We start from the raw sequence: 830751 nt of genomic DNA, 5'->3' as shown, positions 1-830751 counted from the left end.
ATTCACCCTCAGGTCGAGCCCCGTATATAGAGAGGCGACTTCCTCTGAATAGCCGTTGAACATTTGCGTGTCGCGCACATTGGGTTTGAGCAACCCACTGGGCAGGCGGCGTTCACGAGCCTGAGTCCAACGAGGATGATCAACGGTGGGATTCACGTTCGCATAAAAGCCATATTCATCCGGCGCAATGCTCTGCCAGGTGGTTTTCGGCTGCTCGCCGACCAGACTGATGCGCACAATGGACTTGATGCTCTTGAAACCGTATTTCCAAGGTACCACCAGACGCAGCGGCGCACCGTTTTGATTAGGCAACTCACGCCCGTACATGCCTACCGCGAGAATCGCCAACGGGTTCATCGCCTCATCCAGACGCAGCCCTTCTATATACGGCCAGTCGATCAAGGCAAAACCGGAGCGCTGACCCGGCATGCTCTTGGGATCCTGCAGGGTTTCGAAGCGGATGAATCTGGCTTTCGAGGTCGGCTCGACCTCCTTGAGCAAAGCCGAGAGGGGAAAACCGATCCAGGGAATGACCATCGACCAGGCCTCCACGCAACGCAGTCGGTAGATTCGCTCCTCCAGCTGATACGGTTTCATGAAGTCTTCCAGCGCATAACGCCCAGGCTTGCCCACCTCCCCGTCCACCACCACCGACCACGGTTCCGTCTTCAGCGCGCCGGCATTGGCGGCCGGATCACCTTTGTCGGTGCCGAACTCGTAGAAGTTGTTGTAGTGGGTCGCGTCCTTGAACGGCGTGATCGCCTCATCCTTGGCGTTGACCGCGCCCCACTGGGTAGCCGTAAGCTTTTCGCTGAACCAGGCAGGCGCCTTGCCGGGCTCTACATCCGGATAACGCGCCGCCTCACCGGCAACACCCCACCGAGGCAGGCTGCCCAGAGCGAAGCCGGCAACCGTGGCACCGAGCACTTTGCGTCGAGACAGATAGAGGGATTCAGGCGTGACGTCCGACTCATGGCAGTCGGACGCTTTGGAGACTTTGATCAGCATGGTTACTCCGCAGCTTTGGAGGACAGATGCACCCATAGACTGCGGAGTATGAGGGAAATTACGCGCTCTTGTTACGGCGAAGGCGTAACAGGTATTGAACCGGACCGGAGGCTGCGTAGGCGAGAAACACCAGCAGCAGGATGCGCGGCGGATCACTGAACACCACTGCGAAGACCAGCACCACAGCGAGAATCGCCACGAAAGGCACTCGTCCCTTCAGGTCCAGCTCCTTGAAGCTGTTGTACTTGATGTTGCTGACCATCAGCATGCCGGCCGCAGCAACCATCAGCGCCACCAGGAAAGACATCTTGGAGCCCTGGATACCGTAATCGCTGAACGCCCAGACGATGCCCGCAACAACACCCGCCGCTGCCGGGCTGGCCAGGCCGATGAAGTAACGTTTGTCCGCCGTACCAACCTGAGTATTGAAACGCGCGAGACGCAACGCCGCACCCGCGACATAAACGAAGGCGACCATCCAGCCAACCTTGCCCATATCACCCAAGGCCCAACCGAAGGCCAGCAATGCCGGCGCAACACCAAAGGCGACCATGTCCGACAGCGAGTCGTACTCGGCACCAAAGGCGCTCTGGGTATTGGTCATGCGCGCGACCCGGCCATCAAGGCCGTCGAGCACCATCGCGACGAAAATGGCGATGGCGGCAAACGCAAAGTACTTGCTCGCATTCACCGAGTCGCCGGCGCTCAAGGCAGCCTGGGCGCTCATCGAGTTGATGATGGAGTAGAACCCTGCGAACAGGTTCGCAGTGGTGAACAGATTCGGCAGAAGATAGATACCACGATGCCGGACTTTACGACCTTCAGCGTCATGCCCTTCCTCGACATGTTCATCGATGGGCAGCAGGCTTTCGGCGTCAGAAGCCTGGTTTGGCTCTTCGGGGCGTTCGCTCATGGACATTACCTTGCAACGGGGTGGAGAGTTTGGACAGGTGTCTGGGACGACGGTTCGGCCACAAACGATGCAGCTTTATACCAGAACCGGCCTCCCAAACGAAAAAACGCGGCCTAAGCCGCGTTTTCTGTACAAGCGCGTGACTTAGTTTTTGGCTTTGTCGACGATCTTGTTGGCACCGATCCACGGCATCATGGAGCGCAGTTGCTCGCCGATGATTTCGATACCGTGAGCGGCGTTGTTACGACGCTTGGCGGTCATCGAAGGATAGCCGGTAGCGCCTTCGCTGATGAACATCTTGGCGTATTCGCCGTCCTGAATACGTTTCAGGGCGTTGCGCATGGCCTGACGGGATTCGGCGTTGATGACTTCAGGGCCGGTCACGTACTCGCCGTATTCGGCGTTGTTGGAGATCGAGTAGTTCATGTTGGCGATACCGCCTTCGTACATGAGGTCAACGATCAGCTTCAGTTCGTGCAGGCACTCGAAGTAGGCCATTTCCGGCGCGTAGCCAGCTTCAACCAGGGTTTCGAAACCGGCTTTGACCAGTTCAACGGTACCGCCGCACAGAACGGCTTGTTCGCCGAACAGGTCGGTTTCAGTCTCGTCCTTGAAAGTGGTTTCGATGATGCCGGTACGACCGCCGCCAACGCCGGCAGCGTAGGACAGAGCGACGTTCTTGGCGTTGCCCGAGGCGTCCTGGTAGATAGCGATCAGGTCAGGGATACCGCCGCCCTTCACGAACTCGGAACGCACGGTGTGGCCCGGAGCCTTCGGCGCGATCATGATCACGTCGAGGTCAGCGCGCGGCACAACCTGGTTGTAGTGGATCGCGAAGCCGTGGGAGAAGGCCAGGGTGGCACCTTTCTTGATGTTCGGCTCGATTTCGTTCTTGTACAGGGAGGACTGGAATTCGTCCGGGGTCAGGATCATGACCAGGTCGGCAGCTGCAACAGCGGAAGCAACGTCGGTCACTTTCAGGCCGTGGGCTTCTGCCTTGGCAACGGTAGCCGAACCTTTACGCAGGCCGACAGTCACGTCAACGCCGGAATCTTTCAGGTTGCACGCTTGAGCGTGACCCTGGGAACCGTAACCGATGATGGCAACTTTCTTGCCCTGGATGATCGACAGGTCGCAGTCTTTATCGTAGAAAACTTTCATGAATTTCCCCTATATCAGGCCGTTCAGGCCGTTCGCTAATTTGGTTTAGATGCTGAGTACTTTGTCGCCGCGGGCAATGCCGGTCACGCCACTACGGACGGTTTCCAGAATCGAGGCGGTGCCAATGGACTGAATGAAGCTGTCGAGCTTGTCGCTGGTACCGGTCAGTTGAACGGTATACACGCTGGCGCTGACATCGACGATCTGTCCACGGTAAATATCGGTAGTGCGCTTGATCTCGGCGCGCTGGGCGCCGGTGGCCTTGACCTTGACCAGCATCAGTTCACGCTCGATGTGAGCACTCTCCGACAGGTCGACCAGTTTTACCACTTCGATCAGCTTGTTCAGGTTCTTGGTGATCTGTTCGATGATCTCATCGTGACCGACAGTGGTCAGCGTCAGACGCGACAGGGTCGGGTCTTCGGTTGGGGCCACGGTCAGGCTTTCGATGTTGTAGTTGCGCTGCGAGAACAGACCAACCACACGAGACAGAGCACCGGGTTCGTTTTCCAGAAGCAAGGAAATAATGTGCCGCATGATTAGGTACGCTCCGTCTTGCTCAGCCACATATCGCGCATGGAGCCGTCTTTGATCTGCATCGGGTAGACGTGCTCGCTGGTGTCGACCGAAATATCGATCACCACCAGGCGATCCTTCATGGCGAACGCCTCTTCCATCTTCGACTTCAAGTCTTTCGATTCGGTGATGCGTACGCCGACGTGGCCGTAGGCCTCTGCCAGCTTGACGAAATCAGGCAGCGATTCCATGTAGGAATGCGAGTGACGGCTGCCGTAGCTCATGTCCTGCCACTGGCGAACCATCCCCAGCACACCGTTGTTGAGGATGACGATCTTCACCGGCAAACCGTATTGCAGGCAGGTCGACAGCTCCTGGATGTTCATCTGGATACTGCCCTCGCCGGTGACGCATGCAACGTCAGCGTCAGGGAAGCTCAAGGCGATGCCCATGGCCGCCGGCAGACCGAAGCCCATGGTGCCCAGGCCACCGGAGTTGATCCAGCGGTTCGGCTTGTTGAACTTGTAGTACTGCGCAGCGAACATCTGGTGCTGGCCCACGTCGGAGGTCACAAAGGCATCGCCCTTGGTCACTTCGCACAGGGTTTCGATCACGGTTTGCGGCTTGATCTTGCTGCCGTCGCCCTTGTCGTACGGGAACAGATCGCCGTCACCACGCCACTCATCAACCTGCTTCCACCAGCTGGCCACGGACTCCTTGTTCGGGGTCTCGCCGATTTCCTTGAGGATCGCGACCATTTCGGTCAGGACACTCTCAACCGGACCAACGATTGGCACGTCGGCCTTGATGGTCTTGGAGATCGAAGCCGGGTCGATGTCGATGTGGATGATCTTGGCGTTCGGGCAGAACTTCGACGCGCCATTGATGACACGGTCGTCGAAACGCGCACCGACAGCGAGGATCACGTCAGCATGGTGCATCGCCAGGTTGGCGGTGTAGCTGCCGTGCATGCCGAGCATGCCGATGAACTGACGGTCGGTGCCAGGGTAGCCACCGAGGCCCATCAGGGTATTGGTCACTGGCAGGTTAAGCATCTTCGCCAGTTCGGTCAGTGGTGCGGAACCACCGCCGAGGATCACGCCGCCGCCCGAGTACAACACAGGACGCTTGGCCGCCAGAAGCATTTCTGCCGCCTTGCGGATTTGACCGGAGTGACCGCGAACAGCCGGGCTGTAGGAACGCAGCTTGGCCTTTTTCGGGAAGACGTATTCGAACTTCTCGGCCGGGTTGGTCATGTCTTTCGGGATATCGACAACGACCGGGCCAGGACGACCGGATTGCGCCAGGTAGAACGCCTTCTTCATGACTTCCGGGATTTCCGACGCATGCTTGATCATGAAGCTGTGCTTCACGATTGGCCGGGAGATACCGATCATGTCGGTTTCCTGGAAAGCATCGGTGCCGACCATGGTGCTCGGAACCTGGCCGGAAATGATCACCATCGGAATGGAGTCCATGTAGGCCGTGGCGATACCGGTGATGGCGTTGGTTGCACCCGGACCGGAAGTCACCAGCACCACGCCGGCTTTACCGGTGGCACGGGCGTAGCCGTCAGCCATATGGGTAGCCGCTTGCTCGTGACGAACCAGGATGTGGGTCACTTCCGGTTCTTTGAACAGGGCATCGTAGACATGAAGAAGAGCACCACCCGGGTACCCGTAGATATATTTGACGCCTTCGTCGCGCAAAAAGCGGACGAGCATCTCACCGCCAGATAAAAGCTCCACGTTGCTCACCTCTAAAACGCCAGAATACCGCCCACGAAAAATGGGACGGGTCTTAATAGGTTTACTTCTCAGCAGAGCATGAGCGACGGTGGTCGCCGACTACGTCAGCACTGACTGAGCAAGTATTGGGATCGTCCCAAGTGTTGCGGGCCTTTCCCACCCAGCGCGAGGTAACGCGTTGCGGGTGTAACAGGTCGACGCGGATATGCGCCTCATGATCTGCTGAGAGGGTCTGCTTCTGGCAGTCCCTGTACAGCGGACTTTGGATTCTTCTGTTTCGCCCTTCGCAAGTCAAGTCGTCTATGAGCTTTATTCTAGTAAGCACATGAGAACGCAAGAAAAAACCTGTAAATCCGCTGTGTGTTAGCTTCAATTGCGCAAGTTTTGGCAAAAAATTGGCACGCGCATGCACTTAGGCTGCAACGGCCGACAAAATAGCGAGAGATTGTGGACAACTGCCAGCGGACGCTGGCAGCTTCTGGCTCAGCGAGACGCTGTGATCAGTTGATCAAACTGTTTGAGCAATTCCTGCAACTGCCGATCCTTGCCCTGGACATTGCGTCCGGCAAAGACCATTTCGGCCATTTCCTGAATGCCCGAAGCATTGGGTAGCGGCAAATTCTGCTCGAGGATCATCTTCATGCGTGGCAGGAAGATCCATTGCAGCCATTGCTCGAAATCCAGTGTATCGACCGAAAACGGTTCGACGCTGGAAAGCGCTTCAGCAGATGGCGAGACTTCATCCCACCATCCTTGCACGCGCAATTCGCGCTCGATCAACAGCAGTTGATCGGCGATTTTCAGAAAGCGCGTATCCATCACAGCGTTACCTTGGCCTTCTGACGAGCCAATGCCGCGCCCTGGGAGTCACCCTGTTTTTCACGCGACTGGCCAATCAGTTCCCACAAGTTCGCCTGAAGGGCTGGACGACCATTGGCAAAGGTCAGCCCGCGGCGAGCGAACTGCTCGGCCTGGGCCGCATCGCCTTGAGCCATCCGCACCTGCGCCAGACGGTAAAGCACCTGCGGTTCACGCGGAGCAACGCGCTGGGCGCGCTCGAGACTGGAAGAGGCACCATTGAGATCACCGCTCACCTGCTGCTGTTGAGCCGTGGTCAGCAGAGCCAATACCGGGCCGTCGAGTTGCTCGTCGGCAGACAGCCCGCCCGAACTGGCTGACGGAATACCGCTTGGCGACGACGGCATGATGTAGCTGCCCTGATTGAGCGGCGCCGACTGGATCGGCGACGTGTCAATCGGCCCCGGCGTGATCGGACCCGGGGTGATCGGCGTGGTGCTGATCGGCGTTGAAGTCGTTGCAGCCCCTGGCACCATCACCACGACGCCGCTGTCACCTTGCGGAATCGCCTGGGCCCGCGCCTGACCTTGTGCAGGGCGCTTGACGGTCGTCTGGCGGAAGCCGCCATTGGCCGAGATCCGCTCACTGTTGGACACGGCGGTGCCGGAATCCACAACCGGAATCGAGCCACGTTGTACGGTGGAGCAACCGCTGAGCAAAGCTACGGCGGCAACCGCTGGAATCAACCACTTGTTCACTTGAAGCCCTCTTTGCTTAATTCATCCAGCCCTTGACCCAATCCATCACCGTCTCGGCAGGGTTTTCACCACCGCAGGCGGCGCCGGGAGGCGGTTCGCTGCCGCGAATATACGGCATCTGCACGGCACCGGGGCAACCGGCATCAGAACCTTGCCCGGTTCGCGAATCAACCCAGGCCTGAACGATATTGTCCGGCTGTGGCATGTCCAGGGGAAGTGGATCGGCCTTGCGCATGAAGCTGGTCCAGACCTGCAAGGCCCCGGTGGCGCCAGTGAATGGCGTCTTGCCGTTGTCGTCGCGACCCAGCCAGACCACCGCCAGCAAGTCCTGGCTGAAACCGGCAAACCAACTGTCCCGCGAGTCGTTACTGGTACCGGTTTTACCCGCCAGGGTCAGAGTCCTTGGCAACACGTTATAAACCGAGCTGCCAGTACCTTCACGCATCACACGCTGCATGGCGCTCTGGATCAGGTAAATGGAGGCCGGATCGAAACGCTGCTGAATCTGGAACGGATAACGCTTGAGCGGCTCGCCCTCGGCAGTCAGCACGCTACGGATCCCGCGCATCGGCGTATTGAAGCCTCCATTGGCGAGGGTCTGGTACATGGTCGCGACTTCGATAGGCGTCATGCCGCCAGCGCCGAGCAACATCGACGGGAAGGCCGGGAACTCACGAGTCACACCCAGGCGCGCCAGCGTCTTCAGGACGTTCGGCACGCCGACCGCCAGACCGAGACGCGCGGTCGACAGGTTGTAGGAATGCGCCAGGCCTTGATAAAGGAAGACGGTACCGTGAGAACGACGATCGTAGTTCTGCGGTTTCCAGACCTGGCCGTCGGCGCCCTTGACCGAGAAGGATTCGTCCGACAGCCAACTGGTCAATGTGTACTGGCTAGGCTTCTCCAGCGCAGTCAGATAAACCGCAGGCTTGATCAGCGAGCCGATCGGCCGTACCGCATCCAGCGCCCGGTTGAACCCGGCAAAGCTGGCCTGGCGACTGCCGATCATGGCCTGTACTTCGCCGGTCTCCGGGTTGGTCACCACCATTGCCGCTTCGACGTCATCGGAACCCTTGCGCCCGGCCAGGCGCTTGAAGGTGTCGTTGACCGACGCCTCGGCCTTCATCTGCAGGATCGGGTCGAAACTGGTGAAGATCCGCAGACCTTCCTCGGTCAAGTCTTCGTCGCGATAGTCTTCGCGCAATTGACGCTTGACCAGATCGAGGAAGCCGGGGAACGAGCTGTCCGCCAGACTGCCGCGCGTGGTCACCCCCAGCGGCATTTTCTTCGCGGCCTCAACCTGCTCGGCAGTCGCGACGCCCTGCTCTTGCAGGACATCGAGCACCAGATTGCGCCGCTCAAGGGCACGCTCTGGATTACGACGCGGGTTATAGGAAGAAGGCCCTTTGACCATGCCCACCAGCAGTGCGACCTGATGCAGCTTGAGTTCGGCCAGTGGCTGGCTGAAGAAGAACTGGCTGGCCAGACCGAAACCGTGCACCGCGCGCTGACCGTCCTGCCCGATAAACACCTCGTTGAGGTAAGCCTCGAGGATTTCGCGCTTGTCGTAATGCAGCTCAAGCAGCAGCGCCATCATCGCTTCGGTGAGTTTGCGGCTCAGGCTGCGCTCGTTGGTCAGGTAGAAGTTTTTGACCAGCTGCTGAGTCAGCGTACTGCCGCCCTGACGCATGCGGCCGGCCGCACCGTTGACCCAGATTGCACGGGCGATCGACTTCGGCGAAACACCAAAGTGATGATAAAAATCGCGGTCCTCGACAGCCACCAGCGTTTCAAGCAAGTACGGCGGCACCTGATCGATCTTGATCAGGATCCGGTCTTCGAGGTTTTTCGGGTACAGACCGCCGATCAGCAGCGGCTCCAGGCGCACCACGGAAAGCTTCGAGTCCTTTGCTCCCGACAGTTCCGCCACGTAATCGCCAGAGAAACGCACGCGCACCGGCTGCGCTTGCTCCATGCCTTCATAGAACTGGAAGCCACGGGTGTTCAGGTCAACGGTATTGCCGTTGACCGACGCAGCTCCCGGACCGTTAGCCACGCTTTCACGGCGATAGCCCAGGGCATCGAGCTCGGTGAGGAAATCGTCCCTGCTCAGCTTTTGTCCGACGAACAGCTCGAGCGGGCGCGCGTAAACCTTGGCCGGAATGGTCCAGCGCTTGCCGGAGAACTTCTCCTGGACGATTGCATCAAGGTAAACGGCGAATCCGGCCAGCACTACCAGGCCGACCAGACTGAGTTTAATGGCCCAGCCCAACCAAGGGCGCAGGCCCCTGGAGGGTGGTTTTTTTGGGGTGCGGGGAGTTCGAGTACGAGTCATGGCGGCGGATTATACGCACTTTATTCATACCCGACAGGAGCGCTCCGAGGTTTGCGCCAAGCGGAGTTACGGCCATAATGGCCGCCTTGATTTTCCAGACTCTGAAGGATCGCCCGTGAGCCAGTCCCTGATCGCTGCCCTGCAAAACCCTGCCCTCTACCCGCATCCTGTAGACGGATTCCAGGTCATCGAAACCCATATTTCCTGGGTCGTTCTCACAGGCCCCTTCGCCTATAAAGTGAAGAAGCCGGTCAATTTCGGTTTTCTCGACTTCACCAGCCTTGAAGCTCGCGAACACTTTTGCACTGAAGAGCTGCGCCTGAACCAGCGCCTGACTGACGATCTGTACCTCGAAGTGCTGCCCGTCACCGGCAGCGCCGAGGCTCCGCAACTGGGCGGCGAAGGCCCGGCCATCGAATATGTCCTGAAGATGCGCCAGTTCCCGCAAAACGGATTGCTGAGCACCCTTCAGGCCAATGGCGAACTGACCACCGCACACATCGACGAGATGGCCGAACAAATCGCCCGCTTCCACCTCAGCGCACCGAAAGTGCCAGCCGAGCATGAGGCCGGCACCCCGGACAGCGTCATGGCGCCAGTGCGGCAGAACTTCGAACAGATCCGTCCGTTCCTCAGCGACAAAACCGACCTGCTGCAACTCGACGCCCTGCAAGCCTGGGCCGAAAGCAGCTTCGAGCGCCTCAAACCACTGTTCGCCCAGCGCAAGGCCGAAGGTTTCATTCGTGAATGCCACGGTGATATCCACTTGGGCAACGCGACCGTGATCGATGGCAAGGTCGTGATCTTCGACTGCATCGAATTCAACGAACCGTTTCGCTTTACCGACGTTTATGCCGACACCGGCTTCCTGGCCATGGACCTGGAAGATCGCGGCCTGAAGTGCCTCGCGCGTCGTTTCATCAGCCAGTACCTGGAGCTGACCGGCGACTATCGCGGCCTTGAACTGCTGAACTTCTACAAAGCCTACCGCGCACTGGTTCGCGCCAAAGTCGCCCTGTTCAGCATGCCGGCAGAAGCGACTGCCGTGCAGCGCGCCACAACCCTGCGCCAGTACCGCAACTACGCCAACCTGGCGGAAAGCTACAGCACCATTCCTTCGCGCTTCATGGCCATTACCCACGGCGTTTCCGCCGTCGGCAAGAGCCATGTCGCCATGCGCCTGGTCGAAGCCCTGGGCGCGATTCGCCTGCGCTCCGATGTCGAGCGCAAGCGTCTGTTCGGCGAGCAAACCGTCGAGAATGACGTACAGGCCGGCATCTATAGTGCCGACGCCAGCGCAGCGACCTATGCCCGCCTGCACGAAATTGCCGACGTCATTCTGCGTGCGGGCTTCCCGGTGGTGGTCGATGCCTCTTACCTCAAGCGTGATCAGCGTGACAGCGCCGCGAAGGTGGCCGAGGCCACCGGCGCACCGTTCCTGATTCTCGACTGCAATGCGCCACAGGCCGTGATCGAAAGCTGGCTGGCTGTGCGCCAGGCAGACAAAAAAGACCCGTCCGACGCCACCCTGGCTGTTATCGCAGCCCAGCAAGCCAGCCGTGAAGCGCTGACGCCCGCGGAAATCCTCTGCAGCAAGCGTGTGCAGACCAATGAAAGCGGGACTCTCGATACCGTTGTGGCACAGATTCGCCAGCGCCTGCCAGGCCTGTAGGAAACTATTTCAGTCGTGAGGCCGGCACTGGCTTCACGACTGTCAAATAGTGGCACTATACTGGCGTCATAAAACCATCAGGTGATGCGACATGAGCCAGCCGAAACTTCTCGACACTCCGCTTTATGCCCTGCTGCACAAAGACGACATCAGAGGCTTCAACAGTGAACGCCCCAAGGATGGCCCCATCGATATGGTGGGTGGAGACTTCCGGGGGCTGGACCTGCGCGAGCTGAATGCTGACGGCGTGGACTTCAGCGACGCCTACTTCCGTTCCGCCGACTTGCGCGGCATCGATTTTCGCAAGGCGAATCTGGAAGGCGCGAGCCTGGCCCACGCGCAAATCTCCGGCGCCTACTTTCCAGTGGAACTCAGTGCCGACGAAATCCTGATGTCGATGAACTTCGGCACGCGATTGCGCTATCGCACCCGCTGATCAACGTCGCTGACTGACACGTCCAGCGCCCACATTGCGCTGGACTGCGGGGCATATTCACCCGTAATTCCTGATTGTTCCCCGCCTCTTCCTCCCGCGTTCGCAGACTTTTCACACACTGCCAATACTCGCCTCTTAGAAGCATTTGCGTCGAAAACGAGCAAACAATCACGCTTTTCCTGCTGATGGCTACACTCCTCAGAAGATTGCCCACGATCTCCATTCGGCCATCGCAAGGAGGCTTGATGAATGATGAACTGCAACACCTGAAGAATCTTGGCAAGACGTCAGCGCAATGGCTGCATGCCGTGGGCATCCATAGCGCTTCGGACTTGCGTCGCCTCGGGGCGGTGGATGCTTATCGGGCCGTGCGTACGCGCGGCTTTCGAGCGTCCAAGGTGTTGTTGTACGCAATCGAAGGCGCCCTGATGGACGTTCACTGGAATGACATACCTGCTGAGCGCAAGGAGGCGTTGAATAGACAACTGGAAGCCATCTCTTCACGCCACAAGAACTGATACGACAAAATTTACTGAAGCCTTGCAAGCTGACACCCAATGATTACGGGGCCTGCAGTCGAAAATCCGGCAATTCGAAAAGAATTCGGGAAACAGCGGTTGACTTGGTAATGAGAATCGATATGATTATCACAACTGGTCGCGAGACTGGTCGATTTTCTGAAAAGCCCTTGGTTCGGACTCTCAGATTATCTCCTCATCAGGCTAATCACGGTTATTTGACCCGGCTCTTGCCGGGTCTTTTTTTGCCTGTGGAAAAGTACTTACCGGATCAGGTGACGGATGCCCCATGCAGATCACGGCGACGCGGGTGATCAAGCCCATAAACAGCTTCCCTTTAAAGGTTTCCCGGGCATCGAAGGAGCAGGCCAAGTATCCTCGACGACAGACACTTGTACCCAGCGGGCAAGACGGTCATTTGATAATTTGTAGCATTTAACCATCAAGCTCGGACATCTCCGGTCACGAGCTGCGGGACCGAGGATAGACATGAAGTTGCTTTGCGCAGGCGCCGTGCTGGTCAACGACAGCAGCCGCGGGTTCGACATCGATGGTCAAAAGCTTTTTGCGGTGCGTCGCAGCGGGCAGGTTTTTGTCTACATCAATCGCTGCCCACACCGGGGAGTCGGTCTGGAGTGGCATCCCGACCAGTTTCTCGACCCCAGCAACAGCCTGATCCAGTGCGCCACCCATGGCGCACTGTTCCTGATCGAAGACGGTGAATGCGTCGCCGGCCCTTGCGCGGGGCAAGCCTTGACCGCCGTGGCCTGTCGCGAAGATGAACAAGGGATCTGGATCAGCCTTTAGCCGCCGGGCAACACTTCCAGACGTCGATCCACCACCATCTCTTCATGGGTCAGGCGCACGCCATAGGCCAGCACTTCGACCCCACAGGCCACCGCCTCACGCAAGGCCTGCGCATAAGCCGCATCGATTTCCTGCGCCGGACGAACGGCCTCGATGTCGGTCAGGCAAACGCAGTACAACTGCACCGCGCGAATACCGTCCCTGGCCAAATGGGCCAGCTCCCGCAGATGCTTGGCGCCACGCTGGGTGACCGCATCGGGAAACGCCGCCACCGCCGTACCGTCGAAGCCCAGGGTCACGCTTTTGACTTCGACGTAGGCCGGCCCGTCGGGGTAATCAAGGCGAAAATCGATGCGACTGTTTTCCTGACCATAAGCCACTTCACGCTTGAGCCCGGTAAAGCCGTTAAGCTCAGTGATGACGCCCGCGCGTAGCGCCTCTTCGACCAAACCATTGGCCCGGGCGGTGTTCACGCAAAACAGCCGCCCTTGCGGGGTTTCACCGATCTCCCAAGTGCCGGGCAACTTTCGTTTCGGGTCGTTGGAGCGGCTGAACCAGACCTGCCCGCCCTCGACCTGACAATTGAGCATCGAGCCGGTATTCGGGCAGTGAATGGTCAACAACTCGCCGCCAACGGTTTCGATATCGGCGAGAAAACGCTTGTAACGACGAATCAGGCGACCTTCTTCGAGTGGAGGATGAAATCGCATCAGCCTTGCCAGCTCCGCAACCCACGGGCAATGCGCTCGACCGCCTCCTGCAAACGCTCGAGATTTTGCGTATAGGCGAACCGCACATGATGCCCGGCCTGGTAACGCCCGAAATCCAGCCCCGGGGTGAATGCCACATGCTCGGTTTCGAGAAAGTGTTTGCAGAACGCGAAGGCATCGCCGCCGAACTTGCTGATATCGGCGTACAAATAGAAAGCACCCTCCGGCTCCACCGCAATGCCGAAGCCCATTTCCCGCAAGGCCGGCAGCAGATAATCCCGACGCCGGCCAAATTCGGCGCGACGCTCTTCGAGAATGCTGATGGTTGCTGGCTCGAAACACGCCAGTGCAGCGTACTGCGCCATGCTTGGGGCACTGATATAGAGATTCTGGGCGAGCTTTTCCAACTCACCGACGGCAGCGTCGGGGGCTACCAGCCATCCCAGCCGCCAACCGGTCATCCCGAAATACTTCGAAAAACTATTCAGAACGAACGCACTGTCGTCGACTTCCAGCACGCTGGCCGCATCGGTGCCATAGGTCAGGCCATGATAAATCTCGTCGACCACCAGATGACCGTGACGCTCCTTGATTGCGACAGACAGCTTCGCCAGCTCGTCGCGGGTCAGGATCGTGCCGGTCGGATTGGCCGGTGACGCCACCAATGCGCCAACGCTGTCGTGGTCCCAATGACGCTCGATCAGGCCGGGCGTCAATTGATAACGCACATCGGGACCGACCGGTACCAGTTGTGCCGCGCCTTCCACCAGTCGCAGGAAATGCCGGTTACACGGGTAGCCCGGGTCCGCCAGCAGCCAGTGCTTACCGGGGTCTACCAGCAAAGCGCTGGCCAGCAGCAACGCGCCGGATCCGCCGGGGGTGATGAGGATGCGCCGAGGGTCGATGTTCAAACCATAACGCTGCTGATAAAAGCCCGAGATGGCCTCGCGCAGCTCCGGAATACCGCGCGCGGCGGTATAACGGGTCCGCCCTGCCGCCAGCGCAGCCTGGCCGGCCTGGATGATCGGTTCGGCGGTGGTGAAGTCCGGCTCGCCGATTTCCAGGTGGATCACATCATGACCGGCTGCCTGCAATTCATTGGCCCGCGCCAACAGCGCCATGACATGGAAAGGTTCGATCGCGCGACTGCGGGCACTGTAGGGCTGAGCCATTGGCCTTCCTTCAACAGGGGAAAAAAGCCGATTCTACCCAAGCGCAGGAACGAGCGAGAACCTAAAGCGGTCAGAGGCCTTATAACCCCGACCACAAACGACTCAAGCGCTTACGCAAGGTTTGACTAAAATCAATAATTGAGCAGGGTTCCAGAGCCACCAGACAACGGTTTGTCATCATTGGCAAGCACCATGTGCCGCGAGCTCGACATCCGGGAGTAGCGCGGCCCGAGTTGATCTGGTAAGTTCGCCCGCTTGCAGCCGCGGGGCCGGCAGGTGTCGGTGATGGAGCAATCCTGCGCAGATGGATTACAAGAGTAGAGGCGGTCTATTTCATGTCCACCCAAGCAAAGCAGCAAAACCAGACGATCAGCGGCTTCGAGCCCTATGTTCAGAAAGCCGGCGAAGAGTACATGGGCGAGCCCATGCGCAAGCACTTCACCAAGGTTCTGAATCAGTGGAAAAAAGAGCTGATGGAAGGTGTCGACAAGACCGTGGACCACATGAAGGACGAAGCGGCCAACTTTCCTGATCCGGCAGACCGTGCCAGCCAGGAAGAGGAATTCGCCCTCGAACTGCGTGCCCGCGATCGTGAACGCAAGTTGATCAAGAAGATCGACAAGACCCTTCAGCTGATCGAAGACGAAGAGTACGGCTGGTGTGAATCCTGCGGCATCGAAATTGGTGTCAAGCGCCTCGAAGCACGCCCTACCGCCGACCTGTGCATCGACTGCAAGACCCTGGCGGAAATCAAGGAAAAGCAAGTCGGCAAATAATTGCGACTTGATCGAAGAACGGAGCGTGCGAACGCTCCGTTTTTGTTTCCAAAATTCGCTGATGCCCGTTGCGATTAAAATCGCCATCACTGTAGGAGCGAGCTTGTTCGCGATGAACCTGAGAACGCCGCGGGGTACCAGGCTCCCAGCGTTATCGTTGACGGCAATCGCGAGCAAGCTCGCTCCTACAGGAATCTGACGACCGCCTGGAATAAGTAGCCTTGCCCTGATGACCGCCACCACCTCCCCCACCTACATCGGGCGTTTCGCCCCGACGCCCAGCGGCCACCTGCATTTTGGTTCACTGGTCGCCGCGCTGGCCTCCTACCTTGACGCGCGCTCGGTGGGCGGACGCTGGCTGATGCGCATGGAAGACCTTGATCCGCCCCGTGAAGAACCCGGCGCCCAGGCGGCCATTCTCAAGGCTCTGGAAAGCTATGGCTTCGAGTGGGATGGTGACCTGGTCCGCCAAAGCGAACGGCACGATGCCTACGCCGAGGTGATCGATCGCCTGTTCAATCACGGCCTGGCCTACGCCTGCACCTGTTCACGCAAACAGCTGGAACCGTATAACGGGATTTATCCGGGGCTGTGCCGCAATGCCGGCCATGGCACTGACGATGCTGCCATCCGCCTGCGCGTTCCGGAACTGGAATACCACTTCCTCGACCGGGTGCAGGGCGAATACCGCCAACACCTGGGCCGGGAAGTCGGCGACTTCGTGATCCGCCGCCGCGACGGGCTCTACGCCTACCAATTGGCCGTGGTCCTGGACGATGCCTGGCAGGGCATCACCGATATCGTTCGGGGTGCCGACCTGCTGGACTCCACGCCCCGCCAGCTCTACCTGCAGGAACTGCTCGGCCTGCCTCAACCGCGTTATCTGCATATCCCGCTGATTACTCAGCCTGATGGCAATAAACTGGGTAAATCCTACCGTTCGCCGCCGTTGACCGAGGATCAGGCAACGCCGCTGTTGCTGCGGGCGCTGCGGGCACTGGGACAGAACCCGGGAACCGAACTGGCTTACGCCACGCCACGGGAAGTGTTGAACTGGGGCATTGCCCACTGGGATGCTTCATTGATCCCGCGCACACTGAACCTGCCCGAGGCACAGCTATTGTGATCGCACTTGCAGTGGCGCGCCCATCCGTTACCATCGCCGCACGTTTTCGGGCACGCGCATAAAAAAGAGAGGCCGGGATGTACATCTATCGCTTGGTCCTGCTTTTGGTAGTGGGGATTTACCTGTTTTCCCCGGCCATCATGGATTGGTGGATCGACGCCACTGGCGCCTGGTATCGCCCTTATCTGCTCTGGCTGATTCTGATCGTCGTGACCTTCATCCTGCAGAGCCAAAAAGATGCCGATGAGCTTTAGCCTGACCCAGATGATCCTGATCAGCGCCGCGTACCTGGCGGTGCTGTTCGGCGTGGCCTGGATCAGTGAACGGGGCATGATCCCGCGGGCGATCATTCGCCACCCGCTGACCTACACCCTGTCACTGGGCGTCTACGCCAGTGCCTGGGCGTTTTACGGCACCGTGGGCCTGGCCTATCAGTATGGCTACGGTTTTCTGTCCAGTTACCTGGGTGTCTCCGGGGCATTTCTGCTGGCGCCGGTGTTGCTCTACCCGATCCTGAAGATCACCCGCACCTATCAACTGTCGTCTTTGGCGGACCTGTTTGCCTTCCGCTTCCGCAGCACCTGGGCCGGAGCGCTGACCACGATTTTCATGCTGGTCGGCGTACTGCCGCTGCTGGCCTTGCAGATTCAGGCGGTCGCCGACTCCATCGGCATTCTCACCCGCGAGCCGGTGCAGAATCGCGTGGCCCTGAGCTTCTGCGCATTGATTACGCTGTTCACGATTTTCTTCGGTTCCCGCCACATCGCCACCCGCGAGAAGCATGAAGGCCTGGTGTTTGCGATTGCCTTCGAGTCGGTGATCAAGCTGATCGCCCTCGGCGGTGTCGGGCTGTATGCGCTTTACGGCGTGTTCGACGGTCCGCAACAACTTGAGCTCTGGCTACTGCAAAACCAGACCGCACTCGCTGCCCTGCACACACCTTTGCAGGAAGGCCCGTGGCGTACGCTGTTGCTGGTGTTCTTCGCCTCGGCGATCGTGATGCCGCACATGTATCACATGACCTTTACCGAGAACCTCAACCCGCGCTCGCTGGTCAGTGCGAGCTGGGGCCTGCCGCTGTTCCTGCTGCTGATGAGCCTGGCGGTGCCGCTGATTCTCTGGGCCGGCCTGAAACTGGGCGCCACCACCAATCCGGAATACTTCACCCTGGGCATCGGCATTGCCGCCAACAGCAAGGCACTGGCGTTGCTGGCGTACGTCGGCGGGCTCTCCGCCGCCAGCGGCCTGATCATCGTCACTACGCTGGCACTGTCCGGAATGGCCTTGAACCACCTGGTGCTGCCGCTGTACCAGCCACCGGCCGAAGGCAACATCTACCGCTGGCTGAAGTGGACCCGCCGGGCGCTGATTGTCGCGATCATCATGGCCGGCTATGGCTTCTACCTGATGCTCGGTGCAGAACAGGACCTGGCCAACCTCGGCATTGTCGCGTTCGTCGCCACCTTGCAGTTCCTGCCGGGTGTGCTCTCGGTCCTGTATTGGCCGACCGCCAACCGCCGCGGTTTCATTGCCGGTTTGCTGGCGGGGATTCTGGTGTGGCTGGTGACCATGCTGCTGCCGCTGGTCGGCAATCTGCAAGGCTTCTACATTCCGCTGCTGAACATGATCTACGTGCTGGATGACACCAGCTGGCACATGGCAGCGATTGCCTCGCTGGCGGCCAACGTGCTGATGTTCACCCTGATCTCGCTATTCACCAACGCCAGCACCGAAGAAGCCAGCGCTGCCGAAGCCTGTGCCGTGGATAACGTTCGCCGCCCGCAACGCCGGGAACTGCACGCCGCCTCGCCCCAGGAATTCGCCACACAGCTCGCAAAACCATTGGGTGCAAAAGCGGCGCAGAAGGAAGTGGAACAAGCACTGCGCGACCTCTATCTGCCCTTCGACGAACGCCGGCCGTATGCCCTGCGCCGCTTGCGTGACCGCATCGAAGCCAACCTCTCCGGCCTGATGGGGCCGAGCGTGGCCCAGGACATGGTCGAGACGTTCCTGCCATACAAGGCCGGCGGCGAAAACTACGTCACCGAAGACATTCACTTCATCGAAAGCCGTCTCGAGGACTACCACTCGCGCCTGACAGGCCTGGCCGCCGAACTCGATGCCCTGCGCCGCTATCACCGCCAGACCCTGCAGGAATTGCCAATGGGCGTTTGCTCGCTGGCCAAGGATCAGGAAATCCTCATGTGGAACAAGGCCATGGAGGAACTCACCGGCATCGCTGCGCAGCGCGTGGTCGGTTCGCGCCTGAGTACCATTGCCGACCCATGGAAAGAACTGCTGCAAGGTTTCATCAATCTGCCGGACGAGCACTTGCACAAACAGCACCTGGCCCTCGATGGCCAGACCCGCTGGCTGAACCTGCACAAAGCGGCCATCGATGAGCCACTGGCACCGGGCAACAGCGGCCTGGTATTGCTGGTCGAGGACCTGACCGAAACCCAGATGCTCGAGGATAAGCTGGTGCACTCCGAGCGCCTGGCCAGCATCGGTCGACTGGCGGCCGGCGTAGCCCATGAAATCGGCAACCCGATCACCGGTATCGCGTGCCTGGCGCAGAACCTGCGCGAAGAACGGGAAGAAGACGGTGAGCTGAAGGAAATCAGCGGCCAGATCCTCGAACAGACCAAACGCGTATCGCGCATTGTCCAGTCGCTGATGAGCTTTGCCCATGCCGGCAGCCATCAACACAGTGACGAGCCCGTCTGTCTGGCCGAAGTAGCTCAGGATGCCATCGGCCTGCTGGCCCTGAACCGACGCAATTTCGAAGTGCAGTTCTACAACCTGTGCGACCCCGAACACTGGGTCGAAGGCGACCCGCAACGGCTGGCCCAGGTATTGATCAACCTGCTTTCAAACGCCCGTGACGCCTCGCCTCCCGGCAGTGCGGTACGGGTCAAGAGCGAAGCCGGCGAACACACGGTCGATCTGATCGTGGAGGACGAAGGCAGCGGTATTCCCTCGAGCATCATGGACCGATTGTTCGAACCTTTCTTCACCACCAAGGACCCTGGCGAAGGCACCGGTCTGGGCCTTGCACTGGTCTATTCCATCGTTGAAGAGCATTATGGACAAATCACCATCGACAGCCCGGCTGATGTTCAAAGCCAACGCGGCACCCGAATCAGGGTTACCTTGCCGCGTCATGTCGAAGCGACGTCCGCTGTGAACTGAGACCGTCGAGAGTATCGAATCAATGCCGCACATTTTGATCGTCGAAGACGAAACCATTATCCGCTCCGCCTTGCGCCGCCTGCTGGAACGTAACCAGTACCAGGTCAGCGAAGCCGGTTCAGTGCAGGAAGCACAAGAACGCTTCACCATTCCCTCGTTCGATCTGATCGTCAGCGACCTGCGCCTGCCGGGTGCGCCTGGCACGGAGTTGATCAAGCTCGCCCAAGGCACGCCAGTGCTGATCATGACCAGCTATGCCAGCCTGCGCTCGGCGGTCGACTCGATGAAAATGGGCGCAGTGGATTACATTGCCAAGCCATTCGACCACGACGAAATGCTGCAAGCCGCCGCACGAATCCTGCGTGACCGACAAACGGCACAAGCCGGTGGTGAAGCGGTTGCCGGCAAGGCTGCCAACGGTTCGGTGAAATCCGCTACCGACAACAGCAACGGTGAAATCGGCATTATCGGCTCGTGCCCGCCGATGCAGGACCTGTACGGCAAGATCCGCAAAGTCGCGCCGACCGATTCCAACGTTCTGATCCAGGGCGAATCGGGCACCGGTAAAGAGCTGGTGGCGCGCGCCCTGCACAACCTGTCCAAACGCGCCAAGGCGCCGATGATTTCGGTGAACTGCGCGGCCATTCCGGAAAGCCTGATCGAATCCGAACTGTTCGGCCACGAGAAGGGCGCATTCACCGGCGCCAGCGCCGGGCGCGCCGGGCTGGTGGAAGCGGCGGATGGCGGCACCTTGTTCCTCGATGAAATCGGCGAACTGCCGCTGGAAGCCCAGGCTCGCCTGCTACGTGTATTGCAGGAAGGCGAAATTCGTCGCGTGGGCTCGGTGCAGTCGCAAAAAGTCGATGTGCGCCTGATCGCAGCGACTCACCGCGACCTCAAGAGCCTGGCGAAGATCGGCCAGTTCCGCGAAGACTTGTATTATCGCCTCCACGTTATCGCGCTGAAGCTGCCAGCCCTGCGCGAACGCGGTGCCGACGTCAACGAAATCGCCAACGCCTTCCTCGCACGGCAAAGCGCGCGAATCAACCGCACCGACCTGAAGTTTGCCGCAGATGCCGAGCAAGCCATTCGTCACTATTCCTGGCCGGGCAACGTTCGTGAACTGGAGAACGCCGTCGAGCGCGCCGTTATCCTGTGCGAAAGCCCGGAGATTTCTGCCGAACTGCTGGGCATCGACATCGAACTGGGTGACCTGGAAGACGACGAGTTCATTGGCCTGCCCCCACAACAGGGCAACGGCAATGCCAGCAACAACAACCACGAGCCGACCGAAGACCTCTCCCTGGAAGATTACTTCCAGCATTTCGTTCTCGAGCATCAGGACCACATGACCGAAACCGAGCTGGCTCGCAAGCTCGGGGTCAGTCGCAAATGCCTGTGGGAGCGCCGTCAACGCCTGGGCATTCCACGGCGCAAGACCGGGGTGGCCAGCGAGAGCTGAACCGCGCCTGTCTGATGTGCGGGTAACACGTGACTTTGTGGAAAAAACTGTTACCTCAGCTTTTTCACGTAACAGAAGCCGGGGCTTCCGGTAACGAAGCCCCGGTTTTTTTTGGCCTTCGAAATACCTTCAAACCGGCCTAACCCCTTGTTTTATTGGGTTTCGCAAAAGTTGGCACGCACCCTGCTATATGTTTGGTACAAGAACAATAACAAGCAATGCACAAGACAATAAAAATAAGACGTATCGACTCACGCACAATAAAAACAAGACGGCGAGAGGCGCAGCTAACTGATTCTTTTGGAGAGGCGTTGTATTTGGGGCTTGCCCCACGACCAGGCCGAGAACAACAAAAAACTGTCCCAAGACAGAGCCTGTACTGGTTGGATCGAAAGATCACTGCAATTCAGCGACCAAAGCAATCCGTTTGCTCTTGGCTCCCGATTGGGAGGGTCATGAAGGAAAACTTCATGGCGAGGGCGCTCAACAAAAACAAGAAGCCCAAAACCAAAAATAAAAATAGAGCATGCAACTACTTCTTGGGGAGCTTCGGCTCCCCTTGTGGTTTCTGTGATTCCCCGCTTCCTGTACCCGTACCTGTAGGAGCGAGCTTGCTCGCGAAAAACCCACAGGCAACACTGGGCATCTGGTTTTCCGCGTAATCGTTCACGACCATCGCGAGCAAGCTCGCTCCTACAGTGTCCTACACCATCCCCCGACTAAATGCTAGAATCCCCGCCCATCATGCGGTCATTCTTCTGTTATGGCCGAATATTCCTTCAAACAGTGCATCCCATGCTGAAGAAGCTGTTCCAGTCATTCCGTTCTCCCAAGCGTCCTACGCAACACATTCGCAGCACGCCTGAAGTGCTCAACAGCGGCCAACACTCGCTGCAGAAGGCGCAATTCAGCCGCTACGCGGTGAATATCGTTGAACGCCTGCAGAGCGCCGGTTATCAGGCTTACCTGGTTGGCGGTTGCGTGCGCGACATGCTGCTGGGTATCACACCGAAAGATTTCGACGTCGCCACCAGCGCCACCCCCGAGCAGGTACGGGCCGAATTCCGTAACGCGCGAATCATCGGGCGCCGATTCAAACTGGTGCATATCCACTTCGGCCGCGAAATCATCGAAGTCGCGACCTTCCGCGCCAATCACCCGCAAAACGAAGACGAGGAAGACAGCAACCAGTCCTCCCGCAACGAAAGCGGGCGCATCTTGCGCGATAACGTCTATGGCACCCTGGAAGAAGACGCGCAACGTCGCGACTTCACCATCAATGCCCTGTATTACGATCCGGTCAGTGAACGCATCCTTGACTACGCCAATGGCGTACACGACATCCGCAATCACCTGATCCGCCTGATCGGCGATCCGAAGCAACGCTATCAGGAAGACCCGGTACGCATGCTGCGGGCCGTGCGTTTCGCCGCCAAGCTGAACTTCGGCATCGAAAAACACAGCGCCCTACCGATCCGCGACCTGGCGCCGATGCTGCGCGAGATCCCGTCGGCGCGCCTGTTCGAAGAAGTACTCAAGCTGTTCCTCTCCGGCCATGCCGCCGATACGTTTGAAATGCTGGTCGACCTGCAATTGTTCGATCCACTGTTCCCGGCCAGCGCCGAAGCACTGGAATACAACCCGACGTACACCCACACCCTGATCAGCGAAGCCCTGATCAATACCGACCTGCGGATCAAGCAGAACAAACCGGTTACCCCGGCGTTCCTGTTTGCTGCCCTGCTCTGGCCTGCCCTGCCGGCGCGGGTCCTGCGTCTGCAGGAGCGTGGCATGCCACCGATTCCAGCCATGCAGGAAGCGGCGCACGAGTTGATTGCCGAACAGTGCCAGCGGATCGCGATTCCGAAACGCTTCACCATGCCGATCCGCGAGATCTGGGATATGCAGGAACGCCTGCCGCGCCGCAGCGGCAAGCGTGCCGATCTGTTGCTGGACAATCCGCGCTTCCGCGCCGGCTACGACTTCCTGTTGCTACGCGAAAGCGCTGGCGAGCAGACCGACGGCCTGGGCGAATGGTGGACGGACTACCAGGACGCCAACGACAGTGAGCGCCGCGACATGATTCGCGACCTCAGCGGCAAGGACGAAGGCACCGGCGCCCCGCGCAAGCGTCGTCGCAGCGGTGGATCCAAACGCAAACGCGCCGCCGGTGCTTCGAGCACTACGGGCGAGTAATCCATGGAACGCATCTACATCGGCATGGGCAGCAATCTGGCTGACCCTGCCGAACAACTGTGCAGCGCCGTCGAGGCGCTGGCGGACTTGCCGCAATCGGAGCTGGTCGGGGTTTCTGCGTTTTATCAAAGCGACTCGCTGCTTCCCGGACAACCGCGCTACACCAATGCGGTGGCTGCTCTTGAGAGCACGCTGGCGCCGCTGGAACTGCTGGATGCCTTGCAAGCCATTGAAAACGGCCAGGGTCGCGAGCGCCTCGAGCGCTGGGGGCCACGCACGCTGGACCTCGACATCCTGCTGTTCGGTGATCGCCTGATCGACGAACCGCGCCTCAAGGTTCCCCATTACCACATGCAGGAACGGGCCTTCGTGCTTTATCCGCTGGCGGAATTGGCACCTGCGGATCTGCAACTGGCCGATGGCCGCACCCTGGCCGAACTGCTCAAGGTATGCCCGTTCGTCGGCCTGGAACGCCTTCCCCCGACCTGACCAAAATCCCTGTGGGAGCGGGCTTGCTCGCGAAGACGAGTTAACATTCAACATGAAAGTTGACTGTCAGGCCGCTTTCGCGAGCAAGCCCGCTCCCACATTGGTTTTGTGTCGCGCACAAGATCTACTGCTGAATCGCATCAGTTACCCCGGTAACACCCCACCCGTAACAATGCGGTAACACACGCAATTGACTTCCCTCGTTCTCCTCACGACTATAGGCGTCCCGCTGCCGCCAACACGGCGTTCAAGGGCGCAATCCAGGCCTTAAAAGCACGACAAAAAGAGCGTGCGCCTGTATTTAACGAAGAATCACGCGCGTTACTCGCAGTAGTTTCCACAGCGCCTGAATGAGGAACTTTTCATGCCAGCCATTACCCTGACCACCCTGCAAGGTCTGAAGCAAAAAGGTGAAAAGATCACCATGCTGACCTGCTACGACGCGACCTTCGCCCATGCCTGCAATCAGGCCGGCGTCGAAGTGCTGCTGGTGGGCGACTCCCTCGGCATGGTTTTGCAGGGCCACGACAGCACCTTGCCTGTCACCACCGCCGAAATGGCTTACCACGTGGCCGCCGTAAAACGCGGTAATAGCGATGCCTTCATCCTCGCCGACCTGCCTTTCATGGCCTATGCCACCACCGAGCAAGCCATGACCAACAGCGCGCTGTTGATGCAGGCTGGCGCGCACATGGTCAAGGTTGAAGGGGCGTTGTGGCTGGCCGATTCGATCCGCCTGCTGGCCGAGCGCGGCATCCCTGTCTGCGCGCACATGGGCCTGACACCGCAATCGGTGAATATCCTTGGCGGCTACAAGGTCCAGGGCCGCAACGAAAACCAGGCGCGGCAGATGCGTGCCGACGCGATCTCCCTGGAACAGGCCGGCGCGGCAATGCTGCTGCTCGAGTGCGTCCCGAGCGAACTGGCAGAAGAAATCACCCAGGCGGTGAAGATCCCGGTGATTGGTATTGGCGCCGGCAATGGCACCGATGGCCAGGTGCTGGTTCTGCACGACATGCTGGGGCTGTCCATTTCCGGCCGCATGCCAAAATTCGTGAAAAACTTCATGACTGGCCAGACCAGCATTGAAGCTGCACTGAGTGCCTACGTGACTGAAGTCAAAGCGGCGACCTTCCCTGGGATCGAACACGGATTCTCTGCATGAACACCGTAAAAACCGTACGCGAACTGCGGGCCGCCGTGGCCCGTGCCCGTAGCGAAGGCAAGCGCATCGCCTTTGTGCCAACCATGGGCAACCTGCACAGCGGCCACGTTGCGCTGGTGACCAAAGCCTCCCAGCGGGCGGACTTCGTGGTCGCGAGCGTTTTCGTCAACCCACTGCAATTCGGTGCAGGCGAAGACCTCGACAAGTACCCGCGCACTCTCGCCGCCGACCAGGAAAAACTGCTCCAGGCCGGTTGCCACCTGCTGTTTGCCCCCACTGTTGAAGAGATGTATCCCGACGGCATGACCGGCCAGACCCGCGTCAGTGTCCCGCAATTGTCCGAAGGACTGTGCGGAGCCAGCCGGCCGGGGCATTTCGAAGGCGTGGCGACGGTGGTCAGCAAGCTGTTCAACATGGTCCAGCCGGACCTGGCGATTTTCGGCGAGAAAGACTTCCAGCAACTGGCGGTGATTCGCGCACTGGTACATGACCTGAACATGCCGATCCAGATCATCGGTGAGCCGACCGTAAGGGCGGCCGATGGCCTGGCGCTGTCGTCGCGCAACGGTTTCCTCAACGAAGAGCAGCGGGCTGTGGCGCCGGCGGTGTACCGCACGTTGAGCGAGATCGCCGGGGCGATCAAGCAAGGTGAGCGCGACTTCCCGGCGTTGATCCGCGTGAAATTGCAACAGCTCGAAGCTGCCGGCCTGCGCCCGGATTACCTGGAAATTCGCCACGCCCTGACCTTGCGTCCGGCGACGCCGGAAGATCGGGACCTGGTGATTCTGGTGGCGGCGTTCCTGGGGACGACGCGGTTGATCGACAACCTGCACCTGAACCTCGACGCGCCGATCTAATCACCGAAATTCCCCTGTAGGAGCGAGCCTGCTCGCGATGAACTCCGACGCGCCGCGTACATTCAGGAAATACGCGTAATCGTTAACGTCCATCGCGAGCAAGCTCTCTCCTACAGGGGCATCTGTGCCCAAACAGACTGTATTGCCGCCCACAAACCCTTCGGGCAAACTGCCCGCCGTTCGATTCCGACCTGGGAAACACTCATGCACGCCATCATGCTCAAAGCCAAGCTGCATCGCGCCGAAGTCACCCACGCTGTACTCGATTACGAAGGCTCCTGCGCCATCGACGGTGAATGGCTGGACCTGTCCGGCATCCGCGAGTACGAACAGATCCAGATCTACAACGTCGACAACGGCGAACGCTTCACCACCTACGCCATCCGTGGCGAAGAGGGTTCGCGCATGATCTCGGTCAATGGCGCCGCAGCGCACAAGGCCAAGGTCGGCGATCGCGTGATCATCTGCGCGTATGCCCACTACAGCGAAGCCGAACTGCTCAACTTCAAGCCGCGCATGCTCTACATGGCACCGGGCAATGAACTGAGCCACACCAGCAACGCCATTCCGGTCCAGGTCGCCTGATCCGAGCCCTGTCTCTTCCGTTTGTCGGACTATTCCTGACTTGATGTTAAAAAAGTACCGGAAACAGGTCAGACAAAGTCAAGACAGATCATTGCGCGGGGTTTACTGTATTCGCCCTGCGCCATGAAATCGTGTCGACGCAGTTGACCGGAACGCCCACCCACAGCGCTCCGGGATTTTTAGTGTTCAAAAGGCCGTTCAAGTAATAAGGAAACCCGCAGCGATGGCGTATTACCGCACTCCTCACGACGTTACCGCTCTGCCTGCCTGGCAAGCGTTGAATGACCACCGCCAAGCCATGCAGGATTTCAGCATGCGCGAAGCCTTCAATGCCGATCCGCAGCGTTTTACTCAATTCACCCTCAGCAGTTGCGGCCTGTTTCTCGACTACTCGAAAAACCTGATCAACGCCGAGACCCGCAACTTGCTGGTGGGCCTGGCCAACGAAGTCGACCTCAAGGGTGCGATCAAGTCGTTGTTCGACGGCGAAATCGTCAACTCTTCCGAAGGCCGTCCAGCCCTGCACACTGCCCTGCGCCGCCCGGTTGGCGACAAGCTGTCGGTCAATGGCGTCAACGTGATGCCGGAAGTGCACAAGGTACTGAACCAGATCACCGACCTCGTCGGCCGTATCCACGATGGTCTGTGGCGTGGTTACACCGAAAAACCAATCACCGACGTGGTCAACATCGGCATCGGCGGCTCCTTCCTCGGCCCGGAGCTGGTATCCGAAGCCTTGCTGTCCTACGCCCAGAAAGGCGTGCGCTGCCATTACCTGGCAAACATCGACGGCAGCGAGTTCCATGAACTGACCATGAAGCTGCGCGCCGAGACCACGCTGTTCATCGTCTCGTCGAAATCCTTCAACACCCTCGAAACCCTGAAGAACGCCCAGGCCGCCCGTGCCTGGTATCTGGCCCAGGGTGGTTCGGAAGCCGAGCTGTATCGCCACTTCATCGCGGTATCGAGCAACAACGCCGCCGCGGTGGCGTTCGGCATCCGCGAAGAGAACATCTTCCCGATGTGGGACTGGGTCGGCGGGCGCTACTCGCTGTGGTCGGCCATCGGTTTGCCGATTGCCCTGGCCATCGGCATGTCCAACTTCAAGGAATTGCTGTCCGGTGCCTACACCATGGACCAGCACTTCCAGAGCGCACCGTTCGAACAGAACATGCCGGTGCTGCTGGCCTTGCTCGGCGTGTGGTACGGCAACTTCTGGGGTGCGCAAAGCCATGCGATCCTGCCGTACGATCACTACCTGCGTAACATCACCAAGCACCTGCAACAGCTGGACATGGAATCCAACGGCAAGAGCGTGCGCCAGGACGGCAAGCCCGTGTCCACCGACACCGGACCGGTGATCTGGGGCGGCGTTGGCTGCAACGGTCAGCACGCCTACCACCAGTTGCTGCACCAGGGCACCCAACTGATCCCGGCCGACTTCATCGTGCCGATCGTCAGCTTCAACCCGGTGTCCGACCACCACCAGTGGCTGTACGCCAACTGCCTGTCCCAGAGCCAGGCGCTGATGCTCGGCAAGACCCTTGCCGAGGCCGAAACCGAGCTGCGTGACAAAGGCATGAGCGAAGCCGAAGTGCAAAAGCTTGCACCGCACAAGGTGATCCCGGGCAACCGTCCGAGCAATACTCTGGTGGTCGAGCGCATCAGCCCGCGTCGCCTCGGCGCTCTGGTGGCGATGTACGAACACAAGGTCTTCGTGCAAAGCGTGATCTGGGGCATCAACGCCTTCGACCAGTGGGGTGTGGAACTGGGCAAAGAGCTGGGCAAAGGCGTCTACAACCGCCTGGTCGGCAGCGAAGAAACCCCGGCCGAGGACGCCTCGACCCAAGGGCTGATCAACTACTTCCGCGGTCGTCACCGCGGTTGATTTGACGGCACAGCCCGCAGACTTTGGATCAAACCCGAATTCTGTGGGCAATAAACATCCGGTGTGGGAGCGGGCTTGCTCGCGAAGAGGCCGGTACATTCAACATCCTTGTTGACTGAACCGCCGTCTTCGCGAGCAAGCCCGCTCCCACAGTTGTTTTGCATCTGACTTGAACCCATTGATCTCTCGGCGCATCTTTATCCTTGTCGCAAAACAAGCATAAGGAACCGTCATGTTCGATATCAGCACGTTCCCCAAAGCCGATGCCGTCCGCCGGGCCGCACAATTGAGTCAAGACGACTACCACCGCCTGTACCGCGAATCCGTTGAACACCCCAGTACGTTCTGGGCCGAACAGGCCACGCGTTTTCTCGACTGGAGCAAACCCTGGGACACCGTCCAGCGCTACAACCTGAAAACCGGTGAGGCCAGCTGGTTTGCCGGAGCGCAATTGAACGTCAGCTACAACTGCATTGACCGTCACCTGGAAAAACGCGGCGATCAGGTCGCCATCATCTGGGAAGGCGACGAGCCTGCCGAATCCACGCAAATCACCTACAAAAAACTGCATCACCACGTCTGCCGCCTGGCCAACGTGCTCAAAAGCCGTGGCGTGAAGAAAGGCGATCGGGTGTGCATCTACATGCCGATGATCCCCGAAGCGGCCTACGCCATGCTCGCCTGTACGCGCATCGGCGCCGTGCATTCGGTGGTCTTCGGCGGCTTTTCCCCGGACTCCCTGCGCGACCGGATCCTCGATGCCGACTGCCGCACCGTGATCACCGCCGACGAAGGCGTGCGCGGCGGTAAATTCGTGCCGCTCAAACACAACGTCGACAAGGCCCTGCAAAGCTGTCCCGATGTCAGCAGCGTGATCGTGGTCGAGCGCACCCAAAACCAGGTGAACTGGGTTGAAGGCCGCGACCTCTGGTATCACCAGGCGCTGCGCGACGTCAGTGACGATTGCCCGCCCGAACCAATGGACGCCGAAGACCCGCTGTTCATCCTCTATACCTCAGGCAGCACCGGCAAACCCAAAGGCGTGTTGCACACCACTGGCGGCTACCTGCTACAAGCGGCGATGACCTTCAAATACGTGCTGGATTACCGCGACGGCGAAGTGTTCTGGTGCACCGCCGATGTCGGCTGGGTCACCGGCCACAGCTACATCGTGTACGGCCCGCTGGCCAACGGTGCGACCACGCTGATCTTCGAAGGCGTGCCGAGCTACCCGAGCACGTCGCGTTTCTGGCAAGTGATCGACAAGCACAAGGTGAACATCTTCTACACCGCCCCCACCGCCCTGCGCGCCCTGATGCGCGAAGGTCCCGAGCCGTTGAAGGAAACGTCGCGCCAAAGCATCAGATTGCTCGGTACCGTCGGCGAGCCGATCAACCCGGAAGCGTGGGAATGGTACTTCCATGAGGTCGGCGAAGAGCGCTGCCCGATCGTCGATACCTGGTGGCAGACCGAAACCGGCGGCATCATGCTCAGTCCCCTGGTCAGCGCACAGCGGATAAAACCCGGTTGCGCCACGCATCCGATGTTCGGTGTGCAACCGGTGCTGCTCGACGAGCAGGGCAAGGAAATCAAAGGCGCCGGCAGCGGCGTACTCGCCATTAAGTCCAGCTGGCCGGCGCAGATCCGCAGCGTCTATCGCGACCCGCAACGCATGGTCGACACCTACTTCAAGCCGTACCCCGGTTACTACTTCACCGGCGATGGCGCGCGGCGCGATGAAGATGGCGATTACTGGATCACCGGGCGCATCGACGATGTGATCAACGTGTCCGGCCACCGTATCGGCACTGCCGAAGTGGAAAGCGCCCTGGTGCTGCACGAGAGCATCGCCGAGGCCGCTGCAGTCGGTTACCCCCACGACATCAAGGGCCAGGGCATCTATGTCTTCGTCACGCCCATGAACGGCGTCGAGACCAACGATGAACTGAAGAAACAACTGCTGGCCCTCGTCAGCCAGGAAATCGGCAGTTTCGCCAAACCGGATTTGATCCAGTGGGCGCCGGCCTTGCCGAAAACCCGCTCAGGCAAGATCATGCGGCGCATTCTGCGCAAGATTGCCTGCAACGAGCTGGACAGCCTGGGCGACACTTCGACACTGGCCGATCCAAGCGTGGTGCAGGGCCTGATCGACAAACGTCTGAATCAATAACGGACTGTGCCCTGTAGGAGCGAGCTCGCTCGCGATGAACTCAGACGCGCCGCGTATATTCAGGAAGCATGCGTTATCGTTAGCGTCCATCGCGAGCTTGCTCGCTCCTACAGATTTACAGAGTGGCCATGGAATTCATCCGCACCCGCATCGAAACCCAGATCATGAGCCTGAGCGGTTTGTCCCTGGGCAAACTCGACCTGGAAAACCCCAAGGGCGACCCCGGGCTGTTCGGGCCAGATTCGGTGAGCTGGCAAGTCCATGGTGATTTCAGCAGCATGCTGATCGGTGGCATCGCCGCCCTGATGCTGCAGGCCCTGCACCCGCTGGCACTGGCCGGGGTCTGGGACCATTCGAATTTTCGTGAAGACATGCTCGGCCGCTTGCGCCGCACCGGGCAGTTCATCTCCGGCACCACCTTCGGCTCTCGACAGGATGCCGAGTGGCTGATCGAAAAAGTCCGCACCATCCATTTGCAGATTACCGGCACTGCGCCGGATGGACGCCCCTACGCCGCCAGCGATCCCGAATTGCTGACGTGGGTGCACGTGGCGGAAGTCAGCAACTTCCTCGCCGCGCATTTGCGCTATCGCAACCCGCATCTTTCACCAGCCGACCAGGATCGCTATTACGCGGAAATCGCCTTGGTCGCCGAACGCCTGGGCGCCCGCGATGTGCCCCGTTCTCGGCGGGAAATTGCCGGCTACCTCAAGCGCATCCGTCCACAACTGCTGTGCGACGAACGCAGTCGTGAGGTCCTGCGCCTGCTGCTGAACGCCCCGTCCCCCAGTCGCCTGGCCAAGCCTTTCGGCAGTTTGATGATGCAGGCCGGGATCGATCTGCTGCCGGACTGGGCCAGTGACATGCTCGGCGTCAGCCAGAACCCGCTACAACGCAAGCTGATCCGCGCCAGCGTCAACCGCAGCGCACCGATGCTGCGCTGGGCGGTGCGTAATGGATCGGTTCAACGCGCTAAACGCCGGATGGGCCTGTAGGAGCGAGCTTGCTCGCGAAAAACGCCTGAACACGCGATCATTCAGACAGCACACGTTATCGTTGTCGACCATCGTGAGCGAGCTCCAGGTTGTGCTCCAAGCTGTTAAACTCCCGCGCCCAATTCCTCCTGCAAGGCGCCCAGCATGTCTTCCTTGAATCAGGCGCTGCGCGCCGCCCTCGATCAACGCCAGGACCTGCTCGCCGAACTGCACCAGCAAGGTACCGATTGCTATCGCCTGTTCCACGGCAGCCAGGAAGGCGCCGGTGGCCTGACCATCGACCGCTACGGCCCGCAATTGCTGGTGCAAAGTTTCCACCAGCCGCTGGAGCGCGAGACGCTGCTGCAACTGCACGAAACGATCAATCAACACCTGGGATTTGCCACCCTGCTGGTCTACAACGACCGCTCCCGTGGCAACTCGCGCATCGATCGCGAAGACACCGTCTACCGCGCCGACGAAGCAGCCCTGCAAGACCTGGTTGGCCACGAATGGGGCTTGAACTATCGGGTGCGTGGCCGCCATGCCGGACAAGACCCGCTGCTGTTCCTCGACTTGCGCAACACCCGTGGCTGGGTCAAGGATCACAGTAAAAACAAAAGCGTACTGAACCTGTTTGCCTACACCTGTGGCGTCGGCCTCAGTGCTGCCGCCGGCGGCGCGCGCGAGGTGTGCAACCTGGACTTCGCCGAAGGCAACCTGGCGGTCGGTCGGGAGAACGGTTTACTCAATCCGCAGTTGCCGACCATGGAGTTTATCCAGTCCGACTACTTCCCGGCCATTCGCCAACTGGCCGGCCTGCCGGTCAGCCAGCGCCGCGGGCAAAAACTGCCGAGCTATCAGCGCCTGGAACAGCGCCAGTACGATTTGGTGCTGCTGGACCCGCCGGCCTGGGCCAAGAGCGCATTCGGCACCGTCGACCTGCTGCGCGACTACCAGAGCCTGCTCAAACCAGCCCTGCTGACCACCGCCGACAACGGCGTGCTGATCTGCTGCAACAACCTGGCGAAAGTCAGCATGGACGACTGGCGCGAGCAGGTTTTGCGCTGTGCAGAGAAGGCCGGGCGACCTGTACGTGAGTGGACCGTGATGAAGCCAGGCGCCGACTTCCCGTCAATGGATCAGCAACCACCGCTGAAAACCCTGATTCTGCAGCTCTGAGCGCTGCAGGAAAAATCTGAAATTTACTGAACAGGCCAATCACTTCGGAACCGGAAACGCGTGCCATACTCCAACGCACTCCGATCCAGACAGATGAAGCCGCACATGTACAAAGGATTGATTCGCGCCCTCGGCGCCTTGTTGACTGCTCTGGCCCTCTACAGCTTGCTGGGCTTTCTGATTTTACCGGGGATCGCGTTGCGCGTTGCCAACCAGCAACTGGCCAACTACGCCACCACCCCCGCTGCGATCCAGCGGATCGAATTCAATCCGTTCAGCCTTGAACTGACCCTTTGGGGCTTGAATATCGGTGAGCCCGGCAAGGAGCAGGTCGGTTTCGAACGTCTGTACGCCAACCTGCAATTCGACAGCCTGTGGACCAAGGCCGTGCACCTGTCCGATGTCGAACTGGACAAGCCCAAGACCGAAATCCTGTTCAGCAAGGACGGCAAACTCAATCTGCTTGGACTGTTCAAACTGCCAGCGAGCGAACCCACACCCACCGACCCGAATGCCAAGCCGTTTCCGCTGCGCATCGAGCGGATCAAACTGGCGGGCGGCGCTGTGCATTTTGAAGATGCCCGCCCCAGCGAGCCCATCGAGTTTCTCTACGACTCGCTCGATTTCGAGCTGAACAACCTCAGCACCTTGCCCGAAGATAGCGCCGACATGACCTTGGTGGCTGTCGGCCCAAACGGTGGACAGATCGACTGGACGGGTAACTTCAGCCTGATCCCGATCGCCTCCGAAGGTAAGCTGAAAATCACCGATGGCAAGATGAAAGCCTTCTGGCCCTATGTGCGCGATGCCGTGCCACTGGACCTCGAAAGCGGCATCATGAGTTTCAGTACCGACTACAAACTCAACCTGTCCAAGGACACCGAGCTGCTGCTGAGCAATGTTGCGGTCAACATTGCCCCCTTCGCCATCAAGGCCCCGGACGGACGGCCGCTGGTGAAGCTTGAACGGCTGGACGTCAGCGAAACCACCGTGGACCTGGCCAGGCAGCAAGTGGTGGTTGGCAAGATCCGCAGCAATAAACTGGAAACCTGGGCCGCGCTGGAGTCGGACGGCCAACTCGACTGGCAGAAGCTGTTCGCCAGCCAACCGTCTAAACCCACCGCCAAAGCCAAGGCGGATGCCGAACCGGCCAGCACTCCGGCGGCGGCAGACTCACCGAAAACCGATCCGGCCGCGCCCGACAAACCCTGGCAGGTGCTGCTCAAGGATGTACAGTTGCGCGATTACCGGGTGCATCTGGCTGACCGCAAGGCACAACCCGCCGTCGCCCTTGACCTGAGCCCGCTGAACCTCGACCTGCAAAACTTCGACAGCCTCAACGGCTCGCCCTTTACCCTCAAGCTTGATACCGGCGTGGGCAAACAAGGCAAGATCATCGCCGACGGCGAGGTCAACCTGGCCCCGGTCAGCGCCCAACTGAAGGTACAGACCAGGGACATCGACCTGCGGGTTGCCCAGTCCTACATCACGCCGTTCATTCGCCTTGAACTGCGCAGCGGCATGCTCGGCAGTGATCTGGCAGTCAACCTGAAAAGCACCGAGCCCCTGGCCTTCGGCATCACCGGCCGCGCCCAGGTCGATCAGTTGCATACCCTGGACACCCTGAAAACCCGCGACTTCCTCAAGTGGCAACAAGTCGTTGTCGAAGGCCTGAACTATCAGCACGGGGACAGCCTTTCGATCGACAGGATCAACCTGTTCCAGCCCTATGCGCGTTTCATGATCAACGATGATCGCACCACCAACATCGATGATCTGCTGATTCCGCAGCCGGCGGACTCCGGGGCAAAACCGGCAGCGAACAAACCAGCCAGCAACGAAAAACCGTTGGGCATCCACATTGGCGGCATTTTCATCAATGATGGATCGGCCAACTTCGCCGACTTCAGCCTGACCCCGAACTTCGCCACCGCCATCCAGCAACTCAACGGGCAGATCGGCACCATCGACAGCCGCCAGCCGAAACCGGCCGCTGTCGACGTCAAGGGCAAGGTCGATCGCTATGCGCCGGTGACCATCAAGGGCGCCGTCAATCCGTTCGACCCGATGGCCAGCCTCGACATCGCCACCAGCTTCAAGCGCGTGGAACTGACCACACTGACGCCCTACTCCGGCAAGTTCGCCGGCTACCGTATCCGCAAGGGCCGGCTCAATCTCGACCTGCACTACCAGATCACCAAGGGCCAACTCAAAGCTGAAAACAAAGTAGTGGTCGAACAACTGCAACTGGGTGAAAAAGTCGACAGCCCGGATGCCGTGAGCCTGCCGCTGAAACTGGCCATTGCCTTGCTCAAGGACGTCGACGGCAAGATCTCCATCGAATTGCCGGTGACCGGCGACCTGAACAACCCCCAGTTCAGTGTCATGCCGATTATCTGGCAGACCCTGCGCAACCTGATCGTCAAAGCGGCGGCAGCACCGTTCAAGCTCATTGGCGGGCTGGTCAGCGGTGGGGGCGCGGAAGATCTGGGCAGTGTGTCGTTCGCAGCGGGTTCCAGCGACCTGAGCAAGGACGCCGAAGGCGCTTTGGACAAACTGTCCAAGGCCCTCAAGGAACGCCCGGCCCTGCGCCTGGAAATCGAAGGCACCGCCGCCCAGAGCAGCGATGGCCCGTTGATCGCCGAACAACGCCTGGAACGTGAGTATCAGTACAACTACTACAAAATGCTCCAGCGCCGCGGTGACAAGGTCCCGGCCCAGGCTTCGTTGCTGGAAGTGCCGGACGGGGAAAAAGGCCCGCTGCTCGAAGGTATCTACCGCACCCGCCTGAAAACCCAGCCCCCTGCCGAATGGAAAGACCTGGGCAAGGAAGAGCGCACCGCGAAAATGCGTGCTGAGGTGATCAAGTTCTGGAGCTCCAGCGACGTGCTGTTGCGCCAACTGGGCCAGGAGCGCGCCAGCAGCATCAAGGATTACCTGGTCGACAAGGCCCAGCTGGAAGATGACCGGGTGTATTTCATCGACGCCAATCTGGGCGAGGCAGAAAGTGACGGCCGTGTGGTGACACCGATGCATCTGGATGCCGAGTGATGATTCGACAGATGCTGAAAGGCCTGATTCTGGCACTAGCCGCCAGTCAGGCCTGGGCAGCCGATACCCTGCGCTGTGGCAGCCAATTGATCAGCGTCGGTGATCGTTCGAGTGAGGTCTTGCAAAAGTGCGGTGAACCGGTCAGTCGCGACTTGCTGGGTTACAAACGCAGTGCAGACCGGCGCGAGGAGTTTCAGGTCGAGGAATGGACCTACGGACCGAATGGCGGCATGTATCAATACTTGCGGTTCGAAGGTAATCGGCTGAAACAGATCACCAGCAAACGCGGCAATTGATCAGGCACGCCCCCACCGTTGATTGGCACCGCTGTAAATAAAACAGGCCCCGGCAAAAATGCGCGGGGCCTGTGGTGGCCAAACTCCGTTTGGCCGCTCGCATGAACTCTCAGGCTGCAACAGACGTATGACTCGGCCCGTCTGTCGCGCCCTCTCCCAGTCCAGGCGAGAAGCCTGCCTTATTCGGCTTTGAGGCCGTCAGCGGAGACTGCCTTGACGCCTTTGATTTTCTTGGCGATGGCCACAGCCATGTCTTTTTGCGAATCGGTCACGGCAGCGGTCGACGACAGCGATACCACGCCTTTGTTGGTTTCAACCTTGATGTCGGTACCTGGAATGCCTTTTTCGGTCATCAGGTCGGCTTTGACTTTGGTGGTGATCCAGGTATCGGAAGTAGCTTCTTTAGCCTTGGTCATTTCACCCGCCGCCAGGGTCATTGGAGACTGGGTGGCTTGAGTGGTCTGGGCGAATGCCGCATTTGCCATGGTCAGAGTCAGCACGGTAGCAGTAGCGGCAGCGATAGCGAACTTCTTCATACGAGTAACTCCTGTTTTTCTGAAAAGTCTGCCGGGTGTCTTGTCGGCAGGGTTACCAAGGGTATTGCGAACGCTGTGCCAACTTTTAAACAAAGAATAAACCTTTATAAATCAATAATTTATAAAGTAAGCCGATTTTCGGAATCATGCAAAATGCACGAGACGCCGAAACGCTGCATGCAAGTTGCGGGTTTGTGGAAAGTTCCTAAGATCCTGAATTTCTACGCTTTCTCTGAAGTTTTTGACGACAGGTCGACAAACAGGAAAAACCCCGCAATAGCGGGGACTTGATTCAGCGATTCATGTCGCGGAACACCCTTTCGGCAAGTAGTCCTGGGATACGGTGCTTTTACACGACCAGCCTTTGGCTTCGTCACGTGTCAGGACAACGGTTTTGCCCAGGACCACCCCCGGGGCATTCTGCAACGTACAAACGATCGATCCCGCCCCCTCCGGAGTCGAAGCAGTCACCGCCAGGGCGCAGTGGGTAGTCGATGACGCGCCGGCGGGCGCCACGTTGGCAATTGTCGGGGTGTCCCCCTGATTGATCACATCCTCGAACGGCACTTTCATCGCAGTCAGTTCGGCCAGCGCCGCCGTGACTTTGGCCCGAGCCTGGTATTTGGAATACATCGGCAGACCCAGTGTTGCCAGGATCCCGATGATCGCCACCACGACGAGCAACTCGATCAGGGTAAAACCTTTTTGATTCATATACAGGCTCCATGCATGAGTCGAAAGCTCATGACCTGCCCCTTGGCAGCACAGCCTGTGCCAAGGCAAAAGCCCCCTGTTGACTGGGGGCGTGGCGGCGGCAAAGTCCTTCCATACGACGAGGATCAGTACTATCTGACGTTTTTTGTCACCTCACCCTTGCTGGTTTGGCTCCGTTGATTGACTAGGCTATAAGAGCAACTCAAGCGGATTACCCAGGACTGAACATGGCGGTCAAGGCAGCGAAAATCAGCGTGTACGCATGGGAAGGCATCGACCGCAAAGGCACAAAGGTAACCGGTGAGCTCAGCGCTCAAAACCCGGCACTGCTCAAGGCGAAACTGCGCAAACAAGGCATCAATCCGGGCAAGGTTCGCAAGAAAAACCAAGCGGTTTTCAACATGGGCAAGCGCATCAAGGCCCAGGACATTGCCCTGTTCACCCGGCAAATGGCAACGATGATGAGGGCCGGCGTGCCCTTGTTACAGTCGTTCGACATCATCGGCGAAGGCTTCGACAATCCGGCCATGCGCCAGCTGGTGGACGAACTGAAACAGGAAGTCGCGGCCGGCAACAGTTTCGCCACCGCCCTGCGCAAGCAGCCCCGGTATTTCGATGAACTGTATTGCAACCTGGTGGATGCCGGCGAGCAGGCCGGAGCCCTCGACACCCTTTTGGAGCGGGTCGCGACCTATAAGGAAAAAAGCGAAAGCCTCAAGGCCAGGATCAGGAAAGCCATGACCTACCCGCTGGTGGTGGTGTTCGTCGCGGCGATTGTCACCGGGATTCTGCTGGTCAACGTCGTACCGCAGTTCGAATCGGTGTTCAAAAGCTTTGGCGCCGAACTGCCGGCCTTCACCGTGATGGTCATTGGCTTGTCGCAATTCATGCAGGCCTGGTGGTGGACGGTCCTTGGCGCGCTGATCGCAATGGCCTTCGGTGTGCGTCACGCCCTCAGGACATCCCCGGCCTTTCGCGACCGGATGGACACCTGGCTGCTGAAACTGCCGCTGGTGGGCACGTTGACTTACAAGTCCGCCGTGGCCCGGTTCGCCCGTACACTGTCGACTACATTCGCTGCCGGCGTGCCACTGCTGGAGGCCCTGGAATCAGTGGCCGGTGCGACCGGCAATATCGTGTTCAAGCGCGCCGTGTTGCGCATCCGGCAAGACGTTTCAACCGGCATGCAATTGAATTTCGCCATGCGTACCTCTGGCGTGTTTCCGAACATGGCCATACAGATGACCGCCATCGGCGAAGAGTCCGGCGCCCTGGACGGTATGCTCGAAAAAGTCGCGGATTTCTACGAAAACGACGTCGATAACATGGTCGATAACCTCACCAGCCTGATGGAGCCGTTCATCATGGTGGTGCTGGGTGTTATCGTCGGTGGACTGGTAGTTGCCATGTACCTGCCCATTTTCCAACTCGGCTCAGCGATCTGACATGCCCTTGAATGAAATCCTGATTCACTATCCGCTGGCCTTTGTCCTTCTCGCGGGAATCACCGGCCTGCTGGTCGGCAGTTTCCTGAATGTCGTGATCTGGCGCCTGCCGAAAATGCTCGAACGCGAGTGGCGTGTGCAGGCCCATGACATTCTCGGGCTGCCCGGCGAAACGCCGGTGCCGACCTACAACCTGCTGCTGCCCCATTCCCAGTGCCCGCATTGCGGTCACCGGATCCGCGCCTGGGAAAACATTCCGCTGCTCAGTTATGTGTTGTTGCGCGGGCGCTGTTCAGCCTGCGCAGCAGCGATCAGCCCGCGCTATCCGTTGATCGAACTGGCCTGTGGTGCGCTGTCGGCGTTTGTGGCCTGGCATTTCGGCTTCGGTTGGCCAGCCTGCCTGATGCTGATCCTGAGTTGGGGGTTACTGGCGATGAGCCTGATCGACGCCGAACATCAGATATTGCCGGACGTACTGGTGCTGCCGTTGATATGGCTGGGGTTGATCGTCAACAGTTTCGGCCTGTTCGTGTCGTTACACGAGGCGCTTTGGGGTGCAATAGCCGGCTACAGCGTGCTGTGGGCGGTGTTCTGGCTGTTCAAGCTGATCACGGGCAAGGACGGCATGGGCTACGGTGATTTCAAGCTGCTGGCGATGCTGGGAGCCTGGGGTGGCTGGCAGATTTTGCCACTGACTATCCTGCTGTCCTCGCTGGTGGGTGCCATTATCGGGATGATGCTGCTGCGCTGGCGCAATGCAAAAACCTCGACGCCGATCCCTTTCGGTCCCTATCTGGCCATTGCCGGCTGGATTGCGTTGCTCTGGGGTGGTCAAATAACCGACCTCTATTGGCAGTTTGTCGGTTTGAAATGAATAGCCCTGTGGAAAAACCCTGGATTCTCGGCCTGACCGGCGGCATCGGCAGTGGCAAGAGCGCGGCCGCCCAGCACTTCATCGATCTGGGTGTGCATGTGGTCGACGCCGATCATGCCGCTCGCTGGGTCGTTGAGCCTGGCCGCCCGGCACTGGCACTGATCGCCGGGCACTTCGGCCCCGGCGTGTTGCAGAGCGACGGACAACTGGACCGCGCAGCGCTGCGCAAATTGATCTTCGAAGTGCCTGAAGAACGCCGCTGGCTGGAGGCCCTCCTGCATCCACTGATCGGCGAGGAAATCGCTCACCACCTGGCGCTGGCAAAATCGCCTTATGCGATTCTGGTTTCGCCACTGCTGATCGAGTCCGGGCAATACACCATGACCCAACGCGTGCTGGTGATCGATGCCCCGGAACAATTGCAGGTTGAACGCACCTTGCAACGTGACCAGACCAGCGAACAGCAAGTCCAGGCAATCCTCAAGGCCCAGGCCAGCCGCCAGGATCGCGTGAGCCATGCCGACGACGTCGTGATCAATGACCGCGACCTTGCCTGGCTGCACAGCGAGGTCGAACGCCTGCATCACTTTTATCTTACTTTGCGTGGAGGCCAGTCATGAGCCAACCAACAACCGTCGAATGCCCAACCTGTGGCGCCCCCGTGGAATGGAGCGCAGAGAGCAAATTCCGGCCATTTTGCTCCGACCGCTGCAAACTGATCGACCTGGGCGCCTGGGCGTCCGAAGAACACAAGATTCCAGTGGCTCCCGATGCCGAGGACGAGTTGTTCAGCGGTGATTTCGACCCGCGTCACTGATCCTTCGAGTGGGCGATTCCAGGTTTTGATGGGGATCAGGACTTGGGATCGTCGTCCTTCCAGGGAGCCGAGAGGTAGCGTGTGCGGTTGAACGTCTCAAGCCACTCCGGACAAAACACGACCAGCGCACTGACGATCATGCCGTTGATAAACGCCTCGGGGAAAATGATCAGCCACAGGTAACCGACAAAGTCCTCGAGCCAATATGGCATTTCGAAACGCTCATCGAACCACAGCAACCACAGCCCCAGCAGCAGGCACAGCAACGCCGACAGCGCGGCGGCAAAGAATCCGGAAACGAAGATATACACGAATAGATTTCGTGGCTGCGCACGCTCCACCAGAATGGCGCAGCACTCGGTGACCAGCACCGGCAGCGCAATCAACAGCGCACCATTGACCCCGACCGCCGCCACATCCTGTCGACCGAGCAACACCAGCCCCGTTTGGGCAACCAACCCGCCGACCAGCGCCAGCGGCCAGTCCAGCAGTAGCGTCACCGCTGTCATGCCGATGAGGTGATAAGACACGCCGGTATCGAAATCCTGCCGCACCAGCCACAGCAGAAACAGCGCAAACACCGTTCCAAACAGCAGATGCTGACGACGGCTGTCGGTGAACAGTTCAACCCACGGCGCACGACAAACCGCCCAGACCAACACCGGCACATAGATCAGCCAGCCGGCCGCAAGGGTTTCCGATGACAGCAACTGCGCACCGATCATGGTTCAACACACTCCCGTGTGCGCCATGGCACGATGCCCGCTGACCCTGGTGTGCATATCTACGCGCGACTCCTTGGCGAAAGACAACAGACACTCAGTCTACACCGCCGCTCGCAGGCCCTTCGACTTCAAGCCCAATGCCGCGGATCGTTCATCACCGAGTCATGCTCGGCGAACAGCTTCGGTAGCTCAGACTTGAGAAAGTCCACCCAGGTGCGCACCTTGGCGTCGAGAAAGCGTCGCGAAGGATACAACGCATACACATGGCGTTCGCGCAGGCGCCATGCAGGTAACACGCGCAGCAAAGTACCGTCGCTCAAGGGCCGCGTCGCGGTGTAGAACGGCAGCAGGCTGATGCCCATGCTCGCCTCCGAAGCCTTGACCATCGACTCGGCAACATTGCACTGAAAGGTCTTGGCCGGGCTGACGGCGTGCTCGCCGTGCTCGTCCTGGAACAGCCATTGATCGCTGTACAGCGGGTCGAGCATGCGCAGGCATTGATGATCGCTCAGCGCCTGCGGATGCTGCGGCACGCCCCGGTGGTGCAGATAGTCCGGGGAGGCACAGGGTACGCTGTAGATTTGCCCGACGGCCTGCGCAACCATTTGCGAGTCGGCAAGTTCCGGAGCTATCGAAATCACCACATCGTGCCCCTCCTCCAGCGGATCGGGATTGCGCTGCGACAAGGTCAGCTCGAACACCACATCGGGATAAAGCTCGCTGTAGCGGGCGATCAACGGCGTGAGCAGCACACCCAGGCCGTTCATGCTGTGCACCCGCAGGCGCCCGGCCGGATTGATATGAGCGCCACGAGCCTCAGCCGTCGCCTCATCCATGGCTTCGACGATTTGCCGGCTGCGCAGCAGGAAGCGTTCGCCGGCATCGGTCAGGCTCAAGCGCCGCGTGGTGCGTTGCAGCAGACGCGCCTGTACATGTTCCTCCAGATCCGCCACCAATCGGGATACCTGCGCGGTCGACAGATCCAGCGCATCGGCAGCCCCGGTGAAACTGGCGCAGTCCACCACCCGGATGAACACACGCAAGTTGTTAAGCACGTCCATAAGCCCTCCTCGGGCGATGACTGTTACGTTTTATGTAAGGCTGCATCCGCCGTTCGCCCCTTTATCCGTCGGTGGCAAAGACTAAAATTCAGACATCAGAACCGACACGGAGCACGCCAACATGAAAACGTTGATCAGCCTGTTGCTGACCGTCATCGCCACCTCGGCCATGGCCGCCGACAACGAGCCCCTCGCGGTCCTGTACAACCCGGCGCAGCCACTGGACATCGCCAGCGTGGTTTCTGTGTCGGACACCGCGACCGCGTGCGGGGTCGTACCGGCGACCATGGTGTATGTCGATCATCAGGGCCAGACCCACCGCGTGACCTACGACGTCATGGGTGATTGCACCAGCAACCTGTGATCGATGGGCTCACAGCAAGGTCCACGTGTAGCTGAGGATCAAGCGGTTCTCGTCGATGTCACTGCGGTAGTTGGAACGCGCCATCGCATTGCGCACGCGAATGCCCAGACCTTTGAAGCTGCCGCTCTGCAACACATAGCCGATGTCCAGGTCACGCTCGCGATCCTTGCCTTCGAAACCCTTTCCGGTATCGACATTGTTGCCGCTGATATAGCGCACAGTACTGGTCAGCCCCGGTACGCCTAGCGCTGCGAAGTCGTAGTCGTAGCGCGCCTGCCAGGATCGTTCATCGGTGAAGGCGAACTCATAGGTCGGCACTTCGTTGCCCAGAGGCGAGATGTTGGCAAATACCCGTGGAAATGCACTGTCGCCGAACATGCCCTGATAGCCGACGTAAAACGTATGGCCGCCACGCTTGGCCGACAGCAACGAGAAGAACGCCTGGTTGTCGATATTGCCCAGCAGTTTTTTGCCGTCCTCGCGCGAATCGTAGTAACCGAGGTTGGCGCCAAGGATCCAGTTGCCCACTGGCTCACTGTGTTTTAAACCCAGAAAACGCTGGTTGTAGATATCTTCCAGTTGCCCGTACCAGGCGCTGACCGAGCTGCGCTTGTCATTGAACGCATAATCAGCGCCGGCAAAATTGAAACCGTCACTGCTGACCTGACGCTGCGGCACGTGACCCAGCATCGCTTGCATCTTTTCGTCGCCGGCTTCGTTGCGCAGGCTGGTTGAACTCAAGTGACCACCCTGCACCGTCAGGCCATTGATCTCGTTGGAGGTGATGCTTGCGCCCTGATAACTCGGTGGCAGCAGGCGAATATCGCTGAATGCCAACACCGGCAGATTGGGCTGCAGCTCACCGACTTTCAGCTCGGTTCTGGAGTAGCGCATCTTCAACGCGCCCTCCAGGCGGCTGTAGTCGTTCGGCGCGCGGCCGTCATCCTGCACCGGCAGCAAACCGGTATTGGTCCGGTCCGGAGCGCTGTCGAGCTTGAGGCCGAGCAGGCCGATGACATCCACCCCAAACCCGACGGTGCCCTGGGTGTATCCGGACTTCACGTTGAGGATGAAACCCTGGGCCCACTCTTCGGCCTTCGATTGCCGGTTCGCGCCGACGATGTCGGAATAGTCACGGCTGAAGTAGTAATTGCGCGCCTGCAACGTCGCGCTGGTGTCTTCGATAAAGCCTTTTTCAGCGGCCATCGTGCCTGTGGAAAAACCCGAGACGACAGCTAGGGACAACGCCGAACCGGTTGTTGGGAGAATCTGTTTCATCGTTTTTCTCTTATTGTTATTGATCGACTGGATGAAGGGCTTCAGTTGCAGTGGATTTGCGACGGGAAACGGAACGACGGGCGCTCAACAGCACATGGGTGACCATGCCGAAAATCAGCCCCCAGAACGCCGCGGACAACCCGAACAACGACATGCCCGAAGCCGTGACCAGAAAGGTCACCAGCGCGGCTTCGCGATCGCTCGGCACCGCCATCGCTCCCGTCAATGCTCCGGCTATGGCGGCGAACAAGGCCAGCCCGGCCAGCGCCGCGATCAACTCTTTGGGGAACGCTGAAAACAGCGAGACCAACGTGGCGCCGAAGATCCCCAGCATCAGGTAGCACAGGCCGCCGACGACCCCGGCCACGTAGCGTTTGCGAGGATCTTCGTGGGATTCGCGACCGGTGCAGATCGCCGCGGTTATCGCCGCCAGATTCAGTCCATGGCAACCAAACGGCGCCAACAGTGCCGTGCCCAGCGCACTGCTGGCGATGATCGGGCTCGCCGGCACTGGATACCCACTGGCGCGCAGCACCGCCATGCCGGGCACGAACTGACCGGTCAGCGCCACCATCACCAGCGGCAAGGCGATGTTCAGGATTGCGCCCAGGCTGAATTCGGGCGTGATCCACACCGGCGTGGCCAGGCCGATCACCAGTGCTTCACGATGCAAATCACCGGTGAACGCGGCAATCGAACAACCCACCAGCAGCACCATCATCACCGCATAACGCGGCATCACCCGCTTGCAGATCAGGTAGCAGGCAAACATCGCCAGGACCAGCAACGGCTTGTGCTGCATCGACACAAACAAGCCGGTGCCGAAACTGAACAGGATCCCCGCCAGCATCGCCGCCGCGATGGCTGCGGGCAGCTTGTCGATGATCCGGTCGAAAGCGCCCGAGATGCCGACCACGAAAATGATCAGGCTGCTGACCAGATAAGCCCCCACCGCCTCTGCCATGGAAATTTCCGGCAACAGCGTCACCAGCAACGCCGAGCCCGGCGCCGACCAGGCGATGATCACCGGAACGCGGTAGCGCAGGCTCAAAGCGATACCGAGCACAGCGCTGCCAATGGAGATCGCCCAGATCCAGGACGACAGCACTTCCCGCGAAAGATGTGCCGCTTCTGCCGCCTGAAAGATGATCACCAGCGGGCCGGCATAGGAAATCACCGTGGCAATGAATCCGGCCACGGCGGCTGACAACGAGAAGTCCTGGAAAAACGCTTTCATGATTCAGGCACCGGTCGTTGACAACGCTGGGCTGACGCCAGCAGCGCTGCGTCGGCTGCTGACGGCGAACACGGTCATGGCCAGGGCCGCCACCGCGCCAGGCAAGGCAAACGCCATGAAGTTCAGTTGCAGGGGCAAGCTGATCCCGAGCAATGCACCACCCAGCAGCGGACCGACGATGGCCCCGTTGCGCCCAATGCCCGACGCCCAGCCCAGACCGGTAGAGCGAATCGTCATGGAGTAAAACTGCGCAGCGCAGGCGTACAAAAGAATCTGCGAGCCAATGGTGGTGGCACCCGCAACGGCGATCAGCAGGTACAACACCGGCATCGGGCTGTTGAAGCCCAACAGAGTGATCGACACCGCCGCCATGGCGAAAAACACCGCCAGCACTTTCGGCAGATTGAGCTTGTCGCCCAGCACCCCGCCACCGACCGCGCCGAAGATCGCCCCGAAGTTCAGCACCAGCAGGAACGACAGGCTCGAACCCAGGCTGTAACCGGCGTTGGCCATCAGTTTTGGCAGCCAGGAACTCAGCGCGTACACCATCAACAGGCAGCAGAAAAACGCCAGCCACAGCATCAGCGTGCGCAGCGCACGGCCTTCACGGAACAACTGCAACACCGGAGTGCCCGTGCCTTTCACTTCGGCCATGTGCAATTGGTCAGACGTTTGCGCGACGTAGGCCGGATCAATCCGCTCAAGAATATTGCGCGCCTCTTCATTACGCCCCTGACGCAACATGAAACCCACCGATTCGGGCAGGAAATACATGATCAGCGGCAATAACAGCAAAGGCAGGACCGCCACGTAAAACACCGACTGCCAGCCGAAACCCGGGATCAGCACAATGCCCAGTCCGGCGGACAGCATGCCGCCCACCGAATAACCGCTGAACATGATCGCGACCAGAGTGCTGCGGATTTTTTTCGGCGCGTACTCGTTCATCAGTGCCACGACGTTAGGCATCACGCCGCCAATGCCGAGCCCGGCAATGAAGCGACAGAGGCCGAACTCGGTGGGGTTTCGTGCGAAACCATTGAGCACGGTGAAGCCACTGAAGAGCATCACGCAGATCGTGATGGCCTTCTTGCGGCCGATCCTGTCCGACAACGGGCCAAAGAACAGCGCGCCGAACATCATGCCGAACAGTGCATAGCTGCCCAGTGCACCGGCTTGCAAAGGACTGAGCCCCCACTCTTTCATCAGCATCGGCAAGACCACGCCGTAGATCACCAGATCGTAACCGTCAAAGATGATGATCAGGGCACACCAGAACAGCACCATCCAGTGAAAGCGGTTGAAGCGAGCGTTGTCGATAACCTCATGTACGTCGATCTTGCGCATGGCATATATCTCTTGTTGTTGTTTTTTTAGAGCGGCGGTAACACGGCTTACGTCCGTACAGCCGAGGGTAGAGCCGCCCGATACGTGGCAATAGCCAGTGAGCGCAGATCACTATCCGCTTTGTGCAGGGCCCTGGAACGGGCATGGGAACGGAAGGCTATGAGCCTCTCCGACAAATTGTCTTCTTTGCGATCACATTTGAACGCTAAGCTTGGGCCTATGGATGACTCAGATTATTTACGCCTGCTGACCATCGCGGCCGAGCAAGCCAACGCGTTCCTGTCCAACGCCCGCAAATGGGAGCGTGAGCGTTGGGTTTGCCAGCGCCTGCTGCAAGGCTTGAACATTCCCTATCGTGCCGATGAATTCACCCCCGCCGGGGAGCCACCGGATGTGTTGTTTCGCGATGCCAGTTTCGAGGTGTTCTTCGTGCTCGACGAAGGCCGGCGCCTCAACGATGAATGGCGCGACGAACTGCAACGCCGGCGCAGCGCGTTTTCCCTGAGCCAACTGGTGCGCCGCGAGGCCAAGCCACGACGCATCCCCGCCAACGAATTCTTGCTGCGATTGGCGCCGACCTTGCGCAAAAAAGCGCACAACTACAAAGAACGCGGCATGGATCTGGGTGAACTGGACATCATTGCCTTCGCCAGCCTCAAACGCGAAGTGCTGGATCTCAACAGCCATTTCCCGCCGCCGACCGAATACCTGCGCCAGGGCTGGCGCTCGCTGTCATTGGTCGGGCCGACATTTGCCCGCGTTCTGTTCGCTCACCCGGATGCCCCGGACTTCTTGCGCAGCAACCTGGGGCGCAGCATTGTTTTTGACGTCGGGATCAGCCTGTGAGCCCGTTGCAGGAACTGATCGCCGAGGTGCCGCAACAAGGACGCGTACGCTGGATCGGCGTGCGCCCGCAATCACATTCGCCGATGCTTGCACTCGAGGCCGTGGAAGCGCGCCTCGAGGCCGGCCTGACCGGCGACCACGCCCGCCCCGGCGTGCGCAATGCGCGGCAGGTCACGCTGATTCAGTGGGAGCACCTGGCGGTGATCAGTTCGTTGATGGGGCGTGCGCACGATCATCCGGTCAGGCCTGAAGATCTACGGCGCAATCTCGTTATCAGTGGCATCAATCTGTTCAGCCTCAAGGGCCGCCGCTTCCGGATTGGCCAGGCAACGTTCGAAACCACCGGCTGGTGCCAGCCCTGCGCGCGTCTTGAAAGCAACCTGGGCATCGGCACCTTTCAGGCCGTGCGCGGACATGGCGGAATCACTGCCCGAGTGTTACAAAGTGGAATCATTCGCCTGGACGATACGGTGAGCGTCGAGCCCCTTGCGGACAGCGGCTATGCTCCGTTCAACGTTCGTTAAATCAGCCTGTAGCTTCTACACATTTAGCTACGTCTACCTGACGAGGCCTTTATGACCAGCCGCCTGAACCCCGACGACCAAAAGCATGTCGAAGAGTACCTGCAGTTGTCCCAGCACCAAGTCGAGCGCCGGCCTTTCCGGCCGTGGATGCTCCTTGTACTGGTATTGGCAGTGACCATTGGTCTGGGCCTGTTGAGCCGCCTTATCAGTTACCTGACGCTATGAGCTGCCTTGCGCTCGCTCGGGTAATTGCACCGATTTCTTTTAGCCTTGCGAGATATCCCCATGACTCATCGTATTGTCATCGTTGGCGGCGGCGCCGGCGGTCTGGAGTTGGCTACCCGTCTGGGTAAGACTCTGGGCAAGCGTGGCACGGCCAGTGTGATGCTGGTCGACGCGAACCTGACCCACATCTGGAAACCGTTGTTGCACGAAGTGGCGGCCGGTTCCCTGAACTCTTCCGAAGACGAACTCAACTATGTCGCCCAGGCCAAATGGAACCACTTCGAGTTCCAGCTGGGGCGCATGAGCGGACTCGATCGCGCGAAGAAAAAAATCCAGCTGGCCGCCACCTATGACGAAACCGGTATGGAACTGGTGCCAGCCCGCGAAGTGCCTTACGACTCGCTGGTAATCTCCGTCGGCAGCACCACCAACGATTTCGGTACCCAGGGCGCCGCACAACACTGCCTGTTCCTCGACACCCGAAAACAGGCCGAGCGTTTCCACCAGCAACTGCTCAACCACTACCTGCGGGCTCACGCCGGTCAGACCGACACGGTCGAGCAAATCAGTGTGGCCATCGTCGGTGCCGGTGCCACCGGGGTCGAGCTGGCCGCCGAGCTGCACAACGCCGCCCATGAACTGGCGGCCTATGGCCTGGACCGGATCAAGCCGGAAAACATGCACATCACCCTGATCGAAGCCGGACCACGAGTCCTGCCGGCGCTGCCAGAGCGGATTGGCGGACCTGTGCATAAAACCCTGGAGAAACTCGGGGTCAACGTCATGACCAATGCCGCTGTCAGCGAAGTGACGGCGGACAGCCTGATCACCGCCGACGGCAACGAAATCAAGGCCAGCCTGAAAGTCTGGGCCGCGGGGATTCGCGCACCGGGCTTCCTCAAGGACATCGATGGTCTGGAAACCAACCGCATCAATCAGCTGCAAGTGCTGCCAACCCTGCAAACCACCCGCGACGAGAACATCTTCGCGTTCGGTGACTGCGCCGCCTGCCCTCAACCAGGCAGCGACCGCAATGTGCCGCCACGTGCCCAGGCCGCTCACCAACAAGCTTCGTTGCTGGCCAAATCGCTGAAACTACGCATCGAAGGCAAGGCACTGCCGGAGTACAAGTACACCGACTACGGCTCGCTGATCTCGCTGTCGCGTTTTTCGGCTGTGGGTAACTTGATGGGCAACCTCACCGGCAGCGTGATGCTCGAAGGCTGGCTGGCGCGGATGTTCTACGTGTCGCTGTACCGCATGCACCAGATGGCGTTGTACGGACCGTTCCGCACGGCGATGCTGATGCTCGGTAGCAAGATCGGACGTGGCACCGAGCCAAGGCTCAAGCTGCACTAACCCCCCCTTGTGGGAGCGGGCTTGCTCGCGAAGAGGCCATGTCATTCAGCATTTATGTCGACTGACACACTGCTTTCGCGAGCAAGCCCGCTCCCACACTGGTTTTGCGACACCCTGAGTTTCTCGCAGGCAAAAAAAATCCCCGTATCTTTCGATACGAGGATTTTTAATATGGTCGGGGTAAGGGGATTCGAACTCCTGACATCCTGCTCCCAAAGCAGGCGCGCTACCGGACTGCGCTATACCCCGGTAAAAAAAAGGCACCTTCGAGAGGCGCCTTCTGCGAACAGAGCTTTTGGCGTCTGATCTTAAGATTCGATTCCAGTGTTACCTGGTTTCAAAAATGGTGGGTCGTGTGGGATTCGAACCTACGACCAATTGGTTAAAAGCCAACTGCTCTACCAACTGAGCTAACGACCCAAAAATGGTCGGGGTAAGGGGATTCGAACTCCTGACATCCTGCTCCCAAAGCAGGCGCGCTACCGGACTGCGCTATACCCCGGTTTGAAATTGGCTCCGTGACCAGGACTCGAACCTGGGACCCAATGATTAACAGTCATTTGCTCTACCGACTGAGCTATCACGGAACTACACATTTCAATTTACAACTTTGAAGCTTTACTGCGTTCTCTTCAACCCGTTTGCATCGCTGCGTTCGTGTGTCTGAGGCGCGCTATTCTACAATCTTCAGAACCTCTGTCAACCCCCTAAATTGCTTTCAAGTTAATGATTTGCAACTTATTTTGGATTCCTGCTTGGGGAGCGGAAACCCTGGCGGGTGACTTACTGCGGGGCGCACTTTACAAGCCTTTTCCTTTGAGTTCAACAGCCTAATGAAAAAAAGGCCTCGTTATGCGAGGCCTTTTCAATTTTGTTGCCGATCTGGATCAGACGAAGACGATTTCGTCGTTTTCCACCACACCGTGAGCGGTATCGCCCGGCATGAATCGACCGGAAAGGATCAGCTGCGCCAGCGGGTTCTCGATCCAGCGCTGGATCGCTCGCTTGAGCGGCCGTGCGCCGTACACCGGGTCGTAACCGACCGCGATCAGCTTGTCCATGGCTTCAGGGCTGAGTTCAAGCTTCAGCTCCCGTTCGGTCAGGCGGCTGCGCAGACGACCCAACTGGATCTCGGTAATGCCGGCGATCTGATCCCGCGCCAACGGCTCGAAGATCACCACTTCGTCGACCCGGTTGATGAACTCCGGCCGGAAGTGGCTGGATATCGCATCCATCACCGCTGCACGCTGCGCCTCACGATCACCGACCAGTTCCTGGATCTGCACCGACCCCAGGTTGGAGGTCATGACAATCACGGTGTTCTTGAAGTCCACCGTGCGGCCATGGCTGTCGGTCAGGCGACCGTCTTCAAGCACTTGCAGCAAGATGTTGAACACATCCGGGTGCGCTTTCTCGACCTCATCCATCAGGATCACCGAATACGGCTTGCGACGCACGGCCTCGGTCAGGTAACCGCCCTCTTCATACCCCACGTAGCCTGGTGGCGCACCGATCAGGCGAGCCACGGAATGTTTCTCCATGAACTCGGACATGTCGATCCGCACCATCGCCTCTTCGGTATCAAACAGGAATTCGGCCAGCGCCTTGCACAGCTCGGTTTTACCGACACCGGTCGGGCCGAGGAACATGAACGAGCCGCTCGGGCGATTCGGGTCGGACAACCCGGCACGGGAACGCCGCACTGCGTTGGAAACCGCGACTACCGCTTCATCCTGGCCGATCACACGCTGGTGCAACAGGCTTTCCATCTTCATCAGTTTTTCGCGCTCGCCTTCGAGCATCTTCGACACTGGAATACCGGTCCACTTCGATACGACTTCGGCGATTTCTTCCTCAGTCACCTTGCTGCGCAGCAACTGGTTCTCGCTTTTGCCATGCTGGTCGACCATTTGCAGGCTGCGCTCCAGGTCCGGGATCACCCCGTACTGCAACTCGGCCATGCGGTTCAGGTCGCCTTTGCGGCGGGCCGCTTCCAGCTCCTGACGGGACTGCTCGATTTTCTGCTGGATCTGCGCAGAGCCCTGGACTTCGGCTTTTTCCGAATTCCAGATTTCTTCAAGATCCGAGTACTCACGCTCATGACGAGCGATTTCGTCCTGCAGTTTTTCCAGACGCTTCTTCGCCGCGTCGTCGCTTTCTTTCTTCAGTGCCTGGGATTCCACCTTCAACTGAATAAGGCGACGCTCCAGACGGTCCAGGACTTCCGGCTTGGAGTCGATCTCCATGCGGATGCGGCTGGCAGCTTCATCGATCAGGTCGATGGCTTTGTCCGGCAACTGCCGGTCAGTGATGTAACGATGACTGAGTTTGGCCGCGGCAATGATCGCGCCGTCGGTGATCGCCACCTTGTGGTGAACCTCATAACGCTCCTTGAGGCCACGCAGGATGGCGATGGTGTCTTCTTCGCTCGGCTCATCCACCAGCACTTTCTGGAAGCGTCGCTCGAGAGCGGCGTCCTTCTCTATGTATTGGCGGTACTCGTTGAGCGTCGTGGCGCCCACACAGTGCAGCTCACCGCGGGCCAGGGCCGGCTTGAGCATGTTGCCCGCATCCATCGAGCCTTCGCCCTTGCCGGCGCCGACCATGGTGTGCAGTTCGTCGATGAACAGAATGATCTGCCCTTCCTGCTTCGACAGTTCATTGAGCAACGCCTTGAGCCGCTCTTCAAACTCACCGCGATACTTGGCACCGGCAATCAGCGCCCCCATGTCCAGGGACAACAGGCGCTTGCCCTTGAGGCCATCCGGCACTTCGCCATTGATGATGCGCTGGGCCAGGCCTTCGGCGATGGCGGTTTTACCCACGCCAGGCTCACCGATCAGCACCGGGTTGTTCTTGGTACGACGTTGCAGCACCTGGATGGTCCGGCGAATTTCATCGTCACGGCCGATCACCGGATCGAGCTTGCCGTCCTCGGCACGCTTGGTCAGGTCGACGGTGTATTTATCCAGGGCCTGACGGGACTCTTCGTGGTTAGGGTCATTGACAGCCTCGCCGCCGCGCAGGTTGTTGATCGCATTTTCCAGGGCTTTCTTGCTCACGCCCTGACCGAGCAACAGCTTGCCGAGCTTGCTGCTCTCGTCCATGGCGGCGAGCAGCACCAGCTCGCTGGAAATGAACTGGTCGCCTTTCTGCTGCGCCAGACGGTCGGCCTGGTTGAGCAGGCGCGCCAGATCCTGCGACATGTTCACGTCGCCGGTCGGGTTCTGGATTTTCGGTAGCTGGTCGAGCTCTTTGGTCAGCTCTTTACGCAGGCTGTTGACGTCGAAGCCCACCTGCATCAGCAGGGGCTTGATCGAGCCGCCCTGCTGTTCGAGCAAGGCTTGCATCAAATGCGCCGGTTCAATGGCCGGATGATCGTGGCCGACAGCCAGGGATTGGGCATCGGACAACGCTAACTGCAATTTGCTGGTTAAACGGTCTATACGCATGGGTCACCTTCCTTTTGAGCAGGCCGGACCTATAAAACATCCTGAATGAAGAAACCTGCCAGATAACACAATAGATGCGGTCGATTCTGGGAGTTTCAAGCGTCGTGACGTTGACGCAGGTCAGAGGAGTTTAGCGTTCAAGCCAGATAAGGGAGGCGAATCGGCCGGTGCGGGGCGCACGGCGATAAGAAAAGAAGCGTGGGTCGGTCACGGTGCAAAATCCGCCACCATAGACTGCCGTGACACCGCAGGCCGCCAGACGCAAACGCGCCAGCATATAGATGTCGGCCATGAACTTGCCGGGGTTTTGACTTGGCACGAAGGCTTCTGCGGCTTGAGGCAGTTGCTGCACGAAGGTTTCGCGCACTTCGGGGCCAACTTCAAACGCTTGTGGACCAATGGCCGGACCGAGCCAGACCAGTACCTCGGCAGGGGGAACCGCCAGACTGTCGAGGGTGGCTTCCAGCACGCCCGCCGCCAACCCGCGCCAACCGGCATGGGCTGCAGCAACGCGAGTGCCGGCACGGTCGCAAAACAATGCCGGCAGGCAATCAGCCGTCATCGCCGCACAGGCAATGCCGGGGGTCGATGTCCAACTGGCATCGGCAGTGACCACCTGGCTTGGGTCGGCATGGGCCACGGCAATGCCGTGGACCTGCTGCAGCCAGGCCGGTTGAATGGAGAAATGATCGGTAAGACGACGGCGATTCTCGGCAACCGCTTCAGGGCGGTCGTCGACGTGATCGCCGAGGTTGAGGCTGTCGAACGGCGCCACACTGACGCCGCCCGCACGGGTGGTAACACAGGCTTTTACCCCGGCCGGCGCGGGCCAGTCAGGAATCAGCCAGTCACTCATCCGATGAACGCCTCACGGTCTTGCTTGAGCAGGGTCAGCAGCCAGACGAAGTCTTCCGGCAACGGCGATTCCCAGCTCATGCGCTTACCGGTGGTCGGATGATCCAGTTCCAGGAAACGCGCATGCAGCGCCTGACGCGGGAAGTTTTTCAGGGATTCGACCATGGTCGGGTTGGCGGCCGGCGGAATGCGGAAGCGACCACCGTAGGCGGGATCTCCGACCAACGGGTAGTTAATGTGCGCCATGTGCACGCGAATCTGGTGCGTTCGACCGGTTTCCAGCTTCACCCGCACGTGGGTGTGGGAGCGGAAGCGCTCGAGTACGCGGTAATGGCTGACGGCTTGCTTGCCACCTTCCATCACGGCCATGCGCTGGCGCTGCTGGCCGTGACGACCGATGGGCGCATTGATCTTGCCACCGGCTGTCACCACACCAATCACGATGCACTCGTAGATCCGGCTGACGCTGCGGCTCTGCAACTGTGTAACCAGCTGCGTCTGCGCTTGAATGGTCTTGGCCACCACCATCAGACCGGTGGTGTCCTTGTCCAGGCGATGCACGATACCGGCGCGGGGCACATTGATGATGTCCGGCACATGGTGCAGCAAGGCGTTGAGCAAGGTGCCGTCGGCGTGACCGGCAGCCGGGTGCACCACCAGGCCCGCAGGCTTGTTGATCACCAGGATGTCGTCGTCTTCGTAGACGATGTCCAGGGCAATGTCTTGAGCGACCCATTCGCCCTGAGCTTCCTGCTCGGCAGTCAGCTCAAGGATGGCGCCGCCATGGACGATGTCTCGCGGGCGGATAACCGCCCCATCCACAGTCAGGCGGCCGTCTTTGATCCAGGCGGAAAGGCGCGAGCGCGAGTGCTCAGCGAATAATTGTGCGGCGACTTGATCGAGGCGTTGGCCGCCCAATTCGGACGGCACCTCTGCGCGGAGTTCAATTTTATCGGACATGCTCAGACTAGGCGTCGGCACAGCCTTTGGTTTCGGCTGCGCGCTTGTGGTTAAATACGGCGTCTTTTGCCCCGAGGCTATTCAACGGGGCACTCATCATAACAGGACGGCCACGCCCAAGACAGCGGCCGTCATAGGGACGCAAGCCGCCATGCAAGTGAAACACCTGCTGCTGATCGCCATCCTCGCATTGACCGCTGCTTGCTCATCGAAGGAAGTCGTAGACGAAAACCTCAGTGAAGTCGAGCTGTACCAACAAGCTCAAAATGACCTGGACAACAGTAGCTACACCAGCGCCATCGCCAAGCTGAAGGCTCTGGAGTCGCGTTATCCGTTCGGTCGTTATGCCGATCAGGCGCAACTCGAACTCATCTACGCGAACTACAAGAACACCGAGCCAGAAGCGGCCAAGTCCGCTGCGGAACGCTTCATTCGCCTGCACCCACAGCATCCGAACGTCGATTACGCCTACTACCTCAAGGGCCTGACTTCTTTCGACCAGGACGTCGGCCTGCTGGCGCGTTTCCTGCCGCTGGACATGACCAAGCGTGACCCGGGCGCCGCCCGCGACTCCTACAACGAGTTCGCCCAGCTGACCAGCCGCTTCCCGAACAGCCGCTACGCGCCAGACGCCAAACAGCGCATGATTTATCTGCGCAACCTGCTGGCGGCCTACGAAATTCACGTGGCCGACTACTACCTGACCCGTCAGGCCTATGTCGCCGCCGCGAACCGCGGTCGTTACGTGGTGGAAAACTTCCAGGAAACCCCTTCGGTCGGCGACGGCCTGGCGGTGATGACCGAGGCCTACCAGCGCCTGCACCTGGACGATCTGGCTGCCACCAGCCTGGAAACCCTGAAGCTCAACTACCCGAACCACCCGACACTGGTGGACGGTCAGTTCGTACCGACCGTGGCCGAAGCCGACAACCGTTCATGGCTGAGCAAGGCGACCCTGGGCCTGATCGAGTCCCGTCCGCCGCTGCCACCGGGCGAAACCCGCGCCAACCAGGACGTGCAGAAGCAGTTCCAGGACGCCAAGGATGCAATCCCGGCCGAACTAAGGCCTAAAGACACCAATGGCGACGCGATCGAAGAAGAAGATCACGAAGCGCAAGGCAACAACAGCGACCGTTCGTGGTTCAGCTACATGACCTTCGGCGTGTTCGACTGACACTCGGGTTGTGCAAAAAGGGAGACTTTCGAGTCTCCCTTTTTTATTTCAGCGATTTATTGCACTGTGCGCCTGACAGGTCCTTGGCTAAACTGCCGGATCATCCGCAGAAAAGCAGCTCACCATGCTTCGTTTATTGTTCTGGATCGCCCTGATTGCCGCTGCAGTATGGTTCTGGCGCAAGTTCAAGGGGCAGGCTTCCACCCCCAGGCCCCCTGCCGAGCGGGAAGCGGCGCCCATGGTCCGTTGCGCCCATTGCGGCGTTCACCTGCCCCGTGACCGCGCGCTGAGCCTCGACCAACGGTGGTATTGCAGCCAGGCTCATCTCGAGCAAGACAAGGGCTCCAGCGGCCGCTGACACCTCACCCGAAATGACGGCCGATTGAGGACTATCGCGTGCACCCAAGGAACTGAAAGGCGTCGATCGACGTCTGACGCAGATTATTCAAGGCCACTCTCTGCGAATGAACCGGGTAATCGAAAACGTCCTGCAGCTGCAGCGCCGCGAGCAAATGTCGCCGCTACGGCTCGATCTGAAATCACTGGAAATACTCGATAACGAAGCCCCCGCCCCTCATATCAAGGGCCCGGGGCCATATCTGTCCGGCGAGCCGGGCGAAAGCATTCTGTCCCGCCTAGACTTCAAGGCACGCCAGGAACGCGGCTGCTTTTGCATGACCTTTGCTCACGGACGGAACCCACGTTGAACACGAGACCACGACAAAAAGTCTTGATCGTCGATGACGAACCGGACATACGCGAACTCCTGGAAATCACCCTGGGAAGGATGAAACTGGAGACGTTCAACGCTCGCAACATCGGCGAAGCGCAATCCCTGCTGAAACGCGAAAGCTTCGATTTATGCCTGACCGACATGCAATTATCGGATGGTACCGGTCTGGAGCTGGTGCAGCACATCCAGCAACGTCATCCTCAGGTCCAGGTGGCGATGATCACCGCCTATGCCAGTCTAGAAACCGCGATCGATGTGCTCAAGGCCGGGGCATTCGACTTCCTGACCAAACCGGTGGACCTTACCCGCCTGCGTGAACTGGTCACCAGCGCCCTGCTGCTTCCTGCCCGCGGGGTTGGCATCGATCGTCGCTTGCTGGGCGACTCATTGCCCATGCGCAGCCTGCGTAAACACATCACCAAACTGGCCAGCAGCCATGCGACGGTATACATCAGCGGAGAATCCGGCAGCGGCAAGGAACTGGTCGCGCGCCTGATCCATGATCAAAGCCCCCGCGCCAATCAGCCGTTCATTCCGATCAACTGCGCGGCGATTCCTTCGGAACTGTTGGAGAGCGAGTTTTTCGGCCACCGCAAAGGCAGTTTCAGCGGCGCCATCGAAGACAAACCCGGTCTGTTCCAGACCGCTCACGGCGGCACCCTGCTCCTCGACGAAGTGGCTGACCTGCCGCTGGCAATGCAGGTCAAACTGCTGCGCGCGATTCAGGAAAAAGCCGTACGCAGCGTCGGCGGGCAGCAGGAAGTGGCGGTGGATGTGCGCATTCTCTGCGCCACACACAAGGACCTTGGTGCCGAAGTCGCCGCCGGGCGATTTCGCCATGACCTTTACTACCGCTTGAACGTGATCGAACTCCGGGTGCCGCCCCTGCGCGAGCGTCGTGATGACATTGAAATGTTGGCCAGCCACATGCTCAAGCGCCTGGCCGCCGATACCGGTCAACCTGCGGCGAGACTCCACCCCCAAGCCCTCGATGCGCTGAAAAACTATCGCTTCCCGGGCAATGTGCGGGAACTGGAAAACATGCTCGAGCGGGCGCACACCCTGTGTGAGAACAATCAGATCGAAGCCGGCGACCTGCGCCTGGCCGAAGGCAATTGTGGGGCTGAAGGTGGCCTGCCGGACCTGACCCGGATCGACAATCTGCAAACCTACCTGGAAAACGTCGAACGCCAACTGCTGCTCCAGGCCCTGGAGGAAACCCGCTGGAACCGCACGGCGGCGGCTCAGCGGTTGAATCTGTCATTCAGGTCGATGCGTTACCGGCTCAAGAAGCTGGGACTGGATTGAGCCGCCCGGCAGGCGCGTAAGGCGCCGGATCGATAATTGGCGCCCGGCCCAGCATCACATCGGCAAACAACTGGCATGACGCCGGCGCCAGCACCAGCCCGTTACGGTAGTGCCCGCAGTTGAGCCAGAGCCCGTCAAACCCCGGCACCGGGCCGATATATGGAATGCCCTCGGGAGATCCCGGGCGCAATCCGGCCCAATGCCCCACCACTTCGGCATCGGCCAGCGCCGGGATCAATTCCACCGCGGACGCCTTCAGGCTTTCCAGTGCCGACCCGGTCGGCGTCTTGTCAAAGCCTTCATGCTCCAGCGTACTGCCAATCAGTATGTGTCCATCGCGCCGGGGAATCGCGTAGCGTCCCTTGGCCAGGACCATGCTCGGCAGGAAATCCGCCGCACACTTGTAGAGAATCATCTGCCCTTTCACCGGCTCGACCGGCAGCGTCAGGTCAAGATGCTTGAGCAGTTCACCGCTCCAGGCCCCCGCCGTCAGGACGACTTGATCGCCCAGGACAGTACCTGTGGAGGTCTGCACGCCGACCACTTTGTTGCCGTCACGAACGAACCCGCTGACTTCGCACTGCTCATGGATCGTCACGTTCGGCAGCGCCAGCAACGCGGCCTTGAGTGACTTCACCAGACGTGGATTGCGCACGTTGGCAACGTCGGCCATGTAGATCGCCCGGGAAAAACCAGCGCCCAGTACCGGCACGGCGTCGTGCACTACCGAAATATCCACCGCACTCAACGGACGATGTTCCCGGACAGCCCAGGCCAGCGCTTCAGCCTCGTCATCCAGATCCAGCCAGTACAGACCGGTGGTGTGCACCTCAGGATCAACGCCGGTAGCGGCAAACAAGCGCTCGCCCAGTTGTGGATAAAAGTCCTGGGACCAGTGAGCCAGCGCAGTGACCGCCGGGCTGTAGCGCCATGGGTAAAGCGGCGAAACGATGCCGCCGCCGGCCCAGGACGATTCCTGGCCGACGTTCGAGCGATCCAGCAGCACAACGCTTTGCACTTCGGAGGCGAGATTGAAGGCCGTCAGCAAACCAATCACTCCGCCGCCGACAATCACCACTTGCTGTTGCCTGGTCATGTTCTGATCCAATCGTTAAATAGACAGAGGATGTAAAGGACACCCGAAAAGGAAACTCAGCGCCCCCAGCAGTCTTTGCTGGTCAGGCCGGATTTTGCGTTGACCATTCCGAGGACACCCGTGTTGGTGATGGTCAGATCACCGCACTTGTCAGTGGCCATGCTCGAGTCAGCCTTGCGCACCGCCGTCAGCAGAAAGGCCTGGTCGGTCAGGGTCGGTGTGATGCTGTAGTAATCATTGCCGGCACTGAGGCCCGCCGCATTGGTGTAGACATTTTTCTGCGAGTAGAAGCGCTCCAGGATCTGCGCCTGCTCCGAGAGCAGACCCGCCACTTCTGCGCGACGGCCCTTGTTCAGGTACTCGGTGAAACTCGGGGCAGCAATGGTCATGACCATCCCGATGATCGCAATCACGATCATGATTTCGATCAGGGTAAAACCGCGGTTGGTACTACGCATGCCTCAACTCTCACTTACTGTATTTGTCGCCACATGATGCGACGGCTACCGCCGGATTTTTCCATTCCCGGAGTATCGTCGCCAGTGGAATCGTTCACGGCCCCGCCATTGTCGCTGACGTCCTGGGTCGAATGCTCTCCAACAAAGATCACGCCATCGGACAGCCTGTCGATGCTGTCGACCACGCCATCGTCGTTGCTGTCGAGCATCTTAACGCTGATCGCATCGGGCAGCCTCAAGCAGACGGCTTTCAATCCCTGATTGCTGTGGTAGAACCCGTACCAGTTGCCATTCGCCAGACAGGTTGGCCGGTTCAGTGCCGGCGAATCCGGTGGCGTGGCAGCGTGCGCCGCCATCGACAGGTTCAGCGCGGCTACAACACCGAACAGTTGTGACCACCGCCGGATATATCGCTCAGTACTTCGCATAGATGCTCTCCACCACACTGCGCGAATGACCCGCGATGCCTACTGCCGTTACCCGATACAACGTCGCCGGGGTATTGATCGGCACATTCACCGCATCTCGGCTGACACCGATGTTTTGCACGCCATAAAAGCCGTTGTCTGATGCAATCCAGGTCACTCCGGACGCGGCGCTGAAACCGGCAGCGGTGATTGTCGAGGACTCGGACGGTGGTGCACATTGAACGATGCCGCTACAAACGGGTAGTGCATAACTGTCCCGTTGCACTGCACTCTCGCCCACCCTCAAGGCGGCTTCGGCACTCTGAAACGACTGGTTGCGCAAGGCGACGCTACCGGCCATTTTTTCCTGCAGGGTGGCGCTTTGCATCGATGAAAGACCGATCAGCGTCAGCAAGAGCAAGAACACCAGACTGACCAGCAGTGCCATGCCGCGCTGGGTGTAATACGCCATGGGAAAACGGTTCATCGGCATTCCCTCATGGCAAGCGGTTGCGCAGGGCGGCCACTGCGTTGAAGGTTTGATCGCTCACCCGATGGTTCGGATCGATGAGCGTCAGGCTCAGGCGAACGCTACGAATCAGCGCAGGGTTCGGTGGGTTGCTGCTGTAACGGGAAGCAGCCAGATCAGTGGCAGTGCTGGCCAGGCCGAAGCTCACGTCAAAAGCGCTTACGTTGTTCACCAATACCTGTGGTGCTGCACTCCCGCCCCTCATAAGCAGCTGGTTGTTGCTGAAGCTGTAAGTCAGTTGCCGTATCGGAAAAACCAGTTGCCCTGCCACCGGAGTCGGGCTGTCGCTGTAGGCCGTCGAATTGTTTCGACAATCGGAAAGCACGGTCCAGTCCGGTTTGCCGCCATTGCCGCCGATATCCGCCGTAACCAGCGTCAAACTGCGACTGCCATTGTCCCAGCGGATCGGCGTTAGCCGACTGGCATGGAAATCACCCTTCGTACTTGAATCAATGATCGTTTCCAGGCAACCGAACATCCCGACCATGCGGATTTCCTGAAGCATTTTGCTCAACACGAAACGTGCGTCCTCATGCATGTTCGCGGCCGCATTCTGGCTGAGATAAGTGTTCTTGGCCGCGATGAAAACCTGCACCACGCCCAGTACCACGATCAGGCTCAACACCAGGGCGATCAGCAACTCGACCAGGCCAAAGCCTGCGCTGCGGCGACTCACGGGGTCACCACCGGGTCAATGGCCGTGCGGCTGCTCAGGACGAAGCTGCGCCGCGAGTCGGCAGCGTTCGCAGCCCGTGAGTCGTCCCAGGTAATCGTGATGGTGTACACCTGCTGATTGACGGTGACACTGCCCGTCGCGGTGGCGCCGAGTGAGCTGACAATGTTGGTATTGAAGTCAAACAGGTCCTGATCCCGGGCAACACCCGGATTGCCCGTAGCTGGCGGCGCGATGGTGTAGTCCGCTGCGGCGTTGGCGCGAATGCGGTCCATCATGTCGTAGGCGATAAAACTGGCCTGACTGGTCATGCGTGCACTGTCCGTATACTTCAGCGCATTGAGCTGAAACGCCGCGGCCCCCAACAACCCCACTCCCAGAATGACTAATGCCACCAGGACTTCGACCAGCGTCATGCCCTCCTGCGGGCCTTGGTTTCCTATCCTCATCCGCAACTTCCGCCCAATAGAATTCGTCCGTTCAAACACACTTTCAGCGTCCGGCTTTGAGCTCCCCGCCCATAGCTGATCACCACCTCTGAGGACGGTGATGACAATCCGCCCGTACTGTTGAAATCGATGGCAGTCACGCCCGAGGTTAGCGCCAGAGTTGCGCCGCTGCTCATCGCCGGAACAACCCGCAATACTTTGGCTAAAGCGCCAGTACCGTCGTAAACCGCCAGCTCCCCACTCCAGGCATCCCCTCCTGCCGTCGGACGCACCCGTGTGGTATTGCCCCGATCGATGGCCTCGAGTCGGGCAAAATTCAGGGCTCGTCGCAGGTCAGCGATTTCAGTATCAGCCCTCGTCGTTTGCATCGAGCGGGTAAACGCCGGGACAGCCAGAGTCAGCAGAATCAGGAGGATCGCGATCGCGACCAATAACTCGATCAACGTGAAACCTTTTGTACGATGATCCATCGGGGCCTTCTGTTTCCTTCGGCTATACCTGCTCTTGCGCGGCACAATTCGAGTGATGCGCTACGTATGTGATGCCATTTCTCGCGCAGGGATTGCGCGAGCCACAGCACGCCACGGAGGGAGATGTCATGCGGCAACACGGCTTCAGCCTGATCGAACTGCTCATGGGACTGGCAATTACAGGAATTGTTCTGCAACTGGTCAGTCCGGCGTTCGCAACGCTGATCGAGTCAAACCAGAGAGAGCAAGCGGCACAGGCTCTTTTCAGCGGTATTCGCACCGCCCGAACCGAAGCCATCGTCCGCAACCAGGCCGTGGTGATTCACGGCATCAATGGCGACTGGAGCCAGGGCTGGCGGATCATTCTGGATATCAGCGGCAAGGGGGATATGGACAGCGCCAACCCACTGTTGGCCGAACGCCAGAGCGGCGCACGCGTGCCGATTGTGGGGAACGGTCCGGTCGAAAGCTTTATACGATTCAGAGGTCAGGGTGAACCACTGTTTGGAGGGACATTACACGTTTGCAAAGTCCGCGAACCGGTGAGCCAGCATCAAGTGGTGTTGGCTCGGACCGGTCGCGTCAGCCTGCGCAGCGACAAGGCTGAGCAGGCATTATGCGAAGAAAGGAAGAAACTCAGAGCAACGAGCGAACGCGCAGTTCTTTAGGCATCGAGAACGTGATGTTCTCCTCGCGACCGGCCAGTTCATCGGCACCAGTGGCACCCCAGGCCTGCAACTGCTCGATCACTCCGCGCACCAGGACTTCCGGGGCGGAGGCGCCAGCGGTGATACCGATACGCTCGACACCGTCGAACCAGCTCTTTTGCAGGTCTTCGGCACCGTCGATCAGGTAGGCCGGAGTGGACATGCGTTCTGCCAATTCGCGCAGGCGATTGGAGTTGGAGCTGTTCGGGCTGCCGACCACCAGCACCACGTCGCACTCGTCGGCCAGTTGCTTGACCGCGTCCTGACGGTTTTGCGTGGCGTAGCAAATGTCGTCCTTGCGCGGTCCACCGATGGCTGGGAAGCGTAAACGCAGGGCGTCGATAACACGACTGGTGTCGTCCATCGACAAGGTTGTCTGGGTCACGAAGGCGAGCTTTTCAGGGTTGTTCACCTGCAACGCCGCGACATCTTTCTCGTCTTCGACCAGGTAGATCGCGCCGCCATTGCTGGCATCGTACTGGCCCATGGTGCCTTCGACTTCCGGGTGACCGGCGTGGCCGATGAGAATGCATTCACGACCGTCACGGCTGTAGCGCGCCACCTCGATGTGGACCTTGGTGACCAGCGGGCAGGTGGCGTCGAACACTTTCAGTCCACGGCCAGCCGCTTCGCTGCGCACGGCCTGGGACACGCCGTGGGCACTGAAGATCACGATGACGTCGTCCGGCACCTGATCCAGTTCTTCGACGAAAACTGCACCACGGGAGCGCAGGTCTTCGACGACAAATTTGTTGTGGACCACTTCATGGCGCACGTAGATCGGCGGCCCGAAGACTTCCAGGGCGCGGTTGACGATTTCGATCGCCCGGTCCACACCGGCGCAGAAGCCACGGGGATTGGCGAGTTTGATTTGCATGCTGAGCCTCGTGTCTTGCCCTGTAGGAGCGAGCTTGCTCGCGAAAAACTAAAGGACAACGCGTTCTTCCAGAAGAACGCGCATTCGTTAACGATCATCGCGAGCGAGCTCGCTCCTACAGAAAAGCAGTTACAACGCTTTGACGGAAATGATTTCCACATCAAAGGTGAGCGTCTTGCCCGCCAGCGGGTGGTTGAAGTCGACGGTCACTTGCGCATCGTCGAACTCTTTGACCACGCCCGGCAACTCGGTATTGGCCGCATCGTTGAAGATCACCAGCAAGCCAGGCGACAGCTCCATGTCCTGGAACTGTGAGCGCGGGATGACCTGCACGTTTTGCGGGTTAGGCTGGCCGAAAGCGTTTTCCGGCTCGATGCTCAGTGTACGCTTGTCACCGGCCTTGAAACCGAACAGGGCTACTTCGAAACCTGGCAACAGGTTGCCGTCACCGACCTTGAAGGTCGCCGGGGCTTTGTCGAAGGTGCTGTCCACCGTGTCGCCGTTCTCCAGGCGCAATGCGAAATGCAAGGTGACTTCCGTGTTCTGGCCGATGCGTTGCTCAGCCAATACCTGTTCAGTCATGAACGGTTTCTCCGGTCTTTTTACTTTTGAACATATCCAGTGCCAGCATGACAGCGCCTACAGTGATAGCACTGTCGGCAAAGTTGAACGCCGGGAAATACCAGCGGTTCTGCCAATGCACCAGAATGAAATCGATCACATGGCCCAGGGCAATGCGGTCATACAGATTGCCCAGCGCGCCGCCGAGCACCAGTGCCAGCGCAACCGCCAGCCAGGTCTCGTTACGCCCCAGACGCTTGAGCCACACCACCAGCACCGCACTGACCACGACAGCGATCAACGCGAACAGCCAGCGCTGCCAGCCGGAGCTGTCAGCCAGGAAGCTGAACGCCGCACCAGTGTTGTAGGCCAGGGTCCAGCTGAAGTAATCGGGGATGATTACGATCTGCTGGTACATCTGGAGCTTGCCTTCGAAGTAGAACTTGCTGGCCTGGTCGATGACCAGTACCAGCAAACTCAACCAGAGCCAGCTCAGCCGTCCAAAACGGCCAACGGCATTAGGCATAGTGACGGACCTCGCCAGCGCCGCTGATGTTATCCACGCAACGGCCGCAGATTTCCGGATGCTCCGGGTTCACGCCGACGTCTTCGCGGCAGTGCCAGCAACGGGCGCACTTGGCGTGGCTCGACTTGACGATCTTCAGCTTCAGGCCGCTGACTTCAGTGACCACGGCATCGGCCGGTGCCTGCACCAATGGTGCAACGCTGGCGGTCGAAGTGATCAGCACGAAGCGCAGTTCGTTGCTGAGTTTGGCCAGGTCGGCGGTCAGCGCGTCTTCGGCGAACAGCGTCACTTCGGCTTGCAGGTTGCCACCGACAGCCTTGGCCGCACGCTGGATTTCCATTTCCTTGTTGACCGCGACCTTGACTGCCATGATCCGGTCCCAGTACGCGCGATCCAGCTCGAAGCCTTCCGGCAGTTCGCTCAGACCTTCGTACCAGGTGTTGAGCATGACGGACTCGTTACGCTCGCCCGGCAGGTACTGCCACAGTTCGTCGGCGGTGAACGCCAGGATCGGCGCGATCCAGCGCACCAGCGCTTCGGAGATGTGGAACAGCGCGGTCTGGCACGAACGGCGGGCCTTGCTGTCGGCGCCAGTGGTGTACTGGCGATCCTTGATGATGTCGAGATAGAAGCCGCCCAGCTCCTGCACGCAGAAGTTGTGGATCTTCGAGTACACGTTCCAGAAGCGGTATTCGCCGTAGTGCTCTTGCAGCTCGCGTTGCAGCAGCAGGGTACGGTCCACGGCCCAACGGTCCAGTGCCAGCATTTCTTCGGCCGGCAGCAGGTCGGTGGCCGGGTTGAAGCCGGTCAGGTTCGAAAGCAGGAAGCGCGCGGTGTTACGGATACGCCGGTAGGCGTCCGCACTGCGCTGCAGGATCTGCTCGGAAACCGCCATTTCACCCGAGTAATCGGTCGAGGCGACCCACAGACGCATGATGTCGGCGCCCAGGGTGTCGTTGACTTTCTGCGGCGCGATCACGTTGCCCAGGGACTTGGACATCTTGCGGCCGGACTCGTCGACGGTGAAGCCGTGAGTCAGCAGTTCGCGATACGGTGCGTGGTTGTCGATGGCGCAACCGGTCAGCAGCGACGAGTGGAACCAGCCACGGTGCTGGTCCGAGCCTTCCAGGTACAGGTCGGCGCGCGGACCGGTTTCGTGGCCCATCGGGTGCGAACCGCGCAGGACGTGCCAGTGGGTGGTCCCCGAGTCGAACCAGACGTCCAGGGTGTCGCTGATCTTGTCGTACTGCGGTGCTTCATCGCCCAGCAGTTCGGCGGCATCCAGCTTGAACCAGGCTTCGATGCCTTCGACTTCAACGCGCTTGGCAACTTCTTCCATCAGCTCGACGGTGCGTGGGTGCAGTTCGCCGCTTTCCTTGTTCAGGAAGAACGGGATCGGCACGCCCCAGTTGCGCTGACGGGAAATGCACCAGTCCGGACGGTTGGCGATCATCGAGTGCAGGCGCGCCTGGCCCCAGGCCGGAACGAACTTGGTTTCCTCGATGGCTTTGAGCGAACGTACACGCAGGGTGTCGCCGCTGACTGGCTCTTTGTCCATGCCAATGAACCACTGCGCGGTGGCGCGGTAGATCAGCGGGGTCTTGTGGCGCCAGCAGTGCATGTAGCTGTGTTCGATGACGGTGGTGTGCAGCAGCGCACCGACTTCGGTCAGTTTGTCGACGATGGCCGGGTTGGCCTTCCAGATGAACTGGCCGCCGAAGAACTCCAGCGACGGTACGTAAACGCCGTTGCTTTGTACCGGGTTGAGGATGTCATCGTTGACCATGCCGTATTTCTTGCAGGTCACGAAGTCGTCCACGCCGTAGGCCGGAGAGGAGTGAACCACACCGGTGCCGGCGCCCAGTTCAACGTAGTCGGCCAGGTATACCGGCGACAGGCGGTCGTAGAACGGGTGACGGAAGTTGATCAGTTCCAGCGCCGAACCGTTGGCGGTAGCGATCACCGAGCCTTCCAGCGAATAGCGCGCCAGACACGACTCGACCAGCTCTTCAGCCAACACCAGCAGCTTGTCGCCAACGTCGACCAGGGCGTAGTTGAACTCCGGGTGAACGTTCAGCGCCTGGTTGGCCGGAATGGTCCACGGGGTGGTGGTCCAGATCACGATCGAAGCAGGCTTGGCCAGCGATGGCAGGCCGAACGCGGCCGCGAGTTTGGCTTCATCGACAATCGGGAACGCCACGTCAATGGTCGAGGACTTCTTGTTCTCGTACTCGACTTCCGCTTCGGCCAGGGCCGAACCGCAGTCGAAGCACCAGTTCACAGGCTTCAAGCCCTTGAACACGAAGCCACCCTTGACGATCTCGGCCAAGGCGCGGATTTCGCCGGCCTCGTTCTTGAAGTCCATGGTCTTGTACGGGTTGGCGAAGTCGCCCAACACGCCCAGACGGATGAATTCGGATTTCTGGCCTTCGATCTGCTCGGTGGCGTACGCGCGGCACAGTTCGCGGGTCTTGTCCGCGCCCAGGTTCTTGCCGTGGGTCACTTCGACCTTGTGCTCGATCGGCAGGCCGTGGCAGTCCCAGCCCGGAACATAAGGCGCGTCGAAGCCCGACAGGGTCTTCGAGCGGATGATCATGTCCTTGAGAATCTTGTTCAGCGCATGACCGATGTGAATCGTGCCGTTGGCGTACGGAGGACCGTCGTGCAGGACGAACTTCGGACGATCCTTGCCAATCTCGCGCAACTTTCCGTACAGGCCAATGCTGTCCCAGCGCTGCAGAATCTGCGGTTCGCGCTGAGGCAGGCCGGCCTTCATTGGGAAGGCGGTGTCCGGAAGGTTTAGCGTGGCTTTATAGTCGGTCATTTAAGGCTCTTCATTAGCGATGGGCGCTAGGTGCGGCTAGTGCACGGGCGGCGGCGACATCCGCGTTGATCGCCGTTTTCAGCGCCTCCAGAGAGGCGAAACGCTGCTCTTCACGCAGCTTGTGGTGGAAAACCACCGTTAAACGCCGGTCATACAGATCGCCGGCAAAATCTAAAAGATGCACTTCCAGGTGGGCTTTGCCATCACCTTGAACCGTAGGCCGCACGCCGATATTGGCGACGCCGGGCCAGGTCTTGCCGTCGATCTCGATATCCACCTGGTAAACCCCGGTGAACGGCACGCGACGACGCTTGAGTTGTATGTTGGCGGTGGGCGTACCCAACTGCCGAGCGAGCTTCTGGCCATGCAATACGCGACCGGCGATCCGGTACGGCCGCCCAAGCAGCCGTTCGGCCAAGGCGAAATCCGCGGCGGCCAGGGCATTGCGGACCTGCGTGCTGCTGACCCGGATGCCATCGAGTTCGACGGTTTGCGCCGCTTCGACGGTAAACCCCTGAAGGATGCCAGCCTGTTGCAGGAAATCGAAATCCCCCGCGCGGTCACAGCCGAAACGGAAGTCATCACCGACCTCCAGGTGCTGGACGCCAAGGCCATCCACCAGAATGGTATCGACGAACTCGCTGGCGCTGAGCTTGCTCAGGCGCTGGTTGAAAGCCAGGCACAGAACACGGTCGACGCCTTCGGCAGCCAACAATTGCAGCTTGTCCCGCAGACGGGCCAGACGGGCTGGCGCAGTCTCCGGAGCAAAGAACTCTCGCGGTTGCGGCTCGAAAATCACCACGCAACTGGGCACGCCCAACTCGAGCGCACGCTCACGCAGGCGCGCCAGGATAGCCTGGTGGCCACGGTGTACACCGTCAAAGTTGCCAATAGTGGCGACACAGCCCCGATGCTGGGGGCGCAGATTTTGGAGGCCTCGAACCAGCTGCATAACGCGCTTCTTGCTCATAAAGTGGTCGATTATAACCACACCCGGCGGCCGACGACAGGCAACACCGTAACCCAAAGTGATCGAGCCGACAAAACCGCCGGCTCGCCCGTGTTTATCGAGGCCAGAACCTCAGCCCAGCGCCTTGCGATTGAAGTCGCGCAAACGGAAGCCCATCAACACTAACATGCCGAAATAAGCCACCACACCCGCCGCCACCAACGCCCCCAGACGCAAGAAGCGCTCGAGCATATGCCCTTGATCCCAGGCCGGCATGAAATGCATCACCCCCAACAGTACCGCGGACATCACTGCCACCGCGACCACCAGCTTGAGCGCGAACTTCGCCCAGCCCGGCTGCGGCTGGTACATCTGCTGCTTGCGCAGTTGATAGAACAGCAATCCGGCATTGAGGCAGGCACCGGCGCTGATCGCCAAGGCCAGGCCCGCGTGAGCCAGCGGTCCGATCAGCATCAAGTTGAACAGCTGGGTCACCACCAGGGTGAAAATCGCAATTTTTACCGGTGTACGGATGTTTTGTTGCGCATAAAAGCCCGGCGCCAGCACTTTGATCACGATAATCCCGAGCAAACCGACGGAATAGGCGATCAACGCGCGCTGGGTCATGGCCGCATCATGGGCATCGAACTGACCGTACTGGAACAGCGAAACCGTCAACGGCTCGGCCAGAATCCCCAGCGCCAGGGCGCAAGGCAATACCAGCACGAAGCACAGACGCAGGCCCCAATCGAGGATGCGCGAGTATTCGTGACGATCCTTGTTGGCGTAGGTCTTGGCCAGGGTCGGCAACAGAATCGTCCCCAGTGCCACGCCCAGCACGCCGGACGGCAACTCCATCAAGCGATCGGCGTAATACATCCACGACACGGAGCCGGCAACCAGGAACGAAGCGAAGATGGTATTGATGATCAGCGAAATCTGGCTCACCGAGACACCAAGGATTGCTGGCAGCATTTGCTTCATCACCCGCCAGACACCCGTGTCGCGCAGGTTCAGGCGCGGCAGCACCAGCATGCCGATCTTTTTCAGGTGCGGCAGCTGATAGAGCAACTGCGCCAGGCCGCCGACCAGCACCGCCCAGCCAAGCGCCATTACGGGCGGATCGAAGTACGGCGTCAAAAACACCGAAAAGATGATCATGCTGACGTTCAGCAGGGTCGGCACGAAGGCTGGCACCGAAAAGCGGTTCCAGGTATTGAGGATTGCACCGGCCAGCGACGACAGGGAAATCAGCAGAATGTATGGAAAGGTCACCCGCAACAGACTGGAGGTCAGTTCGAATTTTTCCGGGGTGTTGGTGAAACCCGGCGCGGTCACCCAGATGACCCACGGCGCAGCGATCATGCCCAATACCGTGACCAGCGCCAGCACCAGCGTCAGCAGGCCCGAGACATAAGCGATGAAGGTTCGCGTCGCCTCTTCGCCCTTCTGGCTTTTGTATTCTGCAAGAATCGGCACGAACGCTTGGGAAAACGCCCCTTCGGCAAAGATCCGCCGCAGCAGATTGGGCAATTTGAAGGCGATAAAGAAGGCGTCAGTCGCCATTCCCGCGCCAAATGCGCGTGCGATGAGGGTGTCTCGAACAAACCCCAAAATCCGGGAAAGCATCGTGATAGAGCTGACGGCGGCCAACGATTTGAGCAGATTCATGGAAAGAGTTTGTGCCTGTCGATAAACAGCAGGCGAACTACGCGCCCACTTATGCGATACTCCGCGCCGCAACAGCACAGAGCCAAAGCTCGCGAGTTTACAGGTCAAGCGCCGGAAATAAATATCCCGCCTCTTTAGATCGACCACTCAGCGGAACGCATCAACCGCCCTTGACAACACATCAACTCATCGGCATGATTCGCGGCCTATTTTGTTTGCTATTTCCTAAAAAGTCTTTCGAGGAGCTCGACGGTGGCCAACTCACCTTCCGCCAAAAAACGTGCAAAACAGGCTGAGAAGCGTCGCAGCCACAACGCCAGCCTGCGTTCCATGGTTCGTACCTACATCAAGAATGTAGTTAAGGCCATCGACGCAAAAGACGCTGCCAAAGCTCAAGCCGCTTACGTTCTGGCTGTGCCAGTTATCGACCGTATGGCCGATAAAGGCATCATCCACAAGAACAAGGCCGCTCGTCATAAGAGCCGCCTGAATGGCCACGTCAAGGCCCTGAACGTTGCCGCTGCTGCCTAAGCGACCCGTTCATTAAAAAACCGACCTCAGGGTCGGTTTTTTATTGCCTGCGATTTGTAGGAGCGAGCTTGCTCGCGAATGTCGTCAACGATAAAGCGCGTCTCCCGAAGAAACGCGGCGTCATGGAGATCTTCGCGAGCAAGCTCGCTCCTACACTGGCGATCTTCGTAGCTTTACTGAGCGTTCGCCCACGGCAAGATCGGAATCGCCGTCACCGCATTCTGCGGACTACCCTCGATCAAGCGATCGCTATACACCAGGTACACCAGCGTATTGCGCTTCTTGTCGAGAAAGCGCACCACCTGCATGGTCTTGAACACCAGGGACGTACGCTCCTTGAACACCTCGTCGCCATCCTTGAGCTCACCCTTGAAGCTGATAGGCCCGACCTGGCGGCAAGCGATGGACGCTTCGGCACGATCCTCGGCCAACCCCAGACCACCCTTCACACCACCCGTCTTGGCGCGCGACAGGTAGCAGGTCACACCGTCGACCTTGGGATCGTCAAAGGCCTCGACCACAATCCGGTCATTTGGCCCAACGAACTTGAACACCGTCGACACCTGACCGATCTCTTCAGCCGAAGCCAGCAGCGGCATCGCCAGCAACAGCCCCAACAATCCTTTTGCCACACGCATTCAGGTATTCCTTCAGACCAGAATCAGGTTATCGCGGTGAACCAGCTCCGGTTCCGCCATGTAACCCAACAGACCGACAATCGCATCGGACGACTGACCGATGATTTTTTGCGCTTCCAGCGCACTGTAGTTGGCCAGGCCACGGGCAATCTCGCGACCGTCCGGCGCCACGCAGACCACCATCTCACCACGACGGAAGCTGCCCTGCACCAACTTGACCCCAACTGGCAGCAAGCTTTTGTTGCCCTGGGACAACGCGGTCACGGCACCGGCATCCAGCACCAGGGTGCCACGGGTTTGCAGATGACCAGCCAGCCACTGCTTGCGTGCCGCCAGCATGCCACGCTCCGGCGAGAGCAGAGTGCCGATGCGCTCGCCCGCCTTGAGGCGATCCAGTACGCGCTCAAGCCGCCCACCGACGATGATGGTATGAGCACCGGAACGCGCCGCCAGACGCGCAGCGCGCAACTTGGTCTGCATGCCGCCACGCCCCAGCGCCCCACCCGTACCGCCAGCCACCGCATCAAGCGCCGGATCATCGGCACGCGCCTCGTAAATCAGCTGGGCATCCGGATTGTTGCGCGGATCCGCGTCGAACATGCCGTCGCGATCCGTCAGAATCACCAGCAAATCCGCCTCGACCAGATTCGCCACCAGTGCCGCCAGGGTATCGTTGTCGCCAAAACGGATTTCGTCGGTGACTACAGTGTCGTTCTCGTTGATCACCGGAATGACTTTGAGCTCGACCAGCGCACGCAAGGTACTGCGGGCATTCAGGTAGCGCTTGCGGTCGGACAGGTCGTCATGGGTCAGGAGAATCTGCGCGGTATGCCGGCCATGCTTGGCAAAGCTCGACTCCCAGGCCTGCACCAGCCCCATCTGGCCGATTGCAGCAGCGGCCTGAAGCTCGTGCATCGCACTGGGTCGCGAGGTCCAGCCCAAACGGCTCATACCGGCCGCCACCGCCCCGGAGGACACCAGCACCAGCTCGACACCCGCCTCATGCAAGGCCACCATCTGCTCAACCCAGACACCCATTGCCGCGCGATCCAGGCCCTTGCCGTCCGCCGTCAGCAAAGCGCTGCCGATCTTCACGACCCAACGCTGCGCACCTGTCACCTTGCTCCGCATCATCTTCAACCTTAGCTTGAGGGCAGCACGACCTAGCACTGCCCGTGACATTATTCGTGGTTATTCGTGACCAACGATCGATTTCCAGATACCAAAACGCCGCTCGATTGAGCGGCGCTTAAGTTTATCGCAACGAATCAGTCACGCACGTAAATGATTTCCGGACCGTCTTCGTCATCCACATCTTCTTCGTCCCAATCATCGTCGCCGATGTCGTGGACCGACTTCACGCCGCTGCGACGCAGGGCACGCTGGTCGTCCAGCGCCTGCAACTGGGCACGGGCTTCATCTTCGATGCGCTGATCGAGCTCGGCCAACTCTTCCTTGTAGGCCGGATCGTTAGCCAGGCGATCGGCGCGATCTTCCAGGTAACGCATGATGTCGTGGCACAGGCGCTCGGTGTTCTGCTTGGCAATGGCCGAGATCACGTAGACCGGACCGGTCCACTCCAGGCGATCGACGATTTCCTTGACGCGAGCATCGTGCTCTTCATCAAGAATCTGGTCGCACTTGTTCAGGATCAGCCAGCGATCACGCTCCGCCAGGGACGGGCTGAACTTGGTCAACTCACTGACGATGACTTCTGCGGCGTCCGGGGCACTGGTTTCATCCAGCGGCGCCATGTCGACGAGGTGCAACAGCAGACGAGTACGCGACAAGTGCTTGAGGAAGCGAATCCCCAGGCCCGCGCCGTCGGAAGCACCTTCGATCAGGCCCGGAATGTCCGCGACCACGAAGCTCTTCCAGCGATCGACACTGACCACACCCAGGTTCGGCACCAGCGTGGTGAACGGGTAGTCGGCGACTTTCGGCTTGGCGGCCGATACCGAACGGATAAAGGTACTTTTACCGGCGTTTGGCAAGCCCAGCAGACCGACGTCCGCGAGCACTTTCATTTCCAGCTTCAGGTCACGCTGCTCGCCCGGCTTGCCTGGCGTAGTCTGACGCGGAGCACGGTTGGTACTGGATTTGAAACGGGTGTTGCCCAGGCCGTGCCAGCCGCCGTGTGCCACCAGCAGTTTCTGGCCAGCCTTGGTCAGGTCGCCGATCACTTCCTGAGTGGCAGAGTCGATCACCGTGGTACCAACCGGTACACGCAGGATCAGGTCCTCGCCCTTCTTGCCGGTGCAGTCGGTGCTGCCGCCGTTGGAGCCACGCTCGGCATCGAAGTGCCGGGTGTAACGGTAGTCCACCAGGGTATTGAGGTTTTCGTCGGCCATCATGTAGATGGAACCGCCATCACCACCATCACCACCGTTAGGACCGCCGTTTTCGATGAATTTTTCGCGACGGAAACTCATGCAGCCATTGCCGCCATCACCGGCCTTTACTCGAATCGATACTTCATCAACAAACTTCATAACAAACGCCTCTCGCCATACGGACGAGCCGAAAAACAATCAAGACATAAGACTCTTGCAAAAATGAGCGCAGCGACCCCAAACCACGACACCTACATCGTACGCCGACAGCCCATGCAAACAGCTTTGCAAGAGACTCACCCCACAAACGAAAAAGCCCCGTCGCGAGACAGGGCTTTTCCAGCGATCGCGCAATTAAGCTGCGACTACGCTCACGTAACGACGACCGAAGGCGCCTTTTACTTCGAACTTGATCACGCCTTCGACTTTAGCGAAGAGGGTGTGATCTTTACCCATGCCAACGCCGTAGCCAGCGTGGAATTGGGTGCCGCGCTGACGCACGATGATGTTGCCTGCCTTGATAGCCTGGCCGCCATACATCTTCACGCCAAGGCGTTTGGCTTCTGAGTCGCGACCGTTACGGGTACTACCACCAGCTTTTTTGTGTGCCATGAGTTCAATTCTCCTAGTGAGGAATTAGGCTGAAATTAAGCCTGAATACCGGTGATTTTGATCTCGGTGTACCACTGGCGGTGGCCCATACGCTTCATGTGGTGCTTACGACGACGGAACTTGATGATGCGGACTTTATCGTGACGACCTTGGGAGATCACTTCAGCCACAACGGTAGCGCCAGCAACAACTGGAGCGCCGATATTCACGTCGTCACCGTTGGCAACCAACAGAACGCGATCAAAGGTAACGGATTCGCCGGTAGCGACTTCCAGTTTTTCGATCTTCAGGTATTCACCTGGGGCGACTTTGTACTGCTTGCCGCCAGTAACGATTACTGCATAAGACATGGTATTTCTCCGATAATCCTGCTCACCCAGCTCTTTATAAGAAGAGGTATTGGCTGGCATGGCTGCATGGGGCTGGAGGCCCGCTTGCAATTGCGTAAGGCAGGTGCTGCCCAGGAAGTTCAGGGTGCGCGATTGTACGCAAGCCACGCTAGCCTTGCAAGAGGCCGTCCATCGCGCCTTGACACCTGCAGGCGTGGGTCCTAGCATGCCGCGCAACCCTTCTGGAGCGACTGTCGCTGATGCAACCCCAAGCCTTCTACCGCGCGGTCGCGGACGATTTTAGCGCCGTCGACGGCATCATCAAGAAGCAGCTGACTTCCCGAGTGCCGCTGGTATCGAAAATCGGCGATTACATTACCTCGGCCGGCGGCAAACGCCTGCGTCCTTTATTGGTGTTGCTGTGTGGCAAGGCTCTGGGCCGTGAAGGTGACGACCTGCGCCTGCTGGCCGCCACCATCGAGTTCCTGCACACCGCTACCCTGCTGCATGACGACGTGGTCGACATGTCCGGCATGCGCCGGGGACGCTCGACTGCCAACGCCATGTGGGGCAACGCGCCAAGCGTGCTGGTCGGTGATTTCCTGTATTCGCGCTCCTTCGAAATGATGGTCGAGCTGGGCTCCATGCCAGTGATGAAGATCCTTTCGCAAGCCACGCGCATCATCGCCGAAGGCGAAGTGTTGCAGCTGTCGAAGGTGCGTGACGCCAGCACCACCGAAGAAACCTACATGGAGGTCATCCGCGGCAAGACCGCGATGCTCTTCGAAGCCTCGACCCATAGTGCCGCCGCCCTGTGCGAAGCCACGCCGGAGCAGGCCGAAGCCCTGCGTACATTCGGCGATCACCTGGGAGTGGCCTTCCAACTGGTCGACGACCTGCTTGATTACAAAGGCGACGCCGAAACCCTGGGCAAGAACGTCGGTGACGATCTGGCCGAAGGCAAGCCGACCCTGCCGCTGATCTACACCATGCGTGAAGGTACGCCGGAGCAGGCCGCCCTGGTACGCAAAGCGATCCAGAAAGGCGGCATCGAAGACCTGGAAAGCATCCGCGAAGCCGTAGAAGCCTCGGGCTCGCTGGAGTACACCGCAAAACTGGCTCGCGACTACGTAGCCCGTGCGATCAAGTGCCTCGACGTGCTGCCAGCCAGCGAGTACCGCGATGCACTGGTCGAATTGAGTGAGTTCGCGGTCGCGCGCACGCACTAAAAGACATCTGTAGGAGCGAGCTTGCTCGCGATGGTCGCCAACGATGACACGGGAAACCTGGCATCCCGCTGCGATCTTGAGTCCATCGCGAGCAATCGAGCGTCGACCGGCTGCTCCTACAGGTTTTCCCGCACCGCCCCCTCCCCGCCTAAAACCCTATATAATGTGCGCTTTTTAGCGATCCTGAATCCAAGGAGCCTTAGTGAGCACGCTGCCACCCTGCCCAAAATGCAATTCCGAATACACCTATGAAGACGGCGCCCAGCTGATCTGCCCCGAGTGCGCCCACGAATGGTCCGCCAACGGTGAAGCCGAAGCGGCGTCCGATGACGCTGTGAAAAAGGATTCGGTCGGCAATGTCCTGCAGGACGGCGATACCATCACCGTGATCAAGGACCTCAAGGTCAAGGGTACGTCTTTGGTGGTCAAGGTCGGCACCAAGGTCAAGAACATCCGCCTGTGCGATGGCGATCACGACATCGATTGCAAGATCGACGGTATCGGCCCGATGAAACTCAAGTCCGAGTTCGTCAGAAAAGTCTGAACCTGCTGTCTCCATCCCGCGCCCGGCGCGGGATGGCGCCTCACCCTCCCCCGCTTCACCCAATAACCCCTCGCAATAGCCAAACGCCAGTCGTTTTGACCTGACGCAATCTTTACCCGGAAAAAGGCGCAAACCGCCAATAGGCCCTTGCTATTTTGCGAATAGGAATTATTCTCATAAAACCCTCAGTGGAGATGAGAAACATGACTTATTTGATCGATGCCTGGCTGGACCGCCCACATCCTTACCTCAGGATCCTGCATCGGGAAACCGGGGAAGTCTGTGCCGTACTGGAAGAGGAAGCCTTGAGCGAGCTGCAGGATCAGGGTGATCTGGATCTCAATGGTTTGAGTTCCAGCGAGCCGATGGTGCTCAAGGAAGTGGTGAGAAACCTGTTTCTGTTCTGCTATGCCCGGGCGTTGCGCCCGCACAGCGAACTGCACCACAAGATTGAAATATGAAAAACGCTACAAAACTTTGTAGGAGCGAGCTTGCTCGCGAAGAACTCGAAGACACCGCGTTCATTCAGGATGGTCGCGTTATCGTTTGCGCCCATCGCGAGCAAGCTCGCTCCTACAGGTAATCAGCGGGTCTTACAGAACGTCGAGCAGTTCGACGTCGAACACCAGTACGCTGTGCGGCGGGATGCTGCCAACGCCTTGAGCGCCGTAAGCCAGTTCGCTCGGCACGTACAGGCGCCATTTGCTGCCGGCATTCATCAGTTGCAGGGCTTCGGTCCAGCCGGCGATCACGCCACCGACCGGGAACTCTGCAGGCTGGCCGCGCTCGTAGGAGCTGTCGAACACAGTGCCGTCGATCAGGGTGCCGTGGTAGTGAGTACGCACGGAGTCTTCACGGGATGGCTTGGCGCCTTCACCAGCGGTCAGGACTTCGAACTGCAGGCCGGAAGCCAGAGTGGTGATGCCTTCACGCTTGGCGTTTTCAGCCAGGAAAGCCAGGCCTTCGCCAGCAGCCGCTTCAGCCTTGGCTGCAGCTTCGGCCTGCATGATTTCGCGGATGACTTTGAAGCTGGCGGACATTTCTTCCTGACCCACACGGCTTGGCTTGCCGGCGAATGCGTCGGTCAGACCTGCCAGGATCGCGTCCAGGCTTACGCCCGGTGGCGGGTTGTCGCGCAGCTGGTCGCCCAGCTGACGGCCAATACCGTAGCTGACGCGGGTTTCGTCGGTGGACAGATTTACTTCGGACATGACACTGCTCCGCTGTGCGGACGGCTCGGGAACTTGCCATGCGTGCACAGCGCGTCCCGGAGCGCCCGGAACCAAAAGGGCCAGCAGACTAGCACAGATGTCACGTCATTGATGAGGGACCTCAGGCGATCGGCACCTTCAGGTTTTCCTCCACATCGGCAACCAGCCCGCACATCTCGTCATGCACGACCGTGTGCACAAGGTTGAAGTGCAACTTGGGAAAGGAGCGCAGCACATCACGGGCATGCTCCACGGAGCGCAACTGCATCGTGTGACCTGGCGCATCGTTCAAGGGATACGCCGCTCCGTGCATACGCGCCTCAAGCAAGTAAATGCCTCCCTCCATGGAGATCAGGTTCAGCTCATCGACCTTCCCGGCGACGGCATACGCATTCAACTCTTGCAGGTTCATGAGCGCACCTCACGCAGTAGCGAGCCTCTTTACAGGGATAGGCTTCGACGCATCAAAGCACAAGCCACAAACGACGCCGCCCGTCTGTTTTGCAACAGACGGGCGGCGTGTTTCATGGGGCCGGCAATGGATCAGTGCTTGGTGACTTTATCCAGGTAACCCATGGCGAATGCCGAGACCACGAAGGTCATGTGGATGATCACATACCACTGCAGATGTTCAGGATCGACGTTCTTGGCGTCCATGAAGATGCGCAGCAGGTGAATGGACGAGATCGCCACGATCGACGCAGCCACCTTCATTTTCAGCGACGAAGAGTCCATGGTGCCCAGCCAGTTGAGCTTTTCCTTGCTATCGTCGATGTCCAGTTGCGAGACGAAGTTCTCGTAGCCGGAAATCATCACCATCACCAGCAATCCGCCCACCAGCGCCATGTCGATCAGCGACAGCAGCACCAGGATCAAATCCGACTCAGCCATCGAAAACACGTTCGGGATGACGTGGAAGACTTCCTGGAAGAATTTCAGCGCCAGCGCCAGCAACCCGAGGGACAGGCCGAAATAGATCGGCGCCAGCAGCCAGCGCGAGGCGTACATTGTATTTTCGATAAAGCGTTCCATTGAATCTCACACGTTGGATTGGAAATGGCCGCGAGTATACCAGCCGCCCGTCCATAGCCAGAAACCGTCGAAAAATCCGCCACCTGCGCCTGTGTATCAAGGTTTTTCTGCTAGTGTCCAAATCATTGACTGCTCAGTAATGTCGGACAGGAAGACTGGAAATGGGTGTGCGATTGCCTTTGACGAGTGCCGGTATTTGCCTGGTGCTGCTGCTAAGCGGCTGCTCACCCAGCGATGAAAAACGCCAGGTCAGCCTCGAAGAAAAAACCGCGCAGTTCGAAAAGTCGCTGGACGCCATCCAGGATCCGAAACTCAAGGACGCCGTGTCGGAGCTGGGCGGCTCACTGCTGCTGCTCGAGCGCGCACGACTCAAGCTCGACAGTAAACCGGTGGAAACCGAATACGGCGAAGACGCCCTCGCCATGCTCAAGCACTACCCGACCCCGCAGGCCCTGGTCGACACCTATATCAACGGGTTGTTCGTGTTGCAAAAGGACTCCGGTTCCGACTACCTGACCGATCTGCAACCGGTGTTCCCGTTCACGTTCAGCATTCCTGCCGCGTTTTTGTTTCCCCATGGCCTGGAATGGCAGTCGGTCACCCTGAGCAATAAACGGGTGATTCCATTCCAGCCGGAATGGTCGGAAACCGACCCCGGCATTCAACTCAGCCCATCGAGCTCCAACCTGACCAACCCCGATGACCTGACCGTGGCCTACCCCTTCATCGAAGGCCTCGACATCGACAGAAAGCAGCAACCGCAACCGGTGAGCCTGCAAGGCAAAGTCGAAGTCATCGCGCCACGCCGCCTCTACAGCTTCGACCTGACGAAAAAGGACGTGGGCCAGACTCGCACCAATGACAACCTGAGTGTCACCCTGCTCACATTGACGAACAACTACGCGGAAGTCGAATACAACAACAGCGCGCCGCTGGCTCCCGAAGTCAGTGAAACACCGCTGAAGCCGCTGATCGTTCAGGCCAGGGACAGCACCGGGCAATTCATCACGCGCGCCGGCTCAATCAACGAAACAGCGGTACAGATTGCCTTCTATCAGCAACAGCTGGCCAAGATGCAGCAGCAAAAGAGCTGGAGCGAGTCCCTGGAAAAACAGCTCGACGAAGAACAACGCAACTTTGAGAAACAGCAGACTCGACATTATTCGAAGGTGTACTTCAACGGGACCATCGAAACCCTCGAAGTCAGCATGCTGGATTTTTCTGCCGTCACCGTCACCCGAAAGGACCTCGACCTGCCGATCCGGCGCTTTGATGCCATTACCACGGACAAGACCATCCAGCCCTTGAACCTGTCCGTGGTGGTCTATGACGACCAGGCGGCGAGCTGGCTGAAAGGGGCAACGCTGACTGAGGATCAACTGAAAAAGAACGTCAGCATCAGTCAGTCGGTCGACGACCCCAGTGCTGCAAGAATCGAATTCACTCATCTGCGCAGCTTCAACGATGAACTGCTTGGCACATCGTTCAACCCCGGAGAAAGCCCGGTGAGCTTCTTCACCGAAGACGCTCGCGGCAATCGCGACGAGCCGATCGAACTGCCGCCTGAGGCGTACCAGGTCGATCCCCTGCGCGGCACCATCACTTACGATCTGAATCTGTTTCCGCAAACGCCGGCCTATGCAGTGGGCTCGATGCCGCTGTTCCTGGCCACGGTCGACAAAAAAACCGTGGATGCCCGTCAACTGCCCAAAGGCCTTGGACTCAAAGACAATGCGCTGGTGGTGGATCTGAAAGCATTTCCCGCCCAGGACTGGCGCTTTTTCGCCAAGGACGACAGCGGCAATTACTTGAAGGAGATTCTATCGGTCAGCCATGGCGCAAGCGCACAAGGTCCGGCGCAGTTTATCGTGCATTACTTCTACGGGCAGCCTGCGCGCCTGGAAACCTATCAGCGCACTGACCTCGCCACCGTGCAATATGGTTTCGAGATCAAACTCGAAAAGGCCGACATGATGCGCCTTGATCAATAGTGCGACTCAGTGCTCGGGGTGAAACTCGAAACCGCCCATGTTTCGGCAGCGACCACCATTGATTTCCCGCAGTTGGGCTTGCAGGTGCAGGCACCAGATTTGCGGATCGTCGGCCAACTCGTAGCCGTGCAGGGTCAGGCTTTCAACGATGGTGTCGAGGATTGATTCAGCGACGACCGGCCCGTGAAACGGGCCTTGGGCCTTGATGGCCGAAGGTTGTTCGCCGGCCATTCCAGCGGCGAACAGCAGAGTCCACATGCCCGTATCTCCCGCCAATGGACGGATGGCACATTCGATACGGGTCACAAGGCCCAGGCATTGACGGGTGAGGCAGAGGTTGCGCGACATGGCGGCGACCCTCGGTAGATCCGGTATTCAGCCCCCTCGGGAAGGCTGTTTCGATCCTGTGATTACTCTCGATATCCCTGAGCAGAGAATAGAAGAAAAGTCTGGCTTACAGGCCACGCGAGACCGAAAGGCGCCGAATGGTCATAGCGTGAATATTGACGTCATTTCGACGACGCTTTTCCAGTTATTCACACAAGCAAATGTGGGAGCGGGCTTGCTCGCGAAAGCGGTCAATCAGCCAACATAAATGTTGAATGTTCCGACGCTTTCGTCGGAACGCCGCCCGGAGCAAGCCCGCTCCCACATGGGTTACTGCATCAAGCCGGCTTGGTTTCCGCCAAAGCCTCTTGCGCCAACTCCTTCTCGGCTTCTTTCAGATCATCTTCACTGATCATTTCCGCGATAACCCGCAGTCGCTCCACGACCCGCGCGTTCACGCTGCCTTCAGGGAATTCGCCATTCTCGTCCGGTTCGCCGGCCGGCTCGCCAACCAGCAAACTCAAGGCTTCGTCGGCCTGACGGACCGCATAGACATGGAACTGCCCCGCACGCACCGCCGCCAGCACCTTCTCGTCGAGCATCAGCGTGGCGACGTTGGCGTGAGGAATGATTGCCCCCTGCTCACCGGTCAACCCACGGGCTTCACACAGACGGAAGAAGCCCTCGATCTTCTCGTTGACTCCACCGACCGCCTGCACTTCGCCGAACTGGTTGATCGAACCGGTGATGGCAAAACACTGCTTGAGCGGGGTTTTCGACAAGGCCGAGATCAGGGTGCAGGCCTCGCCCAGGGAAGCACTGTCGCCATCGACATAACCGTAGGATTGCTCCAGGGCGATGCTCGCGGAGATTGCCAGCGGAAACTCCTGGGCGTAACGGCTGCCCAGATAACCGGTAAGGATCATCACGCCTTTGGAGTGGATCGGCTGGCCGAGGTTGACCTCGCGCTCGATGTCGACGATGCCGCTGCCGCCCGGGTACACCGTGGCGGAAATCCGCGCCGGTATACCAAAGGCCGAGTCGCCGACTTCCAGCACGGTCAAGCCATTGCACTTGCCGACCGCCGCACCAGCGGTATCGATCAGGATGATCCCGGCCAGCATGTCGTCGAGAATCCGCGCCGAAACCCGCCCGGTCCGCGTGGCCTTGGCCTTGAGCGCACGCTCGATATGTCCCGCGTCGGTCCTTTCATCGCCGGCCAGATGGCGGATGAAGTCCGCCTCGCTGACCAGTTGGAACAAGTCACCGATACGCGCTGACAAGCGCCCCTGGTGCTCCGCCAGACGGGCACTGTAAGTCGCCAGACGTGCCACTGCATCGGCGGTCAGCGGTGCCATGCCTTCTTCGGAAGTACGGGTTTTGAGCAACTGGGCGAACTGCTCCAGGCTCTCGTCGACCATCGGGATATCTTCGTCGAAATCCACCAGGACGCGGAACATCTCCTGGAAGTCCGGATCAAGGTCTTGCAGCGTGTAATACAGCTGACGGGCACCGATGATGATTACTTTGACCTGCAACGGGATGTGTTGCGGAGTCAGGGTCACGGTGGCCAGGCGGCCCAGCTCACCCAGCGGTGATTCCATTTTCAGCTTGCGCGATTGCAGGGCGCGTTTCAGCGCGTCCCACACGAACGGCTCGCTGAGCATCTTGTCCGCTTCAAGGATCAGGAACCCACCGTTGGCCCGGTGCAAGGCTCCCGGCCGCAGCTGGCGGTAAGTGGTATACAGCGCACCCTGGTCGGTGCTGTATTCGATACGACCGAAGAGGTTTTCGTAGGTCGGGTGCGGCTCGAACACCACGGGCGCACCGCCGCTGGCCGAGTGACCGACCACCAGACTTGGCGCGTATTGTTCCTCCAGCAACTTGCGGGCGACAGCGTCAGTCTTGCTGTCGTCCACCAGTTGCTCGACCACGGTCTTGAGCAAGTACACCTGCATGGCTTGCAGATAACCGCAAACCGCCGCGTTCTCGGCGTATTTCTCCGACAATGGCGACAACAATGGCTGCAAGGCCAGGGTGATGGTTTCTTCGTTCAGATGACGCAACTGGTTGCTCGACTCACGCTTCCATTGCGGCAGGCTGGCGAGCTCCTCGTTCAGGCGCTCCTCCAGAGCCGAAATATCCTCGTGAAAGCGCTCACGCTCGGCTTCCGGCAACTGGGCGAACTCAGCTTCGTCCAACGCTTTGCCGTCGCCCATCGGGGTGAAGGCGATATTGCTCGCGTCGCGGTACAGCGCGACGTCCTTTTCCAGCGCCAGACGCTCGATGACGTCCAGGGCCTTGTCGTAGCGCTGGTTGAAGGCGCGGTCGATGCTGCTTTTCTTCTGCTGGTAGGACGGATGCTCGAAGACTGCCGGAAACGTCGCCAGCAGGTTGTCGATCAAGCCGTTGATGTCACCGATGAAGGCACCGGCGGTGCCCGACGGCAGTTCCAGTGCGCGCGGCTCGCGAGGCTCATCGAAATTGTTGACGTAGACCCAGTCCGCCGGGGTCTGCAGGCGCTTGCCTTCGGCCTTGAGGTAGCGTTTGACGAACGAGAACCGGCCAGTGCCGGGCTCGCCCATGACGAATACGTTGTAACCGGGGCGTGGCATGGCCACACCGAACTGCAAGGCTTCGACCGCACGTTCCTGGCCAAGCACACCGCGAAAGGGCTCCAGATCATTGGTGGTAGAGAAGCTGAACTGTTCAGCGGAAAACGGACGGGTCAGCGCTTCGGGCGCTAGACGCAAGCTGGCAGCAACAGGATCAGGCATCGGGCTTCCTTAACAATCAGGCGGGGCAGATGGCAGCATTCTGGCGCCGCCCATGCCCGACTGGCAAGGAGCACCGCTGGCCGGAGCAGCGTCAATCCGCCAACCCCAGGCGGGCCGGGCTTTCGCCACCGTTTCCCATGAATGTTCTGCAAAAAATAACGGAACCTCGTGATCGTGCCTAAACTCCAGACTGCGCGGCTGGACTAATGACCGGCCCACTGGCACCAGACGGGCCAGACCCATGTCCATTGGTAGGCACCTAAAGAGAACAAAGCTATGAAACGGATTCTTCTCGGTACTCTCTTCACCGCTGTATCCATCAACGCCATGGCTCAGGCGCCAGGCGGCCCGGATTGCGGTTGGGGCAACATGCTGTTCGAAGGCCAGCGTGGCACTCCGGCTCACTTCCTGGCATCCACCACCAACGGCACCTCCGGCAACGCAACCTTCGGCATGACCTCCGGCACCAACGGTTGCGCGACCAATGCGTCGCTGACCTATGGCGGCAAATCCTGGTTTGCCATGAATGGCATGATGAACGAGCTGTCCGAAGACATGGCCAAAGGTCAGGGCGAAGCGCTGACCACCTACGCCGTGGTACTGGGCGTGGCGCCGGAAGACCGTGCGCACTTCGCCGCCGTCACCCACGAGCACTTCCAGCAGATCTTCAACAAGGCTGACGTGACTGCCGAAGACGTGCATACCAATACCCTCGCCGTCCTGAAGAACGACCCTCGACTGGCCAAGTACGCCACCCAGGCATAAGCTCGACTCGCCCCGCTTCTCTCGGGAAGCGGGTTTTGTTTTTTGGACCTGCCCCACTCCGGGTAATGTTGCTGACTGTAGGAGCTGGCTTGCCAGCGATGGTCGTTAACGATTACGCGTGTTTACGGGATAAACACAGCGCCTTTGAAACCATCGCTGGCAAGCCAGCTCCTACAGGTAAAAGACATCCACCTCGTTGGGTCTTCATTTTTTCCTGTTTAAGTTGCCACCTATGCTCAAACGCCTTGCCTGGCTGGCGCTGTGTGTCTGCGCCCCGCTGTCCGCCGCGCCTCAAATCGACCCGCAACGTTTGCAGCAACTGGCCAACGACCCTTTCTGGATATCCCTGGGCCATTACGAAACCGCCAAGCTCGGCGGCTGGCGCAGCTATGTCAGCGACAGGAGATTCTTCCTCGCCGCTGACGGCAATGAACATCCCGACCATGAACTGGCGGCGACGGTACAGGCCTTGTACGCCCCGGCCAGTGCCGGTGAAACGCACGCTCAATGCGTCTACCCTGCCCGCACCCGCTGGCTGAAAGAACAGCTCGGCCTGACCGGCCTGCCGACGCCGGACTGCGCCGGGTTCAGGCAATGGTTCAAGGACGTCTCACCGGACAGTGCGGTGATGATCTTCCCGGCAGCCTACCTGAACAGCCCGTCCTCGATGTTTGGCCACACCCTGCTGCGCATCGACCAGGCCGAAGTGAAGAGCGACAAGACTTCGCTGCTCAGTTACGCGATCAACTTCGGCGCCTACATCGAGGGCTCGGACAACAGCATCCTCTATGCCTGGAAAGGCCTGATGGGCGGTTACCCCGGCTTGTTCGCGATGGTGCCCTACCAGGAAAAACTCTCGGAATACCGCAGCCTGGAAAACCGCGACCTGTGGGAATACCGGCTGAACCTGACCCGGCAGGAAACCGAGCGAATGGTCGAGCACGTCTGGGAGCTGAAGCAGATCAGGTTCGACTATTTCTTCTTCGACGAAAACTGCTCATACCGTTTACTGGAACTGCTGCAAGTAGCCCGCCCGAGCTTGCGCCTGACCGGGCAATTTCCACTCACGGCCATCCCGACCGACACCGTCAAAGCGGTGAAAAATGCCGGGCTGGTGGAATCCATCCAGTATCGTCCGTCCCGGGAGCGCGAGTTGCTCAGTCGCGCCGAGCCGCTCAACCCTGAAGAGCAGCAATGGGTGTTGAAAGTCAGCGCCGATCAGAAGCGATTGCAGGATCCGGCGTTCAAGGCACAACCCCGCGAGCGCCAGGCGCTGATCATCGATGCGGCCTATCGACTGGAGCGTTACCGCGCCAATGGCCAGGAACGCGACCCGGCGCGCGCCCAGCGCAGCTTCGAACTGCTGCGGGCAATCAACCAGAACCCGGCGCCGGAGCTGGACATCGCGCAACCCGGCCTGCCTGAAGACGGTCACGAGTCCCGTACCTGGCAGCTCGGCCTCGGCACCCGGGGTGACAGAGCCTTTGGCGAGTACGGCTTGCGCATGGCTTATCACGACCTCAATGACAACAGCGAAAGCTTTCCACTGGGCGCGCAGATCGAAATCCTGCAATTGAAACTGCGCCAGTACGAAGGCAATGACTGGCAAGTACAGCAACTGGACCTGGCGACCATTCGCTCCCTGACCCCGCGCAACCAATTGCTGCAACCACTGTCATGGCAAGTCACCGGTGGTCTGGAGCGGGTGCCGGGCAAGCACGATGACCAGACCCTGGTCAGCCACGTCAACGGCGGTGGCGGTGGGACCTGGCAACTGGGCGATGACCTGCTCGGATTTGCCCTGGGCACTGTGCGTATCGAACACAACAACGACTTCGCCGCCTTCATCGCGCCGGCCGCTGGCTTCAACAGTGGTGTGCTGTGGAAAAACCCGGTGGGCAACCTGAGCCTGGAAGCCAAGGGTGATTTCTTCACCAATGGCGAAGTGCGTCGTAGCCTGAGCCTGAATCAGCAATGGGAAATGTCCCGCAATCTCGGACTGCGCTTGAGTGCCCGGCGCGAGTTCAGCCATCTGGCGACGCCCGAGAACGAAGTGATGCTTGAGCTGAAGTGGTATCACTACTGACCTGATACACACCCACCGCCACTGTGGGAGGGAGGGAGCGAGCAAGCTCGCTCCTACAAGCGGTACGCGGTGTTGAGTGGATTTTTCACCGCCCTTGCACACCATCCTGGCGAGCCGGCTTCTAGACTTTCCTTATGGGCCGTTGGGGCATGGGAGTTCGAAATGTGGCGAGTGACAGGCCCGGGCCTATCACTCGCCGTAAGTCGCTTTCAGACATCCAGTGAAACCAGATGCCTGCGACCATGATCCAAACCCTATGCCGGGAGAATTCCATGAGCCGTGCCTTCGTCCATGAAGATAACGCCGCTGCGCAAACCGATCAGCCTGTCGAACGGCAGGTCAGCGCGCAGCCCAATTACGTCACGCCGCAAGGCCTCAGCCTGTTGCAGGCTAAAGTCGCCGAACTGCAAGCCCTGCACACTGAACAATCGGCAAAGGGCGACGAGGCCGACAAGCAGCGCCTGGTGGATCTCGAACGTGATTTGCGTTACTTCAAGCAGCGCCTGGGCAGCGCCCAGGTGGTACCCGCCGCGACTTCGACCGAGAAAGTGCAGTTCGGCAGTTGGGTGACCTATGCCGATGAACACAACACCGAACGCCGGGTACAACTGGTGGGCGAAGATCAGGCCGATGCCGCCCACGGCCTGATCAACTGGGGTTCACCGCTGGGCCGGGCGCTGTTCGGCGCACGACTCAACGATGAAGTGCTCTGGCAGCGCCCTGTTGGCGATCAAGTGATTGAAGTGATCCGCATCGAACCGTCTTAAACCACACCTTGGGCCAACATTGCATCGGCGACTTTGACGAAGCCTGCGATGTTCGCGCCTTTGACATAGTTGATACGTCCGTTCTCTTCACCGTAGTGCACACAGGCGTGATGGATCGACTGCATGATCGCGTGCAGCTTGCTGTCCACCTCACCGGAGGTCCACAGCAAACGCATGGCGTTCTGCGACATCTCCAGACCGCTCACCGCCACGCCACCGGCGTTGGATGCCTTGCCCGGGGCAAACAGAATGCCGGCCTCGACGAAGATATCCACAGCCTCCAGCGTGGTCGGCATGTTCGCGCCTTCGGCCACGCATACGCAGCCGTTACGCAGCAGAGTGTGCGCAGCTTCGGCATCGAGTTCGTTCTGCGTGGCGCATGGCAGCGCGATGTCGCACGGCAGCGTCCATGGGTGCTGGCCGGCGCGAAACTCCAGGCCGAACGCCGCCGCCAATTCGCTGATCCGCCCGCGTTTGACGTTTTTCAGATCCAGCAACGCCAGCCACTGATCTTCACTCAGGCCAGCTTCGCAATACAGCGTGCCTTCGGAGTCGGACAGGGAAATCACTTTGCCACCCAGGTCCATCACCTTGCGTGCTGCGTACTGGGCAACGTTGCCGGAACCGGAGATTGCCACGCGCTTGCCTTCAACGGTCTGATCACGGCGCTTGAGCATTTCTTCGGCGAAGTACACGCAACCGAAACCGGTGGCTTCAGGGCGAATCAGGCTGCCGCCGTAGCTTGGGCCTTTGCCTGTCAGCACACTGGTGAACTGGTTGCTCAGGCGCTTGTACTGGCCGAACAGGAAACCGATCTCCCGCGCACCGACGCCGATGTCCCCGGCCGGCACGTCAACGTCTGCACCGATGTGGCGGTACAGCTCGCTCATGAAGGCCTGGCAGAAGCGCATGACTTCGGCATCGCTTTTGCCCTTCGGATCGAAGTCCGAACCGCCCTTGCCGCCCCCCATGGGCAATGAAGTCAGGGAGTTCTTGAAGGTCTGTTCGAAGGCGAGGAATTTCAGCACGCCCATGTTCACCGACGGATGGAAACGCAGGCCGCCCTTGTACGGGCCGATCGCGCTGTTCATCTGGATGCGGAACCCGCGATTGACCTGGACCTTGCCCTGATCGTCGACCCACGACACGCGGAACACTACCGCCCGCTCCGGCTCGCAGATGCGTTCCAGAATGCCCGAGCTCAGGTAATGCGGGTTGGCCTCAAGAAACGGCCATAGACTGCGTAGTACTTCTTCCACGGCCTGGTGGAATTCAGGCTGGTCCGGATCGCGATTTTTCAGGCGGGCAAGGAAGGATTCGACGGATTCGATCATGGAAAAGTCTCGGCAAATTGATTGTCGTTGTAAGAGATTGAGCCGGACTGTAACAAACGACTTGCGCACAAGAACAGCGCAAAATGTCGCACTTATGAAATTAAATGGTGCACAGGATATAAATAACTCCGGTTTCTTGACCATTTTTGCACCTGAACAGGGATCAACAATTCAAGTCTTGCACCATTAGAAACACCGCCTTCGCGAGCAAGCCCGCTCCCACATTTGAAATGCGTTCTACTGTGGGAGCGGGCTTGCTCGCGAATGGCGCGACTCGGCGTCATTGAAAAAACACAGGCATAAAAAAACGGAGCCCGAAGGCTCCGCTCTTTATGCAACCAACCCGAAATCAGGCCAGTTTCTTGTGGCGTACACGATGCGGCTGGGCAGCCGCTTCGCCGAGGCGCTTTCTGCGGTCGGCTTCGTACTCGGTGTAGTTGCCTTCGAAGAACACCGCTTGCGAGTCGTCTTCGTACGCCAGGATGTGCGTCGCGACGCGGTCAAGGAACCACCGGTCGTGGGAGATCACAATGGCGGCGCCCGGGAAGTCCAGCAGGGCTTCTTCCAGAGAACGCAGGGTTTCAACGTCGAGGTCGTTGGACGGTTCGTCGAGCAGCAGGACGTTGCCGCCCTCTTTCAAGGTCAGGGCCAGGTGCAAGCGACCACGCTCACCACCGGACAGGTCCTTGACGAACTTCTGCTGATCGCCGCCCTTGAAGTTGAAGCGACCGACGTAGGTACGCGACGGGATCTCGTAGTTGCCGATGCGGATCTGGTCGGAACCGTCGGAGATCTGCTGGAACACGGTCTTGCTGCCGTCCAGGTCTTCGCGGCTCTGATCCACACACGCAAGCTGCACGGTTTCACCGACTTCGATGCTGCCCGAATCCGGAGTTTCCTTGCCCATCAGCATGCGGAACAGGGTCGACTTACCGGCACCGTTACCGCCGATCACGCCGACGATGGCGCCTTTAGGCATGGAGAACGACAGGTTGTCGATCAGCACGCGGTCGCCGTAGCCCTTGGTGACGTTCTTGAACTCGATGACCTTGTCGCCCAGGCGCGGACCGGCCGGGATATAAATCTCGTTGGTTTCGCTGCGTTTCTGGAATTCCTGCGATTGCATTTCTTCGAAGCGTTGCAGACGAGCCTTGGATTTGGACTGGCGGGCCTTGGCGCCTTTGCGCACCCACTCCAGTTCTTCCTTCATGGCTTTTTCGTGGGCCGACTGCTGCTTGGATTCGGCAGCCAGACGATCGGACTTGGCTTCCAGCCAACCCGAATAGTTGCCTTCGTACGGAATGCCCGCGCCGCGGTCGAGTTCCAGAATCCAGCCGGCAACGTTGTCCAGGAAGTAACGGTCGTGCGTGATCGCTACCACAGTGCCCGGGAAGTCGTGCAGGAAGTGCTCAAGCCACGCAACGGAGTCGGCGTCCAGGTGGTTGGTCGGTTCGTCGAGCAGCAGCATGTCCGGGGCGGACAGCAGCAGACGGCACAGGGCCACACGACGCTTTTCACCACCGGAAAGGTGTTCGACCCTGGCATCCCAGGCTGGCAGACGCAGCGCATCGGCGGCGACTTCCAGTTGACGCTCCAGGTTGTGGCCGTCGCTGGCTTGCAGGATGGCTTCGAGCTTGGCCTGCTCGGCCGCCAGCTTGTCGAAGTCGGCATCCGGGTCGGCGTAGGCCGCGTAGACCTCGTCCAGACGCGCCTGGGCGTCCTTGATCACGCTGACCGCTTCCTCGACCACTTCACGCACGGTCTTGGTCGGGTCCAGGATCGGTTCCTGCGGCAGGTAGCCGATGTTCAGCTCCGGCATTGGGCGGGCTTCGCCTTCGAATTCGGTATCGACGCCGGCCATGATTTTCAACAGCGTGGACTTACCCGAACCGTTGAGGCCGAGTACGCCGATCTTGGCGCCGGGGAAGAACGACAGAGAAATGTTTTTCAGGATTTCCCGCTTCGGCGGAACAACTTTGCCCAGCCGATGCATGGTGAATACGTATTGAGCCATGGAGAACCTAGGGTCAGTGACTGATGAATGATTGGAGCGCAGGCAATGCCCGGCCAGACCGTGCGCGTCGCTCGCTTGAAGGGATCAAAACGTGCGCGCTGAAAAAAGTCTGAATCTAGGAGCTGGTCCAGACGCTGTTAAAACGTAATGAGCGAAGGAAAGACAAGGCGAAAACAGGCGAGGACGCGGAGTTTACGAGTTGTAAATGAGCAGTCCGAGCCTGTTTTCAACGCAGTATTTCCGAGAGCAGTAGTTTTAGCAGTGTCTGGGCCCCCGCGTAACCGGCAAAGCTACCTGAATGACCAGTGGCAGTCCAGCCGACGGACAGGGGCTGGCACTTCGCCACAACTCAAGGCATGCTAGCCGCCCTTCGGGCGTCCGGCTTATAGTGCACGTCGCGTCGGTCCAGCCAAACCGCAGGATTACAGCTTGTCCAATGTCCCCCCGCCTCTGACTTCCAGTGCGCCGGCCACAACGCCCGGCTCCCCCCTGCTCGGGACTTTGAAGGGCACCTTGGCGACACTTGCACTATTGCTGCTGGCCCTGCTGTTCTGGCAGTTGCTCGACCAACTGCGGGAAACCCAGAAGAACCAGCGCCAGTACACCATCGACTACACCGCCGATCTGGCCGCGCAGGTCAGCCTGAACATGGCACTCAACGCGCAGATCGCCCTCAATCTGTTGCCGATCGTCGAACAACCGCAGGACGCCGATGAGCTGCAGGCCCTGCTGCGCAAGCTGCAACAGTCACTGCCTGATCTGCGCAGCCTGGCTTTGCTCAGCCCCTCCGGAAAAGTCATCAGTGACAGCGCTCTCGATAGCGATGACAGCGACTACCTGGGTGAACTGGTACGCCGCAGCCACGCCCAGGCGCACTACTTCAGCAATGCCACCGACGGTTCCGTGGTGCATCTATTGTTGCATCAGGCCAGCGGCAGCTCCCGAGGCTATTGGGCCTTGCGTCTGACTCCCACCTTCTTTTCGTCCTTGACCAAGCAAGGCGAGGCCGTGGACCGTCCGATGTGGCTGGTGGAAAACCGTGTCAATCATCAGATCGTCAGCCGTGACGAAGCGTTGCCCTCGGTCACCCCGGGGACGCTGACCGCCGACGACATCGCCAACAGCGTGCTGACGGTTCCGCTGAGCAGCAGCGATTGGCAATTGCGCGGCTTGTTCGACCGTCAGCGCGTGCTGGAGCAACTGCTACCGGCGTTCATCGGCAAATGCCTGCTGGGCCTGGCGTTTTCCATGCTGCCGTTTCTTGCCTTGCTGAACATGCGCCGACGTCAGCGCCAGTTGAATGAAGGCCGCCGGCGTTATCAGGACATATTCGAAGGCACCGGCGTGGCTTTGTGCGTGCTCGACATGTCAGGGCTCAAGGTCTTTTTCGACAAGGCACAGCTGCAGGGCAGCGAGCAACTGCAAGCATGGCTGGCGATCCCGGAGCAACGCCGTCAATTGCTGAACGAACTGCGGATCACCGAGGTCAACCAGGTCGCGCTGCAACTGCTTAATGTCGATAGCACCGACAACGCCTGGAAACTGCTGGTCGACGGCAATCCGCAGGACGGCACCGCCATCGGCAACCAGGTGCTCGACGCGATGCTCAATCGGCAGCAACAGCTGGAGCTGGAAATCAAGCTCCAGGACGCCAGCGGTCGCGACCAGCACCTGTGGCTGGTGCTGCGCCTGCCGCAAACCCCGGACGACTATGACGCGGTGATCCTGAGCATCACCGACATCACCAGCCGCAAGCTCATCGAATTGTCATTGCAGGAGCGTGAAGGGTTCTGGTCGGATGTGGTGCGCACGGTGCCGGATCACCTGTATGTGCAGGACGTGATCAGCCAGCGCATGATCTTCAGCAACCACCACCTGGGCCAGACCCTGGGTTACAACCGCACTGAACTGCAGCAGATGGGCGAATACTTCTGGGAAATCCTCCTGCATCCCGAAGACGCCGACTATTACCATCGCTCCCGCCAGGTCCAGCGCCAGACCGGTTATCGCCAGTTGATGCAGTGCCAGTTGCGCTTCCGCCATCGGGACGGCCAGTGGCGACGCTTCGAGATTCGCGAACAGGCACTGGCGCGGGACAAGGAGGATCAGGTCACGCGGATCATCGGCGTGGCCAAGGACATTACCGACCAGATCGAAGCAAGCGAATCGCTGCGCGACAGCGAGCAGCGCTACCGGATGCTCGCCGAAAGCATCAGCGACGTGATTTTCTCCACCGACAACCGCCTTAACCTCAATTACGTCAGCCCTTCGGTGCAAGCCGTGCTGGGCTACAACGCCGAGTGGATTTTCCAGAATGGCTGGCAATCGACCATTGCCAACCCGCAACAACTGACCGGCATCTACCACCTGATGGACCGGGTCAGCAAAGCGCTGGATCAGCCGGACCAACTGGCGCTGTTGCGCTGCCAGGTGCAAACCCAACTGTTCCTGTTCGATTGCCTGCGGGCCGACGGGCGCAAGATCCCGATCGAGCTGCGCCTGGTATTGGTCTGGGACGAACACGGCACGTTCGAAGGCGTGCTCGGCGTCGGTCGCGACATCAGCCAGCAACGTCGGGCCGAAAAAGACTTGCGCATGGCCGCCACGGTATTCGAACACTCGACCTCGGCGATCCTGATCACCGACCCGGCCGGCTACATCGTCCAGGCCAACGAAGCCTTCAGCCGTGTCAGCGGTTATGCCGTGGAGCAGGTCCTCGACCAGTTGCCGAACATGCTGACCGTCGACGAGCAGCAGGATACCCATCTGCGTTACGTGCTCAAGCAATTGGGCCAGCACAGCACCTGGGAAGGCGAAGTCTGGCTCAAGCGCCGCAACGGCGAGCACTACCCGGCCTGGGTCGGGATCACCGCGGTACTCGACGACGAAGGCGACCTGGCCAGTTATGTGTGTTTCTTCAGTGACATCAGCGAGCGCAAGGCCAGCGAGCAGCGGATTCACCGCCTCGCCTACTACGATGCCCTGACCCACCTGCCCAACCGCACGCTGTTCCAGGATCGCCTGCACACGGCACTGCAATCGGCCGAACGGCAGAAGTCGTGGGTGGTGCTGATGTTCCTCGATCTCGACCGCTTCAAGCCGATCAACGACTCCCTGGGCCACGCCGCCGGCGACCGCATGCTCAAGGAAATGGCCGCGCGCCTGCTCGGTTGCGTCGACGATGACGACACCGTGGCGCGCATGGGCGGGGACGAATTCACCTTGCTCCTGCAACCGCGGGCCAACCGTGAAATCGCCCTGAACCGGGCCATTCATGTGGCCGAACAGATTCTCGCCAGCCTGGTGAAACCGTTTGTGCTTGAAGGCCGCGAGTTCTTCGTCACGGCCAGTATCGGCATCGCCCTGAGCCCGCAGGACGGCAACGAACTCAGCCAATTGATGAAGAATGCCGACACCGCGATGTACCACGCCAAGGAGCGTGGCAAGAACAACTTCCAGTTCTATCAGGCGGACATGAACGCCAGTGCGCTGGAACGCCTGGAGCTGGAAAGCGACTTGCGCCATGCCCTGGAACAGAACGAATTCGTACTGTATTACCAACCGCAGTTCAGCGGCGACGGCAAGCGCCTGACCGGTGCCGAGGCACTGTTGCGCTGGCGCCATCCACGCCGCGGGCTGGTGCCGCCGGGGGATTTCATTCCAGTGCTCGAAGAGCTCGGGCTGGTGGTGGATGTCGGCGACTGGGTGATCAGCGAAGCCTGCCGCCAGCTCAAGGCCTGGCATCAGGCCAGGGTACGGGTGCCGAAGGTGTCGGTGAACATCTCGGCGCGGCAGTTCTCCGACGGCCAGCTCGGCACGCGAATCGCCACCATCCTCAAGGAAACCGGCCTGCCGCCGGCGTGCCTGGAACTGGAACTCACCGAAAGTATCCTGATGCGCGAAGTCTGCGAGGCGATGCAGATACTCGATGGCCTGAAAAACCTCGGATTGAGCATTGCGGTCGACGATTTCGGTACCGGTTACTCATCGCTCAACTACCTCAAGCAGTTCCCGATCGACGTACTGAAGATCGACCGCACTTTCGTCGACGGCCTGCCGTCGGGTGAACAGGATGCGCAGATCGCCCGGGCGATCATTGCCATGGCCCACAGCCTGAACCTGGCGGTGATCGCCGAAGGCGTGGAAACCCACGAGCAGCTTGATTTCCTGAGGGAGCACGGTTGCGACGAGGTGCAGGGTTACCTGTTCGGCCGTCCGATGCCGGCAGGCCGGTTCGAAGGGCAGTTCAGTAATGATGCGCTGTTCATGTTTGACTGAGGTTTTGCAGCGCAGCAGATGACGCCTTCACGAGCAAGCCCGCTCCCACATTTTGGAATGCATTCCCCTGTGGGAGCGGGCTTGCTCGCGAAGAGACCGGCACGATCACCGCTAATCCCCGCATGAACACCACTTGTCTGCGACATGATGCCGTTTCATATGCCATCTAAAACCCATTGGGTTAGAATGCCCCCCTTTTCCGCCCCCGATCCTTGAGGACCGCCATGTTCAGCCGTGATTTGACTATTGCCAAGTACGACGCCGATCTCTTTGCCGCCATGGAGCAAGAAGCTCAGCGCCAGGAAGAGCACATTGAGCTGATCGCTTCGGAAAACTACACCAGCCCTGCGGTGATGGAAGCTCAAGGCTCGGTCTTGACCAACAAGTACGCCGAAGGCTACCCGGGCAAGCGCTACTACGGTGGTTGCGAGTACGTAGACGTCGTCGAGCAGCTGGCTATCGATCGCGCCAAAGAGTTGTTCGGTGCCGACTACGCCAACGTTCAGCCACACGCTGGCTCGCAAGCCAACAGCGCCGTTTACCTGGCCCTGCTGTCGGCTGGCGACACCATCCTGGGCATGAGCCTGGCCCACGGCGGTCACCTGACCCACGGCGCCAGCGTTTCGTCCTCCGGCAAGCTGTACAACGCCATCCAGTACGGCATCGACGCCAACGGCCTGATCGACTACGACGAAGTCGAGCGCCTGGCCGTTGAGCACAAGCCGAAAATGATCGTGGCTGGCTTCTCTGCCTACTCGCAGATCCTCGACTTCCCGCGCTTCCGTGCAATCGCTGACAAGGTTGGCGCTTACCTGTTCGTCGACATGGCTCACGTAGCCGGTCTGGTCGCCGCTGGCGTCTACCCGAACCCGGTTCCATTCGCCGACGTCGTGACCACCACCACCCACAAGACCCTGCGCGGTCCACGTGGCGGCCTGATCCTGGCTCGCGCCAACGCCGACATCGAGAAGAAGCTGAACTCCGCGGTATTCCCGGGCGCCCAGGGCGGCCCGCTGGAGCACGTGATCGCGGCCAAGGCGATCTGCTTCAAGGAAGCGCTGCAGCCTGAGTTCAAGGCTTACCAGCAACAAGTGGTGAAGAACGCCCAGGCCATGGCCAGCGTGTTCATCGAGCGCGGCTTCGACGTAGTGTCGGGCGGTACTGAGAACCACCTGTTCCTGCTGTCGCTGATCAAGCAGGAAATCTCCGGTAAAGACGCCGATGCCGCTCTGGGCAAAGCGTTCATCACCGTGAACAAGAACTCCGTGCCAAACGACCCACGCTCCCCGTTCGTCACCTCCGGTCTGCGCTTCGGCACCCCGGCTGTGACCACTCGCGGCTTCAAGGAAGCAGAGTGCAAGGAACTGGCCGGCTGGATCTGCGACATCCTGGCTGACCTGAACAACGAAGCGGTGATCGATGCCGTTCGTGAGAAGGTCAAGGCTATCTGCAAGAAGCTGCCGGTATACGGCGCTTAATCAGCCCCGCTAAACCGCAGTCATGAGAAACCGGCCAGAGATGGCCGGTTTTTTTTCGCCCGTGAAATGCTTCTGCAGGAGCGAGCTTGCTCGCGATGATTTCAATGATGATGCGTTGATCCAGCAAGCACTCGTTATCGTTGACGACCTTCGCGAGCAAGCTCGCTCCTACAGGATCAGCACAACTGGTAAGACCGGTCATGCCAATTTTCTAATTTTTACTTGCGAAAATCTAAAAATAGCGCCTAGACTGCGCCTGCACTGGACATACCGGTAAGACCACAATAATTAAGTCCTGAAGTCGATGCGCCTTGCGCACGGCAGCCAGGACACCGACCAGGATTCCTCCCATGCTCAGATGGTGCTCGCGTTCAATCTTCCTCCAAGTGGTTCTCGGACTGGTGCTCGGCATCGTCTGCGGACTGACCCTTCCCGAATACTCCGCTCAGCTCAAGCCGCTCGGTGACGGTTTTATCAAGCTGATCAAAATGCTCATCGGCCTGATCGTGTTCTGCGTGGTGGTCAGCGGCATCAGCGGTGCCGGCGACCTGAAAAAGGTCGGGCGCATCGGCCTAAAATCGGTGATCTACTTTGAAGTGCTGACCACCATCGCCCTGGTGATCGGCCTGGTGTTCGCCTTCAGCACCGGTATTGGCAGTGGCGCGAACATTCACCTGGAACAGCTTTCCGCTGCCGACATGGGCGACATTGCCCAGCGCGGCCAGCACATGCACACCACCACACAGTTCCTGATGGACCTGATTCCGACGTCGGTGATCGGTGCCTTTGCCGATAACAATATCCTGCAGGTCCTGCTGTTTTCAGTGTTGTTCGGCAGTGCACTGAATCTGGTGGGCGAGGCGGCATCGGGTATTTCGCGGCTGATCAATGAACTCAGCCACGTGATCTTCCGCATCATGGGCATGATCGTGCGACTGGCACCGATCGGTGTATTCGGCGCGATCGCCTTCACCACCAGCAAATATGGCCTGGACTCGCTGCAACACCTGGGCAGCCTGGTCGGCTTGTTCTACCTGACCTGTGTGGCCTTCGTTGCCCTGATTCTCGGCCTGGTGATGCGTCTCTCTGGCTTGAAGATGTGGCCATTGCTCAAATACCTTCGCGAGGAACTGCTCATCGTCATGGGCACCGCTTCGTCCGATGCCGTTCTGCCACAAATCATGCGCAAGCTCGAGCATCTGGGCATCGGCAGTTCGACAGTCGGCCTGGTGATTCCAACGGGTTACTCGTTCAACCTCGACGGTTTCTCGATCTACCTGACCCTGGCCATCGTGTTCATCGCCAACGCCACCGGCACGCCGCTGGCCATGACCGACCTGCTGACGATTCTGTTGGTATCGTTGATCACCTCCAAGGGTGCCCACGGTATTCCGGGCTCGGCGCTGGTGATTCTGGCGGCCACCCTGACCGCCATTCCGGCAATTCCGGTGGTGGGTCTGGTGCTGGTGCTGGCCGTGGACTGGTTCATGGGCATCGGCCGGGCACTGACCAACCTGATCGGCAACTGCGTAGCGACCGTCGCCATCGCACGGTGGGAAAAGGACATCGATGTACAACGGGCGAACAAGGTGCTTTCCGGCCAGGCGGGTTATACCTTCCAGCCACGAAAACCGGTTGCTCAAGCGGCAGCCAAAGAATTCTGAATGACCGCCGTGCCTGCCGACCCGCAGGCACGGCTCACGGAGCGAACAAGTGATTACCTCATCAACCGTCGTCAACTCAGTGGTAGAAAAACTTCGGGCCGCTTTGGCCAGGGGGCAGTGGCGCTCCGGCGACATGCTGCCGGGCCAGCGTGAACTGGCCGAACAACTGGGCATCAGCCGCCCGAGCCTGCGCGAAGCGGTGATCGTGCTGGAAACCCTCGGCCTCGTGCGTTCAATGCCGGGCAAAGGCGTTGTGGTGCTCGACGCGCAGCTCAGCGACAACGCCAGCCATGACAGCGCCGTGGCCGGCGCCAGCCTCGAAGATGTGCTGCAACTGCGCTACACCCTCGAACCGTTCATCGTCGGCCTCGTGGCGCAGTCCATCAGCAGCAAGGAAGTCGGGCAACTGCGCCTGACCCTGATGGACATGCGCGAAGCCCTGGAGGCTGGCGATAGTGAAGCCGGAGTCAGCGCCTACATCGCCTTCCACGAGGAATTGTTCACCTTGACCTCGAACCCGATCTTCCAGAGCGTGGTCCAGCAAACCAGCAATGCCCTCAAGCAAAGCGCCGAAGTGTTACGCAACTCCCCGGAGCATCTGGCTGAACGCCTTGAAGAAAACGAGGCCGTGGTGCGCGCGATCCGCAGCAAGAACAGCGCCCAGGCCAGTGCCGAGATGCGTCGGCACATTTTGCGCGAAGGCCAGCGCATGGGCATCGAACTGAACATTCCGGAAGACAACCTCGGCAGTTGAAACCTCTTCGAACTGGAGATTGGCCATGACCGGCTTCGCCTCGCCACAAACACTCGTTACCCTGCCCATCCGCCCTTCGGTGGATGATCTGTATTCGCGGATCCTCGATGCCATTTTCGACCAGCGCATCCATTCGGCCAGCCGCTTTACGGAAGAAAGTCTGACGCAGATGTTCGGTGCTCGACGCAGCGATGTGCGCGATGTACTGACGCGACTGTCCCATCAGCAAATCATCCTCCTTCGAGTCAACCATCGTCCCCGCGTCGCCGAACTTGATGCCGAGCAGACCCGGCAGACACTGCATGCCCGGCGGCTCGCCGAGATCATGCTGGTGCGGCTGGCGTGTCAGCAACCCTGCGCGCAAGACCTGAAGCAACTGCGGACGCTAGTCGATAACGAGCGTGAATGCGCTGAGCGCGGCCGGGCAATTCGTTTGTCGGGAGAGTTCCATTTGCAGTTGGCCGAAATGGCTGGAAATGCACCGCTGGCGCATTTTCTTGGCAGCCTGGTGCCGCTGACCTCATTGGCGATTGCACAGTGTGAGGAGCAGACGCACAGTTGTTGCGCGTGGCAGGAGCATTTGGCGATTGCTGATGCTGTTGAACGTGGAAATGCTGCGACAGCGGTCATGCTGATAAACCGGCATCTGGATCATCTGGAGCAGACACTGCTCAGTACACCCCGTGAACATTGTGTTGCTGGCTAGATCGCATCGCGGGCAAGCCCGCTCCCACAGTGTTCGAGGGTAAGCACAGACTTTGTGTTCAACCAGAAACCTGTGGGAGCCGGGCTTGCCCGCGATGGCGCCCTCACAGACGCCATAAAACTTCAGACCGCCGCCACCCGCGCAAACCCCTCTCGAATCTTTTCTTCCGGCAAATCATCAGCAATGAACACGATCACGCTTTCGCGGGTTTCATCGTCGGCCCATTCGGTATCCCAGTCGAATCCATAAAGCTTCAAGACACCCTGGAACACCATGCGCCGCGGTTCGCCGAGGATGTTCAACACACCTTTGTAGCGCAGCAACTGCTTGCCATGCTCCTCCAGCAGCTCGTTCATGAACTCGCTGAGTCTGTCGATATCCAGCGGCTTTTCAGTGCGCAGCACCAGGCTGGAAATGCGGTCGATGGACGGTGCCTGGCTGACCGGTCGCAAACTCACCCCGCCACCGAGGTCGGCGTTGAGATTGAAACCGCGCACGTCGAGCAATTCGGCCAGGTCGATCTTGCCATGGTCGACCACGCGGATCGGGGCGCGACGGTTGATGCGGGTCAGGCGTTCGCTCAACGCGGTGAAGGTCAGCTCGTCCACCAGATCGCGCTTGCTCACCAGCAAGCGGTCGGCGAAACCGATCTGCGCCTGGGCGATGGTCTGGGTCAGGTGCAAGTCGGCATGCGCCGCATCGACCAGCGTGATGATGCCGTCGAGGATATAGCGCTCGCGCAATTCTTCGTCGATGAAAAAGGTTTGCGCCACGGGCGCCGGGTCGGCCAGGCCGGTGCACTCGATCACCAGACGGTCGAAGGCGATGTCGCCCTGGTCCAGACGCTCGAGCAACAGATAAAGCGCTTTGGTCAGGTCTGTATGGATGGTGCAGCAGACGCAGCCGTTGGAGAGCGTCATCACTTGCACCGGTTCATCGCCCAACAACTGGGTGTCGATACCGGCGTCGCTGAATTCGTTCTCGATCACGGCAATCTTCAGGCCGTGCTCGGCCTTGAGCAGGTGACGCAACAGGGTGGTCTTGCCAGCGCCGAGGAAGCCGCTGAGGATCGTGACCGGGATGGGAGAGGACAAGCTGGATCTCCTTTTTCACACAATGAAAAAACAACACAAAACAAATGTGGGAGCGGGCTTGCTCGCGAAGGGGCCGTCAGCTTCAACAGTTATGTTGACTGATACACCGCTTTCGCGAGCAAGCCCGCTCCCACAGGGTCGCTGTTAATCGAACAACCGGATCAACAGCACTTCGGCCCCCCCTTGCCACCGTAACGGGCTTCCTGACGCTCGCGAAAGAACATCTCATAGCTCATCACCGGTTTGTCCGGGTGCTTGGTCTGCATATGCTCGACGTAGTTGTCGTAGTCGGGCATGCCGACCATCAGGCGCGCGGCCTGACCGAGGTATTTACCGAGGCGACTCAGGTCATTGAACATGGTGCAAATCCTCGATCACGCTTCCGGCTGCGCCTGGAATGGCGATTCTTTATCCGTACGCTCCTTGCTGCCCCAGGCGGAAATACCGACCTTGAGCGCATAGAACAGGATGCTGAACACCACGAACAGGAACAGCGCGGTCAGCGTTGCGTTGGTGTAGGCGTTGAAGATCACGTGCTGCATCTGCGTGATGTCCTTGGCCGGGGCGAGGATCTGACCATTGGCCAGGGCATCGCTGTATTTTTTCGCCAGGGCGAGGAAGCCGATCGCCGGGTTGGCATCGAACAGCTTGATGAAGCCGGCGGTGGTGGTGCAGATCAGCAGCCATGCCGCCGGCAGCAAGGTCACCCAGATGTAGCGTTGGCGTTTCATCTTGATCAGCACCACGGTGCCGAGCATCAGCGCGATACCGGCCAGCATCTGGTTGGAGATACCGAACAGCGGCCACAAGGTGTTGATACCGCCCAGCGGGTCGATCACCCCTTGGTACAGCAACCAGCCCCACATGGCCACGCAACCGGCGGTGGCGATCAGGTTGGCGGTCCAGGATTCGGTGCGGCGCAGGGCCGGCACGAACGAACCGAGCAAGTCCTGAAGCATAAAGCGCCCGGCACGGGTACCGGCGTCGACCGCGGTCAGGATGAACAGCGCTTCGAACAGGATCGCGAAGTGGTACCAGAACGCCATGGTGTTTTCACCCGGCAGAACACTGTGCAGGATCTGTGCGATCCCCACCGCCAGGGTCGGCGCACCACCGGCACGGGCCAGGATGGTGGTTTCACCGATGTCATGGGCCACCGCCTGCAACGCTTCCGGCGTGATGGCAAAGCCCCAGTTGCTGACCGCTGTCGCTACCGCCACCACATCACCGCCAACCACGGCAGCCGGGCTGTTCATGGCGAAGTACACGCCTGGCTCGATCACCGACGCGGCGACCATGGCCATGATCGCCACGAACGATTCCATCAGCATGCCGCCGTAACCGATATAACGGGCATGCCCTTCACTGGCGAGCAGCTTCGGCGTGGTGCCGGAGGCGATCAGCGCATGGAAACCCGAGACCGCGCCACAGGCGATGGTGATGAACAGGAACGGGAACAGACCGCCCTTCCATACCGGGCCGGTGCCGTCGATGAACTGGGTCAGCGCCGGCATTTTCAGCTCGGGCATGGTCACCAGGATGCCGATGGCCAGGGCCACGATGGTGCCGATTTTCAGGAAGGTCGACAGGTAGTCACGCGGCGCCAGGATCAGCCATACCGGCAACACCGCCGCGACAAAACCGTAGCCGATCAGCATCCAGGTGATTTGTACGCCAGTGAAGCTGAACGCCTTGGCCCACACCGGATCCGCGGCAATCTGCCCACCGAGCCAGATCGAACCGAGCAGCAGCACCACGCCGATCACCGAGATTTCGCCGATGCGACCGGGGCGGATGTAGCGCATGTAGACGCCCATGAACATCGCGATTGGAATGGTCGCCATCACCGTAAACATGCCCCACGGGCTATCGGCCAGGGCCTTGACGACGATCAGCGCCAGCACCGCGAGGATGATGATCATGATCAGGAAGCAGCCAAACAGCGCGATGGTACCGGGGATGCGGCCCATTTCTTCACGGACCATGTCGCCCAGGGAGCGACCGTTGCGGCGGGTGGACATGAACAGGACCATGAAGTCCTGGACGGCACCGGCCAGCACCACGCCGGCGATCAGCCACAGCGTGCCGGGCAGGTAGCCCATCTGCGCCGCCAGCACCGGACCGACCAGTGGACCAGCACCGGCGATGGCCGCGAAGTGGTGACCGAAGAGTACGTGTTTGTTGGTCGGTACGTAGTCCAGACCGTCATTGTTGAGCACAGCCGGCGTGGCCCGGTTGGGGTCGAGCTGCATCACTTTATTGGCGATGAACAGGCTGTAATAGCGATAGGCGACCAGATAGATGGCCACGGCAGCGACCACAATCCACAAGGCGTTGATGGCCTCGCCTCGGCGCAGTGCCACGACACCCAAGGCACACGCACCTACGATTGCCAGCACCAGCCAAGGCAGATGGCGTAGCGGGCTATTATTATTTTTCATTTTATTATTCCAGCCAGAGTGGACAAGAAAGACAGCCACCCCGAGTTTAGCGCTCCTGACGGCAAAGGCCATACCCCGACATTGGTCTGGACACCTGCACGCGCTGGCAGCCTTTGATCAGGCGGGTCTATAGTCAGCGTACATTTCCGAGGATCGCGCCATGAGCGAGCACCCTGCCGAACGTCGCCGCTTCAAACGTATTGCGTTCGATGCACGAACCGAGCTGAGTCAGGGTGAGTCCACCTGGTCGGTGAAGTTGGTTGATCTGTCGCTCAAGGGGTTATTGATCGAGCGTCCCGATCCTTGGTTGGGCAACCCGCAGCAGGATTTTCTGGTCGACATACATCTGAGCGAAGAGGCCGACATCACCATGGATGTGCAACTGGCCCATGACGACCATGGCCAACTTGGCTTTGTTTGCCGGCACATCAGCCTGGAATCCATCGGGCGCCTGCGGCGGTTGATCGAGCTAAATCTGGGCGACCAGCAGGAGCTTGAGCGCGAACTGGGTGCCCTGATCGAAGTCTGACCGCCCGGCAACCATCCAGTGTGGGAGCGGGCTTACTCGCGAAGAGGCCGTTACATTCAGCATCTCCGTTGACTGACACACCGCTTTCGTCGGAACGCCGCCCGGACCAAGCCCGCTCCCACAGGGTTTGTGTTTCCCCTGCAGATTATTCGAACAACGCATCCAAGGCCTGCTCCAGGCGAGTAACGGCAATGATCTGCAACCCTGCCGGAGCCTCCTTCGGCGCATTACCCTTGGGCACGATGGCCCGCTTGAAGCCGTGCTTGGCAGCTTCTTTCAATCGCTCCTGACCGCTAGGCACCGGACGCACTTCACCGGACAGCCCGACTTCACCGAACACCAGCAGATCGTGGGGCAACGGCCGGTTGCGCAAACTGGACATCACCGCCGCCATCAAGGCCAGGTCGGACGCCGTTTCCAGCACCTTGACCCCACCGACCACGTTGAGGAACACGTCCTGATCGTGGGTCGGAATGCCACCGTGACGGTGCAGCACCGCCAGCAACATCGCCAGCCGGTTCTGATCCAGCCCCAGCGTGACCCGACGCGGGTTGGCCAGGTGACTGTCGTCCACCAGCGCCTGAACCTCCACCAGCATCGGCCGCGTGCCTTCCCACGTTGCCATCACCACACTGCCCGGGACTTCTTCCTGGGCGCGGGTCAGAAAAATCGCCGACGGATTGGAGACTTCTTTCAGGCCTTTGTCGGTCATGCCGAACACGCCCAATTCATTGACGGCACCGAAGCGGTTCTTCACCGCCCTCAGCAGACGCAGGCGCCCATCGGACTCACCCTCGAAATACAGCACGGTGTCGACCATGTGTTCCAGCACCCGAGGGCCCGCCAGCGCGCCTTCCTTGGTGACGTGGCCCACCAGGAAGATCGCCGTACCGCTCTGTTTGGCATAACGCACCAGTAACGCCGCGCTTTCACGTACCTGGGATACACCACCCGGGGCCGATTGCAGTTGCTCGGTAAAGATCGTCTGGATCGAGTCGATCACCATCACCCTGGGCTTTTCCTGACGGGCCGTGGCAATGATGGCTTCGATGCAGGTTTCGGTCATGACCCGCAGTTGATCCTGAGGCAACCCCAGGCGCCGTGCACGCATGGCCACTTGCTGCTGGGACTCTTCACCGGTGACGTACAACGCCGGCATGCTCTTGGCGAGGTTGCACAGGGTTTGCAACAGAATGGTCGACTTGCCGATGCCCGGGTCGCCACCGATCAGCACCACCGAGCCATCCACCAGACCACCACCCAAAACCCGGTCGAGTTCGCTGGAAGCGGTGGAGAAACGCGGAATTTCTTCGACACTGACTTCGGCCAGGGTCTTGATCTGCGCCTGCTGGCCGGCCCAGCCGGTACGACCGCTGGGGGCAGCTGCCCCGCCGCTTTCCACCATGGTTTCGGTGAGCGTGTTCCAGGCCCCGCACTCACCGCACTGGCCGGCCCATTTGGGGAAGGTTGAGCCGCACTCGGTGCAGCCATACATGCGCTTGGCCTTGGCCATCGGAACCCCCGGAAAAAAACGCGATGATAGCTCAGCCAAGGCGCGCGAGTACGGTCAGGTACTTTGCAACCCGTTTAATATTTTCAAAATATTTCAACAGGCTCAGGCATACCGATATACGCCCCCCCTACAAAAACTTGTATAAGTTTTTCCACGCACGCCCGACAAACACTAGAGACACGCCTTACTGAACGACTTGAAAACCTATACAAACTTTATTCAGTTACACATTTAGTGCAAAATCAATTAAACAAAACACAGCTATCCGCTCCGAGCAATACATAACTTTCTAGCCCTCCAGAACTAACGAAACAGTTAATACAACTACAAACGCACTAGTTCTAAATACAGCCTCCTGACCACCAGCTGCGCGTTCAACTTAAACGGCCCGACTCAGGGATGGTCTCTCAACTCTGGTTCGCTGAAACAAACGACGCCCTGTCGTTGAGAAAAGTCGTATTCGAACTGCCTCAGAATGGCTGATCAGCCCACACATGAGATCGATCGGTGATTTTTTCAACACCGCCCGGGTCGATTGCTGGCAAGCACAACAGGCACTTGACTCGAGCAGGATGCGATTTGCTGATTTACACTGCGCTTATCAACCTCATCTGTAACAAGGAAATAACCTATGGGCGTGCTTAACGAGTTCAAGGCCTTCGCGGTCAAAGGCAACGTGGTCGACATGGCCGTCGGCATCATTATCGGTGCAGCCTTCGGCAAGATCGTTACGTCGTTTGTCGGTGACCTGGTCATGCCGCCAATCGGGATGCTGATCGGTGGCGTGGACTTCAGTGATCTGGCCATAACGCTCAAGGCAGCAGAAGGCGCAACTCCAGCGGTGGTGCTGGCGTATGGCAAATTCATCCAGACCATCATCGACTTCGTCATCGTCGCCTTTGCGATTTTCATGGGCGTCAAGGCCATCAACCGCCTGAAGCGCGAAGAGGCCGTGGCCCCTAGCCTGCCGCCGGTTCCCACCAAGGAAGAAGAATTGCTGGGCGAAATCCGCGACTTGCTCAAGGCCCAGAACAACCGGCCTTGACTTCATTAGCGAAAAAAAACGGCGCTTTGAGGCGCCGTTTTTCTTACCAGAAGTTTTCCACCGCCACCTGGCCGGGTCGCCGACTGAGGCTCAAGTGCATGTCCCGCTGTTTAAGCAGCTTGCGCGTGTCATCGATCATCTGCGGATTGCCGCACAGCATGACCCGTGAGTGCTCAGGCGTCAGCGCAACACCCGCGACACGCTCCAGCTCGCCGTTTTCAATCAACGTGGTGATACGCCCGTTCAATGCGCCAGGATGCTGCTCACGAGTGACCGTGGTGATGAACTGCAGTTTGTGTGTGTACTCCGCCAGATACTCACGTTGCGCCAACCCTGCGATCAGCTCCTGATAAGCCAGTTCCCGGGCTTCGCGAACGCTGTAGACCAGGATGATCCGCTCGAATCTCTCCCAGACTTCGAAGTCCTGGAGTATCGACAGGAACGGCGCCAGGCCCGTGCCTGTGGATAACAACCACAGATCGCGTCCATCGACAAAACGGTCCAGCGTCAGGTAGCCGAAAGCCTGGCGGTCGACCAGTAATGTATCGTCAACGCCCAGTCGGCACAGTTCGCTGGTGAACTCACCGCCCGGTACGACAATGGAAAAGAACTCGAGGAACTCGTCAAAGGGCGAGGACACCATGGAGTAGGCACGCCATACCGTGCTGCCATCAGCCTTGGTGACACCCAATCGGGCAAACTGCCCCGCCCGAAAACGAAACCCTGCATCCCGGGTGGCGCGCAGGGTAAACAGGTTCGGGGTCAACGGATGAACCTCGCGCAAGGTCTGACGCGTAAATTTTTCTTCACTGACGGACATGGAAGGCTCCAATCAAAAGACACCCCCAGTGTCCCGCAAAGAAAGCAGCGTAAACACCGACAGTTTGTAGTGACATTAATCTGCACCAGCGACTTGTTACAAAATATTACGCCCAACCATAGATATAAAATGACATATGGATTTTTTAACTCATCAATTGCCTAAGAACCTTAAATACACTTTTCCAACAGCCAAAAGAGCAAATTTGTTGCACCAGCACCGTAGGAACTGTCCTACACTCGTCACGTGCCGCATTTTGGATCCAATTCTTCACCCAAAAGACACACTTATGGAGATCATTCTATGGAGATCTGGAAAGAGTCACAGCTCAAGCAATTGGCGCATACGCAAGAGATCAATACGGCCTATCGAATCGCGCTCAATTTTGCCAAAAACCTTGGATATAAATTCTGTGGCTTTTCAATTACTTCAAACTCAGTCGGGATCGACGCCAGTACGGTGAACCTGAACAATTTCCCTCATGAGTGGAATACCCAATATGAAAAAAACCACGTCTCGCAAATAGATCCGGTAATGGCTCATTGCAATCATTCATTATTGCCTGTTCTCTGGAGCGAGGAGCTTTTTTCCAGGACACCATGGCTATGGCAGTTGTTGCAGCAACAAGGTTTGCAGCATGGCTGGTCCCAGGCGATCCACGATGAGGAAACAGGCCTGCGCAGTATTCTCAGCCTGGCCAGGAGCCATTGCCCGATTTCCGCTTTTGAGCTGTACGAGAATCTTGGGTTCTCAGTGTTCATCAGTCGCCATCTGCACGCTCTGGCGATCGCAATGCAACCGAAAAAACCGGCTCCCCCTCAGACTCCCCCCTTGTCACGGCGGGAACTTGAAGTGTTGAAACTGTCGGCCGATGGCAAGACGGCCTATGAAATTGCCAGGATCCTCAATTTGAGTGAGCGCACAGTCAACTTTCATGTACACAGGGCTATCGAGAAGCTTGGCGTCAACAACAAGATTGCGGCAGTCATCGCCGCAGCCCGGTCCGGAGCTATCTGAAACGCCCGACAGCAGGAAAACCTGCGGGTAATCCAGGCAAAAAAAACGTACCATTTGCGGTCCCTCCTGAGTGATAGCGTGTAGACCTTCACGGTGCAGTACACTCGGACGGCTCCGCCCGCTCCTACGCCTTAGGGTAGCGGGACATCAGTTGATTACCCAGAGCCCCCCCATGCCTTTGCTCGAAACACCCTTCGCCAGCCTCGACCTGATCCGCCAGCCCGAACAGCAGAACGAACCGCTGCAAGCTTTCGATGCGGCCGATGAATACCTGCTCAATCATCTGGCCGAACAGCAGCCGGCGTCAGACACCCGGGTATTGGTCCTCAATGACAGTTTCGGCGCGCTGGCGGCCAGCCTGGCGGGTAAGGTCCGGGTGGTCAGCAGCGGTGATTCGTTCCTGGCCTTCCAGGGCCTGGAAAAGAACCTGGTGCGTAACGGCCTGGCGTTTGATGCGGTACCGGGCGTCCCCGCCAGCGAGGCCCTTGTCGGGCCGTTCGACTGCGTGCTGATCCGTGTGCCGAAAACCCTGGCGCTGTTGGAGGAACAACTGATCCGCCTGCAGGACCAACTGGCGCCCGGCGCCCAAGTGGTTGCCGCGGCCATGATCAAACATCTGCCCCGGGCGGCGGGCGACTTGCTGGAGCGCTACATCGGCCCAGTGCAAGCCTCGTTGGCCGTGAAGAAAGCGCGGCTATTGATTGCCACTGCTCAAGACAAAGCACCAGCCGTGTCGCCTTACCCGACGCGATACAGACTCGACGAACCGGCTATCGAACTGCTCAACCACGCCAATGTGTTTTGCCGCGAAGGCCTGGACATTGGTACCCGGGCGTTTTTGCCACACCTGCCGAAAAACCTCGGCTCGGCGCGGGTCGCCGATCTCGGTTGCGGCAACGGCGTTCTGGCCATCGCCAGCGCCCTGCAAAACCCCGAGGCCCGCTACACACTGGTGGACGAATCTTTCATGGCCGTGCAATCGGCCTGCGAAAACTGGCGCGCAGCGTTGGGTGAACGGGAAGTGACCGTGCGTGCCGGCGATGGCCTGGCCGGCCAGGAGCCGCAATCGCTTGATGTCGTGCTGTGCAATCCACCGTTTCACCAACAACAAGTGGTCGGCGACTTCCTGGCCTGGCGGATGTTCCAGCAAGCGCGCGAAGCGTTGGTCGTGGGCGGCGCGCTTTACATCGTCGGCAATCGTCACCTGGGCTACCACAGCAAGCTGGCGCGATTGTTCCGTGGTGTCGAGCAAGTGGCAGCCAATCCGAAATTCGTGATCCTCAAGGCGCGTAAGTAACAGGCAAAAAAAACCCTCCGGTCGGAGGGTTATAAATCCGTGCCTTGAGGCTACGGGAGAGATGTCAGTGCGTGGTCAGGCCGGCCGCGTTCATGAACAGACGCATCAGGCTGGCGACGATGAACAAGGCGCCCACGCTGCCAGCCCAGATCAGGGCCAACCAGCCTAGCCGCTGCCACAGCGGCTTTTTTTCGGCTTCTTCAATGTCGTGCAGGGAATCTTTGCCGCTCATTGCTTTGATCCTCCTTCAGTGCGATGGCGCCGATTGCGGCACCATCGCAGGGTTCCATGGGGCTAGTGATAGCCGTCTTCATGGGTGACCTTGCCGCGGAACACGTAGTAGCTCCAGAAGGTGTAGCCCAGGATGAACGGGATGATGAACAGCGTGCCCACCAGCATGAAGCCCTGGCTTTGCGGTGGCGCGGCAGCATCCCAAATCGAGATCGACGGCGGGATGATGTTCGGCCACAGGCTGATGCCCAACCCGCTGTAACCGAGGAAGATCAGCACCAGGGTCAGCAGGAACGGCGTGTAGTGAGCGTTGCGGGCCACAGCGCGGATCAGGCCGTACATCGTCACCAGCACCAGAATCGGCACCGGCATGAACCAGAACAGATTCGGCATGGTGAACCAGCGTGCGGCGATTTCTGCGTGAGCCAACGGGGTCCAGATGCTGACGATGCCGATCACCGCCAGCAGCACGTAAGCCAATGGCCGAGCCAGGTCATGCATCTGTTCCTGCAACTTGCCTTCGGTCTTCATGATCAGCCAGGTGCAACCGAGCAACGCATAGGCCACCACCAGCGCCGCACCACAGAACATCGTGAACGGTGTCAGCCAGTCCAGTGAACCACCGGCGAACTGCCGGTTGACCACCGGCAGTCCATCGATGAACGCACCGAGCGCAACGCCCTGGAAGAACGTCGCAGTGATCGAGCCACCGATGAACGCCTTGTCCCACAGGTGACGCTTGTCATCCCTGGCCTTGAAGCGGAACTCGAAGGCCACACCGCGGAAGATCAACCCGATCAACATCAGGATCAGCGGCAGGTACAACGCCGAGAGCACCACCGAATAGGCCAGCGGAAACGCGCCGAACAACGCCGCGCCACCCAACACCAGCCAGGTCTCGTTGCCGTCCCAGACCGGGGCGACGGTGTTCATCATCACATCGCGATCCGTCTTGCCCGGAATGAACGGGAAGAGAATGCCGATGCCCAAGTCGAAACCGTCCATGACCACGTACATCATGATGCCGAAGATGATGATCACGGCCCAGATCAGCGGAAGATCAATACCCATGATTCAAATCTCCTTGGTCAGGCTGTGGCCGGCATCGGCGTGATCGTCGTCGGCTGCGGACAACGGACGGGCCGGTGTGCGTTTCTGGCCGGGGCCGCCGTCGTTGGTTTCCTTGCCCTCGTCGATCTTCGGTCCCTTGCGCACCAGGCGCATCATGTAGCCAAGACCGGCGCCAAACAGCGCGAAATAAACCACGACAAACAGGATCAGGGTGATGCTCATCTGCATGAAGCTATGGTTGGACGACGCATCCGCCGTACGCATCAGGCCGTAGACCACCCACGGCTGACGGCCGATTTCCGTGGTGAACCAGCCGGCGAGGATCGCGATCAGGCCTGACGGCCCCATCCACAACGCCAGGTACAGGAACGGCCGCGAGGTATAGAGGGTGTCACGCTTGCGCAGCCACAGGCTCCACAACCCTGTGAAGATCATCAGGAAGCCCAGGCCCACCATGATCCGGAACGACCAGAACACAATGGTCGAGTTTGGCCGGTCTTCAGGCGGGAACTCCTTGAGGGCCGGCACCTGTTTATCCAGGGAATGCGTGAGGATCAGGCTGCCAAGATACGGAATCTCAACGGCGAACTTGGTCTTCTCCTCTTTCATGTCCGGCCAGCCGAACAGAATCAACGGAGTCGCCTCATTGCCTTTGTTTTCCCAGTGCCCCTCGATCGCGGCGATTTTCGCCGGCTGATGCTCAAGCGTGTTGAGGCCGTGGAAGTCGCCAATGACCGCCTGGATCGGCGCCACGATCAACGCCATCCACATGGCCATCGAGAGCATTTTGCGGATCGCAGGGTTGTCCTTGCCGCGCAGCAAATGCCAGGCCGCGGAGGAACCGACGAAGAAGGCCGTGGCTACGAACGCCGCCGTGGCCATGTGCATCAGGCGATAGGGGAACGAGGGGTTGAAGATAATGGCCAGCCAGTCGGTGGGGATGACCTGACCGTTGACGATCTCGAAGCCCTGCGGGGTCTGCATCCAGCTGTTGGAGGCGAGAATCCAGAAGGTCGAGATCAGCGTACCGATAGCGACCATCACGGTGGCGAAGAAGTGCAGGCCACGCCCGACCTTGTTCCAGCCAAACAGCATGACGCCGAGGAACCCGGCCTCGAGGAAGAATGCCGTGAGCACTTCATAGGTCAGCAACGGCCCGGTCACGGAACCGGCGAAGTCCGAGAAGCGGCTCCAGTTGGTGCCGAACTGATAGGCCATTACCAGGCCGGAAACCACCCCCATGCCGAAGTTGACGGCAAAGATCTTCGACCAGAAATGGTAGAGGTCACGGTAGGTGTCGTTATGGGTTTTCAGCCAGAGGCCTTCGAGTACCGCCAGGTAACTCGCCAGGCCGATGGTGATGGCCGGAAACAGGATGTGGAACGAGATGGTGAACGCGAACTGGATTCGGGCGAGATCAAGTGCCTCTAAACCGAACATAAGTCTTCCTCTGTCAGGTAGTACGGCTGCCGGCTGGAAGCCTGCACCCACGGCCCCCACGGGTATGGAGTGTGGCGAATCCCTTTTTGTTCTTTTTCTGCACGCATCACAACGCAGGGAGTCTGGCCTTGCGGCCGCCGGATCAATTCCTTTTGCGGGTTTTGATCTGGATCAATCAACGTTGAAAGAGTAGTCCCATTTTCGGGCATGAACCGCGTGGTCTTTTGCCGCGTGACAAGTTGCCTCACGGCCTTGGTCACAAGCTGAAATACATTTCCTGTGGGAGCGGACTTGCTCCGGGCGGCGTTCCGACGAAGGCGGAGTGTCAGTCGACTTCAATGCCGGATGTGCCGTCCTCTTCGCGAGCAAGCCCGCTCCCACAGGGATTGGTAGTGCTACTGAATTCGATGTCTGGCTAACTAAATTTTTTGTCATGGCAACTTCCTGTTACAGGTTGATGCTAATCTCGCCGTTCCCCTCTCCCCAGATTTTCCCGCAGATGCCCAGCCAAGAGCCCTTGCTGTTACGTCACCATCGCCCTTTTCTCGCGTTCTGGCTGGCCCGGATTTTCACCGCCAGCGGCTTCCAGATGCTCACCGTGGCCATCGGCTGGAACCTGTATCAATTGACCGGCAACGTGCTTGACCTGGGCCTGGTCGGCCTGGTCGAGTTCGCCCCGCGCGTGCTGTTCATGCTGCACACCGGGCACGTCGCCGACCGCTATGACCGGCGTAAGGTCGCGGCAATCTGCCAGTCCTTGCAGGCACTGATCGCCCTGTCGCTGGCCATCGGCAGCGCGACCGACCATGTCACCCGGGAAATGATCTTTATCCTGGCCTTCCTGCTCGGCGGCGCTCGCTCCTTTGAAATGCCGACCACCCAGGCCCTGCTACCAAGCATCGTGCCCAGCGCACTGTTTCCCCGTGCGGTGGCCGCCGCGCAATCGGCCCAGCAATCGGCAACCATCGTCGCCCCGGCCCTCGGCGGCTTGCTCTATGCCTTCGGCAGCGTCTGGGTGTATGGTCCGACGGTGCTGCTGTATGTCATCGCCTGTTCGCTGATGCTCAACCTGCCAGCCCGGCAAACCCCGCTGAACAAGGGCAAGGCCACTCTGGATTCACTGCTGGCGGGCATTCGCTTTATCCGCAGTCGTCCGGACATTCTCGGGGCGATCTCCCTCGATCTGTTCGCGGTGCTATTGGGCGGCGCGACGGCGCTACTGCCGGTGTTCGCCAAGGACATCCTGCTAACCGGCCCGTGGGGCCTGGGCTTGTTGCGCTCGGCACCGGCAGTGGGTGCGCTGCTGATGTCGCTGTTGCTTGCGCGGTTTGCCGTGGAACGCAATGTCGGACGGGTGATGTTTACCGCCGTGGGCATCTTCGGCGTGGCAACCATCGCCTTCGGCCTGTCGACCTCGTTCTGGTTTTCCCTGGCGGTGTTGGTGGTGTTGGGCGCGGCAGACATGATCAGCATGGTGATCCGCGCCTCGTTCGTTCAACTGGAAACCCCGGACGAAATGCGCGGCCGGGTCAGCGCCGTGAACGGTCTGTTCATCGGTGCTTCGAACCAGCTGGGAGAATTCGAATCAGGCCTGACCGCCCACTGGTTCGGTACCGTGCCAGCCGTGGTCATGGGCGGGATCGGCACACTTGTGGTGACCGGGGTGTGGGTCAAACTGTTCCCGACACTGGCCAGCCGCGATCGCATGCACGTGGCTAAAGATGAAGAGAAGGAAGAAGCGAAAGCCTGAAGTTATCTAAACCAACAACTCCCCCGCCACCGCCGTGCGTGTGGCGTTTCCGCAGAGTTGTTCCACCAGCGCCAGGGCAAATGCCAATGCGGCAGCCGAGCCTTGGGCGGTGATGCAATTGCCGTCGACCACCACTGGCTGATCGACGAAGGTGCAGCCCGACAGTTGATGGCTGGCCGAGGGCAGGCAAGTCATGCGTCGCTGACGCAATACGCCATAGGCCTGCAGCGCCACGGCAGGCGCTTCGGCGATGCCGGCGAACAGGCGACCGGCTGCCGCCTGATCCTTGATCAATTGTTGCAGGGGGTGGTGTGCTGCCAGGTGCTGCGAACCCACCGCACCACCCGGCAAGGCGATCAGGTCGAAGGGCTGCGCCAGCAAGTCCACCAGCATCGCATCGGACGTCAGGCGTGTACCGCGGGCGCAGGTGAGCATGCGCCGCCCTTCGATACTGGCCACCACCACTTCTACTTTGGCGCGGCGCAGTACGTCGATCAGGGTCACGGTTTGCAGGTCGTCGGTGCCCTCGGCAAGGGCAATCAAGGCTCTAAAGGTCATCGGGCACTGTCCACGGAATGATCTTGTAAGCGTAGTCAGCTTTCCTGACCCTTGTTCGATACGTGAGTTGGTTACTGGATATAAAGCTGCGTCGACATCGTGTTGCCGGGGGCGTTGATCGAAGTATTGCTGAAGGTCAGCGTGCCTTCCTGCTTGCCCGCCAGATCGAGGGCATACAGATAGCCAACGGTTTTTTCCCCGGGGGTGCAACTGGTCAGGTTGCCGTTCTTGAACGCGCAGACCGGTGTGCGGGTGCCATTCACTTCGAAACCGTCCAGGGCGACATGGGCCTCGCGTCCATAACCCACTTCCAGCACGTACACCGTGATGTTCGGGCCATTGTGATCGCAGCGGGTCCGGGTTTGCCCTTCGTCGATGTTCTCGACTCCACAGGAAGGCGACGCGACTTTGAGTACTTTCAATTGCGTCAGCGGCGGAGCTGAGGCCGCCACGGCCGTTTGCGCCCCGAGAAACAACGCCATCCATACTCCGAAGGCGGCAACCAGACGCTTTTTCATGCAGGACCCATCCACCCCAAAAAACCAGCGCGCAGTATGGCGCACTTGGCTTTGTCGCAAAACATCGACGACGATCACCGCCATAAGCAGCCATATTCCCAAGCTACTGGTATGATGCGCGGCTTTTTCCGGCCCACAGTAATTTCCAGGCGCGTTCTGCTGCCTGTGCTTTGCTGTTGAGGTCGATACATTCACGGCGCCCGGCGCGCCACGGGGAGCAGACATGCTGGAAAGGCTGTTTCAACTCAAGGCACACAACACCAACGTGCGGACCGAGACTCTGGCGGGCGTCACGACCTTTTTGGCCATGGCCTACATTCTGTTCGTCAACCCGAGCATCCTCGGCGAGACCGGCATGGACAAGGGCGCGGTGTTTGTCGCCACCTGCCTGGCAGCTGCCATCGGCTCGACGACCATGGGCCTGATCGCCAACTACCCGATCGCCCTCGCACCGGGCATGGGCCTGAACGCCTTCTTTACCTACACCGTGGTCCTGCACATGGGCCATACCTGGCAAGTGGCACTGGGCGCGGTGTTCATCTCGGCGGTGTGTTTCTTCCTGCTGTCGATCTTCCGCATCCGTGAATGGATCATCAACAGCATCCCGCTACCGTTGCGCTCGGCGATTGCTGCCGGCATCGGCCTGTTCCTGGCGCTGATCGCCCTGCACAACGCCGGTATCGTGGTCAGCAACCCGGCGACAATGGTCGGCCTCGGTGACCTGAAACAACCGGCGCCGATCCTCGCCACCCTCGGGTTTGCCCTGATCGTCGCGCTTGAAGCCCTTGCCGTGCGCGGTGCGGTGCTGATCGGCATTCTGGTGGTGACCATCGTTTCGATCGTGATGGGCTTCACCCCGTTCGGCGGCGTGATGTCGATGCCACCGTCGCTGGCCCCGACCTTCCTGCAACTGGACATCAAGGGCGCACTGGACATCGGTCTGGTCAGCGTGATTTTTGCGTTCCTGTTCGTCGACCTGTTCGATAACTCCGGTACTTTGATCGGTGTGGCCAAGCGTGCCGGTTTGATGCGCAAAGACGGTCACATGCCAAAAATGGGCCGCGCCCTGATCGCCGACAGCACCGCGGCCATGGCCGGATCGCTGCTGGGTACCTCGACCACCACCAGCTACATCGAATCCGCCGCCGGTGTGAGTGCCGGTGGCCGCACTGGCCTGACCGCCATCGTGGTGGCGATCCTGTTCCTGCTGGCGCTGTTCTTCTCGCCACTGGCCGCCAGCGTTCCAGCCTTCGCCACCGCACCGGCGCTGCTGTTCGTCGCCGTGCTGATGACATCCGGCCTGGCCGAAATAGACTGGGACGACATCACCGTTGCTGCGCCGGTCGTAATCACCGCGCTGGCGATGCCGTTCACTTACTCCATCGCCAATGGCATCGCCTTCGGTTTCATTTCCTGGACCGCCATCAAGCTGATGTCCGGTCGTGGCCGTGAGCTGAACCCGGCGCTGGTGATCCTGTCGATTCTGTTCGTGATCAAGCTGGGTTGGTTCAACGCATGACTTTTGATTCCCAGGCCTATGCCGTTCAGCTCGAAGAAAAGGTCACGCGCTTGCGTGACCTGCTGGCCCCGTTCGATGCACCCGAGCCAGCCGTTTTCGACTCGCCGCTGAAAAACTTCCGCCTGCGCGCCGAGTTCCGCCTGTGGCGCGAGGCCGGCGAGCGTCATTACGCGATGTTTTCCCAGGAAGACAAACGCACGCCAATCCTGATCGAAGAGTTCCCGATCGCCAGCCTGCGCATCAACCAGTTGATGCCGCAACTCAAGGCCGCATGGCAAGCCAGCGCGGCCCTGAGCCACAAGCTGTTCCAGGTGGAGTTCCTGACCACACTGGCCGGCGACGCGATGATCACCCTGTGCTATCACCGCCCGCTGGACGAGCACTGGCACACGGCGGCTTCGAAACTGGCCGCGGACCTGAACGTCAGCATCATCGGCCGCTCCAAGGGCAAGCGCGAAGTGATCGGCCACGATTACGTGGTCGAGCAACTGGACGTCGGCGGCCGCACCTTCAGTTTCCGCCAGCCAGAGGGCGCTTTCACCCAGCCCAACGGTACGGTGAACCAGAAGATGCTCAACTGGGCATACGATGCGCTTGGCGATCGCTCCGATGATTTGCTGGAGCTGTATTGCGGCAACGGCAACTTCACCCTGCCGCTCGCCACCCGCGTGCGCAAAGTGCTGGCCACCGAAATCAGCAAGACCTCGGTCAACGCGGCACTGAGCAATCTCAGCGAAAACTCGGTGGATAACGTCACCCTGGTGCGTTTGTCCGCCGAAGAACTGACCGAAGCCCTGAACGAAGTGCGCCCGTTTCGCCGCCTGCACGGCATCGACCTCAAGAGCTACGAGTTCGGCAGCGTGTTCGTCGACCCGCCCCGCGCCGGCATGGACCCGGACACCTGCGAGCTGACCCGGCGTTTCGACAACATTCTGTACATCTCCTGCAACCCGCAGACCCTGGCAGCCAACATCGCCCAACTGCACGACACCCACCGCATCACCCGATGCGCAATGTTCGACCAGTTCCCGTGGACCCATCACATGGAATCCGGGGTGATGCTGACCCGGCGTTGATTGCAAGCGCACCCACAAATAAGCCGTCCTCGTGACGGCTTTTTTGTATTCGTATCCGGGGGTCTGATAAATACTGGGCACCTGTACTCATTTGATCCCCGGTGTAATCAATCATGCAGCGACAATTCGACGATCTTCAGTTGGGCAGCATTGAACTGTTTTGCCTGGCCGCCGAGGCCGGCAGTTTTACTGCCGCGGCGCTGGTGGCAGGTGTCACGCCCGCTGCCGTGAGCCGTTCGGTGTCGCGCATGGAAGAACGCCTGGGCGTGCGCCTGTTCGCGCGCACCACACGTAGCGTGAAGCTGAGCGACAGCGGTCGCCGCTATTACGAGGAGTGCCGTCAGGCCCTGGCACAACTGGTCGAGGCCCAGCGTGAGGTGATGGGTCAGCAGCAAGTGCCGTCCGGTACTTTGCGCATCAGTATTCCGACCACCTACGCGCATCATCGAATCCTGCCGCTGCTGCCCGAGTTTCGCGCGCGTTATCCGGCGGTGAAGGTCGAGTCGCACATCAGCAATCGCAACATCGATTTCGTCGGCGAAGGCTACGACATGGCGATTCGTGTGCGAGCCATCCCGGATTCTGGCCTGATCGCCCGACAGTTGGAAGATGCCGCCCTGGTGATGATCGCCAGCCCTGATTACCTGAAACGGGCCGGCACTCCACAAACCCTCGACGACCTCGAAAACCACGAATGCATCCAGTACGAACTGCCCAGCAGCGGCCGACGCATTGCCTGGCTGTTCAACGATGAAGGCGTGCCCCGGGAGATTCTGGCCGAGGGCAACCTCAGTTGCTCCGACGATGTGCTGGGCGGTGTGACCCTGGCCAAACACGGGGCGGGGTTGTTTCAGACCTATCGTTTTATCGTTGAAAAGGAACTGGCCGACGGCTCGCTGGTGGAAGTGCTCAAGCCGTATGGCGGACGCTCGCGGCCATTCACTTTGCTTTACCCGCAAAGTCGTCATGTACCGCTGCGCTTGAGGGCGTTCATTGATTTTCTGGTGGAGCATCTGCCACGCTGAACAGCGAAAGTGTCCGATCATCGCCCACAAACCGTCAGCGTGCCTTCTCTGCAATTGACCGAATTAACTAGTTAGTACAATTTATCTCCACAGGCCGAAAACCTCGGTCGATTCCAAAAATAATAAGTGGAGAGATTCCGATGTCCCCTATCGTTCTGGTGCTCAACGGCCCGAACCTGAACCTGCTCGGCACCCGTGAACCGGCGACTTACGGCCACGAAACCCTGGCAGACATTTCGGCCCTGTGCGGGCGCGCCGCCGAGGAGTTCGGCCTGGCAGTGGAGTTTCGCCAGACCAACCATGAAGGCGAACTGCTCGACTGGATTCACGCGGCCCGCGGTCGCTGCGCCGGGATCGTCATCAATCCTGCCGCATGGACCCACACCTCGGTCGCCATCCGCGATGCCCTGGTCGCCAGTGAACTGCCAGTCATCGAAGTCCACCTGTCCAACGTGCACGCCCGCGAGCCCTTTCGCCACCACTCGTTCGTATCCGCCATTGCGACGGCGGTGATGGCCGGTTTTGGCAGTCACGGCTATCGCCTGGCGCTGGAACACTTCAGTCATCGTTTGAAGGGGTGATCGCCGTGACTCAGAACAACGTGGTACTGGCCGGGCTGATCGGCGCCGGCATCCAGGCTTCCCGCACACCGGCCTTGCACGAGCATGAAGGCGATGCCCAGGGAATGCGTTACCTCTATCGCTTGATTGACCTCGACTCGTTGAAACTCGACAGCAACGCCCTGCCCGACTTGCTGATGGCTGCCGAGCGCATGAACTTCACCGGCCTGAACATCACGTTTCCGTGCAAGCAGGCAATCATCCCGTTGCTCGACGAATTGTCACCGGAGGCCCGCAGCATCGGTGCGGTGAACACCGTAGTGCTGAAGGGTGGCAAACGCATCGGCCACAACACCGATTGCCTGGGGTTCGCCGAAGGGTTTCGCCGAGGCTTGAAGGACGTTGCCGTTGAACGTGTCGTGCAGATGGGCGCTGGCGGCGCAGGGGCAGCGGTGGCCCACGCCTTGTTGAGCGAAGGCGTACAACGGCTGAGCATTTTTGACGTGGACATCCGCCGCGCCCAGGATCTGGCCGACAACCTCAATCAGCATTTCGGCCTCGGTCGGGCGATCGCCGGGCAGGACCTGCCGAGCGCCTTGGCCCAGGCTGACGGCCTGGTCAACACCACGCCCATGGGCATGAAAAAACTGCCGGGCATGCCGGTGCCGGTCGAGTTGCTTCGAGCCGAATTATGGGTGGCGGAAATCGTTTACTTCCCGCTGGAAACCGAACTGCTGCGCAACGCCCGCGCCCTCGGTTGCCGAACGCTGGATGGCGGCAACATGGCAGTGTTTCAGGCGGTGAAGGCGTTCGAGTTGTTCAGCGGCGTGGTGCCGGATGCCCAGCGAATGCTGACGCATTTTCAAAGTATGAATGTTTGACGCGACTTGCAGGAGTCAGCTTGCCGGCTCCTGCAAAGCCGATTCACACAGCTCAATCACGCCTGCAGGTAGCGCAGAACCGACTCGCAAATCATCTCCCGATGACGCTGCTTGATGCGTTCGTCCGGCAGGTCGATCTGAAAAATCTCACCAAAGGTGTGGCGGTTCGAGACGCGATAGAAGCAGAACGAACTGATCAGCAGGTGCACATCCAGTGGGTCAAGACCGGCACGGAACAGCCCTTGCTCGGCGCCGCGACGCAGAATCTCCCCCAGTGAATCGAGGATAGTGTTGTTCATCGCCTTGATCGCATCGGAGCGCTTCACATACTCGGCGTTGTGAATGTTCTCGATGCTGACGATGCGCACGAAATCGACGTTGCGGTCATGGTGATCGAAGGTGAACTCCACCAGCCGCCGAATCGCCTCGACCGGCGCCAGCTCCGCCAGATGCAGGCGATTTTCGGTGCTGCGGATATCGCCGTAGAGTTTCTCCAGCACCTCGACGTAGAGCTGTTCCTTACTGCCGAAGTAGTAATAGATCATGCGCTTGGAGGTGTGGATGCGCTCGGCGATGGCATCGACGCGAGCACCGGAAAGCCCCTGCTGGACGAATTCGACTATCGCCTCCTGCAGGATGTTTTCGCGGGTCTTTTCCGGGTTGTTCTTGCGACTCTTGCGCGGCTCGGCACCTGGTTCTACGGAGGCTGCGGGGAGTTCTGAATTCATTGTCATTGCGGGCTCACGGCCATCACTGCACAGGCTGGCGATTATGGGCCGCGCGACACGGTGAAGGAAGCCGCACAGCCCACGTTTAATCCCGCGTTTACGAAATTCCTACAACTTCGCCTGACGTAATGCGCCGCTACGGGATTTGGCCATGGCCGCCAGCCGCACCGCGACGTTGGCCGCGCCGTAGCCGGCATAACCGTTTTTACGCTGGATGATTTCGAAGAAGAATCGTCCCTCGAACGGCTCGGTGTACACATGAAACAGTTCACCGCCCTGGGCGTCGCGGTCGTACAACACGTTGTAGTAGGCCAGTTCGCTGAGGAACTCGTCGTCGAAGTCGAACCGCGCCGCCAGGTCATCGTAGTAGTTGAGCGGGATATCCAGCAGCGGCACGCCCGCCTCTTTTGCACGGCTGACCTGGGCAAAGATGTCATCACAATCAAACGCGATGTGATGCACACCGGAGCCGCGATAACTCGACAGCGCGTGTGAGATCGCGGTGTTGCGGTTTTCGGAAATGTTCAGCGGCAGGCGGATCGAGCTGTCGCGGCTGCGCAAGGCACGGCTCTTCACCAGACCATAAGGATCCGGCAGCACGACTTCATCGTCCGCCTCGAAATCCAGCAGGCTCTTGTAGAACAGCACCCAGCTGTCGAGGCTGTCGGCCGGCAGCGCCATCGCCATGTGGTCGATGCGTTTCAGACCGCCGTTGACCGGCGCTTGCGGATAAAGATTGAAGTCAGTGCCATAGACATCGGCGTGCTGATCCACCAGATAGATCAGGCTGCCATCCGGCGCACGCACCGCCGCCAGCTCCAATTCGTTGGGGCCGACCAGCCCGCGATAGGGCTGGCCCTTGTAGGCCACGGCACGGGCCAATGCGCTCGCGCTGTCCTTGACCCGCACCGCGGTCGCGCACAACGAAGGGCCGTGGGCTTCGAAAAAGCTGTGGCCGAAGGAGTAAGGCTCCGAGTTCAGGATCAGGTTGATATCACCCTGGCGCAACAGGCTGACGCTCTTGGAACGATGCTGCCCGGCCTTGACGAACCCCAGTCGCTCCAGCCAATGGGAGAGCTTGGCGCCGAGGCTTTCGTCCACGGCGAATTCGAGAAACTCGATGCCGTTGTACTCGCTGGCCTTGGGGGTTTCGAACAGAATCCCGGGGTTGGCCGCAGGCGTGGCTTGCTGCGCCAGACGCTCGCGGGTTTTCTCTTCCAGGTACAACAACGAGCGCAAACCGTCGGCGGCGTTGGCTCGTGGCGGTGCGGCGCGGAAGCCATCGTTGAAGATTTCCAGCGACAATGGCCCGGTGTACCCGCTCTTGATGATTGGCGCGAGGAACCCCGGCAAGTCGAATTCACCCTGGCCCGGGAAGCAGCGAAAATGCCGGCTCCACTCCAGCACGTCCATGGCCAGGATCGGCGCATCGGCCATTTGCACAAAGAAGATCTTGTCGCCGGGGATCTCGGCGATAGCACTGGGATCGCCCTTGAGCGACAACGTGTGAAAGCTGTCCAGCAACACGCCAAGGCTTGGGTGATCGGCCTGACGCACGATATTCCACACCTGTTGATACGTGTTCACATGTCGACCCCAGGCCAGCGCTTCATAACCGATGCGCAGGCCGCGTGCCCCGGCACGCTCGGCCAGCAGCCGCAAATCGTCGACCAGAATCTGTTCATCACCGATGGACTCGGCCGAGGCGTTACTGCACACAAGTACCAGGTCGGTGCCCAGCTCCTGCATCAGGTCGAACTTGCGCTCGGCGCGTTCCAGGTTGCGCGACAACCGATCACGCCGACAGCCTTCGAAATCACGGAACGGTTGAAACAGGGTGATGGCGATCCCGAGATCGGCACACATCTGTTTAATTTCCCGTGGACTGCCGTCGTAGTAGAGAAGGTCGTTCTCGAAAATCTCGACACCGTCGAACCCGGCGGCGGCAATGGCTTCGAGTTTTTCCGGCAGGGTACCGCTCAAGGATACGGTGGCAATGGAACGCTGCATATTTCGGCTCCCGGTGGAGGCTTCGGCTACAGGGAATTTGCGCCGCTTTTAAAAGAGTGAGGGAATTATTGAGCTGGCCCATGTATTGAGCAATGCAAAGTGTACTATCCGGTTAGTTTTGTGTTCGATTATCGAACAAAATGGTAGTTGGCGAATTGACGATTTTTTGTCCAATGCCCAACATCGTCCTCACATTAAGTCCGGACACGCAGCACCGGCCGCGATGTCCAGAACACCAAATAACAAATTCAAAAAACGGGTGGTACACATGATTCCTTCCCAAAGCTCACGCATGGCTCCGGCCATGAACGTCACTGCCGGTGGCATCGGCGACAAAATCCGCGGCGCCATGGCGGTCGGCAAAACCCGCTGGGGCATGCTGGCGCTGGTGTTTTTCGCCACCACCCTGAACTACATCGACCGCGCCGCACTGGGCGTGATGCAGCCCATCCTGGCCAAGGAAATGAGCTGGACGGCGATGGATTACGCCAACATCAACTTCTGGTTCCAGGTGGGTTACGCCATCGGCTTCGTGCTACAGGGCCGGTTGATCGACCGGGTCGGTGTGAAACGCGTGTTCTTCTGCGCCGTGCTGCTCTGGAGCCTGGCGACCGGGGCTCATGGCCTGGCCACTTCGGCGGCCGGCTTTATGGTCTGCCGCTTCATCCTCGGCCTGACCGAAGCCGCCAACTACCCGGCCTGCGTGAAAACCACCCGCCTGTGGTTCCCGGCCGGCGAGCGCGCCGTGGCCACAGGGATTTTCAACGCCGGGACCAACGTCGGTGCGATGTTCACTCCGATGCTGCTGCCGCTGATCCTCCACGCCTGGGGCTGGCAGGCCGCGTTCCTGTGCATGTCGGCACTGGGCGGGATCTGGCTGCTGTTCTGGGGCTTGAAGTACTTCAACCCGGAAGAGCATCCGAGCGTCAAACAATCGGAGCTGGACTACATCCAGAAAGAAGTCGAGCCGGAACAAGCCCGCGTGCCGTTCTCGAAAATCCTGCGCATGCGCGGCACCTGGGCCTTCGCCCTCGCCTACTCGATCACCGCGCCAGTGTTCTGGTTCTACCTGTACTGGCTGCCGCCGTTCCTCAATCAGCAATACAACCTGGGCATCAACGTGACCCAGATGGGCATTCCGCTGATCATCATCTACCTCACTGCCGACTTCGGCAGCGTTGGCGGCGGCATCCTCTCCTCGTTCCTGATCGGTCGCGGGGTCAACCCGATCAAGGCGCGGCTGATGTCGATGCTGCTGTTCGCCTGCTGCATCATTGGCGTGATCATGGCCGCCGGCTCCAGCAATCTGTGGGTCGCCGTATTCGCCATCTCCCTGGCCATCGGCGCACACCAGGCCTGGACCGCAAACATCTGGAGCCTGGTGATGGACTACACGCCCAAGCACATGATGAGCACGGTATTCGGCTTCGGCGGCATGTGTGCGGCGATTGGCGGGATGTTCATGACCCAGTTGGTCGGCCATATCCTGACCGTCACCAACAACAATTACACCGTGCTGTTCACCCTGATCCCGGCGATGTACTTCATCGCGCTGACCTGGATGTACTTCATGGCACCGCGCAAGATTCCGCAAGTAGAAGGCTGACGTTCCCTCGGCGCAGGCCCGATCTCGGGCCTGCGCTTTTTTTTGTCTGCGATTTGCCGGAGCTTAGCGACGGCTTTGCTGCCAGGCCGCCGCCAGCCCGCTGCAGCAGATCACGGCAATACCGATCACGGTGGTCAGTGTCGGCGTATGGGAAAACAGCAGCCAGCCCAGCAGGCCGGCAAAGATGATCTGGCAATAGCTGAACGGCGCCAGCAGTGCCGGTGCAGCAAGACGGAACGCCTGGGTCAAAAACAGGTGTGCCGTCATCCCGCAGGTCCCCAGCGCCACCATCATCGCGCCATGCATCAGGTTCGGCGTCTGCCAGAAGAATGGCACCAGCGCACTCATCACCAGCGTGTTGCACAAGCCCGCGAAAAAATTGCTGGTGGTCGGGCTGTCGATCTCGCTGAGCTTGCGCGTCAACAGTTGATAGAAACAGAAAAACAGCGCCGAGCAGAACGGCAACAGCACCGCCGGGGTGAACAGATCTCCCCCCGGGTGAACGATGATCAGCACCCCGATAAAACCGCAAATCACCGCCAGCCATTGCCCACGCGTCACTCGCTCCTTCAGCAGCGGCACCGACAAAGCGGTGACCAGTACCGGTGCCAGGAAGTTGACCGACGTGGCCTCGGCCAGCGGGATGTACATCAACCCCGTGGTGAAAAACAGACTGGTGCCCAGCAGGCACAGCGCCCGGATCACCTGAAGCAATGGCCGTTTGGTACGCAGGACCCGCAGCCCGGATTGCGGCAGGAAAATCCCGGCCATCAACAAGGTGTGAACCACGTAGCGCGCCCAGACCACCATGACAATGGGATAGAAACCGGAGAGGTATTTGGAAAAGGCGTCGTGGGTGGAAAACAGGAAGGTTGCGACAACGATCAGCAAGATCCCTTTGAAGGGCTGATTGACGCCGGAAAGCGGGGTGCTGACGGTCATTGGGTTTCCTTTTTTACATCCTTAATTTGTAGGAGCGAGCTTGCTCGCGATGGACGTGAGGGCGCCGTGTTTATCCAGGCAGCCATCATCATCGTTGACGACCATCGCGAGCGTGCTCGCTCCTACAGGCGATAGGTGTGCAGCACCGATTACAGCCGCGCCAACAATTCCCGGGTTTTATCCAGCGCCATCTGCGCCCGCTCCAAACCACTCACGCCCCGCTCCAGCAACTGCACGGTGGGAATCTCCAGGCTCAATGGAATGTTAGTCGGCAAAATCCCCAACAACCCCTGCAGATCACAATCGCCATCGCCGGGAAAACGCCGTTCGTTACGCGCCTGGCGCAAGATCTCCGCCATATCGTTCGGCCGCAGTCCTGCGACGTCACATAACTGTGCATACCGTAACCGTGAGGGAGCAACTTTGGCCAGATCTTCCAGCCGCGATCCCGAACGATCGAAGTGGAAGGCGTCCACCAACACGCCGCCGTTTTCCCGCCCGGCGTTTTCTACAATTCGCACGGCTTGTTGAAGATTGCGCGCATCGGTCCAGGGCATGAACTCCAGATGCGGGTGCAGCCCATAGAGTGCCGCCAGATCACAGAGTTCGGAAAAATGCTCCGTCAGCCGTTGTTCATCAGGATCGTTGCCGGCCACCAGCAATTCACTGGCCCCCATTTGGGCACCCACCTCCAGGATTTTCTCAAAGTCGGCAACAACGGTCTCCGGCTTTAGACGCAGGATTTCGACGTCCAGCACCCCGATACCGGTATCGCGCAGACGCGCCAGGGTTTGGCGCCGCAATTCGCTGTCGGCCACCAAGGCAAAATGGTGTTCCTCAGGGGTCGCCGGTACCAGGCGCAAACCGACATGGCTGTAGCCGGCCCGCGCGGCGACCTCGACCATGTCGGGCGGTGACAGCTCCAGCACAGTCAGGCTGGCCAGGGAGAAGACTCGTTCGCTCATGGTCAGCCCTCGACCAGGGATGGCGTGCAGGCACGACCGGTTTCGGCGGCTTCGCGGATGGCTTCGATCAGCGCCAAAGTACGTGCGGCATCGGCGGCACTCACCAACGGCTCGACTTCCCCACGCGCAACACGCACAAAATGCTGCAACTGCAGACGCAAGGCCTCTTCGGCACTGAAGCTTTCCTGGGTCGCCAGCAACGGTTGATGCCATCCGCCATCGGCTTGCGTGTAGTGCCAGTGCTTGAGTTGCGGAATGCTCAGCGCCCCGCCCGTTCCGGCCAACAAGTAACAGGGTTGATCGGCGTGACGCGGATAAACCGGGTTCTCTCCTGAATCCAGTTCCCAACTCCAGGGTGCGGCCACCGCATCCGAGCCGGTCAGGCTGCCCAGCGCACCGTTATCGAATTGCAGCAACACCGCCGCGCAGTCTTCGTTGGCAAACCCGCGTATGGCGTTGCTGGTAATGGCTTGAACCTGACGCACCTCGCCGCACAAGTGCCGCAGCAGATCGAGGTCGTGGATCAGGTTGGTCAACAACATCCCCGCACCGGCCTCGCGACGCCAGGGTGTTTCGAAATAGCTGTCGGGCTTGCGTAGCTGCCAGAGCGCCGTGACCGTGATCAACCGGCCCAATGCGCCGCTGTGGATAAGTTCGTGGGCGCGGACGATCAGCGGATTGTGGCGACGGTGATGGCCGACCAACACCGGAACCCCACTCGCCTTCGAGGCAGCCACCAACTCCCGGGCTTCATCCAGGTGCACACCCACCGGCTTTTCCAGCAGTACCGGCACACCGGCCGCGAGGCAATCGAGGGCCGTGCTGACGTGCAGCGTGTTCGGGTTGGCGACGATGACGGCGTCCGGCTTCGCCTGCTCCAGCATCTGACGATAATCGGCGAAATAAGCCACGTCCCATTCAGCCGCAAGACTTGCCGCCTGCGTTCCGGGATCGGCTACGGCGCACAAGGTCGCTTCGGTCATGGATTGCAGATGCTGGTAATGCTGCTGGCCCATGTTGCCTGCACCGATCAAGGCGATGCGAAGGGGTGAATTCAAGATGCGGTCCTCTTGTCAGTGTTATTGGAGCGATGAATTCCAATAATTTAGAACCGAGTTCCATATTCTTACACAGACCAACCCTGAAAGTGTTCGAACAGCGCACAGCTTCTCAACTTGAACGCTGCTCAACATGTGGGAGCGGGCTTGCTCGCGAATGCACTGTGTCAGGCACCATTGATTTCAGCTGACACACCGCTTTCGCGAGCAAGCCCGCTCCCACAAGGGATTTCGGCGGCCTTAGTTGAACAACTCCGACGCCAGGCTCGCCGCCGACAACTCCTCGGTGTACGCCAGCAACAACGGCGCCAGCTCATGCAGCCGCGCCCCCGGCATCCGCGCGCTCGGCCCGGCAACGCTGAGCACGCCGATCACCCGCCCATCCGCGGGATGGCGCACCACCGCCGCAATGGCCGAAGTCCCCACCGCCGAGCTTTCCTCGACGCAGGCGTAGCCCTGCTCCCGCGCCAGACGCAGGCGTTCGAGCAATTCGATGTTGGAGCGCGGCGCGTTCGGCCCCACATGGTCCGGCACCTGTGCGTCCTGCCGCTCCACCAGCGACAAGGCTTCGGCATCGCTCATGCACGCCAGCCACGCATGTCCCGAGGCGGTGTAAAACAATGGCGCATCACGGCCCATGTCCGGGTCGTAACGCAGACCCGAGCGAGCGCCCTGGGATTTGGCGATCCAGGTCTGACGCTCGCCGTCGATCACACCGAGGCGTACCAGCTCGCCGGTTTCCTGAGCCAGTCGGTCAAGCACCGGCTGCACGATATCGGCACCGCTGCTCGACAGGTAACGGAAGCCCATCGCCACCAGTTTGGTGGAGAGGTGATAGCGCAAACTCTCCGGGTTCTGTCGCACATAACCGAGGCGGATCAGCTCGGCCAACAGGCGATGGGTCGCGCTCTTGGGGATATCCAGCTGCTCCGCCAGCGTCTGCATCGGCAGGCCACGGGGATCGCTGGTGAGGCTTTCGAGCACACTGAAAACACGTTCGATCTGACTGCCGGCCATGGTCACTTCCACACAAAATTTGCTCGATTCTAGAAGACATCCGATCGAATGCGAAATCTGGAACTGACTGTTCGATAACCGCCCGTTTTATGCCCTCAAGACTTTTCCAGCCTCCTCTGATTCTTATATTTTATGGAATCCGATTCCAAAAAAATAAACACCGGAGTTCAAACAATGCCTGCCCAAGCGCACTTCCTTCCCGACATCGACTGCGATGTGCTGATCGTTGGTTCCGGTGCGGCGGGACTGTCGGCGGCAGTGACCGCCGCGTGGCATGGGCTGAAAGTCATAGTGGCAGAAAAGGACCCCGTGTTCGGCGGTGCCACGGCCTGGTCCGGCGGCTGGGCCTGGGTGCCTTGCAACCCGTTGGCCCGGCGCGCGGGCATCGTCGAAGACGTTGAACGGCCTCGCACTTATCTGAAGCACGAACTGGGCGAGCGCTTTGATCCGGCGATGATCGACGCTTTCCTGGAGGCCGGCCCGCGAATGGTGTCGTTCTTCGAGCAGCACACCACGCTGCAATTCGCCGACGGCAACGCCATTGCCGACATTCATGGCGACACACCCGGAGCAGGCACCGGTGGACGCTCGGTAATCGCTGCCCCTTACGACGCACGAAAAGTCGGCAAGCTGCTCAGGCGTCTTCGCAAAACCATGCGGGAAACTTCGTTCATGGGCATGCCGATCATGGCGGGGGCGGATCTCACGGCATTCCTCAACCTGACTCGTTCACTGTCGGCGGCCTGGCACGTTACGCGGCGCTTCAGCCGACACCTGTTCGACCTCGTCGTCCATGGCCGGGCGATGCAACTGGTCAACGGCGTGGCACTGGTGGCGCGCCTGGCAAAATCCGCGGACGACCTCGGCGTGCTGCTCTGGGAGTCCGCGCCCGTGACCCGATTGCTGCGCGAGAACAATCAGGTACGAGGTGCTGTGGTCAGCACCGCCAAAGGCTCGGTACGCATCCATGCACGCAAGGCCGTAGTGCTCGCAGCGGGTGGTTTCGCCAATGACATCGAGCGCCGCAAGGCACTGTTCCCCCGCACACCGACCGGACATGAGCATCTGGCCTTGCCGCCCCTCGGTGTTTGCGGCGATGGCCTGCGCCTGGGCGAAAGCGCCGGTGCGCGGGTGAATACCGACATGGCATCTGCCGTCGCCTGGGCGCCGGTTTCTCAAGTGCCGCACAGCGACGGCAGCACGGGACACTTCCCGCATATCATCGAGCGCGGCAAACCAGGCATCATCGGTGTGCTGAGCAACGGCCAGCGCTTCGTCAATGAAGCCAACGGCTACTACGACTACGTAACGGCCATGGTCGCCGCTGCCCCACAGGGTGAGGAAGTGGCCTCGTGGCTGATCTGCACCCATGGCTTTCAGCGTCGTTATGGTCTGGGCATCTCTCGGCCATTTCCGGTGCCGCTGTCGCCCTTCATCCGCAGCGGCTATCTGAAAACCGGCAACACACTCGAGCAATTGGCCACAGCCTGCGGTATCGACCCGAACGGCTTGCGCACCACCGTGTCGGACTACAACCGCCATGCGCGCAACGGCGAGGACCCGCAGTTTGGTCGTGGCTCCACGCCCTACAACCGCAAGCAGGGTGACGCATTACAACAACCCAACCCATGTGTCGCGCCAATCGAACAAGGCCCGTTCTATGCCGTGAAGGTCCAGCCGGGCTGCTTCGGCACCTTCGCCGGGCTCAAGGTCAACCCACATGCCCAGGTCCTGGACGACGCGGCGCAGCCCATCGCCGGGCTGTATGCGGCGGGCGGCGACATGGCGAGCATCATGGGCGGTCATTACCCCGCTGGCGGCATCAATCTTGGCCCGGCGCTGACCTTCGGCTACATCGCCGCGCGCCATATCGCAGGCGTCACTGCTTATGAAAAGGAGATCGACCATGCAGCACATCGTTAACACACAGGGTTTGAACATGCCGAAACTCGGCCTCGGCACCTGGCCAATGCTCGGCGAGGAATGCACCCGTGCCGTGGAGCAGGCTCTGGCCTTGGGTTACCGGCACATCGACACGGCAGCGGCCTACAATAACGAAGACGCAGTCGGTCAGGCGCTGGCGAACAGTCCGACACCCCGCGAGCAAATCCATGTCACGACCAAAGTCTGGTGGGACCAGCTGCAACCCGACGCCATGCGCCACTCCATGGACCGTAGCCTCAAAGCCCTGCGCAGCGAATACGTCGACCTGTTCATGCTCCATTGGCCAGCCACCGACTGGGATTTGCCGCGCACCATCGACACCCTGGTGTCGTTCAAGGAACAAGGCCTGGCGCGCAACATTGGCGTGGCGAACTTTCCGCTGCCCTTGTTGCGCAAAGTCGTCGAAGAACTGGGAGCGCCCCTGTCGGCGTTACAGGTCGAGTACCACGTGCTGCTCGGACAAAACGCTCTGCTCAACTACGCCCGTCAACACGATCTTGCACTGACGGCCTACACGCCACTGGCACGCAACAAGGTGTCGCAGATTCCCGCCATCCAGCAGATCGCCGCGAAACACGACGTACTGCCGACCCAGGTCGCGCTCAAATGGCTGCTCGATCAACCCAATGTGGCCGCGATCCCCAAGGCCAGCAGCGAGGCCAATCAACTGGCCAATCTTTCGGCGCTGGATGTGCAACTGGATGACGAAGACCGTGCCTTGATCGCCAGCCTGTCCAAACGCGAGCGTCTGGTCAGCCCTGAGTTTGCGCCGGTGTGGGATGCATTCGACGAATAACCGTAGATGGCCACGGTCGACCGGCAACGACCGCGGCCTTACCAAGACTTACACATTTGTCCCACACCACTTTTCCCTCTGCGGTTATTCATGGATACGGCGATACCCGCCCCATCAATCCATGAGAGACCGCAAACATGTTATGGAACAAGGCAAGACGCAGCGAAAACGTGAACGACACCCGGGAGGGCAAGGATGCCCGCACACTCACAGGGAAAAACCTTGCCGCCGCACTGGCAACCGTAGCACTGGCAAGTGCAGGGCTTTACTCGACGCTCGGTACGACACCGGATGAGCTCTCACTGACACCCTTCGACATGCTTGACCCACCCGCCGCCCTCGCGATAGAGCCCGACGAAGATCGGCAACTCATGTTCGTCCAGTCAGTGTTGGGCGATACCGAAGACACCTGGAAACAACTCTTTGCGCAAACGGGACGGCACTATCCGCCTCCCACGCTGACGCTGTTCGACAACGACGTGACCTCAGCGTGTGGCTTCGCCAGTTCCGCCAGCGGCCCTTTCTATTGCCCGGACGACCAGCAGGTGTATCTCGATCTGCAATTCTTCGCGAAGCTGGAACAACAGTTTTCGGTGGTCGGCGACTTCGCACGGGCCTACATCATCGGTCACGAAATAGGCCATCACGTGCAACTGGAACTGGGTCTTTCCAGCCCCTTCGAACAGGCCTTGCTGGACCAGCAACCCGTCACTGGCGATGGTGGCCTGGAAGTCCGTGCGGAATTGCAGGCAGATTGCCTGGCCGGTGTCTGGGCCCACCATGCACAACAGCGTCTGGACTGGCTGGAACCTGGTGATATTGAAGCCGCCCTGCATGCCGCAACCGTGTTTGGTGACGACTACTTGCAGCGCTCCCGAAACGCTCCCGTTCGGCCAGAGACGTTCAGCCACGGCACGTCGCAGCAGCGCGCAAGCTGGTTCAAGACCGGCTTCGCCACAGGCCTGCCGCAAGCATGCGACACCTTCGCCGCCGCGAACCTGTGAGCGCACCCGCCTGTGAAGCCGCCAATGTGAACGTGGATCGAACCGTTGCCGCTCAAGGCTGTCTGACGACCGGACTGGCGCCGCTCCCACACAGCAGCAACACTCATCGCACCGACAACCTGAGGATTCCCACATGCTATGGAAAAAAGGCCGACGCAGCGACAACGTGGTCGATGCCCGTGGCGATGATGGCGGCGGCGGTGGCGGGATGCGCTTCGGCGGTGGCAAGGGCCTGAGCCTGACGGCGATCCTCCTGATCGTCGGCATCGGCTGGATCACCGGCCAGGATCCGCTGCAAATCCTCGGACAACTGACCGGGCAAATGGGCCAGCAATCGGCACCCGCCACCAACCAGAGCCGCAAGGCACCGCCGGCCAATGATGAAGGCGCGGAATTCGTGCGTTCGATCCTCGGCGACACCGAAGACACCTGGGGTGCGATATTCCAGCAGGCCGGCCGCCAATATAAGGACCCGACCCTGGTGCTGTTCAGCAACCGCGTGAATTCGGCCTGCGGTCTGGCCACCTCGGCGACCGGCCCGTTCTATTGCCCGGCGGACCAGAAAGTCTACCTGGACATGGCATTCTTCCAGGAAATGTCCCAACGCTTTTCCGCCGCCGGTGACTTCGCCCAGGCCTATGTGATCGCCCATGAAGTCGGACACCATGTGCAGACCCTGCTTGGGGTGTCCGCAAAAATTCAGGCAGCACGCCAACAAGGCCGGCAGATGGAAGGCGACGGCGGTTTGCTGGTTCGTCAGGAGCTGCAAGCCGATTGCCTCGCCGGTGTCTGGGCCAACAATGCGCAGAAGCGCCTGAACTGGCTGGAACCGGGCGACATCGAAGAAGCACTGAACGCTGCGAACGCCATCGGTGACGATCGTTTGCAGCAGCAGGGTCAGGGCCGCGTGGTCCCGGACTCGTTCACCCACGGTACGTCGGCGCAACGGGTGCGCTGGTTCAAAACCGGTTTCGCCCAAGGCCAGGTAAGCCAGTGCGATACCTTTGCGACGAAAAATCTGTAAATGAAGAAGTGGTTGTTGGTTGTTCTGTTTACTTGCGCAACGTCCCAGGCCGCCGAGCATGGGGTCAAGGAACTCAGCTCAGGGCGCCTGCTGTTGAAATCAGGTGAAATCGCGGTGAGCATCAGCCCCGCCCCGGCTAAAATCGAACGGGTGCTGATCATCCTCCACGGTCGCTTGCGCAACGCGCAAACCTATCTGCAGAGCGGTGAGCACGCGGCCGAACTGGCTGGGCAAAGCGCAACGACCCTGGTGATCGCCCCGCAGTTTCTCAATGAAACCGACGTTGCAATTCACCCGGTGGCCGACACGGTTTTGCGCTGGCAAGGCAATGAATGGATGGCCGGCGGCGAATCCACGGCACCGTTTCGGCTGAGTTCCTACGCGGCGCTCGACGAAATCATCACTCGCCTGGGTGACCGCCAGCAGTTTCCGGATGTGAAGCAAATCGTCATCGCCGGGCACTCCGGCGGCGCGCAGGTGGTTCAGCGTTACGCATTGCTCGGTCATGCGCAGTCCGGCCTTGATGCGGCTGGCGTGCAGGTGCGCTACGTGATCGCCAACCCGTCGTCCTACGCTTACTTCGATGAGCGCCGGCCCGTAGCGTTCAGCCACGCCGGTTGCCCGGATTTCAATCGCTGGAAGTACGGGTTGGCGGATTTACCGGCTTACGCCGCAGGACAAACCGCCGCGCAGTTGCAGGAAAATTACCTCAAGCGTGAAGTCGTTTACCTGCTGGGACAGCAGGACATCGACCCGAATCATCCGGCACTGGACAAGAGCTGTGAGGCGCGGGCGCAGGGACCCTATCGATTGGCGCGCGGGCATTTTTACTTTGACTACCTGAAGCGGCTGGCACCCAAAGGGTTGAACCAGCAACTGATCGAAGTGCCCGGGGTCGGGCATAAAGGGGATGAAATGTTTACCTCGCCAGAGGGACAAAGGGCTTTGTTTGGGCAGTAAATTTGCACTGCCTGATCTGACGCCATCGCGGGCAAGCCCGCTCCCACAGGGTTCTCGGCAGAACACAATGTTTGTGCTCACTGAAGATTACTGTGGGAGCTGGCTTGCCAGCGATGGGGCCCTCAAGCCGAAAGCATCTGCCGCAACTCGACACAATCCGCCGCATGCCAATCGGTCAATTCCGGCCACGGATTATCCGGCAGATTCACCAGCACCGTCCGCGCTCCGGCGGCTCGACCACAATCGAGGTCGAAGCGGTAATCACCGACCATCACCAACTCGCTCGCCGGCACCTTCCACGCTTCGGCCAGTTTGAGCAGTCCGCCCGGATGCGGTTTGGGCGGTGCATCATCGCGGCCCAGCACATCCTCCAGCGCAAAGCAGTCGGCCAGGCCAATGGCCTCCAGCGTGACATGCGCCAGCTCCCGGGCATTGCGCGTGAGAATGCCCAGGCGATAACCGCGCCCGGCCAGCTCGCGCACCAACTCCACCGCGCCCGGCGCCGGTTGCGAACCGAGGGCCAGGTCCCGTTCGTGCTCCAGCAGCCACGCATGCTTTGCCGCGGCTTCATCGGCCGGCAGGGCGGCGAGGTGGGTCAGGATGTCGGCTTCGGCAGGAATCGCCAATGCGACGCGAATCGCCGCGAAATCGTGCACGGCAACGGTCAGGGTGCCGTCCATGTCGAACACCCAGTGACGCACGTCGGCCAGGCTCACGCCCAATCCTTGCGGTGACGGATCAAGCCTTCCTGGGTGACCGAGGCCACCAGTTGCCCGGCGCGATTGAACACGCTGCCACGGGAAAACCCGCGCGAGTTGCCGGCCCACGGACTGTCCATCGCATAGAGCAGCCAGTCATCGGCACGCAGATTCTGGTGGAACCACAAGGCGTGATCGAGGCTGGCGACTTGCATGTCCTTGTGCCAGACCGATTTGCCGTGGGGCTGCATCGAGGTGACCAGCAGACCGAAGTCCGATGCATAGGCCAGCAGGTATTTATGCAGCGCCGGCGAATCGGCCAAGGCGCCGTCGGCGCGGAACCAGACGTACTTGACCGGGTCGGACGGTAGCGGGTTGTAGGGATCTTTTTCGGTTACCGGGCGGAATTCGATCGGCTTGGGGCACAACAGCTTTTCGCGCATTTTCTCGGGGATCAGGTGCGCACGCTGCTGAGTGATTTCCAGCTCCGATGGCAAGTTTTCCGGACCGACCACTTGCGGCATTTCGCTCTGGTGCCGGAAGCCTTCTTCGTCGTACTGGAACGACGCACTGCACGTGAAAATCGGGTGTCCCTTCTGGATCGCCGTCACCCGGCGCGTGCTGAAACTGCCACCGTCGCGCACCCGGTCAACCTGATACACCACTGGCAATCCGGCATCGCCCGGACGCAGGAAATAGCCGTGCATCGAATGCACATGGCGCGTCTCTTCAACGGTCTGACTGGCTGCCGACAACGACTGACCGAGCACCTGACCGCCGAACAGCTGACGAAAACCCAGGTCCTGGCTGCGGCCACGGAACAGGTTTTCTTCGATCGGTTCCAGGGTCAGCAGGTCGACCAGATCTTCCAACACTTGGCTCATTCAGACTCTCCTCACGCAAAACATTGCCGCGCAGTCTTGGCTGCGCCGGTCGATTCAGATTCTGGCCAATGCCAACATGGGGCCATTGTAAACGTCCGTGCCAGGTTATCCATGCAAGGTTTGCAGCCATTGTTCGCGGCTGATGCGATACAGCACATGGCGACGCAACGGATGATCGGCTGCAAGTCGCGGGTGATCGAAGTCATCCGCCGGATCATGCTGCATGCCAATGGCCTGCATGACTTTCTCTGACTGCAGATTGGCTTGCGTCGTGAAAGCCACGACCTCTTTCAGCGGCAAGCGGTCGAACCCGCAGCGCAGAGCGGTCCATGCTGCTTCACTGGCGTAACCGAGACCCCAGTGCTCGCGGGCCAGCCGCCAACCGATCTCCGTGGCGGGGGTGAAAGGTGCGTCGAACCCGACCACGTTGAGCCCGGTAAACCCGATGAACTGGCCAGAGTCCTTTCGCTGCAAGGCCCAGAGACCATAACCATGCTCAGCGAAATGACCACGGATTCGCCCGATCAATGACGCGCTTTCCAACCGGCTCAAGGTTTCCGGGAAATAGCGCATCACCTGCGGATCGGCACACATCGCCGCAAAGTCCGCCAAATCTTCATCGCGCCACTGGCGTAACAGCAGCCGAGCGCTTTCAAGCTCCAGTATTGGCTCCATCGTGCCCCGCCCCTCCATTTCAATGTCGCAAGTCTACAACGCTGGTAGGATCCTTCTCTCATTCCCGTACGCTTTCCAGATAAATCAGTCATGCCCCTGCCCCTGATCTACCACGAAGACTACAGCCCCGAGTTTCCGGCGGATCACCGCTTCCCCATGGACAAGTTCCGCCTGTTGCGCGATCACCTGGTGGACAGCGGCCTGACCCGCGACGCCGACCTGCTGCGCCCGGAGCTGTGTCCCGCGGACATTCTCGCCCTCGCCCATGACCCTTCGTATATCGAACGCTACATGAGTGGCGAATTGTCCCGCGAAGACCAGCGTCGCCTCGGCCTGCCCTGGAGCGAGGCCCTGGCCCGGCGTACGGTGCGGGCGGTCGGTGGCTCGTTGCTCGCGGCCGAGCAGGCGCTGGAACATGGCCTGGCCTGTCACTTGGCCGGCGGCACCCACCATGCGCACTACGACTACCCCGCCGGGTTCTGCATCTTCAACGACCTGGCGGTAATCAGCCATTACCTGCTGGAAAGTGGCCGGGTAAATCGGGTGCTGATCTTCGATTGCGACGTGCATCAGGGCGACGGGACTGCCCGAATACTGCACAACACCCCAGAGGCGGTGACCGTTTCCCTGCACTGCGAGAAGAACTTTCCCGCACGCAAGGCCGAAAGTGATTGGGACATCCCGCTACCCAACGGCATGGGCGATGCCGATTACCTGAAGGTGGTGGACGATGCACTCAACTACCTGCTGCCGCTCTACCAGCCGGATCTGGTGCTGTATGACGCCGGGGTCGATGTGCACAAGGACGACGCCCTGGGTTATCTGAAGCTGACAGACGAAGGCGTCGCCGCCCGCGATGAAAGCGTGATGCGCCATTGCCTGGGCCGCGACATTCCGGTGGTCGGGGTAATCGGAGGCGGCTACAGCAAGGACCGCCAGGCCCTGGCCCGCCGTCACGGCATCCTCCATCACAGCGCGCAACGCGTCTGGCAGTCATCAGGTTGTCACTGAGCTGTGGATGCTTTACCCACAATGCCTGTGGAGCTGCCTGTGGATAACCTGAGTGAAAGGGACTACAGGCCATGCGGACTATGGGCTGCAGAAGGCTGATCATTTTTTAACCACACCTGAAAGCACCACTGACCAATGTGGGAGCGGGCTTGCTCGCGAAAGTGGAGTGTCAGTCGAAATCCATGACACCTGACACACCGCATTCGCGAGCAAGCCCGCTCCCACAGGGATTTGGGCTGCTAGAATGCGCGGCTTATCCAGCCATGCCGCAGCTCTCATCATGACCCAGCCCTCATCTGCCTCCCCTTCCCGCGTCGCCATCATCGGCGGCGGCCCTGCTGGTCTGATGGCAGCCGAAGTGTTGAGCCAGGCCGGGATCAAGGTCGACCTGTACGACGGCATGCCTTCGGTCGGACGAAAATTCCTCTTGGCCGGTGTCGGCGGCATGAACATCACTCACTCCGAAGCCTACCCTGCGTTTCTCTCGCGCTACGCCGAACGTGCCCCGCAAATCGCCCCGCTGCTGCGCGGCTTCGGTGCCGAAGCGCTGTGCCAGTGGATTCACGAACTGGGCATCGATACCTTCGTCGGCAGTTCCGGCCGGGTATTCCCCACCGACATGAAAGCCGCGCCGCTGCTGCGCGCCTGGCTCAAACGCCTGCGCGACAGTGGCGTAGTTATCCACACCCGCCACCGCTGGCTCGGCTGGGACGAGCATGGCGGATTGCGCATCGACAGCCCGGAAGGCGAAAAAACCGTTCAAGCCGATGCCACCCTGCTCGCCCTCGGCGGCGGCAGTTGGGCGCGCCTGGGTTCGGATGGCGCATGGATGCTGCCACTGGAGCAACACGGCGTAGGACTGGCGCCGTTGCAACCGAGCAATTGCGGCTTCGAGGTGCATGCCTGGAGCGAATTGATGGTCAGCAAATTCGCTGGCGCGCCGCTGAAAAACATCGCCATCGGCCTTAACGACGACGTTCCGCGACTCGGTGAATGTGTGATTACCGCCACCGGGATCGAAGGCAGTTTGATCTACGCCCTGTCGGCCCCCATCCGCGAAGCAATCAACCAGCACGGTTCGGCAACGATTCATCTGGACCTGCTGCCGGGCCGGCCTGTGGATAAAGTTCAGGCGGCGTTGAGCAAGCCCCGGGGATCGCGCTCGATGGCCAAGCATCTGCACAGTCAGTTGGGCATCGACGGGGTGAAAGCGGCGCTATTGCGTGAACTGACCAGCGCCGACTGCTTTGCCGATATGGCCTTGCTGGCCAACGCGATCAAGGCTTTGCCACTGACACTGGTGAAAACCCGTCCACTGGACGAGGCGATCAGCAGCGCGGGTGGCGTGGTGTTCGAGGCAATGGATGAGCGATTGATGCTCAAGCAAATGCCTGGCGTGTTCTGCGCCGGGGAAATGCTCGATTGGGAAGCGCCGACCGGAGGCTATCTGCTGACCGCGTGTTTCGCCAGTGGGCGATCGGCGGGCTTGGGGATGGTGGAGTGGTTGCGGCGCAAGGGCTGACGACCGAGGCACGCCCTTCGCGAGCAAGCCCGCTCCCACAGGGGATTTGTGAACGACACAGATCCAGTGTGGGAGCGGGCTTGCTCGCGAAGGCGGCTTAACAGTCGCCGCAACTAATCAAGGCTTGCGTTTACGCGGCCCTGTATTGAACACCGGCACCTTGCGCACTGGCTTGATCGAAGGCTCAGCCGGCGCAACTTCCCCGCTATCCACCCACTTACCGAGATTGCGTTTACCGCCGCCACCACCGGAAGCCTTGGGCTTCTTCGGTTTTTTCGGCTTCTTGATCACCTGGCCGCTGGCATCGGTGTCCGGCACGCGGTGCTCCGGCTCGAAATCCGGTTCGTTCTGCCGCTTCAGCGTCTGACGGGTCAGCATCTCGATGGCCGACAGCAGATTCACTTCATCGGCGCAGACCAGGGAAATCGCCTCGCCCGTCGACCCGGCGCGGCCAGTACGACCGATGCGGTGGATGTAGTCTTCAGCAACGATTGGCAAGTCGAAGTTGACCACCAACGGCAAATCTTCGATGTCCAGACCACGGGCCGCCACGTCGGTGGCGACCAGAATCTGTACTTCGCTGGCCTTGAAACGGTCGAGTGCGCGCTGACGGGTCGCCTGGGGTTTGTCGCCATGGATGCCGTCGGCGTTGATGCCCAGCCCCTGGAGTTTTTCCACCAGCGCGTCTACGCCATTGCGGGTCTTGGCGAACACCAGCACCTGCTTCCACTTGCCCTTGCGCATCAGGTGCACGAACAGTTCCGGCTTGCGCTTCTTGTCTACCGTCACGATCCATTGCTTGACGGTGTTGGCCGCCACGTTGCGCGGGCTGACTTCGATGCTCAGCGGATCGTTGAGCATCTGACCGGCCAGCAGGCGGATGTCATCGGAGAAGGTTGCGGAGAACAGCAACGTCTGACGTTTCTTCGGCAGCGCCTTGTAAATGCTCGCCAGTTCCTCGGAAAAGCCCAGGTCGAGCATGCGGTCGGCCTCGTCCAGCACCAGGGTTTGCAACTGGTTGAACTTCAGCGCGTTCTGGCGGAACAGGTCGAGCAAGCGGCCCGGGGTCGCCACCAGCAGATCGACACCGCTGCGCAGCTTCATCATTTGCGGGTTGATGCTGACACCGCCGTACACTGCGTAAGTACGCAGCGGCAGGTTTTCAGCGTACTGGCGCACGGCTTCGTGAACCTGTTCGGCCAGCTCGCGGGTCGGCACCAGGATCAGCGCGCGGACCGAATTGGCGGTGACTTTCGGCCCTTCCATGGCCAGCAGTTGCAACAGCGGCAGGGCGAAACCGGCAGTCTTGCCGGTGCCGGTCTGGGCGGCGGCCATCAGGTCGCGACCGGCCAGCACCGCCGGAATGGCTTGCGCCTGAACCGGCGTCGGAGTCTGGTAGCCGAGCTTCTCGAGAGAGCGCAGCAAGGGTTCGATCAGGCCAAGGGTGGCGAAAGTCATGGGAGTACCGTAGGAAAATTCAGCGCGGTTGTGCGAAACAAGAGTGCAATGGCGCGCAGTTTACCCTAATTCACACGGGATTCTGTCGGCACTACCGTCGGCACTACCTTTGTCACCGGCTGCTCCGGTACACGACGCCACTGCGGCAGGCCAATCAGCACCACGGCGCTGATGATCACCAGCATGGCCAGTGCTTCCTCGATGCCAATGGTCTCGCCGACAAACACGATCCCCAGCAACACCGCCACCGCCGGGTTGACGTAGGCATAACTGGTAGCCGCCGCCGGACGCACGTGTTTCAACAGGTACATGTAGGCGTTGAAGGCGATGATCGAACCGAACACGGTCAGGTACGCCAGCGCGGCCCAGCCTTCAATCGGCGGAACCTTGTCCATATGCTCACCACTGACCGCACTGGCGATCAGCAACACCACGCCACCCACCAGCATTTCCACGGCACTGGCCATGGCGCCCTGAGGCAACGGCAAGTGTTTGCTCCACACCGAACCGAAAGCCCAGGTGGCCGCCGCAAAAATCAGCAGGGCTGCGCCCAGCGGGCTCGATTGCAGGTTGGAGCCGAGGTTGAGCATGACAATGCCGATCATTCCGAGCGCAACGCCAGCCCATTCGAGACGGGTATTGCGCGCGCCCCAGAAATAGCCACAGAGCAAGGTAAACAGCGGCACCGTCGCCACCGCCAACGCGGCCACACCCGAAGCCACGCCCGTGTGTTCGGCTACGCTGACCGCCCCGTTACCACACGCCAGCAACAATACGCCGATGATCCCGGCGGCTTTCCACTGCGCCCAGGTCGGCGCCGGCGCCCCGCGCCAGCGCAGGAAGGCGTACATCAAGGTCCCGGCAATGACGAAGCGGACCCCGGCGAGCAACAAGGGCGGCCAATATTCCACGCCGATGCGGATCACCAGGTAAGTCGAGCCCCAAATCACGTACAAGGCGAAAAAGGCAGCGATCAACGGTAAGGGGAAGCGACGTAGGCCGGACATGGGGGCAACTCACAGGCAGAACAGGTGAACGGCTATTCTAGAAAGGCTGGAGCCGGAAAATAAGTTACAAAACCTTTTTAAACCGCCAGTACACTTTTCAAAACACGGAGTTCATGGCTATAAACCGTGTTTTCGAAAGTCCGTCATTTTTCAGGAGTGCCACGATGGATAAGTACGACCGCATGCTGCTCAGCGCCCTGCTGGAAAACGGTCGCGCGTCCTACGCGGATCTCGCGCGCAAGGTCAACCTGTCGGCCCCGGCCGTGGCCGAGCGCGTGGCCAAGCTCGAAGCCAGCGGCGTGATCACCGGCTATCAGGCGAAGGTCGACATGGCCAAACTCGGCCTGCCGATCCAGTGTGTGATCGAACTGCGCCTGAACCAGCACGGCAACCAGAAAGCCTATGACGACCTTATCAAAATCCCGCAATTGACCGAATGCCATCGGGTGACCGGCGATCCCTGCGTGATCATGCAGGCAGCCGTGGGCTCGATGCCGGAGCTGGAAGAGCTGATCAACCGGATTGCCACGTTCGGGTTCAGCAAGACGTCGATTGTGTTGTCGAGTGCGATAGAGAAGCGGGTGCCGTTGGGGCATATCGAAGGGAATGGCAAGTAACCCCCTGTAGGAGCGAGCTTGCTCGCGATGGTCGCCAACGATAACGCGGGAAACCTGACACCCCGTGTTGTTCTCGGGTTCATCGCGAGCAGGCTCGCTCCTACAGGAGATTTGCGATGTTCCTAGAACCCGCGATAGCGCTTGAGGTGTTCGCCGACTTTCGCCGCCGGGACCTTCTGCAACTTGCACAGCAAGTCATGGGACAGCTCGCGCAAGCCGTGCTTGTGCCGCAGCTCTTCGGTCAGATGTGTGGTCAGGTTGGCCGCCATCTCGGCATCGGCCATGGCCCGGTGGGCCTTGCCGGTGTCGGGCAGGTTGGCGAAGGTAGTCAGGGTGCCGAGCTTGTGGTTCGGCGCGGCGGGCATCAGGCGCCGGGCCAGTAGCAGCGAGCAGGCAAAGTTCTGCAAGCGGGTGCGTTTGATTCGCCCGAGCTCAAAGTCCCAGAACTTCTGGTCGAATGCGGCGTTGTGCGCCAGCAGTGGCGTGGTGCCGACGAATTCATTGACCTCGTTCATCACCTGCTCCGCCGACGGCGCGGTGCGCAGCATGGCGTTGCTGATGCCGGTGAGTTGCTCGATGAAGGCCGGGACGCGCACGCCGGCGTTCATCAGGCTTTGGTAACGCTCGACGATGCGCCCCCGTTCAAGGATCACCACGGCAATTTCCGTGGCCCGGCAGCTGCTGCTCGGGGAGATCCCGGTGGTTTCAAAGTCGATGACTGCGATGCGTTCCAAACCTGGTTCAACTCCGTAAAAATCAATTCTTGAGCAGCAACGTGCCTTCGATCGGCACATAGCGGCTGGCGGCGCGGATCAGCGAGTTGGCGGTCAGGCCCGGCACGCCGTAGGCCACCGCTTGTACCCCGTGTTTGCTGATGATGCGTTCCAGCAGCATGTCGAAATCACCATCGCCGGAAGCCAGGACGATTTCATCGACATGGTCGGCGGCATCCATGATGTCGAGGGTGATGCCCACGTCCCAGTCACCCTTGGCCGAACCATCGCTGCGCTGGATGTACGGCTTGAGCTTCACGGTGAAACCGAGGTTACGCAGGATCTGCTGGAACTGCTGCTGTTTGCTGTCGCCACGGTCGATGGCGTAGGCGTAGGCTTCGACGATCTCGCCCTGTTTGCTGACGTCAGCCCACAGCGCGGCATAGTTGAAGTGGCAACCATAAGCCTGACGCACGGTGTAGTAGAGGTTCTGGACATCGGCGAACACTGCGATTTTTTTCACCGGTATTCCTCAAAGGCTGAATCAGGCACCAGGCCCGAAAAGTCGCCCAGTATGCCAGCCCGGAGGATTGTTCCGCGAATAATCGCCCCGGAGCGCCGTTGCGCTCCGGACGAATGGCAGGTCAGACGAAGGAATCGTCGTCGCCACCGAAGAGCGAGTCATCGCTGTAGTCAGCGTCGCTGAACCCGCCCTGACCGTTGCTCCAGGAGTCGTTACCGGCCATGCGCTGGTCATCGCCCCAGCCATTGTTGCCCTGGTCGTTGACCTGGGCCGGCTCTTCCTTGATGACTTCGACGACTTCAGGTTGCTGGTTGTGATGGAACAGGCTGCTGATGCCTTGTGCCAGCATCACTCCACCCGCCACGCCGGCGGCGGTTTTCAGCGCACCACCGAGGAAACTGCTGCCAGCCGCTGCCGGAGCCTGCGGTTGCGGGGCATAGCCCTGTTGTGGAAAGTTTTGCGGCGGGGCACCGAAGTTCTGCTGCGGGGCTTGCGAGCCGAACGACGAGCGCCCCGGCTCACGCCAGCCACCGCTCGATGGCGGCGCGCTCTGGGTGGGTGCCGGTTGTGGTTCACGGGAAGCGCCACCAAAAATACTCGACAAAAAGCCACCACTGCTCGGTGCCGGAGCCGGAGCAGGGGTCGACTGAGCCTTGGCCTGTTGCAGCTCGGCCTGCAACTGCTGGACTTGCTGAGTCAGCTGCCTGTTCTGTTCATCGAGGCTCTTGATCGCCGCCTCTTGCACCAGAATCGCCTGGGTCATGAAATAACCTGCCGCGGGCTGGCGCGTCAGGTGTTCCTTGATCCGCGCCTCGGCCTGGGCGTCGCGCGGGGCTGAGTCCGTTTCGGCCTGTTGCAGCCGGGAAAACAGTCCATCGATCAGGGTTTGTTCTTCGCTATTCATGGCGACCTCGTAGATTGCCGGGGGAAATCGTTGTCCTTTTCCACTGAGGATAAGGTGCTCGACCTTAATGGAGGCTGAAACAAGATGTTTCAATGACCTTTACCAATCGTTTACGTTTGCGTCCTCGAGCGTTTCATCGGTTAAAGTGAGCCACTGCTTCCAACCTGCGATACCAACCGATGAATCCGTTAGACGTCCTGCGTGACTCGCTGTATTTCTTCAAGCGCAATCTGGGCCAGATCGTGCAGTTGTGCCTGCCGCTGGTGATTCTCGAGGCGCTGCTGCAACAAGTGGTCGACCACTCCACGGAGCCGGACAGTTTCCCCGGTATCAGCGTGATTGTCGGCTTGCTGGTGTATCCGCTCTACACCGCCGCGCTGATTCTGTTTCTCGACGCCCGCAGCCGCGGCGAGTCGCCGCGCAACCGCGACCTGCTGGCAACGGCGGCGAGCCTGTGGCCACGCTTCGCCCTGCTGACGGCGCTCAATACCGTGCTGATCCTGCTGGGCCTGTCACTGTATTTCCTGCCGGGTATCTACCTGATGGTGACCCTGGCCTTTGGCGAATACCTGCTGGTGTTGCGCGGCCTGGCGCCGCTGGCGGCCATGAAGGAAAGCCTGCGCCAGACCCGCGGTCATTTCATGCGCATTCTGCTGTGCATTCTGAGTGTGATGGGGCCGCTGTGGCTGCTCAAGGGGGTCACCCTGGCGGCGTACCCCGAACCGCAGAACCCGGTGATCTCGCTGCTGATCGACAGCGCCCACAGTTTCCTGCAGCTGTTTACCAGCGTGGTGCTGTTCCGTCTGTTCATGCTGATCAGCCCGCTGCCCGAGAGCAATGACAACTCGCTCTGACCTTGGGCGCGACCATCGCTCTCGGGTATGCTCGGGAGCAATTTTGTAACGCTATTAAGCCGAGCCATGACCCGTCTACTGCGCTACACCCTGCTGGGCCTGCTGATCGCGATCGGCCTGATCGGCGTGATGATCTATAGCCTGACCTGGCGCCCCGATGCCAAAGAAGTGTTGCCCGTCAGTTGCAGTGCACAGGCGCCCACCCTGGTCCCCGGGCAGGTGCTGAAGGTGATGACCTGGAACGTCCAGTACCTGGCCGGCAAGCGTTACGTGTTCTGGAATGACCTGGCCTCCGGTACCGACGAACGCCCCACACCGGAAGACATGGCCTTCAGCCTCGACGAAGTGGCGCGGGTGATTCGCGACGAGCAACCGGACATCGTGCTGTTGCAGGAGCTGGACGACGGCGCCAAGGCCAGCAGTTACCAGCACCAGTTCAAACTGCTGCAAGAACGGCTCGCCGATCTGTACCCATGCAGCGCCAGCGCCTTCGACTGGAAGGCAGACTTCGTACCTAACCCGCATATCTTCGGCAGTGTCGGTCGGCAACTGGCGACCCTGAGCCGTTACCAGATCGAACATGCCGAACGTCTGCAACTGCCCGTCGCCTCGGGCAACACGGTCAGCCGCCAATTCAAACCCAGGAACGCCTTGCTGGTGAGCTACTTGCCCTTGAGTGACGGTGGACAGATGGTGGTGCTCAATACCCATCTGGACCGTGCGACCCAGGCCGACAATACCTTGCAAAACCAGGTCAACGCCGTGACCAGGGCCCTCGATAAATTCGAAAGCCGTGGCACGCCGTGGCTTATCGGCGGAGATTTCAACCTGTTGCCAATCGGCCAATATCGACGCCTGCCCGATGCGCAACGCACGCCCTTCTCCGCCGACAGCCCGTTGCACATCCTGTGGGACAAGTACCCGATGATCCCGACCAACAACGAAGCCAGTGGTATCGATCGCGAACGCTGGCTGACGCATTACCCGAACGACACCGGGCTGAGCGGCCCGGACCGGACCGTTGACTACCTGTTCTACAGCCCGCGGATCAAACGGATGGAGGCGATGGTGCGGCAGGACGATACGTTGCGCATCTCCGATCACCTGCCGGTGATTGCCCGGTTTCTGTTGCCGGTTGCGCCGTAGCGCCGGCTCCAGATAAACGCAATATCTGTGGGAGCGGGCTTGCTCGCGAAGAGGCCAGTACACCCAACATCAATGTTGTTTGCTATACCGCTTTCGCGAGCAAGCCCGCTCCCACAGGGAGGGTGTCAGACCCGCAATCAGCCCTAATGCACTTCCTCCAGATCATCATGCAGCAACCCGAAGATCTCGCGCTTCATCTCGATGAATGAACGCTCCATGACCATGTCCAGGTTCCGTGGACGTTCAATTGGCACATCCAGAATCTGCTTGATCCGCCCTGGCCTGGCGCCCATGACGTACACCCGGTCGCCCAGCAGGATCGCTTCGTCGATGTCGTGGGTCACGAACAATACGGTCTTCTTGCTGTTGCCCCAGACCCGCAGCAACAGCTGCTGCATTTGCAGGCGCGTCTGGCTGTCGAGGGCGCCGAAGGGTTCGTCCATCAGCAGGATCTGCGGGTCATTGGCCAGCGCCCGGGCAATGGCGACACGCTGCATCATCCCGCCAGACAACTGCTTGGCGTAGTTGTCGGCAAAACCGCTCAGGCCCACTTCATTGACGTAGTAGTCGACGATGTCCTTGCGTTGCGCCGCCGGCATGCCGCGCCGCTTGAGGCCGAACTCGACGTTCTGGCGCACTGTCAGCCACGGGAACAGCGTGTAGCTCTGGAACACCATGCCGCGATCCGCACCGGGGCCTTCCACCTGTTGGCCGCCGACGTAAATCTCGCCTGAGGTCGGTTCGGCCAGGCCGGCGGTGAGGTACAGCAGGCTCGACTTGCCGCAGCCCGAAGGCCCCACCAGCACAGCGAATTGCTGGTCCGGCACCTCGAACGACACCTCCTGTAACGCGGTAAAAGTTCCGCCATCGGGTTTCCTGTAACTCAGGCTGACCTTGTCCACTTGCAGCCGCGGCGCGTTCACCGGGGCGGTCTGAGGGGCGACAAAACGATGAGTGGCGGCGGTTACTGAGCCCATGCGGTGATCCTCAGACGTAGGAAACGGAACAGTTGATCGGTGACCAGGCCCAACAGGCCGATGATCGCAATGGCCAGGAAAATCACATCCACCTGAAAACCACGCATGGCCTTGAGGCTCAGGTAACCCAGGCCACTGGAAGCGGCGACCAGTTCAGCCACCACCAGGTAAGTCCAGGCCCAGCCCATTGTCACCCGCAAGGTGTCGAGCACGCCCGGCAGCGACGCGGGAGCGATCACATGCAGCACCGCGTCACGCCGGTTCGAACCGAGGGTGTAGGAGGCATTGATCAGGTCCTTGGAGATGCCTTTGGACACGTCCGCGATCATCACCAGTTGCTGGAAGAACACGCCGAAAATGATCACCGACACCCGCTGCTCCAGACCGATACCGATCCACAGGATGAACAGCGGCACGAACGAAGTTACCGGCAGGTAACGAATGAAATTCACCAACGGCTCAAGGAAGGCCTGGACGATGCGAAAGCTGCCCATCAGCAAACCCAGCGGCACCGCCACCAGGGACGACACAATGAACCCGACCATCACCACTTCGACGCTGGCCCACACGTGCTGACCGAGGGTGCCGTCGCGGCTCAGGCGCACGGCGGCCTCGACCACCGCGCCCGGCGTCGGCAGGAACATGCCCGGCACCACGCCGCCGTAGGACAACCCGGCCCACAGGCCGACCAACAGCACCCAGGCCAACCCGCTCGCGCTCCAGATCACCGAGACCGGCAAACCGGTCTTGGGCGTGATGCAGCGGCTCAGCCATGAATTGCGCTTGAACATGCAGCCTCCTAGAGCGGGGTAACGAAACGGTTGTCGATCAGGTCGTCATTGCTGACGTTGTAGGGTTTGCCTTGCAGCTCACTGGCGGTCTCGTTGGCCAGTTTGATCAGCGGTGCGCTGTCACCCGGTTTGCCCGGCGCCCCCAGCAGTTTTTCGCTCATGGCCTGGTCATAGAAACGCACGCCCTGGGCAGCCGCTTCGAGCTCCTTCGGATCGGCCAGGTAACCACCAACGCCCTTGGCCATGATCTTGTAGGCTTCCTTCGGATGATCCTTGGTGTACTGCACGGCTTTGTACAAACCGGCCACCAGTGCCTTGACGTCTTCCGGCTGTTTTTCGATGACGGTGCAGTTCAGTGCGACCACGTCGACGATCACTCCCGGTGTGCTGCTGCTGTCGATCAGCACCCTGCCCTGCTGCTTGTCGCGAACCATCGACAGGTGCGGCTCCCAGGTCACGGCGGCGGGTACGCGACCGGCGATGAACGCGGTGGCGGCATCGTCGGCGGTCATGTTCTGCACGGTGATGTCGCTCATTTTCATGCCGTTCTTTTTCAGCAGATACGACAACCAGAACTGCGAGGTCGAGCCTTCGTTCACCGCCACGGCCTGGCCTTTGAGCTCCTGCAGGCTCTTGACGTCCTTGCCCACCAGCACGCCGTCGCCACCATGGCTGTCGTCCAGTGCGGCCACGGCCTTGAAGCAGAATTGCGGACGGTACTTGAGCACCTCGTCGATGGTCGACGCCGAGCCGGACAACTCGCCGGAAGCTTGTGCGGCCATGTACATCGCCGCTTCTTCGACCACCGGCAACTCGACGGTCAAACCGTTTTCCTTGAAGTAGCCAAGGTCCTGGGCCAGGTACAGGGTGCCGTAGCCGACCCAGGTGGTATGACCGATGGACAGGGTGCCGGCCTGGGCGCTGGTGGCGACCGTCGCGGCGATGGCGGTGACCGCCAGTGGATGGGCAACGCGCGTAAGCAAGGACTTGATCATGGAGCACTCCCAAAGCTGTTGATTTAGTTTTGTCATGGGCAGTACGGCCAGGGGCCCGGCCTGTGGTCTCTGGTGGACCTTTCGGCATGCAGCACTGGGCTGGCTGGCGAGATCGATGTTGGCCCAAGGGCGGGATTAGGAAAATGAGGAAATATGTGGATGTGAACGATGAAAAAACTCGTTAGCGCGCACTGCCAAAGGGCGCTGCGGGCGGGGATGCCCGAGGTGGGTGCAAGAGGTTAGGAATGTATTGAATGGGGCATCGCATTCGCGAGCAAGCCCGCTCCCACAGGGGATTTGTGATCGACACAGATCCAGTGTGGGAGCGGGCTTGCTCGCGAAGAGGCCCAAGAGAACGCTACAAGATCAAATCCGGCCGTATTCCTGCGCCGTCCGATCCACCGCTTTGAGGGTCTTGCTGATCAGCTCATCAATCTCTTCACGGCTGGCAATCAACGCCGGCGCCATGATCATCCGGCCAAGGGTCGAGCGAATGATCACGCCCTCTTCAAAACCAATCGTACGGCAGCGCCACGCAATGTCGTTCTCGTTGGCAAAACGCTTGCGGCTGGTTTTGTCTTCGGCCAGTTGCAGCGCCGCGACCATGCCGGTGCCCTGGATATCACCCACCAGCGGGTGCTTGCCGAACACTTCGCGCAGGCACTGTTGCAGGTACGGGCCGATGTCATCCTTGACCCGCGTCACCACGCCTTCATCGCGCAGGGCCTTGAGGTTGGCAATCGCCACCGCCGCCGCCACCGGGTGCCCGGAATAGGTCAGGCCGTGGGCAAACACGCCGCCCTGCTCCACCAGCACCGAGGCCATTTTTTTCGACAGGATCAAGCCACCCATGGGGATGTAGCCCGAGGTCAGGCCCTTGGCGATGGACAGGGTGTCCGGCTCGAAACCGAAGTACTCGTGGGCGAACCATTCGCCGGTACGACCGAAGCCACCGATCACTTCATCGGCGCACAGCAGCACATCGTACTTGCGGCAGATGCGCTGGATTTCCGGCCAGTAGCTTTCTGGCGGGAAGATCATGCCGCCGGCACCCTGGAACGGTTCGGCGATGAAGCCTGCGACCTTGTCCGCGCCCAGTTCGAGAATCTTCGCTTCCAGTTGCTGTGCCGCGCGCAGACCGAACTCAGCTGGCGTCAGGTTGCCCTCGTGAGCGAAGAAGTACGGCTCGTCGATGTGCTCGATGTCCGGAATCATGCCGCCCATTTCGTGCATGAATTTCATGCCGCCGAGCGCCGTCGCGGCCAGGGTCGAACCGTGGTAACCGTTCCAGCGGCCGATCATGATTTTCTTCTGTGGCTTGCCGAGCACCTGCCAGTAACGACGCACCGTGCGGATCAACACCTCGTTGGCTTCAGAGCCGGAGTTGGTGTAGATCGCGTGGCTGTAGTGACCCGGCAGCAGACTGAACAACAGTTCGGACAGCTCGATCACCTGCGGGTGGGTGGTGTGGAAAAACATGTTGTAGTACGGCAGCTGTTCCAGCTGCCGGCTCGCCGCGGCCGCCAGGTCCTTGCGCCCGTAACCGAGGTTGGTGCACCACAACCCGGACATGCCGTCGAGGTAACGCCGACCATCGTTGTCCCACAGGTGCAGGCGCTCGCCACGGACCATCACCCGTGGCCCCTCGTCATTGAGGGCTTTCTGATCGACGAACGCATGGATGTGGTGCGCAGCGTCGGCGGCCTGGTAGTCGCGGGTTTCACGTGGTGTGGTCATCGCCAGTTCTCCGTTTTGTTATCAGCGCAATTGAAACCAGGTGGTCTTCAACTGGGTGTATTTATCGAATGAATGCAGGGACAGGTCGCGGCCGAAACCCGACTGCTTGCCGCCGCCAAAAGGCACGGTCACGTCCAGTGCATCGACGCTGTTGACCGACACCGTACCGGCCCGCAACTGTCGCGCCACACGGTGAGCGCGGTTGAGGTCGTCGGTCCACAGCGAGGCCGCCAGACCGTAGACGCTGTCGTTGGCCAACTGCAAGGCGTGGGCCTCGTCATCGAACGCCGTGACGGCCAGCACCGGGCCGAACACTTCATCGCGAAACAGCGGCATGTCCGGCGTCACGCCGGTAAAAATCGTCGGCTGAATGAAGTTGTCGCTGCCATTGAAGATCGACTGCCGACCACCACAGACTTTTGTCGCACCTTGCAGTTCGGCCTGCTGGATGAACTTCATGATGCGTGCGGTCTGCCGGCTGTCAACGATAGCCCCGGCGGCGCTCGACGGGTCCAGCGGATCGCCTGGCTGCCAGCGTTCGGCCTGGGCCTTGAGGCGTTCGACGAATTCGTCATGAATCGAACGCTGCACCAGCAACCGCGAGTTGGCCGAGCAGACTTCACCCTGATTGAAGAAGATGCCGAATGCGGCTTTCTCGGCCGCCAGATCCAGATCCTGACAATCGGCGAACACCAGGTTGGCGCTCTTGCCGCCGCACTCCAGCCACACCTGCTTGAGGTTCGACTGGGCCGAGTACTGCATGAAGTATTTGCCGACTTCGGTGGAGCCGGTGAACACCAGGCAATCAACGTCCGGGTGCAGGCCCAGGGCCTTGCCGGTCTGCTCGCCGAGGCCCGGCAGCACGTTGAGCACACCGGGAGGAATACCCGCTTCCAGCGCCAGCTCAGCCAGACGCAAGGCCGAAAACGGCGACTGCTCGGCCGGTTTGAGAATCACCGAATTGCCCGAAGCCAGGGCCGGGGCGAGTTTCCACGCGGCCATGTCGAGGGGGAAATTCCACGGCACCACGGCCGCCACCACGCCGAGGGCTTCGCGTGTGATGGTCGCCAGCACGTTCTGCGCACTCGGCGCGACCTGATCGTAGAGTTTGTCGAGGCTCTCGGCGTACCAGCGGAACACGCCCGCGGCGCCCGGCACATCGATGTTGTAGGCATCCGCAACGGGCTTGCCCATGTTCAGCGAGTCGAGCAGCGCCAGTTCTTCACGGTGGTCGAGGATCAAATCGGCCAGGCGCAACAGCACTTGCTTGCGTTCGCTCGGTGAGCGCGCAGCCCAGGTGCCCGCCTCGAAGACTTGCCGCGCATTGCGCACCGCCGCGTTTACGTCGTCTTCGCCACAGGCGGCAACGTTGGCCAGGCATTGGCCGGTGGCGGGGTTGATCGCGGCGAAAGTCTGCCCCGACTGCGCCGCACGGCGCTGGCCGGCGATCACGGCCTGGTCGGGAAACCGCAGGGAGGCGGCTTTGCGTTGCCAATACTCAAGCTCGAACACGTTCGGATGCTCCAGAGGACATTCTTGTGTATTGGATAGTCGCTCAGGCCCAAGCGGTGGAAAACCAGTAAAAATGTGTTCGCAGGCCAAGAAAAAACTACGTAGCCAATCTCCCTTCTGGCGCAGCATGTGGTTATTGTTCAACCACAACAAATCGCTGCCCGAGCGGATAGGGGTGGCGCGCAAATTGCCAGGATGCCTGATCCGTTCTCCCCCGAGGTTTGCTGTGGCTGCCTACAATCTGCGTCAACTGAAATACTTCATCACCACCGTCGAGTGTGGCAGCGTCGCCGAGGCCTCGCGCAAGCTGTACATCGCCCAGCCGTCGATCTCCACGGCCATCAAAGGGCTGGAAGACAGTTTCGGCGTGCAACTGCTGATCCGCCATCACGCCCAGGGCGTGTCGTTGACCCCCAGCGGTGCACGTTTTTACCGCAAGGCCCAGGAACTGCTGCGCATGGCCAGGGAGTTCGAACAGAACGCCTTGGCCGACAACGATGTGGTGTCCGGACAGATCGATATCGGCTGTTTCGAAACCGTCGCACCGCTGTACCTGCCGCAATTGATCGCCGGGTTTTCGGCGTTGTACCCGGGGGTGGAAATCCGCATCCGCGACGGCGAGCAGCAAGAGCTGGTGCAGGGCCTGACCTCCGGCGCCTTCGATCTGGCGATCCTCTACGAGCACGACCTCGACGGCACCATCGAGACCGAACCGCTGATGCCCGCGCAACGGCCTTACGCATTGCTGCCGGCAGATCACCGCTTCGCCCAGCAGGCGCAAGTGTCGCTGCGGGACCTGTGCCTGGAGCCGATGATTCTTCTGGACGTGCAGCCGAGCCGGACCTACTTCGTCAGCCTGTTCGAAGAGCTGGGACTGACCCCACGCATCGCCTTCAGCTCTCCATCGATCGAGATGGTGCGCGGCATGGTCGGACAAGGCTTCGGTTTCTCGATCCTGGTGACCAAACCGCATTCGGAATGCACCTACGACGGACAGAAAGTGGTGTGCGTGGACATCGCCGAAGACGTCACCGGTTCGGGACTGGTGGCGGCGTGGCTCAAACGCGGGCAACTGACCAAGCCGGCGCAGTTGTTTGCGGATTACTGCCGCGAACAACTGACCGCCAAATCCGAAAAACCGCATTAATTGCCTTAGCGATTATTTACGCGGTTTGATCCGCGCAGTCGCTTCGGCCACCAGCGGATCATCCGGCCAGTAATGCTTCGGATACCGCCCCTTCAAATCCTTCTTCACCTCGGCGTAGGTGCTGCGCCAGAAGTTGGCCAGATCCTGGGTCACCTGCACTGGCCGCCGCGCCGGGGACAACAGATGCAGCTTGACCACTTGCCGGCCCCCGGCAATGCGCGGGGTCTCGGCCAGGCCGAACAGCTCCTGCAAACGCACCGCGAGAATCGGCGGCTGTTCGCTGTAGTCCAGACGAATCGACGACCCCGACGGCACGCTCAAATGATGCGGCGCCAGCTCGTCCAGCCGCTGCGGTAGCGGCCATGGCAGCAAATTATGGACGATACTCGACAGGTCCAGATTGGCGAAGTGACTGAGCCGGGAAACCTTGCCCAGATACGGCATCAGCCAGTGCTCCAGGCTTTTGAGCAACGCGCCGTCGCTGACATCCGGCCACTCGCTCTCGCCCTTGCCGGCAAGGTCCAGTTGCCGCAACAACGCGACCCGCGCCTGCCACTGACGCAGCTCCGGCGTCCACGGCAACAGCTCCAGCCCCTTGCGCCGCACCAGATTCACCAGCGCCTGGCTGCGCGCGCTTTCGTCGAGGCCGGTGAGCGGTTCACGACTGAGGATCAACTCGCCAACCTTACGCTGACGCTCGGCCCGCAGCACGCCTTCACGCTCATCCCAATCCAGTTGATCGACGCAGCGCACCTGCTCGGCCAGTACCGAATCGAACAACGCCGGATCGAAGTCCGTCGCCAGATAAATCCGCTCTTCGCGCTGGCCCTGACGACTGCCCAGATCGGCGATCACCAGCCACGCTTGCTTCATCAGGCTGTCCGCCTCGGCGAACAAGGCTGCGCGACCGTTGGCCAGGCGATACTCTGCACCACCGGCACGGCGTTGTTGGGCGACCCGGTCGGGATAGGCCAGCGCCAGTAGCGCACCCAACCAGCGCGGATGCTCGGGATCGCTGACCGGTTCCGATGCTTTACCCCGCAGATAACCACGGTACTGCCGCGCCAGTTGCCGTGCGCGCTGCACGCCGCCCTGGGCACCGCGTGCAGCACGTTCTTCGCCAGACAGCAGCACCAGTCGGCTGTGCAGGTCCGCCCCGGCGCCGCGCAGGATATCGCGCTCACCGAGCAGCGCCGCGACGTCGCAGGCCATGTCCGCCAGCCCCAGCGCCTGGCCGCGCAACAGCAAATGCGCGATGCGCGGATGCGCCGGCAGTTCAGCCATGGCTTGACCGTGACGGGTCAGCGCTTCGCCCTCCAGTGCGCCCAGGCGTTCGAGCAGATCCTGGGCCTGTGCATAAGCGGCGGCCGGCGGTACGTCGAGCCACACCAGTTGCCCGGGCGTCACGCCCCAGCGCCCCAGTTGCAAGGCCAGCCCGGCGAGGTCCGCCGAAAGGATTTCCGCGGTGCCATAGGCCGCCAGTTGCTCGTGCTGATCCTGGGACCACAAGCGATAACACACGCCGGGCTCCAGGCGCCCGGCCCGGCCCGCGCGCTGGGTGGCACTGGCCTTGGAAATGCGCTGGGTGTCGAGGCGGGTCATGCCGCTGCCGGGGTCGAAACGCGGCACCCGCGCCAGCCCGGCATCGATCACCACTCGTACGCCATTGATGGTCAGGCTGGTCTCGGCGATGTTGGTGGCCAGTACCACTTTGCGTTTGCCCGCCGGTGCCGGATCGATTGCCGCCCGTTGCGCCGTCAGGTCCAGTTCACCGTGCAACGGACACAACAGAACCTGTGGGTTATCGCCCAGCGCATCGGCCAGTTGCTGATGCACGCGCCGGATTTCCGCCTGCCCCGGCAGGAACACCAACACACTGCCGGTCTCGTCGTTCAAGGCTTCAAGGATGGTCTGCACCAGACGCGGCTCGATGAATTCACCGGCCTGGAACGGCCGCCCCCAACGCATTGCCACCGGGAACATGCGCCCTTCGCTGCGCAGGATTGGCGCATCGTCGAGCAACCCGGCGAGGCGCTCGCCTTCCAGAGTCGCGGACATCAGCAGGATTTTCAGTGGTTGGTCATCACGAAACAGTTCACGGCCATTGAGGCTCAGGGCCAGAGCCAGATCGGCATCGAGACTACGCTCGTGAAACTCATCGAAGATCAGCAGGCCCACGCCTTCCAGCGCCGGGTCGTCCTGCAGGCGCCGGGTGAGGATACCCTCGGTGACCACTTCGATACGGGTATTGGGGCCGACCTTGCTGTCGAGCCGAATGCGATAACCCACGGTTTCGCCGACCTTCTCCCCCAGCTCACTGGCCAGTCGCTCCGCCGCTGCCCGCGCGGCCAACCGGCGGGGTTCGAGCATCAGGATGGTCTGCCCGGCCAGCCACGGCTCGTTGAGCAAGGCCAAAGGCACGCGGGTGGTCTTACCGGCGCCGGGCGGTGCTTCGAGCACGGCTTCGTGACGTGTAGCGAGGGCTTCACGCAGGGCGGGTAAAACTTCATCGATCGGCAAAGAAATCATGCTGGCTCCCCAGGGCGTGCCCACAGTAAATTGCGAGTCGCGTTGAAGCTGTGGGCGTGCCAGGCAAGGCGCGGGACGCAGGTAAGGGTCGTTTCCTTACCAAGTTCCGCAACGCAGCATGGCGCGTCCACAGCTTCAGCCCGGAGGGCCGAACCCCGATTACAACTGTCAGCCGTTACGCGTTGTTGAACTGAAAAAAACAACGTCCATCCTCAACTATCTCTGTAGGGGTGAGACGCGGCCGCAATTTACTGTGGGCACGCCCTGCCAGCGCGAGTATAACGGCGAACTGCAAGGCGTTCGTCAGGGTCTTAATTCATACAGACGACGTTTCGTTTCGAGATTACCCAGGAGATTTCATATGCGTGCTCCCTTTCGCCTGATTGGCGGTGTTCTGGTCGCAACCTTGCTGACTCAAGTGACAGCCTGCGGTTCGATCTTCTATCCCGATCGCCGTGGCCAGATCGAAGGCAAGATCGACCCGGCCATTGCCGCGCTCGACGCCGTTGGCCTGCTGTTCTACATCATCCCCGGCCTGATCGCGTTTGCCGTGGACTTCGCCACCGGCGCGATTTATTTCGAACCGGGCAAGACCGCGCAGGTCGACCCGCAAAAACTCAAGGACGCCATCGGCCCCGACGGCAAAGTCGATAACCGCAAGTTGCAGACTATTCTGGAAAGCGAGCTGGGCCGCAGCTTCCCGCTGGACGATCCACGCCTGATCCAGAGCAAAGGCAGCGCCCAGCAACTGGCGATGTTCGGCCTGCAACCGGCCGCGTAATCCCTGCGCACAAAAGGACTCTTCAAGGAACGATTGCCCCTATGACCTCCAGCTCCGAACACGCCAACCTGCTGCGGCTGGCGACCCGTGCCTCGGTGGCGGTGGCATGCACATTGATCGTCGCCAAAGCCATCGCCTGGTGGTTGAGCGGCTCGGTGAGCATGCTCGCCGGGCTCACCGACTCGGCACTCGACGGCGTCACGTCGTTGCTCAACCTGCTGGCGGTGCATTACGCCCTGCGCCCCGCCGACGATGATCATCGCTACGGGCACGGCAAGGCCGAGTCATTGGCGGGCATGGCCCAGGCACTGTTCATTGGCGGCAGTGCGATACTGATTGCGCTACAGGCCTACGATCGGCTGAAACATCCCGAACCGGTCGGCGCGCCTTGGATCAGTATCGGTGTAATTGTGTTCTCGCTCGCCCTGACCCTGGCCTTGCTGATGCTGCAACATCGGGTGATCAAGGCCACGGGCTCCAACGCCGTGCGGGCCGACTCGCTGCATTACCGTTCGGACCTGTTGCTCAACGGCAGCATTCTGCTGGCGCTGATACTGGCCGGGTTTGGCTGGCATCAGGTCGACGCCTGGTTTGGCCTGGGAATCGCCGTTTATATCTTGTGGAGCGCGGTGCAGATCGCCCGGGAGAGCTTTGCGGTGTTGATGGATGAAGAGCTGCCACCGGATGTCAGCCAGCACATGCTGGAGCTGGCGTGCAGCGTACCCGGCGTGTTGGGTGCGCATGACCTGCGTACACGGATCTCCGGCAACCAGTGGTTTGTACAGTTGCATCTGGAGTTGCCGGGGGAGCTGACGCTGTCAGTCGCCCACGGCATCAGCGATCAGGCGGCCGCGGCCATTCACAGCGCTTACCCGCGAGCCGAGGTGCTGGTGCACGCCGACCCGAAGGAAGTGGTGAAAGCCGCCCGGGCTCAGTAATTGACCTGATAACCGCGACTGCTCAGGCAACTGCCCTGGGCCTGTCGGTAGGCTTGCACCACCGACGGGTCTGGCTGGTAGGTGGCGGTTCGTGGATCGAAACCACTCTGCTGTACCGCGTATTGATAACACTCGTAGCCATCCCGGCTGACCTGCTCCGGCGACTGGCCGTTGGCCGGATACGCCTCCACGTCATAACTATTGCTGGCGGCTGTTGGTTGCGATTGCGCCTGGCCAATCGGCGGCTCGACCACCTCGTAATCCTGAGTGCTTTCCTGGTAGGCGTAATATGAACCGGCCGCAAGGAAAAACAGCGTCCCGGCGATCCACACCTGCTGGGCATAATCGGGCAGGTAGCGAACACGAATCCCGCGCGGTGGCTGCACCACCTCATAGCGCGGGCCAAGCGGGCGATACCAGTAACCGCCGGAATAGTAATAATCCATGCCACGGTAAGGCACGCGGTAATTACGCTCGGGGAAGCGGTCGATCACCTGGCCAGGGCGATTCCTTGGCCCGGGTCCCCAGCCGTTACTGCGCCCGTCAGGGCGACCCTGCCAGGTATTGTAATTGGTCGGTGCACCCATGTAGCCGCCCCAGCGCTGGTTGTAATCGTTGCGGTGCGGCTGGTCCTGGTAGTAACCACGCTGCGGCTGCTGGGTCTGGCGCACGGTGTCGGGGCGGGGCTGGATCGGAAAGTCATTGGCCGGCAACTGCGGTGGTGGCGGCGGCGAGCGAACCGGGCTGTTGAAATCCGGTGCCGGATGTTTCTGCCACTGGGCATTGTCCTGATGTTGATTCTGGCCGTTGCGCTCGGACTGACGATTGTCGTTGTTCTGCGCACGGGGCTGGTTCTGCGGCTGGCTGTTTTGCGGACGCGGCTGGTCGTTGCCACCATGGCCCTGATTACCACCCTGATGCCCTTCCTGGCCGTGCTGCCCGCCATCACGGCCATGGTTTTGCGGCTCATCGGCCATCGTTTGCGCAGTGACACTGACACACAGCAAACCAACACCGGCCAAACGCCAGATGCGCGCTTTCATGCTTTTCCTCATTGCGGGTTAGGGCCTGTACATAAGACTGGGAAAGCACGGGCCGGTTCTGCTAGAGGTTATCAGTCACGCAACTTATTTATTGAGGGCCGGGCGTCAATTCACGGCAGTAAATTGTGCGCAAGAAAAAGGGGAGACCCGTCGGCCTCCCCTTGGAGAACTTCGTCCTGGCTCGACGCTTTTGGCGTCGGCTCACCTCACGCCGTCTTCTGGACAGTGTGCAGCTCGGGGGCCGGCACATCCCCGGTGGGGGTGGCGACCGCGGCGGGCCTGATTGGGCGAGCCGCACTGGACTGTTTGTCCGAGCAGTGATTCTGGTGATAAGAATAGGCCGGGAGCGTCAGCAGAGGATTGCGAAGATTGCTTGATTAAACATCACTTGCGCAATTTTTAACCCAAGATACATAATCCTCAGCAATAGTTACGACAAAGGACCGTTTGATGAGCAAGCTCGACCGATACGACCTGAGTATTCTGGCGGAATTGCAACGCGACGCACGCATCTCCAACCAAGAGCTGGCCGAGCGCATCGGCCTGTCGCCTTCGCCGTGCTCGCGGCGGGTCAAGCAACTGGAAGACGACGGCTACATTTCCCGTCAGGTCGCCCTGCTCGACCGCAAAATGCTCGGCCTGAGCCTGACGGCCTATGTACTGATCGGCATGGACCGTCACACGCCGGAGCGTTTCGAAAACTTCGAAGCAGCCATCCGCACCTTGCCCCAGGTGCTCGAATGCAGCCTGGTGACCGGGATGGATGCCGACTATCAACTCAAGGTCGTGGTGCCGGACATGGATCACTACCAGAAACTGCTGCTGGGGCATCTGACCCGGATTGAAGGGGTGACCAGCGTGCGCTCGAGTTTTGTGCTGAATCAGGTTTTGAATAGCACCGAACTGCCTTTGACTCATCTGCGTAGCTGAGGACGCCATCGCGAGCAAGCTCGCTCCCACATTGGAATGCAATCCCCTGTGGGAGCGGGCTTGCTCGCGAAGAGGCCGGCACAGGCGACGAATGACTGCGACACACCGACGCAGGTCAATACTGCGCGAAGCCAGTGCGGCGTATACTCGCCGCGCCCTTTTAGCCTCGCCTGTGCCGGAGATGTTCGATGGATCCTGCAGTATTCGAAGAGTGGATGATGACCGGACTGGTCACGATCCTGATCATTTTCATGGGTTTCATCGTCTGGGATCTGGCGAAGAAGTCCAAGGCCGGGCGCTTTGGCTCGTTCATCCTGTTCTTCGTGCTGGGCCTGGGTGTTGCTGCCTTCGTGATCAAAAGTGTGGTGATCGGCCTGATCGAGTCCGGCACTTTATAAGCGCGCCGGCACTTCTTTCCACTGCCCCTGATCGAGCCCTTCGATCGTCCAGTCACCGATTCTGACCCGTACCAGGCGCAACGTCGGCAATCCGACCGCAGCCGTCATGCGCCGAACCTGCCGGTTGCGCCCTTCGCGAATCACCAACTCCAGCCAACTGGTCGGCACGCTTTTACGAAAACGCACCGGCGGATTGCGCGGCCACAGATCGGGCTCGTCCAGTTGTCGCGCCTCGGCGGGCAAGGTCATGCCGTCATTCAATTGAACCCCGTCACGCAAGCGCTGCAATTGCCCGGCGTCCGGCTCTCCCTCGACCTGTACCCAATAGGTCTTGGCCAGTTTGTGTTTCGGGTCGGCGATCCGCGCCTGAAGCTGGCCGTCATTGGTCAGCAGCAACAAGCCTTCGCTGTCGCGGTCCAGCCGGCCGGCCGGATAGATGCCCGGTACATCGATGTAATCCTTGAGGGTCGCGCGCCCTTCGCCGTCACTGAATTGCGTCAGCACATCGAACGGCTTGTTGAACAGGATCAGTTTTGGCTCGGCCGGTGGCGCCTTGGCGACACGGCGCTGGGCCGATGGGGATGGCTTCGCGCCAGGGCGGCGAGAAACGGGGCGTGGCGGACGGGACATGGTGAATGTGAACATCTAACGGTCAGGGCTGACAATGCTAGTGCCCCGACCGCTAAATGACCATCGACAAATCAGCGGAACGGCGGCTCGTCGAAGCTGCGCAGTTTGCGCGAGTGCAGTGAGTTGAGTTCGGTACGCAACAGATCCACCGCCTCGATACCGATCTTCAAGTGCTGGCTGACCGCGCGCTCATAGAAGGCGTTCGCCGAGCCCGGTAACTTGATTTCGCTGTGCAGCGGTTTGTCCGATACGCACAACAACGTGCCGTACGGCACCCGCAAACGATAACCCTGGGCGGCGATGGTGCCGCTTTCCATGTCCACCGCCACGGCGCGGGACAGGTTGATCAGCGGTCGTTCCTGCGCCCAGCGCAGCTCCCAGTTACGGTCGTCGTAGGTCAGCACCGTTCCGGTGCGCAGGCGCTTCTTCAGTTCGTCGCCCTTCTCGCCGGTAATGTTCGCTGCCGCTTGCTGAAGCGCCAGCTGCACTTCGGCCAGGGCCGGAATCGGAATGTTCGGCGGCACCACCCGGTCGAGAATCCCGTCGCGGCGCATGTAGGCGTGAGCCAGCACGTAGTCGCCGATGGTTTGCGACTGACGCAGGCCGCCGCAGTGACCGATCATCAGCCAGCAATGCGGGCGCAGAACGGCCAGGTGGTCGGTGATGTTCTTGGCGTTGGATGGGCCGACGCCAATGTTGACCAGGGTCACACCGTGGCCGTCACTGGCGATCAGGTGATAGGCCGGCATCTGATAACGGTGCCAGACCACGCCGGCGGCAATCGCCGAGGCTTCGCCGTGATCCATGCTCTTTTCGATGATCACGTTACCCGGCAGTACCATGCGCACGAAGCGCGGGTCTTTACGCAGTTGTTCCAGGCCATGGACGATGAACTGGTCGACATAGCGGTGATAGTTGGTCAGCAGAATCCACGGCTGCACATGCCGCCAGTCACTGCCGGTGTAATGCACCAGTCGACGCAGGGAGAAATCCACCCGTGCGGCATCGAACAGGGCCAGTGGCAGCGGATCGGTGTTTTCCCAGTCGTACAAACCGTCGGCAATGCCATCGGTCGCGGCCGACAGGTCGGTACTCGGGAACACCCGCGCCAGCACGGCAGCGGTGACGCCGGAACCCGCCAGCTCATCGCCCTGCTCGACCACATACGGATACGGGATGTTCTGCTCGCTGACCCCGACTTCCACGGTCACGGTGAAGTCGTGCATCAGCGGCACCAGCTGTTCCAGCAGGTATTTACGGAAAGCCGATGGATGGGTGACGGTGACGCTGTAGGTGCCTGGCAGCTGGACCTTGGCATAGGCACGGGTGGTCTGCGGGACTTCGCCCTGGCAATGGTAGGTCAGGCGCAGCTCGGGATAACGGAACAGCGCCCGCTGCTCGGCGTCCGGTTCGACACGGTCCTTGAGGTAACGCTTGAGCGCCTGACTCAGCGCGGTGGTTGCACGATTGTGCAAGAGTGCAAGCCGATCCACGGCTTGCTCGGCGGTTTGAACGACAATAAAAGCTTCGGTCACGATCAGCATCCTGTGTTCTGACTTGCAGACCTTCATCTTGCCTGCATCGTCGCTTCACGGGAACAGTGGCATGTTGGCGATGTGCATAGAGAACATCTGTGGGAGCGGGCTTGCTCGCGAAAGCGGTCTGTCAGCCGCATCAATGTTGAATGTGAAACCGCATTCGCGAGCAAGCCCGCTCCCACATGAGGCCCGATGGTGATCAGAAGCCCTGCGGAGTCGAACGGGCGACAATCGCTTCCACGTCCAGGCCTCGTGGTAACGCGCCGTACACTCTGCCGCCGCCATCCAGACGACTGGCAATGAAGGCATCACTGACCACCTCGTTCCCGGCTTCCAGCAACAATTTGGCCTGCAACCCCAGCGCAATGTCCTCGGTCAACTGCCGGGCGCGGTACTGAATGTCACTGGTGTCCTTGAACGCCGCCTGCAACTGATGGATGTGCGCCGCCAGGCGCTTGTCGCCATGGCCATCGCCCAACTCGCTGAACAGCGCGTCGAGCACACCCGGTTCTTTCGACAGGGCACGCAGCACGTCAAGGCACTGCACGTTGCCAGAACCCTCCCACGTCGAATTCACCGGCGCCTCGCGGTACAGCCGCGGCAGGATGCTGTCTTCGACATAACCCGCGCCGCCCATGCATTCGGCCGCTTCGTTGATCATGGCCGGCGCCCGCTTGCAGATCCAGTACTTGCCCACGGCCGTCACCAGTCGGGCGAATCTGGCTTCCTGCGAATCGTCCAGATGATCCAGCGCCCGCCCCATGCGCAGGCTCAAGGCCAGGGCGGCTTCGCTTTCCAGCGCCAGATCCGCCAGCACGTTCTGCATCAATGGCTGCTCGCTGAGCAGTTTGCCGCCAACCGAACGGTGAGCGCAGTGATGGCTGGCCTGAGTCAGCGCCTGACGCATCAGCGCACTGGAACCGACCATGCAATCGAAGCGGGTCATGGCGACCATCTCGATGATCGTCGGAACGCCACGGCCCTCTTCACCGATCATCCACGCCAGTGCGCCACGGAACTCCACTTCGCTGGAAGCGTTGGAGCAATTGCCGAGCTTGTTCTTCAGGCGCTGGATATAGAACTGATTGCGCGTGTCGTCCGGACGATGGCGCGGCAACAGGAAACAGGTCAGGCCCTTGTCGGTCTGCGCCAGGGTCAGGAAGGCGTCGCACATTGGCGCCGAGCAAAACCACTTGTGCCCCACCAACTCATAAGCCTGGCCCGGACCACTGGCACCGACCGGATACGCCTTGGTGGTATTGGCCCGCACATCGGTGCCGCCCTGCTTCTCGGTCATGGCCATGCCGATGGTGACCCCGGCCTTGTGGGCCACGCCGACGTTGCGCGGGTCGTATTCGGTGGCGAGGATTTTCGGTAGCCACTTTTCGGCCAGGTCCGGTTGCAGACGCATGGCCGGAACGCTGGCGAAGGTCATGGTCAACGGGCAACCACTGCCGGCTTCTGCCTGGCTGTGCAGATACGACATGCAAGCGCGGGCGACATGGGCTCCGTCCTGCGGGTGCGCCCAGGGCAGCGAGGTCAGGCCATGCTCGACCGCCGTGCGCATCAATTGGTGATAGGCCGGATGAAACTCCACCAGATCGATGCGATGACCGAAGCGGTCATGGCTGTTGAATACCGGCTTGTTCTGATTGGCCAGGAACCCGGCTTCCATCAACGGGCCACCGGCCAGCGCGCCGTAGGCGTCGATCTGCGCTTCGGCCCAACCGGCCCCGAAGCGCCGCGACCATTCCTGCAACGGCAAGTCGATGCGGTACAGGTTGGCGCCGTCCAGGGACGGTGGCTGATTGGTGACTTCGTGGGTTTCGGCGAACTGATGCAGGTTCATGACTGGGCTCCTTTGGTCGGCCAAGGGACTTCAGTTAAGCACCGCCCCTCGACCGTTCAAAGTGTCATATCCGCCTAACTGTCGGCACTTTCGCCCTGTTGCGGGCAAAGCACACGGCGGTAGAGCGCGGCCTGCAAGTCCTCGAATTTTACCGGCTTGCTCAAGTGATCAATCACTGCGCCGGTCGGGCAGCGCTCACGGTCACCGCCCAGGGCGATCATGAACAGCGGCAGTTCGGCATAACCCGGCAACGCACGGATCTGGCAGCACACCGACCCACCGTCCTGAAGCGGCACCTGACAATCGAGCAGCACCGCGTCAAACACTTCGCGCTGCAAGAGATCGAGCGCAACATCGGCACTGTCGGCCGTACGCACGCGAAACCCCAGCTTGAGCAACATGCCGCGCATCACCAACTGGCTGACGCCGTTGTCATCCACCAACAGCACGGCACAATCCTGAGGCAAGCGCAGGCGCGAAAAGTCGCGGGTCATCAACGGCGTCACCGGGCGCTCGACCACCGGCAGCCCGACTTCCACATCAAGCTGAAACCGGCTGCCGCGCCCAGGCTCGGTGCGATGAGTCAGGCGTCCACCCAGCAATTCGACCAACTGTCGGCAAATCGCCAGACCAACACCCAGGCCACCGTATTCACGGGTCATCGAGCCATCAAGCTGGAAGAACCGCTGATACATCGTGGCCTCCCCCAAATCGGTGAAGCCAATGCCCGTGTCGATCACCGCAAAGGTCAATGCCAGCCGGTCGGGCTCAACGGCCTTGCCGGTCACCCGCAAGGCCAGACCGCCGACCCGGGTGAACTTGATGGCGTTATCCAGCAGACATTCCAGGCACTGGGCGATCTTGACGTTGTCGCCGTACAAGCGATCCGGCACACCTGGCGCGACATCGACCTTGAAGTCCAGCGACTTGCCCGATGCATTGCCTTCGAACTGGGTGTGCAGTGCCTCGACCATGCCGCGCAAGCTGAAGGTGTCGGCCGAGGCCTTGAGTTTGCCGGCCTGCAATTCGGTGAGGGTGAGGATGCCGTTGACCATGCGCATCATGTCCCGCGCCGAGCCCGAAGCCGTCTGCTGATACTGCTCCAGCTCAGGGTCCATTTCGACCGTCTGCATCAGTTCCAGCGAACCGATCACACCGTTCATCGGTGTGCGCAGTTCATGGGTCAGGGTGGCAAGGAATTCGTCCTTGAGCTTGTTACTGCGAGCCAGTTGCTGGTTGAGAACCTCAAGCTTCTGGCTGGCGTCGAACAGGGTTTGCGCCTGCTGCTCGCGCATGTCGTTGATGCGGTCGGCCAGCGCCAGGGACAGCAACGCCACTTCGATGGCCGAGCCGATCTGGCTGGAATACATGGTCAGGAACACGTTCGGCAGGTACCCCAGCACCATCAGTGTATTGACGATGCCGCCGAGCAAAAACGCCGACCAGGCAATTATGAAATACCGCGCGACGCGCAGGCCCCGCAGCCAGGCGAAGATCCCGGCGGCAAAAATCACCACGGTGAACGTCAGCGCCAGCGCCGTGGCCAGGCGCAAGGCCAGGGCGTAACTGGTCATCAACGACAAGCCTACGACCAGCGCACTAAAGACAACCAACGCCAGCAACAAACGGTCGAGCCAGCGACTGTGGGTCGCCATTTGCAGGAAACGGCGGGCGAATTGACTGCCGAACAGCCCTGCGCAGCCGATGAAAAACGGCGTCGCGGCGTTGGCCCACCAGGGGTTGTCCGGCCAGAAATACTGCACGGCCGCCCCGTTTACCGACAGCTGATACAAGCCGAACGAGGCGATATAGAAGATGTAGTAGAGGTAACTCGTGTCGCGCACGCTGAGGTAGATGAACAGGTTGTAGACCAGCATCCCCAACAGCACGCCGTAGATCAACCCCAGTACGTAGAGGCGCACGGGCTGCTCTTCGAGGTAGGCCGTGCTCGACCACAAGATTACCGGTGCCTGGATCGAGCCTTCACTTTGCAGTCGCAAGAACAGGGTTTCGGCCTGGTCAGGCTTGAACGTCAGATCGAACAAATAGTTGTTCTGACGAACCTCGCGGCTGGCGAACGGCAAGGCATCGCCGGTCTGCCTGAGCAACTGATAGTTGCCAGCCGCATCAGGCAAATAGAGATCGAGATGATCGAGGGGCGGATAGGCCAGCTCCAGCAGCCAGGTCCGTTGCGCCGCCGGATTGGCCGGACGGTAATGCAGGTCGATTTTCAGCCAGAACACCGAACGCGAATACCCGGCGTTGAGCGTGTCCTTGTGGTGCGGTTTGAAGTTGCCGGCCGCCGCTTGCGCACGGATATCGGCGATGGTCGCCTGACCACCTGCGTCCTCGTAGACCTGCAGGGTTCGGCCCAAGGGGAGGCTTTGAGTGAACTCATCGAACTCGACGGCGTTTGCCAGGAGGGGCAAACACAACAGCAACATCAGCAAATAGTGCATTGAAGCCCCAGCGTGGCCTGTCCGGTTCTGTCAGGAAGCCCCCCATTCCTTTTGAGCAGACGTAAAACCGGTATCACCTGTTATTGGTTTGGATCCACTCTAGCATAGCCGTTGATGGCCACTAAACACCATTGAAATTTTTCCTACAAAGGCTCTAGAACGGGCGTTCCAGAGCAGCTACCAGAAGACATTTTGTGGCTGATGAGTCACCGTGGCGAGGGAACAGCCGGACTGGCTGTCGCTACACCCGAAAAACGTTGTTTGGTGGTAAGCTCGCGCACCATGAATATCTACAGCTCTCGCCCCGTTGTCCTCTGTCTCTCCGGCCACGACCCAAGTGGTGGCGCCGGCTTGCAGGCAGATATCGAAGCCCTGCTCGCTCAGGGTTGCCATGCGGCTCCGGCCGTCACCGCCCTGACCGTGCAAGACACCGTCAATGTCACTGATTTCCGCGTCCTCGACCGTGAGTGGGTACTGGCCCAGGCCAATGCCGTGCTCAACGACTCCGAAGTCGCGGCCGTCAAACTGGGCATGCTCGGTTCCCTGGAAATGGTCGACACCGTGGTCGAACTGCTTTCGGCGCACCCACACTTGCCGGTGGTCTGCGACCCGGTGCTGCGCGCCGGCGGCGGCGGACGCCTGGGCAAGGACGAAGTCGGCTACGCCATGCGCGAACGCCTGCTGCCCTTGTCGATCATTGCGACCCCTAACCTTCCCGAAGCCCGAATCCTCGCCGAACTGCCCGAAGGCACCGCGGACGAGTGCGCCGAAAAACTCCTGCCGTTCGTCAAACACCTGCTGATCACCGGCGGCCATGGTGACGAAACCGAAATCCACAATCGCCTGTACAGCCGCGATGGCTTGCGCGAAACCTACACCTGCCAGCGCTTGCCCGGCAGTTATCACGGTTCCGGTTGCACCCTGGCCAGTGCCCTGGCCGGTCGTCTGGCCCAGGGTGAAAACCTCGCCGGCGCCGTGCAGACCGCGCTTAACTACACGTGGCGCACCCTGCGCGACGCCGAGCAGTTGGGCAAAGGCCAGTTCGTGCCGCGCCGTTTGCCACTGGATTTCTGTTCGTAACTTCCATTTGTAATGCGGTGAGGCTTGACCGATGAAACTACGTGGCCTGTACGCCATTACCGACAGCCATTTGCTGGACGGCAAGTTGCTCAAGTACGTGGAGGCGGCGCTGGAAGGCGGCGTCACCTTGCTGCAATACCGCGACAAGAGCAGCGACGAGGCCAGACGTCTGCGTGAAGCCGAAGCCTTGCGTGATTTGTGCGAACGCTACAACACCCGGTTGATCATCAATGATGACGCTGAGCTGGCCGCACGCCTGAATGTCGGCGTGCACTTGGGTCAAACTGATGGTCCATTGTCTCCGACCCGCGCCCTGCTGGGTCGCGATGCAATCATCGGTTCGACCTGCCATGCGCAACTCGACCTCGCCGAACAGGCCGTCAAAGAAGGCGCCAGCTACGTCGCGTTCGGCCGCTTCTTCAATTCCAACACCAAACCCGGCGCCCCGACCTGCAGCCTCGACCTGCTGGACCAGGCTCGCCGCACATTGCACCTGCCGATCTGCGCGATCGGCGGCATCACCCTGGAAAACGCCGCGCCGCTGGTGGCCCACGGCGTCGATCTGCTGGCGGTGGTGCATGGCCTGTTTGGCGCCGAGAGCACGGCTGAAGTAACCCGCCGCGCCCGCGCATTCAATGAATTACTAAAAGTCTGAGAGCCCTATCATGTCTCGTTCCGAAACGCTGTTTGCCAATGCCCAGAAACACATTCCCGGTGGCGTGAACTCGCCGGTTCGCGCGTTCAAGAGCGTCGGCGGCACGCCGTTGTTCTTCAAGCACGCCGAAGGTGCCTACGTCACTGACGAAGACGACAAGCGCTATGTGGATTACGTCGGCTCCTGGGGCCCGATGATCCTCGGCCACAGCCACCCGGACGTGCTGGACGCCGTGCGCAAACAGCTTGAGCACGGACTGTCCTACGGTGCCCCGACCGAGATGGAAACTCAGATGGCTGATCTGGTCTGCTCGCTCGTGCCGTCGATGGAAATGGTGCGCATGGTCAGTTCCGGCACCGAGGCGACCATGAGCGCCATCCGTCTGGCCCGTGGTTTCACCGGCCGCGACAGCATCATCAAGTTCGAAGGCTGCTACCACGGTCACTCCGACAGCCTGCTGGTCAAGGCCGGCTCCGGCGCACTGACCCAAGGCGTACCAAGTTCGGCCGGTGTACCGGCAGCGTTCGCCAAGCACACCCTGACCCTGCCGTTCAACGACATCGATGCCGTTGAGAGCATGTTGGCCGAAGTTGGCCAGGACGTGGCCTGCATCATCGTCGAGCCAGTGGCCGGCAACATGAACTGCGTACCGCCTGCTCCGGGCTTCCTCGAAGGCCTGCGGACCCTGTGCGACAAGCACGGCGTAGTGCTGATTTTCGACGAAGTGATGACCGGTTTCCGTGTCGCCCTGGGCGGTGCCCAGGCGTACTACGGCGTGACCCCGGACCTGACCACCTTCGGCAAGATCATCGGCGGCGGCATGCCGGTCGGCTGCTTCGGCGGCAAGCGCGAAATCATGTCGCGCATCGCCCCGCTGGGCCCGGTGTACCAGGCCGGTACGCTGTCCGGCAACCCGCTGGCGATGGCCGCCGGCCTGACCACCCTGCGCCTGATCAGCCGCCCGGGCTTCCACGCCGAGCTGACCGACTACACCACTCGCCTGCTCGACGGCCTGCAACAGCGCGCCGATGCGGCCGGCATTCCGTTCGTGACCACTCAGGCCGGCGGCATGTTCGGCCTGTACTTCAGCGGTGCCGACGACATCGTTACCTTCGATGACGTGATGGCCAGCGACGCGGCCCTGTTCGGCCGCTTTTTCCACCTGATGCTGGAAGGTGGCGTGTACCTGGCACCGAGTGCCTTCGAAGCCGGTTTCACTTCGATCGCTCACGGCGAAGCCGAACTGAAACTCACCCTGGACGCCGCCGAGCGTGCCTTCGCTGCCTTGAAATAACGCTATAACGCTGACGCTGGCCATCGCCAGCGTCAGCTTTCACCTACACGCCCGCGCTTTTTCCTACTCACCTGCCGATAATCCCCCGCAAAGTGGGCGATATATTTCCCGTGCAGCAGAAAAACGAGTAAAGACTTTGTAAGGTTGGCCCTGCTTATTTCATAATGCGCGCTTATTGGATCCCCTCGATGGGTCCGCGCGCCCTTCAGAGGTAAGTCGATTCCCATGAACCGCACCGGCCGCACCCTTGCTCTGGGCTGCCTGTTGCTTCTTCAGCCCCTGCTCGCGCAAGCACAAGCAGGCGGCAACTCGTTGTTAATCCCAGCGATGGGTCGCTGCACCCTCAATACCCAGCCGCAAGACCTGGAGCAAGCGCTCGCCGCCTGCCAGAAGGCGTCGGATGAAGGGGATGCGCAAGCGCAATACGAGTTGGGTGAGTTCTACTATGAAGGCAGAAACGCGCCGCGCGACCTCAATAAAGCCCTGAGCTATTTCGAAAAAGCCTCACTGCAAGGCCACGCCCAGGCGCAATTCAAGCTCGGCACCATGTTCTTTCATGGCGAAGGCGTGCCGGCCAATAACGTTCAGGCGTACATCCTGCTGAAGATGGCCGCGGTCAACGGTGCCGAGGATGCACTGGACACCGCCGACGAAGTCACCGAAAAGATGCCCCGCGAAGAGCTGGAAGTCGCCACTCAGGTGCTTGGGCAAATCTTCCGTAAATACCTGATGGAATTGCAGAGCGCCGATGGGCGTACGCCTTTCTCGCCGCTGCCCTGATTTCTGCGTCGACCTTTCTGACCCCTTCGCGAGCAAGCCCGCTCCTGCATTTGATTTGTGCACGACGCAAATCAAATGCAGGAGCGGGCTTGCTCGCGAAGGGGGCGACTCGGTCTTGAGCCTTACTTCTCAGGCATCGGCATCGGGAACGGCATGACATTGCCGACCGCGCCACGGGCTTCGCTGATTTTCGGTGTGCCCAGACGCTCGACTTCGTCGATACGCACGATCGAATGCATCGGCACAAAACTGCGCACCACGCCTTCGAACTGAGCCTTGAGCTTTTCTTCGCTCGGATCGACGACCACTTGCGTGCGCTCGCCAAAGACGAACTCTTCCACTTCCAGAAAGCCCCACAGATCACTTTGATAGATCTGCTTGGCGTACATTTCGAACACCTGGCCCTGGTTGAGGAAAATCACCTTGTAGATTGGAGCTTCACGTTTGGTCATGGTGGGCGGGTAACACATCGGGGTAAAAATGAGGGCGCAAACTATAGCACAGCCGTCGGACGCGCAACGGTAGGAACCACGGGCCATGTTCCCTATAATGCGCGGTTCTTTGAATCAGGTGATGACTCTTTCCATGGCCAAGAAGCTTTACATCGAAACCCACGGTTGCCAGATGAACGAGTACGACAGCTCGCGCATGGTCGATCTGCTGGGCGAACATCAGGCCCTGGAAGTCACCGCCCGCGCTGAAGACGCCGACGTGATCCTGCTCAACACCTGCTCGATCCGCGAACGTGCACAGGACCGGGTCTATTCCCAGCTCGGTCGTTGGCGCGAACTGAAACTGGCCAACCCGGACATGGTGATCGCCGTCGGCGGCTGCGTGGCCAGCCAGGAAGGCGCGGCCATCCGCGATCGCGCACCGTACGTCGACGTGGTCTTCGGCCCGCAGACCCTGCACCGCCTGCCGGAAATGATCGACGCCGCGCGCATCAGCAAGCTGCCGCAAGTCGACGTCTCGTTCCCGGAAATCGAAAAGTTCGACCATTTGCCCGAGCCGCGCATCGACGGCCCGAGCGCTTACGTGTCGGTGATGGAAGGTTGCAGCAAGTACTGCACGTTCTGCGTGGTGCCCTACACCCGTGGCGAAGAGGTCAGCCGGCCGTTCGACGACGTGATTGCCGAGATCATTCACCTGGCCGAAAACGGCGTGCGGGAAGTGACGCTGCTGGGGCAGAACGTCAACGGCTATCGCGGCCTCACCCATGACGGGCGCCTGGCGGATCTGGCCGAGCTGATCCGCGTGGTCGCCGCAGTCGATGGCATCGACCGCATCCGTTACACCACGTCGCATCCGCTGGAGTTCTCCGACAGCCTGATCCAGGCCCACGCCGACGTGCCGGAGCTGGTCAAGCACCTGCACCTGCCGGTGCAGTCGGGCTCGGACCGCATCCTCGCCGCGATGAAGCGCAACCACACCGCGCTGGAATACAAATCCAAACTGCGCAAGCTGCGCGCCGCCGTGCCGGGAATCTGCATCAGCTCGGACTTCATCGTCGGCTTCCCGGGCGAGACCGAGAAAGACTTCGAGCAAACCATGAAGCTGATTGCCGACGTCGGTTTCGACTTTTCCTATTCGTTCGTCTACAGCCAGCGCCCGGGTACGCCGGCTGCCGACCTGGCCGATGACACACCGGAGGAGTTGAAAAAAGAGCGTCTGAATGCCCTGCAACATCGCCTGAACCAGCAAGGTTTCGAGATCAGCCGACAAATGGTCGGTTCGATCCAGCGGATCCTGGTGACCGATTACTCGAAAAAAGACCCGGGCGAGTTGCAAGGCCGGACCGAGAATAACCGTATCGTCAACTTCCGCTGCGACAATCCGACCCTGATCGGCCAGTTCGCGGATGTGCACATCGATGCCGCGCAGCCGCACTCGCTGCGGGGTTCGCTGATCCAATAATCGCCACAGATCAATGTGGGAGCGGGCTTGCTCGCGAATAGGGAGTGTCAGTCAATAAATAGGTAACAGACACACCGCTTTCGCGAGCAAGCCCGCTCCCACAAAGACCGCACCAGGCGCGGGGATCAGATTGCAAAATTTAAGAGCTTTCGCACCCAGCCCACTGGCGTTATCCTTGATTTCATCTCAATTGCCCCAGGGCGGCTAAATACGACCTTGAACGCACCCATAGAACCACATCGTTTCATCCTCGAGCCTTTTGAAGCTCGCCGCTTCGCCAATCTGTGCGGGCAATTCGACGAGCATTTGCGCTTGATCGAGCAGCGCCTGACCATCGAGATCCGCAATCGCGGAAACCAGTTCGAACTGATCGGCGAACCCAAACACACCACCTCCGCGGAAAACCTCCTGCGCCGCCTGTACCGGGAAACCAAGGGTACCGAGCTGTCGCCGGATATGGTGCACCTGTTCCTGCAGGAATCCGCCGTCGAACAGCTCGACAACCACTCCCCTGCGGAACCGTCCGTCGCCCTGCGCACCAAGAAAGGCATGATTCGCCCTCGCGGCTTGAATCAGCTGCGCTATGTGAAGGAGATCCTCGGCAACGACATCAACTTCGGCATCGGCCCGGCCGGTACCGGCAAGACCTATCTGGCCGTTGCCTGCGCGGTGGATGCACTGGAGCGCGAGCAGATCCGCCGCATCCTGCTGGTTCGCCCGGCGGTCGAAGCGGGTGAAAAACTCGGTTTCCTGCCCGGCGACCTGTCGCAAAAAATCGACCCGTATCTGCGCCCGCTCTACGACGCACTCTACGAAATGCTCGGTTTCGAATACGTCGCCAAGCTGATCGAGCGCCAGGTGATCGAAGTCGCGCCGCTGGCCTACATGCGCGGCCGTACGCTGAACAACAGCTTCATCATTCTCGACGAAAGCCAGAACACCACGGTCGAGCAAATGAAGATGTTCCTGACCCGGATCGGCTTTGGCTCCACGGCCGTCATCACCGGGGACATCACCCAGGTCGACCTGCCACGCGGCACCAAGTCCGGCCTGCACCATGTGATTGAAGTGCTCAAGGACGTGCCGGGAATCAGCTTCACCCATTTCCAGCCCAAGGACGTCGTGCGCCATCCGCTGGTGCAACGGATTGTCGAAGCCTACGAGCGCTTCGAAACCAAAGCGGCCGATGATGCTGCCGCCAAGGATAGCCGCCGCGATGCTTGAGCTTGACCTGCAAATCGCCACCGAAGCCCCCGCCCCCAGCGAAGCCGAGTTTCGCCAGTGGTGCGAACTGGCTTTGCGCCAGCGCACCGCCGACTCGGAGATGACCATTCGCCTGGTCGACGAAGCCGAAGGTCGCGAGTTGAACCACACCTGGCGGCAAAAGGATTACGCAACTAACGTCTTGTCATTCCCGGCCGATGTGCCGGATGAGTTCCTCGACATCCCGCTGCTGGGCGACCTGGTGATCTGCGTGGCCGTGGTCGAGCGCGAGGCCGCTGAACAGGGCAAGGAGCTCAAGGCCCATTGGGCGCATCTGGTGATTCACGGCTGCCTGCATCTGCTTGGTTACGACCATATTGATGACGACGAAGCCGAAGAGATGGAAGCACTGGAACGAACGTTGCTTGCAGAGCTGGGCATTCCCGATCCGTACGCGGACGACGAAACCGATTTATCCCCTACCGAAACAACAAAGGATTCAGAGTAATCGCTATGAGCGAAGATCGATCGAGCAACGGGCAGAAGTCATGGCTGGGTAAGCTCACCCAGGCTTTTGCCCACGAGCCGAAAAACCGCCAGGAGCTGCTGGAGCTGCTGCGCGATGCACACCAGAACAAACTGCTGGACAGCGAAGCGCTGGCCATTGTCGAAGGCGCCATCCAGGTGGCTGACTTGCAGGTCCGGGACATCATGGTCCCGCGCTCGCAAATGGTCAGCATCAAGGCGAACCAGACACCCCGCGAGTTCCTGCCTGCCGTGGTTGAATCGGCCCACTCCCGCTACCCGGTCATCGGCGAAAGCCACGATGACGTGATGGGCGTGTTGCTGGCCAAGGATTTGCTGCCGTTGATCCTCAAGGAGAACGGCGACAGCTTCAACATCAAGGACCTGCTGCGCCCGGCCACCTTCGTGCCCGAATCCAAGCGCCTTAACGTGCTGCTGCGAGAGTTTCGCGCCAACCACAACCACATGGCCATCGTCATCGACGAGTACGGCGGCGTGGCAGGCCTGGTGACCATCGAGGACGTGCTGGAACAGATCGTCGGCGACATCGAAGACGAACACGATGTCGAAGAAGACAGCTACATCAAGCCGCTGCCCAGCGGTGATTTCCTGATCAAGGCCCTGACACCGATCGAGAACTTCAACGAGTTTTTCGACAGCGAGTTCTCCGACGATGAATTCGACACCGTTGGCGGCCTGGTGATGAGCGCGTTCGGACATTTGCCAAAACGTAACGAAATCACTGAAATCGGCCCGTACCGCTTCCGCATCCTGAACGCCGACAGCCGTCGGATTCACTTGCTTCGCCTGACGCCCATTGCTCGCTAAGGATTGAAATGCGCTGGACAACCCGCCCCGGCTGGCCCGGTAACCTGCTGGCCGTGGCGGCCGGTGCAATCACCACACTGGCCCTGGCGCCGTTCGATATCTGGCCACTGGCACTGCTCGCCGTCGGGCTGTTCTATGCCGGCCTGCGCGAACTGAGCCCACGTCAGGCATTGGGTCGTGGCTGGTGCTTCGGTTTCGGCCTGTTCGGTGCTGGCACCAGCTGGATCTACTACAGCATCCACCACTTCGGTGGCGCTTCGGTATTGCTGGCCGGGTTCCTGATGCTGCTCTTCACGGCGGCGATTGCCTGGTTCTTTGCCCTGCCCGCCTGGATTTGGGCGCGCTGGCTGCGCCGCAATGAGGCGCCGCTGGCCGACGCCCTGGCCTTCGCGGCGCTGTGGGTCGGCCAGGAAGCCTTCCGTGGCTGGTTCCTGACGGGTTTCCCGTGGCTGTACTCCGGTTACAGCCAGCTTGATGGCCCGCTGGCCGGGCTCGCCCCCATCGGCGGGATGTGGCTGATTTCCTTTACCCTGGCCCTGACAGCTGCGTTGATCTACAACGGCATGCGCCTGGTTCGTACGGGGCACAAAGGCTTCATCGCTGCCGGCGTGTTGCTGCTGGTCGGTCCGTGGCTGGCCGGCATGGCGCTCAAGCACCACGCCTGGACTAGCCCTTCGGGCCCGCCACTGAGCGTCGCCGCCATTCAGGGCAACATCGAACAAAGCATGAAGTGGGATCCGGCGCAGCTCAACGCGCAACTGGCGCTGTACCGCGACATGAGCTTCAGCTCCAAACGTGTCGACCTACTCATCTGGCCGGAAACGGCGGTCCCGGTGCTCAAGGAGTCCGCCGAGGGCTACCTGAACATGATGGGCAGCTTCGCCGCCGAACGTAAATCGGCGTTGATTACCGGTGTCCCGGTCCGCATGGAGGTACGCCACGAAAAGCGTTTCTTCAATGCCATCACCGTTACCGGTGAAGGCGACGGCACTTACCTGAAGCAAAAACTGGTGCCGTTTGGTGAATATGTCCCCTTGCAGGACATGCTGCGCGGACTGATCGCCTTCTTCGACCTGCCGATGTCGGACTTCGCTCGCGGTCCGGCCGACCAGCCTTTGCTGCAAGCCAAGGGTTATCAGATCGCGCCGTACATCTGCTATGAAGTGGTTTACCCGGAGTTCGCCGCCAGCCTTGCCGCCCGCAGCGACCTGCTGCTGACCATCAGCAACGACACCTGGTTCGGCACCTCCATCGGTCCGCTGCAACACCTGCAGATGGCACAGATGCGTGCCCTGGAAGCCGGGCGCTGGATGATCCGCGCCACCAACAACGGCGTGTCCGGCCTGATCAACCCGTTCGGTCAGATTACCGATCAGATCCCGCAGTTCGAACGCGGCATCCTGTACGGTGAAGTGGTGCCGATGCACAACCTGACGCCTTACCTGGAATGGCGTTCGTGGCCACTGATCATTGTCTGTGTGTTGTTGTTTGGCTGGGCACTGATCGCCAGCCGGATGGCCAAGACCGTTTAAAAGCTTCGCGAGCAAGCCCGCTCCCACATTGGACTGTGTAGCTCCTGTGGGAGCGGGCTTGCTCGCGAAGGCGTCATCACAGACACCGCACCAACCAGCGCCGACATCACCTCAATAGAACAACGAATAACCGATCTGCCCCACCGCCTCGTTCATCAATTGCCCGTTCTGCCAGATCGCCTTGAACTCCGGCATCCAGCCACCCAGTGGCCGCGCGTTGTCGCCGCCCAGAAACCCTACCGGCGCCGGCACCACCTCAAACCCGGCCTTGCGGAAACTCCAGGCCGCCCGCGGCATATGCCAGGCCTGAGTCACGACCACCACACGCTTGATGCCCTGAGGCAGCAACACCTCGGCGCTGAACTGCGCATTCTCCCATGTCGTGCGGCTGCGCCCCTCCTGCCAGCGCACGGTCACGCCAAAATCGTCACGCAAGGAGTCAGCCATCATCTGCGCCTCGCTGGGCGGCGTGCCGTAGTGCAGGCCGCCGCTGGTCAGTACCGGCAGGCCGGAAGCCTTGGCCAGCCGCGCGGCAAAGCGCTGGCGTTCCAGGCCGACACCCGTGGGCTGGTCCGCGCCCCAGGCAACGTCACCGCGCTCGCGCCCCGAACCGAGAATCACGATCGCATCCGCGCGTTGCCCCAGGCCTGCCCATTCGTCGCGGGCCAGCGGTGGCTCCCGCTCGAGCAGGCCGGCACTCCACTGCACCACCACCGGCAGGCTCATCAACCAGACCCCCCCCAGACCCAGCGCAAAGCACACACTGGCAAGCCTCGGCCTTGAGCGGCGCAACCACCAGGCAAGCAAAAGCAGCAGCAATAGAATGCCGGGGGGCAAAAGAAGTTGTTTTACGAAATAACGAAATGGCATCGAGCATCTCCCGGAGATGCCCGAAGCCTAAGTGGGTTGACGCAATGCGACAATCAATACAGAAGGACTATGCTTCAAAAATGCCTGGAGCATGGCTCTGTACCCTATTTGAACTGCAAAGACCGGACCTTTACCGCGTCTCTGCCGCGAACCTTGTCCTTGAGCCAGATGATCTTGGCCGAACGTGGTGCATCGAGTTGTTTTACCGCCTCAGACAAGCATCCGTGTGTCTCACGCTCACTGCGATCCAGGTACGCTTTGACCAGTGCAAACTCTGCGGGGCTCAGGCCGCGCAGTTCCAGTTCCAGAGGGCGTTCGTCGCGCAACCGGCTAGCGGTCCTTGCCGCCTCCAGGGCCAAGGCCAAACGATCGATCAGCCTTTCGTACAGCTCCGGTTTTGTAGCTTTTTGCTGTGACTCAACCATCCCTCACCTCATTGGAAGATAAGACCTACTCCCCAGTTAGAGCTTAGCTTCCATGAACAAACCGGCTGAACGCCGCGACCAACGGCCCTCACAGCGGTTTTTGCAGGACGTGCGGCAGCAATCAGGGTTTCCCTCGGCAGAGCGCGGTCATGTATGCTACGGCGCTTCCTGTAACTCCACTTCCAGCTCGGCTGGGCATCGAAAACGCCAATGTGGCGCGATCACCGTCCAGCGTTGCATTGAAGAGGATTAGGCCACCCCTATTCAGTTCAAAAGTAGCCATGCACGAACAATATCAGCCCCGTGAAATCGAAGCCGCCGCCCAGTCGTTCTGGGACGAGCAAAAGTCCTTTGAAGTCAGTGAACAGCCAGGCAAGGAGACTTACTACTGCCTGTCGATGTTCCCTTACCCCAGCGGCAAGCTACACATGGGGCACGTGCGCAACTACACCATCGGCGACGTGATCTCCCGCTACCAGCGCATGCAAGGCAAGAACGTTCTGCAACCCATGGGTTGGGACGCTTTCGGCATGCCGGCGGAAAACGCCGCGATGAAGAACAACGTAGCGCCGGCCAAGTGGACCTACGAAAACATCGCCTACATGAAATCCCAGCTACGCAGCCTGGGCCTGGCGGTGGACTGGTCGCGCGAAGTGACCACCTGCAAGCCGGACTACTACCGCTGGGAACAATGGCTGTTCACCCGCCTGTTCGAAAAAGGTGTGATCTACAAGAAAAGCGGCACCGTGAACTGGGACCCGGTCGACCAGACCGTCCTGGCCAACGAGCAAGTGATCGACGGTCGCGGCTGGCGCTCCGGCGCGCTGATCGAAAAGCGCGAAATCCCGATGTACTACTTCAAGATCACCGCCTACGCGGATGAACTGCTGGAGAGCCTCGACGAACTGACTGGCTGGCCTGAACAGGTCAAGACCATGCAGCGCAACTGGATCGGCAAGTCCCGCGGCATGGAAGTGCAGTTCCCGTACAACGTCGATTCCATCGGCGAAACCGGCACGCTGAAAGTCTTCACCACCCGTCCGGACACTTTAATGGGAGCGACTTACGTCGCCGTGGCCGCCGAGCACCACCTGGCCACCCTGGCCGCCCGCAACAATCCTGAACTGCAGGCGTTCATCGCTGAATGCAAGGGCGGCAGCGTGGCCGAAGCCGACGTCGCCACCCAGGAGAAAAAAGGCCTGCCGACCGGCCTGTTCGTCGAGCACCCGCTGACCGGCGAAAAACTGCCGGTATGGGTCGCCAACTATGTGCTGATGCACTACGGCGACGGCGCGGTAATGGCGGTTCCAGCCCATGACGAGCGCGATTTCGAATTCGCCCACAAGTACAACCTGCCGGTCAAATCGGTAGTGCGCACCAGCTCCGGCGATAGCAACCCGACACCATGGCAAGACGCCTACGGCGAGTACGGCACGCTGATCAACTCCGGCGAGTTCGATGGCCTCGATTTCGCGGGCGCCTTCGACGCCATCGAAGTCGCGCTGATCAAGAAAGAACTGGGCGCCTCGCGTACCCAGTTCCGCCTGCGCGACTGGGGCATCAGCCGTCAGCGTTACTGGGGCTGCCCGATCCCGATCATCCACTGCGGCACTTGCGGTGACGTGCCGGTGCCGGAAGATCAACTGCCTGTCGTGCTGCCGGAAGACGTCGTACCCGACGGTGCCGGCTCGCCACTGGCGCGCATGCCCGAGTTCTACGAGTGCACCTGCCCTAAATGCGGCGCACCGGCCAAGCGTGAAACCGATACCATGGACACCTTCGTCGAGTCCTCGTGGTACTACGCCCGTTATGCCTCGCCGCACTATCAAGGTGGCCTGGTCGAAAAATCCGCGGCTGATCACTGGCTGCCGGTGGATCAATACATCGGCGGTATCGAACACGCGATCCTGCACCTGCTCTACGCGCGCTTCTTCCACAAGTTGATGCGTGACGAAGGCCTGGTGAGCTCCAACGAGCCGTTCAAGAACCTGCTGACCCAGGGCATGGTGATCGCCGAGACTTACTATCGTCGCGAAGCCAATGGTGCTTACACCTGGTTCAACCCGGCGGACGTTGAACTCGAGCGCGACAGCAAGGCCAAGGTCATCAGCGCCAAGCTGATCGCAGACGGCCTGCCGGTGGAAATCGGCGGCACCGAGAAGATGGCCAAGTCGAAGAACAACGGCGTTGACCCACAGTCGATGATCGACCAGTTCGGCGCAGACACCTGCCGCCTGTTCATGATGTTCGCCTCGCCACCTGACATGAGCGCCGAATGGTCCGACTCCGGTGTAGAAGGTTCGCACCGCTTCCTCAAGCGCGTCTGGCGTCTGGCTCAGGCCCACGTGACCCAAGGCCTGCCGGGCAAACTGGACGTTGCCGGCCTGAACGACGAGCAGAAAGCCATTCGCCGCTCGATCCACCAGGCTATCAAGCAGGCCAGCCACGACGTCGGCCAGAACCACAAGTTCAACACCGCCATCGCCCAGGTGATGACGCTGATGAACGTGCTGGAAAAAGCCGCGCAAGGCAGCGAACAGGATCGCGCACTGGTCCAGGAAGGTCTGGAAACCGTGACTCTGTTGCTGGCCCCTATCACCCCGCACATCAGCCACGAGCTGTGGCATCGCCTGGGTCACGCCGACCCGGTGATCGACGCCAGCTGGCCAGTGCTGGACGAAAGCGCACTGGTGCAAGAAAGCCTGCAACTGGTGATTCAGGTCAACGGCAAACTGCGTGGTCACATCGAAATGCCGGCCAGTGCCAGCCGTGAAGAAGTCGAAGCAGCCGCCCGTGCCAACGAGAACGTCCTGCGCTTCGTCGACGGTCTGACCATTCGTAAAGTGATCGTAGTGCCCGGGAAACTGGTCAATATCGTCGCCAGCTAATTGGATCAGGCGCCGGGTGAGCCTGGCGCCGAGTAAAACCTTTCGGGCCGCTTGATCGGCCCACATGGTTTCAAGGGGAGCAACAAGATGATCAAACGCAATCTGCTGGTGATGGGCCTCGCGGTTCTGCTGAGTGCCTGCGGTTTCCAGCTGCGCGGAACCGGCACCGACGAACTGGCGATCAAGGAACTCGACCTGAGCGCCCGTAACGCCTATGGCGAAACCGTGACTCAGTTGCGTCAGGTACTGGAGGGCAGCGGCGTCAAGGTCTATAACGGTGCACCGTACAAACTGGTGCTGACCAATGAACAGGAAAGCCAGCGCATCCTCAGCTACGCAGGTGCCGGTCGTGCAGGCGAGTACCAGATGACCAGCGTGCTGAACTACGACATCCGTGGTCGCGGCGATCTGCCACTGTTGAGCGACAAGCTTGAAGTGCAGAAAATCTACATGCACGACGGCAACAACCTGGTGGGCTCCGATCAGGAGGCCGCAACCGCCCGGGCAGAAGGTCGCCGGGAGATGGTCCAACGCATGATGCTGCGCTTGCAACAATTGACCCCGGGCCAGCTGAATCAGTTGCAGCAGACTGCCGAAGCCAGGGCCAAGGCTGAAGCTGCTGCACTGGAAGCGGCCAAGAAGGCTGAAGCGGAAACTCCGCGCCAGTCGCCAATCGAACTGCCGCAGCAGTAAGACTTACGGGGCGCCCAGGCGCCCCGTTCGCCCCCTCCTATGAAACTCGCCCCCGCCCAACTCGCCAAACACCTGCAAGGCACCCTTGCGCCGGTCTACATCATCAGCGGCGATGACCCGCTGTTGTGCCAGGAGGCGGCCGACGCTGTTCGCGCTGCCGCCCGCCAGCAGGGATTCGATGAACGCCAGGTGTTTGCCGCCGACGCCAGTTTCGACTGGGGCACGCTGCTGCAAGCCGGTGCCAGCATGTCGCTGTTCGCCGAAAAGCGCCTGCTGGAACTGCGCCTGCCTTCCGGCAAACCCGGCGACAAAGGTGCCGCCGCGCTGATCGAGTACTGCTCGCGCCCGGCCGACGACACCGTGCTGCTGATCAGCTTGCCGAAACTCGATGGCAGCGCGCAGAAAACCAAGTGGGGCAAAGCGCTGGTCGAAGGACAGCAGACCCAGTTCGTGCAGATCTGGCCGGTCGATGTCGCCCAGTTGCCAAGCTGGATCCGCCAACGTTTGTCCCAGGCCGGGCTTTCCGCCAGCCAGGACGCCGTTGAGTTGATCGCAGCAAGGGTCGAGGGCAACTTGCTGGCCGCCGCCCAGGAAATCGAAAAGCTCAAGCTGATGGCCGAAGGGGGTCAGATCACCGTTGAAACCGTGCAGGCTGCGGTGGCCGATAGTGCGCGTTTCGACGTCTTTGGCCTGACCGATGCGGTTCTCAATGGTGAAGCAGCCCACGCGCTACGCATGCTCGAAGGGTTGCGCGGTGAAGGCGTCGAGCCGCCGGTGATTCTCTGGGCCTTGGCCCGGGAGTTGCGCCTGCTGGCCAATATTTCGCTGCAATACAGCCAGGGTACGCCGCTGGACAAGGCTTTCAGCCAGGCCAAGCCGCCGGTCTGGGACAAACGTAAACCGTTGATGAGCAAAGCGCTGCAGCGCTACTCGGCACAGCGCTGGGCGCAACTGCTGCTGGAAGCGCAACGCATCGACGCGCAGATCAAGGGCCAGGCTGCGGGTTCGCCGTGGATGAGCCTGAGTCGGTTGACGTTGTTGATGGCCGGGCAGCGCTTGTCGTTGCCGGCGGAGTGAAAAGTCCCAGACAATGCAGGGACTAGACAGAAACCTCGCTTGAGCAGATGATTTGCCCCGCAAAATCCACTCACTTGCGAGCAATCATCATGAGCAAAAAGCCATCGAAGCATGGCCCCAACAAGGCCAAATCCATCATCGCCCAGCCATTGTTCCGCAGCCGCCAGGAACGCCCCGGCAAGGGCAAAGGCAGTTACCGCCGCGAAGCCTTCCAGTCTGACAGCTGGGAGGCTTCTTACTTTCTGGCAGCCTGAAAGGCAAGCATCCGCTCAACATGTTAAGGTCTGCACCTGATACGTTTTCCCTGGACCTGTGCATGCCCTTTTGTATTTCCCGTCGTTGGCATCTGCGCCAATTGATTGCTGCCTCCAGCCTTGTTTTGCTAGTCGCCTGCGCGGAAAAACCAACCGCCGCCGACGCACAGCCGCTTCAGACGCTCCCTGTCGCCACCGCTCCCGCAGTCATTGCGCCCGTGGTTCCGAGCGGCGATAACCTCGACATCCAGCCAACCCAGACCTTTGCCGAATGGCAAGCAGGTTTCCGCAAGGATGCCCTGGCCGCCGGTATCCGCGCCGATCTGTTCGACCGCGCTTTTGCCAATGTCAGCTTCGACCCCAGTGTGATTCGTGCCGATCGCAGCCAACCGGAGTTCGCAAAACCGGTGTGGGAATACCTCGACGGCGCCCTGTCACCGTTGCGGGTTCGCAAAGGTCAGGCGCTGGTCAGCCAATACGACGGTATCTTGCAGAGTATCGAACAGCGTTACGGCGTCGACCGTGAGGCACTTGTCGCCGTGTGGGGCATGGAAAGCAACTTCGGCCAGTTCCAGGGCAGCAAGTCGGTGATCAATTCGCTGGCGACCCTGGCCTACGAAGGCCGACGCCCGGGCTTCGCCCACGCGCAATTGATTGCCGCCCTGCAGATCCTGCAACAAGGTGATATCGAACCGGAGAAAATGCTCGGCTCCTGGGCCGGCGCCATGGGCCAGACCCAGTTCATCCCGACTACCTACAACACCCATGCCGTGGACTTCGACGGCGATGGGCGCCGCGATATCTGGGGGAGCTCGGCCGATGCCCTGGCCTCGACTGCACATTATCTGCAAAGCTCAGGCTGGCAGAAAGGCCAGCCGTGGGGCTTCGAGGTGCAGTTGCCAGGCGGGTTCAACTACGTGCTGGCCGATGGCACTATTCGCAAAAGCGTCGCGGAATGGCGGCAACTGGGGATTACGCTGCCCAATGGCGGCCAGGTCCCGGCCGGTTCCGAGCAATTGTCCGCGGCCCTGTTACTGCCTGCCGGTTACCGTGGCCCGGCATTCCTGGTGCTCGATAACTTCCGGGCGATCCTCAAGTACAACAACTCGTCGTCCTACGCCTTGGGGGTGAGCTTGTTGTCCGAACGCTTCAACGGCGCGGGCCTGATCAGCGGCACGTGGCCAAAAGATGATTTGCCGCTGAGCCGTACCGAGCGGATCGAACTGCAAAACTTGCTGAGTGCCCAGAATTACGACGCGGGTAATGCGGACGGAATTATCGGTGCCAATACCCGCAAGGCGATTCGCAGCGCGCAGCAGTCGTTTGGCTGGCCGGCGGATGGGTATCCGACGCACAAGTTGCTGGAAGGGTTGCGCAGCCGCTAAAAGCTTCGTCGGAACGCCGCCCGGAGCAAGCCCGCTCCCACATTTGATCTGTGAACGACACAAAAACAATGTGGGAGCGGGCTTGCTCGCGAAGGCGGACTGTCAGGCGATGAAGACCTACAGCCTGACCACCACATCCTGCTCCAACACCAACTCCTTGTTCCCTGCATCCAGCCTGACCAGCGCGCCCATGGGCAATGTCAGGTTCGGATCGCAATGCCCGCTACGCCATCCGGACAACACCGGTATCCGCAACGGCTCGAACGTCTGCTTGAGCAACCGCTCCAGCGCAGGTACCTCCACACCCGCCACATCCCCCACCAGTACCCCACACAACTTGCCCAAAGTAGCGGACAGTCGCAATTGGGTCAGCAATCGATCGATGCGATACAGCGGCTCGTTGATGTCCTCGATAAACAGGATGACACCCTCGGCATCGATCTCGTAAGGCGTGCCCATGGTCGCGGCGATCATCGACAGATTGCCCCCCAGTAAACGGCCGTGGGCAATACCTGGCTCGATCGTCGTCAATGGATAGGCAACGGGATGCGCCAACACACTGCCTGCCTTCACCTGCCCGCGCAGCATATTGAAAAACGACGGCTCGGTAGGCTTTTGCTTGTCGCCCAGCAGATCAGCGTTGAGCAGCGGGCCATGGAAGGTCACGAAGCCTGCATAACGGCTGATAGCCAGATGCATTGCGGTAATGTCGCTGTAGCCGATGAACGGCTTGGCGTTGTCGCGCAGCAGTTCGAAATCGATTCGATCAAGCAACCTCGGCGTGCCGTAACCACCGCGCAGGCAAATGATGGCATCGACCTCGTGGTCGGCGAACGCCGCGTGCAGGTCATTGAGCCGCACCTCGTCACTGCCGGCAAGATAGCCATCCTTCTCGTAGACGCCGGGAAATATCTTCAGCGAATAGCCGCGGGCGCGCATCCATTGCACGGCTTTACTTGTGTCCAGCGGCGCGGGACCGGCAGGTGCAATAACACCGATCATGCCTTCCGGCGGCAGTGCCGGGACAGGAACGTGAGGGCAAAGGGTGTGGGTCGGTCGAGCGGTCATCCGTGAATCTCCCTGCGTAAAAACTTCAGCACACAGTAGTCAGGAATGGGGACAAACAGAAGAGGAACTGTTGCCCCGCAGGTTGCAGGAAAAAGTGGCCAGTGCCGTAGGACAGGCAAAAAAACACCCGCAAGGCTGAATACCGTGCGGGCGTTTTTCATTTCATAACGCAGATCAGGACGACATCAGCTCGGCCTTGACCAGCTTCGCTTGTTCATCGGCATGGTACGAGGAACGTACCAGCGGACCTGAGGCAACGTTCTTGAAGCCCATCTTGTAGCCTTCCTCGGCGAACCAGGCAAAGGTGTCCGGGTGCACGAAGCGCTGCACTGGCAAGTGGCTGCGCGAAGGTTGCAGGTACTGGCCCAGGGTCAGCATGTCGATGTCGTGCTCGCGCATGCGCTTCATGACTTCGATGACTTCTTCGTCCGTTTCACCCAGACCCAGCATCAAACCGGATTTGGTCGGGATGTGCGGCATCATCTGCTTGAAGCGTTGCAGCAGGGTCAGCGACCACTGGTAGTCCGAACCCGGACGTGCGGCCTTGTACAGGCGCGGCACGGTTTCCAGGTTGTGGTTGAACACATCCGGCGGCTCGGCGGCGGTGATTTCCAGGGCGATATCCATGCGGCCACGGTAGTCCGGGACCAGGGTCTCCAGCTGCACGTTCGGCGACAGCTTGCGGATTTCACGGATGCAGTCGGCAAAGTGCTGGGCACCACCGTCACGCAAGTCGTCGCGGTCCACCGAAGTGATCACCACGTATTTCAGGCGCAAGTCGGCGATGGCGATGGCCAGGCTTTCCGGTTCGTTGACGTCGAGTGGCTTCGGACGGCCGTGGCCGACGTCGCAGAACGGGCAACGACGGGTGCAGATGTCACCCATGATCATGAAGGTCGCGGTGCCGCCGGAGAAGCACTCGCCCAGGTTCGGGCAGGAAGCTTCTTCGCACACACTGTGCAACTTGTGTTTGCGCAGCAGGGCCTTGATGCGGTCGACTTCCGGCGAAACCGGGATGCGGACGCGAATCCAGTCCGGCTTCTTCGGCAATTCGGTGGTCGGAATGATCTTCACCGGGATGCGTGCAACCTTTTCGGCGCCGCGCAGCTTGACGCCGGCTTCAACCTTGGGACGCGGGGCCGGGCGCTCGGAGACATCGAGCGTCGGGATCATGGTTTGCACTGCATCAGTAGTCATATCAGTCGATTCCGCCCGTCAGGGTCGTCTGCTCAGCATAGTCGAGGTGTTTGACGAGCTGCGCGCGCAGCCGGGCACTTACCTCGGCAAATTCAATCGATCCTGCGTGATCGCTCAGCTGGGTCATCGCCAGCCCGGCGTAGCCGCAGGGATTAATCCGTCGAAACGGTTCCAGGTTCATGTCTACGTTCAAGGCCAGGCCATGAAAGGAACAGCCGTGGCGAATCCGCAACCCCAGGGAAGCGATTTTCGCCCCGTCGACGTAGACACCCGGTGCATCGGGCTTGGCCACGGCGGTCACGCCGTAACTGGCCAACAGCTCGATCAGGCATTGCTCCATCCGGCTGACCAGATCGCGCACGCCAAAACCCAGCCTGCGCACATCCAGCAGCAGATAAGCCACCAGCTGGCCAGGGCCGTGGTAGGTCACCTGACCACCACGGTCGACCTGCACCACCGGAATATCACCGGGAAGCAACAGGTGCTCGGCCTTGCCGGCCTGCCCCTGGGTGAACACCGCAGGATGTTCCACCAGCCAGATCTCGTCGGCAACATCGGTGCCGCGTTCGTTGGTGAAGCGTTGCATGGCATGCCAGACCGGCTCGTAAGCCATCTGGCCGAGCTCGCGAAAGCCCAGCGTGCCGGACATCACAACACCATGTGCACGAAACCGGTGGCCCGCAGTTCGCTGTTGATGTTGTACAGCTGGTCCTGGTCGGTCGCGACGATGTGCAACTGAATGGTGGTGTATTTGCCGTTGGTGCTTTGGCGCTCATCTACACGGTCATGGTTGATCGTCGCGTGTTTCTTGACGATCTCGATGATCTTGTCCTTGTTGCCCACACCGGTATCGCTGATCACCTTAACCGGGTAATCAACGTTGGGGAATTCGATCTTAGGCGCCTTTACTTCGGTATCGGTCATGGCGTAACGGCCTCGTAAGCGTAAGCCGTGGCGACGGGCATGGCCCCGTGCCGGATCAGCGCGGGGCCATGCAGGTGCACACTATCAGTTGAACAAGCCGTAGAAGAATAGACGGATGCTATCCCACATGCGACGGAAGATACCACCCTCTTCGACGCCATCCAGAGCGATCAGGTCAGCGCTGTGCACCACCTTGTCGTCCAGTTTGACTTCGACTTTACCGATCACGTCGCCCTTGGCGATTGGCGCAACCAGTTGCGGGTTCATGGTCATGCTGGCAGCGAGCTTTTTCAGCTGGCCTTTCGGCAGGGTCATGGTCAGGTCTTCAGCCAGGCCGGCCTTGACTTGATTGGTGGAGCCTTTCCAGACAGGTGCCTGGGCCAGTTCGGCGCCCTTCTGATAGAAGGTCTGGGTTTCGAAGAAACGGAAACCGTAGGTCAGCAGCTTCTGGGTTTCGGCGGCACGGGCCACTTCGCTGCTGGTGCCGAACACCACGGCGATCAGGCGCATGCCATCACGTACGGCCGAAGACACCATGCAGTAGCCGGCTTCGTCGGTGTGGCCGGTTTTCAGGCCGTCGACGGTCTTGTCGCGCCACAGCAGCAGGTTGCGGTTCGGTTGCTTGATGCCGTTCCAGAAGAACTCTTTCTGCGAGTAGATCGCGTAGTGAGCCGGGTCTTCGTGGATGATCGCGCGGGCCAGAACAGCCATGTCGTGAGCCGACGAATAGTGCTCAGGATTCGGCAGGCCGGTCGGGTTCATGAAGTGGGTGTTGGTCATGCCCAGATCGGCGACGGTCTTGTTCATCAGGTCGGCGAAGGCGTCTTCGCTGCCGGCGATGTGCTCGGAGAGCGCGACGCTGGCGTCGTTGCCCGACTGGATGATGATGCCGTGCAGCAGGTCGCTGACGGTGACCTGCGAGCCGACCTTGATGAACATCCGCGAACCGCCGGTACGCCAGGCGTTTTCGCTGACGGTCACCGGATCGTTTTCACCGATCTGGCCACGACGGATTTCCAGGGTCGCGATGTACGCGGTCATCAGCTTGGTCAGGCTGGCCGGTGGCAGACGCTGGTCACCATTGTTCTCGACCAGCACGTTGCCGCTGCTGGCGTCCATGAGCACATAGGCCTTGGCGGCCAATTGCGGTGGCGACGGCATCATCTCGACCGCGAACGCGGCAGGTGAGAGGAGCAGCGGGACTAAAAGGCACAGGCGTTTGGCAAAGGTGGTGATGTTCATCCGTCTCTCGAAATCGCTAATGGAAACTTGCCCGAGGGCAAAACTATTCAGACAGCTTCTTAAAGGCTGTCGCGTGTTCAGCTGCTCACTCTTTAACCCTGTGCCGGGCTTTTGTTCTTAGAAGAGCCAACAACATGGTCCGCCCCCCAAATCGCAAGCGAACCGACAATCAAGTACTACGTATTACTCTGTGACCACGCTCGGCGAACCGAGATTGGCCAGGCGCACACTGTTCTGCACCTGCTGGATCTCACCCGGCGATCCGATCGGGCCCATACGAACCCGATGCAGGGTCTGCTGATTGCGCACGATCGAGCTGATGAACACCGGAGCGCTCACCATCCCGCTGAGCTTGGATCTCAGGAGTTCTGCAGCGTCCGGGTTGGCGAACGCGCCCACCTGCAGATACTGGCCAGAGGCTGGTACAGAAGCGTTTTTTTTTGCATCAAGCTGCACCGGTACCACCGCGGCGGCGTGTTGCTGCGGCGGCGGAGTCCATTGCTCGACGGTGCCGGCCGAAGCCGTGATCACCGGGGCGCTATTCTGCGCGACTTGCGGCTCGTTGAGCATCAAAGGCGCCGGACGGCCTTTGGCCGCCCAATACGCCTGTGGATCAATGCCCTCGACCTTGACCCGCGCGGTGCCGATTTCGGCATAACCGAGCTTCTTGGCGGCGGCGTAGGACAAATCGATGATTCGGTCCGAGTAGAACGGCCCACGGTCGTTGACTCGCAGGATCACGCTCTTGTTGTTGTCCAGGTTGGTCACCCGGACATAACTTGGCAGTGGCAATGTCTTGTGCGCGGCACTCATGCCGTACAGGTCATACACCTCGCCGTTGGCGGTGTTCTGGCCGTGGAACTTGGTGCCATACCAGGACGCCGTGCCCGAAGCCACGTAGGTCTTGGATTCTTGCAGCGGGAAATAGGTTTTACCCAATACCGAGTACGGGCTGGCCTTGTATGGGCCGGTGTGCAGGGTCGGCGTGGCGTCCGGAATGCGCGAAACATCGACATCCCACCACGGCGCGCCATCCTTGTGGGCGCGGTTGATGTCCAGCCCCGGCGTCGAGCGCACGGCGCTGGAGGACTTCTGGGCCGGCGCACGGCTGGTCGAACAACTGGCGACCAGCATTGCCAACGCAGCGAATGCCATCAGCTTCAGGGGTTTATTGATAGGCAATGCCCGCATTACTTGACGCCCCGTGCTTGGACCAGCTGTTCAGACAGTTGATGTACGGCCATGGCGTACATCACGCTGCGGTTATAACGCGTGATCGCGTAAAAATTCTTCAGGCCCATCCAGTACTCGGAGCCATTGTCGCCTTCCAGGCGGAAAGCGGTAACCGGCATATCATCGCGCAGCGCATCATGACTTGACCACCCCAGGGCTCGCAACTCCCCGACGGTTTTCGTCGGTTCGATTCCTGCGGTCAAACCTTCGTCGACCTGATCGCCACGGACATCGGCGCGGCTGACTACCGGTTCGCCGGCGACCCAGCCATGACGCTTGAAGTAACTGGCGACACTGCCAATGGCATCGTCCGGGTTGGTCCAGATGTTGATATGGCCATCACCGTCGAAATCCACCGCATAGGCGCGGAAACTGCTCGGCATGAATTGTGGCAATCCCATTGCGCCGGCGTAGGAGCCTTTGAGCGTCAACGGATCGACCTGCTCTTCACGGGCCAGCAGCAAGAACTCACGCAATTCCTTGCGGAAAAACTCGGCACGGGGAGGATAGTCGAAACCCAGGGTCGACAAGGCATCGATCACCCGGAAATTTCCGGTATTACGACCGAAAAAGGTTTCAACGCCGATGATCGAGACAATGACCTGGGCCGGTACGCCGTATTCCTGCTCGGCACGGGCCAGCACCGCTTCGTGCTGACGCCAGAAGTCCACACCCCGGGCTATGCGCGCATCGGTGATGAACATCGGGCGATATTCGCTCCACTGCTTGACCCGTTCGGCGGGTTTCGAGATGGCGTCCAGAATCGACTGCTTGCGCTCGGCTTCGCGGAACACGCCCATCAACTGTTCACCGGCGAAACCGTAGTCGCGGGTCATTTCACCGACGAATTCGGCCACCTGGGGTGAGCCTTCGTAGTTGCCGGCCAACGCTTCCTGCACGGTGCCAAGGATGCTTACCAGGCCGACCCATGGCGCATGTCGAGTCGCCCAGCCACGCATTACTTGCATTGAAAGTTTCACCTTATTCAAACCTGCGCGATCCACTTGCGATGGGTATGGATCGACATCAAAACCCCAAACGCTGACAGCAGCGTCACCAGCGAAGTTCCTCCGTAGCTAATGAACGGCAACGGCACCCCCACCACCGGCAACAGGCCACTGACCATACCGATGTTGACGAAAACATAAACAAAAAACGTCATGGTCAGGCTGCCCGCGAGCAACTTGCCGAACAATGTCTGCGCCTGGGCGGTAATCACCAGACCGCGGCCGATCAGCAACAGGTAGATCAGCAACAGTGCGCAAATACCCACCAGACCGAACTCTTCACCCATGACCGCAATGATGAAGTCGGTATGGCTTTCCGGGAGGAAATCCAGGTGCGACTGGGTGCCCAGCAACCACCCCTTGCCGAATACGCCTCCAGAGCCGATGGCCGCCTTGGACTGGATGATGTTCCAGCCCGTACCGAGCGGATCGCTCTCCGGGTCGAGGAACGTCAGGATTCGCTGCTTCTGGTAGTCGTGCATGATGAAGAACCACATGGCAATCGCCACGGGAACGGCGGCGGCCAGCACGCTGAGGATCCAGCGCCAGCGCAGCCCCCCCATGAACAGCACGAACGCGCCACCGGCCAGAATCAGCAGCGAAGTGCCGAGGTCCGGTTGTCGCACGATCAGAATGAACGGAATGCCGATCAGCATCAGGCTGATACCGACGTGCTTTAGCTGTGGCGGCAAGGTGCGCTTGGACAGATACCAGGCAATGGTTGCCGGCATCAGAATCTTCATGAACTCCGATGGCTGGAAGCGGATGACACCGGGGATGTTGATCCAGCGCGTGGCCCCCATCGCGTTGTGGCCCATGACGTCCACTACCACCAGCAACAACACACCGATCACATAGCCGACCGGCACCCAGCGCGCCATGAAACGCGGTTCGAACTGGGCGATGACGATCATCGACACCAGGCCGATACCGAACGAAGTGGCCTGTTTTGCCAGCAGATCCCAGCTTTTTCCACTGGCCGAATACAGGACGAACAGGCTGCCGGCGGCAAGCGTCAGCAGCAGGATCAGCAACACGCCGTCGATGTGCATTCGTTGCAACAGTGTTGCACGGCGACGCATCACATCCTCGCTGGAGAGCATGCGATCAAAATTATTCATCACGGGCTGTTGCCTCTGCACTGATAGGGCTGGCGTATTCGGGCTTCAACCGACCGTCCTGGTCCAGGAGCCAGGCGTCCATGACCTGACGCACAACCGGCGCGGCCACGCCGGAGCCCGACTCACCGTTCTCGACCATCACCGAGACCACGATTTTCGGATCGTCGGCCGGTGCGAAACCAACGAACAAGGCGTGGTCGCGATGGCGCTCCTGCACCTTGGAGCGGTCGTACTTCTCGCCCTGCTTGATCGCGACCACCTGGGCCGTACCACTCTTGCCGGCAATCCGGTACTGCGCACCGATCGAGGCCTTGCGCGCCGTACCGCGGGCACCGTGCATCACCTGTTGCATACCGTGGTTCACCCGGGTCCAGTCCGCCGGATCGCGCAGGATGATGTCAGGCATCGGGTTAGGATCCACCGGCTTCTCGCCTTCGATGGTCCTGGCCAGGTGCGGACGGTTCCAGACACCCTTGTTGGCCACCAATGCGGTGGCCTGGGCCAATTGCAACGGCGTCGACTGCATGTAGCCCTGACCGATACCGAGAATCAGTGTCTCCCCCGGGAACCACGCCTGACGGCGCGTCGCACGCTTCCACTCCCGGGTCGGCATCAACCCCGGCGATTCTTCGAACATGTCCAGCGAGACTTTCTGGCCGATACCGAACTTGCTCAGGTACGCCGACAACCGATCGATTCCCAGCTTGTGGGCCAGGTCATAGAAGTAGGTGTCGTTGGAACGCATGATCGCCGTATCGAGGTCGACAAAGCCGTCGCCGGTACGGTTCCAGTTACGGTATTTGTGATCGTAGTTGGGCAGCATGTAGTAACCGGGGTCGAACACCCGGGTCGACGCCGTCACCACGCCGGAGTCCAGGCCGGCGATCGCCACCGCCGGCTTGATGGTCGAACCTGGCGGGTACAGACCACGCAACACGCGGTTGAACAGCGGCCGGTCGATGGAATCGCGCAGCTCGGAATAGGCCTTGGAGCTGATGCCGGTGACGAACAGGTTCGGGTCGAAACTCGGCTGGCTGACCATCGCCAGGACCTCGCCGGTTTTCGGGTCCAGGGCCACCACCGCACCACGACGACCACCGAGCGCGGCTTCAGCGGCTTCCTGCAATTTGATGTCCAGGCTCAGGACAATGTCCTTGCCGGAAATCGGCTCGGTACGCTTGAGTACCCGCAATACACGGCCCCGAGCGTTGGTCTCGACTTCTTCGTAACCCACCTGACCGTGCAGTTCCGGCTCGTAGAAACGCTCGATGCCGGTTTTGCCGATTTGATGGGTGCCGCTGTAACTCACCGGATCGAGGGACTTGAGCTCTTTCTCGTTGATCCGCCCCATGTAGCCCACCGAGTGCGCAAAGTGCGCGCCCTGGGGATAGTGACGAACCAGCTGTGCGACCACTTCCACGCCCGGCAGGCGGAACTGGTTCACGGCGATCCGGGCGATCTGCTCTTCAGTCAGCTCAAACAGGATCGGCACCGGCTCGAACGGCCGGCGCCCCTGACGCATGCGCTTCTCGAAGATCACCCGGTCCTCGGGCGTCAGCTCCAGCACCTCGACGATCACGTCGAGCACCTGCTGCCAGTCGCCGGAACGCTCGCGGGTCATGCTCAGGCTGAAGCTGGGCCGGTTATCGGCAATCACCACGCCGTTGCGGTCGAAAATCAAGCCACGGGTCGGCGGAATCGGCTGCACATGGACGCGGTTGTTTTCCGACAGGGTCGAGTGGTACTCGTACTGGATCACCTGCAGGAAATACAGACGCGCGATCAGCACGCCAATCAGCGCCACCACGGCAATGGCCCCGAACACGACGCGGCCACGCACCAGACGGGCGTCTTTTTCGTGGTCCTTGATGCGGATCGGCTGGGACATGAGGGCAGAATTACTTGTGGTAAGGGTGACCGGACAGCACGGTCCAGGCACGGTACAACTGTTCGCCGATCAGGATCCGCACCAGCGGGTGCGGCAAGGTCAGCGGCGACAACGACCAGCGCTGGTCGGCCCGGGCACAGACTTCCGGCGCCAGCCCTTCGGGGCCGCCGACCATGAAGTTGACCGTGCGCGAGTCAAGCCGCCAGCGATCGAGCTCGACCGCCAGTTGCTCGGTACTCCAGGGCTTGCCATGGACTTCGAGTGTGACAATCCGCTCGTTCGGCCCGACCTTTGCCAGCATGGCTTCGCCTTCCTGGCGGATGAAACGGGCCACGTCGGCGTTCTTGCCACGGGTATTGAGCGGTATTTCCACCAGTTCCAGCGCCAGCTCGGACGGAAGACGCTTGGCATATTCATGCCAGCCTTCTTCCACCCACTTGGGCATGCGTGAACCGACGGCGATCAGTCGCAGTCGCACAGCGGTCCCTTATTCCTGGTCTTTGTTGAGCTTGTTGAAGTGCTCGTGACCAACTTCAGGGCTGTGGTGCTTGCCATCGGCCGCACGGCTCTGCTCGGCACCTTTCCACAGGCGCTCCAGGTCGTAGAACTGACGGGCGTTGGAGGTCATCATGTGGACGATCACGTCGTCCATGTCCAACAGCACCCAGTCGCTGTCGCCCTTGCCTTCTTCACCCAACGGCTTGATACCCAAGGCTTTGACGGCTTCGCGGACCTTGTCCAGCATCGCGCCGATCTGGCGGTTGGACGTACCGGTGGCGATGATCATGTAGTCAGTGATGCTCTGCTTGTCGCGAACATCAATTACCAGCACGTCCTGGGCCTTGACGTCTTCCAGGGCGGCTACGGCGATCTTGACCAGCTCGTCGCCTTTAGGTGGCTCGGCAGCGAGGACCTTTTCAGGCAGCGGGGCACTCTTGAACGTGCCTTTGCGCTTAACTTTGTTTACGTCGTTGTTCGTCATATAAAACTCGTTTTGCTCGTATGTTCGGGCGCTTCAATACACGTTGTTGCCACGTGCCTTGAGGCACTCCTATTCAGTTCGACGCACGGTAGAGTCCGTGCGCATCGATGTAGGCCAGGACCGCGTCGGGCACCAGGAAACGTACCGACTTACCGCTGGCCAGCAGTTGACGGATCTGGGTGGCGGATACCGCGAGCGGTGTCTGCCAGACGAATGCAATCTGTCCGCTCGGCCCTTTGAGGGCCAGCGGGTCGCTCACCGAGCGCGCTGCCAGCAGGTTGCGCAAGGCATCCGGCGGTTCGCTGTCGGCATCCGGGCGTTGCAACACCAGGATATGGCAATGCTGGAGCAACTCTTCCCAGCGGTGCCAAGTGGGCAGGCCGCAAAAAGCGTCCCAGCCCAAAAGCAGAAAAACCTGGTCGGATACGGCCAGTTCGGCGCGCATCAGTTCCAGGGTATCAATGGTGTAGGACGGTTTGTTCCGCTGCAATTCGCGGGCGTCCACCACCAACGGCGCCACACCGGCCACCGCGCACTCGACCATCGCCAGACGGTCTTTCGCCGACACCTGCGGCGTATCCCGATGGGGCGGCCTGGCACTGGGTGTCAGACGCAACTCATCGAGCGCCAGGGTTTCGGCGACTTCCAGCGCACCGCGCAAATGGCCGATGTGCACCGGGTCAAACGTTCCGCCCAGCACGCCAATGCGGCGAGGGGCTGGCTCGCTGACGGTGACCGGGGCTGACGGGTCGAAGTCGCCCAAGTCAGACCGGCTCCTGTCCGCGCAACTGCCCGTCGCCGACCACGATGTACTTCTCGCAGGTCAATCCTTCGAGACCCACCGGGCCGCGGGCGTGCAGCTTATCAGTAGAAATGCCGATCTCGGCACCCAATCCGTATTCGAAGCCATCGGCGAAGCATGTCGGTGTATTGATCATCACCGACGAGGAGTCGACTTCAGCCACGAAACGCCGGGTGTCACCCTGGTGTTCGCTGACAATCGAATCGGTGTGATGGGAACCGTAATGGTTGATGTGCTCGATGGCCTGGCCCAGTCCGTCGACTACACGGATCGACAGAATCGGTGCCAGGTATTCGGTACTCCAGTCTTCTTCGGTCGCGACCACCGCATCGATGATCGCCCGGGTGCGTTCGCAACCGCGCAGCTCGACGCCTTTTTCGCGGAACTGTGCCGCCATCGCCGGCAGGAAATCGCTGGCGACGGTTTGATCGACCAGCAGCGTTTCCATGGCACCGCAGATGCCATAACGGTAAGTCTTGGCGTTGAACGCAATGCGCTGGGCCTTGGCCAGATCGGCGTGTTCACTCACATAAACGTGGCAGATGCCGTCCAGATGCTTGATCACCGGTACGCGGGCATCGCGGCTGACGCGTTCGATCAGGCCACGGCCACCGCGCGGCACGATGACATCGACGTATTCAGGCATGGTGATCAGCGCACCGACGGCAGCGCGATCGGTGGTTTCGACCACTTGCACCACCGCAGCCGGCAGATCGGCCTCGGCCAGACCACGCTGAATGCAGGCGGCGATGGCTCGATTGGAATGAATGGCCTCGGAACCGCCACGCAGGATGGTCGCGTTGCCAGACTTCAGGCACAGACTGGCCGCATCGATGGTCACGTTCGGCCGCGACTCGTAGATGATTCCGATCACGCCCAGTGGCACGCGCATCTTGCCGACCTGAATACCGGACGGGCGGAAACTCATGTCACGGATCGCGCCGACCGGGTCCGGCAGGGCTGCCACCTGACGCAGGCCGACGATCATACCGTCGATACGCGCCGGGGTCAGTGCCAGGCGCTCAAGCAGGGCCGGCTCCAGACCGTTGGCGCGACCGGCGGCCAAATCCAGCTCATTAGCCGCCGTCAGCTCGGCGCGGGCAGCGTCCAGCGCATTGGCGGCGGCCTGCAGGGCGCGGTTTTTCTGCGCAGTGCTGGCTCGGCCGATCACGCGGGAAGCTTCGCGGGCAGCGCGACCCAGGCGGGTCATGTAGTCAAGAACGGACTCAGTCATGGTCTGGCGTGGTCTTTGATTAGGTCTTGGTAAAGAGTAAAGCGGCAGATTATAGCTGTCGCGTCCCGGGACTAACAGCGGTGACGGGCGGATGGTCGAAATGGAGGGGCATTTGCCGATGTTCAGCCGGGATTAAGCTGCAAATTGTTATCATCACGACTCATTCAGCCCTGACAAACACTGGTCATCATGTCCAATCTGACTGTTCGAGCGTCCGCCATGAGCCTGCCAGCAGGCCTTCCGGACGCGTTTTTCGACCGTGACGCCCAGATTCTGGCCCGGGAGTTACTGGGCAAAGTCATTCGCCATCGAGTTGGCGACCTGTGGCTCAGCGCCCGAATTATCGAGACCGAAGCCTATTACTGCGCAGAAAAAGGCAGCCACGCGTCCCTCGGTTACACAGAAAAGCGTAAGGCTTTGTTTCTGGATGGCGGCCACATCTATATGTATTACGCCCGGGGTGGTGACTCCCTGAACTTCAGCGCCCAAGGCCCGGGAAACGCGGTACTGATCAAATCCGCCTACCCGTGGGTCGATCAATTGAGCGGGCCGGCCAGCCTGGCACAGATGCTGTTGAACAACCCCGATGCCCAGGGCCACCCTCGCCCGTCACAAAAACTCTGCGCCGGGCAAACGCTGCTGTGCAAGGCGCTGGGCCTGAAAGTGCCGGTGTGGGACGCCAAACGCTTCGACCATGAAGTGCTACTGGTGGAGCACGTCGGCCAGACGCCCGCCCACATCATCCAGACTACGCGCCTGGGCATCCCCCACGGGCGCGATGAGCACCTGATGTACCGCTTCGTCGATGCGGCTTACGCGCCGTACTGCACACGCAACCCACTGCGACGGGGGCAAATCGAAGGTCACGACTATTTTGTGCTGACTTGAAATTGGATTGATCCATGTGGGAGCGGGCTTGCTCGCGAAAGCGGAGTATCAGGCGATACCAATATCGACTGAAAGGGCCTCTTCGCGGGCAAGCCCGCTCCCACAGGGCTTTTGGGTGTTTTTGAAGAATTGTGTTTGTCCCCAGGGACCAATTGAACATTAGATGGAGTGGTTTTTATGGGCCAATGGCTCGATAGCCTGACCGGTTGGTTGACGGTCAACCCGCAATGGCTGGCGGCGGCGGTGTTCATTGTGGCCTTCGTGGAATGCCTGGCGATTGCCGGGCTGATAGTGCCCGGCACCGTGCTGCTGTTCGCCGTGGCGGTACTGGCCGGCAGCGGAGCGCTCTCGCTGAGTGAAACACTGCTGCTGGGCTTCCTGGCCGGCGTGCTTGGCGATGTGGTCTCGTACTTCCTGGGGCGCCATTTCCACCAGAATATCCGGCGGCTGCCAGGATTGCGCCATCACCCGGAATGGATCGCCGGGGCCGAGACCTACTTCCAGCGCTATGGCATCGCCAGCCTGCTGGTCGGGCGTTTTATCGGACCGTTGCGGCCAATGCTGCCCATGGTCGCCGGCATGTGCGACATGCCCTTCCCACGCTTCTTCGCCGTCAGTCTGCTGGCTGGCGCGGGCTGGTCGGTGGCTTACCTGCTGCCAGGCTGGGCCACCGGCGCGGCGATTCGCTTGCCGCTGCCCGAAGGCTTCTGGACTCAGGCCGGGATCGTTGCCGGCAGCATTGCGGTCATGGTGGGGTTGAGTGCCACCAGTAGCCTGCGCCAGCATCGCCGGGCTACAGCGTTAATTGCCAGCATGAGTTTTCTGATTCTGGCAGGGCTGTTCATCGGCTATCCGTATCTGAGCGCTCTCGATCAAGGGCTGATGACCCTGGTGCAGGAGCACCGCAGCCCAATGCTCGATGAGGTGGCGGTGGTCTTCACGTTGATTGGCGAATTCCGCAACATGCTGCTGTTCAGTGCATTGTTGGTAGCACTGCTGTTGATTACCCGGCAATGGCGACAGGCAGTTTTCGCGTGCAGTACCCTCCTCTGCACGGCATTGGCCAACACCGCAACCAAACAGTTTTTCGCCCGCGTGCGCCCGGAAGTATTGAGTGATCCACTGACCAGTTACAGCATGCCCAGCGGCCACGCCTCAGGCGCGTTCGCGCTGTTTCTGACCCTCGCCGTGCTGGCTGGTCGCGGGCAACCGCCGCGCATGCGCCTGACCTGGTTGCTGGTGGCCAGCTTGCCGGCGATGGCGATTGCCCTTTCCCGGGTGTACCTCGGGGCACACTGGCCGACCGATGTCATGGCTGGCGCGATGCTGGCGGCATGTGTCTGTGCGGCCAGCCTGTGGCTGATCCAGCGCAAGGCCCCGCTGAACGCCTTGCCACCCAAGGTCTGGTGGCTGGTGTTGCCGGCGCTGGTGGCATTGTTCGGCTTCTTCGTGTTGCGGCATTTGCCGCATACGATGTTACGGTATGCGTATTAGTAAAAACGCTCCTCAGGCAAACAACTCACCCTGCAATTCATCCAGCAGCGCCTGAATCGCATCCAGTCGCTGCTGCGGATCATCAAGTTGTAGCAGGTCGATCTTGTCCAGCTCGGCAAAAGGCAGCAAGTACGCCAACTGATTGGCCAGTGACTGCTGCCCGGTCGCTTCAGTGCCCATGTTCAAGGCCTCGACCATCGGGTGCTCCGCCAGGGCCTTGAGCAATGCCACCAGGTCGGCGTCCTCATCCTGCAGGGGCTGTTCCGGTTCGTCCTCCAGCCACTCGACCTCGGCGACGGTCAACTGATCGCGCTGGACCTCCGCTTTCAATACATGGAAACGCCGCCCGCCCTGAACCCGAATCCCCAGCAGGCCGTTGTCCTGTTGTTTGAAATCGGTGATCAACGCTTCGCAGCCCACCAGCGCGTAGCCGGCCGGCGCGATCCCGACTTCTTCACCTTCAAGAATGCACACCACGCCGAAACCGCCGCCCTGCTTCATGCAGCGGCCGATCATGTCCAGATAGCGCGCCTCGAAGATCTGCAAGTCGAGGATGCAGCCAGGAAACAGCACCGTGTTCAACGGAAAAAGCGGCAGACTCATAGACATTTCCTTACACCACCATCGACACCGCCAGCGGCAGTAGCACCGCCGTGGCCACGCCCATCAAACTCATCGCCAGCGCCGCGAAGGCACCGCACTCTTCACTTTCCTGCATCGCCACTGCCGTGCCGACCGCGTGGGCCGTCATGCCCAGTGCCATGCCCCTGGCTTCCGGGCTATGCACGCCCAGCCGGGTCAACAGGGCCGGACCGAAAATCGCCCCGATCACACCCGTAATCAGGACGAACACCGCAGCCAGCGCCGCGACCCCACCGATCTGCTCAGCCACCAACATGGCAATTGGCGAAGTCACCGATTTCGGCGCCATGGTCATCAGGATCATGTGCTCGGCACCGAACGACCAACCCAGCAACACGCCCATCCCCGTGGCCACCACCCCGCCTATCACCAGCGTAGTAAATATCGGCCAGAACAACTGCCGAATCCGTCGCAGGTTGAGATAAAGCGGCACCGCCAGCGCGACAGTGGCCGGACCAAGCAGGATGCTGAGAATCTCGGTGCTCTTGCGATATTCAGCGTAGGTCAGGCCGCAGCCCACCAGCACGCCGATCACCAGCAACATGGAGACCAGCACCGGCTGCAAAAAGATCCATCGGGTTTTCTCGAACACTCCCAGTACAAGCTGATAGGCGCCGAGGGTAATACCAATGCCGAACAACGGATGGTGAATCACCGACGTCCAGGCGCCGTGCCAGTCGAAGATCATTGGCTGTCCTCGGAGACTGCGTGACGCTTGACCATGCGCTGCATCAGCACCCCGGCGAAGGCCATCGAAAGCAGCAGCGACAACACCAGCGCACCGACAATGGCCCAGAAATCCGCCGCGATGTCAGCGGCATAGACCATCACGCCCACGGCTGGCGGCACCAGCAACAGCGGCAGGTAGCGCAACAGGCTGCTGGCCGCCAGGTTCAGTGGTTCGCCGACCTGTCCGCGACAGATGAGGTAAACCAGCAACAGCAGCAACCCCACAATCGGCCCCGGCAGCACAGGCAAAATCAAATGATTGATCGCAGTGCCGAGCAATTGGAACAGCACCAGCCATGTCAGGCCCCGTAACAACATCAAAGATCTCCCGCAAAATCCATCACCCGCATTGGCCGGGCATTATAAGCATGCCCGCGCTATGGATCGGCATTCGCCAAAAGCATGGTCAGTTGACCTGAGCGTTTGGCCATGTTGATCTAAAGTAGTAAGCCGGGAAGTCAAATCCCCGCAAGCCAAAACTATAAAACCGATGAACCCAAGGAGAGTCTCAATGCCCTATGTTCCAGTTGCAGAGCTCAAAGATTATGTCGGCAAGGAACTCGGACGTTCCGAATGGCTCACCATCGATCAGGAACGCATCAACCTGTTCGCTGAAGCCACGGGGGACTATCAGTTCATCCACGTCGATCCGGTCAAGGCCGCGCAAACGCCATTTGGCAGCACCATCGCTCACGGTTTCCTGTCGTTGTCGCTGATCCCGAAACTGATGGAAGACATCCTCGTCATGCCTGAAGGCTTGAAGATGGTAGTCAACTATGGCCTCGACAGCGTGCGCTTCATTCAGCCGGTCAAGGTCAATTCGAAAGTGCGGCTCAAGGTCGACCTGACCGAAGTCACCGAGAAAAAACCCGGCCAATGGCTGCTCAAGGCCACCGCCACCCTGGAAATCGAAGGTTCGGACAAACCGGCGTATATCGCCGAACCCCTGTCCCTGTGCTTCGTATAGACCTTCCCGGATGCGAAGCAGCTCATGCTGTTTCGCGCCCTCTCGCGGTACCTCGCCCTATATAAGGACACATAGCTGCGGCATACTCCTTCGCCTAATTGCCCGGAATCCGCTATGCGCCCACTTGCACTCCTTGCCTTGACCCTGATGCTCACCGCTTGCGGCGACGGCGAATCGCCTTTGTCCCCCGACGCGCGCCTGCCGGACGGCGGACGCTATCGCGGTGACCTGGTCAATGGCTTGCTGCAGGGCAAGGGGCGCATCGACTACCCGAACGGCAGCTGGTACGCCGGCGAATTCGACAAAGGCCAGTGGCAAGGCCAGGGCGAATGGCATGGCAGCAATGGCGAAGTCTATCGCGGACAGTTCAATCAGGGACTGTTCGACGGTCAAGGGGCATTGACCACCAACGGCAACAGTTACAGCGGCGGCTTCAAGGCTGGCCGGCGCAACGGCGAAGGCACACTCAAAGAAAACGGCATGAGCTATCGCGGAGAGTTCAAGGCCGATCAGTACGCCGGCCTGGGTCGCCTCGAACTCGAGGACGGCAGCGCCTATCAGGGCCAGTTCGCCCACGGCAAACCCAATGGCGAAGGCCAGCGTAGCGACGGCAACGGCAATCAGTTCACCGGGCACTTCGTCGACGGCCAACTGGAAGGCAACGGGACGTTCAACAGCGCCGATGGCGATATCTATGTCGGCGGCTTCAAGAACAATCAACTGCACGGCAAAGGCCGCTACGAAAACGCCGACGGCGATGTCTGGCTGGGTCAGTTCAAGGAAGGTTCACTGAACGGCAAGGGCGAGTTGATTGGTGCTGACGGCAGCCACTACATCGGCCAGTTCAACGACTGGCGCTTTTCCGGCCAGGGCCGACTGAACCTGTCGGACGGCAGCTTTTACACCGGCCAGTTCGACAACGACAGTTACCAGGGGCGCGGCACATTGGTGTTGACCGACGGCACCGTGCTCAGCGGCACCTGGATCAATGGCCAGCGCGTGCGCGACGCCGAGGGCAAATTGTTGCCCGACACTCTGGAGCTCGGCCTGCTGGCGCAGGGGCGCTTGCTCGACTCGGCGCTGACCAGCATTCCGCCCTCGACCCCGGCGGTGGAGCTGTATTCGTTGACCTTGGGCGGTGATGGCAAGCAAAGCGTATTTCTGCGCGAATCCGACTACGTCGCCAATATGCTCACCACCCGTTTCGGCGCCTTTGGCCAGATCCGCCTGGTGAACCATCGCGACCACCTCGCCGACCGCCCGATGGCTACCCGGGAAAACCTGCGCCGAGCAGCCCTGACGCTGGCCGAACGCAGCGGTCCGGAAGACCTGATTTTCATCTACCTGACCAGCCATGGCACCAGCGAACACGAGCTGGTGCTGGACCAGCCGCGCATGGAGCTGGCCGATCTTCCAGCCGACGAATTGGCCGCTGTTCTCGCCCCGTTGAAAAACCGCGACAAGATCATCGTGATTTCGTCCTGCTACTCCGGCGGTTTCATCCCCGCCCTCAAGGATGAACGGACCCTGATCATGACGGCCTCGCGGGCCGACCGGGTGTCCTTCGGCTGCTCGGAGGAAGCCAACTTCACCTACTTCGGCGATGCACTCTTCGCCCAGGCCCTGAACCAGACCGATGACCTGGACCAAGCCTTCAAACTGGCCAAGGCCACTGTCGCCGAACGTGAACTGGCAGACGGTTTCGAAGCATCCGAACCACAGATCTGGGCACCGAAAACCGTCCTTTCGCATTGGCAATTACTGCGCAAACAACAGGCACGAAAAGCCCTGCAAAGTGCGTCTAACGAAAGCAAGGATGCAAACAGCAACTAAGCTGAACAGTATCAAGGGAGAAACACTATGTACTTGACGCCTCAGCACGTGCTGCTCGCCGGAGCCACCGGTTTAACGGGTGAACACCTGCTTGATCGCCTGCTTAACGAGCCAACGATTACCCGGGTTCTGGCCCCCTCACGCCGGCCACTGGCCAAACACCCGCACCTTGAAAACCCCGTCGGCGACCCGGCGGAGTTTCTGCCGCAGTTGAACGGCCGTGTCGACATCGCCTACTGCTGCCTGGGCACCACCATCAAACAGGCAGGCTCGGAACAGGCGTTCCGCGCAGTGGACCTGGACATGGTCGTAGCCTTTGCCAAACGCGCACGGGAGATGGGCGCACGGCACCTGATCGTGATCAGTGCCCTGGGAGCCGATCGCAGATCCTCGATTTTCTACAACCGGGTCAAAGGCGAGATGGAGTACGCATTGCGCGCGCAAGACTGGCCGCAGCTGACTATTTGCCGCCCTTCGCTGTTGCTGGGTGATCGCACCGAACCGCGACTGGGCGAGAAAGTCGCCGGCCCGTTGTCTCGGCTGATCCCTGGCAAATACCATGGTATCGAGGCCTGCCAACTGGCTCGTGCGATGTGGCGCCTGGCGCTGGAAGAGCAGGACGGGGTCAGGATTGTCGAGTCGGATGAGCTGAGGAAGTTGGGCAAGTAATTTTATGATGCCTGAGCGGGCCTCTTCGCGGGCAAGCCCGCTCCCACAGGATTTTGTGTCGTACACAAATTTTGAAATCGCTGAAAAACCTGTGGAAGCGAGCTTGCTCGCGATAGAGCGCGAAGCGCTCTATTACAACCCACCCGTCGCCTGAAAACTCACGCCAATTACCGTCAACAACGACAGCGGCAACAGCAGCGTGTCGAGCAAAGCACTCGCCGGCAGGTCGACACCGGGATAGCCCGGTGCTTCGGCACCGAAACGATCCTTGGCGCAACAACCGCCGTTCATCGCGTACAAATCCAGGCGAGTACCCGAGTACACCACCGGTGCCCCCGGCTTGGCCGCATCGAGCGTGCGCGCCGTGGCGCACCCGGCCAGTTGCAGCGCCAGTACCACCACCAGTAGCTTATTCATCGCTGGTCAGATGATGCTCGCCCCAACGCGGCAACATGTCCTGAGGAATATTCAGCAGGTTAAGGATCCGTGCCACGACGAAATCGATCAGGTCGTCGATGGTTTGCGGCTGGTGATAGAAGCCCGGTGATGCCGGCAGGATTGTCACGCCCATGTTCGACAACTTGAGCATGTGCTCCAGGTGAATGCTCGAATACGGCGCCTCGCGAGGCACAAGAATCAGCTGCCGACGCTCTTTCAGCGTCACGTCCGCAGCACGCTCGATCAGGTTGTTGCAGGCACCCGTGGCGATGGCCGACAAAGTGCCCGTCGAACACGGCACCACCACCATCGCCGCGGGCGCGCCGGAGCCCGAGGCCACCGGCGACATCCAGTCTTCCTTGCCGTACACCCGAATCTGCCCGGCGGCAGCACCGGTGTATTCGGTGAGGAACGCCTGCATCATCTGCGGCTTGGACGGCAGCGTGACGTCAGTTTCGGTGGCCATCACTAACTGCGCGGCCTTGGAAATCAGGAAGTGCACTTCACGATCGTCCCGCACCAGGCAGTCGAGCAGGCGCAAACCGTACTGGGCGCCTGAGGCGCCGGTCATTGCCAGGGTGATGCGGTCCGGGCCGTTGTTCATTTCAGCGCCTCGGCCAGTTTGCCGTGCAGGCCGCCGAAGCCGCCGTTGCTCATGATCACCACGTGAGTGCCGGGTTGGGCCTGGCTCTTCACGCGCTCGATGATGCCTTCAAGGGAATCGCTGACAATCGACGGCACAGTGCACAGCGCCGCAGTGCCCGCCAGATCCCAGCCAAGGTTGGCGGGTGCGTACCAGATCACCTGATCGGCATCGACCACGCTTTCCGGCAATCCGTCACGGTGCGCACCGAGCTTCATGGAGTTGGAACGGGGCTCGATGATTGCGATCAACGGTGCATCGCCGATGCGCTTGCGCAGCCCATCCAGCGTGGTGGCGATGGCGGTCGGGTGGTGAGCGAAGTCGTCATAAATGGTGATGCCACGGACTTCCGCGACTTTCTCCATCCGGCGTTTCACGCTTTTGAAGGCGCTCAACGCGGCGATGCCCATGGATGGCACGACACCGACGTGGCGTGCGGCGGCCAGCGTCGCCAGGGCGTTGGCGACGTTGTGCTGGCCAGTCATGTCCCACTCGACCACACCCTGGGCGACGCCTTCGAACATCACTTCGAACTTCGAGCCATCTTCACTGAGCAGCTTGACCTGCCACTGACCGCCGGCTCCTGTGGTTTGCACCGGGGTCCAGCAACCCATTTCGATAACGCGCTGCAACGCCGGCTCGGTGGTCGGATGGATCACCAGGCCTTCGCTCGGGATGGTCCGCACCAAATGATGGAACTGCCGCTCAATGGCCGGCAGGTCCGGGAAGATATCGGCGTGATCGAATTCGAGGTTGTTCAGGATTGCCGTGCGCGGGCGGTAATGTACGAACTTAGAGCGCTTGTCGAAGAACGCGCTGTCGTACTCGTCGGCTTCGATGACGAAGAACGGTGTGTCACCCAGGCGCGCCGACACCGAGAAGTTTTGCGGCACGCCGCCGATCAGGAAGCCGGGGGCCATGCCTGCGTGTTCCAGTACCCATGCCAGCATGCTGCTGGTGGTGGTCTTGCCGTGCGTACCGGCCACGGCCAGTACCCAGCGACCTTGCAGCACGTGATCCGCCAGCCATTGCGGGCCGGAGACGTAAGGCAGGCCTTTGTTCAGCACGTACTCCACCGCCGGGTTGCCCCGGGACATGGCGTTGCCGATCACCACCAGATCAGGGGCCGGATCGAGTTGCGCCGGGTCGTAGCCTTGGGTCAACTCGATGCCCTGGGCTTGCAGTTGAGTACTCATCGGCGGATAGACGTTGGCATCGGAGCCGGTCACGTGATGGCCCAGCTCTTTGGCCAGAACCGCCATTGACCCCATGAAAGTGCCGCAGATACCAAGAATATGAATGTGCATAGTCGACCTCGTAAAACATGGCCGCAGGTTAGCTTAGGGAGGGGAAATTCGCACCTTGTGTTTCGCCCTCACCGACGCCATTCGCGAGCAAGCCCGCTCCCACAGGAACGATGCGGTCCCTGTGGGAGCGGGCTTGCTCGCGAATGGCGCGACTCGGATTAACGGGTAATTCCGTGTTTACGAAGCTTGCGATAAAGGGTATTTCGACTGACGCCCAGTTGTTCTGCTGTATGCGTCATATGCCAGCGCGTCTGCTCCAGCGCGTTCAACAACGCTAAACGCTCGGCATCCTCCAGCGGATGCTCCGATGGCTCTTCAACGGCCTGCATTACCACCGGTCGGACCTTGCGAATCATGGCCGGCAAATCCTCCAGACCGATCCGTCCGCCATCGCATAACGCTGCCAACGTACGCAGCACATTGCGCAACTGCCGCACGTTGCCCGGCCAGGCGAACCCCAACAAGGCCTCCCGCGCCGGCCCGTCGATCAGCACGGTTTCCGTGCCGGCCTCTTCGGACAGTAAAAAGTCGAGTAACTGCGACTTGTCACTGCGATCGCGCAATGCTGGCAGCGCCACCTCCAGCCCGTTGAGCCGGTAATACAAATCCTCGCGAAAGCTGCCGTCCTGCACGCGATCCAGCAAATTGCGGTGGGTGGCGCTGATGATCCGCACGTTAACCGCTTCCGGCTCGCCACCGATCGGCACCACTTGCCGGTCTTCCAGCACCCGCAGCAAGCGTGTTTGCAGAGCCAGCGGCATGTCTCCGATTTCGTCGAGGAACAACGTCCCGCCGTCGGCTTGTTGCAACTTGCCGCGCATGCCTTCCTTGCGGGCGCCGGTGAAGCTGCCGCCGCGGTAACCGAACAGCTCGCTTTCGATCAGGCTTTCGGGAATGGCCGCGCAATTGAGGGCGACAAAGGCTTTTTCCGCCCGCTGGCTGGCGTGGTGCACCGCTTTGGCAAAGGCCTCCTTGCCAGACCCGGTTTCGCCGTTGATCAGCAGTGGCACGTCACGCTCGTAGACGCGCAAGGCCTTGCGGAAGTCCGCCTGCAACGCCGCATCATCCAGGCAAATGCCTGACAGGCGCGGTGCGTGTGCAACCGTGGGAGCAGTTACCCTCGGAGTCGGCAGCGACCGCCGCGCCTCACCGCGCAATACCGCGAACAGCTTGCGACCATCACGGGTACGCAATGGCCAACTGGCCGCGGCATTGATACTCGCCCGCCCCAGCAACTCATCGAGCGAGCAGTCGAAAAACGCCTCCACCGGTTTGCCCAGCAAGCCGCCGCGAATGTGTCCAAGCAGGTTCAGCGCACTCTGGTTGACCGCGCAAATGCGCCCTTCTCCGTCGAACGCCAGCAAGCCTTCGCTGAACAAACCGACGGACTCAGCCTGCAAGTGAAAACGCAGCAACCATTGATTGTCGAAGCAGCGCAGGAAGTAACAGCTTTCGATCATCTTCGCCGACAGATTGACCAGAGCCATGGTGTGGAACTGACTTTGCCGCGACACATCGCGCCGCGCCGACGACACGTCGAGCACTGCCAGCAATTCGCCATGCGGATCGAAGACCGGGCTCGCCGAGCAGGTCAGGCCGGTGTGGCGGCCACGAAAGTGTTCGTCCTGATGGATGGTCAGCGACTGACGCTCCACCAGGCAAGTGCCAATGCCGTTGGTGCCTTCGCAGGCTTCGCTCCAGTCGGCACCGAGCCAGAGCCCGGCGCGCTCGAAAATCTGTCGTTCGGCGGGCGCGGTGACGCAATTGAGGATCACGCCGCGGGCGTCGGTCAGCAGTACCGCATGACCGGCACCGGAGAGTTGCTGGTGCAGGCTGGTCATTTCATTGCCAGCAATGTGCAGCACCTGCTGCAAGCGTTCGCGACTTTCCAGGACACGGCCATGCTCCAGCACCGTCGGTGCGATGCTCAGCGCCGGATCGAGATGATAGTCCTCGAGGCAGCGCAGCCAGGAACGGGCGATGGACGGATCGCTGCCGGGGCCGTGCAGGTGGGCCTTGCCCTGGGTCACGGTCAATACTTGCTGGGCATGGCGACTCAAATGGTTGTCGTGCATTTCTTATTATTCTCCCCGGGGCTCGGCGTCCCGTGCATGAGGTGATGCCGAGCATCCTCCAGCCGGGCCTGCATTGCAATGCCTGCAAGACTACCCGGTCACAGGCTGTGCCAGAAGCGGTACAAAGTGTCACGCCGGCTGTACCGAAAGCGTCACGGGCGTGCTCCGTACGTCCGACAAAAATCGCGCAAGGTCTTGATTTACCTGAGATGCAACGCACTGGCCCGGCCCTTGCTCTACGCTTAAAGCAAGCGCACATGCGCGTCTTCCTTATAAGCACAAGAACCAAGGAGAAACCATCATGCGTTACGCTCACCCCGGTACTGAAGGCGCTATCGTTTCGTTCAAAGCCAAATACGGTAACTACATCGGCGGCGAGTTCGTCGCGCCTGTCAAAGGTCAGTACTTCACCAATACCTCGCCAGTGAATGGCCAACCGATTGCCGAATTCCCGCGCTCCACGGCCGAAGACATCGACAAGGCCCTGGACGCTGCCCACGCCGCTGCCGATGCATGGGGCGCCACCTCAGCCCAGGCGCGCTCGCTGGTGCTGCTGAAAATCGCCGACCGCATCGAACAGAATCTGGAAACCCTGGCGATCACCGAATCCTGGGACAACGGCAAAGCCGTGCGCGAAACCCTCAACGCCGACATCCCTCTGGCCGCCGACCACTTCCGCTACTTCGCCGGCTGCCTGCGCGCCCAGGAAGGCAGCGCTGCCGAAATCGACGGCAACACCGTGGCCTATCACATTCATGAACCGCTGGGCGTGGTCGGGCAGATCATCCCGTGGAACTTCCCGATCCTGATGGCTGCCTGGAAGCTCGCCCCGGCGCTCGCTGCCGGCAACTGCGTGGTGCTCAAGCCTGCCGAACAAACCCCGCTGGGCATTACCGTGCTGGTCGAACTGATCGGCGACCTGCTGCCACCGGGCGTGCTGAATATCGTGCAAGGCTTCGGCAAAGAAGCCGGTGAAGCGCTGGCCACCAGCAAGCGCATCGCCAAGATTGCCTTCACCGGCTCGACCCCGGTCGGCTCGCACATCATGAAATGCGCCGCCGAAAACATTATTCCGTCTACCGTGGAGCTGGGCGGCAAATCGCCGAACATCTTCTTCGAAGACATCATGAAGGCTGAACCGTCCTTCATCGAGAAAGCCGCCGAAGGCCTGGTGCTGGCATTCTTCAACCAGGGCGAAGTCTGCACCTGCCCTTCCCGTGCACTGGTGCAAGAGTCGATCTACGACGAGTTCATGCAGGTGGTGATGAAGAAGGTCCTGCAAATCAAACGTGGCGACCCGCTGGATACCGACACCATGGTCGGCGCCCAGGCGTCCGAACAGCAATTCGACAAGATTCTTTCGTACCTGGAAATCGCCAAGGGCGAAGGTGCCGAGCTGCTGACCGGCGGCAAGGTGGAAAAACTCGAGGGCAACCTGGCAAGCGGGTACTACATCCAGCCGACGCTGCTCAAGGGCACCAACAAAATGCGCGTGTTCCAGGAAGAAATCTTCGGCCCGGTGGTGAGCATCACCACCTTCAAGGACGAAGCCGAAGCCCTGGCCATCGCCAACGACACCGAGTTCGGCCTGGGTGCCGGCCTCTGGACCCGCGACATCAACCGCGCCTACCGCATGGGCCGCGCCATCAAGGCCGGTCGTGTGTGGACCAACTGCTACCACCTGTACCCGGCCCACGCCGCGTTCGGCGGGTACAAGAAGTCCGGCGTCGGCCGTGAAACCCACAAGATGATGCTCGACCACTATCAGCAGACCAAAAACCTGCTGGTGAGCTACGACATCAACCCGTTGGGCTTCTTCTAAAAAACCGGGGGGCGATGCAGGTATTCCTGTGTCGCCCTTTCGATAGTCATCGCGAGCAAGCCCGCTCCCACAGGGGATTTGTGTAGTCCCACATTAGATAACCGACACAAGTCCAATGTGGGAGCTGCGGTGCGACGATTCGACTTGCCCGCGAAGACGTCCTTCATGACACAACACAAAGGCTGGCCGCTCTGGCACGGGCCTTGCGTACCCGTCATTCAGGATCTGCACCCAACCCGTCGTACCCGAAAGTCCAAAAGATCGAACAATAAAAAATAGAGAGGACTTATGACTACTTCTTCCACACAGCTCAAACCCACACTCGGCACCCTGCACTTATGGGGCATTGCCGTCGGCCTGGTGATTTCCGGCGAATACTTCGGCTGGAGTTACGGCTGGGGCACCGCAGGCACACTGGGTTTCCTCGTCACTGCGTTGATGGTGGCGACGATGTACACCTGCTTCATCTTCAGCTTCACCGAGCTGACGACCGCGATTCCCCATGCTGGCGGGCCATTTGCCTATAGCCGCCGGGCCTTTGGCGAGAAAGGCGGGTTGATCGCCGGCATCGCCACCCTGATCGAATTCGTCTTTGCACCACCGGCCATCGCCATGGCCATCGGCGCCTATCTCAACGTGCAATACCCGGAACTGGACCCGAAGATCGCCGCCGTTGGCGCCTATTTCGTGTTCATGGGCCTGAATATCCTCGGCGTCAGCATCGCGGCCACCTTCGAACTGGTGGTCACCGTGCTGGCCGTCGCTGAACTGCTGGTGTTCATGGGCGTGGTCGCGCCGGGCTTCAGCTTCAGCAACTTTGTGCTCAATGGCTGGTCGGGTGCCAATGAGTTCACGATGGGCTCGATTCCTGGCATTTTCGCCGCCATTCCCTTCGCGATCTGGTTCTTTCTCGCTATCGAAGGTGCAGCCATGGCTGCCGAAGAAGCCAAGGACCCGAAACGTACAATCCCCAAGGCCTACGTCAGCGGCATTCTGACGCTGGTGTTCCTGGCCATCGGCGTGATGGTGATGGCGGGCGGTGTCGGCGACTGGCGCCAGCTGTCGAACATCAACGATCCGCTCCCCCAGGCGATGAAAGCGGTGGTCGGCAACAATTCGACCTGGATGCACATGCTGGTGTGGATCGGCCTGTTCGGCCTGGTGGCGAGTTTCCACGGGATCATCCTCGGCTACTCGCGGCAGTTTTTCGCCTTGGCCCGTGCCGGTTATCTGCCCGCCGGCCTGGCAAAGCTTTCGCGCTTCCAGACACCGCACCGGGCGATCCTGGCCGGCGGCGTGATCGGCATTGCGGCGATCTACAGCGATGGCCTGGTCAATCTGCAAGGCATGACCCTGACGGCGGCGATGATCACCATGTCGGTATTCGGCGCCATCGTGATGTACATCATCAGTATGCTGAGCCTGTTCAAGCTGCGTAAAACCGAACCGAACCTGGAACGCACCTTCCGCGCCCCGGGTTATCCGATCGTGCCGGGTATCGCGCTGTTCCTGGCGGTGGTGTGCCTGGTGGCGATGGCGTGGTTCAACACCTTGATCGGCCTGATTTTCCTCGGCTTCATGGCTGCCGGTTACCTGTACTTCCAGCTGACCGCCAAGCAACGCTCCGAGGCACCGGCAGACGCTATGCTCGAAGGTGTCTGAATGCACCGGCACCGGGCTCACTGACCGGTGCCGGCCATATTGAAGTGCACGCAGTTCCCATGTGGGAGCGGGCTTGCTCGCGAAGGCATCGTGTCAGTCGACATTTATTTGGAATGGCACACCGCATTCGTGAGCAAGCCCGCTCCCACAGGAAAAGCAGATCGCAGTAATTATTGGAGGACTCCGCCCCATGGCCGCATTCGCCCATACCGTCGGCGCCCAGACTTACCGCTTCGACAGCCTCAAGGAAGTGATGGCCAAGGCCAGCCCGGCACGCTCCGGAGATTTTCTGGCCGGCGTCGCAGCCCTCAATGACGGCGAGCGCGTCGCGGCACAGATGACGTTGGCCGACACCCCGCTGAGCCATTTCCTGCAGGAAGCACTGATCCCCTACGAATCCGATGAAGTCACCCGCCTGATCATCGATACCCACGACAAACAAGCCTTCGCCGTCGTCAGTCACCTCACCGTCGGCGGCTTTCGCGACTGGCTGCTCAGTGATGCCGCCGACGAACAGGTCCTGCGAGCCCTCGCCCCCGGCCTGACTCCGGAAATGGTTGCTGCGGTATCAAAGATCATGCGTGTGCAGGATCTGGTGCTGGTTGCGCAAAAAATCCGCGTGGTCACGCGGTTTCGCGGCACCCTGGGCCTGCGCGGTCGACTGTCCACGCGCCTGCAACCGAATCACCCCACCGACGAACCGGCCGGCATCGCCGCAAGCATTCTCGACGGTCTGCTGCACGGCAATGGCGACGCGATGATCGGCATCAACCCCGCCACCGACAGCATCGCCTCGATTTGCGCGATGCTGGAGATGCTCGACGCGATCATCCAGCGCTACGAGATCCCGACCCAGGCTTGCGTACTGACCCATGTCACCACGTCGATCGAAGCGGTCAATCGCGGTGTCCCGTTGGACCTGGTGTTCCAGTCGATCGCCGGCACCGAAGCGGCCAACGCCAGTTTCGGCATCAACCTGAGTATATTGAAGGAGGGCTATGACGCCGGCTTGAGTCTGAATCGCGGCACCCTGGGCCAGAACCTGATGTACTTCGAAACCGGCCAGGGCAGCGCCCTGTCGGCCAATGCCCACCATGGCGTCGATCAACAAACCTGCGAAACCCGCGCCTACGCCGTCGCACGTCATTTCAACCCGTTTCTGGTGAATACGGTCGTCGGCTTCATCGGCCCGGAATACCTGTACAACGGCAAACAGATCATCCGCGCCGGCCTGGAAGACCACTTTTGCGGCAAATTGCTTGGTGTGCCCATGGGTTGCGACATCTGCTACACCAACCATGCCGAAGCTGACCAGGACGATATGGACACCCTGCTGACCCTGCTGGGTGTCGCCGGGATCAACTTCATCATGGGGATCCCCGGCTCCGACGACATCATGCTCAACTACCAGACCACCTCGTTTCACGACGCGCTCTATGCCCGGCAGACCCTGGGGCTCAAGCCTGCGCCGGAGTTCGAGCAATGGCTGGCAAAAATGGGCATCTTCACCCAGGCGGACGGCCGGGTTCTGTTTGGCAGCAACCTGCCACCAGCCTTCCGCCAAGCCCTGGCGCAACTGGGATGAGTAATGACATGGACAAACTACCTTTCGATCCCCACAACCCATGGCTGGAACTACGACGCCTGACACCGGCACGAATTGCCCTGGGTCGCACCGGCACCAGCATTCCCACCCACGCCCAACTGGACTTCCAATACGCCCACGCCCAGGCGCGGGATGCGGTGCATTTGCCGTTCGATCACACGGCACTCAGCTCACAACTGGCCGAACGCGGGCACGAAAGTCTCTTGCTGCACAGCGCGGCGATCGACCGCAACAGTTACCTGCAACGCCCGGACCTGGGACGAAAACTGAGTGACACGTCGGCAAAGAGCCTGCGCACGTATGCTTCGGCACACCCTGGCGGGGTCGATTTGGTGATAGTGATCGCCGACGGCTTGTCGGCGCTGGCCGTTCATCGCCATACCCTGCCCTTTCTGGCGCGCCTCGAAGAACAGATTGCAGCCGAAGGCTGGACTGTAGCGCCGGTGATATTGGTGGAACAGGGGCGCGTGGCGGTCGCTGACGAAATCGGTGAATTGCTCGGAGCAAAAATGACCGTAATCCTCATCGGCGAACGTCCTGGCCTCAGCTCTCCGGACAGCCTGGGTTTATATTTCACCTACAATCCCAAGGTCGGCCTTACCGATGCCTACCGTAATTGCATCTCCAACGTGCGGCTCGAAGGCCTGAGTTACGGCATGGCGGCACACCGTTTGCTGTATTTGATGCGCGAAGCCTGCCGACGGCAGTTGTCAGGGGTCAATCTGAAGGATGAAGCACAGGTTCAGACACTGGAGTCGGACGTGGGAGCCGACATGAAGGGTAATTTCCTGCTCGGCCCGCCGAATGCCTGAACCGCTTCTGCATTGCACACTCGTACCAGTTTCAGGCAGGATCGTGGCGCGGCCGCCAAGGGTTTCCCATCGCCGTCATAGACGTAGACAGCCACTTGAAGACGAGACCTACCATGCGGATTATTCAAGCGACCCTCGAACACCTGGACCTGCTGACCCCGTTGTTCGTCAAATATCGTGAGTTTTATGGCTCCCTGCCGTATCCGGACTCGTCCCGGGCGTTCCTCGAAAAACGCCTGCGTCGTAAGGAGTCGGTGATCTACCTGGCGCTGTCCGATGACGACAGCAACAAACTGATGGGTTTTTGTCAGCTTTATCCGAGTTTCTCCTCGCTTTCGCTCAAACGTGTGTGGATCCTCAACGATATTTATGTCGCCGAGGACGCCCGCCGCCAGTTGGTGGCCGACAACCTGATCCGCACCGCCAAAAAAATGGCCAAGGAAACCAATGCCGTGCGCATGCGTGTTTCCACCAGCAGCAACAACGAAGTCGCGCGCAAAACCTACGAATCCATCGGATTCAAGGAAGACACCGAATTCAAGAACTATGTGCTGCCGATCAGCGACGAACTCTGAATCACCTGCACCTGTGGGAGCGAGCAGGCTCGCTCCCACAACGTCTGGTATCAAGCCATCGGTCTTGCCATGACATTCCCCGCTACAATATCGACGCGATTTTCACCTCTCGCCTCGTATAATCCCGAACTTCCCGGCTTGTAAGAAAAACTACCCTTATCCGTAGTCTTACGCGAAGTCATCCGCACAGGCCTGCTGAGTCGGGCCATTACCACAGGTGCTTTCCATGGATTTCAACCCGATCGATATTGTCCTGCATCTCGACGTCTACCTCGACATGCTCGTAACCAACTACGGGGCATGGATCTACGCCATCCTGTTCATGGTGATCTTCTGTGAGACTGGCCTGGTGGTCATGCCCTTCCTGCCGGGCGACTCGCTGCTGTTCATCGCCGGTGCCGTGGCGGCCGGTGGCGGCATGGACCCGGTACTGCTTGGTGGCCTGTTGATGCTGGCGGCGATTCTGGGCGACAGCACCAACTACATCATCGGACGAACGGCGGGTGAAAAACTGTTCAGCAACCCGAATTCGAAGATCTTCCGCCGCGACTACCTGCAACAAACCCACGACTTCTATGACAAGCATGGCGGCAAGACCGTGACCCTGGCGCGCTTCCTGCCCATCATCCGCACCTTTGCACCCTTCGTCGCCGGTGTGGGGAAAATGCCTTATCCGCGTTTCTTCGCCTTCAGCGTCTTCGGCACTGTCCTGTGGGTCGGCGGGCTGGTGACGCTCGGTTACTTCTTCGGCAATGTGCCGTTCATCAAGAAGAACCTGTCGCTGCTGGTGGTTGGCATCATCCTGCTCTCGCTGGTGCCGATGATCATTGGCATGGTACGTAACCGCCTTGCGGCTTCGAGCTCCAAAGCCGAATCGCGCTGACACGATGTGGTCCCTGAGCGCCTGGCGTCGCCGGCGCACCCTGGCAAAGCACCCGATTGCCGATGACATGTGGCAACGGGTGCGCCAGCACCTGAGTTTTCTCGATGGCATCAGTGCCGCCGAAGACCAATGGCTACGCGAAGCTTGCGTGCTGTTCCTCGAAGACAAGCACCTGACCGCCCTGCCCGGCGTCGAATTGCATCAGGAGCAACGCTTGCTGCTCGCTGCCCAGGCGCAACTGCCGCTGCTGCACCTCGGCGACCTGAACTGGTATCAGGGCTTCCACGAAATCATTCTCTACCCCGACGACTTCCTCAGCCCTCAGCGCCATCGCGATGCCAGCGGCGTCGAGCACGAATGGGACGGTGAGCACAGCGGTGAAGCCTGGCAGCAAGGCCCGATCATCCTCGCCTGGCCGGGTGTGATGGCCAGTGGTGGCTGGGAAGGCTACAACCTGGTGATCCACGAACTGGCGCACAAACTCGACATGCTCAACGGCGTCGCCAACGGCCTGCCGCCGTTGCATCCCGACATGCGGGTCAGCGACTGGGCCAACGTCATGCAAAAGGCCTACGACGACCTCGACCGGCAACTGGAGCGCAATCCCGACGCCGAAACGGCCATCGACCCGTATGCCGCCGAAAACCCTGCCGAGTTCTTCGCCGTCACCAGCGAATACTTCTTCAGCGCTCCGGATTTGCTGCACGAGGTTTATCCACAGGTGTACCAGCAGCTGAAGTTGTTCTATCGCCAGGACCCGCTGGCGAGGTTGAAGCAACTAAAGGCGCATGACCCTGTCTATCAGGCAGACCAGTAAGCGCCATACGACTTCTGGTACATGGCGTCGACCCAGGAATATGCCTATAATCGCCGCCACTTTTTGGTCAATCCGGCCAAGTATTTCTGGTCAACTAACGGGGGCAACGCCCAATGAGCTACAGCAAGATTCCGGCTGGCAAAGACCTGCCGAACGACATCTACGTCGCGATCGAGATTCCGGCCAACCACGCGCCGATCAAATACGAAATCGACAAAGACAGCGATTGCCTGTTCGTTGACCGTTTCATGGCCACCCCAATGTTCTACCCGGCCAACTACGGTTACATCCCGAACACCCTGGCTGACGACGGTGATCCCCTCGACGTGCTGGTTGTAACCCCTTACCCGGTTGCTCCAGGTTCGGTGATCCGCGCTCGTCCGGTCGGCATCCTGAACATGACCGACGACGGTGGCGGCGATGCCAAAGTGATCGCAGTCCCACACGACAAGCTGTCCCAGCTGTACGTGGACGTGAAGGAATACACCGACCTGCCAGCGCTGCTGATCCAGCAGATCGAGCACTTCTTCGCGAACTACAAAGATCTCGAAAAAGGCAAATGGGTGAAGATCGAAGGCTGGGCTGGCGCAGACGCCGCCCGCGACGCGATCACCAAGTCGGTTGCTGCCTATAAGGGCTAAAAGCAGCCGCGAGCTTCAAGCTCCAGGCTTCAAGAAAAACCCCGGGTGATCCGGGGTTTTTTGTGGGTGCTTGATAAGCACGCCAAACGGCCCGTTTAACCGTGGCAGCTCTTGGTTTTTGCATGTTTAAAATTCCCCAAGAGCGTCTTACATCCGGTCGTAAATTTCCCGCGAAATTTGAACGAGGCGTTTATTCAAACCCCTACCAGCCGCCAGTAGACTCGTGTTCATGAAAAAGAACACAAGCGGCCCACGCTTTAAAGCGCTCCTCGAAGCAGCGAACATCACAACCACCGGATTTGCCGACTTTCTGGATACGGCTCCGCAAAATGTACATAACTGGTACACCCGTGGCGTGCCCGCCCACTGCATGGAAGAAGTCGCCAGAAAACTCTCCGTCAGCAGCGATTGGCTGAAAACCGGCGAAGGCCTGAAAGACGCCCAACACCTGCGCCTGCTCGACGAATCCGGCAACACCTTCGATGCCCAGACCATTCGCGGTGTCTACACGGTCATCGAGCCTGCCGACGTCGAACTGCCTTTCTATACAGAAGCTTTTATCGCCCCGGGCTCCAACAAAACCCACGTCATAGAAGACCCCAAGCAATCGATCCGCCTGCCCCGCAGCCACCTTGACTCCCTGGAAATCAACCACGCCGACGCCATTTGTGCCTTCATGAGCGGTAACAGCATGGGAGAGAAAATTGAAGACGGTTCGACCCTGGCGATTGACCGAGGCCTGACCCAGATCATCGATGGCGAGATCTACGCCATCGAACATGACGGCATGCTACGCATCAAGTACCTGCACCGATTGCCGGGCAACTCCCTGCGACTGCGCAGCCACAACCGCGCCGAATACCCGGATGAAATCTTCAGGGCCGCACAGATCGAAGAGCAGAACATCAGGGTGCTGGGTTGGGTATTCTGGTGGTCGACCCTGAACAAACGGCGGCCGGCGGTACCGTTTCTTTAAGCGCTCCAGACCACCCATTGCCGCCCCACCCGAGTGGCCCGGCGGCTCTGCCTCGCACTTCCCGCTGGGAATTTCCATCAAACCTGCGTATGCTGCGCCCCACATTTGCGCATCGACCCGCCTTGCGGCTCGGATGCACTGACCTGGCAGATGACTTTCTCACCAGGTCCCACAGCCGGACGCAAGATCCGGGTGTACGTTTTGAAGGCTGGCGCGGTTTACCAAAAATGATCCAAGCCAGTCCCCGAGAAGCCGGCCACAAGCCGGCTTTTTAATTGTCCGAAATAATCCTATCCCATCTGAGAATCCTGCCGATAGCCTAGCTATCACGGGCGTTCTCGGCTCTTCCTTGTCCAATGGTGTTCGACGCCATTTGACCTCATCCGACGATGAAGTGGGGGGACAGGTGGGGGGACAAAAGGGACGAGAGGGGAAATCCAATGGGTAAGCTGAATCCGAAACAAGTCGAAAACCTAACCGAGCCCGGCACCTACGAAGATGGTGATGGGCTTCGCTTGGTCGTCAAACCTACCGGACGTAAATCCTGGCTACTTCGCTTTCAACTGGCAGGCCGTCGCAGAGAGATGGGCCTGGGCTCATTCCCTGAGGTGAGTCTCAAGAAAGCTAGACAGGACGCCAGTGCTAAACGCACCCAATTGAGTGACGGTATAGACCCATTAGCCGCTCGCGACATAGAGCGCGCCGCTCAACGGGAAGCCCAGCGTGCAAGTGAAGCCAAGCAACTGAAGTTCGAAACACTCGCAACGGAATACCGTGATGCTCACGGCGCGGCATGGTCGGATAAATGGCGTAAAGGCTGGCTGCGAAAGCTGGAGCTGTATGCGTTTGATCACATCGGCAAGCTGTCAGCCGAAGACATCGGCACTCCCGAAGTGCTCAAAGTGTTGCAACCCATCTGGGCCACCAAGACTAGGACCGCTGACGAGGTGCGTGGGCAAATAGAACAGGTCCTGGACGCAGCGAAGGCACGCAACCTGCGAGAAGGTGAGAATCCGGCTCGCTGGCGCGGGCATTTAGACAATCTGTTAAGCCGTGCTGAAAAGAAGAAGGCTCGGAAGCGTGAGCACTTTGAAGCATTGCGCTGGCAGGATGTGCCGGCTCTGATGATAAAGCTCAGGGCAAACTCCACACCTCCGTCTTGGGCCGCTCAACTGCTGATCATGACCAGCGCACGCGCCCACATGGTCAGGTTCGCTCGTTGGGATGAATTTGATCTAGAAGCTGGAACTTGGTCACTGCCAGATGAGCGAATGAAGATGCGAGTAGCTTTCGTAATTCCGCTTGCCGAGGAAGTCGTAAAGCTGGTGAAGAGCATTCCCCGAGATGAGGGAAGCGCCTTTCTATTTCCAGGCCAAGGCAAGACGGGGGTCATGCACGCAAACGCAGTACGAACGCTACTGCATGGCATGGGGTACGAACATATCACCCGACACGGCTTTCGATCCTCGTTTCGAGACTGGGCCGGTGAATGCACTCACTATCCACGTGAGGTCTGTGAAATGGCGTTGGCGCACGACGAGCGAGACCAGACAGAAGGGGCGTACTCTCGCTCTGACTTTCTCGACAAGCGACGAGCACTCATGACAGATTGGGTCGATTTCATTTGCAAGCCAAAGGCCGAACATAAGAGATTCCAACCTAATTGATAAAGCAGTCACTTCAAAGTAGCTGCCCTTACTACTAATCCAAGGGTAAAAACCTTGCGCACTGAATGTACAAAAATAAAACTTTACCCTCAACTACTTAGCAGCCTCATCAATGACTAATCCCGTAGCTATAGAGCTAACTCTTGACTTTGATAACTGGACTGCATCGCCCAAATCAAAGCTGGAGCTTATCCTTGAACAATCAACCCACGAAGAAAAATCTATATTACCCAGGCTAGAGGACTACCCAGAATACAAGCATCTAATCCTTCTTGACATAGAGGATGCCGCAAACGAGGTGTTAGACCTAGTAATCAAGCGCTACATAATGCTTCGCAGAACGCTTTCAGACGAAAACAAAACCAAGCTTGACGTGGTATTCAAAGAAAGTATATCGACAAACACAGATAACGACAAAGAGCTCAGAGACAAACTACGACCTATTTTCGGAAATGGAAAAATTGCCGCATTCCACCACATAAAAAACTCCTGCTCGAGCATTTTCTACTCTATAAGCCGCTACGAACAGCTTGGAATTGACGCTGGAGTAAAACTCTTGTGTGCAGGCCTGTATGAACTTTACTTAGGTGAACAACGATTTTTCAACGAAGACGTAAAAACACGATCAGAGATTGCCAAAGAAGGTGGTATCGCTCGTCAAAATCGTCACTTGGCAACCAAGCAAAAAGCTTGCGAGCTACTCGACACACTAACACCAACAAATGGCTGGACACAGGATCTTGATGCATACAAAGCAATATTGCCTGAAATCGAAAAATACATGAAAGAAAACAACATTAGAAATCCAACCAAAGACAATATCAAAAGAACACTAAGACACTGGATAAAGCGTGACCCTCTAGTTTCTGCTGCCGTTAGGATTACCCAACCTTCGACTTGAAAAGGGCCACTTGACATTAATATTCTCTCGGTCGCCCAACTGATTGCTCACTCATCTTTGGGGCGTTACCCTTACCAAAAGTCCTCCTATTCCCAGGCATACAAGCACTTACATACCGATCAACCTTTGTAAGATAAATCGCTGCCTTTTCCTTAAGATTACTCAACTTCTCCGCATCATGGTAATTAATCATTCCTACGCCACAAAATTTATACCTACCCTTGTCACCATTGCAATTGTAGTACACGCCCTCCCCTTGTGTGACTACCTCATTCCAGTGTTCACCTATCAGCTGTGCGATGACAATATCCTTCCGTACCTTTGCCCCATCCAAGAAGAACATCATGTGGTAATGATGGCCTTTCTCCTTTCCATACTCCAACTTCCATACATACCCCACCATCCCCAGTTCAGGGCGCTTGCTTTTCAGGTGATGAAGTAACTGCATGCGATGCCGAACAATCTTTTCTGAAACCAGATTTAATATATTTAACCTTTCATGCACCTTAATGCAATCTTCGATTTCAAACTCACCTTTCCCGTAAGAGAAATCAATTCTTAATACCAATAACCGAGCGTACCGTGCAAACAAGGCATCTATGTATTCCAGCAAACCAGCGTAGTTTTTATTAACAGCACGGACGTGTGCTGACATTTTCCGTCTGAACTCTCCACTAGAGATTTGTTTTCGCACCGCACTAACAAAATCATTTAGCCTACGAAAGCATTCAGGCAAGCCTGCCCTCTCCACACTGAAAGGACTTGAAGGCCTAATACTTTTATAACAATCACAAACAGCACGCACATAAGGATTAACCTTAAATAGCACCATATCTCTTTCAAGCTCAAAATAGTCAATCACGACAGCAGCGACGATGCACTGTTGCGCTGTTGTTAAGACCATCTCCTCTCTAACTCCAAGTACTCCTCCTTTAAAAACGTCCCCTAAGGACGTTTCTGCCACACTTACTAGCTTCATGATCCTGCTAACAGAATCAAACAACATACCGTCATCACCGCGATAAGAAGACTCTTGACCACTTATTGGATCATAGAGACTCTCAACAACCTTTTCTCTATAAGCATCGACAAACTCCCATTCATTAAGACTCATAACCCACCACCTCAATAATCAATACAATCCTCTAGAATAACCAGTCACCACCCTCTACCCAACGAATCTAATCACCAACACCCCCTGATAGTTCTGCACCTGACACTCACCACTATCTTATTATATTGTCTACATACACTTCTAATAACATATAAACCAATATTCACACACCTCCTCCACCCCAGATAAACAGCAAACAAAAAGCAATAGCCAGCCCGAATCGAGCCTTTAATAAACTCAATTTTTATCTTAAGTTAGTACGCACAATTGAAGTTTAGATGGACGGATCTTGAGCTTTTGTCATTTACTGACTGAGGTGTTCTCAACCAATGAATTAATCCACTCATTGATGCTCGACTCCAGCCAACCTACCGCCCATTTGCCAATTTTCACCCGCTTAGGGAACGAATCGTCGTAGCGCGGTGATGCTGGATTCATCCGGTCATAAAGCGTTGACCGCGACAACCCCACACGCTTCAGCACCTCCTTGATCCGTAAAACTCTAGGGTGGGTAGTGCTACTTTCTGCCATTTCGTGAGCTCCAGTGTCGTAGGTACGAGATGAAGCCACTTTAAAGGGTATCCCTCGTTCGGGAAATTACCTGTGCTGGTGTAGAAGTTTTACGGAAACTTCTCAGGGAAGGCCTACAACGCAGCACCGTGGCTCCTGACGGATCATGACTGTTTACCTCGCGAGCGTGCGCGTAGGCGGATACGTGCCTTGGACCCTCCGAAAGTTAGTTCTCAGGCAAATAACTTAGTTCTCATGGGATTTTCCAGTCGGAAATGTCTATTCCCAGACTCGTCCAACTCGATCCAAACCAATCCAGCAAGATCCAAACAGATTCTAGATCGAGAATACAAAGCACAAATCAAGCCATACCGCGCAAAACAACGCCTCAAATCCGACGAGTGGACGACTACTGTAACGCGTCACCACGGCTGTAAATCCCTCATTGGCACGCTACGAATAGCGTGAATAGCAGAAGGCGCCTGCCTGCAATTTGAAAGTTACAGTCAAAAAAATCTCGGTCCTACATCACGAACCTGAATTTCTGCGCACCAAGCAACTCTCCCGACTCAGTAATTCACATCCAAGAAAATCGTCCAGGCGACCTGCCTGGAGGGCTATATGCCGTGCAACGATGCCACCTTAATTAACTCTGCATAGGAATCTCTCATGACCACCACCCAGTGCCCAAATTGCCAATCCGCCTCTGTAACAACCAAAGATTTCGCCAGGAAACTCGGCGCGCTCATCGGCACCCTCGGTGGCGCCACCCAAGGCGCGCAAGGCGCCCTCGCTGGCGCGGAGGCCGGTGCTGTCATGGGACTCGCAGGTGGCCCCGTTGCCGTTGCAGCAAGCACTATGACCGGTGCCATTCTCGGCGGATTGATTGGTGCCGCAACCGGTTGTATCACCGGGGCTAAACTCGGCGAAATTATCGACGATCAGGTGCTCGACAATTACAGCTGTCTCAACTGTGGTTTGTCGTTTAGCTGCCGTCATTACGCTTGAACTGCTCGTCCCACACTTGATGCAACCGCTCCGCACCTAATCCGCTGCTCCCCCTCCCTGTCACATCCCTCGCACGCTGATTGATCCCTGCTGACTGCTCAGCGGCTTCGCCGTGCGCAACTGAAAGGAAACTCCTCATGGCCCACCTCATTGAACAAATGGCTTACGTCGGCGCTACCCCTTGGCATGGCCTGGGCAGTCGCCTCACGAAAAAACAACCGCTGGAGGTCTGGCAGCGTGAAGCCGGTATGAATTGGCAGATTCAGGAAAGTCCGGTTCACTTCAAATCCGACACGGTCGGCAACCTTGGCACCATCCATTCGTTTGCAGAACAGAAGGTGCTCTTTCGCTCGGATACCAAAGCTCCGCTGTCGGTGGTCTCGCAACGCTACCAAGTGGTCCAGCCCCGCGAGGTGCTGGAGTTTTACCGGGACCTGACCGAACGTTCCGGGTATGAGCTGGAAACTGCGGGTGTGTTGAAAGGCGGACGCAAGCTCTGGGCACTGGCGCGCACCGGGCAATCGACGGCGCTCAAAGGCAATGACGTGGTCAACGGTTACCTGCTGCTGGCGACTTCCTGCGACGGCACGCTGGCCACCACCGCCACTCCGACCACCATTCGAGTGGTCTGCAACAACACCCTGACCATCGCCGTCAACGGCGCCAGCCAGGCGATCAAGGTACCGCACAGCACGCGCTTCGATCCACGCGCGGTGAAGCAGCAACTGGGCATCAGCGTGTCGCAATGGGACGACTTTATGTACCGCATGCGCACGCTCGCGGCACGCCCGGTCAAAGACCATGAAGCCAAAAACTACCTGCGCAGCGTGCTGTGTGAGGTACAGGCCACTAATCCCGAGCGCAGCGGAATGTCGAATGAACGCGCGTTAAACAAGGTGCTGAGCTTGTATGAGGGGCACGGCCGAGGTGCTCAGCTAGAAGCCGCTAAAGGCACTATCTGGGGGCTGCTCAACGCCGTCACAGAGTATGTGGACCATGAGCGCCGCGCTCGTAGCAATGAGTACCGTATGGACACGGCGTGGTTCGGCCAAGGGGCGGTCATTAAGCAACGGGCGCTCAACACCGCCTTGCAAATGGTGGCCTGAAGAACTTGCAGCATAAAAGGGAGGTTCACGCCTCCCTCATACACGTCTTACTTCAGTGGTCTCCTCTCTTACCGGAGCATCAACATGTCACCACGTTGCCTGATTTGTGATTCCAAGGCTGTACTGTCCAAGGAGGCGGCTAACGCGGCCGTCCTGCTGATTGGAACCATTGATAGTTTTCTGCTCGGCGTTAGCCAGGTCCATCCCCAGGACTCTGCAATCGACTCGAACACCAAACATGAAAGCCTCCTCGTACAATTGCTCGACCTGCTGGGCGAAAGCCTGTCCAGCGCTAACTCCGGCTACGTCGCCATGACAGCCTTTGCCAAGGACGTGCAGCAATATCAGTTCGGCCAATTCAACTATCTCTGCTTACGTTGCGGTGCCAGATTCGATCAGAACGCCAACACCTAAAATCAGCATCATCACTTCGGGCGATCCGACGATTATGCTTTTGCTAGGCGTTCAGCCAGGTTTTCCACCAAGCTCAAGATCAGCAGTCGATCATCATGACTCAAAGGGGTTAACAGCTGACTGATCCGAATTGCTTGATCATCCGGGCGCGAACTGGCTTCGGTCAAAAGCTCCGCCGCCTCACATCCGAAGATTCCGGCAAACGCTAGCAGGCGCTCAATATTAGGTATGACGATACCGCGCTCAATGCGGGAGACGGCTTCGTTGCCAATTCCCAGACGCTCGGCCACTTCCTCCTGCGTCAAGCCACTGCGAATGCGTTGCTTCGCAATTGCACGCCCCACCACGCCCGCCAAATGTTTCTGATCGCTATCGATCATGGCACCTCCCAATATCAACCTAGATAGTTGGGTACCACCTCATTGACATGAAGAGCTTCACAGGTTGAAAATCAACCTTTAAGGTTGGTTTTCGGCTTTTTATGCCTTCTGTAAAAAACAAGGAGTTTCACGATGGATACTGGTGTTTACTCGGCCTCTAGCATTACCAACGAAGAAATATCGAGGCTAATTTCTCAGAAAAAAACATTCACGATAAAAGACATACCCACTTACTCCTTTGGAAATACGGTCGAGACAATTGAAAAACTCATCGAAGCAGAAGGTCTGAGCTGTCGGGTATATGTTGCAGGCCGAATCGCCGCTGTGGCTGCAAGTGCATGGACTATAATGGGTGGCCTAGCCGCAGGGCTGGCAATAGCCGCTCACAATATCGCCACGTACGACCCAGACTACGAAATAGCGAAGTATTTCGTCGTGAGCACACTAATAGTCACTTATAAGAAAAAATGACTTTAGGTACATGCCTAGCTGCTCGCAGTTGGAAAGGGTCACCCGCCTCGCAAACACCTAGCCAGCAAGTACCTCATGGCTAGGCGTTTTCTTGAGAGACGCCCCCCCCTAAACACTTTGCTCAATGCCCTGAATCGTAGCAGACCGGATGATCTGCCTCGCCCGGTGACTGAGGCAGACTTTCGAGATAATGTCTTTTACGAACGGAAGGAAAACTAGTCGCCTGGGTTAATCAACGCACGTCTTCGCTGAAGATAAATCAACTTCGGGGATTGCTCCTCAGGCACGCTCAATTTCTGCTCATCGTATGGCAAAAGCTGCTCACGTAGTGCTTCGTCGTTACCGACTTTTTCCCAGTCGATCCAAGCAGTAAGATCGTCTTTAATAATTAAATAGCCTTTCTCAAACGCCCGATCTACGAGAAGTGAGAGGCAGATGCCGTTTGACGGATCAAGGCGAATACTTTGATCTACACTCCACGGGACGATATGAGAAGCGACGAGAAAATCTCTGCTTTCAATTCCGGTGATGGCGCACCGATAGCCATAGTTAGTCTTCACCGCATCAGCGAACGCCCTCTGAGCGCTACCTCTAGTTTTAACTGTGGCGTGAGAATCTGCGACTTCATAATTTTCATGCTCGATTTGGTCGCGGAACGCATCGACCTCTTCGGCAGATACTTCCAACGTTTCGGCGGCAGCATCCCCTTGCGGAACCATAGGGAAACGCGCTTCAAGCATCTCTAGAAAAACGTTGGCGGATGCAGCGAACTGCTCATCTAATGGTGCCGCCTGTAACCATGCATCATGGTTGCGAGCAGGGTCAAAAAACAAGCCATATCCGGGGCTTCGGAGGTAGGTAGCTAGTGCGCTGGCCACTTCTACATCAAGTGCATCAATCACCGACACAGGATTTTCCGATGCAGTCAGCCGCACCAAAGCATCATTAACCTCTGCATCTAGAGCCACCCCACCGCTTGTGATTGTCGACCATGCAAGTGCTGATCTCTGCGACGTATTCGTGGCTAAATTCTGAATGCTCTGCGGAACAAGTTGCATGTCACCCCAAGCATACTCCTCACTGGGTTCTTCCAGATAGGCGCGTAAATGCAATGTGCCTGGATCATCCAACAGCTTGACTGCTATTAGATATGGCTGCCCTGCGCCACGACTCGCAAGTAACGCAAACTCATTCTCGGCAGCAGCAATATCAAGGTGAGACGGATCGCCTGGTATCGTTTCAGCAGTAACTTCACTTGGCGCAACTGACATCCTCCAAACCTGGGGAGCACCGATACTTGTCTCCCATTTGAGGTGTGGACGATCAGCAGAACGCAAGACGAGTGCGCCTGTAGCGGTTCCTGTTGGCCACTTGTACGTCAGAGGCGCCGGACTTTTTTCATTTGCCTCTGGGAAGAACCGCTTCACGGCAGCAATGAACTCGTCCTTCCTCGACAGCTGAATGTAGTCTTTCGTGTATGTTTGGTCCTCTGAATTACTGCGGCCTAGGCGCCCATACGTTGCACGATGCGCAGAAGGTCCATAAAAGATCACTAGCACCCATTCCACTGGCAAAGCAGACATTCAACCTCTCCCTATGATGATCGCCTCCGGCGACCGGTGTGCTTCAACCTCTCGACGGCTCTGCGCTGCTAGCGAACGATGGGTTGTGAACTTTATGATTTCGCTATCAGGGAAAAGCTCGTGAACTGATTCAGTATCGCGATTGGACATAATCCACTTCACCCCTCTCCGAGATAGATCGGCGCAAATATCTGCGAGCTCAATGAGGTCAATCGCCTCGAAGGTCTTCGCGGTGTATTTGTTAAATTTCGCAGTGGGTTCTTTTTCAGTATCTGGTCGCGAAAAAATAGGTAAATACGGCGGATCAAGGTAGACGAAATCACCGCACGAGGCGGTCTTCAACACCTCTCGGAAGTCAGAAGCGACGATGTCTGCCCGCCCTAACACTTTTTCTAAGGTTGCCATGGAAGCGTCGTCAAAACCTTTGAAACGACGGTCCCCCCAAGGCGCATTCATCGCACCTGTACGTGAATTTTCACGCCAAAGATGGTTCCAAGAAACACCGTTTAGGTAAAGGAACCGTGCAGCCTTCTCGATAAGGGAAGTTGGAGCGGCCGAGCGAACCTCGTAGTAGAATTCCTTGGAGTCATTCTCCATGTACCAATCGAGGAGCGGACGCAGCGCAGGCTGATGGTCTCGCATTGCAACCCAAGCCGCTACGAGGTGTTCATTGAGGTCTGCTAATTTTGAGCGACCGGAAACGCGCCCGACACAAGCCAGGAACACGGCTCCTCCGCCGAGAAATGGCTCGTAGTAATTTTGAATATTGTCAGGCACGTGCGGAAGAATGCGTGATAGCAATCGCGATTTGCCACCCACCCACCTGACAAAAGGCTTGATAGGCGGATGATGGATGGAGCTGACAAAAGGTAGTTCTACCTGATCCAATTTTGAAGCACAGTTATCCATTTGATCTCTTTCTTTTCGCCGTTAAATCGGCTAGAGGTATTTTAACAGGATGTATGACGTAGGTAACGCATCACCGTCTGATACGTCTCAACTCTGGAGCTCTTATGTCTGAAATTCAGCTTGTTTGGCCGAACAAAGACTTGGCACTGCGCGCCTCAGGCGGGAGTAGCTACGAGTGGGTGCAGCCCACAGATCCTCGACTAAGTGAACCTTTTGACGTTCAGGCCCTCACGAACCATCCAATAGACTCTCAGACCAACGTACTAGCCATTGGCGACGGGCTCGATGTTCTGGAGGCACTGCGCCAACGGACGTCAGTCCTCGACGGAGGCATCCGGCTCGTCTACATAGACCCGCCCTTCAATACGCAGGTGGACTTTCGACAGTACCGCGACACCATGAATAGGTCGATGTGGCTAAGCATGATGCGCGACCGACTCATCGCAATTCGCCCACTGCTTGCCGACGACGCGAGTATTTGGGTACATCTGGATGACAGCGAAGTGCATCGTGCCCGAGCAGTAATGGACGAAGTCTTCGGCGAGACTGCATTCGTGACATCTGTCATATGGCAGAAAAAGACCACGCGAGACTCGCGAGCTGCCTTCTCCTCCAATCACGACACCATTCTTGTGTACGCCCCAAGCGGGCCGAAGAAATGGAAAACCACTAGAAATCTGCTCGTAAAGGACAACGCCCATCTCCTTAATAAGGATGACGACCCGCGAGGCCCATGGGGAGATGCTCCGTTTACAGCTCCCGGTTTTAGGAGCGCCCAGCAATACGAAATCATTGCACCATCTGGACGAGCTCTACGTCCGCCGCGAGGCCGCTCATGGTACGCCACGGAGCCCACCTATCGAGACTTGATAGCGGACGACCGGATATGGTTCCCGAAAGGCGGTGACGGATCACCACGGCTCAAGCTTTTTGCGAGTCAGTTGCGAGGCCTTGTCCCATTCACCGTTTGGGGGACATCAGATACCGGCACAAATGACGATGCTAAGCGCCATCTTCTGTCAATGTTCCCTGACAAAGAGGTGTTCGACACGCCTAAGCCTGAATTGCTGCTCGAACGCATCATCCACATTGCCTCTAACCCAGGGGAGCTGGTGGTGGATATTTTCGGAGGTAGCGGGACGACGGCAGCTGTGGCTCACAAAATGGGGCGGCGATGGGTAGTCGCTGAGCGCAATGCCCAAACGGTCTTAGACTTCATGGTTCCTCGACTGACGCACGTAGTTAATGGGACAGATCCAGGAGGGGTAACTGACACGACCTCTTGGAGCGGCGGCGGAAGCTTTGAGATGATCCACGTTGCGCCACGGTTCGGCAGATTAACGGGGCTTGAGAGGCCCGAATATGTAAAGCCATGGCTGGATAAACTACTCCCCCCCCGTATGCTTTCGACGGCGTCTTGAGTGAGCATCCCCCGATGCCTAAGAGCACATGGCGCCAGGCTTAGGACCCAGGACAAACCTGACCAAACGGCGATCAGTAGCAAGATCGCATGCCTCGCGGAAACCGAGTGGGGGGATAAATGGGGGGACAGCTATAAAAAACTTGCTAATCACCAGCAAAATACGGCATAAATCTAATAATAAAGCCGGCCACAAGCCGGCTTTTTAATGCCTGAAAGAAAGTGAACTGCTCAGCACTTGAATTTGTCGCAGCACTGCTGCGACAAGTAAAACGAATAGTGTCAGCACTGCTGTCACTATCCCCCTCACGGATAACTAAACCCCTTCACCAACGTCAGCTCCCCCACCGCACGCATCGGCACCAGGAACGTCTCCATCTTCTCGCTCGGCGTCCCCTCTTCGGTAATCACCGTTACCTGCGCCGTGGTCAGCGCTTGCACCGCGTCTTCCTGCCCCTCCTCATCACTGCTGTACCCGCCACCGAAGTAGTTCACATACACCAGATATTGCCCCTTGATCGGCGCGGGCATGGCGAAAATTTCCGGGCCGTAGCCGGTGGTGACGTCGACGTCGAGCGCTGCGCCGTTGGGGACGACGCGGTCGCCGTACCAGATGTGCGCGCCGTCGGGGGTGATGAGGTGCAGGTCGAGATCGGTATTGTCGCTGTCCCAGGACAGCAATACGCGCAACTTGGCCGGGGTCGCGCCACCGCTGCTGTTGAGCAATTGCGTGCGGTGACGTTGTTGGCCATCAGGGCTGCGAACCTCGACGCTGTTGCTGCCGTTGGGGAATGAAAACGGGCGGTCGAAACGGCCGGCCGGGTCGATTTTCAGCGGCATGCTCACCCCGTTGACGATCAGTCGACCGGGCTCTGTCGATTTGGCTGTGGCCTTGATCTGCCCGCTGATGCGAGCGGTATTGGCCTGCCCTGTCGGGGTGTTCACCGACGAGGCCGGGTAGTTGACGGTTTGCCGGAAGCTTTCCCCTTCGCCCTCGGGCGCGCCGGTGCGCCAGCCACCTGCGGGGGTGTCGAGCTTGACGCTGTCGGCCGCCATCACCGATGACAGCGCCACCAGCGAACAGAGCAACAGCAAGACCTGTGGATAACGGAGTTTCATGGCCTATTCCAGCAAGAGGTGGCGGGCGAGCCCTTCGATGTAGGTTTCATCCTGGCCGTTGGGGTGTGCTTCGAAGGCCAGGTGCAGGTATTCGTGGGTCAGGTCGAGGCGGTCTTGCAGTGTCTGCGCGCCACGCACGTAGATTCGCTGACGTTCGCGGTCGACATAGGGGCGACCGAAGGCAAGGCGGCATACGGCGAAGGTGCTGACTTCGTTGTAGCCCGTTTCGCTTTCAAGCATTGGGCGCCAGCCGCGCCGTTGTTTCTGCAGCCATTCCTGTGCGGCGGGCAATGCTTCGCAGGACGCGACCGGGTTGTCCCAGCGGCTGAGACTGGCGCGCGGGTAGGCGTGCATCAGGATGGCGTCGTAGCGCTGACCGGCCTGGGCCTGAGTGACGGCTTGCTGCCAGGACAGTCTGTCCGGGCCGGGTTGATCGGAATGGTAGGTGACGGTGCTGCCGGTCAGGACCAGGTCGCTGGTCCACGCGGCGATGTCGCGAGCCCCGGGCGCCGCCGGACGCGGCGCGACCCGCTGCCGGCTGCTGCTGTCGTCGATGCTCAGGCAGTCACCACGGCGCGTGGCGTTTTGCAGCAGGTACGTGCGGATGGCCACGGCCAGGGCTTTGGCGGCTTCGACCGGTTCGGCGCTGGCTTCGCGCTGGAGAACACGGGCAACGTACTCTTCGCGATCCAGGCGAGCCACGAGCTTGTCGTTCAGCAGAAACAGTTCGCCGTCGCTGTGGATATCCAGCGCATTACCGTTGGCGAATTCAACGCGGTAGTCGCCCTGCAACGCTCCGGAAGTCACCGCGGTGCCCTCCGAAAGCACGCGCCGAAGCGGGTAGCGGGAGAACAGGTCGACTTCTACGCATTTCCCTGCATCCGCAGGCCATGCAACAGGCATCGCCGTAGACAATGCCTGTGCGTAATCACGCAGTACCCGCTGACTGGTGCCCCGTCCTCCGGCCCAGACCGGAGTGCCATCCGCCACCCAACCGGCAAACCCGCCCTGGCGCGAGGTTGCATCCTGATCCGCCAACCAGCTCCAGGTCTTCACCCGCAGGCGGCTTCCGAGTTCGCCGACGACATGGCCATCAGCGGCATTAAGCACCACATCGAGCAACACACGCCGGGCTTGATCCTGTGCTGGCAGTACCGAAAGCACCTTCAACAACTCTGCCACTGAAACCCGAGTAGCAGGTTGCAGCTTAGGCAAGTCCAGCAACCATCGCGGCGCCTGCCGCGTCTGCCAATAGGCTCGCCAGTCGGCATCGCTGATGCCCAACCGCGCGGGTTCGAAATACAAACCGCATGACTTCACCAACGCCTGATCGCGCTCGATCCTGCCGCCTGCCGTGCAGCAATAAACCTCGTCCTTCGACTGGCCGCGACATTCATAAGGCGACTCGTGTGCACCGCTATCGACCAGCCAGGCGTAGACGAACAACTTCCACACGCTGCCCAGCGGCGTCTGCAACGTCTGCGGCAGCGGCTCGCGGCTGATCACCTGAGTTCGATTCAACGACAGCAAATCATCCTTGAAAGCCAGGCGCAGCGGTTCGTCCTGCGCTGTCGCCAGCGCAGGGATCAAACACAGCAGACAAGCCATCAGAAGCCTGTGCACGTCAGTGAACCGTGACCTGGCCAAGGGCTGGCTTTTGTTCCATCGCCTGATGCTGCGGCGCATACACTTGGGTGAATCGCACCGGCGGCAAGTTGAACTGCCCCTTCTGCGAGAATCGCACCAGATGCCGCAGACGCAATTCGCCACTCAAGGCGTCGACCGGAACGGCATAAGCCATTTGCCCCGGTTCGAACCGCGCCTTCTCCAGCGCTGTCGGCTCGGTGCCGGCCTTGCCCATGAGCTTGATGCCCCAGGTCGTGCGCTCGACATCCGCGCCCGGTGGCAACGGCACTTCCAGCAGGCCGTAGCGCAGCGGTCTGGTGGCTTTGCTGGTGACGATCACTTCGTCGAGATAAAGGTTATCGCTGGACAGCGGCGCGTTGCCGACCGCCTCGAGCTTGAAGGTGAAGGCTTCATCCCCCGGTACCAGACGCGACAGGCGACGGGTGATGGTCACGGCCATCGGATCGACCACAGGCTGCTGGCTCCGGTAGCTCAATGCTGCACGCAGCGGACGCTCTTGCGCGCCGGTCAGTGACAACACGTTCGGCAACTGTGCGCCTTGCCAAACCCAATAGGTCTCGCCGGTAGCGCCCTGTTCCGGCTTCCAGCCCTCGCCCGGTTTCAAAGCAACGGCCGGCGCGGCCTGCTCGATGCTGTGTTGTAGCCAGGTCAACGCCAACGCACGTTCCAGCGTGGATTGCTGCGGCAGCAAACGCTGCAGCAATGCCTGAACGTGAGCCTGATCGAAGGGTTGCAGCGACAGGTTCAGCGCTTCGGCAAACGGCTGGGAACTGACTGCCAGACGCTGTTGTGCGTCGGCCAGTTGCCGCTTGAAAGCGTCCGGCAGATTGACCTTCGACTGCTTGGCCAACGAGGCGGTCAAGACGCGTGCTGCGGCCAGGCCCAGCGCCGAATCCGGATCGCTCATGACGAGGCTGTCTTCGCCGTCCTCCAGCAGGTTGGCGGCATTACCCTCGCCGGCCTTCGCCAGATCGTCCATCAAACCGCTGAGCAAGGTGTTCACCGGCAATTGCATCTGTTTGGCAAACGACAGAATCAGCGCCCGCTGCAACAGCGGCGTGTTGTTCGCCTGTTTGGCGTAGACCTCCAGCACCCGCTGCCAATGCTCCGGCGGCAGGCTCAGTTCCAGCACCTGACTGGCGTGCCAGTCGGCGTAATAGGCGTAGGCGGTGAGGAACGCATCTGGCTCGCCGTCCATGCCCCACCAGGTGAAGCATGCCGAAGGGCCGGCCATTTGTATCAGGCGCAGGCGACTGTTTTGCATGATCAGGCGCAAGCGATCGCGGATCTGCGGATTCGTCGCCAGCGTCGGGTAGGCGATGCTCAACGGCAACAGGCGACTGGCCGTCTGCTCGACGCCCTCGTAGGGGTAGCTCAACAGGTCGTCGAGGGCAGAACGGAACAATGCTTGCGGACTGTCATCCAGACGCAGGCGAACATCACTGGCGTCTGCCGGCAACGTCAGCGGCGTATCGCCCCCGCCCACTTCGAGACTCTGCGATTGCGTCACTTGCCAGCCTTCACCGGTCGCGGTCAGGCGCACCGCCAGGGCATCAGCGGTTTTGCCGTCCTGCACCAGCTCGGCGCTCCACTCGCCATTCGCCAGCTCAAAGGCCGGCAACGGGATGTAGTTGATGCCGCTGTTCAAGGTCAATGGCACGCGCTGCTCGTTGCCGGCGTAATGCGTCACCAGTTCGGCCTTGACCGGTTTCTCGGTCTGGCTGAAAGCAAATACGCCAAGGTCCGGTTTGTCGCCGGCGCGGAATCGGCTCGGCCCGCTCCACTTCAGGTACAGCGGTTTTTCCGAGCGGACGAATTGCTTCTTCTGCCCGACCTGACCGTCATCGGCGATGGCCCTGGCGGTGATGCGCCAGCGGGTCAGGGAGTCGGGCATCTTGAAGGTGAAGCGGGTTTTGCCGTTGGCATCGGTCAGCAATTCAGGCTGCCACGCAGCCGTGTCGACGTCCTCGCGACGCGGCCGCTCCAGCACCTTCACGCCGCGCTCGCTGCGATTGGCCTTGCCCGGTGCACCGGGGCTGCCCGGCAAGGCGACGTCATAACTGATGAACGACAGACTGGCGCTGGTGCGCACGTTGTTACGCCGTGGGTGATAGAAGAACTGGTCGATGCTCGGCGCGACTTCAGGTTGCAGGGCGTAGACCATTTCATCGACGACGCTGACCGTCAGGTGCGCGGGCATCGGCTTGCCGGCGAACCGGGTGGTCAGGTCCACCGAGACGGTTTCACCCGGCTGGTAGGTTTCCTTATCAGTGGCGATGGCCACGTCGATCTGTGGCGTGATCACCTTGATGCCGGCGTTCTGGAAACTGTACTGGCCGCCCTTGGTGTACAGCACCGAGAAGGTCAGGTTCGGTGCGAAACCGTCCTTCACCGGGATGCGCGCGCGGTATTGGGTATCGCTGAGTTTTTCCATCTTCAGCCAGTCGCCGCCCCTGGACAGCAACGCGGTCGCCTCGACCTTGTCGCGCTCCAGTGACAGCAAGGCATCGCTGACCGGTTCCGGGAAAGTGATCAACGCCAGCGCTTCATCGCCGGCCTGGTACTCGGGTTTGTCGAGGACGATTTCCACCGTGCCGGGTACGGCCTTGACACCTTCGCCGGTGACCGAATGCCCGGTGGCGCCGACCACACGACCGTGCTCATCCTTGAGCATCAGGTTGTAGGTGCCCGGCCGGTCAAAGGCCAGGGTGAAACCTTTGTCGGTTGCCGCGAGTTTGCCTTCGCCGGTGCTCTGGTCCTCCAGGCGCACCCAGCCGTAACTGCCAGGCGCAACGGCTTCGACCTGCTCGCCTTCGCGGGTATAGCTGAAGGCTACCTTGTCACCCACCGCGCTGAAGCGCCGGGGCGCACTCAAGCGGAAATTGGCCGCACCGCGATCGATGAGGATTTCCTTGGTGGTCTTGACCCGATACGCCGCGCCGTCGCTGGCAAACACCGTGAGCATGTAGCGACTCGGTTTATCGACGGCCGGCAAATCGAGGGACGCGTTGCCCTTGGCATCGGTGGTCAATTCGGTACTGGTCAGCTCCACCGGAAATTGCCCGAGGTATTGCAGTTCGTTGTCGACCATCGACAGCTGTTGAGCGCGCAGGCTCAGGCTCAATTTCGCATTGGCCACCGGTTTTCCGTCCGGGTACAGCAACACAAGGCTACCCTTGACCGGTTCGCCAGTACGGTAATCCTGTTTGGCCAGATTGAGCGAAATCTCGAAGTGCGGCTTGATGTATTCGGCGACGCGGAAGGCGCTGCTGTAGGCCTGATCCCTGTAGTTGAACCGCAGTTCATAACCACCGGCCACGGCGTTGTCCGGCAACTGGAAACGGCCCTGGGTGCCGGCCCTGGAATCGAGCTTCAAATCGAGGGATTGCAGCGCCGTGCCAGTCGCATCGAGCACGGTCACGTTGATGTCGGCAGCGGTTGGCTGCACCGAGTCCCGCGCGTTCTTGAATTCACGTCCGACGATTTTCAGCGACACCCAATCCCCCGGCCGATACAACGGCCGGTCGGTGAAGGCATAGAGTTTGGTGTCGTAGATTTCGCTGTCGTAGTAGAAATTTTCGGAGACGAACACCCCGCCCTCTTCGTCCTCGCCGATCACGAACGAACGCTCGGGGCTGACGTGTTTCAGGCGCAGCAAGCCGTCGCTATCCGTGGCGCCGCTGCTCATCACGCCGAGGCCATCGGTCCACAACACATTGACCTTCGGCACCGAACTCCCTTCGTGTTTGCGCGCAGCCCACACCAGCAATTCGTCACCGGCAACCTTGCTCACCGCCACGGTGTTGGAGACGAACACCATGGTCGTCGCGCGGTACTTGCCGATCAGCGCTTCCACCAGATACAGACCCGGTTTGAGATTGCCCAACGGGATGTACAGGTTGCCCGGCGCGACACTGACGAACTCACTGGAAGAACCGGCCAGGTTCACCCCGGCAGGTGGCTGGATCGGCTTGGCCTGCCACAGCGGATAACGGAACTGGCTGACCACCGGCAAACCCGGTATCAGCGCGAATTGCGGCTGTGCATCGTAGGGCGTTGGCGCGGCCATCGCATTGCCCATCTTCAGTTCCGGCACTTGCTCGGTGACTTGTTTACGCGACTCGTATGAAAACGCCCTCTGCATCACCCGACGGGATTTGCGATACCAGTTGTCCCACAGGTAAGCGAGGGTGTTGGACAGACCTTCACCCTTGAACTGGCCATCACTGACCACCCGATGCAGGTTCTTCTGGCGCTTGAGGAAATCCAGCGGCTTGTCGATGCGATACACGCGAATGTCGGCGCCGCCGTAGGGTTCCATGCGAAACCGGCGATAGTCGCGACCCGGCGCTTCGAGGCGCACCATCGCCTGTTCGTCGCTGGCAAAACTGCTGTCGGCCAGCAGGAAAAAACTCTCGCCGGCCACCGGTGTATAACCGCTAGGCGCAACGGAATCATCCGCACGGACCGCCGACACGGACAAAAACAGGACTAGCAGCAACGGCAATTTCGAGCACAGGCGCAGCATGCGGGCTCCGTTCATTGGGAGAGAAAATTCAGTCGATAGATGCCGATGAAGTTGGGGTTGGCTGCGTCGGGTATCCATCGGGTGTCCTTCCATGTCATGAGTTGCTGCAGGCTTGCCGAACGCATGCCGTTGTCGGTGGGAGTGGTGGTGCCGGTGTGATAGGCGATGTAACGGCCCATCCAGATCATCAGGTGCTGGTCGTCGCCCTGATCGAAAAACATCAGGTCGCCAGGGCGCGCTTGAGCCACATCACGGCTGACCAGATGGCTGTTGAACTGGATCAATTTGATCGCATTGACGTACGGCCCGACCTTGCCGCCGCCCTGCTGCCATTGCTGGGCGAGACCGCGCTGGGCATCGCTCAACTGCAGCTCCGGCGGCAGGTAGCGATTGGACAGGCCATTGCTGCGCAGCCATTTGTCGTCATGCACTTTCAGCGCTTCGTTAGCCGCGAAGCGCACCAGCCCGGCGCAGTCTTGCTGATACCAGCGCGGGCTCGGGCCCTGGCTCAGTTGCTCCTGGGCGATGCGCACGAACCAGGCGCGAAATACCTGGGATTGCTGTGGGTCGAGCGGTGGTGTCTCGACGGCTCGGGCGCCCGCGCTCAGCAATAACGCCAGCAGGCCGAGACTGCGGATCAATGCCGTCACAGGGCTTTCCACTCCAGCGGCAGCCACTGCCAATGGCCGTCGGGCTCGCTGCCTTCGGGCAAGGTCAGGGCGTATTTGCCGTAACCGCCGAGCTTGCGCAGTTTCGGGATCAGGTAAGTTTGCGCAGCGTTGTAGAACACCGGTTCCATGTCCTGGGGCAGGCTGTCGAGGGTTTCCTGCTGCATCAGTTGCGCCATGGAGTCCGGGCCGAAATACACCGGCATCAGCAGGTCTTTGGGCACCACGTCGGCCATCGGCGGGAAGCGTTTGTCGAGGGTACCGAGGGCCTTGTCCACCAGCTTGTCGTCGAGGGAAAACAGCAACGTTGAACCGTGGCGCGCCAGGCTCACTTTCATGAACGCCTTGCCGGTGATGGCGTCGGGGTTTTCGGCCTCTTTGGCCGCATAGGGACCGAAGCTGGAGCTGACCTGGCGTTGCCACTGGCGACTCTGGCCTGCCTGTTTTTCCACCACCGGGAAGGCACCGTCTTCGACGTTGTTCTCGTAGGCACCGACCATCGAGCCGAACAGGTTGCCCAAATCCCCATCGAGTTTGCCGCTGTCGTCAGCGTTGAGGCTGGCCACCAGCAAAGGCGTGTACAACCGTGAATCGGCATACCAGCACAGGCCCGCCGCACCGGCCATGTGTTCTGTCAGCGCCTGGGCTACCTTCTCCTCGGCACCGAGTTTCACCAGCAGCGGTTTCTGTTGTTCGGCCGCCAGCGGCAACGCCACGCAAGCGCTGGCCCCCATGGGCATGGCTTGCCAGATCGGTTTGAAATCGAAGTCCGGCTGATTCTCCAGTTCATCCATGGCCAGAAAACTGTGCCAGCCCTTGTCGTCCATGTCGAAGCGCAGGCCGGCAAAGTTCGGGATAAAACGCTGGTAACCCATGGCCAGCACGCTGGCATTCACCGACAGGCGCTGTTTCACTTGCGGTTCACGAGGCGCCAGGCCGAAGGCTTCGGGAAACAGTTTTTCGCCATTGAGCAGCGCAGCAATGGCCGTGGTCGACACGCTACCCGGTTCCTCCATTGCACCGCTTTGCGGATCGTAGAGTTTCGCCGGATTGGACAGCACCACCAGTTTGTCGCCATGGGATGCGAACAGCAGCGCCTTGCTGGCGTTGTAGTTGAGTTGATAGAGCGCCACGCCTTCGATGCCGACCTTCAGGTCAGCGACTTTGCTCAGCTGCGAGTCGTCCAGCGCGACTTTGGCCAGCGGCTCCAGCACCTTGGCCAGCCCGCCGCGATCCATCACCAGCAGGAAATCCTTGAGCCGCCCATCCGCCCCGCGCCACAACGCTACGTCGGCAGGCTGATCGAACAGCTGCTCGATCAAGGTGTCCTGCAGTTTCAGGTCGTGTTCGTAGATGATCCGCCGCAGGCTGCCGATCAACCCCAGACGATCGGCGTGGGTTTCGTAATAGAAGACAAAATCTTCGGTCAGGGTTTCCTTGAGGAACGGCACTGCCAGCAGGTCCTTGGGCAATTGGCTCAAGGAATGGGTTTCCAGCAAGCCATCAGGGCGACTCATACCCAGCTTGTCACTGGCCAACGCAGGCGCCGGGGCCTTGGGCTTGTGCATGAACCACCCGATCCCACCGGCCACGACTACGACCAGGCATAACCCGATCAGCAGCGTCGGCCAATGCACAGAAGATTTGGCCGCGGGGGCGCCAGCGGCTGGGGTAACAGTGCTATCACTCATGTTCACAAAACCCGATGTTCATCCGTGGAGCGGGGATGCTTAGTAGTTGAAAGTCTTGACCAGCAGCAGGTCGCCGATTGCGCGCAGGGGCACGATGAATGTCTCGCGCTTTTCATCGACGGTGTTTTCGTTGAGCACCAGATTGATCTGCGAGGTAATCACCTCGTTCTGGTTGCTGGCCTCATCGAAGTTATAGCCGCCGCTGCCGAAGTTGCCCCAATAGTTCACGTAAACCAGATAGGTGCCATGCAGCGGTGCGGTCATGGTGAACATTTCCGGACCCGGGCCATCGACGCCGTCAGGGTCGAGGCCGCCACCATTGGTCAAGGCCGGGTGCGCCCAGAAGGCATGCTGGCCATCGGGCGTGACGATGTGCAGGTCGAGTTCGGCCTTCGGATCGTCCCAACCCAGCACCACGCGAATCTTTGCCGGCGTGCGCAGGTTGTTGGCTTCGTAAAACTGAACGCGCTTGAGGGACTGGCCTTCGGCGCTGCGGACTTCAACGCTGTTGGAACCGGCACCAAACGCATAGGGCCGGGCAAAACGCCCTTGCTCGTCGGTATAGAGATTCAGCGGATTGCCGTTGACCGCCAACGTGTGCGGCCCGCGCTGAGTGCCGATGGCCTTGAGTCGGCCCTCGATCATCGTGCGATTGCGCTGCACGCCCCGGTCGATCGGCGGCGTGGGGTAGGCGACTTGCGGGTTTTCGCTACGGTCCAACAGACCGTTGAAACGCCAGCCGCCCACCGGTTCCGATAGCTCGGCATTCGGCGCGGCCAAAATCACCGGCGCGGTTGCCAACCCGATCAGCAGCAAAAGAAATGAGCGCATGTGACGCCTCCTGCCATGCATGACGAAACCTTGCGCCTGATCCTGGGCGCATTACAGATGGGGATACTGCGTTTCGTCTGAAAGACCCGTATCTTGCCGAGTCGAATATGATGCGAAGGTTAGACGTGCAGGTGTTTTTTAACAATCGGACGCATCTGGATTTGCGGGAGGAATCACAGCGCTGGGTGGACGATGAACCGAAATGCATCTGCCACCCTGTAGGAGCGAGCTTGCTCGCGATGAACGCAAGCACACCGCGTCAAATCAGACAGTACGCGTCATCGTTAACGACCATCGCGAGCAGTCTCGCTCCTACAGGGAGTTGAGCCAAACAGCCGATCCCCTCTCATTTGCCCATAAACCCCCTATCTGCTAGTGTCGCGCCGGTTTAACGTCAACCGGAAATCGCCGCCATGGCCCGCAAAAAAGCTGCACTGGATTTCGAACAGTCCCTCGCCGACCTGCAAACGCTGGTAGAGCGTCTGGAGAATGGCGAATTGTCGCTGGAGGACTCGCTGGCCGCTTTCGAGCAAGGCATTGGCCTGACCCGCGATTGCCAGGCGGCGCTGGCCCAGGCCGAACAAAAGGTTCAGGTGCTGCTCGAGCGTGATGGCGAGTTGGCCGAGGAACCCTTCGACGCGGATCAGCCAGAATGATTGCAGCGTACTCCGCCACCAGCCAGGCCCGCGTCAACGCAGCGCTGGAAACCCTGTTCACCGCACCGAGCCCCGAGCTGGCGCGGCTGTACGAAGCCATGCGCTACAGCGTGATGAATGGCGGCAAACGCGTGCGGCCACTGCTGGCCTATGCCGCGTGCGAAGCGTTGGGCAGCAAGGCCGAGCAAGCCAACGGTGCGGCCTGTGCGGTGGAATTGATCCACGCTTATTCGCTGGTGCATGACGATTTGCCGGCGATGGACGATGACGATCTGCGCCGCGGCCAGCCGACCACCCACAAGAAATTCGATGAAGCCTGCGCGATCCTCGCCGGCGACGGCTTGCAGAGCCTGGCCTTCAGCGCCCTGCTCGACCCACGTCTGAGCGCGTCGGATGCCGAAATCCGCCTGCAAATGGTCAGCGCCCTGGCACTGGCGGCAGGCCCGGCGGGCATGGTCGGCGGTCAGGCCATCGACCTCGGTTCGGTCGGTCTGAAGCTTGATCAGAAAGCCCTCGAGTACATGCACCGGCACAAGACCGGCGCATTGATCGAGGTCAGCGTCAAACTCGGCGCCCTGGCCAGCGGCCGTGCCGAGAAAGACGAACTCAAGTCCCTGCAGGCTTATGCACAGGCCATCGGCCTGGCATTCCAGGTGCAGGACGACATTCTCGACGTCGAAAGCGATACCGAGACCCTCGGCAAACGCCAGGGCGCCGACATTGCCCGGGACAAGCCGACTTACCCGGCCCTGCTCGGTCTGGACGCCGCCAAGGCCTATGCCCTGGAACTGCGCGACCAGGCCCTGCACGCCCTGCGACCGTTTGACGCAGCCGCCGAGCCGTTGCGTGATCTGGCCCGGTATATCGTCGATCGCCGCAGCTGACGGCGAATCCGTCAAAAAAGACCAACGCGTGGGCAGGGGACGATGCATCAGGTAAACTGCCGCATCTTTTATACCTATAACGATTCGCCTGATGCCCACGACGTTTCATGAGATTCCCCGCAAGCGCCCGACCACGCCCCTGCTCGACCGCGCGAACACGCCGGACGGCCTGCGCCGGTTAGGCGAAGCCGAGCTGGAAACCCTGGCCGATGAGTTGCGCCTGGAATTGCTCTACACGGTCGGCCAGACCGGTGGGCATTTCGGTGCAGGCCTGGGCGTCATCGAGCTGACCATCGCGCTGCATTACGTGTTCGACACCCCGGACGACCGGCTGGTGTGGGACGTGGGTCATCAGGCTTATCCGCACAAGATCCTCACCGGTCGCCGCGAACGCATGGCCACCCTGCGCCAGAAGGACGGCGTCGCGGCGTTCCCGCGCCGATCCGAGAGCGAGTACGACACCTTTGGCGTCGGCCACTCCAGCACGTCGATCAGTGCCGCGCTGGGCATGGCGATTGCCGCCCGCCTGCAAAACAGTGATCGCAAGGCCATCGCGGTGATCGGCGACGGTGCGTTGACCGCGGGCATGGCGTTCGAGGCACTGAACCATGCGCCGGAAGTGGACGCCAACATGCTGGTGATCCTCAACGACAACGACATGTCGATCTCGCGCAACGTCGGTGGCCTGTCGAACTATCTGGCGAAGATCCTTTCCAGCCGCACCTACGCGAGCATGCGCGAAGGCAGCAAGAAAGTGCTGTCGCGCCTGCCCGGCGCCTGGGAAATCGCCCGTCGCACCGAGGAATATGCCAAGGGCATGCTGGTTCCCGGCACCCTGTTCGAAGAGCTGGGCTGGAACTACATCGGCCCGATCGATGGCCACGACCTGCCGACCCTGATCGCCACCTTGCGCAACATGCGCGATCTGAAAGGTCCGCAGTTCCTGCACATCGTCACCAAGAAAGGCAAAGGTTTCGCCCCGGCGGAAGTCGACCCGATCGGTTACCACGCCATCACCAAGCTCGAACCGCTGGACGCCCCGGCTGCCGCGCCGAAAAAGGCCAGTGGGCCGAAATATTCCGGTGTGTTCGGCGAATGGTTGTGCGACATGGCGGCTGCCGATCCGCGTCTGGTCGGGATTACCCCGGCGATGAAGGAAGGCTCGGATCTGGTCGCGTTCAGCGAACGCTTCCCGCTGCGTTACTTCGACGTGGCCATTGCCGAGCAGCACGCCGTCACCCTCGCGGCCGGCATGGCCTGCGAAGGCGCCAAACCCGTGGTAGCGATTTATTCGACTTTCCTGCAGCGCGGCTACGACCAGTTGGTGCATGACGTCGCCGTGCAGAACCTCGACGTACTGTTCGCCATCGACCGCGCAGGCCTGGTGGGCGAAGACGGTCCGACCCACGCCGGCAGTTTCGATCTTTCGTACTTGCGCTGCATCCCCGGCATGCTGGTGATGACCCCGAGCGATGAAAACGAGCTGCGCAAAATGCTCTCCACCGGTCACCTGTATGAAGGCCCGGCGGCCGTGCGTTATCCACGCGGTAATGGCCCGAACGCGACCATCGAGAAAGACCTCGAACCGATCGAGATCGGCAAAGGCGTAGTCCGCCGCCAGGGCAGCAAAGTCGCCCTGCTGGTGTTCGGCGTGCAACTGGCCGAAGCCCTGAAAGTCGCAGAGACGCTGGACGCGACCGTGGTCGACATGCGTTTTGTCAAACCGCTGGATGAAGCGCTGGTTCGCGAAATCGCCGGCAGCCATGAGCTACTGGTCACTGTCGAGGAAAACGCGATCATGGGCGGCGCTGGCGGCGCTGTCAGCGAATTCCTCGCCCATGAAAACATCCTCAAGTCGGTGCTGCACCTGGGCTTGCCGGACATTTACGTCGAACACGCCAAGCCTGCGCAAATGCTGGCCGAGTGCGGGCTGGACGAGGCCGGGATCGAAGCGTCCATTCGCGAGCGCCTGCAACTGCTCAACCGCTAAATCTCTGGATGCATGCAATACCCTTGTGGGAGCGGGCTTGCTCGCGAAAGCGTCGGATCATTCAACTGAGACGTTGACTGACACTCCGCCTTCGCGAGCAAGCCCGCTCCCACATTTGATTTGTGTGCTCCACGAAACACCATCGGACTACCCATGAAGTTTTCCCGCCTCGCCCTGCCTCTGTTTCTGCTGCCCACCGTCAACGCCCTCGCCGATACCTTCGAACGCGACCAGGCCCTGAAGCTGCCGGACGTGCTGATCAGCGCCAACCGCCAGGTCGAAGCACGCAACGACAGCAGTGCCGCCAACACCGTTTTCACCCGCGAAGACATTGATCGCCTGCAGCCCGATAGCGTCACTGATCTGTTGCGTCGGGTGCCTGGCGTGCAGGTCTCGCAGACCGGCGGACGCGGCAGTCTTCCGGGGGTCTACATTCGCGGCACCCAGTCGGCCCAGAGCCTGGTGCTGGTGGATGGCCAGCGCATCGGCAGTTCGACCTCCGGCGACAGCAACCTGCAACACATCAACATCGAGCAGGTCGAGCGCGTGGAAGTGCTGCGTGGCTCCCGCTCGGTGATTTATGGCAGCGATGCGATTGGCGGGGTAATCCAGATCTTCACCCGCCGTGGCGGCGAACAGGGCCTGCAACCTCGACTGCACATTGGGTTTGGCAGCCACCAGACGTGGGAGCGCAGCCTTGGCCTGTCCGGTGGGGATGAGCGAACCCGCTTCAACCTCGGCGCCAGCCTCGACGAAACCGCCGGGATCAATCGCACCCACGAGTCATTCCCTAGCGACGGCGACCATGACGAATACCGCAACAAGTCGCTCAGCCTGAGCTTGAGCCACGCGCTCAGCGATGACATCGAGATCGGCGCCAACGTGCTGGATAACCGTGGCAAGAGCGAGTTCGACAACCCGTTCGGCCGCTTCGACATGAGTACGTTCGAGTCGGTCCAGCAACAGCCCTACAGCGAGTTCGACGTGAGCAGCGTCAGCAGCTATGTCGATGCGCGGATCAACGACCGCTGGAAAACCCGCATAGATGTCGGCCACAGTGAAAACCGCGAGAAGACCCTCGACAAACTCAGCGATGAACGCACGGTGTTCAACACCTATCGCGACTCGGTGACCTGGCAGAACGACCTGACGCTCAACGAGCGCAACAGCCTGATGCTCGGCGGCGACTGGTATGAAGACCGGATCAACAGCAGCACGGCATTCGACGAAGACAGTCGCTGGAACCGTGCCGCGTTTATCCAGCATCGCTTTCAGGCGGACAGTTTTTCCACGGAGTTGGGCCTGCGTCACGACGATAACCAGCAGTTCGGCGGCCAGAATACCTGGAGTGGCACCTTCACTCTGCCGCTGACCCCGGACAACGAAGTGCTGCTGACCTACAGCGAAGGCTTCCGCGCGCCGACGTTCAACGATCTGTACTACCCCGGCTTCAGCAACCCGGACCTGAAGCCTGAAACCTCGAAAAGCTATGAGCTGCAGTGGCGCAGCCAATTGACCGAGAGCAGTCGCCTGGAGACGTCGCTGTATCGCACCGACCTTGAAGACGCGATCATCTTCGGCAGCAACTCGCGCCCCGAGAACGTTGCCTCGGCGCGAATCAACGGCTTCGAAGCCGCGCTGAAGCAGGAACTGTTCGACTGGCAGAGCAATCTCGGCGTGGCGATCATCGACCCGCGTGACCGCGACACCGGACATACCCTGGCCCGTCGTGCGCGGCGCACTTTGAGCTGGGATCTGGACCGCCAGTTCGATCGACTGGGCCTCGGCGCCAGTTGGCAAGCGGTCAGCAGCAGCTATGACGACTTGAACAATCAACAGCCGCTCGGCGGCTATGCCTTGCTGGGACTGCGCAGCAGTTGGGAACTCAGTCGTGAAATCAGGCTGGCGCTGAAGGTCGATAACCTGCTGGACAAGGGTTACAGCCGGGCGTTGTACCGCCACCAGGGTAGCCAGTTCGGGTATCGCGAGGAAGGTCGGGCGTGGATGTTCGGGGTGACGTGGACGCCTGGAATCTGACCCGTAACTTGTACTGTCTGGACTGGCCGCTTCGCGGGCAAGCCCGCTCCCACAGGTTGTAGGGGCGGGCTTGCCCGCGATTGCAGACGCCGCGATCTTAGCGGTCGGGCGCGATCAACTGGCAAAGCTTTGCAGTGGCCTCGATCATCTGCCCACTCGGCCGCTCCAACCCCTTGTCCACCACCAGGCGCAATTGTCCGTTCGCCACCGCCGCCACCTGTGGCCAGGCTTTCCACGCATCAAGCTGCGTCTGTTCGCTGGCCAGAATCACCTCGGGATTACGCTGCAACACAGCTTCCACACTGACTTGCGGTGCCGGCAGTTTCAGGTCGGCAAACACGTTCCGGGCACCGCAGACCTCCAGCGCATCGCTGATGATCTGCTCGCCGCCCACCGTATACAGCGGCCGATCCCAGACCTGATAGAACACGCGTAACGGCTTATCCCGTCGGTAGCGCTGACGCAGCTCACCCAGTCGTTGGCGCAAATCGCTGGCCAATGAAATTCCGCGTTCAGGCCGGCCGAGCTGAGCGGCAATGGCCTCGATCTGCGCGGTGAGCTGGTCCAGGCTGTGGGGTTCGGCGACGTAGGTGGGAATACTCAGGCGCTTGAGCTGGTCGCGCTGGGCGGGGCCGACGCTGCCGGGCCATAGCAGCAACAGATCGGGTTTCAGGCTGAGCAAGCGCTCCACGTCCAACTGGCCATAGCGGCCAACGGAGGGCAGGTTCTTGAGTTCGGCAGGTCGCTCACCGGCGTCCAGCACTCCGACCAGAAGGTCGGCAGAACCCAGCTCAACGACGATTTCAGAGAGCGACGGTGCCAGGCTGACAACCCGCTCGAGCGCAATGGCCGAGCTGCTGGCGGCCAGCAGCAAAACCGCCAGCCAGAGCGCGCGCATCAACCGAGTTGACGCGGAATACGGTAGAGGTAGAACAGCACCGCGGTCGACAGCGCCAGCAGCATCAGCGGCACTGCCTCAAGACCGACGAACACCGCCAGGGCAGCAATCCAGGCCGGCAGGCCGGCGGCGAGGAATGCCGTGCGCCGCTTGGCCGCCAGACTGATCCAGGCGCCAGGTTCTTCAGGGGTATCGAGGGCTTTCTGAGTGGCGATCAGCGCGTGCTTGTAAGCGCCGAAAAACTTCAGGCTGACAAACATCGAGGCAACTCCGGCGATGAACAACGGCATCGCCAGCACCGGCAGGATGGCTTCGCTCTGGCCGAACAGCGCGTTGATCACCAACAGCGGCATCAAGGCCAGTGCCAGGTACTGCCACCAGCTGACGGACAGTCGCCGCCGAACCTGACCGCGGGTCACGCCCGGTCTACCTCGCCCTGATGCTCGTTGCCCATCATGTGATCGAGCTTGCTGGCCTTGGTCGCCAGGTAGAGTCGGTTATGCGGGTTGTGGCCCGTGTGCAGCGGCACGCGCTCGGCGACCACGATACCCATGTCGGTCAAGGCTTTGACCTTGCGCGGGTTGTTGGTCATCAGGCGCAATGACTTCACGCCCAGGTGCTCCAGCATCGGCAGGCACATGGCATAGTCACGCTGGTCAGCGGCAAAGCCCAGACGCTCGTTGGCTTCGACGGTATCGGCGCCACCGTCCTGCAGCTCATAGGCGCGGATCTTGTTCAGCAGGCCAATGCCACGGCCTTCCTGACGCAAGTACAGCAACACGCCACGACCTTCACGGGCAATCGCCTGCAAGGCAGCTTCCAGTTGCGAGCCGCAGTCGCAACGCTGGCTGAACAAGGCATCGCCGGTCAGGCATTCGGAGTGCAACCGGCCGAGTACCGGGGCACCGTCGGCGAAATCACCCAGGCTCAGCACAACGTGCTCGCGGCCGGAGGCTTCATCGAGAAAGCCGTGCATGGTGAATTGCGCAAAAGGCGTTGGCAGCTTGGAAGCGGCGACAAAAACGACAGGCACCGGTGTGCTCCTGATCTAAAAGTCTGAAGATTCGCAGAGCCGGCATTGTAACAGCAGGTTCCGGGCGACGCTTAGGCTGAATTATCGGCGATAACTATCAAAAAGTTTGATATCCGGGCTGACACTGTCCTCTGTGGGAGCGGGCTTGCTCGCGAAGGCGTCGTATCAGTCGACATCGATTTTGTATGACACAACGCTTTCGCGAGCAAGCCCGCTCCCACAGGGACCAATCACCAAGCTCGAGATCGCGATCAATTCGAATCAAACGGATAAGGCTGTTTCCAGCGCTCGAAGATCGGTTTCAGTTCGCCGCTTTTCACCAACTGCTCCATGCGCTGGTCGAACAGGGCCATTAACGTGCGCGCCTTCGGGGTCTTGGCGAAACACAGGTACAGCGGCAATTCTGCGATATGGGTGCGCCGCAGCTGGGACGGATCCTTGGCGCGGTTGATGACATCATCGACTTCGGTCAGGGCATCGATATAGAAATCAGCGCGATTGTGGGTCAGCATCGACACGATGCCGGTACGCCGCATCACTTCGTCGAAGTGGCGCACATTGGGCAAGTAATGCTGGTAATCGTAGCCACGGACCCAGGCCAGTCGATAATTGCCCAGGGTTTCCAGGGTGGGTACCGGACCGCTGGCCAGGCCCAAGGCATAGATGTGATCGGTGTCGAAGTTCCAATGAGGATAGAGCACATCCTCGGATTCATCACGGTAGGAGCCTACGCAGGCATCGACTTCGCCACGTTTGGCCAGGCCCAGCGAACGCACGTAGGGCTCGCTGCGGATGTCGACCTTGACGCCCACCGGTTCGAAGACTTGCCGTAGCACGTCCCAACCCAGTCCATGACCGTCAGCAGCGGTGTAGTCCTCCCAGTCTTCGCTGGCCAGGTGAATCACTGACGGCGGCGTAGCACCCCCTCCTCCCGCCTGGGCAAAAGAGCAAAACATCGCCAACGCCATCACCATCAAACCGCGTAAAGCCATCCCTGCTACCCCCGATTAACCGCTCTCCTGATAACGCGTGGAAATCCGCGGTCAGGCGAAAAACCACACCAGTCCCTGCATCGCCAGCCAGGCGAACACTCCGGCCAGGACATCATCGAGCATGATGCCAACGCCGCCATGTACATGCCGGTCAATCCAGCGAATCGGCCACGGCTTGAGGATGTCGAAGAAGCGGAACATCAAGAAGCCCGCCAGCAACCACTGCCAACCTTCCGGCACCAGCCACAGGGTGATCCACATCCCGACCATTTCGTCCCAGACGATGCCTTCGTGGTCGTGCACCCGCAAATCGTCGGCCACTTTGCCGCACAACCAGAAGCCGAACAGCATGGTGATGCCCAGCATCAGCCAGTAACCCCAATCGGGCAGCATCTGCCACAACGGGATAAAGGGCAGCGCAACCAACGACCCCCAAGTGCCCGGTGCCTTTGGCAAGGTGCCCGAGCCGAAGCCGAACGCCAGGAAATGCCACGGATTACGCCAGACCGACGGCGGAACGTGTTCTGCCGGGACCTGTTTGGGGTGATCTGTCACGGTGACTCCCGAAAATGTTGATAACCCCGGGTTTGCGGGGTGATGTCTTTGCCATCGGCGTCCAGCAGCCTCACGCCCTGCCCCGTCACAACCTGCCCAATCACATGAATCGGCCAGCCGTCGGCAAGCAATAGCGGTAACTCGACGGACGGCAAGGTGAAGACCAGGACGTAATCGTCGCCGCCACTCAGGGCCGCAACCTGTGCGTCCGATTGACCGAGAAAATCGACCAGGCTCTGCGACAGCGGCAATCGATCCCGCTCGACTTCGATACCGACCTTCGAGGCCAGCGCGATATGCCCGCAATCAGCGAGCAGACCATCGGAGATATCCATTGCCGAAGTGGCCTTGCCACGCAACGCCTGACCCAAGCCGAGCTGCGGTTGCGGCGACCAGTAATGCGCCAGCAACGGCTCGGCAATGCTCGCTTCGACCGTGCGCTGGCCGAGCACCAATGGCAAGGCACCGGCGGCATTGCCCAGCTCGCCGCCCACACACAGCAGATCGCCCGGTTGCGCACCGCTGCGGGTCAGCGCCAGACCGGCCGGCACGCGTCCGAACACGGTCATGGTCAGGCTCAGCGGCCCACGGGTCGTGTCGCCACCCACCAGCGCCACGCCACAACTTTGCGCCATCCGGTTCAAACCACGGGCATAGGCTTGCAGCCAATCGGCGGTCACCGTCGGCAAGGTCAGGGCAAGGGTAAAGGCAACGGGGGTGGCGCCCATGGCAGCCAGGTCGCTGACGGCCACAGCCAGCGAGCGCTGACCGAGCAGAAACGGATCGCACGGATCGGCAAAATGCACGCCGGCCACGAGGGTGTCGGTAGAAATCGCCAACTGCTCCCCGGGAGGAACAGCCAGCAAGGCGCAGTCATCGCCAATCCCGAGGGCAACGCCTTCGCCGCCCTGCGCACAAGGCGCGGCGGCAAAGAAATTGCGGATCAGCTCAAACTCGCCCATGGCTTCGTGCCGACGTTACAAGCGCCGATCAGCGCTTGAACGCCTTCACTTCAGCTTCACGCAGACGCGGGGCCAGCTTGTCGAGCACACCGTTGACGAACTTGTGGCCGTCGGTGGAACCGAAGACCTTGGCCAGTTCGATACCTTCGTTGATCACAACGCGGTATGGCACGTCGACGCGCTTGAGCAGTTCCCAGGTGGACAGGCGCAGAACCGCCAGTTCAACCGGGTCCAGCTCTTCGATGGTCAAGTCCAGGCAAGGCTTGAGTGCGGTGTCGATTTCGGTCTTGAACTGCGGAACCCCGTGCAGGATTTCGCGGAAGTACGCGCCGTCGACATCGCTGAAATCGTTATCGACCCGGAACTGCGCTTCGATCTCGTTCAGCGATTGCTTGGCCATGTGCCATTGGTACAGCGCCTGAGTCGCGAGCTGACGGGCTTCGCGACGCTTGGCGCTTTTCGATGGCTTGCCGGCATCCGCAGGCTTTGGATCGCGCGGGTTGAAACGATCGCTATCGTCGCTAATCACTTGGCCTCCAACTGCGCCAGCAGGCTGACCATTTCCAGAGCGGACAGGGCAGCTTCAGCACCTTTGTTACCGGCCTTGGTGCCGGAACGCTCGATGGCTTGCTCGATGGAGTCAACGGTCAGCACGCCGAATGCAACCGGTACGCCGAACTCCATGGACACCTGGGCCAGGCCCTTGGTGCATTCGCCAGCCACGTATTCGAAGTGCGGAGTGCCGCCACGAATGACTGCGCCCAGGGCGATGATTGCCGCAAACTCGCCCTTTTGAGCGACTTTCTGCGCAACCAGCGGGATTTCGAAGGCGCCAGGTGCGCGGATGATGGTGATGTCGCTTTCGCTTACGCCGTGGCGAACCAGGGCATCAACTGCACCGCTGACCAGGCTTTCAACGACGAAGCTGTTGAAACGGCCCACTACCAGAGCGTAGCGGCCTTTAGGGGCGATGAAGGTACCTTCGATGGTCTTCAGGGTCATTCGTTAGATCTCTTAAAGAGCCGGGACGCGTCTCGTACGCGCCCCTCGGTGATTTATTTGCCGCGAATTCAAGCCCGGAAACGACCGGTCATTATTCGGAGGGCACGTATTCTACAACTTCCAGATCGAAACCGGATATCGCATTAAATTTCATCGGTGCCGACATCAGGCGCATTTTGCGTACGCCAAGGTCGCGCAGGATCTGCGAACCGGCACCCACGGTGCTGTAGGTGGTCGGCTTTTTCACCGTCAGGTGGTCGGCGGTTTCGCGGATGTGCGCCAGCAACACGTCGCCATCGAGCGGGTGACCGAGCAACAGCACCACGCCGCTGCCGGCCTCGGCAACCGTGGCCATGGCGGCGCGCAGGCTCCAGCGGCCCGGTTGCTTGACCATCAGCAGGTCGCGCAGCGGGTCCATGTTGTGCACGCGAACCAGGGTCGGTTCTTCGGCACACACGTTGCCCAGGGTCAGTGCCATGTGCACGTCGCCTTCCACCGAATCACGATAGGTCACCAGGTTGAATTGGCCCAGTTCACTGTCCAGTGGCTGCTCGGCAATCCGCTGAACGGTACGTTCGTGGATCATCCGGTAGTGAATCAGGTCGGCGATGGTGCCGATCTTGATGTCGTGTTCGGCGGCAAAAGCTTCCAGCTCGGCGCGACGGGACATGGTGCCGTCATCGTTCATCACTTCGCAGATCACGCCGCTCGGCTCGAAACCGGCCATGCGCGCCAGGTCGCACGCCGCTTCGGTGTGGCCGGCGCGGGCCAGGGTGCCGCCGGCCTGGGCCATCAGCGGGAAGATGTGGCCCGGGCTGACGATGTCTTCGGCCTTGGCATCACGGGCGGCAGCCGCTTGTACAGTGCGTGCACGGTCTGCGGCGGAGATGCCGGTGGTCACACCGGTGGCCGCTTCGATGGAGACGGTGAACTTGGTACCGAAACCGGAACCGTTGCGCGGCGCCATCAACGGCAGCTTGAGCAGTTCGCAACGCTCGCGGCTCATCGGCATGCAGATCAGGCCACGGGCGTGCTTGGCCATGAAGTTGATGTGCTCGGGCTTGCAGCACTCGGCGGCCATGATCAGGTCGCCTTCGTTCTCGCGGTCTTCGTCATCCATGAGGATGACCATCTTGCCTTGGCGGATGTCTTCAACCAGTTCTTCGATGCTATTGAGCGCCACAAGGCACCCCCTTGAGTCAGGATTTGAGGTAGCCGTTGGCGGCCAGAAAGCTTTCGGTAATGGTGCTGCCGGCTGTCGGTTCTGCGGCCTTGTCGCCGAGCAACAGGCGCTCCAGATAACGGGCCAGCAAGTCCACTTCCAGGTTCACCCGGCGGCCCGGCTGGTACGAAGCCATGATGGTTTCGCTCAGGGTATGCGGAATGATGGTCAGCAGGAACTCGGCGCCATCGACTGCGTTCACGGTCAGGCTGGTGCCATCGACGGTGATCGAGCCTTTATGGGCGATGTACTTGGCCAGGTCCTTCGGCGCGCGAATGCGAAACTCCACGGCGCGCGCGTTTTCGGTACGGGCAACCACTTCGCCCACGCCATCGACGTGACCGCTGACCAGATGCCCACCGAGACGAGTGGTCGGGGTCAGGGCTTTTTCCAGATTGACCGGGCTGCCGCTTTTCAGGTCGTTCATGGCGGTGCAGTCGAGGGTTTCGCGACTGACGTCTGCCGCAAAGCCGTTGCCGGGCAACTCGACAGCGGTCAGGCACACGCCGTTGACCGCGATGCTGTCGCCCAGTTTGACGTCGCTCAGGTCGAGCTTGCCGGTTTCGACGTGTACCCGCACATCACCGCCCTTTGGGGTCAATGCACGAATACTGCCGATGGATTCGATGATGCCGGTAAACATGAGGTTCTCCTCGAGAACAAAGCCAGCGCTGTAGCGATGGCCAGAAATTATACGCTTGCTACTGGAGAGGGAATGGCAATGACTCGCCAGTCATCGCCAACCGCACGAATTTCGGTGATTTTGAGTTCCGGTGCATCCTTCATTTGCGCCAGCGGCCAGTCCAGCAGCGGCCGTGCCGAAGAGCCCAAAAACTTGCCGGCGATGAAAATCTGGAACTCGTCCACCAGCCCGAGCTGGGCAAACGCACCCGCCAGACGCGGACCCGCCTCGACCAACACTTCATTGACCCCACGGGCAGCGAGCTCGACCAGCAGCTGACGCAGATCGACCTGGCCGTCATAGCCGGGCACGATCAGGCATTCCGGGCCGTTGGCGTACTGCTCTTCCACGGCGACACAGGTGGCGACCAGGGCTGGCCCCGCCTTGAAGAATGGCGCATCCAGCGGCACCCGCAAACGTCCGTCGACCAGCACCCGCAGCGGCGGGCGGCTCATGGCCAGGGCTGTTTGCTCGGCATCCAGTCCCAACTCATCGGCCCGCACGGTCAACCGTGCGTTGTCCGCCAGCACCGTGTCGGCGCCGGTCAGCACCACGCTGGCCTGGGCGCGCAGGCGCTGTACCGCCGAACGTGCGGCTGTACCGGTGATCCACTGGCTTTCACCACTTTCCATCGCCGTGCGACCGTCCAGGCTCATGGCCAACTTGACCCGCACGAAGGGCAGGCCGTGTTCCATGCGCTTCAGGAAACCCTGATTGAGCCGGCGTGCCTCGCCTTCCAGCACGCCGCTTTCAGTGGCGATGCCGGCCTGGGCCAAACGCTGCAGACCGCGACCGGCGACTTCCGGGTTCGGGTCCTGCATCGCCGCGACCACACGGGCCACTCCGGCATTCACCAGCGCATCGGCACAGGGCGGCGTGCGGCCGTGGTGGCTGCACGGCTCGAGCGTCACATAGGCGGTCGCGCCACGAGCCTGCTCACCGGCCGCGCGCAAGGCGTGGACTTCAGCGTGAGGCTCGCCGGCGCGAACATGCCAGCCTTCACCGACGATCTGCCCGCCCTGCACGATCACGCAACCAACCCGCGGATTGGGGTGCGTCGTGTAGTGTCCCTTACGCGCCAGCTCCAGGGCACGGGCCATGAAATGAGCATCGAGGATGGCAAGTTCTGCGGGCGTGGTCATTCTTTCACCGGTTCACGGGCCAGGCGGTCGATCTCTTCGCGGAACTCGTTGAGGTCCTGGAAGCGCCGATACACCGAGGCGAAGCGGATGTAGGCGACTTCGTCGAGCTTCTGCAGCTCGGCCATCACCAGTTCACCGACCACGAGGGATTTGACCTCGCGTTCGCCGGTGGCTCGCAGTTTGTGTTTGATGTGCACCAGCGACGATTCGAGGCGCTCGACGCTCACCGGGCGCTTTTCCAGCGCGCGCTGCATGCCGGCGCGGAGTTTTTCTTCGTCGAACGGCTGGCGACTGCCGTCGGTTTTAATCAGGCGCGGCAACACCAGTTCAGCCGTCTCGAACGTCGTGAAACGCTCGCCGCAGGCCAGGCATTCACGCCGGCGGCGCACCTGTTCGCCCTCGGCGACCAGACGCGAGTCGATGACCTTGGTGTCGTTGGCACCGCAGAAGGGACAGTGCATGGTGGCAGGCAACAAAAAAAGGGAGGGCCATGGTAGCGCATCCCGGTGGCAAGACAAGCCATAGGGTTTGCGGTATACAGACGCAATGATCACTTGATCCATGGAATTCAGCTTTATGGAGCCACCGATGTCGTTACGTCCGCTCGTTTTGCTCAGTGTTTTCAGCCTGCTGGTGGCTTGCGGCAGCGATGCGCCCAAGCCCCAGCCGCCAACGCCAGGCCCGGCGCCGCAACAGGCGCAGAAGAAGGCCAGGGAGGCGGCTGAGCTCGGCCCCTTGCCTGCCTATCAACGTGAACTGAGCGGCACTCTGCAAGGCGTGCCGGCAGGTGCCGAAGTCGAACTGGCTTTGCTGGTCATCGACGAAAAAGGCCGCCCGCAACAATTGCTCGCCAGCTCCAGCCTGATCGGCAACAACCAGGTGTTGCCGTTTCACCTGCGTTTCAACCCGGATGCCTTTCCGGTCGGTGCCCGTGTGGAACTGCGAGGCCGCGCCAGTCAGTCCGGCCAGTTGATCCTGCACCTGCCGTCGCTGCTGATCACCCAGCCGACCACCCAGGCCTTGGGCCAACTGCAATTCGTCAAAGCCCCATGAGTGCACCGATCGACCTGCAACGGGCCCTGGCTGAACTGCTCGGCGACGCACAACTGGTGGCCTGCCCGTTGCCGGAAACCGATTTGCAACTGTGGCTGATCGACGGCGACAACATGGACCGCGCCTTCAGCCCGGAAGAAACCCGGCGCATTCTGCATGAGCCACCGTACTGGAGTTTCTGCTGGGCCAGCGGCCTGGCGGTGGCCCGCTATCTTGCGCAATTCCCCGAGTGGGTCAAAGGCAAGCGCGTGCTGGATTTCGGCGCCGGGTCCGGGGTGGCCGGGATTGCCGCGGTCAAGGCCGGCGCGCTGGAAGTGGTGGCCTGCGACCTCGACCCGCTGGCGATTGCCGCGTGCCGGGCGAATGCCGAGCTCAATGATGTCCAACTCAACTATTCGACGGATTTTTTTGCCGAAGCCGATCGGTTTGATCTGGTTCTGGTGGCGGACGTGTTGTATGACCGGGCGAACCTGCCGTTGCTCGATGAGTTTTTGAGTCGTGGCCGGGAGGCGTTGGTAGCCGATTCGCGCGTGAGGGATTTTCGTCACCCGCTGTATCAGCGCATTGAAATGCTCGAAGCGATGACCTTGCCGGATCTGGCTGAACCGGAAGAGTTTCGGCATGTGAGCCTGTACCACGCGCGGCGTTAGCCAAGAGCTTCGCGAGCAAGCCCGCTCCCACATTGGAATGCGTTCGCCTTGTGGGAGCGGGCTTGCCCGCGAAGGCGCCCGTTCAGGCAACACACCTCTCACGACTACCCCGCTTCCGGCCCGACCCCACCAAGCCGTATAGTTGCCCCATTCACGCTTTTACGAGATTGCCCATGAGTCAGGAAACGCCGTACATCTTCGACGCCACGACTGCCGATTTCGACCAGTCGGTGATCGAGAACTCTTTCCACAAACCGGTGCTGGTGGATTTCTGGGCCGAATGGTGCGCGCCCTGCAAAGTGCTGATGCCTATGTTGCAAAGCATTGCCGAGAGCTATCAGGGTGAGCTGCTGCTGGCCAAGGTCAACTGTGACATCGAGCAAGACATCGTCGCCCGCTTCGGCATCCGCAGCCTGCCGACCGTGGTGCTGTTCAAGGACGGCCAGCCTGTCGACGGTTTTGCCGGAGCCCAGCCGGAATCCGCCGTGCGCGCCCTGCTCGAACCCCATGTGCAGATGCCGCCACCGGCCGCCGCCGATCCGTTCGAACAGGCCCAGGCACTGTTCGATGACAGCCGCTTTGCCGATGCCGAAGCCCTGCTCAAAGTGCTGCTGGGTGAAGACAACACCAACGCCAAGGCGTTGATCCTTTACGCCCGCTGCCTGACCGAGCGTGGTGAACTGGGCGAAGCCCAAGCCGTGCTGGATGCCGTCAAGAGCGACGAGCACAAGGCCGCGCTGGCCGGTGCCAAGGCGCAAATCAAGTTTCTCGGCCTGGCCAGGGACTTGCCCGATGCCGCCGACCTGAAGGCCCGGCTGGCGAAAAATCCCCAGGACGATGAAGCGGTGTATCAACTGGCCATCCAGCAACTGGCTCGTCAGCAGTACGACGCCGCGCTGGATGCCTTGCTCAAGCTGTTCATCCGCAACCGCAGCTACAGCGAAGGCTTGCCGCACAAGACCTTGCTGCAGGTGTTCGAGTTGCTGGGCAATGACCACCCGCTGGTCAGCACGTACCGCCGCAAGTTGTTTGCCGCGCTGTACTAAGCCGATCCTGTAGGAGCGAGCTTGCTCGCGAAAAACCTGAGAGCACCGAGGTGAATCAGGTTTCCCGCGTTATCGTTGACGCCCATCGCGAGCAAGCTCGCTCCTACAACAGCCAGTGATAGAGCGGTGTATCGGTGCCGCTTTCCACCTTCACGTCCGGACTGTGGCGCAACCGCACCAACAGACGCTTGCCCGCCGCCGCGCTGCCGGTCAGGCCTTCGAGTTGATCGAGCAGATCCGGTCCGCTGAGCTGCCCGGCCGTGCGCAACAAATCCCGGGCGATCTGCCACAGCGCATCATCCTGATTCAGCGGTTTCGCCGCTGGCGCGCTGACTGCGGACTTTTCCACCTGCAGCTGCGCCCCTAGTCGCGCCCAGTCCGCGTCGTCCATCTCCAGGGTCAAATCCACCGGCCAGTCGCCGATGCTTCCGCGAATTCGCAACATAGGTCTGCTCCCGCACATTTCTTCCCTGCATGCTCCCATGGGACTTGTGCAACGCCAAGCAGGCAGTCAAACTCTCCGCACCAACGTTATAAGATTACATAACATATTCTTCATTTTACTTTTCGGAGACTCGTCATGCGTCGTCTGCTTCTTGCCCTGCCGTTTGCCATGCTGCCATTGGCTGTCGCCCATGCCGCCGACGAACACGATCATGAGCATGGCAGCCTGGGCGCCCACGAACATGGCGTGGGACGCCTGAACGCGGCGCTGGACGGGCAGACCCTGGAACTGGAGCTGGAAAGCCCGGCCATGAACCTGGTGGGTTTCGAGCACGTCGCCACCAGCGACGCAGACAAGGCCAAAGTCTCCGCCGCCCGCGCCCGACTGGAGCAACCGCTGGCCCTGTTCAACCTGCCAAAAGCCGCTGGTTGCGTGGTGGAAAACCAGGAACTGGAAAGCCCGCTGTTCGGCGACAAACCCGATGCCGACGATGATCACGATGAAGACGCCAAGGACGAAGACGGCCACGAACATCACCATGATCACAGCGAAATCCACGCTCGCTATCAGTTCACCTGCGCCACGCCGGCGGCACTGAAGTCGCTGGACCTTGCGAATATTTTCACCAGCTTCCCGGCCACCCGGAAAATTCAGGTACAACTGATCAGCCCGAGCGGGCAGCAAGGCGTTGAAGTGACGGACAAGGCTGCTGCGCTGAAATTCTAAATCACCTCGTTCCCCTTGTAGGAGCGAGCCCGCTCGCGATGGACGTCAACGATAACGCGGGAAACCTGATTCACCTCTGTGCTCTCAGGTTTTTCGCGAGCAAGCTCGCTCCTACAAGGGTTCACCACCAACCACACCGGTTTCACATGACCCAAGCACTCATCGAACTGTCCGACCTGGGCTTCAGTTGGCCCGGTCACCCGCCACTGCTGGACATCCCGGCGTTTCGCCTGGAGCGCGGAGAAACCCTGTTCCTCAAAGGCCCCAGCGGCAGCGGCAAGACCACCCTGCTCGGCTTGCTCGGCGGCGTGCAAAAACCTGATCGCGGCAGTATCCGCCTGCTCGGCCAGGAACTGACGCAACTCTCGGCCGGTGCCCGCGACCACTTCCGCGTCGATCACACCGGCTACATCTTTCAGCAATTCAACCTGCTGCCGTTTCTGTCGGTGCGTGAAAACGTCGAACTGCCCTGCCACTTCTCGAAACTGCGCGCCGAACGGGCGAAACAACGCCACGGCAGCGTCGACAAAGCGGCCGCGACGCTGCTTGCCCACCTGGGTTTGAAGGATGAAAACATCCTCGGTCGCCGTGCCGATTCGTTGTCCATCGGCCAGCAGCAACGGGTCGCCGCCGCCCGCGCGCTGATCGGTCAACCGGAACTGGTGATCGCTGACGAGCCGACTTCGGCCCTCGATTACGACGCCCGCGAGAACTTCATTCGCCTGCTGTTCGCCGAGTGCCGCGAAGCCGGGGCGAGCCTGTTGTTCGTCAGCCACGACCAGAGCCTTGCGCCGTTGTTCGATCACAACCTGTCGCTGGCCGAACTCAATCGCGCCGCCACCCCGTCCGAGGTCTGAGATGTATTTGTTTCGTCTAGCCATGGCCAGCCTGGCTAACCGCCGCTTCACCGCGATCCTCACAGCGTTCGCCATCGCCCTGTCGGTGTGCCTGCTGCTGGCGGTGGAGCGCGTGCGCACCGAAGCCAAGGCCAGTTTCGCCAGCACCATCAGCGGCACCGACCTGATCGTCGGCGCCCGCTCCGGCTCGGTGAACCTGTTGTTGTACTCGGTGTTCCGCATCGGCAACGCCACCAACAACATCCGTTGGGACAGCTTCGAGCACTTCGCCAACAACCCGAAAGTGAAGTGGGCCATCCCGATGTCCCTCGGCGACTCCCATCGCGGCTACCGGGTGATGGGCACCACCGAAGCCTACTTCGAGCACTACCAGTACGGACGCCAGCAACACCTGGAGCTGGCCGATGGCCGGGCCTTCGCCACCGACCCGTTCGAAGTGGTGCTCGGTGCCGAAGTGGCCGACGCACTGCATTACAAACTCGGCGACAAACTGGTGCTGGCCCACGGCGTGGCGGCGATCAGCCTGGTCAAGCACGACGACAAGCCGTTCACCGTGGTTGGAATTCTCAAGCGCACCGGCACCCCGGTGGACCGCACGCTGCACATCAGCCTTGGCGGCATGGAAGCGATTCATATCGACTGGCATAACGGCGTACCGGCCCGGGGCGAGGGTCGCATCACGGCCGATCAAGCGCGCAACATGGACCTCACGCCGCAGGCGATCACCGCGTTCATGCTCGGCCTCAACAACAAGATTTCGACCTTTGCCCTGCAACGGGAAATCAACGAGTTCCGCGGGGAGCCGATGCTGGCGATCCTGCCGGGCGTGGCGTTGCAAGAGCTGTGGAGCCTGATGGGCACGGCGGAAAAAGCCTTGTTCGTGGTTTCGCTGTTTGTGGTGCTGACCGGACTGATCGGCATGCTGACGGCCATTCTCACCAGCCTCAACGAACGCCGCCGGGAAATGGCGATCCTGCGTTCGGTGGGGGCGCGACCGTGGCATATCGCGACGCTGCTGGTGCTCGAAGCCTTTGCCCTCGCGCTGTCGGGCGTGATCGCCGGTGTGGCGTTGCTGTATGTGTGCATCGCGGCGGCCCAGGGTTATGTGCAAGCCAACTACGGCCTGTTCCTGCCGCTGTCCTGGCCAAGCGAGTATGAATGGACGCTACTCGGTGGCATCCTCGTCGCCGCGCTGCTGATGGGCAGCGTGCCGGCCTGGCGCGCCTATCGCCAATCCCTGGCCGATGGCCTGTCGATCCGTTTATGAGGACGTTGAAAATGCCCCGCGCTGTACTTGCGCTGTTGATGCTGGTCGCCCTGCCCTTGTGGGCCGCCCAGCCGCGAGACCTGACCTGGTCGGAGATGATCCCGCCGGATGCGCCGAAAGAAGTGCCGAACATGACGCCGCTGCATGACCTGTCGCAGATGAGCAATGCCCTGTCGGCCGAGTCGGCACCGGCCGCCAAGCAGGACCTGCCCAACGCACCAGTGGTCAAGGCCCTCGATGGCCAGAGCATTCGCCTGCCGGGCTACATCGTGCCGCTGGAAGTGAGCGAGGAAGGACGTACCACGGAGTTTCTGCTGGTGCCGTATTTCGGCGCCTGCATCCACGTACCGCCACCACCGTCGAACCAGATCGTGCACGTCAAGAGCGAGGTCGGCGTGAAGCTCGACGAGCTGTATCAGCCGTACTGGATCGAAGGCGCGTTGCAGGTCAAGGCATCCACCAGTGAGCTGGCGGATGCCGGATATCAGATGGAGGCGGACAAGATTTATCTGTATGAACTGCCGGAGTGAAACCGGTCGTTTTGTGCTGTCGGAAATGCCGTCTTCGCGAGCAAGTCGGATCGCCGCACCGCCGCTCCCACAGGGGGGAACACATTCCAGTGTGGGAGCGGGCTTGCTCGCGAAGAGGCCAGCAAAAACACCACAAAATCCACCCCCTTCCCACTTTCCTTGAGCTGCATCAAAAGACCGAATAGTTAGCCGGCTTACCATTGGACATCAAAATTTTTAACGTCCTCTGGAGCCCCCATGAACAAGTCCATGCTCAGCGCTTCGCTGGTTGCCCTCGCGCTCGCAGCCCCGCTCGCCCACGCCCACGAGGCCGGTGACATCATCCTTCGTGCGGGCGCCATCACGGTTAACCCGAAAGCCGACAGCTCCAGCGTGAAGGTCGATCAAGGTCCACTGGCCGGCACCAACCTGGGCGGCAAGGCGACCATGGACAGCGACACACAGCTGGGCCTGAACTTCGCCTACATGATCACCAACAACTGGGGGATCGAACTGCTCGCGGCCACCCCGTTCGAGCATGACGTGAAACTCAAAGGTACCGCCCTGCCTGCTGCCAACGGCAAACTCGGCTCCCTGAAACACCTGCCGCCCACCCTGAGCCTGGTCTACTACCCGCTGGATTCGAAGTCGGCGTTCCAGCCGTACGTCGGCGGTGGCATCAACTACACCTGGATCTACGACGAAAACCTCAGCAGCGATGCCGAGTCCGCCGGCTTCAGCAACTTCAAGGCGAAAAACTCCTGGGGTCTGGCCTGGCAGGTGGGTGCCGACTACATGCTGACCGACAATGTCCTGCTCAACGCCCAGGTGCGCTACATCGACATCGACACCCGCGCCACGGTGGAAAACAACGCCATTGCCCCAGGCACCCGCGCCAAGGTCAACGTGGACGTCGATCCGTTTGTGTACATGGTTGGCCTGGGCTACAAGTTCTAAAGAACGTTCACGTGGTGGTGAATGAGGCTTGGTGGCGAGCAGACTTGAAACTGACGGCGACTGCCATGCAGTCGAACGGGGGAAGCCCCCTCGCCACAGGGAATCTATCCGCTTCAAGGTAAATTCCGGCCGTGAAAAAGGCGCCTGTAAAAAGGCGCCTTTTTCATGTCCGCATGCAAGTGATCTATCGCCCCAGCAACCGCGCCAGCCCCACACGCATCGGTGTCTGCTCTGTGGTAGTGAAGCGTTCCAACAGACGCCGGTTGTTCGCCCGGGAATGACGAATGTCACCGGAGCGCGCCGGGCCGTAGCTCACCGGTGGCAGCTTGCCAACCACGGCTTCGAGCGCTTCGAGCATTTGCTTGAGGGTCGTTGCCTGGTTCCAGCCAACGTTGACTGCACCGACTTCGACCATCGGCTTCTCGATGGCCTGCACCAGCAAGTCAACCAGGTCTTCGACGTAGACAAAATCCCGGGTCTGCTCGCCATCGCCGAACACGGTGATCGGCAGGCCCTTTTGCGCGCGCTCGCTGAAAATGCTGATCACCCCGGAGTACGGCGAGGACGGATCCTGGCGCGGGCCGAAGATGTTGAAGAAGCGGAAAACCACCGGTTCCAGCGCATGTTGGCGGCGGTAGAAATCGAAGTAGTGCTCGCTGGCCAGTTTGTCCGCCGCATAGGGCGTCAGCGGCGCTTTAGGCGTGTCTTCGTCGATCGACTCGCCCTCGCCATTGTTGCCGTACACCGCCGCGCTGGAGGCAAACAGCACGCGCTTGACCCCGGCCTGGCGCATGGCTTCGCAGACGTTCAGCGTACCGATGAAGTTGCTCTGGTGCGTGCGCACCGGGTCGTCCACCGACGCCTGAACCGAGGCCACGGCCGCCAGATGCGCCACGGCGCTGCAACCGGCCATCGCTTGGGCAACCAGCGTCGCATCGGCGACGTCACCGACGATCAGTTCGACCTTGGGATTGTCCAGCGGCAGATTGCTGCGCTTGCCGCTGGACAGGTCATCGAGAATTCGCACCGCATGGCCCTTGGCAAGCAGGGCGTCAGTCAGGTGCGAACCAATGAAACCGGCACCACCGGTGATCAAAACGGGACCGTCAGCCATGGCGATAGAACCTGTCCAGTAGAGCGGGAAGCGCCGCACGCCAGGCGCGCGGCTTGATCCCGAAGGTGTGCAGAATTTTTTTGCAGGCCAATACCGCATGTTGCGGTTCTTCGGCAGCATCCGGACGCGCGGCGTGGGCCTGGGCGGTCGGGGCTTCGATGGCCAGCGGATGCAGGCTGCGGGCTTCGCTCAGAATAGCCTGCCCCAGCGCCAGCGGCGTGGTCGCCTCATGTCCGGCGTAGTGGTAGGTGCCCCACAGCGGCGCAGCGCAATCGAGTTGCTTGAGGACTGAAATGATCACACGGGCGGCGTCGTCGACCGGCGTCGGATTGCCGCGCCGGTCGTCGGCCATCAGCAGTTCTTCGGGTTGTTCGGCACGGGCGAGGAAGCGGCCAAGGGTGCCGTCCGGGCTGTCGTCCAGCAGCCAGCCGAAACGCAGCAGTACGTGTTGCGGGCAGGTGGCGCGAACGCTCTGTTCGATCCGCCATAACGCCTGGCCCCGCAGGCCCAGTGGCACGGGTTCGTCTTTTTCGCTGTAGGCCGTGGCGCGGGAACCGTCGAACACGCGATAGCTGGAAGGTTGCAGCAGAACGATGTTGTGGTGCTGGCACAGTTCCGCCAGACGCTCGATCGCACGCTCCTGGCCGGCCAGGCGCTGTTCGCTCACCGCCTCTGCCTGAAACCAGTCGAAGTAGTAGGCAAGGTTGATCAATGCATCGGGACGGGTGTCGTCGAGCAGTTGTGTCAGGCTCGCGGCATCCCAGCCGTCTTGCGGCGGGCGGGGGGCGAGGAAGCCGATGTCTTCCTCCGCACCGAGGCGAATCAGCGCCTGCCCAAGGGCATTTCCGCCGCCCAGTAACATAAGGCGCATTCGCATAGAGTCAGCAGGCCCAGTCTGATTGAAACAATGGCTTTATCGACACCGCGCCCAGGCGATGTCGTTGGTAATTGCCGGAATCGTTGCATTTTGCGGGTTTAGTGCGCAACCGTCATCCGTAAAGTGTAGATGTCAGGGATTTGTGGTGCTGCCACTGGCCTCATCGCGAGCAAGCTCGCTCCCACAGGGATTTTCTGTGAATAGGTAATTTGTGAACGACACGGACACTGTGGGAGCGGGCTTGCCCGCGAAGGGGCCCTGTCAGCCAATAGAGATCCCTGAGTGGTACTTGCATCTTTCGCCCCCACCCGCATAACTTGCTGCATGAACCTGCCCATCCCCGCAGACAGTGCGCTGAGCGGCTTTCACCCTGCCGTCAGCGCCTGGTTCAGCCACACGTTCGCAGCGGTCACCGCCGCCCAGGCCCGGGCGTGGCCGTTGATCCGCCAGCAGCGCTCGACCCTGATCGCCGCGCCCACCGGCTCCGGCAAAACCCTCACCGCCTTCCTCGCCGTCATCGATGACCTGGTGCATCGCGGCCTGGAAAGCCCCGAAGGCCTGCCCGACGCCACCCTGGTGGTCTACGTCTCGCCGCTCAAGGCGCTGTCCAACGATATCCAGATCAACCTGCAAAACCCGCTGGCCGGCATTACCGAGCAATTGCGTCTGATGGGCCTGCCCGAATTGCAGATCACCACGGCCGTGCGCACCGGCGACACACCACAAAAAGATCGTTCGGCGATGCGCAAGACGGCACCGCACATTCTGGTGACCACGCCGGAATCCCTGTACGTGTTGCTCGGTTCCGATTCCGGTCGGCAGATGCTCGGCACGACACAAACGGTGATCATCGACGAAATCCACGCCATGGCCGCCAACAAACGCGGCAGCCATCTGACGCTGAGCCTTGAACGCCTGCAGGCACTGTGCGCACAACCACTTCTGCGCATCGGTCTGTCGGCCACGCAAAAACCGATCGAAGCCGTCTCGCGCTTCCTCGTCGGTCGCGAGCGTCCGTGCGAGATCGTCGACATCGGCCACGCCCGCCCCCGCGACCTGGACATCGAAGTGCCGCCCGTGCCGCTGTCGGCAGTGATGGCCAACGATGTCTGGGAACTGGTCTACGACCGCCTCGCCGCCCTCGCCCGGGAACACCGGACCACGCTGATTTTCGTCAACACGCGGCGCCTGGCCGAACGCCTGAGCCGTCACCTGAGCGAACGCCTGGGCAAGGACGCCGTGGCCGCCCACCACGGCAGCCTGGCCAAGGAGTTTCGCCTGGACGCCGAGCAGCGACTCAAGCGCGGCGACTTGCAAGTGCTGATTGCCACGGCGTCGCTGGAACTGGGGATCGATATCGGCGACGTCGACCTGGTGTGCCAGATCGCCTCGCCGCGTTCGATTGCCGGGTTTCTGCAACGGGTCGGCCGCTCCGGGCACCAGGTCGGCGGTACGCCCAAGGGCCGTTTGTTCGCCACCACCCGCGACGACCTGATCGAATGCGCCGCGCTGCTCGACTGCGTGCGCCGGGGCGAACTCGATACCTTGTTGATCCCGCAAGCGCCGCTGGATGTGCTGGCACAACAGATCATCGCCGAAGTCAGTTGCCAGGAGTGGTCGGAACAGGCGCTGCTGGAGATGCTGCGCCGCGCCGCGCCCTACGCCGGACTCGACGACAAACACTATCAGGCGCTGCTGCACATGCTCACCGAGGGCTACAACGGGCGACAAGGCATGCGCAGCGCCTACCTGCACCGCGACGCCGTGAACCGTACCCTGCGCGGTCGCCGGGGCGCAAAACTGACGGCGGTGACCAGTGGCGGGACCATTCCGGACAACGCCGACTACAGCGTATTGCTGGAGCCTCAAGGGCTGAACATTGGCACCATCAACGAAGACTTCGCGGTGGAAAGCATCGCCGGGGATATCTTCCAGTTGGGCAATACGTCCTATCGGATCCTGCGCGTGGAAACCGGCAAGGTGCGGGTCGAGGATGCCCAGGGCCAGCCACCGACCATTCCGTTCTGGCTTGGGGAGGCGCCGGGGCGCAGTGCCGAATTGTCTTCGGCGGTGGCACGCTTGCAGGCTCAACTCGACGACCTGCTGGGTGCCGCGCCTGGCAACTTGCAGCCAGCGCTCGACTGGCTGACTGACACCCTGGGCCTGAACCTCGCCAGCGCCGGACAACTGGTGGACTACCTGGCCCGTGCACGGCAAACGCTGGGCGCCCTGCCATCACAGGACACGCTGCTGATGGAGCGTTTTTTCGACGAATCCGGCGGCACCCAACTGGTCATTCACACGCCGTTTGGCAGCCGCATCAACCGTGCCTGGGGCCTGGCCCTGCGCAAGCGTTTCTGTCGCACCTTCAACTTCGAATTGCAGGCCGCCGCCAGCGAAGACGCCATCGTGCTGTCGCTGTCCACCAGCCACAGTTTTGAACTGGACGATGTCTGGCGCTACCTGCACAGCAACAGCGCCGAGCACCTGCTGATTCAGGCCGTGCTCGACGCGCCGCTGTTCGGCGTGCGCTGGCGCTGGAATGCCGGGGTGGCCCTGGCGCTACCGCGCTACAGCGGCGGACGCAAAGTCCCGCCGCAGATCCAGCGGATGAAAAGCGAAGACCTGATTGCCAGCGTGTTTCCCGATCAGATCGCCTGCGTGGAAAACCTCGCCGGCGAACGGGAGATTCCCGACCATCCGCTGGTAGAGCAAACCCTCGACGACTGCCTGCACGATGCCATGGACAGTGAAGGCTGGCTGGCCTTGTTGCGGCGCATGGAGCGCGGCGACATTCGCCTGATCAGCCGCGACTTGCCGACGCCCTCGCCGCTGGCGGCGGAGATTCTCAGCGCCCGGCCCTATACCTTTCTCGACGATGCGCCGCTGGAGGAACGCCGTACCCAAGCGGTGCTCAATCGCCGCTGGAGCGACCCGCAATCCACTGACGACCTCAGCGCGCTGGACGCCGAAGCGATTGCCGCCGTGCGCGACGAAGCCTGGCCGGCACCCTCCGGTGTCGATGAAATGCACGAGGCCTTGATGAGCCTGGCGTGCATCAGCGATGCCGAGGCCAGCGCCAATCCGCAATGGCTCGACTGGCTCGATACCCTGGCCGACAGCGGACGCGCGAGCCGTATGCAGATCAACGCCGGGCAATCGCTGTGGCTGGCGCTGGAGCGCCTGACCTGCCTGCGGGCGATTTATCCACAGGCCGAAATGACGCCGCCCCTGCAAGTGCTACCGGACTTCGATGAAGCCTGGGCGCCCGAGGAAGCCGTACTCGAACTGATCCGCGCAAGGCTCAGCGCCTTCGGACCGCTCCCACTCAATGCCATTGCCGAACCACTCGCCTTGCCCGCCGCGCAGGTCAATCAAGCCCTGGCGCAACTGGAACGCGAAGGCTACGTGCTGCGCGGCCGCTTCACCCCGGGCACCGCTCAGGAAGAATGGTGCGAGCGACATTTGCTGGCGCGGATTCACCGCTATACGGTCAAGCGCCTGCGTCGGGAAATCGAACCGGTGGCGTTGCAGGATTTCATGCGATTCCTGTTCGACTGGCAGCATGTGTCGAGCGCAAGCCAGGGCCGGGGCGCGGCGGTATTGCCAGCCGTCGTCGCGCAATTCGAGGGCTACCCCGCCGCCGCTTCAGCCTGGGACAGCGACATCCTGCCGGCGCGAATCAAGGACTACTCGGCGTCCTGGCTGGATGAGTTGTGCCGCAGCGGCAGACTGGTGTGGACACGCCTGACTGCACACAACAAAAGCGCCAGCACCGCCCTGCGCAGCACGCCGATTGTCTTGTTGCCACGCAACCGGGTCGGCCTCTGGAGCGGCTTGACCGAGCAGACGCCGGTCAGCGAACTGTCGCCGAAAACGCAAAAGGTCCACGCCGCCCTCAGCCAGCACGGCGCGCTGTTTTTCGATGAGCTGATCCATGAGGCCCATCTGCTGCGTTCGGAACTGGAAATCGCCCTGCAGGAACTGGTGGGCGCCGGGCTGGTGAACGCCGACAGCTTCGCCGGGTTGCGCGCACTGATCACCCCGGCCAGCAAGCGCCAGCCACGCAACAGTCGGCGTGGGCGCGGAGCATTCATCGGAGGCATGGACGATGCCGGGCGCTGGGCCCTGTTGCGACGCGCGCCTGCCGCACCGGTGGCGGAAAACCAGCGTCCCGCGCCAGCACCGGCCGAAACGCTGGAACACATCGCCATGACGTTGCTGCGCCGCTACGGCGTGGTGTTCTGGCGCTTGCTGGAACGAGAGGCGGACTGGCTACCGGGCTGGCGCGAACTGCTGCGTACGTTCCATCGTCTGGAGGCACGCGGTGAGATTCGTGGCGGACGGTTTGTCAGCGGCCTGGCGGGTGAGCAATTCGCCTTGCCCGAGGCGATTCCATTGTTGCGGGAGGTGCGGCGCAAGCCTCATGACGGCAGTCTGGTCGCGGTGTGCGGGGTCGATCCGCTGAATCTCGCCGGCACGTTGTTGCCGGGAGCGAAGGTGCCGGCACTGGCGAGCAATCGGCTGGTGTATCGCGACGGGTTGCCAGTCGCCGCAGAGATTGCCGGCAAGCAGCAGATCTGGGTGGAGCTGGATCAGCAGGCGGGTGCCGGGGTGCGCAGCAAACTGATCCGGCATTGAGGTTGTCTGGTCTGCCCCCTTCGCGAGCAAGCCCGCTCCCACAGTTGATCTGTGTCGTTCATAAATCCCTCTGAGGCCATCACAGCCTCCGAAGATTTCCTTGACGACTTACTGCGACCGCGGCCGATCCGGCATCAGCACCGCCGAATGATCCGGCTCATGCACGGCCTCGAGTGGTGGCTCGACCGGATGCCTCGGTACCAGCGCCTGTTGTGGATAAGTCTGCGCGAAATGCACCCACGGGCAGTTATCCACAAGCTTTTTCAGGCGCTGGTTGAAGGCCCGGCTCACGGCATACTGGCCACCGGACACCGTGCGGAATTGCGCGGTCAGCACCACGCCGTTGAGGTCCATCTTGTCGACGCCAAACACATCCAGCGGCCCTTGCAGGTTGTAGCGCAGGAACGGGTCGCTGCTGATGGAATGCCCTGCCTCGCGGATCAGCTCGATGGCTTTGTCGACATCGGTGTCATAGGTGAATTGCACCGAGAAATACGCATAGGCGAATTGCCGCGATTGGTTGGTCACGGCCTTGATCTGCCCGAACGGCACCGAGTGCACGAAACCCTTGCCGTCGCGCAGGCGCAAGGTGCGGATGGTCAGGCCTTCGACCGTGCCGGCATGCCCGGAATCCAGCACCACCCAGTCGCCGATGGACAGGGTGTCTTCGATGATGATGAACAACCCGGTAATCACGTCCTGCACCAGCTGCTGGGAGCCGAAACCGATTGCCAGGCCGATGACCCCGGCACCGGCCAGGAACGGCGCGACGTTGATCCCCAGGTTGGCCATGGTGGTGATCGCGCAAATCACCACCAGGATGATTTTGATCGCGTTGCGCAGCAGCGGCAGGATGGTTTTCACCCGCGTACTGGGCTGGCGCGCCGAGCGCTTGTTGGCCGGTGGTTTCAGGGCTTCCTGAATCGCCGTGTCGAGCACCACCCAGACCATCCAGGTCACCAGCAGGATCAGGCCGATGTGGCTCAGGGAATCACTGATCGCCCGGCCCACGGCATTGCTCACCGCGAATTCGAACAGCGACACGCCCCAGATCCGCCCGAGGATATCGATGAACACGATGGCCATGCCGATGCGCACTAAGGCATGGGACAAGTTGAGAAAACGCTCCTTGTAGGCGCCGCTGCGGCGCAGGTCCGCTGCGCTGCGCGCCTTGAACAGATGGTGCAGCGTGGTGCTGAGAAACACCGTGGCAATCAGCAACACCGTGGTGAACAAGGCGCTGCGCAGCACTCTCTGGTTGTCCGCCCCGGCACCGATCAGGTTGACGATCGACACCAGTACCATCAACAGAATCGGCCAATACCAAAGCCCGGAAAATATCCGCAGGGTTTCACGCAATGCCGGCTGACCGAGGCGCTGGGCCAGCGGCAGGATGCGGATCACATGGGCCACCGGGCGACGCATGCGGATCACCAGCAAGCCGAAGGCAATCGACGCCGCCAACCCGGTGAACACGGCGATGCTGCTGGTGAGATTGTTGCCCAGTTGATGGGCGATCTGCGGACTGGTCAGGGCATCGCTCAAGGCCACCAGAAAGCCGATACCGAATAACGGCCGGGGACTGTTCTCGCGGATGATCTGCACCGCCCGCCGCTTGTGCCCGGCATTGAACGCCACCACCAGCGACATCACCAATGACGCGGAAAATATCCCCGCGCTCGCGGCATAAGCCAGACACAGCGCCAGCGCCCGACCGGCCGATATCGGCAAAAACTGGCTGGCATAAATCGTTAACGGCAGACTGACCACCGCCGGCAAGGTGTAGGGCAGCACGTAACCGAGCAACGCCTGGCCCCGTTCGCGACTGAGCAGTAAACGGTGCTCGCACAGGCGCCTGGCGATCATCCGCCCTAGCAGCCAAAGACAGGCAAACACGGCCGCCCACACGCAGGTCAACAGCAGGAAATCGCTGGCGACGCTCCAGGCCGAACGGGCCGAAGGCTGATTGACCAACTGATCCACTTCATCGGCCGCGCGGTCGGCACGCAGGCGCCAGGCGTCGACCAGGTTCTGATTGAGATCAAGCCTGGACTGGACCTCGTCGATGCTTGAACTGATGGCCCCCAGTAACCCGCCTTGCACCAGCGGCTCGGGGTGTGCCGGCGGCGTCGCGGCGGTCGCGGTGGCCGGCAGCCCCGGTATCGCGGCGGCTTCCAGTTGCTCGCTGCCCAGAAACAGCAACGCCCCCAGCAGTATCGCGGTCTTGAGCCTGATCAAAGCACCCGCTCCTTTGGCTGTGTCGGTAAGGAACTGATCGAGAAATGCCGGGCAAGTTCGGCTATTGCCCGCAGATAGCAGGACGACGATGCCTTCCTGTGGCACAGACTAGCACTCGCGCTCGCGATCTTTGCGTCCAAGGCAAATATCAAATGTCCGTCCCTGTATTTTTCCGCACAACCCGAACCCCGACACTGCGCTCCATCGAATCAATCTCCGGAGTTGCAGAAATGCCCATTGCCTTGCTCGCGCTGACCCTCAGCGCCTTTGCCATCGGGACGACCGAGTTCGTCATCGTTGGCCTGTTACCCACCATTGGTGCCGACCTCGGGGTCAGCCTGCCATCCGCCGGCCTGCTGGTCAGCCTGTATGCCCTTGGCGTTGCCGTCGGCGCCCCGGTGCTGACCGCCCTCACCGGCAAGGTTCCACGCAAGTTGCTGCTGTTATCGCTGATGGTGCTGTTCACCCTCGGCAATCTGCTGGCGTGGCAAGCACCGAGCTACGAGTCGTTGATCCTCGCGCGGATCGTCACCGGCCTGGCCCACGGGGTGTTTTTCTCGATCGGCTCGACCATCGCCACCAGTCTAGTGCCGAAGGAAAAAGCCGCCAGCGCGATTGCCATCATGTTCACCGGCCTGACCGTGGCGCTGGTCACCGGCGTGCCACTGGGGACATTCATCGGCCAGCATTTCGGCTGGCGTGAAACCTTCCTCGCTGTTTCGGCATTGGGTGTCATCGCCTTCGTTGGCAGCCTGATTTACGTGCCGAACAACATCGCCCACAGCAAACCCGCGTCGTTGTTGCAACAATTGCAGGTGCTCAAGAAACCGCGCCTGTTGCTGGTGTATGCCATGACGGCCGTCGGCTACGGCGGCTCGTTCATCGCCTTTACCTTCCTCGCCCCGATTCTCCAGGACCTCTCCGGTTTCAGCGCCAGCACCGTCAGCCTGGTATTGCTGGTCTACGGCATCTCCGTGGCCGTCGGCAACATCTGGGGCGGCAAGCTGGCGGACAAACACGGCCCGATCAGCGCCCTGAAAATCATTTTTGCCCTGCTCGCCGCCGTGTTGTTCGTGCTGACCTTCACTGCCGGCAATCCTTGGCTCGCGCTGGTCACCGTGCTGGTCTGGGGCGCCGTGGCATTCGGCAACGTGCCGGGATTGCAGGTGTACGTGGTGCGCCAGGCCGAACATCACACTCCGCAGGCCGTGGACGTAGCATCCGGCCTGAACATCGCGGCGTTCAACCTCGGCATTGCCGGCGGCGCGTGGGGCGGCGGCCTGATCGTCGCCCACATGGGGTTGATTCACACCGCATGGATCGGCGGCCTGGTGGTGTTGCTGGCGCTGGCATTGACCGCGTGGAGTGGACGCCTTGACCGCCTCGGCCCGGTGTTCGCCGAACAGGCCGAGGGTTCTGCCCGCGTTATCACCGGCCACTGATACACCCTGTGGGAGCGGGCTTGCTCGCGAAGGCGTCGGCACATCCAGCATTGATGTGACTGATACGCCCCTTTCGCGAGCAAGTCGGATCGCCGCACCGCCGCTCCCACATTGGATGGATGTGAGTTCAAGACTGTGTACCGTCCGTAGCCCCATCGAAACTTTCGCCGCCGCCCCGGAGTCATCCAAAAACAGGGGCCGTCAGGCGGGAGGCGACATGACAGCGAATCACACCGATATTCCCGCACACTCAAACGCAACCGACATGCAGGTACAGGGGCCGTCCGTCACTTGTCGTTTCAAGGTGCTGACGGTCAATACCCATAAAGGTTTCACCGCACTCAACCGGCGTTTCATCCTGCCGGAACTGCGTGAAGCGGTGCGCAGTGTGTCTGCCGATGTGGTGTTTTTGCAGGAAGTCCACGGCACCCACGAACAGCACCCCAAGCGCTACACCAACTGGCCGACGATGCCGCAATACGAGTTCCTCGCCGACACCCTGTGGCCGCAGTTCGCCTATGGACGCAATGCGGTGTATCCGGCGGGCGATCACGGCAATGCGCTGCTGTCGAAATTCCAGATCATCCGCCACGACAACCTCGACGTGTCCATCGGCGGTCACGAGAACCGCGGGCTCCTGCATTGTGTGCTGCGCATGCCCGACGACGGCCGGGAAGTGCATGCCATTTGCGTGCACCTGGGGCTGCGCGAAAGCCACCGCACGGCGCAACTGAAATTGCTTGCCCAGCGCCTGGACGCCCTGCCGGTCGACGCCCCAGTGATCGTCGCCGGGGATTTCAACGACTGGCGCCAGCGCGCCGATGCATTGCTCAAGCCAAGCGGTTTGCGCGAAGTCTTCGCCGCGCACCATGGCAAACCGGCGCGCAGTTTCCCCGCGCGCTTGCCGACATTGCGCCTGGACCGCATCTACGTGCGCAACCTCAAGGCCAGCCATCCGCAAGTGCTGACCACCCGGCCCTGGTCGCACCTTTCCGACCACGCCCCGCTGTCGGTGGAGATCGAGCTATGAGCAGCCAGTCGATGGAAAAAACCACGTTGCAAGACATCCCCGCCCCGCCGATCCGCGAACCGGCAGCGGTCGATGTCGAATACGGCTGGCAAGGCAGCAATCGCGTCGAGTTGCTGGAAAACGGCGAAGCGTTTTTCCCCCGGGTATTTGCAGCCCTGCGTCGGGCGCAAAGTGAAATCCTGCTGGAAACGTTCATTGTGTTCGAGGACAAGGTTGGCAATGAGCTGCAACAGATTCTGATCGAAGCCGCTCAGCGCGGCGTGCGCACCACCGTCAGTCTCGACGGGTTTGGTTGCGGCGAACTGAGTGCGGGGTTCCTCAGCGCCCTGACCGCGGCCGGCGTGCACCTGCAAATGTTCGACCCGGCACCGAAACGCCTGGGCATCCGCACCAACTGGTTCCGGCGTCTGCACCGCAAGATAGTGGTGGTGGACGGCAGCATCGCCTTCATCGGCGGGATCAATTTTTCCGCCGATCATCTGGCCGACTTCGGCCCCGAGGCCAAACAGGACTATTCCGTGGAGGTGCAAGGCCCGGCGGTGGCCGACATCCATCACTTCGCCCTGCTGCAATGCGGTCGCCCGGTGCGGGCCAGATACTGGTGGCAAAGGCGCCGGATGCGGCGTTCGGAACTGGCCTTGAGCGATCACGATGGCCAGGTGCGGCTGGTGTATCGCGACAACGGAGAACACCCGTCCGACATCGAAGAGGTTTACCGCCAGGTGTTGCGCCAGGCACAACGGCGGGTGGTGATCGCCAACGCCTACTTCTTTCCCGGTTTCCACCTGCTGCGCGAGATCCGTAACGCGGCCCGTCGAGGCGTGGATGTACGGCTGATCCTGCAAGGGCAGCCAGACATGCTGGTGGCCAGGCTCGCAGCGCGCATGACCTACGACTACCTGCTCAGGTCCGGGGTGAAGATCTACGAGTATTGCGACCGCCCGCTGCACGGCAAAGTCGCGTTGGTGGACGAAGACTGGAGCACCGTCGGCTCCAGCAACCTCGACCCGTTGAGCCTGTCGATGAATCTGGAAGCCAACGTGCTGATCCGCGACCAAGCCTTCAATCGTCATCTGTTCGATCGCCTGGAAGACCTCAGCGACCACCACTGCAAGGTCATGTCTCCCGACATCGCGCCACGCGGACGTGTCTGGCACATGACCATCGGTTTTCTGGTGTTTCACTTCCTGCGGCATTTCCCGGCGTGGGCCGGTTGGTTGCCGGCGCATAAACCTCGCCTGAAACCTGTCCCCCCTCCGACCGGGAGCGCTGACCATGAACCGCGCTGAGACCCACACGGCAACTCACGCCAGAAGCGCTGGCAAGTCGCACTTCAAGCGCTGGAAACGACCGCTGACGATGCTGTTTTTCCTGATGCTGATCGTGCTGTTCACGATGCTCGCCCAGCGTATCGAATGGAACGAAGTGTTCGACAACCTGGCCGATTTCAAGGTACGCACGCTGATCATTGCCTCGGCGCTGACCCTGGTGAGTTTTCTGGTGTACGCCTGCTTCGACCTTATCGGCCGCACCTACATTCGCCAGAATCTGACATGGAAGCAGATCCTGCCCGTGGGGATCATCAGCTACGCCTTCAACCTGAACCTGAGCGCCTGGGTCGGCGGCATCGCCATGCGTTACCGGTTGTATTCGCGGCTCGGGGTCAGCAAGAGCAACATCGCGAAAATCCTTGGCCTGAGCCTGGCGACCAACTGGTTCGGCTACATGGTCATTGCCGGCGCCGTGTTCTGCAGCGGCCTGGTACGCATGCCGCCGGGCTGGAGACTCAGCAGCAGTGCACTGCAAGGCGTGGGGGTTTTGTTACTGCTGCTGAGCGCCGGGTACCTGGCTGCATGCCGGTTTGCCAAACGTCGGGAGTGGGCGATTCGCGGCGTGGAGATCGACTTGCCCTCACTGCACATGGCGGTGCTGCAACTGGCCCTCGGCGCCCTGAACTGGTCGCTGATGGCGGCGGTGATTTTCACGTTGCTGCCGAGCAAACTGGACTATCCACTGGTACTGGGTGTGCTGTTGATCAGCGCCATCGCCGGGGTCATCACGCACATCCCGGCCGGGCTCGGCGTGCTCGAGGCGGTGTTCGTGGCGCTGCTGCAACACGAGGTTTCGCGGGGTAGCCTGGTGGCGGGACTGCTGGCCTATCGGGCGATTTATTTCATTGTGCCGCTATTGATTGCCCTGGTGATGTACCTGCTGGTGGAAGCCAAGGCCAAGTCATTGCGGATTACCAGGAAACCCAAGTGATCTGTGGTGTGTTCTAGTCCGCCTTCGCGGGCAAGCCCGCTCCCACAAGGATCCAGGGTGAACACATTTTTTGGGAACAACCCAAAACCCTGTGGGAGCGGGCTTGCCCGCGAAGGGGCCTGCAAGAACACCACAAATATCAGGATGATTGAATAATGCTCAACCGCTCCCCCACCACCATCTCGGTAATCCAGTCGACGAGGATCGAAGTGTACGCCTGCTGTGAAACCGGGTCGCTCAAAGCGTGATCGGCGCCGTCGATGATACGGTGGGTCAGTGAGTGCGTCTGCTGGCAGGCCGCCCGGTAGCTCATGATCGTCGCGTGGGGCACGTGGTCGTCGGTCTCGGACTGCACCAGCAGGACGTCCCCGGTAAATTGCGAACAGGCATGCAAGGCGCGGTTGCCGTCGACACTCACCAGGGTGCTTCGGTAATCATGCAGATCCAGCTTGTCCAGATCGCGTTTCGGCGTGTGCCATTGCTCATCGCGATACAGCGCCGGCACCCGCAGCGCCAGCCAGCGTACCGGCCTGAGCGAGGTCAGGATCGCGGCCAGATACCCCCCGTAGCTGGTGCCGACCACGGCAATCGCCGACGTATCGAGGGCCGGGTGCGCGAGCAAGCGGTCATAGGCTGCCAGCAGATCCCGCAGGTTATCTTCGCGAGTCACCCGGGACAATGGAATGCCGGTGCCGCCGATGTGTCCGCGCAGGTCGAAGGTCAGGCACACGCAGCCCAACCCGGCGATGCCCTTGGCGCGTTCCAGGTCCCGCTCCTGACTGCCGCCCCAACCGTGCACGAAGAGCACGCCGGGGACTTTCGATTTGGGGCTCAGAAACGTCCCGCTCATCTGTTCGTTGTCGATGTCGATCTGAATGGATTCGCTTCTAGCCGTCATAGGATTCAACCGTTACGTACTTGAGGAGAAAGTCACTGGTGTGCGCCGGCCCGCGGAACACCTCGATGGCGTCTGCCGGCAGCGGCTGGTCGATATAGGTTTCCACCGAAGACACACGAATCGCGCACATCCCCGGTTCGTTGACGAAACTCTGCAAGGCCGCTACCTCGGCACTGCTGGCACCGCCCATGCGCCAGGACTGTTCCAGCACACCACTGCGCGGCTGGCCGTTGCTGTCCAGGCCCTGGGCGATGTCGTAATTGCGCCGCGAGGCATAAAAGCCGGGATAGGCTTCATCGGCCGCGTTGTCGAACACTTGTGCCTGACGAATCGCCAGGCGCACGTCTTGCGGCAGATCCAGTTTCAGTAATTGGTCGTAGTCACCGGACACCACCAGCAGATCGGAACCGCCATACACCGACTCGCCCTGTGCGTCTTCGGTGAGGTATTGCTCTCCGCAGTAACTGAGCACCCTGTCGCCGATAAAACTCTGGCCGACGCTGTGGGTGATCACCTGGTCCAGATCCTGCTCGAGCACCACGCCTTCGGTGAACAGGGCCCCAGCCTCTGGCCTGGCAAGCACTTGATCGAACTCGTCGAGGCTTTTGATCACTTCCTGACCGCGTCCGGCGCAGGCATGAATCGGCTTCAGGCGGATCGGCCCGGCCTGCAACAATTGCTCCGCCGCCGGGCGCGCATCCGCGAGTGAGAACACGCTGAGACCGTCGAGTACTACGCTGCGCACCCGCTCGGAAAACAAGGGTGCCCAGCCTTGCGGTGCATGGGCATGGTGATTGAGCAATCCATGACTGATGGCTTTGGTGCAGATGAAGTCGTGGTCGACATAACCGCCCCACAAATCCTCCGGCCCCTTGACCCCCAGGCGCCGGGCAGCCGCAGCACCCACCAGGGTCTGGGTCGGCAGCAGGTAGAGGTCCCGCCCGCCGTGCCGTTGCGGGTCGTAACTGCCGCCGTACTTGAGCCCCAGTATCTGCGCCAGCCAGCGGGCCAGCGCACGGTTGGTCTCGACTTCGTGCAGTGGCGCATCGGCGATCACCGAATGGGCGACCACCAGTTTCTTGCGGTTTGTCGGGGTCATGCATCCCCCTTCAATCGACGCTTGATGAATGTAGCTGAAGGGGTGCAGGGATCAGGCCAAGGCGGCTTCAGGGGAAACGTATTTCAAATCAGCCCTTTGCACAGGAGATGATGGCATGGGGCCTGTTTTATTCTGCACGACGCCCTTAGTGATTCCGGCATTTTGCACGACTCAAGCCCAACCCTGAGGGAGCCGAGGTGATGTAACTACCGTGCAACCGATCCAGGGCTCACCCCGAACCGCGTCCGATAATCACTCGGCGCCAGCCCGGTGATTTTCTTGAATGTCGCACGAAACGCCCCGGGGTCCTGATAACCCACGGTCCAAGCGATATGGTCGATGGTGCCGTTGGTGAATTCGAGCATTTCCCGGGCCTTGCCGACTCGCAGATGCTGGCAATACTCAGTGGGCTTGAGCCCGGTGGCCGCACGGAATCGGCGCAGGAAGGTGCGTTCTTCAAGGCCTGCCTTTTCGGCCATCGCCGCCAGCGATACATCGGTCGCCCCGGTGCTTTGCAGCCAGTGTTGCACCTTGAGGATCGCCGCATCGCCGTGACTGAGGATCGGCGCAAAATTGCTGCCGCACTCACTGGCGCTGTCGCTGTGCTCCACCACCAGAAAACGCGCGGTATTGGTGGCGATGCTCGGTCCCAGCAGCCGGTTGACCAGGCGCAAACCCAGTTCGGACCAGGCCATCAGCCCGGCAGTGGTAATCAGGTCGCCGTCATCGACAATCGGCGTATCGGCCTTGAGCCTGATCGCCGGATAACGTTCGGCGAAGGCTTTGGCCGAGGTCCAGTGGGTGGTGGCGCTGCGACCGTCGAGCAGACCGCTTTCAGCCAACAGGATCGAGCCCACGCAAACTCCGCCCAGTGTCGCGCCGCCGGCGTGTTGCTCGCGCAACCAGCGGATCAATCCCTGTGGCGCCTGGCCCTCGGAAAAACCGCCGATCGACGGCGGAATCAGCACGGCCACCAGGGCGCGCTCCGGGCCGGGATGGCTGTCGAAGACCCGCACCGGCGGCTGATCACCTTCGACCTGCCAATGGCTGACCCGCAGCAGCGGCAACTGCGCAGTCTGATGCTCGGCGGCGATCCGGTTGGCCACCCCGAACAAGTCCGTCAAGCCATGCACCGCCGCCATCTGCGCGCCGGGATAGATCAGCACACCGAGTTCGGCGATTGCCCTTTCTGCGTCCATTGTCAGTTTTCCCCCTCTTATTGTCGGTGCGGCCAATCCCCGGACCGCCTGCCAGCGCCAATACTGCATTCCACACCAACATACACTTCAAGGAAACAGTCATGGCCAAGCAAGCGCTCATCGTAGTCGATATCCAGAACGACTACTTCCCCCAAGGCAAGTGGCCGCTGGTCGGTGCTGACGCCGCCGCAGACAACGCCGCCCGCCTGATCGAGGCCTTTCGCGCTGCCGGCGATTCAGTGGTGCACATCCGCCACGAATTCACCTCCAACGACGCACCGTTCTTCACCCCCGACTCCGAAGGCGCGAAGCTGCACCCGAAAGTGCTCAACCGCGCCGACGAACCGGTGGTACTCAAGCACTTCGTCAACTCGTTCCGCGAAACCGACTTGAAGTCGATCCTCGACGAGCAAGGCATCAAGGAGCTGGTGGTCGTGGGCAGCATGAGCCACATGTGTGTGGACGGCATCACCCGTGCGGCGGCGGACTTTGGCTATAAAGTCACCGTGATCCACGACGCCTGTGCCACCCTCGACCTGGAGTTCAATGGCGTGACGGTTCCGGCGGCGCAGGTTCATGCGGCGTTCATGGCGGCCCTGGCGTTTGCGTATGCCAGCGTGGTGTCGACCACCGACTACCTCGCGGCCTGAAGCAACGGCGTTTCACCACGAATAAAAAACCCGCACTTCAGGCCGAAGTGCGGGTTTTGTTTTTCAGCTTGCCGCTTGTAGCTCGGGGGCTTACAGCTGCTTAGAACGGAATATCGTCATCAAAGCTGTCGAAATCCGGAGCCGGCTGAGGAGCAGCCTGCTGTGGAGCCGGGCGCGACTGTTGCGGTGCCGACTGCTGTGGACGCGGAGCCTGCTGGCGCGGAGCGGATTGCTGGTAGTTGTTACCGCCGCCCTGAGCCTGCTGGTCGCCCTGTGGACGGCCGCCCAGCAGTTGCATGGTGCCTTGCATGTCGACCACGATTTCGGTGGTGTAACGCTTGATACCGTCTTTTTCCCACTCGCGGGTCTGCAGCTTGCCTTCGATGTACACCTGCGAACCTTTACGCAGGTATTCGCCGGCGATTTCCGCAACCTTGCCGAACATCGAAACACGGTGCCATTCGGTCTTTTCGACTTTCTGACCGGTTTGCTTGTCGGTCCACTGTTCGCTGGTCGCCAGACTCAGGTTGGTCACGGCATTACCGTTAGGCAAGTAGCGAACTTCGGGATCCTGGCCGCAAGTGCCGACCAATATGACTTTGTTAACCCCACGGGCCATAACGTTCTCCTAGGCTACGCACGCTGCCCCGGCCGGGTTGTTCACCAGGCTTTCAAGGGTGGTGCGATCCAATAGTTCGGTGTCCAATTTGATGTAAATGGCCGCCTCATCAGCGACTATCACTGCATCTGTTACCCCTACGACAGCCTTCAGGCGCTCGACCAGACCCGCTTCGCGGATCGCCTCGGGCGACAACGGCAAGCGCAGGCTTGTCACGTAGGGAGGTTCACGCATGGTAACAGCAAAGGCCAGCCAGAGGGCAGCCAGACCGGCGCATCCGAGGAACACAACCGACAAACCGCCGTGCTGGAACAACCAGCCGCCGAGTATCCCGCCCAGTGCCGATCCGAGAAACTGGCTGGTGGAATAAACCCCCATCGCCGTGCCTTTGCCACCTGCCGGTGAAACCTTGCTGATCAGCGACGGCAACGAAGCCTCCAGCAGATTGAACGCGGTGAAGAACACCACTGTACCGATCACCAGAGCCCGCAAGCTGTCGCCGAACTGCCAGAAGAATAGCTCGGTGAGCATCAGTGTCACGACGGCACCGAGTAAAACTCGTTTCATTTTGCGTTTCTTTTCGCCGTAAATAATGAACGGGATCATGGCGAAGAAAGAAATCAGCAGCGCAGTCAGGTACACCCACCAGTGCTGCTCCTTGGGCAGCCCGGCCTTCTCGACCAGTGCCAGCGGCAAGGCGACGAAGCTGGACATCAACATCGCGTGCAACACAAAAATGCCCAGGTCCAGACGCAGCAGGTCCGGGTGCTTGAGCGTCGGGATCAGCGCCTGGCGCGCGACACCGGACTCTCGATGCTGCAACGGGTGGGTGGAGCGCGGCACCATGAACATCACGATCACAATGCCGAAGAGCGCCATGCCACCGGTGGCAAGGAACAGCCCGGACAGCCCGAAGGCACGGGTCAACAGCGGACCGACCACCATGGCCACCGCAAACGACAGGCCGATGGTCATGCCGATCATGGCCATGGCCTTGGTCCGGTGCTGCTCGCGGGTCAGGTCGGACAGCAAGGCCATGACCGCCGCCGAAATCGCCCCGGCGCCCTGCAGGATTCGCCCGGCGATCACACCCCAGATCGAATCGGCATTGGCTGCTAGCAGGCTACCGAGGGCAAAGACGATCAACCCCAGGTAAATCACCGGGCGTCGACCGATGCGGTCGGAAATGAATCCGAACGGAATCTGGAAAATGGCCTGGGTCAGGCCATAAGCGCCAATCGCCAAGCCAATCAGGGCCGGCGTTGCCCCGGCCAGATCCATCCCATAGGTCGCCAGTACCGGCAACACCATGAACATGCCAAGCATACGGAAGGCGAACACCAGGGCCAGACCGCTTGCTGCGCGGGTCTCACCGCCACTCATGCGCTCGCTGTGGGGATCGTGCATGGAAAAACCTCATGTGAACCGGCGGCGATTCTACCAGTCCCATCGATTGGCAGGGTATATCGCGACGCTTTGACGCGCATTGCTGACACAGTCTTCATGTAAGACAGTAACCCTCTCGTTTGATAGTGTGCATCCATCCAGTATTTGGCCGTATACTCCTACGTTTTCGACGCCCGCCGAGCGAGGCCACCTTGGACAAGATCCTGATTCGTGGGGCTCGAACCCACAACCTGAAGAACATCGACCTGACCCTGCCACGGGACAAGCTGATTGTCATCACCGGCCTGTCCGGCTCCGGCAAGTCGTCCCTGGCTTTCGACACCCTGTACGCCGAAGGTCAGCGCCGCTACGTCGAATCGCTGTCGGCCTATGCCCGGCAATTTCTGTCGATGATGGAAAAGCCTGACGTCGACACCATCGAAGGCCTGTCGCCGGCGATCTCCATCGAACAGAAATCCACCTCGCACAACCCGCGTTCGACGGTCGGCACCATTACCGAAATCTACGACTACCTGCGCCTGCTGTATGCACGCGTGGGTATTCCGCGCTGCCCGGATCACGACATCCCGCTGGAAGCGCAGACCGTCAGCCAGATGGTCGACCTGGTCCTCGCCGAACCGGAGGGCAGCAAGCTGATGCTGCTGGCTCCGGTTATCCGCGAGCGCAAGGGCGAGCACCTGTCGGTTTTCGAAGAACTGCGCGCCCAAGGGTTCGTCCGTGCCCGGATCAACGGCAAGCTTTACGAGCTGGACGAAGCACCCAAGCTCGACAAGCAGAAAAAACATTCCATCGATGTCGTGGTCGACCGCTTCAAGGTTCGCGCCGACCTGCAACAACGCCTGGCCGAATCCTTCGAGACCGCGCTGAAGCTGGCAGACGGCATCGCCCTGGTGGCACCGATGGATGACGAACCGGGTGAAGAGATGATCTTCTCCGCACGCTTCGCCTGCCCGATCTGCGGCCACGCGATCAGCGAACTGGAACCCAAGCTGTTCTCCTTCAACAACCCGGCCGGCGCTTGCCCGACCTGCGATGGTCTAGGGGTCAAGCAGTTCTTCGACATCAAGCGCCTGGTCAATGGCGAGCTGACCCTGGCCGAAGGGGCGATTCGTGGCTGGGATCGGCGTAATGTCTATTACTTCCAGATGCTCGGCTCGCTGGCTTCCCACTACAAATTCAGTCTTGAGGTTCCGTTCAACGAACTCCCTGCCGATCAGCAGAAATTCATCCTGCATGGCAGCGGCTCGCAAAACGTCGACTTCAAATACCTGAACGACCGTGGGGATATCGTCAAACGCTCGCATCCGTTCGAAGGCATCGTGCCGAACCTGGAGCGACGCTACCGCGAGACCGAATCGGCGTCGGTACGTGAAGAGCTGGCCAAGTTCCTCAGCACCCAAGCCTGCCCGGACTGCCGCGGCACCCGCCTGCGGCGTGAGGCGCGGCACGTGTGGGTCGGCGAGAAAACCCTGCCGGCGGTGACCAACCTGCCGATAGGCGATGCGTCCGATTATTTTGGCGGGCTCAAGCTCACCGGCCGACGTGGCGAGATTGCCGACAAGATCCTCAAGGAAATCCGCGAGCGCCTGCAGTTCCTGGTCAACGTCGGCCTCGATTATCTGTCGCTGGATCGCAGTGCGGACACCTTGTCCGGTGGCGAGGCCCAGCGTATCCGTCTGGCCAGCCAGATTGGCGCCGGCTTGGTGGGCGTTCTGTACATCCTCGACGAACCCTCCATCGGCCTGCATCAGCGCGATAACGACCGTTTGCTGGGCACCCTCAAGCACCTGCGCGATATCGGCAACACGGTGATCGTGGTCGAGCACGACGAAGACGCCATTCGCCTGGCCGACTACGTGGTGGACATCGGCCCGGGCGCTGGCGTGCACGGCGGGCATATCGTCGCCGAAGGCACACCGGCCGAGGTCATGGCGCATCCGGACTCGCTGACGGGCAAATACCTGTCGGGCCGGGTGAAGATCAAAGTCCCGGCCAAACGCACGCCGCGCAACAAGAAGCTGACGCTGTCGCTCAAGGGCGCGCGCGGCAACAACCTGCGCAATGTCGATCTGGAGATTCCGATTGGCCTGCTGACCTGTGTGACCGGCGTATCCGGCTCAGGCAAGTCGACACTGATCAACAACACGCTGTTCCCTTTGAGCGCTACAACGCTGAATGGCGCCACTACCCTTGAAGCGGCCGCCCACGACAGCATCAAGGGCCTTGAGCACCTGGACAAGGTCGTCGACATCGACCAGAGCCCGATCGGTCGCACACCTCGCTCCAACCCGGCGACCTACACCGGGTTGTTTACACCGATCCGCGAATTGTTCGCTGGCGTGCCGGAATCCCGCTCCCGCGGCTACGGGCCGGGGCGCTTCTCCTTCAACGTCAAGGGCGGGCGTTGCGAAGCCTGCCAGGGCGACGGCCTGATCAAGGTGGAGATGCACTTCCTGCCGGACATCTACGTGCCGTGCGACGTGTGCAAGAGCAAGCGCTACAACCGAGAAACCCTGGAGATCAAGTACAAGGGCAAGAGCATCCACGAAACCCTCGAGATGACCATCGAGGAAGCACGGGAGTTCTTCGATGCCGTACCGGCCCTGGCGCGCAAGCTGCAAACATTGATGGACGTCGGCCTGTCGTACATCAAGCTGGGGCAATCGGCGACCACGCTCTCCGGTGGTGAAGCCCAGCGGGTGAAACTCTCCCGCGAGCTTTCCAAACGCGATACCGGCAAGACCCTGTACATCCTCGATGAACCGACCACCGGGCTGCACTTCGCGGACATCCAACAACTGCTGGACGTGTTGCATCGCCTGCGCGACCACGGCAACACCGTGGTGGTGATCGAACACAACCTGGACGTGATCAAGACCGCTGACTGGCTGGTGGACCTGGGACCGGAAGGCGGTTCCAAGGGCGGGCAGATCATTGCCGTCGGCACGCCGGAGGAAGTGTCAGAGATGACGCAATCCCATACCGGTTATTACCTCAAGCCGCTGCTGGAGCGTGATCGGGCTTGACCGGGCGCCATGAAAAAGCCCCTGTCATTTCATCAATGACAGGGGCTTTTTTGTTGCTGCTGTGTAGGAGCGAGCTTGCTCGCGATGGTCGTGAACGATAACGCAGGTATTTTGGATAACTGCGGCGCCTTCAGATTCATCGCGAGCAAGCTCGCTCCTACACAAGCCGCTGTTGGAGCGTGATCGGACACCATGAAAAAGCCCCTGTCATTTCATCAATGACAGGGGCTTTTTCGTTTCTGCTGAATCAGGCGTGGGACTGCAGGTAGTTCTCGAGCCCGATCAGCTTGATCAGCCCCAACTGCTTTTCGAGCCAATAGGTGTGATCTTCTTCAGTGTCATGCAATTGAACCCGTAGCATTTCGCGGCTGACATAGTCCTTGTGCTGCTCGCATAGCTTGATGCCTTTGCACAGCGCGGCACGGACCTTGTATTCCAGGCGCAAATCCGCTTCGAGCATCTCGGTCACCGTGGTGCCGACATCGAGATCGTCCGGACGCATGCGCGGCGTGCCTTCGAGCATCAGAATCCGGCGCATCAGGGCATCGGCGTGCCCTGCTTCTTCTTCCATCTCGTGGTTGATTCGTTCGTAGAGCTTGGTGAAACCCCAGTCCTCATACATCCGCGAGTGGACGAAATATTGATCACGCGCGGCCAGTTCGCCGGTCAGCAACGTGTTGAGGTAATCGATCACATCCGGGTGGCCTTGCATCGCCCTACATCTCCCTGCTTGAAAGTTGTAGTTTGAACCAACATCCCCATATCGTCACCCGAAAGCCGCAATAAAAGCGAAGATATTCTGAGAAAACCAGCTGAAATAACGCAAAAACCGCCCAAACAAGGGCGGTTCTGCTTCTCATTTAGACTTCGTTAAGCTGTACGTTGAGCAGCTTTGCGATTGCTTCTCCATACGCCGGGTCGGCCTTGAAGAAATGCTGCAACTGGCGATCAACCACATCACTCGACACTCCCGCCATCGCACCGGCGATGTTACTGACCAGCAATGATTTCTGCTCTTCAGACATCAAGCGGAACAACGCGCCGGCGTGACTGTAGTAATCAGTATCTTCACGGTGGTCGTAACGATCGGCGGCACCACTGAGGGCCAACGCGGGCTCTGCGTAACGAGGCGCCTGCTTCGGTGACTCGACGTAGCTGTTTGGCTCGTAGTTCGGCGCTGCGCCCCCGTTACCTCCAAAGGCCATCGAACCGTCGCGCTGGTAAGTATTGACCGGGCTGCGAGGCGCGTTCACCGGCAGTTGCTGGTGGTTGGTACCGACGCGGTAGCGGTGAGCATCCGCGTAGGCGAACACCCGACCTTGCAACATGCGATCCGGCGAGAGACCAACCCCTGGAACCATATTGCTAGGACCGAACGCCGCTTGCTCGACTTCCGCGAAGTAGTTCTGCGGATTGCGATTGAGCTCCAGCTCTCCGACTTCAATCAGTGGAAACTCTTTCTGCGACCAGGTCTTGGTGACATCAAACGGATTCTCGTAGTGCGCCGCCGCCTGAGCCTCACTCATGATCTGAATGCACACGCTCCATTTTGGAAAGTCACCGCGCTCGATGGCATTGAACAAGTCGCGCTGGGCGTAATCCGGATCAGTACCCGCCAGGCGCGCAGCCTCGGCCGGAGCCAGGTTCTTGATCCCCTGTTTGGTCTTGTAGTGCCACTTAACCCAGTGACGCTCACCTTGAGCGTTGATAAGGCTGTAAGTGTGGCTGCCAAAGCCGTGCATGTGACGATACCCGTCAGGAATACCCCGGTCGGAGAACAGGATGGTGACCTGGTGCAGCGCCTCAGGCGAATGCGACCAGAAGTCCCACATCATCTGGGCGCTCTTCAGGTTGCTTTGCGGCAAGCGCTTCTGGGTGTGGATAAAGTCTGGAAACTTCAGTGGATCGCGAATGAAGAATACTGGTGTGTTGTTGCCGACGATGTCCCAGTTGCCTTCCTCGGTGTAAAACTTCAAGGCAAACCCGCGCGGATCGCGCTCGGTATCGGCCGAACCACGCTCACCACCTACGGTGGAAAACCGCAGGAACGTGGGGGTCTGCTTGCCGACTGCGTCAAACAACCTGGCACTGGTGTATTGAGTGATATCGCGCGTCACGGTGAACGTACCGTAAGCCCCCGAGCCTTTGGCGTGCACACGGCGCTCAGGGATGTTTTCACGGTTAAAATGGGCAAGCTTCTCGATCAGGTGAAAGTCGTCGAGCAGCAGCGGGCCCCGAGGGCCGGCGGAACGGGAATTCTGGTTATCGGCAACAGGAGCGCCGCTGGCGGTGGTTAGCGTTGTGTTCTGGCTCATGCGATCTTCCTTCCTCTGTCGGTCTTGAACTGCCGGCTATCGGCTGAGAGGGAGTATTGATCATCAATATGACAGCTACAAATTCATTAACCTGCAGACATCGATAGAGAAAAACTAATGATCATCCCCATCACATCATGACGATGTGAACGAAGGAGACGCTTGTACAAACGATGCATTTCTTACAGGCACAAAAAACCGGGCACTAGGCCCGGTTCTTTGTTTCAGACTGACGTCTTACTCGGCAGATACAGCTTCGCCGGCAGTAGCACGATCAACCAACTCGACGTACGCCATAGGCGCGTTGTCGCCAGCGCGGAAACCGCACTTGAGGATGCGCAGGTAGCCACCCTCACGGGTAGCGTAACGCTTGCCCAGGTCGTTGAAGAGCTTACCAACGATAGCTTTCGAACGAGTACGGTCGAAAGCCAGACGACGGTTAGCAACGCTGTCTGTCTTGGCCAGAGTGATCAGCGGCTCGGCAACGCGGCGCAGTTCTTTGGCTTTTGGCAGAGTAGTTTTGATCAGCTCGTGCTCGAACAGCGACACCGCCATGTTTTGGAACATGGCCTTGCGGTGCGAGCTGGTGCGGCTCAGGTGACGACCACTTTTACGATGACGCATGGTTCATTCCTTACCAAACACTACGTTCGGTGATTACGACGATCAGGCAGTCGCCTTGTCGTCCTTCTTAAGACTTGCAGGCGGCCAGTTGTCGAGGCGCATGCCGAGGGACAGACCGCGGGAGGCCAGAACGTCCTTGATTTCAGTCAAGGATTTCTTGCCCAGGTTCGGAGTCTTCAACAGTTCCACTTCGGTACGCTGAATCAGGTCACCGATGTAGTAAATGTTTTCCGCCTTAAGGCAGTTAGCCGAACGTACAGTCAGTTCCAGATCGTCAACCGGGCGAAGCAGGATCGGATCGATCTCGTCTTCCTGCTCGACAACCACTGGCTCACTGTCACCCTTGAGGTCGACGAACGCAGCCAACTGCTGTTGCAGGATGGTTGCAGCACGGCGAATCGCCTCTTCAGGATCCAGGGTACCGTTGGTTTCCAGATCAATAACCAGCTTGTCCAGGTTAGTACGCTGCTCGACACGGGCGTTTTCCACCACGTATGCGATACGGCGAACCGGGCTGAACGAAGAGTCAAGCTGCAAGCGACCGATGCTGCGGCTTTCGTCTTCATCGCTCTGACGCGAGTCTGCCGGTTCATAACCACGACCACGAGCTACTACGAGCTTCATGTTCAGGGCGCCGTTAGACGCCAGGTTAGCGATTACGTGATCGGGGTTAACGATCTCGACATCATGATCCAGCTGAATATCGGCAGCGGTAACCACCCCCGAACCCTTCTTCGACAAGGTCAGCGTAACTTCGTCACGGCCGTGCAGCTTGATAGCCAGACCTTTAAGGTTCAACAGGATTTCAATTACGTCTTCCTGTACACCTTCGATGGCGCTGTACTCGTGGAGCACACCGTCAATCTCGGCCTCGACTACTGCACAGCCGGGCATTGAGGACAACAGGATGCGGCGCAGCGCGTTGCCCAGGGTGTGGCCAAAGCCACGCTCGAGAGGCTCGAGAGTGATCTTGGCGCGGGTTGGACTGACAACCTGCACATCAATGTGGCGGGGTGTCAGGAACTCATTTACCGAAATCTGCATGGATGCACCTATTTTCTAGCCCTTACTTGGAGTAGAGCTCGACAATCAGGCTTTCGTTGATGTCGGCGGACAGATCACTGCGAGCTGGAACGTTCTTGAAAACGCCCGACTTCTTCTCAGTGTCTACTTCTACCCATTCTACGCGGCCACGTTGGGCACACAGATCGAGAGCTTGGACAATGCGAAGTTGGTTTTTTGCTTTCTCGCGAACTGCAACCACGTCACCAGCACGAACCTGGTAGGACGGAACGTTAACGGTCTGACCGTTTACGCTGATCGACTTGTGCGATACCAGCTGACGGGATTCGGCACGAGTCGAACCAAAGCCCATACGGTATACAACGTTGTCCAGACGGCATTCGAGCAGTTGCAGCAGGTTTTCACCAGTTGCACCTTTCTTGCCAGCAGCTTCTTTGTAGTAGCCGCTGAATTGACGCTCGAGAACGCCGTAGATACGACGGACCTTCTGCTTTTCACGCAGTTGGGTGCCGTAGTCGGACTGGCGACCGCGGCGTTGGCCGTGGATACCAGGTGCTGCTTCAATGTTGCACTTCGATTCGATCGCGCGCACGCCGCTCTTCAGGAAGAGATCGGTGCCTTCGCGACGAGCGAGTTTGCATTTTGGACCAATGTAACGAGCCATTCTTTACAATCTCCTGGATTACACGCGGCGCTTCTTCGGCGGACGGCACCCGTTGTGCGGGATTGGCGTCACGTCGGTGATGCTGGCGATCTTGTAGCCACAGCCGTTCAAAGCGCGGACTGCGGATTCACGACCTGGACCTGGACCTTTGACGTTGACGTCGAGGTTTTTCAGGCCGTATTCCAGCGCAGCTTGACCAGCACGTTCAGCAGCTACCTGAGCAGCGAACGGGGTGGACTTGCGGGAACCGCGGAAACCCGAACCACCGGAGGTAGCCCAGGAAAGAGCGTTACCTTGACGGTCGGTGATGGTCACGATGGTGTTGTTAAAAGATGCATGGATGTGGGCGATGCCATCAACCACTGTCTTTTTAACTTTTTTACGAGGACGAGCAGCAGGTTTTGCCATGATTAAATTCCTGTCGATTCGCTGGGGCGATTACTTGCGGATCGGCTTACGCGGACCTTTACGGGTACGCGCGTTGGTCTTGGTACGCTGACCGCGTACTGGCAGACCACGACGATGACGCAGACCGCGATAGCAACCGAGGTCCATCAAGCGCTTGATTTTCATGTTGATTTCGCGACGCAGGTCACCTTCAGTGGTGAACTTCGCCACTTCGCCACGCAGCTGTTCAATTTGCTCGTCGCTCAGATCCTTGATCTTTGCGGCTGGGTTTACCCCAGTCTCTGCACAAATTTTCTGTGCAGTAGTGCGACCAACACCATAGATGTAGGTCAGCGAGATAACAGTATGCTTGTTATCTGGAATGTTAACGCCTGCAATACGGGCCATTCAGTGGGACTCCAATTGACAGCTACCTACGCCCCGGAAGCCAAGAAATAGGGCGCGAGATAATATCGCTGTAATAACAAATAATCAACCCGGCAGCGCACTAGCTGCCGGGCTTGAAGCACAATCACACTCAGCCTTGGCGCTGTTTGTGACGCGGTTCCGCGCTGCAAATTACTCGAACAACACCTTCGCGGCGAATAATCTTGCAGTTACGGCACAGCTTTTTCACCGATGCACGAACTTTCATCACCAACTCCTCGAACCTTATGGGTCAGCGCAGCATGCCGCTGCCGTAACCCTTCAGGTTGGCTTTCTTCATCAGGGATTCGTACTGGTGCGAAACGAGGTGCGATTGTACTTGGGACATGAAGTCCATCACAACCACGACCACGATCAGCAACGAGGTCCCGCCAAGGTAGAACGGTACGTTGGCTGCAACCACCAGGAACTGGGGCAACAGGCAGACGGCCGTCATGTAAAGAGCACCGAACATGGTCAAGCGAGTCAGAACGCCATCAATGTAGCGCGCAGACTGCTCACCTGGACGGATGCCCGGAATAAAGGCACCGGACTTCTTCAGGTTTTCCGCTACGTCTTTCGGATTGAACATCAACGCCGTATAGAAGAAGCAGAAGAAAATAATCCCTGCACTAAACAGCAGAATATTCAACGGCTGACCAGGAGCGATCGACTGCGAGATGTCCTGCAACCAGCCCATACCTTCAGACTGACCGAACCAGGCACCCAACGAAGCCGGGAACAGCAAAATGCTGCTCGCGAAAATAGCCGGAATAACACCGGCCATGTTCACCTTCAGCGGCAAGTGGCTAGTCTGCGCGGCAAAGACCTTGCGGCCCTGCTGACGCTTGGCGTAGTGAACAGCGATACGACGCTGACCACGCTCAATGAACACCACGAAACCGATAATCGCTACTGCCAGCAAACCGATGGCAACCAGGGCAAAGATGTTGATATCACCCTGACGCGCAGACTCGAAAGACTGCCCGATCGCTCTCGGAAGACCGGCGACGATACCCGAAAAAATCAACATCGAGATACCGTTGCCAACACCACGCTCAGTAATCTGCTCACCCAGCCACATCATGAACATCGCACCAGCCACAAACGTGGATACCGCGACGAAATGGAAGCCAAAGTCACCAGTGAACGCAACGCCCTGCCCCGCCAGACCAATGGACATGCCAATGGCCTGGACGAGAGCTAGGACGACAGTGCCGTAGCGGGTGTACTGGCTGATCTTGCGACGGCCAGCTTCACCTTCCTTCTTCAACTGCTCCAGCTGCGGGCTGACGGCGGTCATCAGTTGCATGATGATCGATGCCGAGATGTACGGCATGATCCCCAGTGCAAAGATGCTCATCCGTTCCAGCGCGCCGCCGGAAAACATGTTGAACAAGCTAAGAATGGTCCCCTCATTCTGTCGAAACAGGTCCGCGAGTCGGTCCGGGTTGATACCTGGAACCGGGATGTGTGCGCCTATTCGGTAGACGATAATCGCCAGGAACAGAAAACGCAGACGAGCCCAGAGTTCAGACATACCGCCTTTGCCGAGCGCAGAGAGAGCACCTTGCTTAGCCATTTATTCCTCGAACTTGCCGCCAGCTGCTTCGATAGCCGCACGCGCACCTTTGGTGGCGCCGATTCCCTTGCCGATAGTGACAGCGCGAGTCACTTCACCGGACAGCATGATTTTCACACGCTGTACGTTGACGTTGATCACGTTGGCATCTTTCAGGGACTGCACGGTGACGATGTCGCCTTCCACTTTGGCCAGCTCGGACAGACGCACTTCTGCGCGGTCCATGGCTTTCAGGGAAACGAAACCGAACTTCGGCAGGCGACGATGCAGCGGCTGTTGACCGCCTTCAAAGCCTGGAGCAATGGTGCCACCGGAGCGAGAGGTCTGACCTTTGTGACCACGGCCACCAGTCTTACCCAAACCGCTACCGATACCACGGCCCGGACGATGCTTTTCGCGACGGGAACCCGGCGCTGGACTCAGATCATTGAGTTTCATCGATTAACCCTCGACACGCAGCATGTAGTAAGCCTTGTTGATCATCCCGCGATTCTCGGGAGTATCCTGGACTTCTACAGTGTGACCGATGCGACGCAGACCCAGACCCTTAACGCACAGTTTGTGGTTAGGGATGCGGCCGGTCATGCTTTTGATCAGCGTAACTTTTACGGTAGCCATGATCAGAAGATCTCCTTGACGCTTTTGCCACGCTTGGCGGCAATGGATTCAGGAGACTGCATTGCTTTCAAACCCTTGAAAGTGGCGTGAACCACGTTTACCGGGTTAGTCGAGCCGTAGCACTTGGCCAGAACGTTCTGAACGCCAGCAACTTCGAGGACAGCACGCATAGCGCCGCCAGCGATGATACCGGTACCTTCAGAAGCAGGCTGCATGTACACCTTCGAAGCGCCGTGAGCGGACTTCATTGCGTACTGCAGAGTGGTGCCGTTCAGATCAACCTGGATCATGTTGCGGCGAGCAGCTTCCATTGCCTTCTGGATCGCAGCAGGCACTTCACGCGACTTGCCACGGCCGAAGCCAACACGGCCTTTACCATCACCAACCACGGTCAACGCGGTGAAAGTGAAGATACGGCCGCCTTTAACGGTTTTGGCTACGCGGTTAACTTGAACCAGCTTCTCGATGTAGCCTTCGTCGCGCTTTTGGTCGTTATTTGACATAACTTAGAACTCCAGCCCAGCTTCACGAGCAGCATCAGCCAGCGCTTTAACGCGGCCGTGGTACTTGAAGCCAGAGCGGTCGAAAGCCACCTGCGAGACGCCAGCGGCCTTAGCACGCGTAGCGACCAGCTGGCCAACCTTAGTGGCCGCGTCGATGTTGCCGGTGGCACCATCACGCAGTTCTTTATCCAAAGTCGAGGCGCTTGCCAGGACTTTGTTGCCGTCGGCCGAAATGACCTGGGCGTAGATGTGCTGCGAAGAGCGGAACACGCAGAGACGCACGACTTCGAGTTCGTGCATTTTCAGGCGTGCTTTGCGAGCGCGACGCAGTCGAGTAACTTTTTTGTCGGTCATTTGCTATGCCCTACTTCTTCTTGGCTTCTTTACGACGGACGACTTCGTCCGCGTAGCGCACACCTTTGCCTTTGTACGGCTCTGGTGGACGGAAGTCGCGGATCTCGGCGGCCACTTGACCTACCAGCTGCTTGTCGATGCCCTTGATCAGGATATCGGTCTGGCTAGGAGTCTCAGCGGTGATGCCTTCCGGCAGTTCGTAATCCACTGGGTGCGAGAAGCCAAGAGCCAGGTTCAGCACTGTGCCTTTTGCTTGCGCTTTGTAACCAACACCGACCAGCTGGAGCTTGCGCTCGAAGCCTTGGCTTACGCCTTGGACCATGTTGTTTACCAACGCACGAGTGGTACCAGCCATTGCGCGAGTCTGTTGATCGCCATTGCGAGCAGCGAAACGCAGCTCACCAGCTTCTTCAACGATCTCAACGGACGAATGGATGTTCAGTTCGAGAGTGCCCTTGGCACCCTTCACCGAAAGCTGTTGGCCTGCGAATTTTACTTCGACACCGGCTGGCAGCTTAACGGGGTTCTTAGCGACGCGAGACATGCTTATCCCCCCTTAGAACACAGTGCAAAGAACTTCGCCGCCGACACCGGCAGCGCGCGCAGCACGATCAGTCATCACACCCTTGTTGGTGGAGACGATAGACACACCGAGACCGCCACGAACTTTTGGCAGATCATCGACGGACTTGTACTGACGCAGGCCTGGACGGCTAACGCGCTTCACTTCTTCGATAACCGGACGGCCTTCGAAGTACTTCAGCTCGATGGACAGCAGTGGCTTGATTTCGCTGCTGATCTGATAACCCGCAATGTAACCTTCGTCCTTCAGGACTTTGGCAACAGCTACCTTCAACGTGGAAGATGGCATGCTTACGACGGACTTTTCAGCCATCTGGGCATTACGGATACGAGTTAGCATGTCCGCTAACGGGTCCTGCATACTCATGGGCTAGACGCTCCTAATACAAAAAAATTAGCCTTGCGGCTATTACGTGTCGCCGAGAATCTCCGGGCATGAAAAACACGGGCTCAGGCGAGCCGGGTATTCTAGACACACCCCAGAAATGAATCAAGCCCCAAAAGGGGCTTGATCCAGATTCAAGGCCACCGGTGGTCAGGATCTTGCGACCCTGGACACCGAGACTTTGACAGTACTTACCAGCTGGCTTTAACCAGACCCGGTACGTCACCACGCATTGCCGCTTCACGCAGTTTGTTACGGCCGAGGCCGAACTTGCGGTAAACGCCGTGTGGACGACCGGTCAGGCGGCAGCGGTTACGCATGCGCGAAGCGCTTGCGTCACGTGGCTGCTTCTGCAGAGCAACTGTAGCTTCCCAACGCGCTTCTGGACTTGCGTTCAGATCAACGATGATAGCTTTCAGTGCTGCACGCTTCTTGGCGTACTTGGCAACCGTGAGCTGACGCTTCAGCTCGCGGTTTTTCATGCTCATCTTGGCCATGGTCCTACTCCAATCAGTTGCGGAACGGGAATTTGAATGCACGCAGCAGAGCGCGGCCTTCATCATCGTTCTTGGCAGTGGTGGTCAGGGTGATGTCCAGACCGCGGAGAGCATCGATCTTGTCGTAGTCGATTTCCGGGAAGATGATCTGCTCTTTCACGCCCATGCTGTAGTTGCCACGACCATCGAAGGACTTGGCATTCAGGCCGCGGAAGTCGCGAACCCGAGGCAGGGAGATCGACAGCAGACGATCCAGGAACTCGTACATACGCTCACGGCGCAGGGTCACTTTGACGCCGATCGGCCAACCTTCACGGACTTTAAAGCCAGCGATGGATTTGCGAGCGTAGGTCACAACGACTTTCTGGCCGGTGATCTTTTCCAGGTCGGCAACAGCGTGCTCGATGACTTTTTTGTCGCCGATCGCTTCGCCAAGACCCATGTTCAGGGTGATTTTGGTAACGCGCGGAACTTCCATCACGTTCGAAAGCTTAAGTTCTTCCTTAAGTTTCGGAGCAATTTCCTTCCGGTAAATCTCTTTTAGTCGTGCCATGGTCTCATCTACCTAGCAGTGTTCAAGCATCAACCGCTTTTTGGGTCGACTTGAAGACACGAATTTTCTTGCCGTCTTCTACTTTGAAACCAACGCGGTCAGCCTTGTTGGTTTCGCCGTTGAAAATGGCGACGTTAGAAGCATCCAGTGGAGCTTCTTTTTCGACGATACCGCCCTGCACGCCCGACATCGGGTTAGGCTTGGTATGACGCTTGACCAGGTTCAGACCACCAATAACCAAACGGTTGTTAGCGAGAACCTTAAGCACCTTACCGCGCTTACCTTTGTCTTTGCCGGCGATCACGATGATCTCGTCGTCACGACGAATCTTTTGCATGTCGGATCTCCTTACAGCACTTCTGGGGCGAGCGAGACGATCTTCATGAACTTCTCAGTACGAAGTTCACGGGTCACTGGCCCAAAGATACGGGTGCCGATCGGCTCTTGCTTGTTGTTCAGAAGAACAGCAGCGTTGCCATCAAAGCGGATAATGGAGCCATCAGCACGACGTACGCCGTGACGAGTGCGGACTACAACAGCAGTCATCACTTGGCCTTTTTTCACTTTACCGCGAGGAATTGCTTCCTTGACGGTAACTTTGATGATGTCACCGATACCAGCGTAACGACGATGGGAGCCACCCAGCACCTTGATGCACATAACGCGGCGAGCGCCGCTGTTATCGGCCACATCGAGCATGGATTGAGTCTGAATCATATAATTTCTCCGACCCCTAGTCCTTAGACTTCCACAGCGCGTTCGAGAACATCAACCAGCGCCCAAGACTTGGTCTTGGCCAAAGGACGAGTTTCACGAATAGTGACTTTGTCGCCGATGTGGCACTGATTGGTTTCGTCGTGCGCGTGCAGCTTAGTCGAACGCTTAACGTATTTACCGTAGATCGGGTGCTTAACGCGACGCTCGATCAGAACGGTGATGGTTTTGTCCATCTTGTCGCTGACAACACGGCCAGTCAGCGTACGGACAGTCTTTTCGGCTTCAGCCATGATCACTTACCTGCCTGCTGGTTGAGCACAGTCTTCACGCGAGCGATGTCACGCTTAACTTGCGAGAGCAGATGAGACTGCCCCAACTGGCCAGTTGCTTTCTGCATACGCAGATTGAACTGGTCGCGCAGCAAGCCGAGCAGTTGCTCGTTCAGCTGCTGTGCGGATTTTTCACGAAGTTCATTCGCTTTCATCACATCACCGTCCGTTTAACAAAGGAGGTGGCGAGCGGCAGCTTTGCAGCAGCCAGGGCGAAAGCCTCACGCGCCAGCTCTTCAGAAACACCCTCGATTTCATACAGGACTTTGCCTGGCTGAATCTGGGCTACCCAGTATTCCACGTTACCCTTACCTTTACCCATCCGAACCTCGAGAGGTTTTTTGGAGATCGGCTTGTCCGGGAATACACGGATCCAGATCTTGCCGCCACGTTTTACGTGACGGGTCAGAGCACGACGCGCTGACTCGATCTGACGAGCGGTGAGACGACCACGAGCAACAGACTTCAGCGCGAACTCGCCGAAGCTGACTTTGCTACCGCGCAATGCCAGGCCACGGTTGTGACCAGTCATTTGCTTGCGGAACTTCGTACGCTTTGGTTGCAACATTTGGCGTACCCCTTACTTAGCAGCTTTTTTACGAGGCGCTGGTGCTTGTGGTTTCAGTTCTTCTTGGCGACCACCAATTACTTCGCCTTTGAAGATCCAAACCTTTACACCGATCACACCGTAAGTGGTGTGAGCTTCGTAGTTGGCATAGTCGATGTCGGCACGCAGGGTGTGCAATGGCACACGACCTTCGCGATACCATTCAGTACGTGCGATTTCAGCACCGCCGAGACGACCGCTCACTTGGATTTTGATGCCTTTGGCACCAATGCGCATGGCGTTCTGTACAGCGCGCTTCATAGCGCGACGGAACATTACGCGACGCTCCAGCTGCTGAGCTACGCTCTGCGCAACCAGCATACCGTCGAGCTCCGGCTTGCGGATCTCTTCGATATTGATGTGCACAGGCACACCCATTTGCTTGGTCAGGTCCTGACGCAGTTTCTCAACATCTTCACCTTTCTTCCCGATAACGATACCTGGACGAGCGGTGTGGATGGTGATGCGTGCAGTTTGGGCCGGACGATGGATATCGATACGGCTTACGGACGCGCTTTTTAGTTTGTCTTGGAGGTACTCACGCACATTCAGATCTGCGAGCAAATAGTCCGCATAAGTCCGACCGTCTGCGTACCAGACGGAGGTGTGCTCCTTGACGATTCCCAGGCGAATGCCAATGGGATGTACTTTCTGACCCATCTCTTCGACTCCGTTACTTGTCAGCAACCTTGACAGTGATATGGCAAGACCGCTTGACGATGCGATCAGCACGGCCTTTGGCACGTGGCATGATGCGCTTCAGCGAACGCCCTTCGTTGACGAAAACAGTGCTGACCTTCAGGTCATCAACGTCTGCGCCTTCGTTATGCTCGGCGTTGGCTACGGCCGACTCCAGCACTTTCTTCATGATCTCGGCGGCTTTCTTACTGCTGAAAGCCAACAGGTTGAGCGCTTCGCCCACCTTCTTCCCGCGGATCTGGTCGGCGACCAAGCGGGCTTTCTGGGCGGAGATTCGAGCGCCCGACAACTTAGCGGCTACTTCCATTTCCTAACCCCTTAACGCTTGGCTTTCTTGTCTGCCACGTGCCCGCGATAAGTGCGGGTACCGGCGAACTCGCCCAGTTTGTGGCCGACCATGTCTTCGTTCACAAGAACTGGGACGTGCTGACGACCGTTGTGTACTGCGATGGTCAGACCGACCATTTGTGGCAGGATCATCGAACGACGCGACCAGGTTTTCACCGGTTTGCGATCGTTCTTTTCCGCCGCCACTTCGATCTTCTTCAGTAGGTGAAGATCGATAAAAGGACCTTTTTTCAGAGAACGTGGCACTGTCGTATCCCTCTATTTACTTGCGACGACGGACGATCATTTTGTCGGTACGCTTATTACCACGAGTCTTCGCGCCCTTAGTCGGGAAGCCCCATGGCGATACCGGATGACGACCACCAGAGGTACGACCTTCACCACCACCATGTGGGTGGTCAACCGGGTTCATGGCAACACCACGAACGGTTGGGCGAACGCCACGCCAGCGTTTGGCACCAGCTTTACCCAGCGAACGCAGGCTGTGCTCGGAGTTCGAGACTTCGCCCAGGGTCGCACGGCATTCAGCCAGGACTTTACGCATTTCACCGGAACGCAGACGCAGGGTAACGTACACACCTTCACGAGCGATCAGCTGAGCCGAAGCACCAGCGGAACGAGCGATCTGTGCGCCTTTACCTGGCTTCAGTTCGATGCCGTGTACGGTAGAACCGACTGGAATGTTGCGCAGTTGCAGAGCGTTGCCTGGCTTGATTGGAGCCAGGGCACCTGCGATCAGCGTGTCGCCAGCACTCACGCCTTTAGGGGCGATGATGTAGCGGCGCTCGCCGTCTGCGTAGCAGAGCAGTGCGATGTGAGCAGTACGGTTTGGATCGTATTCGATACGCTCGACAGTGGCGACGATGCCATCTTTGTCGTTGCGACGGAAATCGACCATACGGTAATGCTGCTTATGACCACCACCGATGTGACGAGTGGTAATACGGCCATTGTTGTTACGACCACCAGTCTTCGATTTCTTCTCGAGCAGCGGTGCGTGAGGAGCGCCTTTATGCAGCTCCTGGTTGACCACCTTGACCACAAAACGGCGGCCAGGGGAAGTCGGTTTGCATTTAACGATTGCCATGATGCACCCCTTCCTTACTCAGCACTGCTGCTGAAATCGAGATCTTGGCCTGGCTGAAGGGAGATAACTGCCTTCTTCCAGTCATTACGCTTGCCCAGACCGCGAGCAGTGCGCTTGCTCTTACCCAGAACATTCAGGGTAGTAACACGCTCTACTTTCACGCTGAACAGGCTTTCGACGGCCTTCTTGATTTCCAGCTTGGTTGCATCGGTAGCAACCTTGAAAACGAACTGGCCTTTCTTGTCTGCCAGAACCGTAGCCTTCTCGGAAACGTGCGGGCCAAGCAGAACTTTAAATACGCGTTCCTGGTTCATCCCAGCAGCTCCTCGAATTTCTTCACGGCCGACACGGTGATCAACACCTTGTCGTATGCGATCAGACTAACTGGATCGGAACCTTGCACGTCACGTACATCTACGTGTGGCAGGTTACGAGCAGCCAGGTACAGGTTCTGATCAACAGCGTCCGACACGATCAGAACGTCGGTCAGGCTCATGTTGTTCAGCTTGCCCAGCAGGTCTTTGGTTTTCGGCGTTTCAACGGCGAAATCCTGAACCACGACCAGACGATCAGTACGCACCAGCTCAGCAAGGATGGAACGCATTGCTGCGCGGTACATCTTCTTGTTCAGCTTCTGGGAGTGATCCTGAGGACGAGCTGCGAAAGTGGTACCGCCGCCACGCCAGATTGGGCTACGGATAGTACCGGCACGAGCGCGGCCAGTACCTTTCTGACGCCATGGGCGCTTGCCGCCACCACGAACGTCGGAACGGGTCTTTTGCTGCTTGCTACCTTGACGGCCGCCGGCCATGTAGGCCACGACTGCTTGGTGAACCAGCGTCTCGTTGAATTCGCCGCCAAATGTCAGTTCGGAAACTTCGATCGCTTGAGCGTCATTTACATTTAATTGCATGTCAGCTTCCCCTTAACCGCGAGCCTTGGCTGCTGGACGTACAACCAAGTTGCCGCCAGTAGCGCCAGGAACAGCGCCCTTGACCAACAACAGATTGCGTTCAGCGTCCACGCGCACTACTTCGAGGGACTGCACGGTCACGCGCTCAGCGCCCATATGACCGGACATTTTTTTGCCCTTGAATACACGACCAGGAGTCTGGCACTGGCCGATAGAGCCTGGAACGCGGTGGGATACGGAGTTACCGTGGGTGTTATCTTGCCCGCGGAAATTCCAACGCTTGATCGTACCCTGGAAGCCTTTACCCTTGGACTGACCGGTTACATCAACCAGTTGACCAGCGGCGAAGATTTCAGCGTTGATCAGATCGCCGGCCTGGTACTCGCCTTCTTCAAGGCGGAATTCCATTACGGTACGACCAGCGGCAACGTTCGCTTTAGCGAAGTGACCAGCCTGAGCTGCTGTTACACGCGAAGCACGACGCTCGCCGACAGTGACTTGCACTGCACGATAGCCATCGGTTTCTTCAGTTTTGAACTGGGTGACGCGATTCGGCTCGATCTCAATGACCGTGACCGGAATGGAGACACCTTCTTCGGTGAAAATACGGGTCATACCCGCTTTACGACCGACTACACCAATAGTCATGTTGTAAACCTCATGAGTGTACGGGGCTTTCACCCGCTATGGCCGCCCATTTCAGAGCGTTACACGACTAAGACCGAGTCTTAGCCGAGGCTGATCTGCACTTCCACACCGGCCGCAAGATCAAGCTTCATAAGAGCATCAACGGTTTTATCCGTTGGCTGGACGATGTCCAGAACGCGCTTATGAGTACGGATCTCGTACTGGTCACGCGCGTCTTTGTTGACGTGCGGGGAGACCAGAACGGTGAACCGCTCTTTACGGGTAGGCAGTGGAATTGGACCACGCACTTGAGCACCAGTACGTTTCGCGGTTTCCACGATTTCCTGGGTGGATTGGTCGATCAGGCGATGGTCGAAAGCCTTCAACCTGATACGGATTTGCTGATTTTGCATTGGATTTCAGACTCCGGCTGCTATTCCCACCGAGCGCAATACGCCCGTTAAAAGGAGGCGCAATTCTATAGACGCCCCAGATAGGTGTCAACCCAATAAAAAAGCCCCCGCTGAGCGGGGGCTTTTTCAAAGCATCGAAGCTATCTCAAAAGAGAAGCTTACTCGATGATTTTGGCTACGACGCCAGCGCCGACGGTACGACCGCCTTCACGGATAGCGAAACGCAGACCGTCTTCCATCGCGATGGTTTTGATCAGGGTAACAGTCATCTGAATGTTGTCACCTGGCATTACCATTTCAACGCCTTCTGGCAGCTCGCAGTTACCAGTCACGTCAGTAGTACGGAAGTAGAACTGTGGACGGTAGCCTTTGAAGAACGGAGTGTGACGGCCGCCTTCTTCCTTGCTCAGAACGTAAACTTCTGCGGTGAACTTGGTGTGCGGCTTAACCGAACCTGGCTTAACCAGAACCTGGCCACGCTCAACGTCGTCACGCTTGGTACCACGCAGCAGAACGCCGCAGTTCTCGCCAGCACGACCTTCGTCGAGCAGCTTGCGGAACATTTCAACACCGGTGCAGGTGGTGGTGGTGGTGTCACGCAGACCAACGATTTCCAGTGCATCTTGAACGCGAACGATACCGCGCTCGATACGACCAGTCACAACAGTACCACGACCCGAGATCGAGAATACGTCTTCGATTGGCATCAGGAATGGCTTGTCGATAGCACGCTCTGGCTCTGGGATGTAGGTATCCAGAGTTTCAACCAGCTTGCGAACAGCGCTGGTGCCCATTTCGTTATCGTCTTTGCCTTCCAGAGCCATACGAGCCGAACCGATGATGATCGGAGTGTCGTCGCCTGGGAAGTCGTAGGTGGACAGCAGGTCGCGAACTTCCATCTCAACCAGTTCCAGCAGCTCAGCGTCGTCTACCAGGTCAGCCTTGTTCAGGAAGACCACGATGTACGGAACGCCTACCTGACGGGACAGCAGGATGTGCTCACGGGTTTGTGGCATCGGACCATCAGCGGCCGAGCAAACCAGGATCGCGCCGTCCATCTGGGCAGCACCGGTGATCATGTTCTTCACGTAGTCAGCGTGACCTGGGCAGTCAACGTGAGCGTAGTGACGAATGTTCGAGTTGTACTCGACGTGCGCGGTGTTGATGGTGATACCGCGAGCTTTTTCTTCTGGCGCGCTGTCGATTTTATCGAATTCAACTACGGCCGAACCGAAAACTTCGGAGCAGACGCGAGTCAGAGCTGCGGTCAGAGTGGTTTTACCGTGGTCAACGTGACCGATGGTGCCAACGTTGACGTGCGGTAGGGAACGATCAAATTTTTCTTTAGCCACGACAATTAACTCCTTGCCTAAAGGACTGAATCAGCCTTGTTTTTTGGTAACGGTTTCGACGATGTGCGACGGAGCCGTATTGTATTTTTTGAATTCCATAGAGTAGCTTGCGCGACCCTGGGACATGGAACGAACGTCGGTCGCATAACCGAACATCTCGCCCAGCGGAACTTCGGCACGAATTACTTTACCGGAGACCGTGTCTTCCATACCCAAGATCATGCCGCGACGACGGTTAAGGTCGCCCATCACGTCACCCATATAGTCTTCAGGCGTAACAACCTCTACCGCCATGATCGGCTCAAGCAACTCACCGCCGCCCTTCTGGGCCAGTTGCTTGGTCGCCATGGAAGCAGCCACCTTAAACGCCATCTCGTTCGAGTCGACGTCGTGGTAAGAACCATCAAACACGGTAGCCTTCAGGCCGATCAGCGGATAGCCGGCAACAACGCCGTTCTTCATCTGCTCTTCGATACCCTTCTGGATAGCCGGGATGTATTCCTTAGGAACCACACCACCCACTACTTCGTTCAGGAATTGCAGACCTTCCTGACCTTCGTCAGCAGGAGCAAAGCGAATCCAGCAATGACCGAACTGGCCACGACCGCCGGACTGACGAACGAACTTGCCTTCGATTTCGCAGTTCTTCGTGATGCGCTCACGATACGAAACCTGAGGCTTACCGATGTTGGCTTCGACGTTGAACTCACGGCGCATCCGGTCAACCAGGATGTCCAGGTGCAGCTCGCCCATGCCGGAGATGATCGTTTGACCAGTCTCTTCATCAGTCTTGACGCGGAAAGACGGGTCTTCCTGAGCAAGTTTGCCCAGAGCGATACCCATTTTTTCCTGGTCATCCTTGGTCTTAGGCTCTACGGCAACCGAGATAACCGGCTCCGGGAAGTCCATGCGAACCAGGATGATTGGCTTGTCAGCGTTGCACAAGGTTTCACCAGTGGTGACGTCCTTCATGCCGATCAGGGCCGCGATGTCACCAGCGCGCACTTCCTTGATCTCTTCACGGGCGTTTGCGTGCATTTGCACCATACGACCCACGCGCTCTTTCTTGCCTTTGACCGAGTTGATCACGCCGTCGCCGGAGGCCAACACGCCCGAGTAAACACGGACGAAAGTCAAGGTACCCACGAATGGGTCGGTAGCGATCTTGAACGCCAGAGCCGAGAACGGCTCGTTGTCGTCTGCATGACGCTCCATTTGCTTTTCCTCGTCATCCGGGTCAGTACCCTTGATGGCAGGAATGTCGGTCGGAGCCGGCAGGTAGTCGATAACGGCGTCGAGAACCAGGGGAACGCCCTTGTTCTTGAAGGAAGAACCGCAAACAGCAAGAACGATCTCACCAGCGATAGTACGCTGACGCAGAGCACCCTTGATTTCCTCGATGGAGAGTTCTTCCCCTTCGAGGTACTTGTTCATCAGCTCTTCGCTGGCTTCGGCCGCAGCCTCTACCATGTTGTTGCGCCACTCTTCAGCCAGCTCCTGCAGTTCAGCAGGGATAGCTTCGCGACGTGGAGTCATGCCCTTGTCAGCATCGTTCCAGTAAACCGCTTCCATGGTCATCAGATCGATCTGACCCTGGAAGTTGTCTTCGGAACCGATAGCCAACTGGATCGGCACCGGAGTGTGACCCAGACGCTGCTTGATCTGAGCGATCACACGCAGGAAGTTCGCACCGGCACGGTCCATCTTGTTCACGTAAACGATACGTGGAACACCGTACTTGTTGGCTTGACGCCATACGGTTTCGGACTGAGGCTCAACGCCGGAAGTGCCGCAGAACACAACGACCGCGCCGTCGAGTACACGCAGGGAACGCTCAACTTCAATAGTGAAGTCTACGTGGCCCGGGGTATCGATGACGTTGAAGCGGTACTGGTCCTTGTGCTGCTTGGCGGAACCCTGCCAGAAGGCGGTAATGGCAGCAGAAGTAATGGTAATACCACGCTCCTGCTCCTGAACCATCCAGTCAGTGGTCGCAGCGCCGTCATGCACTTCGCCCATCTTGTGGCTTTTGCCAGTGTAAAAAAGGACGCGCTCGGTGGTGGTGGTTTTACCAGCATCCACGTGAGCAACGATACCGATGTTACGGTAGCGATTAATCGGTGTAGTACGAGCCATAAAGCCCTCGCAAAATGAGTGACGCTAGAATTAGAAGCGGTAGTGCGAGAAAGCCTTGTTGGCTTCAGCCATACGGTGCACGTCTTCACGCTTCTTAACTGCAGCACCTTTACCTTCGGCGGCGTCCAACAGTTCGCCAGCCAAACGCAGAGCCATGGACTTCTCGCCACGCTTACGGGCGAAGTCTACCAGCCAGCGCATTGCCAGAGCGTTACGACGGGAAGGACGAACCTCGACCGGAACCTGGTAAGTAGCACCACCAACGCGGCGCGACTTCACTTCGACCAGCGGAGCGATGGCGTCGAGTGCTTTTTCGAAGAGTTCCAGGGGATCGGTGCCGGCCTTACGAGCCTTCACGGTATCCAGGGCACCATAAACGATACGCTCGGCAACGGCTTTCTTGCCGCTTTCCATTACGTGGTTCATGAATTTGGCGAGGATTTGGCTTCCGTATTTCGGATCGTCCAGAATCTCACGCTTGGCTGCTACGCGACGTCTTGGCATTGATAAGCCCTCAAACGGTCTTCAGGTTAGCCCGGGACAGATCCTGTGGATACGTGCCCGACCTTACTCTTATCGACTCAATAAAATTAAAAACTGCAAAACGACCGATTACTTCGGACGCTTGGTACCGTACTTCGAACGACCCTGGTTACGACCTTTAACACCGGAAGTATCCAACGAACCGCGAACGGTGTGGTAACGAACACCTGGCAAGTCTTTTACACGACCGCCGCGGATCAGTACCACGCTGTGCTCTTGCAGGTTGTGACCTTCACCACCGATGTACGAGGAAACCTCGAAACCGTTGGTCAGGCGCACACGGCATACTTTACGCAGTGCCGAGTTAGGTTTTTTCGGCGTGGTGGTGTACACACGGGTGCACACGCCACGGCGTTGCGGGCAGTTCTGCAGCGCAGGCACGTCGGATTTCTCGACGATACGCTTACGCGGCTGACGTACCAGCTGGTTGATAGTTGCCATCTACTAGCTCCACTGTTGTCTTGCGACGCTATTGTCTTGCAAGAAAAGCAAAATGGCAGGAACGAGTTCCCGCCAAATTTAGGGGTACAAGAGTCTAAAGAGGATCTTGTCCCCAGTCAAGGCAAGGCCCCGCCCTCCCCGCTCATCCAATCTCGACAATTTGTCTCGATTCGATGAACGGAGCGACCAGGGCCTCACACTCATTTACCGCAGAACTCAGTTACCGCTCAAGTTCAGCGCTTCGGTCAGTGCAGCTTCCACTTCACTGGCGCTTACGCGCAACGGCTTGTCTGCATCACGGCGGCGCTTACGCTCGCTGTGATAAGCCAGACCGGTACCAGCCGGGATCAGACGACCCACGACAACGTTTTCTTTCAGGCCGCGCAGGTAATCGCGCTTGCCGGTTACCGCCGCTTCGGTCAGTACGCGAGTGGTTTCCTGGAAGGAAGCCGCCGAGATGAACGATTCGGTGGACAACGACGCCTTGGTGATACCCAGCAGAACGCGAGTGAACTTGGAGACGAACTTGTCTTCGCCGCTCAAACGCTCGTTCTCTACCAGAACGTGAGTCAATTCCATCTGGTCGCCCTTGATGAAACTGGAATCGCCGGATTCAGCGATTTCAACTTTACGCAGCATCTGACGCAGGATGGTCTCGATGTGCTTGTCGTTGATCTTCACGCCTTGCAGACGGTAAACGTCCTGGATCTCGTTAACAATGTACTTCGCCAGCGCACTCACACCCAGCAGACGCAGGATGTCGTGTGGATCGCTCGGACCGTCGGAGATAACTTCGCCGCGGTTTACCTGTTCGCCTTCGAACACGTTCAGGTGACGCCACTTCGGAATCAGCTCTTCGTACGGATCGCTACCGTCGTTCGGGGTAATGACCAGACGGCGCTTGCCTTTGGTCTCTTTACCGAACGCGATGGTGCCGCTGACTTCAGCCAAAATCGACGCTTCTTTCGGACGACGGGCTTCGAACAGGTCGGCAACACGCGGCAGACCACCGGTGATGTCACGGGTTTTCGAAGTTTCTTGCGGGATACGAGCGATAACATCACCGATCGCGATCTTCGCACCGTCCGCTACACCGACCAGGGCGTTGGCTGGCAGGAAGTACTGAGCGATAACGTCAGTGCCTGGCAGCAACAGATCCTTGCCGTTGTCGTCGACCATCTTCACGGCTGGACGGATGTCCTTGCCGGCAGCTGGACGATCTTTGGCGTCGAGTACTTCAATGTTGGTCATACCGGTCAATTCGTCAGTCTGACGCTTGATCGTGATGCCTTCTTCCATGCCCACGTAGGTCACGGTACCTTTCATTTCGGTAACGATCGGGTGAGTGTGCGGATCCCACTTGGCCACGATTGCGCCAGCGTCGACCTTGTCACCTTCTTTAACCGAGATCACAGCACCGTACGGCAGCTTGTAACGCTCACGCTCACGACCGAAGTCATCAGCGATGGCCAGCTCACCGGAACGGGACACAGCAACCAGGTGACCATCCACGCGCTCTACGTGCTTCAGGTTGTGCAGACGGACGGTACCGCCATTCTTCACCTGAACGCTGTCGGCTGCGGAGGTCCGGCTTGCCGCACCACCGATGTGGAACGTACGCATCGTCAGCTGGGTACCCGGCTCACCGATGGACTGGGCAGCGATAACGCCGACCGCTTCACCGATGTTCACCTGGTGACCACGAGCCAGATCGCGGCCGTAGCACTTGGCGCAAATGCCGTAGCGGGTTTCGCAGCTGATCGGCGAACGCACGATCACTTCGTCGATGCTGTTCAGCTCGATGAACTCGACCCACTTCTCGTCTACCAGGGTGCCGGCAGGAACGATGACGTCCTCGGTACCTGGCTTGAATACGTCACGGGCGATAACACGACCCAATACGCGCTCACCCAACGGCTCTACAACGTCACCGCCTTCAATGTGCGGAGTCATCAGCAGACCGTGTTCGGTGCCGCAATCGATCTCGGTTACAACCAGATCCTGCGCCACGTCTACCAGACGACGAGTCAGGTAACCGGAGTTAGCGGTTTTCAACGCGGTATCCGCCAGACCTTTACGAGCACCGTGAGTGGAGATGAAGTACTGGAGTACGCTCAGACCTTCACGGAAGTTCGCAGTAATCGGCGTTTCAATGATGGAACCGTCCGGCTTGGCCATCAGGCCACGCATACCGGCCAGCTGACGAATCTGTGCTGCGGAACCCCGCGCACCCGAGTCGGCCATCATGTACATCGAGTTGAAAGACTCTTGGTCGACTTCGACGCCATGACGGTCGATGACTTTCTCTTTCGAGAGGTTGGCCATCATCGCCTTGGAAACTTCGTCGTTCGCCTTGGACCAAAGGTCGATCACTTTGTTGTACTTCTCGCCCTGGGTTACCAGGCCGGAGGCGTACTGACTTTCGATCTCTTTCACTTCGTCGGTGGCTGCACCGATGATGCGGGCTTTTTCATCCGGGATAACGAAGTCGTTAACACCGATGGATACGCCGGAAATGGTCGAATAGGCAAAACCGGTGTACATCAACTGGTCAGCGAAGATCACGGTCTCTTTCAGACCAACCACGCGGTAGCACTGGTTGATCAGCTTGGAGATCGCCTTTTTCTTCATCGGCAGGTTGACGACGTCGTACGACAGACCTTTTGGCACAACCTGGAACAACAGCGCACGGCCGACAGTGGTGTCGACGATACGGGTGTTGGTCACGCTGCCGCCGTCACGGTCGTTGACGGTTTCGTTGATCCGGACTTTAACCTTGGCGTGCAGTGCGGCTTCGCCGGCACGGAACACACGGTCAACTTCCTGCAGATCCGCGAACACACGACCTTCGCCCTTGGCGTTGATCGCTTCACGAGTCATGTAGTACAGACCCAATACAACGTCCTGCGACGGAACGATGATTGGCTCACCGTTGGCTGGCGACAGAATGTTGTTGGTCGACATCATCAACGCACGCGCTTCCAGCTGGGCTTCCAGCGTCAGCGGTACGTGCACGGCCATTTGGTCGCCGTCGAAGTCGGCGTTGTACGCGGCGCAGACCAGAGGGTGCAGCTGGATAGCCTTGCCTTCGATCAGTACCGGTTCAAACGCCTGGATGCCCAGACGGTGAAGGGTCGGTGCACGGTTGAGAAGAACCGGGTGTTCGCGAATCACTTCAGCGAGAACGTCCCAAACCTCTGGCAGTTCGCGCTCGACCATCTTCTTGGCAGCCTTGATGGTGGTAGCGAGACCACGCATTTCCAGCTTGCCGAAAATGAACGGCTTGAACAGCTCGAGAGCCATTTTCTTCGGCAGACCGCACTGGTGCAGACGCAGGGTCGGACCTACGGTAATTACCGAACGGCCGGAGTAGTCAACACGCTTACCGAGCAAGTTCTGACGGAAACGACCCTGCTTACCCTTGATCATGTCAGCCAGGGATTTCAGAGGACGCTTGTTGGAACCGGTGATAGCGCGGCCACGACGACCGTTGTCGAGCAATGCGTCGACGGCTTCCTGCAACATACGCTTTTCGTTGCGCACGATGATGTCCGGAGCGGACAGATCCAGCAGGCGCTTCAAACGGTTGTTACGGTTGATCACTCGACGATACAGATCGTTGAGGTCGGAAGTCGCGAAGCGACCGCCATCCAGCGGGACCAGTGGACGCAGATCTGGCGGCAGAACCGGCAGAACGGTCAGCACCATCCACTCTGGCAGGTTGCCGGACCCCTGGAAGGCTTCCATCAACTTCAGACGCTTGGACAGCTTCTTGATCTTGGTTTCGGAGTTGGTTTGCGGAATCTCTTCACGCAAACGGCCAATCTCGTGCTCCAGGTCGATAGCGTGCAGCAGTTCGCGGACAGCTTCGGCACCCATGCGGGCATCGAAATCGTCGCCGAACTCTTCCAGCGCTTCGAAGTACTGCTCATCGTTCAGCAGCTGACCTTTTTCAAGGGTGGTCATGCCCGGATCGATAACGACGTAGCTCTCGAAGTAGAGAACGCGCTCGATATCACGCAGGGTCATGTCCATCAGCAAGCCGATACGGGACGGCAGCGATTTCAGGAACCAGATGTGAGCAACCGGCGAGGCCAGTTCGATGTGAGCCATGCGCTCACGACGAACTTTTGCCAGCGCGACTTCAACGCCGCACTTCTCGCAGATTACGCCACGGTGCTTCAAGCGCTTGTACTTACCGCACAGGCACTCGTAATCCTTTACCGGGCCAAAGATCTTGGCGCAGAACAGGCCGTCACGCTCAGGCTTGAACGTACGGTAGTTGATGGTTTCCGGCTTTTTAACTTCACCGAACGACCACGAACGGATCATCTCAGGCGATGCCAATCCGATACGGATGGCGTCGAACTCTTCGACTTGACCCTGGTTTTTCAGCAAATTCAGTAGGTCTTTCAAGGCCTTTCCTCCTGGCGGAGCAGAGAGCGGGCAATCCTGCCCCGCTCTCGATTCGCGTCACGTGTTATTCGGTTTCCAGATCGATATCGATGCCGAGGGAACGAATTTCCTTGATCAACACGTTGAAGGACTCGGGCATGCCCGGCTCCATACGGTGATCGCCGTCCACGATGTTTTTGTACATCTTGGTCCGGCCGTTCACATCGTCCGACTTCACTGTGAGCATTTCTTGCAGAGTGTAAGCAGCACCGTATGCTTCCAGTGCCCAGACCTCCATCTCCCCGAAACGCTGACCACCGAACTGCGCCTTACCACCCAGCGGCTGCTGGGTAACCAGGCTGTACGAACCGGTAGAACGAGCGTGCATCTTGTCGTCTACCAAGTGGTTCAGCTTCAGCATGTACATGTAGCCAACGGTAACCGGGCGCTCGAACTTGTTGCCGGTACGGCCGTCAGTCAGCTGCATCTGGCCGCTTTCTGGCAGGTCTGCCAGTTTCAGCATGGCCTTGATTTCGCTTTCCTTGGCGCCGTCGAACACTGGAGTGGCCATTGGAACGCCGCCACGCAGGTTTTGAGCCAGATCCAGGATTTCCTGGTCCGAGAAGTCATCGAGGCTTTCCTGACGACCGCCGATCTCGTTATAGATCTCGTGCAGGAACTTACGCAGCTCGGCAACCTTGCGCTGCTCTTCAACCATGCGGTTGATCTTCTCGCCCAAACCTTTGGCCGCGAGGCCCAGGTGGGTTTCAAGGATCTGACCGACGTTCATACGCGAAGGTACGCCCAACGGGTTGAGGACAACGTCGACCGGGGTGCCATTGGCATCGTGCGGCATGTCTTCAACCGGCATGATCACGGAGACCACACCCTTGTTACCGTGACGACCGGCCATCTTGTCGCCCGGCTGGATGCGACGACGGATTGCCAGGTAAACCTTGACGATTTTCAGCACGCCTGGAGCCAGGTCATCGCCCTGCTGCAGTTTGCGCTTCTTGTCTTCGAACTTGTCGTCCAGCAGACGGCGACGATCAACGATGTAGGCCTGAGCCTTCTCGAGCTGCTCGTTCAGGGCATCTTCAGCCATGCGCAGTTTGAACCACTGGCCGTGCTCAAGACCGTCGAGGACTTCGTCGGTGATGTCCTGGCCTTTCTTCAGACCGGCGCCGCCTTCGGCTTTGTGGCCGACCAGAGCGGAGCGCAGACGTTCGAAAGTAGCACCTTCAACGATACGGAACTCTTCGTTCAGGTCCTTGCGGATCTCGTCCAGCTGGGACTTCTCGATCGACAGGGCACGAGCATCACGCTCAACGCCGTCGCGGGTGAAGACCTGTACGTCGATGACAGTACCTTTGGTACCGGTAGGTACACGCAGGGAAGTGTCTTTAACGTCGCTGGCTTTTTCACCGAAGATCGCACGCAGCAGTTTTTCTTCCGGAGTCAGTTGGGTCTCGCCTTTCGGAGTGACCTTACCGACCAGGATGTCGCCTGCGCCAACTTCAGCACCTACGTAAACGATACCGGCTTCGTCCAGCTTGTTCAGCGCCGCTTCACCCACGTTAGGGATGTCGGCGGTGATTTCCTCTGGGCCAAGCTTGGTGTCACGGGCCACACAGGTCAGTTCCTGGATGTGGATCGTGGTGAAGCGGTCTTCCTGAACCACACGCTCGGACAGGCAGATGGAGTCTTCGAAGTTGAAGCCGTTCCATGCCATGAACGCGATGCGCATGTTCTGACCCAGTGCCAGTTCACCCATGTCGGTGGACGGACCGTCGGCCATGATGTCGCTACGCTGAACCCGATCACCCTTACGCACCAGCGGACGCTGGTTGATGCAGGTGTTCTGGTTGGAGCGGGTGTATTTGGTCAGGTTGTAGATGTCGACACCGGCTTCACCGGTTTCAACTTCGTCATCGGCAACACGAACCACGATACGGCTGGCGTCGACGGAGTCGATCACGCCGCCACGACGAGCCACGACGCAAACGCCGGAGTCACGGGCTACGTTACGCTCCATGCCGGTACCTACCAGCGGCTTGTCGGCACGCAGGGTTGGTACAGCTTGACGCTGCATGTTCGAACCCATCAACGCACGGTTGGCGTCGTCGTGCTCGAGGAACGGAATCAGCGACGCAGCGACCGAAACTACCTGCTTCGGCGAAACGTCCATCAAGGTGACGTCTTCCGGCGCCTTGACGGTGAATTCGTTCAGGTGACGAACAGCTACCAGCTCGTCGATCAGGACTTTCTTGTCGTTCATCGTGGCCGAAGCCTGAGCGATCACGTGATCGGCTTCTTCGATGGCGGACAGGAACACGATCTCGTCGGTGACCAGAGCGTCTTTCACCACGCGGTACGGGCTTTCCAGGAAGCCGTACTGGTTGGTGCGCGCATAGGCAGCCAGGGAGTTGATCAGACCGATGTTCGGACCTTCCGGCGTTTCGATCGGGCAAACACGACCGTAGTGGGTCGGGTGTACGTCACGAACTTCAAAGCCGGCACGCTCACGAGTCAAACCACCAGGGCCGAGTGCAGAAACACGACGCTTGTGGGTGATCTCGGACAGCGGGTTGTTCTGGTCCATGAACTGGGACAACTGGCTGGAACCGAAGAACTCTTTCACCGCCGCAGCCACTGGCTTGGCGTTGATCAGGTCTTGCGGCATCAGGCCTTCGCTTTCAGCCATCGACAGACGCTCTTTGACCGCACGCTCAACACGTACCAGGCCAACGCGGAACTGGTTCTCGGCCATTTCGCCTACGCAGCGAACACGACGGTTACCCAGGTGGTCGATGTCATCGACGATGCCTTTACCGTTACGGATGTCGACCAGGGTCTTCAGTACCGCGACGATGTCTTCCTTGCACAGCACGCCCGAACCTTCGATCTCGGTACGACCGATACGACGGTTGAACTTCATCCGGCCGACCGCAGAAAGGTCATAGCGCTCAGGGCTGAAGAACAGGTTGTTGAACAGGGTCTCGGCAGCGTCTTTGGTTGGCGGCTCGCCAGGACGCATCATGCGATAGATCTCGACCAGCGCTTCCAGTTGGTTGCTGGTGGAGTCGATCTTCAAGGTGTCGGAGACGAACGGACCGCAGTCGATATCGTTGGTGTACAGAGTTTCGATGCGAACAACGCCGGCCTTGGCGATTTTCGCCAGGATCTCGGTGTTCAGCTCGGTGTTGCACTCTGCCAGGATTTCGCCGGTTGCCGGATGCACGATGACCTTGGCGGTTGTGCGACCCAGGACGTAGTCCAGAGGCACATCCAGCTCTTTGATCCCGGCTTTTTCCAGCTGGTTGATGTGGCGAGCGGTGATACGACGACCTTGCTCGACAATAACCTTGCCTTTGTCATCCTGAATATCGAGGACAGCGATTTCACCGCGCAGGCGCTGAGGCACCAGCTCCAGGCTCAGGGTCTCGCCCTTCACGTGGAATACGTTGGTGGTATAGAACGCGTCCAGCACTTCTTCAGTGGTATAGCCCAGCGCGCGCAGCAGTACCGAGGCAGGCAGCTTGCGACGACGGTCGATACGCACGAATACGCAGTCTTTCGGGTCGAACTCGAAGTCCAGCCACGAACCGCGGTAAGGAATGATGCGCGCGGAGTACAGCAGTTTGCCGGAGCTGTGCGTCTTGCCACGGTCGTGGTCGAAGAACACGCCCGGGGAACGGTGCAGCTGGGAAACGATTACACGCTCGGTACCGTTGATTACGAAGGTACCGTTTTCAGTCATCAGGGGGATTTCACCCATGTAGACTTCTTGCTCTTTGATGTCCTTGATCGCTTTGTTCGACGATTCTTTGTCGAAAATGATCAGGCGCACTTTTACCCGCAAAGGTACGGCGTAAGTTACACCGCGCAATACGCATTCTTTGACATCAAATGCCGGTTCGCCCAGACGATATCCGACGTACTCCAGCGCAGCATTGCCGGAGTAGCTGATGATCGGGAAAACGGATTTGAAGGCCGCATGCAGGCCCACGTCGCGGAACTGATCTTTAGTCGCTCCCGCTTGCAAGAATTCACGATACGAATCCAGCTGGATGGCCAGGAGGTACGGCACATCCATGACGTCCGGCAACTTGCTAAAGTCCTTGCGGATACGTTTTTTCTCAGTATATGAGTAAGCCATCAGCGTTCCCCAGCTTGGTCACCTGCTTGTTTGGCCCCTCCCGACGGGAGCAGCCAGAAAATCGTGCAAACCCCATGGTTTGCGCCACCGCATCGGGTGGTTACAGCACGCTATCGGCACCGACCCAGTCGGCTGCCAATAACGGAAAAAGGCCGGTGGCAAGAGCCACCAGCCATCAGCCTGTCGCTTAACGCTCGGGCTGGAGGAGCAAAGTCGATGCTTACTTCAGCTCGACTTTAGCGCCTGCTTCTTCCAGAGCTGCTTTGGCTTTGTCAGCTGCGTCTTTGGCAACAGCTTCCAGAACCATGGCAGGTGCGCCGTCAACTACAGCCTTGGCTTCTTTCAAGCCCAGACCGGTCAGTTCACGTACAGCCTTGATCACGTTAACTTTCTTCTCGCCAGCTTCGGTCAGCATGACGTTGAATTCGGTTTGCTCTTCAGCAACGGCAGCAGCAACAGCTGGACCAGCCGATGCAGCAGCAGCGGTAACACCGAATTTTTCTTCGAAAGCTTTGATCAGCTCAACAACTTCCATTACGGACATGTTGCCAACTGCTTCAAGGATATCGTTCTGAGAGATAGACATGAATCTAATTCCTGATATTGGGGACGGCCTACGCGACCATCGAAAAAAACAAAAAACGCGAGAAGTTGACGAGCCTTAGGCTGCAGCAGCTTCTTTCTGGTCGCGAATTGCCGCCAGAGTACGAGCCAATTTGCTGGTAGCGCCTTGAATCACGCTCATCAGCTGAGAAATTGCTTCGTCACGGGTCGGCAGAGTTGCCAGTACGTCGATTTGGTTAGCTGCGAGGAACTTGCCCTCGAACGCAGCTGCCTTGATCTCGAACTTGTCCTGACCCTTTGCGAATTCCTTGAAGATCCGGGCAGCAGCGCCTGGATGTTCCTTGGAGAACGCAATCAGGGTAGGGCCGGTGAACACGTCGTTGAGGACACTGAATTCAGTGTCAGCAACAGCGCGCTTGAGCAGGGTGTTACGTACGACACGTACGTAAACGCCAGCTTCACGAGCCTCTTTACGGAGTCCGGTCATCGCGCCTACTGTTACGCCACGGGCATCAGCCACGACAGCGGACAGAGCGACTTTGGCAGCCTCGTTGACTTCAGCGACGATGGCCTTCTTGTCTTCGAGTTTAATTGCCACGGGTTTAACTCCTGCTTGTTACCGTTTCATCTGGTCGAAACCGGATGTCGTTTTGGTGTCTGATTCGGTAAGGAACCGGGAGCACCATCTGCGTAGGCTTGTGGTTTAAGACTCGCGTCGCCTACGGTCTTGGATAGCCCCCGCCAGGCAGGGACCCCAATTTTTCAATTGGCGCAATCGCTTGCGCCAATCTGTGTCTTACGCGTCGAGCGAGCTTTGGTCGATGACCAGACCTGGGCCCATAGTGGTGCTCAGGGTAACGCGCTTGACGTAAATGCCTTTCGAGGAAGCTGGCTTGATACGCTTCAGATCAGCGATCAGGGCTTCAACGTTTTCCTTCAGCTTGACGGCGTCGAAGCCGATCTTGCCAACGGAAGTGTGGATGATGCCGTTTTTGTCGGTGCGATAACGAACCTGACCAGCCTTGGCGTTTTTAACCGCGGTAGCTACGTCTGGGGTTACGGTGCCGACTTTAGGGTTAGGCATCAGGCCACGTGGACCGAGGATCTGACCCAACTGACCCACAACGCGCATTGCATCCGGGGATGCAATCACTACGTCATAGTTCAGGTCGCCGCCTTTCATTTCGGCAGCCAGGTCATCCATACCTACGCGGTCAGCGCCGGCAGCCAGAGCGGCTTCAGCAGCTGGACCCTGAGTGAACACAGCAACGCGAACAGTCTTGCCAGTGCCGTGTGGCAGCACAGTAGCGCTACGAACGACCTGGTCGGATTTACGCGGGTCAACACCCAGGTTTACAGCTACGTCGAACGACTCGCTGAACTTGACAGTCGACAGCTCGGCCAGCAGAGCAGCGGCGTCTACAAAGTTGTAGGCCTTGCCTGCTTCGATTTTGCCGGCGATAGCCTTTTGACGCTTGGTCAGCTTAGCCATTACACACCCTCCACGTTAAGGCCCATGCTACGAGCAGAACCGGCGATAGTACGCACGGCTGCTTCCATATCAGCTGCAGTCAGATCCGCGTTTTTGGTTTTCGCGATTTCTTCCAGCTGAGCACGAGTCACAGTGCCAACCTTAACGGTGTTCGGACGAGCGGAACCGCTGGTCAGACCGGCCGCCTTCTTCAGCAGAACCGAAGCAGGGGTGGATTTGGTTTCGAAAGTGAAGCTACGGTCGCTGTAGACAGTGATGATCACTGGAGTCGGCAGACCTGGCTCAAGACCCTGAGTACGGGCGTTGAAAGCCTTGCAGAATTCCATGATGTTCACGCCGTGCTGACCCAGAGCAGGACCAACAGGTGGGCTTGGGTTAGCCTGAGCGGCCTTCACTTGCAGCTTGATGTAAGCGGTAATCTTCTTGGCCATGAGGCACTCCAATTACGGGTTCGAACGCCTCGAGAGGCTCCCCGGTTACTTGCGCGTTTATCCCAGTGACGACAAAACCCCACAGCCTACGGCTGCGGGGTTGGGATTTTTGCTCAGTTAGACCTTTTCGACCTGACTGAACTCGAGCTCCACCGGAGTAGAGCGACCGAAAATGAGCACCGCGACCTGGATCCGGCTCTTTTCGTAGTTAACTTCTTCAACAACACCGGTAAAGTCCGCGAACGGGCCGTCGTTGACTCGTACCGATTCGCCCGGCTCGAACAGTGTCTTCGGCTTCGGCTTGTCGCTACCATCAGCAACGCGGCGCAGAATCGCTTCTGCCTCTTTGTCGGTGATCGGTGCAGGCTTGTCGGCGGTACCGCCGATAAAACCCATCACCCGAGGAGTATCCTTGACCAAGTGCCAGGTACCCTCGTTCATATCCATCTGCACCAGCACGTAGCCAGGGAAGAATTTGCGTTCGCTTTTGCGCTTCTGGCCATTGCGCATTTCAACCACTTCTTCAGTGGGAACCAGAATCTCGCCGAAGCCATCTTCCATACCGGCCAGCTTTACGCGCTCGATCAGCGAGCGCATTACATGCTTCTCGTAACCGGAGTAAGCATGCACAACATACCAACGCTTAGCCACGGGACACCCTTAGCCGACGATCAAGGAAACAAGCCAACCGAGCAGGGAATCAAGCCCCCACAACAGCAACGCCATAACCAGAACAACAGCCACCACAATCAGGGTGGTCTGCGTGGTTTCTTGGCGAGTTGGCCACACGACTTTACGAATCTCGGTGCGAGCTTCCTTAACCAGTACAAAGAAAGACTTGCCCTTCGCGGTCTGCAGGCCTACAAAGGCAGCTACAGCAGCAATGGCGAGCAATGCGAGTACACGGTACAGGATCGGCGAAGCAGAGAAATACTGATTTCCAACAACGCCAACAATCACCAGAGCGACTACTACCAGCCACTTGAGGAGATCGAAGCGAGAGCCTTGAGCTTCAGCTTTAGGAGTCATCTATGAAGATCCTGTGAAAAGAAAGCCAGACACACCAAGTGAATCTGGCAGGTCAGGAGGGAATCGAACCCCCAACCTACGGTTTTGGAGACCGTCGCTCTGCCAATTGAGCTACTGACCTAAAACAAAATCAGGCCGACCATTATGCCGGCCTGAAGGAGACTTTACAACAATTTACTCTGCAACCCTGGTTACGACATCCGCAGCGATGGCCCAACCACCGCTACAAACAACCAAAGGCAACATGAACCACTTAAAACAAAGGCAGATATTTTCATATCTGCCTTGTTATATGGAGCTCTTGAGCGGATTTGAACCGCTGACCTCACCCTTACCAAGGGTGTGCTCTACCAACTGAGCTACAAGAGCGTAACGCTGTGCAAAACCTGTAAACTTGGAGCGGGTAGCGGGAATCGAACCCGCATCATCAGCTTGGAAGGCTGAGGTTCTACCACTAAACTATACCCGCGAGGCTTACAGCTCTCGCTAAAAATGGTGGAGGGGGAAGGATTCGAACCTTCGAAGTCGTAGACGTCAGATTTACAGTCTGATCCCTTTGGCCGCTCGGGAACCCCTCCTAAGCGAGCCGGCATTCTACATCATGCCAGCCTTCTGTCAAGCATTTTTCTCATTAAAAACCTGAGCTTAGCTGCGTTGACCTCGCTTCACACCGTTAACCGTTTCCGGTGTTCGCTGTGGAGCGGGCGCCATTCTATGCAAACTATTCGATGGGTGCAACCCCCTCGCACGGCATTATTTTATGTTTTAACTCATTGAATTCTTTAGAAAGGTTTATCAGCTGAAGATCGTCCAGCCAGCGCCGGCTTTCCGGGGCCACACGCAGCCAATAACCGGCAGTTTCGGAGCCACCCCGGGGCAACGCCTGAAACTTGACATCCATACCAGTCAATCTGCGCTCAAGCCCCTGGGCCACGTCCTGACGGGTAAAACCGCCCAGATAAAGGCAGCCGGAATCCGGCTGGGCTGCCTTGCCCTTGTCCTTGGCCGCCTCCCCCGCCTCGCTCAACAGACGGATATCCTGCTGAGACCCACGATACAGACTCAAGGGCGTTACATCCTTCGCGCGCAGAGGAGCCTCCTGTTGATGCCAGATGTAATAAAACACATTGAGAACAAGCAGCAGCAGAAACAACCAACGCATAAAGACCTCAGGACAAAGGGCACGCCATAGCCAAGCCGACAAACACCAGATCCGGAACCACCCTGGCCTCGGGCACTATCCCGGACACCAGGGCGGCATCACCACCCGTGAGGAAAACAGCGAAATCCTCACCCCAATGGCTACGGGCCAACTCAAGCTGAGTCAGCACAAACCCCTGAAGCATCAACAGGCAACCGCGCTCGACAGCCTCAACGGTTGTGCGACCAGGGTCGAGGCTCTCCAGAGCACGCTCGGCAGCAAGATCACCGTAACGAATCTTGCGGGTATGCGTGCGCAGCTGATTGCGCATCAACGGCATCCCTGGACATATGAACCCACCGAGATGCCCTCCATCCTCAGCAACGAAGTCCGCGGTCACGGCTGTACCGAAATCAAGCACAAGGCACGCACCGCCCGCCAAATGGAATCCGCCAAGCAAGGCCAGCCAACGATCGAGGCCCAGCTTCTCGAACTCCTCATAGCCGTTACGGACTCCGGACATTTCCCGCGCGGGCGACGCACTGACGACCGACACATCGAAGGACTCCTTCAACAGGGCGATCAACATCCCGGTTTCTTCGACAGTCCTTACACTGACCAATCGGCAATGCTTGAGAGCAAGCCCCTGGAGCGCCTTCAAGTCCGCGAGCAACGCGAGGTCAGAATCGACAACCCCTTCCCCCACCACCAGCCGGGCATTCGCATCGAGCACGCGCCACTTGATAAAACTGTTGCCACAGTCGAGCTCAAGAATCATGACGCAACCTCAGACTCAGCTCGCCACCACTGAAGACTTTTTCCACACCATCCACCTTCAAGCGCAAGGCGCCCTGACTATCAATACCCAGCACTTCGCCATCTATCTGGTTAACGCCCGCAATCAATGAGACTGCACGCCCTTGCCACAGATGATTTTGCTCCCACTCCGCCTGGACCGCCGAAAACCCACCAGCCCGATGACGCACCAGGTATCTCTGCAGCATCACTCCAAGCGTTGCCACCAGGTGATTGCGATCAAACATCCTACCCGACTCCAGACGCATGGACGTCCACTGCTGGTCCACCTCATCGGTCATCTGCATGTTCACGTTTATCCCCACACCCAGCACCACGTGACACACATCAGCAGGATCGCCGACCAGCTCGAGCAATATCCCGGCAATTTTCTTCTGGCCGACCAGGACATCATTCGGCCATTTCAACCCCACCCCAGGGACACCAAGCTCGCGCAAGGCCTGCAGGACGGCAAGCCCGACAACAAGACTCAAACCTTCGAGCTGACGCATTCCACCGTCGATACGCAGTACCAGGCTGTAATAGACGTTTTCCGCGAAAGGACTCGCCCACTTGCGCCCACGCCGCCCGCGCCCGGCAGTCTGCCGCTCAGCCAGCACCAGGAAAGGCGCAGCCTGAAGCCGCTCGATAGCACGCAGTGCCTCGGCATTGGTGGAGTCGATGGAATCGAAGACCAGGACAGGCCAGTCACAAGAAGGCGCAAGTCTCCCGATCTCGGCAGGATCAAGCAATGTCAGCGGCGTCGCCAATTGATAGCCCCGCCCCCTGACTTTATGAATGGCAAGACCCAGCTCAGCCTCCAAATGCTGGAGCTGCTTCCATACCGCACTGCGACTGATGCCCAAGGCAGCACCCAGTGCCTGACCCGAATGGAATCGGCCATCTTTAAGAAGCTCTAACAACGTCAGCATGCAAGTCTCGCCTCACAATGAGGCCCGCATGATAGCCACGCCCCGAGCACTTGCATAGAAACCCGGCGTTACGGATTTCCCCCAGACAAAAACAAAACCCCTACCTGCGTACGCAGATAGGGGTTTCGGAATTTAATCTTGACGATGACCTACTCTCACATGGGGAAACCCCACACTACCATCGGCGATGCATCGTTTCACTGCTGAGTTCGGGATGGGATCAGGTGGTTCCAACGCTCTATGGTCGTCAAGAAATTCGGGTACTGAGTCGTGACCGGAGGGCCTCGCTTCAGCAAATTGGGTATGTGATGGAAATCGGTGTTTTGTGAGCGTCGAACTTTCGGTTCTTTCGTCTTCACACACCGCAATCTGATGCTCTTTCGAGTAGTCAAATTGCTTGGGTGTTATATGGTCAAGCCTCACGGGCAATTAGTATTGGTTAGCTCAACGCCTCACAGCGCTTACACACCCAACCTATCAACGTCGTAGTCTTCGACGGCCCTTCAGGGAGCTCAAGGCTCCAGTGAGATCTCATCTTGAGGCAAGTTTCCCGCTTAGATGCTTTCAGCGGTTATCTTTTCCGAACATAGCTACCCGGCAATGCCACTGGCGTGACAACCGGAACACCAGAGGTTCGTCCACTCCGGTCCTCTCGTACTAGGAGCAGCCCCTCTCAAATCTCAAACGTCCACGGCAGATAGGGACCGAACTGTCTCACGACGTTCTAAACCCAGCTCGCGTACCACTTTAAATGGCGAACAGCCATACCCTTGGGACCGGCTTCAGCCCCAGGATGTGATGAGCCGACATCGAGGTGCCAAACACCGCCGTCGATATGAACTCTTGGGCGGTATCAGCCTGTTATCCCCGGAGTACCTTTTATCCGTTGAGCGATGGCCCTTCCATACAGAACCACCGGATCACTAAGACCTACTTTCGTACCTGCTCGACGTGTCTGTCTCGCAGTCAAGCGCGCTTTTGCCTTTATACTCTACGACCGATTTCCGACCGGTCTGAGCGCACCTTCGTACTCCTCCGTTACTCTTTAGGAGGAGACCGCCCCAGTCAAACTACCCACCATACACTGTCCTCGATCCGGATAACGGACCTGAGTTAGAACCTCAAAGTTGCCAGGGTGGTATTTCAAGGATGGCTCCACGCGAACTGGCGTCCACGCTTCAAAGCCTCCCACCTATCCTACACAAGCAAATTCAAAGTCCAGTGCAAAGCTATAGTAAAGGTTCACGGGGTCTTTCCGTCTAGCCGCGGATACACTGCATCTTCACAGCGATTTCAATTTCACTGAGTCTCGGGTGGAGACAGCGCCGCCATCGTTACGCCATTCGTGCAGGTCGGAACTTACCCGACAAGGAATTTCGCTACCTTAGGACCGTTATAGTTACGGCCGCCGTTTACCGGGGCTTCGATCAAGAGCTTCGCGTTAGCTAACCCCATCAATTAACCTTCCGGCACCGGGCAGGCGTCACACCCTATACGTCCACTTTCGTGTTTGCAGAGTGCTGTGTTTTTAATAAACAGTCGCAGCGGCCTGGTATCTTCGACCGGCGTGGGCTTACGCAGTAAATGCTTCACCCTCACCGGCGCACCTTCTCCCGAAGTTACGGTGCCATTTTGCCTAGTTCCTTCACCCGAGTTCTCTCAAGCGCCTTGGTATTCTCTACCCAACCACCTGTGTCGGTTTGGGGTACGGTTCCTGGTTATCTGAAGCTTAGAAGCTTTTCTTGGAAGCATGGCATCAACCACTTCGTCACCCAAAGGGTAACTCGTCATCAGCTCTCGGCCTTAAGATCCCGGATTTACCTAAGATCTCAGCCTACCACCTTAAACTTGGACAACCAACGCCAAGCTGGCCTAGCCTTCTCCGTCCCTCCATCGCAATAACCAGAAGTACAGGAATATTAACCTGTTTTCCATCGACTACGCTTTTCAGCCTCGCCTTAGGGACCGACTAACCCTGCGTCGATTAACGTTGCGCAGGAAACCTTGGTCTTTCGGCGTGGGTGTTTTTCACACCCATTGTCGTTACTCATGTCAGCATTCGCACTTCTGATACCTCCAGCAAGCTTCTCAACTCACCTTCACAGGCTTACAGAACGCTCCTCTACCGCATCACTTACGTGATACCCGTAGCTTCGGTGTATGGTTTGAGCCCCGTTACATCTTCCGCGCAGGCCGACTCGACTAGTGAGCTATTACGCTTTCTTTAAAGGGTGGCTGCTTCTAAGCCAACCTCCTAGCTGTCTAAGCCTTCCCACATCGTTTCCCACTTAACCATAACTTTGGGACCTTAGCTGACGGTCTGGGTTGTTTCCCTTTTCACGACGGACGTTAGCACCCGCCGTGTGTCTCCCATGCTCGGCACTTGTAGGTATTCGGAGTTTGCATCGGTTTGGTAAGTCGGGATGACCCCCTAGCCGAAACAGTGCTCTACCCCCTACAGTGATACATGAGGCGCTACCTAAATAGCTTTCGAGGAGAACCAGCTATCTCCGAGCTTGATTAGCCTTTCACTCCGATCCACAGGTCATCCGCTAACTTTTCAACGGTAGTCGGTTCGGTCCTCCAGTCAGTGTTACCTAACCTTCAACCTGCCCATGGATAGATCGCCCGGTTTCGGGTCTATTCCCAGCGACTAGACGCCCTATTAAGACTCGCTTTCGCTACGCCTCCCCTATTCGGTTAAGCTCGCCACTGAAAATAAGTCGCTGACCCATTATACAAAAGGTACGCAGTCACCCAACAAAGTGGGCTCCCACTGCTTGTACGCATACGGTTTCAGGATCTATTTCACTCCCCTCTCCGGGGTTCTTTTCGCCTTTCCCTCACGGTACTAGTTCACTATCGGTCAGTCAGTAGTATTTAGCCTTGGAGGATGGTCCCCCCATATTCAGACAAAGTTTCTCGTGCTCCGTCCTACTCGATTTCATGACCAAGAGATTTTCGCGTACAGGGCTATCACCCACTATGGCCGCACTTTCCAGAGCGTTCCGCTAATCTCAAAGCCACTTAAGGGCTAGTCCCCGTTCGCTCGCCACTACTAAGGGAATCTCGGTTGATTTCTTTTCCTCAGGGTACTTAGATGTTTCAGTTCCCCTGGTTCGCCTCTTGCACCTATGTATTCAGTACAAGATAACCATCTTATGATGGCTGGGTTCCCCCATTCAGACATCTCCGGATCAAAGTCTGTTTGCCGACTCCCCGAAGCTTTTCGCAGGCTACCACGTCTTTCATCGCCTCTGACTGCCAAGGCATCCACCGTATGCGCTTCTTCACTTGACCATATAACCCCAAGCAATCTGGTTATACTATGAAGACGACATTCGCCGAAAATTCGCACTTGCTCATAGAGCAACTCACAAATTTTACCTTAGCCTGATCCGTTACCAGTGAAAGTAACGTTCAGTCTATCTTTCTATCACATACCCAAATTTTTAAAGAACGATCTAATCAAAAGACTAGAAATCAATATTCATCGCGGAATATTCATTTCTAAACTCTTCGACACGTTGAAGCAGTTTATGGTGGAGCCAAGCGGGATCGAACCGCTGACCTCCTGCGTGCAAGGCAGGCGCTCTCCCAGCTGAGCTATGGCCCCATACAAAATTGGTGGGTCTGGGCAGATTCGAACTGCCGACCTCACCCTTATCAGGGGTGCGCTCTAACCAACTGAGCTACAGACCCAATTTCGAGCTTGTAACTGTTAGCGTGAGCTATCAGCTTGGAGCTTAAAGCTGCTTCTATCGTCTTCTTCAATGAATCAAGCAATTCGTGTGGGAACTTATGGAGCAGCTGAGTCGTCGATTAAGGAGGTGATCCAGCCGCAGGTTCCCCTACGGCTACCTTGTTACGACTTCACCCCAGTCATGAATCACACCGTGGTAACCGTCCCCCCGAAGGTTAGACTAGCTACTTCTGGTGCAACCCACTCCCATGGTGTGACGGGCGGTGTGTACAAGGCCCGGGAACGTATTCACCGCGACATTCTGATTCGCGATTACTAGCGATTCCGACTTCACGCAGTCGAGTTGCAGACTGCGATCCGGACTACGATCGGTTTTGTGGGATTAGCTCCACCTCGCGGCTTGGCAACCCTCTGTACCGACCATTGTAGCACGTGTGTAGCCCAGGCCGTAAGGGCCATGATGACTTGACGTCATCCCCACCTTCCTCCGGTTTGTCACCGGCAGTCTCCTTAGAGTGCCCACCATGACGTGCTGGTAACTAAGGACAAGGGTTGCGCTCGTTACGGGACTTAACCCAACATCTCACGACACGAGCTGACGACAGCCATGCAGCACCTGTCTCAATGTTCCCGAAGGCACCAATCCATCTCTGGAAAGTTCATTGGATGTCAAGGCCTGGTAAGGTTCTTCGCGTTGCTTCGAATTAAACCACATGCTCCACCGCTTGTGCGGGCCCCCGTCAATTCATTTGAGTTTTAACCTTGCGGCCGTACTCCCCAGGCGGTCAACTTAATGCGTTAGCTGCGCCACTAAGAGCTCAAGGCTCCCAACGGCTAGTTGACATCGTTTACGGCGTGGACTACCAGGGTATCTAATCCTGTTTGCTCCCCACGCTTTCGCACCTCAGTGTCAGTATCAGTCCAGGTGGTCGCCTTCGCCACTGGTGTTCCTTCCTATATCTACGCATTTCACCGCTACACAGGAAATTCCACCACCCTCTACCATACTCTAGCTTGTCAGTTTTGAATGCAGTTCCCAGGTTGAGCCCGGGGCTTTCACATCCAACTTAACAAACCACCTACGCGCGCTTTACGCCCAGTAATTCCGATTAACGCTTGCACCCTCTGTATTACCGCGGCTGCTGGCACAGAGTTAGCCGGTGCTTATTCTGTCGGTAACGTCAAAACACTAACGTATTAGGTTAATGCCCTTCCTCCCAACTTAAAGTGCTTTACAATCCGAAGACCTTCTTCACACACGCGGCATGGCTGGATCAGGCTTTCGCCCATTGTCCAATATTCCCCACTGCTGCCTCCCGTAGGAGTCTGGACCGTGTCTCAGTTCCAGTGTGACTGATCATCCTCTCAGACCAGTTACGGATCGTCGCCTTGGTGAGCCATTACCTCACCAACTAGCTAATCCGACCTAGGCTCATCTGATAGCGCAAGGCCCGAAGGTCCCCTGCTTTCTCCCGTAGGACGTATGCGGTATTAGCGTCCCTTTCGAGACGTTGTCCCCCACTACCAGGCAGATTCCTAGGCATTACTCACCCGTCCGCCGCTGAATTCGGGAGCAAGCTCCCGTCATCCGCTCGACTTGCATGTGTTAGGCCTGCCGCCAGCGTTCAATCTGAGCCATGATCAAACTCTTCAGTTCAAACATCTTTGGGTTTTGAGAAAACCCTAAACTTGGCTCAGCAATCGTTGGTTACATCTTTGATTTCTCGCGGAGTAACTTGTGATGCTGATAATCTGTTGACTAGCAGTCTGACTCCACAAGCACCCACACGAATTGCTTGATTCAGTTGTTAAAGAGCGGTTGGTTAAGATCTTTCGTCTCAACCGAGGCGCGCATTCTACAGCAGCCTCATTTACTGTCAAGTGATTTTTTTCAGAAGTTTTCAAGGAATCCTTAACAACTTCAACCACTTGCGCTTCCGATCTCTCGTCAGCGGGAGGCGAATTCTACAGCGTTACACGCTGCTGTCAACACCTCTTTTTCAACTTCCTTTCGGCTTCGATGACCTGAAGCAACCTGCTGCCGAAACCTACATAACTCTTTGTTTTCCAAGGAGTTTTCCGTTTCGACTGCGCCGGAAGTGGGGCGAATTATAGGCTTCTAAAATTCGCCGTCAACACTTTATTTCAACTTTATTCAGCCTTGAGCGTAATACGCGCAAATGCCTTCTTGCCGGCCTGGCAAACATGGGTTGCACCCAACGCATATATAAAGGTGCGATCAACCACCTCACCATCTATACGCACGCCACCCGAACCGAGAAGATCTCGCGCCATCGCCGAGTTCTTCACCAGGCCCGCTTTATTAAGGACGGCAGCGATCGGCATATCTTCGGCAGCCGTCAATTCGATCTCTGGCAGATCATCCGGCAGCTCGCCTTCCTTCATACGGTTACCGGCTGCACGATGAGCATTGGCCGCAGCCTCCTCACCATGGAAGCGCGCAACGATCTCTTCAGCCAGCTTGATCTTGATATCGCGCGGATTGGCGCCCGCCTCCACATCAGCGCGAAACGCATTGATCTCATCCATGGAGCGGAAGCTGAGCAACTCGAAGTATCGCCACATCAGCACATCCGGAATGGAGACCAGCTTGCTGTACATCACGCCCGGCGCTTCCTGGATACCGACGTAGTTGCCCAGGGACTTGGACATCTTCTTCACGCCATCCAGGCCTTCAAGCAGCGGCATGGTCAAAATGCACTGGGCTTCCTGACCATAACCACGCTGCAGCTCACGCCCCATCAGCAAGTTGAACTTCTGATCGGTGCCGCCGAGCTCGACGTCTGCGCGCAGAGCTACCGAGTCGTAACCCTGAACCAGCGGATAGAGGAACTCATGAATGGCGATCGGCTGATTGGTCGTATAGCGCTTGTCGAAGTCATCGCGCTCGAGCATGCGAGCCACGGTGTACTGCGAAGTCAGGCGAATGAAGTCGGCCGGCCCCATCTGATCCATCCAGGTGGAGTTGAATGCCACCTCGGTTTTAGCCGGATCCAGAATCTTGAAGACCTGAGTCTTGTAGGTCTCGGCGTTCTCGAGAACCTGCTCGCGAGTGAGCGGCGGGCGCGTAGCACTCTTGCCGCTCGGATCACCGATCATCCCGGTGAAGTCACCAATCAGGAAGATCACCTGATGCCCCAGTTCCTGGAACTGGCGCAGCTTATTGATAAGCACGGTGTGACCCAAGTGCAGATCCGGAGCCGTTGGATCGAAGCCCGCCTTAATACGTAGCGGCTGGCCACGCTTGAGCTTTTCAATCAGCTCGGACTCGACCAACAGTTCTTCCGCACCACGTTTGATCAGCGCTAGCTGCTCTTCAACCGACTTCATAACAGACCCGCAAGGCTCAGATTCAAAGGGAACCAACCATACAAGATCGCGCGTCAAATACAAGGTTTGCCCGGCGCACGGACGCCAATCCGCAGACAGGGTGCCTGCGGACTTGCTTCAAAGATGATTTGGTTATATTTTATACAGTTATTTCATCTTCATCATGTCATTCATCTTTTCCAATTCATCTTTTTCAAAGTCAAAACCACTTATGACCACAGAATCGTCTAAAGCGCCGCCGCTTTACCCGAAAACCCACCTGCTCGCCGCAAGTGGCATCGCCGCCCTTCTCAGCCTGGCGCTCCTGGTATTCCCTTCCAGCGATGTTGAAGCCAAAAAGACGACCCTCAGTCTTGAACTGGAAAGTCCTGCTGAACAACTGACACAAGATCAAGACGCTGCTGACGCCGTTCAAGCCACAAATGAACCAGCAACATCTCCCTTCGCGCAGATCGACAACAGCGCCGAGGACACCCAGGAAACAGCTCTGGCCGAGCCGGCGCCGGTCGTCGAAGAAAAGAAGCCGGCAAGCCACAGGGAAGTGATCGTCGCCAAGGGCGACACCCTCTCTACTCTGTTCGCGAAAGTCGGCCTCCCCACCACCTCAGTGCATGAAATACTGGCCAGCGACAAGCAGGCCAAGCAGTTCAGCCAGCTCAAGCATGGGCAAAAACTCGAATTCGAACTGAGCCCTGACGGCCAGTTGAGCAACTTGCACAGCAAGCTCAACGACCTCGAAAGCATCAGCCTGACCAAGAACGACAAGGGCTACACGTTCAACCGCATTACCGCGAAACCGAGCGTGCGCTCCGCTTACGTTCACGGCGTGATCAACAGCTCGCTGTCGCAGTCCGCGGCCCGTGCAGGCCTGTCCCACAGCCTGACCATGGACATGGCCAGCGTGTTTGGCTACGACGTGGACTTTGCCCAGGATATTCGCCAGGGCGACGAATTCGACGTGATCTACGAGCAAAAGGTAGTCAACGGCAAAGCCGTCGGCAACGGCCCGATCCTGTCGGCGCGCTTCACCAACCGCGGCAAGACCTACACCGCCGTTCGCTACACCAACAAACAGGGCAACAGCAGCTACTACACCGCTGACGGCAACAGCATGCGCAAGGCGTTCATCCGCACACCGGTGGACTTTGCCCGCATCAGCTCGAAGTTTTCCATGGGCCGCAAACACCCGATCCTGAACAAGATCCGCGCCCACAAAGGTGTCGACTACGCTGCGCCGCGCGGTACGCCGATCAAGGCGGCCGGTGATGGCAAGGTGTTGCTCGCCGGCCGCCGTGGTGGCTACGGCAATACCGTGATCCTCCAGCACGGCAATACCTACACCACGCTCTACGGCCATATGCAAGGCTTCGCCAAAGGCGTGAAGACTGGCGGCACGGTGAAACAGGGCCAGGTGATTGGCTATATCGGCACTACCGGCCTCTCCACCGGGCCGCACTTGCACTACGAGTTCCAGGTCAATGGCGTGCACGTCGACCCGCTGGGCCAGAAACTGCCAATGGCCGATCCGATTGCCAAGGCCGAACGCGCACGCTTCCTCGCCCAAAGCCAGCCGCTGATGGCGCGCATGGAACAGGAAAAAGCCACCCTGCTGGCTTCGAGCAAGCGTTAAGTCATGGCGCTCTATATAGGTGTGATGTCCGGGACCAGCCTTGATGGCCTGGATATCGCGCTGATCGAGCAAGCCCCGGCGATCAGGCTGATTGCCTCCCACTACATCCCGATGCCCGATTCCCTGCGCGCCGAGCTACTTGGCTTGTGCGCCAGTGGCCCGGACGAAATTGCCCGCTCCGCCGTCGCCCAGCAGAACTGGGTGAAACTGGCAGCCCAAGGGATTCATGCCCTTCTCGCTCAACAGCAATTGAAGCCTGACGACATTCGGGCAATCGGTAGCCATGGCCAGACCATCCGTCATGAACCGGCTCGCGGTTTTACCGTGCAGATCGGCAACCCGGCCCTGCTGACGGAGCTGACTGGCATCACCGTGGTCAGCGATTTCCGCAGCCGCGATGTTGCTGCCGGCGGGCAAGGCGCACCGCTGGTTCCCGCCTTTCATGAAGCCCTGTTTGAAAAACGGGCCGGCAACCGCGCGGTGCTGAACGTAGGCGGCTTCAGCAACCTCAGCCTGATCGAGCCCGGCAAGCCGGTTGCCGGTTTCGACTGCGGCCCAGGCAATGTGCTGCTGGACGCCTGGATTAATCAGCAACGCGGCGATCACTTTGACCGTGACGGCCAATGGGCTGCCAGTGGCAACGTCCGACCGGTGCTGTTGAATGCGCTGCTCAGCGATCCGTTCTTTGTCACCAAAGGCCCGAAGAGTACCGGCCGGGAAGTGTTCAACCTGCCATGGCTGACGCAGCATCTGGCACAACTGCCAGCCTTCAGCGCCGAGGATGTTCAGGCGACGCTGCTTGAGCTGACCGCGCTGACCATCATCGAGTCACTGCAAAGTGCCCAGGCAGACACGCAGGAACTGCTGGTCTGCGGCGGCGGCGCCCACAACACCGCGCTGATGAGTCGCCTGGCCAACCTGTTGCCAAACGCAAGTGTCAGCAGCACCGCTACTTACGGTGTAGACCCCGACTGGGTCGAAGCCATGGCCTTTGCGTGGCTGGCTCATTGCTGCCTCGAAGGCATCGCTGCAAACCGCCCGAGCGTTACCGGTGCCCGTGGTTTGCGCGTACTCGGCGCCATCTACCCCGCCTGAATCCTCCACACAGCAAAACGCCGCAAGACCATGAGGCCGTGCGGCGTTTTGTGGAACAGGTGCGCTGATCAGATCGAGAACGAAGAACCGCAGCCACAGGTGGTGGTCGCATTCGGGTTCTTGATGACGAAACGCGAACCTTCCAGACCTTCCTGGTAGTCCACTTCGGCACCCGCCAGATACTGGAAGCTCATCGGATCGACCACCAGACTCACACCTTCGCGCTCGACGATGGTGTCGTCATCGGCCACTTCCTCATCGAAAGTGAAGCCGTACTGAAAACCTGAACAACCGCCGCCCGTAACGAATACGCGCAGCTTCAAGCGATCATTCCCCTCTTCATCGACCAGGCTCTTCACCTTGTGCGCGGCACCGTGGGTGAATTGCAAAGCCGTGGGGGTGAAGGATTCGACGCTCATGCTGACTATCTCCCGGCGTTACGCCGTCATATTGCGTGATGACGCGCATTATCCGCTTCTCCTAGAAAAGCGGTCAACTATTGTTATGGTATATCAACCAATCCAATCGCCGGCCCGGAATGCAAAAAGGCCCGTCAGACGGGCCTTTTGCTGTACTCGATAAACCTTACGGCAACATGCCTGCGTGAGACAGGCCCAGACGCTCGTCCAGCCCGAACAGAATGTTCAGGTTCTGCACCGCCTGCCCCGACGCCCCTTTGACCAGGTTGTCGATCACCGACAGCACTACCACCAGATCGCCATCCTGAGGGCGATGCACGGCAATACGGCAGACGTTGGCACCCCGTACGCTACGAGTCTCCGGATGGCTGCCGGCAGGCATCACATCGACGAACGGTTCGTTGGCATAACGCTTTTCAAACAGCGCCTGCAGATCCACCGAACGATCAACAACAGTGGCGTAGAGCGTCGAGTGAATGCCGCGAATCATCGGTGTCAGGTGTGGAACGAAGGTCAGGCCGACATCCTTGCCCGCTGCACGACGCAGCCCCTGGCGAATTTCCGGCAGGTGACGGTGACCTTTGACGGCATAGGCCTTCATGCTTTCCGAAGTCTCGGAATACAGCGAGCCTACGGAGGCACCACGACCGGCACCGCTGACGCCGGATTTGCAGTCGGCAATCAGATGCGAAACATCGGCCAGGCCGGCTTCGAGCAATGGCAGGAAACCCAATTGCGTTGCAGTCGGGTAGCAGCCAGGCACGGCGATCAGGCGTGCTTTCCTGATCTGCTCGCGATTGACTTCCGGCAAGCCGTAAACCGCCTCGTCCAGCAACTCCGGTGCGCCGTGCGGCTGGCCGTACCACTTGGCCCATTCATCCGCGTCTTGCAGACGGAAGTCGGCCGACAGGTCGATGACCTTGGTCCCGGCCGCCAGCAGTTCACCCGCCAAGGCGTGGGCAACACCGTGCGGCGTGGCGAAGAACACCACATCGCAAGCACCGAGGGTCTTGATGTCCGGAACGCTGAACGCCAGGCCGTCGTAATGGCCTCGCAGGTTCGGGTACATGTCGGCTACGGCCAGGCCGGCCTCGGATCGGGAAGTGATGACAACCACTTCAGCTTGCGGATGTTGCGCCAACAGACGCAGCAGTTCGACACCGGTGTAACCCGTGCCGCCGACGATACCGACCTTGACCATAAACCTGCCCTCAACGAACCCACTGGAAAGCCGTCGATAATAGGGGGCGCGCGCCCCTGCGACAACCGTCAAGGTGACGTGCGGAGCCTCAAGCCTCTACTATTCCGGCTACCGTGAATTGGGGAATAACTAAAAATGCTTTATCTGTGGCTCAAAGCGCTTCACATCGTCAGCGTCGTCAGCTGGTTTGCCGGCCTGTTCTACCTGCCGCGGCTGTTCGTCTATCACGCTCAAAGCGAAGATACCGTCAGCAAGGAACGCTTCAGCATCATGGAGCGCAAGCTCTACCGAGGCATCATGGGCCCGGCGATGATCGCGACGCTGATCTTTGGCGGCTGGCTGATCAGCCTCAATCCGAGTGCGTATTTCACTCAGGGTGGCTGGATGCACGCCAAGCTGACGCTGGTGGTGATTCTGATCGGCTACCACCACATGTGCGGCGCGCAGGTAAAACGTTTTGCCCGTGGCGAAAACACCCGCAGCCATGTCTTTTATCGCTGGTTCAATGAGGTTCCGGTTCTGATATTGCTGGCAATCGTAATTCTGGTCGTCGTTCGGCCGTTCTAAATCCAATAGGCACAACTCACCGGGGTACTTCCAATGTCGCTGCCCGCTCTGCTCGAACAACGTTTGCGTCTGCCCGTAGTGGCAGCGCCGATGTTCCTGATTTCCAATCCGCAATTGGTACTCGCCTGTTGTCGCCAGGGCGTGGTCGGCAGCTTCCCGGCGCTGAATCAGCGTGAAAGCAGTGGTTTCAAGGCCTGGCTGGAAGAAATCGAAGCGGGGCTTGCGACACTGGAAAACCCCGCGCCTTATGCCGTGAACCTGATCGTCCATAACAGCAATCCACGCTTACAGGCAGATCTGCAGATCTGCGTCGAACACAAAGTGCCGATCGTGATCACCAGCCTCGGCGCCGTAAAGGAACTGGTCGACGCGGTCCATGGCTACGGTGGCCTGGTGTTCCATGATGTGACAACCCGTCGTCATGCCGAGAAAGCGGCCGAAGCGGGCGTGGATGGCTTGATTGCCGTGGCGGCCGGTGCCGGTGGGCACGCCGGGACCTGGAGCCCGTTCTCGCTGATTGCCGAGATCCGCCAGTTCTTCGACAAGACCCTGTTGCTGGCCGGTTGCTTGAACCACGGCCATGAAATTCTTGCCGCCCAATTGCTCGGCGCGGATCTGGCCTACTTCGGCACGCGATTTATCGGCACGACCGAAAGCCACGCACCCGACGCCTACAAAGAAATGCTGCTGTCTTCCAAAGCGGCAGACATCATCCATACTCCAGCCGTGTCAGGTGTCCCCGCGAGCTTCATGCGCAAGAGCCTGGAGGCCGCCGGTTTCGACATGGCCGCCTTGCAAGGCAAGGGCGAGATCAACTTCGGCTCCAAGCTCAAGCCCGTGAGCGATGAAGCCAAAGCCTGGAAGACCGTTTGGTCCGCAGGCCAGGGCGTGGGAGAAATCGAGGACTTGCCGAGCGTCGAGCAGTTGATTGCACGTCTCGACGCCGAGTACCGCCAGGCCCTGGAGCATGCGGCCCGGTTGCCCAAACGCTGGCCGCGCTGACAGTAAAACTTGGCCAGCCTCACCCGGCTGGCCTTACACTCGCCCGGACACAACATTCTTCTTTCAACCGCTCGCGACAAGGATGCCTCGAATATGGACGAAAACCGTTTCAAGATCGTCTTCGAGGGTGGCTTGCTGCCCGGTGTCGACACCACCACTGCAAAGCTCAACCTCGCCGACTTGTTCAAAAGCGATGTCGCGGCCATCGAACGCCTGTTCAGCGGGCGTCCGGTAGCGCTCAAACGCAACCTGTCGCAGGCCGATGCCCAGACCTACCTCCAGGCACTGAGCAAAACCGGTATCGACGCCCGCATCGAAGCCGAAACACCGATCGAGTTGAACCTCGCCGACGTGCATGACCATACTCCGGCCAGCAATCAGGCCCCTTTGGCAGATCCGCTGTCTCCTTACGCTCCACCTCGCGCGCCCGTCGGCGAAGCCGTGGCGGAATTCGCCATACTCAAGCCATTCAGTTTCGATGGCCGAATCGGCCGCTTGCGTTACCTCGCCTGGACGTTGGTGCTGTCAACTGTGCTCCTGGCTGTTTGCGGGGTGTTTGCATTGGTCGCTCTGGCTCTCATCGGCGCGGATTCGACCGCCGGCCTGATATTGGGCAGCATGCTGGCCTTGATCCTGTTCGTCGGATTTGTATTCGTCAGCATCCAGATCACCGTTCAACGTTTGCACGATGTCGGCTGGTCCGGCTGGCTGTGGCTGCTGAACCTGGTGCCGTTCGTTGGCAGTTTCTTCCCGTTCGTGATCATGGTCGTACCGGGCAACGACACCGCCAACCGCTACGGCCCGCCGCCTCCGCCGAACAGTACCGCGGTCAAGGTATTGTCTTCGCTGTGGCTGATTGTTATCGCGCTGATTCTGTTCGGCTCGCTGGCCGGTGGTCTCACGGCGATACGGGAAGGATACAAAAGCGCCGCACAGAGTAGCTACGAAAGCAGTTCGGTCATCACGGATGAAATCGACGTCGAGGTCGAACCGCTGCCAAATTCCGCCAACGATGCAGCCGAAGAGGCCCAGCCCCCTGTAGACTCTGCGAAAGAATGAACAGCGCTCCTGGCCCGTGACACCTGCGTCGCGGCGCGGAGCTGTTGCGATGGAGAACTGCATGACCCGTTACGCTCTGATCACTGGCGCCTCCAGCGGCATCGGCCTGGCAATGGCCGAAGCGCTGGCCCGGCGCGGCCGCAGCCTGATTCTGGTGGCCCGACAACGTGATCAGCTGGAAAGCATTGCGATTGAACTGACCCAAAGGTTCGGTGTGGAAGTGTTGTTCCGTGCCTGCGACCTGGGCGAACCGCTGCGCCTGTCCGGATTCCTGCTGGAGCTGGAAGAAGGCGACCGGCAGATCGACCTGCTGGTCAACTGCGCCGGTATCGGCACATGCGGCCCGTTTCTGGCCCAGGACTGGATGACCGAGCAAGACCTGATCGAAGTGAACATCCTCGCCCTCACCCGCCTGTGTCACGCCATCGGCAACAGCATGGCCCTGCAAGGCGGCGGGCAGATTCTGAATGTGGCCTCGGTGGCGGCGTTTCAACCGGGACCGTGGATGAGTACCTATTACGCCAGCAAGGCCTATGTGCTGCACTTTTCCGAAGGATTGCGCGTCGAGCTGAAAAAGTGCGCGGTCAAGGTTTCCGTGCTCTGCCCCGGACCGACCCGCACGGCGTTTTTCCGCACCGCGCAACTCAACAGCGACAAACTGACCAACAGCAATTTGTTGATGAGCCCCGAGGAAGTGGCGCTCTACACCGTACGCGCACTGGAAAAGAATCGCGCGATCATTATTCCGGGGCGGCGCAACCGCTGGCTTGCCTTCCTGCCAAGGCTCGGCTCGCGCTGGCTGACTCGCACGATCGCCGGCATGGTCAACAAGGCTTACTGCCCGCGCTGATCCAACTCAAGGTAAAAGGCTGGGCGCTGGCATAAGCCATGAGTACACTCAGGCCAGCCCAAACAACGGAGAAAACAGCTGTGGATACTCTGTTCACCAAGATCATCAACCGGGAAATCCCGGCGAAGATCATTTACGAGGACGACCAGGTACTGGCCTTCCACGACATCGCCCCACAGGCACCGGTACATTTCCTGGTAGTCCCGAAGAAACCGGTGCGCACCCTCAACGACCTCACCGAGGACGATAAGGCGCTGGCCGGGCACATTCTGTTCACCGCGCAGCGTCTGGCCCTGGAACTGGGCTGTGAAGAAGGTTTCCGGGTGGTCATGAACTGCAATGAATTGGGTGGACAAACCGTCTACCACATTCATATGCACGTGTTGGGTCAGCGCCAGATGCACTGGCCGCCGGGCTGAGTTACTGCCTCACCTTGTGGGAGCGGGCTTGCTCGCGAAGACGGAGTATCAGCCAGCATAGATGCTGAATGTCAGTCCCTCTTCGCGAGCAAGCCCGCTCCCACAAGGGCATCACAGGACTGTCACAGCCTCTGCATCACAATGACCCAGCGCAATCCTTCCCCGGCCGTTTGGGTTAAACTGGCCACCGAAATTCCCCCGGAGGTCAGCATGACTACCCAACGTCACTACTCGCCGATTGACCGCCTTCTGCTGCAAGCCGATGCCGCGATGCGTACCCTGCTGCCCTTCAGCGGCCAGCCGTACCGTCCGTCGCCCGCCATCGTGCAGCCGGATGCAAAAATGAGCGATGAAGACACACGCCACGTTGCCGGCCTGATGCGCATCAACCATACCGGCGAAGTCTGTGCCCAGGCGTTGTATCAGGGGCAGGCGCTGACCGCCAAACTGCCGCAAGTGCGTGCTGCCATGGAACATGCCGCCGAAGAAGAAATCGATCACCTGGTCTGGTGCGAACAACGCATCCATCAACTGGGTAGCCACACCAGCATCCTCAATCCGCTGTTTTATGGCATGTCTTTCGGGATTGGCGCAGTGGCAGGCCTGATCAGCGATAAAGTCAGCCTGGGGTTCGTTGCGGCAACGGAAGACCAGGTGTGCAAACACCTGAACGAACACCTGGAACAATTGCCGGCCGAGGATGAAAAGTCCCGGGCAATTCTTGAGCAGATGCGTATCGATGAAGAACAGCATGCCGAAAGTGCACTGGATGCTGGCGGGTTCCGTTTTCCGGCGCCGGTGAAATTCGGGATGAGCCTGATGGCCAAGGTGATGACCAAGAGTACTTACCGGATCTGACTCTGTTTTTTTTTGTAGGAGCGAGCCGGCTCGCGAAAAACGTCAGGGCAACGCGTTAATGCAGCAAACACTCGTTATCGTTGACGTCCATCGTCGGAACGCCGCCCGGAGCAAGCTCGCTCCTACAAGAACCACCAGCCAGAATAAAAAAGGCGACTGCCGTGAGGGAGTCGCCTTTTTTGTGCTTGAAAAGCTTACGCCATGTTGCGCGCGTAGAAGATTTCGAGCATTTCGTGTTTCACCCGCTCGGTCACCTGGGCGCGCTGCTCAGAGGACAGGTTGCTGGTGGCATCGCCGAACAGGTAGTTATCCAGTTCGAAGTTCTTCAGCAGCATCTTGGTGTGGAACAGGTTTTCCTGGTACACGTTCACGTCGGTCATCTGGTACGCGTCGTAAGTGTCGTCGGAGAGGTAGTTCTGGATCGAATTGATCTCATGGTCGATGAAGTGCTTTTTGCCTTCAACGTCACGGGTGAAGCCGCGCACACGGTAGTCCACGGTCACGATGTCCGAATCGAACTGGTGAATCAGGAAGTTGAGCGCTTTAAGCGGTGAAATGACCCCGCAAGTCGACACGTCGATGTCCACACGGAAAGTTGCAATACCGCTGACCGGATGGATTTCCGGGTAGGTGTGCACCGTGATGTGGCTCTTGTCGAGGTGGGCCAGAATGATTTCGGGCAGCGGGCCCGGGGATTCTTCGATCTGACTATCGGTCGGGGTTACCGGCTCTTCGGAGATCAGGATCGTGACGCTGGCGCCCTGCGGCTCATAGTCCTGACTGGCAATGTTCAGGATGTTGGCACCAATGATATCGACAACTTCCGTGAGAATCTGCGTCAGGCGCTTCGCGTTGTACTCTTTATTGATGTACTCGACGTAAGCCTGCTGGTCTTGCGGGGTTTCCGCGTAGCAGATGTCATAGATGTTGAAGCTCAAGGTCTTTGTCAGGTTATTGAACCCGTGGAGCTTGAGTTTGCTTTTCACCGTTAAAAACTCTCTATGTGTTTGCGGCCAGGCCGCGTGATCAAGCATGCCCGTCAGATGCGAACAACGCAGCTGCGTAGGACGGTTAACACCTCTTCGCGATGGCGATTTTGGTTGTCTGTTCGGGTACGAGGCCTGTCGGCTGACGGGCCACTACCCTGAAAAAAGTGGCGCATTATGCAGACGTCAGCTTGTGTTCGCCAGAGTCTGCACTGCTTTTATGATAGTTGAATGTCGATTCAACCGAGCTCGATGATCTCGTAGTCGTGGGTGATTGCCACGCCTGCCGCGCCGAGCATGATCGAGGCCGAGCAATACTTCTCGGCAGACAATTCGATGGCGCGCTTGACCTGGGCTTCTTTCAGGCCGCGGCCCTTGACCACGAAGTGCATGTGGATCCTGGTGAACACCTTTGGATCTTCGGTCGCACGCTCGGCTTCAAGGAAGGCTTCACAGCTTTCGACCGCCTGGCGGGACTTCTTGAGGATGCTGACCACATCGAAATTGCTGCAACCGCCGACACCCAGCAGCAGCATTTCCATCGGCCGGACACCCAGATTGCGTCCACCGGCATCGGGCGGACCGTCCATGACCACGACATGACCGCTACCGGATTCGCCGAGGAACATGGCTTCGCCAGCCCATTGGATGCGTGCCTTCATCGCCAAGACTCCACTGTATAAAAAAGGGTCGCCAGCTTAGCACAGGCCCCGTGATTGACAGCGTCCGGCGTCCTAGGACATATCCCACCAACTTGTAGGTAAATGCTCGAATATTTCAGGAAGTGTCTGTTAAGCTGACGCCAATTCAATGGCGCATGGCCAGCTTTACTCCAGCGTTCACTATTCATAAAAACCAAACATACCGTGCAGTCTTTTCGGGATACAACCATGGTTGCTATTGCCCCCAACCCCAAGATCAAGAACCTCGACAAGCTGTTGATGCATTGCCAGCGCCGCCGTTATCAGGCCAAGAGCAACATCATTTGTGCTGGCGACCGCTCGGAAACGCTGTTTTTCATCCTCAAAGGCTCAGTCACCATCCTGATTGAAGATGACGACGGCCGGGAAATGATCATTTCCTACCTGAACGCCGGGGACTTTTTCGGCGAGTTGGGCCTGTTTGAGCAAGCCGGCCTGGAGCAGGAACGCAGTGCCTGGGTGCGGGCCAAGGTTGAATGCGAAGTTGCGGAAATCAGCTACGCAAAATTCCGCGAGTTATCCCTGCAGGATCCGGACATTCTTTACGTCCTCAGCGGACAAATCGCACAGCGCCTGCGCAACACCACGCGCAAGGTCGGTGACCTGGCATTTTTTGACGTGACTGGCCGCGTTGCCCGCTGCCTGCTGGAGCTGTGCAAACAGCCAGACGCCATGACTCACCCCGACGGCATGCAAATCAAGGTGACCCGTCAGGAAATCGGGCGGATTGTCGGTTGTTCCCGGGAGATGGTCGGTCGCGTGCTCAAGGATCTGGAAGAACGCAACCTGGTGGACGTCAAAGGCAAGACCATGGTGGTCTTCGGTACGCGATAAGCTCGAAAACCTAGCCGCTGAACATCTGCGCCAGCATCAACCGGTAGAGTTTATCGAGGCGCGCCAATGCATCGGGCGCCTTGAACTTCTCATGCAGCGCAATGTGACTTTCGGCGCGGACTCGTTGCTCCAGACCGCAGGCCTCATTGAAACGATTGACCGCGGCGACCATCGACTCTCGCTCGTTATCCAGAAGCATCGCTCCATGTACCAGCCCCACCGGACGCTGCCCACCCTGACTCTGGCGCCAGCGCTGGGCGGTACCGACCATTTTGCGTCCATCGAGGTTGACGTTGAAGCGACCGTCACAGAAAGCGCCTTCGATTTCACCCAGAGATGAAGTGCCACCCAACTCATCGAGCAACTGACAGATCGGATCGCACAAGCGCCGGTAACCGGTCTCGATACGGTTCAAATCCCCTTCGCTGCGCGGCGGCGCGTAAACCAGTGCGATGTTGATGGTCGAGGCCGATTGCGGCACCGGCTCACCACCGGTTTCACGCAACAGCACCGGCCAACCTGCCGCCGCCGACACTTCGCACGCGGCTTCGAAACCGGGCAAGCGATTCAAGCGGCGCGGCATGACCAGTGCCCGATCGGTCGGCTGCCAGAACAGCAGGCCGAACTCGGCGTCGCCGGCGCAGACCGAGGCCAACAGATCCTGCTCGGCTTGCAGGCCGGCTTCGATGGTCAGGGGGATGGGTGAGGTCATAAGCTATTCCGTAGGACATGAAGTCTGTGGTGCATCTTATGCCGCCTTCGCGAGCAAGCCCGCTCCCACACTGGATTTCTGGTGTTAGCAAATTTCTGTGTGGGAGCGGGCTTGCTCGTGGAGGGGTCAACTCGATCTGCGGGTAATCAGTCGAGTGTAGAACCGCTGACGGGCACACCGCGCTCAGGGAAGAACAGGCGCTGCAACTCGGTACCCGGGCTTTCGGCACGCATGAACGCTTCACCGACCAGGAACGCGTAGACGTCGCTGATTTCCATCAACTCGACATCGGCACGGTTGAGGATGCCGCTCTCGGTGATGACCAGACGATCACGCGGGATACGCGGCAACAGGTCAAGAGTGGTTTCCAGGCTGACGTCAAAGGTGTGCAGGTTACGGTTGTTGACCCCGACAAGCGGCGTGTCGAGGGTTTTCAACGCGCGCTCCAGTTCGTCGCCGTCGTGCACTTCAACCAGCACATCGAGATTGACGCTTTTGGCCACGGCCGCCAGCTCGGCCATTTTCACGTCGTCCAGCGCGGAGACGATCAACAGCACGCAATCGGCGCCCAGCGCACGGGCTTCGACGATCTGGTACGGATCGATCATGAAGTCCTTGCGGATCACCGGCAGGTTGCACGCGGCACGGGCCTGCTGCAGATAGGCATCGGCGCCCTGGAAGTAGTCGATGTCGGTGAGTACCGACAGGCAGGTCGCGCCGCCCTTTTCGTAGCTTCTGGCAATATCGGCGGGAATGAAGTTCTCGCGGATCACGCCTTTGCTCGGCGAGGCTTTCTTGATTTCGGCAATCACCGCTGGCTGTTTTTTCTTGGCTTGCTCCAGCAATGCCTTGGCAAAACCACGGGGTGCATCGGCCGCCTTGGCCAGACTTTCCAGCTCGCTCAAGCTCACACGGGCGCTACGCTCGGCGACTTCCTGAACCTTGCGGGCCAGAATGTTTTCCAGAACCGTCGGTACACTCATCCCTCATTCTCCACTTTGAATACCGCGGTAAACGCACCCAGTTCCTCGAGCTTCTCTCGAGCGAGACCGGTGTGCAGCGCATCGTGCGCAAGTGCAACTCCCTCTTTCAAACTGCTGGCATGGTCAGCGGCGTACAGCGCAGCACCGGCATTGAGCATGATCATTTCGGCCGCTTTCTGACCGTTCTCCGTCTTGCGCTTGCCCAGGGCATCACGAATCAGCTCAAGGGAAGCCGCCGGGCTATCCACCGCCAGGCCATGCAGGCTCTGGCTCTTCATGCCCAGGTCTTCCGGCTCGACCCAATACTCGGTGATCTGGTCGTTTTTCAACTCTGCCACGAAGGTCGGTGCTGCCAGGCTGAATTCATCCAGGCCATCCTTCGAATGCACCACCAGCACATGTTTGCTGCCCAGGCGCTGCAATACTTCCGCCAGCGGCCGGCATAAGGCCTGGGTGAATACGCCTACCACCTGATGCTTCACACCGGCCGGATTCGTAAGCGGGCCGAGCATGTTGAACAATGTACGCAGCCCCAGCTCACGGCGCGGACTTGCAGCGTATTTCATCGCAGAGTGATGAGTCTGGGCAAACATGAAACCAATACCAACGTTGTCAATGCAACGCGCCACTTGCACCGGCGTCAGGTTCAGGTAAATGCCGGCCGCCTCCAGCAGATCAGCACTGCCGCTCTTGCCCGAGACTGCACGGTTGCCATGTTTGGCCACGGTGCAGCCAGCAGCGGAAACCACGAACGCAGCCGCGGTCGACACGTTGAAGATGTTCGCACCGTCACCGCCGGTGCCGACCACATCGACCACACCGTCGAGTGTCTTGAGTTCGACCTTGTCCGCCAGCTCGCGCATCACCGACACGGCACCGACGATTTCGTCGATGCTTTCGCTCTTCATGCGCATGGCCATCATGAACGCGCCAATCTGCGCGTCGGAGCATTGCCCGGTCATGATTTCGCGCATGACGTCGCGCATTTCATCGGTACTGAGGTCGAGGTGATCGACGATGCGGCTCAGGGCTGTCTTGATGTTCATGAAAAGTCCTTAGCGCGTGCCGCCGGTTTGTTTGAGGAAGTTGGCGAACAGTTCGTGGCCCTGCTCGGTGAGAATCGATTCCGGGTGAAACTGCACGCCCTCGATGTTCAGGGTCTTGTGACGCAGGCCCATGATCTCGTCGACCGAGCCGTCTTCGAGCTGGGTCCAGGCCGTCAGCTCCAGGCAATCGGGCAGGGTTTCACGCTTGACGATCAATGAATGATAGCGGGTCACCGTCAGCGGGCGATTCAGGCCTGCGAATACGCCCTTGTCCTCGTGAAATACCGGGCTAGTCTTACCGTGCATCACTTGACGGGCACGCACCACGTCACCGCCAAAGGCCTGGCCGATGGATTGGTGGCCAAGGCAGACGCCAAGAATCGGCAGTTTGCCGGCGAAATGCTTGATCGCTTCAATCGAAATACCGGCTTCGGTCGGGGTGCAAGGACCGGGGGACACAACGATACGCTCAGGATTGAGGGCTTCGATTTCAGCGATGGTCAGTTCATCGTTGCGCACGACCTTGACCTGGGAGCCGAGCTCGCCCAGGTACTGCACAACGTTGTAGGTAAAGGAGTCGTAGTTATCGATCATCAGCAACATGGCGTTAAGAACCTCTTGAATTCACTGACTTTAAAGATGGCCTTCGAATGATTGACCCGCAGAGCGCTGCACTTTGTCAGGTGCCGGAGTAGCGCCAGCAAAGCGGCATTTCAAACAGGTAAAGAAGGCAAAGCGGTACAGGTCCGGCCAGGCCGGCAAAAGAATTCAGGCGCGCCAACGCCAGCGGGCGTGTGCCTTGATGACTTGATCCAGGAGTTTACTGATGATCAACACGGGGAAGGTCTCATTCGTACGTCCCGGCACAGTAACTTAGCTGGGCAGAGCGTGCAATATCGCCGGGGGTACTGCCCGCGAAACTCTTAAAGGCTTCGCGACAGATGGCAAAAGGCCGAAAGTTTTTGGTACTGTCGTTTCGTTCACTACAACAATAAATAAACGGACTTGCTCATGATCAAACAGTCGTTGTTTGTACCGCTCGCAGGATGCTTGCTCGCTATGGCATGCGCCCAGGCGAACGCCGCTCCCAATCCTTATACAAGCTACATTGTCTTCGGGGACAGCCTCAACGACGCCGGGACCTTTGCCGACACTGGCGGGCCTTCCGGGGAGACACAACGCTTTACCAACCGTACGGGGCCGGTGTACCTGGATGGCAGCGGCGAAGTCCGCTCGCTCAACTCCACGCAGATACTGGGTGGAAAACTGGGATTCTCGGCGGACCAGACCGCGTCCTCATCTTCGGCAGTGCGCGCCAGCAACGGCCAGCCGGATGGCAACAACTGGGCCGTCGGCGGCTACCGCACGGATCAGATTCTGGATTCGATCACCAGCACTTCCGACACCGGCGCTCGCACCCGAGCCGGATACCTGCCGTCGAACAACTTCCGCGCCGACCCGAATGCGCTGTATTACCTGTCAGGCGGCGGCAACGACTTCCTCCAGGGGCGCGTCACCAGCCTGCCCCAGGCCAGCGCCGCAGCTGACAGACTGGCCGACAGCGTGCAGGCGCTGCAAACCGCCGGCGCCAAATACGTCATGGTCTGGTTGCTGCCCGATATCGGCTTTACCCCGGCATTCAATGGCACCCCGCTGCAAGCGTTCACGTCCCAGCTCAGCACCCAGTTCAACACTGAACTGGTAAGCCGACTGCAAAACATCAATGCCTCAGTCATCCCGCTCAACATTCCGGTACTGCTCAAAGAGACGTTCGCCAACCCGGCACAGTTTGGCCTGGCCACCGACCAGAACCTCATCACCACCTGCTTCAGCGGCAACGGTTGCACCGAGAATGCCCGATACGGCATCAACAGCGCCACGCCGGACCCGACCAAGCTGATCTTCAACGACTCTGTGCACCCCACCGAAGCCGGGCAACGCCTGATTGCCGATTACGCGTACTCCCTGTTGGCAGCGCCGTGGGAGCTGACCTTGCTGCCGGAAATGGCCCAGGGCACCGTGCGCGCGCATCAGGATGAATTGCGCAATCAGTGGCTGGCCGATTGGGAAAACTGGCAAGGCGTCGGCCAATGGCGAGCCATTGTTGCCGGCGGCGGACAGCATCAGGACTTTGACGGTCAGGACAGCGCGGTCAGTGCCGACGGCAACGGAGCCAACCTGAACATCGGTGGCAGTTATCGTCTTGATGATGCCTGGCGCGTCGGTCTGGCGGCCGGCTTCTATAACCAGAAGCTTGAAGCCGGCAGCAACGATTCCGACTACAAGCTCAACACTTACCTGGGCACGGTATTCGCCCAATACCAGCAAAACCGTGTGTGGGCCGACGCGGCATTGACGGCCGGGCATCTGGATTACGACAGCCTCAAGCGCAAATTCCAGTTGGGCGTCAATGAACGCGGCGAAAAAGGCGATACCAGCGGCTACGTCGAAGCTTTCAGCGCTCGCCTGGGTTACGACATTGCACAACAGGCCAGCAGCCCCTGGCATCTGTCGCCGTTTGTCAGCGCCGATTTCGCCAAGGTGCAAGTCGACGGTTACTCTGAAGACGGCAACGACTCCACGGCGCTGACCTTCGCCGATCAGGACCGCATTTCCCGCCGCCTGGGCGCTGGTCTGCAGGGCAAATACCAGTTCACCCCGCAAACCCAGGTCTTCGGCGAAGTGGCTGTCGAGCGCGAGTACAACGACGACACCCAGAACGTGGGCATCAACCTCAACAGCCTGCCGAACAATCAGTTCACGCTGCAAGGCTACACCCCGCAATCGCACCTGAGCCGCCTGAACCTGGGCGTGAGCCACAACCTCACCCGGGACCTGGCACTGCGCGCCAGCTACAACATTCGCAAGGACGACGACTTCACCCAACAAGGCATCAACGTAGGTGTTGCGCTGGACTTCTGATGTGCAGGCAATAAAAAACGCGGCGCCCTCACAGGCGCCGCGTTTTTTATGGGGGTGTAACCCTTGTGGAATCAGGCGTTCGGCGTTTGTTCGGCCAGGGCAACGGCACGGAACATTGCGCGGCGCTTGTTCAGGGTTTCTTCCCATTCCAGCGCCGGCACCGAGTCGGCGACGATGCCGCCACCGGCCTGCACATGCAGTTCGCCGTTCTTGATCACCGCCGTGCGGATCGCAATGGCGGTGTCCATGTTGCCGTTCCAGGCGAAGTAACCGACCGCACCGCCGTAGACACCCCGCTTGACCGGCTCCAGCTCGTCGATGATTTCCATCGCGCGAATCTTCGGCGCACCGGACAAAGTGCCCGCCGGCAGAATCGCTCGCAGCGCGTCCATTGCCGTCAGCCCGGCTTTCAGCTGCCCGGTGACGTTCGACACGATGTGCATCACGTTGGAGTAACGCTCGATCACCATCTTCTCGGTGAGCTTCACCGAACCGATCTCCGATACGCGACCGGTGTCGTTACGACCGAGGTCGATCAGCATCAAGTGCTCGGCAATTTCCTTGGCATCCGACAGCAGGTCTTTTTCCAGTGCCAGATCAGCCTCTTCGTTGGCCCCGCGCGGACGGGTGCCGGCAATCGGACGCACGGTGATCAGGTTGTCTTCGACCCGTACCAGCACTTCCGGCGAACTGCCGACGACGTGGAAGTCGCCGAAGTTGAAGAAGTACATGTAAGGCGTCGGGTTGAAGCAGCGCAGCGCGCGATACAGATCGATGGGTGCTGCCTTGAAATCAATCGACATGCGCTGGGACGGCACGACCTGCATGCAGTCACCGGCCAGGATGTATTCCTTGATGGTGTCGACGGCTCTTTCGTAATCGTCCTGGGTGAAGCTGGAGCGAAACACCGGGTCAGCCGCTTGCTGCTTGCTGAAGTCCAGGCCACGGCGCGGGGTGATCGGCTGACGCAGCTTTTCCAGGAGCTCTTCCAGGCGAGCGCGACCTTGCTCGAAGGCGTCTTCCTGAGCCGGGTCGGCCAGTACGATGGCGTGCATCTTGCCAGCGAGGTTGTCGAACACCACGACGGCGTCGGAGACCATCAGCAGAATGTCCGGCACGCCCAGCGGATCCGGGTTCGGGCACTTGCCCAGACGCTTTTCCACGTAACGCACGCAGTCATAACCGAAGTAGCCCACCAGGCCGCCATTGAAGCGCGGCAGGCCGGCAATGGTCGGCACATTGTAGCGAGCCTTGAAGGCTTCGACGAAGGCCAGCGGGTCTTCCACGTCGTGGCTTTCGGTCTCGACACCATCGACGGTCACGCTCACGTGGTGGTCGTGAACCCGCAGCACGGTGCGGCACGGCAACCCGATGATCGAGTAACGCCCCCACTTCTCGCCGCCCTGTACAGACTCCAGCAAGTAGGAATTAGGCTCGTCGGCCAGCTTCAGGTAGATCGACAGCGGCGTGTCGAAGTCGGCCAGGGTTTCGCAGGCAAGCGGGATGCGGTTGTAGCCGGCAGCGGCCAAACGCAGGAATTCTTCGCGGATCATGAGGTGCCTCGTGGCTTGAGGGTCGAACAGTCAGGTATGCAAACGCGCCGGAAACCGGCCAGGATCAAGTCAGGCGCGCCAACGCCAGCGGGCCAGGGCCTTGATGACTTTCATCCAGAGTTTGCGAGTGACCACCACGATGGCGTTTCCAGAAGGGGGTTTGACAGCGTCGACCAACGTTATCTCAGCGGCCGGATCCAGGCAACCGGGAATTAGCTTGCGCAGATCGTCGATCACCAACGCCGGCGACTCTTCGGCAATCGGCCGGCCGTGGTTATAGCCATAACTCAGGGCCACGCACTTGACCCCCGCCGCTTTCGCCGCCAGCACATCGCTGCGCGAATCGCCAACGAACAACGACTGCGAAGCCGGAATGTTGGCCATTTTCATCACGAAAAACAGCGCGGCCGGATCGGGTTTTTTCTGTGGCAGGGTATCGCCGCCGATGATCCAGCGGAAATAACGACCGATTTTCATCTGATCCAGCAACGGCGCGACGAAACGCTCCGGCTTGTTGGTGATCAGCGCCATCTCGACGCCCTGCTTTTGCAGCCATTTGAGAGTATCGCGCACGCCGGGGTAAACCACCGTCAGCTCGTGACCGTCCTCATAAAAGCCGTTGAACAGTTCCAGGGCATGTTCGGCTTCGATCTCATCGACACCCTCGGCGTCGATGTGATTGGCCAGCGCCCGGCGTACCAGCATGTGCACACCGTTGCCGACCCAGTCACGCACCGACTCGATGCCGACAGGCTGGCGCCCGAGTTTGAGCAGCATGTTGTCCACTGCCGCGGCGAGATCCGGGACCGAATCGACCAGCGTGCCATCCAGATCGAACATCACCAGACGCGGCAGGCGGCCCGGGAACAGCTGCTCAAAACCACTCATGGGCGAGCCAGCGCCAGTTCGGAACGCATCCTTTCGATGACTTCCTGATAGTTCGGCGCATTGAAGATGGCCGAGCCGGCGACGAAGGTGTCGGCACCGGCCGCTGCGATTTCGCGAATGTTGTTCACGTTCACGCCGCCGTCGATTTCCAGGCGAATGTCACGACCGGACGCATCGATCAACGCCCGTGCCTCACGCAATTTGTCGAGGGTGCTGGGGATGAACTTCTGCCCGCCGAAGCCCGGGTTGACGCTCATCAGCAGGATCATGTCGACCTTGTCCATCACGTGCTTGAGCACGTCCAGCGGGGTCGCCGGGTTGAACACCAGGCCCGACTTGCAGCCGCCTTCGCGGATCAGTTGCAGGGAGCGGTCAACGTGCCGGGTGGCTTCCGGGTGAAAGGTGATGTACGTCGCGCCGGCTTCGATGAAGTCGCCCACGATGCGGTCCACCGGGCTGACCATCAGGTGCGCGTCGATCGGCGCGGTCACGCCGTACTTGCGCAGCGCCGAGCAGACCATCGGGCCGATGGTCAGGTTCGGCACATAGTGGTTGTCCATGACATCGAAGTGCACGAAGTCGGCGCCGGCGGCCAGGACGTTGTCCACTTCCTCACCCAGGCGGGCGAAGTCGGCGGAGAGAATCGACGGAGCAATTACGAAGGGCTGCATGACGCACCTTTTCTGAGCAGAATCACGATGGCGCGCATTGTATACCTCATGCTTTGACGCGCGCACCGTGACCGCGATGATTGGGGTGGCCTAATAAGCCGCGCGGTAGATCTTCTCGATATCGACAGCACTCAGTTTGCGCGGGTTATTGCGCATCAGACGTTCGATCTCCGCGGCTTCCATGGCCATGGCCGGGATTGCATCCTCGGGAACCCCGAAACTGCGCAAACCAGACGGGATTTCCACAGCAGCGCACAATGCGCTCATGGCCTCCACGGCTTTGTCGGCCGCTTCATTGGCACTCAAATGCGCGGTCTTCACGCCCATGGCCTCGGCTATATCCTGCATGCGTTCGATGCAGGCCATCTTGTTCCAGGTCATGACATGGGACAGTAACAAGGCATTACTGACACCATGAGCGATGTTGAAACGCCCGCCCAGCGGATACGCCAGCGCATGCACCGCGCCAACCCCGGCATTGCCGAACGCCATGCCCGCCATCAGGCTGGCGGTGGCCATGTCTTCACGGGCCTGCAGGTTGGAAGGATTGGCATAGGCCTTTGGCAAAGCCTTGGCGATCAGTTTGATCGCGCCGATAGCCAGCGCATCAGTAATCGGCGATGCATTGACCGACAGAAAGGACTCGATGGCATGCACCAGTGCATCGACGCCGCTGGCGGCGGTGACACTGCGCGGACAGGTCAGGGTCATTTGCGGGCTGACCAGCGCCACGTCCGGCAGCAGGTAGTCACTGACAATGCCCTTCTTCAGTTGCGCAACCTTGTCGGAAAGGATGGCGACGTTGGTCACCTCCGAGCCGGTACCCGCCGTGGTCGGGATGGCGATCAGCGGCGGGCCTTTGCGCGGAACCTGATCAATACCGAACAGATCCTCCAGCGCGCCGTGGTAGCCGGCATAGGCCGCCACGCTCTTGGCAATGTCGATGGCGCTGCCGCCGCCCAGGCCGATCAGTCCATCATGCCCGCCGTCGCGATAGACCTGCATGCAGTCTTCGACGATGGCGATTTCCGGGTCCGGCAGTACCCGGTCGAAAATCTCGTAGCTGCGTTCGCCCAACTGCGCCAGTGCCAGCTCCACGGTGCCGGACTTGACCAGGGCGGCATCGGTGACGATCAGCGGGTTGTCGATGTCCAGGCGTGCCAGCTCGGCGGACAGTTGCTCGATGGCACCTGCGCCAGTGATCAATTTGTGAGCGATTTTGAAAGAGGAAAGACTCATGTGCGCAGCCTCTTATAGGTAGGGGAGCTGGGCACAAGAGTAGCTGGGGATTTGGGGTTGGCTGGTATTCAGGTCATGAATGACCAAGGTTTCCGGGGACACCAAAAAACACTGTAGGAGCGAGCTTACTCGCGATGGTCGCCAACGATAACGCGGGCCTTCTGAATGCCCGCGTCGCTCTAAGGTACATCGCGAGCAAGCTCGCTCCTACACCTACAGTTACAGCCGATCGGTGTGTGGCTTCAGACCTGCGCAGTACGCAATTTCTCGCTACGCCCACGCAGCCATTCCAGGGTCAGCAGCAGGATCACCGAGAAGGCAATCAGCAGCGTCGCGGCGGCGGCGATGGTCGGGCTGAGGTTTTCGCGGATGCCGCTGAACATCTGCCGTGGCAGAGTCGCTTGCTCGGGACCTGCGAGGAACAGCGTCACCACCACCTCATCGAACGAAGTCGCGAAGGCAAACAACGCCCCCGAGATCACGCCCGGCGCGATCAGCGGCAAGGTCACCCGGCGGAACGTGGTCAGCGGCGAAGCACCCAGGCTCGCAGCGGCCCGCACCAGGTTGTGGTTGAACCCCTGCAAGGTCGCCGACACCGTGATGATCACGAACGGCACGCCCAGCACGGCGTGCACCACGATCAGCGAGGTATAGCTGTTGCCGAATCCCAGTGGAGCGAAGGTCAGGTAACTGGCCACACCGATGATCACCACCGGCACCACCATCGGCGAAATCACCAGCGCCATCACCAGCGCCTTGCCCGGGAAGTCTCCCCGAGTCAGGCCGATCGCCGCCAGCGTACCGAAGATCATCGCCAACACGGTCGCTGCCGGGGCCACGATCATGCTGTTCTTCAACGAACGCATCCATTCCGCCGAGGCAAAGAAGTCCTGATACCAGTGCAGCGAAAAACCTTGCAGCGGGTACACCAGGAAACTGCCGGAGTTGAACGACAGCGGAATGATCACCAACACCGGCAGAATCAGGAACAACAGGATCAAGCCGCAGAGAATCCGCAAGCTGTAGAACCACACCCGTTCGATGGGCGACATATAAGGACTCAGCATTTCGTTCTCTCCTTAGCTCAGGCGCAGGCGACTGGCGCCTACCAGCCAGCTGTAAATCAGATAAAGCACCACGGTCGCCAACAGCAGCAGCCCACCGAGTGCGGTCGCCATGCCCCAGTTGATGCTGGTGTTGGTGTAGAAGGCGACGAAATAGCTGACCATCTGATCATTCGGGCTGCCCAGCAATGCCGGGGTGATGTAGTAGCCGATGGCGAGGATGAACACCAACAGGCAACCGGCGCCGACACCGGCATAGGTCTGCGGGAAATACACCCGCCAGAAGCTGGCGAACGGATGGCAGCCGAGGGAAATCGCGGCACGCATGTAGGTCGGCGAAATGCCTTTCATCACGCTGTAGATCGGCAGGATCATGAACGGCAGCAGGATGTGCACCATGGAGATGTAGACACCGACGCGGTTGAACACCAGCTCGATCGGCTTATCGATGATGCCCATCGCCATCAGGCCGCTGTTGATCAGGCCACCCGATTGCAGCAACACGATCCACGCCGCGACCCGCACCAGGATCGAGGTCCAGAACGGCAACAGCACCAGAATCATCAGCAGGTTGCTCTGCCGCGACGGCAGGTTCGCCAACAGGTAAGCCAGGGGATACGCCAGCACCAGGCAGATCACCGTGATGATCAGGCCCATCCAGAAGGTGCGGGCGAAGATGTCGAGGTAGATCGCCTGATCCGGGGTGGCCGGGGCGATTTCACCGAGGTCATCGATGCGATGATCGACAGCGGCCAGCAGGTAATACGGGGTGATGCTGCTGGTGTTGCGGCGCACCGCTTGCCAGTAGGCCGGGTCGCCCCAACGCTCATCGAGGCCTTCCAGCGCTTCTTTATAAGAAGCCGGCTCAGTGGCGAGCGGCAGGGCGCGGGCGGTTTTGGTCAGCAGGCTGCGATAACCTGCCAGCTCCATGTTCAGGCGTTTGGACAGATCACCCAGGGTCTGATTCTTGCGAGCGTCGGCGAGGTCTTCGGCCGCCGCTTTGTAAACCGGTTCAGCGGGCAGGCCGCGGCCGTCCCAACTGGCGATGGCCGTCACGGTGCGCGGCATGCCGCCGACCACTTCCGGGTTGCCAACGCTTTTGTAGAGCAGCGCCACGATCGGCACCAGAAACACCAGCAACAGAAACAGCACCAGCGGCGCAATCAACGCCTGGGCCTTCCAGCGGTTGACCCGCTCGGCGTGCTTGAGCCGCTGCTTCAAGGTGGGGTCAGTGCCCGCGTTCACGGGAACGGCGATAGCCATGGCGTACTCCGGAAATCTTTGATCATTGCAGAGGCGGGAAACCACCTCGATCGTTTAATACACAACCCTAATGTGGGAGCGGGCTTGCTCGCGAAGGCGGAGTGTCAGTCATCAACGATGCTGAATGTGCTGACGTCTTCGCGAGCAAGCTCGCTCCTACAGCGTAAGCCCGCGGAGCGGGCTTACTTGGCAGCCCAGGCGTTGAAGCGCTGTTCCAGTTGCTCGCCGTTGTCCGCCCAGAAGCTGACGTCGATCTGCACCTGATTGGCGATGTTTTCCGGGGTGGTCGGCATGTCTTTCAGGACATCCTTGGCCAACAGCGGTACGGCCTGGGTGTTGGCCGGACCGTAGGCGATGTTTTCCGAGTAGGTCTTCTGCTGCTGTGGCTGCACCGAGTAGGCGATGAACTTCTTCGCTGCTTCGGCACGCGCCTTGTCCAGGCCTTTCGGGATGGCCCATGCGTCGAAGTCGTAGATGCCGCCGTTCCACACCACTTTCAAGTTGCTTTCTTTCTGCACGGCAGCGATCCGGCCGTTGTAGGCCGAGCTCATGACCACGTCGCCGGAAGCGAGGTATTGCGGCGGCTGTGCGCCAGCTTCCCACCACTGGATGTTCGGCTTGAGCTCATCGAGCTTCTTGAACGCACGGTCCTGACCATCTTTGCCAGCCAGTACTTTGTAGACGTCTTTCGGCGCAACGCCGTCGGCCATCAGTGCGAATTCCAGGGTGTACTTGGCGCCTTTACGCAGGCCACGCTTGCCCGGGAACTGCTTGGTGTCCCAGAAATCCACCCAACTGGTCGGTGCGGATTTCAGCTTGTCGGCGTTGTAGGCCAGCACGGTCGACCACACGAAGAAACCCACGCCGCATGGCTGGATCGCGCCTTTGACGTAGTCTTCGGTTTTGCCGAACAACTTCGGATCAAGCTGCTCGAACATGTCTTCGTCGCAACCACGGGACAGTTCCGGAGATTCAACCTCTACCAGATCCCAGGACACGCTCTTGGTGTCGACCATAGCCTTGACCTTGGCCATTTCGCCGTTGTACTCACCGGCCACGATCTTGCCGTTGCCTGCCGCTTCCCACGGTGCGTAGAAGGCTTTGACCTGAGCCGCCTTGTTCGCCCCGCCAAAGGACACCACGGTCAGGTCCGGGCCAGCAGCCATTGCGCTTGCTGCCCCCATCATGCCCAGTGCCAGAGCGGTGAATTTCAGGGATCTCAACATTTATTGTTCTCTCCACGTGCAGGGTTGGTGTTGTTGAAGCCGGGGCGATCAATTCGCCTCTAGAAGTGGGTCGAGTGCACGAACGTGCTCGACCTGCCAGCCAAGCGGTACCACATCACCAACCGCCAGCCCGGGATCAAGCTCGGCAATCGGTTGCTTCACGAAGAAGTCGGTCTTGCCACAGACTTCCATGCGAACCCGGACGTGGTCGCCCAGATAGATGAATTCCTCGACTCGCCCGGAGAAGCGATTGACGCATTGGTCGCTGGAGCCATTGAGGCTCACGCGCTCCGGACGGATGGACAGGGTCACCGGCTCGCCGGTCTTGCCGACATTCACCGCCAGCGCTTCAACTTTTTCACCACGCCCCAGTTCGACTACGCAGCGGTCGCCGGTCTGACTGTGCAGACGGCCATTGAGGCGGTTGTTCTCGCCGATGAAGTTGGCGACGAAGGTGTTTTTCGGCTCTTCGTAGAGGGTGCGCGGTGGTGCGATCTGCTGGATTTCGCCCTGATGGAACACCGCCACACGGTCGGACATGGTCAAGGCTTCGCCCTGATCGTGGGTCACGTAGACCACGGTTACGCCCAGGCGCTGGTGCAGGTGCTTGATCTCCATCTGCATGTGTTCACGCAGTTGTTTGTCGAGTGCGCCGAGGGGTTCGTCCATCAGCACCAGTTGCGGCTCGAACACCAGCGCGCGGGCCAATGCCACACGCTGTTGCTGACCGCCGGAAAGCTGCGCCGGGTAACGCTGGGCGAAGGCATCGAGCTGGACCATGCTCAGCACGCGCTTGACCCGGGCGCTGACGTCGCTCTTGTTCATGCCGCGCACGGTCAGCGGGAACGCCAGGTTCTCGGCCACCGTCATGTGCGGGAACAATGCGTAGTTCTGGAACACCATGCCGATGTCGCGCTTGTGCGGCGGCACGTTGTTGATGGCGCGCCCGGCCAACAGGATTTCGCCCGCGGTCGGCGTTTCGAAGCCGGCGAGCATCATCAGGCTGGTGGTCTTGCCGGAGCCGGACGGCCCGAGCAAGGTGAGGAATTCGCCTTTGCGAATGTCCAGGTTGAGGTCCTTGACGATCAGGTTCTCGCCGTCGTAGCTCTTCTGCACTCCACGAAAGCTGACCAGAACATCATTGGCCCCTGCGCTTGAATCGACCTGGCTCATACCCACACCTTTGTTATTGATGACTGCTGTGGGGTTAAGCCTAGTGGACGCTGGGGACCACGCAAATCGGGGCGCAAGAGAGATTCGCCTCAGCCGGATGGAAGGCCGGGGGTAGGGATTGCCCTACAAGGATGGCGCGGTTTGGCAAGTGCAGTGGCGAGCGGTCAGCTACAAGCCATGAGCAAAGGCAAAAGCGGATTTGCAGGATGTCGTAAATGGATATGCCACCACAGAACCTGTGGGAGCGGGCTTGCTCGCGAAAGCGGTGTGTCAGACCCGGATATGTCGACTGACATACTGCTTTCGCGAGCAAGCCCGCTCCCACACTGGATTTTGGTGTGGTTTAGAGGAGCTTGTGTTCCATTGCGTACTTCACCAACTCGGCCAACGAGGTGATGTTGAGCTTCTGCATCAGCCGCGCCTTGTGGGTGCTGATGGTCTTGCTGCTCAGTGCCAGCTGCTGGGCAATGTCGTTGACGTTGGCACCCTGGGCCAGGCGTTCGAACACGGAGAATTCGCGCTCGGAGAGCAACGAATGCAATGGACGCGAGTCGGTCAGGCCGACCTCGAAGACCATGCGGTCGGCCAGTTCCGGGTCGATGTAACGCCCGCCTGACGCCACTTTGCGAATGGCCGTCAGCAACAGTGCCGGATCGCTGTCCTTGGTTGCATAACCGGCGGCCCCGACCTTCAGCGCCCGGGCGGCCATCTGTGCTTCGTCGTGCATCGACAACACCAGGATCGCCGGCGGATTGTTCAGGGCGCGAATTCGCGGAATGGCTTCCAGGCCATTGACGCCCGGCATGGAGATGTCCAGCAACACCACTTCGCAGGGCACATGACGCAAGGTGTCGAGCAACTGCTCGCCGTTGCTCGCCTCCCCCACCACCAGCAAGTCCTTGGCCAGGCCAATCAGCTGCTTGATGCCTTCACGGACGATGGTGTGGTCTTCGGCTACCAGTACACGGATCACGTTTTTCTCCAGTTTCAAGATCATTCGCGAGCAAGCCCGCGAAAGCGTCGGTACAGTCAACACAACCTGTTCAGGCTGCATCCAGCGGAACGCGCACACTCAGGGTCGTGCCTTCACCCGGCTCACTCTCAAGGGATAACTCACCCCCCATGATCAACACCCGCTCGCGCATTCCGACAATCCCAAAGGACGTTGGCCTGCCAGGCGCAGCGACAAATCCTACGCCATCATCGCTGACCGTCAGACACAACTCGTCGCCTTCCAGCGTCAGCGTCAGTTCAACAGTATGCGCCTGGGCATGCCGCATGACATTGGTCAACGCTTCCTGAAGGATCCGGAACAGGCCAATGGCCTTGGCGTCACTGAGCACCGGCAGATTATCCGGCACCTGCACCAGACACGGAATCTGCGTACGCGCCTCGAATCGTCGGGCCTGCCATTCAATAGCCGAGGCAATGCCGGCGTCGAGAATCGGCGGGCGCAATGCGGTCGCCACGTCGCGAACCAATTGGAAGAGTTGAGCGATCAGGCGCTTCATGCTGCCCAGGCGTTCGTTGAGGCCCGGATCGAGTTGCGCGTAAGCCAGTTCACACATGGAGGTTTCCAGCTTGAGCACCGTCAGCATCTGACCCAGTTCATCGTGAACTTCCCGGGCGATGCGCGCCTTTTCTTCTTCGCGCACGCTTTCCAGGTGCGCGGACAACTCACGCAGTTGTTCCCGGGAGCTGGCCAGTTCAAGTTCGATGCGCTTGCTCTCGCTGATGTCCCAGACGATCCCGTCCCAGACATAGGCGCCGTCTTCCAGCTGACGCGTGATGGCCTTGATTTCCGCCCAGCGCTGCTCGCCCTGACGGGTGAGGATCCGCCCTTGCCACGACCAGTCACTGTCGGTATCCAGCGCATGATCCTGGGTCTGGTGATAGCTGGCCTTGTCATCCGGATGCACCAGGCTGCGCAGGCCTTTATCGCGATGCGCCAGCGTGGCCGGCGAGTAACCCACCAGGCTTTCACTGCCTTCGCTGATGTAGGCAAAGTCGATCTGACCGGTCACCGGCGCCCGCTCCAGTCGGAAAACCAGGCCCGGAACGTTGGCGGCGATACCCTGCAGCCGCGCCTCGCTTTCCTGCAAGGCGGCCAGGGCGCGGCGCCGCTCGGTGACGTCGTTGAGGTAGACCACCAGGTATTCGCCATCGCGAAAGCGCAGAAAGCTCAACGAGACATCGGCCGGCAGAGTGCTGCCGTCGGCGCGCACACAGTTGGTTTCGAAGCTTTGCGGGCCCTCTTCACTGGCCCTGGCGCGCTTCCACAGATTGAGCCAGCGGTCCATGTGCAGACCGGGTTCGAAATCGATCAAGGGCCGATCGATGATCCCGCCGGGTGGATAGCCGAGCATGCTTTCCGCCGCGCGGTTGGCATAGCGCACGTGGCTGTCCCAGTTGACCCAGAGGATGCCGACGGTGCTTTGGTCAATGGAAAACTGGGTGAGCCGCAGCGCCTCTTCGCTGGCCGCACGCAAGGCAATGTCTTCCTGCGCGGCCATCAAGCGTTGCTCCAGGTTGTGCTGCTGGCGGCGCTGCCAGAACACGATAGCCATGCAGCTCATCGTCAGCACGACCAGTAACAGGCAGAGGTTTTGCCAGAACCCGGGGGACTCGGTGAGCCGCGGATACTTGGGTTGCAGCCATTGATTGTGCAGTTGTTCCAGATCCTTGGCCGGGATCGCCCGCAATGCACTTTCGACGATGCCCGCCAGTTCCGGCTTGTCGCGGCGCGTGGCTACCCGCAGCAGCTGCGGCAGGCCGACATCCCCGACCACCACCAACCCGGCGAACTCCGGCTCGACGGACAGGCGCCCCAATTGCGCCTCATCGACCACCGCATAAGCCGCCTGCTGGCCCGTCAGCAACTGTAATGCCTGGCGCTCCATCGGGACGCCTTGCAGGTTCAGGTGCGGATAGTTGCCGTGCAGGTAATCAGCGATGGCGCTGGGCATGCGCACAGCAACGCGGGTCTGGTTGTCGAGCTTTTCCAGCTCGACCGCGCCGGCGCTTTTCTGGTCGCTGACCACCAGTTGCGGCACCCGCATGTAGGGGTCGGAAAACTGCCAGAGGCGCAACCCGCCAGGGGTTTGGGTCAGCCCCGGGGCGATGTCGATTTCGCCCTCGCGGGCCGCGGCTTCCAATTGTTCAAGGTCGGGAAAGTTGCGCCAGCTCAGTTCGACGTTGAGGGTCTTTGCCAGCCACTTCATCAAATCGACATTCACCCCGGACAGGCGCTGCAAGCGGCGATCGTATTGCGCATAGGGCGCCTGCAACACCAGACCGACCCGCAACTCGCTCTGCTGCGTCAGCCAGTGCTGTTGTTTCGGGGTCAGCTGCGCAACATGCGCCGGGGGCGCGGGCGCCGCCCAACCCATCAAGGGAAACCACAAACAGCCGATAACCCACAGGCAGCGAAAACGCATCATTGAACTCTCACACACAGACAAATACTCACCAACCCATTAGGCTGCCGGAACAACTTCTGGCCTGGAATATCCAATGCCCCCTGTCTACCGCCTGGCACTGCCAGCATTGTGCCTGTCGCTGATCCTGCCTTGCGCTTTTTCCGTCGAGGCGGCCGACCCGGCACCTGGCGCAGCAGAAAAAACTGCCGAAGCAAAACCACTCGAACGTCAGCTGCTGCCTGAGCGTAGTCAGGAAGAAGCGACTGCACTTGAGCGAAAAGTCCCGGCTCTGGAACAGCAACAACTGCAAGCGGGCACCGACACGTTTCTGGCCTTGTGGAAACCGGCCAATACCGCCGAACCCAAAGGTGCGGTGATTATCATCCCGGGCGCCGGCGAAACCGTTGACTGGCCGCAAGCGGTCGGTCCTTTGCGGCGCAAATTGCCGGACGCCGAATGGAGCAGCCTGAGTATCACCTTGCCGGACCTGCAAAGCGATGCCATTGCGCCACGAATCGTGGAAGCAGCGCCGGCTCCCAAGGCTCCCGAAACCGGCAGTAAAGACTCGACCACCGCTGCCCCCATCGAGCAGGCGGCCGGTGGTGAGGCCGAAGTGACCGACAAGGCCGTCGCCGAAACCACCGAAGAACAATCCAGGGCAGATGCCGAGCGCATCTTCGCCCGGATCGACGCCGCGCTCGCCTTCGCCGAACAGCAAAACGCCCGCAGCATCGTGGTGTTGGGGCACGGCACCGGTGCTTATTGGGCCGCGCGCTACCTGAGCGAGAAGCAGCCGTCGCAAGTCGAAAAGCTGGTGATGGTTGCCGCCCGGACACCGGTGACAGTGAAGCCCGAGCTGACGGAACTGACCTCGACCCTGAAACTGCCGACCGCCGATATTTACTACAAAGACAAAGCGCCGGACCGCAACGCGGCACTGGAACGCCTGCAAGCCAGCAAGCGCTTGAAGTCATCGGCATTCAGCCAGGTCGCGCTCAAGGCGTTGCCGGATACCAAGGCAGAACAGGAGCAACTGTTCCGGCGGGTGCGGGGCTGGTTGAATCCGCAGCCCCCGGCGGACTGACAGACCGAGGCGCCATCACAAACAACACCTCAGCCAGAGCTAGCGAAAATCGCGCCGCTCCCGAATCAGCGTATAGGCGTTGTGCAGTTCACGCGTTCGCTCGGTGGCCTCACGAACCTGCGTCGCCGTCGCGCCACTGCCGGCAATCTTGTCCGGATGATGGCGACTGAGCAGGCGCCGGTAAGCACGCTTGATCTGTGCCGGTTCAGTGGTGGCCGACACCCCCAGAAGCCTTAACGCATCCTGATAACTTGGTACGTTGTTGGCCAATGGCCGCTTCTGCGGCTCATAGTCGTGAGCCAGTGCCTGCACCTGATGGGGCGTCCAGCCCAGCCACTTGCCCCATTGGCCGATCAATTCACGCTCACTGCTGCCGGCACGACCATCGGCCCACACCATTCGCCAGCAGGCGCGCAACACACCTTCCGCCGCATGGGGCTGGGCACTCAGGCGACGCAGATAACCGCGTAGCCGGTCGCGGCCCGACTTGCCGCGATTGAACGCGGCAATCGCACGACGCCGGGCCGGCTCGGACATGTCCAGCGCGCGCATTTCCGCCCGGGCCTGATCGATGTGCCCGGCCATCACCTGGCCGTCGCACTTGGCCAGGCGCCCCAACAGGACAAACAGCAATTCATCGTTACGCAACACCGGGCGACCGCCCAGCTTTTCCCGCAAGTGCCCCCAGCTCTGCAGGTGCAGGCGCCGGTCCAGCGCCTGCCCCAACAACGCGCCGAGCAAGGCCCCCGGAATGCTGGCTATGGCATAGCCTGCTCCGGCTCCAATCAGAGTCCCTGGCCACAGCATGTCAGCGGCTCGCTTCTATTAATGATTCAACTTCGGCCAGACGCTCGTGGGTGCCGACATCGACCCAGTGCCCTTTCAGTTGCTCGCCGGTCACTTGGCCGTCAGCCATGGCTTTACGCAACAGCGGCGCGAGCTTGAAGGCACCCGCGGCGCAACCGTCGAACAGCTGCGGATGCAACACGGCGATGCCGCTGTAGGTCAGGGTTGATGTATCCGGCTGACTATCCTGCACATGGCCATCGACCAGGGTGAAATCCCCGCTCGGGTGATGCGCCGGATTGTCCGCCAAAATCAAATGAGCTAGCCCGACGATGGGCTGGTGCAACACGCTGAAGTCGTAATCGGTCCAGATGTCGCCGTTGACCACGACAAACGCTTCATCCCCCAACAACGGCAATGCGCGAAAAATCCCGCCGCCGGTCTCCAGGGGCTCACCTTCCGCCGAGTACCGGATGCTCACGCCATAGCGCGATCCATCGCCAAGATAGTCTTCGATCTGCTGACCGAGCCAGGCATGGTTGATCACGATCTCGGTAAACCCTGCAGCCGCCAGCGCACGCAGGTGATACTCGATCAGCGGCACCCCGCCGGCACGAACCAGCGGTTTGGGGGTGGTCAGGGTCAAGGGGCGCATGCGCTCGCCTTTGCCCGCGGCCAGAATCATTGCCTTCATGCTGTCACTCCGGCACGCAGACTGGCCAACAGCACATCCAGCTCGGCCAGTTCAGGACGGCGAGCGATCACTGCATCTATATAGGCAAAGAAACGCGGCACATCGCCCAGATAGCGCGGTTTACCGTCGCGATGACAGATACGGGCAAAGATGCCGATCACTTTCAGGTGCCGCTGCACACCCATCAGGTCACTGGCACGCAGGAAGTCCTCGAACCCGGGTTGAACCGGAATACCGAGGGCGCCCGCCCGCCGCCAGTAGCTTTCGAGCCAGCCATGCACTCGTTCCTCGGGCCAGCTGAGGAAAGCGTCTTTGAACAGGCAGGTCACGTCGTAGGTCACCGGGCCATACACCGCATCCTGGAAATCCAGCACGCCGGGATTGGGCTCGCTGAGCATCAGGTTGCGCGGCATGTAGTCGCGATGCACCAGAACTTTGGGTTGTGCCAGGGCGCTGTCGATCAACAGATCGCTGACCTGCTGCCAGAGTACTTGCTGCGCCGCGTCGAACTCGATACCCAATTCGCGCTTCACGTACCACTCGGGGAACAGTTCCAGTTCACGTCGCAGCAACGCCACGTCATAGCTCGGCAGCGGCGCAACCATCGGCAACTGCTGGAAAGCCAGCAACGCTTGCAGGGCATCCTCGAACAAATCATCGGCGTTTTCGCTGTCGATGACGTCCAGATAGGTCTTGTTGCCCAGGTCATTGAGCAAAAGAAAACCGCGCTCGAGGTCTTCGGCATAAATTTTCGGCACGTTTATTCCGGATTTCGCCAGCAAAAAGGCGATATCCACGAAGGGTTTGCAATTTTCCTGGGGCGGCGGCGCGTCCATCACGATGAAACTTCTGCCATCGCCTTCCCAGCGGAAATACCGCCGGAAACTCGCGTCGCTACTGGCCGCAGTCAACGTGGCCGGGGGGACTGTGCCCCAACCCTGCTCGGCAAAAAGGGTTGTCAATTGCTCATCGAGCCAAACTTTCAGGTGTTGCAAGCGTACATCTTGATCAGGCATTGCAAGGGTCTCCGACGGCGCTAGCCGTCAAGCGGGTCATGCTTTATTATCCAGCATCTTTTTCAGACCATCGAGAGGCGTGCGGCCCACACCGCGGGCAGATGGCACGCAGGAAGCCCGGACTAATAAGATGGCATTGAAATCCCCCGCGTTTCGTAAAAAATTTCCGTTGTTGGTTACCGGCAGTTTGCTGGCGCTGCAACCCCTTGCCACTTCCTACGTGGTCGCTGCGGAACAGTTTGACTGCTCAGTCTCTGCTTCGGGTTCCTGGGACTGCGCGCCAAAGACGCCGGCGGCTGCATTGCCACCGCGTCCCGTCCATGAGGGCAGCGCAGTCTCCGCTACCGGCGAAACCCCGGCCGAGAACGGTTCCAGCGAAGACACCGGCGCCAAGCCAGTGCTGGTCACCGAATCCAAAGGCCGTGGCCTGAAGTCGCGTAGCGCAGACTACAGTCACCTCGACTGGGTTCCCCGCGAGCAGCTCACCGCCGCACAATTGGCCGAAACCGGTCCTTATTGCTCTGGTTCCTATGTCGAACCGATTCGTCCTGGCATGAATGACAAGACGAATAAAAGTGACGCTCCAACCTTTATCGGCGCAAAAGCCTCCCGCTATAAGCAGGATGAGCAGGTTGCGACCCTGGCCGGCGACGTTGTCATGCGTCAGGGCAGCATGCAGGTCGAAGCCGACGAAGCCAACCTGTACCAGGCCGAGAGCCGTGGCGACCTGAACGGCAACGTGCGCATTCGCGACAACGGCGCCCTGATCGTCGGCGACCACGCCGATGTGCAGCTCGACACCGGTGAAGCCAAGGTCGACAACGCCGAATACGTGATGCACAAATCGCGCATCCGCGGTAATGCGTTGTACGCCAAGCGTGCCGAGAACGCGATCATCCGCCTCAAGGATGGTACGTACACCACGTGCGAACCGAACAGCAACGCCTGGCAGCTCAAGGGCAACAACATCACCCTTAACCCGGCCACCGGTTTCGGTACGGCGACCAACGTGACGCTGCGGGTCAAGGACATTCCGGTCCTGTACACGCCGTACATCTATTTCCCGATCGACGACCGTCGTCAGTCCGGCTTCCTGCCGCCGAGCATCGGCACCGGCAGCGATACCGGCTTCATGCTGGTTACCCCGTACTACTTCAACCTGGCGCCGAACTACGATGCCACGTTGTACCCGCGCTACATGGAAAAGCACGGCTTGTTGATGGAAGGCGAATTCCGCTACCTGACCAAGTCCAGCGAAGGCCAGTTCGGTGCGTCGTACCTCAACGACGAAAGCGACGAGCGCGACAAGCAGTCCGACGCCGAAAAAACCCGCTACATGTACAACTGGCAGCACAAGGGTGGCCTCGACTCACGTGTCTACACACAAGTCGACTACACCAAAATCAGCGATCCGTATTACTTCCAGGATCTGCAAACTGACCAGATCGGCGTGAAAAGTGCTGACTTCGTGAACCAGCAGGGTTCCGTCAGCTATCGTGGCGACAGCTATGTGGCTCGCGTGAATGCTCAGGCTTATCAGCTGGCGACCGTGTCGAACATTACGCCGTATGACCGCTTACCGCAGATCACCTTTGATGGTGCACTGCCGTATCATCCGAACGGTCTGAGTTTTTCGTACAACACCGAAATCGTGCGGTTTGACCGGGATCTGCAGAACGGCAATTACTCCGATGAAGACGGTGTTGTAACCCCACGCCTGGACACCAACGTTGTAGGTCTGGCACGCGCCACGGGTGACCGCCTGAATCTCGCGCCCGCCATCAGCTTGCCGATGAACACGACGTACGGTTTCCTGACACCGAAGCTCAAGTACCAGTACACCCAGTACCAACTGGACCTGGACAGCACTGGCAAAGGTCAGATTGCCAATCAGACCGCAGAACAGGACAAGCTCCTGGGAACGTTCGACAGCAACCAGAACCGCGGCGTACCAATCGCCAGCATCGACAGCGGCCTGTACTTCGATCGCAATACCCAGTATTTCGGCAAGAACTACCGCCAGACCCTCGAGCCGCGCCTGTTCTACCTGTACGTGCCTGAAGTCGACCAGGAAGATATCCCGGTATTCGACACCAGCGAATCCACCTTCAACTACACGTCGCTGTTCCGTGACAACCGCTTCTCCGGCTCCGACCGTGTCGGCGACGAGAACAAACTGTCCCTGGGTGTGACCAGTCGGTGGATCGAAGACAACGGTTTCGAACGTCAACGTGTCAGCGTCGGTCAGGCCATGTACTTCAAGGACCGCGAAGTTCAGTTGCCGGGTATCGATGCCAAGACCCGCAAGGATACGCAAGCCAACGTTTCGCCGTACGCACTGGAATACGAATACCGCTGGAACCGAGATTGGCGCACCACGGCCGACTATAACTGGGACCCGGACAGCCGCAGCCCTCGTTCGGGCAGCGCGATGTTTCACTACCAACCTGAAGACAACCCGAACAAGGTCATCAACGCCGGCTATCGCTATCGAAATGACCAGGTCCGTTATGACCAGAACACTGGTAAGTGGACCGTGGGTGGGGGCGATTACGGCGTCCCCGGCCAGCCTGGTTTTGTGAAGGATTACTACAAGATCAAACAGCACGACTTCTCGGTGATCTGGCCGATCGTGCCGCAATGGAACGCCATCAGCCGCTGGCAGTATGACTACAACCGCAGCCGTACCCTGGAAGCCTTCGGTGGCTTTGAGTACGACAACTGCTGCTGGAAACTGCGCCTGATCAACCGTTACTTTGTTTCCTATGACGAGTTCAGTCAGGAAGCACCGCAAAACGAAAAAGGCGACCATGGCGTCTTCCTCCAAATTGTTCTGAAGGGACTCGGCGGCCTGACTGGCGCCAAGGTAGAGAGCTTCCTCGACAAAGGCATTCAAGGTTATCGTGAACGTGAAGACCAAGCTTTCTGATTGTCTGCGCCCGCTGATGCTGGGCGCGCTGTTCCTGAGTACGGCGGCCAGTGCCGCCGTACAGTCCATCGATAAAGTGGTGGCCATCGTCGACAACGACGTGGTCATGCAGAGCCAACTGGACCATCGCGTTCGTGAAGTTCAGCAAACCATTGCCAAGCGTGGTTCCGCCGTGCCGCCGGCCAGCGTGCTGGAGCAGCAGGTACTTGAGCGCCTGATTGTCGAAAACCTGCAACTGCAGATCGGCGAGCGCTCCGGTATCCGCATTACCGATGAAGAGTTGAACCAGGCGGTCGGCACCATTGCCCAGCGCAACAACATGTCGGTCGAGCAATTCCGCGCCGCCCTGACTCGCGACGGCCTGTCTTATGACGACGCACGTGAGCAGATTCGCCGCGAAATGGTCATCAGCCGTGTACGTCAGCGTCGGGTTGCCGAGCGCATTCAGGTCTCTGAGCAGGAAGTGAAGAACTTCCTGGCCTCCGACCTGGGCAAAATGCAGCTGTCCGAAGAGTTCCATCTGGCCAACATCCTGATTCCTACACCGGAAAGCGCCAACTCCGACGCGATTCAGAATGCAGCCAAACAGGCCGATGCGATTTACCAGCAGCTCAAGCAAGGCGCTGACTTCGGTCAGTTGGCAATCGCCAAGTCCGCCAGCGAAACCGCTCTGGAAGGTGGCGACATGGGCTGGCGTAAGGCCGCTCAACTGCCACCGCCGTTCGATCGCCTGTTGAGCACCATGCCAGTGGGTGACGTCACCCAGCCAATGCGCACGCCGGGCGGCTTCATTATCCTGAAGATCCTCGGCAAGCGTGGCGGCGAGACCCAGATGCGCGATGAAGTGCATGTGCGCCACATCCTGGTCAAACCAAGCCCGATCCGCGACGAAGCGAAAACCAAGGCCCTGGCCCAGTCGCTCTACAGCCGTATCGAGGCTGGCGAAGACTTCGGCGAACTGGCGAAAAGCTACTCGGAAGACCCGGGCTCCGCCCTCAACGGCGGCGACCTGAACTGGATCGACCCGAACGCGCTGGTGCCCGAGTTCCGCGAAGTGATGGCCAAGACCCCGCAAGGTCAGCTGTCCAAGCCGTTCCAGACTCAATACGGCTGGCACGTCCTGGAAGTTCTTGGTCGTCGCGCCACCGACAGCACCACACAGGCCCGCGAGCAGCAAGCAATGACCGTTCTGCGTAACCGCAAATACGACGAAGAGCTGCAAACCTGGCTGCGTCAGATCCGTGACGAAGCGTACGTGGAAATCAAACTCCCTGGCGCCGACCAGGCAGCGCAGTGAAACCGCAACGTTTCGCGCTGACACCCGGTGAACCAGCCGGCATAGGTCCCGACCTGTGCCTGCTGCTCGCCTCGCAAGCACAGCCCCACCCCCTGATTGCCATTACCAGCCGCGACCTGCTCATTGAGCGGGCCGCGCAACTGGGCGTGGCTGTCGACTTGCTGCCGGTCACGCCGGACAACTGGCCGGATGCACCCGCGCCAGCCAACAGCCTGTATGTCTGGGATACACCGCTCAATGCCAAGGTCGTCGCCGGGCAACTGGACAAGGCCAACGCTGCCTTCGTTCTGGAAACCCTGACCCGGGCCGGTCAAGGCTGCCTGAACGGGGACTTTGCCGGCATGATCACCGCACCGGTGCACAAAGGCGTGATCAACGAATCCGGTATCGCCTTCTCCGGGCACACGGAATTCCTCGCCGACCTGACTCACACGGCGCAAGTGGTGATGATGCTGGCCACACGCGGCTTGCGGGTGGCCCTGGTGACCACTCACCTGCCCCTTCGCGAGATTGCCGATGCAATCACGCCGGAGCGCCTGGAACGCGTCACGCGAATCCTGCACGCCGACCTGCAAAACAAATTCGGCATCGCCCGGCCACGCATCCTGGTCTGCGGGCTCAACCCCCACGCCGGCGAAGGCGGACACCTGGGCCATGAAGAAATCGATATCATCGAACCCACATTAGAGCGCTTGCGCGGCGAGGGCATGGACCTTCGAGGCCCCCTGCCCGCCGACACTCTGTTTACCCCCAAATATCTGGAGCACTGCGACGCGGTGCTGGCGATGTACCACGACCAGGGCCTGCCGGTGCTGAAATACAAAGGCTTCGGCGCGGCAGTCAACGTGACCCTCGGCCTGCCGATCATCCGCACTTCGGTCGACCACGGCACAGCCCTGGATCTGGCCGGCAGCGGCAAGATCGACACCGGCAGCCTGCAAGTCGCCCTGGAAACCGCCTACCAGATGGCCGAGACCCGTTTATGACCGAGCACTACCAACACAAGGCGCGCAAACGCTTTGGCCAGAACTTCTTGCACGATGCCGGCGTTATCGACCGCATCCTGCGTTCCATTCATGCCAAGGCAGAAGACCGCCTGCTGGAAATCGGCCCGGGCCAGGGTGCACTGACCCAAGGCCTGCTCAGCAGCGGCGCGCAACTCGACGTGGTGGAACTGGACAAGGACCTGATCCCGATCCTCAACCAGCAGTTTGCCGGCAAGAGCAACTTCAACCTGCATCAGGGCGATGCACTGAAGTTCGACTTCAACAGCCTGAATGCCGCGCCAGGCAGCCTGCGGGTGGTCGGCAACCTGCCGTACAACATCTCCACGCCGCTGATTTTTCACCTCTTGCACAACTCGCACCTGATCCGTGACATGCATTTCATGCTGCAAAAGGAAGTGGTCGAGCGCCTGGCTGCCGGCCCGGGTGGTGGTGACTGGGGCCGCCTGTCGATCATGGTTCAGTACCACTGCCGGGTCGAGCACCTGTTCAACGTCGGCCCGGGCGCGTTCAACCCGCCGCCGAAAGTCGACTCGGCCATCGTGCGCCTGGTGCCTCACGCGGTACTGCCGCACCCGGCCAAGGATCACCGCCTGCTGGAGCGCGTCGTTCGCGAAGCGTTCAACCAGCGCCGCAAAACCCTGCGCAACACCCTCAAGCTGCTGCTGAGCAATGCCGAAATCGAAGCCGCCGGCGTCGATGGCAGCCTGCGCCCCGAGCAACTCGACCTGGCCGCCTTCGTGCGCCTGGCCGATAAGCTCAGTGAACAAGCAACACTAAAGCCCGCCGCTGACTGACAGGCGATGAACGCTATCGGGTAGGACGCCACTCTGGTCTACTACCCGATACTTGGCCTAGACTGAACTCCATCAGCTACGCCCCGCGTCCCGCTTCGTTTTTAAGGCCCCTTGCATGTCCGATCCTCGTTATCAGGTCGACGTCAGCGTCGTCACCCGCTATCTGGCAGACCAATCGCAACCCGAGCACGACCGCTTTGCCTTTGCCTACACCATCACCGTGCAAAACAATGGCGAAAAACCCGTCAAACTGCTTTCACGGCACTGGGTCATCACCGATGGTGACGGGCATGTCGAAGAAGTGCGCGGCGCAGGCGTGGTAGGCCAGCAGCCGTTGATCGACCCCGGCAAGAGCCACACCTACAGCAGCGGCACGATCATGACCACCAAGGTCGGCACCATGCAAGGCACCTATCAGATGCTTTCCGACGACGGCAAACATTTCGATGCCATCATCGCGCCCTTCCGCCTGGCGGTGCCCGGAGCCCTGCACTGATGGCAACGTACGCGGTCGGTGACTTGCAAGGCTGCCTTCAAGCCCTGCAATGCCTGCTCAAACAAGTTGCGTTCGACCCACAACGGGATCGCCTGTGGCTGGTGGGCGACCTGGTCAACCGCGGCCCGCAATCTCTGGAAACCCTGCGCTTCCTCTTTAGCATCCGCGAATCGCTGGTGTGCGTGCTCGGCAACCACGACCTGCACCTGCTGGCGGCCGGACGCAACATCGAACGCCTGAAGAAGGCCGATACCCTGCGCGAGATCATCGAAGCGCCAGATAGTGCCGAGCTGCTCGAATGGCTGCGCCAGCAAAAGCTCATGCACTACGACGAACAGCGCAACGTCGCACTGGTCCATGCCGGCATTCCACCCCAGTGGTCGCTGCGCAAAGCCTTGAAATGTGCTGCCGAAGTCGAGACTGCCTTGCGCGACGACAACCTGTTGCCGCCCTACCTCGATGGCATGTATGGCAACGATCCGGCGAAATGGGACAACGACCTCAAAGGCGTCACGCGCCTGCGGGTGATCACCAACTATTTCACCCGCATGCGTTTTTGCACTGCCGAAGGCAAACTCGACCTCAAGAGCAAGGAAGGCCTCGGTACTGCACCACCTGGCTACAAGCCCTGGTTCCAGCACAAGGAACGCAAGACCAGGGATGTGAAAATCCTCTTTGGTCACTGGGCGGCACTGGAAGGCAAGTGCGACGAGCCGGGTATCTCGGCCCTCGACACCGGTTGCGTCTGGGGCGGCGCCCTGACCCTGATGAACGTCGACAACTTTGAGCGCCTGTCCTGCAAATGCGACGAACACGGTCATGCCGTGCCGCCAGTCGCCTCATCCATTCCACAATCATCGCCAGCCAGCGCCCCGCGCTAGACTGCCCATTCTGCCGAGCCACAGGAGCCCGCCATGAGCGAATTCAAACGTATCCCCCCCGAACAGGCTCAGGCCCTGCGCGAACAAGGCGCAGTAGTGGTCGACGTCCGCGACCCGGCCACTTTTGCCGCCCTGCACATCGCAGGCTCGAAGCATCTGGACAATCATTCCCTGCACGCTTTCATCCAGGGCGCCGACCTCGATGCACCGACCGTAGTGGTCTGCTACCACGGCAATTCCAGCCAGGGCGCGGCCGCCTACCTGATCAGCCAAGGCTTCTCCGACGTCTACAGCATGGACGGCGGATTCGAGTTGTGGCGTACGACCTTTCCTGCGGAAACGGCGCAAGGCACCTCCGAATAATTTTTTTGTAACGTTGCAGGCCCCGGCTCCCGCGGGCTAGCGCGGTGGCAGACGAACGGTCTGCCACAACTAATTACGTATCTTGCCTTTACCTCCCGAATTCCCAACTATCCTTAAGCCCAGGCCATCCAAAACAGGGGAGAGCCGGTACACCGGCGCACGGGTCATCGGGAGTAGCTTTCGGAGTAGTCAGCTCCGGGAGAGTTCTGGGGGGTAAACAGCAATCGCCTGTTCGGTTGCTGCCAGCATCGACTGAGTGATCCGGCGTCGGCTCCACGTATCGAGCGAGGTGACGTCATGAGTATCTTTAGCCACTTCCAACAACGCTTCGAGTCCACACGCCAGGAAGAACTCTCTCTGCAAGAGTATCTTGAGCTGTGCAAAAAGGACCGCAGCGCCTACGTTTCCGCCGCCGAGCGTCTACTGCTGGCCATCGGTGAACCGGAACTGCTCGACACCTCGACCAACTCGAGACTGTCACGCATCTTCTCCAACAAGGTGATACGCCGTTATCCGGCCTTTGAAGACTTCCACGGGATGGAAGAATGCATCGACCAGATCGTGTCGTATTTCCGCCATGCCGCTCAGGGCCTGGAAGAGAAGAAACAGATCCTGTACCTGCTCGGCCCTGTCGGTGGCGGTAAATCCTCCCTGGCCGAAAAGCTCAAGCAACTGATGGAAAAAGTGCCCTTTTATGCGATCAAGGGCTCGCCGGTTTTCGAGTCCCCCCTGGGTCTGTTCAACTCCACTGAAGATGGAGCGATCCTCGAGGAAGACTTTGGCATTCCACGGCGCTACCTCAACACCATCATGTCGCCATGGGCGACCAAGCGCCTGGCCGAGTTCGGTGGCGACATCAGTCAGTTCCGCGTGGTGAAACTCTACCCGTCGATCCTCAACCAGATCGCCGTGGCCAAGACCGAACCTGGCGATGAAAACAACCAGGACATCTCGGCACTGGTGGGCAAGGTCGATATCCGCAAACTGGAAGAATTCCCGCAAAACGACGCCGACGCCTACAGCTATTCGGGCGCACTGTGCCGGTCCAACCAGGGCCTGATGGAATTCGTCGAAATGTTCAAGGCGCCGATCAAGGTGCTGCACCCATTGCTGACCGCCACTCAGGAAGGCAACTACAACAGTACCGAAGGTCTGGGAGCGATTCCGTTTACCGGGATCCTGCTGGCCCACTCGAACGAATCGGAATGGCACACCTTCCGTAACAACAAGAACAACGAAGCCTTCATCGACCGGATCTACATCGTCAAAGTGCCGTACTGCCTGCGGGTCAGCGACGAAGTGAAGATCTACGACAAGCTCTTGTTCAACAGCTCGCTGGCCAAGGCCCATTGCGCGCCCGACACCCTGAAGATGCTGGCCCAGTTCACCGTGCTCTCGCGCCTCAAGGAGCCGGAAAACTCCAACATCTACTCGAAGATGCGCGTGTACGACGGCGAGAACCTCAAGGACACCGATCCGAAGGCCAAGTCGATCCAGGAATACCGCGACAATGCGGGTGTCGACGAAGGCATGAACGGCCTATCGACCCGTTTCGCGTTCAAGATCCTGTCGAAGGTGTTCAACTTCGATCCACACGAAATCGCCGCCAACCCGGTGCATCTGCTCTACGTACTGGAACAACAGATCGAACAGGAACAGTTCCAGGCGGAAACCCGCGAACGCTACCTGCGCTTCCTCAAGGAGTACCTGGCACCGCGCTATATCGAATTCATCGGCAAGGAGATCCAGACTGCCTACCTCGAGTCCTACAGCGAGTACGGCCAGAATATCTTCGATCGTTATGTGCTGTACGCCGACTTCTGGATCCAGGACCAGGAATACCGCGACCCGGAAACCGGAGAAATCCTCAACCGCGTAGCCTTGAACGAAGAACTGGAGAAAATCGAAAAACCGGCTGGCATCAGCAATCCGAAGGACTTCCGCAACGAAATCGTCAACTTCGTCCTGCGTGCCCGGGCCAACAACAATGGCAAGAATCCGACCTGGCTCAGCTACGAAAAACTGCGGGTGGTCATCGAGAAGAAAATGTTCTCCAACACCGAAGACCTGCTACCGGTCATCAGTTTCAACGCCAAGGCCAGCAAGGAGGACCAGCAAAAACACAACGACTTCGTCACACGGATGGTCGAGCGGGGCTACACCGACAAACAGGTACGACTGCTGTCCGAGTGGTACCTGCGGGTCAGAAAATCACAATAACCCGCTGCCGGTCAGACCGGTTGTCGTCAGCCAGAGACCTGTGTGCGCTTTTTCTGATACACAGGCCTCTGGAAGGTGTTCGAAAGTCGGTAGCGAGTTCAGGCAGCATCCAAGGCGCTTGGGGGAGCGTTCAAATATCCCTCGGCTTCTCGGTTCGATGCTGTATCACCGCTCGCCCCTTTCAGGACAGCTTCTAAGGAGCAGTCATGAGCTATGTGATCGACCGACGTCTCAATGGCAAGAACAAGAGCACGGTGAACCGCCAGCGGTTTCTGCGGCGCTACCGTGATCACATTAAAAAGGCTGTCGAAGAGGCGGTCAGCCGGCGCTCCATTACCGATATGGAACACGGCGAACAAATCAGCATTCCCGGCCGCGACATCGACGAACCGGTGCTTCACCACGGTCGCGGCGGCAAGCAGACGATCGTGCACCCGGGCAACAAGGAGTTCACCAGCGGCGAGCATATCGCCCGTCCACCGGGAGGCGGTGGTGGTCGAGGCCCTGGCAAGGCGGGCAATTCCGGTGAAGGGATGGACGAGTTCGTCTTCCAGATCACCCAGGAAGAGTTCCTCGAGTTCATGTTCGAGGATCTCGAACTGCCAAACCTGGTCAAGCGCAACCTGACCGGCACCGATACCTTCAAGACCGTACGTGCCGGGATCAGTAACGAGGGCAACCCGTCGCGGATCAACATCATCCGCACCCTGCGTTCAGCCCACGCCCGGCGTATCGCCCTGTCCGGCAGCAGCCGGGCAAAACTGCGCGAAGCCAAGGAAGAACTCCTGCGACTCAAGCAGGAAGAACCGGACAACTTCGGCGATATTCAGGAAATAGAAGCCGAAATCGAAAAACTCAGCGCACGCATTCACCGCGTACCGTTTCTCGACACATTCGACCTCAAGTACAACTTGCTCATCAAGCAACCGAACCCCAGCTCCAAGGCCGTGATGTTCTGCCTGATGGACGTGTCCGGCTCGATGACCCAGGCGACCAAGGACATCGCCAAACGCTTCTTTATCCTGCTGTACCTGTTCCTCAAGCGTAACTACGAAAAGATCGACGTCGTGTTCATCCGCCATCACACCAGCGCCCGCGAAGTGGATGAAGAGGAGTTTTTCTACTCCCGGGAAACCGGTGGCACCATCGTCTCCAGCGCCTTGAAACTGATGCAGGAGATCATGGCCGAGCGTTATCCGAGCAACGAGTGGAACATCTACGCCGCCCAGGCCTCCGACGGCGACAACTGGAACGACGACTCTCCGATCTGCCGCGACATTCTGATCAACCAGATCATGCCATTCGTGCAGTACTACACTTACGTTGAGATCACCCCTCGCGAACACCAGGCCCTGTGGTTCGAATACGAGCGCATAGCCGAAGCCTTTTCCGACACGTTTGCCCAGCAACAACTGGTCTCGGCCGGCGATATCTATCCGGTCTTCCGTGAACTCTTCCAGCGCAGGTTAGTGACATGACCGCCAAAGAGCAGAAGCGCCAACCCATTTCCACCGGCTCCGAATGGACGTTCGAGCTGATTCAGGCGTATGACCGCGAAATCAGTCGTATTGCGGCCGGCTACGCCCTCGATACGTACCCTAACCAGATCGAAGTAATCACCGCCGAGCAGATGATGGACGCCTATGCCTCCGTCGGTATGCCGCTGGGTTATCACCACTGGTCCTACGGCAAACATTTCCTCAGTACTGAAAAATCCTACACTCGCGGCCAGATGGGTCTGGCGTACGAGATCGTGATCAACTCCGACCCGTGCATCGCCTACCTGATGGAGGAAAACACCATCTGCATGCAGGCGCTGGTGGTGGCCCATGCCTGCTACGGCCACAACAGCTTTTTCAAAGGCAATTACCTGTTCCGCACCTGGACCGACGCCAGCTCGATTATCGACTACCTGGTGTTTGCCAAGCAGTACATCATGCAATGCGAAGAACGCCACGGTATCGACGCAGTCGAGGACTTGCTCGACTCCTGCCATGCGCTGATGAACTATGGTGTCGACCGCTACAAACGCCCGTATCCGATCTCCGCGGAAGAAGAGCGCCGCCGGCAAAAGGACCGGGAAGAGCATTTGCAGAAACAGATCAACGATCTGTGGCGAACCATTCCCAAGGGCGCGGACAAGTTCAGCGACAAGGACAGCGCACGCTTTCCCGCCGAACCTCAGGAAAACATCCTGTACTTCATCGAAAAACATGCGCCGCTGCTGGAGCCATGGCAGCGGGAAATCGTGCGCATCGTGCGCAAGATCGCCCAGTATTTTTATCCACAGCGTCAAACCCAGGTGATGAACGAGGGCTGGGCCACGTTCTGGCATTACACCCTGATGAACGACCTGTACGACGAGGGCCTGGTCACCGACGGTTTCATGATGGAGTTCCTGACGTCCCACACCAGCGTAGTGTTCCAGCCGGGCTTCGATAGCCCCTACTACAGTGGTATCAATCCGTACGCACTGGGTTTTGCCATGTACCGCGACATCCGGCGCATGTGCGAACACCCTACGGAAGAGGATCGCCGCTGGTTCCCGGAAATTGCCGGCTCCGACTGGCTGTCGACCATCAAGTTCGCCATGAGCAGCTTCAAGGATGAGAGCTTCATCCTGCAGTACCTGTCACCCAAGGTGATCCGTGACCTGAAGCTGTTCAGCATTCTCGATGACGACCAGAAGGACGACCTGCTGGTACCCGCCATTCACGACGAAGGCGGCTACCGCATCATCCGGGAAACCCTCGCAGCGCAGTACAACCTGGGCAATCGAGAACCCAACGTGCAGATCTACAGCATTGACCGGCGCGGTGACCGCTCTCTGACCCTGCGTCACCAGCAACACGACCGCAAACCGCTGGGAGACTCCACCGAGGAAGTGCTCAAGCATCTGCACCGCCTGTGGGGCTTCGACATTCACCTGGAGACCCTGCAAGGAGACCAGGTGATGAAAACCCATCATGTTCCACCCAGAAGCGAGCACAGCGAAGGCGATTACGGCCGCCTGGACCTGGCTGTCATTCATCTTTGATACTGTTCCGGCCTCCGAAAGCCCGACGCAACGGTTATCCTGTCGAGCTAACGGAGGTTTTTTATGCGGATCTATAAAGTCGGCGGCGCGGTACGCGATCGCTTGCTGGGCAAACCGGTCACCGACATCGACTGGGTCGTGGTCGGCGCCACCACCGAAGAAATGCTCGCCAAGGGTTTCCGCCCGGTAGGTGCGGATTTCCCGGTATTTCTTCATCCCAAAAGCGGTGAGGAATACGCCCTCGCCCGCACCGAGCGCAAAAGCGGACGAGGCTACGGCGGGTTCACTTTTCACGCCAGCCCTGAAGTCACCCTCGAAGAAGACCTGATCCGTCGCGACCTGACCATTAACGCCATGGCCGAAGACGATCAGCAGAACCTGACCGACCCCTACCACGGCCAGCGCGATCTCGAAGCACGCCTGCTTCGCCATGTTTCCCCGGCATTTGCCGAAGATCCGCTCCGGGTCCTGCGTGTTGCCCGCTTTGCGGCGCGCTATGCGGCGCTGGGCTTTACCGTCGCCCCGGAAACCCTGGAACTGATGCGCCAACTCAGCGCGTCAGGCGAGCTTGAGGCGCTGACCCCGGAGCGCAGCTGGAAGGAAATTTCCCGCGCCCTGATGGAAGATCAGCCACAGGTGTTTGTTGAGGTTTTGCGCGCATGCGACGCCCTCAAGGTACTGATGCCAGAGGTCGACGCGCTGTTTGGCGTACCGCAACCACCAGCCCACCACCCGGAAATCGATACAGGCGCACATACCCTGAGCGTTTTGCAGCAGGCCGCAATACACAAACAGCCACTGACCGTGCGCTGGGCCTGCCTGCTGCACGACCTGGGCAAGGGCCTGACGCTGGAGGAGGAGTGGCCGCAACACATTGCCCACGAGTTCAAGGGCCTGAAGCTGATCAAAGCGGTCAATGAACGTTTCAAGGTGCCCAGAGACTGCCAGGAACTGGCCCTGCTGGTGGGCGAGTATCACACCCACGGGCATCGCGCCCTTGAACTGAAGCCATCGACATTGCTGGAATTGCTGCAAAGCTTCGACGTTTACCGTCGGCCACAGCGGTTCGAGGAGTTCATCGCGGCATGCGAGATGGATGCGCGTGGGCGCAAAGGGCTGGAAGAAAGAAGTTATCCACAGGCGGATTATTTGCGCGGCGCGGCAACCGCTGCCCGCAGCGTGGCGGTTCAGCCGTTGCTGGAGAAAGGCTTCAAGGGACCGGAACTGGGGGAGGCGATCAAGCGCGAGCGACTGAAAGCGCTGAAGGCCTACAAGGAAGCGGCGTCAGCTTGAAAAATCGCGATCAGGCTCGCTCATACAGGGATTGCATCGCACCTGTAGGAGCGAGCCTGCTCGCGAAGGCGTCAGTCAAATCACAACAAATTCAAAGGTGTCAGTTGCTCACCGCGCCATTCGAAAGCCACTGGCGCCAGCACCTGATCGATCTGCGATTCAGCCCACAACGTGGCGAAACTTTTGCCTACGCCCGGGTGCACACGATCCGGCGCTATCAATGACAGCGGCCACAGAACAAAAGCATTTTTCAGAATTTCTGCCCGCGGCAAGATCAAGCCATCGAAGTTGCCCGCCAGATCACCGAACAACAATACGTCGATATCCAGCGGCAAACCTCGGCGATCCGGTGCATATCGGCCGTTATCGGCCTCAATGAACTTCAACCGGCGATCCAGTTCCATGAGCGGCAGATCGGTATACGCCGACACCACGAAATTGAAGAACGGCCCGCTCTTGATACCCACCGGCTGACTTTCGAACACCGCCGAACAGCGGATATCGACAAGAAAGCCCGCCAATGCATCGAGCCCCGCCCGCAAATGGGTTTCACGCTCGATATTGCTACCGAGCCCGAGGTATACCTGAGTCAGCGACATCCGCGCTCGATCTCCACGCCCACACCGCCAGTGGCAGCCGGGATGGCGCCGGGCTTGGTCAGCTTCAGGCGCATCCAGGTGATCTTGAATTCGCTCATCAGCACTTCAACCAGACGCTCGGCAAAGGTCTCGACCAGCTGGAACTGCGCCTGCTCGGCAAATGCCTGGATGCGCGAGGAAACACTGGCGTAGTCGAGCGCCAAGGTCAGGTCATCACCGGCTGCGGCCGGGCGATTATCCCAGGCGAAGCTCAGATCAAGACGCAAGCACTGTCGGATGCCTCGTTCCCAGTCGTAGGCACCGATCACCGTGTCGACTTCCAGGCCCTCGATAAACACTCTGTCCAAGCACTTCTCTCCGCTACACGACAAGGGCGCAATGCGCCGTTAGAATCAGGGCTTCCTCGCCCGGAATAGTTAGCATGTTTTGGTTATTGGCGATCCTCGCCTACCTGCTCGGCTCTCTGTCCTTCGCCATTTTGCTCAGCCGCCTGACCGGTAACCCCGATCCGCGAATGAGTGGCTCGGGCAATGCCGGCGCGACCAACATGTTGCGCCTGGCCGGCAAGAAACTCGCCATCCTGACCCTGCTCGGCGACCTTTGCAAAGGCCTGCTGCCGGTACTGATTGCGCGTCTTGCGGGCCTTTCGCAGCAGGAGCAAGCCTGGATCGGCGTCTATGCCGTCATCGGCCATCTGTTTCCGTTGTACTTCCGCTTTCGCGGCGGCAAGGGTGTCGCAACCGCTGCCGGCATGTTACTGGGACTGTACCCGCCCGCAGCCCTTCTGGCGGTCTGCGCCTGGCTCTTGACGTTCTACCTGACCCGCACCAGCTCCCTGGCCGCCCTGATCGCCACGCCGCTGACCCTGCCTTTGCTGGCCTGGCAAGAACCGGCAGCCCTACTGCCCATGAGCACGCTCACCGGGCTGATCGTCTGGCGTCATCGCGGCAATCTACGCGACCTGTTTGCCGGGCGCGAACGGCATTTTTAGCTGCCGGACATGAGCGCCGCTCATCACAACGCCGACAATTGCTCCATCGGCCAACGCGCCTGGACGCTGATCGCCAGGCTCTCCTGCTGTCCGGCCTGCAGGCGCTGGCAGCCGGCAAAGGCGATCATTGCGCCATTATCGGTGCAGAACTGCGGACGGGCATAGAACACATCGCCCTTCATGTCGCCGAGCATTTTCTCCAGAGAAGTGCGCAACGCCTTGTTGGCACTGACGCCCCCCGCGATTACCAGGCGCTTCATGCCGGCGGCCTTCAGGGCACGCTTGCACTTGATGGTCAAAGTCTCCACCACGGCCTGCTGGAACGCCAGCGCGATGTCGCAACGGGCTTGTTCGCCGTCGTCCCCGGCGCTGACGCACTGCTGCCAGGTATTTAACGCAAAGGTTTTCAGGCCACTGAAGCTGAAATCAACGCCCGGGCGGTCGCACATCGGACGCGGGAAAACGAAACGTCCTGCAACGCCCTGCTCCGCAAGGCGAGCGATCTCCGGTCCGCCCGGATAATTGAGGCCCATCATCTTGGCCGTCTTGTCGAAAGCTTCACCGGCAGCGTCATCCAGGGTCTCGCCCAAGAGTGTGTACTGACCGATTCCGTCGACCTGAACCAGTTGCGTATGGCCACCTGAGACCAACAAAGCGACGAACGGAAATTCCGGCGGTTGCGACTCCAGCATCGGTGCCAGCAAGTGGCCTTCCATGTGATGCACGCCAAGGGCCGGAATGCCCCAGGCAAAGGCCAGCGCCTGGGCACAGGAAGCCCCTACCAGCAACGCGCCAACCAGGCCAGGACCAGCGGTGTAGGCGATCGCATCGATCTCGGTCGGCACGCAGTCGGCCTCGGCCAACACCTGACGAATCAAGGGCAGCATGCGTTTGACGTGATCGCGCGAAGCCAGCTCCGGCACCACACCGCCATAGGCGCGGTGCAGGTCGATCTGACTGAACAGCGCATCGGCCAGCAGGCCGCGTTCACTGTCGTAAAGTGCGACACCGGTTTCGTCGCAGGAGGTTTCTAATCCCAGTACTAGCATGGGTTTGCGCCTTGTTTAGGCTGAATTCGAAGGCGCGCATAATAGTCGTCGCGTGATGCCCCGACCAGCGGTTTTCGATCAGAGGCTTTGCATTCCGAGCGATGAGGGGTTAACATCCGCAACCCTTAAAAACCGACGTCTTCAAGTGCTCTTTTGCCGCGAGGATGTTGACCCCGGTAATGAATGAAGGTAGCTCTGGATGCCAGCCGTCAAAGTAAAAGAGAACGAACCCTTCGACGTAGCTCTGCGTCGTTTCAAGCGCTCCTGCGAAAAAGCCGGTGTACTGGCTGAAGTTCGTAGCCGCGAATTTTACGAGAAGCCAACTTCTGAGCGTAAGCGCAAAGCAGCAGCCGCTGTCAAGCGTCACGCCAAGAAAGTTCAGCGCGAACAGCGCCGCGCCGTTCGTCTGTACTAATACACAGACGATCGTAGCAAGCTTCTGCCAAGCCCGGCCCTCAGCCGGGCTTATGGCATTTGCGTAAAACGCTTGATGCTTCACTGTCAAAGCCGCAGACGCGACCGAGACAAATCTGCTTCACCGCGTCAGACCTGGCTCTTTTGCCAGCGGTGCACGTCTTTTCTGACGAGCCTTTCAAGGCTACTGACGAGCACACCCACTGATTCCTCTTACGACGATCAGCCCAAGGCACCTGCTTGCGTGCCAGATGATGAGCTATCCGGGGCCTATGATTGGCCACAGCGGATTCAGCGCAACACATTCAAACAGTCGAATACTGATTGGCATTAACGTCAGTGGATTTTCGGCAGATACACTTCCCGACAGCGATTACGCAGACGACACTGGTCGAGCCGCACACTTTGCGCGCCTCAAACAATGACCGCGTTCGGTCGCCGTACGTTTCGGGTTCCTTTCAGCGCAGATGACGAGAACGCCATGGCCGGGCTAATTCCCCAGAGCTTCATTGACGACCTTCTGAACCGCACCGACATCGTCGACGTGGTCAGCTCGCGCCTGCAACTGAAAAAAGCCGGCAAGAACCACACCGCCTGCTGCCCGTTCCACAAAGAAAAGACTCCGTCGTTCAGCGTCAGCCCCGACAAGCAGTTCTATTACTGCTTCGGCTGCGGCGCTGGCGGCAATGCCCTCGGCTTCATCATGGACCACGACAACCTGGATTTCGTCCAGGCCGTCGAAGAACTGGCCAAAGCCGCCGGCATGGAAATCCCCCGCGAAGAAAGCGGCCGGCCGCACAAACCGCGACAGCCGACCGATTCGCCGCTGTATCCGCTACTCAGCGCCGCTGCCGACTTTTATCGCCAGGCCCTGAAAAGCCATCCATCGCGCAAGGCCGCCGTGGATTACCTGAAAGGTCGCGGGCTGACCGGCGAAATCGCCCGGGACTTCGGTCTCGGCTTTGCTCCGCCCGGCTGGGATAACCTGTTCAAGCACTTGAGCAGCGATACCCTGCAACAAAAAGCCATGATCGATGCCGGCCTGCTGATCGAAAACGCCGAAAGCGGTAAACGTTACGACCGCTTCCGTGACCGCGTAATGTTCCCGATCCGCGACAGTCGCGGGCGCGTCATCGCCTTTGGCGGCAGGGTATTGGGCGACGACAAGCCGAAATACCTGAACTCCCCGGAAACCACGGTTTTCCATAAAGGCCAGGAACTCTACGGCCTGTACGAAGCGCGCAAGACCAACCGCAACCTCGACGAAATCATCGTCGTCGAGGGCTACATGGACGTCATTGCCCTGGCCCAGCAAGGCTTGCGCAACGCCGTCGCGACCCTGGGCACCGCCACCAGCGAGGAACACCTCAAGCGGCTGTTTCGCGTCGTACCCAACGTGCTGTTCTGCTTCGATGGCGACCAGGCCGGTCGCAATGCTGCATGGCGGGCGCTGGAGGCGACACTTTCGAGCTTGCAGGACGGTCGTCGCGCACGCTTTCTGTTCCTGCCCGAGGGCGAAGACCCGGACACCCTGGTCCGCTCCGAAGGCACCGATGCCTTCCGCGCACGCATCAACCAGCACGCGCAGCCTTTGGCCGATTACTTCTTCCAGCAACTGACAGAAGAAGCCGACCCGCGCTCGCTTGAGGGCAAGGCCCACATGGCTACCCTCGCAGCGCCGTTGATCGACAAGGTCCCGGGCGCCAACCTGCGCACCTTGATGCGTCAGCGCTTGAGTGAAATCACCGGCCTGAGCGGCGAAGCGGTGAGCCAGCTGGCACAAAGCGCCCCGCAAGAAGCACCGCCGGCCTACGATCCGGGCATCGATTACGACGCAATGCCCGATTACAGCGACTATCATCAGCCGCAGGCACAGGAAATGTATGTGCCGCAGCAGGAATGGACGCCGAAGAAACCCGGTGCAGGAGGCAAGAAATGGGACAAGAAACCGTGGGACAAGAATGGCAAACGGGGCGGTGATCGCGACCAACCCCGCGCGCCACGAGTGCCCGCCGCCGTAGAACCGCCGACCCTCGCCGCCTTGCGCACGCTACTGCACCACCCGCAACTGGCCGAAAAAGTCGAGGATGCCGGGCACTTCGCCGCCGAGGACCACACCAACACACAATTGCTGGTGGCGCTACTCGAAGCCGTGCAGAAGAATCCCAAGCTAAACTCAATTCAGCTGATTGCGCGCTGGCACGGCACAGAACAAGGCCGTCTGCTCAAAGCCCTGGCGGAAAAGGAGTGGCTGATTGATGGAGACAACCTTGAACAACAGTTTTTCGACACCATTACTAGCTTGTCAGCCCGCCAACGCGAGCGAAACCTGGAACAACTTCTTAGAAAAGCGCGTCAAAGCGAATTGACCAGCGAAGAGAAAAATCAACTGCGCGACCTCTTGAGTCGCAATGTTTCCGCATCAAACCCGACCTCAACTGGCGCGTGAGGTCATAGCTCAGGTATAATCCTCGGCTTGTTTTTTGCCCGCCAAGACCTTCAGTGGATAGGGTGTTATGTCCGGAAAAGCGCAACAGCAGTCTCGTATCAAAGAGTTGATCACACTTGGTCGTGAGCAGGGCTACCTGACTTACGCGGAGGTCAACGACCACCTGCCGGAGGATATTTCAGATCCGGAACAGGTGGAAGACATCATCCGCATGATCAATGACATGGGGATCAACGTATTCGAGGTTGCGCCAGATAAGGATTCCCTTATGCTGGCCGACGCCGATACCGACGAAGCCGCAGCCGAAGAGGCCGCTGCAGCGTTGGCTGCGGTCGAGACCGACATTGGTCGCACTACCGACCCGGTGCGCATGTACATGCGCGAAATGGGTACGGTGGAGCTCCTCACACGTGAAGGCGAAATCGAAATCGCCAAGCGTATTGAAGAGGGCATCCGTGAAGTGATGAGCGCAATCGCGCACTTCCCTGGCACGGTTGATCATATTCTCTCCGAGTACACCCGCGTCACCACCGAAGGTGGTCGCCTGTCCGACGTCCTGAGCGGTTATATCGACCCGGACGACGGCATTGCGCCGCCTGCGGCAGAAGTGCCGCCGCCGATTGACGCGAAAGCCGTCAAGGCGGATGACGATTCCGACGACGAAGACGGTGAAGCCTCGGATGACGAGGAAGAAGCCGAAAGCGGTCCGGATCCGATCATCGCCGCCCAGCGTTTTGGCGCCGTGGCCGATCAGATGGAAATCACCCGCAAGGCACTGAAAAAGCACGGTCGTCACAACAAGGCAGCGATTGCCGAGTTGCTGGCCCTGGCCGATCTGTTCATGCCGATCAAACTGGTGCCGAAGCAATTCGAAGCCCTGGTCGAGCGTGTTCGCAGTGCCCTGGATCGCCTGCGTCAGCAAGAGCGCGCAATCATGCAGCTCTGCGTTCGTGATGCGCGCATGCCGCGTGCGGACTTCCTGCGCCAGTTCCCGGGCAACGAAGTCGACGAAAGCTGGAGTGATGCTCTGGCCAAAGGCAAAGGCAAATACGCTGAAGCCATTGGCCGCCTGCAGCCGGACATCATCCGTTGCCAGCAGAAGCTGACCGCGCTGGAAACCGAAACCGGTTTGACCATCGCCGAAATCAAGGACATCAACCGTCGCATGTCGATCGGTGAGGCCAAGGCCCGCCGCGCGAAGAAAGAGATGGTTGAAGCCAACTTGCGTCTGGTGATCTCGATCGCCAAGAAGTACACCAACCGTGGCCTGCAGTTCCTCGATCTGATCCAGGAAGGCAACATTGGCTTGATGAAAGCGGTAGACAAGTTCGAATACCGTCGCGGCTACAAATTCTCGACTTATGCCACCTGGTGGATCCGTCAGGCGATCACTCGCTCGATCGCCGACCAGGCCCGCACCATCCGTATTCCGGTGCACATGATCGAGACGATCAACAAGCTCAACCGCATTTCCCGCCAGATGCTGCAGGAAATGGGTCGCGAACCGACCCCGGAAGAGCTGGGCGAACGCATGGAAATGCCTGAGGACAAGATCCGCAAGGTATTGAAGATCGCAAAAGAGCCGATCTCCATGGAAACCCCGATCGGTGATGACGAAGACTCCCATCTGGGTGACTTCATCGAAGACTCGACCATGCAGTCGCCAATCGATGTTGCAACCGTTGAGAGCCTCAAGGAAGCGACTCGCGAAGTGCTGTCCGGCCTCACTGCCCGTGAAGCCAAGGTACTGCGCATGCGTTTCGGTATCGACATGAATACCGACCACACTCTCGAAGAGGTTGGTAAACAGTTCGACGTGACCCGTGAGCGGATTCGTCAGATTGAAGCCAAGGCGTTGCGCAAGCTGCGCCACCCGACGAGAAGCGAGCATCTGCGCTCCTTCCTCGACGAGTGATACCAGACCCCCCGGCCCAGGCCGGGGGTTTTGTTTTATGGCAGATTAATATCTCAGCACCTCCCCCTCCACTCCGTAGCCCGTCTACACTCGAAACATTCCCCAGAGCCATAACGAGACCGTTATGCCCAGACTGCCGACCGTGCTTTTTTTGCTGTCGCTGATGACCTGGACCGCAACGGCTGGCGCGCTGACTCTAACCGACGATGAACGTAGCTGGCTGGCGGCTCACCCGGACTTGCGCCTGGGTGTCGATGCGTCGTGGCCGCCCTTCGAGTTTCGCGACGATGAAGGCCGCTACCAGGGCCTTGCCGCGGATTACATCGAGGTCATCCGCAAAAGGCTGGCAACCCGGCTCACGCCCATCGAGCCGGTGAGCTGGACCGCCGTCCTGGAACAAGCCAAAAAGGGCAAGCTGGACCTGCTGCCGGGCATCATGTCGACCCCGGAACGCCAGAAATACCTGTCGTTCACCCGTCCCTATCTGGACTTTCCGATTGTCATCCTGGCCCATGTGGGGGGCCCCCAGCCACATGACCTGAAAGAACTTTACGGCCTGAAAATCGCTGTGGTGGAAAACTACGCCCCCCACGAACTGCTGCGCACCCACCACCCCGACCTGAACCTGGTGGCGATGCCCAACGTCAGCTCAGCGTTGCAGGCACTGGCCACCGACGCAGTGGACGCCGTGGTGGGCGATCTGGCGTCCAGCGTCTGGAGCTTGCGCCAGCTCAAGCTCGATGGGTTGTATGTCAGCGGTGAAACCCCCTATCGCTATCAACTGGCCATGGCGGTGCCTCGCAACAATACAATGCTCGTCGGTATTCTCGACAAAGTCCTGGCGGACATGAGCCCCGCCGAAATCAGCGCCATTCAGGAGCATTGGGTCGGCAACGTCCTCGATCATCGGACGTTCTGGAGTGACCTGTTGATGTATGGCCTGCCCGGATTGCTGCTGCTGACCATCGTGCTGGCGTCGGTTATCCGCATCAACCGCCGCCTGAGTTCGGAAATCGCCCGCCGGGTCGATCTTGAACAGGAACTGCGCAGCAGCGAATACCACTACCGAGGCCTGGTGGAGAGCCTGTCGGCCATCGCCTGGGAAGCAAAGGTCACCGACTACACCTACAGCTATGTATCGCCCCACGCCGAAGACCTTCTCGGCTATCCCCTGTCCCATTGGCTGATTCCGGGCTTCTGGCGCAACATCATTCACCCCGCCGACCTGACCCGCGCCCAGAACTTCTGCGACCACGAAATACTGGCCGGGCGCGATCACCGCCTCGATTACCGGGTGATCACCGCCGACGGCCGCTGTCTTTGGGTGCGCGATATCGTCAGCCTGATCGAACACGGACATGAGCCGGTGTTGCGCGGGCTGATGATCGACATCACCGACGCCAAGCGCACCGAAGAAGCGCTGCGCCTGTCAGAACAGAAGTTCGCTTCGGTGTTCCAGCAATGCCCGGACATTCTGGTGATCGCGCGCCTGAGCGACGGTTGCCTGCTGGAAGTCAACGAAGCGTTCGAAGAACAGATCGGCCTCAAGGCCGAGGACGTCATTGGCCACACCGCCACCGACCTGAACATCTGGGGAATACCCGGCGTTGGGCCAGGCCTGTTGCAACGCTTGCAGGCCGGCAGCATCCGCAACCTGGAAATGCCCTTTCGTCGCAGCAATGGCCACGTGTTTACCGGCCTGATCTCAGCTGAACCGTTCAATCTCGACATGACATCGGCGCTGGTGGTCGTGGTGCGGGACATCACCCAGCTCAAGGAAACCCAGCAACAACTGCAAACCTCCGAAGAAAAATTCGCCAAAGCCTTCCACGCCTCCCCCGACGGCTTGCTGCTGTCGCGACAAAGCGATGGCTTGCTGCTGGAGGTCAACGACGGCTTCAGCCGCATTACCGGGTTCAACAGCGCGATGTCGGTGGATCGTTCAGCGCTGGAGCTCGGCATCTGGGTCAACCTTAACGAACGCAAACAGATGCTTGATCTGTTGCACCGGGACGGTTTCGTCCGCGACTTCAGCTGCCATATCCGCCGCAGTGACGGGCAGATCCGCCTCTGCGAAGTGTCCAGTCGCCCACTGCCGATTGGCGATGACGACTGCATGCTGACCATCGCCCGGGACATCACCGAGCGACACCTGATGCAGGAAAAACTGCAACAGGCTGCCACCGTGTTCGAGAGCACCGCCGAAGGCGTATTGATCACCGATACCCAGCAACACATCAGCGCGGTCAATCGTGCGTTCACTGAAATCACCGGCTACAGCGAGAGCGAAGCCCTGGGCCATACGCCGCGCCTGCTCGCCTCGGGCCTGCACGACAGTGCGTTTTACGCGGCCATGTGGCATCAATTGACTGCCGAGGGTCACTGGCAAGGCGAGATATCCAACCGACGCAAGAACGGCGAGCTCTACCCGAGTTGGCTGACCATCAGCGCCGTACGCAACCGCGAAAATTTCATCACCCACTTTGTTGCGGTGTTCGCCGATATTTCCAGCCTAAAACACGCCCAGGCCAAACTCGACTATCAAGCGCATCACGATCCGCTGACCGGCCTGCCCAACCGCACTTTGTTTGAAAGCCGCTTGCTCACCGCGCTCAATAGCCAAAAGGAAAATGGTGGCCAGGGTGCCGTGCTGTTCCTTGACCTCGACCGCTTCAAGCACATCAATGACAGCCTGGGCCACCCGGTCGGCGACCTGTTGCTCAAGGGCATTGCCGTGCGTCTCAAAGAGCAGTTGCGTGACATCGATACCGTGGCGCGCCTGGGCGGTGACGAGTTCATTATCCTGCTGCCGGGCCTGCAACAACCCAGCGATGCCGACCACATTGCCACCAAGCTGCTCAATTGTTTCGCCGCGCCGTTCCAGGCCGGTGAACACGAGTTTTTCATCAGCGCCAGCATCGGCACCAGCCTCTATCCGAAGGATGGCTGCGACGTTGCCACACTGATCAAGAACGCCGACGCCGCGATGTACAGCTCCAAGGCCAAGGGCCGCAACCGTGTTGAAAGCTACACCCGAGACCTCACTGCCCAGGCCAGCGAACGCGTGGCACTGGAACACGAACTGCGCCGCGCCATCGAACGCAACGAGTTGCACCTGTGCTACCAACCTAAAATCAGCCTCGAAGACTACAGCCTGGTCGGTGCCGAAGCCCTGATCCGCTGGCGCCATCCGACCTTTGGCGACGTGCCACCGGAACACTTCATCCCGCTGGCCGAAGAGAACGGCATGATCCTGCAAATCGGCGACTGGGTCCTGGAAACCGCCTGCCGGCAGATGGCCGAATGGCACCGGCTGTACGAAAATCCCGGCCCGCTCTCAGTCAACCTTGCCGGCGCCCAATTGCGCCAACCCAACCTGCTGGGCCGTATCGAACAGTTGCTCAAGGACAACCGCCTCAACCCGGGTTTCCTGCAACTGGAAATCACCGAAAACTTCATCATGAGCCAGGCCGAAGAAGCGCTGGCAGTACTGCATCAACTCAAACATCTGGGGGTGCAACTGGCCATCGATGACTTCGGCACCGGTTACTCATCCCTGAGTTACCTCAAGCGACTGCCACTGGACATCCTCAAGATCGACCAATCCTTCGTCCGCGGCCTGCCGGACGATCCCCACGATGCGGCTATCGTACGCGCCATCATCGCGCTCGGGCGCAGCATGCAATTCACCGTGATTGCCGAAGGCGTCGAGACCCAGGCGCAACAGCAATTCCTCGCCGCCGCGGGTTGCGAGCAAATCCAGGGCTACATCGTCAGCCCGCCACTCCCCCCGGACGAATATGCCGCGACGTTTCTTCGTACAACCGTAATGGCTTTTTCGGATGGCACAGTCGCGAAACCGTCGCTATAATCCGCGGCCTACTGAGGGCCTATAGCTCAGTTGGTTAGAGCAGAGGACTCATAATCCTTTGGTCCACGGTTCAAGTCCGTGTGGGCCCACCAAACAGGAAAGCCGCGTTTTTACGCGGCTTTTTCGTGTCTGACGTTTAGTTTTGTTTACTTAAGGTTGCGCATTAACGGATGACGCCTTAGGACCTTGTAGGCAAACTCCGAATCTTCTGTTTGGGCACTTTGATGCCTTGTTGTGCTTTTCTTCGACGGGATAGTCTCCGGACGTCGCTGACCATTCAGCGATCGGGCTTGGAAACCCGTCGAACCGTAACGCAATAACGCCCAATCAGACTGCAGACATTTTTACGACTGCAATCCTGTGTCATGGCAGCTGTGCGTGGGACGCCTTTGGGCGTGCCGGTTTCTCTGGTTCCCGGTTTTCCAACCTGCGCACAGCTGCCACCCATTCGCTTGGAAACGAAAGTGGCGGCTCCTTGAATAACCAGGAGTAATCCCATGAGTAAAACAGACTCGCCCTCACCGTCAGAACTCAAAACCATCGGTTTCACCCCCTTCCTGTATCTCTCGAATCAACCGCTGTTCCACGTTTGCCGCGACGACCCTATCGCCGACGCCCTGTCCCAAGCCTCCGACCTGCTATTCCTCGCCAAGTCCCTCACCGTGGACGCCGCCTACGCTCAAAACTCCGACCGCCACGCCTGGGCCGCGCATTACCTGACGACGATGAGCAAAGCGGTGATTGATGATGTCGTGAAGGTGCTGACGCGACGTTCAGTTGGAACGCAACAAGAAGCCACCTGACTGAGCAACGTGTAATTGCAGCAGCATTGAAAACGCCGAAAAAGAGTTCTGCCAGTCAGCGAAGGAACCTGTAGGAGCGAGCTTGCTCGCGAAAAACCCAAGGACACCGCTGGGAATCTGGCTTTACGCGTGATCGTTCACGACCTTCGCGAGCGAGCTCGCTCCTACAGGGGATTCAACCGTTCAAGCATTTCACGCGTCAATACGACCTCATAGGTGTCCGCCGGTCTGCCCCATTGCTCCACGAGGACCATGCGGTCTACCAGCGTCTCTCCCAGTTCAGTAATGGTCTCGGAGAGCGCCTCGACGATTTCCTGCGTCCGCATCCACAGGCGATCATTGATCGCTTTCATCTCGGTCGTGATGCTGCCCGACGACACGGGATCCGTATCCGGGTAGGCGATGTTGCGCAACAGATACTGAAGCTCCCTGATTTTTGCGTAGTCCTGTTCCGCCCCCTGCTCGCCTTTGAGGATGGCTGTGGCTCTCGGCTTGTCGACGCGTTTTCCGGCTGAGGGCTGCGAAGGCAGTGTCTGCGCCATTGCACCAGCCAGGAGCACCATCATCCGGGCTTCCAGATGCTCTTTCATGGCTTCTATCGACGAAATCGGGCGCACCAGCGTAATGCAGGCTCCACCCTGGTGCCGCAAATCCATGGTCACCGTCAGGGTCACCCCGCCCGTGGCAAAGCCCAGGGCGCGGGCCACGACGTAGTGGCCCATTTCGTGATGGGCGATCTGCAGGGCGCGGTCCCGTACAGCGGCAGGTAGCTTTGTGGCCATGTCTTTCACCTCGCACCTCGACTGCCTCAATCCTAGTCGATGCCTTACAAAAAGCCGCGCTACGGCGTAAGGCTGATCAGTCAAGGCATCAGGCAGCCTCTGTAGGAGCGAGCTCGCGATGAACTCAAGTACGACGCGTTTATTCAGCAAGTACGCATTATCGTTAACGTCCATCGCGAGCAAGCTCGCTCCTACAGCAGTCGCAGAGTCTTAATCAGGCAAAGCATAGGCAATCACATAATCCCCACGATCAGTCGACTGACGCGCACCGCCTACCGTCAGCAGGATGTACTGCTTGCCGGTTTTCGGCGAAACGTATGTCATCGGCCCGGACTGGCTGCCCACCGGCAGGCGCGACTTCCAGATTTCGTTGCCGTTGCCGGTATCGAAGGCGCGCAGGTAGAAGTCCTGGGTGCCGGCGAAGAACAGCAGGCCCGACTGGGTGGCGAGTGACGCGCCGAGGGTCGGCATGCCGATCGGGATCTGCAAGTGCATGCGGATGCCCAGCGGGCCGGTGTCCTGCACGGTGCCGACTGGCACCTGCCACATCAGCTTGTGGGTCTTGAGGTCGATGGCCGACATGGTGCCGAACGGTGGTTTCTGGCACGGAATGCCGACCGCCGAGAGGAAACGCTCGCGCATGGCGCCGAATGGCGTGCCTTCCTGCGGTACCACGCCCATTTCGATGCCGCTGGCCCCGGCGCCGATCTTGTCGCGCGGGATCATGTAGTTGGCCAGCCCCAGGCGCATGTCGTTGACGAACATGTAGTTGGTGTTCGGATCGACCGAGACGCTGCCCCAGTTCATGCCGCCCAGCGAACCCGGGAATTGCAGGGCGCGGTCCATGCCCGGCGGGGTATAGACACCCTCGTGGCGCATGCCCTTGAACTGGATGCGGCACATCAACTGGTCGAACGGTGTGGCGCCCCACATGTCGGATTCGGTCAGGGTCTTGTTGCCGATTGACGGCATGTCGACCGAGAACGGCTGGGTGGGCGAATAGCGCTCGCCGGGGACCTTGCCTTGCGGCACCGGGCGTTCCTCGACGCGGGCAATCGGCACGCCGGTCTCGCGGTTGAGCAGGAAGATCTCACCCTGCTTGGTGACTTGTGCCAAGGCTGGCTGGGTGCCGCCCTTGTCGTCCGGCACGTCGTACAGCAGCGGTTGCGCCGGCAGGTCAAAGTCCCACAGGTCGTGGTGGGTGGTCTGGAAGTGCCAGCGTACCTGGCCGGTTTTTACGTCGATGGCGACGATGGACGAGTTCCACTTGTCGTCGAACCCGGTACGTTGGCCGCCGAAGAAGTCTGGCGTCGCGTTGCCGGTCGGCAGGTACACCAGACCGAGTCTGGCGTCGTAGGACATGGCCGACCAGACGTTCGGCGTACCACGGGTGTAGGTCTCACCCTCCGGCGGACGTTTGGTGGTGTTCGGATTGCCCGGATCCCATGCCCATACCAGCTCACCGCTGCGCACGTCGTAGGCACGAACTACGCCCGGCGGCTCGCCAGTGGAGTAGTTGTCGGCCACGCGGCCACCGACGATCACCACATCCCCTGCGACCAACGGGGTCGAGGTCTGCTGGTAGTAACCGGGCTTCACTTCGCCCATATCGGTGGTCAGGTCGACGGTGCCTTTGTTGCCGAACTCTTCGCAGGGTTTGCCGGTGTCGGCATTGATGGCGATCAGGCGCGCATCGCCGGTCGGCAGAAACAGACGCTTCGTACAGGCAGTTGGCTGATTGTCCGAAGAAGCCGGGGTTTCGGAGTAGCCCAGGCCACGGCAACGCTGCCAGTTGGGCGCGGTGCCTTGCGGGTCGAACTTCCAGCGCTGGGCGCCGGTGTCGGCATCCAGGGCGAAGACTTTGCCGTAGGCGGTGCAGGTGTAGACCGTGTCGCCGATTTGCAGCGGGGTGTTCTGGTCTTCGGCACCGGCGCCGGTGCTTTGCGGAATGTCGCCGGTGCGGAAGGTCCAGGCGACATGCAACTTGTCGATGTTGCCTTTGTTGATCTGGTCCAGCGCGGCAAAGCGATTACCGGCGGTGGTGTTGCCCCAGTGAGCCCAGTCTTTCTGCTCGGTGCCCGGCGCGACCGGCGTTACCGCAGGCTCAACGACAGCCTTGACCACGTGGGTCGGGACGAACATATAGGCCATCGTCGCAACGACTCCCACACCCAGAATGCCGGCCAGACCGTAAGCACCACGCCCGCCGGTCGCACCCGAGGCGCGGACCAGGGTCGGATAGATCAGCGCCACAACCAGACCGATCACGGCGAATGTCAGTACCCGCGAGACCAGCGGCCAGTATTCGAGACCAGCATCCCATACCGCCCAGATCGCCGTGAGGATCAGCGCCACACCATACAGCCATGCACCGAGCGGTTTGCGCCGGGCGATCATCAACCCGGACACCAGCATCGCCAGGCCCATCAGCAGGAAATACCAGCTGCCGCCGAGCGCGATCAGATAGCCACCGCCACCGGCCAGGCCGAGCCCGATCAGTGCAATCAGCACACCCAGCCCCGCCAGCAACCATTTGCTGCCGGCGGCAGCCCCAGAATTGTTCATGTCGGAAATTTTCCCCATTTGTGACAAGGCGCGAATAATGTACTAACCAGTTACTTATGGCAATTTGTCGCAGGCAGAAATGGCATGAACGGTACTCAGACTAGATCCGGGATCCGTCGCGAGCGTCGTACAGAATCTGCCTGTAACATGCTTGCGCACTGATCCATACCGCTGGAGATAACCCTTTGCCTGACACTCGCCCCCCCGTTCTCGATGAAATCGACCGCCAATTGATTGCCGCCCTGCAGATCAACGCCCGCGAGAGCGTGGCCATGCTTGCCCGGCATCTGGGCATCGCTCGCACCACGGTCACCTCGCGCCTGGCTCGGCTGGAAAAGGCCAAAGTGATCACCGGTTACGGCGTGCGCCTCGGGCAGCGGGTGGTGGATGGCGGGTTGCAGGCGTATGTCGGGATCACTGTGCAACCGCGTTCCGGCAGGGAGGTGTTGCGACGCCTGAGCGCGATGGCGCAGGTGCAGCAGCTGTGTGCGGTGAGTGGCGAATTTGATTATGTAGCGTGGTTGCGCACTGACTCGCCGGAGCAGCTGGATCAGTTGCTGGATCAGATTGGCAGTGTGGATGGGGTGGAGAAGACCACGACGTCGATCATCTTGAGCAGCAAGATTGATCGGGGGCAGCCGGTTTGAATACTCCCTCACTGGACAGTGTGCACACCAATATAGTCATATTGACCAGTAAAATGGCAAAACGACGACACTTTGCGTCTTATTAACGTGTTCTGTGCTCTCTAGAATGGCTGGCATCTTTTCCTATACTCAGATGCGCATTCCGCGTCGGGTCGCCAGCAAGGTCAGCCATGAACAAGAACAATCGCCATCCTGCAGACGGTAAAAAACCAGTCACCATTTTCGGCCCGGACTTTCCCTTCGCCTTCGACGACTGGATCGAACACCCGGTCGGCCTGGGCAGCATTCCCGAGCACAATCACGGCGCCGAAGTGGCGATTGTCGGCGCCGGTATCGCGGGGCTGGTGGCCGCATACGAACTGATGAAGCTTGGCCTGAAACCGGTGGTCTATGAGGCCTCGAAGCTGGGCGGCCGCCTGCGCTCCCAAGCGTTCAACGGCACCGATGGCATTGTCGCGGAGTTGGGTGGCATGCGTTTTCCGGTGTCGTCCACCGCGTTCTATCACTACGTCGACAAGCTGGGTCTTGAGACCAAACCCTTCCCCAACCCGCTGACACCTGCTTCCGGCAGCACCGTCATCGATCTGGAAGGCAAAACCCATTACGCACAAAAACTGGCGGATCTTCCTGCACTCTTTCAGGAAGTGGCTGACGCCTGGGCCGACGCCCTGGAGGCCGGTTCACAATTCTCCGATATCCAGCAAGCAATCCGCGACCGCGACGTGCCACGCCTCAAGGAGCTGTGGAACACCCTCGTTCCGCTGTGGGACGACCGCACCTTCTACGATTTCGTCGCCACCTCCAAAGCCTTCGCGAAGTTGTCGTTCCATCACCGCGAAGTGTTCGGCCAGGTCGGCTTCGGCACAGGCGGCTGGGACTCCGATTTCCCGAACTCGATGCTGGAAATCTTCCGCGTAGTAATGACCAACTGTGACGATCACCAGCATTTGGTGGTCGGTGGCGTGGAACAAGTCCCGCAAGGCATCTGGCGCCATGTACCGGAGCGCTGCGTGCATTGGCCGCAAGGCACCAGCCTCAAGTCGCTGCACAATGGCGCTCCACGCTCCGGGGTGAAGAAAATCGCCCACGCGCCGGATGGCCGCTTTGCGGTCACCGACAACAACGGCGACACCCGCGAATACGCCGCGGTGCTGACCACCTGCCAAAGCTGGCTGCTGACCACCCAGATCGAATGCGACGAAACCCTGTTCTCGCAAAAGATGTGGATGGCCCTGGACCGCACCCGCTACATGCAGTCGTCGAAAACCTTCGTGATGGTCGACCGCCCGTTCTGGAAGGACAAAGACCCGGAAACCGGCCGCGACCTGATGAGCATGACCCTCACCGATCGCCTGACCCGCGGCACCTACCTGTTCGACAACGGCGACGACAAGCCGGGGGTGATTTGCCTGTCGTACTCGTGGATGAGCGACGCGCTGAAAATGCTCCCGCACCCAGTGGAAAAACGCGTGAAGCTGGCGCTGGATGCACTGAAAAAGATCTACCCGAAAGTCGACATCGCCGCGCGGATCATCGGCGATCCGATTACCGTGTCCTGGGAAGCCGACCCGCATTTCCTTGGTGCATTCAAAGGCGCCCTGCCCGGCCACTACCGCTACAACCAGCGCATGTACGCGCACTTCATGCAGGATGACATGCCGCCCGAGCAGCGCGGGATCTTCATTGCCGGCGACGACGTTTCGTGGACGCCGGCCTGGGTTGAGGGCGCGGTGCAGACGTCGCTCAACGCGGTGTGGGGCATCATGAAACACTTCGGCGGTGCAACTCACGCCGAAAATCCGGGTCCAGGAGATGTGTTCAACGAGATCGGTCCGATCGCCCTGCCCGAGTAAGAGGAATCCGAAATGCGCGTAGCCCTTTACCAATGTCCGCCGCTGCCTCTGGACGTCGCCGGCAACCTGCAACGCATGCAGCAGCTTGCACAGGAAGCCAAAGGTGCGGACCTGCTGGTGCTGCCGGAGATGTTCCTGACCGGCTACAACATCGGCGTCGATGCCGTCAGTGTGCTTGCGGAGGTGTACAACGGTGAGTCGGCGCAGCAGATCGCGCGCATTGCCAAGACTGCCGGGATCGCCATTTTGTATGGCTATCCCGAGCGCACCGCCGAGGGGCAGATCTACAACGCCGTGCAACTGATCGACGCCCATGGCGAGCGCGTGTGCAACTACCGCAAAACGCACTTGTTTGGCGATCTCGATCACTCGATGTTCAGCGCCGGAGCGGACGAGTTTCCCATCGTTGAGCTCAACGGCTGGAAGCTCGGTTTCCTGATCTGCTACGACCTGGAATTTCCGGAAAACGCCCGGCGCCTGGCCTTGGCCGGTGCCGAGCTGATCCTGGTGCCGACCGCGAACATGATTCCGTTCGATTTCGTCGCCGATGTCACCGTGCGCTCCCGCGCCTTCGAAAACCAATGCTATGTGGCTTACGCCAACTACTGCGGCCACGAAGGCGACATCCACTACTGCGGCCAGAGCAGCATCGCTGCGCCGGATGGCAGCCGTATCGCTCAGGCCGGGCTGGATGAAGCATTGATCGTCGGCGAGCTGAATCGGCAGTTGATGCTCGACTCCCGCGCCGCCAATCGTTACTTCCTCGATCGCCGCCCTGAGCTTTACGGCGACCTGAACAAGCGCTAAACCACTCTAATCCGCTAGCATTGGCACTTCACTGTTCTGGAAGTGCCCATGCCCGCGCTGAATCACCCTCGCCCCCCTATGGAAACCCTGGCCAATGGCCTGCGGGTGACCCTGCGTCATGCCCCGAATCTGAAGCGCTGCGCAGCAGCGTTGCGGGTCGCTGCGGGCAGCCATGATGTGCCGCTGGCGTGGCCCGGCCTTGCGCATTTTCTTGAGCATCTGCTGTTTCTGGGGACTGAGCGTTTTCCCGCAGGGCAAGGGTTGATGGCCTACGTCCAGAGTCATGGCGGGCAAGTGAATGCGCGGACCAGCGAACGCACCACGGACTACTTTTTCGAACTGCCACCCAAAGCATTTGCCGGTGGGCTGGAGCGTCTGTCAGACATGCTCGCCCATCCGCGTATGAATCCGGACGACCAGCAGCGGGAACGGGAAGTGTTGCAGGCGGAATTTGTCGCCTGGTCGCAGGATGCCGCAGCACAGCAACAGTCTGCTTTGTTCAGCGGGCTTGGCGAGGCTCATCCATTGCGGGGATTTCATGCCGGCAATCGTGACAGTCTGCCGCTGCAGCAACCCGAGTTTCAGCAGGCGTTGCAGGACTTTTATCAGCGGTTTTACCAGACCGGGCAAATGACCTTGAGCCTGGTCGGGCCGCAGAGCCTCGATGAATTGAAGGCGATGGCCGAAGCCTTTGGCAACGTCATTGCCAAAGGCGAAACAGCCGTTCAACAGCCCCCAGTGCCGCTGATGGATGCCTCGGCCAACAGTTATCAACAGGCTGGCGAACGACGCCTGGATCTGCTGTTTGCCCTTGAAGCCCTGCCCGACTTCTCTGCCGAAGCGCTGGCGTTCCTGTGCCATTGGCTGAACATGGCAAAACCCGGCGGCTTGTTGGCGGACCTGCGCGAACGCGGGCTGGCCGATAACCTGAAGGCCGAGCCGCTTTACCAATTCGCCGGTCAGGCCTTGCTGCATTTCGAATTCACCCTGCCCGCCGCGTCCCCGGTAACGGGCATCCGCGAACGCCTGATGGACTGGCTTGGCTTCTTTGCCGAGCAAGACTGGCGCCCATTGCGCGAAGAGTACGCCACCCTGCTCCAGCGCCAGCAGCAAGTCAGCAGCGCCTTGCAACTGGCCCGACTGGACAGCGAACAACGCGAAGTCGGCTTGTCCGAGCCGGGTGTTACAGCCCTCAAACCGATCCTCAAACAAATCGGCGCTGTGGATAACTTCAGCGGCCCATGGCAATTGCCGACACCCAACCCGTTCTTGCGCTCCGAAGCACCGACACCCAACGCCGGATTGATTCGTGGCCAGACCAGTGCCCACCGCGGCCTGCGCACATTTGCCCAGGACCGTTCGCGCAGCCGCCGTGAACGCTCGCCGATGCAATTCAGCCAGGCATGGCCGGACAACGGTGCTGAAGGTGCGATTTATCTGCGCTGGCGACTGGACTCGACTCCCGGCAGCTACCTTCAATCACGGCTGGAAAACAACCTGCAACCGTTGCGCGAAGACGCGCGCCAGGCCGGTGTGGATTTTGCCTTCAGTGCGTCGGGCAACGAATGGCTGCTGAAGTTGAACGGCCTACAAGAGCCGATGCCCAGCGTCCTGGAGCATGCGCTGAAAGAACTGACACAACCTGATGCCGCTGTCTCACAAGCCGAACCGACGAGCGTGGCGCTAATACCGATTCGGCAACTGCTCAAGGCATTGCCCGATCACAGCCTTGAGCACTCCGCAAACTCGGATAACCTGCAGCAGCTCTGGTCGAGTGCGCGATGGGACGGGCTGGCCATCGGGTTATCGGCTCAGACTCAAGCGGCCATGAGCCTGGCCTTGAGCCGTGTACCCGGCACGCCGGACAATCAACTGACGCCACCCGCTTCGATCCATTCACAACGTCTGTGGAGCCATGTCGATACCGCCTCCAGCGAGCACGCGCTGCTGCTGTTCTGTCCGACAGCCACCCAGGCGATAGCCGACGAAGCCGCGTGGCGTTTGCTCGCGCACCTCTCCCAGACGCCGTTCTACCAGCGCCTGCGGGTGGAATTGCAATTGGGTTATGCGGTGTTCAGCGCCCTGCGGCAGATCCACGGGCAGACCGGGCTGCTGTTCGGTGTGCAATCGCCAAGTGTTGTGCCGATGGAGTTGCTGCAACACATCGAGCAATTCCTGAATCGATTGCCGGACCTGATCCAGGCACTCGACGACAGCACCTTCAACGTTCAACGCCAGGCTCTGGCGGATCAATTTTCCAGCACCGCACTCACTACCGCTCAAGCGGCCGAATTGCTCTGGCAGGGCAAGCTGGCCGGCCGTTCGTCGGAATATTTGACGCAATTACCCCAGTCCATTGTGCAAATCGACCGGGCTGCTCTACTGGCCATGGCCCGACGTCTGAATCAGGCCGAGGGCGGCTGGCGCTGCCTGGCCAGTGCCGCCAGCCCGGGTGAGCCATGGCAAGCGGCAAAATGATCATTACCGGGGCTGCAAGGAGCTTTCTCAAAGTTTCACGGGCAATTTCTTTGAAATTTTGAGTAACATAGCAACCTAACTATCTGGAACATCTCTGACTTGAGGTGGACTATATCTATAGATAGCGCTATCCCACCCTAACTGAAGGAGTTCGATTTATGGCCTGGACCAAACCTGCTTACACTGACCTGCGTATCGGCTTTGAAGTCACCATGTACTTCGCAAGCCGCTAATCTCTGCTTTGGCAGATGTGCAGCACAACGCCTCGGTTATCCGAGGCGTTTTATTTTCAGCGTTGAAACGATGGAGCGCCCATGTTTGTCCAGATTCTAGGTTCCGCCGCCGGCGGCGGCTTCCCCCAGTGGAACTGCAACTGCGTGAACTGCGCAGGCTTTCGCGACGGCAGCCTGCGGGCCAGCGCGCGGACGCAATCGTCCATCGCGATTTCCGATGACGGCGTGAACTGGGTGCTGTGCAACACCTCCCCGGACATCCGCGCCCAACTCCAGAGCTTCGCCCCGATGCAGCCGGGCCGGGCCCTGCGCGATACCGGGATCGGCGCGATCATCCTGATGGACAGCCAGATCGACCACACCACCGGCCTGCTCATGCTGCGTGAAGGGTGCCCGCATCAGGTCTGGTGCACCGACATGGTCCACGAAGACCTGAGCAGCGGTTTTCCGCTGTTCACCATGCTGACGCACTGGAACGGCGGGCTGAACTGGAACCGCATCGAGCTCGATCAAAGCTTCACCATTCCCGCCTGCCCGAACCTGCGTTTCACCCCGCTGCCTCTGCGCAGCGCCGCGCCGCCGTACTCGCCGCACCGCTTCGACCCCCATCCGGGCGACAACATCGGCCTGATCGTCGAAGACCGGGGCACCGGCGGCAAGCTGTTCTATGCGCCGGGGCTGGGCAAGGTCGATGCGCCGCTGCTGGAGATCATGGCCGGCAGCGATTGCCTGTTGGTCGACGGCACCTTGTGGGATGACGATGAAATGCAGCGGCGTGGCGTCGGCACCCGCACCGGCCGGGAGATGGGCCATCTGGCGCAAAACGGCCCCGGCGGCATGCTCGAAGTGCTTGAACAACTGCCCGAACAGCGCAAGGTGCTTATCCACATCAACAACACCAACCCGATTCTCGACGAAGACTCGCCGCAGCGGGCGGAGCTGGAGCGGCGCAACGTTGAAGTGGCGTATGACGGCATGAGTATTGTGCTGTAGCGGATGGCCCCTTCGCGAGCAAGTCGGATCGCCGCACCGCCGCTCCCACATTGGGTCTATGGCGTACACAAAACCCTGTGGGAGCGGGCTTGCTCGCGAAGGCGTCCGCCCAGACACCAAAGAACCCACCGGATGTTCCCCGGAGAACCACAATGACCGACACCCCGCTGTCCCCCGCCGAATTCGAAGCGGCCCTGCGCGCCAAGGGCGCCTATTACCACATCCATCACCCCTACCACGTGGCGATGTATGAAGGCCGGGCGAGCCGTGAGCAGATCCAGGGCTGGGTCGCCAACCGCTTCTACTATCAGGTGAACATTCCCCTGAAGGACGCGGCCATTCTGGCCAATTGCCCGGACCGCGAGATTCGCCGCGAGTGGATTCAGCGCCTGCTCGACCACGACGGTGCGCCCGGTGAGGACGGCGGCATCGAAGCCTGGCTGCGCCTGGGCCAGGCCGTGGGCCTCGACCCGGACCAGTTACGCTCCCAGGAGCTGGTGCTGCCCGGCGTGCGCTTCGCCGTGGACGCCTACGTCAACTTCGCGCGCCGCGCCCGTTGGCAGGAAGCCGCCAGCAGCTCGCTGACCGAACTGTTCGCCCCGCAAATCCACCAATCGCGCCTGGACAGCTGGCCCCAGCATTACCCGTGGATCGATCCGGCCGGCTACGAATATTTCCGTACGCGCCTGGGCCAGGCACGGCGGGATGTCGAGCACGGTCTGGCGATCACCCTGCAGCACTACACGACCCGGGAAGGCCAGGAGCGCATGCTGGAAATTCTCCAGTTCAAACTGGACATTCTTTGGAGCATGCTCGATGCCATGAGCATGGCCTACGAACTGAAACGCCCGCCGTATCACAGCGTGACCGGGGAACGGGTCTGGCACAAAGGAATCACCTTATGAGTTTCGATCGCAGCAAGATCCCGACCTGGCGCCCCGGCTACCGCTTCCAGTACGAGCCAGCGCAAAAAGGCCATGTGCTGCTGTACCCGGAAGGCATGATCAAGCTCAACGAAAGTGCCGCGTTGATCGGTGGTTTGATTGACGGGCAACGGGATGTCGCGGCGATCATCAATGAGCTCGACCAACAGTTCCCCGGCGTGCCCGAACTCGGTGACGACATCGAGCAATTCATGGAGGTGGCCCGTGCGCAGCACTGGATCGAACTTGCCTGAGGCATCGGTGCAGGTGCCGCCCACACCTGAAGTCGGCCTGCCGCTGTGGCTGCTGGCCGAGCTGACCTATCGCTGTCCGCTGCAATGCCCCTACTGCTCCAATCCGCTGGATTTCGCCGAACAAGGCCAGGAGCTGAGCACCGAGCAATGGGTCAAGGTGTTCCGCGAAGCGCGGGAAATGGGTGCGGCGCAACTGGGCTTTTCCGGTGGCGAACCGCTGGTGCGCCAGGACCTCGCCGAACTGATTGCCGAAGCCCGCCAGCTGGGTTTCTACACCAACCTGATCACCTCCGGCATCGGCCTGACCGAGCAGAAAATCAGCGACTTCAAGAAGGCCGGCCTCGATCACATCCAGATCAGTTTCCAGGCCAGCGACGAGCAGGTGAACAACCTGCTGGCCGGATCGAAAAAAGCCTTTGCGCAGAAACTGGCAATGGCCCGGGCGGTGAAGGCCCACGGTTATCCGATGGTGCTGAATTTCGTCACCCATCGGCACAACATCGACCAGATCGACCGTATCATCGAGCTGTGCATCGCCCTTGAGGCGGACTTTGTCGAGCTCGCCACTTGCCAGTTCTACGGCTGGGCGCAGCTCAATCGCGTCGGGCTGTTGCCGACCAAGGAACAACTGGTGCGCGCCGAACGCATCACCAATGAATACCGCGCCAGACTGGAAGCCGAAGGGCATCCGTGCAAGCTGATTTTCGTCACCCCGGACTATTACGAAGAGCGCCCGAAAGCCTGCATGAATGGCTGGGGCAGTATTTTTCTGACGGTCACCCCCGACGGCACCGCCCTGCCCTGTCACGGTGCCCGACAGCTGCCAGTACAGTTTCCCAACGTGCGCGACCACAGCATGCAACACATCTGGTACGACTCGTTCGGCTTCAACCGCTTTCGCGGTTATGACTGGATGCCCGAACCGTGCCGCTCCTGTGACGAGAAAGAACAAGACTTCGGCGGCTGCCGCTGTCAGGCGTTCATGCTCACGGGGGACGCCAGCAACGCCGACCCGGTGTGCAGCAAGTCGCCACAACACGGCGTGATCCTCAAGGCTCGCGAAGAAGCCGAACACGCAACCCAGACCATCGACCAACTGGCCTTTCGCAATGAACGAAACTCACGCCTCATCGCCAAGAGCTGAACCCCTCAGCGCTGCCAAGGCCGTCGCGGCCGGTATCGACTTTGCCGAACTGCAGGTCGGTCGACAGGGCCTGTTCTGGAACGAGTACCGCCCCGAAGACGCGGCGTGCCGGATCTGGCATTGGCGCGACGGCGCAGCGAAATGCCTGACGCCACCGGGCTTCAGCGCGCGCAGTCGTGTGTACGAATATGGCGGTGGAGCGTTTTGTCTGACGGACGACGGTATCGTTTTCGTCAACGAGGCCGACCAGCAGTTGTATCGGCAAACACTGCAAGGCGAAGCGCCCGAAAGGCTGACGTCTGGCATGTGCCGTTACGGCGATCTGCAATTTGCGCAAGGGCAGGTACTGGCGGTCGAGGAGCGCCGCGATCAACACCGACTGGTGGCAATCGATCTGGACGATGGCGCACGTCACCTGCTGGCCGAGGGTGCTGATTTCTACGCCGCGCCGACACTCAGTCCTGATGGCCTGCGCCTGGCCTGGATCGAGTGGAGTCGCCCGGATCAGCCATGGACAGCGACCCGTTTGATGGTTGCCGAACGCCTCGCCAGCGGCGGTTTTGCCGAGGCTCGTTGTGCGGCGGGCGACGGCGTTCAAGAGTCTGTGCAACAACCACGGTTTGATGCCGGCGGTCGCTTGTATTGCCTGACGGACCGCGCCGGTTACTGGCAGCCATGGAGGGAGTCCGGAAAAGGCCTGAGCCCATTGCCGAGCGCTGCCGCCGACCATGGCCCCGCGCCCTGGCAACTCGGCGGCTGCACCTGGTTGCCGCTGAGTGAAGAAAGCTATCTGGCCAGCTGGAGCGAAGGCGGGTTTGGCCGATTGGGCATATGTGGCGACTCCAACGCCGACTTCACCGGCGACTACAGCCGCTTCCGCCATCTCGCCGTGGATGAGCGGTTCATCTATTGCATCGCGGCGTCGCCCGTCAGTTCAACCGCTGTCATCGCCATCGACCGCCAAAGCCGGCAAGTGAACGTAATGGCCGGCGGCATCGCACCGCTTCCTCCCGAACAGATCAGCCGCCCGCAAACCTTGCGCTACCCAAGTGGCTCAGGCGAGGCACACGGCTTCTTCTACCCGGCGATGACCGGCGGGGTGAAACCACCATTGGTGGTGTTCATCCATGGCGGACCGACGTCGGCGTGTTACCCGATGCTTGATCCGCGTATCCAGTTTTGGGCCCAGCGGGGCTTCGCCGTGGCCGACCTCAACTATCGTGGCAGCAGCGGTTATGGCCGGACTTATCGCCAGGCACTGCACCTGAGTTGGGGCGATGTGGATGTGCAAGACGCCTGCGCCGTGGTCGGTTACCTCAACGAACGCGGCTTGATCGACGCCGACAAGACCTTCATTCGCGGCGGCAGCGCCGGTGGCTACACCACCCTTTGTGCATTGGCCTTTCACAACGTCTTCCGCGCCGGCGCCAGTCTGTATGGGGTCAGCGACCCGGTGGCGCTGGGGCGCGCGACCCACAAATTCGAAAGCGATTATCTGGATTGGCTGATCGGCGATCCGCAGCTGGATGCCGAACGCTACGCCGCCCGCACGCCGCTACTGCATGCGAGCAACATCCGCGTGCCGATGATCTTCTTTCAAGGAGAACTGGATGCCGTGGTCGTCCCGCAGCAGACCCGCGACATGGTCTCGGCACTGCAGGACAACGGCATCCTGGTCGAAGCGCATTACTACGCCGACGAACGCCATGGCTTTCGCAAGGCCGGTAACCAGGCCCATGCGCTGGAGCAGGAGTGGCTTTTTTATCGAAGGGTGATGGATTCAGTGGACTGAAGCCCGCGCTCATCGCCTCGCTGCCGAACTACGCCCCTTCATTGGAATTCGCAAATAAAAAAACGCCCCACGCCAAAAGAATCAGGCGTGAGGCGTGCGGTTTACCGCGAGACGGTTCTGGAAATTGTGCAAGGCGCGTCGGATCAGACGGAAATCCCTTTGCGGCACTGCAATTGCGCGGTGCGTACTCTGGAGAAGGCGCGCGCCAGGCGCAGGAGCATTTCATCGATGTTGGCGTTGCTGACATTCAACGCCGGGGTAAAGCGCAGACAGTCGAGTTGCGGGGCATTGAGCAGCAAGCCTTCGTACAGCGCGGCCTTGACCACCGCATCGGCGCAATCGTCCGACAGCGTCAGCCCCCAAAGCAGCCCTTGTCCGCGCAACTCGCCGTGACCGTAACGATGGGCCAGACGCCCCAAGCCTTCACGCAGATGTTGACCGGTCTCTGCGACGTGCTTGAGGAAAGCCTTGTCCTGCACCGTAGCGAGTACCGAAAGCCCTGCGGCGGTCATCAACGCATTACCGTGATGAGTACCTGTCACTTCGCCAATGTCGAAACAGCACGCCTTGCCCCGCGCCAGCAGCGCGGCCAAGGGCACGCCGCCGCCCAACCCTTTGCCGAGCACGACGATATCCGCCGTTACGCCGCAGGACTGTTCCGCGAGCAAGGTGCCACAACGGCCGATGCCGGTTTGCACTTCGTCGAATATCAGCAAAATGCCGAGTTCACGGCACAGGCGTTCGACACCCTTGAGGTAATGTGCGGTGGCCGGGATCACGCCGGCTTCGCTCTGGATCGGCTCAAGCATGATCGCTACGGTCCGTTCATCCACGGCCGCATGCAAGGCCGGAAGGTCGTTGAACGGGACATGGCTGAAACCCGGCAGTTGCGGCTCGAATCGGTTGATCAATGTCGAACTGTCCGACGCCGAAATCGTCGCCAGGCTCCGGCCATGGCAACCGTTGTTGGCCACAATGATTCGCGACGCACCGCCGCGATACTGTTGACCCCATTTGCGCGCCAGTTTGATCGCCGCCTCACAGGCTTCGCTGCCGGTATTGAGCAGGTAAGCCTGATCACTGCCGGTGCTGGCACACAGATGTTCGGCGAGGCTGAGCATGCCGCGGTTATGCAGGCCGAAACCCGGATTGATCAGCGATTGAGCCTGGGCAGTGATGGCGTTGACCAGTACCGAAGGGCTGTGGCCAAGGCTGTTGGCCCCGCCGCCCTGGGAAAAATCCAGGTATGCACGGCCATCGCTGTCCCACAACCATGAGCCCTGCCCACGCACAAACACCTGTTTCGGCCGCTCGACACTGGGCATCAAGTACTCGCTGGAAAGGTTATCGCCTCGGGATGGCAGGGAAGCGTCCAGGACCAGATCATCAAGACTGGGAGGACTGCGACGCAGACTGAACAGGTTCATCTGAAAAAACCTCTTTTGAGGTTTTTTGCCTTACCTATGTAAACACCATCGAAACAAACGCTATTCATCGCGCTCTATGGCCCTGTAAGCCCTGTGAATGCGGTTAGACTAGGCTCAGACGAGGTGTTCAGCCATTTCGATTTCTCAGTATTTTCAATAAGTAATACTTATGGATTTCAAGCAACTGCGTTATTTCGTCGCGGTCTATGAAGAAGGCCATGTGGGCCGGGCCGCCGAGCGCCTGTCAATTTCCCAGCCGGCGCTGTCCCAGCAAATCCGCCACCTGGAGCAAAACCTCGATGTGAGCCTGTTCGAGCGCAGTAGCAAACGCCTGTTGCCGACTCTCGCGGCCCACACGCTATACAACCATGCCCTGCCTCTGCTCGATGGCCTGCAACGGGCACGGGAAGCGCTCGGCAACTTCAAGGGTCAGGCGCTGCGCACCCTGGCCATCGGTGTATTGCAGACCGTGCACACCAGCCTCGTTCCGCAGATGCTCGAGCGAGTGCGCAAGGCGCAGCCGCATCTGGTGGTGCAGATCTATGAACTGACCGGCCTGGAAATCGAGCGGCGACTGCTCAACGGTTCTCTGGACATCGGCATCAGCTACCTGCCACCCCGCCAGCCTGGTTTACATGGCGTGATGCTGTACGAAGATGAACTGACCCTGGTCATCCCGGCAGAGCATCCGCTGCGTGAATTCAAGAAAGTGTCCATGAGTCAGGCCGCCGAGCTGCCGATGTTGCTGCTGGGCGAGGAGTTTCAAATAAGGCAGATCTGGCAGGCACAACTGGCCAGCCTCGGACGTCGCCCACAGGTGCAAGCCGAACTCAACAACATGGCCGGCATCCTCGACAGCCTGCCGCACACGCGCCTGGCGACGGTACTGCCCGGGCGCTCGCAAAAGACCCATGGCAACCACGAACTGCTGTGGAAACCCCTGAGCGAACCGCGAGTGCCGCTGAAAGTCGGTTTGGTGTGTCGGGATGTGCAACGGCAGCAGACCTCGCTGGCATTGCTGCGGACATTGCTGGAAGAGGTGATAAATGGCCCGGATGTGCGCTTGAACAGCGCGCAGGCCCTGGATGGGCTGAGCTAGAAACTTTTCTTTGGGCAAAAGAAAACCCCGCCGAAGCGGGGCTTTGCAGACTGTTTCCCTGACATCCATTTCACTCCGCCGTCCTGGCAGAATCCTACGTGTCCCTGTTGTTGCTTTGCGCTTCCTGCGCTACGTCCATGTAAAGTAGATTAGCTCTGGATCCAATTTGCATCTATGGGAGAACAGCAGCACGTTATGTAAGAGAATGCTTACACGACTCTACTTCATCAGAATTGTCCTGCGTCCAGCAGAAACAACGACTCACTGCCGGCCTTCACCGACGCGCTCAACGAGTGAATGCGCGGCAACAGGCGGGCAAAATAGAACCGCGCCGTACCCAGTTTGCTGGCGTAGAAATCATCCTGCGCTTCCTTGCCGAAAGCCGCCTTGGCCATCAGCGCCCACATGTAGGCGTAGGCCACGTAGCCGAACACCTGCAGATACTCGACCGACGCCGCGCCGATCTCGTTCGGGTTGGTTTTGACCCGATCCAGCAACCATGCGGTCAGTTCATCAAGGGTGGTCACAGCGTCGTTCAGCGGTTTGGTGAACTCGGCGAGGTCCGCACTGGCGGTCGCCGTGAAGTGACGAATCTCGTCGGCGAACAGGTTGAAGAACGCCCCGCCGCTGCCGACAATCTTGCGCCCGACCAGGTCCAGTGCCTGGATGCCGTTGGTGCCTTCATAGATCTGGGTGATGCGCACGTCACGCACGAGTTGCTCCTGACCCCATTCACGGATGTAACCGTGGCCGCCGAAGACCTGTTGGCCGTGTACGGTGGTTTCCAGGCCGAGGTCGGTGAGGAACGCCTTGGCCACCGGGGTCAGCAACGCCACCAGGTCTTCCGCACGCTTGCGGGTGGCGGCATCTTCGCTGAACTTGGCGGTGTCCAGTTGCATCGCCACGTAGGTGGAGAACGCACGGCCTCCTTCGTTCGAGGCTTTCATGGTCAGCAGCATGCGACGCACGTCCGGGTGGACGATGATCGGGTCAGCCACTTTGTCCTTGTTCTGTGCGCCGGTTGGCGCACGGCTTTGCAGGCGATCACGCGCGTATTCCACGGCGTTCTGGTACGAGCGCTCGCCAGTGGCCAGGCCCTGGATGCCCACGCCCAGTCGCTCGTAGTTCATCATGGTGAACATCGCCGCCAGGCCTTTGTTCGGCTCGCCGACCAGGTAACCCACGGCCTCGTCGAAGTTCATCACGCAGGTGGCGGATGCCTGGATGCCCATCTTGTGTTCGATCGAACCACAGTTTGCCGGGTTGCGCGCGCCCAGGCTGCCATCGGCATTGACCATGAACTTCGGCACCAGGAACAACGAAATGCCTTTCGGCCCCGCCGGTGCATCCGGCAGCTTGGCCAGCACCAGGTGGATGATGTTTTCGGTCAGGTCGTGTTCGCCACCGGTGATGAAGATCTTGGTGCCGCTGACCTTGTAGGAACCGTCGGCCTGAGGCTCGGCCTTGGTGCGGATGATCCCCAGGTCGGTACCGGCGTGGGGTTCGGTCAGGCACATGGAACCGGCCCAGATACCGGCATACATGTTCGGCAGGTACGCGGCTTTCAGCTCTTCGCTGGCGTGGGCGTTGATCGACAGGCAAGCGCCGGCGGTCAGCATCGGGTACAGACCGAACGACAGGCTGGCAGAGTTGACCATTTCTTCGACCTGCGCGGAAACGGCCTTGGGCATGCCCATGCCGCCGTAGGACGGATCGCCACCGACACCAACCCAGCCGCCTTCGGCGTAGGTCTGATAGGCCTGCGGGAAACCCGCCGGCGTGGTGACGGCACCGTCCGCCCAATGGCAACCCTCTTCGTCAGCGGCACGGCTCAGCGGTGCGATGCTTTTGCTGGTGACTTTGCCGGCTTCTTCCAGGATGGCTTCAACCGTTTCTGCATCGACGGTCTCGGCCAGTGCAGGCAGCTCGGCCCAGAGTTTGGCGACCTCGAAAACTTCATTGAGGACGAAGCGCATATCGCGCAGGGGCGCTTTGTAGTCAGCCATGGCAAACCTCGCAAGATCTATACAGGTGATTCACAGGAAGAGTGTTTTCGTTGGATCGGAGTGTACCTCAACAACTTTTGTGACACATAGGGTCAGATCATGACCGTTTTGTTATTTTTAGTCATTGGATTTTGCAGTGTAGGAGCGAGCTTGCTCGCGAAAAACCTGGAGACGCCATCGGCATCTGGTTTTACGCGTTATCGTTCACGACCATCGCGAGCAGAACTCGCTCCTACAGGGGGCGATGTCAGAGCGCAAATAGCTCCGCCGGCAGTTGCATCAGACAATCACTACCCGCTTCGATGGCGGCCCGATGAGAGGCTGTACGTGGCAACAGGCGCTTGAAGTAAAACTCGCTGGTCGCCAGTTTGCCCCGGCAGAAATCGCCATCACCGCTGCCAGCATCGAGTTGCGCCTGAGCCACCAGCGCCATGCGCAACCACAGGTAGCCGAGGATGATGTAGCCGCTGTACATCAGGTAATCCACCGACGCCGCACCGACTTCGTCAGGGTTTTTCATCGCCGCCATGCCGACCTTGGTCGTCAACTCACCCCACTGCTGGTTCAGTTGATCGAGCTGCACCACATACCCGGCCAGTTGTGGATGCCCGGCATTCGCCACACAGAACTTGTGGACGATTTTGGTGAACCCGCGCAGTAGCTTGCCCTGGCTACCGAGTACCTTGCGCCCCAGCAAGTCCAGCGCCTGAATACCGTTGGTACCCTCATAGATCGGCGCGATCCGGCAGTCGCGGACCAACTGCTCCATACCCCATTCGCGAATGAACCCGTGGCCGCCAAATACCTGCATGCCGTGATTGGTCACCTCCAGCCCGGTGTCGGTCATGAAGGCTTTGCAGATCGGCGTGAGGAACGCCAGCAGGTCTTCGGCATTCTGACGCGCCGTTTCATCCGGACTCAGGTGCGCAACGTCGAGCAACTGCGCCGTGAAGTAGGTCAGCGCGCGATTGCCTTCGTTGAAGGCTTTCATGGTCAGCAACATCCGCCGCACATCAGGGTGCACGATGATCGGGTCGGCGGCTTTTTCCGGCGCTTTCGGGCCGGTCAGCGAGCGCATCTGCAAGCGCTCGTTGGCGTACTTGATCGCACCCTGGAAACTTGCCTCGCCCAGACACAATCCTTGCATGCCGGTGCCCAGCCGCGCGTGGTTCATCATGGTGAACATGCAGTTCAGGCCCTTGTTCGCCTCACCGATCAAGAAGCCCTTGGCCCCGTCGAAATTCATCACACAGGTGGCCGAGGCCTTGATGCCCATCTTGTGTTCGATGGAGCCGCAAGAAACGCCATTGCGCTCCCCTGCTTCACCCGAAGCATCGGGCAGGAACTTGGGTACGATAAACAGCGAAATACCCTTGGTTCCGGCCGGTGCATCCGGCAATTTGGCCAATACCAGGTGAATGATGTTGTCGCTCATGTCGTGCTCACCGGCAGAGATGAAGATCTTGCTGCCGGAGATCGCGTAACTGCCATCGGCCTGAGGTACGGCGCGGGTCTTGATGATGCCAAGGTCGGTGCCGCAATGGGCTTCGGTCAGGCACATGGTGCCAGTCCACTGGCCAGCGGTGAGCTTCTTCAGATAGGTCTGCTTCTGCTCCTCGGTGCCATGGGCGTGGATCGCCGACATCGCACCGTGGGTCAGGCCGGGGTACATGCCCCATGAGGTGTTGCTGGAAGCCACCATTTCGCTGATAACCAGCCCCAGAGAGCTGGGCAAACCCTGGCCGCCGTACGCTGGATCGGCCGCCAGGCCATGCCAGCCACCTTCCACATACTGTGCGAAAGCCTGCTTGAAGCCGGCAGGCGTGGTGACCACGCCATTGTCGAAATGGCAGCCTTCTTCATCGCCACTGCGGTTGAGCGGCGACAGCACGTTTTCGCAGAACTTCGCGCCTTCTTCGAGGATCGCATTGACCATATCCGGGCTGGCATCGGTGGCCCCCAGCGCAGCGTAGTTACCGTGAAAGTCGAAGACGTGGTCGATCAGAAAGCGCATGTCGCGCAAGGGAGCTTTGTACTCGGGCATGGTCATTCTCCGTCGGCAGATTTCTTCAACCTACTGCCGCCGACCACGCCTCACAATCACAGTCCAGACGCTGAATGCGTCATCATCACTCAACCGTAGCCGCGTCCATGCGCACCGCGCCACGGCGGTTCTGCCCGAACGCCATCACGCAGTTGCGCCCGGCGCCCTTGGCACTGTAAAGCGCCTGGTCAGCGGACTTGAGCACCTCTTCCGGGGTGCGCTGATCGATCCGTTCGGCAACGCCGATACTGACCGTCACCGATACACTCGACGCAGCGGAACCGGCACGCCGCTGGCGCCCCTGATTATCGTCCTGCGGGCGATTCTCCTGATTACGCAGCTGAATGTTGTAGGTGGCGATGGACTCGCGGATGACTTCCAGGTGTGGCATGCACTCTTCGAGGGTCTTGCCTGCAAACACCAGGGCAAATTCCTCGCCGCCATAGCGATACGCCTTACCGCCACCGCCGATTTTCGCCAGCTTGCTGGCCACCAGCCGCAGCACCTGGTCGCCGACGTCGTGGCCGTGGGTGTCGTTGAATTTCTTGAAGTGGTCGACGTCGCTCATCGCCAACACGTAGTTGCGCCCCAACCGTTGCATTCGTTCGTTCAGCGCCCGGCGGCCCGGCAGCCCGGTCAGTTCGTCGCGGAAGGCCATTTGATAGGCTTCGTGGGCAACGGCGGCGGCGATCATCAGCATCACCTGGCTGCACATGATGTTCAGCGTGAACGGCAGGATGAAGGTTTTCGGCAACATCCAGAACAACCCGAGCAGCCCCACCAATTGCGCGGCATGCAGCGGTCGTGGGCTACGCCAGTATTGCCAGGCCAGCAGCACAAACGCAGCAATGAACACCGGATAGGACAACTGGATCAGGCTCATCCAGGCGCCATGCAAGGCGGGCCAGCGAATCTCCGACAGCCAGATCAGCAGCGTGTGCGGATAGCTTTGCTCAAGCCCCAGCGCCACGCTGCCAACCGCCAGCAATACGGCGAAACGCGCCACCATGTCCTGGAACAGATGGGTGCGCTCCTGCCATGCCGCGAAGATGCCAAACAGCAGCGGCAGCAGCAGGCAACACAAATGAAAGACCACGGCGGCATCGTCGCGCACCTTGCCGTTGTCGCGGTAATAGTCGGTCTGGGTGTCGAGCAAGAAGTAGGCGATGTACACCGTGACCATCAGAAACAGTTCACGCTGACGTCGGTACACCGCGCAATAGGCGCCACCGAGCAACAACACCAGGGTGGGCAGCACGTTGAACAGCGAGGTGAAGAAGACGTTCAGATCCTTGATGTATGCAGCCGCAAGCCCCGCCAGTAACAGCAGTAATGACGGCAGGAAGTGACTGAAACGTACAGCGGAAGAACGCGGCAAGGGTAAAGCTCCGACCGGTCAAATCAATTGATGGCAATGTGCCAACCACTGTAACGGCAGAAACTCCGATTTGCTGAGTGAAATACTGTGGTATTTGTAAAAAGGCGTCACTGGCGTCCATCGGTCACCAGTGACGCAAGGGCAATACCTGTTACAGGTCGTTGTTGAACGGTTGCAGTGGCCCTTCCAGACGTGTGCGACCTTCGGCACCGACCGCTTTGAGCTGGATTTCGGCGTCCTGCGCCTGCCGGGTAGTGATCTTCGGACTGGCCGGTTTTTGCCCGACCGAGTTTTCATCCCCCTTTTCGCCCTGGGGCAGTACCAGCGACGGATGGTCAAACGGCGCCCGTTCCCACGCAACCCGAGGATCGGTCAGGCCGACTTCCATGAATTTGACCAATGCATCCACTTCATCCGGGGTCAGGTTCAGCCGGGTAATGTCCGGATCGAGGTTTGAGCCGTTGTGTTGATTGACCGTCGGGTGCTCGAAGCCACTGGTGTTGCTGGCATCCTCGCCACGCCGGTCGCCGCCGCGGTTGTAGAACTCCATGACCTGTTGCAGCGTTGCGCGACTGCCGTTGTGGAAATACGGCCCGGTCAACGCGATATTGCGCAAGGTCGGCGTCTTGAAGGCGCCATCGACCGCATCGCGGAAACCGACATTGGGCTTGAGCGTCGCATCACAAGGGATGGCCGGGCTCAAAGGCGCTTCGAAGGTGCACACATCAACTTCAAGCGGGTCAGGGATCTGGCCGCCCTGGAGCACGGTGTTGTACTGGCGAGTGAAGGACAACGGATTGCCCCAGGCATCCGAGCCACCGAGCGCAAGGTCTTCCGACGTTGGACGCACCCCGGTGTTGTAGAAACCGCTGTCATACAGTGTGGTCAGGTTGTCGGCCATGACCATGCGCTCGATACGTTCCCGAGGATGGAACAGCAACCGGCTGCCGGCGTTGGTCAACTCCGCGCCACCATGGCAATTGACACACTTGCCCTTGCCCAGGAACAGGTTCATGCCCTGGACCTGCTGGTTGTTCATGGCTGTGTGATCACCCTGCAGATAGGCATCCAGCGGCGCCTGGTCCGAGATCAGCGTGGACTCATACATCTGGATCGCCAGCCCGAAGAACAGCGGGAAGTTCGCTTCCATCTGGGTGTATGGTGCACCGCCCAGCGAGACCTGTTGCGTGGCATTCCACAGACGTGGCTGGAACGCGTTCTTGATCAGTTCACGGTAGGTCGGCCGATGACCACTGGATACCGGCCCGAGTACCGAATCGGTGGACGAGATCCGTTGCTGCTTGAGCATCAAGGTATCGAGCATGCGCCGGCCGATGTCGGCGAAGGTACGCCCGCCGCAGGACATTTCCACCGGGCTGCCGGGAGGCCCTACCGCTTGCGAGGCGGCGGAAGCATCCTTGAGCGCCAGCCGGACTTTGGTCGCCACGCCACTGCCATCGCTGGTCACGAAAATCCCGGCGTCAGGGTCGCGATTGCCGAACGGCGAGAAGCCGTTGAAGACGTTATTGGCCCGGCCATCCCAGAAGTTGCGCACGTTGAACGCGGCGTTGATCACCGTTGGCGCATTGCGCCCGGTGCTACGGCGAACATTGATGCCACCCACCTGGAAGATGCCGTCCGGTTGCTGGATGCACTTATCGAAACGCGACTGATGGGGCTTGACGAAGTTGGCGTCGAACACGCCTTGCGAGCCGATCACATCGTCAGTCGAGTAGAGAATCGCCGAGTTGCGATCCATCGGATCAGCCAGCACATGGGTCGGGAAATCGCCTTTCTTCAACAGGTAGTTCGGACCGCCCTTGCCACCGGATCTGGTGGTGTAGGTCGGCACGTCGCCCGGGATGTCGGCGGCGGTGAACGGTTTGTTGAAGATCGACGAGACGTTCGCATTGGTGTTCGCCTGTCCCGGGTTGATCTGGTTGGTGGTGCGGTGATCGACACCCGCATGGAAGTGGCACGACGCACAAGCGGTGGAACCGTCACTGCCGATCTCCATGTCCCAGAACAGTGCCTTGCCCAGAAGCACTGCAGCCGAGCGATTGAGCACGTAGTCGGTCATCAGGTCGACTTTGCGCCCGCCTTCGGTTCCCGAAGGGTCGGGGGGTGTCAGGCCGTGCAGAGACTGCAGGCTGGGCACATCCGGCACGGCCGGAACGACCCCGACGGGGTCTGCGGCCAAAACGTTCATGCCAGGCAGGCTGGCGGCGAAAAGAGCCATCGCCATCGCACGGGTCAGGCAGGTGGTTCGCAACGTGTTCAAATACTCAAACATGACAGCGTTCCCGATTCAGTATGGAGTAATCAACTCCGTGATTTCCCTGTTGCGAGATGAACTCAGCGCCATGGTTCTTGCTGCCCGCTCGAGTAGCCGCATCAACTTCAAGTTGCATGGGCAAGACGAGGCCTGACTGGCAAAGCACTCTCGCTGCCCAGGCTTTTAAAAGAATGATATTTCGCGCCACTGGGTAGCGCTTGATACAACTCTAGACGTAACAAAACATTTCAACAGAAAATTTCAATATTATTTTATTCAAGACAATTCAAGAAACCCTACTAATTACGGCAACTGTGCACTATTCCTCAGTTCTGGTTAAATCTCACCCCATTATTGGGTGCCATTCCCCAAACAGCCCGCACCGGATGGTCACCGACGACCTATAAAAGCCAGTATTTAAAGGACTTTACGTCACAAGACTAAGTTCTCTTGAGGCTGGCAGAGTATTTGCTAATCCAATCACCGCGGTGTGAACGGCACTTGAAAAAAACACCTGAAAATCCACACCACCCGTCAACAGAAACATCCACCAGACATACAAACCCCATTTGTGCGCAAGTTGCACTGCGTTAGCTATTGCCTTTTTTATTTATACCTAAACTCAAGATTACTTCCTCACCACCCTCTTCAATACTCTCTCTTGCACAACTCCGACTTTAGTCGTACTTAAAAGACAACACTTCTCAACCACTACCATTGGAAACACCCACTAAAACTCTTTTATAGCACTCCAAACTTGGGTATATATCCCCACCTACTTTGGCGCTAATCACATAACTATAACTTCATGTATATCACCAACCTCAGCGAAGCCCGCATTTTTGCTGGCTGACAAGCATTTGTGCCAATCAGGCACGACTACTGCTATGTGCCCCTCAGGCTCAAGGAAATGTCTCTCGCGATTGCGTCCGTAACCGGCCAACGCAACGCAGGTGAAAGCATCCGAACGGCAAGTGTCGACCGTACACAGGCACTTCTCCGGCCGGATCGAGCCCCAATTCGACACTCACGGCTTTGCGTTTTTCTTGCGCAGGATTCAGCGCATCAGCAGATCCGCGATCTCGATCGGCCGGCAATTGGTCCTGCAAGATTCTGGAGTGAGCCATGAGCTTATCTTTGTACGAAAAAACGCTCGCCATACCGCTGCTGCCTCACAAGCGATTCAACGGCATCTTCAGTCGCCATGCTCTGCTCGCTGGTGCCGTCGCTGTCGCACTGGCCATTGGTGGTGGTGGAGATGCATTTGCCAAAAACGGAGCTGGCGGTGGCGGCGGCGGTGGTGGTGGCGGCGGGACTGCCAAGCCCCCGGGATTGCCCTCGCCGTTCACGACACCCACACTTCCCGACCCGATTTTTACCAACCCGAATGCGATTCATGGGTTTGACGTTACCGGTTTTATCCAGGACATGACCCTGGACACCACCAATGCGAATTGCCCCAATACCAGCGACCCGAGCCGCTTTGGGGGGACCGTCCAGTTGAACGGCGTCACGATTGTTGTCCCTTGCAACACCGTAATGCAGATGCCGGCCAACACCCTGACCTGGGCCGACTTCGTCAGGGGTGGAACCCTGGCGCTCGGAAAATCACCGGCGGCTTACCCCTCGTTCGAGATCCATGTGGTAGGCAATACCGTCTCCAACAAGCCAATTGCCGGGCTGATCTTTGTCTCCCAGCAATCCGTCAACGCAGGTAGCGGTGTCATCACCCGGATCGACTACACCAACGGCAACATCGAAGTTGACAGTGGAAACCCGACGCAACCCACGATCATTCAGATCAACGATCCGAATGGCCGTTTTGGCCGCGCCCAAAGCCCCGACCCACGCTTCTCCGTCGATGATGCCAACCCGACCATCCATGCTGCCACCGGCTACCCGATGTGCGTGCCACGTACGCTCTCCGGGGACGATGCGCTCTGCCCACAGAAAAACCGGCCAAAAGTGGTCACCCCGACCACGACCAACAACTGCCGCAATTTCAGCCAGGCCGGCGTCGCGCTTCCGGCCAGTGGAGAGCTCTCGGGTCCAGCGGTGGGGCAGGTCTATTGCAGCCAGTACGTCATGAAGCGATTCAGCGATGCTACACGCACGGCGACGGACCCCGACCCGACACAACAGGCACCCTTCGAAGTCGGCGACTTCATCAGCTGGTCCGGTACTCTGTTCAAGTCAGCAACTACTGGCCTCCCGGACTTTGTCTCTGCACACACGATCGAGGCGAATGTCGGGATCTACACTCAGCCTGGTTCGCAGCCCAGCTACATGGCTATCGGGGAATTTGGCATCGGTACGGCCGACCCGGCCGCAACGGCCATCAACGGAGTAGCCCAGGAGACGCAGGACCGGATTTTCCTTGAAGCCTCGACCACCGACATCAAGACCCCGGTCGACATCTATCTGATAGATGTCAATCCATCGACAGGTGTGCAAACCAATCGCTGGATTACCCCCTATGAGATGACGGGTGAATGCAACCCTGGACTGGGCCTTGCGGCCAGTTGCCTGGGAGCCTCGGGTGGTATCACGACCCAGAACACGGGTGCTCAGCCACAACGCGCCAGATTGCGTGCGACCAAAGCGCCCACTGGGCTGCTTAGCCAGCCGACACGTACCTTGCGCGTCGTTGCCCGGTCACTTTGCGTTCCACAGCTAAGCTTGTCCCAGGCCGGCGTGGATGCTTGCATCCAGAATGCGGGCAGGTTGACCGTCGCCAATGGACTGACTGCCGGACAGTATGTGGCGCCGGTGTTCGAGTTCATCTTTCCGGAAGGCGTCAAGCCTGGCGACCCGGTGGTGCCGAACGACTTCTGGCACCTGCCGTTCATACGTAACGGCGAGGGTGTGAGCACTCCAACAGGCGTAGGCCCTCTGGACCCGACACCATGGTGATCAAGGCCTGAACACAGCGCAAAAAAAAACCGCCGCTCCCGGAGGAAGCGGCGTTTTTTTCAAGACACTGCGTTAAGGCTTAGTAGCCCAGGTCGAAGTTCTCTTCTTTCATGTCCATCAGGTTGTTGGCGCCCGACAGCATGGTTGCAACGTGAGTGCGGGTACGCGGCAGGATGCGCTGGAAGTAGAAGCGCGCAGTCTGCAGCTTGGCGGTGTAGAACGCCTCTTCGGTAGTGCCGGCAGCCAGTTTCTCGGCAGCCAGGCGCGCCATGTCAGCCCAGAAGTAGGCCAGGCAGGCGTAACCGGAGTACATCAGGTAGTCCACGGAGGCCGCGCCGACTTCTTCGCGATCTTTCATGGCGGCCATACCGACCTTCATGGTCAGCTCGCCCCATTCCTTGTTCAGTGCAGCCAGCGGAGCGATGAACTCTTGAACCGCTTCGTTGCCTTCGTTGGTCTGGCAGAACTTGTGGACGATCTTGGTGAAGCCTTTCAGAGCCTCGCCCTGGGTCATCAACACTTTACGGCCCAGCAGGTCGAGTGCCTGGATACCGGTGGTGCCTTCGTACAGCATCGAGATACGGCTGTCGCGAACGTTCTGCTCCATGCCCCACTCGGCGATGAAGCCGTGGCCGCCGTAGATCTGCACGCCGTGGTTGGCCGACTCAAAACCGACTTCGGTCATGAACGCCTTGGCGATTGGCGTCATGAAAGCCAGCAATGCGTCGGCTTTCTTCTTCGCCTCGGAGTCCACACCGTACTTGACGATGTCGACTTGCTTGGCGGTGAAGTAAACCATCGCACGGTTACCTTCGGCGAATGCCTTCATGGTCAACAACATGCGGCGTACGTCAGGGTGAACGATGATCGGGTCAGCGGCTTTGTCCGGCGCTTTCGGGCCAGTCAGCGAGCGCATTTGCAGACGGTCGCGAGCGTATTTCAGGCCGCCCTGGAAACCGACTTCGGCGTGGGCCAGACCTTGCAGTGCAGTACCCAGACGTGCGGTGTTCATGAAGGTGAACATGCAGTTCAGGCCTTTGTTCGCCGGGCCGATCAGGAAACCGGTAGCGCCGTCGAAGTTCATCACGCAGGTGGCGTTGCCGTGGATGCCCATCTTGTGTTCCAGGGAACCGCAAGACACGGCGTTACGCGTGCCAACCGAGCCATCAGCGTTCGGCAGGAACTTCGGCACGATGAACAGGGAGATGCCTTTGGTGCCAGCCGGTGCATCCGGCAGGCGGGCCAGTACGATGTGGACGATGTTGTCGGCCATGTCGTGCTCACCGGCCGAGATGAAGATCTTGGTGCCGGAAACCTTGTAGGAACCGTCGGCCTGAGGCTCGGCCTTGGTGCGCAGCATGCCCAGGTCGGTGCCGCAGTGCGGCTCGGTCAGGCACATGGTGCCGGTCCACTCGCCGGAAACCAGCTTGGTCAGGTAAGCCTCTTGCTGCTCAGGGGTGCCGTGCTCGGAGATGGTGTTCATCGCACCGTGCGACAGGCCTGGGTACATGCCCCACGACCAGTTGGACTCGCCGACCATTTCGCTGATGGCCAGACCCAGAGACTCCGGCAGGCCTTGGCCGCCATGCTCTACGTCGTGGGCCAGGCTTGGCCAGCCGCCTTCAACGAATTGCTTGTAGGCTTCCTTGAAGCCAGTCGGGGTCTTAACGCCGGACTCGCTCCAGGTGCAGCCTTCGAGGTCGCCCACGCGGTTCAGCGGAGCCAGCACCTGCTCACAAAACTTGGCGCCTTCTTCGAGAATGGCGTCAACCATGTCCGGAGTTGCGTCCGCACAAGCCGGCAGGCTCTGATAGTGCGCTTCGTAGCCGAGCAGTTCGTCACGTACGAAGCGAATATCACGCAAGGGGGCCTTGTAGTCAGGCATAGCGATAAACCTCTGCTGATGTAACCGGGAATGAACGACCGCATTGATTTGTTGTTGCGATCAAACAGTTGTTTGAAACATACGTTTACGCCCAAATCTTGTCAAGCGCCGATCTTTTGCCGTTCGTCATCGCAGGTTTGGACACACAGGCACGCGACAACGCCGCCGCGCGTTCGAAGCAGCCCGCCACACAGGAAAGATTAGTTGAGCAAGAAAGACTTACGCAGAAAAACGCCGCGATCGGGCGCGGCGCTTGAAGGTGCGGATTCAGTAAAAAATCAAGCGAAGGTATCGATCAAGGTTCCAAGCACTTCATCGGCTGCCTTGGCGACTTTCACGCCCAGTTCCACCTGAAATTTGCCCTGAGACATTTCGACCGCGTTGCTGGCCAGGTCCGATTGCTGACTACGATCGACAGAACGCAAGCGATCAACCTGAGCCTCGGAAGACTGGCTGGTGACTGAGCGTTCAATGGTGGTGTTGGCGATCTGCCCGGCGGCTTGATCGACACGGTTCTGCCCTGTCTGAATAGTGCTCAGACCGGCATAAAAAGCGCTGTTTCCTGAGATTTCCACGGGAGAACTCGTCCTTGCAAAGGATCAACAGCGGCCATTGAAGCAGAGTGGCCGGCAAAACACCCGACAAAAACACTAATGGCATAATGCCTTGTCATAGGCAAAGCCCGCATTGCAAAAACGTCAGTCCAAGAGGTCCAGTTGCAAGTGCTCGGCCACCGCTTCGGCCGTGACGGCCTTGAGTTTAGGCACACGCCCCAGGCACGGCGCTGGCAGGCGCTCGGCGAGAGTGGCAAGGTTTTCTTCAAGACGCGAGGTCTTCGGGTCGATGATGTTGGCCACCCACCCCGCCAGTTGCAGACCGTCCCGGGCAATCGCTTCGGCCGTCAGCAATGCATGGCTGATACATCCCAAGCGCACGCCGACCACCAGAATCACCGGCAGACCCAGCGCCATTGCCAAGTCCGACAGATTGTCCTGATCTGCCAGCGGCACGCGCCAGCCTCCAGCGCCTTCGATCAAGGTGAAATCTGCCTGCATGGCCAGAATCTGCCGCATCGGCGCCAGCAACGACTGCACCGTCAGCGCCACCCCGGCCTCTCGCGCCGCCAGGTGCGGGGCAATGGCCGGTTCGAAGGCCATCGGATTGACCTGTGCATAGGTGAGTGTTAGCGAACACTCCGCCAGCAAGGCCAGTGCATCGGCATTGCGCAAGCCTTTGGGTGTCACATCGCAACCGGAAGCGACCGGCTTGCCCGCCGCCGTGCTCAAGCCTGCCGAACGTGCCGCGTGCAGCAGCCCCGCAGCGACCGTGGTCTTACCAACATCGGTATCCGTGCCGGTGATGAAATAGGCTGCACTCATAAGGATTTCTCCAAAACGGCGTACACCACTTGATAAGTCGCCGGCAGGCCTTGGGCCTGACGAAACTGCTCGTAAGCCTCAATCAGACCCAGAATCCGTGCCCGGCCGGTCAAGCCACCCGGTCGACCGGGATTGAGGTTGTGCGCGCCCAGCGCCTTGAGTTCATGGGTCAGGCTGCGCACATCCGGGTAATGCAGCACATGCGCAAGGTTTTGCAGACTGACCGTCCTCAAGCCGCTGGCCGCACACAACTGCTGATAAACACCAAACTCCCGGAAACGGTTGACATGCACCATGCCATCGACCTGCCGCCAGCTGTCGCGCAATTCAAACAACGTCCCTGCACACAGACTAGCAAACGCGAAAATTCCACCCGGCTTCAGCACCCGAAAGGCTTCACTGAGCACCGATTCGAAGTCCGCGCACCACTGCACCGCCAGGCTGGAGAAGATCAGGTCGCAAGTCGAATCCTGCAGTGGCAAACGCTCGGCGTCGCCGGCCACGAAGTGCGTGGCACCTCCCAATGGCCGGGCATGGTTGAGCATGCCTTCGGCGATATCCAGCGCCACACCATGACCGCCCGGAAAGTGCTCATCCAGGGCACGACTGAAATGCCCGGTGCCACAACCAAGATCCAGCCAACGCTGCGGTACGAAGTCTTGCGGTAAGCGCCTGAGCAATTGGCTGCCGACATCACGCTGCAACTCGGCAACGCTATCGTAGCTCGCCGCTGCGCGGGAGAAGGAAGCGGCGACCTGGCGCTTGTCGGGCAAGGCGCCGGGCAGGTTGGGAAGGGATAAATCAGTCATCGCCGCACTCATGCAAAAAGGCCTGGATCGCCCCCGCCACACCGTGGGGATCTTCCAGGAGAAACGCGTGGCTGGCCTGTTCAATCAGACCGATTTCAACATCCGGCAGCAATGCCAACAACTCGCCCGCCGCTTGCGCTGGCACCAGCCCGTCATGGCCGGCGAACAGATGCAATTGCGGACCGCGGAACGACTGCATTGCCTGTCGTGTATCCAGTTGCGCGAGCACTTGCAGAGCGCTCAGCAGCAGCGGCGCGGCGGTGTTCGGTGCACCACCGAGCAACAACCGCGACAATCCGCGCGAGTCTTCGGCGCCTTGGGCGCAGAGCAGTGAAAAGCGTTTCAACGTCGCGCGCGGATCGGCTCCACATCCCGCCAGAAACGCATCGAAGGTTTCCCGGGGCATGGCGCTTGCCCATTGTTCATGAGCGACAAAAGAAGCGTTGCTGGCCAGGGTAAACACACCACAGCAGCGATCTGCACGCCGGGCCGCCAACTCGCAGGCGAGCATGCCGCCCAAGGACCAACCGCCAAGCCAGGCGTCCTGCGGCAATATCGAATCAAGCTCGTCGAGCCACTCTTGAAGATCGCTCGACTCCAGTTCCGGTAACGGCTCGATCTCGACATGCAGGTGCTCATCCAGGCCGCGCAAGGCCGCCGCCAAAGGCTCCAGCGGTGAAACGCCAAGGCCCCAGCCGGGCAGCAGAATCAGACGATCACGCATGGCTTGGCTCCGGCTTCAGTTGTTGAAAGCAATCGGCCAGTCCATTTAACAATAGCTGTACCTGGGCCTCGCTGTGGGCAGCCGTCAGCGTGACCCGCAGTCGGGCGCTGCCGGCAGGTACGGTCGGCGGGCGAATCGCGGTCACCATCAACCCGCGTTCGCGCAGCATTTGCGAAAGGCGTACCGCGCGCCCCGCATCACCAATCATGATCGGCTGGATCGGCGTGAAGCTGTCCATGAGTTCCAGGCCAATCTGTTCGGCACCGGCGCGGAACTGGCGGATCAGCGTCTGCAAATGCTCGCGACGCCAGTGTTCGCTGCGCAGCAGTTCCAGGCTTTTCAACGTGGCGCAGGCCAGCGCAGGTGGCTGGCTGGTGGTGTAGATGTAGGGACGGGCGAACTGGATAAGACTCTCGATCAGCTCTTCGCTGCCCGCCACAAAGGCACCCGCCGTACCAAAGGCTTTACCGAGGGTACCGACCAGCACCGGAACGTCATCCTGGCTCAGACCGAAATGCTCGACGATGCCGCCACCGTTGGCACCCAGCGGTCCAAAACCATGGGCATCGTCGACCATCAACCAGGCGCCTTTGGCCTTGGCCTCGCGAGCCAGCGCTGGCAAGTCAGCGATATCGCCGTCCATGCTGAACACGCCGTCGGTGACCACCAGCGTATTGCCGGTGGCTTTTTCCAGGCGTTTGGCCAGGCTCACCGGGTCGTTGTGCAGATAGCGATTGAACCGCGCACCGGACAACAGCCCCGCGTCGAGCAGCGACGCATGATTGAGGCGGTCTTCGAGCACCGTATCACCCTGCCCCACCAGCGCCGTGACCGCGCCGAGGTTGGCCATGTAACCGGTGGTGAACAGCAACGCGCGCGGGCGACCGGTCAGGTCGGCCAATGCTTCTTCCAGGGCATGATGCGGGGTGCTATGGCCGATGACCAGATGTGACGCCCCGCCGCCCACACCCCACTTCGAAGCACCCGCGCGCCAGGCTTCGATCACTTGCGGATGATTGGCCAGGCCCAGGTAGTCGTTGTTGCAGAACGCCAGCAACGGCTGGCCATCGACCACCACTTGCGACCCCTGCGGACTTTCGAGCAGCGGGCGCTGGCGGTAGAGGTTTTCGGCACGACGGGCAGCAAGGCGTGCGGCGAGATCGAAAGACATGCAGGCCTCGACTTTCAAATGACATAGAGCTTTTTGTGGGAGCGGACTTGCTCGCGAATACGGTCTGACATTCAACAAAGATGTTGACTGATACACCGCCTTCGCGAGCAAGCCCGCTCCCACAGGGTTTAGCATTCATCCAGTGGAAGCTGTGATTGCTCAAATAGCTGCGTTGTAAAACTGCTCGCTGCTCTTCTGCTCCACCAGCGCCTGCTCGATAGCCGCCTGATGCACTTCATCGGCGTGCTCTTCGCGGGCTTCCGGCAGGATGCCCAGGCGCGAGAACAGTTGCATGTCCTTGTCGGCCTGCGGGTTGGCAGTGGTCAGCAGTTTTTCGCCGTAGAAAATCGAGTTGGCACCGGCGAAGAACGCCAGGGCCTGCATCTGTTCGTTCATGGCTTCGCGGCCGGCGGACAGGCGCACGTGGGATTTTGGCATCAGGATGCGGGCAACCGCGAGCATGCGGATGAAGTCGAATGGATCGACGTCGTCGGCATTTTCCAGCGGCGTACCGGCGACTTTCACCAGCATGTTGATCGGCACCGACTCCGGATGCTCCGGCAGGTTGGCCAACTGGATCAACAGGTTGGCGCGATCGTCCAGCGACTCACCCATGCCCAGAATGCCGCCGGAGCAGATCTTCATCCCCGAGTCACGCACATACGCCAGGGTTTGCAGGCGCTCGCTGTAGGTGCGGGTGGTGATGATGCTGCCGTAGAACTCCGGCGAGGTATCGAGGTTGTGGTTGTAGTAGTCGAGGCCGGCCTTGGCCAGCGCTTCGGTCTGCTCCTGATCCAGGCGCCCGAGGGTCATGCAGGTTTCCAGGCCCAGGGCTTTCACGCCTTCGACCATCTTCAGCACATAAGGCATGTCCTTGGCCGACGGGTGCTTCCACGCCGCGCCCATGCAGAAACGGGTCGAACCGATGGCCTTGGCGCGAGCGGCCTCTTCGAGGACCTTCTGCACTTCCATCAGTTTTTCTTTTTCCAGGCCGGTATTGTAGTGACCGGACTGCGGACAATATTTGCAATCTTCCGGGCAGGCGCCGGTCTTGATCGACAACAGGGTCGACACCTGGACGCGGTTGGCGTCGAAATGCGCGCGGTGCACCGTCTGCGCCTGGAACAACAGGTCGTTGAATGGCTGAACGAAGAGTGCTTTGACTTCGGCCAAAGACCAGTCATGACGCAGGTTTGCAGTGGTGCTGGCGCTCATGGGCGATTCCTTGATTTATGCTGGGCTGGCGACCGGGGGAATGGAATACCCACAGGCGCGACACGGATGTTCGGCATATTTAAGGAAGAGCGATGCGCTGTCAACCACGATACAAAGGACCGGTTTACATCTGGTTAAAAAACAAACAACACTGCTTGCTCTGCGATGAAATCGCCGATGGCACCCTCCCTGTCTGCATGGCCTGTGAAACCGAGTTGCCCTGGCTCGGCGATCACTGCCAGACCTGCGCCCTGCCGCTCCCGGCTGCGGGCCTGACCTGCGGCCATTGCTTGAAGCAGCCACCGGCCTTCGAACAAGTGATTGCTCCCTGGACCTACAGCTTTCCGGTAGACAGCCTGATCACCCGTTTCAAGCACAACGCAAAGTGGCCGTTTGGTCGCCTGCTCGCCGAACTTCTCGTTCAATGCCTGCAACATCGCTTCGAAGACGATCTGCAGCGGCCCCATGCGCTGATCCCGGTGCCACTGGCCAGCCGGCGCCTGCGCCAGCGCGGGTTCAATCAGGCGGCAATGCTGGCTCAGTGGTTGAGTGCCAGTCTCGATATCCCTTGCGACGAACGGTTGCTGCTGCGAACCCAGGACACCGACGCCCAGCAGGCCTTGAATGCCGAAGCCCGCCGAAAGAACCTGCGCAACGCATTCGCCCTGGCACCCGGCGCCGTCGTCAAAGGCCGGCACCTGGCCCTGATTGACGACGTACTGACCACGGGTGCCACGGCCCAGGCCCTGGCGAGGCTGCTGATGGACGCCGGTGCGGCGAGGGTCGACGTCTATTGCCTGGCCCGCACGCCCAAACCCGGCGAGACACCCTGACTTGACTCGCGCAGCCCAAGCGGCCAACGTCCTCATCATCGTCACCACCCAAAGCGACTCGCCATGTCTTTGCCCACCTTGTTGTCCCAGCACATTGTCCGCCGTCCGCAGCGCATCGCCCTGCTGCAGCACATCGCCGAACAAGGCTCGATCACCCGCGCCGCAAAGAGCGCGGGCCTGAGCTACAAGGCCGCCTGGGATGCGATCGATGAACTGAACAACCTGGCGCAGAAACCGCTGGTGGAGCGGATTGTCGGTGGCAAGGGCGGTGGCGGTGCCCGCCTGTCCAACGAAGGCGAGCGCGTGTTGCGCCTGTACCAGAAGCTGCAAGCCTTACAGGCTCAAGTGCTGGAAGCCGCTGAAGACGCCAGCGACCTCGACCTGCTCGGGCGCTTGATGCTGCGCACCAGCGCACGCAATCAGCTGCACGGCAAGGTAATGGCGATCGAACCTCAGGGACGCAACGACCTGATTCGCCTCGAAGTCGCCGAAGGCGTGATCGTCGACGCGCAAATCACCCACGACAGCACCGAGCGCCTGGAACTGCAAATCGGCACTGAAGTCGTGGCATTGATCAAGGCCGGATGGCTCGATGTGCTTGGAATCGATTCCGTTGAAACCCATGGAAACAATTGTCTGAAAGGCACCATCGAAAAAATTCTCGACGCCGACGATGGCCCCAGCGAAGTGCGCATTACCCTGCCCAACGGCCTGACACTGTGTGCCCTGGACGAACCGAGGCATCTGCAGGCATTGGGGCTGACGTGCGGCAAGCCGGTGCGCGTGGAGTTTTCGCCGTCCAGGGTGCTGCTGGGCACACCGCTGTAAACAGAACTGCAACAAAAGGTTCATTACTCATGATTAAGGTGTCTGCAAAACCGCAGGGAGCCTGAAATGAGCCTATTAGAAGAAAACCAGTCCACCGATCTCGAAACCATGGTCGGCCTCAGTCGTCGCGGCTTCATCAGCGCAGGTGCCCTGTGCGGCGCCGCGATGTTCCTCGGCGGCAACCTGTTGAGCCGCAGTGTGATGGCTGCCAGCGTCAGCGCCGGTAACAGCCGGTTGCTGGGTTTCGACAGCATTCCCGCCGCCACCAGCGACGCAATCACCCTGCCACCGGGCTACAAGTCCTCGGTGCTGATCAGCTGGGGCCAGCCTCTGCACAAGGATGGCCCGGCGTTCGACCCGAGCGGCAACGGCAGCGCCGAACATCAGGAAGCCCAGTTCGGCGACAACAACGACGGCATGAGCCTGTTCGAATTCCCGGGCGAAAAAGACCGGGCGCTGATGGCGATCAACAACGAATACACCAACTACCGCTACCTCTACGCTCACGGCGGCATGCCGCAATCGGCGGAAGATGTACGCAAGGCGCTGGCCTGCGAAGGTGTGTCGGTGATTGAAGTGCAGCGCAAGAACGGCCAATGGCAATTCGTCCAAGGCTCGCGCTACAACCGCCGCATTCACGGCAATGCCCCGATCAGCATGAGCGGCCCGGCCGCCGGCCATGCCCTGTTGAAAACCAGTGCCGATCCCCACGGCAAGAACGTTCTCGGCACCTTTCAGAATTGCGCCAACGGCAAGACGCCGTGGGGCACCTATCTGACCTGTGAAGAGAACTTCACCGACTGTTTCGGCAGCAGCAACGCGGAGCAGAAATTCGACCCGGCACAAAAACGCTACGGCGCGGTGGCGACCAGCAAGGAGATCAACTGGCACCAGCACGACGAGCGCTTCGACCTGGCCAAGAACCCCAACGAGCTCAACCGTCACGGCTGGGTGGTGGAGATCGATCCATTTGATCCGAAGTCGACGCCGGTCAAACGCACGGCCCTGGGGCGCTTCAAGCACGAAAACGCCGCCCTGGCCGAAACTGGCGATGGTCATGCCGTGGTGTACATGGGCGACGATGAGCGCGGTGAGTTCATCTACAAATTCGTCAGCCGCGACAAGATCGACCACAAGAACCCCAAGGCCAACCGCGACATTCTCGATCACGGCACCTTGTACGTGGCGCGTTTCGATGCGGGGGACGGCAACGCCGATCACCCGAAAGGCCAAGGTGAATGGATCGAACTGACCCATGGCAAGAACGGTATCGACGCCAGCAGCGGCTTTGCCGATCAGGCTGAAGTGCTGATCCACGCCCGTCTCGCCGCCAGTGTGGTGAAAGCCACGCGCATGGACCGCCCGGAATGGATCGTGGTCAGCCCCAAGGATGGCCAGGTCTACTGCACGCTGACCAACAACGCCAAACGTGGCGAAGACGGGCAACCGGTGGGCGGACCGAACCCGCGCGAGAAGAACGTCTACGGCCAGATCCTGCGCTGGCGCACCGAGCGCGACGATCACGCCTCGCACACCTTTGCCTGGGACCTGTTTGTGGTGGCCGGCAACCCGGGTGCGCATGCCGGTACACCGAAGGCCGGCTCGTCGAACATCACGCCGCAGAACATGTTCAACAGCCCGGACGGCCTGGGCTTCGACAAGGCCGGACGCTTGTGGATCCTGACTGACGGTGATGTGAGCAACGCCGGTGACTTTGCCGGAATGGGTAATAACCAGATGCTCTGCGCTGATCCTGCGACCGGCGAGATTCGCCGCTTCATGGTCGGACCGGTAGGCTGCGAGGTGACCGGGATCAGCTTCTCGCCGGACCAGAAAACCCTGTTTGTCGGGATCCAGCACCCGGGCGAAAATGGCGGTTCGACCTTCCCCGAGCATCTGCCTAACGGCAAGCCGCGCTCATCGGTGATGGCGATTACCCGGGAAGACGGCGGGATCGTCGGCGCCTGACAGACCCTCTTCGCGAGCAAGCCCGCTCCCACTGGTGATCTATGGTGTGCCACCGATCGCGTGCACACCAACGATCCAGTGTGGGAGCGGGCTCGCCCGCGAAGGCGTCAGCCCAAACACCGCACATCTCAAGCCCACCCCCTAAAACCGCGCCGTCTGCGCTACCATGCCTGGCCGGACGCAGCAACCTGCTGCGCGCAGGAGTCAGCATGGCCCACCCGTTTGAAACCCTTACGCCAGACCTCGTGCTCGATGCCGTCGAAAGCATCGGCTTTCTCAGCGATGCGCGCATCCTGGCGCTCAACAGCTACGAGAACCGCGTCTATCAGGTCGGTATCGAAGACGCCGAGCCGCTGATCGCCAAGTTCTACCGGCCGCAACGCTGGAGCAACGAAGCGATTCTGGAAGAGCACCAGTTCACCGCCGAACTCGCCGACTGCGAGGTGCCGGTCGTGGCGCCGTTGATCCACAACGGTGAAACCCTGCACGAACACAACGGTTTTCGTTTCACCCTGTTCCCCCGCCGTGGCGGCCGTGCACCGGAGCCTGGCAACCTCGATCAACTGTATCGCCTTGGCCAGTTGCTCGGCCGCTTGCATGCGGTTGGCTCGACACGGCCGTTCGAGCACCGTGAAGCACTGGCGGTGAAAAACTTCGGCCATGACTCACTCAATACCTTGCTCGACGGCAACTTCATCCCCCGCAGCCTGCTGCCGGCCTACGAGTCGGTGGCCCGCGATCTGCTCAAGCGTGTGGAAGATGCCTACAGCAACACGCCGCACCAGAACATCCGCATGCACGGTGACTGCCACCCCGGCAACATGATGTGCCGCGACGAGATGTTCCATATCGTCGACCTCGACGACTGCCGCATGGGCCCGGCGGTGCAGGACATCTGGATGATGCTCGCCGGCGATCGCCAGGATTGCCTGAGCCAGTTGTCGGAACTGATGGATGGCTACAACGAATTCCACGACTTCGACCCGCGTGAACTGACCTTGATCGAACCATTGCGTGCCTTGCGCCTGATGCACTACAGCGCCTGGCTCGCCCGCCGCTGGGACGACCCCGCATTTCCCCGCAGCTTTCCGTGGTTCGGCACCGAGCGTTATTGGGGTGATCAGGTGCTGGCATTGCGCGAGCAACTGGCGGCACTCAATGAAGAGCCACTCAAACTCTTCTGATTCACCCTCAAACCCTGTAGGAGCGAGCTTGCTCGCGAAAAATCAGAGAACACCGCGGGGCATCAGGTTCCCCGCGTTATCGTGGACGACCATCGTCGGAACGCCGCCCGGAGCAAGCTCGCTCCTACATGTATCAGCACATCACACAAAATCTCCTTACAATCCCCCTCTTTGTTAGCTGCCTAAGCAAGGATTCTGCATGCAAGCCGCCAACCCGCGTCGCGGGTACATTCTAGGCCTGAGTGCCTACATCATCTGGGGGCTTTTCCCCCTCTATTTCAAAGCCATCGCCAGCGTGCCCGCCGTGGAAATCATCATCCACCGGGTGCTGTGGTCGGCGCTGTTCGGTGCCTTGTTGCTGCTGGTCTGGAAGCATCCCGGCTGGTGGCGCGAGCTGCGGGAAAACCCGCGACGGCTGGCGATCCTGGCCCTGAGCGGTGCGCTGATCGCAGCCAACTGGCTGACCTACGTCTGGTCGGTGAACAACGGCCGCATGCTGGAGGCCAGCCTCGGCTACTACATCAACCCGTTGGTGAACGTGCTGCTGGGCATGCTGATCCTCGGCGAACGGCTGCGGCGCATGCAATGGATTGCCGTCGGTCTGGCGACTGTGGGGGTGGCGCAACAGGTCTGGCAAGTCGGCAGCCTGCCGTGGGTGTCGCTGGTGCTGGCCCTGACCTTCGGCTTCTATGGCCTGATTCGCAAGCAGGCACCGGTCAAGGCACTGCCGGGGCTCGTGGTGGAAACCTGGATGCTGGTGCCGATTGCCCTCGGCTGGTTGCTGCTCAACCCGACGGCCAGCAGCGCCCAGGCCGAATTCTGGACCACGTCCCAAGCCTGGTGGCTGGTGGCCGCCGGCCCGATCACGCTGGTGCCACTGGTCTGCTTCAACGCCGCTGCACGGCATTTGCCCTACACGACACTGGGTTTTCTCCAGTACCTGGCACCGACACTGGTGCTGCTGCAAGCGGTCCTGCTGTTTGGCGAGCACTTGTCGTCCAGCACCCTGGTGGCGTTCATGTTTATCTGGGCCGGCCTGGCGGTTTACAGCGTTGATGCGTGGCTCAGTTTGCGTCGCCGCAGCTGATCAAAAAACACACAACCCCCTACAGGCCACGTCTCCCGTGGCCTGCGTTGATCCTTCCCAAGGTTATCCACAGCGTGATCCCCGCCGATTGTGCGCAAGTGGCTGAAACTGCTGGTTTTTTGATCAAGTCCTGAAGAACCCCGGTCGGCGTGGCCTGGCGGTGTGTCTCTACAGGTTATCCACAGGCCGGTGCACGTTTAACTTGGATAACCTGATCAGGGATCACTGCGCAGCACCAACTCGACCATCAGATCATCGGCCAGGGTTTCCAGGCGCGATTGCAGTACGTCCAGCGACAACGTCAGCGGGACAGCAAGAATCGCTTCGGCATGGAACAACGGCTCGCTGCTCATCGGTGCCGGGCGCACTTCGGTGACCAGCCGTTCCAGATTCACCCCCTGCTCGCTCAACAAGCGTGTGATGTCACGCACGATCCCCGGTCGATCATTGCCCACCAGTTCCATGGCGATCGGCTTCCAGGTGCAGGATTGTTCGATGCTGCTTTCGGCGACCAACACGCGAATGCCCTGGGCGGACAAGCCCTGCAGGGCATCGACCAATTCGTCGTAGGCCTCGGCCGGTACGCCCACCCGCAGAATGCCGGCGAATTGTCCCGCCATGCGCGACACGCGGCTTTCCAGCCAGTTGCCGCCGTGCTCGGCAATGCATTGGGCAATGCGCTCGACTTGCCCGGGCTTGTCCGGAGCAAAAACGGTGAGTACGAGATGGTCCATGGCGCAGCCCTCTGGTCATGTTTTCTGTTTTGGAAAAACAAGTATAGGCAAGGGTTGAACCTGCGCCGACAGGTCCGGCGCCTTCACGAGCAGGCTCGCTCCCACAATGATTGCGCTGGCCCTTGTGGGAGCGGGCTTGCTCGCGAATGCAGGCACCACCGAGGCGACAGACACAACAAATCGTGTACAACTTTTGATATTTAACTGGAACAATCCAATAGTTTTTTGAGAACATCACGACCCCCGACGTGACCGCAATGCGTCATGGGGTCGCAGAACGACGTAATTAGTCTAATTTTCACAACCGCAATTCATCATGTAGTATGCCGCAGCGCGCACTACATAATGTTGGATCGATGTCTGCCGCAGGCACGTTCGCAACCCTGAAAGCCCTGTCAGCAAGGCCCCAAGCCGTTGATTGGTCCCAACCCAGCCGCCCGTCATGGGCATGTACTGGTAGAGGGGTTTGTGGTTTAAATGGCCAAAGGCTTCATTGTTAAATTGAAGAGCTGAAAAGCGAAATAGCTGAGCAGAGTGAGGCAAGCAATGACTGAACACGTTCAAGTCGGTGGCCTGCAGGTCGCCAAAGTCCTGTTCGACTTCGTGAACAACGAAGCCATTCCCGGTACCGGCCTCACCGCCGATAAGTTCTGGGCCGGTGCCGACAAGGTCATCCATGACCTGGCGCCGAAGAACAAAGCCCTACTCGCCAAACGCGATGATTTCCAGGCTCGTATCGATGGCTGGCACCAAGCGCGTGCCGGTCAACCGCACGACGCCGTGGCCTATAAAGCCTTCCTGCAAGACATTGGTTATCTGCTGCCAGAAGCGGCCGATTTCCAGGCGACGACGCAAAACGTCGATGACGAAATCGCCCGCATGGCCGGCCCACAACTCGTGGTGCCGGTGATGAATGCCCGCTTTGCGCTCAATGCCTCGAACGCCCGTTGGGGTTCGCTGTATGACGCGCTCTACGGCACTGACGCCATCAGCGAAGCTGGCGGCGCGGAAAAAGGCAAAGGCTACAACAAGGTACGCGGTGACAAGGTCATCGCCTTCGCCCGCGCCTTCCTTGACGACTCGGCGCCATTGGCGGCCGGCTCCCACGTCGACTCCACCGGCTACAAGATCGTTAACGGCAAACTGGTGGTCGCCCTTAAAGGCGGCAGCAACACCGGCCTGCGCAATGACGCTCAACTGATCGGCTTCCAGGGCGATGCCGCTGCACCGACCGCGATCCTGCTGAAAAACAACGGCCTGCATTTCGAAATCCAGATCGACGCCAGCACCCCGGTCGGCCAGACCGACGCCGCCGGTGTCAAAGACATCCTGATGGAAGCCGCGCTGACCACCATCATGGACTGCGAAGACTCGGTTGCCGCCGTCGACGCCGATGACAAAGTGGTGATCTACCGCAACTGGCTCGGCCTGATGAAGGGCGATCTGTCCGAAAGCGTCGCCAAGGGTGGTCAGACCTTTACCCGCACCATGAACCCCGACCGCACCTACACCGCTGTCGATGGCAGTGAACTGAGCCTGCACGGTCGTTCGTTGCTGTTCGTGCGTAACGTCGGTCACCTGATGACCATCGACGCGATCCTCGACAAAGATGGCAATGAAGTGCCGGAAGGCATTCTCGACGGCCTGGTGACCTGCCTGTCGGCGATCCACAACCTCAACGGCAACAGCTCGCGCAAGAACAGCCGCACCGGCTCGATCTATATCGTGAAGCCGAAGATGCACGGCCCTGAAGAAGCAGCGTTCACCAACGAGCTGTTCGGTCGCATCGAAGACGTGCTGGGCCTGCCGCGCAATACCCTCAAAGTCGGGATCATGGACGAGGAGCGTCGTACCACAATCAACCTCAAGGCCTGCATCAAGGCGGCGAGCGAGCGCGTGGTGTTCATCAACACCGGTTTCCTCGACCGCACGGGCGATGAAATCCACACCTCCATGGAAGCAGGCGCCATGGTGCGCAAGGCGGACATGAAGGCGGAAAAATGGATCGGCGCCTACGAGAACTCCAACGTCGATATCGGTCTGAGCACCGGCCTGCAAGGTCGCGCACAGATCGGTAAGGGCATGTGGGCCATGCCTGACCTGATGGCGGCGATGCTCGAACAGAAAATCGCTCACCCGCTGGCCGGTGCCAACACCGCCTGGGTACCATCGCCAACTGCCGCTGCGCTGCACGCGCTGCATTACCACAAGGTTGACGTGTTCGCCCGTCAGGCCGAACTGGCCAAACGTGCGCATGCTTCGGTGGACGACATCCTGACCATCCCGCTGGCGGTGAACCCGCAGTGGACCGCCGAACAGATCAAGAACGAACTGGACAACAACAGCCAGGGCATTCTCGGTTATGTGGTGCGCTGGATCGACCAGGGCGTCGGCTGTTCGAAGGTGCCGGACATCAACGACGTCGGCCTGATGGAAGACCGTGCAACGCTGCGTATTTCCAGCCAGCACATCGCCAACTGGCTGCGCCATGGCATCGTCACCGAAGACCAGGTCATGGAAAGCCTCAAGCGCATGGCGCCGGTGGTTGACCGTCAGAACGCCGGCGACGCGCTGTACCGCCCGCTGGCCCCGAACTTCGACAGCAACATCGCCTTCCAGGCGGCGGTCGAACTGGTGGTCGAAGGCACCAAACAGCCGAACGGCTACACCGAGCCGGTCCTGCACCGTCGTCGTCGCGAGTTCAAAGCGAAGAACGGGTTGTAAGCCCGCTCTCTCTACAAAAATCCCCCGGTTGAAAAACCGGGGGATTTTTGTTTCTGCGTCCTGAGAATGTAGAGCTACTTCCTGTAACGCAACGCGCTGGCAGCGATGTGATGGCCTATTTTCGATGCATTCATGAACAAAGCAATTCCAACGACCGTGATGACGAGAGCAAACAGTTTTTCGCCACCAATGGGTTCGTCGAGTACATACCACGACGTCAAGATACCCGATATCGGAACAATCACTGACAACGGTGCAACCTGGCTCGCCGGATACTTCTCAATCATTCGGTTCCACACCCAATACCCGAATACCGTCGCCACATAGGCCTGGAACAGGACAGATACCAGCACCGGAGCAGTCATGTCTGTTAGCAACGCCTGGAAAGGGGCCGCTCCCTTGACCCAGTAAGTCATCAGATATAGAGGAGGTGTTGCATACAGACTCGACCAAACGACAAAGGAAAATATATCAACCACTTTGCTTTTCTTGACCAGCACATTGCACAAACTCCAGAACAGTGCGCCGAGGAGTATCAGAAAAAGTCCAAGACTTTCGGCATAACCGTCTGTTACATGAATAATGAACATCAGCCCCAGCAACGCCATGAGAATGCCGGCCACTTGTATTCCCGTCATTTTCTCGCCAAACAGCAGCACCCCCCAGATGACCGTGAAAAAAGCACTGAACTGCAAGAGCAAAGATGTCACGCCGGCACTAACGCCAAGAAACATGCCATAGTTCATCAGCCAACACATTCCGATACCAAACAACAGACCGTAGAGAATAGTTACAAACGTACTGACACCTTTCGGTTTCGGGATGAAGAACACCAGCGGCAGCGCACAGAAAGTAAAGCGCAACGCGGTCAATATGAACGGATCGATACCGTCAAGACTGATATCAATTACCGTAAAATTGCTGCCCCACATGACTGTCACGCCGACAATAAGTACAAGATCGCGAAATTCCATTTTCTTTATCATATCGTCCTCATTGCGATACACACCCACACAACTCGGGAAGAGCAATGACCTGACCTTTGTCAGTGTTTTATCTGCGCGAACCAACCACAGATTGAATACACGACAACCATCGGCATACTCAAACCACTAAAGCCGGAGAGTAAAATCGGTAACTTTTATAGCGCTACGACAGTTCCCGCAAACCACGAATGACATTAGATAATGCCTGCGCTGGCTTTCAAGCACCGAACGATAACTGAATCACCGAAAGAAAATACAAGCTATTTGTGAGGAGCTTTTTCGCAGAGCAAATGGACAACTCTAATTACAATTTGAATTAACAAAAACAACTCAAATTCGCAATTAACAATTACAAATAATAAATTATTTAATGTCCAGTTCGTGCTTTACCAGTGCCACCAGGTGCTCGGCATCAATCGGCTTGAGCAGAAAGTCCACAACGCTCAAATGCATCGCGGCGATTGCATCCTTCACGTCGGCGTCTCCCGAGACAATGATGATCGGCAACGCCGCCCGAACCGATTCACGTATCTGGCGGATCAGATCCAGCCCGTCTACATGGCCCATCCGCAGGTCGGTGATCATCAAACCGATCGAGGGCTTTTTGATCTCTGCCTCAGCCACCAGGATATTGAATGCCGCTTCGCCGCTGACTGCAGTCATGCAGCGAACGCCCTGCAACTCGAGGATCTCTGACAACAGCTCCCGGGCGTCTTTATCATCGTCGACGATCAGCACCCGTTGCGGCGGCAAGTCAGGTTCCAGCATGACGGCACTGAGCGCTTCCCGCTCGGCGTCACTCAAAATATCGTGGTCGGACATGGCGTTCCCTACATGTTCAGTTCAATTCCCTAGCACAGTGGTGAGACATCGCTAAGAGACCTTCAATTTGCACTTCGTCGGAGACTTTTCCTATAGCAGGATAGAGCGATTTTTCTCTCAATTGCGTAAGGTTTTTCTGACATTCCGTCACACTCATTGCCTACCTAGACTTACGTCCAATGGGCACCCTGACCGTAGGGGTCGACCATGGTTGAGTCATCCGACAACAACAATTCAAAAAAGACTGCGGTAATGGTTATGAGTAAAGCGGACGCCTTCACACAGGCAGGGAAAACCGCGGTGTTGCAGAACATCCAGGGCACGTTGCAATTCCTTCAGCGCTTCCCGCCCTTCAATCAGATGGAACACGCTCACCTGGCGTATCTGGTCGAGCAATGTCAGCTGCGTTTCTACGCCCCTGGCGAGAGCATCATCAAACCCGCCGACGGCCCGGTCGAGCACTTCTATATCGTCAAGCAAGGCCGGGTCGTGGGCGAACGTCCGCATACGGCAAAAGGTGGCACCGAGACGGTCTTCGAGATCACCACCGGCGAATGTTTCCCACTCGCGGCATTGCTGGGTGAGCGGGCGACCCGCACCGAGCACCTGGCCGGCGAGGACACCTTCTGCCTGCAACTGAACAAGCCGGCGTTCATCCGCCTGTTTTCGCTATCGGACACCTTCCGCAACTTCGCCCTGCGTTGCGTCAGTAGCCTGCTGGATCAGGTCAACCAGCAAGTGCAGCAAAAAGCCGTGGAAACCCTCGGCACCCAATATTCGCTCAATACCCGACTGGGCGAATTGGCCATGCGCCACCCGGTGACATGCGCCCCGCAGACGCCGTTGCGCGAAGCCGTGACGCTGATGCACGAACAACAGGTCGGCAGCATCGTGGTGGTCGATGAACTCAAGGCGCCACAGGGGATTTTCACCCTGCGCGACCTGCGTCAGGCCGTGGCCGATGGCAGCAGTGATTTCAATGAAGCCATCGAAAGGCACATGACCCGGGCGCCGTTTTTCCTGTCGCCGGATCACAGTGCATTCGACGCCGCGATTGCCATGACCGAGCGTCACATCGCCCATGTCTGCCTGGTCAAAGACCAACGCTTGTGCGGCGTGGTTTCCGAGCGCGATCTGTTTTCCCTGCAACGGGTCGACCTGGTGCACCTGGCCCGCACTATCCGCAATGCACAGAAAGTGGAAAACCTGGTGGCGCTGCGGGGCGAAATCGGCCAGTTGGTCGAGCGGATGCTGGCCCACGGCGCGTCTTCGACGCAGATCACCCACATCATCACCTTGCTCAACGACCACACCGTGTGCCGGGTGATCGAACTGACCCTCGCCGAAAAAGGCGACCCCGGCGTGCCGTTCAGCTGGCTGTGTTTCGGCAGTGAAGGCCGCCGCGAGCAGACCCTGCACACCGATCAGGACAACGGCATTCTGTTCGAAGCCAGGGATGCGGCCCATGCCGCCGAGATTCGCGGCAAGCTGTTGCCCATTGCCCAGCAGATCAACCAGAGCCTGGCGCTGTGCGGCTTCACCTTGTGCAAGGGCAATATCATGGCCGGCAACCCGGAGCTGTGCCTGTCCCGGGCCGAGTGGGCGCGACGCTTTGCGGCGTTTATCCGCGAGGCAACCCCGGAGAACCTGCTGGGTTCGAGCATCTATTTCGATTTGCGCGTGGTCTGGGGCAGCGAACAAAGCTGCGAGCAGTTGCGTCGGGGCATTCTCGATCAGGTCGGTGACAACCGCTTGTTCCAGCGCATGATGGCCGAAAATGCGCTGCGCAATCGCCCGCCCGTAGGGCGTTTCCGCGAGTTCGTGCTGACACGCAAAAATGGCGAAAAGGCCAGCCTGGACCTGAAGATTCAGGGCTTGGCACCCTTTGTCGACGGTGCCCGGCTGCTGGCCCTGGCTCACGGTATCGAAGCGAACAACACACTGGAGCGTTTTCGCCAGTTGGTCGCCAGGGAAGTCATCGACCCCCTGGACGGTGCCGCGTACGAAGAGGCCTATCACTTCATCCAGCAAACCCGCATGCAGCAACATCAACTACAGACCCGAGAGAATTTTCCCTACTCGAACCGGGTCGATCCCGACAGCCTCAACCATCTGGACCGACGCATCCTGCGTGAGTCCCTGCGCCAGGCACAACGCCTGCAAAGCAGCCTGACCTTGCGGTATCAGCTATGAGTCTGTTTTCCTGGTTGCGCCCGACGCCACCCACCTTGCCTGCCCATCTGCAACATCGGCTGGAACGCTTGCCGACTGCTGCCGACCTGGCGCAGTGCAGTCTGCGCGAGCAGCGCTGGGTGGTGCTCGATCTGGAAACCACCGGGTTGAACCTGAACAAGGACCACGTGTTGTCCATCGGCGCGGTGGTGATCGAGGACGGGGCCATCGACTTTCGCCAGCAGTTCGAGCGCACCCTGCAATACCCGCAAGTAAAACTCGGCCCCAGCGTGCTGATCCACGGTATTGGCCCCAGCGCCATTGCGGCAGGCAGCGACCCGGCAGAAGCGCTGCTCGACCTGATGGAGTACCTCGGTGACAGTCCGGTGCTGGCCTTCCACGCGCCGTTTGACCAGCACATGCTCGGCCGTGCGCTGAAAGATCATCTGGGTTTCAAGTTGCAGCATCCGTTTCTGGACGTGGCGGACATTGCACCCCTGCTGTGCCCCCAGGCACACATTCGCGAGGCGGGGCTGGACGATTGGATCGACTGGTTCAAGCTTGAAGTCTTCGAGCGCCACCACGCCAGCGCCGACGCCCTGGCCACCGCTGAACTGGCGCTGATTCTGTTCAGCCGCGCGCGGCAGCAGCAGATTCATAGCCCGTTGAATTTGCAGCAGCGGTTAAGTCAGTGGAAGCGCCGGCAGCAGGCGCCCTCCTTCTGACCTTCAGGCCCCCCCCTGTAGGAGCGAGCTTGCTCGCGATGAATTTGAAGGCGACGCATTTTTCCAGACAGCACGCGTCACCGTTCGCGTCCATCGCGAGCAAGCTCGTTCCTACAGGGGCCGTCGCGAAATTCCCACCCGACCAACGCCAATTGCTTACCTCCCCTGCCTCTGCCACAATCGCGAACAGTTCTCGTTAGTTAATATTTCCCAATCGGTAATGCGGCGTGTCGTCAGTCCCAAGCCCTCAAAGTGAGCTCGTCGGTGCGTTATATCGCGACCATCGCGGTTGGCTATTGGCCTGGCTTCGACGCAACGTCGCCTGCCCACAACGCGCCGAAGACCTGAGCCAGGACACGTTCGTGCGCTTGCTGGGCCGCGAAGAACTGAAGGCCCCGCGCGAGCCCCGGGCATTCCTGGTGGCGATTGCCAAGGGCCTGCTGTTCGATTATTTCCGGCGTGCCGCGCTGGAGCAGGCTTACCTCACTGAGTTGATGCTGGTTCCCGAAGCCGAACAACCGTCGGCGGAAGAACAGCAAATGATCCTCGAAGACCTGAAAAACATCGATCGATTGCTCGGCAAGCTCTCCAGCAAGGCCCGGGCGGCGTTCCTCTACAACCGTCTCGACGGCCTCGGCCACGCGGAAATCGCCGAGCGTCTCGGCGTGTCGGTGCCGCGGGTGCGCCAGTACCTGGCCCAGGGTATTCGCCAGTGCTACATCGCGCTATATGGTGAGCCGACATGAATCCGCTCGGTTCCAAACCGGTATCGGCCAAGGTGCTCGACGCGGCGATTGCCTGGCAATTGTCCATGGATTCCGCCAACCCGGTGGAGCGCGAAGAGTTCGCCAGGTGGCACGCGGCCCACGAAGAACACGCCCGCGCCTGGCGCCAACTGGGCATGCTCGACCAGCGTTTCAGCGTGGCCAGCGGCCCGGCTCGCACGGCCCTGCTGCAATCGCGCGAAGGTATTCGTCGACGGGTGCGCAAACTTGGCAGTGGTGTGGCCGGTATCGTTGCGGTGATCGGCCTGGCGCTGTTCACCGGGCCACGTTACCTGCCGATCGACTATTGGCTGGCCGACCAGAGCACCGCCGTTGGCGAGCAGCGCACCTTGCGCCTGGCTGATGGCACGCTGATCAATCTCAACACCCACAGTGCCCTGGATGTGCGCTTCGATGAAAGGCAGCGACGCATCGTGCTTCAGGAAGGCGAAATCCTGGTGGAAACCGGTCATGGCGACCCCCGGCCGTTCATCGTCGAAACCCGCGAAGGCAGTATGCGTGCGCTGGGTACCCGGTTTCTGGTCAAGCGCGAAGAAGAAGGCACACGCCTGAGCGTGTTGCAGTCGGCCGTGGCGGTTCATCCGGAGTCCAATCCGGACGAACAGATCCTGCGCGAAGGCCAGCAGGTGCTGATCCGCAACAACGGCCTGGGCCCGGTTCTGGCCGTCAACCTCGGCGCGGATGCCTGGACCCGCGGCATGCTGGTGGTAGACAACACGCGGCTGGAAGATCTGGTGCATGAAATCGGCCGCTATCGAAACGGTTACGTCGGCGTCGCGCCGGAGGTAGCCGACCTGCGCATCACCGGCAGTTTCCCGCTGCGCGATACCGACCTGGCGCTCAATGCCCTGCTGCCAACCCTGCCGGTGCAGATCGAACAGCACACGCAATGGTGGGTGAAGGTCGTGGCCAAGGCCGGCAACAAACCCTGAACAGGCATCCACGCCGCTCACTGGATCTACGCGGTGCTTGTGAGCGCATCGCTGGCAAGCCAGCGCCTACAAAAGCCAAAGACTGAATCGAAATTATTTTTATCCAGCCCTATCACTTTTCAATTCTCGCTCGGCACACAGGCAATTGAGAAATATTTCCATTCAGGAGCCGCCGTATGCCCCGTTCGCTAGACACCCTGTTGCGCCCCGGTTTGCTGGCGCTCGCCATTGCCTTGTGCGCCCCTTTGGCCAGCAGCCCACTGTTCGCCGCTGAACAGGCTTCCAGCGTTCGCGCCTACAACTTGCCGTCCGCTCCGTTGGCCAACACCCTGAACCAGATCGCCAGCCAGGCCGGCTTGGCCCTGGCGTTGAACCCATCCCTGGCTGTGGGCAAAACCTCGGCGCCAGTCAAAGGCCAGTTCGACGCAGCCGGCGCCCTGCGTGAAGCCCTGCGTGGTACCGGCCTGCAACTGGAGCAGAGCAGTGCAGGCACCTACAGCCTGGTGGCGGTACCGGAAGGCACCCTTGATTTGCCGGTCACAAGCATTACCGGACAGAACGGTGACGATGAAAGTGCTTGGGGCCCCGTGCAAGGCTATCTCGCCAATCGCACAGCAGCCGGGACCAAAACCGATACGACGCTCGCCGAAGTTCCGCGCTCGATCTCTGTTGCCACTCGTGAGCAGATGCAGGACCGCGCAGTACAGAACCTGGATGACGCTGTGCGTTACATGCCCGGGGTTGTGGCCAGCAGCTACGGCAGCGATAGCCGTGCCGAATGGCTAAAAGTGCGCGGATTTGAACCCACCCAGTTCCTCGATGGCTTGCCGCTGCCAAAGGGCACTTACGCCATGCCGAAGATTGAAACCTGGGATCTGGAGCGCGTAGCCTTGCTGCGAGGCCCTGCGTCTTCAGTTTACGGCCAGACACCTCCCGGTGGATTGATCGACATGGTCAGCCGCCGCCCTGAGGAGTTTGCAAGCAACGAAGTGCAATTGCAGATTGGCAGCTATCAGCGCAAGCAGATCAGTTTCGATAGCACCGGTCCAATTGACGATGAAGGGCGATTTTTATACCGCGTCAGCGGTGTGGTGCGTGATAGCAACACCACCATCGATCACAACGAAGACAAGCGTTACAACATCGCGCCCAGCCTGACCTGGAATATTGACCCGGACACGAAATTGACCTTGCTCAGCCAGTTCAATCGTGACGATACCAGCAACACCAGTCAGTTCCTTCCAGTACAAGGCACCAAACTTTCAACGCCTGCTGGCGAGGTGAAATTCCACGAGAACCTCGGTGATCCGGACTGGGAGTTCTACGACAAAACCTATTACGCGCTGGGTTATGCATTTGAGCACCAGATGAACGACGTTTGGCAGTTCCGTCAAAACCTGCGCTACACCAAGAGCGACCTGTCCTTCCAAGGCATAACCGCTGGCGGTTTTAACGGTTCGGTCAGTGACGATGGCACGGTGGCCCGAGGTGCCAACATCGTCAACGAAGACATCAGCCAGTTCGCCGTGGATAACAATTTCCAGGCAGACTTCGACACCGGCTCAATCAGGCACACACTGCTGCTGGGCCTTGACCACCAACGTGTGAATACCAATTACAAATGGCTGTTCGGCAGCGCGCCGCCCAGCAATATCAACACTCCGATTTACGGCCAGGACTTCAGTAACGTCAGCTATACCGCGTTCAATGATTACAACCAGAAAACCCATGACACAGGCCTGTACATTCAGGACCAGATAGCCCTCGACAACTGGCGCCTGACTTTGGGCGGCCGCCAGGACTGGCTGCACACCGATACGACTTTCTACAACATGAACAATGCCAAGGACACCCGCGACGACACGGCCTTCACCGGCAACGCGGCCCTTAGCTATGTCTTCGACTCCGGTTTCACACCTTACATCTCCTACGCCGAGTCATTTCAAGCCGAACCCGGTGGCGCCAATGGTGAGGCGTTCCGCCCTGGCACTGGCAAGCAATACGAAGTGGGTATCAAGTACCAGCCTCCAGGCAGCGATATGCTATTTACAGCAGCTGCCTATGACCTGACCCGCAAAGACATCGTGCTCAATGACACTCTCGGCGTATCGCGTCCACTGGGTGAAGCCAAAGTGCGTGGCTTCGAGCTGGAAGCAATTGGCAACGTCAACGAGAACTTGAAATTGACTGCCGCGTATACCTACGCCAACACCAAGATGACCAAAGTCACCAGTCCACTGGACCAAAACCGTCCTCTGCCATTGACTCCGGAAAATCAGGCTTCAGCCTGGGCTGACTACACCTGGCATACCGGGGTTCTCGATGGTTTCGGACTTGGTTTCGGCGTGCGCTACGTCGGAGAAACCGACAACATCGCTATCGGCAGCATGGAGTTCGTACGCGATAAATCAGACGGCCACTCCGACTCCTATACCGTCTACGATGCTGCCGTCCACTACGACCTGGGTCGCCTGAACAGCTCGCTCAAGGGCGTCAGCGTTGCGGTCAATGCCAATAACGTATTCGACAAGGAATACATTTCGACCTGTGATGGTTTCTACTGCTATTACGGCGATCGTCGCAACGTAATGGCCAGCGTCGACTACAAGTGGTAACGCCTTGAGCTGACACGCCCAACGACCAGGCCGTCCTTCGTGGACGGCTTTGGTTTTTCTGAAGGCCATGAAATGAAAAGTAAAACAATTCGCCGCTGGTCCGCTGTCCATACCTGGACCAGCCTGGTTTGTACGGTGTTCCTGTTGCTGCTGGCGCTGACCGGCCTGCCGTTGATCTTTCACCACGAGATCGACCACTTGCTGGGCAATGCACCCGAAGTGAAGGCAATGCCGGCGGACACCCCACACCTGAATTTGCAGCAACTGGCAGAGGCGGCCGAGAGACATCGCCCCGGTGAAGTCATGCAGTACTTCGGCTTCGAGGACGATGAGCCCAACGCGGTGCTGACGATCATGGCCGCGACCGCCGGCACCGAGCCGAACTCGTCCCATACCTTCATGCTCGATGCCCGTACCGGCGAAGCGCTGGAAACGCCATCGGCCAACGGTGGCTTCATGCTGACCATGCTGCGTCTGCACGTGGACATGTTCGCCGGCTTGTCGGGCAAGTTGCTGCTGGCGCTCATGGGGGTTCTATTCGTTGTTGCGATCGTTTCCGGCACGGTGCTGTACCTGCCGTTCATGCGTCGCTTGAAGTTCGCCACCGTGCGCCAGGACAAATCCACGCGCCTGCGCTGGCTCGACCTGCATAACCTGATCGGTGTGGTGACATTGACCTGGGCACTGGTGGTCGGCGTGACGGGTGTGGTCAGTGCCAGCGCCGACCTGATCATTGCCGCGTGGCGCAACGACAGCCTGAGCGCGATGGTCGCGCCATACCGCGATGCGCCACCCCTGACGCAATTGGCACCGGCCACCCGCCTGCTCGACATCGCCGAGGAGGTTGCGCCGGGCATGCAGGCGGACTTCATCGCCTTCCCCGGCACGCGGTTTTCCAGCGAGCACCATTACGCGGTGTTCATGAAAGGCAGCACGCACCTGACTTCACACCTGCTGACACCCGTACTGATCGACGCCAGCACCCTGCAAGTCACCGCCGTGGCCGAACGACCGTGGTACATGGACGCCATGGGCATGTCGCAGCCACTGCACTTCGGTGACTACGGCGGCATGCCGATGAAAATCCTCTGGGCGACCCTGGATGTGCTGACCATCATCGTGCTCGGCAGCGGGGTGTACCTGTGGGTAGTGCGGCGCAAGGCTGCCCGGCCTGTGCTGGAAAAAGCGGAGAGCGTGGCATGAAGCCCCGGCAGTCGAACTTCTGGAAAGTGTTCAGCACCCCAATCGTCATCGCCCTGTTCAGCGCGGCAGGGTTGTTTGCCGCGTTGCTCGGGGATGGTGTGTGGGATTCGCTGAGCTGGCTCGGCTTGGGCATCCCCGCCGCTGTTGCCCTGCGGGGCCTCCTGCCACCCTGTAGGAGCGAGCTTGCTCGCGATGGTCGTCAACGATGATGTTGGAAGACTGATACCCCGAGGTGTTCTCGGGTGCATCGCGAGCGAGCTCCTACAAGGGATATTGAGCTCCCGCCACAACGCGCTATGCTGCCCGACACTGCCACCGATCGAGACGTTGCCATGTCCGCCCCGAGCATGACCCTGTACCACAACCCGCTCTCTCCCTTCGTTCGCAAAGTCATGGTGCTGTTGCACGAAACCGGTCAACAGAACCGCGTGGCGTTGCAAAACAGCGTACTCACCCCTGTCAGCCCGGACCTGACCCTGATCGACGACAACCCCCTGAGTAAAATCCCGGCGCTGCGCCTGGCCGATGGCAATGTCATCCACGACAGCCGGGTCATCCTCGACTACCTCGATCAGCAGCACGTCGGCAATCCGCTGATCCCCCGCGAAGGCTCGGCCCGCTGGCGGCGCCTGACCCTCGCTTCGCTGGCCGACGGAATCATGGACGCAGCCGTGCTGGTGCGCTACGAAGTCGCCCTGCGCGCCCCGGAGAAACACTGGGACGAATGGCTCGACGGCCAGCGCGACAAAATCCGCCGTGCCTTGGCGCTGCTGGAAAAAGACGCGATTGCCGAGCTGACCTGCCATTTCGACGTGGCTGCGATCAGCGTAGCCTGTGCACTGGGTTACCTGGATCTGCGCCACCCGGATCTGGATTGGCGTACGGCGAATCCGCAACTCGCGCAGTGGTATTTCGAGGTGAGTCAGCGACCTTCGATGATTGCGACGATGCCGAAGATTTAAGCCTTCAAAAGATCAGCAATCCGGCTTGTCGGCCGTAAACCGCCGAGCCGGGTTCACCGCCGCCCCAAACTCACGCAAGGCCTTGGCGCCGATCAACAATGGATAGTTGAAGCTGCTGCGATCGGTGAGGTTGACCTCGACCGTACGCTTGACGTTGCCCAGGCACAATTCCAGATCAACCACCGGCCGCTTGGTGGGTGCTGCCGCCTCGTCATCCTCCTCTTCGAAGCGGGTCTTGATCTTGCTGATGCGCGCGATCTTGTGTTCGTAGACCTGGTTGTTCGCATCCTTGGTGCCAAGGCGGAAACGCACCCAGTCCTCACCGTCACGCTTGAAGGTTTCGATGTCCTTGGCCGACAGCGACGCGGTCAGGGCGCCGGTGTCCATTTTCGCCTTGAGGACCTGCCCGCCGATTTCCGGCAGGGCAATGTATTCGTAACGCCCATAGAGGGTGGGTTCAGCGGCCATGACCGGCAGGGCGATGAGGGAGAGCACTGCAAGGAGGGATTTCACGTGATGGGCTTCCATGAGAGTGAACAGCGGGAATTTAGACCGCCGTTCGCTTGATCGTTCCCACAAGGTTACCGGCCCAAAGGTGAAACATTCGTCACCACCGATTTGGCCTGTCGCCCGAAGCTGCTTATCATTGCGCGCCCAACCGCTTCCACGAGTGACTTATGCGCCGCCTGCTCACCGGCTGTTTCGTGACCCTGCTGCTTCTGCTCAACACCCTGGTGCTGATCGGACCGCTGATGGTGTTTGCCCTGCTCAAGCTGGTCCTGCCTGGCCGCTTTCGCGATTACGCTTCATGGTCGGTGATGTGGATTGCCGAGACCTGGTCCGAGATCGACAAGCTGATCTTCCGCCTGTGTATCCCCACCCGATGGGACATCCGCGGCGGTGACGATCTGCGCCGTGACACCTCGTACCTGGTGATCAGCAACCATCAATCCTGGGTCGACATCCCGGCGCTGATCCAGACGCTAAACCGGCGTACGCCGTTCTTCAAGTTCTTCCTCAAGAAAGAGCTGATCTGGGTGCCGTTCCTGGGCCTGGCGTGGTGGGCGCTGGATTATCCGTTCATGAAGCGCTACAGCAAGGCGTTTCTGGCCAGACACCCGGAACTGGCGGGCAAGGATCTGGAGATCACCAAACAGGCCTGTGAACTGTTCAAGCGCCAACCGGTGACGGTGGTCAACTACCTCGAAGGCACCCGCTTCACGGCGGCGAAACGTGCCCAGCAACAGTCACCGTTCAATCATCTGCTCAAGCCCAAGGCCGGCGGAGTGGCCTTTGTGCTGGCGGCGATGGGTGAACAGCTGGACGCGATCCTCGATGTGACGGTGGTTTACCCGCAGCAGAACATTCCGGGGTTCTGGGACTTGATCAGCGGCAATGTGCCAAGGGTCATCATCGATATCCAGACCCGCGAACTCGACCCCGCGCTGTGGCAGGGCGACTACGAAAACGATCCGTTGTTTCGCGAAAAAACCCAGAACTGGGTCAACCAGCTCTGGATCGAAAAGGACCGGCACATCGACGCCTTGCGCACCGAGCGCCGCTGAATCAGCTACCGGTGCCGATGCCCGGGCCCCAGATGCTGCCCAGATTGCTCAGCAGCGAACCGCCAACGCCCTGCTGACCGAGGTATTGCAGGAGCACCGGGGTAAACAGCCCGATCATGCCGCTGTCCATGCCCAAGGCGCTAAAGGCATTGTTCAGGTCATTGGTGTTCTTGACGTTGCCCAAGGCGTTATCCAGGCCTGCGGCCTTGCCGGTGGAGCCGAGCAGTCCGGCAAGCGCACCCAGCTCGCCACCGCCGGACAGCATGTCGATACCCGGCACGCTTTTGGCCAGTTCCGAGTAGTCGGTCGAACTCAACTGGTTCTTCGCCAGCCCCAGCATCGCCCCGGCGCCGCCAAGGGCTTGCTGAGGGGTGATGTTCAATTCAGTGAGCGCGCCCAGCAGGTCCGCCGCTTCCGGGGTCGGCGCGGTATCGGTCGCGGCATTGCCGCCCTTCATGCCGGAAATGGCATTGGCCGCATCGCTCAGGTTGAACTGGGCAAAGGCCGGGCTGACCACCAGGGTCAAGAGCGATGCCAGGACAAAACCGCGTGAAATCTTCATTCAGACATCCTCTATGAACGCCGCCCGGCAATGGGCGGCGAAAAACTGTGCTTTGGACTGATATCCCCCGGCATTGTTCCCAGCCACCCATCCCCTGTAGGAGCGAGCTCGCTCGCGATGGACGTCAACGATGACGCGGGCTGTCTGGATAAACGCGTTGCCTTTGAGCCCATCGCGAGCAAGCTCGCTCCTACAGGGATCAGTTTCGGCAGAATATTTTCCCACGCACTGCATCCAGCCTGCCCCCACGCCCGTATATCAAGCACGGACAGACATTCCTGGCCGATTCCCCACCAAAGGATCATCACCATGAAACGCACTACGATCAAAACACCGTTGATTGCCAGCCTGCTGACCCTGGCCCTTGGCGGTGCTTTCGCCCTGAATACCGTACAAGCGGCAACCATGAGCCATGACAGCGTGACCGTCGGCGGCCAGGCCATGCTGCCGAGCAAGGACATCGTCGATAACGCGGTGAACTCCGCCGATCACACCACCCTGGTCGCCGCGGTAAAAGCCGCCGGTCTGGTCGACACCCTCAAGGGCAAAGGCCCGTTCACCGTGTTCGCCCCGGTCAATTCAGCCTTTGCCGCCCTGCCCGCCGGCACCGTCGATACGCTGCTCAAACCGGAAAACAAGACCACCCTGAGCAAAATCCTCACCTACCACGTGGTCGCCGGCAAACTCGACATGTCCACCCTGGCCGAGAAGATCAAGGCCGGTGGCGGCAAAACCGAGCTCACCACCGTTGCTGGCGGCAAGTTGTGGGCGATGATGAACGGCCCGCACAACATCACCATCAAGGATGAAAAAGGTGACGTCGCCGACATCACCACCTATGACGTGTACCAGTCCAATGGGGTGATCCAGGTCATCGACAAGGTGTTGATGCCGAAAAGCTGAACCGTACCGCCGTCCCCGTGCATCGGGGGCGGCGGTCCTCCCGAGGTGTTCGCCGTGAATGGAACAACTGCGCGCCGTGAACTAACCTCTGCCTGCAACCGGCCCCCTGCCCTGCTTTCCGGGAGAACCGCCATTCCAATCACCGACACCGATCAGCTCAGGCAACTGCTGGCCCAGTGCTCACTGGGTGACCGCCGCGCGTTCGAGACGCTGTACCGCAGCGTCGGCCCGCGTCTGCACGGGGTAGCGCTGCGCTTCATGGGCCGTTCGGACCTGGCCGAAGAGGTGCTGCAAGAGAGCTTCGTGCGCATCTGGAACAACGCCTCGCGCTACGAAGCGCATCTATCGGCGCCGTTGACCTGGATGATCAACATCACCCGGAATCAAGCCATCGACCAGTTGCGCAAACACCGTGATCGGCCCTTGAGTGATCTCGAAGAACAGATGCTTGTGGATGAAAGTCCATCGGCCCAGGAGCAACTGGACAGTGCCCGTGAGGCCAGTGCCTTGAGCCGCTGCCTGGACAGCCTCGACGGCATGCAGCGCCAGTCGATTACCGTCGCTTATTTCCAGGGACTGTCGTGTTCCGAGTTGGCCGAACACCTGGCCGCGCCGCTGGGCTCGGTGAAGTCCTGGATCCGCCGCGGCATGGAGCGCCTGCGCAGGTGCCTTGAATCATGAACTATAAAACCCCGACCCTGCGCCGCGCCCTCGCCGCCGACTATGCCATTGGCCTGATGCCCGCCACCGCGCGTCGTCGTTTCGAACAGCTGTTGCTGGAGGATGCGACCTTGCGCGCCGAACTGGCACAGTGGCAGGAAAGCCTGGTCAGCCTGACCGAAGCCCTGCCTGAGCAGCCGGTGCCGGATCGCGTCTGGCAAGGCATTACCGAACGGATCGAACCACAAGTGCTGCACGTGCCGCAGAAGCGTCCGTTCTGGAACTGGCTGCGAGTGTCGGCGGCGCTTTGCTCACTGTTGATTGCAGTGATTCTCGGAGTTCACTACATCTCCGACGACGCCCGCTACAGCGCCACGCTGGTCAACGCCGACGCGAAACCGGCGTTGCGTGTGCAGGCCCATGAGAATTACCTGCAAGTCGAGCCGCTGACGCTGGCGGCTGTCGAACCCGGGCAAAGCCTGGAGTTGTGGGCGATTCCGGCGGACGGCAAGCCGATCTCCCTCGGCGTGATTCCGGCTGGAGGCAAAGGCAAGGTCGAATTGAGCGAGGCGCAGAAAGCGCTGATCGGCAAGCCGATTGCGCTGGCGGTCAGTCTGGAACCGAAGGGCGGTTCGCCGACCGGGCAGCCGACTGGGCCGGTGCTGTACCAAGGGGCGTTGGCGGCACTGTGAAAGCAGAAGATCAAAAAATCGCAATAAAAAACGGCGACCCGAAGGTCGCCGTTTCATTTTGCGTGAAGACTCAAGCTGCGCTGAACATCTTGTGCGGATCAATCACAAACTTCTTCGGCACGCCGGCGTCGAACTCGCCATAACCCTGTGGAGCCTGATCCAGGCTGATCACCTGAACGCCCACCACTTCGGCGATGTTGATGCGGTCCCACATGATCGCCTGCATCAACTGGCGGTTGTACTTCATCACTGGTGTCTGGCCAGTGTGGAAGCTGTGGGATTTGGCCCAGCCCAGGCCGAAGCGAATGCTCAGGCTGCCCATTTTCGCGGCAGCGTCCACGGCACCCGGATCTTCGGTTACGTACAGGCCAGGAATACCGATTTTGCCAGCGACGCGAACCACGCCCATCAGCGAGTTGAGTACGGTGGCCGGAGCCTCGTGTTTCACGCCGGCATGGCCGTGACCGCGAGCTTCGAAGCCTACCGCATCGACGGCGCAGTCCACTTCCGGTTCGCCCAACAGTGCAGCGATTTGTTCGTGCAGTGGGGTGTCTGTTGACAGGTCGGCGATTTCGAAACCCTGAGCCTTGGCATGGGCCAGGCGGATCGGGTTGACGTCACCAATGATCACCACCGCAGCGCCCAGCAGGCGAGCGGAAGCGGCAGCCGCCAGGCCAACCGGGCCGGCACCGGCGATGTACACGGTGCTGCCAGGGCCGACGCCGGCAGTCACTGCGCCGTGGTAACCGGTGGGCAGGATGTCGGAGAGACAGGTCAGGTCACGGATTTTTTCCATGGCCCGGTCGCGATCCGGCAGTTTCAGCAGGTTGAAGTCGGCATACGGTACAAACGCGTACTCGGCTTGGCCACCGGTCCAGTCACCCATGTCGACATAGCCATAGGCACCGCCCGGACGCGCCGGGTTAACGCTCAGGCAGACGCCAGTATGTTGCTCTTTGCACGAACGGCAACGGCCACAGGCAACGTTGAAAGGTACCGACACCAAGTCGCCGATCTGCAGGTTCTCGACACCGCTGCCCTTCTCGATCACTTCACCCGTGATCTCGTGGCCCAGCACCAGACCGGTCTGAGCGGTGGTGCGACCGCGCACCATGTGCTGGTCGGAACCACAGATATTGGTGGAGACCACACGCAGGATGACACCGTGTTCAATCTTCCTGCCGCGCGGGTCCTGCATTTTCGGATAGTCAATCTTCTGCACTTCGACCTTGCCAGCGCCGAGATACACCACACCACGATTGCCAGACATGCTTTCACCTCGCTGTTGTTTTTATGGAACCGCGTTGCCCAGGCAGGCAGCGCGTTAAATGCTCGGGTACAGATGCTGTTTCTTGTGTTGCTTGTGAGGGCCTCTTCGCGGGCAAGCCCCCCCAAAAACCTAGAGAACGACCGTACGATTGGCGTTCAGAAACACCCTTCTCTCAATGTGATAACCAACCGCCCGCGCCAGAGTCAGCCCCTCGATATCCCGCCCCTTGGCGATCAGATCTTCCGGGTAATGGCTGTGGTCCACCGCCTCGACGCCCTGGGCGATGATCGGCCCTTCGTCAAGATCGTTGTTGATGTAGTGCGCCGTGGCGCCCACCAGCTTCACGCCCTTGTTGTAGGCCTGGTGATAGGGCTTGGCGCCCTTGAAACCGGGCAGCAGGGAGTGGTGGATGTTGATCGCCTTGCCATCGAGCTTGCGGCACAACTCCGGCGACAGCACTTGCATGTAGCGCGCAAGGATCACCAGTTCGGCACCGGACTCTTCAATGACCTGCCATACCTGGCGTTCCTGCGCCGGCTTGTCGTTCGGATCCAGCGGGAAGTGGTAGTACGGAATCTGGTGCCAGTCGGCCAATGGCTTGAGGTCCGGGTGGTTGGAGACCACGGCGGCCACGTCCATCGACAACTGGCCGATGCGCTGGCGATAAAGCAAATCGTTGAGGCAGTGATCGGCCTTGGAAACCATGATCACCACTTTCGGCCGATAGTTCGGCGCGACCAGTTCGAAGTTCATGCCAAAGGCATCACCACGCTCGGCCAACCCCGCGCGGAACGACTTCTCGTCGAAACCATCGGGCTGGCGGAATTCCACACGAATGAAGAAACGGCCCGAAAGCCGGTCATCGAAGGAATGGTGCTCGGTGACGTAGCAGCCCTGCTCGAACAGAAAGCGGGTCACCACATCCACCGTGCCAAGCAGGCTTGGGCAGTCGGCGGTCAGAATCCATGTGTCTGGGGCGCGGCTCATGGTGCGGTGACTCCTGAGAATTCGGTGGATGCCTACTGTAGGAGCGAGCCCTGCTCGCGATGGGGGCCAACGACGACGCGTACTGTCTGATTCAACGCGTTGCCTTGAAGTCCATCGCGAGCAAGCTCGCTCCTACAGTGACGGTGGTGATCAAGCCTGAACGCTGAGGCCGAATTCGGCAGAAGCATCCTGCAGCCACAGCCACCAGTAATCCGAGAAGCTGCGACGAATCAGCAGTTCCCAGGTGTCTTCGGCGGTGTGACGGATCATCAGCTGCGACTTGGCGAACACCGTACCGACGGCTTTGCCCACCGGGAAGTTGTTCGGGTGCACGTCGTAGCTGGTGGACTTCATCAGTACCTGGCGCACGTTCGGGCCGCTCAGCTCGAGGAGCTGCTGGCCGCCGCTGACGTTGACGATGGCAATGTGCAGATTGCCCAGCGCTTCGCGCAGTTTTTTCTCGGCGGCAAACTCTTGACCGGTTGGCACGATCAGCAGCCACTCATCCGGCCCCATCCATTGCAAACTGGTTTCGCCTTTGACGATGACGCTCAGCGCGCCCGGCAACTCGATGCCCAGGGCCTTGTGCACGCCTGCGGCGAACGCGGCGTCGTGGCCATCGCCGCGGATGGTCAGGTGGCCGAGGAGTTTTTTCTCACGCACGGTCACGCCGGCGTTCTTGCGGCCCTTGCCCACCAGGCTGGCGAGGTCGGCGTGATGCAGCGACGACTCGGCCTTGGCCCCGGAGGTTGGGCGTTGTTGGTAAACATTGGCTGCGGTCATAAAGCACCTGTCCTGAATTCTGTATTGATCGTTCCCACGCTCTGCGTGGGAACGATCGGAGGCAATTAAACGTTCTGGCGCTCACCCTTCGGATCGAAGAACACCGAAGAAACGATTTCCGCCTCGATCACGCTGCCGTCCGCCAGGGGGGCGAACACACGTTCGCCCATGCGGTTCAGGCCGCCCTTGACCACGCCCATGGCAAACGAATAGCCCAGGGAGTTGTGCAGGTAACTGGAGGTCACGTGACCGACCATGGTCATCGGGATCGCCTGCTTGGTGTTGAACACCAGTTGCGCACCTTCCGGCAGCCACTTGTTCGGATCGATCGGCTTGAGGCCAACCAACTGCTTACGTTGATCACGCACACAGTCTTCGCGGTTCATGCCACGCCAGCCGATCCACGAGAACGGTTTGGTGCGACCGACACACCAGCCCATGTTCAGGTCGTCCGGGGTCATCGAGCTGTCAGTGTCCTGACCGACGATGATGAAGCCCTTCTCGGCCCGCAGCACGTGCATGGTTTCGGTGCCATATGGCGTCAGGTTGTACTTCTTGCCGGCGTCGACGATTTTTTCCAGCACGCCCATGGCGTAGTCGGCTTGCACGTTGACTTCGTACGACAGCTCACCGGTAAACGAAATCCGGAACACCCGCGCTGGCACACCACCCACCAGACCTTCTTTCCAGGTCATGAACGGGAAGGCTTCGTTGGCCAGGTCAATGTCGGTGACTTCGCTGAGCAGCTTGCGGCTGTTCGGCCCGGACAGGGTCATGGTCGCGAAGTGGTCGGTCACGGAGGTGAAGTACACCTTCATGTCCGGCCATTCGGTCTGGTGGTACAGCTCCAGCCACTGAAGCACGCGTGCCGCGCCGCCGGTGGTGGTGGTCATGACGAAATGGTTGTCGGCAAGGCATGCCGTCACGCCGTCGTCGAACACCATGCCGTCTTCTTTGCACATCAGGCCGTAACGCGCCTTGCCCACGTCGAGCTTGGTCCAGGCGTTGGTGTAGACGCGGTTGAGGAACTCGCGGGCGTCCGGTCCCTGGATGTCGATCTTGCCCAGGGTCGAAGCGTCCAGCAGGCCGACGCTGTCGCGCACGGCTTTGCATTCGCGCTTGACCGCTGCGTGCATGTCTTCACCGGACTTCGGGAAGTACCATGGACGTTTCCACTGGCCGACATCTTCGAACTCGGCGCCGTTTTTCAGGTGCCAATGATGCAGAGCGGTGTAGCGCACTGGCTCGAAGATGTGCCCACAGTGACGACCGGCCACAGCGCCAAAGGTCACTGGCGTGTAGTTCGGACGGAACATGGTGGTGCCCATCTGCGGGATGGTCACGTTCAGCGAGCGGGCAGCGATGGCCAGGCCGTTGACGTTGCCGAGCTTGCCCTGATCGGTGCCGAAGCCCAGTGCGGTGTAGCGCTTGACGTGCTCGACCGATTCGAAGCCTTCGCGGGTCGCCAGTTCGATGGCGGCGGCGGTGACATCGTTTTGCAGGTCGACGAATTGCTTCGGTGCCCGTGCGGTGCTCTTTTCATGGGGCACCTGGAACAGCGCCAGCGTCGGCTCTTCGAGGCGGCTCAGGGCTTTCGGCAGTACGCCTTCGACTGTCTGGAACCCGGCTTCAGCAGCGGCGCGGGCGCCGCCTTCAAAACCGTCGGCCAGAGAATCGCCAAGGCCGTAGACGCCGTTGATGCCACCGACACACACGCGTTTCTGCGGTGCTTCACCCGGTACGAAACCGAGGATGTCTTCGCGCCAGATCGGCTTGCCACCCAGGTGCGAAGCCAAGTGAACCACAGGGCTGTAACCACCGGAGCTGGCCACCACGTCGCACTCAAGCCATTCGCCTGGGCTGGTCACGGTGTGGGCTTTGACATCGATGGCGGCCACACGGGCAGCGGTCACGTGCTTGCTGCCACGGGCCTCGATCACGGCGCTGCCGGTAAGGATGCGGATACCTTTGGCGCGCGCTTCTTCCACCAGCGCACCACGCGGGTTGCTGCGGGCGTCGGCGATGGCCACCACTTGCAGGCTGGCATCGAGCCAATCCAGGGCAACGCGGTAGGCGTGGTCATTGTTGGTCGACAGCACCAGCTTCTTGCCCGGTGCCACGCCATAACGGCGCACGTAGGTCGAGACAGCGCCAGCGAGCATGTTGCCCGGCACGTCGTTGTTGCCGTAGACCAGTGGACGCTCGTGAGCGCCGGTCGCCAGCACTACGCGCTTGGCACGAACACGGTGGATGCGTTGACGCACCTGGCCAATCGGTGCGCGGTCGCCGAGGTGATCGGTCAGGCGCTCGTGAATGGTCAGGAAGTTGTGGTCGTGGTAGCCGTTGACTGTGGCGCGCGGCAACAGCAGCACGTCCGGGGTGTTTTTCAGTTCGGCGACGACGCTGGCAACCCACTCCACGGCAGGCTTGCCGTCGAGGCTTTCGCGGGAGTCGAGCAGGCTGCCGCCGAACTCTTCCTGCTCATCGGCGAGGATCACCCGGGCACCGCTGCGCGCAGCCGCCAGGGCAGCCGCCAGACCGGCAGGACCAGCGCCGACGATCAGCACGTCGCAGTGCTGGTTCATGTAGTCGTAGGTGTCCGGATCGTTCTCGGTCGGCGAGCGGCCAAGACCGGCGGCCTTACGAATGTACTTCTCGTAGGTCATCCAGAACGATTGCGGGTACATGAAGGTTTTGTAGTAGAAGCCCGGTGGCATCAGCTTGCCGCCGACCTTGCCGAGAATCCCCATCATGTCGTTGTTCACGCTCGGCCAGCCGTTGGTGCTGGTGGCGACCAGGCCCTGATACAGCGCCTGTTGCGTAGCGCGCACGTTCGGGATCTGCGTGGCTTCGGTGGCGCCGATCTGCAGCACCGCGTTCGGCTCTTCGGCACCGGCGGCGAAGATGCCGCGCGGACGGGAATACTTGAAGCTGCGACCGATGATGTCGACGCCGTTGGCCAGCAGTGCAGCGGCCAGGGAGTCGCCTTCAAAGCCTTTGTAGTTCTGGCCGTTGAAGGTGAAGCTCAAGACTTTGTTGCGGTCGATCCGTCCGCCGTTGGACAGGCGATTGATCTGGCTCATACCTTCTCTCCCAGAGCCGTGCTGGCCGCTTTCGGGCTATCGGTCTTGTCGGTGAATTGTGGCTTGGTGCCGATCTTGTAGGTTTCGAGAATCTCGTAGGTCACGGTGTCGCGAGTGACGTTGAAGTACTGGCGGCAACCGGCAACGTGATCCCACAGCTCGTGGTGCAGGCCGCGAGGGTTGTCGCGGAAGAACATGTAGTCCCCCCACTCCTCGTCGGTGCAGCTGCCCGGGTCCAGTGGGCGCGGGATGTGCGCCTGGCCGGATGCATGGAATTCCTCTTCGGAGCGCAGTTCGCCGCAGTGAGGACAGAAGATATGCAACATAGGGATTTCTCCTGTTAGTGGGCGACTGCTGCAGCGCCGTGTTCGTCGATCAACGCACCGCTGTGGAAGCGGTCGATGGAGAAAGGTGCGGCCAATGGGTGCATTTCACCCTTGGCCAGGCTTGCGGCAAACACGTTGCCCGAGCCAGGTGTTGCCTTGAAGCCACCGGTGCCCCAACCGCAGTTGAAGAACATGTTCGGTACCGGGGTTTTCGAGATGATCGGGCAGGCATCCGGCGTGGTGTCGACGATGCCGCCCCACTGACGGTTCATGCGCACGCGCGACAGGACCGGGAACATTTCGACGATGGCCTGGATGGTGTGCTCGATCACCGGATAGGAACCGCGCTGACCGTAGCCGTTGTAGCCGTCGATACCGGCGCCGATCACCAGGTCGCCCTTGTCGGACTGGCTGATGTAGCCGTGCACGGCGTTGGACATGATCACGCTGTCGATAATCGGCTTGATCGGCTCGGACACCAGCGCTTGCAGCGGGTGGGATTCGATCGGCAGACGGAAACCGGCGAGTTTGGCCATGTGCCCGGAGTTACCGGCGGTGACCACGCCGACGCGCTTGGCGCCGATGAAGCCCTTGTTGGTTTCAACACCGATGCACACACCGTTTTCCTTGCGGAAACCGATCACTTCGGTCTGCTGGATCAGGTCCACGCCCAAGGCATCGGCGGCCCGGGCAAAGCCCCAGGCCACGGCATCGTGACGGGCCACGCCGCCGCGACGCTGGACGGTAGCGCCCATCACCGGGTAGCGGGTGTTCTTCGAGCAGTCGAGATACGGGATCTCGTCGGCAACCTGCTTGGCATCGAGCAGCTCGCCGTCCACGCCATTGAGGCGGTTGGCGCTGACCCGACGCTCGGAATCACGGATGTCCTGCAGGGTGTGGCACAGGTTGTAGACACCGCGCTGGGAGAACATCACGTTGTAGTTGAGGTCCTGGGACAGGCCTTCCCACAGTTTCATCGCGTGTTCGTACAGGTGCGCCGACTCGTCCCACAGGTAGTTGGAGCGAACGATGGTGGTGTTGCGCGCGGTGTTACCGCCGCCCAGCCAGCCTTTCTCGACCACGGCCACGTTGGTGATGCCGTGTTCCTTGGCCAGGTAGTAAGCCGTGGCGAGACCATGCCCGCCACCGCCGACGATGACCACGTCGTAGACCTTTTTAGGGGTCGGCGTGCGCCACATTTTCTGCCAGTTTTCATGGTGGCTGAGAGAGTGTTTGAAGAGGCCGAAGCCCGAGTAGCGTTGCATAGTCATTTACTCCAAAACCGCACTCAGCGATAAACCGGGAAGTCCGCGCACAGGGCCGATACCTGCTGGGCGACATTGGCCTCGACATCGGCGTCGCCGAGGTTGTCGAGGATGTCGCAGATCCAGCCGGCCAGCGTGACGCACTGGGTCACCTTGAAGCCGCGCGTGGTCACCGCCGGGGTGCCGATGCGCAGGCCGGAGGTCACGAACGGCGACTGTGGATCGTTCGGGACAGCGTTCTTGTTCACAGTGATATGGGCACGACCGAGGGCGGCGTCCGCCTCTTTGCCGGTCAGGCCCTGACGGATCAGGCTGACCAGGAACAGGTGGTTGTCGGTGCCGCCGGACACTACATCGTAGCCGCGTTTGATAAATACGCCGGCCATCGCCTGGGCGTTGTCGATCACTTGTTGCTGGTAGGCCTTGAAGCCTGGCTCCAGCGCTTCCTTGAAGCACACCGCCTTACCGGCGATCACGTGCATCAGCGGGCCGCCCTGGGCACCGGGGAACACGGCTGCGTTGAGCTTCTTCTCGATTTCTTCGTTGGACTTGGCCAGGATCAGCCCGCCACGCGGACCGCGCAGGGTCTTGTGGGTGGTGGTGGTGACCACGTCGGCGTAAGGCAGCGGGTTCGGGTACAGGCCGGCAGCGACCAGACCAGCCACGTGGGCCATGTCGACGAACAGCAGCGCACCAACCTTGTCGGCGATCTGGCGGAAGCGCGGGAAGTCGAGGGTCTTGGAGTAGGCCGAGAAGCCGGCGACGATCATCTTCGGCTTGTGCTCGACGGCCAGGCGCTCGACTTCGTCGTAGTCGATCAGGCCGGTCTTTGTGTCGATGCCGTACTGCACGGCGTTGTACAGCTTGCCCGAGGACGACACCTTGGCACCGTGGGTCAGGTGACCGCCGTGGGCCAGGCTCATGCCGAGGATGGTGTCGCCGGCTTGCAGCAGGGCCAGGTACACGGCGCTGTTGGCCGAGGAACCGGAGTGCGGCTGGACGTTGGCGTAATCGGCGCCGAACAGTTGCTTGGCGCGCTCGATGGCCAGGGCTTCAACCTTGTCGACGTGCTCGCAGCCACCGTAGTAGCGCTTGCCCGGATAACCTTCAGCGTATTTGTTGGTCAGGCCACTGCCTTGCGCTTCCATCACGCGCTTGCTGGTGTAGTTCTCCGACGCGATCAGCTCGATGTGATCTTCCTGACGTTGCTCCTCGGCATTCATCGCCGCCAGCAGTGCATCGTCGTAACCCTGGATCTTGTCTTGCTTGCTGAACATCGCGTCTCTCCCAGCGGCGGCGGTGCGCCATTCGTCTCGGTGAGGCACTGGCTTTTCGGCAGTGCCCTTTGATAGCGATGGTATGACCGGCGTCGAGTCGTCAAATGCCTACGGGCGCCACGCAAAGGTGCGTTTACGACATGGCGGGAAATGGCAAGCCGGACACAAACCGCAAATCAGCCTGGATCCCTTGTGGGAGCGGGCTTGCTCGCGAATGCGATGCATCAGTAAGCAGTGAAGTGACTGACACTCCGCTTTCGCGGGCAAGCCCGCTCCCACAGGGTTATGCGAGCACCTGACGCAAAGCCAGCAAAGCGACGAAATGCACGGGATACAGGGCATACGCCCAGCGCCGCATCGGTGGTGGTTTTACGCCCCCTGCGTGTCGCAACAGGAACAATCCGAGCCATGGCGCAATCAGACACGTGACGATGGCCGGAATCGCCGCGATATTGCCCAGGCGAGCGGCGTGATACAGCACCTGCCATTGATTGGCCGCCAGACAGACCAGCCCCGCCAATATCGCGAAATACCAAGGTCGCTGCAGTATCAGCAGCATGGCCAGCGGCAACAGAAGACCAAAAAAACCGAACATCAATCGCTGGGAGAAAAACGCTGCCAGCAATATCGCGCCGGCCGCCAGCAGTCGCGACGCAAGCCCCGGTTGCTGCCAGCCACGAACCACCAGCAAGCCCAGGGCAAGGGTGGGCAGCACATTCAAGGTGCCGGGATCGGGTATGAACATTCGGTAAGGAATTTCACTCACCGCGCTGAACAGCAACAGCCAACCCAGGTAGCGCCACTGGCCACCGGTCGTCGTAGTCCGCACACGCTCCAGATTGACCGCCATCGCCAGGCAGAACCACGGAAACGCCAGACGTCCCGGCACATACAGCAAATCGGCGGAATAACCGACATATCGCAAGTGATCGAGCAGCATGCTCAAAAGCGCCAGCCACTTGAGCAGATCCAGCGCTCCATCTCGTTGCTTTAAGTGCATGGCCTTGTGCATCGTCACGTGCATAATTGCCCTTCGACTGTGTATTTTCCAAACAGCGACATCCTGTGCACTTCACCTGACGATCTTGGGAATAGTGCGCACCCTCATTGACCACGGGACGCTTCACCATAGGCATCTCGACCACGGAAGCAGGCCATGACCGACAAGAGCCAACAATTTGCCAGCGACAACTATTCCGGTATCTGCCCTGAAGCCTGGGCGGCCATGGAACAGGCCAACCACGGCCACCAGCGCGCATACGGCGACGACGAGTGGACCGCCCGCGCCTCCGACGATTTCCGCAAACTGTTTGAAACCGACTGCGAAGTGTTTTTCGCCTTCAACGGCACCGCCGCCAACTCGCTGGCGCTGTCGTCGCTGTGCCAGAGTTACCACAGCGTGATCTGCTCGGAAACCGCCCACGTCGAAACCGACGAATGCGGCGCCCCGGAATTCTTCTCCAACGGTTCCAAACTGCTGATCGCCCGCACTGAAAACGGCAAGCTGACCCCGGACTCGATCCGCGAGGTCGCGCTCAAGCGCCAGGATATCCACTACCCCAAACCCCGCGTCGTGACCCTGACCCAGGCCACCGAAGTCGGCAGCGTCTACACCCCGGACGAAATCCGCGCCATCAGCGCCACCTGCAAGGAACTGGGCCTGAACCTGCACATGGACGGCGCGCGCTTCTCCAACGCTTGCGCATTCCTGGGCTGCACCCCGGCTGACCTGACCTGGAAGGCCGGTGTCGACGTGCTGTGCTTTGGCGGCACGAAAAACGGCATGGCGGTGGGTGAGGCGATTCTGTTCTTCAACCACAAACTTGCCGAAGACTTCGATTACCGCTGCAAACAGGCCGGGCAACTGGCGTCGAAAATGCGCTTCCTGTCGGCGCCGTGGGTCGGCATCCTGGAAAACGACGCCTGGCTCAAATACGCCAACCACGCCAACCGCTGCGCGCAATTGCTGGCCGAACTGGTCAGCGATATTCCCGGTGTGGAACTGATGTTCCCGGTTCAGGCCAACGGCGTATTCCTGCAACTGTCGGAACCGGCCATCGCCGCACTGACCGCCAAGGGCTGGCGTTTCTACACCTTCATCGGCAACGGCGGCGCACGCTTCATGTGTTCGTGGGACACCGAGGAAGAGCGTGTGCGGGAATTGGCTCGGGACATTCGCGTGGTGATGAGCGCCTGAAGTCGCTGTCAACGGCGCTGCACATCTCGGCAGCGCCGTTCATCCGAACTGGCATTTCTGACAGTTCACCGTCTCTGCATCGCCGGCGTAGCGTGTGAGCACCTGAAAAGGAGTTCACGCAGTCTTTCGGGAACAACCATGTGTCGAACTTTCGATGCAAAACAATGTTCTAGCAGAGAGTAATTCAAATGAGCAATCAAGCCCTGAAGCAGGTCCTGGCAAACACCCCGAAACCTACTGTCACTAACGTGAGCTGGGACGAAGTTCAAAAAATCGCACAGGTCGGCGACATCATTAAACAGCACGGGAACACGTTTGAACTCGCGCGTAAGGAGTTCGTGCAGCAAATGGACAACTCATTCGAAATAAAGCTGTTTAGAGCTGATAAATAACTCATGATTCCGGTAATCCATTTCGTCAATTGATGGCGAACTGATTCACAGCCAAATCCTGCATGGCGAAGAAAGATACCTCTTCGCCATGCAGGATTTTTTTCATCTCATCTTTCTCACGGCAGCTCCTGAAAGACTTGGTCTACATTGTGTGTCGAGCCTCCGCTCACATAACAACAATCAGGAGCGTGTGCATGTCATTGCAAGGCAAAACCCTGTTCATCACCGGCGCCAGCCGGGGGATCGGCCGCGAGATCGCGCTGCGGGCCGCGCGCGATGGGGCCAATATTGTGATTGCCGCCAAAAGCGCCGAACCCCACGCCAAGCTGCCGGGGACGATTTTCAGCGTGGCCGGGGAAGTGGAAGCCGCGGGAGGCAAGGCGCTGGCCTTGCAGGTGGATGTACGTGAAGAGGATGCCGTACGTGAGGCGCTGGCCCAGGCCAACGAACATTTCGGCAGTATCGATGCACTGATCAACAACGCCGGGGCGATCAAGCTGACCGGGGTCCAGCACCTTGAGCTCAAGCGCTTTGACCTGATGCACCAGATCAACACTCGCGCCGTATTGCTGTGCAGTCAGGCTGCGCTGCCCTATTTGAAGAAGTCCGCCGGGCACATCCTCAACCTGTCGCCACCACTGAACCTCGCCACCAAATGGTTCGCCCAATACAGCCCCTACACCGTCACCAAGTACGGCATGAGCATGCTGACCCTGGGCATGAGCGAGGAATTCAGGAATTACGGGATCAGCGTCAACTCGCTGTGGCCACAGACGATGATCGCCACTGCAGCCATCGAGTTTCAGCTGGGATCACGGGAGTCGTTCAAGCACGCACGTACGCCTGCGATCATGGCCGATGCCGCCCATGTGATCCTGAGCAGCGCAAACCGCAGCCTGACCGGGCGTTTGCTGATCGATGAGGAAATACTGCGAGAAAACGGTGTGACTGAGTTCGAACACTATCGGTTCGCGCCCGACAGCAGCGACAAGCTGATGACGGATCTGTTTATCGACTGAAGCCCCCTCCCTCTGCAGGAGCGAGCTTGCTCGCTCCTGCAGAGGGTCATCGGTGTGGATCAGTACTCGATGCGCACGTCGCCTTTCGGCACGCTGCAGCACGACAGGATGAACCCTTCGGCTTCGTCTTCCTCGGTGATCCCGCCGTTGTGCTCCATCTCCACTTCGCCGCCCAGCTTCATCACTTTGCAAGTGCCGCAGATACCCATGCCGCACGCTTTGGGAATCATCAGGCCAACCTTGGCTGCCGCCGCATGCACGGTCTCGCCCGGGGCCACGCGGATGCTCTTGCCGGAGGCGGTGAATTCCACTTGATGTAGATCCGCCGCGTCCACTTCCGGTGCCTCGGCCGCTTGTTCGGCGTGCTCCTCGGCATCGGCGCGAGCCTCTGGCGGGGTCGCTCCGAAGGACTCTTCATGGTAGCGCTTCATATTGAAGCCGGCGTTTTCCAGCAAGCGCTTGACCGCGTTCATGTAGGGTGTCGGACCGCAGCAGAACACTTCGCGCTCAAGGAAGTCCGGAACCATCAGTTCGAGCATCCTGTGGTTCAGGTAACCGCGATATCCGGCCCATGGCTCACCGAAACCGTGCTTCTCGCAAATCAGGTGCAGGCTGAAGTTTTCGATCCGCGCCGCCATATGTTCCAGCTCGCGGTGATAAATGATGTCCTTGGGCGAGCGGGCGCTGTGGATGAATGCCATGTCGACATTGCCGTTGGTGTCGAAGAACCAGCGAGCCATGGACATGCACGGTGTGATCCCCACACCGCCGCTGAGATACAGCACTTTCGGATTTGGGAAATCAATGGCGTTGAACAGCCCCACCGGGCCATGCACCGCCAGCTCGTAGCCTTCATGCAGGGTGTCGTGCAGCCAGTTCGAAACCTTGCCGCCCGGAACCCGCTTGATGGTCACCGAAAAGCTGTAAGGCACCGACGGCGAGCTGGAAATGGTGTACGAGCGCATGATCGGCTGCCCTTCGATTTCCAGCTCCAGGGTGACAAACTGCCCCGGCTTGAAGAAGAACATGATCGGCTGGTCGGCCATGAAACAGAAGGTACGCACATCCCAGGTTTCCTGGATGACTTTGACGCAACGGACGATGTGCCGACCATTGGCCCAGGTCTGGGTGGTTACCGGGTTCAGGAAGTTGTTGGACATGCTGATCTCCACGGCCGACTGTCGGCCTTCATGTTGGCGATTCTGCGTATAGCGCGAATCACCCATTTACCTATCTGCGACATTGACATGCTTATCGCGACCAGCCCCCAACTGCCGGGGCTTGCGCGTCGGGAACAGATTGCACCATGTCGCCCATGGATAAGGTTCTGGCCTGCGCCGGCCCCACACTCGCCCCATACCAAGACATAACCATTACACCTTGCGTAGCAACCCTGAACAGCACACCTGATTAGCCACTTTCGCCGGCCACGCAGATGGCCTTGAGGATTAAACGATGGACGTCACTACTACCCTGAGCCTGGGCGATCCGCTGGAACCCGCACGCAAGGCCACTGCACAGATGCTGCAAGAGCGCGAGCGCACGTTTTCGCTGCCGCAGCCGTTTTACTCCGACGACCGCCTGTTTGATATCGACATGCAGGAAATCTTTCAGAAAGAGTGGTTGATCGCCGGCATGACCTGCGAAATCCCCGCCAAGGGCAACTACCTGACCCTGCAAGTCGGCAAGAACCCGATCATCGTGATCCGTGGCGCCGACGGCGTGGTGCATGCGTTCCATAACGTGTGCCGCCACCGTGGCTCGCGCCTGTGCACCAGCGACAAGGGCAAGGTCGCCAAGCTGGTTTGCCACTACCACCAGTGGACCTACGAGCTCGACGGCCGCCTGTTGTTCGCCGGCACCGAAATGGGCGCCGACTTCGACATGAACCAGTACGGCCTCAAACCGGTGAACGTGAAGACCGCCGGCGGCTACATCTTCATCAGCCTGGCCGAGAACCCGCCGGCCATCGATGACTTCCTGTCGACGCTCAGCCACTACATGGAACCGTACGACATGGAGAACACCAAGGTGGCGGTGCAAACCACCTTGATGGAAAAGGCCAACTGGAAACTGGTGCTGGAAAACAATCGCGAGTGCTACCACTGCAACGCATCGCACCCGGAACTGCTGAAAACCCTGCTGGAATGGGACGACGTCACCGACCCGCGTGCCGACCAGGCGTTCAAGGACCACGTAGCCGCCTCCGCCGCTGCCTGGGAAGCCGAGAAGATCCCTTACGCCCACGCCAGCTTCGGCCTGCGTAACCGCATCGTGCGCATGCCTCTGCTCAAGGGCACCGTATCGATGACCATGGACGGCAAACAGGGCTGTGCCAAGCTGATGGGTCGCATCAAGAACCCGGACCTGGGCTCGATGCGCATCCTGCACCTGCCGCACTCCTGGAACCACTGCATGGGCGACCACATCATCGTGTTCACCGTGTGGCCGATCAGCGCCCAGGAAACCATGGTCACCACCAAGTGGATCGTGCACAAGGACGCGGTCGAAGGCGTGGACTACGACGTGGAGCGCATGCGCCAGGTCTGGGACGCCACCAACGACCAGGACCGTCGCCTGGCCGAAGAGAACCAGCGCGGCATCAACTCCACCGCGTACCAGCCTGGCCCGTACTCCAAGACTTATGAGTTCGGCGTGGTGAACTTCGTGGACTGGTACAGCGAACGCCTGCTGAGCAACCTGGGGGCCGAGCCTGCGCCGTACCTCAAAGGGGTTCCTGTTCAAGGCTAAATGCCCCCCTGCAGGAGCGAGCTCGCTCGCGATGGATGCCTGAACACCGCGGATTGCCTGATACCCCGCGTTTTCGTTCACGACCTTCGCGAGCAAGCTCGCTCCTACAGGAGTTTGCCCTCCTCTCAAAACTGTACGAAATATGATCTATCTCGTTCAGACCTATGCCCGCCGCACCTCCCAGCCTTCCGCGAACAAGTTATCCACATCTCCACCCACAGCTAATGGGGACAACTGTGGAAATGTCGCCAACTTTCTTCACTGAAACCAAAGAAAAACCGTGACTTATCCAGAAGCATGCTTCCACGGATAGACTGGCTGTTTTTTGATCAGCACCCTGAAAGCCACGGATTACATAGCCTTCAGAGGATGGCAAACACCTTATCCACAGAAGCGCCAACAGACTTTGGGGTTAACTTCGCAGGTTCTGTGGAAAACCGCTGAAGCCCGCAGAAAACCGGTGTTTGCGTGACAGCTGACGGCACAAAACCGGCTTTTGATCATTTTTTAACCACGAGCCTGCACACCACGGTTTATAAGGCCTACAGACGATAGCAAACATCTTATCCACAGAAGCGCCAACAGAGATTGGGGGCAAGTCTGCATCGACAGCAGCACTTATCCCCTTGAAAAAGCTTGGAAAAACCACGAGCCATGGTGGTTGTTTTTTGTACGACGCCCTGCAGGGCTTGATTTGCATGGGGTGTAGCGAGGGACGAACATGTTATCCACAGAACCGCCAACAGGGATTGTGGGTAAATGGCAAAGTTGTTCAGACTTTATTGAGGCATGAGCGACCTGAATCCAGCTCCAGGTTCAATTCGAAGTCTTTGAAGGCACGCCACCCGAGCAATATCGACGGGACGTATTGCCCGTCCACCAACGACGGCGGGATGGTAAAGCCCGGGTAGTATTTGTAGCTGACCACCAGGGTGTCGCCTTGCAGGGCCAATACGCCGGTGAAGCGTTGAAAGTGCCTGTTGTCGCCGGTGTAAACGTTCGAGCCTCCCGGCGTCAGCGCCTGCGCCACGCTGACTTGCCTGCCGGGCGACGAGGCCGTCAGGTAGTCGACATTTCCCGTATCGATGATGGCCTGCGTTGCCCGACGATCCAGCTGTGCGGCGACTACCAGCCGCTGGTTGAGATCCAGGCGGCTTAAGGCAATTGGCGCATCACAGCGCCTGGCAGGCGGCGGGTTAAGCTCCAGTGTTCTCCTGGTTATCTTCAAGCGCCCCAGCTTGCTGATCAGATCCAGCCCCAACAGATTATCCCGGTCGCTGACAAAGACCAGGACGTTCCTGAACTCACGGCTGCCGACTTTCAGTGACCCGAGAATTCCCAACCTCGCGGCCAAGCCGCTTTCGCCATAAAACGTGCTGTAGCGATAATGAGCATCGGGCAGCATCCTGACGCCCATCTGTTTCGCAGTTGCAATATTGACCCGGGTTTGCGGTGCCCCCGTGTCCAGTACAAAACGCGCCGAGACACCGTTGGCCGTTCCGACCTCGATAAATGGCAGCGCCTGTTCAGCGATGTAGAAGTCATTGGCATAGGGATGGAGCTGCAGCACCTCATGTCGCGCCGAACCCTTGACCGAGAAATTGCCAGTCGTCGCCAGGATAGCCAGCGATTCGCTGCCAAACATGGAGAACAGGGCGTTCAGGTCGGCGTCGGCCGCAATCGCCAGGGCATGCTTGCCCTTGATGGCCAGATAGTATTCAGGGAGTTGGTTGGCGGCCTTGGCTTCGAACATTCTGGCAAGGACCGTTACCGAACAGCTGAGGTGCTTATCGGCATCCAGTACCTGGTCGCACTGCTGCCGTAGCTGCGCCAGGGATGCGTTGCGCCCCTGATCGGTCTCCAGCCACTGATAAAAGTCCTGATCAGCCACGGGCACGTTTGCCGGGACAGCAGGCAGCAAGCCTGTGGATACCCACAAGGTCGATGCAAAAAGCGCCAGAAGAGCGAAAGTCTTCATGTTCAAGCCAGTCACAAACACCAGGGTTCATGAGTCAGCGCTGAACGTCTGAAAACTCCCGAAAGCGTGTCGCACCCTTGATCAGCGCATTAAAAACTGTAGCTCAGCGCCCTCGTCAGCGTGGGACGAGGGGCGTGGCGTTGTGGATAACCGTCGCTGGTCGAACCCTCGGGCAAGCTCAGGGCCTGTGCATAAGATAGGCGTCACCAGTGACACGGATCATTGGATGAGGGGTGACCTGGCAGGTTTTGATGATCGCGAAACCGTGTCGCTCGTAAAAGCGCCGGGCGCCAGTGTTGGCGGCATAATCGATCAGGCTCAGGCCATTGAGCCCCAGTCGCTCGGCACGCTCTTGAGCATGGGCGAGAAACTGCACGCCCAGCCCCCGATTGCGCCAGCCTTCATGCAAGGCCAGGCTGGAGATGTAGAGAGTATCGGGCACTTCCATGTCGGCGTACGGCGCCAGTACCGGGTCGGTCGTCGGCACCGCCAGTGGATCGTGGCGCATCACGTAACTGTGCATCATGCCAACGACCTGGCCATCGGCCTCGGCAATCAGGCAGTTCTGGTAGGAGAAATCCACGTCGTCGCGGGCATATCGAATGGCGCCGACGTCCAACAGATCCTGGCCGGGCTCTGCTATCTGGCTCCAGATGTAGTCTGAAGCGCCCTCGGATGAAATCTGGAACAACCGCGCAATCTCACGCGCATCCGCGCGGACTGCCGAACGAAATTCAACTGCCATGGTTTTCTCATGAATGTTGGTAATACAGACATCCGGTGGGATCACTGTTAGCCGCGGGGTTTAGCGCTCATCGAAGATCAAAAATTGTAGGAGCGAGCCTGCTCGCGAAAAACCTGAGGACACCACGGTCATTCAGGCATCCCGCGTTATCGTTGACCACCATCGCGAGCAGGCTCGCTCCTACAGGAGATCTGTGCTGAAACCGGGTTAGCGGACCACACCTTCTTCAATCAGCAACTTGAGAATCGCTTCAGCCCCAGCTTGCGCCGTAACGCCCTTGAGCACTTGTCCACCTCCGCCACTGGCTTTCGCCGTTGCGGCTTTCATGCGGTCGGCGCCGCTCTTGGCCTTGATCACCTTCAGGCGCTTGGGTCGTGGCTTGGCCGGTTGCAGGCTGGCGACCGCGAGCAATTGATCATCGATGATTTCAACTTCCTGCGCTTGCAGCACGCCGCGCCGGGCCGGGCCGTAAGCGCTCTGGCGTGGTTTGGGCGCTGCGTTATCCACAGTCGCCAGAAACGGCAGACGCACCTTCAGCCGGCGACGTTGACCACGCGGCAAGGCTTGCAGCACCAGCGCCGAACCGCCATCGATGGACTCGACCTGTGCCAGCCCCACCACCAGCGGCCAGCCCAGGCTTTCGGCCAGCAGGAAGGGCAACATGCCCGAGCCTTCACCGGTTTCCGCCTGGCTACCGGTCAACACCACCTGAGCACCGGCATCACGCAGATACTCGGTCAGCGCCGGTAGCGCATCGGCACCTTGCGGTTGCTCCAGCACATGCAGTTGTTCAAGCCCCATGCCCAGGTAAGCGCGCAATGCAGGCTCGGCGATGTCGCCAGCATGCAGCACTTGCAAGTTATCCCCAGCCAGTTGCAGGCCCAGTTCTACCGCCCGCGCATCCTGTTCCGCGCGACGCGGCCGACCGGATGTCGGGTGGGCGCCGATGGACACCAGGCTGATGATTTTCGTGCTCATAACCCTTTCCTTCCCTTAAGCCGCATCGCGCTTGGCGTCGTTGCGGTAAGCCTCTACCGCCTCGATCAAGGCTTGAAGAATCTCCGCGCTCTCGCCGATCACCGAGAGGTCCGCGCGCTTGATCATGTCGCAACCAGGGTCGAGGTTGATCGCCACCACCTTGTCGCAGGCACCAATGCCTTGCAGGTGCTGGATCGCCCCGGAAATCCCCACGGCCACATAGACCCGTGCGGTGACCCAGGTGCCGGATGCCCCGACTTGACGGTCGCGGGCCATGAACCCGTCGTCCACCGCCACCCGCGATGCGCCTTCGGTCGCGCCGAGGGCTTCGGCGGTCCGGTGGAAAAGTCCCCAGTCCTTGACCCCGTTGCCGCCGGAGAAAATGAATTCGGCTTCGGCCATGGGGATGGCCGCCGGATCGACTGCCACCGCGCCCAAGTCTTCGATCCGCGACAGGCTGCGCGCCACCGTTGTGGATAACTCCACGGGCAGCGCTTCGTGACGGGTTTCGCTGACCGGTTCGGCGCACTCGGCAGCCGCCAGGATCAGTCGCGCCAGTGGACGGGCAAGGTCCTGCAGACCCGCGCCGGCGCGGCCGATGCACTCCTGATCCTTGACCTGCCAGACCCGTGTGGCCGGGCGTTCGCCCAGTGCCGCGGCAAAGCGCCGCCCCAGTTCGCCGCCACCGCTGCGGCTGTCCGGCAGCAACCAGTGACGCGGGCTGAACTGGTTATCCACAGCCCGCAGGCCCTGGACGCGTTGTTCCGGTGCATAACCGCTGAATTCGTCACCTTCCAGTACCAGCAAGCGGTCGACGCCCGCCGTGGCGAAAGCGTTTTCCTTGTGCTCGCCGAAGACTACGGCCAGTACCGCGCCGTCCTTGCCAGCCAGCTGGTGGGCCAGGCCCAACAAGTCGCGGTCGTGGCTGCTCAAGCGACCGCCGACCATGTCCGGCACCACGCTGATGTAAAACGCGGGTGCAGTCACTTGATGCAGCGGCAACTGCACTTCAACCGCGGCCGAACGTTTAGTCGTCCCGCCCTGCTGAGCGCCACTGCGGTCGATTCGTTTGATCCCGTTGGGACCGATAAAACCGATCCCGTGGGGATTCTTGCGGATGACACCGTTCGGCCCCATCCAGCTGTGTTGCGCCGGTTGCATGGCCGCGTGCAGCGGGTGCAGACGGTTGCGGGCGATCCATTCAGCGCGAGGGTCGCGGCGGATAATGTCACTCATCAATGCACCTCCGCAGGTTCACGTTTGGCCGGTGCCGATGGCTTTCCCGGCGCGGCGTCTTCGAGCAACGCATCGGCCACCAGTTCGGCGATGTCCTTGATCAGCGGACGCGGTTCGACCACGCCTTCAAGCATCGCGGTGCACTGTGGACAACCCACGGCCACCAGTTCGGCACCGGTTTCACGGATGTCTTCCATGCGCATGTCGGGAATACGTTGCTTGCCAGGGATGTCGGTGATCGGCGCGCCGCCACCACCGCCGCAGCAGCGGGAGCGGAAACCGGAGCGTTGCATTTCTTTCACTTCAATCCCGAGGGCGCGCAGTACCTGACGCGGCGCCTCGTACTCGCCGTTGTAGCGGCCGAGGTAGCACGGATCGTGGTAGGTCACGCTGTCGCCTTTGTGCTGACCGAGATTGAGCGCGCCAGCATCGATGATTTCCGCCATGTAGGTGCTGTGGTGCTGCACCAGATAGTTGCCATCAAATGCGCCGTACTCGTTTTTCAGCACGTGGAAGCTGTGCGGGTCGCAGGTGACGATGCGGTTGAAGCTGTATTTGGCCAGGGTCTGGATGTTGCGTTTGGCCAACAGCTGGAAGGTCGCTTCATCGCCCAAGCGTCGCGCCACGTCACCGCTGTCACGTTCTTCGAGGCCGAGCACGGCGAAGTCGATTTTCGCCGCCTTGAGCACTTTGACGAACGCACGCAGGGTGCGCTGGTTACGCATGTCGAAGGCACCGTCGCCAACCCAGAACAGCACGTCGGTGGATTTCTTTTCACTGAGCAGGTTGAGGTTCAGGTCAGCCGCCCAGTTCATCCGCCCGCCCGGCGCGAAGCCGCCCGGGTTGTCGGTGGCGATCAGGTTTTCCAGGACTTCCGCGCCCTTGTTCGGGGTCGCGCCTTTTTCCAGGGTCAGGTGACGGCGCATGTCGACGATGGCATCGACGTGCTCGATCATCATCGGGCACTCCTCGACGCAGGCGCGGCAGGTGGTGCACGACCACAGGGTCTCGGCGTCCACCAGGCCGTTGACGATCGGCTGATGCGGATTACCCCCGTGCTCACCAATCGGTTTGCCCGGATACGGACTGCCGGCGAACTTCGCATCGGTGCCGCCAGCCAGGCCGACGACCATGTCCTGAATCAGTTTTTTCGGGTTCAGCGGCTGGCCGGCAGCAAAGGCCGGACACGCCGCTTCGCATTTACCGCACTGCACGCAGGCGTCGAAGCCGAGCAACTGGTTCCAGGTGAAATCCTTGGGTTTTTCCACGCCCAGTGGCGCGCTCGGGTCGTTCAGGTCGAGCGGTTTCAACCCCGTGGAGCGACCGCCGCCAAAGCGTTCGGCGCGACGGTGCCAGGCCAGGTGCAGCGCACCGGCGAAGGCGTGCTTCATCGGCCCGCCCCAGGTCATGCCGAAGAACAGTTCCGACACGCCCCACAACACGCCAACCCCGAGAATCGCCGCCACCAGCCAGCCGCCAAAGTTTTCCGGCAGGATCCCGGCCACCGGCAAGGTCACCAGGAAGAACGAAGCCGAGAACGCCAGCAGGCTTTTCGGCAGGCGCATCCACGGGCCTTTCGACAGGCGCGACGGCGGGTTGCGCCGACGCAGGTAAACAAAGATCGCGCCGACGAACATCACCGCCGACATCAACAACAAGGCATAGCCGAGATAGCGGTTATGCAGGCCAAAACCGTGCACCAGAATCGCCAGCACGGCAGACGCTACCGCACCGCCAGCCGTGGCGACGTGGGTATTGGCAATGTATTTGTCCCGCGCCACCACATGGTGCAAATCGACCATGTAGCGCTTGGGCATGGCGAACAGGCCACCGATCAGGTCGACTTTCGAAGCCCGGCCTCGGCGCCACATGGCCACCCGCCGCAACGCACCCAGAACCGCAAGGCCCAGGGCAGCGAACAACAGGATTGGAAGAAGGGTGTTCAACATGGTGAAGCTCCCAAAGACCTCGGGGTCTCATGTGGGAGCGGGCTTGCTCGCGAATCGGGCGACGCGGTGTATCAGGTGTACCGCGTTATCGTTCTTCGCGAGCAAGCCCGCTCCCACATTGGTTCGGTGTGGTTTTAGAAATCCTTGCACAGCCGCAACGCGTCGTAGATCGCCGCGTGTACGTTACGCTGGGCCACGCAGTCACCGATGCGGAACAGCAGGTAGCCGTCGCCGCTCTGTTCCAGGCATGGCTGCGGCTTGATCGCGAACAAGGCTTCGACGTCGATCTGGCCTTTGTTGCGCGAGCCTTCCTTCAGCGCGTAGTAGATTTCTTCGTCCGGGCGCACGCCGTTTTCCACGACCACCTGGTCCACCACCCGCTCCTCTTTGGCGCCGGTGTATTCGTTTTCCAGCACCGCCACCAGCTTGTCGCCTTCGCGGTAGACCTTCTCCAGCATCATGTCGCCGGTCATGATCACTTCTTTCGGATACATGCTGCGGTAGTAAGTCGGGAACGACGTACCGCCGATCGCCACGCCAGGCTTGATGTCGTCGGTGACGATCTCGACCTGACTGCCCTTGTCGGCGATGTAGTCGGCGGTCGACATGCCGGTGAATTCGCAAATGGTGTCGTAGACCAGTACGTTCTTGCCCGGCGCTACCTTGCCATCGAGAATGTCCCAGCTGCTGACCACCAGGCCTTCAGCCGCGCCCCAGTGCTCGTTCTGCTCGATGAACGGATGACCGCCGACCGCCAGTACCACCACATCCGGACGCAGGTCCATGATGGTCGGCGCATCCGCCGCGGTGCCCAGGCGCAGGTCGACTTTCAACCGTGCCAGTTCCAGCTGATACCAGCGGGTGATACCGGCGATCTGGTCGCGCTGCGGCGCTTTCGACGCCGTGGTGATCTGCCCGCCGATGAATTCCTTCTTCTCGAACAGGGTCACGTCGTGGCCACGCTCGGCGGCCACACGAGCGGCTTCCATCCCCGCCGGGCCGGCACCGACCACCACCACCTTGCGTTTTTTACCGGTGGTTTTTTCGATGATGTGCGGCAGGCCCATGTATTCACGGGAGGTTGCCGCGTTCTGGATGCACAACACATCCAGGCCCTGATACTGACGGTCGATGCAGTAGTTGGCACCGACACACTGCTTGATCTGGTCGATCTGGCCCATCTTGATCTTGGCGATCAGGTGCGGGTCGGCGATGTGGGCGCGGGTCATGCCGACCATGTCGACGTAACCGCCTTCCAGAATACGGGTGGCCTGGTTCGGGTCCTTGATGTTCTGCGCGTGCAGCACCGGAACCTTGACCACTTCCTTGATACCGGCCGCCAGGTGCAGGAACGGCTCCGGTGGATAACTCATGTTCGGAATCACGTTGGCCAGGGTGTTGTGGGTATCGCAACCCGAACCCACGACGCCGATGAAATCGAGCATGCCGGTGTCGTCGTAATACTTGGCGATCTGCTTCATGTCTTCATGGGACAGGCCGTCCGGGTGGAACTCGTCACCGCAGATCCGCATGCCCACGCAGAAATCGTCACCGACCTCGGCGCGCACGGCCTTGAGCACTTCCAGGCCGAATTTCATGCGACCTTCGAAGGTGCCGCCCCATTCGTCGGTACGCTTGTTGACCCGAGGGCTCCAGAACTGGTCGATCATGTGCTGGTGCACAGCCGACAGTTCGACGCCGTCCAGGCCACCGGCCTTGGCGCGACGCGCAGCTTGCGCGTAGTTGCCAATCACCCGCCAGATTTCTTCCGGCTCGATGGTTTTGCAGGTGGCACGGTGCACCGGCTCGCGCACGCCAGACGGCGACATCAGTGTCGGCCAGTTGAAGCCGTCCCAACGGGAGCGACGGCCCATGTGGGTAATCTGGATCATGATCTTGGCGCCGTGCTTGTGCATGGCGTCGGCCAGATTCTGGAAGTGCGGAATGATGCGATCGGTGGACAGGTTCACCGAACTCCACCATTCCTGCGGGCTGTCGATGGCGACTACGGACGAACCGCCGCAAATCGCCAGGCCGATCCCGCCCTTGGCCTTCTCTTCGTAATACTTGACGTACCGATCGGTGGTCATGCCGCCGTCGGTCGCGTAGACCTCGGCGTGCGCGGTACTGAGCACGCGGTTGCGGATGGTCAGTTTGCCGATCTGGATCGGCTGGAACATTGCTTCGAAAGCCATGGCGGGTTCCTCGACTTACAACGGCTTGACGATGAACAAGCCGTCTTCGTGGCCCTCTTCGGAGCCACCGTAGACTTGCTCGGCCACGGTGCGGATCTTGCTGCCGCGAGCGGCGAGGATCTGGTCCATCGCGCCGGCAAACCAGCCGGTGAACATATAGTCGACCTTGCGCCCGACCTTGCCGTACACGTAGACGAACGCCGAGTGCTCGAGCTTGACGCTGCAGGTGCCTTTGTCGAGGTCGATGTCCTGGATCTTGAACAGGCCCCAGCCGCGCTGCGACAGGCGCTTCATGTAGTGCTCGAAAACCGCGACGCCTTCCAGGCCATGGCATTCGGCTTCTTTTTCACACCAGTGCCAGGCGGACTTGTAGCCGGCCTTGTAGAGGATTTCGGCATAGGCTTCGGCGCCCAGCACTTCCTCGATGCCCATGTGGTTGTTGACGAAGAAATGCCGCGGTACGTACAGCATCGGCAGGGCGTCGGAGGTCCAGACACCGGTTTCGCTGTCGACTTCGATTGGCAATTGCGGGGCGATCTTGGCCATGGAAACTTAACTCCAGAAGAATTTTGGTATTGCCCCCGGCGCGGATGGCCGGGGGGAAAAGATTCAGAAGTGCTGCGGCTTACTCGCCCCAGACGTCCTTGAGCACGTTGACCCAGTTCTCGCCCATGATCTTGCGCACCACGCGCTCGGAATGGCCGCGCTTGAGCAGTGTTTCGGTCAGGTTCGGGAACTCGCCCACGGTGCGGATGCCCAGCGGGTTGATGATCTTGCCGAAGCTGGTCAGGCGGCGGGCGTAGCCCTTGTCGTGGGTCAGGTATTCGAAGAAGTCCTGGCCATGGCCCTGTGTGAAGTCGGTGCCGATGCCGATGGCGTCTTCGCCAACGATGTTCAAGGTGTATTCAATGGCTTCGGCGTAGTCGTCGATGGTCGAGTCGATGCCCTTGGCCAGGAACGGCGCGAACATGGTCACGCCGACAAAACCGCCGTGGTCGGCAATGAACTTCAGTTCTTCATCGGACTTGTTGCGCGGGTGCTCCTTGAGCCCCGACGGCAGGCAGTGGGAGTAGCAGACCGGCTTCTTCGACTCGAGGATGACTTCTTCGGAAGTCTTGGAGCCGACGTGGGACAGGTCGCACATCACGCCAACCCGGTTCATCTCGGCGACGATTTCGCGACCAAAGCCCGACAGGCCGCCATCGCGCTCGTAGCAACCGGTGCCCACCAGGTTCTGGGTGTTGTAGCACATCTGCACGATACCGACGCCGAGCTGCTTGAACACCTCGACGTAGCCGATCTGGTCTTCATAGGCGTGGGCATTCTGGAAGCCGAAGAGGATACCGGTCTTGCCCTGCTCCTTGGCCTTGCGGATGTCGGCGGTGGTACGCACCGGAATCACCAGGTCGCTGTTCTCGCGGATCAGTTTCTGGCTGGCGGCGATGTTGTTGACGGTGGCCTGGAAGCCCTCCCACACCGACACGGTGCAGTTGGCCGCGGTCAGACCGCCTTTGCGCATGTCTTCAAACAGCTCGCGGTTCCACTTGGCAATAATCAGCCCGTCGATAACGATGCTGTCGGCGTGCAATTCGGCTGGGCTCATCAGGCTGTCCCCTTATTAGCGATTCATGCGCCGAATCGTCTGCCGGCGCTTTGGGGCCAGCATATGCCTCGGTGCAGGGGCAGCCGGGTGCAAAAACGACAGGGGGTTTGCCGAAAGCGTCAATCCGCGACAAAGGGTCGTAGTCAGGCACAATCAACGACCTGTTCAAGGCCCTCGGCTTGGGCCAGAATTCGCCGCATCACTGGAATAGAGCGGCGACCTGAATGAAATCCATCCTTCTGGCTTTGGCACTGATTGCGACCGGCGTACACGCAGCGGAGGTGTCCGACGACAACCCGTGCGACAAAGTCGAAAACGACGTCCAGACCCTCGAGTGCTCGGCGTTCAGCAAAACCACCGCCGAAGACCTGCTCAAGGAAAACCTCCAGGGCCTGACCGATCGCATGCAGTCGCAATACGGCAAGAACCCGTCGCAACTGGCCGACATCACGGCCAAGCTCAAGGCCGCCCAACAGCAATGGCTGAAGACCCGGGATGCCGACTGCGCCGTCGAAGCCTTCCCGGCCACCAATGGCAGCAAGGCGTTCACCATTGCCCAGAACGATTGCATTGCGCGGATGAGTGACGAACGGTCGGAGTTTTTGGAGTCGATCGGGCAGGAGTAATGCAATCGCCATACAGCTTGAGCTGTAAGCTGCTCACCTTCTGTCACTAACGGGATTCAACATGAAAGTCTGCGGCATCGAAATCAAGGGCATCGAAGCGATCATCGCATTGGCCACGCTGGATGGTCAGGCGCTGAGCCATGTCGCGCTCGCTACCAAGAAAATTGCCCTGGACGATGACGACGAAGCCGCCAACGTCAAAGTGTTCGCCGCTCAGGTCGCTTCGTTTGTCCGTGAGAATTCCATCGATCGCATCGCGATCAAGAAGCGCAGCAAGAAAGGCGAATTCGCCGGTGGGCCGACCACGTTCAAGATCGAAGGGGTTTTCCAGCTGCTGGAGAATTGCGAAGTGACCTTGCTGTCGCCGCAGACCATCAATGCTCAGGCCAAGAAGCACGGGTTTGAGCTGCCGGCGACGCTGAACAAGTATCAGCATGAGGCGTATAAGGCTGCCTGTTCGGCGTTACTGAAAAAGTAACCTTCAACCCTGTAGGAGCGAGCTCTGCTCGCGATGGACGTTAACGATTACGCGTGCTACCTGAATGAACGCGTCGCCCAGGCGTTTTTCGCGAGCAGAGCTCGCTCCTACAGCGGATCTCGAGTGTTCATGCTTTCGCGGTACGCCGGTCTTCTCGTGGGCACCGCTCGTATTTCGCCCGATAACTGCGGGTGAAATACGACGGCGATTCAAACCCGCAGGCAATGCTCACTTCCAGCACGCTCATGTCGGTCTGGCGCAGCAACTGCCGGGCTTTCTCCAGCCTTAAGCGCAGGTAGAAGTTGCTCGGCGTGTCGTTCAAGTGCAACCGAAACAGTCGCTCCAGCTGCCGCCGCGTCACCTTGATCGATTCCGCCAGTTCCAGCGTACTCAGCGGCGGTTCGCTGTGCTGCTCCATCTCGCCGATCACGTGCACCAGCTTCTTGTTGCTGATGCCATAACGCGTGGCGACTTCCATGCGCTGGTGGTCTTTGCGCGGACGGATACGGCCGAGCACGAATTGTTCGCTGACCTGGATCGCCAGCTCGGGGCCGTGGGCCTGGGCGATCAGATCCAGCATCAGGTCAATGGACGCGGTGCCACCGGCGGAGGTGATGCGTCGGCGGTCGATCTCGAACAGCTCCTGGGTGACGCTGAGCTGTGGATAGGACTCTTTGAAGGCGTCGATGGCTTCCCAGTGCAGGGTCAGGCGATGGCCGTCGAGCAACCCCGCCTCGGCGAGGATGAAGCTGCCGGTGTCGATGGCGCCGAGCGTCACGCCTTCGTTGTCCAGGCGGCGCAACCAGTGTTCCAGCGCCGGGGTGGCGAATTTCAGGGGTTCGAACCCGGCGACCACCAGCAGTGTCGCGCCTTTTTTCAACGGCTCCAGCGCCGCATCGGCGTTGACCGACATGCCGTTGCTGGCCAGCACCGCCCCGCCATCGGCGCTCAGCACATGCCAGCGATAGAGCTCGCCGCGAAAGCGATTGGCGACCCGCAACGGCTCGATGGCCGAGATGAATCCGATGGCCGAGAAACCCGGCATCAACAAGAAGTAGAAATCCTGGGACATGGAGCGCACTCGCTTAGCAGGTAACAAGAGGCCAGGTAACGGGAGGGCGGGCAGCGTGTGGACGTTGATACGCCACTTGCTCGTGGCATTCAAGAGCACAGGTCGCTGCAGTGCAAGAGTCGGTCGCCGCAGTGCGCTTTCAGGGGCGCTTAGCTGCGTAACTTGGCATCACCGGCGCATCAGACACCGGAACTCACAATAAACGAACTGCCGAGGAACCTGAGATGAAACGACTGATCAGCAGCTGTGTTCTTGCACTCAGTGGTACCGCTTTGCTGAGCGCCAGTGTCATGGCCGCCGAACCCGCCGCGTGCCAGAACGTGCGCATGGGTGTAGTGAACTGGACCGACGTGATCGCGACCAGCGCCATGACCCAGGTATTGCTCGATGGCATCGGCTACAGCACCAAACAAACCAGCGCCTCCCAGCAAATCATCTTCGCCGGGATCCGCGATCAGCGTCTGGACCTGTTCCTCGGCTACTGGAACCCGCTGATGACCCAGACCATCACCCCGTTCGTCGACGCCAAACAGGTCAAGGTGCTGGAAGCGCCAAGCCTGCAAGACGCCCGCGCGACCCTCGCCGTGCCGACCTACCTCGCCGACAAGGGTCTGAAAACCTTCGCCGACATCGCCAAGTTCGAAAAAGAACTGGGCGGCAAGATCTACGGCATCGAGCCTGGCTCGGGCGCCAACACCCAGATCAAGGCAATGATCTCCAAGAACCAGTTCGGCCTCGGCAAGTTCCAGCTGGTCGAGTCCAGCGAAGCCGGCATGCTCGCCGCCGTGGACCGCGCCGTTCGTCGCAACGAAGCCGTGGTGTTCTTCGGCTGGGCGCCGCACCCGATGAACGTCAACGTGAAAATGACCTACCTCACCGGCAGCGACGACGCCCTCGGCCCGAACGAAGGCAAGGCCACCGTGTGGACCGTCACCGCACCGACCTACGCCGAACAATGCCCGAACGTCGGTCGCCTGCTGAGCAACCTGACGTTCACCGCCGAAGACGAGAGCCGGATGATGCAGCCGCTGCTGGATCACAAGGACGCTTTCGCGTCGGCCAAACAATGGCTCAAGGATCACCCGCAGGACAAAAAACGCTGGCTTGAAGGCGTCACCACCTTCGATGGCAAACCGGCCGCTGAAAACCTGCAACTGACCAGTAAATAACCCTGATTTGAACCACCGACTCGCAGCCCCAACGGGCTGCGAACTGGACCACCACGCCCGGCCAAAACCAAAAACTCGCCTGTAAGGAACCGCCAAATGAACCACGACGTCATCATCACCTGCGCACTCACCGGTGCTGGCGACACGACCGCCAAGAGCCCACACGTGCCGGTCACCCCGAAACAAATCGCGGCTGCCGCCGTGGAAGCCGCCAAGGCCGGTGCCACCGTGGTTCACTGCCATGTGCGTGACCCGCAAACCGGCAAGTTCAGCCGTGACGTGGCGCTGTATCGCGAAGTGATGGAGCGTATCCGCGAGGCGGACGTGGACATCATCGTCAACCTCACCGCCGGCATGGGTGGCGACCTGGAAATCGGCGCTGGCGAGAACCCGATGGAGTTCGGCCCGAACACCGATCTGGTCGGCCCGCTGACCCGTCTGGCCCACGTCGAAGAATTGCTGCCGGAAATCTGCACCCTGGATTGCGGCACCCTGAACTTCGGCGACGGCGACACCATTTACGTCTCCACCCCGGCGCAGCTGCGTGCTGGCGCCAAACGCATTCAAGAGCTGGGCGTGAAGGCCGAGCTGGAAATCTTCGACACCGGTCACCTGTGGTTCGCCAAGCAGATGATCAAGGAAGGCCTGCTCGACAACCCGTTGTTCCAGCTGTGCCTGGGTATCCCTTGGGGCGCGCCGGCGGACACCACCACCATGAAAGCCATGGTCGACAACCTGCCGGCCGACGCGGTCTGGGCCGGCTTCGGTATCGGTCGCATGCAGATGCCGATGGCGGCGCAAGCGGTGTTGCTCGGCGGCAACGTGCGGGTCGGGCTGGAAGACAACCTGTGGCTGGACAAGGGCGTACTGGCGACCAACGGCCAACTGGTCGAGCGCGCCACGGAAATCCTCAGCCGCCTCGGTGCACGCGTCCTGACGCCGGCTGAAGGCCGCAAGAAAATGGGCCTGACAAAGCGCGGTTAATCCCACACATCCCCCCTGTAGGAGCGAGCTTGCTCGCGAAAAAGGTACAGCCGACGCCAATCAGCGCCTGGAATACCATCGCGAGCAAGCTCGCTCCTACAGAAGATCACCGAATTCTCTAGGAAATCGCCATGAGCTTTATCACCGAAATCAAAACCTTCGCCGCCCTGGGCAGCGGTGTCATCGGCAGCGGTTGGGTGTCCCGCGCCCTCGCCCATGGCCTGGATGTAGTGGCCTGGGACCCGGCCCCCGGTGCCGAAGCGGCCCTGCGCAAGCGTGTCGCCAATGCCTGGGGCGCGCTGGAAAAACAAGGCCTGGCGCCAGGTGCGTCGCAGGATCGCCTGCGCTTTGTCGCGACCATCGAAGAGTGCGTGCGCGATGCCGACTTCATCCAGGAAAGCGCCCCGGAACGACTGGAGCTGAAACTGGACCTGCACAGCAAAATCAGCGCGGCGGCCAAGCCCAATGCGTTGATCGGCTCCAGCACCTCCGGCCTGTTGCCGAGCGAGTTCTACGAAAGCGCCACGCATCCGGAACGCTGCGTGGTCGGTCACCCGTTCAACCCGGTTTACCTGCTGCCATTGGTGGAAGTGGTCGGCGGCAAGAACACCGCACCTGAAGCGGTGCAAGCGGCGATGAAAGTCTATGAATCCCTGGGGATGCGCCCGTTGCACGTGCGCAAGGAAGTACCGGGCTTCATCGCTGACCGCCTGCTCGAAGCGCTGTGGCGCGAGGCGCTGCACCTGGTCAACGACGGCGTGGCGACTACCGGCGAAATCGACGATGCAATCCGCTTCGGCGCCGGTTTGCGCTGGTCGTTCATGGGCACGTTCCTGACTTACACCCTGGCCGGTGGTGATGCCGGCATGCGCCACTTCATGGCACAGTTTGGTCCGGCATTGCAGTTACCCTGGACTTACCTGCCGGCTCCGGAACTGACCGACAAGCTGATCGACGACGTGGTCGATGGCACCAGCGATCAACTGGGTAAACACAGCATTTCGGCGCTGGAGCGCTATCGTGATGACTGCCTGCTGGCGGTGCTGGAGGCGGTGAAGACCACCAAAGAGAAGCATGGGATGGCGTTCAGCGAGTAAGCCTCAAGCCAATGGGGCAGCAGGTCTGCCCCCTTCGCGAGCAAGCCCGCTCCCACATTGGATTTGCGGTGTGACATAGACAGTGTTCACGACAGAAATCCCTTGTGGGAGCGGGCTTGCTCGCGAAAGCGGCGGTACCGTCACCACACATATTGGAAGTTAAACCATGCCCGCACTGACCACCTACCAGACCACCATCATCCCCGACTGGGTCGACTACAACGGCCACCTGCGCGATGCGTTCTACTTGCTGATTTTCAGCTACGCCACCGATGCCCTGATGGATCGCCTGGGCCTGGACAGCAACAGCCGGGAAGCCAGCGGCAACTCGCTGTTCACCCTCGAACTGCACCTGAACTACCTGCACGAAGTGAAGCTCGACGCCCAGGTCGAAGTGCATACCCAAATCGTCGCCCACGACAGCAAGCGCGTGCACCTCTATCACAGCCTGCATTTGGTCGGGGATACCGAGGAACTTGCAGGCAACGAACAGATGCTGCTGCACGTGGATCTCGCCGGGCCGCGTTCGGCACCGTTCAGCGAGCAATCCCTGAGCCGACTGCAAGCCATCGTCGCCGAACAGGCGGACCTGCCGACACCCGAATACATTGGCCGAGTGATCGCATTACCCGCAAAAAAATAACAAGGAGATCGCCATGAACACCGCCGCTGCATTTGCTGACTTTCGTACCTATCCGTTGATCAGCGCGCTGGCTGGCGTGCAGACTCTGGCGGACCGTGTTCTGGTGAGCTGGGCCGACGATCGTGTCAGCCCTTTCCACCATCAATGGCTACGGGACAATTGCCCGTGCCCGCAGTGCGTCTACACCGTGACCCGCGAGCAAGTGCTGGAAATCGTCGATGTGGCTCAGGATCTGATGCCCGAGAGCGCCAGTATCGACAACGATGGCTGTCTGGCGATTGCCTGGCAGGACGGCCACAGCAGCCGCTTCGACCCCGGCTGGCTACGCGCCCACGCCTATGACGATCAATCCCGCGCCGAGCGCCAGCAGCGCAAGCCTGTAGCCAGGCTCTGGCACAGCGATTTGCAGTTGCCGGTGTTCGAATATCAAGCGCTGATGAACGACTCCGACGCCTTGTTGCAATGGTTGTTGGCGGTGCGGGATGTCGGATTGACCCAGGTCCGTGGCGTGCCCACCGCGCCAGGTTCCCTGAAGCTGATCGCCCAACGGATTTCCTTCATCCGCGAGAGCAATTTCGGCGTGCTGTTCAACGTGCAATCCAAGGCCGATGCCGACAGCAACGCCTACACCGCTTTCAACCTGCCGTTGCACAGCGATTTGCCGACCCGGGAGCTGCAACCGGGGCTGCAATTCCTGCACTGCCTGGTCAATGACGCCGAAGGTGGCGAGAGCATCTTTGTCGACGGTTTTGCCATTGCCGACGCCTTGCGCCGGGAAGACCCCGAGTCCTTCAAAAACCTCTGCGAAATCCCCGTGGAGTTTCGCAACAAGGACCGTCACAGCGACTACCGCTGTCTCGCGCCGATCATTGCCCTGGATGCGCTGGGGCAGGTGTCGGAAATCCGCATGGCGAACTTTCTGCGCGGACCATTCGATGCCTCGGTAGAGCAGATGCCCAGGCTGTACAAGGCCTACCGACGCTTTATCGCGATGACCCGCGAGCCTCGATTCAGATTGATGCAGCGGCTCAATCCCGGTGAGCTGTGGTGCTTTGACAACCGCCGCACCCTGCATGCCCGCAACGCCTTCGACCCCGCCACCGGGGCACGGCATTTCCAGGGCTGCTATGTCGACCGGGATGAGTTGTTGTCGCGCATCCTGGTGTTGCAACGCTAGGCCGCGTCATCGTTCTTCGTCGGAACGCCGCCCGGAGCAAGCCCGCTCCCACAGGTTATACGCAATCCCTGTGGGAGCGGGCTTGCTCGCGAAGACGGTATCTCAATCAAAACAAGACCCACTGATTCACAGACAAAAAAAACCCCGATCAAGCCGTGACAGGATCGAGGCAGAGGGTACTGTTGAGGAGCCGCCGTGCGAGGGTGACCAAACCTTCGTGAAGCGAGCTGAGTCCAGTGTGCCCACTCCCCCGCGGACCAGGTTAGCCGAAAACGACATGTTCATAACCAATTGAGCCATTGCGACAAATCGTCCTTGCCGACACCCGGCACCCCCACCAGAATCGAACCACGACACCGTTCCCTGAAGAAGGATTGCGTCATGATGCACGCCGATTTGATAGACCAGGAAGACCTGTTGGGCCAGCTCAAGTCATTGGGTTTCGAAGTGCCCACCGGCGCCACCGCAGAACAAGCCTGCGAGTGTGCGGTACGGGGTTTGAACGATGTACGGGCGATGACCTTGCGGACCATGGTCAAGCAGATGTACACCAGCAGCGCGACCATCCTGCCGGCGGTGCGCCAGGCGATCGACAAGCAGTTGTTGCCGGCATTGGCGGAGTATCAGCAGAGCCACACAGGCCGATAAAAAGCCTTCGCGAGCAAGCCCGCTCCCACATTGGAATGCATTCCAATGTGGGAGCGGGCTTGCTCGCGAAGGGAGCGACTCGGTCTAGAGCCTTACGCTGGCAAAGGTCGACTCGTTACGCGCCTGGCTCAGCGCCGACAACGGCCCGGACAACGGCGACAGCACCAGCGCTTGCGGCAGCGGCATCATCGCCACTTGCTGGGTAGTGTTGGAGCCTACGCGCTCGTCGCGCGGCGGAATGCCGAAGTACTCGCGATAGCACTTGGAGAAATGCGGCGTGGACACGAAACCGCAGACCGACGCCACTTCGATGATCGACATCGGCGTTTGCTTGAGCAATTGCCGCGCACGGATCAGGCGCAGCTTGAGGTAGTAACGCGATGGCGAGCAGTGCAGGTACTTCTGGAACAGGCGTTCGAGCTGACGACGGGACACCGCGACATACACCGCCAGTTCGTCGAGGTCGATCGGCTCTTCGAGGTTGGCTTCCATCAGCGCAACGATTTCCTGCAATTTTGGCTGGTTGGTGCCGAGCATGTGCTTGAGCGGCACACGCTGGTGATCCTGTTCGTTGCGGATGCGCTCGTAGACGAACATTTCCGAAATGGCCGCCGACAGTTCGCGACCGTGATCGCGGCTGATCAGGTGCAGCATCATGTCCAGCGGCGCGGTGCCGCCCGAGCTGGTGAAACGATTACGGTCGAGGGTGAACAGACGGGTGCTCATGGCTACCCGCGGGAAAGCTTCCTGCATTGCTGCCAGACATTCCCAGTGCACGCTGCAATCGAAGCCGTCGAGCAGGCCGGCGCAGGCCAGGGCCCAGCTGCCGGTGCACACCGCGCCGAGGCGGCGGGACTGACGGGCCTGGCTTTGCAGCCATGAAACGTGTTCCCGGGTAACAGTGCGCTGAATACCGATACCGCCGCAGACGATGACAGTGTCCATTGGCGGGGCTTTGTGCATGGAGGCGTCGGGGGTGATCTGCAGGCCGTCACTGGCCCAGACCTGACCGCCATCGACGGTGAGGGTAGTCCAGCGATACAGCTCGCGACCGGACAATTGGTTGGCCATGCGCAGGGGTTCCACTGCGGAGGCCAGAGAAATCAGCGTGAAATTGTCCAGCAGCAGAAAGCCGATGGATTGAGGCGCACGGTTCTGGGGTTGGGCCCCGGAGTTGAACGACGTCATCGCGGTATCTCCTCACACAAAGCGGGTGATGGCCTCAGGCGGAGGCTCTTGTTATTGCCATCGTTCTCGCGTGGGAGACGGGCTTTGTAATGACAGAGCAATTGCCATGCCTAAATTTGAATGCGCGTTCAATAACTCCTAAAAACGACGTCGGAATGTGTCTATATATGACGCGCAGGGAGTGGGGATTTAAATGGCCATCAGGGCTGGCAAGCGCCCCGGCCCACAAGCTGTGAGCAATTCGGTAGCACTTGTGGGAACAGGGCTACGAGCCGCTGGAAAAGAGTGTCACCGCAGGCACGGGTGACGAATGGTCGAGGCCTTGAATGACTCCGACCGCTGGCAGGACGATTTATCTATGAGCGACGCACTAAAAGGCGGCGCGGTTTCGAGCGGGTGTTCACTTGGCGCGCAGTTTTGACTGGTCTGCCGCTATCGCGGGCAAGCCCGCTCCCACAGGGATTTTGGGTGTGATCAAGATATCAGCCACACCAAAGAACCTGTGGGAGCTGGCTTGCCAGCGATGAAGTCAGCTAGATCTCAGCACTCGACGGCGCTGACCGCCAACCCACCCCGCGATGTCTCCTTATATTTGTCATGCATGTCGGCACCGGTATCGCGCATGGTGCGGATCACCCGGTCCAGCGAGATAAAGTGCTGGCCATCGCCGCGCAAAGCCATTTGCGCCGCATTGATCGCCTTGACCGCGGCAATTGCGTTGCGCTCGATGCATGGCACCTGGACCAGCCCGCCCACCGGGTCGCAGGTCAGGCCGAGGTTGTGTTCCAGCCCGATCTCCGCCGCGTTGCACAGTTGCTCTGGCGTGGCGCCAAGAATTTCCGCCAGCCCGGCCGCCGCCATGGCGCAGGCCGAACCGACTTCGCCCTGGCAACCAACTTCGGCACCGGAAATCGAGGCGTTTTTCTTGCACAGGATTCCCACCGCCGCCGCACCGAGGAAGTAGTCGACGACATTGGCGTCGGTCACCGCTTCGCTGAACTTCATGAAGTAATGCAACACCGCCGGAATGATCCCCGCCGCGCCATTGGTCGGTGCCGTGACCATGCGCCCGCCGGCGGCGTTTTCTTCGTTGACCGCCAGGGCGAACAGGTTGACCCACTCCATGGCGCTCAAGGTCGAGCCGATCACGTTGGGTTTGTTCAATTCCTGCAAGCTGCGATGCAGCTTGGCCGCGCGGCGGCGCACGTTCAGCCCGCCGGGCAGGATGCCTTCGTGTTTCAGGCCTTGTTCGACGCAATCCTGCATGGCGCGCCAGAGCTTCATCAGGCCGCTGCGGATTTCCTCTTCGCTGCGCCAGACTTTCTCGTTGGCCATCATCAATTCAGCCACACGCAGGTTGTGTTTTTTACACAGCTCCAACAGCTCGGCGGCGCTGGAGAAATCGTAGGGCAATTCGGTGCGATCGAGGTCGACGACACCACTGGAGGCCTGGGCTTCATCGACGACAAAACCGCCGCCGACCGAATAGTAGGTGTCGCGATGCAATTCGCCGTCATCGCCTTCGACAATCAGGGTCATGGCGTTGGGGTGATACGGCAGGTTTTCGTCGATCAGGCGCATGTCCCTGGCCCAGATAAACGGTACCGACAGCCGACTGTCGAGCAACAGCGTGTGGGTTTCGCGCAGGGCCTGGATGCGGATGCCGATTTGCGACGGATCGATCGCGTCCGGCCACTCGCCCATCAGGCCCATGATCACCGCGTTGTCGCTGCCGTGGCCGATGCCGGTGGCCGACAACGAGCCGAACAGCCGGACTTCGACACGCCGCACCTGCTCCAGCAAACCACGCTCGCGCAATCCCTGCACAAACAACGCCGCCGCCCGCATGGGCCCCACGGTGTGCGAACTGGAAGGACCGATGCCGATTTTGAACAGGTCGAAAACACTGATAGCCATTACTGCCGAACTCCTGGATGGGCCTACTGCGCACGCAAAAGCGCACGGTAACGGAGCTGCTACGCTCAAGCTGCAATCCGCCGAGATGACCGCATCATCAAGCTTTTATCGTGTTGTTCGACGTCTCTAACCGACGCACTCATGCCCAACAGCGCCGCGTGTCTTTTACGCCGTGTTTTCGCCGTTTTTTTGCGATTCAGAGCGAGAAAATGGGCTGAAAAAATCTGTAAACGACGTCACCGACACTGGATGCGACCATCCCTGTACTGGATACGACGCACCCTGTAGGCGTCAGATTTTCACTGGTACATGATCATATCGACTCGATTGCAAGGCGCCGTGGTAGAGCTGTCTCCAGAACGCCATCCAACCGCAACCTATAAGTGCGGTGGTCCAGTCGGAACACTGCCAAAAAAAACACCAAGGAGTCCATCCATGAAAGGTTCCCCGTCGTTGTTGTTGGCCGCCATGCTTAGTCTGCCGGTTCTGGCGCAAGCCGCAGAACCGGCGCAGTGCAGTACCGTAAACTTCTCCGATGTCGGCTGGACCGACATCACCGCGACAACCGCGACCACCAGCGTCGTGCTCAACGCCCTCGGCTACAAGACCAAGACCACCATGATTTCCGTGCCCGTGACCTACAAGTCCCTGGCCGACGGCAAGAACATGGACATATTCCTCGGCAACTGGATGCCGACCATGGAAAACGACATCAAGGCCTACCGCGATGCCGGCACCGTGGACACCGTGCGCACCAACCTCAAGGGCGCCAAGTACACCCTCGCCGTTCCCCAGGCGCTATACGACAAAGGGCTGCATGACTTCGCCGACATCGCCAAGTTCAAGAAAGAACTCGACGGCAAGATCTACGGCATCGAGCCTGGCAACGACGGTAACCGCCTGATCCAGACGATGATCGACAAGAACGCCTTCGGCCTCAAGGACGCGGGCTTCAAGGTCGTAGAGTCCAGCGAAGCCGGCATGCTGTCGCAGGTCGACCGCGCTCAGAAACGCGACACCGCCGTGGTCTTCCTCGGTTGGGCGCCGCACCCGATGAACAAGCGCTTCAAGATTCAATACCTGACCGGCGGCGACGATTTCTTTGGCCCGGATTTCGGTGCTGCCACCGTGGCGACCAACACCCGCAAGGGTTACGCCGAAGAATGCAGCAACGTGGGCCAACTGCTGAAAAACCTGGAGTTCACCGTCGACATGGAAAGCGAACTCATGGGCAACATCCTGGACGACAAGATGAAGCCTGACGCGGCCGCCAAGGCCTGGCTTAAAAAGAATCCACAGGTGCTCGATACCTGGCTCGCTGGCGTGACCACCACTGACGGTAAACCTGGCCTGGAAGCCGTGAAAGCCAAGCTGAATCAGTAATCGCTTATGCCGGACGGCTTCGGCCGTCCGGGCTGTTTATTTCCTTGCATGCGGACGTTCACTACCATGCTGATTGATCAGAAAATCCCTTTAGGCCAGTACATCGCGAGCTTCGTTGAATGGTTGACGCAACACGGCGCCAGCACCTTCGACGCAATCGCCGTGTCACTGGAAACGATGATCCACGGCGTGACGTTTGCGCTGACCTGGTTCAACCCGCTGGCACTGATCGGCCTGATCGCGCTACTGGCACACTTCATTCAACGAAAATGGGGCCTGACCGCGTTTGTCGTTGCCTCCTTTCTGCTGATCCTCAATCTGGGGTACTGGCAGGAAACCATGGAAACCCTCGCCCAGGTGATGTTCGCCACCCTGGTCTGCGTGGTCATCGGCGTACCGCTGGGCATCGTCGCGGCGCACAAGCCGATGTTCTACACTTTAATGCGTCCGGTACTCGATCTGATGCAGACCGTACCGACCTTCGTTTACCTCATTCCTACCCTGACCCTCTTCGGGCTGGGTGTGGTCCCGGGCCTGATCTCCACGGTGGTGTTCGCGATTGCCGCGCCCATCCGCCTGACCTACCTGGGTATCCGCGATGTCCCGGAAGAATTGATGGACGCCGGCAAGGCCTTTGGCTGCTCGCGTCGCCAACTGCTGACGCGGATCGAACTGCCTCACGCCATGCCGAGCATCGCGGCCGGCATCACCCAGTGCATCATGCTGTCGTTGTCGATGGTGGTGATCGCGGCACTGGTAGGCGCCGACGGATTGGGTAAACCGGTGGTCAACGCACTGAATACCGCTGATATCGCCCTGGGCTTCGAAGCGGGCCTGGCGATCGTACTGCTGGCGATCATGCTCGACCGTATCTGCAAACAACCCGAAGCCAAAGTAGGGGGTGACGCATGAGCATTATTCGCTTCGAAGACGTCGACGTGATCTTCACCAAAGATCCACGCGAGGCACTGAAACTTCTCGATCAAGGCTTGACCCGCAGCGAGATCCTGAAAAAGACCGGGCAGATCGTTGGCGTCGAAAAGGCCAGCCTGGATATCGAAAAAGGTGAAATCTGTGTGCTGATGGGCTTGTCCGGCTCCGGCAAATCCAGCCTGCTGCGCTGCATCAACGGCCTCAACACCGTCAGCCGCGGCAAGCTGTTCGTCGAGCACGAAGGCAAGCAGATCAACATTGCTTCCTGCTCCGCCGCCGAACTGAAAATGATGCGCACCAAGCGCATTGCGATGGTGTTCCAGAAGTTCGCCCTGATGCCCTGGCTGACCGTTCGCGAGAACATCAGCTTCGGCCTGGAGATGCAGGGTCGTCCCGAGAAAGAACGCCGCAAGCTGGTGGACGACAAACTTGAGCTGGTGGGCCTGACCCAGTGGCGCAACAAGAAGCCCAACGAGCTGTCCGGTGGTATGCAGCAACGCGTGGGCCTGGCCCGTGCGCTGGCGATGGACGCCGACATCCTTTTGATGGACGAACCGTTCTCGGCCCTCGACCCGCTGATCCGCCAGGGCCTGCAAGACGAACTACTGGAACTGCAACGCAAGCTGCACAAGACCATCGTGTTCGTGAGCCACGACCTCGACGAAGCCCTGAAACTGGGCAGCCGTATCGCGATCATGAAAGACGGCCGGATCATCCAGTACAGCAAACCGGAAGAAATCGTCCTCAACCCTGCGGACGACTACGTGCGGACCTTCGTGGCCCACACCAACCCGCTGAACGTACTGTGCGGTCGCAGCCTGATGCGCACCCTGGACAACTGCAAACGCATCAACGGCTCGGTATGCCTGGATCCGGGCGGCGATTCGTGGCTGGACCTGGCAGAAGGCAACACCATCAAAGGCGCGCGCAAGAACGGCTCGAGCATGGACCTGCAGAACTGGATGCCGGGGCAAGCCGTCGAAGGCCTGGAACGCAAGCCGACTCTGGTGGACTCCAACATCGGCATGCGCGACGCGCTGCAGATTCGTTATCAGACCGGCAACAAACTGGTGCTGCACGATAACAACCATGTGGTGGGGATTCTTGGCGACAGCGAGCTGTATCACGCACTGCTCGGCAAGAACCTGGGGTAAGGCAACAGATGCAAAAACGCCGCGAGAGTATCGCGGCGTTTTTGTTTGTGGGGTATCGGGTGATGCAGCTTTGCGGCTGATTGCCCCTTCGCGAGCAAGCCCGCTCCCACATTTGATCTGCGGTGTTCACAAATCCAATGTGGGAGCGGGCTTGCTCGCGAAGAATGCGACGCGGTGCTTCAGACAGAAACACCGCATCAGTTCAGAACTCAGCTATAAACCCGGCCAAGGAGCTGCCGATGGCTTTCAAACTGGTCGAGCACGTCACGGGTGATCTGATCCTGGGTGAAGCCCATCAAGTCGTAGTCCTGGCTGCCGTTGTGCAGGTACACCTCTGCGCGGTAGTAACGCTGACGCGCCTCATCGGACTGAGCCGATTCGGTTGGCGTGGCCAGGTAGCCGTCCAGGCTCACTTCGTAGACAAACGGGTTGCCCTCATCCATCTCGATCCGCAGGCCCATGCAACGCTTGGACTTGCCCAGCAGCGTCTGCACTTGCAGCCCTTGCGTACGCAACTGCACAGCCGCATCGTCCAGCGCCGGAGTCACGTGCTTGTCCATGAAACGCTGGACCACCGACTGGCTCGGTTGCAGGTCCAACTGGGTCAAACGCTCAGTGAAACCACGGCGCCCGCGTGCCGCCAGCTCCGCTTGTTCCTGTTCGATCTGTACGTCCTGGCGCATGGCCTTGTGCAAGCCGAACATGAAGAACACCAGCACCACCGAGAACGGCAGACCGGCCAGTACCACCATGGTTTGCATGGCTTCGAAGTTGCCGGCGAACAGCAGGCCGATGGTCACCAGGGTGATCACCACCGACCAGAAGATCCGCAGCCAGTGCGGTGCGTCTTCGTCGACGGTGCCGCCTTTGCAGGACAGGTTGGCCATCATCACCGCGCCGGAATCCGCCGGGGTCAGGAACAGCACGAAACCGACAAAGATCGACACGCCGATCACCACTTTCGACGCCGGGTAATGCTCAAGCAACTGGTAGATCGCCATGGATGGCTGTTCCAGCGCAGTCTTCCCGAGCTCTACCGCCCCATGGTTCATCACCAGGTCCAGGGCCGAGTTACCGAAGATCGACAGCCACGCCAGAGTAAAGCCCAGCGGAATCAACAGCACGCCCGCGACCAGCTCACGCACGGTGCGACCACGGGAAATACGCGCAATGAACATGCCCACGAATGGCGCCCAGGAAATCCACCAGGCCCAATAGAACAGGGTCCACAGGCCCAGCCAGCGGTCGGACTTCTCACTGTCGCCTTCGTACACATAGAGGTCGAAAGTCTTCAGCACCACGCCGTTCAGGTAGTCACCGACGTTCTGCACGAAGCCGTTGAGCAGGTGCAGGGTCGGGCCGAACAACAGGACGAAAATCAGCAGGCCGCTGAACAGCACGATGTTCAGGTTGGACAGACGACGGATGCCGTTTTCCACACCCGACACGGCAGCGATGGTCGCCACGGTGCTCATCACGATGATCACGATCAGCAGGTTGGTGTTGCTGTGCTCCATGCCGAACAGGTTTTCCAGCCCCGACGACACTTGCAGCGAACCAATCCCCAGGTTGGTCACCAGACCCAGCAGGGTCACGAACATGCCGAAGCCGTCCACCGCATGCCCGGCCGCGCCCTTGACCCAACGCTCACCCACCAGCGGGTACAACGCCGAGCGCAACGCCAGCGGCTGGTTATGCCGGTAGGCAAAGTACGCCACGGCCAGGCCGACCAGCGCGTAGATCGCCCAGCCATGCAGGCCCCAATGCAAGAAGGTCAGTTGCACTGCCTGACGGGCGGCAAGGTTGCTGCCGGCCACGCCTTCCGGCGGGTTGAAGTAGTGGTCCAGCGGCTCGGATGCACCGAAGTACAGCAGCGAAATACCGATACCCGAGGAGAACAGCATCCCCGCCCAGGCGCCGTAGCTGAAGTCCGGGGTGTCATCCTTGCTGCCGAGCTTGAGTTTGCCGTAGGACGAAAACGCCAGGCCGACGACAAAAATCAGGTAGGCGGCAATCACCACCATGTAGTACCAGCCGAAGCTGCGGGACAACCAGGCTTGCGCCGTACCCAGCATTCTGCCGGCCTCTTGCGGGGCGATGATCAGAATGGCGGTCAACAGCAGAATCAACGCGGTAGAGGTGTAGAACACCCAACCGTTGACCGTCACCTTCTCGGGTGGGGTCTTTATTAGCGAGGCAGAACTCATGGCACAGATGCTCCGGGCAGTGCGAGAGAAGAACGCAAGACAAACGGGTTACCCGACCAATCGGTTAGTGGGCAGCCGACCGGCGGGTGATATAAAGACAGCCCGAAAAAAGCCCGAAGCCCATGAGACGCCGTGGCGTACAGGCTTCGAGCCGTTTCGGATGTCGGTTTGCCGCCATTTACACGCAGGAAAAATCTGTAAGCAGCGACGAATTGTCGCAGATCTTATTCTTTGTTGATTGAACGTTCAATCAAAACAAAATAGACTGGCCCTCAAGCCGGTAGCCGTCTGACGTCTGCCGCAAGGCCTAAGGAGATGTGCAAGATGCCCAAGGTCGGTATGCAACCCATCCGCCGCCAGCAATTGATCGAAGCCACTTTGCTGGCCGTCGATCAGGTCGGAATGGGGGACGCCAGCATTGCGCTGATCGCCCGCTTGGCCGGTGTCTCGAACGGCATCATCAGTCACTACTTTCAGGACAAGAATGGCCTGATAGCTGCCACGGCGCAGTACCTGATGAGTGTCCTGAGCGAGAACGTCACCGCGCGCCGTCAGGCGCTGAAGGACAACAGCCCACGGGCTCACCTTCAGGTGATCATCGAAGGCAACTTCGACGCCAGCCAGGTCAATGGCCCGGCAATGAAAACCTGGCTGGCCTTCTGGGCCACCAGCATGCACCACCCGTCTTTGCACAGGTTGCAGCGGATCAACGATCACCGTCTGTATTCCAACCTGTGTTGCCAGTTCCGCCGCGTACTGCCGCTCGAAGATGCGCGCAGTGCAGCCCGTGGCCTGGCAGCCCTTATTGACGGCTTGTGGTTGCGCGGCGCGCTGTCGGGAGACTCTTTCGACACCGAGCAGGCGCACCGGATCGCTTACGAATACATGGATCTACAACTGGCCAAGCAGGTGAGTTAGAGCACACATAGAACGCTCGACACCTGAATCGCGCCAACAACCAATGCACTTGCGAGGACAATATGGCCCGTTTCGAACTGCAAAAACTCTACATCGATGGCGCTTACAGCGACGCCAGCAGCGACGCCACTTTCGAAGCCATCAACCCGGCTAACGGTGAAGTCCTCGCAAAAGTACAACGTGCGACCAAGGAAGACGTCGAGCGCGCTGTGGTCAGCGCCGAAAAGGGCCAGAAAATCTGGGCTGCGATGACCGCCATGGAGCGTTCGCGCATCCTGCGTCGCGCCGTGGAAATCCTGCGCGAGCGCAACGATGAACTGGCTGCCCTGGAAACCCTGGACACCGGTAAAGCATTCTCCGAAACCAAATACGTCGACATCGTCACCGGTGCCGACGTGCTGGAATACTACGCGGGCCTGGTACCGGCCATCGAAGGCGAGCAGATCCCGCTGCGCACCACTTCGTTCGTCTACACCCGTCGCGAGCCGCTGGGCATCGTGGCCGGTATCGGCGCGTGGAACTACCCGATCCAGATCGCCCTGTGGAAATCCGCACCGGCCCTGGCCGCCGGTAACGCGATGATCTTCAAGCCGAGTGAAGTCACCTCGCTGACCACCCTGAAACTGGCCGAGATCTACACCGAAGCCGGCCTGCCGAATGGCGTGTTCAACGTCCTGACCGGCAGCGGCCGTGAAGTCGGCACCTGGCTGACCGAGCACCCGCGCATCGAGAAAGTCTCCTTCACCGGCGGCACCGACACCGGCAAGAAAGTCATGGCCAGCGCCTCGGCTTCCTCGCTGAAAGACGTGACCATGGAACTGGGCGGCAAGTCCCCGCTGATCATCTGCGACGACGCCGACCTCGATCGCGCCGCCGACACCGCGATGATGGCCAACTTCTACAGCTCCGGCCAGGTCTGCACCAACGGCACTCGCGTGTTCGTGCCAGCTCACCTGAAAGCAGCCTTCGAAGCCAAGATCGTCGAGCGCGTTGCACGCATCCGCATCGGCAACCCGGAAGACGAAAACACCAACTTCGGCCCGCTGGTCAGCTTCGCCCACATGGAAAACGTGCTGGGCTACATCGCCAAGGGCAAGGAAGAAGGCGCCCGCGTACTGTGCGGCGGTGAGCGTCTGACCGACGGTGAATTCGCCAAGGGTGCATTCGTGGCCCCGACCGTGTTCACCGACTGCACCGACGACATGACCATCGTCCGTGAAGAGATCTTTGGCCCGGTGATGGCGATCCTCACCTACGAAACCGAAGAAGAAGTGATCCGCCGCGCCAACGACACCGACTTCGGCCTGGCCGCCGGCATCGTTACCAAGGACCTGAACCGCGCTCACCGTGTGATCCATCAACTGGAAGCCGGTATCTGCTGGATCAACGCCTGGGGCGAGTCCGACGCGAAGATGCCGGTTGGCGGCTACAAGCAGTCGGGTGTTGGTCGTGAGAACGGCATCAGCTCGCTGAACAACTTCACCCGCATCAAATCGGTACAGGTCGAGCTGGGCGATTACGCCTCGGTGTTCTAAGACCCGAGCCTTGTATTGCCTGCGAAGGCCACTTCGCGGGCAAGCCCGCTCCCACAGGACTACGCGTTCCAATGTGGGAGCGGGCTTGCTCGCGAATCGAGTGCGCAGCACTCGCCATGGCCTGACCTGACCAACTTCAAAGAGGGTGCATTCAATGTCCCAAGAATTCGACTACATCATCATCGGTGCCGGTTCCGCCGGTAACACCCTGGCGACCCGCCTGACCGAAGACGCAGGCGTCACCGTCCTGCTGCTCGAAGCGGGCGGCCCGGACTACCGTTTGGACTTCCGCACACAAATGCCGGCCGCCCTGGCGTTTCCGCTGCAAGGCCGTCGCTACAACTGGGCCTACGAAACCGATCCGGAACCACACATGGACGGTCGCCGGATGGAGTGCGGTCGCGGCAAGGGCCTCGGCGGTTCCTCGCTGATCAACGGCATGTGCTACATCCGTGGCAACGCCATGGACTACGACGGCTGGGCAAAATTGCCAGGTCTCGAGGACTGGTCGTACCTGGACTGCCTGCCCTATTTCAGAAAAGCGGAAACCCGCGACATCGGCCCGAACGACTACCACGGCGGCGAAGGCCCGGTCAGCGTGACCACGCCGAAAGCCGGCAACAACCCGCTGTTCCACGCCATGGTTGAAGCAGGCGTGCAGGCCGGTTACCCGCGCACCGAAGACTTGAACGGCTACCAGCAGGAAGGCTTCGGCCCGATGGACCGCACCGTGACGCCTAAAGGCCGTCGCTCCAGCACCGCTCGCGGCTACCTGGACACTGCTAAAAAGCGTTCGACCCTGACCATCGTCACCCACGCCCTGACCGACAAGATCCTGTTCGAAGGCAAGCGTGCGGTCGGCGTGCGTTACCTGGTCGGCGCGGCTGAAGAGCGTGTTGAGGTCAAGGCTCGCAAGGAAGTGCTGCTGTGCTCCGGCGCCATCGCTTCGCCGCAGATCCTGCAACGCTCCGGCGTCGGCCCGGCGAAACTGCTGCAAAGCCTCGACATTCCGGTGGTCCACGACCTGCCGGGCGTGGGTGAAAACCTGCAGGACCACCTTGAGTTGTACCTGCAATACGCTTGCACCCAACCGGTCTCGCTGTACCCGTCGCTGCTCTTGCACAACCAGCCGGCCATCGGTGCCGAGTGGCTGTTCAACGGCACCGGCATCGGTGCCAGCAACCAGTTCGAAGCCGGCGGATTCATCCGCACCCGCCCGGAATTCGAATGGCCGAACATCCAGTACCACTTCCTGCCGGTGGCGATTAACTACAACGGCAGCAACGGTGTGAAAGAGCACGGCTTCCAGGCGCACATGGGCTCCATGCGTTCGCCAAGCCGTGGTCGCATCCAGGTCAAGTCCAAGGACCCGCGCCAGCACCCGAGCATCCTGTTCAACTACATGGCCACCGAGCAGGACTGGCAGGAATTCCGCGACGGCATCCGCCTGACCCGTGAAATCATGCAGCAACCTGCACTGGACGCCTTCCGTGGTCGCGAGATCAGCCCGGGCATCGAAGTGCAAACCGATGAGCAACTGGACAAGTTCATCCGCGAACACGCCGAAACCGCGTTCCACCCGTCCTGCTCGTGCAAGATGGGCACCGACGAAATGGCCGTGGTCGATGGCGAAGGTCGCGTGCATGGCATGCAGGGCCTGCGTGTGGTCGATGCCTCGATCATGCCGATCATCACCACCGGCAACCTCAACGCCCCGACGATCATGATGGCCGAGAAAATCGCCGACAAGATCCGTGGCCGCAAGCCGTTGCCGCGCAGCACAGCCACTTACTATGTGGCGGCTGGAGCGCCGGTGAAGGGCAAGCCGGTGCGGGAAGTGAACGCTACTGCACAGTAAGACAGTTACACCGCGGTGCTGCCTTCGCGAGCAAGCCCGCTCCCACATTTGATCTCCAGTGGACACAGATCTTGTGAACAACCGGAATCAAATGTGGGAGCGGGCTTGCTCGCGAAGGGGGCCGACCAGACAACACCCTCTTCCCGGTAATCCCTCTCTACACCGCTCCACCCTTGATCCTCCCCCCTTGCAGGCCTAATCTAGCGCCACGCAAACGTTTCACCTCTTCCCCCTCGCAACACCGCTGCGCCGCCACTCCATACCCAGGAGGTTCACGAATGTTCGATTTCTACCCCCAGCTCAAGCAGCGCTTCGCCGCCTTGCGCACGGGTGCTGAATTCTTTTCCCTGCGTTATGTGCGCGAATCCGGGCAGTACCTGTCGGTGCGCAAGAACGTCGCCGAACCGCCAAGCCTGAGCCGTGACGAAGGGGCGATGCTGACCGTGCGAGTCAATGGCGTCGAGGCCTATGCGGCGACCAGTGATTTGTCGCAACAAGGCCTGCAAGCCGCCCTCGAACGCGCCGAACTCCAGGCCCGTCGGCTCAAGCCCCACGCCTTGCTGGACCTGCGCGAGCAAGCTGTTTCCAGCGACCGCGCCGATTACTATTCGCCCAACCTCGACCAGGCCTTCCCGTCCCTGAGCGACTGCTACACGTTACTCGGTGCCGAATCCGCCGCCGTGCCCAAGGACGAGCGCCTGGTGAACTGGCAGGTCAGCCTCGGCATCACCCACGTCGAACAGATTTACCTCAACAGCGCCGGTGCCGAACTGCGTCAGGCCCAACGCTTTGTGTACCCCGGCCTGGATGTCACGGCCTACGACGGCAACGACAGCCAGACCCGCAGCCTGGGTCGCGAGAACTTCGGTCAGCAAGGCGCGGCGGACGTCATCAGCCGCTGCGGGCTGATCGGTGCCGGTATCCAGGTGGCCGATCAGGCCCTGCAATTGCTGCTGGCGCCAAACACCCCGCAAGGCCAGCGTGACCTGCTGCTGATGCCCGACCAGATGATGCTGCAAATCCACGAATCCATCGGTCACCCGCTGGAGCTGGACCGCATCCTCGGCGACGAGCGCAATTACGCCGGCACCAGTTTCGTCAAAGCCGAAGATTTCGGCCGCCTGCAATACGGTTCCGGCCTGCTCAACGTGACCTTCGACCCGGACATCCCCGAGGAGCTCGCCAGCTACGGCCATGACGACGACGGCACGCCCGCCAGCAAACAGTTCCTGATCCGCGAAGGCTTGTTGCTGCGCCCGTTGGGCGGCGCACTGTCACAATTCCGTGCCGGCATGGACGGCGTCGCCAACAGCCGTGCCTGCGGCTGGAACCGTCCGCCGATCGACCGCATGGCCAACCTCAACATCGAGCCGGGCGACCAGTCCATTGAACAACTGATCGGCGGCATCGAGCACGGCGTGCTGATGTCGACCAACCGCTCCTGGTCGATCGACGATGCCCGCAACAAATTCCAGTTCGGCTGTGAGTGGGGCCAACTGATTGAAAACGGCGAACTCAAGGGTGTGGTGAAGAATCCCAATTACAGGGGCATCTCCGCACAGTTCTGGAAAAGCCTCAGCGCCGTCGGCGATGCCAGTACCTTCAGGGTCCTCGGCACACCGAACTGCGGCAAGGGTGAACCGAACCAGGTGATCCGCGTCGGCCACGCGTCACCGGCCTGCGTATTCAGCAACGTTGATGTATTCGGAGGAGACGCCTGATGAATCCTTCAAACAGTTCGTCCGCGTCGTTCAAGGCACTGGTCAACAGCCTGCGTGAAGCGCTTCGCGAACCCGAGCAGTTCACCCTCAGCTATGCTGCCGAATCGTCGGCCTTCGTGCGTTTCAATCACGCCAAGGTACGTCAGGCCGGTCAGGTGCAGCAGGCGAGTATCGGCCTGAAGCTGATCAACGAAGGTCGGCATGCCGACCTGCACATCACCCTGGCCGGCGATCCCCAGGTCGATCTGCAACGCTTGACCGAAGGCCTGCAACAGCTGCGGGAAACCTTGCCGCTGCTGCCTCAGGATCCTTATCTGCTGCTCAACCACAATGGCTGGCAGAGCAACAACGTGCAGTCGCATCCACTGCCGGACACCGAGCAGGTGGTCGCGCAGATTACCCAGGCCGCCGAAGGACTGGATCTTGTCGGTTTTTACGCTGCCGGACCGATCAGCCGGGGCTTTGCCAGTTCTTCGGGTGCCTTCGGCTGGCATCAGGCCAACAGTTTCAATTTCGACTTCAGCCTGTTCCACGAGAACGGCCAGGCCGTGAAAGCCAGCTACGCCGGGCACGACTGGAGCAGCGAAGGCTTTGCCAAACGCTTCCGGCAAGCCCGCGAACAGCTTGAGTTTCTGGGCCGACCACTGCGCACTTTGGCGCCCGGCCAGTACCGCGCTTACCTGGCACCGGCGGCGCTGGAAGAAATCATGGGCATGCTGTGCTGGGGTGGCTTCTCGGCACAGTCGATTGCCAGCAAAAGCAGCCCGCTGCAAAAGCTCTATGGTGGCGACAGCGCTTTCAGCCCGCTGGTCTCGCTGGATGAAAAAGTCAGCGGCTCGCTGAGCCCGGCGTTTTCCGATGAAGGTTATCCACGCAGTGATCTGGAGTTGATCGTCGGTGGCAAGGCCGGGGCACAACTGGTCAGCTCGCGCAGCGCGGCGGAATACGGTTTGACCGCCAATGGCGCCAGCGGCGGTGAATCGCCGAGCGCGCTGAACATGAAAGCCGGGCTATTGCCTGACACCGACATCCTCAAGCAACTGGGCACGGGGTTGTACATCAGCAACCTGTGGTACCTGAACTTCTCGGATCAACCGGCCGCACGCCTGACCGGCATGACCCGCTTTGCCACGTTCTGGGTCGAGAACGGCGAGATTCAGGCGCCGGTCAGCACCATGCGCTTTGATGACAGCGCCTTCAGCCTGCTCGGTTCGCAGCTCGAAGCGCTGACCGCAGAGCGGGAGTTGTTGCTGTCGGCGAGCACCTATAGCCAGCGGGCGACGGCGTCGGCGTTGTTGCCGGGGGCACTCGTGAGCCGACTGACATTAACGCTGTAAACACGCATACACCTGTAGGAGCGAGCTTGCTCGCGATGGTCGTGAACGATGACGCGTGCTACATGGAAAAATGCGCCGTCTCCACATTCATCGCGAGCAAGTTCGCTCCCACAGGAACGGTGTAAAGTTCACACGGACAAGAGGTCCCATGCCCAACCGCCCGCCTCTCGACGCCGTCACCGCCCGCTGGGTGCCGTGGGTCGTCGCCATCGCGTTTTTCATGCAGTCCCTCGACGGGACGATTCTCAACACCGCCCTGCCGGCCATGGCCCGCGACCTGGCCGAAGACCCCTTGCGCATGCAGGGTGTGATCATCGCCTACATGCTCACGGTCGCCTTGCTGATTCCCGCTTCGGGCTGGATCGCCGACCGTTTTGGCACCAAGAAGATCTTCTTCAGCGCAATCCTGCTGTTCAGTCTCGGTTCGTTGCTCTGCGCACTGTCGAGCAGCCTGAGCCTGCTGATCGGCGCGCGGGTGATCCAGGGCCTGGGTGGCGCGCTGATGTTGCCGGTCGGGCGGCTGGTGGTGCTGCGTGCCTACCCGCGCTCGGAGCTGGTGCGGATCATGGGCTTCATCACCATTCCCGGGCTGCTCGGCCCGCTGATCGGCCCGACCATGGGCGGCTGGATGGTGCAATACCTGACCTGGCACTGGATCTTCCTGATCAACCTGCCGGTGGGGCTGGTCGGTTGCTACGCCGTGTGGAAATTCATCCCGGACCTGCGCGGTTCCGAGCGCACCCGTTTCGATAGCCTGGGCTTCGTGCTGTTCGGCGCGGCGATGATTCTGATCACCATCGCCATGGAAGGCCTGGGCGAATTGCACCTGCCGCACCTGCGGGTGATGTTGCTGTTGTTCGGCGGCATGGCTTGTCTCGCCGCATACTGGCTGCGCGCCGGGCATGTCGAGAATCCGCTGTTTGCACCGTCGCTGTTCAAGACCCGGACCTTTGCCGTGGGCATTCTCGGCAACCTGTTCGCCCGCCTCGGCAGCGGCGCCCTGCCCTTTCTGGTGCCGTTGTTGCTGCAAGTGGCGCTGGGTTACTCGCCGTCCCAGGCCGGGATGAGCATGCTGCCGCTGGCGGCAGCGGCGATGATCGCCAAGTGGGTGGCGCGGCCGTTGATCGAACGTCTGGGTTATCGCATCGTGCTCACCGGCAACACCCTGGCGCTGGGCATCATGCTGGCGAGCATGGGCCTGGTCAGCGAGCAGACGCCGTACTGGCTGCTGCTGTGCCTGCTGGCGATCCTTGGCGCGATCAACTCCTTGCAGTTCACCGCGATGAACACCGTGACCCTGATCGACCTCGACGATGCCAGCGCCAGCAGCGGCAACAGCCTGCTGTCGGTGGTCGCGCAATTGTCCCTGAGCCTGGGGGTTGCGTGTGCGGGCGCGCTGCTCGGTGGCTTTACGGCGGAGATTGGCAACGACGGGGTAGACACGGTCCTGGGAGCCTTCCAGCTGACATTTGTGACCGTCGGAATCATGGCCATGCTGGCCGCGACTATCTTCTCGCAACTGTCAAAGAATGACGGACGGCGAGTCAAACGTCCGGAAGAACACATAGAGCCTTAGGGCGAATGGCCATCGGACTGGTACACTGCGCGACATTTTGTTTTGCAGGCCAGTCCCGTGACCACCATCGCCACCGAATTTAATACTTTGCCGCTGTCCGCCGCCATGCTGGCTAACCTGGACTCCCTCGGTTATGCCCAGATGACGCCGATCCAGGCGCAAAGCTTGCCGGTGATCCTCAAGGGGATGGACCTGATCGCCCAGGCCAAGACCGGCAGCGGCAAGACCGCCGCGTTCGGCATCGGCCTGCTGAACCCGATCAATCCGCGCTACTTCGGTTGCCAGGCGCTGATCCTGTGCCCGACCCGCGAACTGGCTGACCAGGTCGCCAAGGAAATCCGTCGCCTGGCCCGTGCCGAAGACAACATCAAGGTCCTGACCCTGTGCGGCGGCGTGTCCCTCGGCCCGCAGATCGCTTCGCTGGAACACGGCGCGCACATCATCGTCGGCACCCCGGGGCGCATCCAGCAGCACCTGCGCAAGGGTTCGCTGGTGCTTCACGGCCTCAACACGCTGATCCTCGACGAAGCCGACCGCATGCTCGACATGGGTTTCTACGACTCCATCGAAGAAATCATCATGCAGGCCCCGGAGCGTCGCCAGACCCTGCTGTTCTCTGCCACCTACCCGGTCGGCATCAAGCAGCTGGCCTCGAAGTTCATGCGCAATCCGCAGCAGGTCAAGGCCGAAGCGTTCCACGACGACACGCAGATCGAGCAACGCTTCTACGAAATTTCCCCGGATGACCGCATGAGTGCGGTGACCAAGGTGCTTGGTCACTTCCGCCCGGCGTCCTGCGTGGCCTTCTGCTTCACCAAGCAACAGGTTCAGGAAACCGTCGATCACCTGACCGCCAAAGGCATTTCCGCCGTTGGCCTGCACGGCGATCTGGAACAGCGTGACCGCGACCAGGTGCTGGCGATGTTCGCCAACCGCAGTACTTCGGTACTGGTCGCCACCGACGTCGCCGCCCGCGGCCTCGACATCGACTCGCTGGACATGGTGATCAACGTTGAGCTGGCCCGTGATTCGGAAATCCACATCCACCGCGTGGGCCGTACCGGTCGTGCCGGCGAGAAAGGCCTGGCCATCAGCCTGGTCGCGCCGTCCGAAGCGCAGCGTGCACAAGCCATTGAACAACTGCAGAAGACGCCGTTGACCTGGGATCAGGTGGACAACCTCACCTCCAAGGGCGGCGGCCCGCTGCTGCCGCAGATGAGCACCCTGTGCATCGCTGCCGGCCGTAAGGACAAGGTTCGTCCGGGCGACATTCTTGGCGCACTGACCGGTGACGCCGGCATCCCCGGTGCCCAGGTCGGCAAGATCGCGATTTTCGACTTCCAGGCCTACGTGGCCGTGGAGCGCGGCGTCGCCAAGCAGGCCTTGCAGCGCCTGAACGACGGCAAGATCAAGGGCCGTTCGTTGCGCGTGCGCATCCTGTAACAACACGCCCCCCCCTGTAGGAGCGAGCATGCTCGCGATGGACGATGAAACACCGCTGGGCATCAGACAGCCAGCGTTATCGTTGACGACCATCGCGAGCATGCTCGCTCCTACAGGTCTGTTTTGTGGTGAGACATTTAGAGGACACCGTTTTGCGCTCTACCGAAGTCGTGATCATTGGCGCTGGCGCCGCAGGGTTGATGTGTGCACTGACCGCCGCCGGGCGCGGGCGCGAGGTGTTGCTGCTTGACCATGCCAACAAGGCCGGCAAGAAAATCCTGATGTCGGGCGGTGGCCGCTGCAATTTCACCAACATGTACACCGAGCCGGGCAACTTCCTCTCGCAGAATGCGCACTTCTGCAAATCCGCCCTGGCCCGTTACACCCAATGGGATTTCATCGGTATGGTGGCCAAGCATGGCGTGCCGTACCACGAGAAAAAACTCGGCCAGTTGTTCTGCGATAACAAGTCCAGCGACATCCTCGAAATGCTCCTCAACGAGTGCGATCAGGTCGGCGTCAGCCTGCACCTGGACACCTCGATCCAGACCATCGAGAGGCTTGAGAAGGGCTACCTGCTGGACACCACAATGGGCCAGATTACCTGCGAATCGCTAGTGATCGCCACTGGTGGTCTGTCGATCCCGACCCTGGGCGCCACCGGTTTCGGCTATCAGGTGGCCAGGCAGTTTGGCCACGAGCTGCTGCCGACCCGCGCAGGCCTGGTGCCGTTCACCATCACCGACCAGCTCAAGGCTTTGTGCACAGAGTTATCCGGTACGTCGGTGGATTGCCTGGTGAGCTGCAACGACCAGAGCTTCCGCGAGAACATCCTGTTCACCCACCGCGGCCTCAGCGGCCCGGCGATTTTGCAGATTTCGTCGTTCTGGGAGTCCGGCGATACCGTCGAGATCAACCTGCTGCCGGATCACGACGTGCCGGAGTGGCTGCAACAGCAACAGGCCGAACGCCCCAACAGCGAGTTGAAAACCCTGCTCGGGGAAATTTTCACCAAGAAGATGGCCAACCTGCTGGCGGACAACTGGTTTGTCTCCAAACCGATGAAGCAGTACACCCACGCCGAACTGGCCGATGTCGCGGAAAAACTGGCGAGTTGGAAAGTCGTGCCGGCGGGCACCGAAGGCTATCGCACCGCCGAGGTGACCCTGGGCGGCGTCAATACCAATGAAGTGTCGTCCAAGACCATGGAATCGCTGAAAAGCCCGGGGCTGTATTTCATCGGCGAAGTGCTCGACGTGACCGGACATCTGGGCGGGTTCAACTTTCAGTGGGCCTGGGCGTCAGGGTACGCGGCTGCGCAATACGTCTGACCGTACACATAACAACATGTGGGAGCGGGCTTGCTCGCGAAAGCGGACTGACAGTCAACATCTATGTTGAATGTACTGACCTCTTCGCGAGCAAGTCGAATCGTCGCACCGCCGCTCCCACATTTGTTTTATGTTGTTCGGTAAAGGAACAGATTTTGCTGTCTGATGTGATCGGCGCCATTGCGTCGGCGTCATTAGTGGCTCAATTTAGCGTCATTGCCTCGGAAGGCCTTCGCATTTCATGTCATCGACTTCATTCCGCCAGTCTCTGCGCCGCCTTTGGGCGCTGGATAAGTTCAGCTACAGCGTGCGGGTATTCATTGCCCTGACCGGCACCATGGCGCTGTGTTGGTATCAGGACGAAATGGGCCTGCTGATCCCGTTGTTCCTGGGGATTATCGCCAGCGCCCTGGCCGAAACCGACGACAGCTGGCAGGGCCGTCTCAACGCGCTGGCCGTGACGCTGGTGTGTTTCGCCGTTGCCGCCCTGTCTGTCGAACTGCTCTTCCCCTATCCCTCACTGTTTATCATCGCCTTCGCCCTCGCCGCGTTCTGCCTGACCATGCTCGGCGCCCTCGGCGAGCGCTATGGCGCGATTGCCTCGGCGACGTTGATTCTGTCGGTCTACACCATGATCGGCGTGGACCAGCGTGGCGGTGCGGTCACCGATGTCTGGCATGAGCCGGTGCTGCTGGTGGCCGGCGCTGCCTGGTACGGCCTGCTCTCGGTGTTGTGGCAGGCGCTGTTTTCCAATCAGCCGGTACAACAGAGCCTGGCGCGGTTGTTCCGCGAACTGGGCTTTTACCTGAAGTTGAAATCCTCGCTGTTCGAGCCGGTCCGGCAGATGGACGTGGAGGCGCGGCGCCTGGAACTGGCCCAGCAGAACGGCCGGGTGGTGGCGGCACTGAATGCCGCCAAGGAGATCATCCTGCACCGGGTCGGTAACGGTCGACCTGGGTCGAAAGTCAGCCGCTACCTGAAACTGTACTTCCTCGCCCAAGACATCCACGAACGTGCCAGCTCTTCGCACTACCCTTACAACGCCCTGGCCGAGGCCTTCTTCCACAGTGACGTGATGTTCCGCTGCCAGCGCCTGTTGCGCCAGCAAGGCAAAGCCTGCCGGGCCCTGGCCGAATCGATCCAGATGCGCCAGCCGTTCACCTATGACGCCGGTTTCGCCGAAGCCCTGAGCGACCTGGATGCCTCCCTCGAACACCTGCGCATCCAGAGCAACCCGGCCTGGCGCGGCTTGCTGCGCTCACTGCGGGCACTGGCGGCCAACCTCGGCACCCTCGACCGCTTGCTCAGCGATGCCAGTAACCCTGACGCCCTGGCCGACGCCACCGACAGCAGCCTGCTTGACCGTTCACCGCGCAACCTCAAGGACGTCTGGCTTCGTTTGCGCACGCAGCTGACGCCGACCTCGCTGCTGTTCCGCCATGCCCTGCGATTGCCCCTGGCACTGAGCATCGGCTACGCCATGGTGCATTTGATTCACCCGTCCCAAGGCTACTGGATCATCCTCACTACGCTGTTCGTCTGCCAACCGAACTACGGCGCCACCCGCCGCAAACTCGGTCAACGGATCATCGGCACCGCCATCGGCCTGACCCTGGCCTGGGCGCTGTTCGACCTGTTCCCGAACCCGCTGATCCAGTCGTGTTTCGCCATTGCCGCCGGGGTGGTGTTCTTTACCAACCGCACCACCCGCTACACCCTGGCGACGGCAGCAATCACCTTGATGGTGCTGTTCTGCTTCAACCAGGTGGGTGACGGTTACGGGCTGTTCCTGCCACGGTTGTTCGATACCTTGCTCGGCAGCCTGATCGCCGGGTTGGCGGTGTTTCTGTTCCTGCCGGACTGGCAGGGGCGGCGCCTGAACAAAGTGCTGGCCAACACCCTGGCCTGCAACAGCATTTACCTGCGCCAGATCATGCAGCAATACGCGGCGGGCAAAAGCGACGACCTGGCCTACCGCCTGGCCCGCCGCAACGCGCACAACGCCGACGCGGCGCTGTCGACCACACTGGCCAACATGCTGATGGAGCCCGGGCATTTCCGAAAGGAGGCGGATGTGGGCTTTCGCTTCCTGGTGCTGTCGCACACGCTACTCAGTTACCTGTCGGGCCTGGGCGCGCACCGTGAAACCCAACTTCCGGCGGGCGTGCATGAGCACTTGATCGAGGGCGCCGGGGTGAAACTGGCCGCCAGCATCGACGAGATCGCCCAAGGGCTGGCGAGCAAGTCTTCGATCGCGATTCAGAGCGATGAAGAGGAAGCACTGGCCAATGAACTGGAACAGATGCCTGATGAAATCGATGAAGGCCAGCGGCTGGTGCAGACGCAACTGGCACTGATTTGCCGTCAGCTCGGACCGTTGCGGACATTGGCGGCGCATCTGATCAAGGACACCAGCGAAGATTGAGACTTGTGGTGTCTGGGCGGGCCCCTTCGCGGGCAAGCCCGCTCCCACATTGGTTATGTGAACGACGAAATCTGGTGTGGGAGCGGGCTTGCTCGCGAAGAGGCCACCAGCAACAACACAGAATCCGGATCAACTCACTTACATCCCGTGCTGTTTCATCAACTTTTCATAACTCCCGTCCGCCTTCATGGCCGCGATCTCGCGGTCGAAACCGGCGACGATCTGCTCATGCTGCGGATTCTTCAGGCTGACCAGAATGTGCAGGCTGTTCTCGCTCAAAGCCTTGGGCAGGAACTCCACGGCGTTGCGTACCTTGGGTGACTCGCGGGCCAGGTAGTAGCGGGCAACGTACTCATCTTCCAGCGTCAGTTTGACCCGGTCGGCCGCGACCATGCGCACTGCCATGGCGAAGCTGTGCACCGGGACTTTCTGCAATGAGTCGTCCTTGTCGAACTCGGGCGAATAGGCGTAACCGCGCACGATGGCAATCGGATAGGTGTGCAATTGCTGCAGGTTGTTGAACTCGATGGACACGTCTTTGCGCTTGAGAAAGCGTACGCGATTGAGCAGGTACTTGCCGGAAAACTGGCCGAGTCTTGTACGCTCGTCGTTGTACCAGGCGTTTACCAGCACGTCGTATCGGCCCTCGCCCAATCCCATCAAGGCCCGTGCCCAGGGCACCTGTTCGAACTCACTGGCATAGCCGGCCCTGGCGAGCGCGGTACTGACAATGTCCGTGGCCAGACCACCGTTGACGAGCGTGGAATCGGTAAAGGGGGGCCAGGCATCAGCGACCAGCCGCAGTTTTTCTGCCGCCGCTCCCTGAACCAGCAACAGCAATCCAATCAAGGCAAAAGCTCGATGCAATCGCGGCATGCTAGAAAATCCTTAGCGGGCGGATTGCCCGGCGTGTTTTCAGCCAAAACCCCAAGGCCCCGTACCGGCAAGACCCGGGTGCTAAACATTAGCTCATCGAAGCCACAGCACAGCGCTTCGATCCAGATTACACAAAGAAGACATCCGCGCGAGAAATGAATGATGGCATTTTGGCCTATGTCACAGATTCTTCCGCCATAAAGACTTCTGACGTGAGTGCGCTTAGTATCGGAACGACGTTTTCAGGGAATCAAAACATGACAGTCGACTGGATCTGCAAACACCACAGCGACCTGGGCAAGGAGCAGCTGTACGCCATTTTGCAGCTGCGTGCAGAAGTGTTCGTCGTCGAGCAGCAATGCGCTTATCAAGATGTGGATGGCCAGGACCTGGAAGGTGACACTTGCCACTTGATGGCCTGGGACAGCAATCAACTTGTAGCCTACCTGCGGCTGCTCGACCCGGAACTGCAAGGCGGGGACGTAGTGATCGGTCGGGTGATCATTGCTCCCCACGCACGAGGCGCCGGGCTTGGACATGAGTTGATGGAGCAGGCGTTGAAGCAGATTGAAGAACGCTGGCCGGAAACGCCGATCTACCTCTCGGCCCAGGCGCATTTGCAGGGGTATTACGGGCGGTACGGGTTTGTCGTGACGGGCGAGGAATATGTGGAAGATGGCATTCCGCACATAGGGATGCGCCGTCCGTAAGGGCCTCTTCGTCGGAACGCCGCCCGGAGCAAGCCCGCTCCCACATTTGATATCTATCGCACACAAAACCTGTGTTCGCTGCTGATCTAATGTGGGAGCGGGCTTGCTCGCGAAGGCGTCAGTCAAACCACTGAAAGACTTCAGGGATACTCCAGCACCGCCTTGATCTGCCGCAGGTTACGCTCGATCCACCCGCGATCGATCGCACCCCACTCGCGAATCCGATAGCGCCCCGCATGGTTGCGCGCGCCTTCTTCCTGCTCGAATTCACAAACGATATCCAAATCCGCCAACGCCGCAATGGTGTCCTGTGCCGTGCGCCGGGGCATACCGGTGACATCGGTCAGCGCCGGGACGCTGCTGGCCAGCCCGCTGTCGATCAGGTACGCCACGTACAACCGGCGATAGAAGCTGCTCTTGGTCTTGCTTACGTCCATCCAATGCTCCTTATAAGATCGCAGCCTGCGGTAGCGCCTACAAATCCCGCCACGTCAGGTACACCCGCACATCGAATTCCACCTGGTGATAACCCGGCAGCATGTGCTCGCACAGTTTGTAGAACGCCTTGTTGTGGTCCGACTCCTTGAAGTGCGCCAGCTCATGCACCACGATCATTTTCAGGAACTCGGACGGCGCCTCCTTGAACAGCGAAGCGATGCGGATTTCCTTCTTGGCCTTGAGCTTGCCGCCTTGCACCCGGGAGATTGTGGTGTGCAGGCCGAGGGCACGGTGGGTCAGGTCCAGACGGTTGTCGAACAGCACCTTGTCGATGGCCGGAGCATTACGCAGGAACTCCTGCTTGAGGTCCAGGGCATAGGTGTACAGCGCCTTGTCACTCTGCACCCCATGCTTTTGCGGGTAACGCTGGCTCAGGTAATCGCCCAGCCGACCGTCGGCGATCAGCTGGCGCACCTGAGCCTGCAAGGTAGCAGGATAGGCCTGGAGATATTTCAACACGGTCATCGGGGCGGCAATACACGTCACTAAAAGGTCGCCAGTGTAGCGAATTCAGCAGGGTAACGCGCTCCAGTCAAACGGCTGGACAAACCGTCCGGTGTCTTCGGCCATCATCGGCCTGGCCACCAGGAAGCCTTGCACATATTCACAGCCATTGGCCTTCAACCATTCATACTGCGCGACGGTTTCCACCCCTTCGGCAATCACCAGCATCCCGAACTGTTTGCACAGGTCGATCACACTGCGCACCAGCGCCGCATCCCGTACCGACTCCGGCAACCGGGCGATCAGATGCCGGTCGATCTTGAGGGTATCCAGCTCCAGGTCGCGCAAGTGCGACAGGGAACACGGTCCGGCCCCGAAGTCATCCAATGCCACGCGTACGCCCAGATTGTGCAGCAGACGCAATTGCTTGCGGGTTTCTTCGGGGTTGCGCATCAAGGCCTCTTCCGTGACCTCGACTTCCAGATGATGCGGTTGCAAGCCATGACGCTCCAGCACCTGGCGCAACTCAGTGACCAGGTTGGGCATGCCGAACTGCGTACTGCTCAAACTGACGCCGAGCACCAGGTCCTCGGTAAACAGGGATTCCCAGGCTTTGCGTTGCCCGGCGCTGCGATGATAGATCCAGCTCCCCAGACGACTGATCAGCCGCGCCTCTTCCAGCAGCGGCAAAAACAGCCCCGGGGGGACATCGCCAACGCTCGGATGCTGCCAGCGCAACAAGGCCTCGAAGCCACGAATCCGCCCGTCGGCAATCGCAACCTGAGGCTGATACACCAGATTGAAATCCCGGTTCTCGATGGCTGTGCGCACACTTTCTTCCAGCATCAACCGCGTACGCGCCCGACCGTTCATATCGTGATCGTAGAAGCGATATTGCTGGCGACCGGCACGCTTGGCTTCGTACATGGCGATGTCGGCCGCACGCAGCATCCCGTCGAGATTGGCACCACAATCAGGGAATGTGGCGATGCCGATGCTGGCACCCAGGGCGATATCGAGGCCGTCGATCTGCTGACAGATCGACACTCGCTCGATGAGCTTCTCGGCAATCTTCGCCGCCTGCTCGGGGAACTCCAGATCCAGCAGCGCGGTGAATTCGTCGCCGCCCATCCGCGCCAGAATGTCGAAGGGTCGCAGGCAGGCCTTCAACTGTTCGGAGACCCAACGCAACACCCGATCGCCGGCATCGTGCCCGAGCGAATCATTGACGCGCTTGAAGCCGTCGAGGTCCAGGTACATCAAGACCCATGCACTGTCGGAACGCTCACCGCGCAACAGCAGGTTCTCTACGGTCTGGTAAAAACCCCGGCGGTTGAGCAACCCGGTCAGCGGATCGGTGACCGCCTGAAATTCCAGCTGCTGATGCAGATGACGCACCACCGACATGTCCAGCACGGTCACTACCATCGCATGTTGCTCGGCAGGCAACGGTGCGCAGGACAAGGCCACTGGCACCTGCTGGCCGGGCGCCGTACGCAGCAGGGCATCGTGCAGGCGCAGGGTTTCACCGCGTTTGTATCCGGCCAGCAACTCGGAATCGGCCCAGATCGGGATATGCGGTTTTTGCAGGTAGTCCAGAAACTCCTTGCCTTGCAGTTCCTGCACCGTGGCATTGAGCAGCCGCGACATGGCCGGATTGGCAAAACGAATCAGACCGTCCTCACCCAATACCAGAATGCCTTCGGCGGCGTTATCCAGCACCGACGCATTAAAGGCACGAGCGGATTCCAGATCATGACTCAGGCGCTGCAAGGCCCGGCGATTTCGCTGGTGTTCGAGCAATGCCTGGACCTTGGGCGTGAAGATCTGCGGGTCAAACGGCTTGAACAGGTAATCCACCGCACCGCTGGCATAGCCCTTGATCACCGCGTCCAGGGACTGTTCGTTGGCGGTCAGGAAAATGATCGGCGTGAGACGGGTCCGCTGGCTACCGCGCATCAGGCGCGCGACTTCATAACCATCCATGCCCGGCATCTGCACGTCCAGCAGCACCAGGTCGATATCGTGTTCAAGCAACAAGCCGAGGGCCTCGAAGCCCGAGGCGGCAGTAATGACCCGCCAGTCCTGGCGCTGTAACAACGCGCGCATGCTGATCAGGTTTTCGGGGTAATCGTCGACGACTAAAAGGGTTGAGCCGCCTTCTACTGGCGTGGGTTGCGCGCATTCCATGCTGCTTCTCTTATTGCGGGGCGTCAGACCGGTTTCTCGTGAAAACCGGACAAATACTGTGCTTTCACTCTAGACCCGGTTCTGCAAAAGCAGAAGGTGTCAGTGAGCCATCATTTAATCATAGTGTCTTTTTACCGACTAACGGTCGATGGTTCAGGCGATGGAAACCGGGAAAGATGGCGTTTCGACAGGATGTTGACGTCAGCCACCCGTCAGACAGGCGTTAACAAAATCTCCCGCTACGCTTATAAAGGCCGCCCCCGAAGGTGCGGGCTAGAGCTTCTGGCACGTCCGTGCAGCATGAATCAAGTGGAAGAACCGACATGATCGATCTTGCAACCTGGAACCTCAGCGTCCCCGTCGGCAGCCCGCCGTACACCGTTGAAACCTCCAAGCTGGTGAATGGCTTCAAGGATCAATACTTCCATTCCGACACCGGCACCTTGTTTTTCTGGTCGCCCGTGACCGGTTCCCGTACCGAAAACGCGATTTATCCACGCACCGAACTGCGTGAAACCTACAGCAACGGCACATTGAAAAACTGGTACTACCCGGACGCCGACAACTTGTTGCATGCCACTTTGGCCGTTAACCAGGTGCCCAGTTCCGGGAAAATCGTCATCGGCCAGATTCATGCCTATCAAAGCCAGAAACCGCTGGTGAAGGTCGAATACCAATACAAGACAAGTACAGCCACCGGCAACATCGTCGCCAAGGTCCGGATGCATCCGGATGACGATGAGGGTCGGGTGATCATTGTTGCGACGGGGGTGAAACTCGATCAGCAGTTCAACTATCTCATTCACCTCAGCCCCGGTGGCGCCTTGGGCATCAGCGCGGCGGGCTATAACTGGGATACGCAAATCAGCACAACCTGGCGCGACAAACCGCTGTACTTCAAGGCCGGGGTCTATGTGCAGGACAACACCGGGTACACCACTGAAGGCGGGAAAGTGACCTTCAGCAAGCTGGATATCGATCACAACAATTGATATCGAGGCACTGTTGACCTTGTGGGAGCGGGCTTGCTCCGGGCGGCGTTCCGACGAAGGCGTAGTGTCAGACGACATTAATGTTGAATGACACACCGCTTTCGTCGGAACGCCGCCCGGAGCAAGCCCGCTCCCACACTGTCCGCGTCGACCATGGATCTTCGCCCATAAAAAACCCGCCTGTCTCGGCGGGTTTTTTATGGGGCTCAAACGCGAAAGGCTTAGTTGACCTTGGCGTTCAACTCACCTTTCAGGTAACGCTGATACATGCCTTCCAGCGAGATCGCCTTGATCTTCGAAGCGTTACCGGCGGTGCCGAAGGCTTCGTAGCGAGCGATGCACACGTCGCGCATGGCGGTCACGGTGGCGCCGAAGAATTTACGCGGGTCGAATTCGCTCGGGTTGGTGGCCATCAGGCGACGCATTGCGCCAGTGGATGCCAGGCGCAGGTCGGTGTCGATGTTGACCTTGCGCACGCCGTGCTTGATGCCTTCGACGATTTCTTCAACCGGTACGCCGTAGGTTTCCTTGATGTCGCCGCCGTACTGGTTGATGATCGCCAGCCACTCTTGCGGAACCGAAGACGAACCGTGCATCACCAGGTGAGTGTTCGGAATGCGCTTGTGGATTTCCTTGATGCGGTCGATCGCCAGCACGTCGCCGGTAGGCGGCTTGGTGAACTTGTAGGCGCCGTGGCTGGTGCCGATGGCGATGGCCAGGGCATCAACCTGAGTGCGTTTTACGAAGTCAGCGGCTTCTTCCGGGTCGGTCAGCATCTGGCTGTGATCCAGAACGCCTTCGGCGCCGATGCCGTCTTCTTCACCGGCCATGCCGGTTTCCAGCGAACCCAGGCAGCCCAGCTCGCCTTCTACCGAAACGCCACAGGCGTGAGCCATGGCCACGGTCTGCTGGGTCACACGGACGTTGTAGTCGTAGTCGGTCGGGGTCTTGCCGTCTTCACCCAGGGAGCCGTCCATCATCACCGAGCTGAAGCCCAGCTGGATGGAGCGCTGGCAGACGTCAGGGCTGGTGCCGTGGTCCTGGTGCATGCACACCGGAATGTGCGGGAATTCTTCGATGGCTGCCAGGATCAGGTGACGCAGGAACGGTGCACCGGCGTATTTGCGAGCACCGGCCGAAGCCTGGACGATCACCGGGGAGTCAGTCTTGTCAGCGGCTTCCATGATGGCGCGCATCTGCTCAAGGTTGTTGACGTTGAAGGCTGGAACGCCGTAGCCGAACTCGGCTGCGTGGTCCAGCATCTGGCGCATGCTGATAAGTGCCATTGTATGTATCTCTCCCGGTTGAGGGTCGTTAATCGTGCCAGCCTGCCGGAGCGGCGGCGGCTATTCAAGTTATTGCAGATCGGGGGTTAAGCCCGGGCTGCGAATTTGGTGTTGCATCAATCTTAATCACAACACAAAACAACTGTGGGAGCGGCGGTGCGACGTTTCGACTTGCTCGCGAATGCGATTTAACATTCGACATTCATGCAAGCTGATCCACCGCTTTCGCGAGCAAGCCCGCTCCCACATGGGGTCCGTGGTGTTTCAGTTATTGCGCCTTACAACCGCGGCCAATCAAATCATTGGTGGCGACCCAGTAAACCAGGCCTTCCTCACCTTTTATGTGAAACGCCAGCATGTCATTGCTGTACAGCGAACCCGACGCACCCGGTTCCTGCTTCAAACGGTAGACCTGATCCGCACCGCCCAGGCGCACGTCGACTTCTTTGCGGCTGTCGTCGGTGTAACGCCACAGCACTTTGGCCTGGCTGTCGCAGGTCCAGGTGGTCCAGTTATCCACAGGTGCGGACGACTGGAACAGGTTCAGCTGAGCACAACCAGCCAACAGCGCCAGCGCCGTAACGGCGATAAAACCTTTCATCCGTGTCCCTCGGCTGACGGCGCACGCCGCCAGCCCTGAGTAAAGAGTCAGACCCGTCAAGGGCAGCCATGTTCCTTGGCGGGTGCCTGGGTCTCGTATTTGTCCAGGCCCTCGGGCCCGGAGCGCTTGTTGAGCACCGGGTTGGTTTCCGCCTGCCAGTCCGCCTGATAACAGCCGTTGCGTGACGCCGGCGCCTCGGGCTCCGGCGTGGCTTTCGGGCTGCTCCCGCAAGCCGCCAGTGAACCCGCGACGATCAACAGCGCTAACGTCTTGACCATGTCAACACTCCCTTGCCTGGTCAAACGGGCGACCCTCAGGCCTTGGCCCGGCTTTCCAGGACTTCGACGGCTGGCAGGACCTTGCCTTCGACGAACTCGAGGAACGCGCCACCACCGGTGGAAATGTAGGAGATCTGCTCGGCCACGCCATACTTGTCGATGGCAGCCAGGGTGTCGCCACCGCCAGCGATAGAGAACGCCGCGCTGTCCGCGATGGCCTGGGCCAACACTTTGGTGCCGTTACCGAACTGGTCGAATTCGAATACGCCAACCGGGCCGTTCCACAGGATGGTTTTCGACGATTTCAGCAGCTCGGCAAAATTCGCGGCGGTCTGCGGGCCGATGTCGAGGATCATGTCGTCGGCAGCGACGTCAGCGATCAACTTGACGGTTGCAGCGGCGCTGTCAGCGAATTCCTTGGCAACCACCACGTCCACTGGCAGCGGTACGCTGACTTTGGCGGCGATGGCGCGAGCGGTGTCGAGCAGGTCCGGCTCGTACAGCGACTTGCCGACCGGGTGACCGGCAGCGGCCAGGAAGGTGTTGGCAATGCCGCCGCCGACGATCAACTGGTCGCAGATCTGGCTCAGGCTGTTCAGTACGTCGAGTTTGGTCGACACCTTGGAGCCGGCAACAATGGCAGCCATTGGCTGGGCCGGAGCGCCCAGGGCCTTGCCCAGTGCATCCAGCTCAGCAGCCAGCAGCGGGCCGGCAGCGGCGATCTTGGCAAACTTGGCCACGCCGTGGGTCGAACCCTCGGCACGGTGCGCGGTGCCGAAGGCGTCCATCACGAACACGTCGCACAGGGCAGCATATTGCTGAGCCAGTTCGTCGGCGTTCTTTTTCTCGCCTTTGTTGAAGCGCACGTTTTCGAACAGCACGATGTCGCCGGCCTTGACGTCAACGCCGCCCAGGTAGTCGGCCACCAGCGGCACTTCGCGGCCCAGGGCGCGGCTCAGGTAGTCGGCGACTGGCTTGAGGCTGTTCTCGGCCGAGAACTCGCCTTCGGTCGGACGGCCAAGGTGCGAGCAGACCATCACGGCCGCGCCTTTTTCCAGGGCCAGCTTGATGGTCGGCAGCGAGGCCAGGATACGCGCATCGCTGGTGACAACACCGTCCTTGACTGGGACGTTGAGGTCTTCGCGGATCAATACGCGCTTACCTTGCAGATCGAGGTCGGACATCTTCAACACGGTCATGGGTCGCATTTCCTGGGTAGCTGTTTAGAGAGCAGTTTTTTTGGATGAAGCTATTTGCAGATAGTGTTCTGCAACGTCGAGCATTCGGTTGGCAAACCCCCATTCGTTGTCGAACCAGGCCAGGATGTTCACCAGCCGCGGGCCGGAAACTCGGGTCTGACTGGCATCGACGATCGCCGAATGTGGATCATGGTTGAAATCACAGCTTGCGTGAGGCAACTCGGTGTAGGCCAGCAGGCCTTTGAGCGGGCCGCTGGTGGCGGCTTCGCGCAGTATCCGGTTGACCTCGGTGGCGTCGGTCGCGGTGGCGGTCTGCATCGTGATATCGAGGCAGGACACGTTGACCGTCGGCACCCGTACGGCTTTGGCCTGAATTCGTCCGGCAAGTTCCGGCAACAGGCGTTCAATGCCACGCGCCAGACCGGTGGACACCGGAATCACCGACTGGAACGCCGAACGGGTGCGGCGCAGGTCTTCGTGGTGATAGGCATCGATGACCGGCTGATCGTTCATGGCCGAGTGGATGGTGGTGATCGACACGTAATCCAGGCCAATGGCCTGATTCAGCAGGCGCAGCAGCGGCACGCCGCAGTTGGTCGTGCAGGACGCGTTGGACACCAGCAACTCGTCGCCGGTCAGGCAATCCTGGTTCACGCCATAGACGATGGTCGCGTCGACGTCCGTCTCGCTGGCCATCGGCTGGGAAAACAACACACGCGGGGCGCCGGCGTCGAGGAAACGCTGGCCGTCTTCGCGAGTGTGATAAGCACCGGAGCACTCGAGCACCAGATCGATGCCCAGGGATGCCCAATCGATGCCTTCGGGGGTGGCACTGCGCAGGACCTTCACGCAGTCGCCATTAATATGCAGACAATCGCCGTCGACTTTCACTTCACCGGGGAACCGGCCATGGGTGGAGTCGAAGCGTGTCAGGTATTCGATACTGGCCATGTCGGCCAGATCGTTGATCGCGACAATCTCGAACCCGGCCTTGTCGCCTCGCTCGAACAACGCACGCAAGACGCAACGACCAATCCGGCCGTAGCCGTTGAGTGCAACTTTGTAGGGACGCGGTTGAGGCATGGGGTTCTCGATAGACGCAGGCAAACGAATTCTCGTTAACAACACCCTCCTGTAGGAGCGAGCTTGCTCGCGATGGACTTCAGGACAACGCGTTCATCCAGACAGCCAGCGTTATCGTTAACGACCATCGCGAGCAAGCTCGCTCCTACAGGGGACGGCGGCGGTCGTGAGACCACCGCACGGTGCTTAGTCTTCCAGCAGCTCTTCAGCCTGACCCAGGATGTTTTCCAGGGTGAAGCCGAACTCTTCGAACAAGGCCGACGCAGGCGCCGACTCGCCGTAGGTGGTCATGCCGATCACGCGACCTTCCAGGCCGACGTACTTGTACCAGTAGTCGGCATGGGAAGCTTCGATGGCGATACGGGCGCTGACCTGCAACGGCAGGACCGATTGCTTGTAGCCGGCGTCCTGGGCATCGAACACGCTGGTGCACGGCATGGAAACCACGCGCACCTTGCGGCCTTGCCCGGTCAGCTTGTCGTAAGCCTGAACCGCCAGACCCACTTCGGAACCCGTGGCAATCAGGATCAGTTCAGGCTCGCCTGCGCAGTCCTTCAACACGTAACCGCCACGCGCGATCTCTTCGATCTGAATCGCATTGCGGGTTTGGTGCTGCAGGTTCTGACGCGAGAAGATCAGGGCCGAAGGACCGTCCTTGCGCTCCAGTGCGTACTTCCAGCATACCGCCGATTCAACGGCATCGGCCGGACGCCAGGTATCGAGGTTCGGCGTGCAGCGCAGGCTGGCCAGTTGCTCGATTGGCTGGTGAGTCGGGCCGTCTTCGCCCAGACCGATGGAGTCGTGGGTGTAGACGTGGATCACGCGCTGCTTCATCAGGGCCGACATGCGCACCGCGTTGCGGGCGTATTCCATGAACATCAGGAAGGTCGCGCCGTAAGGCACCAGGCCGCCGTGCAGGGCAACGCCGTTCATGATCGCGGTCATGCCGAACTCGCGCACGCCGTAGTACATGTAGTTGCCGCTGGCGTCTTCGGCGGTGACGCCTTTGCAACCCTTCCACAGGGTCAGATTGGAACCGGCCAGGTCAGCCGAACCGCCGAGGAACTCTGGCAGCAGCGGGCCGAACGCGTTCAGGGCGTTCTGGCTGGCTTTACGGCTGGCGATGGTTTCGCCCTTGGCAGCGACTTCGGCGATATAGGCATCGGCCTTCTCGGCGAAGTCGGCCGGCAGCTCGCCGCTCAGACGACGAATCAGTTCGTTGGCTTCGGTCGGGAATGCTGCGGAGTAGGCCGCGAAACGCTGGTCCCACTCGGCTTCCACAGCGCGACCGGCTTCCTTGGCGTCCCACTCGGCGTAGATATCGGCCGGGATTTCGAACGGACCGTGGTTCCATTTCAGCGCCGCACGGGTCAGGGCGATTTCCGCGTCACCCAGCGGGGCGCCGTGGCAATCTTCCTTGCCTTGCTTGTTCGGTGAACCGAAGCCGATGGTGGTCTTGCAGCAGATCAGGGTTGGCTGCGCGCTCTTGCGTGCCGTATCGATCGCAGTCTTGATCTCTTCCGGATCGTGACCGTCGACATTGCGGATCACTTGCCAGTTGTAGGACTCAAAACGCTTCGGCGTATCGTCGGTGAACCAGCCTTCGACTTCGCCGTCGATGGAGATGCCGTTGTCATCGTAGAAGGCGATCAGCTTGCCCAGGCCCAGGGTGCCGGCCAGGGAAGCGACTTCGTGGGAAATGCCTTCCATCATGCAGCCATCACCCAGGAACACATAGGTGTGGTGGTCGACGATGTTGTGGCCAGGACGATTGAACTGCGCCGCCATGACTTTTTCAGCCAGGGCAAAACCCACGGCGTTGGCCAGGCCTTGGCCCAGTGGACCGGTGGTGGTTTCTACGCCCGGGGTGTAGCCGAGTTCCGGGTGGCCCGGGGTCCGGCTGTGCAGTTGGCGGAATTGTTTCAGGTCGTCGATCGACAGGTCGTAGCCGGTCAGGTGCAGCAGCGAGTAGATCAGCATCGAGCCGTGGCCGTTGGACAGCACGAAGCGGTCACGGTCGGCGAACGATGGATTGCTCGGGTTGTGCTTGAGGTAGTCGCGCCAAAGTACCTCGGCGATATCCGCCATACCCATTGGGGCACCGGGATGGCCGCTGTTGGCTTTTTGCACGGCATCCATGCTGAGGGCACGAATGGCGTTGGCACGCTCACGACGGCTAGGCATCGCTGTTCTCCTGGGGGCTTGAATAAAACGAAACGGAAAAAAGGCGAGCATTTTCCCTCACCGGGCCGCCTCGGGGCAATGACAGATAGTCATCTGGAGGCGTTTTTCCAATGGATAACGACGTATTAACGTGATGAAACCTTTCTGCTCTGACTTAGTTGACTGAACCTAACGTCAGGAAGTGCCATCCATCGAGCAATATCAAAACTTTTTGATATTGCTCTTGCGATGCCTTCGACCCGTGACTAGACTGCCGGCCTTATGAATTTACGCGTGCCCTCCATTCAACATGACGATTGCGATGAGCTGGCGGCCTTGTGCAAGGCTGGCGGCGATCCCCTGCGGTTGAATGTTTTGCGCGCATTGGCCAACGACTCGTTCGGCGTGCTGGAGCTGGCGCAGATCTTCGGCATCGGCCAGTCAGGCATGAGCCACCACCTCAAGGTACTGGCCCAGGCCGGCCTGGTGGCAACGCGCCGCGAAGGCAACGCGATTTTCTACCGTCGCGCCCTGCCCCACACCGAGCTGCTGGGCGGCAAATTGCACGCAGCCCTGCTCGAAGAAGTGGACAACCTGACGCTGCCGACCGACGTACAGTCGCGCATCGCCCAGGTCCATGGGCAACGCGCGGCCGCCAGCCAGGACTTTTTTTCACGGGTAGCGGAGAAATTTCGCGCCCAGCAAGACTTGATCGCCGGCTTGCCGCAATACCGCGAAAGCGTAGTGGCCCTGCTCGACAAGCTGAGCTTCGACAAAGACGCCACGGCCATTGAAGTCGGCCCCGGTGATGGCGCATTCCTGCCTGAACTGGCGCGCCGCTTCTCGCAAGTCACGGCGCTGGATAACAGCACCGCGATGCTCGAACTGGCGCGCCAGGTCTGCGAACGCGACAAACTGACTAACGTTAGCCTGCAACTGGCCGATGCATTGAACGGCGTCAGCCTCAAGGCCGATTGCGTGGTGCTGAACATGGTGCTGCACCATTTTGCCGCGCCGGCCGATGCGCTCAAGCACATGGCCCACTTGCTGCAACCTGGCGGTAGCCTGTTAGTGACAGAGTTATGTAGCCACAACCAGAGTTGGGCCAAGGAGGCCTGCGGTGATCTCTGGCTGGGGTTTGAACAGGACGATTTGGCCCGTTGGGCCACCGCTGCGGGACTCGCTCCCGGGGAAAGCCTCTATGTAGGCTTACGCAATGGTTTCCAGATCCAGGTCCGCCATTTTCAGCGACCGGCTGGCGACACTCACCATCGGTAAATTCAGGAAAACATCGAGATGAGCGAATACTCCCTCTTCACCTCCGAGTCCGTGTCTGAAGGGCATCCGGACAAAATCGCCGACCAGATTTCCGATGCAGTGCTGGACGCCATCATTGCCCAGGACAAACACGCTCGCGTAGCGGTGGAAACCCTGGTCAAGACCGGCGTGGCCATTGTTGCAGGTGAAGTGACCACCAGTGCCTGGGTCGACCTGGAGCAGATCGTTCGTGATGTGATTTGCGATATCGGCTACACCAGTTCCGACGTCGGCTTCGACGGCGCCACTTGCGGCGTGATGAACATCATCGGCAAGCAGTCCCCTGACATCAACCAGGGCGTCGACCGTGCCAAGCCTGAAGATCAGGGCGCCGGCGACCAGGGCCTGATGTTCGGCTACGCCAGCAACGAAACCGACGTGCTGATGCCAGCACCGATCACCTTTTCGCACCAGCTGGTACAGCGCCAGGCCGAAGCCCGTAAATCCGGCCTGCTGCCTTGGCTGCGTCCGGATGCCAAGTCTCAGGTCACCTGCCGTTACGAAGGCGGCAAGGTTGTCGGTATCGACGCGGTAGTCCTGTCGACCCAGCACAACCCTGAAGTCTCGTACAAAGACCTGCGCGAAGCCGTGATGGAGCTGATCGTCAAGCACGCGCTGCCTGCCGAACTGCTGAGCAAAGACACCCAGTTCCACATCAACCCGACCGGCCAGTTCATCATCGGCGGCCCGGTGGGTGACTGCGGCCTGACCGGTCGCAAGATCATCGTCGACAGCTACGGCGGCATGGCCCGTCACGGCGGTGGCGCGTTCTCCGGTAAAGATCCATCGAAGGTTGACCGTTCGGCCGCCTACGCCGGTCGTTACGTGGCCAAGAACATCGTTGCCGCCGGCCTGGCCGAGCGCTGCGAGATTCAGGTGTCCTACGCCATCGGCGTTGCCCAGCCGACTTCGATCTCGCTGAACACCTTCGGCACCGGCAAGATCAGCGATGACAAGATCATCAAGCTGGTCCGCGAAGTGTTCGACCTGCGTCCATACGCGATCACCACCATGCTCGACCTGCTGCACCCGATGTATCAGGAAACCGCTGCGTACGGCCACTTCGGTCGCACCCCGGCAACCAAGACCGTTGGCGAAGACACCTTCACCACGTTCACCTGGGAAAAAACCGACCGCGCCGACGCCCTGCGCGCTGCTGCCGGCCTGTAAGACTTCCCCGCAACACCCGAAGCCCCGCACGGTTCGCGCCCTGCGGGGCTTTTTATTGGCATTCGCTTTACACCGCGTCGCAGCCTTCGCGGGCAAGCCCGCTCCCACAGTAGACGGCGGCGTTCTGACCAACTCATAACCCTGTGGGAGCGGGCTTGCTCGCGAAGAGGCCGGCAAAGCCACCAGAAATACCCGGCAAAACACCCCTTCTCTGCGCCAACTGATACTGACCTAGCCTTCACGCACCTCACCGAGCAAGGACGCTCAAGATGCTTCCGGACCTGCGCCTGTTTTTCGCCACTCTACTGACCCTTGCCCACCTGACCGCCAGCGCCGCCGACTGCCCGGACTGGCCACCCGAACGCGCCCTGAACGAAGTCGGCACACTGCAACAGCAAATCGATCTCTGGGACGACAGCTACCACCGCCTGGGACGCTCACTGGTCGCCGATGAACTCTATGACCAGTCCCGCGCGCGACTCACCCAATGGCGCCACTGCTTCAACCTGAGCCCGCCCGCAGACCCCTTGCGCACTGCACGCGGCAAGTTGCCCCACCCCATCGTCCACACCGGCCTGGACAAACTGCACGATCGCCCCGCCGTCGAAAAATGGCTGAGTGACCGGGTGGACGTCTGGGCCCAGCCTAAAATCGATGGCGTGGCGGTGACCCTGGTTTACCGCAACGGCCTGTTGGCCCAGGCCATCAGCCGTGGCGACGGCAAAAGCGGTCAGGACTGGACGGTTCCGGCACGGCAGATTCCGGCCATCCCGCAACGCCTGTCGCAGACCCGGGACTTGCTCGTGCAAGGCGAACTGTATTGGCGCCTGACCGATCATGTGCAAGCCCAGGCCGGCAGCCTCAACGCTCGCGGCACGGTGGCGGGCCTGATGGCGCGCAAGGTCTTGAGCCCCGAACAGGCCGCCGAAATCGATCTGTTTGTCTGGGACTGGCCCCAAGGGCCGGCGAGCGTGCCCGCGCGTGCCGCCGCACTGAGTGTGTTGGGCTTCCCGAGTACCACGGCATACAGCCAGCCGATCACCTCCGTCATCGAGGCCGAGCGCTGGCGTGAACACTGGTATCGCTCCCCCCTGCCCTTTGCCAGCGACGGCATCGTCCTGCGCCAGAACCAGCGCCCCGCCGCCGAACGCTGGCAGGCGCGGTCGCCCTACTGGGCCATCGCCTGGAAATACCCCTTCGCCCAGGCACTGGCCGAAGTCCGCCATGTTCACTTCAGGATCGGCCGGACCGGGAGGATCACTCCGGTACTCGAGCTGACCCCGGTGACGCTCGACGACCGGCAGATCAAACGCGTCAGCGTCAGCTCGTTACAGCGCTGGCAGACACTGGACATACGTCCGGGTGATCAGGTCGCCATCAGCCTGGCCGGGCTGACCATTCCCAGGCTCGATAGCGTTGTATTGCGTAGCAGCGAGCGCGCCGAAATGAACGCACCGCTGGCGGCGGACTTTCATTCATTGAGTTGCTGGCAACCGACGCCAGGCTGTGAAAGCCAGTTTCTCGCGCGCCTGACCTGGCTCAGCAGCAAACAGGGGCTGGCGCTGCCTAATGTGGGTCCGGGGACTTGGGAAAAACTTCTTGCAACAGGTCGCCTGAACGGTCTGCTGGATTGGTTGACCCTCGATGTCCAAGAGCTTGCTACCATTGACGGTTTCGGCGAGCGCAGCGCGGCTCGCCTTGCAGACAGTTTCAACCAGGCCCGGCAACGCCCGTTCGCGCACTGGCTGAAAGCCCTCGGAATGCCGCCGACAGGTCAGGCACACCCTGGCGACTCATGGCAGGCCATGGCGCAGCGAGACATCGAACAATGGCGGGCCGAGGCTGGTATCGGACCAGGACGCGCGGCACAGCTGAACGCTTTTTTCCGCGATCCGCAGGTCCTGGCCTTGAGTAAAACGTTACGTGATGCAGGGATTGACGGCTTTTAGCTGCCAGCCCTGTGCCCAGCGGGAACCCAAGGGGGACCGTCGGGCTCCAACAAGCCATCGCCACACCGGCCCGCTTGCATTCTTACATGGAGCTTTTATGAAATTTCTTTCACCGCTCGCCCTGTTGACCCTTTGCAGCGTACTGGCCACCCCGTTGATGGCGGATGAAGAAGCGCCCGGGCTGACCGGTTGCGCCGCCAAGAAGCAAGGTATCGTCAACCAGATCGAATTGGCCAAGGTCCACGGCAACGCCGACCAGCAGGCAGGCCTGGAAAAAGCCCTGAGCGAAGTCGAAGCGAACTGCACCGACGCCTCGCTGAAGAAGGAACGGGAAAACAAGGTGCTCGACGCCAGGCATGAAGTCAGCAAGCGTCAGGCAGACCTCGACAAGGCCATGGGCAAAGGCGACCCCGACAAGATCAACAAGCGCAAAGACAAACTCGCCGATGCCCGCAAGGAATTGCAGGACGCCCTTGATGAGCTGGATAAGTAATCACTGGTAACGAACAGAGGTCTTCGGTATTGCCGAAGCAGCCTTCGCGAGCAAGCCCGCTCCCACAGGGGATGTGTGGTGTGGCACAAATCCCCTGTGGGAGCGGGCTTGCTCGCGAAGACGTCAGACCGGGCAACGCCAGTCAATGATCCCGAAACGCCTTATGACACGCACTGCAGGCATCTTCGACTTTCTGCACCGCCGGCCCCAGGTTGCTGGCCTTGTAGGGTTGAACCTGGCTGGCAATCACCAATTCACCGGTGGCGGATTCAAGGTCACGGGCCATTGCCTGGAAGCGCGCCTGCTGCTCCCAGACATCGCTCTTGGCGCTGGTGTGATCTTCCTCGCGGACCTGCGGAAAATGTTGCCACGGCTCACGGGACAGCACATCGAGTTTCACCGCGCCTTCGGCGAACTTCGGACCATCGAACGGAATGCGCCCACGCAGCATGCCACCCAGGTCTTCGCCAGTCTTGAGCATCTGCTTGAAAATGCTCTTGCGCTGGCCGAGCGGCGAGTTGGGGTCGACGCCGCCACAAGCGGACAACGTCAGGCAGGCCAGCAATACAACAGAAAGTCTTTTAAGAGTCATGGTGGCTTCAGGTCACGGGAAACGGCGGCCAGTATCCTCGCGTCATCGGCAAAGACCAATAGCCCTATTATCAACATGGGTTGTTTGAGCGCATGGAGCGCCCAGGCAACCGGCAAAGGAATCACTCCATGAACAGCCGTTTCAAGGCATGGCGTCACAGCCTGGCCTGGACCCTGCCGATGGTGGCCCTGCTCGCAGGCTGCACCGGTGGCGACAATAAACAACCGAAAACCCATGCCCTGGCCACCTACTCCAGTGCCACATGGGAAGCGCTGCCGGCGGTGTCCGACAACGACCTGGTCGCCGGCTTCGGCTCGTGGCGCAGTGCCTGCACCCGACTCAAGGCCGACCCGGTCTGGGGCGGCACCTGCGCAGCGGCTGCCACCGTGCCGCAAACCGCCAGCGACATTCGCGGCTTTCTCAAACAGAACCTCGATGTCTATGGCCTGCGCGCCGCCAATGACAACCCCAACGGCTTGATCACCGGGTACTACGAACCGGTCTATCCCGGCAGCCTGACCCAGACTGGCGCCGCCAATGTCCCGGTCTATGGCGTCCCTGAGGACATGATCGTCGTGGCCCTCGACAGCATTTACCCGGAACTCAAGGGTAAACGCCTGCGTGGTCGACTCGAAGGTCGCGTACTCAAGCCGTACGACGATGCGGCGACCATCGAAAGCAAAGGGGTCAAGGCGCCGGTCGTGGCCTGGCTGACCGATCCGATGAACCTGCAGTTCCTGCAAATCCAGGGTTCGGGTCGCATCCAGCTCGACAATGGTCGCCAGTTGCGCATCGCTTACGCCGATCAGAACGGCCATCCGTATCGACCGATCGGCCGCTGGCTGGTGGAACAGGGCGAGTTGAAAAAAGAAGACGTGACCATGGGTGCCATCAGTACCTGGGCCAAGGCCAATCCGACGCGGATTCCCGAACTGCTCGGCAGCAACCCCAGCTACGTGTTCTTCACCCGTAACCCGGACAGCAACGAAGGTCCGCGCGGCTCGCTGAACGTACCGTTGACGGCCGGTTACAGCGCGGCGGTGGATCGCAAGGTAATTCCACTGGGCAGCCTGTTGTGGCTGTCCACCACCAGGCCGGACGGCACCGCCCTGGTTCGCCCCGTGGCAGCACAGGACACCGGCGGCGCCATTGCCGGCGAGGTGCGGGCGGATCTGTTCTGGGGCACAGGCGATGCAGCCGGGCAACTGGCCGGGGACATGAAACAACAGGGGCAGATCTGGATGCTGTGGCCCAAGGGTGCTGCGCTGCCGCAAGTGCCGCAGGTGGCTGACGCGCAGAAGACCACCCCTTAAATGCTGCTTCGCCTGTTAGATAGCTTTCGCGAGCAAGCCCGCTCCCACAGGTTCTACACTACCCATGTGGGAGCGGGCTTGCTCGCGAAGAGGCCGGTAAAAACCCTGAAGATCTTTTAGACCGACACGACAAAGAAACTCACAATCAACGCCATCCCCACGAACCACACCAGCGACCGCAGCGTCGCCCAGTCCGCCAGGTAGCAAATGATGTAGAGCAGGCGGCTGGTGATAAACAGCACGGCCAGCACATTGATCGTCACCAGTTCGGCATTGCCAGCCAGATGCGCCACGATTACTGCAGCGGCGAACGCCGGGATCACTTCAAAACTGTTCAGTTGCGCAGCATTCGCCCGCTTGCCGACGCCGTCCAGATTGTCGAGAAAACCCCGAGGATCATGATTGTCTTTGAGACTGAACCCGCCACTGAGCTTGGCGATCCACGTGCACACATACGGCAGGAAAATCGCGATCAAAATGCACCACAGAGCCACCGTCATAACGCCGTCCTTTCTTCAGGTTACAGAGAGTCGAATTCCATCGGGGGCGATCAAAACTTCATCACCAGTATGCCGATCAGTACCAGCCCGCAAGCCAGGAGCCGCGGCCGGCCGAAGGGTTCCTTCAAGTAGCGCATGCCGAACAGCACCACCAGGATCACACTGATCTCGCGCAGCGCTGCGGCCTCGGCAATCGAACCCATCTGCATCGCCCACAGCACCAAAGCGTAGCTGAACAACACGCAGAACCCGACCGCCAGGCCCAGCCGCCATTGCTCGCGCCAGAACAACTTGAATGCCGGACGCTTGCACACCCAGGCCAGCAACGGAAACGGCCAGGCGCTCAGCAACGTGACCCAGACCAGGTAATCCAGCGGATGGGACCAGCGCCGCAACGCCTGACCGTCGATGTAGGTGTAACAACCGATGCACAGGCCGATCAACGCCACCACCGGCAGCATCGACCACGGCAAACGCGCACCGCCACCGCCCTGCCAGAGCAGGCACAGCATGCCGAACGGGATCAGCAAAATTCCGAAAATCTGCTGATGGGTCAGCACCTCTCCGGCAAAGATCAGCGTCAGCGCGAGCACCACCAACGGTGACAGACCGCGCATCAGCGGATAAACCAGCCCGAGGTCGCCGACCCGATAGGCCTGGATCAGCAAGTAGCGATAGAGCAGCTCGAATGCCGCCGATGCCAGGATCCACGGCCAGATCTCCAGCGGCGGCACGGCCAGGAGCGGCAACATCAGCGCGACAAAGAGCAGCGCCACGCTGTCCATGCAGGCCACCACCAACAGCCGCTCCGCACTGAACTTGATCAGGGTATTCCACGCCGCATGCAACAGCGCCGCCACCAACACCAACGCCGTCGCAAGCACGGCCTACTCCTTTTGTTGTCTCCACGATCCCTGTAGGAGCGAGCTCGCTCGCGAAAAACGCCAGGGCAACGCGTTCGAGCAGTAAACACGCGTCTTCGTTCACGTCCATCGCGAGCAAGCTCGCTCCTACAGGGGGCCAGGTAGAGAATTGATTCGCCATATTTCAGTGGCTGTTTATACTGCAAGCGACCACGCCGCACTCAGTTGCGCACAGACTAATTCCAATAAAAATTCTGCCCGGCCCGCTCTCGTCGAGAACGGCCGTCGGCCTGCGTATGCCTGATCACAGCGTCAAGACTACCGACAGAGACCTTGCGCATGCCACTCGCTTTACTTGCCCTCGCTGTTGCCGCCTTCGGCATCGGCACCACCGAATTCGTCATCATGGGCCTGCTGCCCGACGTTGCCCGCGACCTCAGCGTGAGCATTCCCGACGCCGGCCTGCTGATCACCGGCTATGCCCTGGGCGTGGTGTTCGGCGCACCGATCCTCGCCGTCGGCACCGCCAACATGCCGCGCAAGGCCACCCTGCTGGGCATGACGCTAATGTTCATCCTCGGCAACATGCTCTGCGCGCTGGCGCCGAATTACGCCACGCTGATGGCCGCGCGAGTGATCACGGCACTGTGCCACGGCGCATTTTTCGGAATTGGTTCCGTGGTGGCCGCCGGACTGGTGGCCACCAACAAACGGGCGCAGGCGATTGCCTTGATGTTCACCGGCCTGACCCTGGCCAACGTGCTCGGCGTGCCGCTGGGCACCGCACTCGGGCAATACGCAGGCTGGCGCTCGACCTTCTGGACGGTGTCGGTGATCGGTGTGCTGGCCGCGATTGCGCAATGGGTCTGGCTGCCGAAAAACATCGCGATGGATAAAGCCAACCTGGCCAGCGAGTTCAAGGTGCTGGGCAAGGCCAACGTACTGCTGGCCCTGGGCATGAGCGTGCTGGCCTCCACCAGCCTGTTCAGTGTGTTTACCTACATCGCGCCGATCCTGCAGGACATCACCGGCGTCAGCCCCCACGGCGTCACCATCATGCTGCTGTTGTTCGGCGTTGGTTTGACCGCCGGCAGCATGCTCGGTGGCCGTCTGGCAGACAGTCGCTTGCTGCCTTCGCTGGTGGGCATGGCGCTGGCGGTGCTGGTGGTGCTGGCGGCATTCACGCAAACCAGCCATTCGGTGATCCCGGCGGCCATCACACTGGTGTTGTGGGGAACGTTTGCCTTTGCTCTGTGCCCGATCCTGCAACTGCTGATCATCGATCAGGCCCATGAAGCACCGAACCTGGGCTCGACCTTGAACCAGAGCGCCTTCAACCTCGGCAACGCCGCCGGGGCATGGATTGGCGGACTGGTGGTGGCCAGCGGCGCGGATCTGGCGGACTTGCCATGGACCGGTGCGCTGGTCAGCGGGCTGACCGTGTCGACTGCACTGTTCTTCATCTATCGTCAGCGGCGCGCTGCGGCTGTGCTTGATGTGGCGGGTTGAACATCACCCGTGGCGGGTCATTTAGCTACGACCGTTGCCACGGGTATTACGCTCTGTAGGAGCGAGCACGCTCGCGATGGACTTGAGAGCACCACTGGGTGTCAGGTGCCCAGTGTTATCGTTAACGACCATCGCGAGCAGGCTCGCTCCTACACGCCGGCGTCATCCTTGAACTGGTCCTTGACGTACCTGATCTCGGTCCGGCCGTGAGGTGCCGGCAAGCCGTCTTCACCGAGGTTCACGAACACCATTTTTTCAACGGTGAGGATGCTTTTGCGGGTGATCTTGTTGCGCACTTCACACGTCAGGGTGATCGAGGTGCGGCCGAATTCGGTAGCCGTGATGCCCAGTTCGATGATGTCGCCCTGGCGAGAGGCGCTGACGAAGTTGATTTCGGAAATGTACTTGGTCACTACACGCTGGTTGCCCAACTGGACGATGGCGTAGATCGCCGCCTCTTCGTCGATCCAGCGCAGCAGGCTACCGCCGAACAAAGTGCCGTTAGGGTTGAGGTCTTCGGGTTTTACCCATTTGCGGGTGTGGAAATTCATATTCACTCCTGACCATCTTGCCGATTGATGCCCGGCATCATGGCAGAGCCCGGGCTAGAGCTCTATCAAGCTTCGACTATGGTCGCGATTACCGTTCGGACATTGACTGACAGAAACGCTTTGGAAGATCAGCATAGCCCGCTATAATCGCCCCCGTTTCAAAACGGTAACCTCTACTTGATACCGTTTTCCCGCCACCTGTCCGAGGGGCGCTGCAGCAGGCTAGACCTGTCAGGCTCGGATGGGGCGTTGCCAGGCCTTGACCGGCCCGACACTAAACGCACAACGGCGCCCATTCGCATACATTACGAATGGAGGCTCATCATGAGCGCTGTTATCACGCCTGCAGATTTTACCGACTACAAAGTTGCCGACATGTCCCTGGCTGCCTGGGGCCGTCGCGAAACCATCATCGCCGAGTCGGAAATGCCGGCCCTGATGGGTCTGCGTCGCAAGTACTCCGAAGAGCAACCGCTCAAGGGCGCGAAGATCCTCGGCTGCATCCACATGACCATTCAGACTGCCGTGCTGATCGAAACCCTGGTTGCCCTGGGTGCCGAAGTGCGCTGGTCGTCCTGCAACATTTTCTCGACTCAGGATCAGGCCGCCGCTTCCATCGCCGCTGCCGGCATCCCGGTTTTCGCCTGGAAAGGTGAAACCGAACAAGAGTACGAGTGGTGCCTGGAGCAAACCATCCTCAAGGATGGCCAGCCATGGGACGCCAACATGATCCTCGATGACGGCGGCGACCTGACCGAGCTGCTGCACAAGAAGTACCCACAGGTGCTGGATCGCGTCCACGGCGTGACCGAAGAAACCACCACCGGCGTTCACCGCCTGCTGGACATGCTGGCCAAAGGCGAGCTGAAAATCCCGGCCATCAACGTCAACGACTCGGTGACCAAGAGCAAGAACGACAACAAGTACGGCTGCCGTCATAGCCTGAACGATGCGATCAAGCGTGGCACCGACCACCTGCTGTCCGGCAAGCAAGCGCTGGTGATCGGCTACGGCGACGTGGGCAAGGGTTCCGCTCAGTCCCTGCGTCAGGAAGGCATGATCGTCAAAGTTTCCGAAGTCGACCCGATCTGCGCCATGCAAGCCTGCATGGACGGTTTCGAAGTGGTTTCGCCGTTCATCGACGGGATCAACAACGGCACCGAAGCAAGCATCGACAAGGCACTGCTGGGCAAGATCGACCTGATCGTGACCACCACCGGCAACGTCAATGTTTGCGATTCGAACATGCTCAAGGCCCTGAAAAAGCGCGCCGTTGTCTGCAACATCGGTCACTTCGACAACGAAATCGACACCGCTTTCATGCGCAAGAACTGGGCATGGGAAGAAGTGAAGCCACAGGTGCACAAGATCCACCGTACCGGCGCTGGTGATTTCGACCCACAGAACGACGACTACCTGATCCTGCTGGCCGAAGGCCGCCTGGTTAACCTGGGCAACGCCACTGGCCACCCAAGCCGCATCATGGACGGTTCGTTCGCCAACCAGGTTCTGGCTCAGATCTTCCTGTTCGGCCAGAAGTACGCCGACCTGTCGCCAGCCCAGAAAGCCGAGCGCCTGACCGTTGAAGTACTGCCGAAGAAACTCGACGAAGAAGTGGCCCTGGAAATGGTCCGTGGCTTCGGCGGCGTAGTGACTCAACTGACCAAGACCCAGGCCGACTACATCGGCGTGACCGTCGAAGGTCCGTTCAAGCCGCACGCCTACCGCTACTGATCGGCCGGCTCCTCCTGTGTAGGAGCGAGCTTGCTCGCGATGGACGTTAACGAAAACGCGTGCTGTCTGGATAAATGCGTTGTTCTTGCGTTTTTCGCGAGCTAGCTCGCTCCTACAGGGGTCAGCGTCCGCTTTACGTGTTTCCAAGGATATGACCATGTCCCAAGAACGTCGCTACAGCTTCGAGTTCTTCCCTACGAAGACCGATGCCGGGCAAGAAAAACTGCTCGCCACTGCTCGCCAGCTGGCTGCCTACAACCCCGATTTCTTTTCCTGCACCTACGGCGCCGGCGGTTCGACCCGTGATCGCACGCTGAACACCGTGTTGCAGCTCGAAAGCGAAGTCAAAATCCCTGCCGCTCCGCACCTGTCCTGCGTGGGCGACAGCAAAGACGACCTGCGCGGTCTGCTGGCCCAGTACAAGGCCGCCGGCATCAAGCGCATCGTTGCCCTGCGCGGTGACCTGCCTTCCGGCATGGGCATGGCCAGTGGCGAAATGCGCCATGCCAATGACCTGGTTGAATTCATTCGTGAAGAAACCGGTGATCATTTCCACATTGAAGTTGCTGCTTACCCGGAAATGCATCCGCAAGCGCGCAATTTCGAAGAGGATGTCGCCAACTTCGTGCGCAAGGCCAACGCTGGCGCCGACAGTGCGATCACCCAGTACTTCTTCAACGCCGACTGCTACTTCTACTTCGTGGAACGCGTGCGGGCGCTGGGTGTGAACATTCCGATCGTGCCGGGCATCATGCCGATCACAAACTACAGCAAGCTGGCGCGGTTCTCCGATGCCTGCGGTGCGGAAATCCCGCGCTGGATCCGCAAGCAACTGGAAGCCTACGGCGACGACACCCAGAGCATTCAGCGCTTTGGCGAACAGGTCATCACCGAGATGTGCGAACAACTGCTGCAAGGCGGCGCTCCAGGGCTGCACTTCTACACGCTGAACCAGGCTGAAGCGAGCCTGGCGGTGTGGAATAACCTGAAGTTGCCGCGTTGAAGCAACGGCCAGTTCAAAGCTGAAAGCTACAAGCAAGATCAATGGATCGCATTCTTCGGCAGCTCCTCCAGGAGCTTTCGCAGGCTGCGATCTTTTGCTTTCAACGCACCATTAATGTGCGGCAATCCACGGAGTTAGAGCATCTGCAGTCAGTTTCTGGCTCTTTCCGGTTTCTCGTCGTAATCTCAAGCACATGCCTTTGATCACGCAATTGACCGCCGTGCTTGTCTTCACTTGCCTGAGCTTCGCCGCCTGGGGCGAGAAGCTGCGCATTGTCACCGAGCCGTGGGCGCCTTATGTGTATGAAGACAACGGCAAATCACTGGGCCTGGACTACGAAACCACCGCCATTGTCTTCAAGCGCCTGGGCATCGAAGTGGAATGGCAGTTCCTGCCATGGAAACGCTGCCTGTCGATGCTTGAATCAGGCCAGGCCGACGGCGCGCTGGACATCTTTCACAGCGATGAGCGTGATGCCACCCTGCTCTACCCCAGCGAACCACTGTCTGAAGTCCAGTTCGTGATGTTCTACGCCAATGCCCGGCCCCATCCGTTTCGCACCCTTGATGACCTGCGCGGCCTGACCATCGGCACATCGCCAGGCTACCTGTACAGCAAGGACTTCAGCGATTCGACGCTGTTCACCCGCGAGCCGGCCCCCACCCATGAAGCCAACTTCGGCAAACTGGTGCGCGGGCGGATCGACCTGTTGATTACCGACCGCCGGGTCGGCCAGCATTTGCTCGATGAACTGGGCATCCGCGACAAGATCACCGAAAATCCCACGATCATCAGCCAGCAAAGCCAGTTTCTCGCAGTGCGGCGCAATGCGGGCATGGACCTGCTCGTGCAGCGTTTCGGTGCCGAACTCAAACGCTTCAAGCGCGAACCCGCCTACGCTGAACTGAGCGCCCGCTATGGTGCGGAACCGGCCGTCAGCGTGAAGACTGAAAAGGCCACGGCCGCCACGGAAAAAACCGTTGAGCAGCAGGAAAGCAGCGCACAGTGATTGCTCTGTTATACTCCGGCCTTCCCGCCAGGCTCACGCCCGGACGCTCGGAATCGTTCAAGGCATCTCAACCCCGCTACTGCGCAGCTTCACAGCCCGCGCGAGCGCTTGCAGGCGAGCCTTCGAGACCCAGCAGGACCGGACGGGATAGCGTCTTCTTAAACGCCATTCGCGCCAGGCAAGACTCCCATTGGGCCAAGCCCTAACTAAAACAGGATTTCTCATGTCCTTTGCTTCCCTCGGTCTCTCCGAGGCTTTAGTCCGCGCCATCGAGGCGGCGGGCTATACCGAGCCTACTCCGGTGCAACAGCGGGCCATTCCCGCCGTGTTGCAAGGTCGCGACCTGATGGTTGCGGCACAGACAGGTACTGGTAAAACCGGCGGTTTCGCCCTTCCGATCCTGGAGCGGTTGTTCCCCAACGGTCACCCGGACAAATCCCAGCGTCACGGCCCGCGCCAGCCGCGCGTACTGGTCCTGACCCCGACTCGCGAACTCGCCGCGCAAGTGCATGAAAGCTTCAAGGTCTATGCCCGTGACCTGAAGTTCGTCAGCGCCTGCATCTTCGGCGGCGTCGGCATGAACCCGCAGGTTCAGGCCATGTCCCGCGGCGTTGACGTGCTGGTGGCCTGCCCTGGCCGCCTGCTCGACCTGGCCGGCCAAGGCAGCGTCGATCTGTCCCACGTGGAAATCCTCGTGCTGGACGAAGCCGACCGCATGCTCGACATGGGCTTCGTCCATGACGTGAAGAAAGTGCTGGCGCGTCTGCCGGCCAAACGCCAGAACCTGTTGTTCTCGGCGACCTTCTCCAAGGACATCACCGACCTCGCCGGCAAGCTGCTGCACAACCCGGAACGCATCGAAGTCACTCCGCCGAACACCACGGTCGAGCGCATCGAACAGCGTGTGTTCCGCCTGGCCGCCAGCCACAAGCGTGCCTTGCTGGCCCACTTGATCACCGCTGGCGCCTGGGAACAGGTGCTGGTGTTCACCCGCACCAAGCACGGCGCCAACCGCCTGGCCGAGTACCTGGACAAACACGGCCTGAGCGCCGTCGCGATCCACGGCAACAAGAGCCAGAACGCCCGCACCAAAGCCCTGGCCGACTTCAAGGCCGGCACCGTGCGCATCCTGGTGGCCACCGACATCGCCGCCCGCGGCCTGGACATCGACCAGTTGCCACACGTGGTCAACTTCGAACTGCCGAATGTCGATGAAGACTACGTGCACCGTATCGGTCGTACCGGCCGTGCCGGTCGTTCGGGCGAAGCGATTTCGCTGGTAGCCCCGGACGAAGAAAAACTGCTGAAAAGCATCGAACGCATGACCAAACAGAAAATCGCCGATGGCGACCTGATGGGCTTCGATGCCAGCGCCGTGGAAGCCGAGAAACCTGAAGTGCGCGAGCGTCCGGACATGCGTAACCCACGCAATCCGCGTGGCCCGCGCGGCGACGGTCCGAACGGCAGCGGTGGCGGTCGCAAGGACAAAGGCAAGGACAAGGGCAAGGAAAAACCGGCAGGTGAACGTGGTGAGCGTCCGGCCCGTCAGCAAAAGCCTCGCGAAGGTACTCCGGCCCGCGAACAGCGTCCGAGCCAACCGCCACGCGCCGCCGCTGATCGTGCCCCGGACGAGTTCCTGGACGACGATATCGATAACTTCGGTAACCGCGTCGACTACGTGCCGCAGCAGAAACCCGCGCAAGGCCGTGGCCGCCGCCCGGGTGCTCCGGCACAAGGCACCGCAGCAGGTTCGGGTGCTCCACGTTCCGGCAAGCCACAGGGTCGCCAGAGCGGTCCGCGCAACAGCGATGGCGCCAGCACCGGCACCCCACCGGCCAAGCGCAACGGTCCACGCAGTGGCGCACCGCGCGACGGCCAGGCCCGTCGCGAAGACTCGCGCAATCGCCGCCCGGCCCGTGACGACCAGTCGCGCTCCGAACCGGCCGTGCAGAACCCGCGCGGCCCTGCGCCGAAGATCATGCACAAGGAATCGAAAGCCGACCGCTTCCCGACACCTGAGCAACTGGATCAACTGCCAAGCCGTCCTCGTGGTGAGAAACCAGCGCTGCTGACCCGCAATCGCTGAGTTATCGCTGCAATAAAAATGCCCCGGTTCGAAAGAGCCGGGGCATTTTTTATGCGTCGCAAATGACCTGTAGGAGCGAGCTCGCTCGCGATGGTGGTCAACGATAACGCTGGAAACCTGACACCCCGCGGTGTTCTCGGGTTTCTCGCGAGCAAGCTCGCTCCTACGGGAGGCTATGCATAGGCAATAAAAAACGCCCGCGCTCGTATGAGCAGCGGGCGTTTTTTGTCAGGCGCGAAAATTACTTCGCTTTGACACCTTCGAACGAGACGTACATTTCAACCGCATCGGACGCTGGACCCAGGTCCATCATCTTGCCGAAATCGGAACGCTTGATGTTGAAAGTGCCCTCGAAGCCTGCACGGTAGCCGCCCCATGGATCCTTGCCTTCACCCAGGAAAGTGGCCTTGACCACGACTGGCTTGGTTACGCCAGCGATAGTCAGGTCGCCTGCCACGTCGGCAGTGTCTTTGCCAGCGGCGTTCTTGCCGGTGGATTTGACGCTGGTGGACACGAACGTGGCTTTAGGGAAATCAGCCACTTTCAGGAAGTCTTTGCTGGAGATGTGCTTGTCACGCTCAGCGTTGTTGGTGAAAACGCTGGCAGGATTTACGTTGAACTCGATCTTGCTGTCTTCAGGCTTGGCAGCGTCGAAGCTGAACTTGCCGTCCATAGTCTTAAAGGTACCGGTGATGTAGCTGTAGCCCAGGTGGCTGATCTTGAAGTTGACGAAGGCGTGCTGGCCGGTTGTGTCTACAACGTAGTCAGCCGCCATCACGTTGGCGGACAGCAGAGCGGAACCGATTGCCAGAGCGGCGAGAGTCTTTTTCAACATGCTTTATTTTCCTTGGGAGTCGAGGTTGAACTTCAGGCTTTGCGACCCAGCATTCGCTTGAGGGTCGCATCATGGTCGATAAAGTGGTGCTTCAATGCTGCCAACGCGTGGAGGCCGGAAAAAATTACCAGCACCCACGCCAGATAGAGGTGAATCGCACCGGCGTTATCTGCCTGGTCCGGCAGTCCGGAAATCAGGGCAGGCACTTCAAACCAGTCAAACACCGGAATCCCGGCACCTTCTGCGGTGGAAATCAGGTAACCGGCAATCATCACAGCGAACAGACAGATATACAGAAACAAATGGCCGAGCATGGCGCCCAGACGCGTCATGCGGCTGTAGCTGGTCAGGGCCGGTGGTGGTGGGCTGATGAAACGCCACAACACGCGCAGCACCATGACGCCCAGCAAGATCAAGCCGATGCTCTTGTGCAGATCCGGTCCGTCCTTGCGCCATGGGTCGTAATAACCCAGGCCAACCATCCACAGCCCGAGGGCGAACAAACCGAATACGGCCAGTGCCACGCCCCAGTGCATGAAGATGCTGACCCAGCCGTAGCGGGAGGTAGAGTTACGTAGCTGCATTGCCTAGATCCCTGTAAGTGCTGGCCCAAGACTATCGAGTTATCTATCGAATTAAAGCCGAAAATTTCGCTTTGAAATATCGAAAAATGCGATTAAGAGTCTAAAGCCAACGAGTTAAGGAAAGATTAAGTCGAAATTGTAAGAAAAAGTGCATACAAACCAGAGAACACCTGTATCAAAAGATTTATTCGATTTCTGTTCCCGGTTTTTCTTCAGGCAAAAAAAACGCGGCCCTTGGGCCGCGCTTTTTTACGCCTGAACGTTACTGCGTCTTGGCATCCGCTGTCGGAGTCGCCGTCGATTTAGCCGCTGGCTTCTTCGCCGGTTCAGCCTTCTTGACCGGCGCCTTGGCCGGGGCTTTTTTCGCCTCGGTCTTGGCTGCCGGTTTGGCCGGAGCCTTTTTGGCTGGCTCGGCTTTTACCGGGGTCGCAGGCTTCGGTGCTTCCACCGGGGCCGGCGCGACGACCGGGGCTGGCGCCGGAGCAGGCGCTGGCGGCGCAACGGGTTCAGGTGCCTTGACCGGCTCTGGCTTCTTCTCGTCATCCGAGCCGCCAAACAGGTTGCTGAAGAAATTGCCTTTCTTCGCCGCCACCGCACCAGCGCCCGCAGCAGCAGCAGCTGCCGGGACCACTTTCGCGGGTTCCAACGACTTGCCCGCCGCCAGGTCTTCAACCTGGCTGGCCGCACGCTGACCAGTGCGCAGCGCGCCTTCCAGAGTGCCAGGGTACAGGGTGTCGGTGTGTTCGCCGGCAAAGGCTACACGCTGGACCGGACGTTCCCACAGGCGCCAGAACTTGCTGATCTGGCCCGGGCCGAAGGCCAGGTAGGCACCGCCAGTCGACGGATCGGTGCTGTAGCGACGGATCTCATAGCCGGTGAACGAACCGCGAGCCTGCGGATAGAACGCATGCAGGCGGATCAGCACCTGATCGACCATCTGCTTGTCGCCGAAAGCCTGCATCACCCGCGCGTTGTCGCCGGACAGGTTGATCACCACATTGGCACCGCCCTTCAGGGCAGGTTCGACCCACAACATGCCCAGGCCGGTGTTGCTGTAGATTTCGCCAGACATGCGCGCCTTGGACTCCCACACCGGCGTCTTGAACTTCAGCATGATCTGGTCGCGCCAGCCGTAGTTGGTGCCCTTGATCGCCGCCAGGTGCTGGGCGTCCAGCGCCGGGGTCATCTGGATCTTGTTCAGGGCGCGCAGCGGCACGGCCAGCACGGCGTAGTCAGCCTTATAACTGACGTTGTCGACTTTGACGGTCACACCATCCTTGTCCTGAATGATCGCCGAGACCGGGGAGCTGGTCTTGATGGTTTTCAGCTGTTTGACCAGGGCCTGGGCCAGCACCGGACTGCCACCGACCAGGCGCGATGCACGCAGGTCACGATCGGAGACGCCACGGTAAACGCGGCTCTGCTGCGCGAAGTACAGCAGCGACAGGCGCGAAGGTTCGTCGTAGCGGGTACGGATCTGCTGGTTGATCAACTGGCGAGCGGTGGCCGGCAGGTTCTGCTTGTCGAGCCAGCTCGACACGTTGATCTGATCCAGCGCGTGCAGCGTGTTGTTGGCAGCCGGGTTCTGCGGATCGTCGATCGAGCGCGCCAGATCGTCCACGGTCTTGTCGAAGCGCTTGAGCACCTCGGCGGTGGCCGGTTGCTTCGTTGCCAGATCGGTCGCGGAGAAATACTCGCCATCGATCAGGTAGCCGGGAGTCCGCACAAACTCAGGGGCCGGCGTGGTGCTCAGTTTGAAGTTCGATACGTACTTGTTCAGCGCCGGTTGAGCCTTGTCATTGCCGATCCACTCACTGGTGGCCATGCCGGAACGGCCGCCCAGGCTCGACCTGGCTTCCAGCAGAGTGACCTGCCAGCCCTTGTTCTGCAGCTCGTATGCGGCAGTCAGACCCGACAGGCCGCCGCCGATCACGATCGCGGTTTTATCCTTGGCCAGCGCAGACACGCTGAACAGCCCCAACATCACCAGCGCACAGGCGCGCAGCCAACCGACAGACATTCAGCGAACTCCGGAATTACACGAGGAAAACAGCAGTTTTTGCGAGCCAGGCGGCTCAAGAACCGCGAAGGATACGTCAGCCTTCAAACACCCGCCAGCAACGTCTTTCGGCCTGGATAAAGTAGCTGATTCAACACAATGGGTTGTCCCCGTGGCACGCATTGCATAGGCTTGCGCGATTGTTTGTCCGCGCAGGTAACGGACCGCCTCCAGGAGAGTGAAAATGGGCCTGAATAATCAGTGGATGCAACGCGATCTCGCCGTGCTGTGGCATCCCTGCACCCAGATGAAAGATCACGAACAACTGCCGCTGATCCCGATCAAGCGCGGGGAAGGCGTGTGGCTGGAAGACTTCGAAGGCAAACGCTACCTCGATGCGGTCAGCTCCTGGTGGGTCAATGTGTTCGGGCACGCCAACCCGCGGATCAACCAGCGCATCAAGGACCAGGTCGATCAGCTCGAACATGTAATCCTTGCAGGTTTCAGCCATCAACCGGTGATCGAACTGTCCGAGCGCCTGGTGAAGATGACACCGGAAGGCCTGACCCGGTGCTTCTACGCCGATAACGGTTCGTCCTGCATCGAAGTCGCGCTGAAAATGAGCTTTCACTACTGGCTCAATCGCGGTCAGCCGAACAAGAAACGCTTCGTCACCCTGACCAACAGCTACCACGGCGAAACCATGGCAGCGATGTCGGTGGGCGACGTGCCGCTGTTCACCGAGACCTATAAAGCGCTGTTGCTGGACACCATCAAGGTGCCGAGCCCGGACTGCTACCTGCGCCCCGAGGGCATGAGCTGGGAAGAGCATTCGCGCAACATGTTCGCGGCCATGGAGCAGACCCTGGCCGAAAACCACGACACGGTCGCGGCGGTGATCGTCGAGCCGCTGATCCAGGGCGCCGGTGGCATGCGCATGTACCACCCGGTGTACCTCAAGCTGCTGCGCGAAGCCTGCGACCGCTACGGCGTGCACCTGATCCACGACGAAATCGCCGTCGGCTTCGGTCGCACCGGGACGATGTTCGCCTGCGAACAGGCCGGCATCCGCCCTGACTTCCTGTGCCTGTCCAAAGCCCTGACCGGCGGCTATCTGCCGCTGGCGGCGTGCATGACAACCGACGAGGTCTACAGCGCCTTCTACGACGACTACCCGACCCTGCGCGCGTTCCTGCATTCCCACAGCTACACCGGCAACCCGCTGGCGTGCGCGGCGGCCCTGGCGACCCTGGACATTTTCGAAGAAGACAACGTCATCGAGAACAACAAGGCCCTGGCGCAGCGCATGGCTGCGTCGACGGCACATCTGGTCGACCACCCGAACGTATCCGAAGTGCGCCAGACCGGCATGGTGCTGGCCATCGAGATGGTCAAGGACAAGGCCAGCAAAGAAGCTTGGCCGTGGCAGGAACGTCGCGGCCTGAAGGTGTTCCAGCACGCCCTGGAGCGTGGTGCTTTACTGCGTCCATTGGGTAGCGTGGTGTATTTCCTGCCGCCGTATGTGATCACTCCGGAGCAGATCGACTTCCTCGCCGAAGTGGCCAGCGAAGGGATCGACATTGCGACCCGTGACAGTGTCAGCGTGGCCGTGCCGAAGGACTTCCATCCGGGGTTCCGTGATCCGGGCTGATTCGTTCGGTTGAGATTCTGTGGTGTCCGGGCCGGCCTCTTCGCGAGCAAGCCCGCTCCCACAGTTGGCACCGCATACCCTGTGGGAGCGGGCTTGCTCGCGAATGAAGTCAACACCGGTTTAACTGATTCACATTTTTCCAGAGATCCAGCATGAGACTGTCCCGCTTCTTCATCGACGCCCCCCTGAGCACCGGCGAGCACGAGTTGCCCGAAGCCCAGGCCCACTACATCGGCCGCGTCCTGCGCATGGCCGAAGGCGATGCGCTGCAACTGTTCGATGGTTCCGGCCACGAGTTTCGCGCCACCCTGGTCGAAGTCGGCAAGAAGCGCGTAGTGGTGCAGATCGATGAAAGCTTTGCCGGGCAGATCGAGTCGCCGCTGCAAATCCATCTCGGCCAAGGCCTGTCCCGAGGCGAGCGCATGGACTGGGCGATTCAGAAAGCCACGGAACTGGGCGCCACTGAAATCACCCCGATCTTCACCGAACGCTGCGAAGTCCGGCTCAAGGACGAGCGCGCCGACAAGCGTCTGCTGCATTGGCGCCAGGTGGCGATCAGCGCATGCGAGCAATGCGGGCGCTCAAGGGTGCCGGTGATTCATCCGCCAATGCTGTTGGTCGACTGGCTCAAGCAGGCACAAGCCGAGTTGAAACTGGTGCTGCACCCGGTGGCCGAACCGTTGGTGAGCCACGCCAAACCTTCAAATCTGGCATTCCTGATCGGTCCGGAGGGTGGTTTGTCCGATGCCGAAGTCGATCAGGCCAAGGCCAGCGGCTTCCACGCCGCCCGCCTCGGTCCACGGGTGCTGCGCACCGAAACCGCGCCGGTTGTTGCACTGGCGGTGGCCCAGCAACTCTGGGGTGATTTCTAGGCTACTGCACCGGATCACTCACCGGTTTGGCAATGATCGCCTTGAGTTCGCTGGTCATCGGGAACTCAAGGTTCAACCCCTTCGGCGGGATCGGCTGCTCGAACCAGCGTTTGTAGATGCCATTGATCTCACCCGAGCTGTACAGATCCGCCAGCGCTGCGTTGACCAGCGCCAGGAACTGCGGATCATCCTTGCGTACCATGCAGCTGTAGATCTCCCGCGATTGCTCCTCCCCGACCACCACCCACTTGTGCGGGTCATGGGCCTTGGCCCGCTCGCCGTAGAGCAGCGCGTCGTCCATGTAGAACGCTGCTGCCCGGCCCGATTGCAGCATCTGGAAGGCTTCGCCGTGGTCCTTGGCGCTGATCACGAACATGTCGATCTTGTGATCGATGTTGTAGCTTTTCAGGAAGCGCTCGTTGGTGGTGCCGGCGGTAGTCACCACATTCTTGCCGCGCAGGTCGGCGAAGCTCTTGATCCCACTGTCCCTGGCTGTCAGCAACTGGCCTTTGACGTAGATGAAACCGTAGGAGAACGCCACCTGCTTCTGCCGCTCGGCGGTCACGCCGGTGGAGCCGCACTCAAGGTCCACGGTGCCGTTCTGCACCAGTGGAATGCGGGTCTGCGAGGTCACCAGGTTGTACTTCACACTCAAGTCCGGCAGCGCCAGTTGCTGCCGGATGCGCTCGACGATCTTGCCCGCCAGATCCACCGAGTAACCCATCGGTTTGCCGCTGTGATCACCCACGTAGGAGAACGGCACCGAAGCATCGCGATAGCCCAGGGTGATGCTGTTGGCGCTGGCGATCTTGCTCAAGGTACCGGTCAGCGGCGCCTCATTGGCCTGAACCTGGCTGCCGAGCAACAGGCCAAGCGTACAAGCGAGCAACGTGATTTTCTGCATTGTTATTCTCCGTTGTGGGTGTTGGTTTATCAGACGCGTGCAGCGATGACGGTGATTTCCACCAGCACCTGCGGGCGGGCCAGTTCGGCCTGCACGGTAGTGCGGCTCGGCGCCTGTCCCGGCGATAGCCAGGCCGACCAGACCTCGTTCATCGCGGCGAAATCCCCGGTGATGTCCTTCAGGTAAATGGTCGCGCTCAGCAGATGATCCTTGTCGCTGCCCGCCTCGGCCAGCAGGGTATCGATTTTCGCCAACACTTCGCGGGTCTGGCCGCTTGCATCCTGGGCATCGCCAGGCACCTGCCCGGAGAGAAACACCAGGTCGCCAAAAGTCACGGCGCCAGACAGGCGCGGGTTGCTGTGCAGTCGGGTAATGGTCATTGCAATGTCCTCCTCGGAAATCAGTATTCAGGCGACCCGATGGTTGAAACCCTGCAGGTCGATGGAAGGCCGGCGCTCGCCGATCAGTTCACTGAGCAAGCGCCCGCTGCCGCATGCCAGGGTGAAACCCAACGCACCGTGGCCGAGGTTGAGCCACAGGTTGCGATACGCCGTCGCGCCCAGCAACGGCACGCCGCTGGGGGTGGCCGGGCGCATGCCGGCCCACTCGACGGCTTCGTCATAGGCGCCGGCATTTGGAAAGGTGTCATGGGCCTGACGCTTGATCAGTGCCAGGCGCCTGGGGTCCGGCGCAGGGTCGAAGCCGACGATGTCGACCATCGCCGCCACCCGCAATTGCTTGCCGATGCGGGCGTAGACGATCTTGCGGTCGTAGTCGGTGATGCTCACGTCCGGCGCCCGGTGACCGGCGCCGATGGGCACGGTCAGGCTGTAGCCCTTGAGCGGATAAAGCGGCAGTTGCAGTCCGGGCAGCGCCAACAGCGGACTGCGGTGGCCGGCGGCGATCACCAGTTGATCGACCGGCAGCAATTGCTCGCCGAGTTCGATCGCGTTGACACTGCCGTTGCTGTGGCGAATGCCGGTCACCGCTTGCCCGAGGAGAAATTCGCAACGGCCAGACGCCTTCAGTCGTGCGGCCAGTTGCTGGCAGAAACCGTGGCAGTCGCCGACCTCTTCGTCCGGGGTGTAGATCGCCCCGACAAAGGGGGCATCGATCAGGGCCGGTTCCAGTTGCGCGCATTCGGCCGGCGACAACACCTGCTGTTGCTGCGGGTCGGCCAGGCCTTGGCGCGCATGCTCGAAGCTGCTGTTCTGGCGGAAAGTCACCAGCTTGCCATTGCGCCGCCACTGGAATCCCGCCAGCCCATCGTCCTCGCGCCAGGACTTCAATGTGTCCTGGCTGAACAGCGCCAGGCGCAGCAAGTGCGCGGCGTTCTCGCGGTTGACCGAGCGGCGACAGGCGCCGAGGAACGACGCCATCCAGCGCCACTGGGCCAGGTCGAAGCGCGGGCGCAGCTTCAGCGGTGAGTCGCCGCGCAACATCCAGCCGACGGCTTGCAAAGGCACACCGGCGTCGGCCAGGGGCGCGACATAGCGATAGGACAACTGGCCGCCGTTGGCGAAGCTGGTTTCGCTGCCCAGCGAGTCCCGTGCCTCGACCACCGTCACCTCGAAGCCGTCGCGCACCAGCGCATAGGCCGTTGCCAGGCCAATCACGCCGCCACCGATGATGCACACACGCTGAGCCATGTCCGTCCTTAAAACCGTAGTGAAGACGAGGCCGAGGTTAGAGCCAGGTGACAGACGTTGAACAATGCATAAAGATGGCAAACCCATAAACAAAGGTTATGGACTTGCCATGCGCCTTCGCCATATCGAGATTTTCCAGGCCATTCGCCAGACCGGCTCAATCAGCGCTGCCGCACAATTGCTGCACGTCTCGCAGCCGGCGGTGAGCAAGGTGTTGCAGCACGCCGAGCAGCAATTGGGCTTCCCGTTGTTCCTGCGGGTGCGCGGCAAGTTGCAGGCGACCCCGGAAGCGCTGGAGCTGGAGCGCGAAGTGGACAAGGTCAGCGAAAGCCTGCAAGGCGTGCGACGCCTGGCGCAGAGCCTGCGCCGCGAGCCTGGCCACAGCCTGCGCATCGGTGCCACTCCGGCGCTGGCACTGTCATTGCTGCCGCCGGCCATTCACGAATGGACCGGGCGTTACCCGGACATCGTTTGCGAACTCTCCAGCGCCCACAGTCGCGAACTGGTGCAGAATCTGTTGATGCGCGAAGTGGATGTCGCCCTGACCCTGCAACGCCCGGATCACCCGGGGCTCAAGGCCCAGGCGCTGGCGTCCGGCGTGCTGGTGGCACTGGCGCCGAGTGGTTACTGGCCTCAGGAAGATGCGGGCAAACCGTTGCCGCTGATCGCACTGGCGGACGCGCCGCTGATCGGTTTATCCAGCGCCGATCCGCTGGCCGCGCGGCTCGACAGTTACCTGGAAGCGGTCGAACCCCCGCCCCGGGTACACATCGCCGTGCAAACCTATTCCCTGGCACGGGCGATGGTGGAATCTGGCGCGGGCCTGGCGGTGATCGATCCGTTCACCGCCCTTGGCGCCTCTCCCGCCACCACAACGATTCGCCCCCTGGCACCGCCGCTACCCATCACCCTCTACGCGGTGACCCGCGCCGCTGAACCGCCGCCCCACACCTTGAACGACCTGTTGCAGGTATTCAGCCGTCGAGCCCGGGAGCAGCTGGATCGCCTGGTCCCGGTACAGCCTTAAAGCACATAAAAACAGATCGCCACAAAGTGCAGCAGGCTCCCGGCGATGACAAACAGATGCCAGATCCCGTGGGCATGCCGCAGCCGGTCGTCCAGGGCAAAAAAGATAATCCCCACCGTGTACAACACCCCACCTGATGCCAGCCACGCAAATCCGGCGCCGCCCAGCGCCGCGAGCAACGGCTTGACTGCCACCAACACAATCCAGCCCATCACCGCGTAAATCACGATCGACAGAATCCGCGCTTCCGAACGCGGCTTGATCTCCTGCAGGATGCCGATCAGCGCCAGCCCCCAGACAATCCCGAACAACGTCCAGCCCCACGGCCCGCGCAGGGTCACCAGGCAGAACGGCGTGTAGCTTCCGGCAATCAACAGATAGATCGAAAAGTGATCGACCTTCTGCATGATCGCTTTCTTGCGCCCGCGCACGCTGTGGTACACAGTCGATGCGCTGTAAAGCACCAGCAGGGTAAAGGCATAGATCGCCATGCTGACAATCTTCCACGGGTTGCCGTCGAGGCTGGCAAGCACAATCAGCCACACCCCTCCGACAAACGCCGCCACTGCCCCGACCAGATGCGTCCAGGCATTCAATCGTTCCCCGTGATACATGTGTTGCTCACCTCGAATCTCACTACCGCAACGCGCAAGGCTCAGGCCTGGAGCGTAAAAGCGCAATGTTTCTGTACGACGGGCCCGGCGTAATTGGGCACAATCGAGTCATTCCAAAAAGAGTCCGGCCCATGCTGATCGATGAAGAGTTGACCCTGAAAAAACTCGAGGTGTTCCTGGCCTTCATGCGCACCGGCAACCTGGCACGCGCCGCTGCCGAGCTGCAGACCAGCAATGTCAGCGTGCATCGGGCGATCCATTCCCTGGAAAGCGCCCTGCGCTGCCCGTTGTTCAAGCACGAAGGGCGCAGCCTGACGCCACTGGAAAGTGCCTATGTGCTGGAAGAACGGGCGCAGAAGCTGATTCAGGATGTCGTCGAAACTGTGCGCCTGACCCGCGAGGCCGCCGGGTTCTCGGCCGAACGCTTCAAACTGGGCTCGCTGTATTCACTGACGGTGAAGACCGTGCCGCAGCTGATCATGGGTTTGAAGATCCGCCGCAGCGAGCTCAACATCGACCTGATCCTGGGCTCCAACATCGACCTGCTCTACAAGCTCAAGAACATGGAAGTCGATGCGGCCCTGGTGTCACTGGACGACAGCGTCAACGATCCGGATTGCGAGCACATCCCGCTGTTCTCCGACGATATCTTCCTCGCCACGCCCGCCGACTCCAGGTTTGCCCAGCGCACCGAAGTCGACCTGGCCGAGGTCCGCGACGAAACCTTCATCACCCTGACCCAGGGCTTCGCCACCCACCAGGACGGCAAGCGGGTATTCGAGCAGGCAGGGTTCGAGCCGAAGGTGGCGATGCAGGTCAACGACATCTTCACCCTGCTGAGCATGGTCAGTTCAGGCGTAGGTTATGCGTTGCTGCCGGGGCGGATTGCCGCGGTGTACGAGAACCGGGTGAAACTGATCCCGTTGCAGGAAAAGTACCGCTTGCAGCAGCACATTGGCGTGGTGTTCCTGAAGGCCAAGGAGCGGGATCCGAACCTGCTGGCGTTGCTGGCGGAGTGTCGGATGTATGCCAATCGGCAGGTTTGAAACCGTGGCGCCTGCATCGCGGGCAAGCCACGCTCCCACAGGAATTGCGCTGTCCCTGTGGGAGCGGCGGTGCGACGATTCGACTTGCCCGCGATGACGCCGGAACATTCAATGATGAAGTAGCGGACTAACCCACAATCCCGCGAACAATGAAGTACAACAGCGAAGGCCCCAGCAAGCAGCCCAACCCGGTGTGGAACGTCGCAGTCAACGCGCCATAAGGCACCAGCCGCCGATCCGTCGCCGCCAACCCGGCAGTCACGCCACTGACAGTCCCGGCCAGCCCACCGAACACCATCGCCGAGCGCGGGTTATCCAGGCCCATCCAGCGCGCTGAATCCATATTATTGGTCACTGCACAGCAATGAAAAAATTTTAACCTCAACTTCAAAACGACCCACAAACTAATTTAACGCGCTGTTTTCTAGACATAAAGTCGAGAAGTTGATTTACGCATCGCATCAAAGCGGCAGACCCAAAAATCTATATTCACCACTTACTTGTAGGATAATTCCCTTAAAGTAGGATACGACCTACAAAGCCACAAGCATCCTAGGAAATTTCGGAAGTTTTAATTTTTATTTGACTGCAATCTGATTCGATACTTATATGAAACCGTCACAGATAGCTATCCATCAGTGGCAGGAGGTTAGACACTCAACTGTGCACAGCTATATATCTGCCGAGTTCTAACTTCAACGTTGTCAAACCGGAGATATCCTGTGACTTAGCTGTCACATTTCAGAAGGAGAAAGGTATGAATGACGAAATAATTTATGATGAAAACAACTTAGATGATTTAGCCTCCGATGTTGAGGTTATGACTCCTGTTCCAGATGGAACGTATGACATGGTTGCTGGAAAAACAGCGCCAGAGTTCTGATGAAATAACCAGGGCATCGTTTAACGATGCCCACTTCTAAAATCCAAGGCTGCCAACACATGAGAGCTACAATCAATGAAGGTGTTCTATGCTTAACAGAACTCGGATATTGTTTTTTCCACAATGGCACACACCTCCTGAAAATTCCGAAAAAAAAGTTTATTGAAGCAATGGATTCCCATGAAAAATCCTTGGCGCTAACAGAGCGGTATCCAGCTTTTTTCAATATGTCTGAGGCCAAAGAGGCAAGGAGTGCGTATGAACGAAGCGTGCTGGAATTCACTAAACAATGACAGTGACATTTATGATTCTACTCGACTAGCGTTAGTTTCGCTGCCATACGGCGAAGGTCCGCAAAAAGTAATGCCTCTGGGACTGCAGAACATATCAGCCTACGTAAAAAAACATGTAGCACATGTAAATTGCAAAATATTTGATTATTCTGACTTATATACCTCAGACGCTCACGAGTTAAAAGACTTGATAGACTGGCAACCTGCCCTGGTAGGAATATCTATTTACAGCAGCCATGTTCAAGCAGCGATCGCCTGGGGGAAGTTAATTAAAAACGCACTACCTGAGGCAGTATTATTTTGCGGCGGCCCGCATATAAGCCTTGCAGCGAAAGATTTTTTACGTGTATCAAATGGTATTTTTGAACTGGCACTTTATGGTGAAGGAGAACACTCAACAGCCACACTACTAAAGTTATTCAATAAATCGCGCGAGGAAGCCCCACCCTCTCAGCCCACAGAGAACACCAATAAAAACTTTACACCAAAACAAATATTTATAGATAACCACTTACAATACATACCAAATGCAGCTTGGATCTCCGCAACCGGGAAAACGTACGAAACATATAAACAGAAGATACAATTACCCGCAACCGAGTGGGAAAATCCATTATTGGAATATTGTTCCGAGCGTTTACAAAACCTCTATTTCACGGACAGGCGAGATGGTAAGAAAAGAAGATCAATAGCTCTCACCAGTAGCCGTGGCTGCCCTTTAGCGTGCTCATTCTGCGCTATCGTTGCGGCAGATAAAGATGGTCCTAAGTGGCGTGCTGTCGACGCAACCACTCTTGTCAATTGGATTGTAGAGGCTCACAAACAATACTCTTTTGAACATATTTACATGATGGACGCTAATTTTTTTGTACGAAAAGACAGAGTACTGGAGTTCTCTGAAAAACTATACAAGCTGTTCGGTGGCGAGGTTACATGGAGCAGTTCTTCTACAGTAGGATACCTGCTTAAGTTACGCACAGAATTGCCAAAATTAGTTACGCAAGGATTAAGACTGGTCGAAATGGGTATTGAGTCTGGCTCGCAAACTCAGCTCGATTACATGAACAAGAGAGTCACAGTAAAGAATAATATAGACGCAATTAGGGCCTTACAGATCAATGGCATTGACGTCGGCCTCGACTTTATCATGTTCTATCATGACCAACAAAAAAGAGAAATTATAGAAAATCTAAGTTTTCTGCTCAACTCTGGAATGACTGAACATGAATCCTTTGATCATTATTTCAATATCATGATGATATATCCAGGAACGCCTGTTAGAGATAATCTTGAAAGGAAAATGGGCATTAAGTTCAACTTGATCGACTTACCTAACAGCAGACAGCTTATAGAGAATCAAGAGGTGAAGGAAATCTACGACGCCTATATAGATTATTTTGCAAAACCTCTCCTAAACTCTCTAGAGAACGCAATTTCTATAAATATAGAAAAAATCTCACAAAGCACCTCGCCACGAGAAATTGCGCACCTATCCTTGCTAAATATTTACCTAAGACATATGCCATTCAAAATTCTGTGGGGGCTCTGTCAGCGGACGGGGGAGCGAACGGCGATATTTACAGGAAAAGAGTTCCTAACATATACCTCTATCTTAAAAAAAACCTTGCACGGCAAAGAACCAAATAACTCGCCGAAACGAGTCGCTTTAGAAACCTTTACGCTTGGTGTTGGCGGTAGAAAAGGTGAATTAATCGGAAAGTCTGCATAACTATCGTTCGAGCAGGTAAATTTTATGGACATCAATTCGATAAGTCTAGGTGTGAGTGGCGATATAAATAAGCTAAAACAATTTATTTATTTACATACAAGCACCAATAGCGTTTACCGTGGTGCCCCGATCAAGCACTTCAGCCTGGGCGTGCGCCCCTGGGATAGGTTGGAGAACTCAATTATTGATTTTTGTGCAACTGCTGACTTCACTATTTCCGTACACCCAGTAGATATAAACTTCTCTGGCGTGATCGACATGGCAGAGTTAGCAAATCTGAAAAAAATAGTTGATACTCTCCCGGTAAGTTACATCGAAGAAGACATAGGCATATGGAGAAATGGCAATCTTTTTCTAGGCGCCCATCAGACCAATCCACCTTTAAACAAAAAATCATTACAAACAACAATAATTAACGCCAAAATGGTAAAGCATTTTCTTGAGTTACCCATACTTTTAGAGAATCCTCCCGTATACAGCGAGTTCGGAAGCATACCGTTTTGGGACTTCTATTTAGAGCTATGCATTCAGTCTGGTTGCTCCATGGCCTTTGACATAGGACATTACTTGGGCTATTGCAAAAGCAAAGATCTTGCTTTCGCTATACCTGACGCCAAACATGAAATATGGCGCCTCATCAAGACGTTACATATTTCAGGAATAAAATCCTGGATGTGGAATAGTATTCCCGTGTGGCTCGACCAACACTCAGACCCCTTCAATATTGAACTGATGGAAGCTTTCAAGCCAACCATCTCCCAGGCATACAATACGGAAAATATTTTGCTAGAAATGGAGGGATCATCCATTGAAGTTGAGCGAAGCAACATTGATCTCGTAAAAAAATCGCTCGCAGAGGTATCAGAAAATGATAATAAAAAACACTGATACTATCGACTTGATTTTCACTGAAATATATAAATCTAAAAATATTCTCAGTTCCCCAACCACTGCATGCGATAAACATTTCACATTTGAATGCGTTAGACGATACCTAGACATATCTCGGCATTTAAATAGAAGATGGCCTTATACGATTAGATACCTACAATCAATCTATGGAGATGACATATTAACTAACGTATTTGAACAAATTGATACGACCGGGAGCACCTACAGAAACCTCAATGATGCAGCCTGTGGTATTTTTTTTAACAATACCGCTAAAAACTCAAATATTGATTTCGAGTTATTACTTTACGAAGACTTTAGAAATGGAAAAGCTAGAAGTTCAGCATACACCACTAAGCAACCTTTAGAGAGATCCACACTAATCCCTTACGATCTTGATTCAATATATACGACACTGATGTTTTACGGTCGCGCCTACGCGCCGTCTGCTCTATATGTAAACCTTATTCTAGAGCCCGGTAAAACTTATAGAGTAAACGAATGAAAAGTGCACACACACTAATCGCGAGATCAGATGCCTTGTATGGTGGCGTTGCAATGGGAGCAACAATTCTCGAACTAGCCTTAATTGCAAGCAATCCAAATTTAGGCCAGTTTTCGTTGGAATTCTCGCTTGCAACGCAGTTAATCATTTCCTTGATTGTGGAATTTTACATTGGACACTACTTTGTATGTAGACTAGGCATTGCCAATACCACCATCTATGGCTTTATATTCAAACTGGCATGCGCTATTTTCCTGACATTGGGATTTTGGGCAGCATTGCTTGAATATTGGTACACAGGCTGGAGCTTAATTCTAATTGCTTTCGTATGCGACTCAGCAGGAACAGGCTGTTTAAAAGCATCTTTCCGGCCAGCTTATAATGCCTTACATATAAAAATGACTGGCCAGACCGCTGATTACATCAAAGCATTCAATCATCTTCTATACATTCGAATTGGAACTCCTTTTACTTTATTACTGACGGCCTCCCTTGTAATAAATTTCACCTCATATTTATATGCCACAACAGCAATAATGTCGATGCTGCTATTACTCAGATCAGCGCAAATATACATATCAAACAGTGATCTACGACCCGCCGACACAAGCAGAACCACTTTAATACATTCAAGCCGGCATGCATATCTTAAGCATTTCACTGTTGCCGCGAAATATCCAGCGCAAATAACTGGCTATGTTGCGGGAAACGTATTTGAATCTTTGGTATTTATGTACGCAATAGGTTTGCTCTATCGGCATAGCAACCTCTTGGGCTTAGCCCAGCAATTTTCTTGGTTAGGAAGCTCAGCGATTGCGTACATGGTCTTTTTGGCATCTACCGTATTAGGGAGGCTTGTGACATCCAGACTTATCATCAGCAAATCCAGCACCACACTCGCAACTTCCTGTTTGATTGCGACTGTTATCACATCTCTACTGCTGGCACTAACCAACAAGGACATTACGTTCTTTTTATCGCTAGCTTTTTTTTGTCTATTAGGCGTGGTGATCGGAACAATATTTACCCGACTAACATCAAATGAAGTTTTCCATAACGCAAACGATAGCGATGCAGTATCTTTTTTTCTTGTCAGCGAACTTGCCACAACATTAACCATCATACTGATCATCACTGCGAGCAGTTTTATTTTTAATCCTGAGAGGATAATTGAGGGCCTAAGTTATGGCCTAGTTGCACTTATGATGGCATATTACCTAACCACAACTCTTATCCGAGCCACAACAAAAACCTCCAAATGACATCAAACAAACATTTCACTTCCACATAAAATTTCAGCCACGCCAATTTGAGCCGCCTCCAACTTTGTGAAGGTTATATTTGTATAACTCCACATTTCACCGAGCAGCTCATGAAACTCGGTAAATGTGGAGGCGACCATTAGCAAATTCGGAGAATCTACCCAACAATCCCGCGAACAATGAAGTACAACAGCGAAGGCCCCAGCAAGCAGCCCAACCCGGTGTGGAAGGTCGCGGTCAACGCGCCATAAGGCACCAGCCGCCGATCCGTCGCCGCCAAACCGGCAGTCACGCCACTGACCGTCCCGGCCAGCCCACCGAACACCATCGCCGAGCGCGGGTTATCCAGGCCCATCCAGCGCGCCGCCATCGGCGTACCGACCATCACCAGAATCGCCTTGATCAGGCCGGTGGCAATCGACAGCGCCACGATATCGGAACTGGCACCAATGGCCGCTCCGGTGACCGGCCCGACAATGTAAGTCACCGCTCCGGCGCCAATAGTGGTCATGCTCACCGCATCGCGGTAGCCGAATGCCCAGGCCATGCACGCGCCGACAATAAATGGCAGCACCGTGCCCAGCAGTAGCGCGATCACGCCGATCAAGCCGGCTTTTTTCGCTTCAGTGGCCTGCACCTCGAATGCCGTGGCGACGATGGCGAAGTCCCGCAGCATGGCACCGCCCATCAACCCGATGCCGGAAAACAGCGTCAAGTCCGCCAGGCCTTTTTGCCCACCGGTCATTGTGCCCCCGACCCAGGCGAGCACCAGGCCGATGACGATGGCAATCGCCGAGCCGTGGATACGCCCGAAGGTCAGGCGCTTGGAGATCACCACTGACACCCACATGATCACGCCAACGAAAGCGAAAGCAGTGACCAGGCCGTTGTGTTCAAGGCCGTTCTTGATGAGATCCCACATATCAGCGACCTCCTGCCGGTGCGCCAACAGCCGTTACATCCGCCGGTTCATCGGGCAAGGGTTCGCCTTTGTGGGTCCGGCTGATCAGGGCAATGGTGCAACCGCAGACCACCACCGAACCGATCGCCGCCAGCACCGCCACCGGACCACCGTGCAGCGCCGTGACCACGTTTTGTTGCGCCGCCATCGCCACCACCACCGGGATGTACATGGCACCCCAGAAACCGACGCCCAGCTCGCAATCCCTGGTCATGCCGCCACGCTTTTGCATCCACAACCGTGCGCAAATCAGCAGGATCATCGCGATCCCGACACCGCCGACGTTTGACTTCACGCCCAGCAGCACACCGAGCATGTCCCCCATGATCACCCCTGCCAGCGTACAGATCGCCAACAGCGCCACACCGTAAATAATCATTGTTGTAGTCCTCAAAGTGCATTTCGAATGTTGTTTTTGTTGTTCGAAGCCTGAGTCGGCGATTTAAGAGTGACGGCTTCCCTCCTCACGCATCAGCGCCTGAAGCGTATCGAGCCGCGCACCGTCGAAGGCAATCACGGTGCCCTGCTCGAACACCCGGCGCGCCAGCCCGGTCAACACCGCACCAGGCGGCAGTTCGATCTGTAGGCGTACGCCGCGCTCGTAAGCGCTTTGTACCGTGCCCCGCCAATCAACGATGCGACACATGTTGAAGGCCAGGTCGTCACGCAAGGCTTCGGGCTTGATCAGCGGACGCGCACGGCTGCCGCTCAGATAACCGATTTTCGGTGTATTCAGTGACACGTTGGCGAAGGCGTCGGCCAGTCGTTGCGCGGGGGCCTCAAGCAATGGGCAATGTGACGGCACGCTCACTGCCAGACGCTTGGCCAAGCCGGCTCCACAACCTTTCGCCAACTCGGCCACCGCCTTCATCGCCGCGTCGCTACCGGCAATCACCACCTGGTTATCGGCGTTGATGTTGGCCAGATAAACCGGCATTTCTGCGCTGTGCACCCGGGCCAGTAATCCTTCCACCGTGGCCAGGTCCAGGCCGATGATGGCGGTCATGCCGTAGCCCTGTGGATAAGCCTGTTGCATCAGCTCACCGCGCAGGCTGACCAGATGCAGCGCATCACTGAAACTCAGGGCACCGGCCACCACTGCAGCCGGGTAGGCACCGATCGACAAGCCAGCGACGTAATCCGGAGTCATGCCCAACTGGCGTGAAGCGGCGACGCCGGCGATCAGCAGGCAAAGCTGAACCGCCCTCGTCGACTGCAACGCCTCGGCAGAATCCAGCTGCGTCACTTCTTCACCGAGCAGGTCGCTCGCCTCGTTCAACGTTTCCCGAGGCAAACGCGCCAGCATGCCGGGTTGTTGCGCGCCCTGGCCAGGGAACACCAGCAAGCTGCTCACGCCGCTTGCTCCTGTGGATTCCACGGATCGCTGACCAGGCGGGCCTGAGTGGCACTTTTCAACAAGACCCGCGACGAAGCACCGGCCCACTCGCGCAGGGCGATGGCGCCCGACGGTGTCTGCAATTGCAGGTCAACGCGGCACACGGCCGTGTCCAGAATGACCACCAACGCCTGCGCGTCGACACGACTCAACGGACGTGGTGTACGCAGGATCAGATCGAGATCGCTGCCCTCGTGCAATGCGGCAAACCCGCTGGCCAACTCGAACCCGGCACTGCCACTGACACCCCAGGTCCAACCACTGTCATCGAGGTGCGGGCGCAGCTGCGCCAAGGCTCGCAACGCCGGGAAATCACGCTGGCCTTGCACATCGCACAGTTCTTCCGGTCGTACCCGTCGCGTGATGGCGGCAACTTCCATCTGCGCGGCAAATCGCTGTTCGCGCAACGGTCCACGCACGCCCACCGCCACCTGCCCCGCCGCGCTCAAGGCGCGACGGACCACCACCGGCTGGCCGGCACTGATCGACTCGATCACCCACACAGGCACATCCGCAGGCAACTGCTGCGGGGTCATGCCCCACAGCAGGTCGTGAGCCAGAAGCCCTTTCACCACTGCGCTCTCAGCAATTGGCGAACCTTGCTCGACGCCGCACGGTTGGCCGCACCAAGACGACCGCTGAGATCAGCGCCCTTCTCGGCGATATCACCCATCGCCTGACCCAGGCACTCGGCCACCCGCGCCAGATCCGCCGAAGTCGGCTGCTCGATCTGTTCCACCGACAAGGTTTCCCACAGCAGCCCGAGGCTGGCATAGCTGTCGATGTCATAGGCCATCGGCGGCACGCTGGCGGCGAAGGCTTCGAGTTCTTCAACGCTGCGCAAGGTCACCCGCGCTGCCGATGCCTTGCCCATCGCATGTACCATCACGCCCGGATCGCGCAGGGCGATCAAGCGATTGGCCTGATAGCCGTGGGCCAGAAACGCCCCCGACATTGCCTTGCCCACCAGCAAACCGATAACCGCATGACCGGCCAGACGGGCACGGGCATAACTGTCCGCCGCACCGGCCAGCGCCTGATGAATGCCAAGGGCTTCCTCGCGTCGACCGTAAGCCTGGCTCGGCACATCGACGATGGCGATCAGGGCGCGTTTCTGTGCCTTGTTCTGATCGGCAGCAATGACTTCATCCACGGCCTTGGCCAGGCCCCAGCCTTCGAGCAAACCCACTTCGCCGTTGCGTGCGCGGACGAAGCGGTTTTCGGGGTCAGCCACCACGGCGATGAAACGCACAGGCTGATCGCCCAGTACACCGTCCGCGACCTTCAGCGAAACAGGCAAGCCCTCGACCGGTTTCGCCCCGTCACTCAAGGCGTTGAACCAGTTCAAACCACGCAGGGAATACGAACTCATGGGCGTTCTCCTTGGTACAGATCGCGAACCACCGACGGCTCGATTTGCGGTTCGGCGTCCAGACGCGCCAGGCGCTGCAGGAACAACCCGGCCTGACGGCTGCGGGGTTGCGCCGGCAAACCTTGCTTGAGCCATTCACCGACCTGCTGGCGAATCTGCACCACGTCGTCAGCGACATAGCCGTCCGCCAGACCGCTGGCAAAGCGCTGCTCGCCACCGGTCAGGCTCCAGATGAAAGGCCGGTCGCGGGAGTCGTATTCCTCGAGTCCGGCTTCCTGCTCGATTACCTGCGGGCCGTTCAGGCCGAGCCGCGCTTCCTGGGTCACCAACAGGTAGCTGCATAACCCGGCGGCAATCGACATGCCGCCAAAGCACCCGACGCTGCCCGCCACGACACCGACCACGGGTTGGTACTGCTGCAAATCGACAATCGCGGCGTGGATGTCGGCAATCGCCGCCAGGCCGAGGTTGGCTTCCTGCAACCGCACGCCGCCGGTTTCCAGCAGCAGTACGGCGCGGGTCGGGATGCCGTTGCGGTTGTCTTCGGCGGCCAGTTCCAGTGCGCCAGCAATTTTTGCTCCGCCGACCTCACCGAGGCTGCCGCCCTGGAACGCACCTTCGATGGCCGCGACCACCACGGGCAGGCCAGCGAGACTGCCCTTGGCGATCACCACGCCGTCGTCGGCCTGCGGCACCACGCCCTGGCGCGACAGCCATGGCGACATGATGCGCTGGAACGGGTCGAGCAATTCGCGGAAGGTCCCGGCGTCGAGCAGGGCCTTGGCCCGTTGCCGGGCACCGAGTTCGACGAAGCTGTGCTTGTTCAGCAGGGATGCGCTGTCAGTCATGGCCGATCTCCTCGAAGCCCTGTTCCAGACGCAGGCGCACCACGCCCGGTGTCGCACCGAAATCATGGATGTCGATGGCCATCGCCGGCGGCGTCTGGCCGTCGAACATCCGTGCGAACAGATGCTGCCAGCGTTGTTCGCTGCCATTGACCGAGGTCTGCACGTTGATCGTCAGCTTGCCGGCCTGACCCGGTTCGATCAGCACTTCCAGATCGCCCGAGCCGACACAACCCACCAGCGTACGGCCGCGTGGTGGCTGCCCGGCGGGGAATTCAAAGGATAAAGTTTCCATCAAAACACTTCCCTTCTTGAATGGCAGAGGATGAGGCCGTCGTCCGACTCGATACGGTCGATGAACAGGCAGGCGGCGAGCAGGTCCGCAGCACCACCGGGCGAGGCATTCAACGCGATCAGTTGTTGGTCCAGTTCATACAGGCGGCGACGTCCGCCGAGGCTGGCACTGCCACCCGCATCGAGCACCGCCCGGGCGCCCCGCTGCATGGTGTGCAGCCCTTCTTCGCCGGCGCGGTAAAGCACGCAGGTGTCGGCCAGATTGGTCATGATCGCCAACAGCGCATCGAGCCGGGCATTTTGCTCGCCATGCCCTTCGTCACGGCTGCGGCGCAGTTGCGGCAGCGCACGTTGGATCACCGCCGGGAAGCCCAGTTGCGCTTCTTCACGGGCACCCCGTGCACCGAAACGCTGGGCGACTTGAGCGCCGTGGCTCAGCGGGCGCGGCGCGTGACGGTCGTCGAGCAGCGCCAGGCGCGCGGCACGAATCGATACGCTGCTTGCAGCCGAGGACTTGGGGTCCAGCGCAACGGCCGTGACCAACAAGCCCAAGGCCCAGATCGCCCCTCGGTGGGTGTTCACGCCGCCGGTGGTGTCGAGCATCGCTTGCTCGCCCTCTCGACCGATGCGGCCAACGGCTTCGCGCAGCGGCAACCCGACTTCGCCGAACTCGATGGCTGCTTCAGCCATTTCCTTGAAGGCCGGCCACAAGGACAGCGCCGAAGCGTGCATCAGCCCCAGGTGCAAATCGGTGTGGGCGCCATTACCGCGACGGTCGACCAGTGCCGGTTTCGGCGACAGATCTGCCTCGTCGATCAGCGCGTCAACCGCGAGGTCCGCCAGCCGTTCGGCCAGGCTCAGGGCTTTGGTTTGCAGGTTAAGTGCGTGCATTACCAGCTCCTGAACTTGGCAGGCGGGTTGTAGAGGCCACCGGACCATTCCACCAGATCGGCCACGCTTTTCGCCGCGAGCAGTTCGCGAGTGGCGTCGGTGCGGCGGATGCCGAGGTCTTCGGGCAAGGCGATCCGGCCTTCACGGCGCATGCGTGCAGTATCCTTGGGGTTGTGACGCAGGCCGATGGCGGTCACCCCGGCGACGGCGGCGATCATCGCCTGGCGTTCTTCCAGCGAGCGCGCCTTGTACAGATAGGCGATGCCTTCTTCGGTCAGCAGGTGGGTGACGTCGTCGCCGTAGACCATGATCGGTGCCAGGGGCATGCCGCTTTTCTTCGCCACATCAACCGCATCGAGGGTTTCAACGAAGGTCGGCTTACCGCCCTCCTGAAAGGTCTCGACCATCTGCACCACGAGTTTTTTACCGCGCTCGAGCATCGGCTCGGCCACGTCGGTGTTGCGCATGTCGAGCCAGGCTGGCGTGCCGTGACGACGACCGCGCGGGTCGTGGCCCATGTTCGGCGCGCCGCCGAAACCGGCCAGGCGCCCACGGGTCACGGTGGAGGAATGACCATCGCCATCGACCTGCAAAGTTGCGCCAATGAACAGGTCCACGGCGTATTGCCCGGCCAGTTGGCTGAACATCCGATTGGAACGCAGGGAACCGTCGCGCCCGGTAAAGAACACATCCGGCCGCGCCGCAATGTAGTTCTCCATCCCCAGCTCGGTGCCGAAGCAATGCACGCTTTCGACCCAGCCGCTTTCAATCGCCGGAATCAGGGTCGGGTGCGGGTTGAGCGTCCAGTTGCGGCAGATCTTGCCCTTGAGGCCTAGGGATTCGCCGTAGGTCGGCAGGATCAATTCAATGGCGGCGGTGTTGAAACCGATGCCGTGATTCAGCGACTGCACGTTGTGTTTTTCGTAGATGCCACGGATCGCCATCATCGCCATCAGCACGTGCACGGGCTTGATGTGCCGTGGATCGCGGGTGAACAACGGTTCGATGTAGAACGGCTTGTCGGCCACTACCACGAAGTCGACCCAGGAGGCGGGAATGTCTACGCGCGGCAGGTCGCTGACGTCGTCCACCAACTGGTTGACCTGGACGATGACGATGCCGTCGCTGAAGGCTGCCGGTTCGATCAGTGCCGGAGTGTCCTCGGTGCTCGGCCCGGTGTAGATGTTGCCGGCGCGGTCGGCCATGAACCCGGCCGACAACACGACGTTGGGAATCAGGTCCACCACCAGCCGTGCGTAGAGTTCGATGTAGGTGTGGATCGCGCCGATTTCCAGCAGGCCGTCTTCGAGCAACTGGCTGATGCGCAGGCTTTGGGTGCCGGCAAAAGAGAAGTCGAGCTTGCGGGCGATGCCGCGTTCGAACAGGTCCAGGTGCTCGGCGCGGCCGACGCTGGGCATGATCATGTGCAGGTCATGCAGCTTCGCGGGGTCGGCCTTGGCCAGGGAGCGGGAAAGGAAATCCGCCTGCTTCTGGTTGTTGCCTTCGAGCACCACACGGTCGCCGGGCAGGATCAACGCCTCCAGCGCCGCGACGATGTTGTCGGTGGGCAACACCACACCGTCGGCAAGACCTCGCACCAGCTCGAGGCGCCGCTGCTTTTCGCTGCGCCGCCGCGTCCATCGCGAGTCGGGGGATATTGTTGTTGTCATGACCACTCCACGGGTTCGCTGTCGTGGGAGTCACCTTAGGAGTGTTGAGTGGGGGCATCAATCAAGCAGAGCGGTGGATCGTTACGCTCAGGTTAATGATCAAGATTGGCGTCGTTCATGCTGGCCTCTTCGCGAGCAAGCCCGCTCCCACAGTTGATCTGTGGTGAACACAAAACCCTGTGGGAGCGGGCTTGCTCGCGAAGGCGTCAGTCAGATCACCGCTGAATCGGGATCAGTCGATCAACCCGGCATCCACCAACAAGTTCTCCAGAGCCAACAAATCCGGTACCTTGGCCACTTGCTCGCCCACCTGCACCGCCGCCTGCTCCAGCGGACACAACGGCACATCCACGTAGCTCAACTGGCTATCGAGCTTGCAGGAGCGCGGAATCCCCTGCACCAGCAGCGCGATGAATTTCAGCTCGGGTCGCCCGCCGAGTGTGTTGAGGATGACGATCCGCGCGCGTTCGCCGATGACGACTTTCTGTGCGCATGCCGACTCGAAACTCAGCAGCGGAATCTGCCGGTCGCGCCATGTCACCAGCCCCAGGTACCACGGCGGTGTGTCGAGGTCGAAAGTCCCCGGCTGCTGGTAATCGATCAGCTCGGCCACGGCGACGTTGGGCAGGATCAGATTGCGGTCGGCCAATGGCAACAGCAGGCCGGTGAGGTTGCTGGTGCGGTGCTCAAGCATGGGTCTTGCTCCACAAGGCGATGCTTTCGAGCAGCACCGATTCCTGGTACGGCTTGCCAAGGTAGTCGTTGACGCCGATGGCCATGGCGCGATCGCGGTGTTTCTGTCCGGTGCGCGAGGTGATCATGATGATCGGCAGGTGTTGCAGGCGTTCGTCGTTGCGCACCTGGGTCGCGACTTCGAAGCCATCCATGCGTGGCATCTCGATGTCCAGCAGCATCAGGTCGGGCATGTGTTCTTCCAGCAGCAACATGGCATCTACCCCGTCCTTGGCGGTCAGCACGTTCATGCCGTGGCGTTCGAGCAAGCGGCTGGTGACCTTGCGCACGGTGACCGAGTCGTCGACCACCATCACCAGCAGCGGACGATGCGGTTCGGCTTCGACTTCCTGGCCCGCCGGACGCTGGGGGATACGGGCCTGCATGGCGCGGATCGGCGCCAGCAAATCCAGGATCAACACCACCCGGCCGTCCCCGAGAATCGTCGCCCCGGTCACCCCTTGCACCGCCGCAAACTGCGGCCCCAGGCTCTTGACCACGATCTCGCGAGTGCCGGCCATGGCATCCACTTGAACGGCGATATGCCGCTCGTTGCACTGCACCAGCAACACCGGCAATGGCAGGCTCTGGCCCAACAGTTTCGGGCGCGGGCTGGTTTTCAGCAGCTCGCCCAGATAGCACAGCTCATAACGTTGCCCGGCGTATTCGTAGGTTGGCGAATCGAAACGGAAATAGCCTTCGAGCTCGTTGGGCAGGACGCGAACGATGCCGTCGATAGTATTGAGCGGGATGGCGTACTGGTCCTCACCGCACTGCACCATCAGCGCCCGGTTGACCGATACCGTAAACGGCAGGCGAATGCGGAAATGCACGCCCTGCCCAGGCACCGAGTCGATGCTCATGGTGCCGCCCAGTTGGCGCACCTCTTCGTGCACCACGTCCATGCCGACACCGCGACCGGAAATCTGGGTGATTTTCTCGGCGGTGGAAAACCCCGGTTGCAGGATGAACTGCAACACGTCGTGATCACTGATGACAGTGTCCGGGGCCAGCAAGCCGCGCTTGATCGCCTTGCGCCGTACCGCGTCCAGCGGCACACCGGCCCCGTCGTCGCGGATGTCGAAAATGATGTCGCCGCCTTCGCGCAGCAGATCGAGGGTGATCTTGCCCTTGGCCGGTTTCCCCGCCGCCAGCCGCACGTCAACGGACTCCAGGCCATGGTCGACGGCGTTGCGCAGCATGTGTTCCAGCGGCGCGGCCATGCGTTCGAGGACGTTGCGATCCATTTCGCCTTCGGCGTTATCGACGATGAAATCCACGTCTTTGCCCAGTTCGCTGGACACCTGCCGAACGATGCGTTGCAAACGCGGGAGCATGCGTTCGAACGGCACCATGCGCGTACGCATCAGGCCTTCCTGCAATTCGGTGTTGATGCGGCCCTGCTGTTGCAACAGGTTTTCCGCATCCTGATTGCGGCGTTCGAGGGTTTCCTTGAGGTCAAGCAAGTCAGAGGCCGATTCGAACAACGCCCGGGACAGTTGCTGCAACTGCGAGTGGCGGTCCATTTCCAACGGGTCGAACTCTTCGTAGCCCAGACGTTCGGCGTCGACTTGCTGGCGGCTGAGGATCCGCCCCTGGGTTTCGGTATCGAGACGGCGCAACTGGTCGCGCATGCGCTCGATGGTGGTTTCCATCTCGCTCAGGGCGATGTGTGCATCGTTGACCTGTTGTTCGATCCGCCCCCGGAAGATCGACGTCTCACCGGCCAGGTTGACCAGATCGTCGAGCAGCTCCGCCGAGACCTTGACCATGTCCGCCCCGGTATCGGACGGCGGCGCCAGCGGCTCGGCCTTGGGCGTGGTCGACGGCGCCACCGGCGCGGGGGTTTCGGGCACAACCGGGTGGCTGAAGTTCTTGATCGCATCGATCAAGCGATCGGCGGGCGGCATGGGCTCACCGGCGCGGGCTGCGTCGAGCATCTGCGCCAGGCGGTCATGGCTGCGCTGCAACAGCGTGAACAACGGCTCCGTCGGTTGCAGCACACCGGTGGACAGGCCTTCGTAGAGGAACTCCAATTCATGGGCCAGATCACCGATCGCGGCGATTTCCACCATGCGCGCACCGCCCTTGAGGGTGTGCAGGTCGCGCAGCAGGGTTTCCACTTCCTGGCGATTCGAAGGCTGGGCCTGCCAGCGCTCCAGCGCCGCCCCGGAGCTTTCGATGATGTCGAAACCTTCCTCGAGGAAGATCTCCAGCAATTCCGGATCGTGCGCAGCCGAGTCGCTGTCGATCGCTTGCCGGGCCGCCTCGGCGACTCCCGCATGACCTTGGCGGTAGGCACGAATGGCTTCGATCAGCTCACGGGAATCGTCCAGCGGCTGGTTGAGGTGCAACTGTTCAAGGTACAACGCCAGTCGGTCATGGCTCTGTTGCAGCAGCACTGCCAGTGAATCGCTGAAGGCGTAACGACGGTCCAGCAGGCCTTGGTAAAGGCTTTCCAGTTCATGGGCCAGATCGCCGACCGGTCCGACCCCGGCCATGCGCGCGCCGCCTTTGAGGGTGTGCAAATCCCGTTGCAGCGATGACAGCGGCGCGGCGTTGTCCGAGTCGCGCAACCAGCGCTGCGAGGCCTGACCGGCGCTTTCGAGGATATCCACCGCTTCTTCCAGGAAGATCGCAACAATTTCATCGTCCAGCTCGCGCCCCTCTCCTGTAGGAGCGAGCTCGCTCGCGATGGGCGTTAACGATGACGCGTTGTCATTGGATAAGCGCGGCGCATTTGAGTCCATCGCGAGCGAGCTCGCTCCTACAGGGGGTTGCGTGCGCTCAAGTTCCTCGGTGGCAGAACCCAGTTCGCGGATGCTCAGGCTCCGGCTGCCATCGCTGCGGATCAGGCCCATGGCCGACGGGTCAAGGCTCTCGTCGAGCAGCTCGCGCAAGGCCCTGATCCGTTGCGGCTGCGGGCTGACTTCCTGGCCGGCGGCCAATTCATCGAGCATGTTGATCAGCGCTTCGTGGGCATGCTGGGCTTCATGGAAAAACCGCTCGCTGACCGCAAGGCTGCTTTCTTCCACGGCACCGTACAAGTCGAGCAACGCTTCGCACAACTCGTCCACCGGGTGCAGATCGGCCAGATGGGCACCTTCGCCGAGGGTGGTCAATTCGTCCAGCAGCGCGCTGAGCTCCTGACGTTCGCCGGGGTGCTGCTGCCAACGCTGCAACAGGCTTTCGGCGTCCAGCAGGATGTCCATACCCTGGGCGAGGAAATTGTTGATCAACTGTGGGTCGCGCTTGATCCGCAGCCCCGTGTTCGGTGTGCTCAGGAGGTTTTCCAGGCGCTCGGTCAGCAGCGCCCTGGCTCGCTCGGTCAAACCCCGGGCACCGGGAATTTCCGCCAGCGGATCTTTCTTGAGCTGACGCAAACCGAGGCGGAACAGTCCCTCTGCTTCCAGCAGCAACTCGACTTCATCCAGATCCAGCGTGATCAGGTGCGCCTTGTATTCCCGGGCCAGCTGATCCAACGGGGCGGCCAGTTCGGCAATCGGCAGGACACCGGCCATGTAGGCACTGCCCTTGAGGGTGTGCAAGGCGCGCTGCAATTCGTCGCTGGCCTGCACCGGCATATGTTCGGCAGCCTGATCGAGGAACCGATTGAGGCTGCCCAAGTGGGTTTCGGCCTCTTTGCGGAAGATCTCCAGCAACAGCGGGTCGAGGGCCGCGACATCTTGCGTATCCTCATCGGACACCGGTTCCTCGCCCTTGGCCAGGGCATGGGCGCGGGCGGCCAACTGGTCGACATCGTTGCGCTGGCGCTGGGCATTGGCGGCGTATTCTGCCACCAGCTCTGGCAGCAGATGCAGCACATCACCGATCAGTTGCTGCACCGTAGCGCCCGGCTCCACGCTGTTTTCCAGTACGCGGTTGAGCAGGTTTTCCACGGCCCAGGCCAGCTCGCCCAGCACCAGGGCGCGCACCATGCGACCACTGCCCTTGAGGGTATGGAAGGCGCGGCGCAGCTCACTCAAGGCCGAGCGGTTGTCAGGGTTGACCGACCAGCGTGGCAAGTACTCGCGCAGGATTTCCAGGACTTCGTCGGTTTCTTCGAGGAACACCTCGCGCAGTTCCTCGTCCACCGGCTCTTCGCCTGAAGGCGGCGGCAGCAGGCTGCCCGGGGTGTTCAGCGCGGGCGGGTTGAGGCTCGAAACCGGGCTGGCGAGCACATCGGCCAGAGTCTGGACGATCTGTGGATCATCCAGCTCCTGCATCATCTGCATCACCTGCGCTTCGCTCGGGTTGAGCACATCATCAAGCACTGGCACATGCTGCTCACTGGGGAAGAACCCGAGGCTCGCCAGGCTCTTTTCCGCAACATCGAGCAGGTTTTCGCCCTGCGCTTGCGGGTCGTCGCTGAGGCGCTCGAGGTAGTACTCGATGCTGGTGATCACGTCGGCCAGGCTGTCCAGTTCCTGCCAGCCCGGTTGACCCGGTTCGAGCAACAGGTGCTCGCGAATGAAGTGATTGCAGGTTTCGACCAGGCTCGCCGCGCGGCTCAGCGGAATCATCGCCAGCGCGCCGCGCACCTGGGTCAGCAAGGCCGGCAGCGCCTGCAAATGCTGGCGGTCCCAATCGGCGTCGATGTAGTCGACGATCATGTCCTTGGCCTGCTGCAAACAGATGCGCGCCTCCTTGATCACGATCTGGTGGATCTGCGTCAGGTCGGTGGTCGGCAGGCGGTTGTCGTCCTGGCTCTCCGGTTCCACGGTACCGACCATGCCGGCCAGCGTCGCTTCGACGTACAACAAGGCCCCGGCAACGTCCATGAGGATGGCATCGTTGGGTTCGCGCTGGCCCTGAGCGAGGCTTAGCACCACCGCCAATTGATCGATGATCACCTTGCGCGGCTGGCCGAAGCCCAGGACCGCCAGGGTGTCGGCAATCTGCCGCAGCGGCGCCAGCAGGCTGTCGAGGTCGGAGGTGTGCTGGCGGTCACTGCGCACGAACAGATCCAGACGCTCCTTGACCCGCACCAGCTCTTCGCACAGCGCTGCCAGCACCGAGCGCATGGCGTCGCGGTCGGGACCGGCCAGCCGCGCGCGTTCTTCATCGACCATCGCGCTGTCGGGCAGCGCGTCGTCCAGTGAGTAGCGTTCTTTCATGGTCAGCATCTGCCCGGTGGGATGTTCGGCCTTGGCAATGTAGAACAGCAAACTCTTGAGCAGCTCCGGCGGGGCCGGCTGGTTGATGCCGGGCATGCCTTGCTCGAGCAGGCGCTTGAGTTCCTTGTCGGCATCCTTGAACAGGCTGCGCAAGGCCGGGCTGTTGGCAATCACACCGCCCTGCATGCCTTCGACCAGCGCCGATGCCACCTGCCACAACGGGCTCAGGGGCGCGTTGCCGCACAGCGCTTCGAGGCGGGTGAAGACCTTGGCCAGGTAGTCGAGGTTGGTGTCGTTGTCCTGTTCGCGCAGGAACCCGACCAGCGCCAGCTGCAGCATTTGCCGCAACTTGCGCAACACATTGGGCAATTCGTCCGGTTCCAGCTGCGCCAGCGTTTCTGCGTCCAGCGCCGGCAACTCGGGCAATTGCGGGCTGAACAGGCTGGTTTCCGACAGCAGGCTTTCGCCCCGGGCGCTGCGCAGGTCGTTGATCAGTGGCAACACCACCAGTGGCAAGTCGCGGCGCGCGCCTTGCACCCGGTCCAGATAAATCGGCAGTTGCCCAAGGGCCTGCATCAGCAGGTGCAGCGCCTCGTCGCGATGGCTGACACGGTTACCCTGCAAGGCCATGGCCAATTGTTCCATCTCTTCGGCGAGCAGCGCCGCGCCGTAGAACTCGACCATCTGCAGACTGCCGTGGACCTGATGGATGCACGCCAGGCAATCATCCAGCGCCTGCGTCGCCTGCGGGTCATCGAGCAGGTTTTCGATCGCGTGATGAGCCTGTTTCAGCGTTTCGGCAATCTCGCCCTTGACCCACTCGAGGGCCACATAGTCGTGCCGATCACCCATAACCACTCCAATCACAATTCAGATACCCATGGGCGGTTCAAGCTTTGTCCACAACCTGCGCCTTGGCATCCGGCAAGGTGAAACCGGACACCGAACGACGCAACTGACTGGCCATTTTCGCCAGGTTGCCGATGCTTTCGGCAGTGGCAGTGGAGCCCGACGATGTCTGCGAGGTGATCTGCTGGATCACGTTCATCGTCAGGGAGATTTGACCGGCTGACGACGTCTGTTGTTGCGCCGCATTGGAAATACTCTGGATCAACGCCGCAAGTGTCTTGGAGACGCCTTCGATTTCTTCCAGGGCCACACCGGCATCCTGCGCCAGCCGGGCGCCGCGTACCACCTCGGTCGTGGTCTGTTCCATGGAGATGACCGCTTCGTTGGTGTCGGTCTGGATCGCCCGCACCAGGGTTTCGATCTGCCGGGTGGCGGCGGATGAGCGCTCGGCCAGGCGCTGCACTTCATCGGCGACCACGGCGAAACCACGACCGGCGTCACCGGCCATGGACGCCTGGATAGCCGCGTTGAGGGCAAGGATGTTGGTCTGGTCGGCAATGTCATCGATCAGGCTGACAATGTCGCCGATTTCCTGGGATGACTCGCCCAGGCGCTTGATGCGCTTGGCCGTGTCCTGGATCTGCTCGCGAATGTTGTCCATGCCGTGGATGGTGTTGTGCACCACCTCGTTGCCCTTGTTGGCGATTTCCACCGAGCGTTCGGCAACCGCCGAAGATTCAGCCGCGTTGGCCGACACCTGGTCGATGGATTCGGCCATGTCGTTGATCGCCATGGAGGCCTCGGAAATCTGCTGGGCCTGATGTTCCGAAGCCTGGGCCAGGTGCATGGCGGTGGCCTGGGTTTCCTGCACGGCGGCGGCAACCTGGCCGGCGGTGAGGTTGATGGTCGCGACCAGATCGCGCAGCTGGTCGACGGAGTAATTGATCGAGTCGGCGATGGTGCCGGTAAAGTCTTCGGTCACCGAGGCCGTCACTGTGAGGTCGCCGTCGGCCAGGTCTTCGATCTCGTCGAGCAAGCGCATGATCGCGTTCTGGTTGCGCTCGTTCTTCTCAGCGGTTTCGCGCAACTGACGATTGGTTTCGCGCACCATCACCATGCCAATCAGGATGATCGAAGCCAGCGCCAACAGGCCCAGCACGTAACCGCCTATGGTGTCGGTGGTGCGCCCGCCGACCATGTTTTCAAAACCGCTGGCCAGGTGCGAGGCTTCGTCGAGCAGGGTTTGCGACAGGCTGAAAATGTTCGAGGCCGATTCACGGACCTTCAACAATTCCGGCGAGGTTTCGAGGATCTCGTCCACCGAGCCCGATACGAACTCGAACAGCTCGGAGATTTCCGCGAGTCGCGCACGGGCATCGCGGTCTTCGACCTGGCTGACCTTGAGCGCCGGGTCGCCCTGAAGCATGCCGTTGAGCACCTTGCCGAACTGCGTCGCGTCACGTCCGAACGCATCGGCGGCCTGCTGTGAATTTTCGTCGCCGGCCAACACCGTGTTGACTGCGCCGAGGATCCGCTCGGCCAGCAGCGATTGGCGCTGGGCCATCGCCACCTGGGCCGCCGGGGCGCCCCGCTGCAGGAGAATCTCGACGACCTTTTCGTACTCGACCTGCAACTGCGGCACGGTTTCGGCCAGAGTCGCGGCAACCTGATGCAGCGACAGTACGGTTTGCTCGCTGGAGAGGATCGCGTCGGTGTTTTTCAGCAGGCGTTCCCAGTCCTGTTGCACCGCGCGCATCTCTGGACGCACGGTGGCGGGGGCAGGCGGCAGGCCGGTGGCCGGGTCGCCCTTCTTCAGATAACCCCAGCGCTGGGCAAAATCGTTGCGCGCATCACTGAGCAACTTGAACGCGGCAGCCTTGCCGGCGGCGGCTTCGGTGGCGTTCTTGGCGATACGCTGGGACAGCACGCGCAGTTCGCCGGCGTGGCCGATGTACTGTTTGTCGTAGGTAGCCTGGGTGTTGAGGTACGCGAAGTTGGCGAACAGCAGCATGATGAAGACGATCAGCGCGATGAACAGCACGATAATCTGCGACCGGCTGCGCGACCCTTCCATTGGCTTGCCTGCTTTTGCTTTTATCATCGGTCCTCGCCTGTTAACCCATTTCCGAGCCTGCCCGGGACCCTGTGGGAGCGGGCTTGCTCGCGAAAGCGGTAGATCAGCCAATATCAATGCTGAATGGACTGCCGCCTTCGCGAGCAAGCCCGCTCCCACATTGGATCTGTGTTGTTCCTGTCACACCGCGACGTTCATGAACCCCTGAGACTGCGTCAATGCAAACGGGCTGAACACCTGCCAGCACTGCTCACGCTGAAACCGGCCTTTGACAAACGCCGCCATCGTCCCCTTCAACTCATCTGTCGGCACCGGCTCCAGGCTGTCCTGGGCAAAGTGCTGGAGGCCGAAGACTTCATCGACCAGCAACCCGGCGAACACCTCTTCATGTTCCACCACCAACACCCGCCGCTGTCGGCGCACAGCCGAAAGCTCGTGCCCGAAGAAGCCGCACAAGTCCATGACCGGCAGCAAACGCCCGCGCAGGTTGGCGACACCCTTGATCCAGGGTTTGACCCCCGGTAGCTGAGTGAGGCGCGGCTCGTGCAAGACTTCGCTGACTTCGCTCATAGGGGCGACATACCAGTGCTCGCCCAGGCGAAAACCGATGCCGCTCCAGCTGTCCCGCCGGGCTGGCTGGGACGGCAAGTCCGCCGCCAGCAACCGACAGCGCTGGTCGATTTGCAGCAGCAGTTCGAAAGCCGTCAGCGACTCGTTCATGGCCTGTCGATCAACCGGCCAGCACGTTGTTCAGGGTCTTGATCAGGGTGTCTTCATCGACCGGTTTGGTCAGGTAGTCCTTGGCGCCCTGGCGCGTGCCCCAGACCTTGTCGGTTTCCTGATCCTTGGTGGTGATGATGATCACCGGGATGTGCCCGGTTTCCGGGTCCTTGGTCAGCTGGCGGGTCGCCTGGAAGCCGTTGAGGCCGGGCATGACAATGTCCATCAGGACCGCATCGGGCTTTTCCTGGCGGGCCAGGGCGACACCGTCGGCGCCGTTTTCGGCTTTCAACACTTCATGACCGTGCTTTTCCAGCATGCCGGTCAGTTTGTACATTTCGGTCGGCGAGTCATCGACGATCAGAATACGTGCCATGGTCTTCCCCATTCTTGTCGACGCCGGGCCCGATGGCCGAGCGTCACTGTGCGTGTCCTACTGCGGCAAAACGGCGGCGAAACCAGGAACATGGGCCTGGATCGCATCAAGCAATTCTTCCTTGCTGAATGGCTTGGTCAAAAACTGGTCGGAGCCGACGATGCGACCCTTGGCCTTGTCGAACAGCCCGTCCTTGGACGACAGCATGATCACCGGAGTGGACTTGAACGCGCTGTTGTTCTTGATCAGGGCGCAGGTCTGGTAGCCATCCAGGCGCGGCATCATGATGTCGACAAAGATGATGCCGGGGTGGTTGTCGGCAATCTTGGCCAGGGCATCAAAACCGTCGATGGCCGTGATGACCTCACAACCCACGTTCCTGAGCAGCGTTTCGGCGGTGCGACGGATCGTCTTCGAATCGTCGATCACCATGACCTTCAAGGCGCTGGGATGCTGTTCCATAAAATGCTCTACCGTCGCCTTTGCGAAACAAATTGTCCGTTTGCCGGTTAACCCGGCTCGAAACCCTTGATGTTCAAGGGCTAGCACGACATGGCAGCCTTTTTAGCACAGTCTCCAAAACCAATCTATCGGCCGGCTTGCAAGGTGGTTTTTCCTTGACCGGGAACACACTCGGCGCCACTCTGACGCCACTTTTATACGCTGATCTTTTGTAGGAGCGAGCTAGCTCGCGATGGTCGTCAACGATGACGCGCATTCGCTGGATGAGCGCGGTGCTCTGAAGTCCATCGCGAGCGAGCTCGCTCCTGCAAAGGTCGCCATAGCCCCCAAATTTCGAGGAAACACCCATGAGCGTTCGCGTCGGGATTGTCATGGACCCTATCGCCAGCATTTCCTATAAAAAGGATAGCTCGCTGGCCATGCTGCTGGCCGCGCAGAAGCGTGGCTGGGAGCTGTTCTACATGGAACAGCGCGACCTGTATCAGGGCGAAGGCCAGGCGCGGGCGCGGATGCGTCCGCTGCAGGTGTTCGCCAACCCGGAAAAATGGTTCGAACTGGGCGCTGAAAGCGATGCGTTGCTGAGCGACCTGGACGTGATCCTGATGCGCAAGGATCCACCGTTCGACCTGGAGTTCGTCTACTCCACTTATTTGCTGGAACAGGCCGAGCGCGCCGGCGTGCTGGTGGTCAACAAGCCGCAAAGCCTGCGCGACTGCAACGAAAAGCTGTTCGCCACACTGTTTCCGCAGTGCACGCCGCCGACCGTGGTCAGCCGCCGCGCCGACGTACTGCGTGAGTTCGCCGCCAAACACGGCGATGTCATCCTCAAGCCGCTGGACGGCATGGGCGGCACTTCGATTTTCCGTCACCGCGCGGGCGATCCGAACCTGTCGGTTATCCTCGAAACCCTCACCGCCCTCGGCGCCCAGCAGATCATGGGCCAGGCCTACCTGCCAGCGATCAAGGACGGCGACAAGCGCATCCTGATGATCGACGGCGAGCCAGTGGATTATTGCCTGGCACGGATTCCGGCCCAGGGTGAAACCCGCGGCAACCTGGCCGCCGGTGGCCGTGGCGAAGCCCGACCGCTGACCGACAAGGACCGCTGGATCGCCGCACAAGTCGGCCCGACCCTGCGTGAGAAAGGCCTGTTGTTCGTTGGCCTGGACGTGATCGGCGAGCACCTGACCGAGATCAACGTCACCAGCCCGACCTGCATTCGCGAGATCGACAATGCGTTTGGCACCGACATCGGCGGCCTGTTGATGGATGCCATCGATCAGAAGCTCAAGGCACGTTGATTAGCCAAACCAACATTGCGTTATCATGCGCGGCCTGTGAAAACGCGATGTTGGTTTCCTTGTCATGACACTCCCGTCCGATCTGCCTGCCGAACTCGCCCACCGCGGCGTGCGCCCGGCCGATCGCCTCGGTTTTACCCTGTTTCTGGCAGCGCTGATCCACCTGGCCTTGCTGTTGGGTGTCGGGTTTGCAGTGGTCGAGCCCAAGCAGATCAGCAAAACCCTGGAAATCACCCTCGCCACCTTCAAAAGCAAAAAAAAGCCTGAGAAAGCCGATTTCCTGGCCCAGGAGAATCAGCAAGGCAGCGGCACCCTGGATAAAAAGGCGATTCCCAAGACCACCGAGGTCGCGCCCTTCCAGGACAACAAGGTACAGAAAGTCACGCCACCGCCGGCCGCCAAGCCTGACGTGCAGGAAGCGCCACCGAAGGCGGCCGTGACCACCGTGGCGCCGAAGCCGAAAAAAGCCCCCGCCAAGACCGAGGAGCCCAAGACCGAGGTCAAACCCCAGGTCCAGGCACCGACGTTCGACAGCGAGCAGCTGTCCAGCGACATCGCCAGCCTCGAAGCGGAACTGGCGGCCGAACAACAGCTGTACGCCAAGCGCCCGCGCATTCACCGCCTGAGCGCGGCCTCGACCATGCGCGACAAGGGCGCCTGGTACAAGGACGAATGGCGCAAGAAAGTCGAGCGCATCGGCAACCTCAACTACCCCGACGAAGCGCGGCGCAAACAGATTTACGGCAATTTGCGCTTGATGGTCTCGATCAATCGCGACGGTTCGCTGTATGAAGTGCTGGTGCTGGAGTCTTCAGGCCAGCCGCTGCTGGACCAGGCCGCGCAGCGGATTGTCCGGCTGGCAGCGCCATTCGCACCGTTTACCGGGGATTTGTCGGATGTTGACCGGCTGGAGATCATCCGCACCTGGAAATTTGCCCGCGGCGATCGTCTCTCCAGCAACTGACCACACACCCCCACCTGTAGGAGCGAGCTTGCTCGCGATAAACCTGAGAGCACCGCGGGGTGTCAACCAGGCAGCGTTATCCTTGACGACCATCGCGAGCAAGCTCGCTCCTACAGAATTGCGCTATTTCCCATGCATCCCCAGCTTGTCAGTTCGCCCCCCGAACGCCACACTAGCGCACATGAAAAACGTCAGCCCCAGCTACCTCAAGCATCAATTCCTGATCGCCATGCCGCACATGGCCGACCCGAACTTTGCGCACACCTTGACCTACATCGTCGAGCACACGGCCAATGGTGCCATGGGGCTGGTGGTCAACCGTCCGCAAGAGCTGAACCTGGCCGATATCCTCGAGCAATTGCGCCCGGATATCGAACCGCCAGCGCTCTGCCAGCATGTGCCGATCTTTATCGGCGGCCCGGTGCAGACCGATCGCGGTTTTGTCCTGCACCCTTCGGGCAAGACTTTCCAGGCGACCGTTGATCTGGAAGACGACTTGTCCCTTTCGACCACCCAGGACATTCTGTTCGCCATCGCTGACGGCGTTGGCCCGGAAAAAAGCCTGATTGCCCTCGGCTATGCCGGTTGGGAAGCCGGGCAACTGGAGGCTGAACTGGCGCAGAACGCCTGGCTGACCTGCCCGTTTGATGCCGACATCCTGTTCAACACCAGCAGCGAGCTGCGCCTGGAAGCGGCGGCCAAACACCTGGGCATCAACCTCAGCCTGCTCACCAGCCAGGCGGGGCACGCCTGATGGCCCTGCGGCTGATACTCGGATTCGACTACGGCACCAAACAGATCGGCGTTGCGGTCGGCCAGGTGGTTACCGGCCAGGCCCGTGAGCTGTGCACCCTGAAAGCGCAGAACGGCATTCCTGACTGGAACCAGCTCGAAGCGCTCATCAAAGAGTGGAAACCCGATGCCGTGGTAGTCGGCCTGCCATTGAACATGGACGGCACGCCCAGCGACATGTGCGCCCGCGCGGAAAAGTTCGCCCGGCGCCTTAACGGACGCTTCAACCTGCCCTTTTATACCCACGATGAGCGCCTGACCACCTTCGAGGCCAAGGGCGAACGCCTGGCCCGTGGCGGCCAGAAAGGCAGTTACCGCGATAACCCGGTCGATGCCATCGCTGCCGCCCTGCTGCTGCAAGGCTGGCTCGACGAGAATGGCGCACTGTTCGAATCCTGAAGAGCCGCTGCGCGTCTCTATTAGCTACAACCCGGGCCACCAGCAGCACAACCGGCCCGAGCCCAAGAAGGAGCAACCATGAGCCTGCCCAATCCCGCCGAACTGATCAGCCAGATGGCGACCCGACTTGACGCTTATCTGGCCAAACGAGGCATTAGCGACCCGCGTTTCATCGGCATCCGTACCGGTGGCGTCTGGGTGGCCCAGGCCCTGCTCAAGGAACTGGGCAGCACGGAGCCCCTCGGCACCCTGGACGTGTCCTTCTACCGCGACGATTTCAGCCAGAGCGGCCTGCACCCGCAGGTTCGCCCTTCGGCCTTGCCGTTCGAGATCGAAGGCCAGCACCTGGTGCTGATCGACGACGTGCTGATGAGCGGTCGGACCATCCGCGCCGCCATGAACGAACTGTTCGACTACGGCCGCCCGGCCAGCGTGACGCTGGTGTGCCTGCTGGATCTGGACGCCGGCGAGCTGCCGATCCGCCCGAACGTGGTCGGCGCCACCCTGTCGCTGGCGGCCCACGAACGGGTGAAGCTGTCCGGTCCGGAGCTCGCGCTCGAACTGCAAGACCTCGCCCTTTAATTCGCCCTATTGAGAGTCCCCCTTGCGATGACGCCTCTAGAAACCAAGCGCCCGCTGCAGCTCAATGATCAGGGCCAGCTGCGCCACTTCCTCTCGCTCGACGGTTTGCGCCGCGAGCTGCTGACGGAAATCCTCGACACCGCCGATTCCTTCCTCGAAGTCGGCGCCCGGGCCGTGAAGAAAGTCCCGTTGCTGCGCGGCAAGACCGTGTGCAACGTGTTCTTCGAGAACTCGACCCGCACCCGCACCACCTTCGAACTGGCGGCCCAGCGGCTCTCGGCGGACGTGATCACCCTCAACGTGTCCACGTCGTCGGCGAGCAAGGGTGAAACCCTGCTCGACACCCTGCGCAACCTGGAAGCCATGGCCGCCGACATGTTCGTCGTGCGTCACGGTGATTCCGGTGCCGCGCACTTCATCGCCGAGCATGTCTGCCCGCAGGTGGCGATCATCAACGGCGGTGACGGCCGGCACGCGCATCCGACCCAGGGCATGCTCGACATGCTGACCATCCGCCGGCACAAGGGCGGTTTCGAAAACCTTTCGGTGGCCATCGTTGGCGACATCCTGCACTCGCGGGTCGCGCGCTCGAACATGCTGGCCCTGAAAACCCTCGGTTGCCCGGACATCCGCGTGATCGCGCCGAAGACCCTGCTGCCGATCGGCATCGAGCAATACGGCGTGAAGGTCTACACCGACATGACCGAAGGCCTGAAAGACGTGGACGTGGTAATCATGTTGCGCCTGCAGCGTGAACGCATGACCGGCGGCCTGCTGCCGAGCGAAGGCGAGTTTTACCGCCTGTTCGGCCTGACCACCGCGCGCCTGGCCGGCGCCAAGCCCGATGCCATCGTGATGCACCCGGGGCCGATCAACCGTGGCGTGGAAATCGAGTCGGCGGTGGCCGACGGCCCGCACTCGGTGATCCTCAACCAGGTGACCTACGGGATCGCCATTCGTATGGCGGTACTGTCCATGGCCATGAGCGGGCAGACTGCGCAACGCCAATTCGAGCAGGAGAAAGCCCAGTGAAGCTCAGCATTCTCGGCGCCCGTGTGATCGATCCGGCCAGCGGCCTGGATCAAGTGACCGATATCCACATTGAAGCCTGCAAGATCGTCGCCATTGGCGCCGCACCGGCCGGTTTTGTCGCCGTCGACACCATCGACGCCAAAGGCCTGGTGGCCGCTCCCGGCCTGGTCGACCTCAACGTTGCCCTGCGCGAGCCGGGCTACAGCCGCAAAGGCTCGATTATCAGCGAAACCCGCGCGGCGGCGGCTGGCGGCGTGACCAGCCTGTGCTGCCCGCCGAAGACCAAGCCGGTGCTGGACACCTCCGCGGTGGCCGAACTGATCCTCGACCGCGCCCGTGAGGCCGGCAACACCAAAGTTTTCCCGATTGGCGCCCTGAGCAAAGGCCTGGACGGTGAACAGCTGGCAGAACTGGTTGCACTGCGAGATGCCGGTTGCGTGGCCTTCGGCAATGGCCTGGAGAGTTTCCGCAATACCCGCACCCTGTGCCGGGCGCTGGACTACGCGGCGACTTTCGACCTGACAGTGATCTTCAACTCCCAGGATCACGACCTCGCCGAAGGCGGCCTGGCCCACGAAGGCCCGACCGCCAGCTTCCTCGGCTTGCCCGGCATTCCGGAAACCGCGGAAACCGTGGCCCTGGCCCGGGACCTGCTGCTGGTCGAACAGACCGGCGTGCGCGCGCACTTCAGCCAGCTCACCAGCGCTCGCGGCGTAGCCCTGATCGCCCAGGCCCAGGCCCGGGGCTTGAAGGTGACCGCGGATGTCGCCCTGTACCAGCTGATCCTGACCGACGAAGCGCTGATCGATTTCAGCAGCCTGTATCACGTCCAGCCACCGCTACGCACCCGCGCCGACCGCGAAGGCCTGCGCGCAGCGGTGAAATCGGGCGTGGTCTCGGCCATCTCCAGTCATCATCAACCCCACGAGCGTGACGCCAAACTGGCACCGTTCGGCGCGACCGAGCCGGGCATCAGCAGCGTCGAACTGCTGCTGCCACTGGCAATGACCCTGGTCGAAGACGGCTTGCTGGACCTGCCGACGCTACTGAAACGCCTGAGCGTCGGCCCTGCCGAGGCCTTGCGCCTGCCGGCAGGCAAACTGGCGGTGGGTGGCGCGGCGGACATCGTGCTGTTCGACCCGGCGGCCTCGACCGTGGCGGGTGAAAGCTGGCTGTCCAAAGGCGAAAACTGCCCGTTCATTGGCCACAGCTTGCCAGGTGTAGTGCGTTACACCCTGGTGGATGGCCGCATTAGCCACCAGGCGTAACTCCGCGTCGCCTGCATTCGCGAGCAGGCTCGCTCCCACAGTGGATTTGTACTGACTCACAAATCTGCGGCTGTACGCCAATTCTGTGGGAGCGAGCCTGCTCGCGAAGACTTACTAAACGGCGCCGCGACTCTGTGCGTTACGCAGTGAAACCTGATCACTCAACGTCCAGAAGTCATATAGCCCTCCAGCCCCTCCTCCACTACCTTTCCCCAAACAGCACATCCGCATCAAGAACATTTCTACAAGCGATGGCGAATAAAACTATCCAGCGAACAGAAATTCCTGACTTCTCACCATCTGTGCGAAAAGAACTTCGCAACATACAGAAATAGCCTACAGAGTTATTGAATGCAGATTCAATACCCATCATTTAGTATAAAAACAGCACAAGGAAAAATTATTACCCTCTGAATACAAAGTCGGCACAAACAAGGAGCAATACATGAAAAACGGACTTACTCTACCTCCTATCGTAGTGAAAGGAACAACAGGCAACTCAGGCGGCTTTACAGTTAATCCCGGGTTCAACTGGGGAGCCTATGCGACTGCAGATTGGCAGGGAGCCGGTGAAGCCATCATCACCAACGACGGACAAACTTACTCACTACCACTATGCGATGGCCCCATCATTACCTCAGCCGAAATGGATATGTTCCATGCTTGGCTCGAAATGAAAAGTGGCATAAAAGCCTTTACCTATGAACTGCAAATGGTGGGCAGAGCAATTAACAACGACGCCTCCGGCGCCATTCAAGACCTTTGGAAAATCACGGAGAGCGACAACTACCTACTAAATAATTCTTCGATCATTACTCATGCCTACTTCAAAAACAAACTCGTAAACTTCAGCCTTGCCGACACCTTCGCAACACAACAAAAACTAAGCGACCTGGACGCCCTGATCAAAGTAGCATCGACAAGTCTGTACAATATCAAGTATGAAACACAAACAACCGAGCTATCAGGGGGAACATTTAGCCCTGTCAAAGCATTTGCTCACTACCTATGGGGAAATGGAGAGAAACTGCGGGTCAATATAAATAATATAGACCTCAACATAAAGGCGAGTGAAATTCCGCTGTTAGCCAACACCATAGCCAGCACGAGAGAATCCGGAAGGTACTATTTATCTGATCCAAAAGTACCTTACGACACTAAATACGACAGCAAAATCACAGGATATTATCTAGGGCGAATAACATTAAAAATCGAAGGAGATTTTACAAGAGAAGAAAACGGCTCCTGGATTTTCGAAGGAACTGCAAAGGCCTATACTGACTTATACGACTTCAACGAAAGCAACAGATCAACACTACTCGAGATTTTAACCACAGCAGGCAGGGTATTCTCAGGAACGGATTATGAAATCGACATAACAGGAGAGCACAAAATAAGGCTAACTGGAACTGGCTTCCAGCCGGATCTGCAATAGATAAATCCGTTAGAGTTTTCAACTATCAACTGCACTCAAGAAGAGCCCACATGAAGACTCTCTACAAACACCTGAACTACATCTACCCTTTACTTTTAGCGATCACTTCCAGCGTAGCAATATTTACCATAGAAAGAAATTTGAGCGCAGGCATTTACGACATAAATCGAGACTCAATCGGAATACCAATAGGCGCAATCCTGATTGCGGGCTTAGTGTTATTCATATTTCACCTAATGCAAATATTTTTATACAGAAAAGCCCGCCACACCAATTCAACCTTGATAAAAATATCAGCATTAATAGTTGCAATTGCATCGCTTGCGATTCTCGCCGATAGCATAAATTACTGGGCCATCCCAAACCACTTCATCATTTCAATCTTATACAGCTTCAGCACAATGGCATTTTTAACGCTTCAGCTTCAATTACTGAAAGCATTTCAGTAACCACTCATAGGCTGTAATTCAAGCGGGCAGATAGCTGGACTAGTCACCAGAAGTAAAAACCTGCGGCGAGGGGGCCTGCCCCTCGCCACATTAATCAGCGACTCTGTGCGTTACGCACGGAAACCTGGTCATTCAGCGTCCAGAAGTCATACAGCACGCCAATAAAGAACAACCCACCCGTCAGCAGGTAAAGCAGCCCACTGATCCATTTCCCCTGATACATCCGGTGCACGCCAAACACCCCGAGAAACGTCAGCAGAATCCACGCCACGTTGTATTCGATCGGCCCGGCGGTGAACCTCAGGTCCGCTTCACGGTCCATGGACGGGATCAGGAAGATGTCGATCAGCCAACCGATGCCCAGCAAGCCGAAGGTGAAGAACCAGATCGTCCCGGTCACCGGCTTGCCGTAATAGAAGCGATGAGCGCCGGTAAAGCCGAAAATCCATAGCAGGTAACCGATCACTTTGCTGTGGGTGTCTTGCTGCTGGACTGTCTGTTGATAGGGGTTCATGAATGACCTCGATTCGCGCGATAGATAAATATTCTTCATTTCTTTGTGACTTTTTTACAGGCACCCGACGTATGGCAGGTGCTACCTTCACTCCCGTCAAAGCCTTGTAACACCTGACTTGTGTCGGACAATTGCGCCAATTTGCCGCTATTTTGCCGCCATTGCCCCCCAGGTTGAATCGACCAACGGCCTCGGAGGCGGCAAAAAAGCTGTTATAAAGTTGCGCGCCAACTTATTAAGAGCCTTGCCTAATGCGTTCATTTTTCAAGACATGGCTAACCATTTGCCTTTTGATGCCACTGGCCGCCCACGCCACCAATCGTGAGCAACGTCTTCCTAACGTTAATGGTTACACCCCCAAATCCCATGTTTCTGCTCCTTCGAGCAAAGACAAGAAATTCGCTAAACATGCTCCGACACTGGCCAGCGAAAACAGCGGCCTGGTTCCACCGATGGGCACCAAGGAAAGCAGCAACGTGCTGAGTCGCGCTGTGAACGTCCTTGGCACTCCCTATCGCTGGGGCGGCAGCAGCCCAAGCAAAGGTTTCGATTGCAGCGGCCTGGTGAAATACGCGTTCAACGACGCCACGTTCGACCTGCCACGCACCTCCAACGCCATGGCCAGCGGTCATGGGGAGAAAGTCGATCGCGACGACCTGAAGCCGGGCGACCTGATTTTCTTCAACATCAAGAGCCGTCGGGTCAATCACGTTGCCATTTACCTGGGTAACGACCGCTTCATCCACGCCCCACGTCGCGGCAAGTCGGTGAGCATCGACACTTTGAAGAAACCGTACTGGGAAAACCACTACGTGGTTGCCAAGCGGGTTCTGCCGAAAGAGCCGAATCAGTTGCGTGTGGTTCAGCGTTGATTTGAGCTTCCGGGGAATGCCCTTGGAAAGCGCTTGAACATGATGGCCCCTTCGCGAGTAAGCCCGCTCCCACTTTGGAATGCATTCCCCTGTGGGAGCGGCGGTGCGGCGATCCGACTTGCTCGCGAAGAGGCCCTTGAAAGCACCGCAAATCCTCCTCAAAAACCATCCGGCGACCGCGCCTTCTCCTGCGCATGATCACGACTGATCAAACCCTTGGTCACCAAGCCTTTCAAACTCATATCCAGCGTCTGCATTCCCAATGCCCCTCCCGACTGAATCGCCGAGTACATCTGCGCCACCTTGTCCTCGCGGATCAGGCTCCGGATCGCCGACGTCCCCAGCATGATCTCGTGGGCCGCGATGCGCCCGCCACCGACCTTCTTCACCAGCACCTGGGATACCACCGCCAGCAGCGACTCGGAGAGCATCGAGCGCACCATCGACTTCTCGTCCCCCGGAAACACGTCGACCACCCGGTCGATGGTCTTCGCCGCCGACGTGGTGTGCAGAGTGCCGAACACCAGATGGCCGGTTTCAGCGGCGGTCAGCGCCAGGCGAATGGTTTCCAGATCGCGCATCTCCCCCACCAAAATCACGTCCGGGTCTTCCCGCAGCGCCGAACGCAACGCGGTGGCGAAACTACGGGTATCGCGATGAACTTCACGCTGATTGATCAGGCACTTGCGCGACTCGTGAACGAACTCGATAGGGTCCTCGATGGTGAGGATGTGGTGATGGCGATGGGTATTGAGGTAATCGATCATCGCCGCCAGCGTGGTGGATTTGCCGGAACCGGTCGGGCCGGTCACCAGCACCAGGCCACGGGGAGCGTCAGTCATCTTGCGAAACACTTCTCCCATGCCCAGTTCGTCCATGCTCTGCACTTTTGACGGGATGGTACGAAACACGGCGCCCGCGCCACGGTTCTGATTGAACGCATTGACCCGAAAACGCGCCACACCGGCCACTTCAAAGGAAAAATCGATTTCCAGATGCTTCTCGAAGTCAACCCGCTGGGCGTCATTCATGATGGAGAAGACCAGCGCCTGCACCTGCTGGTGGTCCATGGCCGGCAGGTTGATGCGTCGCACATCGCCATCCACCCGAATCATCGGCGGCAGGCCGGCGGACAAGTGCAGGTCGGATGCGCCCTGTTTAGCGCTGAACGCCAGCAGCTCGGTGATATCCATTGCGCCCCTCAATTCCAGTAGAATGCCGCGAACCTTCAGACCGCTGGCGCCTCTTGATGTCCACCATAGCAGACAACATTCTCGAAGTTAGTTCGCGCATCCATGCCGCGACACTCGCCGCCAACCGCGCCGAAAACTGCGTCCAGCTGTTGGCCGTGAGCAAGACCAAGCCTGCACAAGACCTGCGTGAAGCCTACGCCGCCGGCCAGCGTGACTTTGGCGAGAACTACCTGCAGGAAGCGCTGGGCAAGCAGCTCGAACTGGCCGACCTGCCCTTGATCTGGCACTTCATCGGCCCCATTCAATCGAACAAGACTCGCGCTATCGCCGAACATTTCGACTGGGTGCATTCCGTGGATCGCCTGAAAATCGCACAACGCCTGTCCGAACAACGTCCCGCCGACTTGCCGCCGCTGAACATCTGCATTCAGGTCAACGTAAGCGGTGAAGCCAGCAAATCCGGTTGCACCCCGGCCGACCTGCCGGCCCTGGCCAGCGCCATCAGCGCCTTGCCGCGCTTGAATCTGCGCGGGTTGATGGCCATCCCCGAGCCGACCGAAGATCGCGCCGCCCAGGATGCCGCGTTTGCTGCCGTGCGCGACCTGATCAAAAGCCTGCAAACCAGCCTGAACCTGCCGCTCGACACACTTTCCATGGGCATGAGCCACGACCTTGAGTCGGCCATCGCCCAGGGCGCCACCTGGGTCCGCATCGGTACGGCCCTGTTTGGTGCTCGCGACTACAGCCAGCCATGAACGATGGCTGACACACTTCTGAATAAGGACCTGACATGAGCAAGACACGTATTGCCTTTATCGGTGCCGGCAACATGGCCGCCAGCCTGATCGGCGGCCTGCGGGCCAAGGGTCTGGAAGCCACACAGATCCGCGCCAGCGATCCGGGCGAAGAAACCCGCGCCCGCGTGAGCGCTGAACACGGTATCGAAACCTTCGCCGACAACGCCCAGGCCATCGATGGCGCCGACGTCGTCGTCCTCGCGGTCAAGCCCCAGGCGATGAAAGCCGTGTGCGAAGCCCTGCGCCCAAGCCTCAAGCCCGATCAACTGGTGGTTTCGATTGCCGCAGGCATCACCTGCGCCAGCATGAATAACTGGCTCGGTGCCCAGCCGATCGTGCGCTGCATGCCCAACACCCCGGCGCTGGTACGTCAGGGCGCGAGCGGCCTGTTCGCAACAGCCGAAGTGTCAGTTGAACAGCGTCAGCAGGCCCAGGAGCTGCTGTCCGCGGTCGGTATCGCCCTATGGCTGAATGAAGAGCAGCAACTGGACGCCGTCACCGCCGTTTCCGGCTCGGGTCCGGCGTATTTCTTCCTGCTGATCGAGGCCATGACCGCCGCCGGCGTGAAACTCGGCCTGCCAGCGGACATCGCCGCGCAACTGACGCTGCAAACCGCACTGGGCGCCGCACACATGGCGGTCTCCAGCGACGTCGACGCGGCCGAGTTGCGCCGCCGTGTCACCTCGCCTGCGGGCACCACGGAAGCTGCAATCAAGTCGTTCCAGGCCAATGGCTTTGAAGCCCTGGTTGAAAAAGCACTCGGCGCTGCCGCGCATCGCTCGGCCGAGATGGCCGAACAACTGGGTCAATAAGGAGCTTTTCATGATTGGATTGAACACCGCAGCGGTCTACGTGCTGCAAACCCTCGGCAGCCTGTACCTGCTGATCGTGCTGATGCGTTTCGTGCTGCAACTGGTGCGGGCGAACTTCTACAACCCGCTCTGCCAGTTCGCCGTGAAGGCTACCCAGCCGCTGCTCAAGCCGCTGCGCCGGATCATCCCGAGCATGTTCGGCCTGGACATGTCCTCGCTGGTGCTGGCGATCCTGGTGCAACTGGCGCTGATGGCCCTGACCCTGTTGCTGACCTACGGCACCACCGGCAACCCGCTGCAACTGCTGATCTGGTCGATCATTGGGGTGACCGCGCTGTTCCTGAAGATTTTCTTCTTTGCCCTGATCATCAGCGTGATCCTGTCCTGGGTCGCCCCGGGCAGCCATAACCCGGGCGCTGAACTGGTGAACGACATCTGCGAACCGGCCCTGGCGCCGTTCCGCAAGTTCCTGCCAAACCTTGGCGGGCTTGATCTGTCGCCAATCTTTGCATTCCTGGCGATCAAACTGATCGACATGCTGGTGATCAACAACCTCGCCGCGATGACCATGATGCCGGAAATCCTCCGCGTGCTGATCTGACCCGGTGAGCTGGTTTCGCTGGGACGGTGACGACCTGATTCTGGAGTGTCACCTGCAACCGGCAGCCCGTAGCGATGATTTCTGCGGGCTGCACGGCGATCGCCTGAAGATCCGCCTGACCGCGCCGCCAGTCGAGGGCAAGGCCAACGCGTACCTGATGGCCTTTCTGGCCAAGGCCTTTGGCGTGTCCAGGAGCCAGGTCAGCCTGATCAGTGGCGAGCTGAACCGGCAGAAACGGGTGCGAATCTGCTCACCGAAGAAGTTGCCGGATTTGCCTGGACTGGTGCGACAGAACTGATATACCGAGGTGCTGCCTTCGCGAGCAAGCCCGCTCCCACATCGAATGCGTTCCCCCTGTGGGAGCGGGCTTGCTCGCGAATGGCACACCTCGGTCTTGTTGAATGAAATCAGGCCCGGCCTTTGCTTGCCGCTAACCCCAGCGGTCTTTAGACTTACGCCTCATTTCAATGAGAGCAGGGTCGATGCCAGCTGCCTTTCCCCCCGATTCTGTTGGTCTGGTGACGCCGCAAGTGGCGCACTTCAGCGAGCCGCTGGCCTTGGCCTGTGGACGTTCGCTCCCGGCCTATGACCTGATTTACGAAACCTACGGCACGCTGAACGCCACGGCGAGCAACGCCGTGCTGATCTGCCACGCCTTGTCCGGGCACCACCACGCCGCAGGCTATCACAGCCCCGACGACCGCAAGCCCGGTTGGTGGGACAGCTGCATCGGCCCCGGCAAGCCAATCGACACCAACAAGTTCTTCGTGGTCAGCCTGAACAACCTCGGCGGCTGCAACGGCTCCACCGGCCCGAGCAGCATCAACCCCGAGACCGGCAACCCGTTCGGCGCCGACTTCCCGGTCTTGACCGTCGAGGATTGGGTACACAGCCAGGCGCGCCTGGCAGATCGTCTCGGCATCGCCCAGTTCGCGGCCGTGATCGGCGGCAGCCTCGGCGGCATGCAGGCGATGCAATGGAGCATCACCTACCCTGACCGCATCCGTCACTGCCTGGCCATCGCCTCGGCTCCCAAGCTGTCGGCACAGAACATCGCGTTCAACGAAGTGGCACGCCAGGCTATCCTCACCGATCCTGAATTCCACGGCGGTTCGTTCCAGGAACACAACGTGATCCCCAAGCGCGGCCTGATGCTGGCGCGGATGGTCGGGCACATCACCTACCTGTCCGACGACTCCATGGGCGAGAAATTCGGCCGCGGGCTGAAGAGCGAGAAGCTCAACTACGACTTCCACAGCGTCGAGTTCCAGGTTGAAAGCTACCTGCGCTATCAGGGCGAAGAGTTCTCCGGACGCTTCGATGCCAACACCTATCTGTTGATGACCAAAGCGCTCGATTACTTCGATCCGGCGGCGAACTTCGACGATAACCTGGCAAAAACCTTTGAAGGTGCCAAGGCCAAGTTCTGCGTGATGTCGTTCACCACCGACTGGCGCTTCTCCCCTGCCCGCTCGCGGGAACTGGTGGATGCGCTGATGGCCGCGCGCAAGGACGTCTGCTACCTCGAGATCGACGCACCGCAAGGCCACGACGCCTTCCTGATTCCGATCCCGCGCTATCTGCAGGCATTCGGCAATTACATGAACCGCATTACGTTGTGAGAAAGCCATGAGAGCTGATCTGGAAATCATCCAGGAATGGATCCCCGCCGGCAGCCGCGTGCTCGACCTCGGGTGCGGCGATGGCGAACTGCTGACCTGGCTGCGCGATAACAAGCAAGTCACCGGTTATGGCCTGGAAAACGACGCCGACAACATCGCCGAGTGCGTGGCCAAGGGCATCAACGTCATCGAACAGGACCTGGACAAGGGCCTGGGCAACTTTGCCAGCAACAGTTTCGACATCGTGGTCATGACCCAGGCGCTGCAAGCGGTGCACTACCCGGACAGGATCCTCGACGAAATGCTGCGCGTCGGTCGCCAGTGCATCATCACCTTCCCCAACTTCGGTCACTGGCGCTGCCGCTGGTACCTGGCGAGCAAGGGCCGGATGCCGGTTTCCGAGTTCCTGCCGTACACCTGGTACAACACGCCCAACATTCACTTCTGCACCTTCGCGGACTTTGAAGCCTTGTGTCGCGAACGTGAAGCGAAGGTCATTGATCGACTTGCCGTGGATCAACAGCATCGGCACGGGTGGGCCAGTAAGCTATGGCCTAATCTGTTAGGTGAGATCGGAATCTACCGCGTCAGCAGTCCGGGACTTTCCGACCACAAGGTCGCGGTCTGATTCACCCTATTGCAAGGAGAACGATCATGGGTCGTCTAGCGTTATTTCTACTCACTGCCTGCCTGAGCGTTACCGCCATGGCCGCCGACGTCATCAAGGGCGAGCGCAAGGAAACCTTCGGTGACGTGACGGTGCATTACAACACCTTCAACTCCACCTACCTGACCCCGGACATTGCCAAGTCCGCCGAACTGATCCGCAGCAAGAACCAGGGCGTGATCAACATTTCGGTACTCAAGGAAGGCAAGCCACTGATGGCCCAGGTGAGCGGCTCGGTCAAAGACCTGACCAGCCAGACCGTGCCACTGAAATTCAAACAGATCACCGAGCAAGGCGCGATCTACTACATTGCGCAATACCCGGTGGATCAGCAGGAAGTCCGCACCTTCGATATCAAGGTGCAGACCGGCGATAAAACCAACACCATCAGTTTCCAACAAGAGCTTTTCCCCGGCCAATGATGAATTTCACCCAACTCGTACTGGCCAGCCATAACGCCGGCAAACTCAAGGAACTCCAGGCCATGCTCGGCGAATCGGTGCATTTGCGCTCGATCGGCGAGTTCAGCAGCGTCGAGCCTGAAGAAACCGGTCTGTCGTTCGTCGAGAACGCCATTCTCAAGGCCCGCAATGCCGCGCGCATTTCCGGCCTGCCGGCGCTGGCCGACGATTCCGGGCTGGCGGTGGATTTCCTCGGCGGAGCGCCAGGCATCTACTCGGCGCGTTATGCCGACGGCCGGGGCGATGCGGCGAACAACGCCAAGCTGCTCGACGTGTTGAAAGACGTGCCTGAAGCCGAACGTAGCGCGCAGTTCGTCTGCGTACTGGCGCTGGTGCGCCACGCCGATGATCCGTTGCCGATCCTCTGCGAAGGTTTGTGGCACGGACGCATCCTGACCCAGGCCAGCGGCGAACACGGTTTCGGCTACGATCCGCTGTTCTGGGTGCCGGAGCGCGATTGCTCCAGCGCCGAACTCAATCCCGGCGACAAGAACCAGATCAGCCACCGCGCCCGTGCAATGGATCTGCTGCGCCAGCGTCTGGGATTGAAATGACTTCTGAATCATCCGCGTCACCGCTGATCTTCGGTGGCGCGCAATCTCCTCGGGCGGCCTTGCCTGTGCTGCCGCCCCTGGCGTTGTACATCCACATCCCGTGGTGTGTGCGCAAATGCCCTTATTGCGACTTCAACTCCCACACCGCCAGCCCTGTGCTACCGGAAGAAGAGTATGTCGACGCCTTGCTCGCCGATCTCGATCAGGACCTGCACGCCGTCCATGGTCGTGAGCTGAGCTCGATCTTCTTTGGTGGCGGCACGCCAAGCCTGTTCAGCGCCAAGGCGCTGGGCCGTTTGCTCAAGGGCGTCGAGCAACGCATCCCGTTTGCCAGCGATATCGAAATCACTCTGGAAGCCAATCCGGGGACGTTCGAGCAGGACAAGTTCGTGGCGTACCGGAAACTGGGGATCAATCGTCTGTCGATCGGCATCCAGAGCTTTCAGCAAGAAAAGCTCGAGGCCCTGGGACGGATTCACAACGGCGACGAAGCGGTACGCGCCGCCGGCATGGCGCGGCAGGCCGGGTTCGACAACTTCAACCTGGACTTGATGCATGGCTTGCCGAATCAGTCCCTGGACGATGCCTTGGCCGACCTGCGCACAGCCATCGCCCTGAAACCGACACACCTGTCGTGGTATCAACTGACCCTGGAACCGAACACGGTGTTCTGGAACCAGCCGCCGACGCTGCCGGAAGACGACACGCTGTGGGACATTCAGGAAGCCGGGCAAGCGCTGCTGGCCGAACACGGTTACGCGCAATACGAAGTCTCGGCCTATGCCCTGCCCGGTCGCCCGGCGCGACATAACCTCAATTACTGGAGTTTTGGTGACTACATTGGCATCGGCGCCGGCGCCCATGGCAAGCTCAGTCACCCGGACGGGCGCATCATCCGCACCTGGAAGACCCGCCTGCCGAAGGATTACCTGAATCCGGCGAAAAGCTTCAAGGCCGGCGAGAAAGCGCTGAGCAATGAAGAGATGCCGTTCGAGTTCCTGATGAACGCGCTGCGCCTGACCGAGGGTGTCGAATCACGGCTGTACCCGGAACGCACGGGTATGTCGCTGGACAGCCTCGCCGAAGGTCGCCGCGACGCAGAACAAAGCGGCCTGTTACGGGTCGAACCGTCACGTCTGGCGGCCACCGAGCGCGGACAGCTCTTCCTCAACGACTTGCTGCAGAAATTTCTGACATAAGGAAATCGAATGGATCTGATACTCGACCTGCTGGCCACAGTATCCCGCTGGAGCCGCAGCAACCTCTCGGAAATCGCCCTGGCCCTGGTGGGCTGCCTGCTGGTGCTGTTTGGTGCGGATTTCAAAGGCTGGGTCGAGCAGCGTCTGGGCAGCATCGCCGGCGCCTTGCGCGTGCCACTGATGTCCCTGCTGTGCATGATCGGCAGCGGCGCGGCGCTGATCTACGCCACGCCATGGGTCGTGCGCGGCTTGAGCCAGTTCAACAACTACAGCCTCGCGCCGGTGTTGCTGGTGGTGCTGGTGCTCATTGGCGTCGTAGCCGACCGCCGCTGAATTTTTGACCAACACAAAGCCACTGTAGGAGCGAGCCTGCTCGCGATGGTCGTCAACGATGACGCGGGGATTCTGAATGCCCGCGCCGCTCTCGGATTCATCGCGAGCAGGCTCGCTCCTACAGTTTGGATTGTGTGAAGTTTAGGACTGTTTTTCGAACTTCAGATCCCACACGCCATGCCCAAGACGTTCGCCACGGCGTTCGAACTTGGTGATCGGGCGCTCGGCCGGGCGCGGTACGCACTTGCCGTCTTCGGCAAGGTTGCGGTAACCCGGTGCAACGCTCATCACTTCCAGCATGTATTCGGCGTACGGTTCCCAGTCGGTGGCCATGTGCAGAATGCCGCCGACCTTCAACTTGCTGCGCACCAGCTCAGCGAAGGACGCCTGAACGATACGGCGCTTGTGATGACGGCTCTTGTGCCACGGGTCCGGGAAAAACAGCATCAGGCGATCGAGGCTGTTATCGGCCACGCAGCGGTTGAGCACTTCGATGGCGTCGCAATCGTAGACTCGCAGGTTGGTCAAACCCTGGGTCAGCACGCCATTGAGCAGCGCCCCGACACCCGGCCGGTGAACCTCCACGCCGATGAAATCCTGATCCGGAGCCGCCGCCGCCATTTCCAGCAGCGAATGGCCCATGCCGAAACCGATTTCCAGCGAGCGCGGTGCCGAGCGACCGAACACCTGGTCGAAGTCCACCGGCGCGTCGGCCAGCGGCAGCACGAACAGCGGCGCGCCCTGCTCCAGGCCGCGTTGCTGGCCTTCGGTCATGCGCCCGGCACGCATCACGAAACTCTTGATGCGGCGGTGTTGGCGCTCGTCGCCTTCTTCCGTCTGGATAGGCGTGTCGTTCGATTCAGTCATCAATGGCTCTTACTTGATCAGACCATCCAGCGGCGAAGAGGCGCTGGCATAGAGTTTTTTCGGCATACGGCCGGCGAGGTAGGCCAGGCGGCCTGCGACGATCGCATGTTTCATGGCTTCAGCCATCATGACCGGCTGCTGGGCATGGGCGATGGCCGAGTTCATCAGCACTGCATCACAACCCAGTTCCATGGCGATGGTGGCGTCGGAAGCGGTACCGACACCGGCATCCACCAGCACCGGGATTTTCGCTTCTTCGAGAATGATCTGCAGGTTGTACGGGTTGCAGATCCCCAGACCCGAACCGATCAGACCGGCCAGCGGCATGACCGCGATGCAGCCGATTTCCGCCAGTTGCCGGGCAATGATCGGATCGTCACTGGTGTAGACCATCACGTCGAAGCCTTCCTTGACCAGCGTTTCGGCGGCCTTGAGGGTTTCGATCACGTTGGGGAACAGGGTTTTCTGATCCGCCAGCACTTCCAGCTTCACCAGGTTGTGGCCATCGAGCAGCTCACGGGCCAGGCGGCAGGTGCGCACGGCCTCGATAGCGTCGTAACAACCGGCGGTGTTCGGCAGGAAGGTGTAGCGATCCGGCGACAGCACTTCAAGCAGATTCGGCTCGCCCTCGATCTGTCCGAGGTTGGTGCGGCGCACGGCGAAAGTGACGATTTCGGCACCCGAGGCTTCGATGGCCTGGCGGGTTTCTTCCATGTCACGGTACTTGCCGGTACCGACCAGCAAACGCGACTGGTAAGTACGACCGGCCAGGACGAAAGGCTTGTCGCTACGAACGATGCTCATGGGAAATCCTCTGTAGGGGTGAGGTTCTTGCAGAATTCTGCGGCCACTCGGCCGAGACCACTAGCCGCCGCCGATGGCGTGCACCACTTCGACGTTGTCGCCGTCGTTCAACGTGGTGTCTGCGTGCTGGCTGCGCGGGACGATATCCAGATTGAGTTCGACCGCCACCCGACGCCCGGTCAGGTCCAGACGGGTCAGCAGGGCCGCAACGGTTTCACCGTCGGGCAGTTCAAAGGATTCGCCGTTCAACTGAATGCGCATGCCGGATGCCGCCATCATTTTTAGGGGCAGGCATTCTAGCCCGATCAGTCAGGTCGACCCAAGCCATTCGTCTGTAATGGGGCCCTGTAGGAGCGAGCTTGCTCGCGATGGACCCGAAAACACCTCGGGGTGTCAGGTTTCCAGCGTTACCGTTGACGTCCATCGCGAGCGAGCTCGCTCCCACAGGATCACGTCAGTCGCCAGGCGGCGAGGCCCAGGCAGAGCCAGCCCGCGAGGAAGGCCAGGCCGCCGAACGGGGTGACGATGCCAAGCTTGCTGACACCGGTCAGCGTGAGCACGTACAGGCTGCCGGAGAACAGCAGGATGCCGATGGCAAAGGATGCGCCGGCCCAGGTGAGCAAACGGCCGGGAACCTGCGCGGCCAACAGCGCCACGCCCAGCAGCGCCAGGGTATGCACCAGTTGATAGGTGACGCCGGTATGAAAAATCGTCAGATATTCAGGGGTCAGACGGCTTTTCAGGCCGTGGGCGGCAAAAGCCCCAAGGCCGACACCGGTGAAGCCGAAAAAAGCGGCCAGCATCAGAAAGCCACGCAGCATGCAGAACTCCAGTCAGACTCGATCAACAGGGTCTGTATAATGGCCCGCTCAACGGGTTCGGCCAAGCCATCTATATGCTGCGTATCTATTTTCGTCTTTTCACCAAGGCCGTGCTCTGGTTCATGGGTGGCAGCGTATTGCTGGTGCTGATCTTTCGCGTGGTACCGCCACCGGGGACGGCGCTGATGGTCGAGCGCAAGATCGAATCCTGGTTCGATGGCGAACCCATTGACCTGCAACGGACCTGGAAACCCTGGGACGAGATCTCCGATGACCTGAAAGTCGCCGTGATTGCCGGGGAAGACCAGAAGTTCTCCGAGCACTGGGGCTTCGATATCGGCGCGATTCAGGCCGCGTTTGCCCATAACGAGCGCGGCGGTTCGATCCGCGGCGCCAGCACCCTGAGCCAGCAAGTCTCGAAAAACCTGTTCCTGTGGTCCGGCCGCAGCTGGCTGCGCAAAGGCCTGGAGGCCTGGTTTACCGCGTTGATTGAAGTGCTCTGGCCCAAGCAGCGGATTCTTGAGGTTTATCTCAATAGCGTCGAATGGGATGAAGGGGTGTTTGGTGCAGAGGCAGCAGCCCGGTATCACTTCGGTGTAAGCGCTAAAACTCTCAGCCGCCAGCAATCGAGCTTACTGGCCGCCGTATTGCCCAACCCGCGAGTCTGGAGCGCTAGTCACCCTACTTCCTACGTCGCGCGTCGTGCCGGCTGGATACGACGGCAGATGAGTCAGCTGGGTGGTGGAAGCTATCTGGCAGGTCTCAACGATTCGCGCCGGGCGCCGTGGTCTCAATAACACGACGCCTTCCCCTGTAGGAGCGAGCCTGCTCGCGAAAAACCCAAGTGCGCCGCTGGGCATCTGGCTTTACGCGTTATCGTTCACGACCATCGCGGGCAAGCCCGCTCCCACAGGGGCCTGGGTGGACTTGAAAAATGGGCACAAACAAAAACGCCCCGATCAATGATCGGGGCGTTTTTTATTGCCTGCTCGCCAGTTACGCGGCGATCGACAACTTGAGCTTGTTCATCGCGCTCTTCTCGAGTTGGCGAATACGCTCGGCCGACACGTTGTACTTCTGCGCCAGGTCGTGCAGCGTGGCTTTTTCTTCCGCCAGCCAGCGCTGGTAGAGGATGTCACGGCTGCGGTCGTCCAGCACTTCCAGCGCTTCGTGCAGGTTGTGGTTGGAGTTGTCGCTCCAGTCGGCGTCTTCCAGTTGACGCGCCGGGTCGTACCGGTGGTCTTCCAGATAGTTGGCCGGCGACTGGAATGCACTGTCGTCGTCCGCTTCGGCAGCCGGGTCGAAGGCCATGTCATGGCCGGTCAGGCGACTTTCCATCTCGCGGACTTCCCGAGGCTCTACACCCAGGCTTTCCGCTACGCGATGGACTTCCTCGTTATTCAACCAGGCCAGACGTTTCTTCTGGCTGCGCAGATTGAAGAACAGCTTGCGCTGGGCCTTGGTGGTCGCGACTTTCACGATGCGCCAGTTGCGCAGGATGAACTCGTGGATTTCCGCCTTGATCCAGTGCACGGCAAAGGACACCAGGCGCACGCCCATTTCCGGGTTGAAGCGTTTCACGGCCTTCATCAGGCCGACGTTGCCTTCCTGGATCAGGTCAGCCTGAGCCAGGCCGTAGCCGGAATAGCTACGGGCGATATGTACGACAAAACGCAGGTGGGCGAGCACCATCTGCCGAGCCGCCCCCAAATCCTGCTCATAATAGAGACTCTCGGCCAGTTCACGCTCCTGCTCCGGCGACAGCAATGGAATGCTGTTGACGGTGTGCACATAGGCCTCCAGGTTCGCACCCGGGACCAGAGCATATGCAGGTTGCAAAGAATTGGTCATACGAAAAAACCTCCGACTTACAAACTCGTGCAGTTCAGCACTGCGAAAATTGACCGGAAACCGAAAGACAAGTTCCCTAAAACCCATAAACGCTGAAAGGTCAATACGAGCAAAATGATACTACTTAGGCGCAAGCTCCCTCAGGTGGCGTGCGACTGCAATCCATGCACCGATATACCCCAACAGCACCGCGCCAAGCAAGAGAGACAGACCGTCGGCAACTGGCACTCCAGCCAGCGCAAAGTCACTGCCGTACAAGCCGGCCAGCCCCACCACTGCATCGTTCAGCCAGTCAAGGCCGAACGCCAGTACGCCCCAAGACAGAATCCCCGCACCGAAGCCGTACAGCGCGCCCATATATAGAAAGGGCCTGCGTACATAGCTGTCAGTGCCGCCGACCAGTTTAATCACTTCTATCTCTGTGCGGCGGTTTTCAATATGAAGACGAATGGTATTGCCTATCACCAAAAGTAATGCAGAAACCAGGAGCACGGTCAGACCGAAGACAAAACGGTCACCCAGCTTGAGGATGGCGGCCAGACGCTCGACCCAGACTAAATCAAGTTGCGCCTGCTGTACCTTCGGCAACTCGGAAAGTTTTTGTCTTAATGCTTCAAGGGCTGGCTTGTCGACTTCGGTCGGCGTTACCAACACCACGCCCGGCAACGGGTTTTCCGGCAGTTCCTTGAGCGCCTCACCCAGACCGGACTGTTGCTGGAACTCTTCCAGCGCCTGCTCCCGGCCAACATATTCGGCCTCGGCGACGCCGGGCATACCCTTGATCTGATCGCGCAACGCTTCGCCTTGCGCTGGGCTCGCCTCGATTTCCAGATACAGGGAAATCTGTGCCGCGCGCTGCCAGGAACCGCCCAGACGTTCGACGTTACTTAGCAAAAGTGACAGGCCCATGGGCAAACTCAAGGCCACCGCCATCACCATGCAGGTGAAAAAACTGCCGATGGGTTGTTTGCCCAGACGGCGCAGGCTGTCCACCAGGCTGGCACGATGGCTTTCGATCCAGGCACGGAACAACGTGGCGAAGTCCGGCCCGTCGTCATCGTCGTGTTTTTTCTTTTGCGGTTGCGGATCGGCGGCTTTCGGGGCCACGCGCTCGGAAACCTTCGGGCTGCGGGTAGCACTCATACGGCAGCCTCCCCGTCGCCGATCAATCGGCCGCGTTGCAGGGTCAGCATGCGGTGACGCATGCGGGCGATCAGGGCCAGGTCGTGACTGGCGATCAGCACGCTGGTACCCAGACGGTTGATGTCTTCGAACACACCCATGATTTCGGCGGCCAGACGCGGGTCGAGGTTACCGGTCGGTTCGTCCGCCAGCAGCAAGGCCGGACGGTGGACGATGGCGCGGGCGATACCGACGCGCTGTTGCTGACCGGTGGACAGGTCACCCGGGTACAGATCGGTTTTATCCGACAGCGCCACGCGCTCCAGTGCCGAGTCCACGCGCTTGGCGATCTCGGCCTTGGACAGGCCCAGGATCTGCAATGGCAACGCGACGTTATTGAACACCGTGCGATCGAACAGCAACTGGTGATTCTGAAACACCACGCCGATCTGCCGACGCAGGAAAGGTATCTGCGCGTTGCTGATGGTGCTCAGGTCTTGCCCGGCGAGCAGCAACTTGCCGCTGGTCGGGCGCTCCATCGCCAGCAACAGGCGCAACAGGGTGGATTTACCGGCACCGGAATGGCCGGTGACAAACAGAAACTCGCCACGACGGACTCGAAAGCTCAGCTCATGCAAGCCGACGTGACCGTTCGGGTAGCGTTTACCGACCTGTTCGAAACGAATCATGAACGCTCCCGCTCGGCAAACAATGCCTGGACAAAGGGTTCTGCTTCAAAGGTACGCAAATCGTCGATGCCTTCGCCGACGCCGATGTAGCGGATCGGCAGGCCGAATTGCTTGGCCAGGGCGAAAATTACCCCGCCTTTTGCGGTGCCGTCGAGCTTGGTCAGCGCCAGGCCAGTCAGTTCGACGGTCTGGTTGAATTGCTTGGCCTGGTTGATGGCGTTCTGGCCGGTGCCGGCGTCAAGCACCAACAGCACTTCGTGAGGTGCGTCGGCGTCGAGCTTGCCGATCACCCGGCGAACTTTTTTCAGCTCTTCCATCAGGTTGTCTTTGGTGTGTAGGCGACCGGCGGTGTCGGCGATCAGCACATCGATGCCACGAGCCTTGGCGGCCTGCACGGCGTCGAAGATCACCGAAGCCGAGTCAGCGCCAGTGTGCTGCGCGATCACCGGGATCTTGTTGCGCTCGCCCCAGACCTGCAACTGCTCCACCGCCGCCGCACGGAAGGTATCGCCGGCTGCCAGCATGACTTTCTTGCCCTCCAGCTGCAGTTTCTTCGCCAGCTTGCCGATGGTGGTGGTCTTGCCGGCACCGTTGACGCCGACGACCAGAATCACGAACGGCTTGTTCTGCGAGGTGACTTTCAGCGGCTGCTCGACAGGCTTGAGCATGGCGGCCAGCTCGGCTTGCAGGGATTTGTACAGGGCATCGGCGTCGGCCAGCTCTTTGCGCGCGACCTTTTGCGTCAAACGCTGAATGATCACCGACGTGGCTTCTACGCCGACATCGGCGGTCAGCAAACGCGTCTCGAGATCTTCAAGCAGCTCGTCATCGATGACCTTCTTGCCCAGAAACAGGCTGGCCATGCCTTCGCCAATACTGGCGCTGGTCTTGGACAGGCCTTGCTTGAGACGGGCAAAGAAACCGGCCTTGGTTTCTTCGGTGCGTGCCGGCGCGGCCGGGGTTTCGACCGGAGCCGGGACGGGAGCAGCTGCTGCAACAACCGGGACTACCGGGGCTACGACGGGCGGAGCAACCGGTGCAGGTGCAGCCATAACGACGGGGGCCACCACCGGCTCGACCACAGGCGCATGGACCGGTGCCGGCGTGAACGCCGCCGAGGCCGGAATCGGCGGGGTCACATGGGGTGCCAGGTCATTCTCGACCAGTGCCACGGCCTCTTCCGCCACAGGTAAGGTCAGCCATGGCTCGGCAGCGGTAGTCAGCGGCTGCCCGATGATTTCGCGGACAGGTTCGACCTGCTGTTGCAGTACTGGCTCTGCAGTCGGCAGGACCACCGGCGCGGACGCTTGTTCTATTACCGGAGCCGCGGCAGGCGCTGGCTCAGGAGCGGGTTGTGGCTGTTCGACGGCGGGTTCCTGCGGCTTTTTGCGCAGCCATCCGAACAGGCTTTTCTTCTCGCCAGCCGCAGCTGGGGTCTTCTTGTCGTCGTTGGAACCAAACATGGAGGACGGCTATCTCACGGTAGCGACGCGCCAATGGCGCCCCGGCAATTAAATATTCGATGCAGAACAGACTGCGATTGACTCAGCTTGTTCACGCGCAACATTTTGTCGAGGTGCTCATCGGCGCCTCAAGAAATCGATTTCTCATAGGACTAAAGCAGCAAAATCGGCGAAAAAGCAGAATTTAGTTGATAAATATCCACCTTCCGTCGCAAACCCATACAACCTGATCAAGCATAAAGGCCTGATAGGCGTGGCCGCCGCTAAAACGGATCAGTATCCTAGCACCCTCTCGCCCGCTGACGCTAAGAACAAGCGGGCAGCCCCAAAGGTTTGAAAACGAATGAATGCTCTTGCCCGCCGCGCCGCAGGCCTGCTGCTCAGCACAGTTTGCCTGCCCCTTTCGGCCTTGGCTGCCGACCCGCAACCCACCCACGAATTCACCCTCGACAATGGCCTGAAGGTAGTCGTGCGTGAAGACCACCGTGCACCCGTGGTGGTTTCCCAGGTCTGGTACAAGGTCGGCTCCAGCTATGAGACACCGGGCAATACCGGCCTGTCCCACGCCCTGGAACACATGATGTTCAAGGGCAGCGAGAAAGTTGGCCCCGGCGAAGCCTCGCTGATCCTGCGCGACCTCGGCGCCGAAGAGAATGCATTCACCAGCGACGACTTCACCGCGTACTACCAGGTGCTGGCCCGCGACCGCTTGGGCGTAGCCTTCGAGCTGGAGGCCGACCGCATGGCCAGCCTGCGCCTGCCGGCCGACGAGTTCGCCAAGGAAATCGAGGTCATCAAGGAAGAACGTCGCCTGCGCACCGACGACAAGCCGATGTCCAAGGCCTACGAACGTTTCAAGGCCATGGCCTACCCGGCCAGCGGCTATCACACGCCGACCATCGGCTGGATGGCCGACCTTGAGCGAATGAATGTCGAAGAGCTGCGCCACTGGTACCAGACCTGGTATGTGCCGAACAACGCCACGCTGGTGGTGGTCGGCGACGTGACGCCTGACGAAGTCAAGGCTCTGGCCCAGCGCTATTTCGGCCCGATCGCCAAGCGTGATGTACCGGCCGCGAAAAAACCGCTGGAACTGGCCGAACCCGGCGAGCGCCAGATCACCCTGCACGTACAGACTCAACTGCCAAGCCTGATGCTGGCCTTCAACGTGCCGGGCATAGCCACCGCCGACGACAAGCGCCTGGTCAACGCCCTGCGCCTGATCTCGGCGCTGCTCGATGGCGGCTACAGCGGGCGCATCCCGACGCAACTGGAGCGCGGTGAAGAACTGGTGTCCGGCGGCTCGTCGAGTTACGACGCCTATACCCGTGGCGACAGTCTCTTCACCCTGTCGGCATCGCCAAACTCACAGAAGCACAAAACCATCGCCCAGGCGCAAGCCGGTTTGTGGAAGCTGCTCGAACAACTGAAAACCACCGCGCCGACCGCCGAAGAACTGGAGCGCGTACGCGCACAAGTCATTGCCGGCCTGGTTTACGAGCGCGACTCGATCACCAGCCAGGCTACTGCCATCGGCCAACTGGAAACCGTCGGCCTGTCATGGAAGCTGATGGACACCGAACTGGCCGACCTGGAAAGCGTGACACCGCAAGATATCCAGAAAGCCGCCAAGCTGTATTTCACCCGCGAACGTCTCAGCGTCGCCCATGTACTGCCTCTGGAGACGACTCATGAGTGAGCGTAAACCCTCCCGCCCGGCCCTGATCGGCCTGGTCGCCGTTGCCGTTATCGGTTCCGCTGCGTTCTATTTGTCACGCCCTGGCGAAACCAGTGCCAGCGAAGCCCTGGACAAGGCCAAGGCCAGCCAGAAACTGCAATCGCTGACCGAACTCAACGGCAAGGCACCGGACCACCGCAAGCTCGACGTGCAGACCTGGAACACCGCTGAAGGCACCAAGGTACTGTTCGTCGAAGCCCATGAGCTGCCGATGTTCGACATGCGCCTGATCTTCGCTGCCGGCAGTAGCCAGGACGGCAATACACCGGGCCTGGCGGTGTTGACCAACGCCATGCTCAACGAAGGCGTGGCCGGCAAAGACGTCGGTGCCATTGCCCAGGGCTTCGAAGGCTTGGGTGCCGACTTTGGCAACGGTGCCTATAAGGACATGGCAATCGCTTCACTGCGCAGCCTGAGCGCCAAGGACAAGCGCGAGCCGGCCCTGAAACTTTTTGCCGAAGTCATCGGCAAGCCGACTTTCCCTGCCGATTCGCTGGCCCGCATCAAGAACCAGATGCTCGCCGGTTTCGAATACCAGAAACAGAACCCCGGCAAACTGGCCAGCCTGGAACTGATGAACCGCTTGTACGGTGATCACCCGTACGCGCATTCCAGCGACGGCACGGCGAAAACCGTACCGGCGATTACCGCGGCACAACTGCGTACGTTCCACGAGAAAGCCTACGCAGCGGGTAACGTGGTGATCGCGCTGGTCGGTGACCTGTCCCGCGCGGAAGCCGAGACGATTGCCGCACAGGTTTCCAGCGCGCTGCCCAAAGGTCCGGCCTTGCCGAAAATCGCGCAACCAGTCGAGCCCAAGGCTGGCGTCAACCATATCGAGTTCCCGTCCAAGCAGACCAACCTGTTGCTCGCGCAATTGGGCATCGACCGTGACGACCCGGACTACGCGGCATTGTCCATGGGTAACCAGATTCTCGGTGGCGGCGGCTTCGGCACCCGGCTGATGAGCGAAGTGCGCGAGAAGCGTGGCCTGACTTACGGCGTATATTCGGGCTTCACGCCGATGCAGGCGCGTGGCCCGTTCATGATCAATCTGCAAACCCGCGCCGAGATGAGCGAAGGCACCCTGAAGCTGGTACAAGATGTGCTGGCCGATTACCTTAAAACCGGCCCGACCGAAAAAGAGCTCGACGACGCCAAGCGCGAACTGGCCGGCAGCTTCCCGCTGTCTACCGCCAGCAACGCCGACATCGTCGGCCAGCTGGGCGCCATCGGTTTCTACAACCTGCCGTTGAGTCACCTGGAAGACTTCATGCAACAGTCCCAGGCCTTGACCGTCGAGCAGGTCAAAGCCGCCATGAACAAACACCTGAGCACGGACAAAATGGTCATCGTCAGCGCTGGCCCGACCGTGTCGCAACAGCCGTTACCGGCCCCTACTGATAAACCTTCCGAGCAGCCGCTCGGGGTTCCGGAGCACTAATGGCCCATCCAAAAAAACCCGCCAAAAACGTCCACAACGGCGTAAACCAGCTGCGCATCATCGGCGGCGAATGGCGCAGCCGGAAGCTGAGCTTCCCCGACGCCCCGGGCCTGCGCCCGACGCCGGACCGCGTGCGTGAAACCCTGTTCAACTGGCTCGCACCGTACGTGCCGGGCGCCAAGGTGCTCGACCCGTTCACCGGTAGTGGCGCGCTGTTCCTCGAAGCCTTGTCCCGTGGTGCGGCCATGGGTCAGGCGCTGGACGCCAGCAGCCTTGCGGTATCGAGCCTGAAGGAACACCTGGGCACACTGCGTTGCACCAACGGCCAGGTCCAGACCGCCGATGCCCTGCGCTATCTGGAAACCCAGACCGCAACAGCCTACGACCTGGTGTTCCTCGACCCGCCGTTCAACCAGAATCTGTTGCCCGCCGTTTGCAAGTTGCTCGAAGAGCGCCAATGGCTGGCCGAAGATGCATGGGTGTACACCGAAAGCGAGTCCGCGCCGTCGACCCTGGGCCTGCCGCAGAACTGGCGCCTGCACCGGGAGCAAAAATCCGGGCGCGTCTACTACTCGTTGTGGCAACGTATGGCAGAGATCGCCGGTTAACCGACCGGCCTGAAAAAGGTGCGTAGGCGCTACGCACCGCTGCATCGAGAATGATCGTGTCTCATCCGCCAGAACGCTTCACCCCCGCCTTCGGCCTCGGCAACCCGCACTTGCAAACCTTGTGGGGACCGCTGTGGCGTAAAACCGTGCACATCGGCCGCGAACGCGAACGCCTGTGGCTTGAAGATGGCGACTTTCTCGATCTGGACTGGCACGGCCCACACAGCGCAGACGCGCCTTTGGTGCTGGTGTTGCACGGGCTCACCGGTTCGTCGAACTCGCCTTACGTGGCCGGGATGCAGAAAGCCCTGGGCGACCGGGGCTGGGCCAGCGTCGCGCTGAATTGGCGCGGTTGCTCCGGCGAACCCAATCTGCTGCCGCGCAGCTACCATTCCGGCGCCAGTGAAGACCTGGCCGAAACCATCAGGCACTTGCGGGCCAAACGGCCTCTCGCGCCACTGTATGCGGTGGGTTACTCGCTGGGCGGCAATGTCCTGCTCAAGCACTTGGGCGAAACCGGCAGCGACAGCGGCGTGACGGGGGCCGTGGCGGTGTCGGTACCGTTTCGCCTGGACCAGTGCGCCGACCGTATCGGCCAAGGCTTCTCCAAGGTTTACCAGGCGCACTTCATGCGCGAGATGGTCGCCTACATCAAGAACAAGCAGCGGCAGTTCCAGCACGACGGACGCGAGGAGGGCCTGGCAGCCCTGGCGGCCCTCGGATCACTGGAAAACATGCGCACGTTCTGGGATTTCGATGGCCGGGTTACCGCGCCGCTGAACGGTTTCGCCGATGCCGAGGATTACTATCGCCGGGCCTCCAGCCGCTATTTCCTCGGCGAAATCCGTACGCCGACCTTGATGATCCAGGCTGCCGACGACCCCTTCGTGTTTCCCCACAGCCTGCCGCACGTCGATGAGCTGTCCGCTTGCACGCAATTCGAACTGCAAGCCAAGGGTGGGCATGTCGGTTTCGTCGACGGCACGCTCAGGCAGCCGAGTTACTACCTGGAACGGCGCATCCCCGAGTGGCTGGCCGCCGTAGGGCGCGCTTGAATCATGGAAGCGGACCAAGGCGAGTCGATCCATTTCTGGCAAACCCCGCCACTGGCCGGGGTCGAGTTGTTGTCCGCCCGCTACATCGATCATCGCTTCGCTCCCCATGTGCATGACGGCTATGTGATCGGCATGATCATGGCCGGCGCCCAGCGTTATCGCTATCGCGGCGCCGAACACCTGGCGGGCAGCGGCACGCTGGTGCTGATCAACCCCGATGAATTGCACACCGGCCACAAGGGTACGGAGGATGGCTGGCTGTACCGGGCGTTTTATCCGGACAGCGAACAGATACTCTCGCTGTTGGCCGAACTCGAACTGCCAACCCACAACCCGCCAGCCTTCGGCGCCACGCTGTATCGCGACCAGGATCTGGTGAGCGGTTTCTGTCAATTGCACCGCTTGCTGGAAAGCCCCGCCACCGCGCTGCAACAGCAAACCGCCTGGCGCGAGCTGATGCTGTCGCTGTTACAACGCCATGCGGCGGTCCCCGATGCCGCTAAGCCTGGCAAGGAACATCGGGCCGTGAGCCTGGCCAAGGAATTGCTGCACGCGCAACTGGCAGCACCGCCCTCATTGGAGACACTGGCGGCGGCGGTCAACCTTTCGCCCTTCCATTTCGCCCGGGTGTTCCGCCGGGCCACCGGCATGCCGCCGCACACCTGGCTGATGCAGCAGCGCATCGCCCGGGCGCGCGGGTTATTGCAAAGTGGTTGTTTACCGCTGGAAGTCGCAACGCAACTGGGGTTTGCCGACCAGAGCCATCTGAGTCGGCAGTTCAAGCAGGTATATGGGGTTGGACCGGGGGCGTATCGCAGTGCAAAACGGGGACTTGAGGCTTAACGAGATCCCACAAGGTTTCGTGGTGCTCATTCGCCTGTGGCGACGCCCCGCGCAGGCTCGTTGATCCATTCGCTCCACGACCCGGCATACAACGAACCCAACGGATATCCGGCCAGACACAACGCAAACAGGTTGTGGCACGCCGTGACGCCGGAACCGCAGTACGCCACCAGATCATTCGGCGAGCGATCACCCAGTTTGGCGGCGAAACGCTGCTTGAGCTGATCGGCCGGCAGGAAGCGCCCATCACTGCCCAGGTTGTCGGTAAACGCCGCGCACTGGGCGCCGGGAATGTGCCCGGCTATCGGATCGATCGGCTCCACTTCGCCCTTGAAACGCGGCAGTGCACGAGCATCGAGCAGGGTCAGTTCCGGTCGGACGAGGCGCTTTTGCAGCTGCTCGGCACTGATCAGCAACGCCGTGTCAGGACTGCCGGTGAAAGAGCCACGGACGATCGTCGGCGGATCAAGGCTCAGTGGCAAACCAGCCGCATGCCAGGCCTTGAGACCGCTATCAAGGATGAATACACCGTCGCGCTTGCCCAACCATGCCAGCAACCACCAGGCCCGCGCCGCATAGGCACCCGGACCGTCGTCATACAGAACCACTTCGCTATCGGCATTGATGCCCCAGGCTTGCAGGCGCTCAATCAACTGCGCCGGCTCGGGCAACGGATGACGCCCGGTCACGCCCTTGACCACGGCGCCACTCAGATCACGCTCAAGATCGGCATAGCTCGACCCGGCGATGTGCCCTTCGGCGTAGCTGCGCTGACCGTAATCCGGGTCTTCGAGGGCAAAACGACAATCCAGAATCACCAGCCCCGGCTGGTCCTTTTTCAGGTCCAGTGCGTGCGGGCTGATCAATTGCGCAATGGGCATAGCGGGCTCCTGTGATTTTTATCGGATTTCGATCCTACGACACTTCCTCAAGCGCTTGGGCCAAGGGCACGTAAAACTCTTCGAACAAGGCGTTGACCGCATCGCGGGCCAGATCCGTGACAAACCCGGCTTCCAGCACCAGCACCTGATACACCCCGCGTTTAATGGCCTGCTCACTCAAATGGCTGGAGTTTTCCCGCGTGGTGCACAGAAAACGCACCCAGGACGTGAGGATGATCCAGGCATTGAGCGTCAGGGACTCGATCTGCACCTTGTCCATCTTCAGGATACCGGCGGCAACAAAACCTTCGTAGATCGCCGCCCCCTGGATCAGGCAGCGCTGGGAGAAGCGTCGATAGCGGTCGGCCAGGTCGGGATCGCTGTCGAGCAAATGTTCGAGATCGCGATGCAGAAACCGGTAGCGCCACATCGCCGACAGCAGCTCCTTGAGGTAGAAGCGCTTGTCTTCCACCGTGGCAGCGCGGCCCTGAGGCGGGCGCAGGAAGCTGTCCACCAGGCTTTCGTACTCGCTGAACAGCACGGCGATGATCGCCTGCTTGTTCGGGAAGTGGTAGTACAGGTTGCCCGGGGAAATTTCCATGTGGGCAGCAATGTGGTTGGTGCTGATGCTGCGCTCGCCCTGTTGATTGAACAGCTCCAGGCTGTTCTGCACGATGCGCTCGCTGGTTTTGATCCGTGGGGCCATGGCTTGAGCTTTAATTCAGAGTGCGTTGACGGGCATCTTAGAGCTATCCGCGAGCGGATAAAACAAAGCTGTTACAGGATGTCATTTGACTTTTTAGAGCATAGACTCTAAAAAGTGCCTCATTACAATAAATCCGGAGCCGACCATGACTGCTGACATTTCCTACCTGCAGAACCAACAGCAGTCGCTGGAAGAGCTTCAGGCCCTGTTTGTCGCCCAGCGTTCCGCGTACGCCGCCAATCCGATGCCACCCGCTGCGCAGCGCCAGCAATGGCTCAAGGTGCTCAAGGATTTATTGAGTAATGAACGCCAGGCCCTGATCGATGCGATCAGCCAGGACTTCAGCCATCGCAGCGCCGATGAAACCCTGCTCGCCGAACTGATGCCCAGCCTGCACGGCATTCATTACGCCAGCCGCCACCTCAAGGGCTGGATGCGCGCTTCGCGGCGCAAGGTCGGTGTTGCCTTCCAGCCGGCTTCGGCGAAAGTGGTTTACCAGCCGTTGGGCGTGGTTGGGATCATCGTGCCGTGGAACTACCCGCTGTACCTGGCCATCGGTCCGTTGGTCGGCGCGCTGTCGGCGGGCAACCGGGTGATGCTCAAGCTCAGCGAATCAACGCCCGCGACCGGCCTGTTGATGAAGCAGCTGCTGGCGCGAATCTTCCCTGAAGACCTGGTTTGCGTGGTCCTGGGCGAGGCCGATATGGGCGTGGCGTTTTCACGCCTGCCATTCGATCACCTGCTGTTCACCGGTGCCACCAGCATCGGCAAGCACGTGATGCGCGCCGCCGCGGAAAACCTGACCCCGGTGACCCTGGAGCTGGGCGGCAAATCCCCGGCCATCGTTTCTCGCGACGTACCGCTCAAGGACGCCGCCGAGCGCATCGCCTTCGGCAAGACCCTGAACGCCGGCCAGACCTGCGTGGCCCCGGACTATGTGCTGGTGCCGGAGGATCGCGTCGGAAGTTTCGTCGAAGCCTATCGCTGCGCTGTCCGCGGGTTTTATCCGACGCTGGCCGACAACCCGGACTACACCGCGATCATCAATGAACGACAACTGACGCGCCTCAACGGTTACGTCAGCGACGCCACCAGCAAGGGTGCGCTGCTGATGCCGTTGTTCGACCAGGGCCAGGGCCGCCGCATGAGCCATAGCCTGCTGCTCAATGTCACTGACGACATGACGGTGATGCAGGACGAGATCTTCGGGCCGCTGCTGCCGATCGTGCCGTACAAGGATCTGGACCAGGCATTTGCCTACATCAACCAGCGCCCTCGCCCACTGGCGCTGTATTACTTCGGTTATGACAAGCGCGAACAACAGCGCGTGCTGCACGAAACCCACTCCGGCGGCGTGTGCCTGAACGACACGCTGCTGCACGTCGCCCAGGACGACATGCCGTTCGGCGGCATCGGCCCCTCGGGCATGGGCCACTACCACGGCCATGAAGGCTTCCTGACGTTCAGCAAGGCCAAGGGCGTATTGATCAAACAGCGGTTCAACGCGGCGAAGCTGATCTACCCGCCGTACGGCAAATCCATCCAGAAGCTGATCCAGAAGCTGTTCATCCGCTAACGATCGTCACCGTCGGGTAATAACAACAATGAACCCAAGCCTGTCCGATTCACCCGCGCTGTCACGGCGCGGGTTGCTTAAATTCAGCCTCGGCGCCACAGCGTTCCTCACCACCGCCGGGCTCGGAGCCAGCCTCAGCGGCTGTTCCTCGAGCGTCCCGGCCAGTGGTTTCACCACGTTACGCAGCGGCGACCTGCTGTTTTTGCGGGCGTTGATTCCGGTCATGCTCGAGGGTGCCGTGACCTCCGAACGGATGCCCGAGGCTGTCGAAGGCACACTCAAAAGCCTGGATTACAACCTCGCCCATCTGTCGCCGGAAATGCTCAAGCTGACTCGGCAACTGTTCGATGTGCTGGGCATGGCCGTGACCCGCGGACCGCTGACCGGAATCTGGGGCAGTTGGGAAAACGCCAGCGCCGACGATATCCGGCGCTTTCTCGATCGCTGGGAAAACAGCTCGTTGAGCCTGTTGCGCATGGGCCACAGCTCCTTGCTGCAACTGGTGATGATGGCCTGGTACGGGCGCAAGGAATCGTGGGCGCATTGCGGGTATCCCGGGCCGCCAACCGTCTGAAATCGAGTCGACCCCATCGCGAGCAAGCTCGCTCCCACAGGTTTGAAGTGGCCGCACCTTTTGTGAACGACTTGATCCTGTGGGAGCGAGCATGCTCAGGGCTGCGTTCCGACGATAGCGTCAGCCGCTTCACCGCCTACTCCAACAATAAAAAGAGAATCCGAAGATGCCCGTACCCGATCCGTTCCGCGAAGGCATGGCCCGAGGCTGGAAAACCTACGACGGCTCGCAACTGACCCAGGACCTGACACTCGAAGCGGACGTGGCGATCATCGGCAGCGGTGCCGGCGGCGGTACCACGGCTGAAATCCTCAGCGCGGCCGGCTACAAGGTGTTGTTGATCGAGGAAGGCCCGCTCAAGACCAGCAGCGACTTCAAGCTGCTCGAAGACCAGGCCTACACCAGCCTTTATCAGGAAGGCATTGGTCGCATGAGCAAGGACGGGGCGATCACCATCCTCCAGGGCCGGGCGGTGGGCGGCACCACGTTGATCAACTGGACCTCCAGTTTCCGCACCCCGGAGCCAACCCTGGAGCACTGGGCCAAAGAGCACAACGTCAAGGGCCACAGCCCGGCGGAAATGGCGCCGTGGTTCGAACAAATGGAACAACGCCTGGGCGTCGCGCCGTGGATGGTGCCACCCAACGCCAACAATGATGTGATCCGCAAGGGCTGCCAGGCGCTGGGCTACAGCTGGCACGTCATCCCGCGCAACGTTCGCGGCTGCTGGAACCTCGGATACTGCGGCATGGGCTGCCCGACCAACGCCAAGCAATCGATGATGGTCACCACCATTCCAGCCACCCTGGAAAAGGGCGGCGAGCTGCTTTACCTGGCCCGCGCCGAAAAACTCATGATCAGCGGCGACCGGGTCACCGGCCTGCAATGCTCGGCGATGGACGAACGCTGCGTCGCACCGACCGGGCGCACCATCACGGTCAAGGCGCGGCATTTCGTGCTGGCCGGTGGCGGCATCAACAGCCCGGCCTTGCTGATGCGCTCCGGGGCACCCGACCCGCACAAGCGCCTTGGAAAACGTACGTTCCTGCACCCGGTGAACATGTCTGCCGCGTTGTTCGACGAGGTGGTCAACCCGTTCTACGGCGCGCCACAGTCGATCTATTCCGACCATTTCCAATGGCAGGATGGCACCACCGGCAAAATGTCCTACAAACTGGAGGTCCCGCCCCTGCACCCGGCGCTGGCCACGACACTGCTCGGTGGGTTTGGCCAGGAAAACTCGCAGCACATGGCCAACCTGCCCCATACCCACGCCATGCTGGCGTTGCTGCGGGACGGTTTTCACCCGGACAGCCCCGGGGGCAGCGTCGAATTGCGCAGCGACGACACGCCGGTGCTGGATTATCAGCTCTCGCCTTACGCCTGGGATGGATTGCGCCGGGCGTTCCATACCATGGCCGAGATCCAGTTTGCCGGTGGCGCCAAGGCCGTCATGCCGATGCACGCCGATGCCCGTTATGTGAAGACCCTCGCCGAAGCCCGCACGCTGATCGACGGCCTGAGCCTGGAGTTGTACCGCACGCGCCTGGGCAGCGCCCATGTGATGGGCGGTTGCGCCATGGGCGAAAGCCCGGAAACTGCGGTGACCGACAGCCTCGGCCGGCATCATCAACTGGGCAATCTGTCGATCCACGACGGCTCGCTGTTCCCCACCAGCATTGGCGCCAACCCGCAGCTATCGGTCTACGGACTGACGGCGCAACTGGCGACAAACCTGGCCGAGCGTTTAAAAAACTCATGAAAATGACGATAATTCCCATCGTCTATAGTGCTTTCTTACCCAACAGGCGACTTGGCCGACCGGGAAGGCTGCGATACCATCCGACTCCCCAACGGATTCCCGCCAGGACGACGCGATGAACCGAGTGTTGTACCCAGGTACCTTCGACCCTATTACCAAGGGCCATGGCGATCTGGTCGAACGCGCCTCGCGCCTGTTCGATCACGTGATCATCGCCGTCGCCGCGAGCCCGAAGAAAAACCCGCTGTTTCCTATGGAACAACGGGTAGAACTGGCGCGCGAGGTCACTAAACATTTGCCGAACGTTGAAGTCGTCGGCTTCTCGACGCTGCTGGCGCACTTCGCCAAAGAGCAGAATGCTAACGTGTTCCTGCGTGGTTTGCGCGCGGTGTCGGACTTCGAATACGAGTTCCAGCTGGCCAACATGAACCGCCAGCTGGCGCCGGATGTGGAAAGCCTGTTCCTGACCCCGTCCGAACGTTACTCGTTCATCTCTTCGACGCTGGTCCGTGAAATTGCTGCCCTGGGCGGCGATATCACCAAGTTCGTGCACCCCGTGGTGGCGGACGCCCTGACCGAACGTTTCAAGAAATAATCCCCGCAAACTGTAGGAGCGAGCCTGCTCGCGATGGACGTCAACGATAACGCGGGAAACCTGACACCCCTCCGCGTTCTCAGGTTTTTCGCGAGCAGGCTCGCTCCTACAGCGCCAATGCGGCACAATTAAGCGCATTGGTTTATTGCGCCCGGGCCTGCCGCCCCGGCTGGAGTTAGCATGTCCCTGATCATCACCGACGATTGCATCAACTGCGACGTCTGCGAACCCGAGTGCCCGAACGCCGCCATTTCCCAAGGCGAAGAGATCTACGTGATCGACCCGAACCTGTGCACCCAGTGTGTCGGCCACTACGACGAACCGCAGTGCCAGCAGGTCTGCCCGGTGGATTGCATTCCACTGGACGAAGCCCATCCGGAGACTGAAGAACAGTTGATGGAGAAGTACCGCAAGATTACCGGTAAGGCTTAAGTCATTCGGCGCCTGTCAGGCCGCCTTCGCGAGCAAGCCCGCTCCCACATCTGGAATGCGTTCCCCCTGTGGGAGCGGGCTTGCTCGCGAAGGCGTCATCAGCCTCACTGAAGCTGTAACTGACTGTCAGCTCTGACAGCGCGGGCAAAAAACGCTGGCGCGTTGCCCGAGCTTCACTTCCCGCAGGCCCGTGCCACAGACTTTGCAGTGCTCGCCGCCGCGACCGTACACGAACAGTTCCTGCTGGAAATAACCAGGCTGACCGTCACCACCGATAAAGTCCCGCAGCGTGGTACCGCCGCGCTCGATGGCGGCCGCCAGGATGCGCTTGATCTCGATTGCCAGTTTCAAATAGCGCGCACGGGAAATACTCTTGGCTTCGCGGCGCGGGTCGATTCCAGCGGCGAACAACGCTTCGGTCGCATAGATATTGCCGACGCCCACCACCACCGCGTTATCCATGATGAACGGCTTGACCGCCATCGAGCGTCCACGGGACAGCTGGAACAGGCGCTCGCCGTCGAACAGGTCGGTCAGTGGTTCCGGCCCCAGGCGGATCAGCAATTCATGATTGAGCGGATCGAGGCTCCAGAGCATTGCACCGAAGCGCCTCGGGTCGGTGTAACGCAGGGCCAGGCCCGACTCCAGTTCGATGTCCACATGCTCATGCTTGGCCGCCGGCAACCCGGCCTCTACCAGACGCAAATTGCCTGACATGCCCAAATGGCTGATCAAGGTGCCGACTTCGGCATTGATCAGCAGGTATTTGGCGCGCCGCTCCACCAGTACGATGCGCTGCCCGGACAACCGCACATCGAGGTCTTCGGGGATTGGCCAACGCAAGCGACGATCACGCACGATCACCCGGCTGACACGCTGGCCTTCCAGGTACGGCGCGATGCCGCGACGGGTGGTTTCGACTTCTGGCAATTCAGGCATGGTGCTCTCGGATCAGGCTCAGGGCCCTTAAAGTTCCGACACTCAGCGATGAGTGCCGAGGTCGCGGATCGTCTGCTTGAGGGTCTCGAAGTCGTAGTCCGAGAGGCCGACATAATCGAGCACCAGCGGCGCGATGCTGTTCCACTCGTGATCTTCGGTCTGATTGCCCAGCACCCGGTACGACGCGCAAATGTGCTCGGCCATCTTCAGGATCGCCAGCAGGTTCTTCAAGGAACTGTTGCGCGAAGATTCATCGCTGAAGATCGCCAGGGCATTGTGGTGATTGGCGATCGCCGCACTCACGTGCTCCGGCAGGCGCCAGGACTTGGCCGTGTAATACCCGACCACCGAATGATTGGTATTGAACACCTGATTCTCCGTGTCCACCACCCGGCATTCGGCACTGGCGTTGGCATAGGCCTGTTCCAGAACGCCCATGTACTCGGGAAAACGCTGGAGCATCAAGGGTACGCCACAATCGTGGAACAAACCGAGCGCATAAGCTTCATCGCCGTTTTCAACGCCGATGCGCTTGGCCAGGGTCAGGCAGGTCATTGCCACGTCCTGGGCGGTGTCCCAGAAACGGTTGAGGGTGACAATGGTGTCGTCGTTCATCTCGCCCTTGATCGACTGCGCGTTGATCAGGTTGATGACCGAGCGGCTGCCCAGCAGATTCACCGCGCGCTGGATCGAGGCGATCTTGTTGCTCAGCCCGTAATACGGCGAATTGACGATCTTCAGCAGGGAACCGGAAAGGCCCGGGTCCTGGGAGATCAGTTTGGCGATGACTTCCAGATCCGGGTCGGGCATGTACTGCTCCATCTGCAAATCCACCATGATTTGCGGCTGGGCCGGTACGCTGATGCCCTGCAGGGCGTGTTGGATCTGTTCGGAAGTCAGCTCTTGGGACATAAGTACACACTCTGGGTCAGGCGCAGATTCTAGCTTCTAACAGTTGGATCCGAAACCTTGTACGGCCCATCGCCTGAAGTTTCATCCTGGCCGGCCCTGCCCACCGCATGTCCATCCACCATGCCGTGGCCTTGCGCAACAGGCTATACTCCCGCTCTTTTTTCCGGAGCGACGTCATGTCCCTGCCTAGCCTGCGCCTCAAAGCCAACGCCGACCGCCGTCTGCGCAACGGCCACTTGTGGGTCTACAGCAACGAAATCGATGTAGCCGCTACGCCTTTGCACGGTTTCAAGGCCGGCGACCAGGCGATCCTCGAAGCCGCCGGCGGCAAGCCGCTGGGCATCGTTGCCATGAGCCCGAACAACCTGATCTGCGCCCGTTTGCTGTCGCGCGACATCAAGCTGCCGCTGGACAAATCGCTGCTGGTGCACCGCCTGAACGTGGCGCTGTCCCTGCGCGATCGTCTGTTCGACAAGCCGTTCTATCGCCTGGTCTACGGCGACTCCGACCTGTTGCCAGGCCTGGTGGTTGACCGTTTCGGCGACATCCTGGTGGTGCAGATCGCTTCGGCGACCATGGAAGCCCATAAAGACGACGTGATCGCGGCGCTGACCCAAGTGCTCAAGCCAAGCGGCATTCTGTTCAAGAACGACTCCGCCGCCCGTGACGCCGAAGGCCTCAACCGCTACGTCGAAACCGTGTTCGGCCTGGTGCCGGAGTGGGTTGCCCTCGAAGAGAACGGCGTGAAGTTCGAAGCCCCGGTCATCCAGGGCCAGAAAACCGGCTGGTTCTACGACCACCGCATGAACCGCGCACGCCTGGCGCCTTACGCCAAGGGCAAGCGCGTACTGGACCTCTACAGCTACATCGGTGGCTGGGGCGTGCAGGCTGCCGCGTTCGGCGCCAGTGAAGTGTTCTGCGTCGACGCCTCGGCCTTCGCCCTCGACGGCGTCGAGCGCAACGCCGCGCTGAACGGCTTCGCCGAAAAAATGACCTGCATCGAAGGCGACGTGTTCGAAGCCCTCAAAGAGCTCAAAGCCAGCGAAGAACGCTTCGACGTGATCGTGGCCGACCCGCCGGCGTTCATCAAACGCAAGAAAGACATGAAGAACGGCGAAGGCGCCTACCGCCGCCTGAACGAGCAAGCCATGCGCCTGCTGACCAAGGACGGCATCCTGTTCAGCGCATCCTGCTCGATGCACCTGCCGGAAGACGACCTGCAGAACATCCTGCTGACCAGCGCCCGTCACCTGGACCGCAACATCCAGATGCTGGAACGTGGTGGTCAGGGCCCGGATCATCCGGTGCATCCGGCCATCCCGGAAACCCGCTACATCAAGAGCATTACTTGCCGGTTGTTGCCAAACAGCTAACAACCCAAAACCCTTGTAGGAGCGAGCTCTGCTCGCGATGGTCGTCAACGATAACGCGGGGAACCTGATACCCCGCGGCGTCTTTGAATTCATCGCGAGCGAGCTCGCTCCTACAGGGTGCAAGACACATCCTGATCCACTGCCGAAGCGACAACCTCCCACCCCACGCCTACCGTTTTCTCTTCCCATCACCGAAGAGGACAACGGAATGTCCAACACCCCGAAAGCCCATCACTTACGCACAGGCCGCCGCTCGGAACCCGGGCGAATCTATCTCCTAACCGCAGTCACCCATGAACGGCAACCGATCTTCAATGATTTGTACGTTGGACGCTTGGTAGTGAGCGAATTCAGAAGAGCTCATGAAACCGGCAATGCCACCTCAATAGCCTGGGTCGTCATGCCGGATCACTTTCATTGGCTGGTTGAATTGCACAACGGTGATTTGCCGAAACTAATGCAAGCGGCCAAATCCAGAAGTGCTCGCGCCATCAACCAGCAAAGAGGTCGCCACGAAGCGCTATGGCAAAAGGGTTACTTCGACCGAGCCTTGCGTCGCGAGGAAGATCTGAAAGCAGCAGCCCGATACATCATCGCCAACCCTTTGCGCGCAGGGCTTGTGACTCGAGTCGGAGACTACCCGCTGTGGGATGCCATGTGGATTTAATATTGTAGGAGCGAGCTCGCTCGCGATGGTGGTCAACGATGACATGGGAAGCCTGCCACCCCGCGGTGCTCTCAGGCTTTTCGCGAGCATGCTCGCTCCTACAACAGATTCGGAAATGTCCTGCGCCTGCCTGAGTTGACATTCTCTCTCATCAATTCGATCTTCAGCCACCTCTCACGGACCGAGCAAACTGGCTGATGACGCAGCGTAAATCCCCCACCAAAAAATCCTCAGCCATTACGTTGCTGATGGTCATGACGCTACTCAGCGTCTTCCCTCTCGATGTCCTTCTTCCCTCTTTCCCGGCCCTGGCCAAACATTTCCAGACCACACCCACCGACATTGCGCTGTCAATCAGCCTGTTTGCTATCGGCATCTCTCTGTCCCAGCTCCTGATCGGGCCACTATCGGATGCCATGGGGCGCAAGGGCCTCCTCCTGGCTGGAATGGCCGTCTCAATCCTGGGCGCGGCGGGTTGCATCCTGTCGACCGAGTTCAGCTGGTTCCTGATGTTCCGGGTAGTCCAAGCCGTTGGCTGCGGCTGCTTTGTACTGTCACAGGCGCTGGTCCAGGATTTGTTCGAAGGCCCAGAACGGGATCGACTGCGGATTCTGATGGTCACGGCCAGCGGGATTTTCATTTCCTTTTCGCCATTGTTGGGCAGCGTGCTGCAGGAGGCGCTGGACTGGCCCGGCAGTTTTTATCTGTTCATTGCCTTGGCTGCGGCCGTGTTTCTCAAGGCGTGTTTCTTTCTGGAAGATGTGCGGCCTACCGCGGCCTCACACCAGAACATCATTCACTCATACCGACGGGTGTGCGCTGATGCGGGCTTCATGGGCTATTGGCTGATCGCGGCAATCGCCTTCACCTGCCACTTTTCCTTCATTGTTGTCTCACCGTTGATCTTCATGGATCAGTTGCACATGTCGGCCTACGAGTTCTCTCTGACCCTTCTACTTTATGGTGCGGCTTATATCATCGGTGGCGTCGTCGCCCAGATGCTTGCCCGTCGGATAACCGCGAATGTTCAAATCATTGTCGGCCTGGGCCTGATTTTCTTCTCTGGGCTGTTAATGCTTTTACTATCGAGCTTGATGGGGCTTTCAGCCCTGACGGTTTTGGTCCCGATGATCATCTGCACCGCTGGCACCACCATCGCCCGCCCCGTCGCCACGTCCAGAGCCATGGATGTGTTCCCCGCCAGCTCCGGCACTTCTGCTTCGGCCGGTAGCACGGTGGTTTTTATCTTCGGCGGCCTGATCAGTGCCCTCATCAACGTGAGCGGGGGCGATCTGCAAACGACCCTGGCACTGGCATTCCTGCTGCTAAGCACCACGGCCATAGGCATGAATGCGCTGATCAACCGCCGGACCACTTGTAGGAGCGAGCTCACTCGCGATGGTGGTCAACGATAACGCGGGGAACCTGATGCCCCGCGGCGTTCTCGGGTTCATCGCGAGCGAGCTCGCGCCTACAGGGGCGGTCGCCGAACGTCTTGTGAATGCGTGGAGCCATTCCCTCCAGCCGCCAGCCGTGTAGAATCGCGAACATTCATCGCCAGTCATCCCCCGGCGGGTTTATGAGCTCAAGCTGAAGCGCGCGGCGATCCCGCAAAGTTATCGGCAACTTCCGGACACACGGCCATTTCCGGGTGTTCCAGACGTCAATAGAAGCTCACTTCCCTTTTGATACCTGATTAGCCGCCCGGAGTGCTTCATGCCTGATTACCGCTCGAAAACATCCACCCACGGCCGCAACATGGCCGGCGCCCGCGCACTGTGGCGCGCCACGGGGATGAAAGATGACGACTTCAAGAAGCCGATCATCGCCATTGCCAACTCGTTCACCCAGTTCGTACCGGGCCACGTCCACCTCAAGGACCTGGGCCAACTGGTCGCTCGTGAAATCGAACGCGCTGGCGGTGTGGCAAAAGAATTCAACACCATCGCTGTCGATGACGGCATCGCCATGGGCCACGACGGCATGCTGTATTCGCTGCCGAGCCGCGAGATCATCGCCGACTCCGTCGAGTACATGGTCAACGCCCACTGCGCCGACGCCATCGTCTGCATCTCCAACTGCGACAAGATCACCCCCGGCATGCTGATGGCGTCCCTGCGCCTGAACATCCCGGTGATCTTCGTCTCCGGCGGCCCGATGGAAGCCGGCAAGACCAAACTGGCCAGCCACGGTCTCGACCTGGTCGACGCCATGGTGATCGCCGCCGACTCCAGCGCTTCTGACGAGAAAGTCGCTGAGTACGAGCGCAGCGCTTGCCCGACTTGCGGATCGTGCTCCGGCATGTTCACCGCCAACTCGATGAACTGCCTGGTTGAAGCCCTGGGCCTGGCCTTGCCGGGCAACGGTTCGACCCTGGCCACCCACAGCGACCGCGAGCAGCTGTTCCTGCAGGCCGGCCGCACCATCGTCGAGCTGTGCAAGCGTTACTACGGCGAGAACGACGAGTCGGTATTGCCGCGCAACATCGCCAACTTCCAGGCGTTCGAAAACGCCATGACCCTGGACATCGCCATGGGCGGTTCCACCAACACCATCCTGCACTTGCTGGCCGCCGCCCAGGAAGCCGAGATCGATTTCGACCTGCGCGACATCGACCGTCTTTCGCGCAACGTACCGCAACTGTGCAAGGTCGCGCCGAACATCCAGAAGTACCACATGGAAGACGTGCACCGCGCTGGCGGCATCTTCAGCATCCTCGGCTCGCTGGCCCGTGGTGGTTTGCTGCACACCCAGCTGCCGACCGTGCACAGCCGCAGCATGGAAGAAGCCATCGCCAAGTGGGACATCACCCAGACTGACGACGAAGCGGTGCACCACTTCTTCAAGGCCGGTCCTGCGGGCATCCCGACGCAAACCGCGTTCAGCCAGTCGACCCGTTGGGAAACCCTGGACGACGACCGTGAAAACGGCTGCATCCGCAGTGTCGAGCACGCCTACTCGCAAGAAGGCGGCCTGGCCGTGCTGTACGGCAACATCGCCCTGGACGGCTGCGTGGTGAAAACCGCCGGCGTCGACGAGTCGATCCACGTGTTCGAAGGCAACGCCAAGATCTTCGAAAGCCAGGACAGCGCCGTACGCGGCATCCTCGCGGACGAAGTGAAAGAAGGCGACATCGTCATCATTCGCTACGAAGGCCCGAAAGGCGGCCCGGGCATGCAGGAAATGCTCTACCCGACGTCGTACCTGAAATCCAAAGGCCTGGGCAAAGCCTGTGCCCTGCTCACCGACGGCCGTTTCTCCGGCGGTACCTCGGGCCTGTCCATCGGTCACGCTTCGCCTGAAGCCGCTGCTGGTGGCGCAATCGGCCTGGTGCAGGACGGCGACAAAGTGCTGATCGACATTCCGAACCGCTCGATCAACCTGTTGGTCAGCGACGAAGAACTGGCGGCACGCCGGGTCGAGCAGGACAAGAAAGGCTGGAAACCGGTGGAAGTGCGTCCACGTAAAGTGACCACCGCGTTGAAAGCCTACGCCCTGCTGGCGACCAGCGCCGACAAGGGTGCGGTGCGTAACAAGGCGATGCTCGACGGGCTGTAAGGCTTAACCGTTGAACAAAAAATGCCCCGCCAAGTGCGGGGCATTTTTGTTTGCATCGATCCCTTGTAGGAGCGAGCTTGCTCGCGATGGTCGCAAGGACACCGCGTCAAATCAGACAGCACGCATCATCGTTAACAACCATCGCGAGCAAGCTCGCTCCTACAAGTTATTTTTGTGGATCGAGGTTATCGAGCGCCTGGTTCACCGCCAGCTCGCCCAGCATGATGACCTGCGCAATCCCCAGCATCGTGCTGCGTTGGGAGCCGTCCAGCAGGCCGGCAAAATCGCTGGCCATGACATTGGCTGAAGCGAGGGACTCGCAGGCGTGGGCCAACAGGGTTTCGGTGTCGAGGCCCGGTGCGATGATGAATGTTCGGCTGGGTTTGCGCGGAGGATCGGGGGTAATTTTGAGCATTGATAAAACTCCTTACACCATAAGACAAGGAGCCATCACCCTCGCTACCAAACGAAGGGTGGCGGCCATGCGCAGGTTGGTAGACCGGGGTGTAAGGAAACCGGCGCGCCCGAAAGCGCCCTGTGCATGACCACCATAAAAAGCAGAGACGCAAGAACGTCTGCAAATCATGATGCTTTGCACCCTACACAGCCGGGCTACCAAACCCGATCACTGATGTTCAGTGACAGGTAGACGGTAGAGTCCGGGAGTAAGGCGCACAAGCCGGCGGATTCTGGCGTAGTCGTAGTCCCTTACGCAAGAATGCGTAGGTTGCGACTGTCAGAGGATGTCGATCAAACAGAGGCTTTCATTGCACTGGCTGGCCTCTTCGCGAGCAAGCCCGCTCCCACAGGGTGTTTGATGTGAACACTGGATGTGTGAACAACAACAATCAAACTGTAGGAGCGAGCTTGCTCGCGATGGTCGCAAGGACACCGCGTCAAATCAGACAGTACGCGTCATCGTTAACGACCATCGCGAGCAGGCTCGCTCCTACAGTGGATCAAAATCCTTACTGGATTTCTTCAGGCTTCACGACCACCCAGTTCTTGTCGGCAGTCACCGTCAAGCCTTCCTTGGCCTGGGCCGCAGCGTGCTTGGCCATCATGCCTTGGATCTGGGTCATGTATTTGTCTTTGCGATTGACCCACAGGTGGATGCCGCCCTTGGCCACGTCAACACTGTGGAACAGCATGTAGCCGTCGCTGCTCGGGGTGTCGCCGCCGACCAGTACCGGTTTTTTCCACTCGTCGATGTAGGTCAGGATTGCCGCCTGTTTGCCAGCCATCCAGGTCGCCGGAGTCCACAGGTACGGGGTCACTTCAAGGCCGAGGTTGGCCTTCTCGTCATATTTGCCGGCGGTGATCTGCTTGCGTGCGGTGGTCAGTTCGCCCGTCTTCGGGTCCTTGAGCAGCAACGACACGCCGATCACGTTCTGCGGCTTTACGTTGTAGCCGTACTTTGGATCGGCCGCGACCATGCGCACCAGCTCTTCGGAGGCGGCGGTCATCACATAGACCTCGATGCCGTTCTCCATCAGTTTGTTGTACAGCTCTTGCTGGCCGGTGAAGATTTTCGGCGGGTTGACGTCGAGCTTCTTGACCACGTCGCCTTCGTAATAGGTGGCCGGCACCGGTTTGCCGGACGCCATCATCTCGTCGACGTAGCCCTTGAGTTCCTTGAGCGTAAAGCCGGAGAACACCTGGGCGACCCATGGATAGCAAACCATGTCGTCAACTTCACAGAGGCGGTAGTAGTAGCTGAACAGGCTTTCCTTGTGGTCGGCGGTGTCCTTGAACGGCATCAGCTTCAGGGAGGGATCGAGCTTGTCGCGGGTGATCAGGCCCTTGTTTTCCATGAACGGCAGCAGCGACTCTTCCAGGTCATAGCGGTAACTGGTGTTGTCCATGTCGAACACCGCGTAGTTACCCTTGTTGGCGTTGGCCGCGATCATCGCGTCCAGTGCCTTGGCCTGATCGGCTGGCCAGTGTTTCAGATCCGTTGCGAAAACCTGGCCGGCAAGGCCCAGGCAAAGTGCTGCAGCCAGTAATTTCGGTGCGAACTTCATCGGCGTTTCTCCCTGAATGTGAAAGACATCGACGCTAACAAATAAGTGTGACAGTCCTCGTCTGTCAGCGACCGTCCGCGTCCCTTTCGCGTCAGTTGCATTTCTGACAGCGACATCCGCTTATTCCAAAAACGACGGATACCATACGTTTTTGATATTAATTCATTAGTTTTCAAGCTGTTAGGCTTGCCGGTTCGCAGCTGCCCCGGATGGTAGCTGGCACAAGTCTCATGGGAGTCCCAATGAATCTGCCGCTGATTCTCAATCTGCTGGTGTTCCTCGCTTTGCTCTTCGGCCTGGCGCAAACCCGCCACACCACCTGGAGCCTGGCGAAAAAAGTCCTGCTCGCGCTGGTGCTGGGCGTGGCGTTCGGTGTGGCGTTGCACACGGTCTACGGTGCCGGCAACCCGGTACTGAAAGCCTCGATCGGCTGGTTCGATCTGGTGGGCAACGGTTATGTGCAATTGCTGCAAATGATCGTGATCCCGCTGGTGTTCGCCTCGATCCTCAGCGCCGTGGCCCGTCTGCACAACGCTTCGTCGCTGGGCAAGATCAGCTTCCTGACCATCGGCACGCTGCTGTTCACCACGGCCATAGCGGCGCTGATCGGCATCGGCCTGACCAACCTGTTCGGCCTGACCGCCGAAGGCCTGGTGGCCGGCACCCAGGAAATGGCGCGCCTGCAAACCATCCAGACCGACTACGCCGGCAAGGTCGCCGACCTGAATGTGCCGCAACTGTTGCTGTCGTTCATTCCGCAAAACCCGTTCGCCGATCTGGCGCGGGCCAAGCCGACGTCGATCATTAGCGTGGTGATTTTTGCTGCATTCCTGGGTGTCGCCGCGCTGCAACTGCTCAAGGATGATGCCGAGAAAGGTCAGAAAGTGATCAACGCCATCGACACCCTGCAAGCCTGGGTGATGCGCCTGGTGCGCCTGGTGATGAAGCTGACCCCGTACGGCGTACTGGCGCTGATGACCAAGGTGGTCGCCGGTTCCAACCTGCAAGACATCATCAAGCTCGGCAGTTTCGTGGTGGTGTCCTATATCGGCCTGGGCCTGATGTTCGTGGTGCATGGCGTGTTGGTGTCGGTGGCCGGGATCAATCCGCTGCGCTTCTTCCGCAAGATCTGGCCGGTACTGACGTTCGCGTTCACCAGCCGCTCCAGTGCAGCAACGATTCCATTGAGCATCGAAGCGCAAACCAGTCGCCTGGGCATCCCGCAGTCCATCGCCAGTTTCGCCGCTTCGTTCGGCGCGACCATCGGCCAGAACGGCTGTGCCGGTCTGTACCCGGCGATGTTGGCGGTGATGGTAGCGCCAACCGTGGGCATCAACCCACTGGACCCATTGTGGATCGCGACGCTGGTGGCGATTGTCACGCTGAGCTCGGCCGGTGTGGCCGGAGTGGGTGGCGGCGCGACCTTTGCCGCATTGATCGTGCTGCCGGCGATGGGCTTGCCGGTGTCACTGGTGGCGTTGCTGATTTCGGTCGAGCCATTGATTGATATGGGGCGTACGGCGTTGAACGTCAGTGGGTCGATGACGGCGGGTGCGATTACCAGCCAGGTGATGCAGCAGACCGATAAGGCGCTGCTGGATGCGGATGAGCATTCGGCGTTGGCGCAGGCTTAAGTACTTTAGCGACTGAGCGGGCCTCTTCGCGAGCAAGCCCGCTCCCACATTGGATCTGTGAGCGACACAAATCCCCTGTGGGAGCGGGCTTGCTCGCGAAGCTTTCAGGCTTTTTCCCAGACTTCGAAGCTGTACGCCGGCTTGTCGCCTTCGGCCGGGTTCGGCACATTCGACACCAGCTTCCACTGGTTCAAATCAAACTCCGGAAACCACGCATCCCCTTCCGGGCTCAGCGCCACGCGGGTCAGGTACAACCGGTCAGCCTGTGCCAGGCCTTGCGCATACAACTGCGCACCGCCAATCAGCATCAGCTCATCGACGCCCTGCTCCTTCGCCCATGCTTCAGCGCGAACGACGGCGGCTTCCAGCGACGGATAAACCTCCGCGCCTTCCAGCAGCAGGTCATCCTGACGGCTGACCACGATGTTCAAGCGGCCCGGCAACGGGCGACCGAGGGAATCCCAGGTCTTGCGACCCATGATGATCGGCTTGCCGAGGGTGGTGGCCTTGAAATATTTGAAGTCCCCCGGCAGGTGCCAGGGCATGCTGTTGTCGACGCCGATCACACGGTTTTCACCGAGGGCTGCGATCAGGCTGAGGGGGAGTGATTTAGTCATGTCGGCGAGGATACCAGAGCCTCGCTTTCGCCGATAAGCGCCACAGCGGTTATGCTCTCAGCTCAATGAAGCGACGGGATGCCGCGTGACTGAACTCAATACCCTCTGGCTGACGGAAACCATTCGCCTGCGCGAAGAACACGCAGGTCCCCTGGAAGACCTTGAAGCCAACCGGATGGCCCGCAGCGCCGGCGGCGATTTGCCGTCGCGCATTCAACGCCGGGCTCTGTGGCTGGCTGAACGCGATGGCCTGGCTGCAGCCCTCCAACACTGGCTGCAAGGCGCACGACTGGCGCTGATCGTAATGGCGGCGCTGGCCGTGATCAGCGGCGCCGGCCTGGCCTTTGCGGCAATGGGCGACGGCCTGCACCCGGTGAATGTGTTCTGGGCCCTGGGCAGCCTGCTCGGGCTGAATCTGATCCTGCTGCTGAGCTGGGCCCTGGGGCTGGTGTTTGCCGGCGAACACGGCGCCAGTCTCGGGCGGTTGTGGTTATGGCTAAGTGAAAAACTCGCTCGTGACGCCAAAGCCGCGCAACTGGCACCGGCCCTGCTCCTGTTGCTGCAACGCCAGAAACTCAATCGCTGGGCCATCGGCGTGCTGGTCAACAGCCTGTGGTGGCTGGCGATGCTCAGCGCTCTGGTCATTCTGCTGACGCTGATGGCGACCCGGCGCTACGGCTTCGTCTGGGAAACCACGATCCTCAGTGCCGACACCTTTATCGCCGTCACTCAGGCGCTTGGCGCGCTGCCGACCCTGCTCGGCTTCAGCGTGCCGACCGAGGAGATGATCCGTGCCAGCGGCGATGCCGCACTGAACATCGAAAGTGCCCGCCAGGCCTGGGCCGCCTGGCTGGTGGGGGTACTGCTGGTCTACGGCGTTTTGCCGCGCCTGCTGCTCGCGCTGTTTTGCCTGTGGCGCTGGAGGACGGGGCAAACTGCGCTGCGTCTGGATTTGAACCTGCCCGGATACGCGCAACTGCGCGAACGCCTGATGCCCACCAGCGAGCGCCTCGGCGTCAGCGATGCGGCACCGGCCCAACTGCATCGCGTGGAAAACGGTGTCACCGAGCAGCAAAGCGACGGCGCGCTGTTGGTCGCCATCGAACTGGACGATCAACGCCCGTGGCCACCGCAATTGCCGAAAAACGTGAGCAACGCCGGCATCCTCGACAGTCGCGAATCGCGGCACAAACTCCTCGAACAACTGAGCCGCTTTCCTCCAGCGCGCCTGGCCATCGCGTGCGATCCACAACGCTCGCCGGATCGCGGCAGCCTGGCCTTGATTGCCGAACTGGCCCGCAGCGCCAGCGCCACCCGCGTGTGGTTGTTGCAGGCACCGCCCGGTGAAGCGCTGGACGCCGAACGCCTTGGCGACTGGCACGTGGCGCTGCAACAACTTGAGCTGCCTTTTGCCGACTGCGCGCCGATGAACTGGCTGGAGACGGGCCATGACTGACACCCGCAAGCAGCCTCTGAAACTCGCCGTCGTCGGCCACACCAATGTCGGCAAGACCTCGCTACTGCGAACCCTGACCCGCGACGTCGGCTTCGGTGAAGTGTCCCATCGCCCCAGCACTACACGGCACGTCGAAGGTGCCCGTCTTTCGGTGGACGGCGAGCCACTGCTCGATCTCTACGACACCCCTGGCCTGGAGGACGCCATCGCCCTGCTCGATTACCTCGAACGCCTGGAGCGTCCCGGCGAACGCCTCGACGGCCCGGCTCGCCTGGCGCGCTTCCTTGAGGGCAGCGAAGCCCGGCAACGCTTCGAACAGGAAGCCAAGGTGCTGCGCCAGTTGCTGGCGTCGGATGCCGGGCTCTACGTGATCGACGCCAGGGAACCGGTGCTGGCCAAGTACCGCGACGAGCTGGAAGTGCTCGCCGGTTGCGGCAAGCCCTTGCTGCCGGTGCTGAATTTCGTCAGCAGCGCCAACCACCGCGAACCGGCGTGGCGTGAAGCGCTGGCGCGGCTGGGTCTGCATGCCCTGGTGCGCTTCGACAGCGTCGCGCCGCCGGAGGATGGCGAGCGTCGACTCTATGAAAGTCTCGCCCTGCTGCTGGAAACGGCCCGGCCGCAACTCGAACGCCTGATCGCCGATCAGCAAGCCCAGCGTCTGGCTCGCCAACAAAGCGCCGAGCGACTGATTGCCGAATTGCTGATCGATTGCGCGGCGTGCCGGCGCAGCGTGGTCAGTGAGGCCGAGCAGGAACAGCAGGCGATCAGCGAACTGCGCAAAGCCGTACGCCAGCGTGAACAGCGTTGCGTCGAGGCCCTGCTCAAGCTTTACGCCTTCCGTCCACAGGATGCCGCGGCTGGTGATTTGCCGCTGCTCGACGGCCGTTGGGGCGATGACCTGTTCAACCCGGAAACCCTCAAACAACTGGGTGTACGCGTGGGTGGCGGTATCGCCGCGGGTGCTGCTGCGGGAGCCGGGGTCGACCTGCTGGTGGGCGGGATTACCCTGGGTGCGGCGGCACTGGCGGGGGCCATCGCCGGCGGCGCGCTGCAAACCGCACGCAGTTATGGCAGCCGCTTGCTCGGCAAGATCAAGGGCCAGCGCGAACTGACGGTAGATGACAATGTGCTGCGCCTGTTGGCGCTGCGCCAGCGGCAATTGCTGCAAGCGCTGAACGCCCGCGGACATGCAGCGATGGACAGCATTCAGGTGGCCACGCCCCAGGACAAGAGCTGGCGCGAAGGCAAACTGCCCGAAGCCCTGAACAAGGCACGGGCACATCCGCAGTGGTCGTCGCTCAATCCTCATTCAAAACTGAATCAGGCGGAGCGGCAGGAGCAGGTTGAGGCGTTGGCGCAGCAGCTTTAGTGGCTTGACTGATGATGCATGCTGTCAGCGCTGGCCTCTTCGCGAGCAAGCCCGCTCCCACAGGGGATGTGCGTCGGTCACAAATCCAATGTGGGAGCGGGCTTGCTCGCGAAGGCAGCCACTCGGCGCCGAGACTTACGCAGCCAACAACCGCACCGCTTTTTCCTTCAGTACCCCAAGATCAATCACCGGCACATGCATCTCTTTCGCCAGCTCATCCCACTGGCGCATGCGCAAGCTCACTGCACACAGCGGGTCCTGCTCGAACGCCTCAGCCTCTTCAGCCGTCATCACCCCGCCCTGATACTCCAGGGTCCGGCGGCTGGCTACGCTCAAGCGTTCGTAATACCCCGGTTCCTTGAGCGTCAGATAACGCTTGGCTTGAACGTGGTACTCCACCAGCCGCGCCATGCGTTCGCCAAAACCGGCGCGACGCAGGTAGTCGGCGCCGAGCCGCTCATGGCTGACCACGCCGAAGCCGCCCATGTTCTCCGCGCTTTCAGCGCAGATATGCCCGATGTCGTGGAAGAACGCCGCCAGCACCACTTCATCGTCGAAGCCTTCGGCCATGGCCAGCTCCGCCGCCTGGGACATGTGCTCGATCTGTGACACCGGCTCGCCGATGTAGTCGCTGTCGCCAAAGCGCTCGTACAAACCGAACACCTCGGCAATCACTCGTTCATTGCGCTCCATCAGATTTCCTCCAATACGGTGGCCACGTTGCGCTCAGCCATTGCCGGCCCGACGCTCATGCCGACACCGGTGTGCATCAACGCCACGCCCAGGCCTTTTTCCGGGCGCAGGAACGAGAACGGTCCTGGCCCCCGTGAACCATAGACGCCCTGCCAGCGTTCGACCACCTGCACCTTGCAGCCCAGGGTTTGCTCGGCCAGCTCGATCATCCAGTCATCGACCTGCTCGGCATTGAAGGGCGACGGATCGCGACCGTAATGGTGCGAATCGCCAATGATCAACTCGCCATAGGGTGTCGGGCTGATCAGCAGGTGGATGCCATTTTCGTGCAGGTGCGGCGCGTGCCGCAGGATTTCCGCCTGCACCGCTGCAGCCTCCGGCAAGTCGGCGAAGGCGCCGTAGTGCACGCAACTCAAACCGGTGAGCAACGCGTGTTGCAGGTTGAGGTTGATCTGCGGTCGGGCGCGGAGCATTTGCAGGCGGCAGATTTGCGGGTCGAGCTCGGCGATGTGCTCGGCCAGCAAGGTCTGATAGTCATGACCGGAGCAGACGATGATCTGCTCGGCACTGAAGCTGCCGGCGGTGCTGTACAAGCGGCCCGGTTCGATATCGCGAACCAGGGTGGAGAAGTGAAATTCGACACCCAGGTCGCGGCGCAGGAAGTCGATCAGCGCCGGAATCGCTTCGCGTGAATACAGTTGCTGGTCGTCCACACCGTGCAACGCCGCGCGATGATGGCGGAACTGGCCGCCATACAAATCGCGCAATGCGGCACCGCGCAGCAGGTCGACGCGGTAGCCGTGTTCGACGGCGCGGCCCTCGCAGAAGGCTTCCAGCAGTTGCTCTTCCGCTTCGGTGCGGGCGAACAGGTACGAGCCATTGCGCTTGAGTTGCAGGCCGGCGAGCTGTGCCCAATCGCCCCAGATCCCGCGACTGGCGCGGGCCAGCTCCAGCATCGGGCCCGGCGGTTGGCCGGTGACCAGTGCCTGGCCGAAGTTGCGCACCGAAGCGCCGACCGGCGTTTCGCTACGCTCGAAAACCGTGACCTTGAGACCGCGTTTGGCGGCGGCATATGCGTGGGACAAACCCAGGATGCCGGCGCCGACGATCAGCATGTCGTTGTGTTGTGTCATGGAGTCTTGTCCTGAATTTGAAACCGCTTTCGCGAGCAAGCCCGCTCCCACATTGGAATGCGTAATCCTGTGGGAGCGGGCTTGCTCGCGAAGAGGCCCTTTCAGCCGATAAAGATCTTACTTGGCCGCCACTTTCTCGGACTTGCCGTCATAACGCTTGCGCCATTCGGTGAGGATCTCGTCGCGGTTCTTCGAAGCCCAGGCGAAGTCGTTCTTGATCAGGCGCTGTTCGTAGTCGGCTGGCAGTTCGGTTTGCGGCTTGGCGATGCCAGGCTGGGCGAGCACGGCGAAGTTTTCTTTGTAGAGTTCCATCGCCTCAGGGCTGGCGGAGAAGTCAGCCAGTTTTTTCGCGGCTTCCTCGTGGGCGGTGCCCTTGATCACGGCCGTCGCTTCGATCTCCCAGCCCAGGCCTTCCTTCGGCAGGATGATGTCCAGCGGTGCGCCCTGGCGTTTCAGTTGAACGGCCGGGTACTCGAAGGAAATACCGATCGGGAACTCACCGGCGGCGGCCAGTTTGCAAGGCTTGGAACCGGAGTGAACGTACTGGCCGATGTTCTGGTGCAGGCCGTCCATGTACGCCCAGCCCTGCTTCTCGCCGAAGGTTTGCAGCCAGGCGCTGACGTCGAGGAAACCGGTGCCGGACGATGCAGGGTTCGGCATGACGATCTTGCCTTTGTACTCAGGCTTGGTCAGGTCTTGCCAGCTCACTGGCTTGGTCAGGCCCTGCTTCTCGGCTTCGACGGTGTTGAAGCAAATGGTCGCGGCCCAGACGTCCATGCCGACCCAGGCTGGCGGATTGGCGGCGTCGCGGTAGTTGGCGCCGATCTTGCCCAGATCCTTGGGTGCGTAGCTTTGCAGCATGCCCTGCTGGTCGAGAATTGCCAGGCTGGAAGCCGCCAGGCCCCACACGGCGTCAGCCTGCGGACGAGCTTTTTCGGCCAGCAGTTTGGCAGTGATGATCCCGGTGGAATCACGCACCCACTTGATCTCGACGTCCGGGTTGGCCTTTTCGAAGGCTTCCTTGTAGGTCTTCAGTTGTTCGGCTTCGAGGGCGGTGTACACCGTCAACTCGGTTTTCGCCGCGAAGGCGTTCAGGCTGAAAGCGGTGAGAACAGCAGCGGCCAGGGCCAGGGGCTTGAACATGATCTTTTCCTGTTTTGAGTTGAGGGCTTTCGGTTTGAGGAGAAGCAAATCAATGACCGGGCGCGGTCTGCCGCCAGGCCTGGGAGCGGCGCAGCAAGCCGCGCGAAGCCCAGGCCAGCAGCAGGGACACGCCCGCCGAGGTGAACAGAATCAGGGTCGACATCGCTGCCGCGCCGCCGACGTTGCCGGCGTCGTCCATGTTCAGCACCGCCACCGCCGCGAGGATGGTGTCGGGGCTGTAGAGGAAGATCGCCGCCGAGACGGTGGTCATGGCCGAGACGAACAGGTAGCGCACGATGTCCAGCAACGCCGGCAGGCAGATCGGCACGGTGACGCGCAGGTAATGGCGGTACAGCGGCGCCTTGAGCGACAGCGCGGCGGCTTCGAACTCGGCATCGAGTTGACGCAGCGCGGTGGTGGCGGTCATTTGCGCGGTGGTCAAATAGTGCGCAATGGTGCAGACGATCAGCAGCGCCATGCTGCCGTAGAGCACGTGCAGCGGGTTGCCGGTGAGGTTGAAGAAGAAGACGTAACCCAACCCCAGCACCAGGCCCGGCACCGCCATCGGCACGAAACTGAGCATGCGCAAGGTCAGGTTCAGGCCGCGCTGTCCCTTGGTTTTTTCCATCAGGTAGGCGCCGGTGAAGATCAGCATGGAGCCGATCAGCGCGGTGCCCAAAGCCATCTTCAGGCTGTTGCCGTAGGCCAGCCAGCCACCGCCGGCGGTTTCGTTGAACTGGTAGTGGTTGAGCGACAGCGACAGGTTGTACGGCCAGAACTTCACCAGCGACGAGAACACCGCCATGCCGAACACCAGCAGCAATGCCGCGCTTATCAGCAACACGATGGCCAGGTAGCATCCGTCGCGCAGCTTCGATGGCACAGGCTTGAACACCTGGGCACGACCGCTCATGGAGTCGCCGTGACGTCGACGCAACCAGGCATCGACCCCGAAACTGAACAGCGCCGGCAGCAGCAACACCATGCCGATCAAGGCACCGCGGCCGAACTGCTGCTGACCCACTACCGCCTTGTAGGCCTCCAGCGCCAGCACCTGATAGTCGCCACCGACCACCACGGGCACACCGAAATCGGTGATGGTCAGGGTGAACACCAGGCAGAACGCCGCGAACACTGCCTGGCGGGACGCCGGCCAGGTGATGCTGCGGAAAGCTTTCGCAGGACTCGCGCCCATGCTGGAGGCGGCATCGAACAGTCGTGCATCCGCCAGGGACAACGCCGACAGCAGAATCATCAAGGCGTGCGGGAAGGTGTAGATCACCTCACCGAGCACAATGCCCCAGAAGCCGTAGATGTTGTCCGAAAGCAGACCACGCAACATGCCCTGGTTGCCGAACAGGTAAACCAGCGCAATGCCGGGCAGCATCGACGGCGCCATCAATGGCAGCAGCGAGATGCCGCGCCAGATGCCTTTGGCCGGAATCAACGTGCGTTGCAGGGCGTAGGCAAACAGGTAGGCCAGCGGTACGACAATGGCCGCGACGCTGAGGGAAACCTTCAGACTGTTACCGAGCAACCAGTGGAAGTTCTCGCTGGTCACCAGTTCTTTCGCTGCGACCCAACCACCGCCCTGCCCGGCTTCGGCGCTGAAACCACGCCAGAAGATCGCCAGCAACGGCATCAACACGGCAATGCTGAGCAACACCAGCAGGAGGACTTTGCCGCCGACCACGAACAGGCGGTCACCGATTTCGGCGCGGGAGGTCCGCCGAGCCTGCCTTTGTGGCAGCGGCAGCGCGAGGTTCGCGCTCATCAGGCAAACACCTGCAGGCTACGCGGCGGCAAGGCGACCATGATCTGCTGCGCACCAAGACGCGGCATGGCTTCCGGCGCCAGTTCCGCCAACAGTGCATGGCCCGGCAACTGATCGAGTTCGAAGCTCATGCGGCAGCGGTTGCCGAGGAAGGTGATTTCGCGAACCTTGGCCGGGAACAGGTTTTCCTCGTGCACCAGCGGGTTGATGCTGATCGCTTCCGGTCGGCAGAACAAACGGCCCGACGCGGTCCTGGCGCCGCCATCGGCCAGGCGCATGTTCATTCCGCCGACCTGGGCGTGGCTGTCGCTGCTGCGCTGGAACGGCAACCAGTTACCCTGGCCGACGAACTCCGCCACGAATGGCGTGGCCGGGCGATTGTAGATTTCCTGCGGCGTGGCGTACTGCTCGACCTTGCCGTTGTTCATCACGGCAATGCGGTCGGCCATCAGCATGGCCTCGTCCTGATTGTGGGTCACCATCAGCGTGGTGATGCCGAGGTTGCGTTGCAGCTGGCGCAATTCGGTGCACAGGTGCTCGCGCACCCGGGCATCGAGGGCCGACATCGGTTCGTCGAGCAGCAACAGCGAAGGCGCCGGGGCCAGAGCGCGAGCCAGTGCAACCCGCTGCTGCTGGCCGCCGGACAATTGACCGGGATACTTTTTCTCGCTGCCGCCCAGGCCGACCAGCTCCAGCATCTGGCCGACACGTTGGCGAATCTGGTCGCGGCCATTGCCGGCGAGGCCGTAGGCAATGTTCGCTTCGACGGTCAGATTGGGGAACAACGCATAGGACTGGAACAGAATGCCGTAGTCCCGCGCCTGGGGTGGCAGGTGGGAAACATCGCGGTCGCCTAGGTACAACTCGCCACTGTCCTGCTTTTCCAGACCGGCGATGCAGCGCAGCAAGGTGGTTTTGCCACAGCCCGACGGGCCCAGCAGACACACCAGCTCACCGGCCGCCACGTCGAGGGAAACGTTATCCAGCGCCGTGAAGGCGCCAAAACGTTTCTGAACGCCGCGCACTTTCATCGGTGCACCGGGGTTGGTCAGGGCAGTTGCAATCGGGTTGTTCATGGACGGACCTCATCGAGCAGATGGGGGCCATCCTAGAGTTGTAATGAGTCCGTCATGTGGCAGTAAGGCAAAAACTGCCGATAGTGGTATTCGGGATTTTTGGTTCAGAGTTCAAGAGATGTATTGCCCGATCCGACGCCTTCGCGAGCAAGCCCGCTCCCACAGTTGAGTGCGGTCCCCTGTGGGAGCGGGCTTGCTCGCGAAGGGGCCGGTACTGTCACCACTGATCTCAGGCCGGAGCCATTTCCTGCGCCAACCCCAGAAACGCCGCCGGCAGCCGCGCGTTTTTACGCTCCTTGAGGCAATACAGGTATTCCGGGATTTGCGGCGCATTTTCGATGGTCAGCACCCGCAACTGCGGATCGTGCGGGACTTCCTGGCGGGCAATGATGCTGATGCCTATGTTGCGCAACACCGCTTCGCGGATCGACTCGCGGCTGCCGATTTCCAGCAGCGGGCCGAAACACACCCCGGCACTGGTGAGCAATTCTTCGGTCAGGCGACGGGTGGTCGAGCCCGGTTCGCGCATCAGCAGGGTATGCCCGGCCAAGGCGCCGAGCGGTACGTGATCGTGAACCGCCAGCGGATGATTGCGATGCACCGCCAGCACCAGCGGATCGCTGCCGAGCACCCGGCGAATCAGCCGCGCGTCATCGAGCAACTGCGACGACGCCGCGACATCGACCCGGTATTCCTCCAGCGCTTCGAGCACTTGCTGGGAGTTGCCGATTTCCACCGAAACCTCAACCTGCGGCAGTCGCTCGCGAAAGGTCTTCACCAGGTCGAGGATGTAATACGGCGCCGTGGCGGCAATACGCAATGTGCCCTGGACCTGGCCGCAGTTACGCAGGAAAAACTCGATGTCGGCTTCCTGTTGCATCAGCACCTTGACCATCGGCAGCAGCCGCGCGCCCTCCTCGCTGACGCTCAGACGCCGGCCGCCACGATAGAACAACTCGACCGAGTACTGACTTTCGAGGTTGCGGATCTGCGTCGTCACCGTCGGCTGGCTCAGGCCAAGCTTTTTTGCAGCCTGGGTAATGCTGCCCAGGCGGGCCACCATGTAAAACGCCTTCAGCTCGGCACTCAGCACAACCGTCCCTCATCCTTCACTTGCGCAGCAGGCGCAATCCGTTGAACACCACCAGCAAACTCACGCCCATGTCGGCGAACACCGCCATCCACATGGTAGCGACCCCGGCGAAGGTTACCCCAAGAAAGATCGCCTTGATGACCAAAGCCAGGGCGATGTTCTGCTTGAGAATGCTCGATGTCTGGCGTGACAGGCGGATGAATGCCGGGATCTTGCGCAGATCGTCGTCCATCAGGGCGACATCGGCGGTTTCAATCGCGGTATCGGTGCCGGCGGCGGCCATGGCGAAACCGATCTCCGAACGCGCCAGTGCCGGGGCGTCGTTGATGCCGTCGCCGACCATGCCGACCCGATGCCCTTGGGCATAAAGGGCCTCGATGGCCTGCAATTTGTCACCCGGCAACAGGTCGCCCTTGGCCTCGTCGATACCGACTTGTGCAGCGATAGCCTGCGCGGTGTGGACGTTATCGCCGGTGAGCATCAGGGTCTTGATGCCCAGGTCATGCAGTTGCCGGATAGCTTCGCGGCTGCTTGCCTTTACCGTATCGGCGACGGCGAACAACGCCAACGGACCGGACGAATCAAGCAGCAGCACCACCGACTTGCCCTGCTTTTCAAGGGCAAACAGCTTTTCTTCCAGCGCCGGCGAACACAGGCCCAGATCCTCGACCAGACGATGGTTGCCCAAATGGTAGAGCTGGCCGTTGATCTCGCCGCGCACGCCACGCCCGCCCAAGGCTTCGAAGTTATCCACAATCAGCGGCGCAATTGGTTTATCCACAGCCGCTGTGGCGATGGCCAGGGAAACCGGGTGGTCCGAGCGCCCGGCCAGCGCGGCGGCAATGGCTGGCGCCGATTCATCGACGGTCGGGTCCAGCGACAGGTAATCGGTCTGTACCGGTTTGCCGTGGGTGATGGTGCCGGTCTTGTCCAGGGCCAGGTAGTCGAGCTTGTAACCGCCCTCCAGATAGACGCCGCCCTTGACCAGAATGCCTTTGCGCGCCGCCGCCGCGAGGCCACTGACGATGGTCACCGGTGTGGAAATCACCAGCGCACACGGGCAAGCCACCACCAGCAGCACCAGCGCCCGATAAATCCAGTCGAACCACAACGCGCCCATGAACATTGGCGGGATCACCGCCACGGCCAAGGCCAGGACGAACACCGCCGGGGTGTAGATTTTCGAGAAGCTGTCGACGAAACGCTGGGTCGGCGCCCGCGCACCCTGAGCCTGCTCGACGGCGTGGATGATGCGGGCCAGGGTCGAGTTGTCCGCCGCGGCGGTCACTGCGTACTCCAGGGAGCCGGCCTGATTGATGGTGCCGGCGAATACTTTGTCGCCGACGGTTTTCTCCACCGGCAGGCTTTCACCAGTGATGGGCGCCTGATCGATGGTCGAGCGACCGGACAGCACTTCGCCGTCCAGGCCGATACGCTCACCGGGACGCACCCGTACCCGCGCGCCGAGCCCTATGGTTTTGACATCCTGCTCAAGCCAGGTCCCGTCAGCCTGCAATACCGTTGCCGTGTCCGGGGTCATCTGCATCAGGCCACCGATGGCATTGCGCGCACGATCGAGGGATCGGGCTTCGATCAATTCGGCCACGGTGAACAGGAACATCACCATGGCCGCTTCCGGCCACTGGCCGATCAGCACCGCGCCGGTCACGGCAATGCTCATCAGCGCATTGATGTTCAGGTTGCGGTTCTTGAGAGCGATCCAGCCTTTTTTGTAGGTACCCAGGCCACCACTGAGGATCGAGACCAGTGCGATAACCGCCACCACCCAGTTCGGTGCGGTACCGGTGAAGTGGATAACTTCCGCCAGCAATGCACCAACACCGGACAGCGCCAGGGGCCACCACGGCTTTTTCCGCGGCGCCGGCCCCGGGGTTTCAGCCCCCTGATCCATCGGCTCGGCATGCATGCCCAAGGACTTGATGGCCTCGACGATCGGCTCGATATCGGGCAAGTCGTGGGTCACGCCGAGCACCCGATTAATCAGATTGAACTCCAGCTGCTGCACCCCGGTCAGTTTGCTTAGCTTGTTCTGGATCAGCGTCTGTTCGGTTGGACAGTCCATGGCCTCGATGCGAAAACTGCTCAGTCGGGCCCCGGGCGTCGGCGCTTCGCTCAGTTTTACCAGCGCAGGCGCTGCCGCTTTAGATGAGCAGCAGGAGTCGCCGTGACTGCCATGGCCATGTTTTGGCACGGGTTTGAGCTTGTGGCTGTGCTCGTGTTCAGCCCCGGGTTTGTGGGAATGCAGGGAATCGCTCATTGGTTGCGTCCATAAGAGTGCCTGTTGCCAAGTAAAGACCCTGTAGCCACTATAGGGTCAAGCACCCTTTCTGGAGTTTTGGAGATTGGCGTCATGAAAATTGGAGAATTGGCGAAACTCACGGACTGCGCCGTGGAGACGATCCGCTACTACGAGCGCGAGAACCTGCTGCCGGAACCAGCCCGCAGTGACGGTAATTATCGCGTCTATACCCAGGCCCACGCCGAGCGCCTGACGTTCATCCGCAACTGTCGCACCCTAGACATGACGCTCGAAGAAATCCGCAGCCTGCTGGCGTTTCGCGACAGTCCGCAGGACCAGTGCGAAAGCGTCAACGCGCTGATCGACGAGCACATCCATCACGTCAAGGCGCGGATCGACGGCTTGCTGGCCTTGCAGACACAACTGCTCGACCTGCGCCAACGCTGCGGCGAGCGGCCGGGTGTCGATCAATGCGGGATTTTGCAGCGGCTGGAAGTAAGCGGCGGGGTTGTGGCGACGGAGGTTGAGCATTCCCATGTAGGCCGCAGTCACGGCCATTGAGAACACCACCCTCCCTCTGTAGGAGCGAGCTTGCTCGCGATGAACTCAAGGGCGACGTGGGTCGTCAGACAATACGCGTCATCGTTAACGTCCATCGCGAGCAAGCTCGCTCCTACAAGGGGGATAGCGTGAAGCGTCAGACCGCCATCGGCGCGGTCATTGGCGCGTGGTGTTCGTAGCCTTCCAGCGAAAAATCGCTCGGCTCCACCAGCTCCAGCCATTGCGGCTGATACACGCCCGTCTTGGCAAACTCCGGCACACGCTCGGAAATCACCAGTTTCGGCATCGGGAACGGCTCGCGCTTGAGCTGTTCGTTGAGCATGTCCAGGTGGTTTTCGTAGACGTGGGCATCACCGATGAAATAGGTGAACCAGCGCGGCGTGTAGCCCGTCAGGCGACCGATCAGGCTCAGCAGCGCTGCACCTTCGGTGAGGTTGAACGGCGTGCCAAGGCCCAGGTCGTTGGAGCGGATGTAGAGCGTCAGGGAAATCTCCTTGGTCTCGACATTCGGGTGGAACTGGTACAGCAGGTGGCACGGCGGCAGGGCCATTTCATCAAGCTGGGCGCAGTTCCAGCCGTGGAACAGGATACGACGGCTACCCGGGTCCTTGATGATGGTATCGACGCACTGGCGGACCTGGTCGATGGCCTTGTACAGCACCACGTAGGCCTGGCCGTTTTCTTCGCCTTCAGCGATCTGGCGATAGCCTTGCTTCAGGGTCTGCTCGATGGCGGCCGGGTTGCTGAGCGGGATCTGCTTGTACGCCGGCCATTTTCGCCATTGCACGCCGTAGATTTCGCCGAGGTCGTCTTCGCCCTGACGGAACGGGTTGGCCAGCCACTGGGCGTTTTCGTTGGCGTTCTGGTCCCAGACCTTGCAACCCAGGGCGCGGAATTCGGCGGCGTTGTTCACGCCACGCAGGAATCCGCACATTTCGCCGACGGCCGATTTGAACGCCATTTTGCGCGTGGTGATCGCCGGAAAGCCTTCCTGCAGGTCATATCGCAGCATCGCGCCAGGAAAACTGATGGTGTTCACGCCGGTACGGTTGGCCTGTTTGGTGCCGTTCTTGATGACGTGGGCGACCAGTTCGAGATATTGCTTCATGAGTTACCTGTTTCCTTGAACCCGCAGCCATCGCTGCGGGGTTCGAATTTATACGGCTGCTGCTGGAGATGCCGGGGCGCGGTGATACGCCAGCCAGATCAGCAACAGACCGCCGACGATCATCGGCACGCACAGCACCTGGCCCATGGTCAGCCAGTTCCAGGCCAGATAGCCCAGCTGGGCGTCCGGTACGCGGACGAACTCGACGATGAAACGGAAGATGCCATAGAACAGCGCGAACATCCCGGACACCGCCATGGTCGGCCGCGGTTTGCGCGAGAACAGCCAGAGGATCAGGAACAGCGCCACGCCTTCGAGGGCGAACTGGTACAGCTGCGAGGGGTGACGCGGCAGCTGCGACGGGTCGCTGAACGGCGGGAAGATCATCGCCCACGGCACGTCGGTCGGCTTGCCCCACAGCTCGGCATTGATGAAGTTGCCGATACGCCCGGCACCCAGGCCAATCGGCACCATCGGCGCGACGAAATCCATCAGCTGGAAGAACGACTTGTTGTTCTTCCTGCCGAACCACAACGCCGCCAGCATCACACCGATGAAACCACCGTGGAACGACATGCCGCCCTTCCACACTTCGAAAATCAGCGTCGGGTTGGCGAGGTAGGCATGCAGATCGTAGAACAGCACATAACCCAATCGCCCGCCGACGATCACCCCCATCGACATCCAGAACACCATGTCGGAGAGTTTCTCCTTGGTCCAGGTCGGGTCGAAGCGGTTCAAGCGGCGGGACGCCAGCAGCCAGGCGCCGCCGATGCCGATCAGGTACATCAGACCGTACCAGTGGATTTTCAGCGGACCGATGGCCAGGGCCACCGGGTCGATCTGCGGGTAAGGCAGCATTGCGACTCCTCGTTAGAGTTCAAATCTTAAAAATTCCCGGGCGACGCTGCCACCTCAGGATTAAGCCAGGATTGCGCTGTGCGTCAGAGCAGATGCTTCAGACTAGAAAGTTCAGGCCAACGCAGAACAGCAAAGCGGCAAACAGCCTTTTCAGCAACTTCGGCGACAATCGGTGGGCCAGTCGCGCGCCCAATCGGGCGAACACCATGCTGGTCAGGGCAATGCCCAGCAATGCCGGCAAATAAATGAAACCGAGACTATGGGCCGGGAGCAACGGATCGTGCCAGCCCAGAATCATGAAACTTAATGCACTGGCCAGGGCAATCGGCAGACCGCAGGCCGATGAAGTGGCCACGGCTTGCTGCATCGGCACACTGCGCCAGGTCAGGAACGGCACGGTCAACGAACCGCCGCCAATGCCGAAAATCGCCGAGGCCCAGCCAATCACGCTGCCGGCCAGGGTCAGACCGAGTTTGCCCGGCACGGTTCGGCTGGCCTTGGGTTTGACGTCCAGCGCCAGCTGAGCGGCGATCACCAGGGCGAATACACCAATGAGTTTCTGCAGGTTGGGGCCGGAAATCGCTTCCGCCGTCAGGGCGCCGAACCCGGCACCGATCAGAATGCCGACGGTCATCCACATGAAGATCGGCCAAAGCACGGCGCGACGGCGGTGATGCTCACGCACTGCGTTGACCGAGGTGAAGATGATCGTCGCCAGGGAAGTACCCACTGCCAGGTGCGTGAGGATCGACGGATCGAACCCTTGGGCCTTGAAGCTGAACACCAGCACCGGGACTATGATGATCCCGCCGCCCACGCCAAACAGCCCGGCGAGTACACCTGCACAGGCGCCGAGCGCCAGATAGAGCAGAAATTCCATGGTTGTCCCGCCCGTATCCCCAAAACCGGAGCGGCATGGTACCGGATGCATGGCCTCGAGCTCCACTGTGCAAGGCGATGGATCGATGAGTGATGTCTGCGTAGAGTGGGCAAAAACACACACGGACTCCCTTATGTGCCTGATCGTTTTTGCCTGGCGCCCGGGTCATGCCCAGCCGCTGGTCGTGGCGGCCAATCGCGATGAATTCTACGCCCGCCCCAGCCTGCCTCTGGCGCCATGGCCTGAAGCGCCGCACGTACATGCCGGGCGCGACCTCGAGGCCGGTGGCACCTGGCTCGGTATCGGTGCCAACGGACGTTTTGCAGCGCTGACCAACATCCGCGATCCCCTTCGACCGCCAGGGCTCAAGTCGCGCGGGGAGCTGGTCGCGCGATTTCTCACCGGGGAATTGCCAGTTGAGGACTATTTAGCCGACGTTGTCGACCATTCGAAGGAGTATGGTGGTTTTAACCTGCTGATTGGCAACACCCACGAGCTCTGGCACTTCAACGCCCGGGAATCGAGCGCGGTGATGCTGAAGCCGGGGGTCTACGGCTTATCCAATGCCGGGCTGGATACGCCCTGGCCGAAGTTACTCAAGGCCAAGGCTGCATTGAGCGAAGTGCTGGATGATCCGCAGCCTCAGGCGCTGCTGGCGTTATTGAGCGATGCGCAGACCGCGCCGTTTGCCGAGTTGCCGGATACCGGAGTGGGGCTGGCCACCGAGACGTTGCTGTCGAGCGTGTTCATTGCCAGCCAGAGTTATGGAACGCGGGCGAGTACGGCGTTGATTGTGCAGGCGGATGGGACGCGGCATATGGTCGAGCGCAGTTTCGGGCCGTATGGCGGGCACCTGGGGGAAGTGGAGATCAGGCTTTAGTTTTGTGTTGCCGGCACTGACGCCTTCGCGAGCAAGCCCGCTCCCACAGTTGAGCGCGTCCCTCCTGTGGGAGCGGGCTTGCTCGCGAAGGACGCCCCGCAGATCTAGAGGGGCTTGACCGCAGCCGGGTTGATCATCCGCGCCAGCCCGAGGTTCTTCAGCGCCAGCTGCAGCGAGCTGTGAATCACTTGCGGGTTGTCGATGGTCATCAGTTCCGCCAGCAACTCCTTGGCCTTGCTCAGGTTGATCTGACGCAGCATCCACTTCACCTTCGGCAAGTTGGTGGCGTTCATCGACAGGCTGTCGAAACCCATCGCCATCAACAGCACGGCCGCCGCCGGATCACCGGCCATTTCGCCGCAGATGCTCACCGGCTTGCCTTCGGCATGGGCGTCGCGCACTACGGTTTGCAAGGCTTGCAGCACCGCCGGGTGCAGGTAGTCGTAAAGATCGGCCACCCGCGGGTTGTTGCGGTCCACGGCCAACAGGTACTGGGTCAGGTCGTTGGAACCGACCGAAAGGAAGTCCACTTGCCGCGCCAGTTCCTTGGTCTGATACACCGCCGCCGGAATCTCGATCATCACGCCAACCGGCGGCATCGGTACGTCGCAGCCTTCGTCGCGCACTTCGCCCCAGGCCCGGTGGATCAGGTGCAGGGCTTCTTCCAGCTCATGAGTGCCGGAGATCATCGGCAGCAGAATCCGCAGGTTGTTCAGGCCTTCACTGGCCTTGAGCATGGCCCGGGTCTGCACCAGGAAAATTTCCGGGTGGTCGAGGGTGACGCGAATGCCGCGCCAGCCGAGGAACGGGTTGTCTTCCTTGATCGGGAAGTACGACAGCGACTTGTCGCCGCCGATGTCCAGGGTGCGCATGGTCACCGGTTGCGGGTGGAACGCGGCGAGCTGCTCGCGGTAGATCGCCAATTGCTCCTTTTCGCTCGGGAAGCGCTGGTTGATCATGAACGGCACTTCGGTGCGGTACAGCCCGACGCCTTCGGCACCACGCTTCTGCGCCCGCGCCACGTCGGCCAGCAAGCCGGTGTTGACCCACAGCGGCATGCGGTAGCCATCGACCGTGATACACGGCAGATCGCGCAACGCGTCCAGCCCCAGGGCCAGCTGTTTCTCTTCCTCGACCACTTCGGCGAACTGCTTGCGCAGCACGTCGCTGGGGTTTGTATAGACCTCGCCCCGGTGCCCATCGACGATCATGTCGATGCCATCGACTTTGGAATACGGCAGATCGACCAGGCCCATTACCGTCGGAATACCCATGGCGCGTGCCAGGATCGCGACGTGGGAGTTGCCGGAACCGAGTACCGAAACCAGGCCCACCAGCTTGCTTTCCGGAACCTCGCCGAGCATTGCCGGCGTCAGTTCCTCGCTGACCAGAATGGTGTTGTCGGGGTAGACCAGGGTTTGCTGGCGCTCTTCCTGCAAATAAGCCAGCAGGCGCCGACCGAGATCCTTGACGTCCGAGGCACGCTCGCGCAGGTAAGCGTCATCCATCAATTCGAAACGGTTGACGTGATCGGTGACCACCTGGCGCAACGCGCCCTGGGCCCACTGGCCGGTCTTGATCACAGTGGTGACTTCGTTGCCCAGCGCGGCATCGTCGAGCATCATCAGGTAGACGTCGAACAAGGCCCGCTCTTCCGGGCGCAACTGCGTGGCAAGCTTGGCGGACAACGCGCGCATGTCGGCGCGTACGCCTTCGATAGCGGTCTTGAACAGCCCCAGCTCGGCTTCGATGTCGGCGATGCTCTTGTCGGGCACCACGTCCAGGTCCGCCGGTGGCAGCATGACCACCGCGGTGCCGACCGCCGCACCCGGCGAACCCGGCACGCCGATGAACTTGGCTTCCTGGATGCCTTTGCCCTGACGACCGAGGCCACGGATCGAACCGGTGGCTTCGGCGTGGGCGATAACGCCGGCGAGCTGCGCGCTCATGGTCACGAGGAAGGCTTCTTCACCTTCATCGAACTGACGACGTTCTTTTTGCTGGATGACCAACACGCCGACGACGCGGCGGTGGTGAATGATCGGCGCCCCGAGGAACGAGGCGTAGCGCTCCTCGCCGGTTTCGGCGAAGTAGCGGTAGCGCGGGTGATCCGCGGCGTTTTCGAGGTTCAGGGGTTCTTCACGCGTGCCGACCAGGCCGACCAGACCTTCATTGGGGGCCATGCTGACCTTGCCGATCGAGCGCTTGTTCAAGCCCTCGGTGGCCATCAGCACGAAACGGTTGGTCTCGGGGTCAAGCAGGTAGACCGAGCAGACCTGGCTGCCCATGGCCTCTTTGACGCGCAACACAATAATCCCCAACGCCGCCTTGAGATCCTTGGCGGAGTTAACTTCCTGGACGATCTTGCGCAGCGTATTGAGCATGGCTCGGGGTCGAACTCCGTCGTCAGTCGCGCGCTAAAAGGCGCGGGGCAAGCTCTTTGAGAGCGCGTCGATACACCTCGCGCTTGAATGTCACCACCTGGCCCAACGGATACCAATAGCTGACCCAGCGCCAGCCATCGAACTCCGGTTTACCGGTCAAATCCATCCGCACCCGCTGCTCGTTGGAGATCAGGCGCAGGAGAAACCATTTCTGTTTCTGGCCGATGCACAGCGGTTGGCTGTGGGTACGTACCAGACGTTGCGGCAAACGATAGCGCAACCAGCCCCGGGTGCAGGCGAGAATTTCAACATCTTCGCGCTCCAGGCCCACTTCTTCGTTCAACTCGCGGTACAAGGCGTCTTCCGGCGTCTCTTCGGGGTTGATTCCCCCCTGCGGAAACTGCCAGGCATCCTGATTGATTCGGCGAGCCCATAGCACCTGGCCGGCGTCATTCGTCAGAATGATCCCGACATTGGGGCGAAATCCATCGGGGTCGATCACGGCAACAACCTCGCAAACGCATGTCGCCGCATTGTTCCACAAAGGTCGTGAAGGCGGCAACGAAGGTTCCTACCTTATGTGCACTCTTGTGAAAAGACCGTATTCTTGTCGCCTTTTTACTGACTTTTCAGCGGGTAACTGCAATGCGCCTGGCTTTATTCGATTTGGACAACACCCTTCTGGGCGGTGACAGCGATCACGCCTGGGGCGATTACCTGTGCGAGCGCGGCCTTCTCGACGCCGTTGCCTACAAGACTCGCAACGATGCGTTCTACCAGGATTACCTGGCCGGCAAACTGGATAACGCTGCTTACCTGAACTTCTGCCTGGAAGTCCTCGGTCGCACCGAAATGGCCACGCTGGATCAGTGGCACAGCGACTACATGCGCGACTGCATCGAACCGATCGTGCTGCCCAAGGGCCTTGAGCTGCTGAAGAAGCACCGCGATGCCGGCGACAAACTGGTGATCATCACGGCGACCAACCGCTTCGTCACAGGTCCCATTGCCGAGCGTCTGGGCGTCGACACCCTGATCGCCACCGAGTGCGAAATGGCCGAGGGCCGCTACACCGGGCGCAGCACCGATGTGCCGTGCTTCCGTGAAGGCAAGGTGACAAGGCTCAATCGCTGGCTGGAGGAAACCGGGTTTACGCTGCAAGACAGCTACTTCTATAGCGACTCGATGAATGATTTTCCGTTGCTGGAGCAGGTGACCAACCCGGTGGCGGTTGATCCGGATCCGAACCTGCGGGCCGAGGCCGAGAAGCGTGGCTGGCCGGTGATCAGCCTGCGCGGCTGATATCGCCTTACTGTAGGAGCGAGCTTGCTCGCGATGGTCGTTAACGATAACGCGGGGCACCTGATGCCCCGCGGCGATCTTGAGTTTTTCGCGAGCAAGCTCGCTCCTACACAGGCTTGGCCCCCATCAACCCGGCAATGGCGATAAAACAGACAAAGCTGAACAACGCCAGGGCAAAGGTGAATTTACCCACGCCCCCCGGCGCCTTGCGCAGCTTGTTCAGTCGCACCAGCAACCAAAACCACGCCAGTGCCGCCACCGTGTAAAGCACGCTGGAGGCCAGCAACCAGGTCTGCCCCAGCGGCCAGCCCACCAGATGCACCATCCACCAGCCGGTAAACGGCATGCTCAGCAGCGCCAGCCCCATCAACAGCCAGACAAATACACGTGGCCGCTGCAGGGTGCGGCTTCCCGCCGTCGCATCACCCTTGCGTCGCGCAAGCAAAACCCAGACTCCCAGACCCAGCGCACAAGCCAGCAATACAACAGTGGCCACCATGTGCGCCGCTTTCAGGGCAGTTAACGTTTCCATTGTTCGATTTCCTTATGACCTGCCCATCAGCGTAGCCCTTTAGCCAAGAAACAGCTGATAGGCCGGGTTGTCGCTTTCGTCCCAGTACGGGTAGCCGATTTCTTCCAGCGCCGCCGGCACCAGGTGGCGCTCGTCGTGGGGCACTTGCAGGCCCGCGACGACCCGGCCATCCGCCGCGCCATGGTTGCGGTAGTGGAACATCGAGATATTCCAGCGCCCGCCGAGCTTGTTGAGGAAGTTGAACAGCGCGCCCGGACGCTCCGGGAATTCGAAACGCAGGATCACTTCATCGACCACATGCGCCGCACGCCCGCCCACCATGTGGCGGATGTGCAGCTTGGCCAGTTCGTTGTCGGTCAGGTCCAGCACCGGGAAACCTTGCTCGCTCAGGCTGGTGATCAGTGCGCTGCGCGGGTCGTTTTCCGGGTGGGTCTGTACGCCGACAAAGATGTGCGCTTCGCTGCCGGTGTTGTAGCGGTAGTTGAATTCGGTGATCTGGCGCTTGCCGATAGCCTCGCAGAACGCCTTGAAGCTGCCCGGTTTTTCGGGAATGGTCACGGCGATGATGGCTTCACGACCCTCGCCCAGCTCCGCTCGCTCGGCGACGTGGCGCAGGCGATCGAAGTTGACGTTGGCCCCGGAGTCGATGGCCACGAAGGTCTGGCCGCTGACACCGTGCTGCTCGACATACTTCTTGATCCCGGCCACGCCCAAGGCGCCGGCAGGTTCGGTGATCGAACGGGTATCGTCGTAGATATCCTTGATGGCAGCACAGATTTCGTCGGTGCTAACGGTGATCACTTCATCGACATGATCTTTACAGATGTCAAAGGTGTGCTGACCGATCTGGGCCACCGCAACACCGTCGGCAAAGAGGCCCACGGTCGGCAACACCACGCGCTCACCGGCGGCCATGGCGGCTTGCAGGCAATTGGAGTCGTCCGGCTCGACGCCGATGATCTTGATGTCCGGGCGCAGGTACTTCACGTACGCGGCGATGCCGGCGATCAGACCACCGCCGCCGACCGGGACGAAAATCGCATCCAATGGTTGCGGGTGCTGGCGCAGAATCTCCATCGCCACGGTGCCCTGCCCGGCAATGGTGTGGGGATCGTCGTAGGGGTGAATGTAGACGTAGCCTTTTTCGTCGACCAGTTTCAGCGAGTAGGCCAGGGCTTCCGGGAACGAATCGCCATGCAGCACCACTTTGCCGCCGCGGGAACGCACGCCTTCGACCTTGATCTCCGGGGTGGTCTTGGGCATGACGATGGTCGCTTTCACACCCAGCACCTTCGCCGCCAGTGCCAGGCCTTGCGCATGGTTGCCCGCCGACGCGGTGACCACGCCGCGAGCGCGCTCTTCGTCGCTCAACTGGGTCAACTTGTTGTAGGCGCCGCGAATCTTGAACGAGAACACCGGCTGCAAGTCTTCGCGCTTGAGCCAGATGCTGTTGCCCAGCCGCTCGGAGAGCTGGCGGGCAGTCTGCAACGGGGTTTCTACGGCAACGTCATAAACGCGCGAGGTGAGGATCTTTTTGACGTACTGTTCAAGCATCGGAAAGCATCACTGAGCGGGTTGGGCAGGACCATGGAGTCTAACCCGGCTTTTGTCCGCACGACCACCTGTTGTAGGAGCGAGCTTGCTCGCGAGAAACCCAAAGACGCCGCGGGGTACCTGGTTTTACGCGTTATCGTTCACGTCCATCGCGAGCGAGCTCGCTCCTACAGGGAACGGTCACGAACCGCCAATCGGGCAATGACCTTCCCCGCCCCGAAGCCTATAATGCCGGCCTTTCGTTCTCTCTTCGGCACTTCGGAGCCCGCATGACCCAGGATCAACTCAAACAGGCAGTGGCTCAGGCCGCCGTCGACTTCATCCTTCCGAAACTCGACGACAAGAGCATCGTCGGGGTCGGCACCGGCTCCACCGCCAACTGCTTCATCGATGCCCTGGCCCGACACAAGGGCGCATTCGATGGCGCCGTCGCCAGTTCCGAAGCCACCGCCGCGCGCCTCAAGGGCCACGGGATTCCGGTGTACGAACTGAACACCGTCAGCGACCTGGAGTTCTATGTCGACGGCGCTGACGAGAGCGACGAGCACCTGAACCTGATCAAGGGCGGCGGCGCTGCCCTGACCCGCGAGAAGATTGTCGCGGCCGTGGCCAAGACGTTCATCTGCATCGCCGACGCCAGCAAACTGGTGCCGGTGCTCGGCAACTTCCCGCTGCCGGTGGAAGTGATCCCAATGGCCCGCAGTCACGTGGCCCGTGAGTTGGTAAAGCTCGGTGGCGACCCGGTCTACCGTGAAGGCGTAGTCACCGACAACGGCAACATCATCCTCGACGTGTTCAACATGCAGATCACCAATCCGGTGGAGCTGGAGACGCAGATCAACGCGATTGTCGGCGTGGTCACCAATGGTTTGTTCGCGGCACGTCCGGCGGATCTGTTGCTGCTGGGTACAAGCGAAGGCGTGAAGACCCTGCGCGCTGAGTAATTTGTGGATAGATGAAACCTGTGGGAGCGGCGGTGCGGCGATCCGACTTGCTCGCGAATGCAGGCTGTCAGTTGACATCTCTATCGACTGACACGCCCCCTTCGCGAGCAAGCCCGCTCCCACAGGGTTATGCGTTGCTTTTCAGGGCTGTGGTTTCTTGAAGACGTAAAACAGGTTCGGCTCACTCACCAGGTACAGCGTACCGTCATCTCCCATGGCGATCCCCTCCCCTTGCGGCACGTTTTTCTGCAGACCCTGGCTCCCCTTGCTCAATGACATTGTGCTCAGCGGACGCCCATCCACATCCAGCTCCAGAATCAACCGCGACTCATCCGACAGCGCCAGCAAATGCCCGCTGCGTTCGTCGTATTGCAGGCTCGACAGATCTCGTACAAACAACCCGGCATCACGCTTGGAGTTATTGATCACGTGCACCGAGTAGGATTCTTCAGGGTTGAAGCGCGGAAAGCCGTGTACCTCGTAGATCAGCATCGGGTCGCGCTCCTTGGCCACGAACAGGCGCTTGCCCACCGAGTCGTACGCCAACCCCTCGAAGCCCTTGTTGTTGCTCATGTTTACGCCGATGGTCACTTGTTCGGCGTCTGCCGCGTCGACGAAGGTCGTGTCCTGCTCCAGATGAATCTTGATCAGACGCTGCTGGCTTTCGTCAGCGACCACGTAGGTGTCGGCGCTGATGAACTCCACCGCCTCGGGATCGCCGAAACCGACCAGTGCCACACGGCGCAAAATCCTGCCGTCGAGGGACAACTCGATCAACTCGCTTCGCTTGTTGGTAACGGTGAACAGGCTTTTGCGCACCGGGTCGTAGGTCAACGCTGAAACGTTGTCAACCTGGCTATCGATCACCTGCGCTTCGGTCACGACCTGATATTGGTCAAGGCCCATGGACCGGGAACTCACCGGCTGCCACAGCACGTGCAGATTGAACCAGGCGCGTTCGAACAGGCGCTGGTACTGACCGAGCGCAATCAGCGCGATCAGCGAGACCACCGACAGGATCAGAATCAGGGATTTGGGGCGGGCAAATCGATGCATTCGGGCGGGCTCGGGTTCAAGACAGGCGGATGAAATATCACGCCTGTCTGAACTGAAGCTTAATGGCCGCGGACCCGATTCTACAACCGAGCACAGGCAATCCTGCAAATCGTAAACGTCAGTGCTGTTTTTCGAAGCGATAAAACAGGTTCGGCTCACTCACCATGTACAGCGTGCCCGCGTCATCCATGGTCACGCCTTCGGCACGCGGAATGGTATTTTTCAGGCCATTGAAGCCACGCAACAGCGTAATGAAACTGACCTGTTCACCCTTCTTGTCCAGCTCCAGCAACAGGTGCGAATCGGCGGACAGCACCAGCATGTGGCCGGTCCGCGGGTCGATGGCCAGTGCCGACAGGTTGCGCATATCCAGTGCATGGCTGGCCAGCTTCAGCTTGTCACCGGTAAGGACCTTGCCGTCACCTTTCCAGGCAAACAATGCCGGCGGACGCTCTTCGCCCAGCACCAGCTGCTGATTACGCGAATCCCAGGTGACACCTTCGAAGGCCTTGTTCTGGTCTTTGGAAGGCCCCAGGTCGTATTTCGGGAAATCGACGATGTTCAGCTCGCGGGTGTCGGCATCGACCTTGACGATGGTGATCAGGTGATCGCGTTCATCGACAATCGCCAACAGGCCGTTACCCAGCACGGTAACGCCTTCAGGATTGCTCCAGCCCACCAGCGGCATTTTGCGCAGCACATCGCCCTGCAAGTTCAATTCGACCAGGAACGGGTTCTTGCCCATGACCGAAAACAGGGTTTTGGTCTGGGGGTCATAGGCCAGGTCCGACGCCTCGTCCTTCTCCATGCCCGGCAACGGCTTGGCATCGATCACCGCCCGGTAGTCCGGAAGCCAGATACTGGCCTGACGCTCGGCCGGGCTCTTGAATTGCTCTTTCACCCAGAGCACGCCCCGCGCATCCCAGTGCATGGCAAATGCAACGCCGTAGGCGACAACGGCCACCAGCAGTAGCCAGATTTGCCAACGCAGGGCGAAGCGTGAGCGGCGGGCAGGTTTAAGCGTGGATAGCGGTGGAGTGGCCATTGGGGAATGCGTTCCAGAAATTCAGGCTAGGGGTAATAGCACAATTTGCGGCCGGCTCAGAGGCCGAAAGCCCTGAAATTATCCAGAGAGGATGTGAAAAAAACGGGAAATGACAGGATGAGCCTTTTACAGGCCACCACAAAACCAATGTGGGAGCGGGCTTGCTCGCGAAAACGGTGTGTCAGGCAACACTTATGTTGACTGTCACTCCCTCTTCGCGAGCAAGCCCGCTCCCACAGGATACAGCGGTGTTACAACTAGCGAACGCTGCTGGTAAACCGGCTGGCGCCCGGCAACTCCAGAACGATCTCATCTCCGACATTCAGCGGACCAACGCCCACTGGCGTGCCGGTGAGGATCACGTCCCCGGCCTGCAACGAGAAGCAGCCGGCCATGTGCTGGATCATCGGCACGATCGGGTTGAGCATTGCGCCGCTGTTGCCGTCCTGGCGCACTTCACCGTTGATGGTCAGGCGGATGCCGATGTCGGTCAGGTCGGCAAAGGTGCTGCCGGACACGAACGGAGCAATCACTGCCGCACCGTCGAAGGACTTGGCGATTTCCCAAGGCAAACCCTTGGATTTCAGCTCGGCCTGCTTGTCGCGCAGGGTCAGGTCCAGGGCCGGAGCGAAACCGGAGATGGCGTCGAGCACTTCTTCACGACTCGGCTTGGTCGACAACGGCTTGCCGATCAAGACCGCGATTTCCGCTTCGTAATGCACCGAACCGCGCTCGGTTGGAATGCTGAAGCCGCCTTCCAGCGGCACCACGCAGCTGCCCGGCTTGATGAACAGCAGTGGCTCGGTCGGCACCGGGTTATCCAGTTCCTTGGCGTGTTCCGCGTAGTTACGGCCGATGCACACCACTTTCCCTAGCGGGAAATGAATGCGCGTACCGTCGACATACTGGTGCTGATAGCTCATGGACCGACTCCTGGTTCGTAGCTCTTGAATTCGAAAATCAAACAGCGAAGATCTTGCCCGGGTTCATGATGCCGTTCGGGTCGAACACCGCCTTGACGGCCTTCATGTACTCGATCTCAACCGGTGAACGGCTGTAGGTCAAGTAGTCACGCTTGGTCATGCCCACGCCATGCTCCGCGGAGATCGAACCGTTGTATTTCTCGACGGTTTCGAACACCCACTTGTTGACGGTGGCGCACTTGGCAAAGAACTCATCCTTGCTCAGGTTATCCGGCTTGAGGATGTTCAGGTGCAGGTTGCCGTCGCCGATGTGGCCGAACCAGACGATTTCGAAGTCCGGGTAGTGTTCGCCGACGATCGCGTCGATTTCCTTCAGGAACGCCGGGACTTTCGACACAGTGACCGAGATGTCGTTCTTGTACGGCGTCCAGTGGGAAATGGTTTCGGAGATGTATTCGCGCAGCTTCCACAGGTTCTGCAACTGGGTTTCGCTCTGGCTCATCACGCCGTCCAGTACCCAGCCCTGCTCGACGCAGTGCTCGAAGGTTTCCAGGGCGTGGTTGGCCACTTCTTCGGTGGTCGCTTCGAATTCCAGCAGTGCGTAGAACGGGCAGTCGGACTCGAACGGTGCCGGCACATCGCCACGAGCCATGACTTTGGCCAGGGCCTTGTCGGAGAAGAATTCGAAGGCGGTCAGGTCGAGCTTGCTCTGGAAGGCGTGTAGCACCGGCATGATCGAGTCGAAATCGGCGGTGCCGAGGACCATCGCGGTAAGGTTTTTCGGCGCGCGGTCCAGACGCATGGTGGCTTCGACCACGAACCCGAGGGTGCCTTCGGCACCGATGAACAGCTGACGCATGTCGTAGCCGGTGGCGTTCTTGATCAGGTCGCGGTTCAGTTCCAGCACATCGCCCTTGCCGGTGACGACTTTCATGCCGGCGACCCAGTTACGGGTCATGCCGTAGCGAATGACCTTGATTCCGCCGGCATTGGTGCCGATGTTGCCGCCAATCTGGCTGGAACCGGCCGAAGCGAAGTCCACCGGGTAGTACAGGCCTTTTTCTTCGGCCACGTTCTGCAATTGCTCGGTGACCACACCCGGCTGACACACGGCGGTACGGTCAGTGAGGTTCACGTCGAGGATCTGGTTCATGTAGTCGAACGACACGACCACTTCGCCATTGGCCGCCACGGCAGCGGCGGACAGCCCGGTGCGACCGCCGGATGGCACCAGCGCCACCTTGTGCTTATTGGCCCACAGGACAATGGCCTGGACCTGCTCGGTGGTCTTGGGGAACACGATGGCGGTCGGGGCCGGGGCGAAATGCTTGGTCCAATCCTTTCCGTAAGCATTCAGGGAGTCGGCATCGGTCAGCACCTTGCCAGGCTCAACCAGGGTCTTCAGCTCATCAATCAGGGCAGGATTGGTCATCGACAGAACTCTCGAACAATTCATGGTCATCCTGAGAACGCTTCACGTCGCAGGAATGAGTGTTTAGCGGGGCGCATATGCTAGCATACCGACCCCGCAGCATAGTGCCCAACGGCTGTTCTGCGGCGACGGCTTTCCTGCCGTGCGGGTCAGCTCCGGGCTGCTCCCTTCCCTGCCATTTTTCTCCGGGATACAGGTTTACGCAGATGAGCAAGACTTCTCTCGATAAGAGCAAGATCAAGTTCCTTCTTCTCGAAGGCGTCCACCAATCGGCTGTCGACGTCCTCAAGGCGGCGGGCTACACCAGCATCGAGTACCTCACCGGTTCTCTGCCGGAAGCCCAGCTCAAGGAAAAGATCGCTGATGCTCACTTCATCGGCATTCGCTCGCGCACTCAACTGACCGAAGAGATCTTCGATCACGCGAAGAAGCTGGTGGCTGTAGGGTGTTTCTGCATCGGCACCAACCAGGTCGACCTGGACGCTGCCCGCGAACGCGGCATCGCCGTGTTCAACGCTCCGTACTCCAACACCCGCTCCGTAGCGGAACTGGTGCTGGCCGAAGCGATCCTGCTGTTGCGCGGCATCCCTGAGAAGAACGCTTCCTGCCACCGTGGCGGCTGGATCAAGAGCGCGGCCAACTCCTTCGAAATCCGTGGCAAGAAGCTGGGTATCGTCGGTTACGGCTCTATCGGTACTCAACTGTCGGTCCTGGCTGAAGGCCTGGGCATGCAGGTGTACTTCTACGACACCATCACCAAGCTGCCATTGGGTAACGCCACTCAGGTAGGCAACCTGCACGAGCTGCTGGCGATGTCCGACATCGTTTCGCTGCACGTACCAGAAACCGCCGCCACCCAGTGGATGATGGGCGAGAAGGAAATCCGCGCGATCAAGAAAGGCGGCATCCTGATCAACGCCGCCCGCGGCACCGTGGTCGAACTGGACGCCCTGGCGGACGCGATCAAGGACAAACACCTGATCGGCGCGGCCATCGACGTATTCCCGGTGGAACCACGCTCCAACGACGAAGAGTTCGAAAGCCCGCTGCGTGGCCTGGACAACGTGATCCTGACTCCGCACATCGGTGGTTCTACCGCTGAAGCCCAGGCCAACATCGGTCTGGAAGTGGCGGAAAAACTGGTCAAGTACAGCGACAACGGTACTTCGGTATCGTCCGTGAACTTCCCGGAAGTGGCCCTGCCGGCTCACCCTGGCAAGCACCGCCTGCTGCACATCCACGAAAACGTCCCGGGTGTGATGAGCGAGATCAACAAGGTCTTCGCCGAAAACGGCATCAACATCTCCGGTCAGTTCCTGCAGACCAACGAGAAGGTCGGCTACGTGGTGATCGACGTCGACGCCGAGTACTCGGACCTGGCGCAAGAGAAGCTGCAACACGTCAACGGCACCATCCGTAGCCGGGTGTTGTTCTGATCGCGACTTGAGCGACAAAAAAAGGGAGCCTTCGGGCTCCCTTTTTCATTCACGCAACAACGTTACTTGACGTTGACGGTGATTTTCTCGGAAACGATCGGCGGATCGAACGGCATGTGGTTGCTATCGCCCAGTTCAAGCTGCAGGGTGTGTTTGCCCGGCGTGAGCGTAATTTCAGCCTGGGTCTGCGCACCGCCGAAATGCAGGTGGTTGGCATCCTTGGGGATCGGCGCACCGGCGGCTGGCAGCTCATCGACGTCGATCAGCACGTGGTGGTGACCGGTGTTCTTGGTGGTATCGCCCGCCGGTGCCAGGGCAATGTTCTCGACCGCGAACTTGACGACGACTGTCTGTGGAATCGTCGCACCGTCCTTGGGAGAAACAATGGACACTTCGGCGCCTTTCGGAGCCGGCGTTGCAGCACTGGCCAGCACCGAAACACCCATCAACAGGCCAGCCAAAGCAGCACGTGACATAAAGGTTTTCATTCTCTTCTCCAGTTTTTCCATAAAATCCGCGTGGTCATGACAACTTCAGAGCCATTTGTTGTCGAAGGCACTCGACAACCATAGCAAAGCGAGCCTGAATCAGAGGGTCGCGATAATAAATTCAAAGGAGTGACCATGCGCTTTCTGCCTGGCCTGATCTGCCTGCTACCCCTTTTGAGCCCTTTGGCTCATGCCGAACTGATTGACGACGTGAACGACCGCGGCGAATTGCGCATTGCCCTTGAAGCCAATACACCCCCCTTCAATTTCAAGGAAGACGGCAATCTTGCGGGCTTCGAAGTCGAACTGGGTCAAATGCTGGCCAACGAACTGGATGTGCGCGCCGACTTTGTCGTCACCGATTCCAACGATCTGTTGAGCGGTGTTGAAAGCGGCAAATACGACATCGCCATCAACCACATAGCAGAGACCCCCGATCTAAAGGATCGTTTCGATTTCAGCGAGCCTTACATTCAAACCCATGCGCAGTTGATCGCGCAGAAAGAAGAGCCGCGCTCCATTCTGCTGGTGCAGTCACTGACAGAAGAGAAGCCCAAAGCCAACCCGGCCGTGAGCCTGGCGATTCCGTTTCAGAAGGGTAATCCGGCGTTCCATGCCAGCCTGGAAAACGCATTGCAGCGGATCAAGGATGATGGGCGCCTGCAAGCGCTGGAGCAGAAGTGGTTGGGGGCGGATGCGGATGTGGAGCCCAAGCCGAAAGAACAATGAAACCCAACTGTGGGAGCGGCGGTGCGGCGATCCCACATTGGTTTTGTGGCGGTTGTCAGTCCAGCGTCAATAAAGCCTGCGCCGCTTGCGGCAACTCCAGTTCACTGAACACCTGCACCCCATGGCGCTTGAGCAGCGCCGCCGTCACGCCCTCGCCACTGACCTTCACGCCGCTGAACGTCCCGTCATAGGTCAGCAGATTGCCGCAGGACGGACTGTTGGCCTTGAGGACGGCGATGCGGATGCCATGCATTTGCACCAGCTCCAGCGCCTGATACGCCCCCGACAAAAACGCCGCACTGACGTCCTCGCCTTCGGTAGTGATCACCAATGCATGGCCATCGAGGACTTGCGCGCCCTGCCCGCCTGGAATTTCCGCTGCCGGCCGTGGCGTTGGCAAGCCTCCGGCGACCTCCGGGCACAATGGCACGACCCGACCGTCATCAAGCCACTGCTGAAGCTGGTCGAACGGCCCGCTGGCCCCGCCGTCGTAACGTACGCGGTGTCCCAACAGGCAGCGGCTGACGAGAATTTTCTGCATGATCAGAACGGCTCGTTGCCGCGCCGCCGGAACCAGCCGGTCAGCGACAGTCGATCCCGGGTCGCGGGCAGGACTTCGTGGGGAACCTCTCCGGAGAGAAACACCACCAGGCAGCCACCGACAGGTTCCACGTCGTAGACGCGATCATTGTCGAGGTACATGCGCAACTGGCCGCCGTGTTCGGGAAGCCAGCCGTCATTGAGGTAAACCACCGCCGAAACCATGCGCCGGTCGTCATCGCGAAAGCGGTCGACGTGCTTCAGGTAGAAAGCACCGGGCGGGTACATCGCAAAATGGCTTTCGAAATCCTCCAGGCCAAGAAACAGACCGCGATTGATCGCCTCGCGCAGGCTGTCCATCAAGCACAGATAGCTGTCGCAAACCTCGGCCTGGCCGGGGTCGATCCACTGGATATGGTCGCCACGAATCCCCTCGCGGATCTCCGATGAGGGCCCACGGCCCACCGCGGCCGGAGCCAGTTCACCCTCGGCAGCACGTTTACGACACTCGGCCGCCAGCGCCAGGGTCAGGTCCTGAGGCAGGAAAATATTCTGCTGCGACCAGCCGTGCTCGGCCAGGTCGTCGACGATTCGTAACAGCAGCGGGTGATCAGAGGATATTTGCATGCCGCGCATAGTATTCCTGTGCCCGAAAATCCGACAGAGCCGCGCAGCGGGTTGATACGAATTCTCGACAAGTACGGATGCCGCACGGAGAATAGTCGCCTGCTGACTGGAGTCCCTATGCGCCGTTTGCTTTTATCACTGCTGATGTTCTGCGCTTTGCCCGCCTGGGCAGACGGCCACGACCAGTTGTACAAGGTCGCCGGCTGGCCGGAACAACGCGCGCATTTCAACGACGCCCTCTCGGCTGCTCAGCAACGCTACCAGGGCAGCCTGCCGCCGGCGGTGTTTCAGGCACTGGTCAGTAACAGCAATCAGCGCTTTTCCCCCCAGGCCGTAGACAAGCGTGCCGAAACGCAATTGCGCAAGAATCTCGCCGACCCCAAACCCGCATTGACGTTTTTCCAATCGCCCTTGGGCAAGAAAATCGTCGCCGCCGAGTTGCTGGCGACCCGTCGTGACCAACTGGCGAAAAACGCCAAGGGTCTGCCGAAGATGCAGGCCAGCGACAGCCGCATGCTGATCATCGGCCATTTGGCACAAGCCCTGCCCGCTCGCGAGGCCGGCGCTGAAGTCAGCCTGGCGATTGCCGGTGTTGCCGCCGACAGCTTGAGTTCGATGATCCCTGGGTTGCTCGGTGCCGGTCAGGCCCAGGGCATGCTCAACGGCCAGCGCCAGCGCCTGATGGACCAGATCGGCAGCGACCTCAACAACACACTGCTGTATGTCTATCGCGACCTGTCGGACGACGAGCTGGAAGAGTTCGCGACCTTTGCCGAATCGGCAGAAGGCCAGGCTTATTATCAAGCGGCGCTGGCGGCGATTCGGGCGGGGTTGGCGGTGGGGCAGAGCAATTCGAACCTGACCCAGTGATTTTCGGCGCCAGTTAGACCGCTTTCGCGAGCAAGCCCGCTCCCACATTGGATCTGTACACACCGCCCCCCTGTGGGAGCGGGCTTGCTCGCGAATGGGCCAGAACAGTCACTAGGAATTCCGCCCCTTGATCCGCTTGGTCAAAAACCCGAAATACTCCTGTCGCATCACCAGCGTTTCATTCGCCAGATGATGCCGTGCCTCGGGCAGCATCAGCACCTGCGGCCGATCAAACTTGCCCCGCAACACTTCCAGGTTGTGCTCCCAATCCACCGTCATGTCGGCCTGCCCCTGCACGATCAGCGGCCGGCGGGGACTCATGGGTGCGGCCTCGATGCGTTTGATCCAGCGCGCCAACGCACCCACCCATGCTGTCGGCAGGCGCAGCGGCTGCAACGGATCGGCCTGCAGGAACGGCAAAAAGGCCGGGTCGTTGGAGTTCTCGCTGAAGCGCCGGGCGATGGCTTTGACGAAAGGCTTGAGCAGGTAGTAACTCAGCTGCGACCAACCCCACGCCCGCGGCCGCACCAGCGGCGACAGCAAGATCACCTGCCCCTGCGCCGGGCTATTCGCTCCTGCATTCAACACATGATCGATCACGATCGCCCCGCCGGTGCTCTGTCCGCACAGGTGCCACGGTTGCGGCAAGTCGAGGGATTGCGCCTCGCGGAACAACCCTTGCAATGCGTCCTGATACTCGGCGAAATCCTTGATGCTCGCCCGCTCGCCACTGGATAAGCCATGCCCCGGCAAATCGCAGGCAATCACCGCAAAGCCCTGGTCCAGCGCCCACTCGATCACATGCCGGTAGAGCCCGGTGTGATCGTAGAAACCGTGGATGACAAACAGCGTCGCCTTCGCCCGCTCTGGCCACCAGAACTGGCTGACCAGTTCATAGCCATCGACATCGAATCGCCCAAGACCGCTGCGCACCTGACGCGACGCAAAATCCAGTCCGTAGAATTGCTGGTAAGCCTGCGCCTGCGCCGACAACGGCTGCCCGGCCGCCAGCGGCAGCAAGCCTGCACGTAGAAGATCGGGGTCGAAAGTAGCCGGCATGGACAATTCCAGAGCGTGAAACGGACTTTATAGGCCTGCGATATTCTTCTGTCGCGGCAAGCATGGCAAGCTAGCCGGCCTTCGAGGACTGAACCGATGCGCCTGCCCTTTCGCACCACCTTGTTTGCCAGCCTGCTCGCCGTGGTGTGTGCCGGCGTGTTGTGGGCGGCCTACGACTGGTTCCAGGGGCGTTACCTGCGGGCGTTCAGCGAGCACACGGCAATGTTTTCGGGCGATCCGCTGCGCCTTCCCGCATCCCTCGCCGGCCCCGGCGCCATCCGCCTGGTGCATTTCTGGGACCCGGCCTGCCCGTGCAATGTCGGCAATCAACAACACCTGGCCGAACTGGTGCAGCGCTATGCACCCCATGGCGTGAAATTCTATGCCGTGCAAAAGCCCGGTAGCCATGGCCAGTTGCCGAGCACCTTGAGCAGCCTGAAAACCATCGACATCCTGCCCGGTTCCGAGCAGATCCCCGCCAGCCCGGCCGTGGCGATCTGGGATCGCAGCGGCAAACTGGCGTACTTCGGCCCGTACAGCGAAGGCCTGACCTGTAACTCCAGCAACAGCTTTATCGAGCCCATCCTGCAAGCACTGGATGAAGGCCGCGCAGTGAGTGCCACGCACACACTGGCCGTGGGTTGTTACTGCCCGTGGCCTGTCGATCCAGCGAAGTAGGGAACGACACGGCAATACGAATCCCTCCTACGGGCGATGCGCCAAATCGGCGCGCCGTGTTACACAGTGGCCCCTGGAATCACAATAACAACAAGGAGTCGCCATGAAACGCAGCCTGACCGCTCTCGCTCTGTTGATCGTCGTGCTGGCCGCCGGGGCCGGCGGGTACCTCTACAGCAAGCAGCCGTCACGCCAGGGCATGGTGGAACTGCAACACCTGCAAGGCTCCGTCACCGTGCGCTACGACGAGCGCGGCGTCCCGCACATCCGCGCCGAAAACGAAACAGACCTGTACCGCGCCCTCGGCTACGTGCATGCCCAGGACCGCTTGTTCCAGATGGAAGTCCTGCGTCGTCTGGCCCGTGGCGAACTGGCTGAAGTGCTCGGGCCGAAACTGCTCGACACCGACAAACTGATGCGCAGCCTGCGCATTCGCGAACGCGCTGAAACCTACCTGGCGAATCTCGACAAGCAGTCGCCCTCCTTCATCGCCATGCAAGCCTATCTGGACGGCATCAACCAGTATCAGGACAGTCACGCCAAACCCGTGGAGTTCGATGTGCTGGGTATTCCCAAGCGTCCATTTACCGCCCAGGACACCATCAGTATTGCCGGGTACATGGCCTACAGCTTTGCTGCGGCCTTTCGTACCGAACCCTTGCTGACATTCGTGCGCGATCAACTGGGGCCCGACTACCTGAACATCTTCGATCTCGACTGGCAGCCAAAAGGCGTGCTCAGCGGGACAGCTCCCGCCTTGGCCAGCGCCGACTGGAAAGACCTCAACGCCCTCGCCCGCCTGAGCGAACAAGCCTTGGCTGACAACGGCCTGCCACAGTACGAGGGCAGCAACGCCTGGGTTGTTGCGGGCAACCGGACCCAAAGCGGCAAGCCGCTGCTGGCGGGTGATCCGCATATCCGTTTTTCCGCGCCGTCGGTGTGGTACGAAGCGCATCTCTCGGCACCGGGCTTCGAACTCTACGGCCACTATCAGGCCTTGATGCCGTTCGCTTCCCTGGGCATGAACCACGACTTCGGCTGGAGCATCACCATGTTCCAGAACGACGACCTCGACCTGATCGCCGAGAAGGTCAACCCGGACAACCCCAATCAGGTCTGGTATCGCGGCAATTGGGTGGACATGACGACCAGCGAGCAGCAGATCGCGGTCAAGGGCCAGGCCCCGGTCACCCTGGTGCTGCGCCAGTCGCCTCACGGCCCGATCGTCAACGATGCCCTGGGCAACGGCGTCGGCAAAACACCGATTGCCATGTGGTGGGCTTTTCTCGAAAGCCAGAACCCGATCCTGGAGGGCTTCTACCAGCTCAATCGCGCCGACACCCTGGCCAAGGCCCGCGGTGCCGCGTCAAAAATCCAGGCTCCGGGCCTGAACGTTGTCTGGGCCAATGCCAAGGGTGACATCGGCTGGTGGGCGGCGGCGCAATTGTCTAAACGTCCGGCGGGTGTACGTCCGTGGTTCATCCTCGATGGCAGCACAGCCGAGGCGGACAAGGATGGCTTCTACCCGTTCAGCGCCAACCCTCAGGAAGAGAATCCGGCGCGGGGCTACATCGTCTCGGCCAACTTCCAGCCAGTATCACCGACCGGCATGGAGATTCCCGGCTATTACAACCTTGCCGATCGCGGCCAGCAACTCAATCGCCAGCTCAGCGACAAAGCCATCAAGTGGGATCTGGAAAACAGCCAGAAACTGCAACTGGGCACCACCACCGCCTACGGCCCGCGCCTGCTGGCACCGCTGTTGCCGGTGTTGCGCGAAGTGGTGAAGGATCCCGCCGAACTCAAACTGGTGGAGCAACTGGCCCAGTGGAAAGGCGATTACCCGATCGACTCGACCAGCGCCACACTGTTCAACCAGTTCCTGTTCAACCTGGCTGACGCGACGATGCGCGATGAGCTGGGTAACGACTTCTTCGAAACGCTGCTCTCGACCCGGGTGATCGACGCTGCGCTCCCCCGCCTGGCCGCCACTGCCGATTCACCGTGGTGGGACAACCGCAGCACCCTCGGCAAGGAAACCCGTGCTGACACGGTGAAGGTAGCCTGGCAAGCCAGCATCGCGCATCTCAAGAACACCCTTGGCGCGGACACCTCGCAATGGCAGTGGGGCAGCGCGCACACGTTGACCCATGGCCATCCGCTGGGGCAGCAAAAGCCGCTGGACCTGATCTTCAATGTCGGCCCCTTTGCCGCACCCGGCACCCATGAAGTGCCGAACAACCTCTCGGCGAAGATCGGCCCGGCTCCGTGGCCTGTCACCTATGGCCCCTCGACCCGGCGCCTGATCGACTTCGCCGACCCGGCCCACAGCCTGACCGTCAACCCGGTTGGCCAGAGCGGCGTGCTGTTCGACCGTCACTTCGACGATCAGGCCGAAGCCTATATAGAAGGGGTTTACTTCCAGGCACATCTCAATGATGAAGAAGTCACGGCCAATACCCGCAGCACCTTGAAGCTGCTTCCGGCGCGGGCTGCGCAGTAATTTTGCATTGACTGGACCGGCCCCTTCGCGGGCAAGCCCGCTCCCACAAGGATCTGTGTCGAACACAAATTTTGTGAACACCAGAGAAACCTGTGGGAGCGGGCTTGCCCGCGAAGAGGCCCTCAAAGGCAACAAAAATGTCAGTTCAAACCATCGCCGCAAAGTTCAGCCGAAACTGCTGAGGCGTCACCCCCAGCCTGCGATTGAACACGCTGCGCATGTGCTGGGCATCGCGGAAACCGCACTGATAGGCCACGGTCTTGAGCGGCGCACGAGTGCTTTCGAGCATCACCCGCGCCGCATCGACCCGCGCGCGTTCGACGAACTCGGCCGGGGTGATTTTCGCTTCCCTGGCAAATACCCGGGAAAAATTGCGCGCGCTCATGTTGGCGGCGTTGGCCAGATCGGCAATGGTCAAGTCACCGGTCAGGTTGGCCAACACGTAATGCTGGACCATCGCCACTGCCGAGGTCGGTTCGGCGTGGGGCGTGAGGAACGGGCTGAACTGCGATTGCCCGCCCGAACGCTGGGTGAACACCACCAGCCGCTTGGCGACATTCAGCGCCACTTCCGGCCCGTGATCCCGCCCCAGCAGGTACAGGGACAGATCAATCCCCGCCGTGACCCCGGCCGAGGTGAACAGCTCCCCGTCCTCTACATAAAGGCGATCCGCTTCAACACGGGACGAGGGGCATAGCGCCGCCAGTTCCGACGCGTCCTGCCAATGCGTGGTGACTGTGCGCCCCTCCAGCAACCCTGCGCGGGCGAGCATGAAGGCGCCATTGCAGATCGAGCCAAAGCGCCGGGCCCGCGCACAGGCATCACGCAACCAGCCATCGAATGCCATGCCGAAATCCATGAACGGCAACTGCGGACCGCCGGCCACCAGTAACAGGTCATAGACCTGCAACGCTTCGCTGAAATGCCGATGGGCATTCAGCGCCAGACCGTTGGAACACGCCATCACCCCACGCTCCACGCCGATTACCTCCAGCCGATAGTGATCCTCGGGCGCAAGGAAACGATTGGCCTCGGAAAACACATCCATGGGACCGGTGACGTCCAGCGACTGGACGCCGGCGAACACCACGATGGCGACGGTTTTACTCATGACGTGAATCGCCTTCTGTGGATCTGATTGCACCGTTCCCTGTAGGAGCGAGCTCGCTCGCGATGGACGTCAACGATGACGTGGGCTGCCTGGATGTACGCGGCGCTCTTGCGTACATCGCGAGCAAGCTCGCTCCTACAGAGTCTGCATGCACCCTATCCAATCCCCGCGCAACAAGCGAGGGTGGCGCGATATGCACGCTCATTGGCCGGGATCGCAGCCATGGATCGATTGTCCGGCTTCGGGGGCCGGAACAGACTGAAACCCTCAGCGCCACTCAGGCGTTCACGACGAGGAAAACTCCATGAGCACCACCATCGCCGGCATCAGGATCCCCGACAGCGCATTGGCCAGGGCCACCACCGAGTACATCCGCGACATCGAATCAGACTTGCTCTACCACCACTCGCGCCGGGTATTCCTGTTCGGCGCACTGAGCGGTGAGCGCAAGCAACTGACCTACAACCCGGAGTTGCTGTACGTCGGGGCAATGTTCCATGACCTGGGCCTGGTGGAAGGTCATCGCAGTGACAACGAGCGCTTCGAAGTCGATGGAGCCAACGCCGCAGCAGCGTTCCTCAAGCCTTACGGGCTGAGCGATGACGATATCGAACAGGTCTGGCTATCGATTGCCCTGCACACCACACCGGGCGTACCGCAACACTTGCGGCCCACCGTGGCGCTGGTAACGGCGGGTGTCGAGATGGACGTGCTGGGCATGGACTACGCGGCGTTTTCCACCGTGCAGCGCGAAGCAGTGGTGCATGCGCATCCACGGGGCGAGGGATTCAAGGAATGCATCATCTGCGCGTTTGCCGACGGCTTGCGCCACCGTCCGCAGACCACGTTCGGTAATGTGAAGACCGACGTGCTGGTGGATCAGGAGCCTGGGTTCAAGCCGATGAACTTCGTCGAGGTCATCCGCAAATCACCCTGGACTGCATAAGAGACCTTGTAGGAGCGAGCTTGCTCGCGATGGTGCATCAGTCACATTGACTTCGACTGACACACCTTCGCGAGCAAGCTCGCTCCTACAGAGGATTGGGTTGGCCGCAGAGCTGTGGCCAACCCGACTTCAGGCTCAAGCCGCTTCCGGTGCCTGCGCGCGACGCACGTCCGGTTGCTTCCATGAATCGGCTGCCGCTTCTTCGATCGCTTGCTGGATAGCACGCTTGCGGCTCTCTTCGGCACGACGGCTGAAGAACCAGACCATGAAGGTCACGATCGACACCGCCAGCAGAATCAGGCTGGCCACGGCGTTGATCTCGGGTTTGACCCCCAGGCGTACCGCCGAGAACACTTCCATCGGCAGGGTCGTGGAACCCGGGCCGGACACGAAGCTCGCCAACACCAGGTCATCCAGCGACAGCGCGAACGACATCATGCCGCCGGCCGCCAGCGATGGCGCGATCATCGGGATGGTGATCAGGAAGAACACCTTCCACGGTTTCGCGCCCAGGTCCATGGCCGCCTCTTCGATGGACAGGTCCAGCTCACGCAAGCGCGCCGAGACCACCACCGCCACATAGGCCGCGCAGAACGTGGTGTGGGCGATCCAGATGGTGACGATGCCGCGTTCCTGCGGCCAGCCGATCATCTGCGCCATGGCCACGAACAGCAGCAACAGCGACAGACCGGTGATCACCTCAGGCATTACCAGCGGCGCAGTCACCAGGCCACCGAACAGGGTGCGGCCCTTGAAGCGGGTGATGCGGGTCAGGACGAACGCAGCCAATGTACCCAGCGCCACCGCCGCCACCGCCGTGTAGCAGGCGATTTCCAGCGAGCGCACCACCGAGCCCATCAGTTGGGTGTTGTCGAGCAGGCCGACGTACCACTTGATCGACCAGCCGCCCCACACCGTTACCAGTTTCGAGGCGTTGAACGAGTAGATCACCAGGATCAGCATCGGCAGGTAGATGAACAACAGACCCAGGACCAGCATCATGCTGGAGAAACGGAAGCGCTTCATTCTTTACCCTCCATTTCCTTGGCCTGACTGCGGTTGAACAGGATGATCGGCACAATCAGGATCGCCAGCATCACCACCGCCAGGGCGGACGCCACCGGCCAGTCACGGTTGTTGAAGAACTCTTGCCAGAGCACTTTACCGATCATCAGGGTTTCCGGACCACCGAGCAGTTCCGGGATCACGAACTCGCCCACCACCGGGATGAACACCAGCATGCAGCCGGCGATGATGCCGTTTTTCGACAGCGGCACGGTGATTTTCCAGAAGCTGTTGAACGTGCTCGAACCCAGGTCGGACGCGGCTTCCAGCAGGCTCTGGTCATGCTTCACCAGGTTGGCGTACAGCGGCAGGATCATGAACGGCAGGTAGGAATAAACCACGCCGATGTAGACCGCCAGGTTGGTGTTGAGGATCTGCAGCGGTTCGTCGATCCAGCCCATGCTCATCAGGAAACCGTTGAGCAGGCCGTTGTTGCTGAGGATACCCATCCACGCATAAACGCGGATCAGGATCGCGGTCCAGGTCGGCATCATGATCAACAGCACCAGCACCGTCTGCACTTCCTTGCGGGCAACGGAGATGCCATAGGCCATCGGGTAGCCGATCAACAGGCAGAGGATGGTGCTGAAAAGCGCCATCTTCAGCGAGCCGAGGTAAGCGGCGATGTACAGCTCGTCACCGCCCAGCATCGCGTAGTTACCCAGGTTCAGCAGCAACTGCAGCTTCTGCTCGGCGTAGCTGTAGATTTCGGTATACGGCGGAATGGCCACGTCTGCTTCGGCGAAGCTGATCTTCAGAACGATGAAGAACGGCAGCATGAAGAACAGGAACAGCCAGATGAATGGAATGCCGATGACCATCTGACGGCCACCGGGAATTATTCGATTGAGACGGCGTTTGAGTTTGCGCATGTTCATGAGCGAAGTACCACGCCGCTGTCGTCTTCCCACCACACGTAGACCTGATCACCCCAGGTCGGACGCGTGCCACGGCGTTCGGCGTTGGCTACGAACGACTGCACCAGCTTGCCGCTTGGCAGTTCGACGTAGAATACCGAGTGGCCGCCGAGGTAGGCGATGTCGTGCACCTTGCCGCTCGACCAGTTGTACTCGCAAGTCGGCATGTCGGCGGTGACCAGCAGCTTTTCCGGACGAATCGCGTAGGTGACCGACTTGTCCTGCACCGAGGTGCTGATGCCGTGACCGACGTAGATCTGGCGGTCCAGGTCCTTGCAGGTGATGGTTGCGTGGCCTTCGGCGTCTTCGATCACTTCGCCTTCGAAGATGTTCACGTTACCGATGAATTCGCAGACCAGGCGGCTGGTCGGGGTTTCGTAGATGTCGATCGGGCTGCCGATCTGGGCGATCCAGCCCAGGTGCATGATCGCGATGCGCTCGGCCATGGTCATGGCCTCTTCCTGGTCGTGGGTCACCATGACGCAGGTTACGCCGACGCGCTCGATGATCTCCACCAGCTCCAGCTGCATTTGCGAGCGCAGCTTCTTGTCCAGGGCGCCCATCGGTTCGTCGAGCAACAGCAGCTTCGGTCGCTTGGCCAGGGAGCGGGCCAGGGCCACACGCTGACGCTGACCACCGGACAATTGATGCGGCTTGCGCTTGGCGTATTGGCTCATCTGTACCAGCTTGAGCATTTCGGCCACGCGGGCATCGATTTCAGCGTTCGGGATCTTGTCCTGCTTGAGGCCGAAGGCGATGTTCTGCGCCACGGTCATGTGCGGGAACAAGGCGTAGGACTGGAACATCATGTTGATCGGCCGCTCGTAGGGCGGCATGTCAGTGATGTCTACGCCATCGAGGAAAATGCGCCCCTCCGTGGGCCGTTCGAAACCTGCGAGCATGCGCAGCAGAGTGGATTTGCCCGATCCCGAACCGCCGAGCAGGGCGAAAATTTCGCCTTTCTTGATTTCCAGGGACACATCGTCCACGGCAATCGTCTCGTCGAACTTCTTCGTGACCCGGTCGATTTTGACCAGCACCTGTTTAGGTTGCTGGTCGCCCTCGAGGGCTTTCTTATAGGCGCCGGAGGCAACTGCCATTTACGAAACTCCCAACAAAATTTTCAGTCCGCTCAAGGTGAGCGAACCTTGGATAGTTTGAGCCTTGAAACTATTTACCCGACTTGACCTTGGTCCAGCTGCGGGTCATCGATCGTTGAATATTCGGCGGTAGCTCGATGGACACGTAGGTCTTGTCGAGAACCTCTTGCGGTGGATAAACCGCTTCGTCGGTACGGATGGACTGTTCCATCAGTTTGTCCGACCCCGGGTTAGGGTTGGCATAGCCGACGTAATCACTGACCTGGGCAATCACCTCAGGCTTCAGCAAATAGTTGATGAAAGCGTGGGCCTGCTTGACGTTGGCCGAGTCCTTCGGAATCGCCAGCATGTCGAACCAGAGCGCACCGCCCTCTTTCGGGATCGAGTAGGCGATGTTCACGCCCTTCTTGGCTTCTTCGGCACGGTGCTTGGCCTGGAAGATGTCACCGGAAAAACCGATCGCCACGCAGATATCGCCATTGGCCAGATCCGCGATGTACTTGGATGAGTGGAAGTAGGTCACGTAAGGGCGCACCGCGAGCAACTTGGCGGTGGCCTTTTCGTAGTCCTTGGGATCAGTGCTGTTGGCGTTCAGGCCCATGTAGTTGAGCACTGTCGGCATCATTTCATCGGCGGAATCGAGGAACGCGACGCCACAGCTATGCAGCTTCTTGATGTTTTCCGGCTCGAACAAAACACCCCAGGAGTCGATCTTGTCGACACCCAGCACCGCCTTGACCTTGTCGACGTTGTAACCGATGCCGTTGGTGCCCCACAGGTACGGCACGGCGTACAGGTTGCCCGGATCGTTCTGCTCCAGACGCTTGAGCAGCACCGGGTCGAGGTTGGAATAGTTCGGCAGCTGCGACTTGTCGAGCTTCTGGAATGCTCCGGCCTTGATCTGTTTGCCGAGGAAGTGGTTCGACGGTACGACCACGTCATAACCGGTACGCCCGGCCAGCAACTTGCCTTCCAGGGTTTCGTTGGAATCGAAGACGTCATAAACCGGCTTGATTCCGGTCTCTTTCTGGAAGTCGGCCAGGGTGGTCTCGCCGATGTAATCCGACCAGTTATAAATATGCACAGTGCCGGCGGCCTGGACACTGACAGCAATCGTCAGCCCGGCAGCAGCCAGCAAGGCATTGCGCAACATAGAAAAAATAGGCAAGTGGAGGTCCTCTGAATTTAGTTGGGCCCAAGTTGCCCCGCGTTACATGACAACCGTGATTGTCCAGCAACAAAACCGGCGCGCAACTTACCCTCGAAAAACCGTTCCAGCAAACTTTATGCAGATCCTTGTAGGAGCGAGCCTGCTCGCGATGGTCGTCAACGATAACGCTGGGTGCCTGACACCCAGCGGTGCTCTCAGGTTCATCGCGAGCAGGCTCGCTCCTACAGGGTGTATTTCTTACTTACCTGATTTGATCTTGGTCCAGCTGCGGGTCATTTCACGCTGGGTCGCCGCTGGCAGGTCGGCGATGGCATACAACTTGGCCTGCACATCGGCTGGCGGGTAGATGCCTGGATCGCTGGTGATGTCTTTTTCCACCAGAGCCGTTGCAGCGGCGTTACCGTTCGGGAAGCGTACGGCGTTGGTGATACCGGCCATGACTTCAGGCTTCTGCAGGAAGGTCATGAACTTGTAGGCACCCTCGACGTTCTCGGCATCCTTGGGAATCGCGACCATGTCGAAGAAGCTGCCAGCGCCTTCTTTCGGAATGGCGTAGCTGACCTTGACCTTGTCACCCGCCTCTGCGGCACGGGACTTGGCCTGCTGAACGTCACCCGAGTAGCCAACCGCTACGCAGATGTTGCCGTTGGCCAGGTCCGAGATGTACTTGGAGGAGTGGAAGTAGGTGATCGAAGGACGAATCTTGAGGAACAGGTCCTCGGCTTTCTTGATGTCTTCTTTCTTCTGGCTGTCGGTTGGCAGGCCCAGGTAGTGCAGCGCGACCGGGAGCATTTCGGTCGGCGAATCGAGGAAACTCACACCGCAACCCTTGAGCTTGGCGATGTTTTCCGGCTTGAGCAGCACGTCCCACGAGTCGATGGTGTCGACGCCCAGCGCAGCCTTGACCTTCTCCGGGTTGTAACCGATGCCGATCGAGCCCCACATGTACGGGAAGGCGTGCTTGTTGCCAGGGTCACTGACCGAAACGGCCTTGAGCAGATCCTGGTTCAGGTTCTTCCAGTTAGGCAACTTGGACTGGTCCAGCTCCTGATATACGCCGGCCTTGATCTGTTTGGCCAGGAAGTTGTTCGACGGCACGACCACGTCGTAGCCGGACTTGCCCGCCAGCAGTTTGGCTTCCAGGGTCTCGTTGCTGTCGAATACGTCGTAAACGACCTTGATCCCCGACTCTTTTTCGAAGTTCGCGATGGTGTCCGGAGCGATGTAGTCGGACCAGTTGTAGACGTGCAACACCTTGTCGTCCGCCTGAACCGCACCCGCCATCATGCCCGCGACGGACAGGGCGAGAAGTGTCTTGCCAGCAAGCTTTTTACCTAATGCCTTCATGCGTCATGCTCCAAATTTTTCTTTTTTGAACCACTTTGTTCAGCGGCCGAACCCGGGCAACTGGAACTGCGGCTAGTCTGGCAAGATCCGAGGCGGTCTTTCAAGAAAAGACCGGCCTTTGTGACAGCTTTGAGCGAGAGCGCCGCAGCTCCCTCGCTCTGAGCCTAGCACTTAGCCCTGCAATGCACTCAGGGTCAGGTCAAGGCACTTGCGAGCCTTGGTCACCAGCTCATCGATTTCCGCCGGCGTGATCACCAGGGGCGGAGCGATGATCATGGTGTCGCCGACTGCGCGCATGATCAGGCCATTGTCGAAGCAGAACTGACGGCAGATCATGCCGACGCCCTTGCCCTCATAACGCTTGCGAGTGGCTTTGTCCCGGACCAGTTCGATGGCCCCCAACAGCCCGACCCCACGAACTTCACCTACCAGCGGGTGATCGTTCAGTTCCCGCAGACGCTTTTGCAAATACGGTGCCGTTTCGGACTTCACGCGCTCGACAATTTTTTCGTCGCGCAGGATCCGGATGTTTTCCAGCCCCACAGCCGCCGCTACCGGGTGCCCGGAGTAGGTGAAACCGTGGTTGAAGTCGCCGCCCTCATTGAGCACGTCCACCACTTCGTCGCGCACAATCAGGCCACCCATCGGGATGTAGCCCGAGGTCAGGCCCTTGGCGATGGTCATCATGTCCGGCTTGAGGCCGTAGAAATCGGTACCGAACCACTCGCCGGTTCGGCCGAAACCGCAAATCACTTCGTCAGCCACGAACAGGATGTCGTACTTGGCGAGGATTTCCTTGATGCGCGGCCAGTAAGTCTCTGGCGGAATGATCACGCCGCCGGCGCCCTGGATCGGCTCGGCAATAAAGGCACCGACGTTGTCGACGCCGACTTCCAGAATCTTTTCTTCCAGCTGGTTGGCGGCCCACACACCGAATTCTTCCGGGGTCATGTCGCCGCCTTCGCCGAACCAGTACGGCTGGGCAATGTGGACGATGCCCGGGATCGGCAAGTCGCCCTGTTCGTGCATGTACGTCATGCCACCCAGGCTCGCGCCAGCCACGGTGGAGCCGTGATAGCCGTTCTTGCGGCTGATGATGACTTTCTTGTTCGGCTGGCCCTTGATCGCCCAGTAGTGACGAACCATACGCAGCATGGTGTCGTTGCCTTCAGAGCCGGAACCGGTGAAGAACACATGGTTCATGCCTTGCGGCGCGATGTCGGCGATGGCCCTGGCCAGTTCCAGTACCGGTGGGTGTGCCGTCTGGAAGAACAGGTTGTAGTAAGGCAGCTCGCGCATCTGTTTGCTGGCGGCATCGGCCAGTTCATCGCGACCATAGCCAATCGCGACACACCACAGGCCGGCCATACCGTCGAGGATCTTGTTGCCTTCGCTGTCCCAGAGGTAAACGCCCTTGGCGTTGGTGATGATCCGCGGGCCTTTCTCTTTCAGCTGCTTGAAGTCGCTGAACGGAGCCAGGTGGTGATCACTGCTCAAGGTTTGCCATTCACGGGTTTGCGGATTGTTGCTGGTCATACGAATCTCCTAAAAAAATCAGGTGAAAGCGCCACTCGACAACGGCAGCGCCCGGCGTATCAGACGGCAAAGAGCAGGAATTCCCTTTCCCACGAACTGATGACGCGCTTGAAGTTTTCATGCTCGGCCCGCTTGACCGCGACGTAGCCAGTGATGAAATTTTTGCCCAGGTACTTCTCGATTGTTGAACTGTGTTCCATGCGTTCCAGCGCATCTTCGATGGTCAGCGGCAGGCGCAGGTTGCGACGTTCATAGCCGCGCCCCACCACCGGCGCACTCGGGTTCAGGCCTTCGACCATGCCGATGTAACCGCAGAGCAGGCTCGCGGCAATCGCCAGGTACGGGTTGGCATCGGCGCCCGGCAGGCGGTTTTCCACCCGACGATTTTGCGGTCCCGCATCCGGTACCCGCAGGCCCACCGTGCGGTTTTCTTCGCCCCACTCCACGTTCACCGGCGCCGAAGTGTCCGGCAGGAAGCGGCGGAACGAGTTCACGTTCGGGGCGAACAGCGGCAACAGCTCGGGAATGAGTTTCTGCAAGCCACCGATGTGGTGCAGGAACAACTGGCTCATGGTCCCGTCGTCGTTGGAGAAGATGTTCTTGCCGGTCTCGATGTCGATGATGCTCTGGTGCAAGTGCATGGCACTGCCTGGCTCGCCGGTCATCGGCTTGGCCATGAAAGTTGCGGCGACGTTGTGCTTGAGCGCGGCTTCGCGCATGGTGCGCTTGAACACCAGGATCTGGTCTGCCAGGGACAGGGCATCGCCATGACGGAAGTTGATTTCCATCTGCGCCGTGCCGTCCTCGTGGATCAGCGTGTCGAGGTCAAGGTCCTGCAGTTCACACCAGTCGTAGACGTCTTCGAACAGCGGATCGAACTCGTTCGCCGCTTCAATGGAGAACGACTGACGACCGGTTTCCGGGCGACCTGAGCGGCCGACCGGCGGCTGCAACGGGTAGTCCGGGTCGTCACTGCGCTTGGTCAGGTAGAACTCCATTTCCGGCGCCACGATCGGCTGCCAGCCTTTGTCGGCATAGAGTTTCAGGACTTTCTTGAGTACGTTGCGCGGCGACAGCTCGATCGGGTTACCTTGCTTGTCGTAGGTATCGTGGATGACGATGGCGGTCGGCTCGATGGCCCACGGCACCACGTATACGGCGTCGGCGTCCGGCTTGCAGACCATGTCGATGTCGGCCGGGTCGAGCAGTTCGTAATAGATGTCGTCTTCGACGTAATCGCCGGTTACGGTCTGCAGCAGCACGCTTTCTGGCAGGCGCATGCCTTTTTCGGCGATGAATTTGTTGGTCGGCGAAATCTTGCCCCGGGTAATCCCGGTCAAGTCGGCGATCATGCATTCGACTTCTGTGATCTTGTGGTTTTTCAACCAATCGGTGAGCTGGTCGAGGTTGTTACTCATAAATGCCTCTAGGCTTGAGTTGTCTGACCCTTTTAAGGTCAGGCGTTGTTTGACGCGTCGGCGTCGCGTTGTAGAGCGTTCCTGCGGCAGATTATCGTGTTTGCCAACACTGCCGCAGAGGCCGGGCGTGCAGAATCGCGAGCGGTGCCCTGAACAATGGTCAGGCCGCTATTGTGAATCGGTTCTATATTGAATGGAGTAACCGTAATGGGGGTGCCACCGCGACCGTCCAGAATAACGGACGGGGACAGGTGCTCTGTCAAGGATGGGAGAATCACCGGCAGGCCTGAAACGATCGAGGCCATTGCGCGGACGTACGTGTCACCACTTTTGTGGCAAGCATGCCGACCGAGCTGTCTTGAGCAGTCGGTGACGCCGATTATCGGCAGGCGAGACATGAAGCACCCCGGTATTATTGCTGTTATGGGTTTGATTCGAGCTTAGCCTTGTTCATTTTTTTACACAACACCCCCGTAAAAAATACAACACGGCCCGCTCAAGCTCGCGGCCGCCGCCACGTCCAGCGGAGTAAAAACGCCCTAAAGTGCCTCAAAAAAGCCACACGAGCGCTTTTTTAGGGCAAAAAAGGCCTCGCTTGACTTCGGCAGGCCGTTCGGGTTGACTGGAATCTGAAAAGATCAATGATTGATATTTTTAACAACAAAGGTGTTGCATCATGTCGGTACCCCCGCGTGCCGTTCAGCTTAACGAAGCGAACGCGTTCCTTAAGGAACATCCTGAGGTTCTGTACGTTGACCTTCTGATTGCGGATATGAATGGTGTGGTGCGCGGCAAGCGCATCGAACGCACCAGCCTCCACAAGGTTTACGAGAAAGGCATCAACCTGCCGGCCTCTCTATTTGCTCTGGATATCAACGGCTCGACGGTGGAAAGCACCGGCCTGGGCCTGGACATCGGTGATGCTGACCGAATCTGCTATCCAATCCCCGATACCCTGTGCAACGAGCCATGGCAGAAGCGCCCGACCGCGCAACTGTTGATGACCATGCACGAACTCGAAGGCGAGCCATTCTTTGCCGACCCGCGCGAAGTGCTGGCCAATGTGGTGCGCAAGTTCGACGAAATGGGCCTGACCATCTGCGCCGCGTTCGAACTGGAGTTCTACCTGATCGACCAGGAGAACGTGAACGGTCGTCCACAACCACCTCGCTCGCCGGTTTCCGGCAAACGTCCGCACTCGACCCAGGTCTACCTGATCGACGACCTCGACGAATACGTCGACTGCCTCCAAGACATTCTGGAAGGTGCCAAAGAGCAAGGCATTCCGGCCGACGCCATCGTCAAGGAAAGTGCCCCGGCGCAGTTCGAAGTGAACCTGCACCACGTGGCTGACCCAATCAAGGCCTGCGACTACGCAGTCCTGCTCAAGCGTCTGATCAAAAACATCGCCTACGACCATGAGATGGACACCACCTTCATGGCCAAGCCGTATCCAGGCCAGGCGGGTAATGGTCTGCACGTCCATATCTCGATTCTTGATAAAGATGGCAAGAACATTTTTGCCAGCGAGGATCCCGAGCAGAACGCCGCACTGCGTCACGCGATCGGCGGTGTGCTCGAGACCCTGCCGGCGCAGATGGCTTTCCTCTGCCCGAACGTCAACTCGTACCGTCGTTTCGGTGCGCAGTTCTATGTGCCGAACTCGCCAAGCTGGGGCCTGGACAACCGTACCGTGGCCCTGCGCGTTCCAACCGGCTCCGCCGACGCCGTGCGTCTGGAACACCGTGTGGCCGGCGCCGACGCCAACCCGTACCTGCTGATGGCTTCGGTCCTGGCAGGCGTGCACCACGGTCTGGTCAACAAAATCGAACCTGGTGCTCCGGTCGAAGGCAACAGCTACGAGCAGAACGAGCAGAGCCTGCCGAACAACCTGCGCGATGCCCTGCGCGAGCTGGACGACAGCGAAGTCATGGCCAAGTACATCGATCCGAAATACATCGATATCTTCGTGGCTTGTAAAGAGAGCGAGCTGGAGGAGTTCGAACACTCCATCTCCGACCTCGAGTACAACTGGTACCTGCATACCGTTTAAGCGGTTGCAGTAAAAAAACGCCGTCGGCTTCACAGCCGGCGGCGTTTTTTTTGCTCGCCATTTATTATGGAATGCTTGTCAGCAGAACCAAGGAAAATTCCTACGGATTCGCCAGACACTGACTACATCTGCACCCTGACCACAACCTCACACTTCGGACGCCGGGATTCTTCCCGTTTTCCTACCCGCGCATGAGAACAACTATGAAAAAACAGCTATTGGGCGCAACCATCACTCTGATCGTCGCCGGTTTGTGCTCCACCGCCTGGGCAACAGCCGGTGACACGGCCGCATGGAGCTATTCCTCCCCCACCGGACCGCAAAACTGGGGTGAACTGAAGAGCGAGTACAGTCTCTGCTCGTCGGGCAAGACACAGTCGCCTATCGATATTCGTGACGCGATCAAGACTGAAGCCAAGATGCTGAACATTGCTTATCAGCCAAGCAAAGCCACTGTGTCGAACAACGGCCACACCATTCAGGTAACGCCGGTCGACGCCGGAGGCATCACTCTGGAATCCAGTCACTACTCATTCGTGCAAATGCATTTTCATACGCCAAGCGAAGAAATGATCCAGGGGCGCACCTATCCTCTGGACGCGCATCTGGTCCACCGCAACGCTGCAGGCGAACTGGCCGTGGTGGCCTTGCTGTTTGAAGAGGGTGCATACAACCCGGCCCTGGAGCCAATCCTGGCAGCTATGCCAAAGCACACGGGCGGTAGTGCGCATCTGGACACGGTAAATGTTGCACAACTACTACCTGCGAACCTCAACGCCTATTTCTATATGGGCTCCCTGACAACACCCCCTTGTACCGAAGGCGTGCGCTGGAATGTGCTGGCCACTGCGGTGCAACTGTCGCGAGCGCAACTGGAGGCGTTCCAGGCGCTGTATCCAATGAATGCACGCCCGGTTCAACCCTTGAACGACCGGAGTGTGCACATCGGCGGCTAAGCGCCCTTGATCGCCGGACCGGGCAGCGGAGCCCATACAGACAAGGTGCCACCTGCCTCGTACAATGCCCGCTGCCCCGCAGGAGACTCCAATGACACGCGTAGCCACCCCACGCAAACCCCGCGCACGCAGCCAGGCCCGGATCGATTCGATACTCGATGCGGCCCGCACGCTGTTGGCCGCCGAGGGCGTGGCCAGTCTGTCGATCTACAGCGTCGCCGAGCGCGCGGAGATACCGCCCTCCTCGGTCTACCACTTCTTCGCCAGCGTGCCGGCCTTGCTTGAAGCCTTGACCGCCGATGTCCACGCCGCCTTCCGTGCCTGCCTGCAAGCCCCCATCGATCACCCGGCCTTGAACGGCTGGCGCGATCTGTCGCGACTGGTGGAACAACGCATGCTCGACATCTACGCAGAGGACGCCGCCGCCCGCCAACTCATTCTGGCCCAACACGGCCTGACCGAAGTCACCCAGGCCGACCGCCAGCACGACATCGAACTGGGCGACCTGATGCACAAGCTGTTCGACCATCACTTCGAACTGCCGACATTGCCGAGCGATGTCGATGTGTTCGCCCTGGCCATGGAGCTGGGCGACCGGGTGTATGCGCGTTCGGTGCAGCAGCACGGGCAGATCACACCGCGCATGGCCGAGGAAGGGATGCGGGTGTTTGATGCGTATCTTGGGTTGTATTTGCCGCCTTACCTGCCAAAGCGTGCTGTTGCTGCCTGATTTTCTATTGGCTGGACTGGCCTTTTCGCGAGCAAGCCCGCTCCCACAGGGAAACGCATTCCAGATGTGGGAGCGGCGGTGCGACGACTCGACTTGCTCGCGAAGGCCACACCGCCTATCTCACTGAATCACACGCACAAAAAACCCCGAAGGGCTCAAACCCTTCGGGGTTGTTGTTTGCGCGCACGGCTTACAACTTGGCGATCGACACCTCGGTGGATTTCACGAACGCGATCACTTCACTGCCGACCGCCAGTTCCAGCTCCTTCACCGAACGAGTAGTGATCACCGAAGTGACGATGCCGGACGCGGTCTGCACGTCGATTTCCGACAGCACGTCGCCGAGGACGATTTCCTTGATGGAGCCTTTGAACTGGTTACGAACGTTGATGGCTTTGATAGTCATGATGTTGATTCCTGTCGTGGGATAAGACTTGAGTTATTGAGCCCAGCGCAATTGCGTAGGCAAGGGTGAAACAGGTTCCGGTTCCGGCGGCTGGCCGGGCAGCGCCAGCACGCGATTGAGCACTTCGGTTTCCAGCGCCGCCAGCCGATGGGAGCCGCGGACCCGGGGGCGCGGCAGTTCGACGTGCAGGTCGAGACCGACTTCGCCCTCTTCGATCAGGATCACCCGATCGGCAATCGCCACCGCTTCGCTGACGTCGTGGGTGACCAGCAACACGGTGAAGCCATGCTGTTGCCAGAGCCGCTCGATCAGTTGCTGCATTTCAATTCGGGTCAGGGCATCCAGCGCGCCCAAGGGTTCGTCGAGCAACAGCAGGCGCGGCTGATGAATCAATGCACGGGCCAACGCCACGCGTTGTTTCTGTCCACCGGATAGAGCTGCCGGCCACTCGTGGGCGCGATCGGCCAGACCGACCGCTTCCAAAGCTTCAAGCGCTTGCGGCCGCCAGTTGCCCTTGAGACCAAGACCGACGTTGTCGATGATCTTTTTCCAGGGCAGCAATCGCGCTTCCTGGAACATCAGCCGCGTGTCCTCCCGCGCCTCACTCAGTGGCGCGGCACCGGCCAGCAATTCACCGCCCGTGGGCTGGTCGAGACCGGCGAGCAAGCGCAGCAAGGTACTTTTACCGCAACCACTGCGGCCCACCACGGCGACAAACTGGCCGGCCGGAATGTGCAGGTCGATCTCACGCAGCACCTGCCGCGCGCCAAAGGTTTTTTGCAGCTTGCGCACCGCCAGCGGAATCCCGCGCAGCAGGCGTGGAGGTTGTTCCGCGATCATGCCGCACCTCCCTTGGCAACCTGATACGCCGGGTGCCAGCGCAGCCACACACGTTCAAGTCCACGGGCCGCGAGGTCGGCCAGTTTGCCGAGCACCGCGTACATCAGGATCGCCAGCACCACCACGTCAGTCTGCAAAAACTCCCGGGCATTCATCGCCAGATAGCCGATGCCGGAACTCGCGGAAATGGTTTCGGCGACGATCAACGTCAACCACATAAACCCCAGGGCGAAACGCACGCCGACCAGAATCGAAGGCAGCGCCCCTGGCAGAATCACCTGCCAGAACAGGCTGAAACCGCTCAGGCCATAGCTACGCGACATCTCCACCAGCGCCGGGTCGACGTTGCGAATGCCGTGATAGGTGTTGAGGTAAATCGGGAACAACGTGCCCAGCGCCACCAGGAAAATCTTTGCCGACTCGTCGATGCCGAACCAGAGAATCACCAGCGGAATCAGCGCCAGGTGCGGCACGTTGCGGATCATCTGTACCGAACTGTCGAGCAGGCGCTCGCCCCACTTCGACAGGCCGGTGATAAAACCCAGGGTCAGACCGATGCTGCCACCAATGGTGAAACCCAGCGCCGCACGCCAGCCACTGATGGCCAGGTGCGTCCAGATTTCGCCGCTGCGCACCAGGCTCACGCCGGCTTCGATCACGGCGATCGGTGCCGGCAGGATCCGTGTCGACAACCAGCCCGCCGACACACTCAACTGCCACACCGCCAGCAGCAACACCGGCAACGCCCAGGGCGCCAGACTGTGGATGATTTTCTTCATGACCGCGCCTCAGCTCTGCGACGCAGCTTTGGGCAGAATGTCGTTGGCGACCATCTCGCCGAACGGGCTGACGTAGCCGGCACTTTTCGGCAGTTCAGGACGTTCGACATCGAGGTGCGGGAACAACAACTCCGCCACCCGATACGACTCTTCCAGGTGTGGGTATCCGGAAAAAATAAAGGTGTCGATGCCCAGGTCCGCGTACTCCTTCACGCGGGCGGCCACGGTCGGGCCATCGCCCACCAGCGCCGTACCGGCACCGCCGCGCACCAGACCAACACCGGCCCACAGGTTGGGGCTGACTTCCAGGTTGTCGCGGTTGCCGCCATGCAATGCGGCCATGCGTTGCTGACCGACCGAATCGAAACGCGCCAGCGAAGCCTGGGCACGAGCGATGGTGTCGTCGTCCAGATGCGAGATCAGTCGATCCGCCGCTTGCCAGGCTTCGGCATTGGTTTCGCGCACGATCACATGCAAACGGATGCCGAAGCGCACGGTGCGGCCAAGCTTGGCGGCTTTAGCGCGGACCTGCTCGATCTTCTCGGCCACGGCAGCCGGCGGCTCGCCCCAGGTCAGGACCATTTCCACCTGCTCTGCCGCCAGGTCTTGCGCGGCTTCCGACGAGCCACCGAAGTACAGCGGTGGACGCGGCTGCTGGATCGGCGGATAGAGCAACTTCGCTCCCTTCACGCTGATGTGCTGGCCGTCGTAATCGACGGTTTCGCCTTCCAGCACGCGGCGCCAGATACGGGTGAACTCCACAGAGGCCTGGTAGCGCTCTTCGTGGCTAAGGAACAGACCATCGCCCGCCAACTCCTCCGGATCACCGCCCGTTACCAGGTTGAACAACGCCCGCCCGCCAGACAGACGATCCAGGGTCGCAGCCTGACGCGCCGCCACTGTCGGGGAAATGATCCCGGGGCGCAGGGCGACAAGGAACTTCAGACGCTGGGTCACCGGAATCAGCGATGCCGCCACCAGCCACGAGTCTTCGCAAGAGCGGCCGGTGGGAATCAGCACCCCGCCGAAACCCAGGCGATCCGCCGCTTGCGCGACTTGTTGCAGGTAGCCGTGGTCAACGGCGCGGGCGCCTTCGGCGGTGCCAAGGTAATGGCCGTCGCCGTGGGTAGGCAGGAACCAGAAGATATTGAGGCTCATGGAGTGGTCTCCTTGGGGAATCGAATTATTGGGCTTTGGCCACGGCAGCCGGCGGCGTCCAGATCACGTCTTTGATGCTGAGCGGCTTAGGAATCAGCTTGAGCTGGTAAAAGCTGTCGGCGATTTTCTGCTGCGCGGCGACCACTTCCGGGGTGAGGAACAGCGCGCCGTAACCCTGGCGTTTCACCGAGGTCAGGGTGATGTCCGCCGGCAGGCCGAGCAGTGGCGATACCTGCTGGGTCACATCCTGGGGATTGGCCCTGGACCACTCGCCCACCGCCCGCACTTCTTCCACCAGGGTCTTGATCACCTCGGGATTTTTTTGCGCGTAAGGTTTGGTCGCCAGGTAGAACTGATGGTTGTCGACGATGCCCTGACCATCACGCAGAGTGCGCGCTTGCAGCTGTTGTTCGGCGGCAGCCTGGTACGGGTCCCAGATGACCCAGGCGTCGACGCTGCCACGTTCGAACGCGGCGCGGGCATCAGCCGGCGGCAGGAATACGGTCTGGACGTCGGTGTACTTGAGGCCGGCATCTTCCAGTGCACGCACCAGCAGGTAGTGCACGTTGGAGCCCTTGTTGAGCACGACTTTCTTGCCCTTGAGCTCTGCCACCGACTTGATTGCCGAGTCCTTCGGCACCAGGATCGCCTCACTGTGCGGCGCTGGCGGTTCGTAGGCGACGTAGAGCAAATCAGCACCGGCCGCCTGGGCGAACACGGGCGGAGTCTCGCCGGTGACGCCGAAGTCGATGGAGCCGACATTCAGGCCTTCAAGCAGTTGCGGGCCACCGGGGAATTCAGTCCATTGCACGTCCACGCCTTGGGCGGCTAGACGTTTTTCCAGGGTGCCCTTGGCTTTGAGCAGCACCAGAGTGCCGTATTTCTGGTAGCCGATTCGTAACGTCTCGGCCTGAGCTTGAGTAATGGCGCCGAAGGTGACAGCCGCAGCAAACAGAGCGACCAGACCACGACGCAAAATGACAGGGCGCATGGCGCTCTCCTTTTTGCAGTTGGGTTTTGGCTGCACCTGCTTGCCCGTTGGCGGGCGAGTAAGGCCAGTACTTCAATTTTCGGTGAGGCTTAAATGCTCCAGCGAGCACTCAACAAACGGTCATTCAACAGGTTCGGATCGAGCGGCTTGGGCCGTCGCGCCATGGCGCTGGAAAACTGCTCCAGCGCTTCATGTAAACGTTGTTCCAGCTCCGGCGCCAATTGCGCCTGGGTGCTGCCTTCGCCGTAGGCGATCTGGCTGTCGACGGCGAATATCCCCTGCAGCATTTCCTGGGCCTTCAATGCCGACAGCACCGGCTTGAGCGCGTAATCCACCACCAGCATGTGGGCGATGCTGCCGCCAGTGGCCATGGGCAAAACAACCTTGTGGCTCAGGGCGCGTTCGGGCAGCAGGTCCAGCACGACTTTCAGGGCTCCGGAAAACGATGCCTTGTAAACCGGCGTGGCGATCAGCAGGCCATCGGCGTTTTCAATCTGTTGCAGCAGGTCGATTACCTTCGGGCTGTCGAAGCGTGCGTGCAGCAAGTCCTCGGCCGGGAAGTCCCGCACCTGGTAACTCACCACTTCCACACCCTGCTCCTGTAACCATTTCCGGGAGCGATCCAGCAGCACCCCGGAACGAGAGCGCTGACTGGGACTGCCACCGAGTGAAACAACCAACATTCAGACGATTCCTTGTGCGGTGCTGGCGATTCGCGGTTTGCGATCTCGCTTCGATGGAGTGACCTTAACAGCTGATTAATATATCCATAAATCATATTTATTCATTTGGTTATGCCTTTAAGAGATATTAAATTTCACTTCTTCCGGGCAAAAAAACAGGCCGTCGAAACGGCCTGAAATCCCCTGCTTTGTGGATGCTGTTAACTGTGAAACCTGTGGAGTCTGATCTGCCGCCTTCGCGAGCAAGCCCGCTCCCACAAGGGCTTACGCGGTCAACTGTGGGAGCGGGCTTGCTCGCGAAGGCGGCATCAGCCTCACCGTAAATATTGATGACTCACCGATCAGGCTGCGGCGTCAGGCGCAAGTAAGGCTTAACGGCACGATACCCCTTGGGAAAGCGCTGTTTGATTTCACCCTCATCCTTGAGCGACGGCACGATCACCACCTCGTCACCGTCCTGCCAGTTGGCCGGTGTGGCCACCTTGAAGTTGTCGGTGAGTTGCAGCGAGTCGATCACCCGCAGGATTTCATTGAAGTTGCGGCCGGTGCTCGCCGGGTAGGTAATCGTCAGCCGGACCTTCTTGTTCGGATCGATCACGAACAGAGAACGTACGGTCAGGGTGTCGTTGGCATTGGGATGGATCAGATCGTAGAGGTCCGAGACCTTGCGGTCGGCGTCATCGAGGATCGGAAAGCTGACCACGGTGCCCTGGGTTTCGTTGATGTCCTCGATCCACTTGTGGTGCGACTCGACGGGGTCCACGGACAGCGCGATAGCCTTGACGCCGCGCGCCGCGAATTCATCCTTGAGCCTGGCGGTGAAGCCCAGTTCAGTGGTGCACACTGGCGTGAAATCCGCCGGATGGGAAAACAGCACGCCCCAGCTATCGCCCAGCCACTGGTGGAAACGGATGATGCCGGCGCTGGAATTCTGTTCGAAATCGGGGGCGATATCGCCAAGTCTGAGACCCATGGTGCTGCTCCTTGTGAGTGCTTGATGGGTTCAACTGTGCCTGTGTTTTTTATCTATTAAAAAGAATAAATATCGATTTATTTAGATCATAAAGAAATATTAAAGATCTGTTCACTGGACGTACACGCACAACCCGCCGAACATCGGCCACAAGGTTCGAGAAGGCCTTGAGTTGCTGCAAAAAGGGAACTTCAAGGCGGGATTACGGGGGTGAACCCGTCTTGAAAATGTAAAAGCCCCGCCCGGTGCAATACCGGGCGGGGCTTTTTTGTCTCGGTTACGCGAGCGCTATTACAACAGCGGGATCGAGTAGCTGACAATCAGGCGGTTTTCGTCCTGCGAACGGGTGTTCGGCAGGTCGGTGCGCCAGGTAGCGTTTTTCCACGTCAGACCCAGGTTCTTCAGCGGACCTTCCTGAACGACGTAAGCCACGCTCAGATCGCGCTCCCACTCGGAAGCACCATTGGCCGCCTCGCCACCCTTGGCGTTGACGGTATCGATATCGTCGCCGTGCAGGTACACCAGACCCGCGGTCAGGCCCGGTACGCCGACCTTGGCGAAGTCGAACGAGTAGCGTGCTTGCCAGGTTTTCTCGCCGGCACGGCCGAACTTCTGGATTTGCGAGTCGGTGATGGTGTAGTTCGACGAACCGTCGCCCTGGTTAAGCCAAGGGAAGTCGCTGCTGCCATTGCTGACCTGGTATCCGCCACCGAAGGTGTGACCGGCAACGCTGTACAGGAACAGACCGCTGTACAGGTTGTTGTCGACCTTGCCTTTACCGTTGGCTGCACCGCTGTAGTTGCCAGTGGTGAAGAACAGAGGGTCGTGACCGTTGGCACCGTCGTCGGAGCTGTTGAAGTAACGGAAGTCCGACTTCAACACGCCAGGGCCGATAGCCCAGTTGTGAACCAGACCCAGGAAGTGTTGCTTGTAGAACTCTTCCAGGTTGCCGTAGTAGTACTGGGCAGTCAGGTCCTTGGTGATCTTGTAGTCGCCACCGGCATAGATGAACTTGTTGCTGTCGCGGAATTTGGTGCCGCGAGTGTTCGCGCCCGAAATCGACATCTGCTCATTGTTGCTGGAGTTACGGCCTTTGACGGCTTCGATCTGGCCACCGACCAGCGTCAGATCCTTGATGTCGCCGGACGTGATCTGGCCACCCTGCCAGGTTTGCGGCAGCAGGCGACCATCGTTGGTCACGATTACCGGGTTTTTCGGCTGCAGGGTGCCCAGTTTCAGTTCGGTCTGGGAAATCTTGGCTTTGGCGGTCAGGCCCAGGCTGGAGAAATTATCTACCGCCTCGCCGTTGGATTTGCTCGGGAAAACCGTGCCGCCGTAAGAGGTCGCCGTGGCGCCGTTGGTGCCGCCGCCCGAATCCAGCTTGACGCCCAGCAGGCCGATCGCATCGATACCGAAGCCGACGGTGCCCTGGGTATAGCCGGAGATGAAACGCAGATCGAAGCCCTGGCCCCATTCTTCGTTTTTGTTGGCACCGGCACCGTCACGGTTGTCAGTGTTGATGTAGAAGTTACGCAGCCCCAATGTTGCCTTGCTGTCTTCGATAAAACCCGCGGCGTTTGCCTGCTGGGCCAATACCCCGACGGCCACAGCCATGGCCAGGGTGGACTTGTTCATGTTTCGCTCCTCTCGTTTCTAATTCTGATGTTCCTGGTCCCGAATCGATTGCCCGGGATCCTGAATGCATAATTTCGCGGCAAACCGTCTGAGCCGGTCGTTTGGCGGGCCGCAGGATACATGGCATTAAAGCCAAAAAGAATTTATTGAATCTTTTTAATATCGCTATGGAATATGACTTCCCACGGCAGAACCGAGGTATCGGCGGCGAGGCCGATTCCTGAACCTGATCAATTGTCGAGGGACGAAATTGCCAAATCCGAGCTCAGGGATGAGTGTCGGAGGACGCACTTTAGTGCTTGAATTAAAAAACTAAAAAGAATAAAAAAGAAATAGCATCTTTGTTTTTGGAATATAAAACCCGATGCAAAAAAAACCCCGCCAAGCGACGGGGCTTTTTCTTGTGGCTATTACATGAAGCTGTAGGTGTAGTTGAAGATCAGACGGGTCTGGTCTTGATCAAGGGTGCTGGTGTTGCCACGGTAGGTACCGTGACGCAGAGTCGTACCAAACCCTTTCAGTGCGCCCGTTTGAATCACGTAATCGATACGCGCGTCAGTCTCGTGCTCACTCAGGTCTTTACCCACACCGCTGGTTGCCTTGATGTCCTGGCCATTCAAGTAAGCAATCGAAGCTTTCAAGCCTGGTACGCCCAGTGAGGCGAAGTCATAGGAGTACTGACCGAACGTGGTGTTTTCACCGGCACGGATAAAGCTGCCGACCGTGGCATCGGTAAACGAGTAGAAGCTGGAGCCGCCGGCACCTTCTTGACGACCTTTGTCATCGACAAGGCTGCCCTGGTTCAGGAATACAAAGCCGCCGTCATCGTTGACACGCTGATGCCCGATCAGGAACGCGTTGCCACCCAGGGTATAGGTGAACATGGCGCTCCAGGTCTTGTTATCGACCTCGCCCGGGGTCTTGGCGAAACCGTTGTTGTTGTTGAAACGGAAGCCCGGATCGCCGTTCTTGCCGTCGGAGCTGCTATCGAAATAACGGATATCGGTCTTGAACGACTGATTGGCCGCGATCGGGTAGACGTGCACCAGGCCGAGGAAGTTCTGCTTGTAGAAGTCTTCCAGGTTCGCATAGTAGTACTGCAGCAAAAGGTCTTTGGTGACCTTCCAGTCAGCACCGCCGTAGAGGAACTTGTTGCTGTCCTGAGTCGCGCCAGCCACAGACAGGCCAGTGGAGTTCGAGGAGGCGCGACCCGACGCGTGCTCCAGCTGACCAAAGTTGAAGGTCACGTTGTCGATTTCTTTGGAGGTGATGGTGCCACCGTCAAAGGTTTGCGGCAGCAAACGGCTGTCGTTCGCGATCAGGATCGGCAGGTTAGGTGCCAGAGCGCCGCCCAGGTGGGCTTCGGTTTTCGAGAAGCGCGCCTTGACGTTGCCATCCAGACGGCTCCACTCGTCGGCCGCCTCATTGCCATCGCTAGGGAAGAACGAGTTGGCGTTACCGGTCGGGTGATGCCCCTTGCCGCCATCCAGATGGATACCCACCAGAGCCTGGGCGTCGATACCAAAACCTACGGTACCCTGGGTGAAACCGGACAGGTAATCGAACTTCAGACCCTCAGCGGTTTCTCGCTGACGGTTGGCAGGAGTACTCGCACCTTCACGCATATCGGCGTCGTAATACATGGTGCGCGAGCTGATGGAAGCCTTGCTGTCTTCCAGGAAACCTGCGGCGCCTGCCTGCTGCGCCAAAACCCCTATGGCCACGGCCAAAGCCAAGTTGGACTTGTTCATTGTGTAGCTCCTCTCGATTCTAATTCTTGTATTCCTGGTCTCGGGTCGACGCCCGAAATCCTAAGATGCGCGATTAGCGCCAGACCGTGACCCATAAGTCAATCGTAACCATATGTGTCTACGACCATAGTCTAATCCCCGATTTTTTGGTCCCTGCAGGGTCATGATTTCGTCATGAACCTGAAAAGAATTACTCGATTCTTTTCTAATACCGTTTAGGAATTTAGCTCCCCACTGCACGATTACCCCAGAATAGACGGTTCTGCTCATAAGCTAATTACTAAACGGTATTTATATTCGCTTTTTTAGATCGATTAGTTTCCGCCATAAATCGGAAACAAATCCTTTACCGAAAGGCGATCCCATGACGACCAAACGCGCACTATCCGGATCAATTGTTACAGTTTGTGTATCGCTGGCATTCTCTTTCACGGCGCAGGCGGCGAACCTCACCGTCGGCTATCAAACCGGAATCGACCCCAGCAAAGTCCCCCAGGCCGATGGCCTTTATGAAAAAACCATCGGCCAGCCCATCGACTGGCGGCGCTTCAACAGCGGTCCGGAAGTGGTCACGGCGATTGCCTCGGGCGATGTGCAAATCGGCAATCTCGGCTCCAGTCCGCTGGCCGCTGCCGCCTCGCGCAACCTGCCGATTGTCGCGTTCATCGTCTCGGCCCAGATCAATGCCGCCGAAGCGCTGGTGGTACGCAACGGCAGCGGCATCGAAAAACCACAAGATCTAATCGGAAAGACCATCGCCACGCCTTTCGTTTCAACCTCCCACTACAGCCTGCTCGGTGCGCTGAAGCACTGGGGCCTGGACGGCTCGAAAGTCAAAGTGGTGAACCTGCAGCCGGCGGAAATCGCGGCAGCCTGGAAACGAGGCGATATTGATGGCGCATTTGTCTGGTCGCCCGCCCTGGGGGAAATCCGCAAGACTGGCAAGACATTGACCGACGCTGCGCAGGTAGGCCAATGGGGCGCACCAACCTTTGAGGTCTGGGTGGCGCGCAAGGATTACGCCGAAAAACATCCGGAGGTCGTGGCCAAGTTCGCCAGGGTCACCCTGGATTCGTTCGCCGACTATGCCGCCCACAAGGACCAATGGACCGTTGATTCGGTGCCCGTCCAGAAAATCGCCAAACTGACCGGTGCCAACGCCGCCGATGTACCGGAGCTATTGGCCGGTTCCGCCTTCCCGGATGCCAAGGCGCAACAGAGCACCGCGCTGCTGGACGGCGGCACGGCCAAAGCCATTGGCGAGACGGCGAAATTCTTGAAGGAACAAGGGAAGGTTGAAACGGTGCTGCCAGATTATTCGCCGTATGTCAGTGCGAAGTTTGTCACCCAGTAACACCACCGACCTCTGTAGGAGCGAGCTCGCTCGCGATGGTCGTTAACGATGCCGCGTGTTTACTGACTAAACGCAGCGCTCTTGAGTCCATCGCGAGCGAGCTCGCTCCTACAGGGACTGCATCCTGATCAAAGGGCTTTTTCGAAGATCTTCGAATTACGCTGATAGTTGTACAGCGATGCCCGCGCCGACGGCAGTCGGTCGACGCTGCTCGGTTCGAAACCACGTTCGCGGAACCAGTGCGCGGTGCGGGTGGTCAGGACGAACAAGGTTTTCAACCCCTGCGCCCGTGCACGGGCTTCGATACGCTCCAGCAACTCATCGCCGCGACCGCCATGGCGGTATTCCGGATTCACCGCCAGGCAGGCCAGTTCACCCGCGTCCGAGTCGGCGATCTGGTACAGCGCCGCACAGGCGATGATCATACCTTCGCGTTCAACCACACTGAATTGTTCGATCTCGCGCTCGAGCACCTCACGGGAACGGCGCACCAGGATGCCCTGCTCTTCCAGCGGACTGATCAAGTCCAGCAAACCACCGACGTCTTCAATGGCCGCTTCGCGCACCACTTCGAACTGCTCCTGGGCCACCAGCGTACCGCCACCGTCACGGGTGAACAGTTCGGTCAACAGTGCACCGTCCTCGGCGTAACTGACGATATGGCTGCGGGCCACGCCGCCACGGCAAGCTTCGGCAGCGGCGTCCAGCAATTCCGCCTGATAGTTGCTGCCCAGCCGCTGCAGATGCGCCGGCACTTGCTGTGGACGCAGTTCGCGCACCAGGCGCCCGTGCTCGTCGATCAGGCCCAGGTCGGCGCCGAACAGCAGCAGCTTGTCCGCGCCCAGGTCGATGGCCGCGCGGGTGGCGACGTCTTCGCAGGCGAGGTTGAAAATCTCCCCGGTGGGCGAATAGCCCAGCGGCGACAGCAGGACGATGGAGCGCTCGTCCAGCAGACGGTTGATGCCCTTGCGGTCGACCCGGCGCACTTCGCCGGTGTGGTGATAGTCGACGCCCTCAAGCACACCGATCGGCCGTGCCGTCACCAGGTTGCCGCTGGCCACCCGCAGGCGCGAGCCCTGCATCGGCGACGAAGCCATGTCCATCGACAGGCGAGCCTCGATGGCGATGCGCAACTGGCCAACCGCATCGATCACGCACTCCAGGGTCGCGGCATCGGTGATGCGCATGCCGTGGTGGTAATGCGGGGTCAGGCCACGGGCGGCGAGGCGCGCTTCGATTTGCGGCCGGGAGCCGTGAACCAGCACCAGACGCACACCCAGGCTGTGCAACAGCACCAGGTCGTGGACGATATTGCCGAAGTTCGGGTGTTCAACGCCGTCGCCGGGCAGCATGACGACAAAGGTGCAATCGCGGTGGGCGTTGATGTAAGGCGAAGCGTGACGAAGCCAATTGACGTATTCGGGCATGAACCTGGGCCTGTAATAAATAGCAGCCGAAAAAAGGGCGAAACTGAAAACGCACAGCGGGCTGATGGTTATCGTCGGAACAGGCTTGGCGACACGCGCGCTCTCCTCATGAATACGGGTTTGGGTACCGGCAATTTAACCGCGAAACCTTGTAGGAGCGAGCTTGCTCGCGATGAATTTGAGGTCGCCACGTTCATTCAGGCAATACTCGTCATCGTTAACATCCATCGCGAGCAAGCTCGCTCCTACAGAGGGGTTAGGCAGTAATGCTCAATCAACTGTCGTAGTAGATGCACCGTAGGCTGCAAACGTGACATTTCGAGGTATTCCCCCGGCTGGTGGGCGCAGGCGATATCACCCGGGCCAAGCACCAGCGTTTCACAGCCAAGGCGCTGAAGATAAGGTGCTTCGGTGCCGAACGCCACTGCTTCGGCGCTGTGGCCGGTGAGCTTTTCGGCAAGGCGCACCAACTCGGCGTCCTCGGCCTGCTCGAAGGGCGGCACTTCGGGGAACAACGGCGCGTAATCGATCTTGACCTGATGCCGCTCGGCAACCGGCTTGAGCTTCTGCAGGATCTCGGCGCGCAGGACCTTGGGGTCCATGCCGGGCAGCGGCCGCAGATCGAATTCCAGCGAACACTGGCCGCAGATGCGGTTGGGGTTGTCGCCGCCATGGATGCAGCCGAAATTCATCGTGGGCGTCGGCACGCCAAACTGTGGATTGCGGAATTCGCGCTGCCATAACAAGCGCAGGCCACGCAGTTCACCGATGGCATCGTGCATGGCTTCCAGGGCGCTGTGGCCCAGGCGCGGGTCGGAGGAATGACCGCTCTGACCGAGGATGTCGATGCGCTCCATCATGATGCCTTTGTGCATGCGGATCGGCTTGAGCCCGGTCGGTTCGCCGATCACCGCCGCCCGCCCCAGCGGTCGCCCCGCTTCGGCCAGCGCGCGAGCGCCGGACATCGAGCTTTCTTCATCACAGGTGGCGAGAATCAGCAACGGCTGTTTGAACGGCTGATCGAGCAGCGGTATGACCGCCTCGATCGCCAGGGCAAAAAAGCCCTTCATGTCGCAACTGCCCAGACCGATCCAGCGACCGTCGACTTCAGTCAGCTTCAACGGGTCGGTTTGCCACAGCGCAGCGTCGAACGGCACGGTGTCGCTGTGCCCGGCCAGCACCAGGCCGCCGGGACCGGAACCGAAACTGGCCAGCAGGTTGAACTTGCCGGGGCTGACCTGCTGGATCTCACAGGTAAAACCCAGCTCACCGAGCCACGTCGCCAGCAGATCGATGACCGGGCGGTTGGTCTGATCGAGACTGGGTTGGGTGCAACTGACGGACGGTGCAGCAATCAGCGCAGCGAATTGTTCTTTCATCGACGGCAATGGCATCGCTGACTCCCGGCTCCCGAATTGAAGTCCATCATAGAGCCAACCGATGACAGGAATAAACCGTCGCGGCGCGTACTAACCTTGAGTCCTGTACACTGCACGACCTTGGCAGCCACACATTCCCCCGGCTGCGCTCCCGATCCTGGATTTTCCGGCCATGCAGAAAGAAACCGAAATCAAACTCCGCGTCAGCCGCGAAACCCTCGCCGCCCTGCGCGAGCACCCGTTACTGAAAAAACGCAACAAAAGTGGCTGGGAACGCCGTGAGTTGATGAACCAGTACTTCGACACGCCCGAGCGTGACCTGGCCCAGGCCAAGGTCGCCCTGCGTCTGCGCAAGGATGGCGACGAAGTGATCCAGACCCTCAAGACCCGCGGCCAGAGCGTCGCCGGTCTGTCGGTACGTAACGAGTACGACTGGAACCTGCCCAAAGCCAAGCTCGACCTGAAGAAACTCGACGGCGAATGCTGGCCCGAGGAACTGGCTGAACTGGACAAGAAAACCCTGAAGCCGATCTTCACCACCGACTTCGTCCGCGAACGCGCGGAAATCGCCTGGGGCCGCGGCAAGACCAAAGTGGTCATCGAAGCCGCACTGGACCTGGGTCACGTCGTGGTTGGCAAGCAGAAAGAAGAAATCTGCGAGCTAGAGCTGGAACTGCGCGAAGGCGAGCCGGCCGCGTTGCTGGAACTGGCCGCCGAACTGGCCGAGAAACTGGCCCTGATGCCATGCGACATCAGCAAGGCCGAGCGCGGTTATCGTCTGTACGACGCCCACAGTTATTCGTTGAGCCTGCCGGCACCGCAGATCAGCGCCGAAACGCCGCTGGACGACGCGTTCGCCGCACTGAGCTGGCATTTGCTGGGCAGCAGCCAGCGTCTGGCCGAGCAGTATCGCTTCAACGGTCACTGGCGCCTGCTGCAGGACTGGGTCGAAAACCTCGCGGAAATGCGCGCGCTGATCAGCAGCCTGGGCCAGGCCGCTCCGCGTCAGTCGACCCACGATCTGCGAATCGCGCTCGATGCCTTGCTGGAGGACTGGCGCCCGCTGGTCCAGGCCGGCCTGGACGATGAAGACGTGCGCAAGGCCGCACCCGAGCAGTTCCTCGAAGAACTCGAAGACCCGCGCTGGGGCCTGTTCTCCCTGACCACCTCGCGCTGGTTGCTGGCCCGCACCTGGGCCGCCGATCGCAACACCCGTGGCAATCGCCAGGGCGCTGCGCAACTGGGCAGCTGGTTGCCGCGCCTGCTGGGCGAAGAAGCCAACTCGCTGCAATTGCAGCGCTACCAGCAACAGCCAGAAGACCTGGCCGAGCAACTGCCGCGCATCGAACGCATCCAGGTCTGGCTGCACCATGCGCGTAGCGTGCTGGAGATCCCGGAAATGGATCGACTGTACGGTGAGCTGAACAAGCTGGCACAACTGGCCAACGAATCGATCACCGACGAAGTCCTGGATGCGCGCAAGCAGCAGGCGATTGCGGTGTATCAGAACCGCGCCTGGAAAATGCTGTTGCGTCTGTAATACCTTGTGGCGAGGGGCTTGCCCCCTCGCCACAAGCTCCCTCAAGCATCATCAGCGCAACACCGGCAAACTGGTGGTCGACTTGATCTCCGACAACGCCACGATCGAATTGACCTCCTGAATCCCCGGTACCATCGACAGCTTCTCAAAGAAGAAGCGCTCATACGCCTCGATGTCCGCCGTGACAATCCGCAGCAGGAAGTCCACCGCCCCCATCAACACGTAGCACTCCAGCACTTCCGGAAAGCCGCGAATCGCCTCGGTGAATTCGGTGAAGTTCGAACGCCCGTGGGCATTGAGTTTCACCTCGGCGAAGATCTGTGTGTTCAGGCCGATTTTCTTGCGGTCGAGCAAGGTCACCTGGCCGCGAATGATGCCCTCCTCTTTCATCCGCTGAATCCGCCGCCAGCACGGCGATTGCGAGAGCCCCACCTGCTCGGCGATCTGCGCGCTGGAAAGCGAAGCATCCTCTTGCAGCAAGGCGAGGATCTTGCGGTCATAGCCATCCAGCTCGCTTTGCATAAAAAAACCCTTTGTTGGTCAATAAGTGAATTGATTGATTCTAAATTTCTACAATGTTGCCAATCATAGAGAAGAAATACCCGGCACAGGATGTAAACATTTCTCCAGTAATTCTGGAGCCTGACCATGCCGTATCTCGAAGCCGTGAACACCCCGCCTGCCCGTGCCGATGTCTGGAACGTCAGCAACGCCCATTGCCGTGTTCGCTATCAAATGCTGGCCGAGGCAGAACCCGACCTGCTGTGTCGCGCCCTCAACCTGTTCGCCTTGCAATTGCTCACGCCGGAGCAGGTCAACGTGCAGCGCCAGGACGACTGGCTGGCCATCGAGATCGTCATCGACGGTTTGAGCTGGCACCGTGCGCAAGTGATTGCGGAAAAACTTCGCAACCTGATCAGCGTCTGCTCGGTGGAGCTGCAAGAAGCTGATTGCGCATGGGCCGAGGCGGTTCAAGCGGCGGGCTGAAAAACTCCGAAACGGCTTTGTCGGGTAGTGGCCCAGCGGTCAGTCGGGCCACGGCTATCCTTTGCGGACTGTCGTTCAAAAGGAGCCCGCATGTCCGTACAAATCGCCCTTCAGGACCGCTGGCTGGATCTCAATGATGTGCTGCGCGAACTGGTCGCCCAGGGCTTTATCAGCCAGGATTCGGCCGAACACGCACTCAATGCCCGCCGCCGCAACGCCACCCATGGCCAGATGCATCCGCTGGAGTTCATCGCCAGCCAACAGCTGGACGACCTCAGCCGTCCCGGCAAACCGCTGGACCTCGAAAGCCTGACCCTGTGGCTGTCCCGGCAGGCCGGCCAGCCTTACCTGCGCATCGATCCATTGAAAATCAACGTCGCGGCCGTGACTCCGCTGATGTCCTATGCCTTTGCCCAGCGCCACAAGATCCTCGCGGTAGCGATCGACCGTGATGCGGTGACCGTGGCCAGCGCCCAGCCTTATGTCAGCGGCTGGGAGGCTGACCTGACCCACGTGCTCAAATTGCCGATCAAGCGCGTGGTGGCCAACCCGGTGGAGATCCAGCGCTTGAGCGTCGAATTCTTCCGCCTGGCCAAATCGGTCACCGGGGCGAACAGCGCCGACCCGCAAGTCAGTACCCTCGGCAATTTCGAACAGTTGCTCAACCTCGGCGCCAGCGACCAGGAGCCGGACGCCAACGACGCACACATCGTCAATATCGTCGACTGGCTGTTCCAGTACGCGTTCCAGCAACGCGCCAGCGACATCCACATCGAACCCCGGCGCGAGCAAGGCACGGTGCGCTTTCGCATCGACGGCGTGCTGCACAACGTCTATCAATTCCCGCCCCAGGTCACCATGGCCATCGTCAGTCGCCTGAAAACCCTGGGGCGCATGAACGTCGCGGAAAAGCGCAAACCCCAGGACGGCCGGGTGAAAACCAAGACCCCGGACGGGGGCGAAGTCGAACTGCGCCTGTCGACACTGCCTACAGCCTTCGGCGAAAAAATGGTCATGCGGATCTTCGACCCGGAAGTCCTGCTCAAGGACTTCGACCAGCTCGGGTTTTCTGTCGACGACCTGCGCCGCTGGCTGGACATGACCCGCCAGCCCCACGGCATCATCCTCGTCACCGGGCCGACGGGTTCGGGCAAGACCACTACCCTCTACACCACCCTGAAAAAACTGGCGACGCCGCAGGTCAACCTCTGCACCATCGAAGACCCGATTGAAATGGTCGAGCCGGCGTTCAACCAGATGCAGGTCCAGCACAATATCGACCTGACCTTCGCCGCCGGCGTGCGCGCGCTGATGCGGCAAGACCCGGACATCATCATGATCGGCGAGATCCGCGACCTCGAAACCGCGGAGATGGCGATCCAGGCTGCGCTCACCGGGCACCTGGTGCTGTCGACCCTGCACACCAACGATGCACCCGGTGCCATCAGTCGCCTGCTGGAACTCGGCGTGCCGCACTACCTGATCAAGGCCACAGTGCTTGGCGTCATGGCCCAGCGGCTGGTGCGAACCCTGTGCCCGCACTGCAAGGCGCCGCTGACGCTGGGCGAAGACGACTGGCAAACCCTGACCCGTCCCTGGCAGGCACCATTGCCGGGCAATGCCCAGCGTGCCGTCGGTTGCCTGGAATGCCGCGACACCGGTTATCACGGGCGCGCCGGTGTCTACGAAATCATGCAACTGAGCGATGGCATCAAAGCGCTGATAAGCCCCGATACCGATCTGCTGGCCGTGCGGCGGCAGGCATTCAAGGAAGGCATGCGCAGCCTGCGGTTGTCAGGGGCACAAAAGGTGGCCGCCGGATTGACGACAATCGAGGAGGTTTTGCGAGTGACACCCCAGAGCGAGCAAAACTGAGCCCGGCTGCTCTTATCCGGCAGGGCCCCGCTACACTCCAGCGAGTGCAACTCCACAGATCCACACATCAACAAGGAATCGTTATGCAGATCGGTAGTGTGCTTTTGCTTTTTATCGGCCTGGTGGTCGCCATTCTGCTCATGGGCTTCAAGGTCGTGCCCCAGGGCTTTGAATGGACCGTCGAGCGTTTCGGGCGCTACACCAACACGCTCAAGCCGGGGCTGAACGTCATCGTTCCGGTCATGGACCGCATCGGTCGCAAGATGAACGTGATGGAAAGCGTGCTGGATATTCCGCCGCAGGAAGTCATCACCGCCGACAACGCCACGGTGCAGATCGACGCCGTGTGTTTCTTCCAGGTGGTCAACTCGGCCCAGGCCGCCTACGAGGTCAACAACCTCGAGCACGCCATCCGCAACCTGCTGCAAACCAACATCCGTACGGTGCTCGGCTCGATGGAACTCGACGCCATGCTCAGCCAGCGTGACGCCATTAACGAAAAACTGCTGCGCACCGTCGATGAAGCAACCGCGCCGTGGGGCATCAAGATCACCCGGATCGAAATCAAGGACATCAGCCCGCCCGCCGACCTGATGGCGGCAATGTCGGGACAGATGAAAGCCGAACGAATCAAGCGTGCACAAATTCTGGAAGCCGAAGGCCTGCGTGCAGCAGCGATCCTGACCGCCGAAGGCAAGAAGCAGGCACAGATCCTCGAAGCCGAAGGCAGCCGGCAAGCCGCCTTCCTGGAGGCCGAAGCCCGCGAACGACAAGCCCAGGCAGAAGCCCAGGCCACCAAAGTGGTGTCCGAGGCCATCGCCAGCGGCAACGTGCAAGCGGTCAATTACTTCGTGGCGCAGAAGTACATCGATGCGCTGGGCAAATTGTCTTCGGCCAACAACAGCAAAGTGATCCTGATGCCGCTGGAGGCCAGTTCGATGATCGGTGCGGTGGGCGGCATTGGCGAAATCGTCAAGGCCACTTTCGATAACAAGAAAGCCTGAGGCGCACCATGTGGGCATTTTTGCAGCACCTTTCGTTCTGGGACTGGTTGGCGCTGGGCACGGTGCTGTTGATTCTTGAAGTCTTCGGCGCTGGCGGCTACCTGTTGTGGATCGGCATGGCGGCGGCCGCCGTGGGCGTCTTGACCTTCCTCCTGCCGGGCCTGTCCTGGGAATGGCAGTTTCTGTTGTTCGGCCTGCTGTCGATCGCCACCGCGTTGTACTGGTGGCGGCGTCAACGCACGGCGACGCGTCCGAGCGATCAGCCGCACCTGAATCTGCGTGGCCAGGAACTGATCGGCAAAACCTTTGTGGTGCATGAAGCGATTGTCGACGGTCGCGGCAAAATCAAGGTGGCCGACGGCGTGTGGATGGCCCGCGGGCCGGACACTGCCATTGGCAGCCGCGTGCGGGTGGTCGGCCAGCAAGGCGCAGTCCTGCTGGTCGAAGCGGCGGAATAAGTGACCATGGAACTCGATTGAGGGTTGGCAATCCAAGGGCGTAGTTAACCCAGTGGAGTCACCCTTTCATGCGTTTCAAGCTTGCTGTCGCTACCGTCGCCCTGTTGTCCCTGCCTGTCGGCTCGGCGATGGCCGATACTTTTTGGCGTAACGTTCTTACATCCGGCGCAACCACCGGTTCGAGCTATCTGACGTCCAGGGATAACAAGCTGATCGTCGCGGCACAGGACGACGCCAGCAGCTTCGTCGCCAGCGACGGCGGTATCCGCGGCCCGTACCTGGAATCGGCCATACAGAAAGTCCGCGCAGCCAACCCGGGCCTGCAAGCCACGGACATGGAACTGGCGAACGCGATCCTGGCGAAGAATGCCGTGGCTTCGGAATAAGTAATACCCGCATAAAAATGCCGCTCACATGAGCGGCATTTTTTTGCCCTGCCTACACCTGTCTCATGTTCACTGATACCCCTGTAGGAGCGAGCTTGCTCGCGATGGTCGTTAACGATGCCGCGTGTTTACTGACTAAACGCAGCGCTCTTGAGTCCATCGCGAGCAAGCTCGCTCCTACAGGGGACATGTGTTGCCTGGGAGGTCAGCGGTAATCATCCACCGGCACACACGCACAAAACAGGTTCCGGTCCCCATACACGTTGTCCACCCGGTTCACCACCGGCCAGTATTTGTGAGCCTTGGTGTGCTCGTCCGGCGTGACCGCTTGCTCGATGCTGTATGGCCGTTCCCACACTCCGGTGATGTCGGCCAACGTGTGCGGCGCACCTTTCAACGGGTTTTCTTCAGCCGGCCAGTTGCCATTTTGCACCTCGTTGATTTCCGCGCGAATGCTCAACATTGCTCCGATAAACCGGTCCAGCTCCGCCTTCGATTCACTTTCGGTCGGTTCGACCATCAGCGTCCCGGGCACCGGAAATGACATGGTCGGGGCATGGAAGCCGTAATCCATCAGGCGCTTGGCCACGTCCTCCTCGGTGATACCGGTCAATGCCTTGAGCGGTCGCAGGTCGAGGATGCATTCGTGAGCTACTCGTTCGTTGCGCCCGGTGTACAGCACCGGGAACGCGCCCGACAAATGCCGCGCCAGGTAATTCGCGGCGAGGATCGCCACTTCGCTGGCGTCCGCCAATTGCGGCCCCATCATGGCGATGTACATCCAGCTGATCGGCAAAATGCTTGCGCTGCCCCAGGGCGCTGCGCTGACGGCACCATTTTGCGGGTGCGGCCCTTCGATCGGCACCACCGGATGGTTGGCCACGAACGGTGCCAGATGCGCCCGAACGCCAATCGGCCCCATGCCCGGCCCACCGCCACCATGGGGAATGCAGAAAGTCTTGTGCAGGTTCATGTGCGAGACATCGGCGCCAATATCGGCCGGCCGCGCCAGCCCGACCTGCGCGTTGAGGTTGGCGCCATCCATGTACACCTGACCGCCGTGCTGGTGGATCACTTCACAGATTTCGCTGATGCCTTCCTCATACACGCCATGGGTCGAAGGATAGGTCGCCATCAGGCAGGCGAGTTTGTCTGCGGCCTGCGCGGCTTTTTCCTTGAGGTCATCCAGGTCGACGTTGCCCGCCTCGTCACACTCGACGATCACCACGCGCATCCCGGCCATTTGCGCCGACGCGGGATTGGTGCCGTGGGCCGACGAAGGAATCAGGCAAATATCGCGGCCGCCCTGATGACGGCTCTCATGGTATTTGCGGATCGCCAGCAGCCCGGCGTATTCGCCTTGGGCACCGGAATTGGGCTGCATGCAGATCGCATCGAAACCGGTGATCGCGCACAGCCAGCGCTCCAGCTCTTCGATCATCAACCCATACCCGGTAGCCTGCTCTTTCGGCACGAACGGATGCAGGTTGGCGAACTGGGGCCAGGTGATCGGGATCATCTCGCTGGTGGCGTTCAGCTTCATGGTGCAGGAGCCCAGCGGGATCATCGATTGATTGAGTGCCAGGTCCTTGTTTTCCAGTTGCTTGAGGTAACGCAGCATCTCGGTTTCGCTGTGATGGGTGCTGAACACGGGGTGGCGCAGATAAGGTGAAGTACGCGCCAACCCGTCGGGAATTCCGCCAGGCAAGACTTCGGCATCCAGGTCCTCGATGCTGAGCCCGTGATCGGCTCCCAGAAACACGTCGAACAGCTTCGCCACGGTGCCTTCGTCGCAGGTCTCGTCGAGGCTCAAGCCCAGTTGGCCGCGCCCGAGAATGCGCAGGTTGATCTGCGCGGCCCGGGCACTTTCGATGATGGCGGTCTGGGTTCCTCCCACCTCCAGCGTCAGGGTGTCGAAGAAGTGCCGGTTGACCCGGGTAACACCGTTGCGCTCAAGCCCGGCGGCAAGGATGCAGGTCAGCCGATGAACCCGCTGTGCGATCCGCTTGAGCCCTTCCGGGCCGTGGTAGACCGCATAAAAACTGGCGATATTGGCCAGCAGCACCTGAGCCGTGCAGATGTTGGAGTTGGCCTTCTCCCGGCGGATGTGTTGCTCGCGGGTTTGCAGGGCCATGCGCAGGGCGGTGTTGCCCCGCGCATCTTTCGAAACACCGATGATCCGCCCGGGAATCGCTCGCTTGTATTCATCGCGGCTGGCAAAAAATGCCGCATGGGGCCCACCGTAGCCCATGGGCACGCCAAATCGCTGGGACGAGCCGAACACCACATCGGCGCCCAGTTCACCCGGCGGAGTCAACAACAACAGGCTCAGCAAATCAGTGGCGACACAGGCCAGGGCCTGCTGCGCGTGCAGGTAATCAACCAGCGGCCGCAGATCGTGGATCTCGCCGTGGGTGTCAGGGTACTGCAGCAGCGCGCCGAACACCTGGTGCTGCTTCAAGTTATCCACAGTGTCGACGATCAGCTCGAAGCCGAAGCCTTCAGCGCGGGTCTGCACCACGGAAACGGTTTGTGGGTGACAGTTTTCATCGACAAAGAACAGGTTGCTTTTGGACTTGGCGACCCGCTTGGCCAGGGCCATGGCTTCCGCCGCGGCAGTGGCCTCATCAAGCAGCGAGGCGTTGGCTAGCTCAAGACCGGTCAAGTCGATGGTCAATTGCTGGAAGTTCAGCAGCGCTTCGAGCCGCCCTTGGGCGATCTCCGGCTGATAGGGTGTGTACGCGGTGTACCAGCCGGGATTTTCCAGCACGTTACGCAAAATGACGGCCGGTGTGAGGGTGCCGTGGTAGCCCATGCCGATCAGGCTGGTCCAGACCTGGTTCTGTTCGGCATAACCGCGAAGTTTGGCCAGCGCGGCCTCTTCATCGAGCGCCGGCGGCAGGTCCAGCGCCCGGTTGAGGCGGATGCCCGGCGGCACGGTTTGCTCGATCAATTCGACCCGGCTGCCCAGGCCGAGACTGTCGAGCATCGCCTGTTGCTCGACGGCATCGGGGCCGAGGTGGCGGCGCAGAAAGGCATTGGGGTCGTGTAACTGGCTCAGGGACGGCAACTGGGACATGACGGGCTCTCTCTTGACTGGCGCTCAGCGTCGATGCAACACGGTCAAACCAGCATAGCAGTCGATATCCGCGTGGATGACGTAGCGCGGCGATCCAATCCGGATCATCATGTGCGGCGCCTACCTAATGTCCGCTGATCGGGTGACTGTATTCATGAGCCAACTGCCGTTCCTGCCGTTTTCCAAACCCACCATCGATGAAACCACGATTGCCGCTGTCGGCGACGTATTGCGCTCGGGCTGGATCACCAGCGGCCCCAAGGTCCAGGCCTTCGAAGCGCAACTCTCGGAGTATTTTGGCGGGCGCCCGGTGCGCACCTTCAATTCCGGCACCTGCACCATGGAAATCGCTTTGCGTATTGCCGGGGTCGGGCCGGGCGATGAAGTGATTACCACGCCGATTTCCTGGGTAGCCACTGCCAACGTCATCCTGGAAGTCGGCGCCACCCCGGTGTTTGCCGACATCGACCCGGTGACCCGCAATATCGATCTGGATCAACTGGAAGCGGCAATTACCCCCCGCACCAAGGCCATCATCCCGGTGTATCTCGCCGGGCTGCCCGTGGACATGACGCGGTTGTACGCCCTGGCGAAAAAGCACGGTCTGCGGATCGTCGAAGATGCGGCCCAGGCATTGGGCTCCAGCTGGAACGGCCAGCGCATTGGCTCGACCGGTGATTTCGTGTCCTTCAGTTTCCAGGCGAACAAAAACGTCACCTCCTCCGAGGGCGGTTGCCTGGTGTTGAATACGGCCGAAGAAGTGCGACTGGCAGAGAAATACCGGCTGCAGGGCGTTACCCGCAATGGTTTCGATGGCCTGGACGTCGATGTGCTGGGTGGCAAGTTCAACATGACCGACGTCGCCGCAGCCATTGGCCTGGGGCAGTTTGCCCATATCGAAGCGATCACCGCGCATCGCCGTGACCTGGCCCGACACTATTTCGCCTGCTTTGGCGAGGATTTCGAAGCGCAGTACGGAGCGCAACTGCCGCCAGCGGATTTCACCCACAGCAACTGGCATTTGTTCCAACTGGTACTGCCGGAGCGTACGGATGGCAAACCGGCGCGGGCGATGTTCATGGAGCAGATGCAGGCATTGGGTGTCGGGATCGGCTATCACTACCCGCCGATTCACCTGTTGAGCCTTTACCGCGAGCGCGGATTCAAGGAAGGCATGTTCCCGGTCGCCGAGCGGGTCGGTCGGTTGATTGTCTCGTTGCCGATGTTCACGGCGATGAGCAAAGCGGATGTCGAGCGTTCGGTGGCGGCCGTGAAAGCGGTACTGAAACCTTGAACAACCCCTGCAGGAGCCGGCTTGCCGGCTCCTGCAGGGGCGAGCATTACTCGCCGATGGCAGCCTTGTAGCCGGCGGCATCCAGCAGTTTTTCCAGGTCTGCAGCGTTGTTTGGCTTGAGCTTGAAGATCCAGGCACCGTACGGATCGGAGTTGAGCAGTTCAGGCTCACCACTCAGCGCTTCGTTGACCGCGATCACTTCGCCGGCAATCGGGGAGTAGATGTCGGAAGCGGCCTTGACCGACTCAACGACACCGGCCTGATCTTCAGCGGCAAACACGTTGCCGACTTCGGTCAACTCAACGAACACCACATCACCCAGCGCTTCCTGCGCGTGATCGCTGATGCCCACGGTGACGGTGCCATCGGCTTCCAGACGTGCCCATTCGTGACTTTCGGCAAAACGCAGGTCGGCGGGGATATTGCTCATGTTCTGTGTCCTCAGGAAATAGGTCAGCGGTCGTGCCCGCCGGAATAGGTTAGATCAAGGTTTTGCCGTGACGGACGAAGGTCGGTTTGACCACTCGTACCGGGTACCACTTGCCACGGATTTCCACTTCAGCACGGTCGGCAGTTGCCATCGGCACGCGCGCCAGTGCAATCGACTTGCTAAGCGTAGGAGAGAAACTACCACTGGTGATCTCCCCTTCGCCAACATCGGCGATGCGGACCACCTGATGAGCGCGCAAAACACCTCGCTCCTCAAGGACCAGACCGACCAGTTTTTGCTGTACACCGGCAGCCTGCTCCGCTTCCAGCGCCTTGCGCCCGATGAACTGCCGGGTGGCAGGTTCCCAGGCAATGGTCCAGGCCATATTGGAGGCCAACGGTGAAATGTCCTGCTGGATGTCCTGACCGTAAAGGTTCATGCCGGCTTCGACCCGCAAGGTATCCCGTGCGCCAAGGCCGATGGGAGAAATCCCGGCGCCGACCAGATCGTTGAAAAATCCTGGCGTCTGATCGGCCGGCAGAATGATTTCCAGGCCGTCTTCGCCGGTATAACCGGTGCGCGCGATGAACCAGTCACCATCGGACAGGCCTTCGAAGGGCTTGAGGAGCTGGATCAGGTTGCCGCGGGACTGGCTGACCAGCTCGGCAATTTTTTGCCGGGCGTGGGGGCCCTGAATGGCCAGCATCGCCAACTCGGAACGTTCGCGAAGTTGCACGTCGAAACCGTCGAGATGCGCTTGCATCCAGGCCATGTCCTGATCGCGGGTGGAGGCATTGACCACCAGGCGATAACCCTCATCGAGACGATAGACGATCATGTCGTCGACGATGCCGCCCTGCTCGTTGAGCATGGTGCTGTACAACGCACGGCCGGGGCTGTGCAGGCGCTCGACATCATTGGCCAGCAAATGCCGGAGCCAGGCTTTGGCCTGGGGACCGCCGACGTCGATTACGGTCATGTGGGATACATCGAAGACACCGCAATCGCGGCGCACCTGATGGTGTTCCTCGACCTGCGATCCATAATGCAGAGGCATGTCCCAACCGCCAAAATCGACCATCTTCGCGCCGAATGCGAGATGAAGGTCATACAGAGGCGTACGCTGTCCCATGGGTTTCTCCTTCCGGGCGTGGCGAAGGTGCGGGCAAGTGCTGCACGGACTGAATGCCTTGAAACAAAGGGCCTTTAGCCGATTTCAGCTACCTGGTCTGTCAGACGGACCGCACCGAATGCCGCGCATTGTAGCCGCAAGGTGTAGGACTGACACCTAGCTGTTTCGATGTGCTGAGCGCCGGATCAATCCGATGACCGGTAACAGGCCGACCAGCACCAGTGTCAACGCTGGCAAAGATGCCCTCGCCCACTCTCCTTCACTGGTCATTTCAAAGATCCGCACCGCCAGCGTGTCCCAGCCAAACGGGCGCATCAGCAGGGTCGCGGGCATTTCCTTGAGCACGTCGACGAACACCAGCAGCCCAGCGCTCAAGGTGCCGGGCAACAACAATGGTAGATACACTTTGAAAAACAGTCGTGGTCCACTGACGCCAAGGCTACGTGCCGCTTCGGGCAAAGATGGCCGTATACGCGCCAGGCTGCTTTCCAGTGGCCCATAGGCCACCGCAATGAAGCGCACCAGATAGGCCAGCAACAACGCTGACAGACTGCCCAGCAGCAGCGGCTTGCCCGCGCCACCGAGCCAGCTCGAGAGCGGGATCACCAGCTCGCGATCGAGGTAACTGAACGCCAGCATGATCGACACCGCCAGCACCGAACCCGGCAAGGCATAACCCAGGTTGGCCAGACTGATCCCGGAGCGAATGACCCGGGTGGGCGCCAGTCGTCGGGCAAACGCCAGTAACAAGGCGACGCTGACGGTGATCAACGCCGCCATCGCCCCCAGGTACAAGGTATGGACGATCAACCCGGCGTAGCGCTCATCGAGATCGAAACGCCCACGCTGCCAGAACCACACCATCAGTTGCAGCATTGGAATGACAAAGGCGCAGGCAAATACCAGCCCGCACCATGTCATGGCTGCCAGCGCCTTGACGCCTCGCAGGTGATACAGCGCCTTGACCCGTGGTCGCTCGTTGCTCGCCCGGTTGGCCCCGCGAGCACGCCGTTCGCCGTACAGCACGAGCATCACCACCAGCAGCAACAGGCTGGCCAGTTGCGCGGCGGAAGACAGGCTGAAAAAACCGTACCAGGTCTTGTAGATGGCCGTGGTGAAGGTATCGAAGTTGAACACCGACACCGCGCCGAAATCCGCCAGGGTTTCCATCAGCGCCAATGCCACTCCCGCACCGATGGCCGGCCGCGCCATGGGCAGTGCCACCCGCCAGAACGCGTGCCAGGGCGATTGGCCAAGGACCCGTGCCGCTTCCATCAGGCCTTTGCCCTGGGCGAGGAAAGCCGTGCGGGCCAGCAGGTATACATAGGGATAGAAAACCAGCACCAGCACCACAATCACACCGCCCGTGGAGCGCACGCGCGGCAGCCGCAGACCACTGCCGAACCACTCGCGCAGCAGGGTTTGCACAGGGCCGGCGAAATCCAGCAGGCCGACAAACACGAACGCGAGCACATAGGCTGGAATCGCAAAGGGCAGCATCAATGCCCAGTCCAGCCAGCGCCTGCCGGGGAATTCACAGAGGCTGGTCAGCCAGGCGAGGCTGACGCCCAGCAAGGTGACACCCGCACCGACACCGAGCACCAGCGTCAGCGTGTTGCCCAGCAGGCGTGGCATCTGTGTGTCCCACAGGTGGGACCAGATTTGAACGTCAATGGTTTGCCAGGAAAGCAGCAGGACGCTCAGGGGCAAAAGGACCAGCGCAGCGATGGCGAAGACGACTGGATACCAGCGGCGTTGGGCGGGGTGGGCCACAGGCTTGGTTCTCTACTATCTGATGGATGAGATCGACACTGTAGGAGCGAGCTCGCTCGCGATGAGCGTCAGGGCACCGCGGACCATCAGCCCCCCCGCGTTATCGTTGACGTTCATCGCGAGCAAGCTCGCTCCTACAGCGTCAGAGGCGCGTAGCGCAAAAACAAACGCCCCGCATAGGCGGGGCGCAGCATAACGGCTGACTCAGTTCCAGCCAGCCTTGTCCATCATGCGAATCGCTTCAGCCTGGCGCTTGCCGGCAATTTCCACCGGCAAGGTATCTGCAATGAACTTGCCCCAGGCCGCCACTTCTTCGGATGGATGAACGGCAGGGTTCGCCGGGAATTCCTGGTTCACGTCGGCAAAGATTTTCTGCGCTTCAGGCGTAGTCATCCACTCCACCAGGGCCTTGGCCGCTTCCGGGTGCGGCGCGTGTTGTGTCAGGCCGATACCCGACAGGTTCACGTGTACGCCACGATCAGCCTGGTTCGGCCAGAACAGCTTCACCGGCAGGTCTGGCTTCTGCTTGTGCAGGCGGCCGTAGTAGTAGGTGTTGACGATACCGACGTCGCACTGGCCGGCATTGATCGCTTCCAGCACGGCGGTGTCGTCGGAGAACACGTCAGTGGACAGGTTCTTGACCCAGCCCTTGAGGATTTCCTCGGTCTTCCCGGCACCGTGCACTTCGATCATGGTCGCGGTCAGGGACTGGTTATAGACCTTCTTCGCCGTGCGCAGGCACAGGCGGCCTTCCCATTGCTTGTCGGCCAGCGCTTCGTAGGTGGTCAATTCACCCGGCTTCACCCGATCGGTTGAGTAGGCAATGGTCCGCGCCCGCAGGCTCAGGCCGGTCCAGGCGTGGGAGGCTGCCCGGTATTGCAGCGGAATGTTGGCGTCGATGGTTTTCGAGGTGAACGGCTGGAGGATGCCCATCTGCTCGGCTTGCCAGAGGTTGCCGGCATCAACGGTGAGCAGCAGGTCGGCCGGCGTATTCGCGCCCTCGGCCTTGAGCCGCTGCATCAGTGGCGCTTCCTTGTCGGTGATGAACTTCACCTTCACACCGGTCTTGGCGGTGTAGGCATCGAATACCGGCTTGATCAGCTCGTCGATTCGCGAGGAGTAGACCACCACCTCGTCAGCGGCCTGGGCGGCGGTGCTACCGATCAGGGTCAAGGCCAGTGCAGTCAGTAGACGCTTCGGTGCCAACATGGGAGCGGTCCCTCGATTGAGAAATGAGGCCAAATGATAAGGACTCACATTTAGCTTCTCAATCGAACCCGCTTGCGGAGGAGTTACCAGATGTTGCGCTGCTTGGAAGTTGTGGTGCTTGTGCTGACGCCTTCGCGGGCAAGCCCGCTCCCACAGGTACAGCGCAATCCCTGTAGGAGCGGGCTTGCCCGCGAAGGGGCCAGTAGGCTCAACGCAAACCTCAGGGCTTGGCCAACGCCGGCAAATCCCCGGTCAGCCCCAGCGCTTCACGCACGAACAAGGCCTTGGCTTCCGGCATTTTCTCAACCATTTTCAACCCGGTATTGCGCAACCAGCGCACCGGCAACGGATCGGCCTGGAACAAGCGCTCGAAGCCTTCCATCGCCGCCATCAGCGCCAGGTTGTGAGGCATGCGCCGACGCTCGTAACGGCTGAGGACTTTCACATCCGCCAGGCGTTCGCCACGGTTTGCCGCTTGCAGCAACACTTCGGCCAGCACGGCGGCATCGAGAAATCCGAGATTCACACCTTGCCCGGCCAATGGGTGAATGGTGTGGGCCGCATCGCCGATCAACGCCAGGCCTTCAGCCACATAACGCTTGGCATGCCGCTGACGCAGGGGCACGCACAGGCGCGGGTCGGTGCTCAGTACATCGCCGAGCCGACCTTCAAAGGCCCGCTCCAGCGCCTTGCAGAAGCCTTGTTCATCCATCGCCATCAGACGTTCGGCCTCGCCTGGTGTGGTCGACCAGACGATCGAACACCAATCCTGTTGGCCGTCGCGCTCAAGGGGCAGAAACGCCAGCGGACCGGTGTCGGTGAAGCGCTGCCAGGCCGTCATCTGATGCGGTTTGGCGCAACGCACGCTGGTGACGATGGCATGGTGCAGATAATCCCATTCGCGGGTCGCGACCCCGGTCAGGCGCCGCACCGCCGAGTTGGCGCCGTCCGCTGCGATCACCAGCGGTGCGCGCAACGTGCGGCCATCGGCCAGGGTCAACAGCCAGTCATCGCCGGAGCGGCGCATCTGTTCCAGCCGTGCATTGGCCAGCAACCCCAGGTCGCAGTCGTGCAGGCGGTCAAGCAAGGCATCCTGGACCACGCGGTTCTCGACGATATGCCCCAACACTTCGGCATGCACACTGGCCGCCGAGAAGTGGATTTGCCCGGTGCCGCTGCCATCCCAGACCTGCATGTCGGTGTAGGGGCTGCTGCGCCGCCCGGCAATGCCATCCCAGACGCCAAGGCGTTCGAGAATCCGCTGGCTGGCGGCCGACAAGGCGCTCACCCGCGGTTCAAACGCGGCCTGAGTGTTGAAGGGTTTGACACTCATGGGGCTGCCGTCCAGCAGCAGGACTTCCAGCCCGCTGTCCTGCAACGCCAGCGCCAGGGCGCTGCCGACCATTCCGGCCCCGACAATCAGCAGATCTGCACGCATTTCCATGCTTTAAGCCTGTCTCTCTTGCGGCTTGAGCCGCACGTAAAGGGTTTTCCCGACCCGCGCCACCAGGTGGCCGGCGCCGTCATGAATGTCGACCTGCAATTGCGCCAGGTATTTTTATCAGTCGTGCCTTGCCAAAACGGCGGATCAGCCCGTCACGCATCTGGACGGGTACCCAGCCCCATCGCCTGTCGGGCAAACCAGCGCTTGGCCGGTGGCAGCAGATCGAGGCCGAGCAGGCCGATGTTGCGCCCCAGGGACACCAGCGGCTGGGTGCTGCCGAACAGGCGCGTGACCTGATCAGAGAAGCCCACGGTGAGGTCCTGATCGAGACGCTGGCGTTCGCGATAGGCTTGCAACGTGGCGAAGTCACCCAATGGTTTTTCGCTGGCGAGCAAGGCATCGGCCAGGGCCTGGGCATCGCGCAGGGACAGGTTGAACCCCTGGCCGGCAATCGGATGCAGGCTGTGCGCCGCGTTGCCGAGCACCGCCAGATGCGGACGCACCTGTTCTTCGGCCTCGACCAGTGTCAGCGGATACAGATGCCGCGCACCGACCTGTTTCAATGCGCCAAGGCGATAACCGAACACACCCTGCAACTCGCTGAGGAAGCTGCGCTCATCGAGTGCCGCCAGGCGTTGCGCGTCCATGCCCAGGCGGGTCCAGACCAGTGCGCAGCGGTTTTCCGGCAGCGGCAGCAATGCCATCGGGCCTTCGTCGGTGAAACGCTCAAAGGCCATGCCGTTGTGGGCTTCACTCGGGGTGATGTTGGCGATCAGCGCGCTCTGGTTGTACGGACGCTTGCGGATGCCGATCCCCAATTGCTCGCGCAGGCCGGAACGGCCACCATCGGCGAGCACCGCGAGGTCGCATTCCAGGATGGTTTCATCGTTGAGGGTCAGGCGATAGCCATCGGTCAGCGGCTCCATGCGAGTGACCTCCGCCGGACAACGCCAACTGATCACATCCTTGTCCAGGCCTTGCCACAGGCATTGGCCGAGCCAGGCGTTTTCAACGACATAACCCAGCGCTGGAACGCCCTCTTCCATCGCCGACAACCGGGCGGTGGAGAAACGTCCACGGTCGGACACATGAATCTGCTTGATCGGCTCGGCGCGGCGGGTGACTTCCTGCCAGATGCCCAACCGTTGATAGATTTGCCGCGAGCCGAAGGACAACGCCGAAGAACGGGCGTCGTAACTCGGTTGCCAGGTGTCGCCAGGGGCGAACGGCTCGATCAGCACGATCTTCCAGCCCCGGGCTTTGGCGCCGGCCTGCAGTGCAAGCGCCAGGCTTGCACCGACCAGCCCGCCACCGATGATTGCCAGGTTGACTCGACTCATGCCGCTTGTGTCCGTGCTTGCGCCATCAGGGCCTCGATTTCGGCGACAGACTTCGGCACGCCGCCCGTCAATATTTCACAGCCGGTTTTGGTGACCACTACGTCGTCCTCGATGCGCACGCCAATGCCGCGCCATTTCTTCGCCACGCTCTGGTTGTCCGGGGCGATATAGATCCCCGGCTCCACGGTCAGCGCCATGCCGACCTCCAGCACGCGCCACTCGCCGCCGACCTTGTATTCGCCGACATCATGCACATCCATGCCAAGCCAATGCCCGGCGCGGTGCATGTAGAACGCCTTGTAGGCTTCGCTGGCGATCAGTTCGTCGACGTCGCCCCGCAGCAGCCCCAGCTTGACCAGCCCGGCCGTGATGACCCGGACCGTAGCCTCGTGCGCCTGATTCCAGTGTTTGTTCGGGGCGATTTCGGCAAAGGCGGCCTCCTGGGAGGCCAGCACCAATTCGTAAATCGCTTTCTGTTCCGCTGAATACTTGCCACTGACCGGAAAGGTCCGGGTGATGTCGCTGGCGTAACAGTCGATCTCGCAACCGGCATCGATCAGCACCAGATCACCGTCCTTGAGTACCGCGTCATTCTGCTGGTAATGCAGGATGCAGCTGTTGCGCCCCGCCGCGACGATCGAGCCGTAGGCCGGCATCTTCGCCCCGCCCTTGCGGAACTCGTAATCGAGCTCGGCTTCCAGGCTGAATTCGTGCAACCCGGCGCGACAGGCCTGCATCGCCCGCACGTGCGCCTGGGCGGAAATCCGCGCCGCCTCACGCATCACTTTCACTTCCGCCGCCGATTTATACAGGCGCATGTCGTGCAGCAGATGATCCAGGGCAACGAATTCGTTCGGTGGCTGGGCACCGAGGTTGGCCTTGGAACGGATCACGTTGATCCACTCCATCAGGTGGCGGTCGAATTCAGGGTTGCTGCCCATGGCCGAATACACCCGGTCACGGCCTTCGATCAGGCCCGGCAGGATGTCGTCGATATCAGTGATCGGAAAGGCGTCGTCAGCGCCGAAATCGCGAATCGCGCCTTCCTGCCCGGCGCGCAGGCCATCCCACAGCTCGCGCTCGGCGTTGCGCTCGCGGCAGAACAGGATGTATTCGCCATGCACACGCCCCGGCATCAACACCAGTACGGCCTGGGGCTCGGGAAAACCGCTGAGGTACTGGAAGTCGCTGTCCTGGCGGTAAACGTGCTCGACGTCGCGGTTACGAATGGCCACCGCGGCGGCGGGCAGGATGGCGATGCTGTTGGGTTCCATCTGCGCCATCAGGGCCTTGCGGCGACGGCTGTATTCCGATTTCGGGATGTGGATCATGGGCAGATGGCGTTCCCTGGCAAACGATTAGTGCAGCGACGGTTTGGCGGCTGGCACGTCTTTTTTGGTCTCGGAGAACAGCAGCAGCGGTGCAACGCGCAGGTACTCCATGACTTCCATATAGTCGGTTTCGCCGTCCTCGGACTCTTCCAGCGCGTCTTGCACCTGGGAAATGGCTGCCAGGTCCTGCAAAACTTCTGTGGCCTCGGTGCTCAGCATGCTGCTGTCACGGCAGTTCAGGCCGAAACCGCTGAGGAAGCCCTGGCACCATTGGCCCAGTGCGGCGGCACGCTCGGTGAGCGGAGCATCGTCGGTCGGTAGCAGCAGTACGACGGTCACGTCATCGCCGGTGAGTTCGCCCTTGACCATTTCCTGCAGGCCGATCAGGGCGCTGCGAACGTTGTCCTGAGGCTCGTTTTCGAGCAGTTCGGCGGCGTCGATCAGCCAGCCTTCGGCGTCGAAACCGGCGCCGGCGCAGCTGCGGCCGAGCAGCAGGCCGTGCAGTTCGGCAGGCGAGACGTTGTGACCGCTGGAAGTCAGCAAGGTGGCGAAGGCTTGGTACGGGGAATTCTGAATGGTCATGGGCAGCTAGGCGCCAGACGGCGCTATGTCTAGAATGAAGGCCTTGTATCCTACATCGACTACCCCTGTAGGAGCGAGCACGCTCGCGATGGTCGCCAACGATAACGCTGGGTACCTGACACCCCGCGACGTTCTCGGGCTCATCGCGAGCAAGCTCGCTCCTACAGTCCGACACCCATCAGACAGTGAAGACAATGGAAGACACCGACCTGCAAGCGCTGATGGCCAGACTCGAACTGCTGATTACCCGAGTCGAGCAACTTAAGAGTCAAAACGGACTCTTACTAGCTCAGGAAAAGACCTGGCGCGAGGAACGCGCGCACCTCATTGAAAAAAACGAAATCGCCCGACGTAAGGTCGAATCGATGATTTCGCGCCTCAAGGCCCTGGAGCAAGACTCATGAGTTCAAGCAATAGCGTCACCGTGCAGATCCTCGACAAAGAGTATTCGATCATCTGCCCTCAGGAAGAGCGCAGCAACCTGATCAGCGCCGCCCGTTATCTGGACGGCAAGATGCGCGAGATCCGCAGCAGCGGCAAAGTCATCGGCGCCGACCGTATCGCCGTGATGGCCGCGCTGAACATCACCCACGATCTGCTGCACAAGGAAGATCGCCCGGATGTACAGGTCAGCGGCTCGACCCGTGAGCAGGTGCGCGACCTGCTCGATCGCGTCGATCTGGTGCTCGCCACCGATCCGGACGTCACCAAAGGCTGATTCGCGCGATCGCTTGAGGTATACTCGAATCACTCCCTGGGGTGCTTGCCAGTTGGCGATGTCCCTGAGCCGATTTGCTATACCCTGGAGGTTGCACGTTGGGCTGGTGTGCATGTCCGCTAGACGGAAAGCCTTAAAGCCTACTGCATCTTCCACCTTGAACTTTCGGGTTCAAGGGCTAAGTCGACAGCGACACATTCGGGGAGCCTGATTCCAGTCCGATGCCGGTTTAAATACCGGCATCGGCGTTTTTACAGGTACGCTTTGCGTATCCGTCCTGCCGAAGCCCGAATCCATGACCGAACCTGCGCTGCTACCCCGCCCGCAACTTCGACGCATGCTGCGCAACGCCCGCCGCGCACTGACACCGAGTCAACAGCGCCAGGCCGCTCGCGGGCTATACAAGCAACTGGCCCAGCAACCGCTGTTCCGCCGCGCCAGACACATCTCGCTCTATCTGCCGACCGACGGTGAAATTGATCCGCGCCTGCTGCTGCGTGCCGCACAGCGCCGGGGCAAGGCCACCTACCTGCCGGTGCTGAGTGCCTGGCCGCGAACCAAAATGGTGTTCCAGCGCATCCGGCCCGGGGAGAAACTCAAACCCAACCGCTTTCGCATCCTCGAACCACGGGCCAACCTCGCCCGGCAGCGCAGGATCTGGGCGCTGGACCTGGTGTTGTTGCCATTGGTGGGTTTTGACGATGTCGGCGGACGCCTGGGGATGGGGGGTGGCTTCTACGACCGGAGCCTGGCCTACCTGGCGCGCCGACAGGACTGGCGCAAGCCTACGCTGTTGGGGCTTGCCCACGAATGTCAGAAGGTGGAGCGATTGGCTCAGGCGAGCTGGGATGTGCCGTTGCAAGGAACGGTGACAGACAAGGCCTGGTATTACGCAGGCTAGGCACCACTTCGATCAGTGGCGCCACGGCAACAGGATCAGCGCTTGAAGGCTGTCGACTGTTGCTGCAATTGGCCGAGCTCGACCGGTGCATCGGTCTTGTTGGCCCACAGGCTTTGGGCATAGCCAGTGGTCACGACGCCAAGGCCAAACAAAATGACCAAAATCCATAGTAAATCCGGTTTGCGTTTCATCGATTGCCCCCCAAAGGCATATCAACACGATGACAGCAGCGGTTTCCGTTTACAGGCCGTGCAGCAGCGTCAAGCTTTAAAGGCCGGCATTTTGCGACAACGTGAACCGCTGCGCAAATGCTGACGTCAACCGACTGTCGGTTTGTCATAAAATTGCCGACAAGCTGCTCAATCACCACGCAAGGAGCAAAAGACATGGCCTATTGGCTGATGAAATCCGAGCCTGACGAACTCTCGATCAAAGGGCTGGAAAAACTCGGCAAAGCGCGCTGGGACGGGGTTCGTAACTATCAGGCACGCAATTTCCTGCGGGCCATGGCGGTGGGGGACGAGTTCTTTTTCTATCATTCCAGCTGCCCCGAGCCGGGTATCGCCGGGATCGGCAGGATTGTCGAAGCCGCCTATCCGGACCCGACGGCACTGGAGCCGGAGAGCCATTATTTTGACCATAAGGCCACCCCGGAGAAAAACGCCTGGAGCGCGATCGATGTCGCGCATGTCGAGACGTTTGCCCGAGTGCTGAAACTGGATTATCTGAAGCAACAGACGGCGCTGGCCGAGTTGCCATTGGTGCAGAAAGGTTCGCGGCTTTCGGTGATGCCGGTAACGGCGCAGCAGTGGGCGGCGGTGATTGCACTCAAACCCTGAGATTTTCGACGTCTGTCAGAATGCATTCGCGGGCAAGCCCGCTCCCACAGGGTTCCTGTTGTGGACATATGATCATGTTCCAACACAAATCCACTGTGGGAGCGGGCTTGCCCGCGAAGAGGCCGGTACAGGCGGCGGAAAACTTACTGAATGATCAGGTTGTTGAACAACAGATCCTCAACCACAGGTTTCCCGGTTTCATCGTTCATCACCTGCTGGGCCTGTTTCAGGGCCTCCTGACGCAGCTTCTCCTTGGCCTCGACGTTGTTCATCGTCTCGGTGGTCTGCTGGGCGAACAGCGCGACCAATTGATTGCGGATCAAAGGTTCATTGGCCTTCACTGCCTTGGCGGCCTCGTCACCGGTCACCCGCAACGCCACATCGGCCTTGTAGACCTTCAGTTTCGGCGTGCCGTCCAGCCCGTAGTTACCCACGAACGGCGGACTCAGGGTGATGTAGCTGACCTTCGGAGCTGCATCTTCTTTGGCTTCTTCGGCCACCGCTGCCACAGGCAGAGACAGGGCCAGCAACAACATGATCCACGCTTTCACAATTCGCTCCTTATCCGGTTTGCGGCCTAGCATAACGACCCGTCGCACAAGCACAAGCTTATGGCTGACTATCAGGGCCGGGCATGCTCGTTGACCCATCGACCCACACACCTACACTTATCGGCCATCACTCCCAAAGGAATAGCCCTGATGAAAGCCGTGCTGTGCAAAGCCTTCGGCCCTGCCGAATCGCTGGTGCTGGAAGACGTCGCCAGTCCTGTCGCGAAGAAGAATGAAATCCTGCTGGACGTGCACGCCGCCGGGGTCAATTTCCCCGACACGTTGATCATCGAGGGCAAATACCAGTTCAAGCCGCCCTTCCCGTTCTCTCCGGGTGGCGAAGCGTCAGGCGTGGTCAGCGTCGTGGGTGAAAAAGTCAGCCACTTGAAAGTCGGTGACCGGGTCATGGCCCTGACCGGCTGGGGCAGCTTTGCCGAACAGGTCGCCGTGCCGGGCTACAACGTGCTGCCGATCCCGCCGTCCATGGACTTCAACACCGCCGCCGCCTTCAGCATGACCTACGGCACCTCGATGCACGCCCTCAAGCAGCGCGGCAACCTGCAACCGGGCGAAACCCTGCTGGTGCTTGGCGCCTCCGGCGGTGTCGGCCTGGCCGCAGTGGAAATCGGCAAAGCCATGGGCGCCCGGGTGATTGCCGCGGCCAGCAGCGCGGAAAAACTCGCCGTGGCCAAGGCCGCCGGCGCCGATGAACTGATCAACTACAGCGAAACCAGCCTCAAGGACGAAATCAAGCGCCTGACCGACGGCCAGGGTGCCGACGTAATCTACGACCCGGTGGGCGGCGACCTGTTCGACCAGGCCATCCGTGCCATCGCCTGGAACGGCCGCCTGCTGGTGGTCGGCTTCGCCAGCGGGCGCATTCCCGAACTGCCGGTGAACCTCGCGCTGCTCAAGGGTGCCGCAGTGCTCGGCGTGTTCTGGGGCTCCTTCGCCCAGCGCCAGCCACAGGACAACGCAGCAAACTTCCAGCAGCTGTTCGGCTGGTTTGCCGAAGGCAAGTTGAAGCCACTGGTGTCGCAGGTCTATCCGCTGGGCAATGCGGCGCAAGCGATCAATGATCTTGGCCAGCGTAAAGCGGTCGGGAAAGTGGTGGTGCAGGTTCGCTGAGTCCCTATCTGCAAAAAAGCGCGGCCACGCTGCCGCGCTTTTTCGTCAAAACAGAGTCGCTATCTCTTCCGGAAGAAACCGCACGTATCGGCTCGCGGGATAAGTATTACAACGCCTGACTATCAAAGGGATGCTTTTATTGAGCCTGGCAATCAGCGCCAGTCGTTTCTCCTCCGGCAATTGCGTCGGCGAAAGGGAGTGCGCCAGGTAACTGCGGGTCCATCTGAATACCGGCAGGTCTACCCACGAAGTGTCAGCGATGTTCAGCGCTGCCCGTCCGATGTCACCACATTTCAGCCGTTCCAGCGTCTTGTTGATGTGGATGGGTTGATCCCGGTCCAGTCTGTAATCCATTGGTGCGATTACGACGACTTTCGCCGGCTGATCGTCGGTGATCCTCCATGGCTTGAACCGCCATTGGCTGACTGCGGCCAATGAAGCCTCACCGAGTCCGGGATGCGTATCTTCGGCAATCACAACCTTGCTGACAGAACCATCGGCCTGCACGGTCAGGCTGACACGCACCATGCCGATGACACCGGCGCGGTAAAGCTCCACCGGGTACACCGGCTTCGGATTATTCTCGGGTATCAGGAACACCTCCCCGGCCCTGACATCCGCGCAGACCAGCAACAAAACCCCACACAACCACCACCGCATATCCCTCTCCCTTCGTCTGTAATGCCAGACCTGGCAACAGCGCAAAGGTTACGGGGCGCAGTCGTCCGGCATAACGCCATGACTTCCGCATTGAACGAAGGACCTTTCCCAAAAAACTGCCCAATTTTCGGTACACCAAGTCCTCAATACGAAAACGGGTAACGCTTCCTACAACGCCCCTCACTTACATCTGAGCGACATGTTCATAAAGGAACGCGCGATATCCAACATCTCCCCTGTTTTGCCAATGAGAAGCGGTGCTATTTTCGGTAACGAAACTGTAATATTCGCATCCGCAGTCAAAACAAGAAATCTGGAGCTCTTGAATGTTTGCTTTCTTTCGTCCTGCCGCACATCAGGCTCCATTGCCTGAAGAAAAAATAGACAGCACCTACCGACGCCTGCGCTGGCAGATCTTCGCCGGTATCTTCTTTGGCTACGCGGGTTACTACCTGCTGCGCAAGAACTTCTCCCTGGCCATGCCGTACCTGATCGATGAGGGCTACTCCCGTGGTCAGTTGGGTCTGGCGATGTCCGCCATCGCGATTGCCTACGGCCTGTCGAAGTTCCTGATGGGCCTGGTGTCCGACCGCTCCAATCCGCGCTTCTTCCTGCCGTTCGGCCTGCTGGTTTCGGCCGGGGTGATGTTCATTTTCGGTTTCGCGCCTTGGGCGACATCCAGCGTGACCATGATGTTCATTCTGCTGTTCATCAACGGCTGGGCACAGGGCATGGGTTGGCCACCGAGTGGCCGGACCATGGTGCACTGGTGGTCGCAGAAGGAGCGTGGCGGCGTGGTTTCCGTGTGGAACGTGGCACACAACGTCGGCGGCGGCCTGATCGGCCCGCTGTTCCTGATCGGCATGGGCCTGTTCAATGACTGGCACGCCGCGTTCTACGTGCCGGCAGCAGTGGCACTGGCGGTAGCGGTGTTTGCCTTTGTGACCATGCGCGACACCCCGCAATCGGTTGGCCTGCCGCCGATCGAGCAGTACAAGAACGACTACCCGGAAGGCTACGACGCCAGCCACGAAGAGGAATTCAGCGCCAAGGAAATCTTCGTCAAATATGTGCTGCGCAACAAAATGCTCTGGTACATCGCCTTGGCCAACGTGTTTGTCTATCTGCTGCGCTACGGCGTGCTGGACTGGGCGCCAACCTATCTCAAGGAAGCCAAGGGTTTCACCGTAGACAAAACTTCGTGGGCGTATTTCTTCTACGAGTGGGCAGGTATCCCGGGCACGCTGCTGTGCGGCTGGATGTCGGACAAGATCTTCCGTGGCAACCGCGGTCTGACCGGCATGGTGTTCATGGCGCTGGTGACTGTCGCGACGCTGGTTTACTGGCTCAACCCGGCCGGTAATCCGATGGTCGACATGATCGCGTTGCTTTCCATCGGCTTCCTGATCTACGGCCCGGTAATGCTGATCGGCCTGCAGGCGCTGGAACTGGCACCGAAGAAAGCTGCGGGTACGGCGGCGGGCTTTACCGGTCTGTTCGGTTATCTGGGCGGCTCGGTCGCGGCCAGTGCAGCCATGGGCTACACCGTGGACCATTTCGGTTGGGACGGCGGCTTCGTGCTGCTGGTCGGCGCCTGCCTGCTGGCGATGGCCTTCCTGGCCCCGACGCTACGGCACAAACAAATCGCCAGTCAGGGGCGCGAAGCGCTCGCATGATCGGCCTTTGATTTACAGCGCTTGAGCCGCGCCTCCAGATTCCGGTCTGGCATGGCGTGGCTGCGCAGGGCGTGAGCCGTTTGCTCGACATAATCGCGGGTGGTGCCATAGCGCCCGCAAGCGTTTTCAAACACATGGCTCAGCACATGATCCGGCAGGTTGCCGGCATAGCTGGGCAGATGTCGCTCCAGCACAAAACCCAAGGCCTGTACCTGGCTGCCGTCTTCGAGACGGCAGTTAAGCCAGTGCGGGCGGTAGGAAGGAAACGGCATCTCGCGCTGCCAAAGTGCGTATAGCGACGCCTCGAGTTGTTCTTCGGGCAAGCGATAGGCGAAACCGCTGCAAGAACCGCCGCGATCCAGGCCAAACACCAGACCGGGCATTTCCGGCGTGCCGCGATGTTCGTGGGACCACAGGTACAACCCGCGATGATAGCCATGCACCCGGCCACGAACCCGTTCAACCGCCGTGCATTCAGGCCGCCAGATCAGCGACCCGTAGGCAAACAGCCACACCGGCCCACCCTTGTGGCGGGCCATGGTCGATTGCATCGAGCTGAGCAATTGTTCGTGAGTGAGCTGCGGCCCCAGATCGAGCCGTGGAGGGTAAGCCAGATTCAAAAAAGCAGATTCGATGGCGCTCATGGCGAATAGCGTTCAGCTCCCCGCGAGTAAACAGTTACTAAATAGAACGCACCGCCGAAACAATAAGGCACATATGTTTTCAAGTAATTTAAGTGCCTTGGCGCAGTTCTTAATTAATCACTTGAACGAGATATAACCTACCGACATTTATACATTTTTATAAATACCGATGGGCTATATAGCGGGTTATATACCTGTAGGAGCGAGCTCGCTCGCGATGGTCGTTAACGATTATGCGGGAAGTCAGGCTGCCCGCAGCGTTCTTGAGTCCATCGCGAGCATGCTCGCTCCTACAAGTACGGGGGGGCAGATCAGGATCTAGGGGCGTAGGCAAATACGTCGGCGCGCATCTGGTGGGCGTCCATCCCTGCCTCGACCAGCGCATCCAGCGTGCCGTAGACCATGGCCGGAGAACCACTGGCGTACACATGCAGCGGCTTGAGATCAGGGAAATCCTCACACACCGCTTCATGCAACATGCCACAACGCCCCTTCCAGCCGCATTGATCGCTGACGACCTTGTGCAGGAACAGGTTGGACAATTTCAGCCACTCATCCCAATGTTCGACTTGATAAAAGTCTTCAGGACGACGCACGCCCCAATACAAGTGCACCGGATGCTTGAAACCCGAGGCCCGGCAATGTTCGATCAGGCCGTGGATCTGGCCCATGCCGGTGCCGGCGGCGATCAGCACGAGAGGACCGTCCGGCAACTCTGCCAGGTGGGTATCGCCAAACGGCAACTCGACCCGCACCATGCTGTTGCGCTGAAGCTGTTCGATCAGGCTCAGCGCACTGGATTCACGCGCCAGTACATGGATTTCCAGGTCACGCCCCGCATGCGGTGCCGAGGCGAGGGAGAAAGCCGACTTTTCGCCGTTCTCGCGTTCGATCATCAGGTACTGACCGGCGTGGTAGCGCGGCGGTTTGCCGGCCGGAGCCCGCAGACGCACGCGCCAGGTGTCGCCGCCCACGTCCCTGCACTCAATGACCTGACACGACAAGCTGCGCACCGGCAGTTCTCCCAGCGCGAGCACGCCATCCCACAGCACGATGCAGTCTTCCAGCGGCTCCGCTATGCAAGTGTAGAACTCACCATGGTCGCGCACATCGCCAGCCTGCTCGACCCGCCCTTCCACCAGCAGCGCCGCGCACACGTGGCAATTGCCGTTACGGCAACTTTGCGGGCATTCGTAGCCCAATCGTCGCGCACCATCGAGAATCCGCTCGCCGGGCAATATCTCAAGCACTGCTCCGGAAGGCTGCAAGGTTACACGCATCAATCTATTCCTAACTGATTCCAGATGGCATCGATCCGCTGGGTCACGGCATCGTCCTTGACGATGACCCGACCCCATTCACGGGTGGTTTCGCCCGGCCATTTATGCGTGGCATCGAGGCCCATTTTCGAACCCAGGCCGGACACCGGCGAAGCGAAGTCCAGGTAGTCGATCGGCGTGTTGTCGATCATCACCGTGTCGCGCTTGGGGTCCATGCGCGTGGTGATGGCCCAGATCACGTCGTTCCAGTCCCGGGCGTTGATATCGTCGTCGGTGACGATAACGAACTTGGTGTACATGAACTGTCGCAAAAACGACCAGACACCGAGCATTACCCGCTTGGCATGGCCGGGATACGACTTTTTCATGGTCACCACGGCCATGCGGTACGAGCAACCTTCGGGCGGCAGGTAGAAATCGGTGATTTCCGGGAACTGCTTCTGCAGGATCGGCACGAACACTTCGTTCAACGCCACGCCGAGGATCGCCGGCTCATCCGGTGGACGACCGGTGTAGGTGCTGTGGTAGATCGGTTTGATCCGGTGGGTGATGCGCTCGACGGTGAACACCGGGAAGCTGTCGACTTCGTTGTAGTAACCGGTGTGGTCGCCGTACGGGCCTTCATCGGCCATCTCGCCCGGATGGATCACACCTTCGAGGATGATTTCGGCGGTGGCCGGTACCTGCAGGTCGTTACCGCGGCACTTCACCAGCTCGGTGCGGTTACCGCGCAACAGGCCGGCAAAGGCGTATTCGGAGAGGCTGTCGGGCACCGGGGTCACGGCACCGAGGATGGTCGCCGGGTCGGCGCCCAGCGCGACCGATACCGGGAACGGCTGGCCGGGATGCTTCTCGCACCACTCGCGAAAATCCAGCGCGCCGCCACGGTGGCTCAGCCAGCGCATGATGACCTTGTTGCGGCCGATCACTTGCTGACGATAGATGCCGAGGTTCTGGCGATCCTTGTTCGGGCCTTTGGTGACGGTCAGGCCCCAGGTGATCAGCGGACCGACATCGCCCGGCCAGCAGGTCTGCACCGGCAACATGGCCAGGTCGACGTCGTCGCCTTCGATGACCACTTCCTGGCACACCGCATCCTTGACGACTTTCGGCGCCATCGAAATGATCTTGCGGAAGATCGGCAGCTTGGACCAGGCATCCTTCAGGCCTTTCGGCGGCTCGGGTTCCTTGAGGAACGCCAGCAGCTTGCCGATCTCGCGCAGCTCGCTGACCGCTTCGGCACCCATGCCCAGCGCGACGCGCTCGGGTGTGCCGAACAGGTTGCCGAGCACGGGAATGTCATAACCGGTAGGGTTTTCGAAAAGCAGGGCCGGGCCCTTGGCGCGCAAGGTGCGGTCGCAGACCTCGGTCATTTCGAGCACTGGGGACACCGGAACCTGAATGCGCTTGAGTTCACCGCGCTTTTCCAGCCCGCTGATAAAGTCGCGCAAGTCGCGATACTGCATGCGTGAGCCTCGTGTTGGCCGTGGCGTTCGGGGGCAGGCAGTTTAGCGCCGAAGCCCTCTATTCAGAACCACGAACTGGCATTTGATCAAAAATCAGATAGCAAAAAGCCGGGTTTCCCCGGCTTTTTGTGCCTGTTCGACTTACTTGCGTTTCATCGACAGGAAGAACTCATCGTTGGTCTTGGTCGTTTTCAGCTTGTCGACCAGGAACTCGATGGCAGCGACTTCATCCATCGGGTGCAGCAGCTTGCGCAGGATCCACATGCGCTGCAGCTCGTCGTCGGCGGTCAGCAACTCTTCGCGGCGGGTACCGGAACGGTTGATGTTGATGGCCGGGAAGACGCGTTTTTCAGCGATACGGCGATCCAGCGGCAGTTCCATGTTGCCCGTGCCCTTGAATTCCTCGTAGATCACTTCGTCCATCTTCGAGCCGGTTTCAACCAGCGCGGTGGCGATGATGGTCAGCGAGCCGCCTTCTTCGATGTTCCGCGCGGCGCCGAAGAAACGCTTCGGCTTCTCCAGGGCGTGGGCATCGACACCACCGGTCAGTACCTTGCCGGAGCTCGGGATCACGGTGTTGTAGGCACGCGCCAGACGGGTGATGGAGTCGAGCAGGATCACCACGTCCTTCTTGTGCTCGACCAGGCGCTTGGCCTTCTCGATCACCATTTCGGCAACCTGCACGTGGCGGGTCGGCGGCTCGTCGAACGTCGAGGCAACCACTTCGCCGCGCACGGTGCGCTGCATTTCGGTTACTTCTTCCGGACGTTCGTCGATCAGCAGCACGATCAGGTGAACTTCAGGATTGTTACGCGCGATGTTCGCGGCAATGTTCTGCAGCATGATCGTCTTGCCGGCTTTCGGCGGAGCAACGATCAGACCGCGCTGGCCTTTACCGATCGGGGCACACAGGTCGATAACACGACCGGTCAGGTCTTCGGTGGAACCGTTACCGGCTTCCATCTTCATGCGCACGGTCGGGAACAGCGGGGTCAGGTTCTCGAAGAGAATCTTGTTTTTCGCGTTTTCCGGACGGTCGAAGTTGATCGTGTCGACCTTGAGCAGCGCGAAATAACGCTCGCCTTCCTTTGGAGGGCGGATCTTGCCAACGATGGTGTCACCGGTGCGCAAGTTGAAACGACGGATCTGGCTCGGCGAGACGTAGATATCGTCCGGACCTGCGAGATAGGAAGCGTCAGCGGAGCGCAGGAAGCCGAAGCCGTCCTGGAGAATCTCCAGCACGCCATCACCGGAGATTTCCTCACCGCTTTTCGCGTGCTTCTTGAGCAGGGAGAAAATCACGTCCTGCTTGCGCGAACGGGCCATATTTTCTATGCCCATCTGTTCGGCCAATTCGAGCAGTTCGGTAATCGGCTTTTGCTTGAGTTCAGTCAGATTCATATAGGAATGACGTAATCATTTATGGAGGGGGGAAATTAAGCTTTTGGCTTAATGAGGCCGCGCCGCGGAGAAGGCGACAGGATCGCGTACTTATTCGAAAAGGAGTGCGTCGGCGACGGCTAGCAGGGGGCAATGGAGAAACCAATGCGGGGCCGAATGTACCACCTGAGTATCAGGAGCGTCTAGCCCTGTATACGCAAAAAGCCCCGCTATTTGCGGGGCTTTTTTCAAGACACTTGCAACGACGCTTAAATGTTGGCGTCGAGGAAAGCAGCCAGTTGCGACTTCGACAGTGCGCCGACCTTGGTCGCTTCAACGTTGCCGTTCTTGAACAGCATCAGGGTCGGGATACCACGCACGCCATGCTTGGCCGGGGTTTCCTGGTTTTCGTCGATGTTCAGCTTGGCAACGGTCAGCTTGCCTTTGTAGGTCTCGGCAATTTCGTCCAGGACAGGAGCGATCATTTTGCAAGGGCCGCACCACTCAGCCCAGTAATCGACCAGTACAGCGCCTTCAGCCTTGAGTACGTCGGCCTCGAAGCTAGCGTCGCTAACGTGTTTGATAAGATCGCTGCTCATGGAATTCTCCAGGGTTGTAAGCAAAAAAACGTGGCCCATCATAGCTGCCCTTCCCTCGTTCAGGAAGGTGCAGTTGATTGAGTCTCGCTATGGCGTTCCATGAGTTTGGGTATAGCCCGGGTCACGCCGGGGCGGGAGCGACGAAGGCGATTCCGGTGCGCAACGCCGCGTTGCGCACATGCTCTTGCATGGCCTTTTGCGCGGCGCCAGAGGCTCGGCGAGCCAGTGCGCGAAGGATCTTGCGGTGCTCCTGCCAGGTTTCCATGGCTCGTTCGGCCCGGATGAACGGTAGTTTCTGGCTTTCCAGGAAAATATCGGCGCTGGCGGTGAGGATACTCAGCATTGCCTGATTGCCGCTGGCCAGCAGGATGCGCCGGTGGAATTCGAAGTCCAGGCGCGCCGCCGCTTCGAAATCAGCGGCTTTCAGTTCGTTGCGCATGGCGGCGACATTGTCCTCCAGCGCATCGAGCTCTTCAGTGCTCAAGGTCACGGCCGCCAGCCCCGCGGCAAACCCCTCCAGCGCATAACGCAACTGGAAGATATCCAGCGGCGAAGCCTGCGCCGCGAACGGCCAGCCCGGCATCGCTTCGCCTCGCGGCAGCTCCACCGGCGCCTGAACGAATACACCTTTACCCGGCTGAATGCTGACGACGCCCAACGCACTCAGGGACGACAACGCCTCGCGCAAAGAAGCCCGGCTTACGCCCAGTTGCAGCGCCAGGTCCCGTTGCGAGGGCAAGGCATCACCCGGCCCGAAGCCCTGCTCGGTAATCAGTTTGCGAATGGCTTGCAGCGCCACTTCGGGTACGGCGCGGGAGATCGAATTCATGGTTTTCCAGACGAACCAGGCCAAAGTGCGCTCAGTTGTAAAGCTATTCACGGTCCCCGGCAAGTCGTGCCCCATGGGGGTTCGCGATATTCCCGGCTGCGCTATCGGGGTGCGAAACGCAACTTGACTGTTCAGACCAGTAAGACCATCCGACGCCAGTAAAACCGCACTCTGGCGCCCCCAAAACCCCAAGTTGGCATGCCCCATGCTCTGTCGATCCGCAGAAATCACTTCTTGCCGATTCGGAGATTTGCCATGACCCAGCGTTACAGCGCCCTCCTCGCAGCCCTGTTTGCCAGCCTGATGCTGAGCCAGGCACCCGCCCACGCCGACGGCCTGGAAGACGTGGTCAAGCGCGGCGTCCTCAAGGTTGCCGTGCCCCAGGACTTCCCGCCCTTTGGCTCGGTCGGCCCGGACATGAAACCCCGCGGCCTCGATATCGACACCGCGAAACTGCTGGCCGAGCAGCTCAAGGTCAAACTCGAACTGACGCCGGTCAACAGCACCAACCGCATCCCGTTCCTCACCACCGGCAAGGTCGACCTGGTGATTTCCAGCCTCGGCAAAAACCCGGAGCGCGAGAAGGTCATCGACTTCTCCCGTGCCTATGCGCCGTTCTACCTCGCGGTGTTCGGTCCGCCAGACGCTGACATCAAGAGTCTGGACGATCTCAAGGGCAAAACCATCAGCGTCACCCGTGGCGCGATTGAAGACATCGAGCTGACCAAGGTCGCTCCCGAAGGCGTGACCATAAAGCGCTTCGAAGACAACAACTCGACCATCGCCGCGTACCTGGCCGGGCAAGTCGACCTGATCGCCAGCGGCAACGTAGTGATGGTCGCGATCAGCGAGAAGAACCCGAAACGTGTGCCGGCGCTGAAAGTGAAGCTCAAGGATTCGCCTGTCTACGTGGGCGTGAACAAGAACGAGCCGCAGCTGCTGGATAAGGTCAACCAGATTCTCGTGACCGCCAGGAGCGACGGCGCGCTGGAAAAGAACTCCCTGACCTGGCTGAAAGAACCGCTGCCGGCTGATCTCTGATTCGGCGCGCTGGAGACGTTTTATGGCTTATCAGTTCGATTTCCTGCCGGTGGTGCACAACACCGATCTGTTGCTGCGCGGTGCGTTGTTCACCCTTGAGCTGACAGCCATCGGCGCCGTGCTCGGTGTGGGCCTTGGCATCGTCGGGGCGCTGGTGCGGGCGTGGAACATTCGGCCTTTCGCGGTTTTTTTTGCGGTCTACGTCGAGTTGATCCGCAACACGCCATTTCTGGTGCAGCTGTTTTTCATCTTCTTCGGCTTGCCGTCACTGGGCGTGCAGATCTCCGAATGGCAGGCAGCGGTGCTGGCGATGGTGATCAACCTCGGCGCCTATTCGACCGAGATCATCCGTGCCGGTATCCAGGCAATCCCCCGGGGTCAGCTGGAAGCCGCGGCGGCACTGGCGATGACGCGCTTCGAGGCATTCCGCCATGTCGTGCTGCTGCCGGCACTGGGCAAAGTCTGGCCGGCCCTGAGCAGCCAGATCATCATCGTCATGCTCGGCTCGGCGGTGTGTTCACAGATCGCCACCGAAGAGCTGAGTTTCGCGGCCAACTTCATTCAATCGCGCAACTTCCGCGCTTTTGAAACCTACGCCCTGACCACGCTGCTGTACCTGTGCATGGCGCTACTGATCCGCCAGTTCCTGAACTGGATCGGCCAGCGGTTCATCGCAAGGAGCGGCCGATGAGTGATTTCACCTTCTGGGACATCGTGCGCAACCTGCTCACCGGCCTGCAATGGACGCTGGCGCTGTCGTTGGTGGCTTTCATTGGCGGCGGGCTGATCGGCTTGCTGATCATGGTCATGCGCATCTCGGATCAATCCCTGCCACGCAGCTTTGCGCGCACCTACATCGAGCTGTTTCAGGGCACGCCGCTGTTGATGCAGCTGTTTCTGGTGTTTTTTGGTGTGGCGCTGGCCGGGTTGGAGATTTCACCGTGGATGGCGGCGGCGATCGCGTTGACGCTGTTCACCAGCGCTTATCTGGCGGAGATCTGGCGCGGTTGCGTCGAGTCGATCCCCAATGGCCAGTGGGAAGCCTCATCGAGCCTGGCGCTCAATCCGCTGGAACAACTGCGCCATGTGATCCTGCCGCAGGCCTTGCGCATTGCCGTCGCGCCGACCGTGGGCTTCTCGGTGCAAGTGGTCAAAGGCACCGCCGTGACCTCGATCATCGGTTTCACCGAGCTGACCAAGACCGGCGGCATGCTCGCCAATGCGACCTTCGAACCCTTCATGGTCTACGGCCTCGTCGCCCTCGGCTACTTCCTGCTCTGCTACCCCCTGTCCCTCAGTGCGCGCTACCTGGAAAGGAGACTGCATGCCTCTGCTTAGAATTTCCGCCCTGCATAAATACTACGGCGATCACCATGTGCTCAAAGGCATCGACCTGAGCGTCGAGGAAGGCCAGGTGGTGGCGATCATCGGCCGCAGCGGCTCGGGCAAGTCCACCCTGCTGCGCACCCTCAACGGCCTGGAGTCGATCAACGACGGCGTGATCGAAGTCGACGGCGAGTACCTCGACGCCGCTCGCGCCGACCTGCGCAGCCTGCGGCAGAAAGTCGGCATGGTGTTCCAGCAGTTCAACCTGTTCCCACACCTGACGGTTGGCGAAAACGTGATGCTCGCGCCGCAAGTGGTGCAGAAAGTGCCCAAGGCCAAGGCCGCCGAACTGGCGCGGCAGATGCTGGAACGGGTCGGGCTGGGCGAAAAGTTCGATGCCTTTCCGGATCGACTGTCCGGCGGCCAGCAACAGCGGGTGGCGATTGCCCGCGCCCTGGCGATGTCGCCGAAGGTGCTGCTGTGCGACGAAATCACCTCGGCCCTGGACCCGGAGCTGGTCAACGAAGTGCTGAGCGTGGTCCGGCAACTGGCCAGGGAAGGCATGACGCTGATCATGGTCACCCACGAAATGCGCTTCGCCCGGGAGGTTGGGGACAAGTTGGTGTTCATGCACCTGGGCAAGGTGCATGAAACGGGCGACCCGAAGGTGTTGTTCGCCAATCCGCAGACGGCTGAGCTGGCGAACTTCATCGGGACGGTTGAAGCGGCGGGCTGACAGATCTTCAGTGCCTTGGAGGCCGCCTTCGCGGGCAAGCCCGCTCCCACAGGTTTTGCGTCGAGCACACAATAGTGCTTCAACCGAGATCCTGTGGGAGCGGGCTTGCCCGCGATTGGCCGCATAGCGGCCGCTTGCTTTGCTGTGCTGGATCAAGGCTTTGAACACTGCGCGTTGGCGGCAGCCTTTGATCGTGGCACGATGTCGAGGTTATCGACCGAGACCCCAGACCATGCCGCAATCTCAAGCCAAGAATCTGTCCCTGATCGCCGCAATCGACCTGGGCTCCAACAGTTTTCACATGGTCGTGGCCAAGGCCCAGAACGCTGAAATCCGCATTCTCGAGCGTCTCGGGGAGAAGGTTCAGCTGGCCGCAGGCATCGACGAAGAGCGCCATCTCAACGAAGAATCGATGCAGCGCGGGCTCGACTGCCTCAAGCGCTTCGCCCAACTGATCAGCGGTATGCCTACCGGTGCCGTTCGCATCGTCGGCACCAACGCCTTGCGTGAAGCGCGCAACCGCGCCGAATTCATCCGTCGCGCCGAAGAAATTCTCGGCCACCCGGTGGAAGTCATTTCCGGCCGTGAAGAAGCGCGCCTGATCTATCTCGGCGTGTCCCACACCCTCGCCGACACCCCGGGCAAGCGCCTGGTGGCCGACATCGGCGGCGGCAGTACCGAGTTCATCATTGGCCAGCGCTTCGAACCGCTGCTGCGCGAAAGCCTGCAGATGGGTTGCGTCAGCTACACCCAACGCTATTTCAAGGACGGCAAGATCACCCCGGCCCGTTACGCCCAGGCGTACACCGCGGCGCGACTGGAGATCATGAGCATCGAGCACGCCCTGCATCGCCTGACCTGGGATGAAGCCATTGGCTCCTCGGGCACCATCCGCGCCATCGGTCTGGCGCTGAAGGCTGGCGGCCACAGCACCGGCGAGGTCAACGCCGAAGGTCTGGCCTGGCTCAAGCGCAAACTGATCAAGCTGGGCGACGTCGAGAAAATCGATTTCGAAGGCATCAAACCGGATCGCCGGGCGATTTTCCCGGCCGGCCTGGCGATCCTCGAAGCGATCTTCGACTCCCTCGAACTGCAACGCATGGATCACTGTGAAGGCGCCTTGCGCGAAGGCGTGCTCTATGACCTGCTGGGCCGCCATCATCACGAAGACGTGCGCGAACGCACCCTCACTTCGCTGATGGAGCGCTACCACGTCGATCAGGAACAAGCGGTACGAGTCGAGCGCAAGGCACTGCATGCGTTCGACCAGGTGGCCGCGGACTGGGATCTGGAAGACGGCGTCTGGCGCGAACTGCTCGGCTGGGCGGCCAAGGTCCATGAAGTGGGCCTGGACATCGCCCACTACCAGTACCACAAGCACGGCGCCTACCTGATCGAGCACTCGGACCTCGCCGGATTTTCCCGCGAAGACCAGTTGATGCTCGCGCTGCTGGTACGCGGCCACCGACGCAACATTCCCAAGGACAAGTTCGCCGAGTTCGGCGATGACGGCACCAAGCTGATTCGCCTGTGCGTGTTGCTGCGCTTTGCGATTCTGTTCCACCACATACGTGGCACCCAGCAAATGCCCCAGGTGGAACTGAACGCCTATGACAACCACCTGGAAGTGGTTTTCCCGGAAAACTGGCTGGATGAAAACCAGTTGACCCAGGCTGACTTCGCCATCGAGGCGGAATGGCTGACACGGGTCGATATCGTCCTCAACGCTCGCTAAAACACCGCCCCTGTTGTAGGAGCGAGCTCGCTCGCGAAAAACTGGCACGCGACGCTTTTCTCCAGGCAGCACGCATCATCGTTCACGTCCATCGCGAGCGAACTCGCTCCTACAACAGGGGGTGGCGGTGTAAACAAAAATGGCGATCCGCAGGGATCGCCATTTTTTATACCTCGCCCGCGTTACCGAACAGCCAGGATCGGGCTGCCCAAACGCTCCAGCAATGTCGCCTGGGCGCTACGCGGGTTCTGGTTACCGGTCGGCGTGTTGCGGATGTAACGACCGTCCGACTGCAGGCTCCAGCTGTGGGTGTTATCGGTGAGATACAGCTCCAGCTCTTTCTTGACCCGCATGATCAGCTTCTTGCCTTCCACCGGGAAGCAAGTCTCGACGCGTTTATCGAGGTTGCGCTCCATCCAGTCGGCGCTGGAGAGGAACATCTGTTCTTCGCCGCCATTGAGGAAGTAGAAGACCCGGGTGTGTTCCAGGAAGCGACCGATGATCGAGCGCACGTGGATGTTGTGGGAAACCCCGGCGATGCCCGGTCGCAGGCAGCACATGCCACGCACCACCAGATCGATGCGCACGCCCGACTGGCTGGCCTTGTACAACGCGCGGATGATCTTCGGATCGGTCAGCGAGTTGAACTTGGCGATGATGTGCGCCGGTTTGCCGTCGAGGGCAAATTGGGTTTCGCGGGCAATCATGTCGAGCATGCCCTTTTTCAGGGTGAACGGCGCATGCAGCAATTTCTTCATGCGCAGCGTCTTACCCATGCCGATCAACTGGCTGAACAGTTTGCCGACGTCTTCGCACAAGGCATCGTCTGAGGTCAGCAAGCTGTAGTCGGTGTACAGGCGGGCGTTGCCGGCGTGGTAGTTACCCGTACCGAGGTGCGCATAACGCACGATTTCACCGGCCTCGCGACGCAGGATCAGCATCATCTTGGCGTGGGTCTTGAAGCCGACCACACCGTAGATCACTACCGCACCGGCCGCTTGCAGGCGGCTGGCCAGTTGCAGGTTGGACTCTTCGTCGAACCGCGCCCGCAGTTCGATCACCGCGGTGACTTCCTTGCCGTTACGCGCCGCATCCACCAGCGCATCGACGATTTCCGAGTTGGCGCCGGACCGGTACAGGGTCTGGCGCACCGCCAGCACGTGCGGGTCCTTGGCAGCCTGGCGCAACAGGTCGACCACCGGGGTGAACGACTCGAACGGGTGCAGCAGCAGGATGTCCTGCTTGCTGATCACGCTGAAAATGTTTTCGCTGTTCTGCAGCAGTTTCGGGATCTGCGGGGTGAACGGCAGATATTGCAGCTCGCGCTGGCTGTCCAGGCCGGTGATGCTGAACAGCCGCGTCAGGTTCACCGGACCGTTGACCTGATACAACTCGGTCTCGCCCAGGTTGAACTGCTTGAGCAGGTAGTCAGACAGGTGTTTGGGGCACGTGTCGGCCACTTCCAGTCGCACCGCATCGCCATAGCGACGGGAGAACAGTTCGCCGCGCAAGGCGCGGGCCAGGTCTTCGACGTCCTCGGAGTCCAGCGCCAGGTCGGCGTTACGGGTCAGGCGGAACTGGTAGCAGCCCTTGACCTTCATGCCCTGGAACAGGTCGTCGGCGTGAGCGTGAATCATCGACGACAGGAATACATAGTTGTCGCCAGGGCCACCGACTTCTTCCGGCACCTTGATGATGCGCGGCAGCAGACGTGGCGCCGGGATGATCGCCAGACCGGAATCGCGGCCAAAGGCGTCGATGCCTTCGAGCTCGACGATGAAGTTCAGGCTCTTGTTCACCAGCAACGGGAACGGGTGCGTCGGGTCGAGGCCGATCGGAGTGATGATCGGCGCGATCTCGTCGCGGAAATAGCGGCGGACCCAGGTTTTGAGCTTGGTGGTCCAGTAGCGGCGACGAATGAAGCGGACCTGATGTTTTTCCAGCTCCGGCAAGAGAATGTCGTTGAGGATCGCGTACTGGCGATCGACGTGACCGTGGACCAGCTCGCTGATGCGGGCCAGGGCCTGATGCGGTTGCAGACCATCGGCGCCGGCCTGTTCACGGGCGAAAGTGATCTGCTTCTTGAGGCCGGCGACACGAATTTCGAAGAACTCGTCCAGGTTGCTGGAGAAGATCAACAGAAACTTCAGCCGCTCCAGCAAAGGGTAGGACTCGTCCAGCGCCTGTTCCAGCACGCGGATGTTGAACTGCAGTTGCGAGAGCTCGCGATGGATGTACAGGCTGCTGTCATCCAGGCCGGGAATGGCCACCGCTGGCACTGTCGCAGCGGTTTCGACGACCGCCGCGGGCGGAGCTGGCTCCAGCTCCGGCGGGGTCTCGTCGACTTGCTCCACCACAGGTTGAGCGTCTTTTACGGCAACTTCAGTGAGTACTTCGGTATTCATCGAATGTTCCTGGGAGGGCTATTTTTGCTCTCGCAACAATTGGGCAGCACGAACGGCAAAGTACGTCAGGATGCCATCAGCCCCTGCACGTTTGAAAGCGGTGAGGGACTCGAGGATAACCCCTTCGCTCAACCAGCCATTCTGGATCGCCGCCATGTGCATGGCGTATTCGCCGCTGACTTGATACACAAACGTCGGCACTTTGAATTCTTCTTTTACCCGGCACAGGATGTCCAGGTACGGCATGCCTGGCTTGACCATGACCATGTCTGCACCTTCTGACAAGTCCGCCGCCACTTCGTGCAGCGCTTCGTTGCTGTTGGCCGGGTCCATCTGATAGGAGGCCTTGTTGGCCTTGCCCAGGTTCAGCGCCGAACCGACCGCATCGCGGAACGGGCCGTAATAGGCGCTGGCGTACTTGGCCGAGTAGGCCATGATCCGTACATTGACGTGACCGGCCACTTCCAGGGCTTCGCGGATCGCCTGGATGCGACCGTCCATCATGTCCGATGGCGCCACGACCTGAGCGCCGGCTTCGGCGTGGGACAGGGCTTGCCTGACCAGTGCGTCGACGGTGATGTCGTTCTGCACGTAGCCTTCTTCATCAAGAATGCCGTCCTGGCCGTGGGTGGTGAACGGGTCCAGGGCGACGTCGGTGATCACGCCCAGCTCCGGGAATTGCGCACGCAGCGCACGGGTCGCGCGTTGGGCGATGCCTTGCGGGTTCCACGCTTCGGCGGCGTCCAGGGACTTGAGCTCCGCTGGCGTCACCGGGAACAGTGCCAGCGCCGGAATCCCCAGCTCGACCCACTTGGCCGCCTCTTCCAGCAACAGGTCGATGGTCAGGCGTTCGACACCCGGCATCGAAGCCACCGCTTCGCGACGGTTTTCACCGTCCAGTACGAACACCGGCAGGATCAGGTCATCGACGGTCAGGACGTTTTCACGGACCAGACGACGCGAGAAGTCGTCACGACGGTTGCGGCGCAGGCGGGTTGCAGGGAACAAACGGTTGGCGGGGGTAAAGCTCACGGCAGACTCCTGAGCCCGCGCTTACGGGCGAGCGTGACAGTTATAAGCGGCCATTATGACGAACAGATGACAGTTGTGTGCATCCCGCGACACGTAGCCGCATTCCATTGTCGTTGTAGGAAATGTTCACGTCGAGACACATTTGGACACTTTCCTGAATGTGTCCGAAGGGTTAGGCTGCGCGTTCATTTCGCCAGCACCCAGACAATGCTCCAACAATTTCTGCATGACTTCGGCTACTTTGCCCTTTTTCTAGGCACGTTCTTCGAAGGCGAAACCATTCTGGTACTCGCGGGCTTCCTCGCGTTCCGTGGATACATGGACATCAACCTGGTGGTGGTCGTGGCCTTCTTTGGCAGCTATGCCGGCGACCAACTGTGGTACTTCCTTGGGCGCAAGCACGGCCGCAAACTGCTGGCGCGCAAGCCGCGCTGGCAGATGATGGGTGACCGGGCGCTGGAACACATTCGCAAGCATCCGGACATCTGGGTATTGAGCTTCCGCTTCGTTTACGGTTTGCGTACGGTCATGCCGGTGGCCATCGGGTTGTCAGGCTACCCGCCGGGTCGTTACCTGCTGCTCAACGGCATTGGCGCGGCGATCTGGGCCGCAGCCTTGGCGGCGGCCGCGTACCATTTCGGCGCAGTGCTCGAAGGCATGCTCGGCAGTGTGAAGAAGTACGAGCTTTGGGTGCTCGGCGCCCTGCTGGTCCTGGGCTTCGTGCTATGGCTGCGTCGGCGCTTCAAGAATGCCCGCCTGGCCAAGCAGGTCTACGCCGACGAACAAGCGCTGAAAGCCGAAAGCATCAAAACCGAAGGCCCTACGACGCCAGTCGAGTGATGCGGTTTCTGCAACAGTAGAGACCGATGCCGCTCAACAGGCTGTAACTGAGCAGGCCGACCCAGCCCACCATGCTGGCCGGCCACAGCCCCACCATTGGTGCCAGCCACACCAAAGGCAGATTCGACGTCAGTCGCACCAGCTCCAGCTTCAACGCCCATGGGCGATCCTCAAGGGCCACGCCCAGCACAAACAGACCAAACGCCACCGCTCCCCAGCCCAACACCAGGGCGGCGACTGACAGCTTCGGTTCAAGGCTCATCAAGTAGCTGCCCAGCGCGATGTACACGCAGAACTGCAACAAGATGTAGAGCTGCTGACGCCCGTCCAGCGGCACCTCGAATTTGCGGAACCGGGTCAGGTCCGGCTTGTTCATCGGGTATTTGGCCGCCACGTCCGCCGGGCGCCAGCCGGTACGCATGAACCAGATCCGCAATTTGTCCAAGGTACTTTCGGCACGCCGCGCATCTGCCCACAACTGTGCATAGAACTGCACGTTCGCCCACACGGGATTCCAGCTCGCCAGCGGCGTGGTCACGCCAAAGATCACCGGCTCGCTGTCGTCTTCTTCCTGGAACGAGCCGAACAGACGGTCCCAGATAATGAACACGCCGCCGTAGTTGCGATCCATGTAGAGAGCGTTTTGTGCATGGTGAGCCCGATGATTGGATGGCGTGACGAAAAACCATTCGAACCAGCCAAGCTTGGGAATGTGCCGGGTATGCACCCAGAACTGGTACAGCAGGTTCAGCGCGGCGACGCTCACAAACACCAGCAGCGGTACGCCGAACACCGCCAGCGGCAGATAGAAGATCCAGCTCAGCAGGAATCCGGTGCTGGTCTGGCGCAATGCCGTGGACAGGTTGTAGTCCTCGCTCTGGTGATGCACCGAATGCGCGGCCCAGAGGATGTTGCGTTCGTGGCCCATGCGGTGCAGCCAGTAGTAACAGAAGTCATAGAAGACAAAAGCAAACACCCAAGTCCAGACGCTGTCGGCCGACAACTCGAACAGCGCCAGATGCTTGAGGGCAAACGCGTAGGTCACCAACCCCACGCCTTTGGTCAGCAGCCCCGTGGTGGTCGACAGCACGCCGGTGCTGATGCTGTTGATCGCGTCCGCCAACCGATAATTGCGCACCCCGCGCCAACGGTCGGCCAGCAGCTCGACGGCGATCAGCACAAAGAAAAACGGCACCGCATACAGAATGAAGTCCATGACGCGCCCTGACCGGAGTCCAGAGGACAGATGCTATGTGTAACCGTCAATTAACCCTATGGCAACGAGTGCCAAATTAGTGGACATTTAACGCCATGAATCTGGAGAAAAGCCCATGAGCAAAAAAGTTGCAGTGATCCTTTCCGGTTGTGGCGTGTACGACGGCGCCGAGCTCCACGAGAGCGTCATCACCCTGCTGCGCCTGGATCAGCGCGGGGCGCAGGTGCAGTGTTTCGCTCCGGACATCGCGCAGTTGCATGTCATCAATCACCTGACCGGCGAAGAAATGCCCGAATCGCGCAACGTGCTGGTGGAGTCGGCGCGGATTGCCCGGGGCAACATCAAGGATATCCGTGACGCGAACGTCGATGACTTCGATGCGCTGATCGTGCCCGGCGGCTTCGGCTCGGCCAAGAACCTGTCCAACTTCGCCATTCAAGGCGCCGGCTGCACAGTTCAACCGGATGTCCTGGCACTGACCGAAGCCTTTGCCGAGGCCGGCAAACCGGTGGGGTTGATGTGCATTTCCCCGGCCCTGGCGGCCAAGATCTACGGCCCCGGCGTCACTTGCACCATTGGCAACGACACCGACACCGCCGCCGCGATGAACAAGATGGGCGCGACCCATACCGATTGCGCGGTCAGCGACATCGTCGAGGACAAGGCACGCAAACTGGTGAGCACCCCGGCCTACATGCTGGCGCAGAGCATCAGCGAGGCGGCTTCCGGCATCAACAAACTGGTCGACCGCGTGCTCGAACTGACCCACGAAAACGACGCCTGACACACTGTAGGAGCGAGCTTGCTCGCGATGGACGTGAGAGCACCGCGTTCATCCAGCCAGCACTCGTCATCGTTGACGTCCATCGCGAGCAGGCTCGCTCCTACAGTTTACGGGCCAGCCGTGTGAGTATCCGGTCCAGCGCATTGGCAAATGCCTGCTTCTCACGGTCGCCAAACGGCGCTGGCCCTCCGCCCATTTGCCCCTGTTCGCGTAAATCGGTGAACAGGTTGCGTACGGCCAGCCGATCCCCCATGTTCTGCGCATCGAATTCCTTCCCGCGCGGATCGAGCGCGGCCACGCCCTTCTTCACCAGACGGTCGGCCAACGGTACATCGCTGCAAATCACCAATTCACCGGGAACTGCGTGCTCCACCAGGTAATCATCGGCCGCATCCGGGCCGCTCGGCACCACGATCAGCTTGACCAGCGCCAGACCGGGCTTGATCTGCGGCTGCCCGGCTACCAGCACCACTTCGAACTGACGCTTGAGGGCGAACTTCACCACCAGATCCTTCGCTGCCCGAGGGCAGGCGTCGGCATCGATCCAGACACGCATGTTTTGATCCTTTCTGAAAAAACATCGCGGGCAAGCCCGCTCCTACAGGTTATACGCAATCCTGTAGGAGCGGGCTTGCCCGCGAATGTGAGCGCAGCGAATGCTGTTTAAGAAATCTGTACCCGCTGCTTCGCAACCACCCGGCTACGGCCATACAACACGACAATCGCGATGATCGCCACCGCCTGCGCACTCAACGAATACGCATCGGCATGAATCCCCAACCAGTCGAACTCAAAGAACGGCACCGGCCGCGTACCGAATATTCCCGCTTCCTGCAGCGCCTTCACGCCATGTCCGGCGAACACCACCGACAAGGCGCACAAAAGACCAGCATTGATGCTGAAGAACAGCGCCAGCGGCAATTTCGCCGAACCGCGCAAAATCACCCAGGCCAGGCCGACCAGCAGCACCACCGCCGTGGCTCCACCTGCCAACACCGCGTTGTGCCCCGCGGGACCTGCCTGCAACCACAGGGTTTCGTAGAACAGAATCACTTCGAACAGTTCGCGATACACCGAGAAAAACGCCAGGGTCGCAAAGCCGAAACGCCCACCGCCACCCACCATGCTGGTCTTGATGTAATCCTGCCAGGCCGCCGCGTGACGACGGTCATGCATCCACACTCCCAGCCACAGCACCATGACGCTGGCAAATAACGCTGTCGCGCCTTCCAGCAATTCGCGCTGCGAACCGCTGACATCAATCACATAGGCTGCCAGCGCCCAGGTGCCCAGCCCCGCCAGAAACGCCAGGCCCCAACCGACGTTGACGCTGCGCACCGCCGCCTGTTGACCCGTGTTACGCAGGAAAGCAAGGATCGCCGCCAGCACCAGAATCGCTTCAAGGCCTTCGCGCAACAGAATCAGCAAGCCGGAAATGTAACTCAGCGACCAGCTCAAACCGTCGTTGCCCAGCAGGCTGGCCGATGCCTTCAACCTGGCCTTGGCCGCCTCCAGGCGCTGTTCGACGTCGCTCACCGGCAAACCGTCCTGCAACGACTGACGGTAGGCCATCAGGGATTTTTCAGTGTCTTTACGCACGTTGGCGTCAATGTTGTCCAGCGAGCTTTCAACCAGCTCGAAGCCTTCCAGATACGCCGCTACCGATAAGTCATAAGCCTGATCATGCTCACCGGCACGATACGCCACGATGCTCTTGTCCAGAGCGGCTGCGGTGTAGTCGAGCAATTGTGCCGGGCCACGCTTGACCTGCGGCGGTTGCGCTCGCTGGACACGGAATGTCGCGGCGGCCTGCGGGCCTTCGACGGCCTGCACTTCGGCCGGGGTCTGACGAGCCAGGTCGGCGATGTTGTAGGTTCTGTCAGCATTGGCTGTAGCCAGGTCGACACTGAAGCTGGCGATATAGGTAGCCAGATCCCAACGCTGACGATCATCCAGCTGATCGGCAAAGGCTGGCATGTCGGTCCCTTCAACACCCAGGCCCAAGGTGCTGTAGATCGCGTAGAGGCTAAGTCGATCCAGTCGTGTGCTATCACGCAGATTGGATGGCGGTGGCGTCATGCCGACACCTGCCGGGCCATCGCCGGCCCCTGTATCGCCATGGCAGACCGAGCAATGCTGAGCGTACAGTGGCGCACCACGCGCCGGGTCCGGCGTAATGACCGGAGCCTGGCTGACTTCATAGGCCACGGCCAGCTTTGCCCCCAGTTGGCGGGCCTGGCGCGCGACGTCGGCACCGTCCTGACGGGCGCTGATGGAGCTTCCAAGCGCGACCAGGCTTTGCTCCAGGGCAATTTTTTCCGGTTTGGCCGGCATGGCCGCCAGCAGACTTCCCAGCGTCTTGACCGACTCTTGCTGCGCGCGAAACCCGGCCTCATCCATGATGCTGCCCGCCTGCACCGTGTCCGGGTAATCCGCGCCGATGTAATCGAGCAAGTGCAGCGCCTGCGGCGCACCTTCGGCGGGGGCGGCCAGCAGCTGAACGCTGCTCGCCGCGAGCAGCGGCAGCAACAGCCAGGCCAGGAAACGGGAGGGGGAAATCATGAATGAGTCTCAATTGGAAAAACGAAGTTACATATTGTTAACGCCCAACGGGTTTCGCTCAAGCTTTGTCGGGACTTCCTGCGACTTCGAGGGTTCTCCAAGGAACTGATACGCCAATAAAAAAGGCGACCGCATGGGTCGCCTTTTCGGGTTTCGGTCGATTTACGCCGCGGCTCTGCGCAGCGTCGCCATGAACGCTGCCGCACCGATGAACAGCCCGGCAAAGGTCCGGTTCATGCGTTTTTGCTGTATTGGTGTGCGCAGCATACGCAGCACCCTGGACGCCAGACCGGTGTAACCGGCCATGACGATCAGATCGACGCAGACCATCGTCACGCCGATCACCAGATACTGGATCAGCAGTGGAGCATGGGGGTCGATGAACTGCGGCAACACCGCCAGCATGAACACCAGCGCCTTGGGGTTACTGATGTTCACCAGAAAACCGCGGAACACCAGGGCCATCGGCTTGCCGATCTGGCGCACTGCCGCGTCATCGCTCATATCGCTGGGCAGCGCACGCCATTGCTTGATCGCGAGGTAAACCAGATACGCCACGCCAAACCATTTGATGGCGTAGAAGGCCGTGGCCGAAGCCGTGAGAATGGCGCCGACACCGGCACCGACGATGGCGATCTGCAAAGCCAGGCCCAGTTGCAGGCCCAGGGCGTTCCAGTAACCGCGCCAGAAACCGTACTGCAGACCGCTGGACATCGACGCAATGGCGCCGGCACCGGGGGACAGGCTGATCACCCAGCAGGCGGCAAAAAACGCCAGCCATGTTTGAAGCTCCATTGCACACCTCGACTCAGACTCGTGACAGACGTCTAAGCTAATGCGGCTTTGGGTGGATGACTACCGATTTTTTTGCGGGATGTTGCGGTTGCCGACCAGCGCTTACGACTTGAGGGCCCCTTCGCGAGCGAGCCCGCTCCCACACTGGATCTGCGGTGCTCAAAAAGTTTGTGTCTACCGAAGAGCAAATGTGGGAGCGGGCTTGCTCGCGAAGGCAATCTATCGGACAGCAGAAGGCTTACTTTTCAAACCCGTTGGAAGGAAGCACATCCGTCCCGCGCCAGCGCCGCACCGAACGCTGGAAGAACAAACTGTTGGGCACTTGCACCATGGCGCTGCCAGTGCCGAGTTCTTCGGCCTCGACCAGCGTGGTGTACAGCAGATTGATCGCCACCACCCGGCCTTTGACGCCGGGTTTGTCGGTGGTGTCCACCAACTCGACCACATCACCCAGGCGGAACGGGCCGACGGTGAAGATCAGGATCGCGCACAGCAGGTTCGATAGCACGCTCCACATGGCGAAAAACGCCACTGCCGCGACCGCGACGAAACCCGACAATGCGGTCCAGAGCACCGTGGCCGACACACCGAGTCGTTCCAGGACGAAAATCAGCGCGCTACCCATGATCAGCCAGCGCAAACCGCCCCGCAGCGGCATCAGCAGTTGCGGCGGGAACGGATAGCGCTCACCAAGGCGGGTCAGGAACCGGGCGACGACGCGCTGGGCAAAGTAACCGGCCAACAGGATCAGCAGGATTTGCACACCGAGCCAGATCGGTTCGACCCACACCGCCGGCAACGGCAGTTTGAATGCGTCCATCAGGACAGTGCCTCCAGCTCCGCCTGCATGCTTTCCAGCAATTCCAAGGCTTCCATCCACGCCTCTTCCAGCTCCGCCTCACGCACCTTCAACCTGGCCTGTTCGGCCAGCAGATCACGCAATTCGTTCTTGCGCGTCGGCTCGTAGATATCGCTGTCGCCGAGGCTGGCATCGATTTTCGCAAGCTTTTCGTGCAGCTTGCCCAGCTCGGCTTCAAGCTTGTCGGCTTCGCGCTTGTGCGGCGCCAGTTGCTGGCGCAACGCAGCGGCGGCCTGACGCTGGGCTTTCTTGTCGGTCTTGTCCGGGTTGACCGGTGTGTTGCTGACCGGGGCATTGCGCTGGCGATAATCCACCAGCCAGCGAGTGTAGTCCTCCAGGTCGCCGTCGAACTCCTCGACCTTGCCGTCCGCCACCAGGTAAAAGTTATCGGTGGTGCTTTTGAGCAAGTGACGGTCGTGGGAGACCACCAGTACCGCCCCACTGAATTCCTGCAGGGCCATGGTCAGCGCCAGGCGCATTTCCAGGTCCAGGTGGTTGGTCGGTTCGTCGAGCAGCAACAGGTTCGGTCGGTCCCAGGCGATCAAGGCCAATGCCAGGCGCGCCTTTTCGCCACCGGAAAAATTCAGCACCGGCTCGTCGATTCGCGCACCACGGAAGTCGAAACCGCCGAGGAAGTCGCGCAGGGTCTGTTCGCGCTCGGTCGGTGCCAGGCGCTGCAAGTGCAACAACGGGCTGGCCTTGGAGTCCAGAGAATCGAGTTGATGCTGGGCGAAGTAACCGACCACGGTGTTCTCGCCACGGGTCAAGCGGCCAGCCAATGGCGAGAGCTCACCGGCAAGGTTCTTGATCAGGGTCGATTTACCGGCGCCGTTAGGTCCGAGCAGACCGATTCGCGCCCCTGGCGTCAGTTGCAGCTTGACCTTCTCCAGTACGGCTTTGTCGCCATAGCCCAGGCGGGCATCGGACAGGTCGATCAGCGGGCTGGAAATTTTCTGCGATTCACGGAAGACAAAGTCGAACGGCGAATCGACGTGGGCGGCGGTCAGCTCTTCCATCCGCTCCAGCGCCTTGATCCGGCTCTGGGCCTGACGGGCCTTGGTGGCCTGGGCCTTGAAGCGGGCGATGTAGCTTTCCATGTGCGCACGTTGCGCCTGCTGCTTCTCGTAGGCCTGCTGTTGCTGGGCCAGGCGTTCGGCACGGGCGCGTTCGAAGGCGCTGTAGCCACCGCGGTACAGGGTGATCTTGCGCTGATCGACGTGGGCCACGTGGTCGACCACGGCATCGAGGAAGTCCCGGTCGTGGGAAATCAGCATCAGGGTGCCGGGATAGCTCTTGAGCCATTCTTCGAGCCAGATGATGGCGTCGAGGTCCAGGTGGTTGGTCGGTTCGTCGAGCAGCAGCAGGTCCGAAGGGCACATCAAGGCCTGCGCCAGGTTCAGGCGCATCCGCCAGCCACCGGAGAAATCCCCGACCTGACGATCCATCTGCTCGTTGGTGAACCCGAGACCCGCCAGCAACTTGCGCGCCCGGGCGTCGGCGGTATAACCGTCGGCGCTGTCGAGTTCCGAGTGCAGGCGGGCCTGTGCGGCACCGTCATGGGCCGCTTCGGCTGCCGCCAGGTCGCGTTGCACCTGGCGCAGGCGCAGGTCGCCATCGAGCACGTAGTCGACCGCCAGGCGTTCGAGGGTGTCGACCTCCTGGCGCATGTGGGCGATACGCCAGTCGGCCGGCAGGAAGCAATCACCCGAGTCAGGGTGCAGCTCGCCCCGAAGCAAGGCGAACAGGCTCGATTTGCCGGCGCCGTTGGCACCGATGAGGCCGGCTTTCTGGCCGGCGTGCAGGGTCAGCTCGGCGTCTTCTAGCAGACGTTGCGGGCCACGCTGTAAAGTCAGGTTCTGAAGTCGAATCATAATGGCGGCGGAGTCTACCAGCTTCGCTCGCAACTGGCGCGAGTAGCACTATGTCCTCTGACCTGTGGAGCTTTTCCCTGACCACCTACGCCCGTCCGGGCGTTGAGCAGGCATGCCTGCAATTGCAGTCGGCGGGGGTCAATGTGTGTCTGTTGCTGTGTGGTGCGTGGTTGGGACAACGGTGCGTGGCCTGCGATGAGCAACGCCTGCAGCAACTACGTAGCGTGGCCGTCTCGTGGGACACCGATGTCGTGCGACCGCTACGCGCGTTGCGCACACAATGGAAGGCCGAGGCCACGGAGGACGCCGACCTGCGGACCCTGCGCGAACAAGTGAAGGCACTCGAACTGGAAGCCGAGCGGCATCTGTTGTTGCGGCTGCAGAGAACGGCGCAGAGTTGGCCGCAAGGTGCCGAGACCGATCTATCAGCCTGGCTGGAAGGTGTGACGGCTGAGGCCGCCCACCTGCACCGCGACGCGCTGCATCAGCTGCGCGTCGCGGTAACCGGCACTTAGGAAGCGCTGGTTGGGGTGGTTACAGCGCTCGACGTTGCGGCAGGCGTAGGTGCTGGCGCGACTGTCGAGGTAGTTGCTGCCGGAGCAGGTGCTGCTGGCGCAGCCGGTACGACTGGCTTGGCAACCGGTGCGGTGGCTGGCTTGGCGGCAACCGGCTTTTTCACTGCAGGTTTGGCTGCTGGTTTTGCAGCGGGTTTTGCAGTGGCCGGTTTCGCGGCAGCTGGTTTTGCAGCGGCTGGCTTGGCGGCAGCGGCAGGTTTCGCTGCTGCCGGTTTTGCGGCTGGTTTTGCAGCTGGCTTGGCAGTCGCTTTTACAGCAGGTTTTGCCGCTGGCTTGGCTGCTGGTTTTGCCGCTGGTTTGGCAGCGACAGGTTTGGCAGCCGGCTTGGCAGCAGGTTTCGCCGCGGCGGTCCGGGTGGCTGGTTTAGCGGCCGGTTTTGCTGCTGGTTTTGCAGCCGGTTTAGCGGCGGCGGTTTTCGCTGCTGGTTTGGCAGCGACAGCTTTTGCAGCGGCAGGTCGAGCAGCGGCTGGCTTGGCAGCCGTGGTTTTAGCTGCAGGTTTCGCGGCGCTGGCAGCAGCCGGTTTTCTCGCAGCCGGTTTGGCGGCGGCAGTTTTCGCTGCTGGTTTGGCAGCTGCCGGTTTTGCAGCAGCAGGCTTGGCCGGTGCTTTTGCGGCAGCCGGTCTGGCGGCGGCTTTCTTCGCAGGTGCCGCAGCAGGCTTGGCTGCGCGCAGGGACAACGCCTTGCCGACAGCCTCTTGTACACGACCGACGCCCTGGGCCAGTTTCAGGCTTTCCTGAGCATCGCGCTTGAGTTGCAGAATGTAGCCGCGGGTTTCCGATTGACGATCTTTGAGGGCATCGAGCAGCTTCTCAAGATCGGCCACTGCGTCCTTGGCCTTGGCTTGCGCCTTGGCTTTTCCGGCCGCCGCAGCGTCCTGCAATTTGGTGCGGGACTTGTGCAGTTTTTCTTGCGCTTTTCCGCGCTGCTTTTCCAGTTTGGCGAGCAGTTTTTCAGCATCAGCCAAGGCTTCGGAACAAGCGGTTTCCAGGTGCTCGAGCAGGCTGCTCGAGAGTTGTTGGAGCAGGTGCAATGGAGTGTTTACTGGCTTCTTGGTGGCCGACATGGTTTACCTCCTGGCTGAAGTGAGTGCGGCTCATACTAGACCTCTGCTGCAACCGCCGCTAGGGCATGTTGACACTATCGAAAGCGTTGCGTTGCAAAGGACCGAAAAACTTCTGCGTCGAAGCAAAAGCAGTTCACCGTTGCGCGCATTCTCGCTGGCATAATCGCCCGCAATTCAGGTCGGAGAGTGCCCATGTCGCGCTACCTTTTTTTATCGCTGTGCGTGTTTTTTTCGGCGGCCCAGGCCGCCGCAACAACACAGGAAAATGAAGCCCACGATCTTGCTTACAGCCTGGGCGCGAGCCTTGGCGAACGCTTGCGCCAGGAGGCACCCGACCTGCAACTCCAGGCACTGGTCGAAGGATTGCAGCAGGCCTATCAGGGCAAGCCGCTGGCGCTGAAGGACGAGCAGATCCAGCAGATATTGACCGAGCATGAAGCCCGGATTGCCATGCAGTCAGCCGAGCCGCAAAGCGAAATGGCACTGGAAAAAGAACAGCGCTTTCTCGCCGCCGAGAAAGCCAGACCCGACGTGCGAGAACTGGCTGATGGCGTGTTGCTGACCGAGTTGACGCCGGGCACTGGCGCCAAGGCCGGACCGAACGGCAAGGTGCAGGTGCTGTACATCGGTCGCTTGCCCGACGGCACGGTGTTCGATCAGAACAGTCAGCCACAGTGGTTCAGTCTCGACAGCGTGATCGCCGGATGGCGCAGCGCATTGCAAAACATGCCGGTCGGGGCGAAATGGCGACTGGTGATTCCATCGGCCCAGGCCTATGGTGCCGACGGTGCCGGCGACGTGATCGCGCCGTTCACTCCACTGGTGTTCGAAGTCGAACTGCGCGGTGCTACCGGCTGACGACACAAACGAAAACGGCGTGCCTTGGCACGCCGTTTCGGGATCTTGCAGGAAGCGCTTCAGGCCTGAACCGAATCGGTTTCCTTGTGGGCTGTGTGCAGCACTTCGATCAGGCAGTCCTCCAGCTCAAAGCGTTCGTGCAACAGGCCGCCGAGTGTCTTGAACTCTTCGGCGACACACTTTCCTGCATCGCACAGGTCATTGAACGCGAGCAGCTTTTCGGTGATGACGTCGATCCGCGGGTAGATCGTCTCGGCGAGCTCCAGGCCACGCTTGTCGTTGAAGGCCTTGGCCTCCCCCGTCAGTTGCTCGTAGATCTCAAAGTGCCCGGCCGATACATAATCGACCAGCACGCCGCAGAATTCCTGCAAGGGTTTACGATCCTCACCGAGCGCCTCAGGTTTTGCGCCAAGCTTGTCGTAGGCATCGATCAGCTCTTTGCGCTCCTGCAACCAGCGATCAATAAGCAGGTGCACTCCACCCCAGCGTTCCTGAGCATTCTGACAACTTTCGAGCATGGTGATCTCTCTTCCCTTGTGGGTCAGCTGCTCTATGCCCGTTCGCCTCTTGTTACGTCAGTGGGCGGTCAGGCAGAGCGTCATCGAGCAACATAATTCCAATGACACGTGCGGGCCAGATTATGCCCGCGCGACACCAGCTTCAAGGTACGCACGAGATAAAGTTCATACAAGTGTTTAATCGCCCGCAAAGGCCCGGTGCGACGACTCGCCGCTGAGTGGTCGCTGATAGCTGATCCAGACCAGTCGCAACGACTGGTAAACGGCCAGAATCAACATAGCGACGAAGAACAGCAGGCTCCACTCTGTGAGACTCAGATCAAACAGTGTCCAGGAAATTTCCACACAATCGGCAGCGCCCTTGAACATTTGCTGTACGACGGATAGCCAGGGCGAACTGACCAACAGATCTGTCAGATGGGTCGAGCACGCCGTTGCCTGTTCCGCCGGTAGGCTTTGCAGCAGGACCTGTCGCCACGCCGTGACAGTGCCGGCCAGGCTGCAACCAAGACCGAGCAGCCAATACAGAACGTTTCCGATGCGACCGGGGCCATGGACCGAAGCCATCAGGCAGACACCGGTAAAGAGCGCCAGACAAAACCGTTGCACAAGACACAAGCCGCAAGGCCGCAGGCCCACTGCATATTCCAGGTAGTAGGAAACGCCCATTGCCAGGGCACCCGCAACGAAAGCCATGAAAAACAAGGAGCGTGAGCAGGCCAAAGACATGGCTTTTCCGTAAAAGTAGTGACAGACCATTACGGTAGAGGAAAGCGCGAAGGCCTTTCAAGGCAAGTGCCCACGGAGACTTCAGCACAGGTGTAGGGAAATCCCGACGCAGGCGAGAGGATAAGATGTAGTCCCCTGTAGGACTTTGCCTGCGACGAAATCTGGCAACTGAATTTCAACCGATCATCTACTGCGGCGAGGAAGATTTCTGCCTCGCCGCAGGTCATCGCTCAGACGCCGGAGCCTGGCGCCAGCGTATGGGTCAAGCGCGGGCCGGCACCGGCAGAGGGGCGGCGAGCAAGCGCTCATCCAACAACCCCAGGCCTTCCTGAAACAGCTGGTTGCTGCGCTCGGTATCGCCCATTTGCGCCAACAACCTCGCCAGTTCCGCACAGGCTTCCGGATTGCGTTGTACACGCAGGCTGCTTTCCAGATAGTCCCGGGCCTTGCCCCACAAACTGTTTTGCAGGCATAGACGGCCCAGCGTCAACAGCAGACCAGGATCGGCCGGATGCTCCTTGAGCCAACCTTCGGCAGCCTGCAACTGACGGGCCGGATCTTTGCCGCGAACCAGCCCGTAGAGCCGTGCCAGGTGACTGTCGTAGCTGCGCTTGAGAGCAGTGCGCAGCACTTCTTCGGCTTCGACCTGAGCCCCCAACTGACGCAGTTGTTCGGCATACGCGAGCACCAGTTGCGGCTCCTGACGCTGTGCCGAGGTCAGTTGTTGCCAGGCACGTTCGAGCGATTGCTGCCCCACCGTCCCGTCTTCTTCCCGTTGCGCCGCCAGGGACAGGTTCGCCCCCCAGGCCCGGCGCTCCAGTTCGGCAAGCTCGGCCGCCGGCAGGATTTTGTCCTTGCGCAGCTCCGGCAGCAGGCGAATCATTGTCGACCAGTCACCACGCTGCTGAAGCAGGCGTTGCAACTGACGCAGGGTCTGTGCGTTATGAGGGTGGCGTTCACGCATGGCTTGCAGGGTGGCGAGGGCGCCTTCGGTATCACCGCGGTCGGTCTGCAACTGGGCGTGGCTCAAAGCGATCGCCAACTCGGCCTGAGGCTGACGCTCCAGGGCACGCTCCAGCAAGTTGTCGCTTTCTTCGTAATTGCCTTGTTCGTTTGCGGCACGGGCCGCACCGAGGTAGTAAAGCAGCGGTTGGCGCTCGGCTTCGGCAGCCCGATGCAAGTGACGCTGCGCGCTGGCCCAGCGCCCCTCGGCCAGGTCGAGTTGACCGTGCTCGATCGCCACCTGCACCCGACGGCTACGGTTACGTCGCGACCACGGATTGACCACGCCACTGGAAGCCATCAGCAGTTCGACCAGCGACTTGATGCCCCAGATCACCAGCCAGAGCACAGCCACCAGCGCCAAAGTAGCCCACAGGCTCGACTCATAGCGGAAGGTCTTGTAGGCAATCAGCACGTAGCCGGAATGTTCTGCAATCGCCAGCCCCAGCGCAGCGGCAGCGGCGATCACGAGGAACACGATCACATAGAGGCGTTTCATGGCATGGCCTCCGGCGCGGTGTTCGCGGCAGGCTTGGCCAATGGCTTGACCGAATCTTCGGCGTTGACGTTGCGCCGCTCCAGATACCCCTGCACCGCGCTCAGGGTGCCGGTCATATCCGGCGTGACAACGGTGACGGGCTGCTCGCTCAACTCGGCCACCTGCTCAAGCATGACTTTGCTTTGCGCGTTGTCCGGGTTGAAGTTGCCTTTGAGAATGTCCCGCGCTTCGTCCAGCACTTGGGAGTAAACCGCCGCCTGACCATTGAGCGCGGCCCACTGTGCTTGCTCCAGCGCCAGGCTCAGGGCCAGGCGCACCTGACTCAGGCTCTGGCCGGCCAGCAATGGGCGAACGTTTTTATCGGCATTGAAATCGATACGGATGTAGCGCGAAATCTGATCCCACCATTGCGCCCAGCGACTGGCACCGTCGCCATCGGCAGTCAGGCCCAGCAACGAATCGCCACGGTCCTTGTACTCCGGCGCCAGCTCGGTAAGGCTGGCCACTTGATCGCGCAACGCGCCCAGACGCAGAAACAGCCCGGTACGATCCGGTTGCCCGGTACTGCGCAGGGCAACCAGGGTCTTGGCCACCTGCTCGCGAGCGGCAAAGGCGCCTGGGTCGTTCTGCTCGCGCAGTATCTCGTCGGCACCCTGGACCAGTGCCTGGGCGCTGCTGATGTCCTGCAAGGCGGACAGTCGCAGGCTGGCAAGACGCAGCAAATGCTCGGCTTCGGCCAGGCGCCAGTCCTTGCGACTGGCACCGAGTATGGTTTCCAGACGCTGGTTCAAACGCTGCTGATCACCTTGCAGCTGGATCACCAGGCGACTGCGCGCTTCCAGCTCATCGGCGGCAGGCAATTGCGCCAGGCGTGCGCTCAAGCGTTCCTCATTGAGCTTGAGGTTCTGCGCCTGGTCATTCAACGCTTGAACCTGGCTCAGTTGCTGCTGGTTATTGGCCTGCAGGTGACGCACCTGCCAGACACCCCAACCGCCAACCGCAACACCGGCCGCGCCCAGCAGCAGCGCGACGATAGCCAGACCATTGCCTCGACGCTGCACGGCAGCAGGTGGCGGCGGCATTTCATCAACAGGAGCATCAACAGGTGTATCAAGCACCGGTCGCGAGTCATCTTTCGGCAAGGCTGTTTCGCTCACGTATCCATCCTTTGCATTAGAAAACGGGCACGGGATGCTCCCGTAACGCCGTCAGCAAGGCCGCGGCACTGGCACCGCGACAATCCACAACTGTTTTGGCCCCGGCGGCATACGCCAGCTCGGCAACCCTGGGGCTTGGTACAAACAACGGCAACCGCGCCAATTGCGGCCAGGCATCGCCGGCCAACTGATGCAGGTGCTCAAAACCTTGTCCACTGCTGACCACCAGCCCGTTCAGGCGTTCCGCCTGGATCCGTTCCGGCAGCGCTTTCGGCGGGTAAACCGGCAATGCCCGGCGGTACAACTCCAGGTACTCGACACTAGCACCAAGCTCACGCAAACGCTCAGCCAGCAACTCGCGCCCACCCTCCCCGCGCAGGATCAGCGCTCGCGCATCGGGTTGTGCGATAGCCTCGCGCAGTCGGGAAAGTTCGAGCAAGGCTTCACTGTCATCGCCTTCTGCCGGGAAGCTCACGTCCAATCCGTGATCCTCGAGGATCTGCGCAGTCGCCGCACCGACGCTGAACCACTTCACAGCGGGCGGCGTTGGCCAGAACCGCTCAAGCAGCTCGACACCGATCCGGGCGGCCGGCTTGCTGACCACGATGACGGCGCAGAACTGATCCAGCGCCTGAATCACCTGGTGCATTGTGTCAGTGGTCGCAACCGGCACGATGTCCAAAAGCGGCAGACTGTTACTGAATATCCCCTGCTCGGCCAAAAAACTGCTCAGCGCCGCCGACTCATCGGCGGGACGCGTCAGCAGCAAGCGCCAGCCGGTCACTCGTGACCAGCCTCGCCATAGACCGCTTTGAGAATCTCGTCGGCGCCCTGGCTCAAAAGGTCTTCGGCCACTTGCACACCAAGAGCCTCGGCATCGCCACGCGGCGCACGAGCCTGGGCACTGAGCAGCCGGCCACCACTCGGATCACCGACCAGCCCACGTAACCAGACCTGTTCACCTTCCAGCACGGCGTAACAGGCAATCGGCACCTGGCAACCGCCATTGAGGTGCTTGTTGAGGGCACGTTCGGCGGTCACGCGAGTGGCGGTGTCCTGGTGATGCAGGGGTGCCAGCAGCGCATGAATTTCGCTGTCGGCGCTGCGGCATTCGATCCCCACCGCACCCTGGCCACCGGCTGGAAGACTGTCGTCGACACTGATGGCCGATGTGATGCGATCCTCAAAACCCAGACGGATCAGGCCGGCCGCGGCGAGGATGATGGCGTCGTATTCGCCGGCATCGAGCTTGGCCAGGCGGGTGTTGACGTTGCCGCGCAGGAAGCGGATTTCCAGGTCCGGACGACGGGTCAGCAATTGAGCCTGGCGGCGCAGGCTGGAGGTGCCGACGATGCTGCCCTGGGGCAACTCATCCAGGTTGGTGTAGGTGTTGGAAACGAAGGCATCGCGCGGGTCTTCCCGTTCGCAAATGCAGAACAGGCCGAGGCCTTCGGGGAAGTCCATCGGCACGTCCTTCATGGAGTGCACGGCGATGTCGGCTTCATTTTCCAACAGCGCGGTTTCGAGTTCCTTGACGAACAGGCCCTTGCCGCCGATTTTCGACAGCGGTGAGTCGAGCAGCTTGTCGCCACGACTGACCATCGGGACGAGGGTCACCAGCAAGCCCGGATGAGCCGCCTCAAGGCGGGCTTTGACGTATTCGGCCTGCCACAGGGCGAGTGCGCTTTTGCGGGTGGCGATGCGGATCTGGCGAGAGGACATGGATCAATCCGTACTGAATAGATACGGCAGATAATAACAGCTCAGCCAAATCCACTTTGACTTGTATCAGATACTACTCGGCCTCCCTGGCCCCGGATGTCCGGCAATCGGGTGTGAAATTCACCTGCGGACAGCTGATTAAAGCTGCTGCATCATCTTGCGCACACCAGCCACATGGCGCCGGCTGACGATCAGCGCATCACCGTTGAGGCCTTTGAGGAACAGCTGAAAATGCCCCAGGGGTGTGCGTTGCAATCGCTCGATACGCTCGCGGGCGACCAGTGCATTGCGATGGATACGCACGAAACGGTCACCGAATTCGTCCTCGAGGGCCTTGAGCGGCTCATCGAGCAGCACCTCACCGCCCTCGTGGCGCAAGGTCACGTATTTGTGGTCGGCAATGAAGTACACCACCTGATCCAGCGGAATCAGCTCGATCCCTTTACGGGTTCGGGCGCTGATATGGCTGCGCGGGCCGTTGCCGCTTTCGGCAGCAGGGCGGGTCAGGGCGGCGAGCTGGGCACGGCTGGGGCGCTCGGCTCTCTTTAATGCGTCATGTAACTGTTCAGTTCTCACAGGTTTCACCAGATAGCCTACGGCGCTGGCCTGTAAGGCTTCCACGGCAAATTCATCGGGCCCGGCGCAGAACACCACGGCGGGCGGAGTTTCGCGTTCGCATAACCGCGCAGCCACTTGCAGGCCATCGAGGCCGGGCATGCGGATATCAAGCAGCACGATATCCGGCTTGTGGCTGTCGATCAGTGCCAACGCCTCTTCGCCATTCGTGGCACTAGGCTCCAGGACACTGTATCCCTCGAGTTCGCCAACCATTCGGCTCAGGCGCTCGCGGGCCAAGGGTTCGTCATCAACGATCAGGACATTCATATTGCGCTGGATTCCTGCGTGAGTCTCGCACAAGGATAGCGTAGACAGGTGAAGTGACGTCTGTCACCGCGATCCACGCTAAGACTAGCCCGAGCGTCAAAAAGTGCCGCTGGTCGGGCGGCTAAATTTTCATCTGCCAGGCAACTGGCGGCCCAGGCCCGCATTGGCGACACATCGCCACAGGGTTTGCTGATACGCAATATGAACACCCCACTCTTTTTTATGGTCAGCGGCTGCACCGAGAAGTGCGCTGATCCTATTGTCCAACTGTAGACGGTTGCCGGGACGATACAGCTCAATTGAAAAATATCGTTGCGCTAATGCAGGAGCGAGCTTGCTCGCGATGGGCGTTAACGAAAACGCGGGTATCCTGGATACACGCGTCGCGCTCAGGATCATCGCGAGCCTGCTCGCTCCTACAGGTCCAGTGAAAACGTGTCGACCAGTGTCAGCGACAGGATTGGCAACCCTGTTATTATCCGCGCCAGCGTTCCACGCCTTCTTTCATCAAGCCGATACGAGCGAATTCATGAGCACTGACAAGACCAATCAGTCCTGGGGCGGCCGCTTCAGTGAACCCGTCGACGCCTTCGTCGCCCGCTTCACCGCCTCCGTCACCTTCGACCAGCGCCTGTATCGCCACGACATCATGGGCTCGATCGCCCACGCCACCATGCTGGCCAAGGTCGGCGTGCTGACCGATGCCGAGCGCGACAGCATCATCGATGGCCTGAAGACCATCCAGGGTGAAATCGAGGCCGGCCAGTTCGACTGGCGCATCGACCTCGAAGACGTCCACATGAACATCGAGGCGCGACTGACCGACCGCATCGGCGTGACCGGTAAAAAGCTGCACACCGGCCGCAGTCGTAACGACCAGGTCGCCACCGACATCCGTCTTTGGCTGCGTGACGAGATCGACCTGATCCTGGCCGAAATCACCCGCCTGCAAAAAGGCCTGCTGGAGCAGGCCGAGCGTGAAGCCGCCAGCATCATGCCGGGGTTCACCCACCTGCAGACTGCACAGCCGGTGACGTTCGGGCACCACATGCTGGCCTGGTTCGAAATGCTCAGCCGCGACTACGAACGCCTGGTCGACTGCCGCAAACGTACCAACCGCATGCCGCTGGGCAGCGCGGCACTGGCTGGCACCACCTACCCGATCGATCGTGAATACACCGCACAATTGCTGGGTTTCGACGCGGTTGGCGGCAATTCGCTGGATAATGTTTCCGATCGCGATTTCGCCATCGAGTTCTGCTCGGCCGCCAGCATCGCGATGATGCACCTTTCGCGCTTCTCCGAAGAGCTGGTGCTGTGGACCAGCGCGCAGTTCCAGTTCATCGATCTGCCCGACCGTTTCTGCACCGGCAGCTCGATCATGCCGCAAAAGAAAAACCCGGACGTGCCGGAGCTCGTGCGCGGCAAGACCGGTCGCGTGTTCGGCGCACTGATGGGCCTGCTGACCCTGATGAAAGGCCAGCCTCTGGCCTACAACAAGGACAACCAGGAAGACAAGGAACCGCTATTCGACGCCGCCGACACCCTGCGCGATTCGCTGCGGGCCTTCGCCGACATGGTTCCGGCGATCAAGCCCAAGCACGCGATGATGCGCGAAGCGGCCCTGCGCGGCTTCTCTACCGCTACCGACCTGGCCGACTACCTGGTGCGTCGCGGCCTGCCATTCCGCGATTGCCACGAAATTGTGGGGCATGCCGTGAAGTACGGCGTGGACAGCGGCAAGGACCTGGCGGAAATGAGCCTGGAAGAGCTGCGCAAGTTCAGCGACCAGATCGATCAGGACGTGTTCGCCGTGCTGACCCTCGAAGGCTCGGTCAATGCCCGTAACCACATCGGCGGTACTGCGCCGGCACAGGTGAAAGCTGCTGTAGCGCGCGGTCAGACGCTGCTCGCCAGCCGCTAAAAGCTTCGTCGGCTCGCCGCCCGGAGCAAGCCCGCCCCCACAGGTTTGATGTGCAAACACAATCCAGTGTGGGAGCGGGCCTGCCCGCGATGACTGACTTCAAAACGCCACAGAACTACTTTTTGGCAGCAATCATCGCCATGAACGCCGGCATCGCCGCTTCCCGATCAGCCGCCACACGCTGCACATTCGGATTACCCCCCAAAAACTCCAGCAACGCCTTGGCCTTCGGCATCTCGGCCAATAGATCGATGCCAAACAACTTCTTGGCGACCCCACACGCCAGCGGCACGCTGAACAGGAAATACAGATCCGCCACGCTCAAACTGTCGCCAGCCACGTAAGGGCTGAATTTGCCATGCCGGCCCAGCGCTGCCATCCCCAGCAACAGTTCGGCCCTGGTTTTTTCCTTGATCGCTTCCGGCACGCTCGTGCCGAAAAACGCTTCGGCGAAGCAGGCTCGCCCCGGCAATTCGATGTACAGCTCGATTTCCCTGGCCAGTGCCAGCACCTGAGCGCGCTCGAACGGATCGCTCGGCAGCAGTGGTTTGCCTTTCTGAGTTTGCTCGATGTATTCGAGGATCACGCTGGTTTCATTGATGAAGCCCTGTTCAACACCCAACACCGGTACCTTGCCGCGTGGACTGATGGCCAGCGCTTCAGGTGTCTGGCCAGCGTAAAACGGCACCTCTTCGAAGGGCAGTCCTTTTTCCAGCAGCGCCAGTTTGACCATGTTGTAGTAGTTACTGACGGAGAATCCATAAAGCTTGATCATCACAAAGCCTCCAGGCCATGCGGGGTGGGCAGTGCCTGTTTATAGAACGCTGCCGGGATTCTTGCCAGCAGCATCACGCGGCTGAATGCGGGTAAACTGGCCACCTTTCCCTGAGGAGCCTGCCATGAGCGAGCCGACCCCCGATACCAACCAAGACGACATCGACGAAGAAGAGTTCGCCGAGAACACGCTGATCGAAGCCATTGAGAATCAAATCGAAAGCGACAACCCGCCAGCCGCCAAGGCGACGTTCAACAAGCTGACGCTGGTGGGTTACGAGCGGGAAGAGATCCTCAACTTGATGGCCCACGTTCTGGCGGTAGAAATCGACGCGATCCTCGAAGAAGACCGCGCGTTCAACACCGAATGGTACGAAGCTGCACTGCGCGCGTTGCCCGAATTGCCACCGGAAAAGCAATAAGCCCACGCCCCCCCTGTAGGAGCGAGCTTGCTCGCGAAAAACCCGAGAGCGCCACGGGACATCTGGTTTTACGCGTCATCGTTGACGACCATCGCGAGCAGGCTCGCTCCTACAGAAGCGAAAAAACCCTGCCGCAAGCACTGGACATGCCGCACAAGCGGGTTCACCTTAGGGACGCTGTCGCCCAATTCCTAGAAAGTCTGGAGTCCCTATGTCGCTTACCCCTGAGTTGGTTGCCGAACTGGAAATCCTCGCACTCTTCAACCTGGACAGTTCCCAGGAAGGTTTGAAAATTCATCAGACCGCTGCCCCGAAAGCCATTGCCGCTGCCAAACGCCTGTTTGAAAAAGATCTGATCGACCAGCCTGATGGCGGCTATCTCACCAGCCTGGGTCGTGACGCCGCGCAAAGTGTGCAAACCGTGCTCACCATTCTGAGAGCCGAAGAAACAGCCTGAATTCCCCCGCATCGCCCACGGAAACCCCTGCTGAAGGATTTCCGCGGGCGCATTTTGTTGCCCGCTGTCGCGACGCGATAGAAGTCTGACGCCAGAAATACAAAATCAGCTTAAAAGTCCCGTGGCCGAGGCGCTAAACTGCCCCTCACCTGAGACTCCCACGTCCGAGCCCTGCGAGCCGGTTTGAGCTGACATGACCCGCACCCATGAAATCCGCCCTGATCTGGACGAGGGAATCGACCGCAAGGTTCTCAGCCAGCTGCGCGCACGCTTTCTGAAACTCAACGAAGGACGCATGGCTCGTGCCATGGAAGGGTTGTCGACCCGCCAGCAAGGGGTCCTGACCTTGCTGCCGCTGTTTTTCCACGTCAATCATCCGCTGCTGCCCGGCTACGTTTCCGGCAGTACGCCGGCCGGGCTGTCGAATTTCGAGCCGGATGCCAATGTCCTCGCTGAAGCCCAGCGCCTGACCCGCTCGTTTTCCTACAAGCCGCGCCACGGCAGCAACCCGCCCCGGCCGATTCACGGACTGTTCCTGATGGGCAGCCTCGGCACCCTGGCACAAGCCGACCAGAGCGACATGGATGTGTGGGTCTGCCATGGGCCGGACCTGACCGAGAGTGAACTCGCCGAACTGCGCAAAAAGTGCCAGCTGCTGGAAGCCTGGGCCGCCAGCCAGGGCGCCGAAGCGCACTTTTTCCTGGTCGACCCGAGCCGTTTCGTCCGCGGCGAGCGCGATACCCAGCTCAGTTCGGAGGATTGCGGCACCACCCAGCACTACCTGTTGCTGGACGAGTTTTACCGCACCGCGATCTGGCTGGCCGGGCGTACACCGATCTGGTGGCTGGTGCCGGTCTATGAAGAGTCGAGCTACGACCGCTACACCCATACCCTGATTTCCAAACGCTTTATCCGCGCCGATGAAACCCTCGACCTCGGCAACCTGGCCTTCATCCCGCCCGGCGAATTCATCGGTGCCGGGCTCTGGCAGTTGTTCAAGGGCATCGAGTCGCCGTACAAGTCGGTGCTCAAGCTGTTGCTGACCGAGGTTTACGCCAGCGAACACCCCAGGGTCCATTGCCTGAGCCTGCGCTTCAAGCAAGCGGTGTTCGCCAACCGCCTCGACCTCGACGAGCTGGATCCGTACGTCGTGGTGTACCGGCGCATCGAAGAATACCTGCTCGCCCGCAACGAACCGGAACGGCTGGAACTGGTGCGTCGTGCGCTGTACCTGAAGGTCAATCGCAAGCTGACCGGCAGCAGCCGCACCCAGAGCTGGCAACGTTCATTGCTTGAGCGCCTCGCCCGCGAATGGCACTGGGACCAGCGGCAACTGGCTCTGCTCGACAGCCGCAGTCAGTGGAAAGTCCGCCAGGTCAGCGCCGAGCGACGGGCGCTGGTCAACGAGCTGAACTACAGCTATCGCTTCCTCACCCAGTTTGCCCGTCACGAACAGACGGTCAGTCGCATCAACAAGCGCGACCTGAGCGTCCTCGGACGCCGACTGCATGCCGCTTTCGAGCGCAAGGCCGGCAAAGTCGAGTTCATCAACCCCGGCATCGCCCCGGACCTGGCCGAAGACACCCTGACGCTGGTGCACGCAGCGAACAAGAAAGAACCGGGACAAAGCCTGTGGGGTTTGTACAACGGCAGCCTGACGGCGCTGGAATGGGAACATTTCGCACCGATCAAGCGCAGCCGTCACTTGCTGGAACTGCTGACCTGGTGCCACCGCAATGGCGTGATCGACAGCAGCACCCGCCTGGCCTTGCATCCCGGCACCAGCGACTTGAGCGAATTCGAACTGTTCAACCTGCTCGGTAGCCTGCAACAGACCATCGCCCTGCCCTTGCCCACCGTCGCCGAAGAACCTCTGTTGCGTGCCAGCGTACCGAGTGAAGTGCTGATTCTGGTCAACGTCGGCATCGATCCGCTCAAGCACCATCGCGACCTGAATATCCTGATGACCACCGAGCGCACCGACTCCCTGAGCTACGCTGGCGTCCGGGAAAATCTGGTCCTGACCCTGGACCAGGTCACGCTCAATAGCTGGAACGAAGTGCTGGTCGGCCGCTACGACGGCCCCCACGCCCTGCTCGACTGCATCCGCGACTACCTCAACAACCTGCCGGCCGGGCCGCAGCAGCCGAAGTTGCGGGTGCGTTGCTTCTGCCATAACCGTGCGCAGTTCATCGCCCAACGGGTGGAAGAAATTCTCGATACCGCGCAGAACCTGCTGCTGAGCCGGCTCAATCATCGCTACCTGATCCAGGTCCAGCAGCACTACCACGTTCTGGAGTTGGTGCCGGGCCAGGTCCAACACATCGCGCTGACCACTCTGCCGGCGCTGATCGATTACCTGGGCGAAGAAATGGTGAGCTACAGCCCGCTTCACCTGGACCCAAAGGCACTGGAAGAGCACGACCTTGCGCTGTTCCTGCCCACGGGCCAGCCGGACTGCATTCAAGTGTTCTACCGGGTCAACGAAGATCAGGCTGATGTGTACGTACTCGATGAGTTCAATGCCCTGTGGCAGCAACGCCTGCCCTGGCACGACGAGCAAAGCCTGCTGGTACCGCTGCAGCGCTTCCTGCAATCGATCCAGTACCGTCGCGATGCCTTGTTGCCGATGGACGCCGCCCACCCGCTGAACCTCGACACCCTGTATTGCCAGTTGCTGCCGTCAGGCCCTGGCCGCGCGCGCCGCATTGAAACCCGGCCGATACCACAGACGCCGATGAACAAACCGTTCTATGACGTGCAGGCGATCGTCGGCAAAGCCGCACCGGGTCAGGTGCAGGTGACGTTGTATTGCAATCAACGGGAGTTTTCCGAACTGGAGCATGGCGACCAGCTGTTCAGCGTGGTCGCCCGGGAAATCGTCGGGCAGCGCCAGGAAACCGAACGCTACCGCTGCTACATCACCGACCTCGACCTGTCAGGCCTGCTCGGCGAAGGGCAGAGTTCCACCCATCTGTACCTGCGTTACAAGGCTGACCTGGAGCGCGCATTGAACGAGGCGCTCGGGCAGGTCTGAGGGGATGTCACTCCGGGAACGCGCCGCCATTGGCAGGCTGCGACTCGACTTCCAGCAAGGTCAGTTTCAGGGTCTTGCCGCCCGGAGCCGGCCAGTCGATGTGCTGGCCAACCTTCAGGCCGAGCAGCGCGCTGCCCACCGGCGCCAGGATCGAGATCTTGCCTTCGTCGGCATTCGCATCCTTGGGGTACACCAGGGTCAGGTGGTAGTCCTTGCCACTGCCTTCTTCGCGGCAATGCACACGGGAGTTCATGGTCACGACATCCGCCGGCACTTCATCGTGACCGACCAGGGTATCGGCGCGGTCCAGTTCTGTCTGCAGCGCGATAACACCCGGCAGCGTCTCGTCCAGGCTGTCGATCAGACGCTCCAGACGCTGTACGTCCAGACGGGTAAGGGTGATGGAAGGTGCGGTCATGATCTGGGCAGACTCCTTTCTTCTGCACGAAAAAAAGCAAAACCCCGCCAGAAAAAGGCGGGGTTTTCACAAGCCTCGATGGGTTGAGGCATATCTGGACACTATCACAGCTCAAAAAATATACAAGTCATGGCCCGGAGCCCTGTTTGCGCTGCGAGGCCTGCGCACAAATCACCCGCCGGCGCTCGTCATCGGCCGAGCGCCATTCGCGGATATCTTCGACATGGCGGAAGCAGCCCAGGCAGACTTTCTGCTCGTCCAGCCGACACACACCGCTGCACGGCGACGGCACCGCCGGGCTGACATTGCTGTAGAGCGGCTTGGGCGCACGGACAGGCGCAGGCTGGGTCACGATCTCACAGGCCTTCGAAATCGAGATCGACGTCAGCCTGTTGCTTGACGATACGCTCGAGCATTTCACCCAACTGCTCTTCGCTCTTGTCGCACATCCAACGCTCGCTCTCTTCGTCGTAGTCGAAGTGGAAACCACCGGATACCGCCGCCAGCCACAGCTGGCGCAGTGGTTCCTGACGACTGAAGATCAACTGAGTGCCGTTTTCGAACTTGACGGTCAGCACACCGGCCGAGCTCTCCAGATCGATATCCAGGTCGCTCTCGTCAAAGATGTCCTCCAGGGATTGCTGGGTGGCATCGACCAGGTCATGGAAACGCGCTTCGGACAAACTCATTACGGCAACCTCAAAAAGTGTCTGATCAGGCTCAAGCGCCGCAAGATACGACCGAGCTCCGTCGATTGCAAAGGATAACGACCTGTGGGAGCGGGCTTGCTCGCGAATACGGACTGACATTCAACATTGATGTCGACTGACACGACACCTTCGCGAGCAAGCCCGCTCCCACACGGATTGCATGATACCGACCGGCATCGGGCCAAGGCCCGCCGGACGGGCGGTCCGTTGCATAGGCAAGCCGCCGGGTGGCCGGTATACTCCGGCGCAATTAATGCATTTTCAAGGATTTCGCCATGAAGCGCCTGATCTCTTCCCTTGCTGCGCTCCTCGCGGTCGCCTGCCTTGTGTCGGCCTGCGGTCAAAAAGGCCCGCTCTACCTGCCTGACGAAGACCAGGACCCTGTCGAACAGGCCAAGTCGTCGCAACAGCAGCCTGCCTCCAAAGCACACAAGCACGACGTCTACCAATAAGGGAACCTCATGGACGCTTTTAACTACCGTGACGGTGAACTGTTCGCGGAAGGTGTTGCCCTGTCTGCCATCGCCGAGCGCTTTGGTACACCCACCTACGTTTACTCCCGTGCGCACATCGAAGCCCAATACCTGGCTTACGCCGATGCGCTGGTCGGCACGCCGCACCTGGTGTGCTATGCGGTCAAGGCCAACTCCAACCTGGGTGTCCTGAATGTCCTGGCGCGTCTGGGCGCCGGTTTCGACATCGTCTCCCGTGGTGAGCTGGAGCGTGTACTGGCCGCTGGTGGCAGCGCCGACAAGATCGTGTTCTCCGGCGTCGGCAAGACTCGTGGCGACATGCGTCGCGCCCTGGAAGTCGGCGTGCACTGCTTCAACGTCGAATCCACCGACGAGCTGGAACGCCTGCAGGTGGTCGCCGCCGAACTGGGCGTTCGCGCGCCGATTTCGCTGCGCGTCAACCCGGACGTCGATGCTGGCACCCACCCGTACATTTCCACCGGTCTCAAAGAGAACAAGTTCGGCATCGCCATCGCCGACGCCGAAGACGTGTACGTGCGTGCCGCGCAGCTGCCGAACCTGGAAGTGGTCGGCGTCGATTGCCACATCGGCTCGCAACTGACCACCCTGCCGCCGTTCATCGACGCCCTCGACCGCCTGCTGGGCCTGGTCGACCGCCTCGGCGATTGCGGCATCTACCTGCGCCACATCGATCTCGGTGGCGGCCTGGGTGTGCGTTATCGCGACGAAGAGCCGCCATTGGCCGCCGACTACATCAAGGCCGTACGCGAGCGTCTCGACGGTCGTGACCTGGCGCTGGTGTTTGAGCCGGGTCGCTTCATCGTGGCCAACGCCGGTGTATTGCTGACCCAGGTCGAATACCTCAAGCACACCGAGCACAAAGACTTCGCCATCGTCGACGCGGCCATGAACGACCTGATCCGCCCGGCGCTGTATCAAGCCTGGATGGACGTCACGGCTGTGCGCCCACGCACTACCGCTGCCCGCGCCTACGACATCGTCGGCCCGATCTGCGAGACCGGTGACTTCCTGGCCAAGGATCGTCAGCTGGCCCTGGAAGAAGGCGACCTGCTGGCCGTGCATTCGGCCGGTGCCTACGGGTTTGTCATGAGTTCCAACTACAACACCCGCGGTCGTACCGCTGAAGTGCTGGTGGACGGTGATCAGGCATTCGAAGTGCGTCGCCGTGAGACGGTAGCCGAGTTGTTTGCTGGCGAAAGCCTGCTGCCGGAGTAAAACCATGCTGCTGCGTTTTACCAAGATGCACGGCCTGGGCAACGACTTCATGGTCCTCGACCTGGTCAGCCAGCACGCGCACATTCTGCCCAAGCATGCCAAGCAATGGGGCGACCGGCACACCGGCATCGGTTTCGACCAGTTGCTGATCGTCGAGGCGCCGAGCAACCCGGACGTGGACTTCCGCTATCGGATCTTCAACTCCGACGGTTCCGAAGTGGAACAATGCGGCAACGGTGCGCGCTGCTTCGCCCGTTTTGTGCTCGACAAGCGCCTGACCGCAAAACGTGTGATTCGCGTCGAAACCAAAAGCGGCATCATTGAGCTGGACGTGCGTAACGACGGCCAGATCAGCGTCAACATGGGAGCCCCGCGCCTGGTGCCAGCGGATATTCCGTTCCAGGCGCCGGAGCAGGCCAAGAGTTATCAGGTCGACGTCGACGGCACCCCGGTCGATCTGGCTGCCGTGTCCATGGGCAATCCCCATGCGGTGGTACGGGTCAGCGACATCAACAACGCACCGGTGCATGAACTGGGCCCGAAAATCGAACATCACCCGCGCTTCCCGGCACGGGTCAATGTCGGCTTTCTCCAGGTCATCGACCGGAGCCGCGCGCAGTTGCGCGTCTGGGAACGCGGTGCCGGGGAAACCCAGGCTTGCGGAACCGGCGCCTGTGCTGCCGCAGTGGCTGCGATCAGCCAGGGGTGGATGGATTCGCCGCTATTGATCGACCTGCCTGGCGGGCGCCTGTCCATCGAATGGGCAGGCCCTGGCCAACCGGTGATGATGACCGGCCCGGCAGTGCGCGTATATGAAGGACAAGTGCGTCTTTGAGTGAGCGAAACCCATGACCGACAAGCCCCAGGTACCCGCACGACAAGCTGACGAATCACCGTCCGAAAGCCTGGAGGCGGCGGCTGTAGCCGCGTACCTGGAGGCTCATCCGGACTTCTTCGTCGAGCACGAAGAACTGCTCCCGTCCCTGCGCATCCCCCATCGGCGCGGCGATACCGTGTCGCTGGTGGAGCGTCAGATGACCATCCTGCGCGACCGCAACATCGAACTACGTCATCGCCTCTCGCACCTGATGGACGTGGCCCGCGACAACGATCGTCTCTTCGACAAGACCCGTCGACTGATCCTGGCGCTGATGGATGCCGCCAGCCTGGAAGACGTGGTGATGTGCGTCGAAGACAGCCTGCGCCAGGAATTCCAGGTGCCCTTCGTCAGCCTCATCCTGCTTGGTGACAACGCCATGCCGGTCGGCCGCTGGGCCACTCACGCCGAAGCACAAGTGGCCATCGGCGGCTTGCTCTCGGAAGAAAAAAGCGTCAGCGGCAGCCTGCGCGAACATGAGCTGGACTTCCTGTTCGGCGAAGAACAACGCAAGCAGATCGGCTCCACCGCGGTCGTTGCCATCAGCCACCAGGGCATCCACGGCATCCTGGCCATCGCCAGCCGCGATCCGCAGCACTACAAAAGTTCGGTGGGCACCCTGTTCCTGAGCTACATCGCTGAAGTCATGGGTCGCGTGCTGCCACGGGTCAACAACTCCCTGCGCTCGGTACGCTGAACATGGAACGGCAACTGGACGCTTACTGCGAACACCTGCGCAGTGAGCGGCAGGTGTCGCCGCACACGCTGTCGGCCTATCGCCGCGACCTCGATAAAGTGCTGGGCTGGTGCGTCAAACAGAACATCGGCAGCTGGGCAGCGCTGGACATCCAGCGCCTGCGCAGCCTGATTGCCCGCCTGCACGCCCAGGGTCAATCATCGCGCAGCCTGGCGCGATTGCTGTCGGCCGTTCGCGGGCTTTATCACTACCTGAACCGCGAAGGCCTGTGCGACCACGATCCGGCCAATGGCCTGGCACCGCCCAAAGGCGAACGCCGCCTGCCGAAAACCCTCGACACCGACCGCGCCCTGCAACTGCTTGAAGGCGGGGTTGAAGATGACTTTCTGGCGCGTCGGGACCAAGCGATCCTGGAGTTGTTCTACTCCTCCGGGCTGCGGCTTTCGGAGCTGACGGGGCTCAATCTCGATCAACTCGACCTGGCAGACGGCATGGTCCAGGTGCTCGGCAAAGGCAGCAAGACCCGCCTGCTGCCGGTAGGCAAAAAGGCCCGCGAGGCACTGGAACAGTGGCTGCCCCTGCGAGCCATGGCCAACCCGGCGGACGATGCGGTGTTTGTCAGCCAGCAAGGCCGGCGCCTCGGTCCACGGGCGATCCAGGTGCGGGTCAAGGCGGCCGGCGAGCGCGAACTGGGGCAAAACCTGCACCCGCACATGCTGCGGCACTCCTTCGCCAGCCACTTGCTGGAGTCCTCCCAGGACCTGCGCGCGGTGCAGGAGCTGCTCGGCCACTCGGACATCAAGACCACGCAGATCTACACCCACCTGGACTTCCAGCATCTGGCAGCGGTATACGACAGCGCCCACCCACGGGCCAAACGCATGAAAGGCGACGATTCATGAGTATTCAGTTGATCACCTTCGACCTCGACGACACCCTGTGGGACACCGCCCCGGTCATCGTCAGCGCCGAAGCCGTTTTGCGTGAATGGCTGACCGAGCACGCACCCAACCTGGGGGCAGTGCCGGTGGAGCATCTTTGGGCTATTCGCGAGCGAGTATTGAGCAACGAGCCAAGCCTCAAGCACCGCATCAGCGCGCTGCGTCGGCGGGTGCTGTTCCATGCGCTGGAAGAGTCCGGTTACGGGCATGACGAGGCGTCGGACCTGGCGGACAAGAGTTTTGAGGTGTTTCTGCACGCTCGCCATCAGATCGATGTGTTTCCGGAGGTTGAACCGACCCTGGAAATCCTCGCCAACCATTACGCCCTCGGCGTAGTCACCAACGGCAATGCCGATGTGCGTCGGCTGGGGCTGGCGGACTACTTCAAATTTGCGTTGTGCGCCGAAGACATCGGCATCGCCAAACCCGATGCGCGACTGTTTCATGAGGCCTTGCAACGCGGTGGTGCAACCGCTGAAACCGCGGTGCACATCGGCGATCATCCAGGTGATGACATTGCCGGGGCGCAGCAAGCGGGATTGCGTGCGATCTGGTTCAACCCCTCGGGCAAGACCTGGGAAGCCGAACGCCTGCCGGATGCCGAGATTCGCAGCCTGACCGAGTTGCCAGCGTTGTTGGCGCGGTGGAACACCCAACGCTGATCCTGAGATCCTGCACATACCCTGTGGGAGCGGGCTTGCTCGCGAAAGCGGTGCGCCAATCGACATCCATGCTGACTGATACGACCCCTTCGCGAGCAAGCCCGCTCCCACATGGGGTTGTGTCGAACTCAAGAGTTTTGTTTCAGGCATGAAAAAGCCCGCAGCGACGGCGGGCTTTTTCAGCAAGCGGGTAGCAGGCTCAGATAGGCCGGCTGCCATACTTGTTGTCAGGCTTCTTGGGAGGATCTGCGACCACATTGGCCTCCACTTCCTGCACCTTGCCACCACGGGCCAGGAACTCTTCCATGGCCTTGGCCAGGGCGTCGCGTTCCTTGTTCTTGGCTTCGACACTCGGCAGCTCATCGACCGATACCGCTGCCTTGGCCTTGCCTTTGGCGGTCGGAACCGGCGCATCACCACCGTCGTCTTCAGCGACGTCTTCCGCCGCTGCTTCCAGACCTTCTTCGGTTTCGTCGTCGTCGCCTACTTCGAGGTCGTCGTTTTCCAGATCATCGTCGCTCATGTTCTACCTCATGACTTGCGAAAAGCAGATTAGTTATAGCCCAGCTTTGCCCTCTGTCGAAGGCTGCCGGAAAAAAATCAATAGCCGCCGCTGACCAGCGGTTATGCCTCTTCACCGTGCACGGTGGCGAGGACTTTACGGGCACCGCCATGATCACGGTGCTCGCCCAGGTAAACGCCTTGCCAGGTCCCCAACGCCAGCCGGCCTGCCGAAATCGGCAAACTGAGCTGACAGCCAAGTACACTGGCCTTGAAGTGCGCCGGGAGGTCGTCCAGGCCTTCGTCGTTGTGCTCATAGCCGTCTGTTCCTTGTGGGATCAGACGATTGAAAAACCGTTCGAAGTCGCGACGTACCGCCGGATCGGCGTTCTCGTTGATGGTCAACGACGCCGAGGTATGCTGCAGCCACAAATGCAACAGACCGACCCGACACGCCTTGAGTTCAGGCAGGCCGGCGAGTAACTCGTCCGTTACCAGATGAAAGCCCCGGGGCCTCGCCCGCAAGGTAATCAGAGTCTGTTGCCACATACAGTTCTCCGCACGTTCGGGGCGCATTCTAGCGCGCTCTGGGAAAAAACAAAGGCCCTAATATTCCTTCATTCCTGTAAGACTTCGGCTGCACAAAAACACCCGACGCAAACATCGCAAAACCTGTAGGAAAAAACCTTTCAGCGCGCTCTTCAATGACAAATTTCAGACAAAAAAATGCCCGGCAAGCCGGGCAAGTTTTTTACACGCGTACTTACAAGTTGTAGCCGCGTTCGTTGTGAAGCGCCAGATCGATGCCGACCGCTTCTTCTTCTTCGTTGATGCGCAGGCCCATGACCGCATCCAGCACCTTGAGGATGATGAATGTGGCGATCGCGGTGTAGATCACCGTGAAGCCCACGCCTTTGCACTGAATCCACACTTGAGCGGCGATATCGGTCACGGTGCCGAAGCCACCCAGGGACGGTGCGGCGAACACACCGGTCAGGATTGCGCCGAGGATACCGCCGATACCGTGCACGCCGAAGGCGTCCAGGGAGTCGTCATAGCCGAGCTTGCGCTTCAGGGTGGTGGCGCAGAAGAAGCACACCACGCCTGCCGCCAGACCGATTACCAGCGCGCCCATCGGGCCAACGGTGCCGGCAGCCGGGGTGATTGCCACCAGACCGGCAACCACGCCCGAAGCGATACCCAGTGCGCTAGGTTTGCCGTGGGTGATCCACTCGGCAAACATCCAGCCCAGTGCCGCAGCGGCGGTAGCGATTTGCGTCACCAGCATGGCCATACCGGCGGTGCCGTTGGCCGCAGCGGCGGAGCCGGCGTTGAAACCGAACCAGCCGACCCACAGCATGGCCGCGCCCATCAAGGTGTAACCGAGGTTGTGCGGCGCCATCGGCGTAGTCGGGAAGCCTTTGCGCTTGCCCAGCACCAGGCAGGCAACCAGACCGGCCACACCGGCGTTGATGTGCACCACGGTGCCGCCGGCGAAGTCCAGAACGCCCCAGTCCCACAACAGGCCGCCGTTACCGGACCAGACCATGTGCGCAATCGGCGCGTAAACCAGGGTGAACCACACGCCCATGAACACCAGCATTGCGGAGAACTTCATCCGCTCGGCGAAGGCGCCGACGATCAACGCCGGGGTGATGATGGCGAAAGTCATCTGGAAGGTGACGAACACCGCCTCAGGAAACAGCGCCGCAGGCCCGGTCAGGCTGGCTGGCGTGATGCCGGCGAGGAATGCCTTGCCCATGCCGCCGATGAACGAGTTGAAGTTGACGACGCCCTGCTCCATGCCCGTCGTGTCGAACGCAATGCTGTAGCCATAAATGACCCACAGGACACTGATCAGACCGGTAATGGCGAAGCACTGCATCATCACGGAAAGAATGTTTTTCGACCGAACCATGCCGCCGTAGAACAGCGCAAGGCCGGGAATGGTCATGAACAGCACCAGGGCTGTAGAGGTCATCATCCAGGCGGTGTCGCCGGAGTTGAGGACCGGGGCCGCCACTTCGTCTGCCGCCAAAGCAAGGCTGGGCATTACGATGGACAACAGGGCTCCTAGCCCTGCGAATTTACGCAGAGTCATATTGTTTTCTCCTGGGGCGTTGGGTTTGTGGCGGCTTAAATTGCGTCGGTATCGGTTTCGCCGGTACGGATGCGAATCGCCTGTTCCAGATTGACCACGAAGATCTTGCCGTCACCGATCTTGCCGGTGTTGGCAGCCTTGGTGATGGCCTCGATTACCCGGTCCAGATCCTTGTCGTCGATGGCGACGTCGATCTTCACCTTGGGCAGGAAATCGACCACGTATTCCGCGCCGCGATACAGCTCGGTGTGACCCTTCTGCCGACCAAAGCCTTTGACTTCAGTGACGGTAATGCCCTGCACGCCGATCTCGGACAGCGACTCGCGTACGTCGTCCAGCTTGAACGGCTTGATGATGGCAGTGACTAGCTTCATGAAAACTCTCTCCCGAATTGGTGGACTTGCCCCAGGAAAACAAACCCGTCTCAAGTCTAAGCGCAGTGCCTGGCTTTGTAACGCATCGTCGGCCTTACCTGCCCGTCCGACGCCAGCTAACCGCTCCTCGCGAAACACTCCCCGCGTTCCGTTTGGCGCACTGCATTCGTCACAGCGACTGCATCAGTGCATGGGTCACCAGCATCTAAGCAGAAAGCTTGCCATCTCCACAAAACTGACTGTTTTCAAGCCATTACCGGCGGATGGTGGATACTTCGCGACAACACCCGGCACGTTACGCACAACAACGGTGCAACGCCGCCTGTCCCAATGCGCGAAAAGCGTGCACCCCTTGCCCGCGCAAATGACTATAGACACTGCGTGATACACTGCCCGTCATTGTTTCCAGGACATTGACCATGCTCGCGCCAAAAGACTTCCTCGACGCCCTGACCGGCACCGCTTCCCGCCTCTTCAGCGGTGACACGCCTCTGCCGAAAGCTGAAATCGAAAGCCAGTTCAAGATGTTGCTGCAAAGCGCCTTCAGCAAACTGGACCTGGTGAGTCGCGAAGAATTCGACAGTCAGATGGTCGTACTCGCACGCACCCGCGCCCGCCTCGAAAGCCTCGAAGCGAAAGTCGCCGAGCTGGAAGCGAAACTGAACCCGCCAGCCGAATAACACCACGGCCCCTGTGGGAGCGGGCTTGCCCGCGAATGAAGGTCGGCACGACCTTCAGCTTCACTTGTAGGAGCTGCCGCAGGCTGCGATCTTTAGATCCCAAGCCCCGCAAAAATCCCGGCAACGTCCTACAAAAATCACACCGCCGTCCGATTGTGTCGTCGAGTATCCAATCTCTAAGCTCATCCCCAGCTGAATGTTCAGCACTGGGTTTGGCGACCTGGAAAATCCCGACACACCGCGACCACATTCGAACGAGGGAATTATCCCAATCTCGAGTTATGGCGGCTGTGCGCGGGAGACCTTCGGGTCTGCCGGTTTCGGGATGCACCGGTTCGCCAACCCGCGTATAGCTGCCACCCTTTTTGTTTGGCGACGATCAGAGGCAGTTTTCTTCATTTGATCCCGAGAACTGCGCATGGACGAAAACTATCTAATCCCCCACGTCTTCACCCGCCACAAACTCCACCTCCACGCCCTGCTCCTGCAAAACCAACCCTGGTTCTGCGCCCGGGACTTGGGCCGCCTACTACGCATCTACCTCAACGACCGCCAACTCCGAAAACTCGATCCCGACCAATACCAAATCGCCAAAACCCTCATCCACGGCAACATCGAAAACACCCTGCTGATCAGCGAATCCGGCGTCTACGCATTACTGGTCTACCACTACTGCCCCGAATACCGAGCCTTGCGTGAATGGCTCACCCACGAAGTCGTCCCCGCCCTGCGAGACGCCCACCACCCCAGCACAACCGAACGTCCACAACTGAGCCTGCTCAACTGGCCGGAAATGTCGTTGAGTTTGTTGCACTGGAATAATCAGCCGTGGATACGGTTGCTGGATGTGCCGCAGCTGTTGCCAAGCGGCGAGCAGCCACAAAATGCGGTAAATCAGCCTTGGTGGAAAAGAGCTTCAAGGATGCTCCAGACATTCTGAAGAGCAAAAAAACCCCCACGTGCTTGGCGTGGGGTTCAATCAATCTGAAGAAACAATCAGGCGCAGTGCGCAAGCCGCTCAACCTGATCCCGGATCGCTGCGCCTCGTTCTATTTCAGCTTTGCGCAAATCATAAGTCGATTGCAGATTCAGCCAAAACTCCGGGGTCGTATCCAGACAGATGGATAGCCTTAGCGCCATATCAGCACTGACCCCCCGACGCTGGAGCACAATATCGTTCACCGTAGGTGTCGACACGTTCAACGCTCTGGCCAGAGCGGTGGCCGTCAGGCTCAGAGGTTCCAGGTACTCCTCTTTGAGGATCTCGCCAGGATGTACCGGGCGCATACCATTCTTAGTCATTACTCACCTCAGTGATAATCGACGATTTCGACATTCTCTGGTCCGTTAAGACCCCAAGCAAAGCAAATTCGCCATTGAGCGTTGATGCGAATGCTGTGCTGACCTTTTCGATTACCTTCCAGCGCCTCCAGTCGATTGCCCGGTGGTGATCGAAGGTCCATCAATACGGCAGCCCCATCCAGCATCGTCAGCTTTCGTTCCACAACACCCAGAATGGCTGACCACATACGGGTCTTACCGTTGCGAAACAGGTACTCGGTTTCAGAACACTTAAAGCTAACGATCATAATTTAAAGCTTAACGTTATGCATTAAACTTGAGTGTATTAGCTGAGTTCACAAATGCAAACGCACCATTCTGAGTATTGGCCTCCCTTTCAAAGCTTTAGGAATCGGACTACCTGCGCCCTTCAGAAAGCCTTCGAAATCCAGTCCCGTCCTACAAAAACAAGCGGCAATTCTCATTGTATTAAAAGCCTGAAGAACCGGAACCAATCCTGCAAAAAACGCCTGAATAGTGTTTTTTTGGCGCCTCACAACTTCCCTGTTTCATACCCGCAACATCCAGCGAAAGTTTGCCCCCTCACCCACCCCACCAGATTCTCCTCCCCCGACTACCCTTCAAAAACCCGCAGGAAGCGGCCCCCGTCATCTCAAGGAACGACCATGTCCCTCTCCATCGTCCACAGCCGCGCCCAGATTGGCGTGGATGCGCCTGCTGTTACCGTCGAGGTCCACCTGGCCAATGGTTTGCCATCGCTGACCATGGTCGGGCTGCCTGAAACGGCGGTGAAGGAAAGCAAGGATCGGGTGCGCAGTGCGATCATCAATTCGGGGCTGCAATTTCCGGCGCGGCGGATCACGTTGAATCTGGCGCCGGCGGATTTACCCAAGGATGGCGGGCGGTTCGATCTGGCGATTGCCCTGGGAATTCTCTCAGCCAGTGTGCAGGTGCCGACGTTGACGCTCGATGATGCGGAATGCCTTGGGGAGTTGGCGCTATCAGGTGCCGTGCGGGCGGTTCGAGGGGTTTTGCCAGCGGCGCTGGCGGCGCGCAAGGCCGGGCGCTGGTTGATGGTGCCGCGAGCGAACGCCGAGGAAGCGTGCCTTGCCTCTGGACTGAAAGTGATTGCCGTGGACCATCTGCTTGAGGCCGTCGCGCATTTCAATGGGCATACGCCGATTGAGCCTTATGTCTCCAATGGCCTGCTCTACGCCAGTAAACCCTACCCCGACTTGAATGAAGTGCAGGGGCAACTCGCGGCCAAGCGTGCGCTGCTGATCGCTGCCGCTGGTGCTCACAACCTGTTGTTCAGCGGGCCGCCGGGAACGGGGAAAACCCTGTTGGCGAGCCGCTTGCCGGGATTGCTGCCGCCGCTGGCCGAAAACGAAGCGCTGGAAGTGGCGGCGATTCAGTCGGTCGTCAGTTGTTCGCCGTTGAGCCACTGGCCGCAGCGGCCGTTTCGCCAGCCACATCACTCTGCCTCCGGCCCGGCACTGGTGGGTGGCGGCTCGAAACCACAACCGGGCGAAATCACCCTCGCCCACCACGGTGTACTGTTCCTCGATGAGCTCCCGGAATTTGATCGCAAGGTATTGGAGGTGTTGAGAGAGCCACTGGAATCCGGCCACATCGTGATTTCCCGCGCCAAGGACCGCGTACGCTTCCCGGCGCGCTTTCAACTGGTCGCAGCGATGAATCCTTGCCCCTGTGGATATCTCGGCGAACCGAGCGGCCGCTGCTCCTGTACGCCAGACATGGTTCAACGCTATCGCAACAAGCTGTCGGGGCCGCTGCTGGACCGCATCGATCTGCACCTGACGGTTGCACGCGAAGCCACGGCGCTGAATCCTGCGTTAAAGCCCAGCGACGATACAGCCACCGCCGCCGAGCTGGTTGCCGATGCAAGAGAGCGGCAACACAAACGCCAAGGTTGCGCGAATGCCTTCCTCGACCTGCCAGGCCTACGCCGGCACTGTAAGTTATCCACAGCCGATGAAAACTGGCTGGAATCCGCCTGCGAGCGTTTAACTCTGTCGTTGCGAGCAGCCCATCGACTGCTCAAGGTCGCACGCACGCTGGCGGACCTTGAACAAGCCGACGGGATCAGACGCGAACATTTGGCCGAGGCACTGCAATATCGGCCGACAACACTCTAGTCAGCGTCACCCCTTGGTGAGGTCAACCAACGGCGTCTGCCGCACCTCAGTCTCCCGCCCACCCTGAATCTCGCTCACCTGCTTCAAGGCCTTATCCACAGCCGCCTTATCCGCCAACAAGCTGTAGCTGATGCGGAACTGCTTGTGTTCCTTCGGCCCAATTGTCGGTACCAGGCTCAGTGGCCGCTGATAACGGCGGTTGTAGGAAAAACTTGTTCCCGGTTCCAGCCCCGTGACATAGCCCTGGCCTCGGGTATCGGTGTTTTTCCACAGGGAGAACACGGGCAGTGTCTGAGTGTTGAAGCCGACCGAGACACCCAGGCTGCCGGCCTTGTTATGCAGAACGGTCAATGTATCGCCCTTGGCATCGGCATACGGCACCACGTTGTAAACCGTCTCGTCGTAGTCCTTGGTCGGTGCGCGGTAGGTTTGCCAGTCGGGCAGATCGCCCTTGGCCTTGTCGTTGAACGGCGACACCTGTTTCACCGGCGCGGCGAAACGGGCGCCCTGCTCCAGGAACGGGGTGCTGAAGTTACTGTGATACAGCGCCTGGTATTCCTTCGGATAGTCGCCGTTGTTGGTCAGGGTGTCGTTGAGGGCGAACACTACGCTGCCGGGTTCGGTGACCAGTTCGGTCGCAACGGAGAAGTCGACCTTCTTGAACGCCTGCTCTTTCAGTTCGCCGCGCAGGGTGATGGCGTACGGTGGTTTTTCATCGATGTGCAGGGTGACTTTGCTGGCGGGGATGTTGGCGGCGCGGCCATGCAGAGTCAGCAGTTCACCGTTGTCGACGCCCGGGTGGCCGACCCATTCGTAGCCGCAGCGGGTGACCAGCTCATTGAAACCTTCCAGCCAGCCCAGACCACCGCGGCCATTGAGTTCGATGAAGGACGGATTGACCACTTCCTTGACCGGCGAATCCCAGCCCATGCGCACATTGCCGACCGAGGCCTGCAAGACGTTCATGCCGCGAGTCGGCACTACCGAGAGTTTCATCGTGCCGTTATCGATGTCGACGATGCTGACGCCCTCCTGCCGACCGCCGTGCAAGGTGCGCAGGGTGACGCTGAAGGGTTGGTCGGTTTTTATGCCGAGTTGCTGGCTGGTGATCTGCCAGTTTTGCGCGGCTTTGTCGCTGTCGAGCAGGACGTAATCCCAGGCCATGGCGTGGGAGGCGGACAGCGCGCCAAGGACAACGAGGAGTTTGAGCGAGGTCATGGGGGAAGCCTTTCTTGGAGTTGTGCATTTTTTATAGCGCTGATGAAACGATTCAGCAAGCTTAAAAAGCTTACGCCCCAGCCTTCCCAAGCCAATTAAAATTGACCTTATGCAACCTCCGCATGCTTACGTTAGTCTCATAAGGTTTGAACCTCCGGCAGTTTGGCGGTGATATCATGATGATATTAAGGTCGCCCGCTAAATGCAGGAGCAAGTACAGACACATTTGTCTGTCATTTTTGCGCAACGGATCGTATGGAGTTTGAATGCGCGGGGCACTATTACGCAGCGGTAAGAGCGGGTCATTCACTGCACTCGGCGAAACAGGTCAACCGGTCTACCGGGCAGCCCTGCAATTGCGCGAAGCCATTCGCCGCAAGAACCCCGATTTGGTCGATCATCTGGCCATCCCTCAGAGCGATGAACTCGGCAACCAGATCGATTGGTACAGCGCCCTCGACGGCGATGTGATTCCGTGGAGCAGCGCGACCGAAGAAGAACGCGCCCCTGCCCGCCGCCAGCTTGAAGCCCTGAAGACCGCGCTCGAAGAATTGAGCCAGCGTTTCCTGGGTACTGATTCCGGCGAACAGCAGCAAGGCGACAAAGCCGTGTTCGGTAAGTTGCTCAAGCGCGTCATTCATATCCCTGACGAAAACTTCGTGTACCTGGTGCAAGGCAAACCGGTGCTGACCTTTTGGGGTTTCGAGCACGCAGGTACCGACCTCAATCGCGATCCCCTGCACTGCCTCTATCAGGTTGCGCCGCTGCCACCCGTGGTCGAAGCGCCTGTTGTTGCGCCCGCCGTGCCCGTGGTGGCTCGTCCGTGGTGGCGTCGCTGGTGGTGGCTGTTGCTGCTGCCGCTCCTGCTGCTGCTTTTGTGGCTGTTGCTTGGCCTGCGCGGTTGCGTCCCGATTCCATTGGTGGCGGTAGACCTGCTGCCCGAGGGCCTCGTGCCGGTGGAAAAACAGCTGGAAGAGCCGCCAGTGACCGGCAATGTCACGACGCTGAATGGCGTCCCGGTGACAGGCACCGTTGTAGGCTCCAGCACTGCAACCGGCACCGGTACCGCCGTGACCGGAACCCATGACGTGGAGGCGCCGGCAGTCGAAGGCAACGAGGCTGACGCAGCACCCGCCGACTTGACCAAAGACCCGGCCAAAGACCCGGCAGCCGAAAACAAAACCACACCCCCCGAAAACAAAACCGCGCCGCCGGATGTCACATCGCCCGAAGCAGAAAAATCCGCCGCCACAAAACCCGGCCCTCCCCTGAGCATCCCGCCAGACGCCGCCGACGGTGCCGCCAGGTTTCTCGATGGTCAGTACAGCGCAGGCGCCGGGATACAGGACCGCCGGACCGGCAAGCCGCTGCGTCTGGAATACCAGCTCAAGGACGGTAAGGGCCAAGTCACCGTGCACCAGGCCGACGGCTCGAAATGTAGCGGGCCGGTGAGCGCTACTATGAAGGGTGGCAGCCTGGCCATCGACAGCCAGGGCCAGGCCGTTTGCGGCGATGGCAGCACTTACGACATGCCCAAGGTCAACTGCCGCAAAGGGGCGACCACCGTCGCGGACTGCACCGGCGGTTACGGAAAAGAACAATTCCCCATGTCCATGCGGCAAGTGGCCGAATAAAAACGGAATAACCCGACATGTTGCCTGAAGTCACTCAATTCGAAGACACCGTCACGCTGGTCAGCGACACCGGCATCCAGTTCATGGATTTCGCCCTGCGCCTGGATCCCCGCAAGGAGCCGGCGGGCGAGTTCGCACCGATGATCAGCGGGCTGATCTGCCGCTTGGCGTACAACGAAGAGAAAGACTTCTTTTTCTACGAGCCCGAACCGGAAAAGGTCGAAAAAGCCAAACCTGCGTTCAGCGTCGACATGAAAAGCAGCCTCGATTTGCTCGACGGCATCTGGCTGCCGACCCCGTTTTTCCGCTTCATGCCGCCGCATCGCTTCGACGAGGGTCCGACCAACTGGTCGCGCATGCGCCTGGTGAAACTGGCGACTCCCGACATCGACGGTAACACCCACCGCCTGACGATGGCGTTCGACAGCCGTGTGATGCCCAAGCGTGACGGCACTGCATATCTGGCGCCAAACGAAGAAGACATCAGCTCCGGCGTGTCTTTCAAACTGGCGACCAAGGCTAGCGAAACCCGCTGGTTTCTGGCGCAGCCGTGGGTCAACGAGTGGTTGCTGGAAGTGTTCAATGAGGGCAATGCCCACCGTTCGCGCGCAGAGCTGGACATCGACATCCGCGCCAACCATCACCTGGCGCACTACCTCAACTTGCTCAGCCTGTTGAGCAAACCGTCAGCCGCCCAGCAGTCGAAAGCCCGGGCGAAAGTTGAAATCCCCGAGCTGAAAGTGGTCGCCAACGACAGCAATGGCCTGGTCAAACCGATTCCGGTGGACCTGGTGCTGGACGTCGGCAACTCGCGCACTTGCGGCATCCTGATCGAAAACCACGGTCAGGCCGGCTCCGGGCTGAAGCAGAACTACGTGCTGGAACTGCGCGACCTGATCACCCCCGAACACACCTATAACCTGCCGTTTGAAAGCCGCGTGGAGTTCTCCCAGGCGTACTTCGGCAAGGACCACTGCTCGGTCAAGAGCGGTCGTCACGATGCGTTCCAGTGGGCGACGATTGCCCGCGTCGGCAATGAGGCCAGTCGTCTGGCCAGTCGTCGTCGCGGCACCGAAGGCTCCACTGGCCTGTCCAGCCCGAAACGCTATCTGTGGGACGAAAACGCCTATGGCCACGGCTGGCGTTTCAACTGCTCGTACATCAAGACTGATAACGAGCCGTATGCCACCGCCGCGCCGTTCTCGCACCTGATCAACGAAACCGGCGAGGCGCTATACAGCCTCGAAGAAGACGATCGTCTGCCGGTGTTCATGCCGCGTTATTCACGCAGCTCGCTAATGACCTTCATGCTCGCCGAAGTGCTGGCCCAGGCGCTGTCGCAAATCAACAGCCCGGCCCAGCGCTCCCGCCAGGGTCACACCCGCGTGCCGCGCCAGCTCAACAGCATTACCCTGACCGTGCCGCCGGGCATGCCGCAGGCCGAGCGCAGCATCCTCAACGAACGCATGCTGCAAGCCATCGGCCTGGTGTGGAAAAGCCTCGGCTGGCATGCCGGCGAGGAAGATCCACATCAGGAACAGGCCGTCAGCCCGCGCACGCCGATCCCGAGTATCCGTGTGGAATGGGACGAAGCGTCCTGCGGCCAGTTGGTGTACCTGTACACCGAGGTCAACGAGAACTTCGCCGGTCACCCGGAAGAGTTTTTTGACACCATCGCCCGGCCGGACAAAGCCGACCGCCAACGCATCACCCTCGCGACCATCGACATTGGCGGTGGCACCACCGACCTGGTGATCACCGACTATCGCCTCGACCGCGCGGGCAATACCGGCAGCGGCAGCAACGTGCACATCGTGCCCGAACAGCGTTTTCGCGATGGTTTCAAGGTGGCCGGCGACGACATCCTGCTGGACGTGATTCAGGACTTCATCCTGCCGAGTTTCGAAAAAGCCTTGCAGAACGCCGGCGTGAAAGCCCCGAACTCACTGATGTCACGGCTGTGTGGCGATGAATCGGTCAGTGCCCAGGACATGATCCTGCGTCAGCAATTGAACCTCCAGGTGTTCGCCCCGCTGGGCCTGGCGCTACTCAAGGCGTACGAGCATTACGATCCGCAGGTTCCGCAAGAAGTCATCCCGCAAAGCTACCGCCAACTGCTCGGTGACAACGCAATCAGCCAGACCGTGCTCGACTACGTCAATGTCGCCGTGCGTCGCGATGTCGGCGCTCAGAGCGGTTTCGACCTGTATGCCGCGCCGATCAGCTTCGACCTGCAAAAGCTGCATGCCGCGTTCCTCAACGACCAGATCAACATCACCAAGATCCTTGGTGCGCTGTGTGAAGTGGTCGCGCATTACCCGTGTGATGTCTTGCTGCTGACCGGCCGCCCTTCGCGCCTTCCCGGCATCCAGGCGTTCATTCGCAAGGTGTTGCCACTGCCACCGGGGCGTATTCTGGCGCTGCAAAACTACCGCACCGGCGGCTGGTATCCGTTTCACAGGAACGGCCGGATCGACGACCCGAAAAGCACCGCCTCGGTCGGCGCCATGCTCTGCCTGTTGTGCGCCAACCACAGCGTGCCGAATTTCTACTTCCGGGCATCGGCGCTCAAGCCGTATTCGACGGTCAAGCACATCGGCGTCATCGACCTGAACAACGTGATCAAGGATGCCGACGTGCTGTACCGCGACATCCAGTCCGAAGACTACAAAATCAAGCTGCCGGAAATTGGCGTTGGCGACGCCGCGGACACGCCACAGCTGGAAATGCGCGGCGATCTGCGCCTCGGTTTCCGCCAGTTGGCCGCTGACCGCTGGGCCGCTTCGCCGTTGTATACCTTGCGGTTCACCAAGGCGGGTCGGGAGAAGTTTTCCCGGGCAATCGGTGAAGACGGCAGCGCGCCGCTGCTCAAGGTGCGGTTCGAGGTCAAACCGGCGGACAAATACACGCGCAAGCAAGATCTGGTCAGCGACCGCCTCTCGGTTCGCGATATCGAATCCAACAGTAACAACGTCAACTTCAACCCGCGCAGCGACCTCGAGCTGGAACTCAACACCATGCTCGACGCCGGCCTGAGCGAGACCAAGTACTGGCTCGACAGTGGAAGTGTGAAACGCAAATGAATGACCTGACCCCCGATCAAACTCAGCTCTCTGCCAATTGGGCCGCTGTTTATGAAGGCGCCGGTCAGGCGCTGGACTGGATTGGCCAGACGCGTGGCAATGCGCCGCGCCTGGACAGCGAAGCCGACAACCTGAACATCCGCCTGCACCGCGCCCGCAACCTGGCCCAAAGCCTCGGTCGCGTGGCCTGCACGCCGATGACCATTGGCTTTTTCGGCTTGTCCCAGGCCGGCAAGTCCTACCTGATTTCGGCCCTCGCCGCCGGTCAGAACGGCAAGCTGGAAACCGAGTTCGGCAGCCATCGCCTGGACTTCATCAAGCACATCAACCCGGTGGGTGGCGGCAAGGAAGCCACCGGCCTGGTAACTCGCTTCAGCCGTCGGGCGACGGTAAGTCAGGACAATGACTTCCCGGTAGAACTCACGCTGTTCAAGGAAATCGAACTGGCGAAGATTCTCGCCAACGCCTGGTTCAAGGATTTCGACCTTGAGCGGATTTCCTACGAGATCGATGAAGAACGCATCCAGCGCGTGCTCAAACCGTTCGAAGGCCGCGAAACCGGCCCGCTGCAAACGGGCGTCAACGCCGACGATCTGGTGTCGCTGTGGGATTACCTGCGCGACAACTTCCGCAACTCGGTGAAGAAGCTTGAGCACCTGTACTGGCCCAAAGCATTGCAACTGGCGCCACGCCTGAATTTCCAGGAACGGGCCGAGCTGTTTTCGATCCTCTGGGGTGAGCAAAGCGAGTTGACGCGCGTGTACCAGCAACTGGCCGGCGCGCTGCACAAGCTGGGTCTGCCCGAGACCGTGTTCGCACCGTTGAAGGCCTTGGTGAGTTTCGACAACGACACCTACAGCCAGCGCGACAGCATCATGAACGTCGACATCCTCGAACGCTTCGGCAGCCCGCTGGACTTGCCGATCGATGTTCGACCGCTGGTTGGCGATCGCCTGCAAAACAGTCAGGCGATCGCGGTCGCGCAACTGGCGGCACTGACTGCCGAAATGACCTTCCGCCTGATCGAAGCGCCAGTGGATGACATCGTCAATCAGGTCGACCTGCTGGATTTCCCCGGTTATCGCGGGCGCCAGAAACTGCACGAGATCGCCGATTCCAACGACCCGCAATCGACCGCCAAGGACAACTCCGTTTCCCAGCTGATCCTGCGCGGCAAGGTCGCCTACCTGTTCGAACGCTACACCGACAACCAGGAAATGAACGCACTGGTGGTCTGCACCAGTTCGACCAAGCAGAGCGACGTCAACGACGTGGGCCCGGTGCTGACCCGCTGGATCGAAAAAACCCAGGGCGCCGACTCGGCCGCTCGCAGCAAGCGCGATACCGGCCTGATCTGGGCGCTGACCATGCTCGACCTGCGCATCACCAACTCCCTGAGCCTGACGCCTGATCAGTACGACGAGAGCTGGAACGGCATGGTCAAGCTGACCATGCTGGAGCGCTTCGGCAGCCTGAGCTGGATGAACGACTGGGCTGGCACACCGTTCCAGAACACCTACCTGGTGCGCAAACCGCGTATGGACGCGGCATTCATCGGGCAAGACGCGACCGGTGCGGAAACCGGCCTCAATGCCATCTATCAGGAACGTGTCAGTGCGCTGGGCACCAGCTTCGCCAGCAACGCTCTGGTGTGCAAACACATCAAGAACCCGGTCAACGCCTGGACAGAAATGCTGCGCAACGATGACGGTGGCATCAGCCACTTCAGCGGCAGTTTCAAAGGCGTGGCCAATATCGAATTCAAATTGCAGCGTATCCGCGAGCAATTGAGCGAATGCCTCGAAGGCCTGACCACTCACGGCCTGAGCACCTGGTACCACGCTGACGACGACGGCGCCGCAGCCGCCAAGAAAGCCAAGGCGCAAATGATTCTGACGGGCCTGGGCCGTCGCCCGGCGGTGCTTGGCGAATTGATCGATCAACTCGACATGCCGAGCGAAGAGGTGCGCGACCTGTACCTCAGCGGCGTGTACGAAACCGATGACGAGCCGGCCGTGAACGACGAACCGGCCACCCCGACACCGAGCCAGAGCTTGTACGGCAACGACGCCGGTTTCGATTTCGACTTCAGTGACGACCTGAGCCAAGACGTGCCGGTCAGCAGCAAAACCGCCACCCCGGCGCCGGAACTGCAAAGCAACGAGCACCGTTTTGCCAAAGCGGCCTTCAAGGCCTGGATCGCGCACCTGCGTGAACTGACCACCCGGCAAAGCCTGCTCAACCTGCTGGGGCTGGAAAAGGCCTTGCTGGAAGCGGTGGTCGATGAACTGATCACCGCCGGCTATCGCCAGGACTTGCCGGGGCAACTGAGCCGCGCCGTCCTCAAGCGTGCACAAAGTGGCGCGCGGCGCGATCAACTGGTCGAACGCCAGGTACTGGAAGTGCAGCGCGTGCTGCGCGATTTCGTGTCCTGGTTCGGCTACCTCCAGAAGCCGGTGAGCGAGCGTCCGAACAGCCGCGCCGGTGCCAAGGCGCCTTTGTTTTCGTTCTACACCGACATTGGCCCCGGACAAGTGCCCGTACTGCCGGCGCAACCGTCCAATCAGGCGCAACGGTATCTAGGCGACTGGCTTTCGGGCCTGGCCTACATCACGCAGGACAATGCCGGCCATGGTGCCGGACGTGAAATAACCCCTGAACAGAACGAACGGCTGGGCCAAGTGCTCACAGCCTTCGCAGCGAGATAAGCAATGCCAATTCGTGTCGACCTGCTCGCGTTAGAGCCCAATGTGCCTGGCCAGGCCCGCCTCACCGTGAAGAAATGGCAGGGTGGCGAGGAACAGCTGGAGTTTTCCATTCAGCGCAACCAGGACGGTTTTTACCTTCAGGACCACAAGGTCTGGAGCAACAATCCATTCTGGTTCAAGGTCTCGCGTTTCAACCTCACGGCCAACGGCGAAGCTTTGGAAACGCAGGTCGGCCCGCGCGTGGTCGACCCGCTGCTGGAAGGCGGCGCCAACTCGCAATTCCAGATCGAACTGCGCGAACAGAGCCAAGGCCACGCCGACAAAGGCGTGGTTCGGCCAGGCGTCGGCTTGCTGCCGTCCACGGCCGGCGGCCAGACACGCTCGACTTACGGCGGTGCCGAACTGACGGCGCCGAGCGCACCGGCACCGGAGAGCCCTGAGATCCCGGAGCTGCCTGAACTGACCCTGTCCACCGCCGAGCCAGAAGTGGAGTTGGAGTCAGTGCTCACCGAGCCCGCCTACGCGCCGCCTCCCGCACCGGTGAAGAAAAGCAACAAAGGCCTGATCGGCCTGTTGATTGTGGTGTTGCTGCTGGCGGCGGGCGCAGGGTTCTGGTTCTACAAACGTCCCCCGGCCCCTGCGGTTGCAGCCACTGCCGCCGTACTCGCCAGCGCCGACGCTCAAGCCTGCACCCTCGACAGCATGAACAGCCTGCCCGAGTTGACCTTCGTCCAGACCTGCATCAAGGCGGCACCCGACAGTGCCAGGTTGCTGGAGATCATCAACCAGGCCAAGGCCGGCAAGCACTGCGGCGTCGCCCAGCGCTTGTACGCCAACCGTGCCCAGGCCGGTGACGCGCTGATCGCCAACGCCTATGCCCGCGAATACGACCCTAAATACCTGAAGGCCAGTGAGTGTTTCCCGGCCGCGGACAACGCCACCGCCGCCTACTGGTATGAAACCATCCTCACCCAGGACCCGAACAACGCCGAAGCCAAGCAGCGCTTCGAGGAGTTGCAGAAGTGATGCGTTCGCCCCTGAGTCGATTCCTGCTGAGCGGTGCCGCATTACTGGCGCTGTGCATCAGCCCGCTGTCCCAGGCCGATGACAAACCGCTGATCCAGGCCGGTAAAAAGACCCTGTTCCAACGCGTGCTGACCACGCCGGGCTGCAAAGTCAGCCCGACGGCGGGCGGTGCGGCAGGCGACGCACAACCGGTCTTCAGCCGCTTTTATGTGTACGAGCGCGCCCAAGCGAACAACGCCGAGTGGCTGAAAGTCGGCCCCGACAGCTACGGCAAAACCATTGGCTGGCTGCCTGCCAGCTGCACCACCGACTGGAAGATGCAGCTGACGCTGGCCTTCACCAATCCGGCCAACCGCGACCGGCTGCTGTTCTTCAAGGACCGCGCCACCGTCGAAGGCATTCTTGATGCACCGGACCCGGTCAGCAAAGTCGCGCCGCTGCGGGCCACGCTGAAAAAGGGCCAGCAAGCACCGGGCGTACTGGCTGAAGAACCTGAATACTTCGTCGACCTGCAAAAGCAGTTCTACCTGCTGCCGGTGCTCAGTGGCGAAGAAGTCATGACCGAAAGCGGTTTCCGCACGCGCCTGCTCAACGTCGCCTCCGTCAGCAAGCCGGATGACAAGAACGCCAAGGGCGGTGCTGCAAACAGCGCTGCCGGCAGCAAGGAAGCCGAAGAGAAAAAGGCCAACCAGCTGAAGGAATTCAGCGCGGCCGTGGTATTTGTCATCGACTCGACGATCTCGATGGACCCCTACATCGACCGCACCCGCGAAGCGATCCGCAAGGTTTACCAGAAGATCGAAGCGCAGAATCTCGGCAAACAGGTCAAGTTCGGCCTGGTGGCTTTCCGCTCAAACACCCAGGCGGTGCCGGGGCTGGAATACACCACCAAGATGTACGCCGACCCGACGCAGGTGAAAGACAGCGCCGACTTTTTCGCCAGGATCAAAGACCTCAAGCAGGCCACCGTGTCGAGCAGCAGCTTCGATGAAGACTCGTTTGCCGGCGTCATGGAGAGCATCGACAAAGTCGACTGGAGCCAGTTCGGCGCACGCTATGTGGTGCTGATCACCGATGCGGGCGCCATCGAAGGCGAAGACAAGCTGTCGAAGACCGGCTTGAGCGCTACACAGGTGCGTATCGAAGCCGCCAACCCGGGCGTGGCGATTTACACCCTGCACCTGAAAACCCCGGCCGGAGCCAAGGACCACGCCAAGGCCGAGGCGCAGTACCAGAACCTGTCGACCTACCCGGGCACCAACACCTCGCTGTATTACCCGGTGAACGCTGGCGATGTGCAGGAATTCGGGCGCAAGGTCGACGCACTGGCCGGGGCGATCACTACACAAGTCAAAGCCGCCTACATGGGCGAAGACGCCATCGGCAGTGCGGCGAACGCCAAGCAGGACCCGGCCGAGAAAAAAATGCTCGAAGACGCAGCGCTGATCGGCCACGCCATGCAACTCGCCTATCTCGGCGAGAAGACCAACAGCAAAGCCCCGCCAGTGTTCAAGGCATGGATCACCGACCGCGACCTGATCAAGCAGAACATCCCGACCACCGACGTGCGGGTGCTGTTGACCAAGTCACAGCTCAGCGACTTGAGCGACGTGATGAAGCAGATTCTCGATGCCGCCAACGAAGGCCTGATTTCGCCGACGGAAATGTTCGATCGCCTGCGTTCGGTGGCGGCGACCATGGGCGCCGATCCCAATCAGCTCAAACAGAACAGCAACGCCAAACTGGCGGACATGGGCGTCCTCGGTGAATACCTCGAAGACCTGCCTTATCAGAGTGAAGTGCTGAACCTGGATGAAGAGACCTGGAAGAGCTGGGATGGTCTGGCACAAGAGAAATTCATCCGCACGCTGAACACCAAACTGCGGCATTACCAGCGTTACAACGCCGATGTCGACCGTTGGGTAGCTTTAGCCAAAGACAGCGATGCGCGGGACAACGTCTACCCCGTGCCTCTGGAAATGATGCCTTAACGAGACGCCCATGCTCGATATCAAGAACCTGCTGGTGCGCCGTGGTGAAGGCGCACAGGCCCATCACGTGCGACTGCCGCACTTGCGGATCGGTGCCGGGGAAATCCTCGCCATCACCGGCGAGAGCGGCAGTGGCAAAAGCACGTTGCTCGAAGCCATCGGCCTGTTGCTCGCGCCGGTGGAACTCGAGCGCTTCCGGCTGGGCCCGACGCACGCTCAGGATATCGCCCAACTGCTGGCCACTGACGACCAGCCTGCTCTTGCAGCGGTGCGTTCACGGCATTTGGGATTCATTTTGCAGAGCGGCGGCTTGCTGCCGTTCCTGAGCGTGCGGGACAACATCAGCCTGCCGCGCCGTTTGCTCGGGATGCCCGCAAAAAGCGATCACATCGACCACGCCGTTGACGTGTTGCGCCTGCAAGGGTTGCTGGATAAACAACCTCAGGCCTTGTCGATCGGCGAACGCCAGCGCGTTGCCTGCGTTCGGGCAATTGCCCATGAACCGCTGCTGCTGTTGGCCGACGAGCCGACCGCCGCGCTCGACCCTCACAGCGCCCGGCGTTTGTTCGAGTTGCTCCTGAGCCTGGTGTCGGGCATGGGCCTGAGTGCACTCGTTGTATCCCATGACTGGACCTTGCTGAAAAATTTCGGCTTGCCGCGACTCGGCGCTATCAGCCATCAGGGAGAGACTCTGTTTGAACCGATGGACTGATCGCTTGCACCTGCTGGGCTCACTGGCACTGCAAGACCTCTGGCACGACCGCAAGGTCTCGCTGTGCATCGCCGCCTCCCTGGTGGCGGTGATCGCGCCGTTGTTGTTGCTGTTCGGGCTCAAACACGGGGTGGTCAGCCAACTGCAGGACGAACTGCTACGCGACCCGCGCAACCTTGAAGTGAAGATGCTCAGCAACGGCAACTACGACACGGCCTGGATCGAGCGTTTGCGCCTGCGCCCCGAGACCGGTTTTGCCCTCGGCCAGACTCGCTCGCTCAATACCCAGGCTGACCTGCTGATCGGCATGCAACGGTTTGTCGAAGGTGCGGAAATCATCGCCACCGAGCCGGGCGACCCACAACTGAACCTGGCGTCACTCAACCCCGTCGGCAATCAAGTGATCCTCAGCGCCAGCGCAGCGCAACGCTTGCAGGCCAAGGCCGGCGACAGCGTGCAACTGCGGGCCTTGCGCCGCCTGGAAGGTGTCAATGAACGCGGCGAGATGGCGCTGACGGTACTGGCCGTGCTCGACGGCGCCCGCTTCGGTCGCGCTGCCGGGTTTGTCGCCCCGCCGCTGCTGCTGGATCTGGAGCGCTTTCGCGACGGTTATCAGGTCAGTGAGTTCGGCGTTACCACCGGCAAGCCTCAGGGTAATCTACAACCGCTGTATGCCCGCGCCCGCGTGTATGCGCGCGACATCGATCAGGTCGCGCCGCTGGAACACTGGCTCAACGAACAACACATCGAAACGTCGAGCCGACTGGCCGACATCGACAACGTCAAGGCCATCAACCATGTGCTGGGGCTGATCTTCGGTGTGATCGCCATGGCGGCGCTGATCGGCTGCGTAGCGTCGATGGTCGGCGCGTTCCTGGCCAACATCGATCGTAAACGCAAAAGCCTGGCGGTCCTGCGCCTGCTGGGTTTCAAACGCAGGGCTGTCGGCGGTTTCGTAGTCCTGCAAGCGCTGGTGCTGAGTCTGGCCGGCTACGTGGGCGGGCTGGGGTTTTATGCCGTGGGCAGTCATTTGTTCGACTACCTGCTCGGCAGCAGCCAGACCACCGGTACCTTCGTTTGCCACATCACTGTCTGGCACGGCGTTGCCGCCCTGCTCCTGACCTTCCTGGTCGCTGCATTGGTGGCTATGATCGGCGCCCTGCGAGCCATCAACATCCAACCTGCGGAGAGTCTGCGTGAGCTATAAACGTTTTGGCTTGCTGTTACCCCTGAGCCTCGGCTACTTGCTCGATGCCTCGGCGGCGGGCTGGGAAGAGAAGTATTACAACCCAATGCCCGAGGCTGGCGACGTCGTGCTGCCGATGCCCTGCGAAGGCTCGATGGTGTTTCGCAAGGTGTTCATTCCGGTCGCAGGTCCCTTGGATGACTACCCGATCAGCATCGGTCAGGACGGCGCGGAATACGGCTATGTCGAGCAGACCCGCCCGACCTTTATCGCCGGCAGTTTTACCGGGGCCAAGAACGACAAGTCCCGCTACTACCTGATGGCCAAGTACGAGATGAGTCAACTGCAATACGCCGCGCTGACCGAAGCAACCTGCCCCGCCGCCGCCACCAAGATGCGCTTGCCGCAAACGGCAGTGAGCTGGGTGCAAGCCATTGAGGCCGCCGACAAATACAACCTGTGGCTGCGCAAAAACGCCGCCGGCAAGCTGCCCAAGGAAGACGGCGCCCAGGGTTTCCTGCGCCTGCCAACCGAAGTCGAATGGGAGTTCGCCGCCCGCGGCGGGCTGGAAGTCGGTGCCGCTGAATTCCGCGACACGCACTACCCGATGCCAGAAGGCATCAACGCCTACGAGTGGTTCGCCGGGGCGCAATCGTCCAACGGCAAAGTGCAATTGACCGGTCTGCAAAAGCCCAACCCGCTGGGCCTGCATGACATGCTCGGTAACGTCGACGAAATGATGTTCGAGCCGTTTCGCCTGAACAAACTCGACCGCCAGCACGGTCAGGCCGGTGGCTACGTCGTCCGTGGCGGAAACTACCTGACCGCGCAGGCCGACCTGCGTACTGCATTGCGTAAGGAAGAGCCGTATTACAATGCCGAAGGCCAGGTGAAAAACAAGACCACCGGCCTGCGACTGGTGCTGGTCTCCCCGACCCTCACCTCTCGCGAACGGGTCGCCAGCATCGAAAGCAGCTGGAAGAAACTCGGCACCGGCAGCAAGGAAACCGAATCCGCCGACAAAGGCACCGTACAATCGCTGAACAGCCTCGCCTCGGGCGTCGAAGACAAAGCGCTCAAGGAAAAGCTCCAGGCCCTGGAGAACCAGCTGCGCGCCAGCAATCAGCAGCAGGAAGAAACCCGCGATCAGGCGATCCGCGCCAGCCTCAACCTGGGTGCGTTCCTGTGCACCAAGATGCTCGACGACGGCCAGTACGTGGACTTCCTGCAAAAGAACTACAAGCTCAATTGCGAAGGCGCGGACAAAGACGCCAGTTGCGACATGCGTAAAGGCAAGCTCGAGGAGCAAAAGGATCGCCTGCACAAACTCAGCCGTTACTACGCCAGCAGCCTGGTGGAATCGGCTACCTTGTACGGCCAGCCACTGCTTGAAACGCAAGTCCCGGTGATGGAAGAAATCATCACCCGCAACAAACAGCTGCAAGACCTCAAACCTTACTTGCGCACCCACTGGGCCAATCAGAAGGCGTTCCTGCAAAAGCAGAAAATCGACACTGAAGCCTGGCTGACCAGCTGCAAAACCGTCACTCAATAACAATGCGTCAACACCGTTACGTAGGAGTTTCACCATGTCGCGCAGCCTTTGGACTCGCTTCAAGCTACAGATCGCTTTCGTAGTCGCCGGCAGCCTGCTAATGACCGGTTGCGCCAACACCGGCAGCTCCATGCTGGACGACGGCGAAGGCGGCGGTGCCGACCCGCGCCTGACCCAGGGCAATGACGCAGAGTTCTTCAGCAAGTCCGGATACCAGGCCTGCGCCGTCGGCGCCGGTGTCGGCATCCTCGCTTGCGCGCTGTCCAACAGCAACAACAAAACCGTGTGCGTCATCGCCGCCGGTATTACCGCGTGTGGCGTGGCCATGGGCGCGAACTATTACCTGGATCAACGTCGCGCCGAATACGCCGACACCTCCACCCGCCTGGCGAAGATGAACAGCGACGTCCAGCAAGACACGCAGAACGTGATCGCCCGGACTGCGACCGCTCAGCAAGTGATCAATGATGACCATGCGCAAATTGCCCAGATCAAAAAGGACATTGCCAACAAGAAAGTCGACAAGAGCAGGGCCCAGGCGCAAATCGCCGGGATCGATTCGGACATCGCGCGCCTGCGTAAAGACCTGGCCAACATGCGTACCAAAGTCACCGAGTACAGCAAAGTGGCAGACGCCGAGCGTTCACAAGGCTCCAGCGCCGAGATCAGGCAAGTGGAGATGAACATTCAAAGAATGAACCAGAAAGTCGTCAGCCTGCAGAAGGAAGTCGACGCTCTGTACAGCCAACGCTCCGCAATCACCCTGGGTTAAGCCTATGACGCCAAGACAACTGATGCTCATCACTGCCGTCCTGGCCCTGAGCGGTTGCGCGAGCCAGCCCGGCGAATGCGATGCGACCAATCGCGACAGCAGCATGCTGACCAAGATGAACTGCGACTACTCCGGTGGTTACAGCGATCAGGTCAAGCAGAAGGAACTGGCACTGAGCGAGTCCCGGCAACAAAACGCAATGTTCCGCCAGGTGTACGAGAACATTCAGGCCCAGCAGCTCAGCACCAAGACCGATCTGGCCAGCCAGCAGAAAGCCCAGGCGGCGTTGAATCAGTCGCTGGCGCAACTGCTGACCTCGCTCAAGGCCCGGCGTGGCAATGAAGCCCAGGTGCAGAAGCAGATTGCCGACCTCGAGAAGCAGCTCAAGGCTTCGCAAGCGGCGCCAACGACCAAATCAACGCCCGCGACGCTGGCGGCCAAGCAGCAAGAGCTGAAAACGTTGCAGAAGAAGGTCAACCAGCTGCAATTCAGCCTCGGCTACGAAGAGTAACTTTTCACCCTGCAAGCATCCCGATGGATGCCTGCACTTTTTCAGGAATCGTCGTCATGCAGCGGGTCATCAGGGATGCGCAAGCCACATCGGAGGGGATGAGTGCGCTGCAAGCCAAAGTCGCCCTCATCCAGAAACACTTTCCGCCGACCGTCGCCAGCCTGTTTGCCATCCCGCGGATGGGCAGCGGCGACGTACTGGAATGGTGGACCGAACTGGGCGGCCAACCCACGCCCTATGCCGATCTCAACGAGGACGCGCAACGACGTTTGCTGCAAACCTATGAGGTGCGTCAGACGTCCCTCGGACAGCTGGCGGATGAACTGCAAAAACGCGGTCAACCGACGGAAGCGGATGACCTGCGCAGCCTGCTCGGCACGCCTGAGCTGGACAAACTCTACAGCCTCAACGGTGAGCCTTTGGTGGTGCGCTGGAACCAGCGTCCGCCCAAACCGATCATGCCGCCGGTCGTGCCCGTCCTACCGCCGTCGCGTCGTGGCTGGTGGATCGCGGCGGCCTTGCTCGCGCTGCTGTTGCTGCTTCTGGCGCTCTGGCTCTGGTGGTTCCTGCACCGTGAGCCGGTTGTCGTGGTTCCGCCTGTAGCGCCTGTGGCACCGGTAGTGACGCCGGTTGAGAAACCGGTTGAGCCTGTCCCCGCGCCTGTCGTGGAGCCGGAACCGAAACCTGTTCCGGCTCCAGAGCCCACGCCAGAACCGGTACCGGAGCCCAAGCCGGTCCCGCCACCAAAACCGGCACCGGCACCTGAACCCAAGCCGACTCCGCCACCCAAACCAGTTCCACCACCAAAACCGGTAGTGGCTGCCCCGCCACCAGCCCCGACGCTGGACAACTTCGCATGTCGCAAAACAGCGCCGAAGTCAGAGGTTCCGCAGTTCGTGGTGGTGCTCGACACTTCGGGCTCCATGGATTTGAACATCAAGTCAGTGAAAGCCGACGAGGACTGGTTCTACGGTCCTGACATCAACAAGCTCCTGGACCCGAACCGCACCATGCGGCTTACCGCCAAACCCAGCCGCATGGACATCGCCAAGGACTCGCTGGCCGGCATGATCAACGGGCTGGACCCGAAGATCGACACACGCCTGATCACCTTCGCCGGCTGCGAAAGAACACCGGACCAGGGTCTGTTCAAGTTCGGCGACCGCCCGCGGCTGATCAACGGGATTCGAGGCCTGGTTCCCGATGACGGCACACCGCTGGCCGACAGCCTGGCCCACGCGGCGAGCACGGTCGACGGGCGCAATAACGATGCGGTTATCGTGATGTTCGTCGACGGTGAAGACGGTTGCGGGCAGGACGTTTGCGCGGTATCCCGTCAAATCGCCAGGGAACAACCGCGCCTGCGGGTCAACGTGGTGAAAATCGGTGCTGGCGGCCCGTCACGCTGTATTGCTGAAAACACCGGAGGTCGGGTTTACAACAGCACCAATGCGGCTGAGTTGGGTAACCTGTTGAAACAGGCGAGCAAGGAAGTATCCAGCAATGCCAAGTGCGACTAGCTTGGGGACTGATCCGGCTTGCCCGCGATGATTCAGCTCAAGTGCTCGACCGCCGGTAACTCCATGGCCCGAACCTCGCCCAAGAGAAAAACGCTGAGGCGGCGCAAACGCTCACCTCCGGGGCGGGTTTTCGGCCAGACCAGGTAATAATTCTCACCGCTGGCGACCGCCGTCGGCCACGGCAAACTCAGACGTCCCTGCGCAACATCCTCAGCCACCATCAACAAATCGCCCATGGACACGCCATAGCCTCGGGCGGCGGCGATCATTCCCAGCTCCAGCGTGTCGAACACCTGGCCGCCCTTGAGTGAGACTTGATCGGTCAGGCCCATGCGCTCCAGCCAACTGCGCCAGTCGCGACGGTCGGGCGTTGGGTGTAGCAGTTCGGTGCTGGCCAGGCGTGCGACGTCCCAAGGCTGATCGTTCAGAAGATTCGGCGCGCCCACCGGAATCAGTTCCTCTGGAAATAACAAAGTAGCCTCCCAGTCCGGCGGGAAATGCCCGTTGCTGAGGATCACGGCGCAATCGAACGGTTCCTGATTGAAGTCCACCGAGTCGATGTCCATCCAGGCGCTGGTCAGCTGCACTTCATTGCCCGGTTGAAGGTGCCGAAAACGGCTGAGCCGCGCCAGCAACCAGCGCATGGTCAAGGTCGACGGGGCTTTCATGCGCAGGATGTCGTCTTCGGCGCGCAAGGTATTGCAGGCGCGCTCCAGGGCGGTGAAACCGTCACGAATGCCCGGCAGGATCAACCGCGCCGACTCAGTGAGTTGCAAGTTGCGCCCGCTGCGGTGAAACAACCGACAGGCAAAATGCTCTTCGAGCGTGCGAATGTGCCGGCTGACCGCACTTTGGGTAATCGACAGTTCTTCGGCGGCGCGGGTGAACGAGCTGTGCCGCGCCGCCGCTTCAAATGCGCGCAAGGCATATAAGGGAGGAAGACGACGAGACATGAGGAAAGCTCCTATAGCGTAATCCGGCTACCGTACCAGAAACTCCCAAGCATGAGTCTGACTCATGCTACCCATCCTTTTTATCCCTTTGTGCAAACCTCGCAGAGCGCCGAGAATCAACCCTTTCCTGTTTCCTTTGATAATCGAGCGTGATGACCATGCAGCATCCAGCACGTACTGAACTCCGGGCCATCCTGCGGCTGGCGGGGCCGCTGATTGCCTCGCAGTTGGCACACATGCTGATGGTCCTCACCGACACCCTGATGATGGCGCGTCTGAGTCCCGAGGCGCTGGCCGGTGGCGGGCTCGGCGCGGCGACCTATTCGTTCGTGTCGATTTTCTGCATCGGCGTGATCGCGGCAGTCGGCACACTGGTGGCGATCCGTCAGGGTGCCGGCGATATTGTCGGGGCCACCCGGCTGACGCAGGCAGGGTTGTGGCTGGCATGGCTGATGGCGTTGGTCGCCGGGCTGCTGCTGTGGAACCTCAAACCGGTGCTGCTGCTGTTCGGCCAGACCGAAAGCAACGTGCAGATGGCCGGGCAGTTCTTGATCTTCCTGCCGTTCGCCCTGCCCGGCTACCTGAGCTTCATGGCCCTGCGCGGGTTCACCAGCGCCATCGGCCGTGCGACGCCAGTGATGGTCATCAGCCTGGGCGGAACCGTGGCCAACTTCCTGCTCAACTATGCACTGATTACCGGGATGTTCGGCCTGCCGAAACCGGGACTGATGGGCATCGGGCTGGTCACGGCGATTGTCGCCAACCTCATGGCGCTTGCGCTGGCGTGGCACATTCGCCGGCATCCGGCATATAAGGCGTATCCGTTGCGCCAGGGTCTGTCACGGCTGAACCGGCAGTACCTGAAGGAACTGTGGCGTCTGGGCCTGCCGATTGGTGGCACCTACGCGGTGGAGGTCGGGCTGTTTGCCTTCGCCGCGCTGTGCATGGGCACCATGGGCAGCACGCAGCTGGGTGCACACCAGATTGCCCTGCAAATCGTTTCGGTGGCGTTCATGGTCCCGGCGGGTATTTCTTATGCCATCACCATGCGCATCGGCCAGCACTACGGCGCCGGACAACTGCTGGATGCGCGGCTGGCCGGGCGGGTTGGCATTGCCTTCGGGGCGGCGGCGATGCTGTGTTTCGCCATGGTCTTCTGGCTGTTGCCAAACCAGTTGGTCGGCCTGTTCCTCGACCACAACGACCCGGCGTTTGCCGATGTCATCAACCTCGCCGTGAGCCTGCTGGCGGTGGCGGCCTGGTTCGAGTTGTTCGACGGCGTGCAAACCATTGCCATGGGTTGCATTCGCGGGCTCAAGGATGCCAAGACCACGTTCCTCGTCGGCCTGGGATGCTATTGGTTGATTGGCGCTCCGGCCGCGTGGTGGATGGCGTTCCACTTGCATTGGGGGCCAACGGGCGTCTGGTGGGGCCTGGCGCTGGGCCTGGCGTGTGCGGCGGTGAGCCTGACACTGGGGTTTGAGTGGAAGATGAAGCGGATGATCAAGCGCGAGCCGGGGTCAGAGCAGCGCTTCGAAGTCGCTCAGCCTGACTGAGCCCCCTGTAGGAGCTCGCTCGCGATGGTCGTCAACGATAACGCTGGTTGGCAGGTGCCCCGCGGCGTTCTCAGGTTTATCGCGAATAAGCTCGCTCCTACAGGGTTGCGTGGCAACCTCAGCTCACGATGTCCAGCACCGGCTGCTGACTGGAGCCAAACGTCAAATAGTCCACCAGCTCGGCCAGCGGCAAAGGCTTGCTGATCAGATACCCCTGCACCTGATCACAGGCAAACCCGCGCAACAGCTCCAGTTGCTCCAGCGACTCCACACCTTCGGCGACCACTTCAAGGTTGAGGTTGTGCGCCAGATTGATCATCGCGTGGACCAGTTTGCGGTTTTCCTCCCGCTGCTCCATGCCACCGACAAAGCTCTTGTCGATCTTCAGCAAGGTGATCGGCAGGCTGTTGAGGTGCACGAAGGATGAAAACCCGGTACCGAAGTCGTCGAGGGAGAAGCGCACACCGAGACGCCCGAGGGCGTCCATGGTCTGCTTGACCAGATCGCTGCGGCGCATCACGGCGGTTTCGGTCAGTTCGAACTCCAGCCACTGCGCCTCGACGCCGCGCTCGGCAATCAGGCGACTCAGGGTCGACAGCAACTGACTGTCCTGGAACTGCCGGAACGACAGGTTGATCGCCATGTGCAACGGCGGCAAACCCAGCTCAAGCAGCGCCTGCATGTCGCGCAAGGCCCGGGAAATCACCCAGTACCCCAGCGGCACGATCAGACCGCTTTGCTCAGCCAGTGGCACGAACTCGCTCGGCGGCAACAAGCCGCGTTCGGCATGACGCCAGCGCACCAGGGCTTCGAGGCCGACGATTTGCCCGTCCTCAAGGTTCAGCCGTGGCTGGTAATGCAATTCCAGCTCATCGCGGCGCAGCGCCCGGCGCAGCTCGGTTTCGAGGTCGGCGATGCTGCGGGCATTGCGGTTGATGCGTTCGTTGAAAATGTGAAAGGTGCAGCCCTGGGTGCTTTTGGCCTGCTGCATGGCGATATGTGCATGCCACATCAGCGGGTCCGCACCGGCCTGGGCACGAGCGTGGGCGATACCCAGACTGGAACCGATCAACAGGCTTTCACCGTCGATCCAATAAGGTTCGGCCAGCGCTTCGCTGATGCGCTCGGCCATCCACTCGGCACGCTGGGGAGCGCGACGGGTGTCGATCAGCAGGGCGAATTCATCGCTGCCCAGGCGTGCCAGTTGATCGCCAGCCTCGAGCTGGCTCTTGAGCCGCGACACCACTTGCAGGATCAGGCGGTCACCGGCCTGATGGCCGAGGGCGTCGTTGGCGTAACGGAAGTTGTCGAGGTCGAGATGACCGAGGGCCAGGCCACGACCGTCACTTTCGGCCAGCCGCGCTGTCAGCAGCGTCTGGAAGCCCTGGCGATTGGCGATGCCAGTCAGCGGATCTTGCTCGGCCAGGCGTTGCAGGGTGTTTTCCAGCACGCCACGTTCGCGCACATGGCGCAGGCAGCGGCGCAACATGCCGGGATCGAGCAGATCGCGCACCAGCCAGTCGCTCACACCGTCGGGCGGAATCAGCGGCTCATGGTCGAGCAGCAACACCGTCGGCAGGCTGCAACGGCCCGGCGCCGGTTGAAGTTGCGGGATGGTCAATAACACCGCGCTGCGGTTGTCATCGAACAGGCTGCTGACCGACTCCCAACTCGGCGCGCTGATGAGCACGGCCGAGCTCCCCATAGGAACCAGACACTCGCGCAACAACGCTGCCCACGCTGGCTCTTCGGCCAGTAGCAGCAAACGCAAGGGTTCGACAGGCGTAGACAAGCTAGCTCCCTAGACTCTGCAAAGATGTAGGCGACGGGCATTATGCCGTTCCGATAACCAATGACAACGACATGAGTTATCCAAACGAGCCCTTTGTATCTGGAATTACGAACATTAGCCGCAAATTCGTTGCGCATCCTGCGTGAAAGTAACAAAACCGGCAATTACAGATAGCGTGGTACGTCACAAGTCGGACAGAGCAGCACAATTCGCTGAGCCTGTTAAAATGCCGGCCCATTTTGTGACTGACTCCTGAATTTACCTATGTCCCGACTCAATCCCCGGCAGCAAGAAGCCGTGAGCTACGTCGGCGGCCCTCTTTTGGTGCTCGCCGGCGCTGGCTCCGGCAAGACCAGCGTGATCACGCGCAAAATCGCGCACCTGATCCAGAACTGCGGTATCCGCGCCCAGTACATCGTCGCCATGACCTTTACCAACAAGGCCGCCCGCGAGATGAAGGAACGGGTCGGCACCCTGTTGCGCGCCGGTGAAGGTCGCGGGCTGACGGTCTGCACGTTCCACAACCTGGGCCTGAACATCATCCGCAAGGAGCACGTGCGGCTGGGCTACAAACCGGGCTTCTCGATTTTCGACGAGACCGACGTCAAGGCCCTGATGACCGACATCATGCAGAAGGAATACTCGGGCGACGACGGCGTCGACGAGATCAAGAACATGATCGGCGCCTGGAAAAACGACCTGATCCTGCCGGCCCTGGCCCTGGAAAACGCGCGCAACCCCAAGGAACAGACCGCCGCCATCGTCTACACCCACTATCAACGCACGCTCAAGGCGTTCAACGCAGTGGACTTCGACGACCTGATCCTGCTGCCGGTGAAGCTGTTCGAAGAGCACACCGACATCCTGGAAAAGTGGCAGAACAAGGTGCGTTACCTGCTGGTCGACGAATACCAGGACACCAACGCCAGCCAGTACCTGCTGGTGAAAATGCTCATCGGCAAACGCAACCAGTTCACCGTGGTAGGCGACGACGACCAGTCGATCTACGCCTGGCGCGGTGCCCGCCCGGAAAACCTGATGTTGCTCAAGGACGACTATCCGTCCCTGAAAGTGGTGATGCTGGAGCAGAACTACCGCTCCACCAGCCGCATCCTGCGTTGCGCCAACGTGCTGATCTCGAACAACCCCCACGAATTCGAAAAGCAGCTGTGGAGTGAAATGGGCCACGGCGACGAGATCCGCGTGATCCGCTGCCGTAACGAAGATGCCGAAGCCGAGCGCGTGGCCATGGAAATCCTCAGCCTGCACTTGCGCACCGACCGGCCTTACAGCGATTTCGCGATCCTCTATCGCGGCAACTACCAGGCCAAGCTGATCGAGCTGAAGTTGCAGCATCACCAGGTGCCGTATCGCCTGTCCGGCGGCAACAGCTTTTTCGGACGTCAGGAAGTCAAAGACCTGATGGCCTACTTCCGCCTGATCGTGAACCCGGACGACGATAACGCCTTCCTGCGGGTGATCAACGTGCCGCGCCGCGAGATCGGTTCGACCACGCTGGAGAAGCTGGGCAACTACGCCACCGAGCGCAAGGTCTCGATGTACGCCGCCACCGACGAGATCGGCCTGGGCGAGCATCTGGATTCACGCTTCACCGATCGCCTGTCGCGCTTCAAGCGCTTCATGGACAGGGTGCGCGAGCAGTGCGCCGGCGAAGACCCGATCTCGGCCCTGCGCAGCATGGTCATGGACATCGACTACGAGAACTGGCTGCGCACCAACAGTTCCAGTGACAAAGCCGCCGACTACCGCATGGGTAACGTCTGGTTCCTGATCGAAGCGCTGAAGAACACCCTGGAAAAAGACGAAGACGGCGAAATGACCGTCGAGGACGCCATCGGCAAACTCGTCCTGCGCGACATGCTGGAACGTCAGCAGGAAGAGGAAGACGGCGCCGAAGGCGTGCAGATGATGACCTTGCATGCATCCAAGGGCCTGGAATTCCCCTACGTGTTCATCATGGGCATGGAAGAGGAAATCCTCCCGCACCGTTCCAGCATCGAAGCCGACACCATCGAAGAGGAGCGTCGCCTGGCCTACGTGGGCATTACCCGCGCGCGCCAGACCCTGGCCTTCACCTTTGCCGCCAAGCGCAAGCAGTACGGCGAGATCATCGATTGCGCACCGAGCCGCTTCCTCGATGAGTTGCCGCCGGACGATCTGGCCTGGGAAGGCAACGATGACACACCGACCGAAGTCAAAGCCGTGCGCGGCAACAACGCATTGGCGGATATACGCGCGATGTTAAAGCGCTAGAATTGACCACTTTTTAATCGAACACTTTTTGACAAGCTAGGCGCATACCGTGCCAGTAGAGGAAAGCTTCATGGAAGCACTGCACCAGAAAATTCGCGAACAAGGCATCGTGCTTTCCGATCAGGTCCTGAAGGTCGACGCCTTTCTGAACCACCAGATCGACCCGGCCCTGATGAAGCTGATCGGCGACGAATTCGCCACGCTGTTCAAGGATTCGGGCATCACCAAGATCGTCACCATCGAAGCCTCGGGCATCGCCCCGGCGATCATGACCGGCTTGAACCTCGGCGTGCCGGTGATTTTCGCCCGCAAGCATCAGTCCCTGACCCTGACCGAAAACCTGCTGTCGGCGACCGTGTACTCGTTCACCAAGCAGACCGAAAGCACCGTGGCCATCTCCCCGCGCCACCTGACCAGCAGCGACCGCGTGCTGATCATCGATGACTTCCTGGCCAACGGTAAGGCGTCCCAGGCACTGATTTCGATCATCAAACAGGCCGGCGCCACCGTGGCGGGCCTGGGCATCGTGATCGAGAAGTCGTTCCAGGGCGGTCGTGCGGAGCTGGATGCGCAGGGTTATCGCGTTGAGTCGCTGGCTCGCGTGAAGTCGCTGGCCGGTGGTGTCGTGACCTTTATCGACTGATCCGCCACACCGCATAAACCAGTGTGGGAGCGGGCTTGCTCGCGAAAGCGGTGTGTCAGTCGACATCAACTTTGACTGACACACCGCTTTCGCGAGCAAGCCCGCTCCCACATTTGTTTTGTATTGGCTGTTATTGCGCGGTGGCTTTCAGGCCAGTGAGCAGTAACCGCTGAAACAGGTCTTCTTTCAGGCCTTGCGGATCGGTCAGTTGCATCCGCTCCATATGCTCTGGAAACTCCGAAGCCTGCGGCGCATCCAGCGCTGCCTTGCCCAATTCCAGCACCTCACTCAGCTTGAACTTGCTCTTGAGCCAGTTCAGTGCCCGCAATAGATCGCGTTCGACCCCGGTGAAGTCGCAACCCAGCGGATACTCCGGAAACAGCTGCGGATGCCGCGCCTGAATCTCCTGCAAACGCCACGGACTATTATCGGCAAAGCGCGGATCGAGACGGAAGTCCTTGGGCAATTTGCCGATTTTCTGCGCCTGCTCGATCAATCCCGGCTGAAAACGCGAGTCGCTGATGTTGAGCAGCGCTTCGATCACTGCCGCATCGGTTTTGCCGCGAAGATCGGCGATGCCGTATTCGGTGACCACGATGTCGCGCAAGTGTCGCGGGATCGTGCAGTGCCCGTACTCCCAGACGATGTTCGAACTGACGTCGCCGCCAGACTCACGCCAGCTGCGCAGCAGCAACACCGAGCGCGCGCCTTGCAGTGCATGGCCCTGAACCACGAAGTTGTATTGCCCGCCTACGCCGCTGAGCACACGTCCATCTTCGAGCTGGTCCGCCACCGCGGCACCGAGCAAGGTCACGGTGAACGCGGTGTTGATGAACCGCGCATCCAGGCGCTGCAAACGCTTGAGTTCTTCCTGGCCGTAGAGCTCGTTGATGTAGCTGATGCGGGTCATGTTGAATTCGAGCCGCTTGCTTTGCGGCAATTCGCGCAAGCGTTCGTAGTAGGTGCGCGGGCCGAGAAAGAAGCCGCCATGTACAGAGATGCCATCGGTTTGCGCAGCCTCATCCAGGGTGCCGGCATTCGCCAGCAGTTGGGTCGCCACGTCCGGGTAAACCTTGCGTCGCACAATCCCGGCATCCGCCAATACCAACAAGCCGTTGACGAACATTTCACTGCAGCCATACAGGCCTTTGGCGAACGGTTCGATGCCACCTTCGCGCTCGATCAGTGGTGCCCACTGGCTGAGATTCACCTCTGCCAGCAACGCCCTGTAACCGTCGTTCTCGGCTTGTCGCGCCAACAGTGCCGCCGTCAGCGCATCGCCCATGGAACCGATGCCGATCTGCAAGGTGCCGCCATCGCGCACCAGGGTGCTGGCGTGCAAGCCGATGAAATGGTCCTGAAACCCCACCGGCATGTTCGGCGTGGAGAACAGTGTGGTGTTGTCCTTCTGGTCGATCAGCAGGTCGAAGCTGTCGATATCGATTTCCGCATCGCCGGGCATGTAAGGCAGGTCGTTGTGCACCTGGCCGACCATCAGGATAGTTTCTCCGGCGGCGCGGCGTTTGGCGATCATCGGCAACAGGTCGAGGGTGATGTCCGGGTTGCAGCTCAGGCTCAAGCGATCAGGATGTTCGGCATGGCTGGCCACCAGCTGCGCCACCAGGTTCAACCCGGCAGCGTTGATGTCACGGGCCGCATGGCTGTAGTTGCTGCTGACGTAGTCCTGTTGCGCCGTGGCACTGTTGAGCAGACTGCCGGGCTGCATGAAGAATTGCTGGATGTGAATGTTGCCCGGCAGACCATCGCGACGCAGGTCGGCAAGAAACTCCAGCTCCGGATAATTGCCGAAAACCCGTTCGATAAAGGGTTCGAGGAAGCGCTTTTGCAAGCCATCGCCCAAGGGCGGGCGCCCCAGGCACAACGCGGTGTAAATCGTCAGCCGTCGCTCGGGCAACTCTGCGATGCGCCGGTACAGCGCGTTGACGAAGTGATTGGGTTTGCCCAACCCCAGAGGCAAACCCATGTGGATATGCACCGGCAACCGTGCCAAGACGTCATCGACTGCCTGTTCGATAGAGCACAGCTGAACCATCGGATCCTCCCTCACTTTCCATGACTTGGGCCTGGACCGAGCTTGCCGGGTCTTCGCTGCAAGTCAATACCAATCGGCCGCCGCTGGCCCCCTGTAGGAGCGAGCTCGCTCGCGAAGAACCCGAGAGCACCGCGGGGTGCCAGCTTTCCAGCGTTATCGTTGGCGACCATCGCGAGCGAGCTCGCTCCTACAGGAATCGCGGGCACAAAAAAGCCGCTCGAAAGCGGCTTTTTTTGAGAGTGGCAGGCTTATTTCAAGCCGGACATCTTCTGGATGGCGCCTTTGAGCTCGGCATCGGAGCAGTCGGCGCAGGTACCTTTAGGCGGCATCGAGTTGATACCGGTAATGGCTTTGGCCAGGATGCCGTCGAGGCCGCCCTGGTGATCGGCACGGTCTTTCCAGGCGGCGGCGTCACCGATTTTCGGTGCACCCAACAAGCCTGAACCGTGACAAGCGTTGCAATGTTTTGCAATCACTTCATCCGGGGTTTTCGCACCACCACCGCCGCCAGCGGCAGTCGCCACTTCCATGCCCTTGCACTCTTTACCCTGAACACAGACCTGACCGACCGGTTCAAGGCGTTTGGCGATATCGTCGTTGGTCGCAGCTTGAGCGCTGACACTGACAGCCCATAGGGCCAGTACGGTTGCTGGTGCAGCCAGCATTTTCATAATTAGGTTCACGCGTTCACCCTCAATGGTGGCTAGTCACGCCTACGGCCACGGTTCGCAGGCGGGCGCAAGTATAGCGGTAAGCCCGTCGCACTGAAACAACCCCAAAGTCGCAAGGGTCTTAGGCTGCGGCGGAAAAACGGCCCGGGCGCCTCTGCGATGCTGGCAGGACGCCTCTTTTCTTAGAAATTCGCTGGCGTGGCTGCGCTGATTAGTCGCGCAGGCGCATCGAACGGATTTCGGAAACGGTGTGGCTTGGTACTTTCAAAGTAGTAGCTATCGCCGGCTTCGAGCACAAAAGTTTCGAGACCGACCACCAGTTCCAGTTTTCCTTCGACCAGGATGCCGGTTTCCTCACCCTCATGGGTAAGCATCTCGTCACCGGTGTCGGCGCCTGGCGGGTAGATTTCATTGAGGAATGCGATAGCCCGGCTCGGATGCGCCCGACCGACCAGTTTCATGGTCACGGCGCCATCGGAAATGTCGATCAGCTCATTGGCCTTGTAGACGATCTGAGTCGGTTTTTCCTGCAGGATTTCTTCGGAAAAGAACTCGACCATGGACATGGGAATCCCGCCCAGCACTTTACGCAGCGAACTGATCGAAGGGCTCACGCTGTTCTTTTCGATCATCGAAATCGTGCTATTGGTGACCCCCGCCCGTTTGGCGAGCTCACGCTGGGAAAGGCCTTTGAGCCTACGGATGGATTGCAGTCGTTCACCGACGTCCAAAGCTTGCGCCTCCAGGATTCAGGAATGTTGGAATAGTGAACGTTATCATGGCGACAGCGTTCAGTATTTACAACACCTTGACCTGAATCCTGCTCAGCGAGGCGACTTCCGGTCTGGAGCCTTGCGCACTAAGCCCCGGAATAGAGCAGTGGCACTCGGCGCAGGTTGCAGAAAATCTGGTAGGGAATCGTACCGGCAGCCATGGCTACATCACTGGCGAGGATGTTTTTGCCCCACAACTCGACGGTCGAACCGAGTCCGGCCTGCGGCACATCGGTCAGGTCGATGCAGAGCATGTCCATCGACACCCGGCCAATCAACTGGCTGCGCTGCCCGGCAACCAGCACGGGGGTACCGGTCGGTGCCAAACGCGGGTAACCATCGGCGTAACCCATGGCCACCACACCAATACGCATCGGCTTGGGAGTGATGAACCTGGCGCCGTAACCGACCGGCTCGCCAGCCGGCAGTTCGCGGACACTGATCACTTTCGACTCAAGGGTCATCACCGGTTGCAGGCGTGCGGCCACTTCGTTGGCCTCTTCGAATGGCGTGGCGCCATAGAGCATGATGCCCGGGCGTACCCAATCGCTCGGAATCTGCGGCCAACCGAGCACCGCCGGCGAGTTACGCAGGCTGACCTCGGCGGACAAGCCCTTGCGCGCCGCTTCGAATACCGCCACCTGTTCGGCGCTGGCCTGTTCGTGCAGTTCGTCGGCACGCGCAAAGTGGCTCATCAGCACCACTTTCGCGACCTTGCCGCTGGCCAGCAGCCGTTGATAGGCCCCTTGATAATCCGCCGGGTGCAGCCCCACGCGGTGCATGCCCGAATCGAGCTTCAGCCACACGGTGATCGGCTTGCTCAACGCCGCTTTCTCGATGGCTTCGAGCTGCCACAGCGAATGCACCACGCACCAGAAATCATGCTCGACGATCAGCGCCAGCTCGTCGGCTTCGAAAAAGCCTTCCAGCAGCAGGATCGGCGCACGAATACCCGCTGCCCGCAGCTCCAACGCCTCTTCGATACAGGCCACGGCAAAACCGTCCGCCTCGGCTTCCAGCGCCTGGGCGCAACGTACCGCGCCATGGCCATAGGCATCGGCCTTGATCACCGCGAGGGCTTTGGCCCCCGTGAGTTCACGGGCGATCTGGTAGTTGTGACGCAGGGCTTGAAGGTCGATCAGGGCACGGGCAGGACGCATGGCGGCAGACTTCTGGTCGGGTTATCGGGAAGAAAAAACCGGCACTGGCTGACAGCATTAACCACCAACAGCACCGGGAGAGGGATCTTTTCTGACAGGCTTAGGGCAAAGCGGTTACAACCAACAGTTCATGCACTCACTGGTGAGCGGGTGCTGGATTGACATGCTTTGCAGACTCCTGGGTTTTGTCGCCATAACGGGAAATATCCAGGCCTTCGGCGCTGATCTGCGGCTTTTTCTTGGCCATCAGGTCAGCCAGCAAGCGACCGGAGCCACAGGCCATGGTCCAGCCCAGCGTGCCGTGACCGGTGTTCAGGAACAGGTTCTTGAACGGGGTGGCACCGACAATCGGGGTGCCGTCCGGCGTAGTCGGACGCAGACCGGTCCAGAAGCTTGCCTGGGCCAGATCGCCGCCCTGAGGATAAAGATCGTTGACGATCATCTCCAGGGTTTCGCGTCGACGCGGGTTCAGCGACAGGTCAAAACCGGCAATTTCAGCCATGCCACCGACGCGGATGCGGTTGTCGAAACGGGTGATCGCGACCTTGTAGGTCTCGTCGAGAATGGTCGAGGTCGGAGCCATCGCCGGGTTGGTGATCGGCACGGTCAGGGAGTAGCCCTTGAGCGGATACACCGGCGCCTTGATCCCCAGCGGCTTGAGCAGCTGCGGCGAGTAGCTGCCGAGGGCCAGCACGTAGCGATCGGCGGTTTCCAGTTTGCCGTCGATCCACACGCCGTTGATGCGGTCACCGGCGAAGTCGAGGCGCTGAATGTCCTGGTCGAAACGGAATTGCACACCGAGGTTCGCAGCCATCTCGGCGAGCTTGGTGGTGAACATCTGGCAGTCGCCGGTCTGGTCGTTCGGCAGGCGCAGGGCACCGGCGAGGATGTCGGTGACGCTGGCCAGTGCCGGTTCAACGCGGGCAATGCCTTCGCGGTCGAGCAGTTCGAACGGCACGCCGGACTCTTTCAGCACGGCGATGTCTTTCGCGGCGCCGTCGAGCTGGGCCTGGGTACGGAACAGCTGGGTGGTGCCGAGGCTGCGGCCTTCGTAGGCGATGCCGGTCTCCAGGCGCAGCTCATCGAGGCAGTCACGGCTGTACTCGGACAGACGGACCATGCGCTCCTTGTTCACCGCGTAACGGCTGGCGGTGCAGTTGCGTAGCATCTGTGCCATCCACAGGTACTGGTCGATGTCGGCAGTGGCCTTGATTGCCAGGGGCGCGTGGCGCTGCAACAGCCACTTGATGGCCTTGAGCGGCACACCCGGAGCGGCCCACGGCGAGGCATAACCCGGCGAGACCTGCCCGGCGTTGGCGAAACTGGTCTCCATGGCAGCAGCCGGCTGCCGGTCCACCACCACCACTTCAAACCCGGCACGGGCCAGATAGTAAGCACTGGTGGTACCGATGACGCCGCTACCCAAGACCATGACGCGCATTTTCAAATCCCTCATCGCGGCTAACCGCTGACGTTTGTTATTCAGAGCTTCAGATGCGCGCAGTGTAAAAAAGATTTGCCAGTGCTTTTCACTATATAAACGCCTATATTTGGCGACAATTCTCGGCAAAAACCCTTTTCACGGAGGCGCATCCCCTATGCGTACCAACACTCAGACTAAACGTGAGCTGGACAAGATCGACCGCAACATCCTGCGGATCCTGCAAGCGGACGGGCGGATTTCCTTTACGGAGCTTGGGGAAAAGGTCGGGCTCTCGACCACGCCCTGTACTGAGCGGGTCCGGCGTCTGGAGCGCGAAGGGATCATCATGGGCTACAACGCCAGGCTCAATCCGCAACACCTGAAGGGTAGCCTGCTGGTGTTTGTCGAGATCAGCCTGGATTACAAATCCGGCGACACTTTCGAAGAGTTCCGACGTGCGGTGCTGAAATTGCCCCATGTGCTGGAGTGTCATCTGGTGTCAGGGGATTTCGACTACCTGGTAAAGGCGCGGATTTCCGAGATGGCCTCGTACCGCAAATTGCTGGGCGACATCCTGCTCAAGCTGCCCCACGTGCGCGAATCCAAGAGTTACATCGTGATGGAAGAAGTGAAGGAGAGCCTGACGTTGCCGATTCCGGATTGAGTATTGCGGTGTCTATTCGGCCGCTTTCGCGAGTAAGCCCGCTCCCACAGAATCGTCGCTGTACCTGTGGGAGCGGGCTTGCTCGCGAAGGCCGCGACTCGGTCCAGCTAGACCAACACCTGCCGGTTCGATGCCATGTACTCGAACACCTGCTTCTCCACCCGCGGATGAATCAGCTCCACTGGCCCGCGCCCATTGGGGCACGGCAAGGTCTTGGTGGTGCCGAACAACCGGCAGATCAGCGGCCGCTCGCCATACACGGTGCAACCATTGGGCCCCAGGTGCACACAGTTGAGTTCTTCCATGGCGGCATCCTGCTCGGCGCGAGTCTTGCGCGGCAGACGCGACATTTCTTCAGGCGAGGTGGTCACCGGCCCGCAGCAGTCATGGCAGCCGGGAACGCACTCGAATGAGGGAATCTGTTGTCGCAATGTGCGAATTGTCTGGCTGTTGCAGCTCATTGCAGCGGTGACCAATAGCGGAATAGAGCCGGATTCTGACGCAAAAGCCCCGATCCAGACAGCACCAGGCGACCAATGTTGCCCGTCCGGAAGGTCCGGCTTATGCTCCGTCAAATTTTCTAAACGCAAGAATCAGGACCACGCACATGACTGCCCGTGCTCAACAGCCTGCTCCGGACCACATCGCCTCCTACTACGCCGCCAGCAGCCTGCCGCAGCCCGAGCTTGCGGCGCTCAAAGGTGAAGTGCTGGCCGATGTCTGCGTGGTTGGCGGTGGTTTTTCGGGGTTGAACACGGCGCTTGAGCTGGCCGAGCGCGGCCTCAGCGTGGTGTTGCTCGAAGCCCATCGAATCGGCTGGGGCGCCAGTGGACGCAATGGCGGGCAGCTGATTCGCGGCGTCGGTCACGGCCTCGATCAGTTCACCAACGTCATCGGTGTCGAAGGTGTTCGGCAAATGAAACTCATGGGCCTGGAAGCCGTGGAAATCGTCCGGCAACGGGTCGAGCGCTTCCAGATCCCCTGTGACCTGACCTGGGGATACTGCGACCTCGCCAACAAACCCCGTGACCTGGAAGGTTTCGCCGAGGATGCCGAGGAACTGCGCAGCCTCGGCTATCGCTACGAGACCCGTTTGCTGCAAGCCCACGAGATGCACACCGTGGTTGGCTCCACGCGTTACGTCGGCGGCCTGATCGACATGGGTTCGGGACACCTGCATCCACTGAACCTGGCCTTGGGCGAAGCCGCAGCGGCACAACGTCTGGGGGTCCAGCTGTTCGAACAGTCGGCCGTGACCCGCATCGACTATGGCCCCGAGGTCAAAGTCCATACCGCCGGGGGATCGGTGCGCGCCAAAACCCTGGTACTGGGCTGCAACGCCTACCTCAACAACCTCAACCCGGAACTCAGCGGTAAAGTCCTGCCCGCCGGCAGCTACATCATCGCCACCGAACCACTGAGCAAAGAACAGGCCCACGCCTTGCTGCCGCAGAACATGGCGGTCTGTGACCAGCGAGTGGCGCTGGACTACTACCGGCTTTCGGCGGACCGGCGCCTGCTGTTTGGCGGCGCCTGCCATTACTCGGGCCGCGACCCGAAAGACATCGCCGCGTATATGCGTCCGAAAATGCTGGATGTCTTCCCGCAATTGGGCGCCGTGAAGATCGATTACCAATGGGGCGGCATGATCGGCATCGGCGCCAATCGCCTGCCGCAGATCGGGCGACTCAAGGACCAGCCGAACGTGTACTACGCCCAGGCCTATTCCGGTCATGGCGTGAATGCCACGCACCTGGCCGGCAAGTTGCTGGCCGAAGCCATCAGCGGCCAGCACAGCGGCGGCTTCGATCTGTTTGCCAAGGTGCCGCACATCACCTTCCCCGGCGGCAGGCTTTTGCGTTCGCCGTTACTGGCGCTGGGGATGTTGTGGCATCGGTTTAAAGAGTTGGTCTGAAAGATTGTCGGTGTCAGCTCTGACGCCTTCGCGAGCAAGCCCGCTCCCACAGAGGAACACAAATCCCCTGTGGGAACGGGCTTGCTCGCGAAGTGGCCCTGAAAAACACCGCAAATCTCAGATCCGCCAGAAAGGCTTCAGCCCCTCCTCCTGCGCCTGTTCCCGCGTCAGCCCGACATCCTTGAGCTGGTCGGCCGTCAGCGACAGCAACGCCTTGCGCGTGTGCAGGCGACGCCAGAACCGGTCCCAGCGACTCAGGCCGGACGGCGCATGATGCATGCCCGCCTCCCGCGTGCCGTTGTTCTGTCCTGTCGCCAGCTCCTGACTGCGTAACGTCAGCCGCACATCGCTCAAACCGTTCATCGTGGATGCTCCTGTTTACTTGGGTAGCCAGAGGTTCCATGATGCGTGGGCGCGCAAAAGCATTACAGATTCAAAGCAACCGTATTAAATCCATACAGATTTACCGATTCCGCCACTGAATCCCGATTTTTTGCCCTATCTGTACTGGTTAACCGAATCATCCCTATCGAGGCTGCACCATGACCCTTTACGTCAACCTCGCCGAGTTGCTCGGCACGCGTATCGAACAGGGCTTCTATCGCCCCGGTGACCGGCTGCCTTCGGTACGGGCGCTGAGCGTCGAGTACGGTGTCAGCCTGAGCACGGTGCAGCAGGCCTATCGGGTGCTGGAAGATAGCGGGCTGGCCACGCCACGGCCCAAGTCCGGGTACTTTGTTCCCGCCAGCCGCGAACTGCCGGATTTGCCGGCGGTCGGTCGCCCGGCCCAGCGCCCGGTGGATATCTCTCAATGGGATCAGGTGCTGGAACTGATTCGCGCGGTGCCGCGCAAAGACGTGGTGCAATTGGGGCGCGGCATGCCGGACATCACCAGCCCGACCATGAAGCCGCTGCTGCGCGACCTGGCGCGAATCAGCCGGCGGCAGGACATGCCTGGCCTGTATTACGACAATATCCACGGTAACCTCGAACTGCGCGAACAGATCGCTCGCCTGATGCTCGATTCCGGCTGCCAACTGGGTGCCAGCGATCTGGTGGTCACCACTGGATGCCATGAAGCGCTGTCCACCAGCATTCGTGCGATTTGCCAGCCGGGAGACATCGTGGCGGTGGACTCGCCAAGCTTCCACGGCGCCATGCAGACCCTCAAGGGCCTGGGCATGAAAGCCCTGGAAATCCCCACCGATCCGCTGACCGGCATCAGCCTCGAAGCGCTGGAACTGGCCCTGGAGCAGTGGCCGATCAAGGTCATACAGTTGACCCCCAACTGCAACAACCCACTGGGCTACATCATGCCCGAGTCGCGCAAACGCGCGCTGTTGACGCTTGCGCAGCGCTTTGACGTGGCGATCATCGAGGACGATGTGTATGGCGAACTGGCCTACACCTATCCGCGTCCGCGCACGATCAAATCCTTCGACGAGGACGGTCGTGTCCTGCTGTGCAGTTCGTTTTCCAAGACCCTGGCGCCGGGCCTGCGCATCGGCTGGGTCGCACCGGGCCGTTATCTGGAACGCGTGCTGCACATGAAATACATCAGCACGGGCTCCACCGCGCCACAACCGCAGATCGCCATTGCCGAATTCCTCAAAGGTGGCCATTTCGAACCGCATTTGCGGCGGATGCGTACGCAATACCAGCGCAATCGCGACATGATGATCGATTGGGTAACCCGCTACTTCCCGGCCGGCACCCGCGCCAGTCGCCCGCAAGGCAGCTTCATGCTGTGGGTCGAGCTGCCGGAAAGCTTCGACACCCTGAAACTGAATCGGGCACTGCACGACCAGGGCGTACAGATTGCCGTGGGCAGTATTTTTTCCGCCTCGGGCAAGTACCGCAATTGCCTGCGCATGAACTACGCTGCCAAGCCAACACCGCAGATCGAAGACGCGGTGCGCAAGGTCGGCGCGACAGCGATCAAACTGCTGGCGGAAACCGATCAGCTCAGCGACTGACTTTTATTCGGGAATCGGCGTCCATATGCCTATCTGCGCAGCCAAACGGAACGATCCTACGTGAGAGTCAGACAGCCCCTGCTTGCTCTTCTGCTGCTCGCCACGCTCCTGGGCGGTTGCTCCAGCTTCGACGTTCGACGCGAACCCAGCCAGGCGCTGCCGGCTTCAGACTCCGCATTCGGCCGCTCGGTCCAGGCGCAGGCCGCTCCTTACAAGGGACAATCAGGCTTTCGCCTGCTATCGGACAGTACCGAGGCCTTCACCGCCCGCGCCGAGCTGATCCGCAACGCCCAAAGCAGTCTCGACTTGCAGTACTACATCGTGCACGACGGCATCAGCACGCGCATGTTGATCGAGGAATTGCTCAAGGCCGCCGACCGGGGCGTACGGGTGCGGGTACTACTCGACGACACCGCCAGCGACGGCCTGGACCGGGTCATTGCCACCCTTGCCGCGCACCCGAAAATCCAGATCCGCGTATTCAATCCGCTGAATCTTGGCCGCAGCACCGGCGTGACGCGTACCGTGGGCCGGCTGTTCAACCTGTCGCAACAGCATCGACGCATGCATAACAAGTTGTGGCTGGCGGACAACAGCATGGCCATCGTCGGCGGACGAAATCTGGGGGACGAGTATTACGATGCCGAGACCAAGATGAATTTCACTGACATCGACATGCTCAGTGTCGGCCCGGTTGCCGAGCAACTCGGGCACAGTTTCGACCAGTACTGGAACAGCGCCCTGAGCAAGCCGATCGACGAATTCCTGTCGAGCAAACCCACCGCCAAGGACCTGGAAAACACCCGCACCCGACTGGAAGAGTCCCTGGCGCAAACACGCAAACAGAATCACGCGCTCTACAAACACCTGATGACCTTCACCACACACCCGCGCCTGGACATCTGGCGTCGCGAGCTGGTCTGGGCCTGGAACCAGGCATTGTGGGATGCGCCGAGCAAGGTACTGGCCAAGGGCGAACCCGATCCGCAGTTGCTGCTGACCACGCATCTCGCACCTGAACTCGATCATGTCAGCAAAGAGCTGATCATGATCTCGGCCTACTTTGTGCCCGGCCAGCCTGGCCTGGTGTACCTGACTGGGCGCGCCGACGCCGGCGTTTCGGTGAGATTGCTCACCAATTCACTGGAAGCCACGGACGTTCCCGCGGTACACGGCGGTTACGCGCCCTACCGCAGGGCACTGCTGGAACATGGCGTGAAGCTTTACGAGTTGCGCCGCCAACCCGGCGAGGAAGGCGGCGGCGGAAGCGGACCGCATCTGTTTTCCGGTAGCTCCTTTCGCGGCTCCGACTCCAGCCTGCACAGCAAGGCGATGATCTTCGACCAGCAGAAATCCTTTATCGGCTCGTTCAATTTCGATCCGCGCTCGGTGCTGTGGAACACCGAAGTCGGCGTGCTGGTGGACAGTCCGGAGTTGGCCGCAGGGGTCCGCGAACTGGCGCTGCAGGGTATGGCGCCAGCCCTGAGCTACCAGGTGGAGCTGGAAAACGATCAGATCGTCTGGACCACCGAAGACGATGGAAAAAAGCACACCCTGACCAAGGAGCCAGGGAGTTGGTGGCGGCGCTTCAATGCGTGGCTGAGCAACACGGTTGGCCTGGAGAAAATGCTCTAGGCCGGCTCGGCAAGCGCACCAAACGCCCCTTGCCGCGACACCACGATCAACACGCCCAAGGCCCCTACCGCCATCAGCAACGGCAACGCATGGCCGCTGATCCACTGGCTGCCGGCACCCGCCAGCAACGGCCCGATCAGACAACCAATCCCCCACAGCTGGGCAATATGCGCGTTGGCGCGCACCAGTGCGTCGTCACGATAGCGCTCGCCGATCAGGATCAGTGACAAGGTGAACAACCCGCCGGCGCTGGCGCCGAACAACACCCACAATGGCCAGATCAACAGCGTGTCGATCAGCATCGGAATCGCCAGGCTCGAGATCAGTAAAACCACCGCACAACCGGTGAACAATGCGCGTCGCGACAAGCGATCGGCCAACGCACCAATCGGCAATTGCAGCACCGCATCGCCGACCACCACCGTACTGACCATCGCCAGGGCGATCTCCGTGGTGAAGCCCTGCCGCAGGCAATAGACCGGCAGCAGCGTCAGAATCATCGCCTCGAACGCGGCGAACAATGACACCGCCCAGGCAATCGCCGGCAAGCCACGACAGAAAGCGAGCAAATCATTCAAGGTCACGCTGCTGGCCTCGCTGCTCGGCGCACCACTGCGCCCCAGCAACAGGAATGGAGCCGCCATCAACAATCCGACACCCACCCAAAAGCCATAATCGTGCCCGGTACCGAGGAAGCCAAGCAACACCGGCCCCGCCAGCTGACTCAGTGCGTAGCTGCTGCCATACAGCGCCACCAGCCGCCCACGCCATTGCTCGACCACCAGTTGATTGATCCAGCTTTCACCGATGATGAATACAAGGGTCAGGATCACCCCGATCATCAGCCGCAGCACCAACCAGACCGGATAGCTCGGCAACAGTGCGAGCAAACCGATCGAAACCGCCCCGCCCCACAGACACAGGCGCATCAGATTGGCCGTGCCGAATCGTGCCGCCAGATGGCTGGAGATTTTCGCCCCCAAGAGGACGCCGATGGCCGGCATCGCAGCCATCACGCCAATGGCAAACGAGCCGTAGCCCCAGCTCTCCAGGCGAAACGACACCAGTGGCATGCTGACACCCAGGGCCAGGCCGACGCTCAGGACAGATGCCAAAACGGCGAAATAAGTCGCCCAACGCATATTCCACGCTCCTGTGGATAATTATTTTTCAGGCCATACAAACAACTGTGGGAGCGGGCTTGCTCGCGAAGAGGTCATCACATCCAACATCAATGTTGGCTGATACACCACCTTCGCGAGCAAGCCCGCTCCCACAGGGGATCTGCGTCGTTCGGGAGGCCTGTTACTCAACAGGCCTCCCTCACTGACTTACAACTTGATCCAGGTCGCCTTCAGCTCGGTGTATTTGTCGAACGCGTGCAGGGACTTGTCGCGACCGTTGCCGGACTGCTTGAAGCCACCGAACGGAGCGGTCATGTCGCCGCCATCGTACTGATTGACCCACACGCTACCGGCACGCAGTGCACGGGCGGTGAGGTGAGCCTTGGAAATGTCGCCAGTCCAGACCGCGGCAGCCAGGCCGTACGGTGTGTCGTTGGCGATCGCGATGGCTTCTTCGGCACTGTCGAATTCGATCACCGACAGTACCGGGCCGAAGATTTCTTCCTGGGCGATTTTCATCGCGTTGCTCACACCGTCGAAAATCGTCGGTTCAACGTAAGTGCCGCCAGTTTCCTGGAGCGTACGCTTGCCACCGGCCACCAGCCTGGCGCCGTCGGCATGACCGGACTCGATATAGGACAGTACGGTGTTCATCTGCTGGGTATCAACCAGCGCGCCAACATTGGTCGCCGGATCCAGCGGATTGCCCGGCTTCCAGGCCTTCAGCGCCTCGATCACCAGCGGCAGGAATTTATCCTTGATCGAACGCTCCACCAGCAGGCGCGAACCGGCGGTGCAAACTTCGCCCTGGTTGAAGGCGATGGCACCAGCAGCGGCTTCGGCAGCATCCTGCAGGTTCGGCGCATCGGCGAACACGATGTTCGGGCTCTTGCCGCCGGCTTCGAGCCAGACGCGCTTCATGTTCGACTCGCCGGAGTAGATCAACAGTTGCTTGGCGATTTTGGTCGAGCCGGTGAATACCAGGGTATCGACGTCGTTGTGCAGGGCCAGGGCCTTGCCGACGGTGTGACCGTAACCCGGCAATACGTTCAGCACGCCTTTCGGGATGCCGGCTTCGACAGCCAGTTCAGCGATACGGATGGCGGTCAGCGGGGATTTTTCGGACGGCTTGAGGATCACCGAGTTACCGGTGGACAGCGCCGGGCCCAGTTTCCAGCACGCCATCATCAGCGGGAAGTTCCACGGCACGATGGCGCCAACAACCCCCACCGGCTCACGGGTCACCAGGCCCAGTTGATCGTGCGGGGTGGCCGCTACTTCATCGTAGATCTTGTCGATGGCTTCGCCGCTCCAGCTCAGGGCTTGCGCCGCGCCGGGAACGTCGATGTACAGGGAATCGCTGATCGGCTTGCCCATGTCCAGGGTTTCAAGCAGGGCCAGCTCTTCGGCGTGCTGTTTGAGCAGGCCGGCGAAACGGATCATGGTGGATTTGCGCTTGGTTGGCGCCAGGCGCGACCAGACACCGGAATTGAACGTGGCGCGGGCGTTTTCCACAGCGCGCTGGGCATCGGCGGCGTCACAGCTGGCAATCTTGCCCAGCAGACGGCCATCGACCGGGCTGATGCACTCGAAGGTCTCGCCGGAAACGGCGTCGGTGTATTCGCCATTGATATAGGCGCGGCCTTCGATCTTCAGGTCGCGGGCACGTTGTTCCCAGTCGGCACGGGTCAGGGTGGTCATGCGAGTGTCCTCCTCTTATTGATACGACACCCGCGTTCTTCGCGGGCGCTGTCAGGAATTCTGCCCGGCCAGCCTGCTTGTCGGCCCAAGGCAACCACCACCCTAAACCAGCGGCAGGTGAAGTTTCAATATATTTGACATAACGCCGGCAAACGGCCTTGCGATGTTCATTTTAATAAACATAGACTTTGCTTCTACCAACCACTCGCGTCGCATTCACGGGGGAATACAACAATGAGCATCCAGAATATCGTCGACTTCAGCCAGGCCACCACCGCCGCCGAACGCTATCGCCCGGATCCGACCAAAGTACTGAAAGGTGATCCCGAGCAAGTGGTGTACAACCATTACAACAGCCCTTGCGGCCAATTGAACGCCGGCGTGTGGGAAGGGGCTGTCGGCCAGTGGACGGTGAACTTCACCGAACACGAATACTGCGAAATCGTGCAGGGGGTTTCCGTGATACGTGACCTCGACGGCAACGCCAAGACGCTGCGCGTGGGTGATCGCTTTGTGATCCCGGCAGGCTTTCGCGGCACCTGGGAAGTGCTGGAGCCATGCCGCAAGATCTATGTGGCGTTTGAACAGAAGGCTTGAAGACTTGCGTTGTCAGGGCTGACCCCTTCGCGAGCAAGCCCGCTCCCACATTCAAGCTTCAGTGAACACCACATGTGCGTGTGGGAGCGGGCTTGCTCGCGAAGGAGCCCTGACAGGCACCGCATAACCCACAGGCAACAAAAAAGGCCCGTATCTCGCGATACGGGCCTTTTTCGTAAGAGGGAAAAATCAATTACTTGATTTTGCCTTCCTTGTAGATCACGTGCTTGCGAACAACCGGATCATATTTCTTGATCTCGATTTTGTCCGGAGTAGTACGCTTGTTCTTGTCGGTAGTGTAGAAGTGACCAGTACCGGCGCTCGAAATCAAACGAATCAATTCACGCATGATTAGCTCCCTTAAACCTTGCCATCGCGACGAAGTTCGGCCAGCACGACACTGATGCCACGCTTGTCGATGATGCGCATGCCTTTGGCAGATACGCGCAGACGCACGAAACGTTTCTCTTCTTCAACCCAGAAGCGGTGATGCTGCAGGTTCGGCAGGAAACGACGACGGGTTTTGTTGTTTGCGTGGGAAATGTTATTCCCAGTCACCGGACCCTTACCGGTAACTTGACATACTCTAGACATGCCTCAGCCCTCTAAAACCACATGCCCAACCCGGCATGGGTTGGCCGCTTAATCTCTAGTCATTGTGGCGCCAGGCGCCGCGATTCTTTAGAGGTCTTACCGGCTACACCTACAGTGAAGGAACCGGGCCCCTAGAAAAGAGCGCTGCTTTATACCAGAAAGACTGGAGAGCAACAACATTCGCTGTGCCTTGAACTGATAAAAACCCGTTTTTTCCTGCCTCAAGCGCTTTGGATAAAGGCTGTCGGCGCTTGCGACCGCTCGTCGCAGAAAATCTGCCAGACACCTCAATCGCGGGTTTCCCAAGCGGGCACAGCAAAATCAGGCGCCTATAGTCACCTCAAAATGAAAAAGGGGATAGTCATTTACAAAAGAGCCCACTAGGGTAAGCCTTTTCCAGACTGCACTTGCAGATGGGCCTTCGATCTGTAAAGGAACCGACCATGCGCCTTGCTGCCCTACCGCTGTTGCTCGCCCCGCTTCTGCTGAGCCCACAGGCCTTTGCTGCCGCCCTGAGCGTCTGCACCGAGGCCAGCCCTGAAGGGTTCGACGTGGTGCAGTACAACTCGCTGACCACCACCAACGCCTCGGCCGATGTGTTGATGAATCGCCTGGTGGACTTCGACACGGCCAGTGGCAAAGTGGTTGCCAGCCTCGCCGACAGCTGGGAAGTGAGCCCCGACGGCCTGACCTACGTGTTCAAATTGCACCCGCAGGTGAAATTCCATCGCACCGAGTACTTCACTCCGACGCGCGACCTGAATGCCGAAGACGTGATTTTCAGCTTCGACCGCATGCTCGACCCGGCCAATGCGTGGCACAAGGTCGCCCAGAGCGGCTTTCCGCATGCGCAATCGATGCAGTTGCCTGCACTGATCAAGAAGATCGACGCCCTTGATCCGCAGACCGTGCGTTTCGCCCTCGACCACCCGGACTCGACCTTCCTGGCGACCCTGAGCATGGGCTTCGCCTCGATCTATTCGGCCGAATACGCCGACAAACTGATGAAGGCCGGCACGCCCGAGAAGCTCAACAGCCAACCAATCGGCACGGGGCCTTTCGTGTTCACCCGTTTTCAGAAGGACGCCTCGATCCGCTACAAGGCCAACCCGGATTACTTCGGTGGCAAACCGTCGGTGGACCCGCTGATCTTCGCCATCACCCCGGACGCCAACGTGCGCCTGCAGAAACTGCGTAACAACGAATGCCAGATTGCCCTGTCGCCAAAGCCACTGGACGTACAGGCCGCGCTGAAAGAGCCGACCCTGAAAGTCGAAAAGACTGACGCGTTCATGACCGCATTCGTCGGCATCAACAGCCAGCATCCACCGCTGGACAAACCTGAGGTGCGCCAGGCGATCAACCTGGCGTTCGACAAGGCCAATTACCTCAAAGCCGTGTTCGAAGGCACTGCCGAAGCCGCCAACGGCCCCTACCCGCCAAACACCTGGAGCTACGCGAAAAGCCTGCCGGGGTATCCCCGTGACATCGAAAAAGCCAAGGCATTGATGGCCAAGGCCGGACTCAAGGACGGCTTCCAGACCACCATCTGGACCCGCCCTTCCGGCAGCCTGCTCAACCCCAACCCAAGCCTCGGCGCCCAACTGCTGCAGTCTGACCTCGCGGAAATCGGCATTCAGGCCGAGATCCGCGTAATCGAATGGGGCGAATTGATCCGCCGCGCCAAGGCCGGTGAACACGACTTGCTGTTCATGGGCTGGGCTGGCGATAACGGCGACCCGGACAACTTCCTCACGCCGCAGTTTTCCTGCGCCGCGGTCAAATCCGGCACCAACTTCGCCCGCTACTGCAACCAGGACCTGGACAAGCTGATCAGCGCCGGCAAGACCACCGGCGAGCAAGGTGTGCGCAGCAAGCTCTACGAACAGGCCCAGGCGCAGATCCAGCAGCAGGCGCTGTGGCTACCCCTGGCCCACCCGACGGCCTTCGCCCTGACGCGCAAGGATGTCGAGGGGTACTCGGTCAGCCCGTTCGGTCGGCAGGACTACTCCAGGGTGAACCTGAAATAAACGGCTGAAACCCTGTAGGAGCGAGCTCTGCTCGCGATGGACTTCAACGATGACGAGGGCCGCCTGAATGAAAGCGGTGCCCCGGCCACCATCGCGAGCAGAGCTCGCTCCTACAGTGAATCATTCACATCCAGCCATACTCAGCCATCGACAGCGGGTCGCCATCACCGATGATGAAGTGATCCAGCACCCGCACGTCAATCAACTCCAGCGCCTTTTGCAGGCGCTTGGTGAGCACTCGGTCGGCCTGGCTGGGATCGGAGTTACCCGACGGGTGGTTGTGGCAGAGGATCAATGCCGCTGCGTTGTTGGCCAAGGCGCGCTTGACCACCTCTCGCGGATGCACGCTGGTGTTGTCGATGGAGCCACGAAACAGCGTCTCAAACCCCAGCACCTGATGCCTGGAATCGAGAAACAGGCAACCAAACACCTCGTGTGGCTCGTGGCGCAGCATCGATTTCAGGTACTCGCGAACCGCCTGAGGATTCTCCAGTGCCGATTTTTGGCGCGCACGCTCGGCCAGATGACGCCTGCTCATTTCTTGAGCAGCTTGCAGTTGGGCAAATTTCGCCGGACCAAGCCCCAGTTGCTTGCTGAACGTTTCCTGGTCGGCTTCAAGCAGCGAGCGCAGGCTGCCAAACTGGTTCAACAGGTGCCGCGCCAGATCTACCGCGCTTTTGCCCACCACGCCCGTTCGTAAAAAAATCGCCAGCAGTTCGGCGTCCGAAAGACTTCCCGAGCCCTGTTCAAGCAACCTCTCCCGCGGCCGCTCCGCCGCCGGCCAATCGCGAATACTCATAGCACCTCCCTGTCTGTGGGCACCGCTGTTCCGTAGCGGTCGCTGTGATATCGTAGCCCATCTTTTTTGCGGGCGAATTCACCCTGGGGAGGGGGTTTCGCCACGTATGTCACCAACGAATTGAAAGGCAGGCCTATGCAGCGGCTGTATCGGAAACGCATTGTTCTGGGCGTCGGCGGCGGCATCGCTGCCTACAAGAGCGCCGACCTGGTTCGCCGCCTGATCGACCAGGGCGCCGAAGTGCGCGTGGTCATGACCCGAGGCGGCGCAGAGTTCATCACCCCGTTGACCATGCAGGCCCTGTCCGGGCACCCGGTCCACCTGGACCTGCTGGACCCGGCGGCCGAAGCGGCCATGGGCCATATCGAACTGGCCAAATGGGCCGACCTGGTGCTGATCGCCCCCGCCACGGCGGACCTGATCGCACGCCTGGCCCAAGGCATTGCCGATGACCTGCTGACCACGCTGGTATTGGCCACTGACGCAGTGGTCGCTGTTGCGCCGGCAATGAACCAGGCGATGTGGCGCGATCCGGCGACCCAGGCCAACCTGCAAACCCTCGAAAGCCGCGACATCAAGGTCTTCGGTCCAGCCTCCGGCAGCCAGGCCTGCGGCGACGTCGGCCTGGGGCGCATGCTCGAAGCCCTTGAACTGGCCCAATGCGCCGCCGACTGCTTCCAGCGCCAGGCACTGACCGGCAAACACGTACTGATCACGGCCGGCCCGACCCAGGAAAACATCGACCCGGTGCGTTACATCACCAACCACAGCTCCGGGAAAATGGGCTTTGCCCTGGCCGAAGCCGCCGTGGAAGCCGGTGCCCGCGTGACCCTGATCACCGGCCCGGTGCACCTGCCGACCCCGGATCGCGTCACCCGCATCGACGTGGTCAGCGCCCGCGACATGTTGGCCGCCTGCGAAGCGGCGATCCCTTGCGATCTGTTCATCGCCTCGGCAGCAGTCGCGGATTACCGCCCGGAAGTCGTCGCCCCACAGAAACTCAAGAAAGATCCTACGAACGGCGACGGTTTGCTGCTGCAGATGGTGCGCAACCCGGACATTCTGGCCACCATCGCCACCCGTCCCGACCGCCCGTTCAGTGTCGGTTTCGCCGCCGAGACCGAGCACCTGCTCGATTACGCTGCACGCAAGTTGAAAGACAAGAACCTCGATCTGATCGTCGCCAACGACGTCGCCAACCCGAGCATTGGCTTCAACAGCGAAGAAAACGCCTGCAGCGTCATCGACCGTGAGCTTCACGCCACACTCTTCGCCCAGACCAGCAAGAGCAAGATTGCTCGCCAGCTGATCACTTTTATCGCCGAACGTCTGAACCAGGTTTAATTTACATGCACGCTTTGCAAGCCAAGATCCTCGACCCCCGCATCGGTACCGAATTCCCGCTGCCGCAATACGCCACACCGGGCTCCGCCGGCCTCGACCTGCGCGCCATGCTGGAACAGGACACCGTGATCAAGCCGGGTGAAACCGTGCTGATCCCTACCGGTCTGTCGGTCTACATCGGTGACCCGAACCTGGCAGCGCTGATTCTGCCGCGCTCCGGGATGGGCCATAAGCACGGCATCGTGCTGGGTAACCTGGTGGGGCTGATCGACTCCGACTACCAGGGCCCATTGATGGTCTCCTGCTGGAACCGCGGCCAGACCGAATTCACCATGCCGGTCGGCGAGCGCCTGGCGCAACTGGTGCTGGTGCCGGTGGTACAGGCTCATTTCGAGATGGTTGAAGAGTTTGTTGAAACCGAGCGCGGCACTGGCGGTTTCGGCCATACCGGTACCCGTTGATCCGGTCACGCTCTTCTGTGGCGGGGGATCAAGCTCCCTCGCCACAAAATTCAAATTGTCATCTGCAAGGTTTAGCACCGAAAATCAAGGCATTACCGGGCCAAACCCTTGCCGTCGGGGGCGTCATGGCCCTTTCACACCACGAACTCTCTGTGGAAAACGCCGTCATACCCTTCAGTTTGAACCTGCCGTCGAATGACTCGGCGGCCTGTCCAGCCACTTTCGAGATGGAGCATTTCCACAGATGAACACCCCGGCCAACATCGCACCCAAGTTCCCTGACAGCATTTTCCGCGCCTATGACATTCGCGGCACCGTTCCGGAGTTCCTGAACGCTGAGACCGCTTACTGGATCGGCCGCGCCGTCGGCTCGCAAAGCCTGGCCCAGGGCGAACCGAACGTGTCCGTCGGTCGCGATGGCCGCTTGTCCGGCCCGGAGCTGGTTGCACAGCTGATCAAAGGCATCGCCGACAGCGGCTGCCACGTCAGTGATGTCGGCCTGGTTCCGACTCCGGCGCTCTACTACGCCGCCAACGTGCTCGCCGGTAAATCCGGTGTGATGCTCACCGGCAGCCACAACCCGTCGAACTACAACGGCTTCAAGATCGTCATTGCCGGCGACACCTTGGCCAACGAACAGATCCAGGCCCTGCACGACCGCCTCAAGACCAACAACCTGAGCAGCGGCCAGGGCAGCATCACCCAGGTCGAGATCCTCGACCGCTACACCACCGAAATCGTCCAGGACATCAAGCTGGCCCGTCGCCTGAAAGTGGTCGTCGACTGCGGCAACGGCGCGGCCGGCGTGATCGCCCCGCAACTGATCGAAGCGCTGAACTGCGAAGTCATCCCGCTGTTCTGCGAAGTGGATGGCAACTTCCCGAACCACCACCCGGACCCGGGCAAGCCTGAAAACCTCGTGGACCTGATCAACAAGGTCAAGGAAACCAAGGCTGACATCGGCCTGGCCTTCGATGGCGATGGTGACCGCGTCGGTGTGGTGACCAATACCGGCAGCATCGTCTACCCGGACCGCCTGCTGATGTTGTTCGCCCGCGACGTCGTGGCACGCAACCCGGGCGCCGAGATTATCTTCGACGTCAAATGCACCCGCCGCCTGATCCCGCTGATCAAGGAATACGGCGGCCGGTCGCTAATGTGGAAGACCGGTCACTCGTTGATCAAAAAGAAAATGAAACAATCCGGCGCCCTGTTGGCCGGCGAAATGAGCGGGCACATCTTCTTCAAGGAGCGCTGGTTCGGTTTCGACGACGGCATTTACAGCGCCGCGCGGTTGCTGGAGATCCTCAGCAAGGAAAAATCCTCGGCGGAAGAGCTGTTCGCGACCTTCCCGAACGATATTTCTACGCCGGAAATCAATATCCATGTGACCGAAGAGAGCAAATTCAGCATCATTGATGCACTGCACGACGCACAGTGGGGCGCAGGCGCCGACCTGACCACCATTGACGGCGTGCGAGTCGACTATGCCAAAGGCTGGGGCCTGGTACGCGCATCCAACACCACACCGGTGCTGGTGCTGCGTTTCGAGGCCGATGACGAGGCTGAACTGCAACGCATCAAGGATGTGTTCCGCATCCAGCTCAAGCGCGTTGCACCTGATCTCCAACTACCGTTCTGATTCACCCGGAGCCCTGAATGACCCTCGAACGCGAAGCCGCCGCCAACACCGCCAAGGTCCTGTCCGAAGCGTTGCCTTACATCCGCCGTTATGTCGGCAAGACACTGGTGATCAAATACGGCGGCAACGCGATGGAAAGCGAGGAGCTGAAAACCGGCTTCGCCCGCGACATCGTGCTGATGAAGGCCGTGGGCATCAACCCGGTGGTGGTTCACGGCGGCGGTCCGCAAATCGGTGACCTGCTCAAGCGACTGTCGATCGAGAGCCACTTTGTCGACGGCATGCGCGTCACCGACGCCGCGACCATGGACGTGGTGGAAATGGTCCTCGGCGGCCAGGTCAACAAGGACATCGTCAACCTGATCAACCGTCATGGCGGCAGCGCCATCGGCCTGACCGGTAAAGACGCTGAGCTGATTCGTGCGAAGAAGCTCACCGTCACCCGTCAGACCCCGGAGATGACCACCCCGGAAATCATCGACATTGGCCATGTGGGCGAGGTGGTCGGGATCAACACCGACCTGCTGAACCTGCTGGTCAAGGGCGACTTCATTCCGGTGATCGCGCCCATCGGTGTCGGCGCCAACGGCGAGTCGTACAACATCAACGCTGACCTGGTGGCCGGTAAAGTCGCCGAAGCGCTGAAAGCCGAGAAGTTGATGCTGCTGACCAACATCGCCGGCCTGATGGACAAGTCGGGCAAGGTCCTGACCGGCCTGAGCACTGCACAGGTCGACGAACTGATCGCCGACGGCACCATCTACGGCGGCATGCTGCCGAAGATCCGTTGCGCGCTGGAAGCGGTCCAGGGCGGCGTGGGCAGCTCGTTGATCATCGACGGCCGCGTGCCGAACGCGATCCTGCTGGAAATCTTCACCGATACCGGTGTGGGCACCTTGATCAGCAATCGCAAGCGTCACTGATTCAAGAACGTCAAAAAGATCGCAACCTTCAGCGGCACCTACGGATGTATGAATATTCCGTAGGTGCTGACGAAGTCTGCGATCTTTTTTATGCGTGCAGGAAATGCCTTACTTCAGATAACGAAACGTCCGACATCATTAAGGAATCAATCTGCATAGGATCTTCCCTGCATCCACAGGAGATCTACCCATGCAAAAAGACCATGTTCCATACGGCAGTGACATTTCAGCAGGCACCTACGCCTGCGTTGACTGCGGATTTGAGTATTCAGGTCCGTCGCAAACATCAATGCCACCCTGCCCTGATTTCAAAAAGACCCCTCACACGCGCAAAGCCTGGAAAGTATTGACCGGCCAGGGCGACGCCCTGAATGATCCGTATCCGGAAAAAACCGACAAATCCGTCGAGATCAAAAAGGCCGAGACAACCAGCCCTGCGAGCAAAAAATAGCCACGGAGGCACTGAGCCATGCAGATCTCGTTCACGATCGACGCCCAGGCTTTCGAGCAGGAGCAGAAGGAGCCGGTCAAGAAAACCCTGAAGATTTCCGACACGGAAATTGCTCATGCCTTACAGCGTATCGCCAAGGCGAGCCTGACTGAATACTTGAAAATGCTGGTTGAAGGCGGCATGCCGAGCCGGGCCGATGAAGCAAAACAGGACCGTTTGCTGTATCTGATTCAAAGCTACTTCGGGCAGACCCTGCCAACCGAATCGCAGATATCGACGATTTTCCAGCTGACTCAGAGCCAAAGCAAAACCCTGCTGAAAAACACGGTTTCACGCTTTCGCAATCAATTGGACGAGATCTTGCAGCACAGCATGCGAGCCGTGGTCGAGTCTGCGGAGCACGCGCAGACGGTGCATCTGGTGGTGATCAGCTCGGACGTCATCCGCGATGAACTGAACATGCTGATCACCCAGAACGAGCCGACTTTCAAACCCATCATCAAACGCAAAGGCAGTGCCGGGCAGTTCGAAATCAGCGAGGATTCCCACGCGCTGCTGTGCCGGACACTGGGCCTGAATGCCGTTCAGTGACATCGTCGCGGTCAGTGGTTTGCTGCTGACCCTGACCACATTCATGTTCAACCTGGCATGGCCAAAATTGCATGAAGCGTTGGGACTGGATGAAAAGCAACCAGGCCCACTGGCCAGAAAACGTAGCCGAGAGAAGGTTTCAGGCGTTTTGCTCGGTTGCGCCCTGCCCCTGACCGGCGCCTTCACCGCACTTTTTTACGTCAACCTGCCGGCCGCCGCTCGAATCATGCGTGGCAGCAAACTGGATCTGTGGGATTTCGATGTGGACCGCACGCTATACGTTCTAGTTGTCGTGGCGCTGCTGGGGTTCGCGCTATTCAATCTGGGATTGGCACTAAAACTGATAGGAAAATGGCGAAGACTGCACTGACAGCACAAACAAAGAGCCCCTTGTAGGAGCGAGCTTGTTCGCGAAAAACGTCAACGATAACGCGGGGTGCCTGACAACCCGCGTTGTTGGGACGTCCATCGCGAGCAATCGAGCGTCGACCGGCTGCTCCTACAAGGCCAGCGTGTTAAACGCCGAACTGGGCGCGGTAGGCTTCCACGGCTGGCAGGTGCTGCTTGAGCTGTGGATCGTCTGCCAGGAATTCCAGCACCTGGTTCAGCGAAACGATGCTGATCACCGGTATGCCGAAGTCACGCTCGACTTCCTGGATCGCCGACAACTCGCCGTTGCCGCGTTCCTGACGGTTCAGGGCGATCAGCACGCCTGCCGCCTTGGCGCCGTCCTGGGAGGCGATGATCTGCATCACTTCACGAATCGCCGTGCCAGCGGTGATCACGTCGTCGATGATCAGCACTTCACCGGTCAGCGGTGCGCCAACCAGGCTGCCGCCTTCGCCATGGGCCTTGGCTTCCTTGCGGTTGAAGCACCATGGCAGGTCACGATTGTGATGCTCGGCCAACGCCACCGCAGTGGTCGCCGCCAAAGGAATGCCTTTGTAGGCTGGGCCAAACAGCACGTCGAAGGGAATACCACTTTCGGCAATGGCGGCGGCGTAGAAACGACCCAGCTGCGCCAGGGCCGAACCCGAGTTGAACAGGCCCGCGTTGAAGAAGTAAGGACTGGTGCGCCCGGACTTCAGGGTGAACTCACCGAAGCGCAAAACGCCGCGATCGATGGCAAAACGGATGAAATCGCGCTGATACGCTTGCATGAAAAAAACCCCAAATACCACGGATTTAGCTAATTAGCTTGACGCCGTGTATCATACACGCACGCGATTTTTGGGGCCATTTATGCGGATCATCAGTGTGAACGTCAATGGTATTCAGGCTGCAGTCGAGCGTGGTTTGCTCAGTTGGCTGCAAGCACAGAATGCCGACGTCATCTGCCTGCAGGACACCCGTGCCTCCGCCTTTGAACTGGATGACCCAGCCTTCCAACTGGATGGCTACTTCCTTTATGCCTGCGATGCTGAAGTCCCTGCCCAAGGCGGCGTGGCTTTGTATTCGCGGCTGCAACCGAAGGCTGTCATCAGCGGTCTCGGTTTCGAGACGGCCGACCGCTACGGGCGCTACCTGCAAGCAGATTTCGACAAAGTCAGTATTGCCACCTTGCTGCTTCCTTCGGGGATGAACGGCGATGAGGACTTGAACCAGAAGTTCAAGCTCATGGACGACTTCGGCAAGTACCTGGACAAGCAGCGGCGCAAACGCCGCGAGTACATTTATTGTGGCTCGCTGTACGTGGCGCAGCAGAAGCTGGATATCAAGAACTGGCGTGACAGCCAGCAATCTCCGGGCTTCCTGGCACCTGAACGTGCCTGGATGGACGAGATTGTCGGCAACATGGGTTATGTCGACGCCCTGCGGGAAGTCAGCCGCGAAGGCGACCAGTACAGCTGGTGGCCGGACAACGAACAGGCGGAGATGCTCAACCTCGGTTGGCGCTTCGACTATCAACTGCTGACCCCGGGCCTGCGCCGCTTCGTACGCAGCGCACGCCTGCCACGCCAGCCGCGGTTCTCGCAACACGCGCCGCTGATCGTGGACTACGACTGGACGCTGACCATTTAAGCGTCAGATGCAGAAAAGCCGACAGCGATGTCGGCTTTTTTGTGGGTGCTGATTTGCCTTTCTGTAGGAGCGAGCTTGCTCGCGATGGTGTGTCAGCCACATTGGCGTCAACTGATGCACCATCGCGAGCAAGCTCGCTCCTACAAGGGATCGGCGGTGATTATTTGATCAATCGCCAGGTGAATGGATACCGGTAATGGAAACCCTCATTGGCTTTCACCCCGGCGATGATGGTCAATACCAACGCACCAATGGCGATCAGGCCAAACAGGAAGAAACCGATAATCACCACCATCAGCAGGAAGCAGATCGCCGAGGCGATCGCGACGCTGATCTGAAAATTCAACGCTTCCTTGCCCTGGGCATCGATAAACGGGTCCATCTCGCGCTTCATCTGCCAGAGAATCAGCGGGCCGATGATCGTGCCGAACGGAATCCAGATCCCCAGCAAGGCGGACAAGTGACAAAACATGGCCCACTGACGCGCCTCTTGGCTCGGCGTGGGCAGCGGCAGTTGCTCGTCACTCATGGTGTCCTCCTTGTCTGGAGCAGCCCGGTCAGTCGGCCAGGGCGGCCTTTTGCAGTTCGAAGATCTCGTTCATGCCTTTCTTGGCCAGTTCGAGCATGGCGTTCAGCTCTTCAGGCTGGAACGGCGCGCCTTCGGCAGTGCCCTGGACTTCGATGAAACCGCCAGCGCTGGTCATCACCACGTTCAGGTCAGTCTCGGCGGCCGAGTCTTCCAGGTAGTCGAGGTCGAGCACCGGCTCGCCCTTGTACATGCCCACGGAAACAGCGGCGATCATCTGTTTGACCGGGTCGCCGCCTTTCAGGCCGCCACGCTTCTTGATGACTTTCAAGGCATCGATCAGTGCAACCATGGAGCCGGTGATCGAAGCAGTGCGAGTGCCGCCATCAGCCTGGATCACATCGCAGTCGACGTACAGGGTGATGTCGCCCAGCTTGGACATGTCCAGCGCGGCGCGCAGGGAGCGACCGATCAGACGCTGGATTTCCAGGGTACGGCCGCCCTGCTTGCCACGGCTGGCTTCACGCTGGTTACGTTCGCCGGTAGCACGCGGCAGCATGCCGTACTCGGCAGTCAGCCAACCCTGGCCCTGGCCTTTCAGGAAACGCGGTACGCCCGGTTCAACGCTGACGGTGCAGATGACCTTGGTATCACCGAACTCGACCAGCACAGAACCCTCGGCGTGTTTGGTGTAGTTGCGGGTGATGCGGATCGAGCGGAGCTGATCGGCAGCGCGACCACTTGGACGTATCATAGGGAATACCTGTACTGGGGACGGAAAACTGCGGAGCATTATAGAGCCGACGGCCGCCACTGGGCACTTCTAAAAAAATCCGCCGACGACCGATGGCTCTGTACCGCGCGTCGGCGAAGGCCTGCCGCTCTTTGTCACACCCTGTGTTTGGGCGCATCCGCGCCACTGCGCTACAATCCTGCGCCTTTGCTGCCAGTCGGCTTTAATTCATTGATATCGGATTGCCGGAACCTCGGTTCTGTGCCGATCCGCATTGCGAGGTACCGCCATGGTGCACAGCATGACCGCCTTCGCCCGCGTCGAAAAAGCCGGCGTCCAGGGCACCCTGAGCTGGGAACTGCGGTCGGTCAACAGCCGCTACCTGGAGCCCCACCTGCGCCTGCCGGAGTCCTTTCGCGACCTCGAGGGCGCTGTTCGTGAAGCCCTGCGCCAGGGTGTATCGCGGGGCAAGCTCGAATGCACCCTGCGCTTCACCGAAGAGAACACCGGCAAAGCACTGCAAGTCGATCAGGAGCGCGCCGCGCAACTGGTCGCCGCTGCCGAGACCATCGCCAGCCTGATCAACAACCCGGCAGCGCTGAACCCGCTGGAGGTCCTGGCCTGGCCCGGCGTACTGGTTGGCGACGCCACCGACCCGCAAGCCCTGAACGCAGAAGCGCTGGCACTGTTCAATCAGGCTCTCAAAGAACTGAAGGCCGGCCGCGAGCGCGAAGGCGCGGAGCTGGCTCGGCTGATCAACGAACGCCTGAGCTCCATCGAAGAAGACGTGGTCACCTTGCGCGAACTGGTCCCGCAGATGCTCGCCACCCAGCGCCAGAAAGTCCTCGACCGCTTCGCCGACATGAAGGCCGAGATGGATCCGCAGCGCCTGGAGCAGGAAATGGTCATGCTCGCGCAAAAAAGCGACGTCGCCGAAGAACTGGATCGCCTGAGCACTCACATCATCGAAGTTCGCCGGGTGCTCAAATCCGGCGGCGCTGCCGGTCGGCGCCTGGACTTCCTGATGCAGGAACTCAACCGCGAAGCCAACACACTGGGCTCCAAAGCCTTCGACCCGCGCAGCACCCAGGCTGCGGTCAACCTCAAGGTGTTGATCGAGCAGATGCGCGAACAAGTGCAGAACATTGAGTAAGGCTACCCCGACATGACCCACAGCACCGGCACCCTGTACATCATTTCCGCCCCTTCGGGCGCGGGCAAGAGCAGTCTGGTCAAGGCCCTGACCGACGCCAATCCGGAGATTCGCGTATCGATTTCCCACACCACCCGTGCCATGCGTCCGGGTGAAGTGGACGGCGTGAACTATCACTTCGTGACCCGCGAAGAGTTCGTGAAGATGGGCGAGCACGGCGACTTCCTCGAACGCGCCGAAGTCTTCGGCAACTTTTACGGTACCTCGCAAAGCCGCCTGCAGCAGACACTGGACGAAGGTCACGACCTGATCCTTGAAATCGACTGGCAAGGCGCCGAGCAAGTGCGCAAGCTGATGCCGCAGGCACGCTCGATTTTCATTCTGCCGCCGTCGCTCCAGGCCTTGCACCAGCGCCTGACCAACCGCGGTCAGGACAGCGACGAGATCATCGACGGCCGGATGCGTGAAGCCGTCAGCGAGATGAGCCATTACGTCGAATACGACTACCTGATCATCAACGACGATTTCGCCCATGCGCTGGACGATCTGAAGGCGATTTTCCGCGCCAATCAGCTGCAGCAGAAACGCCAACAGGTGCGTTTCGGCAAATTGCTGGCTGAATTGCTCGGTTAATCAGCTCTTCCCAAAACCGTTGCAAGGGCTTTACATTGGCACTTGCAGCGCGTTGAAGGGCTTGGTCAAAAAATCAGCGCTTCCCTAATCGCTGGTGATTTTTTAAACTGTTGAGTCCGCTCGCCCATCCGGGCAGCGCGCATATTGCATTTGCTACGAGGAAGACCATGGCCCGCGTAACCGTTGAAGACTGCCTAGAACACGTGGATAACCGCTTTGAGCTGGTCATGCTCTCTACCAAGCGTGCCCGTCAACTGGCCACCGGCGGCAAAGAGCCGAAAGTAGCATGGGAAAACGACAAGCCTACCGTCGTCGCCCTGCGCGAAATCGCTGAAGGCCTGATCGACTACGCAGCTATCGCCGAAGCCGAAATCGTTGAAGATGAACCGCTTTTTGCTGCATTCGAGGACGAGTCCAACGAGGCCGTCTAAGCCTATGCCTGGTCGACGTGGCACGGCGCGGGATCACAGCTTGTGGCAGGAGACATCATGCCGAGCATAGACGCCCTCGCCGATCGCTTATCGGCCTACCTCGGCAAGGACCAGGTCAACCTGGTCCGCCGAGCGTATTTCTACGCTGAACAAGCCCACGACGGCCAACGCCGCCGTAGCGGCGAAGCGTACGTCACGCACCCACTCGCGGTTGCGAATATTCTTGCCGACATGCACATGGACCATCAGAGCCTGATGGCTGCGATGCTGCATGACGTGATCGAAGACACCGGCATTGCCAAAGAGGCGCTGCAAGCGCAGTTCGGCGAAACCGTGGCCGAACTGGTCGACGGGGTCAGCAAACTGACCCAGATGAACTTCGAGACCAAGGCCGAAGCCCAGGCTGAAAACTTCCAGAAAATGGCCATGGCCATGGCCCGCGACATTCGCGTGATCCTGGTCAAGCTGGCCGACCGCCTGCACAACATGCGCACCCTGGAAGTGCTGTCCGGCGAAAAGCGCCGGCGCATCGCCAAGGAAACCCTGGAAATCTATGCGCCCATCGCCAACCGGCTGGGCATGCACGCCATCCGCATCGAGTTCGAAGACCTCGGCTTCAAGGCCATGCACCCGATGCGTTCCGCGCGGATCTACCAGGCCGTCAAACGCGCCCGGGGCAACCGCAAGGAAATCGTCAACAAGATCGAAGAGTCCCTGAGCCACTGCCTGGCCATCGATGGCATCCAGGGCGAGGTCAGCGGTCGCCAGAAACACCTCTACGGCATCTACAAGAAAATGCGCGGCAAGCGTCGGGCCTTCAACGAGATCATGGACGTCTATGCGTTCCGGATCATCGTCGACAAGGTCGATACCTGCTACCGCGTGCTGGGTGCTGTACATAATTTGTACAAACCATTGCCGGGACGCTTCAAGGATTACATCGCGATCCCCAAGGCCAACGGCTATCAGTCGCTGCACACCACGCTGTTCGGCATGCACGGCGTGCCGATCGAGATCCAGATCCGCACCCGCGAAATGGAAGAGATGGCCAACAACGGCATCGCCGCCCATTGGCTGTACAAATCCAGCGGCGACGAGCAGCCCAAAGGCACCCATGCCCGCGCCCGTCAGTGGGTCAAGGGCGTGCTGGAAATGCAGCAACGCGCCGGCAACTCGCTGGAATTCATCGAGAGCGTGAAGATCGACCTGTTCCCGGACGAGGTCTACGTGTTCACGCCCAAAGGCCGGATCATGGAGCTGCCCAAGGGCTCCACGGCGGTCGACTTTGCCTACGCGGTGCATACCGACGTCGGCAACAGCTGCATTGCCTGCCGGATCAATCGTCGTCTCGCGCCGCTGTCCGAACCGCTGCAAAGCGGCTCCACGGTCGAGATCGTCAGTGCTCCCGGCGCGCGGCCGAACCCGGCCTGGCTCAACTTCGTGGTCACCGGCAAGGCGCGCACACACATTCGCCATGCACTGAAACTGCAACGTCGCTCCGAGTCCATCAGCCTCGGCGAACGCCTGCTGAACAAGGTCCTCAACGGTTTCGACAGCGCGCTGGAAAAAATCCCGGCCGAGCGCGTCAAGGCCATGCTCGTCGAGTACCGCCTCGAACTGATCGAAGACTTGCTGGAAGACATCGGCCTGGGCAATCGCATGGCCTATGTGGTGGCCCGCCGACTGCTGGGCGAGGGCGAACAGTTACCAAGCCCGGAAGGCCCGCTGGCGATTCGCGGTACCGAAGGCCTGGTGCTCAGCTACGCCAAGTGTTGCACGCCGATCCCGGGCGACCCGATTGTCGGCCACCTGTCCGCGGGCAAAGGCATGGTCGTGCACCTGGACAACTGCCGCAACATCAGCGAAATCCGCCACAACCCGGAAAAATGCATCCAGCTCTCGTGGGCCAAGGATGTCACCGGCGAATTCAACGTCGAGCTGCGCGTCGAGCTGGAGCACCAGCGCGGCCTGATCGCCCTGCTGGCCAGCAGCGTCAACGCCGCCGACGGCAACATCGAGAAAATCAGCATGGACGAACGCGATGGTCGCATCAGCGTGGTCCAGTTGGTGGTCAGCGTGCACGACCGCGTGCACCTGGCCCGCGTGATCAAGAAACTGCGCGCCTTGACCGGGGTGATTCGAATCACCCGCATGCGTGCGTAGCAATCCATCCATTACAAGGAGTCATTCATGACCAAGACTGTTATCACCAGCGACAAGGCCCCGGCCGCCATCGGTACTTACTCCCAGGCGATCAAGGCTGGCAACACCGTTTACATGTCGGGTCAGATTCCTCTGGACCCAAAAACCATGGAACTGGTCGAAGGCTTCGAAGCCCAGACCGTCCAGGTGTTCGAGAACCTCAAGGCCGTGGCTGAAGCCGCTGGCGGTTCGTTCAAGGACATCGTCAAGCTGAACATCTTCCTCACCGACCTGAGCCACTTCGCCAAGGTCAACGAGATCATGGGCAAGTACTTCGACCAGCCTTACCCTGCCCGCGCCGCCATCGGCGTAGCAGCCCTGCCAAAGGGTTCGCAGGTTGAAATGGATGCCATCCTGGTCATCGAGTAATCCGTGCGGCGCAGCCTCGGGCTGCGCCGACTGCTCTGCTGTAAAGAAAGCTTGAAAGGATTCCACCATGCGCAACGCGCTTGCTCTCTCGCTGCTCGCCCTGTTCCTGGGCGGATGTGCCAGCAACCCTGCCGATCGTGATATCAGCGGCACCTGGATCAACCAGGTGGCGATCGATGCTGCAGCCAAAGGCGTCCCCCTGCGTGAAGCGCTCCAGGCCTATGGCCCGAACCTGGAATGGGACATCAACACCAAGGCCAGCCAGGCCCGCTACACCAACGGTTTTGAAAACGTCGAAGGCAAGCTGCTGGGTGAAGAATCCGGCGCCTGGAAAGTCGACTTTTATGGCAGCTCGGCCAGCGAACTGAAGCGTGACGGCAAGCAACTGAGCCAGTCTGCCAGCGACAACGAGCCCGAGCAGGTTTTCGATCGCGCCGCGACTCCGGTACCGGATGGCGCTCCGATCGGTGCCAGTTTCGAGCGCGCACTGTATTCAGCGTACATGGGCGGTGGCTGGACAATCGTCAGCGGCCCCGGAGAAGGCAGCACGGTTCAATTCCAGGCCGACGGCCAGGTGAGCGGCCTGCCAGGCAGCGATCGTTATGCGTTGTGCCTGGCCGGCGATTGCGCATCCATGAGCGGCGGCAATGACAACATGTGGCTGCAACTCAATGGCCAGGGCAACGCCTGGATCTTTGCGCGCAAGGGCAAAGAGCTGGAGATTTTCCAAGCCGTGAACACGGCACAGGCGGACGAGATGCCCTCGTTCACCCCGGGCGAGCGCAAGTGGTTGCTGGAAAAGCAGTAACCCTGATCTGACTGCAAAGAAGATTTAATGTGGGAGCGGGCTTGCTCGCGAAAGCGGTGTATCAGTCGACATCAACGTTGAATGATAAATAGCCTTCGCGAGCAAGCCCGCTCCCACATTTTGGTTTCTGGTGACTGAAAGTCAGCAGCGGCCTTCTAGAATCGCCGCATACCCCTCGCGGAAGCTTGGATAATTCGGCGCCCAGCCCAAGGCTTTGGCCCGCGCATTAGTGCAACGCTTGCTGCCGGTGCGACGTACGCTGGCGTCGTCGTCCCACTCGGTCACGCCCAGATACCCGCGCAACCAGTTCACCACATCGGCCAGCGCCGCCGGTTCGTCATCGACGCCGATGTAGACATCATCCAGTGCCACCCCACGCCGATCCGCCTCAAGCAGGCACGCCATCAACCCTGCGGCATCGTCCGCATGAATCCGATTGGCATACAACGGTGGCTCGACCGCCACGCGATAACCCCGGCGTACCTGCGTCAGCAGCCATTCACGGCCGGGGCCGTAAATGCCGGTCAAGCGCACGATACTGGCCGGAATGCCGCTTTTAAGGGCAAGTTGCTCGGCTTCGAGCATCACACGTCCGGAATAGCCCGCCGCCACGGCTGGCGAAGCCTCGTCGACCCATTCGCCATCCTGCTGTCCGTAAACACTGCTGCTGGAAACGAACAACAGGCGGTTGGGCACCTGTCCGTAGTCGTTCAGCCACTCCAGCACATGCTCCAGGCCCTGGACATAGGCAGCACGGTAACCGGCTTCATCGTGATCGGTGGCCGCCGCGCAATACACCAGGTAATCCACGGCACCGACCGGCCAGGTGTCCGGGCAGTCTTTGTTGAACAAGTCACCGGCAACGCCGATGACGCCCACGGGCAGACGTGAAACGTCGCGCCGCATACCCTGGACCTCCCACCCTGCCGCCAGCAGTTGTGTAGCCAGGCGGCTGCCGACATCACCGCAGCCGGCGATCAAAACAGTAGGCGCAGACATCAGAAAACTCCCATCGCAAAGCCACAGACTAGCGCCGGCCATAGACAGGCGGCTAGCAATGCAGGAAAAAAAGAGACGCTATTACTTCTGTTAACAAGAATTACTTGCAATAATGCGCCCCACTTTTGTTCTCGGCCTTTCGAGGCCTGGAAGAACATCACCCGTTTATTCTCTCAGGTCCGGCCAGCATGACACGCAATCAATTCCCCGCTTCGCCAACCAAACGACCTCGCGCCTGGAGCGCGGTGGCCGCCCTGCTGCTCAGCCTGATGCTGGCACCGGTTGCCGCTTTCGCTGACGCCCAGGCGCCGGCCACTCCAGCTGTCGCAGCCGCCGCTCCTGCCGACCACACAGTCCCGGCCGTGGCGCCTGCCGCCACCGACCCGGCCCAGGCTGCGGACACCCTTGGCGAAGACGTTCCTGAGGTCCTCGAAGCCGACAACACGCTGGGCATGGCCCATGACCTGTCGCCGTGGGGCATGTACAAGAATGCCGACATCATCGTGAAAATCGTGATGATCGGCCTGGCCATCGCCTCGATCATCACCTGGACCATCTGGATCGCCAAGGGTCTTGAGTTGATGGGCGCCAAACGTCGTCTGCGCGGTGAAATCGCCCAACTGAAAAAATCCGCGTCCCTCAAGGAAGCCAGTGCCACAGCGGCAAAGGAAGGCACTCTGGCCAACCTGCTGGTCCATGACGCCCTCGAAGAGATGCGCCTGTCGGTCAACAGCCGTGAGAAAGAAGGCATCAAGGAACGCGTCAGCTTCCGTCTTGAGCGCCTGGTCGCGGCCTGCGGTCGCAACATGAGCAGCGGCACCGGCGTACTGGCGACCATCGGTTCCACCGCACCGTTCGTCGGCCTGTTCGGTACCGTGTGGGGCATCATGAACAGCTTCATCGGCATCGCCAAAACCCAGACCACCAACCTCGCCGTCGTGGCTCCCGGCATCGCCGAAGCCCTTCTGGCGACCGCGCTGGGTCTGGTCGCGGCGATTCCTGCGGTGGTGATCTACAACGTGTTCGCCCGCTCCATCGCCGGCTACAAGGCGCAGGTGTCCGATGCTTCGGCGCAAGTCCTGCTGCTGGTCAGCCGCGACCTCGATCACCAGCCTGAGCGCAGCTCGCAACCGCACATGGTGAAAGTGGGGTAATCGGCCATGGGCCTGCATTTGAAAGAAGGGGCAGACGACGATCTGTCCGAAAACCACGAAATCAACGTCACGCCGTTCATCGACGTGATGCTGGTGCTGTTGATCATCTTTATGGTGGCGGCGCCGCTGGCCACCGTGGACATCAAGGTCGACCTGCCCGCCTCCACCGCCAAACCGGCACCGCGGCCAGAAAAACCGGTGTTCCTCAGCGTCAAGGCTGACCAACGCCTGTTCCTCGGTGAAGACGAAGTGAAGGCTGAAGCACTCGGCGCCACGCTCGACGCCAGGACCCAGGGCAAGAAAGACACGACGATCTTCTTCCAGGCCGACAAAGGCGTGGATTACGGCGACCTGATGAGCGTGATGGATAACCTGCGCTCGGCGGGTTACCTGAAGGTCGGTCTGGTCGGTCTCGAGTCGGCAGTCAAGAAATGATCACGACGCGCCATAAGCTGACGCGTTACAGCGGTAGCCTGGCCGTGGTGCTGGGCGTTCACGCGCTGGCCATTGCACTGGCGCTGAACTGGTCCACCCGTCCGCCCATCGAATTGCCCCCTCAGGCAATGCTGGTCGAACTGGCACCGGTTCCTGCCCCGCCACCGCCTGCTCCGCCGAAGGTCGTCACCCCTGTGCAGCCACCGGCTCCGGTTGAAGAACTGCCGATACCCAAGCTCGCTGAAGCGCCGAAGGCTGAAATTGCCGTGCCCAAGCCCGTCAAGCCAAAGCCGAAGCCGCAGCCGCCCAAGCCGGTAGAGAAGAAACCCGAACCGCCGAAGGAAAAACCGGCCGAAGAAAAACCGGCCGAAACGCAACAGACTCAGGCGCCAACGGAGAAATCCGCCCAGCCTGCCCCGGGTCCGTCGCCGGCTCAACTGGCAGCCAAGGCCAGCTGGCAAGGCACGCTGCTGGCACACCTGCAGAAGTACAAAAAGTACCCTGCCAGTGCACAGGCGCGGGGCAAGGAAGGGATGAACCGTCTGCGTTTCGTCGTGGATGCCGAAGGCAATGTGTTGTCGTTTGAGCTGGTAGGCGCCTCGGGCACTGCCGATCTGGACCGGGCCACCCTGGAAATGATCCGCCGCGCTCAACCGCTGCCCAAGCCACCGGCCGACATGCTGACCAATGGCTCCATCGAAATCGTTGCACCGTTTGTGTATTCGCTGGAAAAACGCCGGCGGTAAACACCGCCGAACCCCTGTAGGAGCGAGCTCGCTCGCGAATGAGGCGAACGATAACGCTTGAAGCCTGACACCCCACGGCGGTCTCAGGTTTTTCGCGAGCAAGCTCGCTCCTACGTCTGATAACGTGCGTCTATCGATTGCAGCCGGTATGCTTGGCCCGCAACTTCATGGACGCTTGCTATGACCCTCACAGAATTACGCTACATCGTTACCCTCGCCCAAGAGCAGCACTTCGGCCACGCGGCCGAGCGTTGCCACGTCAGCCAGCCGACCCTTTCGGTGGGCGTGAAAAAGCTTGAAGACGAACTCGGTGTGCTGATTTTCGAGCGCAGCAAAAGCGCCGTGCGCCTGACGCCGGTCGGCGAAGGCATCGTGGCCCAGGCTCAAAAGGTACTGGAACAGGCCCAGGGCATCCGCGAACTGGCCCAGGCCGGCAAGAACCAGCTGACCGCCCCGCTGAAAGTCGGCGCGATCTATACCGTCGGGCCATACCTGTTCCCGCACCTGATTCCGCAACTGCACCGGGTAGCCCCGCAGATGCCGTTGTACATCGAAGAAAACTTCACCCACGTGCTGCGCGACAAACTGCGTAACGGCGAACTCGATGCGATCATCATCGCCCTGCCGTTCAGCGAAGCCGATGTGCTGACCCTGCAACTCTACGACGAGCCGTTCTACGTGCTGATGCCGGCCCAGCACCCGTGGACGCAAAAAGAGTCCATCGACGCCAACCTGCTCAACGACAAGAGCCTGCTGCTGCTCGGCGAAGGTCACTGCTTCCGCGACCAGGTGCTGGAAGCCTGCCCGACCCTGACCAAAGGCAACGACGGCGCCAAGCACACCACGGTGGAATCCAGCTCCCTGGAAACCATTCGCCACATGGTCGCGTCCGGCCTTGGCATTTCGATCCTGCCGTTGTCCGCGGTCGACAGCCATCACTACGCCCCTGGCGTGATCGAAGTGCGCCCGTTGTCGGCACCCGTACCGTTCCGCACTGTGGCCATTGCCTGGCGCGCCAGCTTCCCGCGCCCGAAAGCGATTGAAATCCTCGCCGACTCCATTCGCCTGTGCTCGGTGGCCAAGCCAGCGGCGCAAGCCGCTGTGGGCTAAGCAACGGTCATGAGCGAGTTGTCGCAAGTGTCGGTGACGGCACTCAAGGGTGTCGGTGAAGCCATGGCCGAGAAACTGGCCAAGGTCGGTCTGGAAAATCTCCAGGACGTATTGTTTCACCTGCCCCTGCGCTATCAGGATCGCACCCGCGTGGTCCCGATCGGCGCGTTGCGACCCGGTCAGGATGCGGTCATTGAAGGCACCGTCAGCGGCGCTGATGTGGTCATGGGGCGCCGGCGCAGCCTCGTGGTTCGATTGCAGGATGGTACCGGGGGCTTGAGCCTGCGCTTCTACCATTTCAGCAACGCGCAGAAAGAAGGCCTCAAACGCGGCACGCGGATTCGCTGCTACGGCGAAGCGCGGCCCGGTGCTTCGGGGCTGGAGATCTACCACCCGGAATACCGCGCCATCAACGGCGACGAGCCGCCGCCCGTGGATGAAACCCTGACCCCGGTGTACCCGCTCACCGAAGGCCTGACCCAACAGCGCTTGCGCCAGTTGTGCATGCAGACCCTCACCCTGCTCGGCCCGAGCAGCCTGCCCGACTGGCTGCCGAACGAACTGGCCCGGGACTACCAACTGGCGCCGCTGGCCGATGCGATTCGCTACCTGCACAACCCGCCCGCCGATGCCGACGTCGATGAACTGGCCCTCGGTCACCACTGGGCGCAACACCGCCTGGCCTTCGAAGAACTGTTGACCCATCAACTGTCGCAACAGCGCCTGCGCGAAAGCATGCGCGCCCTGCGTGCGCCAGCGATGCCCAAGGCAACGAAGCTGCCAGCCAAATACCTGGCCAACCTCGGCTTCAACCCGACCGGCGCCCAGCAACGGGTCGGCAACGAAATCGCTTACGACCTCAGCCAGCACGAACCGATGCTGCGGCTGATCCAGGGTGACGTCGGCGCCGGTAAAACCGTGGTCGCCGCACTCGCCGCGCTGCAAGCGCTGGAGGCCGGTCATCAAGTGGCCCTGATGGCGCCCACCGAGATTCTCGCCGAGCAGCACTTCATCACCTTCAAGCGCTGGCTCGAACCGCTGGGCATCGAAGTCGCGTGGCTCGCCGGCAAGCTCAAGGGCAAGAACCGCACGGCCGCGCTGGAGCAAATCGCCAACGGCACGCCGATGGTGGTTGGCACTCATGCGCTGTTCCAGGATGAAGTGCAATTCCAGAACCTGGCGCTGGTGATCATCGACGAACAGCACCGCTTCGGCGTGCAGCAGCGCCTGGCCTTACGGCAGAAGGGTGTTGGCGGACGCATGTGCCCGCACCAGTTGATCATGACCGCCACGCCGATTCCGCGCACGCTGGCCATGAGCGCCTACGCCGATCTCGACACCTCGATCCTCGACGAATTGCCTCCCGGCCGAACGCCGGTGAACACCGTGCTGATCACCGATACCCGACGGGTCGAAGTCATCGAGCGGGTACGCAGCGCTTGCGCCGAAGGGCGTCAGGCCTATTGGGTTTGCACCCTGATCGAAGAGTCGGAAGAGTTGACCTGCCAGGCCGCCGAAACCACCTTTGAGGACCTCACCGCCGCCCTCGGCGAGCTGAAGGTCGGGCTGATCCACGGCCGTATGAAGCCTGCGGAAAAAGCCGCGGTAATGGCCGAATTCAAGGCCGGCAACCTGCAACTGCTGGTCGCGACCACGGTGATCGAAGTGGGTGTCGACGTGCCCAACGCCAGTTTAATGATCATCGAGAACCCCGAGCGCCTGGGCCTGGCGCAACTGCACCAGTTGCGCGGCCGCGTAGGCCGGGGCAGTGCAGTCAGCCATTGCGTGCTGCTCTACCATCCGCCGCTGTCGCAGATCGGTCGTCAACGACTGGGTATCATGCGCGAAACAAACGACGGCTTTGTCATCGCCGAAAAAGACCTGGAACTGCGCGGCCCCGGCGAAATGCTCGGCACGCGCCAGACCGGCCTGCTTCAATTCAAGGTCGCCGACTTGATGCGCGATGCCGATTTGCTGCCCGCCGTGCGGGATGCTGCCCAGGCTTTGCTCGAGCGCTGGCCGACCCACGTCAGCCCGCTACTCGATCGATGGCTGCGTCATGGCCAACAATACGGCCAGGTGTGACAACCTTCACGGTTTCTGAGGCGTGGCCCCAAGCAAGCTGGTTATACTCCCGCAATTGTTTAAGTACGGATACAGACCATGACCGAAGTTGCCTTCGCACCCGACGCCCCGCACGCTCCGTCGGTTATTCGGCTGATGCTGGGCAAGTTGGGCATTGCCTACGAAGAAGTGCTGGACCATCACGGCCTGAATGCCGCGCGCAAAGTGCAGGCCGTTCTGCTGGATGACAGTGTCGGCGCGTTGATGGTGCTGTTTGCGCAGAGCCAATTGCTGGACCTCAATCGCCTCACTGAACTCACCGGTCGCCGCCTCACCGCCGTACCCACCGAACGCCTGACAAAAATGCTCGGCAAGCACAACCTCAGCTTGCTGCCGGGTCTGCCGGCGCTGACCAGTTCACCGTGCCTGTACGACGAAAGCCTGCTGCGCGAGCCGAAGTTGCTGATCAACTCCGGTGAGCCGGGCGTGCTGCTGGAAATCTCCAGCGAAGACTTCAAGACGACCATGCTGACCAAGGCCAGCGCCGCCAACTTCGGCGAAAACCTGACCAGCATTCGTCCCAACCTCGACCGCCCCGATGACGACCGCGAGGAAATCACCCAGGCCGTCCAGGCGTTCACCGCGCGGCGCATCCAGCAACGTCTGGAAGCGACCATCGAGATTCCGCCGCTGGCCGAAACCGCGCAAAAAATCATCAAACTGCGCGTCGACCCCAACGCCACCATCGACGACATCACCAGCGTGGTCGAAACCGACCCGGCGCTGGCCGCACAAGTGGTGAGCTGGGCGGGATCGCCGTACTACGCCTCGCCGGGCAAGATCCGTTCGGTGGAAGACGCCATCGTGCGCGTGCTGGGCTTCGACCTGGTGATCAACCTCGCACTGGGCCTGGCCTTGGGTAAAACCCTGAGCCTGCCCAAGGACCACCCGCAACACTCCACGCCGTACTGGCAGCAATCGATCTACACCGCCGCCGTCATCGAAGGCCTGACCCGCGCCATGCCGCGCGCCCAGCGTCCGGAAGCCGGCCTGACCTACCTGGCCGGCCTGCTGCACAACTTCGGCTACCTATTGCTGGCACACGTGTTCCCGCCGCACTTCTCGCTGATCTGCCGCCACCTGGAGGTCAACCCGCACCTGTGCCACAGCTTTGTGGAACAGCACCTGCTGGGCATCAGCCGCGAACAGATCGGCTCATGGCTGATGCGCTACTGGGACATGCCCGAAGAGCTGGCCACCGCCCTGCGCTTCCAGCACGACCCGGCCTACGACGGCGCCTACGCCGAATACCCGAACCTGGTCTGCCTGTCGGTGCGCCTGTTGCGCAGCCGTGGCATCGGCTCCGGCCCCGACGAAGACATCCCCGACGCCCTGCTCGAACGCCTTGGCCTGAGCCGCGAAAAAGCCAACGACGTCGTCAGCAAAGTCCTCGAAGCCGAAGTGCTGCTGCGCGAACTGGCTTCGCAATTCACTCAAGGCTGAAAAGCATCGCGAGCAGGCTCGCTCCCACAAGGATCACCAAAACCTTGTAGGAGCGAGCTTGCTCGCGAAAGTCGTCAACGATGACGCGTGCATCCTGGATAACCGCGGGGGGCTTGAGTTTCTCGTCGGAACGCCGCCCGGAGCAAGCTCGCTCCTACACCTTCTTCGGCTTCAAATACTTGGTCAGCCCCTGGAACCAGATCACCAGCGCCGGATTGCCCCTGATCTGAATCGACTTGTCCTGAATCCCCGTCATGAACGCCAGCTGCTTGTTCTTCGCCTGCATCGTGGCAAAGCCGTATGCGGCGTCTTTAAAGGCAATCGCAAACGCTGGCTCGGCATGCACACCCGATTGGCTGGTAATGCGCTGGTCCTTCACGCGGAAATGCCGCGCCACTTTCCCGTCCAGGGTCTGCAGCTGAAACACCAGGTCCTTGTCACCCAACTGCTGCTGAAACGCCGGATTGGTCCGGCTGGCCTTACCCATCAACAAACCCAGCATCCACAGCAGAAAACGAAATTTCATGCGCACAGCCTCAGAAGGAAAATGAACGGCGATGGCAGTGTAACGGCAAAAACATAGAACGCCACCATCCGCTTTATTTTGCAGAAGATGCTGCCGCTTTTGACGCCGATGACTACCAAGTCATTGACGAAGCTTCTACACAAGAGACTTCGCAAGGCTGTATTTTCCCCCTCGTCTACGCATTACCAGGAGCGCCGACGCCCCTTCCAGGTTAATGAGCCGTGCGCGGTGAACGCTGTCGCGTTCTTGCGCACGGCTTATGTCAGGTCACTTCATCCGTTAGCCAAAAGACCGGTTGGCCGTTACGCGGTCACCGTGTAGCGATAACTCACATTGGTCAGCCGCCCATGAATAGCCAGCATCACCTCGGACATGCCTGGTGTGTGTGTCGGCAAATGTACATAGCGCAGGTTTTCATCCAGATACGCATCTGGACTGCCCACGATTTGGACACCGCTCGGTTCATACAGGACGTCACCCGGCGTCTGGGCCTGCACAAATATTTCAGGCAGCCTGATGGGCAGCGAACTGTTTTGCGCCACATTGCCCAACTCAATAATGCCCAAGGCTTGATTGCGGATATTGATGGTGGTGGTCGAAGGCATGGCATTCAAGACGGTCAGGTCTTCAAACCCGTTGCTCTGAACCAACAGGTTTTTGAGGGCGGTCAGTCTGGCAAAGGAATCCGGCAGTTTTCCGCACAGGTTATTGTTATTGCCCACGTCAAAGCGTTCCAGTTTTGTCAGGTTGCCGATCGACTCCGGAATACCGCCTCTCATGATGCCCAGCGGCGATTGAGAACTCAGGTTCAGGTTGACCAGGCTTTCGAGATTTCCGATCCAGTCCGGAATTGATTTGAGTGCACAGTTGATGAAGTACGCCGACTTCAACTTTGCCAACGTCCCGAAGTCTTCAGGCAGACGAGTGATAACTTGGCGCTCTATCATCACGTCCTCCAAGTTGCGCAGGTTTCCAATACCTCGCAAGCTGGTGAATTTCAACGGCTCCCCGCCCAGTACTCTCAACGCCGTCACTTTATCCAGCATGTCCTGCGTTACCGTGTCTTCGATAGTCACCGGCGCGCCCGTGGCCGCTGAAATATGCACGGCCGCCACGCGCGCAAATGAAATGTCGTCAAAGAGAGCCTTGATCGGCGCCGGGATTCTCACAGGGGTAAAAGCCTTTGCCGTTGCAGTGTTCGAGGTCATGTCAGTCACCTTGCCAGTGTTTAAGGAGACTCTTTTATAAAACATCGGCCGTCCACCTTTAACTGTCATAACTGACAGTTACCAAGACCAATTTAGAATAATCTTGAGCCGAGCGACGGAGGGAACGGCATTTATCGCCCTCCCTAAAATTCAAGAAATTTTGTCGCTTCGGAAAGCGTAATTTAAATCACACTAAGCCACCGGCATGGACTGACGATCTCGAAAACGATCATTTTCGAGAAACCATCGTGAGAAAAAACGCCGCGACCATTTGAGCGAACCGGAAATGGTGACTATGACTGCCAAACAAAAATGGGCACCCAACCTTGGTTGGCGTGCCCATTTTTTATTCCGCTCCCCGCTACGCGGGTTAGGGAAAAGGATTACGGATTAACGCTATCTTTCAACGATTTCCCAGGCTTGAAAGCAACGGTGTTGCTGGCCTTGATTTTGACGGGTTCACCGGTTTGCGGGTTTTTGCCGGTGCGGGCACCGCGATGGCGTTGCAGGAAGGTGCCGAAGCCCACGAGCGTTACGCTGTCTTTGCGGTGCAGGGCACCGGTGATTTCTTCAAGAACGGCGTTGAGAACGCGGTTGGCTTGTTCTTTGGTGAGGTCTGCTTTTTCAGCAATGGCTGCGGCGAGTTCTGGTTTACGCATATGAGTGAAGCCCCTTTGACGGTTTGTTGTTGTTATGTCCGTGCTGCCCTCTGCGGAGCAGCGCCAAAAGCGCCGCAGGTGCTCTACTCTGCGGCAGACGGGAGTGAGGATGGCACGCAGTGAGGCCCCGCGCCAGTATCGGCGCGGCCTTTGTTAGGGCAAAAGGGGGGTGATTCCGACAGAACGCCCGGTATTTATGCCAGCAGGGCCGGAAGCTCTTTGTTCAGGGCCAGTTTTTCCATCACGGCGGCACCGGTGAGTGCATAACCGAGCAGTTTGCCCGCGGCATCGCGGCATAAAACCTTGATGTCGGCACCCTGCCCTTCGACTGTCCAGATGCCTTCTGCGCCCCGTGGTGGCGGGGACACCACCAACGGGCACACCGGCGTTTTGACGGTGATCGGCATCGGGCCATAGGTGACGGCGGTCGGGTTGCCGGCCAGGGTTTGCGCCAGCGCTCGCGCACAGCTCATCAGGGGCATGACGTACAGCAGATTCAGCCCGTCGACCTCGGCGCAGTCGCCCAGGGCGTAGATGTTGGCGTGGGAGGTTTTCAGGTGCCGGTCGACCATGACGCCGCGGTTGACCTGCAGACCGGCCGCCGCCGCGAGATCAACGCGTGGGCGTAGGCCAATGGCCGAAACCACCACGTCGCACGGGATCACCTGGCCATCGGAGAGGTGCGCTTCCAGGCCATCCGCCACGCGCTGCAGGCGGTTGAGCACCGGCCCGAGGTGGAAGCGCGCGCCGAGGCTTTCGAGGCCAGCCTGCACCGCAGCCGCGGCCGCCGGGTGCAACAGGGTCGGCATGACTTGTTCGCACGGCGCAACCAGTTGCACTTCGTAGCCGCCCAGGGTCAGGTCGTTGGCGAACTCGCAGCCGATCAGGCCGGCGCCAAGCAGCAGCACACGGCGCTTGCCAGCGGCCGCCGCACGAAAGCGTGCGTAGTCTTCCAGGTCGTTGATGGGGAATACGCAATCCGCTGCGTCACCCTCAATAGGCACGCGCACGGTTTCGGCGCCCCAGGCCAGGATCAGGTCGCGGTAGATCACCGCTTCTTCACCAATCCACAGGCGTTTGTGGCCCGGGTCGATGCCGCTGATGCGCGTGTGGGTACGTATTTCGGCCTTGAGTTGTTCCGCCATGGCGCCGGGTTCGGCCATGCTCAGGCCGTCGGCATCCTTGTTTTTGCCGAAACCGGTGGAGAGCATCGGCTTGGAGTAGGAGCGCCCGTCATCGGCGGTAATCAGCAGCAGCGGGGTTTCGCTATCGAGTTTGCGAAACTCGCGGGCGACGTTGTAGCCAGCCAGGCCGGTTCCCACGATGACTACAGGTGCGTTCATTCCTTACTCCTCAATTGTTCAGGCAGCGATTTCGATCATTTCAAAATCCATTTTGCCCACACCGCAGTCCGGGCACAGCCAGTCTGCCGGGACGTCTTCCCAACGGGTGCCCGGCGCAATGCCGTCATCCGGCCAACCGTCGGCTTCGTTGTAGATCAGGCCGCAGACGATACATTGCCACTTTTTCATCAGGTACTTCCTCAGGGTTCAGGCGTTTTGCCGGTCGGACGGTCGATGGTTGTAGCACTGCCGTCCAACTCAGCGCGTTTTGTACTGATCGGGACCGTCAGATGCAAGCCTGTTCGGCGCAACGGTGGGCCATTTCAATCGATATCAGCGGCTGACATGTTAAGCTCGCCGCCTCATTTGCTGCCAATAATGACTCATTGTGCATCACACAGAATCCCCCTCTCCAGCTCCTCTCTGGCTCTCGCGCAGCGAACTGGCGCCCCTCCCCGATGCTTCCACCCTCGACTGGCTGTTCGACGAAGGCTCGCTGACCAGACGTCTGATTCATCTGTCGAATGATGCTTTCAGCGTCTCGCCAATGTTCGAAGGCTGGCAGCCTTTGCGCGCCGACGAATGCGTCGCGCTGGACCTGGCCGAAGGCAGTGAGGGCTGGGTGCGTGAGGTGTATTTGCGCGGTCATGGCGAGGCGTGGGTGTTTGCGCGCAGCGTGGCGTCACGCAGTGCATTGCAAGGCGACGGCTTGCACATGGACGAACTGGGTAGCCGCTCGCTCGGCGAATTGCTGTTTTGCGATCATGCCTTCCAGCGCCGGGCCATCGAGGTTTGCCATTATCCGCAAGCGTGGCTGCCCGCCGAGGCGCAGTCGCCTGAGCTGTGGGGCCGCCGTTCGCGTTTCGATCGCGGCGCCTTGAGCGTTCTGGTGGCCGAAATTTTCCTGCCGACCCTGTGGAAGGCCGCCCTCGCCCAACCGGAGAACCGCTGATGTACCAAAGCCTGCTCAAGTCATTGAACCGCTTGAATCCTCGGGCCTGGGACTTCATTCAGCTGACCCGCATGGACAAGCCGATCGGCATTTACCTGTTGCTGTGGCCGACGCTGTGGGCGCTGTGGATTGCCGGCAAGGGTTCGCCGTCCCTGGCCAATATCGTGATCTTCGTCCTTGGCGTGGTGCTGACTCGCGCCGGCGGCTGCGTGATCAACGACTGGGCGGACCGCAAGGTCGACGGGCATGTGAAGCGTACCGAGCAACGGCCACTGGTCAGCGGCAGAATCAGCTCCAAAGAGGCGCTGGTGTTCTTCGCATTGCTGATGGGCGTGAGTTTCCTGCTGGTGCTGTGCACCAATGCCGCGACAGTCTGGCTGTCATTGGGAGGTTTGGCGCTGGCGTTCAGTTACCCCTTCATGAAGCGCTACACCTATTACCCGCAAGTGGTGCTGGGTGCGGCGTTTTCGTGGGGGATGCCGATGGCCTTCACCGCAGAAACCGGTGAACTGCCGGCTGTCGCATGGCTGCTGTGGATCGCCAACCTGATGTGGACCGTGGGTTACGACACGTATTACGCGATGACCGACCGCGATGACGATCTGAAGATCGGCGTGAAATCCACGGCAATCCTGTTTGGCGAGGCCGACCGCGTGATCATCCTGACCCTGCAAGGGCTGGCACTGGGCTGCCTGTTGCTGGCGGGGTCGAAATTCGGGTTGGGGACGTGGTTCCACCTTGGCTTGCTGGTGGCCGCCGGCTGTTTTGCCTGGGAGTTCTGGTACACCCGCGACAGGGACCGTATGCGCTGCTTCAAGGCGTTTTTGCACAACCACTGGGCGGGGTTGGCGATTTTCGTCGGGATTGTGCTGGATTACGCGTTGCGTTGAAGATTTGAAAGGATCGCGGCCTTCGCCAGCTCCTGCAGAGCCACGAAGGCCGCGATCCCATGCGACAAGGCAACAGCCGTTACATATGCTCGTGAACGACGTGCCAGACGTCTTTCTTCTTGTCGCCCTTCATTTCTCCAGCTGCCTTGTCGTCCTTGTAGTAGTACAGCGGCTTGCCGCCATAGGTCCATTGCATCGTGCCATCGTCACGCTTGACGACTGACCATTTACCTTCAGCCTTGGCACCCGCCGGCGCCATCATTGGCGGCCAGTATTCGGCGCATTCGCCGTTGCACATGGACTTGCCGCCCGCGTCCTTGTCGTACGTGTACACAGTCATGCCCTTATGGTCGACCATCATGCCGTCTTTCATCATCGCCGGCTCAGCCGCGAAGGCCATGGCTGGCAAGGAAAACGCGGCCGCCAACAGCAGGGCTTTAAGGGAATACGAGTATTGCTTCATGGAAACCTTCCTCTTGTGGTTGTCAGGATCCGGACTTAGAGCTTAGTTCAGGATCCAGCCAATCGCAGGCCGACTAAAATACTGTCACACGACTGCAATAATTCCGTTATCTAATGCGGCGCAAGACAGTTAAATGACAAGAGGATTAAGGGCATGGTTGGCAGGAGCATTCTGATCGTCGACGACGAAGCGCCTATTCGCGAAATGATCGCCGTTGCGTTGGAAATGGCCGGCTATGACTGCCTGGAGGCTGAAAACTCCCAGCAGGCCCACGCCATTATCGTCGACCGCAAACCGGACCTGATCCTGCTCGACTGGATGCTGCCCGGCACATCCGGTATCGAGCTGGCCCGTCGTCTCAAGCGTGATGAACTGACCGGGGACATCCCGATCATCATGCTCACCGCCAAGGGCGAAGAGGACAACAAGATCCAGGGCCTGGAAGTCGGCGCT

767 protein-coding genes, 11 tRNA genes, 3 rRNA genes, 1 other RNA gene, 5 pseudogenes and 1 riboswitch (2 of these 788 running past the window's edge) are annotated in these 830751 nt (G+C 60.0%); of the genes and pseudogenes, 361 read left to right on the top strand and 426 right to left on the bottom strand.

What is annotated here, in order from left to right; all coding sequences use genetic code 11:
* The 8 genes from msrP to mrcB form a co-directional block, all read right to left on the bottom strand.
* Window positions 1-1008, bottom strand: the 5' portion of a protein-coding gene (gene msrP / locus ACEN8Q_RS27580; protein ID WP_413704010.1) for a protein-methionine-sulfoxide reductase catalytic subunit MsrP. 6 nt of this gene lie to the left of the window's left edge; only the first 1008 of its 1014 coding nucleotides appear in the window; it begins with the start codon at window positions 1006-1008; its stop codon lies off the left edge, out of view.
* A gap of 58 nt (window positions 1009-1066) precedes the next feature.
* Window positions 1067-1921, bottom strand: a complete 855-nt coding sequence (gene pssA / locus ACEN8Q_RS27575; protein ID WP_057400427.1) for a CDP-diacylglycerol--serine O-phosphatidyltransferase — start codon at window positions 1919-1921, stop codon at window positions 1067-1069.
* A 144-nt stretch (window positions 1922-2065) separates the two neighbouring features.
* Complete coding sequence (gene ilvC / locus ACEN8Q_RS27570; protein WP_003228216.1) at window positions 2066-3082, bottom strand: ketol-acid reductoisomerase; 1017 nt, start codon at window positions 3080-3082, stop codon at window positions 2066-2068.
* A 45-nt stretch (window positions 3083-3127) separates the two neighbouring features.
* Window positions 3128-3619, bottom strand: a complete 492-nt coding sequence (gene ilvN / locus ACEN8Q_RS27565) for an acetolactate synthase small subunit (protein ID WP_003205610.1) — start codon at window positions 3617-3619, stop codon at window positions 3128-3130.
* A gap of 2 nt (window positions 3620-3621) precedes the next feature.
* Complete coding sequence (locus ACEN8Q_RS27560) at window positions 3622-5346, bottom strand: acetolactate synthase 3 large subunit (RefSeq protein ID WP_413426283.1); 1725 nt, start codon at window positions 5344-5346, stop codon at window positions 3622-3624.
* A 483-nt stretch (window positions 5347-5829) separates the two neighbouring features.
* Complete coding sequence (locus ACEN8Q_RS27555; protein ID WP_413704009.1) at window positions 5830-6165, bottom strand: YqcC family protein; 336 nt, start codon at window positions 6163-6165, stop codon at window positions 5830-5832.
* Window positions 6165-6902 carry a tetratricopeptide repeat protein gene (locus ACEN8Q_RS27550; RefSeq protein ID WP_413426287.1) on the bottom strand — a complete coding sequence of 246 codons (738 nt, stop codon included), beginning with the start codon at window positions 6900-6902 and terminating at the stop codon, window positions 6165-6167. The genes ACEN8Q_RS27555 and ACEN8Q_RS27550 overlap by 1 nt, the downstream gene beginning before the upstream one ends.
* 16 nt (window positions 6903-6918) lie before the next feature.
* A complete protein-coding gene (gene mrcB, locus ACEN8Q_RS27545; protein WP_413704008.1) occupies window positions 6919-9237 on the bottom strand; it encodes a penicillin-binding protein 1B in 2319 nt (772 codons plus the stop codon).
* Between the two features lie 115 nt (window positions 9238-9352).
* On the opposite strand from mrcB, the gene ACEN8Q_RS27540 reads away from it, so the two are divergent.
* The 4 genes from ACEN8Q_RS27540 to ACEN8Q_RS27525 all read left to right on the top strand — a co-directional run bounded on the left by ACEN8Q_RS27540 (window position 9353) and on the right by ACEN8Q_RS27525 (window position 12670).
* Window positions 9353-10909, top strand: coding sequence for an AAA family ATPase (locus ACEN8Q_RS27540; protein ID WP_413704007.1), 1557 nt, complete (start codon window positions 9353-9355; stop codon window positions 10907-10909).
* A 91-nt stretch (window positions 10910-11000) separates the two neighbouring features.
* Window positions 11001-11345, top strand: coding sequence for a pentapeptide repeat-containing protein (locus ACEN8Q_RS27535; protein WP_008020496.1), 345 nt, complete (start codon window positions 11001-11003; stop codon window positions 11343-11345).
* A gap of 245 nt (window positions 11346-11590) precedes the next feature.
* On the top strand, window positions 11591-11863 hold the full coding sequence (locus ACEN8Q_RS27530) for a TfoX/Sxy family protein (RefSeq protein WP_008020494.1): 273 nt from the start codon (window positions 11591-11593) through the stop codon (window positions 11861-11863).
* Window positions 11864-12352: 489 nt separating this feature from the next.
* Window positions 12353-12670, top strand: coding sequence for a Rieske (2Fe-2S) protein (locus tag ACEN8Q_RS27525; RefSeq protein ID WP_008020493.1), 318 nt, complete (start codon window positions 12353-12355; stop codon window positions 12668-12670).
* Here ACEN8Q_RS27525 and sfsA read toward each other — a convergent pair.
* On the bottom strand, window positions 12667-13380 hold the full coding sequence (gene sfsA / locus ACEN8Q_RS27520) for a DNA/RNA nuclease SfsA (protein WP_413426294.1): 714 nt from the start codon (window positions 13378-13380) through the stop codon (window positions 12667-12669). The two genes, ACEN8Q_RS27525 and sfsA, sit on opposite strands and share 4 nt — an antisense overlap.
* Window positions 13380-14552, bottom strand: coding sequence for a pyridoxal phosphate-dependent aminotransferase (locus ACEN8Q_RS27515; protein ID WP_413426296.1), 1173 nt, complete (start codon window positions 14550-14552; stop codon window positions 13380-13382). Before ACEN8Q_RS27515 ends, sfsA begins: the two co-directional genes overlap by 1 nt.
* Before the next feature lie 335 nt (window positions 14553-14887).
* On the opposite strand from ACEN8Q_RS27515, the gene dksA reads away from it, so the two are divergent.
* The 16 genes from dksA (at window position 14888) to ACEN8Q_RS27435 (ending at window position 35961) form a co-directional block, all read left to right on the top strand.
* A complete protein-coding gene (gene dksA, locus ACEN8Q_RS27510) occupies window positions 14888-15328 on the top strand; it encodes an RNA polymerase-binding protein DksA (RefSeq protein ID WP_007995322.1) in 441 nt (146 codons plus the stop codon).
* A 229-nt stretch (window positions 15329-15557) separates the two neighbouring features.
* On the top strand, window positions 15558-16454 hold the full coding sequence (gene gluQRS / locus ACEN8Q_RS27505; RefSeq protein WP_413704006.1) for a tRNA glutamyl-Q(34) synthetase GluQRS: 897 nt from the start codon (window positions 15558-15560) through the stop codon (window positions 16452-16454).
* Window positions 16455-16531: 77 nt separating this feature from the next.
* Window positions 16532-16708, top strand: coding sequence for a hypothetical protein (locus tag ACEN8Q_RS27500; RefSeq protein ID WP_003176118.1), 177 nt, complete (start codon window positions 16532-16534; stop codon window positions 16706-16708).
* Window positions 16692-19646 carry a sensor histidine kinase gene (locus tag ACEN8Q_RS27495; RefSeq protein WP_007971103.1) on the top strand — a complete coding sequence of 985 codons (2955 nt, stop codon included), beginning with the start codon at window positions 16692-16694 and terminating at the stop codon, window positions 19644-19646. Before ACEN8Q_RS27500 ends, ACEN8Q_RS27495 begins: the two co-directional genes overlap by 17 nt.
* 22 nt (window positions 19647-19668) lie before the next feature.
* Window positions 19669-21108 (top strand): sigma-54-dependent transcriptional regulator, encoded by a 1440-nt coding sequence (locus ACEN8Q_RS27490; protein ID WP_413426301.1) that lies wholly within the window; start codon window positions 19669-19671, stop codon window positions 21106-21108.
* A 795-nt stretch (window positions 21109-21903) separates the two neighbouring features.
* Window positions 21904-23304, top strand: coding sequence for a polynucleotide adenylyltransferase PcnB (locus tag ACEN8Q_RS27485; RefSeq protein ID WP_007990946.1), 1401 nt, complete (start codon window positions 21904-21906; stop codon window positions 23302-23304).
* 3 nt (window positions 23305-23307) lie between these two features.
* The gene (gene folK / locus ACEN8Q_RS27480; RefSeq protein WP_413704005.1) at window positions 23308-23793 is read left to right on the top strand and encodes a 2-amino-4-hydroxy-6-hydroxymethyldihydropteridine diphosphokinase; all 486 of its coding nucleotides are present in this window, start codon (window positions 23308-23310) and stop codon (window positions 23791-23793) included.
* 364 nt (window positions 23794-24157) lie between these two features.
* Window positions 24158-24958 (top strand): 3-methyl-2-oxobutanoate hydroxymethyltransferase, encoded by an 801-nt coding sequence (gene panB / locus ACEN8Q_RS27475; RefSeq protein WP_413704004.1) that lies wholly within the window; start codon window positions 24158-24160, stop codon window positions 24956-24958.
* Window positions 24955-25815, top strand: coding sequence for a pantoate--beta-alanine ligase (panC, locus tag ACEN8Q_RS27470; RefSeq protein WP_413426307.1), 861 nt, complete (start codon window positions 24955-24957; stop codon window positions 25813-25815). Before panB ends, panC begins: the two co-directional genes overlap by 4 nt.
* Window positions 25816-26019: 204 nt before the next feature.
* On the top strand, window positions 26020-26400 hold the full coding sequence (panD, locus tag ACEN8Q_RS27465) for an aspartate 1-decarboxylase (protein ID WP_003228271.1): 381 nt from the start codon (window positions 26020-26022) through the stop codon (window positions 26398-26400).
* Between the two features lie 223 nt (window positions 26401-26623).
* On the top strand, window positions 26624-28288 hold the full coding sequence (pgi, locus tag ACEN8Q_RS27460) for a glucose-6-phosphate isomerase (protein ID WP_223500462.1): 1665 nt from the start codon (window positions 26624-26626) through the stop codon (window positions 28286-28288).
* Between the two features lie 232 nt (window positions 28289-28520).
* On the top strand, window positions 28521-30458 hold the full coding sequence (acs, locus tag ACEN8Q_RS27455; protein ID WP_413426309.1) for an acetate--CoA ligase: 1938 nt from the start codon (window positions 28521-28523) through the stop codon (window positions 30456-30458).
* A 128-nt stretch (window positions 30459-30586) separates the two neighbouring features.
* A complete protein-coding gene (locus tag ACEN8Q_RS27450; RefSeq protein WP_413704003.1) occupies window positions 30587-31453 on the top strand; it encodes an oxygenase MpaB family protein in 867 nt (288 codons plus the stop codon).
* A gap of 144 nt (window positions 31454-31597) precedes the next feature.
* Entirely contained in the window at window positions 31598-32614 is a 1017-nt protein-coding gene (locus ACEN8Q_RS27445) for a class I SAM-dependent rRNA methyltransferase (protein ID WP_413426313.1), read from the top strand.
* Between the two features lie 93 nt (window positions 32615-32707).
* Window positions 32708-35665 (top strand): DUF748 domain-containing protein, encoded by a 2958-nt coding sequence (locus ACEN8Q_RS27440; RefSeq protein ID WP_413704002.1) that lies wholly within the window; start codon window positions 32708-32710, stop codon window positions 35663-35665.
* Window positions 35665-35961: a DUF2845 domain-containing protein gene (locus ACEN8Q_RS27435; protein ID WP_413426317.1), complete on the top strand. Its 297-nt coding sequence runs from the start codon at window positions 35665-35667 to the stop codon at window positions 35959-35961. Before ACEN8Q_RS27440 ends, ACEN8Q_RS27435 begins: the two co-directional genes overlap by 1 nt.
* A 179-nt stretch (window positions 35962-36140) precedes the next feature.
* Here the strand turns inward: ACEN8Q_RS27435 and ACEN8Q_RS27430 are convergent, their stop codons facing one another.
* Together ACEN8Q_RS27430 and ACEN8Q_RS27425 are read right to left on the bottom strand one after the other, a co-directional pair.
* Window positions 36141-36497: a BON domain-containing protein gene (locus ACEN8Q_RS27430; RefSeq protein WP_413426319.1), complete on the bottom strand. Its 357-nt coding sequence runs from the start codon at window positions 36495-36497 to the stop codon at window positions 36141-36143.
* 300 nt (window positions 36498-36797) lie between these two features.
* Complete coding sequence (locus ACEN8Q_RS27425) at window positions 36798-37211, bottom strand: pilin (protein ID WP_413704001.1); 414 nt, start codon at window positions 37209-37211, stop codon at window positions 36798-36800.
* Between the two features lie 227 nt (window positions 37212-37438).
* On the opposite strand from ACEN8Q_RS27425, the gene ACEN8Q_RS27420 reads away from it, so the two are divergent.
* From ACEN8Q_RS27420 to yacG, 4 genes are read left to right on the top strand one after another with little or no spacing between them, the layout of a single operon-like run.
* On the top strand, window positions 37439-38656 hold the full coding sequence (locus ACEN8Q_RS27420) for a type II secretion system F family protein (protein ID WP_413426323.1): 1218 nt from the start codon (window positions 37439-37441) through the stop codon (window positions 38654-38656).
* A 1-nt stretch (window position 38657) separates the two neighbouring features.
* The gene (locus ACEN8Q_RS27415) at window positions 38658-39530 is read left to right on the top strand and encodes a prepilin peptidase (RefSeq protein ID WP_413426325.1); all 873 of its coding nucleotides are present in this window, start codon (window positions 38658-38660) and stop codon (window positions 39528-39530) included.
* Window positions 39527-40150, top strand: a complete 624-nt coding sequence (coaE, locus tag ACEN8Q_RS27410; RefSeq protein ID WP_413426327.1) for a dephospho-CoA kinase — start codon at window positions 39527-39529, stop codon at window positions 40148-40150. The genes ACEN8Q_RS27415 and coaE overlap by 4 nt, the downstream gene beginning before the upstream one ends.
* Window positions 40147-40347: a DNA gyrase inhibitor YacG gene (gene yacG / locus ACEN8Q_RS27405; protein ID WP_413426329.1), complete on the top strand. Its 201-nt coding sequence runs from the start codon at window positions 40147-40149 to the stop codon at window positions 40345-40347. Before coaE ends, yacG begins: the two co-directional genes overlap by 4 nt.
* Before the next feature lie 35 nt (window positions 40348-40382).
* Here the strand turns inward: yacG and ACEN8Q_RS27400 are convergent, their stop codons facing one another.
* Window positions 40383-41072: an energy-coupling factor ABC transporter permease gene (locus ACEN8Q_RS27400; protein WP_413704000.1), complete on the bottom strand. Its 690-nt coding sequence runs from the start codon at window positions 41070-41072 to the stop codon at window positions 40383-40385.
* Window positions 41073-41200: 128 nt separating this feature from the next.
* Entirely contained in the window at window positions 41201-42133 is a 933-nt protein-coding gene (locus ACEN8Q_RS27395; protein ID WP_413703999.1) for a LysR family transcriptional regulator, read from the bottom strand.
* A 121-nt stretch (window positions 42134-42254) separates the two neighbouring features.
* Here ACEN8Q_RS27395 and ACEN8Q_RS27390 point away from each other — a divergent pair, with 121 nt between their 5' ends.
* Window positions 42255-42497 (top strand): DUF2790 domain-containing protein, encoded by a 243-nt coding sequence (locus ACEN8Q_RS27390; RefSeq protein WP_413426335.1) that lies wholly within the window; start codon window positions 42255-42257, stop codon window positions 42495-42497.
* A gap of 9 nt (window positions 42498-42506) precedes the next feature.
* On the opposite strand, the gene ACEN8Q_RS27385 is transcribed toward ACEN8Q_RS27390, so the two are convergent.
* From ACEN8Q_RS27385 to ACEN8Q_RS27375, 3 genes are read right to left on the bottom strand one after another with little or no spacing between them, the layout of a single operon-like run.
* A complete protein-coding gene (locus tag ACEN8Q_RS27385; protein ID WP_413703998.1) occupies window positions 42507-43775 on the bottom strand; it encodes an OprD family porin in 1269 nt (422 codons plus the stop codon).
* A 16-nt stretch (window positions 43776-43791) separates the two neighbouring features.
* Window positions 43792-45012, bottom strand: a complete 1221-nt coding sequence (locus tag ACEN8Q_RS27380; protein WP_413703997.1) for a benzoate/H(+) symporter BenE family transporter — start codon at window positions 45010-45012, stop codon at window positions 43792-43794.
* Between the two features lie 3 nt (window positions 45013-45015).
* A complete protein-coding gene (locus tag ACEN8Q_RS27375; protein WP_413703996.1) occupies window positions 45016-46359 on the bottom strand; it encodes an aromatic acid/H+ symport family MFS transporter in 1344 nt (447 codons plus the stop codon).
* 219 nt (window positions 46360-46578) lie between these two features.
* On the opposite strand from ACEN8Q_RS27375, the gene ACEN8Q_RS27370 reads away from it, so the two are divergent.
* Genes ACEN8Q_RS27370 through ACEN8Q_RS27355 form a run of 4 tightly spaced genes read left to right on the top strand, consistent with a single transcriptional unit; the run spans window position 46579 to window position 49313 of the window.
* The gene (locus tag ACEN8Q_RS27370) at window positions 46579-47205 is read left to right on the top strand and encodes a DUF1780 domain-containing protein (RefSeq protein ID WP_057400461.1); all 627 of its coding nucleotides are present in this window, start codon (window positions 46579-46581) and stop codon (window positions 47203-47205) included.
* Window positions 47202-47729, top strand: a complete 528-nt coding sequence (locus ACEN8Q_RS27365) for an MOSC domain-containing protein (RefSeq protein WP_413426343.1) — start codon at window positions 47202-47204, stop codon at window positions 47727-47729. The genes ACEN8Q_RS27370 and ACEN8Q_RS27365 overlap by 4 nt, the downstream gene beginning before the upstream one ends.
* Window positions 47730-47780: 51 nt before the next feature.
* Window positions 47781-47954 carry a DUF3094 domain-containing protein gene (locus tag ACEN8Q_RS27360; protein ID WP_007970531.1) on the top strand — a complete coding sequence of 58 codons (174 nt, stop codon included), beginning with the start codon at window positions 47781-47783 and terminating at the stop codon, window positions 47952-47954.
* Window positions 47955-48014: 60 nt separating this feature from the next.
* Window positions 48015-49313, top strand: coding sequence for an NAD(P)/FAD-dependent oxidoreductase (locus ACEN8Q_RS27355; RefSeq protein ID WP_413426347.1), 1299 nt, complete (start codon window positions 48015-48017; stop codon window positions 49311-49313).
* A gap of 172 nt (window positions 49314-49485) precedes the next feature.
* On the opposite strand, the gene ACEN8Q_RS27350 is transcribed toward ACEN8Q_RS27355, so the two are convergent.
* The 7 genes from ACEN8Q_RS27350 to rluD all read right to left on the bottom strand — a co-directional run bounded on the left by ACEN8Q_RS27350 (window position 49486) and on the right by rluD (window position 54580).
* Window positions 49486-49562, bottom strand: a tRNA-Pro gene (locus tag ACEN8Q_RS27350).
* A gap of 95 nt (window positions 49563-49657) precedes the next feature.
* Window positions 49658-49733: transfer RNA gene (locus tag ACEN8Q_RS27345), tRNA-Lys, on the bottom strand.
* Between the two features lie 5 nt (window positions 49734-49738).
* A tRNA-Pro gene (locus ACEN8Q_RS27340) sits at window positions 49739-49815 on the bottom strand.
* 9 nt (window positions 49816-49824) lie between these two features.
* Window positions 49825-49900, bottom strand: a tRNA-Asn gene (locus ACEN8Q_RS27335).
* A 300-nt stretch (window positions 49901-50200) separates the two neighbouring features.
* Window positions 50201-52765: an ATP-dependent chaperone ClpB gene (gene clpB / locus ACEN8Q_RS27330; protein WP_413703995.1), complete on the bottom strand. Its 2565-nt coding sequence runs from the start codon at window positions 52763-52765 to the stop codon at window positions 50201-50203.
* Between the two features lie 130 nt (window positions 52766-52895).
* Window positions 52896-53621, bottom strand: a complete 726-nt coding sequence (gene pgeF, locus ACEN8Q_RS27325) for a peptidoglycan editing factor PgeF (RefSeq protein ID WP_413426213.1) — start codon at window positions 53619-53621, stop codon at window positions 52896-52898.
* On the bottom strand, window positions 53618-54580 hold the full coding sequence (rluD, locus tag ACEN8Q_RS27320) for a 23S rRNA pseudouridine(1911/1915/1917) synthase RluD (protein ID WP_007990414.1): 963 nt from the start codon (window positions 54578-54580) through the stop codon (window positions 53618-53620). Before rluD ends, pgeF begins: the two co-directional genes overlap by 4 nt.
* 151 nt (window positions 54581-54731) lie before the next feature.
* Here rluD and ACEN8Q_RS27315 point away from each other — a divergent pair, with 151 nt between their 5' ends.
* From ACEN8Q_RS27315 to ACEN8Q_RS27300, 4 genes and pseudogenes are all read left to right on the top strand, one after another.
* Window positions 54732-55754, top strand: a complete 1023-nt coding sequence (locus ACEN8Q_RS27315; RefSeq protein ID WP_413426215.1) for an outer membrane protein assembly factor BamD — start codon at window positions 54732-54734, stop codon at window positions 55752-55754.
* 124 nt (window positions 55755-55878) lie between these two features.
* A complete protein-coding gene (locus ACEN8Q_RS27310) occupies window positions 55879-56112 on the top strand; it encodes a PP0621 family protein (protein ID WP_322614893.1) in 234 nt (77 codons plus the stop codon).
* Between the two features lie 31 nt (window positions 56113-56143).
* Window positions 56144-56461, top strand: a pseudogene (locus ACEN8Q_RS27305) (hypothetical protein); the annotation flags it as partial.
* Window positions 56458-57795 carry a sigma-54-dependent transcriptional regulator gene (locus ACEN8Q_RS27300; RefSeq protein ID WP_413426219.1) on the top strand — a complete coding sequence of 446 codons (1338 nt, stop codon included), beginning with the start codon at window positions 56458-56460 and terminating at the stop codon, window positions 57793-57795. The pseudogene ACEN8Q_RS27305 and the gene ACEN8Q_RS27300, both read left to right, overlap by 4 nt.
* Here the strand turns inward: ACEN8Q_RS27300 and thiO are convergent.
* The 7 genes from thiO to ACEN8Q_RS27265 are packed head-to-tail and all read right to left on the bottom strand — an operon-like array spanning window position 57773 to window position 61877.
* Window positions 57773-58891 carry a glycine oxidase ThiO gene (gene thiO / locus ACEN8Q_RS27295; protein ID WP_413426221.1) on the bottom strand — a complete coding sequence of 373 codons (1119 nt, stop codon included), beginning with the start codon at window positions 58889-58891 and terminating at the stop codon, window positions 57773-57775. The two genes, ACEN8Q_RS27300 and thiO, sit on opposite strands and share 23 nt — an antisense overlap.
* 56 nt (window positions 58892-58947) lie before the next feature.
* Window positions 58948-59349: a type IV pilin protein gene (locus ACEN8Q_RS27290; protein ID WP_413426223.1), complete on the bottom strand. Its 402-nt coding sequence runs from the start codon at window positions 59347-59349 to the stop codon at window positions 58948-58950.
* A gap of 14 nt (window positions 59350-59363) precedes the next feature.
* The gene (locus ACEN8Q_RS27285; protein ID WP_413703994.1) at window positions 59364-59777 is read right to left on the bottom strand and encodes a hypothetical protein; all 414 of its coding nucleotides are present in this window, start codon (window positions 59775-59777) and stop codon (window positions 59364-59366) included.
* The gene (locus tag ACEN8Q_RS27280) at window positions 59764-60243 is read right to left on the bottom strand and encodes a PilX N-terminal domain-containing pilus assembly protein (RefSeq protein ID WP_413703993.1); all 480 of its coding nucleotides are present in this window, start codon (window positions 60241-60243) and stop codon (window positions 59764-59766) included. The genes ACEN8Q_RS27285 and ACEN8Q_RS27280 overlap by 14 nt, the downstream gene beginning before the upstream one ends.
* Before the next feature lie 10 nt (window positions 60244-60253).
* Window positions 60254-60961: a PilW family protein gene (locus ACEN8Q_RS27275; RefSeq protein ID WP_413703992.1), complete on the bottom strand. Its 708-nt coding sequence runs from the start codon at window positions 60959-60961 to the stop codon at window positions 60254-60256.
* Complete coding sequence (gene pilV, locus ACEN8Q_RS27270) at window positions 60958-61407, bottom strand: type IV pilus modification protein PilV (protein WP_413426231.1); 450 nt, start codon at window positions 61405-61407, stop codon at window positions 60958-60960. The genes ACEN8Q_RS27275 and pilV overlap by 4 nt, the downstream gene beginning before the upstream one ends.
* Window positions 61404-61877 carry a GspH/FimT family pseudopilin gene (locus ACEN8Q_RS27265; protein ID WP_413426233.1) on the bottom strand — a complete coding sequence of 158 codons (474 nt, stop codon included), beginning with the start codon at window positions 61875-61877 and terminating at the stop codon, window positions 61404-61406. The genes pilV and ACEN8Q_RS27265 overlap by 4 nt, the downstream gene beginning before the upstream one ends.
* Window positions 61878-62005: 128 nt before the next feature.
* Between ACEN8Q_RS27265 and ACEN8Q_RS27260 the strand changes: the two genes are divergently transcribed.
* Window positions 62006-62545 carry a GspH/FimT family pseudopilin gene (locus ACEN8Q_RS27260; protein WP_413426273.1) on the top strand — a complete coding sequence of 180 codons (540 nt, stop codon included), beginning with the start codon at window positions 62006-62008 and terminating at the stop codon, window positions 62543-62545.
* On the opposite strand, the gene ispH is transcribed toward ACEN8Q_RS27260, so the two are convergent.
* From ispH to murJ, 6 genes are all read right to left on the bottom strand, one after another.
* Window positions 62514-63461 carry a 4-hydroxy-3-methylbut-2-enyl diphosphate reductase gene (gene ispH, locus ACEN8Q_RS27255; protein WP_413426235.1) on the bottom strand — a complete coding sequence of 316 codons (948 nt, stop codon included), beginning with the start codon at window positions 63459-63461 and terminating at the stop codon, window positions 62514-62516. The two genes, ACEN8Q_RS27260 and ispH, sit on opposite strands and share 32 nt — an antisense overlap.
* 129 nt (window positions 63462-63590) lie before the next feature.
* Window positions 63591-64028: an FKBP-type peptidyl-prolyl cis-trans isomerase gene (gene fkpB, locus ACEN8Q_RS27250; protein ID WP_413426275.1), complete on the bottom strand. Its 438-nt coding sequence runs from the start codon at window positions 64026-64028 to the stop codon at window positions 63591-63593.
* A 7-nt stretch (window positions 64029-64035) separates the two neighbouring features.
* Complete coding sequence (gene lspA / locus ACEN8Q_RS27245) at window positions 64036-64548, bottom strand: signal peptidase II (protein WP_007970932.1); 513 nt, start codon at window positions 64546-64548, stop codon at window positions 64036-64038.
* Window positions 64541-67372, bottom strand: a complete 2832-nt coding sequence (ileS, locus tag ACEN8Q_RS27240; RefSeq protein ID WP_413703991.1) for an isoleucine--tRNA ligase — start codon at window positions 67370-67372, stop codon at window positions 64541-64543. Before ileS ends, lspA begins: the two co-directional genes overlap by 8 nt.
* Before the next feature lie 13 nt (window positions 67373-67385).
* Window positions 67386-68324: a bifunctional riboflavin kinase/FAD synthetase gene (gene ribF / locus ACEN8Q_RS27235; RefSeq protein ID WP_413426239.1), complete on the bottom strand. Its 939-nt coding sequence runs from the start codon at window positions 68322-68324 to the stop codon at window positions 67386-67388.
* A 129-nt stretch (window positions 68325-68453) separates the two neighbouring features.
* Entirely contained in the window at window positions 68454-69992 is a 1539-nt protein-coding gene (gene murJ / locus ACEN8Q_RS27230; RefSeq protein ID WP_413426241.1) for a murein biosynthesis integral membrane protein MurJ, read from the bottom strand.
* A 252-nt stretch (window positions 69993-70244) separates the two neighbouring features.
* On the opposite strand from murJ, the gene rpsT reads away from it, so the two are divergent.
* On the top strand, window positions 70245-70523 hold the full coding sequence (rpsT, locus tag ACEN8Q_RS27225) for a 30S ribosomal protein S20 (protein WP_007970922.1): 279 nt from the start codon (window positions 70245-70247) through the stop codon (window positions 70521-70523).
* 173 nt (window positions 70524-70696) lie between these two features.
* Here the strand turns inward: rpsT and ACEN8Q_RS27220 are convergent, their stop codons facing one another.
* The 5 genes from ACEN8Q_RS27220 to rplU all read right to left on the bottom strand — a co-directional run bounded on the left by ACEN8Q_RS27220 (window position 70697) and on the right by rplU (window position 74456).
* Complete coding sequence (locus ACEN8Q_RS27220) at window positions 70697-71161, bottom strand: CreA family protein (RefSeq protein WP_413426243.1); 465 nt, start codon at window positions 71159-71161, stop codon at window positions 70697-70699.
* Window positions 71162-71173: 12 nt separating this feature from the next.
* Window positions 71174-72292 (bottom strand): glutamate 5-kinase, encoded by a 1119-nt coding sequence (gene proB, locus ACEN8Q_RS27215; RefSeq protein ID WP_413426277.1) that lies wholly within the window; start codon window positions 72290-72292, stop codon window positions 71174-71176.
* 137 nt (window positions 72293-72429) lie between these two features.
* Complete coding sequence (gene cgtA / locus ACEN8Q_RS27210) at window positions 72430-73653, bottom strand: Obg family GTPase CgtA (RefSeq protein ID WP_007970919.1); 1224 nt, start codon at window positions 73651-73653, stop codon at window positions 72430-72432.
* Window positions 73654-73848: 195 nt separating this feature from the next.
* Window positions 73849-74106 (bottom strand): 50S ribosomal protein L27, encoded by a 258-nt coding sequence (gene rpmA, locus ACEN8Q_RS27205; protein ID WP_003281574.1) that lies wholly within the window; start codon window positions 74104-74106, stop codon window positions 73849-73851.
* 35 nt (window positions 74107-74141) lie between these two features.
* Complete coding sequence (gene rplU / locus ACEN8Q_RS27200; protein WP_007950961.1) at window positions 74142-74456, bottom strand: 50S ribosomal protein L21; 315 nt, start codon at window positions 74454-74456, stop codon at window positions 74142-74144.
* Window positions 74457-74695: 239 nt separating this feature from the next.
* On the opposite strand from rplU, the gene ACEN8Q_RS27195 reads away from it, so the two are divergent.
* The 3 genes from ACEN8Q_RS27195 (at window position 74696) to ACEN8Q_RS27185 (ending at window position 76669) form a co-directional block, all read left to right on the top strand.
* Complete coding sequence (locus ACEN8Q_RS27195; protein ID WP_413426247.1) at window positions 74696-75664, top strand: polyprenyl synthetase family protein; 969 nt, start codon at window positions 74696-74698, stop codon at window positions 75662-75664.
* Window positions 75665-75866: 202 nt separating this feature from the next.
* Window positions 75867-76208, top strand: coding sequence for a zinc ribbon domain-containing protein YjdM (locus tag ACEN8Q_RS27190; protein WP_008022504.1), 342 nt, complete (start codon window positions 75867-75869; stop codon window positions 76206-76208).
* A 203-nt stretch (window positions 76209-76411) separates the two neighbouring features.
* The gene (locus ACEN8Q_RS27185) at window positions 76412-76669 is read left to right on the top strand and encodes a hypothetical protein (protein WP_413426249.1); all 258 of its coding nucleotides are present in this window, start codon (window positions 76412-76414) and stop codon (window positions 76667-76669) included.
* A 132-nt stretch (window positions 76670-76801) separates the two neighbouring features.
* On the opposite strand, the gene ACEN8Q_RS27180 is transcribed toward ACEN8Q_RS27185, so the two are convergent.
* The 3 genes from ACEN8Q_RS27180 to ACEN8Q_RS27170 all read right to left on the bottom strand — a co-directional run bounded on the left by ACEN8Q_RS27180 (window position 76802) and on the right by ACEN8Q_RS27170 (window position 78451).
* Window positions 76802-77419 (bottom strand): FKBP-type peptidyl-prolyl cis-trans isomerase, encoded by a 618-nt coding sequence (locus ACEN8Q_RS27180; protein ID WP_008022510.1) that lies wholly within the window; start codon window positions 77417-77419, stop codon window positions 76802-76804.
* Between the two features lie 121 nt (window positions 77420-77540).
* Window positions 77541-77831 carry a DUF6482 family protein gene (locus ACEN8Q_RS27175; protein ID WP_413426251.1) on the bottom strand — a complete coding sequence of 97 codons (291 nt, stop codon included), beginning with the start codon at window positions 77829-77831 and terminating at the stop codon, window positions 77541-77543.
* Between the two features lie 131 nt (window positions 77832-77962).
* Window positions 77963-78451 carry a TIGR00645 family protein gene (locus ACEN8Q_RS27170; RefSeq protein WP_007990463.1) on the bottom strand — a complete coding sequence of 163 codons (489 nt, stop codon included), beginning with the start codon at window positions 78449-78451 and terminating at the stop codon, window positions 77963-77965.
* Between the two features lie 161 nt (window positions 78452-78612).
* Between ACEN8Q_RS27170 and ACEN8Q_RS27165 the strand changes: the two genes are divergently transcribed.
* Window positions 78613-80442, top strand: a complete 1830-nt coding sequence (locus ACEN8Q_RS27165) for a hypothetical protein (protein ID WP_413703990.1) — start codon at window positions 78613-78615, stop codon at window positions 80440-80442.
* A 6-nt stretch (window positions 80443-80448) separates the two neighbouring features.
* Here ACEN8Q_RS27165 and ACEN8Q_RS27160 read toward each other — a convergent pair whose 3' ends face one another.
* Both ACEN8Q_RS27160 and ACEN8Q_RS27155 read right to left on the bottom strand, forming a co-directional pair.
* Window positions 80449-80790, bottom strand: a complete 342-nt coding sequence (locus ACEN8Q_RS27160) for a hypothetical protein (protein WP_008022519.1) — start codon at window positions 80788-80790, stop codon at window positions 80449-80451.
* Window positions 80791-81107: 317 nt separating this feature from the next.
* Window positions 81108-83546: a Lon protease family protein gene (locus tag ACEN8Q_RS27155; RefSeq protein WP_413426256.1), complete on the bottom strand. Its 2439-nt coding sequence runs from the start codon at window positions 83544-83546 to the stop codon at window positions 81108-81110.
* Between the two features lie 276 nt (window positions 83547-83822).
* Here ACEN8Q_RS27155 and ACEN8Q_RS27150 point away from each other — a divergent pair, with 276 nt between their 5' ends.
* From ACEN8Q_RS27150 to ACEN8Q_RS27140, 3 genes are all read left to right on the top strand, one after another.
* Window positions 83823-84311 carry a DUF3015 domain-containing protein gene (locus ACEN8Q_RS27150; RefSeq protein WP_413426258.1) on the top strand — a complete coding sequence of 163 codons (489 nt, stop codon included), beginning with the start codon at window positions 83823-83825 and terminating at the stop codon, window positions 84309-84311.
* 232 nt (window positions 84312-84543) lie between these two features.
* The gene (locus ACEN8Q_RS27145) at window positions 84544-86397 is read left to right on the top strand and encodes a DUF4105 domain-containing protein (protein WP_413426260.1); all 1854 of its coding nucleotides are present in this window, start codon (window positions 84544-84546) and stop codon (window positions 86395-86397) included.
* Window positions 86398-86669: 272 nt separating this feature from the next.
* Window positions 86670-87164 carry a GreA/GreB family elongation factor gene (locus tag ACEN8Q_RS27140; RefSeq protein WP_413426262.1) on the top strand — a complete coding sequence of 165 codons (495 nt, stop codon included), beginning with the start codon at window positions 86670-86672 and terminating at the stop codon, window positions 87162-87164.
* Here the strand turns inward: ACEN8Q_RS27140 and gdhA are convergent.
* Window positions 87161-88498, bottom strand: a complete 1338-nt coding sequence (gene gdhA / locus ACEN8Q_RS27135) for an NADP-specific glutamate dehydrogenase (RefSeq protein ID WP_413426264.1) — start codon at window positions 88496-88498, stop codon at window positions 87161-87163. The genes ACEN8Q_RS27140 and gdhA overlap by 4 nt on opposite strands.
* A gap of 349 nt (window positions 88499-88847) precedes the next feature.
* Window positions 88848-90512: an energy-dependent translational throttle protein EttA gene (gene ettA / locus ACEN8Q_RS27130; protein ID WP_111288331.1), complete on the bottom strand. Its 1665-nt coding sequence runs from the start codon at window positions 90510-90512 to the stop codon at window positions 88848-88850.
* A 429-nt stretch (window positions 90513-90941) separates the two neighbouring features.
* Between ettA and ACEN8Q_RS27125 the strand changes: the two genes are divergently transcribed.
* The 5 genes from ACEN8Q_RS27125 to ACEN8Q_RS27105 all read left to right on the top strand — a co-directional run bounded on the left by ACEN8Q_RS27125 (window position 90942) and on the right by ACEN8Q_RS27105 (window position 99392).
* Window positions 90942-94790 carry an EAL domain-containing protein gene (locus ACEN8Q_RS27125; RefSeq protein WP_413703989.1) on the top strand — a complete coding sequence of 1283 codons (3849 nt, stop codon included), beginning with the start codon at window positions 90942-90944 and terminating at the stop codon, window positions 94788-94790.
* 224 nt (window positions 94791-95014) lie between these two features.
* Window positions 95015-96268: a serine hydroxymethyltransferase gene (gene glyA, locus ACEN8Q_RS27120; protein ID WP_008022534.1), complete on the top strand. Its 1254-nt coding sequence runs from the start codon at window positions 95015-95017 to the stop codon at window positions 96266-96268.
* Window positions 96269-96618: 350 nt separating this feature from the next.
* Window positions 96619-97932: a C4-dicarboxylate transporter DctA gene (locus ACEN8Q_RS27115; RefSeq protein ID WP_322614913.1), complete on the top strand. Its 1314-nt coding sequence runs from the start codon at window positions 96619-96621 to the stop codon at window positions 97930-97932.
* 49 nt (window positions 97933-97981) lie between these two features.
* Window positions 97982-98686 (top strand): FadR/GntR family transcriptional regulator, encoded by a 705-nt coding sequence (locus ACEN8Q_RS27110; protein ID WP_057400500.1) that lies wholly within the window; start codon window positions 97982-97984, stop codon window positions 98684-98686.
* 25 nt (window positions 98687-98711) lie between these two features.
* A complete protein-coding gene (locus tag ACEN8Q_RS27105) occupies window positions 98712-99392 on the top strand; it encodes a GntR family transcriptional regulator (RefSeq protein ID WP_413426269.1) in 681 nt (226 codons plus the stop codon).
* A 122-nt stretch (window positions 99393-99514) separates the two neighbouring features.
* On the opposite strand, the gene yjiA is transcribed toward ACEN8Q_RS27105, so the two are convergent.
* The 3 genes from yjiA to ACEN8Q_RS27090 form a co-directional block, all read right to left on the bottom strand.
* On the bottom strand, window positions 99515-100486 hold the full coding sequence (gene yjiA, locus ACEN8Q_RS27100) for a GTPase (protein ID WP_413426271.1): 972 nt from the start codon (window positions 100484-100486) through the stop codon (window positions 99515-99517).
* A 161-nt stretch (window positions 100487-100647) separates the two neighbouring features.
* Window positions 100648-100845 (bottom strand): YbdD/YjiX family protein, encoded by a 198-nt coding sequence (locus ACEN8Q_RS27095; RefSeq protein WP_007895266.1) that lies wholly within the window; start codon window positions 100843-100845, stop codon window positions 100648-100650.
* 15 nt (window positions 100846-100860) lie between these two features.
* Window positions 100861-102927 carry a carbon starvation CstA family protein gene (locus ACEN8Q_RS27090; RefSeq protein ID WP_413703988.1) on the bottom strand — a complete coding sequence of 689 codons (2067 nt, stop codon included), beginning with the start codon at window positions 102925-102927 and terminating at the stop codon, window positions 100861-100863.
* A gap of 160 nt (window positions 102928-103087) precedes the next feature.
* On the opposite strand from ACEN8Q_RS27090, the gene ACEN8Q_RS27085 reads away from it, so the two are divergent.
* Window positions 103088-103456, top strand: a complete 369-nt coding sequence (locus ACEN8Q_RS27085) for a PilZ domain-containing protein (RefSeq protein ID WP_413424654.1) — start codon at window positions 103088-103090, stop codon at window positions 103454-103456.
* A gap of 145 nt (window positions 103457-103601) precedes the next feature.
* Here the strand turns inward: ACEN8Q_RS27085 and radA are convergent, their stop codons facing one another.
* Window positions 103602-104969 carry a DNA repair protein RadA gene (radA, locus tag ACEN8Q_RS27080; protein WP_057400505.1) on the bottom strand — a complete coding sequence of 456 codons (1368 nt, stop codon included), beginning with the start codon at window positions 104967-104969 and terminating at the stop codon, window positions 103602-103604.
* 631 nt (window positions 104970-105600) lie between these two features.
* Between radA and mscL the strand changes: the two genes are divergently transcribed.
* Window positions 105601-106014 carry a large-conductance mechanosensitive channel protein MscL gene (gene mscL / locus ACEN8Q_RS27075; protein WP_413424651.1) on the top strand — a complete coding sequence of 138 codons (414 nt, stop codon included), beginning with the start codon at window positions 105601-105603 and terminating at the stop codon, window positions 106012-106014.
* A gap of 43 nt (window positions 106015-106057) precedes the next feature.
* Here mscL and ACEN8Q_RS27070 read toward each other — a convergent pair whose 3' ends face one another.
* Complete coding sequence (locus tag ACEN8Q_RS27070; protein WP_413424649.1) at window positions 106058-106834, bottom strand: ferredoxin--NADP reductase; 777 nt, start codon at window positions 106832-106834, stop codon at window positions 106058-106060.
* 303 nt (window positions 106835-107137) lie between these two features.
* Here ACEN8Q_RS27070 and ACEN8Q_RS27065 point away from each other — a divergent pair, with 303 nt between their 5' ends.
* Window positions 107138-107851: an autoinducer binding domain-containing protein gene (locus tag ACEN8Q_RS27065; RefSeq protein ID WP_413703987.1), complete on the top strand. Its 714-nt coding sequence runs from the start codon at window positions 107138-107140 to the stop codon at window positions 107849-107851.
* Between the two features lie 172 nt (window positions 107852-108023).
* Window positions 108024-109148, top strand: coding sequence for a methyltransferase (locus tag ACEN8Q_RS27060; protein ID WP_413424645.1), 1125 nt, complete (start codon window positions 108024-108026; stop codon window positions 109146-109148).
* Window positions 109149-109212: 64 nt separating this feature from the next.
* On the opposite strand, the gene ACEN8Q_RS27055 is transcribed toward ACEN8Q_RS27060, so the two are convergent.
* The 3 genes from ACEN8Q_RS27055 to ACEN8Q_RS27045 all read right to left on the bottom strand — a co-directional run bounded on the left by ACEN8Q_RS27055 (window position 109213) and on the right by ACEN8Q_RS27045 (window position 111890).
* Complete coding sequence (locus ACEN8Q_RS27055; RefSeq protein WP_413424643.1) at window positions 109213-109380, bottom strand: DUF2474 domain-containing protein; 168 nt, start codon at window positions 109378-109380, stop codon at window positions 109213-109215.
* A gap of 62 nt (window positions 109381-109442) precedes the next feature.
* Window positions 109443-110450, bottom strand: a complete 1008-nt coding sequence (gene cydB / locus ACEN8Q_RS27050; RefSeq protein WP_413424641.1) for a cytochrome d ubiquinol oxidase subunit II — start codon at window positions 110448-110450, stop codon at window positions 109443-109445.
* A 3-nt stretch (window positions 110451-110453) separates the two neighbouring features.
* Window positions 110454-111890: a cytochrome ubiquinol oxidase subunit I gene (locus ACEN8Q_RS27045; RefSeq protein ID WP_110657142.1), complete on the bottom strand. Its 1437-nt coding sequence runs from the start codon at window positions 111888-111890 to the stop codon at window positions 110454-110456.
* A gap of 499 nt (window positions 111891-112389) precedes the next feature.
* Between ACEN8Q_RS27045 and ACEN8Q_RS27040 the strand changes: the two genes are divergently transcribed.
* The gene (locus ACEN8Q_RS27040; protein WP_413424639.1) at window positions 112390-113640 is read left to right on the top strand and encodes an MFS transporter; all 1251 of its coding nucleotides are present in this window, start codon (window positions 112390-112392) and stop codon (window positions 113638-113640) included.
* A 6-nt stretch (window positions 113641-113646) separates the two neighbouring features.
* Here the strand turns inward: ACEN8Q_RS27040 and ACEN8Q_RS27035 are convergent, their stop codons facing one another.
* The gene (locus ACEN8Q_RS27035) at window positions 113647-114198 is read right to left on the bottom strand and encodes a DJ-1 family glyoxalase III (RefSeq protein ID WP_413424637.1); all 552 of its coding nucleotides are present in this window, start codon (window positions 114196-114198) and stop codon (window positions 113647-113649) included.
* Window positions 114199-114269: 71 nt separating this feature from the next.
* Window positions 114270-114716: a DUF4879 domain-containing protein gene (locus ACEN8Q_RS27030; protein WP_413424635.1), complete on the bottom strand. Its 447-nt coding sequence runs from the start codon at window positions 114714-114716 to the stop codon at window positions 114270-114272.
* Window positions 114717-114939: 223 nt separating this feature from the next.
* On the opposite strand from ACEN8Q_RS27030, the gene ACEN8Q_RS27025 reads away from it, so the two are divergent.
* The 5 genes from ACEN8Q_RS27025 (at window position 114940) to ACEN8Q_RS27005 (ending at window position 119777) form a co-directional block, all read left to right on the top strand.
* A complete protein-coding gene (locus ACEN8Q_RS27025; RefSeq protein WP_413703986.1) occupies window positions 114940-116235 on the top strand; it encodes an NCS2 family permease in 1296 nt (431 codons plus the stop codon).
* Entirely contained in the window at window positions 116232-117311 is a 1080-nt protein-coding gene (gene trmA / locus ACEN8Q_RS27020; protein ID WP_413424633.1) for a tRNA (uridine(54)-C5)-methyltransferase TrmA, read from the top strand. Before ACEN8Q_RS27025 ends, trmA begins: the two co-directional genes overlap by 4 nt.
* Before the next feature lie 113 nt (window positions 117312-117424).
* On the top strand, window positions 117425-118336 hold the full coding sequence (locus tag ACEN8Q_RS27015; RefSeq protein ID WP_413424627.1) for a LysR substrate-binding domain-containing protein: 912 nt from the start codon (window positions 117425-117427) through the stop codon (window positions 118334-118336).
* Window positions 118337-118476: 140 nt separating this feature from the next.
* On the top strand, window positions 118477-118917 hold the full coding sequence (aroQ, locus tag ACEN8Q_RS27010; protein WP_008022574.1) for a type II 3-dehydroquinate dehydratase: 441 nt from the start codon (window positions 118477-118479) through the stop codon (window positions 118915-118917).
* A gap of 5 nt (window positions 118918-118922) precedes the next feature.
* A complete protein-coding gene (locus tag ACEN8Q_RS27005; RefSeq protein WP_413703985.1) occupies window positions 118923-119777 on the top strand; it encodes a shikimate dehydrogenase in 855 nt (284 codons plus the stop codon).
* A gap of 56 nt (window positions 119778-119833) precedes the next feature.
* Here the strand turns inward: ACEN8Q_RS27005 and ACEN8Q_RS27000 are convergent, their stop codons facing one another.
* Together ACEN8Q_RS27000 and quiC are read right to left on the bottom strand one after the other, a co-directional pair.
* Entirely contained in the window at window positions 119834-120511 is a 678-nt protein-coding gene (locus ACEN8Q_RS27000) for a TetR family transcriptional regulator (protein ID WP_413424623.1), read from the bottom strand.
* A 102-nt stretch (window positions 120512-120613) separates the two neighbouring features.
* On the bottom strand, window positions 120614-122515 hold the full coding sequence (gene quiC, locus ACEN8Q_RS26995) for a 3-dehydroshikimate dehydratase QuiC (RefSeq protein ID WP_413703984.1): 1902 nt from the start codon (window positions 122513-122515) through the stop codon (window positions 120614-120616).
* 268 nt (window positions 122516-122783) lie between these two features.
* Here quiC and ACEN8Q_RS26990 point away from each other — a divergent pair, with 268 nt between their 5' ends.
* A complete protein-coding gene (locus ACEN8Q_RS26990; RefSeq protein ID WP_413424619.1) occupies window positions 122784-124121 on the top strand; it encodes an MFS transporter in 1338 nt (445 codons plus the stop codon).
* 63 nt (window positions 124122-124184) lie between these two features.
* Here ACEN8Q_RS26990 and ACEN8Q_RS26985 read toward each other — a convergent pair whose 3' ends face one another.
* The 4 genes from ACEN8Q_RS26985 to ACEN8Q_RS26970 all read right to left on the bottom strand — a co-directional run bounded on the left by ACEN8Q_RS26985 (window position 124185) and on the right by ACEN8Q_RS26970 (window position 128103).
* Window positions 124185-125063, bottom strand: a complete 879-nt coding sequence (locus ACEN8Q_RS26985; RefSeq protein ID WP_413703983.1) for a DMT family transporter — start codon at window positions 125061-125063, stop codon at window positions 124185-124187.
* A gap of 149 nt (window positions 125064-125212) precedes the next feature.
* On the bottom strand, window positions 125213-126028 hold the full coding sequence (locus ACEN8Q_RS26980; protein ID WP_413703982.1) for a sugar phosphate isomerase/epimerase family protein: 816 nt from the start codon (window positions 126026-126028) through the stop codon (window positions 125213-125215).
* 2 nt (window positions 126029-126030) lie between these two features.
* Window positions 126031-127086 (bottom strand): Gfo/Idh/MocA family protein, encoded by a 1056-nt coding sequence (locus tag ACEN8Q_RS26975; RefSeq protein WP_413703981.1) that lies wholly within the window; start codon window positions 127084-127086, stop codon window positions 126031-126033.
* A 240-nt stretch (window positions 127087-127326) separates the two neighbouring features.
* Window positions 127327-128103 carry an IclR family transcriptional regulator gene (locus tag ACEN8Q_RS26970; protein ID WP_413424611.1) on the bottom strand — a complete coding sequence of 259 codons (777 nt, stop codon included), beginning with the start codon at window positions 128101-128103 and terminating at the stop codon, window positions 127327-127329.
* A gap of 174 nt (window positions 128104-128277) precedes the next feature.
* On the opposite strand from ACEN8Q_RS26970, the gene ACEN8Q_RS26965 reads away from it, so the two are divergent.
* The 5 genes from ACEN8Q_RS26965 to ACEN8Q_RS26945 all read left to right on the top strand — a co-directional run bounded on the left by ACEN8Q_RS26965 (window position 128278) and on the right by ACEN8Q_RS26945 (window position 133831).
* Entirely contained in the window at window positions 128278-130026 is a 1749-nt protein-coding gene (locus tag ACEN8Q_RS26965) for an FAD-dependent oxidoreductase (protein WP_413424609.1), read from the top strand.
* Window positions 130010-130843 carry an aldo/keto reductase gene (locus tag ACEN8Q_RS26960; protein ID WP_413424607.1) on the top strand — a complete coding sequence of 278 codons (834 nt, stop codon included), beginning with the start codon at window positions 130010-130012 and terminating at the stop codon, window positions 130841-130843. The genes ACEN8Q_RS26965 and ACEN8Q_RS26960 overlap by 17 nt, the downstream gene beginning before the upstream one ends.
* Window positions 130844-130980: 137 nt before the next feature.
* The gene (locus ACEN8Q_RS26955) at window positions 130981-131847 is read left to right on the top strand and encodes a neutral zinc metallopeptidase (protein WP_413424605.1); all 867 of its coding nucleotides are present in this window, start codon (window positions 130981-130983) and stop codon (window positions 131845-131847) included.
* A 133-nt stretch (window positions 131848-131980) separates the two neighbouring features.
* Complete coding sequence (locus ACEN8Q_RS26950; protein ID WP_413424603.1) at window positions 131981-132871, top strand: neutral zinc metallopeptidase; 891 nt, start codon at window positions 131981-131983, stop codon at window positions 132869-132871.
* The gene (locus ACEN8Q_RS26945; RefSeq protein ID WP_413424601.1) at window positions 132872-133831 is read left to right on the top strand and encodes an alpha/beta fold hydrolase; all 960 of its coding nucleotides are present in this window, start codon (window positions 132872-132874) and stop codon (window positions 133829-133831) included.
* 122 nt (window positions 133832-133953) lie between these two features.
* Here the strand turns inward: ACEN8Q_RS26945 and ACEN8Q_RS26940 are convergent, their stop codons facing one another.
* The 3 genes from ACEN8Q_RS26940 to ACEN8Q_RS26930 form a co-directional block, all read right to left on the bottom strand.
* The gene (locus ACEN8Q_RS26940; protein ID WP_322614942.1) at window positions 133954-134547 is read right to left on the bottom strand and encodes an HAD family hydrolase; all 594 of its coding nucleotides are present in this window, start codon (window positions 134545-134547) and stop codon (window positions 133954-133956) included.
* On the bottom strand, window positions 134544-135413 hold the full coding sequence (gene tesB, locus ACEN8Q_RS26935; protein WP_413424599.1) for an acyl-CoA thioesterase II: 870 nt from the start codon (window positions 135411-135413) through the stop codon (window positions 134544-134546). Before tesB ends, ACEN8Q_RS26940 begins: the two co-directional genes overlap by 4 nt.
* Window positions 135414-135518: 105 nt before the next feature.
* Window positions 135519-136088, bottom strand: a complete 570-nt coding sequence (locus tag ACEN8Q_RS26930) for a GNAT family N-acetyltransferase (RefSeq protein WP_413424597.1) — start codon at window positions 136086-136088, stop codon at window positions 135519-135521.
* A 90-nt stretch (window positions 136089-136178) separates the two neighbouring features.
* Between ACEN8Q_RS26930 and ACEN8Q_RS26925 the strand changes: the two genes are divergently transcribed.
* Together ACEN8Q_RS26925 and ACEN8Q_RS26920 are read left to right on the top strand one after the other, a co-directional pair.
* Window positions 136179-137099 (top strand): histone deacetylase, encoded by a 921-nt coding sequence (locus tag ACEN8Q_RS26925; RefSeq protein WP_413424595.1) that lies wholly within the window; start codon window positions 136179-136181, stop codon window positions 137097-137099.
* A gap of 280 nt (window positions 137100-137379) precedes the next feature.
* Entirely contained in the window at window positions 137380-138621 is a 1242-nt protein-coding gene (locus tag ACEN8Q_RS26920) for a TIGR03862 family flavoprotein (protein ID WP_413424593.1), read from the top strand.
* A gap of 117 nt (window positions 138622-138738) precedes the next feature.
* Here ACEN8Q_RS26920 and ACEN8Q_RS26915 read toward each other — a convergent pair whose 3' ends face one another.
* Both ACEN8Q_RS26915 and yedA read right to left on the bottom strand, forming a co-directional pair.
* Window positions 138739-140079 (bottom strand): DEAD/DEAH box helicase, encoded by a 1341-nt coding sequence (locus tag ACEN8Q_RS26915; protein ID WP_413703980.1) that lies wholly within the window; start codon window positions 140077-140079, stop codon window positions 138739-138741.
* A 65-nt stretch (window positions 140080-140144) separates the two neighbouring features.
* Entirely contained in the window at window positions 140145-141086 is a 942-nt protein-coding gene (yedA, locus tag ACEN8Q_RS26910; RefSeq protein WP_413703979.1) for a drug/metabolite exporter YedA, read from the bottom strand.
* Window positions 141087-141250: 164 nt separating this feature from the next.
* Between yedA and ACEN8Q_RS26905 the strand changes: the two genes are divergently transcribed.
* Complete coding sequence (locus tag ACEN8Q_RS26905) at window positions 141251-141703, top strand: Lrp/AsnC family transcriptional regulator (protein WP_007990688.1); 453 nt, start codon at window positions 141251-141253, stop codon at window positions 141701-141703.
* A 122-nt stretch (window positions 141704-141825) separates the two neighbouring features.
* On the opposite strand, the gene ACEN8Q_RS26900 is transcribed toward ACEN8Q_RS26905, so the two are convergent.
* The 3 genes from ACEN8Q_RS26900 to ACEN8Q_RS26890 all read right to left on the bottom strand — a co-directional run bounded on the left by ACEN8Q_RS26900 (window position 141826) and on the right by ACEN8Q_RS26890 (window position 143843).
* The gene (locus tag ACEN8Q_RS26900) at window positions 141826-142437 is read right to left on the bottom strand and encodes a PolC-type DNA polymerase III (protein WP_413703978.1); all 612 of its coding nucleotides are present in this window, start codon (window positions 142435-142437) and stop codon (window positions 141826-141828) included.
* 22 nt (window positions 142438-142459) lie between these two features.
* Window positions 142460-142939 carry an NYN domain-containing protein gene (locus ACEN8Q_RS26895; protein WP_085718130.1) on the bottom strand — a complete coding sequence of 160 codons (480 nt, stop codon included), beginning with the start codon at window positions 142937-142939 and terminating at the stop codon, window positions 142460-142462.
* A gap of 121 nt (window positions 142940-143060) precedes the next feature.
* Window positions 143061-143843: a DUF2076 domain-containing protein gene (locus ACEN8Q_RS26890; RefSeq protein ID WP_413424586.1), complete on the bottom strand. Its 783-nt coding sequence runs from the start codon at window positions 143841-143843 to the stop codon at window positions 143061-143063.
* Between the two features lie 179 nt (window positions 143844-144022).
* On the opposite strand from ACEN8Q_RS26890, the gene ACEN8Q_RS26885 reads away from it, so the two are divergent.
* Window positions 144023-144697, top strand: a complete 675-nt coding sequence (locus tag ACEN8Q_RS26885) for a YciC family protein (protein ID WP_413424584.1) — start codon at window positions 144023-144025, stop codon at window positions 144695-144697.
* A 66-nt stretch (window positions 144698-144763) separates the two neighbouring features.
* A complete protein-coding gene (locus ACEN8Q_RS26880) occupies window positions 144764-145843 on the top strand; it encodes an endonuclease/exonuclease/phosphatase family protein (RefSeq protein WP_413424582.1) in 1080 nt (359 codons plus the stop codon).
* Window positions 145844-145986: 143 nt separating this feature from the next.
* On the opposite strand, the gene ACEN8Q_RS26875 is transcribed toward ACEN8Q_RS26880, so the two are convergent.
* The 5 genes from ACEN8Q_RS26875 to ACEN8Q_RS26855 all read right to left on the bottom strand — a co-directional run bounded on the left by ACEN8Q_RS26875 (window position 145987) and on the right by ACEN8Q_RS26855 (window position 151855).
* Entirely contained in the window at window positions 145987-146820 is an 834-nt protein-coding gene (locus ACEN8Q_RS26875) for an ABC transporter ATP-binding protein (protein ID WP_111288249.1), read from the bottom strand.
* Entirely contained in the window at window positions 146808-147611 is an 804-nt protein-coding gene (locus ACEN8Q_RS26870) for an ABC transporter permease (protein WP_111288247.1), read from the bottom strand. Before ACEN8Q_RS26870 ends, ACEN8Q_RS26875 begins: the two co-directional genes overlap by 13 nt.
* An 8-nt stretch (window positions 147612-147619) precedes the next feature.
* A complete protein-coding gene (locus ACEN8Q_RS26865) occupies window positions 147620-148606 on the bottom strand; it encodes an ABC transporter substrate-binding protein (protein ID WP_413424577.1) in 987 nt (328 codons plus the stop codon).
* Between the two features lie 366 nt (window positions 148607-148972).
* Window positions 148973-150343 (bottom strand): aspartate aminotransferase family protein, encoded by a 1371-nt coding sequence (locus ACEN8Q_RS26860; protein WP_413703977.1) that lies wholly within the window; start codon window positions 150341-150343, stop codon window positions 148973-148975.
* 21 nt (window positions 150344-150364) lie between these two features.
* Window positions 150365-151855, bottom strand: a complete 1491-nt coding sequence (locus tag ACEN8Q_RS26855) for an aldehyde dehydrogenase (protein WP_413703976.1) — start codon at window positions 151853-151855, stop codon at window positions 150365-150367.
* Between the two features lie 226 nt (window positions 151856-152081).
* Here ACEN8Q_RS26855 and ACEN8Q_RS26850 point away from each other — a divergent pair, with 226 nt between their 5' ends.
* Window positions 152082-153002: a LysR family transcriptional regulator gene (locus ACEN8Q_RS26850; RefSeq protein WP_413424571.1), complete on the top strand. Its 921-nt coding sequence runs from the start codon at window positions 152082-152084 to the stop codon at window positions 153000-153002.
* A 12-nt stretch (window positions 153003-153014) separates the two neighbouring features.
* Here ACEN8Q_RS26850 and hrpB read toward each other — a convergent pair whose 3' ends face one another.
* On the bottom strand, window positions 153015-155531 hold the full coding sequence (gene hrpB, locus ACEN8Q_RS26845; RefSeq protein ID WP_413703975.1) for an ATP-dependent helicase HrpB: 2517 nt from the start codon (window positions 155529-155531) through the stop codon (window positions 153015-153017).
* Window positions 155532-155892: 361 nt separating this feature from the next.
* On the opposite strand from hrpB, the gene ACEN8Q_RS26840 reads away from it, so the two are divergent.
* Together ACEN8Q_RS26840 and ACEN8Q_RS26835 are read left to right on the top strand one after the other, a co-directional pair.
* The gene (locus ACEN8Q_RS26840) at window positions 155893-156312 is read left to right on the top strand and encodes a hypothetical protein (protein ID WP_008022979.1); all 420 of its coding nucleotides are present in this window, start codon (window positions 155893-155895) and stop codon (window positions 156310-156312) included.
* A gap of 41 nt (window positions 156313-156353) precedes the next feature.
* Window positions 156354-157250 carry a cation diffusion facilitator family transporter gene (locus ACEN8Q_RS26835; protein ID WP_413424567.1) on the top strand — a complete coding sequence of 299 codons (897 nt, stop codon included), beginning with the start codon at window positions 156354-156356 and terminating at the stop codon, window positions 157248-157250.
* On the opposite strand, the gene ACEN8Q_RS26830 is transcribed toward ACEN8Q_RS26835, so the two are convergent.
* Window positions 157244-158293, bottom strand: a complete 1050-nt coding sequence (locus ACEN8Q_RS26830; protein WP_413703974.1) for a DUF6515 family protein — start codon at window positions 158291-158293, stop codon at window positions 157244-157246. The two genes, ACEN8Q_RS26835 and ACEN8Q_RS26830, sit on opposite strands and share 7 nt — an antisense overlap.
* A 450-nt stretch (window positions 158294-158743) precedes the next feature.
* Here ACEN8Q_RS26830 and ACEN8Q_RS26825 point away from each other — a divergent pair, with 450 nt between their 5' ends.
* Window positions 158744-159223, top strand: coding sequence for an Lrp/AsnC family transcriptional regulator (locus ACEN8Q_RS26825; RefSeq protein WP_007937367.1), 480 nt, complete (start codon window positions 158744-158746; stop codon window positions 159221-159223).
* Window positions 159224-159411: 188 nt separating this feature from the next.
* Window positions 159412-159621: a DUF2788 domain-containing protein gene (locus ACEN8Q_RS26820; protein WP_008022976.1), complete on the top strand. Its 210-nt coding sequence runs from the start codon at window positions 159412-159414 to the stop codon at window positions 159619-159621.
* On the opposite strand, the gene ACEN8Q_RS26815 is transcribed toward ACEN8Q_RS26820, so the two are convergent.
* The 4 genes from ACEN8Q_RS26815 to ACEN8Q_RS26800 all read right to left on the bottom strand — a co-directional run bounded on the left by ACEN8Q_RS26815 (window position 159616) and on the right by ACEN8Q_RS26800 (window position 166097).
* A complete protein-coding gene (locus ACEN8Q_RS26815; RefSeq protein WP_413424658.1) occupies window positions 159616-160251 on the bottom strand; it encodes a pseudouridine synthase in 636 nt (211 codons plus the stop codon). The genes ACEN8Q_RS26820 and ACEN8Q_RS26815 overlap by 6 nt on opposite strands.
* A gap of 71 nt (window positions 160252-160322) precedes the next feature.
* Window positions 160323-161822 (bottom strand): AMP nucleosidase, encoded by a 1500-nt coding sequence (gene amn, locus ACEN8Q_RS26810; protein WP_413424563.1) that lies wholly within the window; start codon window positions 161820-161822, stop codon window positions 160323-160325.
* A gap of 166 nt (window positions 161823-161988) precedes the next feature.
* The gene (locus ACEN8Q_RS26805; protein ID WP_413703973.1) at window positions 161989-163638 is read right to left on the bottom strand and encodes an acyl-CoA dehydrogenase family protein; all 1650 of its coding nucleotides are present in this window, start codon (window positions 163636-163638) and stop codon (window positions 161989-161991) included.
* A gap of 74 nt (window positions 163639-163712) precedes the next feature.
* Window positions 163713-166097, bottom strand: a complete 2385-nt coding sequence (locus tag ACEN8Q_RS26800) for a 7TM diverse intracellular signaling domain-containing protein (RefSeq protein WP_413703972.1) — start codon at window positions 166095-166097, stop codon at window positions 163713-163715.
* 282 nt (window positions 166098-166379) lie between these two features.
* Here ACEN8Q_RS26800 and ACEN8Q_RS26795 point away from each other — a divergent pair, with 282 nt between their 5' ends.
* From ACEN8Q_RS26795 to ACEN8Q_RS26780, 4 genes are all read left to right on the top strand, one after another.
* Window positions 166380-167177, top strand: a complete 798-nt coding sequence (locus tag ACEN8Q_RS26795) for a hydroxymethylpyrimidine/phosphomethylpyrimidine kinase (RefSeq protein WP_413703971.1) — start codon at window positions 166380-166382, stop codon at window positions 167175-167177.
* 31 nt (window positions 167178-167208) lie between these two features.
* Window positions 167209-167832 carry a thiamine phosphate synthase gene (thiE, locus tag ACEN8Q_RS26790; RefSeq protein WP_413424557.1) on the top strand — a complete coding sequence of 208 codons (624 nt, stop codon included), beginning with the start codon at window positions 167209-167211 and terminating at the stop codon, window positions 167830-167832.
* A gap of 10 nt (window positions 167833-167842) precedes the next feature.
* A complete protein-coding gene (gene hemL / locus ACEN8Q_RS26785; RefSeq protein WP_111288076.1) occupies window positions 167843-169126 on the top strand; it encodes a glutamate-1-semialdehyde 2,1-aminomutase in 1284 nt (427 codons plus the stop codon).
* Window positions 169127-169351: 225 nt separating this feature from the next.
* Window positions 169352-169906 carry a tetratricopeptide repeat protein gene (locus ACEN8Q_RS26780; protein ID WP_111288078.1) on the top strand — a complete coding sequence of 185 codons (555 nt, stop codon included), beginning with the start codon at window positions 169352-169354 and terminating at the stop codon, window positions 169904-169906.
* Window positions 169907-170028: 122 nt separating this feature from the next.
* Here the strand turns inward: ACEN8Q_RS26780 and ACEN8Q_RS26775 are convergent, their stop codons facing one another.
* Window positions 170029-170358 (bottom strand): DUF1820 family protein, encoded by a 330-nt coding sequence (locus tag ACEN8Q_RS26775; RefSeq protein ID WP_003185742.1) that lies wholly within the window; start codon window positions 170356-170358, stop codon window positions 170029-170031.
* Between the two features lie 133 nt (window positions 170359-170491).
* Between ACEN8Q_RS26775 and miaB the strand changes: the two genes are divergently transcribed.
* The 5 genes from miaB (at window position 170492) to lnt (ending at window position 175908) form a co-directional block, all read left to right on the top strand.
* Window positions 170492-171820, top strand: a complete 1329-nt coding sequence (gene miaB / locus ACEN8Q_RS26770; protein ID WP_015096961.1) for a tRNA (N6-isopentenyl adenosine(37)-C2)-methylthiotransferase MiaB — start codon at window positions 170492-170494, stop codon at window positions 171818-171820.
* Window positions 171821-172036: 216 nt separating this feature from the next.
* Window positions 172037-173044: a PhoH family protein gene (locus tag ACEN8Q_RS26765; protein ID WP_008022966.1), complete on the top strand. Its 1008-nt coding sequence runs from the start codon at window positions 172037-172039 to the stop codon at window positions 173042-173044.
* Window positions 173037-173531 (top strand): rRNA maturation RNase YbeY, encoded by a 495-nt coding sequence (gene ybeY, locus ACEN8Q_RS26760; protein ID WP_413423647.1) that lies wholly within the window; start codon window positions 173037-173039, stop codon window positions 173529-173531. Before ACEN8Q_RS26765 ends, ybeY begins: the two co-directional genes overlap by 8 nt.
* Window positions 173532-173536: 5 nt before the next feature.
* Window positions 173537-174376, top strand: a complete 840-nt coding sequence (locus ACEN8Q_RS26755; protein ID WP_413423645.1) for an HlyC/CorC family transporter — start codon at window positions 173537-173539, stop codon at window positions 174374-174376.
* A gap of 8 nt (window positions 174377-174384) precedes the next feature.
* Window positions 174385-175908, top strand: coding sequence for an apolipoprotein N-acyltransferase (gene lnt, locus ACEN8Q_RS26750; RefSeq protein ID WP_413703970.1), 1524 nt, complete (start codon window positions 174385-174387; stop codon window positions 175906-175908).
* Window positions 175909-176019: 111 nt separating this feature from the next.
* Here the strand turns inward: lnt and ACEN8Q_RS26745 are convergent, their stop codons facing one another.
* Together ACEN8Q_RS26745 and ACEN8Q_RS26740 are read right to left on the bottom strand one after the other, a co-directional pair.
* A complete protein-coding gene (locus tag ACEN8Q_RS26745; protein WP_413703969.1) occupies window positions 176020-176778 on the bottom strand; it encodes a YdcF family protein in 759 nt (252 codons plus the stop codon).
* Between the two features lie 104 nt (window positions 176779-176882).
* Window positions 176883-177203 carry a hypothetical protein gene (locus ACEN8Q_RS26740; RefSeq protein ID WP_008022948.1) on the bottom strand — a complete coding sequence of 107 codons (321 nt, stop codon included), beginning with the start codon at window positions 177201-177203 and terminating at the stop codon, window positions 176883-176885.
* A 281-nt stretch (window positions 177204-177484) separates the two neighbouring features.
* Between ACEN8Q_RS26740 and leuS the strand changes: the two genes are divergently transcribed.
* The 5 genes from leuS to ACEN8Q_RS26715 all read left to right on the top strand — a co-directional run bounded on the left by leuS (window position 177485) and on the right by ACEN8Q_RS26715 (window position 183500).
* Window positions 177485-180091, top strand: coding sequence for a leucine--tRNA ligase (gene leuS, locus ACEN8Q_RS26735; protein ID WP_413423639.1), 2607 nt, complete (start codon window positions 177485-177487; stop codon window positions 180089-180091).
* Window positions 180092-180178: 87 nt separating this feature from the next.
* Window positions 180179-180784, top strand: a complete 606-nt coding sequence (gene lptE / locus ACEN8Q_RS26730) for an LPS assembly lipoprotein LptE (protein WP_413703968.1) — start codon at window positions 180179-180181, stop codon at window positions 180782-180784.
* Between the two features lie 39 nt (window positions 180785-180823).
* Window positions 180824-181861 carry a DNA polymerase III subunit delta gene (gene holA / locus ACEN8Q_RS26725; RefSeq protein WP_413703967.1) on the top strand — a complete coding sequence of 346 codons (1038 nt, stop codon included), beginning with the start codon at window positions 180824-180826 and terminating at the stop codon, window positions 181859-181861.
* Window positions 181862-181950: 89 nt separating this feature from the next.
* On the top strand, window positions 181951-182115 hold the full coding sequence (gene arfA, locus ACEN8Q_RS26720; protein ID WP_008022942.1) for an alternative ribosome rescue factor ArfA: 165 nt from the start codon (window positions 181951-181953) through the stop codon (window positions 182113-182115).
* A 62-nt stretch (window positions 182116-182177) separates the two neighbouring features.
* Window positions 182178-183500 carry a lytic murein transglycosylase gene (locus ACEN8Q_RS26715; protein WP_413423633.1) on the top strand — a complete coding sequence of 441 codons (1323 nt, stop codon included), beginning with the start codon at window positions 182178-182180 and terminating at the stop codon, window positions 183498-183500.
* 117 nt (window positions 183501-183617) lie between these two features.
* On the opposite strand, the gene ACEN8Q_RS26710 is transcribed toward ACEN8Q_RS26715, so the two are convergent.
* The 13 genes from ACEN8Q_RS26710 to ACEN8Q_RS26650 form a co-directional block, all read right to left on the bottom strand.
* Complete coding sequence (locus ACEN8Q_RS26710) at window positions 183618-184568, bottom strand: S66 peptidase family protein (protein WP_413703966.1); 951 nt, start codon at window positions 184566-184568, stop codon at window positions 183618-183620.
* A 174-nt stretch (window positions 184569-184742) separates the two neighbouring features.
* On the bottom strand, window positions 184743-185741 hold the full coding sequence (gene lipA / locus ACEN8Q_RS26705) for a lipoyl synthase (protein ID WP_162130451.1): 999 nt from the start codon (window positions 185739-185741) through the stop codon (window positions 184743-184745).
* Window positions 185742-185766: 25 nt separating this feature from the next.
* Window positions 185767-186414 (bottom strand): lipoyl(octanoyl) transferase LipB, encoded by a 648-nt coding sequence (gene lipB / locus ACEN8Q_RS26700; RefSeq protein WP_008022935.1) that lies wholly within the window; start codon window positions 186412-186414, stop codon window positions 185767-185769.
* Window positions 186414-186689, bottom strand: coding sequence for a DUF493 domain-containing protein (locus ACEN8Q_RS26695; protein WP_003215438.1), 276 nt, complete (start codon window positions 186687-186689; stop codon window positions 186414-186416). The genes lipB and ACEN8Q_RS26695 overlap by 1 nt, the downstream gene beginning before the upstream one ends.
* Before the next feature lie 84 nt (window positions 186690-186773).
* The gene (locus ACEN8Q_RS26690) at window positions 186774-187931 is read right to left on the bottom strand and encodes a D-alanyl-D-alanine carboxypeptidase family protein (protein ID WP_413423629.1); all 1158 of its coding nucleotides are present in this window, start codon (window positions 187929-187931) and stop codon (window positions 186774-186776) included.
* Between the two features lie 183 nt (window positions 187932-188114).
* On the bottom strand, window positions 188115-189122 hold the full coding sequence (locus ACEN8Q_RS26685; protein ID WP_413423627.1) for a septal ring lytic transglycosylase RlpA family protein: 1008 nt from the start codon (window positions 189120-189122) through the stop codon (window positions 188115-188117).
* Window positions 189122-190132: a lytic murein transglycosylase B gene (gene mltB, locus ACEN8Q_RS26680; protein WP_413703965.1), complete on the bottom strand. Its 1011-nt coding sequence runs from the start codon at window positions 190130-190132 to the stop codon at window positions 189122-189124. The genes ACEN8Q_RS26685 and mltB overlap by 1 nt, the downstream gene beginning before the upstream one ends.
* A gap of 17 nt (window positions 190133-190149) precedes the next feature.
* Complete coding sequence (rodA, locus tag ACEN8Q_RS26675) at window positions 190150-191253, bottom strand: rod shape-determining protein RodA (RefSeq protein WP_052037671.1); 1104 nt, start codon at window positions 191251-191253, stop codon at window positions 190150-190152.
* Window positions 191254-191284: 31 nt separating this feature from the next.
* A complete protein-coding gene (gene mrdA, locus ACEN8Q_RS26670) occupies window positions 191285-193180 on the bottom strand; it encodes a penicillin-binding protein 2 (protein ID WP_413423623.1) in 1896 nt (631 codons plus the stop codon).
* A gap of 10 nt (window positions 193181-193190) precedes the next feature.
* A complete protein-coding gene (gene rlmH, locus ACEN8Q_RS26665; RefSeq protein ID WP_003185785.1) occupies window positions 193191-193658 on the bottom strand; it encodes a 23S rRNA (pseudouridine(1915)-N(3))-methyltransferase RlmH in 468 nt (155 codons plus the stop codon).
* Window positions 193659-193667: 9 nt separating this feature from the next.
* A complete protein-coding gene (gene rsfS / locus ACEN8Q_RS26660) occupies window positions 193668-194162 on the bottom strand; it encodes a ribosome silencing factor (RefSeq protein WP_008022922.1) in 495 nt (164 codons plus the stop codon).
* Window positions 194163-194235: 73 nt separating this feature from the next.
* Complete coding sequence (gene nadD / locus ACEN8Q_RS26655) at window positions 194236-194925, bottom strand: nicotinate-nucleotide adenylyltransferase (RefSeq protein ID WP_085718167.1); 690 nt, start codon at window positions 194923-194925, stop codon at window positions 194236-194238.
* A gap of 1 nt (window position 194926) precedes the next feature.
* Window positions 194927-196198 carry a glutamate-5-semialdehyde dehydrogenase gene (locus tag ACEN8Q_RS26650; RefSeq protein ID WP_413703964.1) on the bottom strand — a complete coding sequence of 424 codons (1272 nt, stop codon included), beginning with the start codon at window positions 196196-196198 and terminating at the stop codon, window positions 194927-194929.
* A 189-nt stretch (window positions 196199-196387) separates the two neighbouring features.
* Here ACEN8Q_RS26650 and ACEN8Q_RS26645 point away from each other — a divergent pair, with 189 nt between their 5' ends.
* Together ACEN8Q_RS26645 and ACEN8Q_RS26640 are read left to right on the top strand one after the other, a co-directional pair.
* On the top strand, window positions 196388-197086 hold the full coding sequence (locus ACEN8Q_RS26645; protein ID WP_413703963.1) for a DNA-3-methyladenine glycosylase: 699 nt from the start codon (window positions 196388-196390) through the stop codon (window positions 197084-197086).
* A gap of 177 nt (window positions 197087-197263) precedes the next feature.
* Window positions 197264-198580 carry a bifunctional DedA family/phosphatase PAP2 family protein gene (locus ACEN8Q_RS26640; protein WP_413423615.1) on the top strand — a complete coding sequence of 439 codons (1317 nt, stop codon included), beginning with the start codon at window positions 197264-197266 and terminating at the stop codon, window positions 198578-198580.
* 12 nt (window positions 198581-198592) lie between these two features.
* Here ACEN8Q_RS26640 and ACEN8Q_RS26635 read toward each other — a convergent pair whose 3' ends face one another.
* The 3 genes from ACEN8Q_RS26635 to ACEN8Q_RS26625 are packed head-to-tail and all read right to left on the bottom strand — an operon-like array spanning window position 198593 to window position 200269.
* Window positions 198593-199183, bottom strand: a complete 591-nt coding sequence (locus tag ACEN8Q_RS26635; protein ID WP_008022910.1) for an LON peptidase substrate-binding domain-containing protein — start codon at window positions 199181-199183, stop codon at window positions 198593-198595.
* A 10-nt stretch (window positions 199184-199193) separates the two neighbouring features.
* Window positions 199194-199910, bottom strand: a complete 717-nt coding sequence (locus ACEN8Q_RS26630) for an LrgB family protein (protein ID WP_413423613.1) — start codon at window positions 199908-199910, stop codon at window positions 199194-199196.
* Window positions 199907-200269 carry a CidA/LrgA family protein gene (locus ACEN8Q_RS26625; protein ID WP_413423611.1) on the bottom strand — a complete coding sequence of 121 codons (363 nt, stop codon included), beginning with the start codon at window positions 200267-200269 and terminating at the stop codon, window positions 199907-199909. Before ACEN8Q_RS26625 ends, ACEN8Q_RS26630 begins: the two co-directional genes overlap by 4 nt.
* A gap of 193 nt (window positions 200270-200462) precedes the next feature.
* On the opposite strand from ACEN8Q_RS26625, the gene ACEN8Q_RS26620 reads away from it, so the two are divergent.
* The 3 genes from ACEN8Q_RS26620 (at window position 200463) to ACEN8Q_RS26610 (ending at window position 203420) form a co-directional block, all read left to right on the top strand.
* Window positions 200463-200918, top strand: a complete 456-nt coding sequence (locus ACEN8Q_RS26620) for a MaoC family dehydratase (protein WP_057400579.1) — start codon at window positions 200463-200465, stop codon at window positions 200916-200918.
* 114 nt (window positions 200919-201032) lie between these two features.
* On the top strand, window positions 201033-202751 hold the full coding sequence (locus ACEN8Q_RS26615) for a C13 family peptidase (protein WP_413423609.1): 1719 nt from the start codon (window positions 201033-201035) through the stop codon (window positions 202749-202751).
* Window positions 202752-202778: 27 nt separating this feature from the next.
* Window positions 202779-203420 (top strand): oxidoreductase, encoded by a 642-nt coding sequence (locus ACEN8Q_RS26610; protein ID WP_413423607.1) that lies wholly within the window; start codon window positions 202779-202781, stop codon window positions 203418-203420.
* Between the two features lie 132 nt (window positions 203421-203552).
* Here the strand turns inward: ACEN8Q_RS26610 and ACEN8Q_RS26605 are convergent, their stop codons facing one another.
* The 4 genes from ACEN8Q_RS26605 to ACEN8Q_RS26590 form a co-directional block, all read right to left on the bottom strand.
* Complete coding sequence (locus tag ACEN8Q_RS26605; RefSeq protein WP_413423605.1) at window positions 203553-203837, bottom strand: YceK/YidQ family lipoprotein; 285 nt, start codon at window positions 203835-203837, stop codon at window positions 203553-203555.
* On the bottom strand, window positions 203830-204462 hold the full coding sequence (ubiX, locus tag ACEN8Q_RS26600; protein ID WP_008022902.1) for a flavin prenyltransferase UbiX: 633 nt from the start codon (window positions 204460-204462) through the stop codon (window positions 203830-203832). The genes ACEN8Q_RS26605 and ubiX overlap by 8 nt, the downstream gene beginning before the upstream one ends.
* The gene (gene mpl, locus ACEN8Q_RS26595; RefSeq protein ID WP_413423603.1) at window positions 204459-205808 is read right to left on the bottom strand and encodes a UDP-N-acetylmuramate:L-alanyl-gamma-D-glutamyl-meso-diaminopimelate ligase; all 1350 of its coding nucleotides are present in this window, start codon (window positions 205806-205808) and stop codon (window positions 204459-204461) included. Before mpl ends, ubiX begins: the two co-directional genes overlap by 4 nt.
* Before the next feature lie 158 nt (window positions 205809-205966).
* Window positions 205967-207883, bottom strand: a complete 1917-nt coding sequence (locus ACEN8Q_RS26590; protein WP_413703962.1) for a sigma-54-dependent Fis family transcriptional regulator — start codon at window positions 207881-207883, stop codon at window positions 205967-205969.
* 301 nt (window positions 207884-208184) lie between these two features.
* On the opposite strand from ACEN8Q_RS26590, the gene ACEN8Q_RS26585 reads away from it, so the two are divergent.
* The 11 genes from ACEN8Q_RS26585 (at window position 208185) to ACEN8Q_RS26535 (ending at window position 220245) form a co-directional block, all read left to right on the top strand.
* A complete protein-coding gene (locus ACEN8Q_RS26585; RefSeq protein ID WP_007994183.1) occupies window positions 208185-209705 on the top strand; it encodes an aldehyde dehydrogenase family protein in 1521 nt (506 codons plus the stop codon).
* A 288-nt stretch (window positions 209706-209993) separates the two neighbouring features.
* A complete protein-coding gene (gene eat, locus ACEN8Q_RS26580; protein ID WP_413703961.1) occupies window positions 209994-211367 on the top strand; it encodes an ethanolamine permease in 1374 nt (457 codons plus the stop codon).
* A 190-nt stretch (window positions 211368-211557) separates the two neighbouring features.
* On the top strand, window positions 211558-212952 hold the full coding sequence (locus ACEN8Q_RS26575) for an ethanolamine ammonia-lyase subunit EutB (protein WP_413423597.1): 1395 nt from the start codon (window positions 211558-211560) through the stop codon (window positions 212950-212952).
* 8 nt (window positions 212953-212960) lie between these two features.
* The gene (gene eutC, locus ACEN8Q_RS26570; protein WP_413423595.1) at window positions 212961-213785 is read left to right on the top strand and encodes an ethanolamine ammonia-lyase subunit EutC; all 825 of its coding nucleotides are present in this window, start codon (window positions 212961-212963) and stop codon (window positions 213783-213785) included.
* A 113-nt stretch (window positions 213786-213898) separates the two neighbouring features.
* Window positions 213899-214360, top strand: coding sequence for a GNAT family N-acetyltransferase (locus ACEN8Q_RS26565; protein WP_413423593.1), 462 nt, complete (start codon window positions 213899-213901; stop codon window positions 214358-214360).
* Between the two features lie 226 nt (window positions 214361-214586).
* On the top strand, window positions 214587-215243 hold the full coding sequence (locus ACEN8Q_RS26560; protein WP_413423591.1) for a DedA family protein: 657 nt from the start codon (window positions 214587-214589) through the stop codon (window positions 215241-215243).
* Between the two features lie 4 nt (window positions 215244-215247).
* Window positions 215248-216060: a zinc-dependent peptidase gene (locus ACEN8Q_RS26555; protein WP_413423589.1), complete on the top strand. Its 813-nt coding sequence runs from the start codon at window positions 215248-215250 to the stop codon at window positions 216058-216060.
* Between the two features lie 113 nt (window positions 216061-216173).
* Entirely contained in the window at window positions 216174-216701 is a 528-nt protein-coding gene (ppa, locus tag ACEN8Q_RS26550) for an inorganic diphosphatase (protein WP_007894323.1), read from the top strand.
* Between the two features lie 229 nt (window positions 216702-216930).
* A complete protein-coding gene (locus tag ACEN8Q_RS26545; RefSeq protein ID WP_413423587.1) occupies window positions 216931-217677 on the top strand; it encodes a LexA family transcriptional regulator in 747 nt (248 codons plus the stop codon).
* Window positions 217678-218117: 440 nt separating this feature from the next.
* Window positions 218118-219344 (top strand): tyrosine-type recombinase/integrase, encoded by a 1227-nt coding sequence (locus ACEN8Q_RS26540; RefSeq protein ID WP_413703960.1) that lies wholly within the window; start codon window positions 218118-218120, stop codon window positions 219342-219344.
* Window positions 219345-219456: 112 nt separating this feature from the next.
* Window positions 219457-220245: a hypothetical protein gene (locus ACEN8Q_RS26535; RefSeq protein ID WP_413703959.1), complete on the top strand. Its 789-nt coding sequence runs from the start codon at window positions 219457-219459 to the stop codon at window positions 220243-220245.
* Window positions 220246-220261: 16 nt separating this feature from the next.
* On the opposite strand, the gene ACEN8Q_RS26530 is transcribed toward ACEN8Q_RS26535, so the two are convergent.
* Together ACEN8Q_RS26530 and ACEN8Q_RS26525 are read right to left on the bottom strand one after the other, a co-directional pair.
* Window positions 220262-221359 (bottom strand): inovirus-type Gp2 protein, encoded by a 1098-nt coding sequence (locus tag ACEN8Q_RS26530; RefSeq protein ID WP_413703958.1) that lies wholly within the window; start codon window positions 221357-221359, stop codon window positions 220262-220264.
* 300 nt (window positions 221360-221659) lie between these two features.
* Entirely contained in the window at window positions 221660-221890 is a 231-nt protein-coding gene (locus ACEN8Q_RS26525; protein WP_413703957.1) for a helix-turn-helix transcriptional regulator, read from the bottom strand.
* A gap of 648 nt (window positions 221891-222538) precedes the next feature.
* Here ACEN8Q_RS26525 and ACEN8Q_RS26520 point away from each other — a divergent pair.
* The 3 genes from ACEN8Q_RS26520 to ACEN8Q_RS26510 all read left to right on the top strand — a co-directional run bounded on the left by ACEN8Q_RS26520 (window position 222539) and on the right by ACEN8Q_RS26510 (window position 224397).
* Window positions 222539-222877: a hypothetical protein gene (locus tag ACEN8Q_RS26520; protein ID WP_413703956.1), complete on the top strand. Its 339-nt coding sequence runs from the start codon at window positions 222539-222541 to the stop codon at window positions 222875-222877.
* 137 nt (window positions 222878-223014) lie between these two features.
* The gene (locus ACEN8Q_RS26515; protein WP_413703955.1) at window positions 223015-223983 is read left to right on the top strand and encodes a DUF932 domain-containing protein; all 969 of its coding nucleotides are present in this window, start codon (window positions 223015-223017) and stop codon (window positions 223981-223983) included.
* Between the two features lie 84 nt (window positions 223984-224067).
* A complete protein-coding gene (locus ACEN8Q_RS26510) occupies window positions 224068-224397 on the top strand; it encodes a hypothetical protein (RefSeq protein WP_413703954.1) in 330 nt (109 codons plus the stop codon).
* 32 nt (window positions 224398-224429) lie between these two features.
* Here the strand turns inward: ACEN8Q_RS26510 and ACEN8Q_RS26505 are convergent, their stop codons facing one another.
* On the bottom strand, window positions 224430-224777 hold the full coding sequence (locus tag ACEN8Q_RS26505; RefSeq protein ID WP_413703953.1) for a helix-turn-helix domain-containing protein: 348 nt from the start codon (window positions 224775-224777) through the stop codon (window positions 224430-224432).
* 132 nt (window positions 224778-224909) lie between these two features.
* Here ACEN8Q_RS26505 and ACEN8Q_RS26500 point away from each other — a divergent pair, with 132 nt between their 5' ends.
* Window positions 224910-225248 carry a hypothetical protein gene (locus tag ACEN8Q_RS26500; protein ID WP_413703952.1) on the top strand — a complete coding sequence of 113 codons (339 nt, stop codon included), beginning with the start codon at window positions 224910-224912 and terminating at the stop codon, window positions 225246-225248.
* A gap of 215 nt (window positions 225249-225463) precedes the next feature.
* Here the strand turns inward: ACEN8Q_RS26500 and ACEN8Q_RS26495 are convergent, their stop codons facing one another.
* Together ACEN8Q_RS26495 and ACEN8Q_RS26490 are read right to left on the bottom strand one after the other, a co-directional pair.
* Window positions 225464-226831, bottom strand: a complete 1368-nt coding sequence (locus ACEN8Q_RS26495) for an HNH endonuclease (protein ID WP_413703951.1) — start codon at window positions 226829-226831, stop codon at window positions 225464-225466.
* The gene (locus ACEN8Q_RS26490) at window positions 226832-227740 is read right to left on the bottom strand and encodes a DNA adenine methylase (RefSeq protein ID WP_413703950.1); all 909 of its coding nucleotides are present in this window, start codon (window positions 227738-227740) and stop codon (window positions 226832-226834) included.
* A 104-nt stretch (window positions 227741-227844) separates the two neighbouring features.
* Between ACEN8Q_RS26490 and ACEN8Q_RS26485 the strand changes: the two genes are divergently transcribed.
* Window positions 227845-229161 (top strand): site-specific DNA-methyltransferase, encoded by a 1317-nt coding sequence (locus ACEN8Q_RS26485; RefSeq protein ID WP_018925710.1) that lies wholly within the window; start codon window positions 227845-227847, stop codon window positions 229159-229161.
* A 305-nt stretch (window positions 229162-229466) separates the two neighbouring features.
* On the opposite strand, the gene ACEN8Q_RS26480 is transcribed toward ACEN8Q_RS26485, so the two are convergent.
* From ACEN8Q_RS26480 to ACEN8Q_RS26455, 6 genes are read right to left on the bottom strand one after another with little or no spacing between them, the layout of a single operon-like run.
* The gene (locus ACEN8Q_RS26480) at window positions 229467-230279 is read right to left on the bottom strand and encodes a YfaP family protein (RefSeq protein WP_413423585.1); all 813 of its coding nucleotides are present in this window, start codon (window positions 230277-230279) and stop codon (window positions 229467-229469) included.
* Between the two features lie 3 nt (window positions 230280-230282).
* A complete protein-coding gene (locus ACEN8Q_RS26475; protein ID WP_413705518.1) occupies window positions 230283-231887 on the bottom strand; it encodes a DUF2300 domain-containing protein in 1605 nt (534 codons plus the stop codon).
* Window positions 231888-231903: 16 nt separating this feature from the next.
* On the bottom strand, window positions 231904-236469 hold the full coding sequence (locus ACEN8Q_RS26470; protein WP_413703949.1) for an alpha-2-macroglobulin family protein: 4566 nt from the start codon (window positions 236467-236469) through the stop codon (window positions 231904-231906).
* Complete coding sequence (locus ACEN8Q_RS26465; protein ID WP_413703948.1) at window positions 236466-237104, bottom strand: DUF1175 domain-containing protein; 639 nt, start codon at window positions 237102-237104, stop codon at window positions 236466-236468. The genes ACEN8Q_RS26470 and ACEN8Q_RS26465 overlap by 4 nt, the downstream gene beginning before the upstream one ends.
* Entirely contained in the window at window positions 237101-238813 is a 1713-nt protein-coding gene (locus tag ACEN8Q_RS26460; protein WP_413427357.1) for a DUF2138 domain-containing protein, read from the bottom strand. The genes ACEN8Q_RS26465 and ACEN8Q_RS26460 overlap by 4 nt, the downstream gene beginning before the upstream one ends.
* A gap of 39 nt (window positions 238814-238852) precedes the next feature.
* Window positions 238853-239644, bottom strand: a complete 792-nt coding sequence (locus ACEN8Q_RS26455) for a YfaP family protein (RefSeq protein WP_413427358.1) — start codon at window positions 239642-239644, stop codon at window positions 238853-238855.
* A 413-nt stretch (window positions 239645-240057) separates the two neighbouring features.
* On the opposite strand from ACEN8Q_RS26455, the gene ACEN8Q_RS26450 reads away from it, so the two are divergent.
* The 4 genes from ACEN8Q_RS26450 (at window position 240058) to ACEN8Q_RS26435 (ending at window position 245211) form a co-directional block, all read left to right on the top strand.
* Complete coding sequence (locus ACEN8Q_RS26450; protein WP_007970180.1) at window positions 240058-240300, top strand: exodeoxyribonuclease VII small subunit; 243 nt, start codon at window positions 240058-240060, stop codon at window positions 240298-240300.
* The gene (gene ispA, locus ACEN8Q_RS26445; protein ID WP_413427359.1) at window positions 240297-241184 is read left to right on the top strand and encodes a (2E,6E)-farnesyl diphosphate synthase; all 888 of its coding nucleotides are present in this window, start codon (window positions 240297-240299) and stop codon (window positions 241182-241184) included. The genes ACEN8Q_RS26450 and ispA overlap by 4 nt, the downstream gene beginning before the upstream one ends.
* Before the next feature lie 91 nt (window positions 241185-241275).
* The gene (gene dxs, locus ACEN8Q_RS26440) at window positions 241276-243174 is read left to right on the top strand and encodes a 1-deoxy-D-xylulose-5-phosphate synthase (RefSeq protein ID WP_413703947.1); all 1899 of its coding nucleotides are present in this window, start codon (window positions 241276-241278) and stop codon (window positions 243172-243174) included.
* 153 nt (window positions 243175-243327) lie between these two features.
* Window positions 243328-245211 carry a TonB-dependent receptor domain-containing protein gene (locus tag ACEN8Q_RS26435; protein WP_413703946.1) on the top strand — a complete coding sequence of 628 codons (1884 nt, stop codon included), beginning with the start codon at window positions 243328-243330 and terminating at the stop codon, window positions 245209-245211.
* A 97-nt stretch (window positions 245212-245308) separates the two neighbouring features.
* Here the strand turns inward: ACEN8Q_RS26435 and ACEN8Q_RS26430 are convergent, their stop codons facing one another.
* The 12 genes from ACEN8Q_RS26430 to nrdR form a co-directional block, all read right to left on the bottom strand.
* The gene (locus ACEN8Q_RS26430) at window positions 245309-246109 is read right to left on the bottom strand and encodes a cobalamin-binding protein (RefSeq protein ID WP_413703945.1); all 801 of its coding nucleotides are present in this window, start codon (window positions 246107-246109) and stop codon (window positions 245309-245311) included.
* Complete coding sequence (locus ACEN8Q_RS26425) at window positions 246109-246528, bottom strand: MFS transporter (protein WP_413427363.1); 420 nt, start codon at window positions 246526-246528, stop codon at window positions 246109-246111. Before ACEN8Q_RS26425 ends, ACEN8Q_RS26430 begins: the two co-directional genes overlap by 1 nt.
* Complete coding sequence (ribA, locus tag ACEN8Q_RS26420) at window positions 246525-247142, bottom strand: GTP cyclohydrolase II (RefSeq protein WP_008018152.1); 618 nt, start codon at window positions 247140-247142, stop codon at window positions 246525-246527. Before ribA ends, ACEN8Q_RS26425 begins: the two co-directional genes overlap by 4 nt.
* Window positions 247143-247393: 251 nt before the next feature.
* Window positions 247394-248134, bottom strand: a complete 741-nt coding sequence (locus ACEN8Q_RS26415) for a substrate-binding periplasmic protein (protein WP_413427364.1) — start codon at window positions 248132-248134, stop codon at window positions 247394-247396.
* A gap of 51 nt (window positions 248135-248185) precedes the next feature.
* Window positions 248186-248689, bottom strand: coding sequence for a phosphatidylglycerophosphatase A (locus ACEN8Q_RS26410; protein ID WP_057400600.1), 504 nt, complete (start codon window positions 248687-248689; stop codon window positions 248186-248188).
* Window positions 248686-249651 (bottom strand): thiamine-phosphate kinase, encoded by a 966-nt coding sequence (gene thiL / locus ACEN8Q_RS26405; RefSeq protein WP_413427365.1) that lies wholly within the window; start codon window positions 249649-249651, stop codon window positions 248686-248688. Before thiL ends, ACEN8Q_RS26410 begins: the two co-directional genes overlap by 4 nt.
* 28 nt (window positions 249652-249679) lie before the next feature.
* Window positions 249680-250180: a transcription antitermination factor NusB gene (gene nusB / locus ACEN8Q_RS26400; RefSeq protein ID WP_007970164.1), complete on the bottom strand. Its 501-nt coding sequence runs from the start codon at window positions 250178-250180 to the stop codon at window positions 249680-249682.
* Window positions 250177-250653 carry a 6,7-dimethyl-8-ribityllumazine synthase gene (gene ribE, locus ACEN8Q_RS26395; protein ID WP_003228649.1) on the bottom strand — a complete coding sequence of 159 codons (477 nt, stop codon included), beginning with the start codon at window positions 250651-250653 and terminating at the stop codon, window positions 250177-250179. The genes nusB and ribE overlap by 4 nt, the downstream gene beginning before the upstream one ends.
* Before the next feature lie 91 nt (window positions 250654-250744).
* Window positions 250745-251836, bottom strand: coding sequence for a bifunctional 3,4-dihydroxy-2-butanone-4-phosphate synthase/GTP cyclohydrolase II (gene ribBA, locus ACEN8Q_RS26390; RefSeq protein ID WP_057400602.1), 1092 nt, complete (start codon window positions 251834-251836; stop codon window positions 250745-250747).
* A gap of 16 nt (window positions 251837-251852) precedes the next feature.
* Entirely contained in the window at window positions 251853-252518 is a 666-nt protein-coding gene (locus ACEN8Q_RS26385) for a riboflavin synthase (RefSeq protein ID WP_008018158.1), read from the bottom strand.
* Between the two features lie 47 nt (window positions 252519-252565).
* Window positions 252566-253699, bottom strand: a complete 1134-nt coding sequence (gene ribD / locus ACEN8Q_RS26380; protein ID WP_413703944.1) for a bifunctional diaminohydroxyphosphoribosylaminopyrimidine deaminase/5-amino-6-(5-phosphoribosylamino)uracil reductase RibD — start codon at window positions 253697-253699, stop codon at window positions 252566-252568.
* Entirely contained in the window at window positions 253696-254160 is a 465-nt protein-coding gene (gene nrdR, locus ACEN8Q_RS26375; RefSeq protein WP_003228656.1) for a transcriptional regulator NrdR, read from the bottom strand. The genes ribD and nrdR overlap by 4 nt, the downstream gene beginning before the upstream one ends.
* 127 nt (window positions 254161-254287) lie before the next feature.
* Between nrdR and ACEN8Q_RS26370 the strand changes: the two genes are divergently transcribed.
* The 3 genes from ACEN8Q_RS26370 (at window position 254288) to trxA (ACEN8Q_RS26360) (ending at window position 256448) form a co-directional block, all read left to right on the top strand.
* Window positions 254288-254752, top strand: coding sequence for a hypothetical protein (locus ACEN8Q_RS26370; protein ID WP_413427367.1), 465 nt, complete (start codon window positions 254288-254290; stop codon window positions 254750-254752).
* A complete protein-coding gene (locus ACEN8Q_RS26365; RefSeq protein ID WP_413427368.1) occupies window positions 254749-255402 on the top strand; it encodes a class I SAM-dependent methyltransferase in 654 nt (217 codons plus the stop codon). The genes ACEN8Q_RS26370 and ACEN8Q_RS26365 overlap by 4 nt, the downstream gene beginning before the upstream one ends.
* Before the next feature lie 173 nt (window positions 255403-255575).
* Window positions 255576-256448: a thioredoxin gene (gene trxA, locus ACEN8Q_RS26360; RefSeq protein WP_085718203.1), complete on the top strand. Its 873-nt coding sequence runs from the start codon at window positions 255576-255578 to the stop codon at window positions 256446-256448.
* A gap of 103 nt (window positions 256449-256551) precedes the next feature.
* On the opposite strand, the gene ACEN8Q_RS26355 is transcribed toward trxA (ACEN8Q_RS26360), so the two are convergent.
* On the bottom strand, window positions 256552-256893 hold the full coding sequence (locus ACEN8Q_RS26355; RefSeq protein ID WP_413703943.1) for a hypothetical protein: 342 nt from the start codon (window positions 256891-256893) through the stop codon (window positions 256552-256554).
* 135 nt (window positions 256894-257028) lie between these two features.
* On the opposite strand from ACEN8Q_RS26355, the gene ACEN8Q_RS26350 reads away from it, so the two are divergent.
* The 5 genes from ACEN8Q_RS26350 (at window position 257029) to ACEN8Q_RS26330 (ending at window position 261209) form a co-directional block, all read left to right on the top strand.
* Entirely contained in the window at window positions 257029-257619 is a 591-nt protein-coding gene (locus ACEN8Q_RS26350) for a DUF2796 domain-containing protein (RefSeq protein WP_413703942.1), read from the top strand.
* Window positions 257620-257765: 146 nt separating this feature from the next.
* Window positions 257766-258476, top strand: coding sequence for an ABC transporter ATP-binding protein (locus ACEN8Q_RS26345; protein ID WP_008018167.1), 711 nt, complete (start codon window positions 257766-257768; stop codon window positions 258474-258476).
* 1 nt (window position 258477) lies between these two features.
* On the top strand, window positions 258478-259743 hold the full coding sequence (locus ACEN8Q_RS26340) for an ABC transporter permease (RefSeq protein WP_413703941.1): 1266 nt from the start codon (window positions 258478-258480) through the stop codon (window positions 259741-259743).
* An 11-nt stretch (window positions 259744-259754) separates the two neighbouring features.
* Window positions 259755-260273 (top strand): DUF3299 domain-containing protein, encoded by a 519-nt coding sequence (locus ACEN8Q_RS26335; protein WP_057400609.1) that lies wholly within the window; start codon window positions 259755-259757, stop codon window positions 260271-260273.
* 237 nt (window positions 260274-260510) lie between these two features.
* Window positions 260511-261209 carry an OmpW/AlkL family protein gene (locus ACEN8Q_RS26330; protein WP_413427372.1) on the top strand — a complete coding sequence of 233 codons (699 nt, stop codon included), beginning with the start codon at window positions 260511-260513 and terminating at the stop codon, window positions 261207-261209.
* Window positions 261210-261393: 184 nt separating this feature from the next.
* On the opposite strand, the gene ACEN8Q_RS26325 is transcribed toward ACEN8Q_RS26330, so the two are convergent.
* Both ACEN8Q_RS26325 and ACEN8Q_RS26320 read right to left on the bottom strand, forming a co-directional pair.
* Window positions 261394-262323, bottom strand: a complete 930-nt coding sequence (locus tag ACEN8Q_RS26325; RefSeq protein WP_413427373.1) for an NAD-dependent epimerase/dehydratase family protein — start codon at window positions 262321-262323, stop codon at window positions 261394-261396.
* The gene (locus ACEN8Q_RS26320) at window positions 262316-263200 is read right to left on the bottom strand and encodes a sugar nucleotide-binding protein (RefSeq protein ID WP_413703940.1); all 885 of its coding nucleotides are present in this window, start codon (window positions 263198-263200) and stop codon (window positions 262316-262318) included. The genes ACEN8Q_RS26325 and ACEN8Q_RS26320 overlap by 8 nt, the downstream gene beginning before the upstream one ends.
* Window positions 263201-263524: 324 nt before the next feature.
* Here ACEN8Q_RS26320 and ACEN8Q_RS26315 point away from each other — a divergent pair, with 324 nt between their 5' ends.
* Window positions 263525-267841: a DNA glycosylase AlkZ-like family protein gene (locus ACEN8Q_RS26315; RefSeq protein ID WP_413703939.1), complete on the top strand. Its 4317-nt coding sequence runs from the start codon at window positions 263525-263527 to the stop codon at window positions 267839-267841.
* A gap of 108 nt (window positions 267842-267949) precedes the next feature.
* Here the strand turns inward: ACEN8Q_RS26315 and ACEN8Q_RS26310 are convergent, their stop codons facing one another.
* The gene (locus ACEN8Q_RS26310) at window positions 267950-270079 is read right to left on the bottom strand and encodes a mechanosensitive ion channel family protein (protein ID WP_413703938.1); all 2130 of its coding nucleotides are present in this window, start codon (window positions 270077-270079) and stop codon (window positions 267950-267952) included.
* A 230-nt stretch (window positions 270080-270309) separates the two neighbouring features.
* On the opposite strand from ACEN8Q_RS26310, the gene ACEN8Q_RS26305 reads away from it, so the two are divergent.
* From ACEN8Q_RS26305 to ACEN8Q_RS26290, 4 genes are all read left to right on the top strand, one after another.
* Window positions 270310-271521 (top strand): MFS transporter, encoded by a 1212-nt coding sequence (locus ACEN8Q_RS26305; protein WP_413703937.1) that lies wholly within the window; start codon window positions 270310-270312, stop codon window positions 271519-271521.
* Between the two features lie 265 nt (window positions 271522-271786).
* Window positions 271787-272551: an endonuclease/exonuclease/phosphatase family protein gene (locus ACEN8Q_RS26300; RefSeq protein ID WP_413426453.1), complete on the top strand. Its 765-nt coding sequence runs from the start codon at window positions 271787-271789 to the stop codon at window positions 272549-272551.
* Entirely contained in the window at window positions 272548-273840 is a 1293-nt protein-coding gene (gene clsB / locus ACEN8Q_RS26295) for a cardiolipin synthase ClsB (protein ID WP_413703936.1), read from the top strand. The genes ACEN8Q_RS26300 and clsB overlap by 4 nt, the downstream gene beginning before the upstream one ends.
* Window positions 273827-274813 (top strand): lysylphosphatidylglycerol synthase domain-containing protein, encoded by a 987-nt coding sequence (locus ACEN8Q_RS26290; protein ID WP_413426447.1) that lies wholly within the window; start codon window positions 273827-273829, stop codon window positions 274811-274813. Before clsB ends, ACEN8Q_RS26290 begins: the two co-directional genes overlap by 14 nt.
* Before the next feature lie 139 nt (window positions 274814-274952).
* Here the strand turns inward: ACEN8Q_RS26290 and ACEN8Q_RS26285 are convergent, their stop codons facing one another.
* The 3 genes from ACEN8Q_RS26285 to ACEN8Q_RS26275 all read right to left on the bottom strand — a co-directional run bounded on the left by ACEN8Q_RS26285 (window position 274953) and on the right by ACEN8Q_RS26275 (window position 278009).
* Window positions 274953-275711, bottom strand: a complete 759-nt coding sequence (locus tag ACEN8Q_RS26285) for an alpha/beta hydrolase family protein (RefSeq protein ID WP_413426445.1) — start codon at window positions 275709-275711, stop codon at window positions 274953-274955.
* A complete protein-coding gene (locus ACEN8Q_RS26280; RefSeq protein ID WP_413426443.1) occupies window positions 275701-276810 on the bottom strand; it encodes a DUF3182 family protein in 1110 nt (369 codons plus the stop codon). Before ACEN8Q_RS26280 ends, ACEN8Q_RS26285 begins: the two co-directional genes overlap by 11 nt.
* A 206-nt stretch (window positions 276811-277016) precedes the next feature.
* Window positions 277017-278009 (bottom strand): GlxA family transcriptional regulator, encoded by a 993-nt coding sequence (locus ACEN8Q_RS26275; protein ID WP_413703935.1) that lies wholly within the window; start codon window positions 278007-278009, stop codon window positions 277017-277019.
* 101 nt (window positions 278010-278110) lie between these two features.
* Between ACEN8Q_RS26275 and ACEN8Q_RS26270 the strand changes: the two genes are divergently transcribed.
* Window positions 278111-278659 (top strand): cysteine hydrolase family protein, encoded by a 549-nt coding sequence (locus ACEN8Q_RS26270; protein WP_413426439.1) that lies wholly within the window; start codon window positions 278111-278113, stop codon window positions 278657-278659.
* Window positions 278660-278759: 100 nt separating this feature from the next.
* On the opposite strand, the gene ACEN8Q_RS26265 is transcribed toward ACEN8Q_RS26270, so the two are convergent.
* Window positions 278760-279278 (bottom strand): single-stranded DNA-binding protein, encoded by a 519-nt coding sequence (locus ACEN8Q_RS26265; RefSeq protein ID WP_413426437.1) that lies wholly within the window; start codon window positions 279276-279278, stop codon window positions 278760-278762.
* 9 nt (window positions 279279-279287) lie between these two features.
* A complete protein-coding gene (locus ACEN8Q_RS26260; protein ID WP_413426435.1) occupies window positions 279288-280685 on the bottom strand; it encodes an MFS transporter in 1398 nt (465 codons plus the stop codon).
* Between the two features lie 191 nt (window positions 280686-280876).
* On the opposite strand from ACEN8Q_RS26260, the gene uvrA reads away from it, so the two are divergent.
* Window positions 280877-283711: an excinuclease ABC subunit UvrA gene (uvrA, locus tag ACEN8Q_RS26255; protein ID WP_413703934.1), complete on the top strand. Its 2835-nt coding sequence runs from the start codon at window positions 280877-280879 to the stop codon at window positions 283709-283711.
* Window positions 283712-283958: 247 nt separating this feature from the next.
* On the opposite strand, the gene bfr is transcribed toward uvrA, so the two are convergent.
* The 55 genes from bfr to tyrS all read right to left on the bottom strand — a co-directional run bounded on the left by bfr (window position 283959) and on the right by tyrS (window position 326428).
* A complete protein-coding gene (gene bfr / locus ACEN8Q_RS26250; protein ID WP_007970123.1) occupies window positions 283959-284423 on the bottom strand; it encodes a bacterioferritin in 465 nt (154 codons plus the stop codon).
* A gap of 148 nt (window positions 284424-284571) precedes the next feature.
* A complete protein-coding gene (locus ACEN8Q_RS26245; protein WP_413426431.1) occupies window positions 284572-286026 on the bottom strand; it encodes a catalase in 1455 nt (484 codons plus the stop codon).
* Window positions 286027-286263: 237 nt separating this feature from the next.
* Entirely contained in the window at window positions 286264-286650 is a 387-nt protein-coding gene (rplQ, locus tag ACEN8Q_RS26240) for a 50S ribosomal protein L17 (protein ID WP_007970429.1), read from the bottom strand.
* Window positions 286651-286692: 42 nt separating this feature from the next.
* On the bottom strand, window positions 286693-287694 hold the full coding sequence (locus tag ACEN8Q_RS26235) for a DNA-directed RNA polymerase subunit alpha (protein ID WP_007970428.1): 1002 nt from the start codon (window positions 287692-287694) through the stop codon (window positions 286693-286695).
* Window positions 287695-287716: 22 nt separating this feature from the next.
* On the bottom strand, window positions 287717-288337 hold the full coding sequence (gene rpsD / locus ACEN8Q_RS26230; protein WP_003176404.1) for a 30S ribosomal protein S4: 621 nt from the start codon (window positions 288335-288337) through the stop codon (window positions 287717-287719).
* Between the two features lie 18 nt (window positions 288338-288355).
* The gene (gene rpsK / locus ACEN8Q_RS26225; RefSeq protein WP_002555466.1) at window positions 288356-288745 is read right to left on the bottom strand and encodes a 30S ribosomal protein S11; all 390 of its coding nucleotides are present in this window, start codon (window positions 288743-288745) and stop codon (window positions 288356-288358) included.
* Window positions 288746-288775: 30 nt separating this feature from the next.
* Window positions 288776-289132, bottom strand: a complete 357-nt coding sequence (rpsM, locus tag ACEN8Q_RS26220; protein WP_009045849.1) for a 30S ribosomal protein S13 — start codon at window positions 289130-289132, stop codon at window positions 288776-288778.
* 130 nt (window positions 289133-289262) lie between these two features.
* Entirely contained in the window at window positions 289263-289379 is a 117-nt protein-coding gene (gene rpmJ, locus ACEN8Q_RS26215; RefSeq protein ID WP_002555468.1) for a 50S ribosomal protein L36, read from the bottom strand.
* A 24-nt stretch (window positions 289380-289403) separates the two neighbouring features.
* The gene (gene secY / locus ACEN8Q_RS26210) at window positions 289404-290732 is read right to left on the bottom strand and encodes a preprotein translocase subunit SecY (protein ID WP_003228718.1); all 1329 of its coding nucleotides are present in this window, start codon (window positions 290730-290732) and stop codon (window positions 289404-289406) included.
* Window positions 290733-291170, bottom strand: coding sequence for a 50S ribosomal protein L15 (gene rplO / locus ACEN8Q_RS26205; protein WP_003228720.1), 438 nt, complete (start codon window positions 291168-291170; stop codon window positions 290733-290735).
* 3 nt (window positions 291171-291173) lie between these two features.
* Complete coding sequence (gene rpmD / locus ACEN8Q_RS26200) at window positions 291174-291350, bottom strand: 50S ribosomal protein L30 (protein ID WP_003176408.1); 177 nt, start codon at window positions 291348-291350, stop codon at window positions 291174-291176.
* A 2-nt stretch (window positions 291351-291352) separates the two neighbouring features.
* Window positions 291353-291853, bottom strand: coding sequence for a 30S ribosomal protein S5 (gene rpsE, locus ACEN8Q_RS26195; protein WP_003186035.1), 501 nt, complete (start codon window positions 291851-291853; stop codon window positions 291353-291355).
* A gap of 3 nt (window positions 291854-291856) precedes the next feature.
* A complete protein-coding gene (gene rplR / locus ACEN8Q_RS26190; RefSeq protein ID WP_003186037.1) occupies window positions 291857-292207 on the bottom strand; it encodes a 50S ribosomal protein L18 in 351 nt (116 codons plus the stop codon).
* 10 nt (window positions 292208-292217) lie between these two features.
* Complete coding sequence (gene rplF / locus ACEN8Q_RS26185) at window positions 292218-292751, bottom strand: 50S ribosomal protein L6 (protein ID WP_003176412.1); 534 nt, start codon at window positions 292749-292751, stop codon at window positions 292218-292220.
* A 12-nt stretch (window positions 292752-292763) separates the two neighbouring features.
* Window positions 292764-293156, bottom strand: a complete 393-nt coding sequence (gene rpsH / locus ACEN8Q_RS26180; protein ID WP_003186040.1) for a 30S ribosomal protein S8 — start codon at window positions 293154-293156, stop codon at window positions 292764-292766.
* Window positions 293157-293365: 209 nt separating this feature from the next.
* The gene (gene rpsN / locus ACEN8Q_RS26175; RefSeq protein ID WP_003176414.1) at window positions 293366-293671 is read right to left on the bottom strand and encodes a 30S ribosomal protein S14; all 306 of its coding nucleotides are present in this window, start codon (window positions 293669-293671) and stop codon (window positions 293366-293368) included.
* 13 nt (window positions 293672-293684) lie between these two features.
* Entirely contained in the window at window positions 293685-294224 is a 540-nt protein-coding gene (gene rplE / locus ACEN8Q_RS26170; protein ID WP_003210069.1) for a 50S ribosomal protein L5, read from the bottom strand.
* A 22-nt stretch (window positions 294225-294246) separates the two neighbouring features.
* A complete protein-coding gene (rplX, locus tag ACEN8Q_RS26165) occupies window positions 294247-294561 on the bottom strand; it encodes a 50S ribosomal protein L24 (RefSeq protein ID WP_003176416.1) in 315 nt (104 codons plus the stop codon).
* Window positions 294562-294572: 11 nt separating this feature from the next.
* Complete coding sequence (gene rplN, locus ACEN8Q_RS26160; protein WP_002555479.1) at window positions 294573-294941, bottom strand: 50S ribosomal protein L14; 369 nt, start codon at window positions 294939-294941, stop codon at window positions 294573-294575.
* Between the two features lie 23 nt (window positions 294942-294964).
* Window positions 294965-295231 (bottom strand): 30S ribosomal protein S17, encoded by a 267-nt coding sequence (gene rpsQ, locus ACEN8Q_RS26155; protein ID WP_003176419.1) that lies wholly within the window; start codon window positions 295229-295231, stop codon window positions 294965-294967.
* 2 nt (window positions 295232-295233) lie between these two features.
* Entirely contained in the window at window positions 295234-295425 is a 192-nt protein-coding gene (rpmC, locus tag ACEN8Q_RS26150; RefSeq protein WP_002555481.1) for a 50S ribosomal protein L29, read from the bottom strand.
* Window positions 295425-295838, bottom strand: a complete 414-nt coding sequence (rplP, locus tag ACEN8Q_RS26145; protein WP_003228729.1) for a 50S ribosomal protein L16 — start codon at window positions 295836-295838, stop codon at window positions 295425-295427. The genes rpmC and rplP overlap by 1 nt, the downstream gene beginning before the upstream one ends.
* A gap of 12 nt (window positions 295839-295850) precedes the next feature.
* A complete protein-coding gene (rpsC, locus tag ACEN8Q_RS26140; RefSeq protein ID WP_007970424.1) occupies window positions 295851-296537 on the bottom strand; it encodes a 30S ribosomal protein S3 in 687 nt (228 codons plus the stop codon).
* A 13-nt stretch (window positions 296538-296550) separates the two neighbouring features.
* Window positions 296551-296883, bottom strand: coding sequence for a 50S ribosomal protein L22 (gene rplV, locus ACEN8Q_RS26135; protein WP_003103908.1), 333 nt, complete (start codon window positions 296881-296883; stop codon window positions 296551-296553).
* An 11-nt stretch (window positions 296884-296894) separates the two neighbouring features.
* The gene (gene rpsS / locus ACEN8Q_RS26130; protein ID WP_002555486.1) at window positions 296895-297170 is read right to left on the bottom strand and encodes a 30S ribosomal protein S19; all 276 of its coding nucleotides are present in this window, start codon (window positions 297168-297170) and stop codon (window positions 296895-296897) included.
* A 16-nt stretch (window positions 297171-297186) separates the two neighbouring features.
* Window positions 297187-298011: a 50S ribosomal protein L2 gene (gene rplB, locus ACEN8Q_RS26125; protein WP_008018194.1), complete on the bottom strand. Its 825-nt coding sequence runs from the start codon at window positions 298009-298011 to the stop codon at window positions 297187-297189.
* Between the two features lie 14 nt (window positions 298012-298025).
* Window positions 298026-298325: a 50S ribosomal protein L23 gene (gene rplW / locus ACEN8Q_RS26120; RefSeq protein ID WP_002555488.1), complete on the bottom strand. Its 300-nt coding sequence runs from the start codon at window positions 298323-298325 to the stop codon at window positions 298026-298028.
* Window positions 298322-298924: a 50S ribosomal protein L4 gene (gene rplD, locus ACEN8Q_RS26115; RefSeq protein ID WP_003228735.1), complete on the bottom strand. Its 603-nt coding sequence runs from the start codon at window positions 298922-298924 to the stop codon at window positions 298322-298324. The genes rplW and rplD overlap by 4 nt, the downstream gene beginning before the upstream one ends.
* Window positions 298925-298936: 12 nt before the next feature.
* On the bottom strand, window positions 298937-299572 hold the full coding sequence (rplC, locus tag ACEN8Q_RS26110) for a 50S ribosomal protein L3 (RefSeq protein WP_007955641.1): 636 nt from the start codon (window positions 299570-299572) through the stop codon (window positions 298937-298939).
* A gap of 80 nt (window positions 299573-299652) precedes the next feature.
* On the bottom strand, window positions 299653-299964 hold the full coding sequence (gene rpsJ / locus ACEN8Q_RS26105; protein WP_003186070.1) for a 30S ribosomal protein S10: 312 nt from the start codon (window positions 299962-299964) through the stop codon (window positions 299653-299655).
* Between the two features lie 158 nt (window positions 299965-300122).
* Window positions 300123-301316, bottom strand: a complete 1194-nt coding sequence (gene tuf, locus ACEN8Q_RS26100) for an elongation factor Tu (RefSeq protein ID WP_008018195.1) — start codon at window positions 301314-301316, stop codon at window positions 300123-300125.
* Between the two features lie 30 nt (window positions 301317-301346).
* Entirely contained in the window at window positions 301347-303452 is a 2106-nt protein-coding gene (gene fusA, locus ACEN8Q_RS26095; protein ID WP_007970420.1) for an elongation factor G, read from the bottom strand.
* Window positions 303453-303482: 30 nt separating this feature from the next.
* Entirely contained in the window at window positions 303483-303956 is a 474-nt protein-coding gene (gene rpsG / locus ACEN8Q_RS26090; RefSeq protein WP_007970418.1) for a 30S ribosomal protein S7, read from the bottom strand.
* Between the two features lie 108 nt (window positions 303957-304064).
* Window positions 304065-304436, bottom strand: a complete 372-nt coding sequence (rpsL, locus tag ACEN8Q_RS26085; RefSeq protein ID WP_003186084.1) for a 30S ribosomal protein S12 — start codon at window positions 304434-304436, stop codon at window positions 304065-304067.
* A 216-nt stretch (window positions 304437-304652) separates the two neighbouring features.
* The gene (gene rpoC / locus ACEN8Q_RS26080) at window positions 304653-308852 is read right to left on the bottom strand and encodes a DNA-directed RNA polymerase subunit beta' (RefSeq protein WP_057400628.1); all 4200 of its coding nucleotides are present in this window, start codon (window positions 308850-308852) and stop codon (window positions 304653-304655) included.
* A gap of 64 nt (window positions 308853-308916) precedes the next feature.
* The gene (gene rpoB / locus ACEN8Q_RS26075; RefSeq protein WP_008018199.1) at window positions 308917-312990 is read right to left on the bottom strand and encodes a DNA-directed RNA polymerase subunit beta; all 4074 of its coding nucleotides are present in this window, start codon (window positions 312988-312990) and stop codon (window positions 308917-308919) included.
* 220 nt (window positions 312991-313210) lie between these two features.
* Window positions 313211-313576, bottom strand: a complete 366-nt coding sequence (rplL, locus tag ACEN8Q_RS26070) for a 50S ribosomal protein L7/L12 (RefSeq protein ID WP_007970414.1) — start codon at window positions 313574-313576, stop codon at window positions 313211-313213.
* Window positions 313577-313651: 75 nt separating this feature from the next.
* Window positions 313652-314152, bottom strand: coding sequence for a 50S ribosomal protein L10 (gene rplJ, locus ACEN8Q_RS26065; RefSeq protein WP_007970413.1), 501 nt, complete (start codon window positions 314150-314152; stop codon window positions 313652-313654).
* Window positions 314153-314350: 198 nt separating this feature from the next.
* A complete protein-coding gene (rplA, locus tag ACEN8Q_RS26060) occupies window positions 314351-315046 on the bottom strand; it encodes a 50S ribosomal protein L1 (RefSeq protein WP_003186095.1) in 696 nt (231 codons plus the stop codon).
* The gene (gene rplK, locus ACEN8Q_RS26055; protein ID WP_007933726.1) at window positions 315046-315477 is read right to left on the bottom strand and encodes a 50S ribosomal protein L11; all 432 of its coding nucleotides are present in this window, start codon (window positions 315475-315477) and stop codon (window positions 315046-315048) included. Before rplK ends, rplA begins: the two co-directional genes overlap by 1 nt.
* Before the next feature lie 117 nt (window positions 315478-315594).
* Window positions 315595-316128: a transcription termination/antitermination protein NusG gene (nusG, locus tag ACEN8Q_RS26050; protein WP_007984405.1), complete on the bottom strand. Its 534-nt coding sequence runs from the start codon at window positions 316126-316128 to the stop codon at window positions 315595-315597.
* A 9-nt stretch (window positions 316129-316137) separates the two neighbouring features.
* Complete coding sequence (secE, locus tag ACEN8Q_RS26045) at window positions 316138-316506, bottom strand: preprotein translocase subunit SecE (RefSeq protein WP_008018201.1); 369 nt, start codon at window positions 316504-316506, stop codon at window positions 316138-316140.
* A 45-nt stretch (window positions 316507-316551) separates the two neighbouring features.
* Window positions 316552-316627: transfer RNA gene (locus tag ACEN8Q_RS26040), tRNA-Trp, on the bottom strand.
* 172 nt (window positions 316628-316799) lie between these two features.
* A tRNA-Thr gene (locus ACEN8Q_RS26035) sits at window positions 316800-316875 on the bottom strand.
* Between the two features lie 26 nt (window positions 316876-316901).
* Window positions 316902-316975: transfer RNA gene (locus ACEN8Q_RS26030), tRNA-Gly, on the bottom strand.
* A gap of 24 nt (window positions 316976-316999) precedes the next feature.
* Window positions 317000-317084 (bottom strand) — tRNA-Tyr (locus ACEN8Q_RS26025).
* A gap of 143 nt (window positions 317085-317227) precedes the next feature.
* A complete protein-coding gene (locus ACEN8Q_RS26020; protein WP_413703933.1) occupies window positions 317228-317668 on the bottom strand; it encodes a hypothetical protein in 441 nt (146 codons plus the stop codon).
* Window positions 317669-317675: 7 nt separating this feature from the next.
* On the bottom strand, window positions 317676-318425 hold the full coding sequence (locus ACEN8Q_RS26015; RefSeq protein WP_413426418.1) for a pantothenate kinase: 750 nt from the start codon (window positions 318423-318425) through the stop codon (window positions 317676-317678).
* Window positions 318415-319374 (bottom strand): bifunctional biotin--[acetyl-CoA-carboxylase] ligase/biotin operon repressor BirA, encoded by a 960-nt coding sequence (gene birA / locus ACEN8Q_RS26010; RefSeq protein ID WP_413426416.1) that lies wholly within the window; start codon window positions 319372-319374, stop codon window positions 318415-318417. The genes ACEN8Q_RS26015 and birA overlap by 11 nt, the downstream gene beginning before the upstream one ends.
* Before the next feature lie 136 nt (window positions 319375-319510).
* Window positions 319511-319626: ribosomal RNA gene (rrf, locus tag ACEN8Q_RS26005) — 5S ribosomal RNA — on the bottom strand.
* 156 nt (window positions 319627-319782) lie between these two features.
* A 23S ribosomal RNA gene (locus ACEN8Q_RS26000) occupies window positions 319783-322674 on the bottom strand.
* Window positions 322675-322914: 240 nt separating this feature from the next.
* A tRNA-Ala gene (locus ACEN8Q_RS25995) sits at window positions 322915-322990 on the bottom strand.
* 9 nt (window positions 322991-322999) lie between these two features.
* Window positions 323000-323076: transfer RNA gene (locus ACEN8Q_RS25990), tRNA-Ile, on the bottom strand.
* Between the two features lie 121 nt (window positions 323077-323197).
* A 16S ribosomal RNA gene (locus ACEN8Q_RS25985) occupies window positions 323198-324734 on the bottom strand.
* The 16S, 23S and 5S rRNA genes sit together here with 2 tRNA genes alongside, the layout of an rRNA operon.
* A gap of 494 nt (window positions 324735-325228) precedes the next feature.
* Window positions 325229-326428 (bottom strand): tyrosine--tRNA ligase, encoded by a 1200-nt coding sequence (gene tyrS / locus ACEN8Q_RS25980; protein ID WP_057396307.1) that lies wholly within the window; start codon window positions 326426-326428, stop codon window positions 325229-325231.
* 211 nt (window positions 326429-326639) lie between these two features.
* Between tyrS and ACEN8Q_RS25975 the strand changes: the two genes are divergently transcribed.
* Complete coding sequence (locus tag ACEN8Q_RS25975; protein WP_413424217.1) at window positions 326640-328058, top strand: peptidoglycan DD-metalloendopeptidase family protein; 1419 nt, start codon at window positions 326640-326642, stop codon at window positions 328056-328058.
* A 3-nt stretch (window positions 328059-328061) separates the two neighbouring features.
* Complete coding sequence (locus tag ACEN8Q_RS25970; protein WP_413424215.1) at window positions 328062-329153, top strand: anhydro-N-acetylmuramic acid kinase; 1092 nt, start codon at window positions 328062-328064, stop codon at window positions 329151-329153.
* A 68-nt stretch (window positions 329154-329221) separates the two neighbouring features.
* On the opposite strand, the gene erpA is transcribed toward ACEN8Q_RS25970, so the two are convergent.
* Window positions 329222-329572 (bottom strand): iron-sulfur cluster insertion protein ErpA, encoded by a 351-nt coding sequence (gene erpA / locus ACEN8Q_RS25965; RefSeq protein ID WP_007906865.1) that lies wholly within the window; start codon window positions 329570-329572, stop codon window positions 329222-329224.
* A gap of 166 nt (window positions 329573-329738) precedes the next feature.
* Window positions 329739-330773, bottom strand: a complete 1035-nt coding sequence (gene argC, locus ACEN8Q_RS25960; protein ID WP_413424213.1) for an N-acetyl-gamma-glutamyl-phosphate reductase — start codon at window positions 330771-330773, stop codon at window positions 329739-329741.
* Window positions 330774-330908: 135 nt separating this feature from the next.
* Here argC and hemJ point away from each other — a divergent pair, with 135 nt between their 5' ends.
* The 6 genes from hemJ to coq7 all read left to right on the top strand — a co-directional run bounded on the left by hemJ (window position 330909) and on the right by coq7 (window position 335528).
* On the top strand, window positions 330909-331340 hold the full coding sequence (gene hemJ, locus ACEN8Q_RS25955) for a protoporphyrinogen oxidase HemJ (RefSeq protein ID WP_008017444.1): 432 nt from the start codon (window positions 330909-330911) through the stop codon (window positions 331338-331340).
* 33 nt (window positions 331341-331373) lie between these two features.
* Entirely contained in the window at window positions 331374-332342 is a 969-nt protein-coding gene (locus ACEN8Q_RS25950) for an NAD(P)H-dependent flavin oxidoreductase (RefSeq protein WP_413424211.1), read from the top strand.
* 93 nt (window positions 332343-332435) lie between these two features.
* On the top strand, window positions 332436-333401 hold the full coding sequence (locus ACEN8Q_RS25945) for a DUF805 domain-containing protein (RefSeq protein WP_413703932.1): 966 nt from the start codon (window positions 332436-332438) through the stop codon (window positions 333399-333401).
* 61 nt (window positions 333402-333462) lie between these two features.
* Window positions 333463-334251, top strand: a complete 789-nt coding sequence (locus ACEN8Q_RS25940) for an SDR family NAD(P)-dependent oxidoreductase (RefSeq protein WP_413424207.1) — start codon at window positions 333463-333465, stop codon at window positions 334249-334251.
* An 80-nt stretch (window positions 334252-334331) separates the two neighbouring features.
* Window positions 334332-334670 carry a histidine triad nucleotide-binding protein gene (locus ACEN8Q_RS25935; RefSeq protein WP_007906873.1) on the top strand — a complete coding sequence of 113 codons (339 nt, stop codon included), beginning with the start codon at window positions 334332-334334 and terminating at the stop codon, window positions 334668-334670.
* Window positions 334671-334880: 210 nt separating this feature from the next.
* Window positions 334881-335528: a 2-polyprenyl-3-methyl-6-methoxy-1,4-benzoquinone monooxygenase gene (gene coq7 / locus ACEN8Q_RS25930; protein ID WP_008051652.1), complete on the top strand. Its 648-nt coding sequence runs from the start codon at window positions 334881-334883 to the stop codon at window positions 335526-335528.
* Between the two features lie 194 nt (window positions 335529-335722).
* Here coq7 and speD read toward each other — a convergent pair whose 3' ends face one another.
* Complete coding sequence (gene speD / locus ACEN8Q_RS25925; RefSeq protein ID WP_007986012.1) at window positions 335723-336514, bottom strand: adenosylmethionine decarboxylase; 792 nt, start codon at window positions 336512-336514, stop codon at window positions 335723-335725.
* Window positions 336515-336753: 239 nt separating this feature from the next.
* Window positions 336754-337176, bottom strand: coding sequence for an OsmC family protein (locus tag ACEN8Q_RS25920; protein ID WP_007994936.1), 423 nt, complete (start codon window positions 337174-337176; stop codon window positions 336754-336756).
* A gap of 228 nt (window positions 337177-337404) precedes the next feature.
* On the opposite strand from ACEN8Q_RS25920, the gene crp reads away from it, so the two are divergent.
* Entirely contained in the window at window positions 337405-338049 is a 645-nt protein-coding gene (gene crp, locus ACEN8Q_RS25915; RefSeq protein ID WP_322615055.1) for a cAMP-activated global transcriptional regulator CRP, read from the top strand.
* 10 nt (window positions 338050-338059) lie between these two features.
* On the opposite strand, the gene ACEN8Q_RS25910 is transcribed toward crp, so the two are convergent.
* From ACEN8Q_RS25910 to ACEN8Q_RS25895, 4 genes are all read right to left on the bottom strand, one after another.
* Window positions 338060-338761: a biotin/lipoate A/B protein ligase family protein gene (locus ACEN8Q_RS25910; protein ID WP_413424204.1), complete on the bottom strand. Its 702-nt coding sequence runs from the start codon at window positions 338759-338761 to the stop codon at window positions 338060-338062.
* Between the two features lie 146 nt (window positions 338762-338907).
* Entirely contained in the window at window positions 338908-339744 is an 837-nt protein-coding gene (trpC, locus tag ACEN8Q_RS25905; RefSeq protein ID WP_008017435.1) for an indole-3-glycerol phosphate synthase TrpC, read from the bottom strand.
* Window positions 339741-340790 carry an anthranilate phosphoribosyltransferase gene (gene trpD / locus ACEN8Q_RS25900; RefSeq protein WP_223548332.1) on the bottom strand — a complete coding sequence of 350 codons (1050 nt, stop codon included), beginning with the start codon at window positions 340788-340790 and terminating at the stop codon, window positions 339741-339743. The genes trpC and trpD overlap by 4 nt, the downstream gene beginning before the upstream one ends.
* A gap of 9 nt (window positions 340791-340799) precedes the next feature.
* Window positions 340800-341393 carry an aminodeoxychorismate/anthranilate synthase component II gene (locus ACEN8Q_RS25895; protein ID WP_007980194.1) on the bottom strand — a complete coding sequence of 198 codons (594 nt, stop codon included), beginning with the start codon at window positions 341391-341393 and terminating at the stop codon, window positions 340800-340802.
* A 408-nt stretch (window positions 341394-341801) separates the two neighbouring features.
* On the opposite strand from ACEN8Q_RS25895, the gene estP reads away from it, so the two are divergent.
* Window positions 341802-343712: an esterase EstP gene (gene estP, locus ACEN8Q_RS25890; protein WP_413703931.1), complete on the top strand. Its 1911-nt coding sequence runs from the start codon at window positions 341802-341804 to the stop codon at window positions 343710-343712.
* Between the two features lie 71 nt (window positions 343713-343783).
* Here estP and trpE read toward each other — a convergent pair whose 3' ends face one another.
* The 10 genes from trpE to ACEN8Q_RS25840 form a co-directional block, all read right to left on the bottom strand.
* Window positions 343784-345265, bottom strand: a complete 1482-nt coding sequence (gene trpE, locus ACEN8Q_RS25885) for an anthranilate synthase component I (RefSeq protein ID WP_413424199.1) — start codon at window positions 345263-345265, stop codon at window positions 343784-343786.
* Window positions 345266-345334: 69 nt separating this feature from the next.
* A complete protein-coding gene (locus tag ACEN8Q_RS25880; RefSeq protein WP_413424197.1) occupies window positions 345335-346153 on the bottom strand; it encodes a phosphoglycolate phosphatase in 819 nt (272 codons plus the stop codon).
* Window positions 346150-346824, bottom strand: a complete 675-nt coding sequence (rpe, locus tag ACEN8Q_RS25875; protein WP_413424195.1) for a ribulose-phosphate 3-epimerase — start codon at window positions 346822-346824, stop codon at window positions 346150-346152. Before rpe ends, ACEN8Q_RS25880 begins: the two co-directional genes overlap by 4 nt.
* A gap of 90 nt (window positions 346825-346914) precedes the next feature.
* Complete coding sequence (locus ACEN8Q_RS25870; RefSeq protein WP_413703930.1) at window positions 346915-348063, bottom strand: iron-containing alcohol dehydrogenase; 1149 nt, start codon at window positions 348061-348063, stop codon at window positions 346915-346917.
* A 242-nt stretch (window positions 348064-348305) separates the two neighbouring features.
* Window positions 348306-349130, bottom strand: coding sequence for an ABC transporter permease (locus ACEN8Q_RS25865; RefSeq protein ID WP_008017428.1), 825 nt, complete (start codon window positions 349128-349130; stop codon window positions 348306-348308).
* A gap of 12 nt (window positions 349131-349142) precedes the next feature.
* Entirely contained in the window at window positions 349143-350390 is a 1248-nt protein-coding gene (locus ACEN8Q_RS25860) for an ABC transporter permease (RefSeq protein ID WP_057396328.1), read from the bottom strand.
* Between the two features lie 182 nt (window positions 350391-350572).
* Window positions 350573-351616 (bottom strand): ABC transporter substrate-binding protein, encoded by a 1044-nt coding sequence (locus ACEN8Q_RS25855; protein WP_413424190.1) that lies wholly within the window; start codon window positions 351614-351616, stop codon window positions 350573-350575.
* A 48-nt stretch (window positions 351617-351664) separates the two neighbouring features.
* Complete coding sequence (locus ACEN8Q_RS25850) at window positions 351665-352789, bottom strand: ABC transporter ATP-binding protein (RefSeq protein WP_413424188.1); 1125 nt, start codon at window positions 352787-352789, stop codon at window positions 351665-351667.
* Between the two features lie 343 nt (window positions 352790-353132).
* Window positions 353133-353786, bottom strand: a complete 654-nt coding sequence (locus ACEN8Q_RS25845) for a response regulator (protein ID WP_413424186.1) — start codon at window positions 353784-353786, stop codon at window positions 353133-353135.
* A gap of 46 nt (window positions 353787-353832) precedes the next feature.
* Window positions 353833-356229, bottom strand: coding sequence for a PAS domain S-box protein (locus ACEN8Q_RS25840; RefSeq protein ID WP_413424184.1), 2397 nt, complete (start codon window positions 356227-356229; stop codon window positions 353833-353835).
* A 73-nt stretch (window positions 356230-356302) separates the two neighbouring features.
* Between ACEN8Q_RS25840 and ACEN8Q_RS25835 the strand changes: the two genes are divergently transcribed.
* Entirely contained in the window at window positions 356303-357292 is a 990-nt protein-coding gene (locus tag ACEN8Q_RS25835; protein ID WP_413703929.1) for an alpha/beta hydrolase family protein, read from the top strand.
* 39 nt (window positions 357293-357331) lie between these two features.
* Here the strand turns inward: ACEN8Q_RS25835 and ACEN8Q_RS25830 are convergent, their stop codons facing one another.
* From ACEN8Q_RS25830 to ACEN8Q_RS25820, 3 genes are read right to left on the bottom strand one after another with little or no spacing between them, the layout of a single operon-like run.
* Window positions 357332-358099: a TerB family tellurite resistance protein gene (locus ACEN8Q_RS25830; protein WP_413703928.1), complete on the bottom strand. Its 768-nt coding sequence runs from the start codon at window positions 358097-358099 to the stop codon at window positions 357332-357334.
* Between the two features lies 1 nt (window position 358100).
* Complete coding sequence (gene murU, locus ACEN8Q_RS25825; protein WP_413424178.1) at window positions 358101-358772, bottom strand: N-acetylmuramate alpha-1-phosphate uridylyltransferase MurU; 672 nt, start codon at window positions 358770-358772, stop codon at window positions 358101-358103.
* The gene (locus tag ACEN8Q_RS25820) at window positions 358769-359788 is read right to left on the bottom strand and encodes an aminoglycoside phosphotransferase family protein (protein ID WP_413424176.1); all 1020 of its coding nucleotides are present in this window, start codon (window positions 359786-359788) and stop codon (window positions 358769-358771) included. Before ACEN8Q_RS25820 ends, murU begins: the two co-directional genes overlap by 4 nt.
* Window positions 359789-359918: 130 nt before the next feature.
* Between ACEN8Q_RS25820 and ACEN8Q_RS25815 the strand changes: the two genes are divergently transcribed.
* The 11 genes from ACEN8Q_RS25815 (at window position 359919) to ACEN8Q_RS25765 (ending at window position 374105) form a co-directional block, all read left to right on the top strand.
* Window positions 359919-362717 carry an LPS-assembly protein LptD gene (locus ACEN8Q_RS25815; RefSeq protein WP_413424174.1) on the top strand — a complete coding sequence of 933 codons (2799 nt, stop codon included), beginning with the start codon at window positions 359919-359921 and terminating at the stop codon, window positions 362715-362717.
* Window positions 362698-364014: a peptidylprolyl isomerase SurA gene (gene surA, locus ACEN8Q_RS25810; RefSeq protein ID WP_413703927.1), complete on the top strand. Its 1317-nt coding sequence runs from the start codon at window positions 362698-362700 to the stop codon at window positions 364012-364014. The genes ACEN8Q_RS25815 and surA overlap by 20 nt, the downstream gene beginning before the upstream one ends.
* On the top strand, window positions 364011-365000 hold the full coding sequence (pdxA, locus tag ACEN8Q_RS25805) for a 4-hydroxythreonine-4-phosphate dehydrogenase PdxA (protein WP_413703926.1): 990 nt from the start codon (window positions 364011-364013) through the stop codon (window positions 364998-365000). The genes surA and pdxA overlap by 4 nt, the downstream gene beginning before the upstream one ends.
* Window positions 364997-365815: a 16S rRNA (adenine(1518)-N(6)/adenine(1519)-N(6))-dimethyltransferase RsmA gene (rsmA, locus tag ACEN8Q_RS25800; RefSeq protein ID WP_413424168.1), complete on the top strand. Its 819-nt coding sequence runs from the start codon at window positions 364997-364999 to the stop codon at window positions 365813-365815. Before pdxA ends, rsmA begins: the two co-directional genes overlap by 4 nt.
* Window positions 365816-365930: 115 nt before the next feature.
* Complete coding sequence (apaG, locus tag ACEN8Q_RS25795; protein WP_413703925.1) at window positions 365931-366311, top strand: Co2+/Mg2+ efflux protein ApaG; 381 nt, start codon at window positions 365931-365933, stop codon at window positions 366309-366311.
* Window positions 366311-367192 (top strand): symmetrical bis(5'-nucleosyl)-tetraphosphatase, encoded by an 882-nt coding sequence (locus ACEN8Q_RS25790; RefSeq protein ID WP_413424164.1) that lies wholly within the window; start codon window positions 366311-366313, stop codon window positions 367190-367192. Before apaG ends, ACEN8Q_RS25790 begins: the two co-directional genes overlap by 1 nt.
* A 33-nt stretch (window positions 367193-367225) precedes the next feature.
* Window positions 367226-367555, top strand: coding sequence for a thiosulfate sulfurtransferase GlpE (gene glpE / locus ACEN8Q_RS25785; protein ID WP_413424162.1), 330 nt, complete (start codon window positions 367226-367228; stop codon window positions 367553-367555).
* 297 nt (window positions 367556-367852) lie between these two features.
* Complete coding sequence (locus tag ACEN8Q_RS25780; protein ID WP_008051612.1) at window positions 367853-369775, top strand: PrkA family serine protein kinase; 1923 nt, start codon at window positions 367853-367855, stop codon at window positions 369773-369775.
* 206 nt (window positions 369776-369981) lie between these two features.
* Window positions 369982-371253 carry a YeaH/YhbH family protein gene (locus tag ACEN8Q_RS25775; protein ID WP_413424160.1) on the top strand — a complete coding sequence of 424 codons (1272 nt, stop codon included), beginning with the start codon at window positions 369982-369984 and terminating at the stop codon, window positions 371251-371253.
* Window positions 371250-372812: a SpoVR family protein gene (locus ACEN8Q_RS25770; protein WP_413424158.1), complete on the top strand. Its 1563-nt coding sequence runs from the start codon at window positions 371250-371252 to the stop codon at window positions 372810-372812. The genes ACEN8Q_RS25775 and ACEN8Q_RS25770 overlap by 4 nt, the downstream gene beginning before the upstream one ends.
* Window positions 372813-372875: 63 nt before the next feature.
* The gene (locus tag ACEN8Q_RS25765; protein WP_413424156.1) at window positions 372876-374105 is read left to right on the top strand and encodes a multifunctional CCA addition/repair protein; all 1230 of its coding nucleotides are present in this window, start codon (window positions 372876-372878) and stop codon (window positions 374103-374105) included.
* 80 nt (window positions 374106-374185) lie between these two features.
* On the opposite strand, the gene folK (ACEN8Q_RS25760) is transcribed toward ACEN8Q_RS25765, so the two are convergent.
* Entirely contained in the window at window positions 374186-374704 is a 519-nt protein-coding gene (gene folK, locus ACEN8Q_RS25760; protein ID WP_413424154.1) for a 2-amino-4-hydroxy-6-hydroxymethyldihydropteridine diphosphokinase, read from the bottom strand.
* The gene (folB, locus tag ACEN8Q_RS25755) at window positions 374695-375051 is read right to left on the bottom strand and encodes a dihydroneopterin aldolase (RefSeq protein WP_008017405.1); all 357 of its coding nucleotides are present in this window, start codon (window positions 375049-375051) and stop codon (window positions 374695-374697) included. Before folB ends, folK (ACEN8Q_RS25760) begins: the two co-directional genes overlap by 10 nt.
* A 74-nt stretch (window positions 375052-375125) precedes the next feature.
* Between folB and plsY the strand changes: the two genes are divergently transcribed.
* The gene (gene plsY / locus ACEN8Q_RS25750; protein WP_007993197.1) at window positions 375126-375695 is read left to right on the top strand and encodes a glycerol-3-phosphate 1-O-acyltransferase PlsY; all 570 of its coding nucleotides are present in this window, start codon (window positions 375126-375128) and stop codon (window positions 375693-375695) included.
* A 23-nt stretch (window positions 375696-375718) separates the two neighbouring features.
* Here plsY and tsaD read toward each other — a convergent pair whose 3' ends face one another.
* Window positions 375719-376744, bottom strand: coding sequence for a tRNA (adenosine(37)-N6)-threonylcarbamoyltransferase complex transferase subunit TsaD (gene tsaD, locus ACEN8Q_RS25745; protein WP_008017404.1), 1026 nt, complete (start codon window positions 376742-376744; stop codon window positions 375719-375721).
* Window positions 376745-376943: 199 nt separating this feature from the next.
* Between tsaD and rpsU the strand changes: the two genes are divergently transcribed.
* The 6 genes from rpsU to ACEN8Q_RS25715 all read left to right on the top strand — a co-directional run bounded on the left by rpsU (window position 376944) and on the right by ACEN8Q_RS25715 (window position 386196).
* Complete coding sequence (gene rpsU, locus ACEN8Q_RS25740) at window positions 376944-377159, top strand: 30S ribosomal protein S21 (protein ID WP_002551877.1); 216 nt, start codon at window positions 376944-376946, stop codon at window positions 377157-377159.
* A gap of 480 nt (window positions 377160-377639) precedes the next feature.
* Complete coding sequence (gene dnaG, locus ACEN8Q_RS25735; protein ID WP_413424151.1) at window positions 377640-379607, top strand: DNA primase; 1968 nt, start codon at window positions 377640-377642, stop codon at window positions 379605-379607.
* Window positions 379608-379674: 67 nt separating this feature from the next.
* Window positions 379675-381522: an RNA polymerase sigma factor RpoD gene (gene rpoD, locus ACEN8Q_RS25730; protein ID WP_413424149.1), complete on the top strand. Its 1848-nt coding sequence runs from the start codon at window positions 379675-379677 to the stop codon at window positions 381520-381522.
* 124 nt (window positions 381523-381646) lie between these two features.
* Window positions 381647-385393, top strand: coding sequence for a bifunctional diguanylate cyclase/phosphodiesterase (locus ACEN8Q_RS25725; protein WP_413424148.1), 3747 nt, complete (start codon window positions 381647-381649; stop codon window positions 385391-385393).
* Between the two features lie 15 nt (window positions 385394-385408).
* Window positions 385409-385485: transfer RNA gene (locus tag ACEN8Q_RS25720), tRNA-Ile, on the top strand.
* A gap of 405 nt (window positions 385486-385890) precedes the next feature.
* The gene (locus tag ACEN8Q_RS25715; RefSeq protein ID WP_413703924.1) at window positions 385891-386196 is read left to right on the top strand and encodes a DUF3077 domain-containing protein; all 306 of its coding nucleotides are present in this window, start codon (window positions 385891-385893) and stop codon (window positions 386194-386196) included.
* A 164-nt stretch (window positions 386197-386360) separates the two neighbouring features.
* On the opposite strand, the gene ACEN8Q_RS25710 is transcribed toward ACEN8Q_RS25715, so the two are convergent.
* Together ACEN8Q_RS25710 and ACEN8Q_RS25705 are read right to left on the bottom strand one after the other, a co-directional pair.
* Window positions 386361-386978: a peptidase M41 gene (locus ACEN8Q_RS25710; protein ID WP_413424144.1), complete on the bottom strand. Its 618-nt coding sequence runs from the start codon at window positions 386976-386978 to the stop codon at window positions 386361-386363.
* A 210-nt stretch (window positions 386979-387188) separates the two neighbouring features.
* Complete coding sequence (locus ACEN8Q_RS25705) at window positions 387189-389543, bottom strand: glucose/quinate/shikimate family membrane-bound PQQ-dependent dehydrogenase (RefSeq protein WP_413424142.1); 2355 nt, start codon at window positions 389541-389543, stop codon at window positions 387189-387191.
* Between the two features lie 185 nt (window positions 389544-389728).
* On the opposite strand from ACEN8Q_RS25705, the gene ACEN8Q_RS25700 reads away from it, so the two are divergent.
* The 10 genes from ACEN8Q_RS25700 (at window position 389729) to ACEN8Q_RS25655 (ending at window position 400667) form a co-directional block, all read left to right on the top strand.
* Window positions 389729-390190, top strand: a complete 462-nt coding sequence (locus tag ACEN8Q_RS25700) for an Lrp/AsnC family transcriptional regulator (RefSeq protein WP_413424140.1) — start codon at window positions 389729-389731, stop codon at window positions 390188-390190.
* 170 nt (window positions 390191-390360) lie between these two features.
* Window positions 390361-392043: a flavin monoamine oxidase family protein gene (locus ACEN8Q_RS25695; protein WP_413424138.1), complete on the top strand. Its 1683-nt coding sequence runs from the start codon at window positions 390361-390363 to the stop codon at window positions 392041-392043.
* Window positions 392044-392055: 12 nt separating this feature from the next.
* Window positions 392056-392850 (top strand): carbon-nitrogen hydrolase family protein, encoded by a 795-nt coding sequence (locus ACEN8Q_RS25690; protein WP_413424136.1) that lies wholly within the window; start codon window positions 392056-392058, stop codon window positions 392848-392850.
* Between the two features lie 48 nt (window positions 392851-392898).
* Entirely contained in the window at window positions 392899-395328 is a 2430-nt protein-coding gene (gene pqqF, locus ACEN8Q_RS25685) for a pyrroloquinoline quinone biosynthesis protein PqqF (protein WP_413703923.1), read from the top strand.
* Window positions 395329-395486: 158 nt separating this feature from the next.
* The gene (gene pqqA, locus ACEN8Q_RS25680) at window positions 395487-395561 is read left to right on the top strand and encodes a pyrroloquinoline quinone precursor peptide PqqA (RefSeq protein WP_003444522.1); all 75 of its coding nucleotides are present in this window, start codon (window positions 395487-395489) and stop codon (window positions 395559-395561) included.
* Between the two features lie 81 nt (window positions 395562-395642).
* Entirely contained in the window at window positions 395643-396554 is a 912-nt protein-coding gene (gene pqqB / locus ACEN8Q_RS25675; protein WP_413703922.1) for a pyrroloquinoline quinone biosynthesis protein PqqB, read from the top strand.
* A gap of 152 nt (window positions 396555-396706) precedes the next feature.
* Window positions 396707-397459, top strand: coding sequence for a pyrroloquinoline-quinone synthase PqqC (gene pqqC, locus ACEN8Q_RS25670; protein WP_057398272.1), 753 nt, complete (start codon window positions 396707-396709; stop codon window positions 397457-397459).
* Window positions 397456-397731 carry a pyrroloquinoline quinone biosynthesis peptide chaperone PqqD gene (gene pqqD / locus ACEN8Q_RS25665; RefSeq protein ID WP_413703921.1) on the top strand — a complete coding sequence of 92 codons (276 nt, stop codon included), beginning with the start codon at window positions 397456-397458 and terminating at the stop codon, window positions 397729-397731. Before pqqC ends, pqqD begins: the two co-directional genes overlap by 4 nt.
* Entirely contained in the window at window positions 397703-398875 is a 1173-nt protein-coding gene (gene pqqE / locus ACEN8Q_RS25660; RefSeq protein ID WP_413703920.1) for a pyrroloquinoline quinone biosynthesis protein PqqE, read from the top strand. The genes pqqD and pqqE overlap by 29 nt, the downstream gene beginning before the upstream one ends.
* Window positions 398841-400667, top strand: a complete 1827-nt coding sequence (locus ACEN8Q_RS25655) for a S9 family peptidase (RefSeq protein ID WP_413703919.1) — start codon at window positions 398841-398843, stop codon at window positions 400665-400667. The genes pqqE and ACEN8Q_RS25655 overlap by 35 nt, the downstream gene beginning before the upstream one ends.
* A 143-nt stretch (window positions 400668-400810) precedes the next feature.
* Here the strand turns inward: ACEN8Q_RS25655 and ACEN8Q_RS25650 are convergent, their stop codons facing one another.
* Complete coding sequence (locus tag ACEN8Q_RS25650) at window positions 400811-402094, bottom strand: aspartate aminotransferase family protein (RefSeq protein WP_413428468.1); 1284 nt, start codon at window positions 402092-402094, stop codon at window positions 400811-400813.
* 169 nt (window positions 402095-402263) lie between these two features.
* Between ACEN8Q_RS25650 and ACEN8Q_RS25645 the strand changes: the two genes are divergently transcribed.
* The gene (locus ACEN8Q_RS25645) at window positions 402264-403193 is read left to right on the top strand and encodes a LysR family transcriptional regulator (protein ID WP_413703918.1); all 930 of its coding nucleotides are present in this window, start codon (window positions 402264-402266) and stop codon (window positions 403191-403193) included.
* 227 nt (window positions 403194-403420) lie between these two features.
* On the opposite strand, the gene ACEN8Q_RS25640 is transcribed toward ACEN8Q_RS25645, so the two are convergent.
* The 4 genes from ACEN8Q_RS25640 to ACEN8Q_RS25625 form a co-directional block, all read right to left on the bottom strand.
* A complete protein-coding gene (locus tag ACEN8Q_RS25640; protein WP_413703917.1) occupies window positions 403421-405199 on the bottom strand; it encodes an acyl-CoA dehydrogenase C-terminal domain-containing protein in 1779 nt (592 codons plus the stop codon).
* Between the two features lie 247 nt (window positions 405200-405446).
* Complete coding sequence (locus tag ACEN8Q_RS25635; protein WP_413703916.1) at window positions 405447-407243, bottom strand: acyl-CoA dehydrogenase C-terminal domain-containing protein; 1797 nt, start codon at window positions 407241-407243, stop codon at window positions 405447-405449.
* Between the two features lie 85 nt (window positions 407244-407328).
* The gene (locus ACEN8Q_RS25630; RefSeq protein ID WP_413428472.1) at window positions 407329-408621 is read right to left on the bottom strand and encodes a GGDEF domain-containing protein; all 1293 of its coding nucleotides are present in this window, start codon (window positions 408619-408621) and stop codon (window positions 407329-407331) included.
* 151 nt (window positions 408622-408772) lie between these two features.
* Window positions 408773-410914 (bottom strand): cytochrome-c peroxidase, encoded by a 2142-nt coding sequence (locus ACEN8Q_RS25625; protein WP_413428473.1) that lies wholly within the window; start codon window positions 410912-410914, stop codon window positions 408773-408775.
* 1107 nt (window positions 410915-412021) lie between these two features.
* On the opposite strand from ACEN8Q_RS25625, the gene ACEN8Q_RS25620 reads away from it, so the two are divergent.
* Window positions 412022-413809 carry a hypothetical protein gene (locus ACEN8Q_RS25620; RefSeq protein WP_413703915.1) on the top strand — a complete coding sequence of 596 codons (1788 nt, stop codon included), beginning with the start codon at window positions 412022-412024 and terminating at the stop codon, window positions 413807-413809.
* A gap of 79 nt (window positions 413810-413888) precedes the next feature.
* Here the strand turns inward: ACEN8Q_RS25620 and ACEN8Q_RS25615 are convergent, their stop codons facing one another.
* From ACEN8Q_RS25615 to bioB, 7 genes are all read right to left on the bottom strand, one after another.
* Complete coding sequence (locus tag ACEN8Q_RS25615) at window positions 413889-415694, bottom strand: phenylacyl-CoA dehydrogenase (protein ID WP_413703914.1); 1806 nt, start codon at window positions 415692-415694, stop codon at window positions 413889-413891.
* 278 nt (window positions 415695-415972) lie between these two features.
* Window positions 415973-416269: a pyrroloquinoline quinone biosynthesis protein PqqE gene (locus ACEN8Q_RS25610; protein WP_413703913.1), complete on the bottom strand. Its 297-nt coding sequence runs from the start codon at window positions 416267-416269 to the stop codon at window positions 415973-415975.
* Between the two features lie 123 nt (window positions 416270-416392).
* The gene (bioD, locus tag ACEN8Q_RS25605) at window positions 416393-417073 is read right to left on the bottom strand and encodes a dethiobiotin synthase (RefSeq protein WP_413424770.1); all 681 of its coding nucleotides are present in this window, start codon (window positions 417071-417073) and stop codon (window positions 416393-416395) included.
* Complete coding sequence (bioC, locus tag ACEN8Q_RS25600) at window positions 417070-417882, bottom strand: malonyl-ACP O-methyltransferase BioC (RefSeq protein ID WP_413424772.1); 813 nt, start codon at window positions 417880-417882, stop codon at window positions 417070-417072. The genes bioD and bioC overlap by 4 nt, the downstream gene beginning before the upstream one ends.
* The gene (locus tag ACEN8Q_RS25595; RefSeq protein ID WP_413703912.1) at window positions 417875-418606 is read right to left on the bottom strand and encodes an alpha/beta fold hydrolase; all 732 of its coding nucleotides are present in this window, start codon (window positions 418604-418606) and stop codon (window positions 417875-417877) included. The genes bioC and ACEN8Q_RS25595 overlap by 8 nt, the downstream gene beginning before the upstream one ends.
* Window positions 418599-419777, bottom strand: a complete 1179-nt coding sequence (gene bioF / locus ACEN8Q_RS25590) for an 8-amino-7-oxononanoate synthase (protein ID WP_413703911.1) — start codon at window positions 419775-419777, stop codon at window positions 418599-418601. Before bioF ends, ACEN8Q_RS25595 begins: the two co-directional genes overlap by 8 nt.
* Before the next feature lie 159 nt (window positions 419778-419936).
* Complete coding sequence (bioB, locus tag ACEN8Q_RS25585; protein WP_413424777.1) at window positions 419937-420992, bottom strand: biotin synthase BioB; 1056 nt, start codon at window positions 420990-420992, stop codon at window positions 419937-419939.
* Window positions 420993-421084: 92 nt separating this feature from the next.
* On the opposite strand from bioB, the gene ACEN8Q_RS25580 reads away from it, so the two are divergent.
* From ACEN8Q_RS25580 to rarD, 5 genes are all read left to right on the top strand, one after another.
* Window positions 421085-421825 carry a ComF family protein gene (locus ACEN8Q_RS25580; protein WP_413424779.1) on the top strand — a complete coding sequence of 247 codons (741 nt, stop codon included), beginning with the start codon at window positions 421085-421087 and terminating at the stop codon, window positions 421823-421825.
* 63 nt (window positions 421826-421888) lie between these two features.
* Entirely contained in the window at window positions 421889-422653 is a 765-nt protein-coding gene (locus ACEN8Q_RS25575) for a TOBE domain-containing protein (RefSeq protein WP_413424781.1), read from the top strand.
* 66 nt (window positions 422654-422719) lie between these two features.
* The gene (locus ACEN8Q_RS25570; RefSeq protein WP_413424783.1) at window positions 422720-424621 is read left to right on the top strand and encodes a PhoX family protein; all 1902 of its coding nucleotides are present in this window, start codon (window positions 422720-422722) and stop codon (window positions 424619-424621) included.
* Window positions 424622-424830: 209 nt separating this feature from the next.
* Window positions 424831-425805: a serine/threonine protein kinase gene (locus ACEN8Q_RS25565; RefSeq protein WP_413424785.1), complete on the top strand. Its 975-nt coding sequence runs from the start codon at window positions 424831-424833 to the stop codon at window positions 425803-425805.
* A 199-nt stretch (window positions 425806-426004) separates the two neighbouring features.
* On the top strand, window positions 426005-426892 hold the full coding sequence (gene rarD / locus ACEN8Q_RS25560; protein WP_413424787.1) for an EamA family transporter RarD: 888 nt from the start codon (window positions 426005-426007) through the stop codon (window positions 426890-426892).
* A 215-nt stretch (window positions 426893-427107) separates the two neighbouring features.
* Here the strand turns inward: rarD and ACEN8Q_RS25555 are convergent, their stop codons facing one another.
* On the bottom strand, window positions 427108-427626 hold the full coding sequence (locus ACEN8Q_RS25555) for a glycine cleavage system protein R (RefSeq protein ID WP_413424789.1): 519 nt from the start codon (window positions 427624-427626) through the stop codon (window positions 427108-427110).
* Window positions 427627-428172: 546 nt separating this feature from the next.
* On the opposite strand from ACEN8Q_RS25555, the gene ACEN8Q_RS25550 reads away from it, so the two are divergent.
* Window positions 428173-430350: a malate synthase G gene (locus ACEN8Q_RS25550; protein WP_413703910.1), complete on the top strand. Its 2178-nt coding sequence runs from the start codon at window positions 428173-428175 to the stop codon at window positions 430348-430350.
* 74 nt (window positions 430351-430424) lie between these two features.
* Here the strand turns inward: ACEN8Q_RS25550 and ACEN8Q_RS25545 are convergent, their stop codons facing one another.
* Both ACEN8Q_RS25545 and ACEN8Q_RS25540 read right to left on the bottom strand, forming a co-directional pair.
* On the bottom strand, window positions 430425-431324 hold the full coding sequence (locus ACEN8Q_RS25545; RefSeq protein ID WP_413703909.1) for an EamA family transporter: 900 nt from the start codon (window positions 431322-431324) through the stop codon (window positions 430425-430427).
* Between the two features lie 375 nt (window positions 431325-431699).
* Window positions 431700-432158 (bottom strand): response regulator, encoded by a 459-nt coding sequence (locus ACEN8Q_RS25540; protein WP_413703908.1) that lies wholly within the window; start codon window positions 432156-432158, stop codon window positions 431700-431702.
* A 252-nt stretch (window positions 432159-432410) separates the two neighbouring features.
* Between ACEN8Q_RS25540 and ACEN8Q_RS25535 the strand changes: the two genes are divergently transcribed.
* The 8 genes from ACEN8Q_RS25535 (at window position 432411) to ACEN8Q_RS25500 (ending at window position 441552) form a co-directional block, all read left to right on the top strand.
* Window positions 432411-434351: a putative nucleotidyltransferase substrate binding domain-containing protein gene (locus tag ACEN8Q_RS25535; RefSeq protein WP_413424797.1), complete on the top strand. Its 1941-nt coding sequence runs from the start codon at window positions 432411-432413 to the stop codon at window positions 434349-434351.
* On the top strand, window positions 434348-435055 hold the full coding sequence (locus ACEN8Q_RS25530) for a PolC-type DNA polymerase III (RefSeq protein ID WP_413424799.1): 708 nt from the start codon (window positions 434348-434350) through the stop codon (window positions 435053-435055). Before ACEN8Q_RS25535 ends, ACEN8Q_RS25530 begins: the two co-directional genes overlap by 4 nt.
* Window positions 435056-435282: 227 nt before the next feature.
* Window positions 435283-435801 (top strand): RNA polymerase sigma factor, encoded by a 519-nt coding sequence (locus ACEN8Q_RS25525; protein ID WP_413424801.1) that lies wholly within the window; start codon window positions 435283-435285, stop codon window positions 435799-435801.
* Window positions 435798-436772: a FecR domain-containing protein gene (locus tag ACEN8Q_RS25520; RefSeq protein WP_413703907.1), complete on the top strand. Its 975-nt coding sequence runs from the start codon at window positions 435798-435800 to the stop codon at window positions 436770-436772. Before ACEN8Q_RS25525 ends, ACEN8Q_RS25520 begins: the two co-directional genes overlap by 4 nt.
* Window positions 436773-436948: 176 nt before the next feature.
* Window positions 436949-439387 carry a TonB-dependent siderophore receptor gene (locus tag ACEN8Q_RS25515; RefSeq protein WP_413424805.1) on the top strand — a complete coding sequence of 813 codons (2439 nt, stop codon included), beginning with the start codon at window positions 436949-436951 and terminating at the stop codon, window positions 439385-439387.
* Window positions 439388-439459: 72 nt separating this feature from the next.
* On the top strand, window positions 439460-440590 hold the full coding sequence (locus tag ACEN8Q_RS25510; protein ID WP_413424807.1) for a PepSY-associated TM helix domain-containing protein: 1131 nt from the start codon (window positions 439460-439462) through the stop codon (window positions 440588-440590).
* On the top strand, window positions 440587-440799 hold the full coding sequence (locus ACEN8Q_RS25505) for a hypothetical protein (protein ID WP_413424809.1): 213 nt from the start codon (window positions 440587-440589) through the stop codon (window positions 440797-440799). Before ACEN8Q_RS25510 ends, ACEN8Q_RS25505 begins: the two co-directional genes overlap by 4 nt.
* A gap of 123 nt (window positions 440800-440922) precedes the next feature.
* Window positions 440923-441552 (top strand): glutathione S-transferase, encoded by a 630-nt coding sequence (locus ACEN8Q_RS25500; RefSeq protein ID WP_413424811.1) that lies wholly within the window; start codon window positions 440923-440925, stop codon window positions 441550-441552.
* A 12-nt stretch (window positions 441553-441564) separates the two neighbouring features.
* On the opposite strand, the gene ACEN8Q_RS25495 is transcribed toward ACEN8Q_RS25500, so the two are convergent.
* Window positions 441565-442065: an ATP-dependent zinc protease gene (locus ACEN8Q_RS25495; protein WP_413424813.1), complete on the bottom strand. Its 501-nt coding sequence runs from the start codon at window positions 442063-442065 to the stop codon at window positions 441565-441567.
* Between the two features lie 164 nt (window positions 442066-442229).
* On the opposite strand from ACEN8Q_RS25495, the gene ACEN8Q_RS25490 reads away from it, so the two are divergent.
* Window positions 442230-443117, top strand: a complete 888-nt coding sequence (locus tag ACEN8Q_RS25490; RefSeq protein ID WP_413703906.1) for an acyltransferase — start codon at window positions 442230-442232, stop codon at window positions 443115-443117.
* 1 nt (window position 443118) lies between these two features.
* Here ACEN8Q_RS25490 and ACEN8Q_RS25485 read toward each other — a convergent pair whose 3' ends face one another.
* Window positions 443119-443679, bottom strand: a complete 561-nt coding sequence (locus tag ACEN8Q_RS25485; RefSeq protein ID WP_413424816.1) for a DUF2780 domain-containing protein — start codon at window positions 443677-443679, stop codon at window positions 443119-443121.
* A gap of 309 nt (window positions 443680-443988) precedes the next feature.
* On the opposite strand from ACEN8Q_RS25485, the gene ACEN8Q_RS25480 reads away from it, so the two are divergent.
* The 3 genes from ACEN8Q_RS25480 to ACEN8Q_RS25470 are packed head-to-tail and all read left to right on the top strand — an operon-like array spanning window position 443989 to window position 445934.
* Entirely contained in the window at window positions 443989-444582 is a 594-nt protein-coding gene (locus ACEN8Q_RS25480) for a fasciclin domain-containing protein (RefSeq protein ID WP_413424818.1), read from the top strand.
* Window positions 444583-444636: 54 nt separating this feature from the next.
* On the top strand, window positions 444637-445263 hold the full coding sequence (locus tag ACEN8Q_RS25475) for a sigma-70 family RNA polymerase sigma factor (protein WP_413424820.1): 627 nt from the start codon (window positions 444637-444639) through the stop codon (window positions 445261-445263).
* Window positions 445260-445934, top strand: coding sequence for an anti-sigma factor domain-containing protein (locus ACEN8Q_RS25470; protein WP_413703905.1), 675 nt, complete (start codon window positions 445260-445262; stop codon window positions 445932-445934). Before ACEN8Q_RS25475 ends, ACEN8Q_RS25470 begins: the two co-directional genes overlap by 4 nt.
* Window positions 445935-446004: 70 nt before the next feature.
* On the opposite strand, the gene fdhA is transcribed toward ACEN8Q_RS25470, so the two are convergent.
* From fdhA to ACEN8Q_RS25430, 8 genes are all read right to left on the bottom strand, one after another.
* A complete protein-coding gene (gene fdhA, locus ACEN8Q_RS25465; RefSeq protein ID WP_413424824.1) occupies window positions 446005-447204 on the bottom strand; it encodes a formaldehyde dehydrogenase, glutathione-independent in 1200 nt (399 codons plus the stop codon).
* Between the two features lie 129 nt (window positions 447205-447333).
* Complete coding sequence (gene purU / locus ACEN8Q_RS25460) at window positions 447334-448191, bottom strand: formyltetrahydrofolate deformylase (protein ID WP_085716468.1); 858 nt, start codon at window positions 448189-448191, stop codon at window positions 447334-447336.
* A gap of 150 nt (window positions 448192-448341) precedes the next feature.
* Window positions 448342-448974 (bottom strand): sarcosine oxidase subunit gamma, encoded by a 633-nt coding sequence (locus ACEN8Q_RS25455; protein WP_057398241.1) that lies wholly within the window; start codon window positions 448972-448974, stop codon window positions 448342-448344.
* 65 nt (window positions 448975-449039) lie between these two features.
* On the bottom strand, window positions 449040-452057 hold the full coding sequence (locus tag ACEN8Q_RS25450) for a sarcosine oxidase subunit alpha (protein ID WP_413424826.1): 3018 nt from the start codon (window positions 452055-452057) through the stop codon (window positions 449040-449042).
* Window positions 452054-452383 carry a sarcosine oxidase subunit delta gene (locus tag ACEN8Q_RS25445; protein WP_053163068.1) on the bottom strand — a complete coding sequence of 110 codons (330 nt, stop codon included), beginning with the start codon at window positions 452381-452383 and terminating at the stop codon, window positions 452054-452056. The genes ACEN8Q_RS25450 and ACEN8Q_RS25445 overlap by 4 nt, the downstream gene beginning before the upstream one ends.
* Before the next feature lie 14 nt (window positions 452384-452397).
* Window positions 452398-453648: a sarcosine oxidase subunit beta gene (locus tag ACEN8Q_RS25440; protein WP_007907561.1), complete on the bottom strand. Its 1251-nt coding sequence runs from the start codon at window positions 453646-453648 to the stop codon at window positions 452398-452400.
* 23 nt (window positions 453649-453671) lie between these two features.
* Entirely contained in the window at window positions 453672-454925 is a 1254-nt protein-coding gene (gene glyA, locus ACEN8Q_RS25435; protein WP_413424829.1) for a serine hydroxymethyltransferase, read from the bottom strand.
* Window positions 454926-455208: 283 nt separating this feature from the next.
* A complete protein-coding gene (locus ACEN8Q_RS25430) occupies window positions 455209-455925 on the bottom strand; it encodes a TraX family protein (protein WP_413703904.1) in 717 nt (238 codons plus the stop codon).
* Between the two features lie 156 nt (window positions 455926-456081).
* Here ACEN8Q_RS25430 and ACEN8Q_RS25425 point away from each other — a divergent pair, with 156 nt between their 5' ends.
* From ACEN8Q_RS25425 to ACEN8Q_RS25415, 3 genes are all read left to right on the top strand, one after another.
* Complete coding sequence (locus ACEN8Q_RS25425; RefSeq protein ID WP_413703903.1) at window positions 456082-457122, top strand: low specificity L-threonine aldolase; 1041 nt, start codon at window positions 456082-456084, stop codon at window positions 457120-457122.
* 188 nt (window positions 457123-457310) lie between these two features.
* Window positions 457311-457514 (top strand): hypothetical protein, encoded by a 204-nt coding sequence (locus ACEN8Q_RS25420; RefSeq protein WP_413424835.1) that lies wholly within the window; start codon window positions 457311-457313, stop codon window positions 457512-457514.
* A gap of 194 nt (window positions 457515-457708) precedes the next feature.
* Complete coding sequence (locus ACEN8Q_RS25415) at window positions 457709-458533, top strand: SDR family oxidoreductase (RefSeq protein WP_413424837.1); 825 nt, start codon at window positions 457709-457711, stop codon at window positions 458531-458533.
* Window positions 458534-458592: 59 nt separating this feature from the next.
* Here the strand turns inward: ACEN8Q_RS25415 and gbcB are convergent, their stop codons facing one another.
* On the bottom strand, window positions 458593-459693 hold the full coding sequence (gene gbcB, locus ACEN8Q_RS25410) for a glycine-betaine demethylase subunit GbcB (protein WP_413424839.1): 1101 nt from the start codon (window positions 459691-459693) through the stop codon (window positions 458593-458595).
* Between the two features lie 295 nt (window positions 459694-459988).
* Here gbcB and gbcA point away from each other — a divergent pair, with 295 nt between their 5' ends.
* Window positions 459989-461284 carry a glycine-betaine demethylase subunit GbcA gene (gbcA, locus tag ACEN8Q_RS25405; protein ID WP_413703902.1) on the top strand — a complete coding sequence of 432 codons (1296 nt, stop codon included), beginning with the start codon at window positions 459989-459991 and terminating at the stop codon, window positions 461282-461284.
* Between the two features lie 772 nt (window positions 461285-462056).
* On the opposite strand, the gene ACEN8Q_RS25400 is transcribed toward gbcA, so the two are convergent.
* From ACEN8Q_RS25400 to ACEN8Q_RS25360, 9 genes and pseudogenes are all read right to left on the bottom strand, one after another.
* A complete protein-coding gene (locus tag ACEN8Q_RS25400) occupies window positions 462057-463262 on the bottom strand; it encodes a retropepsin-like aspartic protease (protein WP_413703901.1) in 1206 nt (401 codons plus the stop codon).
* 178 nt (window positions 463263-463440) lie between these two features.
* Window positions 463441-464007 (bottom strand): N-acetyltransferase family protein, encoded by a 567-nt coding sequence (locus ACEN8Q_RS25395; RefSeq protein ID WP_413424845.1) that lies wholly within the window; start codon window positions 464005-464007, stop codon window positions 463441-463443.
* Between the two features lie 79 nt (window positions 464008-464086).
* A pseudogene (locus tag ACEN8Q_RS25390) lies at window positions 464087-464170 on the bottom strand (outer membrane lipoprotein carrier protein LolA); the annotation flags it as partial.
* A 44-nt stretch (window positions 464171-464214) separates the two neighbouring features.
* Entirely contained in the window at window positions 464215-464985 is a 771-nt protein-coding gene (locus tag ACEN8Q_RS25385) for an electron transfer flavoprotein subunit beta (RefSeq protein ID WP_413424847.1), read from the bottom strand.
* Between the two features lie 15 nt (window positions 464986-465000).
* Window positions 465001-466221, bottom strand: a complete 1221-nt coding sequence (locus ACEN8Q_RS25380) for an electron transfer flavoprotein subunit alpha/FixB family protein (RefSeq protein ID WP_057398233.1) — start codon at window positions 466219-466221, stop codon at window positions 465001-465003.
* Window positions 466221-468170, bottom strand: coding sequence for a dimethylglycine demethylation protein DgcB (dgcB, locus tag ACEN8Q_RS25375; RefSeq protein WP_413424851.1), 1950 nt, complete (start codon window positions 468168-468170; stop codon window positions 466221-466223). The genes ACEN8Q_RS25380 and dgcB overlap by 1 nt, the downstream gene beginning before the upstream one ends.
* A 134-nt stretch (window positions 468171-468304) precedes the next feature.
* Complete coding sequence (dgcA, locus tag ACEN8Q_RS25370; protein WP_413703900.1) at window positions 468305-470365, bottom strand: dimethylglycine demethylation protein DgcA; 2061 nt, start codon at window positions 470363-470365, stop codon at window positions 468305-468307.
* A gap of 15 nt (window positions 470366-470380) precedes the next feature.
* A complete protein-coding gene (locus ACEN8Q_RS25365; RefSeq protein WP_008019495.1) occupies window positions 470381-470911 on the bottom strand; it encodes a DUF5943 domain-containing protein in 531 nt (176 codons plus the stop codon).
* 79 nt (window positions 470912-470990) lie between these two features.
* Entirely contained in the window at window positions 470991-471968 is a 978-nt protein-coding gene (locus tag ACEN8Q_RS25360) for a dipeptidase (RefSeq protein WP_096514542.1), read from the bottom strand.
* 224 nt (window positions 471969-472192) lie between these two features.
* Here ACEN8Q_RS25360 and ACEN8Q_RS25355 point away from each other — a divergent pair, with 224 nt between their 5' ends.
* Together ACEN8Q_RS25355 and ACEN8Q_RS25350 are read left to right on the top strand one after the other, a co-directional pair.
* Entirely contained in the window at window positions 472193-472594 is a 402-nt protein-coding gene (locus ACEN8Q_RS25355) for a lysozyme inhibitor LprI family protein (protein ID WP_413703899.1), read from the top strand.
* Between the two features lie 61 nt (window positions 472595-472655).
* Window positions 472656-473072: a DUF3010 family protein gene (locus ACEN8Q_RS25350; protein ID WP_413424856.1), complete on the top strand. Its 417-nt coding sequence runs from the start codon at window positions 472656-472658 to the stop codon at window positions 473070-473072.
* A gap of 127 nt (window positions 473073-473199) precedes the next feature.
* On the opposite strand, the gene ACEN8Q_RS25345 is transcribed toward ACEN8Q_RS25350, so the two are convergent.
* Window positions 473200-474144, bottom strand: coding sequence for a GlxA family transcriptional regulator (locus ACEN8Q_RS25345; protein WP_085716447.1), 945 nt, complete (start codon window positions 474142-474144; stop codon window positions 473200-473202).
* A gap of 224 nt (window positions 474145-474368) precedes the next feature.
* Here ACEN8Q_RS25345 and ACEN8Q_RS25340 point away from each other — a divergent pair, with 224 nt between their 5' ends.
* The 6 genes from ACEN8Q_RS25340 (at window position 474369) to ACEN8Q_RS25315 (ending at window position 479862) form a co-directional block, all read left to right on the top strand.
* Window positions 474369-475313: a choline ABC transporter substrate-binding protein gene (locus tag ACEN8Q_RS25340; protein WP_413703898.1), complete on the top strand. Its 945-nt coding sequence runs from the start codon at window positions 474369-474371 to the stop codon at window positions 475311-475313.
* A gap of 96 nt (window positions 475314-475409) precedes the next feature.
* Entirely contained in the window at window positions 475410-476297 is an 888-nt protein-coding gene (locus tag ACEN8Q_RS25335) for a 3-keto-5-aminohexanoate cleavage protein (RefSeq protein ID WP_103396696.1), read from the top strand.
* Window positions 476298-476428: 131 nt separating this feature from the next.
* On the top strand, window positions 476429-477394 hold the full coding sequence (locus tag ACEN8Q_RS25330) for an L-carnitine dehydrogenase (protein WP_095964145.1): 966 nt from the start codon (window positions 476429-476431) through the stop codon (window positions 477392-477394).
* Between the two features lie 166 nt (window positions 477395-477560).
* On the top strand, window positions 477561-478037 hold the full coding sequence (locus ACEN8Q_RS25325; RefSeq protein ID WP_413424861.1) for a thioesterase family protein: 477 nt from the start codon (window positions 477561-477563) through the stop codon (window positions 478035-478037).
* 13 nt (window positions 478038-478050) lie between these two features.
* A complete protein-coding gene (locus tag ACEN8Q_RS25320; RefSeq protein ID WP_413424863.1) occupies window positions 478051-479214 on the top strand; it encodes a gamma-butyrobetaine dioxygenase in 1164 nt (387 codons plus the stop codon).
* A gap of 381 nt (window positions 479215-479595) precedes the next feature.
* A complete protein-coding gene (locus tag ACEN8Q_RS25315; protein WP_007995656.1) occupies window positions 479596-479862 on the top strand; it encodes a hypothetical protein in 267 nt (88 codons plus the stop codon).
* Between the two features lie 84 nt (window positions 479863-479946).
* Here the strand turns inward: ACEN8Q_RS25315 and ACEN8Q_RS25310 are convergent, their stop codons facing one another.
* Both ACEN8Q_RS25310 and ACEN8Q_RS25305 read right to left on the bottom strand, forming a co-directional pair.
* On the bottom strand, window positions 479947-481050 hold the full coding sequence (locus ACEN8Q_RS25310) for a GlxA family transcriptional regulator (RefSeq protein ID WP_090325880.1): 1104 nt from the start codon (window positions 481048-481050) through the stop codon (window positions 479947-479949).
* 540 nt (window positions 481051-481590) lie between these two features.
* Window positions 481591-482967 (bottom strand): L-serine ammonia-lyase, encoded by a 1377-nt coding sequence (locus ACEN8Q_RS25305; RefSeq protein WP_413426412.1) that lies wholly within the window; start codon window positions 482965-482967, stop codon window positions 481591-481593.
* A 435-nt stretch (window positions 482968-483402) separates the two neighbouring features.
* Between ACEN8Q_RS25305 and ACEN8Q_RS25300 the strand changes: the two genes are divergently transcribed.
* From ACEN8Q_RS25300 to choV, 3 genes are all read left to right on the top strand, one after another.
* Entirely contained in the window at window positions 483403-484350 is a 948-nt protein-coding gene (locus ACEN8Q_RS25300; RefSeq protein ID WP_008019483.1) for a choline ABC transporter substrate-binding protein, read from the top strand.
* A 66-nt stretch (window positions 484351-484416) separates the two neighbouring features.
* Window positions 484417-485262: a choline ABC transporter permease subunit gene (gene choW / locus ACEN8Q_RS25295; RefSeq protein ID WP_413426409.1), complete on the top strand. Its 846-nt coding sequence runs from the start codon at window positions 484417-484419 to the stop codon at window positions 485260-485262.
* The gene (choV, locus tag ACEN8Q_RS25290; protein ID WP_413426407.1) at window positions 485259-486437 is read left to right on the top strand and encodes a choline ABC transporter ATP-binding protein; all 1179 of its coding nucleotides are present in this window, start codon (window positions 485259-485261) and stop codon (window positions 486435-486437) included. The genes choW and choV overlap by 4 nt, the downstream gene beginning before the upstream one ends.
* A 209-nt stretch (window positions 486438-486646) precedes the next feature.
* Here choV and ACEN8Q_RS25285 read toward each other — a convergent pair whose 3' ends face one another.
* Window positions 486647-488587 (bottom strand): BCCT family transporter, encoded by a 1941-nt coding sequence (locus ACEN8Q_RS25285; RefSeq protein WP_413426414.1) that lies wholly within the window; start codon window positions 488585-488587, stop codon window positions 486647-486649.
* A gap of 381 nt (window positions 488588-488968) precedes the next feature.
* Here ACEN8Q_RS25285 and betI point away from each other — a divergent pair, with 381 nt between their 5' ends.
* The 9 genes from betI to yccS all read left to right on the top strand — a co-directional run bounded on the left by betI (window position 488969) and on the right by yccS (window position 502788).
* Window positions 488969-489562 (top strand): transcriptional regulator BetI, encoded by a 594-nt coding sequence (betI, locus tag ACEN8Q_RS25280; protein ID WP_085716437.1) that lies wholly within the window; start codon window positions 488969-488971, stop codon window positions 489560-489562.
* Window positions 489563-489624: 62 nt separating this feature from the next.
* On the top strand, window positions 489625-491097 hold the full coding sequence (betB, locus tag ACEN8Q_RS25275; protein WP_413426405.1) for a betaine-aldehyde dehydrogenase: 1473 nt from the start codon (window positions 489625-489627) through the stop codon (window positions 491095-491097).
* A gap of 154 nt (window positions 491098-491251) precedes the next feature.
* A complete protein-coding gene (gene betA / locus ACEN8Q_RS25270) occupies window positions 491252-492955 on the top strand; it encodes a choline dehydrogenase (protein ID WP_413703897.1) in 1704 nt (567 codons plus the stop codon).
* A gap of 278 nt (window positions 492956-493233) precedes the next feature.
* On the top strand, window positions 493234-494676 hold the full coding sequence (locus tag ACEN8Q_RS25265; protein ID WP_413426401.1) for a TldD/PmbA family protein: 1443 nt from the start codon (window positions 493234-493236) through the stop codon (window positions 494674-494676).
* Complete coding sequence (locus ACEN8Q_RS25260) at window positions 494676-496013, top strand: TldD/PmbA family protein (RefSeq protein WP_413426399.1); 1338 nt, start codon at window positions 494676-494678, stop codon at window positions 496011-496013. The genes ACEN8Q_RS25265 and ACEN8Q_RS25260 overlap by 1 nt, the downstream gene beginning before the upstream one ends.
* A 148-nt stretch (window positions 496014-496161) precedes the next feature.
* On the top strand, window positions 496162-497589 hold the full coding sequence (gene mdtD, locus ACEN8Q_RS25255) for a multidrug transporter subunit MdtD (protein ID WP_413426397.1): 1428 nt from the start codon (window positions 496162-496164) through the stop codon (window positions 497587-497589).
* A 105-nt stretch (window positions 497590-497694) separates the two neighbouring features.
* Window positions 497695-499032: an ATP-dependent RNA helicase DbpA gene (gene dbpA, locus ACEN8Q_RS25250; protein ID WP_230853210.1), complete on the top strand. Its 1338-nt coding sequence runs from the start codon at window positions 497695-497697 to the stop codon at window positions 499030-499032.
* A 152-nt stretch (window positions 499033-499184) separates the two neighbouring features.
* Entirely contained in the window at window positions 499185-500363 is a 1179-nt protein-coding gene (locus tag ACEN8Q_RS25245) for an NAD(P)/FAD-dependent oxidoreductase (RefSeq protein ID WP_413426395.1), read from the top strand.
* 241 nt (window positions 500364-500604) lie between these two features.
* Window positions 500605-502788 carry a YccS family putative transporter gene (yccS, locus tag ACEN8Q_RS25240; protein WP_413426393.1) on the top strand — a complete coding sequence of 728 codons (2184 nt, stop codon included), beginning with the start codon at window positions 500605-500607 and terminating at the stop codon, window positions 502786-502788.
* 138 nt (window positions 502789-502926) lie between these two features.
* Here yccS and ACEN8Q_RS25235 read toward each other — a convergent pair whose 3' ends face one another.
* Window positions 502927-503664 carry a substrate-binding periplasmic protein gene (locus ACEN8Q_RS25235; RefSeq protein ID WP_413703896.1) on the bottom strand — a complete coding sequence of 246 codons (738 nt, stop codon included), beginning with the start codon at window positions 503662-503664 and terminating at the stop codon, window positions 502927-502929.
* A 257-nt stretch (window positions 503665-503921) separates the two neighbouring features.
* Between ACEN8Q_RS25235 and ACEN8Q_RS25230 the strand changes: the two genes are divergently transcribed.
* Window positions 503922-504374, top strand: a complete 453-nt coding sequence (locus tag ACEN8Q_RS25230) for a GNAT family N-acetyltransferase (RefSeq protein ID WP_413426389.1) — start codon at window positions 503922-503924, stop codon at window positions 504372-504374.
* A gap of 140 nt (window positions 504375-504514) precedes the next feature.
* On the opposite strand, the gene ACEN8Q_RS25225 is transcribed toward ACEN8Q_RS25230, so the two are convergent.
* The 3 genes from ACEN8Q_RS25225 to ACEN8Q_RS25215 are packed head-to-tail and all read right to left on the bottom strand — an operon-like array spanning window position 504515 to window position 507506.
* Window positions 504515-504811: a winged helix-turn-helix domain-containing protein gene (locus ACEN8Q_RS25225; RefSeq protein ID WP_008033286.1), complete on the bottom strand. Its 297-nt coding sequence runs from the start codon at window positions 504809-504811 to the stop codon at window positions 504515-504517.
* 37 nt (window positions 504812-504848) lie between these two features.
* The gene (locus ACEN8Q_RS25220) at window positions 504849-505337 is read right to left on the bottom strand and encodes a M48 family metallopeptidase (RefSeq protein WP_413426387.1); all 489 of its coding nucleotides are present in this window, start codon (window positions 505335-505337) and stop codon (window positions 504849-504851) included.
* Window positions 505338-505382: 45 nt separating this feature from the next.
* Window positions 505383-507506, bottom strand: a complete 2124-nt coding sequence (locus ACEN8Q_RS25215; protein ID WP_413426385.1) for a putative bifunctional diguanylate cyclase/phosphodiesterase — start codon at window positions 507504-507506, stop codon at window positions 505383-505385.
* Between the two features lie 323 nt (window positions 507507-507829).
* Between ACEN8Q_RS25215 and ACEN8Q_RS25210 the strand changes: the two genes are divergently transcribed.
* Window positions 507830-508498, top strand: a complete 669-nt coding sequence (locus tag ACEN8Q_RS25210; protein ID WP_413426383.1) for a polysaccharide lyase family 7 protein — start codon at window positions 507830-507832, stop codon at window positions 508496-508498.
* A 221-nt stretch (window positions 508499-508719) separates the two neighbouring features.
* On the opposite strand, the gene fba is transcribed toward ACEN8Q_RS25210, so the two are convergent.
* The 6 genes from fba to tkt all read right to left on the bottom strand — a co-directional run bounded on the left by fba (window position 508720) and on the right by tkt (window position 515129).
* Window positions 508720-509784: a class II fructose-bisphosphate aldolase gene (gene fba / locus ACEN8Q_RS25205; RefSeq protein ID WP_007981624.1), complete on the bottom strand. Its 1065-nt coding sequence runs from the start codon at window positions 509782-509784 to the stop codon at window positions 508720-508722.
* Between the two features lie 268 nt (window positions 509785-510052).
* Entirely contained in the window at window positions 510053-510385 is a 333-nt protein-coding gene (locus ACEN8Q_RS25200) for an MliC family protein (RefSeq protein ID WP_413426380.1), read from the bottom strand.
* Between the two features lie 56 nt (window positions 510386-510441).
* The gene (locus ACEN8Q_RS25195) at window positions 510442-510663 is read right to left on the bottom strand and encodes a hypothetical protein (protein ID WP_008019897.1); all 222 of its coding nucleotides are present in this window, start codon (window positions 510661-510663) and stop codon (window positions 510442-510444) included.
* A gap of 35 nt (window positions 510664-510698) precedes the next feature.
* Window positions 510699-511862 carry a phosphoglycerate kinase gene (locus ACEN8Q_RS25190; protein ID WP_413426378.1) on the bottom strand — a complete coding sequence of 388 codons (1164 nt, stop codon included), beginning with the start codon at window positions 511860-511862 and terminating at the stop codon, window positions 510699-510701.
* A gap of 24 nt (window positions 511863-511886) precedes the next feature.
* Entirely contained in the window at window positions 511887-512945 is a 1059-nt protein-coding gene (epd, locus tag ACEN8Q_RS25185; protein ID WP_008019900.1) for an erythrose-4-phosphate dehydrogenase, read from the bottom strand.
* A gap of 186 nt (window positions 512946-513131) precedes the next feature.
* The gene (gene tkt / locus ACEN8Q_RS25180) at window positions 513132-515129 is read right to left on the bottom strand and encodes a transketolase (RefSeq protein WP_413703895.1); all 1998 of its coding nucleotides are present in this window, start codon (window positions 515127-515129) and stop codon (window positions 513132-513134) included.
* A gap of 261 nt (window positions 515130-515390) precedes the next feature.
* Between tkt and ACEN8Q_RS25175 the strand changes: the two genes are divergently transcribed.
* The 4 genes from ACEN8Q_RS25175 (at window position 515391) to ACEN8Q_RS25160 (ending at window position 520037) form a co-directional block, all read left to right on the top strand.
* Window positions 515391-516386 carry an ArsR/SmtB family transcription factor gene (locus ACEN8Q_RS25175; RefSeq protein WP_413703894.1) on the top strand — a complete coding sequence of 332 codons (996 nt, stop codon included), beginning with the start codon at window positions 515391-515393 and terminating at the stop codon, window positions 516384-516386.
* Window positions 516387-516404: 18 nt separating this feature from the next.
* Complete coding sequence (metK, locus tag ACEN8Q_RS25170) at window positions 516405-517595, top strand: methionine adenosyltransferase (protein ID WP_057398198.1); 1191 nt, start codon at window positions 516405-516407, stop codon at window positions 517593-517595.
* Between the two features lie 269 nt (window positions 517596-517864).
* Window positions 517865-519544: an NAD-dependent DNA ligase LigB gene (gene ligB / locus ACEN8Q_RS25165; RefSeq protein WP_413426369.1), complete on the top strand. Its 1680-nt coding sequence runs from the start codon at window positions 517865-517867 to the stop codon at window positions 519542-519544.
* Between the two features lie 97 nt (window positions 519545-519641).
* On the top strand, window positions 519642-520037 hold the full coding sequence (locus ACEN8Q_RS25160; RefSeq protein ID WP_413426367.1) for a DUF1090 domain-containing protein: 396 nt from the start codon (window positions 519642-519644) through the stop codon (window positions 520035-520037).
* Between the two features lie 142 nt (window positions 520038-520179).
* On the opposite strand, the gene ACEN8Q_RS25155 is transcribed toward ACEN8Q_RS25160, so the two are convergent.
* Window positions 520180-520629: a c-type cytochrome gene (locus tag ACEN8Q_RS25155; protein WP_057398195.1), complete on the bottom strand. Its 450-nt coding sequence runs from the start codon at window positions 520627-520629 to the stop codon at window positions 520180-520182.
* A gap of 128 nt (window positions 520630-520757) precedes the next feature.
* Between ACEN8Q_RS25155 and ACEN8Q_RS25150 the strand changes: the two genes are divergently transcribed.
* Entirely contained in the window at window positions 520758-521942 is a 1185-nt protein-coding gene (locus ACEN8Q_RS25150) for a murein transglycosylase A (protein WP_413426363.1), read from the top strand.
* Window positions 521943-522058: 116 nt separating this feature from the next.
* Here ACEN8Q_RS25150 and ACEN8Q_RS25145 read toward each other — a convergent pair whose 3' ends face one another.
* Together ACEN8Q_RS25145 and ACEN8Q_RS25140 are read right to left on the bottom strand one after the other, a co-directional pair.
* The gene (locus tag ACEN8Q_RS25145) at window positions 522059-522442 is read right to left on the bottom strand and encodes an MAPEG family protein (protein ID WP_413426361.1); all 384 of its coding nucleotides are present in this window, start codon (window positions 522440-522442) and stop codon (window positions 522059-522061) included.
* A 50-nt stretch (window positions 522443-522492) separates the two neighbouring features.
* On the bottom strand, window positions 522493-523326 hold the full coding sequence (locus ACEN8Q_RS25140) for an EamA family transporter (RefSeq protein WP_413703893.1): 834 nt from the start codon (window positions 523324-523326) through the stop codon (window positions 522493-522495).
* 318 nt (window positions 523327-523644) lie between these two features.
* Between ACEN8Q_RS25140 and ACEN8Q_RS25135 the strand changes: the two genes are divergently transcribed.
* A complete protein-coding gene (locus tag ACEN8Q_RS25135) occupies window positions 523645-524814 on the top strand; it encodes an MFS transporter (RefSeq protein WP_413703892.1) in 1170 nt (389 codons plus the stop codon).
* 149 nt (window positions 524815-524963) lie between these two features.
* Here the strand turns inward: ACEN8Q_RS25135 and ACEN8Q_RS25130 are convergent, their stop codons facing one another.
* A complete protein-coding gene (locus tag ACEN8Q_RS25130) occupies window positions 524964-525365 on the bottom strand; it encodes an acyl-CoA thioesterase (protein ID WP_413426355.1) in 402 nt (133 codons plus the stop codon).
* A gap of 198 nt (window positions 525366-525563) precedes the next feature.
* A riboswitch (S-adenosyl-L-homocysteine riboswitch) is annotated at window positions 525564-525666 on the top strand.
* A 23-nt stretch (window positions 525667-525689) separates the two neighbouring features.
* On the opposite strand from ACEN8Q_RS25130, the gene ahcY reads away from it, so the two are divergent.
* The 4 genes from ahcY (at window position 525690) to ACEN8Q_RS25110 (ending at window position 531197) form a co-directional block, all read left to right on the top strand.
* Complete coding sequence (gene ahcY, locus ACEN8Q_RS25125; RefSeq protein ID WP_007975450.1) at window positions 525690-527099, top strand: adenosylhomocysteinase; 1410 nt, start codon at window positions 525690-525692, stop codon at window positions 527097-527099.
* Between the two features lie 157 nt (window positions 527100-527256).
* Entirely contained in the window at window positions 527257-528102 is an 846-nt protein-coding gene (gene metF / locus ACEN8Q_RS25120; protein WP_413426353.1) for a methylenetetrahydrofolate reductase [NAD(P)H], read from the top strand.
* Between the two features lie 193 nt (window positions 528103-528295).
* On the top strand, window positions 528296-529111 hold the full coding sequence (locus ACEN8Q_RS25115) for a substrate-binding periplasmic protein (protein WP_413426351.1): 816 nt from the start codon (window positions 528296-528298) through the stop codon (window positions 529109-529111).
* A gap of 223 nt (window positions 529112-529334) precedes the next feature.
* Complete coding sequence (locus ACEN8Q_RS25110) at window positions 529335-531197, top strand: DEAD/DEAH box helicase (protein ID WP_413703891.1); 1863 nt, start codon at window positions 529335-529337, stop codon at window positions 531195-531197.
* Window positions 531198-531438: 241 nt separating this feature from the next.
* On the opposite strand, the gene ACEN8Q_RS25105 is transcribed toward ACEN8Q_RS25110, so the two are convergent.
* The 3 genes from ACEN8Q_RS25105 to ACEN8Q_RS25095 form a co-directional block, all read right to left on the bottom strand.
* On the bottom strand, window positions 531439-532032 hold the full coding sequence (locus ACEN8Q_RS25105) for a YceI family protein (RefSeq protein WP_413427636.1): 594 nt from the start codon (window positions 532030-532032) through the stop codon (window positions 531439-531441).
* A gap of 32 nt (window positions 532033-532064) precedes the next feature.
* A complete protein-coding gene (locus tag ACEN8Q_RS25100) occupies window positions 532065-532616 on the bottom strand; it encodes a cytochrome b (protein ID WP_413427637.1) in 552 nt (183 codons plus the stop codon).
* Between the two features lie 262 nt (window positions 532617-532878).
* Entirely contained in the window at window positions 532879-534636 is a 1758-nt protein-coding gene (locus ACEN8Q_RS25095) for an FAD-dependent oxidoreductase (RefSeq protein ID WP_413703890.1), read from the bottom strand.
* A gap of 223 nt (window positions 534637-534859) precedes the next feature.
* Here ACEN8Q_RS25095 and ACEN8Q_RS25090 point away from each other — a divergent pair, with 223 nt between their 5' ends.
* Both ACEN8Q_RS25090 and ACEN8Q_RS25085 read left to right on the top strand, forming a co-directional pair.
* A complete protein-coding gene (locus ACEN8Q_RS25090; protein ID WP_413427639.1) occupies window positions 534860-536266 on the top strand; it encodes an adenosylmethionine--8-amino-7-oxononanoate transaminase in 1407 nt (468 codons plus the stop codon).
* A gap of 152 nt (window positions 536267-536418) precedes the next feature.
* Window positions 536419-537138 carry a 16S rRNA (uracil(1498)-N(3))-methyltransferase gene (locus ACEN8Q_RS25085; protein WP_413427640.1) on the top strand — a complete coding sequence of 240 codons (720 nt, stop codon included), beginning with the start codon at window positions 536419-536421 and terminating at the stop codon, window positions 537136-537138.
* A 1-nt stretch (window position 537139) separates the two neighbouring features.
* Here the strand turns inward: ACEN8Q_RS25085 and ACEN8Q_RS25080 are convergent, their stop codons facing one another.
* Genes ACEN8Q_RS25080 through ACEN8Q_RS25070 form a run of 3 tightly spaced genes read right to left on the bottom strand, consistent with a single transcriptional unit; the run spans window position 537140 to window position 539691 of the window.
* Window positions 537140-538042, bottom strand: coding sequence for a transporter substrate-binding domain-containing protein (locus ACEN8Q_RS25080; protein ID WP_413703889.1), 903 nt, complete (start codon window positions 538040-538042; stop codon window positions 537140-537142).
* Between the two features lie 29 nt (window positions 538043-538071).
* A complete protein-coding gene (locus ACEN8Q_RS25075; RefSeq protein WP_413427642.1) occupies window positions 538072-538422 on the bottom strand; it encodes a RidA family protein in 351 nt (116 codons plus the stop codon).
* Window positions 538423-538449: 27 nt separating this feature from the next.
* Window positions 538450-539691, bottom strand: coding sequence for a D-amino acid dehydrogenase (locus ACEN8Q_RS25070; protein WP_413703888.1), 1242 nt, complete (start codon window positions 539689-539691; stop codon window positions 538450-538452).
* Between the two features lie 109 nt (window positions 539692-539800).
* Between ACEN8Q_RS25070 and ACEN8Q_RS25065 the strand changes: the two genes are divergently transcribed.
* The gene (locus ACEN8Q_RS25065) at window positions 539801-540718 is read left to right on the top strand and encodes a LysR family transcriptional regulator (protein ID WP_413703887.1); all 918 of its coding nucleotides are present in this window, start codon (window positions 539801-539803) and stop codon (window positions 540716-540718) included.
* On the opposite strand, the gene trhA is transcribed toward ACEN8Q_RS25065, so the two are convergent.
* On the bottom strand, window positions 540715-541332 hold the full coding sequence (trhA, locus tag ACEN8Q_RS25060; RefSeq protein ID WP_413427645.1) for a PAQR family membrane homeostasis protein TrhA: 618 nt from the start codon (window positions 541330-541332) through the stop codon (window positions 540715-540717). The genes ACEN8Q_RS25065 and trhA overlap by 4 nt on opposite strands.
* A gap of 131 nt (window positions 541333-541463) precedes the next feature.
* Between trhA and ACEN8Q_RS25055 the strand changes: the two genes are divergently transcribed.
* On the top strand, window positions 541464-542378 hold the full coding sequence (locus ACEN8Q_RS25055; protein ID WP_413427646.1) for a LysR substrate-binding domain-containing protein: 915 nt from the start codon (window positions 541464-541466) through the stop codon (window positions 542376-542378).
* Window positions 542379-542505: 127 nt separating this feature from the next.
* Here the strand turns inward: ACEN8Q_RS25055 and ACEN8Q_RS25050 are convergent.
* A pseudogene (locus ACEN8Q_RS25050) lies at window positions 542506-542715 on the bottom strand (malonate transporter subunit MadM); the annotation flags it as partial.
* Window positions 542716-543135: 420 nt separating this feature from the next.
* Here ACEN8Q_RS25050 and ACEN8Q_RS25045 point away from each other — a divergent pair.
* The 4 genes from ACEN8Q_RS25045 (at window position 543136) to ACEN8Q_RS25030 (ending at window position 547941) form a co-directional block, all read left to right on the top strand.
* Entirely contained in the window at window positions 543136-543261 is a 126-nt protein-coding gene (locus ACEN8Q_RS25045) for a hypothetical protein (RefSeq protein WP_413427647.1), read from the top strand.
* 258 nt (window positions 543262-543519) lie between these two features.
* Window positions 543520-545283 (top strand): B12-binding domain-containing radical SAM protein, encoded by a 1764-nt coding sequence (locus ACEN8Q_RS25040; RefSeq protein ID WP_413703886.1) that lies wholly within the window; start codon window positions 543520-543522, stop codon window positions 545281-545283.
* A gap of 24 nt (window positions 545284-545307) precedes the next feature.
* Window positions 545308-546171, top strand: coding sequence for a DUF692 family multinuclear iron-containing protein (locus ACEN8Q_RS25035; protein WP_413703885.1), 864 nt, complete (start codon window positions 545308-545310; stop codon window positions 546169-546171).
* Window positions 546172-546675: 504 nt separating this feature from the next.
* Window positions 546676-547941 carry a hypothetical protein gene (locus tag ACEN8Q_RS25030; RefSeq protein WP_413703884.1) on the top strand — a complete coding sequence of 422 codons (1266 nt, stop codon included), beginning with the start codon at window positions 546676-546678 and terminating at the stop codon, window positions 547939-547941.
* 157 nt (window positions 547942-548098) lie between these two features.
* Here ACEN8Q_RS25030 and madM read toward each other — a convergent pair whose 3' ends face one another.
* The 15 genes from madM to pilG form a co-directional block, all read right to left on the bottom strand.
* On the bottom strand, window positions 548099-548863 hold the full coding sequence (madM, locus tag ACEN8Q_RS25025; RefSeq protein ID WP_413703883.1) for a malonate transporter subunit MadM: 765 nt from the start codon (window positions 548861-548863) through the stop codon (window positions 548099-548101).
* Between the two features lies 1 nt (window position 548864).
* Window positions 548865-549281 (bottom strand): malonate transporter subunit MadL, encoded by a 417-nt coding sequence (gene madL, locus ACEN8Q_RS25020; RefSeq protein WP_008019933.1) that lies wholly within the window; start codon window positions 549279-549281, stop codon window positions 548865-548867.
* 63 nt (window positions 549282-549344) lie between these two features.
* Window positions 549345-550256, bottom strand: coding sequence for a malonate decarboxylase subunit epsilon (gene mdcH / locus ACEN8Q_RS25015; RefSeq protein WP_413427651.1), 912 nt, complete (start codon window positions 550254-550256; stop codon window positions 549345-549347).
* The gene (locus tag ACEN8Q_RS25010) at window positions 550253-550873 is read right to left on the bottom strand and encodes a malonate decarboxylase holo-ACP synthase (RefSeq protein ID WP_413703882.1); all 621 of its coding nucleotides are present in this window, start codon (window positions 550871-550873) and stop codon (window positions 550253-550255) included. The genes mdcH and ACEN8Q_RS25010 overlap by 4 nt, the downstream gene beginning before the upstream one ends.
* Window positions 550867-551670 carry a biotin-independent malonate decarboxylase subunit gamma gene (gene mdcE, locus ACEN8Q_RS25005; protein ID WP_413427653.1) on the bottom strand — a complete coding sequence of 268 codons (804 nt, stop codon included), beginning with the start codon at window positions 551668-551670 and terminating at the stop codon, window positions 550867-550869. Before mdcE ends, ACEN8Q_RS25010 begins: the two co-directional genes overlap by 7 nt.
* On the bottom strand, window positions 551667-552518 hold the full coding sequence (locus tag ACEN8Q_RS25000) for a biotin-independent malonate decarboxylase subunit beta (protein ID WP_413427654.1): 852 nt from the start codon (window positions 552516-552518) through the stop codon (window positions 551667-551669). The genes mdcE and ACEN8Q_RS25000 overlap by 4 nt, the downstream gene beginning before the upstream one ends.
* Window positions 552511-552810: a malonate decarboxylase subunit delta gene (locus ACEN8Q_RS24995; RefSeq protein WP_008001147.1), complete on the bottom strand. Its 300-nt coding sequence runs from the start codon at window positions 552808-552810 to the stop codon at window positions 552511-552513. Before ACEN8Q_RS24995 ends, ACEN8Q_RS25000 begins: the two co-directional genes overlap by 8 nt.
* Window positions 552810-553700, bottom strand: a complete 891-nt coding sequence (locus ACEN8Q_RS24990) for a triphosphoribosyl-dephospho-CoA synthase (RefSeq protein WP_413427655.1) — start codon at window positions 553698-553700, stop codon at window positions 552810-552812. The genes ACEN8Q_RS24995 and ACEN8Q_RS24990 overlap by 1 nt, the downstream gene beginning before the upstream one ends.
* A complete protein-coding gene (gene mdcA / locus ACEN8Q_RS24985) occupies window positions 553700-555370 on the bottom strand; it encodes a malonate decarboxylase subunit alpha (RefSeq protein ID WP_413703881.1) in 1671 nt (556 codons plus the stop codon). Before mdcA ends, ACEN8Q_RS24990 begins: the two co-directional genes overlap by 1 nt.
* Before the next feature lie 232 nt (window positions 555371-555602).
* Window positions 555603-556064 carry a chemotaxis protein CheW gene (locus ACEN8Q_RS24980; protein ID WP_413427656.1) on the bottom strand — a complete coding sequence of 154 codons (462 nt, stop codon included), beginning with the start codon at window positions 556062-556064 and terminating at the stop codon, window positions 555603-555605.
* Window positions 556057-562071 (bottom strand): Hpt domain-containing protein, encoded by a 6015-nt coding sequence (locus tag ACEN8Q_RS24975; RefSeq protein WP_413703880.1) that lies wholly within the window; start codon window positions 562069-562071, stop codon window positions 556057-556059. Before ACEN8Q_RS24975 ends, ACEN8Q_RS24980 begins: the two co-directional genes overlap by 8 nt.
* A 37-nt stretch (window positions 562072-562108) precedes the next feature.
* Window positions 562109-564169, bottom strand: coding sequence for a methyl-accepting chemotaxis protein (locus ACEN8Q_RS24970; protein WP_413703879.1), 2061 nt, complete (start codon window positions 564167-564169; stop codon window positions 562109-562111).
* Window positions 564170-564322: 153 nt separating this feature from the next.
* The gene (locus ACEN8Q_RS24965; protein WP_413703878.1) at window positions 564323-564862 is read right to left on the bottom strand and encodes a chemotaxis protein CheW; all 540 of its coding nucleotides are present in this window, start codon (window positions 564860-564862) and stop codon (window positions 564323-564325) included.
* Between the two features lie 10 nt (window positions 564863-564872).
* Window positions 564873-565238, bottom strand: coding sequence for a twitching motility response regulator PilH (gene pilH / locus ACEN8Q_RS24960; protein WP_007897961.1), 366 nt, complete (start codon window positions 565236-565238; stop codon window positions 564873-564875).
* 57 nt (window positions 565239-565295) lie between these two features.
* Window positions 565296-565700: a twitching motility response regulator PilG gene (pilG, locus tag ACEN8Q_RS24955; RefSeq protein ID WP_413703877.1), complete on the bottom strand. Its 405-nt coding sequence runs from the start codon at window positions 565698-565700 to the stop codon at window positions 565296-565298.
* Between the two features lie 347 nt (window positions 565701-566047).
* Between pilG and gshB the strand changes: the two genes are divergently transcribed.
* From gshB to ACEN8Q_RS24910, 9 genes are all read left to right on the top strand, one after another.
* Window positions 566048-567001, top strand: coding sequence for a glutathione synthase (gene gshB / locus ACEN8Q_RS24950; protein WP_085716383.1), 954 nt, complete (start codon window positions 566048-566050; stop codon window positions 566999-567001).
* 64 nt (window positions 567002-567065) lie between these two features.
* Window positions 567066-567965: an energy transducer TonB gene (locus ACEN8Q_RS24945; protein WP_413703876.1), complete on the top strand. Its 900-nt coding sequence runs from the start codon at window positions 567066-567068 to the stop codon at window positions 567963-567965.
* Between the two features lie 181 nt (window positions 567966-568146).
* Window positions 568147-568719, top strand: coding sequence for a YqgE/AlgH family protein (locus ACEN8Q_RS24940; RefSeq protein WP_043302493.1), 573 nt, complete (start codon window positions 568147-568149; stop codon window positions 568717-568719).
* Window positions 568719-569156: a Holliday junction resolvase RuvX gene (ruvX, locus tag ACEN8Q_RS24935; protein WP_008019952.1), complete on the top strand. Its 438-nt coding sequence runs from the start codon at window positions 568719-568721 to the stop codon at window positions 569154-569156. The genes ACEN8Q_RS24940 and ruvX overlap by 1 nt, the downstream gene beginning before the upstream one ends.
* Before the next feature lie 78 nt (window positions 569157-569234).
* On the top strand, window positions 569235-569738 hold the full coding sequence (pyrR, locus tag ACEN8Q_RS24930; RefSeq protein ID WP_413703875.1) for a bifunctional pyr operon transcriptional regulator/uracil phosphoribosyltransferase PyrR: 504 nt from the start codon (window positions 569235-569237) through the stop codon (window positions 569736-569738).
* A gap of 27 nt (window positions 569739-569765) precedes the next feature.
* Complete coding sequence (locus ACEN8Q_RS24925; protein WP_085716380.1) at window positions 569766-570770, top strand: aspartate carbamoyltransferase catalytic subunit; 1005 nt, start codon at window positions 569766-569768, stop codon at window positions 570768-570770.
* Window positions 570767-572038 carry a dihydroorotase gene (locus tag ACEN8Q_RS24920; RefSeq protein WP_413703874.1) on the top strand — a complete coding sequence of 424 codons (1272 nt, stop codon included), beginning with the start codon at window positions 570767-570769 and terminating at the stop codon, window positions 572036-572038. The genes ACEN8Q_RS24925 and ACEN8Q_RS24920 overlap by 4 nt, the downstream gene beginning before the upstream one ends.
* A gap of 445 nt (window positions 572039-572483) precedes the next feature.
* The gene (locus ACEN8Q_RS24915; protein ID WP_413703873.1) at window positions 572484-573473 is read left to right on the top strand and encodes a lipid II-degrading bacteriocin; all 990 of its coding nucleotides are present in this window, start codon (window positions 572484-572486) and stop codon (window positions 573471-573473) included.
* 50 nt (window positions 573474-573523) lie between these two features.
* Entirely contained in the window at window positions 573524-573922 is a 399-nt protein-coding gene (locus tag ACEN8Q_RS24910) for a hypothetical protein (protein WP_413703872.1), read from the top strand.
* Window positions 573923-574016: 94 nt separating this feature from the next.
* Here ACEN8Q_RS24910 and ACEN8Q_RS24905 read toward each other — a convergent pair whose 3' ends face one another.
* The gene (locus ACEN8Q_RS24905) at window positions 574017-574436 is read right to left on the bottom strand and encodes an NINE protein (RefSeq protein WP_413421766.1); all 420 of its coding nucleotides are present in this window, start codon (window positions 574434-574436) and stop codon (window positions 574017-574019) included.
* A gap of 251 nt (window positions 574437-574687) precedes the next feature.
* On the opposite strand from ACEN8Q_RS24905, the gene ACEN8Q_RS24900 reads away from it, so the two are divergent.
* A complete protein-coding gene (locus ACEN8Q_RS24900) occupies window positions 574688-575308 on the top strand; it encodes a C40 family peptidase (RefSeq protein WP_413421768.1) in 621 nt (206 codons plus the stop codon).
* Window positions 575309-575466: 158 nt separating this feature from the next.
* Here ACEN8Q_RS24900 and ACEN8Q_RS24895 read toward each other — a convergent pair whose 3' ends face one another.
* Entirely contained in the window at window positions 575467-576501 is a 1035-nt protein-coding gene (locus ACEN8Q_RS24895; RefSeq protein ID WP_413703871.1) for a type IV pilus twitching motility protein PilT, read from the bottom strand.
* Window positions 576502-576557: 56 nt separating this feature from the next.
* On the opposite strand from ACEN8Q_RS24895, the gene ACEN8Q_RS24890 reads away from it, so the two are divergent.
* The 10 genes from ACEN8Q_RS24890 (at window position 576558) to ACEN8Q_RS24845 (ending at window position 583547) form a co-directional block, all read left to right on the top strand.
* Window positions 576558-577256 carry a YggS family pyridoxal phosphate-dependent enzyme gene (locus ACEN8Q_RS24890; protein ID WP_413703870.1) on the top strand — a complete coding sequence of 233 codons (699 nt, stop codon included), beginning with the start codon at window positions 576558-576560 and terminating at the stop codon, window positions 577254-577256.
* A 35-nt stretch (window positions 577257-577291) separates the two neighbouring features.
* The gene (gene proC / locus ACEN8Q_RS24885) at window positions 577292-578110 is read left to right on the top strand and encodes a pyrroline-5-carboxylate reductase (protein ID WP_413421774.1); all 819 of its coding nucleotides are present in this window, start codon (window positions 577292-577294) and stop codon (window positions 578108-578110) included.
* A 10-nt stretch (window positions 578111-578120) separates the two neighbouring features.
* Entirely contained in the window at window positions 578121-578711 is a 591-nt protein-coding gene (locus tag ACEN8Q_RS24880) for a YggT family protein (protein ID WP_413421776.1), read from the top strand.
* A gap of 4 nt (window positions 578712-578715) precedes the next feature.
* A complete protein-coding gene (locus ACEN8Q_RS24875; protein ID WP_413703869.1) occupies window positions 578716-579009 on the top strand; it encodes a DUF167 domain-containing protein in 294 nt (97 codons plus the stop codon).
* Between the two features lie 184 nt (window positions 579010-579193).
* Window positions 579194-580333, top strand: a complete 1140-nt coding sequence (gene metX, locus ACEN8Q_RS24870) for a homoserine O-succinyltransferase MetX (protein ID WP_413703868.1) — start codon at window positions 579194-579196, stop codon at window positions 580331-580333.
* 7 nt (window positions 580334-580340) lie between these two features.
* Window positions 580341-580961 carry a methionine biosynthesis protein MetW gene (metW, locus tag ACEN8Q_RS24865; RefSeq protein WP_057398144.1) on the top strand — a complete coding sequence of 207 codons (621 nt, stop codon included), beginning with the start codon at window positions 580341-580343 and terminating at the stop codon, window positions 580959-580961.
* A 26-nt stretch (window positions 580962-580987) separates the two neighbouring features.
* The gene (locus ACEN8Q_RS24860; protein WP_102670626.1) at window positions 580988-581422 is read left to right on the top strand and encodes a DUF4426 domain-containing protein; all 435 of its coding nucleotides are present in this window, start codon (window positions 580988-580990) and stop codon (window positions 581420-581422) included.
* Entirely contained in the window at window positions 581419-582015 is a 597-nt protein-coding gene (gene rdgB / locus ACEN8Q_RS24855; RefSeq protein WP_413421783.1) for an RdgB/HAM1 family non-canonical purine NTP pyrophosphatase, read from the top strand. Before ACEN8Q_RS24860 ends, rdgB begins: the two co-directional genes overlap by 4 nt.
* Window positions 582012-583214, top strand: coding sequence for a radical SAM family heme chaperone HemW (gene hemW, locus ACEN8Q_RS24850; protein ID WP_413703867.1), 1203 nt, complete (start codon window positions 582012-582014; stop codon window positions 583212-583214). Before rdgB ends, hemW begins: the two co-directional genes overlap by 4 nt.
* Before the next feature lie 9 nt (window positions 583215-583223).
* A complete protein-coding gene (locus ACEN8Q_RS24845; protein WP_008019970.1) occupies window positions 583224-583547 on the top strand; it encodes a DUF3392 domain-containing protein in 324 nt (107 codons plus the stop codon).
* A gap of 141 nt (window positions 583548-583688) precedes the next feature.
* Here ACEN8Q_RS24845 and trmB read toward each other — a convergent pair whose 3' ends face one another.
* The 4 genes from trmB to ACEN8Q_RS24825 all read right to left on the bottom strand — a co-directional run bounded on the left by trmB (window position 583689) and on the right by ACEN8Q_RS24825 (window position 586039).
* Window positions 583689-584414: a tRNA (guanosine(46)-N7)-methyltransferase TrmB gene (gene trmB / locus ACEN8Q_RS24840; protein WP_008019972.1), complete on the bottom strand. Its 726-nt coding sequence runs from the start codon at window positions 584412-584414 to the stop codon at window positions 583689-583691.
* Between the two features lie 9 nt (window positions 584415-584423).
* Complete coding sequence (locus ACEN8Q_RS24835) at window positions 584424-585218, bottom strand: thiazole synthase (protein ID WP_008019974.1); 795 nt, start codon at window positions 585216-585218, stop codon at window positions 584424-584426.
* Between the two features lie 60 nt (window positions 585219-585278).
* Window positions 585279-585479 carry a sulfur carrier protein ThiS gene (thiS, locus tag ACEN8Q_RS24830; RefSeq protein ID WP_007953386.1) on the bottom strand — a complete coding sequence of 67 codons (201 nt, stop codon included), beginning with the start codon at window positions 585477-585479 and terminating at the stop codon, window positions 585279-585281.
* A gap of 188 nt (window positions 585480-585667) precedes the next feature.
* Window positions 585668-586039: a DUF423 domain-containing protein gene (locus ACEN8Q_RS24825; protein WP_413703866.1), complete on the bottom strand. Its 372-nt coding sequence runs from the start codon at window positions 586037-586039 to the stop codon at window positions 585668-585670.
* Window positions 586040-586113: 74 nt separating this feature from the next.
* Here ACEN8Q_RS24825 and mtgA point away from each other — a divergent pair, with 74 nt between their 5' ends.
* Entirely contained in the window at window positions 586114-586836 is a 723-nt protein-coding gene (gene mtgA, locus ACEN8Q_RS24820) for a monofunctional biosynthetic peptidoglycan transglycosylase (RefSeq protein ID WP_413421790.1), read from the top strand.
* A 199-nt stretch (window positions 586837-587035) separates the two neighbouring features.
* On the opposite strand, the gene rpoH is transcribed toward mtgA, so the two are convergent.
* The 4 genes from rpoH to ftsY all read right to left on the bottom strand — a co-directional run bounded on the left by rpoH (window position 587036) and on the right by ftsY (window position 591164).
* Window positions 587036-587890, bottom strand: coding sequence for an RNA polymerase sigma factor RpoH (gene rpoH / locus ACEN8Q_RS24815; protein WP_007975386.1), 855 nt, complete (start codon window positions 587888-587890; stop codon window positions 587036-587038).
* 120 nt (window positions 587891-588010) lie between these two features.
* Window positions 588011-589033, bottom strand: a complete 1023-nt coding sequence (gene ftsX / locus ACEN8Q_RS24810; RefSeq protein ID WP_413421792.1) for a permease-like cell division protein FtsX — start codon at window positions 589031-589033, stop codon at window positions 588011-588013.
* Window positions 589030-589701 carry a cell division ATP-binding protein FtsE gene (gene ftsE, locus ACEN8Q_RS24805; protein ID WP_007975383.1) on the bottom strand — a complete coding sequence of 224 codons (672 nt, stop codon included), beginning with the start codon at window positions 589699-589701 and terminating at the stop codon, window positions 589030-589032. The genes ftsX and ftsE overlap by 4 nt, the downstream gene beginning before the upstream one ends.
* Complete coding sequence (gene ftsY, locus ACEN8Q_RS24800; RefSeq protein WP_413703865.1) at window positions 589698-591164, bottom strand: signal recognition particle-docking protein FtsY; 1467 nt, start codon at window positions 591162-591164, stop codon at window positions 589698-589700. The genes ftsE and ftsY overlap by 4 nt, the downstream gene beginning before the upstream one ends.
* A gap of 343 nt (window positions 591165-591507) precedes the next feature.
* Between ftsY and ACEN8Q_RS24795 the strand changes: the two genes are divergently transcribed.
* The 5 genes from ACEN8Q_RS24795 to ACEN8Q_RS24775 are packed head-to-tail and all read left to right on the top strand — an operon-like array spanning window position 591508 to window position 596852.
* Window positions 591508-592863, top strand: coding sequence for a M16 family metallopeptidase (locus tag ACEN8Q_RS24795; RefSeq protein WP_413421796.1), 1356 nt, complete (start codon window positions 591508-591510; stop codon window positions 592861-592863).
* Complete coding sequence (locus ACEN8Q_RS24790) at window positions 592856-594346, top strand: M16 family metallopeptidase (RefSeq protein WP_413703864.1); 1491 nt, start codon at window positions 592856-592858, stop codon at window positions 594344-594346. Before ACEN8Q_RS24795 ends, ACEN8Q_RS24790 begins: the two co-directional genes overlap by 8 nt.
* Window positions 594346-594954, top strand: coding sequence for a 16S rRNA (guanine(966)-N(2))-methyltransferase RsmD (gene rsmD, locus ACEN8Q_RS24785; protein WP_008019983.1), 609 nt, complete (start codon window positions 594346-594348; stop codon window positions 594952-594954). Before ACEN8Q_RS24790 ends, rsmD begins: the two co-directional genes overlap by 1 nt.
* A gap of 56 nt (window positions 594955-595010) precedes the next feature.
* Window positions 595011-596009, top strand: a complete 999-nt coding sequence (locus tag ACEN8Q_RS24780; protein WP_413703863.1) for a hydrolase — start codon at window positions 595011-595013, stop codon at window positions 596007-596009.
* Window positions 596010-596012: 3 nt separating this feature from the next.
* Entirely contained in the window at window positions 596013-596852 is an 840-nt protein-coding gene (locus ACEN8Q_RS24775) for an AraC family ligand binding domain-containing protein (protein ID WP_413703862.1), read from the top strand.
* Window positions 596853-596878: 26 nt separating this feature from the next.
* On the opposite strand, the gene ACEN8Q_RS24770 is transcribed toward ACEN8Q_RS24775, so the two are convergent.
* Entirely contained in the window at window positions 596879-597733 is an 855-nt protein-coding gene (locus ACEN8Q_RS24770; protein ID WP_413703861.1) for a sulfurtransferase, read from the bottom strand.
* 34 nt (window positions 597734-597767) lie between these two features.
* Window positions 597768-598439 (bottom strand): TetR/AcrR family transcriptional regulator, encoded by a 672-nt coding sequence (locus tag ACEN8Q_RS24765; protein WP_413703860.1) that lies wholly within the window; start codon window positions 598437-598439, stop codon window positions 597768-597770.
* A 145-nt stretch (window positions 598440-598584) separates the two neighbouring features.
* Here ACEN8Q_RS24765 and ACEN8Q_RS24760 point away from each other — a divergent pair, with 145 nt between their 5' ends.
* The 5 genes from ACEN8Q_RS24760 (at window position 598585) to ACEN8Q_RS24740 (ending at window position 603378) form a co-directional block, all read left to right on the top strand.
* Window positions 598585-600015 (top strand): coniferyl aldehyde dehydrogenase, encoded by a 1431-nt coding sequence (locus ACEN8Q_RS24760; RefSeq protein WP_413703859.1) that lies wholly within the window; start codon window positions 598585-598587, stop codon window positions 600013-600015.
* A 28-nt stretch (window positions 600016-600043) separates the two neighbouring features.
* Window positions 600044-600589, top strand: a complete 546-nt coding sequence (locus tag ACEN8Q_RS24755) for a twin-arginine translocation pathway signal protein (protein WP_413703858.1) — start codon at window positions 600044-600046, stop codon at window positions 600587-600589.
* A gap of 166 nt (window positions 600590-600755) precedes the next feature.
* Window positions 600756-602351, top strand: a complete 1596-nt coding sequence (locus ACEN8Q_RS24750) for a GMC family oxidoreductase N-terminal domain-containing protein (protein ID WP_413703857.1) — start codon at window positions 600756-600758, stop codon at window positions 602349-602351.
* A gap of 115 nt (window positions 602352-602466) precedes the next feature.
* The gene (coaD, locus tag ACEN8Q_RS24745; RefSeq protein ID WP_223455913.1) at window positions 602467-602946 is read left to right on the top strand and encodes a pantetheine-phosphate adenylyltransferase; all 480 of its coding nucleotides are present in this window, start codon (window positions 602467-602469) and stop codon (window positions 602944-602946) included.
* A gap of 180 nt (window positions 602947-603126) precedes the next feature.
* Window positions 603127-603378: a YfhL family 4Fe-4S dicluster ferredoxin gene (locus tag ACEN8Q_RS24740; RefSeq protein ID WP_003195146.1), complete on the top strand. Its 252-nt coding sequence runs from the start codon at window positions 603127-603129 to the stop codon at window positions 603376-603378.
* Between the two features lie 126 nt (window positions 603379-603504).
* Here the strand turns inward: ACEN8Q_RS24740 and mutM are convergent, their stop codons facing one another.
* Together mutM and ACEN8Q_RS24730 are read right to left on the bottom strand one after the other, a co-directional pair.
* Window positions 603505-604317: a bifunctional DNA-formamidopyrimidine glycosylase/DNA-(apurinic or apyrimidinic site) lyase gene (gene mutM / locus ACEN8Q_RS24735; protein ID WP_413703856.1), complete on the bottom strand. Its 813-nt coding sequence runs from the start codon at window positions 604315-604317 to the stop codon at window positions 603505-603507.
* 42 nt (window positions 604318-604359) lie between these two features.
* A complete protein-coding gene (locus ACEN8Q_RS24730; protein WP_413421822.1) occupies window positions 604360-605229 on the bottom strand; it encodes an HDOD domain-containing protein in 870 nt (289 codons plus the stop codon).
* Between the two features lie 176 nt (window positions 605230-605405).
* Here ACEN8Q_RS24730 and ACEN8Q_RS24725 point away from each other — a divergent pair, with 176 nt between their 5' ends.
* The 4 genes from ACEN8Q_RS24725 to ilvD all read left to right on the top strand — a co-directional run bounded on the left by ACEN8Q_RS24725 (window position 605406) and on the right by ilvD (window position 610827).
* Window positions 605406-606602 (top strand): class I SAM-dependent rRNA methyltransferase, encoded by a 1197-nt coding sequence (locus tag ACEN8Q_RS24725; RefSeq protein ID WP_008065056.1) that lies wholly within the window; start codon window positions 605406-605408, stop codon window positions 606600-606602.
* 208 nt (window positions 606603-606810) lie between these two features.
* Window positions 606811-607269, top strand: coding sequence for an REP-associated tyrosine transposase (locus ACEN8Q_RS24720; protein ID WP_413703855.1), 459 nt, complete (start codon window positions 606811-606813; stop codon window positions 607267-607269).
* Between the two features lie 197 nt (window positions 607270-607466).
* On the top strand, window positions 607467-608684 hold the full coding sequence (locus ACEN8Q_RS24715) for an MFS transporter (protein WP_413703854.1): 1218 nt from the start codon (window positions 607467-607469) through the stop codon (window positions 608682-608684).
* A gap of 301 nt (window positions 608685-608985) precedes the next feature.
* Complete coding sequence (gene ilvD, locus ACEN8Q_RS24710) at window positions 608986-610827, top strand: dihydroxy-acid dehydratase (RefSeq protein ID WP_413703853.1); 1842 nt, start codon at window positions 608986-608988, stop codon at window positions 610825-610827.
* 166 nt (window positions 610828-610993) lie between these two features.
* On the opposite strand, the gene ACEN8Q_RS24705 is transcribed toward ilvD, so the two are convergent.
* Both ACEN8Q_RS24705 and ACEN8Q_RS24700 read right to left on the bottom strand, forming a co-directional pair.
* Window positions 610994-611242, bottom strand: coding sequence for a DUF6124 family protein (locus ACEN8Q_RS24705; RefSeq protein WP_413703852.1), 249 nt, complete (start codon window positions 611240-611242; stop codon window positions 610994-610996).
* 553 nt (window positions 611243-611795) lie between these two features.
* Complete coding sequence (locus tag ACEN8Q_RS24700; protein ID WP_413703851.1) at window positions 611796-612851, bottom strand: haloacid dehalogenase-like hydrolase; 1056 nt, start codon at window positions 612849-612851, stop codon at window positions 611796-611798.
* 242 nt (window positions 612852-613093) lie between these two features.
* Here ACEN8Q_RS24700 and ACEN8Q_RS24695 point away from each other — a divergent pair, with 242 nt between their 5' ends.
* Window positions 613094-614485 (top strand): L-cystine transporter, encoded by a 1392-nt coding sequence (locus tag ACEN8Q_RS24695; protein WP_116261535.1) that lies wholly within the window; start codon window positions 613094-613096, stop codon window positions 614483-614485.
* Window positions 614486-614589: 104 nt separating this feature from the next.
* Here ACEN8Q_RS24695 and ACEN8Q_RS24690 read toward each other — a convergent pair whose 3' ends face one another.
* Window positions 614590-615102, bottom strand: a complete 513-nt coding sequence (locus ACEN8Q_RS24690; RefSeq protein ID WP_413703850.1) for a dihydrofolate reductase — start codon at window positions 615100-615102, stop codon at window positions 614590-614592.
* Window positions 615103-615187: 85 nt separating this feature from the next.
* On the opposite strand from ACEN8Q_RS24690, the gene ACEN8Q_RS24685 reads away from it, so the two are divergent.
* The gene (locus tag ACEN8Q_RS24685) at window positions 615188-616558 is read left to right on the top strand and encodes a DUF2868 domain-containing protein (protein WP_413703849.1); all 1371 of its coding nucleotides are present in this window, start codon (window positions 615188-615190) and stop codon (window positions 616556-616558) included.
* Window positions 616551-617927 (top strand): GTPase/DUF3482 domain-containing protein, encoded by a 1377-nt coding sequence (locus tag ACEN8Q_RS24680; protein WP_413703848.1) that lies wholly within the window; start codon window positions 616551-616553, stop codon window positions 617925-617927. Before ACEN8Q_RS24685 ends, ACEN8Q_RS24680 begins: the two co-directional genes overlap by 8 nt.
* 135 nt (window positions 617928-618062) lie before the next feature.
* On the opposite strand, the gene ACEN8Q_RS24675 is transcribed toward ACEN8Q_RS24680, so the two are convergent.
* The 7 genes from ACEN8Q_RS24675 to ACEN8Q_RS24645 all read right to left on the bottom strand — a co-directional run bounded on the left by ACEN8Q_RS24675 (window position 618063) and on the right by ACEN8Q_RS24645 (window position 627117).
* Window positions 618063-618620 (bottom strand): phosphonate degradation HD-domain oxygenase, encoded by a 558-nt coding sequence (locus ACEN8Q_RS24675; RefSeq protein ID WP_413421845.1) that lies wholly within the window; start codon window positions 618618-618620, stop codon window positions 618063-618065.
* A complete protein-coding gene (locus ACEN8Q_RS24670) occupies window positions 618620-619753 on the bottom strand; it encodes a TIGR03364 family FAD-dependent oxidoreductase (protein ID WP_413421847.1) in 1134 nt (377 codons plus the stop codon). Before ACEN8Q_RS24670 ends, ACEN8Q_RS24675 begins: the two co-directional genes overlap by 1 nt.
* 117 nt (window positions 619754-619870) lie before the next feature.
* Entirely contained in the window at window positions 619871-620896 is a 1026-nt protein-coding gene (locus ACEN8Q_RS24665) for a putative 2-aminoethylphosphonate ABC transporter substrate-binding protein (RefSeq protein ID WP_008020008.1), read from the bottom strand.
* 49 nt (window positions 620897-620945) lie between these two features.
* Window positions 620946-622670, bottom strand: coding sequence for a putative 2-aminoethylphosphonate ABC transporter permease subunit (locus tag ACEN8Q_RS24660; RefSeq protein ID WP_413703847.1), 1725 nt, complete (start codon window positions 622668-622670; stop codon window positions 620946-620948).
* Entirely contained in the window at window positions 622670-623746 is a 1077-nt protein-coding gene (locus tag ACEN8Q_RS24655; protein WP_413703846.1) for a putative 2-aminoethylphosphonate ABC transporter ATP-binding protein, read from the bottom strand. The genes ACEN8Q_RS24660 and ACEN8Q_RS24655 overlap by 1 nt, the downstream gene beginning before the upstream one ends.
* Before the next feature lie 229 nt (window positions 623747-623975).
* The gene (locus tag ACEN8Q_RS24650) at window positions 623976-624839 is read right to left on the bottom strand and encodes a LysR family transcriptional regulator (protein WP_413703845.1); all 864 of its coding nucleotides are present in this window, start codon (window positions 624837-624839) and stop codon (window positions 623976-623978) included.
* Between the two features lie 16 nt (window positions 624840-624855).
* Window positions 624856-627117 (bottom strand): heavy metal translocating P-type ATPase, encoded by a 2262-nt coding sequence (locus tag ACEN8Q_RS24645; protein ID WP_413703844.1) that lies wholly within the window; start codon window positions 627115-627117, stop codon window positions 624856-624858.
* Window positions 627118-627210: 93 nt separating this feature from the next.
* Here ACEN8Q_RS24645 and cadR point away from each other — a divergent pair, with 93 nt between their 5' ends.
* Window positions 627211-627660 carry a Cd(II)/Pb(II)-responsive transcriptional regulator gene (gene cadR / locus ACEN8Q_RS24640; protein WP_111285329.1) on the top strand — a complete coding sequence of 150 codons (450 nt, stop codon included), beginning with the start codon at window positions 627211-627213 and terminating at the stop codon, window positions 627658-627660.
* A gap of 136 nt (window positions 627661-627796) precedes the next feature.
* Here the strand turns inward: cadR and ACEN8Q_RS24635 are convergent, their stop codons facing one another.
* The 3 genes from ACEN8Q_RS24635 to ACEN8Q_RS24625 all read right to left on the bottom strand — a co-directional run bounded on the left by ACEN8Q_RS24635 (window position 627797) and on the right by ACEN8Q_RS24625 (window position 630509).
* Window positions 627797-628768: a thymidylate synthase gene (locus ACEN8Q_RS24635; RefSeq protein ID WP_413421859.1), complete on the bottom strand. Its 972-nt coding sequence runs from the start codon at window positions 628766-628768 to the stop codon at window positions 627797-627799.
* A 48-nt stretch (window positions 628769-628816) separates the two neighbouring features.
* Window positions 628817-629629 (bottom strand): prolipoprotein diacylglyceryl transferase, encoded by an 813-nt coding sequence (gene lgt / locus ACEN8Q_RS24630; RefSeq protein WP_413703843.1) that lies wholly within the window; start codon window positions 629627-629629, stop codon window positions 628817-628819.
* Between the two features lie 97 nt (window positions 629630-629726).
* The gene (locus tag ACEN8Q_RS24625; RefSeq protein ID WP_111285325.1) at window positions 629727-630509 is read right to left on the bottom strand and encodes a sulfite exporter TauE/SafE family protein; all 783 of its coding nucleotides are present in this window, start codon (window positions 630507-630509) and stop codon (window positions 629727-629729) included.
* A 133-nt stretch (window positions 630510-630642) separates the two neighbouring features.
* On the opposite strand from ACEN8Q_RS24625, the gene ACEN8Q_RS24620 reads away from it, so the two are divergent.
* The gene (locus ACEN8Q_RS24620; RefSeq protein ID WP_413421862.1) at window positions 630643-631389 is read left to right on the top strand and encodes an NRDE family protein; all 747 of its coding nucleotides are present in this window, start codon (window positions 630643-630645) and stop codon (window positions 631387-631389) included.
* Between the two features lie 104 nt (window positions 631390-631493).
* Here the strand turns inward: ACEN8Q_RS24620 and ptsP are convergent, their stop codons facing one another.
* Entirely contained in the window at window positions 631494-633773 is a 2280-nt protein-coding gene (ptsP, locus tag ACEN8Q_RS24615; protein ID WP_413421864.1) for a phosphoenolpyruvate--protein phosphotransferase, read from the bottom strand.
* A gap of 22 nt (window positions 633774-633795) precedes the next feature.
* Complete coding sequence (locus tag ACEN8Q_RS24610; RefSeq protein WP_003229203.1) at window positions 633796-634275, bottom strand: RNA pyrophosphohydrolase; 480 nt, start codon at window positions 634273-634275, stop codon at window positions 633796-633798.
* A gap of 143 nt (window positions 634276-634418) precedes the next feature.
* Here ACEN8Q_RS24610 and ACEN8Q_RS24605 point away from each other — a divergent pair, with 143 nt between their 5' ends.
* Window positions 634419-635075, top strand: coding sequence for an HAD family hydrolase (locus tag ACEN8Q_RS24605; protein ID WP_413421867.1), 657 nt, complete (start codon window positions 634419-634421; stop codon window positions 635073-635075).
* Between the two features lie 106 nt (window positions 635076-635181).
* On the opposite strand, the gene ACEN8Q_RS24600 is transcribed toward ACEN8Q_RS24605, so the two are convergent.
* Together ACEN8Q_RS24600 and ilvA are read right to left on the bottom strand one after the other, a co-directional pair.
* Entirely contained in the window at window positions 635182-635607 is a 426-nt protein-coding gene (locus tag ACEN8Q_RS24600) for a DUF2269 domain-containing protein (RefSeq protein ID WP_007976406.1), read from the bottom strand.
* 39 nt (window positions 635608-635646) lie between these two features.
* Window positions 635647-637161, bottom strand: a complete 1515-nt coding sequence (gene ilvA, locus ACEN8Q_RS24595) for a threonine ammonia-lyase, biosynthetic (RefSeq protein ID WP_413421869.1) — start codon at window positions 637159-637161, stop codon at window positions 635647-635649.
* 269 nt (window positions 637162-637430) lie between these two features.
* Between ilvA and rpiA the strand changes: the two genes are divergently transcribed.
* Entirely contained in the window at window positions 637431-638105 is a 675-nt protein-coding gene (rpiA, locus tag ACEN8Q_RS24590; RefSeq protein ID WP_413421871.1) for a ribose-5-phosphate isomerase RpiA, read from the top strand.
* 141 nt (window positions 638106-638246) lie between these two features.
* Here the strand turns inward: rpiA and ACEN8Q_RS24585 are convergent, their stop codons facing one another.
* From ACEN8Q_RS24585 to ACEN8Q_RS24570, 4 genes are all read right to left on the bottom strand, one after another.
* Complete coding sequence (locus ACEN8Q_RS24585) at window positions 638247-639161, bottom strand: SdiA-regulated domain-containing protein (protein ID WP_413703842.1); 915 nt, start codon at window positions 639159-639161, stop codon at window positions 638247-638249.
* 118 nt (window positions 639162-639279) lie between these two features.
* Window positions 639280-640206 carry an SdiA-regulated domain-containing protein gene (locus ACEN8Q_RS24580; protein WP_413703841.1) on the bottom strand — a complete coding sequence of 309 codons (927 nt, stop codon included), beginning with the start codon at window positions 640204-640206 and terminating at the stop codon, window positions 639280-639282.
* A 257-nt stretch (window positions 640207-640463) separates the two neighbouring features.
* Entirely contained in the window at window positions 640464-641129 is a 666-nt protein-coding gene (locus ACEN8Q_RS24575; protein WP_413421877.1) for a fumarylacetoacetate hydrolase family protein, read from the bottom strand.
* Between the two features lie 37 nt (window positions 641130-641166).
* The gene (locus ACEN8Q_RS24570; RefSeq protein WP_043302073.1) at window positions 641167-642561 is read right to left on the bottom strand and encodes an FAD-binding oxidoreductase; all 1395 of its coding nucleotides are present in this window, start codon (window positions 642559-642561) and stop codon (window positions 641167-641169) included.
* Between the two features lie 206 nt (window positions 642562-642767).
* On the opposite strand from ACEN8Q_RS24570, the gene serA reads away from it, so the two are divergent.
* Window positions 642768-643997, top strand: coding sequence for a phosphoglycerate dehydrogenase (gene serA, locus ACEN8Q_RS24565; RefSeq protein WP_413703840.1), 1230 nt, complete (start codon window positions 642768-642770; stop codon window positions 643995-643997).
* 62 nt (window positions 643998-644059) lie between these two features.
* On the opposite strand, the gene ACEN8Q_RS24560 is transcribed toward serA, so the two are convergent.
* Window positions 644060-644485: a DUF4399 domain-containing protein gene (locus ACEN8Q_RS24560; protein ID WP_008015365.1), complete on the bottom strand. Its 426-nt coding sequence runs from the start codon at window positions 644483-644485 to the stop codon at window positions 644060-644062.
* A 135-nt stretch (window positions 644486-644620) separates the two neighbouring features.
* Between ACEN8Q_RS24560 and ACEN8Q_RS24555 the strand changes: the two genes are divergently transcribed.
* Complete coding sequence (locus ACEN8Q_RS24555) at window positions 644621-645214, top strand: transporter substrate-binding domain-containing protein (RefSeq protein ID WP_413421880.1); 594 nt, start codon at window positions 644621-644623, stop codon at window positions 645212-645214.
* A gap of 55 nt (window positions 645215-645269) precedes the next feature.
* Here the strand turns inward: ACEN8Q_RS24555 and ACEN8Q_RS24550 are convergent, their stop codons facing one another.
* Window positions 645270-645755 (bottom strand): DUF523 domain-containing protein, encoded by a 486-nt coding sequence (locus tag ACEN8Q_RS24550; protein ID WP_413421882.1) that lies wholly within the window; start codon window positions 645753-645755, stop codon window positions 645270-645272.
* Between the two features lie 2 nt (window positions 645756-645757).
* Window positions 645758-646390, bottom strand: coding sequence for a 2OG-Fe(II) oxygenase (locus tag ACEN8Q_RS24545; RefSeq protein WP_413703839.1), 633 nt, complete (start codon window positions 646388-646390; stop codon window positions 645758-645760).
* Between the two features lie 108 nt (window positions 646391-646498).
* Here ACEN8Q_RS24545 and ACEN8Q_RS24540 point away from each other — a divergent pair, with 108 nt between their 5' ends.
* The gene (locus ACEN8Q_RS24540; RefSeq protein ID WP_413421885.1) at window positions 646499-647251 is read left to right on the top strand and encodes a DUF2059 domain-containing protein; all 753 of its coding nucleotides are present in this window, start codon (window positions 646499-646501) and stop codon (window positions 647249-647251) included.
* A 111-nt stretch (window positions 647252-647362) separates the two neighbouring features.
* On the opposite strand, the gene ACEN8Q_RS24535 is transcribed toward ACEN8Q_RS24540, so the two are convergent.
* The gene (locus ACEN8Q_RS24535; protein ID WP_413421887.1) at window positions 647363-648310 is read right to left on the bottom strand and encodes an alpha/beta hydrolase; all 948 of its coding nucleotides are present in this window, start codon (window positions 648308-648310) and stop codon (window positions 647363-647365) included.
* Window positions 648311-648406: 96 nt separating this feature from the next.
* On the opposite strand from ACEN8Q_RS24535, the gene ACEN8Q_RS24530 reads away from it, so the two are divergent.
* Both ACEN8Q_RS24530 and ACEN8Q_RS24525 read left to right on the top strand, forming a co-directional pair.
* A complete protein-coding gene (locus tag ACEN8Q_RS24530; protein WP_413421889.1) occupies window positions 648407-648988 on the top strand; it encodes a DUF6436 domain-containing protein in 582 nt (193 codons plus the stop codon).
* Between the two features lie 103 nt (window positions 648989-649091).
* Complete coding sequence (locus ACEN8Q_RS24525) at window positions 649092-651491, top strand: penicillin acylase family protein (protein WP_413703838.1); 2400 nt, start codon at window positions 649092-649094, stop codon at window positions 651489-651491.
* Window positions 651492-651636: 145 nt separating this feature from the next.
* Here ACEN8Q_RS24525 and ACEN8Q_RS24520 read toward each other — a convergent pair whose 3' ends face one another.
* Window positions 651637-652602 carry a GlxA family transcriptional regulator gene (locus ACEN8Q_RS24520; protein WP_413703837.1) on the bottom strand — a complete coding sequence of 322 codons (966 nt, stop codon included), beginning with the start codon at window positions 652600-652602 and terminating at the stop codon, window positions 651637-651639.
* A 304-nt stretch (window positions 652603-652906) separates the two neighbouring features.
* On the opposite strand from ACEN8Q_RS24520, the gene ACEN8Q_RS24515 reads away from it, so the two are divergent.
* The gene (locus tag ACEN8Q_RS24515) at window positions 652907-653548 is read left to right on the top strand and encodes an HD domain-containing protein (RefSeq protein WP_413421895.1); all 642 of its coding nucleotides are present in this window, start codon (window positions 652907-652909) and stop codon (window positions 653546-653548) included.
* Window positions 653549-653683: 135 nt separating this feature from the next.
* On the opposite strand, the gene ACEN8Q_RS24510 is transcribed toward ACEN8Q_RS24515, so the two are convergent.
* The 8 genes from ACEN8Q_RS24510 to ACEN8Q_RS24475 form a co-directional block, all read right to left on the bottom strand.
* The gene (locus ACEN8Q_RS24510; RefSeq protein WP_413703836.1) at window positions 653684-654574 is read right to left on the bottom strand and encodes an ABC transporter permease subunit; all 891 of its coding nucleotides are present in this window, start codon (window positions 654572-654574) and stop codon (window positions 653684-653686) included.
* Window positions 654571-655452 (bottom strand): ABC transporter permease subunit, encoded by an 882-nt coding sequence (locus tag ACEN8Q_RS24505; RefSeq protein ID WP_238539257.1) that lies wholly within the window; start codon window positions 655450-655452, stop codon window positions 654571-654573. The genes ACEN8Q_RS24510 and ACEN8Q_RS24505 overlap by 4 nt, the downstream gene beginning before the upstream one ends.
* A 35-nt stretch (window positions 655453-655487) precedes the next feature.
* Entirely contained in the window at window positions 655488-656630 is a 1143-nt protein-coding gene (locus ACEN8Q_RS24500) for an ABC transporter ATP-binding protein (protein ID WP_008015388.1), read from the bottom strand.
* 70 nt (window positions 656631-656700) lie between these two features.
* Window positions 656701-657798 carry a polyamine ABC transporter substrate-binding protein gene (locus ACEN8Q_RS24495; protein WP_413421899.1) on the bottom strand — a complete coding sequence of 366 codons (1098 nt, stop codon included), beginning with the start codon at window positions 657796-657798 and terminating at the stop codon, window positions 656701-656703.
* Window positions 657799-658038: 240 nt separating this feature from the next.
* The gene (locus ACEN8Q_RS24490; RefSeq protein WP_413421901.1) at window positions 658039-659148 is read right to left on the bottom strand and encodes a polyamine ABC transporter substrate-binding protein; all 1110 of its coding nucleotides are present in this window, start codon (window positions 659146-659148) and stop codon (window positions 658039-658041) included.
* A 171-nt stretch (window positions 659149-659319) separates the two neighbouring features.
* Window positions 659320-660684, bottom strand: coding sequence for an aspartate aminotransferase family protein (locus tag ACEN8Q_RS24485; RefSeq protein ID WP_413703835.1), 1365 nt, complete (start codon window positions 660682-660684; stop codon window positions 659320-659322).
* Between the two features lie 59 nt (window positions 660685-660743).
* Window positions 660744-662102 (bottom strand): glutamine synthetase family protein, encoded by a 1359-nt coding sequence (locus ACEN8Q_RS24480; protein ID WP_413421905.1) that lies wholly within the window; start codon window positions 662100-662102, stop codon window positions 660744-660746.
* A gap of 38 nt (window positions 662103-662140) precedes the next feature.
* On the bottom strand, window positions 662141-662500 hold the full coding sequence (locus tag ACEN8Q_RS24475) for a gamma-glutamyl-gamma-aminobutyrate hydrolase family protein (RefSeq protein WP_413421907.1): 360 nt from the start codon (window positions 662498-662500) through the stop codon (window positions 662141-662143).
* Window positions 662501-662778: 278 nt separating this feature from the next.
* On the opposite strand from ACEN8Q_RS24475, the gene ACEN8Q_RS24470 reads away from it, so the two are divergent.
* The 3 genes from ACEN8Q_RS24470 to ACEN8Q_RS24460 all read left to right on the top strand — a co-directional run bounded on the left by ACEN8Q_RS24470 (window position 662779) and on the right by ACEN8Q_RS24460 (window position 665841).
* Complete coding sequence (locus ACEN8Q_RS24470) at window positions 662779-664155, top strand: glutamine synthetase family protein (RefSeq protein ID WP_008015393.1); 1377 nt, start codon at window positions 662779-662781, stop codon at window positions 664153-664155.
* A gap of 203 nt (window positions 664156-664358) precedes the next feature.
* The gene (locus ACEN8Q_RS24465) at window positions 664359-665111 is read left to right on the top strand and encodes a carbonic anhydrase (RefSeq protein WP_413703834.1); all 753 of its coding nucleotides are present in this window, start codon (window positions 664359-664361) and stop codon (window positions 665109-665111) included.
* Window positions 665112-665202: 91 nt separating this feature from the next.
* Window positions 665203-665841: a TetR/AcrR family transcriptional regulator gene (locus tag ACEN8Q_RS24460; RefSeq protein WP_413421911.1), complete on the top strand. Its 639-nt coding sequence runs from the start codon at window positions 665203-665205 to the stop codon at window positions 665839-665841.
* A gap of 190 nt (window positions 665842-666031) precedes the next feature.
* Here the strand turns inward: ACEN8Q_RS24460 and ACEN8Q_RS24455 are convergent, their stop codons facing one another.
* The 9 genes from ACEN8Q_RS24455 to ACEN8Q_RS24415 all read right to left on the bottom strand — a co-directional run bounded on the left by ACEN8Q_RS24455 (window position 666032) and on the right by ACEN8Q_RS24415 (window position 675057).
* A complete protein-coding gene (locus tag ACEN8Q_RS24455; RefSeq protein WP_007967989.1) occupies window positions 666032-666247 on the bottom strand; it encodes a TOBE domain-containing protein in 216 nt (71 codons plus the stop codon).
* 33 nt (window positions 666248-666280) lie between these two features.
* Window positions 666281-667087 carry an aliphatic sulfonates ABC transporter ATP-binding protein gene (gene ssuB / locus ACEN8Q_RS24450; RefSeq protein ID WP_413421913.1) on the bottom strand — a complete coding sequence of 269 codons (807 nt, stop codon included), beginning with the start codon at window positions 667085-667087 and terminating at the stop codon, window positions 666281-666283.
* Window positions 667084-667866, bottom strand: a complete 783-nt coding sequence (gene ssuC / locus ACEN8Q_RS24445) for an aliphatic sulfonate ABC transporter permease SsuC (protein ID WP_413421915.1) — start codon at window positions 667864-667866, stop codon at window positions 667084-667086. The genes ssuB and ssuC overlap by 4 nt, the downstream gene beginning before the upstream one ends.
* Before the next feature lie 9 nt (window positions 667867-667875).
* A complete protein-coding gene (gene ssuD, locus ACEN8Q_RS24440; RefSeq protein ID WP_111282858.1) occupies window positions 667876-669024 on the bottom strand; it encodes an FMNH2-dependent alkanesulfonate monooxygenase in 1149 nt (382 codons plus the stop codon).
* Between the two features lie 25 nt (window positions 669025-669049).
* Complete coding sequence (locus ACEN8Q_RS24435) at window positions 669050-670015, bottom strand: sulfonate ABC transporter substrate-binding protein (RefSeq protein WP_322617405.1); 966 nt, start codon at window positions 670013-670015, stop codon at window positions 669050-669052.
* 89 nt (window positions 670016-670104) lie between these two features.
* A complete protein-coding gene (ssuE, locus tag ACEN8Q_RS24430; RefSeq protein WP_413703833.1) occupies window positions 670105-670698 on the bottom strand; it encodes an NADPH-dependent FMN reductase in 594 nt (197 codons plus the stop codon).
* Window positions 670699-671032: 334 nt separating this feature from the next.
* The gene (locus ACEN8Q_RS24425; protein ID WP_413703832.1) at window positions 671033-671671 is read right to left on the bottom strand and encodes a peroxiredoxin; all 639 of its coding nucleotides are present in this window, start codon (window positions 671669-671671) and stop codon (window positions 671033-671035) included.
* Window positions 671672-671962: 291 nt separating this feature from the next.
* Window positions 671963-673306 (bottom strand): OprD family porin, encoded by a 1344-nt coding sequence (locus tag ACEN8Q_RS24420; RefSeq protein ID WP_413421921.1) that lies wholly within the window; start codon window positions 673304-673306, stop codon window positions 671963-671965.
* A 410-nt stretch (window positions 673307-673716) separates the two neighbouring features.
* Window positions 673717-675057 (bottom strand): OprD family outer membrane porin, encoded by a 1341-nt coding sequence (locus tag ACEN8Q_RS24415; RefSeq protein ID WP_413421923.1) that lies wholly within the window; start codon window positions 675055-675057, stop codon window positions 673717-673719.
* Window positions 675058-675421: 364 nt separating this feature from the next.
* Between ACEN8Q_RS24415 and tauA the strand changes: the two genes are divergently transcribed.
* Window positions 675422-676411 carry a taurine ABC transporter substrate-binding protein gene (gene tauA / locus ACEN8Q_RS24410; RefSeq protein ID WP_413421925.1) on the top strand — a complete coding sequence of 330 codons (990 nt, stop codon included), beginning with the start codon at window positions 675422-675424 and terminating at the stop codon, window positions 676409-676411.
* 128 nt (window positions 676412-676539) lie between these two features.
* On the opposite strand, the gene argA is transcribed toward tauA, so the two are convergent.
* Both argA and argE read right to left on the bottom strand, forming a co-directional pair.
* Window positions 676540-677838, bottom strand: coding sequence for an amino-acid N-acetyltransferase (argA, locus tag ACEN8Q_RS24405; RefSeq protein ID WP_413421927.1), 1299 nt, complete (start codon window positions 677836-677838; stop codon window positions 676540-676542).
* 245 nt (window positions 677839-678083) lie between these two features.
* Window positions 678084-679232, bottom strand: a complete 1149-nt coding sequence (argE, locus tag ACEN8Q_RS24400; RefSeq protein WP_413421929.1) for an acetylornithine deacetylase — start codon at window positions 679230-679232, stop codon at window positions 678084-678086.
* Window positions 679233-679389: 157 nt separating this feature from the next.
* Between argE and ACEN8Q_RS24395 the strand changes: the two genes are divergently transcribed.
* Entirely contained in the window at window positions 679390-680757 is a 1368-nt protein-coding gene (locus tag ACEN8Q_RS24395; protein ID WP_413421931.1) for an inorganic triphosphatase, read from the top strand.
* 51 nt (window positions 680758-680808) lie between these two features.
* Here the strand turns inward: ACEN8Q_RS24395 and ACEN8Q_RS24390 are convergent, their stop codons facing one another.
* Entirely contained in the window at window positions 680809-681279 is a 471-nt protein-coding gene (locus ACEN8Q_RS24390; protein WP_413426525.1) for an Lrp/AsnC family transcriptional regulator, read from the bottom strand.
* 126 nt (window positions 681280-681405) lie between these two features.
* On the opposite strand from ACEN8Q_RS24390, the gene ACEN8Q_RS24385 reads away from it, so the two are divergent.
* The 5 genes from ACEN8Q_RS24385 to ACEN8Q_RS24365 all read left to right on the top strand — a co-directional run bounded on the left by ACEN8Q_RS24385 (window position 681406) and on the right by ACEN8Q_RS24365 (window position 685467).
* Window positions 681406-681744 carry a hypothetical protein gene (locus tag ACEN8Q_RS24385; RefSeq protein ID WP_413426523.1) on the top strand — a complete coding sequence of 113 codons (339 nt, stop codon included), beginning with the start codon at window positions 681406-681408 and terminating at the stop codon, window positions 681742-681744.
* Between the two features lie 90 nt (window positions 681745-681834).
* The gene (locus ACEN8Q_RS24380; protein WP_413426521.1) at window positions 681835-683619 is read left to right on the top strand and encodes a GspE/PulE family protein; all 1785 of its coding nucleotides are present in this window, start codon (window positions 681835-681837) and stop codon (window positions 683617-683619) included.
* A gap of 83 nt (window positions 683620-683702) precedes the next feature.
* Window positions 683703-684623, top strand: coding sequence for an SPFH domain-containing protein (locus ACEN8Q_RS24375; RefSeq protein WP_413426519.1), 921 nt, complete (start codon window positions 683703-683705; stop codon window positions 684621-684623).
* 8 nt (window positions 684624-684631) lie between these two features.
* Complete coding sequence (locus ACEN8Q_RS24370) at window positions 684632-685081, top strand: NfeD family protein (RefSeq protein WP_111282872.1); 450 nt, start codon at window positions 684632-684634, stop codon at window positions 685079-685081.
* Between the two features lie 68 nt (window positions 685082-685149).
* The gene (locus tag ACEN8Q_RS24365; RefSeq protein ID WP_085716288.1) at window positions 685150-685467 is read left to right on the top strand and encodes a DUF2388 domain-containing protein; all 318 of its coding nucleotides are present in this window, start codon (window positions 685150-685152) and stop codon (window positions 685465-685467) included.
* Window positions 685468-685672: 205 nt separating this feature from the next.
* On the opposite strand, the gene gcvP is transcribed toward ACEN8Q_RS24365, so the two are convergent.
* Entirely contained in the window at window positions 685673-688546 is a 2874-nt protein-coding gene (gcvP, locus tag ACEN8Q_RS24360) for an aminomethyl-transferring glycine dehydrogenase (protein WP_413703831.1), read from the bottom strand.
* Between the two features lie 154 nt (window positions 688547-688700).
* On the opposite strand from gcvP, the gene ACEN8Q_RS24355 reads away from it, so the two are divergent.
* On the top strand, window positions 688701-689840 hold the full coding sequence (locus tag ACEN8Q_RS24355) for a DegT/DnrJ/EryC1/StrS family aminotransferase (protein ID WP_413426514.1): 1140 nt from the start codon (window positions 688701-688703) through the stop codon (window positions 689838-689840).
* Between the two features lie 46 nt (window positions 689841-689886).
* Here ACEN8Q_RS24355 and gcvH read toward each other — a convergent pair whose 3' ends face one another.
* The 9 genes and pseudogenes from gcvH to ACEN8Q_RS24310 form a co-directional block, all read right to left on the bottom strand.
* The gene (gcvH, locus tag ACEN8Q_RS24350) at window positions 689887-690270 is read right to left on the bottom strand and encodes a glycine cleavage system protein GcvH (RefSeq protein WP_413426512.1); all 384 of its coding nucleotides are present in this window, start codon (window positions 690268-690270) and stop codon (window positions 689887-689889) included.
* A gap of 49 nt (window positions 690271-690319) precedes the next feature.
* Window positions 690320-691402: a glycine cleavage system aminomethyltransferase GcvT gene (gene gcvT, locus ACEN8Q_RS24345; RefSeq protein WP_413426510.1), complete on the bottom strand. Its 1083-nt coding sequence runs from the start codon at window positions 691400-691402 to the stop codon at window positions 690320-690322.
* 156 nt (window positions 691403-691558) lie between these two features.
* Window positions 691559-693175: an ABC transporter permease gene (locus ACEN8Q_RS24340; RefSeq protein WP_413426508.1), complete on the bottom strand. Its 1617-nt coding sequence runs from the start codon at window positions 693173-693175 to the stop codon at window positions 691559-691561.
* 204 nt (window positions 693176-693379) lie between these two features.
* Window positions 693380-694384, bottom strand: a complete 1005-nt coding sequence (locus ACEN8Q_RS24335; RefSeq protein WP_413426506.1) for an extracellular solute-binding protein — start codon at window positions 694382-694384, stop codon at window positions 693380-693382.
* A gap of 220 nt (window positions 694385-694604) precedes the next feature.
* Entirely contained in the window at window positions 694605-695822 is a 1218-nt protein-coding gene (locus tag ACEN8Q_RS24330; RefSeq protein ID WP_413705517.1) for a 2-octaprenyl-3-methyl-6-methoxy-1,4-benzoquinol hydroxylase, read from the bottom strand.
* Between the two features lie 9 nt (window positions 695823-695831).
* Window positions 695832-695942 (bottom strand): annotated as a pseudogene (locus ACEN8Q_RS24325) (tetrameric acyl-CoA thioesterase); the annotation flags it as partial.
* Between the two features lie 38 nt (window positions 695943-695980).
* The gene (gene ubiH, locus ACEN8Q_RS24320) at window positions 695981-697168 is read right to left on the bottom strand and encodes a 2-octaprenyl-6-methoxyphenyl hydroxylase (protein ID WP_413703830.1); all 1188 of its coding nucleotides are present in this window, start codon (window positions 697166-697168) and stop codon (window positions 695981-695983) included.
* A complete protein-coding gene (gene pepP / locus ACEN8Q_RS24315; RefSeq protein ID WP_413426502.1) occupies window positions 697165-698499 on the bottom strand; it encodes a Xaa-Pro aminopeptidase in 1335 nt (444 codons plus the stop codon). Before pepP ends, ubiH begins: the two co-directional genes overlap by 4 nt.
* Before the next feature lie 27 nt (window positions 698500-698526).
* Window positions 698527-699081, bottom strand: coding sequence for a YecA family protein (locus ACEN8Q_RS24310; protein ID WP_111282885.1), 555 nt, complete (start codon window positions 699079-699081; stop codon window positions 698527-698529).
* Between the two features lie 194 nt (window positions 699082-699275).
* Between ACEN8Q_RS24310 and ACEN8Q_RS24305 the strand changes: the two genes are divergently transcribed.
* The 4 genes from ACEN8Q_RS24305 (at window position 699276) to ACEN8Q_RS24290 (ending at window position 700700) form a co-directional block, all read left to right on the top strand.
* Window positions 699276-699485 (top strand): TIGR02449 family protein, encoded by a 210-nt coding sequence (locus ACEN8Q_RS24305; RefSeq protein WP_007982902.1) that lies wholly within the window; start codon window positions 699276-699278, stop codon window positions 699483-699485.
* Entirely contained in the window at window positions 699482-699799 is a 318-nt protein-coding gene (locus ACEN8Q_RS24300) for a cell division protein ZapA (protein WP_015097304.1), read from the top strand. Before ACEN8Q_RS24305 ends, ACEN8Q_RS24300 begins: the two co-directional genes overlap by 4 nt.
* 30 nt (window positions 699800-699829) lie before the next feature.
* Window positions 699830-700008, top strand: a non-coding RNA gene (gene ssrS, locus ACEN8Q_RS24295) — 6S RNA.
* Window positions 700009-700094: 86 nt separating this feature from the next.
* Window positions 700095-700700, top strand: a complete 606-nt coding sequence (locus ACEN8Q_RS24290; RefSeq protein WP_008015434.1) for a 5-formyltetrahydrofolate cyclo-ligase — start codon at window positions 700095-700097, stop codon at window positions 700698-700700.
* Window positions 700701-700735: 35 nt separating this feature from the next.
* Here ACEN8Q_RS24290 and ACEN8Q_RS24285 read toward each other — a convergent pair whose 3' ends face one another.
* Window positions 700736-700891, bottom strand: coding sequence for a hypothetical protein (locus tag ACEN8Q_RS24285; RefSeq protein WP_196373703.1), 156 nt, complete (start codon window positions 700889-700891; stop codon window positions 700736-700738).
* 195 nt (window positions 700892-701086) lie between these two features.
* Between ACEN8Q_RS24285 and ACEN8Q_RS24280 the strand changes: the two genes are divergently transcribed.
* Entirely contained in the window at window positions 701087-701539 is a 453-nt protein-coding gene (locus ACEN8Q_RS24280) for an EVE domain-containing protein (RefSeq protein ID WP_413703829.1), read from the top strand.
* A 143-nt stretch (window positions 701540-701682) separates the two neighbouring features.
* On the opposite strand, the gene ACEN8Q_RS24275 is transcribed toward ACEN8Q_RS24280, so the two are convergent.
* A complete protein-coding gene (locus ACEN8Q_RS24275) occupies window positions 701683-702090 on the bottom strand; it encodes a flagellar basal body-associated protein FliL (protein ID WP_413426496.1) in 408 nt (135 codons plus the stop codon).
* 150 nt (window positions 702091-702240) lie between these two features.
* Between ACEN8Q_RS24275 and ACEN8Q_RS24270 the strand changes: the two genes are divergently transcribed.
* The gene (locus tag ACEN8Q_RS24270) at window positions 702241-703218 is read left to right on the top strand and encodes an NADPH:quinone oxidoreductase family protein (protein ID WP_413426494.1); all 978 of its coding nucleotides are present in this window, start codon (window positions 702241-702243) and stop codon (window positions 703216-703218) included.
* A 45-nt stretch (window positions 703219-703263) separates the two neighbouring features.
* Here the strand turns inward: ACEN8Q_RS24270 and ACEN8Q_RS24265 are convergent, their stop codons facing one another.
* Window positions 703264-703878 carry an energy transducer TonB gene (locus ACEN8Q_RS24265; RefSeq protein WP_413426492.1) on the bottom strand — a complete coding sequence of 205 codons (615 nt, stop codon included), beginning with the start codon at window positions 703876-703878 and terminating at the stop codon, window positions 703264-703266.
* Between the two features lie 326 nt (window positions 703879-704204).
* Here ACEN8Q_RS24265 and glpT point away from each other — a divergent pair, with 326 nt between their 5' ends.
* Entirely contained in the window at window positions 704205-705554 is a 1350-nt protein-coding gene (gene glpT / locus ACEN8Q_RS24260; protein WP_413426490.1) for a glycerol-3-phosphate transporter, read from the top strand.
* On the opposite strand, the gene ACEN8Q_RS24255 is transcribed toward glpT, so the two are convergent.
* The 6 genes from ACEN8Q_RS24255 to ACEN8Q_RS24230 form a co-directional block, all read right to left on the bottom strand.
* Window positions 705530-706198, bottom strand: a complete 669-nt coding sequence (locus tag ACEN8Q_RS24255; protein WP_057398738.1) for a gamma-glutamylcyclotransferase — start codon at window positions 706196-706198, stop codon at window positions 705530-705532. The two genes, glpT and ACEN8Q_RS24255, sit on opposite strands and share 25 nt — an antisense overlap.
* A gap of 311 nt (window positions 706199-706509) precedes the next feature.
* The gene (locus ACEN8Q_RS24250) at window positions 706510-707478 is read right to left on the bottom strand and encodes a CDP-6-deoxy-delta-3,4-glucoseen reductase (protein ID WP_413426488.1); all 969 of its coding nucleotides are present in this window, start codon (window positions 707476-707478) and stop codon (window positions 706510-706512) included.
* Window positions 707478-708944 (bottom strand): 4-hydroxy-3-polyprenylbenzoate decarboxylase, encoded by a 1467-nt coding sequence (gene ubiD / locus ACEN8Q_RS24245; protein WP_008015451.1) that lies wholly within the window; start codon window positions 708942-708944, stop codon window positions 707478-707480. The genes ACEN8Q_RS24250 and ubiD overlap by 1 nt, the downstream gene beginning before the upstream one ends.
* Before the next feature lie 141 nt (window positions 708945-709085).
* Window positions 709086-710345: a transcription termination factor Rho gene (gene rho / locus ACEN8Q_RS24240; protein WP_003206716.1), complete on the bottom strand. Its 1260-nt coding sequence runs from the start codon at window positions 710343-710345 to the stop codon at window positions 709086-709088.
* A 248-nt stretch (window positions 710346-710593) separates the two neighbouring features.
* The gene (gene trxA / locus ACEN8Q_RS24235) at window positions 710594-710923 is read right to left on the bottom strand and encodes a thioredoxin TrxA (protein WP_003206727.1); all 330 of its coding nucleotides are present in this window, start codon (window positions 710921-710923) and stop codon (window positions 710594-710596) included.
* Window positions 710924-711044: 121 nt separating this feature from the next.
* A complete protein-coding gene (locus ACEN8Q_RS24230) occupies window positions 711045-711752 on the bottom strand; it encodes a FadR/GntR family transcriptional regulator (RefSeq protein WP_413426485.1) in 708 nt (235 codons plus the stop codon).
* A gap of 255 nt (window positions 711753-712007) precedes the next feature.
* Between ACEN8Q_RS24230 and ACEN8Q_RS24225 the strand changes: the two genes are divergently transcribed.
* The 5 genes from ACEN8Q_RS24225 (at window position 712008) to ppx (ending at window position 716590) form a co-directional block, all read left to right on the top strand.
* A complete protein-coding gene (locus ACEN8Q_RS24225; RefSeq protein ID WP_413426483.1) occupies window positions 712008-712793 on the top strand; it encodes a transporter substrate-binding domain-containing protein in 786 nt (261 codons plus the stop codon).
* 22 nt (window positions 712794-712815) lie between these two features.
* Window positions 712816-713484 (top strand): amino acid ABC transporter permease, encoded by a 669-nt coding sequence (locus ACEN8Q_RS24220; protein ID WP_413426481.1) that lies wholly within the window; start codon window positions 712816-712818, stop codon window positions 713482-713484.
* A complete protein-coding gene (locus ACEN8Q_RS24215) occupies window positions 713481-714131 on the top strand; it encodes an amino acid ABC transporter permease (protein ID WP_413703828.1) in 651 nt (216 codons plus the stop codon). The genes ACEN8Q_RS24220 and ACEN8Q_RS24215 overlap by 4 nt, the downstream gene beginning before the upstream one ends.
* Window positions 714118-714855 (top strand): amino acid ABC transporter ATP-binding protein, encoded by a 738-nt coding sequence (locus ACEN8Q_RS24210; protein WP_057398732.1) that lies wholly within the window; start codon window positions 714118-714120, stop codon window positions 714853-714855. Before ACEN8Q_RS24215 ends, ACEN8Q_RS24210 begins: the two co-directional genes overlap by 14 nt.
* 232 nt (window positions 714856-715087) lie before the next feature.
* The gene (gene ppx, locus ACEN8Q_RS24205; protein ID WP_413426477.1) at window positions 715088-716590 is read left to right on the top strand and encodes an exopolyphosphatase; all 1503 of its coding nucleotides are present in this window, start codon (window positions 715088-715090) and stop codon (window positions 716588-716590) included.
* A gap of 182 nt (window positions 716591-716772) precedes the next feature.
* Here ppx and ppk1 read toward each other — a convergent pair whose 3' ends face one another.
* Window positions 716773-718995 (bottom strand): polyphosphate kinase 1, encoded by a 2223-nt coding sequence (gene ppk1 / locus ACEN8Q_RS24200; RefSeq protein ID WP_413426475.1) that lies wholly within the window; start codon window positions 718993-718995, stop codon window positions 716773-716775.
* 18 nt (window positions 718996-719013) lie between these two features.
* Complete coding sequence (gene hemB, locus ACEN8Q_RS24195; protein ID WP_007982864.1) at window positions 719014-720027, bottom strand: porphobilinogen synthase; 1014 nt, start codon at window positions 720025-720027, stop codon at window positions 719014-719016.
* Window positions 720028-720234: 207 nt separating this feature from the next.
* Here hemB and ACEN8Q_RS24190 point away from each other — a divergent pair, with 207 nt between their 5' ends.
* Complete coding sequence (locus ACEN8Q_RS24190; RefSeq protein WP_413426471.1) at window positions 720235-720867, top strand: DedA family protein; 633 nt, start codon at window positions 720235-720237, stop codon at window positions 720865-720867.
* On the opposite strand, the gene ACEN8Q_RS24185 is transcribed toward ACEN8Q_RS24190, so the two are convergent.
* Window positions 720848-722083: a sterol desaturase family protein gene (locus ACEN8Q_RS24185; protein WP_413426469.1), complete on the bottom strand. Its 1236-nt coding sequence runs from the start codon at window positions 722081-722083 to the stop codon at window positions 720848-720850. The two genes, ACEN8Q_RS24190 and ACEN8Q_RS24185, sit on opposite strands and share 20 nt — an antisense overlap.
* A 115-nt stretch (window positions 722084-722198) precedes the next feature.
* Between ACEN8Q_RS24185 and elbB the strand changes: the two genes are divergently transcribed.
* On the top strand, window positions 722199-722867 hold the full coding sequence (gene elbB, locus ACEN8Q_RS24180; RefSeq protein WP_413426467.1) for an isoprenoid biosynthesis glyoxalase ElbB: 669 nt from the start codon (window positions 722199-722201) through the stop codon (window positions 722865-722867).
* 100 nt (window positions 722868-722967) lie between these two features.
* Here the strand turns inward: elbB and ACEN8Q_RS24175 are convergent, their stop codons facing one another.
* The 5 genes from ACEN8Q_RS24175 to ACEN8Q_RS24155 form a co-directional block, all read right to left on the bottom strand.
* The gene (locus tag ACEN8Q_RS24175; protein WP_413426465.1) at window positions 722968-723423 is read right to left on the bottom strand and encodes a YaiI/YqxD family protein; all 456 of its coding nucleotides are present in this window, start codon (window positions 723421-723423) and stop codon (window positions 722968-722970) included.
* Between the two features lie 107 nt (window positions 723424-723530).
* The gene (locus ACEN8Q_RS24170; protein WP_413703827.1) at window positions 723531-725429 is read right to left on the bottom strand and encodes an FTR1 family protein; all 1899 of its coding nucleotides are present in this window, start codon (window positions 725427-725429) and stop codon (window positions 723531-723533) included.
* Window positions 725430-725591: 162 nt separating this feature from the next.
* Complete coding sequence (locus tag ACEN8Q_RS24165; protein ID WP_413426461.1) at window positions 725592-726224, bottom strand: LysE family transporter; 633 nt, start codon at window positions 726222-726224, stop codon at window positions 725592-725594.
* Between the two features lie 238 nt (window positions 726225-726462).
* On the bottom strand, window positions 726463-727044 hold the full coding sequence (locus tag ACEN8Q_RS24160) for a mechanosensitive ion channel domain-containing protein (protein WP_413703826.1): 582 nt from the start codon (window positions 727042-727044) through the stop codon (window positions 726463-726465).
* Window positions 727044-728954 carry an ATP-binding cassette domain-containing protein gene (locus ACEN8Q_RS24155; RefSeq protein WP_413426457.1) on the bottom strand — a complete coding sequence of 637 codons (1911 nt, stop codon included), beginning with the start codon at window positions 728952-728954 and terminating at the stop codon, window positions 727044-727046. The genes ACEN8Q_RS24160 and ACEN8Q_RS24155 overlap by 1 nt, the downstream gene beginning before the upstream one ends.
* Before the next feature lie 50 nt (window positions 728955-729004).
* Here ACEN8Q_RS24155 and ACEN8Q_RS24150 point away from each other — a divergent pair, with 50 nt between their 5' ends.
* Window positions 729005-729469 carry a TIGR02444 family protein gene (locus ACEN8Q_RS24150; RefSeq protein ID WP_413703825.1) on the top strand — a complete coding sequence of 155 codons (465 nt, stop codon included), beginning with the start codon at window positions 729005-729007 and terminating at the stop codon, window positions 729467-729469.
* Here the strand turns inward: ACEN8Q_RS24150 and ACEN8Q_RS24145 are convergent.
* Window positions 729466-730593: an AlgP family protein gene (locus ACEN8Q_RS24145; RefSeq protein WP_413703824.1), complete on the bottom strand. Its 1128-nt coding sequence runs from the start codon at window positions 730591-730593 to the stop codon at window positions 729466-729468. The two genes, ACEN8Q_RS24150 and ACEN8Q_RS24145, sit on opposite strands and share 4 nt — an antisense overlap.
* A 192-nt stretch (window positions 730594-730785) precedes the next feature.
* Between ACEN8Q_RS24145 and ACEN8Q_RS24140 the strand changes: the two genes are divergently transcribed.
* Window positions 730786-731451 carry an FKBP-type peptidyl-prolyl cis-trans isomerase gene (locus ACEN8Q_RS24140; RefSeq protein ID WP_413427694.1) on the top strand — a complete coding sequence of 222 codons (666 nt, stop codon included), beginning with the start codon at window positions 730786-730788 and terminating at the stop codon, window positions 731449-731451.
* Between the two features lie 59 nt (window positions 731452-731510).
* Here the strand turns inward: ACEN8Q_RS24140 and rsd are convergent, their stop codons facing one another.
* From rsd to ACEN8Q_RS24105, 7 genes are all read right to left on the bottom strand, one after another.
* Entirely contained in the window at window positions 731511-731969 is a 459-nt protein-coding gene (gene rsd, locus ACEN8Q_RS24135; protein WP_413427693.1) for a sigma D regulator, read from the bottom strand.
* Between the two features lie 177 nt (window positions 731970-732146).
* Window positions 732147-732698 carry a disulfide bond formation protein B gene (locus ACEN8Q_RS24130; protein WP_413427692.1) on the bottom strand — a complete coding sequence of 184 codons (552 nt, stop codon included), beginning with the start codon at window positions 732696-732698 and terminating at the stop codon, window positions 732147-732149.
* 262 nt (window positions 732699-732960) lie between these two features.
* The gene (locus tag ACEN8Q_RS24125; protein WP_413427691.1) at window positions 732961-734199 is read right to left on the bottom strand and encodes a heme biosynthesis protein HemY; all 1239 of its coding nucleotides are present in this window, start codon (window positions 734197-734199) and stop codon (window positions 732961-732963) included.
* Window positions 734196-735356: a uroporphyrinogen-III C-methyltransferase gene (locus ACEN8Q_RS24120; RefSeq protein ID WP_413427690.1), complete on the bottom strand. Its 1161-nt coding sequence runs from the start codon at window positions 735354-735356 to the stop codon at window positions 734196-734198. The genes ACEN8Q_RS24125 and ACEN8Q_RS24120 overlap by 4 nt, the downstream gene beginning before the upstream one ends.
* A gap of 16 nt (window positions 735357-735372) precedes the next feature.
* On the bottom strand, window positions 735373-736140 hold the full coding sequence (locus tag ACEN8Q_RS24115; protein WP_413427689.1) for a uroporphyrinogen-III synthase: 768 nt from the start codon (window positions 736138-736140) through the stop codon (window positions 735373-735375).
* Window positions 736137-737078: a hydroxymethylbilane synthase gene (gene hemC / locus ACEN8Q_RS24110; RefSeq protein ID WP_413427688.1), complete on the bottom strand. Its 942-nt coding sequence runs from the start codon at window positions 737076-737078 to the stop codon at window positions 736137-736139. The genes ACEN8Q_RS24115 and hemC overlap by 4 nt, the downstream gene beginning before the upstream one ends.
* A gap of 138 nt (window positions 737079-737216) precedes the next feature.
* Window positions 737217-737963 (bottom strand): LytR/AlgR family response regulator transcription factor, encoded by a 747-nt coding sequence (locus tag ACEN8Q_RS24105; protein ID WP_008015500.1) that lies wholly within the window; start codon window positions 737961-737963, stop codon window positions 737217-737219.
* A 529-nt stretch (window positions 737964-738492) separates the two neighbouring features.
* Here ACEN8Q_RS24105 and argH point away from each other — a divergent pair.
* A complete protein-coding gene (gene argH / locus ACEN8Q_RS24100) occupies window positions 738493-739887 on the top strand; it encodes an argininosuccinate lyase (protein WP_413427687.1) in 1395 nt (464 codons plus the stop codon).
* A gap of 115 nt (window positions 739888-740002) precedes the next feature.
* Here the strand turns inward: argH and ACEN8Q_RS24095 are convergent, their stop codons facing one another.
* The gene (locus ACEN8Q_RS24095; protein WP_413703823.1) at window positions 740003-740662 is read right to left on the bottom strand and encodes a glutathione S-transferase family protein; all 660 of its coding nucleotides are present in this window, start codon (window positions 740660-740662) and stop codon (window positions 740003-740005) included.
* 124 nt (window positions 740663-740786) lie between these two features.
* On the opposite strand from ACEN8Q_RS24095, the gene ACEN8Q_RS24090 reads away from it, so the two are divergent.
* The 3 genes from ACEN8Q_RS24090 (at window position 740787) to ACEN8Q_RS24080 (ending at window position 744577) form a co-directional block, all read left to right on the top strand.
* Window positions 740787-741083: a hypothetical protein gene (locus ACEN8Q_RS24090; protein ID WP_008015502.1), complete on the top strand. Its 297-nt coding sequence runs from the start codon at window positions 740787-740789 to the stop codon at window positions 741081-741083.
* A gap of 211 nt (window positions 741084-741294) precedes the next feature.
* Complete coding sequence (locus ACEN8Q_RS24085) at window positions 741295-741540, top strand: TIGR02647 family protein (protein ID WP_057398707.1); 246 nt, start codon at window positions 741295-741297, stop codon at window positions 741538-741540.
* 193 nt (window positions 741541-741733) lie between these two features.
* A complete protein-coding gene (locus tag ACEN8Q_RS24080; RefSeq protein WP_413703822.1) occupies window positions 741734-744577 on the top strand; it encodes a class I adenylate cyclase in 2844 nt (947 codons plus the stop codon).
* 7 nt (window positions 744578-744584) lie between these two features.
* On the opposite strand, the gene rnk is transcribed toward ACEN8Q_RS24080, so the two are convergent.
* The 3 genes from rnk to cyaY form a co-directional block, all read right to left on the bottom strand.
* Window positions 744585-744995 (bottom strand): nucleoside diphosphate kinase regulator, encoded by a 411-nt coding sequence (rnk, locus tag ACEN8Q_RS24075; RefSeq protein ID WP_274073692.1) that lies wholly within the window; start codon window positions 744993-744995, stop codon window positions 744585-744587.
* 127 nt (window positions 744996-745122) lie between these two features.
* On the bottom strand, window positions 745123-745347 hold the full coding sequence (locus ACEN8Q_RS24070; protein ID WP_413427684.1) for a DUF1289 domain-containing protein: 225 nt from the start codon (window positions 745345-745347) through the stop codon (window positions 745123-745125).
* A gap of 4 nt (window positions 745348-745351) precedes the next feature.
* A complete protein-coding gene (gene cyaY, locus ACEN8Q_RS24065; RefSeq protein WP_413427683.1) occupies window positions 745352-745684 on the bottom strand; it encodes an iron donor protein CyaY in 333 nt (110 codons plus the stop codon).
* Window positions 745685-745980: 296 nt separating this feature from the next.
* Here cyaY and lptM point away from each other — a divergent pair, with 296 nt between their 5' ends.
* Genes lptM through ACEN8Q_RS24035 form a run of 6 tightly spaced genes read left to right on the top strand, consistent with a single transcriptional unit; the run spans window position 745981 to window position 750591 of the window.
* Complete coding sequence (lptM, locus tag ACEN8Q_RS24060) at window positions 745981-746157, top strand: LPS translocon maturation chaperone LptM (protein WP_007980804.1); 177 nt, start codon at window positions 745981-745983, stop codon at window positions 746155-746157.
* 9 nt (window positions 746158-746166) lie between these two features.
* Window positions 746167-747414, top strand: a complete 1248-nt coding sequence (lysA, locus tag ACEN8Q_RS24055) for a diaminopimelate decarboxylase (protein WP_413427682.1) — start codon at window positions 746167-746169, stop codon at window positions 747412-747414.
* Window positions 747415-747418: 4 nt separating this feature from the next.
* Window positions 747419-748249, top strand: coding sequence for a diaminopimelate epimerase (gene dapF / locus ACEN8Q_RS24050; protein WP_008015513.1), 831 nt, complete (start codon window positions 747419-747421; stop codon window positions 748247-748249).
* A gap of 13 nt (window positions 748250-748262) precedes the next feature.
* Entirely contained in the window at window positions 748263-748988 is a 726-nt protein-coding gene (locus ACEN8Q_RS24045) for a DUF484 family protein (protein ID WP_085716236.1), read from the top strand.
* Between the two features lie 2 nt (window positions 748989-748990).
* A complete protein-coding gene (gene xerC / locus ACEN8Q_RS24040; protein WP_008015515.1) occupies window positions 748991-749890 on the top strand; it encodes a tyrosine recombinase XerC in 900 nt (299 codons plus the stop codon).
* Window positions 749887-750591: an HAD family hydrolase gene (locus ACEN8Q_RS24035; RefSeq protein ID WP_413703821.1), complete on the top strand. Its 705-nt coding sequence runs from the start codon at window positions 749887-749889 to the stop codon at window positions 750589-750591. Before xerC ends, ACEN8Q_RS24035 begins: the two co-directional genes overlap by 4 nt.
* Before the next feature lie 199 nt (window positions 750592-750790).
* Here ACEN8Q_RS24035 and sutA read toward each other — a convergent pair whose 3' ends face one another.
* From sutA to glnK, 4 genes are all read right to left on the bottom strand, one after another.
* Window positions 750791-751114 carry a transcriptional regulator SutA gene (gene sutA, locus ACEN8Q_RS24030; RefSeq protein ID WP_007980816.1) on the bottom strand — a complete coding sequence of 108 codons (324 nt, stop codon included), beginning with the start codon at window positions 751112-751114 and terminating at the stop codon, window positions 750791-750793.
* Between the two features lie 101 nt (window positions 751115-751215).
* Window positions 751216-751641 carry a secondary thiamine-phosphate synthase enzyme YjbQ gene (locus ACEN8Q_RS24025; RefSeq protein ID WP_008015517.1) on the bottom strand — a complete coding sequence of 142 codons (426 nt, stop codon included), beginning with the start codon at window positions 751639-751641 and terminating at the stop codon, window positions 751216-751218.
* A gap of 214 nt (window positions 751642-751855) precedes the next feature.
* Window positions 751856-753193: an ammonium transporter gene (locus tag ACEN8Q_RS24020; protein ID WP_085716232.1), complete on the bottom strand. Its 1338-nt coding sequence runs from the start codon at window positions 753191-753193 to the stop codon at window positions 751856-751858.
* A 35-nt stretch (window positions 753194-753228) separates the two neighbouring features.
* Window positions 753229-753567 (bottom strand): P-II family nitrogen regulator, encoded by a 339-nt coding sequence (gene glnK / locus ACEN8Q_RS24015; protein WP_002555808.1) that lies wholly within the window; start codon window positions 753565-753567, stop codon window positions 753229-753231.
* 419 nt (window positions 753568-753986) lie between these two features.
* Between glnK and ACEN8Q_RS24010 the strand changes: the two genes are divergently transcribed.
* Both ACEN8Q_RS24010 and ACEN8Q_RS24005 read left to right on the top strand, forming a co-directional pair.
* The gene (locus tag ACEN8Q_RS24010; RefSeq protein ID WP_102669366.1) at window positions 753987-754247 is read left to right on the top strand and encodes an accessory factor UbiK family protein; all 261 of its coding nucleotides are present in this window, start codon (window positions 753987-753989) and stop codon (window positions 754245-754247) included.
* Between the two features lie 418 nt (window positions 754248-754665).
* Complete coding sequence (locus ACEN8Q_RS24005) at window positions 754666-755187, top strand: Bro-N domain-containing protein (RefSeq protein ID WP_413703820.1); 522 nt, start codon at window positions 754666-754668, stop codon at window positions 755185-755187.
* Between the two features lie 56 nt (window positions 755188-755243).
* Here the strand turns inward: ACEN8Q_RS24005 and ACEN8Q_RS24000 are convergent, their stop codons facing one another.
* Window positions 755244-755549, bottom strand: coding sequence for a HigA family addiction module antitoxin (locus ACEN8Q_RS24000; protein WP_102669368.1), 306 nt, complete (start codon window positions 755547-755549; stop codon window positions 755244-755246).
* Between the two features lie 8 nt (window positions 755550-755557).
* A complete protein-coding gene (locus tag ACEN8Q_RS23995; RefSeq protein ID WP_413427677.1) occupies window positions 755558-755836 on the bottom strand; it encodes a type II toxin-antitoxin system RelE/ParE family toxin in 279 nt (92 codons plus the stop codon).
* A gap of 378 nt (window positions 755837-756214) precedes the next feature.
* Between ACEN8Q_RS23995 and ACEN8Q_RS23990 the strand changes: the two genes are divergently transcribed.
* Window positions 756215-757708, top strand: coding sequence for a YifB family Mg chelatase-like AAA ATPase (locus ACEN8Q_RS23990; RefSeq protein ID WP_413703819.1), 1494 nt, complete (start codon window positions 756215-756217; stop codon window positions 757706-757708).
* A 6-nt stretch (window positions 757709-757714) separates the two neighbouring features.
* Here ACEN8Q_RS23990 and ACEN8Q_RS23985 read toward each other — a convergent pair whose 3' ends face one another.
* Entirely contained in the window at window positions 757715-758926 is a 1212-nt protein-coding gene (locus ACEN8Q_RS23985; RefSeq protein WP_413427660.1) for an aldose 1-epimerase family protein, read from the bottom strand.
* A gap of 266 nt (window positions 758927-759192) precedes the next feature.
* Here ACEN8Q_RS23985 and ACEN8Q_RS23980 point away from each other — a divergent pair, with 266 nt between their 5' ends.
* Genes ACEN8Q_RS23980 through ACEN8Q_RS23930 form a run of 11 tightly spaced genes read left to right on the top strand, consistent with a single transcriptional unit; the run spans window position 759193 to window position 775624 of the window.
* A complete protein-coding gene (locus tag ACEN8Q_RS23980) occupies window positions 759193-760560 on the top strand; it encodes an SrfA family protein (RefSeq protein ID WP_413703818.1) in 1368 nt (455 codons plus the stop codon).
* 17 nt (window positions 760561-760577) lie between these two features.
* Window positions 760578-763643, top strand: coding sequence for a virulence factor SrfB (locus ACEN8Q_RS23975; protein WP_413427662.1), 3066 nt, complete (start codon window positions 760578-760580; stop codon window positions 763641-763643).
* A complete protein-coding gene (locus ACEN8Q_RS23970; protein ID WP_413427663.1) occupies window positions 763640-766351 on the top strand; it encodes a putative virulence factor in 2712 nt (903 codons plus the stop codon). The genes ACEN8Q_RS23975 and ACEN8Q_RS23970 overlap by 4 nt, the downstream gene beginning before the upstream one ends.
* Window positions 766352-766354: 3 nt before the next feature.
* Window positions 766355-767377: a hypothetical protein gene (locus ACEN8Q_RS23965; RefSeq protein ID WP_413703817.1), complete on the top strand. Its 1023-nt coding sequence runs from the start codon at window positions 766355-766357 to the stop codon at window positions 767375-767377.
* A complete protein-coding gene (locus ACEN8Q_RS23960) occupies window positions 767377-769368 on the top strand; it encodes a vWA domain-containing protein (protein ID WP_413427665.1) in 1992 nt (663 codons plus the stop codon). Before ACEN8Q_RS23965 ends, ACEN8Q_RS23960 begins: the two co-directional genes overlap by 1 nt.
* A gap of 10 nt (window positions 769369-769378) precedes the next feature.
* Window positions 769379-770080, top strand: coding sequence for an ABC transporter ATP-binding protein (locus tag ACEN8Q_RS23955; protein WP_413427666.1), 702 nt, complete (start codon window positions 769379-769381; stop codon window positions 770078-770080).
* On the top strand, window positions 770064-771287 hold the full coding sequence (locus ACEN8Q_RS23950; RefSeq protein WP_413427667.1) for an ABC transporter permease: 1224 nt from the start codon (window positions 770064-770066) through the stop codon (window positions 771285-771287). Before ACEN8Q_RS23955 ends, ACEN8Q_RS23950 begins: the two co-directional genes overlap by 17 nt.
* Window positions 771277-772821, top strand: coding sequence for an SUMF1/EgtB/PvdO family nonheme iron enzyme (locus tag ACEN8Q_RS23945; RefSeq protein WP_413427668.1), 1545 nt, complete (start codon window positions 771277-771279; stop codon window positions 772819-772821). Before ACEN8Q_RS23950 ends, ACEN8Q_RS23945 begins: the two co-directional genes overlap by 11 nt.
* Before the next feature lie 34 nt (window positions 772822-772855).
* Window positions 772856-773593: a hypothetical protein gene (locus ACEN8Q_RS23940; protein ID WP_413427669.1), complete on the top strand. Its 738-nt coding sequence runs from the start codon at window positions 772856-772858 to the stop codon at window positions 773591-773593.
* A gap of 4 nt (window positions 773594-773597) precedes the next feature.
* Window positions 773598-774104 (top strand): hypothetical protein, encoded by a 507-nt coding sequence (locus tag ACEN8Q_RS23935; RefSeq protein ID WP_096513978.1) that lies wholly within the window; start codon window positions 773598-773600, stop codon window positions 774102-774104.
* A gap of 56 nt (window positions 774105-774160) precedes the next feature.
* The gene (locus ACEN8Q_RS23930) at window positions 774161-775624 is read left to right on the top strand and encodes a vWA domain-containing protein (protein ID WP_413427671.1); all 1464 of its coding nucleotides are present in this window, start codon (window positions 774161-774163) and stop codon (window positions 775622-775624) included.
* Window positions 775625-775656: 32 nt separating this feature from the next.
* Here ACEN8Q_RS23930 and ACEN8Q_RS23925 read toward each other — a convergent pair whose 3' ends face one another.
* Window positions 775657-776577 carry a LysR substrate-binding domain-containing protein gene (locus tag ACEN8Q_RS23925; protein ID WP_413427672.1) on the bottom strand — a complete coding sequence of 307 codons (921 nt, stop codon included), beginning with the start codon at window positions 776575-776577 and terminating at the stop codon, window positions 775657-775659.
* A gap of 158 nt (window positions 776578-776735) precedes the next feature.
* Here ACEN8Q_RS23925 and ACEN8Q_RS23920 point away from each other — a divergent pair, with 158 nt between their 5' ends.
* Window positions 776736-778133, top strand: a complete 1398-nt coding sequence (locus tag ACEN8Q_RS23920) for a NorM family multidrug efflux MATE transporter (RefSeq protein ID WP_413427673.1) — start codon at window positions 776736-776738, stop codon at window positions 778131-778133.
* Window positions 778134-778251: 118 nt separating this feature from the next.
* Here the strand turns inward: ACEN8Q_RS23920 and ACEN8Q_RS23915 are convergent, their stop codons facing one another.
* Window positions 778252-779925, bottom strand: a complete 1674-nt coding sequence (locus tag ACEN8Q_RS23915) for a putative bifunctional diguanylate cyclase/phosphodiesterase (protein ID WP_413427674.1) — start codon at window positions 779923-779925, stop codon at window positions 778252-778254.
* A 264-nt stretch (window positions 779926-780189) separates the two neighbouring features.
* Here ACEN8Q_RS23915 and rep point away from each other — a divergent pair, with 264 nt between their 5' ends.
* Together rep and ACEN8Q_RS23905 are read left to right on the top strand one after the other, a co-directional pair.
* Window positions 780190-782199 carry a DNA helicase Rep gene (gene rep, locus ACEN8Q_RS23910; protein ID WP_413703816.1) on the top strand — a complete coding sequence of 670 codons (2010 nt, stop codon included), beginning with the start codon at window positions 780190-780192 and terminating at the stop codon, window positions 782197-782199.
* Window positions 782200-782269: 70 nt separating this feature from the next.
* Window positions 782270-782842, top strand: a complete 573-nt coding sequence (locus ACEN8Q_RS23905; protein ID WP_413427676.1) for a xanthine phosphoribosyltransferase — start codon at window positions 782270-782272, stop codon at window positions 782840-782842.
* Between the two features lie 130 nt (window positions 782843-782972).
* Here ACEN8Q_RS23905 and ACEN8Q_RS23900 read toward each other — a convergent pair whose 3' ends face one another.
* From ACEN8Q_RS23900 to dadA, 5 genes are all read right to left on the bottom strand, one after another.
* Window positions 782973-784895 (bottom strand): acetyl-CoA hydrolase/transferase C-terminal domain-containing protein, encoded by a 1923-nt coding sequence (locus tag ACEN8Q_RS23900; protein ID WP_413703815.1) that lies wholly within the window; start codon window positions 784893-784895, stop codon window positions 782973-782975.
* 248 nt (window positions 784896-785143) lie between these two features.
* Entirely contained in the window at window positions 785144-785566 is a 423-nt protein-coding gene (locus ACEN8Q_RS23895; RefSeq protein WP_046038983.1) for a c-type cytochrome, read from the bottom strand.
* Between the two features lie 182 nt (window positions 785567-785748).
* Window positions 785749-786297 (bottom strand): cupin domain-containing protein, encoded by a 549-nt coding sequence (locus tag ACEN8Q_RS23890; RefSeq protein ID WP_007975150.1) that lies wholly within the window; start codon window positions 786295-786297, stop codon window positions 785749-785751.
* Between the two features lie 128 nt (window positions 786298-786425).
* The gene (gene alr / locus ACEN8Q_RS23885; RefSeq protein WP_413423357.1) at window positions 786426-787499 is read right to left on the bottom strand and encodes an alanine racemase; all 1074 of its coding nucleotides are present in this window, start codon (window positions 787497-787499) and stop codon (window positions 786426-786428) included.
* Window positions 787500-787635: 136 nt separating this feature from the next.
* Entirely contained in the window at window positions 787636-788940 is a 1305-nt protein-coding gene (gene dadA / locus ACEN8Q_RS23880) for a D-amino acid dehydrogenase (protein ID WP_413423355.1), read from the bottom strand.
* Window positions 788941-789097: 157 nt separating this feature from the next.
* Between dadA and ACEN8Q_RS23875 the strand changes: the two genes are divergently transcribed.
* Window positions 789098-789586, top strand: a complete 489-nt coding sequence (locus tag ACEN8Q_RS23875) for an Lrp/AsnC ligand binding domain-containing protein (RefSeq protein WP_007975155.1) — start codon at window positions 789098-789100, stop codon at window positions 789584-789586.
* Window positions 789587-789693: 107 nt separating this feature from the next.
* Here ACEN8Q_RS23875 and ACEN8Q_RS23870 read toward each other — a convergent pair whose 3' ends face one another.
* Window positions 789694-790047 carry a YkgJ family cysteine cluster protein gene (locus ACEN8Q_RS23870; RefSeq protein ID WP_126048280.1) on the bottom strand — a complete coding sequence of 118 codons (354 nt, stop codon included), beginning with the start codon at window positions 790045-790047 and terminating at the stop codon, window positions 789694-789696.
* Between the two features lie 146 nt (window positions 790048-790193).
* Here ACEN8Q_RS23870 and ACEN8Q_RS23865 point away from each other — a divergent pair, with 146 nt between their 5' ends.
* Window positions 790194-791501, top strand: a complete 1308-nt coding sequence (locus ACEN8Q_RS23865; RefSeq protein WP_413423352.1) for an FAD-dependent oxidoreductase — start codon at window positions 790194-790196, stop codon at window positions 791499-791501.
* 117 nt (window positions 791502-791618) lie between these two features.
* Here the strand turns inward: ACEN8Q_RS23865 and ACEN8Q_RS23860 are convergent, their stop codons facing one another.
* Window positions 791619-791864: a DUF1127 domain-containing protein gene (locus ACEN8Q_RS23860; RefSeq protein ID WP_413423350.1), complete on the bottom strand. Its 246-nt coding sequence runs from the start codon at window positions 791862-791864 to the stop codon at window positions 791619-791621.
* Window positions 791865-792043: 179 nt separating this feature from the next.
* Here ACEN8Q_RS23860 and ACEN8Q_RS23855 point away from each other — a divergent pair, with 179 nt between their 5' ends.
* Both ACEN8Q_RS23855 and ACEN8Q_RS23850 read left to right on the top strand, forming a co-directional pair.
* Window positions 792044-793477 (top strand): PLP-dependent aminotransferase family protein, encoded by a 1434-nt coding sequence (locus ACEN8Q_RS23855; RefSeq protein WP_413703814.1) that lies wholly within the window; start codon window positions 792044-792046, stop codon window positions 793475-793477.
* A gap of 60 nt (window positions 793478-793537) precedes the next feature.
* Window positions 793538-795112, top strand: a complete 1575-nt coding sequence (locus tag ACEN8Q_RS23850) for a phospholipase D family protein (RefSeq protein WP_413423346.1) — start codon at window positions 793538-793540, stop codon at window positions 795110-795112.
* Here the strand turns inward: ACEN8Q_RS23850 and ACEN8Q_RS23845 are convergent.
* Together ACEN8Q_RS23845 and ACEN8Q_RS23840 are read right to left on the bottom strand one after the other, a co-directional pair.
* Window positions 795109-796254, bottom strand: a complete 1146-nt coding sequence (locus ACEN8Q_RS23845; RefSeq protein WP_413423344.1) for an MFS transporter — start codon at window positions 796252-796254, stop codon at window positions 795109-795111. The two genes, ACEN8Q_RS23850 and ACEN8Q_RS23845, sit on opposite strands and share 4 nt — an antisense overlap.
* Before the next feature lie 189 nt (window positions 796255-796443).
* Window positions 796444-797937, bottom strand: coding sequence for an aldehyde dehydrogenase (locus ACEN8Q_RS23840; RefSeq protein WP_413423342.1), 1494 nt, complete (start codon window positions 797935-797937; stop codon window positions 796444-796446).
* A gap of 234 nt (window positions 797938-798171) precedes the next feature.
* Here ACEN8Q_RS23840 and ACEN8Q_RS23835 point away from each other — a divergent pair, with 234 nt between their 5' ends.
* On the top strand, window positions 798172-798534 hold the full coding sequence (locus ACEN8Q_RS23835) for a cupin domain-containing protein (protein WP_057395874.1): 363 nt from the start codon (window positions 798172-798174) through the stop codon (window positions 798532-798534).
* 193 nt (window positions 798535-798727) lie between these two features.
* Here the strand turns inward: ACEN8Q_RS23835 and rpmG are convergent, their stop codons facing one another.
* Complete coding sequence (gene rpmG / locus ACEN8Q_RS23830; RefSeq protein WP_003177274.1) at window positions 798728-798883, bottom strand: 50S ribosomal protein L33; 156 nt, start codon at window positions 798881-798883, stop codon at window positions 798728-798730.
* Between the two features lie 11 nt (window positions 798884-798894).
* Window positions 798895-799128: a 50S ribosomal protein L28 gene (rpmB, locus tag ACEN8Q_RS23825; RefSeq protein WP_003177273.1), complete on the bottom strand. Its 234-nt coding sequence runs from the start codon at window positions 799126-799128 to the stop codon at window positions 798895-798897.
* A 443-nt stretch (window positions 799129-799571) separates the two neighbouring features.
* Here rpmB and ACEN8Q_RS23820 point away from each other — a divergent pair, with 443 nt between their 5' ends.
* Complete coding sequence (locus ACEN8Q_RS23820) at window positions 799572-801158, top strand: ABC transporter substrate-binding protein (RefSeq protein ID WP_413423339.1); 1587 nt, start codon at window positions 799572-799574, stop codon at window positions 801156-801158.
* Between the two features lie 124 nt (window positions 801159-801282).
* Here ACEN8Q_RS23820 and radC read toward each other — a convergent pair whose 3' ends face one another.
* Window positions 801283-801957, bottom strand: a complete 675-nt coding sequence (gene radC / locus ACEN8Q_RS23815; RefSeq protein ID WP_413423337.1) for a RadC family protein — start codon at window positions 801955-801957, stop codon at window positions 801283-801285.
* Between the two features lie 135 nt (window positions 801958-802092).
* On the opposite strand from radC, the gene coaBC reads away from it, so the two are divergent.
* The 7 genes and pseudogenes from coaBC to ACEN8Q_RS23780 all read left to right on the top strand — a co-directional run bounded on the left by coaBC (window position 802093) and on the right by ACEN8Q_RS23780 (window position 807739).
* Complete coding sequence (coaBC, locus tag ACEN8Q_RS23810) at window positions 802093-803301, top strand: bifunctional phosphopantothenoylcysteine decarboxylase/phosphopantothenate--cysteine ligase CoaBC (protein ID WP_102700099.1); 1209 nt, start codon at window positions 802093-802095, stop codon at window positions 803299-803301.
* Between the two features lie 5 nt (window positions 803302-803306).
* Complete coding sequence (dut, locus tag ACEN8Q_RS23805; protein ID WP_007975171.1) at window positions 803307-803762, top strand: dUTP diphosphatase; 456 nt, start codon at window positions 803307-803309, stop codon at window positions 803760-803762.
* A 265-nt stretch (window positions 803763-804027) separates the two neighbouring features.
* Window positions 804028-805404 (top strand): annotated as a pseudogene (locus ACEN8Q_RS23800) (phosphomannomutase/phosphoglucomutase); the annotation flags it as partial.
* Window positions 805405-805421: 17 nt separating this feature from the next.
* On the top strand, window positions 805422-806327 hold the full coding sequence (argB, locus tag ACEN8Q_RS23795; RefSeq protein WP_007996521.1) for an acetylglutamate kinase: 906 nt from the start codon (window positions 805422-805424) through the stop codon (window positions 806325-806327).
* A gap of 190 nt (window positions 806328-806517) precedes the next feature.
* Entirely contained in the window at window positions 806518-806778 is a 261-nt protein-coding gene (locus ACEN8Q_RS23790) for a hypothetical protein (RefSeq protein WP_413423333.1), read from the top strand.
* 18 nt (window positions 806779-806796) lie between these two features.
* The gene (locus tag ACEN8Q_RS23785; protein WP_413423331.1) at window positions 806797-807369 is read left to right on the top strand and encodes a hypothetical protein; all 573 of its coding nucleotides are present in this window, start codon (window positions 806797-806799) and stop codon (window positions 807367-807369) included.
* Complete coding sequence (locus tag ACEN8Q_RS23780) at window positions 807356-807739, top strand: hypothetical protein (RefSeq protein WP_413423329.1); 384 nt, start codon at window positions 807356-807358, stop codon at window positions 807737-807739. Before ACEN8Q_RS23785 ends, ACEN8Q_RS23780 begins: the two co-directional genes overlap by 14 nt.
* Before the next feature lie 145 nt (window positions 807740-807884).
* Here the strand turns inward: ACEN8Q_RS23780 and pyrE are convergent, their stop codons facing one another.
* The gene (gene pyrE / locus ACEN8Q_RS23775) at window positions 807885-808529 is read right to left on the bottom strand and encodes an orotate phosphoribosyltransferase (protein WP_007954442.1); all 645 of its coding nucleotides are present in this window, start codon (window positions 808527-808529) and stop codon (window positions 807885-807887) included.
* Window positions 808530-808611: 82 nt separating this feature from the next.
* On the opposite strand from pyrE, the gene ACEN8Q_RS23770 reads away from it, so the two are divergent.
* Window positions 808612-809391: an exodeoxyribonuclease III gene (locus ACEN8Q_RS23770; protein ID WP_003229491.1), complete on the top strand. Its 780-nt coding sequence runs from the start codon at window positions 808612-808614 to the stop codon at window positions 809389-809391.
* A 160-nt stretch (window positions 809392-809551) separates the two neighbouring features.
* On the opposite strand, the gene ACEN8Q_RS23765 is transcribed toward ACEN8Q_RS23770, so the two are convergent.
* Together ACEN8Q_RS23765 and rph are read right to left on the bottom strand one after the other, a co-directional pair.
* On the bottom strand, window positions 809552-809920 hold the full coding sequence (locus ACEN8Q_RS23765; RefSeq protein WP_413423327.1) for a DUF4870 domain-containing protein: 369 nt from the start codon (window positions 809918-809920) through the stop codon (window positions 809552-809554).
* Between the two features lie 28 nt (window positions 809921-809948).
* Window positions 809949-810671, bottom strand: a complete 723-nt coding sequence (rph, locus tag ACEN8Q_RS23760; RefSeq protein WP_057395880.1) for a ribonuclease PH — start codon at window positions 810669-810671, stop codon at window positions 809949-809951.
* A 268-nt stretch (window positions 810672-810939) separates the two neighbouring features.
* Here rph and ACEN8Q_RS23755 point away from each other — a divergent pair, with 268 nt between their 5' ends.
* The 6 genes from ACEN8Q_RS23755 (at window position 810940) to ACEN8Q_RS23730 (ending at window position 816246) form a co-directional block, all read left to right on the top strand.
* Window positions 810940-811803 (top strand): YicC/YloC family endoribonuclease, encoded by an 864-nt coding sequence (locus tag ACEN8Q_RS23755; protein WP_413423325.1) that lies wholly within the window; start codon window positions 810940-810942, stop codon window positions 811801-811803.
* Between the two features lie 12 nt (window positions 811804-811815).
* Window positions 811816-812436 carry a guanylate kinase gene (gene gmk / locus ACEN8Q_RS23750; RefSeq protein WP_003229498.1) on the top strand — a complete coding sequence of 207 codons (621 nt, stop codon included), beginning with the start codon at window positions 811816-811818 and terminating at the stop codon, window positions 812434-812436.
* 167 nt (window positions 812437-812603) lie between these two features.
* Entirely contained in the window at window positions 812604-812867 is a 264-nt protein-coding gene (gene rpoZ, locus ACEN8Q_RS23745; RefSeq protein ID WP_007921129.1) for a DNA-directed RNA polymerase subunit omega, read from the top strand.
* Between the two features lie 57 nt (window positions 812868-812924).
* Window positions 812925-815030 carry a bifunctional GTP diphosphokinase/guanosine-3',5'-bis pyrophosphate 3'-pyrophosphohydrolase gene (spoT, locus tag ACEN8Q_RS23740; RefSeq protein ID WP_085723649.1) on the top strand — a complete coding sequence of 702 codons (2106 nt, stop codon included), beginning with the start codon at window positions 812925-812927 and terminating at the stop codon, window positions 815028-815030.
* Window positions 815031-815057: 27 nt separating this feature from the next.
* Window positions 815058-815438: a RidA family protein gene (locus ACEN8Q_RS23735; RefSeq protein ID WP_003229509.1), complete on the top strand. Its 381-nt coding sequence runs from the start codon at window positions 815058-815060 to the stop codon at window positions 815436-815438.
* Between the two features lie 67 nt (window positions 815439-815505).
* On the top strand, window positions 815506-816246 hold the full coding sequence (locus tag ACEN8Q_RS23730; RefSeq protein ID WP_413423321.1) for a hypothetical protein: 741 nt from the start codon (window positions 815506-815508) through the stop codon (window positions 816244-816246).
* 141 nt (window positions 816247-816387) lie between these two features.
* Here the strand turns inward: ACEN8Q_RS23730 and ACEN8Q_RS23725 are convergent, their stop codons facing one another.
* The gene (locus tag ACEN8Q_RS23725; protein ID WP_413703813.1) at window positions 816388-817245 is read right to left on the bottom strand and encodes an NAD-dependent epimerase/dehydratase family protein; all 858 of its coding nucleotides are present in this window, start codon (window positions 817243-817245) and stop codon (window positions 816388-816390) included.
* A gap of 188 nt (window positions 817246-817433) precedes the next feature.
* Between ACEN8Q_RS23725 and exbB the strand changes: the two genes are divergently transcribed.
* The 6 genes from exbB to ACEN8Q_RS23695 all read left to right on the top strand — a co-directional run bounded on the left by exbB (window position 817434) and on the right by ACEN8Q_RS23695 (window position 824257).
* Window positions 817434-818399: a tonB-system energizer ExbB gene (gene exbB / locus ACEN8Q_RS23720; protein ID WP_413423317.1), complete on the top strand. Its 966-nt coding sequence runs from the start codon at window positions 817434-817436 to the stop codon at window positions 818397-818399.
* Window positions 818400-818405: 6 nt separating this feature from the next.
* Entirely contained in the window at window positions 818406-818834 is a 429-nt protein-coding gene (gene exbD, locus ACEN8Q_RS23715; protein WP_103395949.1) for a TonB system transport protein ExbD, read from the top strand.
* On the top strand, window positions 818831-819580 hold the full coding sequence (locus ACEN8Q_RS23710) for an energy transducer TonB (protein WP_057395887.1): 750 nt from the start codon (window positions 818831-818833) through the stop codon (window positions 819578-819580). Before exbD ends, ACEN8Q_RS23710 begins: the two co-directional genes overlap by 4 nt.
* A gap of 180 nt (window positions 819581-819760) precedes the next feature.
* Window positions 819761-820690 carry a hydrogen peroxide-inducible genes activator gene (locus ACEN8Q_RS23705; RefSeq protein ID WP_057395888.1) on the top strand — a complete coding sequence of 310 codons (930 nt, stop codon included), beginning with the start codon at window positions 819761-819763 and terminating at the stop codon, window positions 820688-820690.
* A 9-nt stretch (window positions 820691-820699) separates the two neighbouring features.
* A complete protein-coding gene (recG, locus tag ACEN8Q_RS23700; protein ID WP_413703812.1) occupies window positions 820700-822775 on the top strand; it encodes an ATP-dependent DNA helicase RecG in 2076 nt (691 codons plus the stop codon).
* Between the two features lie 78 nt (window positions 822776-822853).
* Window positions 822854-824257 (top strand): aminoacyl-tRNA deacylase and HDOD domain-containing protein, encoded by a 1404-nt coding sequence (locus ACEN8Q_RS23695; RefSeq protein WP_413423313.1) that lies wholly within the window; start codon window positions 822854-822856, stop codon window positions 824255-824257.
* 154 nt (window positions 824258-824411) lie between these two features.
* On the opposite strand, the gene ACEN8Q_RS23690 is transcribed toward ACEN8Q_RS23695, so the two are convergent.
* The 5 genes from ACEN8Q_RS23690 to ACEN8Q_RS23670 form a co-directional block, all read right to left on the bottom strand.
* Entirely contained in the window at window positions 824412-824783 is a 372-nt protein-coding gene (locus ACEN8Q_RS23690; protein WP_413423311.1) for a helicase, read from the bottom strand.
* Between the two features lie 302 nt (window positions 824784-825085).
* Entirely contained in the window at window positions 825086-825991 is a 906-nt protein-coding gene (locus ACEN8Q_RS23685; protein ID WP_413423309.1) for a leucine-rich repeat domain-containing protein, read from the bottom strand.
* A gap of 383 nt (window positions 825992-826374) precedes the next feature.
* The gene (locus tag ACEN8Q_RS23680; protein WP_003213368.1) at window positions 826375-826650 is read right to left on the bottom strand and encodes an HU family DNA-binding protein; all 276 of its coding nucleotides are present in this window, start codon (window positions 826648-826650) and stop codon (window positions 826375-826377) included.
* A 194-nt stretch (window positions 826651-826844) separates the two neighbouring features.
* Entirely contained in the window at window positions 826845-827993 is a 1149-nt protein-coding gene (locus ACEN8Q_RS23675; protein ID WP_413423307.1) for an NAD(P)/FAD-dependent oxidoreductase, read from the bottom strand.
* 18 nt (window positions 827994-828011) lie between these two features.
* A complete protein-coding gene (locus ACEN8Q_RS23670; RefSeq protein WP_007995385.1) occupies window positions 828012-828182 on the bottom strand; it encodes a rubredoxin in 171 nt (56 codons plus the stop codon).
* A gap of 199 nt (window positions 828183-828381) precedes the next feature.
* Between ACEN8Q_RS23670 and ACEN8Q_RS23665 the strand changes: the two genes are divergently transcribed.
* Window positions 828382-828945, top strand: coding sequence for a chorismate--pyruvate lyase family protein (locus ACEN8Q_RS23665; RefSeq protein ID WP_413423305.1), 564 nt, complete (start codon window positions 828382-828384; stop codon window positions 828943-828945).
* Window positions 828945-829835 (top strand): 4-hydroxybenzoate octaprenyltransferase, encoded by an 891-nt coding sequence (gene ubiA / locus ACEN8Q_RS23660; RefSeq protein WP_413423303.1) that lies wholly within the window; start codon window positions 828945-828947, stop codon window positions 829833-829835. Before ACEN8Q_RS23665 ends, ubiA begins: the two co-directional genes overlap by 1 nt.
* A gap of 79 nt (window positions 829836-829914) precedes the next feature.
* Here ubiA and ACEN8Q_RS23655 read toward each other — a convergent pair whose 3' ends face one another.
* Complete coding sequence (locus ACEN8Q_RS23655) at window positions 829915-830298, bottom strand: hypothetical protein (RefSeq protein WP_413703811.1); 384 nt, start codon at window positions 830296-830298, stop codon at window positions 829915-829917.
* Window positions 830299-830451: 153 nt separating this feature from the next.
* On the opposite strand from ACEN8Q_RS23655, the gene phoB reads away from it, so the two are divergent.
* Window positions 830452-830751 carry the start of a phosphate regulon transcriptional regulator PhoB gene (gene phoB, locus ACEN8Q_RS23650; protein WP_003229608.1) on the top strand. 390 nt of this gene lie beyond the right edge of the window, so 300 of the gene's 690 nt are visible here — the first part of the coding sequence; its start codon is at window positions 830452-830454; its stop codon lies beyond the right edge, outside the window.

Source organism: Pseudomonas sp. Pseusp16 (assembly GCF_047324915.1).
Classification (GTDB): Bacteria; Pseudomonadota; Gammaproteobacteria; order Pseudomonadales; family Pseudomonadaceae; genus Aquipseudomonas; species Aquipseudomonas fluorescens_CD.
The sequence above is the reverse complement of the archived record's forward strand: the minus strand, read 5'-3'. Positions and strand labels throughout refer to the sequence as shown.

What these genes read in the sequence shown, in the direction of transcription:
- ACEN8Q_RS24155 (WP_413426457.1), bottom strand. Translation starts at nt 728,954, where the DNA reads ATGATTCGACTTCAGAACCTGACTTTACAGCGTGGCCCGCAACGTCTG.
- ACEN8Q_RS25655 (WP_413703919.1), top strand. Translation starts at nt 398,841, where the DNA reads ATGAACGAAACTCACGCCTCATCGCCAAGAGCTGAACCCCTCAGCGCT.
- ACEN8Q_RS26560 (WP_413423591.1), top strand. Translation starts at nt 214,587, where the DNA reads ATGGATTTCAACCCGATCGATATTGTCCTGCATCTCGACGTCTACCTC.
- pssA (WP_057400427.1), bottom strand. Translation starts at nt 1,921, where the DNA reads ATGAGCGAACGCCCCGAAGAGCCAAACCAGGCTTCTGACGCCGAAAGC.
- ACEN8Q_RS26525 (WP_413703957.1), bottom strand. Translation starts at nt 221,890, where the DNA reads ATGGCAGAAAGTAGCACTACCCACCCTAGAGTTTTACGGATCAAGGAG.
- ACEN8Q_RS24415 (WP_413421923.1), bottom strand. Translation starts at nt 675,057, where the DNA reads ATGAACAAGTCCAACTTGGCTTTGGCCGTGGCCATAGGGGTTTTGGCG.
- ACEN8Q_RS23680 (WP_003213368.1), bottom strand. Translation starts at nt 826,650, where the DNA reads ATGCGTAAACCAGAACTCGCCGCAGCCATTGCTGAAAAAGCAGACCTC.
- ACEN8Q_RS26285 (WP_413426445.1), bottom strand. Translation starts at nt 275,711, where the DNA reads ATGACGGCTAGAAGCGAATCCATTCAGATCGACATCGACAACGAACAG.
- ACEN8Q_RS23980 (WP_413703818.1), top strand. Translation starts at nt 759,193, where the DNA reads ATGCGCGGGGCACTATTACGCAGCGGTAAGAGCGGGTCATTCACTGCA.
- ACEN8Q_RS25790 (WP_413424164.1), top strand. Translation starts at nt 366,311, where the DNA reads ATGGCAACGTACGCGGTCGGTGACTTGCAAGGCTGCCTTCAAGCCCTG.
- rpoZ (WP_007921129.1), top strand. Translation starts at nt 812,604, where the DNA reads ATGGCCCGCGTAACCGTTGAAGACTGCCTAGAACACGTGGATAACCGC.
- betI (WP_085716437.1), top strand. Translation starts at nt 488,969, where the DNA reads ATGCCCAAGGTCGGTATGCAACCCATCCGCCGCCAGCAATTGATCGAA.
- ACEN8Q_RS26335 (WP_057400609.1), top strand. Translation starts at nt 259,755, where the DNA reads ATGCCCCGCGCTGTACTTGCGCTGTTGATGCTGGTCGCCCTGCCCTTG.
- clsB (WP_413703936.1), top strand. Translation starts at nt 272,548, where the DNA reads ATGAGCAGCCAGTCGATGGAAAAAACCACGTTGCAAGACATCCCCGCC.
- ACEN8Q_RS25225 (WP_008033286.1), bottom strand. Translation starts at nt 504,811, where the DNA reads ATGGACGTAAGCAAGACCAAGAGCAGCTTCTATCGCCGGTTGTACGTG.
- ACEN8Q_RS23735 (WP_003229509.1), top strand. Translation starts at nt 815,058, where the DNA reads ATGACCAAGACTGTTATCACCAGCGACAAGGCCCCGGCCGCCATCGGT.
- ACEN8Q_RS25820 (WP_413424176.1), bottom strand. Translation starts at nt 359,788, where the DNA reads ATGCCTGATCAAGATGTACGCTTGCAACACCTGAAAGTTTGGCTCGAT.
- ACEN8Q_RS27150 (WP_413426258.1), top strand. Translation starts at nt 83,823, where the DNA reads ATGAAACGGATTCTTCTCGGTACTCTCTTCACCGCTGTATCCATCAAC.
- ACEN8Q_RS25770 (WP_413424158.1), top strand. Translation starts at nt 371,250, where the DNA reads ATGACCGCCAAAGAGCAGAAGCGCCAACCCATTTCCACCGGCTCCGAA.
- ACEN8Q_RS26775 (WP_003185742.1), bottom strand. Translation starts at nt 170,358, where the DNA reads ATGACCAAACGTGAAGCTCCAATCTACAAGGTGATTTTCCTCAACCAG.
- bioD (WP_413424770.1), bottom strand. Translation starts at nt 417,073, where the DNA reads ATGAGTGCAGCCTATTTCATCACCGGCACGGATACCGATGTTGGTAAG.
- ACEN8Q_RS27155 (WP_413426256.1), bottom strand. Translation starts at nt 83,546, where the DNA reads ATGCCTGATCCTGTTGCTGCCAGCTTGCGTCTAGCGCCCGAAGCGCTG.
- rsd (WP_413427693.1), bottom strand. Translation starts at nt 731,969, where the DNA reads ATGCTCGAAAGTTGTCAGAATGCTCAGGAACGCTGGGGTGGAGTGCAC.
- ACEN8Q_RS26930 (WP_413424597.1), bottom strand. Translation starts at nt 136,088, where the DNA reads ATGGAGCCAATACTGGAGCTTGAAAGCGCTCGGCTGCTGTTACGCCAG.
- ACEN8Q_RS25385 (WP_413424847.1), bottom strand. Translation starts at nt 464,985, where the DNA reads ATGAGCACGAAAATCATCAGCCTGGTGTCCATCGGCGCCCACCCGACA.
- ACEN8Q_RS26965 (WP_413424609.1), top strand. Translation starts at nt 128,278, where the DNA reads ATGCCTGCCCAAGCGCACTTCCTTCCCGACATCGACTGCGATGTGCTG.
- ACEN8Q_RS27220 (WP_413426243.1), bottom strand. Translation starts at nt 71,161, where the DNA reads ATGCGTGTGGCAAAAGGATTGTTGGGGCTGTTGCTGGCGATGCCGCTG.
- ACEN8Q_RS23995 (WP_413427677.1), bottom strand. Translation starts at nt 755,836, where the DNA reads ATGATCGTTAGCTTTAAGTGTTCTGAAACCGAGTACCTGTTTCGCAAC.
- ACEN8Q_RS24485 (WP_413703835.1), bottom strand. Translation starts at nt 660,684, where the DNA reads ATGACCAGCAACAATCCGCAAACCCGTGAATGGCAAACCTTGAGCAGT.
- ACEN8Q_RS26520 (WP_413703956.1), top strand. Translation starts at nt 222,539, where the DNA reads ATGACCACCACCCAGTGCCCAAATTGCCAATCCGCCTCTGTAACAACC.
- rpoB (WP_008018199.1), bottom strand. Translation starts at nt 312,990, where the DNA reads ATGGCTTACTCATATACTGAGAAAAAACGTATCCGCAAGGACTTTAGC.
- coaBC (WP_102700099.1), top strand. Translation starts at nt 802,093, where the DNA reads ATGCAGCGGCTGTATCGGAAACGCATTGTTCTGGGCGTCGGCGGCGGC.
- ACEN8Q_RS24480 (WP_413421905.1), bottom strand. Translation starts at nt 662,102, where the DNA reads ATGAGTAACAACCTCGACCAGCTCACCGATTGGTTGAAAAACCACAAG.
- bioC (WP_413424772.1), bottom strand. Translation starts at nt 417,882, where the DNA reads ATGACTGATTTATCCCTTCCCAACCTGCCCGGCGCCTTGCCCGACAAG.
- ACEN8Q_RS23875 (WP_007975155.1), top strand. Translation starts at nt 789,098, where the DNA reads ATGCGTACCAACACTCAGACTAAACGTGAGCTGGACAAGATCGACCGC.
- ACEN8Q_RS24500 (WP_008015388.1), bottom strand. Translation starts at nt 656,630, where the DNA reads ATGGCAGTTGCCTCCGGCGCCTATAAGAAAGCCCTCGAGGGCGACCAG.
- ACEN8Q_RS25355 (WP_413703899.1), top strand. Translation starts at nt 472,193, where the DNA reads ATGAAATCCATCCTTCTGGCTTTGGCACTGATTGCGACCGGCGTACAC.
- rplA (WP_003186095.1), bottom strand. Translation starts at nt 315,046, where the DNA reads ATGGCTAAGCTGACCAAGCGTCAAAAGGCTATCGCCGGCAAAATCGAA.
- ribD (WP_413703944.1), bottom strand. Translation starts at nt 253,699, where the DNA reads ATGACCACGCCCGCAGAACTTGCCATCCTCGATGCTCATTTCATGGCC.
- ACEN8Q_RS25040 (WP_413703886.1), top strand. Translation starts at nt 543,520, where the DNA reads ATGAACGAAGCGTGCTGGAATTCACTAAACAATGACAGTGACATTTAT.
- ACEN8Q_RS27395 (WP_413703999.1), bottom strand. Translation starts at nt 42,133, where the DNA reads ATGGACGTGCTTAACAACTTGCGTGTGTTCATCCGGGTGGTGGACTGC.
- ACEN8Q_RS24715 (WP_413703854.1), top strand. Translation starts at nt 607,467, where the DNA reads ATGACGCAGCGTAAATCCCCCACCAAAAAATCCTCAGCCATTACGTTG.
- ACEN8Q_RS25715 (WP_413703924.1), top strand. Translation starts at nt 385,891, where the DNA reads ATGAGTAAAACAGACTCGCCCTCACCGTCAGAACTCAAAACCATCGGT.
- ACEN8Q_RS23900 (WP_413703815.1), bottom strand. Translation starts at nt 784,895, where the DNA reads ATGGTTCAGCTGTGCTCTATCGAACAGGCAGTCGATGACGTCTTGGCA.
- panD (WP_003228271.1), top strand. Translation starts at nt 26,020, where the DNA reads ATGCACGCCATCATGCTCAAAGCCAAGCTGCATCGCGCCGAAGTCACC.
- ptsP (WP_413421864.1), bottom strand. Translation starts at nt 633,773, where the DNA reads ATGCTCAATACGCTGCGCAAGATCGTCCAGGAAGTTAACTCCGCCAAG.
- ACEN8Q_RS24740 (WP_003195146.1), top strand. Translation starts at nt 603,127, where the DNA reads ATGTCCCTGATCATCACCGACGATTGCATCAACTGCGACGTCTGCGAA.
- ACEN8Q_RS23685 (WP_413423309.1), bottom strand. Translation starts at nt 825,991, where the DNA reads ATGACCTCGAACACTGCAACGGCAAAGGCTTTTACCCCTGTGAGAATC.
- ACEN8Q_RS25620 (WP_413703915.1), top strand. Translation starts at nt 412,022, where the DNA reads ATGAGCTTATCTTTGTACGAAAAAACGCTCGCCATACCGCTGCTGCCT.
- rpsD (WP_003176404.1), bottom strand. Translation starts at nt 288,337, where the DNA reads ATGGCTCGTTACATTGGTCCAAAATGCAAACTCGCTCGTCGCGAAGGC.
- ACEN8Q_RS27385 (WP_413703998.1), bottom strand. Translation starts at nt 43,775, where the DNA reads ATGAAACAGATTCTCCCAACAACCGGTTCGGCGTTGTCCCTAGCTGTC.
- ACEN8Q_RS24475 (WP_413421907.1), bottom strand. Translation starts at nt 662,500, where the DNA reads ATGTCTCGCCTGCCGATAATCGGCGTCACCGACTGCTCAAGACAGCTC.
- ACEN8Q_RS24265 (WP_413426492.1), bottom strand. Translation starts at nt 703,878, where the DNA reads ATGCGGTGGTGGTTGTGTGGGGTTTTGTTGCTGGTCTGCGCGGATGTC.
- ACEN8Q_RS25535 (WP_413424797.1), top strand. Translation starts at nt 432,411, where the DNA reads ATGGTTATGAGTAAAGCGGACGCCTTCACACAGGCAGGGAAAACCGCG.
- thiL (WP_413427365.1), bottom strand. Translation starts at nt 249,651, where the DNA reads ATGGGCGAGTTTGAGCTGATCCGCAATTTCTTTGCCGCCGCGCCTTGT.
- ftsX (WP_413421792.1), bottom strand. Translation starts at nt 589,033, where the DNA reads ATGAGTGCTACCCGCAGCCCGAAGGTTTCCGAGCGCGTGGCCCCGAAA.
- tkt (WP_413703895.1), bottom strand. Translation starts at nt 515,129, where the DNA reads ATGCCTAGCCGTCGTGAGCGTGCCAACGCCATTCGTGCCCTCAGCATG.
- lptM (WP_007980804.1), top strand. Translation starts at nt 745,981, where the DNA reads ATGAAGCGCCTGATCTCTTCCCTTGCTGCGCTCCTCGCGGTCGCCTGC.
- proC (WP_413421774.1), top strand. Translation starts at nt 577,292, where the DNA reads ATGAGCAAGACACGTATTGCCTTTATCGGTGCCGGCAACATGGCCGCC.
- ACEN8Q_RS25595 (WP_413703912.1), bottom strand. Translation starts at nt 418,606, where the DNA reads ATGCGTGATCGTCTGATTCTGCTGCCCGGCTGGGGCCTTGGCGTTTCA.
- ACEN8Q_RS26270 (WP_413426439.1), top strand. Translation starts at nt 278,111, where the DNA reads ATGGCCAAGCAAGCGCTCATCGTAGTCGATATCCAGAACGACTACTTC.
- pyrE (WP_007954442.1), bottom strand. Translation starts at nt 808,529, where the DNA reads ATGCAAGCGTATCAGCGCGATTTCATCCGTTTTGCCATCGATCGCGGC.
- ACEN8Q_RS24860 (WP_102670626.1), top strand. Translation starts at nt 580,988, where the DNA reads ATGGGTCGTCTAGCGTTATTTCTACTCACTGCCTGCCTGAGCGTTACC.
- ACEN8Q_RS25130 (WP_413426355.1), bottom strand. Translation starts at nt 525,365, where the DNA reads ATGAATTTCCACACCCGCAAATGGGTAAAACCCGAAGACCTCAACCCT.
- ACEN8Q_RS27380 (WP_413703997.1), bottom strand. Translation starts at nt 45,012, where the DNA reads ATGAAAGCGTTTTTCCAGGACTTCTCGTTGTCAGCCGCCGTGGCCGGA.
- ACEN8Q_RS24660 (WP_413703847.1), bottom strand. Translation starts at nt 622,670, where the DNA reads ATGAGCGCGAACCTCGCGCTGCCGCTGCCACAAAGGCAGGCTCGGCGG.
- ACEN8Q_RS24080 (WP_413703822.1), top strand. Translation starts at nt 741,734, where the DNA reads ATGACCCGCACCCATGAAATCCGCCCTGATCTGGACGAGGGAATCGAC.
- ispH (WP_413426235.1), bottom strand. Translation starts at nt 63,461, where the DNA reads ATGCAAATCAAACTCGCCAATCCCCGTGGCTTCTGCGCCGGTGTGGAC.
- ACEN8Q_RS27535 (WP_008020496.1), top strand. Translation starts at nt 11,001, where the DNA reads ATGAGCCAGCCGAAACTTCTCGACACTCCGCTTTATGCCCTGCTGCAC.
- ACEN8Q_RS25545 (WP_413703909.1), bottom strand. Translation starts at nt 431,324, where the DNA reads ATGGAATTTCGCGATCTTGTACTTATTGTCGGCGTGACAGTCATGTGG.
- ACEN8Q_RS26470 (WP_413703949.1), bottom strand. Translation starts at nt 236,469, where the DNA reads ATGAACGGAGCCCGCATGCTGCGCCTGTGCTCGAAATTGCCGTTGCTG.
- ACEN8Q_RS26265 (WP_413426437.1), bottom strand. Translation starts at nt 279,278, where the DNA reads ATGGCCCGTGGGGTTAACAAAGTCATATTGGTCGGCACTTGCGGCCAG.
- ACEN8Q_RS25500 (WP_413424811.1), top strand. Translation starts at nt 440,923, where the DNA reads ATGTCCGCCCCGAGCATGACCCTGTACCACAACCCGCTCTCTCCCTTC.
- ACEN8Q_RS24020 (WP_085716232.1), bottom strand. Translation starts at nt 753,193, where the DNA reads ATGACTCTGCGTAAATTCGCAGGGCTAGGAGCCCTGTTGTCCATCGTA.
- trpE (WP_413424199.1), bottom strand. Translation starts at nt 345,265, where the DNA reads ATGATCCGCGAAGAATTCCTGCGTTTGGCCGCTGCCGGCTACAACCGC.
- madM (WP_413703883.1), bottom strand. Translation starts at nt 548,863, where the DNA reads ATGTGGGATCTCATCAAGAACGGCCTTGAACACAACGGCCTGGTCACT.
- ACEN8Q_RS26305 (WP_413703937.1), top strand. Translation starts at nt 270,310, where the DNA reads ATGCCCATTGCCTTGCTCGCGCTGACCCTCAGCGCCTTTGCCATCGGG.
- rsmD (WP_008019983.1), top strand. Translation starts at nt 594,346, where the DNA reads ATGGCCCATCCAAAAAAACCCGCCAAAAACGTCCACAACGGCGTAAAC.
- erpA (WP_007906865.1), bottom strand. Translation starts at nt 329,572, where the DNA reads ATGAGCGTCGAATCCTTCACCCCCACGGCTTTGCAATTCACCCACGGT.
- ACEN8Q_RS23845 (WP_413423344.1), bottom strand. Translation starts at nt 796,254, where the DNA reads ATGCGTTGGGCGACTTATTTCGCCGTTTTGGCATCTGTCCTGAGCGTC.
- ACEN8Q_RS26925 (WP_413424595.1), top strand. Translation starts at nt 136,179, where the DNA reads ATGCCCCTGCCCCTGATCTACCACGAAGACTACAGCCCCGAGTTTCCG.
- gshB (WP_085716383.1), top strand. Translation starts at nt 566,048, where the DNA reads ATGAGCGTTCGCGTCGGGATTGTCATGGACCCTATCGCCAGCATTTCC.
- ACEN8Q_RS25570 (WP_413424783.1), top strand. Translation starts at nt 422,720, where the DNA reads ATGAGCCTATTAGAAGAAAACCAGTCCACCGATCTCGAAACCATGGTC.
- ACEN8Q_RS23905 (WP_413427676.1), top strand. Translation starts at nt 782,270, where the DNA reads ATGGAAGCACTGCACCAGAAAATTCGCGAACAAGGCATCGTGCTTTCC.
- ACEN8Q_RS25400 (WP_413703901.1), bottom strand. Translation starts at nt 463,262, where the DNA reads ATGAAGACTTTCGCTCTTCTGGCGCTTTTTGCATCGACCTTGTGGGTA.
- ACEN8Q_RS23895 (WP_046038983.1), bottom strand. Translation starts at nt 785,566, where the DNA reads ATGAAAATGCTGGCTGCACCAGCAACCGTACTGGCCCTATGGGCTGTC.
- rarD (WP_413424787.1), top strand. Translation starts at nt 426,005, where the DNA reads ATGCAAGCCGCCAACCCGCGTCGCGGGTACATTCTAGGCCTGAGTGCC.
- cadR (WP_111285329.1), top strand. Translation starts at nt 627,211, where the DNA reads ATGAAAATTGGAGAATTGGCGAAACTCACGGACTGCGCCGTGGAGACG.
- pgeF (WP_413426213.1), bottom strand. Translation starts at nt 53,621, where the DNA reads ATGAGTGACTGGCTGATTCCTGACTGGCCCGCGCCGGCCGGGGTAAAA.
- ACEN8Q_RS24420 (WP_413421921.1), bottom strand. Translation starts at nt 673,306, where the DNA reads ATGAACAAGTCCACCCTGGCCATGGCTGTGGCCGTCGGGGTATTGGCC.
- ACEN8Q_RS27290 (WP_413426223.1), bottom strand. Translation starts at nt 59,349, where the DNA reads ATGCGTAGTACCAACCGCGGTTTTACCCTGATCGAAATCATGATCGTG.
- pyrR (WP_413703875.1), top strand. Translation starts at nt 569,235, where the DNA reads ATGAGCCTGCCCAATCCCGCCGAACTGATCAGCCAGATGGCGACCCGA.
- ACEN8Q_RS26945 (WP_413424601.1), top strand. Translation starts at nt 132,872, where the DNA reads ATGAAGAAGTGGTTGTTGGTTGTTCTGTTTACTTGCGCAACGTCCCAG.
- ACEN8Q_RS26515 (WP_413703955.1), top strand. Translation starts at nt 223,015, where the DNA reads ATGGCCCACCTCATTGAACAAATGGCTTACGTCGGCGCTACCCCTTGG.
- gcvH (WP_413426512.1), bottom strand. Translation starts at nt 690,270, where the DNA reads ATGAGCAATATCCCCGCCGACCTGCGTTTTGCCGAAAGTCACGAATGG.
- thiO (WP_413426221.1), bottom strand. Translation starts at nt 58,891, where the DNA reads ATGACCAGGCAACAGCAAGTGGTGATTGTCGGCGGCGGAGTGATTGGT.
- pilG (WP_413703877.1), bottom strand. Translation starts at nt 565,700, where the DNA reads ATGGAACAGCATCCCAGCGCCTTGAAGGTCATGGTGATCGACGATTCG.
- rplV (WP_003103908.1), bottom strand. Translation starts at nt 296,883, where the DNA reads ATGGAAGTAGCCGCTAAGTTGTCGGGCGCTCGAATCTCCGCCCAGAAA.
- choW (WP_413426409.1), top strand. Translation starts at nt 484,417, where the DNA reads ATGCTGATTGATCAGAAAATCCCTTTAGGCCAGTACATCGCGAGCTTC.
- ACEN8Q_RS24620 (WP_413421862.1), top strand. Translation starts at nt 630,643, where the DNA reads ATGTGCCTGATCGTTTTTGCCTGGCGCCCGGGTCATGCCCAGCCGCTG.
- ACEN8Q_RS26530 (WP_413703958.1), bottom strand. Translation starts at nt 221,359, where the DNA reads ATGAGTCTTAATGAATGGGAGTTTGTCGATGCTTATAGAGAAAAGGTT.
- ACEN8Q_RS24880 (WP_413421776.1), top strand. Translation starts at nt 578,121, where the DNA reads ATGATTGGATTGAACACCGCAGCGGTCTACGTGCTGCAAACCCTCGGC.
- ACEN8Q_RS23955 (WP_413427666.1), top strand. Translation starts at nt 769,379, where the DNA reads ATGCTCGATATCAAGAACCTGCTGGTGCGCCGTGGTGAAGGCGCACAG.
- ACEN8Q_RS24380 (WP_413426521.1), top strand. Translation starts at nt 681,835, where the DNA reads ATGTCCGTACAAATCGCCCTTCAGGACCGCTGGCTGGATCTCAATGAT.
- gbcA (WP_413703902.1), top strand. Translation starts at nt 459,989, where the DNA reads ATGGACGTCACTACTACCCTGAGCCTGGGCGATCCGCTGGAACCCGCA.
- rplL (WP_007970414.1), bottom strand. Translation starts at nt 313,576, where the DNA reads ATGTCTATCTCTCAGAACGATATCCTTGAAGCAGTTGGCAACATGTCC.
- ACEN8Q_RS25145 (WP_413426361.1), bottom strand. Translation starts at nt 522,442, where the DNA reads ATGACGGTGGCTCTGTGGTGCATTTTGATCGCGATTTTCCTGCCGTAT.
- gluQRS (WP_413704006.1), top strand. Translation starts at nt 15,558, where the DNA reads ATGACCGCCACCACCTCCCCCACCTACATCGGGCGTTTCGCCCCGACG.
- thiE (WP_413424557.1), top strand. Translation starts at nt 167,209, where the DNA reads ATGAAACTACGTGGCCTGTACGCCATTACCGACAGCCATTTGCTGGAC.
- pilH (WP_007897961.1), bottom strand. Translation starts at nt 565,238, where the DNA reads ATGGCACGTATTCTGATCGTCGATGACTCGCCGACCGAAATGTACAAA.
- ACEN8Q_RS24165 (WP_413426461.1), bottom strand. Translation starts at nt 726,224, where the DNA reads ATGGAGCTTCAAACATGGCTGGCGTTTTTTGCCGCCTGCTGGGTGATC.
- lspA (WP_007970932.1), bottom strand. Translation starts at nt 64,548, where the DNA reads ATGCCTAATGCCGTTGGCCGTTTTGGACGGCTGAGCTGGCTCTGGTTG.
- radA (WP_057400505.1), bottom strand. Translation starts at nt 104,969, where the DNA reads ATGGCCAAGGCCAAGCGCATGTATGGCTGCACCGAGTGCGGCTCAACC.
- ACEN8Q_RS25815 (WP_413424174.1), top strand. Translation starts at nt 359,919, where the DNA reads ATGGCATTGAAATCCCCCGCGTTTCGTAAAAAATTTCCGTTGTTGGTT.
- elbB (WP_413426467.1), top strand. Translation starts at nt 722,199, where the DNA reads ATGAGCAAAAAAGTTGCAGTGATCCTTTCCGGTTGTGGCGTGTACGAC.
- proB (WP_413426277.1), bottom strand. Translation starts at nt 72,292, where the DNA reads ATGCGGAGCAAGGTGACAGGTGCGCAGCGTTGGGTCGTGAAGATCGGC.
- ACEN8Q_RS24970 (WP_413703879.1), bottom strand. Translation starts at nt 564,169, where the DNA reads ATGATAAAAGCAAAAGCAGGCAAGCCAATGGAAGGGTCGCGCAGCCGG.
- ACEN8Q_RS26755 (WP_413423645.1), top strand. Translation starts at nt 173,537, where the DNA reads ATGAGCGAAGATCGATCGAGCAACGGGCAGAAGTCATGGCTGGGTAAG.
- ACEN8Q_RS23755 (WP_413423325.1), top strand. Translation starts at nt 810,940, where the DNA reads ATGGTGCACAGCATGACCGCCTTCGCCCGCGTCGAAAAAGCCGGCGTC.
- ACEN8Q_RS23820 (WP_413423339.1), top strand. Translation starts at nt 799,572, where the DNA reads ATGCGCCTTGCTGCCCTACCGCTGTTGCTCGCCCCGCTTCTGCTGAGC.
- ACEN8Q_RS24515 (WP_413421895.1), top strand. Translation starts at nt 652,907, where the DNA reads ATGAGCACCACCATCGCCGGCATCAGGATCCCCGACAGCGCATTGGCC.
- ACEN8Q_RS23990 (WP_413703819.1), top strand. Translation starts at nt 756,215, where the DNA reads ATGTCCCTCTCCATCGTCCACAGCCGCGCCCAGATTGGCGTGGATGCG.
- tsaD (WP_008017404.1), bottom strand. Translation starts at nt 376,744, where the DNA reads ATGCTAGTACTGGGATTAGAAACCTCCTGCGACGAAACCGGTGTCGCA.
- ACEN8Q_RS25175 (WP_413703894.1), top strand. Translation starts at nt 515,391, where the DNA reads ATGAATTTACGCGTGCCCTCCATTCAACATGACGATTGCGATGAGCTG.
- glyA (WP_413424829.1), bottom strand. Translation starts at nt 454,925, where the DNA reads ATGTTCAGCAAGCAAGACAAGATCCAGGGTTACGACGATGCACTGCTG.
- bioB (WP_413424777.1), bottom strand. Translation starts at nt 420,992, where the DNA reads ATGAGCGCCAGCACCACTGCAAACCTGCGTCATGACTGGTCTTTGGCC.
- ACEN8Q_RS27450 (WP_413704003.1), top strand. Translation starts at nt 30,587, where the DNA reads ATGGAATTCATCCGCACCCGCATCGAAACCCAGATCATGAGCCTGAGC.
- ACEN8Q_RS24250 (WP_413426488.1), bottom strand. Translation starts at nt 707,478, where the DNA reads ATGCGTGTAACCTTGCAGCCTTCCGGAGCAGTGCTTGAGATATTGCCC.
- ACEN8Q_RS23670 (WP_007995385.1), bottom strand. Translation starts at nt 828,182, where the DNA reads ATGAAAAAGTGGCAATGTATCGTCTGCGGCCTGATCTACAACGAAGCC.
- ACEN8Q_RS25445 (WP_053163068.1), bottom strand. Translation starts at nt 452,383, where the DNA reads ATGTTGCATATCTTCTGTCCTCACTGCGGCGAACTGCGCTCCGAAGAG.
- ACEN8Q_RS24900 (WP_413421768.1), top strand. Translation starts at nt 574,688, where the DNA reads ATGCGTTCATTTTTCAAGACATGGCTAACCATTTGCCTTTTGATGCCA.
- ACEN8Q_RS25395 (WP_413424845.1), bottom strand. Translation starts at nt 464,007, where the DNA reads ATGGCAGTTGAATTTCGTTCGGCAGTCCGCGCGGATGCGCGTGAGATT.
- ACEN8Q_RS27060 (WP_413424645.1), top strand. Translation starts at nt 108,024, where the DNA reads ATGCCTTTGCTCGAAACACCCTTCGCCAGCCTCGACCTGATCCGCCAG.
- folK (WP_413704005.1), top strand. Translation starts at nt 23,308, where the DNA reads ATGGAACGCATCTACATCGGCATGGGCAGCAATCTGGCTGACCCTGCC.
- ACEN8Q_RS24185 (WP_413426469.1), bottom strand. Translation starts at nt 722,083, where the DNA reads ATGGACTTCATTCTGTATGCGGTGCCGTTTTTCTTTGTGCTGATCGCC.
- ACEN8Q_RS23925 (WP_413427672.1), bottom strand. Translation starts at nt 776,577, where the DNA reads ATGTCTCGTCGTCTTCCTCCCTTATATGCCTTGCGCGCATTTGAAGCG.
- ACEN8Q_RS24105 (WP_008015500.1), bottom strand. Translation starts at nt 737,963, where the DNA reads ATGAATGTCCTGATCGTTGATGACGAACCCTTGGCCCGCGAGCGCCTG.
- ACEN8Q_RS24690 (WP_413703850.1), bottom strand. Translation starts at nt 615,102, where the DNA reads ATGACTAAATCACTCCCCCTCAGCCTGATCGCAGCCCTCGGTGAAAAC.
- bioF (WP_413703911.1), bottom strand. Translation starts at nt 419,777, where the DNA reads ATGTCTTTCGATCTCGCCGCACGCCTTGCTGCCCGTCGTGCCGAAAAC.
- ACEN8Q_RS26510 (WP_413703954.1), top strand. Translation starts at nt 224,068, where the DNA reads ATGTCACCACGTTGCCTGATTTGTGATTCCAAGGCTGTACTGTCCAAG.
- ACEN8Q_RS24825 (WP_413703866.1), bottom strand. Translation starts at nt 586,039, where the DNA reads ATGCTGCGTGGCTTTCTGATGCTGGCCGCTTTTTTCGGCTTCACCGGT.
- ACEN8Q_RS27485 (WP_007990946.1), top strand. Translation starts at nt 21,904, where the DNA reads ATGCTGAAGAAGCTGTTCCAGTCATTCCGTTCTCCCAAGCGTCCTACG.
- ACEN8Q_RS25515 (WP_413424805.1), top strand. Translation starts at nt 436,949, where the DNA reads ATGCCCCGTTCGCTAGACACCCTGTTGCGCCCCGGTTTGCTGGCGCTC.
- holA (WP_413703967.1), top strand. Translation starts at nt 180,824, where the DNA reads ATGAAACTCGCCCCCGCCCAACTCGCCAAACACCTGCAAGGCACCCTT.
- ACEN8Q_RS24335 (WP_413426506.1), bottom strand. Translation starts at nt 694,384, where the DNA reads ATGTTGGCACCGAAGCGTCTACTGACTGCACTGGCCTTGACCCTGATC.
- ACEN8Q_RS26885 (WP_413424584.1), top strand. Translation starts at nt 144,023, where the DNA reads ATGAATCCGTTAGACGTCCTGCGTGACTCGCTGTATTTCTTCAAGCGC.
- clpB (WP_413703995.1), bottom strand. Translation starts at nt 52,765, where the DNA reads ATGCGTATAGACCGTTTAACCAGCAAATTGCAGTTAGCGTTGTCCGAT.
- ACEN8Q_RS25230 (WP_413426389.1), top strand. Translation starts at nt 503,922, where the DNA reads ATGACAGTCGACTGGATCTGCAAACACCACAGCGACCTGGGCAAGGAG.
- ACEN8Q_RS24310 (WP_111282885.1), bottom strand. Translation starts at nt 699,081, where the DNA reads ATGACCATTCAGAATTCCCCGTACCAAGCCTTCGCCACCTTGCTGACT.
- rep (WP_413703816.1), top strand. Translation starts at nt 780,190, where the DNA reads ATGTCCCGACTCAATCCCCGGCAGCAAGAAGCCGTGAGCTACGTCGGC.
- ACEN8Q_RS25580 (WP_413424779.1), top strand. Translation starts at nt 421,085, where the DNA reads ATGCGCTGTCAACCACGATACAAAGGACCGGTTTACATCTGGTTAAAA.
- ACEN8Q_RS25265 (WP_413426401.1), top strand. Translation starts at nt 493,234, where the DNA reads ATGTTCGATTTCTACCCCCAGCTCAAGCAGCGCTTCGCCGCCTTGCGC.
- ACEN8Q_RS25975 (WP_413424217.1), top strand. Translation starts at nt 326,640, where the DNA reads ATGACCACAGAATCGTCTAAAGCGCCGCCGCTTTACCCGAAAACCCAC.
- estP (WP_413703931.1), top strand. Translation starts at nt 341,802, where the DNA reads ATGATCAAACAGTCGTTGTTTGTACCGCTCGCAGGATGCTTGCTCGCT.
- crp (WP_322615055.1), top strand. Translation starts at nt 337,405, where the DNA reads ATGGTTGCTATTGCCCCCAACCCCAAGATCAAGAACCTCGACAAGCTG.
- ACEN8Q_RS25480 (WP_413424818.1), top strand. Translation starts at nt 443,989, where the DNA reads ATGAAACGCACTACGATCAAAACACCGTTGATTGCCAGCCTGCTGACC.
- ACEN8Q_RS27160 (WP_008022519.1), bottom strand. Translation starts at nt 80,790, where the DNA reads ATGTCGCGCAACCTCTGCCTCACCCGTCAATGCCTGGGCCTTGTGACC.
- ACEN8Q_RS25430 (WP_413703904.1), bottom strand. Translation starts at nt 455,925, where the DNA reads ATGCACTTAAAGCAACGAGATGGAGCGCTGGATCTGCTCAAGTGGCTG.
- ACEN8Q_RS25865 (WP_008017428.1), bottom strand. Translation starts at nt 349,130, where the DNA reads ATGCTGAGTCCTTATATGTCGCCCATCGAACGGGTGTGGTTCTACAGC.
- ACEN8Q_RS24025 (WP_008015517.1), bottom strand. Translation starts at nt 751,641, where the DNA reads ATGTGGCAACAGACTCTGATTACCTTGCGGGCGAGGCCCCGGGGCTTT.
- ACEN8Q_RS25095 (WP_413703890.1), bottom strand. Translation starts at nt 534,636, where the DNA reads ATGTCTGTCGGTTGGCTGCGCGCCTGTGCGCTGGTGATGTTGGGGCTG.
- rpsH (WP_003186040.1), bottom strand. Translation starts at nt 293,156, where the DNA reads ATGAGTATGCAGGACCCGTTAGCGGACATGCTAACTCGTATCCGTAAT.
- ACEN8Q_RS23675 (WP_413423307.1), bottom strand. Translation starts at nt 827,993, where the DNA reads ATGAACGCACCTGTAGTCATCGTGGGAACCGGCCTGGCTGGCTACAAC.
- ACEN8Q_RS26630 (WP_413423613.1), bottom strand. Translation starts at nt 199,910, where the DNA reads ATGATCTTCGACTGGCACGGCGCCTGGACGTCGGTGATTCACCATCCG.
- rpoH (WP_007975386.1), bottom strand. Translation starts at nt 587,890, where the DNA reads ATGACCAATTCTTTGCAACCTGCATATGCTCTGGTCCCGGGTGCGAAC.
- ACEN8Q_RS26275 (WP_413703935.1), bottom strand. Translation starts at nt 278,009, where the DNA reads ATGGACGCAGAAAGGGCAATCGCCGAACTCGGTGTGCTGATCTATCCC.
- pqqD (WP_413703921.1), top strand. Translation starts at nt 397,456, where the DNA reads ATGAGTTTCGATCGCAGCAAGATCCCGACCTGGCGCCCCGGCTACCGC.
- ACEN8Q_RS24925 (WP_085716380.1), top strand. Translation starts at nt 569,766, where the DNA reads ATGACGCCTCTAGAAACCAAGCGCCCGCTGCAGCTCAATGATCAGGGC.
- glpE (WP_413424162.1), top strand. Translation starts at nt 367,226, where the DNA reads ATGAGCGAATTCAAACGTATCCCCCCCGAACAGGCTCAGGCCCTGCGC.
- ACEN8Q_RS24005 (WP_413703820.1), top strand. Translation starts at nt 754,666, where the DNA reads ATGGACGAAAACTATCTAATCCCCCACGTCTTCACCCGCCACAAACTC.
- dbpA (WP_230853210.1), top strand. Translation starts at nt 497,695, where the DNA reads ATGCTGGCTAACCTGGACTCCCTCGGTTATGCCCAGATGACGCCGATC.
- ACEN8Q_RS26340 (WP_413703941.1), top strand. Translation starts at nt 258,478, where the DNA reads ATGTATTTGTTTCGTCTAGCCATGGCCAGCCTGGCTAACCGCCGCTTC.
- ACEN8Q_RS27090 (WP_413703988.1), bottom strand. Translation starts at nt 102,927, where the DNA reads ATGAAAAATAATAATAGCCCGCTACGCCATCTGCCTTGGCTGGTGCTG.
- ACEN8Q_RS24010 (WP_102669366.1), top strand. Translation starts at nt 753,987, where the DNA reads ATGCTCGCGCCAAAAGACTTCCTCGACGCCCTGACCGGCACCGCTTCC.
- ACEN8Q_RS26455 (WP_413427358.1), bottom strand. Translation starts at nt 239,644, where the DNA reads ATGCGCTCATTTCTTTTGCTGCTGATCGGGTTGGCAACCGCGCCGGTG.
- rpmG (WP_003177274.1), bottom strand. Translation starts at nt 798,883, where the DNA reads ATGCGTGAATTGATTCGTTTGATTTCGAGCGCCGGTACTGGTCACTTC.
- ACEN8Q_RS25065 (WP_413703887.1), top strand. Translation starts at nt 539,801, where the DNA reads ATGCGCCTTCGCCATATCGAGATTTTCCAGGCCATTCGCCAGACCGGC.
- ACEN8Q_RS25970 (WP_413424215.1), top strand. Translation starts at nt 328,062, where the DNA reads ATGGCGCTCTATATAGGTGTGATGTCCGGGACCAGCCTTGATGGCCTG.
- mutM (WP_413703856.1), bottom strand. Translation starts at nt 604,317, where the DNA reads ATGCCTGAATTGCCAGAAGTCGAAACCACCCGTCGCGGCATCGCGCCG.
- ACEN8Q_RS26555 (WP_413423589.1), top strand. Translation starts at nt 215,248, where the DNA reads ATGTGGTCCCTGAGCGCCTGGCGTCGCCGGCGCACCCTGGCAAAGCAC.
- rpoD (WP_413424149.1), top strand. Translation starts at nt 379,675, where the DNA reads ATGTCCGGAAAAGCGCAACAGCAGTCTCGTATCAAAGAGTTGATCACA.
- plsY (WP_007993197.1), top strand. Translation starts at nt 375,126, where the DNA reads ATGTTTTGGTTATTGGCGATCCTCGCCTACCTGCTCGGCTCTCTGTCC.
- ACEN8Q_RS25455 (WP_057398241.1), bottom strand. Translation starts at nt 448,974, where the DNA reads ATGACCGCAGCCAATGTTTACCAACAACGCCCAACCTCCGGGGCCAAG.
- ACEN8Q_RS26245 (WP_413426431.1), bottom strand. Translation starts at nt 286,026, where the DNA reads ATGAGCCAGAACACAACGCTAACCACCGCCAGCGGCGCTCCTGTTGCC.
- ACEN8Q_RS25035 (WP_413703885.1), top strand. Translation starts at nt 545,308, where the DNA reads ATGGACATCAATTCGATAAGTCTAGGTGTGAGTGGCGATATAAATAAG.
- ACEN8Q_RS24090 (WP_008015502.1), top strand. Translation starts at nt 740,787, where the DNA reads ATGAGCGAGCCGACCCCCGATACCAACCAAGACGACATCGACGAAGAA.
- eutC (WP_413423595.1), top strand. Translation starts at nt 212,961, where the DNA reads ATGGACAAACTACCTTTCGATCCCCACAACCCATGGCTGGAACTACGA.
- rplP (WP_003228729.1), bottom strand. Translation starts at nt 295,838, where the DNA reads ATGTTGCAACCAAAGCGTACGAAGTTCCGCAAGCAAATGACTGGTCAC.
- rplX (WP_003176416.1), bottom strand. Translation starts at nt 294,561, where the DNA reads ATGCAAAAGATTCGTCGTGACGACGAGATCATCGTGATCGCCGGCAAA.
- ACEN8Q_RS24370 (WP_111282872.1), top strand. Translation starts at nt 684,632, where the DNA reads ATGTGGGCATTTTTGCAGCACCTTTCGTTCTGGGACTGGTTGGCGCTG.
- quiC (WP_413703984.1), bottom strand. Translation starts at nt 122,515, where the DNA reads ATGCAGCGTTCCATTGCCACCGTATCCTTGAGCGGTACCCTGCCGGAA.
- ACEN8Q_RS25220 (WP_413426387.1), bottom strand. Translation starts at nt 505,337, where the DNA reads ATGACCGTGTTGAAATATCTCCAGGCCTATCCTGCTACCTTGCAGGCT.
- ACEN8Q_RS24645 (WP_413703844.1), bottom strand. Translation starts at nt 627,117, where the DNA reads ATGAGCGATTCCCTGCATTCCCACAAACCCGGGGCTGAACACGAGCAC.
- metK (WP_057398198.1), top strand. Translation starts at nt 516,405, where the DNA reads ATGAGCGAATACTCCCTCTTCACCTCCGAGTCCGTGTCTGAAGGGCAT.
- trmB (WP_008019972.1), bottom strand. Translation starts at nt 584,414, where the DNA reads ATGACTGAATCGAACGACACGCCTATCCAGACGGAAGAAGGCGACGAG.
- ACEN8Q_RS24835 (WP_008019974.1), bottom strand. Translation starts at nt 585,218, where the DNA reads ATGAGCATCGTTCGTAGCGACAAGCCTTTCGTCCTGGCCGGTCGTACT.
- pepP (WP_413426502.1), bottom strand. Translation starts at nt 698,499, where the DNA reads ATGATCCACATCCCGAAATCGGAATACAGCCGTCGCCGCAAGGCCCTG.
- ACEN8Q_RS24585 (WP_413703842.1), bottom strand. Translation starts at nt 639,161, where the DNA reads ATGCATCGATTTGCCCGCCCCAAATCCCTGATTCTGATCCTGTCGGTG.
- trhA (WP_413427645.1), bottom strand. Translation starts at nt 541,332, where the DNA reads ATGTATCACGGGGAACGATTGAATGCCTGGACGCATCTGGTCGGGGCA.
- ACEN8Q_RS26355 (WP_413703943.1), bottom strand. Translation starts at nt 256,893, where the DNA reads ATGTTGCGAATTCGCGGAAGCATCGGCGACTGGCCGGTGGATTTGACC.
- ACEN8Q_RS25305 (WP_413426412.1), bottom strand. Translation starts at nt 482,967, where the DNA reads ATGGCTATCAGTGTTTTCGACCTGTTCAAAATCGGCATCGGTCCTTCC.
- ACEN8Q_RS25945 (WP_413703932.1), top strand. Translation starts at nt 332,436, where the DNA reads ATGGACGAAAACCGTTTCAAGATCGTCTTCGAGGGTGGCTTGCTGCCC.
- ACEN8Q_RS25880 (WP_413424197.1), bottom strand. Translation starts at nt 346,153, where the DNA reads ATGAGTGGTTTTGAGCAGCTGTTCCCGGGCCGCCTGCCGCGTCTGGTG.
- dapF (WP_008015513.1), top strand. Translation starts at nt 747,419, where the DNA reads ATGCTGCTGCGTTTTACCAAGATGCACGGCCTGGGCAACGACTTCATG.
- ACEN8Q_RS25045 (WP_413427647.1), top strand. Translation starts at nt 543,136, where the DNA reads ATGAATGACGAAATAATTTATGATGAAAACAACTTAGATGATTTAGCC.
- ACEN8Q_RS25940 (WP_413424207.1), top strand. Translation starts at nt 333,463, where the DNA reads ATGACCCGTTACGCTCTGATCACTGGCGCCTCCAGCGGCATCGGCCTG.
- lipA (WP_162130451.1), bottom strand. Translation starts at nt 185,741, where the DNA reads ATGATCCCGACGCTCGATGTCTCCGAGCGCCCGGCCCCGCGTCCCAAG.
- ACEN8Q_RS23920 (WP_413427673.1), top strand. Translation starts at nt 776,736, where the DNA reads ATGCAGCATCCAGCACGTACTGAACTCCGGGCCATCCTGCGGCTGGCG.
- ACEN8Q_RS26615 (WP_413423609.1), top strand. Translation starts at nt 201,033, where the DNA reads ATGCGCCCACTTGCACTCCTTGCCTTGACCCTGATGCTCACCGCTTGC.
- rplN (WP_002555479.1), bottom strand. Translation starts at nt 294,941, where the DNA reads ATGATTCAGACTCAATCCATGCTCGATGTGGCCGATAACAGCGGCGCT.
- apaG (WP_413703925.1), top strand. Translation starts at nt 365,931, where the DNA reads ATGTCCGATCCTCGTTATCAGGTCGACGTCAGCGTCGTCACCCGCTAT.
- ACEN8Q_RS26500 (WP_413703952.1), top strand. Translation starts at nt 224,910, where the DNA reads ATGGATACTGGTGTTTACTCGGCCTCTAGCATTACCAACGAAGAAATA.
- ACEN8Q_RS26820 (WP_008022976.1), top strand. Translation starts at nt 159,412, where the DNA reads ATGGATCCTGCAGTATTCGAAGAGTGGATGATGACCGGACTGGTCACG.
- ACEN8Q_RS26260 (WP_413426435.1), bottom strand. Translation starts at nt 280,685, where the DNA reads ATGCACGATCCCCACAGCGAGCGCATGAGTGGCGGTGAGACCCGCGCA.
- betA (WP_413703897.1), top strand. Translation starts at nt 491,252, where the DNA reads ATGTCCCAAGAATTCGACTACATCATCATCGGTGCCGGTTCCGCCGGT.
- ACEN8Q_RS27180 (WP_008022510.1), bottom strand. Translation starts at nt 77,419, where the DNA reads ATGTCCGAAGTAAATCTGTCCACCGACGAAACCCGCGTCAGCTACGGT.
- ahcY (WP_007975450.1), top strand. Translation starts at nt 525,690, where the DNA reads ATGAGCGCTGTTATCACGCCTGCAGATTTTACCGACTACAAAGTTGCC.
- ACEN8Q_RS27015 (WP_413424627.1), top strand. Translation starts at nt 117,425, where the DNA reads ATGCAGCGACAATTCGACGATCTTCAGTTGGGCAGCATTGAACTGTTT.
- rnk (WP_274073692.1), bottom strand. Translation starts at nt 744,995, where the DNA reads ATGACCGCACCTTCCATCACCCTTACCCGTCTGGACGTACAGCGTCTG.
- ACEN8Q_RS25485 (WP_413424816.1), bottom strand. Translation starts at nt 443,679, where the DNA reads ATGAAGATTTCACGCGGTTTTGTCCTGGCATCGCTCTTGACCCTGGTG.
- ACEN8Q_RS27515 (WP_413426296.1), bottom strand. Translation starts at nt 14,552, where the DNA reads ATGGCTCAGCCCTACAGTGCCCGCAGTCGCGCGATCGAACCTTTCCAT.
- ACEN8Q_RS26545 (WP_413423587.1), top strand. Translation starts at nt 216,931, where the DNA reads ATGAAAAAGAACACAAGCGGCCCACGCTTTAAAGCGCTCCTCGAAGCA.
- ACEN8Q_RS26565 (WP_413423593.1), top strand. Translation starts at nt 213,899, where the DNA reads ATGCGGATTATTCAAGCGACCCTCGAACACCTGGACCTGCTGACCCCG.
- ACEN8Q_RS25160 (WP_413426367.1), top strand. Translation starts at nt 519,642, where the DNA reads ATGAAATTTCTTTCACCGCTCGCCCTGTTGACCCTTTGCAGCGTACTG.
- ACEN8Q_RS25830 (WP_413703928.1), bottom strand. Translation starts at nt 358,099, where the DNA reads ATGCTGTGGCCAGGGACTCTGATTGGAGCCGGAGCAGGCTATGCCATA.
- ribF (WP_413426239.1), bottom strand. Translation starts at nt 68,324, where the DNA reads ATGCAGCTGGTTCGAGGCCTCCAAAATCTGCGCCCCCAGCATCGGGGC.
- ACEN8Q_RS25695 (WP_413424138.1), top strand. Translation starts at nt 390,361, where the DNA reads ATGAACAAGAACAATCGCCATCCTGCAGACGGTAAAAAACCAGTCACC.
- ACEN8Q_RS26985 (WP_413703983.1), bottom strand. Translation starts at nt 125,063, where the DNA reads ATGACCGTCAGCACCCCGCTTTCCGGCGTCAATCAGCCCTTCAAAGGG.
- ACEN8Q_RS25860 (WP_057396328.1), bottom strand. Translation starts at nt 350,390, where the DNA reads ATGGCTATCGCCGTTCCCGTGAACGCGGGCACTGACCCCACCTTGAAG.
- ACEN8Q_RS25200 (WP_413426380.1), bottom strand. Translation starts at nt 510,385, where the DNA reads ATGAAAGGTTTTATCGCCGTTACGGCGCTGGCGCTGTTGGCTGGTTGT.
- dut (WP_007975171.1), top strand. Translation starts at nt 803,307, where the DNA reads ATGCACGCTTTGCAAGCCAAGATCCTCGACCCCCGCATCGGTACCGAA.
- ACEN8Q_RS24000 (WP_102669368.1), bottom strand. Translation starts at nt 755,549, where the DNA reads ATGACTAAGAATGGTATGCGCCCGGTACATCCTGGCGAGATCCTCAAA.
- hemJ (WP_008017444.1), top strand. Translation starts at nt 330,909, where the DNA reads ATGCTTTATCTGTGGCTCAAAGCGCTTCACATCGTCAGCGTCGTCAGC.
- ACEN8Q_RS27500 (WP_003176118.1), top strand. Translation starts at nt 16,532, where the DNA reads ATGTACATCTATCGCTTGGTCCTGCTTTTGGTAGTGGGGATTTACCTG.
- ACEN8Q_RS25105 (WP_413427636.1), bottom strand. Translation starts at nt 532,032, where the DNA reads ATGTTGAAAAAGACTCTCGCCGCTCTGGCAATCGGTTCCGCTCTGCTG.
- ACEN8Q_RS24725 (WP_008065056.1), top strand. Translation starts at nt 605,406, where the DNA reads ATGTCCCTGCCTAGCCTGCGCCTCAAAGCCAACGCCGACCGCCGTCTG.
- ACEN8Q_RS26830 (WP_413703974.1), bottom strand. Translation starts at nt 158,293, where the DNA reads ATGAAAGCGCGCATCTGGCGTTTGGCCGGTGTTGGTTTGCTGTGTGTC.
- rsfS (WP_008022922.1), bottom strand. Translation starts at nt 194,162, where the DNA reads ATGACGAACAACGACGTAAACAAAGTTAAGCGCAAAGGCACGTTCAAG.
- ACEN8Q_RS24605 (WP_413421867.1), top strand. Translation starts at nt 634,419, where the DNA reads ATGCGCCTGGCTTTATTCGATTTGGACAACACCCTTCTGGGCGGTGAC.
- ACEN8Q_RS24365 (WP_085716288.1), top strand. Translation starts at nt 685,150, where the DNA reads ATGCGTTTCAAGCTTGCTGTCGCTACCGTCGCCCTGTTGTCCCTGCCT.
- ilvD (WP_413703853.1), top strand. Translation starts at nt 608,986, where the DNA reads ATGCCTGATTACCGCTCGAAAACATCCACCCACGGCCGCAACATGGCC.
- ACEN8Q_RS25725 (WP_413424148.1), top strand. Translation starts at nt 381,647, where the DNA reads ATGCCCAGACTGCCGACCGTGCTTTTTTTGCTGTCGCTGATGACCTGG.
- ACEN8Q_RS24555 (WP_413421880.1), top strand. Translation starts at nt 644,621, where the DNA reads ATGCGCTTTCTGCCTGGCCTGATCTGCCTGCTACCCCTTTTGAGCCCT.
- ACEN8Q_RS25300 (WP_008019483.1), top strand. Translation starts at nt 483,403, where the DNA reads ATGAAAGGTTCCCCGTCGTTGTTGTTGGCCGCCATGCTTAGTCTGCCG.
- ilvN (WP_003205610.1), bottom strand. Translation starts at nt 3,619, where the DNA reads ATGCGGCACATTATTTCCTTGCTTCTGGAAAACGAACCCGGTGCTCTG.
- ACEN8Q_RS26870 (WP_111288247.1), bottom strand. Translation starts at nt 147,611, where the DNA reads ATGTTCAAGCGCAATTCATGGCTGAGCCGCTGCATCACGCCCAAGACC.
- ACEN8Q_RS25450 (WP_413424826.1), bottom strand. Translation starts at nt 452,057, where the DNA reads ATGAGCCAGATCAATCGCCTGTCCAACGGCGGACGGATCGACCGCAAC.
- ACEN8Q_RS24525 (WP_413703838.1), top strand. Translation starts at nt 649,092, where the DNA reads ATGAAACGCAGCCTGACCGCTCTCGCTCTGTTGATCGTCGTGCTGGCC.
- ACEN8Q_RS24255 (WP_057398738.1), bottom strand. Translation starts at nt 706,198, where the DNA reads ATGAGCGCCATCGAATCTGCTTTTTTGAATCTGGCTTACCCTCCACGG.
- argB (WP_007996521.1), top strand. Translation starts at nt 805,422, where the DNA reads ATGACCCTCGAACGCGAAGCCGCCGCCAACACCGCCAAGGTCCTGTCC.
- ACEN8Q_RS23930 (WP_413427671.1), top strand. Translation starts at nt 774,161, where the DNA reads ATGCAGCGGGTCATCAGGGATGCGCAAGCCACATCGGAGGGGATGAGT.
- rpsE (WP_003186035.1), bottom strand. Translation starts at nt 291,853, where the DNA reads ATGTCAAATAACGACCAAAAGCGCGACGAAGGCTACATCGAGAAGCTG.
- ACEN8Q_RS25520 (WP_413703907.1), top strand. Translation starts at nt 435,798, where the DNA reads ATGAATCCGCTCGGTTCCAAACCGGTATCGGCCAAGGTGCTCGACGCG.
- hemW (WP_413703867.1), top strand. Translation starts at nt 582,012, where the DNA reads ATGACTTCTGAATCATCCGCGTCACCGCTGATCTTCGGTGGCGCGCAA.
- mltB (WP_413703965.1), bottom strand. Translation starts at nt 190,132, where the DNA reads ATGCAAGTAATGCGTGGCTGGGCGACTCGACATGCGCCATGGGTCGGC.
- ACEN8Q_RS24600 (WP_007976406.1), bottom strand. Translation starts at nt 635,607, where the DNA reads ATGGAAACGTTAACTGCCCTGAAAGCGGCGCACATGGTGGCCACTGTT.
- rsmA (WP_413424168.1), top strand. Translation starts at nt 364,997, where the DNA reads ATGACCGAGCACTACCAACACAAGGCGCGCAAACGCTTTGGCCAGAAC.
- ACEN8Q_RS26415 (WP_413427364.1), bottom strand. Translation starts at nt 248,134, where the DNA reads ATGGCTTTACGCGGTTTGATGGTGATGGCGTTGGCGATGTTTTGCTCT.
- ACEN8Q_RS24230 (WP_413426485.1), bottom strand. Translation starts at nt 711,752, where the DNA reads ATGAATTCGATCTCCCGCGCCGTACCCGAAGTGGCGCTGCAAGCCATT.
- ilvA (WP_413421869.1), bottom strand. Translation starts at nt 637,161, where the DNA reads ATGCTTGAACAGTACGTCAAAAAGATCCTCACCTCGCGCGTTTATGAC.
- ACEN8Q_RS24915 (WP_413703873.1), top strand. Translation starts at nt 572,484, where the DNA reads ATGAAAAACGGACTTACTCTACCTCCTATCGTAGTGAAAGGAACAACA.
- ACEN8Q_RS26890 (WP_413424586.1), bottom strand. Translation starts at nt 143,843, where the DNA reads ATGAATAGCGAAGAACAAACCCTGATCGATGGACTGTTTTCCCGGCTG.
- ACEN8Q_RS24545 (WP_413703839.1), bottom strand. Translation starts at nt 646,390, where the DNA reads ATGCGCGGCATGCAAATATCCTCTGATCACCCGCTGCTGTTACGAATC.
- betB (WP_413426405.1), top strand. Translation starts at nt 489,625, where the DNA reads ATGGCCCGTTTCGAACTGCAAAAACTCTACATCGATGGCGCTTACAGC.
- ACEN8Q_RS26435 (WP_413703946.1), top strand. Translation starts at nt 243,328, where the DNA reads ATGAAGTTTTCCCGCCTCGCCCTGCCTCTGTTTCTGCTGCCCACCGTC.
- ACEN8Q_RS24890 (WP_413703870.1), top strand. Translation starts at nt 576,558, where the DNA reads ATGTCCACCATAGCAGACAACATTCTCGAAGTTAGTTCGCGCATCCAT.
- hemL (WP_111288076.1), top strand. Translation starts at nt 167,843, where the DNA reads ATGTCTCGTTCCGAAACGCTGTTTGCCAATGCCCAGAAACACATTCCC.
- ACEN8Q_RS24490 (WP_413421901.1), bottom strand. Translation starts at nt 659,148, where the DNA reads ATGAAGGCATTAGGTAAAAAGCTTGCTGGCAAGACACTTCTCGCCCTG.
- ACEN8Q_RS25000 (WP_413427654.1), bottom strand. Translation starts at nt 552,518, where the DNA reads ATGACTGACAGCGCATCCCTGCTGAACAAGCACAGCTTCGTCGAACTC.
- rpiA (WP_413421871.1), top strand. Translation starts at nt 637,431, where the DNA reads ATGACCCAGGATCAACTCAAACAGGCAGTGGCTCAGGCCGCCGTCGAC.
- mscL (WP_413424651.1), top strand. Translation starts at nt 105,601, where the DNA reads ATGGGCGTGCTTAACGAGTTCAAGGCCTTCGCGGTCAAAGGCAACGTG.
- ACEN8Q_RS24940 (WP_043302493.1), top strand. Translation starts at nt 568,147, where the DNA reads ATGAAAAACGTCAGCCCCAGCTACCTCAAGCATCAATTCCTGATCGCC.
- rplF (WP_003176412.1), bottom strand. Translation starts at nt 292,751, where the DNA reads ATGTCTCGCGTCGCTAAGAACCCCGTTAAGCTGCCAGCCGGTGTCGAA.
- spoT (WP_085723649.1), top strand. Translation starts at nt 812,925, where the DNA reads ATGCCGAGCATAGACGCCCTCGCCGATCGCTTATCGGCCTACCTCGGC.
- ACEN8Q_RS26865 (WP_413424577.1), bottom strand. Translation starts at nt 148,606, where the DNA reads ATGATCAAGTCCTTGCTTACGCGCGTTGCCCATCCACTGGCGGTCACC.
- ACEN8Q_RS25510 (WP_413424807.1), top strand. Translation starts at nt 439,460, where the DNA reads ATGAAAAGTAAAACAATTCGCCGCTGGTCCGCTGTCCATACCTGGACC.
- ACEN8Q_RS24680 (WP_413703848.1), top strand. Translation starts at nt 616,551, where the DNA reads ATGACTGACACCCGCAAGCAGCCTCTGAAACTCGCCGTCGTCGGCCAC.
- ACEN8Q_RS24285 (WP_196373703.1), bottom strand. Translation starts at nt 700,891, where the DNA reads ATGAAACGCAAACCGGATTTACTATGGATTTTGGTCATTTTGTTTGGC.
- mdtD (WP_413426397.1), top strand. Translation starts at nt 496,162, where the DNA reads ATGCCCAACCGCCCGCCTCTCGACGCCGTCACCGCCCGCTGGGTGCCG.
- ACEN8Q_RS25235 (WP_413703896.1), bottom strand. Translation starts at nt 503,664, where the DNA reads ATGCCGCGATTGCATCGAGCTTTTGCCTTGATTGGATTGCTGTTGCTG.
- yacG (WP_413426329.1), top strand. Translation starts at nt 40,147, where the DNA reads ATGAGCCAACCAACAACCGTCGAATGCCCAACCTGTGGCGCCCCCGTG.
- ACEN8Q_RS24845 (WP_008019970.1), top strand. Translation starts at nt 583,224, where the DNA reads ATGGATCTGATACTCGACCTGCTGGCCACAGTATCCCGCTGGAGCCGC.
- ACEN8Q_RS24975 (WP_413703880.1), bottom strand. Translation starts at nt 562,071, where the DNA reads ATGGGTGATCGGCACGACTATGTGGCCCTCGAGTGGGTCAAGGGCGAG.
- ubiX (WP_008022902.1), bottom strand. Translation starts at nt 204,462, where the DNA reads ATGAACAACGGCCCGGACCGCATCACCCTGGCAATGACCGGCGCCTCA.
- pqqC (WP_057398272.1), top strand. Translation starts at nt 396,707, where the DNA reads ATGACCGACACCCCGCTGTCCCCCGCCGAATTCGAAGCGGCCCTGCGC.
- ACEN8Q_RS24770 (WP_413703861.1), bottom strand. Translation starts at nt 597,733, where the DNA reads ATGCCCATTGCGCAATTGATCAGCCCGCACGCACTGGACCTGAAAAAG.
- thiS (WP_007953386.1), bottom strand. Translation starts at nt 585,479, where the DNA reads ATGCGCATTCAGTTGAACGGCGAATCCTTTGAACTGCCCGACGGTGAA.
- ACEN8Q_RS25365 (WP_008019495.1), bottom strand. Translation starts at nt 470,911, where the DNA reads ATGGCCAAGATCGCCCCGCAATTGCCAATCGAAGTCGACAGCGAAACC.
- metW (WP_057398144.1), top strand. Translation starts at nt 580,341, where the DNA reads ATGAGAGCTGATCTGGAAATCATCCAGGAATGGATCCCCGCCGGCAGC.
- ACEN8Q_RS26490 (WP_413703950.1), bottom strand. Translation starts at nt 227,740, where the DNA reads ATGGATAACTGTGCTTCAAAATTGGATCAGGTAGAACTACCTTTTGTC.
- ACEN8Q_RS25565 (WP_413424785.1), top strand. Translation starts at nt 424,831, where the DNA reads ATGGCCCACCCGTTTGAAACCCTTACGCCAGACCTCGTGCTCGATGCC.
- rplU (WP_007950961.1), bottom strand. Translation starts at nt 74,456, where the DNA reads ATGTCTTATGCAGTAATCGTTACTGGCGGCAAGCAGTACAAAGTCGCC.
- ACEN8Q_RS24965 (WP_413703878.1), bottom strand. Translation starts at nt 564,862, where the DNA reads ATGAACGAGTCGCTGACGGCTTTCGAACTGCTGCTGCAAATCGACCAG.
- ACEN8Q_RS27525 (WP_008020493.1), top strand. Translation starts at nt 12,353, where the DNA reads ATGAAGTTGCTTTGCGCAGGCGCCGTGCTGGTCAACGACAGCAGCCGC.
- ACEN8Q_RS25840 (WP_413424184.1), bottom strand. Translation starts at nt 356,229, where the DNA reads ATGATGCGTTTTCGCTGCCTGTGGGTTATCGGCTGTTTGTGGTTTCCC.
- epd (WP_008019900.1), bottom strand. Translation starts at nt 512,945, where the DNA reads ATGCCTCAACCGCGTCCCTACAAAGTTGCACTCAACGGCTACGGCCGG.
- ACEN8Q_RS27140 (WP_413426262.1), top strand. Translation starts at nt 86,670, where the DNA reads ATGAGCCGTGCCTTCGTCCATGAAGATAACGCCGCTGCGCAAACCGAT.
- panC (WP_413426307.1), top strand. Translation starts at nt 24,955, where the DNA reads ATGAACACCGTAAAAACCGTACGCGAACTGCGGGCCGCCGTGGCCCGT.
- lipB (WP_008022935.1), bottom strand. Translation starts at nt 186,414, where the DNA reads ATGTCCGGCACGCTGGGCTTTCGCGAGCTCGGCCAGATGGCTTACGAG.
- ACEN8Q_RS25550 (WP_413703910.1), top strand. Translation starts at nt 428,173, where the DNA reads ATGACTGAACACGTTCAAGTCGGTGGCCTGCAGGTCGCCAAAGTCCTG.
- rplW (WP_002555488.1), bottom strand. Translation starts at nt 298,325, where the DNA reads ATGAACCAGGAACGCGTATTTAAAGTTCTGCTTGGCCCGCACGTTTCC.
- ACEN8Q_RS26905 (WP_007990688.1), top strand. Translation starts at nt 141,251, where the DNA reads ATGGATAAGTACGACCGCATGCTGCTCAGCGCCCTGCTGGAAAACGGT.
- ACEN8Q_RS26280 (WP_413426443.1), bottom strand. Translation starts at nt 276,810, where the DNA reads ATGACCCCGACAAACCGCAAGAAACTGGTGGTCGCCCATTCGGTGATC.
- ACEN8Q_RS25855 (WP_413424190.1), bottom strand. Translation starts at nt 351,616, where the DNA reads ATGTTGAGATCCCTGAAATTCACCGCTCTGGCACTGGGCATGATGGGG.
- trmA (WP_413424633.1), top strand. Translation starts at nt 116,232, where the DNA reads ATGACTTTTGATTCCCAGGCCTATGCCGTTCAGCTCGAAGAAAAGGTC.
- ACEN8Q_RS27415 (WP_413426325.1), top strand. Translation starts at nt 38,658, where the DNA reads ATGCCCTTGAATGAAATCCTGATTCACTATCCGCTGGCCTTTGTCCTT.
- rpmA (WP_003281574.1), bottom strand. Translation starts at nt 74,106, where the DNA reads ATGGCACACAAAAAAGCTGGTGGTAGTACCCGTAACGGTCGCGACTCA.
- ACEN8Q_RS24140 (WP_413427694.1), top strand. Translation starts at nt 730,786, where the DNA reads ATGTCGCGCTACCTTTTTTTATCGCTGTGCGTGTTTTTTTCGGCGGCC.
- ACEN8Q_RS24675 (WP_413421845.1), bottom strand. Translation starts at nt 618,620, where the DNA reads ATGGAGCGCAATGAACGAGTGATTGCCGAGGTGTTCGGTTTGTACGAG.
- ACEN8Q_RS24220 (WP_413426481.1), top strand. Translation starts at nt 712,816, where the DNA reads ATGGCTTATCAGTTCGATTTCCTGCCGGTGGTGCACAACACCGATCTG.
- ACEN8Q_RS23960 (WP_413427665.1), top strand. Translation starts at nt 767,377, where the DNA reads ATGCGTTCGCCCCTGAGTCGATTCCTGCTGAGCGGTGCCGCATTACTG.
- ACEN8Q_RS23765 (WP_413423327.1), bottom strand. Translation starts at nt 809,920, where the DNA reads ATGAGTGACGAGCAACTGCCGCTGCCCACGCCGAGCCAAGAGGCGCGT.
- ACEN8Q_RS26535 (WP_413703959.1), top strand. Translation starts at nt 219,457, where the DNA reads ATGACTAATCCCGTAGCTATAGAGCTAACTCTTGACTTTGATAACTGG.
- ftsY (WP_413703865.1), bottom strand. Translation starts at nt 591,164, where the DNA reads ATGTTTGGTTCCAACGACGACAAGAAGACCCCAGCTGCGGCTGGCGAG.
- rplR (WP_003186037.1), bottom strand. Translation starts at nt 292,207, where the DNA reads ATGACCGACAAAAAAGTTACTCGACTGCGTCGCGCTCGCAAAGCACGC.
- coaE (WP_413426327.1), top strand. Translation starts at nt 39,527, where the DNA reads ATGAATAGCCCTGTGGAAAAACCCTGGATTCTCGGCCTGACCGGCGGC.
- ACEN8Q_RS25705 (WP_413424142.1), bottom strand. Translation starts at nt 389,543, where the DNA reads ATGAACAATTCTGGGGCTGCCGCCGGCAGCAAATGGTTGCTGGCGGGG.
- ACEN8Q_RS26980 (WP_413703982.1), bottom strand. Translation starts at nt 126,028, where the DNA reads ATGAGCGAACGAGTCTTCTCCCTGGCCAGCCTGACTGTGCTGGAGCTG.
- ACEN8Q_RS27170 (WP_007990463.1), bottom strand. Translation starts at nt 78,451, where the DNA reads ATGGAACGCTTTATCGAAAATACAATGTACGCCTCGCGCTGGCTGCTG.
- ACEN8Q_RS25360 (WP_096514542.1), bottom strand. Translation starts at nt 471,968, where the DNA reads ATGAGCCCAGCCGAATTGCACGCCGACAGCATCGTTATCGACGGGCTG.
- ACEN8Q_RS26015 (WP_413426418.1), bottom strand. Translation starts at nt 318,425, where the DNA reads ATGATTCTTGAGCTCGACTGTGGCAACAGTTTTATCAAGTGGCGCGTG.
- ACEN8Q_RS25320 (WP_413424863.1), top strand. Translation starts at nt 478,051, where the DNA reads ATGAACACCGCCGCTGCATTTGCTGACTTTCGTACCTATCCGTTGATC.
- ACEN8Q_RS24510 (WP_413703836.1), bottom strand. Translation starts at nt 654,574, where the DNA reads ATGAAGCGCTTCCGTTTCTCCAGCATGATGCTGGTCCTGGGTCTGTTG.
- ACEN8Q_RS23695 (WP_413423313.1), top strand. Translation starts at nt 822,854, where the DNA reads ATGACCGAAGTTGCCTTCGCACCCGACGCCCCGCACGCTCCGTCGGTT.
- dgcA (WP_413703900.1), bottom strand. Translation starts at nt 470,365, where the DNA reads ATGGCTTTCGAAGCAATGTTCCAGCCGATCCAGATCGGCAAACTGACC.
- ACEN8Q_RS23970 (WP_413427663.1), top strand. Translation starts at nt 763,640, where the DNA reads ATGAATGACCTGACCCCCGATCAAACTCAGCTCTCTGCCAATTGGGCC.
- exbD (WP_103395949.1), top strand. Translation starts at nt 818,406, where the DNA reads ATGGGCCTGCATTTGAAAGAAGGGGCAGACGACGATCTGTCCGAAAAC.
- ACEN8Q_RS26345 (WP_008018167.1), top strand. Translation starts at nt 257,766, where the DNA reads ATGACCCAAGCACTCATCGAACTGTCCGACCTGGGCTTCAGTTGGCCC.
- ACEN8Q_RS26640 (WP_413423615.1), top strand. Translation starts at nt 197,264, where the DNA reads ATGGGCCAATGGCTCGATAGCCTGACCGGTTGGTTGACGGTCAACCCG.
- ACEN8Q_RS26745 (WP_413703969.1), bottom strand. Translation starts at nt 176,778, where the DNA reads ATGCCATTTCGTTATTTCGTAAAACAACTTCTTTTGCCCCCCGGCATT.
- ligB (WP_413426369.1), top strand. Translation starts at nt 517,865, where the DNA reads ATGCTTCCGGACCTGCGCCTGTTTTTCGCCACTCTACTGACCCTTGCC.
- ACEN8Q_RS25950 (WP_413424211.1), top strand. Translation starts at nt 331,374, where the DNA reads ATGTCGCTGCCCGCTCTGCTCGAACAACGTTTGCGTCTGCCCGTAGTG.
- ACEN8Q_RS25845 (WP_413424186.1), bottom strand. Translation starts at nt 353,786, where the DNA reads ATGATCTTGAAACTGGAGAAAAACGTGATCCGTGTACTGGTAGCCGAA.
- ACEN8Q_RS24540 (WP_413421885.1), top strand. Translation starts at nt 646,499, where the DNA reads ATGCGCCGTTTGCTTTTATCACTGCTGATGTTCTGCGCTTTGCCCGCC.
- ACEN8Q_RS27105 (WP_413426269.1), top strand. Translation starts at nt 98,712, where the DNA reads ATGACCGGCTTCGCCTCGCCACAAACACTCGTTACCCTGCCCATCCGC.
- ACEN8Q_RS24520 (WP_413703837.1), bottom strand. Translation starts at nt 652,602, where the DNA reads ATGAGTAAAACCGTCGCCATCGTGGTGTTCGCCGGCGTCCAGTCGCTG.
- mrcB (WP_413704008.1), bottom strand. Translation starts at nt 9,237, where the DNA reads ATGACTCGTACTCGAACTCCCCGCACCCCAAAAAAACCACCCTCCAGG.
- ACEN8Q_RS25645 (WP_413703918.1), top strand. Translation starts at nt 402,264, where the DNA reads ATGGATTTCAAGCAACTGCGTTATTTCGTCGCGGTCTATGAAGAAGGC.
- ACEN8Q_RS24535 (WP_413421887.1), bottom strand. Translation starts at nt 648,310, where the DNA reads ATGCCGGCTACTTTCGACCCCGATCTTCTACGTGCAGGCTTGCTGCCG.
- ACEN8Q_RS25540 (WP_413703908.1), bottom strand. Translation starts at nt 432,158, where the DNA reads ATGTCCGACCACGATATTTTGAGTGACGCCGAGCGGGAAGCGCTCAGT.
- ACEN8Q_RS23710 (WP_057395887.1), top strand. Translation starts at nt 818,831, where the DNA reads ATGATCACGACGCGCCATAAGCTGACGCGTTACAGCGGTAGCCTGGCC.
- ACEN8Q_RS27375 (WP_413703996.1), bottom strand. Translation starts at nt 46,359, where the DNA reads ATGCGCAAGATCGACGTACATGAGGTTATCGACAACGCTCGCTTCAAC.
- ACEN8Q_RS24570 (WP_043302073.1), bottom strand. Translation starts at nt 642,561, where the DNA reads ATGACCAATCCTGCCCTGATTGATGAGCTGAAGACCCTGGTTGAGCCT.
- ACEN8Q_RS26385 (WP_008018158.1), bottom strand. Translation starts at nt 252,518, where the DNA reads ATGTTTACCGGCATCATCGAATCCATCGGCAGTATTCGTGCATTGACC.
- ACEN8Q_RS26970 (WP_413424611.1), bottom strand. Translation starts at nt 128,103, where the DNA reads ATGGCCGGCAGTCAGATCGAACGTGTTTTCAGTGTGCTCGAAAGCCTC.
- ACEN8Q_RS25115 (WP_413426351.1), top strand. Translation starts at nt 528,296, where the DNA reads ATGCCTTTGATCACGCAATTGACCGCCGTGCTTGTCTTCACTTGCCTG.
- murJ (WP_413426241.1), bottom strand. Translation starts at nt 69,992, where the DNA reads ATGAATCTGCTCAAATCGTTGGCCGCCGTCAGCTCTATCACGATGCTT.
- rpmB (WP_003177273.1), bottom strand. Translation starts at nt 799,128, where the DNA reads ATGTCTAGAGTATGTCAAGTTACCGGTAAGGGTCCGGTGACTGGGAAT.
- argC (WP_413424213.1), bottom strand. Translation starts at nt 330,773, where the DNA reads ATGGTCAAGGTCGGTATCGTCGGCGGCACGGGTTACACCGGTGTCGAA.
- ACEN8Q_RS24035 (WP_413703821.1), top strand. Translation starts at nt 749,887, where the DNA reads ATGAGTATTCAGTTGATCACCTTCGACCTCGACGACACCCTGTGGGAC.
- ACEN8Q_RS26365 (WP_413427368.1), top strand. Translation starts at nt 254,749, where the DNA reads ATGAGTGCACCGATCGACCTGCAACGGGCCCTGGCTGAACTGCTCGGC.
- coq7 (WP_008051652.1), top strand. Translation starts at nt 334,881, where the DNA reads ATGACTACCCAACGTCACTACTCGCCGATTGACCGCCTTCTGCTGCAA.
- ACEN8Q_RS27285 (WP_413703994.1), bottom strand. Translation starts at nt 59,777, where the DNA reads ATGCGAAGTACTGAGCGATATATCCGGCGGTGGTCACAACTGTTCGGT.
- ACEN8Q_RS27310 (WP_322614893.1), top strand. Translation starts at nt 55,879, where the DNA reads ATGCTTCGTTTATTGTTCTGGATCGCCCTGATTGCCGCTGCAGTATGG.
- ACEN8Q_RS26585 (WP_007994183.1), top strand. Translation starts at nt 208,185, where the DNA reads ATGCGTTACGCTCACCCCGGTACTGAAGGCGCTATCGTTTCGTTCAAA.
- ACEN8Q_RS25870 (WP_413703930.1), bottom strand. Translation starts at nt 348,063, where the DNA reads ATGAGTCTTTCCTCTTTCAAAATCGCTCACAAATTGATCACTGGCGCA.
- ACEN8Q_RS27555 (WP_413704009.1), bottom strand. Translation starts at nt 6,165, where the DNA reads ATGGATACGCGCTTTCTGAAAATCGCCGATCAACTGCTGTTGATCGAG.
- ACEN8Q_RS27530 (WP_008020494.1), top strand. Translation starts at nt 11,591, where the DNA reads ATGAATGATGAACTGCAACACCTGAAGAATCTTGGCAAGACGTCAGCG.
- argE (WP_413421929.1), bottom strand. Translation starts at nt 679,232, where the DNA reads ATGCCATTGCCGTCGATGAAAGAACAATTCGCTGCGCTGATTGCTGCA.
- ACEN8Q_RS26780 (WP_111288078.1), top strand. Translation starts at nt 169,352, where the DNA reads ATGAACCGCACCGGCCGCACCCTTGCTCTGGGCTGCCTGTTGCTTCTT.
- cydB (WP_413424641.1), bottom strand. Translation starts at nt 110,450, where the DNA reads ATGGGTATTGATCTTCCGCTGATCTGGGCCGTGATCATCATCTTCGGC.
- sutA (WP_007980816.1), bottom strand. Translation starts at nt 751,114, where the DNA reads ATGAGCGACGATGATCTGGAAAACGACGACCTCGAAGTAGGCGACGAC.
- ACEN8Q_RS27370 (WP_057400461.1), top strand. Translation starts at nt 46,579, where the DNA reads ATGGATGACTCAGATTATTTACGCCTGCTGACCATCGCGGCCGAGCAA.
- ACEN8Q_RS26235 (WP_007970428.1), bottom strand. Translation starts at nt 287,694, where the DNA reads ATGCAGATTTCGGTAAATGAGTTCCTGACACCCCGCCACATTGATGTG.
- fusA (WP_007970420.1), bottom strand. Translation starts at nt 303,452, where the DNA reads ATGGCTCGTACTACACCGATTAATCGCTACCGTAACATCGGTATCGTT.
- ACEN8Q_RS24720 (WP_413703855.1), top strand. Translation starts at nt 606,811, where the DNA reads ATGTCCAACACCCCGAAAGCCCATCACTTACGCACAGGCCGCCGCTCG.
- ACEN8Q_RS25470 (WP_413703905.1), top strand. Translation starts at nt 445,260, where the DNA reads ATGAACTATAAAACCCCGACCCTGCGCCGCGCCCTCGCCGCCGACTAT.
- ACEN8Q_RS26915 (WP_413703980.1), bottom strand. Translation starts at nt 140,079, where the DNA reads ATGACTTTCGCCACCCTTGGCCTGATCGAACCCTTGCTGCGCTCTCTC.
- metF (WP_413426353.1), top strand. Translation starts at nt 527,257, where the DNA reads ATGTCCCAAGAACGTCGCTACAGCTTCGAGTTCTTCCCTACGAAGACC.
- ACEN8Q_RS27195 (WP_413426247.1), top strand. Translation starts at nt 74,696, where the DNA reads ATGCAACCCCAAGCCTTCTACCGCGCGGTCGCGGACGATTTTAGCGCC.
- metX (WP_413703868.1), top strand. Translation starts at nt 579,194, where the DNA reads ATGCCAGCTGCCTTTCCCCCCGATTCTGTTGGTCTGGTGACGCCGCAA.
- amn (WP_413424563.1), bottom strand. Translation starts at nt 161,822, where the DNA reads ATGAAGGTCTGCAAGTCAGAACACAGGATGCTGATCGTGACCGAAGCT.
- ACEN8Q_RS24130 (WP_413427692.1), bottom strand. Translation starts at nt 732,698, where the DNA reads ATGTCTTTGGCCTGCTCACGCTCCTTGTTTTTCATGGCTTTCGTTGCG.
- nrdR (WP_003228656.1), bottom strand. Translation starts at nt 254,160, where the DNA reads ATGCACTGTCCCTTCTGCGGTGCCAACGACACCAAGGTCATCGACTCG.
- ACEN8Q_RS24730 (WP_413421822.1), bottom strand. Translation starts at nt 605,229, where the DNA reads ATGTCCCAAGAGCTGACTTCCGAACAGATCCAACACGCCCTGCAGGGC.
- ACEN8Q_RS26495 (WP_413703951.1), bottom strand. Translation starts at nt 226,831, where the DNA reads ATGTCTGCTTTGCCAGTGGAATGGGTGCTAGTGATCTTTTATGGACCT.
- ubiD (WP_008015451.1), bottom strand. Translation starts at nt 708,944, where the DNA reads ATGCAGTATCGCGACTTGCGCGACTTTATCAGCGGGCTGGAAAAGCGC.
- ACEN8Q_RS27175 (WP_413426251.1), bottom strand. Translation starts at nt 77,831, where the DNA reads ATGAACCTGCAAGAGTTGAATGCGTATGCCGTCGCCGGGAAGGTCGAT.
- ACEN8Q_RS25090 (WP_413427639.1), top strand. Translation starts at nt 534,860, where the DNA reads ATGGGCCTGAATAATCAGTGGATGCAACGCGATCTCGCCGTGCTGTGG.
- ACEN8Q_RS24625 (WP_111285325.1), bottom strand. Translation starts at nt 630,509, where the DNA reads ATGGAATTTCTGCTCTATCTGGCGCTCGGCGCCTGTGCAGGTGTACTC.
- ACEN8Q_RS24995 (WP_008001147.1), bottom strand. Translation starts at nt 552,810, where the DNA reads ATGGAAACTTTATCCTTTGAATTCCCCGCCGGGCAGCCACCACGCGGC.
- ACEN8Q_RS24270 (WP_413426494.1), top strand. Translation starts at nt 702,241, where the DNA reads ATGAAAGCCGTGCTGTGCAAAGCCTTCGGCCCTGCCGAATCGCTGGTG.
- ACEN8Q_RS25100 (WP_413427637.1), bottom strand. Translation starts at nt 532,616, where the DNA reads ATGCAGCTACGTAACTCTACCTCCCGCTACGGCTGGGTCAGCATCTTC.
- ACEN8Q_RS27360 (WP_007970531.1), top strand. Translation starts at nt 47,781, where the DNA reads ATGACCAGCCGCCTGAACCCCGACGACCAAAAGCATGTCGAAGAGTAC.
- yccS (WP_413426393.1), top strand. Translation starts at nt 500,605, where the DNA reads ATGTCATCGACTTCATTCCGCCAGTCTCTGCGCCGCCTTTGGGCGCTG.
- rplO (WP_003228720.1), bottom strand. Translation starts at nt 291,170, where the DNA reads ATGAAACTCAATGATCTGAGTCCAGCGCCGGGTTCCCGTCGCGAAAAG.
- ACEN8Q_RS23770 (WP_003229491.1), top strand. Translation starts at nt 808,612, where the DNA reads ATGCGGATCATCAGTGTGAACGTCAATGGTATTCAGGCTGCAGTCGAG.
- ACEN8Q_RS24530 (WP_413421889.1), top strand. Translation starts at nt 648,407, where the DNA reads ATGCGCCTGCCCTTTCGCACCACCTTGTTTGCCAGCCTGCTCGCCGTG.
- ACEN8Q_RS24700 (WP_413703851.1), bottom strand. Translation starts at nt 612,851, where the DNA reads ATGAAGTTCGCACCGAAATTACTGGCTGCAGCACTTTGCCTGGGCCTT.
- rpsU (WP_002551877.1), top strand. Translation starts at nt 376,944, where the DNA reads ATGCCAGCCGTCAAAGTAAAAGAGAACGAACCCTTCGACGTAGCTCTG.
- dadA (WP_413423355.1), bottom strand. Translation starts at nt 788,940, where the DNA reads ATGCGCGTCATGGTCTTGGGTAGCGGCGTCATCGGTACCACCAGTGCT.
- arfA (WP_008022942.1), top strand. Translation starts at nt 181,951, where the DNA reads ATGAGCAAAAAGCCATCGAAGCATGGCCCCAACAAGGCCAAATCCATC.
- ACEN8Q_RS27055 (WP_413424643.1), bottom strand. Translation starts at nt 109,380, where the DNA reads ATGAGCGGCAAAGATTCCCTGCACGACATTGAAGAAGCCGAAAAAAAG.
- trxA (WP_003206727.1), bottom strand. Translation starts at nt 710,923, where the DNA reads ATGAGCAGCGATCTTATCAAACACGTTAGCGACGCTAGCTTCGAGGCC.
- glyA (WP_008022534.1), top strand. Translation starts at nt 95,015, where the DNA reads ATGTTCAGCCGTGATTTGACTATTGCCAAGTACGACGCCGATCTCTTT.
- ACEN8Q_RS24760 (WP_413703859.1), top strand. Translation starts at nt 598,585, where the DNA reads ATGACTGCTGACATTTCCTACCTGCAGAACCAACAGCAGTCGCTGGAA.
- mpl (WP_413423603.1), bottom strand. Translation starts at nt 205,808, where the DNA reads ATGCACATTCATATTCTTGGTATCTGCGGCACTTTCATGGGGTCAATG.
- ACEN8Q_RS23870 (WP_126048280.1), bottom strand. Translation starts at nt 790,047, where the DNA reads ATGAGCTGCAACAGCCAGACAATTCGCACATTGCGACAACAGATTCCC.
- ACEN8Q_RS24425 (WP_413703832.1), bottom strand. Translation starts at nt 671,671, where the DNA reads ATGGGTCTCAGACTTGGCGATATCGCCCCCGATTTCGAACAGAATTCC.
- ACEN8Q_RS25780 (WP_008051612.1), top strand. Translation starts at nt 367,853, where the DNA reads ATGAGTATCTTTAGCCACTTCCAACAACGCTTCGAGTCCACACGCCAG.
- rplC (WP_007955641.1), bottom strand. Translation starts at nt 299,572, where the DNA reads ATGACTATTGGTGTAGTCGGTCGTAAAGCGGGTATGACCCGTATTTTC.
- ACEN8Q_RS26715 (WP_413423633.1), top strand. Translation starts at nt 182,178, where the DNA reads ATGCCCTTTTGTATTTCCCGTCGTTGGCATCTGCGCCAATTGATTGCT.
- ACEN8Q_RS24225 (WP_413426483.1), top strand. Translation starts at nt 712,008, where the DNA reads ATGACCCAGCGTTACAGCGCCCTCCTCGCAGCCCTGTTTGCCAGCCTG.
- ACEN8Q_RS23790 (WP_413423333.1), top strand. Translation starts at nt 806,518, where the DNA reads ATGCAAAAAGACCATGTTCCATACGGCAGTGACATTTCAGCAGGCACC.
- ACEN8Q_RS24175 (WP_413426465.1), bottom strand. Translation starts at nt 723,423, where the DNA reads ATGCGTGTCTGGATCGATGCCGACGCCTGCCCTCGGGCAGCGAAGGAT.
- ubiH (WP_413703830.1), bottom strand. Translation starts at nt 697,168, where the DNA reads ATGAGTCGAGTCAACCTGGCAATCATCGGTGGCGGGCTGGTCGGTGCA.
- ACEN8Q_RS24210 (WP_057398732.1), top strand. Translation starts at nt 714,118, where the DNA reads ATGCCTCTGCTTAGAATTTCCGCCCTGCATAAATACTACGGCGATCAC.
- ACEN8Q_RS27260 (WP_413426273.1), top strand. Translation starts at nt 62,006, where the DNA reads ATGCGGCAACACGGCTTCAGCCTGATCGAACTGCTCATGGGACTGGCA.
- ACEN8Q_RS26805 (WP_413703973.1), bottom strand. Translation starts at nt 163,638, where the DNA reads ATGAACCTGCATCAGTTCGCCGAAACCCACGAAGTCACCAATCAGCCA.
- ACEN8Q_RS24790 (WP_413703864.1), top strand. Translation starts at nt 592,856, where the DNA reads ATGAGTGAGCGTAAACCCTCCCGCCCGGCCCTGATCGGCCTGGTCGCC.
- glnK (WP_002555808.1), bottom strand. Translation starts at nt 753,567, where the DNA reads ATGAAGCTAGTCACTGCCATCATCAAGCCGTTCAAGCTGGACGACGTA.
- ACEN8Q_RS24755 (WP_413703858.1), top strand. Translation starts at nt 600,044, where the DNA reads ATGAACCCAAGCCTGTCCGATTCACCCGCGCTGTCACGGCGCGGGTTG.
- rpmJ (WP_002555468.1), bottom strand. Translation starts at nt 289,379, where the DNA reads ATGAAAGTTCGTGCATCGGTGAAAAAGCTGTGCCGTAACTGCAAGATT.
- ssuC (WP_413421915.1), bottom strand. Translation starts at nt 667,866, where the DNA reads ATGAAGAAAATCATCCACAGTCTGGCGCCCTGGGCGTTGCCGGTGTTG.
- ACEN8Q_RS24455 (WP_007967989.1), bottom strand. Translation starts at nt 666,247, where the DNA reads ATGACTATCAAAGCCATCAACGTTCGTAACCAGTTCAAAGGCTCCATC.
- leuS (WP_413423639.1), top strand. Translation starts at nt 177,485, where the DNA reads ATGCACGAACAATATCAGCCCCGTGAAATCGAAGCCGCCGCCCAGTCG.
- ACEN8Q_RS25420 (WP_413424835.1), top strand. Translation starts at nt 457,311, where the DNA reads ATGAGCAATCAAGCCCTGAAGCAGGTCCTGGCAAACACCCCGAAACCT.
- ACEN8Q_RS23940 (WP_413427669.1), top strand. Translation starts at nt 772,856, where the DNA reads ATGTCGCGCAGCCTTTGGACTCGCTTCAAGCTACAGATCGCTTTCGTA.
- ACEN8Q_RS26920 (WP_413424593.1), top strand. Translation starts at nt 137,380, where the DNA reads ATGACCCAGCCCTCATCTGCCTCCCCTTCCCGCGTCGCCATCATCGGC.
- ACEN8Q_RS24560 (WP_008015365.1), bottom strand. Translation starts at nt 644,485, where the DNA reads ATGAAAACCTTTATGTCACGTGCTGCTTTGGCTGGCCTGTTGATGGGT.
- rodA (WP_052037671.1), bottom strand. Translation starts at nt 191,253, where the DNA reads ATGCGTCGCCGTGCAACACTGTTGCAACGAATGCACATCGACGGCGTG.
- ACEN8Q_RS27095 (WP_007895266.1), bottom strand. Translation starts at nt 100,845, where the DNA reads ATGTTCAATGACCTGAGTCGCCTCGGTAAATACCTCGGTCAGGCCGCG.
- ybeY (WP_413423647.1), top strand. Translation starts at nt 173,037, where the DNA reads ATGCTTGAGCTTGACCTGCAAATCGCCACCGAAGCCCCCGCCCCCAGC.
- ACEN8Q_RS24045 (WP_085716236.1), top strand. Translation starts at nt 748,263, where the DNA reads ATGACCGACAAGCCCCAGGTACCCGCACGACAAGCTGACGAATCACCG.
- ACEN8Q_RS27430 (WP_413426319.1), bottom strand. Translation starts at nt 36,497, where the DNA reads ATGAAGAAGTTCGCTATCGCTGCCGCTACTGCTACCGTGCTGACTCTG.
- ACEN8Q_RS24145 (WP_413703824.1), bottom strand. Translation starts at nt 730,593, where the DNA reads ATGTCGGCCACCAAGAAGCCAGTAAACACTCCATTGCACCTGCTCCAA.
- ACEN8Q_RS24795 (WP_413421796.1), top strand. Translation starts at nt 591,508, where the DNA reads ATGAATGCTCTTGCCCGCCGCGCCGCAGGCCTGCTGCTCAGCACAGTT.
- ACEN8Q_RS26685 (WP_413423627.1), bottom strand. Translation starts at nt 189,122, where the DNA reads ATGCGGGCATTGCCTATCAATAAACCCCTGAAGCTGATGGCATTCGCT.
- ACEN8Q_RS24170 (WP_413703827.1), bottom strand. Translation starts at nt 725,429, where the DNA reads ATGATTTCCCCCTCCCGTTTCCTGGCCTGGCTGTTGCTGCCGCTGCTC.
- ACEN8Q_RS24125 (WP_413427691.1), bottom strand. Translation starts at nt 734,199, where the DNA reads ATGAAACGCCTCTATGTGATCGTGTTCCTCGTGATCGCCGCTGCCGCT.
- choV (WP_413426407.1), top strand. Translation starts at nt 485,259, where the DNA reads ATGAGCATTATTCGCTTCGAAGACGTCGACGTGATCTTCACCAAAGAT.
- ribE (WP_003228649.1), bottom strand. Translation starts at nt 250,653, where the DNA reads ATGACCCTGAAGACCATCGAAGGTACCTTCATCGCCCCTAAAGGCCGC.
- rplE (WP_003210069.1), bottom strand. Translation starts at nt 294,224, where the DNA reads ATGGCACGACTAAAAGAGATTTACCGGAAGGAAATTGCTCCGAAACTT.
- ACEN8Q_RS26800 (WP_413703972.1), bottom strand. Translation starts at nt 166,097, where the DNA reads ATGCACTATTTGCTGATGTTGCTGTTGTGTTTGCCCCTCCTGGCAAAC.
- ACEN8Q_RS24775 (WP_413703862.1), top strand. Translation starts at nt 596,013, where the DNA reads ATGGAAGCGGACCAAGGCGAGTCGATCCATTTCTGGCAAACCCCGCCA.
- panB (WP_413704004.1), top strand. Translation starts at nt 24,158, where the DNA reads ATGCCAGCCATTACCCTGACCACCCTGCAAGGTCTGAAGCAAAAAGGT.
- ACEN8Q_RS25260 (WP_413426399.1), top strand. Translation starts at nt 494,676, where the DNA reads ATGAATCCTTCAAACAGTTCGTCCGCGTCGTTCAAGGCACTGGTCAAC.
- ACEN8Q_RS23725 (WP_413703813.1), bottom strand. Translation starts at nt 817,245, where the DNA reads ATGTCTGCGCCTACTGTTTTGATCGCCGGCTGCGGTGATGTCGGCAGC.
- ACEN8Q_RS25895 (WP_007980194.1), bottom strand. Translation starts at nt 341,393, where the DNA reads ATGTTGCTGATGATCGATAACTACGACTCCTTTACCTACAACGTTGTG.
- ACEN8Q_RS26645 (WP_413703963.1), top strand. Translation starts at nt 196,388, where the DNA reads ATGTCCAATCTGACTGTTCGAGCGTCCGCCATGAGCCTGCCAGCAGGC.
- tauA (WP_413421925.1), top strand. Translation starts at nt 675,422, where the DNA reads ATGACGACCAAACGCGCACTATCCGGATCAATTGTTACAGTTTGTGTA.
- ACEN8Q_RS25710 (WP_413424144.1), bottom strand. Translation starts at nt 386,978, where the DNA reads ATGGCCACAAAGCTACCTGCCGCTGTACGGGACCGCGCCCTGCAGATC.
- rplK (WP_007933726.1), bottom strand. Translation starts at nt 315,477, where the DNA reads ATGGCCAAGAAGATTACCGCTTACATCAAGCTGCAAGTGAAGGCCGCT.
- ACEN8Q_RS24910 (WP_413703872.1), top strand. Translation starts at nt 573,524, where the DNA reads ATGAAGACTCTCTACAAACACCTGAACTACATCTACCCTTTACTTTTA.
- ssuB (WP_413421913.1), bottom strand. Translation starts at nt 667,087, where the DNA reads ATGATCGCGGAACAACCTCCACGCCTGCTGCGCGGGATTCCGCTGGCG.
- ppx (WP_413426477.1), top strand. Translation starts at nt 715,088, where the DNA reads ATGCCGCAATCTCAAGCCAAGAATCTGTCCCTGATCGCCGCAATCGAC.
- ACEN8Q_RS27035 (WP_413424637.1), bottom strand. Translation starts at nt 114,198, where the DNA reads ATGACCTTTAGAGCCTTGATTGCCCTTGCCGAGGGCACCGACGACCTG.
- ACEN8Q_RS27265 (WP_413426233.1), bottom strand. Translation starts at nt 61,877, where the DNA reads ATGGATCATCGTACAAAAGGTTTCACGTTGATCGAGTTATTGGTCGCG.
- rpe (WP_413424195.1), bottom strand. Translation starts at nt 346,824, where the DNA reads ATGCAGCCCTTCGTAATTGCTCCGTCGATTCTCTCCGCCGACTTCGCC.
- ACEN8Q_RS26835 (WP_413424567.1), top strand. Translation starts at nt 156,354, where the DNA reads ATGACCTCCAGCTCCGAACACGCCAACCTGCTGCGGCTGGCGACCCGT.
- ACEN8Q_RS25505 (WP_413424809.1), top strand. Translation starts at nt 440,587, where the DNA reads ATGAAGCCCCGGCAGTCGAACTTCTGGAAAGTGTTCAGCACCCCAATC.
- ACEN8Q_RS26695 (WP_003215438.1), bottom strand. Translation starts at nt 186,689, where the DNA reads ATGACCGATACCGAAGTAAAGGCGCCTAAGATCGAATTCCCCAACGTT.
- tyrS (WP_057396307.1), bottom strand. Translation starts at nt 326,428, where the DNA reads ATGAAGTCGGTTGAAGAGCAGCTAGCGCTGATCAAACGTGGTGCGGAA.
- ACEN8Q_RS26480 (WP_413423585.1), bottom strand. Translation starts at nt 230,279, where the DNA reads ATGAAACTCCGTTATCCACAGGTCTTGCTGTTGCTCTGTTCGCTGGTG.
- ACEN8Q_RS26505 (WP_413703953.1), bottom strand. Translation starts at nt 224,777, where the DNA reads ATGATCGATAGCGATCAGAAACATTTGGCGGGCGTGGTGGGGCGTGCA.
- ACEN8Q_RS26620 (WP_057400579.1), top strand. Translation starts at nt 200,463, where the DNA reads ATGCCCTATGTTCCAGTTGCAGAGCTCAAAGATTATGTCGGCAAGGAA.
- secY (WP_003228718.1), bottom strand. Translation starts at nt 290,732, where the DNA reads ATGGCTAAGCAAGGTGCTCTCTCTGCGCTCGGCAAAGGCGGTATGTCT.
- ACEN8Q_RS25345 (WP_085716447.1), bottom strand. Translation starts at nt 474,144, where the DNA reads ATGTCCCAGGATTTCTACTTCTTGTTGATGCCGGGTTTCTCGGCCATC.
- ftsE (WP_007975383.1), bottom strand. Translation starts at nt 589,701, where the DNA reads ATGATTCGTTTCGAACAGGTCGGTAAACGCTACCCGAACGGTCACGTC.
- coaD (WP_223455913.1), top strand. Translation starts at nt 602,467, where the DNA reads ATGAACCGAGTGTTGTACCCAGGTACCTTCGACCCTATTACCAAGGGC.
- ACEN8Q_RS24280 (WP_413703829.1), top strand. Translation starts at nt 701,087, where the DNA reads ATGGCCTATTGGCTGATGAAATCCGAGCCTGACGAACTCTCGATCAAA.
- ACEN8Q_RS24305 (WP_007982902.1), top strand. Translation starts at nt 699,276, where the DNA reads ATGGAAGACACCGACCTGCAAGCGCTGATGGCCAGACTCGAACTGCTG.
- ACEN8Q_RS27115 (WP_322614913.1), top strand. Translation starts at nt 96,619, where the DNA reads ATGCTCAGATGGTGCTCGCGTTCAATCTTCCTCCAAGTGGTTCTCGGA.
- ACEN8Q_RS26875 (WP_111288249.1), bottom strand. Translation starts at nt 146,820, where the DNA reads ATGGGCTCAGTAACCGCCGCCACTCATCGTTTTGTCGCCCCTCAGACC.
- ssuD (WP_111282858.1), bottom strand. Translation starts at nt 669,024, where the DNA reads ATGAGCCTCAATATCTTCTGGTTCCTGCCTACCCACGGCGACGGCCAT.
- lgt (WP_413703843.1), bottom strand. Translation starts at nt 629,629, where the DNA reads ATGCTGCCTTACCCGCAGATCGACCCGGTGGCCCTGGCCATCGGTCCG.
- ACEN8Q_RS24215 (WP_413703828.1), top strand. Translation starts at nt 713,481, where the DNA reads ATGAGTGATTTCACCTTCTGGGACATCGTGCGCAACCTGCTCACCGGC.
- ACEN8Q_RS23865 (WP_413423352.1), top strand. Translation starts at nt 790,194, where the DNA reads ATGACTGCCCGTGCTCAACAGCCTGCTCCGGACCACATCGCCTCCTAC.
- tesB (WP_413424599.1), bottom strand. Translation starts at nt 135,413, where the DNA reads ATGAGCCAAGTGTTGGAAGATCTGGTCGACCTGCTGACCCTGGAACCG.
- rph (WP_057395880.1), bottom strand. Translation starts at nt 810,671, where the DNA reads ATGATACGTCCAAGTGGTCGCGCTGCCGATCAGCTCCGCTCGATCCGC.
- ACEN8Q_RS24945 (WP_413703876.1), top strand. Translation starts at nt 567,066, where the DNA reads ATGACACTCCCGTCCGATCTGCCTGCCGAACTCGCCCACCGCGGCGTG.
- pilV (WP_413426231.1), bottom strand. Translation starts at nt 61,407, where the DNA reads ATGAGGATAGGAAACCAAGGCCCGCAGGAGGGCATGACGCTGGTCGAA.
- ACEN8Q_RS23860 (WP_413423350.1), bottom strand. Translation starts at nt 791,864, where the DNA reads ATGAACGGTTTGAGCGATGTGCGGCTGACGTTACGCAGTCAGGAGCTG.
- ACEN8Q_RS25110 (WP_413703891.1), top strand. Translation starts at nt 529,335, where the DNA reads ATGTCCTTTGCTTCCCTCGGTCTCTCCGAGGCTTTAGTCCGCGCCATC.
- ACEN8Q_RS26690 (WP_413423629.1), bottom strand. Translation starts at nt 187,931, where the DNA reads ATGAACATCACCACCTTTGCCAAACGCCTGTGCCTTTTAGTCCCGCTG.
- ACEN8Q_RS26020 (WP_413703933.1), bottom strand. Translation starts at nt 317,668, where the DNA reads ATGCGTTGGTTGTTTCTGCTGCTGCTTGTTCTCAATGTGTTTTATTAC.
- ACEN8Q_RS25070 (WP_413703888.1), bottom strand. Translation starts at nt 539,691, where the DNA reads ATGGCTCAGCGTGTGTGCATCATCGGTGGCGGCGTGATTGGCCTGGCA.
- ACEN8Q_RS25765 (WP_413424156.1), top strand. Translation starts at nt 372,876, where the DNA reads ATGCGGATCTATAAAGTCGGCGGCGCGGTACGCGATCGCTTGCTGGGC.
- ACEN8Q_RS26475 (WP_413705518.1), bottom strand. Translation starts at nt 231,887, where the DNA reads ATGGCTTGTCTGCTGTGTTTGATCCCTGCGCTGGCGACAGCGCAGGAC.
- ispA (WP_413427359.1), top strand. Translation starts at nt 240,297, where the DNA reads ATGATTGCAGCGTACTCCGCCACCAGCCAGGCCCGCGTCAACGCAGCG.
- ACEN8Q_RS24150 (WP_413703825.1), top strand. Translation starts at nt 729,005, where the DNA reads ATGTCCTCTGACCTGTGGAGCTTTTCCCTGACCACCTACGCCCGTCCG.
- rpsK (WP_002555466.1), bottom strand. Translation starts at nt 288,745, where the DNA reads ATGGCAAAACCTGCTGCTCGTCCTCGTAAAAAAGTTAAAAAGACAGTG.
- ACEN8Q_RS24385 (WP_413426523.1), top strand. Translation starts at nt 681,406, where the DNA reads ATGCCGTATCTCGAAGCCGTGAACACCCCGCCTGCCCGTGCCGATGTC.
- ACEN8Q_RS25615 (WP_413703914.1), bottom strand. Translation starts at nt 415,694, where the DNA reads ATGCCTGACTACAAGGCCCCCTTGCGTGATATTCGCTTCGTACGTGAC.
- ACEN8Q_RS25415 (WP_413424837.1), top strand. Translation starts at nt 457,709, where the DNA reads ATGTCATTGCAAGGCAAAACCCTGTTCATCACCGGCGCCAGCCGGGGG.
- alr (WP_413423357.1), bottom strand. Translation starts at nt 787,499, where the DNA reads ATGCGTCCTGCCCGTGCCCTGATCGACCTTCAAGCCCTGCGTCACAAC.
- ACEN8Q_RS27495 (WP_007971103.1), top strand. Translation starts at nt 16,692, where the DNA reads ATGCCGATGAGCTTTAGCCTGACCCAGATGATCCTGATCAGCGCCGCG.
- ACEN8Q_RS23965 (WP_413703817.1), top strand. Translation starts at nt 766,355, where the DNA reads ATGCCAATTCGTGTCGACCTGCTCGCGTTAGAGCCCAATGTGCCTGGC.
- gcvP (WP_413703831.1), bottom strand. Translation starts at nt 688,546, where the DNA reads ATGTCCCAGTTGCCGTCCCTGAGCCAGTTACACGACCCCAATGCCTTT.
- mdcA (WP_413703881.1), bottom strand. Translation starts at nt 555,370, where the DNA reads ATGACAACAACAATATCCCCCGACTCGCGATGGACGCGGCGGCGCAGC.
- ACEN8Q_RS25575 (WP_413424781.1), top strand. Translation starts at nt 421,889, where the DNA reads ATGTCTTTGCCCACCTTGTTGTCCCAGCACATTGTCCGCCGTCCGCAG.
- ACEN8Q_RS25195 (WP_008019897.1), bottom strand. Translation starts at nt 510,663, where the DNA reads ATGGTCAAGACGTTAGCGCTGTTGATCGTCGCGGGTTCACTGGCGGCT.
- ACEN8Q_RS24095 (WP_413703823.1), bottom strand. Translation starts at nt 740,662, where the DNA reads ATGATCAAGCTTTATGGATTCTCCGTCAGTAACTACTACAACATGGTC.
- ACEN8Q_RS27400 (WP_413704000.1), bottom strand. Translation starts at nt 41,072, where the DNA reads ATGATCGGTGCGCAGTTGCTGTCATCGGAAACCCTTGCGGCCGGCTGG.
- ACEN8Q_RS26290 (WP_413426447.1), top strand. Translation starts at nt 273,827, where the DNA reads ATGAACCGCGCTGAGACCCACACGGCAACTCACGCCAGAAGCGCTGGC.
- ACEN8Q_RS26815 (WP_413424658.1), bottom strand. Translation starts at nt 160,251, where the DNA reads ATGTCCCGTCCGCCACGCCCCGTTTCTCGCCGCCCTGGCGCGAAGCCA.
- folK (WP_413424154.1), bottom strand. Translation starts at nt 374,704, where the DNA reads ATGTCGCTGACTCAGGTATACCTCGGGCTCGGTAGCAATATCGAGCGT.
- pqqB (WP_413703922.1), top strand. Translation starts at nt 395,643, where the DNA reads ATGTTTGTCCAGATTCTAGGTTCCGCCGCCGGCGGCGGCTTCCCCCAG.
- ACEN8Q_RS26325 (WP_413427373.1), bottom strand. Translation starts at nt 262,323, where the DNA reads ATGGCTGACGGTCCCGTTTTGATCACCGGTGGTGCCGGTTTCATTGGT.
- glpT (WP_413426490.1), top strand. Translation starts at nt 704,205, where the DNA reads ATGTTTGCTTTCTTTCGTCCTGCCGCACATCAGGCTCCATTGCCTGAA.
- rplB (WP_008018194.1), bottom strand. Translation starts at nt 298,011, where the DNA reads ATGGCAATCGTTAAATGCAAACCGACTTCCCCTGGCCGCCGTTTTGTG.
- gbcB (WP_413424839.1), bottom strand. Translation starts at nt 459,693, where the DNA reads ATGTCCAACAACTTCCTGAACCCGGTAACCACCCAGACCTGGGCCAAT.
- ACEN8Q_RS24665 (WP_008020008.1), bottom strand. Translation starts at nt 620,896, where the DNA reads ATGTTCAAGCCCCTGGCCCTGGCCGCTGCTGTTCTCACCGCTTTCAGC.
- ACEN8Q_RS25555 (WP_413424789.1), bottom strand. Translation starts at nt 427,626, where the DNA reads ATGGACCATCTCGTACTCACCGTTTTTGCTCCGGACAAGCCCGGGCAA.
- ACEN8Q_RS26590 (WP_413703962.1), bottom strand. Translation starts at nt 207,883, where the DNA reads ATGCACGACAACCATTTGAGTCGCCATGCCCAGCAAGTATTGACCGTG.
- rpsQ (WP_003176419.1), bottom strand. Translation starts at nt 295,231, where the DNA reads ATGGCTGAAGCCGAAAAGACTGTCCGTACGCTGACTGGCCGTGTTGTC.
- ACEN8Q_RS26650 (WP_413703964.1), bottom strand. Translation starts at nt 196,198, where the DNA reads ATGACTGAGTCCGTTCTTGACTACATGACCCGCCTGGGTCGCGCTGCC.
- rpsJ (WP_003186070.1), bottom strand. Translation starts at nt 299,964, where the DNA reads ATGCAAAATCAGCAAATCCGTATCAGGTTGAAGGCTTTCGACCATCGC.
- ACEN8Q_RS27040 (WP_413424639.1), top strand. Translation starts at nt 112,390, where the DNA reads ATGCCCAGCCAAGAGCCCTTGCTGTTACGTCACCATCGCCCTTTTCTC.
- fdhA (WP_413424824.1), bottom strand. Translation starts at nt 447,204, where the DNA reads ATGTCTGGCAATCGTGGTGTGGTGTATCTCGGCGCTGGCAAGGTCGAA.
- rplQ (WP_007970429.1), bottom strand. Translation starts at nt 286,650, where the DNA reads ATGCGTCATCGTAAAAGTGGTCGTCACCTGAGCCGCACCAGCTCGCAC.
- ACEN8Q_RS25030 (WP_413703884.1), top strand. Translation starts at nt 546,676, where the DNA reads ATGAAAAGTGCACACACACTAATCGCGAGATCAGATGCCTTGTATGGT.
- ACEN8Q_RS24435 (WP_322617405.1), bottom strand. Translation starts at nt 670,015, where the DNA reads ATGCGCCCTGTCATTTTGCGTCGTGGTCTGGTCGCTCTGTTTGCTGCG.
- ACEN8Q_RS26575 (WP_413423597.1), top strand. Translation starts at nt 211,558, where the DNA reads ATGGCCGCATTCGCCCATACCGTCGGCGCCCAGACTTACCGCTTCGAC.
- ACEN8Q_RS27315 (WP_413426215.1), top strand. Translation starts at nt 54,732, where the DNA reads ATGCAAGTGAAACACCTGCTGCTGATCGCCATCCTCGCATTGACCGCT.
- ACEN8Q_RS25425 (WP_413703903.1), top strand. Translation starts at nt 456,082, where the DNA reads ATGACCGACAAGAGCCAACAATTTGCCAGCGACAACTATTCCGGTATC.
- pgi (WP_223500462.1), top strand. Translation starts at nt 26,624, where the DNA reads ATGGCGTATTACCGCACTCCTCACGACGTTACCGCTCTGCCTGCCTGG.
- trpC (WP_008017435.1), bottom strand. Translation starts at nt 339,744, where the DNA reads ATGAGTGTACCGACGGTTCTGGAAAACATTCTGGCCCGCAAGGTTCAG.
- ACEN8Q_RS23975 (WP_413427662.1), top strand. Translation starts at nt 760,578, where the DNA reads ATGTTGCCTGAAGTCACTCAATTCGAAGACACCGTCACGCTGGTCAGC.
- hemC (WP_413427688.1), bottom strand. Translation starts at nt 737,078, where the DNA reads ATGTCCTCTCGCCAGATCCGCATCGCCACCCGCAAAAGCGCACTCGCC.
- ACEN8Q_RS24355 (WP_413426514.1), top strand. Translation starts at nt 688,701, where the DNA reads ATGAGCCAACTGCCGTTCCTGCCGTTTTCCAAACCCACCATCGATGAA.
- ACEN8Q_RS23855 (WP_413703814.1), top strand. Translation starts at nt 792,044, where the DNA reads ATGACCCTTTACGTCAACCTCGCCGAGTTGCTCGGCACGCGTATCGAA.
- ACEN8Q_RS23705 (WP_057395888.1), top strand. Translation starts at nt 819,761, where the DNA reads ATGACCCTCACAGAATTACGCTACATCGTTACCCTCGCCCAAGAGCAG.
- ACEN8Q_RS27000 (WP_413424623.1), bottom strand. Translation starts at nt 120,511, where the DNA reads ATGACAATGAATTCAGAACTCCCCGCAGCCTCCGTAGAACCAGGTGCC.
- cgtA (WP_007970919.1), bottom strand. Translation starts at nt 73,653, where the DNA reads ATGAAGTTTGTTGATGAAGTATCGATTCGAGTAAAGGCCGGTGATGGC.
- madL (WP_008019933.1), bottom strand. Translation starts at nt 549,281, where the DNA reads ATGATTATTTACGGTGTGGCGCTGTTGGCGATCTGTACGCTGGCAGGG.
- ACEN8Q_RS23785 (WP_413423331.1), top strand. Translation starts at nt 806,797, where the DNA reads ATGCAGATCTCGTTCACGATCGACGCCCAGGCTTTCGAGCAGGAGCAG.
- birA (WP_413426416.1), bottom strand. Translation starts at nt 319,374, where the DNA reads ATGCTGACGTTGTTAGAGCTTCTTAAAGATGGCCGATTCCATTCGGGT.
- ACEN8Q_RS27435 (WP_413426317.1), top strand. Translation starts at nt 35,665, where the DNA reads ATGATTCGACAGATGCTGAAAGGCCTGATTCTGGCACTAGCCGCCAGT.
- ACEN8Q_RS26330 (WP_413427372.1), top strand. Translation starts at nt 260,511, where the DNA reads ATGAACAAGTCCATGCTCAGCGCTTCGCTGGTTGCCCTCGCGCTCGCA.
- ACEN8Q_RS26825 (WP_007937367.1), top strand. Translation starts at nt 158,744, where the DNA reads ATGAGCAAGCTCGACCGATACGACCTGAGTATTCTGGCGGAATTGCAA.
- ppk1 (WP_413426475.1), bottom strand. Translation starts at nt 718,995, where the DNA reads ATGAATACCGAAGTACTCACTGAAGTTGCCGTAAAAGACGCTCAACCT.
- ACEN8Q_RS27025 (WP_413703986.1), top strand. Translation starts at nt 114,940, where the DNA reads ATGCTGGAAAGGCTGTTTCAACTCAAGGCACACAACACCAACGTGCGG.
- eat (WP_413703961.1), top strand. Translation starts at nt 209,994, where the DNA reads ATGACTACTTCTTCCACACAGCTCAAACCCACACTCGGCACCCTGCAC.
- dgcB (WP_413424851.1), bottom strand. Translation starts at nt 468,170, where the DNA reads ATGTTGAACACCCTTCTTCCAATCCTGTTGTTCGCTGCCCTGGGCCTT.
- ACEN8Q_RS26540 (WP_413703960.1), top strand. Translation starts at nt 218,118, where the DNA reads ATGGGTAAGCTGAATCCGAAACAAGTCGAAAACCTAACCGAGCCCGGC.
- ACEN8Q_RS27355 (WP_413426347.1), top strand. Translation starts at nt 48,015, where the DNA reads ATGACTCATCGTATTGTCATCGTTGGCGGCGGCGCCGGCGGTCTGGAG.
- ACEN8Q_RS26955 (WP_413424605.1), top strand. Translation starts at nt 130,981, where the DNA reads ATGTTATGGAACAAGGCAAGACGCAGCGAAAACGTGAACGACACCCGG.
- ACEN8Q_RS24190 (WP_413426471.1), top strand. Translation starts at nt 720,235, where the DNA reads ATGCTCCAACAATTTCTGCATGACTTCGGCTACTTTGCCCTTTTTCTA.
- argH (WP_413427687.1), top strand. Translation starts at nt 738,493, where the DNA reads ATGAGCACTGACAAGACCAATCAGTCCTGGGGCGGCCGCTTCAGTGAA.
- ACEN8Q_RS25490 (WP_413703906.1), top strand. Translation starts at nt 442,230, where the DNA reads ATGCGCCGCCTGCTCACCGGCTGTTTCGTGACCCTGCTGCTTCTGCTC.
- ACEN8Q_RS27045 (WP_110657142.1), bottom strand. Translation starts at nt 111,890, where the DNA reads ATGTTCGGTTTAGAGGCACTTGATCTCGCCCGAATCCAGTTCGCGTTC.
- yedA (WP_413703979.1), bottom strand. Translation starts at nt 141,086, where the DNA reads ATGTCCGGCCTACGTCGCTTCCCCTTACCGTTGATCGCTGCCTTTTTC.
- ACEN8Q_RS24980 (WP_413427656.1), bottom strand. Translation starts at nt 556,064, where the DNA reads ATGCTTGAGCACCGCACCAGCAACCTCACCGGCCTGCTGTTGCCATTG.
- ACEN8Q_RS25690 (WP_413424136.1), top strand. Translation starts at nt 392,056, where the DNA reads ATGCGCGTAGCCCTTTACCAATGTCCGCCGCTGCCTCTGGACGTCGCC.
- ACEN8Q_RS23655 (WP_413703811.1), bottom strand. Translation starts at nt 830,298, where the DNA reads ATGAAGCAATACTCGTATTCCCTTAAAGCCCTGCTGTTGGCGGCCGCG.
- gmk (WP_003229498.1), top strand. Translation starts at nt 811,816, where the DNA reads ATGACCCACAGCACCGGCACCCTGTACATCATTTCCGCCCCTTCGGGC.
- ACEN8Q_RS24395 (WP_413421931.1), top strand. Translation starts at nt 679,390, where the DNA reads ATGCAGAAAGAAACCGAAATCAAACTCCGCGTCAGCCGCGAAACCCTC.
- ACEN8Q_RS26860 (WP_413703977.1), bottom strand. Translation starts at nt 150,343, where the DNA reads ATGACCACACCACGTGAAACCCGCGACTACCAGGCCGCCGACGCTGCG.
- ACEN8Q_RS24635 (WP_413421859.1), bottom strand. Translation starts at nt 628,768, where the DNA reads ATGAAGCAATATCTCGAACTGGTCGCCCACGTCATCAAGAACGGCACC.
- ssuE (WP_413703833.1), bottom strand. Translation starts at nt 670,698, where the DNA reads ATGTTGGTTGTTTCACTCGGTGGCAGTCCCAGTCAGCGCTCTCGTTCC.
- fba (WP_007981624.1), bottom strand. Translation starts at nt 509,784, where the DNA reads ATGGCACTTATCAGCATGCGCCAGATGCTGGACCACGCAGCCGAGTTC.
- aroQ (WP_008022574.1), top strand. Translation starts at nt 118,477, where the DNA reads ATGTCCCCTATCGTTCTGGTGCTCAACGGCCCGAACCTGAACCTGCTC.
- ACEN8Q_RS27440 (WP_413704002.1), top strand. Translation starts at nt 32,708, where the DNA reads ATGAAGCCGCACATGTACAAAGGATTGATTCGCGCCCTCGGCGCCTTG.
- mrdA (WP_413423623.1), bottom strand. Translation starts at nt 193,180, where the DNA reads ATGTCCCAGCCGATCCGCATCAAGGACCACGAAAAAGACGCCCGTCTG.
- miaB (WP_015096961.1), top strand. Translation starts at nt 170,492, where the DNA reads ATGGCCAAGAAGCTTTACATCGAAACCCACGGTTGCCAGATGAACGAG.
- ACEN8Q_RS23985 (WP_413427660.1), bottom strand. Translation starts at nt 758,926, where the DNA reads ATGACCTCGCTCAAACTCCTCGTTGTCCTTGGCGCGCTGTCCGCCTCC.
- ruvX (WP_008019952.1), top strand. Translation starts at nt 568,719, where the DNA reads ATGGCCCTGCGGCTGATACTCGGATTCGACTACGGCACCAAACAGATC.
- ACEN8Q_RS24550 (WP_413421882.1), bottom strand. Translation starts at nt 645,755, where the DNA reads ATGCAGAAAATTCTCGTCAGCCGCTGCCTGTTGGGACACCGCGTACGT.
- ettA (WP_111288331.1), bottom strand. Translation starts at nt 90,512, where the DNA reads ATGGCTCAATACGTATTCACCATGCATCGGCTGGGCAAAGTTGTTCCG.
- dxs (WP_413703947.1), top strand. Translation starts at nt 241,276, where the DNA reads ATGCCCACGACGTTTCATGAGATTCCCCGCAAGCGCCCGACCACGCCC.
- ACEN8Q_RS27420 (WP_413426323.1), top strand. Translation starts at nt 37,439, where the DNA reads ATGGCGGTCAAGGCAGCGAAAATCAGCGTGTACGCATGGGAAGGCATC.
- ACEN8Q_RS26840 (WP_008022979.1), top strand. Translation starts at nt 155,893, where the DNA reads ATGCGTGCTCCCTTTCGCCTGATTGGCGGTGTTCTGGTCGCAACCTTG.
- ACEN8Q_RS25530 (WP_413424799.1), top strand. Translation starts at nt 434,348, where the DNA reads ATGAGTCTGTTTTCCTGGTTGCGCCCGACGCCACCCACCTTGCCTGCC.
- dnaG (WP_413424151.1), top strand. Translation starts at nt 377,640, where the DNA reads ATGGCCGGGCTAATTCCCCAGAGCTTCATTGACGACCTTCTGAACCGC.
- ACEN8Q_RS27390 (WP_413426335.1), top strand. Translation starts at nt 42,255, where the DNA reads ATGAAAACGTTGATCAGCCTGTTGCTGACCGTCATCGCCACCTCGGCC.
- ACEN8Q_RS23690 (WP_413423311.1), bottom strand. Translation starts at nt 824,783, where the DNA reads ATGAAATTTCGTTTTCTGCTGTGGATGCTGGGTTTGTTGATGGGTAAG.
- ACEN8Q_RS25215 (WP_413426385.1), bottom strand. Translation starts at nt 507,506, where the DNA reads ATGGAATGCGCGCAACCCACGCCAGTAGAAGGCGGCTCAACCCTTTTA.
- ACEN8Q_RS26430 (WP_413703945.1), bottom strand. Translation starts at nt 246,109, where the DNA reads ATGCGCGCGCTCTGGCTGGCGGTTTTGCTGCTGGCCGCCAGCAGCTCG.
- ACEN8Q_RS25080 (WP_413703889.1), bottom strand. Translation starts at nt 538,042, where the DNA reads ATGCAGAAAATCACGTTGCTCGCTTGTACGCTTGGCCTGTTGCTCGGC.
- rpsG (WP_007970418.1), bottom strand. Translation starts at nt 303,956, where the DNA reads ATGCCAAGACGTCGCGTAGCAGCCAAGCGTGAGATTCTGGACGATCCG.
- ACEN8Q_RS25625 (WP_413428473.1), bottom strand. Translation starts at nt 410,914, where the DNA reads ATGTTTGAGTATTTGAACACGTTGCGAACCACCTGCCTGACCCGTGCG.
- ACEN8Q_RS27145 (WP_413426260.1), top strand. Translation starts at nt 84,544, where the DNA reads ATGCTCAAACGCCTTGCCTGGCTGGCGCTGTGTGTCTGCGCCCCGCTG.
- hrpB (WP_413703975.1), bottom strand. Translation starts at nt 155,531, where the DNA reads ATGATTTCTTTGCCGATCGATGAAGTTTTACCCGCCCTGCGTGAAGCC.
- ACEN8Q_RS25635 (WP_413703916.1), bottom strand. Translation starts at nt 407,243, where the DNA reads ATGCCCGAGTACAAAGCTCCCTTGCGCGACATGCGCTTTCTGATCGAC.
- ACEN8Q_RS26485 (WP_018925710.1), top strand. Translation starts at nt 227,845, where the DNA reads ATGTCTGAAATTCAGCTTGTTTGGCCGAACAAAGACTTGGCACTGCGC.
- ACEN8Q_RS25340 (WP_413703898.1), top strand. Translation starts at nt 474,369, where the DNA reads ATGAAACGACTGATCAGCAGCTGTGTTCTTGCACTCAGTGGTACCGCT.
- ACEN8Q_RS23935 (WP_096513978.1), top strand. Translation starts at nt 773,598, where the DNA reads ATGACGCCAAGACAACTGATGCTCATCACTGCCGTCCTGGCCCTGAGC.
- ACEN8Q_RS26350 (WP_413703942.1), top strand. Translation starts at nt 257,029, where the DNA reads ATGCGTCGTCTGCTTCTTGCCCTGCCGTTTGCCATGCTGCCATTGGCT.
- ACEN8Q_RS25330 (WP_095964145.1), top strand. Translation starts at nt 476,429, where the DNA reads ATGAGCTTTATCACCGAAATCAAAACCTTCGCCGCCCTGGGCAGCGGT.
- rpmD (WP_003176408.1), bottom strand. Translation starts at nt 291,350, where the DNA reads ATGGCTACCGTAAAAGTTACGCTGATCAAAAGCATGACCGGCCGCATC.
- ACEN8Q_RS23780 (WP_413423329.1), top strand. Translation starts at nt 807,356, where the DNA reads ATGCCGTTCAGTGACATCGTCGCGGTCAGTGGTTTGCTGCTGACCCTG.
- ACEN8Q_RS25150 (WP_413426363.1), top strand. Translation starts at nt 520,758, where the DNA reads ATGAACAGCCGTTTCAAGGCATGGCGTCACAGCCTGGCCTGGACCCTG.
- ACEN8Q_RS24290 (WP_008015434.1), top strand. Translation starts at nt 700,095, where the DNA reads ATGACCGAACCTGCGCTGCTACCCCGCCCGCAACTTCGACGCATGCTG.
- ACEN8Q_RS25650 (WP_413428468.1), bottom strand. Translation starts at nt 402,094, where the DNA reads ATGAACCTGTTCAGTCTGCGTCGCAGTCCTCCCAGTCTTGATGATCTG.
- ACEN8Q_RS26635 (WP_008022910.1), bottom strand. Translation starts at nt 199,183, where the DNA reads ATGAGTCTGCCGCTTTTTCCGTTGAACACGGTGCTGTTTCCTGGCTGC.
- ACEN8Q_RS26320 (WP_413703940.1), bottom strand. Translation starts at nt 263,200, where the DNA reads ATGCGAATGCGCCTTATGTTACTGGGCGGCGGAAATGCCCTTGGGCAG.
- ilvC (WP_003228216.1), bottom strand. Translation starts at nt 3,082, where the DNA reads ATGAAAGTTTTCTACGATAAAGACTGCGACCTGTCGATCATCCAGGGC.
- ACEN8Q_RS25350 (WP_413424856.1), top strand. Translation starts at nt 472,656, where the DNA reads ATGAAAGTCTGCGGCATCGAAATCAAGGGCATCGAAGCGATCATCGCA.
- ACEN8Q_RS27070 (WP_413424649.1), bottom strand. Translation starts at nt 106,834, where the DNA reads ATGTCCGTCAGTGAAGAAAAATTTACGCGTCAGACCTTGCGCGAGGTT.
- serA (WP_413703840.1), top strand. Translation starts at nt 642,768, where the DNA reads ATGAGCAAGACTTCTCTCGATAAGAGCAAGATCAAGTTCCTTCTTCTC.
- radC (WP_413423337.1), bottom strand. Translation starts at nt 801,957, where the DNA reads ATGAGTATTCGCGATTGGCCGGCGGCGGAGCGGCCGCGGGAGAGGTTG.
- ACEN8Q_RS24765 (WP_413703860.1), bottom strand. Translation starts at nt 598,439, where the DNA reads ATGGCCCCACGGATCAAAACCAGCGAGCGCATCGTGCAGAACAGCCTG.
- ACEN8Q_RS26990 (WP_413424619.1), top strand. Translation starts at nt 122,784, where the DNA reads ATGATTCCTTCCCAAAGCTCACGCATGGCTCCGGCCATGAACGTCACT.
- ACEN8Q_RS24375 (WP_413426519.1), top strand. Translation starts at nt 683,703, where the DNA reads ATGCAGATCGGTAGTGTGCTTTTGCTTTTTATCGGCCTGGTGGTCGCC.
- ACEN8Q_RS24905 (WP_413421766.1), bottom strand. Translation starts at nt 574,436, where the DNA reads ATGAACCCCTATCAACAGACAGTCCAGCAGCAAGACACCCACAGCAAA.
- bfr (WP_007970123.1), bottom strand. Translation starts at nt 284,423, where the DNA reads ATGCAAGGCCACCCGGATGTGATCGATTACCTCAACACGTTGCTGACC.
- ACEN8Q_RS26880 (WP_413424582.1), top strand. Translation starts at nt 144,764, where the DNA reads ATGACCCGTCTACTGCGCTACACCCTGCTGGGCCTGCTGATCGCGATC.
- ACEN8Q_RS23840 (WP_413423342.1), bottom strand. Translation starts at nt 797,937, where the DNA reads ATGACCACCCTGACCCGTGCCGACTGGGAACAACGTGCCCGCGACCTG.
- ACEN8Q_RS23730 (WP_413423321.1), top strand. Translation starts at nt 815,506, where the DNA reads ATGCGCAACGCGCTTGCTCTCTCGCTGCTCGCCCTGTTCCTGGGCGGA.
- ACEN8Q_RS25380 (WP_057398233.1), bottom strand. Translation starts at nt 466,221, where the DNA reads ATGAGTGACATTATCCGCCGCGACCCTCGCGCTGAATGGATCGCCCGC.
- ACEN8Q_RS24085 (WP_057398707.1), top strand. Translation starts at nt 741,295, where the DNA reads ATGTCGCTTACCCCTGAGTTGGTTGCCGAACTGGAAATCCTCGCACTC.
- ACEN8Q_RS24465 (WP_413703834.1), top strand. Translation starts at nt 664,359, where the DNA reads ATGAAAAAACAGCTATTGGGCGCAACCATCACTCTGATCGTCGCCGGT.
- ACEN8Q_RS27185 (WP_413426249.1), top strand. Translation starts at nt 76,412, where the DNA reads ATGACTTATTTGATCGATGCCTGGCTGGACCGCCCACATCCTTACCTC.
- ACEN8Q_RS26950 (WP_413424603.1), top strand. Translation starts at nt 131,981, where the DNA reads ATGCTATGGAAAAAAGGCCGACGCAGCGACAACGTGGTCGATGCCCGT.
- ACEN8Q_RS26450 (WP_007970180.1), top strand. Translation starts at nt 240,058, where the DNA reads ATGGCCCGCAAAAAAGCTGCACTGGATTTCGAACAGTCCCTCGCCGAC.
- ACEN8Q_RS26610 (WP_413423607.1), top strand. Translation starts at nt 202,779, where the DNA reads ATGTACTTGACGCCTCAGCACGTGCTGCTCGCCGGAGCCACCGGTTTA.
- ACEN8Q_RS26710 (WP_413703966.1), bottom strand. Translation starts at nt 184,568, where the DNA reads ATGACCGCTCGACCGACCCACACCCTTTGCCCTCACGTTCCTGTCCCG.
- ACEN8Q_RS27065 (WP_413703987.1), top strand. Translation starts at nt 107,138, where the DNA reads ATGGAGATCTGGAAAGAGTCACAGCTCAAGCAATTGGCGCATACGCAA.
- ACEN8Q_RS24750 (WP_413703857.1), top strand. Translation starts at nt 600,756, where the DNA reads ATGCCCGTACCCGATCCGTTCCGCGAAGGCATGGCCCGAGGCTGGAAA.
- ACEN8Q_RS24330 (WP_413705517.1), bottom strand. Translation starts at nt 695,822, where the DNA reads ATGCGTGCAGATCTGCTGATTGTCGGGGCCGGAATGGTCGGCAGCGCC.
- sfsA (WP_413426294.1), bottom strand. Translation starts at nt 13,380, where the DNA reads ATGCGATTTCATCCTCCACTCGAAGAAGGTCGCCTGATTCGTCGTTAC.
- ACEN8Q_RS27445 (WP_413426313.1), top strand. Translation starts at nt 31,598, where the DNA reads ATGTCTTCCTTGAATCAGGCGCTGCGCGCCGCCCTCGATCAACGCCAG.
- ACEN8Q_RS23835 (WP_057395874.1), top strand. Translation starts at nt 798,172, where the DNA reads ATGAGCATCCAGAATATCGTCGACTTCAGCCAGGCCACCACCGCCGCC.
- ACEN8Q_RS26460 (WP_413427357.1), bottom strand. Translation starts at nt 238,813, where the DNA reads ATGAGTGATAGCACTGTTACCCCAGCCGCTGGCGCCCCCGCGGCCAAA.
- trpD (WP_223548332.1), bottom strand. Translation starts at nt 340,790, where the DNA reads ATGAACATCAAGACAGCCCTGAGCCGCATCGTCGATCACCTCGACCTC.
- ACEN8Q_RS25325 (WP_413424861.1), top strand. Translation starts at nt 477,561, where the DNA reads ATGCCCGCACTGACCACCTACCAGACCACCATCATCCCCGACTGGGTC.
- dksA (WP_007995322.1), top strand. Translation starts at nt 14,888, where the DNA reads ATGTCCACCCAAGCAAAGCAGCAAAACCAGACGATCAGCGGCTTCGAG.
- ACEN8Q_RS26370 (WP_413427367.1), top strand. Translation starts at nt 254,288, where the DNA reads ATGTCGTTACGTCCGCTCGTTTTGCTCAGTGTTTTCAGCCTGCTGGTG.
- cyaY (WP_413427683.1), bottom strand. Translation starts at nt 745,684, where the DNA reads ATGAGTTTGTCCGAAGCGCGTTTCCATGACCTGGTCGATGCCACCCAG.
- acs (WP_413426309.1), top strand. Translation starts at nt 28,521, where the DNA reads ATGTTCGATATCAGCACGTTCCCCAAAGCCGATGCCGTCCGCCGGGCC.
- secE (WP_008018201.1), bottom strand. Translation starts at nt 316,506, where the DNA reads ATGACTCCTAAAGCTGAAGCTCAAGGCTCTCGCTTCGATCTCCTCAAG.
- mdcE (WP_413427653.1), bottom strand. Translation starts at nt 551,670, where the DNA reads ATGAGTTCGTATTCCCTGCGTGGTTTGAACTGGTTCAACGCCTTGAGT.
- lysA (WP_413427682.1), top strand. Translation starts at nt 746,167, where the DNA reads ATGGACGCTTTTAACTACCGTGACGGTGAACTGTTCGCGGAAGGTGTT.
- ACEN8Q_RS25850 (WP_413424188.1), bottom strand. Translation starts at nt 352,789, where the DNA reads ATGAGCCAGGTCGATTCAAGCGCAGGGGCCAATGATGTTCTGGTCAGC.
- ACEN8Q_RS27165 (WP_413703990.1), top strand. Translation starts at nt 78,613, where the DNA reads ATGGGTGTGCGATTGCCTTTGACGAGTGCCGGTATTTGCCTGGTGCTG.
- ACEN8Q_RS24655 (WP_413703846.1), bottom strand. Translation starts at nt 623,746, where the DNA reads ATGAACAACCCGATTGCAACTGCCCTGACCAACCCCGGTGCACCGATG.
- ACEN8Q_RS24390 (WP_413426525.1), bottom strand. Translation starts at nt 681,279, where the DNA reads ATGCAAAGCGAGCTGGATGGCTATGACCGCAAGATCCTCGCCTTGCTG.
- ACEN8Q_RS27490 (WP_413426301.1), top strand. Translation starts at nt 19,669, where the DNA reads ATGCCGCACATTTTGATCGTCGAAGACGAAACCATTATCCGCTCCGCC.
- ACEN8Q_RS24160 (WP_413703826.1), bottom strand. Translation starts at nt 727,044, where the DNA reads ATGGACGCATTCAAACTGCCGTTGCCGGCGGTGTGGGTCGAACCGATC.
- ACEN8Q_RS24580 (WP_413703841.1), bottom strand. Translation starts at nt 640,206, where the DNA reads ATGGCCACTCCACCGCTATCCACGCTTAAACCTGCCCGCCGCTCACGC.
- ACEN8Q_RS24895 (WP_413703871.1), bottom strand. Translation starts at nt 576,501, where the DNA reads ATGGATATCACCGAGCTGCTGGCGTTCAGCGCTAAACAGGGCGCATCC.
- rluD (WP_007990414.1), bottom strand. Translation starts at nt 54,580, where the DNA reads ATGTCCGATAAAATTGAACTCCGCGCAGAGGTGCCGTCCGAATTGGGC.
- ACEN8Q_RS25835 (WP_413703929.1), top strand. Translation starts at nt 356,303, where the DNA reads ATGCCCCCTGTCTACCGCCTGGCACTGCCAGCATTGTGCCTGTCGCTG.
- ACEN8Q_RS26960 (WP_413424607.1), top strand. Translation starts at nt 130,010, where the DNA reads ATGCAGCACATCGTTAACACACAGGGTTTGAACATGCCGAAACTCGGC.
- ileS (WP_413703991.1), bottom strand. Translation starts at nt 67,372, where the DNA reads ATGACCGACTATAAAGCCACGCTAAACCTTCCGGACACCGCCTTCCCA.
- ACEN8Q_RS25910 (WP_413424204.1), bottom strand. Translation starts at nt 338,761, where the DNA reads ATGACCTCACCCATCCCCCTGACCATCGAAGCCGGCCTGCAAGCCGAG.
- rplD (WP_003228735.1), bottom strand. Translation starts at nt 298,924, where the DNA reads ATGCAATTAAATGTAAATGACGCTCAAGCGATCGAAGTTTCCGAACTG.
- ACEN8Q_RS24695 (WP_116261535.1), top strand. Translation starts at nt 613,094, where the DNA reads ATGAATCTGCCGCTGATTCTCAATCTGCTGGTGTTCCTCGCTTTGCTC.
- ACEN8Q_RS26605 (WP_413423605.1), bottom strand. Translation starts at nt 203,837, where the DNA reads ATGAATAAGCTACTGGTGGTGGTACTGGCGCTGCAACTGGCCGGGTGC.
- argA (WP_413421927.1), bottom strand. Translation starts at nt 677,838, where the DNA reads ATGCCCGAATACGTCAATTGGCTTCGTCACGCTTCGCCTTACATCAAC.
- ACEN8Q_RS26740 (WP_008022948.1), bottom strand. Translation starts at nt 177,203, where the DNA reads ATGGTTGAGTCACAGCAAAAAGCTACAAAACCGGAGCTGTACGAAAGG.
- ACEN8Q_RS27030 (WP_413424635.1), bottom strand. Translation starts at nt 114,716, where the DNA reads ATGAAAAAGCGTCTGGTTGCCGCCTTCGGAGTATGGATGGCGTTGTTT.
- pqqF (WP_413703923.1), top strand. Translation starts at nt 392,899, where the DNA reads ATGCCCGCGCTGAATCACCCTCGCCCCCCTATGGAAACCCTGGCCAAT.
- ubiA (WP_413423303.1), top strand. Translation starts at nt 828,945, where the DNA reads ATGTACCAAAGCCTGCTCAAGTCATTGAACCGCTTGAATCCTCGGGCC.
- ACEN8Q_RS27280 (WP_413703993.1), bottom strand. Translation starts at nt 60,243, where the DNA reads ATGAACCGTTTTCCCATGGCGTATTACACCCAGCGCGGCATGGCACTG.
- ACEN8Q_RS27085 (WP_413424654.1), top strand. Translation starts at nt 103,088, where the DNA reads ATGAGCGAGCACCCTGCCGAACGTCGCCGCTTCAAACGTATTGCGTTC.
- recG (WP_413703812.1), top strand. Translation starts at nt 820,700, where the DNA reads ATGAGCGAGTTGTCGCAAGTGTCGGTGACGGCACTCAAGGGTGTCGGT.
- rho (WP_003206716.1), bottom strand. Translation starts at nt 710,345, where the DNA reads ATGAATCTGACTGAACTCAAGCAAAAGCCGATTACCGAACTGCTCGAA.
- rdgB (WP_413421783.1), top strand. Translation starts at nt 581,419, where the DNA reads ATGATGAATTTCACCCAACTCGTACTGGCCAGCCATAACGCCGGCAAA.
- ACEN8Q_RS26315 (WP_413703939.1), top strand. Translation starts at nt 263,525, where the DNA reads ATGAACCTGCCCATCCCCGCAGACAGTGCGCTGAGCGGCTTTCACCCT.
- ACEN8Q_RS25440 (WP_007907561.1), bottom strand. Translation starts at nt 453,648, where the DNA reads ATGCAACGCTACTCGGGCTTCGGCCTCTTCAAACACTCTCTCAGCCAC.
- ACEN8Q_RS25135 (WP_413703892.1), top strand. Translation starts at nt 523,645, where the DNA reads ATGCCACTCGCTTTACTTGCCCTCGCTGTTGCCGCCTTCGGCATCGGC.
- ACEN8Q_RS25315 (WP_007995656.1), top strand. Translation starts at nt 479,596, where the DNA reads ATGATGCACGCCGATTTGATAGACCAGGAAGACCTGTTGGGCCAGCTC.
- ACEN8Q_RS25055 (WP_413427646.1), top strand. Translation starts at nt 541,464, where the DNA reads ATGCTGATCGATGAAGAGTTGACCCTGAAAAAACTCGAGGTGTTCCTG.
- rpsC (WP_007970424.1), bottom strand. Translation starts at nt 296,537, where the DNA reads ATGGGTCAGAAAGTACATCCCATTGGCATTCGCCTGGGAATCGTCAAG.
- rpsN (WP_003176414.1), bottom strand. Translation starts at nt 293,671, where the DNA reads ATGGCCAAGATGAGCATGAAAAACCGCGAGCTGAAGCGTCAGCTCACG.
- ACEN8Q_RS26300 (WP_413426453.1), top strand. Translation starts at nt 271,787, where the DNA reads ATGCAGGTACAGGGGCCGTCCGTCACTTGTCGTTTCAAGGTGCTGACG.
- ACEN8Q_RS24460 (WP_413421911.1), top strand. Translation starts at nt 665,203, where the DNA reads ATGACACGCGTAGCCACCCCACGCAAACCCCGCGCACGCAGCCAGGCC.
- mtgA (WP_413421790.1), top strand. Translation starts at nt 586,114, where the DNA reads ATGCTGCGTATCTATTTTCGTCTTTTCACCAAGGCCGTGCTCTGGTTC.
- ACEN8Q_RS24670 (WP_413421847.1), bottom strand. Translation starts at nt 619,753, where the DNA reads ATGACACAACACAACGACATGCTGATCGTCGGCGCCGGCATCCTGGGT.
- ACEN8Q_RS26795 (WP_413703971.1), top strand. Translation starts at nt 166,380, where the DNA reads ATGAATATCTACAGCTCTCGCCCCGTTGTCCTCTGTCTCTCCGGCCAC.
- ACEN8Q_RS27425 (WP_413704001.1), bottom strand. Translation starts at nt 37,211, where the DNA reads ATGAATCAAAAAGGTTTTACCCTGATCGAGTTGCTCGTCGTGGTGGCG.
- ACEN8Q_RS25775 (WP_413424160.1), top strand. Translation starts at nt 369,982, where the DNA reads ATGAGCTATGTGATCGACCGACGTCTCAATGGCAAGAACAAGAGCACG.
- rpmC (WP_002555481.1), bottom strand. Translation starts at nt 295,425, where the DNA reads ATGAAAGCGAATGAACTTCGTGAAAAATCCGCACAGCAGCTGAACGAG.
- ACEN8Q_RS25155 (WP_057398195.1), bottom strand. Translation starts at nt 520,629, where the DNA reads ATGACTCTTAAAAGACTTTCTGTTGTATTGCTGGCCTGCCTGACGTTG.
- ACEN8Q_RS25310 (WP_090325880.1), bottom strand. Translation starts at nt 481,050, where the DNA reads ATGACGTCGTTCAACTCCGGGGCCCAACCCCAGAACCGTGCGCCTCAA.
- ACEN8Q_RS25640 (WP_413703917.1), bottom strand. Translation starts at nt 405,199, where the DNA reads ATGGCTGACTACAAAGCGCCCCTGCGCGATATGCGCTTCGTCCTCAAT.
- ACEN8Q_RS25335 (WP_103396696.1), top strand. Translation starts at nt 475,410, where the DNA reads ATGAACCACGACGTCATCATCACCTGCGCACTCACCGGTGCTGGCGAC.
- purU (WP_085716468.1), bottom strand. Translation starts at nt 448,191, where the DNA reads ATGAGCCGCGCCCCAGACACATGGATTCTGACCGCCGACTGCCCAAGC.
- murU (WP_413424178.1), bottom strand. Translation starts at nt 358,772, where the DNA reads ATGAAGGCAATGATTCTGGCCGCGGGCAAAGGCGAGCGCATGCGCCCC.
- ACEN8Q_RS24705 (WP_413703852.1), bottom strand. Translation starts at nt 611,242, where the DNA reads ATGCTCAAAATTACCCCCGATCCTCCGCGCAAACCCAGCCGAACATTC.
- ACEN8Q_RS25190 (WP_413426378.1), bottom strand. Translation starts at nt 511,862, where the DNA reads ATGACCGTGTTGAAGATGTCCGACCTCGATCTGCAAGGTAAGCGCGTA.
- xerC (WP_008015515.1), top strand. Translation starts at nt 748,991, where the DNA reads ATGGAACGGCAACTGGACGCTTACTGCGAACACCTGCGCAGTGAGCGG.
- lptE (WP_413703968.1), top strand. Translation starts at nt 180,179, where the DNA reads ATGATCAAACGCAATCTGCTGGTGATGGGCCTCGCGGTTCTGCTGAGT.
- gcvT (WP_413426510.1), bottom strand. Translation starts at nt 691,402, where the DNA reads ATGGGACAGCGTACGCCTCTGTATGACCTTCATCTCGCATTCGGCGCG.
- ACEN8Q_RS24470 (WP_008015393.1), top strand. Translation starts at nt 662,779, where the DNA reads ATGTCGGTACCCCCGCGTGCCGTTCAGCTTAACGAAGCGAACGCGTTC.
- exbB (WP_413423317.1), top strand. Translation starts at nt 817,434, where the DNA reads ATGACACGCAATCAATTCCCCGCTTCGCCAACCAAACGACCTCGCGCC.
- ACEN8Q_RS24300 (WP_015097304.1), top strand. Translation starts at nt 699,482, where the DNA reads ATGAGTTCAAGCAATAGCGTCACCGTGCAGATCCTCGACAAAGAGTAT.
- ppa (WP_007894323.1), top strand. Translation starts at nt 216,174, where the DNA reads ATGAGCTACAGCAAGATTCCGGCTGGCAAAGACCTGCCGAACGACATC.
- trxA (WP_085718203.1), top strand. Translation starts at nt 255,576, where the DNA reads ATGAGTCAGGAAACGCCGTACATCTTCGACGCCACGACTGCCGATTTC.
- ACEN8Q_RS25920 (WP_007994936.1), bottom strand. Translation starts at nt 337,176, where the DNA reads ATGAAGGCACGCATCCAATGGGCTGGCGAAGCCATGTTCCTCGGCGAA.
- ACEN8Q_RS24990 (WP_413427655.1), bottom strand. Translation starts at nt 553,700, where the DNA reads ATGCACGCACTTAACCTGCAAACCAAAGCCCTGAGCCTGGCCGAACGG.
- ACEN8Q_RS25210 (WP_413426383.1), top strand. Translation starts at nt 507,830, where the DNA reads ATGATCGATCTTGCAACCTGGAACCTCAGCGTCCCCGTCGGCAGCCCG.
- gdhA (WP_413426264.1), bottom strand. Translation starts at nt 88,498, where the DNA reads ATGATCGAATCCGTCGAATCCTTCCTTGCCCGCCTGAAAAATCGCGAT.
- rpsL (WP_003186084.1), bottom strand. Translation starts at nt 304,436, where the DNA reads ATGGCAACTATCAACCAGCTGGTACGTCAGCCGCGTAAGCGTATCGTC.
- ACEN8Q_RS25075 (WP_413427642.1), bottom strand. Translation starts at nt 538,422, where the DNA reads ATGACCATTACCCGACTGCACAGCAACCCGCGCCTGTCTGGCGCCGTG.
- ACEN8Q_RS24575 (WP_413421877.1), bottom strand. Translation starts at nt 641,129, where the DNA reads ATGAGCTATCAGCACCAGTATGTCGACGGTACGCGCATTCATTTCCCG.
- ACEN8Q_RS25085 (WP_413427640.1), top strand. Translation starts at nt 536,419, where the DNA reads ATGAGACTGTCCCGCTTCTTCATCGACGCCCCCCTGAGCACCGGCGAG.
- lnt (WP_413703970.1), top strand. Translation starts at nt 174,385, where the DNA reads ATGCGCTGGACAACCCGCCCCGGCTGGCCCGGTAACCTGCTGGCCGTG.
- rpsM (WP_009045849.1), bottom strand. Translation starts at nt 289,132, where the DNA reads ATGGCCCGTATTGCAGGCGTTAACATTCCAGATAACAAGCATACTGTT.
- ACEN8Q_RS26625 (WP_413423611.1), bottom strand. Translation starts at nt 200,269, where the DNA reads ATGTTGTTACGGGGCCTGACATGGCTGGTGCTGTTCCAATTGCTCGGC.